The following is a 908312-nucleotide window of genomic DNA, read 5'->3' on the forward strand; positions in this document are numbered from 1 at the left end:
CGATCGCCGGCTTGCGCACGGCTTGCGGATATTTCGCCAGCATGATCGATGTCTCGACCGCCCCGCCATGGATGCCGTGACGGAGTTCGCCGGCGTCGAACAGTCCGTCCGGCGCGCCGAAGCGCGACCAACTCGTGGTGACCGCGAGCATCCCATGGCGCGCGCGCAAGTCCTGCGCCACCAGCGACATCGCGGCGGAATTGCCGCCATGGCTCGTCACCATCACGAGCTTTTTCACGCCGGCGCGCGCCACGCACTCGCCGAGCGCGGTCCAGGTGTTGAGCGCGACCTTGTTCGACAAGGTCAGCGTACCCGGAAAATCGATGTGCTCGGTGGAGATGCCGACCGGCTGCAGCGGCAGGAACGTCACCGGTGCGGCCGCCGGCAGCAGCTCGCGCACCCGCGCAAGGTAGGCCTCGCCGATCATGACGTCGGTTCCCACAGGCAGGTGCGGTCCGTGCTGTTCGGTCGCGGCCAGCGGCAGCACCGCGATCCAGCGCGAGGACGCTGATTTGGCGATGTCGGGCCAGTGGATGGCGGTCCAGTCGCGGGGCGGAAGCTGAGAAGTCATCAAGCGAAGCGTTTCATTGGATGAATTTGCAGGTTAGTTTGTCGATCTTTCGCGGGGATGTGAATCATGCCTCCGGGGCGATCCACGCGCCTGGGGCGCGGCTCGGTCCCCGGGGCGCGGTCCACGTCCTCCACCCCTCCATCATGGGCCAGAATGAGCGACGGAGTCCAACCATGAACCCGGCCTTTTTGCCGCGAGCGTTAACCATAGGCCTGCTTGCCGTCCTCACGGCGCTGACCCCGGCGCGCGCACAGACCCTGGACAAGGTTTCGTTCGGCACCAACTGGGTCGCCGAGGGCGAGCATGGCGGGTTCTTCCAGGCGGTGGCCGACGGCACTTACAAGCAATATGGCCTCGACGTCACCATCGTGCCCGGCGGTCCCAACGAGAACAACCGCATGCTCCTGATCGCGGGCAAGCTCGACTTCTTCATGAGCGCGAACTCGCTGCAGACCTTCGACGCCGTCACCAACAAGGTGCCGCTGATCGCGGTCGCCGCCATGTTCCAGAAGGACCCGCAGGTCTTCCTGACCCATCCCGAGGCCAAGGTCAGCAAGATCGAGGATCTCAAGCCGCTGACGCTGCTGGTCTCGAAGGAGGGCATCGCCAGCTACTTCCAATGGATGAAGTCCAAATACGGCTTCAGCGAAAGCAAGGTGAAGCCCTATACCTCCAACGCGCAGCCCTTCCTCGTCAACAAGCAGGTCGCGATGGAAGGCTACGTCACCTCGGAGCCTTACGCGGTGGAGAAGACCGCCGGCTTCAAGCCGAATGTCCTCTTGATCGCCGACTACGGCTTCAGCGCCTATTCGACCCTGATCGAGACCCGACGCGATCTCGTCGACAAGAAGCCGGACCTGGTGCAGCGCTTCGTCGATGCTTCCATCGTCGGCTGGTATCATTATCTCTACGGCGATAATTCAGCCGGCAATGCGATGATCAAGAAGCTCAACCCCGAAATGACCGACGAGCTGCTGGCCTATTCGGTTGCCCAGATGAAGGAGCACGGCATCGTCGATTCCGGCGATACCTTGAAGAACGGCATCGGCGCCATGACGGATGAGCGGATGGCGAGCTTCTTCGAGGCGATGGCCGCCGCCGGCGTGGTCAAGAGCACGATCGACTATCGCCAGGGCTACACACTGCGCTTCGTCAACAAGGCGGTCGGGCTCGAGCTCAGACCGAAGAACTGAGCGGGCCGGAACGCGAGTGGTGCGATTGGCTCGAGATATCGCCGCATCGGCGGCCCACCTCTCCCCACCGGGGAGAGGTCGCGCCGGAGGCGCGGGTGAGGGGGCGCGGGTCCCAGGAGAGAGCGTAACCCCTCACCCGGATCGCATCGTGCGATGCGATCCGACCTCTCTCACAAGGGGAGAGGTCGTGCTCGCGGCACGGCCGCGCGCATCAATGCCGAATTGCGGACGGTAGACGGCATGGCCGCGCCAGAACCGAATGCCGCCAGCCCTGCCGTTCGCCTGCGCGGCGTCACTAAGGTCTATGACAGCGGCGTGACGGCGCTCGGGCCGCTCGATCTCGATGTCGGGCGTGGCGAGTTCGTCTCGCTGCTCGGGCCCTCGGGCTGCGGCAAGTCCACCGCGCTGCGCCTGATCGCGGGGCTATCGGCACCGAGCGCCGGCACGGTCGAGCTGTCGCACCATGACGCGGCCCGGCGCGGCAGCCACCCGATCGGCTTCGTGTTCCAGGAGCCGACGCTGATGCCCTGGGCCACCGTGCGCGACAATGTCCGGCTGCCGCTGAAGCTTGCGCATGCGCCGAGCGCCGAGGCCGAGGGGCGGGTCGATCAGGCGCTCGCGCAGGTCGGACTTGCGGAATTCACTGATGCCTATCCGCGCGAACTATCCGGCGGCATGAAGATGCGGGTGTCGCTGGCGCGTGCGCTGGTCACCGATCCCGATATCCTGTTGATGGACGAGCCGTTCGCCGCGCTCGACGAGATCACGCGCTTCCGCCTCAACAACGACCTGCTGTCGCTGTGGCGCAACCTGCACAAGACCGTCATCTTCGTGACGCATTCGGTGTTCGAGTCGGTCTATCTGTCGCAGCGCGTGATCGTGATGACGGCGCGGCCCGGCCGCATCGGCACCGAGTTTCGTATCGCGGCAACGGAGCCGCGCGGCGAGGAGTTCCGCACCTCGGCCGAATATGCCGGCTTCTGTCGCGAAGTCTCGAAGGCGCTGGCGCCGTCTTATGCAGGGCAGGCCGGCGCATGAAATCTGCGCAACACATCGTCCGCTTCCTGCTGCCGGCCGTGGTGTTCGCCGCCGGCCTCGTGCTCTGGGAGGTGATCGTCGATGTCAACGATATCCAGCCCTATGTGCTGCCGAGCCCCCTGTTGGTGTTGAAGACGCTTGTGCAGGACTGGCCGATCCTGTCGCAATCGCTCGGCGTCACGCTGCTCACCACGCTCGAAGGCTTCGTCGCGGCCGCGCTCGGCGGCGTCGCGCTGGCGCTGCTGTTCAACCAGTCGAAATGGCTGGAATACTCGCTGTTTCCCTATGCGATCATCCTGCAGGTCACGCCCGTGATCGCGATCGCGCCGCTGCTGCTGATCTACCTGCAGCAGCAGACGGCGGTGATCGTGTGCGCCTGGATCGTCGCGTTCTTTCCGGTGCTGTCGAACACCACTCTCGGCCTCAACTCGGTCGACCGCAATCTTGCCGGACTGTTTCAGCTCTATGGTGCATCGCGCCTGCAGAAGCTGGTGTTGCTGCAACTGCCCGCTGCATTGCCTTACATCCTCGGCGGCTTGCGCATCGCCGGCGGGCTGTCGTTGATCGGCGCCGTCGTCGCCGAGATCGCGGCGGGCAGCGCGGGCGCCGGCTCGGGCCTCGCGTTCCGCATCGCTGAATCAGGTTATCGCCTGAATATTCCCCGCATGTTCGCGGCGCTGTTGCTGCTGTCATTGGCCGGGATTGTCATCTATGGGTTGCTGGCGCTAATTTCATACCTCTTGCTGCGACGCTGGCACGAAAGTGCGCTTGGAAAGGAAAGCTGATGGCCCCGACGTCTTCCGAAAAGATCGATCTGCTGGTTTACGGACCGATCCGGCCAATCCTCGAGAACGGCTTTCCCGATCAATATGTGCTGCACCGCGCGGAAAGCCGTGGCGATCTCGAGCGGCTGACACCTGAGGTCGCGGGCAAGATCCGCGGCATCGCCGTCACCTATCACACGATGGCGACCGACAAGACCGCGATGGCGCGTTTTCCCAAGCTCGAGATCGTGGCGAGCTTCGGCGTCGGCTACGATCACGTCGATTCCGCCTATGCGCGCGATCACGATATCGTGGTCACCAACACGCCCGATGTGCTGACCGAGGAAGTCGCCGACGTTGCGATGGGGCTGTTGATCGCGACCTTGCGCGAATTCGTCAAGGCCGATCGCTATGTGCGCTCCGGCCTATGGCAGACCCAGAACTATCCGCTCAGCGTCGGCTCGCTGCGCGACCGCAAGGTCGGCATCGTCGGCATGGGCCGGATCGGCCAGGCGGTCGCGCGCCGGCTGGAAGCCTCGCGCGTGCCGGTGTGCTATCACTCGCGCAAGCCCGCCGCCGATGTCTCCCACCCGCATTATCCTGACCTGATCGAGATGGCGAAGGCGGTCGATACGCTGATCGTGATCGTGCCCGGCGGCGCCGCGACGGCGAAGATGATCAATGCCGACGTGCTGAAGGCGCTTGGGCCCAGGGGCGTGTTGATCAATGTCGCGCGCGGCTCCGTGGTCGATGAGCCGGCGCTGGTCGCCGCGCTGAAATCGGGCACCATCCTCGCCGCCGGCCTCGACGTGTTCGCGGCCGAGCCGAACGTGCCGGACGAGCTGAAGGCGATGCAGAACGTCGTGCTGCTGCCGCATATCGGCTCGGCCTCCGTGGTCACGCGCAACGCGATGGATCAGCTCGTGGTCGACAACATCAGGAACTGGTTCGCGGGCAAACCGCCGCTGACGCCGGTGGCAGAGACTCCGGTGAAGGGCCGCTGATGTCGCCGGTCCGCTTCAGCGCCGTGCTCGTTTTGCTGCTCGCCGGCGCGCTGCCGGCGCGGGCGCAGGACGTCACGACGTTGAAGAAGGACATGATCGGGCAGTGGGAGCTTGCCACCACCGACCGCAGCAAGACCTGCGTCGTAACGTTGAAGAGCGATACGACGCCGCAAGGCTTCAAGCTCGAGCTCGAGCCGTCCTGCCCCGCCGCGCTGCCCTTCACCAAGGACATCGTCGGCTGGAGCATCAAGGGACTGGGCGACATCGTGCGGCTGCAAAACGCAGCCGGCGAGGCCGTGATCGATTTCTCCGAGGTCGAGACCGGCATCTTCGAGGGGCTGCGCACCAATGAAGGCGTCTACATCCTGCAGAACCTCGCCGCCGCCCGCTCGCTCGCCAAGTCGATGGACCAGATGATCGGCGACTGGTCGATGGTCCGCGGCAACGGCCAGGCGATCTGCGGCCTGACGCTGACCAACAACGATGCCGGCAATGACAATTTCCAAGTTTTCCTGAAGCCGAAATGCGACCCCGCGGTCGCGGCCTTCAACCCGACGCAGTGGCGGCTCGACCACGGCCAGATGATCCTGATGTCGGCCAAGGGCGAGACCTGGCAGTTCGAAGCCGACGACAACGCGCAGTGGCGCCGGGTTCCCGACAGCGCCGATCCGCTGATCATGCTGCGCGAGCAGTAGGTCCTCCACACGGCTGCTCACCGCTCCCGCTTGCGGGGGAGGTCGTATCGCATTGAAGATGCGATACGGGTGGAGGCTTTCTCAACGCAAATGAACGGCATCGTTTGCGGTGATACCCCCACCCCGACACTCCCCCGCAAGCGGGAGAGGGGGCGTACTGGGGCTGCGGCCGCATTTGCAGGCTCCTCAACACAAAAATATTTCCCCGCTCCATGTCGATCCGGCGCGTCGCGGATCGTCGTCCCCTGTAGCGAGCCGGTCTTGCGGCGATCATCGCCGCGTCTCGCCCAACAGGAGTTTTCCGATGCGGTTCATGTATATCGTCACCTCCCCGCAACCCCCGCGGCCGCCGACTCCGGCCTTGATGGCGGCCATGGGCAGGCTTGCCGAGCGGGAAATCAAGGCGGGCCGCATGATCGACAATGGCGGTTTGCTGCCGGTTGCGATGGGCGCCCAGGTCCGCATCACGGACGGCAAGCTCAATGTCATCGACGGGCCTTTCGTCGAGACCAAGGAGATGATCGGCGGCTACGCGATCTTCGAGCTCCGCAACAAGGAGGAGGCCGTCGCCGCCGCCGTGGAGTTCATGCAGCTCCACAAGGAGCATATGCCCGGCTGGGATGGAACCTGCGAGGTCCGTCAATTTGCGACCATGGGCGTCGACGGCACCTGTCAGGCCGACGCTGCCGGCGCTTGATGCGCGGCGCGATGATTTCGGGTCGGCGGCGATGACGGCCGCCGACATCCAGGCCACCATCCTCGCCGTGTGGCGCATCGAGCAACCGCGGCTGATCACCAGCCTGTCGCGGATGCTGCGCGACGTGCCGCTCGCCGAGGACCTGACCCAGGACGCGTTGATCGCGGCGCTCGAGCACTGGCCGGCCGATGGCATCCCGGAAAAGCCGGGCGCCTGGCTGATGGCGACCGCAAAGCGGCGCGCGCTCGATCATCTGCGCCGCATCAGCGTGCTCACCCGGACGCACGGCATGCTGGCGCATGATCTGGCGCGAGAGCAGGAGACCATGCCCGATTTCGACGCCGCGCTCGACGACGACATCGGCGACGAGCTATTGCGGCTGATCTTCACCGCCTGCCACCCTCTGCTGTCGCGCGAGGCGCGCGCAGCGCTGGCGCTCAAGATGATTTGCGGCCTCACCACCGAGGAGATCGCACGCGCCTTCCTGCAAGCCGAGGCGACCATCGCCCAGCGCATCGTGCGCGCCAAGCGCACGCTGTCGGAGTCCGGCCTCGGCTACGAGACGCCGCGCGGCGAGGCGCTGTCCGAGCGGCTCGCCTCCGTGCTCGAGGTGGTCTACCTCATCTTCAACGAAGGCTACACCGCCGCGCGCGGCGAGGAATGGCTGCGGCCGCAGCTCTGCAACGAGGCGCTGCGCATGGGCCGTGTGCTGGCCGCGATCGCGCCGCGCGAGCCGGAGGCGCACGGGCTGCTCGCGCTGATGGAGCTCAACGCCTCGCGGATGGCGGCGCGCACCGATGCGGCTGGCGGTCCCATCCTGCTGATGGAGCAGAACCGCGCGCTGTGGGATCGCCTGCAGATCCGCCGTGGGCAATTGGCGCTGGCGCGCGCCCGCGAACTCGGCGGCGCCGGCGGCTTCTATGCGTTGCAAGCCGCTATCGTTGCCTGTCACGCCGAAGCCGATACCCCGGATGCGACGGACTGGCCGCGGATCGCTTCGCTGTACGGCGATCTCGCCGCATTGGTGCAGTCGCCGGTGATCGAGCTCAACCGCGCGGTCGCGATCGGCATGGCGGAAGGGCCGCAGGCGGCGCTTGCGATCGTCGACGGCCTCGCCCACCAGCCCGCATTGAATTCCTATCATCTGCTGCCGAGCGTGCGCGGCGACCTCCTGCAGAAGCTCGGTCGCCACGACGAGGCGTGCGAGGCGTTCGAAGCAGCCGCTCGCCTTGCCGGCAACATCCGCGAGCGCGATTTGCTCCTGCGCCGCGCGGCGGCGGCGCGCGCGGCGCGGGATCGCGATTGACGCGCTCGTGATTTCGACTCAAATGCGCGGCATGCTCAATCGACGCTGATTGAGCTGGGAGTGTGATCATGACGAAGCCGTCCGTGCTGGCGATCGGCCTCGATCCTTCCTTCGTCGATTTCTCCGCCTTTCCGCAATACACACCGGAGATCGTGCGCGGCTACATCGGTCGCAGCTCGAAGGTTTGCGCACGCTCGGTTATGAGGTGCAGAGCTGTCTCACCGATCCCGGTGAAACGGCTGAGGTGGTGGTGATGGCGGCACTGACGGCGAAGCGCTACGATTGCGTCATGATCGGCGCGGGCCTGCGCGAGCCGCCGGAACGGCTGCTGTTGTTCGAGAGAGTCCTCAATCTGGTGCACCGGCTCGCCCCGGATGCCTGCATCTGCTTCAACACCAGCCCGGCCGACAGCGCTGCCGCCGTGCAGCGCTGTCTCACGCCCGCGGACACGAACCGATAAGAGCCGAGTGTCGTGACTGAACCGCGACCATCATTGCGAACGAGATCATGAGAGCATCCCTGGCGGGGTGAGTTTGGGTTGAATCGGCCCGCAGCGGCTTCGATCACCTCTCCCCGTCGGGGAGAGGTGACCTCAGGCGTCAATCTCATCCCGTCGTCGTGCGCTCGCCGCGACCGACAAGATGCGCGGCGGACCGCCACGCATGATGCGACAGCGCGTCGAGGCTCCGGACGGTCTCGACGCGAACCAGCGCCACGTCGGCGCTGAGCGTTCCACTGGCCACCGCGCCGAGCGTTGCGCGGCGGTGGATGGGCAGCATGGCGTCGAGTTGGGTCACGCAGCGCTCGAGTTCGGCGATCGCTTCGTCGGCCGGGATCGCGCGTGGGCCGGCCAGGGCGTCGGCGCCATGCGAGGCCGGAATCGCCTGCGACGATGCGGTGTCGCGCGCCGGCGCCACCACACCGCGCGCGATCGCGGCTGCGCTCCGCATCGCCTCCGCGCAGAGTTCCGCGGCGCGAATGTCCTCCGGTCCGCCTCCCGGCACATTAAGGCTGATGTCTCCATTCGCCATTTCGGCCAGCCGGGACGCGTGATCGAGTGCGTGCAGCGTGCTGATCAGGCGCTGTTGGCCGTCTTCACTGTCAGGCGGTCCGGCCACGTCCGACAGGAACGTCTGGGTCCGGCGCAGGGCATCTGCCGCCTCGGGCACCGATACGGCGTCCTTGCCGAGGCGGATCGGGGTCGCACGGCCGGCCAGTGCCGTCTCGATGGAGCAGCATAGGGTTGCGAGCGCGCGCGCAATCGTCCGCCGCGCAGCTTCCACCGCCACGATCGGGGTCGCGAGCGCGGAGGGATCGAGGCAGCGGGTGAGCGGCGAGCCGCGTTCGGGCAGAATGCGCTCGACCAGTCGCGCGAACGGGTTGATCAAAGGCAGCAAGACCGCGACGCCGACGACATTGTAGGCGGTGTGATACGCGGCCAGCAAGGTGACCCCGTCGACGGTGTTGGAAGCATGCACGAGCGAAGGGACGACGAAGGGAAACAACACGATCGCAATCAGGGCGGCGATCAGCTTGAACAGGACGTAGGCGATCGCCAGTCGCTTGGCGGTGATGCTCGCCCCGATCGCGGCCAGGGCGGAGCTGGACGCTGTTCCAATGTTCTGGCCGATGATCAGAGCACAGGCCTGATCGAGCCCGAACGCGCCGGCGAAGTAGCCGGACAAGGTGACCGCGATGGCGGCCGTCGACGACTGCATCAGCGTCGTCATCGCCAATCCGACCACGACGAGGGCCAGCACGCCGAACAGCGCCGACCACCACCGCGTATCCGCACCGGCGAGAACGGCGGGCAGATCGGCCGGGTGCAATCGCTCGGCCAGTCCGCCCATGCCCTGCTGCAGGGTGGTCAGCCCGAACAGCACCAGTCCGAACCCGGCAAGCGCGGCGCCCGCCCCCGAGACGCGCCCGCTTGCGATAAGCTTGGTCAACGCACCGACAAAGATCATCGGCAACGCCGCGGCCGTGAGCGAGACGCGGACGCCGATCAGCGCAACCAGCCAGCCGGTCCCCGTGGTGCCGACATTGGCGCCGAACACGAGCCCCAGCCCTTGCTGGAACGTCAACAGGCCGGCGCTGACCAGACCGATCGTGGTCATCGTCGTCGCGCTGGACGACTGCACGAGCAACGTGACGATGGCGCCCCAGAACGAGCCGTGCAGCGGCGTTGCGGCCGCCTTGCCGAGCACGCCGCGCAGCGCGGAACCTGCCAGCGCCTTCAGGCCCGCCGTCATCACGGTCATCCCCAGCAGGAAGAGGCCGACACCGCCAAGCGCTGAGATTGCCACCGACATGTGGGCTCCTGACGCGAACGACGATCAAGCGAGCTCTGGCACTCTAGCGGAGTTGCGGCGTGGCCGCGAGCGCTGGCCGCGCCGCGCGAGGCGTTCGCCGTGCGGCAGATTATCCTTGGCTGCCGGCGCGATCGGCCCTATGTCTGCCCGGCGCGGTTGGGTGATGCCGTCTCGCAGCGCCGCCTTGTTCGGTGCGCTGTTCGGCGGCATCTTTCAGTTTGGACCAGTGACGGGGCATGAACCGAAAAGAACGACGTGCGGCCAGCAAGCGACGCGACGAGCCTGCAAGCAGAATAGGCGCGCCGACTTCGGCAAGCCTCAGCATCGCCGACCTCGCCGCTGAGGCCCGTCGCTTCTATGGGATGGGCCGCGTCAACGAAGCCCGGGAGATGTGTCGTCAGGTTCTCGCGCGCGAGCCGGCACATGTACAGAGCCTCAATCTGCTCGGCCTGATGGCGCAGGCAACCGGCGATCACCGGGCCGCCGTGAAGATGTTCGCGAAAGCGCTCGATTCGGATGACGTGAATGCCGCGTGTCATTACAATGCCGGCAATTCGTATCAGGCGCTGGGTCAGCGCACCAAGGCCGTCGCCCATTTCGGCAAGGCGCTTGCGCTCGGCATGGACGCGAAAGCCGTCGCCTTCATCCTGCAGAGCCCTGTCATCGCCACCTATGGCGCGCGGATCGCCGGCAAGTGGCCGCTGGCGGTCACGAACGCCGAACTGTTCGGTGCCGAAAGTGTCGCCCCGCTCGCAAAAGACCTTTTTCTCCGCGCGGCGATGGAAGCGACGACGCTGGCAAGCATGCCACTCGAGCTGTTGCTGGGACATGCCCGCGCCGAGCTGCTGCGGCTTGCGGACGAATCCGATGTCGAGATCGACGACGATGTCGTCGGTTTCGCCTGCGCGCTCGCACGACAGTGCTTCATCAACGAATATGTGTATGAACAGGCCGACGCGGAGAGCAGGGTTGCGAGCGTCCTGCGCGATCGATTGCTGCACGCCCTGGCATCAGGGGCAGCCATCCCTCCGCTGACGCTGGCGGTCGTTGCGACCTATGTCCCGCTTCATGCCCTGCCGACGGTGGACGCGCTGCTGCGCCGGGATTGGCCGTCGGCCGTGGCCGGCCTGCTCCGGGTGCAGCTCCGCGAGCCGCTCGAGGAGGCAGGCGATCGCGACGCCATTGCCACGCTCACGCCCGTCATGAACAGCGTATCACTCGAGGTGATGCGTCAGTACGAGGAAAATCCCTATCCGCGCTGGACCATCAATCCGCTGCATGCGTTTGCGGCCGATCAGGCGCGGGGAAGGATCGTCCCGACCGCGGAACGGCAAGCCGAACTCGACATACTGATCGCGGGGTGCGGGACCGGCTCGCATGCGATTCAGATCGCCCAAGTCTATCCGAACGCCCGTTTGCTCGCGATTGACGTCAGCCTGCCCAGCCTCGCCTATGCGCGCCGCAAGACGCGGGAGCTCGGCTTGCGCAATATCGAGTATGCGCAGGCGGATATTCTGGAGCTCGGTGCGATCGGCCGCACCTTCGATCACATCGAGTCGGTCGGTGTGCTGCATCATCTGGCCGAGCCTGCGGCCGGGTGGCGCGTGCTGGTCTCGCTGCTGCGGCCGGGCGGCAGGATGCGCATCGGGTTGTACAGCAATCTGGCGCGCCGCGTCATCGTCGAGGCCCGCGCCCGCATCGCGGCGCGCGGCCACCGCGCGACGGCAGACGACATCAGGCGGTGTCGTCAGGAGATATTCCGCGAGGCGGACGACTGGAAGCCGCTGCTTGGCGCGAAGGATTTCTACAGCATGAGCGGCTGTCGCGACCTGCTGTTCAACGTCATGGAGCATCGCTTCACGATACCCGAGATCGCAGCATTTCTGAACGACAACGGCCTGTCTTTCCTGGGCTTCGAACCCTTCGATGATCCAACCGTGCTCGAACAATTTCATAAGCAGTCTCCGGGCTCGGCCGATGAGTCCAATCTGGATCAGTGGCACCGCTTCGAAGCCGATCATCCCGAGACGTTCTGGGACATGTATGTCTTCATGGCGGCCAAGAGCGCGCAGTGAGGCTTCGGACGACGTCGAACTGACGCCGCCATTTGAACCACGATAGCCGTCCTCATTTAGAGCCATGCGGAAGACGCAGCCGGCCGCGCGGACGCGAGCCGTCTCGCGCGGTTGCCATGGGCAGCTCCCCGGCCGATGATGCACAAAACGGATCAGAACCAATCGCGAGGAAACCAATGCGTGGGCGTCGTGTGCTGATGGAATCATTCGTGGCGCACGGCGTGCGCCACATCTTCGGCAATCCCGGCACGACAGAAACGCCGCTGCTCGACAGCTTGCCGGCCTTTCCGCAGCTTGAATACATCATGGCGCTGCATGAAGGTGTCGCTGTCAGCGCCGCCAGCTTCTACGCGCAGGCATCGGGACGCGTCACCGTCGCCAACCTGCACGTCGCTCCCGGCCTTGGCAATGGCATCGGTTCGCTCTACGGCGCGCTGAAAGCAGGTTCGCCCGTGGTTGTGACGGCCGGCCAGCAGGATACGCGAATGCGGCTCAAGAATCCTCTGCTGGGCCACGACCTCGTTGCGATGGCAGCACCAGTGACCAAGTGGAGCGTGCAGATCGAGCGCGCCGACGAGATCGCACCAATCATGCGACGTGCGTTCAAGGTCGCGACCGATGCGCCACAGGGGCCGGTATTCGTGTCGCTGCCGATCGACGTCATGGAGCAGGAAACCGCGGTCGACGCGTCGGCCCCGGACAATTTGTGGCGGTCGACGCGCCCCGATCCGGCGGGCGTCGAAGCGCTGGTCGCGCTGCTCCTGAAGTCGAACAATCCGGCCATCATCGCCGGCGACGAGGTAGCGAGATCGGGCGCCGAACAGGCGCTGGTGGCACTCACGGAAGCGATCGGTGCCACGGTGTGGTTCGAAGGGCTGCGGCATCACGCGCCCTTCCCGACCAACCATCCGAGCTATCGTCAGTCGCTCCCCGGCGACGCCAGGCAGGTGCGTAAGGCGCTCGGGGACACCGATCTCGTGCTGCTCGTCGGCGGCCCGTTCTTTGAGGACGTCTGGTTTGCGCCGGGCGGCCACATTCCGCACGGCGCGTCCGTGCTCCAGATCGAAGCCTCGGCCGAGCGTCTCGCGTTCAACAACCGGCTCGATGCCGGCATCGTCGGCGACATCGCCGTCAGCCTCGGCGCCGTGACGGACGCGGTGCGCGCGAAGGCGGGGGCGGACTTCAGGCAGGCTGTACAAAGCCGCAATGCCTCGTTGGCCGAATTGCAGGCGAAGGAGAAGGACGCCTATCGCGCGCGCCTCGAGAAAAGCTGGAGCCGCGAGCCGAGCTCGATGCCGCGCGTCACCGCCGAACTTCGTCGCGGTCTGCCCGAGAATGTCGTCATCGTCGATGAAAGCATCACGGCCAGCCTCGATCTCGCGCGCGCCTTCGATTATCGCGGCTTCGGCGATTATTTCGGCGGTCGTGGCGGCGGTATCGGCCAAGGCCTTGCCGGCGCGATCGGCGTCAAGGTGGCAATGCCGGACCGTCCGGTTGTCGCCATCTCCGGCGACGGCTCGGCGATGTATGCGATCCAGGCGCTGTGGACGGCCGCGCACCACAAGCTTGCGATCGTATTCGTGGTGCTTGCGAACCGCGAGTACCGCATCCTCAAGCACAACGTGGATGTCTGGCGTCAGAATTTCGAAGCCGGCACCCAGCATCCCTATCAAAACATGGATATCACCGGCCCGGCGCTCGACTTCGTGCATCTCGCAGCCGGCATGGGCGTCGAGGCCGTCAGAGTCGAGAAGGCCGACGACATCGCCGGCGCGGTCGCGAAGGCTGTCGCGGCCCACCGGCCGTACCTCGTCGAGATCGCAATCGAAGGAAAACGCTGATCACGCAGGAGGAGCGTCTCATGGCAGGCATTCTGGACGGCAAGGCTGCATTGGTGACGGGCGGCGGCTCCGGCATTGGCCGGGCAACGGCGATCGCCATGGCGCGCGAAGGCGCGCGCGTGGCGGTGTCCGACCTTTCAAAGGATGGAATCGAAGAGACCGTCGCTCTCATCAACGCCGCCGGCGGCCAGTCGATCGCGATACAAGGCGATGTCACCGACGAGGCTCATGTTGCAAACATGGTGGCGCGCACGGTTTCGGCGTTTGGGCGGATCGATTGTGCGTTCAACAACGCCGGTGTGGCCGGGCGCTCCGTCGGCCCGCCCGGCCAGCGCATTCATGAACTGACGCAGCCCACCGTGGCGAAGATGTTTTCGGTTAATCTGATGGGCGTGTTCCTGTGCCTGAAATACGAGGTGGCACAAATGTTAAAGCAAGGAGGCGGCGGCGCGATCGTCAACACCGCCTCGATTGCCGGCCTGGTTGGCCTCGCCACCTCCGGCCACTACGTCGCGACCAAGCACGGCGTCGTCGGGCTGACCAAGACCGCGGCGATTGAATATGCCCAGGACGGCATCCGCGTGAATTGCGTCAATCCCGGATACATCAAGACGCCCATGACCAAGGAGACGATGGACGAACGTTATGACGAGATTATCGCCAAGGTGCCCGTTCGTCGGTTGGGCGTGCCCGAGGAGATCGCGGAAGCCGTGGTTTGGATGTGCTCGGACAAGGCGTCCTTCATGACCGGCGCATCGCATGTGATCGACGGCGGCTACAGCGCCGCCTGAACTGCTCGGATTGATCGTTGCTCTCGCCCTGGTTGGTGATTGCCCGTAGCACAGCGCCGCAAGAGAGGGCGGAATGAACGGCAAAGGCTCGGACAGATCGTGTCGCGAGAATGCAAAGCCATATCTCAACGACGGTCATCGCCCGCGAAGGCGGGCGATCCAGTATTCCAGAGGCTGCATGATTGTATCGACAGGCCGCAGCGTACTGGATCCTCCGCATGCGCGGGTATGACGGCGGAGCGATCGCCGAGGTGTCCGTCGGGGTACGGAGCCCGGCACGCGCAACTCACGAGCCTGCCATTCAGTGGAATAAGGGAACTCGTCCCGCATACAACTAAAGGTTTAGACGGTGCGCCGAGCCCGAAGCGGCGAGGCTAGTCCCGCGCCCTCGGCGAGGCGGCTCCGATGTCGAGACCAAGCCGGCGCGCACGGTCGTGGCGCTCCTCGGTCAACAGCCTCAGTTCACGTTCCAGCGATCGCGCAACCTCCTCCTGCGATGTCTTTGAGACGGCGCGTTGGCCGCGCTTGGCGTTTTCAGGCTGGGCGGTCACGGGGGGAACCCTTGTCATCGTACTGTCACGACGAGTCTTCGCACGGCTTGATTCCGCCCGACAATCAAAAAGAATTCAGGATCAAGGTTTTGGAAAATCTCATACGCTGTTGACTTGAAACCAGGCAGAAGAATCTCCAGCCAGCGCGCGAAGCGGATCAATCGTGCCGCATCCGCCGAAAATACAGACGGCGCCGCATCAGACCTATTTCGCATTGCTGCGAAATCATTTCTGCATTCCGATGAAGCCGTCCCGAAACGGACACGCTCTAGCGCTACGTGATTCGCGGATGGGCCGACCGTGCGGGGCGGCCCGATTGTCCTGAGGATGACGTTACCGATGAAGCCGCCAAAAGCCATGCCGTATATGTGGGCGGCCGCATTGATCGCGGTTGCGATCTGGGGTGCGGTCGGATCGCCGCAGATGGCGCATACCTTGGCCAGGCAGCACTACGCCGGCACCCGCTAGCCGATCCGGCATCGGCCGGCGATGACGCCGATGTGGACGGTCATGGCAGGCCGGGGAATTTGAAAGACGTGGTGTCCCGGGACGCTGCGATGGCCCCGAACACATCCGGTCCTGATCAGATCCTGATAGCGCTTTATGCCCGCCGGCGTGCCTATCAATTGCGCTAAAGCCGCGGCTCCGACGAGGGTCCAAGTGTCGCATTTGAGTGAGGTGCCTGCGGAAGGTTAGGGCATCAGCACGGGCCATGATAGGGACGTTGCGCAAGCTGCGATCTGCAACAGGATATGCCATGCCCGCCTTCCCGACCTCGACCACCGTCGTCGATTCCGTGCTGTTCCGCGACGCCTTCGGCACCCGCGAGATGCGCGAGGTGTTTTCCGATCTGCGGCTGCTACAGCGCTATGCCGAGGTCGAGGTCGCATTGGCGAAGGCCGAAGCGCGCTGCGGCGTGATCCCGGCCGAGGCCGCTGACGAGATCGCGAAACGCACCGACGTCGCCGCGCTCGATTTCGATCTGCTGCGGCAAGAGACCGACATCGTCGGCTACCCCATCCTGCCGCTGGTGCATCAGATGGCGAAGCAGTGCGGCGATGCCGGCCGTTACATCCATTGGGGCGCGACCACGCAGGACATCATGGATACCGCCGTGGTGCTGCAACTCCGCGATGGCCTGAAGATCATCGAGGGCGACATCGCCGCGCTGCGCGACATCCTCGCCGGTCTGTCGAAGCGCTATCGCGACACGCCGATGGCAGGGCGGACCCACCTGCAGCAGGCGCTGCCGGTAACCTTCGGCTACAAGACGGCGATCTGGCTGGCAGCGTTCGACCGCCATGCTGAGCGGCTGGCGCAACTCAAGCCGCGCGTGCTGGTCGGCCAGTTCGCCGGCGCCGCCGGCACGCTGGCCTCGCTGGGCGACCAGGGGTTCGATGTGCAGCAGGCGCTGTGCGAGGAACTCGGTCTCGGCGTCCCGGTCTCGACCTGGCACGTGGCGCGCGACGGGCTGGCGGAGGTGGTGAACTTCCTCGCGCTGGCCACCGGGACGCTCGGCAAGATCGCACTCGACATCATGATCATGGCGTCCACCGAGTTCGCCGAGGTCTACGAGCCGTTCGTGAAGGGACGCGGGGCGTCCTCGACCATGCCGCAGAAGCGCAACCCGATCTCGTCCGAACTGATGCTGGCTGCGGCAAAGGCGGTGCGTCAGCATGCCGGCCTGATGCTGGACGCGATGGTGCAGGATTTCGAGCGCGCCACCGGTCCGTGGCACGCCGAGTGGATGGCGATCCCCGAAAGCTTCGTGCTGACCGCAGGCGCGTTGCATCAGGCGAAGTTCGCACTCGGCGGCCTGATCGTCGATGAGCAGCGGATGGCCGACAACCTCGACATCAGCCGCGGGCTGATCGTTGCCGAAGCCGTGATGATGGGCCTGGCGCCCGCGATCGGCCGGCAGGAGGCGCATGACGTCGTTTACGACGCCTGCCGCGTCGCCAACGACAACGGGCTGACGCTGGCCGACGCGCTGGCGGCGGATCCGCGCGTGGCAAGTCGCATCGATCGTGCGACGATCGACCGGCTCACCACGCCGAAGAACTACCTCGGGCTTGCGCCCGAAATGGTCGATCGGGTGCTGGCATCGGCAAGCCGGTAAGAGGTCGGCGCATGCGCTCGCCGTCGCGTGACCGGCGGCGCTGGAACCTTGCGGATACGGATCGAATTGGACTACGAATCGGTAAAATCTCAACAGGACACTGCCGGACGCTTCATGACTGCACATCAACGCAACCTTTCCGCCTCGATCGATCCCGTGAAACTCGATCGGCTCGCCGAAGTCGCGGTGAAGGTCGGGCTGCACCTGCAGCCGGGACAGGACCTTCTGCTGACGGCACCGGCGGGTGCGATGCCGCTGGTGCGGCGGATCGCCGAGCATGCCTACAAGGCCGGCGCCGGCCTGGTCACCCCGTTCTTCTCGGATGAAGAGCTCACGCTCGCCCGTTACCGCTACGCCAATGACGCGAGCTTCGACCGGGCCGCGAACTGGCTCTACGAGGGCATGGCCAAGGCCTTTGGCGCCAACACCGCGCGACTTGCGATCGTCGGCGACAATCCGATGCTGCTATCAGGCGAGGACCCGACCAAGGTCGCGCGCGCCAGCAAGGCCAATTCGATGGCCTACCAGCCGGCGCTGGAGAAGATCGTCAATTTCGACACCAATTGGAACATCATCGCCTATCCCAGCGCATCCTGGGCAAAGCAGGTATTCCCCGATGTTGCCGAGGATGTCGCGGTGGCCAAGCTCGCCGACGCCATCTTTTCCGCATCGCGGGTCGATCAGGACGGCGCCGTCGCCGCCTGGGAGAAGCACAATGCCAAGCTGCGCGAGCGCACCGAATGGCTGAACGGCCAGCGCTTCCACGCGTTGAAATACTCCGGCCCCGGAATGGATCTGACGATCGGGCTGGCCGACGGTCACGAATGGGAAGGCGGTGCCTCGACAGCCAAGAACGGGATCGTGTGCAATGCCAACATCCCGACGGAGGAGGTCTTCACCACGCCGCATTGCCGGCGCGTCAGCGGCCATGTCGTGAGCTCCAAGCCGCTGTCCTACCAGGGCACGCTGATCGACAACATCGCGGTGAAGTTCGAGGACGGCCGTATCGTCGAGGCCACGGCGTCGCGCGGTGAGGAGGTGCTGAGGAAGGTGCTCGACACTGACGAGGGCGCGCGCCGGCTGGGTGAGGTGGCATTGGTGCCGCACTCCTCGCCGATCTCCAAGAGCGGGCTGTTGTTCTTCAACACGTTGTTCGACGAGAACGCCGCCTCGCACATCGCGCTCGGCCAGTGCTACTCGAAATGCTTCGTCAACGGCGACAAGCTGACGCCGCAGCAGATCGCCGAGCAGGGCGGCAACAAGAGCCTGATCCATATCGACTGGATGATCGGCTCGGCCCACACCGATATCGACGGCGTCCACGCCGATGGCCGCACGGTCCCGGTATTCCGGCAAGGCGAATGGGCGTAAGGCGCCCTTAGTGGAACCGGCGCTCGCGCGAGGCGATCAATTCGCCTCGTGTGGCGCTGAAGCGGCAGGTTTCGTACTGCGGCCGGAAGCCGAGGCGGCGATAGATCTTCAGCGCCGCGGCATTCCGGCTCGAGACATTCAGCCAGCAGGGATGCTCGACCGAGACCTCATGGGCGGTGAGCACATGATAGACCAGGAGCTGGCCGAGCCCGCGGCCTTGGCGTGCCGGGTCGACGGCCACCGACTCGATCCACATCGAGTTCTGTTCCGACTCTGTCAGGCAGAAGCCCGACATCTGTCCATCTTCCGACGCCACCCAGACCTCGCTCTCAGTCAGCACCTGCGCCATCTCCTCCGGCGAGTACAGGCGGAACGCCGCATCCGAGGCGTAGGCGGTGTTGTGGATGCGCGCGACCTCGGCGGCGCAGGCAGTCACGTCGCTGGCGCGCTCGATGGCGGCGCGCGCAGCCGCCAGGGTGCGGGCCGGCTGCAGCGGCTCGACGCATTTCATCCCGATCTCGGAGCCGACATGAACGAAGCCGAATGCGGATACGAACGCCATTCCCGCCGGCCAATCGCGGCTCACCAGCGTTTGCACAGTGAGGTTTGCGTCGGCATCGATCGCGAGCACGTCATCGAACAATGCAAGCCCGATCCGGCGGCGCCGCACTTCGGGCGCCACGACGATCTTGAGGAACCGGGAATGGTGTGTGCCCTGGTCGCGCAAGGACGATTCAGCGAGCCCGACGAGGCGACCGTTCCGCTCGGCTATACGAAAGTCGCGTCCGCCACGGTTCTGCGGCAGCTTCAGGAACTGGTCCCATTGCGGCAGCGTAACCGGGCCAAGCCGCGGTTCCACCGCCGCGGCCTTGCTGTAGAGTGCGACCACCGCTTCCGCATCAGCCTCTCGGAGCGGCCGGATGGTGATGCCGTCATCCATGAGTCGCAAGCTTACCCGATGTCGAGGCGATAAGCATCCTTTGCCGTCTTAAAGAACAACGCAGTCTTCTCGACTTCGCTATATTGTGAAGCCAGTCGTTTGAACGCGTTGAAGATCATCTGATAGCTGCATTGACCCTTATCAGGTGGGAAGTTGCTTTCGAACATGCAACGGCTTGGACCGAAGGCCTCAATGCAGGTTTCTATATAAGGCCGCCAAGCTGCGGCGAGTTCCTCCGACGATGGCGGCTTTGGCCGCAAGTGGAAGTCGTAGCCGAGCAGGCACATCGCCAGCCCGCCGAGCTTAACGACGACATTGTGACACTTGGCGATCTCCTGGATCGACGCCCGCCAGACCGGGAAGGTCTCGCTGCGCTTGCCGGCAAAGCGGCCGATCCCGACCGGGCCGCCGCAATGATCGAGCACGATCCGGGTCTCGGGGAAGGCGCGGGCGAGGTCGGTCAGCTCGCCGATCTGCGGATGAAACAGCCAGGCATCGAAGCTGAGACCGAGCGGCGCGAGGCAGGCGAAGCCTCTGCGGAAGCTGGTGTCCAGCAACAGCCCCTTCGGCCGATTCGCGTACATGTGGGCCACGTTGGGGTCCTCATCCCAGGCCGAGGAGTGGCGGATACCGCGGAACCGGCCGTTGCCGGCGGCGATTTCGGCCTCCAGCACCGCCTTGGCCTGATCGCCGATCAGAAGATTAACGTGGCTGACGATGCCGGCGCAGATCGCGGCCTTGCCGTAGCCGCCGCTCGCCGACATCGCGGCGACGCCGTTGGCGAACTCGACCTCGCCGACGGGGCGGAATGCTTCGGGACCATAGGCGCGATACATCGAACGGCAATCGACATAGACGGTGGCGACGATGTTGTGGCCGGAGGCGATGTCGTCACGCATCTCCTCGATCAGATAGCGCAATCCGCCGCGGTCCCAGAGATGATGATGCGGGTCGATGATCGGCCTGTCAGGGTCGATAATCTCCTCGGTATATTGTGCGAGCCAGTCTTCGCGTGGATTGGCATAGAGCCCGCTCGCGGAGGCGGGCAAAGTGCTGGCCATGGATGATGCTCCCTGTTCTTGCTCTTGTCGGCCGCCGATACGATGTCGGCTTCGGGGAGGATAACGAGGCGAGCGGGCAGGTCAAATCGGTGCGTGCAGCGTCCTTTCGCGCGTCACCATCCACGCTACAGCGGCGCCCGCGAATTGAACGAGGCTGCCCGCAATCATTGCCGACACCAGCCCGCGCTCGCCCCCGCCGGCCCCGGCATAGCATGCGCCCAGCACGGCGACGCCGATGGTCGCGCCGCTGATGCGGGCGACGTTGATGAGTGCGGCAGCGGTGCCGGCGCGCGCGGCGGTGACGTGCCCGACGGCCATCGCCGAGAGTGGTCCCGCCGCAAGGCCGAGACCGAGTCCCGTCATGGCCAATCCTAATTCAGCGACTGCGATGTTCGGTTGCAGGCCGCCGACGCCGATCAGCAGGAGGCCGAGGCCCATCAACGCCACGCCGCCGGAGGTGACCGTGCGAATGCCAAGCTTCTCGGACAGCACACCGGAGAGCGGCGAGACAACAATAAAGACGAGCGACATCGGCAGCAGCGCTGCGGCGCTCGCAGCGGTGTCGAGCCGTCCGCTCGACTGCCACGCCAGGGGCAGCACGAACACCATCCCATACCCGCCAAACGTCATGCCCATTGTGGCGATCATCGCTGCCTGGAACTGGTGGATAGTGAAGATCTCGGGCGACAGCAGCGCGCCGGAGCCCTTCCTCCTTTCGGTGGCGATGAACAGCACCGCCGACAGCGCGGTCACGATCAGGGCCGCGACCATTGTGCGGGGAGCCGATTGCGTGCTGATGGCGGCAAAGGTCAGGCCGCCAAGCGCCAGCCCGCCAAAGACTTGCGCCGTGGCGTCGAAGGGCCGCCGTCGTGGGTCCGAGGATTCCGGGATCGTGTAGCCGGCCATGATCAGCGCCAACAGGCCGAACGGCACCACGACCAGGAAGATGCTGCGCCAGCCGAACCAGGGGATCAGCATCCCGCCGAGGCTCGGCCCCAGCGCCATGGCGACGCCATTGCATGCGGCCCAGACGCCGAGTGCGCGAGCGCGCTCACCGGGATGATCCCAGACCACCCGTATGATCGCAAGCGAGGCGGGAATCATCAGCGCGCCGCCGGCGCCGGTGAGCGCGCGTCCCGGGATCAGCACGCGAGCCGATGGCGCCGCGGCGCACAGCAGCGATGCGAGGGTGAAGATCAGCGCGCCCGACATCAGGATCCGGCGCCGGCCGTAGATATCGGCGAGCATTCCGCCTGTCAGCAGGCTGACGGCATAGACCAGATTGTAGCTGTCCACGATCCATTGCAATTCATCGACGCCCGCGGCGAAATGATCGCCGATCGCGCGTGCGCCGAGATTGACGATGAACGTGTCGATATGCGCGATCGTGACGGCCAGGCAAAGCGTGAGCAGCGTGAGCCGCTGCGATGCGCGCATGGCAAAGGGTTTACGCAGAAGCGTATCGGTCATCGCGTGTCCTGTTCTCTGATGTTGGAGTAAGACGAGTTAGGATCGAATCGGTTCAGCCGCGGAGGCGGTTCACCCCTCCCGAGGGAGAGGTAGACCTCCGTTACCGCTCCAGCTCAAGCTCGTCTCATCGCGCTTTATGGGGCGGTCAGGCCTTTGTTGCAGACCGCTTGGCGCGGGCACGCTGCTGGGGCGAAACCGCAGGGCGCGTGCCGGCCGCGACCCATTCGTCGTAGAACTCGATCTTGGCCTCGACCAGCGCGAGCGCTTCGGTCCATTTGGCGATCATGGCCTGGACGCGGAGTTGGTGCTCGGCGAGCAGCGCGCGGCGCTTGCGCAAGCTCGCGCTACCCTGCTTCACCAGCGTGGTGTATTCGCGAAGCTGCCGGATCGACATGCCGGTCAGGCGCAGCCGCTCCATCAGGTCGAGCCAGCCGACATGGTAGTCGCTGTAGACGCGGCGGCGGCCGCGATCCCTGGTCACGCCGGGCATCAGGCCCTGCGCTTCATACCAGCGGATCGTATGCACGCTGCGTCCGGAGCGCCGCGCGATGTCGCCGATATAGAGCGCGGTCGGCGCCGCCTGCGGATGCGGCGTTCGCGCGTCCATCACAGATACACCGCTTTCATCGCGCCGGCCGGATAGCGCTCGCCCGCCACGGCTCCGGGCGGGATCGCCGCGGAAATCCGTGCAATCTCGTCCGGTGAAAGCCTAACGTCGAGCGCGCCGATATTCTCGTCGAGCCGCGCGCGCTGCTTAGTGCCGGGAATCGGCACGATGTCCTGGCCCTGGGCCAACAGCCAGGCGAGTACGAGCTGCGACGGCGTACAGCCCTTCTCACGCGCGATCGCGACGATGCCGCCGACGAGATCGCGGTTGCGGACGAAGTTGTCGCCGGCAAAGCGCGGATGGTCGCCGCGGCGATCGCCTGCGATGTCGGCCTGCGACTGGATCTGCCCGGTCAGGAAACCGCGGCCGAGCGGCGAATAGGCGACGAAGGAGATGCCGAGCGCGCGCGTGGTCTGCAGCGTCTCCTCGGCCTCGCTGCGATAGAGCAGGGAGTATTCGGTTTGCACCGCGGCCAGCGGATGGACCTTGTGAGCACGGCGAATGGTCTCGGGGCGGGCCTCACACAGCCCGAGATGTCGGACTTTGCCTTGCTCGACGAGACGCGCCATTGCGCCGACGGTGTCCTCGATCGGGACGTTGGGGTCGATGCGGTGCTGGTAATAGAGGTCGATGGTCTCGATGCCGAGCCGCTTCAGGCTCGCCTCGCAGGCCTGCTGGACATAAGCCGGCCGACCGTCGACGCCCTGGCCGGTCGCGGTCTTGACCTGGCCGAACTTGGTCGCGATCACGACCTTGTCGCGCAGGCCTTTCAGCGCGCGGCCGAGCAGCTCCTCATTGTGCCCCCAGCCATAGAGGTCGGCGCTGTCGAGGAAATCGATCCCCTGGTCGATGGCGTGCCGGACCAGGTCGGGCGCAGCCGCGTCGTCGCTGGCGCCATAGACGCCGGAGAGCGACATGCAGCCGAGCCCGATGGCGGAAACATGCGGGCCGTCATGGCCAAGCTTGCGGTGCGGGAGCTTGCTGGAGGTTGTCATATCGTTGGTCCTCATAGCCGGAGCGTTGCCGGACGATCCCGAGTGAACACGCTAGAGCATACTCTAGGTCAAGCACGAAAAATGCCTCGCTAACGCAATCGTGTCAGGCCAAGCGCTTCAAGACGACGCTCGTCATTGCTGTCGGCTCGTCGCTATCGCCCCTCGCAATGACGGGGCTGGATAGAGTCACAGGCCCTCAGACGCCGTCGAGGATGATCACGGTCGGCGTGGCCGGCAGTGTATCTCGCGAAATCCTCAAGGTGCGCTCGCCGCCGCGTCGGTCGATCTCGAACTGCTTGCCGATCAATTGCATGAATTCGTCGAGCGGAGTCGCGAAGCGGTGCATCGGCAGCACCACGGAGGCGCGCAGCCGTCTGGTGATCTCGGAGATGCCGTCGAGCGACATCGTGTAAGTGCCGTCGATCGGCACCATCACGATGTCGAGCCGGCCGATCGCGGCAAACTGGCTGTCGTCGAGCTTGACGTGGAGGTGGCCGAGATGGCCGATGCAGAGGCCGGCGACCTCGAAGATGAAGATCGAGTTGCCGTCCTTGATCATCTCGCCGCCGGGGTCTTCGCCCCAGTAGCGGCGGATATCGGTGGTGACATTGCGGATGTAGACGTCGCCGATGCGCTCGGCGTAGTGCGCGGCCTCGCCGTTCTCGCCCCAGCCATGCAGCACGTGGGGAATCCGTGGATCGGGAAATAACGTATAATGCGTCGAATGCGCCCGGTTCATGGTGACGACGTCGGGCAACCGTCCGGTCTGGTAGACGCCGCTGTAGTCGGTCGCGATGCGGATGCCGCCGGGCGTGTCAATGTAATAGGTGGAATGGCCGGCGTAGGTGATCGCGACCTCGTCGGCCTTTGCCGCCGTGCGCCGGAGGCTGACCGGCGTCGCCCGCGGCGGCGCATTCGCCATCGCCAGGCACTCGCTGCGCTGGGGCTCCTGGGCTTCGGCGCGAGCAGCGAAGGCCCCGAACAGCACGAGCACCGCGAGCAATCTGAGCATGGAATGTTCCGTCTGTGACGACGTCCGGGGCGCGACAGTATCGCCGAATTGATCTCCCGTCATGATGGTGCCGACGCATCGCTCCTTGGCGCACGCTGCAACACGATTCCTGCGATTAATCCGGCCGGAGACGTTAGCATGCCGCTGATGCCATCAGATTTCCGGAGCCTGCCGTGATCAACGAAACCCCGGCGCCGCGCGCACCCTCGACCAAGCGGCTGGAACCGCTGCGTCACGTCGATGCGGGCGTGCTCAACATCGCTTATTACGAGGCCGGCCCCGCCGACGGCCCGGCCGTGATGCTGATGCACGGCTTTCCCTATGACATCCACTCCTACGTGGATGTCGCGCCGATGCTGGCGGCACAGGGCTGCCGCGTCATCGTGCCCTACCTGCGCGGCTATGGGCCGACGACATTTCGCGATAAGGCGACCCCGCGCTCGGGCGAGCAGGCCGCAGTCGGCGCCGATCTCATGGCGCTGATGAACGCACTCGGCATCAAGCGTGCAGTGTTCGCTGGCTATGATTGGGGCGGCCGTGCGGCTTCGGTCGGGGCAGCGCTCTGGTCGGAACGCTGCATCGGGTTGGTCTGCACCAACGGCTATATGATCCAGGACATCGCCAATGCGATGGTGCCGGCACGGCCGGAGCGCGAGGTGCCGCTCTGGTATCAGTACTACTTCCAGCTCGAGCGCGGCCGCGCGGGGCTTGCCGCCAACCGGAGCGGCATCGGCAAAATATTATGGTCGCAATGGTCGCCGGGCTGGCAATTCGATGACACCTGCTTCGAGCGCACCGCGGTTGCGTTCGATAACCCAGATTATGTCGACGTCGTGATCCACAGCTACCGCCACCGGTTCGGTCTTGCGGATGGTGATGCGCAATATGGCGAGCTGCAGCAGAAGCTCGCCGCATTGCCGGTGATTACGGTTCCGACAATAACGCTCGATGGGGCCGACGACGGTGTCACGCCCGCCCGCGACGGCAGCGCCAGCGCGGCGAAATACACCGCCCGCCGAGCCTATCGCGTGATCCCGCGCGCCGGCCACAATCTGCCGCAGGAGGCGCCGGAGGCATTTGCCGCCGCGGTGATGGATGTCATGAAGGGATAGCGACGTTTGCGCTACGACAGCAGCCGAGCGGACAAGCCCTGGGTTTCCATCAGCTTAACGGCCCGCTTGTCGAACGAGACAAAGGTGTCCGCGCCGAGCCAATGTCCTTCGAAGGCGATGACGCCGTCTGCGAAATCTCCGCCTGCGTCGAGCAAGGCGAGCCCCGCCTCGACCGCTGGACGATCGACCTGAACGTTCGCGCTGTCGATGAGCCGTCGGACGGCTTCAGTGATCCTGCCTGACGGTATCTTGTAGCCCTGCGAGAGGACCCAAACGAACTCGCAAAGCGCGGGCACGGAGATCGCGATCAGTTCAGCCTTCCGCAATGCTGCTTGGGCAAGCTTGGCTTGCTGTTCGTGGTCCTCGGTAACCGCACGAACCAGTACATTGGTGTCGGCCGTGATCTTCATCGCCTGCCGGCCCAACCGCGGGCGGCAATTTGGTTCATCTCTTCGATCGACAATGAAGGCCCATCGTTGTTCCTGAGAAAGCCGAAGACATCCGATATCTTCCCCGCGGGGCGGGCCGCTCTCACCTCAATCCGGCCGTCGGGAAGCTTGCTGACGATGATCTTCTCTCCCGGATGGACGCCCAGATGCTCGAGCACGTCCTTTCGTAAGGTAACCTGACCCTTGGTCGTGACGGTAAGGGTACTCATCGCGCACTTTCCTGTTCGTCCTGTGAATGTAAGGTAGAATTACCTTACCTTCAAGGGCCCTGGGGCTCATGCCCGCTTCGGGCTGATCTTCCAGGCGATGACGAGTGTCGCCAGCGTCAGCACGCCGCTGACAATCGCGGCCGCCGGAATCGTCAGCGCCAGCGCCGCGGTTGCGGCGCAGCCGATCGAGCAGAAGGCTTCCGCGAAGGTTGCGACGCGGGACGAGGTTTGACGCCGGCGGAACTGGCTGCGCCTGGCTTGTGCGCGGAACCAGAGCTGGACCGCGGCGGCTGATCCGGTTGCCATGATGACTGCAAGGGCGGTCACCGCAGCCTGCCATGGCGAAACAAATGCAAGCGCTCCGAGCAGCGGCGCGAAAATGACGGCGATCGCGATCAGCACCACCTCGATCTTGGCGCGGACCACGCGCGACGGCGGCAGCGGCGCGGTCGCCACCAGGTCGGCGGCGTCCTCGCCCGATATCGTCAGCCAGGCGAGACCGCCGGCGAGTTGGCCCGCAGCCATCACCACGACGGGCGTGATCAGCATGATCGCGGTCGACGAGTCCGAGAAGCTCCGCCACAGCATCAGCGCCGGCGGCACCAGATAAAGCATCTGCATCAGGCTCTGCGACAACAGCCACGGATCGCGACGCAGCAGCAGGAACTCCTTGCGGCGCAGCGCCTGCTGCCGCGAGCCGACCCGGAACGACCGATCGCGGCTGCACGTAACAGCCGCGGGATTGGCCGCCACGCTGATGACCGTGTCGGCGAATCGCGGCGCGAACACCACGATGACAATGCCTAGCGTGATGAGTGAGCCGGCGACCAGCAGTATCATCACCTCAAGGTCACCCAGCGCGGCGCGCGCCGGCCACCAGACGATACTGTCCGGGCCGGGCGCGATGCGCGCCGCGGTGTCGGAGGTCAGCACGGCAAAGCGCGAGAGCGTGCCGTAGGACAGGATCGCCACGATCTGCAGTGCGATCACGAAGCCTGCGCCGATGATGGCGGACACGATTTGCGCCACCAGCCGGGTTCGGCTCGGCCCGATCAGGCGGAACAGCAGCACCGCTGTGGCGATCGCGGCCGCCGCCGCCGACAGGCCGATCGCGACGACGACGCCGAAGCCCGCAAGCCAGTGCGCGCCGCCGAGCATGGCCAGCACGTCGACGAATGGCGCCGATAGCAGCAGCGCCATGCCGGTCACCGACATCCCGATCGCGGCGATGCGGGCGGAGAAGATGTTGGTGAGATTCGCCGGCGACGACATGATCAGGTCGAGATCTGCGCGGGCATAGAACACGCGCGTCACCGATTCGATCGCCTGCGACAGCATCAGCGCCCAGGACAGCAGGATCGTCGCGGTCAGCACGATCAGCGACGAGGGATCGAGCGGAAACTGCATATCGGCAAAGCGGCCGACGACGGCGTAGGCCGGCAAATGCAGGATCGCGGCGACGATCAGGAGCCCGATCACGGCGCGGTTGCGGCGCCGCCGGCCGCCCGTCATCATCGCCAGCCATTCACGCCAGGCGAGGCGGAATTCGTGGCGGGCGAACCAGGAGAGGTGGGCGGCCGAGCTCACGCGGCCGCCGCTTCGGTATCGACCAGCGCGATGAACATGTCTTCCAGACTGGTGTCGGTGCGGCCGTTCTGCTGGCGCAGTTCGGCGAGCGTGCCTTCGGCGATCAGTTTGCCGGCCGCGATGACGCCGATCCGGTCGGCCATGCGCTCGGCGACCTCGAGAATGTGGGTCGTCATGATCACGGTGCAGCCGGCGTGCACCCGCGCTTGCAGCAAGCCCTTGACGTGGCGCGCCGACAGCGCATCGAGGCCGGTCAAGGGCTCGTCGAGAATGATCAAGCGGGGATCGTGCACCAGCGCGCCGGCGAGCGCCACCTTCTGGCGCATGCCCTTGGAGAATCCCTCGCAGCGTTCGTGGAGATGCGGCTCGAGCCCGAGCGACACCAGGAGATCGCGCGCCGAGGTCTCGGATTGCCGGGGATCGACGCCCCACAGGCCGGCGACGAATTCGAGGTACTCCAGCGGGGTCAGCTTGTCGTAGATCATCGGCTCGTCCGACACCCAGGCCATCACCTGCTTGGCGGCGACCGGATCCGACAGCGCATCGATGCCGAGCACCCCCACCGAGCCGGCGTCGGGGCGCAGCAGCCCCGCCACCATACGCAGCGTCGTGGTCTTGCCGGCGCCGTTCGGCCCGAGCAGCGCATAGAACTCGCCGACACGCACAGTGAGATCAAGCGTATCGACCGCCGGGCGGTCAAAACGCTTCGTTAACCCTCGCACCTCGAGTGCGGATAGTCCTGCCGTCATGATGTGTGGCGATCCCGGAGTTCGCTCTTCGGTTGCGTACCTTGGGCAAAAACCGTTTCAGCGTGGTGAATCATCTCAGGCAAATCGAACGCGTTATGAACAAAACTCCGCGCGGCGGCATATCTCGGCAATTGTGATAACGCCCGGCCACCGTGCCTTTGTTGACAGGGATCAGGGCTTTTGGCTCAATTGGGGTGGGACATAGGCAGCCTTCAGCGCTCCCGGCACAGGGCGCGAAGGCGGGATGCACAAAGGCGATCGGCACGAATCGCCAGTGCATCGGGGAGGGAACGATGCTGGACTTTGTTCAGCAGCTCGTCAGCGGCATTGCGCTTGGCTGCGTTTACGGCCTGATCGCGCTTGGCTTCGTGCTGGTCTACAAGGCAACCGAGGTCGTCAATTTCGCGCAAGGCGATTTGATGATGCTGGGCGGCTTCTTCGCCTTCACCTTCATCGGCATGCTCGGGCTGAACTACTGGGTCGGCTTCGCCGGCGCGGTGATCTGCATGGCGCTGTTCGGCATGCTGGCCGAGCGGCTGGTGGTGCGGCCGATCCTGGGCTACCCGCAATTCTCCATCATCATGGCGACGATCGGGCTCGGCTATTTCCTGCGCTCGGTCGCCGGCATGATCTGGGGCACCGATGACTTCAAGATCGACACGCCGTTCAGCCGGGGCGTGCTCCGGATCGGCAGCCTGGTGCTCGCCTATGACAAGCTCTCGGTGATCGCGGCGACCATCATCCTGTGCGCGCTGCTTTATCTGTTCTTCAACCGTACCACGCTCGGCACCGCGATGCGCGCGAGTTCCGAGAACATGCTGGCTGCCTACTACATGGGCATTCCGGTCAAGCGCGTGGTGTCGATCGTCTGGGCGATCTCGGCGGCGGTCGCGACCTGCGCCGGCGTGCTGCTGGCGCCGATCACCTTCATCCATTCCAATGTGGGACTGGTGTTGGGGCTGAAGGCATTTCCGGCCGCGGTGCTCGGCGGCTTCGGCTCGATCCCCGGCGCTGTCGTCGGCGGCGTCCTAATCGGAGTGATCGAGAGCATGGCCGGCTTCTATCTGCCGCAGGGGTGGAAGGATGTTGCGCCCTATATCGTGCTGCTCGCGGTGCTGCTGCTCAAGCCGGAGGGCTTGTTCGGCGTTCACGCCCGCAAGAAGGTCTAGAGCATGATCCGGAAAAGTGGAAAGCGGCTTTCCCTCGCGACAAACGCGGAACGCGTTTGCGCGCAGATCATGCTCAAACGGGGAGACAAGATCATGATGCGATTAAATCGCATCATGATCTAGGGAGCAACGCATGCGCTTTCTCTTCAAGACCGACTACGAGGACGACATCAAGCTGTTCCCACATTCGGGCTATGTCTATTCCTATGGCCTGCTGCTGGCGGCGCTGCTGATCGCGCCCTATGTGCTCTCAAGCTATCTGATGAGCCAGCTCGTCTTCGTCTGTATCTATGCGACCGTCGGCGTCGGGCTCATGATCCTGACCGGCTTCACCGGGCAGGCCTCGCTCGGCCACGCCGCCTTCCTCGCCATCGGCGCCTATACCGCGGCCTATATGCAGCAATTCAACGTGCCGTTCCCCGTCTACTTCCTCGCGGCGGGGCTGTTGACCGGCGTGGTCGGCGCGCTGGTCGGGTTTCCGGCGCTGCGGCTGCAGGGCATCTATCTCGTGATCGCGACGATCTCCTTTGCCTTCATCGTCGAGGAGATCATGGCGCGCTGGGAAAGCGTGACAAATGGCAATGAGGGCATGCGGGTCAAGACCATTCAGTTGCTCGGCACCACGGTGTCGCGCGACGGCCCGACCTTCTACTATCTCTGCCTCGCGCTGCTGGTGCTGACCATCGTCGGCACGCTCAACCTGTTGCGGTCGCCGACCGGGCGTGCCTTCGTTGCGATCCGCGACAGCGAGACGGCCGCGCGCAGCATGGGCATCAACGTCTCGCTCTACAAGGTGAAGTCGTTCGCGATCTCGGCCGCGATCACCGGCTTTGCCGGCGTGCTGTTCGCGCACAAGCTCTCCTTCATCTCGCCGGAGATGTTCACGCTGCAGCTTTCGATCGAGTTCATCATCGTGATTTTGATCGGCGGCATCTTCAGCCTGCACGGCGCGGTGCTGGGCGCGATCTTCCTCGTCATGATCGATCCGTTCCTGACTTATCTGAAGGACGACCTGCCGGGTGTGATCGCCGGCGTTGCGGCGACGCTTGGCGCGGGACCCGAGCGTGCAGGCCATATCCAGGATGCGGTCTCCGCCATTGCGTCCGCCAATGGGCTGAAGGGCGCGATCTACGGCATCATCATCGTGGTGTTCGTGCTGTTCGAGCCGCTCGGGCTCTACGGCCGCTGGCTGAAGATCAAATTGTTCTTCCAACTCTTCCCGCTCTACAAGCGTGCGACGTTCAAGCGGCAGAAGATCTACGTGAAATCGGAGCGGAACCGATGAGCTATTTCCGCGCCGAGAACCTGTCCCTGCACTTCGGCGGCCTGAAAGCCGTCGACGCCGTCAGCTTCGCGGTCGAGAAGGGCGAGATTCTTTCGATCATCGGGCCGAACGGCGCCGGGAAAAGCTCGATCTTCAACCTGATCTCGCGGATCTATCCGCCGACCTCGGGCCGGATCTTCTTCGAGGACCAGGATATCACGCAGCAGCCGGCCTACGATATCGCCGGGCTCGGCATCGCGCGCACCTTCCAGAACATCGAGCTGTTCGAGAACGCCACCGTGCTGAGCAATCTCCTGGTCGGCCGCCATCGCCATTCCACCACGCAGCTCTGGCAGGAATTGCTGTTCCTGCCGAGCGTGCGCGCCAACGAGAAGATGCATCGCCGCCGGGTCGAGCAGGTGATCGAATTCCTCGATCTGGAGCCCTACCGCGACAAGCTGATCTCCGGATTGCCCTACGGCGTGCGCAAGGTGATCGAGCTGGCGCGGGCGCTGTGCTCGGAGCCGAAGCTGATCCTGCTCGACGAGCCGTCCTCGGGCCTCAATGTCGAGGAGACCGACGACATGTCGTTCTGGATTCGCGACATGAAGAGCGAGCTCGGCGTCACCGTGCTGATGGTCGAGCACGACATGACGCTGGTCAACCGCGTCTCGGACCGCGTCGTCGCGCTGAACTACGGGCGCGTGCTGGCGATGGGATCGCCATCGGAGGTGCAGCAACATCCCGACGTCGTCGCGGCCTATCTCGGTGCATGAGGGTGATGTGATGAGCTCACCCGACATCATCCTGAAGCTCAGCAACATCGAAAGCTATTACGGGCCGATCATGGCGATCAGAGGCATCAGCCTCGAGGTACCGCGCGGCCAGATCGTCACGCTGCTCGGCGCCAATGGCGCCGGCAAGACCACGGTGCTGAAGACCATTTCCGGCATCCTCGATCCGCAGAAGGGCACGATCGAGTTCCTGGGCAGGCCGATCCAGCGCATGGAAGCCGACAAGATCGTGCGGCTTGGCTTGAGCCACGTGCCCGAGGGACGCGAGGTGTTCCCGTTCCTGTCGGTGCGCGAGAACCTGATGATGGGCGCCTATCCGCGCCACGACCGCGACGGCGTGGCGAAGGATCTCGAGCGCGTCTACGGTTATTTTCCACGGCTGAAGGAACGGCTCGATCAACCGGCGGGGCAGCTCTCCGGCGGCGAGCAGCAGATGCTGGCGATCGGGCGGGCGCTCATGAACCGGCCGACGCTGCTGCTGCTCGACGAGCCGTCGCTGGGTCTGTCGCCGATCCTGGTGAAGGAGATCTTCACCATCATCCGCCGCGTCAACGAGGAGCAGGGCATGTCGATCCTGCTGGTCGAGCAGAACGCCAAGATCGCGCTGGAGACGGCGCATTACGGGTACGTGCTGGAGACCGGCCGCGTCGTCATGAACGATAGCTGCGACCGGCTGATGAATTCACCCGACATCCAGGAGTTCTATCTCGGCGCCAAGGAGGCCGGCGCGCGGGGCGAACGGCGCTGGAAAAAGAAGAAGACATGGCGTTGAGCGGTAGTTGGAGCTAGATTTCAGGCTCGTTTCGCGAACAAGACCGGCGATCGATCCGGCGCGCGGGGCAGGCGGCAGAGGAGGAAGCGCGCATGGCCGGACCGGCGGTGCTGACGGTCGCCGACACGATCGCGGGGAGTTTTCTGCTCGCGGTGAAGACGCGCGGCGACACGCCCGCGATCCGCGAGAAGAAGTTCGGCATCTGGCAGCCGACGAGCTGGCGCGAATGGCTGCAGATATCCAAGGATGTTGCCTATGCCCTGCACGCGACCGGCTTCCGCCCCGGCAACGTCGCCTCGATCATCGCCAATGCGGTGCCGGAATGGGTCTATGCCGACATGGGCATCCTGTGCGCCGGGGGCGTGTCGTCCGGCATCTACCCGACGGACTCGCCGGCGCAGGTTGAATATCTGATCAACGATTCCCGCACCAGGATCGTGTTCGTCGAGGACGAGGAGCAGCTCGACAAGGTGCTGGCGTGCCGCGTGCGCTGCCCGACGCTGGAGAAGATTGTCATCTTCGACATGGAGGGGTTGAGCGGCTTCTCCGATCCGATGGTGCTGTCGCTCGCCGAATTCATGGCGCTTGGCCGTAACCATGCGCAGGGCAACGAGGCCTTGTGGGAGGAGATGACCGGCAGCCGCGCCGCCTCCGATCTCGCGATCCTGGTCTACACCTCGGGCACGACCGGTCCGCCCAAGGGGGCGATGCATTCCAACCGCAGCGTGACGCACCAGATGCGCCACGCCAACGACTTGTTTCCGTCAACCGACAGCGAGGAGCGGCTGGTGTTCCTGCCGCTGTGCCATGTCGCCGAACGGGTCGGCGGCTACTACATCTCGGTCGCACTGGGCTCCGTGATGAACTTCGCCGAGAGCCCGGAGACGGTGCCCGACAATCTGCGCGAGGTGCAGCCGACCGCGTTTCTCGCGGTGCCCCGGATCTGGGAGAAGTTCTATTCGGGCATCACCATTGCGTTGAAGGACGCGACCCCGTTCCAGAACTGGATGTATGCCCGCGCGCTCGCGATCGGTCATCGCATGGCCACGTGCCGGCTCGAGGGCGAGATGCCGCCATTGTCACTCAGGCTTTTGAACCGCGCAGCCTATTGGCTGGTGTTCCGCAACATCCGCCGCATGCTCGGGCTCGACCGCTGCAGGATCGCGTTCACCGGCGCGGCGCCGATCTCGCCGGACCTGATCCGCTGGTATCTCGCGCTCGGCATCGACATGCGCGAGGTCTACGGCCAAACCGAGAATTGCGGCGTCGCCACCATGATGCCGGCGGCCCGCATCAAGCTCGGCTCGGTCGGCAAGGCTGCGCCGTGGGGTGAGGTGATGATCTGTCCGAAGGGCGAGATTCTGATCAGGGGCGACTTCCTGTTCATGGGCTATCTCAATCAGCCGGAGAAGACCGCGGAGACGATCGACGCCAGGGGCTGGCTGCACACCGGTGACGTCGGTACGATCGATAACGAAGGCTATGTGAAGATCACCGACCGGATGAAGGACATCATCATCACCTCGGGCGGCAAGAACATCACACCCTCGGAGATCGAGAACCAACTCAAATTCTCGCCCTATGTCTCGGACGCGGTCGTGATCGGCGACAAGCGGCCGTATCTGACCTGCCTGATCATGATCGACCAGGAGAATGTCGAGAAATACGCCCAGGATCACGACATCCCCTTCACCAATTACGCGAGCCTGTGTCGCGCCCGCGAGATCCAGGACCTGATCCAGCGCGAGGTCGAGACGGTGAACGCCGGCTTCGCGCGCGTCGAGACCATCAAGAAATTCCATCTGATCGAGCGTCAGCTCACGCCGGAAGACGAGGAGCTGACGCCGACCATGAAGCTGAAGCGCAGTTTTGTGAACAGGCGCTACGCGGCCGAGATCGACGCGATGTATGGCGAGCACGCGGTCGCGCAGGCCGTCATGCGCGAGCAAATGGCGAAGGCGTGAGTAAGGCCCGGCCCTTCGCTCAACACGGGCCATCGAAGGAGGAGACTGCAATGTCGAAATCGCTGAAAGCGCTGGGCCTTGCGGTGAGCGCCCTGGCGCTGACCTGCCTGCCGGCCGCGGCCCAGACCAAGGTCACCAACGAAGGCATCTCGCCGACCGAGATCGTGATCGGGACGCATCAGGACCTCTCGGGCCCGATCAAGGTCTGGGGCGTTCCGGTGTCCAACGGCATGAAGATGGCGGTGGAGGAGATCAATGCAAGCGGCGGCATCAACGGCCGCAAGCTCAAGATGATTTTGGAAGATAACGGCTATGATCCGAAGAAGGCCGTGCTGGCCTCGCAGAAGATGGTCGAGCGCGACAAGATCTTCGCCATGATTGGGCCGATGGGTTCCCCGACCGTGCTCGCCGCGCAGGATATCCTGTTCGACGCCGGCGTGTTGCAACTGTTCCCGCTGACCGCAGCCGAGTTCACCTTCAAGTTCGATCCGAGCAAGCCGCAGGAGCGGCTCAAGTTCAATAACCTGCTGCCCTATGTCGAGAGCACGCGCGCCGCGCTCAAATACATGATGGACTGGAAGAACTTCAAGAAGCCCTGCATCATGCATCAGGACGACGAGTACGGCAAAAACGTGCTCGACGGCTTCAACCAGCAGCTCGCGGCGATGAAGGTGCAGCCCGCCTCGATCACGAGCTACAAGCGCGGCGCTTCCGACTTCTCGGCACAGGTTGCCAAGATGAAGGCTGATGGCTGTGATCTCGTCGTGCTCGGTACGGTGATCCGCGAGACTATCGGCGCGATGAGCGAGGCCAGGAAGCTCGGCTGGGATGTGACCTTCCTCGGCGCCACGCCGACCAACGTGCTCGAAGTGCCGACGCTGGGCAAGGAAGCGGTGGAAGGGCTCTATGCGGCCTCAGGCTTCGAGATCCCCTATGAGGACACCGCCAAGGGCAAGGTGAAGGACTGGCTCGTCAGCTACAAGAAGATGTTCGGCACCGAGGCCAATACGCAGGCGATCATCGGATATAATGCCGTGATGACCTTTGCCTTCTACGCGCAGAAGGCCGGCAAGGACCTCACCGGGCAGAAGATGCTGGACTCGCTGGAGTCGGGTGACAAGTTCCTCGATATCTTCAACTCGCCGCCGACCAAGTTCTCCAAGACCGACCACCTCGCCAACACCATCACCCAGGTGCAGCAGGTCAAGAACGGTCGCTGGGTCCTGGTAAAGGACAATCTGATGTTCTGAGCGGTTGGCTCGGATCGAGTTACGGCCCTGTTGGTAAACTCCACGACGAAGCAATCCACCTTTCCGCGGAAGGATGGATTGCTTCGCTTTCGTTCCCAATGACGCTTTCGGCCGTTGCCGTCCTGTGGGATGTCTCGTCAATCCCTTTGCGTCGCCGGCCGAACCGCGGCCTCGATGACGGGCGCAGCGCCGACATATTGGCTGACGCCGTGCTGGTCGATCACGAAGGTCGGCCGGAAATTCATAATGCCCGAATCCTCGATCATCGCCATGCGGCGGTTGTCGAGCATGAGCCAGCGGCCGTCGAGCCGCGCGGCGACGATGGCGTGATCTTCGCCGCCAAGCCGGTCGTGCAGGATGACGATCCGCAAATCCTCAGGTGCAACGCCGGCCTCTCGCAGCGCCACGAATTTCGCGATGGCATAGTCCTCGCAGTCGCCCGCGCCCTTGGCCAAGGTGGCGAGTGGCGCGGTCCATAGGTCGATCTCGCCGTAAAGCGCGAGATCGCTGCCTGGGCGGATCGCAAGATTGACGGCGCGATTGATCTCGCCCAGCCTGGCGCGGCCCTCGCGCGCCCGGCCGGCATCGATGATCGCAAGGAAGCGCAACGCCTCCGGCGACCCGCAGCCCTCGCGATCGCCGTCGCAGTGCGCAAGCTGAACAAGCTCATCGGCAAGCTGGCGCTGCACACCGAGCCATTTGTCGTGCAGCCCGCCGTTGGCGAGCAGAGTGGTCGGCAACCCGAATGGCTCGGTTGATTTTCCGATCAACTCGGCCGGACCGGGCGTCAGCAGCGACGCGGCGTTGAGCTTAGCAGCCGGCGTGAGCCAGATCAGGCTGCAGACGAGCACGACGCCGCGCAGCGCGCGGGAACGAAGTGAGACCGGCATGTGACACCCCCGTCCGGGCATCGGCGAGGTGATTTAAACCCTGACGTGACCGGATCGTTCGTGCCGTCACGGTGGAACACGATGTTTTGAATCTGCTTAAAAACCGTCGAATCGCGCTCAGACGCGCAAAAGATGCTGAAAGCCGCCTCGTCGGCGTCCCGAAAACTTTATCGGTTTTGTGAATGCGTCGGCCGAACCTTTTACCGCCTGCCGGCGCCCTATCCTTGCTTTCTGGTTAATCCGGCGAGGCCGCACGGAATTGTACGATTTTGTAAGCCAATTCACAGCTTTAGCCGGAAACTTGGGCTCAAATCTCTTGTCGGATTTGATAGAAAATAGAGGCAAGTAGAAATATGCCGGTCAATACCACGAATACGTGGATCAATACTTGTTCAGCTCAGATCCCACCTCAAATCACCCGAAATCAAGCTCAAAATACACAAGATTCGGAGGGCTGGCGCGGGATCGAGACCGCGGCCAGATCGTCATTGCGTAAAGATGGGATGGTTTCGCCGGATTCCGTCAGATGATATGCAAGCATAGTCGTTTGCTTATTCTGTAAATATTTCCCTTACATGCGGTGATCCGCGGTGAATTTTGTCGATAAATTCGACGGCTTCTTGCCGAGCCTGGACGCTCACGCCCGGGGGCAGCTCCATGTCGACAGCATTTCGGGACATGCGCCACCCGGCGCGATCGTCGTTGACGACGCGCAACTGCTGTTCACCGGCGACTTCAAACGGTCCGGCCTCGATCTGGTCCTGTCGAAGGACGATCGCGAGCTGGTCCTGCACGACTACTTCAGGGGTGAAAAACGCGCGCCCCTGGCCTCGCCCGACGGCGCGCATCTCACCGGCGATATCGTCAACGCGCTCACTGGATATACGCAATTTGCCCAGGCCGGCGGTGCTGTTGAACCGCCGAAGGTCATCGGTCACGTCAGCAAGCTTGTCGGCAGTGCCACCGTAGTTCGCAACGGCGTCGCGGTCGTGCTGAACCAGGGCGATAACGTCTACAAGGGCGACGTGGTCCAGTCCGGAGCCAGCTCGACGCTCGGCATCACCTTCATCGACGGCACTGTGTTCGGTCTCGGGCCGAACGCGAAGATGGTGCTGAACGAAATGGTCTACGACCCGAACGGGTCGAACAATTCTTCGCTGCTGAGCCTGGTGCAGGGCACGATCTCGTTCGTCGCCGGCGCAACCGCCAAGCACGGCGACATGAAGGTCGATACGCCGGTCGCGACCATGGGCATTCGCGGCACGGCGGTGCTGGTCGAAATCGACTTCGACGTGCAGGGAACGGGCGGTGTACCGCCGGCCAAATTCCAGGTGCTGGTCGAGCCGGACGGTTCAACCGGCTCCTACATCCTGTTCGACAAGACGACGCTCAATCCGATCGCGACCGTCGATCAGGCCGGCACGCAAACCGTCGTCAATGGTGCGGGCAGCGTCAGCTTCCTGTCCTCTGCGCAACTGTCGACCGATGCGCAGAAGCTGATCTCCGACGTCTTCGCGCTGAAGTTCACCGATAACACCAACCCAAATACCAAGCTTACATCGAACTTCACCGATTCGATCGTCCCGACCACGACCGGGTTCAAGTTTTCCGGCGCCGATGGCGGCGCGCCCGCAATTTTCGTGCTCAACTTTGTCAACATTAGCCCGGCGCAGAGCAGCAGCGTCGCGGCCAAGAGCCGCGACCATATTCCTGGCCCGCCGGAGGTCGTGACGTTCGATGTTGCGTTTGTCGAGCAGGCCGGGCTGACCCATAGCGGGTCCCCTGACACGGCTTCGAGCGTGATCAGATGGTTTGACATCAACCCCGGCGACACGCCCAGCGCGAAGGCGAGTTTCAGCTCGTTCACCTACCGGAATGCCCAAAGCAACGACGTTACCTCATCGCTGACGACGCAACAGCTCGCGGCCATCAAGGCGACCGAGATCCCGCTGCTTGTCGAACAGACGCCGGGCAACAGGAATATCGGCTCTGCGACGTGGAGCTATAGCCTGCCGGATGCGGCCTTCGATTTCCTGGCCGCTGGCGAGACATTGACGCTGACCTACACGGCGCGCGTCGACAACAATTTCGCACTGTTCAACGAGACCGCGTTCAAGACCTTCACCATCACGATCACCGGCACCAATGATACGCCGATCGTGACATCGTTGACGCAGGCGGCGACGATCACCGAGACTCCATGGACGACGAATTCCGCCGTGGCGGATACGGCGCACGGGACGATCACCTTCACCGATCCGGACCTGACCGACACTCACAAGGTCACCATCACCGGCGTCACCGAATCCGGCGTCACCACCGGTCTTGCCGACCACGCGACGGTGCTGAGCTGGCTGTCGCTCGGTGCATTGACCGATTCGACCGATGGCGTGACGGGATCGCGATCCTGGACGTTCTCGGCCGCCGACAAAAGTTTCGACTATCTCGCGGCCGGCGAGACACTCACGCTCACCTACCTGGTTCAGATTGACGATCATCACGGCGGTGTGGTCATGCTGCCCGTCACGATCGAGGTCGTCGGCACCGATGACAGGCCGGTGATCATGTCGCCAGCGCAGGCCGCTGCGATCACCGAAGCCCTCGGGGTCACCGGCTCGCTGCAGCCCGACACCGCTTCCGGCACGGTGACCTTCACCGACGTCGATCTCAGCGACACCCATAGCGTGACTGTCGCTGCTGTGACCGAGTCCGGTGTCACCACGGGACTTGCCGATCGGGCGACCGTGCTGAGCTGGCTGTCGCTGGGGGCGCTCACCGATTCGACCAATGGCGTGACCGGGTCGCGCTCCTGGACGTTCTCAGCCGCCGACAAGAATTTCGACTACCTCGCTGCCGGCGAGACGTTGACGCTCGTCTACAGCATTCAGGTCGACGATCATCACGGCGGCCTTGCTACCGAGCCCGTCACCATCACCATCACCGGCACCAACGACGTGCCCGTCATCACGTCGGCTCCGCAGGCGGCTGCGATCACGGAGATGCTGGATACGACCAGTTCGCTGACGCCCGATGTGGTTTCTGGCGCGGTGACGTTCACCGACGTCGACCTCAGCGACACTCACACTGTGAGCATCACCGGCCTGGCCGAGTCCGGTATCACCACCGGCCTCGCCGACCAGGAGACGGTGCTGAGCTGGTTGTCGCTGGGCCCGCTGGCGGATTCGACCAATGGCGTGACGGGATCGAGCCCGTGGACCTTCTCGGCCGCGGATAGCAATTTCGACTATCTCGCCGCCGGCGAGACGTTGACCCTCACTTACACGGTCGAGGTCAACGACCATCACGGCGGGGTGGTGACCCAGCCCGTCACGATCACCGTCACCGGCACCAACGACGCGCCCATCGTCACGTCGGCACCGCAGACTGCTGCTATCACCGAAATGCCGGACGCGAGCGGCTCATCCACGCCGGACACCGCTGAAGGCACGATCACCTTCACCGATCCAGATCTTAGCGACACGCACGCCGTGTCCATCGCCAGCGTAACCGAGACCGGGTCAACCTCCGGCCTTCCGGAGCAAAGCGTCGTGATGAGCTGGTTGTCGCTCGGCAACTGGAGCGATTCCACCGGCGGCGTGACGGGATCAAGCGGCTGGACGTTCTCGGCTGCGGACAAGAATTTCGACTATCTTGCTGCCGGGGAGACGCTGACGCTCACCTACATGATCCAGATCGCGGACGATCATGGCGGCATGACCACCCAACCTGTCACGATTACGATTGACGGGTCCAACGACGCGCCGACACTCGCCGACCTTGGGACGGTCCTCGCTCCCGCGGCCGACGGCAGCTTCGGCGAGCTTGCTGGCACGCTCCACGGGTCGGATGTCGACGACGGCGAGACCGCAACGCTGGTCTATGGTGCGCTCGATGCATCGCATCAGGCGACGAACACGGCGATTCAGGGCCTTTACGGATCGCTGACGGTGAATGCCGACGGCACCTATACGTATGTTCCCGACGCCGCCGCAATCAAGGCGCTCCCCGCGGGTGCCTACACCGACACGTTCGGCATTGAGACCACCGACGTTCACGGCGCCATGGGTACGAGCACGCTGACGATCGATATTCTCGGCGCCGGCGCCGTTCCGGTGCTCAACGTCGACAATCTCACCGTGACGCACGATGCCGTCAATGGCACCGACACGATTTCAGGTCTGACAGTCACGGATGCCGGAGCCAGCGCCAACGAGGCCTTCACCCTGACGGCCGCGACGGCCAGCTCAGGCAGCAGCGTCGATCCTGCGTCCGACACAGGGAATCTGTCCCACGTCAACGCCACGCTGGCATCCGGCCTCACTTATCACGAAGGCGGCGATGCACCGACGGACACCGTTACGATCTCGGTGGCCGACAGCTACGGGACAGATACAGTTAATCTGATTTTCAATGTCCAGCAGAGTCCGACTGCGCCGGTGACGCTGACGAGCACGACTGACAAGGATGTGCTGTTCGGCACACCGGGTCATCAGGATCAGTTCGTGTTCGCGCCGAACTTCAATCACGATACGATCATGAATTTCACGCCCGGCCAGGACCATATCGATCTGTCCGCAGTCGTATCGACCGCCGACGCGGCCACCTGGTTCAACCAGCACGTTGCGGTCTCTCCGACGAATTCGGCCGATACGCTGATCACGATCGACGCCGCGGACACGATTACGCTGCATGGGGTCGCCAAGGCGAGCCTGTCGCAGAACGACTTCCTCCTTCATATCGCCTGACCGGCGTACGGCGCCCTGCCATCGGCCCCGACCGTCAGCCCATCCCGCGGTGCGCCCGTCGCGCCCGATTGGAACAAGCCGCCGTGCATGATATCCAGATCGGATGAAACGGCTGTGGGCGATACGGAGATGGTTCGCGCGGCGGTTCGGCTATGCCCGGCTGGCGTGCCTTGCGCTGTTGGTCGGCAGCGCCGCGCTCCGCGTCTGGGATCCCGCCCCAGTTCAGGAGCTGCGAGTCAGGACATTCGATACCTTCCAGCTCCTCGAACCCCGCATCAAGACGGCGCGTCCCGTCACCATCGTCGATATCGACGAGAGAAGCCTCGCGGATCCCAAGCTCGGGCAATGGCCGTGGCCGCGGACGCGGATCGCCGACATCGTCACCAACCTGACGAGGCTCGGCGCGGTCGTGATCGCGTTCGATGCCGTATTCTCCGAGCCGGATCGACTCAATCCGGAGATCGCAGCCGATACGCTCGGCAATCTCGATGAGGAAATGCGCGCCAGGCTGCGGCAGTTGCCGAGCAATGACAGCATTCTTGCCGATGCCATCAAGAACTCCCGCGTGGTGCTTGGCGAATCCGGTGGTCCCGACGTCCGCGCCGATCTCAACGAGAAGCTACCCGTCACCGGCCTCGCCATGCTCGGCGAGGAGCCGGCTCGCTTCATGTTCCAGTTTCCCGGGCTGCTGCGCAACGTGCCGGTGCTGGAGGAGGCGGCGGCCGGACGCGGCCTGTTCACGATCAGGCCCGAGCGCGACGGCATCGTCAGGCGGGTGCCGATGATCATGCTCGCGCAAGGCGTCACCATGCCGTCGCTGAGCTTCGAGATGCTGCGCGTCGCGAGCGGGTCGGACACCATTCTGATCAAGGCCGACGAGGCCGGCATCCAGAGCATCGGTGTCAGGGGATTTTCGATTCCGACCGATCGCAACGGCCAGCTTTGGGTGCACTATGCGAAGCGCGATCCCTCGATCTATGTCTCTGCCATCGACGTGCTGGAAGGGCGCGTCGCGCCGGACAGGATCGCGGGCAAGCTCGTGCTGATCGGCACCTCGTCGATCGGATTGAACGACATCAAGACGACGCCGGTGGTGCCGGCGATGCCCGGTGTCGAGGTTCACGCCCAGGTGCTGGAGAGCGCGCTGACCGGCGACGTGGTTTCGCAGCCGGGTTACGGCATCGGCGTCGAGTTCTTTGCCGCACTGATCATGGGCCTCCTGGTCATCGCGTTCGCGCCGAAGTTCGGACCAGTGACGCTGGTCGCGGTCGGCGGGTTGTTCGCGTCGGTGCTGGTCGGCATATCCTGGTACTTCTACTCACAGCACCGGCTGCTGATCGATTTCACCTATCCGCTGATGTCGACCACGGCGATCTATCTCACCTTGATCTTCTCCGCTTTCGTGCGCGAGCAGCGGCAGCGCCGGCAGATCCGGTCGCAATTCGTGCAGTACATGTCGCCCGCGCTGGTCGAGCAGCTCGCGCAGTCGCCGGAGAAGCTTGTGCTCGGCGGTGAGGAGCGCGAGATGACCATCATGTTCTCCGACATGCGCGGCTTCACCTCGATCTCGGAGACCTACAAGCGCGATCCGCAGGGCCTCACGGCGCTGATGAACCGGTTTCTCACGCCGCTCTCGAATGCGATTCTTGCGCGAAAGGGCACGATCGACAAGTATATGGGCGACGCCATCATGGCGTTCTGGAACGCGCCGCTCGACGACAGGGACCACCAGATCAACGCCTGCGAAGCCGCGCTCGACATGCTGGAAAGCGTCGACGAGCTGAATCAGGTCCGCGAGCAGGAGGCGCGTGAAGGCGGTCACGTCTATGTGCCGCTCAACATCGGCGTCGGCCTCAACACCGGCACCTGCGTGGTCGGCAACATGGGCTCCGATGTGCGGTTCGATTATTCGGTGTTCGGCGACAGCGTCAATCTGGCATCGCGCCTGGAAGGGCAGTCCAAGGAATACGGCTTTCCCATCATCGTGGGATCGAAGACCGCGCTTGCCGTGAAGGACAAGTTCGCGATCCTCGAGCTCGACTTCATCATGGTGAAGGGCAAGAAGGAACCCGAGGTGATCTATGCGATCGCCGGCCGCGAGGATGTGGCGAATTCCGGCCGCTTCCAGCGGCTGCGCAACCTGACCATCGAAATGCTCGCCTGCTACCGCACCCGCGATTGGGACGGCGCGCTCGCCGCGATCGAGCGCGGCCGCAAGACCGACGACGCGCGGGCGCTGCAACAACTCTACAGCCTTTACGAGGCGCGCATCCTTGCTTTCCGGAAGGCGCCGCCGCCGGACGACTGGAATGGCGCATTTGCGCTGCTGACGAAGTAGGCGACGCAAACTCGCTGTCGTCCCGGCGAAAGCCGGGACCCATACGCCGCGGCTGAGGAAATAGGCACGCGGCCAGACGGCTTTCCAACAACACCCATTCGTGGTTATGGGTCCCGGCTTTCGCCGGGACGACGGTAGATAGTTTTATTCCAGTCCGATCTGTGTCAGGTCCTGGAACCAGTGTTGCGCCTGGACGAACCTCTTCACCTTCGGCGACAGCGCGTGCGGATTGGTGTCGTGCACCACCCAGACCAGCGCCGCGTCGTCGACGATCAGCGCGTGCGCCTGCGCCAGCAGCTCATCTTGCTTGGCGGTATCGAAGGTCTGCCTGGCCTCGTCGATCAGCGCGTCGACCTTCGGGTTCTTGTAGCCGCCCCAGTTCACCCCTACCGGCGCGACCTGGCCGGAGTGGAAGAAGCGTACGATGGCGTAAAGCGGATCCGACGTCACATAGGCGATGTTGTTGGCGGTGATGCCGGCGTTCATCTCGTCGGCCGCGCCCTTGCGCCAGTGCGTATATAACGTCTCGAGCTCGACAACCTTGAACTCGACGTCGATGCCGATCTCCTTGAAGCTCTGCTGCAGGAATTCGTTCATCGGCAGCGACAGCATCTGCCCGGTGCCGCCCTGCGCGATGATGAAGGTGGCCTTCAGCGGCTTGTCCTTCGAATAACCGGCTTCCTCCACCAGCTTCTTCGCGGTCGCGAGATCATATTTCAGATCGAAGGTCGGCTTGCCGAACCATGGGCTCGACGGATCGACCTGTCCCTTGGCTGGCTTTGCCAGACCATTCATCAAGCCGACCACGGCGTCGCGGTCGATCGCGAGGTTGAGTGCCTTGCGCAGGCGGATGTCGACCCAGGGCGAGCCCGGCAGCACGCTCAGGTGATAATTCCAGACATGCGGTGTGACGTTGTCGACAATCTTCATGCCGGCGGCCTTGAGCTGCGGCACGGCGTCGGGTGCCGGCGTCTCGATCAGATCGACCTGGCCGGCCAGCAACGCGTTGGTGCGCGTCAGCGCTTCCGGCATCGGGATCAGGACCATCTTGTCGACCTTTGGGATCCGCTTCTTGTCCCAATAGTCGGGGTTCTTGGTCAGCTCGGCGAGCTCGCGCGGCACCAGCTTGCTCAGTTTGAACGGGCCGGTGCCGGAGGGCTGGCTTGCGAACTTGTCCCAGTCCTTGCCGAGCTTGTCGTACTGCGTGGGGCTGGAGATCAGGAACCAGAGCATCTGATACAGAAAGAAGGAGTCGACGGTCTTGGTCGTGATCTCGATGGTCGAGTCGTCGATCTTGCGGTAGCTCGCGACCGAGGGCAGGCGGGTCTTGACCTGCGCGCTCTGCCGCTGATCGAACTGCGGTGCCTTGTCATTCAGCACCTTGTCGAGATTCCAGATCACGGCGTCGGCGTTGAAGTCGCTGCCGTCATGGAATTTGACGCCCTTGCGCAGCGTGAAGCGCCACTTGGTCTTGTCGCTGTCATCGACCTTCCACTCGGTCGCGAGTCCCGGCACCAGCCTGCCCGGCCGGTCGGCAACGTCCATCTCCCAGGCGACAAGCGGATCGTAGATCGTGTAGGCGGTGAACTGATAGGCCCCGGCGCCACGGTCTGGCTGGCCGGTCGTGAGCGGGATATCGGCCATCGAAATGCCGTAGCGCACGATGGATTCGGCGCGCGCTGGCGCGGCCGGCCAGCCTGCGGCCGTTGCAAGCACCATTGCCGCCACAAGGATCGAACTGTGCCCGCGCATATGAATGGCTCCGCTCATTGAAAGTCGGAAGCCGGGCTTGCAAGCATGGTGCCAGATTAGGCACCATCACCCTGTCTTACCGCCGAGGTGAGAAGAAATGACGCGCCCAGCGGTTTTATGCTGCGGATTTATTCCCTTTGGCACAGGCATTGCATACGCTTGCCCAAGAAATAATCACGTGAAGTCGAGAAGGGATTGCTCACATGCGTAAGAAGACCAATGCGACGGCGGCGGCGATGATGCTCGCGCTTGCATTCGCGGCAGGCGTGCCGGCGATTGCAAGTGGCGAGACCGTGCTGCGAATTGGCATGACGGCTGCCGATATCCCGCGCACGCTCGGCCAGCCCGACCAGGGCTTCGAAGGCAATCGCTTCACCGGGCTCACGATGTACGATGGGCTGACGATGTGGGACCTGTCGTCATCGGACAAAGCGAGCGTGATGATCCCAGGTCTCGCCACCGAGTGGAAGGTTGACGACGCCGACAAAACAAAATGGATTTTCAAGCTGCGGCCGGGCGTGAAATTCCATGATGGCAGCGACTTCAATGCCGATGCCGTGGTCTGGAACGTCGACAAGGTGCTGAAGCAGGATGCACCGCAGTTCGACCCGAGCCAGGTCGGCGTCACCGCCTCGCGCATGCCGACGCTGGTTTCGGCGCGCAAGGTCGATGACATGACGGTCGAGTTGACCACCAAGGAGCCGGACAGCTTCCTGCCGATCAACCTCACCAATCTTTACATGGCGAGCCCGACGAAGTGGCAGCAATTCTACGACAAGGCCGAAGGCGCCGACGCCAAGGCGAAGTCGCAAGCAGCGTGGGCCGCGTTCGCCAGGGATGCCTCGGGCACCGGTCCCTGGAAGATGTCGAGCTTCACCCCGCGCGAGCGGCTCGAATTGGTGAAGAACGAGAATTACTGGGACAAGGCGCGCGTGCCGAAGGTCGACAAGATGGTGCTCTTGCCGATGCCGGAGGCCAATGCACGCACTGCGGCCCTGCTGTCCGGGCAGGTCAACTGGATCGAGGCGCCGGCACCGGATGCGGTGCCCGAGATCAAGCAACGCGGCTTCAACATCTACTCCAACGAGGAGCCGCACGTCTGGCCGTGGCAGTTCTCGCGTGTCGAGGGCTCGCCGTGGAACGATATTCGTGTCCGCAAGGCCGCCAATCTCTGCGTCGATCGCGAAGGGTTGAGTGAAGGTCTGCTTGCGGGTCTGATGGTGCCGGCCACCGGCACGTTCGAGCCCGGCCATCCCTGGCGCGGCAAGCCGACCTTCCAGATCAAGTATGATAAGCCCGCCGCGCAGAAGCTGATGCAGGAGGCGGGCTACGGTCCGAACAAGAAGCTGACGGTCAAGATCCAGACCTCGGCGTCGGGGTCAGGGCAGATGCTGCCGTTGCCGATGAACGAATATCTGCAGCAGGCTTTGGCCGAGTGCTACTTTGATGTGCAGCTCGACGTCATCGAATGGAACACGCTGTTCACCAACTGGCGGCGCGGCGCCAAGGATCCGTCGGCCAACGGCGCCAATGCGATCAACGTCACCTATGCGGCGATGGATCCCTTCTTCGCGCTGGTGCGCTTCCTGCAGTCGGGCATGGCGCCGCCGGTGTCGAACAATTGGGGCTTCGTCAACGATCCGAAGTTCGATGCGCTGGTGAAGAAAGCCCGCGAAACCTTCGATCCGGTTGCGCGCGACGCGGCACTCGCCGAGCTGCATGCGGCCGAGGTCGACGATGCGGCGTTCCTCTTTGTTGCCCACGACGTCGCGCCGCGTGCGATGAGCCCAAAGATCAAGGGTTTTGTGCAGCCGAAGAGCTGGTTCGTCGACTTCTCGCCGGTCACGATCGTGCCGTGAGGATGTAGCCGCGTCATGAGTTGTGCACCTCCCCCCGCTACAACGGGGCGAGGAGCACTTGCACGAAATTTCGGAATAATGGAAGAATGCCACCAATTTGCCCGGCGTGTCAAGTTGCCGTGTCGAACGCCGTCAGCCGACGCTACTTTGCATGGGGTTGTTTTCCACTTTTTGGCCCCCTGCGATAGCCCTGCCCTTACAACCGGAGAAGGAAGAAAGAACTCCACGTGCTTGCCTATATCGCCCGACGCATCGTTTACGTCATTCCGATCGTTCTCAGCGTTGCGCTGGTGTGCTTCCTGCTCGTGCACATCACGCCGGGCGATCCGCTGGTCGCCGTGCTGCCCGCTGACGCATCCCAGGAGCTCGCCGCACAACTGCGCTCGGCCTACGGCTTCGACCGCCCGCTGCCGGTGCAGTTCGGGCTGTGGCTGTGGCGCGCGCTCCATGGCGATCTCGGCAATTCGATCGCAACCGGCCGGCCGGTGCTGACCGAGGTGGTGCGCGCGGTCGGCAACACCGTGATGCTGGCGATCGCGGCGGCGATCATCGGCTTCACGCTCGGCCTGCTGTTCGGCCTGATCGCCGGCTATTTCCGCGACACCTGGGTCGACAAGGTCGCGACCTCGGTTGCGATCGCCGGCGTGTCGTTGCCGCATTACTGGCTCGGCATGCTGTTGGTCATCATCTTCTCAGTGCAGCTCAACTGGCTGCCGGCGGTCGGTGCCGGTCCCGGCGGCTCCGGCGCCTGGGCATGGGATTGGGAGCATCTGCGCTATCTCGTGTTGCCGGCGATCACGACCGCGGTGATCCCAATGGGCATCATCACCCGCACCGTGCGCGCGCTGACCGGCGATATCCTGAGCCAGGATTTCGTCGAGGCCCTGCGCGCCAAGGGGCTGCGCGAGACCGAGGTGTTCCGTCATGTTGTCAAGAACGCCGCGCCGACCGCGCTCGCCGTGATGGGCCTGCAACTCGGCTACATGCTCGGTGGCTCGATCCTGATCGAGACGGTGTTCTCATGGCCCGGCTCGGGCCTGTTGCTGAATTCTGCGATCTTCCAGCGCGATCTGCCGCTGCTGCAGGGCACGATCCTGGTGCTGGCTTTGTTCTTCGTGCTGCTCAATCTCCTGGTCGACATCGCGCAGGCCGCGATCGATCCGCGGATCAAGCGGAGCTAGGCGATGAGTGCGATGATCGATGCCGCACTGCAATCCGCGCCCGCGACGAAAGCGCGCGGCTATTGGTCGACTGTCGCGCGCCGCATCACCCGCGACAAGGTCAGCGTGGCCTGCGCCATTATCCTGGTGCTGATTTTTGCGTCAGCGCTGCTCGCGCCCTGGCTTCATCTCGCCGATCCCTACCAGGGATCGATGATCCGCCGTCTTCGCCATATCGGCACGCCCGGCTACCCGCTCGGCACCGACGAGCTCGGTCGCGACATGCTGGCGCGGCTGATCTATGGCGGACGGTTGTCGCTGATCGTCGGCATCCTGCCTGTGATCCTCGCCTTCGTGATCGGCACCTCGCTCGGCCTCGTCGCCGGATATGTCGGCGGCAAGCTCAACACCGCGATCATGCGCACGGTCGACGTGTTCTACGCCTTTCCGTCGGTGCTCCTGGCAATCGCGATTTCGGGCGCGCTCGGCGCCGGCATTGTCAACTCGATCGTGTCGCTCACCGTCGTGTTCGTGCCGCAGATCACGCGCGTCGCAGAGAGCGTCACCACCGGCGTGCGCAACATGGATTTCGTCGAGGCCGCGCGCGCGTCGGGAGCGGGACCATTCACCATCATGCGCGTGCACATGCTCGGCAATGTGCTCGGTCCGATCTTCGTCTATGCTACCGGACTGATCTCGGTGTCGATGATCCTCGCTGCCGGTCTCTCCTTCCTCGGGCTCGGCACCAAGCCGCCGGAGCCGGAATGGGGCCTGATGCTCAACACCCTGCGCACCGCGATCTATGTCAATCCGTGGGTCGCGGCGCTGCCGGGTGCGATGATCTTCGCGGTCTCGATCTGCTTCAACCTGTTGAGCGACGGCATGCGCAGCGCCATGGACATCAGGAACTAGACCGATGACCGGAACAGGAACCGCATCGCTGACCGATATGCTGGAGCCGGTCGCCGACATCGGCGGCGCCGCGCAGCCGCTGTTGCAGGTCAAGGGACTGACGAAGCACTTTCCGGTGCGCGGCGGGCTATTCAGCCCGCGCAAGACGGTGCGTGCTGTCGACAACGTCTCCTTCGCGGTCATGAAGGGCGAGACCGTCGGCATCGTCGGCGAATCCGGCTGTGGCAAGTCGACCACCGCACGGCTCTTGATGCATCTGATGACGCGTGATGCCGGCGACATCATCTATGACGGAATGCAGGTCGGCCGCGCGCTCAGTCTGCGCGAGCTGCGCCGCGGCATGCAGATGGTGTTCCAGGATAGCTACGCATCGCTCAATCCGCGCCTCACCATCGAGCAATCGATAGCGTTTGGGCCGAAGGTCCATGGCATGGCCGATGGCGCGGCGCGCACGCTGGCGCGTGAGCTGCTCGGCAAGGTCGGCTTGCGGCCCGAGACCTTCGCCAACCGCTATCCGCACGAGATTTCCGGCGGCCAGCGCCAGCGCGTCAACATCGCCCGCGCGCTGGCGCTGTCGCCGCGGCTCCTGATCCTCGATGAAGCAGTCTCTGCGCTCGACAAGTCGGTCGAGGCGCAGGTGCTCAATCTGCTGGCGGATCTGAAGCGCGAGTTCGGGCTCACCTATCTCTTCATCAGCCACGATCTCAACGTGGTCCGCTATATCTCCGACCGCGTGCTGGTGATGTATCTCGGCGAGGTCGTCGAGCTCGGCCCGGTCGATGCGGTCTGGGATGCGCCGGCGCATCCCTATACCCGGGCGCTGCTCGCGGCGATGCCGTCGTCCGATCCGGACAGGCGTACCGAGGTGCCGCCGATCTCGGGCGATCCGCCCAATCCGATCGATCCGCCACCGGGTTGCCGGTTTCACACCCGCTGTCCGTTTGCGGAGCCGCTTTGCGCAAACGCAACGCCAAAGCTCAGCGATCTCGATACAATGGGCCACCAAGCGGCGTGCTACATGGCCATTTCGGGCTCAGAGCACAGCCGCGCGCCGGCAAAAGCAAAAGGAGAAAACGCGGCATGACCAGACCCACACCCAAGGACGTCAAGGTGATCGCGCACGTCGCCGACGTGCCCGCCGATGACGAGGTCGCCAACCGTATCGCCAATTCGATCGGACCCGCATTCGACGGCTTCGCGCCGATCTCCGGCACGCTGCCGCTCGATCTCGAACCCGCGAGCTTCCTGCTGGCGCAGGTCGCGCAGAAGATCGAGAAGGTGTCGAAATGAGCACCGAGCCCGCCTTGATGACCCTGACTGCAGTCGCGAAGGCGATTGCCGAGAAGAAGGTCTCGTCGCATGAGGTGACGCGCGCGGTGCTGCACCGGATCGTTGAGTGGCAGCCTCGTCTCAACGCCTATATGGCGATCGAATCGGAAGAGGCACTGGCTGCTGCGACCGAGGCCGATGCCGAGCTTGCGAAAGGTAACAGCCGCGGCGTGCTGCATGGCGTGCCGATGGCGCACAAGGACATGTACTACGACGCCGGCAAGGTGGTGACCTGCGGCTCGCTGATCCGCCGCGATTTCGTGCCGAAGACGACCGCGACCGCGCTACAGCGGCTGAAGGACGCCGGACAGGTGCGGCTCGGCTCGTTGCAGATGGTCGAGTTCGCCTACGGACCCACCGGCCACAATGTGCACTACGGCCCGGTGCACAATCCCTGGAACGTCGATCACATCACTGGCGGTTCGTCGTCGGGCTCCGGCGCGGCGGTCGCGGCGCGTCTGACCTTTGCGGCGCTCGGCTCCGACACCGGCGGTTCAGTGCGCATGCCCGCGCATTTCTGCGGCGTCACCGGCTTGAAGACAACGGTTGGACGCATCAGCCGCGCCGGCGCGATGCCGTTGTCGCAGTCACTCGACACCGTCGGCCCGCTGGCGCAGACCGCGGAGGATTGCGCGCTGCTGCTTGGCCTGATGGCCGGCGCGGATACTGAGGATCTCACCGCCTCGAACCAGTCGGTGCCGGATTACATGGGCGCGACCAGGGAGTCGTTGAAAGGCTTGACGATCGGCGTGCCCACGGCGTTCTACGTCGACGACCTCGATTCCGAGGTGGCGCGCATCCTCGACGAGACCATTGCGACGCTGAAGAGGGAAGGCGCCGAGATCGTCAAGGTCGAGCTGCCGGATCAGCGCCAGCTCAGCTCGGCCTCGCAACTGGTGCTCGCGGTCGAGGCGGCGGCCTTCCACAAGCGCTGGATGATCGAGCGGCCACAGGATTACGGCGCGCAGGTGCTGATGCGTTTGCAGAATGGCCTGACGATTCCGGCGGTCACCTATCTCGAGGCAATGCGCTGGCGCGGGCCGGCGCTGGCCGCGCACAATGCCGCGGTCAGCGGCGTCGATGCGGTGATCGCGCCGTCGTCTCCGGTGCCGGCGCCGACGATTGCCGAGAGCGATGTCGGCAACGGTCCGGGTGCCGACGCGGTGCTGCAGCGGCTCACGCGCTTCACCCGTCCGGTCAACTATCTCGGCCTGCCGTCGCTCTCGATTCCGAGCGGCTTCACGAAGGCGGGCCTGCCGGTCGGCATGCAACTGATCGGCCGTTCCTTCGAGGAGGCCACGCTGCTCCGGATCGGTGCCGCCTTCCAGCGCGCGACCAATCATCACGCACAGGTGCCGAAACTCACATGACCGACCTCGTCGAGATCAGCAACCTCAACATCCGCTTCACCGGCGATCGGACGGTTCATGCCGTGAACGATCTCAGCCTGTCGCTCGGCGAGGGCGAGGTGTTGGGGCTGCTCGGCGAGTCCGGCTCCGGCAAGAGCGTGACACTGCGGGCGCTGATGCGGCTGTTGCCGAAGAAGCGCACGCAGATGTCCGGAAGCGTCAAGGTGCTGGGCCGGGAGGTGCTGACGATGGACGACGAGGCGCTGTCCGCGTTCCGCGGCCAGACCGTCTCGATGATCTTCCAGGAGCCGGCGCTCGCACTCGATCCGGTCTACACGATCGGGCGGCAGATCGCCGAAACAGTGATGCGGCACGAAGGCAAGAGCGAGCGCGAAGCGATGGCGCGTGCGCTCGAGATGCTCGAGGTGGTGCGGATTCCGTCTGCCAAGCGGCGGCTGGAATCCTATCCGCACGAGATGTCGGGCGGCATGCGGCAGCGCGCGATGATCGCGCTGGCGCTCGCCTGCAAGCCGAAGATCCTGCTCGCGGACGAGCCGACCACTGCGCTCGACGCCACCGTGCAGATCCAGATCCTGTTGTTGCTGCGCGAGCTGCAGCGCGAGTTCGGCATGTCCGTCATCTTCGTCACCCACGACATCGGCGTTGCCATCGAGATCTGCGACCGCGTCGCGGTGATGTATGCCGGCCAGATCGTCGAGCAGGGGGCGTTGCGCGAGATCGTGCGCAGGCCCGTCCATCCCTACGCTAAGGGCCTGTTGGCCTCGACCATCCATGGCGCAAAGCGCGGCGAGCGGCTGGAGACCATTCCGGGCACGCCGCCCTCACTCGATCGCGCGCCGACCGGCTGCTCCTTCGCGCCGCGCTGCGGCCTCGCCCAGCCACGCTGCAGCGAAGGCCTGCCGCCCAATGTGCTGATCGCGCCCGGGCGCATGGCGCGTTGCGTCTTGGCCGAGCCGGCGGTCGCAGCGGTTTAGCTCGCGCGGGCGACCGGCGGATTGCGGTTGCGCGACGGGAAGCTAGCGCCCGGTTCCGATTGCACCACCGTGCGATTGCGGGCCTCGGCCCGCTGTTGCGGATCCTTGGTTCCGTCGACTGGACCCACGGCATTGGGTCCCAACGTCGTGGCAGGCCCCCGAACCTGACAGTCCACTGGTTACCACAAGATGAGTAGATCGGGACCGGGCCAAGGCAGGCTGCCTGGAGCCCGGGTTTGGCGTCGGCAGCGGCGCGTTGCTCGATATCCAGGGCGAGATCGGCCGGGTCTCGATGGCGGCCGTTCTCGTGCCTTTTCCAAAAACACGGCCCGGTTCGGCGACAAACTAGCCATCATTCCTTCAATTCCCCGTGCCATCACCGACTTGCGGTCGCGAACCAGCCTCTCGGTTAACGCGACTTAAATGGTGGATGATCACACAAAAATGGACGATGGCCACAAACGTCGGTACAACGTGGCTTTCACATAACCCTTTGGCAGAGACTGGACTTTATGGCAGCCGTTCCCGCCGTCCGGCGTTCCGAACTGGGAGACGCGCTGCGCGCGTGCCGCAGTGCCTTCATTGGCGTTGGTTTCATGAGTTGCATGATCAACCTGTTGTACCTGACAGGTTCGATGTTCATGCTGCAGGTCTATGACCGGGTGCTGCCGAGCCGCAGCGTTCCAACGCTGGTCGGCCTCGTGGTCATCGCCGCCGGCCTTTACATTGCCCAGGGAGTGCTCGATCTGCTGCGCGGCCGGATTCTCGGCCGCATCGGAACCTCACTCGACGAAGCGCTCAACGCGCGGGTGTTTGACACCATCATCCGGCTGCCCCTGATGGCCGGCAATCGCAGTGAGGGCCTGCAACCGCTGCGCGACCTCGACAATGTGCGCTCCTTCCTCGGCAGCATGGGGCCCGGAGCGTTCTTCGATCTGCCCTGGCTGCCGTTCTACATGGCGATCTGCTTTGCGTTCCATTGGCTGCTCGGCGTCACCGCGCTGGTTGGCGCCATCATTCTGGTGGCGCTGACCTTGATCACCGAATACCTGTCGCGCGCGCCTGCCAAGGATGCGCTGACGCTTGCAGCGCGGCGCAACGATATCGCGGCGTCCAGCCGCCGCAATGCCGAGGTGCTCGTCGCGATGGGCATGGCCGGGCGGATGAACCAGCGCTGGAACGATGCCAACGAGGACTATCTGACCGGCAACCAGCGCGCGAGCGACGTCGCCGGCGGGTTGGGTGCGGTCGCCAAGGTGCTGCGCATGATGCTGCAGTCGTCCGTGCTTGCGGTCGGCGCCTATCTGGTGATCCACCAGGAAGCCACCGGTGGCATCATCATCGCCGGCTCGATCCTGAGCGCCCGGGCGCTGGCGCCGGTCGATCTGGCGATCGCGCACTGGAAGGGATTCGTCGCTGCGCGCCAGAGCTGGCACCGGCTCAACCGGCTGCTGCAGCAGATGCCGGCGCGGCCTGAGCAAACCCTGTTGCAGCCGCCGACGAAGAGGCTGTCGATCGAGGGTGTGACCATGGTCGCGCCGGGCGATCAGCGCGTGATCGTGCAGGATGTCAGCTTTACGGTCGAAGCCGGCAGCGGCGTCGGCGTGATTGGTCCGAGCGGTTCCGGCAAGTCGTCGCTGATCCGGGCGTTGGTCGGCGTCTGGACGCCGGTCCGCGGCAAGGTGCGGCTCGACGGCGCTGCGCTCGACCAATGGTCGTCGGACGTGCTCGGACGCTATGTCGGGTATCTGCCGCAGGACGTCGAACTGTTCGGCGGCACGATCGCGCAGAACATCTCGCGCTTCGATCCCGACGCCAAGTCCGATGCCATCATCGCGGCGGCCAAGGAGGCCGGCGTCCACGAGATGATCATCAAGATGCGCGAGGGCTATGACACCCAGGTCGGCGAGCAGGGCAGTGCGCTCTCGGCCGGCCAGGCGCAGCGCGTCGCGCTGGCGCGCGCGCTTTACGGCAAGCCGTTCCTGGTCGTGCTCGACGAGCCGAATTCCAATCTCGACAGTGAGGGCGACGAGGCGCTGACCCGCGCGGTGCGCTCGGCGCGGGAGCGCGGCGCGATCGTCGTCGTGGTCGCGCACCGCCCGATCGGCATCGAAGGCGTGGATCAGCTCCTGGTGCTGAAGGACGGCCGCATGCAGACCTTCGGACCGAAGGATGTCGTGCTCGGCCAGGTGCTGCAGCGTGTCGCGCCGCCCGCGCCGGTCAGGATCGTTGCCGATGCGGGAGCAGCCAAGTCATGACCGATCTCCCGCGCAACGCACATCAATCGATCAGGAAGCATCTGATCGTAGGGCTTGCCGTGGTGCTGGTTCTGGCCGGCGGCGTCGGCGGCTGGGCCTCGACGGTGCCGATCTCGGGCGCATTGATTGCACCGGGCTCCGTGGTCGTCGATACCAACGTCAAGAAGGTGCAGCATCCGACCGGCGGCGTGGTCGGCGAGATCCTGGCGCGTGACGGCGACACGGTGAAAGCCGGCGACGTCGTCGTGCGTCTCGACGAGACGGTCGTGAAGGCAAGCCTTGCGATCGTGGTCAAGACCTTGAACGGTCTCTACGCGCGTGCCGCGCGGTTGGAGGCCGAGCAGCAGGGCCGCGACAAGATCGTCTTTCCACCGCAGCTCACCGAGCAGGCCAACGATCCCGACGTTCGCGATGTCATGGCGAGCGAAACCAAGCTGTTCGAGGTCCGGGTGAATGGCCGCACCGGCCAGAAGGCGCAACTCCGCGAGCGTGTCGTCCAGCTCAACGAAGAGATCGCGGGGCTCCAGGCCCAGGAGCAGGCCAAGGACAAGGAGATCGCGCTGGTTCAGCAGGAGCTGGTCGGCGTCCGCCAGCTCTATGAGCAGCATCTGGTGCAGCTCACCCGGCTGACCACGCTGGAGCGCGACGCGGCCCGGCTCGCCGGCGAGCGTGCGCAATACATCGCATCGCGCGCGCAGGCCAAGGGCAAGATCACCGAGACCGAGCTGCAGATCATCCAGGTCGACAAGGACATGCTGGCCGAGGTTTCCAAGGATCTGCGCGAGACCAACGACAAGATCGGCGAGTATGTCGAGCGCAAGGTGACCGCGGAAGATCAGCTCCGCCGCATCGACATCCGCGCACCGCAGGACGGCGTCGTGCTGCAGTCGACCGTGCATACGGTCGGCGGCGTCATCACCGCAGGTGACGCGATCATGATGATCGTGCCGAAGGCCGACGCGCTGTCGGTCGAAGCCAAGGTCAATCCGCAGGACATCGACAAGCTGCAGATCGGCCAGAAGACGTTGCTGCGGCTCTCCGCCTTCAACCAGCGCACCACACCTGAGCTCAACGGCGTGGTCACCCGCGTCTCCGCCGACACCACGACGGATCAGCGCACCGGGCAGTCCTATTACACCATCCGCGTCTCGATGCCGCCGGAGGAAGTCGCCCGCCTCGGCAGCGAGGTCAAGATCATCCCGGGCATGCCGGTGGAAGCCTTCGTGCAGACCGGCGATCGCACCATGCTGTCCTATCTGATGAAGCCGTTGAGCGACCAATTCATGCGCTCGTTCCGGGAGAAGTGAGATTACTCGCTGGTTCTCGTAGCCCGGATGCAGCGAAGCGCAATCCGGGACAGCTTCATCCGCTACACAACCGTTCCCGGATTTCGCTGCGCTCCATCCGGGCTACGATCCGGGCGATCACCGCGACAGATTCTTCAGCAGCAACTGCAGCGCCGCCTTGGCGAACGCCTGCATGTTGGCCTGCCGGTCGTTGCCGCCGGTCTCGAGCGTGATCACCTGCTGTTGTGGTCCGGCGACCGCCATGCAGGTATGGCCGGCGGCGTCGCCGTAGCGGTTGCCGGTCGGGCCGGCTGCACCGGTTTCCGACAATCCCCAATCGGTCGAGAGGCGTTCGCGAATCTGCCGCGCGAGCAGTTGCGCGTAGGGCTCGGACGCCGAGCGGATGCCGCGCATGGCATCGTCCGGAATATCCATCAGCGCGCGCCGGGCGTCGCGCGTGTAGATCACTCCGCCGCCGATGAAATAGGCCGACGCCCCGGGCACCGCGAGCAGCGATGCGGAGATCAGTCCCCCGGTCGAGGATTCCGCGACGGCGATCGTCTGCCTGTTCGCGATCAGTTTTGCGGCGATCTGCTCGGCGATGGATACGAGCTCGGTCATCGGCAGCCTTTCTGTTGTGCCATGAAAATTATCCGGGGCGTCCTGCCGTCCTAGCACACCACATCGCCCTCTGCCGAGTTGCCCGCCACCGGCAGGCCTGCTTGAATGCCGTCCAAACAAGTTGGCGTCGCCACGGGCGCGCCGATCAGAGGAAACATCATGACGTCGCCCATCGCGGGCGGCGTGGATTGCGATCTGCATCCCGCCGTGCCTCATCTCACCAGCCTGCTGCCTTACTTGAACGACTACTGGCGCGACCAGGTGACGACGCGCGGCATGACGGACCTGATCTCGCAGTCCTATCCGCTCAATTCGCCGATCTCGTCGCGGCCGGACTGGCGGCCGGCGCAGGGCAAGCCGGGCTCTGCTATCGCCGACATGCAGCGTCAGGCGCTCGACAAGTTCGGCACGGCCTACGGCATCTGCAATCCGCTCTACGGCGTGCAAATGGTGTTCTCCGAGGACATGGCGAACGCGTTCTGCCGCGCGCTGAACGACTGGCTGGTGAAGGAATGGCTCGACAAGGATGATCGCCTGCGCGGCTCGATCGTGATTCCAGTGCAAAGCATCGAGAAGGCGGTCGCCGAGATCGAGCGTTGCGCGCAGGATAAGCGCTTCGTGCAGGTGCTGATGCTGGTCATGGGCGACACGCCGCTCGGCAAGCGCCATTATTGGCCGATCTACGCGGCGGCCGAGCGCCTTGGGCTACCGATCGGCATCCATGCCGGCAGCGCCTATCACAATCCGCCGACGTCGGTCGGCTGGGGCTCCTATCACATCGAGGATTATGTCGCGCAGGCGCAGGCGTTCCAGACCCAGCTCACCAGCCTGATCGTCGAGGGCGTGTTCGCGCGCCATCCGAGCCTGAAGATGGTGATGCTGGAATCGGGCTTCACCTGGCTGCCACCTTTCCTGTGGCGGCTGCACAAGTTCTGGCGCGGCGTGCGCATGGAAACGCCGTGGGTCGACCGCGCGCCGCTGGAGATTGTGCGCAGCAACATCCGTTTCTCGCTGCAACCGGTCGACGCGCCGCCGGAACCCGATACGCTGAACCGGTTGTTCGACCATATGCAGTCGGACGAATTGCTTCTATTCTCGACCGACTATCCGCATTGGCAGTTCGACGGCGATGACGTGCTGCCGGAGGGATTATCGCCGGATCTCGTGCGCAAGATCATGGTCGACAACCCACACGCGACTTATACGCGCTTGAAAGTCAGGGAGACGACGTCATGAACGTCCAGCTTCGCGAACGCCCGCAAGCCGCATCGTCCACCGCCATCAAGACCGCGATTGCCGATTGCGACATCCATCCGGCGCGCGCGACGGCGGACGAACTGTATCCGTTCCTGGCAAAGCGCTGGCATGCGCATCTCGAAACCTTCGGCGTTCATGCCTATCAGGGCATGATGGGCGGACCGCCCTATCCAAAGGCGCAGCCCAACGCCTCCCGCCGCGATGCCTATCCGCCGGAGGGCGGCCCGCAGGGCTCTTCGCTGTCCTTCATGCAGAAGCAGCTTCTCGACCCCAACAACGTCGCGCTCGGGGTGCTCAATCCGCTCAACACCGGGCAGGGCGTTCGCAACCAGGATCTCGCCGGCGCGATCTGCTCGGCGGTCAACGACTGGCAGATCGAGAAATGGACCAGCAAGGATTCCCGGCTGAAGGGCTCGATCGTCGTCGCCAATGAGGACGGCGTCTCGGCCGCCGCTGAAATCCGCAAGCGCGCGGGCGACAAGAACTTCGTCCAGGTCCTCCTGCTCAGCCGCAACGTCGAGCCGCTCGGTCAGCGCCGCTACTGGCCGATTTACCAAGCCGCGGAAGAGGCCGGGCTGCCGATCGGCGTGCATGCCTTCGGCTTCGGCGGCAATCCCATCACCGCATCGGGCTGGCCGAGCTATTACATCGAGGAGATGGTTGGCCATTCGCAGTGTCAGCAGACCGCGCTGGCGAGCCTCGTGCTCGAAGGCGTGTTCGAGCGCTTCCCGAAATTGAAGATGGTGATGGTCGAAGCCGGCTTCGGCTGGGCGCCGTCGTTGGCCTGGCGGCTCGACAAGGTGTTCGCGCGGCTGCACGCCGAGGTGCCGCATCTGAAACGCAAGCCGTCGGACTATATCCGCGACCACATCTGGTGGACGACGCAGCCGATGGAGGATCCGGAAAGTCGCGACCATCTGTTCCAGACCATCGAATGGATCGGCTGGGACAAGCTGTTGTTCGCGACCGACTATCCGCACTGGGATTACGACGACCCGTCGCGCGTGTTGCCGGCCGGCGTCAGCGACGCCAACAAGCAGGCGTTCTATCTCGACAATGCGAAGAAGCTCTACGGTATTGCATAAATGGCGCGTCATGTGGTTGCCCCGGTGGATGAGCTGCCGCCGGGTTCGCGAAAATTCATCGAGATCGACGGACGGCCGATCGCGGTCTTCAACGTCAAGGGCGAGTTCTTCGGTCTGTTGAACCGCTGCCCGCATCAGGGCGCGGCGCTCTGTGAGGGCCCGCTGATCGGCCTGGCATCGTCATCCGATCCAGGCGAGATCGAATACACCAAGCTCGGCGAGATCCTGCGCTGCCCGTGGCACGGCTGGGAGTTCGACATCCGCACCGGCCAGTCCTATTGCGATCCCCGCCGCTTCCGCGTGCGCGCCTATCCGGTCAATGTCGAGGCAGGCACGAACCTCGTCAAAGGGCCCTATGTGGCCGAGACCATTAAGGTCGCTGTCGAGAGCGACTACGTGGTGGTGGACCTGTAGCCGCGATCTTCCCGGTATCCGTGTTCACGGGATCCCGGTATCGATGAGCGTCGTGCGAAAGTTCCTGATGCGTGCGTTTGGGCGCCCTCGGGGTCTCCTCGGCAGCCCTGGCAGTCACTGCGGCGCGCCGCTCATCATGATCTGCCGCTCCCACGCATAGCGAGCACCGGTGCCACGAAGCGGTACATGGCGGAGACGATCGCGGTGTCGGTCGAGAGCGATTACATCGAACTTCCCGTGGAACGCGATCACAAGGTCGTCAAATAGCACTGGAAGCCTGTTGATATCCTGCTTTGCGATTCTTGCTCGCATTCGTCGGTGGACGGCCCGGCTACATCGGTCTACATCCGTCAGGTGCCGGGGGCGGCCGCGTAAGGAGTGGACATGGGGTCGCGGTACCGGAGACACCTGAATGTTCTTTTGCCGTGCTTGGTCGTGCTCGGCATCATGTTCGGGCTGGTGGCCTATGCGCCGGAACTGTACCGCGCATTCTGCGGTGCCACCGGATATGGAGGGACGACGCAGCGGGCGTATTCCGATCCGACGACCACTTCCGACAAGACAGTGACGGTCGCGTTCGACAGCAATGTCGCGCCGGGCTTGCCGTGGCGGTTCGAGCCGGAACAACGCTTTGTTACGGTTCACCTCGGCGAACAAAAGCTCGTATTCTTCACAGCCGAAAACCTCAGCAACGAGTCGATCGTCGGACACGCTGCATTTAACGTCACGCCCGAGACGAGCGGTATCTATTTCAACAAGATTCAATGCTTCTGCTTCAATGAGGAGCGTCTCGATCCGCATCAGAAGGTCGAAATGCCCGTTGTCTTTTTCGTCGATCCGGCCTTTGCGAAGGATCCGGACAACCTCCACGTCGATACAATCACGCTCAGCTATACGTTTTTTCGCTCGGCGAATCCCTCACAGAGCAAGAACCTTTCACGCTTCCTGGCCGATGCCGCGCCGGATCCCGCCCACGGCCAGCAGCTCTTCACCGAACGGTGCACGGCATGTCATGCGTTGGATGCCAATAAGGCCGGCCCCGTACTTGGCGGCGTCGTGGGCCGCAGGGCCGGCTCGGCCCCCGGATACCACTATTCGCCGGCACTAAAGACGGCCGGTCTCACCTGGTCTACGGATAATCTTGATCGGTGGCTGGCCGATCCGCAGAAACTGGTACCCGGGGCACGCATGCCGGTGCGTGTGCTCGACGCTCCATCGCGCCGCGACATCGTCGCTTACCTGCAGAAGGTAGGCCAGCAGCACATCAACCGGACTGGTTCGAACACGGCCGCATCGGACGGAGAATACTAGCCCGACGCTCGGGCAAATGCGACGGTGAGGGTAGATCAGTCCGGCAAGGCTCGGGCAGGCAATGCCCCGAAGTGACGGGAGCTACGAATGCTCCATCATCCGTCGTTCTCGCGCATAGCGCACCAGCGCGACGAAGCGGTAGATGCCGTGCACGAACTTGCCATAGGGCATGGTGATGAACAGCGCGAACACCACGCCGAGATGCAGCGCTAACAGCGGGCCCATCGCGCCGGTCTCGCGCCAGAATAGCAGCGCAAGGCCGCTGATGCTGGTCAGGAACAGCATCGCGATGAACGCGGTGTCCATGCCCATGCGCTGCTCGTCGACCAGCACGCGGTCGCGCTTCCATTTCTCAGTGAATATGCCGATCGGGCCGATCACGAGGCCGATGCCGCCGAGTGTTCCGAGCACGACAGGCAGGTCCCACCACGCATACGGCGCCTCGCGTGCCAGCAGATAATGATAGAGCGTGCCGACGCAGGTTGCGGCGAAGCACAGGGCAAAGCCGTAGAAGGTGAAATGGTGATACAGCTTGCGACGGTCGGTCGGGCGGTCGTCCTCGTTGAAGCAGCCGACCCCGCCGCCGTCGAGATAGCGCAACTCGCCGGCTTCGCGGATCGCCTGCAGCAGCGCCTTGCTGTCCGTCCTCATGCCGACAGGCTCGCCGATGTCGCGCCAGAACGCGCGCACGCCCATGACCAGCGCAAGAATCGCATAGAGGAAGGCCAGGCCGAACAGCAGCGCCATCGCGTTGTGCGGCATCAATCGATAGAACGCGCCGGGGCCGGTGTGGATGCCATAGAGCACGGCGCGGTCGTTGGCCGCGGCGAAGCCGAAGATGAAGATGGCGACGCTCAGTGCCGCGATCAGGCTGATGACGAGGCCGTTGCGCGCAAACGCGCCGGCAAGCGCGCGCGGCCAGGCATAGGCGGCGTAGGACTCGGCGCGGGCGATCGCGAGCGTCTGCGGCACATTGACGTTGAATTCGTGCGGCGGCGAAAACTGGCAGTCGGTGTAACAGGCACCGCAGGCATGGCAGAGATTGGCGAGGTAGTTGAGGTCGCCATCGGTGAAGGCGCGGCGCATCTCCATCGCGGGGAACACCGCGCACAGGCCCTCGCAATAGCGGCAGGAGTTGCACACCGTCATCAGACGGTCGGCTTCCTGCAAGATCCTGGTCCCGTGCATCGTCTTGTCTATCCCGCTACTTCTTCGTCAGCCCCTTGCCTTCCAGCCATGTCTGGATCAGGCCGGCGACTTCGGCGTTGTTCTTGTCCATCATCATCATGTGCGAATTGCCCTTGATGCCGACCTTCGGCAGGTCGACGACGTCGACGCTGCCGCCGGCGGCCTTGATGGCATCGGCAAAGGCGACGCCGGTGGCGCGGATCTTCGGCCAGCGCGAATCGCGCTCGATGTAGTCGCCATAGACGATCAGCGTCGGGATATCCTTCAGCGCATCGACCTTGGCGGGATCGCCGACGCCGGCCGGCTCGATCGCGATCAGCGCCTTCACCTTGTCGGGCCGTGCCTGCGCGACCTTGAAGCCGAAGGTGCCTGCCTGGCTATGGAACAGGATGATGCAGGGCCCGACGCGATCGATTTCAGCGATATAGGCCGCGATCGTCGCATCATCGGTGGTGGTCCAGCGCGGCACGTTCTGCTTGACGAAGTTCTCATAGCCCTCGTTCGGAAATTGGCTTCCCGGCATCAGCCTCCGCTTGGCGGGATCTGGATCGTATGAACCCGGACCGTCGCCGATGCGAAAGCGCTCGAACGGATTGGCGGTGGTGAGAAACACCGGGTCGCCCTTGAAGATATCGGGATATTGCGCCCAGCCGGCGCGGCCACGCTCGACAGCGTCTGAATTGTAGACGCTCCAGCCCTTGCGCAGGAAGTAGGTCAGCCAGCCCTCGCGGCCGTCCGGGGTGGTCTCGTAGGTGACGCCGGTCAGTCCGCCGCCGTGCCACAGCAGCAGCGGATAGGCGCCCGTCTCGTGCTGCGGCAGGAAGTACTGCACGTACATCTGCTCAACCTGGTAGGTGCCGTTCGGATCGACTTTTGCCGGCACGCCACCCGGCGTGAAGGTAACCTCCTTCACCGGCTTGCCTTTGATCTCGACGAGGCGGCCGCCGACATGGAACGAGCCCATGTCGCGCAGCGCGATCGGCTCGGCGGCGTGCGTGGCGGTCGACGCCATCAGGATGGCGGCAGCGGAGATAAGTGCAAATCGCGACATCGGTGCTCCCGCTTTCTTCTCCCTCTTCCCGCTCTTCGCGGGGTCGAGACGAGCGAAGCTCGCTCTTAGAGGGTCGGGGTGATTGGCTCTTTCTATGAACCGAGCTCGCGGAGCGTCCCCCTCACCCGGATTGCTTCGCAATCCGACCTCTCCCCGCAGGCGGGGCGAGGTGAGCAGGACGCGGCGCTCAGTTCCGCGCATGCTTCGCCGCTTCCCGGCCGGCGACGCGGCCGAACACGCTGCCGATGGTCATGCCGATGCCGGCGGCATATCCCTTGCCCAGCACGTTGCCGGCCATGATCTCGCCGGCGGCGAACATGTTGGCGGAGGGCTTGCCATCCTTCATCAGGATCCGCGCCTGCTTGTTCACGCGGGTGCCGAGATAGGTGAAGGTGATGCCGGGCCGCACCGGATAGGCGAGGTAAGGCGGCGCCTCGATCTTGCGCGCCCAATGCGTCTTTGGCGGCGTGATGCCCTCGGTGCGGCAGTCGTCGAGGATGGTGTGGTCGAAGGTGCCTGGTCGCACCGCGGCGTTGAATTCGGTGATGGTCTTCTCCAGCGCGCTCGCATCGAGCTCGAGCTTGCCGGCGAGTTCGGCAATCGTCGCGCCCGCGATCGGTGGAAACAGCGTCGGCATGAAGCTGGTGACCACAGTCGAATCGAAGATGATGTAGGCGATCTGGTCCGGCTGCGCCGCGACCAGCCGGCCCCAGATCGCATAGCGCTTCGGCCAGATGTCCTCGCCCTCGTCGTAGAATCGCTCCGCGTGCTTGTTGACGACGATGCCGAACACGACAGAGTCGTGGCGCGTGATGATGCCGCCGTCGAATTTCGGCGCGCGCGCGTCGATCGCCACCGCGTGGCATTGCGTCGGATCGCCGACCTCCTGCACGCCCTTGGTGAGCAGCATCTTCAGGATCGAACCGCGGTTATAGGGCGTGCCGCGGATCAGGAAATTGTCGGCGGCCTCGCCCCAATGTTCCTTCAGCCATTCGATGTTGGCCTCGAACCCGCCGGCCGCCGCCACCAGGGTCGAGGCGCGTACCTCGGTCTTGCCGTTCACTGGTTGCTTCAATTGAGCCGAAAGGAACATGCCGTCCTCGACCCGGAGATCGATCACCTCGGCGTCATAGAGGATGTCGACGCCGATCTCCTCGGCGGTACGATACAGTGCGTTGAGCATGGCGCGGCCGCCGCCAAGGAAGAACGAGTTGGTGCGGCCGAGGCTCAGCGTGCCGCCGAGTGAGGGCTGCCAGCGCACGCCCTGTTCGACGATCCAGTTCAGGATGTCCTTGGACTCGTGGATCATGAAGCGGGCCAGTTCCTCGTCGGTCTGGCCGCCGGTCACCAGCAGCAAATCCTTCCAGAATTCCTCTTCGGTGTAGGGGCCGGTGAGGATCTCGGTCGCCGCGTCGTGGGCGCAGCGCATGTTGCGGGTGTGTCGGGTGTTGCCGCCGCGGTAGAACTTCGGCGCGCCTTCCAGCACCAGCACCGAAGCGCCCGCCCGTCTGGCGCTGATCGCAGCGCAGAGGGCAGCATTGCCGCCCCCGATCACCAGCACGTCGAACCTGCGCGTCAAGTCAACCATGCGCTCTTGTTATCGTTGCTGGCATGGAAAGCAACACGGCCGGGCGGATACCTGATCCGCCCGGCCGTGATGTGGAATATCAGGCCACCACCGTCTCGCGCTGCGCGGCCGTCTGGCCGCCGCGATAGACGATTAGTGCGGCAGTGATGCCGAGCGCCGCGGCGCACATCAGCCAGAAGCCCGGCGAGGCCTTGTCGCCGGTATGCTGGATCAGCCAGGTCGAGGCGAACGGCGTGAAGGTGCCGAACAGTCCTGCCGCCAGCGCGAATGCCAGCGAGAAGCAGGTGGTGCGGACATGCGCCGGCACGATCTCGACCAGGCAGCCCAGCATGGTGCCGCTGTAGACGCCGAAATAGAACGAGAACATCATCTCGACCGCCAGCATCTTGCCGAAGGTGGGATCGGTGACCAGCCAGTGCAGTGCCGGATAGGCGGTCACGAAGGACAGGCCCGCGATGGCGAGCAGCACCGGCTTGCGGCCAAGCCGGTCGGAGACCGCGCCGCCGACCGGATTCCAGATGAAGTTGGTCACCGCGACCAGCAGCGTAACCAGGAGCGCGTCACGGGTGGTCAGCTTCAGCACGCTCTTGCCGAAGGTCGGCGTATAGACCGTGACGAAGTAGAAGGTCGTGGTGGTCAGCACCGCGATCATCATGCCCAGAATGACGATGCGCCAATTCGCCATTGCCGATGCGAACACCTCGCTTGCGGTCGGGTGCTTCTTCATCGCCAGGAACGCCGGGGTTTCCTCCAGCGTCCGACGCAGGAAGAAGATCACCGGAATGATCAGGCACCCGACGAAGAACGGGATGCGCCAGCCCCAGGCCGCGACGGTGTCGGCCGGCATGCTCTCGTGGAGCACGTAGCCGAGAATCGAGGCGACGAAGATCGCGACCTGCTGGCTCGCCGACTGGAACGAGGTATAGAAGCCGCGATTGCCCGGCGTGGCGATCTCCGCGAGATAGACCGAGACGCCGCCGAGCTCGACGCCGGCGGAGAAGCCCTGCAGCAGACGGGCGATCAGAACGATGACCGGCGCGGCAATGCCGATCGTCGCATAGCTCGGGCAGAACGCGATCACCACGGTGCCGATCGCCATGATCGAGAGCGTCACGATCAGGCCCTGGCGGCGGCCGATCTTGTCGATATAGGCGCCGAGCACGACCGCGCCGACCGGGCGCATCAGGGCGCCGAGCCAGAACACGCCGAATGCATTGAGCAGCGCCGCGGTCTCGTTCTGGGAAGGGAAGAAGGCTTTTGCAATCGCCTGGGCGTAGAAGCCGAACAGGAAGAAGTCGAATTGCTCGAGGAAATTGCCGCTGGTCGCACGCAGAATGGCTCCGATGCGCGACTTGATCTGCGGGACTTGCGGTGGATTCGACTGCGACATAACGCCCTTTCCTCTTGGTGGCAGACGGGCCGACGAAAATTGTCCCGCCAGCCAAGGCAGTTAGCTGCCCGTGCGGCAATTTGGCACGCCTGTCCGGCGCGACCAACCCGAAAAACGCGCTCAGACCATCGGAAAATAGCCGTACGAAAAAAAGCCTCGTTGCAGCCTGCGCGACATCAGGCCGTGGCGCGCGCGGTTGTGCTGAGCCAGTTCCGGAACGCCGCGAGCTTGGGTGTATCCGCCCGTCCCTGCGGGGAGACCAGGTAGAAGCCCGCGTCCGCCGGCAGCGTGATCTTGAAGGGAACCACGAGGCGGCCTTTGGCGATGTCGTCCTTCACATAAGAGGTCCGGCCCATCGCAACGCCGATCCCGTCGATCGCGGCCTGGACCGTCACGAAGGTGAGGTCGAAGGTGATGCCCGGCTGCCTCGATATGTCGTTCGGCAGCCCGGCCGCGGTCAGCCACAGCCGCCAGTCATCGCTGTTGGTGTTGCTGGTGTGCAGCAGCACGTGGTCGCGGAGGTCCTCGGGGCATTTCAGCGGCTTGTTTCCCTGCAGCAAGGATGGGCTGCACACCGGAAACAGTTCATCGGCCATCAGCCACTCAGCGCGCAGGCCGGACCATTGACCGCGGCCATAGCGGATCGCGGCATCGACTTTGTCGCGCTGGAAATCGACCAGGCTGGTCGACGTGGTGATGCGGACGTCGATGCCGGGATGCGCCTCCTGGAATGCCGAGAGCCGCGGCAGCAGCCATTTGGCGGCCAGCGAGGCGAGGGTGGAGACGGTCAGGACGCGGCCATCGTCTCTGCGCAGCAGGCGATCGGTCGCAAGCCGCAGGTCGTTGAAGGCGGCCCGCACGTTGGGAAGGTATTCGGCAGCTTCCGGCGTCAGGCTGAGTGAACGGTTCTGTCGCACGAACAGGCGGACGCCGAGCTCTTCCTCGAGCCGCCGGATCTGATGGCTGATCGCGGTCTGCGTCACGTTCAGTTCGGACGCCGCCAGCGTGAAGCTCATGTGCCGCGCAGCAGCCTCGAAGGCCCGCAGCCCGTTCAGCGAAGGCAGTCGGCTTGTCATTCGGGGATGGCTCCCAGCCTCATGACTTTAATTCATGCGAAGCGATACAAAATGTCGTTTGTGGAAGGCTCCGATGCCGCCGATATTAGCTCCCGCAGGTTACCGAAAGGAGCCGGAAATGTCCATTTTCACTCATCAATCGATGACAAATCATCATGTCGATAGCCTTTTTAACCAGGTGGGCGACACCCTGCACACATGGTGGGACCGCTACGAGCGCCGGCGCGAGCTGGCGCAGTGGTCGGAGCGCGACCTTCACGACATCGGCGTATCGCGGAGCGACGTGGCTTTCGAAATCGAAAAGCCGTTCTGGCGGGCCTGAGCAGGCCGTCAACGCCGGCGCCGCCTCGGTGGAGGGGCGTCGGCGAATTTCTTTGGCCGAGGAGCGTGTGATGGCTGCGCTGCGTCTCGATGATCTCAAGCAATATTCCGACGTGCTGCGTGCGAAGGACGGTCGCGAGATCAAGGTGCGGTTCGTCGAGCCGCGCGATCGCGAGGAGCTGCAGGGCTACATCCGCTCGCTCTCCGCGGGGTCACGTTACAATCGCTTCCTGGGCGCGCTGAGCGAGCTGCCGAAGCTGGAGCTCGAGCGTTTCATTCACATCGGCGAGGCTGACCGGTTCACGGTGGTCGCGACGATCGTTGTCGACGGCTTCGAGACCATCGTCGGCGAGGCCCGCTACGCCTTCCATGCCGACACGTCGAGCGTCGAGTTCGGCCTGTCGATCGACGACCGGTGGCAGGGCCACGGCATCGGCAAAGCACTCTTGAAAAATATTGAATGCCGCGCGGCGTCCTTCGGAGCCGGGCGCGTCTTCGGCGACACGCTCCGGTCCAACGCGACCATGATCGGGCTTGCGCGCAAGTCCGGTTACACCTTCACGAACAGTCCCGGCGACTGGAAGCTGGTGCGCGTCGAGAAGGAGATCCACGTCAAACCGCAAGAAAGTCCCTGTGCTAGCTGGCGGCTCGCTGCCGCTTCCCGCATGGCCGCGACGTCCTCGCTTGCGGTTTGATCCACTGCGCCCGGTTCTGGCCCCTCCAGAACCGGGCGTTTTTTCTTCTGGCTAAGTTCTTCAACCGGCGTGGCCCTCTTGCCTCCCCTTGAAAAGGGGCGGTCGCTTTGCTCGCCAGAGCAAAGCGGGTGGGGATCAGCTCTCTCCTTGAGCAACGGTGCGTGCGGCTGGACCCCATCCTGACCTTCCCCCTTTCAGGGGAAAGGAGAAGAGACTGCGCTGACGCGCCTAATTGCCCCGAAACACCGGCTTGCGTTTGTCGATGAAGGCCTGCACCGCTTCCTTGTGATCGGCCGTCGTGGTGAGCCGGATCAGCCGCTCGGCCTCGTGGTCGCGTGCGGTGGCGAAGTCGAACAGCAGCGCTTCATCGAGATTGTCCTTCATGTAGCGCAGCGCCAGGGTCGGGCCGTCGGCCATCGACTTGGCGAGCGCGAAGGCCTCGTCTTGCAGCGTCTCGTCCGGCACCACGCGATTGACGAGACCGATCTGCTCGCATCGCGTGGCGTCGACCTTCTCGGCCGTGAACATCAGCTCGCGGGCGCGCGCAGTGCCGACCAGGCGGGTGAGCAACCAGGCGATGCCGTAATCGCCGCTCAGCGCCACGCGCAGATAGCCGGTCGAGACGAAGGCGGATTGCGCGGCGATGCGCAGGTCGCAGGCCATCGCGAGCGCGAGCCCGGCGCCGACCGCGGGGCCGGGCAGCGCGGCGATGGTCGGCTTGCGCACCGAGGCGAGCGCACCGGTGAGCAGGCGCTGGCGTTCCTGCAGATCGGCGACCTTGTCCTCATAGGACATGTCGAGCTTCTTCTTGTCGCGATGCGCGCCCATGCCCTTGACGTTGCCGCCGGCGCAGAACGCCTGGCCGGCGCCGGTGAGCAGCAGCACGCCGACCTCGGGATTCTCGCCGCAGGTCCGGATCATCGTGCGCAGCGCCGGCGTCAGCGTGTCCGACATCGCGTTGCGCACCTCGGGGCGGTTCAGCGTGATGATGGCGACGCGGTCGCGGACCACGCAGAGCAGTTCGTCGGTGCCGGTCTCGATCTTGATTTCGCTGGTCATATCGCTCCCCAATATCTGTTGTGTTGTCCGGCCATTCCGGGTCTGGTGCTAACGCACTATCCCGGAATGACGGTGAACGTTGCTTCGTGGGCAAGGGCGCGAAGCGCCGTGCCCCCACCGTTCAACATTCTACTCGCGATGGTGGGCACGCCCGCGCTTTGCCCACCCTACGGTCTACGGTTTTACATGACTTCCGTCATCTCAAAACTTCTCGACCCAGGGCCGCAGTTCGAGCTCCCAGCTCCAGGCGCTGCGCGGCTGCTGCAGCACGTTCCAATAGCTCAAGGCAATCGCATCGGGATCGAGCGTCGAGTCCGGCCGGTCGGTGGGCTCGGTGCGAGCTGCGCTGCGGATGCCGCCATCAATCACGAAATGCGCGACATGGATTCCTTGCGGCGACAATTCGCGCGCCATGCTCTGCGCCAGGCCACGCAACGCGAACTTGCCCATCGCGAACGGCGCCGATTGCGCGTAGCCCTTCACGCTAGCGGATGCACCGGTGAACAGGATCGCGCCCTTCTTGTTCGGCAGCATGCGTTTCGCCGCCTCTTGCGCCACCAGGAAGCCGCCGAAGGCGGAAACCGCGATCGCCCGCTCGACCTCGGCTGGCACCAGTTCGAGGAACGGTCCGCGCATGCGGCCGGAGGCGTTGTAGACGACAACATCGGGTGTCCCGATCTCGCGCTCGACGAGGCCGAACAGCCGCTCCACGTCCTCGGCCTTGGTGGCGTCGCAGGCATAGGCGCGGGCGCCGGTCTCGGTGCAGAGTGCACCGAGCTTTTCGATGGTGCGCGCAGCCAGCGCTACGCGAATTCCCTCCCGCGAAAATAACCGCGCGAGCGAGGCGCTGAGTCCCTCGCCGGCGCCGACGATCAGAGCGATCTTGTACTTTGGCATGTCCATTGGGCTTTCCTTTGCGCTGCCGGAGGAGGATAGTCTTCCTGAAGAGATGAGTAACGAAGCCGGGAATTCAATGCAGCCGCTCAAGCAGGACCTCAAGCCGTCATCCGTCAGCCAGCCGGGCTTGCTAGCCCCCGACACGACCGGGATGAATTTCTACCGGGCCGATCCGGCGTTGACCGATCTCTTGAAATTGCATTTGCCTGACGCGCTGTTCCGCCACATCGAACCGCATCTCGATCGGCTCGGCGAGCTCGCCGGCGGCTATCTCGATGAATGCGCGAGGCTCGCCGACAGGCACGCGCCGGTGCTGCACCAGCGTGACAAATTCGGCCGCGACGTGCAGCATATCGAATACCACCCCGCCTATCGCGAGATCGAGAAGGTCGCCTTCGGCGAGTTCGGCATTCACGCGCTGTCGATCCGCAAGGGCATCATGGGCTGGCCGGACAAATATCCCGTCGTTGCCAAGCATGCCTTCACTTTCCTGTTCAACCAGACCGAATTCGGCATGGGCTGCCCGATCAACGTCACCGACGGCTGCGCCAAGCTGCTGGCGAATTTCGGCAGCGAGGCGTTGAAGGCGAAATATCTCGACGGCTTGACGCAGACCGACATGAGCAAGCTGACGCAAGGCGGCCAGTTCATGACGGAGAAGGAGGGCGGCTCGGACGTCGGCACGCTGACCACGCGGGCGGTGCAGGAGGGCGACCACTGGCGCCTCTATGGCGAGAAGTGGTTCTGCTCGAACGCCGATGCCAAAGTGGTGATGCTGCTGGCGCGCCCGGAGGGCGCGGGGCCGGGCACCCGCGGTGTCGGCCTGTTCCTGATGCCGCGTTTCCTCGACGACGGCTCGCAGAACCACTACCGGATCGTACGCCTGAAGGACAAGCTCGGCACCCGCTCGATGGCCTCCGGCGAGATCAAGCTCGATGGCGCGATCGCTTACGCCGTCGGCAAGCTCGATCGCGGCTTCGTGCAGATGGCCGAGATGGTGAACTCGTCGCGGCTGTCCAACGGCGTCAAGTCCACGGCGCTGATGCGCCGCGCCTGGCACGATGCGATCACGGTGGCGAGGGGGCGCGTGGTGTTCGGCCAGCGCATCATTGATCTGCCGCTGGCGCGGCGGCAGTTGATGAAGATCATGCTGCCGACCGAGCAGTCGCTGTCGATGAGCTTCCTGACGGCGGATTCGCTCGACCGCGCCGAGGCTGGCAGCCAGGATGCCGCGGCGCTGCTTCGCATCCTGACGCCGACGCTGAAATTCCGTGCCACGCGCGATGCAAGGAAGGTCTGCGGCGACGCGATGGAGATGCGCGGCGGCATCGGCTACATCGAGGAATTCGTCACGCCGCGGCTGCTGCGCGATGCGCATCTCGGGTCGATCTGGGAAGGCACCGGCAACATCGTCGCGATCGATGCGCTGAAGCGCGCGATCGGCCGTCATGGTGCGGATAGTGCGCTGGCTGCCGATTTGCACGCGCGGCTCGATGACAGCTCGAATGTGCCGCAGGCCTGGCGCAACCGGCTGCGCGATCTCAGCGACCGCGCGGTGGCGTTTGCGCGCGAGGTCGCCAGCCGCATCGACAATGAAGGTGATGCGCGACGCGCCACCAGCCTGCTGTACCATGTCGCAAGCGCGGTGGCGCTGGCGTGGGAGGGCGGGCGCATCCACGAGATGCGCGGCGATGCGCGCCGGTTGTTGCTGTCGCGGATGGTGATCGATCACCGCGTGATGCCGGGCGATCCGTTCCGGCTAACGGAAAATTCCGTTCAGCGCAGGATAACTGAGCACCTGCTCGGCGATCGCGCCGTCGGCATGGCCGAGGTTGGCGAACTGCTCGTCGCAGCGTAGGCTCGCCTGTGGCCGCTTGCGCAATCTCACCTCTCTCAAAGGGAGAGGTCGGATCGCGCCAGCGATCCGGGTGAGGGGTATCGCTCTATCGATCGATATCAACCCCTCACCCGGACCGCATCTTCGATGCGCTCCGATCTCTCCCTTGGGAGAGGTGGAGAGCGTACGTAACAATAAACATGAGAGGAAATTCCGATGAAGGCCGCCGTCCTGCATGAAGTCAACAAGCCGCTGGTGATCGAAGATGTCAGTGTGCCCAATCCGGGGCCGCGCGAGGTTCTGATCCGCACCGCGGTCGCGGGTCTCTGCCACTCCGATCTGCACTTCATGGAAGGGCTGTATCCGCATCCGCTGCCGGCCGTGCTCGGCCATGAATCGGCCGGTGTGGTCGAGAAGGTCGGCTCCGACGTCAACTACGTGAAGCCCGGCGATCACGTCGTCACCTGCCTGTCGGTGTTCTGCGGCACCTGCGACAACTGCACCACCGGCCGCACCGTGCTGTGCACCGATACCACGGTGAAGATGCTGCCCGGCGCATCCAACCGCCTGCAGTGGAACAGGAAGGAGAAGCTCAACCAGTTTCTCAATCTCTCGTCCTTCGCCGAGCAGATGCTGGTGCACGAGAACGCCATCGTGAAGATCAAAAAGGAGATGCCGCTCGATCTCGCAGCCCTGATCGGCTGCGGCGTCATCACCGGCTATGGCGCCGTGGTGAACACCGCGAAAGTGACCGCCGGCGAGACCGTGGCGGTGATCGGCTGCGGCGGCGTCGGCATGGCCGCGATCAACGGCGCACAGATCGCGGGCGCCGGCCGCATCATCGCGATCGACACCAATCCCGCGAAGCTGCAACTCGCCACCAAGCTTGGGGCCACCGATATCGTCGATCCCGCGAACGGCGACGTCGTGCAGCAGGTGCGCGAGTTGACCGGCGGCGGCGTGCAGCACTCGTTCGAGGTGCTCGGCCGCAAGGACACCGCCGAGCAGGCGTTCGGCATGCTCGCTGCCGGCGGCACCGCGACCATCGTCGGCATGATCCCGTTCGGCCAGAAGATCGAACTGCACGGCTTCGACTTCCTGCGCGAGCGCCGGATTCAGGGCTCGTCGATGGGCTCCAACCACTTCCGCGTCGACATGCCGCGCCTCGTCGATTTCTACATGCGCGGCAAGCTGCATCTGGAAGACTGGATCTCCGCCAAGCTGAAGCTCTCGGAAATCAACGAAGGCTTCGCCAACATGAAAGCCGGCAAGACGCTGCGCAGCGTGATCATGTTCGACAGCTAACCGGCTCGCCGCTCGTCATGCCCGGGCTTGACCCGGGCATCCATCCTTAAATGAATCTTGCAAAGGCGATGGATTGCCGGGGGCAAGCCCAGCAATGACGTCTTGGATTAACCGTCACATCTTCTACTCCAATATTTCGACAGATATCGTATTGTGACGTTAGCCGTGTTATGATTGTTCGGGATCCGCCGCCCACGCATCATCGACATGGCCATCCATGACCGCCGTCATCGACATCTTCTACGATTTCAGGTCGCCCTACGCCTATTTCGCTTCGCATCGTCTCCGCCGCGACGCGATCACGCAGCGCGGGCATGACTGGCGATGGTGCCCCGTTTCCATCGATGTTCTGCTGAATCTGCAGGCTGGACGCGAGCCGTGGGAAGCCTATGTCGATCCGTTGCCGAGGCCAAAGCGGGCGCATCTGATCGCGGACGTCCGGCGTCTTGCGGCGTATCACCACCTGCCGTTGCGTGCGCCGAAGCCGCCGCGACCGAATCCGGTTCCGGCATTGTGTCTAGCGCGTCTGCTCGGCGAAAAGGAGCGGCAGGCCTTCAGTTACGCTGTGTTCGATGCGCTGTGGCAGGAGCAACAGGACATCTCGACGCCGGAGGTGCTTCAGAGCTGTCTGGCGCAAGCGGGCGTGGAGACGCGCGAGCTCGATGCCGCATTCGACGATGCGGCGCGCGCCAATCTTGCCGAGGTCACCCGGCAGGCCTATGCACGCGGCGTGTTCGGCGTGCCCAGTTTTGTCGTCGGTGACGAGGTCTTCTTCGGCAGTGACAGGCTGGACTTGCTGCTCTGGAGGATCGAGAGGCCCTGACACCTCTCGTCATCCGACCGTGCGACGCAGTACGCCGGAAGTTGCGTGAATCACTGCGGCCGCCGAGTACTGGATGCCCCGCATGAAGCGGGGCATGACGGCGGAGCGTGTCGCTGCGAGCGTGACCCTTACCGCGCCACGTGCGCCGATACCGCGAGCCACTTGCCGTTCTGCCTCGCCCAGCAGTCGGTGTAACGCCCATGCGCGGGCTGGCCGTCCGCGCCGATGTAACTCGTTTGCGCGTGGATGATGGCGAAATCGCCGAGGATGCGGATCTTGACGTCCTCGGCCTTCAGGCCCTTGATCTTCGCCGGGATCGCGGTCTGCTTCAGGAACGCGGCACGATCGACAAGGCTCTTGTCGGGATTGGTGCAGTAGAAATCTTCCGCCAAGATTTCATCGAAGCGCTTGACGTCGCAATTCTGAACGGAATCGACATAATCCTTGTTGAGCTTTGTCAGCTCCTCGAGGTCTGCGCTCATTGGTTCCTCCCGCTTTCTCTCGGCCGAGCGAAGCGAAGCAATCCATCTCTCCGCTCGCTGAGGCATGGATTGCTTCGTCGCTTCGTTCCTCGCAATGACGTTCGTTCTTCGAAACCTAATCATCAAACATCTTCGGCGGCGCGAAGCCGCCGAATTCGCGCTCGATCAGTTCGGCGAGCTTCAGCGGCGTGCGGTCCTCCAGCCACGGGCCGACGATCTGCACGCCGATCGGCAAGCCGTCGGACGCGAAACCGGTCGGGATTGCAGTCGAGGGCAGACCGGGCAGGGTCGCGATCCCCGGCCAGGCGAGTTGGTCGGTGTAGATGTGCGGTTCGCCGTCGATCATGATCCGCCGCTGTTCCTGGTCGGGCGCGTGATCGTGCGGATAGGCCGGTGTCGGCATGATCGGGCAGATCACCGCGTCGAACGACTTGAACAGCTCGCGCCATTGCGCGCGCAGCCGCGAGCGGCCGGTCGTCGCCTGCACCCAGTCGCGATGGCTGAGCGCGATGCCGCGCAGCCGCTCGGCCTGCAGGCTGGTATCGCTGGCCGCCAGTGCCGCCGCCGCCGCGCAAGCGCCGGCATAAACGTCCGGCGGGAAGGTCGCCGCAAGGAACGACAGCAGCATCCGCATATAGAGCCGCGAGGACGCTGCGAAATCGGGCAGCAGCGGGCTCGATCGCGAGACCTTGGCGCCGGCCTTGTCGAGGTTGCTGGCGAGCTTGTCGATCATGCCGCGGATCGTCCGATCGGTCGGCAGCACCGGATCGGTGTCGATCACGAGAATACGAAAATCCTTCAGCGACGAATGCCGCGCCGCCGGCAACTCGAGGCGATAGGCCTTGCCGGCGTCGAGCGGATCGGGGCCGGCCATCACGTCGAGCAGCAGCGACAGGTCGGCCGCGCCGCGCGCCATCGGGCCGATCACCGCGAGGTCGCGCTCATAGATGATGGGCGGCGCCGGCGGCGCGGTGTGGCCGCGCGACGGCAGCAGACTGAAGGTCGGCTTGTGCGCATAGATGCCGCAGTGAAACGCCGGCACCCGCAGCGAGCCGCCGATGTCGGAGCCGAGCGACAGCGCGCCATAGCCTGCGGCCAGCGCCGCCGACGATCCGCCGGAGGAGCCGCCCGGCGTGCGGCCGAGATCGTAGGGGTTGTTGGTGGTGCCGTAGACGTCATTATAGCTCTGCCAGTCGGCGAGGTTGAGCGGCACGTTGGTCTTGCCGAGAATGACGCCGCCGGCATCTTTCACCCGCGTGATCGAGAGCGCGTCTTCGGCCGGCGTGAAATCCTTCTGGGCGGGGTTGCCCCAGGTCGTCGGCAATCCCGCGACATTGAAAGATTCCTTCACCGTCATCGGGATGCCGAGCAGCGGCCGGTGCTCGCCACGCGCGATCGCGGCGTCGGCGGCGCGGGCTGCGGCAAGGCCGCGCTCGAAATCGCGCACGCAAATCGCGCTGATCTTGCCGTCATGGCGTTCGATGCGGCCGATCGTGTCCTCGGCCAGTTCGACCGCTGACACTTGCTTTGCCTTCAGCGCCGCCGACAATTCGACGGCGGTCTTGAAACTCCATTGCGATTTGGCCACGGTGCGCTCCATTGTTCGGGCGTGATCATGCTCAGAATGGAGCAGCCGGGCAAGGCCGGCTTGATCGCAATTGCGCGGCCGACCTTGGGGGCATGCATTCACAAGGGTGCAGATTCGCCGTTTGGAGACTGTTCGTCTGTAGCGCTTAGGCGCCCCTTCACCAGCTCCAACGTCAACTCTGCGCCAGCAGCCGCCACTTCTCGCAAAATCGCGTTTCGATCCAACAATGCACGCTCAGCAAAAGTGCTAGGGCGCCGCAGTTGGGCCCTCGCTCAGCGCTTCCGCCGGACCGCTTCACCTCAGATGCAAAGGCCGAGCAACCTGATGTGGCAGCCGTTGGATTTCGGTCGGCCTGAGGAAGAGGCCTCGCGTTTCACAGCGACAAGAGGCTCCTTGTCTTTCTTGCCCTTGCTCTTGCCTTTGCCCGGCTTCGGCTCGTAGTCGCCTGCGATCACCATGGCCCAATAGGTGCGCTTGCCGCTGGCATCCTTGGCGCTCGCGACCCCGACGCGGGAGGCGTTGTGCAACAGGAGGTTCTTGCGGTGCCCGGACGAGTCGATCCACTGGCCGAGCGTTTTCTCAAAACTCTCGTAACCGTAGGCGATGTTCTCGGCAGCGCGCCCCGCTCGCGCAGGTGCGATCCGTCTGGCGAACGGACCGAGCACGTCATGACTGAGATCATCCTTCGCCGCCATGGCGTGCGCCTGCTCGAGCGCAATGCGGTCGAGAGTTGCATCACGTACGACGCGGACCTCGCCATGCTTAAGGCGGAAGCTCGAAATCAGTTCGGCCGGAGACTCGGTTGCCATTGCAGGCGCGGCTAGCAGCAGCAGAATGCCTGCGGTCACTCTCCCAACTGCACGACGTGTCATGGTCCCCCAGCCGTCCGTTGCTCACCAGCCAACGCGATACCCTGCCGCTTCTCCATCCGCAATATGGACGCTTCAAGGCGCGGCCCCTTGCTCGCCGCTGTCGAGGGCCTGGCAGACCCTGATCCGCCGTGCCCCCAATTGATTTGTGAGGAAACGCTCTAATTCGGGAGCATGCGCTGCATGATGCGATCGCGGTAGATCAGGAGATGCGCCAGCGCCGCAGCGACGTGGAGGCCGATCAGAACCAGCAGGGACCATTCCGCCACCTGGTGGAGGCCGTCGATCGCCTTGCCGGCCGCGGCATTGTCCGAGGCGAGCATCGGCAGCGGCACGATGTAGAACAACGACACTGACCAGCCCCGGAACGACGCGAACAGCCAGCCGGTGATGGTCGTCGCCAGCACCAGCAGATAAAGCATCCAATGTGCGACCTGCGCACCGATCCGCTGCCACGGCGGTAGCGACGGCTCGGCCGGAACCGGGTGGGTCAGCCGCCAGATCAGTCGCAGTACGATGAGAATAAGGATCAAGATGCCGAACGAGATGTGGAACGTCATCGCAGCACCTGGAGGCTGGCCGCGATGAATGTCCGGCATCAGCCAGCCGATCGGATACTGCACGGCCAACAGGCCCACGATCAGCCAGTGGAAGAGCTTTGCGGTGCTGTCGTAAGGCGAGCGGGTCATGGGTATTCTCGGAAGCATGAACGGATCGACGCCGATCCTACGCCGCCCCGATCAATATGCCGACGGCGAGCACGATCGCGCCGCCGAGCACGATCTGGAACACGGCCTGCAGGAACGGCGTGTCCATGTAGCGTGCGCGGATGAAGGCGATCGCCCACAGTTCGAAGAACACGACGATGCCGGCGATCACGGTCGCGATCCAGAATGCATTCGGCCAGGAATCGGGGACCAGATACGGAATCGTGTGGCCCAAGCCGCCGAGCGTCGTCATCAATCCGCAAGTGATTCCGCGCAGCCAGGGCGATCCGCGCCCGGTGAGCGAGCCGTCATCGGACAGCGCCTCCGCAAAGCCCATGCTGATGCCGGCGCCGATCGAGGCGGCAAGCCCGACCAGGAAGGTCTGGAAGTTGTGATGGGTGGCGAAGGCGGCGGCGAACAGCGGCGCCAATGTCGAGACCGAGCCGTCCATCAATCCGGCGAGACCCGGCTGCACATATTGCAGCACGAACATCCGTCGCCGTGTGCGATCTTCCTCCGCGCGCACCTCGGGCTTGAGGATATCGCCGGTGAGCTTGACCGCGAGCTTCTCGTGGCTCCTTTCTTCCTCGGCGAGATCGCCGAGCAGGCGACGCACCCCGACATCTTCGGCCTTTTCGGCGGCCTTGGCGTAGAAGCGCTCGGCCTCCAGCTCCATGGTCTCGACCTCCTTGCGGATGGTGTCGAGCGGCAGGTTCTTGGTGAGCCAGATCGGGCGGCGGCGCAGGAAGCCCTTGACGTCCTCGCGCCGGATCGGCGGCAGATGCGGGCCGAAGCGTTGCTCGTAGATTTCGAGCAATCGGTGGCGGTGGCCGCGCTCCTCCTCAGCCATCTCCTCGAAAATCTTCGCGGTATCGGGATATCGCTTGGCGAGATCCTCGGCGAACGTCATGTAGATGCGACTGTCCTCCTCCTCGGAGGCAATCGCGACCGCCAGCACCTCGCGCTCGGTCAAATCGGCGAAATTCTTCACAGCAACGCTCTGTCCAAGCAGTTTAGAATTAGAATAGTTCTAATCTATAGGAGGCTATCACCGCGGGGTCAAATGACGGCGATCGCCGCGGCTGAGCAGGTGCGCAACGGATGCGAGCCAGGAACACATGTCCGAACAATGAGATAAGCCGGCAGGCGCGGTTATCGTGCGGCGCCGGCTTCTCGCAGGAATGTGAGCAGCAGCCGGCTCACTTGCTCCGGCTGCTCCTGCTGCACCCAATGGCCGGCGCCGTCGACCAGATGGCAGCCGATCATGTTCGTGCAGGCTTTGGCTTGCATCGCCTCGAAGACGCCGGGCCGCTGATAGGTGCCCCAATCCTGCTTGCCCGAGATAAAGGCGGAGGGTTGGTCGATGGTACGTCCGCTCCAGGTCTGCAATTCCGGCACGAACGCGGCCGACGTGCCGCAGCGATACCATTGCAGCCCGCCCTGGAAGCCGGTGCGCTGATATTCGGCGCTGTAATAGCCGAGCTCATGATCCGGCAGCCATGTGTTGGCGGCGATCGCTTCATGTGAGGGCATTTCCTCGGCGACGGTCGCCGCCATGTCCTTGGCGAGATCCATCACGTAGTAGGTCGGCAGTTTGGCGAGCTCACCCGCCGACCAAGATTGCAGCGGAGTGGGTTTGTTGTCGGTCCAGTCCGCGCTCTTGTGGTGGTAATAAGCGCGCAGAAAGTCGTGCACGCCCTGCGGAGCGCAATGCATGTCGGCATTCGCCGCGCGCGTCGAGTAATACCATTGATAGTGCTTGCGCGGCCGCGGCAGCGCCGCCAGCTCGCGATGCACCGGGTCCTCGCCTGACGGCTGCGATGGCGCGTTCGCGGTGTTGAACGGCAGTGACGGCGGCCCGGCGAACGGCGCGCTCATCATCACGACCGCGCGGAACACATCGGGCCGGATCAGCGCGCACCATGCCGCGACCGAGGAGCCGAAATCGTGCCCGATCACCGCATCGACGTGCTTGTGGCCGAAGGCCGCGACCAGCCCCAGCGCATCGCGCACCAGATTGGGCAGGCGGAACGGGGCGAGATCACCGTCGTAATCGGGATTCCATCCCGTCGTGCGGCCATAGCCGCGCTGATCCGGCGCAATCACGTGATAGCCGGCCGCGGCGAGCGTCGGCATCACCTTGCGCCAGGAGAAGGCGAGCTCGGGAAAACCGTGCAGCAGCAACAGGCACGGCCGGCCCGGCGTCTCGAAGCCGGCCTCGAGCACGTGCATGCGAAGGCCGTTGATGCCGTCGACGTAGCGCGCACGGATCGTGGAGGGCAGCGGGACGTCGGGAAGATCGGTTGTCGTGTTCATTGCGCGCACACTCACCACGTCGTTCCGGCGAAGGCCGGGACCCAGCCACCGATGTCTATGTCATGCGAACCAGGGGCCGCAATCCCATTCATCTCGGGCAGCGGTGGTCATGGGTCCCGGCTTTCGCCAGGCTTTCGCCGGGACGACGATGGATGGAGTTACGCCTTCGGCTTCGGCCAATAGCGGTCGCGCAGATGCCGCTTCACCAATTTCCCGGTCGGCGTGCGCGGCAGCTCGGCCTCGAAGTCGATGCTCTTCGGGCACTTGATCGGCGACAGATGCGTGCGGCAGAACGCGATCAGCTCGGCCTCCAGCGCCTTGCCGGCTTTCGTCATGTCGTGAGGCTGCACCACCGCCTTGACCTCTTCGCCCATCTCCTCGTTGGGCACGCCGAACACCGCGACATCGGAAACGGCGGGGTGCGTGATCAGCACGTCCTCGGTCTCCTGCGGATAGATGTTCACGCCCCCGGAGATGATCATGTAGCTCTTGCGGTCGGTGAGATAGAGGAAGCCTTCCTCATCCAGGTAGCCGACGTCGCCAAGCGTCGACCAGCCCTTGGCGTTGTAGGCCTTCTTCGTCTTTTCGGGATCGTTGTGATAGGAGAACGCCGGCGCGTCGGCGAAATAGACCTGACCGATCTGGCCGGTCGGCGCCTCCTCGTCGTTCTCGTCCAAAATCTTGACCTTGCCGACCACGGCGCGGCCGACCGTGCCGCGATGCGTCAGCCATTGCTGCGAGGTCGAGACCGTGACGCCGTTGCCTTCAGAACCGGCGTAGTACTCGATCAGGATCGGTCCCCACCATTCGATCATCTTCGCCTTGACGTCGACCGGGCAGGGTGCAGCCGCATGGATCGCGCCTTTCAGCGACGAGACGTTGTAGCGCGCGCGCACCTCGTCAGGCAGCTTCAGCATGCGCACGAACATCGTCGGCACGAGCTGTGACTGCGTGACCTTGTACTTCTCGACCAGCTTCAGGAATTCCTCGGCGTCGAAATGCTCCATGATCACGGAGGTGCCGCCGAGCACGATCGCCATCATGTTGAAGCGCAAGGGAGCGGCATGATAGAGCGGCGCCGGCGACAGATAGATGCTGTCCGCATTCATGCCGCACATGTCGGCGGTGAGGATGCGCAGGAACGGGTTCGGTACGTCGATCCGGTTGCCCTCGAACTCCTTCTTGATGCCCTTCGGCCGCCCGGTGGTGCCGGACGAATAGAGCATGTCGTAGCCCGCGACCTCGTCCGCGATCGGTGTGGTCGGCTGCGCGGCCGCCTCCTTGTCGTAGGAGCGGAAACCCGGGGCCGGTTCGTCCATCATGTAGAACAGCGGTTCGCCCGGCTCGCCTTTGATCAGGCGCTTGACCTTGTCGGCGCATTGCGGCGTGGTGATGAAGACCTTGGCGCCGCAATCCCTGATGATGTAGGCGACCTCCTCCTCGGTCAGGTAGCGGCTGATCGCGGTGTAATAGAGCCCGCTCCGCTGCGCTGCCCAGCACAGCTCCATGAAGGCGAGGCGGTTTTCCATCAACAGCGCGATGTGGTCGCCGGCTTTCAGGCCGAGCGAGCGGAACAGATGCGCGCCCTGGTTCGAGAGCTCGTCGAGCTCGCGATAGGTGATCGCCTTCCCCGTCGCCGCCATCTGGTAGGCGATCTTGTCGGGCGTGGTGCGTGCGTGGACGGACGGATGTGTCACGGATGTTTCCTCAAACAAGGTGGTCGTCCCGGCGAAACCAGGGATCCATACCCACCGATCGTATTTGTTGAAATGAGCTGGGGCCTCAGCTCGCTATAACCACATCGACCTGTGATTATGGGTCCCGGCTCAAGGCCGGGACGACACTTTTTGTGTGGAGGCTCTTGCGGCCTCTCTTACGGACGCTTCTTACAGCCGTTCGACGATCGTGACGTTCGCCATGCCGCCGCCTTCGCACATGGTCTGTAGGCCGTAGCGCTTGTTGCGCTGCTTGAGGGCATGCAACAGCGTCGTCATCAGCTTGGTGCCGCTGCCGCCGAGCGGGTGGCCGAGCGCGATCGCGCCGCCGTTGACGTTGAGCCGGGCCGGATCGGCGCCGGTGGTCTTCAGCCATGCGGTCGGCACCGAGGCGAACGCCTCGTTGACCTCGAACAGGTCGATGTCGTCGATCTTCATGCCGGCCTTCTTCAACGCGCGTTCGGTCGCCGGCAGCGGCGCTTCCAGCATGATCACGGGATCGCCGCCCATCATGGTCATGTGGTGGATGCGCGCCATCGGCTTGACGCCGAGCGCCTTCAGGCCCTTCTCGTTGACGACCATCACGCCGGAGGCGCCGTCGCAGATCTGGCTGGCGCTGGCGGCCGTCAGCTTGCCGTTCTCGGCGATCAGCTTGACGCCTTTGATGCCCTCGAGGCTGGCGTCGAAGCGGATGCCTTCGTCAATATAATGAGTGTCGGTCGAGCCGTCGGCGCGGGTGATCTTGACCGGCACGATCTCGTCCTTGAAGTGGCCGGCCTGGGTCGCCGCGATCGCGCGCTGATGGCTGCCAAAGGAGTATTCGTCGAGCTCATCCTTCGACAGGCCGTACTTCTCCGCCATCATTTCCGCGCCGGTGAACTGGCTGAACACGATGTTCGGATACTTCGCCTCGATTCCCGGGCTCTTGTAGTGGCCGAAGCCGTTCTTGGCCGGCAGCGAGGAGGCGAGCCCCATCGGCACGCGGGTCATCGATTCCACGCCGGCGGCGATCACACAGTCCATGGTGCCAGACATCACCGCCTGCGCCGCGAAGTGCAGCGCCTGCTGCGAGGAGCCGCACTGGCGATCGATCGAGGTCGCGGGCACGCTCTCCGGCAGCTTCGAGGCCATCACCGCATTGCGCGCAATGTTGGTGGACTGCTCGCCGGTCTGCATCACGCAGCCCATGATGACATCCTCGATCTGCGCCGGGTCGGCGCCGGAGCGCTCGACCAGTGCGTCGAGCACGTTCGCGGCCAGATCGGCCGGATGCCAGCCGGCAAGGCGCCCTCCCTTGCGGCCGCCGGCGGTACGGGCGGCGGCGACGATATATGCCTCGGCCATGTCTGATCTCCCTGGTGTTCTGGATTGGACGTGTCTTGAAAGTCGGGCCGGATTTAAGGGGCGGTCCGGCATTTAGTCAATCAATCAATTAACTCTTGAGTGCAGCTCCGCCATGGGCTTATGTGCGGTCCCGACGTTCCGACCAGCCCAGGATCAGAGTGCCGTTGAATACCAGCGTACCGACGAAATTGCCGGCCGGCAAAAATGCCACCGCCGACAAGCTATTGGTCGCAGCCAGCGAGCTGATGATCGAGCGCGCCTCGATCGAGGTCTCGCTGTCCGACATTGCGCAGAAGTCGGGCGTCAATGCCGCGCTCGTCAAATATCATTTCGGCAACAAAGACGGGCTGTTGCTGGCGCTGCTGGCGCGCGACGCCGCGACGGAGATGTCCCAGCTCGAATACCTGCTGGCGCAGCCGATCACTCCGACCGCGAAGCTCCGCCTGCATATCGGCGGCATCATCCGCGCCTATCACCAGTTCCCCTATATGAACCGGCTGATCCACTATCTGCTGCACGAGAGCACGCCGCAGGCCGCCGACGAGGTGTCGAAGTTCTTCGTCGCGCCACTGCTCGAATTTCACCGCCGCTTGCTTGCCGAGGGCATCAAGGCCGGCGAATTCCGCAAGATCGATCCGGTGCTGTTCTACACCAGCCTGATCGGCGCTTGCGATCATCTGTTCTTCGGCCGCCACGCGATGTCGCGCGCGGTCGGCGTCGGTCCGGTCACCGACGAAGTCTGCCGCGACTACATCAAGCACATGGAAGCCTTGATCTTCGGCGGCGTGTTGGAACGGAAGGAAACGCGAATGGCGAGTGGCGAGTAGCGAATCGTCACGAACGGGCCAATGTCCCGTTCCCAATTCGCTACTCCCTATTCGCCATTCGCAAGTCTAGAGAAGAAACGCTCAAGGAAAGGTCGTTCTCATGCAGTTGAAAGACGTTGCTGTTCTCATCACCGGCGGCGGCTCCGGCCTCGGCGCCGCGACCGCCCGCGCCATGGCTGCGAAGGGCGCCAGGATCGGCGTGCTCGATCAGAATAAGGAGAATGCCGAGAAGGTCGCCGCCGAAGTGAAGGGCGTTGCGCTTCATGCCGACGTCACCAGCGAAGAGCAGATGAAGGCCGCGATCGCCAAGGCGGAGGCCGCGCACGGCGTTGCGCGTGTGCTGATGAACTGCGCCGGTATCGGCGGCTCGCAGCGCACCGTCGGCAAGGATGGTGTCTATCCGCTGGAGAAGTTCACCCGCATCATCAACGTCAACCTCATCGGCACTTTCAACGCGCTGCGTCTGTTCGCGGAGCGCGCGGCCACCGTCGAGACCATCGGCGAGGAACGCGGTGTCATCATCAACACCGCCTCGGTCGCGGCCTATGAGGGCCAGATCGGCCAGATCGCCTATTCGGCCTCGAAGGGTGGCATCGTCGGCCTCACGCTGCCGGCCGCGCGCGACCTCGCCAGCCTGAAGATCCGCGTCAACACCATCGCGCCCGGCATCTTCTTCACGCCGCTGCTGATGGGTCTCAACGAGGAAGCCCGCAAGAGCCTCGGCGCCCAGGTGCCGCATCCGGCCCGCCTCGGCGAACCCGCCGAATACGGCGCGCTCGCTGTCCACATCGTCGAGAACCCGATGCTCAACGGCGAAACCATCCGCCTCGACGGGGCCATCCGCATGGCGCCGCGGTAACACTCGATTGTCGTCCCCGCGAAAGCGGGGACCCATAGCCACAACCTTCTCCATTGAAGCGCGATGGGGCCCGAGCCTACTGCGACAACTCTCGCCGGTGGTTATGGGTCCCGGCTCGCGCTTCGCTTGGCCGGGACGACGGTGAGGAGAGTTGCGTGACTCAACCGCTGCTGATCGAACACCATGACGGAACAGATTGGGTCACGCTCAATCGTCCCGACAGCCTGAACGCGCTCGATCCCTCGCTGATCGACGCGCTCAATACTTACTTCCAGGGCCTGCAGCGCAACCGCGATACGCGCGTCGTCGTGCTCAAGGGCGCCGGCGCCAACTTCTGCGCAGGGCTCGACCTCAAGCATGCGATGGCTCGCCGCGGCGGACAGACAGAACCGCCCGGCGTCACCGAATCCCTGGACTCGCAGCGCCGCATTGCCGACATCGTGATGCTGATGCGGCGTTGCCCGCAGCCGATCATCGCGCTGGTGCAGGGCGCGGCCGCCGGCGGTGGCTTTGCGCTGGCGCTCGCCGCCGACATCCGCATCGCGGCAAAGGATGCGCGGATGAACTGCGCCTTCATCAAGCTCGGCTTAGGGGGCTGCGACATCGGCACCAGCTATTTCCTGCCGCGCCTCGTTGGCGTCTCCGTTGCCTCGGAGCTGATCCTCACCGGACGCTTCATCCACGCCGATCGCGCACTCGCGGTCGGCCTTGTGTCTGAAGTTGTCGAGGCCGGTGATCTCGACGCCGCCGCCAATCCCTACATTGATGCGATGATGACGGCCTCTCCGGTGGGCCTGCGGCTGTCGAAGGAATGCCTCAACATGAGCGTCGATGCCGGCTCGATCGAGGCCGTCATTGCAATGGAGGATCGCAACCAGGTGCTGTGCAGCCGCTCGGAAGATTTCCAGGAGGGCATCAGGGCCTTTCTCGCGAAACGAAAGCCTGTCTATATCAGGCGCTGAGAACAGATCCTTCAAAGGACAAGAATTCCGGGAGACGCAAAATGGATGGGAGTGCAGCGGCGATGCTGACGAAGCCCGCCTTTCGCACGGTGAACTGGCTGGCGCGAGACATCGCGGTCGAGCGACGCGACGACGGCACCGTCGTCCTGAAGTCGCGCATTCCGCTTCAGGCCTATGAAACGCACATTCCGGCCTATCTCGCCAAATGGGCGCACCAAGCGCCGGAGCGGATCTGGCTCGCGCAACGCGGCGGTCCCGACAGGCAGTGGCGCAAGGTGTCCTACGGCGAGGCCAAGCGCACCGTCGATGCGCTGACGCAAGGGCTGCTCGATCTCGGCCTCGATGAAGGCCGCCCGGTCGCGATCCTCTCAGGCAATTCGATCGAGCACGCCTTGATGACGCAGGCTGCGATGCAGGCGCGGCTACCGGCGGCGCCGGTCTCGCCGGCCTATTCGCTGATGAGCCAGGATCATCTCAAGCTCAAATATCTGTTCAACCTGATCAAGCCCGCCGTCGTGATGGTGCAGGACGGCCCAGCCTTCGAGAAGGCGCTGAGAGCGATCGATCTCACTGGCATCACGGTGATCTACGTCCTGCGTCCCTGCGACGGCATCGAGAGCGTCGCCTTTGCCGATCTCGCCGCGACACCGGTGACGGCTGATGTCGCGCGGTCGATTGCCAAGATCACGCCTCAGACCGTCGGCAAATTGCTGTTCACCTCGGGCTCGACAGGCATGCCCAAGGCCGTCATCAACACGCAGGAGATGATGTGCGCCAATGCGGCGATGATGATGCAGGTCCGTCCGCGCGAAGCCAATGGTCCGATTCCGACCATGCTCGACTGGATGCCGTGGAATCACACCATGGGCGGCAATGCCGCGTTCCATCCCATCCTCGTCGACGGCGGCACGCTCTATATCGACGACGGCCGGCCGATGCCCGGCCAGTTCGAGGAAACGCTCAGAAACCTGCGCGAGGTGTCACCGACCTATTACGCCAACGTGCCGGCCGGCTATGCCGCACTGGCGGCGGCGATGGAGAAGGACGACGCGTTGTGCCGCAGCTTCTTCAAGAACCTTTCGATCATGGCTTATGGCGGCGCGCGGCTGCCCGACGATCTCTACGACCGCATGCAGGCGCTCGCGGTGAAGACATCAGGCGAGCGCATCGTGTTCTACACCGGTTGGGGTTCGACTGAGACCGCGCCGACCTCGACCGGCACCTATTGGGACACCGAGCGCGTCGGCCTGATCGGCCTGCCTTTCCCCGGCGTCGAGCTGAAGATGGTGCCGTGCGGCTCGAAGTATGAATTGCGGCTGCGCGGCGTCAACGTCACGCCGGGCTACTTCGGTCAGCCCGAGCTCACGAAGAAGATGTTCGACGACGAGGGCTTCTACTGCATCGGGGATGCCGGCATGTTCGTCGATCCCGATGATCCATTGCAGGGCATCATCTTCGCCGGCCGCGTGGTCGAGGATTTCAAGCTGACGACCGGCACCTTCGTCCATGTCGGTTCGCTCCGCACCGACGCGATCGCGGCGGCGACGCCCGTGGTGCATGACGCGCTGGTCACCGGCCAGGATCGTCCGTTCATCGGCCTGCTGTGCTGGCCGAACCTGCACGCATGCCGCCAGATCGTCGGCAATGCGGATGCGACGTTCGAGGATGTGATCCGGCATCCCGAGGTGATCGCACGGCTCAAGGCCGGCCTGGAGGTGCATAATTCCTCGACCACCGGCAGCAGCATGCGCATCGCGCGCGCGATGCTGATGGCCGAGCCGCCGTCGATCGACGGCAATGAACTCACCGACAAAGGTTACATCAACCAGCGCGCCGGCCTCGAGCGCCGCGCCGCGCTGGTGGAGAAGCTTTATGCCGACAAGCCCGGCGACGAGGTGATCATTTTGAACTGACCGTAGGATGGGTAGAGCGCAGCGAAACCCATCATCTCCAACCAAGAAATTGATGGGTATCGCTTCGCTCCACCCATCCTAGGAAGCCAAGTAACAACAGCAACGCGGGTAAGCGCCATGAATTTCGATTTCTCCGACGAACAGAAGCAGATGCGCGACGAGGCGCGGAAGTACCTTTCCGAACAGTGCCCGCCCAAGGCCGTTCGCGAAGTGCTCGACGGCAAGGCTCCTTATGACAAGGCGCTGTGGAAGGGACTCGCCGAGATGGGCTTCCTCGGGGTCGCGATCCCGGAAAAATTCGGCGGCGCGGGTGCCGGCCATCTCGAGCTCTGCGTCATCGCCGAGGAAATGGGCCGTGCGCTGGCGCCGGTGCCGTTCTCGTCGACCGTTTATCTTGCGGCCGAAGCGATCCTGATCGCCGGCTCGGATGCGCAGAAGCAGAAGTGGCTGCCGAAGATCGCGAGCGGTGAGGCGATCGGCACGCTGGCGCTGTTCGAGGGCAAGGGCAATCCGTCGCCGAAGGCGATCAAGCTCACTGCCGGCGGCGGTGCGCTCAATGGCGTCAAGAAGCCGGTGCCCGACGGCGCGATCGCCGACTTTGCCGTGGTCGCCGCGCGCACCGGATCGAGCGGCCGCGACTCCGACATCTCGCTGTTCATCGTCGATCTCAAGGCCGGCGGCGTCGAGGTCAAGCCGCTGACCAATATCGACCCGACTCGCGGCCAGGCCGAGATCGCGTTCAAGGATGCCAAGGCCGAGCCGCTCGGTGCTGCCGGCGAGGGCTGGGGCGTCGTCACCCAGGTGCTCGATCGCGCTGCGGTGCTGATGGCATTCGAGCAAGTCGGCGGCGCCGACCGCGCGCTGGAGATGGGCCGCGACTACGCGCTCGACCGTATCGCCTTCGGCCGCCCGATCGGCTCGTTCCAGGCGGTCAAGCACATGCTCGCCGACATGTATGTCTCAGCGACGCTGGCGCGTTCCAACTGCTACTATGGCGCCTGGGCGCTCTCGACCAATGCCGGCGAGCTGCCGGAAGCCGCTGCCGCCGCGCGCATCAGCGCGACGCAGGCGTTCCAGCACTGCGCCAAGAACAACATCCAGGTCCACGGCGGCATGGGCTTCACCTGGGAGTTCGACTGCCACATGTACTATCGCCGCGCCAACGCGGTGGCGCTCGGCCTCGGCAGCCTGTCCTATTGGGAAGACGCGCTGATCGATCGCATGCGGAAGAAGAACGCGGCGTAACCCTTGGTGATGTGTAGGATGGGTAGAGCGCAGCGAAACCCATCATGACGCGGGTGGTCCAAGAGATGGGTTTCGCTTCGCTCTACCCATCCTACGGCGCCGGCGAAGGATGATAGACCATGAATTTCGACGACACCCCCCAGGAGGCCGCATTCCGCGCCGAGGCGAAAGCCTGGATCGCGGCCAATGCGCCGAAACAATATGAGGACGAGTTGCGCAAGGCCTCGCTCGGCCGTGTCCAGCTCAAGGGCGCCAACATCCTTGAAGTCGCCAAGGCCTGGCAGAAGAAGAAGGCGGATGCCGGCTGGGCCTGCCTGCATTGGCCCAAGGAATATGGCGGCCGTGGCGCCTCGCCGATTGAGCGCGTGATCTGGCAGCAGGAGGAGGGCGCATTCGGTCGCCTCAGCGCGATGTTCATCATCGGCCACGGCATGTGCGGCCCGACCATGATGGCGTTCGCCGGCGAGGAGCAGAAGCGCAAATATCTGCCGCCGCTCGCCTCCGGCGAGAAGATCTGGTGCCAGCTCTTCTCCGAGCCCGCCGGCGGCTCCGATGTCGCGGGCCTGCGCACCCGCGCCGAGAAGCAGGGCGACGAGTGGGTGATCAACGGCCAGAAGATCTGGACCTCTGGCGCACATTATTCCGACTACGGCATCCTGCTCACCCGCACCGATCCGACGGTGCCGAAGCACAAGGGCCTCACGATGTTCTTCCTGGACATGAAGAGCCCGGGCGTCGAGGTCAGGCCGATCAAGCAGGCGAGCGGGGCGTCGGACTTCAACGAGGTCTATTTCACCGACGTTCGCATTCCGGACTCGCAGCGGCTCGGCAATGTCAATGACGGCTGGAACGTGTCGCTGACCACGCTGATGAACGAGCGCATGTCGATCGGCGCGGGTGTCGCGACCGGCTTCCCCGAGTTGTTCGAATTCTGCAGCAGCCTGATGCTGGAGGATGGTCCGGCGATCGAGAACCGTGCGGTGCGCTCCAAGCTCGCGAACTGGGCAGTCAAAGCCAGCGGATTAAAATACACCAGCATGCGCGCGATCTCCGCGTTGTCGCGCGGCGAGCGTCCGGGACCGGAGAACTCGATCGGCAAGCTGGTCGCCGGCTCGATGATCCAGGATGTCGCGGCTTACGCGCTCGACCTGCAGGGCGCTGCCGGTGTGCTGAACGGGCCAGAGGATGCCGAGATCGCGGGCAAATTCCAGGCGATGCTGCTGCGTGCGCCCGGCACCCGTGTCGAGGGCGGCACCGACGAGATCATGCGCAACATCATCGCCGAGCGCGTGCTGGGCCTGCCTGGCGATATCAGGGTCGACAAGGACGTTCCCTTCAACAAGATCCCGACCAAGGGGAGAGCTTAGAGACCCTCATCCTGAGGAGCCGCGAAGCGGCGTCTCGAAGGACGAGGCCATAGTCGGGCCGCATGGTTCGAGACGGCGCAAGCGCCTCCTCACCATGAGGGGAGAGAGCGACACAAGGATTGAAAGCAAGAGGTTCGCCATGAATTTCGATGACACGCCGCAGGAAGCCGAATTCCGCAAGCTCGCCCGCAACTGGATCGCCGCCAACGCGCCGAAGGAGTTCGAGGAAGAGCTCTCGAAGTCGTCGCTCGGTCGCATCAAGCTCGCCAAGCACGACATGGTCGAGGTCGGCAAGGCCTGGCAGAAGAAGAAGTCCGAAGGCGGCTGGGCCTGCCTGCACTGGCCGAAGGAATATGGCGGCCGCGGCGCCACCCCGATCGAGCGCGTGATCTGGCAGCAGGAAGAGGGCGTGTACGGCAAGCTGACGCAGCCGTTCCAGATCGGCGAGGGCATGTGCGGCCCGACCGTGATGGCCTGGGGCTCTGAGGAGGCCAAGCGCCGCTACCTGCCGAAGCTCGCGTCCGGCGAAGAAATCTGGTGCCAACTGTTCTCCGAGCCGTCAGCCGGCTCCGACGTTGCCGGCCTTCGCACCCGCGCCGAGAAGAAAGGCGACAACTGGGTCGTCAACGGCCAGAAGATCTGGACCTCGGGCGCGCATTATTCCGACTACGGCCTCTTGATCGCGCGCACCGATCCGAACGTGCCGAAGCACAAGGGTCTCACCATGTTCTTCCTCGACATGAAGAGCCCGGGCGTCGAGGTCAGGCCGATCAAGCAGGCCAACGGCATGCAGGAGTTCAACGAGGTCTATTTCACCGACGTCGTGATTCCGGACAGCCAGCGGCTCGGGGCCGTCGGCGAAGGCTGGAGCGTGTCGCTGACCACGCTGATGAACGAGCGCATGTCGATCGGCGCGCGGCTTGCGACCGGCGTGCCTGAAATGTTCGAGTTCTGCTCCAACTTGATGCTGGAAGACGGCTTGGCGATCGACGATCCGGCGGTGCGCTCCAAGCTCGCAAGCTGGGCGGTGAAGGCGAGCGGGCTGAAATACACCAGCTACCGCGCGATCTCGGCGCTCTCGAAGGGCGAGCGGCCGGGACCGGAAAACTCCATCGGCAAGCTCGTCTCCGGCATGATGCTGCAGGATATCGCGACCTACGCGATGGATCTGGAAGGCGCGGCCGGCAGCCTCACCGGCGACAGCGAGGAAGTCGCGCGCGGCCAGTTCCAGCAGATGCTGCTGTCGTCGCCCTCGATGCGCATTGCGGGCGGCACCGACGAGATCCTGCGCAACATCATCGCCGAGCGCGTGCTCGGCCTGCCCGGCGACATCAGGGTCGACAAGGACGTGCCCTACAACAAGATCCCGACCAAGGGGCGTTGAGCATGGACGCCGCGACGAGGCCGCGTGACGCGACGGATGACCGCATCGGCGCGCTCGAGGAGCTGCTCAACGAGCGCTACTCGGTGCGCGCCTTCCTGCCGCGCGAGGTGCCGCGGGAGACGATCGAGCATGTGCTCAACGTGGCGCAGCGCACCGCGTCCTGGTGCAACAGCCAGCCCTGGCAGGTGCTGATCGTCTCTGGCGAGGCCAAGGAGCGGTTCCGCAAGGCGATCTATGCGGAGGCGTCACGCGGCCTCGGCGAGGACTACGATTTCACCCCGCCGCGCGAATATGTCGGGGTCTATCTGGAGCGCCGCCGCGAGAGTGGCTTCCAGCTCTACAACACGCTCGGTATCACGCGCGGCGACAAGGCGGCCTATGCCAAGCAGGCGCTGGAGAATTACAATTTCTTCGGCGCGCCGCATGTCGCGGTGATCCACAGCAACGAGCCGCTTGGCATCTATGGCGCGATCGACTGCGGCGGTTATGTCGCGAACTTTATGCTCGCGGCGCAGGCGCTCGGGCTCGGCACCATCCCGCAGGCGGCGCTGGCCCGTCACTCCGGCCTGATCCGCCGCCATTTCGGTCTGTCCGACGATCGCCGCGTGGTGTGCGGCATTTCGTTCGGTTATGCCGACCATGCTCACAAGGTGAATAGTTATCGCACCTCGCGCGCCGCCGTGGCCGACAGCGCGACGTTCGTGGACGAATAAGACGTTCAGGCTCGCCGCGCCGCGGCCACCCGGCGCTTCGGCACCAGTGCGTAGCGCGCGGCCATCGCACCCGTCATCTCCGCCATCTTCTCGCGCAGCTCGGCCGGCTCGATCACCTCGGCCTCGGCGCCGAGCCGCAATAGTTCGGTCGCGGCGTGCCACAGCGTCTTGCCGACCGGCATGGTAGCGGTCCGCCAACCGTCTGCGTCGGCGGTTTCCGCAATCTGCATCCGCGCCTTCACGTAAGGATGGGCCAGCGCATCGAACAGCTCCAGCCCGAACGGCGACAGCCGTACCGTGGCCCGGTTCGGATGCAGCTCGGCCTCGAGCCGCTCGGTCGAGGCGCGCCAATAGCCGGCAAGATCGAAGTCCGCCGGCCGCGTGAACGGCGCGTCGAGCACCAGGCAATCCAGCACGCGCGCGACGCGATAGGTGCGCACATGGCCGTCGATGAGGCCGGCGAGATACCAGCTCCCGCCCTTCAGCACGAGCCCGAGCGGCGCCACGCGCCGGCGCTTCTCAGCCTTCCAGCTCTGGTAGCGGATCTCGATCAGGTTTTCGCCCAGTACGGCGCCGGCGATGGCGCGCAGATGCGTCGGCTCCTCGGTCTCGCCGAACCAGCCGGGCGCATCGAGGTGGAAGCGCTGCTGCATCCCCCTGGCATTGGAGCGCAGATGCTCCGGCAGCGCCGCCATCAGCTTGGCCTGCGCCGCCATCATCGCCGGCTCAAGGCCGAGCGCGGCGGCGGGCCCTGGCAGTCCCGCCATGAACAGCGCCTCGGCCTCGCCCTGCGACAGGCCGTTGACCCGCACGCGATAGCCGTCGAGCAGCCGGTAGCCGCCCTCGGCACCGCGGTCGGCATAGACGGGGACGCCGGCGGCGGCGAGCGCATCGATGTCGCGATAGATGGTGCGCACCGAGACCTCGCAGGCCTCGGCGAGCTCAGGCGCGGTGACCTGGCCCCGCGCCTGCAGGGTGGTCAGGATGGAAAACAGCCGGCTCGCGCGCATGGGTGGATCATACCTGACACAGGATGTCAGGTATAGGCGCGCATAATGGATCCCGCCATCCGAACGGCAAGGAGACCCGTCCATGACCACCGCCGACCGCATCACGCTGTATTATTCGCCGCAGAGCCGCGCCACCGGCGCGCGGGTGCTGCTGGAGGAACTGGGCGCGCCGTACGACCTGCACGTCCTCAACATGAAGGCGGGCGAGCAGCGCCAGGCCGCCTATCTCGCCGTCAATCCGCTCGGCAAGGTGCCGGCGATCCGCCATGGCGACGCGCTGGTGACCGAGCAGGTCGCGATCTTCATCTATCTCGCCGACCTGTTCCCGCAGGCCGGCCTGACGCCCGCGCCGAACGACCCGCGCCGCGGCCCTTACTTGCGCTGGATCGCCTATTACGGCTCGTCGTTCGAGCCGGCCTTGATCGACAAATTCATGAAGCGCGAGCCCGCGCCGGTCTCGCAGTCGCCCTATGCCGATTACGACACCATGCTGGGCGCGCTGGAAGCCCAGCTTGCCAAAGGACCCTATCTGTTCGGCGAAGAGATCACGGCGGCCGACATCCTGTGGGGCATTGCCTTCAACTGGACCATGACGTTCGGCCTCGTGCCGAAAAAGGACGTCTTCGCCCGCTACGCCGAGCGCGTCACCGCGCGCCCCGCCTACCAGCGGATCACGAAGGCCGATGTCGAGATGGCGGCGCAGCATGCGGCGGCCGCCGGCGTGTGATACGAGCCTGCCGATGCCGAAGCTGTACACCACCAACTGCGTCAACACCTTCATCCGCGTCGCGGAGGATTGTCCGGTGCATACTGGCGAAGAGCCGCAGCCGCGCGGCGGCAATCCGACGGTCGCCACGCTGCAATATCAGATGATCGCAGCCGCGCCGTACAAGTACACGTCCGACGACGTCGTGTTCGCGACATCGGCGGCCGGCCGCGCGCTCGGCGCGAAGGCGGCGAAGCAGGAGCGGACCCGCGCCCGCGAGATGTTCTTCTCCAGGGGTCAGGCCTGCATGCGGGCCTCGCCACTCGGCAAGCGGTTCGGCTGGGGCGTCCACGCCGATGCCGAGGGCCGCATCGCGATCTACGCCGTCGACAGCAAGCGCTACCAGGCGCTCGCCGCGGATGCCAAGCTGACCCAGGTCCGCGCGATGCGAAGCAAGCGGGGGTGACGGCAAAGACGATTTGGTAAGCCCTTCATCCCCGCGCAAAGGCTTCGCCTTTGTCGCCGGAGGTGCGAGCTCTTGCGAGCCTCGAAGGATGCACGGCCACCAGCCGGGCCGTCGACCCTTCGAGACGGCCGCTTTGCGGCCTCCTCAGGGTGACGGTGCTGGCAGCACGGCGCACCGAACTAAAACCTTGGTGCCCGCTTCTCCGCGAAGGCCTTGATGCCTTCCTTGATCTCGGACCCGCGCATGCTGTCGCGGTGGCGGGCGTTGGCGGCGGCTTGGTCGAACTCGCCGCGGGCGAACTCGTTGATGGCGCGCTTCATGCCGGCCATCGCCTTGGGCGCATTGCCGGCCAGGATCGCCGCGAGCTTGTCGACTTCCTCGTCCAAAAACTCCACCGGCACCATGGCGGTGAGATAGCCGATCCGCAGCATCTCCGGGGCGGTGATCTTCTGCGCGGTCAGAAACAGCATCTTGGCATTGTCAACGCCGAGCCGGGTCACGTAGCGCTTGATGCCGCTCGGATAGTAGTGCAGCCCGAGCCGCGCCGCCGGCATGAACATCTCCGCGGTGTCGACGCCGATGCGGAAATCGCAGGCGAGCGCCAGGTCGGTCGAGCCGCCATAGACGCCGCCATTGAGCCGGCAGATCGTCGGCACGGACAGATCTTCCAGCCGGTTGACTACGACCTCGAACGCCGAGCCCGCGCTCTGCTGCTCGTTTGCGCTCACCGCACGCTCGGCCACCGAGTTGAGATCGTAGCCGGCGGAGAAGGCCCGTCCCGTGCCGGTCAGCACCAGCACGCGGACCGCCGGATCGGCCTCGATCCGGTCGAACAGATTGAGAATCTTGCCGAGATCCTCGGCCTGCAGGCGGTTGAGATGCCGCGGTCGGTTGAGGCGGATCGTCGCGCGCGCGCCCGCAATCTCAAGCACGGGTGAGCTGCCGGTCTCGGCCGCATCAGGCATGGTTGTCTCCATCATTATTGGTTTTCGAGTTCGCGCCGCTTGGCCTCGGCATCGATGGTCGCGGCGAGGTCGGGATGCCGTGCCATCAACAGGCGGAAATCGACCAGGTCAAGCACCAGCAGCCGGGAGACCTTGGTGGTTGTGACATCGGCGCCGCGCATGGTGTTGCCGAGCAGCGCCATCTCGCCGAAGAACGCGCCTTCGCCGAGCTTCACCTTGCGGCCGGGCAGGTCGACCGCCACCTCGCCGGCGGCGACGAAATACATGCAGTCGCCGCTGGTGCCTTTGCGAATGATCGTCGCGCGCGGGGGCAGGTCGATGGTGCGCAGCATCTGGGTGACGTCGGCGATCGCGGCGGGGCCGAGATGCGTGAAGAACGGCACCTTGCCGACCGTCTCCCAGGTTTTTAGAAAATTGTCGCGGCGGGTTTCCGCGGCAAAGCCGGTCGCCAGAATACCGGTCCACAGCCCGAACACGCCGAGGCCCGCGATCATGACGAGGGCTGCGACCATGCGGCCGAGCGGGGTGATCGGCACCACGTCGCCATAGCCTGTCGTGGTCAGCGTCACCACCGCCCACCACAGCGCCGCCGGCACGCTGCCGAAGGTCTGCGGCTGCACGTCGCGCTCCAGGAAATATTCCGCGACGGAGGCGAGGAACACCACCATCAGGAAGATCACCAGCACGCTGACCAGCGGCCCGGATTCCTGCACCAGGACGCGCCGGAGCTGCCGCAGGCCGGGGATGCCCGGCACCACCTTCAGCGTCCAGAGGATCGCGAGCAGCCATGCCGTTTTCGGCTCGACACCGGCAAGCAGGGCGGCCGGCACGGCCAGCGCGCCGATCGCGTCGACCACTCCGGCACCGGACAGCGCATAGAACCAGAACCGGCCCTGCCGTCCCATGTGGCGCAGCCGCACCAGCCACTCGAAGATGAAGTAGGCGAGGCAGCCCCACAGCAGCACGTCGACCCAGCGGGTGGCGGCGTCATACGCCGGCTCCACCGTCAGCAGCGTCATCATGGCGACGCCAATGGTCACCGCGACGTAGGCCACCGTAGTCATGTTGCGGCCGGCGGTGGCAGACACGAACTGTGTCAAAACCGGAAAAGCGAGCCGCTTGAACATCGGACGTACGTTGCCTGTCGACGAATGGCTTGAAACGAGACCCTGCCGGAAAGCGGGGATCAAGGCCACAACCTGCCCCGTCCCGGGTCAGGCCGTCAACGCGTGCGGGTCGACGCGCTCAGGCGGCCGACCTTCCGCCTGTTCGACGAACGTCCGGCTATACTGTCCTGATTTTGCTTCCACAAATGTGAGAATCCCGACAAAACGTCGCGTTTTCCCCGTATACCAAGGGAGCGGTTCGGACATGCGACCTTCACCGCACTGCAGCGACTAATAGGGTGAATGTATTCACTTCTTGAGAACTGGTTGGTTTCCGATGGATACCTCGCATCTTGTGGAGCACGCCGGCGCCGCCGGCAGTTTCTTCGCATCGATCTTCGTGGTCGCCACGCTGTCGATGCGGACCATGATCCCGCTGCGCGTCTTCGCCATCCTGACCAACATCATCCTGATCGCGACCGCGATCCCGACCCATAATTACGCGACGCTGATCCTGCATTCCGTCCTGCTGCCGCTGAACACCTACCGCCTGCACCAGATGCTGCAACTGGTCCGCAGCGTGAAGAAATCCGTCAACAGCGATCTGTCGATGGATTGGCTGAGACCGTTCACGACCGAGCGCAAATGCACCGCGGGCGAAGTGCTGTTCTACAAGGACGAGAGGGCCGACAGCATGTTTTACATCGTCAGCGGGCGCTTTCGTCTGGTCGAGTCGGGCATCGAGCTGCCGGTCGGCGCCATCGTCGGCGAGTTCGGCATGCTGTCGCCATCGAACACGCGGACGCAGACGCTGGAATGCGTGGAGAGCGGCATGGTGCTCTCGGTGACCTACGACCAGGTCGAGCAGCTCTACGTCCAGAATCCTGCGTTCGGTTTCTACTTCCTGCGGCTCGCCAGCGCCCGCCTGTTCCAGAACATCTCGACGCTCGAGCAGCGGCTGGCGCAGCACGCTACCCCCCAGGTTGCGGAGCCAAAACCCGCTTGAGCCCGCTGTGACGAGTTCTGGAGACGCCGTAGTGCCGGACGACGACAGTCTGCTGGCTTCGCTCCGTTACCTGTTCGCCGACATCATCGGCGACGAGGACGATGGACCGCTCGTGCCACCGGATGCCTGCTCCGCGCAGCTCAGTCCGGTCGTCAGCGACGCCATTCATTTGCTGACCGAATATCAGAGCGCCGGCTACGCCAGGCTCTATGTCGAGCGGCTCGGACGCTTCGTCGGCCGGCGCGGGGTCGACGACGCCATGCTTGCGGACATCGCGCGGCTGATGGCGCAGCGCATGGCCTACGAGGACCCGATCCGGATCGCGCAGCTCAAGCTCCGCGAGGTCACCGCAGCCGGCGGCCGGGCGGCGCGCTCTGCCGACGACGTCAAGAAATTCCGCATCGACGAGCTGATCGACGCCTTGCCGGTGGTGGTCGGCGACCCCGTGCTGGGTGTGCTCGAACGCTTCGGCTGGCGCCGCCGAAGGATATCGATCCGCTTCAGCGCCAACAACCGCTTCAGTGTGCGCCGGCTTCGGATCGAGGCGGGGCTGAAGCGGTGGCGGCTGTTCTCGGCGCGCTATGCCAAGGAGCGCGTCTGGGTCGAGCGCTGGCTGCACATGATCGACCGCAGCCTGACAAAGCAGCCGCGTGCGACCACGGCGATCATCCAGACCGCGACCATGATCCGCGGCTACGGCGATCCCTATCGCCAGGGCCTTGCGGACTGGCACGCGATCATCGACGGCCTCGCCAAGCCCGTCTTCGACGGCTCGCTTGCGCTCACCGATCTCGCCGGCGCAATCGCGGAGGCCCGCGCCGCCATCATGCCCGATCCGCGCCAGGCGTCCTTGAAGCGCAAGATCGCGGAAATCCGCGCACGGGTGCCGGCGGCTGCGTCATCGCGTTGAGAGTCTACCACTGTCACCTGAGGAGGCCGCGCAGCGGCCGTCTCGAAGCGCGGCGGCCTGCCTGTGGCCGCGCATCCTTCGAGACGCGCGTACCGCGCTCCTCAAGGGTGACAGGCTAATCATATCTCGACGGGTGATGGCGAGCCTCGCGCCCTATCGCTTGATATGCGGAGGTTCATCGTAGCCGTGGCGGCTCGAATAGAACAACAGGCCCATCAGGCCGACGCCGACGACGACCAGGACGACGGCTCCGACGGCGAATGCGACGACACCATAGGTCGGCACCGGTGCATCGGATACCATCAAGCCTTCATAGGCGTAGGCGCCGACGGCGACCAAAAAGGCCAGCAGGCCGACGCCGATTGCGACGCGCATGCGTGTTTGCCTCTGTTCAAGGCCGAGAGCAGCCGTCGCTCGTGATGGCGGCTATCCTGCCGCAGCGGCAACTTTGACCAGCGCTTGGTGTCCGGCTTCGGTCAACTCAGTAAGCGTGATCCTGCCGCTCTTGGCGCATTTGATGATGTATCTGGCAACGCGCTTGCGGGTGGCATGTTCCTCGCCGCGAAGAGCGTCGGCGCAGACGTGGTCGAGCGCCGCGTTCATGATGGCGAGCGTGCGTGAATCAAATCTCTCCTCGATCATTGGGAGCCCTCCCTGTAGGCCCGTTCGGGCACGGTTATTTGCGGAGAACCAGCAGGTCACTGACCTCCATGACAGCCTCGGTTTGCCTGGTTTTCCTGATCTGCGTTTCACGTTCCCGTTCCGCGGGCATGCGGGCCGCGATGCGCACGTCGTCAACGAATTTTCTGGAGATGATCGGACGCGATCCGCTGCGTTTCTTCTTCATGCCCGCCTCCGAGGTGGGAACACGATGCTAGGCAGGTTCCTGCGGACCGTCGTTAACCTATGACATCGGGCCGATCGAAAAAATCGTGCCCGAAAATCACGGGAACGATCTTCCCGGCCAAGCGTAACACCGGTGCGTTCGCTGCTTTGCTCCCCGAGAGCAGTGGACCACTCCGGTGACGGGCTCCGGCGAATTTCGTCGCCGGGGCCCGCATGCGTCAGGAGATCGGCAGTACACTTCCATGCGCTGCAGCAATTGTCGCGGGAACGATGACCTTGCGCGGTCGTTGACGAGGCCAGACACTCAGGGAGAACTGGCAATGAGAGGTGAGAGGGAGAGCGGGAATCTCATCGGCAGCGACAAGGTGGAGGGCACCGCCGTTTACGGCGCTGACGACCGCAAGATCGGTTCAATCGAGCGTGTCATGATCGACAAGAAGAGCGGGCGCGTTTCCTATGCAGTGCTTGGTTTCGGCGGTATTCTCGGGCTCGGCAACGACCATTATCCGCTGCCCTGGGAATCCCTGAAGTACGATACGCGGCTGGGTGGCTATGTCACCGGTATCACCGAAGACCAGCTTCGCGAGGCGCCGAGATACGGCCGCGAGCGGGACTGGAATTGGGATGATGTCGGCGCCACGCGGGCGGTCAACGACTACTACGGTGTGCCGTTCGTGTGAGCGGTGCTGGCAGCCCGCGCGGTCTCGGTGGTGCACTGCAAGACGAAGCGAGGCGAGGTGTCGAAGGAGAGCCGTCGAAGGAGTCGTGCCTCTAGACCAGAGCATGATCCGGAAAGTCTGACGCGGCTTTCGAAAAGATCATGCGCGAACCAAGAGCTAAAGCGCGATGACGGTTCATCGCGACTACATTCGCCAATACTTGTAATATACGCGATTGAAATCAGCCCGGCGGTTACCCGATGAACGTGCGGGGAGACCAATGTCGTCGGCATCGTTAGTTCGAAAGCTTGAGCAATTCGTACGGCTATCGCCGGTGGATCATGCCATTCTCAATCGGGCAGCGTCCGAGCGTGTGCGTCGTTTTGAGGCGCGCGTCGATATCGTGCGCGAGGGCGACAGGCCAAAGGATGTGCATCTGATTCTGTCCGGCTGGGCCTGCCGCTACAAGCAACTCGAGGATGGGCGGCGGCAGGTGGTGTCGTTTTTCTTGCCCGGCGACATTTGCGACGTGAACATCTTCATCTTGCGCGAGATGGATCATTCGATCGGCACCATCACGCCGGTGTCGATCGCCGATCTCTCGCGCGAGTTCTTCGATGACATCGCCGTGCGACATCCGCGCATCGTCACGGCGTTCTGGTGGGAGACCCTGGTCAACGCCGCCATCCAGCGCGAATGGACGATGAATCTCGGCCAGCGCACGGCCTTGGAGCGTACCGCTCATTTGCTCTGCGAAGTCTGGCTTCGCCTGCGCCTGGCCGGGCTGACCAAGGGAGACACTTGCGACTTTCCGCTGACCCAGGCCGATCTCGCCGACGCCACCGGCCTGTCCAAAGTCCATGTCAACCGCACGCTGCAGGAGCTGCGCGCCGAGGGGCTGATCGTCCTCAAGGGCAAAACCTTGTCCGTTCCCGACCTCGACCGCCTGATGCGCGCAGGCCTGTTCAACTCGAACTACCTGCACATGGATCACGAGGGTCAGCAGCTCGATGCCGCGGTGACCGACGCGGCGGCCGGATAACGACGGATAGCGATAGATAGCTCGGCTTCAGCGACCGCAAGTCTTGACCCTTTATGGCAGGGTTGCGCTATGCTGCGCCGCAGCCGGCGATGCGGGTTTCACCGATGTCGAGACGTTCTGCCGGACGCTGCAATGCAGAGGCGGATGGACGACTTCGTACGATCGGTAAGCGCAGCCCTGTCCTTGATCGGTGATGCGGATCCCGAACTCCTGGGGATCGTCGCGCTGTCACTGCGGGTCAGCCTGACCGCGAGCATTCTCGCCTTGGTGATCGGGGCCCCGATCGGCGGCTGGCTGGCGATTGTCCGTTTTCGAGGCCGGCACGTCATCATCGTACTGACCAATGCCCTGCTCGGGCTCCCGCCAGTCGTCGTTGGCCTTGTGCTCTATCTGCTGCTGTCGCGATCGGGACCGCTCGGGCCTGCCGGTTTGTTGTTCACGCCGACCGCCATGGTGATCGCCCAGACGCTGCTTGCAACGCCGATCGTGGTCGCGCTGGTGCATCGGCCGTCATCGCTGCTGTGGATGGAGTACGGCGATCTTGCACGCACCGACGGCCTGTCGCGCCCGCGCAGCATTGCGTTGCTGTTCGCGCTGGGCCGGGCATCCCTGTTGACCGCCTTTCTCGCCGCCTTCGGCCGGGCCATTGCCGAGGTCGGGGCCATCCTCATCGTGGGCGGCAATATTCGCGGCTATACGCGGACGATGACGACGGCGATTGCGCTCGAGACCAGCAAGGGCGATCTACCGCTTGCGCTTGGGCTCGGATTGATCCTGCTCGCCTTGAGCGTCGCGGTCTCGACGGTCGCGTTTCTGCTAGTGGGACGCGTTGGGGAAAAATAGCTGCTCGCCGCCGACCTTGTAGCCGGCGATCGTTGTCTGCCCGGCCGGCGAGATCAGCCAGTCGATGAAGGCCTGGCCGTCCTGAGCCTTGACGTTCGGATGCTTCGCCGGGTTGACCAGCATCACGCCATACTGGTTGAACAGCCGCCGGTCCCCTTCGGTCAGGATCGCGAGATCGCCCCGGTTCTTGAACGACAACCAGGTGCCGCGATCCGATAGCACATAGGCATTGGACGACGCCGCCATGTTGAGCGCCGGTCCCATTCCCTGACCGATCTCGCGGTACCAACTGCCCTTTGCGGCGGCAAGGTCGATGCCCGCGTCCTTCCAAAGCCGCAGCTCTGCCTCGTAGGTGCCGGATCGATCGCCGCGCGAGATGAAGGGAGCCTTCGCCGCCGCGATCTTTCTCAGGGCGTCGGCGACGTCCTTGTCGCCGGCAATGTGAGCCGGGTCGGCCTTCGGTCCGACGATGACGAAGTCGTTGTACATGACGTCGAAGCGCTTCACGCCCTGTCCCTCGGACATGAACTTGTCCTCGGCCGGCCTGTCGTGGACGAACACCACGTCGGCATCGCCCCGTCTGCCGATATCGAGCGCCTGACCGGTGCCGACGGCGACGACCTTCACGCTGATTCCCGACGCTTTGGTGAACTGCGGCAGCAAATAGCCGAACAGGCCGGACTGCTCGGTCGACGTCGTTGAAGCAACCGTGATACTGCGGTCTTGCGCCCCGGCGCCCGAGCACCAAGCCAGCATGACTGTGAGCGCAATGAAGAGTTGTCGCATGTCATCTTCTCCCCAGGACGTCGCCGCGAGTTTGCCGACGGCCGAGACCCTTCATACCTTCCGCGATATGGTGGCCGGCGAACATCCAACCATCGCAGGGTTTCCAATGACGCGCTTCCGGTGGCAAGGTCAATGACGGACGTCAGGCAGCCCGCGGGCAGCGCAGCCGAGGTTTTCGCCGCATTCCTGAAACTAGGCTTGAGCTCGTTCGGCGGGCCGATCGCCCATATCGGCTACTTCCGGCATGAATTCGTCGAGCGCCGCAAATGGCTCGACGAACAGGCGTATGCTGATCTCGTGGCGCTGTGTCAGTTCCTGCCTGGGCCGGCAAGCAGTCAGGTCGGCTTCTCGCTCGGTCTGATGCGCGCGGGCTATCCCGGTGCGCTGGCGGCGTGGACCGGATTCACGCTGCCGTCGGCCATCGTGCTGGTACTGTTTGCCTATGGCGCCAATGCGCTGAGCGGACCTGCCGGCGCCGGCCTGGTGCACGGGCTGAAGCTTGTCGCGGTCGCGATCGTCGCGCAGGCGGTGTGGGGCATGGCGCGGACGCTGTGTCCCGACCGGGTGCGCGCGTCGATCACCGTGGTCGCGGCGCTGCTCATCCTGTTCAGCGCCTCGTCGATCGCCCAGATCGCCGCCATCCTGTTGGGCGGCATTGCCGGCCTTGCGCTGTGCCGGACCGGGACAGGTAACGGGGGCGGTCACTTCGCCATGCCGGTGTCGCGCCGGATAGGGTTGATCGCGCTGGCGGCGTTCTTGCTCCTGCTGATTGGTCTGCCAGTGCTGACGCGATTGGTGCCGGGCTCCGGCCTTGCGCTGTTCGAGGCCTTCTACCGCTCCGGCGCCCTGGTGTTCGGCGGCGGCCACGTGGTCCTTCCGCTGCTGCGCGAGGCCGTCGTCGTGCCCGGCTGGGTCAGCGACGACGCGTTCCTGACCGGCTATGGCGCCGCGCAAGCCGTGCCGGGCCCGCTCTTCACCTTCGCGGCCTATCTGGGCGCCGTGGTCAACATCGAGCCGCATGGCGTCGTCGGCGCGATCGTCGGACTGCTTGGCATTTTTCTGCCCGGCGTCCTGATCCTGCTCGCTGCGCTGCCGTTCTGGGAGACGTTTCGGAAGCGATCCGACGCGCAGGCGGTGATGCGTGGCGTCAACGCGGCGGTCGTCGGCATTCTCGGCGCGGCACTGTATCATCCGGTGTGGACGAGCACGGTCCTGGCTCCTCGCGATTTCGGCATCGCGCTGGTCGGATTCGTCCTGCTCATGATCTGGCGCGCGCCGCCGCTTGTGGTTGTTGTCTTCAGCGCGCTCGCCGGAATGGCGATGGCGCTGTGAACCCTGGTTAATGGGGCGTCTGTCCTCTTTGGCGTGCGCGCAGAAACTAATTTCCTTAATGTTTTCAAGGCGATTTGGACTGTCCAGTCCTCATGCGAAAAATATTCCGCTTCCCTCGTCGGGCAACTCAGTGGCACGAATCCGCCGTCTCACCCGCCTGAGGGGCGCTTCGCGATCGTCACGAGTGCTGGGTTGGGATGCGGTGGACGCCGCTTGCGCAACTGACGAGTGCGCATACGGCGGACGGCGAAGTCGTGCAGGCCTGACGCCCTAGTGGCAGGTGTCCTGTTGCAAGACGCAATTGCGTCTTGCAACAGCGGTGACAACCAAGCCCAGTCTCGCCGGGGCGAGCACGTATAAGCCGTAACCCATCGCGCAGGGAAAGCCGGGATTGCTCCGGTTACACCTGTGGTCCTACCCCCGGTGCTACTTTTATTGCACCGGGCCCATGGGTGCGATCGGCACCCGGCTTTCCCTGCGCCCTCTCTTCACGAGAGGGCGGAACGAGATGCAAAACTCGGACAGTTCATGTCGCGAGAATGCAAAGCCGTATCTCAATGACTGTCATCGCCCGCGAAGGCGGGCGATCCAGTATTCCAGAGGCCGCAGTGATTGATCCGAGAGGCCGCAGCGTACTGGATCCCTCGCATGCGCGGGGTATGACGGCGGAGCAATCGCCGAGGCTTCGTCGGAATATTGGCCTGCCTCGCCCTGCGCCCCGATGCCGCATGACGATCGCCACTATCGCCGGAGAGGCGCCTCATGTGATTTTCAGACGCCGCAGGTGCATTTCACCGCCGGAGATGTCATAAATGCGACACGCCTTGGTTTGCGGAATTGTGCTGACGGCCTGACCCGGATTTTCTTGCAATCACATTCATCCCAGTAAAGGGCGTCAGCTTGTTGTTTCCTTCCATGTCATCGTCAGTTGCGGTTGGCGCCCTGGTCGGATGGATGTTGCTTCTCACCACGAAGCACATCATCGCCGACTTCATGTTGCAGAATGCCTGGATGGCGATCGGCAAGGACCAGAAGACCGGCTGGGCGATGCCGCTGCTGGCACATTGCCTCGTTCACCTTGCCGTCGCGCTGGTGCTGATCCTGGCCGTGGCGCCGCGGTTCTGGTACGTCGCCTTCGTCGACTTCGCCATCCACATCACCGTCGACCGCGCCAAGGGATACTGCGCCTCGCATTACGGCGTGACGCTGGAGTCCGGACATCCCTGGTTCTGGACCCTGATCGGCGTCGACCAGGCGCTCCACCATCTCACCGGCTTTGCGCTGTCAATCTACATGGCCGCGAACTGAGCGGCCTGCGCCACCTGTGCCCCAAGCCTCTCGGAATCTGAAACCACCGCCCGCGGTGCGCGGATGTGATTCGCGTGCAACGGGCAAGGGCCCCCGGAAACGACCGGAAGCCGTGGTTAACCTTTCGTTAGAGAATTGCGCGGCATCTTCGCGATTGAGGGGGATTTGCAAATGTTTTCAAGCCGCGACGCCTTCGAGAACGATGCCTGCCCGGTTGCCGACGACCTGCTCGGCCAGATGTACCGCGCCAATCCCAATGGCCTGTCGCTCCTGGTCGCCAACGTGTCGCCGGACGTCCGGGCGAGGCTGGCGCTGTTCTGTTATCGCCGCAGCCATCTGCACGCGCTGGCGCTGGCGATTGCTTCGAGCTGCACCGAGCGTGAGCTGATCCATTTCGGCGGCCGCGTCGGCTCGACCCTGTACGCGCTGTCGCGTCAACCCGCGCGCGCCACTGCGGCCTCGCATGGCGGACGCAAGCCGATCACGCTGTCGACCAAGCCGCTCTCAACCTTTGCGCCGCTGGTCGATGAAGAGCTCGACGACGAAGAAGAAGACGTCCGGACGGTGACCGCCTGAGGCAAGCCCGGCCTCAGATCACCGGCAGTCCGTGGCGCCGGCGCGCCATCGCGCATTCCGCATCGCCGGGCATGCAGGTCCGGCACACCTCCGGCCGCACCGCATAGACCTCGCAGCGCGTCGCCACCCCGATCTCTCCCGATAGCGCGGCGCAGCGGTCACCCACGCAGCGCATGCCGGACAGCCGCGCATTGACGAACCGCTCCGGGATCAGGTCGAGCTGATCGTCATCCTCGATGGTGAAGCGCGGCCAGTTCTCCGAATAGCTGCAGCAGGCGCCGCAGGATTGGCAGGGGCTGCTCGCCGCCGCGCTGGCATTGTCCGCGGCCATCACGTGTCCTTCGGTGCTTCCCAGACCAGGCTGCGCCGCCAGCGCGCCCTGAGCAGATCGCGCCGCTCCGGATATTTCTCGTCGTGATAGATCGCGGCCACCACGCGATCGGTGCGGAAGCTGCGGAAATCCCTGCGCAGCTCGCACCAGGCGGCGAGCAGCCGGACCGCTTCGTGATAGCCGACCGCGATTGGCCAGATTGTGCGCTCGCTGTCGCGGCCGTGCTCGTCGCGATAGTTCAGCGTGATCTTCTTGCCCTCGTGAATCTGGCTGCGCGTCTTGACCATATCGATGCGGTCCGGCTCCCGGTTCCAGGCCGACCGCGCTCGGCTTGCCGGTTCGAGCACGAACGGCCGTAGCCGGTCGGGCACCGTCTCGGCGATCTTGGCCATCAGGTCTTCGGCGGCGCGCGCCAAGGCCGGATCGGCGTGGCCGACCACCCATTGCGCGCCGAGCACGCAGGCCTCGATCTCGTCGGGTGTCAGCATCAAGGGCGGCAGGTCGAAACCCTTCTCCAAGATGTAGCCCATGCCGGCCTCGCCGCGGATCGGCACCCGCTGCTCGATCAGGGTCGCGATGTCGCGATAGATCGTGCGCTTGGATGTCTCGAGCTCCGCCGCAATCGCATCTGCGGTCAAAGGCTTTCGGGTGCGGCGGAGCACCTGGATGATCTGAAACAGCCGGTCGGCGCGTCTCATGGCAAGTCTCTTCGCAAGTCTCTCGTTCGCGGTCGGCGGATCCCGGGCCTCGCGGCCCGTCGCCTTTTTGCACTCCGGTGTCACTGCTGCTGACAGAATGTTGGCAGCAGGTGGGGGCTATACCAGGACAACACCTCAAGTGAAGGGAATTTGTCCATGGCAAATCTAGATGAACTCGGTTTCCGGCACGCGCAGACGTTCGCGCTGGAACAGCTCGTCACAGTTTACTCCACCTCCGGCGATCTGCGCTGGGCCCTGGTTGCGCTGATCGCGCAGTCGGTCGTTACCGCCTGGTCATACGGGCGGGCGCGGGTGGTCAAACGGGTTCGCGAGGCGGTTCGCCGCCTCGCTCCCGTTGGTCCGCTCGACAATGAATGCCACTGCTGCTGACACCATGGTGGCAGCAGGGGGGCGCTAGCCTCCACCCGCGATCAGGCAATCGGGAGCTTCAGATGATTACGCTTTTTGGCTTCGGCACGGGGTTCGGCTTGCCGGAAATCAGCCCGTTCGTGACCAAGACCGAGGTCCAGCTCAAGATGGCCGGGCTCGATTATCGCAAGGAGAAGGCGATGCCGCCGGCGTCTCCCAAGGGGCAGTTGCCGTTCATCTCGGATGACGGCGAGACGATTGCCGATTCGACCTTCATCCGCGCCCATATCGAGGGCAAATACGGCTTCGACTTCGATGCGCCGCTGAGCCTGCAGGCGCGCGCGCAAGCCTGGGCGTTCGAACGCATGATCGAGCATCACGTCTATTGGGCGCTGGTCGGCGCACGCTGGGTCGACGATACCAATTTCGCCAAGGGGCCGGCGCATTTCTTCGACGGCGCGCCCGATCACATGCGCGACAAGATGCGCGAGGACGCGCAGTTCCGCGTTGCCGAGAACTATCTGCTGAGCGGGCTTGGTCGCCACGCCCCTGAGGAGGATATCGATCTCGCGATGCGTTCGTTGTTCGCACTGTCGGTGCAGCTCGGCGACAAGCCTTATTTGATGGGCGAGACGCCCTGCGGCACCGATGCTACGGCATTCGGCGCGCTTGCCGGAATCCTGACGCCGTTCTTCGAATCACCGTTGCGCGAACGCACTGAGAAGTTCGAGAATCTCACCGCCTATGTCGACCGGATGATGCTGCAATACTATCCAGAGTTCGCCTGGGCGCCGCTGCAGCAGGCGGCTTAGCCTGCGCCGACAGGAGCGGGCTGGCCTTTCAAGGCGGCCAGCTCAGCCTCGAGTTCGGCGATCCGTTCATCGCGCGAGGCCAGCGCCGTCGCGACATCGGCCGCGTCGAACTTCTGCGGGATATGCTGCGGGCAATTGGTATCCCACGCCGCGATCTTGAATAGGATCGCCTGCTCGGGCCGCGCCCGGTAGCCTTGCGGCATCAGCGCCTGCGTCAGCGCCGGATCATCCTCCACCACGCGCGCCTCGCCCCAGATCTTGACGCGGCGGCGATGCGCATAGTCCATCACGAAGATATACGCCTTCGCATTCTCCGACAGGTTGCCCTGCGTGATGTATTGCCGGTTGCCGCCGAAGTCGGCGAACGCGAGCGTGCGCTTGTCGAGCACCTTGATGAATCCCTTCGGCCCGCCGCGGTGCTGGATGTAGGGCTGGCCGTCAGCGGAGGCGGTGGCAAGATAGAAGCTGTTGGCATTGGCGAGGAAGGTGGCGAGGTTCTCGTCGATCTCGGTGCGAAAGCCGCCGCGCTGCTCCCGGTCGGCATAGGCGTCGCGCGAGCCCTTGCGGGTCTGGATCGCCTTCACGGCCGGGCTGAATGCGATATCGCTGGAATAGGGGTGAACGTCTGACATCTGAGCCTCCCGTCATGGGCGCCGAAGCGGTCGTCCTTCCCGGGAAAGATGGTCGTTTCCGTGACGCAAGCAATCTTGTGAATTGACACTTCACTGTTGCGGAATATGCAATATTGCCCATGGATCGTCTCGACGCCATGCAGGCCTTCGTCGCCGTGGCCGACCTCGAGGGCTTCGCGCCTGCCGCTCGCAAGCTCGGCCTGTCGCCGTCAGCGGTGACGAGGCTGATTGCGGCGCTGGAGGAACGGCTCGGTGCGCGGTTGTTGCAGCGGACCACCCGGCAGGTGACGTTGACCGACGCCGGCTCGCGCTATCTGGAGCGGGCGCGGCGGATTCTCGCGGACGTCGAGGAGGCCGAAGATGCGGTGGAGGGCGAGCGCACGCGCCCGGAGGGCCGGTTGGTGATCTCGGCCCCTGTCGGCTTCGGGCGGCTGCATGTCAGCCCGATCGTGACCGCCTACCTCAAGCGCTATCCCGACGTCGGCGTCGACCTGCGTCTGACCGATCGTGTCGTCAACCTCGTCGAGGATGGCGTCGATGCCGCGGTCAGGATCGGCCATCTGCCCGACTCGACGCTGGTGGCGCGGCATGTCGGCGAGATGCGACGCATCGTGGTGGCCTCGCCGGGCTATCTCCGGGCACGCGGCGAGCCGAAACGGCCCGCGGACATCGCGGCGCATGACATGATCCAGTTCGGCGCCATGACCGCGGCGCCCGACTGGCGCTTCGTGGAGAACGGTCGCGAGATCAGGATCGCGAGCTCGCCGCGCTTTGCCAGCAACAGCTCCGATGCCGCGATCCAATATGCCGAGCAGGACGGCGGCCTGACGCGGGTGCTGGCCTATCAGGCGGCCGCGTCACTGAAGGCCGGGCGGCTCAGAATCGTGCTTGCGGAGTTCGAGCAGCCGGCGCTGCCGATCCACATCGTCTACCCGACCTCCCGGCTATTGTCGGCCAAAGTGCGTACCTTCATCGATCTCGTCACCGAGATCGATGACTGGCATTTCGGGTAGACTCTCGGCTGATGCTTTTCTTGGGGCGAACCGGCGTCCGCTTCGCTTGAAAATGCTTCAGCTCACCCGCTCCTTCTTCGGCACCACGCGGAACGTGCCGTTGGCGCGTGCGATCGTCACGTTGTCGGCCTTGATCAGGCTTTGCGCGAAGCAGATCGTGCTGCCGGTCTTGATCACATCGCTTTCGATCGTGAGCCACTGCCCGATATTGGCCGTGCCGACGAAATCGACCGCGAGCGAGATCGTTACGAACGAGGTGGTCCAACCGGTTGCTTGGCCGCAGCTATAGCCCATTGCGTTGTCGGAAAGCGCCGCGATCAATCCGCCATGGATCAGGCCGCGGCCGTTGGTGTGCGGCCGGGCCAGCCGCAGGCCAATGATGACGGACCTGTCGGTCCGCCTTGCGTAGAGCGGCTCCCAGGGCTCGGTGAGTGGGCTCTTCCGGAAAAGCGGCTCGAAGCCGGCAGGGATGTCGAGGATCGGCGTGTCGGTGCTCATCTGACGCTCGCGCATTGGCGTTTCGTTTGCGCCATTGAACGCGATGTCGATGACAGTTTCATCGCCTACAAAGCTTTAAACGGAATTTGCGCGCGTGTTTAAATGCGTCGCGGACTTGTCGTCACCCGCCACCGGGTCGCGCGAACGCGCGCCCGATGACAGGCTCCGGCGGGTGACCCAGTATTCCAGAGACTTGGGCTGGATTTGAGGAGCCGCGGCGTACTGGATTCCCCGCATGCGCGGGGGATGACGATCGAGAGTATGGAGAGGACGCTGCTCGATAAATATCCGCAAATACGCCTAAAACGGCAGCCCGACATAATTCTCCGATAGCGACGTCGACGCCGCCTTCGAGCTCACGAGATAATCCAGCTCGGCGATCTGAATCCGCGCGGCGAATTCGCCGTCGTCAGGGAACTTGTGCAGCATCGAGGTCATCCACCAGGAGAAGCGCACCGCCTTCCAGACCCGCGCCAGCGCTCTGGCAGAGTAACCGTCGATGCCGGCTGAGGACTTCTCGTCGTAATATTCGCGCAACGCCTGCGACAGGTAATGCACGTCGCTGGCGGCGAGGTTCAGGCCCTTGGCCCCGGTCGGCGGCACGATATGCGAGGCGTCGCCGGCAAGGAACATCCGGCCGAACCGCATCGGCTCGGCGACGAAGCTGCGCAACGGCGCAATGCTCTTCTCGATCGAGGGGCCGGTGACCAGCTCGTCGGCGGCCTTCTGGTCGACGCGGCGTTTCAGCTCGTCCCAGAACCGCTCGTCCGACCACTGATCGACATGATCGTCGAGGGGACATTGTACGTAATAGCGGCTGCGATGCGTCGAACGCATGGTGCAGAGCGCGAAGCCGCGCTCGTGGTTGTTGTAGATCAGCTCCGGCGAGACTGGCGGCGTCTCCGAGAGGATGCCGAGCCAGCCGAACGGATACACGCGCTCATAGCTCGTGATCGCCGACGCCGGCACACTGGCACGGCTCACGCCGTGGAAACCGTCGCAACCGGCGATGAAGTCGCAGACGATTTCATGGCTGACGCCGTCCTTCACATAGGTGACGCGCGGATGCTCGGTGCCGAAATCATGCGGCGTGACGTCGCTGCCCGAGTAGATGGAGGTCAGCCCGGCGGCCTTGCGGGCGTTCATCAGGTCGAGCGTGACCTCGGTCTGGCCGTAGATCGTCACGGTCTTGCCGGTCAGGCCATGCATGTCGATGCGGTGTCGCGCGCCGCCGAACGCCAGTTCGACGCCGTGATGGACCAGACCCTCGCGATGCAGGCGGTCGGCAGCCCCGACCTTCTCGAGCAGGGATACCGTGCCTTCCTCGAGCAGGCCGGCGCGGATGCGCCCCAGCACGTAGTCCGGGGTCTGCCGTTCCAGGATCACGTTGTCTACGCCGAAAGTATGAAGTAGTTGCCCAAGCAACAGTCCGGCCGGACCTGCCCCTATGATTGCTACTTTTGTCCGCAATACCCGCTCCTCCCGATAAGGTAGGCTTGATCATGGCCCGCGCGTCGCGGGGTGCCGTCGTCGGCTTGCCATGGTGATTATATCATATAACAGTCTTCGCAAAGCGCGTTTGATCAGTGAGGGGACTTCGCCGCAATGCGAGAGACCGATTCGGCCGGATGACCTCCGGTGCGGCGCGGTGTCCGGCGGGCGCATTTCGTCTTGAACAAGTGCGCGCGAGTTATGTAACATGTTAAGTAATGAGACCGGGCGCGAAGCCCGCCGTCATGGAGAGGGAGGATATCTGATGAGGAAGGCGTTGTTGGCGCTGCTCGTGGCCGCGGGCGTCACGCCGGCTGTTGCACCTGCTGTGGCGCAGGACAAGACCGTCAATCTGAAAGTATCGCTGTGGGTGCCGCCGGCGCATCCGCTGGTGCCGGCGACGCAGGCCTGGGCGGCCGATATCGAAAAGGCTTCGGGCGGCACCATCAAGATCACCGTGTTCCCGTCCGAGCAGCTCGGCAAGGCGTTCGATCACTACGACATGGCGCGCGATGGCATCGCCGACGTCACCTATGTCAATCCCGGCTATCAGCCCGGCCGCTTCCCGATCGCGGCCGCAGGCCAGCTTCCGTTCGTGTTTGCCGACGGCAAGAAGGGTACGCTGGCGCTGAACGAGTGGTACCACAAATACGCGCCGACCGAGATGAAGGACACCAAGCTCTGCTTCGCCTTCATCCATGATCCGGGCGCGTTGCACGGCAAGAAGAAGATCCTGCTGCCGAGCGACCTCAACGGCGTGAAGGTGCGCCCGGCGCAGAGCACGATCGGCGAGATGGTCAAGATGTTCGGCGGCACCAATGTGCAGGCGTCCGCGCCGGAATCGCGCGATGCCATCGAGCGCGGCGTGGCCGACGAGATCACCTTCCCCTGGGGCTCGATCTTCCTGTTCGGCATCGACAAGGTGGTGAAGTACCACATGGACGTGCCGCTCTACACGACCGTGTTCACCTACAACATCAACCTTGCCAAATATAACGCGATGTCGGCTGCCCAGAAGAAGGTGATCGACGATCACTGCACGCCGGAATGGGCGTCCAAGGTCACCGATCCCTGGACCGAGTTCGAGGCCAATGGCCGCACCAAGATGAAGGCGCTATCCGGGCACGAGGTCTATCAATTGACCCCGGACCAACTCGCCGAGTGGAAGAAGGCGGTCAAGCCGCTGCACGATAGCTGGGCCGAGGCGGTGAAGAAAGCCGGCGGCGATCCGGACAAGATCGCGGCCGATTTGAACGCGACGCTGAAGAAGTACGACGCCGGACTGTAATTTGGTCATTCCGGGGCGCGCGTCAGCGCGAACCCTGAATCTTCTGCAACTATCTCCAGATTCCGGGTTCGCTCGCGTTGCGAGCGCCCCGGAATGACACCCAGCTTGACAGCGATCGTCCGACATCATGGCTGCCAATCCCGAAGTGACCCAAGAGGGCGTGATCACCGGTCCGCCCGAGCCGGCCCGCAAGAATTTCATGGACCGCTTCATCGATTCGATCGAATGGGTCGCTGCATTCTTCGTCGGCATCGTTGCGCTCAACACCTTCACCGCGGTGTTCATGCGCAAATTCTTCTCGGTGACGATCCCCGACTACTACAATTTCGGCCAGTTCCTGCTCGGCATCCTGATCTTCTGGGGCATCGCGGCGACCAGCTATCGCGGCACCCACATCACCGTGGACCTGGTGTGGGCCAATGCCTCGCCGCGCTACCAGCGCTGGATCGACATCTTCGCGACGCTGGTGCTGCTGTTCGTCGTCACGGTCCAGACCTACACATTGGTCGACAAGGTAATCGACACCAGGAACAGCCACATCGTCACTATGGATCTCGGCGTGCCGGTCTGGCCGTTCTTCCTGGTGTCGTGGATCGGCGACGTCTCCGCGGTGCTGCTGATTGCGATCCGCACCTACCGGCTGATCTTTCATCCGGAAGATATCCATGATGCCAAGATCAAGACCGCGGAGTAGCCGGCCATGAGCAGCGAGTCTGTTGCCGTCATCGGCTTCGTCAGCCTGTTCGTGCTGATGCTGTTGCGCGTGCCCGTCGGCATGGCGATGGGCCTCGTCGGCATCACCGGCTTTGGCTACCTCACCGGCTTCGAGCCGGCGCTGAAGCTGGTCGGCCAGACCACGATGCGCACGGTGACGGACTATTCCTTCGGCGTGATCCCGATGTTCCTGCTGATGGGCGCCTTCGTCTCCGTCTCCGGCATCAGCCGCGAGTTGTTCCGCGCCGCCAACACTTTCGTCGGTCACTGGAAGGGCGGGCTTGGCATCGCCACCATCGCCGCCTGCGGCGGCTTTGCCGCGATCTCCGGCTCGTCGGTCGCGACCGCCGCGACATTCTCCGCGGTGGCCTATCCCGAGATGCGCCGCTTCGGCTATCCGCAATCGTTCTCGACCGGCGTGATCGCGGTCGGGGGCACCCTGGGGGCGATGCTGCCGCCGTCCACGGTACTTGCGGTCTACGGCATCATCACCCAACAGGACATCGGCAAGCTGTTCATTGCCGGCGTTGTCCCGGGTCTCCTCGCGATCCTCATGCACATGATCACGATCGGCATCATCGGCGTGACGCGGCCCGGATTTCTGCCGGCGGGGCCAAAGGCCAAATGGCCCGAGCGCGTCCTGGCGCTGCGCGATGTCTGGGCGCCGCTTCTGCTGTTCCTGTTCGTGATCGGCGGCCTCTATGGCGGCTTCTTTGTCCCGACCGAGGCCGGCGCGGTCGGCGCGGTCGGCGCCTTCATCATCGGCGTCCTCCGCGGCAGGCTTACCAGGGACGGTATCCTGCAATCGCTGCTGCAAACGACGCGCACCGCGGCCGCCGTGTTCACCGTTCTGATCGGCGCGCTCTGCTTCGGCTATTTCCTTACCATCACCCAGACGCCGCAGAACATCACCGCCTTCCTCACCGGACTCGGCATCGGCCCTTATGGCGTGCTGGCGCTGATCCTGCTGATGTATATCGTGCTGGGCTGCCTGATGGACGCGATGGCGATGGTGATCCTCACCGTGCCGATTGTATTCCCGGTCGTTACCTCGCTCGGCTTCGACCCGATCTGGTTCGGCATTATCATCGTGATGACGGTCGAGCTCGGCCTGATCCATCCGCCGGTCGGCATGAACGTGTTCGTGATCAAGAGCGTGATCAAGGACGTCAACATGTCGACCATCTTTGCCGGTGTGCTGCCGTTCGTGATCACCGATCTGATCCGGCTGGTGATCCTGATCCTGTTCCCGCTGCTTGCGACCTGGTTGCCGCAGCGTATGATTGGCTAGACCTATGCCGCCAGATCTCCAGACCAAATATGTCTTCACCATCACGGCGCGCATTGCTGACGTCACCTCCGCCGGCGACATCGGGACCGGCGTTCGCCGCATCATCCCGATCATCGGCGGCGAGGTGAGGGGCGAGCAGGTCAACGGCAAGGTGCTGAGCTTCGGCGCCGACTTCCAGATCATCCGGCCCAACGAGCTGATCGAGCTGGAGGCGAAATATGCCTTCGAGACCGACGACGGCGCCGTGGTCTATGTCGAGAACAAGGGCATCCGGTTCGGGCCGGTTGATCTGCTGCAGAAGCTGAAGCGCGGCGAGCCGGTCGATCCGAAGCTGATCTACTTCCGCACCGTGCCGAAGTTCGAGACCGGCGCCGAGAAATATCGCTGGCTGATGGAGTATATCTTCGTCGCCTCCGCCGCTCGCCACGCCGACCGCGTCGTGATCGACGTGCATCAGGTGCTATGAGCCGCTGTCGCACACTTGCTCGTTTCACCCGCCGGGATCCGCCAACATTCGGTGTCGTCCCTGCGAAAGCCGGGACCCATACTCCGCGGTCTGTGTCGTGAACGAGACTCGTCGTTCCGTCATGGTTCAACAATAATCACCTGTGGTTATGGGTCCCTGCTTTCGCAGGGACGACGGGTGGAGAGAGTCATGCGTATCAACTCTATCACCGTCACCCTGAGGAGGCCGCACAGCGACCGTTTCGAAGGGGCGGCGGCCAACAGCCGGGCCGTGCATACTTCGAGGCCCGCTTGCGCGCGCACCTCAGGATGACGGGCGCGACAGTCGCGCGTGCCCATATTGACTCCTGCGCTAATCGTTATAAAACATAACTATTCTGAACAGGAAACAATAACGCCATGGGAAACGCCTCCGCCGCTGACGACACGGCGCTGCTCAAGATCGAACAGTCCGGCGCGGTGCTGACCGTGGGCCTCAACCGTCCGGCCAAGCGCAACGCGCTCAACGACGGCATCATCCTTGCGCTGCAGGATTGCTTTTCCGCCATTCCCGATACGATCGGTGCCGTCGTCATCTACGGCATTGGCGATCACTTCTCCTCGGGGCTCGATCTGTCCGAACTGACCGAGCGCGACGCGACCGAGGGCCTGGTGCATTCCCAGATGTGGCATCGCGTGTTCGACCGCATCCAGTATTGCCGCGTGCCCGTCATTGCCGCGCTGAAGGGCGCGGTGATCGGCGGTGGCCTCGAGCTTGCCTGCGCTGCGCATATCCGCGTCGCCGAGCCTTCTGCCTATTTCGCGCTGCCGGAGGGCCAGCGCGGCATCTTCGTCGGTGGCGGCGGATCGGTGCGGCTGCCGCGTCTGATCGGCGTGCCCCGGATGGCCGACATGATGCTGACCGGCCGGGTCTATTCCGCGACCGAAGGCGCCTCCTACGGTTTCTCGCAATATCTCACCGAGACCGGCGGCTCACTGGCAAAAGCGCTCGAGCTCGCCGAACGCGTGGCGGCGAACGCGCCGTTGACCAATTTCGCGGTGCTGCAGGCGTTGCCGATGATCGCGGAGGCCAATCCGCAGACCGGGCTCTTGATGGAATCCCTGATGGCAACCGTCGCGCAGAGCGACAAGGAAGCCAAGCGGCGCATCCGCGAATTCCTTGACCGCAAGACCGCCAAGGTGAAGCCGACATGAGCACGAAGCCTGAGACGCCCGCGTCCGCGACCGCCGCCAGCGCGCATCCGTTGCGCCCGATCTCGTTCGGCAATCCCGAGGTCACCGTCGAGCGTCGCGCCGACGGCACGATCTACCTTCGCCCGAAGGTGAAGCTTGCCGACTATCCCATTCGCATCACCGACCGCCTGCATCACTGGGCGAGGGTCGAGCCGAACCGCGTGTTCATGGCCGAGCGCAGGGCCGACGGCGGCTGGCGCCAGATCACCTACGCGCAATTGCTTGAGACCACCAGGCGTCTTGCGTCGGCCTTGATCGCGCGCGGGCTGTCCGCCGAGCGGCCGATCGTGATCCTGTCGGGCAATTCCATTGATCATGCATTGATCGCGTTCGGCGCGCTCTATGCCGGCATTCCGTTCTGTCCGGTTTCTCCGGCCTATTCGCTGGTGTCCCGCGATTACGGCAAGCTCAATTTCTTGATCACGCTGCTGACGCCGGGCCTCGTCTTCGTCGACGACGCCGACAAATTCGCAGATGCGCTGATCGCCAACGTACCTGCGGGCATCGAGATCGCGGCGAGCCGCGGTGGCGTGCCCGGCCGTGACGTCATCAGGCTGACCGATCTCCTCGCGACGTCCGAAGATTCGCGCCTTGACGCGGTCCACGAGGCAATCGGCCCGGACACAATCGCAAAATTCCTGCTCACGTCAGGATCGACCGGCAACCCCAAGGCCGTCATCAACACCCAGCGCATGGTCTGCGCCAACCAGGTGATGCTGCGCGAGACGCTGGCGTTCCTGAAGGACGAGCCGCCGGTGATCGTCGACTGGCTGCCGTGGAATCACACCTTCGGCGGCAACCACAATATCGGGCTGACGCTCTACAATGGCGGCTCGATGTATCTCGACGAGGGCAAGCCGATGCCGGGCGGCATCGAGGAGACCGTGCGAAACCTGCGCGAGATCTCGCCGACGGTCTACTTCAATGTTCCCAAGGGCTACGAATCGCTGCTGCCTTATTTGCGCGACGATGCGGGCTTGCGGGCGAAATTCTTCGACCGGCTGCATGCGATGTTCTTCTCGGGCGCGGCGCTGTCGCCGTTCGTCTGGAACAGCCTCGACGAGCTTGCGGTGCGGGAGAAGGGCTATCGGGTGCCGATGCTGACCGGCCTGGGTGCGACCGAAACCTCGCCGTTCTTCATGTCGGTGCGCCCCGACACCAGCCGCTCCGGCCATGTCGGGCTTCCGGTGTCGGGCAACGATGCCAAGCTCGTGCCGAACAACGGCAAGCTGGAAGTCCGCGCCAGGGGACCGAACGTCACGCCGGGCTACTGGCGCCAGCCGGAGCTGACCGCCAAAGCCTTCGACGAGGAGGGATTCTACAAATTCGGCGATGCGCTGAAGCCTGCGAGTCCTGGCGATCTCGCTGCCGGCTTCGACTTCGACGGCCGTATCGCCGAGGACTTCAAGCTGGCGAGCGGCACCTGGGTCAGTGTCGGTCCGTTGCGGGCGCGCTTCGTCGGCACCTGCGCGCCGCTGGTGCGCGACGTCGTGATCGCGGGCCTCAACCGCGACGAGATTTCGGCAATCGTCATCCTCGATCTCGATGGTTGCCGCCTGATCAATCCCAACCTTGCGGTCAACGACGTCGCCGCGGCTGCCGCCGATCCCTTGGTGCGCGCAGCCTTCCGCGAGCGCTTTACCCGATTTCTCGCCAGTGCCACCGGTTCATCGAATCGAATTACCCGCGCCGTCCTGCTCGACACACCGTTGTCGATCGATCGCGGCGAGGTCACCGACAAGGGCTCGATCAATCAGCGCGCGGTGCTGGAGCATCGCAACGTCCTGATCGAAACACTCTATGCGTCGGTGCCGCCGGCATCCGTGATCACGCTCACCTGATTTCGAAGAGGAGAACCGCCATGCAGTTGAAGGACCAGGCCGCCATCGTCACCGGAGGCGCATCGGGATTGGGAGCCGCGACAGCGCGGCGGCTGGCCGCGCAAGGCGCCAAGGTCGCGGTCTGCGACCTCAATGCCAAGCTCGCCGAGAGCGTGGCGGCCGAGATCGGCGGCATTCCATTGGTCTGCGACGTCGCCGATGCAACTGCCGCCGAAGCCGCGGTCGCGCAAGCCGCCAAGGCGCATGGCCCGGCGCGCGTGCTGGTGAATTGCGCCGGCATCGGGGTAGCAAAGCGCGTGATCGGCCGCGAGGGGCCGATGGCGCTTGGCGATTTCGACAAGGTGATCAAGATCAATCTGATCGGCTCCTTCAACATGCTGCGGCTTGCGACCGCCGACATGTCCAAGCTGGAGCCGCTTGCGACAGGCGAACGCGGCGTCGTGATCTGCACGGCTTCCGTCGCTGCTTATGACGGCCAGATCGGGCAGGCGGCGTATTCGGCCTCGAAGGGCGGCATCGTCGCGATGACGCTGCCGATCGCCCGCGAGCTTGCGCAGTTCGGCATTCGCGTGCTGACCATCGCGCCCGGCCTGTTCCTCACCCCGCTGCTGGCCGGCCTGCCGCAGGAGGCGCAGGATTCGCTGTCCGCCGCGATCCCATTCCCGCGCCGGCTGGGACAAGTCGACGAGTTCGCCTCGCTGGCACTGCACATGATCGACAACCCCTATCTGAACGGCGAAGTGGTGCGGCTCGATGCCGCGCTCCGGATGGCGCCGCGGTAAAGCATGATCGGGACCGACAAGATCGTAGTGTGATCGAGGACAGAACCATGTTCGTTCATCGACGCGACGTGCAGATTCAGTGGGGCGACTGCGACCCCGCGAATATTGTCTACTACCCGCGCTACTTCGCGATGTTCGACGATTCGACCTCGATCATGTTCGAGGCAGCCGGTTTCTCGAAGCAGGACATCATCCACAAATACGGGCTGGTCGGCATTCCCATGGTCGACACGCGGGCGAAATTCCACATTCCGTCGACCCATGGTGACTGGATCACCATCGAGAGCCGGATCGAGAGCATCAAGCGCTCGAGCTTCGAGGTGGTGCACCGCGTGTTCAAGGGCGAGGCGCTTGCGATCGAGGCATTCGAGACCCGGGTGCTGGTCGGCCGTCACCCGGATGATCCGAGCAAGCTGAAATCGGCGCCGTTTCCGCAGGAGATCGTTGACCGTTTCATGAAGGACTGATCCGCAGCCCCTCCATGACCTAAAGAAGGGGCTGAATTTGCCCGCAAAATTGGTTTTAAACTCAAAAGAACTATCCGCAGGGAGGAATAGATGAGGAAGGCCACTTTCGCCGCCGCGGCGCTCGCGGCGGCCGTCGCGCTGCCGGGTTCGCCGGTGTTGGCACAGACGAGCGAAATCACCATCGGTATCTCGATCTCGACCACGGGGCCCGCCGCAGCGCTTGGCATCCCCGAACGCAACGCGCTCGATTTCGTGCCGAAGGAGATCGGCGGCGTGCCGCTCAAGCTGATCGTGCTCGATGACGGCGGCGACCCGACCGCTGCCACGACCAATGCGCGGCGCTTTGTCACCGAGTCCAAGGCCGACATCATCATGGGCTCCTGCACCACGCCGCCGTCGATCGCGGTGTCGACGGTCGCCAACGAAGCCGGCATTCCGCATCTCGGCCTGGCGCCGTTCCCGATCAACGAGGCGCGCGCCAAGTGGTCCGTCGACCTGCCGCAGTCGATTCCGATCATGGGCAAGGTGCTCTACGAGCACATGAAGGCGCACAACATCAAGACGGTCGGCTATATCGGCTACTCCGATTCCTACGGCGACCTCTGGGTCAACGACTTCAAAAACCAGGCGGTGCCGATGGGCCTGACGATGACCGACGAGGAGCGCTTCGCGCGTCCCGACACCTCGGTGGCGGGCCAGGTGCTGAAGCTCGTCGCCGCCAATCCCGATGCGATCCTGATCGGCGCCTCCGGCACCGCCGCGGCGCTGCCGCAGACCGCGCTGCGCGAGCGCGGCTACAAGGGCCTGATCTACCAGACCCACGGCGCCGCCAGCATGGACTTCATCCGTATCGCGGGTGCGGCCGCCGAGGGCGTCATCATGTCGGCGGGTCCGGTGATGTCGCCGGAGACGCAGCCCGACAGCGCGTTGACCAAGAAGCCCGGCCTCGCGCTCAACACCGCCTATGAGGCGAAATACGGTCCGAACAGCCGCAGCCAGTTCGCCGGCCACTCCTACGACGCCTTCGAGGTGCTGAAGCGCGTCGTCCCGGTGGCGCTGAAGACGGCGAAGCCCGGCACGCCGGAATTCCGTGACGCAATTCGCAAGGCGTTCATCTCGGAAAAGGAAATCGTCGCCACGCAGGGCGTCTACAACTGGACCGAAAAGGACCGCTACGGTCTCGACGACCGCTCGCGCATCCTGCTGACGGTGAAGGATGGGAAGTACGTCCCGGCGATGTAAGCTGGTTGCTGACCTGTGAAACGAAGAAGCCGGTCTCGTCGAGACCGGCTTTTTTCGTAGGTGGGCAAAGCGAAGCGTACCCAGCATCACGCGCGGAGTGCTAATGGCGGGCACGGCGCCCGCGCGCCTTTGCCCACCCTACAGTGCGAGCGATGCTCTAAATCGCGGTCTCGCCTTCGTGCTGGAAGCCGAGATAGCTCGCCGCGACGCCCTTGTTGGCGGCGATCTCCTCGGCCGAGCCGCTGAGCACGAACTCGCCCAGCTCCATCACATAGGCGCGGTCGGCGATCTGCAGCGCCGCCTGCGCATTCTGCTCGACCAGCAGCACCGAGACGCCGGCGGCGCGGAGCTCGCCGACGATGCGGAAGATATCGGCGACGATAATCGGGGCGAGCCCGAGGCTCGGCTCGTCCAGCATCAAGAGCTTCGGCGCGCCCATCAGCGCGCGGCCCATCGCCAGCATCTGCTGCTCACCGCCGGACAGCGTGCCGGCGAGCTGCCTGCGCCGCTCCTTCAAGCGCGGAAACAGCATGTAGACCCGCTCGAGCGAAGTTGCCGCGGTCGTCTTCGGGATGCGGAAGGCGCCGAGCTCCAGATTGTCCTCGACATTCATGGTGCCGAATAATTCGCGGTGCTCCGGCACCAGGCTCAGGCCGGTGGCGACGCGGTCCTCGATGTCGAGCGGGGCCAGGTCAGTGCCGGCGAATGTCGTGCGTCCCTTTAGCGGCAGGATTCCCATCACGGCGTTGAGCAGCGTGGTCTTGCCGGCGCCGTTGGCGCCGATGATGGTGACGATCTCCTTCTCGGCGACATCGAGCGACACGCCGCGCACGGCCTCGACCTTGCCGTAGGAGATGTGGACGTCGGCAACCGATAGCAGCGCGCTCATGCTGCGGCTCCGAGATAGGCCTTGATCACGGCGGGATTGGTCTTGATCACGGCCGGCGTGCCCTCCGCGATCTTGGTGCCGAAATCGAGCACCACGATGCGGTCGGCGAGGTCCATCACAAAGCCCATGTCGTGCTCCACCAGCAGCACCGACATGCCGCCGTCGCGCAATTGTCGCAGCAGGGTTGCGAGCCGCTGCTTTTCCATGTGACGCAGGCCCGCGGCCGGCTCGTCGAGAAGCAGCAGCATCGGATCGACGCACAGAGCGCGCGCGATCTCGACGATGCGCTGTTGCCCGAGCGAGAGTGAGCCCGCAAGCTGGTCGATCTGGTCGGACAGGCCGACCCGTTCGATCTGCCGGGCCGCTTCGGCCAGCAGCTTCGCCTCGTCGGTGCGGTCGAGCCGCAGCATGCTGGAGATCGCGCCGGAATTGCCGCGCAGATGCGCGCCGATCGCGACGTTCTCGAGCACGGTCATGTCGGGCACCAGCTTGACGTGCTGGAAGGTTCTGGACACGCCGAGCTTGACGATCTCCTGCGGCGGCGCGTTCTCGACCTTGCGGCCAAGCACCGAGATCGCGCCGCTGGTCGCGGTCAAGACGCCGGTGATCAGGTTGAAGGTCGTGCTCTTGCCGGCGCCGTTCGGGCCGATCAGGGCGACGATCTCGCGGGCGTTCACGTCGAAGGAGACGTCGTTGACGGCGATCACGCCGCCAAACTGCTTGCGCGCCTTCTCGATACGCAACAGCACCGATGACGACCCGGGCGCCCGTTCGCGGTGTTCCAGCTTCAGCGACGTGTCAGGCGTCTTGCGGACCGGCTTGAACGGCAGCCATGACATCAGCCACGGCCAGACACCTGATGGTGCGAGCTGGAGCAGCAGCACCAGCATGATGCCGAACACGATGGTCTCGAGCTGGCTCTGGCCGCCGAATATGTAAGGCAGGTAGCTCTGCAGCACCTCCTTGAGCACCACGACGATGCCGGCACCAAGCACGGCGCCCCAGACATAGCCGGCGCCGCCGACGACCGCGATGAACAGATACTCGATACCGGCCTGTGCGCCGAACGGCGTCGGGTTGGCGGCGCGCTGGAAATGCGCATAGAGCCAGCCGGACAGGCCGGCCAGCACCGCGGCATAGATGAACACCAGAAGCTTGGCGCGCGGTGTCTGCACGCCGAACGCTTCGGCGGCGATATGTCCGCGCCGCAGTGCGCGGATGGCGCGTCCGGTGCGGGAGGCCAGCAGATTCATGGTCAGCAGCGCGGCCAGCAGCACCGCGACCCAGATCGCGTAGTAGATCGCATCCGGGCTCAGCATCTTGAACGAGCCGATCGAGAGCGGCGGAATGCCGGAGATGCCGTCATTGCGGCCGAGGAATTCGAGCTTGCTGAACAAATAGAACAGGCCGATGCCCCAAGCGATGGTGCCGAGCGGCAGGTAATGGCCGGAGAGCCGCACGGTGACGATGCCGAGCAGCACGGCGGCAATGCCGCTGACCAGCAGCGAGGCCGGCAGTGTCAGCCATGGAGAGACGCCGTAGGCCGTGGTGAGCACCGCGGTGGTGTAGGCGCCGAAGCCGCAGAACGCGGCCTGGCCGAACGAGGTGAGGCCGCCGACGCCGGTGAGCAGCACCAGCCCCATCGCGACCAGCGCGGCGAGGCCGATATTATCGAACAGCACGATCCAGAACGGCGGAATGCCCGGGATGAGCGGGATCGCCGCCATCACGAGCGCGAAGATGATGAGGGGAAGCCGCTGCGTCATCACGCTCAATCCTTCTCTTCTTCGACCTCTGGCGCTGCGAGCGAGCGCAGCACCAGCACGGGAAGGATCAAGAAGAACACGATGACTTCCTTGAAATTGCTGGCGTAGAACGACGAGAAGGCCTCGACGATGCCGACCAGGATCGCAGCCACCGCGGTCAAGGGATAGCTGACGAGGCCGCCGATGATGGCGGCGATGAAGCCCTTCAGGCCGATCAGAAAGCCGGTGTCGTAATAGAGCGTGGTGATCGGCACGATCAGGATGCCGGAGATCGCGCCGATCACGGAGGCGAGCAGGAATGCGATCTGGCCGGACAGCGTGGTGCGGATGCCGACGAGGCGGGCGCCGAGGCGGTTGACGGCAGAGGCGCGCAGCGCCTTGCCGGTCTTGGTGAAGCCGAAGAACAGCCACAGCGCGACGATGGCGGCCACCGTCAGGCCGTACACCGCGAGGCTCTGTCCGGTGAAGCGCAGCGGCCCCGCGGTCACCGCGGCATTCGACAGCGCCGGCCCGCGCAAGCCCTCGGCACCGAAGAACACCAGGCCAAGGCCCTGCAGCGCGAGGTGGCAGCCGACCGAGGCGATCAAGAGCACCAGCACCGAGGTGTGCGCGATCGGCTGAAACGCGATGCGATAGAGGAACAGTCCGATCGCCGCCACGATCAGGAGCGCCAGGGCGATGTTGATCGCGACCGGCGTGTTGGGTCCGACCAGTGCGTAGGTGAGGCCAAGCAGCGCGACAGGGAAGGCGATGTTGAGCGCGGCCGAGCGCATGACGAGCCGCGCATGCAGTGACTTGCGCGCGAAGAACAGGTCGAGCGCGAAGGCAACGAGGCCCATCACGACAGCGAGCTGCACGGTGCCCGGCACCTGCCCGGTTGCCAGCATCGCGTAACTCAGCGCGCCATAGGTGACGAATTCGCCCTGCGGGATCAGGATCACCCGCGTGACCGCAAACACCAGCACCAGGGCGAGCCCGAGCAGTGCGTAGATCGCGCCGTTGGTGATGCCGTCCTGCAGCAGGAACAGCATGATCGTTGTGTTCAAGGCCGAGCGCTCCCCCTTAAGCGTCGGGCCGCCGCAACCGTTGATGCCGGTCAGGTCGGCCGATATCGGCTGTTGATGGCGGCCGATATTTGATATAGTGGATAACAATTATCGAATATAATCTCAAGATCCCCGAACGTCGCGCGGGATCCTTGTAGCGGGATTGCGAGCCTGGAGCGATGACTGTTTCCAAGACCGCCTCCGATGCCGTCAGACTGCCGCGTGCCCTGCGCAGGGAACCGGTCGATGCTGTCGGGGACGACAGCATGCTGCAACTGGGCGAGCTGTCCGGGCTGCTCGGCTATTCGCTGAAGCGTGCGCAGCTCAAGGTGTTCGAGGACTTCCTGCGCTGCGTCGCGCCGCTGCAACTGACGCCGGCGCAGTTCTCGGTGCTCCTCCTGCTCGACAAGAATCCCGGCCGCAACCAGACCGAGATCGCCAACACGCTCGGCATCCTCAGGCCGAACTTCGTCGCGATGCTCGATGCGCTGGAGAGCCGCGACCTCTGTGCCCGGATGCGCTCCACCAACGACCGCCGCTCTCACATCCTGGTCCTGACCGACAAGGGGCGCGCGGTGCTGGCGCGCGCCAAGAAGCTCGTTGCCAACAAGCACGAGGCGCGGCTGATCGAGGTGCTCGGCCCCGCCAATCACGCCGCGCTGCTGGAAATGCTGGCCAAGCTCGCGCAGGAGTTTTGAAGTCTGTCATTCCGGGGCGTCGCGCAGCGACGAACCCGGACGCGCAATTGCGCATCGGGGAATCTCAGGCCACAATCTCCAGATTCCGGGTTCGCGCTGACGCGCGCCCCGGAATGACGATCGATCAGTCGACCAAGATTACTCTGACATCGTTGACGTTGGTCAGCGTCGGGCCGGTCAGCAGCAGATCGCCGGTTCGTGCAAAGAAGCCGGTGGCATCGTTGTTCTCGAGATATGCTCGGGGATCGAGGCCCATCGCCTTCATCTTCGCGAATGTCACCTGGTCGATCATGGCGCCAGCCGGATCGGTGGCGCTGCCGGCGCCGCCATCGGCGCCATCGGTATCGGCGGCCAGCGCCGATACGTTGGGTGTGTCCTTCAGCAGATCGGCAAGCGCCAGCGCGTATTCCTGGTTGGGACCACCATGGCCGTTGCCGCGCACGGTCACCGTGAGTTCGCCGCCGGACAGGATCGCAACGCGGCTGCCTTCGCTGCGGGCCTTGAGCGCGAGGCGCGCATGTTCGGCCGCAACCTCGCGGGCCTCGCCTTCGAGATCGGCGCCGAGCGCAATCGTCGCGTAGCCGGCGTCCTGCGCGACCTTCACCGCGGCATCGATCGAGGCTTTCGGCTTCGCCAGCAGCTCGAAGGTCGCGTGGGCGAAAGCGGGGTCGCCCGGCTTGCAGCTTTCATTGCCGGCATCATCGAGCGCGCGGCGCACGGCATCGTCGATCGAGAGATTGTATTTGGCGACCAGAGCGCGGGCATCCGCCAGCGTGGTCGGATCGGGGACCGTTGGTCCAGATGCGATCGCGGAGGGATCGTCATGCGGAACGTCGGAGATCGCGAGCGTGACGATCTCGGCGGCGTGCTGGCCGGCGCGGGCCAGCCGCCCGCCTTTGATGCGCGACAGATGCTTGCGGACGGTGTTCATCTCGCCGATCGGGGCACCCGAGCGCAGCAGCGCCCGGTTGACCTGCTGTTTCTGCGCAAAGCTCACACCCTCGACCGGCGCGATCCAGTTCGCCGAACCACCGCCGGTCAGGAGCACCAGCAGCAGATCGTCAGGCGTCGCCTCGGCGGCGAGCCGCAGCGTATCGTCGGCCGCCTTCAAGCCGGCCTCATCGGGCACCGGATGGCCGGCCTCGACCACCTTGATGCGCCGCGTCGGCACGCCATGACCATGGCGGGTGGTCGCGAGGCCGACCAGCCGCGCCGGGTCGAGGCCGAGCGCATCGAGGTAGTGGCGCTCGGCCGCCGCGGCCATCGCGCCGGCGCCCTTGCCGGCGGCGAGGACGATCACCCGTCCCTTCGGTGCCGGCCGCAGCCGCGGCGCCAGCACGACGTCGGGATGCGCAGCGGCGACCGCCGCATCGAAGATCGAACGCAGGAAGGGACGTCGGTCGGTCATGGTATGGCCTTCGTGAGAGCGGTCAATTGCCGGCGATCTCGCCGCTGATGACGTCACCGAACAACTGCCAGCGTTCGCCCTTGAACTGCATGAGCTGGAGTTGCTCGATCGGCTGGAAGTCGCCGGGACCGGTGGTCAGCGTCACGCCCGGCAGCAGGCCTCCTTGCGCGAACTGCTTCAGGCTCGCCGCCTGCGCCATCACGTTGGCGCGGGTGAGGTCGTCGCCGCAGCGGCGCAGCACCTCGACCATGGTGGTCGCCATGTTGTAGCCGGTCATCGCCGAGGAATCGACGCGGTTGGTGTCGGGCATGTACTTGGCGAGCAGTTCGTCGAAGGCCTTCATGCCGGCATCGTCCTTCCACTGCGGATCGCTGGCATCCTTGGCATAGGCCGCCGAGATCACGCCCTGCGCATTGTCGAGCCCTGCCGGCCGCATCACCGTCGCGGTCGAGGCCGACACGTTGGAGACGATGGTGACCGGCTTCCAGTTCATCTCGCCGAGCTTCTTGATCGCCTGCGCGCCGAACTTCGGCGTGGTGAAGAAAATGACGACGTCGGGATTGTACGACTTGAGCCGCACCACGTGGGAATCGATGGTGGGTTCGGCGACCTCGTAGCTCTCTTCGGCGACGATGCGCGAAGAATCGCTGGCGAAGCCGTCCTTCAGGCCCTTGAGATAGTCCTTGCCCATGTCGTCATTCTGGTAGAGCACCGCGACGTTGGTGGCGGGCTTCTCCTTGAGCAGATATTTCGCGTAGATCAGCGACTCGCTCTGGTAGCTGGGCAGCCAGCCCATGGTCCACGGGAAGGTTTTCGGGGCGTTCCACTTGGTCGCGCCGGTTGCGACGAACAGTTGCGGCACCTTCTTGGCGTTGAGATATTTCTGGATCGCGGTGTTGGAGGCGGTGCCGAGCGTGCCGAACAGCAGCAGCACCTCGTCGCTCTCGACGAGCTTGCGGGCCTGCTCGACCGCCTTCGGCGGTGAATAGGCATCGTCATAGGAGATGAAGTTGATCTTGCGTCCGTTGATGCCGCCGTCGTCGTTCACCTTCTTGAACACGGCGGCCATCGCCTTGCCGACCACGCCATAGGCCGAAGCCGGGCCGCTATAGGGCACGATGTTGCCGATCTTGATTTCGGTGTCGTTCGCACCCGTGTCGTATTTCTTCTGCGCCAGCGCGGCGCTGCCGGTCGCGGCGGCGACGGCGAGGCCGAGAAGGGCGGTTGCGACACGGCGTCGGATCGGCATCGGCATATCCTGAAGGCTCCTTGTTTGCTGCCGCCTTTCTGAGACGGCTGGTTTCTTGTTGGTCTGCCGCCGGTTACCTAGCGCATTGCCAGGCCGAGTGTAAGCAGGCAGCGTTACTGGCGGGCCTTTTCCGGGTGGGCGGACGGGGCTTATGGCTAACGAAAGCCTCCCGCGACGGTATCGCGGGAGGCTGCATCATTCGACTCGGGCAGGAGGTCAGCCGCCGACGTCGGCGCTGATGACGTCGCCGAACAGTTCCCACTTCTCGCCCTTGAATTTCATCAGTTGAAGCTGGCTGATCGGGGCGAAATCGGTCGGACCGGTGTTGATCTTGACGCCGGGCAGCAGCACCTCGGTGCGGAAGTCCTTGAGGCTCGCGGCCTGCTTCATGATGTTCTCGCGGGTGAGATTGTCGCCGCACTGCTTGAGCACCTGCACCAGCGTCTGCGCCACGCCGTAGCCGACCACGGTACCACCGTCGAGCTTGTCGCCTTCCGGGAAATCCTTGGCCATGAAGGCGTAGAACTCCTTCATGCCGGGGTCATTGTCCCACTGCTTGTCGGACGCATCTTTCAAATATGCCGCCGAGATGATGTTTTGGGCGTTCTCGAAGCCGGCCGGCTTGAGCACGCTGCCGACCGAGGCTGAGACGTTGTTGAGGAAGTGAGTCGGCTTCCAGCCGACCTCGGCGACCTTCTTGATCGCCTGTGCGGCGAATTTCGGCGTCGCGATGTCGATGAAGACGTCCGCGTTGCTGGCCTTCAGCTTGACGATGTGGCTGTCGATGGTCGGCTCGGAGGTCTCGAAGCTCTCCTCGGCAATGATCATGCTCGCCGCCTTCTGGCCGAGCCCGTCCTTGAGGCCCTTCAGATAATCCTTGCCGTAGTCGTCATTCTGATAGAGCACCGCGATCCTGGCGTTCGGCAGATTTTTCAGGATGTATTTTGCGTAGATCTGGGTCTCGCTCTGGTAGTTGGGCTGCCAGCCCATGGTCCAGGGGAAGTCCTTCGGATCGTTCCACTTGGTGGCGCCGGTCGCGACGAACAGTTGCGGCACCTTCTTGGAATTCATGTATTTCTGGATCGCCGAGTTCGACGGCGTGCCGAGCGAGTTGAAGATCAGCAGCACCTCGTCGCTTTCGACCAGCTTGCGGGCCTGCTCCACGGCCTTTGGCGGCGAATAGGCGTCGTCATAGGAGATGAAGTTGATCTTGCGGCCGTTGATGCCGCCGGCGTCGTTGATCTTCTTGAAGTAGGCGGCCTCGGTGCGGCCGATGATGCCGTAGGCGGACGCGGGGCCGCTGTAAGGCATGATGTTGCCGATCTTGATCTCGGTGTCGCTGGCCCCGGTGTCGTATTTCTTCTGGGCAAGCGCCGCACCACCCGATGTGGCGACGAGCGCAAACGCGGCCGCAAGGACCGCAAAACCTCTGGTAGCGGACATTAAGTCTCTCTCCCTGTGATCGGACTGATGTGTCGCGGCCTCCTGTTTCGAAGGCTCTTTTGTTGTTCGCCGTGATTATCATCTTACCCCGGCCGCCTCAACGAAAAGCCCCTGCGACATTGCCGCAGGGGCTGCGTCTTTAGTCGGCCCTCAAAGCTTAACCACCGACATCGCTGCTCAGGATGTCACCAAAGCGCTCCCAGGTCTCGCCCTTGAAACGCACCAATTGGAGCTGCGACAGCGGCGCGAAGTCGGTCGGCGATGTGTTGACCTTGATGCCCGGCAGTAGTCCGCCGAGCTCGAGGTCGTGAATGCTCGCCGCCTGCTTCATGACGTTCGCGCGGGTCAGATTGTCGCCGCAGGCCTTCAGCACATGCACCAGCCCCTGGGCAACCGTATAGGCATACATCACCGAGGCGTCGGAGCGGTTGGCATCCGGATAGTACTTATCCAGGAACTTGTTCCAGGCGATCATTCCGGGATCGTTCTTCCACTGCGGATCGGTCGGGTCCTTCAGGTATTGCGATGAGATGATACCCTGTGAGTTCTCGAAGCCGGCCGGCTTGATCACGCTGCCGATCGAGGCCGAGACGTTGTTGAGGAAGTGCAGCGGCTTCCAGCCGAGCTCCGCGTTCTTCTTGATCGCCTGCGCGGCGAACTTCGGCGTCGTGATGTTCACGAAGACGTCGGCGCCGGACGCCTTGAGCCTGACGATGTGGGAGTCGATGGTCGGCTCCGTCACCTCGTAGGCGTCCTCGGCGACGATCATCGATGCAGCTTTCTGGCCGAGCCCGTCCTTCAGACCTTTCAGATAGTCCTTGCCGTAGTCGTCGTTCTGGTAGAGCACGGCGATCTTGGCGTTCGGGTGGTTCTTCAGGATGTCCTTTGCATAGATCTGGGTCTCGCTCTGGTAGTTGGGCTGCCAGCCCATGGTCCAGGGGAAGTCCTTCGGATCGTTCCACTTGGTCGCGCCGGTGGCGACGAACAGCTGCGGCACTTTCTTCTGGTTCATGTATTTCTGGATCGCCGAGTTCGGCGGCGTGCCGAGCGAATTGAAGATCAGCAGCACCTCGTCGCTCTCGACCAGCTTGCGCGCCTGCTCCACCGTCTTCGGCGGCGTGTAGGCGTCGTCATAGCTGATGAAGTTGATCTTGCGGCCGTTGATGCCGCCTTCGGCATTGATCATGCGGAAGAAAGCTTCCTCGGTCTTGCCGATCACCCCGTAGGCGGACGCCGGACCGCTGTAAGGCATGATATTGCCGATCTTGATCTCGGTGTCGGAGGCGCCGGTGTCGTATTTCTTCTGTGCGATGGAGGGGGTCGTGGTTGCTGCGAGCAGCGCGAGGGCAGCCGAAACAGCCCCCAATCGCAAACGGATAGCAGGCATTTTGATCTCCCTTGGATCACGGTGAATGTGTCATGTTTGTTGGATTGGGAGCACTTCGCGGCTCCTTGCGGCATTGAATACCTTTCGCCTGGCACCAGCAACAAAAAGCCCCCCGCGACCGGATCGCGGGGGGCGTCATTTAGTCGAAGGTGCAGGCTTGGGAACGCCTGGCCTGTGCCGGCTCAGTTGCTCATGTCGCCCGACATGATGTCGCCGAACAGTTCCCACTTCTCGCCCTTGAAGCGCATCAACTGGAGCTGCTTGATCGGCGCAAAATCCGTCGCCGACGTGTTGACGGTAATGCCCGGCAGCAGCGTGTCGGGGGCGAAGCCCTTCAGGCTAGCAGCCTGCTTCATGATGTTGGCGCGGGTGAGGTCGTCACCGCACATGTCCAGCACCTTCACCATGGTCTGCGCTGCGGCGTAACCGAAGGCGGTCGCGCCATCGAGCTTGTTGGCTTCGGGATAGTCCTCCTTGAGGAAGGCGAAGAACTTCTGCATGCCCGGGTCACTGTTCCATTGCGGATCGGATCCGTCCTTGAGATAGGCGGCCGAGATGATGCCTTGCGTGTTCTCGAATCCCGAGGGCTGCATCACGCCGCCGACGGAAGCCGAGACGTTGGCGACGAATTGCAGCGGCGTCCACGCGATCTCGGCGACCTTCTTGATCGCCTGCGCTGCGAATTTCGGTGTCGCGATGTTGATGAAGGTGTCGGCGCCGGAGGCCTTCAGCTTGACGATGTGATTGTCGATCGCGGGCTCCGAGGTCTCGTAGCTCTCTTCGGCGACGATCATCGCGGCCTTGTCGCCGAAACCATCCTTGAGGCCCTTGAGATAATCCTTGCCGAAATCATCGTTCTGGTAGAGCACGGCGACCTTGGCGTCCGGCTTATGCTTGATCACGTACTTCGCGTAGATGTGCGCCTCGTCCTGGTAGCTTGGCTGCCAGCCCATGGTCCATGGGAATACCTTGGGAGCGTTCCATTTCGAAGCGCCCGACGCGACGAAGAGCTGCGGCACCTTCTTCTCGTTCATGTATTTCTGGATCGCGGAGTTGGTCGCGGTGCCGAGCGAGTTGAACACCAGCAGCACTCCATCGCTCTCGACCAGCTTGCGCGCCTGCTCCACCGTCTTCGCCGGCGAGTAGCCGTCGTCATAGGAGATGAAGGTGATCTTGCGGCCCCTGATGCCGCCGGAATCGTTGATCATCTTGAAGTACGCGGCCTCGGTCTTGCCGATCACGCCGTAGGCCGAGGCGGGACCGCTATAAGGCATGATATTTCCGATCTTGATTTCGGTGTCGCTGGCCCCGGTGTCGTAGGTCTTCTGGGCCATTGCGACGTTGCAGCTCGTCACGATCAGTGCGAGCGCCGGCAAGAGCGCCGCCAGCGACAGGCGTACTGCTGCCATGGTTTCCCCACCTCGTTTTTTTGGTCCATGTATTGAATACGATCGGCGTCGGTCGTCAACAAAAAGCCCCCGCAACACCAGTCGCGGAGGCTTGCCGTTTGTTTCTGCACTGCAGCGTTATTCCGAGGGAACGTCGCCGGAAATGATCTCGCCGAACAACTCCCACTTCTGACCCTTGAAGCGTTGCATCTGCAACTGGGCGATCGGGGCGAAGTCGGTGGCCGAGGTGTTGATCTTGACACCCGGTAGCAGCGTGTCGGGCGTGAAGTCCTTCAGGCTCGCCGCCTGCTTCATGACATTGGCGCGGGTGAGGTCGTCACCGCACATCTCCAGCACCTTGGCCAGCGTTTGCGCTGCGCCATAGCCGTAGACGACGCCGTTGTCGGTCTTGTCGACACCCGGCATGTACTTGTCGAGGAACGCGTTCCACTTCTTCATTCCGGGATCGTTCGCCCATTGCGGGTCGGAGCCGTCCTTGGCATAGGCCGCCGAGAGCACGCCTTGGGCATTCTCGAAGCCAGCCGGCTGCATGACGCTGCCGACCGAGATCGCGACGTTGGTGATGATCTGCAGCGGCTTCCAGCCGAGCTCGGCGGTCTTCTTGATGGTCTGCGCTCCGAACTTCGGCGTGGTGTAGATCAACAGCACGTCCGGATTGGCGGCCTTGATCTTGACGATGTGGCCGTCGATCGAGGGTTCGGACACCTCATAGCTTTCCTCCATGATGATGCTGGAGGCCGCCTTGGCGCCGAAGCCGTCCTTGGTGCCCTTGAGGTAGTCTTTGCCGAAGTCGTCGTTCTGGTAGAGGATCGCGACCTTGGCGTCGGGTTTTTCCTTCATCAGCCATTTGGCGTAGATATGCGCCTCGCTCTGATAGCTCGGCTGCCAGCCCATGGTCCACGGGAAGCTTTTCGGATCGTTCCACTTGGTCGCGCCGGTGGCGACGAACAACTGCGGGATCTTCTTGGAATTGAGATATTTCTGGATCGCGGTGTTCGATGGCGTGCCGAGCGGATTGAACACGACGAGCACCTCGTCGCTCTCGACCAGCTTGCGCACCTGCTCGACCGCCTTCGGCGGCGAATAGGCGTCGTCATAGGTGATGAAAGTGACCTTGCGGCCGTTGATGCCGCCCTGGTCGTTGATCATCTTGAAATAGGCTTCTTCGGTCTTGCCGATCACGCCGTAGGCGGACGCGGGTCCGCTATAGGGCATGATGTTGCCGATCTTGATCTCGGTATCGCTTGCCCCGGTATCGTATTTCTTCTGGGCAAACGCGGCAGGGGACGACGCGGCAAAAGCGATGACCGCCGCGGAAGTCGCGGCGATCCGTAGTGCAAAAATCATAATATCTCCTGGTTGGTCTTCCTGGGGTTTTCTTAGTTCTTCTTGAGCTTCCCGATCAGTTGCTGGGCAACGATCGCAACTTGCCTGGCGCCGTGCGGCACGAGGAAGATGACGAGGAACAGCAGCACGCCGAACACCGCGCCGGAGAGTCCCTTGGAGACGCTCTCGGCGATATTGGGCACGAAGATGATGAAGGCGCTTCCCACGATCGAACCGGGCAGCCAGCCGACGCCGCCGACCACCATGCCGAGGAACAGCGAGATCGCGAGCTGGATCGTGTAGCCGTCGGGCGCGACGAACTGCACGGCAATGGCTCCGAGGCCGCCGGCCACGCCGGTGATGCCGGCGGAGACGCCGAACGCCAGCGTCTTGTAAAGCGAGACGTCGACGCCCATCGCCGAGGCCGCGATCTCGTTGTCGCGGATCGCCATGAAGGCGCGGCCCGAGCGCGAGCGCAACAGGTTCACCGCGGCGACGTAGATCGCGATCGTGATCGCCAGCGTGAAGTAGTAGAGCCACATGTCCTGCGAGATCTTCAGGTGGAGGCTCGACAGCAAACTTTGCAGGTATTCGGGCGCATCCGGCTTGGTCACGACAAGGCCCTGCACACCGCCGGTCCAGTCCTCGAAATAGCCGAGCTTCAGGAGCTGCGGCATCGCGGTCGCGAGCGCGAAGGTCGCCAGCGCCAAATACACGCCGGACAGCCGCAGCGCGGGCAGGCCGAACAGGAAGCCGAACCCGAAGCAGATGATGCCGGCGATCGGCAGCGTCAGGGCATAGTTCATGCCCGCATGCTCCATCAGGATCGCCGATGTGTAGGCGCCGACCGCGTAGAACGCGCTCTGTCCGAGCGAGAACTGTCCGCTGCCTCCGGTCAGAATGTTCAGCGCGAGCACCGCCAGCCCGTAGATCAGCAGCATCGTCAACTGGAAGATGATGAAGTTCTTGACGAACAGCGGGATGACGATGAGCGCGACGAGCACGACAAGCGACGTGCCATAGCCGAGCGTCATGGCGCGCTTGGGCACGGCCTCGACGGCTGGGGCTTCCGTGACGACTTCTTCAGCAGCGCTCATGATCAAACTCGCTTCACGATGGCGCGGCCGAACAGGCCTGCCGGTTTGACGACCAGGACGACGATGATCAGCGCAAGCGCGATCGGAAGTTTCAACTCATTGCCGACGCCGGGGATGTAGGTGCCGACAAGGTTCTCGAAGATTCCGACCAGGAAGCCGCCGATCACGGCGCCGAACGGGCTGCTCAGCCCGCCGAGCACCGCCGAAGCAAATCCATAGATCAGCACGCCCAGCATCATGTTGGGCTCGAGGAACACCACGGGCGCGATCAGCATGCCGGCGATCGAGCCGATCGCCGCAGCCATGCCCCAGCCGAGCGCGATCATCCAGGAGGTGTTGATCCCGACCAGCCGCGCCGATTCAGGCAACGAGGCGGCGGCCCGCATCGCCAGGCCGATCCGGGTGAAGCGGAAGAAGAAGAACAGCAGGAGCAGCAGCAGGATCGTGACGCCGATCATGCCGGCCTGGTGTGTCGAGATGAGCTGACTGCCGAGGAACGGCGAGGAGCCGAACGGCGTCGGATATTGCTTGATGGTGAAGTCCCAGATCAGGCCGGCGACCGAGTTGATGATCGCATACAGCGCGATGAAGCCGGCGACGTTGGTCAGCACCGGCGCCTTCGCCAGCGGCTTGAACAGCAGCCGCTCGATCACGATGCCGGCGGCGAACGAGAACGCGACCGTAATGACGAAGGCGCCCCAATAGGGCACGCCCCACTGCATGAGCTGCCAGGACACGAAGGTCGAGAACATCGCCATCTCGCCCTGGGCGAAATTCAGGTGGTCGATGGCCTGGTAGATCATGACTACCGCGAGCGCCATGCAGGCATAGATCGCGCCGGTGGCGATGCCGGCCAGGACCTGGTTGGCAAAAAGCTCCATTGTGCCAGCTCCCTTAGTAGCCGAGATAGGATTTGCGGACGTCTTCGTTGTTCGCGATGTCCTTGGCGTTGCCCGACATCACGATCCGTCCGGTTTCGATCACATAGGCCTGGTCGGCAAGCTCCAGCGCGAGCTGCGCGTTCTGCTCGACCACCAGGATCGTCACCTTTTCCTCGCGATTGATCTTGCCGAGGATTCCGAACAGGTCGCGCACGATCAGCGGCGCCAGCCCGAACGACGGCTCGTCGAGCAGCATCAGCCGCGGCCGCAGCATCAGCGCGCGGGCGACCGCGAGCATCTGCTGCTCGCCGCCCGAGAGCGTGCCGGCCTGTTGCGAATAGCGTTCCTTCAGCTTCGGAAAATGGTCGTACATCCGCTCGATGTCGGCGACGATGTTCTTCTTGTCGGTGCGAGTGATGGCGCCGAGCTGCAGGTTCTCCTCCACCGTCATGGTGGTGAAGGTGCCGCGGCCCTGCGGCACATGCGCGATGCCGAGACGGACGACGTTCTCGGTCGAGCGGGTGCCGATCGGCTTGCCCTCGAACTCGATCGACCCGGTCGAACGCACCATGTTGCAGATCGCGCGCAACGTGGTGGTCTTGCCGGCGCCGTTGGCGCCGAGCAGCGTGGTCAACGATCCCTCGTTGAGCGAGAAGTTGAGACCATGCAGGGCCTGGACCTGGCCGTAATAGGCGCGCAAGTCCTTGACGTTGAGCATCGCGGTCATTGGTCCTTGCTCCCCAGATAGGCTTTGATGACATCCGGGTCGGCTTGGATCTGGGCCGGCGTTCCCTCGGCGAGCTTGCGGCCGAAGTTGAGCGCGACCACATGGTCGGCGATCGACATCACGAGGCCCATGTGGTGCTCGACCAGCAGCACGGTGATCTTGCGATCGGCGCGGATTTTGCGGATGAGGTCGCCGAGCACGTGGACTTCCTCATGGTTGAGGCCGCCGGCCGGCTCGTCGAGCAGCAGGATCTTCGGATCTGCGGCCAGAGCGCGCGCCAGCTCGACCCGCTTCTGGGTGCCGAACGGCAGGCCGGAGACCACGGTGTGGGCGACATTCTCGAGGTCGAGATAGCCGAGGATCTCGTGCACCTTCTTGTTCATGTCGGCCTCGCCGCGGCGAACCCAGGCAAGGCGCAGCGAGTCGCTGACGATGTCGCTCGAGGTGCGCGCATGGGCGCCGACCCGCACGTTGTCGATCACGGAGAGATTGGGAAACAGGGCGACGTTCTGGAACGTGCGGCCGATCCCGATCTCGGCGATCCGGTGCGGCGGACGCGTCAGGATGCTCTTGCCTTCCATCAGGATGTCGCCGGATGACGGCTGATAGAGTCGTGACAGGCAGTTGAACAGCGTGGTCTTGCCGGCGCCGTTCGGTCCGATCAGTCCGAGGATATTTCCCTGATGCATGTCGAAGGACACGCCGTTCAGCGCGATGATGCCGCCGAACACGACGCTGACGTCGCGAACCGCGAGCAAGGGCTGTTGTCCCTGCGCGAGCTGTGCCTGCGTCATCTCGTCTCGCCCGCCATCAATTCGCGGTGCGAGCGACCTTGCGACGTGGTTCGCGGGTCGTGATGGAGGCTATCTGATCCCCTCGGCCAAACGTGCAACTTTCCCTCCTACTCTGGACTTTTTGCTTGCTTCTTTTTTTGATTGCGGCGCCATCCCACCGAGCGCTTGCTCGATGTTCCTTACCATCGCGACAAGGCGAGGTCCAATGTCGTTGCGCAATCTATCTTCCGTGAAGCGGAATGCCGGAGCGCCACAGTTGAAGGCATAGGGACCGGTTCCGTCATTCAGCTTCAAGCCAACGCCCACCGCGGCGACATCGTTCTGCCAGTCGCCCGTGGACATCGCGAATCCATACTTCGCCACCATCTCGCCGGAGCGTTCGATGCCATCGCGCATCTTGGCCCAGCGGCTGCCGTAGTGGTCCCGCAGCTCGCGCAATAATGCCGCACGCTCGTCCGGCGGCAATGTCCAAATATAGGCACGTCCCATCGCGGTGGTTGCGATGGGTATCCTTGAACCGACGTCGAGTTGCACGCCGAGCGTCAGGCCGTTCCGGCTTTGACCGAAGTAGATCATGCTGTGGCGGTCGCGGCCGCCGACCGCAACGGCACCGCCGGTCGCGCGCATCACGTCTTCTCGATAGGGCTCGGACAAATGCCGAACACCGAGATTTGCAAGAGCTGCATAGCCGAGCGCCATCGCCGACGGCGCGAGCTGGTACTTCTCGAATTTTGGGACGGGTGTAAGGTAACCCAGCTTGGTCAACGTGTAGGTCAGCCGGGAAACGGTCGGCTTCGGCAGGTTGGTGCGCGCCGCAATCTCCTGATTGCCGAGAAGCCCATCGTTGGGTTGGAATGCGCGCAAGACGTCGAGTCCGCGGGAGAGCGCCACGACGAAATTGCGATCGGTCGCAACTTTCTTGCCAGAACGTTTCATTCCCCGTCGCTTTGTCATGCTCGTTGACAAGGCTCGTGCTTCAAAATAACCCTCGCTGTCAAGGTGTGGAATTAAATTTCGCAGTGCGAAATTAATCGGACGTAGCGGCTTGACGCAAGTTGCGCAGCTACTCAACACAAGTCCAAGAACAGCATCCAGGGAGAGTCCCCGTGAGTGAAGTCGTCAAGCTCGAGCGTCATGACAACATTGCTGTGGTCACGGTTAACAGCCCCCCTGTGAACGCGCTGAGCGCTGCAGTGCGCGGCGGTATTTTCGAATGCATGAAGAGCGCGATTTCAGATCCGCAGGTGCAGGGCATCGTGCTGACCTGCGGTGGCCGCACCTTCATCGCCGGCGCCGACATCACCGAATTCGGCAAGCCGCCGAAGCCGCCCGGTCTCGCCGAAGTGCTGAGCCTGATGGACGACTCCCCAAAGCCGATCGTTGCTGCGATTCACGGCACGGCGCTCGGCGGCGGCCTCGAGGTCGCGCTGGCCTGCCACTATCGTGTCGCCACCAAGGATGCGAGGCTCGGCCTGCCCGAGGTCAAGCTCGGCCTGCTGCCGGGCGCGGGCGGCACCCAGCGCCTGCCGCGTGCGGTTGGCCCCGAACTCGCGGTCAAGATGATTGTCGGCGGCGATCCGATCAGCGCCGATGCGGCGCTGAAGGCCGGCCTGATCGAGGAGATCGTCGAAGGCCCGGCGTCGGGCGGTGAGGCATTTGCGCGCAAGGTGGTCGCCGAGAAGCGTCCGCTGCGCCGGCTGCGCGATGACGACTCCAAGCTCGCCGCGGCCAAGGCCGACCGTTCGATCTTCACCAATGCCGTTGCCGCGATGACCAAGAAGGCGCGCGGGCTCGAGGCGCCGTTCGCGGCCGCCGACGCCGTCGGCGCCGCGATCGATCTGCCGTTCGACGAGGGTCTGAAGAAGGAGCGCGAGGGCTTCCTCAAGCTGGTCTCGAGCGACCAGTCGAAGGCGCAGCGCTATGCCTTCTTCGCCGAGCGCGAGGCCGCCAAGATTGCCGGCGTGCCTGATGGCACCAAGTCGCGCGACGTCTCGCGCGTCGCCATCATCGGCGCCGGCACCATGGGCGGCGGCATCGCGATGTCGTTCGCCAATGCGGGCATCCCGGTCACGCTGATCGAGACCGGCGAGGAGCAGCTCAAGCGCGGCATGGGCATCATGCAGAAGAATTACGAGGCGACCGCGGCGCGCGGCGGCATCCCGGCTGATGCCCCGGCCAAGCGGATGGCGTTGATCAACGGCGTGGTCGGTCTCGAGAACGTCAAGGATGCTGACCTGGTGATCGAGGCGGTGTTCGAGACCATGGCGGTCAAGAAGGAAGTGTTCGGCAAGCTCGATCAGTATGCCAAGCCCGGTGCCGTGCTTGCCTCCAACACCTCCTATCTGAACATCGACGAGATCGCGAAGGAAACCAAGCGTCCGCAGGACGTGCTGGGCATGCACTTCTTCTCGCCGGCCAATGTGATGAAGCTGTGCGAGATCGTGCGCGCCGACAAGACCGCGCCGGACGCGCTGGTCACCGCCGTCTCGATCGCCCGCAAGATCGCCAAGGTGCCGGCGGTGGTCGGCGTCTGCGACGGATTCGTCGGCAACCGCATGCTGGCGCAGCGCGGCAAGCAGGCGGAGAAGCTGTTGTTCGAGGGCGCGCTGCCGCAGCAGGTCGACGCGGTCGTGACCAAGTTCGGCATGCCGATGGGCCCGTTTGCGATGGGCGATCTCGCCGGCCTCGACATCGGCTGGCGCTCGCGCAAGGACCGCGGCATCAAGTCCGAGATCGCGGATGCGCTGTGCGAAGCCGGCCGCTTCGGCCAGAAGACCGGCAAGGGCTACTACAAGTACGAGCCGGGCTCGCGCGCGGCGCTGCCTGATCCGGAGGTCGAGAAGCTGATCGACGAGACGCTGGCCCGCCTTGGCCGCAAGAAGCGTGTGGTGACCGACGACGAGATCCTCGAGCGCATGATGTACCCGATGATCAACGAGGGCGCGAAGATCCTCGCCGAGGGCATCGCGGCGCGGCCGAGCGACATCGACGTCGTCTGGCTCTATGGCTATGGCTGGCCGATCTATCGCGGCGGTCCGATGTTCTGGGCCGACGCCGTGGGCCTGAAGCATATCGCCGATCGTCTCGCCTTCTATGCCAAGGAGACCAACGATCCCTCGCTCGAGCCGGCGCCTCTGCTCAAGAAGCTCGCGGACGAGGGCAAGACCTTCGCCTCGCTCGCCGCGCCATCGAAGGCGGCTTGATCATCTTCGGCGATACAACGGCAGTGACAGGGTTCCCTCTCCCCTTGTGGGAGAGGGTTAGGGAGAGGGGTGGCCGCATCGGCATTGCCCGTGTGAACCCCCTTCCCCAACCCCTCAGAGCGAGCTTCGCTCGTCTCGACCCCACAAGGGGGAGGGGAGCCTGAGCACAGTGCTCACCTCACGGTAATCAGTGTTTTCATGACCTATCCCGGCGAACAATATTATCCGAAGGGCGTGCACTGGAGCGACGAGATCGCGCGCGGCACGCTGCCGGACCTGCTCTCGAGTGCAGCCGCCGAATTCGGCGCGCGGCCTGTGATCGAATTCCGCGATCGACCGATCAGCTACAGTGAGCTGGAGGAACTGGTCGAAACCGCCGCCGGCGCTTTCCTGCGTGCGGGCTACGGCAAGGGCGCATCGGTCGCGCTGTTTCTCGGCAACACGCCGGATCATCCGATCAATTTCTTCGGCGCGCTGAAAGCAGGCACCCGCGTTGTGCACCTGTCGCCGCTCGATGGCGAGATCGCGCTGTCGCACAAGCTGTCCGACTCCGGCGCGCGGGTGCTCGTCACCAGCAATTTGTCGGCACTATTGCCGACTGCGCTGAAGTTCCTCGCCAAGGGCCTGCTCGACCGTCTGATCGTCTGCGAGGACGATCATTGGGGCAAGATCGGCACGCCGCAAACCGCGCTGCCCGACAACCCTGCCATCATCACCCACAGGCAGTTCACCGACGGCGCCACGAAGCCCGCGCAATGGCCCGCGGTCGACGTCGAGGACGTCGCGCTGCTGCAATATACCGGCGGCACCACCGGTCTGCCGAAGGGTGCGATGCTCAGCCACGGCAATCTCACGGCCGCGGTGTCGATCTACGATGTCTGGGGTAAGCCTGGCCGGCTCGAACGCAACGCGATCGAGCGCGTGATCTGCGTGCTGCCGCTGTTTCATATCTACGCGCTGACCGTCGTGCTGCTGTCGACCATCCGGCGCGGCCATCTGATCTCGCTGCACCAGCGCTTCGACGTCGAGGCCGTGATGCGCGACATCGAGGTCAAGCGCGCGACCGTCTTCCCCGGCGTTCCGACGATGTGGATTGCGATCGCAGCACTTCCCGATCTCGACAAGCGCGATCTGTCCTCGCTTGTGGTCGCCGGCTCCGGCGGCGCGCCGCTGCCGGTCGAGGTCGCCAAGGTCTTCGAGCGCCGCGTCGGCATGAAGCTGAAGAGCGGCTGGGGCATGACCGAGACCTGTTCGCCCGGCACCGGCCATCCGAAGGAAGGGCCGGAAAAGCCCGGCTCGATCGGGCTGATGCTGCCTGGCATCGAACTCGACGTTGTTTCGCTCGAGGACTCCACCAAGGTGATGCCGGTCGGCGAGGTCGGTGAGATCCGCATTCGCGGTCCGAACGTGACCAAGGGTTACTGGAATCGTCCGCAGGAGACTGCGGAGGCCTTCGTCGGCGACCGCTTCCTCACCGGCGACATCGGCTACATGGATGCCGACGGCTATTTCTATCTGGTCGACCGCAAGAAGGACATGATCATCTCCGGCGGCTTCAACGTCTATCCGCAGATGATCGAGCAGGCGATCTACACGCATCCCGCCGTGCAGGAGGTGATCGTGATCGGCATCCCTGACGATTACCGCGGCGAAGCGGCAAAGGCCTTCATCAAGCTGCGCGACGGCGAAAATCCGTTCTCGCTCGACGAGCTCCGCGCGTTCCTCACCGGCAAGGTCGGCAAGCACGAGCTGCCGGCCGCGCTGGAATTCGTCGCCGAATTGCCGCGCACGCCGGTCGGCAAGCTATCGCGCCACGAGCTGCGGCAGCAGCAGCCGAAGGCGTCTCAACTCCATCAGCAGCAGACTGCATCAGGATCCCGCTCATGATGGACGATATGGTGCAATGAATCCGTCGTCCCGGCGAAAGCCGGGACCCATACGCTGCGGCCGATGTAAGAGGCACAAGCGGCAGCCGGCTTTGCCAATCCCGACGGCCGGTGGTTATGGGTCCCTGCTTTCGCAGGGACGACATCGAGAGTGACGAGGAAGTTGAATTTCAAAAGGAGGATCCGATGGATCTCGCTTTTACCAAGGAAGAGATAGCGTTTCGAGAGGAAGTGCGGGAGTTCTTCAAGAACAACGTGCCGCCGGAAACACGGCGCAAGCTGCAGGAAGGCCGCCATCTGTCGAAGGACGAGATGGTCACCTGGTGGCGCATCCTGAACAAGAAAGGCTGGGGCGTCACGCACTGGCCGAAGGAATATGGCGGCACCGGCTGGACCTCGGTGCAGCATTACATTTTCAACGAGGAGCTGCAGTCTTACCCCGCGCCGCAGCCGCTCGCCTTCGGCGTCAGCATGGTCGGCCCGGTGATCTACACCTTCGGCAATGAGGAGCAGAAGAAGAAGTATCTGCCGCGTATCGCCAATGTCGACGACTGGTGGTGCCAGGGCTTCTCGGAGCCGGGCTCGGGCTCGGACCTCGCCTCGCTGAAGACCAAGGCCGAGCGCAAGGGCGACAAGTGGATCATCAACGGCCAGAAGACCTGGACCACGCTGGCCCAGCACGCCGACATGATCTTCTGCCTCTGCCGCACCGATCCCGCCGCGAAGAAGCAGATGGGCATCTCGTTCATCGTGTTCAGCATGAAGTCGAAGGGCGTCACGGTGCGTCCGATCCAGACCATCGACGGCGGCCACGAGGTCAACGAGGTGTTCTTCGATGATGTCGAGGTGCCCTACGAGAACCTGATCGGTGAGGAGAACAAGGGCTGGGACTACGCCAAGTTCCTGCTCGGTAATGAGCGCACCGGCATCGCCCGGGTCGGCGTGTCGAAGGAGCGGCTGCGCCGCATCCGCGCGCTGGCATCCAAGGTCGAGGCCGGCGGCCGTCCCGTCATCGAGGATCCGGCGTTCCGCGAGAAGCTCACCGCGTGCGAGATCGAGCTGAAGGCGCTCGAACTCACCCAGCTCCGCGTCGTCGCCGACGAAGGCAAGCACGGCAAGGGCAAGCCCAACCCGGCGTCTTCGGTGCTCAAAATCAAGGGCTCGGAAATCCAGCAGACCACCACCGAGCTGCTGATGGAGATCATTGGTCCGTTCGCCGCCCCCTATGACGAGCATGGCGACGCCGGCTCCAACGAGAGCATGGACTGGACCGCGCAGATCGCGCCGAGCTACTTCAACAACCGCAAGGTTTCGATCTACGGCGGCTCCAACGAGATCCAGCGCAACATCATCAGCAAGGCGGTGCTGGGGCTGTAGAGCGACACGTTAGCTGTCGTCCCCCGCGTAGGCGGGGGACCCAGTACGCCGCGGCAGTCGTGATTCCTAATGAGCGTCGCGGAGTACTGGATCCCCGCCTTCGCGGGGATGACGAGGGGAGATCTGGGCTGCAATAGCGCCCGCGTGATTTTGGAGAGATGGAAAAATGGATTTTGATCTGACCGAGGAGCAGCGGCTTCTCAAGGACAGTGTCGACGGCCTTCTTGCCGACGCCTACGACTTCGATGCGCGCAAGAAATACATGAAGGAGAAGGGTGGCTGGAGCAAAGCCATCTGGGGCCGGCTCGCCGAGCAGGGTCTGCTCGGCCTGCCCTTCGCGGAAGCCGATGGTGGTTTCGGAGCCGGCGCGGTCGAGACCATGATCGTAATGGAAGCGCTCGGCAAGGCGCTGGTGGTCGAGCCCTATCTCGCGACGGTCGTGATCGCCGGCGGCTTCCTGCGCCACGGCGGCTCGGCCGAGCAGAAGGCGAAGTACATTCCGGGCATCATCGACGGCAGCAAGACCTTCGGTTTCGCGCAGCTCGAGAAGAACTCGCGCTACGACCTCTATGACGTCGTTACGACGGCGAAGAAGAAGGGCGACGGCTGGGTGATCGACGGCGAGAAGTTCGTCGTGCTCAACGGCGAGAATGCCGACACGCTTGTTGTCACCGCGCGCACCAAGGGCGGTCAGCGCGACAAGGCCGGCATCGGTGTCTTCCTGGTGCCTGCCGACGCCAAGGGCGTCACGCGGAAGGGCTATCCGACGCAGGATGGCCTGCATGCAGCCGACATCACCTTCACCAATGTCGAGGTCGGTGCGGATGCTGTGATCGGCGATCCCGAGAACGCGTTGCCGCTGATCGAGCGCGTCGCAGACGAGGCCCGCACTGCTCTCTGTGCGGAAGCCGTCGGCGCGATGGATGAATCGCTGAAGACCACCGTCGAGTACATCAAGACGCGCAAGCAGTTCGGCGTCGCGATCGGCACGTTCCAGAGCCTACAGCACCGCGCCGCCGACATGTTCGTGGCGCTGGAGCAGGCTCGCAGCATGTCGATGTTCGCGACCATGGCGTCCGATTTCGACGATGCCAAGGAGCGTTCGTCTGCGGTCGCGGCCGCCAAGGTGCAGGTCGGCAAGTCCTTGAAGTTCGTCGGCCAGCAGTCGATCCAGCTCCACGGCGGCATCGGCATGACCATGGAGGCCAAGATCGGTCACTACTTCAAGCGGCTGACCATGATCGAGAACACACTCGGCGACACCGACTACCATCTCCGTCGAGTCAGCGAGGGTGGTGGGCTGCTGGCCTGAGCTGTCGTTGCCGGGCTTGACCCGGCAACCCATCGCTCTTCAACAAGATGGATGCGCGGGTCAAGCCCGCGCATGACGTGTCATTTGCAGTCGTCAGGGAGGCAACAACAATGAAGAACACTCCATTCGATCTCACCGGCCAGGTCGCCGTCGTCACCGGATCGAGCCGCGGCATCGGCCGTGCGTCGGCAGAGCTGCTGGCGCAGCTCGGCGCCAAGGTGGTGATCTCCTCGCGCAAGGCGGACGCCTGCAAGGAGGTCGCCGACGGCATCAACAAGGCCGGCGGCGATGCGATCGTCATCCCCTGCAACATCTCGCGCCGTGAGGAAGTCGAGGCGCTGATCTCCGGGACGATCAAGCACTACGGCAAGATCGACACCCTGGTCTGCAACGCCGCGGTGAATCCGTATTACGGCCCGCTGCTCGACATCAAGGACGAGGCCTTCGACAAGATCATGGGCTCCAACGTCAAGAGCAACATCTGGCTCTGTGCGTTGGCGGTCCCGCAGATGGCCGAACGCGGCAAGGGTTCGGTCGTGATCATCTCCTCGATCGGCGGCCTGCGCGGATCGACGGTGATCGGCGCCTACGGCATCTCCAAGGCGGCGGATTTCGCGCTGTGCCGCAGTCTCGCGGGCGAGTGGGGTCCGAAAGGCGTGCGCGTCAATTGCGTGGCACCGGGCCTGGTGAAGACCGATTTCGCCCGCGCGCTGTGGGAAGATCCGGACAACCTCAAGCGCCGCACCGCGTCCTCGCCGCTGCGCCGCATCGGCGAGCCGCACGAGATCGCCGGCGCAGTGGCCTATCTTGCCTCCGACGCCTCGACCTTCATGACGGGGCAGACCATCGTCGTCGACGGCGGCGTCACGACGGCTGCGACGTAAAGCCCCATTCGTTGTCTTTGGTTATGCTAACTGGCATACTGTCAGCATGGCAAAGACGGATAACCATGACGCCTATATAGCTGCCGCACCGGCACCGTTTCGCGCCATGTTGGCCCAACTGCGTGCACAGCTATCGCGGGCACTGCCAGACGCCAAAGAAGTGATGAAATACGATATGCCCGGATTTCAGATCGAAGACACGATCATCGCGGGCTATGCGGCCTTTAGCAAACAATGTGGCCTATATGTCGACCCGGGTGCGATTGCTGCGCATGCGGACGAGATTGCTATTTTGAAACTCAAGGCAACCAAGACCGGCGTTACGTTCTCGGTGAGTAACCCTATCACGGATGAACTGGTTGAGAAATTGGCAGTCAGTTCGCGCGGGAAAAAGGGGCTTTAGCAGCCCGGCCGCTACAAGATCAGTGTCGTCCCTGCTTTCGCATGCTTTCGCAGGGACGACGGTTCGCGAGAGGGAGGGTTGCTACGTCAGCCTCACACCTTCTCCAGCGCCTGCTCGAAATCCTCGATCAGGTCGTCGGCATGCTCCAGCCCGGCCGAGAAGCGGATGAAGCCCTCGCTGATGCCGAGCTCGGCACGGGCTTCCGGCACCAGGCGCTGATGCGTCGTGGTCGCCGGATGCGTGACCAGGCTCTTGGCATCGCCGAGATTGTTGGAGATGCGCGAGATCTTCAGCGCATTGAGACAGCGGAAGGCACCGGCCTTGCCGCCCTTCACCTCGAAGCCGACCAGCGTTGAGCCGGCTCCCATCTGCTTTTTCACCGTCTCGGCCTGCGGATGGTCGGCGCGGCCGGGATAGACCAGCCGCGTGATCTTCGGATGCCTCGCCAGCGCCTCGGCGATCTTCGCCGCGTTGTCGGTCTGCGCGCGCACGCGGATGCCGAGCGTCTCGAGCCCCTTCAGCAGCACCCAGGCGTTGAACGGCGACAGCGACGGGCCGGTCTGGCGCATGAAATTGTGAATATGCTCGGCGATGAAGGCTTCCGACGACAGGATGATGCCGCCGAGACAGCGGCCCTGGCCGTCGATGTGCTTGGTCGCGGAATAGACCACGACGTCGGCGCCGAGCGACAGCGGGCTCTGCCAGATCGGGGTCGCGAACACGTTGTCGACGATGAGGCGGGCGCCGCCGCTATGCGCAATCTTGGCGATTGCGGAGATATCCAGCACGTCGAGCGTCGGATTGGTCGGGCTCTCCAGGAAGAACGACTTGGTGTTCGGCCGCAACGCGCGCTGCCATTGGTCGAGATCGAGCCCGTCGACCAGTGTCGTCTCGATGCCGTAGCGTGGCAACAGGTCCTGCACCACGTAGAGGCACGAGCCGAACAGCGCCTTCGATGCAACCACGTGATCGCCGGCCTTGAGCGGCGCAAGGATCGCGGTGGTCACCGCGGCCATGCCGGTCGCGGTCGAGCGCGCAGCTTCCGCGCCCTCGAGCTCGATCATGCGACGCTCGAACATCGCGAGGGTCGGGTTGGAATAGCGCGAATAGATGAAGCCGGGGTCCTGGCCCTTGAAGCGTGCCTCGCACTGCTCGGCGGTGTCGTAGACGTAACCCTGGGTGAGAAACAGCCCCTCCGACGTCTCGCCGAATTGCGAGCGCAGCGTGCCGCCATGGACCAGGCGGGTTTCGGGGCGATAGCGGCGGGTAGCTTCAGATTCAGACATGTGACCTCCGACGTGGCCATTTCCTCAAGAAAATGGCCACAAAAAACCGGCCTGGAGCAATCTCCACAGGCCGGGATCACACTGTCCCCGGCCTGTTTAGCGACTTATTTTACGTGGCTGCAAGCCGGCCGGCTCAAATCACCACGGGATAACTGCTGCTGATATTCCCTCGTGCCCTTTCCGTCAAGGCGGTCATCGGATAACCCCTAAAAGCCCAGTTTTTGGGGCTTTGGATGGCCGTTCAGGATATGATCAGGCCATCCTAGGGGACCCGTACCGTGTCATTCGAGCTGGAAGACGAAGCCAATGGAATCCTGCCCGACCGCATGATCGCGGAGATGGCGGATGCCGGGCTCATTCTGCCCGCCTATGACTTTGTCGAGAGCCAGATCCAGCCGGCGAGCCTCGACCTGCGCCTTGGCGATATCGCCTACCGGGTCCGTGCCAGCTTCTTGCCCGGGCCTGACTCCACGGTCGCCGAGCGCATCGACGAGTTGAAGCTGCACGAGATCGACCTCTCCGATGGCGCAGTGCTGGAGACCAATTGCGTCTATATCGTTCCTCTGCTGGAGAGCCTCGCGCTGCCGCCGCAGATCGTCGCCGCGGCGAACCCCAAGAGCTCGACCGGCCGGCTCGACGTGTTCACCCGCGTGATTGCCGACGGCACCCGACGCTTCGACGTGATCGGCGCCGGCTATCACGGCCCGCTCTATGCCGAGATCAGCCCGAAGACGTTTCCCGTGTTGCTGCGCGAAGGCTCGCGGCTCAGCCAGATCCGCTTCCGGATCGGCGATGCCGTCCTCGATGCCGACGAGCTCGACGCGCTGCATGCCGCCGAGCGGCTGGTCGATATCGACGATGCGGATCTCACCCAGGGGGTTGCGCTCTCGGTTGATCTGTCCGGAGAGAGTTCGAACGGCTTCGTCGGCTACCGCGCCAAGCGCCACACCGGCGTGGTCGACATCGATCGCCGCGGCGGCTATCCGGTCGATGATTTCTGGGAGCCGATCAAGGCGCGCTCCGACCGCAGCCTGATCCTCGATCCCGGCGAATTCTATATCCTGGCGTCGAAGGAAGCCGTGCAGGTGCCGCCGGACTACGCGGCGGAAATGGTGCCGTTCGATCCTCTGGTCGGCGAATTCCGCGTCCACTATGCCGGCTTCTTCGATCCCGGTTTCGGCTATGCCGGCGCCGGCGGCAAGGGCGCACGCGCCGTGCTCGAAGTCCGCTCGCGCGAAGTGCCGTTCATTCTCGAGCACGGCCAGATCGTCGGCCGTCTCGTATACGAGCGCATGCTGGAGCGCCCTGACGCGCTGTACGGCCAGCGCATCGGCTCGAACTACCAGGCGCAGGGCCTGAAGCTCTCGAAACATTTTCGCGCGTAACGAAATTCCGCAAGCCGGATTTCACATCACGGCGTAAGCGAGAGGCTGGCGCAAAGGTTCACCCGCAATCGCGCAGGTCCCCCTTGCGTTCCGCGCACATGGAATCTGTGGTTGCCATGGTAGGCAAGCACCATGGCGCGGCGCCTTCAGAGATCGCGCGGGAGATGAAATGTCCGATCTCGGCCTCGCCGAAATACCCGTCGATGAAGACGAACGTCCGCTGCCGCCGCCGGTGACAAGGCCGGCGCGCAACGCGCTGCTCGATGGGCCGATCCTGCGCACGCTGCTGTGGCTCGCCTGGCCGAACGTGATCGCGCTGTCCGCCGGCACTTGCGTGGTGATCGCAGAGACCTCCTATATCGGCCGCCTCGGCGTCGAGTCGCTCGCGGCGATGGCGCTGGTGTTTCCTTGCGTGATCCTGACCATGACGATGTCGGGCGGCGCGATGGGCGGCGGCGTCGCCTCCTCGATCGCGCGGGCGCTCGGTGCCGGCGAGATCGAGCGCGCTTCGACGCTCGCGGCACACGCGCTGCTGATCGGCCTGACCTTCGGCGTCACGTTCATGCTTGGCATGCTGATCTTCGGCCCGCGTTTGCTCGAGCTGCTCGGCGGCCGCGGCAACGTGCTGGCGCAGGCGATTGCCTATTCGCAAGTGTTCTTCGGCGGTGCGATCCTGCCCTGGCTGATGAACACCATGGCCGGCATCCTGCGCGGCACCGGCAACATGAAACTGCCCTCCACAATGATCCTGTCGTCGGCGGTCTGGCAGATCATGCTGGGCGGCACGCTCGGGCTGGGCCTCGGCCCGGTGCCGCAATTCGGCATGCGCGGCGTCGCCGCAGGCGCGCTGATCGCCTATGCGATCAGCATCAGCGTGATGGGCTGGTACCTGTTCTCCGGCCGCGCCCGCGTCAGGCCGAAGCTCTGGGGGCTGCGTGTGCAACGGGTGATGTTCATCGACATCCTGAAGGTCGGCGCCGTCTCCTGCTTCTCGCCGCTGCAGTCGGTTCTCACCATCTCGATCTTCACCCATATGCTGGCGCAGTTCGGCACCGCGGTGCTTGCCGGCTACGGCATCGGCGCGCGGCTCGAATTCATGCTGACCTCGGTGGCCTTCGCCGTCGGCATCGCGTCGGTGCCGATGATCGGCATGGCCATAGGTGCCGAGCGCGTCGCGCGCGCCCGGCGCATCGCGTGGACCGCGGGCACGGTGTCGTTCCTCGCGGTCGGCGCGGTCGGCAGCTTCATCGCCGTCTTCCCCGACCTCTGGGTCAATCTCTTCACCGACGATCCGCACGTTCGGAGCACGAGCCATCACTATCTCTCGACCGCTGCCCCGATGTACGCCTTCATCGGCCTCGCGATGTCGATGTACTTCTCCTCGCAAGGAGCCGCCAAGGTGCTGGGCCCCGTGCTGGCGCAGACCGCGCGGCTGATCTTCATCGGCGCCGGCGGCTGGTGGCTGACGACGCACGAGGCAACCGCGCAGAATTTCTTCGCGCTCGCCGCGGCCTCGATGGGGGTGCTCGGCGTGCTCTCCTGCCTCAGCGTGATCTTGACGCGCTGGGGCAAGACGGCGCCAGTCGCCAAGGTGCAGCCGGCGCTGTCGTAAGATCTTCTCAACCTGTCGCCCTTGGAGACGGCCGCGGAGTTTATCATCGGGCCGCGCTTCGCGCGGACCGCGTTGGCGGCCCCCTCACAGGGCGACGGTGATGGATGTCTCAGGCCATATTCCTCGCCTTCGCCGATTGCTTCAGCGCGGTCTGCATCGCCGCTGCGCCGCGGTCCATCTGCGCGTCCATGTAGGGCGCGATCTCGTGTGGCAGCACGTCGGCGATCCACACCACCCGGCACCGGCCGTCGGCCTCCGCGAACACCTGCACGGAGGCCGAATGCTGCTTCAGCCGTTCGCTGGTGATCGCATAGACCAGCCGCCGTCGGTTGTCGTCGCAGTCGACCAGCGTCTCGCGCGCCACCGTGCCGTTGGCGAAGCTGACGATGCGCACGTCGCCGTCGAGCTTGGTGTCGGTGACGAAGCCCGGCACCAGCCGGGTGTGCAGCGCGCCGAAATCACGCAGCGCATCCCAGACGTGGTCGGCCGGCGCGTCGATCGGGATATCCTTGTGAATGGATGCCATGTGAATTCTCCTCGTCAGGTGCACACCGCCTCGACATTGTTGCCGTCGGGGTCGATCAGAAACGCGGCATAGTAGGTCGGGCTGTAGTCCTTGCGGTGTCCTGCTGCGCCGTTGTCCTTGCCGCCAGCCTTCACGCCTTCGGTGTGGAATGTCTTGATCGCCGCGTGGCTCGGGGCGCGGAAGGCGACATGGGCGCCGCCTGGAGCCTTGCCCTTGTGCAAATGCAGCCAGAGCGCCGGCTGACCCTTCGGGCCAAAGCCGGCGCCGCTGTCGTCGCGGGAGCAGAGCACGAAGCCGAGCGGCGCCAGCGCCGCGGTGTAAAAGCGCACGCTGGCGTCGAGATCGGCAACGCGCAATCCGATATGGTCGTACATGATGCTCTCCAGAAATGGGCGCGTCGGCGACGCGCGGGCCTGGAGAAACCCTAGCTATTGCAGTGCAAGGCGTTCTTGGAAAATCTTGCGGTCGCCCCGCGAGGCCTGGCGGAACTTGAGGGGCGAGGTTCCGGCGGCGCGGTGGAAACTGCGCACGAAATTGGAGAGATCGCCGAAGCCGACGTCATAGGCGATGTCGGTGATCGGACTGTCGTCGTCGGCCAGCCGGCGCGCCGCATGGCGCAGCCGCGAGCGCACGAGATATTGATGCGGCGTGACGCCGAGCACGGCGGAGAATAGCCGCAGGAAATGGAACGTGCTGAGGCCGGCCTGCTTCGCCGCGTCGTCCAGATCGATCGCGCGATGCGAATTGGCGTCGATCCACAGCGCCGCCTCCACGGCGCGGCGGCGGTCTCGCTGGCCGGCGGTGAGAGGCTTTGCCTTGCGGTCGGACGCCACCTCGACGAAGCGGCTGGCAAGCAGATGTCCGATCTCGTCGAGTCCAACGTCGCTGTTGCCATCTGCCGCCGTTTGCGCCAGCTCGCCGAGCACCATCAATTCCGGCAGCGGCGGCACCGAGCCGACCTGCCAGGCCGCGGCACGATCGCCCATCGCCTCCACCAGCTCCGGGTCGAGGAAGAACGAGAGGCACTCGTCGCCGACGACATGGTCGTGGGTGCAGGTGTATTCGTCGCCGGGATGGCCGATCAGGAACGATCCTGCCACGAGCTCGTGGAAGCGGCCGCGGCAATGACAGCCGAAACTGCCCTTGAGCACATAGGACACTGAATGGCAGGCGAATTGCTCCGCGAACGGCTTGTCGCCGGGCTCCGCCGTGCACTCAAACTTGTTCACGGTAATGCGATCGCGCTGCAACAGCGTGGTGCGGTTCATACGCAGAATTTAAGGATGCGGACGCGGCGACGCAACGGGGAGCGGGACGTCGAACAGGGGCCTGCTCGCGGTCGGGTGCCCGCCTTCGATCGAGAGCAGCCGCCGTTGGAGACACTGCAGCCATTTGGTGAGATGCGGTCGACATAGTGACGCATCTGGAATCTTCACATTCGGTTAAGAATACGACGGATGGTGTGGCGGATGTCGAGCGCCTGCGTCCGCTCACCCATCTTAAAGGCTTGAGCGATATCTATCTCGCTCGAATTTGCAGCTCCGCGATATTGCGGGCCTTCGGATGGGTTCGGCGGACGAATGACGAGACCAGGCGCCGATCCATCGCCGGATGATATGGCCAAAGCATCGACCGGGCGCTTCCATGATCTGGCAGCGTTGGTGCTGCTCGCCCTGGCGCTGCGCCTGCCGCTGGCGTTCTGGCCCAACACCATCCATGCCGACGAGATCTTCCAATATCTCGAGCCGGCCTGGCGGCTGCTGGGCCATGACGGCATCGTCACGTGGGAGTGGCGTTACGGCATTCGCGGCTGGTTCCTGCCGACCTTGCTGGCCGGCCCTGTCGCGCTGGGTGACCTTGTCGTGCCTGGTGGCGCGGGGGCGTTCGTCGTGCCTCGCCTGGTTGCCGCGCTCGCATCGGTGTCGATCGTGGTCAGCGCGTGGTTCTTCGGCGCGCGGATCTCGCGAACTCACGCCATCGTCGCGGCCTTCGTTGCCGCCATCTGGTTCGAGCTCATCCTGTTCGCGCCGCATACGTTGAGCGAGCCCTTGGCGACGGCGCTCATCGTGCCGGCGGCGCTGCTGTTGACCGACGGGCCGTCGCAGCGACGCCTCGTCATCGGCGGAGCCTTGCTGACCCTCGCCTTTGTCTGCCGCTTTCAATATGCGCCGGCCATCGCAGTCCTTGCCATCGGGGCGTGTTGGCGGTGCTGGCGAAACGCGATTCCGATGGCCGGCGGGGGGCTCGTCGTGCTCCTGTTCGCGGCAGTGGTCGACGTCGCACACGGCGTTATCCCGTTCGGCTGGCTCGTGGCCAATATCGAACAGAACCTGCTGCACGATCGCGCGGCCGGGTTCGGCGTGACCTCCTGGGTGACCTATCTCGTCAGTTTCTGGGTGGTGTGGTCCGTGGCGATCGTACCGCTGGCCTGGGCGATCTGGCAGGGCTTTCGGCACGCGCCGCTCCTGCTCGGAGTGGCGCTCGTGAACGTCGGCTTCCACAGCCTGATTGGGCACAAGGAATACCGCTTCATATTCCTGTCGGCGGTCCTGCTCATCATTGTGGCGGCGCTGGGATCGGCCGATTGGATCCGGTCGTTGCGTGCGAGAGGCGCATGGCGGCCTTGGGCGTTGCCGATGATCGCAGGCGCGTGGGCACTGGTCTCCGTGCTCCTTGTTGGGGCGAGCCAACAGATGCGTGACGACTGGATGATGCGCGGCGTCGGTGCCGCGCGTCTTGCGGCGGAGCTGCGCGGTGACCCCGAATTCTGCGGACTCGCGCTCTACAATCTTCCGTTCTACTTCTTGCCGGGCCGGGAACGACTATCGGGCCCGTCGCCGCTCTATTTGCTTCAGCCTCGCGATTCGCTTGTAAACGGGGACCTCCGGGCGGCGGTCCAGGCGACCGTGCCTGCGTTCAATCGCATCCTCGCGCGCCCGGACTCGGCAGATGACCTCCCGGCAGGATTTTCACGACGCAGTTGCGCCAAGGTCGGTAACGGCGAGGCGTGTATCTTTGCGCGCCGCGGGGCCTGCGACGCCATACCCGCCGCAGCGCCATTTACAATCAACGATGTACTGGTGCGGCTCGACGACTAAAGCAGCTTCGGTTCTGATTGAATCAGAAGCCGAAACTCCAGATTGTTGTTTTGACGCGTTTTCCTTACGTGACCGGTGTCCACTTCGCTCGAAAACTCCGGTCAGGGAGATCCGTGAACCAACGCGAATGCACGCTTGATCCTTTGCCTCGGCCCGGGCTATGGTCCGGCGGGTCTCGCAAGGCGAGACCAACTTTAAGCGATTGAGATCGCGGGCGTAGTTCAATGGTAGAACGGCAGCTTCCCAAGCTGCATACGAGGGTTCGATTCCCTTCGCCCGCTCCAACGCGCGTTTTCATGCACCGAGGTCCGCGCGCCGACATTCTGTCGCATCAGGGCGTGCTCACTCGGTTACCGGGAGCCGACTGTCGGACGCGTGAACCCATCAGCGCCACCCGAGGGCGGGTGCGATCCGGGTCAGGATGGTTTCGATCACATGTGCGTTGTAGGCGACGCCGAGCTGGTTGGGGACTGTCAGCAGCAGGGTGTCGGCTTCCGCGATGGCCTCGTCGGCTTTGAGCTGCTCGATGAGCTTGTCCGGCTCGGCGGCGTAGCTGCGGCCGAAGATCGCCCGCGTCCGCTGGTCGATGAAACCGATCTGGTCTTCCGCCTGGTCGTTTCCGAAATAGGCGCGATCGCGATCGTCGACCAGCGCGAAGATGCTGCGGCTGACGGAGACCCGGGGCTCGCGTGTATGACCGGCCTCCTTCCAGGCCGCGCGATAAGCGCGGATCTGGGCTGCCTGCTGGATGTGGAAGGGCTCGCCCGTTTCGTCGTTCTTGAGGGTGGAGCTCTGCAGGTTCATGCCGAGCTTCGCCGCCCACACCGCCGTGGCGTTTGAGCCGGCACCCCACCAGATCCGCTCGCGCAGGCCGTCCGCATGAGGTTCGAGCCGCAGCAGACCGGGCGGATTGGGAAACATCGGCCGCGGATTCGGCTGCGCGAATCCCTGTCCGCGCAGCAGGTCGAGGAAGATCCCGGCGTGACGTCGCCCCATGTCGGCTTCGCTCTCGCCCTCGGGCGGCTGGTAGCCGAAGTAGCGCCAGCCATCGATCACCTGTTCGGGTGAGCCACGGCTGATGCCGAGTTGAAGCCGGCCGCCCGCGATCAGGTCCGCTGCTCCGGCGTCCTCGATCATGTACAGCGGGTTCTCATAACGCATGTCGATCACGGCGGTGCCGATCTCGATGCGGCTGGTTTTCGCTCCGACCGCCGCCAGGAGGGGGAACGGCGAGGCAAGCTGGCGGGCGAAGTGATGGACGCGGAAATACGCGCCGTCCGCACCCAATTCCTCGGCGGCGACAGCAAGGTCAATGGATTGCAGGAGTGTATCCGCGGCGGAACGCGTCTGCGATTGTGGCGAGGGCGTCCAGTGCCCGAACGAGAGGAATCCGATCTTCTTCATCCGCCCAATGTAGTGATGTCCGGGATGATTTGCGATCGTCGATGTGCCTCCATCAGGAAACGCAGCGTTTACCAACCGGCCAAGTTTGCTGGAGCCGCGGCTTCGATTCCATTGCGGTTGACCTCCCTGTTACCGCCCGTATGCCTCCAGCTCCTATCGCCTGCGTCGTTGGGCGGCTTGCGATGAGGCGGCGAGCCGCCTAGCTTTCCGGCATCATTTTGCCCGCCCTATGCTCCCGCAGGTACTGATGTCGCAGCCGCTTCTGTTTCAGCCGATCACGCTTCGCGGCGTGACCTCCCGCAACCGTATCCTGATTTCGCCGATGTGCCAGTATTCGGCGATCGACGGCCTCGCCAGCGACTGGCATCTCGTGCATCTCGGCAAATTCGCTCAGGGCGGTGCCGGGCTTGTGATGATCGAGGCTGCGGCCGTCGTGGCCGAAGGCCGCATCACCCATGGCGACGTCGGAATCTGGAATGACGATCAGATCGCGCCGCTCGAGCGCATCGCCGCCTTCCTGAAGGACAACGGCGCCGTGCCGTCGATCCAGCTCGCGCATGCCGGCCGCAAGGCCAGCATGCAGCGCCCGTGGTACGGCAACGCCGCGCTCGATGCGGCCGACCGGGCACGCGGCGATCTGCCGTGGCGGACGGTTGCGCCGAGCGCGATCCCGATGGAGGAAGGCTGGCTGATGCCACACGCGCTCGAGGTCGACGAGCTTGCCGCGCTCCGGGAGCAGTGGCGTCTCGCCACTTTGCGCGCGCTGGAGGCGGGGTTCGAATTCGTCGAGGTGCATTGCGCGCACGGCTATCTCCTGCACGAATTCCTGTCGCCGCTGTCGAATCGGCGGACCGACGCCTATGGTGGCGATCGCGCCGGGCGCATGCGCTATCCGCTCGAGATCATCGAGACTGTGCGCGCCGCCTGGCCCGCGGAGCGGCCGCTGTCGGTGCGGATTTCCTCGGTCGACGGCATCGATGGTGGCTTGCAGCTCGACGACCAGATTGCGTTTGCCCGCGAAGCCAAGGCGCGTGGCGTCGATCTGATCGACTGTTCCTCCGGCGGTCTGCTCGGCTCGGCGACCGCGGCGCGGATTCCGCGTGGCTACGGATTCCAGGTGCCCTATGCCGATGAGATCCGCCGCGCTGCCGATATCGCCACCATCGCGGTCGGCCTGATCCTGCATCCGCAGCAGGCCGAGGACATTCTGGCCAATGGCCACGCCGATGTGATCGCAATCGGCCGCGAGGCGTTGTTCGATCCGAACTGGCCGCTGCATGCCGAGCTTGCGCTTGGCGGCGGAAGCGGCGAGATTTTCGCGTCCTGGCCGAAGCAGTATGGCTGGTGGCTGGAACGGCGCGAGCCGGGCCTGCGCAGGCTCGAAGGGCCGCCGTTGCCGTTCCGCAAGGTGTAACAGATCGCGAGCGAGGTTCTGGCATGACTGTTTCCGCAAAGCGCCCCTATCGCGGCGTCTTCCCTGTGGCGCCGACCATCTTCGATGCCAACGGCAATCTCGATCTCGACGGGCAGCGCCGCTGCATCGATTTCATGATCGATGCCGGCTCCCATGGCATCTGCATCCTCGCCAACTTCTCCGAGCAGTTCGTGCTGACGGATGCCGAGCGCGAGACGGTGATGCATGCGGTGCTCGAGCATGTCGCCGGTCGCATCCCGGTGATCGTCACGACGACGCATTTCTCTTCGGCGGTGTGCGCCGCGCGCAGCCGCCAGGCCGAGGCCGCCGGCGCCGCGATGGTGATGATCATGCCGCCCTATCACGGCGCGACCTTCCGCGTGCCGGAGGCGAGTATCTATGAATTCTATCGGGTGGTGTCGGATGCCATCGGCATTCCGATCATGATCCAGGATGCGCCGGTCGCGGGCACCCCGCTCTCGGCCGATTTCCTGGCGCGGATGGCCAAGGAGCTCGCCAACATCAGATATTTCAAGATCGAGGTGCCGATGGCTGCGAACAAGCTGCGCGGCCTGATCGAGAAGGGTGGCAGCGTGATCGAGGGGCCGTGGGATGGCGAGGAAGCGATCACGCTGATGGCGGATCTCGACGCCGGCGCGACCGGTGCGATGACCGGCGGCGGCTATCCCGACGGCATCCGGCAGATCATGGATCCATTCTTCGCAGGCCGCCGTGACGAGGCGATGCAGGCCTATGCGCGTTGGCTGCCGCTGATCAATTACGAGAACCGCCAATGCGGACTGCAGGCCTGCAAGGTGCTGATGCGCGAGGGTGGCGTCATCAAGTCGGACATGGTTCGGCATCCGCTGCAGCCGCTCCATCCGGCGACGCGCGCCGGCCTGATCGAGATCGCGCGTCAACTCGATCCAGTCGTGCTGCGCTGGGGCCGCTGATCACGCCGTTTGGCGGCTATGCGTCCCACATCACCGGCAGATCCAGCAGTCCGCGGAATGCCCAGCCGCCGATCCGCGGCGGCCGGTCCGCAACCAGCCGCAGATTGTTCAGTCGCCCGAAGATCGCGGGCAACGCAACATCGGCTACCATAGCGCGCGAGGCCCACGCGCCGGCGCAGAAGTGCGGACCTGCTCCAAACGCGATGCTCTTGCTGGCATCGCGGCGGACATCGAATTTGTCGGGCTCGTCGAAATGCTTCTCGTCGCGGTTCGCCGAGCCGAACATCAGGAACACCCGCTCATTGGTCTCGAAGGCGATATCCCGGATCGTCCATGGCTTTGCGATCCGGCGCGGCGACATGCCGATCGGCGAAATCCAGCGGGCATATTCCTCGAAAGCCTGCAGCCACGGGATGCCGCCGCTCCTCGCCAGTTCGAGCTGGTCGGGATGGGTCAGCAGCGCCCACACCGTGCCCGCGATCGCGTCGCGTGGCTCGTTCTGGCCGCCGGAGATCGCAAGCTTGATGTTGGCGCGCACGCTCTCCATCGGCATGTCGGTTTGCAGCAACACGCCAAGCAGGCTGAGGTCGGGCGTCTTGCGCAGCACCGGCGCCATGTCGTCGATCGCGGCGTCGATGCCCGAGGTCGCGGCGTGGCAGCGCGCTTCGACGGCGGCATCGCCGATATAGTTGGCGATGCCGTCGATCATGCCCTGCGACCACGCGTTCATGTCCTGGTAGCGCATGTTGGTGAGGCCGGTGATCGATTTCAGGCATTCGGCCGAAAATGGCAGCGCGAAAGCCTGCACGAAGTCGATCACACCGTCGGGCTTCAATTCGTCGAGGATGCGCGTCGCGTGTCCTTGGAACTGCGCGGTCCAGTGCGACCGGACCGTCTTCGGCGAGATCGCCGGGAAGATCGCCTTGCGCTCGTTCATGTGCGCGTCGCCGTCCTTGCGCATCATGTTGTGGCCCATCAGCTTGTTCATCAGCCCTTCGGGCTGGTGCGACGAGAACACGTCGATCTGCTTCTCCGAGATGAAGATATCGTCGCGGCTGCACAGCAGTGTGCTGCCGAGTTGCGGCACAAAGGCGATCGGCGCCTCTCTGCGAATCCGCGCAAGGGTCGGGTAAGGATCTTGCCAGAAGGTGGAGACATCGATGTCGAAATGCGGCGCGGTGCTCACGGCTGATACCCTCAAGGCTCGATCCGCGCGCCAGAATAGGCCGCATCACGCGCGCTGTCTGTCCCTAGGGTTTGGGACAGGCGCCGTCTGGCCGCTTGATCAGTTCAGCCGGCGAGGCGATGCCACGAGGCGCAGCGCGATCGCGAACAGCTCGTTCTGTGAGGAGATGCCGAGCTTGTCGTAAGCGCGCTTGCGGTAGGTGAGGGCCGAATGCAGGCCGATGCCGAGCTCGGCGGCAATGGCTTCCGAGCTGAGGCCGGACAGGATGCGCAGGCAGACCTCCTTCTCGCGCCCGGTCAGCCTGACAAATGGCTCTGCGGCCGCAAACAGGGCCTTCAGCCGGCCCATCGGATCGGTTTCGATGGCGTCGCGCTGGAAATGGCGTGCTACGGCCGCAGTCACCACGGGCGCGATCGCGGTCAGGCGCGCGATCTGGTCGCGGCTGAAGCGGCCTTGCGATGTGATCTGATAGAAGTTGACGTAGAAGCAGGTGTCGTCGACCCAGATCGCCGATGCGAATTTGTCGACGATGTCGGAGTCGTCGAAGAAGATCTTGCGATAGCTGTCGCTGTACATGCGGCGGGCAAAATTCGGCAGCAGGATCGGCGTCGCCTGAGCCTGCCCCTCGAACACGGCATCGCGGTTCGGGTCCGACAGGTGGAAATGCTGGGAATAGGCGATGCCGAGGTCGCCCCCGATCGGGATATTGCCGACGTCGAGCAGGCACGCGGCCGACCGCGCACCCGCAAACGAGAACACCATGCAATGGCCGACGCCGGCGGCGCGGCGCAGTGCGCCGATCAGGGCTTGTGGAAAGCTGTCGCGGCCGATCGCCAGCAGCGCCGGCGTGATGTCGCTGATGGCAGACGTCTTGAAGGCGATAGCTGCCTTCATGGTGTCCTCCCGAGTTGTTTCGGGAAGACTATCAGCGACGTCGCCGGCGTGGAAGCCACAGCGTTTCCGAGCGAGTACCGGTTCGCTAGGCGCCCGGCACCTGGTCGAGAAAGCCGGTGATGCTCCTGATCCGGCCGTCCTTCAGCGTGGCGAAATCGGTGCCCTTGATCGGGCTGTCGACGCCATCAGGTCCGAGACCCCAGGAGAAGCGGACGTGATCGCCGAAGCCGTTCGGCTCACCGATCAGCTTGAACCTGAAGTCTGGAAATTTCTGCTGCACGCCCGCGATCAACGCATCGACGCCCTCGTGGCCGTCGCCGCTCATCAGCGGGTCGATATAGCGGGCGTCCGCGGTCCAGTTCTCGCTCAGCATCTCGCGGCGGCGGCTCGGCGTGCGTTCGTTCCAGAGATCGATGTAGCGGCGGGCAACGGTTGCGTGGTCGGTCATGGTTGTCTCCTTCGATGGTGCCGGATCATTCGGCTGTCCGGACTATCGAAGGTTTGCAGCGCCCGCTCGATTACCTCTGACGTCATGCGGCCGCTACGGTGCAATCTTCAGCACCGCTTTCATGTTGGGATGGTAGCGGCAGTAGTAGTCCACCGTGCCCGCCTTCTTCAGCACCAGGGTCGCGGACTGCTTCGGCGCAAGCGTCACGTCGAAGTTGCCGTTCCTGGCGGTCGCGGTGTGGGCGAAGACGTCCTTATTGACCCATTCGATGGTGTCGCCGACCTTTGCCGAGACCTCGGCCGGCGAGATCACGAGGTTCTCCATCACGATCTGGATGGTGGCTGCATGCGCCGGGACGGCCATCGCGCCAAGCGTGAGCAGAGCAAGCATGGCGAGATGGCGTCCCGACGACATCAGGGAAGCTCCCTATTTCAGGCTGGCCGCAACGTGCTCGGCGTGCTGCTCGTGGCCCTGGAAGATTTTCAGGCCGGTCTGCAGCAGATTCTTCAGCTCGGGATTGCTGGCCGACGGGATCAACTGCGTCTCCAGCGCCGCATTGACGGTCTTGTGGTAGGCGACCTCGTTGTCGACGTAGGCCTTGTCGTATGCAGCGCCTTTCAGCTTCGCGAGCTCGGCGAGCTTGTCGGCCGCCTGCTTCGACAGCGCCTTGCTGGTGTCGTTGTCTTCGGGAGTGACCTTCAGCTTCTTGACGAGATCCAGTGCCTGCTTGTTCACCGCCTCATGGTCGCGCACCATGTCCTTGGCGAAGGCCTTGACCTCCTTGTTGGACGCTTTCGATTCCGCCTGCTTGGCGGCCTTGATGTCGATCACGCCCGCCGTATAGGCGATGTGCGCGATTTGCGGATCGGTGAGCTTTGCAGTCTGGGCGAGCGCAGCGCTGCCCAACAGGCTCAGCGCGGCGACCGCGATGCTCAGTCGAACGAACATGGTTTGACACTCCTGTTGCGCAGGCATGGGCCGGCGCGGGTTGATTGCACAGGAGTTGGATGGCGCGGGCGCACGGAGGTTCCCGAAAATTTTACGCGGTGTAGCCGAGCCGTCTCAGCACCGCGTCCGTCAACCGTTCGCAGCGCCGGCCGGCGAAGGGGAAGGCCTCCATCACCACTGGGCCGATTTTCCGTTCGACGTTGTCGCGCAGCATGGTTCGAGCCCGGTGCAGCCGCGTCTTCACCGTCTCCGGCTTGAGGCTGAGAATTGCGGCAGTTTCCTCGATTGTCATGCCCTCGATCACGCGGGTGATGAAGACGAGGCGGAACGCCTCGGGCAACTCATCGATCGCATGCTCGACCACATGCTGGATTTCGCGCTGGGCCATGGATTTTTCCGGATCGTCCGCTGACGACAGGGGGAACTGGATGATTTGCGCCTCGAGGGCAGCTTGCGGCAGCTCCGACCATTCCACGCTCGCCGATTTGTGGCGCACCCGGCCCAGCGCTTCGTTGATCGCGATTCGCGACAGCCAGGTCGACAGGCTGGAGTCGCCGCGAAACTGATCAAGGTGAGTGAAGGCGCGGACATAGGCGTCCTGCACGACGTCCTCGGCTTCGCCGTCGTTGCGCAGGATGCCGCGCGCCAGCCGGAACAGCCGGCGATTGTTCGCCTGCATGATGGCGCGCACCGCCGACTCGTCCCGGGCGAGCGCGCGTTGCACCAATCCGGCGTCTTCCGTGGCGATCGGGGTGGTGGTCGTGACCTGGACCTGGCGCATGACGGCTCTCATTCTCGCGGCTGATCAGCATTTGATGCCGCTTGCGCGAATAGGTTCCCGGCAGGGTGCTGTTTTGGGAAAATCGGCATCCGGACGGATCCTATGGCTTGATGTAGGCCTCGGGATCGCCGCGCGCATGGGCCTCCATGGCGTCGAGGAAGCAGCGCACCTTGGCGGGGACGAATTGCCGCGCCGGCAGCAGCGCGTGCACGTTCAACGGCTCGCAGGCATGATCCGGCAGCAGCCGGCGCAACTGGCCGGTCGCGACCGCCGCGCGGGTGTAGCTCGCGGTCACCCGGAGCACGCCGTGGCCGGCGAGTGCCGCCTGCAGGCGGACATGCGCGTTCGAACTGGTGAGGCGCGCGCGGTCGACGGCGACGTGCTCGACCCTTCCGCCGGGTGCAGTGATCGCCCATGGCGGATCGCTGGGGCCGGTCAGCAGCGGGAGCTTCTTCAGTTCTTCGAGCGTGCGCGGCTCGCCGAACTTCTCCAGCAGCGCCGGCGCTCCGAACAGACCGCGCTCGAGCGTGAACACCCGGCGGATCACGATGCCGGCTGACGGCAGCGGCGCCTCCAGCATCGCGAACACGATGTCGTAGTTCTCTGCGATCGGGTTGACGATGTCGTGCTCGACGTCGATGCGGATCGACAGCTCGGGATAGTGGCTCATCACCGCGCAGGCCACCGGACCTGCGTGATGGGCGCCGAATTCGTAGGGAGCCTTGATGCGCAAGGTGCCGGCGACGGCGCTGCTCATCGCCAGCGCCTCGCTGTGGGTGTCGTGCAGCGCGGCGAACAGCGGGCGCACCTTGCGATAGATGGTCTCGCCGACGTCGGTCAGCCGCAGGTGCCGCGTGGTGCGCTCGATCAGCCGCAATCCGAGATTGGCTTCCAGGCGCTGCACCGCAGCACTGAGGCTCGATTTGGGGTGCCCGAGCACGCGCGCGGCAGCCGTGAAGCCGCCGTGCTCGACAACTTCGCAAAACAGCTCCCAGTCGCGCCACTCCATGGCTGGATTGTCCATCCCCCGGTACAGTGTGTCCAGCCAAATCGGATTATCCTGGACGTCGCGATCACCTAACCTCGCTGCAACCAACATTGCATCGGGAGGGTGCCTTGACTGACCATGACGGAATTTTCCTGCGCAACGCCTGGTACGTGGCGGCGCTGAACCAGGAACTGATCGACGGCAAGAAGCTGGCACGCACCATCCTGGAGCGGCCGATCGTGCTCTATCGCGGATCGAGCGGAAAGGTGGTCGCGCTGGACGACCGCTGCTGTCACCGCGCCGCCCCGCTTTCGATGGGGCGCATCGAGGGCGATGATATCAGGTGCATGTATCACGGCATGAAGTTCGCCGCCGATGGCAGATGCATCCAGATTCCGGGCCAGGACGCCATTCCCGCCAAGCTCGGCGTGCGCAGTTATCCCGTGGTCGAACGCTACAACATGATCTTCATCTGGACCGGCGACCCCGAAAAGGCCGATCCGAAACTGATCCTCGATTATCCGCCGCTCGAAGATCCGAAATGGCGGGGACTTCCAGGCTACATGCACTACAAGGCCAACTGGCTGCTGATCGTCGACAATCTCAGCGACTTCGCCCATCTCGCCTTCGTCCATACCAATACGCTCGGCGGATCCGAGGAATACGCCTACAAGACCAAGCCGGTCGCGATCGAGAAGCTGGATGATGGTTTCCGTGTCGAGCGCTGGCACATGGGCGCCGAGCCGCCGCCTTATCACCGGAAGGTCATTCCGAACAAAGCCGACCCGGTCGATCGCCGCAATATCGGCCGCATGATCATCCCGGGCATCTTCACGCTCGACACCACCTTTGCGCCGGCGGGGCAGGGCGTGGAGAAAGGCGTTCAGGTTCCGGGGACGCGGCAATATCGCAACGCGCAGTTCATGACGCCGGAGACGCGCTCGAGCACCCACTTCTTCTGGAATTACATGCACGACTTCGACATCGACAACCCGAACATCGCGCTGTCGCTGCGGCATTCGCTCGAGGAGGGCTTCAACGAGGACAAGGACTTCATCGAGGCGCAGCAGAAGGTGCTCGATGCCGATCCGGATTATCAACTGCTCGCGATCGGCGCCGATGCGCCGCTGACCTATTTCCGCTGGCTGTTTGCCCGCAAGCTCGACGCGGAGAAGGGTACGGCACGCGCCGCATAAATGCGAATGGCGCGGCTGCCAGCGGCTGCCGCGCCATTCCAGGCCGTCAATCGTCGCGTCTACTTCGCGGCGACCACCATGATCTCGACGCTGTATTGAGGAGCCGCGAGCTTGGCCTCGACCGTGGCGCGAGCCGGCGTGTTGCCGGGCGAGACCCAGGCATCCCACACCGCGTTCATCTCGGGGAAGGTCTTCATGTCGGTGATGTAGATCGTCGCGCTGAGGAGCTTCGACTTGTCGGTGCCGGCTTTCGCGAGGTGACCGTCGATGATCGACAGGATGTCCTTGGTCTGATCGGTGACGTTGCCGCCGGCGGCCTTGCTGGCGACGACGCCGGCCAGATAGACGGTGTTGCCGTGTACGACGGCCTGGCTCATGCGCGGGCCGGTTTCGAAACGCTGAATGCTCATTTGGCTCTCCACTTCAATGGCGGCAGTTGTCTAGCGCGCCGGCGCGCCCGCCGCCACTGTGCAATTTGCAGCACGGCTCCCGGAAATCGCTTGAAATTGCACCGAGATCGCCTCGGCGCGATCGCGATCAGGTCTGCGGCTTCAGCGCATTGGCCCAGCGCGCGAACAGCGCGATGCGCTCGGCCGGCCATGCACCGTCGCAAGGCATGGTTCCGGCCTCGAGCCGCCTCAAGATCTGCTGACGATGCATGCTGACATCTGCCTCCTTCCAGAGGTCGAACGCGAACAGCATCGAGTTGCGGTCCATCGGACGGAATAGCGGCCGGATGTGCTGTTCGAATTGCACGACCTCGTCGGGACCGGGCAGCGCCGGATTGACCTCGCTTGCCGCCGGTGCGTCGGCAGCCATCGCGGACGGCCGCGCGCCGGGCGTCGCGTTGCAGACCCCCCACCATCGCGGCACCGGCATGTTCGGCGGCGGCTTGGCGTCGGCAGACGAATTCTCCACCGCGATCCGCGAGCCCCATTCGATATAGGCGATAAAGGCGGCGCGGAATTCGGGATCGGACGGCAGCCCGGCATCGTCGGCGCTCTGCATCATGTAGGTGGCCCACAGCGCGCGCTGCTCCGGCCTGATCTGCTTGCCGATATGCTGCGAGATCATCCGCCCATAGCCGCCATAGCGCTCGGTGTAGAAGCGCGGGCCGCCGAACACTTCGCTGAGCCAGGCTGCGACGCGTTCGGGATGATCCGGCGACATCTCGGCGAACAGCGGCGCGAGCAGCGGGTCTTCCGGCACGTAGCGGCTGTAGAAGATCCGCGTCATGTCGAGCAGCGCCGGATAGCCGCCGGTCCATTCGAACAGCGTCGGCTCGCGCAAGGGATCGGGGACGGGATCGCGGAATGCGACGTTCCAATGCATGCCGCTGCAAAACGGCTTGTTCAACGACGACCCGCAACGGCACAGGCTGACATGCTCGCGCGACGCACCCGCATTCTGCACGATGGCGGCGCCGTCCTCATCGACCAGCTCGACATGGCCGGTGACGCGATAGGGGCCGTCCTTCGACACTTCGATCTGCGGCGGCCGGCTGACGTCGGACAGATTGGCTTCGCGCGCAGGGCCAAGGCCGATGCCGAGCGCGCCCGATGGACACTTTCGCACTGTGTTGACGATATCGTCGAGCCGCGCGCCGCTTGGCGTGATGAACGGCTCCTCGCCGAGATGAAACACCGATCTGAGCCGGTCGGTGCAGAAGGCCGAATGCGCGCAGGTGCCTCGGTTGTCGAGGATGAACGCCTGCTGCCCCGCATAGATGTCGAGCTTGTCAGGCACGCGCCGTGCATCCTTGGCATCGGTGAAGCCGTGCCTGAGATGGCTGTTGTCGCAGAACGGCTTGGTCTGCGATTGCCCGCAGCGGCAGAGCCGCACCAGCGCTTCGGTTGCGATGGGAACACCGAGATGATCGACGATCGGAATGCCGCCGTCGGGTTCATAGGGCCCGTCGCGCCTCACGACGATGCGCGGACGCGTCGTGCCTGCGTCGCGCGCAGCCGGGGTGGAGCTGTCCTCTGTCATGCCTTGCTGGTCCTGCTGTTCTCCCAACCCCGCGAAGCGTGCTTAGATGCATCGATGGCCACCCTCAACGAACCAGATGGAAAGTGCGGCGGGAGAACGGGATGATACGCAAGACCAAGCGGAAGTATGGTTGCCCGGTCGAGTTCTCGATCGACCAGCTCAGCGGCAAGTGGAAGACCGTGATCCTGAGCCGGCTGAAGATCCGCCCGATGCGCTACGGCGAATTGCGCCACGACATCCCGCAGCTCAGCGACAAGATCCTCACCGAGCGCCTGCGCGATCTCTGCAATTCGGGCTTCGTCAGGCAGGAGCGCGCCGGCGGCTCCTCGCGCTACTGCCTGACCAAACGCGGCGAGACGCTGAAGCCGATGCTGCAGGCGCTGTACGAATGAGGCGAGGCCAACGCCGATACGTTCGGGGTGCGGTTTCTCAATGCGGAGACGGATTAGGGCAAGATGAGACTAGACTTGTCAGGAGTCCGATTCTCACAACCCGGCTTTCGTCGCCGCCCGACGTCTGTCAGGCGCTGTTCACCTTGTAGCTCATTTGAAGGAACACCCATGACAACGAGGTACGCTCCCAAACAGACAACCACTCGCGGGCATACCGTTCAAATCAACGGCATTGACATGTACTACGAGGAGTACGGAGTGGGAAAGCCTCTGGTACTCTTGCATGGGTTTGGTGGTTGTGTACAGAATTGGCATCCCTTTACTGCTGCGCTCTCCGAGCGCCATCGACTGATCGTTGTGGATCTGCGTGGCCATGGTCACTCCACCAACCCCGAGAACAGGTTCACACATCGGGAAGCCGCCAGCGACGTTTTCCTCCTGCTTGAGAAGCTGGGGGTCGGTCACTTCTCGGCTATGGGCATCAGTTCTGGCGCGATGACACTCCTGCATATGGCAACGAGCCAACCCAGGCGCATCGACGCAATGGTGTTGGTTAGTGCAACGACCCATTTCCCGGATCAGGCCAGGGTGATCATGCGTAGAGCTTCGTTCGGCACCATGCCCGAGGAAGTACAAGAAATGTATCGCGAGTGCGCAAAGCGCGGTGACGAACAGATCAGTCAACTGATCGCACAGTTCAACGCGCTGGGTGAAAACCGCGACGATATGAATTTCACCGCACGGGATCTATCAACCATCACAGCTCGTACGCTTGTTGTGCACGGTGATCGCGACCGCTTTTTTCCCGTTGAAATTGCTATCAGCATCTACCGTTCCATTTCGGATGCCGCCTTGTGGATTATTCCTGGCGGCGAGCACGCTCCTGTTTATCATCCCGCGGTCCCATTCACTTCAACGGCCCTGCGGTTCCTTGATGGGCTGGACAGCAAGTTTCAATCAGCGGTTTAACAAAGCGCTCCAGTCCGCTCATGGCCCATCGCGACATATTGCGCTGCCGAACTAACTTGGCCGCTGTCGGGGCATAGCGGACATTGCCTTCCCTGTATCATGCCGCTGGTTTATGAGTACGCGGCCATTGACCTTCTTGAATTTCTGAAGCCAGAGCCGGAGGGCAAGTATTTAGACGAGCTAGATACCGTGGTCCTACCTCAGGTGAGCGATGCCCTCTTAATGATGGTGCAATTCGAGACCGCCTTGACGCGCTTCAAGGGGCGCTATCAAGGCTACGAGTCTTCCCTAAGATTATATTACTGGAAGACTCCGGAGAACATGGCCAAGTATGCGACCAACCGCGCTCGAAGGTGATAGGTGAATCCGCTTTTTCATATCTGCTCACGAGTTAGACTTCGTCTCGGTTGAGCGTAGGCAGGTCAACCTCTCTTCCCAAAATATTCGGCGAACCAAGCGCGCGGGTCCTTGTTGAGAAGCACCCAAAATCGTCTTTGCTTGTCTGCATCTCTCGCCGCCTGGTCTAGCTCGACTCGCTTCTTCTCAGGATCGGGCACTATTGGACGTGGCTTCTTCATGCTGCCGGGGCTGAACGTCGGCCCGGCATTGTGATGCTTCTTAGCCATGCGCCGCTCCCCTAGAGTCTACCAATCGTTTGATGACTTACACCGAATAGCCGCGCTACATCGGTTTGGGTCTCACCCTCTGCGAGTCTGTGCTTGGCTTCCGTGGTCTGGAGGGGAGTAAGCTTAGGTTTACGGCCAAACTTGACTCTGTCGGCCTTCGCTCTCGCTCTACCCTCGCCAGTTCTCGCTGGGATCAAGCTTCGCTCAGACTCGGCCAATCCTCCTGTACCGCAATCAGCCCGCCCTGCCTGGGCAAGGGATATTTCGCGCAATTTCGGAATATAGGAAGAATGCGCCTGAGTTGCCCGACGCGTCAAGCTGCATTTTCCGAGTGCCGGCGGCCGCCCGCTACTTTGCATGGGGTTGTTTTCGATATTTTGAGCGCGCTTTACCCCACCGCCTTCGCCGCCGCGCGGCCCGCATTGCGGCCCGAGAACAAGCAGCCGCCGAGGAAGGTGCCCTCCAGCGAGCGATAGCCGTGCATGCCGCCGCCGCCGAAGCCGGCGGCTTCGCCTGCGGCATAGAGCCCGCGGATGATTTGGTGGTCGTGTCCGAACACGCGCGAGTCGAGGTCGGTCTCGAAGCCGCCGAGCGTCTTGCGGGTCAGGATGTTGAGCTTCACCGCGATCAGCGGGCCGTGTTCGGGATCGAGGATGCGATGCGGCTTCGCGGTGCGGATCAGCCTGTCGCCGATGTAGCGGCGCGCATTGTGCAGGTTCATCACCTGCGCATCCTTCACGAAGGGATTGGCGATCTCGCGGTCGCGCGCCTCGATCTGGGCCTCGATGCGATCGAGCTTCAACAGGTCGTTGCCGGCGAGCGAATTCATGGCGCCGACGAGGTCGGCGAGATTGTCGCGCACGATGAAGTCGGCGCCGTGCCGCTTGAACGCCTCGACCGGCGCTGGCGCGCCTTTGTTGGTGGCGCGCTTGATCGTCATGCGCCAGCTCTTGCCCGTCAGATCGGGATTCTGCTCCGAGCCGGAGAGCGCGAATTCCTTCTTGATGATGCTCTGGGTCAGGATGAACCACGAATAGTCGTAGCCCGTGCCCATGATGTGGTGCAGTTGCCCGAGCGTGTCGGAGCCCGGAAACAGCGGCGCGGGCAGCCGCTTGCCCGTGGCGTCGAACCACAGCGATGACGGCCCCGGCAGGATGCGGATGCCATGGCGCGGCCAGATCGGATTCCAGTTCTGGATGCCTTCGACGTAGTGCCACATCCGATCGCGATTGATCAGCCGTCCGCCGGCGGCCTCGGTGATGCCGATCATGCGGCCATCGACGTGTTCGGGCACGCCGGAGATCATGAACTTCGGCGGCTGGCCGAGCCGCGTCGGCCAGTTCTGCCGCACCAGGTCATGATTGCCGCCGATGCCGCCGGAGGCGACGATCACCGCCTGCGCGCGCAGCGAGAAGTCGCCGATCACCGTGCGCGAGGAACTCTTGCCGCGCTCGACGGTGGTTGGTTCCAGGATCGCGCCGCTCACGCCGTCAACGGTGCCATTGGTTACGCTGAGCGCGTCGACGCGGTGGCGGAACTTGAAGGTTAACCGTCCGTTGTTGGCGGCCTCGCGCGCCCGCCGCTCGAACGGCTCGACGATGCCGGGGCCGGTACCCCAGGTGACGTGAAAGCGCGGAACCGAGTTGCCGTGGCCCATCGCGTCGTAGCCGCCGCGCTCGGCCCAGCCGACGATCGGGAAGTTGCGATGGCCCATCGCGCGCAGCCAGCCGCGCTTCTCGCCAGCGGCGAAGGCAACGTAGGCCTCGGCCCATTTGCGCGGCCAGTGATCCTCGTCGCGATCAAAGCCCGCGGTTCCCATCCAGTCCTGCAGTGCAAGGTCGACGGAATCCTTGATGCCGAGCCGTCGTTGCTCCGGCGAATCGACCAGGAACAGCCCACCGAACGACCAAAAGGCCTGCCCGCCGAGGCTTTGTTCCCCCTCCTGATCGAGCACGATGACGCGCTTACCGGCATCCGCGATCTCGGTTGCCGCGACGAGGCCGGCGAGCCCGGCGCCAACCACGATCACGTCTGCATCGTCAGCCATTTTCAGTTCTCCCCAGCCCCGCGGCGATTCAAGACCGCCTCATCGCGCGCGGTCAACGTCGAACGGCGCTTGCCGGTGGCGAGGAGCGACCAAGCGGTTGCGGCAAGTTGTTCCAGTTTGGGACCTTGCAGCTTTTCGACTGCAGCGTGCGCGCAACACCCAATTTGAATTTGATTTGAAGAGCCGCGCTCGTCTGGACAAAAATTCAGTCTCGCAACACGCTCTCGCCCATCTTGCATCACAAGACAATCAGATTCGGTTTCGACTGGGGCTGGCCAATGAAGTTGATGACGGGGTTGCTCGCTGCGGTTCTACTGCTGGCGGGAATGGGGGCGTCGCATGCCGTGGTCAGGATCGCCGATGATCGCGGCGGGCGGATCGGAACCTACGTCGACAGATATCAAAATCTGCGCTCGTCGGGCGAGACCGTGATCATCGACGGGCTCTGCGCATCGGCCTGCACCATCGTGCTCGGCGCGGTTCCGCGCAGCCGGATTTGCGTCACCTCGCACGCCACGCTCGGCTTTCATGCCGCCTGGGATTTCGGCGCCAACGGCCGTGCCGTCACCAATGCTGAAGCGACCCATATGCTCTATTCGATGTACCCGCCCGCGGTGCGCAGATGGATCGCCGCGCGCGGCGGCCTGACGCCGCGGATGCTCTTCCTCCGCGGCAAGCAACTACAGGCGCTCTACAAGCCCTGCTATCTCGACGCCCAGGCGTCGGCGGGCAGGCCCGGCTCGCACTGACCGCCGCGGTTGGGCCTCGCCCCGCAATTTGCCGGGAAGTGAGGGCGGGGATCGAGTGTCGAGAGAACCGACGCGTCCTTCCGGTCGCAGCCTCCGCATGACGTGATCGCGCCGACAGCCATCGTGCTTGCCGGCCGGCGGAACCCGCCTTATCTCAAAGCCATGGTTCAGCCGATCTCCGCCCGACTTCACGATATCGCCGGCCCGGCGCAGGGCCGAGTGGCGTCTGCGATCCTCTGGGGCGCTACCGGTATCGGCGGGCTGGCTCTGCTTGCGGCTGCCATGCTCTGGTTCCATTACGGGACTGCGGTGTTCTTCGAAATGATCACCGCCGGCATCTCCGCCTGCTTCTAAGAGAGGACGTTCGCCATCATGCCCCGGACCACCCGCCCGCTGGTGATCTTTGCCGCCTTCGCCGTCAGCCTGGCGGTCGGCCTCGCCCTCATGCTGTGGGCGGTCGGGGGCTTGCGCACGGTCGCCGCGCCGGCCGCGATCGGCGGCCCGTTCCAGCTCACCGATCAGTCCGGCCGGACGGTCACCGACAAGGACCTCAAGGGCAAGCCGACGCTGATCTTCTTCGGCTTCACCCATTGCCCTGACGTCTGCCCGACCTCGCTGTTCGAGATCTCGGAGGTGTTGAAGGCGATGGGCAAGGATGCCGACCGCGTGAATGCCTATTTCGTCTCGGTCGATCCTGAGCGCGACACCGCGGCCGCGATGAAGGATTACCTTTCGAGTTTCGATCCGCACCTGAAGGGCCTCACCGGCGATCCCGCCGCGGTTGCGAAAGTGCTGTCCGAATATCGGGTCTACGCCAAGAAGGTGCCGCTCAAGGACGGCGATTATACAATGGATCACACCGCGCTGATCTATCTGATGGATCGCGACGGTAATTTCATTTCCCCGTTCAATCTGAAACGGACGCCCGACGAAGCGGCGGCCGACCTGAAAAAGTATCTCTGAGCCAGCGGATCGGGCACGATCCTTGCGAAGAGCCGGTCTCCGCTGTTCGCGTCACCCGCCAATTCCGGGCAGAATTAACCCATTCGGCGCTCGCTTCGGGCGTCGAATGGTCTATAAGCCCAGCCAATTCCTTTTAAATTGCCGGTCATGTCCGATCAGTCCGCCCGATCCGTTGCCGCCTCGTTGCGTCCAGCCGTCCGGCTGGCCGGGTGGGTGGTCGCGGGCGCGTTGCTCGGCTTGATCGTGCCGGTGGCCGCGCAGACGCGGTCGGAGCAGCCGGCGCCCGCAGAGACCTCGCCTGCAAAGCCGGTTCCGGCGCCGGTGCAAGCGGCTCCCGCAGCCCCCGCGCCCGCCGCCCCGCCAGTCGCGGCGCAGACCTCGACGCCGAAGGCAGCCCAAGCCGCACCGCAGGCGGTGCCCGGCTTCTGGGACCCGCGGCGGCGCCCGGATCGGCCGGACCTGTCGCGCCTCACCGTGATCCGCTTCCTGACCGAGACCGACTACCCGCCGTTCAACTTCACCGGTCCCGACGGCAATCCGGCCGGCTTCAATGTCGATCTCGCCCGCTCGCTCTGCGACGAGATCAAGGTCACCTGCACCATCCAGATGCGCCGTTTCGAGACCCTGATCGATGCGCTCGCGACCAATCGCGGCGATGCCATCATCGCGTCGATGGCGGTGACGCCGCAACTCCGCACCAAGGTCGATTTCACCGATCCTTATTACCGTGCACCGGCGCGTTTCGTGTCGCGCCGCGACAACGTGATGCCGGAAATCCGTCCTGAATATCTCGAGGGCAAGAAGGTCGGCGTGATCGCCGGGACCTCGCACGAGGCCTATCTCAAGGCGATGTTCACCGACGCCGAAATCCATTCCTATCCCAACGACGACGCGCTGCGCGCGGCGCTGCGCCGCGGCGAGGTCGACTTCATCTTCGGCGACGCGATCTCGCTGGCGTTCTGGATCAACGGCACCGACTCGGCGGAATGCTGCGCCTTCTCGGGTGGTCCCTTCGTCGACAGCCGCTATTTCGGCGAGGGCATCGGCATTGCCGTGCGCAAGGGCAATGACCTGCTCCGGCAGTCACTGAACTGGGCGCTGTTCCGGATCTGGGAAAAGGGTCGCTTCACCGATCTGTGGCTGCGCTACTTCTCGATCAGCCCGTTCTGACGCGGAGTCCGTCGCCTCGCCCCGCTTGCGGGGAGAGGTCGGAATTCAAGCGCAGCTTGAATTCCCGGTGAGGGGGAATCTCCGCAAATCCGTCTCTTACCGATGATGCGGATCGACCCCTCACCCCCAACCCTCTCCCCGCAAGAGCGGGGCGAGGGAGCCAGTGCCGGCTTTGCCCTTGTTTTGCATTTTGCCGCGAAAGCGTTAGTTTTGCGGCCTTTTTTGGAGAGAGCCTGAAGAATGCCCGTGATTGATCTTGCCGCCAGCCCGAGCGACCTGCGTGCGCTCGCCGAACAATCCAATGCCTGGCCGTTCGAGCAGGCGAAAGCGATCGTGGCGCGGCTGAAGAAAAATCCGAAGGACGAGGTGCTGTTCGAGACCGGCTACGGCCCGTCGGGCCTGCCGCATATCGGCACCTTCGGCGAGGTCGCGCGTACCTCGATGGTGCGCCACGCCTTCCGCGTGCTCACCGAGGACAAGATCAAGACACGCCTGCTCGCCTTCTCCGACGATATGGACGGCCTGCGCAAGGTGCCCGACAACGTGCCGAACAAGGAGATGCTGGAGAAGCATCTCGGCAAACCGCTCACCAAGGTGCCCGATCCGTTCGGCACCCATCCGAGCTTCGGCCAGCACAACAACGCCCGGCTGCGCGCCTTCCTCGACCAGTTCGGCTTCGACTACGAATTCGCGAGCTCGACCGAGTATTACACCTCGGGCCGGTTCGATGCGGCGCTGCTGCGCATGCTGGAGCGGATCGAGAAGGTGATGGCGATCATGCTGCCGTCGTTGCGCGAGGAGCGCGCGGCGAGCTATTCGCCGTTCCTGCCGATCTGTCCGCGCACCGGCCACGTGCTCTACGTCCCGGTAACCGCGCATGACGCCAAGGCCGGCACCATCTCCTACGAGGATCCCGAGACCAAGGAGAGTGTCACCGTCCCGGTCACCGGCGGCCGCTGCAAGCTGCAGTGGAAGCCGGATTGGGCGATGCGCTGGTATGCGCTCGGCGTCGACTATGAAATGGCCGGCAAGGATCTGATCGATTCGGTCAAGCTGTCCGGCAAGATCTGCTCGGCACTCGGCGGCACGCCGCCCGAGGGATTCAACTACGAACTGTTCCTCGACGAGAAGGGCCAGAAGATCTCGAAGTCGAAGGGCAACGGGCTGACCATCGACGAATGGCTGCGCTACGCCTCGCCGGAATCGCTGTCGCTGTTCATGTATCGCGAGCCGAAGGCGGCAAAGCGGCTGTTCTTCGACGTCATTCCGCGCAATGTCGACGACTACCAGCAGTTCCTCGACGGCTTCCCCAGGCAGGAAGCGCGCCAGCAGTTGCAGAACCCGGTCTGGCACATTCACGCCGGCAAGCCGCCGCGGGCCGATATGCCCGTCACCTTCCAGCTCCTGCTGACGCTGGTGTCGTCGTCGAACGCGGAGAACGCCGAGACGCTGTGGGGCTTCATCGGCCGCTACCGGCCGGGCGTGACGCCGCAGACGCATCCGAAGCTCGATGCGATGGTCGGCTACGCCATCAACTACTATCGCGACTTCGTGGCGCCGACCAAGCAGTTCCGCGAGCCGACCGAGAGCGAACGCGCCGCGTTGCAGGACCTGCGCGATGCGCTCGCCAACATGGCGCCGGACGCCACCGCAGAGGACATCCAGAACGTGGTCTATGAGATCGGCCGCCGCGAGCCGTTCCTCGACCTGAACAAGAAGGGCAAGGACGGCCGCCCCGGCGTCTCGCTCGACTGGTTCAACATGCTCTACCAGGTGCTGCTCGGCCAGGAGAAAGGTCCGCGCTTCGGCTCCTTCGTCGCGGTCTACGGTGTGACGAACGCGGTCAACATGATCGACGGCGCACTGGCGCGGTCGTCGTAGTTGGGGTGAGGTCGGGTACGGTGGGCAAAGGCGCAAGCGCCGTGCCCACCACTCACCTGACGTGCAAGTAAAGGTGGGCACGCTTCTCTTTGCCCACCTTACGGAACATCCGTAGCCCGGATGGAGCGCAGCGAAATCCGGGAATGTCGCCGGCGCGCTCGGTCGTCCCGGATTGCGCTGCGCTTCATCCGGGCTACCGTTGTGCGGTGCCTACAGCGGCTCACCCTTCTTCGTCGTGAACTTGTACGCGCCGTCAGCGCCGAGCACGGCGTGCATGTCGACGTCGGGATAGCTGATCTCGTCGCCTGCGGTGCGATCGCCGACCACCAGCAGCTTGACGTCCTTGTCGGTGCGATTGATGAAGCGGTGCGCGTTGCCACAGCCGGCAGGGAAGCCGGCACACATGCCCGCTGTCAGCACCTGCGCCCCGGCATTGGTCTCCATCACGACTTCACCCTCCAGCACGTAGACAAATTCGTCCTGTCGCGAATGCGCGTGACGATAGGAGGACTGACCGCCGGGGATGATCCGCGTCAGGGTGACGCCGAAGTTTGTTAAGCCGGCATGATCGCCGAGCCGCCGGTTGTAGCGCGTCTGGTTGACGGCGCGGTGCTGTGGCGGATAGCTGGTGTAGTTGCTCTCGCTCACCTCTGCCGGATCGAACGCCCTCGGCTTGGGTCCCTGTGGTTTGTTCATTCCCGTTCTCGTCGTGCTTCCTGCATGTCGTCCACTGGTGGCGCGCAGCGGCGGCGACAATAGGCCGCTACCGCCGAAGCAGCCGCCTTCGCAGTGCATCATCCCATAACCCGGCCCGGCCCGCAAAATCCGGATGGCAGGCCAGCGGCAATTTCACCGGAGCTGGCGGCCGGATTGCGTTACAATCGCTTCCATAAAATCAACCTGGCCTCCATCGAGAGGCCGGCATAGATGGGAGCATGCGCATGCAGTTCAGGGTTTCGCCGACATCGCTGCGGGACAGCTCGAGCGCCGAGGAATGGCAGGCGCGGGTCGATCTCGCGGCAGCGCATCGGCTCGCCTACATCCACGGCTTCTCGGAAGGCATCTTCAACCATCTCACCTTCGTGGTGCCCGGCCGCACCGACCGCTACTACCAGATCCCGTTCGGCATGCATTGGTCGGAGGTGACCGCATCGTCCTTCATGGAAGTCGGCCTCGACGATGCCGAGGTGAAGCGCGGCGAAGGCGAGGTCGAGCGCTCCTGCTATTGCATCCACGCACCGATCCACAAGGCGCTGCCGCAAGCGAAGGCGGTGTTCCACACCCACATGCCATTCGCCAGCGCGCTGACCCGGCTCGAGGACCCGCGCATCAAGGAGATCGGGCAGACCGAGGTCGGACTGTCGGAGGCGATCGCCTATGACGATCTCTACACCGGTCCCGCGCTCGATCCCGCCGAAGGGGCGCGGCTCGCCAAGGTGATCGGCAACAAGACCATTCTGTTCATGGCCAACCACGGCATCTCCACCGTCGGCGAAACCATCGCCGATGCCTATGACAGGCTGTATTACGTCGAGCGCGCCGCGCAGGTGCAGATCTACGCGATGTGGACCCATCAGCCGCTGAAGCAATTGCCGCAGCAGGTGGTCGAGAAGACCAAGCGCGATTTCCGCGACGATCACCTCTACAACGGCCCGAGCCCGTCGCAGCGGCATTTCGACGCGCTGAAGCGAATGCTGGACCGCAGGGAGCCGGACTACGCGACGTGAGGGGGCCGCGAGCGCACCACAATCTCCGCCGTCGTCCCGGCGCAGGCCGGGACCCATAACCACAGGGTCGAGTTGTTAGAACGGGCTGGGGCCACAGCGCGCGTAAGCAATGGTGAGCGGTGGTTATGGGTCCCGGCCTGCGCCCATAGGCGTTAAGTTAGGCTTGCGGTGCGGGATGGTTCGTGATTCCAGCATGGCATGAGATATGAAGCACTGGCGAATCGCGACTGGGCGGGGATCGTAACCCGGCTTGGAGGGGCCGCAGCGCTCGATCGGACCGCACGGGAGACGAAGGCTTTCGTGCGTCCGCGCGAGATACGCAATGCCGTGGACTTGCTGCGGTTGATCCTGGCGTATTGCCTTGGTGAACGGGGATTTCGATTGACGGCGGCATGGGCGACGTCGGTCGGTCTTGTCGATGTTTCGAGCGTGGCTCTGTTGTACCGCTTGCGCCAGTGCGGGGATTGGCTGGCGCTCCTGATCGGGCAGGCACTCGCTGCCGCAGCTCCGAGGCCGGCCGAGGTCGCCTGATCCGCATCATCGATGCCACGACGGTGCCGAAGAAGGGGTTGAATGGCAGGAAGAAGAACGAGGTGTGGCGCATTCACAGCGCGTTCGATCTTCCGCAAGAGCGTTTTGGCCACTTCGAACTGACCGATCAACAGGACGGCGAGAGGCTCGACCGGATTCCGGCGGTTGCGGGCGAGATCCGTCTTGCCGATCGGGCCTATTTGCAGCCGGAGCGCATGGCAACATTGATCCAGGCCGGCGCAGACTTCGTCATTCGAGCGGGTTGGAAGAGCGCACGCTGGCTCGATGGTAAGGGCTGTGCATTCAATCTGATCGCCGAACTGCGCAAGGCGGCGGAACGAGGCCTCCTCGATTGTCCGATCTGGATCAAACCCAAGCGCGGCACGCCGCTCGCCATGCGTCTGGTCGCCGTCAAGAAGCCGCAACAGGCCGCTGCCGAGGCGCGGCGCAAGGCGCGCCGGACCGCACAGAAGGGCGGCCATCAGCTCTCCAATAAAACGCTGCAGGCCGCCGATTGGGTCATCCTGGTGACCTCACTTGCGCCAGATGACTTCACCACGGATGACATTCTCGCCCTCTACCGCCTGCGCTGGCGGATCGAGCTGGGCTTCAAGCGGCTGAAGAGCCTGGTTGGTTTGAAGGGGCCGCCGGGAACTAACGAGCGATCCGCCAGATCGCATATCCTTGCTCATCTGCTGATGATTCTATTGCTCGAGCCGCTCGTCGACGAACTCGAGGACTCTCCCCGCTTGGCGGAAGCCGCCTGACCAGTCCTGGCGCCTGGCGATTGCTCCGTCAGCTCATCGTCTCACTCTTGCAGGCCGTCATTCCGCAACCCGCAATGGCTCGTCTCCGCCAATCTCTCCCCATTCTCCAGCGCCATCTTCGCGAGCCGCCGAGGAAAACCCGACGCTATCAAACCATGGTCCGCTTACCTTAACGCCTATGGGCCTGCGCCGGGACGACACTGATTATGCGGCCGTCGGCTCGCCCTACTTACTGGCTCGCCCACACGATGCGCGCGATCCACTCGACCTCGTCCGCCTCGAGCGTGCGGTCGGGATGCGCCGGATTGAGGGAAGCGAGCTCCAGCACCTTGGCGGTGCGCCGCCTCAGCTCCTTGACCATCACCTCGCCGCCCGTCGTGCGCACGACGACGCGATCGCCGCGGCGGATCGGGGTCCCCGGCGAGACTACGATGATGTCGCCCTCGCGAAAGGCCGGCTTCATCGAATCGCCCTCGATCTCCAGCGCATAGGCATGCTCGTCGTTGGTCGCGGGCAGCGCCACCTCATCCCAGCCCTTGCCTGAGGGGAAGCCGCTGTCGTCGAAATAGCCACCGGCGCCGGCCTGGGCGAAGCCGATCAGCGGCACCGACTGACCGCCACCGCGTCCACCGTCGCCGAGCAACTGCACGAAGGTTTCCATGCTGGAATTGGTCGCCGCCAGCGCCTTGGAGACCGATTCGGTGGACGGCCAGCGTTCGCGGCCATCACCGGTGATGCGCTTGGATCTGTTGAAGGTGGTGGGGTCGAGCCCGGAGCGCTTGGCGAGGCCAGAGGGCGACAGGCCTGCGCGTTCGGCGAGCCGGTCGAGGGCGGCCCAGACCTGGCTGTGGGTCAGCGGTCGAGCGGCTTTCGGCTGTTTGACCATCGCGAGGATCCGGTGTGGAGACCTAGGAATTATTACCCCAAAACCGGCCACGTCTGCAATTCTGCTGCGGTGTTGCACCGCGCCGCTTGAGTTGCGCCGCCGCCGCCGATACGGTCGCTGGCTCGCCCGGTGGCATCTGGGGCCACCGCCCCAAACCGGACAAAACCCCAAGAGACTCAAGGACAAAAGGGAAGGCCGGCACGTGCCTATGATCTACAAAATCACCCCTGCCTCGGCCTGGCGCGAGGCCGAGCGGCAGGGCGTGTATCGGGGCAGTGCGGACGACAAACGCGACGGCTTCATTCACTTCTCCACCGCGTCCCAGGTCGCCGAGACCGCGCGCAAGCACTTCTTTGGGCAGACCGGCCTGTTCCTGGTCGCGGTCGACGCGGATGCACTCGGCGATGCGCTGCGCTGGGAGAGGTCGCGCAACAACGAGCTGTTCCCGCATCTCTATGGCGAACTCGACCTCGGCGCGGTGGTCGAAATCCTCGATCTGCGCGCGCGGTCCGATGGCGGTCACGACGTTCCGGAGCTCAAGCCGTGATCCGCGCCTTCGACACTTTCTCGCTGCCGCTGCTGCGCTGGTTCGATCCCGAAGATGCCCATCGCATGGCGATCCAGGGATTGAAGCTGCTGCCACCGATCAGGCCGCGACCGGATGATCCGAAGCTCGCGGTGCGCGCCTTCGGGCTGAACTTTCCGAACCCGATCGGGATGGCGGCGGGCTTCGACAAGAGCGCGGAGGTGCCCGACGCCTTGCTGCGGCTCGGCTTCGGCTTTGTCGAGATCGGCTCGGTGACGCCGAAGCCGCAGGTCGGCAATCCGCGGCCGCGGTTGTTTAGGCTCGAGCGCGACGAGGCCGTGATCAACCGGATGGGCTTCAACAATGATGGCGCGGAGGCCGTGCTGCGGCGGCTCGCCGCGCGCGCCAGCCTCGGCGGCGTCGTCGGCGTCAATGTCGGGGCCAACAAGGATTCGCCCGACCGCATCGCCGATTACGTCAAGCTGATCGAGACCTTCGCGCCGGTTGCGAGCTACTTCACCGTCAACGTCTCCTCGCCGAACACGCCGGGCCTGCGCAATTTGCAGCAATCGGCCATGCTCGACGACCTGTTGTCGCGGGTCATCGATACCCGCGAGCGGGTGCGCAGGAACGCCGGGGATTCGCCTGTTCTGCTCAAGATCGCGCCGGACCTCAGCCTCGCCGAGCTCGACGACGTCGTGCACATCGCGCGCTCGCGCCGGGTCGACGGCATGATCGTCGCCAACACCACGCTGGCGCGACCCTCGACCTTGCGCGAGGAGAGCCGGGCCAACGAGCAGGGCGGCCTGTCGGGCCGTCCGCTGTTCCGCCTGTCGACGCGGATGGTGGCCGAAACCTATGTGCGCGTCGAAGGTGCATTTCCGCTGATCGGCGTCGGCGGCATCGACTCGGGCGGCGCGGCGCTGACGAAGATCCGCGCCGGCGCCAGCCTGATCCAGCTCTATTCGTCGCTGGTCTATAAAGGCGTCGGGTTGGTCGACGATATCAAGCGCGACCTGTCCTCGACCTTGCTGCGCACCGGGCGCGACTCGCTGTCCGAAATCGTCGGCGCCGATGCCGCGACGATCACTGCCGAGGACTGGCCGGTGCGGTAGGCGCCTGTAGCGTGGATGGAGCGAAGCGTAATCCGGGATCAAGATTCGCCGCGTGCACCGGCCCCGGATTTCGCTTCGCTGCATCCGGGCTACGAAAGCTACGATGGCTTGAACGTCTTTCTCAGCATCGCCGGATAGCGCAGGCCCTGCAGTCCGCCGCGGGCGATGTAGAAGCCGAGCAGTGCCGTCCAGAGTCCGGCGTTGCCGAACGCGCTGAACGCCCACCAGGCGGCGAGGAAGATCGCAAGCGAGGCCAGCATCAAGTTGCGCATCTCGCGCGCCCAGGTCGCGCCGACATAGATGCCGTCGAAGCCGAACGCGAACACACCGGGCAGCGGTGCCAGGATCACGAACAGCAGGAAGTCGCGTGCGCTCTGGCGGACGCCGTTGCTGGTCGTCATCAGGTCGATCAGGGGCGGCCCGAACAGCGCGAACAGCGCCGAGACGGCAAGGGCGAAGCCGATCCCCCACAGCAGCACCAGCCGGGTCGAATCGGCAAAGCCCTTCGCGTCGCGCGCGCCGAAGGCGCGGCCGCAGAGCTGCTGCGCGGCATTGGCGAGGCCGTCGAGGAAGAACGCCGAGACCAGCAGGAAGTTGTTCAGCACCGAGTTCGCCGCCAGCGTCACGTCGCCTTCGCGCGCGCCCTTCGCGGTGAAGAACAGGAACACGATGATCAGCGCCGCGGTGCGGATCATGATGTCGCGGTTGACCGCCAGCATCCGCGTCAGCTTGGCGCGATCGAACAGCGTGGCACGCGGCACCGCGAAGCCGCCCCCCGCGAGACGCCACGCCACCACGATGCCGAGTGCGAAGCCGGTCGCCTCCGCCAGCACGGCGGCGATCGCAGCACCCGCGATGCCTGCGCCATAGACCAGCACCAGGAGGACGGTGGCCGCCATGTTGATCAAGTTGATCACGATCTGCAGCATCAGCGCCAGATTGGGACGGGCCTGTCCGACCAGCCAGCCGAGGATCACGTAGTTGCCGAGCGCCAATGGCGCCGACCAGATCCGAATGATGAAGTAGGTCCTGGCCGCGTGCGTCACGCCCTCGCTGCCGCCCATCACGCTGAACGTAACGGCGGCCAGCGGCACCTGCAGCGCGATCAAGGCTGTGCCGATCAGGCCGGCGACGATGAAGCCGCGCACCAGGATCGCGGCGAACTCCTTCGTCTCGCCGGCGCCCTGCGCCTGCGCGGTGAAGGCCAGCGTGCTCATGCGCAGGAAGGCGAACAGCCAGAACAGGCAGTCGAAGATGACAGAGGCCATCGCCACGCCGCCGAGCAGCGCGGCATCATCGAGGCGGCCGATCGCCGTGGTCGAGACGATGCCGATCAGCGGCGTCGTCAGGTTGGCGACCATCGCCGGGCCGGCGATGGCGAACACCTGCCGCGTCGTGATTCTGGGGTGAACGGGGGCGTGCATGGTCAGAGTTCGATCGTCATGCCGTCGCTGGCCGCGGTATAGGGCAGTTCGCCGACACGGCCGAGCATGTCGTCGCTCATATGGGTGAGCACGACGCGCTTGGCGTTGATGGCGGGCAAATGCGTTTCCAGCGTTGTCAGGCTGAGATGGTTCTTGATCATCTTGTCGTAGGTATAGGCTTCCGCGATGAAGAGATCGACGTTCTGGGCGGCCGGGATCAGCGCGTCGGTCCATTCGGTGTCGGCGCTGTAGGTGATGATGCGGCCTTCCGCCTCGATGCGATAGGCCAAAAACGGCCCGCCGGATTCGCCGTGCACGACCGGGTAGGGCGTCACGGTCACGTCGCCGAAGTGGCTCACTTGCTCGGGCTCGAGCGTGACCACCGAGAGATCGAAGCGCTGCTTGGTCTTCGACGAATGCTCGAACATCACCTCCATCACCTGCGGCAGCTTGGTTGCGATGCCCTGGGGGCCTGCGATGGTGAGCGGCCGGGTGCGGCGGGAGAATTGCGCATCGAGCAGCAGGAACGGCAGGCCGGCGAAATGGTCGCCGTGGAAATGCGTGATCAGGATCAGGTCGATCGCGTCGCGGTCGATCCCGAGCCGCTTCAACGCGGGCAGCGAGGACGCGCCGCAATCGATCAGCAGATTGGCGCGCTCGCCCGTAACGTGAAAACAGGTGTTGAAGCGGCCGCCGGAGCCGAACGCGTCGCCGCAGCCGACAAATCGCAATTGCATCGGCTGCCAGCGCTCCTCTATGTCAGCGGCCGCGCGGCGCGCCGAACAGGCGCGACAGCAACCAGACCGGAATCACGACCACGGCGCCGAGCAGGAAGTAACGCCAGGCCCAGTTGATCGCATCGAAGCCGAAATCCCAGATATTCTGGAACAGCTTGCGAATGCTGTAGAGAATATTCCAGGGATCGAAGCCGATCGCGGCCAGCACGACGCCGACGAGGATCGAAAGCAGGATCAGCCGGAACGCCACCGAAACCGGCGATCCGCCGAGGAAGCGGTACAGGCCGTCATTCTGGCTGGCCGGCAAATCCCGGACGTCGTTAGGCATTGCTGTCTCCTTGCGGAATCGCCGCGCATTATATGTCACGGCCGGGCAGATGGGGAACCCGGGAACCGCGATCAATGGCTGCCATGCATCGGCGCGATTTAATTTCCTGTCATGCTCATTAACAGCCGTTCAAGCGTCTCCAGCCGATCGGCCTCGCGCGGTGGCTTGTCCCAGCGCAGACGATTGATGCGCGGGAAGCGCATCGCGACGCCGGATTTGTGACGCGGCGAGCGCTGCAATCCCTCGAAGGCGACCTCCAGCACCAGACCTTGATCCGGCTCGTGCACCACATGGCGCACCGGGCCGAACTTCTCCGTCGTGTTGCGGCGGACGAAGCGGTCGATCTGGAGAAGCTCTTCGTCGGTGAAGCCGAAATAGGCCTTGCCGACTGGCACCAGCTCGTCGGCATCGGTCCAGACGCCGAACGTGTAGTCGGAATAATACGACGAGCGCTTGCCGTGCCCGCGTTGTGCATACATCAGCACGGCGTCGATGATGTGCGGATCGCGCTTCCACTTCCACCACGGTCCCTTCGGCCGCCCCGGCAGATAGGGCGCATCGCGCCGTTTCAGCATCACGCCTTCGACCGCATCGGCATCGTCGCCCGCACCGGCGCTGCGCGGGTCGGCGCGCGCCGCCGCGAGGTCGGTCCAGCTCGCAAACGGAATCATCGGCGACAGGTCGATGCGCGGGTCGTTCAGCTTGGCGATGAAGTTCTCGAGATGCGCGCGGCGCTCGGCGAACGGCAGCTCGCGCAGATCGTTCTCGTCGTCACCCAGCAGATCATAGGCACGCAGATGGATCGGGAATTCCTTGGTCAGCTTCGGCGAGACCACTTTGCGGTTCAGCCGCTGCTGTAGCACGTTGAAGGTCTGCACGCGGCCGTCGCGCAGCACCAGCAGTTCGCCGTCTATCGCGCCGGGCAGATGCAGCGACGGCACGAGGTCCGGGAAGCTGCCGGTAATGTCCTCGCCGGTGCGCGAATAGAGCCGCGCCTGGATGTGGCCGTGCTCGTCGCGGCCGGACACCGCCTGCACGCGGATGCCGTCCCATTTCCATTCCGCGCTGAAATCGGCGGCGTCGAGACTTGCGAAATCCGCATCCTCGATCGCATGCGCCAGCATCACCGGGCGGAACGGCGCTGGATCACGGTTGATCGGCTTGTCGCCGCGGCCTTCCAGCCAGGCGAACAGGTCGAGATAGGGCGGTGACAGCCCCGGCCAGATCAGCTCGATCTCGTGCGGGTCCTTATTGCCGAGCGCAGCCGCCGCGGTCTTGGCGAGGCGCGCCGAGATCCCGATCCGCATCGCGCCGGTGACGAGCTTTAGCAGCGCCCAGCGTCCGGTCTCGTCGAGCTCATCCAACCAGCGCGCGAGCTGCGCCGGCAGCTCGGTCTTGCCGAGCGTGCGCAGCGTGGTGACGACCTCGGTGAGGGTGGGAGGAGGCGGGTTGTTGTGAGTCTTCAGCGTCTCACCGACATCTCGCCCGCGGCATCGCTCTCGAGGTTGGGGAGAGGGGTGGCCCTGGAAAGATTCGCTGTAAGAGGCACCAGCCTTCGGCCACATCAGCGCCACCGTCTCCGAGAGATCGCCGACGTAGTCGTAGGAGTAGCCGAACAGCACGGGATCGGCGCGTTCCGTGATCAGGTCGCGGATCAAGCCCGGCTTGGCGTGCTTGAACGACAGTGCGCCGGTCAGCGCCGCCAGCGCGTAGCCGCGGTCGGGGTCTTCGGTCTCGCGGAAATAGGCTGAGAGCAGCTTGATCTTGTTGTTGCGGCCCGGCTCGTAGGCGAGGCGGTCGAGCAATTGAGCGAAGCGGTTCATGATGTTGCCTCGCCGGCGGGCGGGGCCTCGCCAGTCAGCGCCGCCGTTTCGCCTTCGTCCTCGTCGCCATAGCCGACGAGGTCGAGCGGCCGCGCCGCAAGGCCGTTGGTCTTGCACCAATGCACCAGCGCGTCCTCCTGGCCGTGCGTGACCCAGATCTCGCCGGCGCCGGTCGCGGCAATCGTTGCCGTCAGCCCGTCCCAGTCGGCGTGATCGGAGATCACCAGCGGCAGCTCGACGCCCCCTTGTCGGGCCCGCGCGCGCACGCGCATCCAGCCCGAGGCGAAGGCGGTGACGGGGTCGGGGAAGCGTCGCGTCCAGATATCGGAAGTCGCGCTCGGCGGCGCCAGCGTGATGGTGCCGGCAAGGTCGGCCTTCTTCATGCCGCGCACGGGCCGGAGCTGGCCGAGCGGGACGCCGCGCTCCTGATAGTAATAGGTGATCTTCTCCATCGCCCCGTGTAGATAGATCGGCGCGTCGTAGCCGGCTTCGCGCAGCAATGCGATCACGCGCTGCGCCTTGCCGAGCGAATAGGCGCCGACCAGATGCGCGCGCTCCGGAAACAGCTTCACTGAGTCCAAAAGCTTGTTCACCTCGCCGGCCGCGTCGCCATGGCGGAACACCGGCAGCCCAAAGGTCGCCTCGGTGATGAAGACGTCGCAGGGCACGAGCTCGAACGGCGCGCAGGTTGGATCCCGCGCGTCCTTGTAGTCGCCCGAGGCGACGATCCTTGTGTCCTTGCAGGTCACGGCGATCTGCGCCGAGCCCAGCACGTGGCCCGCGGGGTGGAACGTGGCCGTGACGTCGCCGAGCCTGATCTCCTCGCCGTAAGCGATCGCCTGGGTCGAGCCGGCGAAATTGTCGCCATAGCGCAGCCGCATCATGTCGAGCGTCTCTTGGGTGGCAAGCACGGCGCCATGGCCGGGGCGCGCATGATCGGAATGGCCGTGGGTGATCAGCGCACGCTCGACCGGCCGGACAGGATCGATATGGAAGCCGCCGGGCTTGCAGCAAAGCCCGGCCGGGACGGGCATCAGTATGTCTTGCGGGCGCATTGCTCCCATATAGGCGCTCGATCCGCGATGTTTAGCCGTCATGCGCAGGCTTGACCCGCGCATCCATCTTCGGAAAAAGTCACTGCTTTGATGGCTGGCCGGGCGCTCCCCGATCGGGGGCGGGACCGTACCAGGCCATGGCAAGACCGGTTTCTTGAGACGCATGCCCGCGCGCCTGTTCCTGACTTCCGGCGATCTCGTTGCCGACCGCCGCTTCGAGTTCGCGCGTGACCTGCAATTGAAGGGCGATCTGCTTGCCGCCGCCGAGCTGCTCGAACAGACGGTCGAGATCGCGCCGAAATTCGCCTCCGCCTGGTTCGCCCTCGGCGAGATCCGCCGGCAGCTCGGCCGCGATGAGGCGGCGGTCGCAGCCTTCCGTGCCGCGCGCGATGCCGACCCTGAGGACCGCCACGGCGCCGGCCTGCGTCTGATGCATCTCGGTGCGGAGGCCGTGGCGTCGATGCCGCCGGCCTATGTGCGGACGCTGTTCGACCAGTATGCGCCGCGCTTCGAGGCCGCGCTGGTCGGTGATCTCGGCTATCGCGGCCCGGCGCTGTTGTTCAAGGCGGTGCTCTCGGTGCGGGCCGCTGCGAGGAAGCCCGCCTTCTTCAAGCGCGCGATCGATCTCGGCTGCGGCACCGGGCTCGTGGCCGGCGCCTTCGCGAAGAATGTCGATCGCTTCATCGGCATCGACCTGTCGCCGCGCATGATCGAGAAGGCGCGGGCCACCGGGCACTATGCCGAGCTCGAGGTCGACGACATGGTCCAAGGCATCCGCAGCAAGCCCGAGGCCAGTGCCGAACTGGTCCTTGCCGCGGACGCGATGATTTACCTCGCCGATCTCGCGCCCGTGCTCGCCGAGGCGCGACGCGTGCTGGTCCCCGGCGGCGTGCTGGCCTTCACCACCGAGACCCATGACGGCGAGGACGTGATCGTCGGCGAAGGCCTGCGCTACGCCCACAGCGCGGCTTATGTGCGTGCGGCCGTTGCCGCCGCCGGCCTGACGTTGGTGCAGCTCGAAGATCTCTCGGCGCGCCATGAAGACAACATTCCGGCCCCCGGACTCGTCGCCGTCGCGATCAAGCCGTGACGCTTGTCACGCTCGCCCCTTATGGGAGAGGGTCGCTTCGCGCAGCGAAGCGGGGTGAGGGTTTTTTCGCGGAGAGCAACCCTCATCCGGCATCGATGCTGCCGCATCGAATCCACCTTCTCCCACAACAGCAGAAGGGAAGAGAGAACCGTGTTCGCGTCTCACAACTTGAGTCTACACGCTACGCATTTGCCGTCGCGCGGCATTGCGTCGCGCGCTTGCGACTTCCCGCTTGCCCGGCGCGAAGTGGAATGCGAGAGCTGTCGCTCCAGGGAGAGAAAGCCAAAATGAAGAAGCAAACACGGCGCGAGTTCGGCGCCACCGCGTTGTCGGTCATCGCAGCCTCCGTCCTGCCGGCGCCGTTCGTCCGGGCCGCGGATAAGACATACGATCCCGGAGCGAGCGACACCGAGATCAAGCTCGGCCAGACCGTGCCGCATTCCGGCCCCGGCTCGCTCTATGGCGTGTTGGGGCGCGTCGGCGAAGCCTATTTCCAGATGCTGAACGAGAAGGGCGGCATCAACGGCCGCAAGATCAAATTCCTCACCATGGATGACGCCTACAGCGCGCCGAAATGCGTCGAGGCGACGCGACGGCTGGTCGAGCAGGAGGAGGTGCTGGCGCTCTACGGCTCGCTCGGCACCGCGCCGCAGACCGCCGTGCACAAATACCTCAATTCCAAGGGCGTGCCGCAATTGCTGCTCAATACCGGCGCCTCGAAATGGAATGATCCGAAGAACTTCAAATGGACCATGGCCGGCCTGCCGCTCTATCCGACCGAGGCGCGCATCCTGGCCAAGCACGTCGTCAGCGTGAAGCCGAATGCCAAGGTCGGCATCCTCTACCAGAACGACGATTTCGGCCGCGACTTCCTCGGTCCTTTCAAGAAGGTGCTGGCCGATGCCGGCGGCACCGCGAAGGTGATCATGGAGCAGACCTACGATCTCACCGATCCGACGGTCGATTCCCAGCTCATCAATCTCTCGAAGTCGGGCGCCGATGTCTTCTACAACATCACCACCGGCAAGGCGACGTCGCAGTCGATCCGCAAAGTCGCCGAGCTCGGCTGGAAGCCGCTGCAGCTCTTGTCGGCCGGCTCGACCGGTCGCTCGATCCTCAGCGCCGCAGGATTGGAGAACGCCAAGGACATCGTCGCAATCCGCTACAACAAGGAAGTCGGCGTGCCCCGCTACGAGAAGGACGCCGACGTGATCGCGTTCGAGGAGCTGCGCAAGAAGTATCTGCCGAACATCGATCCGGACAACACGATCGCCTTCGCCGGCTACGGCCAGGCTGCGACGATGGCGGAAATCCTGCGCCGCTGCGGCAACGACCTGACCCGCGCCAACGTGCTGAAGCACGCCACGACGCTCGCCGGCTTCCACTCGCCCTATTTCCTCGACGGCATCAACTACAGCTACACGCCCGACGACTACACGCCGATGAAGACGCTCTACATCGCGATCTTCAACGGCAGGGACTGGGACCTCTCCGGCCAGCCAATGACGGAATAGGTCTTGCGCTGATCTATCTTTTCCCTCTCCCCGCTCTTCGCGGGGAGAGGGCAGGGTGAGGGGCTCCATCCGCCAGGCGGTGTAAGTTGAAAGAGCTGTACGCCCTCACCCGGAATTCAAGCGGTGCTTGAATTCCGACCTCTCCCCGCAAGCGGGGCGAGGTAGACCGGTGGTCCCGTGCCACCTGCTGCCATCCAGCCCGCCCCTCGACGAAACCGCCTGAACCGCCTACCTCTTGGGGCGTGTCGTCGCTCGATCTCTTCTCCGCCACGCCGTCGGAAACGGCCGATCCGCTGCCGCGCCGGTTTCGCGACTGGTTCGCCGCTCGCGGCTGGTCGCCGCGCGAGCATCAGCTAGCGCTGTTGGCGAAAGCGCGCGAGCAGCGCTCGGCGCTGCTGATCGCGCCGACCGGCGCCGGCAAGACGCTGGCCGGATTCCTGCCGACGCTGGTGGAGTTGAGCGGAGAAGGACCTTATCGCGGTATCCCTGTTCACCTCCCCCTGAAAGGGGGAGGTCGGCGCGCTCCGGCGCGCGGCAGCGCGGCCGAGCGCGACGGGTGGGGGGCAGCCGCAGGCACGGAGCAAGCGGCTGACCCCCACCCCAGTCCTCCCCCTTTCAGGGGGAGGGGGACTGACGATCTCGCAAGCGGAGAGCGAATGTCCGCGGCAAGCGCTGCGGACGAGCAAAGAAAATCCTTCGTCTCCACCGGCCGCTCGGTCCGCCGCACCGGCGGGCTGCATACGCTCTATATCTCGCCGCTGAAAGCGCTGGCCGTCGACATCGCGCGCAACCTGGAAACGCCGGTGGCCGAGATGGAGCTGCCGATCAGGATCGAGACCCGCACCGGCGACACGCCGGTGTCGCGGCGGCAGCGGCAGCGGCGCTATCCGCCGGATATCCTGCTCACCACGCCGGAGCAGCTCGCGTTGCTGCTGGCCTCCGACGACGCGCCCTATCTGTTTTCCTCGCTGAGGCGCGTCGTGCTCGACGAGCTACATGCGCTGGTCACCTCCAAGCGCGGCGATCTGCTGGCGCTCGGGCTCGCACGGCTCTGGAAGATCGCGCCGGAGCTGCGCGCCATCGGGCTCTCGGCGACGGTCGCCGAGCCCGAGCAGCTCGCACGTGTCCTGGTGCCGCAGCCCGGCGGTGCAAGCGCATCGGCCGATGTCGTCATGGCCGGCGGCGCCGCGCCGCCGGTCGTCGAGATGCTCGACACCAGGGAGCGGCTGCCGTGGTCCGGCCACAGCGCGCGTCATGCGCTGCCCGAGGTCTACGAGCTGATCAAGCGCAACAAGACCACGCTGGTGTTCGTCAACACGCGCAGCCAGGCCGAGATGCTGTTCCAGGATCTCTGGCGCATGAACGACGATGGGCTCGCGATCGCGCTGCATCATGGCTCGCTCGACGTCGCGCAGCGCCGCAAGGTCGAGGACGCGATGGCCGCCGGCAAGTTGCGTGGCGTGGTCTGCACCTCCTCGCTCGATCTCGGCGTCGACTGGGGCGACGTCGACCTCGTCATCAACATCGGTGCACCGAAGGGCTCGTCGCGGCTGATGCAGCGGATCGGCCGCGCCAATCATCGCTTCGACGAGGCCTCGCGCGCCGTGCTGGTGCCAGCGAACCGCTTCGAGGTGCTGGAATGCTCTGTCGCGATCGACGCCATCGCGGAGAATGCACAGGACACGCCGCCGCTGCGCTCGGGTGCGCTCGATGTGCTGGCCCAGCACGTGCTCGGCTGCGCCTGCGGCGAGCCGTTCCTGTCGGACGAGCTTTACGAGGAGCTCAAAACCGCCGCGCCCTACGCAAATCTCGCGCGCGCGGATTTTGACGACGTCGTCGAGTTCGTCGCGACCGGCGGCTACGCGCTGAAGACCTATGAGCGCTTCGCTCGCATCAAGCAGGACAAGCAGGGCCGTTGGCGCGTCGCCAACCCCAAGGTGCGGCAGAGCTATCGCCTCAACGTCGGCACCATCGTCGAAGAAACCATGCTGAAGGTGCGGCTGGTGCGCTCGCGCGCCGGCGGTAGCGGCTCGACCGGTGCGATCGCGCGCGGCGGCCGCCTGCTGGGGCAGATCGAGGAGGTCTTCATCGAAGGCCTCGTGGTCGGCGACACCTTCGTGTTCGGCGGCGAGGTGGTGCGCTACGAAGCGCTGGTCGAGGACCAGGTCTATGTCTCGCGTGCCAACGACAAGGACGCCAAGGTGCCGTCCTACATGGGCGGCAAGTTCCCGCTCTCGACCTACCTTGCCGAGCGCGTCCGCAAATTGCTCGACAACAGCCGCGCCTGGAAGGCGTTGCCGGATCAGGTGCATGACTGGCTGTCGCTGCAACGGAAGTTCTCGCGCGTGCCGGCGGTGCGCGAGCTCCTGGTCGAAACCTTCCCGCGCGGCGGCAGCCACTATCTGGTGTGCTATCCCTTCGAGGGCCGGCTCGCGCATCAGACGCTCGGCATGCTCTTGACGCGTCGGCTGGAGCGTGCCCGCGCCCGCCCGCTCGGCTTCGTCGCCAATGAATATGCGCTGGCGGTGTGGGGCGTCGGCGATCTCTCTGCCATGATCAAGCAGGGCAGGCTCGATCTCAACGCGCTGTTCCATCCCGATATGCTCGGCGACGATCTCGAGGCCTGGCTGGAGGAATCGGCGCTGATGAAGCGCACCTTCCGCAATTGCGCCATCATCTCCGGCCTGATCGCGCGCCGCTTCACCGATGAGGAAAAATCCCGCCGCCAGGTGCTGTTCTCGACCGACCTGATCTACGACGTGTTGCGCAAGCACCAGGCCGACCATGTGCTGCTGCGTGCCGCGCGCGCCGATGCCGCCACAGGGCTGCTCGATCTTCGCCGCCTCGGCGACATGCTCTCGCGCATCCAGGGCCGGATCACCCACAAGGATCTCGATCACGTTTCTCCGCTTGCCGTCCCCGCGCTGCTGGAAATCGGCCGCGAGTCGGTCTATGGCGAAGCATCCGACGAACTCCTGGCTGAAGCGGCCGAGGAACTGGTGCGGGAGGCGATGACGTAACGCTGAAGCGCTTTCGGGCGAAGCGGATAGTGGTTCGCGTGAAGAAAGCGCGACGAAGCAAGAAGCATACGAGTATGATCCGATTCCATCGAATCATACTCTGGGGAACAGGACGTGACGGCGGGCGCGCAGGCTTCGGGAGACGGTGACGACATGCGCGTTTCGAGGGTCACGGTCGCGGACGTTGCTTTTGTCGCCGATTTCTCCGGCGCGCTGTTCTGGGAAGAGCAACGCCTGCTCGTCGTCTCCGACCTGCATCTGGAAAAGGGCTCGAGCTTCGCCGCGCGCGGCGTGCTGCTGCCGCCCTATGACACGGTGGCGACGTTGAGTCGGCTGGCTGCCGTGATCGCGCGTCACGACCCAAGCCAGGTGATCGCGCTCGGCGACAGCTTTCACGATCGCTGCGCGCATGAGCGGCTGTCGGAGGCCGATCGCGAGGCACTGTCTGCGCTGCAGGCGCGGCGCAACTGGATCTGGATCTCCGGCAATCACGATCCGGCGCTGCCCGCCGATCTCGGCGGCGTGGTCGCAACCGAGGTTGCGATCGGCCCGATCGTGTTCCGGCACGAGCCGACCGGTTCGAGCGGCGAGATCGCCGGCCATTTGCATCCCAAGGCCCGCGTGCCGACCCGTGGCCGCTCGATCGAGCGCCGCTGCTTTGCAAGCGACGGCGAGCGCGCGGTGATGCCGGCCTTTGGCGCCTACACCGGCGGCCTGAGCATCCGCGACGCTGCGTTTGCCAGGATATTCGGATCGCCAGGCTTCATGGCGCATGTGCTCGGCGACAACCGCGTGCACGCCTTCGCCGCCGCCCGATGTTATTGAAGCCGGGCAGCTCGGGCACCGTCGTCAATCCATTCTCCGTCGTGCCCGCGCGAGGGCTTCGCCTCTATCGCTGAAGGCGCATCGTCTCGAACGACGTAGCCACAGATGAAGCCTCACGGTTAGAGAAGCGTGTTCCATGCTGCTCACCATGAGGACTACGACTTGTAGGGTGAGGCGAGCACGCTTTTCCTCATCATCATCCGTCATCGCCCGCGAAGGCGGGCGATCCAGTACGCCGCGGCCCCTCGGCTCATGCACCGCCGTCTCTGGAATACTGGATCACCCGCATGCGCGGGTGATGACATCGAGAGCTTGGATGCCTACGCCGCCTTTGCCTGCACCGTGTCGCAATACTCGGCGAGCCGATCAGCGAGCCGCAATGTCGCGGGGCTGGCCTCGGGGGCGGCGACAAGGGCGACCTCGGTCCTGTCGATCGGCGCAAAGCCGTCTTTCGCCGTCAGCACGCGATGATCGGCCTGGATCGACATCTCCGACAGGATGCTCAGCCCCAGGCCAGCCGCGACTGCGGCCTGGATGCCGGCGAGGCTGGAGGAGGTGTAGGCCATGTGCCAGTTGCGGCCGGCGCTCTCCAGCGCATGGATGGCGCGGGCGCGATAGAGACAGCCCGAGGCGAAGCCGATCAACGGCACCGAGCCGATCGAAACGTCGCGCGGATGGCTCTTGCTGGTGACCCAGTGCACGCGCTCCGGCCACACCGCGATGCCGCCCTTCTCGTTGGCAGCGCGCTTGATCAGCGCGAGATCGAGATCGCCGCGCTCCAGATCGCGATACAGAAAGAGGCTCTGGCCGGTATGCACGTCGAGCCGCAGGTTCGGATGGCTGCGCGAGAAGGTCGCGAGCAATTTTGTCAGCCGATACGCCGCAAAATCCTCGGTGATGCCGATCCGGATCGCGCCTTCGCTGCCGGGACGCGACACCACGTCACGTGCCTCTTCGGCGAGCGCCAGCAGCCGCCGTGCATAGCTCAGCAGCCGTTCGCCGGCTTCGGTCGGGGTGACGTCCTTGCCGCTGCGGATCAGAAGCGGCTGGCCGACATCCTCCTCCAGCCGCTTGATCTGCTGGCTCACCGTCGATTGCGTGCGGTGGACGCGCTCGCCGGCGCGGGTGAAGCCGCCGGCATCGACCACCGAGACGAAACTGCGCAGCAACTCGAGGTCGAGCATCGCAGCCTCCATTTAGAAAACAACTGCACGATAGTTTATCATTTAATTTCCAAATATCAAGGCGCAGCACTAGATCATGGGCAAAGGAGACCTCCCATGTCAGTCGCCCCCGCCGCCGCGATGCCCCGCACCCGCTTCAACACGCTGCCGCTGCTGATCGCCCTGTTCTGCTTGCTCTGGAGCTTCGCCTTCGTGGCCGGCAAGATCGGCGTCACCGATTGCCCGCCGCTGATCCTGCTCGCCGCGCGTTTCTCGCTCGCCGGCGTCCTGATTCTCGTTATCTCCTGGCTGCGCAGCGACGCGTGGGACCTCAGTTGGCGCGATGTTGCCGTGTTCGCGGTACTCGGGGTCGCCAACAACGCGCTCTATCTCGGCCTCGGCTACACCGGGTTGAAGACGGTCTCTGCCGGTCTCGGCGCGCTGATCGTGTCGGCTAATCCGGTGTTCACCGCGGTCCTGGCGGCGCTGTTCCTCGGCGAGGCGCTGACCTGGCGCAAGGTCGCGGGCCTGCTGCTCGGCATTGCCGGCGTCGCCTTCATCGTCTGGCACCGCATGTCGGTTGGATCGGATAGTCCGCACGGCATCCTGTTCACCCTGGCTTCGCTCGCCTCGATCGTCGGCGGCACCATCCTGTTCAAGCTGCTGGCGCCCAAGGGCAGTCTGTGGATCGGCAACGGCATCCAGAACATCGCCGGCGGTCTTGCAGTGATGCCGTTTGCCTTCACCTTCGCCAGCGCCGGCGACATCGTGCCGAGCGCGCGGCTTGCCGGCGCCTTCGCCTTCCTCGTGCTCGGCGGATCGATCCTCGCTTATCTGCTCTGGTTTCATCTCCTGAAAGTGTGTGGCGCCACGGCCGCAAGCGCCTATCACTTCTTGATGCCGCCGCTCGGCATGCTGTTCGCATTCCTGGTGCTCGGCGAGCACGTCGAATTCCGCGATCTGCTCGGGATCGTTCCGGTGGCGCTCGGCATTTATCTGGTGACCCGCCCCGCGGCCGCGGCATCGTCCAAGAGGAGTTGACATGAGCATCACCATCACCCTGATCGGGGGACCGACGGCATTGATCGAGATCGACGGGTTCCGCCTGCTCACCGACCCGACCTTCGATGCGCCCGGCGACTATCAATTGCCGCATGTGAGGTTGGAGAAACTGACCGGTCCCGCGCTCGGCGCGCGCGACGTCGGCGAGATCGATGCGGTGCTGCTGAGCCACGACCAGCACTCCGACAATCTCGATCATTCCGGCCGCGACTTCCTGAAGCAGGCGAAGCGCGTGCTGACCACCGAGGCCGGCGCCAAGCGGCTCGGCGGCAACGCCGAAGGCTTTGCGCCGTGGGGCTCGACCGTGTTGAAGAAAGGCGATCGGTCACTGACCATCACCGCAACGCCGGCGCGGCACGGGCCGGCGGGAATCGAGCCGCTGTCCGGTGACGTGATCGGCTTCGTGGTGGAGCAGAGCGGGACGGGCAGCCGCCCGGTCTATGTCAGCGGCGACACCACCTGGTTCGACGGCGTCGCCGAGGTCGCGCGTCGCTTCAACTGCGGCGTGGTGCTGCCTTTCGCCGGCGCGGCGCAGACCCGCGGTCCGTTCCATCTCACCATGGATACCAATGACACGATCGAGACCGCGCGCGCCTTTGCGGATGCGGTGATCGTCCCGGTTCATACCGACGGCTGGGCGCACTTCCGGCAGAACGCCAACGATCTGCGCATGTCCTTCGACACGCTCGGCTTCGGCCGGCGCCTGCGCATCCTTGAGCCGGGCGAGGCCACCGTCATCGAGCCGTAGGTCTCATTGCTGGAACAATGGCGGCGCCGGGTTCGTTGTCGCAACGACTGGAACCGGACATGACGCGGCACAGGCAGACCTCGCGGAAACATCACCGCAAGTCCGGCGGCACGCCGGCCGCGAAGGCGAGGCAAGAGCCGTTCAGTCTCGGTCGCATCATGAAGGCGCTCGGCCCAGGCCTGATCACCGGCGCCTCCGACGACGATCCGTCGGGAATCGGCACCTACAGCCAGGCCGGCGCGCAGCTCGGCTACGGCATCGGCTGGACCATGCTGCTGACCTTTCCGCTGATGACGGCGATCCAGGAGATTTCCGCACGGGTCGGCCGCGTCACCGGGCACGGCATCTCGGGCAACGTTCGCCGGCACTATTCGCCCTGGCTCCTGGTGGTCGTGGTGACGCTGCTGTTCACCGCCAACACCATCAACATTGCTGCCGACCTCTCGGCCATGGCCGATGCAACCAAGCTGCTGGTCGGCGGCCCGGCCATCCTCTATGTCGTGCTGTTCGGCGTGACGTCGGTGGCCGCGCAGATCTTCGTGGACTACAAGCGTTATGTCGCGATCCTGAAATGGCTGACACTCAGCCTGTTCGCCTATGTCGCGGCGCTGGGCTTCGCCAAGGTGTCGTGGACCGCAGCGGTGGCCGGCGCGCTCGTGCCGCGCCTGACCTGGAGCTCCGACTACTTCACGACCATCGTCGCGATCCTCGGCACCACGATCTCGCCCTATCTGTTCTTCTGGCAGGCCTCGCAGGAGGTCGAGGAGCAGCGGCTCGATACCAGAAAGCATCCGTTGATTGCCCGGCACTACGGCGCGCGGCGGGAATTCTCCCGCATCCGCGCCGACACCATCACCGGGATGGCATTCTCCAACCTGATCGCGCTGTCGATCATCGTCACCGCCGCGGCATCACTGCATGCTGCCGGCAAGACCGACATCCAGACCTCGGCGCAAGCCGCTGAGGCGTTGCGTCCGATCGCCGGGCCGTTCGCCGAGGCGATCTTCGCAGCCGGCATCGTCGGCACCGGCCTGCTGGCGATCCCGGTGCTCGCAGGCGCCACCGCCCACGCCGTCGGCGAAGGGCTGCGCTTGACCGTGGGGCTCGGGCGCAAGCCGAAGCAGGCGATCGCGTTCTATTCCGTGCTGGTCCTGTCGGGCGGTCTCGGCATCGCGCTCAACTTCACGTCGATCGATCCGATCGCGGCACTCTATTGGAGCGCCGTCGTCAACGGCGTGCTTGCCGTTCCGGTGATGGTGCTGCTCATGGTCATGGTGCGCCGCCGAGATGTGATGGGCCTCTTCGTGATCCGCGGCCCGCTCTACTGGGTGGGCTGGCTGTCGACCGGGACGATGGCGCTCAGCGTGATCGGGATGGGGATCGCATACTTGCTCTAATCCTTGCGGAACACGATCGAGGCCATCCAGCCCGTCATCAGCGCCATGAACGCGGTGACGAGGCCGTAGGCGAAGCCGTTCTGGCGTGCGGTGGTGGCGACGAACTGCTCGAAGCCGATCTTGACGATCTCGAAGGCGGTCTCGGTCTTGGTCACCAGCGCGCCGTCGCTGAACAGCTTGATCTCGACATTGTAGATGCCGATCGGCACCTCCGCCGGCAGCGGAATGCCGGTGCGGAACAGGGTCGGCGTCAGGAACGTCACCGCCGATGTCGCCTCGCGATAGAGGCCATGCTCGGAGCGCAGCCGCACGAAGGCGCTGCGGAAGGCGTCGTTCGGCACCACGTCGCCATAGTCGGAGCCGACGCGCTGCATCAGAAGCACGTTGTTGAGCCCGAGCTGCTGACGCCGCTGCACCTCCGGAGATGCGATCGCGTCAAACGGGCGGTTGGAGAACAGCGCGAGATAGCCCGGCACCTGCAGGAACTGGCGGGAGTCGGTGTTGACCCAGATGCCGAACCGGCGCTCCTTGCGCCGCGTGACCATGTCGGCGCGCGGGCCGGAGACGGTGACGACGAGGTCGTAATTGCTGCGATCGGGCGGCGTACTGGCATCCTTCTCGACCGAGCCGAACAACACCAGCTCGCCGCCGGAATAATTCGGCGTCACGGTGACGCGGTGGTTGGAGACCGACACGATCAGCCGCTCGGCACGGGCCGGCACTGCCGTGAACGCGGCAGCGAAGAGACCCATCATCGCAAGCCGCGCGCACCATCTCATGGCGGAACTCCGCCGCTTTCGCGGATGCTGTAGAGGTCCTGGGGCCGGATCACCAGCTCGACCGCGAAGCGAATGCCGACCGCGAGCACCAGCAGGCCGAGCAACAGACGCAGATGCTCGCCGCGAATCTTCTGACCGGCGCGCGCGCCGAACTGCGCGCCGGTGACGCCGCCGACCATCAGGATCAGCGCCAGCACGGCATCGACCAGATGGTTGGTCATGGCGTGCAGCATGGTGGCGAACACCATCGTGACGAGGGTCAGCACCATGGAAGTGCCGATCACGGTCGAGGTCGGGACCCGCAGCAGGTAGATCATCAGCGGCACCAGGATGAAGCCGCCGCCGATGCCCATGATCGCGCCGATGAAGCCGATGACGAGGCCGACCACGATGATGGGAATGACGGAGAGGTAGATCTTGGAGCGCTTGAAGCGCAGCTTCAGCGGCAGGCCATGGATCCAGCCATGGCTGCCGGGCTTGCGCAGCGTGACCGCGCCGCCGCGGCGGGCGCGCAGCATCGCACGCAGGCCTTCCCAGAACATCAAGCCGCCGACCGTGGTCAGCAGGACAACATAGGACAGCGCGATCATCAGGTCGAGCTGTCCGAGCGAGCGCAGATAGGTGAAGGTCCACACCCCGAGCGCGGTGCCGAGCGTGCCCCCTATCAGCAGCACCGTCGCGAGCAGCGGATCGATCGCGCGTCTGCGCCAATAGGAGATCGCGCCAGAGAACGACGAGGCCGCAATGTGGCTCGCAACGGAGGCGACCGCGACCGCCGGTGCAATGCCGACGAAGATCAGCAGCGGCGTCATCAGGAAGCCGCCGCCGATGCCGAACATGCCGGAGACGAAGCCCACCGCCGCCCCCATCGCCAGGATGAGGAAGACATTGACCGGAATGTCGGCGATCGGGAGGTAGAGCTGCACGCGCGTCGCTTCTTCTCGGTACGCCGCAGGCAGCCGCAAGACTGCGCCACGGTGTGGTGTCCTGGTCGGGCATTCTCCGGCAGAGCAATCCGGTCGGCGCTGCGGCGCAGGCGGACGCGGGTCGAGTGCCGGGTCCTCCATAACCGAAATCGGCCGGAGGCGGGACTAAAGAATTGGCGTCCCGCGGCTTTTTTGCCGCAGGGGCCCTCCGGTCCTGCGGATATCGTCGATGATTTCGGATTAGTGGCAGAAGCCGGTTCAGCGCGGGTCGACCGGCGTGGTGACGAGGTTCATCGCGAGTGCTTGTTGCTGGCTCAGCCAGCGAATCTCTGCGGTTTGCGACATCGCCTCCACGATTGCAGAGGAGACGCCCATATCGGTCATGTAGCCAAGCACCATGCCTTGCATGCGCTGGGCTTCAGCGACGGGATTGTCGATCGGCTCCTTCCAGGTGAAGCGGTGGACACCAAGCATCGCACCCTTGATGCCGTAGCGGGGCTTGCCGCCCGCATAGACCAGCACGCAGGCACTCGCGCAGGAGGAGGCCCGTACCCGGCCGGACATGTCGGCCGTGCCTACGGCCGTGGCAAGCCCGCGCGCCCGAATGGTCTCACCCATGATGCCGGCCTGGTCCATCGAGCCGCCCTTCGACGATAGCAGCACGACATCGCCGTTCGACAGGTGAGCCTTGTCTAGCTGGTCGCGAAACCAGCCTGCACTGGCGGGGCCGATCCTGCCGCTGATCGCAAGTGCACGGCGACTCTGGCCCGATCCATCGATATCGATGGCAGGAATGACGGAAGCCGTCATGCTCGCTGAAACATAGGTCTCGCGCCAATAGTCCCAGGCGTCCGGTCGCGATAGGTCCCGATAGGCGCGAATGCCGATGCCCGACAACAGCAGCGCAAAGATCGTCACGGACCAGAACGAGGGCCTGAAGAGACCCTGCGAAGGGTGGCCGCCGACCCAGCGCCGCGAAGCCTCCGGCGGCGGTGCGCCGCCCTGCGGCGCCTGCGGCGGCATGACCCGGGGACCGGTTGGCGACGAGCGATACACTCCGGCTGCTCCGTCCTGGCAGTCATCGGCAGACAAACGCGATCCTCCCGGCGGCAAGCGCTGTTCGCGCGGCGCGTGCCTGTCTACACGGTTGTATCGCTGAGGTATAGAAGCGCGAAGCCGGGATGCTACCCGGCTGCGCTGCGCTAGCGGGCGACCAGCGCCGCGGTTCGCTTCGCCGGCTGCCTGACCGCCTTTGCTGCCGAGGGCTGCGCGGGAGCGGCGTCCCAGCCGCCGGGCGGCGCCGGCACGTTGACCGCATCGCTCGGCTGCGGCTCGGCAGTAAAGGTCTGGATCGCGAGCTTCGCCGCTGCCAGCGACTGCGGATCGAGCCGCTTGGCGATGTCGTCGCGCTTGTGGCCGGCATCGGCGTCACCCTGCGCCGCCGCCAGGCTGAACCATTTGAAGGACTCGGCGAGGTTCTGCTCGACGCCAATCCCGCGGGCATAGAGGATGCCGAGATTGAACTGGCTGTCGGCCACGCCGCGGTCGGCGGCCTTGCGGAACCACTGCGCTGCGCTCTTGTAGTCGGCGCCCTTGCCGCCGCCATCGGCGTCGAGCACGGCGAGATTATGCATTGCCTTGGCGTTGCCGCGGTCGGCGGCCTGCACGTAGTAACGCCGCGCGATATCGACGTCGCGCTTCACGCTGAGGCCCTTCTCATAGAAGGTGCCGAGCCGGAAGATCGCGGGTATCAAGCCGGCCTGTGCCGCGCGGCCATACCATTTGGCGGCTTCGTCGAGATTGGCGGCCACGCCCTTGCCCTCGGCATAGCGCATGCCGACCTCGTAGGCCGCGGCCGGGTCGCCCTTCATCGCGGCGGCACGCAGCGCCGGTCCGCCGATCGCGTCGGGCAGCTTCTCACCGGGCGGAATCTGGATCGTCCCGAGCTTGCCCGGAATGGGCAGCGGCGCCGATGTCGCGGGAATTGTGCCGGTGACGTCGTTGTTGACCGGCGGCGTCGGGGCCGGGGATGCGGCAAGTGCCGGAGCGGGCGGAATCGTTAGCTGCGCGCTGTCGAGCGTATTCGGCGCCGTGCTGTTGTTGGATTGCCGGCCGAGCGGCATCGGCGAGGTCATCGACGGCCCCGGAGCCGCCGATGGCGCGGCTGGTGCCGGCTTGATGGAGCTCTCGGCGGGCGGTTGCACTGTAGCTGCGGCCGGCTCGCTGCTCTCCATCGCCGGCAGTTGCGGTGCCGAGCTGGTATCGAGCAGGTTCATCGCCATCTTGAAGGTGCCGAGCACGATCACGACCACGCTTGCGCCGACCAGCAGCGAGCGGATCTTGGAGGTAATGGTCGACGGCTGACCTTCCGGCGCGCCGGCCTTGATCGCAGCCTTGGCTTTTTCGGCCTTGTCCGCCTTCTGCTTCGCCTTCGCCGCGGCCTTGTTGGCCGCACGCGCCGCCTTCTCGTTGACGGGTTGGGCGGCCGCGGCCTGCGCGGCTCGGCGCGCGGCGGCGATGAAGCTCGACGTCGACACCGGCTCCTTCTTGCCGGCGGGAAGATCGCTGATCGCGCTTTCGGACGCCGCGATCCGCTCCGAAGGCGACGACATGCGCCCTGCGGGACGCGTGCCCGGCTCGAGCGGATGATCCGGCGGCAGCTCCGGCGCGATCGCGTCGCGCGCGGGCGCCGCATGCGGCTCGAGGATCTCGCTGATGGCGCGCGGCGGGGTCGGCGGTAGCGGCGGCGTCGCAACTGCGGCCTGTGGCTCCGCAGCGTGGAAGTCGCGCGGTGCGGCCGCAAAATGCTCTTGCGCAAGAGCAGGGTTGGGCAGCTCGGGCTTGTACGTATCCGGCTTGTATTGCTCTGGCTTGTACTGCTCGGGTGCCGCCTGCGCGATCGGCGGCATCGCCGCGCGCGGTTCGACGGCAGCGGGCGCGGGCGATGGCGACGTGGGGCGAACCGTGCGCAAATCGTTCTCGATCATCGCCAGCCGATCGACGACATGACCGAGCGTGCTGTGGACCGTCTCCAGCGAATCCTGGGTGCGGCGATCTGTTTCCGCCTGGCTGAAGCGGATATCGGACAGCTCGCGCTTCATCATGTCGACGATGCCGCTGTCCATCATCGGCTGCGGCGACGACGCGCCATTGAAGTTGCGGGTGGCGTCGGCGAGCGAGGCGATGTGAGCATGCTGGGCCTCGAGGTGCCGCATGATGTCATGCAGTCCTTCCTCGACCCGGCCGAGATTGCCGGTCCGCTGATCGGCAGCTTCGAGACGCTCCAGCAGATAGGACACGCGCTGCTCGAGATGTGCGAAGGCCGACGCGCTGTCGTTGCCGACCTGCAGGCGGTCGATCCGTTCCGACAGGGTGCGCACCGCGTTTTCGATGGCGTCCGTGTTGTCGTGGCCGGGCGGCCGTTCGCGGCTGTCCAGCGTCTTGGTCAGCGCGGCGATCCGCTGTTCGAGCACCGCGAAGGCATCGCTCTGACCGTCGGAGCGCGCCACCTGCGAGAGCTGGTCGACCTTGGCGGACAGCGCGTGCACGTCCTCGGAGAGCCGGAGCAGCGCGTCGTTAGAGGCGACGTTGGAGACGATGGCGCGCAGCGCCGCAATCGCGCTCTCGAGCTGATGCACCGTCGACGGATCGTCGTTGGCGCGCAGGATCATGTCGAGCTTGGCGCCGAGATTGCGGATCGCCTCGTCGTAGCCGGTGAGCTGCTCGGCCGGGGTCAGCGTGCGCAGCACCTCGCGGATCTCGGACAAGGCGCGTTCGATGCCGGCGATCGCCTGGCCGTTGCGGTTGTTGCTCTCGAGTCGGATCTCGTCGATCCGGTGATGCAGCGAGCGGATCTCGTTCTCGATCGATTCGATCGCCCGGCGCGGCATCGCTTCGGTGATGGCCTGGCGGATTTCCGCAAGCTCGCCGCGGAAGGCTGCGATCGATTGCTCGATATGGTCGGGCCGCTGCAGCGCCTCGATCTGGCTGGTGATCTTGAGCAGATGCCGTTCCAGCGAGGAGAAGTCCGGTCCGCTGGGCGCAGCCGGTGGCGGCGCATTGCGTGGCGGCGTCTGCGCGGGCGCGGGAGCGTCGAGCTCGTTCTGGCGCGCGGCGATCTCCGCGATCGCGGAATCGAACGAAGCCGGGCTCAGCGGCGGCGAGGGACGATAGACCTGCGCAGCCGCACGCTCGACCGCCGCGGCCTGGCGCCGGCGCTCCTCCTGCTGCTGGTCCTGCCTCTGCGGCTCGCCGGCCGGCTGCGGCCTGGAGATTTGCGACAGTCGTGCATCGAGGCGCGAAATGGCGTCGTTCAACTGCCGGGCGACGGCGGGTTGGCCGCGCGGCACCTCGGCGCGCACGGCCTCGCCGCGCGACATGGGCCTGGCAATCTGCTCGATCTGGCGGGTGATCGCGTCGAGCCGCTGATGGATGTCGGCGACCTCACGGCTCTCCCGACTCGGCATCGGCGGCCGTTGCTCGTAGGACGTGCGCCAGTCCGGCGGCGTCGCATCGCCGACGGTTGAATTCAGCCAGTCGTTCAGCGACATGCCGGCGCGGCGTGCTGCCGCCTCGGCCCTGTCACGGACGGAGGGATCGATGCCGTCAACACTCCACGATACGCGCGAATTCATGATTCCGTCCGGTCCCGACTCCGGCGCCACACCCTGCGCCCACAGCCTCCCCGCGCATTCCTGTTAAGAGACAATCGAATTCTGCGTGGGGCGTCTGCCTCAGATGCCGACTTTTTCCCGTCACGGTAAATAACGGGTTAAGGAATGCGGCTAACGGATCTTAAAGTTCGGGAATCGCGGAACCGGTTGCGCCGGATCAGGACAGCGCTTTGCTTTGTTGCTCGGATAACGAAGCAAGTGGTGCCTTTCTCCTTCCCCCTGAAAGCAGGGCTATCGCATATGCCGCCGTGGATGGCTGCGCACGTACTCGGCCTCGTGGTTCGAGACGCGCCGCAAGCGGCGCTCCTCACCATGAGGGTCTACTATTGTGCCGCAAAACAAGACTTCATCCTGAGGAGCCAGCCAAAGGCGGGCGTCTCGAAGGATGGGCCACAGGGCGTTTTTTTCCAAATGCTACCCCTGAAAGGGGGAAGGTTGGGATGGGGGTCTACCACAGACGCCGCTGCTCGTGGAGAGGCATGATCCCCACCCGCCTTGCTCTGCGAGCAAAGCGACCTCCCCTTTTCAAGGGGAGGTTGGGCGCTTGCTGCTAGCCGCCGCTTTCGCGCTTGCTGTCGTCGAGCGGCAGCACGTTGCCGCGACCGGCGATCGCGGACAGCGCGTTGAGCGCTTCCTCGCACCACTCCACCACCACGCGCTCGTGCCGCATCCCGATGCGCAAGCCGAGCATCTTGCCGAGATCGGCGGGCGGCGCGGTGCCGTCGGGAAAGCGCTTGTTGAGCAGGCGCTCGTAGCGTTCGTAGCGGTCGCGGTGATGTTCGAGCCGCGCCATCAAATCGGTGCGCAGCGGCTCGATGTCGACGCTATCGAGCGCGTAGAGTCGGACCAGCAGGTCATCCTTGATCGAGGGCGGCACGCTCGGCCGCGCCGCCCAGTGCTTCAGCGCCGCACGGCCCTCCGCCGTCAGGGTGTAGACCAGCTTGTTGGGTTTGCCCGATTGCACCACCTCGCGGCCCTGGACATGACCCTTGTCGCGCAGCCGCGACAGCTCGCGATAGATCTGCTGATGGTCGGCTTTCCAGAAGAAGCCGATCGACGCATCGAATGTCTTGGCGAGCTCATAGCCCGTCATCGGACGTTCCGTGAGACATGCGAGGATTGCGTCACCGAGCGCCAACGCCCACCTCCATCTTGGTTCCCCATCTGCGTTCGAACTCCGCTTGACTTTATGCATCAATGTGCATATGCGTCAATGTGCATATGGAGATCGGTCCCAGTGTTTTGGAGACCGATCGATCATCAGGCTCCTCATTCCACCGCAGGAGACGTCCGATGACGAGACCGGGCCTCGACAAGTGGTACGCCTACATGAAGTCCCACGACACCGCGGCGCTGTGGGATCTCCTGCATCCCGACGCGGTGTTCGAAAGCCCTGTGGTGCACACGCCGCAACGCGGCCGCGACATCACCTTCAAATACCTGACAAGCGCCGCCAAGGTGCTCGGCGGTCCGACCTTCAGATATCTGGGCGAATGGACCAACGAGACCGGCGCCGTGCTCGAATTCGAGAACGTCATCGACGGCATCAGGATCAATGGCGTCGACATCATCAGCTTCGATGCCGACGGCCGGATCACGCATTTCAAGGTGATGGTGCGTCCGCTCAAGGCCATCAATATGCTGCATCGGCTGATGGGTGATGAGCTGATGAAGCAGGGCGGCGCAACGCCGCAAGCTCAGTCTCGATAGTGTCACTGCCGCGGACCTTCGGAACCGGACAAGGTCCATTCCAACGAACCCAAGGACAAGCTGTGCTGCCGACGCCGCCAGCCGGGAGAACATCATGCCGACCTACAAAGCCCCTGTCGAAGACGTCAGCTTCCTGCTCAACGACGTCTTCCAGATCGATCGTTACGACAATCTTCCCGGCTTCACCGATGCATCGGCCGACGTGCGCGAAGCGATCCTCGGCGAGGCCGCCAAGCTCAGCGAGGAGGTGCTGCAGCCATTGAATCGCACCGGCGATCTCGAAGGCTGCAAGCGCCATGACGACGGCAGCGTCACCACGCCGAAGGGCTTCAAGGACGCGTTCAAGCAGGTCGCCGAAGGCGGCTGGCTCGGGCTCTCGGCGCCATCGGAATATGGCGGGCAGGGCCTGCCGGTGGTGCTCAGCCAGGCGGTCAACGAATTCCAGATCTCCGCCAACATGGCATTCTCGATGTACGGCGGGCTGACCATGGGCGCGACCGCGGCGCTGCTGGTGCATGGGACCCCGGAGCAGAAGAAGACCTACGTGCCGAAGATGGTCGCGGGTGAATGGACCGGCACCATGAACCTGACCGAGCCGCATTGCGGCACCGACCTCGGTTTGCTGCGCACCAAGGCGGTGCGTCAGGCCGACGGCAGCTTCAGGATTTCGGGCACCAAGATATTCATCTCCGCCGGCGAGCACGACCTTGCCGACAACATCATCCATCTAGTGCTGGCGCGGATCGAGGGCGCGCCCGCTGGCATCAAGGGCGTCTCGCTGTTTGTCGTTCCCAAGGTGCTGGTCAATGCCGACGGCTCGCTGGGCGCGCGCAACGGCGTCTCCTGCGGCTCGATCGAGCACAAGATGGGCATTCACGGCAATTCCACCTGCGTGATGAACTACGACAACGCCACCGGCTGGCTGATCGGCGAAGAGAACAAGGGCATGCAGGGCATGTTCGTGATGATGAACGAGGCTCGTCTCGGCGTCGCCGTGCAGGGCCTCGCGCAGTCGGAAGTCGCCTATCAGAACGCGGTCGCCTATGCGCGCGAGCGTCTGCAGGGCCGTTCGCTGACTGGACCGAAGGCGCCGGACAAGCCGGCCGATCCGATCATCGTGCATCCCGACGTGCGCCGCGCACTGCTCTCGATCCGCGCCTTCAACGAGGGGGCGCGCGCGATGGTGATCTGGACCGCGCTGAAGAGCGACGTCGCCCACCGCTCCAACGACGCCAGGGATCGTCAGGAGGCCGACGATCACATGGGGCTGATGACGCCGGTGCTGAAGGGCGTCCTGACCGATACCGGCTTCGCCAACACGGTTGCTGCGCAGCAGGTGTTCGGCGGCCATGGCTATATCGCCGAGCACGGCATGGAGCAGTTCGTGCGCGATGCGCGCATCGCCATGATCTATGAGGGCGCCAACGGCATTCAGGCGCTGGATCTGGTCGGCCGCAAGCTGCCGCGCGACGGCGGCCGTGCCGCAATGGCGTTCTTCGCCGAGGTCGGCGCCTACGCCAAGGAGCATGGCGGCGACGAGGCGATGAAGCCGTTCATCACGCCGCTCTCCACTGCGCTCGGCCATCTGCAGCAGGCGACCGGCTGGCTGATGCAGAACGCGCTGACCAAGCCCGACAATGCCGGCGCGGCGGCGACCGACTACATGAAATTGTTCGGCCTCGTCGCGTTGGCGTATATGTGGGCCAAGATGGTCAAGGTGGCGCAGGACAAGATCGCCGCGGGCACCGCGACGCCGCACCTGACCACCAAGCTCGTCACCGGCCGCTTCTTCATGGAGAAGCTGCTGCCGGAGACCGCCGTGCACCTGGCGCGCATCCAGAGCGGCAGCGCCACCACGATGGAACTGGCCGCCGAAGCGTTCTAAAGCGTTTTCCAGCGAAGTGGATGCCGGTTCGCGTGAAGAAAACGCGTCAAACAAAAAGCCCCGAAAATTGCCGCCGCACCCTCTGCGGCGGCGCTCCGTTCGGCTATATATTATGATCCTCATATAAGGAGGGCATCATGCCTGAGGCATATATCTACGATCACGTTCGCACCCCGCGCGGCCGCGGCAAGGCCGATGGCGCGCTCCACGAGGTCACGGCGCTGGCGCTCGCCACCGTGCCGCTGAAGGCGCTGAAGCAGCGCAACAACCTTCCCGAGGATTCCGTCGATGACGTCGTGCTCGGCGTGGTCGATCCGGTCGGCGAAGCGGGCAGCGACATCGCGCGTTTCGCCGCGCTGAACGCCGGCCTCGGCGAGAAAGTGCCGGGCGTGCAGATCAGCCGCTTCTGCGCCTCCGGCCTCGACGCCGTGAACTTCGGCGCTGCGCAGATCATGAGCGGCCAGCATGAGCTCGTGATCGGCGGTGGCGCGGAATCGATGAGCCGCGTCGGCATCGGTGCCTCCGGCGGCGCCTGGCCGATGGATCCCTCGATGGCGGTGCCAGCCTATTTCATGCCGCAGGGCGTCTCGGCCGACCTGATCGCGACCAAATACGGCTTCTCGCGCGATGACGTCGACGCCTACGCCGTGCAGAGCCAGCAGCGCGCGGCCAAGGCCTGGGACGAGGGCCGCTTCAAGAATTCGGTGGTGCCGGTCAAGGATATCAACGGGCTGACCATCCTCGCCAAGGACGAGCATATGCGGCCCACCACGACAATGCAGTCGCTGGCGCAACTGCAGCCGTCATTTGCCGCGGTCGCGGCGATGGCCGGTTTCGATGCGGTGGCGGTGCAGTCGCATCCCGAGGTCGAGAAGGTCAATTACGTGCACCATGCCGGCAACTCGTCCGGCATCGTCGACGGTGCCGGCGCGGTGCTGCTCGGCAGCAAGGAGGCGGGCGCCAAGCACGGCCTGAAACCGCGCGCCAAGATTCGCGCGTTCGCCAATATCGGCTCGGAGCCGGCGATGATGCTGACCGGTCCGGTCGACGTCACCGAAAAGCTGTTCGCGCGCTCCGGCATGACAAAGTCGGATATCGACCTGTTCGAGCTCAACGAGGCCTTCGCCTCGGTGGTGCTGCGCTACATCCAGGCGTTCGATATCGACAATGCCAAGATCAACGTCAATGGCGGCGCGATCGCGCTCGGCCATCCGCTCGGGGCGACCGGCGCGATGATTCTCGGCACCGTGCTCGACGAGCTCGAGCGGACCAACAAGGAAACCGCGCTGGTGACGCTGTGCATCGGCGGCGGCATGGGCACCGCCACCATCATCGAGCGGGTCTGAGGCGAGGGGAGCGAACGACATGGCTTACAAGAATTTCAAGTTCGAAACCGACGCCGACGGCATTGCGCTCGTCACCTGGGATATTCCGGGCCGTTCGATGAACGTGCTCGACGAGACCTCGATCCTGGAGATCGAGGAGATCGTCAAGCAGACCACGAACGATCCCGCGATCAAGGGCGTCGTCATCACGTCGGCGAAGGAAGCGTTCTGCGCCGGCGCCGATCTCTCGATGCTCGAGGGCATGAGCCGCACCTATGCCGATCTCCTGAAGGAGAAGGGCGAGGAAGCCGCCAACCAGGTGCTGTTCGACCAGAGCCGCCGCTTCTCGCAGGCGTTCCGCTCGATCGAGACCTCGGGCAAGCCGTGGGTCGCCGCGATCAATGGCTTGGCGCTCGGCGGCGGGTTCGAGATCACGCTGTCCTGCCACTATCGCGTCGCGGCCGAGAATCCGAAGACGCGGCTCGGCCTGCCCGAGATCAAGGTCGGCCTGTTCCCCGGCGCGGGCGGCACCCAGCGCGTGCCGCGCATCGTGCCGCCGCAGGATGCAATGACGATGCTGCTGAAGGGCGAGGCGGTGAATCTCGCGCGCGCCAAGGCGCTCAACCTGATCCACGCCATCGTGCCCGCGTCCGACCTGATCAAGGCGGCGAAGGACTGGATCAAGGGCGGCGGCAAGGCCGTTGCGCCGTGGGACGAGAAGGGCTTCAAGCTGCCCGGCGGCCCTGTCTTCTCCAAGATGGGCATGCAGATGTTCCCGGCCGGCAACGCGATCTATCGCCGCGAGACCTACGACAATTATCCGGCCGCACGCGCTATCATGAGCTGCGTCTATGAGGGCCTGCAGCTGCCGATCGACGCCGCGCTGCGCGTCGAGTCGCGCTACTTCACCAAGATACTGCGCTCGAACGAAGCGGCGGCAATGATCCGCTCGCTGTTCCTGTCGATGCAGGAATTGAACAAGGGCGCGCGGCGTCCCGTGGGCGTGCCGCCGACCAAGGTGAAGAAGCTCGCCGTAATCGGGGCCGGCTTCATGGGCGCCAGCGTCGGCTATGTCTCGGCGCAGGCCGGCATCGACGTGGTGCTGGTCGACCGCGACCAGGACAGCGCCGACAAGGGCAGGGGGCACGCCAAGACCGTGATCGACGGGCAGATCGCCAAGGGCCGCATGAAGCAGGAAGCGGGCGACGCCATCCTGTCGCGCATCACCGCGACTGCCGACTATAACGCGATCAAGGATTGCGATCTCGTCATCGAGGCCGTGTTCGAGGATCGCAAGGTCAAGGCGGACACCTACGCCAAGGCGCAGCCGCTGTTGAAGGACGGCGCGATCTTCGCGTCCAACACCTCGACCCTGCCGATCAACTCGCTTGCCGAAGAGTTCAAGGACCAGGCCAGGTTCATCGGCATCCATTTCTTCTCGCCGGTCGAGAAGATGATGCTGGTCGAGATCATCGTCGGAAAGAAGACCGGCGACGTCGCGCTGGCGACTGCGCTCGACTATGTCCGCGCGATCGGCAAGACGCCCATCGTCGTGAACGATTCCCGCGGCTTCTTCGCCAACCGCTGCGTCATGCGCTACATCGCCGAAGGCAACGAGATGCTGCTCGAAGGTGTGCCGCCGGCGATGATCGAGAACACCGCCAAGATGGCCGGCATGCCGGTTGGCCCGCTGTCGCTGCAGGATGAGGTCGCGCTCGACCTCGGCCTCAAGATCACCAAGGCGACCGAAGCCGATCTCGGGCCGAACGCGATCGACCAGGCGCAGAAGAAGCTGATGGTCGAGATGGTCGAGAAGCAGGGCCGCTACGGCCGCAAGAACGGCAAGGGCTTCTACGACTATCCCGAGAAGGGCAAGGGTCAGAAGAGCCTGTGGCCGGGCTTGGCCAGCCTGCAGCCGAAGCATCTCGACCCTGACACGCTCGACGTCGAGGAGCTGAAGCAGCGCTTCCTGGTGGCGCAGGCGGTCGAGGCCGCGCGCACGGTCGAGGACCACGTCATCACCGACGTACGCGAGGCCGATGTCGGCTCGATCCTCGGCTTCGGCTTCGCGCCGTTCACCGGCGGCACGCTGTCCTATATTGACTTCATGGGCACGAAAACGTTCGTCGAGTTGTGCCACAGATTCGAGAAGAAGTACGGCTCGCGCTTCACGCCGCCGAAACTGCTCGAGGAGATGGCCGCCAAGGGCGAGACCTTCTACGGCCGCTTCCCGCCGAAGAAGCCGGCGGCGCAAGCCGCGGAGTAATCGCACGGCGTTGCTCACCTCCCCTTGAAAAGGGGAGGTCGCTTTGCTCGCGAGAGCAAAGCGGGTGGGGATCTTCTCTCCACATCCGCCGGTGCCTGTGGCTGCACCCCCATCCCGACCTTCCCTCTTTCAGGGGGAAGGAGACGAGTTGGTCGCCCGGATGTAGCGAAGCGTAATCCGGGACGGCTTTTTCCGTTGGCCGCCTCCCGGATTGCGCTCCGCTCCATCCGGGCTACGCGTCTGCTTTTGCAGGGACGACAGGGGTGAACGGACGACGTCTCGTTATAAATAGAAAGGGCCGGATCGACGATCCGGCCCTTCGCCAGCCATGCAGTGCAAGCCTCACGCTGCCTTCAGCAGGCCTTCCTTCTTCAGCGCTTCCTGCACCTTCGGACGCGCCGCGATGCGCGCCTTGTAGGCCATCAGGTTGGGCAGGCCGGAGAGGTCGAAGCCGAGCCGGTCGGTCGCCCACATGATCATCGTGAAGAGGTAGCCGTCAGCGACCGTGAACTGGCTGCCCATCAGGTAGTCGCGGCCGGCGAGCTGGCTGTCGACATATTTGAACTTGCCGGTTGCGCGGTCCTTGAAGAACGCCTTGGCGTCGTCGGCGAGCACGGGCGAGAACATCGGGCCGAGGTTCTTGTGCAGCTCGGTCGTGATGTAGTTCAGCCATTCCAGCAGCTTGTAGCGCTCGTTGGAATCGCGCGCCGGCGCCAGCTTCTTGTCGGAAACCTTGTCGGCGATCATCTGGACGATGATCGGTCCTTCGGTGACCAGTTCGCCGGAGTCCAGCGCCAGCGCGGGCACCTGGCCCTTGGGGTTCACTTTCAGGAAATCGTCACCGTTTTCGAGTTTTTTGGCGCGCAAATCGACCTTCACCAGGTCATAGGGCAGGCCGGCTTCGAGCAGTGCGATGTGGGGCGAGAGGGAGCAGGCGCCGGGGGAGTAATACAGCTTCATGGGTAATTTCCTTCCCTTGTTCTTGGCGGCGGGAGAGGGATTGCCTACATGCACCTGCATGGAATAGTCAAGATTGATGCAGATGCATTTAGTGCGGTAGACTTTGTTCCGGGACCTATGGGCTAGATCATGAAACGCAAGCTATCGAGCGAGGCGACTGCCGCCTGGATCCGCCTGATGCGGGTGCCGAGCCGGGTGCTCGATTGCGTCGAGCACGATCTGAAGAAGGCCGGCTTCCCGCCGCTGGCCTGGTACGACGCGCTGCTCGAGCTGTCGCGTGCGCCGTCCGGCGAGCTGCGCCCGGTCGAGCTCGAGCGGCAGATGCTGATCCCGCAATATTCCACCTCGCGCCTGATCGACCGCCTGGTCGACGAAGGGCTCGCCGCGCGGCGCGAATGCAAGATCGACAAGCGCGGTCAGTTCGTCGAGATCACCGAGGCGGGCCGCGAGCTGCAGAAGCGGATGTGGAGCGCGTATTCCGCCGCGATCGACAAGCATGTCGGCTCCAAATTGTCCGATGCCGAGGCCGCCAGGCTGTGCGGCCTGCTCGACCGGCTGGGCTGCTCCTGCAGCGACGCCAAGGTCGAAACCAAGAGCGAAACCAAGACCGAGACCAGGGCGGCCCCTGCGCGAGACGGTGTGGTCGCCCGATGATATCCTTGATCCCACCAACCGCGGCCCTTCGGGCCTGCGGTCCCTGCCACCGCGCGCATTCGATCGAAGCGCCCTTGAGTTGGATTTCGTATGGCGCGTGACCAGATCGATATGACGCCGCTGCAGTCGCGCGACGAACTCGTGGCGTGGCTTGAAGCCGGCGTGAAGCCCGAATCCGAATTCCGGATCGGCACCGAGCACGAGAAGACGCCGTTCACGCTCGAGGGCCATCACCCCGTGCCTTACGGGGGTGCCAAGGGCATCGGTGAGCTGCTCGAGGGCATGAAGCTCCTGCTCGGCTGGGAACCGATCATGGAGCGCGGCAATATCATCGGCCTCTATGACGTCACCGGCGGCGGCGCGATCTCGCTCGAGCCGGGCGGGCAATTCGAATTGTCGGGCGCGCCGGTGGAGACCGTGCATCAGACGCAGTCCGAGCTGATGGCGCATCTGGCGCAGGTGCGCGAGATCGCAACTCCGCTCGGCATCGGCTTCCTCGGGCTCGGTATGACGCCGTCGTGGTCGCGGGCGCAGATTCCGGTGATGCCGAAGGGCCGCTACAAGATCATGACCAACTACATGCCGAAGGTCGGCAAGTACGGCCTCGACATGATGTACCGGACCTGCACGGTGCAGACCAATCTCGACTTCGCTTCCGAAGCCGACATGGTGAAGAAGCTGCGCGTGTCGCTGGCGCTGCAGCCGGTCGCGACCGCCCTGTTCGCCAACTCGCCGTTCACCGAAGGCAAGCCCAACGGCTTTTTGTCGTTCCGCTCGGAGATCTGGCGCGACACCGACAATGCGCGCAGCGGCATGTTGCCGTTCGCATTCGAGGACGGCATGGGCTTCGAGCGCTATGTCGACTACGCGCTCGACGTGCCGATGTATTTCGTCAAGCGCGGTGACGAATATATCGATGTCTCCGGCTCCTCGTTCCGCGACTTCTTCGCCGGCAAGAATCCGGCCTTCCCCGGCCAGCGTCCGACGCTGTCGGACTGGGCCAATCACCTCTCGACGATCTTCCCCGAGGTCCGGCTGAAACGTTATCTCGAGATGCGCGGTGCCGACGGCGTGCCGTGGGGCCGGTTGCCGGCGCTGCCGGCGTTCTGGGTCGGGCTGCTCTACGACAACGACAGTCTCGACGCCGCCTGGGACATCGTCCGCCACTGGACCGCGCCGGAGCGGCAGGCGCTGCGCGACGACGTGCCACGGTTCGGCTTCAAGGCGCGGATCAAGGACCGATATCTGTTCGAGATCGCCAAGGAGTGCCTCATCCTGTCGCATGCCGGGTTGCGGCGGCGCGGCCGGATCGATCATCTCGGGCGCGATGAAAGCCGCTACCTCGAACCGCTGGAGCGGATCATTGAGGCCGGCCGCTCGCCCGCGGAAGAGATGCTGGAGAAGTTCAACGGTCCCTGGAATGGCTCGGTGGAACCCGCGTATCGGGAATACGCGTTCTAGCGATCTGGGCTTCATCCGATTCCAGACAGTGCCGGGCTCCCCATCCCGGCCCGCGGTTCCGCGTCGTTCATCCGCCGTACAGGTTCATGGCGCTCAAATGACTGCCCGCGAAAGTCGCGGGGCTGCGCGAATTTGAAAGCAATCTCATGGGGATAGACCGCCTCTTTCGGGCGTGTGTAGTGACGTTCGCTGTTTTGACGGCAATGGCCGTGGCGCGCCCCGCGTCAGCGCAGACCAACTTCGACCGGCCCGGTGGCGACTATCTGAGCTCGCCGGTGGCGTCGGGCGACCCCGCCGATTGCGCACTCGCCTGTGAGCGCGACCGCCGCTGCCGCGCCTGGAGCTTCAACTATCCGACCGACGCCAACAATGGCGCGGTGTGCTGGCTCAAGAGCACGGTGCCGCTGCGCGTGCAGGACACCTGCTGCGTCTCCGGCGTCCGCGGCGCCGGCGTGGTCGAACCGCGCAATGGCGCGATCGAGACTTCGATCGACCGGTCGGGTGGCGACTACAAGAGCCTTGAATTGAAGAGCAGCGACGGCACCGAAGCCTGTCAGGCTGCCTGCACCGCCGACAACAAGTGCCGCGCCTGGACCTATGCCCGGCCCGGCTATGCCGGTCGCAATGCGCACTGCTTCCTGAAGAAGGAGATCAAGCCGCCACGCCGCAAGGCGGGATTCATTTCCGGCGTGGTGCGCTGAATCCGGCCTACGTTCCGGGAATTCGCCCGGCCTCCAGCACTGTGATCTCCGGCCACAGCGCCTTCCACCGCGCCGCCTTCTTCGCATAGTTCGCCGCGGAGAAGTTCGCTGTGAGATTCGGCCGTACGATCATGCCGGCGATATCGTCGAAGCCGTTCGGGGTATAGACATCGTAGCGCTCAGCGATACGGCGGATGCCGACCTGAGTGGTCGCTGTGAGGAAGCGGTCGATGCCGTCGGTCGAGCACGACAACGGCGGATAGGGCACGCCGTTCTTTTCGGGGTACCAAAGATGCACGCGCGCCTGATTGCGCGCCTCGATCACGACGTCGAGTTCACCGAGACGCGCTTGCAGGTTGCGGATCACGGCATCCTCGGCGTCCCATGATGTGTCGAGGTCGAAATAGAAGATGTCGTAATCGCTGATGCCGTAGTCGACCGGCCGGTTTGTCTGCACGTTCCACGCGGTCTGGACCAGGCAGCCGGAGACGATCCATGCGTCGGGCAGGGCGAGACGGAACAATTCGTCGGCGATGATGCGATTGGCCGGATTGCTCAGCGCCGCGGCGAGGAATTGATCTTGGGTCATGAAGAGAAGCGCAGGGGTGGGCGAAGCGAAGCGTGCCCGCTAATTCAGGTCACCGCAAGCGATGGTGGGCGCGTCGCTGGCTCCTTTGCTCACCCTACTGCTTTGGCCACGCGCGATATGTCAGACGTAGCCCGATGCCGCGAAGCGAAATCCGGGAGCACACGATCCGCGGCTGGACGGCCGCGGATTTCGCTGCGCTCCGTCCGGGCTGCGTCCGTGTCAATGCACCGATGTGAAGAAGCGTGCCAGGCGGAAGCCGGAGAGCCAGGTCCAGACCGGCTGGCTGCGCATGCCCATATCCCAGGAGCCGACCACCGCATCGGCGCGGCCGATCAGATTGTCGATCGGCAGCAAGCCGACGCCGCCGTCGCGCACCGGCACGCGGCTGTCGGCCGAGTTGTCCCGGTTGTCGCCGAGCACGAACAGCTTGCCCGGCGGCACCGTCACCTCCGTCGTATTGTCGAGCGGGCCGTTGTCGCGCATCTTGAAGATCGCGTGGCTAACGCCGTTCGGCAGCGTCTCGACATAGCGATACGCGTCCTCGCCGCCGCCGCGGTCGTCCTCGGCAAAGCCGGTGCCGTCCGCCTTCAGCGCCGCCGGATGATCATTGATGAAGAGCTGGCCCTGCCGCATCTGGATGCGATCGCCGGGCAGCCCCACCACGCGCTTGACCCAGGCCTGCGAGCGGTCGCCCGGCCAGCGGAACACCACGACGTCGCCGCGCTTTGGCGTCTCGCCGAACAGGCGGCCGGTTTCCGGCAGCGTGATCTGGATCGGCAGCGAGGCCGCGCCGTAGCCGTAAGGATACTTCGAAGCGACCAGCGCATCGCCGATCAGGAGCGTCGGCTCCATCGATCCCGACGGCACGTAGAACGGCTCGGCGATCGCACCCTTGGCGAGGAACACGACGGCGACGATCGCGGCCAACTGTGCGGCTTGTGAGCGCCAAGTCGACGGCTTGGCCGTCACGGTTTCGTTTCCGCTGCTCACTAGCCTGTACCTCCGACCGTAATCCGTTCCATCCGCAGCGTTGGCTGGCCGACGCCGACCGGTACGCCCTGACCATTCTTGCCGCAGGTGCCAATGCCGGTGTCGAGCGCAAGGTCATTGCCGATCATCGTGATCCTGTGGAGATCGGTCGGTCCGTTGCCGATCAGCATCGCGCCCTTCAGCGGCGCGCCGAGCTTGCCGTTCTCGATTTTGTAGGCCTCGGTGCACTGGAACACATATTTGCCCGAGGTGATGTCGACCTGGCCGCCGCCGAAATTGGCGGCATACATGCCGTTCTTTACCGATGCGATGATTTCGGCCGGGTCGCGGTCGCCGGCCAGCATATAGGTGTTGGTCATGCGCGGCATCGGCACATGGGCGTAGCTCTGGCGCCTTCCGTTGCCGGTCGGTTTCATGCCCATCAGCCGTGCGTTCTGGCGGTCCTGCATGTAACCGACCAGGATGCCGTCCTCGATCAGCACGGTGCGGTTGGTCGGCGTGCCCTCGTCGTCGATCGAGAGCGAGCCGCGCCTGGATGCCATCGTGCCGTCGTCGACCACGGTCACGCCCTTGGCGGCGACCTGCTGGCCCATCAATCCTGCAAAGGCGGAGGTCTGCTTGCGATTGAAATCGCCTTCGAGCCCGTGGCCGACCGCTTCATGCAGCATCACGCCGGGCCAGCCGGCCCCGAGCACCACGTCCATCTCGCCGGCAGGGGCGGGCACCGATTCGAGGTTGACCAGCGCCTCGCGCAGCGCGCCATCGGCAGCGTCGCGCCAGGCCTTGGTCTCGATGAAGCGCGCGTAGCCCTCGCGGCCGCCATAGCCCTTGCTGCCGCTCTCCTGCCGGTCGCCTTGGCCGGCGACCACGGAAATATTGACGCGCACCAGCGGGCGGATATCGCGATAGCTCTCGCCGTCCGGCCGCAGGATCTCGACCACCTGCCAGGTCGCGGTGAGGCTGGCGGAGACTTGCCGCACCCGCGGATCCTTGTCGCGGATATAGGCGTCGATCTCGCCGAGCAGCTTGACCTTGGCCTCGAATGCCGGCCCATCCAGCGGGTTCTCGTCGCCATAGAGCTTGAGGTTGGTGTGGGCCGGCGCGGGGGCGAACGTTCCGGCGTAGCCGCCGCGCACCGCCGCGACCGCATCCGCGGCGCGGATCAGCGCCGGGATCGAGACGTCGGAGGAATGCGCATAGCCGACCGCGTCGTCCTTCACCGCCCGCAAGCCGAATCCTTGCGAGGTGTCGTAGGTCGCCTGCTTGAGCCGGCCATTGTCGAACACCAGCGCCTCGGTCTGCCCGAATTCCAGGAACAACTCGCCGTCATCGGCGCCCGCAAGTCCCCGCGCCACCTCGCGGCGGACGGTATCGCGGTCGAGATTGGCACGGTCGAGCAGGGAGGTCGTGGCGGGATTGGTCATGGTCACTCCAGCGAACTGCGAATTCTTGCCATCCCTGCTTCGGGCGCAACCAAATACCGGCGCGAGGGGAACCTGCAGCCAGCGTCTGCGCGATCTAAGCAGAGATGAGCCTGAAACTCATCTTACATCCCGGAAACCTCAGGCTGCCGGTCCCGGGTTAAGCCCCGGACGCTCGTCGTCAAAGATAGTGCTGATGGCTGCAAATCGGGAGAGGCCGCGGCAGTGCGGTCGATCACGGCAACTTGTCATATCCTTCCGCCAGTCCGTTCAGGCTGAGCGGAAAGCCGATGCCCTCTTCCGGTGTCTCGAAGATGATGAAGGTGGCGGTCTTGGCGTTCTTGAGCTGGCCCAGCAGCTTGTCGTCCAGCACGACCTCAGCCACACAGCCGTTGGGCAGGCAGCGGACGAAGCCGGCGCGGCCGACATCCTGATTGTCGAGCTTTAGCCCGAGGCCTGAAGGCAGCAGCACGCCGAGCGGCGCAACCACCCGCATCAGGCGGCTCTTCTGGTCCGCAGTCTTCAACACGATCACGGTCAGGCCGGCATTGGAGCGGTCCTCCGCCACCACGCTCTGGATCAGGGCGCATTGCTCGGCCTGCGCGCCCGGCGGAGTGTCGCAGCGGATCTGCCAGTCGCCATGAACCGAGCGCACCGCCCCTTGCGCGTTCGCCGCCTGGGTCAGGCCCAGACACAGGGCGGCCGCCAGCAGGCCTCCCAGCCAACCTGCCTGCGTCTTTCGCCTTGTTGGCTGAATGTTCGAAGCGCCCATCCGGGTCGATCCTTTGAATGTTCGGTCGGGCCCGGCCGTCCGTTCGGCCGCCGGTCGCACGCACCCGTCGACTGTATCGCAATGACGGCGCCTTGAAGGCGATCTTGCAGCCATTTCCGCGCCGGATCGGGGCATCCACCAGCGAATCAGGTTCCTGCGGAGCACCCGCCTGTGGGTACATCCGGCAATCCCCCTGTCAAGCAGCGTGGACAATTCGTCCAAGGGCTTTCGCTTGATTTTGCGGGAAAAATCGAGGTCGGCAGGTTAGTCGCAGGCGCATGGCGTTCGGCCGTACTACTGCATTGCGAGCGCCTGCGAATTATGGTTTGAGAGGCTGGATTTCGACGCGTTCTAGCGATCTGGCTCCCGTACCCTCCTTGACTCAAGGACAGGTACGTCCGGTAGGCCGTTTGTCAGGGCGGATCGTGCCGCATTCCCGGCCATGTGCCGGGGGTGTGTTGGGGAAATATCTAGGGAGCGCGAGCGGCATGAAGATGTCGATTGGCCGGATTGGCCGACAATTGCTGGGGTTTGCGGTAGCGGGCATGGCGTCGATCGCCGCGGGATCGGCGTTCGCCGAGATGGGACAGCCGGCGCCGTGGGAGCACACGCTCCAGGAGGGCGCGACCCCGGTGATGGAAAACATCATCTGGTTTCACAATTTCCTCCTGGTGCTGATCACCCTGATCGTGCTGTTCGTGCTGGCGCTGCTCGTCATCGTGGTGATGAAGTTCAACGCGCGCGCCAACCCGGTCCCCTCCCGGACCACCCACAACACCTTGATCGAGGTGGCGTGGACGCTGATCCCGGTCCTGATCCTGGTCGGCATCGCCGTGCCGTCGTTCCGCCTGCTGTTTCTTGAGCTCGACGTGCCGAAGCCGGATCTCACCGTCAAGGTGACCGGCAAGCAGTGGTACTGGTCTTACGCCTATCCGGATAACGGCAAGTTCGAATTCGATTCGCTGCTCGACAAGGAGAAGCAGCCCCGGCTGCTCGGCGTCGACAACGAGATGGTCGTCCCGGTCAACAAGGTGGTGCGGATCCAGACCACCGGCGCGGACGTGATCCACTCCTTCGCGGTGCCGGCCTTCGGCATCAAGATCGACTCGATCCCCGGCCGACTCAACGAGACCTGGTTCAAGGCCACCAAGACCGGCATGTTCTACGGCCAGTGCTCGGAGCTGTGCGGCAAGGACCACGCCTTCATGCCGATCGCGGTGCGGGTTGTCAGCGACCAGGACTTCGCAGCCTGGGTTGACGGCGCGAAGAAGAAGTTTGCGGCCAACCCGGCGAATACCTACGCCTCGGCTGGTCAGGCGGCGCAGTAAGCGGACGGCTTTCGGCGATTGGAAGAATAAGGGCGACGGGACCGCAAGGTCCAAGAGGGACTGCAAGGCAGGATTTGGAACATGGCTACAGGCGCAGCGACACACGACGATCACGCCCATGATGATCACGCCCATCATCCGACCGGATGGCGGCGCTACCTCTACTCCACGAACCACAAGGACATCGGTACGATGTACCTGATCTTTGCGGTGATCGCGGGCATCATCGGCGGCGCGATGTCGATCGCGATCCGTGCGGAGCTGATGTATCCGGGCGTCCAGATCTTCCACGAGACGCATACCTACAACGTGTTCGTGACGTCGCACGGCCTGATCATGATCTTCTTCATGGTCATGCCGGCGATGATCGGCGGGTTTGGCAACTGGATGGTGCCGCTGATGATCGGCGCGCCCGACATGGCGTTCCCGCGCATGAACAACATCTCGTTCTGGCTGCTGCCGGCCTCGTTCGCGCTGCTGATCATCTCGACCTTCGTCGAGGGTGAGCCGGGCGCCAACGGCGTCGGCGCAGGCTGGACCATGTACGCGCCGCTCTCGACCTCGGGTCATCCGGGGCCGGCGGTCGACTTCGCGATCCTGTCGCTCCATCTGGCGGGTGCCTCGTCGATCCTCGGTGCCATCAACTTCATCACCACGATCTTCAACATGCGCGCGCCGGGCATGACCCTGCACAAGATGCCGCTGTTCGTGTGGTCGATCCTGGTGACGGTGTTCCTGCTGCTGTTGTCGCTGCCGGTGCTCGCCGGTGCGATCACCATGCTGCTGACCGACCGCAATTTCGGCACCACCTTCTTCGCGGCTGATGGTGGCGGCGATCCGGTGCTGTTCCAGCACCTGTTCTGGTTCTTCGGCCACCCCGAAGTGTACATCCTGATCCTGCCCGGCTTCGGCATGATCAGCCAGATCGTCTCGACCTTCTCGCGCAAGCCCGTGTTCGGCTATCTCGGCATGGCCTACGCCATGGTCGCGATCGGCGGTATCGGCTTCGTGGTGTGGGCGCACCACATGTACACCGTCGGCATGTCGTCGGCGACGCAGGCCTATTTCGTCGCCGCCACGATGGTGATCGCGGTGCCGACCGGCGTGAAGATCTTCTCCTGGGTCGCCACGATGTGGGGCGGCTCGATCGAGTTCAAGGCGCCGATGCTCTGGGCGATCGGCTTCATCTTCCTGTTCACCGTCGGTGGCGTCACCGGCGTCGTGCTGGCCAACGCCGGCGTCGACCGCGTGCTGCAAGACACCTACTACGTGGTGGCGCACTTCCACTACGTGCTGTCGCTCGGCGCCGTGTTCGCGATCTTCGCAGGCTGGTACTACTGGTTCCCGAAGATGACCGGCTACATGTACTCGGAGACCATTGCGAAAGCGCACTTCTGGGTCACCTTCATCGGCGTGAACCTGGTGTTCTTCCCGCAGCACTTCCTCGGTCTGTCGGGCATGCCGCGCCGTTACGTCGACTATCCGGATGCCTTCGCCGGCTGGAACCTGATCTCCTCCTGGGGCTCCTACATCTCCGGTTTCGGCGTGCTGATCTTCATCTACGGCGTGATCGATGCCTTCGTCCGCAAGGAGCAGGCCGCGAACAATCCGTGGGGCGCGGGTGCGACCACGCTCGAGTGGACGCTGACCTCGCCGCCGCCGTTCCACCAGTTCGAAGTGCTGCCGCGCGTGCAGTAACCCGAGACAGCGCGGCGCACCGTCAAAGTGCGCCGCGCTTTTTGAGAAGTGAGACCAGATCTTGTCGGTTATCGATCACAACGCCATTGAGTTGCCCCGGATCTCCGAGGCCGAAGTGGGCGACTACATCGCGCTGTTGAAGCCGCGCGTGATGTCGCTGGTGATCTTCACCGCGCTGGTCGGGCTGATGATCGCGCCGGTTCACGTCCACCCGGTGCTGGCGTTCACCTCGATCCTCTGCATCGCGGTCGGTGCCGGCGCTTCCGGCGCGCTCAACATGGCCTATGAGGGTGATGTCGACGCATTGATGACGCGGACCGCCAACCGGCCGATCCCGCGCGGCCGCATCACGCCGCCGGAGGCGGCGGCGTTCGGCATCACGCTCGCGTTCTTCTCGGTGATGACGCTCGGCATCCTGGTCAACTGGGTGGCGGGCGCGCTGCTCGCCTTCACGATCTTCTTCTATGCCGTGATCTACACGATGTGGCTGAAGCGCTGGACCGCGCAGAACATCGTGATAGGCGGCGCTGCCGGCGCGCTGCCGCCGGTGGTGGCGTGGGCCGCGGCGACCGGCTCGCTGTCGGTGGAGCCGGTCCTCCTGTTCCTGATCATCTTCTTCTGGACGCCGCCGCATTTCTGGGCGCTGGCGCTATTTCGCAGCGACGACTATGCGCGCGCCGGCATCCCGATGCTGCCCGTCGTCGCCGGTCCCGATGTGACGCGGCTGCAGATTCTGCTCTATACCATTGTGCTGGTCGCGATTGCGCTGGCGCCGTGGCCGCTCGGCTATTTCGACTGGATCTACGGTGTCACTTCGCTGGTGTTGGGCGCCGGCATGTTGTGGCTCGCGATCGAAGTCTATCGCCGCCGCGAGGGCGTTGCGGCCAATCGCGCAACGCGCCGGCTGTTCGCCTTCTCCATCCTTTATCTGTTCGCGCTGTTCGCCGTTCTCCTGGCCGAGGTCGCCGTCCGCGCGATCGCGCCTGTCATCATCGGGTAGGGGCGAGATGGGGGCGCTTGGGTACCAAATGGACGAGAAGCAGGAACCAGAAGGAATCGTCCTCACCGAGGCGCAGCTCAAGAGCCGCCGCCAGCGCTCGATCGCCACGGCGCTCGCGCTCGGCGTGCTCGTTTTGCTGTTCTTCGCCGTCACCCTCGTCAAGGGGCCGGCCGTGCTGGTGCGGCCGCTGTGAACGAGATGGCGAACCAGCCGGTTACCCCGGATCTGCAGGGCGACAGCGCCAAGGTCACGCGGCGCATGCTGACGCGCGACGCGATGGTCGCCTCGATCTGCGGGTTGGTCGTGGTGCTGATGGTCGGCGCATCCTACGCCGCGGTGCCGTTCTACAACTGGTTCTGCCGCACCACCGGCTTCAACGGCACCACCCAGGTCGCGACCTCGGCTCCGACAAGCGCGCCGCTCGACCGCACCATCACCGTCAGCTTCGACTCCAACGTCGCGCCGGGCCTGCCCTGGAAGTTCGAGCCGGAGCAGAACAACATCGACGTCAAGATCGGCCAGGTCGTCACCGTCTACTACACGGTGACCAACCAGTCGGCGCGGACCACCACCGGACAGGCCGCCTACAACGTGGCGCCGCTGACGGTCGGCGCCTACTTCCAGAAGATCAACTGCTTCTGCTTCACCGAGCAGACCATGGCGCCCGGCGAAAAGCGTGAGATGGCCGTGGTGTTCTATGTCGATCCGGCGCTGGCGAAAGACAGCGAGAACGACACGCTGAAATCGATCACTCTGTCCTACACGTTCTTCCCCGTGCGCGATCCGGCGCCGAAGCCCGTTGCGGCGGGCGAGGCGGAGCAGCGCAAGGGCGGTTAGCGGTTTTTGGAATTTGAGACGAATACGTGCCTGACGGCACGCGAATGGAGAGACTGCAATGGCTGAGGCGCAAGTCAAGCATCACGACTATCATCTCGTCGACCCGAGCCCGTGGCCCGTGGTCGGCTCGATCTCGGCCTTCATCATGGCGTTCGGCGCGATCGGCTGGATGCATCACATGTACTCGGCGGCGCCGATCGTGTTCGGCGTCGGCACCGTCGGCGTGCTCTACACGATGGCGAGCTGGTGGGGCGACGTGATCAAGGAAGCCCAGTACAAGGGCGACCACACCCGCGTGGTGCAGATCAGTCACCGCTACGGCATGATCCTGTTCATCGCCTCCGAGGTGATGTTCTTCGTCGCCTGGTTCTGGGCGTTCTTTAACTCCGCGCTGTTCCCGGCCGATGCGGTGCACGCCACCCGCGACGCGGTGTTCGGCTGCGGCCCCGGCACGGCGATGGGCGCCTGCAACGTGCCCGGCACCTGGCCGCCGAAGGGCATCGAGACCTTCGATCCCTGGCATCTACCGCTGCTCAACACGCTGCTGCTGCTGACCTCGGGCACGACCGTGACCTGGGCGCACCACGCACTGCTCGAGAACGATCGCCAAGGCCTCAAGCAGGGCCTGATCCTGACCGTGATCCTCGGCGCCTGCTTCACCTGCGTGCAGGCCTATGAGTATGCACACGCGACGTTCTCGTTCGCCGGCAACGTCTATGGCGCGACCTTCTTCATGGCGACCGGGTTCCACGGCTTCCACGTGCTGGTCGGCACCATCTTCCTGCTGGTCTGCCTGATCCGCGCCTATAAGGGACATTTCACCCCGAAGCAGCACCTCGGTTTCGAGTTCGCCGCCTGGTACTGGCACTTCGTCGACGTGGTCTGGCTGTTCCTGTTTATCTGCATCTACGTCTGGGGCCGCGGCGCCGAGACCATGGCTCACGGTGCGCACTAATCGCAGGTCCGATGTGCTAAAGAGGGGGCGGCCGCACTGGCCGCCCCTTTGCTTTCAAGAGCATGATGCGGAAGACTGGAGGCCGGTTTTCCTCGCGACAACGCGGAGCGTGCGCGGAGACTGTGCTCCAACAAGGAGATGAGATCGTGATGCGCTTGCTCGTCATCGCATCATGATCGAAGAGAACTGATGACGGATACACCTCCCACCGTGACCGAGAGCGCCTTGCGCGGCATCGGCTGCAAATGTCCGCGCTGCGGCAAGGGCAAGCTCTACTCGGGTTTCCTCACGCTCGCGCCGCGCTGCGAGAATTGCGGCCTCGACTACGCCTTCATCGATTCCGGCGACGGTCCGGCAATCTTCGTCATCATGCTGGCGGGTGCGATCGTGGTCGCGGCCGCGCTGATCGTCGAGGTGAAGTACCAGCCGCCGTTCTGGGTTCACGCGGCGCTGTGGCTGCCGCTGATCATCGTCACCACGATCCTGCCGTTGCGGTCGATGAAGTCGCTGCTGATTGCACTGCAATTCCACCACAAGGCCGCCGAAGGCCAGTTGATCCGCCGCGACCCGTCATGAGCAGCACAGCTATGCGCCGGCCCGGCGCCGCCGGCTTCGGCATCTTCACGCTGATCCTGATCGTGGTCTTTGTCGGTCTCGGCATCTGGCAATTGCAGCGCCGGGTCGAGAAGCATGCCCTGATCGCGCAGCTCGACTCCCGGCTGGCGGCGGCGCCGGAGGCGTTGCCGCAGCCGTCGCTGTGGCCCACATTGACGTCAGCCAAGGATGAATTCCGTCGCGTCACCTTCACGGCAACCTACACGAAGTTGCCGGATGCGATGGTCTACAGCTCCGGCTCCGCCGTCCGCGCCGATATCAGCGGCCCCGGCACCTGGGCGTTCCTGCCGGCGAAGCTGCCGAGCGGCGAGACGATCGTGATCAATGCCGGTTTCGTGCAGAACACGATGCAGGATCGTTCCTTCGAAGACCGCGTCGTCGGCCGTCTCGTCACCGGCCAGCCTGTCACCCTGACCGGTTACATCCGGTTTCCCGAGCGCCCAGGCCGGCTGACGCCGGCGGCAGAGGTGCCGAAGCGGCTGTGGTTTGCGCGCGATCATCGCGGGATGGCGCAGGCGCTCGGCTGGGGCGAGGTGGCGCCGTTCTACATCGATCTCGAGGCGCCGGTACCGGACAGTGGCACGCCGAAGCCAGGTCCGCTGCAGGTGCATCTCAAGGACGACCACATGCAGTACGCCATCACGTGGTTCTCGCTGGCGGCCGCCGTCATCATCGCCTTTGGCCTGTGGTGGCGCGGCCAGCGGCGCAAGGGCGCCTGACGGCAAGTTGCACGAGGCGAGCGCATTGCCTGGCGCGGCGACCCGCCTGTTCAGCTATCGCAGACCATCCTCAGTGCCCGACGCTGACCGCACCGCCGAGCTTGACCTTGCGCAGCGTCAGCGCGAGCGGGACGGCGGAGAGCGAGATCAGCATCAGCACCCAGAACGCGTCCATGTAGGACAGGAACGACGCCTGGGTCTGCACCTGCTGGCCGATCCACTGGATCGCCTGGTCGTGCGCATGCGCCAGCGAGCTGCCCTGAGCGACGAAGAAGTTGGTGACCTGATGCAGCGTGTCCTGATATTGCGGGCTTGACGGCGTCACCTGCTCGACCAGCCGGCTCTGGTGGAACTGGGCGCGATGCGCCAGCACGTTGGACACGATCGAAACACCGATCGAGCCGCCGGTGTTGCGCGCGGCGTTGATCAGCGCGGACGCCTGGTCGGTCTTGTCAGGCGGAATGCCGTCATAGGACGCGGTCATGATCGGCACGAAGATCAAGGGCAGGCCGACGCCGATCAGCATGCGCGTGCGCGCCATGAACCAGAAGCCGAGGTCGCCATACACGTTGGTCATGCCATACATCGAGATCGCGATGATCAACGCCCCGACGACGATCAGATATTTCGGCTGCACCTTGGCGGCGAGGCGGCCGACCACGAACATCATCAGCATGGTGACCACGCCGCCGGGCGACAGCACGAGGCCGGCCCAGGTCGCGGTGTAGCCGAAATCCTGCTGCACGAGCTGCGGCAGGAACTGGGTGGTCGCGAGCAGGATGGCACCGGTCGCCAGCATCACCAGGAAGCAGGCGCCGAACTGGCGGGTTGCCACCATCCGCAGGTCGATCATCGGATTGCGCCGGGTCATCTCCCACGGGATCATCAGCACGAACGCCGTGGCGCAGATCACTGCTGACGTGACGATGAAGGAGGAGGCGAACCAGTCGTCTTCCAGGCCGCGGTCGAGCACCACTTCGAGCGCGCCGAGGAAGGTCGCAACCAGCGCGAAGCCGATGAAATCGAATCTGTTGTCTGGCTGCTGCGCGCCCTTGGCCTGCTCGGCAGGCTCATGCAGCACCGCCGCGATCAGCGCGATCGCAAAGGCACCGACCGGGGCGTTGATCAGGAAGCACCAGTGCCAGGAGAGATTGTCCGACAGCCAGCCACCGAGGGTCGGCCCGACCACCGGTGCAACCACCACGGCGACGCCGAACACCGCGAAGGCCTGGCCGCGCTTCGCCGGCGGAAACGCATCGGCGAGAATCGACTGCGCGACCGGCACCATGCCGCCGCCGCCGAGGCCTTGCAGAATGCGGAACAGCAACAGCGCGTTCAGGCTGGGCGCGAACCCGCACAGGATCGAGCTCACGGTGAAGATGCCGAGACAGATCAGGAAGAACGTCTTGCGGCCCAGCATCCGCGCAAGAAAGCTGGAGGCGGTCAGGATGATGGCGTTGGAGACCAGATAGGTCGTCACGACCCAGGAAGCTTCGTCCTCGCTCACCCCCATGCCGCCTGCGATATAGGGCAGCGCCACATTGGCGATCGTGGTGTCGAGCACCTCCATGAAGCTCGCGAGCCCAACCACGATGGCGATCAGCCAGGGGGTGGCGCTCGGCACCGGGGCGCTTCTGGCATCGATCGCGGCGGCGCTCATGGCAGCCTCCGGTCACCTAGCTGTCCAAGGCGCTCGAGCAGCGACGGCGAGGGATCGATGCGCACGGTCGGGACCACGGACATGCCCGGGCCGAGCGCGACGTCGGTCGGCGGGTTGTCCATCACGATCTTGACCGGCACGCGCTGCACGATCTTGACGTAGTTGCCGGTGGCGTTCTGGGCCGGCAGCAGCGAGAACGCGGTGCCGGATCCGGGTTGCACGCTCGCGACATGGCCGTCGATCGTGCGTCCCGGATAGGCGTCGATCTTCAGCGTCACCTTCTGTCCCGGCCGCATCCGGGCGAGCTGGACCTCCTTGAAGTTGGCGGTGACCCAGATCTCGTCAGGCACGAACATCGTGAGGTTAGTGCCGGTCTGCGCGAACTGGCCGACGGCGGCCGAGAGGTTGGCGATGTGCCCCGGCTGGGCCGCCGTCACCGTCGTGTAGGACAGATTGAGTTTGGCCTGGTCGCGTTGGGCCTCGGCCTGCGCGAGATTCGCGACCGCGCTCTTGCGTTGCGCCTTGAGCGCCTCGACCTGCCGCTGCGCCAGGTTGAGAGTCGCCTTCGCGCTGACCAGTGCGGACTGCTGCTGATGCAATTGTGAGGTGTACTGCTGGGAGTTCTGAACCGTACCGTAGCCGGTCTGCTCCAGGTGCTGGTAGCGCGCCGCCTGCTGCTGGGCGAATACCAGCGCCGCCTGGCTCTGGTCGACTTGTGCCTGGTTGGCTCCGATCTGTGCCTGCTGCACGTCGAGTTGCGCGTCGATGTTCTCAATGCTGGCGCGCGCGGCCGCGACCTGGCCTTCGGCCTGCGCAAGCGCGACGCGGTAGTCGCGGTCATCGAGACGGGCGATCACCTGGCCGGCGGCGACGTGTTCGTTATCGGTCACCGGAACGGCGGTGATGTATCCGGACACTTTCGGCGCGATCGCAGACTGCCGCGCCGCGATGAAGGCGTCGTCGGTGGATTCGAAATGCCTTGAATAGTCCATGTAGAGATAGCCGCCGCCAAGCGTGGCAGCGACCAGCACGGCGCCGATCGCGGAGACCACGGGGCGGCGGCGCAGGAAGTTGGTTCCGGGCGGCTTGGCAGGAGCCTGCGGTGTGGCCGTCTCAGACTGCGGCGCTTTGCCGGATGGAGGGTCTTTCGCTGCCGGAGCACGCGCGGCGGGTTCCGGCTTGTGGGATTTGACGCTGGGCTCATGCGAGGTCGCATCAGCAGGCGGGCTTGCAACGCCCTCGAGTCCTGCCGCGCCTCGTTCCAAAACACTGTCTTCGAACATGTCGCTGCTCCTGCTGTGCGCGAGGTCCGCGAACATCTGCGAGAGCCTCGCATAAAGGAACGATATCGTTTCCTTCTGTGCGGCAAATAGTCTCGCTTCGGCGCTGCGTCAATAGGAACGGTACAGTATCGTTCTATTTACAAGCAGATTTGATGGAGGTAGATTGATCCGCAACGCCGCTCGTCGGCGATGGAACCCGATGTCATGAGCACCAGCATTCTGAAGAAAACGACCTCGCGACCGAAGCGGACCGAGGTGCGCCTGGGACGCCCGCCGAAGGAACTGATCGGGGAGGTGGATGAGCGCATCCTCGACGCTGCCCGCACGGTGTTTTTGCAGCGCGGGTTTGAAGGCGCGAGCATCGACGAGATCGCTGAGGTCGCCCGCTCCGGAAAGCGCACGATCTATGCCCGCTTCGAGGACAAGCGGGCGCTGTTCACCGAAGTGGTGACGCGGGACATCCTGGCGCGCATCGCGGAATACAAGGTCGAGGCGCCGACCGGCGCCACGGTCGAGGAGCGCCTCACCAATGCAGCTTCCACCATGCTGCACTGGGGGCTCGACACCGACAGGATCGGACTGATGCGGCTCGCCATCGCCGAGGCGCGCCGCTTTCCGGATCTGGCTGCCACGGTCAATCGGAGGGCCCGCGAGCTCAGCACCGAGCTTGGCGTCCATCTGTTGCGCGATCTCACTCAGTCCGACGAGCTTGCGATGCTGCCCGCCTTCGCTCCCGAGAACTTGCCGACCACAGCGCGGCTATTTCTTGACCTCGTCGCGGTGCCGATGCTGCTCAGGGCGCTGTATGAGGTCGACCTCGGGGTGCTTGACCCCGAGATCGATGCGCATGTGGCGCGCGCTGTTGCGTTCTTTCTCGCCGGCTGCCGGAACGGCAGGACCGAGGCTCGCAGGTAAGCTCAACCTGGCGCGCGCTCGACGGCATGGCGCAGCCAGACCATGCCGCCCTCCAGCGTTTCGCAGTGGGTTAGCCGGAGCGATTGCCCGGCACCTGGCCGATCGCCTTCCGGCCCGTGATAGTCGACGATGCTTTGCGAGCCGGCGACGCCGTCGACGGCCGGCTGGATCAAGGTACTGAATTCGTCGATCAGCCCATGCTTGAAGAAGGCGCCGTTGATGCCGCCGCCTCCCTCGAGCAGCAGCGTCTTGGCGCCGAACAGCGTAGCAAGCTGCGCCATCGCGCCCGGCAGATCATCGCCCCTCGGTCCGGCAAAGATGTAGGACGCGCCGTCCTCGCGTAGTTCGGCGAGATGGGCGTCGGAGACCTGCTCGCCCAGCACTGCGACGGCGTGATCGCCGCCGACATTGTCTTTCCCGAAATGCACGCGGCCCGAGGGATCGATGCCGACCGCCAGCTTGCGACCGTTGCGCTTCGCAAGGTGCGGCTCACGCGGCAGCTTCGGCGGGTTGGCGATGTGCCGTTCGGACCCCTTGGCCATCTCGTTCATGGTCACGCGGCCGATGATCCATCCGTCGGCATTGAAGCCGTCATGGATCCTCTCGTAGTGCGAGCGCAGGACGTCGGCGGAGATGCCCGCAGCCGGCTTGGTGAAGCGGCTGGGATGAAGCTTGCCGTCGATGGACGTGCCCATATGGCAGATGATGTGGGGTCGCATGAGCCTACTCGTCGGTGGAGGTTTGCAAGGACAGGCCGCTGTCGCGGATTGGCGGCGCGGTCTCATTTGGAGAGCCGGCGGCCCATTCTCAACTCCGGTAACGGTGCGGTGTTTCAACTTCGCCGCAGAGCAGCTTTAAGTCCTCAAAATCCGCCACGCCCGCTTTCCTCTCGAACACCCACGCCAGATCTCGATGAGCAAGAAAAACACACTTGCGGCGTGATCGCGTGATATATGCTTGGTCCGCACGCACTTCCCTAACTCGCCAGCCTCGCGCATTGAGGACGCCCAGCAAGTCATTCCTGCACGGAGGACGGAACTGGTTTCGCCCCGCATCCCGCTGACGCTCCTCCTGATATCGCTGGGCGCCATTGCCGCGGTGTGGTGGTGGCTGGGCCTGCCAGCCGACTTGGCCTACGCACCGATCGATCCCAATCATAAAGTCCAGTGCATCTCATACGCCCCGTTCCGCAGCAATCAGACGTCGCTTTCGCCGGCGACGCAGGTGTCGCGGGAGCAGATCGCGGAAGATCTCGCCCAGCTTGCGAAGATAACCGACTGCATCCGTACCTATGCGACCGATCTTGGTCTCGATCAGATTCCCGAATTGGCGGCCAGGGTGGGGCTGAAAGTCATTCAGGGCATTTTTCTTGATCGGGACCGGCGGAAGAATGCAACGCAGATCGCGGCGGGGATACGGCTCGCCAAGCAATATCCGGAAACCATCATCGCGCTCGTGGTCGGCAACGAGGTCTTGTTGCGTAAGGAAATGTCCGTTTCCGATCTCGCCGCCACGATCCGCTCGATCAAGGCGCAGGTCACTGTCCCCGTCACTTATGCCGACGTCTGGGAGTTCTGGCTGAGCAATCGCGAGCTTGGCGACGCCGTCGATTTCGTCACGGTCCATATCCTGCCCTATTGGGAGAATGTCCCAATCCCGGCAGAACATGCCGCCGCTCACGCCGACACGATCCGCCGACGGGTCGCGGCGGCTTTTCCAGGTAAGGAAATCCTTGTCGGAGAAATAGGTTGGCCGAGCGAGGGACGAATGCGCGAGTCGTCACTGGCGTCGCCGGTCAACCAGGCGCGGGTGGTCTCGGAGGTGCTCGAGCTGGCGCGGCGCGAACATTTCCGCGTCAATCTGTTCGAGGCCTATGATGAATCCTGGAAGCGAGAGATCGAGGGGACGATCGGCGGATACTGGGGCCTGTTCGATTCCGAGCAGCGTACGTTGAAGTATCCGCCCGGCGTCCCAATCAGCAACTTTCCGTTCTGGAAGCTGCAAATGTGCGGCGGAATGGCGCTGGCGATCCTGGTGTTCGGCGCGGCATGGCTGACCTTGCGCGGAAAGCCGAGGGAGCCCGACCTCGGCTTGTGGATTGCGCTCGCGCTATCGGCGACGACAGCAGGAATCCTGTTTGGGGTCGCCGCTCAAAAAATGGTCTATGAAAGTTATGGAGCGGGTGGCTGGCTTCTCTGGGGCTCGCTTCTGGCGGCGGCAACGGCCTCGCCGCTGTTTGGCGCCAACGCCCTGATGTCGGGCCGCGCACCGCCCAGCTTTCTGGAGTTGTTGGGTCCGCAGGGCCACCAGACCGAATCGGTGCTCGCGACCATGCACGGATTGGCCTGGATCGTCACCGTCGTGATCGGCACGGCGATCGCACTCGGCCTTGTGTTTGATCCACGCTTCATTGATTTTCCCTACGCAGCTCTCACCATGGCAGCGGTGCCCTTTGCGGCTGCGACGCTGCTCAATCCTCCGAAGAAAGGACTCCGCCCGATGGCGGAATCGCTATTCGCAGGCATCTTTTCTGCAGCGGCAATCTATGCAGGATTCAACGAAGGACCGGCCAACTGGCAGTCGCTATGGACCTGCGCTGCGTTCATCCTGCTTGCGGCCACGCTGTGGCGGGCCCGTGCCTGAGAATGGCAAGATGGGCCGATTGCTTCGACGAATGTCGCTACGCGAGACGTGACTGGCGGCGAAACGAAACGCAAAGCTCGGACAATTCATGTCGCGAGAACGCAAAACCATATCTCAACGACTGTCATCGCCCGCGAAGGCGGGCGATCCAGTATTCCAGAGGCCGCAGTGATTGGTCCGAGAGGCCGCAGCGTACTGGATCCCCCGCATGCGCGGGGGATGACGGCGGAGGGATGGGGTGCATGGCCGAGCCTGTCATCGGGCGCGCGTTCGCGCGACCCGTTGGCTCCTCGCAATGACGGTGTTGAGGCATCGAGCGAGAACCATCCCCGGCGTCGTCCCGGCCGAGTGCGCAATTGCGCACGGGGGGCCGGGACCCATTACCACGAACGGTCATTGTTGAGCGATGCCGGAACAGCTAGTCCCGTTCACAACACCCGCCGCGGAATATGGGTCCCGGCCTGCGCCCATAGGCGTTAAGGTAAGCGGACCATGGTTTGATAGCGTCGGGTTTTCCTCGGCGGCTCGCGAAGATGGCGCTGGAGAATGGGGAGAGATTGGCGGAGACGAGCCATTGCGGGTTGCGGAATGACGGCCTGCAAGAGTGAGACGATGAGCTGACGGAGCAATCGCCAGGCGCCAGGACTGGTCAGGCGGCTTCCGCCAAGCGGGGAGAGTCCTCGAGTTCGTCGACGAGCGGCTCGAGCAATAGAATCATCAGCAGATGAGCAAGGATATGCGATCTGGCGGATCGCTCGTTAGTTCCCGGCGGCCCCTTCAAACCAACCAGGCTCTTCAGCCGCTTGAAGCCCAGCTCGATCCGCCAGCGCAGGCGGTAGAGGGCGAGAATGTCATCCGTGGTGAAGTCATCTGGCGCAAGTGAGGTCACCAGGATGACCCAATCGGCGGCCTGCAGCGTTTTATTGGAGAGCTGATGGCCGCCCTTCTGTGCGGTCCGGCGCGCCTTGCGCCGCGCCTCGGCAGCGGCCTGTTGCGGCTTCTTGACGGCGACCAGACGCATGGCGAGCGGCGTGCCGCGCTTGGGTTTGATCCAGATCGGACAATCGAGGAGGCCTCGTTCCGCCGCCTTGCGCAGTTCGGCGATCAGATTGAATGCACAGCCCTTACCATCGAGCCAGCGTGCGCTCTTCCAACCCGCTCGAATGACGAAGTCTGCGCCGGCCTGGATCAATGTTGCCATGCGCTCCGGCTGCAAATAGGCCCGATCGGCAAGACGGATCTCGCCCGCAACCGCCGGAATCCGGTCGAGCCTCTCGCCGTCCTGTTGATCGGTCAGTTCGAAGTGGCCAAAACGCTCTTGCGGAAGATCGAACGCGCTGTGAATGCGCCACACCTCGTTCTTCTTCCTGCCATTCAACCCCTTCTTCGGCACCGTCGTGGCATCGATGATGCGGATCAGGCGACCTCGGCCGGCCCTCGGAGCTGCGGCAGCGAGTGCCTGCCCGATCAGGAGCGCCAGCCAATCCCCGCACTGGCGCAAGCGGTACAACAGAGCCACGCTCGAAACATCGACAAGACCGACCGACGTCGCCCATGCCGCCGTCAATCGAAATCCCCGTTCACCAAGGCAATACGCCAGGATCAACCGCAGCAAGTCCACGGCATTGCGTATCTCGCGCGGACGCACGAAAGCCTTCGTCTCCCGTGCGGTCCGATCGAGCGCTGCGGCCCCTCCAAGCCGGGTTACGATCCCCGCCCAGTCGCGATTCGCCAGTGCTTCATATCTCATGCCATGCTGGAATCACGAACCATCCCGCACCGCAAGCCTAACTTAACGCCTATGGGCCTGCGCCGGGACGACGAACGAAGTGCCCGTTCACGATTCCGGCCGTGGCGTGCGGGTCCCGGCCTTCGCCGCGACGACACGCAGGGTGGTCCTTCACTCCATTTCGGTCATGGTCCGCTGGACGTTTCGAGCGGCCCCCTCGAACCCATCGATCGGGCTACCCTTTGTCAGCCCGATCTTCTATGGTGGCCCTTCGGTTCGCAGGCGGCGAACATGATAATTCCATGATATCAAAGGCTTAAGGCTCGGGTCGAAGCCTTTGGAGGGCAGTTTGACGCGGTATATTTCGACCCGGGGCGAAGCCCCGGTTTTGGGCTTCTGCGATGTGATGCTGACCGGGCTCGCCCGGGACGGCGGGCTTTACGTGCCCGAGACCTGGCCGCAGCTCACGCCCGAGGCCATCGCCGCCTTGTTCGGCCGGCCCTATTGGGAGGTCGCGGTCGAGATCATCCGTCCGTTTGCCGCCGGCGAGATTTCGGATGCCGATCTCGGCCGCATGGCAAACGAGGCTTATGCCACCTTCCGCCACCCGGCGGTGGTGCCGCTCCGCCAGATCGGGCCGAATCAATTCGTGCTCGAGCTGTTCCACGGTCCGACGCTGGCGTTCAAGGACGTCGCGATGCAGTTGATCTCGCGGCTGATGGATCACGTGCTCGCCACGCGCGCGGAGCGCACCACCATCGTGGTCGCGACCTCGGGCGATACCGGCGGCGCCGCCGTCGAGGCGTTTGCGGGTCTCGACAACGTCGATCTCGTCGTGCTGTTCCCGAATGGGCGCATCTCCGAGGTGCAGCGTCGCATGATGACGACGACCGGCGCAGCCAACGTGCACACGCTCGCGATCGAGGGCACCTTCGACGATTGCCAGGCGATCGTGAAGGAGATGTTCAACAATCACCGCTTCCGCGATGCGGTCGCGCTGTCGGGCGTCAATTCGATCAACTGGGCGCGTATCGTGGCGCAGGTGGTCTACTACTTCACGTCGGCGGTCGCGCTCGGCTCGCCGCAGCGGACGGTCGACTTCACGGTGCCGACCGGCAATTTCGGCGATATCTTCGCCGGCTATGTGGCGAAACGGATGGGGCTGCCGATCCGCTGGCTGCGCATCGCCGCCAACGTCAACGATATCCTGCCGCGCACGCTGAAGACCGGCAATTATGAGGTGCGCGAGGTCCATGCCACGACGTCGCCGTCGATGGATATCCAGGTGTCGTCGAATTTCGAGCGGCTGCTGTTCGAGGCGAGCGGCCGCGACGCCGCCCAGATCCGCCGCCTGATGGCCTCGCTGAAGCAGTCCGGCCGGTTCGCGCTGCCGGATGCGACGCTCGCCGCCGTGCGAAAAGATTTCGACGCCGGCCGCGCCGACGAGACCGAGACGGCGGCCGCGATCCGTGCCGCCTGGCGCGAGGCGGGCGAGCTGGTCGATCCCCATACCGCGGTCGCGCTTGCGGTCGCGGACCGCGACACCTCGGACTCGAAGATTCCCAACATCGTGCTGTCGACCGCCCATGCGGCGAAATTCCCCGACGCGGTCGAGGCCGCCTGCGGGGTGCGCCCGCATCTGCCGGCCTGGCTCGGCGGCCTGATGACCAAGTCAGAACAGATGACTGTCATGAAGAATGATGCCGCAGAGGTCGAGCGCTTCGTGCTGTCGGTCAGCCGTGCCGCCAAGCAGGGAGCCATCGGATGAGCGTTGAAGTTACCAAACTTCCGAGTGGCCTGACCGTCGTCACCGACACCATGCCGCATCTGGAAACCGCGTCGCTCGGCGTGTGGGCCGGCGTCGGCGGCCGCGACGAGAAGCCGAACGAGCACGGCATCTCGCATCTCCTGGAACACATGGCGTTCAAGGGCACCGCGCGACGCTCCTCGCGCGAGATCGTCGAGGAGATCGAGGCGGTCGGCGGCGATCTCAATGCCGGGACCTCGACCGAGACCACGGCCTATTATGCGCGGGTGATGAAAGCCGACGTCGCGCTGGCGCTCGACGTGCTCTCCGATATCCTCGCCAACCCCTCCTTCGTGCCTGATGAGTTGGAGCGCGAGAAGAGCGTAATCGTGCAGGAGATCGGCGCGGCGCAGGATACGCCCGACGACGTCGTGTTCGAGCATCTCAACGAGCTCTGCTATCCGGACCAGCCGATGGGCCGCTCGCTGCTCGGAACCGCGAAGACGCTGAAGAGCTTCGACCGCGACATGCTGCGCGGCTATCTCTCGACGCATTACCGCGCGCCCGACATGGTGGTGGCCGCTGCCGGCGCCGTCGATCACAAGCGCATTGTCGAGGACGTCGCGCGGAAGTTCGCTGGCTTCGACGCCTCGCCGGCGCCGAAGCCGCAGGTCGCGACGTTCGGCAAGGGCGGATCGCGCGTGGTGCATCGCGAGCTCGAGCAGGCGCATCTGACGCTGGCGCTCGAAGGCGTGCCGCAGACCGATCCTTCGCTGTTCTCGCTGCAGGTGTTCACCAACACGCTGGGCGGCGGAATGTCGTCGCGGCTGTTCCAGGAGGTGCGCGAGAAGCGCGGGCTGTGCTACTCGATCTACACCTTCCATGCCCCCTACACCGACACCGGCTTCTTCGGCCTCTACACCGGGACCGATCCGGCCGACGCGCCTGAAATGATGGAGGTCGTCGTCGACGTCATCAACGACGCGGTGGAGACCCTGACCGAGGCCGAGGTGGCGCGAGCCAAGGCGCAGATGAAGGCCGGCCTGCTGATGGCGCTGGAAAGCTGCTCGGCCCGGGCCGAACAGTTGGCCCGCCATGTGCTGGCCTACGGTCGGCCGCAGACCGTGGAAGAGCTGGTGGCGCGGATCGATGCGGTCAGTGTCGAATCGACCCGCGACGCCGCCCGCGCCCTGCTGTCGCGCAGCCGCCCCGCGGTCGTTGCGTTGGGCAGCGGCAGGGGTCTGGACACGGCAGTGTCTTTTGCGGAAGGATTGACGCAGTTGAAGGCAAAGACGTTGCTGCATTAGAGGAAGTTTCACCTCGCCCCCGCTCTTGCGGGGAGAGGTCGGCGCGAAGCGCCGGGTGAGGGGTCGGGCCGCAAAACCGAATCTGTGGAGAGCCCCTTACCCCGACCCTCTCCCCGCAAGAGCGGGGCGAGGGAGGAGAGGTGGTCCGGCGGGGGAGTATTGGGCTATGGCCCTGTTTCGTTTGCCATCCAGCGGACCGGCCGCGCTGATGCCGCGCGGCCACGGGCTGCTGCTGCGGGCGCCGCAGATGTCGGATTTCCCGCAATGGGCGCAGTTGCGCGAATTCAGCCGGGCCTATCTGACGCCGTGGGAGCCGATCTGGCCCTCCGACGATCTGACCCGCTCGGGCTTCCGTCGCCGGCTGCGCCGCTATGCCGAGGACATCGCGACCGACCGCTCCTATCCGTTCATCATCTTCCGCGAATCGGACGGGGTGATGATCGGCGGCATCACGCTCGCCAATGTTCGCCGCGGCATCGTGCAGGCCGGAACGATCGGCTACTGGGTCGGCCAGCCGCATGCGGATCGCGGCTACATGACGACCGCGCTGCGGGTGCTGTTGCCGTCGCTGTTTGGCGAGCTCAACCTGCACCGCATCGAGGCGGCCTGTATCCCCTCCAACGCCCCGTCGATCCGGGTGCTGGAGAAATGCGGCTTCACCCGCGAGGGCCTGGCGCGGCGCTATCTCTGCATCAACGGGATCTGGCAGGATCACCTGCTGTTCGGCCTGCTGCACGAGGATTTCCGCGGTTGATACTCACCTTTTGGCTGATGTCGTGGTGGTCCAGATGCCTTGGGTTCGCCGCCATTGCCTTGCTATAACGCCCGCGCAACAGAACCTCGATGGGAGGCTTTGAGGATATCGATGGGTGACAGGGTGATCAGGCTCGCGATCGCGGCGGCGGTATCGATTGGTCTCAGTGCAACCCTGCTGCCCTCGGCAGCGTCAGCGCAGTCCCTGAGCGATCGCTTCAAGAGCCTGTTCGGCGGCGGTTCGGACTCCTCGAAGCCGGCCACGCCCGCCGCACCGCCTGTGCTCAACGAGAACGATGCCGAGCTGACCTGCCCGCCGGTCCAGGTCCGCTCCGGCGCCTCCACCTACGCGGTGGCCGCGCCCGGCAAGCAGCCGATCGGCAACGACATCAGGTTCCAGGCATCGATCTCGCGCATGGCGCGGCAATGCAACCTGGACCATGGTCAGATCACCGCGAAGATCGGAATCCAGGGCCGTGTGATCGTCGGTCCGTCGGGCGCGCCGCCGACCGTCGAGGTGCCGCTGCGCGTTGCCGTGGTGCAGGGCGGCGTCGGCGAGAAAACGATCATGACCAAGGCCTACACGACCACGGTCCAGATCGACGAGACCGGCAGTGTCCCGTTCAGCCTGGTCGCGGAGGACGTCGTCTATCCGGCGCCGTCGCCTGCGGACAACGACAATTACGTCTTCTATATCGGCTTCGACCCGCAGGCCTTGAAGCCCGAACCCAAGCCGCGCGGCCACAAGAAGCGATAGCGCGCCGCGGCCGGGGGAGCCGACCGTCCAACAAAAAAGCCGGCGCGATCATCTCGCGCCGGCTTTGTTGTGGATGGCGTCGGCTTCAGTTCAGCTTGGAGCGGACTTCCGCAATGCCCTTGCTGACGAGGTCGTCGGCGATCGAGCCTTTGACCGACTGCGACAGGATGGTCGAAGCGGCGGTGACGGCGGCGTTCGCCGCGGCGGCACGGACATCGGCCAGGGCTTGCGCCTCGGCCAGGGCGATCTTGTTCTCGGCGGTCTTGGTCCGCCGGGCGACAAAATCTTCCATCTTGGTCTTGGCCTCGGCCGCGATTCGCTCGGCCTCCGCCTTGGCGCTGGCGATGATCTCCTCGGCCTCGCGCTCCGCGCTGGTCCGGCGGGCTTTGTACTCGCCGAGCAGCTTGTTGGCCTCGTCCTTCAGACGGCGGGCGTCCTCGAGCTCGGCCTTGATGCGTTCGGCGCGATGGTCGAGCGCCGTCAGCAGCGTGCGATGGACACCGAAATAGCCGAACACGATCATCAAGATGACGAACGCGATCGCAACCCAGGTTTCCGGTTCATAGAACATCGGTCTATCCCTTCAGCGAAGCGTCGACGGCGCTATTGACCGCATTCGCGTCCGGCGTCACGCCGGCCAGCCGCTGAACGATGGCGCCGGCCGCATCCGCCGCGATGCCGCGGACGTTGCTCATGGCGCTCGCCCGGGTCGCCGCGATCTGCTTCTCGGCGTCGGCAAGTTTCACCGCCAGTTTGTCTTCCAGCGCCTTGCGCTCGGCTTCGGAGGCCGCGTTCAACTTCTCGCGGGTCTCGTTGCCGATCGCCTGCGCGCGGGCGCGAGCGTTCGCCAGCTCGCTCTCATAGGCCTTCAGCGCAGCATCGGACTCGTCCTTCAGCTTCTGCGCCTGGGCCAGGTCACCTTCGATCTTGTTCTGGCGTGCATCGATCGTCCCGCCGACGCGCGGCAGTGCGATACGCGACACGATCAGATAAAGCGCGACGAACGCAATCGCCAGCGACACCAACTGCGAGGCGAAATTGGAGGAATCGAACGGCGGAAAGGTTCCGCCGTGATGTCCGCCATCGGCCTCGGTGTGGGCACCGGCATTCTGGCCTTTTGCCTCGCCATGACTCTCAGCCATGGTGTTCTCCTGTTGCAGTCATGCGCGCCGCCCGAAGGCGGCGCGAAGGGGTGCCGCTCAGAGCGGAACGAACAGCAGCAGCAGCGCGATCAGCAGCGAGAAGATGCCGAGCGCTTCGGTCACGGCGAAGCCGAAGATCAGGTTGCCGAACTGGCCCTGCGCGGCCGACGGGTTACGCACCGCAGCGGCAAGATAGTTGCCGAAGATGATGCCCACGCCGACGCCCGCACCGCCCATGCCGATGCACGCGATGCCCGCGCCGATAAGTTTAGCTGCTGCCGGTTCCATTTTTAGCTCCTTGAGGAAGATAGACAGATTGGTGGGTGGAGATTCCCCGGACCGCTTAGTGTCCCGGATGAATGGCGTCGTTGAGGTAGATGCAGGTCAGGATCGCAAACACATAGGCCTGCAGGAACGCGACCAGGATTTCGAGAGCGTACAGCGAAATCGTGAGCGCGAGCGGCAGCACGCCGCCGACCCAGCCGAGCGCACCGAGCGAGAAGCCGAGCATCGCGACGAAGCCCGCGAACACCTTCAGCGCGATGTGGCCAGCGAGCATGTTGGCGAACAGTCGGACGCTGTGAGAGACCGGTCGCAGGAAGAAGGACAGGATCTCGATGAACATCACCAGCGGCAGGATGTAGATCGGAACGCCGGAGGGAACGAAGATCTTGAAGAATTTCAGACCGTTCTTGTAGAGGCCGTAGATCAGCACCGTGAAGAACACCATCAGCGCCAGCGCGCCGGTGACGATCAGGTGGCTTGCGACCGTGAAAGTGTAGGGGACGACGCCGACCAGGTTCGAGACACAGAGGAACATGAAGATCGAGAAGATCAACGGGAAGAACTTCATGCCTTCCGCGCCCGCCGTGCTGCGAATCGTCGAGGCGACGAACTCATAGGAAATTTCGGCGATCGACTGCAGCCGTCCTGGAACCATCTCGCGGCCGGTTGCCAGCATCAGCAGCGCGGTCAAGAGAACCGCGATGAACATAAAAAGCGACGAATTGGTGAAGGCGATCGTGTGATTGCCGATGTGGCCGAGCGTGAAGAGGGGCTCGATGTTGAATTGATGGATCGGGTCGATTTTCATCCGCGCGGCTCTTGGTCCACCGGCCATCCTGCCGGCTATCGAATTTCAAATGTCATGACTTCCCGCCAGCGCTCAACGCTTGCCTGAGGCCACGCCCGCAGACCTCACCACGTTGACCACGCCGGCGACGAAGCCGAGCAGCATGAACACGATGAAGCCGAATGGCGATATCGACAGCCAACGGTCGATTCCCCAGCCAATCGCCGCCCCGACGGCAACGCCCGCGATCAGCTCCGAGGAAAGACGAAAACCGAGCGCCATCGCCGAAGCTCTGGCCGCACTGTCCCCGCCTTCAGTACCGGATTGATCAGTCTTGCTCTTCCGGCTGTCGCGAATTTCAGACAACCGATGATCGAGACTTCCGAGCCTTGCGGAAAGCGCAGCTTCGTCGGGAGGCGATTGATCGCGACTTCCATCTGCGCCGTGATTGGTGTTTCCAGCCATGCTGCAAACACTAACCGATGCCGCGGATGATGGAAATTGCGCCCGTCCCCGTCAAAAGCCGCGCGGACCATACTTACCGCGTCTAATCAAGTCAAGATTGCGTCGTCACGGGTTATTGCTTTGATTTTGCTGGGTTTATTTGGAGATATTCAAGGTCAGAGTGACGCAGTGATCGCAGCGCAACAGCTTGTATGCAATGAAGCGATCTTGTGCCGGTATCGTAGCTCTGTTGGGATGGGGCCGAAAGTCTCGTCGTGTTTTCAACCGGAACTCCGCATGCCACGCCAGATCGACTACTACTTCTCGCTGCAATCGCCGTGGGCCTATATCGGCCACCGGCCGTTCGTTGATCTCGTAAGTGCCTATGATCTCAAAGTAAATTATCGACCGGTCTTGCTGGTCGACCTGTTTTCGGAGACCGGCGGGCTGCCGCTCGCCAAGCGCCATCCGGTGCGCCAGCGCTACCGGATGATCGAGCTGCAGCGCTGGCGCGACAAGCGCGGGCTGAATTTCCATCTGCAGCCCGCGAACTGGCCGTTCGATCCGCGGTTGGCGGACGGCGTCGTGATTGCTGCGCTCGAGGCGGGCCTTAATCCCCAGCCTTATCTGCAGAGGGCCTATCCCGCAGTCTGGGAGCTCCAGCTCAATCTGGCCGATCCTGCGACTCTGGTGAAGCTCGCTGACGATGCCGGTCTGCCTGGCCAACAGCTCGTGGAGCGCGCGGGTACGGAAGCGATCAGCGCGGCCTACGAGCAGAACCGGCAAGATGCGCTGAGCGCCGATGTGTTCGGCTCGCCGGGCTATGTGCTCGACGGCGAAGTGTTCTGGGGCCAGGACCGGATCGAATTGCTGGAAGACGCGTTGAAGTCAGGTCGCAAGCCCTATGGCTCAAACGTTCAAGCATGATCGGTGGAATGGGAATTGGTTTTCCACGCGGATCATGCCCCAAACGGTGCGGAATCAGGTTGAGGCGGGGCAAGCCATGCCCATAGCGGCGCCTTCCTCGAAATTCTCCGTCGCGATTGCGGCGGCCGCGTTGCTGATCGGCAGTGCGGCAGCAGCGCAGCCGGCTGCCGCGCCCGACACCGAGAACGGCCGCTACGCGCTGTCTCCGGCAGGTGATGGCTTCCTGCGGCTCGACACGCGCACCGGCGCGGTGTCGATCTGCACCAATTCCGGCTCCGGCTGGTCCTGCTATGCGGTGCCGGACGAGCGCGCCGCGATGGATGCCGAGATCGGGCGGCTGCAGGCCGACAATGAGAGATTGAAGGCCGAGCTTGCGGCGCGCGAACCGGCCACGGGCAAGACCGACGAGGCATTGCCGAAGTCGGACTCGCTGAAGAAGGCGGAGCCGAAGACGGCCGAGGGCGAGCGCAAGATCGAGATTCCGCTGCCGAGCGATCGCGACATGGATCGCGTGATGTCTTTCCTGGAGCGGGCATGGCGGAGGCTGATCGAGATGGCCAACCGCGTGCAGCGCGACGCCAACGGCGGCAAGATTTGATGCGCTGTTGTTTTCATGGCGTCGTTCCTGCGAAGGCCGCGACGACGTACTGAGAGAATGCGAGCGATGTCATCGAGAACGAACACGAACTCGGCGCCATCAGCCATTGCTGCAACAAGCATGGTCTCGTCGCGTCTGGCGGTCGAGACATCGCGAGCCGGCTTCACCGACATCACGAAAGAGGTGGCCAGGTTTCTGCGCGAGGTGCGCGCGACCGAGGGCGCGGTGACGCTGTTCATTCGGCATACCTCGGCGTCGTTGACGATTCAGGAGAACGCCGATCCCACCGTGCTGATCGACCTGATGACGGCGCTCGACCGCGTCGCGCCGGAAAACGGCGGCTGGCGTCACGACACCGAAGGTCCCGACGACATGCCCGCGCACATCAAGACCATGCTCACGGGGACCTCGCTGCATATCCCTGTGCTCGACGGTGAGATGGCACTCGGCACCTGGCAGGGCATCTACTTGATCGAGCACCGCGCCCGCCCGCACCGGCGCGAGGTCGTGCTGCAGTTCATCGGCACCACGCGCGCATGATGCCGTCAGGCCGCGACGCATCGCGCTGCAAATGGCTCGGCCGCGGATTGCTCCGCGGCCGATGCGTTTGGATGGTGGCGTCGTTCGATCAGGTCCTGGTGATGTCGACGTCCTTGGTCTCGGGCAGGAACAGGAAGCCGATGACAAGGCTCATGAGAGCGACGCCAACCGGGTACCAGAGACCGGAATAGATATCGCCGGTCGCTGCCGCAATCGCGAACGCAGTAGCGGGCAGGAAGCCGCCGAACCAGCCGTTGCCAATATGGTACGGCAGCGACATGCCGCTGTAGCGGATGCGGCTCGGGAACAGCTCGACCAGCCAGGCTGCGATCGGCGCGTAGACCAATGTCACGTAGATCACGAGAATCCAGAGCAGAACCGTGGTCATGACGTAGTTGATCTCGTTCGGATCCGCTGAAGCCGGATAGCCGTGCGACTTGATCGCCGCCGGCAGCGTCTTGGCGAAGTCGGGACTGTCCGCCGCGAGAACCTGATCGCCGATCTTGACCTTCGCCTTGGTGCCGGCCGGGGCCGCCTCATTGGTGTAGTTCACCGAGAGGTTGACCAACGCCGACTTGGCGACGTCGCAGCTCGTCGTGAACTTTTCCGTACCGGTTGCCTTGAACTGGAAGGAGCATTCATTCGGGTCGGCGACGACTGTCACCGGCGACGAGGCGAGGGCCTGTTCCAGCTTCGGATTGGCGAAATGGGTGATCGCCTTGAAGATCGGGAAGTAGGTCAGCGCCGCGAGCAGGAAGCCGGCCAGAATGATCGGCTTCCGGCCGATCTTGTCGGAGAGCCAGCCGAACAGGACAAAGCCCGGCGTAGCCAGCGCCAGCGCGACCACAATCATGATTTGCGCGGGGACGGCAGGCACCTTGATGGTCTGGGTCAGGAAGAACAGCGCATAGAACTGTCCGCCGTACCACACCACGGCTTCACCAGCGGTGGCGCCGAGCAGCGCGAGGATCGCGATCTTGGCGTTGGACCATTGGCCGAAGGCCTCGCTCAACGGTCGCTTCGAGGTCTTGCCTTCCTCCTTCATGCGCTGGAAAACCGGCGACTCGTTCAGGCTCAGCCGGATCCAGATCGACACGACCAGCAGTATGCCGGACAACAGGAACGGCACGCGCCAGCCCCAGTCGCCGAACGGCCCTTCGCCCATCCATGTGCGGATGCCCAGGATCAGCAACAGGGCCATGAACAGGCCGAGCGTGGCCGTGGTTTGGATCCAGGACGTGTAGTAGCCGCGCTTATTCTGCGGCGCATGCTCTGCAACGTAAGTGGCGGCTCCGCCATACTCGCCGCCAAGCGCAAGGCCCTGGATCAGGCGGAGGGCGATCAGGACGATCGGAGCCGCGATGCCCCAGGTGGCGTAGCCGGGAAGCAAGCCGATGAAGAAGGTGCCGACGCCCATCAGGGTCATCGTGACGAGGAACGTGTATTTGCGGCCGATCATGTCGCCGAGACGGCCAAAAATCAGCGCACCAAACGGACGAACGGCGAAACCCGCCGCGAACGCGAGCAACGCGAAGATGAACCCGACATTCGGAGGAACGTTCGAGAAGAAGTACTTCGCCAGGAACGCGCCGAGGGTTCCGTAGATGTAGAAGTCATACCATTCGAACACGGTGCCGAGCGAGGAAGCGAAAATGACCTTCCTTTCCTCGGCAGTCATACCACCCGTACGGGCGCTTCCGCCCGCAGTTGCAGCCATCGTCATTCGCTTGCTCCCCAGTGCTTATACGATCCTTTCCCACACGCCCGGCCGTGCCGGATCGAATATGGGGGACTGGGCCGAAAGTAACATCGCAGTGAAACCCGTCCCAATAAGACTTTTGGCTTTTGCACGCCGACATCTTATCCTTGGTGGAGTGAACGGGACGAAACGCTTCCGGTGCGTCTATTGCAGCGCACAAGCAGGTTAACTGCGTTGGCATCTGGCATTATCAAGCACTTGCGTGATACTGCCGCGCGGGGGACAACCGAGTTGCGCGGGTTGGCCAACACCCGCTTGTGGGACTGAGATGACTGCTGTTGCCAATTCTCATCTTGTCATTGCCGACGACCATCCGCTGTTCCGCGATGCGTTGCGCCAGGCGGTGTCGAGTGTCGTGAGTTCGGCCACGATCAGCGAGGCTGGATCATTCGAGGACCTGACCGCGCTGCTTGAACGCGACTCCGACGTCGACCTGATCCTGCTCGACCTGACGATGCCGGGGATCAGTGGCTTCTCCGGCCTGATCTATCTGCGGGCGCAGTATCCGGCGATCCCGGTGGTCATCGTCTCCGCCAGCGATGATGCCGGAACTATCCGTCGTTCGCTCGATTTCGGCGCCTCGGGTTTTATCCCCAAGCGCTTCGGCGTGGAGACGCTGCGTGATGCGATCATGAAGGTGATGGAGGGCGACGTCTGGGTTCCGCCGGACACCGATCTCTCCGCGGCGGGCGATCCCGACATGACGCGCCTGCGCGACCGCCTCGTGACGCTGACCCCGCAGCAGGTGCGGGTATTGATGATGCTGTCGGAGGGGCTGCTCAACAAGCAGATCGCCTACGAACTCGGGGTCTCCGAGGCGACCATCAAGGCCCATGTTTCGGCCATCCTGCAGAAGCTCGGCGTCGAAAGCCGGACGCAAGCCGTGATCGCCGCCGCGAAGATCGCCGGCGGCCAGTGGCGCCAGGGCACGCCGACGACCTAGTCAACTCCAGCTCTGATTGCCGGGCTTCAGCCATCGCGCCGGCGGGGGAAGCGAACGCGCGCCCGATGGCAGGCCTCCACTAGGTCATCCAGCTCTCCCCTCAAAGTGCGCGTCGGTCGAAAACCGGGTATTCTGCCCGGCACCGGCCCGTGAGAGGCCGCGTGCTTTTGGGGAGAACGCCATGATCTCTGCAACTCGTGTCGCCGGATTGTCGCTGGCTGCGGCAATCCTGCTCGGTGTCGGCTCTTTCAGCAGCGCTCAGGCCAAGCCGCTGATGATCGTCGGCCTCGACGAGAAATTGCTGTGGGACGACGACGGCAAGCCGGTGCTGTCAGCGCCGGGCAAGGATCAAGTGCTGATCGTTGATCTCGCCGATCCCGAGAACCCGAAGATCGTAGCTGCTCTCCCATTGAAGAACTCGGTGGTCGGCCCGCCGGTCAACGTCGATATCGATCCCACCGGGACAGTGGCGCTGGTCGCGGATTCGGTCGACGTGGTGAAGGAAGGCGACGCCCTGAAGCAGGTGCCGGACAACAAGATCTATGTGATCGATCTCAAGGCGACTCCGCCCAAGCTGGCAGCGACCATGACCGGCGGAAAGCAGCCATCGGGGCTGAGCTTCAGTCCCGATGGAAAGATGGCGTTGGTCGCCAACCGCGGAGACAATTCGATCAGCGTACTTGCGGTGAATGGCACTGACGTCAAGATCGCCGACACGGTCTCGATGCCTGACAGCGTCGCGCATGTCGCGTTCGCGCCGGATGGCAAGCACGCGCTGGTCGCGCGTTTCCCCGCCCACAAGATATCGGTGCTCGATATCGCCGGCGACAAAGTCACCTACACCAAGATCGACCTGCCGGCCGGCCAATGGCCCTACAACGTCGCAGTGACGCCGAACAGCAAGATCGCATTGACGTCGGATAATGGCAACGCGGGCGCGTCGGACGGCAGCGTCGACACGACCAGCGTCATCGATCTCGAAGCGAAGCCGCCGCGCATCATCGATCGCGTGGTGGTCGGCGACGGACCGGAAGGGCTTGCCGTCAGCCCGAAGGGCGATCTCGCAGTCTCGGTGATCCTGCGCGGCTCGAACATGAAGAATGCGTTCTTCCATGAGAAGAACGGCAGCGTCTCGGTCTTGAAGATCGATGGCAAGAAAGTGACCAAGATCCGAGATATCGACGTTGGCGGACTGCCCGAGGCTGCCGTCTTCACGCCTGACGGAAAATACATCCTGGTCGGAAACTACCTCAGCCAGGACTTCTCCATCCTCAAGGTCGACGGAACTGATGTCACCGACACGGGCAAGCGCTTTCAGGTGCCCGGGCACCCTGCATCGGCGAGAATGGGGCCGAACTAAACTGGAGCGCAAACGCGGATCACCCCTCCCACGAGAGAGACGGTCTTTCGCTGCCGCGCCACTCGACCCGATTTCGTCGCGCGCTTAGACGCTCGCCCGGACTGCGCCCTCGCGCTCACTCCGCCGCGACCATCTGCTGGGTGCGCCATTGCCCGAGCAGTGCGCGCAGCGAAGCCGGCTTGACCGGCTTGTTCAGCACCGCGATGCTCTCCTCGCGCGCGGCGGCGCGCACCGCGGGGCTGCGGTCGGCCGTGATCAGGATCGCGGGGATGTTGTCACCGAAGCGGCGGCGGATCTCGCGGATCGCGGCGACGCCGTTGCCGCGGTCGAGATGGTAGTCGACCAGCACGCCGGTGACGCGGCCGCCGGCCGCTTCGATCGCGTTGATGGCGGCATCCGAATCGGTCACCGCGATCACCTCGGCGTCCCACGCCGTCAGTAGTGTCTTCATGCCGTCGAGGATGGCGGGATCGTTCTCGATGCAGACGATCCGCGCGCCGCTCATCGGCGTCTTCGACAGCGGCGTGGCGCTGGTGACTGCTGCGGTGTGGTTGATCGCGGTTGCGACCGGCACGCTGACCGAGAACACCGAGCCGCCGCTGGTGTTGGCATCGATCGCAATGCGGTGGTTGAGGACCCGCGCCAGCCGCTCGACGATGGACAATCCAAGGCCGAGACCGCGCGCGATCCGGGCGCCCTGTTCGAGACGATGGAATTCCTTGAAGATCTCGCCGCGCTTCTGAACGGGGATGCCGACGCCGGTGTCGTAGATGCCGATCTGGAGCCGGTCGCCGCGGCGGCGGCAGCCGACCAGCACGCGGCCGCGCGGGGTATATTTGATCGCGTTGGAAATGAAATTCTGCAACAGCCGGCGCAGCAGCGAGCGGTCGGATTCGACCGGCAGCGAACAGGGCACGAAGCGAAGATCGAGGCTCTTGTCGCGGGCGATCGGCGCGAATTCGATCTCGAGCGAACGCATCAGGTCGGCCATCCTGAAGCTCGAGATCGACGGCGTCATGGCGCCGGCGTCGAGCCTGGAGATGTCGAGCAGCGCGCCCAGGATGTCCTCGATCGCTTCGAGTGAATCGTCGATATTCTCGACCAGGCGAGAATCCTCGCCGCCGTTCTGGCGCTCGACCAGGCTCGTCACATAGAGCCGCGCCGCGTTGAGCGGTTGCAGGATGTCGTGGCTTGCGGCGGCGAGGAAGCGGGTCTTGGACGCGTTGGCGTCCTCGGCGGCGCTCTTGGCGAGCGCGAGCTCCGAATTGAGCTGGGTCAGCTCCTCGGTGCGGTCGCGCACCCGCTTTTCCAGCGTCGCATTGGCGCGCTCAAGCGCCTCGGCGGCCTCGAAGCTCGGCGTGACATCGGAGAAGGTGATGACGAGGCCGCCGCCCGGCATGCGGTTGGCGCGCACCTCGATCACCAGATGGCGATCGGTGAAGCGCTCCAGGTAGGGCTCGCCCTCGGTCGTGTAGGCGCGCAGCCGCTGCTCCAGCAGGTTGTCGCTGTCGCCGGCTGCCGGCGGGCTGACCGCCCCCATGCATTCGAGGATCTCCGGCAGCGGGATGCCGAGCTGCACCAGGTGCGGCGGTAGCGCCAGCAGCTCGCTGAACTGGCGGTTGGAGCAGATCAACTGCAGGTCGGCGTCGAACACGGCGATGCCCTGACGCACGTGGTTGAGCGCGGTCTGCAGGATCTCGCGATTGAAATGCAGCGCGGCGTGGGAGTCGTCGAGCAGCTTCAGTGCGGCCTTGGCCGACACGGTGCGCCGCTGCAGCATCAGCGACATCACGAGACGCGACGACGCCGCGCCGATCGACGAAGCGATCAGCCGCTCGGCATGCTGCAACAGCTCGAAGTCCGCCGGCGCGGAAGCATCGAGCGCGCCGTTGCGGTCGGTGGCGAAGGCGGCGAATGCCTCCCGGGCGCGGTCGGGGCCGAGATATTGCGCCACCGTGCTCTGGATGTCCTGCACCGTCACGGTGCTGCGCCAGCGCCGGAAGGTCGGCGCGATCGGAGCCAGTGCATTGGGCACGAACACGTCGGCCTGCAGCAGCTCGATCGATGACGGCGCGCGTGCCAGCGAGAACAGCACGTAAGTGAGGATGTTGAGCCCGAGGCTCCACAGCACGCCGTGCAGTAGCGGCGGCAGGTCGGCGTCGAACAGCGCCTGCGGTCGCAGCGCCTCGATCCCGAACGGCCCGTGCTGCAGCAGCATCAGGCCCGCGGTCGAGGTTTCGAGGAAGCTCGGCACGAACAGCGTGTAGAGCCACATCGCGAAGCCGACCAGCATGCCCGCCATCGCGCCGCGAGCGGTGGCGCGGCGCCAGAACAGGCCGCCGAAGAACGCCGGCGCGAGCTGCGCGATCGCCGCAAAGGACAGCAGGCCGATCGCAACGAGCTGGGTGTTGCCGAGCGCGCGATAGTAGAAATAGGCCATCACCATGATGGCGAAGATCGAGAAGCGCCGCGCCTTCAAGAGGAAATCGCCGAAATCCTTCTGGCCCGCGCGGGCATCGTCGCTGCGCGGCAGCACCAGCGGCAGCACGATGTCATTGGAGACCATGATCGACAGCGCCACGCATTCGACGATCACCATCGCGGTCGCTGCCGACAGGCCGCCGACAAATACGGCGAGGCTGAGCAGCGGCGAATTACCCTCGATCGGCAGCGCCAGCACGAACATGTCGGCATCGACGGCGCCGAACGGGAAAACGATCAGGCCGGCGATCGCGATCGGAATCACGAATACGTTGATCACGATGAGATAGAGCGGGAACAGCCAGCGCGCGCGGCTGACATCCGCGCTGGTCGAGTTCTCCACCACGCTGACATGGAACTGGCGCGGCAGCAGCATGACGGCGACGAACGACAGCAGCGTCATGATCAGGAAGTTGCCGATCGATGGCACATACTCGATCGCGCGCAAGGCCTCCGGCGTCTTCAGGGCGCGCTCGTAGAGCTCGACCGGCGAGAACATCCAGAAGGTGACGAAGGCGCCGGCGGCGATGAAGGCAACCAGCTTGACGATGGATTCGGCGGCGATCGCCAGGATCAGGCCGTGCTGGTGCTCGGTCGCGTCGGTGTGGCGGGTGCCGAACAGCACCGCGAACACCGCCATCGCGAGCGTCACCATCAGCGCGATGTCGCCGAGGATCGGAACCTTGGAGAAGGCCTGATCCTCGCTCAGGATCGTCTCCAGCGAGGAGGCCATCGCCTTCAGTTGCAGCGCGATATAGGGCACCGAGCCGATGATCGCGATCAGCGCCACCGTGGCGGCCACCGCCTGGCTCTTGCCGTAGCGGGCGGCGATGAAGTCGGCGATCGAGGTGATGTTCTGCGACTTGGCCAGCGCGATCACGCGGCGCAGCAGCGGCGTGAATAGCCCGACCATGATGATCGGGCCGACATAGATCGCGAGGAAGTCGACGCTGGTGCGGGTCGCGAAGCCGACCGAGCCGAAGAAGGTCCAGGAGGTGCAGTAGATCGCGAGCGACAGCGGATAGATCCACTGGCTGGCACGGCCGCGCTCGTCGGGCGACATCCTGTCGCCGCGGCTGGCCACGAAGAACAGCAATCCGATATACGCGAACGCCGTGACGATCACGCCCCAGTCGTGCAGCATTGGCTGCTCATCTCCCTTCCCGGCCCTGGAGAGGGCCGCGCGCCGGATTATAGACGCAATGGGCCGGCCGCGCACTGCACGACCGGCCCGATTTCGGGATCAGGACGGAGTAGGGTTACTCGGCCGCCAGCGCCTTCTTGCCGAGGGGCAGGCCAAGCCGCTCCCAGACCTGCAGCAGCGCGTCCGCCAGCGCGTCGATCAGGCCGTCGTCATGGTAGGGCGAGGGTGTGATGCGCAGCCGCTCGGTGCCCTTGGCGACGGTCGGATAGTTGATCGGCTGGATATAGATGCCGTGCTCCTCCAGCAGCAGGTCGGAGGCGCGCTTGCATTTCTCGGGATCGCCGACGAACAGCGGCACGATATGGGTGTCGCTCGACATCACGGGCAGGCCGGCGGCGGTCAAGATCGCCTTGGTGCGGGCGGCGCGGTCCTGATGGCGCTCGCGCTCCCAGTTCGAGGTCTTGAGATGGCGGATCGCAGCGGTCGCGGCCGAGCAGATCGCCGGCGGCAGCGCGGTGGTGAAGATGAAACCCGGCGCGTAGGAGCGCACCGCGTCGATGATCTCGGCCTTTCCGGCGATATAGCCGCCGAGACAGCCGAACGCCTTTGCGAGCGTACCCTCGAGGACATCGATCCGCTGCATCACGCCGTCACGCTCGGCAATGCCGCCGCCGCGCGGGCCGTACATGCCGACGGCGTGAACCTCGTCGACATAGGTCATGGCGCCGTATGTCTCGGCGAGATCGCAGATCTTCGCCAGCGGCGCGACGTCGCCGTCCATCGAATACAGGCTCTCGCAGGCGATCAGCTTGGGCCGGGCAGGACCGGCGGCAATCAGCAGCTCTTCGAGATGCGCGACGTCGTTGTGGCGGAAGATCTGGCGCTCGCAGCCGGCCTGGCGAACGCCCTCGATCATCGAGTTGTGGTTCAGCGCGTCGGACAGGATCAGGCAGTTCGGGATCAGCTTCGCGATCGTCGAGATGCCGGTCTGGTTGGAGACATAGCCCGAGGTGAACAGCAGCGCAGCTTGCTTGCCATGGAGATCGGCGAGCTCGGCCTCGAGCTGCACCAGCGGATGGTGGGTACCGGCGATGTTGCGGGTGCCGCCGGCGCCGGTGCCGACCCGGGTCGCGGTCTCGACCATGGCGCCGACCACTTTCGGGTGCTGGCCCATGCCGAGATAGTCGTTGGAGCACCAGATCACGACATCGCGCTGGCCCTTGGGCGAATGCCATGTCGCGTGCGGGAAGCGCCCCGCGATCCGCTCGAGGTCGGCGAAGACGCGATAGCGCCGCTCGTCATGCAGGCGGTTGAGGGCGGCGTTGAAGAACTGGCTGTAGTCCATCGGCGAACCTGGAACCTGACCGGAATTGTTGCTTCTTCTTAGAGCTTTTCCAGCTCCAATGTCCATCTGCCCGCCCATATTTGGCCACGCGGGCGCCTTGGGCAAATTGCCCTAGCCGAGCCGGTCAGGCTTGATTTCGATCAAATCGGCGCGATGCCGGGGCAATTTGCCCGCGTCGCCGACGCTCAGGTGGTGCGGAAGCGCAGCATCCCGTCGGCCGTCTCGGCGGTCAGCCGTCCTTCGACCAGCATGTAATTGACGTGGGCGATCAACTCGCCGGCGGCAAAGCCCATCTGGTGGGCATCCAGCACGTGCTTATGGAACACGACCGGCACCAGTTCCTTGGAGGTCTGCGGCACCTCGCGGCAGGCCTCCGCGATCAGCCGGCAGCGCTCCTCGTGGTGATCGGCGAGCTGCTTGATCCGGGTCTTCAGCCCGTAGAACGGCACGCCATGGCCGGGCAGCACCATCACGTCGTACGGCAGCGTGGTGGTGAGGCTCGCCAGCGAGGCCAGATATTCGCCGAGCGAATTCTGCTCGGGCTCGACCGCCCAGACGCTGACATTGGGCGAGATCTTGCTCAGCACCTGGTCGGCGGAGAGGAACAGCTTGTCGGCCGCGCAATACAGCATCACCTGGTCGAGCGCGTGGCCGCCGCCGGTGATCACCTTGAAGCGCCGCGCGCCGATCACGACCTCGTCGCCATGGGTGAGGCGGTGATAGGACGGCGGCAGCACCGACACCCGCTTCAGATAGTCCTGGCCGCGGCCGAGCAGCTTTTCGGTGAGGTCCTCGTCCATGCCGTGGCGGCGGAAGAACAGCCGCTGCGCGTTGCGCCGCTCCTCGGTGCCGCGGTTCTGGTGATAGACCGATTGCAGATATTCGACCTGCGACATGAACAGCGGGCAGTCGAAGCGCTCGGTGATCCAGCCGGCGAGACCGACATGATCGGGATGCGAATGCGTCACGATCAGCCGGGTGACCTTGACGTGCCTGAGCGGTCCCTCGAACAGCGTGGTCCAGGCGGCGATCGATTCCTCGTTGCCGAAACCGGAATCCACCATGGTCCAGCCGTCGCCGTCGGCGAGCAGATAGATGTTCACATGGTTGAGGCGGAACGGCAGCTTCAGCCGTGCCCAGAGCACGCCGGGCGCCACCTCCACGACCTGGTCGTGGCCGGGATGGTTCTCCCAGGGGTATCTCAGTGCCTCTGCCGAGGAGTGGATGCTGTCGGTCTTGGAATGCATGCTACCGGCTTAGCGGGACACGGGCGGCCGCGCCAGCCGAAAATCGGGATGGCGGTCCCCGGAAATGGTGTGTGTCAGAAGCGAGAATTCCGCGGCCCGGATGAAGCCGCCACGTCATTCCGGGCGATGCGCAGCATCAAACCCGGAATCTCGAGATTCCGGGTGCGGTTCTGACGGACCGCCCCGGAATGACGCGCTCGCCTACGCCGCGCGGATGTTCGACAGGAAGCCGTCGATCTCCGAGCGCAGCACGTCGGCCTCGTGGCGCAGCGCGTCGGAGGCGTTCAGCACTTCGCCCGCGGCAGCGCCGGCCTCCGAGGAGGCGTTGCTGACGCCGACGATGTTGCTCGATACCTCGCTGGTGCCGCCGGCGGCGTGCTGGATGTTGCGGGCGATCTCGCGGGTCGCCGCGCCCTGTTCCTCGACCGCGGCGGCGATCGCGGTGGTGACGTCGTTGATCTCGCCGATCGTGCTCGAGATGTTGCGGATCGCGGAGACGGCCGTGGTTGTCACCTCCTGCATGCTGACGATCTGCTGGCGGATCTCCTCGGTCGCCTTCGCGGTCTGGCTGGCGAGGTTCTTCACCTCGGAGGCGACCACCGCGAAGCCGCGGCCGGCCTCGCCGGCACGCGCCGCCTCGATGGTGGCGTTGAGCGCGAGCAGGTTGGTCTGCGAGGCGATGGTCTGGATCAGATCGACCACGACGCTGATGCGCGCGGCGTTGTCCGCCAGCCCCTGCATCGTGGTATCGGTAGCGCGGGCTTCCTCCACCGCCTTGCGGGCGATCTCCGCGGAGGTGACGACCTGGCGGCCGATTTCGGCGATCGACGACGACAGCTCCTCGGTGCCGGCCGACACCGTCTGCACGTTGACCGAGGTTTCCTCCGCCGCGGACGCAACCGCGCTCACCAGTGCGCTGGACTGGTCGGCGGTCGCCGACATGCTCTGCGCGGTCGACTGCATCGAGTTTGCCGCGGACTGCAGGCTGCCTAGCGCGGCGCGGACCGTGGATTCGAACTCGGCGATCTGCGTCTCCATGCGCGAGGCGCGCTCGGCCTTGGCGATGCGGTCCTGGTTCTGGCTGGCCGTAAGCTCGCGGCCCTCAAGCATGCTCTCGCGGAACACCTGCAACGCGTCGGCCATCACCGCGATCTCGTCGCGCTGGCGGCTCTGCGGGATTTCAGTATCGAGGTCGCCGTCGGACAGCAACTGCATCGAGCGCTGCAGGCCGCGGATGCGGCGAAGGATGTTGCGCCCGACATAGAGCCAGACGAACAGGAATGAGCCGACCAGCGTCAGCGCGCCCAGCCCGATCATCACCATGGTCGCGAGCGAGATCTGCTGCCGTGCCTGGAAGGTCGAGCTGTCCGTCTCCTTCTGCACGCCGTCGACGAGCTGCTGGACGCTGATGCCGAGCCCGACATTGAGCTTGCGGGTTTCCTCCAGGATGGTCTGACCGTAGTCGATCGAATCGAGTTCCTTCTGGCGCACCTTGAACACGCCGGTCTTACCTTCGCCGAGCGCCAGCAGCTTTTGCGCGGTGTCGCGCACCGCGACAATCGCCGGGTTCTTCGGCAGGTCTTCCAGATTGGACTTGACGCGTTCGCGCCCGGCCTTGAACTCGGCTTCGATCGCATCCAGCGTCTCGCTGGAATTGGCCGACAGCGCCGCGGTCATGTCGGCTGCCATCAGGTTACCGGCGGCGAGCACATTGCTGATCTGGCCGACGGTGCGGGCCGCCTCGGTGGCGTCATCCGCCGACACTTCGGCCGATGCGAGGATGGCGTTGAGCCGCGTCTGCGCGTCGAGCATCGCGGGATTGGCGGCGGCGACGAACGCCGCCTGGGCCTTGCGCAGCGCGTCATATTGCTTGCTGCGCAGCGCGCCGACGTCGAGTCGCTCGCGTGCCGCCGAGATCAGGCTCTTGGTTGCGTCGTCGATGTTCTTGACCGTCTCCTGAAGCGCGCTGACGACGGACTTGTCTGCGCCAAGCTCGATGATCTCGCCAAGCTTGGCATTGGTGAGCTGGGCGACTTCCTGCACCTTCTTGGTGTGCTCGGCGAGCGCATCGTCGTTCTGCACGGCGAGCAGGCCGGGCCCTTGGGCGGCAAGCGCGGCGCTCTGGGCGGCGAGCTGCAGGCTGGCGGCAAGCCGCGGAATGTCGCGGCCGCTGAGATTGGTCATTGTGCCGCCGAGCTGGTGCAGAACCACTCCGGCGCCGGCGCTGATGACGAGCGCCATGCCTGCGATGACAGCGAAAGCCGCGAACAGGCTGCCCCTGACGCCCATCTGCGGAAGCCGGATACGCTTGAGATTGAGTTTGCCGAGCTTGAACCGAAACGCCATTGCCCCGTGTCCCCGTGGTCACTACCCTTGGATGTTCCTCGCGCGGCAGTATCGTTGTGGCCGGTTAACAAAATCGGGCAAATTGCGGCAGCCTGCGCGATTTTTGGGCGGCGGAGGTCCGCTGCCGCTTTCTTCCGCGTACCGGAATCGATGCACGTATGCGAACGCAAAAAGGCCGGCGTGAGCCGGCCTTCTCCACGCCTGGTTGTGGCGCGTGATCTCAGTAAGGGGCGACCGCCGAGCCGCCGAGGTTGAAGCGGTAGTTGAGACCCGCCTTCACCGTGTGCTCGTCATTGTGGAAGCTGCCGAATGGCGCCAGCGATGCCGGGCTGGTGAACCGGCTGTCGCCGAAGTCGTAGTACTGGTACTCGACCTTGGCTGACCAGCTCGGCGCGAACATGTATTCGGCGCCGGCGCCGACGGTCCAGCCGTTGCTGTGATTGTCGCTGAGGGTGAAGGCGACCGGCACGCCGCCTGACGTCACGGACTCGTTGTTGTCGGAATAGGCGTAACCGCCCTTCACGTAGATCAGGCCCGGACCCCAGGTGTAGCCGACGCGGCCGGTGACCGAGGCGATGCCGCGCTGGTTGTTGTTGTAGACGAGGCCGTTCGGGAAGATCGCGTTGAGCTGGTGGCTGCCGACCCAGGAATACTGGCCTTCAAGGCCGATCACCCAATTGGTCGACAACTGCCAGTCGTAGCCGGCCTGCACGCCGCCCATGAAGCGGGCGCTAGAGTCGGTGAGCGCGAGCCCGTTGAAGGTGTTGTCGCTGCCCGAGAACACGCCGCCGAGATGGCCGCCGATATAGAAGCCGGTCCAGTTGTAGAGCGGTGCGGCGTAAACAGGGGCGGGCGCCTTCTGGTAATACGGGCGGGCGCCGAGGTCGGCGGCCTGGGCGGTCGCGCCCAAGGCGACGACGGCGGCTGCGACAGTTGCGAGCAGGAACTTCTTCATTTGGGTCAGTCTCCGGACAAGTCATGGGGAGACGCCGCTTTGTTGGCGCCATCCTTAGGCCGCGCAGCTAGACCCAATTTGAATAAAATGCTGTCACCCGATGACGACAGCGACCGCTAACCCCATCCTTTGGCTCGGAAACGCTTTCTTGTGCCTAACGGATGCTTAACGGGAAGAGTGAAGAGAAGCTTAAATCTTACTGCATTATAAGAGTTGTATCTCCTCGTCCTGGGAGCCTGTGAATCTATTCACCCGTCATTGCGAGGAGCTCGCAATGACGTGAATGGATCAGCGCGCCTATCAACAGTCATCCTGAACCGGGCTAGCTTCGTTTAACCAAGCCGGCGGCGTACGTCGTCGCGGATCTGTTCGCGAAACGCCAGCCGTCGCGCCGGGCGGTCCTTCTCGGGGACGTCGTGGCGATTGAAGATGTCGAACTTCTCGAGGATCGGATAGCGCTCGCTCGCCATCGCCAGCACGCGCAGCAGCTCGGCGGCCTGCGGGCTCGGGCCACTGACCTCCCATCGGCGGATCGTGTCGGCGCCGCCGGCGCCCGGCAACCCGCACAGCTTCGCCATGTCGGTCGCCGTGAGCTTTCGTCCGATCGCCTCGCCGAGATCTTCGCGCAGTTTCTTGAGTTCGGGGCCGGTCAATTTGGTTCCGCTCCGGGGCAATGAAGTGCGAAGTGAGTCATGTGCGCTACGATGCTGTCAACGATTCGATCCGGCATTTATCTCGCCGCAATTCGTCACGGGCGCGGCGTTGCGTTGTCCTGAGATGGGGCCGCTTGTGGGGACGCCGCCGAAAATCTTCCGTTCCAGGTAACCTTTCTGCTCTCCGGCCGAACCTTCCTTAGGCGGCCGCTTCGGTGCGCCGCAAGCAACCTTGCATCGGCTCGCAAAGCAACCCGGAGGAACCCATATGTCCAATCGCACGCTATCGGCACTTGTTACCGGCGCCTTCGTCACGGCCATCGCATCGCTCACCGTCACACCTGCCACCGCACAAGGTGGCATGGAAAAAATGGGGAAGGGCGACATGGAGAAAATGATGAAGGAAAAACAGGCCGAGACCGCCAAGGCGGTGAAGTCCGGCAAGATGGAGAAGTGCTACGGCGTGGCGCTGAAGGGGCAGAACGACTGTTATGCGGGGCCCGGTACGACCTGCGCGGGCACCAGCACGGTGAACTACCAGGGCAATGCATTCAAGCTCGAGCCGAAGGGCACTTGCACAACCGTTCAGACACCGAGCGGACCGGGAAGCCTGACCCCGAAGAAGGCGTGAGACGTTGGCTGGGGCGGACGACGCTGTCGCCCGCCCCCTCTCCATCTGGAGGTCCGCCGTGTCGTTACCATCGTCAAGCACCCCTGACCGCATCCCGGCGCGCGGCGGCGTCGGGCTGAAGGCAGAGCACTACCGCACGATCGTCGAGCAGCGACCTGACATCGGATTCTTCGAGGTCCACGCGGAAAACTACATGGGTGCGGGCGGCCCGCCACACCGTTATCTGTCGGCCATTCGCGAGCGATATCCGCTCTCGCTGCACGGCGTCGGGCTTTCGATCGGCGCCGATCGGCCGCTTGATCAAGAGCATCTCGAGCGTCTCAGGCGGCTGATCAGGTGCTACGCGCCCGGATTATTCTCCGAACACCTGGCCTGGTCATCACATGGCGGCGCGTTTCTCAACGATCTGCTGCCCGTCCCTTATACCGGTCAAGCGCTGGCCCGCGTCGCCGAGCACATCGATCAGGTCCAGGATGCCCTTGGCCGGCAGATGCTTCTGGAAAATCCATCGACATATCTTGCCTTCGCCGAGAGCACCTATTCGGAGCTCGATTTCATCGCAGAGGTGGTGCGGCGCACCGGCTGCGGCCTGCTGCTCGACGTCAACAATGTCTACGTCGCCTCGACCAATCAGCAGTGCGATCCGTTCGGCTATATCGACGCTTATCCGCTCGCCCATGTCCACGAAGTTCATCTCGCCGGCCACACGCAGGATGCCGATGACAAGGGCCGGCCGCTCCTGATCGATACTCATAATCGCCCGGTCGACGACATGGTCTGGGATCTCTATGCCTATGCTGTCGCGCGGACGGGACCGATTGCAACGCTGATCGAGCGGGATGCGGACGTGCCGCCGTGGCCCGTACTTAAGGACGAAGCCGATCGCGCCGAAACGATCATGGTCGCAGCACAAACAAAGGCCGTCGGTCATGCGGCCGCTCGCTGAACGACAGGCCGCCTTCGCGGCGGCTCTGCTGAACGCTGCGCTGCCGACTCCCCATGGTTTGGTCGGTCCGGATGGCGAGCCGGACCCCAAGCGCTTTGCTGTCTATCGCAACAATGTTGTGGCCGGCCTGATCGAGGCACTCAAGGATGGCTTCCCAGCGGTGCGCCGACTGGTCGGCGACGATTTCTTTTGCGCGATGGCGCGGGCTCACGTCGCAGTCGAGCCGCCGCGCTCGCCGATCCTGCTCGAATATGGCGCAGGATTTGCGGAATTCATCCGGACCTTCGAACCGGCCGCCGCGCTGCCCTATCTCGCCGACGTTGCGTGCATTGAGCGGGCCTGGACGGAGGCCTATCACGCACCCGAAGCTTCGCCGATTGACCCTGAGGCGTTCACAACGATTGCGTCCGATCAGCTTCCGGCGATTCGGCTCGCGCTGCATCCCTCGTTGCGCCTCGTCCGCTCGCAATTCCCGGCGCTGACGATCTGGCGGATGAATGTCGGCGATGGCATTCCGGCTTCGGTCGATCTCGCGGCCGGCGGCGAGGACGTGCTGATCGTTCGACCGTTCGCCGACGTCGAGGTTCGGTCAATTCCGCGCGGCAGCCTCGAATTCATTCAGGCCTTGGCTGACCAGGAGCCGGTTGTCGCGGCCCTGCAAGCAGGCCTCATCGCCGATCCCGGTTTTGACTTGGCGGCCAACCTGTCTGATCTGATGCGGGCAGGCGCCCTGGTTGGTTTCGACCTCGCTCCCGATCGAAGGTGGACATGACTGGCGCGGCGATCATTGCCAATTTCGACCATGCTGTGCGAGCGATCGCGGGATACCTGGCCCGCGTCGCGCTGGTCGTCGCGCCTCCAGTGCTGCGGGTCGCGCTTGCCGTGCCCTTCTTCAAATCCGGGCTCACCAAATGGGCCGGCTTCCTCTCCCTTTCGCCGGCCGCGGAATATCTCTTCGAGGACGAATTCAAGCTCCACATCTTCGGTCAAGCCTACGACTTTCCAGCGCCGGCCGTGTTCGCCTATGTCGACGGTATTGCTGAGATCGTGCTCCCCGTATTGCTGGTGGTTGGTCTTGCGACCCGCTTCTCCGCACTCGGGCTTTTCGTCATGACCGGCGTCATCCAGCTCGTGGTGCCGGAGGGCTGGGCAAACTTTCACCTGCCCTGGGCGGGGCTCGCACTCGCCATCATCGCGCTCGGCCCAGGGACGCTGTCCCTTGACCATTGGCTCGATAGACGATGGGCAAAGCGGGGAGGCGCACGTGACGTCGCATGATCCCCGCGGCGGCGGACCATCGCTTCGACTGGTCGGGAAGGACGATGACGGCCGCCAAACGGCGCCGGTCGCAAGAGATGTCGATTGGTCGATCCTGATGGCACATGCTCAGGATGGTGACCGAGCCGCCTATCACCGGCTGCTGCAGGAGATCACACCCTACCTGCGCTCGCTTGCGGCGCGACGACACCGGGACCCCAGCGACGTCGAGGATGCCGTCCAGGACGTGCTGCTGACCGTGCATTCGATCCGGCAGACCTACGACCCTGCTCGGCCGTTTGCACCATGGCTTGTCGCGATCGCCAACCGGCGCTTCGTCGACCGGCTGCGCCGCCAGAGCCGGCGGCGCGAGCGAGAGGTCGCCTTGACCCCCGAGCATGAAGCCTTTTGCGAGCCGCAAACGAACCTCGAGGCGGGCCGGGACCGTCAGGAGCTCGAAGGCATCGTCGACAATCTTCCTCCTGCGCAGCGACACGCCATCCGGTTGCTCAAGCTCAGGGAGATGTCTTTAAGGGAGGCTGCGGTCGTGAGCGGCATGTCCGTCACGTCGCTCAAGGTGAACGCGCACCGCGCCCTTAAGAAACTCAAGAAGCTGCTGGTCGATCGGAGCGAGCCGTGATCAAGACATCCGATCTCATTGCTTCGCTTGCCGCGAACGCCGCCCCGGTCCGGCGGTTGCGACCGCCTGTGATGCGGGCGGCCTGCTGGCTCGTGCTTGCCGTCACGGTGCTGGCGCTCCTCGCCGTCAATCAAGGCATCCGCCCCGATCTGGTTCAGAAGCTGCATCAGCCGGCTTTTGCTGTGTGCTTGGCGGCCTCGGCCTTGACCGGCGTGCTCGGTGCTGTCGCCGCCTTCCTTGTCAGTCTGCCCGATCGATCGCGCCTCTGGCTCCTTCTGCCGCTCCCGGCGCTGGTGCTGTGGCTATCGAATATCGGCTATCAGTGCCTGGCAGAGTGGGTCTCGATCGGCCCCGACGGCATGAGTTTGGGCGAAACTGCACGATGCTTTGCGACTCTGGTGCTGACCAGTTTGCCTTTGTCACTCGCCATGCTGGTCATGCTGCGTTATGCCGCGCCGCTCCGCCCGACCGCAGCAACCATGATGGGTAGTCTCGCCGTGGCGGCGATCACGGCAACGGCGCTGTCGCTGTTTCACGTGATCGACGCGAGCGTGATGGTCCTGATGTGGAATCTGGGGACGGCGATCGTGTTTGTCGGGCTGTCAGGCGCCTTCGGCCGGAGCATCTTCCGCTGGGTCGCGCCACGCACGCTCTACCCGCGGGATTGACCCGGCGCATCGGCGAATAGCAGCCAGGATCGAGAAAAGACTGGTGCTGCCAGACAGGATTGAACTGTCGACCTCTCCATTACCAATGGAGTGCTCTACCACTGAGCTACGGCAGCATGCCCGGGAAATAGAATCGGCCCGAAGGGCCCGTCCAAGCGGGCGGTTCTTGCCACAGGCCTTCCGTTGGCGCAAGCGAAAGAGCGTCCAGGAAACCGGCGAACGCGACCGGAATTGGCATTTCGTGCCGCGATCCACTGCAATCTGGGCGATTTCCCGCCGATTTGGTTCCCAATTCCCCGGCCTGGCCGTTCCATGCCAACTGAGGTCGAAATCGTACCCCTACCCGGCCGGGTGGGTGCGTGGCGTCCACGCATCGTCTATCGTGGATGATGGAAGGCATTAGCGACGAGCGTTCAGGGAATGACAGGTGATCAGGACAAGGGCCGCGGACACGCCGGACCCCGCGTGAAGGTGTCCCGACAGGACCGGTTGAAGCTGGCGCTGCGCGAAAATCTGAAACGGCGGAAATCGCAGGCGCGTGGCCGGGACGAGGCCGCGCCTTCTGAAGCCGCGGATGGTTCCTTGGAGCATGATCCGGAAAAGTTGGAACCGGTTTTCCGAAAAGATCATGCTCAAACGGAGCGATGAGATCATGATGCGATTCAACCTCATCGCATCATGATCGAGATGACGCGAGCGGGCCGAAGCACTGGCCGCTGCGTGAATTGGTTTGGGGAAGCGGGTGGCGGATATGGCTGCGGACGAGACGACGATCGATCGACTGAACGCCACGACTTACGCCTTTCCACGTCATGAGCAGACCTTTCCGACGCTGACGCCGCACGAGATCGAGCGCATGCGCCGCTTCGGCGAGCCACGCTCCTACAAGGACGGCGAGGCGCTGTTCGAGACCGGCAAGCCGGGGCCTGGCATGTTCGTAGTGCTGTCGGGGGTGGTCGCGATCACCCAGCGCGACGGTCTCGGCCATGTCACGCCGATCATCGACCAGGGCGAGGGTCAATTCCTTGCCGAGATCGGCCAGCTCTCAGGGCGCGCCGCGCTGGTCGACGGTCATGCCGATGGTGATGTCGAGACCTTGCTGCTTCCCCCGGACAAATTGCGTGCGCTGCTGGTTGCCCAGGCCGATCTCGGCGAGCGGATCATGCGCGCGCTGATCCTGCGCCGGGTCAGCCTGATCCAAGGCGGCGCCGGGGGGCCGGTGCTGATCGGGCCGGCATCGGTTGGCAACATGGCGAGGCTGCAGAACTTCCTGTCGCGCAACGGCCAGCCGCATCACTTCCTCGATCCCGAGACCGATAAGGATGCCGCCGACCTCGTCGCGCGCTATTCGGCCTCCCGCGCCGATCTACCACTGGTGGTCTGCCCTGACGGCGCCGTGCTGCGCAATCCGTCAGAAACGGCGCTGGCGATGGCGCTCGGCATGATCGGCGGCCATACCCACGACAAGCTCTACGATGTGGCCGTGGTCGGCAGCGGCCCGGCGGGGCTTGCCACCGCGGTCTATGCGGCCTCCGAAGGACTGTCGGTCGCGGTGTTCGATTCGCGGGCCTTTGGCGGCCAGGCCGGCGCCAGTGCGCGCATCGAAAACTATCTGGGCTTCCCGACCGGGATCTCCGGTCAGGCCCTGGCCGGCCGCGCCTTCAACCAGGCGCAGAAATTCGGCGCGGAGATGCTGATCCCGGTCTCTGTCAGATCGCTCGACTGCTCGAAGGCGTCGGGCGCGTTCGCGCTCGCCACTGAATGCGGGCACACGCTGCGCGCCAAATCCATCGTGATCGCGAGCGGCGCGCGCTATCGGCGGCCGGCGATCGACAATCTCGATGCCTATGAGGGGCGCGGCGTCTGGTACTGGGCCTCGCCGATCGAGGCGCGGCTGTGCGCCAACCAGGAGGTCGCGCTGGTCGGCGGCGGCAACTCCGCGGGCCAGGCGGCGGTGTTTCTGTCGGCGCATGTCCGCAAGGTCCATATGATAATCCGCGGCGGCGGGCTCGGCGCCAGCATGTCGCGCTACCTGATCGAGCGCATCGAGGCGACGCCGAACATCGAACTGATGTTCAACACCGAGGTGATCGGGCTCGAGGGCGCCGAGACGCTGCAGCGTGTGCGCTGGCGCAGCCGGCTCGCACCCGACGAGTTCACACTCGACATCCGCAATCTCTTCCTGTTCGTCGGCGCTGATCCGGCCACCGGCTGGCTCGACGGCTGCGGCGTGCAGGTCGATCGCGGTGGCTTCGTGCTGACCGGCGTTCAGGACGGCGAGGGCGCGCGGTTCGTGCCGCAACTCGAAACCTCCGTGCCCGGCGTGTTCGCGGTCGGCGACGTCCGCTCCGGCTCGGTCAAGCGCGTCGGCGGCGCGATCGGCGAGGGCGCGCAGGTGGTCGCCGCCCTGCACGGCTATCTCGCCGACGAGGGCAGCCCGACGCTCTAGGGACGGCCGGTGCAACGCGCTGTTGCGGCGTCTCGCGCCTGAAAACCCGCCGGGAATCCGGTTCCGCCGCTGCGACATCATCCGGCTTTTTTGTCCTGGGCACCGGTACCTCCCGCGCCGGGAGTCATTATATCTCCCGTCATGTCGACGACGGCTCCGTTGAAACTGATCGCGCTTGACGCCGATGACCTTGCGGTCATCTCCGCCCATGTGCAGGACGCGCGCGTTCAGGCCTGCGACATCGTCTGGCGTCAGTGCGAGAAACGCCTGGTGGTCGGTCTCAACCGGCTGGACTGGGAGCAGACCCTGTCCGGCGGGCCCTGCTCGCGGCGGCTGATCGCCGCGTTGCGTTTCGACCGGGTGCTGGCCTGCAAGTCGCGCAATATCGACCATGAGGCGCCCGAGGCCACGCTGGAACTGCTTGGGATCGAATTTTGCGCCACCGACCCGCCGGGCGGCAGCGCGATCCTGATGTTCGGTCACGGTGCCGCGCTGCGGGTGGATGTCGAGTGCCTGGAGTGCGAATTGACCGATCTTGAGACCGACGATCTCGGGATGGCGCGGGGGTAATTCTTGGTCGTCCCGGCCTAGTGCGCAATTGCGCACTAGGCCGGGATGACGGCGGACTGTGTCCCTCCAAGGGTTGACGGCCATAATCCGCCGCGCCATTGAGCAGGGGACGTGATCCCTCGAGCCATCCTCAGAAAGCCGTCATGCCCGTTCGCCTGGACCGACAGAGCGCCGATTTCGACCAGCGATTCCGCGATTTCCTGGCCGCCAAGCGCGAGGTATCGGCCGATGTCGAGCGCGCCACACGCGCCATCGTCGACGACGTGGCGGCCCGTGGCGATGCCGCGCTGATCGAGGCCACAAAAAAATTCGACCGGCTCGAGCTTGATGCCTCCGGCCTGCGCGTCACCGCGGCCGAGATCGATGCCGCGGTGGAGGCCTGCGATTCCAAGACGGTCGAGGCGCTGAAATTCGCCCGCGACCGGATCGAGACCTTCCATCGCCGCCAGATGCCGAAGGACGAGCGCTTCACCGATGCCGAAGGCGTCGAGCTCGGCTGGCGCTGGAGCGCGGTCGATGCGGTCGGGCTCTACGTGCCCGGCGGCACCGCGGCCTATCCGTCCTCGGTGCTGATGAATGCGGTGCCGGCCAAGGTCGCCGGCGTGCCGCGGGTGGTGATGGTCGTGCCGGCGCCGGACGGCAGGCTGAACCCGCTGGTGCTCGCCGCCGCTCATCTTGGCGGCGTCTCCGAGATCTACCGCGTCGGCGGCGCGCAGGCGGTGGCCGCGCTCGCTTACGGCACCGCGACAATCGCACCGGTCGCCAAGATCGTCGGCCCGGGCAATGCCTATGTCGCAGCCGCCAAGCGGCTGGTATTCGGCAAGGTCGGCATCGACATGATCGCCGGCCCGTCCGAAGTGCTCGTCATCGCCGACGAGACCGGCAATGCCGACTGGATCGCGGCCGATCTGCTGGCCCAGGCCGAGCACGACGTCAGCGCGCAGTCGATCCTGATCACCGACAGCCCGCGGCTCGCCGCCGATGTCGAGCGCGCGGTCGAGAGCCAGCTCGCGACGCTGCCGCGTGCGGCGATCGCGCGTGCCTCGTGGAACGACTTCGGCGCGGTGATTCGGGTGGCGAAGCTCGACGACGCGATCGAGCTCGCCAACGCGATCGCAGCCGAGCATCTGGAGATCATGGCCGCGGACGCCGAGGGCCTGTCGCGGAAGGTCCGCAATGCCGGCGCGATCTTCCTGGGCGCGCACACCCCGGAGGCGATCGGCGATTATGTCGGCGGCTCCAACCATGTGCTGCCGACCGCGCGCTCGGCGCGGTTCTCCTCCGGCCTCGGGGTGCTTGACTTCATGAAGCGAACCTCGATCCTGAAGTGCGGGCCCGATCAGCTTCGTGCGCTCGGGCCCGCCGCGATGACGCTCGGCCAGGCCGAGGGTCTCGCGGCCCATTCACGCTCCGTCGGATTGCGCCTCAACCTCTCATGACCAAGTCACCAGCCGACGAGGATTCCAACAATCGCATCGTCGCGGTGACGCTCGACGAGGAATCGATCGGCCGTTCCGGGCCCGACATCGAGCACGAGCGCGCGATCGCGATTTACGACCTGATCGAGCAGAACCTGTTTGCGCCCGAAGGCACCGAGCCCGGCCCCTACACCCTGCACATCGCCATCACCGGCAACCGGCTGATGTTCGATATCCGGAAAGAGGACGGCACGCCGGTGGTGGCGCATCTATTGTCGCTGACACCGTTCCGTCGCGTCGTGAAAGACTACTTCATGATCTGCGACAGCTACTACCAGGCGATCCGCACCGCGACGCCGGACAAGATCGAGGCGATCGACATGGGCCGCCGCGGCATCCATGACGAGGGCTCGCGCACGCTGCAGGAGCGGCTCAAGGGCAAGGTGCGCGTCGATTTCGAGACCGCGCGGCGGCTGTTCACGCTGATCACTGTGCTGCACTGGAAGGGTGAGGGCGCGTGATGGCCAAGACAAAGCTTGACGGGGGCGCGCCCCGGTCGAAAAAAGCCTGATCGCATGGAAGCGCCGCGCGCGCGCAATCCGCAGGCCGTGCTGTTCGCATGCGGCCACAACGCCGTACGTTCGCCGATGGCCGAGAGCCTGCTGCAGCATATGTTTCCGCAGGGTCTCTACGTGCGCTCGGCCGGCGTGAAGAAGGGCGAGCTCGATCCGTTCGCGGTCGCCGTGATGGCCGAGCTCGGCCAGGACATCTCCGGCCACAAGCCCGTCACGTTCGAGGAACTCGAGGATTGGGAGGGGCTGAACTTCGACCTGATCATCACGCTGTCGCCGGAGGCGCACCACAAGGCGCTCGATCTCACCCGGACGCTCGCCGCCGACGTTGAATACTGGCCGACCCAGGATCCGACCGGCGCCAACGGCAACCGCGAGCAGAAGCTCGCCGCCTATCGCGAGGTCTGCGACGGCCTGTTGCTGCGCATCCGCCGCCGCTTTGCGCAAGCGGGGGCGGCAAGCGTGTAGTGACTTCGACCGCGGCGCGCGGCCGGCTTCTTCCTCTTCAAGGAAGAGGTGAAGCATGCTCCGGCTCGCAGAACCGCCCCTTGTCGCCAGACTGACAAACGGCTGTGCTTATGGGGCCTTGCCTTCAAGGGAAGCGCGATTCGCGGCCGGTTCCAAGGTTGTGCATCGATCCCCCATCCGATAGGTTCCGCGCGCGTTCGTCCCCCAATTCCAGCCCAAAAACCCGCATGCTTGGCCGTCCCAAATTCGTTCTTGCTTCCGGTTCGCCGCGGCGGCTGGCGCTGCTCAACCAGGCCGGGATCGAGCCCGATGCGCTGCGCCCGGCCGATGTCGATGAGACCCCGCGGCGGGGCGAGCTGCCGCGCGCCTGCGCCAACCGCCTGGCGCGCGCCAAGGCTGATGCGGCGCTGAAGTCGGTGCATCTCGATGATGATCTGCGCGGCTCCTTCATCATGGCCGCCGACACCGTGGTCGCGGTCGGCCGCCGCATCCTGCCCAAGGCCAATCTGGTCGACGAGGCCGCGCAGTGCCTGCGGCTGCTCTCCGGCCGCAACCACCGTGTCTACACGGCGATCTGTGTGGTGACGCCGAAGGAGGCGTTCCGCCAGCGGCTGGTCGAGACGCGCGTCCGCTTCAAGCGGCTCAGCGAGGACGACATCGAGGCCTATATCGGCTCCGGCGAATGGCGCGGCAAGGCCGGCGGCTATGCCGTGCAGGGCATCGCCGGATCCTTCGTGGTCAAGCTGGTCGGCTCCTATACGAATGTCGTCGGCCTGCCGCTCTACGAGACCGTGACGCTGCTCGGCGGCGAGGGCTTTCCGATCCGCTACGGCTGGCTCAATTCCGTCGCGGTCTGAGGCCTCCTGGCAAGGAACCTCGCGCCCTGCCGCGCCCTTGAGTCTCCAATTGGAGTAAGCTCGATCCCGCCATGGATGACCAAGCACAAAAAAACCCGGGCCCAACGCGACGCTGCCCGATCTGCGGCAAGCCTGCCGAGCAGGCCTTCCGCCCGTTCTGTTCCGCGCGCTGCCGCGACGTCGACCTGAACCGCTGGCTGAGCGGCACCTATGTCGTCCCCGGCCGCGAGGACGACGAGGAGGACCCGGAATAGCCCCGATTTCCCAACAAGTTGGGGAAACGTTTGATCCTGGGCAGCGCCCGGCGAAGCCTTTGGCGAAGCCGGGTGGACACGGCGCTTCGACCTCTCTATAAACCGCCCGCTCGCTTCGGCCTTTTCGGCCCAAGCCGGGTATGCCCAGGTAGCTCAGTTGGTAGAGCATGCGACTGAAAATCGCAGTGTCGGTGGTTCGATCCCGCCCCTGGGCACCATACGCCTTCCCACGCCGGAGCTTGATCCAATACGATTGCGTGCTCGATGATCGGCGCGAGGGGCGTTCGCGGAATTCTCTTCCCAGACCTCGCCAAGCTCACCTGCGTTCCAATCCAGCAGTTCTTCTGGCCAGGCTCGCCTCTCGCGCCTAGTTCGCGATGAGGCTCTGGAAGGCGAGCGGCTTGATTGAGATCGAGCCGATAAACGGCCGGTCGTGTGCCAGAATCACGAAGTAAGCGGCGGACGCTACCAGCACATATAGGTGCGTGGCTGTCACCTGCATGCGCAGCGAATGTGTATTGCAGATGGCGATCGCCGTCAGCGCCGATGTCGATATGATGACCATCGCGATCCATTGCGCCCAGGTAATGCCGGCATTCGATGCGGCGATACGCGCGATGCGCGCATTGCGAGCCACAAGAACCTGGTTCAGAAGCGCCGAGAATATTGGCTGCTGATCGAGCGAGGTCGGCTGGTGGGAAAGGAATTCGATCAGGGTGACCAGAATGCTCTCCGATGTGTTGAATACCGGATCCTCGAGAGTGCCGCCCTTCGCCATTTCGGGCCAATCGACCTTGATCACGCTCGTTACATAGTCGCGGATGTTGGTGCGAATCGCGGTTCGAACCTCGGCAGGAAGGCCCGCGGCGAGCACCGATGCATTTTCCAATGCATCCGCTTCTCGTTGCACCGTGTTGCGGGCGTTGAGTGCGTCGTTCCAAATACCGGCGGCAGAGAATGCCACGATGAGGGCAAAGATCGTGGTGCAGGCGCCGATGATCGAATCGCGGATCGGCAACATCTCGGTCGGTCCGAACCCGGCGAGGCGGACGAGCGTGCGGATTGCGCCGATGACCAGCCAGCAGACCGTAAGGCTGACGAGAAGGACCGCGACGAACATTTGCGGCAGCGGCAATTGATGAAAGAAAATGAACATGGCAGCGATTTTGCGTGGGTGAGGTTCGGGTGACGGGACCGGCTGGGAATTCGACCGCGCTGCGCGTTGTGGATGCCGAATGGACGAGGGACGTTCCTCGTCCGGTTTTGCACTCGCGTGATTAAGGATTCTTGTACGAATCGAGTTAACACTGTGCCGACGAGCGGTCGCGCCGTCGCCGCAGGACGGCGCAGGAATGTGTGGCGGGGGGCAATGTGGCTGCGAGGACGCGTGAGCATGGCATCGCCATGCTCACGATTGGAATGTTTCGTTCAGGACGCTTGGTGGCGGAAGACCTCGCCCTGCGGGTTGTGGTGACGATGACCGGCACCGCCACGTACCTCAATCCCGACGCACCAGGGCACGCCGTCGTGCGCGGCGACGACCGTGTCGTTCAAGGCGTCCGCGAGACCGCTCCGGGTCACGAAGTCGAGCCAGATACGCGATCGCTCATCCGGCTCGAATCATTTCCAAGGTATTCGCCACCGACCTTCCGGCAACGGCTGCCGCGGAGGAACGCCTCAGTCTCACAGTCGCGCTAGGCGGAACTCGCGGGCTGGGCCGTGGAATGACGGGTGCAATGAGGATGCGGACGGGTTTTCGAAACAGCGCGGCCGGCGCACCCCATCTCTCCCGCTTCCGCCGGCTGAGCGTTCTCAGCTGCTCGACGGTGATGGCGCGCGCTTTGCTGGCGCTGGCGACGCCGGCGACGTTCGCTCTGGTGGCAATGCCAAGCCGCCCGGCATTTGCGCAAGCATCGGGAAGCGGCGGAAACGGCGGAAATCGCTTCGATATTTACGGCAACATGTACGCGGCCGGTGCCGGCGCGGCCAGCCCGAGCCCCACCTTTGCTGGCGGTGGCGGCGGTGGGGGTGGCAACGGCTTCTCAGGCGCGGTTCAATCCACTGGCGGTACCGGCGGGACCACTAACGATTTTGCTACAACCCCTGGAGGGGGGCCCGGGGCGATCGGATTTGATGGGTCGGGAGGGGGGACGATCCTGGGAGGCAACTGGATCGGCGTGGCTGGCTCGCCTGGTACTCCCGGACAAACCGCGCCGACCGACCGCACCAATCCGTTTGCCTCTGGTACGGACGGCAGCAGCGGCGGCGGCGGCGGCGGTGGTGGTGCCGGCGCGCTCCTTGGCAACGTCGACGCCACAACAGGAAACGGCGTCACTATTCAGGGAGGGGACGGCGGCGCTGGCGGTGTCTCTGGCAATGGTTCGTACTCGTACGCGGTGTCCTCAAGCGGAGGTATGGGTGGTGGCGGTGGTGGCGGCGGCGGTGGCGCGGCCGGTGTCCTGCTTGAGAGCGGTACCCTCAACGTTGGCACGAGCGCGGTGGTCTCCGGCGGCAAGGGTGGCAACGGCGGCGACGGCGGAAGCGGTGCGGACGGTGGTCCCGGCGCAAGTACGATGGTTTGCACCGATTTTGGATGTCGTGTGGTCGGGTTGCCCGGAGGCATCCAGGGCAACGGCGGCGATGGCGGCGGCGGCGGCGGCGGTGGCGTCGGCATTTTTGCCGGCGCGTTTTCGTCCGTGACGATCGGCAACAACGTCAAGGTAAGTGGCGGGAAGGGAGGCGACGGGGGCCTTGGCGGCTACACTGGCGCTAACGGCGAGACCGGTCTCGCTCAGGGGATACCAAGCGGCAATGGCGGCAACGGCGGCAAAGGTGGCGATGGCGTGCATCTCGGGACAGGCGCCATCCTTCAAGTTGGCGCCGGGGCAAGCGTGCTCGGCGGCGACGGCGGCAAGGGGGGAATCAGCCTCTACAATATGAACGATTCCTCCGCCGTGCCTGGAGCGACGGGCCTCAATGGACAGGCTGGCGTCGGCATCTCCAGCGTCTCCGGTGGTACGATCATCAATGCCGGCACGATCGAAGGCGGCCTGAATCCCGACGGCTCGCGAGCCAATGCGATCACCTTCGGCGGCGGCAACAACTGGTTGGAGCTTCAGGCCGGCTCGAACATCATCGGCAACGTCGTCGCGAGGCCGGATCCGAACAATCCTAACACATTCGCGCTTGGTGGAAACCAGAATGCCAGCTTCGATCTGTCGGGGCTCGGCCATCAGTATCAGGGCTTCACGAACTTTGCGAAGGACGGAGCGAGCATCTGGACGCTGTCCGGGTGGAGTACGGTTGCCGGAAGTGTCACGGTGGACCAGGGCGGCCTGACGTTGGGCGCCGCTGCATTTCTCGAAAGCCAATCTCTCGACATGTCCGGGACCGGCGCGATTCATGTCACGAGTGGCGGGCGCTTCATGGTCGACAGTCAAGCAACCATTGACCCAGGTACCGGCAATCAGCCTGCCATGATCGATGTGAACGGTGTGAACGCGGCGTTTGTCGCCGGCAGGCTTGATGTCGAGGCCGGTACGGTGAGCATCGCCAATGGCGGCAGCGCTAGGATCAATTCGGATTTTGTGCTTGCCGGTGCCGCCGGCAGTTCGGCGGCCCTTCACGTCAGCGGTGTTGGATCGTACCTGCAGGGCAATTTGAATATCGGGGCCTTGGGCTCAGGCGACGTCATGATAGACGGCGGCGCCGGGGTCGAGGCTGCCAATGTCAACATCGGCAATATCACCGACCTCAGCACGACAAGCACCGTGACGGTGACGGGCGCGGGGTCAACGCTGAAATCGGACCAGATATCGATTGGAAACGGGGCGCTGACCCTGTCCAATGGCGGTGAGGTCTTCGGCGGCAGGAATCCGATCGTTGTCTCGCAGGCGGGAGGCTATGCTTCGTTGAATATCGGCGCGGCCGCCGGCGCCGCAGCGGTTGCACCCGGCACGCTGTACGGGACCGATACCCTCGCGATCAACAGCCACGGAACGCTGGTCTTCAACCACACCAGCAGCAACTACGCCTTCGCCAACAAGGTCACTGGGAACGGCGCCATCAACCTTCTGGCCGGCACCACCATCTTCTCCGGAGACGACCGCCAATTCACCGGGAATACGACAGTCTCGGGCAGCACGCTGCGGATGGCCAGCACCGGCAACCTCGGCGGCGCCCTCGCGGTCAATACGGGAGGCCGTCTCGAAGGTCTCGGCGCGGTCGGCTCGACCACGATCAACAGCGGCGGCACCATCGCGCCGTCCAGCGGCGGCGCCATCACCATCAACGGCAATCTGGCGCTGCAGTCGGAATCGGCGTTCGAGTATCATCTCGCCGATCCGTCATCGTCGCTGTCCGTGATGCCGGTACCGGGCACGTCGGTCATCAACGTCATCGGGAATCTCGCGCTGAACGGCGCCAACCTCGACATTCTCGGCAACGGCGCGGCCCCGAGCATCGGCTATCACCGCCTGATCTCATACACAGGTTCATTGTCGGAAACGAATTGCCCAACGAATTGCGGGCTGAAGGTCAGAAGCTCTCCCCCGAGCAGCCCGATCGCCTACTCCTATACGGTCGACACCACGACCTACCACAATGTCGATTTGCTGGTGACGCCCGATGGCCTCAATGTCCTGCAGCTATGGGGCGGCGGCACCAATGGTGTCGGCATCGGCAGCGGCACCTGGAATGCCGGCAACGCCAACTGGCTCGATCCGATCGGCGGCATCGTGCCGTCCAACTGGGGCAGCGGCTATGGCATCTTCCGCGGCTCCGGCGGCACGGTCACGGTCGATGGCGCGCAAACGTCGGTCGGGCTGCAATTCGCGGGCGGAGCGTATACGCTGGCGCCGGGCACGGCCGGATCGCTGAACCTGGTCAACAGCACGGCAGTCGGGATTGCCGTTCCCGGCATCGACGTCCTCGCCGGCGAGACCGCGACCGTCGACGTGACGATCACCGGCACCGACGGACTGCAGAAGACCAGCGATGGCACGCTGATCTTGAGCGGAGCCAACACCTATACCGGTGGCACCATCATCAGCGGCGGCGTGCTGCAGATATCTTCCGACGCCAATCTAGGCGCCGCGGGCGGCAGCCTTACCTTCGACAACGCGACCTTGCAGACCACGGCGAGCGTCGTCTCCGGGCGCGCGGTCAATCTCCGGGGAGCCGGCGCGTTCGACATCGCATCTGGCACCACCTCTGTCTTCGGCGGCGCCGTGACCGGTGCGGGCAGCCTCACCAAGCTCGGCGACGGCACGCTCGAACTCCAGGGCAACAATAGCTGGACCGGCGGCACCCAGGTCACCGCCGGCACCCTGCGCGCGGATACGCCGGGTGCGTTGCCGGCCTTCACTGATTACGTGCTCACCGGCGGCACGCTCGATCTCAACAACAACAACCTGACCGTTCGTTCGCTGTCGGGCACCGGCGGCCAAGTGGCGCTTGGCACCGCCACATTGGGTATCAATCAAACCATCGACAGCTATTTCGGCGGCGCTATCTCCGGCGCCGGCGGGCTGACGAAAAGCGGCTCCGGCCTTCTGATCTTGACCGGCAGCAGCAGCTATAGCGGTGGCACCAACATCATGGGCGGTACGATCGGGATCGTATCCGACAGCAATCTGGGCGCCGCCACCGGCGCGGTCACGATGTGGGACGGCACCACGCTGGCAATCCTGAACGACGTCGCGACGACACGCAATATCGGCATCACCGGCACCTCCACTCTGTACACCCTTGCCGGCACGACGCTGGGCGTTGGGGGCCAGATTTCCGGCGGCGGCACGCTCGTTAAGGACGGCGGTGGCAAACTGATGCTGACCGGAGCCAACAATTACAGCGGCGGCACCACCATCAATGCGGGTACCCTGCAACTCGGTAATGGCGGTCCTTCCGGTTCGATCACCGGCGACGTCCTCAACAACGGCATCCTCGCCTTCTACCGTGTCGACACATCGGCGTTCGCCGGCGCGATCTCCGGTACCGGCTCGGTGCAGCAGATCGGCGCGGGCACCACGATACTGACCGGCAACAACATCTATTCCGGCGGCACCACCATTGCCATGGGCACGCTGCAGCTCGGCAATGGCGGCACGTCGGGTTTGATCACCGGCAATGTGACCAACAATGGTACGCTGGCGTTCAACCGCTCGGACGCGGTGACTTTTGATGGCGCGATCACCGGTGCGGGCGCGCTGAACCAACTCGGTTCCGGCACGACGATTCTTACCGCCAATAATAGCTATAGCGGCGGCACGACGATCACCGCGGGCACGCTGCAGCTCGGCAACGGCGGCATGTCGGGCTGGATCCACGGCAATGTGACCGACAATGGTGTGCTGGCCTTCAATCGGTCGGATGCAATGATCTTTGACGGTACGATCACGGGCGCGGGCAGGCTGGTTCAACTTGGTCCTGGCACGACAGTTCTCACCAACAACAGCAGCTATCTCGGAGGCACCACCGTCGCGGGAGGCGTGCTGATGCTCGGCAATGGCGGCGCCTGGGGCGCCATCACCGGCAACGCCACCAACAACGGCGTCCTCGCCTTCAACCGATCCGACACTTCGGTGTTCGCAGGCAACGTCACCGGCACCGGTTTGCTGCTGCAACTCGGCGCGGGAGCCACGGTGCTGACCGGCACCAGCAGTTACGGCGGCGGGACGCTGATTGCCGCCGGCACACTGCAGCTTGGCAATGGCGGCACCACGGGTTCGATCACCGGCAGCGTCACCAATAACGGCGTACTCGCCTTCAACCGCACCGACAGTTCGGTGTTTGCCGGTGCGATCTCCGGCTCAGGTTCCGTGCAGCAGCTCGGCGCGGGCACCACGGTGCTGACCAGCGCCAACACCTATGGCGGGGGCACGACGATCGCCGCCGGCACGCTGCAACTCGGCAATGGCGGCACCTCCGGATCGATCCTCGGCAATGTCCAGGATCAGGGCACGCTGGCGTTCGATCGCGCTAACACCGTGATCTTCGCCGGCAGCATCAGCGGCGCAGGCGCGCTCGCACAGATCGGGTCGGGCACCACCGTCCTGGCCGGCAACAACACCTTCACCGGCGGCACCACGATCTCGTCCGGTGAACTCATCGTCGGTAACGGCTTTGCCTCCGGAACGCTCGCCGGCAACGTTGCCAACAGCGGCATCCTCGCCTTCTACCGGGCCGATACTTCCGAGTTCACGGGCGCGATCTCCGGCGCCGGGTCGGTGCAGCAGATCGGCTCGGGCACCACCTGGCTCAACGGCACCTCCAGCTACACCGGCCCGACCGACATCTATGCCGGACGCTTGTCCGTGAACGGTTCGATCGCAGCGTCCTCGCTCACCACCGCGCATGCGGGCGGCACGCTCGGTGGCAACGGTATCGTTGGCCAGACCCTGATCGATGGCGGCACGCTGTCGCCGGGCAACTCCGTCGGCACGCTCACCGTGCAGGGCAACCTGACGTTCACCGCGGCCGCGACCTATCTCGCCGAACTCAATTCCGTCACCTCCGATCGCGTCAATGTCAGCGGCACGGCGACGCCCGCCGGCGCGACCGTTGTCGTCGCGGTCTATCCAGGCAGCGACTACGTGAAGACCCGCTACACGCTGCTCAACGCCGCCGGTGGCGTCCAAGGCACCTTCGGCGGACTGGTCAACACCAACCTGCCGGCGAGCTTCAATCCGTCGCTGAGCTACGACCCCAACAACGTCTACCTCGATCTCAAGCTCACCTATGCCGGCGGCATGAACATCAACCAGCAGAGCGTGGCCAATGGGCTGTCGAACGGCTTCAGTGCCGCCGGCGTCATTCCGCTGGCGGTCGGCGGCTTGACGCCCGCGGGCCTCACGCTCGCGTCGGGCGAACTCGCCACCGGCATCCAGCAGACCACGTTCGACGCCATGGGGCTATTCATGACGACGATGACCGATCCATCGGTGGCCGGCCGCACCGGATGGTCGTCGCTCGACGGCCGTGCAGCTTGGGCCTATGGACCGGTGACGTCGGACAAATTGGGCGGCGCGCGCGACGCATTCGCGGCGCTTCCCGGCGCGGCGGCGGCCGCCTCGTTCGATCAACGCTGGAGTGTCTGGACGGCCGCCTTCGGCGGCGGGCGCAGTACCAGCGGCAACGACATCATCGGATCGCACACCCTCACCGACCGCATCTATGGCGGTGCCGTCGGCGCGGATTATCGGCTATCGCCGGGCACTCTGCTCGGCTTCGCGATGGCTGGCGGCGGCACGGGCTTCGGCCTTGCCAATGGTCTCGGCAGCGGGCGCTCCGATCTGTTCCAGGCGGGTGTGTACGCCTATCACCGCATCGGCGCCGCCTATCTGTCAGCGGCGCTCGCCTACGGCTGGCAGGACGTCACGACTGATCGCACGCTGGCGCTCGCCGGCAGTGATCGCCTGCGTGGCACCTTTCAGGCCAACGCGTTCTCCGGTCGCCTCGAAGGCGGGTACCGGTTTGCGACGCCTTTCGCCGGGCTCACACCCTATGCGGCTGGGCAGTTCGTGACGCTTGATCTGCCGCCCTATGCTGAAGGCGCGCTTGCCGGAGACAACATGTTCGCGTTGAACTATGCATCCCGCAGCGAAACGGCGAGTCTGTCTGAACTCGGCCTGCGCACCGACAAATCGTTCGCGCTTGACGGTGCGCTCCTGACGTTGCGGGGGCGCGCCGCATGGGTGCACAATTTCGACACCGGGCGCAGCGCCGCTGCGACTTTCCAGGCGCTTCCGCAGGCGAGCTTCCTGGTCCGCGGCGCGACGCTGGCGCCCGACGCCGCGCTCGCCACGGCCTCCGTCGAGATGAAATGGATCAACGGTTGGTCGGTTGCCGGAACCTTTGAGGGCGAGTTCTCTGGTCCAAGCACCAGCCTCGCCGGCAAGGGGACCCTTAGCTATCAATGGTAAGAGTGCATCGTCCGACACACTGGCGGCTGCGGCAGGAGCGGCAGACTACCGAAATGCCATCAAGTGAATTAGGCCGCTCGCCGAAAGCAGAGCTCGCGAGGTCGCGGGTTTTGCGATGCACCGAACCTGCGCGGCGCTCATGCCATTATAACAAGCACAAACAGCGGTCCCTCGTGTCGGTGGTTGCGTATGACTCCCTCCCTGGGCACCAAAACTACGCTTTTCCACGCTGGAGCACGATCTTCGTGCGGCTATCTCGCCGAAATAGATGAGTCGGAACTCGCGGACTGCACCGTAGGTGCATTCGCTCCGCCTTAATGCGTCAGAAATGGACTTTCGTAGACTGCCGCAGGGCCAAGTTCACGTTCGATTTCCAGCAGGCGATTGTATTTTGCGAGCCGCTCACTGCGGGACAGTGATCCGGCTTTGATCTGACCCCCGCCCATGGCGACAGCAAAATCGGAAATGAACGTGTCCTCGGTCTCGCCTGATCGATGCGAGATCACGTAGCCCCAGCCGGCATCTCTGCACATCTGAACCGCCTTCATGGTCTCCGTGACAGTGCCGATCTGGTTGAGTTTGACCAGGACCGCGTTGGTCGCTCGGGTATCGATACCCTTCCGGATGAAACGTGGATTGGTGACGTAGAGATCATCGCCGACGATCTGGATTCGGTCTCCGCAAGCGGTCATCTGAAGGCGGAATCCCTCCCAGTCATCCTCGGCGAATCCATCCTCGATCGAAATGATCGGATAAGCCTCTAGCAAGCGGTTGTAGAGAGAAAGCAACTCGTCGCGTGAGAAGGTCCTATTGCCGGATTTGGCGAACACGTACTTGCCGTCCTTCGCGAAGGAACTCGCCGCGGGATCGAAGGCAAGGGCGATGTCGGTGCCGGGGCGTAGCCCCGCTTTGCGGATCGCAGCGACGATGAGCTCGCAAGCCTCTTCGGTCGTCCTCAGGTTCGGCGCGAAGCCCCCCTCATCACCGACAGCGGTCGAGTGACCCGCTTCATGCAGGAGCTCGTGGAGCGCGTGGAAGGTCTCGGCTCCGTAGCGGGCGGCTTCCGCGAAGTTTGGGGCGCCATGGGGCACGATCATGAATTCCTGGAAGTCGAGCGAATTCTGCGCATGTCGGCCGCCGTTGATGACGTTCATCATGGGGACGGGGAGCCTTGTTGCCGAAGCGCCGCCCAGATAGCGGTAAAGCGGCACACCTGCTGCCGAAGCCGCGGCGCGCGCGACAGCCATCGAAACGCCCAAGATCGCATTCGCGCCCAGCTTGCTCCTGTTTTCGGTGCCGTCGAGCACGATCAATGTCGTGTCGATTGGTTCCTGGGGGAAGGCAGCCATCCCCATGAGGCGGTCCCGAATGATCCCATTGACGTGAGAGACCGCCTGTAGCACGCCTTTGCCGCCGTACCGCATCATGTCGCCGTCGCGCAACTCCAGCGCTTCGTTGCGTCCAGTCGAGGCGCCGGACGGAACGGAAGCGGTGCCGGCGTCCCCGTTGTCGAGCCTTGCCGTGACGCGAAGCGTGGGATAGCCGCGCGAGTCCAGAATTTCGAATGCATCGAGAGCTTGGATGACAGCGGTCATGTGGCTAATCCCGGAAAATGGTTGAGAACTCGCCGATCACTTCGAGATAGAGCTGACGCTTGAACGAGACGGCGAGCTTGGGAAGTTCGTCGACGCGAACCCACCGCCACGCATCGAATTCCGGGTGATCGGACCCGAGATCGATGTCAGCGTCAGTGCCGCGAAACAGCATCACTAGCCACCTTTGCCTCTGGCCCCTCCAGCGTCCTCCCCATTTCTTGCGGGCAAATTCTTCCGGAACGTCATACTCGAACCAGCCCTTGCTTTCGGCGATGACCTCGGCCTTGTCGCTACCGATCTCTTCCTTGAGTTCGCGGAACGCAGCCTGTTGCGGTGTCTCGCCGTCGTCGATCCCGCCCTGCGGCATTTGCCAGGCTTCATCCCTCAGATCGGCTCTCCGGCCAACGAAGACCTCGCCCCGTTCGTTGAGCAGCACGATGCCGACGCCCGGCCGATAGTCGTCGCGCGCTCTGCGCTCCACCGGAGGCGCACTATTCATCTTCGCCTCCATCATCGTCCGAACTCCACGTGAGCGAAGAGGGCGCGGAATTGTCGGCGTGCATCGATTGCGAACTTGCTTCGGCCCGGTCGCGTGGCATCTCAAGCGACAAGGAGCGTTCGAGTGCCGCTTCCTGCGCGCGCAACCACTCAAACAGATCGCTTCGTTGGCCGCCGAGGGGGCGCGCCCATCGCAAGTTCTTGAACGGCGTAGCCTCCGGTCCGGCCCACCAATACTCCTTCGTGACCATCAGCGACCAGCCGCGGCGACCTGGCCGGGACAAGGTGAAGATCTCGATGACGATTCCGTGTCTGGAGCTCGAAAAACTATGGCGCTCCCGCTCGAATTCGACGCCATCATGCGTCCAGCGAGATCGTTTCATGCCCGGATTCGTGCTGGTTATGAGGAGGTCGAACATCCGGAAGAATGAGGGGCGCGCCAAGCTTCTCACGGCTCTGTGCCTCGATTTTGGAGGGGGGGCGCAGAACGCGCAGACCTTCGTGGCGGACACGGAAAGAGCTGCCCCTCGGCGCCCCGCTTGAGAAGATCGACCGCAACACTTGAAGGGATCGCCGGGCATTATTGCCTCCTACCGCCAACACGGCGCACGGTAGGAGTCATCAGCCTCGCGGCGGTTTCGGGGGCACTCCATCCCCGTCGATGTCGTGGCCAAATCTAGCCGCACCCTCCGCTTTGAGCAAGCAAGCGGAGGCTGGCTGATCGCTCATTGACTGGAACCGGATCGGACGTATTATTGTTAGCAATGTTGGCGATGGAGTTCGCCTGAACCGCCCCGAAGGGCTGATGACTCCTACCGAAGCACGGCTTTGGAGGAGTTTTGTTGTGTCTTATCCGCACACCCAATCACCGCCTACGGCCCAGCCTGACGGGCGTGAACGCCTTCCAAGCGTGCCGGGTGTCGTACTAGACGTCCTCTTCGATCGGCCCGAGGACTCTACAACTGCTGCGGAAGGTGCAGCGCCTGAATTCTTCGTTGATCTGAACCTGGATCAGGTGGTGGCCGCGATAACGGCCGGTTTTGAAGAGTACGCCATCAAGCCTTTCTTTCACGTCCCGCTGCAGCGGGTTGAAGCCGTTGAATATCGTCACGAAGTTTTCCGCGATCTCGAAGACCCGGCTCTCCTCGACAACATCAGACACTTCTCCAAGCGAATGAGGGATGCCCGGATCCGCAAGGCGCTATCGGCCAAGCTCTACGACCGATTTCACAAGGAGATGTGGTTTCTCCACGCAATAGAGATCTACTGCAATGCGATCGATCAATTGGCGACGGATCTGACGAGATCTCAGATGAAGTCCCGAGCGCTCCTGAGCATTCGCGACTATCTGACCAGCTACATTGCAGACGACAATTTCGTTGCTCTCCGCGATGAAGCCAAGAGCATCTCAGACCAACTGTCCCAGGTCAGGTACAGCATCTTGATACGCGAGGCCTCGTTCACGGTTAAGAACCTCCAGGACGAGCCGGACTACAGCGCGGAGGTCGAGAAGACCTTTGCGAAATTCAAGCATGGCGCCGCCACCGATTACCGCTCGAAATTCAACGATGCGCCGGAGGACATGAACCACATCGAAGCCAAAGTGCTTCAGTTAGTGGCCCGCCTCAATCCCGAGCCGTTTGCTCGCCTGCTGGCGTTCTGTGCTCGGCACGCCGAGGTTCTCAATAGGGTGGTCGTAAGGTTCGACAGAGAGATCCAGTTCTACCTCGCTTACCTGAATCACAAGGCCCGGCTCGAGCAGGCCGGACTGCGGTTTTGCCTGCCTGAGGTCTCTGACAATTCCAAACAGGTGCGTTGCCGCGAGGGATTCGACCTTGCGCTCGCGCTGAAACACGTCGGTGAGCAGAAACCGGTTGTCGGCAACGATTTTGATCTGTCGGGCCGGGAGCGGCTCATTGTGGTGTCCGGACCCAATCAGGGCGGCAAGACGACCTTTGCCCGCATGGTCGGCCAATTGCACTATCTTGCAAGCCTGGGATGCCCGGTCCCGGCGCGAGAGGCCAAGCTTTACCTGGCCGACCAGATCTTCGCGCACTTCGAACGCGAGGAGAAGGTCGAGAACCTCCGCGGCAAACTGGAAGACGACCTCGTTCGGATCTGCTCCATTCTGAAGCGGGCGACCCGGCGCTCCATCGTGATCTTGAACGAGATCTTCACCTCCACGACGATTCGGGACGAGACGTTCCTCAGTCAGAAGGTCATGGCGAAGCTCGCGGACATGGATGTGCTTGGTATCTGGGTCACGTTCGTCGACGAGTTGTCGACGTTCGGTCCCGAGACCGTTTCAATGGTGAGTACGGTTGCGCCAGACCAGCCGGCAGTCCGCACGTTCAAGATCGAGCGGCGGACTGCCGATGGCCTGGCTTATGCGATGGCGATCGCCCAGAAATACGGTTTGACGTATCAGCGCGTAAAGGAGCGCATCAAGCCATGAAGGCGTTCCTGCAATTTCCGGACCGCGATTTCGACCCGACGCTGCTGCTGTCGCGGCGAGATCGATCATATGCCCGGCAGAAGGAGCCTGGGCTGGATCTCAATCAAGCATTGCCCTGGAATCAAGCCGCCCTGAACCAGGATCTCGGACTTGATATCCTCTTGAACACGATGGCCGGTGGTGACGGTTTCCTGTTCGAAGTGGCTTTGATCGGACTGCTCAACGGAGTTTGCGACCTCGACGTCATCGGATATCGCCAGGACGTGCTGCGAGACTGCCTGCAGCACGAGCCGACTCTCAGGCGGGCATATGAGATCGTCGTCGAGGCTCTGAAAGCTGAAAGAAAGCACTATTGGTCGCCGATGTCGCGCTACCCTGCCGGCACCCTGTCGCATGCCGTCGAAATATTGGACATCTTCGTTCCGGCCTTACGGAAGCTCCGGGCCTTGGCCGACCGGAACGTTGGACTGTTCAACTCGCGAGGATTCTCCAGACTGTTCGGAATGCTCCGTGCCGAACTGAGCGACGCGTATTTCGACGAGATCGATGACCATCTGAAGCGGCTGAAGTTCAAGGGGGGCGTCCTGGTCAGCGCCCAACTGGGCAAAGGCAACAAGGCGACCAACTACGTCCTGCGCAAGCCGCACAGGAAGGATCTCGACTGGTTCGCCCGGCTGTGGCCGACCAGTGAAGGGTACACGTCCTATCTGAACCCGCGCGACCAGGCCGGCGCGCGCGCTCTATCCGAATTGCGCGACCGGGGGGGCAACTTGGTCGCGAATGCGCTTGCCCAATCGATGGATCATATTTCGAGCTTCTTTCAGATGCTGCGGATCGAACTCGCCTTCTATGTCGGCTGCTTGAACCTCTATGGGCACCTGGAGAAACTCGGTGCGCCCGTCTGCTTTCCCAAGCCAACAGCGCTGAGGGACGAGAAGCTGTCATTCTCAGGTCTGTACGACGTTTGTCTCGCTATCAGCATGAACCGAAAGCCCGTCGGCAACGATCTGGAGAGCGCTGGCAAGGATCTCATCGTCATCACTGGCGCCAATACCGGCGGCAAATCGACGTTCCTGCGCAGTCTGGGCCTGGCCCAACTGATGATGCAGGCGGGCATGTTCGTGCCGGCGGAGAGGTTTTCAGCGGAGGTCCGGATCGCCCTGTTCAGCCATTTCAAGCGCGAGGAAGATGCTGCGATGGAGAGCGGAAAGCTCGACGAGGAGCTGAACCGAATGAGCGAGCTCGTTGAGCATCTTCGTCCGGGCGCGATGATACTCACGAACGAGTCGTTCGCGGCGACCAATGAACGCGAAGGCTCGGAAATCGCGATGCAGATCACGACGGCGTTGCTGGAGAAGGAAGTGAAGGTCGGCTACGTGACGCATCTGCACCAGTTCGCGCATCGTATGCATCAGAAGAAGCTTCCGAATGCGTTATTCCTGCGGGCGGAGCGCCAGCCGGACGGCACGCGGACCTTCCGGCTGGTCGAAGCCGCGCCGCTGCAGACGAGCTATGGGGAAGATCTCTACGCGAACGTATTTGGAGGGGACGAGTGGCCGACGGAATCCCGTCGGCTCTCAGCGGCTCGATAGCCTGGGCGAGAAGAGGCGGTGTGCTGAGCTAGGCTGGATCGATCCCGTCTAAATGGCCGGTTTCGTTGATCGCAAGAACACGAATCCGATCGCCGGTTATCTCGATCTCGTTGATGCAACAGGGCTCTTGCGTGAGCCTCCAGTAGGAGGAGAGCGGCAGGTCCGCGACCTGCAAAAGCAGCGCCCGGTTCACGCTGTCATGCGAAACCAGAACGACAGTGCCGTAAGGGTGTCTTTCGAGTGCGAGCCGGACCGCGTCCGCTGCGCGCGCAACGACGTCCTGCAGGGAGTCGCCACCCGGAAATCGCATCAGGTGGGGCGTGTTGAACCAGGTCGCGTGAAGCATCGGCTCTGAGGCTGCCATTTCCTCATGGCTCTTCATCCGCCACGCGCCATAATCGATGTCGTTGAGCGCTTCGATGCTCTCCGCCTCGATCCCGCACGCCCTCGCGATGGCAGAGCCGGTAGCGACGCAGCGCGACAGCGGGCTTGTGTAGACTCGTTCCGGCTGCCATTTGGATGCGATGCGCCCGGCAACCGCGAGCGCTTCGGCCTGTCCGCGCCTGGTCAGGGGCAGGTCCTCTCGTCCGCGAAAGCGGGCAGGGCGAATGCCCTCGACATGACCGTGACGGACCAGCAGGATCTTGATCAAGGTCAAACCTCATTTAGGCTTCATGTCAGGGTGGCTCTGGTGACGCTGGCATTCTACCGCCTCCAGTCGCGAGAGCGATGGATCGTTGAGCGCGCGGTCGGAGCCTTTCCTTGGCGGCGCCTCTCGTCCTGGTCTCCGTCGCCGTGGCTTTCCGCGCTTGCTATGGTCCGATTCCCAGTTACAATTGACAAACATTCAGGGGATGGGGTCCCCCCGTAACCGCCGATGAGGCTGATGACTCCTGCCGGACGCTTGCCGTCGGTGGGAGCGCGTTGCTTCAAATCCTTCCAAGCATCCAGCACGTGAGTTCGCCCGACGGCGCATCGCCGTCGTGTTGTTGGAGGCGCTAATGACGGGTGTTTGGGCTCTTGCGGCATTGTGGTTGGGCTTGGCGTTGATCGCCAGCCTTCTGTCGATCTGGCTGCGGATTTCGACCGCTCTGTCGGAGATCGTGGTCGGAACGATCGCGCAGCTCATCATCGGTGCTGTCATCGGATCGGCGGTGCTCGGGACGGATGAGTCCTGGGTCAAATTTCTCTCGGGCGTCGGCGCGATTGTGCTGACCTTCCTGGCAGGGGCGGAACTTGACCCCGTCATATTCAAGCTGAAGTGGAAAGAGGCGGCAGCCGTTGGGCTTGCCAGCTTCTTGTTCCCGTTCATTGGATGCGCCGCCGCCGCTCACTACTTGCTCGGCTGGGAGATCATGTCGAGTTGGCTTGCAGGTGTCGCCATGTCGACCACCTCGGTGGCGGTGGTTTATGCCGTGATGATCGAATTCGGCTTCAACACCACCGAGTACGGCAAGACAGTTCTGGCCGCCTGCTTTGTCACGGACCTCGGGACCGTGGTTGCGCTCGGGCTGATCTTTTCTCCGTTTACAATGAAGACACTGATCTTTCTCGGTATTGGCGCGGTGGTCTTCGGCGTGCTGCCCTGGCTGACCCCGCGGTTCTTCTGGCTGTACGGGGGGCGCCCGTCCGAACTGGAGACGAAATTTCTGCTGCTCTGCCTGTTCGAAATGGGGGCGCTGGCGACCTGGGCCGATAGCGAAGCCGTTCTTCCGGCTTACCTGATCGGGATGGTGCTCGCAGGCACTGTTGGAAAGGACCACGCCCTGGTGCGCCGGTTGCGCACTCTTACCTTCGGATTGCTGACGCCGTTCTACTTCATCCGGGCCGGTTCGTTTGTTTCCGTGCCTGCGCTCATCGCGGCACCGGCGGCATTCATCTTCTTCCTAGTGATCAAGATCGCGACCAAGATCGTGGGTGTCCATCCCGTCACCAAGTATTTCGGCTCTCCCAACAGAGAGGCGATGTACACGACGCTCTTGATGTCGACCGGACTGACCTTCGGCACGATCTCGTCGCTCTTTGGCCTGTCACATGGCATCATCAACCAGGGCCAATATTCCGCACTCGTTGCGGCAGTGATCGGCAGCGCCGTCATCCCAACGGTCATCGCCAATGCATTCTATCTCCCTCGCCATCTGCTGCCGCATACCGACGCGCAGCAGGCCGAGGAGGAGCCCGTAAGACCTCTTCGGCCCGCTGCACGCCGCGCCGAATGATGGAGGCAGCTATGTTCCGCAGAATTCTGCATGCCAACGACGGTTCTGAGCACGCATTCCACGCTTTGGCGTTTGCCATAACGATGGCCAAACAGAACAGCGCCGAACTTCACATGATTTGCGTGGAGGAAATTGACTACATGCCCGAATTTATCGAGGAGGTTCGGGAGGAGACCGGCACGGCAGCGCGCCGCTATCACTCGGTCATTCAGCGGGCGCGAAGCCTGGCCGAACAGAGCCACCTTGAGCTTCACACCCATGTGGTGGCCGGCCATCCGGTCCGGGACATCGTGGACTTCGCGGTTAAGATTAGAGCCGAGCTGCTTGTGATCGGCGCTACGGGTCATTCGGCGCTTTACGAACGGCTCATCGGCAGTCGCGCCGATCGCATCGTACAACTTGCGGCTTGCCCGGTGCTGGTCGTGAAATGAGGGCGCGACTTAGGTATCAAATAAAAAGGGGGTCGAACATGCAGCTACCGCGAGAAGCCATCCTCCTCAGGATCTTCTTTGGTGAAAATGATCAAGCGAACCATCACCCGCTGCACGAAGCGATCGTGCTGAAGGCCAGGGAGATGCACATGGCCGGCGCGACCGTGCTGCGAGGCGGCCTGGGGTTCGGCCATTCCGCACGCCTGCACACGGCGAAGATGCTGCGCCTTTCGGAAGACCTTCCGCTCGTCGTCGAGATCGTCGACACTCAGGAGAAGATCGATGCCTTTCTGCCCGTCCTCGACAGCATGATGAGCAGCGGACTGATCACGATGGAGAGGGTGCAGGTCCTGCAGTACGGAACCGAAATGAGACCTGTGCCAGGTTGAAATTCTGCGAAGCAAGAAAGCAGAGCTCCTGCGATGGCGGTGCAGCCAGCCACTATATCAAGCGCTCACGCCACCATCGTAAGGATAAACAGCGGTTCCTCATGTCGGTGGTTGCGTATGATTCCCTCCCTGGGCACCATTCGCTTTTCCACGCTGCGGTTCGATTTTGTACGATAGCGTGCTCGATGACCGGCGCGAACGGCGCTCGCGGATTTGCCTCCCCACAGCCCGCTAGATTTAAGTAGGTGCTGCTCATCAACCTGCGCTCCCGTGGCGACGGCGAGTCACGATCAAAGCGAATCGGCGAACTCGACCATTCGACGGCGCTGATCAGGGTCGGGCAACTGGCCGCGCATCGCGCCAGCGTTGTCCGTCATGTGGCCGGGATCACCGGTCCCGGGGATCACGGCCGTGATGCGCGAGTCGGCGAGCAGATATTTCAGGAAAAACTGCCCCCACGAGTTTGCGAACACCCGCGCCCAGTCCGGCAATTCCTTGCCGTGCACCGCCTTGAATAATCTGCCATTGCCGTAAGGCAAGGCGGTCAGCACGCCGGCTCCGATGTCGGCCGCCAGTGGCAGGATGGCTTTCTCAGCCCCGCGGTTATCGAGTGAGCAGTCGATCTGGACGAAATCAGGCTTCTCCCGTTCCAGCACAGCCTCGACTGCGCGATAGTCGCGGTGGAATGTCGAAGTGATACCGACATAGCGGCACAGGCCTTGCTTCTTCCACTCTCTGAAGCGTTCGAGAGATTGTTGCCTGCTCCTGACATTGTGGAGCTGCAACAGATCGACGCTTGCGATCTTCAGTCGAGTCAGCGATCGCTTGAGTTCCCGAGCGTCGGGCGACTCGAGCTTGGTGGCGATGAAGAGCTTGTCGCGCAAACCCGAAGCTGCCGTGACCTCGCCCAGCACGCTTTCCGCATCGCCGTAGGTCGACGCCGTGTCGATGAGCCGTCCGCCGTTCTTAACCAGGGCCTGTAAGACTGCATCGGCCTTGCTTCGCGTCGCTCCATCATCCTGATCAAAAACATAGGCGGTGCCGAGGCCAACAGCGGGAATGCGCTCGCCGCTGCTGAGAATCTCGCGGGTGAGAAGTGGTGTTTGCATTTGGGCAACGGCTCTGGTTGATACCAGAAGTCCGCCGGCGAGTACGGAAAAGTCGCGGCGGGTTATTTGGCGAGTCATTCGGATTGCCATCCCGACGCTCCTTCGCCATCTGTTTCAGTCGCAAGGCGCTCCTGCGTTCGCCCCAGCGCGGTTGAGAGAACGAGCCAGCCGGCCGCGATCGGCAGGGCGCAAACTGCGATGGCGCCAAGCTTCAAGCCCAACGCCTGCAGAATGCCATAGACCCAGCCGTACAACGCGTCCGAGCCGCGGTAGATCACCACGTCGATCAGGTTCTTGGCTTTGTACTTCTCCTCGCGTCCGACCACGGTGAAGAAGACCTGCCGCGCCGGATTTGCGATTGCAAAATTCATGCAGCGCTGCGTGACCTGAAGTGTCACCACCACCGACAGGCTCGGCGCGATCGCCAACGCGCCGAAGCCCACGACATAGATGGCCGGCAGAGCTGCGGCCGACATGCCGGTGCCGAAGCGCCTGAGGAACGCCGCGGTGACGAAAACCTGTGTCGCAAGGCTCAAGAGGCCAACCGCGAGATCGATACCTGCAAACAGGCGGGTTTGTGCGGCGGCGCCGTGCATCGTTGCCGACACAATGTTGGCCTGAGCCAAATAGGCAATAGTCGCGCCGAACGAGAGCAGGCTGACCCAGCCGGCTACGCCCAGGAGATAGGGCGAGCGTATCAGTTCAGACAAGCCTGCGAACGCGCTGCCTCCGATGCGCTGCTGTCGGGAATCTGCTTCCGCCGGCGGCTCCGCCACACGTTCAATTCGGTGCACGCAGAGCACAGCCAGTTCAAGAAAGATAGCGGCCGCGATCAAGAGGTTGACCGGACCAAGCGGCCCCGACAGCCAGATTGTGATGATGGGACCAAGAAGCGCGCCAGCCGTTCCACCAGCACCGATGAATCCGAACAGCCGCTTGCCCTGTTCCGACGTAAAAAGATCGGCCATGAACGACCAGAACACTGCGATCGCGAACAAATTGAAGACGCTGACCCAGACGAAAAACACGCGCGCCACGATCACTTTCTGGATGTCCAAAAACAGCAACAGCCAAAACAGAATCAGGTTGGCGACAAAGAAGTGATAGACGACCGGAATAAACCTGACCCGCGGCAGCCTCGCCACCAGCGCGCCGTAGATCGGTTGCGCCACGAGCAGGCTGACAAACGTGGCCGTGAACAGCCAGGGCAGGTTTTTGGTCCCGCCCGCAATGCCCATCTGATCGCGGAGCGGACGCAGCACGTAGTAGCCGGCAAGCAGGGTGAAGAAATACGCGAACGACCACAACGCTGTCGCCCGTTCGCGTGCGGTACCGGGCACCGTGCGCTGCAACCAGCCCCCGAAAGCCGCAAAAGCCATCATGGTGCCAGCGACAGCTTCTGCTTGAGTTCCGCTGCGCTCACATTCTGGCCATATCCCGGCGCGCCGCGCTGGAAGCGCCTCGCATCGGCCAGTTTGCCGACCTCCACCGGATCAAAGCCAGCATCGCGTACCAGTTGCGCCGCGACCTGGACTGCCTTCTGATCATCGCCCGCGATCGGCACCGCGAGCCTGGGGGCAGGACGGTTCGATTCGCGTTCAAAGATCGTGTAGGAGAGCGTGTTGAAAGCGCGCACCAGCCGTGCGCCCGGCAGGTATTTTTGCGACGTCACTCCGATGCCGTTCCGCTCGACCTCGTCGGCAATCGCACCGTCGCGGCTGGCCACCGCATTGTCGGCGTCGAGCACGATCTTCCCCGCTAGCGATTTGGCATAATCTTTGCCGATCTGGGGCAGCGCGCCGTAAGGCACTGCGATGAAGACGACGTCGCCAAATGCAATCGCCTGATCGACTGTGCCGGCCCGTGCAAGTGGCCCAAGGCGACTCACGAGGTCTTGCAACCCCTCAGGATGACGCGATGAAAGGAAGACGAGATGGCCTGCCTTGATCCAGAGGCCACCGATCGTGCTGCCGATATGGCCCGCACCGATAACGCCGATTTTCAACTTGGGACTTGGGGTCTGACCCGATGCCGTCGTTGGTTGGAGTCCCGCTTGGAGGATGAGCGCGCCTGCGGCGCCCAACAGTGCGCGGCGACGGCGATCAACAGTGACATGCTCGAGCATCAGCACACCAATTGCGAATTGCAGCAATCGAGTCCCGCCCTCCAGCTTAGAGTCGATAACGCGAAACGCGTTATAAATAGTCGCCCGGAATTGGCGCTCGCACAGAGTTGATCCTCGCCCTCAAATTTCAGGCGCTTGCCGCTAGTGTTCTTTACGGCTCGGCGGATCTATTTGGGTGGGGCCGACGGAGCGGCATTCGTCTTCGGTTCCGAGGGAATACCCGGTACGTCATCTTTTACGCTGCACTGTTCGACATAAGAATCTTCAGTCATCCCGCCTTTCATTATTGCTTCCTTATTGGCTTTCCATTCAGCCTCGCAGTCCTCCACAACAGTCTTCGAAGTTTGTCCCTCTGGTTTGAGTGGCGCGGGCGAGGAAGCAGGGGCGAGGGCAGTCGAATTTGGCATGGCGGTTTCCGCAAGTGCATTGCAATGCAGCATTGTTATCCCAACAAGCGCACCACAGACCAAATAAGGGCGCTTATGCACCTTTCGGCTCCTGTTGACATTGCTTGTATTGCGAAACGCCTTTCTAGAGGTGCAGCCGCATCTGCAACCGTTCCATTCGTGACCTCGCGCAGACCAATTCGAACGTCTCGCGCCTGTTCCTCCACAACTATCAATTGTTGAATGAGTTATAGCGGATGCGCCGTATCCAGAGTTTGAATCTCCTGAGGTGTCAGTGTCAGTGACAGCGCGACGGCGTTTTCCTTTGCATGTGCCACGGACCCGGATTCGGGAATCGCAATGACGTTACCGCCGCGGATGGTCCAAGCCAGTGCCACCGCGGCTGCTGAGCAAGCGTGTGCTGCGGCAATACGTCCAAGGTTGGGATCACCCAGCAGGTTGGCGCCAAGGCCGCCAAGCGGCGAATAGGCCATCACCGGCATGCTGTGCCGTTCGCACCACGGCAGCAGGTCGCGTTCAATGCCGCGGCCGCCGAGATTGTAAAAGACCTGATTGGTCACGCAGCGATCGCCTTGTGGAATATGGAACAGATCTTCCATTTGGGTGACTGTGAAATTGGACACGCCCCAAGCGCGAATCTTGCCCGCTGCGCGTAGACTTTCGAACCCCGCTACGACCTCGGAAAGTTCGGCGCTCGGAGTTGGCGAGTGCAGCAAATAGAGATCGAGATGATCAGTACCGAGCCGGGTAAGGCTGGCCTCACAAGCACGTGCCATGGCATCTCCAGTGACCTCATCGGCTTCCACCTTGGACACCACGAAGGCGCGGTCACGCTGACCGGCTATCACGCGCTTGATCAATTCCTCGGAACGGCCTTCACCGTAATTCCCCGATGTATCAATCAGCCTCATCCCGAGCGAAAGGCCCGTGCGCAACGCTTCTTCTTCGTCAGCAGCCGGATGTCTTCCCTGCCCGATATGCCAAGAGCCCTGACCGATCGCCGGTACAAGGGTGCCGTCGCGAAACCTCACGGTGCGCGCGGTGTCCGTTGTGGCTACGGCAGTCGCTGCACCGAGGGCCAACGCGCCGGACAAAGTCACCAACGAACCAAGCGCGACGCAACCTTCATTGAACTCACGCCGGCTCAGCAATCTTGTATCGCTACTTTTCACGACACGCCCTTCGACTGCGGGCCCGATCTGAAGATTGATCGGCCGAGTTCCGCTCGGCTAGCTCACCGCGAAGATTGGAGCCTCCGGCTGCTGAGTCAAGATATGCGGAAGGGGTGCTTGTGGCGCAAGGCGGTCGCCTTGGAGTGCAACGCTTCGACCAGAGTGGAGCTCGGTATCCAGGATTTGAGCCAAGGGTTCCGGCGGACCACAAGGATCCTTCCCGCCAAGCTGGGCCGCCAGCCGGGACTTCCGCGATTGCGGGTTCGTGATGCCCCACCTGCCTGTCGAAGGGGCGTCTCACTATACGCCCCAAGCAACGGCTGATATGCTTTTTGCATTGGGACAGTAGATCGCAGTCCGCAAGACAGACTTCGGTGCGAGCTGGTTTTTTTGATCGACCATCGATCGCGCTCGCGATTTCCTGGCAAGACGAATTCAACGTTCAACATTATCACAATTATCGAGCGGCTGCCTCGTCCTCCTCAACATTGGGAGATGTGCCATGGCTGCACCGGATTGGCGTCTCGAAGGCGAATGGATCAAGAATTGTAATTGCGCGTTTGGCTGCCCCTGCGATTTCAATGCCCGGCCGACCAACGGCTCTTGCAAGGGGCTGGTCGGCATGAGGATCACCAAAGGACATTTCGAGGGCACCAAGCTCGACGGCCTTTGTTTCGCGGCCACTGTCGACTTTCCAGGAGCGCTGCATGAAGGCAATGGGAAGATGCAGCCCATCATTGATGAGCGCGCGACGCCGGAGCAGCGCCAGGCGCTGTTCAACATTTTCTCCGGCAAGTATTCGGCCGAAGGCACGTTGTTCCAGATTCTCAGCCTGATCGTGACCACCATTCACGATCCGCTCTTTGTGCCGCTCGAATTTTCCTTCGACAAGAACGGGCGCGTCGCGAAGCTCGTCGCCAAAGGCGTGCTGGAGACGGAGGTCGAGCCGATCAAGAATCCGGTGACGGGCGCCCCTCATCGAATTCAGGTCATGATGCCCGAAGGGTTCGAGCACCGCGGCGCTGAGGTCGCCTCTGCCAGCATCAGCTCGACCGGCGCGATCAAGTTTGAAACGAAGGGCACGCATAGCTCGCTCGCCACCGTCGTGCAGACGCCGGAGGGTGTTGCCGCCTGAGGCTGAATTCGCCGTCGGATTTGCCGCGCTGTCAGTCAGGTAGGCTCATGACCGGGCTTAGACTGCTCGAACACGTGCTGCGCCGCGATCGCCTGGTCGTGATGGTCGGGCTTGTCGCCGTGGTGACGCTCGCCTGGACGTACCTGGCCATCGGCGCCGGCATGGATACCGAGATGATGGTCGAGATGCCGGACATGGAGCCGATGCCATGGACGCCGGTCTATGCCGCGCTCCTGTTCGCCATGTGGTGGGTGATGATGATCGCGATGATGGTGCCGAGTGCGGCGCCCACCGTCCTGTTGTACGCAGCCGTCAAGCGCAAGGAGGGCGGGTACGCTGCTGCAACTGAAGCCTGGGTCTTTCTCGTCGGCTATCTCGCGATATGGGCTGGATTCAGCCTGGTTGCGGTCCTGGTACAATGGCTGCTCGAGCACGTGGGCTTCCTGTCCATGGCAATGGCGAGCACCAGTGCGGTGATGGGCGGCTTCATCTTGCTGGCCGCAGGCCTCTACCAGTTCACGCCGCTCAAGACCGCCTGTCTTCGCTACTGTCAGAGCCCGCTGTTGTTCCTCAGCCGGCATTGGCGGCCCGGCACGATGGGGGCGTTCGGCATGGGGCTTCGCCACGGCGGTTATTGTGTCGGCTGCTGCTGGTTTCTGATGGCGCTACTGTTCGTCGTCGGCGCGATGAATCTCATCTGGATCGTCGGCATTGCCCTCTACGTCGCCTGCGAGAAATTGCTGCCGCTCGGCCGGAGGCTCAGCCAGGCGGCTGGCGGGGCCCTCATCCTGTCCGGAGCGGTCGCGCTTGCGCGCGGGATGTGAGATGCGAAAGCAGAGCGATACCGCCGTTGTGTTGGGCTCGCCGTCTGGAGCAAATGAAGAAGACGGGTAAGCCAGCAGGAACGAATCGGCTCATGTGCTGAAATACAGCCAGGGAAGGCTGGTGTTTCTTCGCCCGCCGAAGTCTCCTCATGCTGGCGCGAACTCACAATCGTTGCCAAGACAATTACGGACGGAGGCGATCTGGTGGGAGCGGCGGAAAATGCCACCACCACCGCAGGCGGACTCGTCTGCGCCGCCCCGGCGGGCGTCCTTCTAGATCAGCCAGAAGCCAGAAAATTCCACGCGGCTATATTGAGCGGCATCCAAGGCGCAAAGCTGATCTAGAGACGATCATCATCCAGATGAGAGGTGGGACGATCGACGTCGGCCTGTCCGTGCCTCGACCTTTCCCGAAACTCGCGCGGGCTGAATCCCGAAATCCGTCGGAAAGCGCGAGCGAAGTGGGCAGGGTCTGCATAACCTGATGAGAATGCTACATCGATGATCTTGTTCTCGGTGTCGCTGAGAAGCTGCATCGCATTGTTGAAGCGGACCTGCTCGAGCAGGCCCGAATATGTCAGCCCGGCCAGCGCCAGCTTCCTCTGCAGGCTCCTGACGCTCAGTCCAACCATCTCAGCGGCCTGCACGATCGCCGGGCCTCCTTCGTCAAGATATGACGGCAAGGTCAGCTTGAGAATGCTGACGACGTCGTTGCTGAAAGGCTGTCGCTCCGTCTCGGGTACACTGGAGCGGACAACATCTGCGCGATTGGGGTAGCTCAAGAATTGCAGCGGTACTTCGATCCAGGAGGCCGTCTCGCCTGACATGAAACGCGTGTCCGGCCAATGCGATTCAACTTCCTTGCTCGGTGCATAATCGGCTTCAAACGCGATCACTTTCGGAGTCCAGTTTGCGCCCGCGAACTGACGGACAATGTGCACGACGAATATGTTCTGAAGCCATTGGGACATCTCAAGATGCGAGATGCCCTCCGTCCCGATGAGCCTGCTGCAGATTTTCACGCTTTCGTCGCAGGGCTCCAGCCATAGACGCAGATTTGTATCTTCGACCGGCGCCCACTTGCACATCTGCTGAAGAGCAGCCAGCAGCGTTGGTGAATGCCCGATGCGGACCCGCATGGCATCGCTCAGATGATCGAATGAGAGCCTCTGGGCTGCGCGAAAGGCAATCTCCGACAGTCCCTGCTTTTGCTGAGCGGCCGTCGCAAAGCGAACGGCCGGCAGCAGCGGCACGTAGTGATCCGCTTTCTCCTCCAACGACGTCGGCAGCCGAAATTTGGCGAGAAGCGCCGCGGTAGGTCCGCCGACTTCTGAATGAATTTCAGCAAATGGTATAAGAAATTGACAGCGGGTCAAAGGACTGAGGGGCATTATCACCTACCCAAGAATTCTGACGCAGAGGCAGACTAGCAGGCTGCCGAGCTTCTTGCGTTCTCGATTGTCGCGTCATGCCCGGCGTTGCGCGCAAGGTGCTCGAATATTTCCATCTGACAAAAAGCCTGGCGGCTGATGGCCAGATTGGTCCTGCAGATGCATGTAACCTCAAAGCATCGGTTTTCTTTCGAGGGAACATGGGCTTCACGCCTCACACAAACCGATGAGAGCTGTCCTGTTGCCTTCATCCCGGGCGGTCCGCGCGGCCATTGTCGCGTCGCTGCGACATGGTGACGCAACTCTCGGTAGCGCGGCTCGCGCCTGCAAAGTCAGCACGCGGACGTTGCAGCGTCATCTCGGCCGCATGGGCACAAGCCACAGCGCAATGCTTGCGGAGGTTCGCTTGGCCATCGCTTGCCGCATGCTCGCGAATTCAAGCAAGCGCCTGGCCGATATCGCAAAACTCCTCGGCTATACCAATGCAAGCAGCTTCAGCCGCACTTTCGTGCGTTTGATGAAAGTTCAGCCCATTGTTTACCGGCAGCAGCAACTCGCCCGTAAGCAGGAGCGGGCACGTCATCGCAGACGCACGCGCGTGATTGATGACTGAAGCAATCGCCGACCATTGGCGCGAAATGGCAAGACGCGCGATCTGAATTGGCGCGAAATGCTTAGCGAAGCTGCTTGCTGAAGTTAGTCAGCTTGTGAGGAAGCCATTTTGAGACATGACGGAGCAGGCGCGCGAGGCCGCGCCTGGAAGGCCATAGGAGCCGGCCGAGAACAACAATCCACTTTTCAACGGAGAGAATAACATGAAACTTCGTGCTGTTCTGTTTGTGTTTTGCGCCGGCGGCTGGCTCATCTGCCCCCAATACCTTTCTGCTCAAACGGCATCCGAACAGAAGCCGCACGTTCCGCTCGAGAAGTCGATAGGCCAGGCAAAGCCGGAAGTCGTGCCCTCCCTCTTCGTCCTCAATTCGCGCAGTGCGAGCCTGAAGGATGGCAAGCTTGCGCTGACGGGACTTTCGCCGAATGCCATCGTGTTTGCCGATCGACCCGTTCGGGCCGCCGGTCACGACCTCACGTCTCGAATCATCGAGGACTGGGGCAACGGCAGCGACAACTTCGCCAAGGATCCTCCCAACGCGACGGTTTCCGGATTCAGGAAGGACGGGTCATCAGTGGCCGACGCCGTCGTCGTGCTCAAGTCTCCCAAGCTTGAAGGCGACAAACTCACTTTCGATGTCGATGTGCTCGAGGGAGATCTTGCCGGCGCTGATGGACCGGCGTCGATCTTTATCGACATCATTGGCCGGCCGTTCACGCCACTGTCCTTCGCCGGTGTCGCCCGCCGAACCGCTTGGCGCGGTGCTTACTACCGCGGTGCGGCCGTTGCAGGAGCGGCCGCCCTTGGAGCTGCGGCAGCCTATCCGTACTACTATGCGCCCCGATGCGGATACTATCCCCATCCTCCTTGCTACTGAGCAATGCGGATCGAGCGCGTCATAGCCGCAACGTCAGCAGGCTTTTGCCGAACAGGATTGGTCGTGAGCGACCGAGGTCTGAACACCTCAATCACAGGAGAGAATAATGCGGCCAACCGCCGTCATCGCAGCATCGTTAAGCCTCGCGATCATCCAATCAGCGCATGCGCAAACTGATCTGAGCGTCTACGCGAATGCCGAAGGCTTTTTGGACGTTCAGAAACTGACATGCGCGCAGCTCGCCGGAACGTGGCAGGGCGATGCCGATCTTCTCACCGCCTGGTACAGCGGTTGGTACAACGGCCTCGCGCACAAGCATTATCTCGACATCAAGAAGTCCCGGCAAGCCGAGCACGAGGTGATCCAACATTGCAAGGCTCATCCTGATCAACTCATCATCGAGGCGATCGCAATCGTGTTCAAGGACATGAGAGCCAAACTTGGAATCAAGATGCAGCCATAGCTGCGGACAGAACGCTCGACGGGACGCGCCGAAGGTCGGCGCAGCCCTCTCTGCCTCAATTTTCAAGACCGTCAAATAGGTAAAGGAGAGAGAAAATGAAGATCACTCGTCGCGATCTTGCGCTTGGCGGAATGAGTCTGCTCACCGGAGCGGCGATGGGACAATCGGCCGTCGCCCAGGACGGCTCCTTCGTCGGGATCGGTCAGGGCTTGGAGGACTTCTGGCTCGCGAGCGACGCCTACATCTTCGGCTATCCATTGGTGACGATGGAGATGACGCGCCGGGTCATCACCAACGTGGCCGAGCCGGTTGGAACGCGAGGGCCGATGGGCCATATCATCAAGTTGCGCCAGTATCCGGACGCTTCGTTCAGGGATGTCACGGCGCCGAACGCGGACACTCTGTACACGACGTCCTTTTTCGATGTCGGGAAAGAGCCGTGGGTGCTCAGCATCCCGGACATGAAGGGACGCTATTTCTTGATGCCGATGCTCGACGGCTGGACCACAGTGTTTCAGGTTCCAGGGAAACGTACCACCGGCACCGGTGCGCAGACTTACGCGATTACTGGACCCGGGTGGAAAGGCACGCTGCCGGCCGGCGTGAAGGAATACAAGTCAGCCACCAACATCGTGTGGCTGCTCGGCCGCATTTACTGCACCGGTACGCCGGAGGACTATGCGGCGGTCCACAAGCTGCAGGACGAGTGCAGCCTCGTCCCGCTCAGCGCTTACGGCAAACCGTATACGCCACCCGCCGGAAAAGTAGATCCCTCGATCGACATGAAGACGGCTGTCCGCGAACAGGTCAATCGCATGGACGCCGTTTCGTACTTCAAGCTGCTGTGCGAGCTGATGAAGACCAATCCGCCATACGCAGCAGACGCGCCGCAGCTTGCCAAGTTTGCCCGCATCGGCATTGTCCCGGGACAGGATTTTGATGAAAGCAAGCTCAAGGCGGACTTCCTGAAGCGCGTACCGGAGGTGTCGTTCGACAGGATCATGCTTCAGTTCAAGATCAACAAAGCCATCAAGGATGAGAATGGCTTTGCCTTCACAACGAAGACCGGCATCTATGGTACCGACTATCTGATGCGGGCCCTGGTGACCGCGATCGGACTCGGTGCCAATCGTCCGCAGGATGCGGTGTACCCGGTCTCGCAGAAGGACGCGGACGGCCAGAAGTACAATGGCGCGAACAAGTACGTCATGCGGTTTCCCAAAGGCCAACTGCCTCCCGCGGAGGGATTTTGGTCGCTCACGATGTACGATAGCGGCTACTTCTTCGTGAAGAACCCGATCAACCGCTACTCGATCAGCGCCCGTGAAGATCTGAAGGAAAACCCGGACGGCTCGACCGATCTCTACATTCAGAAAGATTCCCCGGGCAAGGACAAGGAGTCGAACTGGCTTCCCGCGCCGGAGGGCGATTTCATACTGATGCTGCGCATGTACTGGCCGCAGGAAACGGACCCGTCGATCATCAACGGCACATGGACGGTTCCTGCCGCCAAGAAGGTCGGAGCTTGAGAGGTTGAACCGATGCCGGCCCGCAAGGGGCCGGCATCGGTTCAAGCGAGCGTGCGCCGCCGAGGGAAGAACTGTGCGGCGGGACAGGTCGTTACGCGAACGCCTAGAATGCGGGGGTGTGAGATGGGCACAGTTGATCTTCCGAGAAAGAGACAGCCCGGCAGGCGAAGCAAAGCAATGTCAGTAATCCGTTTCCCGTTCAGAAGCTCAGTTATCGCGATGGCAATGGCGATAACGTCAATCCCGTCTGGAGCCGTCCGCGCCGACGAGGGTGGCGTCTCATATTGGCTTCCCGGCCGCTTCGGTAGTCTTGCAGCGACCCCTCAGGTCCCAGGCTGGTCGATGGCGGAAGTTTATTATCACACCAGTGTAAGTGCCTTCGGCAATGCAGCGGCCGCAAGGGAGATTCAGGTCGCCAGAATTCCTGCGACGGTGAACGTCGATCTGAACCTGCATTTGAACGCACAGGCGGATCTCGTGCTGCTCAACCCGACCTACACATTCGCAACGCCGGTGCTGGGCGGACAGCTTGCCATTGGCGTAACCGGACTGTTCGGGCGGTCGAGCGCTAACCTTGACGGAACACTGACGGCGGCAGTCGGCCCGCTGGCGCTAACGCGCACGGGCAGCATCGCCGATTCAATTATGTCGGTCGGCGATCTCTATCCGCAGGCGACTCTCAAGTGGAACGCTGGCGTCCACAATTTCATGACCTACGTGACGGGAGATATTCCGGTCGGGGCCTATAGTTCGACCCGTCTCGCCAATCTCGGCATTGGTCATGCTGCAATCGATGCCGGCGGCGGCTATAGCTATTTCAATCCGCAGGCGGGACATGAGTTTTCTGCTGTCGCGGGCTTCACCTACAATTTCAAGAATCCGGATACGCAGTACCAGAACGGCATCGACTTCCACGTGGATTGGGCTGCTTCCCAGTTTCTATCCAAGCAGCTCTTCGTTGGCCTGGTGGGCTATGCCTACCAGCAGATCACCGAAGATTTTGGTCAGCATCCTGCCCTGGGAGGCTTCCGGTCCCGGGTATTCAGCGTCGGCCCGCAGATCGGCTTTCTCTTTCCCGTCGGCGACATGCAGGGCTTCCTGAACCTGAAGGGGTACGGAGAGTTTGCCGCGGAGAACCGCCCGGCCGGCTGGAATACGTGGCTGACGTTTTCAGTTTCGCCGATGGCACCCACCACCGTGGCCGCTACTCGACGTTCGACAACGAAATAGCTGCGCCGTCGCGGCCCAGCCCGGACGCTGCGGTCGGACCGATCGGCGCCTTCCGACGAGCGTCTATGGCTGGTGCGACGTATCGAACACCACCTGATCGTGGTGCCAAAGGCGCTGAAACAACACCCGGCTCGGTTCTGTTCCGATTTTGCCTTCATCAGGGCCGCGATCGAAAGTTCGCCGTCGATTGCTTCCACGACGCGCTTCTCGGGTGCCGTGATCGGCAAATAGATATCGGTATCGGTGTGGTGCGAGTTGATGAGGACTCCCGCTTTGCCGGGCGGCAATCGCTCCTCAACGCACAACGTGCCCGGCATGCGGATCGGCACATAGCCCAACCACGCCTCGCCCTCGAACGTGACCGCATGATCGGCCTCGTCGTCACGATAGAGGATTGCACTGTGTCGTAACATCGTCCCGCGAAACAGCTCCATCGCGCCGTATTGCGCGGACGGAGCAAGATCGGCCAGACGTGGCTGGTGCGGCGTGCCCCGCGGCGCGCCGCAATAAGGCAGATAAGGTGCCTGCCGCATCCAGCGTCCGAAGCGCAATCCATTTCGGGCTGCAAGGGCGAGAAATTGCGGAACAGAATACGGGCGGTCCCGCGGATGCAGCAGGGCGTCGGCGATCCCTGAATCATACAGGAAATCGGGAGACTTCTGCAGCAGCGGCCATAGCGGGTGGCCCTTGGGGAGACTCTTCAACGCCGTCATGAGATCGCGGATCTCGGAAGGCGTGGAGCCGAGACCGAGCAAGCGGCCATATTGCTGGATCAGATAGATCCCCGCCCGTCCGTACGGGGCGTACACCATCAGATGCATGGCTCCACGCGGAGCAAGCACGCTCCGCAAGGCGCGGAGGCCCGCATCCGGATCGGGCAGGTGGTGCAAGACGCCGGTGCAGATGATCTGGTCGAATTGCTCCGCAAGTTGCTCAGCCTGTTCGACGGGCAGCCGCTTGAGATCGAGATTGTCAAGTCGGTGCCTCTCCCGCAGGAGCCTCGTCTTCTCAAGGCTCGCTTCGCTGACATCGATCCCGACGACCCGCGCGCGCGGCCATCGGCGCGCATGTCTTGCCGCTTGAATGGTGCCGCATCCTGCAATCAGGATTGACCGGTCCTCGCGAAATGGCTGCTTCGGCCAGAAAAGATGATGCTCGCTCCTACGGGCCTGCCGCTCGGGCATTTCGGCCTGATCTTCGCCGAGCTGGTCAACGGCGCCGGGGTAGGGATGACGCTCGTAGAAATCATGCACGGCCGCGGCGACCCCGTCCGTGGGACCATCAGTCCAATTCGCCTGCTTCACGATCAGTCCGGCTCCTGTTGGAGTTTCGTGTCGCGGAGCATAGCATGATCTCCGCAGGAACTCCGCAGGCCCCCGATCGTTTTGCAACCTCGGACGTTTCCGTGCTGCCGTTTTGCGCAGCCAGCTATCCGAAGGACGTCTCGACATGGCCAGGAAGTTCAAAGTCGGCGATCACGTGAGCTGGAATTCCGAGGCCGGCCGGGTCTCGGGCACCATCATCGCGGTTCATACCAGCGACTTCGACTACAAGGGCCACACGCATCGTGCCTCGAAGGACGATCCGCAATATGAGATCAAGAGCGACAAGACCGATCATGTCGCGGCCCACAAGGGCAGCGCCCTTCATCCGGCGTAGCGCAGGCGGAGCGTGACACGTCCGTTCTACACGATCGGCCACTCCACCCGAAGCCTCGAGGATTTCATCGCGCTCCTGACTGGGCCGGGGATCGAGCGCGTCGTCGACATCAGGACAGTGCCGCGTTCGCGAACCAATCCGCAGTTCAACAAGGATACGCTTCCCGAACCGCTGGGGGCTGCCGGCATCTCCTATGAGCATATTGCCGCTCTCGGCGGGCTCCGCGGCAAGGCGCGAAGCCTGCCGTCGTCCGTGAACGGTTTCTGGAGCAATGAGAGCTTTCACAACTACGCCGACTATGCGCTGTCGGCGCCGTTTCACTCGGGCCTGCAACATCTGCGCGAGGAGGGGCATAAGCAACGCTGCGTGATGATGTGTTCGGAGGCGGTGTGGTGGCGCTGCCACCGTCGTATCGTCTCCGATTATCTCATCGCGGCCGGCGAGACCGTCATCCACATCATGGGGCAGGGCCGGCTTGAGCCGGCCCGCCTCACCGAGGGCGCGGTCGTCCGCGACGACGGCACGGTGGTCTATCCGGCCACGAGCCGCTCCGAGACATGAGACGCTCTCTCTCAGTCTCAGGCCAGCATCACGGCCGCGCTTCCAGGATCAGGTTGAACGGAGTCTCGGTGGCGCGGCGGAAGCGCGTCAGGCCGCCTTGACGGGCGACGTCACGCAGCCGCGCTTCGCCGGCCTGGGCGCCGAGCGCGAGGCCGACCTCCTGATCCAGCGAGGCCGGCGTGCACACCATCGTCGACGCGGCGTAGTAGAGCCGGCTGACCGGATTGAGATTGTCCTGCAACCGATCGTTGGCGAATGGCTCGATCAGCATGCAGGTGCCGTCGTCGGCCATGCTGTCACGGGTGTGCCTGATTGCACCCACCGGATCGCCCATGTCGTGCAGGCAATCGAAGAAGCAGACCAGGTCATAGCCGCGCTTCGGGAACGTTTTGGCCGTATGGACCTCGAAATGCACGCGGTCGGCCAATCCTTCGGCGCGCGCCGCCTCGCACGCGGCTGCGATCGAGCCGTCATGATAGTCGAAGCCATAGAACGTCGAGTTCGGAAAGGCCTTCGCCATCAGTTGTGTCGACACGCCGTGGCCGCAGCCGACGTCGGCGACAACGGCGCCGCGTTCGAGCTTCTCGATGACGCCATCGAGCGCAGGAAGCCACTCCTGCACCAGATGATGTTTGTAGCCGGTGCGGAAGAAGCGAGCCGTCCCGCAGAACAGACATTCGCTCCGCCTGCTCCAGCCGACGCCCTTGCCGGATTTGAACGCGTCGGAGATTTTCGGCTCGTCCAGAAAAGCCGCCGCGATGACATGACCCACGGCGCCGAGGAACACCGGACTATCCTCGTCGGCCAGTGCCAGCGCCTGCTCCGGCAGCATCGAGAACGTCCCCTTGGCGGGATCGTATTCGACATAGCCGGAGGCCGCCTGGGCGGAGAGCCATTCGCGCACATATCGCTCGGTCGTTCCGGTCGCTTTTGCAAGCTCGGCAGAGTTCATCGAGCCGCCCTTGGCGAGCGCGCGGTAAAGACCGAGCTTGTCGCCGAGCAGGATCAGCGAAGTATTCATCGCCGCGCCGACGTCGCCGATCATTTTTCCCATGAAAGAATTCAGGCGGTCGCTATCGACTTCCATTTTACCCTCCATTGAAAAGTCAGTGGTACAGACGCAATTCCCTTCCAGGCGCCATCATAGACCCCTCGTGTTGCGGCTCGATTTCGTTGCCGGCGCAAAACAGTTTCGTCACGAGTGCCGTTTTGTTACGCGGCCCGCCGCGCTCACGACGCTCGCGCATGAGGTCGAGCCGTTCTTCGCGGAAGGCATGCGCGCGCGTGACGCTGCCCACGCAACGCCAAGCCTTGCCGCTGCTGGCAGCGTGATCTAAGCCTGCGGCCGGCGGGCAGCGCATCGAACAACAATCGCCCGCGATCCTGGGAGGAACGATGAGACGATTCATCATGGCTGCCGCGGCTGTCCTCGTCGCCGGCATGACTCACGCAGCCCCGTTGCCCGAGGCGGAGCCCAGTCAGGTCGGCTTTTCGAAACAAGGCCTCGCGCGGCTCGACGATTTCTTTGCGCGCGAGATCGCGGCCAAGCGCGTGCCGGGCGCTGTGGTGGCGATCGCCCGCGACGGCAGGCTCGTGCATTACAGGGCTTATGGCCAGCTCGACCCGGCGAAGGACACGCCGATGCCGATCGACGCGGTGTTCGCGCTGGCGTCGATGACCAAGCCGATGACGGCGGTCGCGGGTCTCACGCTGATGGAACAAAGCCGCCTGCCGCTGCAAGCGAAGCTCACCGAGTATTATCCGGCGTTCGGCGAGATGAAGGTGGGCGTGCCGCAGCCGGACGGCTCGTTGAAGATGGAGGCGCAGACCTCGCCCATCCACATTCACGATCTCTATCGCCACACCTCCGGCCTGATGTATGGCGGGCGACCGGACAGTTCGAGCCCGCTGGTGCGGCTCTATCCCGACGGCATCGCGCCGGCGCTTGAGGGTGACACCCAGGCCTTCATTGAGCGCATCACCAAGCTGCCGCTGGCGCACCAGCCGTCGACCGCGTTCGAGTACGGCTTCTCGATCGACGTGCTCGGCGCGGTCGTCGAACGGGTCTCCGGCCAGCGGCTCGGTGATTACCTCGCGGCCAATGTCTGGGGGCCGCTTGGTATGAAGGACGCGACCTTCCATCCGTCGGAGACGCAGCGCGCGCGTCTTGCCCATCCATTCGCCAACGATCCACTCACCGGCAAGCCGCAGGCGATCAAGCTGCTCGATGCGCAAACCAGGTTCGATTGCGGCGGCGCCTGCTCGTTCGCCACCGTCGGCGACTATCTCCGTTTCGGACAGATGCTGCTCAATGGCGGCGAGCTCGACGGCAAACGCATCCTGAGCCCCAAGACCGTGCATCACATGACGTCGAACCATCTCGGGCCCGAGATCAAGAACAATGTCGCCAATGTCGAGCCGCATCGCGGTGGGTTCGGTTTCGGTCTCGGGGTGGCGGTGCGGACCAGCGAGGGCCTGTCGTCGGTGCCCGGCAGCCCCGGCGAGTTCACCTGGAACGGCGCCTATGGCACGCAATTCTTCTGCGATCCGCAGGAGCGCCTCGTCGTGGTGGTGGGAACGGCAGCCCCGGGCGAGCTGCGCAAATATTATCGCGAGAACGTCCAGGACATCGTCTATGGCGCGATGGTGAAGTGAGCGACATCACTGCATCGACGTCGCTTGTGCCGGAACATGAGCAAGGCCCGCCGCTCGACGGGCGACGGGCCTTGGTTCTGGTCTGGGTGAATTACCACTGACCGTAATAGTAGGGGCCGGTCAGCGTACCGTTGTTGTTGCCCTCCGGACCGACGTCGCCTTGCGTCGAGCTGGGCGTCGGATGGTTGCTGCCGTTAAAGGAACCATACCAGCCCGGTTGCGCCGGATAGTACATCACGTTTGGCTGCACGGCCTCGTAACGCGGGCCACCCCTATAGTAGGGTCCGTAGTTCCCGTAGGAATAGTAGCCCTGCGCAAATGCACCTGCCGTCGTTGCGAACAGCGTGGCTGCGGCCAGTGACACAACTTTGATCTTCGTTTGCATTGCGAGCTCCTTGCTGGTGTTGCGACCAACGACCTCAATGGGCGAGCGTTCCCGCTTTTCCGATCAACTCCGATGTGAGCGAGCGCTGTAGACATCGTTCCGCAGGATACGATCTGCACCACGAGACGAGCAGCCGCACATGAGCTGCATGGCTGGGATCAGGAAAAGAAGCCCGCCAGTGCGGCGGGCAAGGTCTCAGGGAGGAAGCGCTCACGAAGAACGCCCACCTGCAACCTCGCCGATTCGATGAAGCCTGCGAAGATCGTATAATTACTGTCATCGGCGCCGGCATTATGCCAATGCTCGCAAGTGCCGGCGGGCCGGCAGGGAGCGCCGCGACACCGGTTGCGCGCGAACGGAAATGGGGAGTTTGATGAGCATGTCCGGAATGTTTGCGCGCGTGGTGGCGGGCATCGGCGCGGTCGCGCTGGCGTGGCGGCGGATGCAGGGCGAGGCGCCCAAGCCCGCTTGGGGCAGCACGCCGGAGATTCCGGCGGCGAAATCGCAAGGCGCGATTCCAACGCTCAAGATGCCGACCGCACGCGGCTGGGACAGTGGCCAAAAGCCGACGGCGGCGCCCGGGCTCAAGGTGAACGCGTTCGCAGCCGGGCTCGATCACCCGCGCTGGATCAACGTGCTGCCCAATGGCGACGTGCTGATCGCGGAGGCAACGCAGATCGCGGGCACGCCGCGCACCGTGTTTCACTATGCGATGCAGGCGACGATGCGACGCGCCGCGGCGCTCGGCGTCAGCGCCAACCGCATCACGCTGCTGCGCGACCGTGATGGCGACGGCGTCGCCGAAGTGCGCGGCGCCTTCATGGAGGGCTTGAGCCAGCCGTTCGGCATGGCGCTGGTCGGCGACACCTTCTATGTCGGCAACACCGACGGCGTGGTCGCCTTCCCCTACACGGCAGGCGCGGACCGCATCACGGCGCAGGGCCGCAAGCTCGTCACCTTCAAGCCCGCCGGGCACTGGACCCGCAGCCTGTTGCCGAGCGCCGACGGCAAGAGACTCTACGCCGGCGTCGGCTCGCTCAGCAACATCGCCGAAAGCGGCTTCGAGGTCGAGGAAGGCCGCGCCGCGATCTACGAGCTCGATCTCGCCGCCGGCACCAGCCGCATCTTCGCAAGCGGCTTGCGCAACCCGGTGGGGCTCGCCTGGGAGCCGACCACCAACGTGCTCTGGACCGTGGTCAACGAGCGCGACGGTATCGGCGACGAGACGCCGCCCGACTACCTGACCTCGGTGCGCGACGGCGGCTTCTACGGCTGGCCCTATTGCTACTGGGGGCAGACGGTCGACGACCGCGTGCAGCAGGACCCGGCGATGGTCGCCAAGGCGATCCAGCCGGACTACGCGCTCGGCGGCCACACCGCCTCGCTCGGACTGTGCTGGATGCCTTCAAACACGCTGCCGGGCTTTCCCGACGGCATGGTGATCGGCCAGCACGGCTCGTGGAATCGTTCGACGCTGTCCGGCTACAAGGTCGTGTTCGTGCCGTTCGAGAACGGCCGCCCCTCGGGCCCTGCGCGCGACATCCTGTCGGGCTTCCTGGCGCCTGACGAGAAGGTGTCCTACGGCCGCCCGGTCGGCGTCGCGCTCGGCCCGGACGGCTCGCTGCTGGTGGCCGACGACGTCGGCAACGTGATCTGGCGCGTGACCGGCGCGTAAACCGCGCCGCGACATTCGGCCTAGGCTGACAACCAAGCCCAGTCTCGCCGGGGCGAGCACGTATAAGCCGTAACCCATCGCGCAGGGAAAGGCGGAAGGGCGGAACGAGAGGCAAGACTCGGACAAATCATATCGCGAGAACGCGAACTCACATCTCCTCAGGTGTCATGCCGCGCAGGCGGGCATCCAGTACGCCGCGGCCTCTCGGCTCATGCGCTGGCGTCTCTGGAATACTGGATCACCCGCTTTCGCGGGTGATGACAGTGTGTGCAGCCCGAGACGCGAACTCGGAACTATCCTTGTCATTGCGAGGCGTGCGGCGCCGCGACAATCCATGGTCCCGCATATGCGGAGCAATGGAATGATGGCGTGAGAGACCGAGCGAGAACTATCCCCGTCGTCGTCCCGGCCTGCGCCGGGACGGCGGAACGTGCAGCGCTACCTTCGCCGCATCGCGCGCTTTGTCACCTCCTTCACGCCGCCATCCTCCTTCGGTGCGTGCAGCGTGTCGGCGGCGAGCGAGACCACTTCGGCGATCTGCTGGAGCTGTGCGGCGAGCGGGCTGGTCTTGCGCCAGACCATGCCGATGGTGCGCGAGGGCTGCGGATTCCTGAAGCGCGAGACCACGACCGGGGCCGAGCGCGTCTCCACTGCAACGGCCATTTCCGGAATCAGGGTGACCCCGATGCCGGCGCCGACCATCTGGACCAGCGTCGACAGCGAGCTCGCATCCAGCACCTCGCGCGGCGGCGAGGACTGCATATTGCAGAACGACAGCGCCTGGTCGCGGAAGCAGTGGCCTTCCTCGAGCAGCAAGAGCCGCATGTCGCGCAGCCGTTCGCTGCTCGGCACCGGCGTTCCGGCCTCCGCGCCCGGCCGAACCAAGAGGAAATTCTCCGAGAACAGCGCGACCTCGGTCAGCGACGGTTCCGACACCGGCAACGCCACGATCGCGGTATCGAGCCGGCCCTCGGAGACCTCCTTGATCAGCTTCGGCGTCAGCGTCTCGCGGACATGGATGTCGAGCTCGGGATGCAGCCGCGCGAGATTCTCGATCACCCTGGGCAGCAGATATGGCGCGATCGTCGGAATCATGCCGACGCGCAGGCGGCCGGCGAGCCTGTCGCGCGAGGCGCGCGCGAAGTCGCCGAGCTCGTCGACCGAGCGCAGGATGTCGCGCACGCGGTGCAAGAGCTCCTCGCCGAATTTGGTCAGCGTCACCTGCCGCGCGCCGCGCTCGAGCAGCACGCCGCCGAGCGCTTGCTCCATTTCCCGGATCTGCATCGACAGCGCCGGTTGCGAGATCGCGCAGGCGTCGGCGGCGCGCCCGAAATGGCCGTGGCGGGCCAGCGCCTCGAAATATCTGAGTTGCCGGAGTGTGACGTTTATCATCAGATTATCTTATCGACGCGATCATTAAAGTCAATTTCACCTGATGGAATCGGGCGCGTAGACTCATTCTTGGAACAGCTCCAGCAGATTCCAGAATCCATCACCTCGGAGAAGAAACATGGACGCAAAAACCGACGAAGGCGCGGGCAAATGCCCCTTTACGGGCACCCGTGGACACACGAATCGTGACTGGTGGCCCAACACGCTTGACGTCCAGGTCCTGCATCACAATTCCAACCTGTCCGACCCGATGGGCAAGGAGTTCGACTACGCGAAGGAGTTCAAGGCTCTCGACCTCAACGCTGTCATCAAGGACCTGCACGCCCTGATGACCGAGTCGCAGGAATGGTGGCCGGCCGACTACGGCCACTACGGCGGTCTCATGATCCGCATGGCCTGGCATAGCGCGGGCACCTATCGCATCACCGACGGCCGCGGCGGCGCCGGCGCCGGGCAGCAACGCTTTGCTCCGCTGAACAGTTGGCCTGACAACGCCAACCTCGACAAGGCGCGCCGGCTGCTGTGGCCGATCAAGCAGAAGTACGGCCGCAAAATCTCCTGGGCCGACCTGATGGTCCTGGCGGGCAATGTCGCGCTCGAGTCGATGGGCTTCAAGACCTTCGGCTTCGCCGGCGGTCGCGCGGATGTTTGGGAGCCGGAAGAACTGTATTGGGGTCCGGAAGGCACCTGGCTCGGCGACGAGCGCTACAGCGGCGAGCGTCAGCTCTCGGAGCCGCTCGGTGCCGTGCAGATGGGCCTGATCTATGTCAACCCGGAAGGCCCGAACGGCAATCCGGACCCGGTCGCTGCGGCCAAGGACATCCGCGAGACGTTCTTCCGCATGGCGATGAACGACGAGGAGACCGTCGCGCTGATCGCCGGCGGCCACACCTTCGGCAAGACCCACGGTGCGGGCGATCCGTCGCTGATCGGTCCGGAGCCGGAAGGTGCGGCGCTCGAAGACCAGGGCCTGGGCTGGAAGAGCAAGTTCGGCACGGGCGTCGGCGCTGACGCGATCACCGGCGGTCCGGAAGTAGTGTGGTCGCAGTCCCCGACCAAGTGGAGCAACTACTTCTTCGAGAACCTGTTCAAGTACGAATGGGAGCTGACGAAGAGCCCCGCTGGTGCGCAACAATGGGTGGCGAAGGGCGCGGACGCGATCATTCCCGATCCGTTCGATCCGTCGAAGAAGCGCAAGCCGACCATGTTGACCACCGACCTGTCGCTGCGCTTCGATCCGGCCTACGAGAAGATCTCGCGTCGGTTCTACGAGCATCCGGACCAGTTCGCGGACGCCTTTGCCCGCGCCTGGTTCAAGCTCACGCATCGCGACATGGGCCCGATCCAGCGCTACCTCGGCCCGCTGGTGCCGAAGGAGACGCTGATCTGGCAGGACCCGGTCCCTGCGCTCGACCATCCCGTGGTCGACGACAAGGACGTCGAAGCGCTGAAGGCGAAGATCCTCGCCTCGGGCTTGTCGGTATCCGAGCTGGTGTCGACGGCCTGGGCGTCGGCGTCGACCTTCCGCGGCTCCGACAAGCGCGGCGGTGCCAACGGCGCGCGCATCCGTCTCGCCCCGCAGAAGGACTGGGACGTCAACGAGCCGGCGCAGCTCAAGACGGTGCTCGGCAAGCTCGAAGCCATCCAAAGCGAGTTCAATGCAGCCCAGAAGGGCGGCAAGAAGGTCTCGCTGGCCGACCTCATCGTGCTCGGCGGCGCCGCCGCTATCGAGAAGGCGGCGAAGGATGGCGGCACCGACGTGAAGGTTCCCTTCACGCCCGGACGCACCGATGCGTCGCAGGAGCAGACCGATGCTCCGTCGTTCGCCCCGCTCGAGCCGCGTGCTGATGGCTTCCGCAACTATATCAGCGGCAAGCCGCAGTTCATGACGCCGGAAGAGGCGCTGGTGGACCGCGCGCAGCTCCTGAAGCTGACCGGACCGGAGCTGACGGTTCTGGTCGGTGGCTTGCGCGTGCTCGGTGCCAACGCCAAGAAGTCCAAGCACGGCGTCTTCACCGCCAAGCCGGGGACGCTGACCAACGACTTCTTCCTCAACCTGCTCGATATGAGGACAAAGTGGAACGACGTCGGCGAGGGCGTCTACGAGGGCCGTGACCGCAAGACCAATGCGGTGAAGTGGACCGGCACCCGCGTCGACCTGGTCTTCGGCTCGCACTCGCAACTGCGCGCGTTCGCGGAGGTCTACGGCTCCGCCGACGCCAAGGAGAAGTTCGTCAAGGACTTCGTCGCGGCGTGGACCAAGGTGATGAACGCCGATCGCTTCGACCTGGTCGCTCACAAGTAAGCGGCCGGCAATCACGATCCTTCAGGGCGGTGCCTCGGCGCCGCCCTGATTCATTTCAGGGGTTGTATTCGACAAAAGGTCTTTCGAGATTTGCCCATCCCGTTCAATCGTGCAGCATCATGTCTTGGATCGTCGCATTGACCTCCGCCTGCGCCGGAGGTGACAGCGGAATTGGCAGCGCGCTGCCCGTCGCGTACGGCGCATCGCATTGCGTGGTCTCGCGCGGAGGTTGGACGATCGCGGTCAGGCTTGCCCAGCAAACCAGCAGAGCCACGACCCAGTCCAGCACATTGGATGCGGTCATCGGCGCACCAGCATTGGCATGGTCGTGCGCTGATGCTGCAGCCGACTCGGCCTTCGCGCAATTCGGAAGCTACGAAGCGTCGCTTCGGCGCAGCCGAGACGAATGGCCACGCCCTGATACGGTCACGGCTGCTCCGTGCGCGCCCGTCGTCCCTCGATCGGATAGGCCGGATCGTTGAATCCCGGCGTCGAGGGATGGCCGCTCGCGACGAGGCGGTCGATCAGCGCTTCGTCGTCCGCGGTAAAACGATAGTCGAGCGCGCGGAGATACTCGTCCCACTGCGCCTCGGTGCGCGGGCCCGCGATCACCGAGCTGACGAACGACGAGTTCAGCACCCATGACACCGCGAACTGCCCGGCGGTGATGCCGCGGGCCTCGGCGTAGCGCTTGATCTCCTGCGCGAGCTGCAGGGATTCCGGCCGCCACTCGGTCTGCATCATCCGCTTGTCGTTGCGGCCGGCGCGGCTGTCAGCGGCTGGCGCCGCGTCGGGTGCGTATTTGCCAGTCAGGACACCCCGCGCCAAGGGGCTATAGGGCACGATGCCGAGGCCGTAATAGCCGCACGCCGGAAAGTGCTCGACCTCGGGCATCCGGTTCATCGCGTTGTAGTAGGGCTGACTCGCGATCGGGCGGTCGACGCCGAGCCGGTCGCAGATGTTGCAGATCTCGGCGACGCGCCAGGCGCGGTAGTTGGAGACGCCGAAATAGCGCACCTTGCCGGCGCGGATCAGGTCGGCCATCGCGCGCACCGTTTCCTCAAGGGGCGTCGCGTGGTCTTCCTTGTGCAGATAGTAGATGTCGATGTGGTCGGTGCCGAGCCGCTTCAGGCTCTCGTCGGCCGCCTGCAGCACCCAGCGCCGCGACAGTCCGCTATGGTTGGGATCGTCGCCGATCGGATTGGCGAGCTTGGTCGCGAGAATCCAGTTCGAGCGTTGATTGGCGATCGCGCGGCCGACCACCTCCTCGGACTTGCCGCCATTGTAGGCGTCGGCGCTGTCGATGAAGTTGATGCCGGCCTCGCGCGCCTTGGCGACGATCCGCGCCGATGTCGCCTCGTCGGTCGGTCCGCCGAACATCATGGTGCCAAGGCAGATCGGCGAAACCTTCAGGCCGCTGCGGCCGAGCTGACGGTATTGCATCGGGCACTCCCTCTCGCTGTCATTCCGGGGCGATGCGCCGCATCGAACCCGGAATCTCGAGATTCCAGGTTCATCGCCGCGCGATGCCCCGGAATGACAAGGGTTCAACTCTCGCTTTTCAGGATCTTGAACACACCATTGGCCATTGCGATGCAGCGCTTGTCGACGGTCACCTCGGTGGTGATGAAGATCAGGCTGCGGGTCGAGCGCACCACGCGCGGGCGGGTGATCAGGATCTCGCCGATCTTGCCGGCTTCAACGAAATGGGTGTCAAGTTGCACCGTCGCAAGCGTCGGCTTGCCCGAGACGTGGCGCGCGGTCATGCCGCAACATCGGTCGGCGAATGTCATGATCACGCCGCCCTGCACGAGGCCGCGGCGGTTGTGATGCTTGTCCTCGGTCACAAGCGCGTATGCGGGGAGGTCATCGTCCATCCGCTGCCACAGCGGGCCGACCAGATGCAGGAAGCCAGTGGTGTCGACGATCTTCCAGCCGTCGGATTTGAGTTTGTCCGCGGCCTTCGCCGTCATGTGATGGGGTCCATTGGTTGCAGGCGGGTATGTGCTACGCGTCATTTCATCAAACGCCGTTGTGTTGTAGTCAAGATCAATGGCCCGCCCATTTGACGATGCCACCCGGCGGAATATCGCAGAGCTCTGCGCCGCGTTCACGCGCCTCGCGCCTATGGATGCCGCGCCGACGCTGAAGCGCGCAGCGGTTGCGATCGCGCTGACCGAAGGCGACGATGGCACCGACACCGCCTTTCTGCTGACCCGCCGCAGTGCCAGCCTCCGCGCGCACAGCGCGCAATGGGCGCTGCCGGGCGGGCGCTGCGATGCCGGCGAGACGCAGGCGCAGGCCGCGCTGCGCGAGCTGGACGAGGAGCTCGGACTTTCGCTCGGCGAAAACGCCGTGCTCGGCGTGCTCGATGATTATCCGACGCGATCCGGCTATCTGATCACGCCGGTCGTGGTCTGGGCAGGCAGCAAAGCCGAGATCACGCCGAACCCGGACGAGGTCGCCTCCGTGCATCGCATAGGGCTCGATGCAGTCGAAGCGGCTGATGCCTTCACCTTCGTCTCGATCCCCGAAAGTGTGCGGCACGTGATCCGCTTCCGCCTCGGCGGCCAGCTCATCCATGCGCCAACGGCGGCGCTGATCTATCAGTTCAGCGAAGTGCTGGCCGGGCGCGCGACACGCGTTGCCGATCTCGAGCAGCCGGTGTTCGCCTGGAAATAGCGAGGCTTGAGTTGCGCCGGCGTAACTTCCTATTCATCTTTTTTCGGGCAAGGGGCGCCACATGTCCTGCCTGAGGCGCAAAGATGTTGTTTTCACGGCGTAATTCCGCGGCATGGCGGCGCGCGCGCTCCCGGGGAATTCCGGGCTGACTTCGCGCCTGCGCTTGCTACAAGAGGCGCATGCGCCCGCAATTGATTCGCCCGTGCCTTGGACTCGTCGCGCTCGCGCTGACCGCAGCGGCGCCGTCCGCGTTAGCGAACGGGGCTCGCGCCTTGCCGCCGGCCACCGCGAATGCGATGGCGCAGGCGGTGTCCCCGTTCGCGATCGCCGAATATCGCCGCAAGCTGAAGGAATATCTGGAGGCGCGCGCCGCCTTCGAGCAGGAGGCGGACGCCTACTGGAACGCGATTGCCGACAAGCGGCGCATCCGCAATGCCAAGCGCCGCGACCGCGTGCAGATCACGCTCGACGACTACGTGCTGGAGCAGCCGCCGGTCTATCAGGGACCGAAGCGGCCGGTGAACCCGGCGCCGGAGGAGGAAGAGGAGCGGCCACGGCCGCCGCGCAAACCGATCCCGGTGGTCGCGGATTTCGTCCGCGCGGCAGCCGAGCAATTCCAATTCACGCCGCAGCGTCCCGCTTCCGAGATGGAGTTCAAGCGTGCCTATGCGCGGTATGCGCGCGCGGCGGGCCTGACGCCGGAACAGGCGGTGCGGGTCTATTCGTTCGAGACCGGCGGCACCGGCAGTTATGACGTCCAGTCGGGCATCGAGCATGGCGGCAAGCGCGCCATTTCCACCGCAGTCGGCTACAACCAACTGCTGACCACCAACAGCGTTGAGCTGATGGCCGAGCAGGGCCACGAGTTCGTGCGCGAATTGACGCAGCGGGTTGCGGCCACCTCGGGTCCGGCCCGCAAGGCCATGGAACACAAGCTCGCGGTGCTGAAGAAGATGGTCGCGTTCACACGCACGGTGCCGGACGACTGGTCGGCGCATGCGCGCCTCGCCGACACGCCACAGGGCTGGGCGGTTCACGCCATGGTGCTCGACATCGACGTCGGCCCGATGCTTCAGACCCACAAGCTCCTGACCTCGGTGATCTTCGCGCGCGCCAAGGGCTATAACCGGCCGCTCACCGCCGCCGAGCTCGAGATGATGAACCTGACCGGGGACGGCACCGGCTTCGACATGGTGACCATGCCGCAGGGGCTGCGCGAGCAGGTGCCGACCTCGAACTTCTTTCAGCGCTCCGGCTACGAGCGCAACCCGGTGGCGATCCGCCACAACACGGTGGCGAAGCTGCTTGCCGTGACCAACGAGCGGATGGACTACAACAGCAGCAAGCCCGGTGCGAAGGAACTTGCTTCGGCGTTCTGACCCTCATCTGCCGCCACGGTAGATCGATACGCCTGGAGCGCTACTCGGATCCGAACATGAACTTGCCGTCGCCCTCGAGATAGGGGCCGGAGCGCATGTAAAGCTGGCCGTTCTGACCGATGAAGAACAGCGTGCCCTTCGGCACCTTCTTGGCCCCCTTCAACAGCGTGCCAGCATTGTTGGTACCCATCTTGTAGGACCAGGTCTTGCCGTCCTTGCCATAGGCATAGCCCATGTCGGTCTTCAGCTCCCACGGCGTCGCCGCTTGAGCGAAGGCGGATGTCGACAGCGCGGTGAGGGCGATTGTCGCGAAAAAGGTCTTGGTTGAAAAATGCGTCATGATCCACCTCCGGCCGAAAAATGGCGTCGTATCAGTGCCTTGAACAAATCACGAACGTCGCCGCGCCGTCAATACGACAATGGGCGCGGCCCATTCGCGCATGTCGGCGACTTTGTGATTTCCTGCTGCGCGACTATCTTCGCGTTTCCGTCTACAAGCACTTCATTGCCAGAACACACCTTGGGATGATTCGTATGCACCACGTCGTGAAGATCGGTTTCGGTGTCGCTCTGTCGTTGATGATGCTGACTTCGGTCGCACAGGCCGACGATTTCAAGCTCTCCAACAACCAGCGGATTTCCTGCAGCCGCGGCCTCTCCGCCGGCAAGCTCAATACGGCGACCTGCAGGTCGTATGCCTATCTGTTCAACGCCAGGACCTCGGAATACTTCCGCTGCCAGGTGTCTCTGGCGCTGACGCGGGACAACAAGGAGGTCATCAACGTTCAGGCCGATGGCGGCTGCACCAAGAAGCCGCGCATCTTCGACACCGACGGCAACTATTCGTTCGACGCCACTGAAACCGAGCCGCCGAACACCAACTCGTTCTTCGGCCCCGGCGGCTATGCGATCTGGGCGAGCGACAACAACACGCAGAAGATCCGTGGCTGCATCACCATCTCGTCGGGGCTCGGCTCCGACATCTCGAAGTGCCTCGATATGACGTTCCAGTGATGGCGGCGCGGGCGATGTGATGCGCAGGCCGCGCTCAGCGCCGCTCTGCCGCTCCTGACGCAATCACGCGTCAGGACGCGATGTCCTTTTCGGCCGGAAGCTGCAAGCGCGATCTCGCGAACTTCCTGAGGCCCATCGGCTTTCCGAACAGGTACCCCTGGACCAGATCGAAATCCATGTCGTGCGCGGCAAGGAAATCCGCACGTGTCTCGACCCCCTGCGCAACGACGCGCGCGCCGTGGTCGTGGGCCAGCTCGACGATCCGGCGGCACACCGTCTGCTTCAGGCGCTGATCCGCGCAGCCGGTGACGAACTGATGGTCGACCTTCAGCTCGACGAAGGGAAAGCTCTCGAGCCCCAGCAGGGATGGCCAATTGGCGCCGACATTGTCGACCGAGATCGCGATATTGTGCAGGCGCACGCGCCTCGCGACATCGATCGCGAGGTCCAGATTGTCGATCAGCTCGGCACTGTCGATCTCGATCAGCAGGCCTGCGAACGCCGGGTGATCCGGCATCCGGCGGCAGACTTCGCGCACCGCATCGGCGTTGGCCAGGAAGGAGATCGGCAGGTTGATCGAGAGGTCAACCGGGCCTTTCTGCTCAAGCAGATATCGCCAGTCCTCGATCGCCCGTTCGATGACGAACTCGGACAGGGCCTGGAAGTGCGGGTCGCCCTCGTCAGGAATAAAGTACGCTGGCGGGACGATGCCCCAGGCGGGATGGCGCATCCGGACCAGTGCCTCGGCTCCGCTCGGAACCAGCGTCCGCAGATGGATCTTCTGCTGATACCAGAGCTCAAGCCAGCCGGCTTTCAAGGCTTCGGGGACGTCGACTGCCGGGCTTGGCGCTGGTTCGACTGGAATCAGTGAGGCAAGGGTGTCGCGAAGGGTTGCCGCGCTGAACGGGGTCGGCAAGGCCGGTAGCATCGCGATACCGTATTCGTCGCCGATTTGTCTGACGGCCTTGACGATGATCGAGTCCGGCAGGCCGATGACCAGAACCTTGCCGCCGTACTCCTTTCTCACCAAAGTCTCGAGAATTTTACTGACTTCGATCCCGTCCACGGACACGCCGAGCACCAGCAGGTCGGGTCGTTCCGCGTCCAATACGGTGTCGAGCTCGTCGGCCTGACCGCATTCACTGGTGATGAAGCCGAGATCCTCGAGCGCCTCCGCGAGGAAGGTGCGAAGGTGTTTTTTGCTGTCCGCGATGCAGGCGCGCGGTGTCAGCTTGCGATGCCCGAACCAGCCGGCCCGTGCATATCCGATATGACTGATGTGATTCATGCCCGTCCTATTCGGAGTAGCCCCGAGCGAGTCGTACATCGGAGCGGCACGGGCAATCATGGAAATTTCGGGATCATACATGCATTGCTTCGCTAACCTTAAAGTCGCGAATTCGAATTAAATTGCGGGGGAAATGGCACGTGACGTCGCACCTTCGCCTGCAATAAATGCGTCATCTCGCGTTCATCAGCACGATTTGACGGCTTCACGATCGTCGCAGGATTCGACTACTCCGTGTTTCATCAAGGGACGCTGTTAATCTCTGTGTTGATGCGCTCACGTCGGCGTGAATCTGCGTCATTGTTAGACAACGAGCTGCGCGGCGTGACTCGAATCGGACGCGAATCAATTGCGCGCCGTGCGCCGCACGCATCGCATCGTCATCTTTTGAAGAGCGGAGCGCGTCGGCCGATCTGATCTGCGCCGTCCATGTGACGAGCTGCTCGTTGCGCTCATCCGCGGTCGACAGATCCATCGCGAGATGGGGCTGAGCCCGTCGCGCGCGTCGGCAAGGAAGACGTTCGGCGCATCCAGCGCTCGGACGGCTGCAAGCCTCGCGGGCAGGGGCCCGTGCCTCAGCCTTCTCGCGCTGGAGCGGTTCCTGCATCCGGTCGCATGCCGCGCGCTGCGGCTGCGACAACGCATGCGTCGTTTGGATGGGTTGACCCGGCCGGGGTGTCCGGCCAATTTCCGGCCGGCTCAAGGGGAGAATAATACTCATGAATTGGAAGTTGGTGGCTGCTGCGACCGTGGCAGCCAGCGTTTTGTCGGCGCCTGTCGCACGGGCCGAGCAGTTCATTAACGTGCTCACGGGTGGGACGTCCGGCGTTTACTATCCGCTCGGCGTCGCGATGGCGAAGATCTATGGCGACAAGATCCCCAACGTGAAGGCCCAGGTGCAGGCCACCAAGGCGTCGGTGGAGAACCTGGTGCTGCTGCAGCAGGGCCGCGGCGAGATCGCGTTCACTCTTGGTGATTCGCTGAAGGCGGCCTGGGAAGGCGATGCGGAAGCCGGCTTCAAGAACAAGCTCGACAAGCTGCGCACCATCGGCGCGATTTATCCGAACTACATCCAGATCGTCGCGACCGGCGAAAGCGGCATCAAGACGCTGGCCGATCTAAAGGGCAAGAGTCTGTCGGTGGGAGCGCCGAAATCCGGAACCGAGCTGAATTCGCGCGCAATCCTCGCGGCCGCTGGCATGAGCTACAAGGATCTCGGAAAAGTCGAGTATCTGCCGTTTGCGGAATCCGTCGATCTGATGAAGAACCGTCAGCTCAACGCGACCTTGCAGTCCGCCGGCCTCGGCGTCGCCTCGCTGAAAGACCTCTCGACCTCGACCGATATCACCGTGGTCGCCGTTCCGAAGGAGACCGTCGACAAGATCGGTCCGCCCTTCGTCTCGGTAATCATCCCGGCCAATACCTATACCGGCCAGGACAAGGATGTGCCGAGCGCGGCGGTGGTGAACTACCTCGTCACCTCCAGCGCCGTATCAGACGAGCTCGCCTACCAGATGACCAAGCTTGTCTATGAGTCGCTGCCGGAGCTTGGCAACGCCCATGCCGCGGGCAAGGAGATCAAGCTCGAGACGGCTGCGAGCGGCAGCCCGGTGCCGCTGCATCCTGGCGCGATCCGGTATTACAAGGAAAAGGGCCTGATCAAGTAAGAGACGGCGTGGATAAATGCGTCATGGCCGGGCTTGACCCGGCCATCGATCTTTCTACAGACGTTGATTTTTCGACGGACGCGCGGGTCGACCCCGCGCATGACACACGGTGACCGCGGCCCAAGCGCCACAGAGGCGCATGCTGCGTCGCGGGCACGGCGGGGGACACATTCATGCAACAGCAGGCCGAGGGCGCACAGCAGCCCGTCAAGGTTGAATTCGACAATTTCGAGCATGGGTTTCCGGAAGGGTTCGGATCGGGCGGCTGGGGTTACTTGGCGTATGTCATCGCGCTCGCCTTTGCGGTGTTCCAGCTCTATGTCGCAGCCTTCAACTACCTGCCGAGCCAGGTGGTGCGCGGCGTCCATGTCGGCTTCCTGATCCTGCTGACCTTCGGCCTGATCGGCAATTTCACCGCGAGGACCAATTTCGGCCGCGCGGTGAGCTGGATCGTCGGTGCCGCTGGCTTCCTCTGTGGGCTCTACCAGTGGATTTTCTACGCCGACCTGATCGCCCGTGACGGCGACCCGACCACCACTGATCTCGCGGTGGGCACGCTGCTCGCCGTGCTGATCTTCGAAGGCACGCGGCGGCTGATGGGCGCGGCACTGCCGCTGATGTGCGGCGCCTGTCTGCTCTACTGGTTCTTCGGGCAGTACCTGCCGTCGCCGCTCAATCATCGCGGCTACGATTTCGACCAGATCGTCACGCATCTTTCCTTCGGCACCGAAGGCTTCTACGGCGTGCCGATCTACGTCTCGGCGACATACATCTTCCTGTTCATCCTGTTTGGCTCGTTCCTCGAGCGCGCCGGCATGATCCAGCTCTTCACCGATGTCTCGCTCGGCCTGTTCGGCCGGACCCGCGGCGGACCGGCCAAGGTCGCGGTGTTCGCCTCGGGCATGATGGGGACGATCTCGGGATCCGGTGTCGCCAACGTCGTGACCGTCGGCCAATTCACGATTCCGCTGATGATCAAGTTCGGCTATCGCCGCGCCTTCGCTGCCGGCGTCGAGGCCACCGCCTCGATGGGCGGGCAGATCATGCCGCCGGTGATGGGCGCGGTTGCCTTCATCATGGCGGAGACGCTCGGAGTTCCCTATTCGGAGATCGTCAAGGCCGCGGTGATCCCAGCGGTCCTCTACTTCGCCTCCGCGTTCTGGATGGTGCATCTTGAAGCGGGCAAGCACGGTCTCGTTGGCATGAAGCGTTCGGAGATCCCGAGCGCCTGGAAGGCGCTGGTGGCGCGCTGGTACCTGGTGCTGCCGCTCGCAGCCCTGGTCTATATGCTGTTCGAGGGATTCACGCCGCTCTACGCCGGCAGCATGGGGCTTGCGCTGACGGTCGCGTTGATCCTGGGCGCCAGCATCACCCTCGGTTTGTCCAATACCGTCCTGCGCTACATCTTCTGGATCGGGCTGGCGCTGGTGGTCGCGGCGGTCTCGCGCAACGGGCTCGAGATCGTTCCGGTCGCCTGCATCGTCGCCGGCCTCATCGCTCTTGCGGCGATCACCCGCGGGGGCCGCGCCACGCTCGCGGCATGCCGTGATTCGCTCGCCGACAGCGCCAAGTCGGCACTCACCGTCGGCATGGCCTGCGCCATCGTCGGGACCATCATCGGCATGATGACGCAAACCGGTGTCGGCACCATCTTCGGGAGCTGGATCATCGGCCTCGGCGCCAAGAGCCTGTTCCTGGCGCTGATCATGACCATGCTGCTGTCGATCCTGCTCGGCACCGGCATCCCGACCATTCCGACCTACATCATCACCGCAGCGCTCGCCGCGCCCGCGCTGGCGAAGCTCGGTGTGCCGCTGATCGCGAGCCACATGTTCGCGTTCTACTACGGCATCATGGCTGATCTCTCGCCGCCGGTGGCGCTTGCGGCCCTTGCCGCGGCACCGATCGCCAAGGAGAATCCGGACAAGATCGGCTGGGAGGCAATGCGGATCGCGCTTGCCGGCTACGTCATTCCCTTCATCTTCGTCTATTCGCCGGCGCTGATGCTGCAGACCAGCGATCCGATGGTCGCGCAAATCGGCTTCTACGGCGCGGTGGCGCTCGCGTCCTTGAAGGCGCTGGTGGCGATCGCCTTGTTCGGCGTGGTCGCGATCGGCTTCCTGTTCGCGCGGCTGACGCTGATCGAACTGGCCGTGGCGTTTGCCGGTGCGCTCTGCCTGCTCGGCGACTTCCCGTTCTCGGATACCGCCGGCTTCACGCTCGCCGCAGCGGTCCTGCTGTGGCAGTGGCGGCAGCGGTCGCGCAATGCGGTGGCGGCGGCTTGAGCCTCTGCCTTTCTTCGGCAGGTGTCGTGAAGGCGCTGTCGGTCGCCGCTTTCACGCTGGCCTGGACGCATTCGATCGAGAAGACGGCGTGGCAGGAAGACTGGCGTGTCACGGACGCCGGGCTTCAACTTGTGCAAGCTCGCATCAAGGGCTTCGGTGCCGGCATGGAGCCGCCGCCGGAGGCACGCCTCGTCGACGGCTGGTTCCAGTGGACGCCGCCGCGGGCGCCACGGCCGCAGGTCGTGCTCGGCAATTCCGGTGTCGCCGGCGAATGGCATCTATGCCATGAGGGACAGTGCCAGACGCTATCAGAGATTTTCGGACATCCGATCGGTGCTAATGTCACCACGATGAGTGTGTGTCCGAATCCGTAGCCCGGATGGAGCGGAGCGAAATCCGGGACCAGCGTTCCCGGATTGCGCTCCGCTCCATCCGGGCTACAAGAATCAATAAAGGGGAGAACAATCGATGGATCGGCTCAAGGGCAAGGTTGCGATGGTGGTCGGCGCGGGCTCGATCGGACCCGGCTGGGGTAATGGCAAGGCGACCGCCGTCACCTTCGCGCGCGAGGGCGCCAGCGTGTTTTGCGTCGATCGCAACGGTGAGGCTGCGGAAGAGACCGCAGGAATCATCACCGGCGAGGGCGGCAGGGCGACCGCGTTCACCGCTGACGTTTCACGCGCCGGCGAGGTTGAAGCAATGGTCGCAGCCTGCCTGCAGACCTATGGCCGCATCGACGTGCTCGACAACAACGTCGGCATCGCCGAGGTCGGCAGCGTGGTCGAGGTCGGCGAAGCCGAATGGGATCGCGTTTTTGCGGTCAATCTCAAGAGCGCCTATCTGGCGATGAAGCACGTCATTCCCGTGATGATCAAGCAGGGCGGCGGCTCGATCATCAACATCTCCTCGATCGCCTCGATCCGCCATGTCGGCATTTCCTATGTCAGCTACAACGCGAGCAAGGCCGCGATGAACCAGATGACGCGCTCGACCGCGGTCGAGTTCGCGCCGAAGCATGTCCGCGTCAACGCCATCCTGCCCGGGCTGATGAAGACGCCGATGGTCGCGCATTCGGCCGGGCTGGCGCAGAGCTACGCCAAGGGCGATGTGGAGGCGATGTGGCGCGCACGTGACGCGCAGGTACCGATGGGGCACATGGGCGACGCCTGGGACGTCGCCAATGCGGCGCTGTTCCTGGCTTCCGACGAATCGAAATACGTCACCGGCATCGAGCTCATAGTCGATGGCGGCATCACCTCAAAGTCGGGTGCGTGAGAGGCAGTCGCGCGCGGCGACGGATCACACTTCCGCGCTGAGCTCGGCGCGGTCAAGTTCTTCCTCGACCAGATGGAAGGCATCGTCGCCGATCACTTCGATGCTCCGCAGATTGAGCAGCGCCAGGCGGGCGGCGGCGATGGCGCGGCGGCGCAGCGGATCGGCCGGCAGTTCGCTCGTCGCCACGCCGCCGTCGGGCTCGGTTTCGGCGCGCAGCAGCACGGCGCGATATTCGAGACGGAGGATCTCGGCTTCCTCGGATGGATCGCTCTCGACCGCATCGAGCGCGGCGCGATAGGCGACGGCGCGGGCGTACGCGGCTTCGCGCGCAACCGGATCGTCCTCCTTGAATTTCAGCGCCAGGATCAGCGGCCGCAGCGTAAGGCCCTGCAGCACCAGCGAGCCCAGCACCACGGCAAAGGCCGTGAGCAGGATGAGATCGCGATAGGGGAAGCTTTCCGGCAGCGCAAAGGCGGCCGCCAGCGTGACGATGCCGCGCATCCCGCACCAGGACACGACGATGCCGCGCCGCACCGTCGGCACCGCCATCTCCACCCGCGGCGGAAGCAGGCCGTGCGCCTTCAAGGCGCGCAGGAAGACGCCATAGGGCATCACCCAGGCGATGCGGACGACGATCACGACGGCGAGGATCGTGGCGGCGAACGTGCCGTATTGGAAGCGCACGTTGGCGTCGAGCCCAGACCAGATCGGACGCAACTGCATGCCGATCAGCATGAACGCCAGCACGTTGAGCACGAAGACGACGGTGTCCCACACCGCATAGGAGGACACGCGCAGCCGTGCCGGGATGCGGGCCGGCGCGGTGCGGGCGATCGTGATCGCGTAGGCGACGATGGTGAGGATGCCGGACAGCCCGACATGCTCGGCGACGATCCACACCATGAAGGTGCCGCCGAATTGCGTAATGATCGCGCTCGGCGCCTCGGTGATGCGGCGGGTGATCAACGTCCAGACCTGCGCGAACAGATAGCCCGCGGCGAGGCTTCCGAGCAGCGCCACCGCGACCGAGGGAACGAATTCCCGCACCTTCATGTGTTCGGCCGCAACCAGACCGACGGCGACGCGATAGATCAACAGCGCGCTGGCATCGTTGAGCAGGCTTTCGCCCTCGAGGATTTTCTGGATGCGGTAGGGCAGATTGACCTGGCGCAGGATCGCGGTGGCGGCCGCGGCATCGGGCGGTGCCACGATGGCGCCGAGCGCGATCGCAACCGCCCACGGCATATCCGAGCGCAGCCAGTGCGCGACCGCGGCGACAGCAGTGGTCGTGATGCCGACCGCCGCGAGCACCAGCGTCGAGACCGGTAGCCAGTTGTTGCGAAGGTCGCGCAGCGAGGTGTCGAAGGCCGCATCGAGCAGCACCGGCGCGACGAACAGCGCCAGCGCCAGCTTCGGTTCCAGCGTCCAGGACGGGCCGGACGGCAGCAGGGCCAGCAGCATGCCGCCGATCGCAAGGAACGTCGGATAGGGCACCTTGAGCCGCCGGGCCAGCGCCGACAGCGCAACGGCCGCCAGCAGAAGGCCGATGATCCATTCGAATGTCAGCAAGATGAACCCCGTGCAGCCGATCGTCGCAATTGACGTATAATCCAGCGTGTGGTTTTGCCGCAATTGCGCGTGCTGAAAGACGGTGCGCCTGGTTGGTCCGAGCGCTGGAGAGGGGCGCCCTGTCGGCGATTGTGATGCGACGCAACTCTGGACATCTGGCCCTGGCGCTCAGTGTTTCGCTGTCATGCATGGTCGTGGCCGCTGTCGCAGGCGCAACCGGCAGCGAGCCGGGCAAGGATGTCGAGGTTGATCCGGGGCCCTGCCTGGCAGCGGCCGCCGCGGCGGACGACGATAAGACGATCGACGTCTGCGGCGGGTTCATCGACAACGAGAAGGCGGCGAAGGCCGATCGCATCAAGGCCCTGATGGCGCGCGCCGCAGCCTATGACCGCAAGCAGACGATCGATCGCGCAATCGCCGACTACGACACCGTGCTGCGGCTCGATCCGGCGCAGGCCGATGCGCATAATGCGCGCGGCGAGCTGTGGCGCCGGAAAGGCGACCGGCCCAAGGCGATCATGGATTTCGGCGCCGCGCTCAAGCTCAATCCAAATCACGCCGCGGCGAAAGCCAACTACAAGTCGCTGTCGCTCGAGCTGGAGCGGATGGGCGCCATGATCGCGGTTGCCGGCAAGCCGAGCTTCGATTGCCGCAAGGCGCGCCGCGCGGTGGAAAAAGCCATCTGCGCCAATTCCGAGCTCGCCGACCTCGATCGCGAGATCAACGCATCGACCGTTCGCGCGATCCGCGAGACGCAAGATCCGCGCCGGGCACGCGAGCTGCAACGCGAGCAGGATCAGTTCATCGCCCGCCGCAACGGTGAGTTCGGCAAGCCGGGCTACGATTTGCAGAAGGCGATGCGCGAGCGCCTGCAGCGGCTGAATGGCGCAGACGGATACTAGTGTGCTGAATGCGAAGTTCGTGCGATTTCGCGGCGGCTGCTTTCACGAACTTCGCATTCATAAAGCACACTAGAATCATAAGTTTGCTAGTGTCCTTATCGAATCCGAAGTTCGCTCCGAAGGTGCCGCGAATGATGCGAACTTCGGATTCGGGACACTAGTGCTAACGTCGGTCAGTTTGCGGCTTGAATTATCGGGTGAGCCCGTGACAATGACTTCCCAAGAGAGCCGACCATCCGTAGTCCGCATGCCCGGCCCTGAACGTGGATGGCCGGGTCGTCCCCGATCGGGTCGGGAACAGGCGCCCGGCCATGACGACGGAGAGCGGCGAGGGAGAAACGCGATGAACATTCAGCAGAACAGCCGGTATCATGAGGTGTATGCCCGCTCGCTTCGGGACCCCGAAGGATTCTGGGCCGAAGCCGCGCGCGAGATCGATTGGATCGAGCCGGCGAAGAAGATCTTCGATCCCGCGATCGGGGTGTATGGGCGCTGGTTCGCGGGTGCCGTCGTCAACACCTGCTACAACGCGCTGGATCGCCATGTCGCCGGCGGTCGTGCCGAGCAGCTTGCGCTGATCCACGATTCTCCGCTCACCAATACGGTTACGAAGTTCACCTATTCCGAACTGCTGGCGGAGGTGCAGACGCTGGCCGCGGTGATGCAGGATTTCGGCGTCACCAAGGGCGATCGCGTGATCCTCTACATGCCGATGGTGCCGGAGGCGGTGGTCGCGATGCTCGCTTGCGCGCGGATCGGCGCGGTGCACAGCGTGGTGTTCGGCGGCTTCGCGGCCAAGGAGCTGGCGAGCCGGATCGACGACGCCAAGCCAAAGCTGATCTTCTCGGCAAGCTGCGGGCTCGAGCCGGGGCGCATCGTGCAGTACAAGCCGCTGCTCGATGAAGCGATCCGGCTCGCCGGCGCCAAGCCGGAAACCTGCATCATCCTGCAACGGCCGCAGCACGGGTGCGAGCTCACGGCCGGCCGCGATCATGATTGGGCGGGGTTGCGTCAGGCCGCCTTCGACGCCGGCAAGGCCGCGGCGTGCGTCCCCGTGCTGGCGACCGATCCGCTCTACATCCTCTACACGTCGGGCACGACGGGTATCCCGAAGGGCGTGGTGCGCGACAATGGCGGGCACCTCGTCGCGCTGAAGTGGTCGATGTACAATCTCTACGGCGTGAAGCCCGGCGAGGTCTGGTGGTGCGGCTCCGACATCGGCTGGGTGGTCGGTCACAGCTACATCGTCTATGGCCCGCTGATCCACGGCGCGACCACAATCATGTATGAGGGCAAGCCGGTCGGCACGCCCGATGCCGGCGCGTTCTGGCGCTTGATCTCCGAGCACAAGGCAGTGGCGCTGTTCACGGCACCGACCGCGTTTCGTGCCATCCGCAAGGAGGACCCGGATGGCAAGTTCATCCGGCAGTATGATCTCTCGAACTTCCGTACGCTGTTCCTCGCCGGCGAGCGCGCCGATCCGCCGACGGTGGAATGGGCGGAGCAGCAGCTCAAGGTACCGGTGATCGATCACTGGTGGCAGACCGAGACCGGCTGGTGCATCGCCGGCAATCCGATGGGTCTCGGCATGCTGCCGGTCAAGCACGGTTCGCCGACGGTGTCGATGCCGGGCTATCAGGTGGATGTGGTCGACGAGTCGGCCAAGCCGGTGCCGGCGGACACCATGGGATCGATCGTGATCAAGCTGCCGATGCCGCCCGGCTGCCTGCCGACGCTGTGGCAGCAGGACGAGCGCTTCAAGGAAGCCTATCTCTCGGAATTCCCCGGCTACTACAAGACTTCGGACGCCGGCTACAAGGACGAGGACGGCTACGTCTGGGTGATGGGCCGCACCGATGACATCATCAACGTCGCCGGTCACCGGCTCTCCACCGGCGGCATGGAAGAGATCCTGGCGTCCCATCCCGACGTCGCCGAATGCGCGGTGCTCGGCATCAAGGACACGATCAAGGGCGAGGTGCCCTGTGGCTTCCTGGTGCTGAAGGCTGGCGTGGTGAAGGGGGCGCCTGACGTCGAGAAGGAAGTCGTGGCGCTGGTGCGCGACAAGCTCGGTCCCGTCGCCGCGTTCAAGCTCGCGATCACCGTGGCGCGGCTGCCGAAAACCCGCTCCGGCAAGATCCTCCGCGGCACCATCAAGAAGATCGCCGACGGCGAACCCTGGACCATGCCGGCGACGATCGAGGACCCCAAGGTGCTCGACGAGATCGGCGCGGCGCTGAAGGGGAAGGTGTAGGCGTTCTCAGCGCAAGAAGCGAGGCTGCATCTGAGAGAGCGTGCGGTGTGGCCACCCCTCTCCCTAACCCTCCCCCGCAAGGCAGGGCAATCGCATTTGGGAGAAAAGCGCCCTGTGGCCATCCTTCGAGACGCCCGCCTTTGGCGGGCTCCTCAGGATGACGTCTTGTGTTGCGGCACAATAGTAGACCCTCATGGTGAGGAGCGCCGCTTGCGGCGCGTCTCGAACCACGAGGCCGGGTTCGTGCGCAGCGGCCCAAGGCGGCATATGCGATTGCCCTACCCCGCAAGGGGGGGAGGGAACCCTTCCGCCGACGCGTCCCTCACGCCGCACCGGATTAACGACGCCACACACCAAGCGCCGAGTTGTGATGCTGACCCACGATGTGAGGTGAGCACGTCGGTCAGGCTCCCTCCCCCCTTGCGGGGGAGGGCTGGGGAGAGGGGTGAGCCGCGGACGAGATGATGGACGATCGCACAACTGCTCTGCACGCCGCCGAAACGCATCCGGAAGCAAAACCGCCTTGATTTTGATGGAATGCCGGGTCATTCCCGGCATCACACGCCCTGTCGTCACCAGATACGGACTCACGGATGCGAATGATTTCCGCACGCGCGCCCTTCGCACTGCTGCTCGCGCTGCCGCTGCTCGCAGGCTGCCTGGAGCGCGGCCGCTCGCCGGTCGCGGAGAGCATGGGCGATGACGATCAGTACTGCCAGGCCAACGGCACGGTGAAGGTCGGCTCGCCCGAATATGTCGCCTGCCGCAAAGACCGCGACGTGCAGCGCCAGAACGCCGAGGCCCGCTCGGATCGCCGCCAGCGCGATCTTGGCGAATACATGATGAACCATCCAGACGTGCATTAGATGCCATGAGGAGGCGACGATGAACGAGGACGTCTTCAACGCCAGCCTTCGCGGTTTCCTCAAGAAGGTCGGCATTACCTCCCAACGCGAAGTCGAGAAGGCCGTGCGCGAGGCCGTCGCGAGCGGCCGGCTCAAAGGCAACGAGAAGCTTCCAGCGAAGGTCGTGCTGACCATCGCCGGCGTCAATCTCGTTCACGACATATCGGGCGAGATCGAACTCGGCTGACATAGGTCGGCGCTGCTTCTTGCGATGCTCCTGGCGCCGCCTATGCGCAAACGAAAACGCGGCGGGTTGCCCCGCCGCGCTTGGTAGTTCGTCGATCGATCGCCTGACGCGCTTACTCTTCCTCGTCGTCGATCTTCTTGCCGCCGATCGTCTTCAGCTTGGCGAACACGGCATCGACGTTGAGATCGTCGTGCCGTTCGGTCGGCTGATCGTCTAGCTCGTCCTTGCGCGTGGTCTCGGAGGCCGGCAGCAGTGTGGCGCCGCCATAGACGGTGGTGGTCGGCTTCTCCTTGGCGGCGCGCTGGACCTCGAAATCGAGCTCGATCTGCGAGCACAGGCCGAGCGTCACAGGGTCCATCGGCGTCAGCGTCGAGGCGTTCCAGTGGGTGCGGTCCCGCACGCTCGCGATCGTGGTCTTGGTGGTGCCGACCAGGCGCATGATCTGCGCGTCCTTGAGCTCCGGATGGTTGCGCACCAGCCAGAGGATCGCGCTCGGCCGCTCGTGGCGGCGTGACACCGGGGTGTAGCGCGGGCCCTTCTTTTTGGCCGCAGCCGGCAGCACCACCTTGCTCTCCTGCAGCTTGAGGCGGTAGTTCGGGTCGCTTTCGCCCTTTTCGATCTCCTCGCGGGTGAGCTGGCCGTTCGAAATCGGGTCCATGCCCTTGATGCCCTGGGCGGCGTCGCCGTCGGCGATGGCGCGCACCTCCAGGGGGTGCATTTTGGTAAAATCGGCCACCTGATCGAAGGTCAGGGCGGTATTGTCGACCAACCACACGGCAGTCGCCTTCGGCATCAGCGGTGCGTTGCTCATGGCAAATCTCCTTTGTGCTTCGCCCACCTCTGTCGAGGCGAAGCTGGTAGTCATCGGCGATGACGGGAATTCTGGCCCTATATAAGCCCTCAGGGGGGAATGGCGCAATGGGCCAGCAAAATCGCCTTGACAGAGCCCGAAAGCAGTCCCAAGTCCTTACTCAAATTGACCGTTCCCCGCCCGGCGGCGAGGGGTGATTCGGTCCCGAGATTGCCTTATGTCAGCGAAAAAACCCGACCTTAGAATCGTGCTTTGTTCCCCGCGTGGCTTCTGCGCTGGGGTGGTCCGTGCCATTGATACGGTGGAACGGGCGCTCACGATCTATGGAGCTCCGGTCTATGTCCGGCACGAGATCGTCCATAACAAGTATGTGGTGGACAGCCTGAAGACCAAGGGCGCCATTTTCGTCGAGGAATTGGCCGAAATCCCCGACGACACCAACGCGCCGGTGGTGTTCTCGGCCCACGGGGTTCCGAAATCGGTTCCGGCCGAGGCCAAGGCCCGCAATTTCTTCTCGCTGGATGCAACCTGCCCGCTGGTGACCAAGGTGCACCGGGAGGCTGCGATCCATTTCAAGCGCGGCCGGGAGATCCTCCTGATCGGGCATTCGCACCATCCCGAGGTGGTCGGCACCCTGGGCCAGCTCCCGCCGGGAGCGGTGACTCTGATCGAGACCGCCGAGGATGCGAAAACCTTCACGCCGAAGGATCCGGACAACCTCGCCTTTGTGACCCAGACCACGCTGTCGATCGACGACACCGCGGAGATCGTGGCGCTGCTCAAGGAGCGCTTCCCGAACGTCAACGGTCCGCACAAGGAAGACATCTGCTACGCCACCACCAACCGCCAGCTCGCGGTGAAGAAGGTGGCCCCGGTGGTCGATGCCCTGATCGTGGTCGGCGCGCCGAACTCGTCGAACTCGCAGCGTCTGCGCGAGGTCGCCGAGCGCGAGGGCTGCCCCATTGCCGTGCTCGCCCAGAGAGCCAGCGACATCGATTGGAAGCGCTTCGAAGGCATCAAGAGCCTCGGCATCACCGCGGGCGCGTCGGCGCCGGAGGTGATCGTCGAGGAGATCATGGGCGCCTTCGCCGAACGCTTCGAACTTCACGTGGAGACGGTCTCGGCTGCGGAAGAGAATGAGTTCTTCCCGCTGCCGCGTTCGCTGCGGCCTGACGCTGCCGTCGCGGAATAAACCATATGGCGGTCTACACCGACGTTGCCGCCGAAGATCTCGCGGAATTCCTCAAAAGCTACGACATCGGCGAACTGCTCTCCTACAAGGGCATCGCCGAAGGCGTCGAGAATTCGAACTTCCTGCTGCACACGAGCCAGGGCGCTTACATCCTCACGCTCTACGAGAAGCGCGTGGCGGAAGACGACCTGCCGTATTTCCTGTCGCTGATGGCGCATCTCGCCGAGCGCGGCGTCTCCTGCCCGCAGCCGGCGCGCAATCGCGAAGGCGAGGTCTATAGTCGGCTGGCCGGCCGGCCGGCGGCGGTTATCAATTTCCTCGAAGGCCTCTGGCCGCGGCGGCCGAACGTGACGCATTGCGCCGGCGTCGGCCAAGCGCTCGCAAAAATGCATGTGGCCGGCCTCGACTTTCCGCTGGTGCGCAAGAATCCGCTGTCGGTCTCCGGCTGGCGGCCGCTGTTCGATCTCGCCGCGGCGCGGGCCGACAGCGTGCAGGCGGGATTGTCCGACTTCATCGCGCGCGAGCTCGATCATCTCGAAGTGACCTGGCCGGCCGATCTGCCGGTCGGCGTCATCCATGCCGACCTGTTTCCCGACAACGTCTTCTTTCTCGGCGACAAGCTGTCGGGGCTGATCGACTTCCCGTTCTCGTGCAACGACATCCTGGCCTACGACGTCGCGATCTGTCTGAACGCCTGGTGCTTCGAGCCGGATCATTCCTTCAATGTCACCAAGGCCCGCGCGTTGCTCAACGCCTACCGCCGCGAACGGCCGTTGTCTGTGGCCGAGGAAGCCGCGATGCCCCTGCTGGCGCGGGGCGCAGCAATGCGTTTCCTGCTGACGCGTCTGGTCGACTTCCTCAACGTGCCGGAAGGCGCGCTGGTGCGGCCGAAGGACCCGCTGGAATATGTCCGCAAGCTGCGCTTCCAGCAGAGTGTCGCTGGTCTCAACGACTATGGCGTCACGCCTGCGGGATGCGCGGCGTGAGCGACAAGCCGCATGTCACTGTATTCACCGATGGTGCCTGCTCCGGAAATCCCGGACCGGGCGGCTGGGGCGCGATCTTGAGGTTCGGCGACGTCGAGAAGGAATTGAAGGGCGGCGAGCCGCACACCACGAACAACCGCATGGAGCTGATGGCGGCGATCTCGGCGCTCGAAGCCCTGAAGAAGCCTTGTATCGTCGACCTCACCACCGACAGCCAGTATGTCCGCCAGGGCATCACCGGCTGGATCTATGGCTGGAAGCGCAACGGCTGGCGCACCGCCGACAAGAAGCCGGTCAAGAACGTCGAGCTGTGGCAACGGCTCGACGCTGCAATGAAGCCGCACGAGGTACGCTGGCACTGGATCAGGGGCCACGCCGGCCATGCCGAGAACGAGCGCGCCGATCAGCTCGCGCGCGAGGGCGTGGCGATGGCGAAGCTGAGGGAGTTGTAGGGCGCGCAATCCCCGAACGTCATCGCCCGCGAAAGCGGGCGATCCAGTATTCCAGAGGCGAGTGGTTTTCAAAACGGAGGCCACGGCGTACTGGGCCGCCCGGTCCCGTCTCCGCCAAGGCTTCGACGAGGCTTGCGATTCAGGCGCGCCGAAGCTTTAGCGGAGGCGGCAAGCCGGGCGACGACAGGGTGCGCGTGACGTTCAGCTCAGAGCTGACCGAGCAGCGTGTCGCCGCCGGAGACCTCGACCTTGCCCGGAGCGGGCTCGAGGTTGAGCTTCTTCACCACGCCGTCCTCGACCAGCATGGAGTAGCGCTTGGAGCGGATGCCGAGGCCGTTGCCGGAGGCGTCGAGACTCCATGCCGATCGCCTTGGTGAAGTCGGCATTGCCGTCGGCGAGGAAGGTAGCCTCATCGCGCTGGTCGGTGTCGCGCTTCCAGGCGTTCATCACGAAGGCATCGTTGACAGAGACGATCGCGATGGTGTCGACGCCCTTGTTCTTGATGGCGTAGGCGTTGAGGAAGATGCTCGGCAGGTGCATCTTGTGGCAGGTGCCGGTGTAGGCGCCGGGCACCGCGAACAGGGCGACCTTCTTGCCCTTGAAGATATCGTCGGTGCTCTTGACCTGCGGCCCTTCGGCGGTCATCACGCGAAACTTGGCTTCCGGCAGCTTGTCGCCAACCTTGATCGTCATCGGTGTTCTCCCTCGGTGAAGCGGAACTGTCTTAACCCCGGCGGTCGCACGGCACAATACGAGCTGATGGAAGAACGGCAATGCCGGAGGACGGTCACTGTTCCGTCATCAGCCGGAAAAGCCTCCGGCGTCGAGGAAAGCCTGCTCCTCCGGCGTCGTCGGCCGGCCCAGCACGCGATTACGATGCGGGAAGCGGCCGAAGCGGCGGATGATGTCGGCGTGGTCCTCGGCGTATTTCAGGTTGTCGGGATGGCCACCGGCCTGCCGGATCAGCGCGACACAACGCTGCTGGTCGGCCAGATGCTCCGAATGCATGAAGGGCAGGTAGAGGAATTCCCGCAACAGCGGATCGATCCGTCCGTCGACGCCGCGGTCGATCGCGCGGCCCGCGACCTCGCGCGCCAGCGCGTCGCTGGCATAGGTCCGGGCATCCCCGCGAAACATGTTGCGGGGAAACTGGTCGAGCACGATGGTGAGCGCCAGCGCGCCGTCGTCGCTCGCCTCCCATGAGGAGAACTCGCCGGCGGAAGCCTTCTGCCAGGTGGCGAGGAAGCGATAACGGATCTCGGCATCGAACGCATCATCGCGCTCGTACCAGCGGTCGCGTCCGGCCTTGCGCCAGAACGTGAGGACGTCGGCCGCCGTCGCGAGGCCCGCGTCAGTCATTGTTGGACGCCCGCCGTGGCTCGCCTCACGCCGCGGCCTTCTTCTCGTCGCGCAGCTCGCGGCGCAGGATCTTGCCGACGTTGGTCTTGGGCAGGTCGGTCCTGAACTCGATCTGCTTCGGCACCTTGTAGGCGGTGAGCTGGGTGGCGGCGAATTTGATGATGTCCTCGGCCGTGACGTTCGGATCCTTCTTGACCACGAACGCCTTCACCGCCTCGCCGGACTTCGCGTCGGGCACGCCGATCACGGCGCATTCCAGTACGCCCGGATGGCTCGCGAGCACTTCCTCGATCTCGTTCGGATAGACGTTGAAGCCCGAGACCAGGATCATGTCCTTCTTGCGGTCGACGATCTTGGTGAAGCCGTTCTCGTCCATCACGCCGATGTCGCCGGTGCGGAAGTAGCCGTCGGCAGTCATCACGCGCGCGGTCTCGTCGGGCCTGTTCCAATAGCCGGCCATCACCTGCGGGCCCTTGGCGCAGATCTCGCCGGCCTGACCGATCGGCAGTTCGTTGCCGTCGTCGTCGCGGATCGATAGCCAGGTCGAGGGCACGGGGACGCCGATCGAGCCGGTGAAGCGGTCGATGTCGGCGGGATTGCAGGTCAGCGTCGGTGAGGTCTCCGACAGGCCGTAGCCTTCCGACAACGCGCAGCCGGTCACCTTCAGCCATTTGTCGGCGACCGGCTTCTGCGTCGCCATGCCGCCGCCGAACGAGGTCTTCAGCTTGGAGAAGTCGAGCTTGTCGAAGCCGGGCGTGTTCAACAGGCCGTTGTAGAGCGTGTTGACCGCCGGGAAGCTGTTGATCTGGTACTTCGACAGCTCCTTGACGAAGCCCGCCATGTCGCGCGGATTCGGGATCAACAGATTGACGCCGCCAGCGCGGACCGCGAGCAGGTAACAGGCGGTCAGCGCGAAGATGTGGTACAGCGGCAGCGCGCAGACGATGAAGAGCTGCTCGACATGCGGCGGCTTCTTCAGCGCCGGCTGCAACCAGGCGTCGTTCTGCAGCACGTTGGCGAGCACGTTCTGGTGGATCAGGGTCGCGCCCTTGGAAATGCCCGTGGTGCCGCCGGTGTATTGCAGGAAGGCGACGTCCTGGCGTGTCAGCACCGGCTTGTCGAGCTTCATGCCGCGGCCGGCCGCCACCGCGTCGTTGAACCAGACGGCGCCGGGAATCGACCAGGCCGGCACCATCTTCTTCACGCGCCGCACCACCAGGTTGACGATCACGCCCTTGAAGCCGAGCAGGTCGCCCATGCTGCCGACAATGACGTGCTTGACGGATGTGTTGGCGAGCACCTTCTGCACGGTGGTGGCGAAGTTCTCCAACACGACGATCGCCTCGGCGCCGGAATCCCTGAGCTGATGCTCGAGCTCGCGCGGCGTGTAGAGCGGATTGACGTTGACCACGGCATAACCGGCACGCAGCACCGCGGCGGTCGCGATCGGGTATTGCAATACGTTCGGCATCATCAGCGCGACGCGCGCGCCTTTCTGGAGGCCCTTGCTCTGCAGATAGGCGCCGAGCGCCGTCGACATCTGGTCGAGGTCACGATAGGTGATCGACTTGTCCATGCAGATGAAAGCCTTGCGGTCGGCAAATTTCGTGAAGCTTTCTTCCAGCAGCTCGACCAGCGACGAATACTGCGTGACGTCGATATCAGCGGGCACGCCGGCCGGGTATTGCTTGAGCCAGATGCGCTCCATGGTGGTCATTCCCCTCTCATGACGTTGCCGCTTGTCCCGGATTTCTTTCCGGGTTTTCGGGCTTGGCCGCGTTGTTTTGGGCAGTATTGAGCAATGCCGCGGCCGATGGCAAGCCGCTGCGCGCTATCGACGCATTGGGCGGAGAATCGCAGGGATCCGGTTAGCTGGCCGGCTGCTTGGCGTCGCTCTTCGGCTTCGTCGCAGCCTTCGGCTTCGCCGCGGGCTTTGCGGCGGCCTGCTTGTCAACGGACTTGGCGGCGGCCGACTTTGCGCCGGCTGGCTTTGCGCCGGCGTTGTCCGGCTTCGCATTCGCGTGGCGCGCCGGCTTGGCTGTGGCCTGCTTGCTGTCGGGCTTATTGCCGTCCTTCTTGGCGTCACTCTTAGCCTCACCCTTGGCCTCGCTCTTGGCGTCAGTGTCGGACTTCTTGTCGACCTTGATGACGACACGCGTGCGCTTGCCGCGCTTGACTGCCGGCTGCATCTTCTCGCTGTCGGCCTCGACCGCGGCGGCCAGCGCAGCGCCGGTCTTGGTCGGGCCGGTATAGACTACGACCGGCTCCGACGGCGCAGCCGGCAGCCCCAGCAGCTCGGAGGGTTTCGGCATCGCCGCCTGCAGGCCGGTGGCGAAGAAGGACATGCTGCCGCCCTCACCGTTGGTGGCCGAACCGCCGGTGCTGCTGGCAATGGTGTCCTCGTCCTCGTCGCTGGCGGGCCGTTTGCGCTTGGGGCCGCACATCTCCTCGTGCAGATTGGGCGGCGAGGCGTCGATCGGCGCAAGATTCTCAACGGTGCCGAGCGAGGGACGCAGCCACGCCAGCCCGTTGCCGGCAAAGCCGCGGTCCAGGAGCTGTGCAGCGCGCACCGCGCGCATGCGGCCCGAGGAGGCGCCGAGCACCACGGCGATCAGCCGCTTGCCGTCGCGCGTTGCCGAGGCGACGAGATTGTAGCCGGAGGCGCAGATGAAGCCGGTCTTGAAGCCGTCGGCGCCCGGATAGCGGCCGATCAGCTTGTTGAAGTTCTGCGTGATCCGGCGACCGAAGCGGATCGACGGAATGTGGACGAAATATTCGTATTCGGGCAGGTCGCGGATGATGGCGCGGGCGAGGATCGCCATGTCGCGTGCCGAGGTGATCTGGCCATCGGCCGGCAGGCCGTTCGGGTTGACGTAGCTCGTCTGCGTCATGCCGAGCTTGCGCGCGGTCTGGTTCATCATTGCCGCGAAGCCGTCGATCGAGCCGCCGACGCCCTCAGCGAGCACCACGGCCATGTCGTTGGCCGATTTAACCAGCATCATCTTGAGCGCGTTGTCGACGGTGACCTGGGTGCCGGGCCGCAAGCCCATCTTCGAGGGCGATTGCGAGGCGGCGGTCGGCGACACCGTGAGCAGCGTGTCGAGCGACACGCGGCCTTCCTTCACCGCCGTCAGCGTCACGTAGGCCGTCATCAGCTTGCTGAGCGATGCCGGATACCAGGGCATCGTCGCGTTGTCGGCCTGCAACACCTTGCCGCTGTCGGCTTCGATCAGCAGCAGCGCCTCGGCCTGCGCGGCGCGCGGCGTCGCAACCGCAAACAGCGCGACAGCAAGGATCCACTTCAACGACGGGTTGCGCAGCAGGCGGAGGAAATGCACGAGTCCGGTTCCGGTCCTTTGAGACCCGCCTTCAGGAGGAGGTCTTTGCAAATGTGACGTTCGGGTTTCAAGCGCGTCCGGGGGCCGCGATGCGGCGACGCAAACCCTATACCGGCTTGCCAGCGGAGAACAGAGCCCGCCCAACTAAATCGTGGACGAAATCGGCTGAATTTCGGCAGCCGCCTCAATTGGAAAGCCGGAATTATCTCGCCTCGAGGTCGGCGCGTTGCTGTTCCTGAACCATGAATTGGGCGCGCGCGAGGTCGGCAAAACGCCCGCCTTTCGCCACCAGTTCATCGAAAGTTCCGCTTTCGATCACGCGTCCCTGGTCGAACATCAGGATGCGAGTGGCGTGGCGGATCGTAGAGAGACGGTGTGCGATCACAAATGTGGTGCGTCCCTTCATCACTTCATCGAGAGCAGCGTTCACCTTGGCCTCAGTGACGGCATCGAGCGCGCTGGTCGCCTCGTCCAGGATCAGGATCGGCGGATCTTTCAGCAATGCGCGCGCGATCGATAGTCGCTGTCGCTCGCCGCCGGACAGCATGCGGCCGCGCTCGCCGGCGTGGGTATCGAACTTCTTTTCGCTGCGCTCGATGAAATCCAGCGCTTGCGCGCGCGCCGCGGCGGTACGCAGTTCCTCATCGGTGGCGTCAGGTTTGCCGATACGCAGATTCTCGGCGATCGAGCGGTTGAATAATAGCGCCTCCTGGAACACCACGCCGATGTTTCGGCGCAGCCCGGTCAGCTTCAGCGCGCGTATGTCCATACCGTCTATCTTGATGACGCCGGATTGCGGATCGAAGGCGCGATGCAAAAGTGCGATCGCGGTGGATTTGCCGGCGCCGGTTGGCCCGACCAGCGCAATGGTCTGGCCCGGCAGCGCGGTGAAGGAGAGATCCTCGATTGCCGGGCGCTTGCCGTCGTACGAGAACGACACATCGTCGAACTCGACCAGGCCGGAGAGCCGGCCGGGATCGACGGCGCCCGGCCGGTCACGCACCGCCGGCACCGCGTCGAGCACGTCGAAGAATTCCTTCAGCCGCGGCGCTTCCATGAACACGTTGTTGATGAAGCTCACTACCTGCTCGAGCTTCTGGATCAGCATGGTGGCGAACGAGACGAACATCACGATCTCGCCGACCGTGGTCAGGCCCTGGCTATTGAGCGCGATGCCGACGGTGAAGATCGCGAGCACCGTGATCGTGGTCGACGCGCGGGTGATGACGGTGACGATCGCCCACCACGACAGCACCGGCATCTGCGCGGCGAGCAGCTTGTCGGCGACGAAGCGCAGCCCTTGCACCTCGGAATCGATCCGCACGAAGCTTTGCACCAGCGCGACATTGCCGAGCGCGTCGGAGGCGCGCGCCGAGAGGTCGCTGTAATATTCCTCGACCTCGCTCTGCATGCCGTAGGTCTTGCGCACCACCATCGTGGTCAGGATCGTGAAGACGACGCAGAGCGCGAACAGCAGGATGGCAAGCCGCCAGTTGATGTAGAGCGACAGCGGCAGCAGCACCACCAGCGACATGATCGCGGCGAAGTGCTCGCGGAAGAACCCGAGCCAGAGCCGCCACAGCGCGTCGGTGCCGTTCAGCATCACCTTCATCAGCCGTCCCGAATGGGTGCCGGAATGGAAGGTCAGCGGCAGTTGCAGGATGTGCTCGAAGTAATCGGTCAGAACAGCCTGGCGCTGGCGATGCGCCAGCCGGTCGGCCTGCAGCGCAACCACCGCGCTGCAGGCGATCGTGAACAGCCCGAATGCCACCCAGGCCCCGAGCAGCGGCCACGGTGATGTGGTGGCGAACATCCCGGTCACCGGCCGGCCCGACAGCACGTCGACGATCTTGCCGAACAGCACGGGCTCGGCGAATTGCGCGCCGGCGAGCAGCAGATTGGCGGCGGCGAGAATCCAGCCGAGCCGGGCCTCCTTGCCGAGCAATTCCAGGACGCGGGTATAGAGGCGGAGCATGGACATGCCGGCAGGACCCTTGAGCGGTAGATGCGCCCGATCAGGCGGGATGCAATCTAATCAGGGTTCGCGGCGAAGGGCCAGCAGGTGCAGGTACAGCACATTCCGTCATGGCTGGGACAAGCCCGACCGTGACGAACGTAGGGACGTCTGCGCCAAGCTTCCCCGTGCCAGATGCAATGGCCCGCGGGTCGAGCCTGGGCACGACGAACACGTCCGGGGAGCAGGTGACTCAATTGATCAGCCGGTCGTCACGCGGGGGTAGGAAGGACTCATCGAAAATGTCGGACACGTGCGGCCGCTTCTGGAATTTGAAACCCTCCGCGAGCTGGTCGATCGATCGCTCGAAGCGCGCCGGGTCGATGCCGCCGATGCCGTTACGCTTCACCTCGCCGGCGAGGATGTTGTCGTGGATGATGGCGCGCAGCCGCTCCAGCTCCAGCTCGCGCGAACCGCCGTCCATCCGGTTCGCGACCTCGGTCGCGGCGCGGGCAGGGTCCTTGATCGCGAGGGTGGTGCCGCCGATCACCGCGCGCACGAAGCCTTTCACGGCGTCCGGCTTTACCGCAGCGAAGCGCGGGTTGACGATGACGGCGAAGCCATACGCCTCGCAGCCGTAGTCGGCGAAGCGCAACACCGCGAGATCGTCGGCCGGCACGCCGCGATCCCGCAAATTGACCGCGGACAGATAGGAGAAGCCGGTGACGGCATCGACCTGTCCGGCGGAGAGCATCGGCTCGCGAACCGCGGCGCTGATGCTGACCTGCTTCACGCTCGAGAGCTTGATGCTATTCTGCCTGGCGATCGCGGGCCATAGCCGGATCGACAGGTCGCCATCAGCAACCCCGAGGTTCTTGCCCTGGATGTCCGGCAGCGCGTTGATGCCGCGACTCTTGCGTGCCACGATCGCATAGGGCGCTTGGTTGAAGAGCACGAACACCGCCTTCACCGGCGCGGCGCCCGGCTTGTCGCGAAACCGCACCAGCGAATTGATGTCGATGAGCGCGAAGTCGCTCGCGCCGTCGGCGACGCGCGCGATCGCATCCGCCGAGCTGGTGGCGATGTTCGTGGTGACCGCGAGGCTCTCGGCGCTGAACAGGCCGCCGACTGAGGCCATCACGAACGGGGCCGCAGCGGCATCGAGCGGACGGTCGAGCGTGAACTGGATGGCGGTTGGCTGGGGCGGATCGCTCGCGGCGCGGAGCCGCGTTGTGCCCGGCCCGATGCCGCACGCGAGACCGATCACGCCAGCCAGCATGAAGCGGAGAAGGGTGGTTCGACTTACGTGCATCACGACTTCCGGGAGGCGAGACAAAGTGCCGCGCCCGCGCCTGTTTCATGGCATCGCATGCGCCAAGCAAGCAGCATTTTCAAGCGTCAGTTTGGCCGACAGCCTGCCTCATGCAAGCTGAATGTCTGATGACTGGCATGCACTTCGCCGGAGCTCGCTCAGCTTGCATCCGGCTCGCGGAACCGAATGTGAAACCTGTGGTTAGCTATCCATGGGCCCGTCGGGCCCTTCCATAAGGATGACTGCAATGTTTGCGCGAAAGGGTGTTTTTTCGTCCATTGGCCGCGCAGCCACGCTGGCAACTGTTGCTGTGGTGGCGTTGACGGCCATTGAGCCGACGATGGCATTCGCGGGCTCCGCTGCGGCAGGCAAGGCTACCGCAATGGCCACGTCGCACGGGACAAGCGAGGTCACCGATATCAGCGCGCGCCGCCGATACTATCGGGGCGGTGGTGCAGCGGCCGCAGCCGCTTTCGCCGGCATCGTCGGCACCACGCTTGCGATCATTGCCGCCCAGAACCGTTACGACTCGTATGCTTTTTACAGCGGCCCGGGTTATTACGGGGGCCCTGCCTATTACGGCGGTCCGGTTTATTACGGTGGTGGACCGTATTACGGCTATCGCGGCTATTATGGGCGCCGGTCCCAACTGCCCTATGTGCCGTACTGACGTCTGACGGCCGGCGCGTCGTAGAACTGTCATGGAAGAATCGAATCCGCCGGCCGCACGCCGGCGGATTTTTTCGTAGTCGAGTGCGCCGTTAACACGCTGGCGACGCGTTTCGACTAGGCTTGCGGGCCATGGGTGATTCGATCGATCGGCTTTATCGGGCGGTGATCGCGGCCAGGGATCTTGATCCGGCAACGTCGCGCACGGCACGGCTGTTTCAGCGCGGTCCGGCCAAGATGGCCAAGAAGCTCGCCGAGGAAGCCATCGAGGTCGTGATCGACGCCGTCAGCGGCAAGCCCGATGCCGTCGTCCGGGAAAGTGCCGATCTGCTCTACAACCTGACCGTTCTGTGGGCCGAGGCCGGCGTGAAGCCGGAGGACGTCTGGCGGGAGATGGAACGGCGCGAGCGCCTGCTCGGGATTGCCGAGAAGCTGCCGAAGTCCCCGGTCAAGCTGCCCAAAACCGCGCCCGTTCCAGTCGTTCGGCGCCGTATCGTGGCGCTGGAAAACCGCCTGCGCAAGCGGCAGTCCTAGATCGCCCGAAAATCAACTCAATTCCCGGCATGGACAAATGCGCTCCATGATGGTTCATCGCGCTCATGCTGAAACGGATTTACGACTGGTGCATCGACGCCGCCGACAAGCCCTATGCGCTGTGGCTTCTCGCGGCGATCGCCTTTGCTGAGAGCTCCTTCTTCCCGGTCCCCCCCGATATCATGCTGCTGCCGATGTCGTTGGCGCAGCCGAGGCGGGCGTGGTGGTTCGCGACCGTGTGCACGATCGCGTCGGTCGCCGGCGGCGTGCTCGGTTATGCGATCGGCGCGCTGCTGTACGACTCGCTCGGGCAATGGCTGATCCATCTCTACGGGCTCTCCGACAAGGTCGACGCATTCCGCGCGTCCTATGCCGAGTGGGGCGCGGTGATCATCCTCGTCAAGGGGTTGACGCCCATTCCCTACAAGCTGGTGACGATCACCTCGGGCTTTGCCGGCTACAACATCTGGCTGTTCATCCTGTGCTCGATTGTCGCGCGCGGCGGCCGCTTCTTCTTCGTCGCGGTGCTGCTCAACCGCTACGGCGATTTCATCCGCAAGGAGCTCGAAAAGCGGCTCGGCACCTGGGTCGCGATCGGCGCGATCGTGCTGGTGTTGGGCTTTGTTGTCGCATTCAAGCTGATTTAACGGTTCGCCAGCTTTGCCGATTGCGGGCTTCGGGTTACGTTGGCCTTGATGGCTGACGCAACCGATGACCTGCTGCATGCTACCGGGCTGAACTTTGCCAGGGCTCGCGTGGTGATGGCGGGCTTGGCTCTGTCGATAGTCATGGCACCGATCGATCGGGGCTGGGCCCAGGCCGGGGCGCCGGCGCTCGGCGTGCAGCCGTCGGCGCAGCAACCGTTGCCTGCGCAGCCGCAGCCGTCACAGCAGATCGAATTGCCGCCTGCACCGGTCGAGCATGAGAACCCGGGTCTGATCAATGAGATCGGAAAGCTGTTCGAGAAGTCGAAATCGATCCTGCCGTCGCTGACGAGCCCCGGCGAAACCATGAACGGCCTCTCCGATCTGGCGCGTCCCTCGTCGATGGTCACGGGACGCGCGGCCTGCGTGATGGCCTCGAACGGCGCGCCGGACTGCAAGCTCGGCGCCGACAGGCTGTGCCAGAGCAAGGGGTTCAAGGAAGGCAAAAGCCTCGATACCGATGCCTCCGAGAAGTGCTCGCCGCTGGTCTATCTGCCGGGCCACAAGCGCGGCCCGAACGACTGCAAGACCGAAAATTTCGTAATACGGGCACTCTGCCAGTGACGCGGCTGATTCCTTGTCTGGGATGCCAGCAGGCTAGCATGAATGCCGCGTCGGGATGAGGTTTTGTCATCCATTTCGCTGCACCAAAACGCAATACTTGACACTGGAAAGATTGCCTTGTTGGTATGATGGCCGGCCCCTAGAGGCCGTCAGCTCATTCCGTCCCGGCCGCAACCCCGAAGGATCCGCTTCCAATGTCCATGCCTGCTCTGTTCAAGGGCCGCCTGTCTATCCCGGTGATCGGGTCTCCGCTGTTCATCATTTCGGTGCCTGATCTCGTGATCGCGCAGTGCAAGGCCGGCGTGGTCGGTTCGTTTCCGGCGCTGAACGCGCGGCCGCCGGAGCTGCTCGACGAGTGGCTGTACCGGATCAAGGAAGAGCTCGCCGCTCACGACAGGGCCCATCCGGAGCGGCCGTCAGCCCCGTTCGCGGTGAACCAGATCGTGCACAAGTCCAACAACCGGCTCGATCTCGACATGGCGCTTTGCGAGAAGCACAAGGTGCCGATGATCATCTCTTCGCTCGGTGCGCGCGAGGAGCTCAATCAGGCCGTCCACGGTTGGGGCGGCATCGTCTTCCATGACGTGATCAACCAGAAATTCGCACACAAGGCGATCGAGAAGGGCGCCGACGGCCTGATCCTGGTCGCGGCCGGCGCCGGCGGCCATGCCGGCACGATCTCGCCATTCCCCTTCGTCGAAGAGACCCGGCAGTGGTTCGACGGCCCCATCGCGCTGTCGGGCACCATTGCCAATGGTCGCGCGATCCGCGCCGCCCGCATCATCGGCGCCGACTTCGCCTATATCGGCTCGGCCTTCATCGCGACGCAGGAGGCGAACGCGGTCGAGGGCTACAAAGCCATGATCACCAATTCGTCCGCCGAGGATATCGTCTATTCCAACCTGTTCACCGGCGTGCATGGCAACTATCTGAAGCCCTCGATCGTCGCGGCCGGCATGGACCCGGACAATCTGCCGACCTCCGATCCCTCGAAGATGAGCTTCGGCACCGACGCCTCCGGCGAGCGCGCCAAGCCGAAGGCCTGGAAGGAGATCTGGGGCTCGGGCCAGGGCGTCGGCAGCATCTCCAAGGTGGTGCCGGCGGCCGAGCTGATCGCGCGGTTCAAGAAGGAATATGAGGAAGCGATCGACCCGGCGCTGGACTAAAGCGCGATGCTCAGAATGAACCATCGCGCTTTAGCTTTCTGTTTGAGCATGATCTCCGCGCAAACGCATCGCGTTTGTCGCGCGGAAAACCGCACCACACTTTTCCGGATCATGCTTTGATGGAGCCGATCTTTCGCGTTGACGGCGAGCGCGTCGTCACCAGTCCGGATGCCGCGGGTCCATGGGATCCGCGGATGCAGCACGGCTCCGCGCCGGCGGCACTTGTGGTGTGGGCCGCCGAAGCCGTTCCCACCCCCGTGCCGATGCGGATTGCGCGCGTGACCATCGACCTGATGCGCCCGGTGCCGGTGGCGCCGCTGACGGTCGAGCGCGAGGTCTTGCGCGAGGGTCGCAAGATCCAGCTCTGCGGCGTCAGGCTGAAGGCCAACGGCGTCGTCGTGGTCTCCGCCAGCGTGCTGAAGATCAAGCAGCAGGCCGCGGAGCTGCCGCCCGGCATCGCCGACCTCCCGGCCGGGTTCCCGGCGCCCGATCAATGCGTGGTCGAGCCGGGGAATCTCGCCAACAGTCCGTTCGTGAAATGCATCTCGATGCGGGCCGCGCGCGGCCGCTTTGGCCAGCTTGGCCGCGGCGCGATCTGGTTCCGTGTCGACCAGCCGCTGATCGCGGGCGCGGCCGTCTCGCAGGCGATGCGCGCGGTGGTCGCCTCGGATTTCTCCAACGGCACCTCGCCGGTGCTGGATTTCAGCCAGTGGACCTTCATCAATGCCGACCTCACGGTGAGCCTGGCACGTGAGCCGGTCGGCGACTGGATTCTGCTCGATGGCGAATCCTGGATCGGCCCTGACGGCGCCGGGCTTGCAATGTCACGCCTTGCCGACCAGAGCGGCTATTTAGGCCAGGCGGTCCAGAGCCTGGTGATCGAGCGGCGCTAGCCGTCTTGCGGGCGGTCTGCCCAAAAAATAATCCGCGCGCCGGGAACGGTTGGCGGTGCGAACGAGTTTGGCTCCCGCAAGGGGCCTCCATGACACGTGTCGATCTCACCGCCGGCATTCTGGCCCTTGGGGCCGAGCGATTCTGCGATATGGTGCGGGTCCGCGACGCGGCGCACTCGGAAGGGCTGCCGCGGTGAAGCCCGGCCCGTCCTCCGAACGCGCGGTCATCCTCGCCGCGAGCGAGCGGGACGCTGCCAAGACCGCGCATCTGATCAAGGAGGCCGGCTACTACGCCAACATCTGCGGCAACCTTGCAGAGCTGGAGCGCCAGATCGCAAGCGGCGCTGGCCTTGCGATCATGGCGGACGAAGTGATCAGGCACGCTGATCTCTCCGGCCTTGCGCGCTGGTTGAACGAGCAGCCCTCGTGGTCGGACTTCTCCATCGTGCTCATGAGCGAGGCCGGCGGACCCGGGCGCAATCCGGAACTGGCGCGGCTCGGCCGGCAGCTCGGCAATGTTACCTTCATCGAGCGTCCATTCCATCCGACGACCCTCGTGAGCCTAGTGGCGGCAGCGGTGCGCGGCCGGCGCCGCCAGTACGAGACCCGCGCGATCCTTGAAGACCTGACCGAGAGCGAAGGCCTGTTGCAGACTGCGCTCGATGCCGGCCATCTCGGCGCGCTGGAGTTGCATCTACCCGACTTCGAGCTCGTAGCGTCGGCCACCTGCAAGCGCTTCTTCGGGCGGGCGCCCAACGAGCCCTTCACGTACCAGGATCTACTGGACGCGGTTCATCTGGATGATCGCGCGCGCCGGCGCGAGACCCTCGAGCGTACGCTGCAGACCGGGGTGGACTACAAGATCGAATACCGCAACATCTGGCCCGACGGCACCCAGCACTGGGTCGACGTCCGCGCCCGCGCGGTGCGCGGGCCAGGGGGCAACATCAAGTCGCTGGTCGGCGTCTGCTCCGACATCACCGCGCGCAAGACTGCGGAGATCGAGCGCGAGGCGCTGCTGGCGCAGCTTGCCGCCGAGCGCACGGCGCTCGCCGAGCTGACCGCGACGTTGGAGCAGCGTGTCGAGCAGCGCACCGCCGATCTCATGAAGGAGGTCGCAGCGCGCGAGCGGGCGCAGGAGCAGCTCCGCCACGCCCAGAAGATGGAAGCGATCGGCCAGCTCACTGGAGGCGTGGCGCACGACTTCAACAACCTGCTGATGGCGGTGATGGGCAATCTCGATCTGCTGCGCAAGCGGCTGCCGGAGGACCCGCGCCTGCATCGGCTGGTCGAGGGCGCCTTGCAAGGCGCCCAGCGCGGCGCGTCGCTGACCCAGCGGCTGCTGGCATTTGCGCGGCAACAGGATCTGCGCGTGGTGCCGGTCGATCTCGGAACGCTGGTGCGTGACATGAGCAATCTGCTCGAGCGCTCGTTGGGGCCGCGCGTCACGCTGCGGCTGAATATCCCCGAAGGACTTCCGCCGGCCTATGTCGACACCAATCAGGTCGAGCTTGCGATCCTCAACCTCGCGATCAACGCGCGGGATGCGATGCCTGAGGGCGGCGTGATCGAGATTAGGCTTGCAGCGTGGAAGGCGAAGAACGATCCATTGCTGCACCCCGGCAATTACCTGAAACTGTCGGTGGTCGACACCGGCACGGGCATGCCGCCCGACGTCCTGAAGCGGGCGATCGAGCCGTTCTTCTCGTCCAAGCCCGTGGGGAAGGGCACCGGTCTCGGCCTGTCGATGGTGCATGGATTGGCCGTGCAGCTCGGCGGCGAGCTGCAGCTTTCGAGCATGGTCGGCAAGGGCACCAACGCGACCTTGGTGTTGCCCGTCGCGACCGCTGCGGCCGAGCTGGAAGGTCCCGCGCCGGCGCGGCAGAACAAGAAACGCTCGGCGGTGGTTCTGTTCGTCGACGATGATCCGCTGATTGCGACGTCGACCACGGAAATGCTGGAGGATCTCGGTCATCACGTGATCGGCGCCAGCTCCGGCCAGCACGCGCTCGAAATTCTCAGGAGCGAACAGCCGGTCGACCTGATGATGACTGATCACATGATGCCCGGAATGACCGGTATTGAGCTCGCTGCTGCCGCGCGCGAGATCCGGCCGGAGCTTCCCGTCCTGCTCGCCACCGGCTACGCCGAATTGTCCGAAGGCATCCAGGTCGATCTGCCGCGGCTGGCAAAACCCTACGACCAGGATCAGTTGCGCGAGCGACTCGATCAAGTGCTGGGGCAGGGTGCCCCCGAGCATCCGGTGCAGACACGTCCGCTCTCGCCATCCTCCGGCGTTGTCTCTCCGCCACCCTGAGGAGGCAGGCTCGCGCGGTGCCCTCAGGGTACTCCATCCCCGTCATTGCGAGCCAACGGGTCGCGCGAACGCGCGCCCGATGACAGGCTTTGCGAAGCAAATCCATCTCTCCAAGCGCGCGGTGGTATGGATTGCTTCGTCGCTTCAGCGCAAAATTACTTTGCAATTTTGTCGCGAGCTCCTCGCAATGACGGTGATGCAAAGCGTCACTGTCTCTCAGGGTGGGGCGACTCACAGCGTCACCCCACCATGCGGTCGCGGCCGGACCAGAAGGCGGCCTTCAGCACTTTCTTGTCGACCTTGCCGACGCCGGTCATCGGCAGCTCCTTGACGAACTGGATCTGCTTCGGCGCATGCGCCGAGCCCTTCTTGGCCTTCACCAATGCGATCAGCTCGTCCGGGTTCGGCATCGCGCCATCGCGTGCCACCACCACCGCGGTGACGGCCTCGCCCCATTTGTCGTCGGGCACGCCGACCACCGCGACCATCGCGACATCGGCGTGTTGCGACAGCACATCCTCGACCTCGCGCGGAAAGATGTTGAAGCCGCCGGAGACGATCATGTCCTTCTTGCGATCGAGGATGAACATATAGCCGCGCTCGTCGATGCGCGCGATGTCGCCGGTATGCAGCCAGCCGTTCTTCAGCGTCTCGGCCGTGATGTCGGGCCGCTTCCAGTATTCCGCCATCACGTGGCTGGCGCGCACGCAGATCTCGCCGGATTCGCCCGTCGCGACCTCCTGATCGTCCTGATCGAAGATCTTCACCTGGCAGGCCGCGATCGGGAAGCCGCAGGACAGGAACAGCTCCGGTGTCTTCGGGTCGTGATCCCCCTTGCGTAGCACCGACACCGGATAGCATTCGGTCTGGCCGTAGAGCTGCGAGAACACCGGACCGATCCGCTCGATGCCCTCGACCAGCCGGCTCGGCGACATCGCGGAGGCCCCATAGAGCAGCAGCTCGAGCGAGGACAGATCGGTCTTGGAAAGCGCCGGATGATCCAGCATCACGTAGATCATGGTCGGCACGAACAGCGTGAAGTTGATCTTCTCGCGCGCGATGGTGTTGAACACGGCCTCGGGATCGAAGCCTTTCAGCATGTGCACGGTGCCGCCGCGCATCAGCGTCGGCAGCACCTTGGTCCCCGCCACGTGGCTGATCGGCGCCACCGTCAGATAGCGCGGCGTGTCTGGTATCTCGAAGTCGGCGAGGATCGCGTTGGCGAAGCCGCCATATTCGCGATGATGGCGCAGCGCGCCCTTGGATTTGCCTGTCGTGCCGCCCGTGTAGCTCAGTGTCGCGATGTCGTCGGCACCGGCGAAATTACGCGGCGTCGCGCTGCCGGCCGCCTCGACCGCCTGCAACAGGTCCGCGCCGTAGCTCGCCGGGCCGAGCGTGAACACGCTTTTGAGGCCGGGCGCCTTCGCCGCAAGCTCGCCGCCGCGATCGCGGAAGGTGATGCCGTCGACGACGAGCATCTCGGACTCGGAGTCCTCGATCTGGAATAGCTGATCGTCGAGCGAGCCCAAGGGATGCAGCCAAGTGATGGCCAGCCGCGACAATTGCGCGGCGACGCCGGCGCACCAGGTGTCGGCGCGATTGGCGGTGAGGAAAGCGACGCGGCTGCCCGGCGCGAAGCCCAGCCGCATGAACACGCTCTGCATCCGTCCGATCAAGTCGGTCGCGCCCTGATAGCTCAGCGAGCCGCCCGGCCAGGCAAAGGCGGTGCGCGACGGATAGCGCGCCAGCGCCCGCAAGGTCTGCTCGCACACCGCCGGAAATGCATAGAGCGGATTGCTCATCGCGTCGTCTCCTCCCGCTTTGTATTTGGCCTCTCGCGTGCCAATGTTGGCGACAACGCTAACACAATGACGCGGGGAAGAAACAACTTGCCAAACGCCGATTCTCTTGCGCGCTTCCGCGAGCGCCTTCGACTGCCGCTGATCGCCGCGCCGATGTTTCTGGTGTCCGGTGTCGAGTTGGTGGTAGCGGCGTGCCGCAACGGCGTGATCGGTTCGTTTCCGACGGTGAATTGCCGCGAGACGGAACAGCTCGAGGCTTGGCTCACCGAGATCGAGGGCCGCCTGCGGGCGCACGAGGATGCCAGCGGAAAACGCGCGGCGCCGGTCTGCCCGAACCTGATCGTGCATCGCTCCAACACGCGTCTCGCGCAGGATCTTTCCGTGCTGCTGCGGCACCGTCCGGAGCTGGTGATCACATCGGTCGGCTCACCGGCGCCCGTGCTCGCGCCGTTGCATGATGCCGGCGCGCTCGTATTGGCCGACGTCGCATCGATCCGCCACGCCGAGCGCGCGGTCGCGGCCGGTGCCGACGGGCTCGTGCTGCTCACCGCGGGCGCCGGCGGGCAGACCGGCTGGCTCAATCCGTTCGTGTTCGTGCGCGCGGTGCGCGGCTTCTTCGACGGCCCGATCGTGCTCGCGGGCGGTATCAGCGACGGCCATGCGCTGCGCGCGGCGGAAGCGCTCGGCTGCGACCTCGCCTATATGGGCACCAAGTTCATCGCGACGCGCGAGAGCATGGCCGATACCAGCTACAAGCAGATGCTGGTCGACAGCACGGCCGACGACATTCTGCTCACCACCGCGTTCACCGGCCTGCAGACCAACATGCTGCGGCCTTCGATCGAGGCCGCCGGTCTCGATCCCGACAATCTGCCGGCGCGCGGCGCGATCGACATCGGCAAGGATATCGATGTGAGCGCCCGCGAAAGCCGCCCCAAACGCTGGCGCGATATCTGGAGCGGCGGGCATTCCACGTCCGGCGTGACCGATGTGCTCGCCGTCGATGACCTCGTGGCGCGAACGTCTGCGGAGTACGCGGCCGCAGCGGCGCGGGTGAGTATCCACCGATAAAGCCCTGCCTCCCGCCTTAACGCGCCATTAACCACGATCGCCGCAACAATGGTGCCACAGGATGGTCCGCCGCCACGGCCGGCCGCCCGGCATCATGGGAATGCGACATGGCTTTTGGGGCGCTCCTTGCCAAGACCCCGGCAACGCTCGACGAGCTCAGGGTCCGAGTCTTCCACGCCCTGCAGCGGCATCCGCTGTGCAGGCAGGTCGAATTTGACATCGTCAGCACGCCGCGGACGCGCCGGACCAATTGGACTGTCAGCATGCGCACGATACAGCCGGGCGCCCTGTGGACCGCCCATGAGATCGTGGCCGACATCCAGGAGGCCTACGAGCTCGCCGCCGCGGCCTGAGTCCGGGCCGCTCCGGCGCGATTTTACCCAATGTGGCAACCCATTGCCGCCGTAGGGGCACGCTAAGGCCTCATTTGGCTTTCACCCTGCGACGACACCGGCCGGGCATGGAGACGTTTTTGACCAGAGCCATCACCCTTGCCGCGCTGACCAGTGTCCTCCTCGCCGGCGCGGCAATTACCGCCATTCTTGGCCGCGACAGCCTGCCATCGGCGCGGTCCGAGGTTGCCGTCGTGCCTGCTGAAGCTCCAGTCGCCAACAGGGCGAGCAAGCAGGACAAGCTCTCGGTGGTTGCATTGGCGGCCGCCGCGTTCGAGCCGCCGCAGCCGGCCCAGGCACCCGCGGCGCCCTCACCGCTTCTGTTGCGCGCGCAGGCCGCCATCCCGGGCGCACCCGAGACGGTGCGCCAGGCCTATGCTTCCGTCGAACCCACGGACGTCATTCCGAACACCGAGCCCGTAGGCGGCGGCCAGTCCACCACCGCCGAGCCGAAGGCTGCTGAGCCCAAGACCGCTGAACCCAAGAATGCTGAGGCCAAGAGTACCGAGCCCGACAGCGCTGAATCGAAGACCACCGAGCCTGCGGCCGCACCGCCGAAACCGAAGGCGGCCGCCAAGCCGGCGCCGCAGAAGAACTACACGCTGCTGAGCGACGCGCAGATCGCCAGCATCAAGCAGCGGCTCAGGCTGACATCGGACCAGGAATATTACTGGCCGGCGGTCGAGAGTGCGCTGCGTGCCGTTGCGCGCAAGATCCACGCCAAGCACCAGGGCCAGCCCGCGCCGGGCAACATGCCGATTGATCCCGACTCCGAGGAAGTTCAGCAGCTCAAATCCGCCGCGATGCCGCTGCTCTTCCAGCTTCGCGAGGATCAGAAGAGCGAGGTGCGCTCGCTGGCGCGCCTGATCGGATTGGAAAAAGTCGCCGCGATGATCTAGCTCTTCGCGTGCTGCAGTTCGCGCAGTTCGCGAAAGCCGATGCGCCTGACATTGTGCTGATCGAGCAGGGCGGCGATGTCGGCATCGCACAGGCATGCGGCATCGCTTGCGCGCCACTGCGCGAGACGCCGGATAGTCATAGCCCGCCCGCAGATTCAGCACGACGCGCTCTCGATCAACGTCGCATCGGGGCAGGTGCCATTGCCGTTGAAGGCGATCTTCTGGTTCCAATACGTCACGCCGATTTGATGTTGCACGCGAGGCGAGTTGGAACCTCTCCCTGAAGTTGCATTTAGCTAACTGCGGGAAAGCGGGACCTTCCCGACGTGGCGTCCTAGTCAGCCATGGTTCTCAAGCGTCGCAACCAAATCGTAGGGAGTAAACCATGACGAATCTGAAACTGTTTGGCGCGGCCGTGATAATGGCATCCGCGCTGTGGAGCCCTGCGCATGCGCAGGCGGTCTTCTCCAATCCGGCCGCCTGCGAATCTCAGTTTGCCGGTGCCAACTGCCTCAATAGGGGAGCCGGCAGTCCGTACGACTCCAGGCGCTCTCATCATCGGCGCACGGCCTATTACCGTCAGCCGGTGGGGCCAGTCGCTGGTGCGGCCGGTGCAGCCGCCGGCGTGGCGGGTGCTGCGGTCGGCACAGCCGCGGCCATCGCGACCGCGCCGTTCCGCGGCTGGGGCAATTCCTACGCCGCCTACGGCCAGCCCGCCGCATACGGCGACTACTACGGCTGGTCCGGCGATTGGGACGCCTACGCCGCGCGCAACGGCATCGTCTGCAAGCCCGGCACCTATTACAAGGCCGGCGACGGACTCCGGCATATGTGCCAATAGGTCATCTGATCTCGGGCAAACAGCCAGGCGGCCTCAAAGGGCCGCCTGTGTGCTGCTGAACCGTGGCTGGTGCCGGATGCACCGAGGCCATCCAGGTCGCGATTGATCAGTATGCCGAGGCTCTGGGCAATCGCGAGCTCTTTCTGAAGAAACCGCACTCGATCGGTGGAGAGAGCTGCGACATTCCGTGAGGGTAGTTGCGCCTGGGAGGGCCGAGGAGAGCAACAGCTCTCGCCCACTTCGCCACTGCGAACCGCTCATTCGGCCGATATCGGATCACCGGCCAGGCTCCAGCTTGCTCCATCAAAAACTGCGATCCGTAAGATCTTGAAAGCCGCGTAATCGTCCGGTTTCGTACTAATCGAGATTCCGGGGAGCATCATCGGCAGACGTTCTCCACGCAGCGAGGTTGCTTGGCGAATCAAGTTTTCCCGGGTCAGTTGGTCGCCGCACCCGGAGGGGCCGGTGATTGAAATCCAGAATGCGGGACACTTTAGTCAGCAAGATACACCAGGCACCCTGATTGCATTGATCGAGCTGCTCATTCAAACCACCAGGTGGTTCTGCCCGCCGAGCGAGCTCGAGGTTCACGGTTTGAGGGTCTCTGACCAATTCCTATTAGTTTGATAAAGGAATTCACGCGCGGACGGCGAAGGGCATCGATGAAATCGACGTCGTGGCCAACACTCGGCGTGAGTGGACTCACTAATTCCTGAAGAATTATGACGCTACGCGAGATCCGGGCCTGATGACGCGCGGCAGCAGATTTGCCTCGCCCCCCGGCGTCAGATGACCATCAATGCTTGCAAGTTCTAAAAAAGAACGGTAGATTTTCTGGAAAGACGGCCGACGCAACGGTCGCAATGTGTCGCCTTCCCGCAGATTCTCGGCGTCGCCTCGGCATGACACGGGCGAGCAGGCGGTGACGCAAGCCAAGCGCAACGCGGCACCCGAACGGGTGCGCGCATCAGGGAGGATGCCAATGTTGGCGAAATGGAAGTGTCTTGCTGCTCTGGCTTTGCTTTGGAGCACTCCGGCATTGGCGGCTGACGAGCCGGGGGTGACTGCGACCGAGATCAAGATCGGCGGGGTGTTTCCGTTCAGCGGACCGGCATCATCGATCGGTCTCGTGGGCAAGGGGCTGATCGGCTACATTCAACTGCTGAACGACCGCGGCGGCATTAACGGGCGCAAGGTCAACTACATCGCCTATGACGACGCGTATAGCCCGCCCAAAGCGGTGGAGCACGTCCGCAAGCTCGTCGAGAGCGATGAAGTGGCGTTCATGTTCGGTCAGCTCGGCACGCCCGGCATTTCGGCGACGGCAAAATATCTGAAGGCGAAAGGCATACCCAGCATCGCAATCATCAGTGGATCATCCAAATTCACCGATGTCGCCAGTCACCCGCTGACCACGACGGGTCTTGTCAGCTACGACACCGAAGGAAAAATCTACGCCAAGTATCTGACCAAGACGCTGCCGAATGCGAAGTATGCGGTCCTCTACCAGAATGACGATCTCGGCAAAGACTATCTCAATGCCTTCAAGTCGTTTCTCGGCAACGAGTTCGATCGAAGGGTCGTGAGCGCGTCCTATGAGGTGTCCGAGCCGACCGTCGATTCACAGATCACCAATCTGAAGAGCTCCGGTGCCGAAGCGCTGATGATCGCAGGAACACCGAAGTTTGCCGCCCAAGCGATCCGGCAAGCCGCCGTGATCGGCTGGAAGCCGACCATCATCATCAACTTTCCGTCCGGCTCGGTTGGAGGCACGCTCGCGCCGGCCGGTCTCGACAAATCGGTCGGCGTGATCGTCGGGACGATCAACAAGGATGTCGTGGATCCAGTGTGGAAAGACGATCCTGGGATGCAAGCTTACCGTGCGTTCCTCGACAAATACTTGCCGGGCGTCGATATCACCAACGGCAGCTATCTGACCGGCTATCAGCAGGGCATTCTGCTCGAGCAGATCCTGAAGCAATGCGGGAATGATCTGTCCCGCAAGAACGTTCTGGCGCAAGCCAAGAACCTCAAGGATTTCGTCGTCCCGACCGCGCTGCCGGGAATCAAGGTCAACACCAGCGAGACCGAGAACATGATCTGGACGCAGATGCGTCTGCAGCGATGGACAGGCGTCACCTGGGAAGCGTTCGGGGACGTGCTGGACGCCAGGTCCGAATGAGCGTGCAGCAGGCAATGGGGCGGACGCGTCAATAACTGGGTCGGCCGTCGACGCTTGGCACGACAGGGTGCACGTAGCGTGCGGGATCGGCTCTCCAGCAATTTCAGGAGATCACTTCGATGTCGACGACAGCACTGACGTTTGCGCCAAGGGAGCTCCGCATCGAGCGCCGCTCCGACGGCACGCTCGTATTGACTTCGCCCCTTGAATGGAAGCCCTGTGACTGGCGCATCACCGATTTTCTGCCACGCTGGGCAGACACCGTTCCGGACAGGGTTTTCCTCGCGCAGCGCGATGCGAAGGGCGGATGGGACGAGATCACCTATGGCGAGGCATGGTCGCAGGTTCAGGCGGTGGGCCAAAGCCTGATCGATATGGGCGCCAAGCCGGCCGACAAGCTGGCGATCCTGTCAGGAAACTCGATCGAGAACGCTGTGATTTCGTTTGCGGCGATGTCGATCGGGATCATCTTGGCGCCGATATCGCCGAACTACACGCTGATGCCGGGTGGGCTCGCTCGTCTCAAAGATGTCGCTGAAGTGCTGCGGCCGAATTTCGTGTTCGTTCAAAGCGGACGCGACTTCTCCGCTGGCCGCTCCATTCCTGAATTGGCGGCCGCCACCTGGATCAGCGTCGACGGCGCGCCGGACACGGTGCCTTTCCGCGCCCTGCTTGACAGAGCCGGGAATGAGGGATTTGCCGAGGCCTCACGTGCAGTTTCATGCGACGATGTTGCGAAGATTCTCTTCACGTCCGGTTCGACGGGCTTTCCGAAGGGTGTTCTCAACACCCACCGAATGATGGCAAGCTCCCTGCAAATGGGCAGTCTGCTGGTGTCACCTCCGGCGACGCCGATCCAGGTGGAGTGGCTGCCCTGGCACCACACGATGGGCAGCAACGTCATCCTCCACAGCATCCTCAAGAACGGCGGAACGCTCTATATCGACGATGGGCGGCCGATGCCAAACCTGTTTCACAAGACGCTTGCCAATCTCAGGGAGATTTCACCGACCGCGATGTTCAACGTGCCTGCCGGCTATAATCTGCTCTGCGACGCAATCGAGAAGGACCCCGAGCTTGGCGCCAGCGTGTTCAAGCGAATGGATCGCCTGAGCTACGCGGGAGCTGCAATCTCGCAAGGCACGCTCGAGAAGCTATATCGGTTGACGTCATCTATCACCGGACGGCCGATTCCGGTGATGTCGGGTTACGGCACGACCGAAACCGCGCCGACGATCAGTACGACCCATTGGGCGACCGACCGGCCGGGGGAGATTGGCCTTCCCGCGCCGGGGCTTCAGCTCAAGTTGATTCCGGTCTCGGATACTTACGAGGTCCGGGTCAAGGGACCCAACGTCACGCCCGGTTATCTCGGCCGGCCGGATTTGACGGAAAGGGCCTTCGATGAAGAAGGCTTCTACCGGATCGGCGATACGGTCTCGTTTATGGATCAGGAGAAGCCAGAGCTGGGGCTGCGCTTCACCGGGCGGATCTCCGAGAATTTCAAGCTCGCGAACGGCACCTGGGTCTCGATCGGAAATATGCGCGCGGCGATCCTGGCTGTGACGCGCGGAGTCCTGCTGGACATTGTCGTTGCCGGCGAAAATCGCGAGGCGTGCGCACTGCTGTGCTGGCTAAACCCCACTGAGGCAGCCCGGATCGCGACGGCTCCAGCCGGCGATCTGACGTGCGATCCTCTCGTCATTCAGTTCCTGAGGGATCGCTTTCGGGATTACAATGAGATCGTCGGAAGCAGCGAAAGGATCTGCTCTTTCATTGTACTGAAAGATCCGCCATCCATGGCGACCGGAGAGATCACCGACAAGGCCTACGTCAACCAGCGCGCTGTGCTGAAAGTCCGCTCTGAGCAGGTTGAACGCCTTTACACGAACGAACAAGGTGGGGATGTGGTTCGGGTGTAAGAGCGAGATTGCCTTGCCCGGTCGTCACGGACACCTCCCGTTGATCAGATCGCGCGAGCCCGTACTCCGAGCGCTGTCGTCGCTTCCGCGAGACCTCGCTGCTCCCGTCTCAAGCGGCCCGGGAACGCGCCTTGGTCTTCGAGGCCGCGCGCGCCTGTTCCGCCGGGGTGCTACGGGCGCCCGGGCCCGGGTGAGTATGAACCTCCTTGGCCGAAAGCGGCTCGCCGCATTCGGAGCACACCATGACCGGGTCGAAGTCCTTGCCGCATTTGCGGTGTTGGTGCAGCAAGGGCCGGCCGCGCTCGTCGACCATGTGGGTATCGCCCCAATGCACGATCGCCATCATGATCGGATACAGATCGAGGCCCTTTTGGGTCAGGATATATTCGTGACGCTTGGGGGATTCCTGGTAGGGAATGCGGCGCAGGATGCCTTGCCGCACCAGCTTTTTCAGCCGTTCGGCAAGCAGGTGGCGCGTTATTCCGAGCGCCGACTGGAATCCCTCGAAGCGGCGCGTGCGCAGAAAGCATTCGCGCAAGATCAGAAGAGTCCAGCGATCGCCAATGACGCCGATGGTTCGGGCCATCGAACAAGGCTCTTCCTCGAGTTCTTTCCACCTCATTCACACACTCCAGTAGCCCCCGGCGCGTGTCGCGAATCGTCACGGAAGCCGCCGCAGCCTTCTTGCATTCTAGATAGGTACTAAATTCCAAACAATACCCTCCCAAACCAGAGAAATCAGCCAGGTTTCGGCGTGTTTGACAGTTCTATTTTAGAACTATAATGTCGAGCGGACTGGCGCTCCGATGCCAGGACCCGTCTACGCTCCCGGAGGACGCCGACATGACCCTGAAGGTTGAATTCCAGTTCGATTTCGGCAGCCCCAACGCCTATTTGGCGGAAGTGGCCATCCCGGGCATCGAGCAGCGCACCGGCGTCAAGTTCGCTTACGTTCCGGTTCTGCTCGGCGGCATCTACAAGGCGACGGGCAACATGTCGCCGTTCGACTCGCTTCGCGGGGTCAAGAACAAGCCCGAATACCAGGCACTGGAGACCCAGCGGTTCATCCGTCGCCACAACGTCACCAAGTTTCGTCCAAATCCGTTCTTCCCGGTCAACACGCTGATGTTGATGCGCGGCGCCGTCGCGGCCCAGTTCGAGGGCATGTTCGAGCCCTATTTCCGTGCCGCCTATCATCATATGTGGGAAGAGCCCAAGAAGATGGATGATCCGGAGATTTTCCGGAGCGCATTTGCCGCTTCGGGAATCGATATCGGCCGGTTGGTTGCGCGTGCGCAGCAGGATGACGTCAAGAAGCGGCTGATCGATCTGACCAACGACGCCGTCAGCCGGGGCGCGTTCGGCTCGCCGACCTTCTTCGTTGGCAAGGAAATGTTCTTCGGCAAGGACCAACTCCGCGACGTCGAGGAGTCGATCGTCGAACAGACCAATCAGCCAGTTTCCAGGACGGCCTGATGGCGCCACCTTTCCGGGTTGAGTAGGGACGCCGACAACAAGACCAGAGGGAGAATGCCCATGCCAGGCCCGTTGAACGGTGTTCGTGTGCTCGATCTGACCGGCGTGGTGTCGGGCCCGTTTGCGACCATGTTTCTGGCCGATCAGGGCGCCGACGTGCTGAAGATCGAGCCGATCGGCGGTGATATCACCCGCCGCAGCCGCGCCACCATCGACAAGGATGGCGAGTTCTCCGCGCTCTTCATCTCATCAAATCGCGGCAAGCGTTCGCTGTCGATCGACGTCAAAAGCCCGTCCGGACGCGAGGTGCTCGCCCGGCTGGTCGCGCAGGCCGACGTACTGGTGCAGAATTTCAGGCCTGGCACCATGGAGCGCCTCGGTCTCGGCGTCGAGGAATTGCGCCGGCGCCATCCGCGCCTGATCTACGTCTCGATCAGCGGCGTTGGAGAGACCGGCCCGTATGTCAAGAAGCGGGTCTATGATCCCATCATTCAGGGTCTGTCCGGCTTTGCCGATATCCAGTCGCAGCCGGTCACGAACCGTCCCCAGATGATCCGTACCATCGTATGCGACAAGACGACGGCGGTGTTCACCGCGCAGGCGGTGGCGGCGGCGCTCTATGCGCGTGAGAAGACCGGGCAAGGCGACCATATCCAGGTTGCGATGCTGGATGCGATGATCTCGTATCTCTGGCCGGAAGGCATGATGCAGTACACGGTGGTCGGCGCCGAGGCCGCCGCCGCCGATCCGAATGACCGGCCGGATCTCGTGTTCAAAACCAGCGACGGCTATATCACCGCGGGCACCATCTCCGATTCCGAATGGCAGGGTTTCTGCCGAGCCTCCGGCGATCCCGAACTCGCCAAGGATCCGCGCTTTGCGACCCCGGCGGCGCGTTCGGTCAATGCCACCGCGCGGATCAACAAGATGGCGGAATACATCGGCCGGCATACCACGGCCGAATGGCTCGAGCGCCTGGACGCTGCGGACGTGCCTTGTGCGCCGATCCTGCGCAGGAGCGAGATTATTCACAATGAGCAGGTGGTCGCGCGCGGTATCATTGCCGAATTCGATCAGCCGAGGGTCGGCCGGGTGCGGCAGCCGAAGCCGGCGGCCCGCTTCGAGGTCAACCAGGCCGCGATCGGCGGACCGGCTCCGAGGGTCGGCGAACATTCGCGCGAGGTGCTGCGCGAGCTGGGTTACGATGACGACGCGATCGACAAGATGATTGCCGAGCGCAGCCTGCGCGTTGCCCTATGAGATAAGCGTTTGCGGCAGGTGGTCGTCGTCAGGCCCTCGTCGGTGCGGCCGCAGGAGGCGTTGCCGTAGCATTCGCCGCGACCGCGCGCTGATAAGCCTCTCGCCGCTGGATACGATCTAGATAGGGCACCGCGTTCTCGCAAATGCCGACTCCGTAGGCGATGGCCCAGTCGAGGCAGGTTGTCAGCAGGATGTCCGCGCTGCTGAAACGGTCTCCCATGAGAAACTGACGGTCGTCGGCAAGGGCGACTTCAACATGCCGCAACTGGCCGCGGAAATATTCCGCCGCTTGAGCAACGACCTCGGGCGCAACGCCATAGATGTGCCCCAGTGCGTCCGCGCGGTGGCGGCGCATGACGTAGAGGCTCGTGGAATCCAGCTCTGCCACGATAAAAAAGCACCATTCGAGCCATGCGGCATAGTCGCGGGGAGCTTCCGGTATCAACGATCGTTCCGGCGTGGAATACATGCGCGACAGATAGGCGACGATCGCGGCGCTTTCGCCGATACAGAAGTCCCCGTCCTGCAGCAGCGGGATCTTCTGGCGAGGATTGAGCCTAGTATATTCGGCGGTCTTGGTTTCCCCCGTCCGCGGCCCGATCGGCCTGATCGTGTAGGACAGGCCAAGTTCGTGCATGGCCCAGTGCGCGCGAATGGTGCGGCTCGTGCCGGCGCCCCACAGCGTGAGATCGGGCGTTGCGCTCATCACCACTTCTCCACAGACGGGCGAAGATCGAGTTCGTGGGTCCAGCCGTCGCGGCTCTGCTTGTGGGTGAACCAGTACGCGTCGGCAATTGAGGACGTCTTCGTCAGGCTGTCCGGCAGGATCTCGCTTGCCTCGATCCCCTTTGCCGCCTTCATCCGCTGATGGATGGCCTCGCTATCCACGCCGGCGTCGATGATGAGATGGACGACGTGGATGTTCTTTGGTCCAAGCTCGCGCGCCATGGCCTGGGCGACCGCGCGGAGGCCGAATTTCGCCGACGCAAACGCGGCAAACCCTGGGCCGCCGCGGATGCTGGCGGTTGCGCCGGTGAAGAAGATGGTGCCGCGTCTGCGCGGCAGCATCACGCGCGCAGCCTCGCGTCCGACGAGGAATCCAGCGTAGCAGGCGAGCTCCCAGGCCTTGAAGAACAGCTTCTCCGTGGTGTCCAGCAGCGGCTTGTTGACGTTCGACCCGGCATTGAAGAGGCAGACCTCGATCGGTCCGATACTGCTTTCGACCTCGGCAAAGACCTTCTGAACTTCGACTTCCCGACGCGCATCGACGCTGAAGGCGTGGATGCGATGGCCTGCGGCGGTCAGTTCGTCGACGAGCTTCTGGGATTTGGCAGCGTCGCGCCTGCAGATGCAAACCGTATAACCGCCATTGGCAAAACGCCGCGCGACGGCAGCGCCAATCGCATCGCCTGCGCCCACCAGGATCGCCACGCCGTGACTCTCCACCATGTTCGCTCCCCGTTTAAGTTCTTAATTGGTACCTTCAGATAATCCAATTCTTCGGCATTGTAAACGAACATCGGCGCAATTGACAGGAGACTTGTCGCTAAGCGCGAAACCCAGGTTTCGGAAATTAGCGATTGACGAGTTCTAAAAAAGAACGTTAACTCCAAACAAGCGGCGGCAGGACCGGCGCAGATCATTCGGGAGGCGACAGTGGCGGCTCTTCTAGGCGCGGTCGATACCGCGAGCAGCCGGATAATCATGGTCCACGCATGCCGCATCGGGCCCGGCGCCGCGGAGCCGGCCGAGTAGCTTCAACAGATCCAACCCAACCGGGAGACGACCCGTGCAGAAGAGAAACGCAACCGTGGCCGTGATCGGAGCCGGGGACTACATCGGCAGCGAAATTGCCAAGAAGTTCGCCTCGGAGGGCTTCACCGTGTTTGCCGGGCGCCGGAACGGAGCGAAGCTCGAGCCTTTGGTCAACGAGATCGAGAAAGCCGGCGGCGAAATTCACGCGCGCTCGCTCGATGCGCGCAAGGAGGAGGAGATCATCTCCTTCCTGGGAGATGCCGACAAGCACGCGCCGCTTGAGGTCTGTATCTTCAACATCGGCGCCAACGTCAATTTCCCCATCCTGGAAACCACCGAACGCGTCTTCCGCAAGGTCTGGGAGATGGCCTGCTATTCCGGCTTTCTCGCCGGTCGCGAAGCCGCGCGGCTGATGCTGCCCCGCGGCAAGGGCAACATCTTCTTCACCGGAGCAACTGCGAGCTTGCGCGGTGGGATCGGCTATGCGGCCTTCGCCAGCGCCAAGTTCGGCCTGCGCGCGGTGGCGCAGGCGATGGCGCGCGAGTTGGGTCCGAAGAACATCCACGTCGCGCATCTCATCATCGATTCCGGCGTCGACACGGAATGGGTGCGCCAGCGCCGCATCGAGGCACTCGGTCCGAACGCCCTCGATAATCCCGATCTGTTGATGCCGCCGTCGTCGGTCGCGGAATCCTACTGGCAGCTCTATCGGCAGCCGCGCAGCGCCTGGACGTTCGAGCTCGAGATCCGCCCGTTCGGTGAGAAGTGGTAGCGGAGCCTGTTGCGATGGAGCTCAATCTTACCGGCGAGGATGCCGCATTCCGCGATGAAGTGCGTGCCTTCATCGCCGAGAACTATCCGGCGGAAATGCGCGTTCCCAATCCCGAAACCGACCTGACCAAGGAGCAGTCGCTGCTCTGGCACCGAATTCTCCACAAGAAGGGCTGGATCGCTCCGCTCTGGCCCAAGGAGTATGGCGGCCCGGGCTGGTCGATCACGCAGCGCTTCATTTTTGAGCAGGAGACGTCACGTGCCGGGACGCTGCCGCCGCTCGCGTTCAGCGTCACCATGGTTGGCCCCGTCATCTACACCTTCGGCAGCGAGGCTCAGAAGAAGAAATTTCTGCCGCGCATTCTCTCCGGCGACGACTGGTGGTGCCAGGGTTATTCGGAGCCGGGCGCCGGGTCGGACCTCGCGACCGTCAGGACCAAGGCGGTGCGCGAGGGCGACCACTACATCGTCAACGGGCACAAGACCTGGACCACGTTGGCGCAACACGCCGACTGGATCTTCTGCCTGGTGCGGACCGATCCGAGCGCCAAGCCGCAATCGGGAATCTCCTTCCTGCTCGTCGATATGAAGTCGCCGGGCGTGACGGTGCGGCCGATCATCACGATCGACGGCAGCCACGAGGTCAATGACGTCTTCCTAGAAAACGTTCGCGTGCCGGTCGAGAACCTCGTCGGCGAGGAGAACAAGGGCTGGACCTACGCCAAATTCCTGCTCGGCAACGAGCGGACCAGCATGGCCGGCATCGGGCGCTCGACCCGCTACATCCAGAAGCTGAAGCAGATCGTGAAGGCCGAGATACCGGCCGACGATCCGGCGCATATCGAGTTTCTTCGGGACATCGCCCGCATTGAGCTCGATGTGCTGGCTCTGGAGGCAACCGAACTGCGTGTGGTCGCCCAGATGGCGCGCGGCATCGACCCCGGGCCGGCGGCATCGTTGTTCAAGATCCGCGGCACAGAAATCTTCCAAGACATCACCGAGCTTATGCATCGCGCGATCGGCAACTACGGCCTTGCGATCCGCGAACATCCCGCCAGCGCCAACCACTTCATGCCGGGTCCCGATTACGGTCATACCGCCTCGGAGAAATACCTGAACGCGCGCAAGCTCAGCATCTACGGCGGATCGAACGAGATCCAGCGAAACATCATCGCCAAAGCAGTGCTCGGCCTTTAGGCGGCGCATCGGGAGGATCGGATGGACATCCAGTTCACGGAAGAGCAGGAGCTGCTGCGATCGAGCGTCCAACGCCTGCTGCGCGAGCAATACGATTTCGACACACGCCGCAAGATCGTGGCGAGCGAGGAAGGCTTCAGCCGCAAGCACTGGGAAGCCTTCGCGGAGCTTGGCCTCTTGGCTGCGCCGTTATCCGAGGAGGCGGGCGGTCTCGGCGGCGGTCCACTGTCGACCATGATCATCATGCAGGAGTTTGGCCGGCACCTCGTCGTCGAGCCCTTCGTCGAGACGGTGGCGCTGGCCGGCAGCCTGATCGAACATTTGGGCACGCCCGAGCAGAAGCAGGACTTCGTGCCTGGCATCATCGACGGCAGCAAGGTGTGGGCGCTGGCCTGGACGGAGAAGACGTCCCGCTTCGATTTTGCCAATGTCACGACGACGGCGCGGCGCGAGGGGAGCGACTACGTTCTGAGCGGCGAGAAGACCATGGTGATCGCCGCGCCCTGGGCGGATTATCTGATTATCTCGGCGCGAACCTCCGGCGATGACCGCGACCGCGGCGGTGTCGGCCTGTTCGTGGTCGACCGCCGCGCGGCCGGCGTCGGTCTTCAAAGCTTCAAGACGATCGACGGCCGGCGCGCCGCCGAGATTGGCCTGCGCGACGCCCGCGGGCAACTGCTGGGAAACGAAGGCGAGGGCGTTGCCGCACTGGAAGCCTGCCGCGACCGTGCCATCGGCGCGCTCTGCGCTGAGGCGGTGGGCGCCATTGGCGAGCTGAATTCTGTAACACTGGAATATTCCAAGACCCGCAAGCAGTTCGGCACCACGATCGGTTCATTCCAGGTGCTGCAGCATCGGATGGTGGACATGTTCATCGCGCATCAGGAGGCGCTGTCTCTGATGCAACATCTCAACCTCAGCCTGAGTGACGGCGATGGCGGGCTCTCGCGACTCGCCTCCGGCGCCAAGTCGAAGATCGGTTATGCCGGCAAGTTCGTCGCCGACCAGGCGGTGCAGCTTCATGGCGGTATGGGAATGACCGACGAGCTGAACGTCGGACACTATTTCAAGCGAATCTCCTCCATCAACATCCAGTTCGGCGATCCCGCATTCCACGTGCTGCGCTACGCGCAGCTCGACGCGGCCGCCTAAGCAGAGAGGCAAGCATGACGACTGAAGCAGTCATCGTTTCCACCGCAAGAACAGCCGTCGGCAAAGCCTATCGCGGCGCACTCAACAACACGGACGGCCCGACCATGGCGGGCCACGTGATGGCCGAAGCAGTGAAGCGTGCGGGCATCGCGCCCGGCGAAGTGGAAGATGTGGTGATGGGCTGCGCCATGCAGCAGGGCACCATGGTGATGAACGTGGCGCGCAAGGGTGCGATCCGCGCCGGTCTGCCCGTCACCGTCGCCGGCACCACCATCGACCGGCAATGCGCGTCGGGCCTGCAGGCCATCGCCGTTGCCGCGCGCTCGGTGATATCAGATGGGGTCGAGGTCGCCATCGGCGGCGGGATCGAATCGATCAGCCTCGTGCAGAATGAACACATGAACAAATTTCACGCCGTAGACGATGAGTTAATGGCGATGAAGCCCGAAATGTACATGTCCATGCTCGAAACCGCCGAGGTCGTCGCCGAGCGCTACAAGATCGATCGCGACAAGCAGGATGAATACAGCCTCGAATGCCAGCGGCGCGTCGGCGCCGCTTTGCAGGCCGGCCGGTTCAACGACGAGATCGTGCCGATCACCACCAAAATGGCCGTGGTCGACAAGGACACCAAGCAGGTGAGCTATCAGCAGGTGACGCTGTCGCAGGACGAGGGGCCGCGTCCCGATACGACCGCGGAGGGCCTCGCCAAGATCAAGCCGGTGTTCGAGGGCAAGACCATCAGCGCGGGCAACGCCAGCCAGCTCTCGGACGGTGCGTCGGCCTGCGTGATCATGAGCGACAAGATCGCGGCCAGGAAGGGCCTCAAGCCGCTCGGCATCTTCCGCGGCTTCGTCGCCGCCGGCGTCGAGCCGGACGAGATGGGCGTCGGCCCGGTCGCCGCGATCCCGCGGTTGTTGCAGCGGCACAATCTCAAGATCGACGACATCGATCTCTGGGAGCTCAACGAGGCCTACGCGGTGCAGGTGATCTATTGCCGTGACAAGCTCGGCATCGATCCTGACAAGCTCAACGTCAATGGCGGCTCGATCGCGATCGGTCACCCCTACGGCATGACCGGTTCGCGCCTCACCGGGCATCTGCTGATCGAGGGCCGGCGGCGCAAGGCGAAATACGGCGTGGTGACCATGTGCATCGGTGGTGGCATGGGCGCCGCCGGCCTGTTTGAAATCATCCATTGATCGGAAAAGGCGGGAGCTCATCGTGAAGACAGCGATCACTGAACTGTTCGGTATCGAGCATCCGATCATCCAGGGCGGAATGCATTATGTGGGGTTCGCCGAGCTCGCGGCGGCGGTATCGAACGCCGGCGGACTCGGCATCATCACGGGCCTGACCCAACGGACGCCCGAACTGCTGGCTAAGGAGATCGCGCGCTGTCGCGACATGACGGACAAGCCGTTCGGCGTGAACCTGACGTTCCTGCCGACCTTCAGCGCGCCGCCCTATCCGGAATACATCGCTGCGATCAGGGAGGGCGGAGTCAGGATCGTCGAAACGGCCGGACGCAGCCCCGAGCAGTACATGCCGGCCCTCAAGGCGGGTGGCATCAAGGTGATCCACAAATGCACCTCGGTCCGGCACTCACTGAAGGCTGAGCAGATCGGCTGCGATGCCGTCAGCGTCGACGGATTCGAGTGCGGTGGTCATCCCGGCGAGGATGACATGCCAAACATGATCCTGCTGCCGCGTGCGGCCGAGGAACTGAAGATCCCGTTCGTTGCCTCCGGCGGCATGGCCGACGCGCGCAGCCTGGTTGCCGCGCTGGCGATGGGCGCGGCAGGAATGAACATGGGCACCCGCTTCATCGCCACGAAGGAAGCGCCGGTGCACGATAACGTCAAGAATGCGCTGGTCGCGGCGTCGGAGCTCGACACCAGGCTGGTCATGCGGGCGCTCCGCAATACCGAGCGGGTCCTGAACAACAAGGGCGTCGAGCATCTGCTCGAGATCGAGCGCGACAAGGGCAAGAGCCTCAAGATCGACGACATCCATGATCAGGTCGCGGGCGTCTATCCCAAGGTGATGATCGACGGCGACATGGACGCGGGCGCCTGGAGCTGCGGGATGGTCGTCGGACTCATTCACGACATTCCGACCGTGAAGGAACTGATCGACCGCATCATAGCGGATGCCGAGCGACTGATCAGGGAAAGGCTGACGGGATTCCTCGACGCCGACAGCGAGGCCGCCCTGAAGGTCGCGTGAGGCCGCGAGAGAAGTCTTCAGCGCCAACGTCGAAAGATAACGCTGGCGTTGACGCCGCCGAATCCGAATCCGTTGGAGATCGCATGCTCCATGGACATGCGCCTTGCCTCGCGGGCCACGATGTCGACGCCTTCGGCCGCTGTATCGGCATTGTCGAGATTGAGCGTGGGCGGCGCCACCTGGTCCCTCAGCGCGAGGATCGTGAAGATGGCTGCGGCACCCCCGGCCGCGCCGAGCCGATGGCCCGTTGTCGATTTGGTGGCGCTCACGGCGATCTTTCCGTCGCGGCCGAACACGGCTTTGATTGCTTCCAGCTCGGAGACGTCGCCGACCGGAGTCGAGGTGGAATGAGCGTTGAGGTGCTGGACGTCACCGGGCTTGAGGCCGGCCTGCCGCAGCGCGCCTTCCATAGCGCGGCGCGCACCGTCGCCATCCTCCGGTCCGGTGGTGATGTGGTAGGCGTCGGCCGTCGTGCCATAGCCGACGATTTCGGCAAGCGGCTTGGCATCGCGCCGGATCGCATGCCCCAGCTCTTCGATCACGAGGATGCCGGCGGAGGCTGTAGTGTGTCTGACGCCCCTCTTGCCGATCTCGAACTAGTCCGGCCTGTTTGAGAACGCCAAGATGCTTCGAGACAGCCGGTTGAGAGACGTTGAATTTCGCAGTCAGCGCCGTCACGGCCACTCCTTGCGAACAAGGTCGCCAACGCTTCGTCAGCGAGAGCTCGTGGTGGTCGGCGCAATGGTCGGCTTCCGCTGCCGACCGTGTCGGAAGTCGAAGTATCGCTTGACGGACGAAAGGTCGCCTCGCCGAAGATCGTCAGCTACGATCAATTAAGGCAAGCGCCATCCATATTTGTACCTTTTGACAGTTCCGGTCCGTCACGTCACCATTTGTGAGCTTTCAGGATATTGTCCATCTGGTCTGAAGCGAGGAAGCTGAGGTTGCGACGCTTCAGGGTTCCCCGGAGAGACCAGATGAACATCCACAAGAACGCGCCTCTGACGCCGAAAGGTCGAGAGGCGATGGTGCGGAGCGTGATCGAGGGCGGTCTGACGCAGGCGGCAGCCGCACTCCAATTCAATGTCACGGCGAAGACGGTCGCCAAATGGGTCGAGCGCTTCCGCGCAGAAGGCGTCGATGGTTTGCAGGATCGGTCCTCGCGGCCGCATTCCTTGCCAAGCCAAACCCCGGCAGCCACATGCGCCGCGGTCGAGACGTTCCGCCGGCAGCGCCGCACCGGCAAGCAGATCGCGCTCGAAGTTGGGATCTCGCCAGCAACCGTCAGCCGGATCCTGCGCCGGCTCGGTCCGAATGCCTAAACCGTGTCGACGGTTCGCATCCATGCCAACGTTGAGGCTGCATTAAGCCGCGGCGAAAACCTGTAACCAAGGACCACGACGCAAGGCGTCGGTTTTGCTGCGATGGTTCGAGCCTCCCTGCTTAGCGATGATGTTGGGAGATGAAGCGGTGACAAGCCGCGCGCCCAGGGGAGGGGACGAGAGATACTGCTTCTCCACGAATCCTATCATGAGGTCGCGCACTGCCGTGGCAGCAGGCGTGAGCGGTTCCTTTGCCAACCACAGCACCGATGCTGTCAACTCGATCGCCGGATCAATCCGGACGGCGGACACATCGGTGTGGCCCGGCACGTCGGAGAAGTCTCCCTTGGGCAGGATGGCCCCGCCGATATCGGCTTCAACGGCCTGGAGTGCCGTAGACATGACGTCCGCTTCAGCGGCGAGATGAGGAGCGAAGCACGCCTCGGAGAAGGTTCGATCTAGCTTGCTGCGCACCACGTTCGGTGCTGTCGGCAAGATGAGTGGCAGATTCTTGAGCTCCTGCAACGACACGGTCGTCGGGTTGCCGGGCAGCGGCGTTTTGCGGACCAGATAGCACGCTTGGCGAAACATCGGCTGGCGTGCAAACACTGCTGAGAGATCGTCTTCGAAAGCGCACGCCAGATGCAGTGCGTGCGCCTCGAGCCGCGCTCTCAGTGACGCACCATCTGCCACAGAACAGCGCAAGGTCACCTTGGGAAGCGCTGCCCTACACGCTTCGAAGAACGGTCCGAGCAGCGTTGCAGCCAGCGTGCACGATGCTCCAACGCTGACGGTGCCCTCGATTTCCGGCCCGTTGGCCCGCACCAGTTCGGAAAGCTGATTGACGCGGCCGAGGATCGAGACAGCTTCGCGGTAGAGGATGTCGCCCGCCGGCGTCGGCCGGGTGCCGCGGGGCCCCCGGTGCAGCAATGGCACGCCAAGGTCGAGCTCCAGCTCGGCGATCTGCTGGCTCAATGCGGGTTGAGCGATATGTACGATGGATGCAGCGCGCGAGAAGCTGCCTGTTTCGACAATGCGGGCGAAGTAATGCAGGTGACGCAGCTTGACTGGCATGGGAGATGCCCCTGTTTTTGAGCCGCCCATTAAGCGGCCTAATTCAACGATTGTGCCGTCTTATAGTAATGCGTTACACACTTAAGTAACGCGGTACTGATCGTCAAGAGGCTTATGCGCGTTATGCGCGAACTCCGCCGCCGGGAATCTCGATCGGGCATGCCTTGGCGACCGACTACTGACGGGATTCATAGGTGGATCAATGATTTGCGCGATCTGGCCACGAGCCGGCCTGACGTCTTAGTAGTGCGTCACTTAAATGTGTAGCACGTGACTGTGATGCGCTACACGCCACTTGATGCCTATCGTGGTGCGGGACGGCCCGAAGCGGCCTATGTGCTGCTGCGCCGATGCCTCGAGGCGGCCGACCGCGCCGGCTTTGAGACACGTCGGGCCGAAAGCCGCGCCCGCCGCAAGCTGCGCGGATTCGGATTCGCCAACTACTTGGAAGCCAATGGTGGTCTCACCGTTGCGCGGATGATAGAGCCCGACAATCAGCCGGTGGAAGCGGCACGGCTCGCATTCGGCGAAGACGGCGCGCTCGACTCACCATCGGTACGCAGTCCAATGGTCAATGGTCAAGACCACGCGCTGCCACTGGTCCGGTATGCTGCGGCCAGCCTGGGACTGACGCAGGACAAGATCGGCGTTCGGTAGGGTGACACGGCCGTACTCGACCGCGGCGGAGGAACTGGTGGCTCGAAGTCGCTGCTCACGTCCTCGCGAGCGCTGGAGTGGACGATCCTCGATGTCGTCGAGCGCGGTCGCAAAGTGCTGGCGCGTGATTGGAATGCAGCAGCGCATGACGTCCATTTCGAATCGGGGATATTCTCTCTGCCGGGCACTAATCGCGCCATGAGCGTCGCCGAAATCGCCGCTTCTTTCCCCGGCGCGTTGGACGGCGAATCGCGTGGCGTTCTCACACGTGGCAGCTATGCGAATGGCTGCCACGCCTGCGAAGTGGAGAATGACCGAGAGACCGGCACGGTCCACGTCGTGGCTTACACTGCTATGGACGTTTCGGCGCGGTGCTGGACGAGCCCTCGGTGCGCGGCCGGGTAGTGGGTGCCGTGACGCAAGGGGTCGGCCAGGCGCTATTCGAGGAGGTCGTCTATGATTGAACGACCGGCCAGATCGCTTCTGGATCGCTAATGGATTACGCGCTGCCTCATGCCGGCGATACTCCCGGCCTGTGCTGGATCGACAACGGCCTTCGCTGGCGCACCAACATCTTCGGCGCAAAGCGCTGCGGCGAGGCGGGGGCGAGCGCCGCGCCGCCGACCCTGATGAACGCCATCGCGGATGCGCCATCCGCCTATCCTGCGGCGGACGCCTTGCAGATGCAGGCACGCGCGGCGGACATCTGGCGGATCATCCAAACAAGCGCCACCTGAACGGCTCGTGCACAGGTGGCGAAGCATTGATGTAGAACAATCAGGATGACACATCGATGGTGTACGCGCCTTGATTGCCCGCAGTTCAGAGAGGCGGTCGGGCGGTCCGGGACATCAGGGCTTTCCTGAAGAGGGGCTGCCACTCCATGATATGGCTGGTAATGAGGGAGGCGATGGCCTTCGTTTCACCCTTGACGGCCAGGTTGATGAGCTCATAGTGCTCTTTCACCGACGCGCGCTGCCGTTCCTCTCCCTCGGCCGTATCGATTCCGAACAGGCGCATTTCGTCCCGCAAGCCCATGATCATCTTGGTGAGCCGGGGATTGCCTGCGCGCGCAACCAACGCCTCGTGAAAGGCGCGATCGGTTTCGAGATAGCTCCCGACGTCCCGCGCCTTGACGGCAGTGGCGACGGCATCGGCAAGCTTTTTCAACTCCTCCGGGTCCTTCAGCCGCCGCTTCGCGACGCTGACCACGGCGAAGCGCTCCAGCAACTCGCGCATTTCGAACAGGTTCTCGAGATCCTCGAGCGAGGAGGCTTGCACCTTGAAGCCCCGGTTGCGCATCGGAACGATCATGCCCCGGTTGCTGAGTTCAAGCAGAGCTTCCCGAACCGGCGTCGTGGAGACGCCAAGCTCGTTCGCCAGACTTGGGACCGAATACATGGTCCCGGGTCCGCTCCGTCCCGAGACGATATCCGATCGAACGCGCTCCAAGACCCTGTCTCGAAGGCTCGCGACCGGTTTCTGATTGTCCGTCTGCGGCAAAGTTGGTTCCCGAAGTTGCATGATTCTGCTCTTGGCCTCCATTTTTGCCACATGTTCCGGCACGTCGCGCGTTACCAAGCCGCATGATACGCGACTGTAACGCGCTACTTATGTAATGGGTTGCAGGGAGAAATCAATGGCCTCTCGATCCCAATGCGCGGGCAGGCGTCCCCATGAAGGCGAACACCTGCTGCTGGTCCGATCAGTGGCCGCCACCACCGTGGTCGTCGGCGAAGTCGATGCCGGCCTGAGTCTCTTCGATCGCCTGCCGCACAAGCTCCATTGCTCTTTCGCGATGACCGCCCTTGTTGGCCGTGGATTCGCGCAACGATCCGAGCGCCTGATGGAGCGATCCGAGCGCACGCTCCATATTGCCCTGGTAGGCATCGGCGGATTTGACACCGGCGCCGAGCAGGCCGAGCGCCGCCACGCCTGTGGCTGCCGTCGCCGCAAAGCCGCGACGTGTGATTTTAGAATCGAACATGGTCCTTCCTTTCTAAGGTCTCTCGCACAGCGAAGCCTGCATCGAAAAAGCAGAGCTCACGCTGCACGGCACTTCACTCGCCGGAAGCAAGTCTTGAAACAAATACGGACTGAATATGCGGTCATAGCTGATGCCGATAGCAGCGGTAAGCCATCCGATGACGCAGGCTACTTCCCTCATGGCAACGATGGTTGTCGGCGGTTCGTGCAACGCCTAACGGTTGGTGAGGCGAAGGCCTTGTTGACGCACCGCGCGGCCTTTCTGGCTTGACGACGTCAACGAAGCAGACGTCTAATCTCTTGATCTCACGTCTCAAGATTAGCGGGCCGCCATGGTGAAGCCCGCGTCAAACGGCTCACGCAACCGCAGCTATAGTTTGCGCCGATACCTGCATAGTGAAGCCGTATTTGTTTTTGATTTGCGCGTGGATCATTTCGTCGCCCGGTTAGCGGGCGACGCTCACCCGGGGCTTCCTCATTCTGAAATCCGGGCCGTCATCCAGGCAACCCGAACGGCAAAAGAGAGAGCTTCCCGAGACAAAGTCATGTCAAACCAATTACCTGTCCGAACCCGAAGTGAAGCGCTTGCATCCCACATCCTGCCGGTCTCGGCCACGATGATCGGCGTCTGCGCGACGTTGATCGGATTAGTCAAGCTTGCGGAAGGGAAGCTTGGCCCGTCGCATGTCGATGAATATGCGGCGCTTACTGCCGTGACTTTCCTGGTCAGCGCGCTGACGTCCTATCTTTCAATTCGATTCTCGGACCGGCCGAGGCTGAGTGCCCGAATCGAGCAGATTGCCGATCTGATTTTCCTCATCGGCCTGGTCGGCATCACCCTCGTTGCAACGTTGTTTGCTTATGAGGTGATCTGAACCAGCGCTGAGGCGAAGCGCCCTCATCACAAGACGAATGCGCAGCGATGCAATCTTACGTTGATATTCCGATAGTAAGTTCATGGAGAGAGACAATGTATCGGACTTCGGTGCGGCTGATCGGCGCGGTGGTTTGCGCAGCGGCGCTTGCGCTATCCGCGGTCGCGGCCAGCGCCCAAACACCATTCTATGACGCTTCCGCGCGCGAGATCGCAGGCCCGCCCGGCACGCTGATCCGCTCCGAGCCCATGGGCTTTGCGCCCGCTGGCGCACAGGCTTATCGCGTCCTCTATCGCTCGATCGGCATGCATGGCGAACCCATTGCGGTCTCCGGCATGATCGTCGTGCCGCCAGGACCGGCGCCGGCAGGCGGGCGGCCGATCGTCGCGTGGGCGCATCCGACCACGGGCGTCGTGCCGCATTGCGCGCCGTCGCTTGCCATCTTTGTCTTCCAGCAGATGGCCGGCTTGCGCCAGCTAATCGAGCGCGGCGCCGTGGTCGCTGCCTCCGACTATCCCGGCCTGGGAACGCCAGGGCCGCATCCGTATCTGGTGGGCGACAGCGAGGCTCGCGCCGTCATCGATTCGGTGCGGGTCGCGCGCAACATGCCGGGTGTTGGCGGCGGCAACCGCTTTGCCGTTTGGGGGCATTCCCAGGGCGGGCAAGCCACGCTCTATACCGGACTGATCGCCAAGACCTACGCGCCGGAGCTCAATCTGGTTGGCGTCGCCGCGGCTGCGCCCGCGACCTCGCTGGTGACGCTGATGGGCGACGATTTCAAGACTTCGGGCGGCAAGAACCTGACCGCCATGACGCTGTGGTCCTGGACGCGTGTCTACCACGCACCGATCGACAAGGTCGTGTTGCCGGAGGCAGTGCCGACGGTCGACCGCCTTGCCAACGAATGCAATGAGTCGATCTTCGACATTCTCGCCCGCCGCCGCACGGAAAGGCCGCTCGAGCAGCACTTTCTCTCGGTGCCGAACATCGCGACTGTCGAACCCTGGCGTTCACTTGCCCTCCAAAACTCGCCCGGCGTGGTGCCGCCGCGGATTCCGCTGTTTCTCGCCCAGGGCACCACGGACGACATCGTCCGTCCCGAGGTGACACGGACCTATATGCAGCGGCAATGCAAGGCGGGCGGCAAAGTCACCATGAAGTGGCTGCCGGGCGTCGGCCACGGCTTTGCCGCCGCCGACAGCGCCGACGCCGCGGTCGGCTGGATGATGGATCGCTTCGCCGGCGTGCCCGCTCCCAGCGATTGCGGCAGCACGGCCGCCGGCAGCCTCGGCGCCGAGAGCGCGGCTCGGTAAGGGGAGAGGAAGATGTCGCGCCTCGTCATCGACTTGTTGCGGCCCTATCGCGGGTGGGTGGTGATCGTGTTTGTCACCTTGCTGATCCAGATCGGGACCAGTCTGGCCGCGCCGTGGCCGCTGAAGCTCGTGATCGACGATGCGCTCGGAAACCATCACTTGCCGCATTGGCTGGAATGGGCGCACGAATATGCCGGCTTCGGCAAGCATACGCTTGGTGTCGCGCTGTTTGCCGGGGTGGCAACACTTGCGATCGCCATCGTCGGAGCGATCGCCGGCTACTTCGACAATTACTATACGACCAGCGTCGGCCAATGGGTCGCCAACGACCTGCGCCTTCGCATCTATGAGCACCTGCACCGCCTCTCGCTCCGTTACTACGACCACGCCAAGATCGGTGCGCTGGTGTCCACCATCACCAACGATGTCTCCACCATCCAGGATTTCGCCTCATCATCGACGCTCGATATCATCATTGATCTCCTCACCATCCTCTTCATGGTGGGACTCATGTGGTGGATGGACTGGGATTTCACGCTGATCGCTATCGCGTTCACCCCGGTCCTTTTGGTGTTCGTCTTCCACTTCAAGAGGGCTGTGAAGGAAGCAACTCGTGCGGTGCGCATCCGTCAAAGCGGGGTCCTGTCGATCGTGCAGAGTGGATTGGGGTCGATGCGCGTCACCAAGGCGTTCGGACGCCAGGACCTTGAGCTCGCGCATCTGGAAGCGGCGAGCCAGGCCACCGTCGCCGCGGCCCTTCGTGCGCGCAAAATCAAGTCGCTGATGTCGCCCGTGGTGAGCATCGTCGTCGCGTTCTGTACGGCGATCGTGCTTTGGAAGGGAACCTCGCTGATCATCGCGGGAACGATGACCGCCGGCGCGCTCACGGTCTACCTCGCTTATCTGAAACAGTTCTTCAAGCCGGTGAAGGACCTCGCAAGCATGACCAGCGCCGTGGCGCAGACTGCGGTCGCGCTGGAGCGGATCCAGACGATCCTTTCGGCCGACGAGGTCATCAAGGAGCGACCGGGCGCGATCGATCCCGGCCGGGTCAAGGGAGCGGTCCGCTTCGACCGTGTCTCCTTCGGCTATGACAGGGATAGCCCGGTGCTGCACGAAGTGTCGTTCGCCATCAAGCCCGGCCAAATGGTCGGAATTGTCGGTCCGACCGGCTCCGGCAAGTCGACGGTGCTGAGCCTCTTGCCGCGCTTTTATGACCCCTGGCTTGGGCGCGTGCTGATCGATGGCGTCGACGTTGCCGACTACAAGGTCGCAGCGCTGCGGGCCCGGATCGGCTTCGTGCTGCAGGACGCAATGCTGTTTCGCGGCACCGTCCGCGAAAATATCGCCTATGGCCGGCCCGAAGCGACGGAAGATGAGATCATTGCCGCGGCGAAAGTTGCCAACGCGCACGAGTTCATCAGCCGAATGACGCTCGGCTACGATTCCCCTGTAGGCGAGCGCGGCGAGACGCTGTCGGGCGGCCAGCGCCAGCGCATTGCGATTGCGCGCGCGGTCATCCGCAACAGCCCGATCCTGGTGCTGGACGAGCCGACGGCTTCGCTCGACACCGAATCTGAACATCTGGTGATCGAGGCGCTGCGGCGCCTGATGAAAGGCCGCACCGTCATCATGATCGCGCATCGGCTCAGCACGCTGGTCGATGCCGACAAGATCATCGTGCTCAAGGACGGCGTCGTCGTGGAGGAGGGGACGCATGCGGCCTTGATCGCTCGCGGCGGCGCCTTCGCCGAACTGCATCGCATCCAATACCAGCCAGCGCCACGCATCTCCGACGCGGCATGAATAAGGAAATCCCAATGTCACACAGACTGATCGTCCTTCCGGACGATACCGCCGATGCGATTATCGATCCCATTAATGCGGCTCGGCATACATTGAACATCCGGATGTTCCTGTTCACCGACCGGTCGTTGCTCAATGCGGTGATCGCTGCGAGGCACCGCGGCGTGCATGTACGCGTGATGCTGAATCCGGCGAGGCGGGACGGCACCAGCGACAACGAGATCGCGCGGGAAAGCCTGCTTGCGGCCGGCGTGAAGGTGCGCGACAGCAGCAGCGAGTTCGCCGTCACCCATCAGAAATCGATGGTGATCGACAACCAACTAGGTTTCATCGAATCTCTCAATTGGGAAACGCGTGATCTGACGCAGACCCGCGACTATGCGGTCGAAACGACCAGCAAGGCGGACGTCGCGGAGATGGTGCGATGCTTCGACGCCGACTGGCATGAGCGGCCGTTCGTGCCCGAGGCCGGCTCCGATCTGATCTGGTGTCCCAATAACGGCCGCCAGCGCGTCGCCGATTTCATCGATGGTGCAAAGGAAACGCTGTGGCTGCAGAACGAACGCTACCAGGACATGGTGATCATCGAGCGCCTGGTCCGCGCGGCCAAACGTGGTGTGCGTGTTCGCATCATGTCACGCGTGCTGCACAAGCTCAAACGGAAGAAGCTGTTCGAGGGTGTCAGTGGACTGCGCATCATGCATGACGTCGGCGCAAAGGTCCACACGCTCAAGGATCTGAAGCTTCACGGAAAGATCATGATCGCCGATGATGAGCGCGCGATCGTCGGATCGATCAATCTCAGTCCCGGCAGCTTCGATGATCGGCGGGAGCTTGCCATCGAGACATCGGCCGCGAATGTCGTAAGGCGGCTGGTCGAGACCGCGGAGCATGACTGGAAGCATTCGCGCAAGCTGCCTTTATCGGATTCGGCCGTGCTGGTTGACCTGGAAGGGCACGGCCTCAGCGATGTCAGCCGATTGGCGCTAACCCATCCGGACGGCTCGTGCGAGCACCATCCTTAGCTCTTGGCGATCCACTCCGCGCCTGGCATGCCGGGTTGGCGCGCGGCGCTCGATGAATCCAATCAGGAAGTCGCGTAGCGCCTCTCCGGCATTGATCAGCGGCAGGCTCCCAGCAGACGATCGAGCAATTCATCCGAATTGCTGGCTCGATCAGCGCGGCTTTGCAAATGCGTAGGGTCGAAGATGGGCCAAATCTCCCACTGGCAGAATGGTGCAGCCGATGTCATTCCGCACAGCTCACGTTTCGCCGGCAAGGGAAGCCGCGGGTCAACTACACGTTGATGTGAACTGGTTCAGGCATGCCAGCGCCATGCCGTCACCGTCGGCGTTGTTCAGGAATTTCTTGGACATTGAAGCCGCTCCCAGCACAGCCATAGGCTATGCCGATAGCTGCATATTGAGGCTGTATTTGTTTCGGACAGCCACCTGGATCATTTGTCTCTCGCGTTGGCGTGCAGACCGATTTGCCCGCACACCGCGAGATCGCAGCTCGTTCAACGAAAGCCAAATGCAAGTCGTGGCGTCGTACGTCGAGGCCGCGCCGTGCATCACATCTCAATGAGAAGGAATACGACCATGAAGACTGTGACAACGTTCTCCGCTCGTCGTATGCCGAAGGTCATCGTGCGGCGTTCGCACAAGGCCAAATATGCAGCCGTTGCCGTCGCTGGCGTGCTCGGCGCAGTCCTGAGCATTTCGGATGCGAGCGCCTTCAGTTGCGCGAGGGGCGTCTATCGTGCGGGCTGCATCGGCCGGTACGGCGCAATCGGCGTCAGCCCGAACGGCGCAGTGGCCGTCGGCCGCTACGGCAACGTCTATGCCTATCACCGGGGCTCTGGATGCTTCTGGCGCAACGGCAAACGCATCTGCCTCTGAGCGATACCATTCCCTTCACGAGGCATTACCAGCCGCGTACCGCATGCGGTGCCGCGATCTGGGGCGGATGCAACTGGTGGAATCGCAACGTGATCTCCTCAGCGATCGTCTGGACATCCAGCGTGACCGCCCTGATCCACCGCGTGAGGATGCGTTGCGCCGGGCGGAAGGCGACGCCCAAAGCCGAATCGAGCCTGCTGTGCCCGATCGCCGGGACAACGTCCGGCGGCAGATCATGCGGCCGCGCGTCCAGAACTTTCGGCCGGAGCGCCGCGCCATGGATGGTGGATTTCACTTCCATGGCGGCGGTCGCCATCGGCTCTGATTGAACTCCAGAACGAACAGTATTGGAAAATGAGGTTATTGTCATGATCATCGTTTCGACATCATGCGTGCTACGCCGCCGCGTCTCCTTCGGCACGGCTCTCGCCGCACTCGCCCTTGTGGGTCTCAGCTCGACCGCGTTCGCGGTCGAGAAGCCGCCTCTCGCGCCCGATACCGTGGCGCCTTTCACCGCGGACTCGCGGATTTCTGCGACCATCGAATTTGGCTTGCGGGCGCTGGCATCCGATATCGACGAAAATATTCCGCGACGCCTCGCAACCATCGACGAGCGCGTGAGCTGTGTGCATCGCCGGGTGCTCTTCTGGAGGATCAACGCGAATTGCGACATCTATGGTTATGTCGAGCGCTCGGGTGGCGTTTCGCTCTACGGCCGCGGTGACCGCGTCTATGGTTCAGTGCCGATCTACGGTGCGCTGGAAGGGCAGGGCGCCAATCGCTACACCGCCCGGATTCATGGTGAGACCGAAGCCAGCGCCACCATCGAGGCCGAGGCGCGACCGGAGCTAACCCGCGATTGGTCGCTTGCATTGAACTTCAGCGACGGCTTTCGCTGGAGCGAGCCGCCCGTGCTGCACGTGATGGGCCGGGAGATTCCGCTTTCGAACTACGCCGAGCCGCGGATTCGGGCCGAGCTCGGTGTCGTGAGAGAGCGTGCGCTCGCCGCGGCCCGGCGCCTGAATCTGCACGAGAAAGCCGAAACCGCCTGGCGGTACGCGTTCGAGCCAATTCAGCTCTCGGACAATCCGCAGGTCTGGCTGCAACTGACGCCGCAAAACGCAGCGTTTGCAGGCGTGCGGGCCGACGGCAGGGTGCTGAGTGGCTCGCTCGAGCTGTCCGGCACGGCCGAAACTGTTGTCGGAGAGCAGCCGCCGGCGGTGACCGCCACCGCGCTGCCGGCACTCGGCCGCGACGTCAGTCAGCCCGGCGCTTTCGACGTCATTCTTCCGCTGCGCATTGGCTACGACGTGCTCAAGGACAAGATCACGCGGGCGGTTTCGGCATTACCGCCCGTGGCGGGACTCTCTGTGCGGGACGTCCAGGTCTATCCGTCGTCGGGCAAGCTCGTTGTCGGCCTGCGCCTCGCCAAGGCGTCGGACACGGACGCGAATGCGGGTCAATGGGTCTATCTCACCGGCGCGATTCGGGTGGACGCGAACGGCCATGCCGTTCGGTTCGCCGACCTTGCCGCAGTAACAGACGATGAGGGAGCGGCTGCCGTCATCAACCCGCTCATCGCGAAGCTGCGCGACAGCATGAGCGTCGATTATGGCATCGCCTATGACAATCTACTCAACGCCGCGGACGAAAAGCTCACGCGGCCGTTGAAGGATGGTTTCCGCATGGAGGGACGTCTTTCATCGGCCAAGCTGGAGAAGGTGTATCTGTCGGCCGACGGTATCGTCATCGCGATCCGGGCCAGCGGCGATCTGAAGATTTTGTACGGCATGTAAGCCCCTGCGAGGCAGCGGTGTTCGTGTTTGGCGAACGCGTCCATGCGGGGCGTGATGCTCTACATGCCCGTTGGGCAGAGCGCCCGCCCTGCTTCTGCTTGTCTTCACGATACAAGCCCGGGTCCGGCAGCAACGTTTGTGGAAGCAGCAACGTTTGCGGAAGACGTGGTGACCTAACTAGAAGGGTCCCCGTTTCGCTAAGGCATCCAGCGCTTGCGAGAGTTCGTTGATCCGGGTCGCGTAGACCCGGGAGAGACATTCGGCGTTGCTCCCGCAGCGTTCGCGGCTAGCGATCCACCGTCGTTGTGTGTCAACGAGATCGGATCTCTGTCCCATGGCGACGAGAGACGTCAGGACACCGAAGAGTGTCGCCACGCGCGCCTCGTCCTGACCGAGCGCATAGCTTTTGCAGATCGTCGTTTCGGCGGCTGTCGAGGCCTTTGCGCAATCGAGTGCCGAATAAGAGGCCGCGTGACCGGGGTCTGGTGTGAAGCCAACGACCGAGAGCATAAGAATGCCGAGCGGCTTCAAATAGTGAAGATTCATGTTTAGATCCTTGGATGCGATCGAGAAGGGAAAATTGTCATGAAGCTGATATTGGCATGCCTGGCATTGATCGGGCCAGCAAGTGCAGCCCTGGCGACGGAGGCCGCCTATCGCTGTGCCGACGGCACCGCGGTCCGGGCGATCTTCAGTGCTCCCGGGCCCTCAGGGTCGGTGCGGCTGACCGTCGCAGGAAAAGGACGGACTTTCACGCTGCCGCAGACACCCTCTGCCGATGGTGGAAGATACGCCGACAGCGCCATGGAATTCTGGATCAAGGGAAGGACGGCGCGATTGACTCGCTCCGGAGTCACGACAGAGTGCAAGACGAGGTAGTCGAGCGTCCAGGTGCCGGAACGCTCACGGAAGGGTCGATAGCAGACGTTGCTGCTAACCCTGTGTCGGACCCCGAAGGGGCGGTCCTAGAAATTCGACCTGCCACTTTCTTCCGAAAAGGTTCAGCGCGTCCTTGTCCAGTTTTCCGTCGCGCATGACTTCGCCCAAGCCGCAAAAGAATGCCGTGGCGTCGAGCGCCGGCAATATCTGGATGAATTGACGCGCGGGTGTGTGACCGAGATTGACGAACGCGTGCGCGCGACCACCCGGTACGGTCACGACGTCGCCTGCACGGGCTTCGAACCGGACGCTGTCGACTTCGAAGAGATAGCGCCCCTCGAGCACATAGAAGATTTCCGTCTCGGGATGACGGTGCAACGGCGGACCGTAGCCCGGCGCGTTGACCGTCTCGATGGCGGTGAGAGCGCCTCCAGTCGTTTCCGACGGGACACGAACCCGCAGGATGAGGCCGATCTGAGGAATGAGGATCGGCTTTTCATCGTGCGTCGAGTGATGGAAGTCGAAGGCCATTGGCAGATTTCCGCTGAATGTAGTTGTGGCAGGCAGACCTGTACTCGAGTGCGATACCCTTGGGTGCTCAATAGCATCTGCGCGGTAAGAACGACACCAATCGCCCAAAGACAAATACGCACTGGCTATGGAGTTATAGCTGTCGCTAATGGCTTCCCCTCACTGGATGGGCGGCCTCAAACGTCGGTACGCCCCAGAGCCTCATCGTATGAACAAAACGACACCGGTCGAAAAGACTACATCCATTTGCCGTGCCGAATGATTCCGGCGCACCATATCCTTCGCCGATATCTGCATATTGAAGTTGTATTTGTGCTCTCATCACCCGCGACCTATCTCGCGGCCATCAGATCACGCTCTCTCCGACGACGTCACCGGATCGTACGATCCGGAGTCGGAGAGAAGTCGGACAACACATGGAGTCAAATATGGTGGACGAACCTTTCAAGCGGCTGATGTGTCTCGGCTGCGGTTTTTCGTATGACGAGGCCCTGGGTCTTCCTGAGCACGGTTTGGCCCCCGGCACCCGTTGGGCGGACATTCCAGACGATTGGGTGTGCCCGGACTGCGGCACCCCCAAGCACATGTTTGAGATGGTCGAGATTGGCTACGCCTCGGGCGGCCCCGACCTGGCCCGCGTCGCCTGACGCCCCGACAAAGAAAGAGCACACTGCCATGAGCAATTCATTCATCATTCGCGAAGCGGAACGTGGACACGACCTCATCAGGTCCGATGGATCGCGATCTTCCTATATCGCGGGTCATCCCGACGGCTTCGTTACGCGGGCGTCCAGCTTCAACTTCCATGAATATCAGGCCGGACGGCCGGGCTTCGGTCCGATCCGTGTTTTCGGCGACGAGATCTTTCACGGCGCAGGTTGCGGCTACAACATGCATCCGCACCACAATTTCGTTATCTGCGCCTTCGTGTTCGAAGGCGAGCTGACCCACATCAACACGGCGGGCGCCGGCATGGTCGACCGGCTGCAAGCCGGCGACTATTACGTCTTCTCTGCAGGCTCGGGCGGCAAGCATTCGGAGCTCAGCGTCACGCCGGAGGACATGCACGCTATCTATCTTTGGCTGCTTCCCAACCAGCTTTTTCTTCCGCCGACTTATCATCGTGCCCATTTCGATTATCGCCGCCGGCGGAACGAAATCGTGCAACTCGTCGGGGATGCCGACGGCGCGCTGCCGATCCCCCAGGATCTGCGCGTTTCCCGCCTGGTGGCCGACAAGGGCCGCTCTTTTGCCTATAAGCTGCGCACAGCATCGCACGGCGCATACGTGTTCGTACGCGAAGGATCGATCCGCTGCGGCGGCGCCGTGCTCGGCCGACGTGACAGCATGGGGCTCTGGGCGGCCGGCGCGATCAATCTCGAGGTCCTTCAGGACGACACCGATCTGATGATCGTCGAGACGATCATGATCGACGACGCAAATATCAAGAAGTGGGAGAGCGAGCATGCTGGCCACTGAGAACGCACGCGACCTCGCACCCCTCAGTCCGGAATGCACGCCCGCGCCGATCGCTGAATTGGTCGGGCTTGCAAAATGGCCTCGGCCTTGCAGCCGCCGCAACATCTGCCGGTCACTACTCTGCCGAACCAGCCGCGCCGACATGACCCGCCTCGGCAGCCGAAAAGGAGACTGACATGCCCATTATGAAAGTCCACTACGGTGCCGGCGATCTCGACGCGACAAGCAAAGCCGATCTCGCCAAGCAACTCACCGACGTGATGATTCGCATGGAGGGCGGAGCCAATACGAGAGGCGGCCGTGCCTTTGCTTGGGTTCTGTTCGATGAACTTGCTCAGGGCAACTGGTGGGCCGGCGGGGAGATCGGAAATGGTTATGTCTCGCCGCCCGGACGATTCCTCGTCCAGGTCAAAATTCCGGAAGGCTACATGAACGCCGGACACAAGAGCGAGGTGCAGGCATGGGTGACCGAAGCGATCCTCGCCGTGACGACGGCCTCGGGGGAAGACGCCGGCCACAGCATTCAGGTCATCATCGATGAGGTGCCTGAAGGCAATTGGGCTGCCGCCGGCCACACGATCAGCCTCGCCAACATTGCCGACAGCGTCGGCCTCTCCAAGGCGGGCAGCCGGTTTGCCTGGTCAAAGACCTACTTCGCGGCGAAAGCGCGGGCGCGTGCCGCTGCCGGCTATCCGGCCGATGCAGGAGGCCTGTGGACCGATCAGGCAAGCTGAGACGGCCCTTTGTCCGGCGATTGATACGAAACGTGGCGGACTCATCGTCCGCTGCTGCCCAGAACCTCGTTAAATACGCGATTGAAAGGAAACGACGTGCTGAAGAAACTTGCTTTCGTCCTGACCGCTGCGGCGCTTGCCGGGGCCGCTTCTTCGTCCCAGGCCATGCCAATCCGGCCGATGCCCGGAGCGTCATCCATGATGATTCAAGTCGCCGACGGATGCGGACCTCACGGATACAGAGGGCCGAACGGCGCCTGTCACTCATTTGGGACCGGCCCTTACCCGAACGGGTACTTCGGGCCATACCACGATGCCTGGCGCTGGAACGGCTGCCCTCGCGGCTATTGGCGAGGACCTTGGGGTCATTGTCGCGACACGCCGTATCACGGCCGACTGCCGGGCGGTGGCTGGAAATAGCTCGCGACCGTACCGAGGAGATCGTGCGACGAAATCCGCGAGGCGAACGCAAAGGCCACCGTGCGGCTCATCGTGACCTGGCGAACCACGCCTCCTCGCTGGAAGGGTCGAACACCGCTTCCTGCTGGAATAGTCCAGAGTTCGGCATACCCAATCGACCTCGCTCCACTCCATTTGATTGATCATGCCGGGGCGGGGAATGGTCAGTGCATCGAAGCGCAAGGCCAACATCCGCCAGAGCTGGGAGGCGGCGCTGCCGGGCCTACTGTTGTCCGGCGTGACCACGAGATAGAGACCGCCGTCGGTCACGTCGGAAATCTTGGCGGGGCTCAACGCGCCCTTGTCGATTTTTTCGGTCGGACGGCGCGGCAGTTCACGTATTCGGGTTGGCACCCGCGCCGTCGTTCTTGCGAGCTATTTGCGCTATTCCCTCGTACGGGAATAGCGAAATTCGCCGTGAACGTTTGGTGCGCCATTCGGAATAAAATTGCGAACTCGTATGTCATTGAACTAACGCTTTGATCCCTGAAGCGAGCTGCCGGCGGCGTCACCACTGATACCTCACCGCACCCTTGCCGGTGTAGCTGCGCGTGACGTTGGATAACTCGCCTTCGAAGCTCGCCGCGGCCGACCAGCCGCTGGCCCATTTCATTTCGGCGGACGCCGTGACGAGCGCGGAGTCACTTGCTTGCGCCGCGCCGTTGACGACGAAGCTCGCGCCCGGCAGCGACTGGAAGGTCGCCCCAATGGTGCGGTCCGGATTGAAATCATGCGCCCAGGCGAGGCGGCCGCGCAGCGTGAGAATGCCGTCTGCCATGGCGAGGGATTTGTCCGTGCGGATACCGAGCTCGCTGCGCGGATCGGTGACGCTTTTCGCACCGTAAGCGAGCACGAACGTGCCGGCCCCGGTCACCACGCTTTCGGCATAGGCCGGCAGATCGAACGTCGTGAATTGTCCCGCCGCGTAGGGCGTGATGCCGACGCCGCCAAGCCATGACGCGACAAACCATGGCGCGACAAAACGATAGCCGCCTTCGACCCGGCCGGACCAGGCATTCGCATTGAACTCCGCGCGCAGCTGATCGAGGCCGGCGACTGTCACGGCGCGATTGGTGGTGATATCCTGCCAGCCATAGGCGAGTGCGCCAGTGACATAAGCTGCGCCGTTGGTGTGGCGCAGATACGCGCCGGCCTGGAACAGATCGGAGCGTCCACCTCCAAGATTGTTGACGCTGAAATTGGTGCCGCCTCCGGCAAGCGCAAAACCTGCGAGCGTATTCGGCGAGAACAAATAGTCGGCGCCGACGGCGGTGCCGAAAATGCTGCTGCGCGTGTCGTTCGATCCGGCCACCGCATTGCCGTCGGTGGTTTGCGAACCGCCATAGCCCGCGGCCCACACGTTCCAGCGCTGATCGAACGCGGCACGCGGTGCTTTGGTGAAGGATGCAAACGCATCGCGCGGACTCTTTGAACGTGCGCGGCCTGCATACGCCATGCTCTCGCTCTCGTCAGCAAACGCCGTTGGCCCATTGTTCACGACACCCCGCCCCGCCGAGAACGGATCGGTGAGCACGCCCATGAACAAATCCATTGCCTGGAAGGTCGTCTGCTGTGAGCCGGTCGCCGTCTCGCCCGAGACCTGCGTCAGCGCATTGCGCAGAGGATTGCCCGACAGCGCGAACAGCGCATTGAAGCCGGCCGGCATCGCAGCGCCTCCGATCAGCGCGTTGTCGATTCCCGCTGCAACGTTCCTCTGATTGAGGCTGGTGTTGCCCAGCAACGCTGGCGACAGCAAGCCGGGATCGAGCGTCAACAGCACATCGTTGCCGGCATATGTCAGCCGCGCGTTGCGCGCGAAACTGGCGGTGAGGACGTCCACGCCGGAGAAGGTGCCGCTCGCCGTGCCGGCCGTCATGATTGTATAGGTCGTCGTCGCCGCCACGCGCGACAGCGGATCCACCGCCACCTTGCCGCCGAGACTGGCGATACCCGTGACGATGGTCTTGTCGGCGCTGGCGCCGGACACCTGCACCAGGTAGGTCGATGCCGCGGTCAATGTCAGGCTGGCCATCGTCAGCGTGCCGATCGAATTGCCTGGCGCCAGCGTGCCGCCGTTGATGAGGGCGGCGCCGACGATGCCATTGCCGCCGAGCGTGCCGCCCGTGTTGACCGTGACGCCCGACGCCGAGGTGATGTCGCCGTTCACCGCCAGCGTGCCGCCGGAAACCGTCACCGGTCCCGCGTAGGTCGACGTGCCGGTCAGCGTCCACACCGAGCTGCCGGTCTTCTCGAACCTCGCGAAGCCTGCATAAGTGCTGGCGTTGTCTAGCGTCGAGATGTCGAAGCTGCCGTTCCCCGTGCCGCTGAGGCGGAACGTGCCGGTGCCGCCGCTCACCACCACGTTGCCAGTGACACTTGCACCGGCCTGCATCTCGTAAACGTTGGTGCCGCCGGTGAACGTCACCGCGTTGGCGCGCGTCGCGTTGTCACCGGCCAATCCGCCGCTGATGCTGCCTGCGTTGATGACCGTGAGGTTCGCGCCGGTGATGCCCTCACCGCCAGGCCCAGTTGCTCCCGGAACGGGCGGACCGGCGCCTGCAGCGCCGCCATGGCCACCCGCGACCGTCGCGCCGCTGTTCAGCGTGACAGTACCGCCGCCGCTCATGCTAACGCCCGTGCCGCCCGCGCCGCCGCTACCGCTCATTGGGCCGGATGACGCTCCTCCGTCGCCGCCATTGCCGCCCGCGACCGTCGCGCCGCTGTTCAGCGTGACAGTCCCGCCGCCGCTCATGCTGACGCCCGCGCCGCCCGCGCCGCCGCTACCGCTCGAGAAGATGACTGGCACCGACGCTCTTCCGTCGCCGCCGTTGCCGCCCGTGACCGTCGCGCCGCTGTTCAGCGTGACAGTGCCGCCGCCGTCCATGCGGATGCCCGCGCCGCCTGCGCCGCCGAAATCGCCCCCAGCTGCCCCCCCGTCTTGCGACTCTCCTCCGTCGCCGCCATTGCCGCCTGAGATCGCCACGCCGCTGTTCAGCGTGACAGTGCCGCCGCCGTCCATGCGGACGCCCGCGCCGCCCGCGCCGCCGTTACCGCTCGCAAAGCCACCCGCGTCTGGCTGCGCTCCTCCGTCGCCGCCTTGGCCACCGGTGATCCGGGCGGTGGAGACTGTCAGTGTCGCAGGGCTGGTCGCGTGCAGCCCGTCGCCGCCATTCCCGCCATTTTTGCCGTCACTCAAGTTAGACTTATCAGTTACTGAGCCACCAGAGCCCCCTTGACCACCGGTCACATCGGAATTGATCTCCACTGTCGCCGCGCTTGTCTCCACTCCCGCGCCACCAGCCCCGCCGTTCCCCCCCGAAGAAGGCGCCTCACTCGTCACTGAAGTATCCGTTGAGCCGCCATTGCCGCCCTGGCCGCCGGCCACCCGACCGTTGAGGATCAGTGTCGAGACATTGGCCCACACGCCAATGCCACCAGCGCCGCCGTTCCCCCCCGCAGCGGTCCCACTAGCATCGAAAGATTCATAATTCACTGAGCCGCCATTGCCCCCCTGGCCGCCGGCCACCTGACCAGCGATCGTCAGGTTCAGTCCGGCGCTGTCCGCGTACACGCCCATGCCGCCCGATCCGCCTCCCCCGCCTCCGGAACCGCCAGCGGTCGTCGAGCCGCCATTGCCCCCCTGGCCACCGTTGAAATTAGAAAGAAGCGGGCCAGTCCAGCCCCCCAAGGCTGTGATGACGGCACCATAGCCACCGGCTCCGCCACCGCCACCTGAAGAGTTAGCAACCGAACCGGACGCGTTTCCACCGTTGCCGCCCTTGCCGCCGATGGCCACTCCGATCCCATCGATCCAGCCATGTGCGCCGCCACCGCCGCCGCCAGCGCCTCTGTTGTTGAGGCTTACACTTCTCCCGTCCTCGCCGTCGCGGCTGAAATTCGGAATATATAGCCCTCCCCTCGCCTCGACGAAGGTAACTTGGTCAGTTCCCCCAAAGCCACCGGTCTGGCCCGCACCACCACCGGCGCCGCCGCCGCCGAGCTGAGCTCTCCCAACCCGACCGCCTTCGCCTGTGATGGCATCTGTGCCGCCCGAAGCGCCAGGATTACCGCCCAACCGGTCGCCGCCACCCGCGCCGCCATCGGCCAGCGCAGGCGTTGCAAGCAACGCGCCCGTGAGCGCGAGGCTCAGCGCCCCGGCGCGGCAGAGCCGCAGCAGCGCCGTACTGCTCAGCAGCGATTGAATGGAAGATGCGCGAGGGCAGGATTGTCCCGGCACGTGCTCAAATGAACCAAGTCCCGTGGGCTTTGCGGCCCTGCTTTCCATCTGGACAGAACGAACGACCATACGCTGCCTTGCAAATTGACCGACAAAATCGAGCCGGTCAGGCGTCGCTAGCAGGCAATTGTTTGGACAATATTTGAGGGTCGCGAGACACGCCCTGACCGGGCCGGTTGTCTACCGGATTACCCCTGTCATGCGGCATAGAGGCAACAGTTTAGCCCGCGGCGATCAGCCCGATGCTCCTGAGAACGAAAGCGGGAACCGCCTCTTCGCCGTGCAGCCGCGTCACGTGCGCGATCAGGCCACGCATGACATTCGCCCGTGCATGCTCCGAGACAAGGTGACGCGCCGACGTGAAGTAGAGATATTCGATTGCGTTGCCGGCGCCGGCCGGGCCGATCGCGGCAAGTGCATCCGCCGACGCCGCCGGCAATCTCTGATCCGGCGCGGCGATCATCCAGCCGATGGTCAAGCCGATGTCGCGCGGGCAACGCGGAGCCTCCCTGGCTGCATCAGCGACAGCCATGTCCAGCGAGGCGCGATCGCCGGACGCAAGCACGGAGATAGCCTTCAAGACCCGCATATGCAGATGCAAATCGGAGCCCGGTTCGGACATCTCGACGCCGCGATCAAAAAATCGGGCGGCTTCGTCGAAACGGCCGCGCGCGTAGCGCAATTGTCCCATGACGGGCAAGGCTGCGGCAAAGTCCGCAGTCCGGGCGAAAGCGCGCTCGGCAACGTCCTCCGCGAGGTCAAGATGACCCCGGTTGATGAAGTACAACAGCTTGGCGGCCGCCAACATCAGCAGCGGGTTCGCCTCGACGGCGGGCAGGCACTCCAGCACCGTGGCGTCGATCTCGCTTTCGATGCGGTAGCGTTCCTCCAGGCTGATCTCGCCGAACGGACTGGTGTGGACCAGGCGCGCGAACAGATGCAAGCACCATTGCAGGGCGATATCTGCATTGAGGGGGTCCTGCGCTCGGTCCCTGCCGAGTTGCTCGCCGTTTGCCAGCCACCACCGATTTGAGGCCGACAGCAGGCTTGCAGCCTTGTGGAGGCGCGTTTCGAGCGGCTCGTCCGCGGGCGTGCCGAGACCCGTGGAGGCGTCAACGAGGGACTGCGACAGGGCTTCGATGACGCCATTCGAGACCCTGCCCGCTTCGGCCGTGAACGATGCGGCGTCCGCCATGTCGAGTTGGAGACGGAACGCCTTGACGATGCGCTTTGAGGGCATTTCTCGCAGGGTGGCCGCACAATCAAGCTGCCCGTTGCCGGCGAGAAAGCTCATCTGCAGGAGATAGCGCAGCGTGTCGGTGGCGGCGGGGTACCAGTCCTCGGCAACCACGACCTTTTGGCCAACGCCGGCGGCGATCATGTCGCGAACCTGACCGACCAGGGATGACGCTTGCTGGCTGAAGGGATGCCCCTGCGGTCCGAAAGCCGGCCCGATAACCAGTAACGCATCGATCGGCGCGGCCGGAGATGGCGCAGCGATCCAGACATAACCCTCGCCATATTGCGTGGCGATATACTTTGGCGATTTGGCGCTGTCGCCGAGCTTTGCCCGCAGCCTGTTCACCAGAAAGTCGATGTTGCGGTCGGATACGTCGGATTCCGAGGCGATCTCATCGAGCAGGCGGCCGCGGCGCATGAGGCGATTCGGGTTCCGAGTGAGGGCGAGCAGCAGGGCGCGCTCGTTTCTGGTGAACTGAATCGTCTGCCCATTGCGGCTCGCGAAGAGGCACGTTTTGTCAAGGATCAGATCTCCAAAGCGGAGATCTTGTGCTATTCCCACTCCTACCCCCTGAGGCAGACCAGCCGAAGCGCCGACCAAGGTTAAGTACGCGCTTGGATGGCTTTGCCGCAAGCAGCGCATGTCCAACCTCGAAGCCGCATACGACCCTGAGCCGGGTCCCGGCGATGCGTGAAGGTACGCGGGAGGGCTGCGGAAGACCGGACTGCTGGAATGATCGGAGCAGGATTGTCGACGGATTTTTTTGTGCCGCGCTGTCCGAGTGACAGGCAAAGGCTTAGGATTCGCTACGCCACGCCGATCACAGAAGTGGTGCCGGTCGTTCGTACCTTCGACAGACGTGGTGCCCCTGGCCGGCAGTCGCCTACCCCCGTAACCATCTGGATTTAAGATCATTTTGGTAGTCAATTGCTGCCGATACCAGCAGAAATACCAGCAAGATGACGCGCGGCGTCAGCTGGCGAAAATAAAATAGCGGCTCCACGGCAGCAGGCACGCCCCCTTGCCATTCCGGTCTCCAAAATCGCCCCGACCGGCATCGAACCCGGCTCCGACTCGAAGTCCCGGCGGGACGCGACCTAACCCAATATCGCGAGGTTTAGGCGCGGGCCTTTGTCACGTGCACGCGAAACCAGGTATCGAAAACGCGGGATCGCGCGACGCCGATCCGCAATCTGCTGGGCGTCCAATGACTAGAGCGTCCTAATGTCCGAAAACACCGAACTGCGATACTGCCGCCGGCGGTGACCACTGAGCCCACGTCTTCCGCTCGACCGCGTCGACCCTGCTCAACCAGGAGGGCGCGTACGACGGTGATGTAGTGGAAACCCAATTCGCCCACGGAGGAAAAAGCGGCGATGGCGCGACAAGGGTATGCGGCGCCATTTTGGCAACGGCGACAAGAACGACATCCACGGCATCTACAACCGCACGGACTATTGGGCCGAGCGCGTGCGCTTAATGCAGAATTGGGCCGAACGCATCGATGCCCTGCTCGACGTTGAGCCCGCGGTCCAAGGTCGGCGGCCTAGTTTGCTCTCGATTCGACCCTCGGCAACGAGGCGTGATATTCGTCCACGCTGTCGAGGTCGATCATGGTCTTGCCTCCCATCTTGTAGGCCCTGATCCGCTCCAATGCGATCAGCTCATAAGCCTTAGTCTTTCCGAATTTGCCATAGCGGCAGCCGTCCTTGAAGTCGACGAGCCGGCGCCGCTTGTTGTTATCATTGTCAACCATGATTCCTGCATATGCTTCGATAATCTCCGCCACAATCGGATCGAGCCCCGCTGAGCGAGATGGGCATTTCCATGGCGCGACGTTGGTGTCGACGCGGGCTTACCAAGAAGCCGTTGCTTTTGTGGTAGCTGACGAGGTTCCTGCTGATCTGTTTCGACGCCATCTGCGCGTAACCCAAACGCCCGGGATGCATTGATCTATGTCGTCTTCGGTGCCGAACAAAAGGCTCTCTGATGCCGCCGCTAACTCCTGCGCGCTGTAGAGTGCAAATCGGACGGACCGGAAGACATGTTCGATCAGCTTGACCATGTGTCCCACTCAAGCTCTGCCCGTTGTTCGCCGCGTTCCGAAGTCCTTCCAGCGTGCGACGGACATAGATCGGCTTCAAGCCGACCAATCGGTCCACGTTCGCGGCGTAAGCCTCGGGATCGCTGCCTACCGCGTTCCGCAGCTCGTGCGCGAGCGCCGTGACGGTTTGCCGTTGCGGCCCCGCGTAGGGGTAAGGCCTAGACGCGCCACGATCTTGCGGACCTGGTTTTGGTGACTGAACCGTGGCTTTAGGGCATTCGTAGCACGTAAATCCTGTGCATCGATTGCCGCGCTTTCTCAATTTGCTCCGCGGTCTTCGAATCTTCCGCAGCTTTGACATCCATGGGTGTTTCGAGAACATGCCGGAGCAACGAGTCGAGTTCTCGAAGCGCGTGGGCGGCGACGGGTCTCGCTACCCGCAATTCTCATGCTCCGGTCGCCAAGCGGCAAAAATCCGCGATTGCACTTCCGAACAGTCGCTAAAGCAGGGTCGAGCTATCCTGCTGTTTCGGCGCAAGATCGAATGCGTTGACAGATGTTTCCGACATAGGTTTCGCTCGTGAGCGACGTCGTTGCCGCGGAGCCTCGTTGTTTCTCTTTGCTCCGCGACAACCGTTCAATCAATTCAAATCAAATCCGCGCAAGCGCGATGCATTGCGACTTGCTGCGTTTTGTCGGTCGGTAGCACGCTGCGGCACTAAATGCCGAGCAGCTTGGCAAGGCGCGCGAGGCGGTTCGCAAGCTCGGTCCTTGGCACGAACACAAGCGGATCATTGTCGAGCTTCAACAGGCCTGCGTGGAGATCGGCAAAGGTGATGTGGCCGCCCGTTTCAAGCTGGTCGCTGACCCAGAGCACGCCGTGCACTTCAATTCCGATTGTGCTTGCGCGATTGCGGAGGCCCTGGTCTCCAGTCAGAAGAATGCTGCCTGGTTGGCTTTCCGCAAGGGCCATGCTCAGGCAGTCATTGAAGGAAAGCGCCGGATATGCGGACCGAAAAGTAAGAGCGCGCGCGACGCCCTCTGCCGGAAGGTCGATCACATGCAGCCCGCGCTTGGTCATATCCTCGATCTCCGCACGAGTAAAATCAGTCAGCTCACTATGAACCAACGGGAGCGCGATCTGAAAGGAATAAGGAAGAAGCAGAGTTGCATGGAGCAACCCTGCTTTTCTTAAGTCGACGAGGCACGACGTATCATTGACGATGATTCGCATCGGCTAGGGCTGCCCCCCGGATCGCGAATTCGACATCGTGAGCCGGTTTCTGAAGCAGCATCGAAGCCTTTGGAAGGGCAATGAGTTGCTCGGCCAATGCGCGGTAGACCAGCTTTTCGAAACGCTCCGGCTCTTCATCGCGCGCTTTTTCGCCCTGCTCAAGTAATGCATCGGGCTCGTTTGACCGCCAGGTCCGGGCCATAGTCTGAAAGAGGTAAGTGAGATAGCCGTCGCGAATTATATTGAGATCGCGCAAGCGAACGATTAACGCCGCAGCGGAGACGCCATAGAAATGCTTGGCGCTCTTGATCTCGGCATAGGCCAGCGCGTGCCGCTCACGACCAAACTCCTCCCGGAGACTGCTCGCCGGCATCAAAAACGCCGAAGCAAAACGATGCATCGCCTTTTCGTAATCAAGGTCATTCTTGGTACCGCTCATGAGACGATGGCCAAGCTCGTGGCAAAGGGTGAATCGCCGGCGTTCCAGGGTGATGGCGGTGTTTACCACAATTACGGGTAGAGAAGGCAAGCCGTTTGACCGCTTCACCTCGCAAGTAAGCCCCGAGAAGTTTGACGGCATATCAAGCGCCAGAACCTTGATCCCCTTCTCTTCAAGAAGCTTCGCGACGCCTGGAATAGGCTCGATGCCAAGCTTCCAGTCGGCGCGAAGCTGGTCGGCGATGGCCTCGGCTTCATCGTAGGACCCAACAATGTGTGGCCTGTGGTCGGCGAGGTCATGAATCTCGCTCTGCAGTTCGAGAATGGCCTCGATTGCAAGGTAGCGCTCCACCCGGTCTATGACGGCGGCCTCTACCCTTGCAGCTTCTTTGACTCTGGTTTGGGCGTCCTTGCGAAACTCCACGCCGCACAACTCGGCGACCTGAGTGCTAGTCAGGAAATCAAGATCGACATTCAGTGCGTCGCCGAGGGCGACCAGGACGCTCGAACTCGGGAACATCTGGCCTGCTTCGTATTTGCCGATCGCCTGCGCGGTGACGCGGTTCTGCAAACGAGCTGAAAGCTCGCGAAGCGATAAGCCGGCACGCTTGCGCGCCAGCTTCAGTCTTTCCCCAAACATGCATCCCTCCGCTCCTTCGTGGTGGTTGACAAAACGTATTTTATTTGCATCAATGTAAACCATTGACATGGGATAGTCAAGTTTGGCTCCCATGGGAATGACCGTCTCGACGGTAAAAAGTAAACATGAATCAGTGCTTTAGCTCTCAGTCCGTTTGAGTGCGAAATCGGCCAAAGCCGAATCACACCAAGCGAATTGTCAACCAAAGTGCTGATTCTGGCTAGTCAAGCAAGGAGATAGGACATGACTGCCAACAATGGCTCGGAGCTGACGCCGGATAAGGTGCTCGGCGAACTTCGCGAGGTGCGGCACGACCTCGCCGAAGCAATCGCCGAGGAGCATCGCGCCGAGGTCAAGATCGAGGCTGCCGAGGAGCGGATCGAGGAGATCGAGGAAGAACTGGCGCGCGAATCCAAGATCAAGGTCAACGGCCGGACCCGCACCGTCGAAGGCCGCATGGTCTCGTATGAAGAGGTCACGAAGCTCGCGTTTCCGAGCGGCCCGACGAAGCCGAACACGAAGTTCACGGTCACGTTCCGGAACGCTGCTCAGGTGCCGGCGATGGGCGAGCTGGATGCCGGGCAGAGCGTGAAGGTCAAGCCCGGACATAACCCGATGAACGAGACAATCTTCAATGTCACGGAAACTGTTCTCTCTTAACGAAGATCTCCGGCGGCTTCGCGGCGACGGCTATTTCGTCCGGGTCATTGACGAGAAGTTCCTGACCGTTCAGGTGCCTTACGTCAATGCTCGCCGCGAGGTCGCATGGGGAACGCTCGTGACGCCGCTTGAGCTTGCCGGCGACGTCACGCGCAAGCCGGTCCAGGATCATGTGGTCTATTTCGAGGGCGAGTTTCCCTGCAATGCGCAGGGAGAAAAAATGAATATCGGCGGCGAAGGCGAGCGCCGCGAAATGGGGCCGGGCGTCTTTGTGCGGCACAGCTTCTCGCAGAAGCCCGACGGCGGCTACGCCGACTACTATCACAAGATGACCGTCTACCACGCGATCCTGGCGGCTCCGGCCGGCGTCATCGATCCGTCCATCAAGTCGCGTCCCTATACCGCGCCCGAGGATGATGATCCGGACTCGATCTTCGAGTACCCCGACACCGCTTCTGGCCGTTCGGGGACGGCAGCGCTTGCGGCCCGGCTCCAGAAAGATGTCGTTGCCCTGATCGGGCTGGGCGGCACGGGGGCTTACGTTTTCGACAAGGTGGCCAAGACCCCTGTCCCTGAAATCCGGTTGTTCGATGATGACGACTTCCTGAATCACAACGCATTCCGGGCGCCGGGCGCGCCGACGATCCAGGAGCTACGTGAAGCGCCCAAAAAGGTCGATTACTTCAATGCGCTGTATTCTCGCATGCATCGGGGGATCAAGGCACATCCGGTTAAGCTCGGCGCACACAACGTGCATTTGCTCGATGGCGTGACCTTCGCCTTCATCGCCATGGACGATGGTCCCGACAAGCTGGCGGTTATCGAGAAGCTCGAGTCGATCGGCGCATCGTTCATCGATGTCGGGATGGGATTGACGCTCGAAGACCTGTCGCTTGGCGGCATTTTGCGTGCGACGCTATCGACGCCCGAGCGTCGCGACGTCGTGCGTAACCGGGTCTCCTTTGCGCCGAAGGAAGCTGGCGGCGTTTACGAGACCAACATCCAGGTTGCGGACCTGAACAGCCTCAACGCCGACCTCGCCGTCATTCGGTGGAAGAGGCTGCGCGGCTACTATCGCGATCTCGAAAACGAGCTGCATATGAGCTACACGACTGACGGCAATATGCTTTTGAACAGCGACCAAACATGATCCGCTATCGTCGACTTGAGCACAGGTTCGTCGACGACATACCCGAGCGGTTGGACGGCGGTGTCCTTTACGTGTCTATGCGCTATGCAACCGTCATGCATCTTTGCTGTTGCGGCTGCGGACGCGAAGTGGTCACGCCGCTTGCCCCGGCGCAATGGCGGCTGACTTTCGACGGCGAGAATGTCTCTCTTCACCCATCGGTTGGCAGTTGGAATCTGCACTGCCGTTCGCACTATGTCATTAGGGGTGGACAGGTCATTGAGGCCCCGCAGTGGTCGGACGAGGACGTTGCCCGAGGGCAAGCGCGCGACAAGCGAGCGAGAACCGCGCACTATGCCGCCAAAGCGGGCGCAGAGCTTGGGACTAAGGCGATAAGTCCGCCACAAGCAGAGCGCAAAGGTTGGTTCGCCAGAATTGGTGCTATGTTGACGGGATGGCGCTAACGCTTACTTATGCGCCTTTAGCGACGATTAGCGCAAGTGTTCCGCCTTCACCATCATAGCGATATTTGATGATCGATCCGCCTTCAATCTGACAACGGCCTCACTGATAATGGATCGCGGCAATAAGAACCATTCGCTCGGTCGCATCCGCTATGCAGCGATTCTGCCTCCCTCGTCTTCGCCGCGAACGGCTATCTTCAGCGCGTCGTCGGGTAGGGGTCGCTGCACGGCCTTCGCCTAATCCGATGGAGCGCGCCTCCAAAAGCCGCGATCCTCCTCGGTGGTCAGGATCACCAGCATGGCCTTCGAATGGATCAGCTCGACGAGGGCGTTCGGCGACGTTGTGAGGAACCAGTTGACGAGGTGAGGGCCCGGGATAGGCTCCGACTTGGTGCCGCGGTCGCCTTGGACTCGGTCCAGATGCCGGCGAAGCAGAACAGCGGCCGGCCTTCCTTCGAGCGCGAACCAAACGACGTCTTTCTTCTTCGTCTTCGGATTTGGCTCGGGCGGGGATACTCGGCGAGACTGTTCGCAGGCACGAGGCAGCGGCTCTCCCGCTTCAGCCAGCCGCCCCAATGCGGCGACGACGTGTTGCGGATGTTGGAGACCGGCGGCCGCCCGTCTTCGGTGGGGGCGGCATGTCCCAGCGCATCAGCACCATCTCTTCGGCGTCGTCGACATTGCGGATCACCGGTGCCGGATAATCCGGAAACACCGGGCCAGGTGGGCGGTGATGGTTAGATTTGACGCAGCAACTCCCCTCTCCGTCAACTGGCCCACGCGTTCCTGACTTTGGTGCGCTAAAAAACTAGGTCGCTTGCCGGATTGGCGGAGCCAGTGCTCGCACGGAGTAATCCTGGATCTCTGCGCGAAAGACAATCCGGCTGCACAGGTTGCGCAGGGATTTCCAGAGCATCGCCGATTCATAGTCTTCCAGCTCGGGTGGGATGTGGTCGAGAAGCGTGTCAGCACAGACTACGATCAGTCGCTCCTGCGTGCGCGAGAAGGCGACGTTCGCGCGGTTCAGATTCAGGATGAAGCTTGCCGCTGCTCCAATGGAGTGGGGGTCGCTTTCGGTCCCGGACACGATGATTGCGGGCTTCTCGCCGCCTTGGAGCCGCTCGACAGTATCGATGACGCTGACATTGAGTCCTTGCGCATCAAGCGCCGTTCGCAACAGCGCACGTTGCGCCCGATGCGGCGTGATCACCGCGATCGAGTCCGCGTCCTGTCGGGCGGGAGCGGCTGCGACGATCTCCCTGATGATCTCCCCCTCCACCGCGTTGCTATGGCGTGAGCCTCGCTCCGCATGAACAATCAGCACGAGGCCGGCAGGGTCGCTCCATACGCGCGCCCAGCCATCTTCATTGCGGACGCGGCGCGGTGCTGGCTGCGGCGCAATGTCGCTCCCTTGGAGTTCAATTTGATCAAGATCATAGACGCGCGCGATCAGCTCGCGGATGAGCGGCGGCAGGCGAAACGTGAATGTCAGCGCCGATTGCCGTGCCGCCAACTCAGTTACGCCGCCTTCAGTAATGATCCGCAGCACCGCGTCATAGGCACTGTTGAAGGGCTGGTAGTGCTGCATCGGCGGACGATCCTCTTGCTCCCAATCATGCGCAGAGATTGGGGCGAGCTGGCGATTGTCACCGGCAAGCATAATCTGGCCGGTCGGCCGCACCAGGCTCGCCAGCGCAAGGAAATGAGGAAACAACATCATGCTGGCCTCATCCACGACCAGCACGTCCGCCTGGAATCCCACGGCACCCTGCGAGAATGGTCTGCGCTGCGACAGCTCCTCCGCCATCTTCAACAACGCGCTCGTCGTGCCGCCGATCACCAAGATACCCTGGCCAAGCCAACCATTCACGCGTGTTGCCGAAGGCCTCGCAGCAAAGTTTTGGATCCCGTTCGCATCGGGCGGGGGATCGCTTGAGTGCACCTTGGTGACGATGATCGGCCCCGGGTCTAAGCCCTGCCTCCTCGCCTCGCGCTGAAATGAATCGCTGAAACGTTGCAGCCTCTCGATTAGCGTGTCGACAGCACGGTGCGTGTGCGCTGCCAACAGCACGATCGAGCCCGTCCGAAGGCCAGCAGCCGCCCTGGCCAGCACGGAGGTGGCGGTGGTCACGGTTTTGCCCGTTCCAGGCGGGCCTTTGAGCAGCTGGACTCGGGTGGCGAGCCCCTCAAGTACCGCGTCGCGCTGATCGTCTGTGAGCCTCGCCCGCAATCTTCCATGCGGTGCCTCCCACTCGCTGACCGCCCGGCGTACCCGATCGGCACGCGCCGGGGGGAGGGGTGGTTGGTCGGGAATGCGCGGAGTCTCAGGCTCGAACCAGTCGTAGACGTGCCGACCGCGTCCCGAGCGAAGGCGCTGCTCCACACGGCCTGCGACAAAGTCCGACGGGCTCTCGTCGATAGTCGCAAAATCGAACACGGCCGCGTTCGCATTCGGCTTCCAGCTAGCCAGAATGTAGGTGGAGGCTTGTTGCGCCATCGGGCTCAGCGTGACGCGACCGTGGACCCAATCGACGCTCGTGATTGTGCAGGTGATCCCGCCTTGCAACAGCTGCCGAATCGTTTGCCCCCGATTCGGATCGCCTGCACGTGGGCTCAGCCGAACAAATGAGCCTTCATCGACAGAGCTGCGCAAGGAAAGCTCCTCGGCGGTGAGGCCGAAGGGGCCGACGTCGAATAGCGCCGTCAGCTCACGGTCCGAATCCGCTCGAACGCTTCGCACTGGGATCGTGCCGCCACTCTGGACTCGGGCGGCGGGCGGCTGGATGTGGATCGTGATCCACTCCGCCATGCGGACGTGGTGATCGAGGAGGAGGAAGTCGATTGCGGCGCGCGCGGTGCTGTCGATTCCAAGCTCGAATTCCCGGAGGCGCGTGATGTCAAGTGGTGGCTTTACTATCTCGTCATTCTTGAACCGGATGCGCTCCTCAAGCCAGCGAAGAGCATGCACGCGCGCCGCTTGATAGGCACGCATCAGACCTGGCCGCTCGGTCACGCGCTTGTAGCGCTGGATAGAGCTGCGCACGCGTGCATCGGTGATCGCCGGATCGTCCGCCGCCGGCAGCTCATCCCACACGGCCCGCCAGTACGGCGCGCTCAAGCTGTCATGAAACCGGCTCCGTATCTCGAACCGATGCCGCAGGGCTGTGCTGCGGTCATCGCGGGCCCAGGAGCCGTCGGTTGCAATGCCGAGCGTCGATTTGAAATCGAAGATGTCCTGCTCAAAGACATGGTCAAGATCGACGCGCGCCCCCGCCACCCTCCGCGTCCAGTGATAGCGCTCGCCAAACCAACCCAAGGAGGTGGCCACGCACAAGCCGCGCCCAGTCCATCCCAGGGCATAGCGGGTATCGATCTCGGTCTGCACCGACGAGAAAATCAGCTGCTCAAGACCTTCCCGACATCCCAAGAGTTCGCGCAAATGATGGAGCAGCCGCGAGCCGCCCCGCGTGCATGCCTCGACCAGTTGCGCCATCTCTGAGCGCGCGTAGACATAGAAATGAACGGGAGCCTGCTCGGCCTCCGCGACTTCCGCGATTGCGTCAAACAGGTCAGACAGGAACTGCTGGATCAACTGGCGCTCAGAGGCCATATCTTCAACATTGTCACCTCGCCACGGCTGGGTCTGAAAATGCAGTATGTCGCGAGAGGAAGTCGCAAGCGCGCGCGTTGCATATTGCGCACGCTGCCCGTTTCCTGCCGGCACAGTTTGGCGTCGCTCGACACACTCAGTTGCCGGCCGGAACCGCTGCGTTTCCGGGTCTTGCTCAAAAGGCGTATGGACCTCGTGATCGCTCGCGGTTACATGCGCAGCGATCGCCCCAATCCGGTTCTCCGCATAATCATAATCAACCGCGAGATACACCCGCACAAGACGGCGGCCTTGCATCACATGCGGCGGGAGCTGGCCCGTGCCGGCATTCGGGAGCGGCTTGACCTGATAGTTATCGGGATCATCCTCCCCGCGCGGCAAGGTCGAGCGCCGCGCGGCAGCCAGCGCGACGAGCTGCCCGAGGTTTTCGTCGAAACCTTCCGCCTGCTTGATGCGCGTTGCGACGTCGGAATCGAGGGCGAGACGTGCGAGTTCATCGATCGTCGCCACACCTGCCGCGCGGATCGCGCGGCAGATTGCCGGCGAGACACCAATCAGCTCCAAGCGCCGCTGCCGCGCGCTCTCCGGCAGGCAATGGACGCTGAACACGCAGCTGTCGCATTTCTGGTTAAGCTGAAAGTCAAGCGCATCCACCTCTCTCCTCATAATCGAGGCGAGCAAGCCATCGTCGGCAAGAAGACGCCCCACGTCAGAGAGTTCGCTCTCAAGGCTGAGCGCCCGCAGCTCCAACAATCGCTGCGGCTCGTTCGTCACCTCGTCAATCCGGGCGACACAACCCTCAACCGCGTCGGGGCCAATCTCGCGCCCAGCAATGATGATGGGCGCCTCACGCACAATCTGGCGCAGCATCGTTAGATAGAGCGCGAGCTGAATGCGATGATAGGTCCTGTCCTTCCTGCTCGCCTTCGCCTCGACAATGCGCAAGCGGGGCGTCCCACGATCCCAGAGCACGAGCACAAAATCCATGCGCCCGACCGCTTGGAAGGGCCCGAAGTTGCCGGTTAGCTCGATCTCGCGGCCATACGCAGGGGTATCCGCCTCAAGTTGCTCCAAGCTCGCCCGGAACTCCGCCCAATGGACGGCGCGACTGCCCGGGCCCCGCTCATCAGAGCGCGTCAAGTCGACCAGGCCCTCCGCCCGTAGCGCGGTTTCCCACCCGTCCTCGGCCTGCCGCCCGACCTCCTGTAGGACCGGGTCGAGGGTGTTGAACAGCCGTTCGGAGAACGGCACGGACCGAGCGACTTGGCGGTTGTTCAGCCCAAGCTTGAACCGTCGCTCGCATCCCTGGAAGCGAATGAACTCGCCAATCTCGCTGACGCGAAGAGGCACGAGGGGCATGATCTACCGGCAGGAAAGCAAGAGGTCTTGGAGGGTAGCGAAATTCTAGGTCGTATGCCCCCAGCTTCCAAGCGGATTTCTGTTGGAATTCCAAGCCTTGAACCCAAAATTGCGGCTCAAGCCTGTCTCGTTGGCCCAGGGCCGGAGCCGCCGCTCATTTTGCGCTGCGGGACTAGGCAGCCCCGTTCCATAGCTTTCACGCTTATGCCAAGGTTGTGCGTGCTTTTCTGCACGGCTTTTGGGTGCGCGCATGGCTGTCGATTATGCGAAGCTTAAAGAAGAGAACGTGATCCGCTACGGCACCGATATTGGCCGTATCGGTGGCATGCTTCTCGCCAATCGCTACGACAAGCGCACGCATTTTATCTTCGAGCTGCTGCAAAACGCCGAGGACGCGCTTCGCCGCCGCGCGGGGTGGGCAGGCTCACGGGCGGTCACGTTCGCTCTCACCGCTGGCGAGCTGCGCGTTTCCCATTTTGGCCAGCCGTTCGATGAGGCCGACGTGCGTGGCATTTGCGGCATAGACGAGAGCACGAAAAACCGCGACATAACGGCCATTGGCCGCTTTGGGATCGGCTTTAAGTCGGTCTACGCCTTCACGGATCTGCCCGAGGTTCACTCGGGCTCCGAAGCCTTCGCGATCAAGAGCTATGTATGGCCCATCGAGGCGCGAGCGCGAGACCGGGCGCTAGATGAGACCGTCATCATCCTTCCGCTTCGGCTCAAGGATCAGGCTGGCCCTCACGAGATCGCGCTTGGCCTTGAAAATCTCGGAGCGAGGCCGCTTCTCTTCCTGCGCAATGTCAAGGAGATTTCCTGGAGAGCTGATGGAGGCGTATCGGGACTATATTTCCGGGAAGAAGCGCAGCAGCTCGGCGATCATGTGCGCGAGGTCGTGCTCATGGGCGAGCAGGAAGGGAGGGAGGATGTCGAGGAGCGCTGGCTCGTGTTCTCACGCGAGGTGAGCCACGACGGAGCCCCGGTCGGCCATGTCGAGATCGCGTTTGCGCTGTCTGCACGCAAGCTCCTCGAGCATCGTTCGGTTCGAGCTCTCGCGGAGTCACCGCTCGTGGTGTTCTTCCCAACAGTCTTGCCGACCCATCTCGGCTTCCTCATGCAAGGCCCTTACCGCACCACGCCCAGCAGAGATAACGTACCTCCAGACGACGCTTGGAACCAATATCTCGTCACGGAGAGCGGGCACCTCCTACTTGAGGCGCTGCGATGGCTCGCAGCTCGGCACCAGCTCACGACCAGCGTGCTGAAGTGCCTGCCGCTAGATCGGGAGAAGTTCTCAAGCGGTCTGCTCGCGACCTTGTTCGAGACCGTCAAGGATGCGCTTAAGTCAGAGCCACTCCTTCCGTGCATCGGGCGCAGCTATGCGCCGGCCTCCAACGTTCGCTTGTCGCGCACGCAAGAGTTACGGGAGTTGTTCGAGCCCACGCAGCTAGCCGACCTTTATCAGTCCAAAGCGCCGCTCCAATGGCTTAGCGAGGGAATAACCGCCGACAGGACCCCAGAGCTGCGGCAATATTTGCTTGCGGAGCTTGGGGTTCCAGAGGTCACGCCGGAATCGCTGCTTCCTCGCCTGACCAGCTCGTTCCTCGAGCAACAGCCCGATGCTTGGATCGTAAAGCTTTACACCTTCCTGAGCAATGTGCCGTCACTTGTACCGCGCCTTGATCGCGTGCCGCTCTTGCGCCTCGAGAGCGGCTCCCATGTTCGCGCGACGATCCGAGGCGAGCGCCAAGCCTTCTTGCCAAGCCAGAACCGAACCGGCTTTCCCACGGTGCGGCGAGCGGTCTGCGCTGATCCGCAGGCGAGAAAGTTCCTTCAATCGCTCGGCCTCACCGAGCCCGACCCTGTTGACGACGTCATTCGCAACCTTTTGCCGCGCTATGAGGCGGGCGAGGCTGATCCGGCGACCTACAATGCCGACATGGCGCGGATCCTTCGTGCGTTCGGCACGGATTCGAAGATACAGAAGGAGAAGCTCGTCACCTCGCTCGCCACGACTGCGTTCGTGCGCACGACCGACCTCGGAGATGGCTCATCCCACCTTGACGTCCCAAGCAGCCTTTATGTCACCGCCGGCCGCCTGAAGGACCTGTTTTCGGGCATCTCAGGCGTTCGCATCGTCGACGACACCCAGGCTTGTCTCCGCGGCGAGGAGGTGCGCGACTTACTAGAGGCCTGCGGTGCGACACGGTACATCTACCCACTCTCGATCACGCCTGACCTCAGGTGGGATGAGAAGCTGAAGCTACGACGTGACGGCGGCTGCGAGGACTACACCGCCGAGTATCCCGTGCAGGACTACACGCTGCGAGGTCTCGACAAGCTCCTCCGTCAACTGCCCACTCTCGACCGCGCCACACGCGCGGCCAAGTCAGCGATGCTTTGGGAATGCCTCATCGAGCTTGAGGATCGACGCGGCCATGCCGTGTTCAACGCGCTCTATCGCTGGAAATACGTGCAGCACCGCAGCGTGACCTTCGATTCCGCCTTCGTCCGGCTGCTCAACACTACCGCATGGGTCGCCGGCAATGATGGTGAGCTGCATCGCCCGTCAGATGTCCTCTTCGACACACTTGGCTGGCGCACGAGCTTCTTTCTGCCCACGAAGATCTACTTCAAGAGTCCCGTAGTTGAGGAACTGGCACGGGAAGCGGGGTTTGAGCCCGAGGTCCTCGACCTCCTGAAGCAGCTCGGGCTCACAAGCGTCGCTGAGCTGAAATCACGCCTCCAGGTCGAGGAGGGTAAAGGCCGCGAGGTCGAGCCAGTTCCCGAGCCTCAGCTGACGAGTGACGAACAAGGGTCTCGGACAACAAGCTCGCTCTCTGGGACGGGCGGCGCCGGCCAGCAGCCCGCTTCAGGAGCGAGCCATGGAGCCCCCGCCAATAACTACGTCGCCGGGCAACGCCAGACAGGTGATCGCCTCGATGGAGCAAGGGCCGGATCAATAGCCAGTCAAGACCAAGAGCCGTGGCCAAGGCAGCCAAGTCATAACCGTGAGTTCATCTCCTACGTTGCCGTCCAACCCGAGGTTGACCACGCCCGTGATCCCGATGGGCTTGAGCCCGGAGAGCGGCTCCGTCTCGAGGCGGTTGCGATCGATCTCATACGTCATCGTGAGCCCGAGCTTGAGGCCATGCCCACTGGGAATCCAGGATTCGACTTGCTCGGGAGCGATGCGAGCGGCGAGGCAGCGCGCTGGGTTGAGGTAAAGGCTATGACGGGAAGCATGAGGGACCGGCCGGTCGGCCTATCATCGGCTCAATTCCAGCTCGCGTTGCAGCAAGGCGAGCGATATTGGCTTTACGTTGTCGAACATGCCGATAATCCGGCGCACGCTCGCATTGTGAAAATTCAGAACCCGGCAGGACGGGCAGCCACCTTCACCTATGATCGGGGGTGGGTTGCAATCGCCGATATTGATGACTTGCTTGAGAAGGCTTCGTAATCTCCCCAAAGTCCCTTTATCTGAGCCGGACATGTCCTGCGAAAGCTGCCTTGCTCATGCAAAAGGCCGAACTGAAAACCCATGACACCGACCACTTCAGTGTGAGAGTTTCGAGATCAGATCGTATGAAGAGAAGATTTCGAGCGCCACTTACGCTTTCTGAGCGGATGGCGCGAATTCGAAAGATCGACACCAAGCCGGAGCTGGCTGTACGTGCGATCTTGTACGCGCGCGGATTCCGATACCGTCTGCATCGGAGAGATCTTCCGGGTAACCCCGACATCGTTTTTCCAAGCCGGCGGAAGGTCGTACTTGTGCATGGCTGCTTCTGGCATCGGCACGACTGCCCGTCGGGGAGGAAGTTGCCAAAGTCCAACGCCCAATATTGGGTGCCGAAGCTCCATCGCAACCGAGCCCGCGACGAGCAAAACCTTTTGAAATTGGAGGCCCTTGGGTGGAGGACGATGATCGTCTGGGAGTGCGAGATGTCTGATTTGGAAGCTCTGGAACGCCGACTTCTCGGCTTTCTGCGACTATCGCGCCGCAGATCTACAAACGATCGGCACGGAATGAACCACCCTGCGTCCAGAAGACTTTGCAAGAGTCCCGTTGTGCTTTAGTGAAGGAGGGATACTCGATTCGAAATCTGGTACACTAAAGCTACGGCGTATTCATATGCTTAAAGCTATCAGCCTGTTTACGGGGGCCGGCGGGCTTGATCTCGGATTTGAAGCCGCAGGCTTTAAGACGTGCGTAGCTGTCGATATCGACCCTGTATGCTGCCGAACTCTCCGTCTGAACCGAAGCTGGCCTGTAATTAATGACGATCTTGGAGCGGTCTCGTCCAAGCGTCTCCTTGGCATCGCTAAGATCGCTCCAGGTGAAGCCGACGTTCTCATCGGCGGACCACCCTGCCAGCCGTTCTCAAAGAATGGGTACTGGGCGAACGGTGATGCGCCGCGATTGAGCGATCCCAACGCAAGTACGCTCGATGAATACCTTCGCGTCCTAAGGGATACCCGTCCCAAGGCGCTGCTGCTGGAGAATGTCTACGGCTTCGCATATTCCGGAAAACGAGAAGGGCTTGATCGTATCCTTGATGGCATTCGAGAAATAAACAGGAAAGCAAAGACACAATACAAGCCGGTCTGGGCCGTTCTTGATGCGTCACGGTATGGCGTGCCTCAACGTCGCGAGCGCATCTTCATCATCGCCAGTCGCGATGGGCGCGATTTTAAGTTCCCTCAACCCACACACGGCGAGAGCGATGAGGAGCTCCCGCTTGGCTTGAAGCCATTCCATACCGCTTGGGATGCAATTGGCGATCTTCCTGAGCGTCCGGATGATCCTGAACTTGAGTTGACCGGCAAATGGGCAGGACTTCTTCCGAGTGTTCCCGAGGGGCAAAATTATCTTTGGCACACTCCGCGTGGAGGCGGCCTACCTCTCTTCGGGTGGAGAACGCGGTACTGGAGCTTTCTCCTGAAGCTAGCCAAGGATAAGCCGTCATGGACCATCCAAGCTCAGCCCGGACCCGCTACCGGTCCATTCCACTGGACCAATCGAAGACTGTCCACCCGCGAACTTGCACGCCTGCAAACGTTTCCCGACAGCTTTAGATTTGATTGCGATCGTGCCGAGGTGCAACGAATGCTCGGGAATGCTGTTCCTTCGTTATTGGCAGAGGTGCTTGCGCGAGAAATTCGTCAGCAGCTACTCGATGCGCCTATGCGAGCGAGTAAGCTCAAGCTTATGCCGCCACGGCGACGATCCACACCTCACGCGCACGCAGTCGCACCGGTCAAACAGGCATATCTCGCTTTGAAGGGGGCTCATCCTGATCATCCCGGGGTCAAGCTTGGACCTCGTGCAAAGCTGAGAGCGATCGAATTTGCGGGGTCGTAGGCTATCAACCGAGCAAGGGGAGGACGCCCCGTTAGCTCGGCAATTGCGGCAAGAGGCTCTGCTCGGCGGCCCCAATGTCCCTTGCGAGCCCAGCCGGATCAATCGGCCTGCTACCACTTAGGTCAGAAACAAACCGAGCTGACGAAACGCCGTCGGGCAATGGCGGCCGAATCGCAGGAATATCGCCTGAGCGATAATAGCAGACGGACTTCCTGGCGAGCGCCTGATCGAAACGCCACGACATTGCTTGAGGCAACGTGTCCCCCAAGCTGTCCGCAACAATTGTTCGCAGACGCAAAATCTCTGCTGGCCTGCTAACGAGGCGTGCCTCAATGGCGTCCAAAAACTCAGCCAGCGAGATCCCGCCACCCAGTCCTTCTATCCAGACAGACGCAATTATTCCTACCATCTCGGCCGGAGGGTTTGCCTGCTCAAAGGAAATCTCATGCACCCTCTGCCGATGGCTTGACGCTTTCACGTCGAGCCGTACCCTACCAAGGGCGAAATCAAACCGCTCATCAGGGTCTGACCTCCAGGCCGTCACGGCCGCGGCGGCATCCTCCGCCCCCTCAATGACTACGAGTTCTCCGAGCAATCCGACTAGTGATCTACGAGAGGGATTGCGCAGCTTTTGAAATAAGTCAACGACGTTACGCACCACCTCCTCAACCCTGCTTGTAGAGGGGCGATCACCGAGGAGTGGAAGCAGTGACTCCATCACGCTCGCGAAGTATGCTTCTACGTTTCTGTCCTGATTGGTGCACGTGACGACAGTTAAAGTCTGCTTGGCAGGCGGTGTTCCCGGCTCCGTGATCTCGCAAGGCATCGAGAACATTGCCTCAATGCCCGCGAGCCGAAGCGGAACTGTACGACCGATTTCGGAGGTTGCAACGAGAATTGCTGAATGGCCCCGACTGTCTCGGCCCACGTAGAACGACGATGCATCCTCTAGCCTTTGCACGTTGAAGACACCTTCTCCCGATGAAGGAGTGATTTCATCCAACAGCTGCCGCAGGCGTCCGATCATGATTTTGCCCGCTGGCCTCGCTGCACTTGCACAAGCCAGTCGGTCGCCAAGTTTGTCGGAACGTAAACCGTTATCAAGGGAGCAGATTTCGCGACAATCTTGCCTTTGTACTTCAAATCATAAGCATGGATTTGCAGGGTCACTTTGTCTTTCGCCATGAAAGCGGCGTCGCCGGGATAGCTCTGGCCACCGCCTGCCGTAGCCGTGCGTCCCTGTTGGAAGTTCTCTATCTCACCACGCTCGTTCATCAGCTCGCGCGTACCGCCAGCATCGGGTCGCATGCGGTAGACTGCAGCAGTCGCATTGGGATCTTGTCGAAGCCCTTCGCCCAGCGTGATCAGCAACCCCGTGAAGCTCGCCGTATCTCTAGGATCTTCAAAGCTGTATTCCACTAACGCATCGATTATTTTCGAAAGAGGGACATCGTCGTCGACCTTGTGCTGTTGCGCTGTCGATTTGGCCGAGTAGCTTGTGTCATTCTGGAGGTTCAAGTCAGCCAGCAGTCGATGCAAGACGCCCATGTTTGCCGTTCTTGCATCCGGATCGGCGATCGTTCCTCTTTGCCGCGTCCACCCTCCCGCAGCGCTGCTTCTGGTGTACGGGTCCGAGATTACCGACCTACGGCACGGGTTTAGGCCCGGATCAAGAATGAATCGACGCCGCCACCTGCGAAGGCTCTCGCCCCTTTGAGCTACACGCTGCAATTCGCCACGCATGAGTTGTTCGTGCTCAACGTAGTCTTCGTAGGCAGTCTTCAAATCTTGTTCGAGGTAGACGCGGCAAATGCCAAAGTAGCCACGAGCTCTGGCATATCCAAAAAAACGTGCACGCTGCTGTAGCGTGTCCGCATTCCCAACTCCCATGCCTCTCGGCATGTACGTAACAGTCAGGGAATCCACGGTGAAGCCGCGGTCCACTGCCTGTCCACCTACCAGAATCCAACCTTCGGCGTGTCTCCATTTTATCTCCGGAGTTTTCGTTCCGCCGCGTGTATTAAATTCTATAACCGTTGTGTTCCGGAGCGCACGCGGAAGCTTGTTTATGATTTCGTCGAAGCCTGGAAGGTTGTCCGCCGTGACTCTTAGTTCGCCGTATGCCTTCTTAAAATCGCTGATCAGCTCCTGCTTGTCGGGATCGCCGTCCGGCTCCCGAAGAACGCTGCTCCACTCGGCAATTGCCGCGCTCGCCCAGCCAGCCGCAGCTTGATGCATCACCTGCTGAAATCCTGGATGGATGAGCATGGATCTCCGAGGGGCCTTCGCGATCAAGCTGGAAGCCAGCCCAACGAAATACACTCGAATAGCTTCGAGCAAGCTCTCAGGCGGGTCAGTCGGAAGCGCGTTGACCTGCAAAAGATCTTGCGGGGGAATAACTTTGATGTGGGGGCTGTTTGGCGCAAAAAATGCTGCGCCCCCGACGTACCCGTCTCCGGGCTCGAGCACGTGCACGAAATCCGGCGATAGGTTGTCTGCAATATTGATCAGGAGAGGCGCTTGCGGGGTAGCCGTATACTGAAGAAAGGTGTGACACGGGATTGCTGCGCGCAATTCCTTCAAGCGGCTATACGTAGGGCTTTCTCTTCCCTGCTGCACTTGCGTGTTTAGGCTTGCTTGGTCGGCTTCGTCATCGACGATAAGAACTGGCACGTTCCGCAAATCGATCTTCTCAAGTAAGTCCGTCAATGCAGCCAGACGCTGGCCTTGCTTAAGGACGGTCAGAAGCACCGTCGACTTTTCATCGGCGTCGAGGGACGGGTCCTGCCAGTTCTCTATCGATTGGCGGATTAGCTGCTCATATTGGCTGTCTTCCTGCGGATTCTTTGCCATCTTCCAAGCTGGAAGACCTTCACCGCTTTCCACGTCGAGGTCGCGAGCGAGACGATCATGAGATTGATTGAGAAGATTGACTTTGTTTCCAGCGATCACAATGACCAGGGGAAATCCGTTGTCTTTAGCAAGGCCAATCACGGTGGTGAATGATAACGTCTTTCCGCTCTGTACGTACCCTACCACCAAGCCGGTCGTCGCGTCTTGCGGCTTTGATGGATCGATCCCTTTTCCGAGTATCTCGGCAGAAGTCTCAATGAGCCTCTCCTGAGCACGCTGATCAAGATTGCTTCGCTGCGCAATGCCGGCGGCCTGATCACCCTCGACAGGCATCCAATTCATGCCCCGCTTTAGCGGGCAACTTACAGCCGTCACGACAATATCGGATTTCTTGTCCATCGGTTTCACGGTTGCGACAATCCCTCTCGCAGTATCTGATTTAAATTACGCCGCAGTGTGCCAGCGGACTTTACGCCTGCTCGCCGGGCGAGCTTCTCTCCAAGAGCAAGAGCCGCAGCGACACGCAATAGAGCATCGATTGCTTCTGGATCGGTCTGAGCAAAGGAAACCATGAACGGGTGGGTCATGGAGACCCGAATTTCAATTGTATCAGGGTCGTCTCCGCGTTCGCTTATGCGGTCGCTGACCGACAGCCAATCGCTTTCGGCCGGATCATCGGACAATTCGATCCGAACCAACCAGGGCGATCCGCGAAAATTGAACTTCAGCTCCCGCCGAGCGAGCGTCGGCTGAGGCTCCAGCGGCGTCGTTCGGGTGTCTGCGGGCGGCTGATCAGCCACTCTTGGCAGCACTTCTGACGCAGAGGAGGCGATCGCATCGCTCGTTCTCGCTAACCCTTGTGCAGCGGCTTTCGCCCGATCCTTCTTCGATGCAAGCGAGCGGTAGTGCTCGCATTGTCTCAGGAGAGGAAACGTTTCTTCGTCAAGATATTCTTTGAGGAGATCGAGGAACGGCTCTTCGTTCTCATCCCAACGAAATCCATCCTTCGTATGACTGACGTCAAAGCCTTCCAAGTGCAATTCGCCAAAGAGGCGCAGACGGGCATAGCTGCTGCTGCCCGACGTGCCGAAGAGCAGAGGCGGTCGATAGCCGTCTTCCCCGCTTCCCTGTATCAGTCGTCCGCGACGAAAGAGCGCGAAACCAGATCGGGCATAGTTTCCCGGGTCTCTCAATGCGGCGAAACCTCTCACCGCGAGCCCATCCCCAAACTCAAACTCTATTTCCTTTCGCCATACCCTGTCGGGTCCATCAGGCTCCTTGTAATAAGGAGCCGTCAGGATGGGCGGCTCCTCGTACGTCAAGCTTTCACCATTAAACCGCAGATCGAGCATTCCGTCTCTGAGAAAGACCCGATAGATGTCGGTTAGGTGCTCCTTGATTTTGCCCAGCGTTCTGCCGACCGGGATGTGGTGCAGGTCATCAAGTGAGACCTCAGTGAAGTGCTCGTTGGCGGCCGCGGGCCGCTCATCGATGTCGAGCTCTTCCATCTCGTCGCGCACGATCATCGCTATGTCGAAACGAACCGTTCGTTCAACTTTCTCGCCGAGGGCCTTTGTCCGAACCTGCCATTTTGGCGCAAACCAACAGGCGGCGCTCTTCATCCCCATGCCGAACTCGGAGAGGCCCGTTCGATCAGGTGGGATCACAGCAGGGCGAAACGCGCGCGGGAAAGTCTCGCTCGATATGCCGCCTGCATTGTCCCTGATCGTGATACGGCCTGGATAGGAGGTGTCAACGTCAATTGAGACCTTTAAGCGCCAGGCTGGCCCGTGAAGCTCACGCAGCTTAGTCTTGTTCTCGATGTAGCTCTGGACGGAATTATCCACAAACTCAGCCAGTGCGAACCATGGGCTGTAGTTGAGGTGACGCAGCACCGAGAGCACGCTAACGCCCGGCCGAATGTTGACCTTCTTGCTGGCCGACATTGGTGATTCTCCCCCGCCATATGCCCCGCAGTATACTTACGGCCTTGCGGGATGCACGCGAGCGTTGTTAATGATTCGCCGCGAGCAACGACATTGAACTATTGAACTATTTGCTTTGGGACCTCTGCTTCAAGCGCGGCACACGGTGTTTCGCTAAGGTTACCACAATCAAGGGCTGCATATGTGGGTGCTCGGATACGGATCGCTCATGGGCGATGGATGGGAAAAGCAGTTCAGGTGCAGCCGTCGAGTGCGCGCCGTCTTGGATGGCTACAGGCGCGCGTTTAACAAGGCCTCTGTACGGAACTGGGGTACCAAAGCGCGTCCTTGCCCGACCCTGAACGTGGTGAAGAGCGAGTCGTCATCATGTCCAGGGATCGCGTTCGAGTTTCCTAGCGATGCCGGCGCTCAAGTCCGAGCCTATTTGGTCGAACGAGAAGGCAAGGGCTTTGAGCTTCACGAGCTGTCCGTGCGAATCGATTCCGGAGCCACCGTCAACGCGCTAGTCCCATTGTATGCAGGACCAAATCTACTGCCTGAGGGCGACTTGCAGGCGATCGCTAGGATGATTCTAGGCGCGAGCGGAACACATGGCTCGGGAGTCGACTACGTGGATCGCGCCGCCAACGAGCTTTTGAAGGCCGGCATCGACGATCCTGTAGTCAACGAGCTCAAGTTGCTTATTGGCCGGCTGACTTCGTAAGCTATCTCTGATAGGCGGTCGCCATGAAGCTAGGCTACTCGGAGTTTTCTTTCGGATATGCGTTCACAGAAAACTTGATCCGATCTTCATCAGCTTCACCGAGCAGCGCTCCAGTTTTCCCAAACTTGGTGCAGGAGGCTCAACTTGGGTACGACGTTCGAATCGACCTTCCAGCTTTCCCTCTCTTTTTTCAATACAAGCTCCCAGAATCGATGAGGCGCAATAGCGCTGCCGAAATATCGACACATCAGCTAGCGGACCTTGTCGTGCCGTTCTTTCGTATGCCGCTCATGCGGCGCGATCTGTCGGAGCAGCATCAAAGGCTCATTGAGCTGGAGCAAAAGTTTCCTGGCACTGTGCTCTATGCCTCGCCAGGCATGCACAATCTGGGTGAGTTCAACGTTGCGTATAAAAATGGGCGCGTCCACGAAAAGTCAATCTTCTTCTCCCCGGCTGATATCGGTCCACTTCCAGATGACAAGAATCACGTGATAGCATACCAAACTGAACCGCCCGTCGCGTACTTCTGCTCGCAGCCACGTTCGATAACTGCACTGAACTATGGTGCATTCAGTCAAAGGGCTCGCGGGCTCTTTGAGCGACCGCACTACAGGACGTTGGAGGATTCATCTCGACTAGTCAGAGACGTTGTTAGAACTTTGGTTAGTCCGCAGATGCGAGGAGCAGAAGCAGAACTTGCACAACGCGTCAGGGTGAGGCGAGCGGCCGAGCCGACTGCGGCTGCAGCTTCCGACCATGTGGAGAGGGTGGTCGAGGATATTTTGGTAGCCCGCGAAATGGCGCGCGTAGACCTCGGCGTTGATCTGTTAATCTCGCAGCCGCGGGAGTAGTCGTATTGCGCGGTTTGCAAATTCGGTCGGCTGGTTCGTCGATAGAACGGCTTCGAACTCCGTACTAGCGTCGGACCCGGCCGCTCTGGACGGCACATTAGATCACCGACAGATCCAATCGACGCGACCGGATGTCATGTAGACGATGGCGCCGCGTTGAGCTCCGATCACATGCAGATACTGGCCAAGCTGCTGCCTGTAGGTTGCCCGATCTGACTCTTTAGGTGCGACGTCGCTTTTCCAATCGAAAGCGATCTTCCCGCTGTCTTCGTCGTCCGCCACCGCATCGGCCCGCCCGACGATCAATTGATCCGAACTCGTCGGAGCAATGCCATAGATCGGCAATTCCGCCACGAGCCGAGCACGATACGGTTTGATATCAGGAAGCTGGAGAGTGCGTAGCACGGTGGTCGCAAGCTCCGTCGGATCGGGCCCGGGGCCGAATGACGAGGGCGGGGGCAGTTGATCGCGCAATAGCGCGGCCCTCGCGATTACCGTCTCCGCGTTCTCGTCCAGCTCGCCGGTCACCAGCTCTTCCATCAGCTTGTGCAAGAGGATGCCGCGAACGCGCCCGCCCTCCACAAGGTGAAGCGGGCGAAGAGGCTCGTCATCGCTCATTTCCGAGGGGATCAATTCCGTGATCACATCTGGATCGCCATCGCTGGGCGTAATCCAGCGTATGCGCGGCGAAGCCTCGAGCCGCGATTGCTCCTCCGCGAATACTTCCGCGTTCTGGAGATTTTCGGTTGCTGTGGGCGAGACGATGCTGGCGCGTGGTAAGCGCGAGATATCCAGCTCCGGCACGATGTCCAGCTTGAAATCCAGGAGCTTGGCCCAAGAGGCGTCATTGCTCCAGGTGAAGTCCGGTATGATCAATAATTCCATCGCCCGGGTGCACGCGACGTAGAGAAGGCGCAGATTCTCATTTCGCTTCTCGGTTTCTTCAGCCAGCAGGGCGTCACCGAGACTCGGAGGGACGACTTGGCCCAGGGCCCAGTGCAGAGTCTCGTCCCTTCGTCGATAGACGAACGTCTCGGCACGACGCGGCATCGATGCGCGATTGATCGGTATGACGACCGGCCATTCGAGGCCCTTCGAGCTATGCACCGTGACGATCTCGATCGATTGACCGTCAGCTTCGACCATACCCTCTGGCGATCCCGAGCTGCTTGACCACTCGTCGTCGACGTCCCTGGCGAATTGAACGAAGCCACGAACTCGATAGCTGCGGGCGCGCTCGACCAAACCATCGATATTGGCGAGCGATCTAACGGCCTGGTCGGCGCCGCGAGCAGCCACGATCGCGCGAACGCGCAGTCGTTCGATCGCTTCCGCAAGGATGAGGGCGGGTGTGGTGCCGTCAACGCGACGGCGAAGATCGCGCAAAATCGTCAGGACCTCGCGAGCGATGGGGTGTCGAATGTTAGCAGGATCAGTTCGCAAGGTGAGCCCGCTGATCCGGTCCTTGTCGTCCGGCGTGGCGAGGCCGGCGGTTATGTCCAACAGCTCTTGTTCGGTAAGACCGACCAGGGGACCGCGCAGCAAGGCTCCGAGCGCCAATGTATCGCGCGGGTCCGCCAGCGCGCGGATCAACGCCACCAGGTCCTGTGCCTCCTGCCTCCTGAACAGGTTCTTGCCTGCCTGCGAGGCGAACGGCAGTCCGGCTTCCTCGAGCGCTCTCTCGTATCGCCAGAGATCGGTCGAAACGGGAGCGAGCAGGGCGATGTCGCCCGGACTCAGGGGCCTGGTTTCGCCGTCGTTGAGCTTTACTTCGACGTTTCCGATCAAGCGTGCGCAGACCTCGGCGACGACACGCGCCTCCTCGTCGCGGGAGCTGTCGACTCTCGTCTCTGGAGGGAGTTGCACTGAGACCTTGGTGACGCACGGAAAGCCGTACTCGACGGCGGTTCGCGTGCCCCGCAAGGCAACATAGCCGGCTTCCTGCGAAGACAGGCGTTCTTCGAAGCAAAGGTTTACGTGGTCGAGAATCTGACCGCGGGACCGGAAGTTGGCTGTGACGCGAAGAATATTGTTCGGAAATTGATCTTCGATGGCTCTCCGTACCATCAGATACGTCGCGAGATCGGCCCCCCGGAAGCGATAGATCGCCTGCTTTGGATCTCCGACGAGGAAGAGCTGCCCGGGTCTCAATGATCGGAGGTGCCACGACTGCTGGTTTTCTTCGGCGCTGCAGAGGAGGAACATGATCTCCGCTTGCACCGGGTCGGTGTCCTGAAACTCGTCCACCAGTATTCGGGAGAACCGCCCGCCGGCATTAGTGCGTACGGCCGGATAGTTGCGAAGCACATCACGGCACGTGAACAATAGGTCGTCGAAGTCGAGAACCGCCGCCCGCTTCTTGAAGGCCTCATATTCGGCCAACACCTCTCCGAGCTCTGCCGAGAGTGTGCCGATCAGCGATGTGGCGATCCTGCCCATCAGTGCGCCGTAGGCGTTGCGACATCGTGCGTAATGTTCTTCCGCCTGGTCGGCGAGACGGTCACCGGCTTCCCGCCCCGCCACCTTTCGCCATACGGAACGCCGTCGGTATTCGCGCAGGTCGAATGCATCCTTGCGCATAATTGGGAGCCAAGCCGGGTGAGCCAAGTCCCACAGACCTTCGAAGTCGGGCAGGGGATCGAACCGCCCTTGAAAATGCAAAACCAGTGTCTCGAGTGCTACGATATCCGGGTCCGCCTCGGGCGGGACGTCGACGTGGTCGCACCAGCGGCGGAACTCGCGAACGCTCTCAGTGAATTCCAGGTCAGCTCTGGAATCGAGATCGGACGCCAGGGGCTGCGCCGATCGATAGCGGCGGCGGAATCTGGCGAAGCTGCGCAGGAGATCTTCGGCACCGATCGGATCTCTGCGCGCGATCGAGGCGATGCAATCACCCGGCGAGGAAACCGGTTTGTCGAGCCGATTCCGCCACCATCGGTCAAAGATCGCGTCGAAGGCAAAGTCCGCCTGATCGGCGTCCAGCACCTCCGCACCGGGATCGATTGCGGCTTCGACGGAGTAGGTGCGCAGCAGATCGTGGCAGAATCCGTGAATCGTTCCGCAATTCAGTTCATCGAGCCGATCGGATGCGGCGCGCAACGTTCTTCTTTGATCTGCCGTAGGTCCGTTCGCCAGACTGAGCTTGAGTTCGTGGGGGACGTTGCCCGAGAGGAGGCAGTCGAGATACCACGCGATGCGCTGACGCAGTTCGCCGGCCGCGAGTTCCGTGAAGGTGATGGCTGCGATCGATTTTGGAACTACGCCAGTCGCGAGCAGCATCACCACGCGGCCCGCGAGAAGGGACGTCTTGCCGGTGCCCGCGGCTGCCTCAACCAACAGACAGGAATCCAGGTCGGTTAAAGCCCGCAGACGTTCGGCGTCGTCCACCATGGCCGTCATGGTACGCTCCAGAAGCGGGCGATGTTTTCACTCGCCTTGTTGTAGGCTATGAGCTTGCGCCGCTCGTAGCCGGGCGATGCCGGAAGCGCCAATCGCAGCTCGTTGGATTTGTCGAACGACAGCCGACCCGGCACCGGAGAGCCACGTCGGAGCATTGCAACGGCTACGTTGATGAAGGCTGCGATCTGTTCGATTGCCGCATCGAGATCGTGAAGCCTTAGAACCAGAGGCTCGCCCCGGAGATAAAGAAGCCTGGCGACGATCTGCGGATCTTCCTGCAGCAACTGCCGGCAGGCGAGGCCATACAGCGCCCGCTGAAGCTCGGCCCCGCCGTTGATCACGATGCGGTTGGCATTCCGGGGAGCTTCGCTTGTCTTGTAGTCCGTTACGCGGGCGGCAGAATGATCCATTCGCAGGTCCAGCCGATCGATGGCGCCGCGCAGCTTGACGGGCGTGCCCGGTACGGCAACGGGAATCCTCGGGTCCCAAGGCAATTCCCGGTCGATTGCGAAGTCCTCGGACTGACCAAACGGAACCTCAGTCCAACTGCGCGTTCCAGTTTCCGTGATCTCCTTGCGCAATAGCCCTACTAAGGCGAGGGAAGCTGCAAAATCGAGTGTGTTGTTCCACAACAGGGTTGGAGGCACGTGCCCCTCCAGCGGCCAGCTCTCGCGGACAAATTGGGCGGCCTCTTTCAGTGCGTCCTCGATCTCTCGGTCCGACGCGCGCGCATAACCAGGCTGTGGCTCAAGCAAGTTGACCGAACGCCGTAGCAGGTCATGCACCAGCTTGCCGAACTCGGCAGGCGCCATCGTGAGCGGCTGTTCCCGATCCTGCGGCGCCGACCAACCAAGCCCATAGCGCCAGACGAAGCCGAGTGGGTCTCGCAGCAATCTCTGCAAGGATGTCGGGGACTGCACACGTTCGATGGCCCTCAGGATAACGGGATGATCTGCGTCGAACTGGCCGTCGTTTCGCGTCAGCGATCCGAGATGCCAATTGCGCCAACACAGATCAGCTGATGCGATTCGATCAATCTTGGCGGCATCCTTCGGGCGGGCCATGAGCCGGTCCGCCTCGCTCCAGGCGTGCTCTGGGATGCGGGCTCTCGATAGCGAGATTTCGGCGCGATCCTGGAGAAGGGGGCTTCGTCCCAGTCGGCTACCTTGCGCGCTTCGGCGGCTGCGCGACAGCACGACCTCGCCGGACGCCGCTTCGAGGATGACCCGGAAATGTCTGCGGTCGGCCTTGGCGACTGGATCGACATCGAGCTCGTCCGCCGGCAGGACATGGTCAGGGAGAATGGCATCGCCGCCTGCCCGTCGAGGCCAATTCCGGTTCGTGAGTCCCAGCAGACGGACGTGGGTGCGCGGCGCAGCCGCCAGATCCCGTGCCGAACACCAGACGATCGAATCGGCCGCGTCATTTTCGGACTCGAACCGTGCATTCTGCAAGGAGAGCTCGATGGCCTCGGGCGGCGCGGTCCGCAACGCCGCTTCCCAAAGCTGCAGTGCGCGTCCGCGCAGCAATTGCTGGCCGGCCTCCCTAACGGCCGAAATTCCGCTTGTGAGCAGCTCGACCAGTGGCAGGACAGCTTGCACTCCCGCCAAGGATGGGTCCCTTAGCACCATGGCGGCAATTGCGCGCTGCCAGTCCTCGACGCGGGCCAAGGTCGCACCCCGCGGAAGTGAAGCCAACCACTGCTGAGGAAGCTCGTCGAGAGGATCTCGCTGGCCTCGACACAACGAAACCAGGCGACGCATGCGTTGTTGGTTCAAGCCATGCAGGAGCATGTCGGCCAACGCTGCGCACCGTTGGCCGTCGCGTGTCGCGAGTGCGGGAATTCCATGCGTGAAGTGTAATCTCAATCCAGCATCCGCGGCTAATGCGCAGAAGTGATCGTCCCAGGGCATCGTACCCGCTGAGGCGATCGCGATTTCGTGCGGTTTTGCGGCGCCGGACACGATCAGGTGTCTTGCCCAGCGCAGGCTCTCGACAACCTCGTGATGCGGGTCGGCGCAGGAGACGGCAGAGGCGTCGCGTTCGGCGCTGACTTCTTTCGATCGGATCACCGATCCCGCGAACCATTCGGTCTCGGCAGGCGCGGGTGCCTGCCATTCGACAAGGACCTCTTTCGAGAGCGCCTCCACCAATGATCGCCAAACCGGGGCGATCCAGGAAAGCCCCTCGATGGTCACGGGACCGATCGCACGCTTCGCGTGATGAATCCGCTCGAGGGCGGCGGCCCGTAGATCGGGCGGCGTCAATGTCGCGTCTGGCAAGGATCGCCGGATACGCTCTTCGATCAGCGCCAAGTCTGCGAGACGGGCGTGGCCCGATCTCCCTTTCGATCGGAGATCGATATCCGCATCCCAGACCTTACGCAGCGTGCGCGAAACCGCTCGATTCATCCCCGGAAGGTGTCTTACCGCATCGAGTTCGACGAAGCCGCCCTCGGCTAGGGCGTGCTGCGCGGCAAGGTCGAGTACCTCCGTCGCAAGCGGCGCGGTAAACCCGCCCGCAAGCCTTGCAGCGAGCTGCGGCAGTGTCAGGATCTGCAGGCCGCATTCGTTTGCGCGCGCCGCTGCCGCACGTCGCCCTTGAAAGGCAAGGTGGCTCCCAATTACAGAGGTCTTGATATCGAGCATATCGTCAGCGCTGTCGTTACGGTTTTAATGTCATCGACCTGGCTAAGAAGCGTCATCTCGCGCTGAAGGTCATCTAGTCCCTTGATCTTGAAGCCCATGGATTCTCCTGTGAATCGCGCCGCAGCATGACCTGATCCCGATATTCGCGGGAGACATCAGCAACTCAGCAAGTGAAGGTTTGGTATCCGTAAGTGATTGTTCTAGAGAATTGCGTGATAATGAATTTTACGGAAAATACGCGTCTACTTGGGTTTTGATTTGAGATTTAGGGTCACCTTATTGCAGGCGCAACGCAGATACTCGGGGATTGGTTTGGGCGAAGCGTAAAGCCACGAGCTGCAGTCATCGCAGCGAAAGCATTCGAGCAGGCTCTTGAACGCGGCGATGACGGGTTCAAAATCCTTTTTGCCGAAATTGGCCCATTCGTTGTAATGCACCGCCTTGTTGACGGCCCACTGTTCAACGCTGCGTGCACCGTTTGACTCGGATAGCGCTGTCTTGCGCCTAAGAGCCTCCTCCTTTGCCGCGGCATTGCCCCACGATTGGGCGGCATCCGCAGCTTTGCCGCAGAGTTCTTTCATACGAACCAGAACGCTCGGCAGGAGTTCACCGAGCTCGTAATTTCCGTCGCTGCGGAACGCAGGCCGCGCCGCCAGCTGGTCCGCCAGGTGCCGAGACGCATATTCAAGATGATGCCGCAATCCATGCGCGGCAGTTTCGACCTTGCCGCGCGACAGTGCGGCCGCGATTTCGTCCCAGATTTCTTCATTTGACTCAACAAGCGGCCCTGTATCAACGGTCCAGCTGTGAAATGCGAGCGATGTCTTGCTCGTAACCAGGCCAGCCGAGCGCATCTGCTCCGCCCAAAGGCGGTCATGAGTCGTAATGATGAACTGGGTATTTGGGAAATAAGATTTTAGCAGCTTGCAGAATTGATATCGATGTCCGGAATCGACGGACATGACCACGTCGTCGAGCAATGCAAGCGTGAAGCGATCGCCGAACAAACGCTTCATGAGCGCCAGATAAAGGCACACGCCCATCCCATCCTGATGGCCCTCACTGTGATAGGCACCCGGCGGAAACAGGCCGCGCTCGTAAAAATTGACGTTGAAATCCAGCTTGCCCTCGCTTGGGCTGAGCTTTGCCGTGAATTTCACTTCGTCGTCTTCGTTGACCGCCTTATAGTAAGTGCTGAAGTCCTTCTCGACACTGTCATAGAGCGCATTGAGTTCGGCCTCCATGACATCGCAGTACGCGTCATATGCGGCTTTGCCGAGTCTGGCTGCTTTTTGGGCTGCGGTGCCTTTGCGCGTCGCCTCGCGATAATCATCGAGGCGCAACTGTGCGGTCGTAAGAAAGGTATGCGCGTCTACATGGGCTGTCTGATCGGGTTTCGCGTCCACGGCGGCCTTAACACCAACAAGCATTGCGGCGAGCTGACCTGGTAGACCATGCCACCCACGTTCAAGCCGTGATTTCATGCCGACAAGGCCCTGTAGGTCGGAGACACCACCTTTGAAGGTCTCGAGATCCTGCGCCCAGCGATCGAGCAGCAGGCGGGCGGCATCATTGTGCTCGGCTGCGATTTTGACAACTGGCGCAATGAGCCCGCTCAGCCGCGCGCTATACTGTGCGAGGGTGGAACCAGCGCCGAGCATCTCAGCCTGAAGCGTGGCGGCTTCTCCAGATTTCGACAGCTTCGTTTTCAGATGCTTGCGCAGGTGATCTTCGTCATCCCAGGAGCGATCACAGAGTGGACACTCGGCGCCGTCCAACAGTTCAAGCCCCTTCTCGATCAGAGCGCGGCGCTGAAATGTTTCCAGGAGCGAGGGATCGGCTTCAAGACGGGCGATTGTTGCCAGAATGACTGTGGCAGGTTCTGCGCCGGCAGGCCCAATCTTCTCCAAAGCGCTGGAAAGGGCTTCAAGATCGCGCAATTGGGATGCCTTGTTGAACTCTGGCAGTTTATCGCCGCCGGAAAGTCCCGCATCGAGCTTAGTATCCGCAGCAAGCGTAGCGATCTCCGGCAGCCCGAGAACCTTTCGCCGCGCATTGACCGCGCTGAGGAGGTGAGGCGCGCGGAATTCTGCAATCTGCAGGTGCCGCTGCAGCGTGTTCCGACTGGTATCGACCTGTGTCGCCGCGAGCTTTTGTGCGGATTGAAGTCTGTTAGCAGCGGTGTTCAGAGCTGCGCGCGTCTGGCCGATCTCGTCAAGCTTTAAGACCGTCTGAATCTCTTCTGACCGTTTGCTGGGTTCGATCAGGATGAAGCGTAGAATGTCGCGGCGCGACAGCGTGATTTCGGGATGCTCGGCGATTTCGTCGAAGGCCGCCCGGATATCAGGTTCGTTGGGATTGATCGCTGGCTTTTTTGGAGCGGAAACTTTGCGAGTGATCGTCGCCGTCTTCCCAAGTTCCTGGAAATGGACGGTCAGGCTGACGAAGGCTGCGTCCGGAAATTTGGCCTTATCGACATGGGGCCCATGCTCGGCCACGGACAGGCCCTTGGTGCCCGCACCGGTCAGACGACTCATCTTGCCTGTGAGCGCGAACTCGATTGCATCGATCACACCGCTCTTACCCGATCCATTGGGGCCGGATACCGAGAACGTATCCTTGCCGAACGTGATATCCAGCTTGCGGATACCACGTACCTCTTCGATATGGGCGCTCTCGAGCTTGATCATTCGATGTCACCTGCGTCATCAGACGCAAACACCTTGGCGAAATCGTCGGGCTTAGGTTTCTTATCCGCCGCCAAGAGATCAGTAATCTGCTCGATCTTTTTTGAATCGAAGTCCTCGTCCTCGGCCAATTTGGCGAGGAACTTGTCTGCAATCGTCTTCTGCAACGTGCTCATGAGCCAATCTCGGCGAATCGTAGGTTGCTGCTGAAGGGATAGTAACCTGCGCGGCGCTGCAGCATAAGGCGACCAACTGACGGGCGGCGGGCCGACCGTCGGTTTTCCCCGTCACGCCGCCGGCCCGGGCAAGTCTTCCTTGATACCGCGGGCAACGATCCGGAGCGTTTGGTCCGGAAGCGGCCGCTGCAGCTTCAGGGCCTTGTCCGGAGGTGCCGTCATCCAGGCCTCGACCTCGTCCGGCGTTGTCAGGATCACGGGCATCGCCTTCGGATGGATGGCGGCGACCTCGGTGTTTGGCTCCGTTGTGAGGAACGCGTAGAGGTCGTTTGTCGTCTCGCCTTCCTTGACCTTCCGCACGGACGTCCAATTGGTCCAGATGCCGGCGAAACAGGCGAGGGGGCGGGTCTCATCGAGCGCGAACCAGATATCACCGCCCTCGGCCTTGTTGAACTCGCTGAAGGAGTTGAACGGCACTATGCAGCGATGCTCGGGGCCGAGCCAACGGGCCCAGTGCTTGCTCGTCACGTTGCGGATGTTGGTCGTTCCGCTGTCCGGCTCCATTCTGAGCAATTCCTTGAAATCCACTGCCTTCCCCTTGGCCTGCAGCTTCTCGGCTCGCTTCTTCGTGGCGTCCATCAGCGCTTTTGACGACGACGGCATTCCCCATCGCGCCGTAGCGAGTTCGCGGCCCTCGGTCCCGTTGCGCACGATCGGTGCCTTGTAATCGGGGAAAACCCCCGGCATCGGCGCCAGATTTCCAACGTATCGGTTCACGACGCGGAACAGCGCGCTGATCGCGGCTTGGTTGGTCGTGATCGAATAGAGATTGCACATCGGTCAGGATTCGGTTCGAGGATGGCGCGGCTGCCACGTCAACTGTAGCAGAGTCGCGGATGGACGCCGGCCCGCTTTGGCGCATTTACGGCAGCGCAGCCGGCTGGCAAGATCGTGCACGAAGGTGGTCGGCGGGTGCTTCATCGCCGCGAGATCAACGTCACTCGGCGTCTTGCAGCGCGCGCACCTGATTTCCAGCCAGGGAAAGCCTCCGTTCACGGCCTGATCGATGGTCGGCGACGGATCGATCGGTTCGCCGTCACTCCACATCCGCTCGTTCCAGCTTTCGCACAGAAGCCTGTCGGCTTGCTGGATCATCGCCTCGCCTTTGGCCCGCATCTCCGCCGATTGGGTCGCCAGCATGTTCGCCATCGCACGTGCCTTGCCGAGCTCTTTCGCCAGAGCCTTGCGATCGCCGCCCGACAGCGGCGTAGGGTGATACTTCGGGGCCATCCAGACATCCAGGCGCAAAGCGATCGGATCGGCAAATCCAGAGCGACCACGGCGTCTCGAACGCTGGCCAGCACCCGTCTTCTTCATGTCTGCCAGTGCGCTGTTGGCAGGTGTTGTCGAGCAGCCGCTGCGCCACGTCCTTCCAGACCGCGTTGGCGCCAAACAAGCGGACGGCATCGGCGGTCTGGATTTCCACGGTCCGCTCGCAGCGGCGGCAGGAGACGCGCAGCACGTGGCCCTTCATTTCCGAAAGGCGTCGCTGTCGGGCCTGGGCCACGGTCGCGCCGGCGCGACGATCTTTGAGGACCGATTCCCAATATTCGGCCGGGAGGGGGGCATCTGGACCCGCAGCGGGCGGCGCTCGTCTACGGTCGGCTTCAGCGGCCAATTTTTCCATCTGCTTCGGGGTAGGCATGCGCCAGCTCGCGGGTCGGTCGGTCATGCCCGAATTAGAACATAACAAGAACAAATGTCGAGTCCGACCAGGCGGCCGTTGAAGAAAATATCCTCCTGTGGGGCGGGTCCCCGATGTCGGAACCAAGCCGAGTCGTTCGTCTTGAATCCGGTATCAGTATCGGAGTTCCCCCGGCATGGCCCCCCGCGCTAACTGGAAAGGCTTCCTGCGTCTTTCCCTCGTCACCTGTCCGGTCGCGCTCTATCCGGCCACCTCGGACTCCGAAAAGGTCTCTTTCAACCAGCTGAACCGAAAGACCGGCCATCGGATCAAGTACGCCAAGGTCGATGCCGACACCGGCGAGGAGGTCGACAACGAGGACATCGTCAAGGGCTACAAGGTCGACACCGACACCTTCATCGAGGTCACCAAGGAGGAGCTCGAGAACGTCGCGCTGGAATCGACGCGAACCATCGAGATCGACGAGTTCGTCGACTGCAGCGAGATCGATCCGCGATATCTCATTCGCCCCTACTACCTCCGTCCTGACGGTAAGGTCGGGCACGATGCCTTCGCCGTCATTCGGGAAACCATTCGCGAGATGAACAAGGTCGCCATCGGACGCGTCGTGCTGACGAACCGCGAGCACATCATTGCGCTCGAGCCGTTGGACAAGGGGCTGATGGGGACGCTGCTGCGCTATCCCTACGAAGTCCGCTCCGAAAAGGAGTATTTCGACGAGATCCAGGATGTCAAAGTCACCAAGGACATGCTTGATCTCGCCAAGCACATCGTCAATCAGAAGGCGGGCCATTTCGAGCCGCACAAGTTCGAAGATCAGTACGAGACCGCCCTCATCGATCTCATCAATCAGAAGCGCGCCGGCAAGCCCATCACCGCGAAAGCCCGTCCTCGAGGAGAGAACGTGGTGGACCTGATGGACGCCCTGCGAAAGAGCATCGGAAGAGAGGGCGCGGCCACGCCAGAGGCACCCAAGAAATCAGGCAAAAAGCCGCGCAAGGCGGCGGCGGGGCAGAAGGAAATGCTGATGCCGATCGCAGGCAAGAAGCCGGCGAAGGAGGCCGCGGCGAAGAAGCCGGCAGCCAAGCCGCAGCGGAAGTCGGCTTAGGTGTCGTGAAGCATCCGGTGACGCCGGACGGCCCTACTTCGTTGTTCGCGGCAGGCTCTGGAGAATGGCAAATCCCATCTCAACTAGGTCACGCGAGATCATTTCGTCGGCCGTCTAATGGCGGCCCGGCGAGGCGGTGCGTGCGCCAGGAAGGCGGCCGACCGCTACGCCGAAGCAACGGCGCATCGGACCGTGGACGGGGCTAAGCAGGCGCTCGGCGAGCGCGGTCCGGTATGGTGGGACGACGGCGCGCCGGCTCTCGGTTGCTCTGCAAAGTAGGAGCGATATGCGGTGAAAAAGACTTCCAGGAGATCGACCTTGAGTGCGGGTATTCTCGCATACCGCAAGGGCGCTCGCGGGCTTGAGGTGCTGCTCGTTCATCCCGGCGGTCCGTTCTGGCGCAAGAAGGATGATGGCGCCTGGTCCATTCCTAAGGGCGAAATCGATGCCAATGATGCTCCGGAGAACGTCGCTCGACGCGAATTTGCCGAAGAACTCGGCCCGAGCGCTTCGATTGGCCCACTCAAGGCGCTGGGGGAAGTCCGACAGCGAGGGGGAAAGCGCGTCATCGCATTCGCCGGCGAGGGGCGCTTTGATCCGGCTGCGCTGACCAGCAATACCTTCGATATCGAATGGCCGCCCCGAAGCGGTCGACAGCAGAGCTTTCCCGAAGTCGACCGCGCGGAATGGTTTGATATCGAGCTCGCGCGAACCAAGATGCTGTCCGCTCAGGTAGAATTCCTCGATCGTCTAGTGGCAATCGCGATTGAGAGCGCCGGGAAATGATCTTCCGGATTGGAATCATTTCGGATACGCACGGTCTGTTGAGGCCCGTGGCGGAACGAGGCCTGACGGGCGTCGATCACATCATCCATGCCGGCGACATCGGGCGCCCCGAGATCGTCGACGCGCTTCGCCGGATCGCGCCCGTCACAGCCATTCGTGGAAACGTGGACAGTGGCGAGTGGGCTCGCGACTACCCCGACACGAACCTTGTGCGCCTGGCGAGTAAGTCGATCTACATTCTACACGACTTGAAAACGCTGAAGGCCGACCGCGGCGCCGGCATCGACGTCATCGTCTCCGGGCATTCCCACGTGCCGAAGATCGACGCGGTCGGTGGCGTTCTCTATCTGAATCCCGGTAGCGCGGGACCCCGGCGTTTCAAGCTGCCGATCACGCTTGCGACGCTCGAACTCACGCCTGACGGCATGCGACCGGAAATCCACGACGTTGGAGGCGACTGAGTGCCATCGGGAAGTGAATTCACACCGGAGGAGGCGAACAATCTCTTTACCGGCTTTCGCCGCACGGAAGCACTACTTGCGCGGACGTTCTCGCTCGCGCACGACGTCCTTCGCCCGCTTGTCGGACCTGAGCCCAAGGTAGACGGGCTGGCGCAGTTCGCCCTTACTCGTCCACTCCGCGAATTTGACCTCGGCAACCAACGAGGGCTTGACCCAGGTCGTGGCGGCCTCGTCCTTCACTTTGGCAGGGAAGGGTGATTTCGGGATCGTCAGCTTCACGAGCTTGGCGTGGAGGTCTTCCAGGACCTTGTGGCTGAAGCCAGTGCCGACATGTCCGATGTAGCGCCATGAGTCGTCTTCCCGCACGGCGAGGACCAGGGCGCCGAAGTATGGCCTCGTGCGCCTCGGCGCCGTGAAGCCCGCGATCACCACTTCCTGCCGCTTCGCTGTCTTGATCTTCAGCCAATCCGCCGTCCGGCTTCCGGACACATACGCGCTGTCGGCGCGCTTCGCCATGACGCCTTCCAGACCCTTCCGCTCGGCCTCGGCGAAGAACTTCGTGCCGTGCGCTTTGCGGTGACGACTGAAGGCGATCAGCCGGTGACGCGGCAGTATCGCTTTCAGCTGCTCCTTGCGCTCGAGAAGAGGCCGTTTGCGCAAGTCAACTGCGTTCTGAAACATGAGATCGAAGGCGCAATACAGGAGCTTGGCTTCATGACGCAGCGCGTTTTGCAGCAGTTGGAAATGCGAGACGCCGTCCTTTCCGATCGCGACGAGCTCGCCGTCGATCACGGCGTCGCCCTTCACACCCTCGAGCGCTTTGGCGACCTCGATATAGCTGCGGCTGATGATCTTGCCGTTGCGGCTATAGAGCGAAACCTTGCCCCGCCGGATTTCCGCAATCATCCGGAAGCCATCGTACTTATCCTCGAAAACCCAGCCGGGGTCGTCGAACGGCGCGTCGGTGAGCGTAGCGAGCATCGGCTGTAAGCGCTTGGGCAGGGTCGACGTCCGGCTCATTCGAGGCCAATCCTTAAAAGCACGTTGCGAAAGGCATGGACGTCCTTCAAGGATTGGGGAACGCTTGGGGGCCGCGTCGTGTTCCGCAGGCATGGTGGCGTGCGAGACGTTAACGATTGACGAGGGCGAGGGCGGATCAGACCGATGGCCAGAAAATTGAAGACCTATCAGACCTCGCTGGGCTTCTTCGATCTGGCGATCGCCGCTCCCTCCATGAAAGCGGCCCTCGAAGCCTGGGGCGCTGACAGCAATCTCTTCCACCAGGGCGCGGCGAAGGAAAGCGACGATCCGGACGTCATCGAGGCAACTACGGCTGCGCCGGGCGTCGTTCTGAAGAGACCCGTCGGCTCCAACGGGCCATTCAGGGAGCATGCCGAGTTACCTACCGACCTTGCCAGCGGCAGCTCAAAGAAGACAGGCCGCCGTCAACCGCGGAAGCCTTCCAAGCGGGCCCACGACGATGCGGCCGACCGGAAGGCTGCACTTGCTTTCGAGAAGGAACAGAAGCGACGGGAGCGCGAACGTGCCAAGGAGGAGGCCGTCCGGCAGAAGGAGCGTGAGCGACGGCAGCACGCCGTCGACAAGGCGCAAGGTGCTTTGGACGCGGCCCGTCGCAAGCACGAAGAAAAGGCCGCTGACATTCAACAACAGCTCGAAGTTCTTGAGGAAAGCGCGCGGGACGAGGAAGGGCGTTGGGAAAAGGAGAAGGCCCGGTTGGAAGACGCGTTACGACGGGCGCGAGGTTAGGTCTCGAAACGCCTGCTTTGCCGTCGAGATCGGAAATCGCCAACCCAGAATGCCAAGTCTCCAGCCTTAGCTGTTGCCGTCTTCCCGCAAAATGCGCTCCAGATCATCCTCGAAGATGTTCTGCGTTGCTTCGAAAAGAGCCAGGAGCTTCAGAGCTTCTGCGGCGTTTGCACCGCCCTTGCGGACCATCCGTTGTTGCCTTTCGACGATCTGACGTCCTTTGGCAACATGGCGACGGGCAAGGATGACACGTTCGGGATCGTGCGACATTGGTGGCTCCTGCTGCAGGCGGGAGCGCGATTGGTCTCTCAGTCACCGGTGCCCGCGGGCAGAGTACCTTTGCCGGTGATGACCAGATCATACTCCGTTTCGCGAATTCGGACACTGTCCAATTCAAACCGGTGAAGTTGAATGGTGCTTCTCGGCGAGTGTGCTCAGCCTGAGCGATCGCTTGTAGATCATCGGTCGGAAACCGCCCGTGCAGCGGCCTGATTGAACCTTTGCGCGGTCCCGCCTGTCCTCCGGAGAGAGCTCCATCACCGCTCGATGGAGCTCCGCGGGGATCGTCAGCGGACTATCGAGCGGCTTCTCCGCCCACTCCCAGAAGCGGTCAAAGGCATCCATTACAGATCCTCCCGAAGCCCTCTGAAAAAGGGATGGCGGACTTTCCCCTCCGCAGATTTGGCACGGTACTCTATCTCGGCCAGCAGCTTGGGCTCGACCCAGATTCCTTTGTGCGCAATCCGCTTTGCATAAGGCTGCGTCTTGCGGATCAGCGGCTTCAGACGCTTCTGAAGGTCGGCGGCTGATGCCTTGTCGAACCCATGGTCTACCTTCCCGGCGTACATTAGATCGTCGCCCTTGCGCCGGCCGACGTAGATGCCGTCCCACTTCGTTCCATCGAGGGCGAAGCCGGCAATGGTCAGCGTCTCACGCTGCACGCAAGTCTTCTTGACCCAGTCATTCGTGCGTCCCTTCGGATAGGGGCTGCCCCGGACCTTCGAGACGACACCTTCGAGGCCAAGCTTGCAGGCGTGTGCGAACATCGCGCGGCCGTCTATCGCGAAGCTCTCGCTAAACTGGATGTCGGTGCCGCCCAGGATCTTCTTGAGTTCGGCCTTGCGCTGAAAAAGCGGTAGGTTCCTTATATCTCGGCCGTTCAGATAGAGCAGATCGAACGCTACAAGCACGATGCTCTTCGATTTGCCCTTGAGCTCGTTCTGCAGGACCGAGAAGTCGGTCGTGCCGTCGGCGGCCGGGACCACGATCTCGCCGTCCACCACCGCAGACTTCGCCTTGATCCGCCAGGCGTCATGAGCGACCCTCTTGAAGCGATGCGTCCAATCGTGGCCACGCCGGGTGAAGATCTTCGCCGTCTCGTTGGCCAGATGGACCTGAACGCGGTAGCCGTCGAACTTGATTTCGTGAATCCGGCGCTCTCCGGACGGCACCTTCTCGATCGAGGTGGCCAGGGCCGGTTCGATGAAGCCGGGCAAAGGCGCCTTGACGCCGATAGCCGCCGGCTTTTTACGCTGAGACGCCACTGAAGAACTCCACGCTACAGCCGATTCAAATTGGCACAGTTCGAATTGTTCCGGAACCTGCGAATCCCTGTCGCGTTGCTTCGATGTCACAACAGGAGGCACCGATGGCAGCAGCGAAGAAGAGCAAGACGGCGCGCGGGCGAAAGCAGGACCGGGCGCGGGTGGCCGGCGGGCAGGACTATGAAGTGCAGTACGAGGCGAAGAAGACTGGAAAGTCGGTGCCAGCGGTGAAGAAGGCCGTCAAAAAGGTCGGCAACGCTCGCAAGCGGGTGGAGAAACGGCTGGGCCGCTGAGTCGGAGAGACGGGCTGGCGTCGGTGCTTAGCGCCGGTCCTCCTCGCTGGGAAGACATTCTGGGCATGTGTCACCAATCGAGTCCAACACGTCGCGAACCGCGGCCGCGGCTGTATCAGGGGAGACGTCTGCTGGCGGGTCTTGACGGGCGATATCGAAGGCTCGCTCTCGTGCATGCGGATCGGCGCGATCCTGCATCCAACCGTGCTCCTCGCACTCGCGAATGGCGCCCGCCTCCTGGAGCACGTGGATCGCCCATCCCTGCAGCGTCCGTGTTGTCGGCCTTCGTTCGCTGGTCATCAGCATTGATCTAGACTCCGGATACGACGAATCCTGTGGCCCGTCGTTTGTTCCGGCTGCTAGCACAAAGCTGGGATTCCCAGTCAGCAGAGGACAGGATTTCCCCAGTTCTGAGACCCCTGTGAAATGCCGGGCTGTTCTCGCAGGATTTTCGGCATTACGTTCGCTCAGGTCTTCTAGTGGGTGGGCGCGTGCGGCCAGAGCCGCAGCGGGCTCTCGTGAACCGAGCCGCGCAGCGTCTCGGCCTGCGGCTTCGATCCCTCGCGCGAGAGCTTTGGTGCTCCTCGCCGGGGGCACTCGGAAAAGGGGCTCGCCTGCGGCGATCGCTATCACTGCCCCGTTCCCGGGTGCCCTTTTAACCGGTCTCGTCGCTGCACTCGGTCCCGCGTGCCGCCTTCGGCGTCGCTATGCTCACGCTCCTGCGGGTGCCATTTCTCTCGGGGCGATGCGCCCTGGCGCACGCCGGATCAGGCCTGCGGCCTAAGGCAAGAAGCTGAGAGTAAGAGTGCAGGCTGGGTTTTCCGTGACGGGTTACAAGCTGCGAGAGAGGCTCGCGGCGCCCGTCGCGGAGACCCGCGATGTCAAATCCTACTGCTCGCGCGCGCGCCGGCCAGGACCGGGCGAGCCTCTATAGCGAAATCACCGACAAGATCATCGCCGAGCTTGAGGCCGGACGCGTCCCCTGGGTTCAGCCCTGGGGTACTGCCGCGGCGAAAGCGCCGCTGGCCATGCCGAAAAATGCGTCGACCAACCGGCAATACAGCGGCGTGAACATCCTGATCCTCTGGGGAGCCGTGATCGAACGCGGATTTGCCGGTCAAAGTTGGCTCACCTTCCGTCAGGCGCTCTCGCTTGGCGGCCACGTTCGCAAGGGAGAGCGCGGGACTACCGTCGTCTACGCGGATCGTTTCGTGCCGAATGACGAAAAGCGCCGCGCCGCCGAGACCGGTGAAAACGCGCAGGCGATTCCATTCCTCAAGCGATTTACCGTTTTCAACGTCGATCAGTGCGCAAATCTGCCTGACGAGATTGTCACCGCTGCGCCGCCACCGCCGGCTGGCCTCATCGAACCCACGGTCGACGCCCTGATCAAGGCCAGCGGAATTTCATTTCGGATTGGTGGAGATCGCGCATTCTATGCAACAGCCGAGGACTATGTTCAGGTCCCGCCGCCGCAGGCCTATTTCGAACCCATCAACTGGCACCGTACGGCCTTGCATGAACTCGGTCATGCGACCGGGCACGCGTCGCGTCTCAATCGCGACCAGAGCGGATCCTACGGTACCAAGAAATATGCCTTCGAAGAACTGGTCGCGGAGTTGAGTTCCGCGTTCAGCTGTGCGTCGCTCGGGATCGTCCCGACCGTGCGCCATGCCGACTATATCGGCTCCTGGCTGGAGTAATGGCGAGCTCGCCATTATTCAAGTAATCAGCAGCAGATCATAATGTGAAGGAAGATTCTTAGCGCGGCCGGCTTGTGGAGATCGGCTAAAAAAGCTTGCGATCTGCTGCGCATTATTTCCGGCATGAGACCCTCGACTGTTGATCAAACACAGTAGAGGAAGCCTTCATGCCACATGGATACGGTACCCTTGTCGCGGAGCTTAAGGATGCGCTCACGCGACAACGATATAATCGAGTTGCAGTTCACAACTATTGCCGCAACGCCGGCTACTTTCTTGCGTACCTGGCGGCGCGTAAAGTTGCTCTTGAAGCGGTCACGCCGGCAGACGTAACGAATTATCTGCGCTTTGCGGTCCGACAATTTCGTAAACGCCATGGCCGCGCTCCAGCTCGTTATTGGATAGGCATTCCCAGATCAGGAATCCACGCGCTGCTGAAGCTCGCGTTGAAGCGCTGGCCACCCGAACTTGCGACTACCGCTGGCGAACTTCTCTCTCGAGAGGTGTGCGAACAGTATCGGACGTGGCTTCGGGAGGAACGCGGGCTCGCTACGGCTTCGGTCGACGCCCTGCTGTGGGAAGCTCGCAATTTTTGTGCCTGGCTCATCAAGCATTCGAACGCCAATTTTGCAGGCCTGACCGTCCGCGATCTCGATATCTACATGAACATGCGGGCTCGCGGGCTGACGCGGAAATCCTTGAAAGATGTCGCCGAACGGCTTCGGTCGCTGCTGAGGCATCTCCATAGGACGGGCCGCATCGCGACCGATCTCTCCCAGCATGTCATTGCTCCGCTGCTCTATGCGTATGAAGGCATCCCGTCCGCGTTAAGTTCGGATCAGATCTCGACCGTCCTGGAATTTGCCCGAAAAGACCGGTCGCCGATGGGCTTGCGCGACCATGCCATCCTCCAGCTTCTAGCGGTCTATGGCTTGCGTGCCGGTGAAATAATCCGGTTGCGACTGGAAGATGTCGATTGGCGCGGCGATGTTCTGCACATCCGCCGCTCCAAAACGGGTGATCATTCTCTGCTGCCGTTGTTTGAGACCGTCGGGGAGGCGCTGATCGATTATCTCCGGCACGGCCGCCCTGAAACTGATGTGCGAGAAATCTTTGTCCGCACGCGCGCGCCCTACGTTCCCATGGTGCGAATTTATAGCGAAGTCAGCCGGCGGATCGAGGCGGCGGGCATCACCCCAAGCGGCAAACGCGGTCCGCATATCTTCCGCCACGCGCGTGCCGTCAGTCTGCTACGGGCGTCGGTCCCGCGAAAGCTGATCGGTGACGTATTGGGTCATCGTTCGACGGAATCGACGATCCCCTACCTGAAATTGGCGACGGAGGACCTGCGCGCAATTGCCCTGGAGATCCCGGGACAGGAGGTGCGCTCATGAATGCTTGGCCCGACGCCGACGGCAAGATTATTGCTCGCTATCTCGGCCGGCTCCGGCTGCGTTGTCCGATCAGCCGCATCTCCTACCGGCAGGCTTTGCGCAGCTTCCAGAATGTTGTCGTTCGGCAGCAATACCAATGCACACAGGTGAATCGGAAAGTCCTGGAAATCTGGTTGAGCGAATGCACTGCTATCTGGGCCCGGTCCACGCTGCTGCACCACGCCCGCATCGTCAATCGCTTCCTCGACTTCCTCGTGGAGGAAGCGTTCATCGTCAGCAATCCCATTGCTGATTTGCGCGCCGAGTACCATGCGAAGAGCGACAAGGCGATCGTACGGGCGCTGCTCGCGCCCGATCCCGATCAGGCACTTGAAGCCCTACGGCAGTTCCGCCGTTCGGCAGCGTTCTCGGCAACCTCATGCGCAATCACATCTCTCTGATGCGGGCTAGAGGCTACCGTTATCAAGCACAGGCCCGCTGGTTCTGGCGGTTCGATCGTTTCTTGCAGGCTCATCCGGAATTGGAGGGTAAGTCGACATCGGTCATGTTGCAGCATTGGGCGGCCGCGCGATCAACCGCCAACCACGCCGCCGAGTGTGAGAGGGTCGCTCGCGCCTTAGCCAAGGCGCAGCATCATCTCGATCCTGGTAGCAAACCAAGGCGTCCGGATCCGCGTCCCGCACAGCAGGTCGCGCGGCAATGGCGTCGACCCTATATCTACAGCCCGGAAGAGGTTCGTCGCCTCCTCGATATTGCTCGAACCTACCCCTCTCCCCGTGCGCCGTTACGGCCGATCAGTCTCTACACCATGCTGGTCCTGACCTATTGCGCGGGATTGCGGCTGGGCGAACTCGCACGCTTGAACCTTGCTGACATCGATCTTCAGGTCGGCACGATTACTATCCGGGAGACGAAGTTCTTCAAGTCGCGAATCCTGCCGTTGGCTGACAGCCCGCTATCGGCGCTGCGGGAATATCTTGAGGCGAGGCGCAAGGCAAAGGTGCCACAAAGCCCTGAATCTGGCCTGTTCTGGCACGATAAGGGAAATGCGCGCTACACGTCGCACGCGATCGCCGGTTCCCTCGTCGACATCCTACGGCGTGCCGGACTCAAGCCGGCGAAAGGCAAGACGGGCCCTCGCATCCACGACCTGCGTCACTCGTTTGTGGTGAACCGCATTCTCGAATGGTACCGCGCCGGCATCAATCCGCAGGACAAGCTTCCATTCCTAGCGACATACCTAGGGCACCGCGATATCCACTCGACACTGGTTTACATCACGGTGACCCAGGAACTCCTTCAGCAAGCAAACGAACGCTTCCGGACGTACGCGTCACATTGCCTGCACGCGTCAGAAGGAGCGCGGCCATGAAACCGGTCGACCCGTTCCCGAGGCTGCTTCACGCCTTCTTTTACGAGTGGATGGTTCAGCAGCGAAATGCCTCTGCGCACACCGTTCGGTCCTACCGTGATACATGGCGCCTGTTCCTCAGGTTCGTGGCTCAACGGCGGCGCCGGCCGATAGCCCAGCTCACACTGAGCGACCTGACGGCCTCCGAGGTCAAGAGCTTCCTGCAATACACCGAGCAGGACCGCGAAGATACGATTGGCACGCGCAACTGTCGCCTGTCCGCATTACGTAGCTTCTTCAGCTTCGTTGCTGACCGCGAACCGACGGCCATCGAGCAATGCACACAGGTTCTGCACGTGCCCATGAAGAAAGCGCCGATCCATGCGCCGTGCTATCTGGAGCCCGAGGAGGTGAAGGCCATTCTGGCGCAGCCCGATCGCTCGACGATCGAGGGGCAACGCGACCACGCGCTCTTCTCCTTCCTCTATAATACCGGCGCGCGCATCCAGGAGGCGCTCGATGTTTGCCCGCGGGCGATCCGGTTCGACTCACCAACCTGCGTGCGTCTTTACGGCAAGGGACGAAAGGAACGGCTGAGCCCTCTTTGGCCAGAAACCGTGTCGTTGCTAAGATCGCAGCTCATGCGACAGCCGAGGACCGACGACGAGCCCATCTTCGTTAATCGATATGGCGTCCCGCTCGGCGCATCGGGTGTCCGCTTCAAACTGGCGCAATACGTCGAAGCGGCAGCGAAGATCACGCCCAGCCTGACTTCGAAGCATGTAACACCTCATAGCTTCCGTCATGCGACGGCGGTGCATCTGGTGGCGGCAGGTGTTGACGTCACTGTGATCCGAAGTTGGCTCGGCCATGTCAGCCTCGACACCACAAACCACTACGCTCAGGCAAATCTGGAAACAAAGCGCCTGGCACTGGAACGCCTCGAAAGCCCCTCACGATCGACAAAGCGACCATCGTGGAAACAGGACCAGAGCGTTCTCGCCTGGCTCGATACCCTTTAGCGGCAAAGAAATAATGTGGAGGAGATCGCACACCATCCCCGCATAACACCGGAAACGTGGTGCTCCTTCACATTATGATCTGCTGCTGATTACTCGAAGTCCTGCGCGAAGACAATCGCGCCATCGTGCGGGCCGCCTCGCAGGCGAGCAAGGCGGCGGACTATTTGCTCGGCTTCGTTCCCGGGTCCATTGAGCCCGCGTCGCTCGATTCGGCTGTCGCCGATCACGAGGCTGCGTGATTGGCCTCGCGAGAGTGAGAGGAGGGGAGGGATTTCGCGACGGGTTGGAAGCCGAGAGAGAGTCTCACGGCCGCCCGTCGTGGAGAGCCAAAATGACGAAAGCCGTACAAAAGATCACGCTGTCGCCTTCCCGGGACATCCCCTTCAACAAGCTCGTGCTCAGCCAGTCGAACGTTCGCCGCGTCAAGGCCGGTGTCTCGATCGAGCAGCTAGCCGACAGCATCGCGCAGCGGACGCTTCTGCAAAGTCTGAGTGTCCGGGCCGTTGTTGATGCAGATGGCAACGAAACCGGCATGTTCGAGGTGCCAGCGGGCGGCAGGCGCTATCGCGCTCTGGAGCTCCTGGTGAAACAAAAACGCATGTCAAAGACGCAGGCGGTGCCGTGCGTTGTGCGTGAAGGGGGTATCGCCGCGGACGATTCGGTGGCGGAGAACGATGAGCGGGTCGGCCTGCATCCGCTTGATCAGTTTCGGGCCTTCCAGACACTTCGCGATCTCGGCATGACCGAGGAAGACATTGCCGCCCGGCACTTCGTGAACCCTGCGATCGTGAAGCAGCGGCTGCGGCTGGCGTCGGTGTCGCCGAAGCTGCATGAGGTCTATGCCGAAGACGGCATGACTCTCGAGCAGCTCATGGCGTTCTCGGTCACGCCCGATCACGCCCGCCAGGAGCAAGTCTGGGAGAATGTCAGCCGTTCCGGTTATGACGAGCCTTACCAGATCCGGCGCTTGCTCACCGAGAACACCGTGCGCGGGTCTGATCGCCGCGCCCAGTTTGTGGGTCTTGATGCCTATCAGAACGCGGGTGGTGGCGTTCTGCGGGATCTGTTCGAGCACGACGACGGCGGCTGGCTTCAGGACGTCGTGCTGCTCGACCACCTCGTAACCGAAAAGCTCAAAGCCGAAGCTGAGACGATTGCTGGCGAAGGCTGGAAGTGGATCTCAGTCGCTGTAGAGTTCCCCTACGGTCACACTCAAGGTCTGCGAGAAATTGAAGGCAAACCTATCGATCTCTCGCCTGACGAGCAGGCCACCATCGATGCCCTGAACGCCGAGCAGGCCAAGCTGGAAACCGATTACCAGGATGCCGACGAATTGCCCGACGAGGTCGATCAGCGCCTCGGCGAAATCGAGTCGGCACTGGCGGCGCTCGAAGACCGGCCGATGCTTTACGATCCGGCGGAGATCGCCCGAGCTGGTGTGTTCATCAGCATCGATTCCGAAGGACGCCTCTCCGTGGACCGGGGTTACGTCCGGCCAGAGGACGAGGTGCTGGCAACCGATCCTGATGTCGGGCATGGCGCCGACGTGTCGTCGACCGAAGGTCAGGAAGAGGGTCCTTCCGTCAAGCGCACGGTGATCGCGGTCGCGGGTAGTGCTCCCGATGCCGAGGATGATGATGATGACGCGGCCAAGCCTCTGCCGGATCGGCTGATCACCGAGCTGACGGCGCATCGGACGCTTGCCTTACGCGATGCGCTGGCAGAAAATCCAGCAGTCGCGTTCCAGGCGGTACTGCATAACTTCGTATTGACGGCCTTTTATCGGTTCGCATCGTCCGGAAGCTGTCTGGAGATCGGCCTTCGCACGCCGACTTTTCCCGCTCAAGCTCCTGGGTTGAGAGAAAGCGTCTCGGCCAAGGCTGTCGAGGTGCGGCATGAGGCCTGGAAGGCACGGTTGCCGAAGAGCGAGAACGATCTCTGGGATGCGCTCACGGCTCTCGACGGCGGCGCACAGGCATCGTTGTTCGCCCACTGTGCATCATTTGCCGTCAACGCGGTCTATGAACCGGCCAATCGCTACAATCAGGGTCGCGTCTCCGCCCATGGCGTTCGCACGCGTCTCGACCAGGCTGATGTGCTGGCGCGCGCGGTTGGGCTCGACATGGTGCAGGCTGGCTGGACACCAACCGTCGACAACTATCTCGGCCGCGTCACCAAGCCGCGCATCCTGGAGGCGGTGCGGGAGGCCAAGGGCGAGTCGTCGGCGCAACTGATCGATCATCTGAAGAAGGCCGACATGGCCAAGGAGGCCGAGCGCCTGCTGGACGGCTCCGGCTGGCTGCCGGAGCCGCTGCGTCTCATCGATCCTGGTTTGGCGCCAGCGGAGCAGGAGGGCGAAACGGGCTCGCTGCCTGAATTCCTCGCCGATGAGGAGGATCAGGAGAACGGCAGCGACGACGATCCGCAACAGCTCGATGCGGCTGAATGACATCATTGGGCGGGACGGCTGAGGCTTTCCTGCGATTATTCGGGGACCGGTGCACAGCGCCGGTCCCCATTCTTGTGGGCGAGGGCCGAGAGGGAGAGTCAGGCCGGGAAGGGTTTGAATCGCCGTGGTCTTGAGGAGAGCGCCCGACGGTTCGACCCGTTCCTGCTCTCCGAAAGAACCCTGCCATGACCGAATCTCTTGCCGGCGGCGGCGCCACGCCGCTCTCCATGCGTGCCGCTGCAAATCTCACCTCTGCTGCTGTCAGGGCCGCGCGACAGGTCCTGACCGAGCTCGAACGCGGCCGTCGCATCGATGCCGCTGTTCTGCGTAGCGCTATGGAGGCTGCCTTCGGCGCCTCCGACGCGGCCGGCGCCTGGAACTGGAAGACCGCCTATGACGTCTGCGAGGCGGCAACCGTTCTGTTTCTTCGCAAGTTCGGCCCGGCCATGCGGGCCAAGGCTGGTTCGACGGCCGCCATGCTGCCGATGATCGAGCGAGTGGCTGGCCTTCTGCCGACACATACGCGGCGGTCCGAGAACAGCCAGGCATTTCAGCAATTCTCGACGCCGATCTCGCTCGGGCTGGCGGCATGTACCGCAGCCGGCATTACGCCTGCCGATCGCGTTCTGGAGCCATCCGCGGGCACAGGCCTGCTCGCCGTCTTTGCCGAGCTCGCCGGGAGCGCCTTGACGTTGAACGAGTTGGCCGAGTCCAGGGCGGAGTTGCTCGAGCAGCTATTCGCGGGCCTTAACGTCACGCGGTTCGATGCTGCTCAGATCGATGACCACCTCGATGCGAGTGTCGCACCGAGCGTTGTTTTGATGAACCCGCCGTTCTCCGCGCTGGCGAATGTCGATCGGCGGATGGCGGATGCGGCCCTCCGCCACATCGCTTCGGCGCTCGCGCGTCTTTGCGAGGGTGGACGCCTCGTCGCCATCGCTGGCGCTAACTTCGCGCCGGATAACCCGACATGGCGAGATGCCTTTGTGCGGCTCCAGGAACGCGGGCGAGTGGTGTTTTCTGCGACGATCGACGGCGCCGTCTACGCGAAGCACGGAACACAAATCGACACAAGGCTGCTTGTGATCGACAAGCTGCCCGCTGCCGATCCGACGGCTTTTCCTGCCTCCCTAGGCGTGGCGGCCGATGCCGCTACGTTGCTTGGCTGGGTGAACCAGCACGTGTCTCCAAGGCTGCCCGTCGCCCCACCATCGGAGATCGCCGCCATGGGGCGGCCAGCGACGTCACGATCGGTCGGCGCCGTTGCACCAATTTCTTCGTCCTCTTCGATAAGCGCAGCACCAGAAGGTGTCGAACTTGCGTACGAGACGGTCGAATGGTCGCCGCCGGAAGGCGCCCGGCTGACCGATGCGCTTTACGAGGAGTATGGATTGCAGTCGATCCGTATTCCCGGATCGTGCGCACACCCGACCAAACTCGTGCAATCCGCGGCGATGGCGTCCGTTGCGCCACCGAAGCCATCCTATCGCCCGCACCTGCCGGCCAACCTCGTGGCGGATAGCATCCTATCGGACGCCCAGCTTGAGAGCGTCATCTATGCCGGTGAGGCGCATTCTGAGTTTCTCGCGGGCTCCTGGACGGTCGACGCGACCTTTGATGTTGTTGCCGCCGCGCGCGACGACGCGGAAAATGCCGTTCGCTTTCGCCGCGGCTGGTTCTTGGGCGATGGCACCGGCGCGGGCAAGGGGCGGCAGGTCGGGGGTATCCTGCTCGACAACTGGCTCAAGGGTCGCCGCCGCGCGGTCTGGATCAGTAAGTCCGACAAGCTGATCGAGGATGCGCAGCGCGACTGGTCCGCGCTCGGCATGGAGCGACTGCTGGTTACGTCCTTGTCTCGGTTTCGGCAGGGCACGGCGATTCGGCTTTCAGAAGGCATCCTATTTGCCACCTATGCCACGCTACGGACCGATGAGCGGGGCGAAAAGCTTTCGCGTGTCCGGCAGATCGTCGAATGGTTGGGCTCGGACTTCGACGGAGTGATCGTCTTCGACGAGAGCCACGCCATGCAGAATGCAGTCGGGGGCAAGGGCGAGCGTGGCGACCACGCCGTCTCTCAGCAAGGGCGCGCGGGCCTCAGGCTCCAGCACGCCTTGCCGAATGCTCGCGTGGTTTATGTGTCGGCGACGGGCGCGACCACGGTGCACAATCTCGCTTATGCCCAACGCCTCGGCCTTTGGGGCGGCGCCGACTTCCCGTTCGCCACCCGTGCCGAGTTCGTCGAAGCGATCGAGGAGGGCGGCGTCGCGGCCATGGAGGTGCTGGCGCGCGACCTCAAGGCGCTCGGGCTCTACACGGCCCGCTCGCTCTCTTACGAGGGCGTCGAGTACGAACTGGTCGAACACCAGCTTACGCCGGAGCAGGTTCGCATCTACGACGCCTATGCCGGTGCGTTCAGCGTCATCCATAATAACCTGGACGCGGCGATGCAGGCCGCCAACATCACGGGCGAAACCGGCACGCTGAACGGGCAGGCCAAATCCGCGGCCCGATCCGCCTTCGAGAGCGCCAAACAGCGCTTCTTCGGCCATCTGCTGACCTCGATGAAGACGCCGTCGCTCATCCAATCGATCGAACATGATCTTGAGGCTGGACACGCCGCGGTCATCCAGATCGTGTCGACGGGCGAAGCGCTGATGGAGCGTCGGCTCGCGGAGATCCCGACTGAAGAATGGGGCGACGTCCAGGTCGACATCACTCCGCGCGAGTATGTTCTCGACTACCTCGCCCATTCCTTTCCGGTCCAGCTCTACGAACCCTTCACCGACTCGGAAGGTAACCTCTGCTCCCGGCCTGTCTATCGCGACGGCCGGCCGGTCGAGAGCCGGGAAGCCGTCGCACGCCGCGACCGCCTCATCGACAAGCTTGCGTCGTTGCCGCCGGTACCCGGCGCGCTGGATCAGATCGTCCAGCGCTTCGGCACCGACATGGTCGCCGAGGTAACGGGCCGCTCGCGCCGCATCGTTCGCAAGGGCGACCGGCTGGTGGTCGAAAATCGAGCCGGTTCGGCCAATCTCGCCGAGACCTCGGCCTTCATGGATGACGTCAAGCGGATCCTTGTGTTCTCCGACGCGGGCGGCACAGGGAGGAGCTACCATGCCGAACTGTCGGCTCGGAATCGCCGCCTGCGAGTCCATTACCTGCTCGAGCCCGGCTGGAAGGCCGACGCCGCGATACAGGGGCTCGGCCGGACCAACCGGACCAACCAGGCGCAGCCGCCCCTGTTTCGTCCGATTGCGACCGACGTGAAGGCCGAAAAGCGCTTTCTCAGCACCATTGCCCGCCGGCTCGATACATTAGGAGCCATTACCCGTGGCCAACGCCAGACCGGAGGGCAGGGGCTGTTCCGGCCCGAGGACAATCTCGAAAGCCAGTACGGACGCGATGCGTTGCGTCAGCTCTACACGCTGCTCGCGCGAGGCAAGGTCGACGGCTGCTCGCTTGGGAGGTTCGAGGATGCGACCGGTCTGAAGCTCATGGATGCCAATGGGCTCAGGGATGACCTGCCGCCGATCACGACCTTTCTGAACAGGTTATTGGCGCTCACCATCGACCTACAGAATGTGCTGTTCACCGCCTTCGAGCAGCTCTTGACCGCTCGGATCGACGGCGCGGTTGCATCCGGCACCTACGACGTGGGGTTGGAAACCCTCCGCGCCGAGAGCTTTGTCGTCACCGACCGGCGGACGATCTATGACCATCCGGGGACCGGCGCCGAGACCCGGCTGCTCACGGTCGCCCAGCGCCAGCGCAATCATCCGGTGAGTCTGGATGACGCTCTTGCTCATCTTTCCGATCGTCAGGCCGTCCTGCTCGTCAATGAGCGCTCGGGACGAGCCGCCGTGCAGGTCCCCGCGGCGAGCGTCATGCTCGATGACGGCGAGATCGAGCGGCGCGTCCGTCTGATCCGGCCGATGGATCAGCACACGGTCCCCTTGACCACCATGGTCGAGAGTCATTGGCACGAAGCGGATCGTGAACGTTTTGCTACGACCTGGCTGGCGGAGCTTGCCGAGGTGCCCGAGTTCACGGAAAGCACCATCCACATTGTGGCGGGCTTGCTGCTCCCCATCTGGAAGCGGCTGCCGAACGAATCGACCCGTGTCTATCGGCTTCAGACCGATGCGGGCGAACGCATCATCGGCCGCAAGGTTTCGGCCGCGTGGGTCGCAAACGTCGTTACGACGGACGCGCCTTCGCTGACGCCGGACGCTGCGTTTGCAGCACTGATGGAAGGACGGACCGTGCTCGACCTCGCGGAGGATCTCCAGCTTCGTCGCGTCCGGGTGATGGGTGCATACCGCATCGAACTGTCAGGCCTCAACGACACGATGCGCGATCGCCTGCGGGCCTACGGACTCTTTGGGGAGATCATCTCCTGGAAGCTGCGTATGTTCGTGCCTACCGACTTAAGCGGCATCGAGGTCCTGTCGAAAGTGCTCGACACGTATCCGGTAGCGCGCGTCAGTGAGCGGGAGGCCGCCTGATGTCCCGCGATGCTTCCGAACTGGCACGCCGACTCGCGCGCGACGCCGAAGCCGTGTGCCGATACTATCTCTCCAATGGCAGGCGGGCGGGGCGATACTGGGTGGTCGGCGACGTCCACAACACGCCGGGCCGCTCGTTGTTCGTACGGCTCCAGGAATCGCCGAAGGGACCCGCTGGGAAATGGATCGACGCCGCGACGGGCGAACATGGCGATCTCCTCGACATTATCCGCGAAAGTCTGGCCTTGCGAGACTTTCGCGAGGTCGCCGAGGAGGCGAGGCGGTTTCTGAAGCTGCCTCGTTCAGAGCTGCAATTCGCTCAGAAACCCATTCGTTCAGTCGCGGCGGCCGGATCGCAGGAAGCCGCTCGTCGGCTCTTTGCGATATCCAACCCGATTGAAGGGACACTAGCCGAGGCGTACTTGCAGCGTCGCGGAATTACTTGCATCGACCATGGTGGCAGCTTGCGCTTCCATCCTCGTTGCTACTATCGACCGGATGAGCATTCGTCGACCGAAACCTGGCCGGCGATGATAGCCTCTGTCACGGACCTCGAGGGACGCATCACCGGCGTACACCGCACCTGGCTCGATCCAGACGGCTTTGATCGCCTGCGGCTCGGCAAGGCTCCGATCGACACGCCACGACGCGCCATGGGCGACTTGCTCGGCAATGCTGTTCGTTTCGGCGTGGTCGATGACGTGCTCGCCGCCGGCGAGGGCATCGAGACCATGCTGTCGCTGCGTTACGCACTTCCGACCCTGCCCATGGCCGCTGCGCTCTCGGCCAATCACCTCGCAGCCATGCTGCTGCCATCTGGTCTGCGTCGGCTCTATATTGCCCGCGATGACGATGCTGCCGGAGATGCCGTACAGACTATTCTGACCCAGTGCGCGGAAGCCGTCGGCATTGAAGCGATCCCGCTGTCGCCTCAACTGGGCGACTTCAACGAAGATCTGCACATCTTCGGGATCGATGCTCTCCGAGCACGCTTGTGGCTTCAACTCGTACCAGAGGACGTCGCGCGCTTCCTGCATTCTCCGGCGGTAGCCGCGGAATAGCCGGGGCGCTTCCATCGGCGTCGAGATCGATCGCGCCGAGGCCAATGCCGCGAGAGACGCGACCACGGCCTTCTAGTGGGCGATCGGACGGCAAGCGGCTCGGGCCGGCAATGGCTACGTCCGGCTATTTTCCGCCGCGCGCCGGCGACGCGAATGGCAGATTAGCCATCTGGCGGGCGCGCTTTGCATCGCGAAGCAAAATAGCCGGCCTCCGCCATCCTCCGCTGCGCTTCGGCCCTCCGCTTCCGCCTACGCCCTGCGGGCTTCGGCGGACAAGCCGCTCCGGGTTCTGGCCCGTTCCGCCTGCCGTCTGAGTGATCGCCACGAAGGCCGCGATGGTCGCGGCCGATCCGGCAAAAGGCTCCCTGCCATGACCGACCGTGACGACATCGAACCGCCGCACGACGCATCTGCGACCGAACACGTTCTTACCGAATTGCAGCTCTTTGGTTACCGCCCCTTCGACGACCAGCCCGATCCACGGCCGCTTCCCGACGGCAGGATCATTACCGGTGCCGTCGCTGACATCTTCGATGCCCTGGTCGCCACGTTGAGCGACACGCGGCTCGAGCCGGACCTCGACGATCTGCTCTGGTCGACTGTCAACCTGTTCCATCGTGCCGTTGACCGCATCGGTCGCCAACTCGACGACAACGAACAGGCGCAACAGAAGAGTCAGCGCGAGCAGGACGGCTCCGAAGTTCGATCAGTCGAACTCGAGCGCGTGACGGCGGAAGGCATCACACTGATTGAGCGCCGCAATTGCCTGGAGCTCTTCCGCGACCAGGCCGTCGAACGCTTCGAGACTTACACTGGTTCATTCTGGCGCCCCCGATCGGGATCGCTGGTGAACCACCGCACGCTGACCGCAGCGATGATCGACTCCCGCGACTTCATCGCGGCCAAGCGCCGCGCCGAGACCGAGGTCATGTTGCCGGCTGGTCCGAAGATCGCGTTTACCGGCGGGCTCGATTTCAACGACCACAATCTCATCTGGGACCGCCTCGACAAGGTTCACGCCAAGCATCCCGACATGGTCCTGCTGCACGGCGGCTCCCCGAAGGGAGCCGAACTGATCGCCTCCAAATGGGCGGCGATCCGCAAGGTGCCTCAGGTCGCTTTCAAGCCAGACTGGACGAAACATGCCAAGGCAGCGCCGTTCAAGCGCAACGATGCGATGCTCGAACTCCTGCCGATCGGCGTCATGCACTTCCCCGGCACGGGAATTCAGGACAACCTTGCCGATAAGGCGAAGCGCCTCGGCATCCCCGTCTGGAGGTTCGGCGGCGCGTGAGCGCCGTCTTCTCGACTAAGGCATCGAGGCGAAATTGCTCACGCCGCAACTCCGCCTCGTTTCGGTCTCATATCCAAAGTCGCGCCGTGGTGGTGGTGGAAGGCGCAACGAGTACATCTATGCACATGGAGCCACCACCATGCTCGCCCTTGGGCTTGTTCTCAACGTACTCGGCATCGGCTTGTTCTGCTGGGCGATTTTCGCGCTCGCAGTGTATGCCCTGCCGTTTTTCGTCGCACTGAGTATCGGGATGACGGCGTTTCAGAGCGGCGCCGGCCTCATCGGCGCGCTGCTTATCGCAACGGCCGGTGGCGCGTTGACGCTTGTGCTTGGTCAGGTCGCCTTGGCTGTTAGTCGGTCCTCGGCCTTGCGCATCGCGATCGCGACAGCATTCGCTGTTCCCGCCGCCGTCGCCGGCTATCATGTGGTGTTCGCCCTGTCCCAGATCGGAGTGCCTTCACTGGCTTGGCGTGAGGTCTTCGCTTGCCTGGGCACGGTTTGCATTGGCGTCACATCATGGACGCGCCTGATTATTTTGGTGGAGACTCGTTCGATCGGGCCGGGCGAGGTGGTGGAGAACCCGTCCTAACCGGTTCTTACGGCCGCGTGGCCCGAAGGATCTGCGTTTCCAGCCTTCATCGTCGGACAGGTGCGCCTAGATCGGCGCGTTGAACGGGGGTGATCGGAACCTGAGCGCGGGCGAGGCAGTCCTCCTCGGAACTCCCATCAAGCTTGCCGGCATTCGGTCCGGCCCACGAAGCCGCGGCAGAGCGATGTTACCGCGATCGGTTCTTGGGGGGACGATGCCGCCTTTTGCAAGAGATTGCTTCTCTTTCCGCGCCGAATCGTTCCGACCCCTTGTTCGTCAAAACCGAGCTAGCCACGCTTCTCCAGAGATTGTGGTTCAGCACGCGGACGCACGTGGCCTCGTTGATGGCTTGATCTGGCCGAAGACCGGCTTCGCCTCGATCGTCTGAGCCGCAACGCCGTTGATGCGACTTTCTTCCCCTGGGCTTCGCCCATTCCTCGCGAGACAAGAAAGTCGCCACAACGACGTCCTGCGCTGCGCTCCGGCCCAAGCGGGTGCGTCGCCGATCGTCCTCGGCCCTAGATCGCCATCGAGGCCGCGGTGGTCGCGGGCTCGAAACACAACAGGAGAAGTGACATGGCTAACATCGGTTCTTTCAAGAAGGTCGGCAACGAATTCCAGGGCGAGATCGTTACCCTGAGCCTGAAGGCCAAGGGCGTTCGCATCGTCGCCGAGACCAACCGATCCAACGACAACGCTCCCAGCCACCGCATCTATGTGGGTCGCGCGGAGATCGGCGCGGCCTGGTCGAAGCGCTCCGAAGAGGGCCGCGACTACCTCTCGCTCAAGCTCGATGACCCCTCGTTCAACGCGCCGATCTACGCGAACCTGTTCGACGACGAAGGCGGTGAAGGCTACACCGTGCTCTGGTCGCGGCCGCGCAAGACCGGCGAGTAGGCCCACTCCATCAAGCCCCGTCCGGTCCGCCGGGCGGGGCTTCTCATCCTTCCAGGCATCAATTAGCGCGAACCGGCCGCCGGATCGAGCGGCTCGACATCAATCACTCGGCCTGCCCCCGAGTCTTCTTCTTGGAGTTTGTGGGCGGGCGAGTGAGCAGGTCGGCGGCTTCGACGCCCAGGCTGCGCGCGAGCCGATCGACAACGTCGATACCCGCCGCATAAACGCTTCGCTCGAGTGCGCTGATATAAGTGCGGTCAATTTCAGCACGATGAGCCAATTCCTCCTGTGACAAACCACGGGCCTGCCGGAGCCTCCGCAAATTGATTGCAAGTATCTCGCGTATATCCATACGCGAGAGGGCATGTCCTTGAAGAGTATTTCACCACGGAGTATTCTCTACAAAACGCGATCCGGACGGCTTCCGCGACAATTTTGGCGCTTCTGCTCCTTCCTGCCCGCGTGTTAGAAATTGTCTAAACTAAGGCGTGGAGTCTTATGAGGAAGCCGCCGCTCGACCCAGACGTCGCCGACGCTGCCCCTGCAGATCAAATTCTCACTGCCTACGATGAGCAGCATGTCGTGACCTACATGCGCCTTCTGCAGGCCGAAAGCCAAGGGGCTGACTGGACGGAAGTCGCTCGAGTGGTGCTGCATATCGATCCGGTGCGGGAGCCGGACCGTGCGCGAAGCGCATATCAGAGTCATCTCGCGCGCGCCAAATGGGTGACCGAGCAGGGACGCCTCTTGCGCGGCACCGGCTCAAAATAGAAGAAAACCGCCGGCCGACGACTTGCAGGCAGAACTATTTTCTTTTGCTGGCCGGTGGTCATTCCGGTGCACCACGTGGTGCCAAACTAGGGGCTTCCTACAACCGCCTCGTTCATAACTATTGCGCCGCAATCCTTGTTAGCTACGTGCAATGGGGCGGAAGCAATGCCTGAGTTCGACTGGCGATCGCCGGATTCGTTTAAGAGCCTAGAGAACGATGAGATCACTCACATCGCCTGGGAAGGCCTTCGTATGAACGTGGACTACCAACGCGACTACGAAGCAATCATTGCGAACAGCCCGAATGGCGAAGTAACCGAGGAATTCAGGAGGAGGTGGGGCATCTGCTTTCGCCCATGACCCGCAAAAGTCCTCCAAAGAACAGGCGATCTTTTGGACGCCTGAGGTTCTAGCGTCCGTTGTTCCTGTGACAACCGCGCCGGCTGTTGATCGCAAGTCAGCGAATCAACCGCTGCTCGACTTTGCTGCCGGACAGGTGTGCCGCGCCGCCGACGGTTGGCACGCGGTGCTGCACATCGGTTCGGCGGAGCATCGCATCTGGTCGAAACAACCGCTGACCGCAGCCGCTCACTACGCAGCCGAGTTGCCACTCGACCGCGATTTCGAAGCGCGTGCGCATGCCGCCACGCGGCTGTGGCGCGCGATGAACGGGCGCGCGCCAGGATCTCCCTTTCATCGCTTGTCTAAACAGCGGCGCGAACGACTATGCGCGGCTCTTCGCGCAGTCGCTGCGTACTTCGCCGGCGAGAGCTTCGAGAACGCAACGTTGACCTAGTCATCGGACGGATTTCCGAGCCGTTCCCTCACGATGATCTCACTACAGAGCCTCTCTACGAAGAGCGGTATTATGTCGTTGTGGGTGCTCAGAACCCCTGGGCGCGCTCCCGTAAAGTCTCTTTGGGAGATTTGGCGAATGAACAGTGGATTCACATGCCGCCGAACAACATCATTAGCGATTTGATCTCTGCCGCATTCGCGAAGCAAAGCGTTCCGGTCCCGCAGGAAAGAGTAGCGTCACTGTCGATGCACTTACGAACACAGTTGGTTGCCAATGCCGGCTTTATCACGATCATGCCCAATTCAATGTTTCAGTTTAATGCCAAGCGATGGGGGCTAAAGGCGCTCCCGATTGATCTTGGGATCAAAGGACGAAACGTCTCAATCGTTACACTCAAACACCGTACTCTGAGCTCGGTGGTTCAGGTGTTCATTGAGCATGCGCGTTTGGCGTCTAGGCAACTACGTCAAGAAACCAACTAGGCACTTCTGCTTCTGGCCCTTCGCGACATATTGCGCTGCCGCACGACCTCTGTCGCTAACGGGTATAGCGGACATAGATAGGCCGCCGTCAATCGCAGAGGGCGACGCTCGTGACCCTTAGCGGCCGCGACTCTTCGCCGGATCACGACGTTTGCTGTGATTACCCGATGCGGACGCGGGCCGACGCGTTACACGAGACAGTTCACGCATGTGCGCGGCAAGGGCTTCCCGGAAATCCAGGACGTATTGCGGATGTTCGCGCCGCTTGTCCCAAACGACCGCGAGCGGCTCGCTAAGTGGTTTGCCCTCGTCCGTAATGCGGGCGACACGCAGCCCATATCGATGCGTCTGCACAACCGAGGGAATAATCGCAACTCCAAGCCCCGCCTCGGCGAATGCGAGCAAGTTGTGCGGCACGCTGCTTTCGAAAAATACACTCGGCTTCAGCCGGGCAAGACGGGAGGCTCTGTCGAACGTTCTGCGGACAACAAAACCCGGATCAAGCAGAAGCAAGGGATGCAAGGCAACTCGGCGAAGATCAATCGTGCCATCGAACTTGAATGAGCATGGGTCGTACGCGGCAAGAAGCGTGACTGACGGTACGGGATAAATCCCGATGGAGCGATCATCGGCCTGAATGGATTGCAGCAGACTTACACCAAGATGAATTTCGCCGCGTTCAAGTAGGGAGAGTGTCTTCGGACCAATCGCCTCGATTAGCTTGACCTCCACCTTCGGATAATGTCGGGCGTATACATGCAGAAATGTTGAAAAGACGGTTTCTATCTGCACCGGCGAGGCGGCGACCCTCAAAATGCCCGCGTCACCATGCCGAAGCAACTGCGCCTGCTCTCGCAATGCGCTGGCGGAGCCCAGGAGGGCGCGGCAGCTGCCCAGAAGCTGCTCTCCTGCGCCGTTCAGGAAAAGTCGGCGGCCCACGCGGTCAAACAAGGTAAGCCCGAGTTCTTCTTCGAGAGCGCTAATCTGCCGCGAAAGTGCGGGCTGGGCGACGCGTAAGTGCTGCGCCGCCTTGGAAATCGTCCCCAGTTCCGCCACCGTGGCGAATGTTCGAAGATGCTTGAGATCCATAGCCGATGTTTATGCCGAATGAGCATAAGCGGCTAGCGAATTTATCTATTGGACGGACAGGGCGCGGGGGCGCATCTGTTGTGCCGGGGACATTCAGCGCATCACAGGGAGGACGTCATGCATAGGACGGGTCTCAAATTGCTGGCCGCGCTCGTATTCGCAGCCGCTGTCGGTCAGGTCGAAGCCAAGCCCTTCCCTTCGCGCCCGATCACAATGGTAGTTCCGTTTGCTCCGGGCGCGCCCGTAGACCTGGTTGGGCGCTTGGTGGCCGAACGCATGCGGACATCGCTTGGGCAACCCATCATTCTTGAGAATGTCAGCGGTGGAGGTGGCAGCCTTGGCGTTTCGCGAGCCGTCCGCGCCGCGCCGGATGGCTATACCATCAGTCTCGGAAACATCAGCTCGCACGTCCTAGACGAGGCCATTTTTACGCTTCCGTTCGACGTGTTGAATGATTTTGAGCCGGTCGCCTTGCTCGCCAGCAATCCCCAATTGATCCTTTCAACAAATGCCGTGCCAGCGAGTGACCTGAACGGGTTGGTTGATTGGCTAAAGGCGCATGCCGATAAAGCGTCAGCCGGAACTGGCGGGATTGGCGGAGTTGCCCATGTCGCCGGAATTTTTTTCCAAGAGAAGACGGGCACGCGTTTCCAATTCGTGCCCTACAGGGGCACGAATCTGGCGCAACAGGATTTGATCGGCGGACAAATCGATCTCCTCTTCGATCAAGCGGTGAGTGCCTTGGCAAATGTGCGCGCCGGCAAGATCAGGGCATATGCCGTCACATCAAAAGCACGTCTTGCATCTGCGCCCGATATTCCGACGGTCGATGAAGCTGGCCTGCCGGGCTTCCACATATCCGTCTGGAATGCAATTTGGGTTCCCAAGGGTACGCCGAAGGAGATCATTGCCAAGCTCAATGCTGCCGCCAAAGACGCGCTGGGTGATCCCGCCCTTCGCAGAAACCTGGACGATCTTGGGCTGGAGATCCCCCCGCTCGACCAGCAGACGCCGGAAGCGCTTGGAGCATTTCACAAGGCTGAGGTCGACAAATGGTGGCCAATTATCAAGGCGGCACACATTAAGGCGGAATAAACCGTTTCCAGGCCGACCGGTTCGACGAAGGTTCGCGACTACACTTTGCGCGTTAGCCATTTCCGGTTCTGGCCCATCACGTCGATCCCGCGACTGGTCGAAAGGGCCGCTATCGAAGGGTAACCGGACCACCAGCGAAATCGGGAAGACAGCCGCCCATGAGGCGTAGCGCAAGATCGTAGTCCGTCGCTGGTTATCCGGCCGGATCGTCTCGGCGGCCGCCGCGTCATAGCGCCACGGCGAAGCAGTAGTGCCCATCTTCATCGGCCGTGGCGCGCCATCCTACGCCAGAGCACGCTGGGACTACCTCCGGCGTCTCTCTTTCCGATCCTTCTCGCCAACGCGCCTTCGTCTTCGCCCCTCAAGGAGGTAAAGCCGGCCAGGGAATAGAATTCCGGCGTGTGTATTCTTGCCGTAGCCAATTCTGCGGCCCATGATCCGAACAACAAAATTTGGGAGGGGCTAATGGCAAGGGAGCTCGCTTATTACGACGAGGCCGCCGCCGAGTACGATCGCGCGTTTGCACACGTCTCAAGCTACTTTTTGCCGGCCCTCTTGCGCGCCGCAGGTGTTGCGTCTGGCATGAAGGTGCTCGACATCGCGACCGGTACGGGATTGGCAGCGGCAGAATCGTTGCGCGCAGTCGGATCAACCGGGCACGTCGTGGCTGCCGATATGTCGGAGGCCATGGTCGAACAAGCGAAGCAGCGCCTGAGCGCAGCGCCAAACGTCACCTTCGCGGTGGAGGACGGTCAATCTCTCTCTTTTGCGGATGGCAGTTTCGATGCCTTGATTTGCAGCCTCGGGCTTATGTTTTTCCCTGATCCCTCGCGCGGATTGTCAGAGTTTTTGCGTGTCCTTCGCCCAGGCGGGCGCGCAGCGGCCTCCGTTCTCACTGTGCCCGAACGGTCCTACAACGGCCGGATCAACGCCATCATGGCCAAGCACCTGCCCGCAATCAGCGAGGCGACGGAAAGGACGTTTTCATTGGGTGATGCGGTTCGTCTGCGGCAATTGCTCGAAACGGCCGGGTTCCGAAATGTCGAAATATCGAGGGAGGCGCATCGGTTCAGCTTACCCTCGTTCGATGCTTATTTTGGCCCTTTCGAGCGCGGCGGAGCGTCGACTGGACAGGCTTATCTGACGCTCCCTGAATCGGTCCGCGATAGCGTTCGCAAAGAAGTGCAACGCAGTCTCGGAGACACCGGCGGACCTGTAGAAATCGAAGTTGAATTTCAGTTTGGAAGCGGCCAGCGCTAGTGGCGCAGTCGGTCAGCCAGTCGCGCATCCGGCTCCGGATAGCGCCTGCATGCGGTCCGATTGAGAGACTGATCGAGACGGCCGTTATCAATGCATAGTGCATCACCCCGCCGGCCTGGAAGCCAGCCGTTCGTAAAGGCGCAGCGCAAGATCGTAATCCGTCGCAGGTTATCCGGCCGGATCGCGTCGGCGGCCGCTGCGTCATAGCGCCACGGCGAAAGAGTAGTGCCCATCTTCATCGGCCGCGGCGCACCCGACACGATTCGAACGTGTGGCCTTCGCCTTCGGAGGGCGACGCTCTATCCAGCTGAGCTACGGGTGCTTACTGCTTACGCAGTGCTTACGCAGATTTCGCGTGTGAGTGAACCCCAACGCGCAGCCCTCGCAAGCCTTTGCATTACAATACTCTTTCTTCCTCACTTTTCGCACCAGCCGGCTTGACACCTGCCTTCGGAGGGCGACGCTCTATCCAGCTGAGCTACGGGTGCCTACTGCTTACGCAGCGCTTACGCGGCTTCCGCGTACGAGTGGACCTCAACGCGCAGTCCTCGCAAGCCATTGCGGTACAATACTCTTTCTTCCTCACTTTTTGCACCAGCCGGCTTGACATCTGCCTTCGAAGGGCAACGCTAAGCGACGGACTCAAATAGCAATTTGAGATGGTTGCAGGTCCCCGATTTGAACCTACTCGCCGACCATTTTTTGGCGGCGACGGATCGCGCACGAACGGCGGCTTTTGGCGGACTATCGAGATCCGACGTTCCGAGTTAGGCTGCTCTCCGGTAAGAAAACAGAGCTTCCGAAATAGTGGGTTTCGCGATGTAGCGGACCACTGACTCGAATCCCCGACACATCAGCGCAAGCGGCGCGTAGCGCCCGGGTACTAACCGTCTGGGCGGTCCTTCCAGTCAACGGCGGCCGGAGACCCCGCCGCGCATTCATCGATGCCAGCGCGTCACCGAGCTCAGCTTCTTCTTTTGTGCGCCACGTTGTGATTCGTTACGATGCTCGCGGGCGCTAAACCAGGACTTCCGTGGGGCCGGACAGCTGATTTGACAGAGCATGTTGCGCCCGCGCACCGGCCGTGCGCCGATGCCTATTTGCGGAATGATCACAACGACGAGGCCTTGGCGAGCATCGTCCCGTAGATCGGAATGCTGAGGCTCTCGATGGCGGCTTGCTGCTGCGCCCCGAAAACGTCCCGCTCGTCCGCCGACGCCGAGATGTTCGGCCGGTCGATCGAGATCTTGATGGCGTTGCAGGTATCGACGAAGAAAGTGCCGACGACCCGCTCACGGGGCAATCCCAGAAGCTTGGCGATATTACAGCTCGAGAAGACGTTCGAGTGCAGTGCGGCTTCATAGTTCTCGGCCGACGTGAAGATGATGTCGAACGTCAGGCGGTTGATTCCGGCGTCCTTGCTGCGGATCACGACGGCCATGTCGAGCAGGCGGTTCGACTTGAGCAGTACACCGCATGGGGGCGCATCAGCGATCAGCGATAGCGTACGATCATCCAGATTGCCGGAATAGTTTGTTTCACCGATGTCCTCGTAGCGCGGACGAGCGCTACCTTCTGCCCTCCACGAGTCGCCGTCCGCTCGGAAATAGGTGATGTCGAACATCACGTTCTTGATAACGTCCTCATTCTGCAACAGATGATAGAGGGACCATTCGTACGCGTCGGGCGCATCCAAATGGAGCCGCGAAGTCGATTTCGGCTTGGCAAGCTTGGTGATGCGGTCGATCTCGACGGCGTGCCGCGTGGCCAGCCGCTGCGGATCGCGGTCGACGGTCCGCAGCAGGATCGCCGGGTTGGCTGCGTCCGCATCCGTGATGGTGAAGGTCGCATTTTCTAGCGCATCCGGGAATTCGTGCTGAATCAGGTTGATGACAGCCTCCTTGATCTTCGGATAGTGCTCGAAGAACACCGGATCGCGCGTTCCGCTCGGCACAATTGCACCGAACAGCCCATCGTCACGGCGGAAGCTCACGAGATTAGGAGACAGAGGATAGGCAATGTTGCCGGCCGTGGCCTTGCGGCCCGGATAGCCGTAGTGAATCAGATAGTGTGTCAGCAGGCTCGCCAGCAGAACCGCCGCTTCCTGTGTCTTGGCCGAGGTTTCGATGATGATTCCGAGCTCGCGCTGACTATCCTGGACCGGCTTTGCCTGCACGCCGTTCCGACCATAGATCAGTACGTCGGCTGGGATCTTCTCTAGGTCGGCCGGATCGATATAGATCACCGAGACCTTGCGGGCGCCAAGCCTCCGCGATCCTTCCAGCTTGATGCTCCACGGCCAGGGTTTGCCTGCACGAACGAACCTGCTGTTGCGGATGCCGGCGACACCAGAGTTGCGCGAGAAGAACTCCGTCTTCTCCATCGCAAGCACGCCTTCGGGATAGAACTGGAGTTGCGGATGGCTCTCCTCGTACAGCGAGTGCGCCGCAATCGAATACGCGGTGCAGCGTCGTGCCGGATTGGGCGCGACGAACAGCGCCGAGCCATCGTCATAGATCTCGGCGACGAGGCAGTCCGACGGTGAGCCGGGATCACAGGCAAGCGCGCCGCACTCCAGAATGTGGCCGACATGGTAGGCGAGGCCTGCATCGATGCCGCGACGGATCATGTCGGAGGCAAATAGTGCGACATCGCAGGAACGACCGGCCAGCACGTATTGTGCGCCGTCCTCCAGCGCGGTGATCAGAGGATGGATGCCCATCTGCCCGACGATGATGCTTTCGCGCAGCGCTTCCTCGCTGAGCTCGGGACCGGCGCCGGTTGCGCGCAGGGCTCCCTTGCGAAATTCCTGGATGACGAATTCCGGATCAAGTTCGGCACGGATGACGGCGACCTTCGCGTTAGTCACCTCAAGCTCACCGAAGACTTCCTTGGCGAGGCCGATCATCCAGTCGAGGTTGCGGTTGCCGCCCGCCATGCCGCTGGATCCCAGGATCACCGGGCAGCCGAGTTTCTTGCCGGCCTCGACCATGTGACGGAAATCCGCCTTCACGGCTTCGTGCTCAAAATACTCCGTCCCGGTGCCAAGATAGAAAGGCCCGGCATCCATCGAACCGCCATCGCAGATGATCGCATCGACGCGGCCGCGCAACGCGTTTTCCAGAGACTCCTTTGGATAGCCGTAACCAAGAGCGCCGCAGGCGGAAACGACCCGGTAGATGAGCTTTGCCATGATGTATAACTTTCCTGAAGGGGGGTGAAGCCTTCTCGGTTCACCACTGGTGCTGGCGGCCACTCTGGTCGAGGAACTCGGCGAAAACAAATACGGCTTCAGTATGCGGGTATCGGTGCCAGCTATGGCCGACGTCTGTTCAGCGATTGTCGTAAAAGGCGGCTGCCGCCGCGATCACCGCGGCGGCAAATTCCCGGTAGAGCCTATGATTTGTAGAGGGTTGCCACCGCATCGTGGAGCTTCAGCGCCAGCGGCGATGCAGCGTAGGCATCCGTCACGACCTCGATGTAGGCACCGGTTTTGGACCTGCCGGCGTCTTCCAGCGCCCGGTCGAATTCGTCACAGGTGGTGACGCGCGCCGTGAGCCAATCGTCGTTCCCGAAGGCCTTCGCCAGGTCAGCGTAGTGCCACGGGGCGATGTCGTTGTAGGCGATGCTCGGCTCCCTGCAGAGCAGCCGTTCGATCAAATAGCCGTTGTTGTTGAGCACGAAGATGATCGGCGCCAAGCCCAGGCGGCCAAACTGGCTGATCTCCTGCACGGTAAGCTGATGCGCTCCGTCTCCCGTCACCAAAACGACTCGGCTGTCCGGTGCGGCAACTGCGGCGCCGAATGCCGCCGGCGTCGCCCAGCCGATCGAGCCCCAGAGAGTCTGGTTGTGGAAGGTCGCGCCCTGCGGCAGCAACGCAAACCCCAGGCCCATCGAGACGGTACCCGTTTCAACGACGAGGATGTCATCCGGCTTCAGGAAGCGTTCCCACCGCGAATAGAGGGCGGGGGCGTCGATTGGGTCGTTGTCCTTGCCACTCACTTTGCCGAGGGATTTCGCCTTGATTCTGGCCCAGCCGCGTTTCGGCAGGTGATCCACGAGAGCAACGAGCAGATCGGCCATCTCAACATCGTTGAATCTCCTGCCGCCGATCTGAACATGGTGATGATTGATCGCGATGGTCTTTTCCGGCGAAAGCCGTGCGGTGAAGGCGCCGGTGTTGAAATCCGTCAGCGGCGCACCGACCAGCATGACGCAATCGCGCTCTTCGACGAAGGTACGCACCTCGTCGTTCATCAGCGCTCCGTTGTAGATGCCGACATAGGACGGATGCCGCTCGTCGAGCGCGGACTTGCCCATGAGCATGGTGCTGAACGGCAGTCCCGATGCATCGATCAGGCGCTGTAGCAGCTCGCGCTGACCGGTCCGGCTGACGAGAATGCCGGCGATCACGCAGGCCGTGCGCGCCTTGTCGATTGTCGCAGCGATGGCCTCGACGGCCGCGGCGAGATTGTCCGGGTTGCTGCGCGGAGGCGAGATCGGCGTCGCCTCGCCAAGCACCGGCTGATTGGCGAGATCAGCCGGAAACGCCATGTACACCGGCCGGCGGTGATAGAGCGCTTCCGCGATCAGTCGCTCAGTCTCGTAAACGGCATTCTGCGGCGTCATCACGGCATGTGCGCAAACGACCGGTTCTGTCATTCGGCGGAAGAGGTCGTATTCGCCGTTGCCCAGCGTATGGTGCATCGGCGCGCGGGCGGCCTGCGTCGCCATGTTCGGACTGCCCACGAGGTGAAACACAGGCAGGTGCTCGGCATACGCGCCGGCGATGCCGTTGATCGCGCTGAGCTCGCCGACGCCATAGGTCGTGCACAGCGCTGCCGCACCCTTGATGCGTGCATAGCCGTCCGCCGCATAGGCCGCGTTGAGCTCGTTGCAACAACCGACCCAGCGCATGTTCGGATCGTTGTAGATTGCATCGTTGATCGGGAAGGCGTAGTCGCCAGGCACCCCGAACACGTCGGTGACGCCAATGTCGTGAAGACGGGAGAGAACGTATTGGATGACAGTCTTGGTCATGACGAGCTCCGATTGACTTCGATGGGAAGGAGGCGATTGGAATTGGGCTGGAAGACCGGAGCGCTGCGTCCATGCAGCACGAACAGGCTCGTATTCCACGACGCCGAGAACGTCAGCCCGAATGCCAGGGCGGTCCATTTGCCGAGCGGCACCGCAAGCAGATAGACCGTCACAAAAGCCAGAGATATGCCTAGGAACCCTGCGAGGCTGTTGGCGATCACGGCTGCTGCTGCCGGCCCGCCGAGCCGTCGCTGCAGAATGATCATCAGCGAAAGATACAGGACGGGCGCAGCAGCCAGCACGCCCGTCCACATCGGACTAGCCACGAGGCCAAGGACCTCGATCGCACCGACCAGCAGTGCAACGGCCAGACCTCGCACGATCAGATCACTTGCGTGCTGCCCCGGCGAAGACGCCGAGGCCAACGCATGACGATATGGCCGGACGAGGACGATGCAGAGCGGGAAAACGCATGCGCCGAGCAGGAGCGCAGTGGGCAAGCTCGAGTCTCCCCAGAGCGATAGCGCGAGATAGAAGAGCCAGACGCACATTGCCCCGCCGACGCTGAAAGCTGTCGACAGGCGTTGTGCTAACAGCACGTAAGACGTTGCGAAGATGGCAGTCGGAATGTTCTGGGCAAAGGTCGACAGCGCGGTCTGAGAAATGAAAGCTGCGTCATGGTTCTGGGCCAGAAAGAAGAAAGCCGGGCCCGACGTGACGGGGAGCGTTGCGAGCAATGCGCCGACTACGGGGCCGGCCTTTTCGGCAAGAACGGTGACGGATACGGCGATCAGCGCCGAAAGCCCCATCTTGAGCAGCAGCGCGAGCACGAATCCTTCATGGATGTGAACAGCAGCGAATGACATGTGGTCGCCTCTGGAATGGTGTGCACTCGCCGCCGTGTGCGAGCGGCGGGACCATCTCTCAAGCGAGCCTCGGTAACAAATACGGTTTGGCTATATGGCTATTGGTGCGCCAGATGGCTGGACACCCCCGGCGTCGACGTCGGAGCCGGCAAATTTCATTGCAGTCGCTTTGAAGAGCTAGCTTGCCGTGATCTGGCAGACCGTATGGACGATCTTGCCACGAAGCGGATTCACGCGGTCACTTCAGCGGTCAAGCCGCCGATCGGATCTATCGCGACGCGTCGTATAGGCCCCGCAGCGAAAGAATGACAGGCTCAAATCAGAGGTGGAAGATATCGTCCATCCAGCCTGTGGCCTCCTGGGCCAAGCGAAGCCGATTGTTGACCTGCACGTGGCCGTCCGCCCCGGAAGCCGCGTCGAGCAGAACGAACGCCTTCCGGGTCGATTTGATGTCGCGGTGCCAGGCATGAGCCTGTGCCGCGAAGACGGGCGAGTCGCCCACGCCGAGGATCGACAGGAATGGTACGGTGACCAAGGCAGGGTCGGCGATCATGTTCGACGTGCGCGCCAGGAAGTCCTGCGGACTGCTCGCACCGGCTTTCCACAACGTGACTTGCGCGCTGCGCAGGGCTGATGCCGAAGGCGGCTGCGCTGACTTCGCCTTCTCTTTGACCGCCAGCGCGAACATCTCGGCCGGGTTCGGAAACGGCGTGCTGGCGATCACGGTGGCAAAGCGTTCATCATGGCCCGCCGCGCGCGCGGCGAAGTACCCGCCCAGACTGAGCCCGATCAAAGCAATGCGGCCGGGCTTCGCTCCGAAACGACTGACGAGCAGATCAACAATCGCAGCGATGGGCTTCTCCGCTTCAGCTTGCCAATAGAGTCCGTCCGCCTGCGTGATGCCTTGTCCTGGGAGATCGGCCAGCGCAACGGAGTAGCCGCGGTCGAGAAGGTTGCGGCCGATGGTCAAGAACAGATCTTCAAAGCAAGTGTCGGCACCGCCTATCACGAGCACCACGGGGGCGTTCGGATTCGCATTCTGGAAATAGGCGCCAGGCAGTTGCTTGCCGGCGAAAGGTACCTCGAAATGAGACGCGGGGAGCGCAAGCTCCTTCATGGCTGCGACAAAGGCAGTCTTGTGTTTGACCACGAGGGACTTGAACAGATCGCCGGGGCCTGCGAATTGCCAGGCTGAGCGGTAGCTGGCGAACGCCTTGAGCCGGGCCTCACCGGCGGCACGCTTTCGGCCCTGCACATTCCAGCTGTCCGCCTGGGCGTTCGTGGCGTCGCCGTAGTTTGAGAAGGCGCGCACCCAGCTGTCCGCATCGCCATCTGTAATCTCCGAAGCGATGTAGAAAGCCTGCCCGATATCAAGGCCGCCCGCGGGACCCCAGCCGAGCGCCGCAACGAAAAAGAGGTCCATATCCGGATCGGCAAAGCGATAGGTTTGGCCAAGACGCTGATCGGGCCGCTTGTCGGTCGCAGTGGATTGCGCCATTGACCCCTCCGTGGCCAAAGTTGCAGCAGCGAGGCTCGCTCCAGCGACGATTATCGTTCTCCGATCCATTGCTCAACTCTGTTCTGAGAAAGGTCTCTGAAACTGACGATCGTTGCGATAATATGAGTATTGCTCATATCCTCAACTCGCGTTTGGCGCCACGGGCGATTCCCAGTGAAACTGACATCAAAACAATCAGTTAAACGCAGGACGCCGCAGCAGGCTCGTGCCCAAAACAAGGTCGACCTCATATTGGAAGCTGCCACGCGGCTCATTCAGCGAGGCGGCATGGACGGCCTGACGACGAATGCAATTGCTGAAGCGGCCGGAGTCAGCATCGGCACGCTGTATCAGTATTTTGATAACAGGGACGCGGTCCTCGAAGCGTTGTCGGGGCGAGAGCTGGAAGGACTGTCAAATCGTGTGATGCAGGCGATGACGACTGCACGCGCCGGGGCGACAGGAGAACGCATTCGGATCATCGTGCATTCCATACTGACGAGCTATGGCGGGCGGCGTCGGGTCCACCGAGTTCTGCTTGAACATGCGTTGTCGCGCGGACCTGCCACCAGGCTGAACCCACTGTTCAAGAGCCTGACCGACATGCTGACGACAGCCGGCCCGGACGGCTCGGGTGGCGTGAGAAGACCTATGCGCCCGGCGGACGCATTCGTTCTTGTCTACGCCTTCGCCGGCGTGATGCGCGCGGTGGTGGCGACGGAAAATAAACAGGTGCCGCAGCACGAGCTGGAGCAATCGCTGACCAGGCTCATCGCCGGCTTTGTCGAGGGCAGCTAGAGGAGGCTTGCTCGCGGCTCGGCGCGGTCTCGCCGTTTCCGTGATGGACGGTCGCGACACCTGTGAGCTTGACAGCTTGGCGCCTTTGTTAGCACTTTGCAACCATCGGTTTACCGCTGCAGGAAGACGGAGGATGCAGTACCGCCATCTCTATTATTTCGTGAAGATTGTCGAAGCCGGCAGTTTCTCTCAGGCTGCCAGGACCATTCACGTGGCGCAGCCGGCCTTGAGCCAGCAGATCGGCGAACTGGAGGCCTCGCTGGGCGTTGCATTGCTGCATAGAAGTGCACGGGGCATCAAGCCGACGGCCGCTGGGCAGCGGTTCTACGACGAAGCGTCCTCGATTCTGCGGCGGTACGAGAATCTACCGGCCCTGGTGCACTCCAGGATCGGTGAAATCGAAGGGCCGGTCAGCCTCGGGATGCCGGCATCGCTTTCCACGACCCTGGTCGGGCCCTTCATCGAGTTGTGCCGGGCTACTCATCCCAAGATTGCCTTGAGATTCGTTGACGGCGATAGCGAGTTCCTGCGCGAGGAGGTCGAGAAGAGTCGCCTAGACCTGGCTCTCATTTTTGAAGATGAGTTCTTTCCCACGGTGCAGCGGCAGCCGCTGTTCCGGCAGAACCATTATCTCGTTCGCGGCAAGCAATCGGCTCCGGTCGCCGGCTCAACAATCTCGATCAAGGAACTTGCGGCGATCCCGCTGATCCTTCCGGGGCAATCGAATGCGCGGCGGATCGTTATCGACCGTGCTTTCGCCAGGGCCGGCATGTCGGTGCAGCTCGCCGCGGAGGCGGCCAACATCTCGAGCGAACTTTCCGCGGTGCGCTCCGGCGCTGCCAGCACGATCCTTAATCTGGGTGACATGTCAGGTTTCTCGCTCGCCGAATTTGCCGAGCCGGTGCTGATTACGCCGACGTTCCATCTTACCTGCTGCCTGATTTGGTCCAACCAGTTCACCCTGACGCTGGGTGCCGAAGGCGTGAAGAAACTCCTGATTGAATTTCTGAAGGAGCAGATCGAGCACGCCAGGAAGCCGGGAGCGGTGTGGTTAGACTAGATACCGATAGGCAGGCACCGGAAGGTGCCTGCCGCTCGTCCGACTAGCGGCCGCCGCCGCCATGCTCGTCGGCAAATGCGACGCCCGCCTGGGTCTCTTCGATGGCCTGGCGGACCAGCTCCACCGCGCGTGCGCGGTGACCGCCCTTGTTTGCAGTCGCCTCCTGCAACGACTGCAGCGCTTGATGCAGCGATGCAAGCGCACGTTCCATGTTACCCTGATAGGCCTCGGCCGATTGCGCTGTGGCCGCGAGCAACCCGATGCTCGCAACGCCGGTTGCGACAGTTGCGGCGAAGCCGCGGCGCGTGAACTGAGAATCGAATTTCATGTGGTGTTCCTTCTCTCGATGCGGAAATGCCAGGCGGCTGATCGTTCCCTCATGATGAGGCGACAGGCGCCGTGCGCCACTTCCGTGGCCGATCCATCGCTCCGCGGCAAATACCGTTTGAATATGCGGGCATAGCCGTCGCCGATGGCGACGGATCGGCATGCGGTGTCGTGTTCGATGATGAAGGTCGCAGACCGTAACGCCTTCGTGAAAGCGACCATCGAAGCAACATCGACGCATGAAATGGCCGTCGTTGCCGAGTCACGGATACGAAGCGTAACGCTTTGACAGACCGTACCAAAGGCTAGTCGCGTGCGTGGCTTCAACACGAGCCGATCGGGATCGAAGCACGAACCTATAGGCCGCGCAGATACCTGCATATGGAAGCTGTATTTGTCCGGGATGCCAGCGTGGATCATTAGTGGCGCCCGTTAAGTGGCGGGCCGGAGCGGATCTCTCCCTCGTGAAAGTGTTTCAGCGGCGCTGAGGGAGTGCCACGAGCTGGGCCCCGGACCGAAGTGAACGCAAGCAGATGAGGGGGCTCCCTGAGGAGCCAAGCAATGATCCATGTCAAATCGACTGTCGATAAGAGCACGAAGCCAAGCGCTCGCGTCCCACATTCTGCCGGTCTCGGCGACGATGATCGGCGTTTGCGCGACGCTGATCGGCCTCGTCAAGCTTGCCGAAGCAAAGCATGGATCGTCGCATGTCGACGAATACGCCGCTCTCGCATCGGTCATGTTCCTGGCGAGTGCGCTGACATCTTACCTCTCAATTCGATATTCCCAGCGCGCCGGCCTGAGCTATCGCATCGAGCAGATCGCAGACCTGATCTTCCTGGGCGGTCTGATCGGGATAACGCTCGTTGCGACGCTGTTTGCCTATGAAGTGATCTGACCAACAAGGCTTCGCCAAGGGACCGCCTGGCAAGCTGGCGCGGTGGTGCGTCCGACGATGCACTCAGAAAGAGAATAGATTCGTTCAATCAACCAGAAGAGAAGGCCAATGCATCGCAAATCAATCAAGCTCGCCGCCGTTGGCGGCATCGTCCTGACGCTCGCCAGCAGCGCGGCGTTCGCGGAAGGCACAGCAGCTCAACGGCAGGCCTGCACGCCGGACGTGTTTCGGCTGTGCAGCCATTTCATCCCGAATGTCGGCGAGATCGTTGCCTGCCTGCGGGGCAATGAAGCCCGGCTGAGCGAGGCGTGTCATGAGGTGATGTTCGGCGGCGAGGTCGAGCCGGAAAGATACTCACCGGCCCGCTCGCAGGCGGCATGGACCCGATGAACGGCCGCGCGCTCGCAACCAAGATACAAGTGAGGTTCTCATGAATATGTTGAAGCAGATGAAAGCACCGTCGGTCCTGAGGCGCTGCTTGGGTGCAATCGCTGGCGCGGCCGCATTGGCGCTTTCAGTCGTCGCCGCAGATGCGCAAACCTCTTTCTATGACGCATCGCGCCAGGAGATTGCCGGACGTCCGGGAACGCTGATCCGCTCAGAGCCAATGGGCTTCGCGCCTGCGGGCGCCAAGGCCTATCGCGTGCTCTATCGCTCGACCGGCATGCACGGCGAGCCGATCGCGGTGTCCGGCGTCATCATCGTGCCGCCGGGCCCAGCACCTGCAGGCGGGCGGCCCGTGGTTGCCTGGGCGCATCCGACAACGGGCGTGGTGCCGCACTGCGCGCCGTCGCTTGCGATTTTTGTGTTCCAGCAGATGGCCGGCTTGCGTCAATTGATCGAGCAGGGGGTCGTGGTTGCTGCCACCGACTATCCGGGTTTGGGGACGCCCGGCCCTCATCCGTATCTCGTCGGCGACAGCGGAGCGCGAGCGGTGATCGATTCCGTGCGTGCCGCGCGCAACCTGCCAGGCGCGGAGACCGGCAACAGTTTTGCGGTTTGGGGGCATTCGCAGGGCGGACAGGCCTCGCTCTACACCGGTCTGATTGCCGGGACTTATGCGTCCGAACTCAACCTGGTCGGTGTTGCCGCGGCGGCGCCCGCAACTTCGCTGGTCACCTTGATGGGTGACGATTTCAAGACCTCTGGTGGCAAGAACTTGACTGCGATGACGTTGTGGTCGTGGTCGCGCGTTTATGGGGCGCCGATCAACAAGGTCGTGTTGCCGGAAGCCATGCCGGCAGTGGACCAACTGGCCAACGAATGTATCGAATCGATCTTCGATATCCTGGCCCGACGCCGGACGGAGAAGCCACTCGAGGAACACTTCCTCTCGGTGCCGAACATTGCCACTGTCGAGCCCTGGCGTTCCCTGGCGGCCCGCAACACCCCGGGCGCGCTGCCGCCGAGCATTCCGCTCTTTCTCGCGCAAGGCACGAACGACGATATCGTGCGCCCTGAAGTGACCGCGAGCTACATGCAGCGGCAGTGCAAGGCAGGCAGCAAGGTGCGGATGATGTGGGTACAGGGCGTCGGACACGGCTTTGTCGCCCGCGACAGCGCCGATGCCGCCGTCAGCTGGATGATGGATCGCTTCGCCAGCCGGCCAGCGCCGAGCGACTGTGGCAAGTCGCTGTCCAGCACCGCTGATGCGCAATCACCAGCTCAGTAATCGGAGAAGAAGGATGTCTCGTCTCGTGATCGATCTGCTGAGGCCCTATCGCGGCCGGCTGACGATCGTATTTCTCGCCATGCTGATCGAGATTGCGATGAGTCTGGCCGCGCCCTGGCCGTTGAAGCTTGTCCTGGACGATGCGCTCGGCAGTCACCGCTTGCCCGAATGGTTGAGCTGGGCCCACGAATATGGCGGCTTCGGCAAGCATACGCTGGGCGTAGCGCTTTTTGCCGGCGCGGCGACTCTGGCGATCGCAGTCGTCGCGGCGGTCGCGAGCTATTTCGACAGCTACTTCACGACCAGCGTAGGGCAGTGGGTCGCAAACGATTTGCGGCTGCGCATCTACGAGCACCTGCACCGGCTCTCGCTCCGCTACTACGATCACGCCAAGATCGGCGCGCTGGTATCGACCATTACCAGCGACGTCGCCACCATCCAGGATTTCGCGTCCTCATCCACGCTCGAAATCGTCATCGATCTTCTCACCATCGTGTTCATGGTAGGAGTGATGTTCTGGCTCGACTGGGACTTCACGCTGATCGCCGTTGCGTTCACGCCCATCCTTCTGCTCTTCGCGTTCCATCTCAAGAGAGCCGTCAAGGCCGCCACCCGCGCTCTCCGGCACCGCCAGGCAGAGGTGCTCTCGATCGTGCAGCGCGGACTTGGCTCGATCCGCCTGACAAACGCTTTCGGAGGCCAGGCTCTGGAGATCGCGCACCTGGAAAACGCAAGCCACGCTTCCGTCGCTGCAGCGCTCCGCGCGCGCGGCATCAAATCGCTGATGTCACCCATGGTCAGCATCGTGGTCGCGATCTGCACCGCCGTCGTGCTCTGGAAGGGAACGTCACTGATCATCGCGGGAACGATGACGGCGGGAGCGCTGACGGTCTACCTCGCTTATCTCAAGAAGTTCTTCAAACCGGTGAAGGATCTCGCCAGCATGACCAGCACCATCGCGCAGACGACAGTCGCGCTGGAGCGGATTCAGGCAATCCTCTCGGCTGACGAAATCGTCCGCGAGCGTCCGGGCGCGATCGATCCGGGCCGGGTCCGCGGCGCGATCCGCTTCGACCGTGTTAGCTTCGGCTATGAGGCGGACAGGCTGGTGCTGCACGAGGTATCCTTCAGCATCGAGCCGGGAGAGGTGGTCGGTATTGTCGGCCCGACCGGCTCTGGAAAATCGACCGTGCTGAGCCTGCTTCCACGCTTCTACGAGCCCATGCTGGGCCGTGTGCTGATCGACGGCATCGACATTGCAGACTACAAGATCGCCGCGTTGCGGTCGCAGATCGGCTTCGTCTTGCAGGATACCGTGCTGCTTCACGGTACGATCAGGGAGAATATCGCGTATGGGCGGCCCAATGCGACAGAAGCTGAGATCATCGAAGCCGCCAGGATCGCAAATGCCGATGAGTTCATCAGCCGGATGCCACAGGGCTATGATTCGGTTGTTGGTGAACGGGGCGAAATCCTGTCGGGCGGCCAGCGTCAGCGCATCGCCATCGCACGTGCAGTGATCCGCAACAGCCCAATCCTGATCCTGGACGAGCCGACGGCTGCTCTCGATCCGGAATCCGAGCACCTGGTGATCGAGGCGCTGCGGCGGCTGATGAAAGGCCGGACCGTGATCATGATCGCGCACCGTCTCAGCACACTCGTCGATGCAGACAAGATCATCGTGCTGAAGGACGGCGTCGTGGTCGAGCAGGGCACGCATGAGGCGCTGATTGCCGGAGGCGGGCTGTTCTCCGAACTCCACCGGATCCAGTTTCAGGCGGCGCGACACGTTGCCGACGCTGCCTAGAGGAGGACAAGCCAGATGTCACATCGATTGATCGTGCTTCCGGATGACACCGCGGGCGCGATCGTGGACCCGATCATGTCGGCGCAACACACGCTGAACATCCGCATGTTCCTGTTCACAGATCCGTCACTGCTCAATGGCGTTATCGCGGCGCGGCGCCGCGGCGTGCATGTGCGGGTGATGCTCAATCCGGCGAGGCGTGATGGAAGGAGCGACAATGACGCGACCAGGGCCATGCTGCTCCAGGCGGGTGTGGATGTTCGCGATAGCAGCGCAGAATTTGCTGTTACACACCAGAAGTCGATGGTGATCGACAACCGGATCGGTGTCGTCGAATCCCTGAACTGGGAGACGCGCGACCTCACCGAGACGCGTGACTACGCGGTCGTATCCACGGACGCGGCGCAAGTTGCGGAGATGGTGCGATGCTTCGATGCCGATTGGGAGCAGCGGCCGTTCGAGCCGACACCGGGCTCCAGCCTGATCTGGTGCCCAAACAACGGCCGGCAGCGTATCGCGAACTTCATCGACGGCGCCACGGAAACGCTGTGGCTGCAGAACGAGCGCTACCAGGACATGGTGATCATCGAGCGCCTGGTCCGCGCGGTCAAGCGCGGGGTCCAAGTCCGGATCATGTCCCGTGCGCTTCACAAACTCAAACGCAAGAAGCTGTTCGAGGGTGTCAGCGGGCTGCGCATCGTTCACGACGTCGGCGCCAAGGTTCATGCGCTGAAGAAGCTGAAGCTGCACGGCAAGATGATGATTGCTGACAACAGGCGTGCCGTCGTCGGTTCGATCAATCTCAGTCCTGGCAGTTTTGACGACCGTCGCGAGCTTGCCATTGAGACGTCGTCGGCCCACGTGGTGAGACGGCTCGTCGAGACGGTTGAGCACGATTGGAAGCATTCGTGCAAATTGCCATTATCCGACGAAGCCGTGTTCGCTGATTTGACGGGACACGGAGTGAAGGACGTGAGCCGGCTTGCTCTGGCCCAAAAGGACCGATATGAACCGTATCCTTGAAGCGTACTTCAGTCGTTCCCGCCGTTCCGGACGTCACCGTTCCGGTAGGCGCTCCGCTCCCACTATACTGCCCTCGCTGAGCCGGCGTTCAAGGAACTTGGCGAGCGCATCGCGGACCGCTTCGCTGGCGGCAGTGAGTGGAAAATCGGCAGAATAGGCAATGGAGCAGGTAAAATAGATCGGTGGCTCGATCAACGTCGGCTTGGCGAAAGCGTGAGGCCCAAAATTGGAGAGATCACCTACCGGAAGTATGGTGCAACCCACCCCATTTCGCACCGACCACATTTCACTTACCAGCGAATCCGCTTCGAGAACGACGTTTGTCTTTAGCTTCGCTTCGGCGAATACGCGTTCGATCAAGGCACGACGGCCCTTGACGTTCCCCGGCAGCACGAGGGGCAGCTCCGCGATGCGCTCAAGAGAGATCGGGTCTCCGTTGGTTGTTATCGGCTGACGCGAGACAACGAACAGCTTCTGCCTATACAAGGGTTTGCGCATCAAAGCCGTCGTAAATTCGATCTCATGAAGGACGGCGAGATCGACCAACGACGAGGCGATCTTGTCTTCCAGGCCGAGGCTGTCTCCATCCGAGAACCGGATCACGACCTTCGGAAATGCTTCCCGGCACTCATCCAGAAAGCCTACGAGTACCGGAGCGAGGGAGGATATGAAACCAACGTTGACCACCCCTTCTGGCTGGTCACGGTCCGAACGAACGACTGCGGGCAGCTGGTCGAGTTGATGCAAGATCGCGGAAGCTTCCTTGTAGAAGATTTCCCCTGCTGCTGTCGGCCTAACGCCCCGCGCACTGCGCTGAAGCAAGGCCACTCCCAGCCTTTCCTCCAATTCGGCAACCTGCTGGCTCAGCGCAGGTTGGGCAACATGAACAATGGAGGCTGCGCGGGAGAAGCTGCCTGCCTCGACGATCTTGACGAAATATCGAAGTTGACGGAATTGCATGTTGTCTTGCCCGAGCCAGGGCTGCACATCATCAATTAAATCGCCGCATTCGGCAACCCGAACTGCCACACGTCACGCCGATGGCCGTGATCGCTTAGATTGAGCTGTGGGCGGCGGGTGTGCTGGCAGTACACGATCATGTGAGGTGTCTGAGTATACCAGCTGAGGTTGCGCCGTCCAGGGGCGTGTGTTTTCCGGCATTTTCCACCTGATTTTGTGGCTGCGCGCGCAGCCATATGACGAGGCGATACCTGCATATTGAAGCGGTATTTGTTTTTAAATTGTCGCCGAGCCATTTCTCCTCGTGTTGAGGACGGGGCAAATCGCAGCCCTTGAGTCCAGCTTCCACCTTCGCATGGCGACCCTCTGCCGGGCATCGAACGATGTCGCGCGCCGATTTGTCGCGAAAGGAGACTTCCCATGAACACCATCACGACGAACTCCCGCATCTCCGCGCTCGCGCGTTTCAAGCCGAAATATGCGGCCGTCGCAGTGGCGAGTGCCCTCGGCGTCCTTCTCACGGTGTCCGATGCCAGCGCAATGAGCTGCGTCAGGGGCGTGTATCGCGCGGCTTGTACGACCCGGTACGGCAGTTTCGCCGTAGGCCCCAACGGTGCCGTCGGCATTGGACGCTACGGCAACGTTTACGCCTACCGCCGCGGCTCCGGATGCTTCTGGCGCAACGGTCAGCGCATCTGCCTCTGAGCGCCCGCGCCCATCAATGCAGCCGCGCGCAGACGCGCGGCTGCAAACAAGGAGAACAGAGATGTCCAACAGGATTGCAATGACAATGCGCGGTTTCGCGCTGTGTGCCGCGCCGCTCGTGCTGGTTTCGAACCTCGCAACCGCACCCGCCCGCGCGCGGGACGCGACTGCTGCTGCTCCAGTGGAGGCGGAGACCCAGGACCAGGCGGTGTTCTCGCAGGCGCAGATCGCACAGCTCGTTGCGCCGATCGCCCTCTATCCGGATTCGCTGCTCACGCAGATCCTGATGGCTTCGACCTATCCACTGGAGGTGGTCGAGGCGGCACGCTGGTCACGGGAGAACCCGACGATCAAGGGGCAGGCGCTTGAGAATGCGATGCGGACCCAATCCTGGGATCCGCGCGTCAAAGCCCTGACGGCAGTGCCGCAGACGCTTCAGATGATGAACGACAAGCTGGACTGGACCCAGCAGCTCGGCGACGCCTTTCTGGCGCAGCAGCAGGACGTGCTCAACGCGGTGCAGCAGCTGCGCGCCGAGGCGCAGGCTGCCGGCAATTTGCAATCGACGCCGCAGCAGATTGTCACCGTCGCGCCGGCCCCGGCAGACGGGGCCAATTCGGGAGTGCGGCCGATCGTGATCGAGCCGGTGAACCCCGACGTCTACTACGTTCCCGTCTACAATCCGGCCCAAGTGTATGGCGGCTGGGATTACCCGGGCTATCAGCCGTTCTACTGGTCGCCGCCTGGCTTCGTCGCCAGCAACATCATTTCCTTCGGTGCGGGCATCGCCGTCGGCGCAGCGATCTGGGGCGGTTACGACTGGTGGCACAACAACGTCATCATCGACGTCAACCGATATAACCTCTTCAATCACGCCAGCATGAACATCGGGAACAATGTGTGGGTCCACAATCCCGCGCATCGCGGCAACGTTCCCTATGCCAACGCTGCGCTGACGCAGCGCTTTGGCCGCAACAGCGACGTGGCCGTCCGGGATGCCTTGCGCAGCGATCTGGGACACGACGACTTCCTGCGGGATCGCTCTGCCTTGGAGCAACGCGACGTCCTTGGGGATCGGATCGATGCGGCACGTCCCGAGGCGTTTCATCGCCCTGAGGGTGACGTCGCGAGGAGGATCGAACCGGCGATGCCCGATGCGCGTGAATCCGAGATCCGACGCGATGCGGGCGAAGCGTTCGAGCGGCATGAGGCGCCTCCGCAGCGTGATTTCAGCCGCCCGCGAATCGAGGACGGCGCAAACCTCCCGCGCTGGCGCTCGATTGGCGAGGACCGGCCGCGCGCCGGCGCCTTCGGCGACTTTCGCCGGCCCAGGCTCTGATCTCCAGACTGCCAACATCTCCAAACCATCGAACAACTGTTGAGGTAAAGGTCATGAATCTCCATCTGAAAGCTTCAGGTAAACGCCCCGGTCTCGCCTTTCGATCGGCGCGTGCAGGTCTCGCTGCGCTCGGCGTGGTCGGGCTCTGTTCGTCCGCGATGGCGGCGGAGAAGCCGCCTCTCGCTCCCGATACGGTAGCGCCTTTCAGCACGCAGTCGCGCATTGCAGCGACGATCGAGTTCGATCTGCCCGCCCTGGCAAACGATATCGAGAAGGTCATTCCCCGGCGGCTTGCGACCATCGACGAGCGTATGAGCTGCGTGCATCGCCGGGTGCTGTTCTTCCAGATCAACGCCAATTGCGACATCTATGGCTACGTGGAGAGGTCGGGGCCGGTCTCGCTTTACGGCCGCGGCGGTCGTCTCTATGGTTCGGTGCCGATCTACGGCGCGTTGGAAGGGCAGGGCGCCAATCGATTCACGGCCCGCATCCATGGAGAGACCGAGGCCAGTGCCACGATCGAGGCCGAAGCGCGGCCGGAACTCACACGTGACTGGTCGCTCGACCTGAACTTCAGCGACGGCTTTCGCTGGAGTGAGCCGCCCATTCTGCATGTGATGGGCCGCGAGATTCCGCTCGCCAACTATGCGGAGCCGCGGATCAGGACGGAGCTTGTGCAGGTGAGGGGACGTGCGCTTGCAGCGGCCCGCCGTCTCGATCTGCACGACAAGGCCGCCACGGCCTGGCGGCATGCGTTTGAGCCAGTTCAGCTCTCGGCGGATCCTGAAGTGTGGCTGCAGTTGACGCCGCAAAGTGCCGCGTTTGCCGGCGTACATGCCGAAGGCAAGGTGCTCAGCGGATCGCTCGAGCTGTCGGGCGCCGCCGAAACCGTGATCGGACAGCATCCGGCGGCGGTGACGCCGACCGCACTTCCGGCCCTCGGGCGGGAGGTCACCTCGCCCGGCCAGTTTGACGTGATCCTGCCCGTCCGCGTCAGCTACGACGTGCTGAAGGGCAAGATCCAGCAGACCCTCGCCTCAATTGCGCCGGCCGCCGGCATGTCGGTCCGGGATGTTGAAGTCTATCCTTCGTCCGGCAAGCTCGTGATCGGTCTGCGCGTCGCCAAAGCATCCGATGCAAATCCGACTGACGGCGAATGGACCTATCTCACGGCTGGTCTGCAGGCGGATGAGGACGGTCATGCGGTTCGGCTTTCCGATCTCAGCGCCTCGACCGCCAATGAGGGCTTGGCCGCGATGATCGATCCGATCGTGAGTGGACTGCGCGACAAGATGAGCGTGGACTATGGCGTCGCCTGTGAGAACCTGCTCAATGCCGCGAACGCGAAGTTGAACAGGCCGCTGAAGGACGGCTTCCGCATGGAAGGGCATCTCTCCTCGGCCAAGCTCGAGAAGCTGTATCTGCCTGCGGACGGAATAGAGATCGCCCTTCGCGCCAGCGGCGAGCTGAAGATCCTGTATGGCATGTGAGTGAATGGCGATCTGCAATCGAACCCGTCGTCCTAGACCCGCCGCAGGTCGTCTCTTGCGGCGTATCGCTCAGATATTACAGGCGTCGTGGCTCGCGTCAGCGCCTTCAACGCGACCGCCGGCATCTTAGTGCCGACGGAACCGGAATATGAGGAGACCCCGACGATGACTGACCTGGCGAACTGCACTCGCGCTCACACTGTGCGTATCGACCGAACTGTCCTAGCTCGCATTCTCCCGCTCCTGCCGCTGTACCTGCTGATCTTCATTGGTTTCTGCGGCTACTCGCTCATGATCACTTTGTTTGCGCCCATGCTGATGGGAAACAATGGCTTTGTGCCGGACGGCGCCAGTCTCGGGCAGCGGAGCGTCGTCCTTGGGCTGCTGCTTGCGATCTACCCGCTCGGTCAATTCGTGGGATCTCCGATCCTTGGCGCCTTGTCCGATCGCTACGGTCGCAGGCCTGTCCTGGTCGTCTCGCTGCTGGTGACGGTGCTTGGATATGCTGTGATAGCTCTCGGCATCGAGTGGCGATCGATTGTCCTGCTGGGATCGGGGTGCCTGATTGGCGGACTGGCAGAATCGAACATCGCCATCGCGCAGAGTGCGATTTCCGACATGAGCAGCCCCGATGAACGTCCGCGTCTGTTTGCGTGGACGTACTCCAGCTCCAGCCTTGGCTACATCGCCGGCCCGGTCGTCGGCGGCCAGATGGCCCTGCATCTCGGCTGGAGTGTTCCGTTCTGGTTGATGGTGCCGCTCCTTGTCGCCACTCTTATTTGGACATGGTTCCGCTTCGCCGAAACGCACGCGGCTGACAGGCAGGCCGATTTCAGCCTGTTTGCTGCCATGACAAATCTCAGCACCGTCTTCACGGATGAATCAATCCGGCGGCTCTATTTGCTCAATTTTCTGATCTATCTTGCGCTGTTCGGCTACTTCCGGATGGTGCTCGTCTATTTGGTCGATCGCTGGGACACTGGCGTCGATCAAACCACCTTGATCTATTCGGGGCTGGCTCTGATCTCGGCAATCACGAGCTTCTTCATCATGGCCCCATTGACGCGCCGTATGGGTTTGAACCGCCTCGCCATCACCGCCTGCATTGCCGCCGGGGCTGCCATGATTGCGATCACAGTGCCCTCTCAGATAGGTTCGATCTGGATCACCGGCGGTCTCACAACGATGATGGGAACGATCGCACTTGCCGCATGCCCGACGATCCTGTCCAACGCTGTGTCCTTGGAGCGGCAAGGCCGCGTGATGGGCAACAACCAGGCAATCCAGGTGGGTGCAGAGTCCCTGAGCGCCATGATCGGAGGGGCGCTAGCTGCTGTCACGATCCCGCTTCCGCTGATCGTGTTCGGGATTTTCCTTATCATCTGCGGAGGCTTGTTGCTCCGGGATTTCGCGGCTTGAAACCGGCAGGCGAGCGGGAGACTGGCGAGGAACGAACGCTGCGGTATCGCCTTCGCCGAATGGAGGTCTCGGAGCTGGTAGCGTGATGACGGACAGCGCTAAAATTCACGTCACGAGCCTATCGGGAGAGATCTCGCCGATTTCGAGGGCGCCAACTTTCGAACAGCAAAGTAAACTCAAAATCGATTTTGGGAATTGGAGGCAACTCGTGTTTGGACAGGTAAAGAAGGGCTTTGCGGCACTCGTACTCATCTGTTGGTTCGTCCCGTGTAGCCCGGGCGGAGCGCAAGCATTCGACACTAGTGCCGCAAGGGATACGGCAGCGCCCAGCGAATCCAGAGAGCAGTTGAAGCCGGTCGACATCGTCACTGAAGCGATCATCTACGGTTTGCCGCTGGTCATGATGGACCTGACGAGGAGGCGGATGACCAATGTTGCCCGTCCGAATGCCATGGCAGCGCCTGTGAACCAGTTCGCTCATGCACCCATTTTTCCGCCGGCCACGTTCAAGAACGTGGTACGCGCCAACGTGGATACGCTGTACTCGTCCGCCTTCCTTGATCTTTCATCGGAGCCGATGGTCCTGTCGGTGCCCGAAACCGGCGGCCGCTACTATCTCCTACCCATGCTCGACGCATGGACCAACGTGTTTTCCAGCCCGGGGTCGCGCACAACCGGAACAAGGGCTGGCAACTTCGCTATTACCGGACCCGGCTGGAGCGGGAAGCTCCCGGCTGGGATGGAGCAGATAAAATCGCCGACGAATATGGTCTGGATTCTCGGGCGTACTCAGACAAATGGCCCTGCGGACTATTCAGCCGTGCACGCGATCCAAGCGGGATACACCCTTACTCCGCTATCGAAGTTTGGTCAGCCGTATTCGGCTCCCGAGGGAGCCGTCGATGCGCAAGCCGACATGAAGACGCCACCTGTTGAGCAACTCCGGCGCATGAGCGGCGCCGATTTCCTTGGCGCGCTGGCTAAGCTGCTGACTGCGAATCCCCCGCCCTCAGCCGACGCGGCGATGCTGGAGAAGCTGTCGACGATCGGGATCGTCCCGGGACAGCCGTTTGACCCGTCGAAACTCGATCCCGACGCGGGCAAAAGCCTGGACGGAGCGGTAGGGCGGACGCTCGCCTATTTGCAAGAGCAAGCCAAGCACATGGGTACGTCAGTCAACGGCTGGCACATTCCCAAGAGCAACATCGGAGCGTTCGGGACGGATTACGAGACTCGGGCTTACATCGCGCTCATCGCGCTGGCTGCGAACCTTCCCGCAGATGCCCTCTATCCGACAACGTTCGTGGACGGAGACGGCAAACCTCTGAATGGTACTAACCGATATGTCCTGCACTTCGGGCCTGGGCAGATGCCGCCGGTCAACGCATTCTGGTCGGTGACCATGTACGACCCGCAGTCCTTCTTCGTCGAGAATCCAATTCATCGCTACGCAATCAGCAGCTGGATGCCGCTGCAGCAGAATAGTGACGGCTCAACGGACATTTATATCCAGCACGACTCGCCAGGACCCGGCAAGGAAGCAAACTGGCTACCAGCTCCGGAGGACGGCTTCAACCTGACCATGCGGATGTACTGGCCCAGACAGCAGAGCCCCTCGATCCTTGACGGAAGCTGGAGCCCGCCCGCTGTGACGAAAGCGCCGTGACGTAGGCAAACGCCCGAAGAGTACTAGGATGCTTCCAAGTGCCGGGCTCACGTCGGCGGCTGACGAGGTCTCGATAGGCGAGACTTCGAGATCCTGAGCTTAGGACCGTGGCAGCTAGGTGCTCCGGCAGGCCGGCGCGGGATCTTGTGGCAAAAGCTATCCTGCTTGCATTCCGCTGAATGCCAGCGTCGACACGATCTTCTGAGTTCAGCTGTCTACATCCGATCCAGGAGCGTTCTCCTGCCAAATTCGGCGGTCGGAGTACGTGGAAACGAAGGATACTCCTGGGGGCGCGCTTCACTACTAAGCGCGGTGTCCACGTTAAGCGGAAAAAAGGGACGCGGCACGTCGCATCCGCTTGTCGCGCCACACGAATCTCCCGACCATATCGCTCGCCGATACCTGCATATTGAAGTTGTATTTGTATTCGTACACCCCCACGCGCATACCTCGCGCCATCAGATCACGCCTGTCCGACACACAACTCGATACTTGCAATCCGGGGTCGGAGGGAGGTCAGGCAACGCATGGAGTCAAAGATGGCTGACGAACCTTTCAAGCGGCTGATGTGCCTCGGCTGCGGCTTTTCGTACGACGAAGCTCTTGGCCTGCCTGAGCACGGCTTGGCTCCCGGCACCCGCTGGGCGGACATTCCGGAAGACTGGGTGTGCCCGGACTGCGGCACGCCAAAGCACATGTTTGAGATGGTCGAGATCGGCTACGCCTCCGGCGGCCCCGATCTGGCCCGCGTCGCCTGACGCGCCAACACAAGGACACACGGCCATGAGCAATTCATTCATCATTCGCGAAGCGGAACGTGGACACGACCTCATCAGATCCGATGGATCGCGATCTTCCTACATCGCCGGCCATCCCGACGGGTTCGTCACGCGGGCGTCCAGCTTCAACTTCCATGAATATCAGGCCGGACGGCCAGGCTTCGGTCCGGTCCGTGTTTTCGGCGACGAGATCTTCCACGGCGCGGGCTGCGGCTACAACATGCATCCGCACCACAACTTCGTCATCTGCGCCTTCGTGTTCGAGGGCGAGCTCACACACATCAACACGGCTGGCGAGGGCATGGTCGACCGGCTGCAAGCCGGCGACTATTACGTCTTCTCTGCAGGCTCGGGCGGCAAGCATTCCGAGCTTAGCGTCACGCCGGAGGACATGCATGCCATCTATCTTTGGCTGCTTCCCGAGCAGCTCTTTCTTCCACCGACCTATCACCGTGCCCATTTCGATTATCGCCGCCGGCGCAACGAAATCGTGCAGCTCATCGGCGATGCCGACGGCGCGCTGCCGATCCCCCAGGATCTGCGTGTCTCCCGCCTGATGGCCGACAAGGGCCGCTCGTTTTCGTACAAGCTGCGCACCGCATCGCACGGCGCGTACGTGTTCGTGCGCGAAGGATCGATCCGCTGCGGCGGCGCCGTGCTCGGCCGACGCGACAGCATCGGGCTTTGGGCGACGGGCTCGATCAATATCGAGGTCCTTCAGGACGACACCGACGTGATGATCGTCGAGACGATCATGATCGATGATGCAAATATCAAGAAGTGGGAGAGCGAGCATGCCGGCCACTGATGACGCGCGCGACGCCGCCACCCCGAGCCCACAACGCGCGCCCGCGGCGGTCGCTGGAATCGCGGAGCTTACAGAACGGCCTTGCAGCTCGCCGCAACATCTGCCGATCACTCCTCTGTCAATCCAACCGCACCGACATCAGCTGCCTCGGCAGCCGACGAGGAAACTGACATGCCTATCATGAATGTTTGTTATGGTGCCGGCGATCTCGACGACACCGCGAAGGCCAATCTCGCCAAGAAACTCACCGACGTGATGATCCGGATGGAAGGCGGAGCGAATACGCGAGGCGGCCGCGCGTTTGCCTGGGTTCTGTTCAATGAACTTGCCCAGGGCGACTGGTGGGCCGGCGGGGAGGCCGGAAACGGTTACGTCTCGCCGCCCGGACGGTTCCTCGTTCGCGTCAATATCCCTGAGGGCTACATGAACGCCGAGCACAAGAGCGAGGTGCAGGCATGGGTGACCGAAGCGATCCTCGCCGCTACGGCAGCCTCGGGACAAGATGTTGGCCGCAGCATTCAGGTCATCATCGACGAGGTGCCTGAGGGCAACTGGGCCGCCGCCGGGCACACGATCAGCCTCGCTAGCATCGCCGACAGCGTCGGCCTCTCCAAAGCAGGCAGCCGGTTTGCGTGGTCGAAAAACTACTTCGCAGCCAAAGCCCGCGCTCATGCCGCTGCCGGCTTCCCTGCCGATACCGGAGGCCTGTGGACCGATCGAGCCAGCTGATTGGGATTCCTATCAATTAACGAGCCACAAGAGAACGATTCCCATGCCTTGCCATGACGATCTAACATGGAACTGCGAAGATGCTGGCAACACTTCACTTCAGCAGGAAGACGAGAGGATCAGTATTGACCCGCCGATTTGTACCGCCAAGACAGTCAATCACATCGCGATCTCCGTCTCCAACCTCCAGCGCTCTAAGGATTGGTACTGCCGTGCATTCGGGGTGCGGATCATCCAGGAGAGCGCGACAAGCGTGCTGCTCGGCTTCGGGGAAAGCATGCTGGTGCTGCGCGAAGAAGGGCAGCCCGGCACGATCTCTCATTTTATGTTCGGGATCGACGGCTACAACGCCGCCTGGCTGCAAGCTCGCCTTGCCGCGATGGGGCTGGACCCGCAGCAGGATAGCAACAGTTTCCACGTGCGGGATCCGGACGGGCTAAACGTTCAGGTCGGCGACCGCGATCTCGGCCTGTCTTCCGGTATCATCGAGAACGGCTTCACAATGCGGTAGACTCTCTGGGTCGTAGGTTGGGTTGGTGTGTGTGTAAAAGGCGTAGACGTTTCGGATGTGTCGATCCGACAACATGACGCGCTCTTGTGGTTGGATGTTTCGTTGTAACCCATTGATCTCAAATAGTCGGATCTTGGCTCAGGTCGAGAAAATCGGTTGAGAAATCAATAGTCGCAGCGTGTCTCTTAATTAGCCGCTCGGTCGATTTCAGGGGGCTTGCTTCAAGCTGCCCCAGATCTCGAGCAGTTCTCGTTCACGTCCAGGACGCCGCAACGAAGCGGGATGAAACGACCGTGAACAGAACGCGGTCGACGCGTCCATTACCTAAAGAAAATCAATATGTTATAGTAAACTCACTGCGTTTGGGACGCAAGGGACACTCAGATCACAACTTGAACCGAATGTCGGTATCGGTGGTTGCGTCTCCGCGATTTGAACCTGCAATCTAGGTCGGAAGGAAGCCGACGAGGAGCACCACGTGCCTTATGGTACGATCTCGGCACCGAATATGGGCCGTTTTCGATTTTCCACGACAGAGGCCGCTTTCGCCTGACCTGCAGCTGGAGGTCTTTCAACTTTCGCGATTGTGAGGGTAAATCTGCACTCGCCGACGGGCTCACGAACTGCCCTGTGCGAAGGCTTGGATAAGGTATCGTAGGTTTGGTTGGTGTGGTGAGCGGCCCGAGAAATCGGTGACAAAACGTACCGGACACATGGGTTACACTTTCCGCTTTTGTTCTGCGGAAGGCGTGGATGCCGTGGAAAGCGAGTTCGGTGATCGAAGAGCGCCTGCGCTTTTTCGCCCGTCTGTTGGACGGGGAAGCCATGACGGATGTGTGCCGGGAGTTCGGCATCTCCCGCAAGACCGGCTACAAGATTTTCGATCGCTACAAGGAGCATGGCCTGGAGACGCTGAGCGACCGCTCCAGGCGCCCGGTTCGCTACGCCAACCAGCTGGCGGCCCAGATCGAGACTCTGATTGTCCAGCTCAAGGCCGAGATGCCGCACTGGGGCGCGCGCAAGATCCGCGAGCTGCTGGTGCGGCGGCTCGACGACGACGTCCTGGTGCCGGCCAAAAGCACCATCCATGCAATCATCGACCGCCACGGCCTCGTCAAGCGCGGTGGTGGGCTGCGGCACCGCGCGCGCGGCACGCCGCTGTGCCCGGGACTGGCTCCCAACGATCTCTGGTGCGCCGACTTCAAAGGCGAGTTCAAGCTCGGCAATAGCCGCTGCTGCTTCCCGTTGACCGTCAGCGATCATGCCGCGCGCTTGCTGCTGCTGTGCGAGGCGCTCGACTCGCCGCGGGAAGACCCAGCAACGAGCCCAATCTATCTGGGCAACGCGTCAAGAGACGCCGACCTGTGGCAGACCGATTTCGGTTCCTTTGCGAAATGCCCCAACAAAGATCGCGACCCAAAAGAGGGCGCTATTGGCGCGACATCGCGCGGCGCCCATACTTGTTCGCAGGTGCCCTGCTTCAATAGCTGTTGAAATTTGCTAGGGAAGACGCATGTCGGGCTTGGGCGAAACGCGGACGTGAGGAATGCTCACGATTGCTGCGTTCTGCAGAAGTTAATACCTGCTTAACCAAATTCAGGCAGTCGTTGCTCGCAAAGCAGACCTCTGGTTGGTCCATCATTTACAACACGAAAGTGTCGTTGACGACATCGTCACGACTCCCGTAGCGTCGCGCTGGAGTGGATTCGAACGCTCGACCTCAAACAGTTGAGCTAATGCTCTTATCAGCTCACGGTAGCAGTTGCTACTGGAGCACACCTCTGGTTATTCGACAACCACTGACTGCCCCGTCGTTGACGTCGCAGTCACGACCCTTCTAGTGTGAAGCGCAGGGGTCGATCCGCGTTGCTCGCTCGCTACGACCTTTCGGACGTTTCGGGCAAGGCGCGGCAGTTGATGCTGTCGGCGCGCGATTAAAGTCGTTGCGGCGACAGTCTCGTGTGCGGCTGCGCTGGGAAACTGGAATGGGAATGCAAGTGCGGCGATGGCCTGCTACCGCTGTCGTACACGCCTCGCACGAGGCAAAAGCGCCCCGCAGAACGACGCTGCAAACGTGTATCAGCAGGCTGATACATCTGCTCCCAGGCCGCTCTTACCGGTCCATCGTCGTTCGCTGCCTCCTGTTGTCAGGCACATCGAGCCTAGCGCTGAGCGTTGTCATTTGCGAACGAGCCACGGCGCAGACCCTCAGTTGGGGTTCAAGCGGCGCGGGCGGCTCGGGCACTTGGGACAATACCACCGTCAATTGGTTCAATGGCTCGACCGCAGTGCCGTGGGCCAGCGGAGGAACCGCCGTCTTTGGCGGGAGCGCGGGCACCGTGACCGTGAACGGTACGGTTGCAGCGGGAGGCGCGACCTTCAACACTGACGGCTATACGCTCACTGGCGGTACGCTGGCCCTGAGCGGGGCCACGCCGACGATCACGACGAATGCCGGGGTTTCGGCGACGATCGGTTCGGCGATCTCCAACTCCACCACCCTGGTGAAATCAGGAGCGGGGACGCTCACGTTTGCCAACGCCAAGACTTACACGGGGACGACCATCGTTGATGCCGGACGGCTGGTTCTGAACAATGCATCCGGCTTTGTTTCCGCAACCACAGTCAATTCGGGCGCCACGCTGACGTTCACCGGCACCACGAACGTGAACGCCGCCGCCCCCGTCACGCTCAAAGATGGCGCGGTGCTGGAAAACATCAATGCGTCGGGCTTCACAGTGTTGACCGGGAACGTGACCAGCACCGGCAACACTACGATCAATGACAATCACACCCCCGGCGTGGGCCGAGGGCTTTACCTGGACGGTGGCTTGAAAGGCAGCGGGACGGTCACCATCAACGCCGTCAATGCGGGCGACGCCGTGAAGCTGCGCAACAACAACAGCACCTTCAGCGGCACGCTGGTCATCAACGGCATTGCCAATGCCACCGCCGGCCAAGGCAGCGGTCTGGCCCTTGGGGGATTAGCCACAAGCAACGCGCTGATCAATGCGAATGTCGTGCTCAACGGCACCATCGAACTGGCCGATCAGGGAATGGGTTCGGGGTTCGGCACGGCCGTCTTCAATCTGGGCGCGCTATCCGGAACCGGCATCATCGTCGGCAACCGCAATCCGATCGGCAACTTCGGCGCGACCATCGTACTGGGGAACACCAACGACAGCGGCGTTTTCAGCGGCCGGATCGTTCGTGGCAGCGGCGTCACGAACGTGGTCGGCGTCACCAAGGTGGGCGCCGGGACGCAAGTTTTGTCCGGTGCCAATACCTATACGGGGCCTACGAGGATCAATGGCGGCGTGCTGAGCGTGTCGAACCTCGCGAATGGCGGATTGGCGAGCAGCGTCGGTGCGTCCAGCAACGCGGCGGCCAATCTCGTCCTCGACGGCGGCGCTTTGCAGTACACCGGCGCCGGGGCGAGCACGGACCGCCGGTTCACGCTGGGTCTAGCTGGCGGCACAATCGATGCGTCCGGCTCCGGCGCGCTGAATTTCACGAACACGGCTGCAATCGCCTTCAGCGGTGCGGGTTCTCATTCCCTGACCCTAACCGGCAGTAACACCGAAGCGAATACGCTGGCCGCCGTCCTTGGCGACAGCGGCGGTGCATCCTCCCTCACCAAGACAGGTGCAGGCACATGGGTGCTGACGGGGAACAACAGCTACACGGGCGGCACCTTGCTTAATGGCGGCACGCTCGCGGTCGCCAATGACGGCAACCTCGGCGCCGTATCGGGAACGCTGACCTTCAACGGCGGCACGCTGGAGAACACGTCTGCGTTCGCCACCTCGCGTGGTGTCACCCTCAATGCCGGCGGCGGCACGTTCCAGACCGATGCCGATCTGACGGTTTCCAGCACGATCGATGGGGTCGGCGCCCTCGCGAAGACCGGCGGCTCGACGTTGGCCCTCACCGGAAACAACACGTACGGGGGCGGCACGACCATCTCGGCTGGCGCCCTTCAGCTTGGCAACGGCGGCACGACGGGCTCGATCATCGGCAATGTGCTCAACAACAGCGTTCTTGCGTTCGATCGTTCCGACACCCTCACCTTCGGTGGCCTGATCTCGGGCTCCGGCTCGGTGAACCAGCTCGGCAGCGGCGCGACAGTGCTGACCGGCAACAATACCTATACAGGCGCAACCACGGTCTCCGCCGGCACGTTGATCGTCAACGGCAACCAGTCCGCGGCCACGGGGCCGACCTCGGTTGCCACCGGCGGCGCGCTCGGCGGCACTGGCATCATTGGCGGCAGTGTCGCTGTTGCGAATGGCGGCATCCTGTCGCCGGGCGATCTCGGCAGCAATCCGGGCACGCTGACGATTCAGAAGGACTTGGCGCTGAACGGCGGGTCGGTGCTGAACTACAATTTCGGCCACGCCAATGTGGTGGGCGGTTCGCTGAACGATCTCACGACGGTCAATGGCAACCTGACGCTCGCAGGTACCCTCAATGTCACCACTTCATCTGGCGGCAGCTTTGATCCGGGCGTCTATCGCGTGATCAGCTATGCGGGCACGCTCACCAACAACACGCTTCAGACCGGCACCATTCCATCCCCTGACTATTTCGTTCAGACCTCGATCGACAAGCAGGTCAATCTCGTCAACACCGGTGGCCTAACGCTGAACTTCTGGGACGGCAACGCAGGCCCGAAGAACGACGGTGCCGTGAACGGTGGCGATGGCGTGTGGCACACCGCCGGTGTCGATGACAACTGGACCGACATCAGCGGCGTTGTCAATGCGCCATATGCGAACGGCTCGTTTGCGATCTTCTCGGCAGTGCCGGGCACGGTGACCGTGGACAATAGCCTTGGTCAGGTCACGGCCACCGGCATGCAGTTCGCTTCGAGCGGCTATCATCTCGTCGGCGGCGAGATCGCGCTGGTTGGCTCACCCACGTCGGTCATCCGGGTGGGAGATGGCACTCTGGCGGGTACGAGCTTCGTTGCGACGATCGACAACGTATTGAGCGGCAACACGCAGCTTGTGAAGACCGATTCCGGCAAGCTGGTGTTGAACGGGATCAACACTTACACCGGCGGGACCGCAATCAACGGCGGCACGCTTGTCATCTCGAGCGATTCCAATCTCGGCGCGACGGGCACCGGGCTTACGCTCGACACAGGCACGTTGCAGACCACGGCCAACATAACCAGCGGCCGTAACGTCGTTGTTCCGACAAGCGGCACCTTCCTGACCGATTCCGGGACCACGTTGACCTTGAACGGCACGATCTCCGGGGCCGGTAACGTGGTGAAGGACGGCGGCGGCATGCTGCTCCTCAACGGCGCCGCCACGAACACGGGCGGCACCATGGTCGTCGGCGGTACGCTGCAGGCGGGGGCCGCCAACGTATTCAGCGCGATTTCTGCCTTTTCGGTTCTGAGCGGCGCCACGCTCGATCTCAACGGTAGGGACCAGACGATCGCGAGCTTGACCAATGCCGGGACAGTCAAGTTGGGCGGTGCGCCGGGCACGACGTTGACTGTGACCGGCGACTACGTTGGCAATGGCGGCCTGCTTGCGTTCAATACCGCGCTCGGCAATGACGCATCGGTGACGGACAGGCTTGTCGTCAATGGGGGCACCGCGGGCACGGGCTCCGTCAAGGTGACCAATGTCGGCGGGCTTGGCGCGCCGACAACTGAAGGCATCAAGATCATCGACGTTGCCAGTGCCTCGAACGGCGCGTTCTCTCTGCTCGGCGATTACATGATCCAGGGACAGCAGGCTGTGGTCGGTGGCGCCTACGCCTACACCTTGCAGAAGAACGACACTAACGGCGACTGGTACCTGAAATCGAGCCTTGCCAATCCGCCGCCGCCAGCCGCGCCGCTGTACCAGCCAGGCGTTCCGCTTTACGAGTCCTATGCGCAGGTCCTGCTTGGACTGAACGAACTGCCGACCCTGCAACAGCGCGTCGGCAACCGCTATCGGGGCGGCAGCGACGCCACCGCGGGCGCCGGCACGGCCGATGCGCAATTGGACGGCGCCGTGCCGGAGTCGCCGGTCTGGGCCCGCGTCGAGGGCAGGCATGCGACGATGCAGCCCTCCACCACTAGCGGGTCAACCTACCAGGCCGATCAGCTCAAGGTGCAGGCCGGCATCGACGGCTTGGCGCTCGAGAATGACAAGGGCAAGTTGATTATCGGGCTCACCGCGCAGTACGGCACGGTGGCGGCGGATGTCGCTTCGTTCTTCGGCAATGGAAAGATCCGCGCCGATGGTTACAGCACCGGCGCGACGCTGACCTGGTATGGCGAAAACGGCTTCTATGTGGACGGTCAGGCGCAGACCACCTGGTACAACAGCAATCTGACCTCAGCGCTGACCGGCACCATGACCCACGGCAACGATGGTTTCGGCTATGCGTTCGGCGTCGAAAGCGGCCGTCGCTTCGCTGTCAGCAATGGCTTCTCGCTGACTCCCCAGGCGCAGCTCGTCTATTCGGCGGTGAATTTCGATACGTTTTTTGACCGGTTCGGCGCGCGGGTGTCGCTCGGCAGCGGCGACAGCCTGCTCGGCCGCGTCGGCCTCTCGCTCGATCACCAGCGGACGTGGCGCGACGAGGCAGGCCGGCTGACGCGCTCGGACGTCTACGGCATTGCCAACGTGCACTACGAGTTCCTCGATGGTACGATGGTCAACGTCTCCGGCACGCGCCTTGCGAATGCCAATGATCGGCTGTGGGGCAGCATCGGCGCCGGTGGCACCTATAGCTGGGCGGACGGCCGCTACACGGTCTATGGCGAGGTCTCTTACAACACGAGCCTCAGCCATGCGGGCGACAGCTACAGCTACAAAGGCACTGGGGGCTTCCGGATCGTATGGTGATGTTTCTCCAAGGCAGGCGACCGGTTCCCATTCGAGCCTTCGATGTCACGACTCTGGTGTTGAACGAGCGGAGCAATGGAGTTCGCCGATCGGATTGGGAGCGAATTGGGCGAATGGCCTGCCGACAACGAAACAGGGCCCCACGATTGTGGGTTTCGTGATGTAGCGAACCGCTGCCCCCAGTGCCAAGGGCTCACGCCTCCACACTAAGGACAAACAACGGTTCGGCGCGTCGGTGGTTGCGTTTGATTCCCTCCCTGGGCACCAAATCCACGCCTTTCCACGCGCAAGCACGATTTTGTACGATTCATTAGCGGACAGCGTATAGAGGCGTTCTGACCGTCAGTTGATAGGCTGGCTTCGGCAACCAAGTGATGTCTGCTGTAGCGCCAAACAGCCGATTGTCGTTATCGTCCATCCGATCCGAGATCGAACCGCACGATGGGTGGGTGAAGGGCTGGATGGACGCGAGGGTTAGAAGCTGCGTTCCTTCGAACGATTGCACGCCCAAGCGGCCAGTGAATTTCCAGTTGTTGGACCATCGATAGTAGCCGCCGACATAGGGAATCGTGTTCCGACTGATCCTCCCCAGCGCACTCCCCAGTCAGTACGCGTATCCTGGAAACCGGCGAGGAGGCCCTCGGTCTCAACAGGATCGAGAGCATAGTCGAACTCAAGGATGTTGTTGAAGGATGTGGTGGTCAGCGGACCATTGGGGGTCGACTGTGTGATGGTCGATTGCAGCGTCACGGCAGGAAATGTTCCGCCGTTCTGTATCACCATCAGACCGCCGATGGCGGAGCGACGTGGACGCGGCAGCGGGTGAGCGCCCTGGCGAACGAGAATGTGCGGCCGGTTGTGTCGGTCAACCGCACCGACAAATATTCGGTGCTCTGGCTCAACGGCGCGTATCACTATTTCGATTTCAGCACTAGCCCGGCAGCAACCGATATCGGTTATACGGCCCGGGTCAATGGCGCGTCTCGCAACTATGCCGTTGCCGGTGCGAGCCCGGCGAATATCGCCGCTCCCACGGTCTTGTGATCGAGCGGGACCGCAGGCAATGTCTTGAGCGCAGCGCTCAGCACATGGACCGGCGATCTCCCGATTGCGTACAGCTATCAATGGGCCAAGGGCGACGCCGATATCCTCGGCGCGAATGACTCGACATACATCGTGCTTGCGGGGGATGTCGGCGCGTCGACCGTGCGCGTGATGACGACGCATGCGCAAGGTTCGAGTTCCGTCACATCGGCGCCAGCATCCACGCTGCCGACCAATCCCGTGCTGCATTCGGATACGCTCGGCCAGTGGACGATTAACTCGTTCGCGCAAACGGCGAATGTTGCCGTCAACAATGCGATGACTGCCGATCGTCTTACCGAGACGGCGGCGGCCGACACTCAGAGCGAGGCATCGAACGCCATCATTTCGTCGCGGGGGCGAGCTACATGTTATCGCTGTATGCAAATACGAAACGGCGCAATTTCTGCAAATGCTGTTCGGGAGCGCAGCATTCGGCGCCATCGCCTATGCGAACTTCGATGTCCAGAATGGTGGTGGTCCAGACCGTTGGGGCGGGAGTCACCGCCTCGATCGTCAATGCGGGCAACCGCTGGTATCGGCTGACAACAACGGCAGCGGCGACCGTCGCGGCTCAGGTGGCCGCCTATGGCATCACGGCGGACAATCGGCGCGCGCTCAGAGCTATCTTGGCGTCGCCTCGAACATCCGCTTGTGACGGACATTCAAGTCGAAACCGGCGTTAACGCGAACCAGTATGTGGCGGTGGCGTGATCGCCGCTGCAGTGACCGCGCTTGTCGGCGCGGCATTCTTTATTGTGGCGGCGTCATCATGGCGAAGAACGCGACGACCACCGTCGGCATCGCGACCGGCCTTCTGTTCGTGATCGTCGGCGGCGTGATGCTCGTGCTAACCGTGGGGCTGTCAATCGACATAGGTTTGCGCTGAAATGCCAACCCGGAACGGCGACTATGATGCGCGCTTCGAGCCCGCAGCGCTTGAGCAACGGGTTCGCGGCCTCAAGTAGGGCATCAAGGACCTCGCGGCGAATACGACCAGCCAAGTCAGTTCGCTGTCGAACCAGATCAGCAATCTTGGGACCAAGCTGGACGAGCGGGCGAAAATCCCGTGGCCGGCACTCGGCGTCATGCTGTCGTTTCTTACCATCGTTGGCGGTCTCGTCTGGTATCCGGTCAAGGAGGGACAGGAGCGGCAGCAGCGGGTCATCGAGAAAATGGCCGAGGCGACTGTGACGCAGAAGGATTTGGACATCCGCTTGGCCGCGACGACTGACGACGGGCCTCGGAGGAGCGAAGCAAACGCAATGCCGAAGCAATCGACGAGCTATCGAAGGCCAATGTTCCGCGTGGTGGGCATGAGACGAAGTGGCGCACCATCGACGATGCGATCAAGCGCAACCAGTCGCGGCTCGATGAAATCGCAAAAATGATTGTGCCCCGAGGTGAGCACGAGGAGAAATGGCGCGGCAACGACGGGCGCATGGCCGATGTCCAGCTCCAGATTGACGAGATCAAGAAGGCCTATTCGGAGCTATACTCACCGAGGGACGCGCTCACCAACATGCAGCGCCGCCTTGAGGATGTGGAGCGGCGTCTCGCCCTGGCGCAGCAGGAAACGCTGCAGCGGCGGCAACCGTCGGACGACCCACGCCGTGATCGTGATCAAGCGCTGGGCTGGAATCCGGCGCTCCCTGCGAACGCTGGCCGTCGAAATTGCACGCCAAAGCAAAAGCCCGGCTGCCAATTGAGGCAGGCCGCGCGCGATCGGAAATATGAATTGATGAACGCCGCGAGTTTACTGCGGTGCAGTAGAGTTTTCCATCAGCAACGCTTAGGCGCGCCCTTGCACTCGGTCCCACATCGCTTCCCGTCGGACCACCAGTTGTAGGGTGGAATGGCAGACTGGACATTCAAATGACTGGAGGTCGTGATCCTTGGTGAAAGGTGCGACGACGATAAGCTTCCGTTCCACGTGGCATGCGGAGCACACGGGCCGCGACATGGCGTCTCTCCCTTTGCTATCGAAGCTGCGTCGCGATCTTACGGCCGGCCGGGCCGCGGTCGCTTTTTCAAGCCGTAGTAATACTGTCCGTCATTCTGTCCCGCCTACGGTGGAAGCGGCGGATTTATTTCTTGCGTGATCACCGACCGAGCTATCGACGGCGTACTGAAGCCGAGCTAGCGTGTCGCTTTCTGCCTAGCTCCCATTTCACCGGAGAAAGTAATCGCTCGGGAGGTCAATCATGCTCATTGCAGACCGGTTTGACAGTCGGACCTTCGCCAACATGGATGTCGCGCTGGAAAGGGCCTGTCAGCATCTACCGAAAGGTGCCGATAACCATAAGTCCCGCCGACACATCGCGCGCCGGATCATCAAATGCGCAGAGGATGGCGATCGAACCCTTGGCGGCCTCACCGAAGCCGGTCGATCGGCTGCATTGGAGCTAACGTCAAAGTCAAGAAAGGCTGCCTAGCCCGGGGACCGTCTCAACGCTCGCGGCCGGAGACTCCGGTCCGATGGGGCAGAGTCGCTTCTAATTCTGCAACGATGTCGTGGATCAGGCGGAACGCGAGCGGATCAGTCACGTCACGTTCCGTCAATCGGTAGAGCATGATGCGGTCTTGAAGCTCTTGTTGTTCCTCGTCGTTGTCCATGACGCGCTCTACACTTGTGCAATGACGCCGAACACGGTCGATCGTTGCGAGGAACTTGGAAAACTTTAGTCGGAGCGTCAGCCGGGAGGCTTAATTGGGCGGCTGCAAGTCAGCCGATGCCGGCCATCGGCTGGCTCGAAGCGCCGCTTCGATCTGGCGCAGCCTTCGCTCGATCAAGTCTCGTTCTTGTCCCTGCCGGGCTGAGTTCAATTGTTCTTGGAGCCGCGCCCTCTCTGCGGAAAGAAGATCGAGGAACGTGGGGACAGAGCGTTTGCTTGGCATCGCTCTCTCCTGTGTGGCGTTTGGCGAGAGGGGCATTGTTGGTTTTCTCTCACCGCCGGCGCCGGGGTAGTTTGCCGGTGGCGATGATTAACGAATAAGTCGCTGGGGTGGTTCAGACGGGGATCCGCGATCCCCTAGTTCCGCCGCGATGTTCGCTTAAAACATTCCGATCAAAGCGAAAAAGCAACCTCGATCAGGAAGATGACACTCATGACGGTGACGGTGAGAAATACGTCGCTCGGCGGCAGAGGAGTCATAGCGTGCCCCGCAATTGCGCTGCCCATGAGCCAAAAACCACCCGAGGATGGAAATGTTTCGGGGGGACGCCTCACCGCATTTCGAGCTCGAGGATCGCAAGAGCTGAAATCTCGGCGGCATCTTTGATGCCGGTCTGCGCAATCTTGATGATCTTCTTTGCGATCATTTCCGTGAGTGGGTCATCGCGGTCTTTGACGCATAGCTTGTGCAACGCTTGCTCGTAAGCCTTCGTCACGAGGCTGGCCTGTCTCGGTGCCATGGCGTCCGTATGCAAGTGCAGGTAGATCGACATTTGCTTGCCTCTAGCCCGGTTCCAAGGGAACTTTAGCACAGGAACTGCTGTCATGCGAAAAATCGGCAGGCGTTTGTTTCGCCATTGGCGGTTCCCGGTGATCACTTTCCAAACGGTCGCGGGAGAGGCGGCCACGGCCTTTGCGTTCGGTGTTTCGCGGCATTCTTCGGGGCGATGCGCAGCATCTACCAACCGAGGCGCCTTGCTCTCCTCACTCACTGGCGCTAACGCTAGCTCTTGGGTTGGTGGGAGTTGAATATACGGTGAGCAAGGCCCGCGAGTTTATCGAGTTCTGGATTGAGAACAGCATTCACCCTGTCGAGCAATATCGGACTGTCGGCGCGTCGCAGGATGTGGCCGAGTTGACCCGCCGTCTTGTCGTGGCCGCCAAGGAGCAGGGTTTCTCGGAGGCCGACTTGCAAACTGAGATCGGCGACATCTCCGACTACGTCGGAGACCGGCTTAAGGCAGCAAACAAGGCTGAGAGCGAACGGCGTAAGCTTTCCTAGGCGCGTACAATGCAGGCGCCCTACTTGTCAATCTGTACACATCGCCGGGCTTGAGGTTGAGTCCCTCGAGCATTCGTCGCTGCTTGTCCGTCAATTCCATGTCCAAAATCTCCGCTGTCCAGCCTTCCGGGACGGCGGTGAGCACCAGCGTCAAAGCCTGACTTGGCTTAGCTAATGCGATCCAAATTTGTGGCCGGTCCGGCGAAGCATCGTCCGCCGCTACTGCAACGACAGTAAAGGAGTTGCCGAAGGACTCTCCCATGGTCGTTCAATGCACTGGCGGGCTGGCTTGTTTCGATCTATGGGCCTGGGGTTGTACGATAAATCGAGGCTATTGTTCGAAGAACCGGCCGGTAGGCAAGGTGCTTGGGGCCTGCCCTCGGTACTGAAGCCGAGTTAGCGTATCGCCTTCCGCCTAACTCCTCATTCCACCGAAGTAAGTAATTGCTTGGGAGGTCAATGATGCTCATTGCAGACCGGTTTGACAGGCGGACCTTCGCCAATATGGACGTTGCGCTGGAAAGGCCTGTCAGCATCTTCCGATGGGTGCCGATGATCATAAGGCTCGCCGGTCCATAGCTTGCCGGATTATCAAACGCGCCGAGGGCGACGATTGGACCCTTGGCGGCCTAACGGATGCCGGGCGAGCGGTCGCCTCAGAGCGTCGAGCAATGCTGCCTAGCCGTTGCTTGTTGCTGGAACGGTCTTAGCCGGCCCGAAACCGCAGGGTAGAAGTTTCGCCACATTTCCCCGGTCTGCATGATCGAGTGTTCAATATGGAATGGGATGCCCATGCGCAAATTGCTTCTTGGAATAGCGCTCGCCCTGCCGATCGCCTTCATGACTTCGCCGGTGTCGGCCTTCCCGCGATCGCCTGCTCATCTGCCTGCGCTGGGCACCACGAACAGCACTGACTTAATCCAAGTAAGAGGTGGTCACGGCTGGGGGCATGGCGGCTGGGGTCATGGACACGGTTATCGACCATTTGGCTGGAGTCGCGGTCGCAAGGTTGGCTGGCGCGGACGTGGATGCCCGCCCGGTCTCTGGAAGCAGGGCCGGTGCTGATCCAAAGGACCGAGTTCGTGACGGGTTGCCAATTGAAGTTGGTGACCCGTTTCGGCTAGTGAGCCATGAGGACAGCCGCAATGCTGAACGCGAACACGCACGCGGCGGCCAAACTCATGAGAGTGATTGCGACGGACCTAGGCATAGCGGATCAAGTCGGCCAATTCGCTGCTTGAATTCTCCGATCAGGCGATCGCCGTCACATAGTTCAATGTGACAGTCGGCGAACGCTTTGGCGCGCTCCCTGTCTGCTTGCTCGTCACGACAGAGCAAGTCTAAGCGAGTGACAATGCAGCCATTGGCACCGAGAATGTATGCCGTGTAATTGTGCGCGCTCGCGACGTCGCACCAAGGTTCCGGCAATTAACGGTTTTTGGAACCCTTAGTTCCGGCTGTACTACGGAAGAGGCGCTGGCCTTTGGGCGCTGGCCGAACGGCGGCCCGCGATCGCTGGGGCGAAGGGATGAGCCTGAGGACGGGTTCGGGTTTTGGCGGGCGAGCCCAAGGCCGGGTCGGTCTCAGTGCCTCTTTCCACCCGGAATGGTTATCAACTCTACCCAGTTCGCATCACGGACGGTCACTTCACGGCCGGTGCTCTCAGCGATCCGTCGTGCGACGGCGAAGGCCTTTTCTTGGTCGGCAACTTCCAGAGCAACGAACGCGCGCGTATCCGTAGATACGCCAGCGCCTGTAAGTATCATGGAACAGATATCGATCTCTTTCGGTTCGGCGGGCATCAAGCACGATCTAACGTCGGACCGGTCACTGGATTTCCAGTTCCTTGATCGCCTGCACCGAAATCTCTGCCGGTCTTTGATAGTTTGGGAACGACCTCACCAGCCAATGGCTTCGGCCTTATCTTGGGGACGGTGAAAGCTCACGGGCGTGTTGACGTTCCCTGCCGCACGGTCCCGATTTCTCCAGTTCGGCGATCCGGAGGATATGAAGGCCGCGCTTGCGCAAGTGGACTTCTCCGATGTCGCTGCAATTACTGTGGCTCAGACCCTGCTACTGAAAACTGCGACTGGGTTGGTGAATCTGGCATTGCAGGGAGGGGTAAGGATAAGGGCTCTTCTTCTTGCTCAAGACAGCGCTGCTCTCTCGGCAATCAACGTCGCCGTCGCTGAAGGCGTGGATCAGCTGTTCCGAAACGGGGACCGCTTCCGGGTCCCCATGCCTGCCATTCTTGGAAGCGGGGTAAAGCCGCGACAGTAATAGATCCGATCTGTTTCCGATGGAGCAACGTGATGCCGGTCGCTTGGCATAGCATTTCGTTGGGTCGATCGTGGAGACTTACAACGATCCATGCGGCGAGGCGGCTACCCCAACAGAGGAGGCCGGTTGGCGCGGCCCAACGTTGCCTCAAGCGACAAGCCGACGGACAGCAGCTCCCGGTCCTGTCCGCTCAATGCGTCAAATTCCAATCCGACAGGCAGACCACTGGGGGTCTCACCGGCTGGCAGAACCAAGCTAGACATGCTTGCACAGCCTCCCAAGGCGATGTTGCGCCCGATCGCGACTCGGAACGGAATCTTTTGTACGCCGACCTCGGTTTCAATTCCGTCAGACAGCTTCGGTGGGAGACCCATGATCACGGGATGTGCAAGCATCAGAATATTGTGTTGGCTGTACCAATCGCGGACGGTAGCCTTCAGTTGATCGCGCCTGGCCAGCGCTGCCTCATAAGCCTCACGACTGGGTCTGCTCGGTGGCAGCGCTCGAGTCTCGATGTATGTTTTCATCGAAGGGCCGACTTGCGCAAACATTGCCTAGAAGGTCAGGCCGGTCCCCTGCTCCTGCAAGTACCTCGCGATCCCCCGGGCCAGTTCGCTGACCAGGATCGTCCCTCCAATGTCCGTAGCCGCTCGCACAACATCGGGGGTGGCGACCTCCACCAGCGTCGCGCCGGCCTCATGGAGCTTGCCGAATGCTTCAGTGTCTGAGGAGATGATCGTACGACAGGCCAATTCTGACACCACGCAAAGGCGTCGCGGTCGGCGTCGTGTCGTCGCCGGTCAGGACGCGATCGAACAGAGATCCACGACCGCACGCGCCAGCGGACCGACCTGATCAAACTTGTTGTCAGTTAGCGCCGCCGCTATCGTCGCGGTGTTCGATATCAAAGCGGCATGGGAACGAAGGCAGTTACAACGGCGAACCCTGGATCAAGGCCGCACCGAATTAACGCTGTGAGCTCGCTACCTGGCGCTCGGTGCGTCGAAATCATGTTGCGTCGAGCCACTGCGGAGGTGCCTAAGTACTCGCGACGCTAGGCGAGCGCCATGTATGGATGCGCGCGCCATGGGATGAAGCCAAAGCAGCTACAAGGTCCTAGAGTTTCGCGGGCCGAAGCCGAGGGCGCGGAGTAACATTCCATTAACGACCCACGATCACCATTACCCCGTCCAACCAGCGGGGTCTCAGGCATGGTGAAAGTTGTGCTGTTCATCCTGGCGAGTGCTTCGCTCTACGGCCTGATCGGCGTGCTCTTTCGCGATGCGGCAGATAAAGTGATGAAAGTCATCGACTAGCATGAGCACGCCCCACCCCTCAGCACTTTCCCGTCAGGACGTAGCGGACGGTGCGCCCAACGAGCAAGATCGGCGGAGCACCTGCGATGGCAATGGCAGCGCACAGACGTAAATCATCAGGGGATGGCGAGTACTGTTGAACCCGCGGCAAGACAAGAAACAGCGCCAGCCAGCCGATGGCACCTGCGATAGACGCCCAATAGACGATGTCGCCGAAACGGTTGAGCATGGCGGTTGAAGCCCTCGCAGCGTGTAGCGAGGTCCGCCCCGCGTCTAACGACTTGGCAGATGAAATAGGGCTTAGTAAGGCAGAGGCTCGGGAACTGGTGGCGTATTCGGTGGGACTGTCGTCGTACCGACGTAAAAAACGCGCCACAGTTGCTCGCAGCGTCCCGAGTGTCCCCTTCTAGTCTAGAGCCATCCGGACACGCGTTGGCTATGACCTACGGTTCTGTGCCGCTGTGATGGCGTTGCCCGCGGCACACTCCGACCACGGGTATCTTCGCCGCTCCCTGGAGCACCACGGTTGGACGCGATCGGGCGCGCGCCATCGTCTCAGGCCTCACGGATCCGATGCTGATTTGGACCGAGTGCCGCCGCGGTGTAACCCCCAGGCTTATGAGCTGCGGCGCGTCTCATGGACTCCCGACGCCGCCCGCTCGCGTAGCAGCTCTTTCTCGGCTTCGTACCAGAAGTAGTCCATTTTGGTGTCGGCGGGTTCGCCTGCAGCCTGCCAGAGCGCATAGGCCCGGCTTCGGATGTCTTGCTCGGTCAAGTTACGCATAACCTTTTCCCCGACCTTCTCGAATGAGAAACCCGTTGCTCCCTCCGACGCGGACTTGGAACGGGCCAAGTCGCTGTGTTCATCATACCCCTTAGCCCCAACCTATTGATAATTTGCATAGTTGGTCGGGCTCCGGTTGGAATGGCTCGCAAATACCTCTTCGGCGCTCGGGTCCGACACCTCGCCGAGCCGGCCGTCGAGGCGCTCCGGAATGCACATCATCTACACGAACTCGAAATGGCGCCCGCTGCGTGCTCGAACCATTGAGCAGTCGTTGCCGAAATAAACTTGGCCTTACCATTGATAGCTGACGGTGCCCTTGCCGGCCAGGCTGGTGCTGAGATCGGAAAACTCGCCCTCAAAGGTTCCGGCAACCGACCAACCGTTGATCCATTTCATCTCGACGGAGGCCGTGGCGAGCGCGGCGTCGGGCGCCAGCGTCGCGCCGCGGACCAGGAAGCTCGCCTGCGGAAGCGCCTGGAAAGTCGCAGCGGCGCTGCGTCCAGTGTCGAAATTGTGCACCCATGCGGCGCGCCCCCGCAACGTCAGGAGCGCACCGTCAAGCGCGAACGATTTGTCGGTGCGCAGGCCGAGTTCAGACAGACTCGCCGTTTCGCTGCGGGATGCATAGTTCAACGCGAACATGTTGTCTCCGGCAAGCGCGCCTTCAGCATAGGGCGGCAGATCAAGCGTCACGAACTGCCCAGCCGCATAGGGTGTGAGCCCGGCGAAAGGCGTCGCAAACCGGTACCCGCCTTCGAGGCGACCGGAGAACGCGTTGGCCTGAAAGGTGCCACGCAGGCGATCACTGCCGGCGAGCGCCAGCGTGCGATCAGTCGTGACGTCCTGCCAGCCGTAGGCGAGCGCCGCTGACAGATAGGCGGCGCCGATGCGGTGATAGGCGTACACACCCGCCTGGAACAGATCGGAGCGCCCGCTGCCGAGACCATTGGCAAGGCCGAAGCCCGTGCCGCCGCCAGCCATCGCGAAGCCGAGCAGAGTGCCCGGCGATAGCCGATAATCCGCGCCGACGGCACCGCCATAGATGCGGTCGGTGAGGGTGTGCGATCCGATGATGTCGTTGCCGCTGGTACTGCGCCCGCCGCCGAAGGCGGCCGCCCAGACACTCCAGCGTTGATCGAACGAGGCGGCCGCCACCGCGCCGGGAAGCGCCGCGAATGCGTCGCGCGCGCCGCCCAATTTGTCCGACGTCACCGGTCCATAGGCCAAAGCTGCACGGCCGTCGAGCGACGACCATCCGGTGCGGCCGGCCACCGATGGATCGGTCATCGTCGTCATGAATAGCCCCATGGCGTCGAACGTGGTCTGCTGGATGCCGGTGGCGAGTTCGCCCGACGCGAGCGTGAGGCCCGCGGGCGTCAAGCCGCCGACCGCCAGCGGAATGACGCCGGCGGCACTGAAGCCGTTCGACAGCCCATTGGCCACGCTCTGCTGGTTGATGTTCATGCCGCCGGCATAGGTGAGCTTGAGATCGAGGTAGACGTTGTTGGGGTCGTAGCTCAGCGACGGATTGAAGCTCGCCGGCAGGTTGGTGTTGACCAGTCCGCCGAAGGTGCCTTAGATGCCACCGGCGGCGTTGAGCAGCGTGTAGCGGGTCTTCACGTAGTCGGTGCCTGGATAGACCGCGACGACAACGGTCGCGCCGGCGGGCGTCGCCGTGCCGCTGACATTGACGCGATCGGAGGTGACGGAATTGAGTTCGGCGAGATAGGTCGCGGCCGCGGTGAACGTCAGGTTGCCCTGCACGGTGAGCGTGCCGACGGAGTTGCCCGGCGACAGCGTGCCGCCATCGATCAGGGTCTGGCCAACGATACCGTTGCCACCGAGCGTGCCGCCCCGCATGCGTGGTGGTGAGCGAGGACGCTGCGATCGAACCGTTCACGGACAAGCGTCCGGCATAGATGTCGGTCGGGCCGGTGTAGCTGGAGGTGCCGTTGAGCCAGGTGGTGCCCGAGCCGATCTGCTGCACCGACCCGGCGCCGGAGATTGTGCCCGCGAACACGGAAGTATCCGCCCGATAGAAAGCCAGCACGCCGTTGTTGACGACGTTGCCCGCGAGGGTGCCGGAAGTGTTGCCGTCACCGACCACGAGCGTGCCGGCCGCGATGGTGGTGCCCCCGGTGACGCTGCTGTTGCCTTCGAGTACCGTGACGCCGACGCCGAGCTGGGCAAGTGAACCTGTACCGGTGATGTTGCCCACGAAGACGAAGGCGCGATCGAACGCGAGTCTGCCGTTGTCGGCCACATTACCGGTGATCCAACCCGCCGTCCCGCCATTGCCGACCTGCAGCGTGCCAGCGGCAATGGTTGTGCCGCCATGATAGCTGTTGCTGCCGGTCAGCACTGTGGTGCCCGTCCCGATCTGCGCTAGCCCGCCGGTGCCTGTGACGTTGCCCGCGAAGACGGCCGTGTCGGCGCGATTAAACGCCACCGTGCCCTCGTTCTGGACATCGCCGACAATCGATCCGGACGTGCCTCCGTTACCGATCTGCAGCGTGCCGGCGGCGATCAGCGTGCCGCCGCCGTACGTGCTGGTGCCGGATGCATTGGAAAATGCATCGGTGCTCGCCGCGGGCCTTCCTGCCGAGGTTCGAACCGCGATTCGTACCAACATCCGCGACTATGTAACGAGCGTGATCAAGGTCGATTGGCCCGAAATGGCGAAGGGCGGCACTCTCGAGGATCCGGTATTCAACACATCGGAGAGCATTCTGGTCACCCTGATCGAATTCCTTTCCCACCAGCCGACCTCGCTCGATCAGCAGCCAATATTCTCGGCGCTTCTGAACCAGGTTCTTGTGGCTCGCAATGCGCGCATCGCGCGTATCGCCGCATCGAATGCCGGCATTACCTGGGCGCAATGGATCGCGATGGTCATCATATCGACATCGGCGCTGACGGCGATCGCCATCTGCAATACACATTCGCTGCGCATGCAGGTGACAGCCACGCATCTATATGTGCTGGTAGCGTCCGCCGCTTACTTCGTGATTCTGGCACACGACCGGCCGTTTATCGGCTCGATCTCAATCAAGCCGCTCGCCTTCCAGAGCCTCATCGCGAACTAGAACCGTTTTTCGAGCGAAGTGGGCTCGCGGTCATCACATTCTCCTTGCGCTCAGCTCGTCATGATTGCCGTCGACCGTTCGGGGTGATTGATGGGACGGGCTTATCCGTATGCCGCAACGAGTCGTGCCCCAGACGACGAGCACGGTCCTGCGGCTCGGGACAGCCGCACGTCGTTTCGTGACAAGGCCAGTCCAAACCTTCGCGGAGCGGTTTCGCCGTCAGATGATTCTCGATCTATTCCAATTCCACCCAGCCGAAGCTGCCGCGATGTTGGACAAGGGTAACGCCAGGGGGTGCTCATGCTCAGCCTGTCACGATCCGAAGGCGCGAAGCTGCAGGCTTCAGCCATCGGTCCCTTTTTCCAACATCATACATGCGGCATCGAAGCGCGCGGCGGATCGGATGAGGAGCTATCAATGCCGTTAGCCGTCTGCCGCAAAGCATCAAGGGCGATAAGCATCTTCGGGAGGTGGTCAACCGGCCATCAAGGCGAATAACGACAAGATCGCCGAAACGTCGTGTGGCCGGATGGAGAGTAACCGCATAATCGCGGAGGACGATGCTTAGGGCGCGTCATCGCGCTTTCGGTTTCCGAATATCGAGTATGCCTTGTTCAGGAAACACTCACGATTTTCCCCATCGCGGCTTCGGCTTACTGGTCAATCGCCATCGTCTTGCGCGGAGACGGCAACGCGTGGCGTGGCGCCGCGGTCCAGCGTCTCACGCAATGACATCGCACCAAATCGTAGTTCAGCCTGGAAAAGCGTGGAATGGTGCCAGGGAGGGAATCATACGCAATCACCGACACGAAGAACCGCTGTTTGTCCTTCGTATGGTGGCGTGAACGCTTGGACGGGGGGAGCTTCGGTACATCGCGAAACCCGCAATGGCGTGAGCCGCTTTGCCATTGGCAGCCTAACTAGCCGGGAAGCACCTTATGCCCGCCGGAACCCGCTGGATTGACGTTCGCCACAGCGCCCATCGCCTTCAACTCGTCGTCGAAATCTTTTGCCGACAGGGCATCGTCATTCCAGAACGACTTGCCGATCTCGTCATAGATCAGGGTTTCGCCGGTTGTCGTCCAGCTTTCGCATCGAAAACCAACGGCGCATGATCGTTTCTCCTAGGCTGCCTCAGCGTCATCGTCAGATAAGTTCCCTTGCGCGTCCGCTTGCTCTTGAGGATCGGATGCATTCGGATCGGTCTGCATTGCGGATGCGGTCTGGATCTTGACCTCAAGCCCAAGGCGTTTCTCGCGCTTCTTGTCGGCCGCGATCTGCTCGTCGGTTTCCTCGGGGTCGTAGCCTTCCGCCTCGATGACATCGCTGCGCGACTTGAAACCGGAATCCACCGCCAGCTTTTCGGCTTGGCGATCCTTGAGCGGGTCGACCCACTCGAAGCGCGGCGCAATCCATTTCGCGCGCGAGAGCGCGTGGAAATCGCCCGCGAAGCCCGGCAGTGAGATCGTGCCGGCGAGCGCCGCGTCGTTCATCCAGCGTTGCCAGACCGGCCGGCAGAACTGAAAGACCATGACACTATGCTGCAATTGCTCTAGCCGGCGGCGATATTCGACGATCACGCTGCGCAGTGACGAATAGGACGCGCGCCGGGTATCACTGGTCCCTAGCATGTAGGGCACGCCCAGCACCGAAAACGTCGCAAGCTGATTGCGATACTGGAAAGCTTCATAGGCGCCGCCGACATCGGCCGGTTCGGAGAACGTGATCTGCTCGCCCGGCCGCAGCGCTTGGATCGTGCCGGGTTCAAGCGGCGCGATCCCGATCGAGCCGCTGTCCGAATTATCCGCGTCGGTGGCATGGGGCAGAATGTCCTCGGGGCGCCGACGAGGTGATGAACGCGGCGAACATCGGCCAGCTTTTTGCGATCAAGCTCGGCGTCGTCGTATTGATCGAGGAAGTACAGCTTGACGAGCGCGGGCGTCACTAACGAAACGTCCCGAACTTGGCCGAGGCGCGTGGGACGGAAAATATGGAGGACCTATTGGCGGGCACCCGGACCTGTTCGGTCGTGAAGCCGGCCCCCGGCCGGCCCCGCCATCGGCCGCCGATCCGGGCGCCAGGGGTGCGTTTTTCCCGCCCGCCTGACCGGAGGGCCCTAGCCTTCCCCCACCAGTGGCGCCCCTACGGCCGTTTCCGGACATCCGTACCCTTTGATCTTTCGCCATTATTCGCCCCGGAATTGGACAAGAAGGATCTTCCAACCACCGACCAGTGGCCTAGTTCTGGGCCACTTCCCCCGGGTTTTGGCCCCCATTTCCGGGCCGGCCGATGAGGGAAGCGAAAAAAGAAAAAACGTATGTGAAATGACGAAGCTGACCCCGGGGGACCTCGCCACCGGCACGGCCGAATGGTATCGGGACGGCCTCAATCGGCACGTGCTCTACACCGACGGCGTGCCGTATCTCGCCGAGAAGGACGGCGCGTATTGGCTGCTCGATAAGATCGCTTGTCTGCAACTCGAACCGAAGATTGGGGCCGAGGAATTTCAGGTTTGGCGATTGCAGGTCATGGATAACCGCAGCGCGCGCCTCGTTTGCGATGACGGCAACGCCACCGATACGGTCCTGCATTCCGAGGGCATCGATTTCACCGATTTCCCGCTCGACGACATCGCCATCTGGGGCAATGTCATCCTTCTGCCGAGCGAGCACTGATCATGACATTTGCCGCTGGGGATGCCCCGCATGACGTTTGACGCGATCGAGTCCCGTGCCATTGCAGCCATCCGGAGCGCTGACCATTTCACCGCGTCTCTGTTTATCGGACGCGGTCAATATCGGATCGAGAAGCGCTATGCCGTACTGGCAGCCACCCGCGGCCTTGAATATGATTCGCGCGCCCATACCCGGCGCGCGCTCATTTACGCAATTGCGCCCGACGGCCATGCCACGCCGCTGACCGCCGCGCTCATCGTTTCCCTCAAAAGGATGTCCGTTTAGCGACCACCAGGCAACATAATAGCTGGCGCTTTCTAACGAACGCGATGGGCGAAGGGGAAGTCGGCGCCTAGATCGCCACCTGCGCGCCAATCTCCACAACGCGTTCGGTCGGAATCCCAAAATAGTTGGTTGCGTCACTGGCTCCCGATGCGAGAGCAATGAATAGCCGATCTTGCCAGTGCGGCATCTCCGAGCTGGCGGCGATCCTGAGCGAGCGCCGTGACAGATAGAACGACGTCGACATGATCTCGAACTGCCATCCCGCCTTGCGGGCGATGGCAAGCGCCTGCGGGATATTCGGTACATCCATGAACCCGAACCGCAGCATGAGCTGCAGAAATCTGTCCCCAAGACGCTCAAGGCGAACGCGCTCCTCCGGCGAAACATGCGGTCGCTGGGCATATTCGACCGTCAGCACAACATTCCGGTCGTGTAGCACCTTGTTGTGCTTGAGATTGTGCACAAGCGCAGTCGGTGCATGCTTCGGATCGCCGGTGAGAAAGACAGCTGTACCTGATGCGCGAGGCGGCGGCGAGCGCTCGAGCATCTTCACCAGCGTATCCAACGGTGTTTGAAGCCTCGCGGTCTTTGCCGCCAGAACCGCCGTACCGCGACGCCAAGTATACATGATTGTCACCATGGCGGTCCCGAGCATCAGCGGCATCCAGCCGCCTTCCAGTACCTTCAGGAGGTTGGCGCCAAGGAAGGTGAGATCCAACATCAGGAAGGGCGCGACCAATGCCGCGGCCGCCACGGACGACCAATTCCATACCTTCCAAATCACGACAAAGGCGAGCATCGCCGTCACGACCATGGTGCCGGTGACGGCGATGCCATAAGCGGAGGCCAGGGCGTTCGACGAGCGAAACACGAAGACGAGCACCAGAACACCAACCAGCAGGAATCCGTTTACGCGCGGCATGTAGATCTGTCCGACGAGGGCCTCGGAGGTGTGCATGATCTCCAGGCGCGGCAGTAGGCCCAGCTGGATGGCCTGTTGGGTCACGGAATAGGCGCCCGTAATGACGGCCTGGCTGGCGATGACGGTCGCACCGGTGGCGAGCACTACCATCGGTATCAACGCCCATTGCGGGTAGAGCCGAAAGAACGGATTCTCGATCGCGGCCGGATCAGCCAGAATCAGAGCGCCCTGGCCGAAATAATTGATCGTCAGTGCCGGCAAGGCGACGAACAGCCATGCAGTCCGGATCGGCCCGCGACCGAAATGGCCCAGGTCGGCATAGAGCGCCTCTGAGCCCGTTACGACCAGGAATACCGCACCCAAGGTCAGCAGCCCGACCATGCCGTGCTCGAGAAGGAAGCGCACGCCGTGAAGGGGATTGAACGCGAGCAACACCGACGGATTCTGCGCGATGTGCCACACGCCCGCGAGCGCGAGTGCGATGAACCACACCAGCGTGATCGGGCCGAAGAACGCGGCAACCCGCGCGGTTCCACGGGACTGCACCGAAAACAGGCCGAGCAGAACCGCGGCCGTTACCGGGACCACGTAAGGTTCAAACGCCGGCGTGATGATCTTGATGCCCTCGATAGCCGATAGCACAGAGAGCGAGGGGGTGATGATCGCATCGCCATAGAACAGGCCGCCACTGATGATGCCTAACAGTACGATGATCGGTGCTCGCTCGCCCATGGCCTTGTTGGCGAGCGCCATCAAGGCGAGCGTCCCGCCCTCACCATGGTTGTCGGCACGCAGCAGAATGACGACGTACTTTAGAGTGACAACCAGCAGCAGGGCCCAGAAAATCAACGAAAGGATTCCCAGCACGGCTTCGTGGCTCGCCGGCTTTCCGGGGCCGACCGCCGCCAGCACCGATTCATGCACCGCATAGAGCGGACTCGTTCCGATGTCGCCATAGACGACGCCGATGGCGCCAAGGGTTAAGCCCCAGAAGCCGGCATGTTGCCGACTATCGACAGTTTGCGAGGCTTGAATCGGGCCTGCAGCTTGATCGACATCATTCGCTGGCATGTTCTTTCAAGTACCTCTGTTGCGATGCATGCAGGAGGCGTCGAACCGATGCATGAAAATTTGCCTGAAGTTATCGCAGCAAAATGGGTCTGCTGTTACAGGCCGTGCCTCCGGCACGGATGGTGTGCTAATCGGCTCACTCGACGCGAGAAGCCACTTTGCCTCTACTAAAGACAACAGAATCGCAACTGCAATGGTTTCATGCCGTCCTTCGGTCGGCTCGTCGAACTCAATCGGAACATCGGGATGGCGGGACAGCGAACAGAGCCGCTCACCGTCATCGTAAACCAGTCGGCGACGCTGCCACATCGGCAGCTCCAACTCGATCAGCGAGAGCGTCGCCCCCGTCCAAGCCTCCGCAAGGATCAGGCGATCGAAAACCTCGGTCCTGCCTGCTCTCGTCAGGCTTGAGACGCGCGTGCAGGCACCTGCAACAATCCTGGACATCAGATTCGCCGTGAGACCGGCGTCACGCGAAGCTTACCGGCTACCCGATCCAACCTTTCCGTGTCATCGCTTCTGGTTGACAACATACACACCATCGATTGAATGCGACTGCGTCTGAAGGATGGCTGCAGAGGCATAGGGAAACCAGAGTTATCGGGGGCTTCGGATATAGGAATCCCATAAAGAACTTGCCCACTGGTATAAAAGTCGTCCTCCGCTACCCGCAGACGCTACAAGCGTAAGTGGTCACGATCAGGAAGGCTCGGACCGCGATCTCGTCTTCCGAAAATCCGACACGTCGGTCAAACTCTCAAACTGGAGCGTGGCGGTCGCCGCTGCCGCGCCGCTGTGCCGATTGGTCGTCGGCCATCGCCTGCTTGCCACGCGCAATTCCGCGATGCATGCGCGCGCCGCGCCGATCGATTTCCGCATACGGGATTTCTTGCGGCACCAACCGCGCACGCGCTTCGAGATTGAGAAAATAGATACACCGCATCTGGTAGCCGTCGAGCGGCGTGCCCTGGCCCGACCATGATCCGCCAGTCTTGGCGAAATGCGCAACGCGGTTCTTGCCGGTGACTTGCGTCATCTTGTGCGTCACCGAGCCATCGGGCAATCGCAGCAGGCTTTTGTTCAACTTGAGCCCCGTAAGCGTGACGCCGGACGCGCGATAGATCGTCGCGCCGCCGCACTGACATCCATCGGCGAACGAGATCACCCATTCGATGTGCGGATAATACTTTTTGATCATCCGCAGCGCGATCGAGAGTGCGCGGCTTTCGGAATTGCGCGGTAGCGCTGCTGAGAACGCCAGCCGGTTCAATTCGAGAAAACCGTTCCATGCGGTATCGCGCACCAGCCCGAGGATGTTCGACTTATCCATCGACGGGCCAAACGTCATCGCGCCTTCAGGCCGCCCGCCGATAAAGACGCCCACCGCAAGGAACGCATTGTTGATGGTCTTGTGGCTGTAATGCAGCCGTGTGATCAGCGCGTCGGCGTCCTTCTTTGCGATCTGCGCAAGGCGGATTTGTTTAGTCTGTCCCATGGTTAGTCACCGAGTTTCGGAAGCGCATGATCCGAGGCTCCGGTTCGGCTGTCGCGGCGGTACATCAACCCAAAACGGCCCACCACCGAGGCGCCAATGCTCTGAATTCACTTCCGCTTTTGGCGCAAGGCCGATATTGCCGGGCTTGCCGCTGGTGCGACCCGTCAAGAATGACCCATCCCGGACTGCCTCCTTTCCGCAAGGCGCAGTCGAGCGTAACTTAAGCGGTCGACCTTCAATCGAAGGAGACGACCATGTGGCAGCCGGACGGTTGGGGACAAACGCATTGTTGTTCTCACACCCCATGCAGACATCGTTCCGGAAACGGAATTTAACGCACTCGCTCCTGATGGAATTTCGATCCACGCCGCGCGTGTGCCTTTTGGTGGCTACAAGCCGGGCAGAACGATGGATCCGACCATTGCCGATAACCCGGTACGCGCTTTTGCGGACCCGCCTGCGGTGGATGACGCCGCGGAGATGCTTGCAATGGCCCCATTGAATGCAATTGTTTTTGGCTTCACCAGCAGCAGTTATGTCCGGGGCGCAGGCGATGACGCAGTGCTCAAATCTCGTTTGTAAGCTCGCACGCGAGGTATCCCAGTCATTATCCCGTGCGCGGCGGCGATCACCGCACTAGCTGCACTCACTGTGACGCGGGTTGCACTAATCAGCCCGTCTTGGTTCTCGGCCGAAATGGATCAGCAGGCGTCCGCTACTTCGAGAGCCAGGGGGTCGAAGTCGTTTACAGCGGAGTTGCAGGTTTGCCATCGGACCAGCAAGCTATTCAGCCAGGGGAGCTCTACAATTGGGTGCGCTCGAACGTACCCTCGAGTGCCGAAAGCGTTTTCATTGGTGGCAACTGCTTTCGTGCAATTGGCGTGATCAAGGCGCTTGAGATCGCCCTGTTCTGACTGCGAACCAAGTCGCGTTTTGGTGTGCTCTGCGCCGATCCGGCACGCGAGCGTCAGTTACCAGCTACGGCCGGATATTCGAGTTTGGCCTACAACCTTCATAACGTTGGTGTTTCTTCCATAATGTTTGAGTTTCTTCGTGACTTCCAACTCTGGCCCACCGCGTCATTTCGCTGCGCTGCGGTATTTGGTCGGCGTCGGGGATAGCGGACATCAAGCAAGCCGCACCAAGCAAACTCGATTGACGCGCACTAGAAATTCGGCGCAGATCGCGGCGAGCGCATTGCCTTGCGGCGATCGATTGGGATTATTCGGCTCACATGGTTTGGTCGCCCCGGCTATCGCGCGCTCGACGGTCCCGAATTGATCCCCATACAGGATGAATGTCATATCGCGGAATGGCGACCGATCGCCGTCCGGCAATTCGGGCATCTGCTCTAACTCGCCGACCTCCACCGATAGCTTTGAAAGCTCGTCCTCGGTGATGCCGATCAGCGCGATCTCGAAACCGCCCTCCACGAGGTCGGCCAATTCGAGCCTCTGTCATCCCAATCACTGGCATCGGTCAGGCGATTGTTGGCGATGACGTAAGCGCGCTTCTGCTGATCGGTCCAACCGCGCACAACGATGACCGGGACATCCGTCATTCCGAGCAATTTGCCGGCGGCTAGGCGGCCGTGGCCGGCGAGAACCATGCCGTCCTCGGCCGCGAGGATCGGCATCGTCCAGCCCCATTGCCGGATCGACGCCGCAATCTGCTCGATTCGCTCGGGCGAATGCCGGCGCGAATTGCGCTCATAGGGCCGTAAACGGTCAATGGGCCATGTTTCCACGGCCGGCTTGCTAGGGTCATTGCATCCATGGTTTGCCGCTCGTATAGGCCGTTTACGACCCGCAAGAAAGCCTCGATATTGGCACGCCCTGGGAATAGTCCAGAAACTGGACTACTTTGGTGGCCCTCGTGACGCTAAAGTTATGGTCATGAAAGGCTATGGATCATTTTGCCCCGTAGCCAAAGCTGCGGAAATTCTCACGGAGCGGTGGACGCCGCTTGTGCTCCGCGAGCTGTTGCTCGGGTCCCGCCACTTCAACCAGCTTCGCCGCGGCATCCCCCAGATATCGCCGACCCTCCTCTCCAAGCGCCTTCAAACGCTAGAAGAGGCCGGGCTAATCTTACGCCGATCAGCCGATAATGGGCATTCGGAGTACCATCCAACCCAAGCGGCCAAAGAAGCCTGGCCAATTATCGATGCATTGGGCTATTGGGGCCACAGGTGGGCGCGCAGCCAGCTCACGCCGAACGAACTCCACGCGGGCCGGCTGATGTGGAATATGCGCCGTTCGTTCGAACTAAAGCACATTCCATGCAACTTCGTGCTGTACATCGAGATTGCGGACGCTCGGCCGAAGCGCTGGTGGTTTGTTGTGAACAAGGAAGAAGCCGATCTCTGCTGGGATGATCCCGGCTTCGTGGTCGATATCAGCGTCTGCTCGAGTCTGCTGACGCTTGTGCAGATTTTCACAGGCGAGCTGCCGCTGCGACGGGCGCGTGAGCTTGGCAAAATCGAGATCGACGGTCCTAAGCATCTTGTGAACAGCATGCCCAGTTGGTTCCCACGCAGCAAATATGCCAATGAGGCGCCTGCAGTAGCAGATCCAGTCTCAGCTAGCTGACGACATTCTCTCCGGTCCACTTTTTGAACTAGCGGCCCAGCTTCCCTCAGCGGTAGCGTTTGCGAATTCGCTCATGCGCCAAGCATCTCAGCTAAAGGAGGCAAAGATGAGCCGCCACTCTCTTCTTTCATACGCCGTGCTGCTGACCTTTACCTGTGCCTGCGTTGGTCATGCAGGGGCAGACCCGCTTGCCGACGAACTTTCCTCGGCGGCTGCCAAATGGGATGCCGCCATCAACAACGCGGACTTCGATGCCCTATTACCATTGTATACCGCTGACGCCAGATTGATGCCGCCTGGCGCGCAGCCTGTCACGGGCCCTTTGGCAATCCGTAATTTCTTTGCTGGGCGGGGAAGAAGCGTAAGAGATCACAAAGTTGAGCTGGTCGATGTGTTGCCCATCGGGACCTACGCTTATACCGCCTCCCATTTCACGGCCACGCTAGTGGTAAATGAAAAGGCGGCGCCAATTTCTGGCAGCACCGTGAGACTACTTGAACGCCAACCCGACGGACAGTGGAAGATAAAGTCTCATATCTTCGTTAAGGAATAAATTCGGCTTACGGTGCAGGCGGAAAGCGCCCCAGCGCGAGCGGGGCCACTCGGCCGCGCAAATGATTGACCCCGCCCTACCTCGCGCTGGTGGTCCGACCAAGTTAAACGGGGTGACATTTTCACCAACGATGCATTGCAGTTTCGTGACACCGACTCGCTGTCCACAGCGCCCAGGCCCGTTCTCGATCTGGACCGGCAATCTCGATCTGGGCTGAGAGGAAGAAATGTCCACCTACCTCCGCTCGCAGATCGATGCCATGGCGCCGAACGATGCCAACCTTATTGCCAAGGCTACGAGCAAACGTTGCGCATGCTCTCCGTCAAGGACGGCGACGATCCTCTGACGGAATTGATCGCAAAAGCCGTTATCTTATCAAGGTCGATCTTATCAAGGTCGCGCAAACCGGTGCTGATCGCCACGCGGCCGCCGGGACGAAGCACTCGACGCATTTCCGCCAAAGCGCGGTCCGGCTCGGGTACATGGAGGACGCCATAGCCGCAAATGACGGCATCGAACCTATCATTGGGATATGGCAAATCTTGCGCGTCCCCCTGGCGACGACCGAAGGAGCGTTCCGGCGGGCGGCGTCGACCATGGCCTCTGAAAAATCGACAGATGATACCTTCGCACCGCGCTCCGTAGCAGCCAGCGCGAGCACGCCGTGTCCCGTGCAGACATCGAGCACGTCACATCCGCGAATGACCCCAGCTGCATCGAGCGTGACATCAACCGACTGCGCCGTCAGCGGACCAAAGACAGCTTCGTTCCCATCCTTGTTGGACTGTGGCCGGCAGACGAGGAGGTGCTTCAAAACGACAGGACGAAGGCGGAGGTCGGCGCCGACTACGGTCGTGTCCCCATTGGTGGTGTAGCTCGGTAGAGCAAAGCCGTCCGCACGCGCGGCCTCCCATGGCGCCGTAGCGGGCGGGCGGCTTTGCGGTGGTCACCGGCAGTTCGCCGGTAGGGTCGGGTTGCTGATACCAACCTGATTCGAGGAACCACCGATGACCGATGAGATGATGAACCTCCGCACGCTCGTGGAGAAGACCCCTGATGCCGATCTGCTGCGCGAGATGATCGGCTTTGCCGCCCAGCGCCTGATGGAGCTGGAAGTGGAAGGCCAGACTGGGGCCGCCTATGGCGAGAAGAGCCGAGCGCCTGGCGCAGCGCAACGGCTACCGCGACCGGACCTGGGAGACCCGCGCCGGCACGGTCGAGCTGCGTATCCCCAAGCTGCGCAAGGGTTCCTACTTCCCCGGCTTTCTGGAGCCGCGCCGGATGGCCGAGAAGGCGCTCACCGCCGTGGTGCAGGAAGCCTATGTGCAGGGCGTCTCCACCGCTCGGTCGACGACCTGGTGCAGGCGATGGGCATGAGCGGCATCTCCAAGAGCCAGGTCTCGCGGCTGTGCGCGGAGATCGACGACAAGGTGAAGGCGTTCCTCGCTCGCCCGATCGAGGGCGATTGGCCGTATCTGTGGATCGACGCCACCTACGTGAAGGTGCGCCAGCAGGGGCGCATCGTGTCGGTCGCGGTGATCGTCGCGGTCGGCGTCAACAGCGATGGCCGGCGCGAAGTTCTCGGTATGGACATTGGTCCCTCGGAGGCCGAGACATTCTGGACGGCGTTCCTGCGCAAGCTCGCCCGCCGCGGCCTGCGCGGCGTCAAGCTGGTCGTCTCCGACGCCCACGAGGGCATCAAGGCGACCGTCGCCAAGGTGCTCAACGCCAGTTGGCAGCGTTGCCGCGTGCACTTCATGCGCAACGCGCTGGCCCATGCCGGCAAAAGCGGACGGCGTGTCGTCTCCGCCTTCATCGCCACTGCGTTTGCCCAGGACGATGCCGAAGCCGCACGAGCGCAATGGCGAAAGGTCGCCGATCAGCTCCGCCCCAAGCTACCCAAGCTCGCCGGCTTCCTCGACGAGGCCGAGACCGATGTGCTGGCCTACATGACGTTCCCGCCGCAGCACCGCACCAAGCTGCACTCGACCAACCCGATCGAGCGCCTCAACGGCGAGATCAAGCGCCGGACCGAGGTCGTCGGCATCTTCCCCAATGAGGACGCCATCGTCCGCCTCATCGGCGCGATCCTGCTCGAACAGAATGATGAATGGGCCGTCCAGCGCGCCCGTTACATGACGCTGGAAACCATCGCGCCGTTGAGCGATGATCCAACCGTCAGTCTCCCGGCTATCGCCAGCTGACCAGTCCGGCTCTTGCCGGCGAACGCGGTGTCCCACCGCCAGTTACACCACGCTCAGGGACACGATCCCGACTACTACGTCACTTCGCTCCGAGAGGCTGTTGATGCATGCGTGGAAGAAGCGGAGAAAGGCACGAAGGCGCGTCCTCGCCTGGTGCATCCGACGCCTTCCTCGGCCGACAAAGAGATGACAAGGACTGACGAACCTGAGATCTACTGATGATGGGCAGCACGATCGAGCGCCGATCCGTTCGTCAGGGTCGAGCCTAGCCAATCACCTGGCTCTTCGCCTGTCCAGGCTTCGCCTCACTCTGCTCGACCGGTTCAAGATGGTGGACACTCTCGCCAGAATCCGACAGCTACGCTCCAGTATCTCCAATGATATCAAGAGAACGAGTCGATGGTCTTCAGCTTTGCCGCCCGATATGGGTCTTAGGTCCCCTGAGAATGGTTTGACCGTGGACAAGAAACGTCGATCCAGCTTTGCCGGTGCAGCGGAGCTCGACCGGGTGGAGAGCGGGAGCGAAATGCGCTCCCGCCCTGTTCTTATTTCCCGTTGATAGCGATGCGTTTCACTTTCGACTGAGCCTCTGGAAGCTTCGGCATCGTTACGGTCAGTACCCCGTTCTTGAACGCGGCGGACACCTTGTCCTGGTCCACATTGTCGATCGGTATGCGCCGTTCGAAGCGACCGTAGTAGCGTTCGCTGAATCGTCGATCCTTGTCTTCCGTTTCGGTCTTCTTCTCGCCTTTGATAGACAGTAGGCCGTTAGCAAGCTCGACCTCAACGTCTTTCTCCTCGAGGCCCGGCAAATCCGCCGCAACCTTTATGTCCTTGTCGGTTTCGCTGACCTCGATGTTTGGCCAGCCCATCGACCGCTCAAGGAATTCGCCAAAGGGCGCGTGATCGAAGCCCCGAAAGACGTCGTCGAACAGACGATTCATCTCACGATGCAGGGCCAGAAATGGGTTCACGTCTCCGCCGCGTTGCGCCGGAACGTTCCGACCGCGGCCCCAGGGAATGAGATCAGTCATGGCCATGATTTTCCTCCTTGTATTCGACAATCGCCCGCGTCGCGGCGCTAACCGCCGCGGGTCGAACCCCACCCGTGACAGCAGACGCTCAGGCCGCTTGCTTGTGCTCAAGCTGCCGGTTGTCGTTGCCGACGTTGATGGGGATCTGGCGTGGTTTCATCGCCTCCGGAACCTCACGCACAAGATCAATCTTGAGCATACCATTCTTAAACGAGGCGCCCTTCACCTGCACGTAGTCCGCGATGTTAAAGACCCGCCGGAAGGGACGTGCAGAGATGCCCCGATACAGGTACTGATGCGCGCCCCTATCCGCTTTTCGGCCTTCGACCGTCAACACGTTCTGCTCTGCAGTGATGGTGACCTCGTCGGGCGTGAAGCCAGCCAATGCCAGCGAGATCTGATAGTGGTCCTCACCGGCCCGCTCGACGTCGTGAGGTGGGTAGTTGCCGCCGTTCGTCCATCGGACCGAATCCTCGATGAGGTCAGCCAGGCGATCGAACCCGACTGTCGACCGCCACGGGGTAGCAAGATCAAAGATGGTCATAGCCACATCCTCCTTTCGAGCAACATGGTTACGAGCGCACGGACACCGTGTCCGGCGCCCCGGGGAGCCGGACCCTTAAAGGCGCCCGGCGCAGGGCGGCGTGCCGCGCCTGCACCCTTCGAATTAGAAGTGGGCTGCTGTTTTTCAAGAGGTTTTCCTGTCGTCGCACGCAAACCCATCTTCTTGCCGCGCACTGAATCGCGGACGGCGCGACCGCCTGCAGCCGGCAGATGATGGATCACCGGAGGTCCAGCGCGAGCTGCCTTACTTGAGAGGCCGGCATGCGGTGCGCTACTCGAAATCCCCGAGACAGGGCGCTGCCCGCGTTGCGGAAGCGCCGAGCTCAATCCCGTCGATGACTTGGTGGACGCCCGCCCTGCAGCACGCATTCGATCGAAAGGCAGACGTGCGTTCATTCGCGATCCAGAGTGCCGACAAGCCTTAGCCGCGATGGACCCCTCGTTCGGCCTGCTTCGATACTGATTTCGGTGGGCACACGGTCGGAACAATTTTGCTGAACTGGAGTTCTGTGATCGCCTTTTTGCCATCGGACGCCTGAAGGGGTCCATCGATGCAGGAAGGCATTCTCTCGTACCCAACCCAACTTGCTCTTGAAGGATTTGGCTATGGGACGTATTTCCGCCTTTGTCCGGCGATTCAGCCGGAGGTTCGATCATCTCATGAATTCACTCGACCAGCGGTCGAGTCGTCTCCGCTTTTCCGCGCGATGCTTTGCGAGAGTCTACCTGAAGCAGGTTCCGCAATTGCGGAGCAGGCTGAGGTCTCTCGCTAGCAAGGTTGCCAGGGCGGCGACCATCTCTCGGTAAGCTTTCGCGCACGTGAGTGAAGGAAGGAGCGACCGCCATGGCGACCATCACGGCACTGCCATCCCTCTCCGAGGGAGGGCTTTCCCGCTATCTTGTCGAGGTTCGGAAATTCCCACTTCTCACCGCATCCGAAGAGGTCAGCTACGCAAGGCGTTGGCGCGAGCACGGCGACCGCGAGGCTGCATACCGTCTTGTCACGAGTCATCTTAGGCTGGCGGCCAAGGTTGCGATGGGGTATCGCCGATACGGCCTGCCAATCGCCGACCTCATTTCGGAAGCCAATCTTGGTTTGATGCAGGCCGTTAAGCGCTTTGAGCCGGAGAGGGGCTTTCGGCTGGCCACCTATGCGATGTGGTGGATCAAGGCATCGGTCCAGGAATACGTTTTGAGGTCGTGGTCGCTCGTGAAGATGGGGACCACAGCTGCCCAAAAGAAACTATTCTTCAATCTTCGCAGGCTCAGGAGCAGACTATCCGCCTTTCAGGAAACGGATTTGGGCGTCGATCAGATAAGCTACGTCGCGGCGCAACTGAAGGTTACTCCCCCGGAGGTGGTCGAGATGGATCGGCGGCTCCGCGGCGATATCTCACTTAACGTTCCCATCAGCGATGAGGAGACCACGGAGGACTGGCAAGACCGGCTGGTCGATCCTTCACCTGATCCCGAACGCCAGCTGATGGACATGGATGACTACGGGCGACGAGAGGCGGCTCTCTCGGAGGCACTTGAGCTATTGTCGGGGCGCGAACGAGAAATCCTCGAATCTCGGATGCTCGCGGACGAGCCGAAGACGCTGGACGAACTGGCGCGGCAGTTTCGTATTTCGCGCGAACGAATCCGGCAGATCGAGCAACGTGCGTTTCAGCGAGTGAGGAACGCAGTGCGCGCCCGGGTCGCGAGCTCTTCTCATGTCGCGGCGGTCTCGGCCAAAACAGCCTCCTCTGAAACAGTGGATTCCAGCGGCAAAAAAAGGCGTGGCTCTATCGACATTGTCGTGGGAGGTCACCATCATGTTCACGGAAGCGATCTTGGGCATCATGCTCGCTAACATCCTGATCGTGGCAACCACTGCCGTTCATTGCTGCGCAGCGCTCATTGGCTAGAGACGGAAAAAGCTCGTGGGCATCACCGTTGGAGGACAGACAGCCCTTACCGCCTACGCGACCTGCTCGTCGTTGAAGTCAGATCGAAATGCGCCGCATACATCGGCATCGGATCTCTCGGCGGCAGGCCGCCAAAAGCGCGCATGGTGGGGAGCTGTTAAGGCACGCCGTCACGCAAGCGCAAGCGGAAGCCGCGGTGCTTGAGACGAAGTAAAGCTAAACCGATGAAATCTGCACCGGGTGCGTGCTTGAGACGAAGCAAAGCTAAACTGATGAAATCTGCACCGGCTGCATGAGCAGCCGATGCAGATTTTGGGTGTTCTAACCTAGACTTTTTCTCCACTAGCGGAAGCACCTCAACCGTCACGCTTTCGCGTCCGTAGGCTTGCTCAACGAGAGCAGATGCACCTGTTGGTCAACCGGCGTAGGCCCAATCAGATTCCGCACCTGCGTCGCGCTCCGGATCAGGAGGTCGTTGGCCTTCACGATGATGTCGCCTTTGGGCGAGGCCCGCACGCTCGGCTGAAGAGCCTGAGCTGATCTCCTTGATTCTCGTCCTTCGAGGTGACCGGCGGCTGGGGCATCTTTGGCGCCATGCCTGTTGGGCCCGCTCAACGCGGCCCGTCGCAATCAGCTGATCATGGCTTTCTTTGGCATGTTGATGGGGCACGGCGAAGCCAATCCCGACGTTGCCGCCGCCCGGCGATGTGATCGCAGTAGCGACCGCGATATTATTTTCTCATTATATTACAATGAATTATATGGATGCGCGTCCGCTTAACTGGGTGGCTAGGGCCCGCCCTCAAGTCCGTCCGGCAGTCATTGGATGAGAGTGCCAAAATTTTTTGTTCCGGGTCTTGAAACCAAGTCCCTCTTCCCTAGGTGGAACTTTCGCCGGGGGCTCGTTATCGGCACCGGTCAAATGACATCGCTAGACTATTAAGGAGGATGTTCATGCATTTCCGTCCGTTGCACGATCGTGTGCTCGTGCGTCGCATCGATGCCGAGGAGAAGACCGCCGGCGGCATCATCATTCCCGACACCGCAAAAGAGAAGCCGCAAGAAGGCGAGATTATTGCCGCCGGCCCTGGCGCGCGGAATGAGCAAGGCCAACTGGTCCCGCTCGATGTGAGGGCTGGGGATCGGGTTCTGTTCGGCAAATGGTCGGGGACCGAGGTGAAAATTGACGGCCAGGATCTGCTGATCATGAAGGAGAGCGATTTGCTCGGCATCGTCGAGCACACAGGCAAGTTGAAGAAGGCGGCCTGACGCCGCCGGGAAGCTGACAGTCATCGAACAGAAAGGAGATTTAGAACATGGCTGCCAAGGACGTAAAATTTTCGACCGAGGCCCGCGAGCGCATGCTGCGGGGAGTGGACACACTGGCCAATGCGGTGAAAGTCACGCTCGGTCCCAAGGGACGCAACGTGGTGATCGAGAAACCATTCGGCGCGCCGCGCATCACCAAGGACGGCGTCACCGTTGCCAAGGAAATCGAGCTGGAGGACAAGTTCGAGAATATGGGCGCCCAGATGGTGCGCGAGGTCGCGTCCAAGACCAACGATCTCGCTGGCGACGGCACTACCACCGCGACCGTCCTGGCGCAGGCGATCGTCAAGGAAGGCACAAAGTCGGTCGCGGCCGGCATGAATCCGATGGATCTCAAGCGCGGCATCGATCTTGCGGTTGAGGCGATCGTCGGCGACCTGAAAGCGCACGCCAAGAAAGTCACTTCCAATGACGAGATTGCGCAGGTCGGGACGATCTCCGCGAACGGCGACACCGAAATCGGCCGTTTCCTCGCTGACGCCATGCAGAAGGTCGGCAACGAGGGCGTCATCACGGTCGAGGAAGCCAAGAGCCTCAACACTGAGCTCGAGGTCGTCGAAGGCATGCAGTTCGACCGCGGCTATGTCTCGCCATACTTCGTGACCAACGCCGAAAAGATGCGCGTCGAGCTCGAGGATCCCTACATTCTGATCCACGAGAAGAAGCTGTCCGGACTGCAGACTATGCTTCCGCTGCTGGAGGCGGTGGTGCAGACGGGCAATCCGCTCCTGATCGTCGCAGAGGACGTCGAAGGCGAAGCCTTGGCAACGCTTGTCGTCAACCGGCTGCGCGGAGGACTGAAGGTCGCTGCCGTGAAGGCGCCGGGCTTTGGGGACCGGCGCAAGGCCATGCTCGAGGACATCGCCATTCTCACTGGCGGCACGGCGATTGCGGAGGACCTCGGCATCAAGCTCGAAAATGTAACCTTGAATATGCTCGGCCGCGCCAAGAAGGTGGTGATCGACAAGGAGAACACCACGATCGTCAACGGGGCTGGTGCCAAGAAGGACATCGAAGCCCGCGTCGCCCAGGTCAAGGCGCAGATCGAAGAAACGACGTCGGACTATGATCGCGAGAAATTGCAGGAGCGACTCGCAAAACTCGCCGGCGGCGTTGCGGTGATCCGCGTCGGCGGCGCCACCGAGGTCGAGGTCAAGGAGAAGAAGGATCGGGTTGACGATGCGCTCCACGCCACGCGCGCAGCAGTGGAGGAGGGAATCCTTCCCGGCGGCGGCGTCGCGCTACTCCGCGCGCTTAAGGCGCTCGATGGGGTCAAGACTGCCAATGCCGATCAGAAGGCAGGCGTCGACATCGTACGCCGCGCTATCCAGGTTCCTGCGCGGCAGATTGTCCAGAACGCTGGCGAAGACGGCTCACTGATAGTTGGTAAGCTCCTTGAGAATGCCAGTTACAACTGGGGCTTCAACGCTGCAACCGGCGAATACCAGGACCTGGTGAAGGCTGGTGTGATCGATCCTGCGAAAGTCGTTCGTACTGCCTTGCAGGACGCCGCCTCGGTCGCGTCTCTGCTGATCACCACGGAAGCGCTGGTCGCCGACAAACCCAAGAAGCCGGACGCTCACACTTCGGCCGCGCCGCCGATGGACTTCTGACAAGACTGCGCCCGGCCGCCTGACGGCCGGGTGCTCCCTCAAGTGCTGCACAAGGAGCCGACCAACACACAAGGGGAACTGAGACCACAATGAGCATGCAGATCGAAGCCGGGCTGCTCTGAACTGGTTCATGCTGGCCTCGAGCTTCGCAACCATCGCATGATTTCGAACGATAGGAGGATGAGATGATCAGAGATCACACCATTGACTCCGCTCGTGCGGGGAAGCACACAAATCGCATCTTCCGAAATCTCATGACAGCGTTGCTGGCGTCGGTCCTAACGCTACCCTCGCTGGCCGCATGGGGAATGGAGAGTTCACCGCAACAGGCAGCTACGAAACCCGGCGGCACCCTGACGCTGCCACCGATCCGTTATCTCGACGCGACACCCTGGATGAAATGGAACGCTTCAACGCCGACGATGAGGATCGATACGCTCGTGTCCCCGAGCGTTACGCCGTGGGGTGTCCTGCAAATTCCCCAGAATCGGGCAAAAGCCTCGCCGAACTTCAGCTGACCGATCCTGTTGGTGGCGCAATGCGGGCTGCGAAATGCGGCCGTCTCCGCCTGGTTGACCTGTCCGGACTGTGGACGATCCCATTCGAAGCTTCGTGATCGAAAGCGAACGGCGGGTCCCTTTCCCATTGCGGAGCGGCTTGAAGGTCCAAAACTGCCCACCGAAGACCATCGGCGGCTGACGCGCCTCCTCACCGAGGCTGAAGTCTGTCTGCAAGGCGTAGCTTCGCGAGCAATCCAAAATTAACCGAGAGAAGATCCTGACAAAATGTTTTGCGGAGGCTCTTGAAATCGACTTCGACTCTTCTATTTCGATTTTTGCCGCCTGCGGCGGTGCCGGTCGCCAGCTCTGGGTCCGGCAGACTGAACAGGGCGCCAGACAGGTGTCTTGCAACATGTCTTGCGCTTCTTCGTACCATCTTGCTCTTACGAGGACCTGGCTATGAGGACTTACGATTTTGCTCCCTTGTGGCGCTCGACCATCGGCTTCGACCGTCTTTTCGATCTCCTCGACGAAACCCAGCATCGGACCGAGGACAACTACCCGCCCTATAACATCGAGCGACTTGGCGAAGATCGGTATCAGATCTCACTGGCACTGGCTGGTTTCAGTTCGGATGAGATCACGGTGACCGCCGAGCAGAACGTGCTGACGGTGGAAGGCCGCAAGGGCGATAAGGACCAGCACGAATATCTCTACCAGGGCATTTCAGCTCGCCCATTCAAGCGGCAGTTCAACCTTGCAGACTACGTCCAGGTGAAGAATGCGGCGCTCGACAAGGGCCTGCTTCGGATCGAACTTGTCCGCGAAATTCCGGAGGCCATGAAACCCCGGCGCATCGCGATCGGTGGTGGCGCTTCTAGCGCGCAAATCACGCAGAAGGCGGCCTAAGCCTCGAAGGCGGCGATGTCATTGTTGCCGCCTTTGTCCCCAGACTCATATCAACCCGTCTCTCGACGAAAGGAGTAGAAAGGAGACAAAGGATGAGCCAGGTCAATCGTACCATCAAGAATGTTGAGCCCTTCTTCCACCCGGTATCGCACTACAATTCACCCCACGATGTCTTGAACGATCCCAAACTCTCGACGGATGAGAAACGAGTGATCCTGTCGTCGTGGACGTCCGATATGTACGTTGTCGAATCCTATCCGGCCTTGCGCGAAGTCCCCGGCATTCCGCACAGGTTGCGGCTGGACGATATTCTGGCGGCGCTGAAGCAGCTGGATGGTGAAGATAACCCGCCGCCACGCGGGGGATTGGCGATGCGGCAGCCTCGTTTCAGCAAGCTCGATTGCATTGCTCTCGACCAGGCGCAGCGTTCGATCGGTCAGCAAGCGACGACGAGACGGTATCGGTCAATGCAAGCCTCACGCACACAGAAGCATTCGCGGTGGACGCGCGAGACAAATGTGAGGCGATACCGCAAACTCCTAAACACGCAGCTGACGGACCTCGAACGCAACTTCATAGAGCGACGGCTCGCTGAAGAATTGCGAGGTTGAGCATTGTTAAGCTCTACTTTGGCAGCTGCGATGAAGAGAGAAAGGACTTCTCTCGTGAGCGATGTTAGTGGAGCGAAGCGCAGAACCGCAAATCAAGCCGGGAGGACGCGATGACTTCCGCCTCCTTGGCTCAGGTTAAGATGGGGACCGAAGCCCTCGCTCTCTGTATTGCAGGAGTTCTGTGCGAGCGGGATCCATCGCTTTTGGCCGCCTTCCGAGATAGAATGGAATTGCTCTATCACGTCCTGGACGATCGCGGAGAGCATGAAGCGGCGGCGATGGTTCTCGCGTTTGGGAGAGCTCTGGTTGACCCGGCTTTCAAGCGTTCCTCGAACTAGTGGATACAGCGTGCGAAGCGAGCAAATTACCGGCCTGCAGCGAAGCCGCTAATACGATGGAATAGTGTACCAGATTAATCATCAAACCTGGGAACCGTTAGAGATTGTATTGCGGCTTCCGATGCCGGCCCGATATTCAGCCAAGCATAGCCAGCGCCGACGGCGCCGTGGCTGCGAACTAGAACCAGCCTAGTGATGGCAGGAAAACCCGGAGAAAAGCCTGTTTCCGATCGAACCCCCGGTTTCGTCAGTTCCGGGACGTTGCAACCATGCCCCTTCTGCGCCTCATCGAATCTTTGGATCAGCAGTGACCTCGAGACGAAGTTCGTTGCCTGCAACAATTGCGCGGCGTTCGGCCCTACCGCGCCGACGATCACCTTGGCCACGGAGCGCTGGAATACCCGAAAAATCTGAGTGAGCGTTGTCCACTTCACCTCGGATGCGTAGGTACGCTGGCTCGAAGTGAGGCGTCCGGAGAAGTGATCGGGCTGGGCGAGCGCCGGCCACATCCGTGCGGCCCACGGGCGACAGCAGAAGCTGCCCCGGAGGCCGTCGAGACGGCGGCCCGCAACATCATCGGAAAGGTCTGAAGACGGACCGGATCGAGATCACGCTGCTGTGCAATAGCTTCCAGCTCGAGATGAAACTGGATCCGGGCAGCGCCCTTCGCGTTACGGCGCTTGCTACTGCTGCGGCGGCTGTCCGTTCGACGCGGAGACGCCGCCGTCCACGGCGACGTTCGCGCCGGTCATGAAGCTGGCGTCGTCGCTCGCGAGAAAGGCGATGACCGCCGCGACTTCCCGTGGTTCGCAGACGCGCCCCAGCGGAATCCTCTCGGCGAACTTCGACAGCAGCTTCTTGTCCTCCATCATGTCAGCGGTCATGCCGGTGCGCGTCAGACTGGGGCAGACCGAATTTACGCGTACGCCTTTCTTTCCGAGATCCATCGCCAGTGCGCGCGTGAGATTGACGACGGCGCCCTTCGCGGCGTTATAGGGACTCATCGACCAATCGCCGCCAGTTCCGGAGACGGAGGCGGTGTTCACGATCGAGCCCTTAGTCTTCTCAAGATGGGGAATGGCGGCCCGGCAGCCGAAGAACACGCCATCGGAATCGGTCGCCATGACCTTCCGCCACTCCTCGTCCGTGATCTTGGACGGATCGCCGCCTTCATGGACCCCCGCATTGTTCACAAGCACGTCGAGTCGGCCGAAGCGCTTCACGGCTGATGCTACCATGCCGTCGACGGCCCGCGAGTCCGACACGTCCGCGACATGGGAGAGCGTGTGCTCGGGCGGGAGCTCTGCAGAGACCTTTTCGAGGGCCTCGCGTTGGCGGTCGACGAGCACGACATTCGCGCCTTCGGCCGAGAAACGACGTGCGGTCGCTTCGCCGATGCCTGATGCTGCTCCGGTGACGATGACGACCTTGTCTTCGAAGCGATCCTTCATGTCCGCAATCCTAATCGTCCTGGTTCAGATTTTCGGTATCTCGTCGAGTCCGAGCGTGCCGTCCACCTTCAATGCGGCACGCCCGAGCAGGGAAGCGAACTGAGTTTCGTCCATGTGTGGCGACTCCGATCGGGATGTGGTGCTCGGCGGCAGCGTCGACGGCCCCTGCGGCGGACCGACCTTGGTGGCGGGGCCGCTTGCCGAGCGGACTTGGCGCGCGCCTTCCTCGGCAAGTCTGCCGTCTCCTACGATTTCGGCGACGATCCGCTTGGTCGTCCCGACGAAGGTGTCTTTCGTGCTCACGTCGCAGTCTCCCAGGCTGGTCGGAAACAAACCGACGAGGCGCGTTGCCGTTCCTCAAGTGCGGTCCGACTGCCATCGGGCGTGACCTCGTTGCCTGCAGCGCTTTGTTCCGGGCACTACATCTTTTCCTTCAGACCCGTCTTCAGCAGCCACCGGTTGGCGGGATAGGAACCCAGGAAGCCGCCCTCGGCCTCGTGGCCGGGCGAACGATAGAGGGAAGCCCGGTGACAGCGGCGCGCGAACGCGAAACACCAAGCGCGCGAGATTATGAAGATCGCCAAAGGACTCGATATGGACGGTCGGCTGCTGGTTGAAGCCAACGACCCGATGCCCTCCGAGTTCGAGGTAGTGACGGCCAAATGGAAGGCGCGATCGACCACATCGTCGAGCACGGTTAGCTCATCCCTTTTTCGGGCGCAACGCCCTACCTCTTTAGGTGTAAGCCCGACTTTGGAGTGAGGTGCAACTTCCAGCTGGGAACGAATGTCCGCTTTTTGCACTTGTTATTCGATCTCTCATCCGCGCCGGTGCACCACCATGAATGCGCATAAGGCAGGCCCGCTGCCAACGCTCCAAACGCAGGAGAGTGGCCGCCGCTGTCCCAAGTGTGCGGGCTTTCTCCGTCTCGCACATTCCGTGCTGGATAGCACCAAAGGCGAGACAATACACATTCTCCGATGCGGCTGCGGCGCGATTGTATGGGACAATGGGGGAGTTGACCTGGTTAGGCAGCAGTGGCAGACGCGAATGCTACCGCCGACAAGCGGAGGACAGCCGCAGGCGAGCGGACCAAGCGATCAGTCCTCTAGATAAGCAGGCATGGCTAAAGCTGGCTGCGGATTGGCTCAGGCTCGCTGAGGACTTGAGGCGAGACGCGGGTACGTCCTTTTCTTTCCTCCCGCGACGAAGCCATTCACCCAGCTTCGAACTGGTCGGTGACAGTCCCGTCGAGATCGGCACGCGGTCCAGATGATCGCCAAGCTAACGATACGGATTCACCTGCGATGGATAAGGGGATTGAGTATCGAGGTCATCGACTCGCGGTGGTCGAGCAACCCCCGGCGGCGGCTCGTTGGTTGAGATCACGCGCCTGGCCGGGGAGCTGACAGTCCGGACATTGACTTACCAAACCAGTCAGGAAGCGCTGTCCGCGGCAAGAGCGAACGTCGACGGTCATCCCGAGGCCAAGAGGTGACTGAATTCGCACCTCGACAAACTAATGGCTGCCTTTTTCGATCTGGATGATCCTAGCGCCGCTCGATCCGCTTCCGGCTGCTGCCGACCTTCTTTACCGAGGCGGCTGACCTGATTGTCTAAGGTTCATAGCGGACTTCATAGTCCTAGCCGCCAGCGACAAGAGCGCGATCCTGTTCGCGTCCGCGGGCAGTCTGCTTCTTCGCCTTTGCCGTTCCTCCCTCCCTCTGATGAACGCGAACGCGCGGTAGGACCGACAGTTCCACGTGCCGGCTATCGCGCTGTCAGCATGAATGTGAGTCATAAAGAATAAGACCTCAGTGCGGGCGGCTGAAGCCTTGAAGTGGAGACCTACTCAAACTCCCGAAAAAACGGAGAACGTGCACACAGGTTCCCGTCAAGGATACTGCGACCATCGATCTCAATCGATCGATCAACATCCATTGAACGGAGTATGCTCAGGAAATCCCGTACGGCAGCGAGTTCACGCCAGCCAACGACAGGAACGGGAAGCCGCCGAGCGCTAACGCCAGCTCACGGAACGACCATCGCTTCTCGACGCACTGTTCAAGGCAATCGAGCGCCAGGGTGGCAAAATCAAGCAGAGCGACCGGCGCGAACTCTTTCCCTGCGCAATCTCCCTGAAATACCGCCAGCGGTTGGCGTCACGCTTTCTTCTTTGTTGCTCCTCGTACCGGCGGGCGTAAAGCGGCTCTCGCCCAAGCCTCACGAACTGCCCTATGAGGAGAAAGGCGTCTGACGCCACCGCGCTGGAGCCAGACTCGCGGCCAATAATCTTGATGTGAAGATGATAGATCGCTCGCTCTAAGTTAAGTAGCCCAGTGCGCCGATCGCGCTTTTGGAAAGCGCGGCGAGGCCCAGCCCTACGAGGATGAGACTGGCCACTTTGTTGCTCAGTTCGAGACGCCTCTTGCTTAGTCGCGAGCGTGCCGCGACGACGACGGTGGTCAGGACGGTCCACCACATGACTGATCCAAGAAACACACCAACCATAACGGATGGCACTGCGGCGATACCGGCCGAAGCATGCAGGACCGCGAAGAACAACACAATCGTGAGAGGATTGGCCATGCCCAGAACCAGAGCGCTCAGATAGGTATCCGCAAAACGAGATCGACCCCCCTCGGCCGTCGTCGGAAGTCTAACGTCATTCCGCCAGATCCTGATCGCGAACCAGATAAGACTGATGCCGGAGATGGCGCGGAGCAGAAAGACATTCGCAGCTATCCAGGGCTGGGTCAGCGCGCCCGGCCCCAGCACTATGAACGCACTGTATCCGAGGTGTACTGTCGCGGCTCCTAGTCCGGTGGCGAGGCCCCCCGCCATCCCACCGCCGAGTGTTCTCTGGATGAACAATACACCCATCGGACCAATCGGTGCTGCGACCATGGTCCCAGCCGGCCTTCATTTTGGCGGCTGGAACAGTCAGCGTTCGGCATCCCGATCGACCTGGGCACCAAACCACGCTCTATGTCATTGCGTGAGACGCTGGACCGCGGCGCCACGCCGCGCGCGGCCGTTTCCGCGCGGGATGACGGCCATTGACCAGTAGGCCAAAGCTGCGATGGGAAAACTCGTGAGTACTTCCCGAACAGGGCGTATTCGATATTCCGAAACCCAAAGTGCAATGACGCGCCCTAAGCATCGTCCTCCGCGGTTATCCGGTTGCTCTCCGGCCCGCTCTACATCCGGCCACACGACGCTTCGGCAATCTGTCGTTCTGCGCCTTGATGGTTGACCACCTCCCGAAGATGCTTAGCGCCCTTGATGCTTTCGCAGCGCAGACCGCCAACGGCATTGAAATCTCCTCATCCCGCAGCTTCCGATCGCACCTTCGGATCGTGAGGATAAGCACCCGCTTTCACGTAACATCGCAGCAGCTCCGGCGGGGTGGAATCGGAATAGATCGAGAATCATCTGACAGCGAAACCGCTTCTACTGCCGCGAAGACTCCGACGGGTCTTGTCAGGAAACGACGTACGGCTGTCCTGATCCGCAGGATCGCGTTCGTTGTCCTGGACACGACCGGTTGCGATATATTGACAAGCGAGGCCTCGCCCTGGGATTGGCCGGCGAAGGCAACTTGAAGTCGTCGGCACAACCCGACGAACGAGCTGAGCGCAAGGAGAATGTGATGGCCGCGAGCAGCATGGTTCCTCAGGCAAACGAAGAGCGAACTCATTCAACAATGATGGCCTGGCGCGTGCACGAATTTGGGTCGCCAGAGGTCATGAAGTTCGAGTGCGTGCCGCGACCCGAGCCAGGTCCCGGCGAGGTCCTGGTCAAAGTTGAGGCCGCTGGAGTTGGCCCCTGGGATGGCTGGATCAGATCCGGCAAGAGCGCTTTGCCGCAACCACTCCCCCTGACTCTGGGCTCAGATCTGTCCGGTGAAATCGTCGCGATGGGGTCCGGGGTTTGCGAACTGCGTGTGGGAGATCAGGTTTATGGTGTTACGAATCCGCAGTTTGTCGGGGCCTACGCCGAATACGCTCTAGCGTCCGCGGGCATGGTCTCGAACAAGCCGACATCGTTAACCCACGTTGAAGCCGCGTCCGTTCCTGTCGTCGCCGTGACGGCATGGCAGGCGTTGTTTGATCACGCCCAACTCAAAGCAGGTCAAACGGTGGTCATTCACGGCGCGGCCGGCAACGTTGGATCCTATGCGGTTCAACTGGCCCATCACGCGGGTCTGCAAACCGTCGCAACCGCATCGACGGGCGATATTTCCGCTGTGCGTAAGTTTGGCGCAAACACGGTGATCGACTACCGGACGCAGCGCTTCGAGGAAGAAGTTCGGGAAGCGGACGCCGTGATTGATCTGGTCGGCGGCGAAACCCAAAGCCACTCGTTCCGGGTCCTTCGTCGCGGCGGCAAGCTGATCTCGGCAGTGTCCCGTCCGGATCAGGATCTTGCAAAGCGCTACGGTGTTGAAGCCACCTTCTTTCTGGTCGACGTCACGAGCCAATGTCTGGCGAAGATCGCTCGCTTCATCGATGATGGAAAGCTGCGAACAAACGTCGGGGCAGTCTTGCCCCTCGCGGATGCACGCGAGGCTCATTTGACGCTGGAACGCGTGCGGCCTCCGCCGAAAGGAAAGATCGTGCTCGACGTCGGAGCGAGTTGATCAGCATAATTTCGCCGTTGCGCTCGCGTGCAACGCGCAGCCAAGCCCCACAGCAATTCTTGAAAGGACGCAACAATGACAACCCGAAATCTCGCCCAGGCTCTCGTCATTCCTGATTCCTTGCTCGCGAAAGAGGCGACAGACATCCTGCGCGAACATTCCACCGATCTGCTGTTCAATCACTCGATCCGCGTCTACCTGTTCGCTGCTGAGCAGGGTCGTCAGAGGAATCTGCGCTTCGATTCCGAGCTCCTTTACGTTGCCGCCGCATTTCACGATCTCGGCCTGATCAAGAAGTTCTCGAGCCCAGACGAGCGCTTCGAGGTCGATGGCGCAAATGCCGCCCGGCAGTTTCTTTCTACCCACAACATTGCTGAAGACCAGGTGCAGACTGTCTGGGAAGCAATTGCGCTGCATACCACCCCCGGCATCCCGAAGCATATGGGACCCGAAGTGGCGCTCCTCAACTCCGGTGTGCTCCTCGATGTCATCGGGGTGGGCTTCGATCAGTTTCCCGCGGACCTGCGCGAGGAAATCGTCGCCAAGTACCCGCGCACAAATTTCAAAGAAGGCTTCATTCAGGAGTATTTCGCCGGTTTTGCGCACAAACCGGCGACGACGTATGGCACCGTCAACGCCGCCGTCTGCGAACGTTTCATCCCGGGGTTCAAGAGTCCCAACGCCTGCGACCTGATCGCTGCTTCGCCCTTCTCGGATACCCAGCACAGGGCTCACCATCATGACTAGGACCTATCCTGTGCTCCAGGAGCCCAATCTCGATCGCGCGCAGGCTACCGGCGCCGACTCGCTGGCCTCTCTCATTTGGCTAACCCTCGGCGCTTTTGCCATCGGCACCGAGGGGTTCATGATCGCCGGGCTGCTCCCGGCCCTGGCGCGAGATCTGAACGTCAGTCTGCCAGCCGCCGGTCATTTGGTTACCGCCTTCTCCCTCGCTTATGCCATCGGCGCGCCGGTCATGGCCGTGTTAACGGCCGGGCTGGAACGGCGTCGGCTGCTGGTCGTCGCCATGGGCGGCTTCGCCCTGGGTAACCTGCTCGCCGCGCTGGCGCCGGGCTATGCCGGGCTGTTGGCCGCGCGGCTCCTGTTGGCCCTGTCCGCGGCAAGCTTCATGCCGGCGGCCAGCGGATATGCCGCCGCATTGGGCGGTCCGGAGCGGCGTGGCCGCGCCCTGTCCACCATCACCACCGGGTTGACTCTGGCCATCATCGCCGGAGTGCCGCTGGGTGTACTGGTGGGGCAGGGCTTCGGCTGGCGCGCCACCTTTTTCGGTGTGGCGGGGCTGGCGGTGTTCTCGCTGTCAGGGATTCTCATCCGGCTGCCGCGCCAACGGCCCGGCGTCACGGCCGGCCTGGGTGAGCGCCTGGCGCTGGCTAAGCGTCGCGATATCCTGGGCGTGCTGGCGACGAGCGTGCTGACCGTGGCCGGCACTTTTACGGTCTACACTTATCTCAGTGTGTTCATAGCCGCCGTCGGCGGCCTTGGCCCGCAAGCGCTGGCACCGGTGCTGCTGGGCTTTGGCCTGGCCAGTGCGGTCGGCACCCAGCTCAGCGGCAGCGCGGCGGACCGTTGGGGCGCGCGCAGTGTCGTGATCGTTGGTGGATGGCTTGCCCTGCTGGCCTATCTTGCCTTCTCGCTCAGCGCGGCCCTCGAGCCGGCGCGGGCAATGCCCGTCCTGCTGCCGGCCATCCTGATTTGGGGGTTCGCCAGTTGGGGGCTGATAACGGCGCAGCAAGCGCGGCTGGTGACGTTGGCTCCGGCGCTGGCGCCGATCAGCCTCTCGATGAATTCATCGGCGATCTACCTCGGCAGCGCGATGGGTGCCGCGGCGGGCGCTGTGGTCATTGCCAATGGCGCGATGGAGCGGCTCGGCTGGGTGGCTGCGGGATTCGCTCTGGCAGCTCTATTATCGGTGCTGCTCAGCGGCAGCAGCACATCAGGCCGAAGGTAACGGCGGCGGCGATGGCTCACATCGGAAGCGTCACCATGACCATCAGCTCGGGTCTGCGTCCTGGTTTCAAACAGTTGCGTGAGCTCGTTAGAAGAGGAGGTGCGATGATGTCGATCAGTGGTTTTGCCTATCGGATTGGTGCTTTGTCCAACCCTCGAGGTATGGCGGCAAAGGCAGCGAGACGAGCAATGCGAACGGCCGCCGTCCCGCTGATAGCAGCAGCGATCGCCCTGGGAGCTTCGCCGGCGATCGCGCAGGACCGGGAGCAGGTGAAAGTCGCCTTCGCGCACGCACTGCCGAATGTCGAAGGAAAGAGGCTGGTTGCCGTGACGGTGACTTATCCTCCGGCAGCCAAATCGCTCGCTCATCACCACGCGGCGTCAGCATTTATCTACGCCTATGTGCTGTCCGGCGCCATCCGCAGCCAGGTCGGCGACGAACCCGCGAAGGTCTATCACGCAGGCGAAAGCTTTTACGAAATGCCCGGTTCACATCACAGGGTCAGTGAGAACGCGAGTGACAAGGAATCCGCCAGCTTGCTGGCGGTCTTCGTTGTGGATTCCAAGGACGAGCCCTTGACGACGCCAGACAAGGCGCCGGGATCGCAATAATGGCGACAAATTCGCCTGTTGTCGTGACGATCTTTTTTGGACCTGCATGGGCCGCCTGGTTGGCCGCTGGGAGAGCAAAATCGACCAATAGAAGTCCATAGCCCGCGGGGGGTCCCGAATGCACGGATGTTCGTTCTGTCGCCTCCCGGATTCACGCCAGGCCTTTTGCACCGTCCGGACTACCTGCATAATAAGGCTCCAGAGTGGAGAGGCAGTAGCAGGTGCCGGTACAAGCGGTCGCGATCGTCGTCGGTGAGGGGGTCCAGGCCCTGGACGTGGCGGGGCCGATGGATGTGTTCAGCGAGGCGAACACGTTTCTCGGCAGCGCGGATCGCTACGAAACCGTATTGGTTGCTGCTCACCGCGATCCGCTGCGCGCGTCGAACGGCATACGCTTGGTCGCCGACCTGACCTTCGATGAAGCGGCGGGCGGCTTCGACATCGTTCTGGTGGCCGGCACTCCGACGCCACCGCAAGCGGAGCCCGAGCCGCGCCTGCTTCAGTGGGTCAAGGAGCTGCCGTGGCGCTCGAGCGTTTATGGGTCGATCTGCACCGGGGCGTTCGTCCTTGGCTATGCCGGTCTCCTCGACGATCGGCGTGTCACAACCCATTGGCAGGATGCACAGGCGCTGGCGGCCAGGTTTCCGAGGGCAAAAGTCGAACCTGATCTGATCTATGTGCGCGATGGACGGCTGATCACCGCGGCCGGTGTGACTGCGGGGATAGATCTGGGCCTCGCACTCGTCGGGCAGCGGCACGGTGCCGAAACGGCGCTCAAAGTCGCCAAGCGGCTGGTCGTGGTTGCCCAGCGCCAGGGCGGACAGTCGCAGTTCAGTCCTTATCTCACAGCACCTGCCGATCCCGAGTCGCCGATCGCGCGCATCCAAGACCATGTCATGGCCAATATTGGGGATCGCCACACCCTGGAGTCGCTTGCCGCGGTCGCCGGCATGAGCGCCCGGAATCTGGCCCGACATTTCGTGCAGGCGACCGGGACCACGCCGCACGACTTCATCGAGCGCGCCAGGGTCGATGCGGCGCGCATGATGCTGGAAGGAAGCGACCGGCCGCTGAAGGCGGTTGCCTTCGATTGCGGCTTCGGGTCGGCTGACCGGATGAGGATCGTCTTCAGCACTCGTCTCGGCGTGACCCCTATCCAGTACCGCGCCAGCTTCCGACGAGCGGAAACGGAATAGATCGCGAGCTAAGACGAAAACGCTGTCTCCTGCTGGCGCGAAAGCGTCGGCAGGCCTTTTGTCAGGAAACGACGTACGGCTGTCCTGATCCGCAGCATCCCGTTCGTTGTCCGGAGCGGGGCTCTATTGCCTAATACCGATTAGCAACCAACCCACTACTCAAGCGAGGAGATTGCTCCATGTCCGAGATCATCGCCGGCATCCGCGTGCCTGACAGTGCCATCGCGCGCGCCGCCACGCAGCTCGTGCGCGATAGCGAAGACGACCTGCTCTACAACCACAGTCGCCGTGTCTTCCTTTGGGGCGCGCTCACTGGCGAGCGCCGCGGGCTGAAATACGACCCGGAGCTGCTTTACCTCGGCGCCATGTTCCACGACATGGGTCTCACCGAGAAGTATTCGAGCCCCGATCTGCGCTTCGAGGTCGACGGCGCCAATGCCGCCCGCAACTTCATGAAAAGCTACGGCGTGCCCGAGCGTGACATCGAGGACGTGTGGACCGCGATCGCGCTCCACACCACGCCCGGAATCCCCGAGCATATGCGCCCGACCATCGCGCTGGTGACCGCCGGTGTGGAAATGGACGTGCTCGGCATCGCCTATCACGACTTCACGCATGAACAGCGTGATCATGTCTGCGTTCATCATCCGCGCGAGGCAAACTTCAAGGAGAATATCATCGATCACTTCGCCAACGGCATCATCAAGAAGCCGCTGACGACGTTCGGAAACGTGAAGGCCGATGTCCTGGCGCTGAAGGACATGAACTATGTCCGTCAGAACTTCTGCTCGATCATCCTTGGCTCCGCCTGGCCGCACTAGTCGCTCTTTGCCATAGAACGAAGTCGAGATGGGCATTAACAATGCGGCGATATCCGGTCCCTCGGAATGTTAGTGCAGAACGTGATGCTCGCGGCGGCGCGAGGCGGGCTTCAGCCCTTTCCGCAGGAGACGTTTGCGAAATATCACCGGATCTTGCGCCGCCTGCTGTCGATACCGGAAGAGCAGATGGTGGTGTGCGGCATCTCCGTCGGGAAGGCCATGGTCGAGGGACAGGAAACATTGATGCCACGGGCGGACATTGATGAGTTCGCCACGTTTCAGGGATTCGAAGTGTAAGACTTCGTCGAAGAGGAGACCACCATGGGAAGCCGGGAAGAACTCATCCAGCGTAGCATTCCGTTCCTCCGGGAGATCAAGGACATGACCCCCGGCGCCGAGATGGAGCGTTGGCTCAACGCAACTTATGGGGAAGACAGCGTCCTCTATCGCGATCTCGCCCGCTTGATCAAGGCCGGGGTCGAGGAGGGATGGGCGGCAAACCAGGAGGTGGACGGCCCGAATTACCGGCGCAGCCGCATCCTGGAGCCGACGGCTGAAACCTTCCAGTTCAGCATCACCGCCGTGTATATGAACAGCGCCGATCCTCGCCGCTTCAAGGACGAGGACGATCACGAAGTGCTGCGCGGCCAGCATCACGGTCATCCCTATGGCGAACTCAACCTCGTGGTGCCCCTGAACGAGGGCGCGGAGTTGAAGGGATTGCAGGGATGGCAGGGACCGGGCTGGACGGCGCCGGACCCCGGCAGCAGGCACTATCCCGAGGTCAGGGGCGGCGCGGTCATTGCGCTGTTCTATCTGCCGGCCGGACGCATCTCCTACGATTTCAAGGCGCCCGTCTGATCGGTAACCGAACCCCGAGGTGGCTCGATACGATGGCTCCTCTGCTTTGGAGCACAGGACATGGCGGCCGACCCAGCTGTCCGGCGGAAGGCGGTGCAACTCTCGTCAGCGCACGGAGCTCGGGTCCGATATTGTCGTCCACAGTCTCGACGTCGATCCGCAGGGCGACTGCGAGACCGTGTTCTTCGGCCCCCTTGGCCAGCAGAAGCCGGCCGGTCCGTTGAACTATGGCTCGAGAAGGGTGGTCAATTCGGCTCCCTCATCCGCGACAAAGACGGCTATCAGTTCGGCCGGTTCGGTGTTGCTCGCGTTGGCGGAGACAAGATGCGTCGCGCCGGGCGGTTCGAAGAACGATTGCCCTACCTCGAACGTCTCCAGCCGGCCGCCGCTCAGCTGTGAGCGGACCTGACCTTTGGTGATGTAGGCGGTCACCGAGCCGCCGTGGCGGTGCGGCGGCGTGAAGCCGCCTGGCCCGTAGCTGACGCGCACCACCGTGACGCGCTTGTCCGGTACATTCGGCAGTGCGTGCGAGGAAATCACCTCGACCTTGTTGAGCGACGTGCCCGACGAAGACATCTCGGCGCACAGCGGCGCCGGGAATGCTGTTGTCGCGCTCATCGCCAGCGCAAGGGTCTTGGCGATCCCGACCGCGCAGGCGAAGCCAGTGACGACGGCCAGTGACAGCGGCTGCCAGTCGCGCTCCGCGAACGGTGCCAGGGCTGCGATTGCGGTCCCATGGGTTTCTCCCCCTCAGGTCGCGACGTTTGGCTTGAACACGGACAGCGGCGCGGGATCGCGGCTTGGCGGCGGCGGCACCTTTCCGTCGACATCGGTGAAGCCGTATTCGGCCGCCAACTCCGAGGCGAGCAGGATCTGGCCGCTTTTGGCCATCACGCCGGGATCGGCGGCGAGCGCGGCGACCGCCCGCCCGGCGAACACCGGCGTCTCGCCGCGTTCGGCAATCAGTTTGGCGAGCGCCGGCGGCACGCGGTCGGGCTGCGCCGCAAGCTTCTCGCTCTTGATGTAGCCGGGCCAGATCGAGACCGCGGCAATGCCGAACGGCTTCAGCTCATGCGCCATGTCGCGTGCCATCCGGTCGACGCCCGATTTCTGCACGCCGAACGGAACGTTGAACGTGTAGCGGACGCCGCCGCCCGAGGACGTATTGACGATCAGGCCGCGCTGCTGCGGCAGCATCAGCGGCACGGCGAACTGGCTGGCGACGAAATGCGAGCGCAGGCCGACGCGATGCATGGTGTCCCACAGCGATGCCGGCACCTGCCAGAACGGGATGTTGACCGGCATTACGTTCGGCGCCGCAAACACGTTGTTGACGAGAACATCGAGCCGGCCGTAGTCGCGCCGGACGAGATCGAACACCTCGTGCACCGACGTATCGTCGGAATGATCGCACAAGACGCCAATGCCGCGGCCGCCGGCTGCGCCGATCGCGGCGATGGTCTCGTCGAGCGAGCCCGGCCATTCCGATCTGCCGCTGTTGCGCGTTCGCGCCGTGACGATCACGGTCGCGCCCGCTTCGGCGAGGCCGATGGCCACGCCCTTGCCGACCCCTCGGCTTCCTCCCGTCACCAGCGCGATGCGATCCTTGAGCAGTCCCTTGATCATGCGATTCCCCGATATGGCTTCTTTGGAAGATAACTTGACAATAATCTTCCTAGGAAGATAGTAGGCCGAGAACGCAGGAGACGTCAACCAGGGAGGTTCGCGATGGTCACGAGAGAAGAGAACGAATTGCTGTGCCGCGTCACGGGCGACGCGCCGATGGGACGGATGCTGCGCCAGCATTACTGGCTACCGGCAGTTCTCTCGGTGCGCGTGCGCAAGGGCGAGGCGCCCGTGCGGGTCAAGCTGTTCGGCCGCAACTTCGTGGCGTTCCGGGGCAAGGACGGCACGATCGGATTCCTCGACGAGGCCTGTCCGCACCGTGGCGCCTCCCTCGCGCTTTCGCGCGTCGATGACTGCTCGCTGACCTGCCTGTTTCACGGCTGGAAGATCCGCGCCGATGGCGCGGTGCTGGACGTTCCCAACGAGCCGAACAATCCGAAGGAATTCGCCAAGACCGTCAAAGCGAGGGCCTATCCGACGCGCGAGGGCGCCGGCCTGATCTGGGTCTGGCTCGGCGAAGGCGACGCGCCGCCCGCGCCCGACTTCGAATGGATGGATTTGCCGCCGGATCAGGTCTATGCGGCGGGCATCGAACTGAAGGCGAACTGGCTGCAGGGCGTCGAGGCCACCATCGATTCTTCGCATGTCGCGCTGCTGCACCAGAGCTGGACTGCGACCTCGTCGACTGATTTCGGCGCGACGCGCGTCAACACCGAAGTGGGCTACGAGTTCGAGAAGAAGCCCTATGGCTTCCGCGCCGCAGCGCTGCGCACGGCGCCCGATGGATCGTGCCTCGCCCGCGTCACGGAGTTCGTGATGCCCTATTATGGCTTGATCGCGCCGATCTATTCCGGGCCGCAGCAGGATCGTACTGCGATCATCGCGGTGCCGATCGACGACGAGAACCTCATCCAGTGGTACATTTTCTATAATCCGGAGAAGCCGGTGGATTCCTGGCGCAAGGTGCAACGCGCCAACCAGTGGCCGATGGCCGGCGGCCTGCCGGGCGATCAAAGCAACAATTGGGGGCAAAATCGCCAGATCATGGATGCCGGCAACAGCACCGGCTTCCATGAGATAGTCATCGAAGATTTCGTTGTGATGGTCAGCATGGGGCCGATCGTCGACCGCTCGCAGGAATATCTCTGCTCGGCGGACCAGGCGATCGTCAGGGTGCGTCGTCAGCTGCTCGACGAGGTCCGCGGCTTCATGGACGGCAAGGCGCCGAAGAGCGGCCAGAGCGAGACCATGTCCTACAAGGACATCCGCGCAGTCGGCGGCCGGCTCGCCTCCGCCTCCGAGGATTGGCGGCAGATTCCCCGCTGATCCAGTTCGGAACCCCCGGGGGCGGGACGTTGCGTTCGCGCTCCCTTCCCAGCCTCTGCCCAGGAGGAAATCACATGGCCTGGCACCATCTATGCGCCGCCTCAAAACTGTTGGAAGGCGAGCCGTTAGGCTTCAGGGTCGGCGACCGGCGCATTGCGCTCTACAAGGTCGACGACGACGTCTTCGCAACGGACGACGTCTGCTCGCACGCGTTCGCGCTGTTGTCGACGGGGTTTCTCGACCGCCATGTGATCGAATGTCCGCTGCATGGCGCGATGTTCGACGTCCGTGACGGCAAGTGCAAGTCGAGTGCCTACAGGGATGTCGAGGCGTTCAAGGTCGAGATCCGCGACGGCGAGGTCTATGTGCTGCTCGACGGCGGCGCTGCTCTGGAAACCGCCGGTGATGGCGGCGTGGACGTCAAGCCGTGAGCGGCCTTGTCGTCATCGGCGCTTCCTATGCCGGCATTCAGGCGGCCCTCACCGCGCGTGAAGCCGGCTATGCCGAGCCGGTGACCGTGATCGCCGATGAGAGCGCGCTGCCCTATCAGCGGCCGCCGCTGTCAAAGGATTTTCTGCTCGACGAGATCGGCGCGCAGGGGCTCCTGATGCACGACGAAGCGATTTTCACCAGCAACAGGATCGAGCTGTGTCTTGGCCATCGTGTTGTCGGGATCGATCGCAGCGCCGGCCGGGTCGTGTTGGCCGACGGCGCGATGCTGGATTTCGACAAACTGGTCATCGCCACCGGCTCGCGTGCGCGCAGGATCACGGTCCGCGGCGCCGAACTCGGCGGGGTCTGTTATCTCAGGTCGATCGCCGACGCTACCGATCTCAAGGCGCGGCTCAACCGGGCCAGCGAGATCATCATCGTCGGAGGCGGCTTCATCGGGCTCGAGGTGGCGTCCTCAGCGGCGAGGCTCGGCAAGAAGGTGACGGTGATCGAGTCCGCGTCGCGGTTGCTCGAGCGAGCGGTCTCTCCGGTGGTGTCTCGCGTCCTGTTCGATCGTCACGTTCGAGCGGGCGTTGCAGTGAAGTTCGGCACGGCCATTTCGGCCATGATCGGTGATGGCGGACGGGTTACGGCGGTCGAGCTGAACGGAGGCGTCCGTCTCGGCGCCGACCTTGTCGTGGTCGGCATTGGCGGTATCGCCAATGATGAGCTCGCCGTTGCCGCGGGGCTCGATTGCGCCAACGGCATCGTCGTAGATGAGCACGGCGCGACGGCACGCCCGGGAATCTACGCCGCCGGCGACTGCGCCAATCACTACAGTCGCTTTGCGGGGGGATGGATCAGGCTGGAGTCGGTTCAGCACGCGCAGGATCAGGGGAGGGCGGTCGGGCTTGCGATCGCGGACAGCCATGAAGCCTACGATAGCGTGCCGAGATTCTGGTCGGATCAGCACGATCTCAAGCTTCAGATCGTCGGGCACTCAGCGCGCAGCGATCGGATCGCGATCCGCGGCGCGCTCGAAGCCGGCCGGTTCTCCGTGTTCAACTACCGGCAGGGCAAGCTCGTCGCAGTCGACAGCATCAACAATCCTACCGACCAGATGGTGGCGCGGCGCCTGATCGCGGCCGGCATTTCGCTGACGCCCGAGCAGGCCGAAGACAGTTCGTGCGATCTCAAATCGCTGCTCAAGGCGGGCAGCAAGGCCGTCGCATGATGTTGTCGGCGGCGCTGCTAGTCCGCTGCCGCAAGCCGGGCGGACTTCTTCGGCGCTTTCACGGTTCGGACGGCGAGCAGCTTGCGCAGGCAGCGGTCGAGCATGGCGAGCTCCGCCTTGGTCAGCCCGCTTGCTTCGGTCACGGCCTCCACAACCCTGGCCACCTCGGCGATGCCGCGGTCGGCGGCCGCAAGACCCTTGGCGGTGAGACGGACCAGCTCCGAACGGCCGTCGTCGCTGGCGGAAACGCGGAGGACGAAGCCACCTTCCTGGAGCCGGGCCACGCGCTTGGTCATGGCACCCGACGTGACGAGGAGGGCGCGGAACAGGTCGGTCGGGCGCAGCTCGTACGGCTTTCCCGAGCGCCGTAGCGCCAGCAGGACGTGGAGCTCGCCGGTTTGCAGGCCGACGGCCTTCGCTATGTCCTGCAGGCGTATTTCGTGAAGCTGGTTGACGCGCTCCAGCCGCAGCAAGGTACAGGCGGCGGCAAGGTCGAGGTCGGGGCGCTGCGCGAGCCAGGCGGCCTCGATGTCGTCGTAAAGCGTGCTGTCGGGCGTAGGCGGTTGCTTGATCGCAGGTTCGGCGCGGCGTGACACGCTGCTTTTCTTCATTCCCTTCCAGTCCCCTTCGTCCCGCGCCAAGGGCGCCGGCATCATGCGTCGCAGCAATCTAACACCGTCGAATTGACGTGTCGCCCCCGCAAGTTCCTGCGACCGCTTCACACAAGCGCATCGTTCCGCGGAGCGGCCATTTGCCGCCTTTTGTCGAGGGTTGACAATTATCTTCCTAGGAAGAATATTCCAGGTAAGAAACAGGGGAGGAGCGTATGCGCGGACTTCGCGCTCTCATCATATTCGCGGTCCTGGTCGCGGCCTGCGGCTCGGCCGGCGCCGCCGAGATCGAATTGATCCTTGGCCAGACCATGCCCTATAGCGGGCCGGCGTCGGCCCTGAGCGCCGTCGGCAAGGTGCAGACCCGCTATTTCCAGATGATCAACGATCGCGGCGGCATCAATGGCCACAAGGTCAAGCTGATCTCGCTCGACGATGGTTACAGCCCGCCGAAGGCGGTGGAACAGACGCGCAGGCTGATCGAGAACGACGAGGCGGTCGCGATCTTCGGCAGCATGGGAACGGCACAGAACGCCGCGGTTCAGAAATATCTCAACGCCAAGAAGATTCCTCAGCTGTTCGTGTTCGCGGCAAGCGAGCGCTTTGCCGATCCGAAGACCAGTCCCTACACCATTTCGGGGATGACGCTGTTCAGCACCGAGGCTGCGATCTACGCGCGGCTGGCGGCCGAGCAGACGCCCGGCGCGCGCGTCGCGGTGCTGTACCAGAACGACGACTACGGCCGCGAATATCTCCGTAGCTTCAAGGTGGAGCTGGCCCGGCTCGACCCCAAGGCCGAGATCGTTGCGGCGTCGCCTTACGAAGTCACGTCGCCTACGGTCGATTCGCAGGTCGTGGCGCTGGCGAGCACCAACGCCAACGTCTTCCTCAATGCGTCGACCGGAAAATTCACTTCGCAGGCGATCCGCAAGGCTGGCGAGCTCGGCTGGGGCGCGCAACAATTCCTGCCGATCGGGAGCAACTTCGTGCCGACGATCCTGAAGCCCGCCGGGCTCAATAACGCCAAAGGAGCGATCTCGGCGACGCCGACCAAGACGGTCGGCGATCCCGAATGGGCCAACGATCCCGCGTATCTGGAATGGCTGGCTTTCATGAAAAAGTATTATCCCGAGGGCGATATCGAGGATCAGCTCAACTTCACCGGATGGAACGTCGCTGTCTTGATGACCAAGGTCATCGAGGCCTGCGGTAACGATCTGTCCCGGCAGAACATCATGAAGCAGGCCACCGCGCTGAAGAACCTGGCGCTGCCGGGCCTGATCCCGGGCATCACCGTCAACACCAGCCCGGATGATTATCGCCTGATCACGTCGCTACGGCCGCAGCGTTTCGACGGCGAACGCTGGATTCCGATGTCCGGTACCATGGCCGCGCAATGAGGCCGGGAAAGGCGGTTGGGCGTCACCCGCCGCGCCTCAGCTCTTCGGTGGCGCGCCGCAGCACCTCGTGAAGCCATTCGTGCGCCGGCTCGTCTTCGACGCGTTCGTGCCAGAGCAGCCGAACCTCCACGGGCGTCGTGGTGTAGGGCAGTTCATAGGTCGTGATCGCATGCACCTGCTCGAGCGCCCGCGCCAGCGGCCGCGGAACGACGGCGGCAAGTTCGGAATCGACCAGCAGTGCAGGCAGGGCAAGGAAATGCGGCAGGGAGACCGCGATCCGTGGCGGCCGGTCGCTGTCGGACAACGCCCGTTCGAGCGCGGGGCGGTCGTACATCTCGGAACGCCGGGCGAGTCCGCGCTCGGAGATGAAGCCGCCGATCGCGCCCTCCTGCTCGCCGCCAAAGGATACCACGACCAGCGGCAGGGTCGCGAGCTTTGCCTTGTCGAGCCGGCCAAGCTTGCGCTTCTTGCCGACGATCAGCACGTCGTCATATTCGAACAGCAGTGCCGTGCGGAAGCGGCTTGGCGGCGAGGAGAACACGCCGATCGCGACATCGATGCGGCCGAGGTCGATCTGCTCGGCAAGATCGATTCGCGTCACCGGCTTGATGGTAAGGTCGATCGCCGGAGCTTCCCGGCCCAGGATCTTCAGCAGCGGCGGCGCCAGCACCATCGTGGTGAAGTCGTTGGCGGCCAGCGTGAACGGCTTGGTCGAGGCCGCCGGCACGAAGGTCGGCAGTTCGACCGCCGCCTCCAGCGATCGCAGCGCCTGGCGGACCTGCGGCGCCATCGTCACGGCGCGAGCGGTCGGCTGCATGCCGGTTGCCGTGCGCACGAACAGGTCGTCGTCCAGCATCTCGCGCAGCCGCGCCAGCGAGTGGCTGACGGCAGACTGACTCAGCGCGACCTTTTGGCTGGCCCGCAGCACGCTGCGCTCCTCCATGACGGCGTCGAATACCTTGAGCAGATTCAGATCCAGGGTCTTGAAGGAAACGGACACGCTGAGAGTCCTGTCTGTAGCGGATCGCTCGCCTTGGCAACCTTCCGCGGGCGACGGCAGTTAAGGCCAGCCGTCTGGCGGATGCAACCGATCGGATCACGCGCAAGCGCTTCGTCCTCGCGTCGCCGCCCGCCATCTGAAGCCGGTTCAGGGTCACTCTGCAAGACTTTCACTTCCGCAACGCGCCGTTCTGGCCAAGATTGGCGGCGCCGGGTTGGGAGGAGAAAAGCGATGAAGGCCTGGGTGATGTCGGCCCGAGGTGGCACGTGTAAGTCGATCGGATTGGCGTTGATGCTGGCGGCGACGGCGACGCCGGCAATTGCACAGAGCGGGCCGGTCAGGCTCGGCGTGCTGACCGACATGTCGTCGCTCTACGCCGACAATGGCGGCGAGGGCTCGGTGGTCGCGGCGCAGATGGCGGTGGATGATTTCAAGGGCAAGGTGCTCGGCCGTCCGATCGAGATCGTGGCCGGCGATCACCAGAACAAGGCGGATGTCGGCTCCGCGATCGCGCGGCGCTGGCTGGAGAACGACAATGTCGAGGCCATCCTCGACGTCCCGAATTCCGCGGTCGCGCTGGCGGTGCAGGGCATCACGCGCGACAAGAAGAAGCTGTTTCTCGCCACCGGTGCGGCCACGTCCCGGCTGACCGGCGACGAGTGCTCGCCGACCGGCATTCACTGGACCTACGATACCTATGCGTTGTCGCAGGGCACGACGAAGGCGATTTCGCGCCTCGGCGCCAAGTCCTGGTTCTTCCTTTCGGCCGACTATTCGCTCGGTGCGCAGCTCGAGGCCGACAGCCGCAGGGTGATCGATGCCACCGGCGGCAAGGTCGTGGGCGCCGTGAAGCACCCGATCAACACGCCGGATTTCTCATCCTTTCTACTGCAAGCGCAGGCCTCCAGGGCCGACGTGATCGCGCTCGCCGACGCCGGCGGCGACTTCATCAACGCCGTGAAGCAGGCCGGCGAGTTCGGCGTGACGCGCGGGCAGAAGCTTGCCGGCCTGATCGTCTTCATCGCCGACATTCACAGCCTCGGGCTGCAGAGCGCGCAAGGTCTGATGCTGAGCTCGGCGTTCTACTGGGACCTCAACGACGAGACCCGCGCGTGGTCGAAGCGCTTCATCGAGAAGACGAAGAAAGTGCCGACCATGATCCATGCCGGCACATACGGTGCGGTCATGCACTACCTCAAGGCGGTCGAAGCCGCCGGCACGCTCGATGGGCCGACGGTCGCCGCCAAGATGCGCGAATTGCCGGTCAACGATTTCATGACCCGCAACGGCAGGATCCGTCCCGACGGCCGGCTCGTCCGCGACATGTACCTGTTCCGCGTCAAGTCGCCGGAGGAGTCGAAATACCAGTTCGACTACTACCAGCTGCTGGCCACGATCCCGGGAGAAGAGGCCTTCAGACCGATGGAGGACGGCGGATGCTCGCTCGTGAAGAAGTCGTGATCGGCCGCGACGCGGCGTGCGGGGCCGCGCGCAATCCGATCGACGAGGTGATCGCCGGCCGGCTGTCGTGCCGCGAGTTCTCCGGCAGTCCGGTCTCCCGATCGACCATCGAGCAAATCCTGCGCGTGGCGCGGTTCGCGCCGAGCGGCGCGAACATCCAGCCCTGGCACGTCTACGTGCTCGCCGGCGCCGCCAAAACCGAGGTGTCGGCTGCGCTTCTGCATGCGTATGAGAACGAGCCGAGCGAGCACGTCTCCGAATACCAGTACTACGCCAGCGCCTTCCCCGAGCCGTATCTCGGCCGTCGCCAGGAGTTCGGGCGATTGTTCTATGAATCGCTCGGGATCGCGCAAAGCGACACTGCGGCGAGGAGCCGGCAGACCGCAAAGAACTTCATGTTCTTCGGCGCGCCGGTTGGATTGATCGTCACCATCGATCGGCGCCTCGCGATGGGAAGCTGGCTCGATCTCGGCATGTTCATCCAGAACGTGATGCTGGCGGCGGTCGGACGCGGGCTGCAATCCTGTCCGCAGGAAACCTTCGCCAGATTCCACCGGATATTGCGTCCGCTGTTGTCGATCCCCGCCGAGCAGATGGTGGCCTGCGGGATCTCGATGGGCCACGCCAGGGAGCGGCCTCGTACGCGGCTGATGCCGCGCGCGGAGGTGGAGGTATTCGCCTCCTTCAAGGGTTTCGAGGATTAGACCAGGAGACAATCATGGGAAGCCGGGAACAGCTTATCGAACGCAGCATTCCGTTTCTGCGCGAGGTCAAGGATATGACGCCGAGCGCGGCGATGGAGCGATGGCTCAACGAGACCTATGGAGAGGACAGCGCGCTGTACCAGGATCTCGCCCGCCTCATCAAAATGGGAGTCGAGGAGGGCTGGGCGGCAAACCAGGAGGTGGACGGCCCGAACTATCGGCGCAGCCGCATCCTTGAGCCGGTCCCCGAGACGTTCCAGTTCAGCATCACCGCGGTCTACATGAACAGCACCGATCCACGCCGCTTCAAGGACGAGGACGATCACGACGTGCTGCGTGGGCAATATCACGGTCATCCCTATGGCGAGCTCAACCTCGTCGTTCCCCTCGACAAGGGGGCGCAGCTGAAGGGGTTGCAGGGCTGGCAGGGGCCGGGCTGGACGGCACCGGATCCCGGCAGCCGTCACTATCCCGAAGTGCGCGGAGGCGCGGTGATCGCGCTGTTCTATCTGCCGGCGGGGCGCATCTCCTACGACTTCAAGGCACCGGCCTGACGCCTAGCGGAGGTCGCAAACACGCGCGCCGGTAGTGAACGTTTCGGGAGAAGGCACATGACGTTGATCTATCCGCTCACTTCGAACGCGGTTCATCCCGCGCGCCTGTCTCCCGCGTACCGGAGCACGGTCAAACGCGCGCCGCAAAGGCCGCTAATCCCGATCCGGCATTCGCTCTCCGAACTCACCGGCCCGGTCTATGGTCATGAGGCCGTGCGCGAGCACGACAACGATCTCACCGTCCAGGCCAAGGGCGAGCCGCTCGGCGAGCGCATCATCGTGCACGGCCACGTTCGCGACGAGGATGGCCGTGGCGTTCCGAACACGCTGGTTGAGCTTTGGCAGGCCAATTCCGGCGGCCGCTACGTCCATGTCGTCGACCAGCACCCGGCACCGCTGGATCCGAATTTCACCGGCGCCGGCCGCACGCAATCGGATGCAGCCGGCTACTACAAGTTCATCACCATCAAGCCCGGCGCCTATCCCTGGGGCAATCATCACAATGCATGGCGGCCCGCCCATATCCACTTCTCGGTGTTCGGCCATTCCTTCATCTCGCGTCTGGTGACGCAGATGTATTTCCCCGGCGATCCGCTGTTCCCGTTCGACCCGATCTTCAACTCGGTGAGCGACGAAAAGGTGCGGATGCGGATGGTGTCCTCGTTCGATCTCGAGAACACCCAGCCAGAATGGGCGCTGTGCTATCGCTTCGATATCGTGCTGCGCGGGCGCAATGTTACGCCGATGGAGACCAGGTAAGTGTCGAACCAGCGTCCCGATGGAATCACCCCGTCGCAAACTGTCGGCCCGTACTTCAAGTATGGCCTGACGCCGAACGGCGAGTACGAGTGGAACGACGCCTTCACCGGCAACCTCTTGACGCCTGACGTCTCTGGCGAGCGCATCCGCGTCGAGGGCAAGGTCTATGACGGCGACGGCGCGGTGGTCGTAGACTGCATGCTGGAGATCTGGCAGGCCGACGCACAGGGCCGCTTCTCCGACCCGGAGGACAAGCGCGCGTTGCCGAATTCGAGCTTCAAGGGCTTTGGTCGCTGCGGCACTGACAAGACCGGCAGCTACGCGTTCGACACCATCAAGCCGGGTTCGGTTCCCGATCCCGATGGCAAGCCGCAAGCGCCGCACATCCTGCTCGCGGTGTTCGCACGCGGCGTGCTGCTGCACCTCTGCACGCGGATCTATTTCGACGACGAGGCATCGAACGCCGACGATCCTGTCCTCGCGCAAGTGCCGGCCGACCGCCGCGCGACGCTGACTGCTAGGAAGGGTGCGGGCAGTGTCTACACGTTCGATATCCACCTGCAAGGCGCCAATGAGACCGTGTTCTTCGACGTCTAGCGCCAGACCTCAGTCAAAGCATCTTCGAGGGAAGGAGTCGCAGTCGCTCGTCGAAATGGCGCGCAAGCAGCCGTTCGAGTTGCGTTCCACAGGAAGCGGGACCTTTGCATCGCCGGCCCGGCAAGTTGCCAGCGGGACTGCAGATCGTCGGTCGTCGGAAACATGACAGCGAAGTCGTCGGCGTCGCGATCGAGATCGAAAAGGCGGGCTTGGCCGATCGAGGCCCAGCATCTGCCCTCGTCGCTCAACCAATCGAGCCGCCAACTCTTCGTTCGCCGGTCAGACGCGTAAGCTGGAACGAGGAATGCCGCACCACCGCATCGCATCTTGAGTGGATGGGCAGCAAGTCTAGGGAGAGAATCTACGGCGGCGCCGTCGCGGCTTCGGCGGAGCGGGCGGCCGCCGCGCAAGGAGGCCGAGCGGCTCGCCTACGAGGCGTAGAATGCGCGCATGCTCGCCTTCCAAGGACCGGCCCAGCCTTCCTACGCTCAGCGACGCCTTGAACGCCGGATATGCCTATGAGCGACCTGACCGTGCCGCTCGACATCGTGCGCCGACGACACAAGGCGACGCCCGTCCACGAGCTTGAGCGGTACAGCACTGCAACGACGGCTCTGACGTGCGGGCTATCGCTTTAAGCGCGGCCACGTTGTGGCGCTGCGGACAACCAAGATTTCAGCCAGCAACCCGCCTTCGGCCTGGTGGCCGGGCGAACGATAAAGGGAAGCCGGTGAAGTACGTGCAGACTGACGGAGAGCGGTGCGCGAAAGCGGAGCATCGTGGGCCCAAGGTTATGCGGTTTCGCCAACGGGCTTGAGCCCCATATGGACGTTCGGCTGCCGGTCGAAAGGCCAACTAACCGATGACCTCCGAGTTCGAGGTGGTGCCGGCCGAATGGAAGGCCGCGATCAACCACATCGTCGCGCAACGACCGTACCTCCTTGGTGTAAGCTCGGCTTAGTAACTCCCGGCTGGGAACGAATGTGCACTTTTTGCATTTGTGATTCGGTCTCTCATCCGCGCCGGTGCGTTACCATGAATGCGCATAAGCTAGGCCTGCCGCCAACGCTCCAAACGCAGAAGAGTGGTCGTCGCTGTCCCAAGTGTGCGGGCCTTCTCCGCCCCACGCATTCCCGCAGGCGAGCGGACCAAGCGATCAGTCCGCCCGACAAGCAGGCATGGCTAAAGCTAACTGCAGATTGGCTCAGGCTTGCTGAAGAGGTGAGGCAGGACGTCTTTCTCCTAACCTCCGCAACGAGGCCATCACACAGCCTCCGAGCTGATTGGTGACGGTTCCGTCGAGATCTGTACGCGCATTCCAGATATCGCCAAGCTAACGATACGGATTCACCTACGATGGATAAGGGGATTGAGTATCGAGGTCATCGACTCGTCGTGGTCGAGCAACCAGGCGGCGGCTCGTTGGTTAAGATCACGCCCCTGGCCGGCGGGCAGACGGTCCGGACAATGACTTACCAAACCAGTCAGGAGGCGCTGGCCGCGGCAAGAGCGAATGTCGATAGTCATCCCGAGGCCAAGAGGTGACTGAATTTAGAGATCGACAAACTAGCGGCTACGCTTTTTCGATCTAGAGCCGCCCAGCGCCCGCTCGCCCGCTTCCGGCTGCTTCCAACCTTCTTGACCGCCTTCTCACCGAACTAGCGGACTTGCCGCCTTTCTTCGACTCGTAACGCACCTCATAGTCTTGTCCGCCGGCGACGAGTGCTCGATCTAGTTTGCGTCCCCGCGCAGTACGCTTCTTCGCCTTCATTGCCATTCCGGCCTCCCTTCGATGAAGGCGAACGCGTGTTCGGGCCGACAGTTCGACCTGTCGTAGAGACCTCAGCGCGAGGGGTGGCGGGGCGATAAACACTCAGACAGGATTCGAACTCGTGCTCCCGTGAGGCACCAGCCGGGGCACCTCTCGTGGCACGTCCCACCCAAACCAAATAGCTGCATACAGCGCGAGCAACCAGAGCACGATCAGGGCTATGTCCCGTTTCACAGCTAAGTTGCGCGCTGAAGGCGAGCGATGCGCCTGTGATCGCGCCAAAGCTCGATGATATCGTGGGTCGCCAAATATGTTTCGGCTCGCCTGCGCGCCTCCGTATCGTCCAGGCTGTTAAATTCGTAGGTCGCGCGCGCTACGCCCGCCGCGTCGACTCCAAAGGCCACGTAGTGTTTCAGCCCCTTGTCCATTGTTGGCATCACGCCTGATGGCAGTTGGAAAGGCCAGAAATTAAAGGTTAGCCTCGACAGGCTGCGCTAAAAACACTCCTCGTGAGGACCCGTTCCTATTTGCGCGGCCGACTGGAGCGTTGCCGCGGCGGCAGAGTCCATTTCTCGCACCTCGTCGCTGTCCGTCTTCGATCCCTCGTGTCCTAGTTCAAGGTTGAAAGTCCCCATGATGCGAAGACCCGTCCTCTGACGTGGAATTCTGTCCTCTATGGTTGGTCGAAGCTCCATGATACTGGTGGAACCGATAGCCAGGGGCGCATCCAATGCCAATCCGTCGCTTATTGAAAACCAGAAAATATACGCCCGAGGAAATCGAGTTGTTGAACGAGGCCTTCGACCGAGCTTTGCGCGCACTAGGCTTGGTTGATCGTGACGATCCGCTTTGCGAGATGGTTGCTCGTACGGTTATCGAGGTCGGCGTGGCTGGTGCATCGGCAAAAGAGATCGCGGAAACGGCCGTAGCCCGGATCGGTCTGCGATAGGTCCATCTCAGGCGCATAGAATGACTTCCGACAGGAACGGCGTGCGCGCGCCGGCGTTGCGCTGCAATGGATGACAAAGACCTACAAGCCTCCTCCGAAAGAGCTTTAGTCGTGGTGGCCCTCAGTACGGCAACCCTCGTTGCGTCGCTCGCTCTTCTATATCGGCCTTGTAATGCCTCGTTGGTAGCAACTTTGGCGCAGTCGCTATTCGAGAAATGGGCACACCTATCTGGAACCTCATTGCTCTGACGTAGTTGACTTGCCGCTCCTGGTTCTGGGCTTGCCCCTGCCCCTAAACCTGGAGAAGACCTGTTTCCCCGACCAGGTTGGCGACCCCGGCGCCCTTTCGCGCCGGGGTCGTTGGGGATTTTGCCCCGGGACAGTCGGCTGCCACACAGGGGCAACCACGCTTGCCCCGTGTCGTCACGCTGCTGAACCCGCGCAAGGTTCACGAGTTTGGCTCGAATCGAAAACCCTAGTGAGGCAGGGACAGCCGCGAGAGAGACCAATGAAAACGGTTTGGATCTACGTAGATACAAACAAGCAAGTTGGTGATGGCGAATATCTCAAAGTATTTGCCTCGAACGAGGCCGCCGAACATTGGCTTGAGGAGCATGCCCCTGAAGGCGTCGCAGTCGAGTATCCCGTCATCGTCAGAGCGACCTGAAAGACCACCAGGGGCCTATCCGATCTCGTCGCGTCAGAGCCCGTCGATACGGGGAACCGGCAGTCCGGACTTTAAGCAGCAGCGCGGCGCGACGAATGCGGTAAGCCTAAGTCCAGGAGACGTTAGCCAACCCGTCAAGTGGCTAGCCCCAGCTTAAAGCCCGTGGAGCAGGCGGCCGCGTCTGGCGCCGCCCGCGAGACGGGGTCGCCGCGGGTACCGATTCAGCGATTGCACATTGCCTCAGATGAGAGCCCGCAAGCGGCGGCGCTCGCGGGGCTTGCGCTCGGGTCAGCGCGCCGGCCCGTCGTCTCCGGCTCGCCGAGATGGCCTTGGAAAACCCGCTATCCGGGACCCGAATGTCCGCGTTACGAAAACGCGGCGATGCCGAAATCAGGATAAGGAACCAAGCCGGCGGCGTGGGCGTTTATGGCAACGATTTGGAAAACGCGCATCTTTAAGCCCCGGTGATGCCTCTGCTGGGGCCCTTCTTTCAAACGTGCACCCGCCAAAATGGGGGCCAACTTGGATCAGGCAGCATCTCCGCAGGCTCGATTCCTCGTCCGGCAAGGCGGCACTGGCTGGATGGTCTACGATCGCGAACGCAAAGGGCCGGCGCTATTGGAGACCGGCGCCTTCGCCGAGAAGCTGACGAGAGAGCAGGCGGAACACGTAAAGCGGAGGTTGGTGACGGACCAGTCCAACTGATTTGAGGCTGGAGCCAACGGCGAGGAAGGATTCGAAGCCGTCTCGGGATACTTATCCCGCGCGTATGCTCAAACGAAAGCCGATCGAGATCCCGCTGGGGGCGGCTCGCCGGTGCGCGACCAATCTCCAGAAGTCTACAAGGGATATAACGCCGTCAAGCGCGACGAGATCGCCGCCAATACGGCGCACCTGCTGCTCGACCATTTGCCGGACGGCCCCAAGCTCGGCTCTCCGACGTGCTTGAACTGTTCGAGCTGATGCGATGGAGCTGGATCAACGTTTGGTATTGCCATTGGTGTGTTCACAGTCAAGTTGCCGAAGGCAAAACCAGCTACCCCGTCATCGCTCGACGGACGCCTTCGATCAGTGGTGGCGATGGGCAAACAAACCTCTGTAGTCCGCGACGATCCCAGCTCGTATCCAACCCTGTTGCGCAGCCAGCGGACTCAGGACCGGACGGACCGCGCCAAGGTCCACGAAGCCGTGGCGCGGTACATTGAGCCCAGCCTCTAAAAAGCCGGGCCAGTCCAAGATGCAACAGTGCAGCCGTTGTTCACGCGCCGTGCGGGGCGCGACTGCTGGCCAGTTACTGGGTAAGATCGCGCATCAGGACGTTTTCCGAAATGAGTGCAAGCAATACGTGGGGTCGCTGTCCGAGTGCCGACAGTGCTAACACGATCGTGCCAAGGACCTGGACCTCAGCAAGCAGAATTTCAATCCGAAATAAGACACAGAGTGCATCAGCTGGCCCACGTGACGGCGGCGGCCGAGCTTTGTGGTCAGGCTGCTGGACCGTCTTCGCCCGGCGGCCCAATTAGGTCTTCGATGTCCGCCTCTATGTTCTCCGTGAGGCTCTCGCCTTCTGCCAGTCCTACGTCGCGGTGTCTACCGTCCATTCGCTCACGGAGCGCCGCACGGGTGTATAAGCGGCGCTCAGTTCGGCCAGCAAGGACAAATCCCGCGGGGCGAACCTCGGGATTGCTATCAAGAACGGACGGCACTTCAGAACGTCGCTGACTGTTTCCTCTGGACCAAGCGCGGCGGAGATGCGCGACAACTGATCGTGCAACTGGCAGCGCGCGTCGAACGCCTGGCGGCATTCGAACGCGACGGCGTCTGCGCGAGCGCGCAGACACGCGAGACCTCGTCCTGCCTCTGGCGCTTCAGCTCGCGGACCTGACCGCGCGCATTCTCCAGCATGGACTGAACGCCCGGCAGAGCATCCCTTGTGAGGGCGGCAGCCATCGTCGCCTCTTCCTTGTTTGCGATGAGCTTGGCGATTTTGTCGTCCTTGGCGTTGCCCGTCGCGTAGTCGGCCAGCGAAGACACGCCGCCGTCGTCTGCAATCGTGCCCTGCACGGCCGCCTGTGCCGCATCCATGTCTCTGATGATGCCGGCGAGCGACTCCAAGTCGGCCGCGACAGCGTTGGCCTTGGCGAGGTCGCTCGCGAAGTGCCGCAGCCGCTCCCTGCCGTTAGGTTGGCCGGTCATGGTCATCGCCGCGGCCTCCTTGATCCTCTTGAGCAGCGATCGCTCCCTCTACCGTTTGGTTTCCAAGAGCCCGTTGTCGACCAGCGCGCTCTTGAGGCGGAAGCGGTCGCAGGTCGGCACGTTGCTATTGGTGAGCGCGGCATCGATCTCCGCGAGAGTGTATTTCAGCCGCAGGCGCGCAGCGACTGACCGGCCGCTGCGGTGGCCGAGAGCCTGCTCGGCACGATGAGGCCGAGGCGGCCCAGTGTGTTGAGCAGCGCGGTGGGGGTGAGGCTAGTCGGTATGTGGACCGGGCGGGTGGCTACAGCGTGGATCGTGGTCGTCATCTTGGTATCCTTCGTGTTGGCTTCGTTGGTCGCTCAGTTCAGCCGAACAGAAGCCTCGGCCTGTGGTCTGCGGCGACGGCGGCCACGATCGCACCGGCCGCACTGTTGCAGAGATCGTCGTGCGCGCCCGGCGGATGGTCGATGCGGTCGCGACCCGTCGAATTGATTTTTCTTTCGAGTCCCGCGAACGGGCGACCAGCCAGCGGTTGTCCAACAGACGCACCCGCCCGGACGTGAACAGCGGCAGGACGTCTTGGTACATCATACTAATCGACTCAGCGCCGAATCTTGCTTCTGTCCAGTTGCCCCGAGTTTAGTGCGCTGGCGCCAGGCTTCAGCGCCGATGAAGCAACGCGAAGATCAGCGCAATCAGGGCAAAGGCTGCGATCATACCGGAGAATGCGACGTCGGCCGTGGCGGAGCTCGTGAGGCTCGACAAGACGCCGATTCCAATCACCGGCAGCGCATTGCCGACAAAGCAGCATATGAAGTAACTCGAAACCACCGCGGCGCGCCTATCCGCTGGCGCGATCTGGTTTACGACTTGCAAGCTAGCCCGGTAGCCAAGGCCGGCAGCCGCAGCGACCACTGCGGTCGCCGCCAGCATACCCCACAACGAGGCGCAAACCTGCGCTGCCGTGACAGCCGTGGTCGCCGGAATCATAAGTGCAAGCGACCACATCATCAAGGTGCGGCTCGCCAGCGCTTGCGTTGCGACGATCACCAGCGCGACCAGCGCCGCGAGCTCGAACAGCAGCGCGCCGGCCGCAGCGCGGTTTTCGATGTGAAGGTCATGCGACAGCATCGAAGGCATGAGCGCTGCGTAGAACCCGACAAGCGCCATGAGACCAAAGCCGGTAATGGCGGGGGCAACAAATTGCGCGCGAATTTCCCGAGGCACCGACAATGTCGGGCGAACCGCGAGTTGGCCGGAGTCAGCATGCCGAACTGTTTCCCGAGTGAACCAGACCAGCGCGGCGGTCGAGCACACGATGACGAGATAGACAATGAACGAGAGATGTAGCGGCCACGGTGCATATTGTGCGAGCAGGCCTGACAGCAACGCCGCGAGGCCGAGACCGAGGAAGTTGGTACTTGTGCCAATAATGGCGGCGCGTCCCTTATCGTCCTTGTCGACCAGCTCGGCCAACCAGGCATTGCCGGTGCCGCTCGCGATTCCGATGCCGAGGCCGCTGAGAATGCGCCCAACATAGAGAGAGATGGTGCTGCCTGCGAACAGAAACACAAACGCGGCGGAGATCAAAACGACAATACCGGCGAGTGCGGTCGGACGCCGACCGATACTGTCGGAGACACGTCCAAGGAGTAGAAGTGCGGCGATGTTACCGATCGCGTAGGCCGCATAGATCAGCGTCAGTGTGATCTGCGAGAAGCCGAACTTCTGCTGATAGAGCAGATACAGCGGCGTGATGAGGGTACTCAAGCCGAAGGCAACCGCGAGCAACATGCCAACGGCCGCCAGAGCCGCAGCGTCGCGGAACTCCATTCGCGAACCCACGGTACGAAACGAATATATCATCCACGCTGCCTCTGCCTCAGGCGGTTGACATTATCAATGCAACCCCGCCGGGCAGGGCGGTCCAGGCGACAAATCGGTCCAACGAAGTTGAGGCAATACAATCGCACGCTTTTAAGGACCATTGGAGCAGTGGCGCCTTCCGCCCTGATGAAAAGCTAAGGGGAGCCCCATTCGTTCCTAAATGCGCTGCATTGGAACTTTGAACCTGCGGGTACCGTTGCTGGATATCAATGCGGAGCACGGAAGCTCCCACAGAGCTGAACTGCCGAGAAGGAAGGCAGGTTCGCTATTGCGCGGACGAACTGGACAATGGCTCGACTCGAAGATTATGCACTCATTGGCGATTGCGAGACCGCGGCGCTAGTTGGTCGCGACGGCTCTGTCGACTGGCTGTGTTTACCTCGTTTCGACTCCCAGAGCTGCTTTTCGAAACTGCTCGGAGACGAGCAGAATGGCCGTTGGTCGTTGGCTCCCAGCAGCAGTCCCAGCTCTGTGATGCGTCGGTACATCCCTGGGACGTTGGTTCTTGAAACGGTATTGGCCGTCGGCAGCGGAACCGCGAGAATCGTCGATTTCATGCCGCTCAGGGAGCGCTATCCAACGATCGTCAGGATAGTCGAGGGCCTCGAGGGACATGTCGAGATGAACATGAAGCTCGTGGCCCGGTTCGACTTCGGGGTAACCGTACCATGGGTCAATCATCTCGATCGCGATTCACTCAGTCTGGTCGCCGGTCCGCATATGCTGCTGCTGCATAGCGAAGTGCCTCTGCAGGAACGCGACATGGAGAGTGTCGCTTCATTTCGCCTTGAGAAGGGACAGCGCATTCGCTTTAGTCTGACCTATCAGGAGTCTTGGCAGGCGGCTCCGCCTCATGCTCCGGACGCCGATGCTCTCCTCATCTCAACCGAGCAGTTCTGGCGCGATTGGTCATCGCGATATCAAGCGGCTGGTCCCTATTGCGAAGCGGCGAGGCGTTCGCTCATTACGTTGAAGGCGCTCACGTTTCGTCCGACCGGCGGTATCGTGGCGGCAGCCACGACGTCTTTGCCGGAGCAAATTGGTGGCAAGCGAAACTGGGACTACCGCTTCTGCTGGATCCGCGACGCAAGCTTGGCGCTATTGGCGCTGATCAAGTCGGGCTACTTCAATGAAGCTGCCGCTTGGCGAGATTGGTTGATCCGGGCCGTCGCGGGTAGCCCGGCACAGCTCCAGGTCATGTATGGCGTTTCGGGCGAACGATGGTTGGCGGAATGGGAGGTGCCGTGGTTGCCGGGCTACGAAAACTCGCGGCCTGTCCGCGTCGGAAATGCCGCACACACACAGTTGCAACTCGATGTTTACGGTGAATTGATGGACGCGCTCTATCAATCCCGACATGGTGGACTGGCCGAGAACAAACGAGCTTGGGCCGTTGAATGCGTATTGCTGGACCATCTCGCGAAAATCTGGGCCAAGCCGGATCATGGCATATGGGAAATTCGGAGCGAGCCAAGCCAGTTCACATATTCGAAGGTCATGGCGTGGGTTGCCTTCGACCGCGGCATCAAAAGTGCCGAGGAGTTTGGAATGAGAGGTGCGGTCGATGATTGGAAGCGGTTGCGTGAGCAAATCCACCAAGATGTCTGTCGCAATGGATACGATCCAGATCGTCAAACATTCGTACAGACCTACGGCGGGAGCGTACTTGATTCCTGCCTGCTTCGCATCCCGGTTGTCGGCTTCCTGCCGCCGGATGATTCCAGGGTGCTGTCAACGATTGCGAAAATCGAACAAGATCTGCTCGTTGACGGACTAGTCAGGCGCTATGATGTGCCTCCTTCGGGGCACGGAATCTCACAGGGAGAAGGCGTGTTTCTTGCTTGCAGCTTCTGGCTTGCGGACGCCTACCATATGATCGGCCGCGAGGCCGAAGCCAAAGCCTTGCTTGAGAAGCTCCTTGGGCTATGCAACGACGTTGGTCTCCTCTCGGAAGAATACGCGCCCGAGCCCGGGCGGCTAGTTGGAAATTTTCCTCAAGCATTTACCCATGTCGCCCTCGTGAATACGGTGCACCGCATTACGCGGACGAAGCGGGCCCGGCAGGGGTGACAATGCCAATGTCTGGTGGTCGGCTGTATTACCACCCCAGACCGACATAGGAGCAGTTGGCAGATCTGAGAACTTCAGCACAGCTTTGCTTCGGTACACAACCTTCAATCGCAGCGGCGGCCTCCACAGCACGTGACCTTCAATGGGCGCAGCCGGGCTGAATGGTTCGTAGCGACGTGCTGGGTGACGTGACGATGAGAGCCGTGGCGCTCGGCATTTTTCGCCAAAGGCTGGCATTCGAACCGCAAAATCAAGGTCGTCAGAGAACATCGAGGCGTGCGACGCGATCTTAAAACGCCGACCAAAGTGAGCTCGCATTCACGTTGATCAGGCCCCAACGCCAGCACCGTATGGAAAGTGAGACTGCTCGAATGACAGACGCGCCGATAGATGGCGCATTTCTGATCTAGGGCGCGCGTCCTCCGCGCCAGGAACATCGATGCAAGCAGCACGTTACATGGCGTTGCCGTCTATACTGCAAGGCTGAGATGCACGCAGTGCGTTGGTGGATTGTCGCGGGAGCGATCGTCGGGGCGTTGGGCGTCGGTGGCTGGCTGGTCACGTCGCCGCAATTCCTTGCATCTCCAGATCGTATCAGGCTATCCAATCAGGGCGGCGACCCTATTCGCGGAAAGCTCGTGTTCGCAGCCGGCGATTGTGCGTCGTGTCATGCCTCGCCAGGGCAATCCAATCGGCTGCGCCTCGGTGGCGGATTGGCGCTGGCATCGCCGTACGGGACCTTTCGTGTTCCCAACATATCCATGGATCCGCAAGACGGCATCGGGCGCTGGCGAACCGAGGATCTTGCCAATGCCTTGCTGAACGGCGTCTCTCCCGGTGGCAGCCATTACTATCCCCTGTTTCCGTACTCGAGCTTCACTCATATGCGCGGAGAGGATGTCAGCGACCTGATGGCCTACCTGCGGACATTGCCAGCGGTCAAAGGGCGGCCGCCTGCGCATGAACTGACGCCGTTGTTCCGCGTTCGTCGCATGATTGGGTTGTGGAAGCTTCTCTACTTCCGGCCGGGTCAACTCCAGCCGGATCGTGGCCACGACGATGAATGGAATCGCGGGCGATATCTGGTCGAGGCCGTGGGACATTGCGCGGAGTGCCATTCGTCGCGCAACATTCTCGGTGGAATTAGATCGAACACCCGTTATGCCGGCGGACAGGATCCGGAAGGAACGGGCTTCTACCCGAATATTACGCCGACCAGGATTGGAAATTGGTCGACGCAAGATCTCGCTGAGCTACTTCGAACCGGAAACACACCGAACCACGGCAGGGTAGGATCATCGATGGCCGATGTTGTCACCAACACCGCGATGTTGTCCGACCGCGATCGCACGGCAATTGCCGTCTATATCAAATCGTTGTCGCCGCGACCGACGCCGACCCCGTAGAGCGACCCCGCGTTAGTGTGCATAGAGATAGGCCGCGACGTCGCGTGCCTCTGCCTCCGTTATCCCGGAAGCTGGCATCGCGGTGTTCGGCGAGAGGCTTTGCGGACGGACGATCCAATTCACCAGGTTATCCGGCGAGTTAGTCGAAACGCCGCCTATGTAGACACGATGGCGCAGGCCGGCAAGCGACGGCCCGACCTTACCATCGCCGCCAGATATGCCCGGGATGGTATGACATCCCGCGCACCCGTAACGCCGCAGGATAACGGGGGCGCGCGAAGGGTCCCCTCCGGTAATCGTGCGAGCGACCTCAACGACCTGATGCTGTGCCTGCCACCACAGGCCACCGGTGACCGCGGCCAGGACGAAGCCGAGCGCTGACAACGCTGCCATTCGGCCTGGCGCTTTAAGAAATGCCGACAACATTGCTGTATCTCACGGATCTCGCGGTGCCGTTGATCCAAATCGCGATCAGCGCGAGCGCGACTCCCGCATAGATCGTACCAGCTGGCACCCACATGATCAGGCCGGCCAGTTGCTGGTCCTCGAGTTGCGACAGCCCCCAGGATCCCGCAATGGAGTAGTCCTGCTGATAGAGCAACCGCGGCGACAGCGCCATCAACGCGCCGAGCACGCTGGTGTGCAGCATGGTGACGAACACGTGCCATGCAGCCGAGCCAATTGCGCTGCGTCGAAACACTGACCACCAGAACAGCACGGCGGTTGCAAAGAAGCTTAGATGTTGCAGTCGGTGCAAGGTCGGATCAGAAACTGCGGCGTCGAAAAGAGGAGGTGCGTGCCACGCCCAGATTGCCATGGCGTGGAGCAGCGTCGCGTTGCGCCCGCCGCTGAGCAAGCTCCAGAGCGAGCCGGCGAGCCGACTCCGCATCAAGCGGCCGCCAGCAACACGCAGCCGTCTCGGAAACGACCACATCCAGATGCCCACGGGTCGCACGAGCACGAGAAGGGGTGCTGAAATGGCCATGAGGATCTCATGCTCCACCATGTGAAAGGCGAGCATGCGTTCGCCCAACCAATGCATCGGAGACACCAGCGCAGCGATCAGGCTAAGCCAGCCCATCAGGAACGCAAGGTGCCGCCAGGCTCGACCGGTGCGCCGTGTCGAGCGTCGCGCCAGCCTTATCGCTCCCAGAGCATACAACGAGCCGACAACGAGGAGGGGAACCACGACCCAGGGATCGAAAGTCCAGCGCGAACTATCGGCCGGCTCGGCGTAAGAGTGGGCGTGAGCGGCATCAATCGACGCCCACGCCACGAGGAAGAATGCTATCTTTCGCATCCCGTCAGCACCACGGCGGCGATTCCCTGCATTGTGAGGGCAAACGTAAACACGAGAGCGGAAAGAGCGCTCACAGAGCCAGCAAACACGGCAATCGCGGCTTGCACTCTCTCCTGACCGACCCGTCGAACCCCTTCCCACGACACAACGCCGGACAATGCAGCGAGGACCGCAGCGACGAACGACGCCATGGCCGAAATGTGCGAGTTGGTATAGCAGTCGCGGTAGGGAAGGATCTGCCCGAGCTGCATGTTCACCGCCCAAAGCGAGGGTGCCAGCCAAAGGCCCGCCCAGTCGCTGAGTTTCCGAACAATTTGCGATGCGCTCATAACCGTGAGACCCAGTAGAGGCAGCCGTAGATCGGAAGCCAAGTGATAACGACAAAGTTCCAATACATCGCATTGTCTTCAACGTCGCCAAACCGTCGCGAACTGCTTCCGTGTCGCGTGAACATCAGGGCCGCCAATACAAACGTTTCGACAAGGTCAGTGATGATGTGCGTGGTATGCAATCCAAGCAGCGTCCACACGACCGAACCATAGGCGTTGGCGTCCCAATTGATCCTGAGCGCAGGAAATTCAAAGATGCGGATGACCAGGGGAGCGATACCGAACAGGCACATCACGATGAGTCCGGCCCGGACCCGGCTCAGCTTCTGCTGTTTCGCCCAGCGTGCTATCAGGACGTTTGGAACGACGCTCGCGATCAGGGTGACGGTGACCAGCGTGCCTGGCAGAAGATCCGGTGGTGGCGCATCGATCGGCCATGTGACGGCCCGGCTCATCAGATAGAGATAGACGGCGAGGACGAGCGCGAACCCTGTGCCCTCGATCAGCATAAAGGCGAGCGTGCCCCACCAGGTGACGCTAGCCGTGCTCAAGCCGTGCAGGGGAAGTTTCGCGAGATCGAGAACGATGCGTTGCGTCACGATTCGTCCTCCGGCGTTCCCTTAGGCCAGAACCAGCCGATCAACGCGATGGCGATCGGAACCGATCCCCACACGACCGCCCAAGGCGAGAAGATCGACCAGATCAGCATGACCGTGGTCGCAATTGCTGCCCAAAGGGGCCAGATCGAATTGCGCGGGGACGCTTCCCGTGCCTGAGGTTCGGCGCTGTCTATCGAAGTGACAATCAACTCGCGACGGTCGGTCCGCAATCCGGCAGCGGAGGGGACGTCGGGCTCGTCCCAAAGTGGATGCACTGTGCGTACCACTGGGATGAACGCGAAATTATAGTCCGGCGGCGGCGATGACGTCGCCCATTCCAGCGTCGGTGCCGCCCACGGATTGTCGCCGGGAGCGCCCCCGGATCGCAAACTCCAGATTGCGTTGATGAAGAAGAGAAGGAATCCCGTCGCCAGTACGATCGCACTCAGGCTCACGAAGAGGTTCGTGTATTGCCAAGGCATATCCGGCTGGTAGGTATAGATTCGACGCGGCATGCCTTGCAGACCTAGAATATGCATGGGGAAGAACGTTGCGTTGAAGCCCAGGAAGATCAGCCAGAACGACAGCTTCCCGAGCATCTCGTTCATCAATCTGCCGGTGATTTTGGGAAACCAGTAGTGGATCGCGCCAAGCAGCGGAAAGACGGCGCCGCCGACCAGCACATAGTGGAAATGCGCGACGACGAAGTAGGTGTCGTGAACTTGTGTATCGAACGGCACGGATGCGACCATGACTCCAGTGAGGCCACCGATCGTGAACGTGACAATAAAGCCGATGACGAAAAGCAGCGGGGTTTTGAATACAGGTTTCCCATCCCAGAGCGTCGCCAACCAGCAGAAAATCTGGATTCCGGCCGGAACGGCGATCGCCATGCTCGAGGCGGTGAAAAAGCTGTCGCCAAGCTTCGGCAGCCCCGTCACGAACATATGGTGGACCCAGAGCCCGAACGAGAGAATTCCCGTCGCGATCAGGGCCATCACGAGCGCGAGATAGCCGAATACCGGACGGCGCGCGAACGGTTCGATCATGCTCGAGACCATGCCTGCGGCTGGAAGAAAGATAATGTATACTTCGGGATGACCGAAAAACCAGAACAGATGCTGCCAGAGCAGCACATCGCCGCCCTCGGCAGGATTGTAGAAGTGGGTGCCGACCAGACGATCCAGGATCAGCGTACTGCTTGCGACCATGATCGCCGGCATGGCCAGGATGACGAGGAACGACGTGACGAGCATCGACCATACGAATAGCGGGATTCTGTCGAGCGTCATGCCTGGTGCTCGTTGCTTGAAGATTGTGACGACCAGTTCGACCGAAACGGCGAGTGCCGACAACTCCGTGAACGTGATCATCTGGGCCCAGATGTCGGCGCGTTTCCCAGTACCGTATTGCGGGCCGGACAGAGGCACATAGGCAAACCAGCCGACATCGGGAGCCATGTCCATTGCGAATGCGCTCCACAGCAACGCGCCGCCGGCAAGGTACATCCAGTATGAGAAAGCATTCAGCCTTGGAAAAGCGATGTTTCGGGTGCCGACCATGAGCGGGACGAGATAGACCGCAACAGCCTCCATGACCGGCACTGCGAACAGGAACATCATGTTCGCGCCGTGCATCGTGAAGATCTGATTGTAACGATCAGGCCCAATCAAACGTGACTCTGGCTTGGCAAGCTGGAGCCGGATCAGGATGGCAAGAATCCCGCCGAGAGCGAGAAACACAAAGGCCGTCACAATGTAACGGCGGCCGATGATCTTGTGGTCGACGCTCGCGAGTGCGCTCCAGAAACCCGGCGGCGTCTTCCAGGTGTCCGCGAGAGTAACCTCGAGCGTGGGGCGCGGCAGGTCAATATCGCGTATATCGGTCGCTGTGGCGTCGCGGGTCATTTCAGGCTGGCCAGATAGGCTGAAATCGACCGCAGTTCGGCGGGCGCGAGCGGCACCAATGGCATGTTGTTGCCGGGTTTGATCGTCTGCGGGTCTGCAACCCAAGCCGCGATCGAGCCCGGTGTGGTCTCGAACAGTCCGGCCGCAATGTACCTCCGACTGCCGACATGGGTGAGGTCGGGTCCCGCGGTGCCGGCTGCGGCTGTGCCGCGAATGGTGTGGCAACCGGAGCATGGCTTTTCGAGAAAGGCTTGCTGCCCGGCCGTGAGAGTCTCATCGCCCGGCGCCGGAGCTGGCCGTCGCTGCGCCTCGGTCCAGGCGTCGAACGCGGACTGGTCGTCGGCGATGATCAGAAATGCCATGTGCGCATGCTGCATACCGCAGAACTCGGCGCACTGTCCGCGATAGATCCCAGGGCGTTCGGCGCGCACCGTTAATTCATTGGAGCGGCCGGGGATGAGATCCTGCTTGCCGGCCAGGCTTGGCACCCATAAGGAATGAATGACGTCGAGCCCTTCCAACTTGAAATGGACATTGCGTCCGACCGGGATATGGATCTCGTTGGCGGTTTCGAAGTGCCGTTCGGGGTCATTGCTAAAGTAGTCGATGCTCCACCACCATTGCAGTCCACGCACCGTGATCTGCAGGTCGTCCTGTCCGGCAACGCTCAGTGAACGTGTGGCGAAGAAGCTGGTGACGGTGAAGGCGCTGATGATCAGGGTCGTCAGGATTGTCGCGGCTGTTACTGCGATCGTCTTTCGTCGCTCCGGAACCGGGGGGTAGCGGTCTGTCGACCGGCGGCCCCGCCACAACGTCCAAATGAGGGCGATCATCACCAGCATCCACACAATGCAGCAGGCCACGACGATCAGGATGATCAGCTGTCTCAAGCTGATTGCTGACGTGCCGTGCGCGTCGAGGACCGACTGCCAGCCGCTGCAACCTGCGAGAGGCACTGTGAGCGACGCGCAAGCCGCGAACTTGCTGCGAGACCCGATCACGGCGTGGGTCCCTGGTCGGGATGGATCGGCGTGGGCCCTTCGTCGAACAGCAGCTTCGCGGGCGCGCGGTTCTCCGACGGGCGAGTTTGCTTGTCGTCGCTGCGGCTAGGAGCTGCAGTCTTCCCCTCGTAAGAGCCGATGGTTTGCACATAGCCCGCAAGCTGCCAGATCTGATCCGTCGTCAGCTTGTCGCGAAAGGCCGGCATGCCATGCGGCCGCCCATCACGGATCGATGCGAAGATCGATACCATCTCAGGGCCATAATACCACCAGCCATCGAGAAAGCTCGGGCCAGTACCGCCTTGCCCATCGCCGTGGCATACCCTGCAGCCGAGCCAGGCGTACAACCGTTTGCCTTGGCTGAGATTATAGGCGTTGACCTCGTAAGGCTTTCCCAGCGCATAGTAGACCTCGGGCGGGGCCCCGCTGATCCGGTTCGGCATCAGTGCAACGTTATTGAGAGCGTCGGCCACGGGCGGATCGAGGCGCAACTCTCTCTCCTCCCGCTGACATCCGGCCACGAAGGTCGCAAGCGCGAGGATGAGGTACTGTGCCCGCATGTGCTCTCAGGAACGTGGCAGTTCGAATTCTTCAATCGCGCGGTTCAATGGATGTTCCTACTGCCGAGGCAAGGCAGCTCCATCCTGTTCGTGGGAACCAACATCGGCTGCAAAACTTGAATGCCTGAGTGAAGATGGCCCGCACTCTGCTGCGAACGGCTCTCAAGTTCTAAGGCCATCGCAAGGGCGGAGAGTGGCCTCGGTTTGCCCATCGACCGGCGGCCGTGGGCGGCTGAACGGTCGGCCCGGGGCCTTAGTCGAAGCTGTCCTTCTGGATCGTACCGTCGCGAAAGATCTGGTAACTCTGGCCGCGCCATTCGACGGCGGCGCCGAAGAAGCTGCATATGAAGACTGCAAATGAGATCGTGTCATGAAGCGCTAGGAGCCAGAGCGAGTGCCGTCGCAAGTCGAAGGTTCGTTCGATACTGAAATTCAAGATGGCGCGGCTGGCAAATGCGATGCTCGGCAAGGCGATCGGATGCTGCGCTCCCGTCAAGACAGCGAAGAAAGCAAGCATCACGGGATGCATAAATATGGTTCCGACATAACCGACGGGTTCGATCGAGCGGATGGTGCGCGACGAGCGCAGATGATGCTCCCAGAACGAGCGAAAGCTGCGATCAAAGCAGACGTGCCCAACCGCCCAGGGCGGGACAACGACATCCAGCCCGATAGCGCGAACGGCCCGACCGATCGCATAATCGTCGGCGAGCTCGTCCAGAAATGGTTGAAAGCCGCCGATTCGTCTCAGCACATCCTCTCGCATGGCGATCGTCGAACCGAAACAGGGTTTGGCTGCGCCGAACGCCAGCGCGATAATCACGTTGGGGAGAAACTGTGCGTTGATGTTAAGTGCGGAGACCTTGGCCCACACGCCGCCGGCTGCAACTCCGTGGTATAGGCAGCTCACCGCCCCGGTCTTGGAATTATCCAGCTCGTCAACGAGGTGGCTCACGAAGCGATCCTCGACGACGATATCGCTGTCGGACAGAACAATGATTTCGTGACGGATCCTCGCTTCCAGATTGACCAGATTTGCGACTTTCGGATTCTCGTCCCGCACACGATCGCCGACAACGAGGTCTATCTCCATGGCCGGATAAAGCCTCTGCATCAGACGGACCACCTGATTGGCGGGATCGGTGCGCTGCTGCGTACCGCAGATGAGTTGGATCTTGCCGCTGTACCGTTGCTTGCAAAGCGCATCGAGCCGCCGAAACAGGCCTGGTTCGCTTCCGTGCAAGGGCTTCAATATCGTCACGGGGTGCACCGACGATCGATCAAGCGTCGATGGTTTGTTGAAGCGAACCGCCAGGATTGCAGCGAGGATGTTATAGACGATGCCGAGGATCGCGCCGGCTATACAGATCTCTCTCACGATATGGATGGTCTCGCTCAAACCCGACATTCTCGAATGATCGCCTTCTTGATCAAATAGCCTGGAGCGCCCCCCGTCCGACGGCGCAGCGCGGCAGCCACTGGATGAGGTCGGGCCGCCGCGAGCCACAAGCCGCGAGCCACATGGAGGCAGTTATTCCGGCCATTGGGCACGTAATCCAAACGAGAGGGCGCTCGGTGCGTTCCTAGCGCCTGCTCCGCTGATTAACACACGTTAAAGCGTCCCAAGGCTTACCAGTCTCGAAGGCCGCTTACTTTCCGCAAGAGCTTTTCATGTCGGAGCGGCAGATAGAAACGAAGCATTGGCTGCGATGTTATCTCGATAAGCCACGGTGATTCGGAGCGCGACGAATGACGCGTCGCGTGGCACTGGGCTGTTCGCGCGCTATTTTCACAATGGCGATAACCAGGGTCCATCGAAGTCCTAGAACAGTCGCAGAAGCCGGGCAGGCAATCGTCTGTGCGGGTCTCGCGATCGAGGCCGAGATGGTCGGGCGCCATTTCAAAAAAGAGGCGTGGGGACCGGGCTCGGCTGACCTTTCGGAGTTCATTGAGCATGCTGCGGCTGACGGTTGTCGAGGTATAGTCAGCTATGGGGTCGCGGGTGCGCTGAGTCCCGACTTGCGATCCGGGGAAATCGTGGTCGGATCAGAGATCATTGCATCAACCGGAAGCATCATGACGGACGATGTCTGGTCGGCATGGCTGCTTTCGGCGATTCCAACCGCCGTGTACGGTCCGATTGTCGGAATCGATGTTCCCATACTGGCTTGTGCGTCACGAAGCGAACTGCAGCGTCAAACCGGTGCATTGATCGCCGACATGGAGTCTCACCTGATCGCCCGCCTGGCCGCGGCTAACTCGATGCGGTTCGTTGCGCTTCGTGTGGTAATCGACGCGGCCGGACGCAATGTCCCCCCGACAGCCCTTGCCTGCCTCTCGAGTGATGGCGAGACCAGTCGATGGCAGCTCAGTTGTTCATTGCTTGGGCGGCCTTCTGACACACTTGATGTCATCAAGCTCTCCGCGGACTGGTGGTTGGCTCGTAAAGCTCTTCGTGACTGCTCTGAGGTCCTTGGTTCCAGCGTCCGAGCAATTCAACTCTAGAGAAACTTCGTCGATCCGAGCATGATTATGAGTACGTCCGCAAACTTGTTGCTCACGGGCGCCACCGGCTTTGTTGGATCCGCCGTGCTTCGCGCGCTGCTGGGTAGTGGTTTCCATGTCAGGGTTCTAATGCGCCGAAACAGTCGATATCGGGACCTTAATGTGCGCGGCGTGGAGTATGTCGAAGGTGATTTGAGAGACCGCTCCTCGCTCCGGCCGGCTTGTGCCGGATGTCGATGTTTGTTTCACGTCGCAGCTGACTACAGACTCTCACTATGGAACAGCGCAGAGATTCTCGCGACCAATGTCACAGGTACGAGAAACCTCATGGAGGAGGCACTGCGCAGCGGCATCGAGCGCATCGTCTACACGAGCAGCGTGGCGACGCTGAGCCCTCAACACGGTGGCGTGCCAGCTGACGAGGCGGCGAGTATGTCGGCTGGGGCGGCAATCGGCGCCTACAAACAAAGCAAAATAATCGCCGAACAACTGGTCGTCGATATGGTCCGAAAGAACGGGCTGCCCGCGGTCATCGTCAATCCGTCCACCCCGATCGGTCCGCGCGATATCAAGCCAACTCCGACCGGAAAAATCGTGCTTGCCGCCGCAACCGGGCGGATTCCCGCCTACGTTGATACTGGATTGAACATTGTGCACGTTGACGACGTCGCGCGCGGACATCTCGCAGCGCTCCAGCGAGGCAGGATCGGCGAGCGCTACATTCTCGGGGGCGAGAACGTCCCGTTCTCCCAGCTGCTCGCCGAGATCGCGGCGTCGGTCGGACGGCGGTGCCCATCGATTCGAATTCCATGGTATGGCGCGGTGCCGGCCGCGTTGGCAGGCGAGATGGCCGCTTATCTCACGGGCAATGAGCCGCTCGCGACCTGGGCGGGCATTCGCCTTGCACGGTATAAGATGTTCTTTACGTCTGAAAAAGCTGAACGTGAGCTTGGATATCGCGCGCGGCCACACGTGGAGGCCGTGAACGATGCGATTTCGTGGTTCGGTAGCCACGGTTATTTGCGGTCATCTGCCGTCGGGCCGAAGCTCGGGCGCTTCCGCACGCCACTCGGCTGATATGCAGATGCTGCGCCCGCGCGAGCGCCGTAACGCTTCAAGAGCTCGGCGCGGCGAAGGTAGACCGGCACGCGATCGCGTCGGAGGGACTTAATTCGAAACGCCGCCGGGTTGTGAGAGACCACGATCAGCGCGACCAGGATATTTTCGCCGATCACGTGCAATCCTTCCGCAATCGAGCGGCCGCGCGGGGCACAGAGCGCGTGGACAAAGCCATATCGTTTCGCAACATGAGCGACGCGGTCGGTCTGCTCGGTCGAGCCGAACATCATTTTCCCACCGACCGCTGTTACGTCCTCAAGAGCGGGATTGCCTACAATAAAGGCCGCAAGCTCTTCGAGGGATGTCTCGAAATCCCGACACATCCGTCGGGACCAGCCGAGTGTTGGACCCTGGATTGGATACGGGGGAATATGCTCATTCCAGAGATGGAGATTGAACAGACGGCTGCCGGCACAAAGGTGCGTTCCATCCGCCAGAGCGATGTCGCGGCTGACCGCCGAAAGTTGCAATCGGAAGAGGCAGTGGGGGCATTGGCTGTACTCGAATATTCCCTGCCGCGCGCGAAGCGCGCTGTCGATGATCGAAACAAGGGGAGTCAAGATCATCATGCCCTCACCGCTCGTCCGTTCGGTCAGTCCTTTCGCAAGGGAAGTCCGCTCGCTGGCTCGTCGTAGAGCGCTGAGAGCGTTGCCTTGATGATGAGTGCGACTGGAACTGCGATGACTATTCCGACGACGCCGAACAGTGTGCCTCCGGCCAGGAAACAGAAAATGACAAGCGCGGGATGCACCCGGCTAGCCGCACCAAGCACGACGGGCCCAAATAACTGATCGATCAAAAGTCGCAGCGCTGTGAGGTAGACTGCGTATCCAATAATCGCCGAGAGCTCTGAATTGTGTTGAATAGCCACGAGGCCGGCAAGGGTTGCTGCTATCGCTGGGCCAAGGACCGGCACCGCCTCCAGGAGCCCGGTGATCAGGGCAAGGAACACAGCATGTGGAACTCCAAGCAGAAGCCCTAGGCCGGCATAGGCGAAAGCGGCGGCGAAACACACGACTGCGACGACCCCGATGAAGTAACGTCTCAGCACCGGATCGACCTGCACCAGAATGTGGTCCTCGATCAATGGCCGTTCACCGGGCGGAACGAGCCATAGCAGCCCTTGAACGATCGACGGGCCGCTAACCATAAAGAAGAATAGCAGAACCAGCGTTAGCAGGAAGCCGAACCCGGCAACAAAGACGCTTCCCGCGATCACCGAGAGTACCCGCGCATTGCCGATCCAGTTGCGAACGGCCTGATCGATCCCGGCTGCCAGTTGGTGTGAATCCATTGGCTGACCGAGCAAGTTGACTGTGTCACCGTCGATCAGCGCTGCGGCCAGGCGGTTGAGCGTTCCCTGAAGGTCGGTGGCGGTATGTGTCATCTCGCGAGCCAGGGGCGGAATTCCGAGCAAGCCAATGACCGCGCCGAATGCTAGAATCACCAGGAATGCGACGACCGAAACTAACAGACGAGGCAGGTGAGCCCTGGCGCTTGCCCAGGCAATTGCGGGTGCACAGATGTAGCTGATCACCCCGGCAAGGACGAAGGGAATCAGCACCAGTTGCAATTCGTAGACGGTAACTGCCGTCGCCGTGATGATGAAAAGCACCGTTCCGGTCGAGATCCGGCTGACATGTTCGTGGTCGGCTTGGGGCCGCGTGCGGAGAGCTCGCTGGTTCACGGATAGCTCCGGCCCTTCCAGATGATGTCGCCGCGCCAGTGACGACGAACGCTGTCGAGGGTAAGACATCCCCCAACTGCGTAGCCGAGCGGAAAGATCAGGCCATACCAGAACGGGGTACAAAAATATAATGCGCCTGCAATATGCAGGGCCGCTGCGGCTGCTGTGCCGGTAACGGCGGGAACCAGCGCTACGCAATCCAACGCATGCCCGCTGGCGCAGCGAACGCCGTCCATGATCGGAAGCAGGAAGCTAACTGGTGGCAGCATGAGCGCGAGCAGTGCAGTGACGAACGCAGCGGTAGGCCCACCCAGCATTTCGACCGCATTCTTCGAAAAGCCCATCCACAGGCTTTTCCAACCCGTGTACATCCGGGCGGTCAAGAGAAGCCTGCCGTCCTGTAACAAAACGCGGCCGCCGGATTTCTTGATGAGCCGAGCCAGCTCGAGATCCTCACAAATGGCGTCGTGGACGGCGGCATGACCGCCGGCCAATTCGTAGGCACGTCGATGCACCAGCATGAATTGCCCGTTCGCGGTGACCCGATTGCTGTGCGGCGACTGAACGATCTTGAGGTCTTGGCGGAAGGCCATCAGGAACAGTCCGCATGGTATGATGAGACGTTCGGGGAAGCTGCCCAGCTGCTGACGGGGCGCCAGCGACAAGAGTGCTAGTTGCTGCGAGCGAGCCGCCGTTACCGCGCTGCCGATGAGTCCTGGCTCGGCTTGAACATCCGCGTCGATGAAACAAAGCCAATCATCCTCGGGACACGACATTCGTACGCCGATCCAGCAGGCGTGCGGCTTTCCGTACCAGCGCGGTGGCAACGGCGGACACCTGATGACCTTGAGGCTTCGAGTTCTGGCTGCAAAGGAATGGCCTGTGGCGAACGTATCGTCGGTGGAATTGTCGTCGACGACGACAATATGGAGCCGATCCTGCCGGTAGTTCTGACGGAGCAAGCTGTGGAGACAGCGCGGAAGGTTATCGGACTCGTTTCTTGCTGGAACGATGACCGATACGTTCGGGGGGTCGCGAATGGCGCGCGCCACAGGGTAGAGCACAGGCAGTAAGCCGCGTTGGCCATGAGCGCGGAGGATCAACCAGAACACGAGTATCATCCAACCGAAGGATAGGGCGATTTCCATTGCTCACCGGCGGTATCTTTCGCATCAATCGGGAGCAGACGAATAGGTTCCTGTTCGGCGCTCGGGCTCGCCCGGCAGCTCAGTGGCTTGGCCGAGGCCGTCGCGAACATATAGCTTCTTGATTGCAACGAAAGCGATGACGGTGATTGGCGCAGCGAATATGATGCCTATCATGCCAAATATTTCCGTGACCGCCACAATGCTCAGAAGCAACACAGCAGGGGGAAGAAATACCAGCCTATGTTGGACCATTGGGACGATCAGATTACTTTCGAGCTGATGGATGATGATGTACGCCGCGATGGTCCAAAGTGCAGGGTACAGTCCGCCGGTCACGGCCACTAGGATAGCCGGGATCGACGATATCAGTGGTCCGATGTAGGGGACGAATTCTGCAAGACCGGCAATCGCGCCTAACCCAAGCGGCGAAGGGAGTCCAATGATCCAGACGGCAACTGTCGTGACTGTTCCGATCACGCACATCTGGATGGCTTGACCGAGCAGCCACAAGCGTAGTGCCCGGCCGACGTCGTCGATGGTTTGCTCGACCATCGGTCGCCACCTCGGCGGAAATAGCTGGGCGGCTCCCCTGCGATACATGGTCGGCCGGACTGCCAGATAAACGCCCGCGGCGACGGCGAGGATCGTAGCCTCCAGCAAACGCGCGCTCACTGTTACGAAGCTCCCGAGGAAGCCGGTGAGAGAAAAGCCGCCGCCACTGAGATGGGACAATAGAGCGCGGCCGAGCTGGGACCGCTGGAGTCCATCGGAGATTGTTTTCGTTGCAGTGTCTGCGCGACTGAACACATCTTGTAGTTCGGCAGTCAGCTGAGTTCCAAACAAATAGGCGCTGCCGGCAACCGCAAGAAAAATGAGCAGCCCAGCGATCGCCAAAGCGGGTCCTTCGGGGAGCCGACACCATCTCACCAATGGCTCGCTGACGAGCTGCAACAGCATCGCCACAAGGAGCGCGCCGATGAGTACAAGAAGAAAATCTCGCAGATACCAGACCAGAAGCGGAAGCGGCGCGAGCGCGATCACAACGACTGTTCGCTTCACGAATTCGAGCGTCGTGGTCTTCATCGCGCCATCGTAATGATCTCAGACGTGTCCAGGTATTCAACCGGGGAAGACGAGTGGACGTTCCTGTGGCAGTATGGTGGCGTCGCCACACGGAAGCTGCGGCCGAGGATCAGAGTACGAGATGGCGTTCAGTTGAGGACAACGTCAAGCACTGCGGCATAATGGCAAGTGACTCCGACCAGTACGAGCAAGTGCCAGATTGCGTTCTGGAAGCGCAGCTTTCGCCAGATGTGGAAAATCACGCCAACCGTAAGGATCGTACCTCCTGCCAACAATAAGTGGCTCGCCTCTGGTGGTATCATTGCAGCCTTGCTTTTCCAGAGAATGAAGGCACTCCAACCCAAGGCGACATATACGCCGATCGACAAACGGTCGAGACGCCCGGGCCAGACAAGTTTGACGGCAATCCCCAAGGCAGCCACGCTCCAAACTCCGACCAGAAGCGGTAGCGCGTTCGCCCTCAGGTTTAGAGCAAAGAACGTGTAGGTGGCGGCGATGAGCACATATATCGCCGAATGGTCGAACCGTCGCAGTCGCCACTTTGTAGGACAAACCGGCCATAAATTGTAGGCGGCGGACAGAGTGAGCATCAAGAGCAGACCTGTAATGTAGACCGACGTTGCTACGACATCCCTAAATCCTCCATGAGCGGCTACACGCGTGAGAAGAACGGCCGAGGCAGCGAAACCCAGGCACAGTCCGGTGACGTGAACCGTCAGATCGGCGATCGTCTCGGTCCGGGTGTAGTCCCAGGGTATAGCGCCGGGTTCGCTGTAAATCGGGACCCGCGTCTCGGTCGCCTGAACGCCACTCGTCGACATTGTCATTGCGGAGTCATTGCGAACTCGTTTCGCGGAAACATCAGCGCGCAACTTGCGATCGGTCTCACCAACCTCGTTGCTTGAAGGGGCGGACTGTGCGTCGTTCGCCTTTCGAACAAAGCCGTATTAAACGGAACGTTCCTCTCTTGCGGCGTTGGCGATCTGTCATACGCGAGTGAGACTCGACAGCGAGGCTTTCGAGACTGCCGTGCCGACATCCACGATGCGCGCTTCACAGTCTCGATAGGAACTTTCGCCGCTCGCCCGTCGTTCCAAAGTCCATCTGGACCTGGACGCAATGGGATGTGCTCCTCATCCATTGGCGTGCCGCTCTGGTCACTTGATCACAACTGCTGACGACGTCGGAACTGGCCGAGGAGGTCAATGAGTCTGTCGAGATCGCTGATCGGCGCGGCAGCCTTGCGCCGCGCGCTTGGTGGTTGCAGGGCCAGCGGCTGTGGATGCGATCAAACGCGCAAGGCGCCTGCCGGATTTGAGGGCATCGTGGAGAGGAGCGTCCGAAGCGCTACGGTCATTTCCGGCTATTGTTCATCTCCTGTGCCAGCTCGAGATGATGCTGAAGCGCCGGCAGGGTCTTGCCGGCCCAGTCTTTCAGTTTCGGATCGTCGCCGCCCTTCGAATAGCGCTCAAACAGGGAGACTGCATCCTTGTGCGCATTGACCTGCATTGGGTCATATTCACTGGCGAAGTCCGCCGGTTTGGTATTGCGCAGTCGATCGAGCTTCTTCTCAGAGCTGTCATCCAGGCCTGTCGCCAAAGCGGACTTCTTCTCTCCGTCGACGAGTTGTTTCAGCTCCTGGCTCGTTTTTGTGTGATCGGTGATCATTTGTTCAGCGAACTTCTTCTCTGTCGGATTGCCCTTCTGTTGGGCGACTTTCGCTGCCTCGATCTCCAGAATGTCGCTCGTCGTGGCCTCTTTGATGAAGTCCGCCGTCTTCGGCGCCACGCCGAGGACGGAATTGACGCCAGTCTTCTCACCAACGGACTGGGCGAGCGCGGTCGAGGTCAGGAGCCCAGCGGCAACAATCGCCATAACGGTTCGTCTCATCGGTTGCCTCCTCATGCAGCTTTGGTGTTGAGCGCAGTGACGGCGAGCTTGGTGAGCGCGTCATCCGTCTTCTTTTCCTCGGCCAGCGTTTGGTCGATCAGCTTGACGGCATCGTTCATGCTCAGCTTGGTTGCCCAGGCCTTCAACGTTCCGTAGCGCGCAATCTCGTAGTGCTCGACCGCTTGCGCCGCGGCGAGGAGACCGGGATCGAGCGCCGGCGTATCGGCATAGTCTTCCATCACGTCCTTGCCCTCCTCGATAATCCCCTCGATGGCGTCACATTTCTTGCCGCGTGCCGGCTTGCCCATTAGTTCGAAGATTTGCTCGAGCCTCTCGATATGTGTCTCGGTCTCATCGTGATGTTTCTCGAACGCTCCACGCAGATCATCGGAGGCGGCTGCCTTGGCCATGCGCGGCAGCGCCTTATAGATCTGCTTTTCGGCGTAGTAGATGTCTTTCAGGGTATCGAGGAAGAGTGCGCTGAGATCTTGATGGGGCATGGGGTTGCTCCGCGGTTCGGGATAGCGAATGCTGCCCAACCCGCGCGGGGCAGGCAGGTTCCTATTCCGCCATTCGCGAGCATCGCCTGCGAATCCGCGAGGCAACGTCATCGCGGAACGAAGCGCTCTCAGGCCGGTTGGTTGGATAGTTTTTTGTTTCGATGGAGAAGTTGCGATGGACTGGAATCGGGTTGAAGGCAATTGGAAACAAGTGAGGGGCAAGGTCAAGGAGCAGTGGGGCAAGCTGACGGACGATGATCTTGATATAATTGCAGGCAAGCAGGACCAGCTCGAAGGCCGCCTGCAGCAACGCTATGGCTACGCGAAGGATAAGGCCAGCAAGGAAGTGAACGACTGGTACGGTCGCCAGAAGTGGTGACTCGGTCGACCCGAGCGTCGCTTGGACCCGGCCGTCTGCGAGATATGCGACGGAGGGAAGCGCGAACTGCTCGGACACATTGCTAGATCTCTGCTGCGGCCCCCCGGGGGCGCTATCTCAGGCGAAAGTGTCATGCCGATCATGGTTCGATCGACCAAAGCCGATATAGGGATCGTGCGCGGTATCTCGCGAAAGACGGCTGGCTCGACCGAGCGGGCCGCGTTGACCGTAACGTGAGCTATGGGACGGCTGCCCAGTTCACCCGGCCCCAATGCGGTTCATCTCTGCATCGACATGCAGCGCCTGTTCGAACCGGGTGCGCCTTGGGCGACGCCGTGGATGGAGCGTGTTCTCCCGCGTGCCATAGCGCTGACGCGACATTGCGCTTGTCGCACAGTATTCACGCGCTTCATTCCGCCGCGTTCAAAGCACGACGCACACGGGATTTGGCGAACCTATTACGAGAAATGGGAATGCGTCACCGGCGAACACCTCGATCCGGCACTGATCGAGCTCATGCCCGCACTCGCGGCGAGTGCCGTGAACGCGACGGTCATCGACCGAAGCACCTACAGCGCGTTCGGCAATGGGCGCCTGCGGACTTACCTCGAAGCGCATCGGGTAGATACACTCGTAATATCGGGCGGCGAAACGGATGTCTGCGTGCTGGCGACCGTACTTGCCGCTATTGACCACGGTTATCGGGTCATTCTCGCGGCGGACGCGCTGTGCAGTTCATCGGACCAAAGCCATAGCGCCTCGTTGCAGCTATATCGAGAGCGCTTCAGCATCCAGATCGAGCTAGCTTCGACTGCCGATCTTATTCGTATCTGGCCATCGCCATAGGGGACCAGGTCTCGCACGGGAACGGGTGGTGGCGCGGAGCGGCTCTCGATAACGGCGTCATGCCCGCAAGGGGCGGGTCGCATCTCGGACGCCGCAGCCGACGGAGGAGGAGTCCGCTCCTGCCGTCAGAAAGGTTGCTACGCCCGGCCTGGTGCCGATAGATCGGACAGGAACATTCCAAATCGACCGCAATTATCCGCCTCGGGGAGGAAGCGGTGGAGGAGATCAAATGAACCAGCTGATCTATCTGATTGGCCTGATCGTGGTGATAATGGCCATTCTTTCGTTTTTTGGTTTGCGGTGAGGGAAGCGATCATGACGAGCGAAGCTCCCGCACTCGTCGAAGACGAGGCAGCGACACTGCCAGTTCAAATTCGATATCTGCAGTGGACACCTATTATCGCTGGCGCGTTTGCGGCAGCGGCATTTGCCTTCGTTCTGATGACATTTGGAGTCACCATCGGTCTCGGCGTTAGCTCAGCATCGCCAACTTGGCGAGACGCATCGGCCGCGCTATCGCTGCTCTCCGGTCTCTATTTGATCTTGCTCGCAATCGCCAGTTTCGGCCTCGGCGGCTACCTTGCGGGTCGTGTTCGCGATGGTGTTGGAGCCGAGCGAAATTCGGACATGGAAACGCGCGATGGCCTTCATGGCCTGACAACGTGGGCGCTCGCGGTCCTCCTTGGCGCCATCGTGATGGGGATGGTGAGCCCAGCTGCGGTCACCGGTCCCTCTTCATCACGCATCGCCGGGAGTACCACCTCCGCCGAACCACTCCTGAGTTACGAGCTCGATCGACTTCTGCGCTCGCCGCATCGGCTTCCGAATGCCGACATGAGTGTCGAACGCGCCGAGGCCGGCCGAATTCTGATGACTGGATCGAGCCGGCATGGCGTGAACGGGGATGATCGAACGCATCTCATACAGCAGGTCCAGACCCTGACTGGCCTTGCGGCTGTCGACGCCGAGAGGCGCGTCGATCAGGCAATTGCGAGTTCCAGGAGTACGATCGCCCACGCCCGCCATAGCATGGTCATTCTGGCATTTTCGGTGGCGGTTGCCACCCTGCTCGGAGCCGTGGGTGCCTGGGTTGCGGCGGTTGCCGGCGGTCGGCACCGCGACGGCGCGCCGCTTCCGGAATGGATGGTTCTACCGACCGGGGCGAGCCAAAAATGATGAGGTGGTAGCCGAACTCAGGCTTGGCGCCGACCGCCACCAACACGAGATGATGAGGCCGTGCTCGCGATAGTTCAGCGGTGGCGCACCGAAGTGACCTCCCGCGCACTTCGAAAGGAACATGATTTCCGCTTGGGCGGTGACGCGACGCAGTAAGGAAAGTGCCAACCACCGGCCGACATACGACGGCATTGGCGGCCGCGGAGCAGATTCCGCCCTCGATTTTCGACGACCAACAAGGAACGGCCGCAGCAAGCGCCGGTTGGTTGAACGAACCTTCGGAGCCTCATCATGACGCGTTACCCAAAGCCACCCTTTCCGTCCCAGACACAGCCGATGCCGGGCTCAACCGTCGAGATGAACCCCAGGCCTGACCACGGAGAGCAGAGCTACCGGGGAGCCGGCAGGCTTGCGGGAAAAAGAGCGATCATCACGGGCGGAGATAGTGGTATCGGACGCGCAGTCGCGATAGCGTTTGCGCGCGAGGGAGCTGATCTGGCAATCGCATATCTTTGCGAGGATGAAGACGCTGCGGAGGTCAAAGCAATAGTCGAAGGCGAGGGGCGCAAGATCGTCCTTATTCCTGGCGACGTCCGCAGCGCCGATCATTGTCGCTCAATAGTTCGGCGCACCGTCGACGAGCTAGGGGGTCTGGATATCCTCGTCAACAACGCCGCTCACCAGGCAACTTTCAAGGACATTGGCCAGATCAGCGACGAAGAGTGGCAGAAAACGTTTGAGACGAACATTCACGCCATGTTCTATTTGACGAAAGCGGCCGTGCCCCACATGAAACCCGGCAGCGCGATCATCAATACCGCGTCCGTGAACTCCGATATGCCAAACCCTATCTTGCTTGCCTACGCCACCACCAAGGGGGCAATCCAGAACTTTACCGGCGGGCTGGCTCAAATGCTGGCCGAAAGAGGAATCCGGGTCAACGCCGTTGCTCCAGGACCGATCTGGACGCCGCTCATACCATCCACCATGCCGGAACGCGCGGTCACGACGTTCGGCGAGCAGGTGCCGATGAAGCGCGCCGGGCAGCCGGCTGAACTCGCAACGGCCTACGTGATGCTGGCCGATCCTCTTTCGAGCTACACTTCAGGAGCCACCATCCCGGTCACCGGCGGTAAACCCTTTATGTAAGGCAGCTACGGTACTGAAGTGCGAGCGCGCTGCATCGCAGCGGCCTTCGCGATCGCGTTTTCCCCGAAAGCCAACATCCTGGTGGCGTTCATATCCATAGGGTGTCGGCCGCCTGGCTGCACAGCGAGCGTCTCGGGACATGCATCAAGCTGTCCGCGGCAGCCGCGCCACCGCGGTTCCGGTGGCACGGGCGCCAGTGCGCCATTGCGATGGACCAGAGAACCTGTGCTGCCGCCATTACGCTAGAGGGGCGGCAGGCATCGACGCTATGAGCAAGCCGTTGATCCTATGCCGAGCGGCCACGACGCAGTTCCGCGACTGGTGATTCAGAGCGATGAGCTATTGCACGTTCAGGCGGCGTTATAGAGGACCGGCGTGGCAAACGCGGCAAAGCGGTGGGCTGCAGCGGTCGCGTGACGGGTGTCCACGAGCGTCGCCGCGCTACAGGAACGATTTATGCGGCAGTAGCTTAGCACCAATGTTGCGCAATTATCTCGCCGAGCGACCAATGCCCACAACCGTATCCGATCATCTCGTTGACCTCCTGCTGCAATGGGGCGTGGACACGGTGTTTGGTTTGCCGGGCGACGGCATCAATGGTCTGGTCGAAGCATTCCGTAAGACGAAGGATCGTATTCGCTACATCCATTGTCGGCACGAGGAAACTGCGGCGCTTGCGGCGTCGGCCTACGCGAAATTCAGCGGACGCCTCGGGGTGTGCTTCTCCACTGCTGCGCCTGGCGCCGTGCATCTCCTCAACGGTCTCTACGATGCGAAGATCGACGGCGCGCCGGTGCTCGCGGTCACTGGCATGACTTACCATGATCTGATCGGGACGCACTATCTGCAGGACATCAACCAGGACTATCTCTACCAGGATGTGGCTATCTATAATCAACGGGTCATGGGGCCGGCGCACTTGGAGAACGTCGTTAACCTCGCCTGCCGCGCCGCGCTCGCTAATCGAGCCGTCGCCCATGTAGCCGTGCCCATCGATATCCAGGTCATGCCGGCAAGTGCCGAGCGGAGATTCAAGCGCAACGTCAAGGGGCACACGTCGGCTGATTATCAACAACCACGGCGCCTGCCGGCCGATGATGCCCTGATCAAGCAGGCCGCCAAGCTGCTGGGTAGCAAGAGCAAAATCGCGATCCTCGCTGGAGCGGGGGCGCGTGGCGCCGGCGCGGAACTGGAGCAGGTCGCCGAACGGCTCGGCGCGCCCGTGATCAAAGCTATGCTCGGCAAGGATTGCATCGCTGACACCAGTGAATACACGACCGGCGGCATCGGCGTCGTGGGAACGCGGCCGTCCGTGGAAGCGCTCAAGAGCTGCGAAGCACTGCTAATCGTCGGCAGTTCATTTCCCTACATCGAATTCTTTCCCAAGCCCGGTCAGGCCGTTAGCGTGCAGATCGACGACAAGCCGGAGCACATCGGACTTCGTCACCCCATCGATGTCGGATTGGTCGGCGATGCGCAGGCGACACTGCGCGCGCTTCTGTCAAGATTGAAGCGTAACGAGGACCGCAGCTTCCTCGCGAAATTGCAACGCGAGATGGAAGAGTGGTGGGCGCTGATGGAAAAGCGCGCCATGGACCTGCGACGTCCGATGCCGCCGCAGGCGGTGAGCTGGCACTTGCCCGATCTGATGGCTTCGAATGCGATTTTGTGCGGCGATTCCGGTACCGTGACCACCTGGGCCGCGCGCATGCGTCTGCGCGAGGGCCAGAAATTCTCCTTCAGTGGAACCATGTGCTCAATGGCCGCGGCGTTGCCTTATGCGATTGGCGCGCAGGCTGCGTATCCCGATCGCCAAGTTGTCGCCTTCACCGGCGATGGATCGTTCACCATGATGATGGGCGACTTCGTGACTTTGATACAGAACAAGCTCCCGGTCAAAGTCGTGGTGCTGAAGAACAATACGCTCGGGCTGATCAAGTGGGAGCAGATGCTCTATCTGGGCAATCCAGAATACGGCGTCGACCTCGCTCCAGTCGATTTTGTCAAGGTCGCCGAGGCCTGCGGTGCTCGAGGCATACGCATTGAGGAACCGGAACGTTGCCGCGACCAACTGCGGGAGGCGCTCGCGCTGGAGGGACCTGTGGTGATCGAGTGCGTCGTCGATCCGCTCGAGCCGCCATGGCCACCCGTCGTCACCAACGACGAGGCGAAGAAGCTCGCAATCGCGCTGGCTCGCGGCGAGGTGAACCGACGACCGATCGGGCTCACCATTGGTCGCCATGCCGCCCAGGAATTCAGTTTCGCGGGCAGCCCCTTCGGTGCCGCCGCCCGCGCGATCGAAAAGCTGACTGGCGGGGATGGGGGCAAGGAATGAGCGTCGGTTCCGAGATCACCTCGCTGGTTCGCGAAGGGCCTAACGATGAATCCGCGATGGTGCAGCGCCGCCGTCGCAACGCGGCGCGGGAGCTTGAGAACGAACTGCAGCGCCGCCTCAAGGGCGAGGTTCGTTTCGATACCGGATCACGCGCGCTCTATGCGACGGATCTTTCGATCTACCGTCACGTTCCGATCGGAGTGGTTATTCCGCGCGACGCAGATGACGTGAGCGCTGCCGTCGAGAGCTGCCGGGCGCGCGACGTGCCGATTCTCGCGCGGGGCTGCGGAACTAGTCTTTCCGGCCAGTGCTGCAACGTCGCAGTCGTGATCGACTTTTCCAAGCATATGAACCGTCTTCTCGCGCTCGATCCGGATGCGCGGCTTGCCAAGGTCGAGCCGGGCCTCATCAACGACCAACTACGGGAAGCAGCAAAGCGCAATGGCCTGACCTTTGCTCCCGATCCTGCCACCCACCAATACTGCACCCTCGGCGGAAACATCGGCAACAATTCCTGCGGCGCGCACACCTTCTGGGGCGGCAAGACCGTCGACAATGTCGAGGAACTCGAGATCCTCACCTATGATGGATTGCGGATGCGCGCGGGGGAAACCTCGGATGATGCATTTGAGCTAGTCCGCCGCGCCGGCGGTCGTCGCGCCGAAATCTACCAGAAACTGCGCGAACTCGCAGAGCGCTATGGGGACCAAATTCGGACCCGTTATCCGAATATCCCGCGGCGTGTCTCGGGCTACAACCTCGATTCGCTCCTGCGGGAGAACGGCTTCCATATTGCGCGGGCGCTTGTCGGATCCGAGAGCACGTGTGCCCTCACGCTATCTGCGACAGTGCGGTTGCGCCCATCGCCTGCTGCGCACGCACTGCTGGTACTCAGCTATGCGGATTTCGCCGAAGCCGGGGACGATGTGCCGGAGATCCGCGGGCTCGGCGCGGTCGCGCTCGAAGGCATCGATCGGCACGTGGTCACCAACATGGAGCGCAAGGGGAAGGCGGCGCCCGGCGCTGCTCTGTTGCCGGACGGCCATGCCTGGCTCCTCGTCGAGTTTGGTGGTGAGGACCAGAACGATGCGAACAGCAAAGCTCGGGACGCCTATAGACGGCTGCAGCGGGCTCGCACCAAGTCGACGGGCGCGCAGGTCATCGGCAATCCAAACGACCAAGCTGCTGTTTGGAAAATCCGGGAAGCAGGAGTTGGATCGAGCCACATTCCGAATATCGAAGAGGCCTGGCCGAGCTGGGAGGACGCGGCCGTTCCACCCGAGCGGCTCGGCCCCTATCTGCGCGACTTTAAAAATCTGTGTGAGCGATACGGATATGGCTATACGGTCTTCGGTCATTTTGGCGACGGCTGCATCCACGCACGCATGACGTTCGGCTTACGCACCGCGGAAGGCGTCGCAAAATTTCGCGCATATATGGATGAGGCGGCGGATCTGTGCCTCGCTCATGGCGGCTCGCTTTCCGGCGAGCACGGCGACGGACAGGCCAAAGGCGAGCTGTTGCCCAAAATGTTCGGGCCCGAGCTTATCCAGGCGTTTCGCGAGTTCAAGTCGATTTGGGATCCTCACTGGCGAATGAACCCGGGCAAGATCGTCGACCCGCAGCCGCTCGATACGAGCTTAAGACTGGGGCCCGAGTATCATCCGCGGCCGGTTGAGACACATTTCAAGTTTCCCAATGACCGCGGTTCCTTTGCCACCGCAACCGAACGTTGTTTCGGGGTAGGGAAGTGCCGCGCGCTTGACGGCCAGGTGATGTGCCCGAGCTTCCAGGCCACTCGTGAGGAGATGCACTCGACCCGTGGCCGGGCGCATCTGTTGTTCGAAATGATGCGGGGCGACGAACTTACGCGCGGCTGGCGTGAGAGAGCCGTGCATGACGCTCTCGACCTGTGTCTCCAGTGCAAAGGCTGCAAGCATGATTGCCCCGTCTCCGTCGACATGGCGACTTATAAAGCGGAATTCCTGTCGCACTATTATTCCGGTCGTCTGCGGCCGGCTGCCGCTTATTCGATGGGGCTGGTCTTTGCTTGGGCTCGAATCGCGGCAGCGGCTCCCGGGCTCGCCAATTTCCTGATTCACTCGCCGGGTCTCGGCGGAGCCTTGCGGCGTGCGGCCGGTTTCGCCCGCGAGCGCGACGCACCGAAATTCAGTGCCGAGACCTTTCAGCACTGGTTCCACGAGCGTCGCCGTGTCCGTGACAGGACGCGGCCGCCGGTCATTCTTTGGCCCGACACCTTCAATAACTATTTTCTCCCCGGCACCGCCAAAGCTGCGGTGACGGTTCTCGAGGACGCGGGCTATCGCATCATCGTTCCGGCTGCGCAACTGTGTTGTGGCCGGCCACTCTATGACTACGGAATGCTTGGGCTTGCAAGGCGGAAGCTGAATCGGGTGATCGAAGAGTTACGTCCCGCTATTCGAGCCGGTGTGCCGGTGGTGGGCCTTGAGCCGAGCTGCGTCTCCGTGTTTCGCGACGAGCTCGTCAATCTCATGCCGGACAACCGCGATGCGCATCGTCTCGCCAAACAGACGATGATGCTCAGCGAATTTTTGATGAGGAACGCCAATTGGAAACCGCCGCGCTTTGAGAGGGCCGCACTCGCCCATGCGCACTGCCATCATCGAGCCGTTCTCGACTTCGACATGCAGCAGCGGATGTTCGATGCCATGGGCCTCAAGGTCGAATACCCAAAGGCCGGTTGCTGTGGCCAAGCCGGCTCATTCGGCTATGAGGCCGGACACTACGATCTATCGATGAAGATCGGCGAGCAGGGACTACTTCCTGCTGTGCGCAGAGCGCCGGCGGATACCCTTGTGCTGGCCGACGGTTTCAGCTGCCGCGAGCAGATTTGGCATGGCGCGCGTCGCTGGGCCATTCATCCGGCCGAACTGCTGGCACTGGCGCTCCAGGCGAAGCAGGATGTTTCGGCACGCGAAGCAGCAGAAGCCTATCATGAAACGCCGGCGCGCCTCGAGGGTAGGGCTGTCGTCGCTGGTGCAGGCGCGACACTCGCCGCGGGTCTTCTGCTGTACTGGGCACTTGGCCGATCCAAGGCAGCAAGCCCGGCCAGGAAAACGCTTTCGAGGTGACGCGGAATGGGATGTCAGGCTTCGCTGCCCTCACATCTGCGGTTCCGAGCTGACCGAATGCGCAAGCAGATGAGGTCCTAGCTGGTCGACTCGGCTGACGCCTAACAGCCCCATCCCGTCCAGCGCTTCGCTCTTGAGGATCTCCAACGCGCGTGTCGCACCGGCGGCACCGGCGGCGCTCAGTCCGTAGAGCGGTGCGCGCCCGACCCACACGGCAGCAGCGCCGAGTGCAAGTGCCTTGAGCATATCGGTTCCGCGGCGGATGCCGCCGGTCAGATAGAGAGCGATCCGGTCATCGACGATCTCGCGAGCGGCCGGCAGCAGATCGAGCGCCGCGACTGTCCAGTCGAGTTGTCGACCGCCATGGCTACCGAGCACGACGCCGTCGGCGCCACTATCGATGGCGCGGCGGACGTCCTCAAGGTTGAGGATTCCTTTCAGGATGAAGGGTTTCTTCCAGTACTCCCGGATTTTTGCAACCTGGTCCCAGCTCAGCGAAGTCGGCTGATGCTTGCGTATCCAGTTTGAGGCTGAAAAAAAGCTTCGCTCGCCTTTGGGAACGAAATCGATCACGTTCGGAAATGTGGGTATGCCGTGCGAGGCGAGATTCTCAGCCAGCCAGAGCGGATGTGCCAGGCTCTCCAATGCTGCGGAGGTTGAAAGCCGCTGGTTCGCGGACTGATTGCGCCGCTGCCATTCGCGGTCGCCGAAGATCTGAGTGTTGGTCGTCAACACCAGCGCCTCGCAACCGGCGCGGTCGGCCCGCCGCAGCAATTCTTGCCACACTTCGTCGCCGCCGAACACGTAAAGCTGCCACCAGTGACGCAAACCGGGCGCGGCTTGGGCGACCTGCTCCATGGTGTCGTTTGACATCGTGCTCTGGACGAACGGAACGCCCGCACGTAGCGCAGCTTGGGCCAGCATGCTGTCCCCGTGGGCACGAAAGATACCATTGAGACCCGTAGGTGAGACCACCAGCGGCATGCTCGCAGAGCGCCCGAGAATTTTGCTATCGAGTGTCCTGTCGGACACGTCCACAAGCGTCCGCGGCATGAAGCGCCAATCGGCATAGGCACGCCGCTCACGAGATAGCGTGGCCTCGTCCTGCGAGCCTCCTTCGAGATATTCGAGCGCGAAACGCGGCAGGCGCTTGTGAGTCATCGCGCGCAGATCTGAGACGGCAATCGCATATTGCGGGTTAAAGCCGGTGTAGTACCGCCGCGTAGGTGTGACACCGAGTTGCGCCACCCGGCTGTTGGGCTCGTAGCCAATCGGATGCAATCGACGTGTCAGCGCAGCGGCCGCGGCTGCGCCGGCGATGCCGGCAAAGGCATACATGAGCAGCGTCGCGAGGCTACGGTTGGAATTCCGATGCGAGGGAAATCGTCTCGGCACGGACATGACGGGTGAATCTCCGACTGTTCTGCATTGTTGGCCGAGCCGCGACACGATCGTCCTCCGACCCGAATAATGAGAGTCATTGCAGTGGCACCGCCTCTAGCAAGAACAAGTGCTCCGGTCGTCTGTTCCATTGCGTCACTTGCCGTTGTCAATCTCGTCCGAGCGCGCTTACATTTGCGCCTCCGTTCGGTTGGCGGGTGATCGCTGCAGTCCCTGCCACAACGAATTCAGTCGGCCCAGTTCCTCAAGGTAGGCGACATGCGGCTAAACCGGCCGGCTAGGCTGGTCCAATGACGCGCATGTTGTTTCGTTGAATTTGCGGGGACACAGCGTTTCCTTTGTTCTTTCCCATGTGTCGCCTCTCGGCGAACAAAGCGCCGTGGCCTGCTTCATAGATGTCGGGACCATTGTGCTTGCGTCTCACGGCACATGAGCAGGAACGCCGGGTTTGAACTCGGCAAGCGGCAAGGCAAGAAGCCGGTCTCCATAGCAGAGTCAGCAGCCGGTCAAGATGCTGAGCAGCTACATGGAGTGAGCCGTCGTTCATCGCAGGTATGGGGTACCGCGACATCACGTCAGACGGTTGCTGCGAGCTAGTTGGTTTTAGGACCTCGTCCAGAAAGTAGGAACGCATGGGGCTCCCATCCGTTGAAGTTCGATGAACAAACGGATCGACGAAGCGGTGGCGGCGCGGGCCTATCAGCTATGGGAGAAGGCCGGCAAGCCGGAAGGGCGCGACGAGGAGTTCTGGCGGCTTGCCGAGCAAGAACTGATCAACGAGGATAAAGGCTCTCCCTTGCGCACCCCCGATACGCTGTGACCAATTCCAAGTGCCTCATCTGCCGAGCCTCGGCTGGGTGTGCGAGAACCCATCCGCATCGTGCTTGGATCGATTCCACCGGCTGCATCGGCGGCGTCGGCATCGCGCTGCGAATGCAACAGCTCTAATCAGACGGGGATCAGGGAGCCGGAGGCGAGCGGGGCGCTCAACGAGGCCCCGCCCGGGCAAGTATTAGCATTCACGATGCCCGTAACGGCTGTCGCCCTTACGTGATCGCTCGCGTGGAAAGCTCGACGTTGCCGCTAAACGAGCTCCCAGATATCGATCCCGGTGGGATCAAAGCAGTTGAATGCCCTTGGAAGCGCAGCTCGGTCGTCCTGGCAGAAAATCTATCGCTTCACCAGCCTGCACCGGGGCAGATTCCCGTTATCGCGGGAAGAGCATCGCGCAGCTATTTGCGCGGCTGTCGTCGAAGTATTCGGCCGCGTAGCGCGCCTCGCTAGGCAGCCGCAGACGGGTGCCGCGACGTTCGGGCTCCAACACGTTAGTTTCTCGATACGAATTCGGTCACCGCTTGGCGTCCGGATGAGCGTCAATATTCGCCCTTGCTGCTGCAAGCGCCTCCTGACTGGTTTGGTAAGTCATTGTCCGGATGGTCTGCCCACCGGTCAGAGGCGTGATCTCAACCAACGAGCCGCCGCCTGGTTGCTCGATCACGACAAGTCGATGACCTCGATACTCAATCCCCTTGTCCATGGTTGATGAGTCCATTCGTTTAGCCCACGACCACTGGAGTGCCGAAAAGACCGTCGCAACTCTGCTTGAAACGGGCTCACGCCGCGCTAAGAAGGCAAAGACTCGAACGGCCCGTAAGTTCCGATTCGGGCGAGTGCCAAGCGCCTACTGCCCGAGAAGGCGGCTGCGTCCAAATTAAAGGGGCCGCCAACCGGGGGACTCATAGCGCGCGGCCAGCCATCGCCGGATAGATGCGAGTTGGACGGAGCCAAGGTAGTTTACCGCAAGCCTGTCGTAGCGTGTCGCCCCACGACGACATTGTTTGATCTGTTGAAGAACCGTTCGACCTGGTTGCGAGCGCGATAAAGGTATGGGCTGAAGCAGATCGGATCGCGGCAATTGCGTTTCGGGAGGCGCTACGGTGAGCATGTGCACGGAATGTGTCATTGAGATCGACAACGCGCTTGCCGAAGATCCTGGTCCACAGATAAGTGCAGCGCGCAGGCTTCGTGAGCCGCTTGGTTTGCGAGATCCGGAGGATACCGCCCACGTTACCCTGATTCGCTTTCTCACGCTCACGTGAGACACCGTTGACGAGACCATAGCCGACGTTTTGACATTTCCGTAGTTCTCCGGACAGGGCTTCTTTACTCTTTCGGTCGCAGGCGCGGTTATTTACCTAGCGTTCCGCAGACGATGCTGAATCGGACAGCACTTCTGGGGGCGAAAGTATTATGGAAGAACAGCAACCTGTACCGTCGTGCTCTCGGTTCGAGGCGGTCGAACTTCCATGCGCTCAATGCGGCGCTTCCGAGATGAGGCTGACGTTGATCCAGCCACTAACGACACATTTGAGGAGCGGCACTATGTCTGCGACGCTTGCGGTCACTGCGACACTTATTTGATCCGACCGTAGCGGCGTTCTGAGTTTGAAAATTGATCTTGCCGCAAACGGGCGGGCCGTTGCAATAGTTCGGCCTCGTCTGTCGGTTAGACCGACCTCAGGCTCGTCAATCCGGGCAATGCTCGACGCGCCTCTGCCCGAAGATCTGTCAGCGTGGTCTTGCCAGACCGTGCCGCCTCGATCAGATGCTCGACGATAAACTTGCGGGCTTCGTGATCGCCGCCGTGACGCGACAGCTTTTGGCAGATTTCCTCCAGCACGACGTTCAAGTTTGCTTGAATTCGACCGTCGAACTCGGTCATCGCTAGCCTTCTCCCTGAGCGACCCGATGCTAGGCTTGATCTAGTTACGCGTCTCCGGCGTTGATGGGCTTGTCCGTATTTGTACGGAAATGAAAGTCGCGGTGCGTGGACGCTTGAGGAAGGCCGGAAGTCGATTCGTGTTTCGATTGGCGTCGTCCCCGGAGGGGCAGCGCGCTCTGTCGTGCTTGCGATGGTGTGCGGCCTGCTCGCGAGCGACGGTGCGTCCTTCTGGATCAAAGTTGTAAACGAAGACAAATGAGTAGATATGGGGCGCCCGACTATCGTAGCGCCGCGGCCAGCCGAGACGGAGGCAAGACGCGGCATCTCGTTCCAGGATGGCGCCGCTCGTCCTCTTCTTGAGCAAGAATTGCCCTCTTCCTTTGCGCTGGCAGAAGGTCATCCGGCAGCGACGGCCTCAAATTCCCCTCACGAAAGAAACAAGCTGGCCGCCATCGCATTAACGATCATGGCAGAGTCCTTCGGCGACTCCTTTACTGTTGTTGAAGTGACGGCGGACGATGTTTCGCCGGGCCGGTCTCCAATTTGGATCGCATTAGCTAAGCCAGATCAGGCCTTGACGTCGGTGCTCGCCGCCGTCCCGGAAGGCTGGACAGCGAAGGTTTTGGAGATCAACTTGACAGGCAAGCAGCAGCGAATGTTCGGGGAACTCAGCCTCTAGCCCGGCGATGTTTACAGACTTACAAAGTGAGGCCTCTCTGTCGCACTCATTCAACGACGCCCTCTATTTCCGACAACGCATGATCGTGATCAAGTCGGAAAATTTGGCGAGGCACCACTCCGGACACGATTAGCCAGGTATCCGGCTTCATGCTCTCTCCACCACTGTCGCATCCTCATCCGGGAGAGCTTGGAGGGCTTGCACCAGTTCGCCGACTTTCATCTCAAAGTTCGCAAAGGTCAGCGTCGGCGGACCTTCACTCACTGCGCTATGTAGCGTTAGGCCGGCGCATGCTACTCGCAGTTAGAATTATCAGAATTGCGCTGCACAAGTCTTCATCTCAATCCGGGAGCGCCGCCCGATGGCGATGGCCTCTGCTTCTATCGTTTCGGCTTTTCGCGCCTTACTTTTTCATCGGTTCTGGCGGGTCTTGCTGTTTGATCGCCCGCGAGTCCAGAAGTGGCTGCCGATTTTCCGCATGACGGCGGCTGCGGTGCCAAAGTTCTCTTGGAACCGGACTAAAGGGCGAGCACATGTCGATCTATCTGTACTTCCATACCGATGCCATGACGCATCGGCCGGCCCGGGTCCCCTTTCTCGCTCAGGAGAACGGCCAAAAACCAAAGCGCCGCGAACGGACCGGCGTCTTGGGATCACCGCTGCGGTCTGGAATGATGGCGCCACCTTCCAACTCTTCGAACCGATCTAATAGTTTCCGCAGGCGAGGCGAAACCGGGGCTGTCTCGCGCGCGAAATGATGGCGCAGCCGTTCGCCGATCTCGTTACAGATTGCACGGTAGTGCTTCGGTTCCAAGAGATGCAGATTAGGGGCTGCGTGCGGCGCAGTTCGGCCATGGCTGCCATCGTTGTCCTAGGGCGTGCATATCATCCGTGCATGTGCACGCGCGCTCCTGCCGCGGTTAGGCAACGCGCATCAGATCTGCTCGATCCGCGGAACCCGAACCTTTTTATCATAGGTGAATTTATTGAAGGGGCTTCGCCGGAAGCGAGGCGCGTCATGACCAGATTATCTGCGGGCGATGTGTTCCTCACCGTCACTATTATGAGCGTTGCTTTTCTGATCGAGGTCACTTTCTTCGCCTTGATCGGAATTTTCTGAGTAGATCATCCCGACGGGCGCGGACGGCGGCTTCAATCGGAACCATTCGGGCGGCTGGTTCGCTAACTATTGGCAAAGCACCCCGGCGCTGATGACTGAGAGGGCCACAAACGCACTGCCCTCTACGTTCCACGAACCGTTCGCCGAGAAAGCGCTACCCCAAGAACAATTGAACGATCAACGCGGGACACGCGAGCCTAGCCTCGGCCTTTAGCCAGGCACCGGGACCGATTTCTCCCGCGCATTTCGGGTTTTGGCGGGCGGTACAGCCCGGCGGACGGTTTCTCGTCCATGCGAGGCCCCTCAGCGTCCGCGCCTCTGACCGAATCGAGATGTCTGGTTCGGGGTAAAATTATCGCGGAGCAGAAGGTTGATGAATTCGATTCGCAGCGAGAGCTGTCGCCACCCGTGGCTTCCACCAGACCGGCGGTCTCGGCCATGTACCCAGAAAGGGAAATGTCAACCTGGGTCAAAAAAGAAAGCCGCCTACACCGCGAGAAGAAGGCGTTGGCAGCACAACTCGGCAACGACGGCCTTGAGTTGATCAGGCTCATAGGGCTTCTCGCATCGTCGCACGTGCCAGAAGCGCGGTGGAATGGTGTCGGCACTGTAGCCGGTCGTGAAGATAAACGGCTTACCGAGGCGTGCGAGCTCGTCCGCAATCGGATAGGCCGAACGTCCTCGCAAGTTGATGTCAATTAGGGCGATATCGAAACCATCGTGCTCAACAGACATCGCCTCGTCGAGTTCGGGGACAGGTCCGATGACATGGGCGCCGAGCGACCGGATCGCGCTCGCCAGATCATCTCCGAGAAAGTACTCGTCTTCGACGATCAGGACGCGGCAGCCCTTCAAGGAAGGTTCGTTGTGGTGGGTCATCTGTTCCACCCTTGGGTCGTTCTGCCTCTTTGGGCAAGCGCCGATTGCCGAAACCGTTCCTCAGTTCCCCGATCTTAAAGCGTCAAGTTTGAAGCAGGCTCTTCTTCTGCTCCGTAACCGAGCCCAAAGCCTTTGGCTTCCGACCTTCTATTGGTTCTTGGATGACGCAAAAGGGAACCAGTCGCGCGATTTCACCCTCGTCAGCCGCGACATCGTCCGCCGCGTCTCGACCTAGCTCGCGGGGCCACGTAGTGGACCTCAATCGCGTGAGATCATCTGACTATCCATTTCCAATTACGATCAACAGAAATACTTGAGCGCGAGCTGTCTGTGGTCGAAGCAAGCCCGCATGACGCAAGAATGTGAGTTGCCTGATCACTACGCACCATCTCGAGGCACGCCTTCCTTCGAATGCTGGTTGCGCCCTGAACTGAAGTTGTGTCATCCAGCAGCGTCAGGATCAATGTGTGCCAGCCCCTAACCCATCGCGCGAATGGTCTTGCAATAGAGGCGATAATCCTCAGCTGCGGCGAACGGGACGAGCAGGGAGTTTCTTTGTAAGCTCGATGTTCGGCGTGCTCCGAGGCGGGGCAGCTGCGGAACTGAAGGAGCTTTCGCTCGCGGTGTCGGTTCGCGAAATGCAGATTGCCGCGGGGCGGCAACTTGGATCCGGGAAATCGGATGCCGGTCGATTGCGGATGGAAGAGCGCGACGCTAGCCCCCGATGACCATTGTCCTCGCTGTCAGGGGAATCGCATTGGCAGGCGAGCGGAAGACTGGCTGCTTGCTACTTGTCTGGCGAGGCGAGATGCCGTCGAGCTTCGGCGCTGCGCTGAATGAGATTGGAGTACTCGACTTTTCCACGGTTGCCGCTCAAGGAGGATTCGTCTTGCAGACCCAAATCTTCTCATGAAGATCCGTTCCTTTCGCAGGCCCGCGGGACGCCACGCGGGCCGCGTGCACTCTCTGGGCAACAGAAACACGGCGCATTCATCTTCGGAGTGTCCATCAGGAGCGCCCCGGTCAGCACAAAGTCGCGGCTCCTTGGCTGGCATGTCGTTTCGGTGATCGAATGACGCGCACGTTCTGTCGCCTGCAATCGCAGGACGGAGCCAAGGCCAAGTCAACCAGTTGGCCGGGAAACGTCCTGCCTGTTGGGAGGTCCGGCCAACATCGCGTTGATGTCGCGTGCCTTCTCCATCTGTTCAGCTTTCTCAAGCAGATGCATTCGCTCTAAGCTGGCACCGGCCCGGCGCGCCCTCTTTCGAAGGGATTCGGCTTCTCGGGCCAGGCGCTCGTCAAGTGAATGAATCTGCTTCATCCGATTTCGCCTTTTCTTCTCCATGTGTCGCCTCTTGGTGAACGAGGCGTCATATAGGCGTCCACGCTCAGGTCGTGCATCTACCTAAGTTAATCAGGCGAGTGGCTGTGACGCACGCGCCGCTGTTTAGGGGTCTGGGAGCGGGCTTTCAAGGCGCTGGGCGAGGATCCTGGTTTCGAATACGTCCTCATCGATGGCCCGCTCATCCGGCTCCACCAGCACGGCTCTGGCGCAAAAGCGGGCCTCACCACCAAAATCATGGCCCTGGTCGCGGCGATCATTGATGAGATCAGAGCGGTCATAGCGCGCCCGCTGCGGCTCCTCAGTGAGTGTCAACCCGGAACGTTTTTCGGTCGTCGACGCCACGAGGGTAGCCCTGGAGCCGAAACCAGGAGTCTAAGGCAAACCGGCGATCGGACGGCTCTCATCATTCCAGCCGCGCAGCCTTTGGTGTGATGATGATGCGGCCTTTGGTGTGCTGATGGTTCAGGCTTCGCATCGGGTCAGGCAGCATGAACGGCATCTGACCGTAGCGTCCGGAGTTGCGTCACGACCAGTCGGAGATCGTCGGCCAGGCGATCGTTCTGGATCCGGATTTCAGAGACTATCGACGATCAGAGCACGTTCTGCCGCCGCCTGATCCAATTGTTCGATACGCCTTTCATCTCGCTCGGTCACGATGCACCACCAGGATCGCGGGCCCTTTGGCAGAAGCCGCACTAACATGTGCAAATGGTCGAGCTGATACTCGGCGGCTTTGTCGTGAAATTCGGTGATCAGAGCAGGAGAGATTAGGGCAGGAGATATGTTCCTGACCGCTCGCGCCAGCGGCTCACTGTCGCAGGATCGCGCGGACCAGCTGCCGCGCCATGGCGTGGATATGGATCGGCTTTTCCCACAACGGCACGTCGGCAAAATCGCTGCTGAGGACAACCTTGTCGTAGCCGGATGTGAACACGATCGGCACGGATCGCGCCAGCAACTCGCCAGCGATCGGATAGATCATTTCACCGCGGATGTTGACGTCAAGGACGGCACCGTCGATGGCCCCGCCGTTGCGCAAGATCCGGCTGGCATCGTCGATCGTTCCGACCGGACCTGCGATGGTCGCGCCGAGCGCGCGGAATGCGCAGTCGATGTCGTCAGCGAGGAAATATTCGTCCTCGACGACGAGGATGCGGCGCCCGGCCAGCGGAACGTCGCGCGGCTGCGTTGCAGCGTCCGACATATCAACTCAACCCAACATATCCAGCAAAGAGACCGTAAAATTGGAACATAGGGCGAAAGCCCACCTTGTTGCAAACGACATTGATAAAGCAGGGTGCCATGCAGAATCGCGACATCATCGTTATCGGTGGTTCGGCCGGGGCGACGGCGCCGTTGCGAGACATTCTCAGCCGATTGCCGCCTGATCTGCCGGCCGCGGTGTTCATCGTATTGCACATACCGGCGCATGGGATCGGCATTCTGGCCACAGTTGCGAGCGCGGCCGGCGGATTGCCGGTCCGGCAGGCGGAAAGCGGAATGGTGATCGAAAACGGCCATGTCTATCTTGCCGCGCCGGACCATCACCTTCTGATCCACAACGGTCACATCATGCTCGGGCGGGGGCCGCGCGAGAACCTGGTCCGACCGGCGATCGATCCGCTGTTCCGCTCCGCCGCATTGCACTACGGCCCGAGGGTCATTGGCGTGGTGCTGAGCGGGCTCTTGTCCGACGGCGCGACGGGACTGACCGCGATCAAGCGCTGCGGCGGGCTGGCCGTAGTCCAGGACCCCAAGGATGCCATCTCCGATGAGATGCCGTTGCGGGCCTTGGAAGCGACCACGGTCGACCTCTGCGTCCCGAGCGCGCGGCTTGGCGACGTGCTATCCGATCTGGTTCGGGAACAGGCGGGGGCATCGCTTCCGATCCCGCCGGAGATCGCGCTGGAGGTCCAGATCGCCGCCGGTGAACGGGTCGACAGCGATACGCTGATCAATGTTGCCGATCCCGCGCCGCTGACCTGTCCCGCTTGCGGGGGCGTTCTCTCGGAACTCAAGTCGGACACTCCGCTCCGCTTTCGTTGCCAAGTCGGGCACGCCTACACGGCCGACACGCTCGCCAAGGAACAGGAAAGCCGGGTCGATGAGGCGCTTCGGGTCGCGCTCCGCATCATTGGGGAGCGCGCCGAACTGGTCCAGCGGATGGCGGATGATGGCCGCCAAAGCGGACGCCCGGCGGTCGCCGAAATGTATGACGCCCGCGCCGCCGAATACCGCGAATATGCCGATATGATCCGCCGGGTCGTGCTACAGTCGCTCGATCCCAAGCGATCGACTCGGAAGGAACGGTGATGACATTCGCTGACGACGCGCACTGGGTCGAACAGCTGCGCTCGGAGCAACAGCTCCTGGCGAAGGCGGACATCGACATCGAGGAGGGCTGGATGCGCATTCGGAACCAGCAGGATCTTCTGGATTGGCTGCAGGCGTGCGGCCATGACACCGAGCAGGCCGAACGTCTGATCGGCCTGCTCAAGCGTACCCTGATCGAGTGGGAGCGGCACCGCACCCTGATTGTGCAGCGGGTCGCGTACCTCGAGGCCAAGGTCACATCGCACTAGAGCCGGGTGGAGATGCCGATGAGCCGCAGCGCTCTGCATTCAGATCCCGATTCGAACACCGGATCGGTCGAACCGGTGCTTTCCGGCGCGCATGACAGCCGACGGCTGGGACGGAGACCCCGGGGGCAACGCCCGATTGTCGCTCATTTCCATTGGGATAGCGCTAAGTTCTGTTATCAGAAGTAGACGCGGGCGATATGCCCACAGGAGAATGAAAGCCGCTGCAATCATGGATGACGTCGGCCAAACACAGACCGAAGATGGGTCCAGGGCGCCGCTGATCGTGGGTGTGGGCGCCTCGGCCGGCGCCCTCGACAGCATCGAGCGGTTCTTCTCGAAGCTGAAGCTCAGTCTTGATCAGGCCGTCGTGCTGGTGATGCAGTACAGGAACGCCGTGGACGACGCGCGGTTGCGTGACGTTCTGCAACGGGACGGTGCGGAGCTGTCCGAAATCAAGGACGGTGAGGTCCCCCGGGGCGGCGTGATCCATCTCTGCCCGCCAGACATGATCGCGACGATTCACGGCGACCGCTTCGTGGTGAGGCCCGCCGAGCCGGCGCATGGCGAGCGGGCGACCATCGACAGTTTTCTGGTGTCGTTGGCGGAAGACCGCGCGGAGCAGTCGATCGGCGTCGTGCTGGCCGGCACCGGCGGCGATGGTACGCTTGGCGTGGCGACCCTGAAGGATCACGGCGGCCTTGCGATTGCTGAACGCACCACCGACGCCCCGCCCGATCTGCACGAGGAAGGCAATTCGGCGGTCGCGATCGCCGATTTCGTGCTGCCCGCCGAGGAGATTCCGGAACATATCGAGGTCTATGCCCGCCACCTGCACCGACTTGACGAGAAGCACGGCTTCGACGAGGTCCTTGCGGCCGCGGCGACTTCGCTGGCCCGCATCGCGGACATCCTTCGCAACAGGACTGGCAACGATTTCCACGGCTACAAGCAGAACACATTCCTGCGGCGCGTCCAGCGCCGCATGCTGGTGGTCCAGATCGACGAGATCTCCGCCTATGTCGACTTTCTCAGGAACGATAAGGACGAGGCGCAGAACCTCTTCAACGACCTGCTGATCGGAGTGACCGAATTCTTTCGCGACAAGAAGGAATTCGACGTGCTCGAAAGGCAGGTCATCCCGGAGATTTTCGAAGGAAAGGAAGCCGGCCAGCAGGTGCGCGTCTGGGTGCTCGGTTGCGCCACCGGCGAGGAGGCCTATTCGATCGGCATCCTGCTGCGCGAACACATGGCTGGTCTCGATTCGGCGCCCCAGGTACAGATCTTCGCGACCGACATCGACGGACGTGCGCTCGCCGCGGCGCGGGTCGGACGCTATCGCACTAGTATCGAGAACGACATGTCTCCGGAGCGGCTCGCACGCTGGTTCGTACGCGAAGGCGACACCTATTGTGTCGTGAAGGAGCTGCGTGAGATGTGCATCTTTTCGCAGCACAACATCATCAAGGACGCGCCGTTCTCCAAGCTCGATCTGATCTCGTGCCGCAATCTTCTAATCTACCTCAACGCCGAGCTGCAGAATCGCGTGATCCCGCTGTTCCATTTCGCCCTGTTGCCGGACCGGTACCTTTTTCTGGGAAATTCCGAGAATGTCACCCGGCATCCGAAGCTGTTTACGCCGGTCGATCGCCGAGCACGCATTTTCAGAAAGCTCGAGACCGGAACGCGGCTGCCGCCGGAATTCCCCCTCACGACGGCGGCCGGGCGGGCCGCGGTCGAGGTACCGCCCGTCCGGGTCCACGGTTCCGAGGTCGGCCTCGAGCGCCGCGCCCAGCGCATCGCCGAGCGCTATGCGCCGGCCTATGTGATCACCGACGACAACTTCCACATTCTGCATTTCTCCGGCCGGACCGGCCGCTACATCGAGCCGACGGCGGGCACCGCGACACTGGACCTGTTGCAACTGGTGCACCGCGATCTCAGGCTCGAGCTGCGCACCGCGCTCGGACGCGCGGCGGAAACCAATGAGACGGCGCACGCCGAGCAGGTGCAGCTCGGAGTCAACGGGCATCGCGTGCTGGTCGACATCACGATAGAGCCGATACAGGACGGTCCGGCCAGCCGGCGCAATTTCGTCGTCCTGTTCAAGGACGGTCCGGTCCGCGCAGTCGAGCCCGCCGAGCACAACCCCAATGTCCGGATCAGGACCGAGCATGTCGAGCGGCTTGAGAGCGAGCTGCGCGCCACCCGTGACCGGCTGCAGGCCACGATCGAGGAGCTCGAAAGCACCAACGAGGAATTGAAGTCCTCCAACGAGGAATACCAGTCGCTTAATGAGGAGCTGCAATCCGCCAACGAGGAGCTCGAGACCTCGCGAGAGGAATTGCAGTCGGTCAACGAGGAGCTGACCACCGTCAATGGCGAGCTGGCGCACCGTGTCCAGGAGTTGACCCGCGCCACCAGCGACCTGAAGAACTTTCTCGAGAGCACGCAGATCGCGACCGTCTTCCTGGACAACGACCTGAAGGTGATGAACTTCACGCCCGCGATCACCCAGCTGCTGCATCTGGTCGAAACCGATGTCGGACGCCCGGTCGCGCATATCAAGGCGCGTATCCCGATCGAGGAGCTCTATGACGATGTGCGGCGCGTGCTGCGTACGCTCGCCAGCGCCGAGCGCGAGCTGAGCGCGCCGGACAGCGGCACCCGCTACATCGTGCGTATCCTGCCGTATCGAAGCATCGACAACTTCATCGCAGGCGTCGTGATCACCTTCATCGACGTGACCGCGATCACGCGGGCGGAGGAGCGGCAACGACTGCTGCTCTCCGAACTACAGCACCGGGTCCGCAACATGCTCGGCATCGTGCGGTCGATCGCTCGCCGGTCGGCCAAAACCAGCTCGAGTGTCGAGGAGTATTCTTCGCATCTCGACGGTCGTCTCAACGCGCTTGCGCGAACTCAGTCGATGGTGACGCGCGACCCGGAAGGAGGAGTCGATCTCGAATTTCTCGTGGTCGAGGAACTGCTTGCCTACGACGCCCAGGAAGGCAAGCAACTTCAGGTCTCCGGACCGCCGGTGCGCTTGCAGGCCAAGGCGGCCGAGACCTTTGCGCTGGCGATCCACGAACTTGCGACCAATGCATTGAAGTATGGAGCGTTGAGCCAGACGACAGGCCGCATCGACGTATCTTGGCGCTTCGACGACGGTGCCGATCCGCAACAGCTAGTATTCGAGTGGCGCGAGCGAGGTGGACCTTCTATTTCACCGCCTCAGCGCAAGGGATTTGGCACGGAGTTGCTGGAGCGCACGCTGTCATTCGAATTTTACGGCAAGACCACGCTGGCGTTCGATCCGTCGGGACTTCACGCCATGATCGCGATCCCGATGAGCGCGCGGGTCATCCATACGCAGAGCATGGGGAGCTAGTGCGCCCCTTGCCGCAAATGATCGAGGGAAATCTCGCACAGCCGGTGATCCGGCGTCTCGATGCCTTGCGGCAATTGTCCGAGCAGGGTGTCGCGCTGTTGCAACGCGCGATCCGGGAGGGCGTGCGGCGAGCAGGCCCCGGCGAGGACCTGATCAACGAGGGCGACGCCGTCGACAGTGTCCGGATCATCCTGTCGGGCTGGCTCTACCGCTACAAGACGCTGCAGGACGGCCGCCGCCAGATCGTCGGCTTCATCTTGCCGGGCGACACCTGCGATACTTGCGTCTACCTGCTGTCGGTGATGGATCACACCATCGGCACGCTGACACCGGTTATCTATGCCGAGGTCAAGCGCGATGCGTTCGAAGCGCTGTTGGCGGGCGACCGTTCGCTGGCCGAAGCCCTGTGGTGTGAAACCATGGTCAACAGCGCGGTTCAGCGCGAATGGACGGTCAATGTCGGGCGGCGCCTGGCCCTTGAGCGGGTGGCGCATCTCTTGTGCGAGATCCACGAGCGGTTGCATTCGGTTGGAATGATCAATGACAATTCCTGCGCATTCCCGGTGACGCAGACTGATCTGGCCGATGCCACGGGCTTGTCAGTGGTCCACGTCAACAGGACCCTACAGGAACTGCGCAGCGCGGGCCTCATCGTGCTGCGCGAACGGACGCTCACGATCAACGACCTCGGGGCCTTGCAGGATATCGCGTTGTTTTCGTCCGATTATCTCCACAGCAAGCGGCGCGGGTAGAGGACGCCGGTCGCTGGCCGATGGAACCCGACTGCCTGGCGACGTGCTAGCCCCTCCAGCGGGACTGCGCTCAGTAGCTTCGCCAACAGCCGTGCGGCCGAAGAAGCGGGTAAGCCGTGCGCATGAACGAGGTCGACCGCTGCTCCGCGCCCGCCGTGCCTTTTCAGGAACCAGCGCATTCGCCCGTAGACCGCGTAGGGATCTCCTCGAATCGCTGCTCGATAACGGCGAATTGATCACCGAGCAAGATTACCGCGTAAACATAGGAACACGGCGCGCCGATCCTCAATGCGGTCGAACTTGATCAGGCTGAGAATCTTCCGCACGATTCGCAATGAAAGGTCGGGCGCAGCAGCGCTTGTCCGATCGTGCTTCCGGCGTGCCGCGAATTGAATTGCGGTTCCGAAACATGTTCGACAAGCCCGCGATGAGTAGCATTACTCTTTCCAATGACAATGGTTCGCCAAAGGGCTTCTTGCAGTAGCGTCGGTGCCGGCATCAGGAGTGAATTGCTGGGCTCGACGGTCCAATAGAGGCGCGCGCTGAGACGAGCGACGAGCTGCGAACGGCCTCCGGATAGCGCGCAACCAGAGCTCGCATCAAAGCATTCTTTTGTAAATTATCTCCTTATGTCGAGACAAGGCAGATTTCAGGTGGATCTGCACTCGCCTCTTGACAGTCTAAAGTCGAAGAGCCAATGCGCGAAGCATCATCCCTCCCTTGACATATCTTAGTTCACGCTGAGGTTCGCACAGTCTGGACGGTCTTCTCCAGGTTTAGGGGCAACGGCAAGCCCAGAACCAGCGGCAAGCCAACTGTATCAGCGCAATGAGGTTCCAGATAGATTTGCTAATTTCCCGAATAGCGACTGCGCCTAAAGAGCGAGATGCCGTCACCTAGGCGGCACTACAAGGCCAATATTAGAAGGGCGAATGACGCGATGAGGGTTGCCGTACTGACGGCCACCACGACCAAAGCTCTTTCGCTGTAGGCTTGTAGTTCTTCGTTGTCCATCGCAGCGAAACGCCGGTTCGCGCATGCTGTTCCTGTCAGAAATCATTCTATGCGCTGGTGAGACGGCCCTATCGCAGAGCGATCCGGACTATGGCCGCTTCCGCGATCTCTTTTGCCGACCTCGTATCAGTCGCGCTGACCTCGATGACCTTACGAGCAAGCATCTCGCAAAGCGGATCGTTACGATCAACCAAGCCCAATGAGCGCAAAGCTTGGTCGAAGGCATTGTTCAACAACTCGCTTTCGGCCGACGTGTATTTTCCAGTTTTCAACAAGAGACCGATTGGCATTGGAGATGCCTCCGCCGGACCCGTAGGTTCCAGCGTTATCATGGAACTTCGACCAGCTATGTGTCATAGGATAATACCAAACGCCCTATCAACATTTGAATGACACGAGAGGTCGAACGCGGAGAGCGACCGGGTGCGACTGCGGGCTGCAGTGACGCTCCAAATCGGGCCGCGCAAATAGGAACGAGTCCCTACAGCAATGTTTTGCGGCAGCCTGTCGAGGTTACCTTTAATTCTAGCCTTTCCAACTGCCATCAGGCGTGATGCCAACAATGGACGAGGGGCTGAAACGCTACGTGGCCTTCGCAGTCGACGCTGCGGGCGTAGCGCGCGCGACCTACGAATTTAACAGCCTGGACGATACGGAGGCGCGCAAGCGAGCCGAAACATATTTGGCGACCCACGATATCATCGAGCTTTGGCGCGATCACAGGCGCATCGCTCGCCTTCAGCGCGCAACTTAGCTGTGAAACGGGACATAGCACTGATCGTGCTCTGGTTGCCCGCACTGTATGCCGCGCCTTGGGTCGGACCTGCCACGAGCCGCGCCTCGGCTGGTGCCCCACGGGAGCACGAGTTCGCAGCCCGCTTCAGTGTCCATCGCCTGCCGATGCAGGAACACCGCCCAGATCTTTCCGTTGACCGCTTTGACTTGCTGGAGAGCCCTCCATGCACGACTACTTTCGCAATGCCGAGCTTTGGTTAGCTGCGGTGGTCGGCTGGACACCGGCGATTCTGATCGCCGCCCTGATGATCGTATCGCTGCTCCAACCGCAGTTTCCCGGCTGACACATCTAACGCTCCCTCTTACGGCTCGGTCTTCCGTCTGGTCCTCTCATGAGGGATGATGTTTAGCTTCCGGTGACGGTTACTGCAGCGCCTTTCAATGCGTGGTAGGGGCCGGTATTGTGCCGATCACTCGCGCCTGTTCGTCATAGATTGTGACGCGACGCCCGGTCTCTGAAGCAATCTTCTTGGCCGCCCTCATGGCGACATCCTCATCTGCGTATTCAAGGACAATAATGCTGCCTTTTCCCGAAAACGCAGCGGGGTTCGACACGTCCAGAATGATCATTGGGGGATTTCGTCAGCACTTCGATTGGATCTCCTAACCTAGGGTTCCTGATCCAGCCCGCATTCAAATAGGTTAAAGCTTGAACAACTTGCTGCGAGGCGCATGCCGTCCGTCTTCTTCGCCCTCTCGCTTGGCTGGCACATCGTCATAGCTGTCGAGTTGATATGACTGCTGGTCTGCTCACGCTCAGAAAATAGCCGCGCCATCCTCCTTCGACGCGCCACGCGCAGCGATCTTTGGCAGGTCATCCGGCAAACGATCGCTGCAGCGCCTTGGCTTCATCCCATGTCGCGCGCATCCCTGCGTCGCACTCTTCATCGGTAGTCAGGATCACCGGCATCGCTTTGGAGTAGATCGGCTCGGCCACAGCGTTGCCAGTGGTTGTCGGGGATGCAGCACGGAGATCGGCTTGGCGAATTTCGGATCCCTCGATTAACTGAGTAGGAACGCCATAAACGGGAACGCATTCGCTTTCGTGAGCGACGGGTGCAGCATGTGATTGTAGAGCGGACACTTAAACGAGCGAAGCTTATAGTGCCCCGCGACGGAAGCGAGGTTTACGGGGCTTCCGCTCAGTGGCGCAGGCGCTGCAAACCGGAGACAGGCCTCCCAAGGGGTGAACGGGTGCCTCATCGGGCGGTCCAACATGGAATTGACTCAAGTCATCGGCAACATCGTAGTCCTACGGTCGCGCGGAGGTAGACCGAGCCCGCTAATCTGGCACTCTTTGCGCTTCACCAGTCAGGTCCGGGCATGGCTACGTCAGACCTTGAACGTTACCGCCGGAAAGCCGCCGAATGCGAAGATGAGGCGACCGAGGCCACGAGTGCGAGCGCAAGAGAAGCCTGGCTGCAGGCCGCCGAGGAGTGGAGAAAACTCGCAAAAGAAGCCGAGGAGAAAACACGCCGGTCCTAGCCCACCAGCTTGCCTCCTTGTCAGCGCCGCGCAGCACGACCTTGAACATGTCATCGGGCAGGGGCCGCTGCAGCGCTTTGGCATCATCCCATGGCGCGCGCATCCACACGTCACGCTCCTCATCGGTCGTCAGATCACCGGCATCGCCTTGGCATGAATCGGCTCGACGACTGCATTTTGTCAGGAAGCCATAGACCAGATGCGGCCCCGGGATCGGCTTCACCCGCTCCCGTTTGCATGGTTGTGCGCATTGAGGAGAGCGCCCGCAAAAACAGGTCATAGGCATCAAGGTTGTTGGGGCGCTCTCTTCGAACGCGACTGATCTCGATTTTGCGTAAGTTCGGCTCGAGGGCACCAACCAGACTCATGGCGATCGCACCTTGGACCTCAAAGATATCGTCAAAACGACGATCATAGCGTTCTGCCCACAAAGCGACGCCCGTTTCAGATTCCACCAACCGTGCCGTGATCCGTATGCGGTTATCGGCCTTCCGCACGCTTCCCTGAACGAGATAGCGGCACCCGAGCTTCCGCCCGATACTCGCCAGGTCGCCAGAGCCTGCCTCGAACAGCAAGCTCGATGTTGCGCCGACCACAGATAACCCGGTGATCCGCGAAAGCCCTGTGATGATGTCCTCCACAATACCGTCCGCAAAGTAATCCTGGCTGGAATCGCCACTGAGGTTGACAAACCGGAGGACGGCAACCGAGGTACCACGCGCCGGTATCCCTCCAGAGCCTGGATACACCGGCACGTCAGAGCTGCTATCGATGCCGACCAGGCGATAGCCTCTTCCGGGGACCGTGACGACGTAGCTGTGACCGTCGCCTCCGCGTTCAAGCGCCTTGCGCAAAGCGGACACGTGCACTTGGATCGCATTCTCTTCCACCACGCGTCCGAGCCAGACTTTTTCCATCAAGCGATCCTTGCTGACCACTTCGCCTGGAACCAAAGCCAATTCGCACAGGATATCGAGTGCCCGGCTCGAGAGCTTGACGGGCTCTCCCGAACAGGTCAGCTGCCGATCGATGAGGTCCAGCGCAAAACTTCCAAATCGAACGGCTTCTCGGTTTAGTTTCGGACTGGTTGTCATGCTTCTTCAGAACTCTTCAGACTCTGAAACAAGGACCTTAGGCGTGTCCGTCTCCTAGTGTCCATCGAATTTGATAAGCCGCCGTGTCGGCGAGGACGAGGAGACGCCATCATGCGCACCACGAACTTGGCTCTGGGAATCCTGACAACAATCGCTCTATCGTTCACCGCATTGCCCGGTAACGCCCAGTCCTGGCCCAGCCAGGTCGTGAAGATCGTCACTCCATTCCCAGCCGGCAGCGGGGGCGATGTAACGGCGCGTCCGTTCGCCGACAAGCTGGCTAAGCGATGGGGCAGGCCCGTCATTGTCGAGAATCGTCCCGGGGCCGACGGCATCATCGTCGTCTCTACCGTGCTCAATTCCAGCGATGGGCATACCCTCCTCTATACGAACGGAGGGCCCCTCACGAGCAACTTGGTCTCGCACAAGGGTAGCCTTCCTTATGATCCCAACGATCTTCTGCCGATCTCGGCCGCAGCTGAAGTCTACGTCGCAATTGGCGTCCCTGCCTCGCTGGCAATGAACTCGATGTCTGATTTTGTCACGCAGGCGCGCTCAAAGAACGGCCAATTCAACTGGAGCGGAACTCCAGGCAGCCTGGACTATCTCGTGCCGGGCTTTTTGAGGCGCGCGGGCCTCGACCTCCAGCACGTTCCATACAAGGAGGTGAGTCTGGCAATGCAAGACCTCTCGCAAAATCGGCTCCACTGTACGTAGCTGGTCTCGCAACCCAGTTGCCGATGGCGCAAGCCGGCGGCATCAGGATCATCGCCGTTACGAACAGTCAGCGATCAACCACCATCAGATTTCGCCGGAAAATCCAACTGAACCGGTAAGTCCACCTCCTGAAGACCCGGCTCAACGGAATCGCCAAAGGCGATATCAATCACGATCCGAACTTTGGCACTATCGATCATTGCGTTAGCCGTAATGCGTAGCCGCTATATTCGATTTCTTCGCGGATACGATCGACCTTCACGCTGTCGGACGACGCCATCGTTAAAGGAGACGGCGCAGACCTCCTGGAAGATGCGCACCATTTCTTCTTGATCGTCATTGCCGACGGCCAAAAAGTCCAAATCTCTTGTCGAGCGTAGCGGATCTTCGAACCACTTCGTAAGCAGCATCGCTCCTTTCAGAATGAAACGGTCGTGATGCTTGGTTTGACTCAGCCGATAAAGAAGTCGCTCGAGAACGTAATTGTTGAGCAGCAGATCGAATGGCTGGCGACGCTGCTTTGAGAGATTGAGCAACCGCGCCCGAACCGACGCGCCCATGTTCTTGATTGGAGGTTTTGGCTTCTTAGGCATTGGCGGTCATCGCCTCAAGATACGGCTGAACGACCTTCCAGATACCAGCTTCATTTGCGTATCGGGCGATCTCGGCAGGGGTTGCTTTGCGCTGTCGCAGTGCTTCTCTGAGACCCTCGAGCGCGAGATTGAGGCCGGGACTCTTTTGATAGCGCTTTCCGGCGCTCCGGCGATAGCGAAACAGGTCGACTACTGTTTTGGCGGGATTGTAGATGCGTACCCGCACACCTTCGATCTCTTGCTCTGTAATGCCAGAGGTCAGAACCTTCTCTCCGAAACGCACAAATTGGAGGGGAGGGGTTTGGGTTCGCGGCCGCCGATCCTTTGCGCCTATGGCCATCCAAACCCGCGATGGGATCGTATCGGTTAGTCCGTGAAAGGCGAGCGCGGAGGTGAGGCAGATAACGCCTTTCGGGACGAGCTTGGCGGCTTCAGCCAGCGCATGATGGGTATCGAACGAGGCATCTGGGAGTTGATATAGTCCCCTGCTGAGTTGAAGGACGAGCCCCTTCTCCTTCATTCGTGACACGGTTGCCGCCGTAACGCCCGCCTCCTTGAATTCAGAAAGCCGAACCATGCCCCGCTTTTTCAGCAGAGTTAGAGCGCGGTCTTGCTGCGTCTCAGAGGCTGATTGCATTGAGTATGAATGATATAAAATGTCGGGTTTGTCAATATTTTTACCGACGTTTTGTATCACAATCGGAATGACCAAAATTCGCTACCGTCGATGGAAACTTGGCTCACCCAGATCGAGCCTGCAGAGGCGGTAAGTAAGAGCACTCCGCGCGGCAGTTACGGCCGTCTCTACGACAGTGGCGCCAAACATGCGCCGCCTTTCGAATCTCCGCGAGTTCGGGCACTTTGGGGTTCGTGGTTTTTCAACGTGCGTCTCTAAGAGCGTAAGAACTGAACCCGCCAGGAGCTCAAGAACTGGCTCATGCGAAGGACTGGATAAGATATCGGAGGCTCGGCTGGTGTGGGGAAAGGCGGTAGCGCTCCCCCGCTACCAATCGTACGATTCTGCGCGCCAAACTACGATTTCCCGCGATTTTGCGCTCTTCGTGGTAGCAGGTTGGAACTCGCTCGCGCGATTGTGCTGGCCGCGAAGGCGTTGGAAGCCTCGGTGGCTGTTGCCGCCTCAGAGCTTCGATTGCAGCTTATCGACAACTCGGCGGGCGATCTCGGCCGGTGCCTCATCGGGGATCGGGAAGACCGAACTGACGTTGATCTCGCCGAGCACGTAAGTGTCGGTCCCGTCGGAACGGGGTGGACCGAACATGAAGTCCGCGTCCCAGATCATCGGGAGATCGCTGCTCGGGATATCGAGCAAGGATGTCAACTGTGGCGTCCACTCATCTTCCATCAACCGACGCAGGCCCTGAAAGCGCGGGTCGGTCTTGCCGACATAGAGCCGCGGTCCGGCCTCGGCGCGCGCGGTCGGTTCGTCAACCAGGGCCTTGACCTTATGGTGGCCGAAGCCGGCGCAGCGATCGCCCGCCATATAGCAGCGCACCACCCCTTCGCTCAAGCGCGGCTGGAACGGCTGATCGATCACAGAGCCGTCGTCGAAATATTCGACGCACCGCTCGAGAAACTCATCCAGAGCGACGTCCTCCGATTCTTCCTTGGTGGCATCAAGCACGCGTACCATCAGCCGGTCGGGTGGACGTGTCAGCGCCTCGACCTTCCAGACACCCCGGCCGCCATTACCGCGGTTGCGCTTGATCACGCGCGAGCTAGCGGCGAGGCGCAAGGGCAATTCCGCCCTCATCTGCTCGGGCGTTCGGTAGAGGGCCGTGTCACAGCCCCAACTCATCGTGCGAGTGCGATGGAGCACCTCCTTGGTGCCCATTTTGAGGATGACGTCGGGATGGGCGCTCACCCAGACGCCGCGCGCCGCGATCTCGCGCAGCAGCGCGTCGAGATTGGCGCGGTTGCGACCGTCGTGAATCGGATTGACCCAGACGAGTACGCCATCAAATGTGGCGAGCTGCGTGCGAACAGCGTCGAGGACATCGTCCTCATAGACCACCGGTGCGGCATCAACGCCGACATCGGCGAGCGCCGCGAACACGGCGCTGAACCGGCTGGTCTCTGGCGAGGCAGTGCGGCGCGCCGATTCGTCCCCGCGCCAGAGGATTGCGATGCGGCCTAAGCGAGCTGTGGGTTCAAACATGGAAACGGCTCCGGGTTCGTTGATCCCTATGATTGCGTGTTCATTTATGTACAGCACCGGTATCGGGCGGCCCGCAGAGTGGGATCGATTGCAGCGATTAGACGATCAGGACCGCGCCGAAGCTAACAGCAGCACCAACACGATCTTGCGGAAGACACCCTCGCCGATGTGGCCGAACAACTTGAAGCCACGGTCATCAAGCTGGCGGTCTGCAGGGGAGCAAGGATGTAGAGCCAGATTGATGGATGCGGCGATCAGGCCGAATGCAAATCCGGACATGCCGGCAACGAGCGCACCGGCGAAGGTCGCAACAATGAAGAGCGGAAGTTCAAGAGACGTCCCATCCATGTGTTCGCTCCATAACAAAGCGAACAGCGCTTGCATGGGATGGCCCACTTGACGGGGAGGCTGCTGTGTCCCCAGAGGCACACTAGTCCGAGCGCCGAAAAAGCTCAATTGACGTTCTCAATAACAGCCCTGGTTTCCGCGCGCTGGACGAAGGACCCATTGGTGATCGTCGCGGTCCACTCGCTTTGAGCCTGCGGCATCAACGTTGTGGCCTCCACGTACTGCCGCACGCAGGACTGTACCGGAACGAGCGTAAAAATCCCGAACCGAAGCTCAGGCAAGCCGTTAGCGTTTCATCCGAATGGAGGAGGAACGTAATGCGTAGTGTCGTAGTAACAATGGCAATGCTGCTGTCCTGTGGTCTCGTTCCAGCCTTCGCCGAAGGAGCGGGAAGGATTGACCAAACCCAGACGGCTCCGGTGCAGCCGGATCAGTCCCCTCAACAAGCCGAGCAATCACGTGCACATGAGCGGGCACGTGGAGAGGATATGCAATTAGGCCGTGACTGGAAGGCACATGAGAGCGACGCCAATCGCACAGGGCGCGTCGACAACACTGATGGGGACCATCAGACGGTAGGTCGGGACTGGCGAGTGCATCCGGACGAGAAGCACTGAGATCATTTCTTCTGCAGCGATTCTCCGGCCACTAAATTGGTCTGCGATCGTGGACAGTTGCGGAGAGGGCTTTTGCGTCGCAAGAACGCGGTTGCGCTTCACAGTTAGGCAACAACGCGCTTGCGGAACCTGATTTCAGATTGACGGGTTCGGCGCCTTTGGCGCTCCCCGTCGCCGGGGATTGCGGTCTCCCCACGAGGCGACATGCCCAAGAATCGCGTCCGGCCTTTGAAGGGACACTGCGTGCCTGCTCTGATTCCATTATCGGCCGTTCAACGCGCTCGCTTGATCCGCGGGTGGAGGCGACATGCGCTTAATCCACCCGACCACCGAAGTCGGACTGCGCGCTGTAATCGCCTTGCTGGCTGATCACGGGGATGAGCATCGAACCCGTGTCCCCTGAGCATCGTCGGCGCGCCGCCCGAGCAATTTGAGTCTTGGCGCGGGAGACAAGTCGATGTCGGGCGGTCGTCGACGATTCGGAGACTTTCGGTGGTACGACCGTCCAACGATCTGACGCGGATCGCGTCGCTCAAGTCGCGCTCGCCATCTGCGCTCCAGTGTTGGCGATCAATGCAAGAGCACGGATGCACTTCAAGCTGATCGATGAATCAACGCCGAGCGCCGGGATTGCTTTACGGGTCATTGCTCCGGACAATTACGATCTTGTGCGCGTCGGCGGAGACGACCAGCGCATCTCTCTATTTTGTGTCGCTCGCGGGGGGTACCGCCGGACGCGCCCGAGGCGATCGTCGCGGCCGTGCTCGACTTCTGGCAAAGGCTGGCAGTGACCTAAGCTGCGGCCCGTGATCGCCACAGCATCGTTTCATTCTGGGTCCGGCTGTTCCGTCTGCCAAGGCGTCGACGCTCAGCCTGCCCGACGTGATAACCGATCCCGGCGCGCACCCGCCCGTGTCGCTGTATGAAGGCACACTCCGATCGTATCGAAGATGATCGGATCGTTCAGGATCCCGTACCGTAGCAGAAAGTTGCAGATCGCTCACACCGTCTGCGGCCCGGCTCCTTCGAGGTCATGCGCCTACGGATTCCAGCCACCACTGCCGTATGGACGTGTGATGATTTCGAGCAGATGTCCGTTCAGGTCTTCGAAATAAAGGCCGCGTCCGCCATCGTGATCGTTGATCTCGCCTGGATGTCGCTGCGCGGGATCAGCCCAGTAGGTCAGTTTCCGCTTGCGAATCCGATCCAGGATCGCGTCGAACTCGGTATCGCCAACCAGGAAGGCGTAGTGCTGGCGCGCGAGCTCACCTTTGCTGTCCATATAGTCGAGATTGGCGCCGTTGTCGGTCTTGACGATGTAGAAGGGTCCCCAGCGCCGCGGCTCCGGCAGCCCCAGCATCTCAGCAAGGAAATCGGCCGACGACTTGCTGTCGCGAGCTGACAAAATCGTGTGATTGAAGTCGATCGCCATGTTCAGGTCCCTGCAACACCACGAGGAGGTTGAAGAAGAACGAGGGAGTCACGGACCAAGTTCCTGCTCGAACGTGCGGGCACACGAAGGACAACTACTTCCCGCAATCGGAACGAACGAAATGGCGCGACGTTCGGCCGAAGGCGGAAGGAGCGAGGAGGCCGGAATCAGCAGAGCGCACTCGGCTGCCGCACCCGCCTCTCGCTCCCGCGTTGCAACTGTTTTCATGCTGTTACGTTGATCCTGCGTCCCAGGCGAGGTGGCCCAAGGGACACGCTTCGCTGCTGATGATACGATCGTTTCGATCGATGGTGTGACCACTCCCATTTCGCCACGAAGCTGTCTCCCTCCGCGCGCCGGGCTGACCGGCACTGGAAGCTTGCCAGCACACGGCCGGCTTGGCGCCGGCGGCCGCGGCATGCTGATCCGGCAGCAGATCGAGACAAGGAGTCCGCGGTCGTGACCGAGGTTCAGGAACTTGCCAGATTTGTGGAACGTGTTCGTCTGAAGGATTTGGGCGAGCAGGCGCTGGAGCAGCTCAAGATTCGCGTCCTCGACACGATCGGGGTGGCCATTGGGGCACTGAGTTCGCCGCCCATCGCGGCGATTCGCGGCCTGGTGGCCGACCTGGGCGGTTGTCCGTGCTCCACGCTCATCGGTGGCGGCCGCACCGCGCCGGATCGCGCCGCATTCTACAACGGTGCTCTCAGCCGTTACCTTGATTTCATGGACAGCTACATCGCTGCCGGCGAAACCTGCCATCCATCCGACAATCTCAGTGCAGTGCTGGCCACGGCCGAGATGCGGGGCGCAGACGGCGCCGACCTGCTTACTGCGCTCGCCGTCGCCTACCAGGTCCACATCCGATTAAGCGATGTCGCCCCAGTTCGTGACAAGGGCTTTGATCACACCACACAAGGAGCATACGCAGCCGCTGCGGGTGCGGCCAAGGCACTTGCGTTGCCGTCCGCGCAGATCGCGCATGCGCTGGCGATCAGCGGCACTGCCAATAATGCGCTGCGCGTTACTCGCACGGGCGCACTGTCTCACTGGAAGGGACTTGCCTATCCAAATACGGCAATGTCGGCGACGCACGCCGCATTGCTCGCGAGCCGCGGGATCGCTGGGCCCGAAGCTGTGTTCGAGGGTACCAAGGGATTCAAAGAGGTGATCAGCGGCCCCTTCGAAATCGACTGGCGACAAGAGGATCTGGAAGGCGTGCGCCATACGATCGTGAAGCGGCACAATGCCGAAATCCACGCCCAATCTGCGCTCGATGCCGCGCTCGACATTCGAGCGCGCCCCGGTTTCGACGCGGCCGCTGTCTCCGCAATACGGCTCAGGACATTCGCAGTAGCCCATCGAATCATCGGCGGCGGCGAGGAGGGTGACAAGCGAACAGTGCGAACCAAGGAAGACGCCGATCACAGTCTGCCCTACATGCTGGCAGTCGCATTGATTGATGGTGAGGTGCAGCCGCAGCAATACACACCCGAACGAATTGCCGCTGAGGATGTCCAGACGTTGCTGCGGAAAGCAACGGTGACGCCAGATCCTCGGCTCTCGGCGCAGTTCCCGGAGCGGCTCCCAGCCGATCTCGAGATCGAACAACGAGACGAAACTGTGTTTCGTGCCCAGCGCGACGATTATCATGGCTTCCATACCAAGCCGTTCGATTGGGCGATGGCACGCCACAAGTTCGATCGCATCACGTCGGCCTTCACAACGGCATCCGAACGCGACGCGCTTGCCGAGGTGATCGCGACGCTGGAGAAGCGCCCGGTCGCCGCCCTCACGTCGTTGCTCGGCGACATCTCGGTTCCGCCCATAGAGGCGCGAACACATTTCTGAGGAGGACGAAGCCATGGCAGAAACCGCGTTTTCCTTCATTCCCCGGGCGGCGCGTTCGGCCAAGCCGCGCCGGATCGGAATCACCGAAATCCGGGGTCCTTACTATAGCGCCTATGGTCCCCGCCATCTGGCCGATATCCTGGAAACGGTCGGCACCGCGGTCGACGGCCTCAAATATGCAGGCGGCTCGTTTGCGCTGATGCCACCCGACGTGGTCAGGTCGATCAACAAGCTGGCACACGATCATGACGTCTACGTCTCGACAGGGGGCTGGATCGAAAACGTCGTGCGTTTCGGTGTCGGGGCGATCGATCGCTATATCGCCGAGGCCAAGGCGCTCGGCTTTGACGTGATCGAGATTTCCACGGGCTTTATCAGCCTCCCGACAGATGGTCTGTTGCGGTTGGTACAGAAGGTTAAAAAAGCCGGGCTGAAGGCGAAGCCGGAACTCGGCATTCAGTTCGGCGCCGGCGGTAGCACGTCGACCGAGGAGCTCGCAGCCGAGGGTACCAAGGATGTCGGCTGGCTGATCGCGCAGGCTGAGCGCGCGCTCGATGCAGGAGCCGACATCATCATGATCGAAAGTGAAGGCATCACGGAAAACGTCGATACCTGGCGCACTGATGTGGTCGCCCGCATTATCAATCAGCTTGGGCTTGAAAAGGTGATGTTCGAAGGCGCTGACCCGCCGGTGTTCGAATGGTACGTCAAGAACTACGGAAACGAGGTCAATCTGTTCGTTGACCACAGCCAGATCGTGCAGCTCGAAGCACTGCGCTCGGGCATCTGGGGTACCAAGAGCACCTGGGGTCGAATCCAGAACTTGCCTGATTGAGTGGTCGGCGGCGGCATGACCGTCGAGATCTTCAAGCGCGATCCGGATCCGAATGAGCCGCGGAGTCTTGCCAAGCTCGACGTAGGTCGGCGACCGCCCGATGCCAGACATCGCTATTACGTCCACCGAAGCGGCGGACATAGGCTGGGTGGAACGTGATGCGGAGCACGTGACCGTTAAATTGGCGCTTCGTCCGTCGCGTCACGCTGATCGACTGCGACTCGCCAAACAAGCGGGACGCCGTGCTGCCAAGCGCAACGATCACGCTAGGCTTGGAACGTCGGATGTCGTTCAGAACGGCCTTGCCATAGTGATCGACCTCCGGGATGGTTGGACTGCGATTGCGTGGCTTCCGGTCTTTGGAATACGCGATTGGTCGGAATGGGATGGCGTTCGCAAAGCGCACCTGCTTGGGGTCGATCCCGGCCTCGTCCAGCATCTCACGCAATGCCTTGCCGGCCGGACCGACAAATGGCCTGCCCTGCTCGGCTTCCTCGGCACCGGGTGCCTCGCCGACCACATAGAGCCGGGGTCGCCGGAAACGGCCTTCAGGCGCGACGCGACGATGATCGAGATGTGTGTTGGCGACGCTGGTCCTGGCCATCGGTTCCTGCATCAAGCCTGCAAGGCGATGTTCCGCCTGAATCAACTGCGGCCGCGTCGGGGATTTCCAAAAAGCGACGCGCGCTCCGGTTGGCAATCGTGCGTTGGAACCGGCGCTCAGCGACGCGAGTTTTGATCGATGAGCTAGTCCCGCCAAGGAGAGATCGGGGTTGCGGATGTCGCTGACCGCCTATCGCAGGAAGCGAAATTTTCGGACGACGCCGGAGCCGCGCGCGCGTGCGCATCGGCGAAGCACGGAGTTGATTTTCGTCGTCCAGAAGCATCGAGCGTCGCATCTGCACCACGACTTTCGCCTGGAGCTGGATCGCGTCCTCAAGAGCTGGGCTGTGCCCAAGGGGCCGCCCCGAAGACCGGCGGACAAGCGCCTCGCCGTGCAGGTTGAGGACCATCCGTATGCATACAAGGACTTCGAGGGGCGAATACCGGAAGGCGAGTATGGCGCCGGGCTGGTGAAAAAATGGGACGACGGCATTTACGCGGCCGAGGGAACGACCGGCGCAGCGGAGAGTGAGCGGGCCATGCGAGCGGGACTGCGGCGGGGCCGCGCAAGTTTCGTTCTCAAAGGAGGCAAGCTTCGAGGCGTGTATTCGCTGGTGCGATTGAAACGCCCGAAGCAATGGCTGCTGATCAAGACGCATGCGAAAAGGTGATCTTAAGCCAATGCTTGCGACTCTCATCGACGCGCCATTCGATGACAAGGAATGGGTCTTCGAGACGAAGTGGGATGGCTTTCGGCTCGTCGCAAAAACCGGAGGGGGCGCCGGCTCGCTCTACTCGCGCAGCGGTACCGATGTAACCAGGCGTTATGCCGCAATTGCCGAAGCGCTCGACGTCATCAAGCGCAAAGCGGTGATTGACGGCGAACTGGTGGCGCTCGACGCGGAGGGGCGATCGCGGTTCCAGTTGCTGCAGAACGCTCTGAAAGGCAAGGCCCGTCTCCGCTATTACGTGTTCGATCTGCTTTTCCTGGATGGCCGGGACCTGCGTCAGAAGTCATTGCTTGAGCGCAAGGACCGTTTGCACAGCATTCTTGGGCGGCACTCACTGGTTCGCTTTAGCGGGTACAGGAGAGGGAGCGGCAAGGCGGCGTTCAACACGGCGCGACGTGCGGGCGAGGAAGGGATTATCGCGAAGCGCGCAGCAAGTCTCTATCACTCAGGCAAGCGCACGAACGAATGGCTCAAGATCAAGGCCGGTCATGAACAGGAAGCCATCATTGTCGGATTCACCGAACCGCGCGGGAGCCGCGAACATTTTGGCTCGCTGGTGCTCGGCGTGTACGACCGGGGCAAGCTTGTCTACGTCGGCCACAGCGGTGGGGGTTTCTCCCGAGAAATGCTCGCGACGCTGCATGCACGCATGATGAAGTTGAGGACAGACAACAGGCCGTTTACGGACATTCCGCACGAAGACCGGACAACCTGGATCAGGCCGCGGCTCGTATGTCAGGTCAAGTTCACCGAATGGACCGACGAGGGCGAGATGCGTCACCCCGTGTTTCTGGGCATGCGGACCGACAAGCCCGCGCGGCAAGTCAGGAGAGAGCGAGCATGAAGTCGGTGGGCAAGGCAAAGACATAGGAGCGTGACATGGCCAAGACAAAGACGCTGGAAGCAGCCGCGGCTCATTCATTCCAGACCATCAACCCGGCAACCGGCAAAAATGGCCCCGTCTATCAAGGGCACACCGTTGATCAAGCGATGTCGATAGCGGCCGAGGTGCATCGGGCGCAAGTCGATTGGCGGCGAGCTGCCGTCGGCGTGCGCTCGGAGGCGATGAAGCGCGCGGCGCAGGTCATTCGCAGGAATCGCGAACGCTATGCCAGAATGATGACGGACGAGATGGGGAAGACCGTTACTGACGGTTTGGCTGAACTCGAGAAGTGCGCCTTGTGTTGCGAATTCTTTGCGGAACATGCCGAAGAATTCTTGCGGCCGATCCCGCAGGATATGAGCGCTAACCATACCGGGCCCAAGCCTCCGCCGCGCGCTTTCGTGACGTTCAATCCGCTCGGCGTCATCCTTGCAGTGATGCCGTGGAATTTTCCCTTCTGGCAGGTGATACGATTCGCGGCTCCGCACTTGATGGCCGGAAATGCCGGTGTTCTCAAACACGCTTCCAATGTGCCGGGCTGTGCGCTTGCGCTTGAGGAGATCTTTCGAGAAGCCGGATTTCCGAGCAACATCTTCAGAACAGTGCTGCTGTCGTCGAAGGACCTCAAGCCTTTGATCGAGGACCCGCATATCGCCGCTGTTACGCTGACCGGCAGCGTCGCAGCCGGCAAGTCTGTCGCCGCGGCTGCGGGCGCCGTCATGAAGAAGGGAGTATTCGAACTCGGCGGATCAGATGGTTACATCGTCCTGGAGGATGCGGATCCGGTTGCCGCCGCGAAGATCTGCGCGCGCGGACGGATGGTCAATAGCGGCCAGAGCTGCATTGCGGCCAAGCGGTTTGTCGTGGTTGAGAGCATACGGGAAGCGTTCGAGCGCGCATTTGTCGAAGAGATGCGTCTCTATGTCATGGGAGACCCGAACGATCCGAAGACCAAACTAGGACCGATGGAAAGCGTGCGCTCGCGCGATCAGATCGCGAGTCAGGTCAGTCAGAGCGTGAAGCATGGCGCCAAGATTCTTCTCGGCGGCGAGGTGCCGAAGCAACCCGGCGCGTGGTATCCGGCCACGGTTCTCTCAAATGTGCGGCCGGGGCAGCCCGCGCATGATGAAGAGGTGTTCGGACCGGTCGCCGCCGTCATTTCCGCCAAGGACGAGGCGAATGCGATCAACATCGTCAATGACAGTCGTTTTGGCCTTGGATCGGCTGTGATAACCGGTGATACCGGTCGAGGAGAGCGTATCGCGGCGGAGGAGCTCGATGCCGGCGCCTCCTTTGTGAACGATAACGTTCGTTCAGACCCGCGGCTGGCGTTCGGCGGCGTCAAGAATAGCGGCTACGGGCGGGAGTTGTCCGCATTCGGCATCCGCGAATTCTGCAATATCAAAACGGTGCTGATCGAATCACTGTAGCTTTCAGCGCCCGCACGCGCGATTGGCCAGCCTGCGGTCAGGCACTCGCACGCACACGAGGTTCTGCTGGCGGAACCCAGCGACACGGTTGTTCCGTAGAACCATACCACGTTCATTGAATCTGAGAAATGAATCCCCTCAGGTTAAATTCGTGGTCCGCCATACGTCTGTCAATTCCTCCGAGTTTGTCATTCCTCAATTGTAAGCCACGCTGATCGCCGTTCGGCTTGTCCGGCTCCACCGTCGAATAGGAACGAACGGGTCCAGCGACGGTTGACGAGCGTCGCGATCCCCACGACGCCTCTGGGGCCGGTGCTCCATCCGCGACCCCTCATCATCAGGGGCCGCCAGCGTGGGAATCGCGAGACCCATCGGCTTACGCCGTCAAAGCACGGCCTGCAGCATAAGTGATGCGCTGCGTGGCGCGTCAAGCCGTTACAGCGCCGTCATTTTATCTTGCATTCGACGAGGAACGACGATGGCGATCAGGCGGAAACTGAGTAGCATTCTTCAAGTCGAGCCCTATGAGGGGCCGTCGGGAGGGTGGGGATCGGTGCGTTCGCTGGCGAGGAGCCTCACCCGTGAGCATGTGCCGTTGAGGGGCAGCCGCGTGCTGCTTAGCCAAAACAAGACCGGCGGCTTTATGTGCGTGAGCTGCGCCTGGGCAAAGCCTGCCGATCCTCGCGTCTTCGAGTTCTGCGAAAACGGCGCCAAGGCGACGACGTGGGAGATCACGCACAAGCGCGTCACGCCTGAGTTCTTCGCTGAAAGAACGGTCACCGAGCTTGAAAGCTGGGACGATCACGAGCTCGAAGCCGCTGGCCGGTTGACCCATCCCATGCGCTGGGACGCCACGATCGACAAATATGTTCCGGTAAGTTGGGAAGAGGCGTTTTCCGAAATCGGACGGGAGTTGCAGGCGCTTCAGCCGGAGCCGAACCGTGCCGTGTTCTACACCTCCGGCCGCGCTTCGCTGGAAGCTGCGTTCATGTACGGTCTGCTTGCGCGCGCCTACGGCACCAACAATCTTCCCGACAGCTCCAACATGTGTCACGAGACGAGCTCGGTCGCGCTGCCTGAAAGCATCGGCGTGCCGGTCGGGACTTGTACGCTTGACGACTTCGAGAAGACCGACTGCATCTTCTTCTTTGGACAGAATGTCGGCACGTCCAGCCCGCGCATGTTGCACCAACTGCAGGAAGCGGCGCGCCGCGGTGTGCCGATCGTCACGTTCAATCCGCTGCGGGAGCGCGGGCTCGAGCAGTTCGTCAATCCGCAGGCACCCGGCGAGATGCTGGCGGATATGCCGACCCGCATCAGTTCGCAGTATCATCAGATCAAGAGCGGCGGCGATACCGCGGCGATGATGGGAATCGCGAAGGCACTGCTCGCGCGCGAAGCGCGGGCTGATCGAGGCGCTCACGTGATCGATTGGGCCTTTGTCCGCGAGCATACGCACGGCTGGGACGAGTTTGCTTCGTCGGTCAATCGCTGCGAATGGTCCGAGATCGAGCAGCGATCGGGATTAAGTCGGGATGCGCTGGAGGTTGCCGCTGCGGTCTACGCGCAGGCGAAATCCGCCATGTTCATCTACGGCATGGGCTTGACGCAGCACGAGCGAGGCGTCGAAACCGTGCAGACCGTGGTCGATCTGGCGCTGATGCGGGGCAATATCGGCAGGCCCGGCGCCGGCATCTGCCCGGTGCGCGGCCACTCCAACGTGCAGGGGCAGCGGACGGTCGGCATCACGGAAAAGCCGGAGATGGTGCCGGCAGACAAGATCAAGGAGCTGTTCGGAATCGACGTGCCCGAAGGCAAGGGCCTGACGACGGTCGAAGCTTGCGCGAAAATCATTGATGGTTCGGTGCGTGCGATGGTTCTGCTTGGCGGCAACCTCGTGCGCTCCGTTCCGGAGCACCGCCTGGTCGAGCCAGCGTGGCGCAAGCTGCGTCTGACCGTCAACATCCTGACCAAGCTCAATCGCTCCGCGCTGGTCCACGGCGATGTCTCTTACATCTTGCCATGTCTCGGACGCATCGAGTTCGATGAGCAAGCGAGCGGGCGACAGGCGGTGTCCATGGAGGATTCCACCGGTTGCATGCACGGATCGCGGGGGCAAGTGCCGGCCGCCAGCGCACACCTGTTGTCCGAACCGAAGATCATCGCGGAATTGGCTAAGGCCGCGGCGCCGGGTCGCTCGACCATTCCCTGGGACGATTGGGTTGCGGACTATAGCCGGATACGCGATGCGATTGCGGCGACGTATCCCGACATCTTTCACGATTTCAATGCGCGGCTTTGGCAACCGGGCGGCTTTCACCGCCCGCTCGGCGCACGTCATCGGCAGTGGAAGACGGCCACCGGCAAAGCGAACTTCATCGTGCCGTCCTCACTGGCGAGCGATCCTGGCGCGGAAGCGCGCGATCAAGATGTGGTGCAACTCATCACACTGCGCAGCAACGGTCAGTTCAACACGACGATTTACAGCTACGACGATCGCTTTCGTGGCATCTATGGGTCGCGTCGCGTCGTGTTGATGCACCGCAATGACATCAATCGGCTCGCACTGGCCGAGGGGAGCATGGTGACGCTGTCGACAGCGGTCGACGATGGCGTAGCGCGGGAGGTCCAGGGGCTGCGTGTGGTCGCCTACAATATCCCGGAAGGGTGCGCGGCCGGTTATTATCCTGAGTGCAATCCGCTGCTGCCGCTCTGGCATCACGAGAAGAAAGCGAAGACACCCGCCGCGAAATCGATTCCGGTGCGCGTAAGGGCAGAAGGGCCCGGCCGCCCGGCCGCTCGATCGGTCCGGCAGAGCTAATGCACGAAAACGCTGTTCTCGATGCTTGAGCGCGCTTCCGTGGCAGGCGCTCCGGGCCAGATCGTAACGGCTCGTCGCGAGAGCTCCGAGGTTACGCACGAGCAGGAACCTTGGGTTAGGTTGCGATTGTCACGGCAGAAGGAGACCGCGATGGCAACGCTTTTAGTCATGGATCACAGCGGCGACACCCGTCACCACTTCGATGCTGGGGACCGCGAGCAATTGGCCGGGGCAGAGGCCCGCTTCAAGCAGTTGATCTCGGATGGCTATACGGCGGCGACGCGGAGACCGAGCGGGAACACGGTGCTGGCGCGATCACTGGATCCGACGGCGGAAGAAACCTTGTTCTACCCGCGGCTGGTGGGCGGATGACGCGGCTTCGTCCGCGCGAGGCGTTGATGTCGCTCCGGGCCACGCGCATTACGCTTAGGCTAGGCCGATGAGAGCAGGACTCCGCGGCCGATAGGAACCAAGCAAATGGCGCGGGCTTAAGCCCAATGGTCCGGATCAGCGCGATCGGCTCATCGACCCAAATACGCGCGCGTCCGATCACGCGTCGCCGGCACCGCAGGTTTTAGCAGGGCGGAAGCCCGCCGCGGCAGGACAAGCCAAATAGCCGTGGCGTACGTCGCGCCGGATCTTCGGCAGGCGCTGTCGGTTCAACCCACGGGCCGCCGATCCGGAACCATCAAGCAAGCGCCAACGGAGCAGCTCATGGACCTGAATGGCAAGAAGATCGCGATCCTCGCGACGCATGGCTTCGAACAATCGGAACTTGAAGTGCCACGCGACCGTCTGAAGAAGGCCGGCGCGGCGGTCGACGTCGTCTCGCTCGCTTCGGGCGAGATCAAGGGATGGGACAAGAAGGATTGGGGCCGTCCGGTCCAGGTGGACAAGACGCTGGATCAAGCCGCGGCCACTGATTACGACGCGGTGGTCCTCCCCGGCGGACAGATCAATCCGGACCTCCTGCGCGTCGAGGCCAAAGCCCTGAAGTTCATCAAGGATATCTTCGAGGCCAAGAAAACCGTCGCTGCGGTCTGCCATGGACCGTGGCTGCTGATCGAGACAGGCATCGCCAAGGGCCGCAAGATGACCTCGTACAGGTCGATCAAGACCGACATGGAGAACGCCGGCGCGAAGTGGCAGGACGCCGAGGTCGTCGTCGATCAAGGCGTGGTCACCTCGCGAAATCCCGGCGATCTTGAAGCCTTCAGCGCCAAGATCATCGAGGAGATCAAGGAAGGACGTCATACCCAACGCAGCGCGGTCTGAGGGATCGCTATGTCATTCTCGGAAGAGATGAACCGCTGCATCGAAAGCTGCCTCGCGTGCTACAAGACTTGTCTTGGCACGGCAATGGACCATTGCCTCGTCACCGGCGGCAAACATATCGAACCCGTGCATTTCCGCCTGATGATGGCGTGCGCCGAGATGTGCCGGACCGCGGCGCACTTCATGCTGATCAATACGCCACACCACAAGCATACGTGCCGCGAATGCGCGGAAATCTGCGCCGAGTGCGCCGCGGATTGCGAACGGGTTGGCGGCATGGATGAGTGCGTCGCAATGTGCAAAGCCTGTGCGGAGGTCTGCCGGAAGATGGCCAGCTAACACCGGGTCCGGAGTATCGACTTGGAGAACATCATGCACGACAGTACCATCAAGAAAGTCGCTCAAGCGACGGCTCCCAAGGGAGCTATGGGACAGACCTATCTCGTATCCGGCAAGCGTGTCGCGATGCGGCTCTGGGACAACGAGCAACCGCAGCAGAGTGATCCCGAGCAGCGGGACTACGAAACGGTCGGATACGTCATTGCGGGTCGGGCAGAGCTCACTCTCGAGGGACAGACAATTCGGCTGCAGAAGGGAGATTCCTGGCTGGTGCCCGCCAAATCTGAGCATAGCTATCGCATCCTGGAACCCTTCACCGCGATCGAGGCCACGTCGCCGCCGGCGCAAGTCCATGGCCGGGACGAGGTCTAGACGTAGGAGAGGCGGATGCTTGAGGAGAAACTAAAGGAAGCCATCGTCGGTGAGTTGATGCGTCAGGCGGCGGATCGGCCGGACGTTCTCCGCGTGCAGAATGCGCAGGAGCTCTCCGTGGCGGGCGCGATCGATCTGGACGCGCTTGTGATGGTGATCGCGGGCGCGGTCGCGGGCGGTCCCTGACACATCTTTGTCGGGAACAGAGTGGGATTTCGCGCTTCTGTTCTCGAGGAGATCGCAAATGAACCGAGAGTCTTCAAAGCCGACGACGCATGATCCCGGCCGCCTCAGCGATTGGGGATCTCATGCGCAAACCGACACGCCCTGGAGGGGCAACCCGGAAAAGGAGCAGCGTTCCGGGGCGCACGCGCCCGATCTGGAAAAATGGCATGAATCGAACACGCACTGAATGCGGGAATACTGAAGGGCGGGGAATGAAGAGAATAGATGTCACCATTTCACTTTCATATCGTACGTGACGACGGCGTGGTCGGCTCGACGGGCCACCCAGTCGCCGACCGCGATCAGGCCCTCGCGGTGGCAAAACGCCTCGCCATCGATCTTGCCGAGGAGCGAAAGGAATTTCTCGGTGGAGGTTATTTCGTCTCGGTGACCGACGACAACGAGCGCGAGATTCACCGTGAAAGCATCGATAGTGCCGAGAAGAGCGGCTGACCCGCGCCTGACAGGGCGAGCGGGGTGGTGCATCTTCTAATCTCTAATCTAATCGGAGCTGACGTAGTTGGCACGCCAAAGCAGCAACGTGACGACCAACGCCACGATCCCGCCGGCAATCAACATCCAGGGCACATAGTCAGCCACTGCTCCCAATCCATATGTTCGTGCCCCGCGAGGCCGAGCTCCGCGGAGCACGAGATCGTTCTTCATCCCGGATATCTAGAGCTGCGCATGCTGTGCGGTCGGTCGCGAGATTTGGCTCAGCGCCATGCCGGCGCCGTTGTTCCCTTTCGCCTGCGCGATGTCGCCGAGCGCGATGATACCGACGAGCCGCTTGTCGCGGCTGAGGACGGGAAGGCGGCGCACCTGTATAGCGCCCATATTTTGCGCGATCTGCTCGATGTCCTCGTCCTCGAAGCAGTACTTCACGTCGGCGGTCATGATGTCGCCGACCCGCGTGTCCGGGCCGCGTCCCATCCCGACGCCACGTACCGCGATGTCACGATCCGAGATCATTCCGATGAGACGGTCGTTGTCGGTAACAGGCAGCAGGCCGACGGCGAGCGCTCCCATCGCTTCCGCAGCATCGCGGAGCGTGTTGTCGGGGGTGCATAGCTGAACGTCTCGTGTCATAGCATCGGAAACCTTCATGATCGGCCCTTCCGTTGGCTGGTTGCTTCAACCGCCTAACGATACCGCCCCGAGCTCCGTTCCTAAGTTTGTCCGGCGTTCTGTGTGGTCAGATCGAAGGATTTGATGACGTAGTGCTGCTCCAGCAGGCGCAGAAGGTCGACCGGCGGCCGAGAATTCTCGGGACGTCGCCAATATACCTCGAACGCATACTCTACGTCCGTCGAGGTGCCGCTGCCTCGCCGTTCCTGAAACCGCGCATGGTAATGTAGCGGTTCGATCAGCGTCGGCAGCGCCTCGATCACGCTGACATCGGCCGCACCACCGATCGTCAAGGTAGCGCGGTGGAGCCGGGGAATTCTGACATCGACCCATTTGAGGACCGAAAGCGTAACGACGCCAATGGCGGTTCCGACGCAACCAAGGACGAGCTGACCACCGCCGAGACACAGACCGATGACCGTGATCAGCCAGAGCGTGGCGGCCGTCGTCACGCCGGTTACGAGATCGCCCTTCTTGAGGATCGTGCCGCCGCCGATGAATCCGACGCCCGTCAGGATACCGAGCGGAAGCCGCATCAGGTCCATCTGGATGAAGGACGTTGAACCCTTTCCGTCGACGGTCAGCAGAAGATTGGCCTGAATCATCGACAGCGAGGCGGCGAGTCCGACCAGGATCGTGGTCCGCAAGCCCGCCGCACGTCCGCGCGCGCCACGGTCAAAGCCTAGGATCATGCCGGCCAAAATTGTCAGAGCGAGGCGGACGGCGATGTCGGACCAAGTCGGGTGAAGCGGCACGTTCCGCCTCGCGCCTACGCAGGGCCTGCGGCTGCAGTCCGAACCGACGTGCCGGATGATCGGAGGTGGGCGATCGCGCCGCGGTCATCGGTCGTTACCGCGTTGATCGTTTCCGGCACAGCAGACGACATCGCATCGGCTCCCTTCCAGAGCACCCAATGCAGCCGTGGAACGTTGGTTCCTATTTCCGGGATCGGTGAGCCTCCGGCTCAAGGAACTCGCAAAGCCGATTGGCATCTGCTGGTGCCGCGCTCTTTTGATCATTGTCGAAATAGACGTAGACGTCGTGCCCGCGCCTGCTCCAGGCGCGTATATGCTTCGCCCAGTCAGCAAGCTGCGCTGGCCGGTAGTGGCCACTGTACCGGCCGCTCGGGCCGTGGCCGCGGACATAGACAAAATCGGCGGTGCGCTTCCAGGGAGCCGGTGCGTCGTGATGATCGGAAATGCAGAGGGCGATATTGCTCGCGGCCAGAAGCTTCAGGATTCGCGGTTCGTACCAGCTCGGATGGCGGAATTCGAAGGCATAGCGCCGGCGGCGCTTCAGAAGTTTGAGAAACCCCGCAAGACGATCAGCATCGATGGTGAAGTTCGGCGGCAGTTGAAACAGGACGGGCCCGGCCTTGCTACGGAGCAGTGACAGCCGATCCTCCAGCAGTTCGAGGCTGTTGACCGAGGTCTCGGACAGTCGCTTCCAGTGGGTGATGAATTTCGAGGCCTTCCAGGCAAAGACGAACTCGGGATCGGTCGCATCGCGCCAGCCTGCAACCGCCTTTTCCGTGGGAGTGCGATAGAAGACGCCGTTCAGCTCCGTCGTGCGGAACTGGCCCGCGTAATAGTCGAGCTGGCGATTCAGCGGCAATCCCTCCGGGAAGAACGGACCGCGCCAGGAGGCATAGTGCCAGCCGGATGTACCAATCAGAACGCGCGCCATACTCTCAACACGGATCGTGGCATCAGGCATCCTCTACGACTTGGCGGTCCGGTCGCGCCCGGCAAGGTCAGCCTCCCAACCAAATATGGACCGGCCATCGAGGGTTGGGGAACGGGCGCGTTCGGTCGCCACAAAAGCATCGAATGACGGCCCGCTTGCCGCCCGCTCCAGCCTGCGCGCCTGCTCGTCAAGCCGCTTGAGCGCCTCGATCTGCTCGTCGCGGCCGAGCTTTGCCTGCTGCACAGCCGATTTCAGCACCCGAATGGTCTCGTCGTAGATCTTGATGGGCACGGGAAAAGGATGGCGGTCCTTGCCACCGTGGGCGAGCGAGAAGCGCGCCGGGTCCCGAAACCGATAAGGCGTGCCATGGACGACTTCGGCCACCATGGCCAAGGATTCCACGGTGCGCGCGCCGACACCAGGCATCAGCAACAGATCGGGGAAGTCCAACGGACCGCGATCCGCGGCGGCGGCCAGCGTGCCGTGCAGGCGCCGGATGAAAACATCGCTTGGTCGGACATCATGATGGGACGGCATGATCAGGTGTAGCAGGTCCGCTTGTGGCGGGGCCCTGTCCGTCAGCTTGGCATATTGGTGCGCGATGCCGTCCGGCCCGAGCGCAGCGAGCAGGTCGAGCTGCGCCTGGCGCGAGGCTTCGGCGCGGCGATCGGTGAGGTTGACGATCTCGCCCTGCGAGGGACCATCGATCGCACTGTGCGGTTCATCGACAAAATCGCGCAACCCCTCGGAATGCCAATGATAGCGTCGCGCCTGCCGTTTGCGGTCGTTCATGCCTTGCTGGACCACGGTCCACCTGCCATCCCTGCTGACGAAGAAGCCGTGGAGGTACAGCTCGAACCCGTCCTGGACCGCCGCGCCGTCGACCTTGGCCACCAGCCGGCTGGCGCGGGTCAGGGCAGCGCCGTCGAAGCCGATACGTTCGCCAAGCGCCGATAGCTCTTCCGGGGTACGCCGCGAATGCCTGCCGCGCCCACCGCACACATAGATTCCCAGTTCGTCCTGCATCGGCGCCAGACCGCGCTTGAGCGCGCCGATGACGCTGGTGGTGATGCCGGAGGAGTGCCAGTCCATACCCATGACCGCACCGAATGATTGGAACCAGAACGGATGCGAGAGCCGTTGCAGGAATGCGTCCCGTCCGTAGTGATGGACGATGGCTTGCGTGATGATCGCGCCCAGCGCCGCCATACGTTCAGCGAGCCAAAGTGGCACACGTCCGCCGTGGAGCGGAAGGTCGGCACTGCCAGTTCGTCGGGCCATGGCGTTCCCTGATCCTGAATCTGCTTGACCCTAACAGCAAATGCGACGGCGCGCATTCTGGCAAGGGCCGGTGGGTTCGTGATGTGGCGACGCGAGCAGTTCGGTGCCAGACGTACGAAGCCCCTGTTAGGAACAACGCGCGCAGGCAGGAGGTTAGGCGATTGAAGCGGACGGCATCAGCATCCGAAAGAGGCCCCTATGTGCGAGTCCAGCCTTCACTCCGTTTTGTCGCGCGCGGCTATGGTCCGCAAGTCGATCAGGGCACGTGAACGCGACCCCATTTAGCTCCGGGTGTATCAAGTGAATCGTCCCGCCCGAACCGTTATCATCACCGGCGCTTCCGCCGGGATTGGTCGCGCCATCGCGGGTCGTTTCGCGCGGGCGGGCGATCGAGTCGGCCTGATCGCGCGAGACCCGGCTGCACTGGAGGACGTCCAGCGCGAATTGCTGCGATCCGGCGCCAAGGCTGTGGAATGGGTAGCGGTGGACGTATCCGATGCTGCGGCGGTGTTCGCCGCTGCCGATCAACTCGAGCGGCGGCTCGGCTTCATGGATATATGGATCAACGACGCCATGGAAACCGTGTTCTCAACGGTGGCCGACATTGATCCAGCGGAATTCCGGCGAGTGACAGAGGTCACCTATCTCGGCTTCGTGCATGGCACCATGGCAGCGCTGCGATCGATGCGGCCGCGCCGGCGAGGTCGCATCATCCAGATCGGATCCGCGTTGGCCTATCGCGGCATTCCCCTGCAAGCGGCCTACTGTGGTGCCAAGCACGCGATGCGCGGATTCACCGACTCGCTCCGTGCGGAGCTGTTCCACGAAAGATCACCCGTGACCGTGAGTATCATCGAGCTGCCGGCGGTCAACACACCGCAATTCGACTGGGCGCGGGCGCACATTCCGCGCACGCCACGGCCGATGGGAGCGCCTCTCGAGCCGGAAGCGGTTGCCGACGCGGTGTTTCGCGTGGCCGAAGGATCGTCACGCGAATATTGGCTTGGCCTGCAAACGATCCTCACGATCCTCGGCAACAGCATCGTTCCTGCGTATCTCGACCACTACCTGGCGCGTAAGGCCGTGGCGGGTCAGCAGACCGGCACTCCGCTCTCCATCGGTCGCGACGACAACCTGGATCACCCGGTCACGGCGTTGCATCGGACCCGGGGCTCGTTCAGCACAGGAGCGTCGCACCATGCGCCACTGGTGGTGGGGTGGTTGGCGCGGGCTGCCTCTGTCGTCATTGGCGCGACGTTGCTTTTCGCGGCTGGAGCTGCTGCCGGCAGGCGCCGCTCGTCAAAGTAATGAAAGCTATAGTGGTCAGAGCCCCGCCAGTTCGCCGCGCCGGCTCATCGCTCTGATCCGGTCAGCCGTGCGGCAGGCAATCGCCTGTATGGTCAGCGAGGGATTGACCCCGCCGACGGTCGGAAATACCGAGCCGTCGCAGATCCATAAATTGGGGATGTCCCAGCAGCGGCAATCGGCATTGACGACGCTGCTCGCGGGATCATCGCCCATCCGGGCGGTTCCATTGAGATGACAGGTGTCGTCGTCCTCATCCCATATATCGTGGACATCCACTGCTTCCAGCGCCCGACGCATGAACTTGAGCGAATGCGCGATCAGGCGCTTGTCATTGTCGCAAAAGGAATAGGTGACACGTGGGATGCGCAGCCCGTTTTGATCGAGCTCGTCGGAGAGGGTCACGCGGTTGCGCTCCTGGGGCAGTGTCTCGCCGACAATCTTGAGACCGACCTGATGGTTGTAGTTCTCCATGGCGTCGAGCAGCGCCTGCCCCCACAGTCCGCGCTTGCTGGCCTGCGTCGTGCCCCACACGATTGGCAGCGGGCCTTGGCTCATGTAGCAATAGCCGCCGTGGAAGTCCTTGCCCTTGTCCGTGTAATTCCAGTGCTCTGTGATCGCGAGCGAAGGCGGCCCTTTGTAAGAGCGGATTTCCTGGTCCATCACGCCCCACACCGCCTGATTGGACTGAACCATCAGGTTCTTGCCGAGCAGCCCGGAGGAATTGGCTAACCCATCCGGGAACTTTCCGCTGGCCGAGTTGAGCAGCAGGCGCGGTGTCTCGATTGCGTAGCCGGCGACCACGACATTCTTTGCTCTCTGGAAGCGCCAACGGCCCGCGCGCAGATAGTGGACGCCGGTCGCGAGCCCGGTGCGGTCGTGCTCGATCGACCCCACCATCGCAAGGTCGCGAATCTCGGCGCCGGCTTTGAGCGCACGCGGCAGCCAGGTCAGCAGCACGCTCTGCTTGGCATTTGTGGAGCAGCCGATCACGCACATCCCCCGATAGACGCACGGATGAGCAAGCCCGCGGGGGGCGGAAAGCGTGGCCAGCGGCGTCGGCGTCCAATCGATGCCAAGTGCTTCGGCGCCTTCGGCAAGGACCAGGGCGGCTGCGTTCAGCTCGTGCGGACGATACGGATAGCGCGGACGCTTTGGCCCCCAGGGATAATGAAGCGGTCCGGAAATCTTTAGAACCTGTTCTACCTCGGAGTAGTAGTCCCACATTTCGCGCCAATCGATCGGCCAGTCGACGCCATAGCCAAGCTGGCTGCGCGATTTGAACCATTCGGGCCGAAACCGAAGCGATACCATGGCGAAGTGAACGGTCGATCCGCCGACGCTCTTTCCCGAATTGTTGGCGCCGAGCTGAAGCGGATTGTCGCCGTCGACGATTCGCCTGTCGGTCCAATAGAGCTTCGACTGATGCATCTCGTCGGAGGCGAAATCCTCGAGCGGGCGCCAGTAGGGGCCCGCGTCGAGCGCGACGACGGAGAAGCCATACTCCGCGAGCTTGCAGGCAAGCGTTCCACCTCCCGCGCCCGTACCGACGATAGCGAAGTCGACCGCCTCATCCTCCGGATATTCGCGCATCGGAACCCAGGCGCCCGGCCTGAAGACATCAGGTGCGCGTCCGTTCAAGGCTCTCGGCGAGGTCTCATCCCACACGTTCATTCTCCCGGCGCGCCTGATCTTCCCGGCCGGGTGATGCCTCGGCAGCTTCCCAGGGGTCGCGGCGATCGAAGTTCATGCGTACGTAGCCGCGGGGGCTTGCCGGTCCGCCAAAGCCGATTTCATTCCATGACGCCGGGTGCGCGTAGTAGGCGCTAACGATGTCGTGCAGCATCCGCTTGGCAAAGAAGATCGCTGCCGGCATATCCTCCCAGGCGTCGCTTGATACTTGTCCGCGCTGGATTTTGCCCAACAGCCAATGCTGCTGGTCATGACTCAAATCGCAGAATGGCTTTTCGCACGCCGCCATGGCTTCGGCGTCAATGGCAGCCAATCCCAATCGCCAGGCCTTGTCCTGCTCGGGCAGCCGGGCATCGCGATAGCCGTCGCCCTTGCCGCTGTAGAGCTTCTGGTCGATCATCGCCGCGAGTGGCGCCTTGACGGCACGATCAGCCGGTTGGGGGATGATTTGCTCGCACAGCGAGCGGAGCGTCTTCCACTCAGCTTCGTCGCAGAACCGGTGGAATTCGGGATCGAGGCCGCAGCGCGCATCAATCACCGCGCGGGTCTGGTCATTCCATGATACTGAGTTGCGCTTGTTAAGAACATTGTAGCCCGGATAGCGCTCAGTCATGAGAGCTAGCTTTCCCATTTCTTTCAACCAATGCCAGGGCGGCAAGCCCCGCTAGTGCCAATCCTGCGAACGATGGCGGAGCAGGCAAGGGCGGACCGTTGAGAATGTTCTGGCTCCAATTGCGCCAGCCACCCATGTTGCGGGAAACGCCGTAGGCGTGAAATCCGACCCCGGCAAAACCCAGCAGTGCCGTCAATCTGAGGCCAAGCTTCGCCGCCCGCCGCAATATGTTGCCGGGACGGAACAGCGTGGTGGTGAGAAGGCCAGCGGCAGCGGGTGGCACGGCAACGGGCAGAAACATGCCGGGGTTCTGGAAGGCGCCACGGAAGTGCAGCAAGCCTGCTTCCGCGACCGTTCCGGCCAGGCCTGCGGAAGCTACGATGCCCAGAACTTCGCCCGCCGGATATCCCAGAATTGTGGAGGCCTCATCGCCTCTCACTCTCTCCGCGCCGCGGCCGAGTATTCCAGCAAGCAATAAAGCCGCAGGCGCGCCGACAGGCGCTGCATAGAACAGGTTGAGCCATGACAGACCGCCCGGCCTTTTCATGATGTTGTATCCGTGGAAACCGAGCCCGGCTGCTCCGGTCAGCGCGGCGAGGCCATAGAGGCCGTCGCGAGCCACGCGAGATTTGCCTCGCGCATCCAGGATCCCGAGCAGGCTTGCGGCCAGAGCGGCGGCCGAGACCCCCAGCGGAAGATACATCCAGCGGTTCTGGAAGGAGCCTCGATAGTGATCCAGTCCGCTGTCCACCAACACTGAAAGTGAGAGCAGGGCAGAGCTGAGGTCGAGCTTACGTCCGATGTTGCTGCGCCATTCGCGATCGGGCGTCCGAGCCGGAGCTCTTGGCGCATATTTCTTGTTCAAGCTAGTCGCGGTCGCCTGCAGCGAGGCGAGCGCTGTGCGCTGCGCATCGACCGCCGGCACGCGTCTCATGCCAGCGCCTCCCCTGACGTATGGTAGGGTGCGGCATCCACGGCCTTGAAGCCAAGTCCGTGACCGAAGCGCGACAGATCAGGCGCGATGTCGCCGTCGCGAAGGGCCGGTGCGCCATCGAACAGCATCTGCTCGATGCGAACATGGTCGTGAAACCATTCGATGTGACGCAATCCCGGAACGGCGCAAGCGAGATGGCGATGCATGGACGGCGCGCAGTGCGCCGAGATGTCAATGTGCTTGGCCTCGGCCAGCGCAGCTATTTTCAGGAAGCCGGTGATGCCGCCACAGCGCGTAACGTCGGCCTGTAGCACATCAACTGCGTCCTCCGACAGGAGGTGACGGGCGTCGTCGAGCGTGAAGACATACTCGCCGGCCGCTACTTCCAATCCAGCCGGCGTCCGGCTGCGAACGGCGTGCAAGCCCGCTGAATCGTCGGACGAGACGGGTTCTTCGAACCAGCGAATGCCCAGGTCTTCCGTCAGGGCCGCGAAGCGCAATGCCTGCTTGACGTCGAACGCGCCATTGGCATCGACGAATAATTGACAGTCGCCAATCGCCTGCCACGCGAATTCTGCACGCTTCGGATCAAGCTCCGGGTCACTGCCGATCTTCATCTTGACAAAACGGCAGCCGTCGACTTTCGCCCAGCGTCCAAGTTGCTCGCCCAATTCCTCGTTCGAATAGGAGGTGAAACCGCCGCTGCCGTAGACTGGCACAGTGTCGCGGCAACAGCCGAGCAGCTTTGCCAGCGGAACGGCAAGCAGTTGTGCCTTCAAATCCCAAAGCGCGAGATCGATCGCCGAAATCGCGCAGCTCGCGATGCCGGACCGTCCAACGTTGCGGACGGCGCGCTGCATCGCGGCCCAGCAGCCTGCAATATCGAAGCAGTCGCGATCGGTGATGGCGGGCGCCAGCAGTTCCTTGATCACGGCCACGACCGAGGCGTCGCCATAGGTCAAGCCGAGCCCACGCCTTTTTCCAGCACTGACGTAGGCGACGATAAGAGTCGTCGAGGTCCATGCGAGCGTACCATCCGCCTCGGGCCGGTCTGTCGGGATGCGATAGGCCGCGCCGTCGATCTTGCCGATTGTCGCTCCGCCGTTCCGTTCAGTCATTGCCACGGTCTCCACCGCCCGGCAGGATGGATTCCAGAACCTGGCGCGCGGTTCCCTTGATGACGCGCGCTTCGCGAGGGTCTCCCTTGATCAGGCTTTCGCTGAACTTTTTGGCTTGCTTCAGCGTGATGTGTGGCGGCAGCGGCGGCACCTCGGGATCCGTCTTGACCTCGAGAACCACCGGCCGGTCAGCGGCCAAAGCTTCGTCCCAGGCGGAGCCAAGCTGGTCAGGATGATCGACGAAGAGCCCCTTCAGACCGATCAGCTCGGCAAAACGATGATACGGCACGTTGGGGATCTGTTGTGAGGCATTGAATTTGGGATCGCCTTCCATGACGCGCTGCTCCCACGTTACCTGATTGAGGTCCTCGTTGTTCAGCACGCAGACGATGCAGCGATGGTCGCTCCACTTCTTCCAGTACTGCGCGATCGTGATGAGTTCGGCCATGTTGTTCATCTGCATGGCACCATCCCCGACCAGTGCGATGACGGGTCGGTCCGGATGGGCGAACTTGGCCGCGATTGCATATGGAACGGCGGCTCCCATGGAGGCCAGACCGCCCGAAAGGGATGCCATCATCCCGCGTCTGACTTTGAGATCGCGGGCGTACCAGTTGGCGCACGATCCGGAATCGCTTGTCAGGATCACGCGATCCGGCAGGCGCGGCGACAGCTCCCAGGTGATGCGCTGCGGATTGACCGGTTTGGCCGGTTGCATGGCGCGACCTTCAAGCGTCTTCCACCAGTCCTTGAGGTTGGACGCAATCCGTTTGCGCCATGCCCCGTCACCCTTGTCGCGAAGAAGCGGCAACAGCGCCGTCAAGGTTTCGGCGGCGTCGCCGACAAGGTTGACCTCCATCGGATAGCGCAACGACAGCATGTCCGGCGCGATGTCGATCTGCACGCCGCGGGCCTGTCCTTCCTTGGGGAGGAACTCGGAATATGGAAAGCCGGACCCGATCATCAGCAGCGTGTCGCACTCGGTCATCAGATCGTAGCTTGGCTCGGTTCCGAGCAGGCCGATTGAGCCTGTGACCCAAGGGAGGTCGTCGGGAAGAGCGGCCTTCCCGAGCAATGCCTTCGCGGCGCCGGCGCCGAGCTTGTCGGCGACGGCAATGACCTCATCGGTCGCGCCAAGCGCGCCTGCGCCGACCAGGATGGCAACCTTCTTGCCCTTGTTGAGGATGTCTGCCGCCTTGCGAAGGTCGGCTTCGTACGGAACAACCCTCGGCTTGGTGAAGCCGATGCCCGAATGGATCGTGCCGTGAGCCCGTGGCGGCTCCTCGTACGCCGCCTCCTGCAAATCATTCGGAAGAACGATCGCCGTGACCCGCCTTTCGCCGAGTGCCGTGCGGATCGAGCGGTCAATCAGATGTCGAACCTGGGCCGGAGCCGAAGCCTGCTGCACAAAGGCGCCGGCGACATCCTTGAACATGGATGGGAGATCGACCTCCTGCTGGTAATGACCTCCGATTGCCGTTCGCGCCTGTTGCCCGGCGATTGCCAGTACCGGCATATGATCGAGCCGCGCATCGTACAAGCCAGTAACAAGGTGAGACGCTCCAGGTCCGGAAGTCGCAATACAAACGCCGAGCTCTCCGCTAAACTTGGCATAGGCGGAAGCCATGAACGCGGCCATCTCCTCATGCCGCGCCTGGATGAACTCTATCTTGCCGTTGGCCCGGTTGAGCGCACCGAACACGCCGTTAATGCCGTCACCGGGATAACCGAAGATCTTCCGCACGCCCCAATCATGTAAGCGATTGACAATGAAGTCGCCGACGGTCTGTGCCATGAGCTTGCTCATCTGAAATCGGTGATGGCCGTGTTGGCCTCGTTCATTCAGCAACGGCACGGAGTTTGCGATGTTCCTGTCAAAACGATTAAGTGCAGCCCGCGTGAACTGTCGTCCTTCTCCGTCCAGCGGCAACTCAAACCGTGCATCAAATCCGAGCGAGCGATCCAGCGACGGCGCAGGATTAATTTTCGCGTCGCAGGGTCGAGCTGAGGCATCGTCCGATGATGACGTCCGGCCCATCGCCTTCCAGGAGGAGGGTAAGTACAGTTGTACTGCCGGCACCGGCGGCCGACTGGAGGGACGCGCGCGCCCGACTGGACTGCTTCGATCAATCGAGCCGTTGTGATCGATCTCGTCGAGCGACGCGACCGAAAGAAATCCGAGCGAGTCTAACCGCTTAAGGACGGATTCCGGCCGGACAAGCGGCGAGCGCCCGCGTAGGCGAGCTCAAAGCCGGCTTAGGAACCATGGATTTCCGATCGCGTTTGGCCTTGGGGTTCGGCGCCAGGCATTGGGGTGGCTTGGCGACGGTGAGAACGCGCATGCCGCACTTATTCCGACCATTCGCGGATACGGTGGCGCGCAGCGTCCTGGTGTCCATTGTGGTCGTGCCGCTCCTAGCAATCGGTCTCGCTTATTGGGTATCTGCATCAGAGCATGTGACCGGCGAAGAGATCACGCTCGACCAGCCGGTACCCTTCAGCCACGCGCATCATGTCGGCGGTCTCGGCCTCGATTGCCGCTACTGCCACACCGGTGTCGAGTCGTCGCCTGTTGCCGGCATCCCGCCAACCCACACCTGCATGACATGTCACTCCCAGCTCTACACGCAGGCCGCGATGCTTGCACCGGTTCGGAAGAGCCTCGCTGAGGGCCGCCCCATTCACTGGAATAAGGTGAATCGGCTGCCGGCCTACGTCTATTTCGATCACTCGATCCATGTCGCCAAGGGTATCGGCTGCACGACCTGCCACGGCGACGTCGCCAACATGCCGCTGATGCGGCAGGCTGCTCCGCTCACCATGGGTTGGTGCCTCGATTGTCACCGCAATCCCGCGGCGAAGATGCGTCCGGTATCGAAAGTGTTCGATCCGTACTGGAAATTTCCAGATGACCAGGCCGAGCAGGGGCTCATCCTGGCGCATCAATATCTCGACAACAAACATCTCACGGACTGCTCGATCTGCCATCGGTGAGTCGTTATGGAAGCCATTCGCGACATCAGGCATGAACCGCACGCGTTGAACTCCGCAATGGATCGCCGTGCCGCATTGAAATTGTTCATGACTGGCGTTGCGGCCACGCTGGCTTCCTGCGGCCGCCCGCCGGAGGAGATCGTGCCCTATGTCGAGATTCCCGAACGTGCAACGCCCGGGGTACCGCTGCGTTTCGCAAGCGCGTTGCCGTTAGCCGGTTATGGTCGCGGAGTGATTGTCACCTCGGTCGAGGGGCGGCCCATCAAGGTCGAAGGCAACCCGCGGCATCCAGCCAGCCTCGGCTCGACCGATCTCTACGGCGAGGCAACGGTGTTGTCGCTCTACGATCCGGACCGCTCAAAGGCACCCTATAGCGAGAACCGCACGCAGTCGTGGAGTGCGTTCGAAGCTGCGTTGCGCCCGCGGCTTGACCGGCATCACGCGGAGCAAGGGAAAGGACTGGTGGTCCTGACGCGGCGCATCACGTCGCCGAGCTGGCTTGCCCAGTTGGACGTCTTGAAGCGATCGATGCCGCAGATGAAGTGGTACCGCTACGAAGCGGTTGAAGACGATGCGATCCGCAACGGCGCGAAGATGGCGTTCGGCCGTCTCGCGACGCCGCTTCCACGCCTTTCCGATGTCCGCGTCATGCTCACGCTGGATAGTGATCCCATCGGCACGGGTCCCGAACAAATCAGCTATGCGCGCGGGATCGTCGACGCGCGCCGCCCGCAGGCGCCGGCGGACTCGCTGCGGCTCTATTCCGCCGAGCCGGACTGGAGCCTGACCGGGGCGCTGGCCGATCACCGCATCGCCCTTCCGCCTGAGTTGATCCGCAATGTGGCGATCGAAGTTGCCCGCGCGATGGGGGCGGGATTTGAGCCGGCTGACCTACCGGATGAGATCAAGGAATTTGCCGCAGCCGCGGCAGCAGATCTTCAGGCGCGGCGCGGTGCGGGCCTGGTGATGGCCGGACCGCGGCAACCGTCCGAGGTCCATGCGCTTTGTCACTGGATCAACGCGCAGCTACGAGCGCCGGTGGACTTCATCGCGCCTGTCGACCCCGTTACGGAGGGGCACACCGAGTCGCTGCGTAGTTTCGTTTCCGACGTGCGCGGGGGACATGTCGAGACGTTGATCATCGTTGACGCCAATCCTGTCTATGACGCTCCCGGCTCGCTCGGATTAGATGAAGCGATCAGGGCAGTACCTTTCAAAGCGCATTTTGGCGGGTACCGCGACGAAACCGCACAACTGTGCACGTGGCATCTTCCGCTTACGCATGTGCTGGAAAGCTGGTCCGACATCAGAGCCTACGACGGAACTGCGAGCATCATTCAGCCGCTGCTCATTCCGCTTTACGACAGCCGCGATCCGCATCAGGTGCTGGCAATGCTGCAGACAGAGGCCGGTCCGTCTACTCTCGATCTGGTTCGCAACCAGTGGACATCGGCTGCTTCCGGGAAAGACCGCGCGGTTTTGTGGCGACAAACTTTGCATGACGGCGTCGTCGCCAATTCGGCCTTCGCGAAGATTTCGCTGCCGTCGGTCAGCCTTCCCAAGGTCGCGCCAGCCACCGCCGCAGGGCGCTTTTCACTGGCGCTGGCCCCCGATCCTTCCGTGTTCGACGGAGCAATGGCCAACAACGCGTGGCTGCAGGAATGTCCAAAGCCATTCACCAGCCAAGTCTGGGGAAACGCATTGCACGTCGCGGAGTCCGATGCGCGCGAGCTCGGGCTTGGCGACGGCGAAGTCGTACAGCTCAAGCGCGGCGAAACGACACTCGAAGTGCCGGTCTTGATCAGTCACGGACAGGCGCCGGGTGTGCTGTCGACGACGCTTGGTTACGGTCGAAAGCATGCCGGGACAATCGGGTCCGGTGTCGGCTTCGACGTCTACCCCTGGCGCGACGCCGAGTCGCCGTGGCTGATCGACAACGTCACGGTTGTCAAAACCGCGCAACGAAGCGAAATATTGCAGACGCAACATTTCTTCGATCTGGAAGGCGAGGCAGAAACGTTGCAGCCGCGCCTGACGCTCGCGGACCTAGCCAGCGGTAATTTCCATTTCGAGCGACCGGGCAGCAACCCGCCGACGCTCTACCCGCCGGTGGAGGCCGACACTTACGAATGGGCCATGGCGATCGACGCTTCGGCCTGTATCGGTTGCAACGCCTGCGTCATGGCTTGTCAGGCGGAGAACAATATTCCGGTTGTTGGTCCCGACGAAATCGCCATGGGCCGCGACATGCATTGGATGCGGATTGACCATTACGTGGTCGACGGGCGTCCGGGCTTTAGTCCGACCCCCTGCATGCATTGCGAGCACGCACCCTGCGAGCCCGTCTGTCCGGTGGCGGCCTCGATTCACGATAGCGAGGGGTTGAACGTTCAGGTCTACAACCGTTGCGTCGGCACGCGCTTCTGTCAATCGAACTGTCCATACAAGGTCCGCCGTTTCAATTTCGCCGGTTACGCTGATGGCCAGGAGTACGGCAACCTCGGCGAGGATATCGTCAAGGCTGTCTTCAATCCGAACGTTACGGTCCGCAGCCGGGGCGTGATGGAGAAATGCACCTATTGCGTCCAGCGGATCAGCGTCGGCCGGCGTTCCGCCGAACGGGAAGGCCGCAGGCTTCGGGATGGTGAGGTGGTCACGGCCTGCCAAGCGGCGTGCCCCACCAAGGCGATCCATTTCGGAAACCTGTCCGATGCGAATTCACGCATCAATGCATTGCGTGCCGACCCGAGGAGTTATTCGCTTTTAGGTGAGCTCGGGACACGTCCGCGAACGACTTATCTGGCCCGTCTGCAAAACCCAAACCCGGACTATGGGAAGGCCCGCTCATGACCATGGCGCTGACCATCCCGGTGGAGAAATCGGCCGAACCAGAGCGATGGACACTGCCGGAGGCGCGCAGCCTGGAAGCCGTCAACGCAATCGTTGCGGCGCCCTTGCTGGAACCTTCGTCCTGGAGCTGGCGTGCATGGTGGATCGGCTTTTGCGCAAGTCTCGCGGCAACGATCGCATTTCTGGTCACGGTTTTTCTTATCTTCTCTCGCGGCATCGGCATCTGGGGTGTGAACTCGACAGTTGTGTGGGGCTTCGCCATCGCCGACTACGTCTGGTGGATCGGCATCGGCAATGCAGGGACCCTGATCTCCTCGATGTTGCTGCTGATGCGTCAAAGATGGCGGGCATCGACCAATCGCTTTGCCGAGGCGATGACGCTGTTTGCGGCGACCATCGCCGGAATTTTTCCCATTATTCACCTTGGACGGCCGCTCTATTTTTACTGGCTCACTCCTTATCCCAACACCATGCATGTCTGGCCGCAGTGGCGCAGCGCGCTGATCTGGGATTTCTGGGCGATCCTGAGCTACATCCTGTTCTCGATCCTGTTCTGGTATGTGGGCCTGATTCCGGATTTCGCGACGATGCGGGACCGGGCGCGGAAGCGGGGGCAGGCGGTCTTCTACGGAGTTCTCGCCCTTGGCTGGTGCGGCTCGTCGCGGCAGTGGCAAGTCTACGAGAAACTTCATCTCGCGCTCGCCTGCCTCGGCGTTCCCCTCGTCGTGTCGTTGCACAGCGTGGTCGGGATGGACTTTGCCGCCAGCCTGATGCCGGGCTGGCAGGAGACGATCTTCCCGCCGTATTTCGTGGTCGGTGCGATGTATTCCGGCTTTGCCATGGTCGCCTGTCTGGCGGCGCTGGTGCGGTGGGGTTTCCGCATGGAGGGACTGATCACTACGGAGCATTTCGATGTGATGGCCAAGATCATGCTGGCGGCATCGATCATCATGGGTCTGTCCTACGCCACCGAATGGTTCAATGCATGGTACGGAGGCGAGCGCGCGGATCGCAGCCTCGTTGTATTCGAATTCACGGGGCATTACGCGCCGATGTTCTGGGGACTTCTGCTCTGCAATGTGGCGATACCGCAGGCATTCTGGTGGGCAGGAATCCGCCGCAGCGTGGCCGCTGTCTTCGTCATCGCGGTCATCATCAACATCGGGATGTGGCTGGAGCGCATTCTGATCATCTGGAACACGCTGTCGCACGACTATCTGCCGAGCGCATGGCGAATGTTTCTTCCGACCGTCTGGGACTGGATGGTGACATTCGGTTCGCTCGGCCTGTTCGCGCTGATGTTTCTCCTCTTTGTGCGCATCATTCCGGTGGTCTCGATGCATGAGGTGAGAAAGCTCGTTGCGGAAGGGGAGCGGCCATGACGCAGTTGCTTCTGGCCGAGTTTGCGGATCAGCGGCGCTTCATCGAGGCGGCTCGCTTTGTCCACGACGCACCCTGGCGTGTGGTCGAGGCGTACACGCCTTATCCGCTCGAGGAGCTGCCGGTTGCACACAGTCATACGGAGAGCCGGATACGTCCGGTGATGTTCGCCGGCGGCGTTTTGACGGCGGCCCTGGCTTATGGCCTCGAATACTATTCGGCAGTCATCAATTATCCCTACGACAGTGGCGGGCGCCCACTGCACTCATGGCCGACTTTCATGCTGGTCCCGTTTGCGACCGGCATTCTCGTGGCCGCGATCTGCGGCTTCGTGACATTTCTGTTCGAGGCGCGGCTGCCCCATCTCAGCAATCCGCTGTTCGCCTCGGACGGCTTTCAAGGAGCGAGCCAGGACCGCTTCCTGCTGGCGGTCGAGTGTCGGGAGGATGGCAATCGATCGGCGGCAGCCGCAAAACTCGCGGACTTCGGTGCCATCGCGGTGCGGGAAATTGCGCGATGAAACGTAACGCCACAACGATCCTGGGGATCGCGGCATGCGCCGGTCTGCTTGCCGGCTGCGATCTGAGCATGACGGAGCAACGCAAGCTCACGACCTATGCACCGACCGCGCTGTGGCCGGATGGTACGACGGCGCGACCACTTCCGGATGGTGTGGTCGCGCAGGGCGATATCGAGCGCGCTGCGGCTGCCAAGGATCCGCCGCCCGTGACGGAGGCGCTGCTGGCGCGAGGGCGGGAGCGCTTTGGCGTCTTCTGTGCACCCTGTCACGGTCTTGCAGGTGACGGGGACGGTGTCATCGTCGCGCACGGATTTCCGGCGCCGCCATCCTACCACATCGATCGCCTTCTGGCCGCTCCGGCTCGGCACTTCTATGACGTCATTGGCAACGGCTATGGCGTGATGTTTTCCTACGCCGATCGCGTGCCGCCTCACGATCGGTGGGCGATCGCCGCCTATATCCGTGCCCTGCAATTGTCGCGGCGAACCAACGTCGCCGATGTACCCGATGTGAGGGAGCACGTCAGATGACCCCGCGCAGACGCGGCATCGCAGCATTGATCGGCGGCATCGCGGCGCTGCTCGGCATCGTCGGGGGCGCGATTGTTGATCCGGCGGCGGCCTCGGCGGGGTGGCTCGTCGGATTTGTGTTCTGGGCGCAGATCCTGGTGGGAAGCCTTTCCCTCATGATGGTTCATCGGCTGACATCCGGCGACTGGGGTGAGATCATTGCGCCCGCGACCGAACCCGCCGCAGCCGCCATACCGCTGCTTGTGCTTTTCGCGGTGCCGATCTTCGTGGCGATTCCGGCGTTGTATCCGTGGGCGCAGCAGCCGCCGACGGTGAAACCGGATGTGCTATCGCTCTATCTCAATCGTCCAGCCTTTGTCGCGCGCTCACTGGTGGCATTTGCCGGCTGGTCGGCATTGGCGCTTCTTCTTCCGCGAGCAGCCGGCGAGCGAGGTCAGCTCCTGGCGGCGTTCGGACTGGTGTTTCATGCCGCCATTATCAGCAGTGTTTCGATTGACTGGTATCTCTCGGTCGAGGCGCCCTTTGCCTCGTCGTCCTTCGGGGCAAGCGTTGCAGTTTCCTCGCTGGTCGCAGCGCTGGCCTGGGCTGCGGTGTGGATGCCGGCGGCCGACGACGAGCCGGCCGTCGGCGATGTCGGCGCGCTGCTGCTGGCGACAATTCTTGGTATCACCTACATCGACTTCATGGCTGTCCTCGTCATCTGGTATGGCGACCTTCCGCGCGAAGGAGCTTGGTTCGTGGCGCGAGCTCGCTTTCCCTGGACTGCGCTGGCGGTCGCAGCTTTCGCGCTTGGATCCCTGATCCCGACACTTGCGTTGATTCAGTCTCGGGTGCGGAACCGTCGGCGCCCGCTGCGGGCAGTCGGCCTTACGACGCTGGTTGGAATCGCGGCGAATGACGCGTATCTCATTGCGCCGCCGAAAGGCGTGGCTGCACTCGCGAGCGGATTGCTGGCGATCGTCGGCATCGGCCTCATCATTATCAGCGTGATCCCATTCCTTGCGCGGGGACAACCGCAGCCGTTCGCATGGGGGGCGCACGATGTCCGATGAGCGCCATCACATCCGCTACGTGCCCGAGTCGCCGAATGTTGGCATGGCTTTCGTAAGCTGGTCAGCGCTGGGCGCGCTGCTCTTGCTTGTCGTGTCGATCGGCGGCCTCTACGGCATCTACCACGCCGCTGCACCCCCCAGGGTTCTGCCGGGTCCTCAAGCTTTCCCCCAGCCGCGCGTAGATACCGCCGAGAGCGAGGAGCTGCGGCGCATCACCGATGCTCAGACCAAGACGCTCGAAACCTGGAAATGGGCGGATCAGCAACACTCGACGGTCCAAGTGCCGATCGAACGAGCCATGGAATTGCTCGTGAAGAAGGGTGACAGCGCCTATGAGCCGCTGTTGTCCTCGCCGCAGGCGACGCTGTCTGAACCGGCCGCTGCGGCCGAACGAACAACGATCCAGCAAGGACAATCACCTTCGGCTGCGCCCAACGGCGCACATCGGCAGCCGGAGCCGAGCAAATGAGAATATCCGTCACCCTTGTCCTGCTCTTGATCTGTGCGCCGCTCGCAGTATCGGCGCCGGCGAGGGCGGGGCTCGTTGATGCCGAGGTCAAGAAGGTCGAGGCGGCGCCCGCACCGAATGCAGTGCTGCCGCTCGACGTGAACCTGATCGACGAAGCGGGTCGCGCAGTGACGTTGCGCACAGTCATCGGCGGCTTGCCAACGGTGCTCGTCTTCGCGGACTACACCTGCCGAACGTTGTGCGGCCCCATCCTGGAATTCACCACTGCCGGCCTGGCGAAAACCGGTCTCAAGCCAGGTGCCGACTATCGCCTGGTCGCGATCGGTATCGATCCGAAGGACAAGCCGGCAGCAGCGCAGGCGATGCGCGCGCGCCACATCGACAATGGAAGCGCGATCAACGCGGCCGCGGTGTTTTTGACTGGCGGCGAAGTGGCCATCCGCGCCGTCACGCAAGCGGCCGGAATGCATTACTACTACGATGCGGAGCACGACCAATACGCCCATCCAGCGGCAGTCTATGTCGTTGATGGAAATGGAACGGTGCGGCGCGTCCTGTCGCCGCTTGGCCTTGACGGTGCTGATCTGCGGCTGGCCATCGTGGATGCCGGGCGAGGCGCGGTCGGCACTCTCGCCGATCGCATCCATCTGCTGTGTTACGGCTATGATCCGGTGAAGGGAATCTACACGGAGCGTATCACGAGCTTGCTCGCGTTCGCAGCAGGTATCACGTTGGTTGCTCTGCTGAGCGGCATTTCCCTGATGGCGATGCGTGAACGTCGGAGCTGGCCGCCGTGAATCTCGCCGAGTTCACCACCGCCGCTTCGGACTACGCCGCGCATGTCGATGCGCTGTTCATGCTCTTGTCGGTGGTCTCGGGAGCCGTGGTTGCGCTTGTCGCAGGGCTGATCACCTATTTCATGATTCGTTACCATAGAGGCTCGCGCGTGCCGCGCGGCGAGACGTCGGAACGCTCCGACCGGGAGATCGAGATCGGATGGACCGCGGCAACGTTCTTTACGTTCCTGTTCTTATTTTGGTGGGCGGCATCCCGCCAGCTATCGGCGCTTGCCACGCCCGAACCGGCCCTGGAGATTCATGTCGTCGCCAAGCAATGGATGTGGCGCATCCAGCATCCGAGCGGCGCGCGTGAAATCGACGAACTGCACGTGCCCGTCCATACCAATGTGCGGCTGATCATGACGTCGCAGGACGCGATCCATGATCTCTACCTTCCGGCGCTCCGGCTCAAGCAAGACGTCCTGCCGGACCGTTACACTTATCTTTCGTTCAATGCGACCAAGACCGGCGTTTTTCATCTGACGTGCGCGGAGTTTTGCGGCACCAATCATTCGGTGATGGCCGGGCGGCTCGTGGTCGTAACTCCGGAAGAATATTCGCGCTGGAACGCCGCGCTGCCGGAGGGAGACGACCTTGCTCATCAAGGCAAGGCATTGTTCGTTTCGTTGGGATGCTCTGGATGCCACACCCCGGGCTCGACCGTCCACGCGCCGGACCTGAAGGGTGTCTATGGGAGCACGGTTCAGCTTGCCGATGGCCGGACGGTCACCGCCGATGAAGCCTATTTGCGCGACTGTATTCTTCTGCCCGACAAAAACAGGGTGGCCGGCTTTCCGCCTTTGATGCCGAACTTCAGCGGCTCGGTCACCCCAGGGCAGGTGATCTCGCTGGTCGCGTACATCAAGTCACTTTCCGGCCAATCGACCGATACAGGGCAAGGAGCTCCGCCATGAGCGAGATGACATTGCCATATGCGCCAGGGCAAGAGCAGACGGCTACCAGCTATCTCGACGAGGGTCACACGGTGCGGTCGTGGCTGTTGACCACCGATCACAAGCGAATTGCCATTCTCTATGCGGTATCCATCACCTTCTTCTTCTTCATCGGCGGGATCGCGATCGGCCTGGTGCGGCTCGAGCTGATCAGCCCGACCGGCTGGTTCATGACCTCCGATGAGTACAATCGCGCGTTCAGCATTCATGGCATCATCATGGTGTGGTTTTTCCTGGTGCCGTCAATTCCCGCGACGATGGGCAACTTCGTACTGCCGATGATGATCGGCGCCCCGGACGTCGCCTTTCCGCGTCTCAACCTGTTGTCCTGGTACCTGTACCTGATCGGCGCCAGCTTTACGGTTTATGTGCTGCTGAGCGGAGGTGTCGACACCGGCTGGACTTTCTATCCGCCGTTCTCGTCCAATTATTCGCACTCGAGCGTTGTTCCGGCTGCGATCGGCGTATTCGTGGTCGGCTTCTCCTCGATCGCGACGGGTGTGAATTTCATGGCCACCATTCACCTGTTGCGCGCACCGGGTATGACATGGTTTCGCCTGCCGCTGTTCGCCTGGTCGATGTACGTCGTCAGCATGGTGATGGTGCTCGCCACGCCGGTCCTTGCCATGTCGCTGCTCCTGATCTGTGCGGAGCGGCTGTTCGGCCTCCCGATCTTCGACGCAAGCGTCGGCGGAGATCCGGTGCTGTTTCAGCACCTGTTCTGGTTCTACAGCCATCCTGCGGTGTACATCATGATATTGCCGGCAATGGGCGTCGTATCCGAGGTGTTCGCTTGCTTCGCCCGGAAGCGCGTATTTGGCTACGCCTTCATGGTCTATGCCTTGCTCGTGATCGGCGTGGTCGGCTTCATGGTGTGGGGACATCATATGTTCGTTGCCGGCCAATCGCCGCTCGCAAACCTGATCTTCTCGTTTCTATCCTTCATCGTGGCGGTGCCGTCGGCGATCAAGGTCTTCAATTGGACCGCGACGCTCTACCGGGGACAAATCGGCTTCGAAGCGCCCATGCTCTACGCGCTGGGCTTTCTGGGACTGTTCACCATCGGCGGCCTCACCGGACTGTTCCTTGCCTCCGTTCCGATCGATATCGCGACCACGGACTCCTATTTCGTGGTCGCGCATTTTCACACCATCATGGTCGGCGGGACAGTTTCCGCCTTTATGGCCGGCATTCACTATTGGTGGCCCAAGGTGACCGGGCGGCGCTACCACGAGTTTGCGGCTCAGCTTGCCGCCATCACCATGTTTCTCGGATTCAATCTGACCTTCATCCCGCAATTCATCATGGGTTGGCTCGGCATGCCCCGGCGCTACCATTTCTATCCGGATGTGTTTCAGGTCTGGCACGTGCTGTCGAGCGGCGGCGCGGCGATGCTCGCCGTCGCCTATCTTCTGCCGCTCGCATACCTCGGGTGGTCACTGTTCAAAGGCGACCGCGCCGGGGACAATCCGTGGGGTGCGACGGGCCTCGAATGGCAGACGCCGTCGCCGCCCCCGAAGCAGAATTTTCTGCGACCGCCGCGGGTCACTTCTGCGCCTTATCAGTACCACGACGCGGGCCGTACGCGCGAGGAAGGCGAACAGGCGCCGATCGCGGGCCAGGAGGGCGCGCGATGACGACCGAGCTGACCGGCGCCTTGCGGGAGTCGGCCTTGCGGGAGTCGGCCTTGCAGGAGCCTTGGCCCGACCTCCGCTTGCAGCGCGAAGCGGTCGGTCTCGGCATGTGGCTCTTCCTCGCTAGTGAGGTCCTGTTCTTTGCAGCGTTGTTCTGCAGTTACGCGGTCTATCGGAGCTTCAACCCCGAGGCATTTCGGATTGCAGCGGCGCACACAGAGATCGTATATGGCTCCGTCAACACGGCACTCTTGCTGACCTCGAGCCTCACCATGACGATCGCGCTGCGCGCAGCGACTGTCCGACTGCGGCGGCTGACGCTCGTCTGTCTCGGTGCAACGGCCTTGCTCGGCGTCGCGTTCCTGGTCACAAAGGGTCTCGAATATCGTGCTGATATCGACGAGCATCTGGTTCCTGGACCTGGCTTCCCTCTAAAGCCTCCTGCCACCGCGATTTTTTGGGGTCTTTACTGGATCATGACGGGTATCCACGCCATCCATCTGACAGCCGGCGTCGGGGTCGTCATCGTGGTCATGACGCTGTTTTGGCGCGAGACCATTCCGGTGCAGGGCTCAACCATGGAGGGTGTCGCGATCTATTGGCACTTCGTGGATACGGTCTGGATATTCCTTTTTCCCTTGATCTATCTGGCTGGTCGATCATGAGCGAAACATCAGATGACCATGGCATTCCTTGGCGTGGGCCCGTGCTGGCATGGGCCGCGCTGCTCGGTCTAGCGGCCATCAGTCTCGGTTCGGCCTACCTGCCGCTCGGCCCCGGCAACCTTGTGATCAATCTCACGATTGCGGTGGTGATGACCATTGTACTTGCGGTTTTCCTGATGGATTTGAAGAGCGCGACGATGCTGGTGCGCGTCGTCGCGATCGCCGGCGTGTTCTGGATGATCTTCATGTTCGCGTTGACTTTCAGCGACTACCTGTCCCGAAGCCCGGGGGAGTGAGCCCAGGGCTGACAGGACCGAGCTTGGAGCACGCGAGGTCTGGCGCCGACGTTTGCTCCCCAATGTCATCGGCGGCCAGAGCCGCGCAGGTCGTGGCCGTTGCCACCGATATCCGTAGCCACTGGGGAAAAGGCTCCGCCGGTCAGCGAGGACCGGGTGAAGAACGAGCGCGAGGCGCTCCAGGCAACGAACTTGGCTTGCGCGCGCGCCCCACTTCAGCGGTGCGCCCACGGAGTCGGGCTATTGCTGGCCCACCTTGGCACGACCAGCGATGAAGGAATCATCGATCGCCGGATCGAGCCGATTGAATCCCAGGGGGTGATCTTCGTCGCCCGCAACGTGCTCGTTAAGCAGCGCAGAAATGTCGTGCCGCGACTCGTGCGTGCTATCGAGAAGCCTGTTGTTGAGCGCCCAGATTGCTGCCTGGGTACGATTGCTCGTGCCTATCTTGCGAAAAATCGCCTTGACGTGCGCCTTGACGGTCGGCTCGGCAATCTTGAAGAACCGCGCAACATGTTTGTTGGAATCGCCTCGGACAATTCGTTCCAGGATTGCAATTTCTCGCGCGGACAACAGTTTTGAGGCGTGCAGTGTGCCCTCCGTATCCCAAGGAGTGGCATTTTGAGTTGGCGGCGATAGCCGTTCGTCGATCCTTGGCTGGACGATCGTCAGTGGCCAGAGGCGGCCATCGATAACGATGAGATGCTCGTCCGTAATAGCGTGCAGGCAGTTGACAAGAGCGTTCGGCGCGACCGAATTAAAAAGAGCTGCATTCACGCCCGCATCGAGCGCACTTGCCAAATAATCGGGGCTGCGTTCGTCACCAACCGCTACAATGAAGGAAAGCGGATACAGATCGCGAATGCGTTTGAAAATCTGATCATGCTTCCGTCCAACCCCGACGATGAACAGGCTGGGCTCGTCACTGGGAATCGTGTTGAGCTCGTCGAGCTCAAATCCCCATCCTTGTGGAGAAAAGCGCGTTCTCGACAGGATAAGCCGGAGACCTTCGCGAAAGAATCCATCAATTTGGAGGATGAACGTTGGTACTATCGCGGCGCTCGACATGTCCTAATATCCTCACGCAACCAACAACGAGTCCGATCGGGTATTTCAGGAACGGGCAATTGTTTTTGATATTTTTGGGAGCGAGGAAATCCGGGATTTAACCGCGCTCCAATAACATAAGATAAACCCCGACCTCGAACACGATTTTTTCAAGTTTGAAGCACATTAGAAATATTTGTCGAGAAGGAGGCGCCACGGGCGATTGCCGGCTCAGACGAAGTAGTCACGCGGTATCACGTTGGAAACCAAACGTGCTTTATCGAGTTGGCTTTAAGGTGGAACTTTGTCCTGAGCGACCTAAGGGTTCCACCGGATCGTCCTGACAGCAGCCTCAAGATGAGATTATTTCGCGGAGCAATCTCTGGGCGCCCGAAACCTTCGGAGGTGTGCTCGGGAGCTGCCTGAACCGCTTCCAACATTCTACCGCTTCGAGTCGATGACGATTTTCAGTTGTTCCGATCCAGAATACTGGAGATCAAATCACATTCTTCGCGCGGGTTAGTTCGAGTTCACGATTGTCTCTGGGGGCGGTCACCAGAATAATCACGATCCGAAACCGCGCGCCCATAGTTGCGGCCAGTAGCCGTGGAAAACCCGCGTGATCACCAAGCCGAAGCCGTCCATCACTGTCGTGATACCCTTGTACAACAAGGCAGACTGCATTCTGAGAACGTTGCGGTCAGCAATTCGTCAGACTGACGTCGATTTTGAACTCATAGTCGTTGACGACGGATCGGCCGACGACAGCGCGACGTTGGTCAAGGCGGCTGGCTTGCCGCATCTCCAGTTGATCGAGCAACCGAATGCGGGAGTTTCGGCCGCGCGGAATCGCGGGATTCGAGCTGCACGAGGCGAATGGGTCGCGCTCCTTGATGCAGATGATTTGTGGTCGCACGACCACCTCGCAAGCCTTTGGCACGCGGTCGAAGGCAGCGATGCGATTGCAGTCTTCAGTAACCTGCAACTGGAGAGTAGAGCAGGCCGTCTCCTGATTGCTCCGAACGTTTCGGCGCAGAGGGTCGACGACTATTTTTCGTTCGCGCTCTCCAATGGCTCGTATCCAGCCAGCTCAAGCTCGATCATGATCCGCAGGGACGAACTGTTGGCGGCGGGGCCGTTCGCCGAGGGCATCTCGACGGGCGAAGATATCGACATGTGGTGCAGACTCGCGTGCCGGGGCTCCTTTTTCTATAGCGCCGTACCATCTGCGACGTACAATGACGCGACCTCGCCGTCGCTCTGCGGGAACCGCACCAGGATATCGCGGCCGCTTTTCGCAGAGCGCTTGCCGCAGTTGATGCGAGATCATATCGTTCCGGCGCGTTTGCATGAGAGCAGCAGGCGGTATGCCAATTTCCTCATGCTGGAACACGCGCGCCAGCTATTGGATGCAGGGCAATACGAAGCGGCGCGGGCCGTTCTCCTTAACGACTGCGTTCCATCGTATGACTTGAGGCGCTTTCTCAAGCGATTGGCAAGGACAACGATTGTCGGACAAACACTGTTTGGGTTAAGGCAAATGACTGCCAGTCGGATCTGACCAACCGACAAGCAAGTTGTTGTGCCCAAGCGCTAGTGTCGCGTGTGACGTACATGCCGGCCGACTGGGGCGCGTGTCCGGGGTCGATCAGCTCTGATCCATTGCGTCCGATCTCTGCGGGCCAATGTCAGTACGGTGCGCAGCACCATAGCCATGTGCCGCGGCACCTGCGCTATTTCCCCAAGTCCGATCAAATCGCGGCCGGAAACATACCAAGCGCTCACCAGCGAGAACGCAAAAACCGCGAGCGCAAGCGCGGAATATGCGAGCGGGGAACCTGAGCCGACCACAGCCAGATAGAGCAAACTGAGGGCGAGGAGCACCAAATTCGCGATGGCGAGCATGCCAAGCGGCGGAACCGCGAGGTCAGCCGCCAACGCAAGCAACTGCAAGTCTCGAGTTTTCAAGGCATGGAGAAGGAGGCGGGGCAGGTGGCTCCTGATCAGCCCGAGATGCCCATGGACCCAGCGTCGCTTTTGCTGGACGTGGCCGCTTTGCGTGTCTGGGAAATAGCTCGTCACGCATGCATCGCGGAAGAAACGTGCCGGATGTCCCCGGATGGCGAGCTCAAGTCCAAAGAAGATGTCCTCGGCCAGATGCCCGGTTGCGAACAGGTCTGGATTGATGAGCGCCCACGGCACGGCCATGCCGGTCCCGTGGAGCTGGCAGGGCAAGCCAAGGCGCGCGTAGCCGTTTGGACGAAGATCGTTCTTGATGCGCCAGGCAAATTCGGCCAAGCGAGACGGCCCGCTTGTTTCGGGATGTGCGACCATGAGGTTACGGCACTGGATCGGGGCGCCGGCCGTTGCGCAGGCGCGCGCTAGCAGATCGACCCCGTGACGATTGATCTGGCAGTCGGCATCGATGAACAGGACGATTTCGGGGGGCGTCGAAGCCAGATGGCGCAGGCCGGCCGCTAGGGCAAAGCCCTTGCCGCGCAGTTCCGAATTGCTCCGGACCAGCACTTCTGCCCCGGCTTGCGCGGCGAGAGAGGCCGTTCGGTCGCTGCAATTGTCCGCCACAACCAGCAGCCGATCTCCGGCCTTGAGGTCCTGCTTGATGCAAAGGAGTGTCGCCTCGATGTTCTGTTCTTCGTTGTGCGCCGGGACCAATGCCGCGACCGAAGGCCGGCGCGGCAGGGGCGAGAACGGACGATCGCGCAGAAGCATCATAGCCGCCGCTTGCAGGGCGAAGCCCAGCGTAATCAGGACCAAGACTAGCGAGGCGAACCCGAGCAGCATGTTCAGGGTGAAAAGGATCATGATGAGCCTCGGCCAAATTGATCTAAGGCGCACCGCTGGAAGGGATCATTCCCGCGTTCAAGTGACGAGCGGCAAGCTCCTCCGTGGCGTCGCAAGGCTCAGAGGTTGGGACGGCATCGGACCTGGATTGACCAGCGAAAAGCAGATAGTCGCAACCGTGCAGGCGCAGCATTGTCCTTATTGGCCGTTCTGAAGCGCAAAGAAGGAATCCCCGGTGCATTCGGCGGCGATAGCCATATGCAAGCAGAATCTGGCCCAGGAATGTCGCGTCGACGTAACTCACGCCGTTGAGATTGATGACCAGGTTGCCTCTGGCAAGACTCGCTACGGCGAGAGCGTCGCGCAGCGGCAAGATATTCTGCCGCGTCCATGCGCCGAAAAATTCCAGGACCTCGTCGTCGCCACGCTGATAGTGTCGGATGCGTGCCGCAGCCAATTGCGTAGCCGAGGGGCGGTGGATGCTACGATAGACGACCCAGGGGAGGACCTGACGAAGAAAGACAGAAATCAAGGTTGTGAGATCGAGAGCGTACCGCGTCCAGAGCGCCGGTTCCTCCTTGATGCGCCATAGCCATTCAAATCCGGAGCGACGAAAGAATACCGGCGCGCGCTTGATACTTCCCGCGACAAAATTGATGGTTGCTCCGAGATTGCAGATGACCGGGGCTGAAAGGCGGTGCTCATTCCGGCTGAGCCATAACAAGCCCTTGCGCGCTCCGACAGAGACGATCAGCAGATCAGGGCACGCCTCGTTAATGGCGTGGAGAATTGCTGGATCGCTCATCGATTCAACGGAGCCGAAACCCGGAGAAAGGGTGCCTGCGCACTGGATGGCTGATTTGGCTTCGCGGAGGCGCTTGCGCACGCGGTAGCCGATGTCGTCAGTCGCTCCGAAGAAGAAGGTGCTCAGGTGCTCGCCGGTATTGGCCCAGAGAGCATCAAACAGGTCAGATCCGCTGACGCGCTGTTGAACAGGGATTCCGAGAAGCCGGGCGAGCCAAAGCAGCGGCATTCCGTCGATGACAGAGAGATCGTTTGCCAACGCGGCATCTCTGAAATCTGGATCAGAGCGGATCAGGCGCAGGAAGTTCGCGTTTGGAGTGACCAGATTGCAGCGGCGCATTTCCCGGATGGATGAGACAATCCGTTGTTTCGCCTCCTCGAAGGTTACTGCGTCGCAGAGCAATCCCTCGATACAGACGACTTGTCGGGAGAAGTCGGGAAGGAACGGCGGCTGGATATCGCGTCTTTGAACAGCCGTTTGTGTTTGCAGGGCACGCATTGAGCTTGTCCACTGACTGCAAGCAAACGGAGAGCGGCACGTGCGTGGGTTTGAGCAGGGCCATCGATCGCGCGCAGCGCTCCCTCGTTTCATGGAGTAGGTGCGGCGGAGTGTAGTCATGGGCCCGCGCGGCAACTCTGCTCTCGCGGATGACATGGAGCGTCATGCCGACTAGTCCGATCCGATGTATGGCCAAGAGCCGATCGAGCTAATTCTGCGACGAGATCTGACCATCTATGCGGATAGCCGAACCGGCGTTGCTGCGGGCGCTGCGTGAAGAGCCCTGCATCCAGAGGGACTAGTTATTTTGGGGCCGTTGCAGCCCCGCTGCGCATGTCGTCATGTTTCCGGATGGGCGGGAAGCCTGGAGCCGAACTGAAGGCGTTATCTCCACCGCGGATGCATGGAGAGGCTCCACGGAATTGAGCGGGAAGGCCAGTATGCGCGGTCCGTCCACCAGCCTTTGCTGTGCCGCAGGTACGGTGCTTTTCCTTGGTCTCGGGATCTGCGCCGGGACCGTGGCCGATAGTGGTCGTACATCGCGACAATCCATCGACGCCAAGGATCGTCCCTCACTGATCATGGCTCCCGATCGAGAGTTCTCCGCGGCAAGCTACGTTCATACCAAATTGCCGCCGGATACACCGCGCGATCCACATTCCGAAAAGTGGGTGGCCGCGCTGCAGAACCAGATCAGAACTCATTACGGAATCGCGTCGGTCAATATCGACCAATATTCGCCGCCCCTCTACGTGGTGTCAGACGACCAGCCGACGGTCCGTGTGCGAGCGGAACGAACCGGGAATGCGAACTGGAGATTCGAACCGTTGCAACAGCAATGGGAGCGTGTTCCGCTACCCGACGGATTTCAGCCATCGAGCGGCAGCGACAAGGAGGCCATCGTTTATCAGCCCTCGACAGCGCACTATTGGGAATTTTGGGGCATGGAGAAGAGTGGGCGCAAGACCGTCAACTCCGTAGGTCAAACTGTCGACGAATGGCGGGCCTCGTGGGGCGGCAAGATCGATAAGCTTGCGACGAGCCCAGGGTATTTTCCGACAACCGACGAAGGATACAAATTTGGCGCGACGGCGACGGGCCTTGCTCTGCTTGCGGGGCTGATCACCATCGCGGAGCAGCGCCATGGTGAGATCGACCACGCCGTTCACATAGCCCTGCCACAGGCACAGCGGTCGAGATGGGCTTATCCGGCGCAGCGCACCGATGGTGAGGACGACGATCCCGAGGCAATTCCCGAAGGCGCGACGTTCCGGATTCCAAGCAATGTCAATCTCGACGGAATCGATATGGATCCCTACGCCGCCATGTTGGCGCACGCCGTGCAACGATACGGGATGATCGTCCGCGACACCGCGGGCGCCGTAGTTTTCTACGCCGAAAACCCGCTCTCCAAGGGAGCAAGTCACCCCTATTTTGGACCTGGCGGCATCTTGCGGTGCCCCAAGGGCTACGCAGAAGCGGCTTGTTATCCAGATGGTAACAACCGCCTTCGCGGGTTCCCTTGGCATCTCCTGGAAGCGGTCCAGTCGAGACCACAGCAGTGATGCTTGCCTTAGCCGACGGACACAACAACCGGGAGCCGAATTGATGCTCGACTCGTCAGCCAGCAAGCGGGCTTATATCGACCGCGCAGAGGACCGGTCGGTCTCACAGGACGTCTGGCGTGATGGACTCGGCTTCAGGATTGCCCTCGCAAAGATTCGTCAGCACCGTCGAACGCTGCTGCGGTTTCTGCTCGTTGGCTTCAGCCTTGGAGGGCTGGCAGGCCTTGTCTATGGCGCGATCAGGGTTCCGACCTTCAGCGCGACCTCCGAACTACTCATTTCGAACACGACACTGCAAATGTCCGGACCGGACGCTGTCGTTACTCAAGTCCTGGTCGAGAATTCGCTGGTCCAGAGCGCAATTGAAATGCTCAGGTCCAGCAGGGTTCTCGACCGGGTGATCGACAAGGTCGGTTTGGAGGAGACCGAAGATATCCTGCCGAGATCGAGCCTCAAGCAGGCCATTAGCCGGATAGGATGGCAACGTATCCACGACCTCTTGCGTGGACGATTATCTGCTTCCGAAGAGCAACTCCCGGACGAAAGGAGGAGGCAGAAAATACTGGCGCGACTGAGATCCGGCATGACCGTCAGTCGCGTCGGTGCGAGCCTCATCATTTCGGTGCGGGCACGTGCGCGCAGCGCCGACGAAGCGGCAAGCCTGACGAACGAGTTGGCAACGTCATTCGTTCAAGAGCAAAATGACACGAGTGCCGTGGTCAGCACCAGTGCCGCGTTGCGAGAGCGAATCAAGGTGCTCGGTCCGACAGCCCGAGTCATCAGTGAAGCCGTTCCACCCGCGTCGAGCGATGGGCCGCCAACGGCTGTCATCATGCTGCTGGCGCCGGTCGTCGGTGGAATGCTGGCCTACAGCGTTGGAATCGGCCTGGCGCTGTTCGATCGGGGCTTGCGCAGCGCCGAACAACTCGTTGCATTGACTTCAGTCGAGTGCTTTGGGGCCCTGCCGCGCACGAAAGACCCGCAGGTGAACCGCTCCGATTTGGCGTCAACACTGAGGCGCTCGGTCCTGCGGCGCGCGCGGTCGGCGGTGCTCGAAATATCGAACCAGGTCCCTCACTTCGTCGGAGTGACATCTTATTGCCCTGGAGAGGGCAAGACAGCCGTGGCGGGCAGTTGGGCCCGGTTCCTGGCCGGCGACGGCTCGCGCGTGCTTCTTGTCGATGCCGGGCAGAGCGATACGCGTCCCGTTCGCAAGCAGGTTGCACCGCAGGTGGCCGGTTTGCATGAGGTGCTGCGAGGGGAGGTCGCGCCCTGCGACGCCATCCAGCCGCAGATTAGTCCCAATCTTGACTTTCTCCCGAGTGGAGAAGTTCTCAGCAATCTCGACATGCTCTGGGGTAATCTTGCTTACGTGGTCAATGCAGGGCGCGAGTGTGCTTATGAATGGGTGATCTTGGATTTGCCTGCACTTGCGACCGCGGCCGACGTACGATCCGCCGGCCAAATCATTGATAACCTGCTGATCGTCGTAGAATGGGGCCGTACGTCCGAGACCGAGTTGAGCCAGGCGCTGAGTTCGTTGGGATCCGCGCGAGACAGGATCTTGGGGACGGTTCTCAACAAAGTCCCGCGGGGTGTGCTGCGATCCGAGACTTTGCGCTGGACGCAAAGGCGCTCCGGCAGGCCTCAATCTCTAGAGCTGACAGAGCCAGGAGATTTGTAGGATGAAGCGAACAGCCCTCAAGATCGCGATCGCCTTCAACATTGCCATGGCCTTGGTCGTTCCATCGGCGAGGGCGGAAGATTACAAGCTCGGCGTGTCTGATCGATTAAAGATCAAGGTGCAGGAATGGCCGGATCTGACCGGCGAATATATGGTCGCTGCGGACGGCGCGATCTCCTTGCCGCTGATCGGAAACATTGATGTCGCAGGGTTGCGGCTGAACGATCTGGCGCGAGAGATATCGGATCGCCTACAACGGCGCTCGGAGGGCGCGGAGCGACCCGTTGCGGCAGTTGAAATCGTTCAATATCGGCCGTTTTCCATCGTCGGAGACGTCCAGCGCCCCGGCCAGTATCCATATCGGCCCGGCCTTACGGTCCTTGAGGCGGTCGGCATCGCTGGCGGATATTACCGTCCCGAATTCGGCTTGCTGCGCCTGGATCGTGACATGGCGCTGGCCAAGGGAGAGATGCGCGCCCTGTCGCTGAAGCGGTGCCGCCTGCTGGCGCGTGCCGCGCGGCTGACTGCGGCGCTCGCCGGGCGCGCGGACCTTGCTTTCCCGCCGGAGCTTGCTGATCGAAAGGACGATCCGGACATCGCCGCGATCGTCGAAGGCGAGCGTTCCGTGCTTGGCGTGGAAAATAACACAATTCGTTCGGAGCAGGCGGAGTTCGAAAAGATCAAGGCGCTCTATAACAACGAGACCGAATCGCTTCGTGGTCAGGTCGGTGCTTTGGCGCAGGAGAGAGACAGCACCCAGGAGCAGTTGAAGCAATTTCGCGCTCTTTCCGCGAAGGGGCTTGCTCTCGCACCGACCGTCTTCTCGATGGAGCGATCCCTCGCGCAGATCGTGAACGAGCAATTGAACATCGAAACGGCGATCGTAAAGGCGCAGGAGAGTGTCGCCCTGGCCGAGCATCGGCTTCACGAACGGGCTCAGGAGAGAAGGAAGGCGGACGAGAGAGACCTGCAACAGACAAGGGATGACATCGCGGAGGTGCAGGCGCGGATCAAGACGCAGGGCGATTTGCTTATGGAGGCCCAGATCAGTGCGCCGGCCGAGGCCAGGGAGCGTCTGGCAGAGAAAGATCGGCGATCTGGATTCATACTCATTCGGAAAAATGACGGAACGCCGCGCGAAATTACCGCGGACGAGACAGCTTCCGTACAGCCTGGCGACATCATCAAGGTGCCGGTGATCCGTTCCGAGCCCTACGAGACGAGCAATATGCTCAGTCTGTCTCAAGCCAAGGCCGAGAAGGCTGATCGGTGAATCAATCGGTTTTCTGAATGGCTCGCTGTTCTCGTCCGAGGCGTATGGCTGTCCGCATTCGTGGTCACGATCGCGAGCTCACATCGCTCCAGATATGATCCGTTGGGATGGACGGCTTCAAGGCACGCCTTGAAGCCAACCGGCGCCGTGCCGCTTGTATCCACATGCGCTCCCAATAAAACGTCGAGAGATGGGCTGCGAGCAGCGTGAGAACCAGGCCAGCGGGGCGCTTGAGCAGATAGCGCTGGTAGATGCTGCCGTCGTTCCACCATCCGTGCGCCGTGAGCGGATGAAAGATGTAGAGCGCGTAGGAGGTTGCAGCGATATAGGCCAGGCTTTTGCTGCCGAGTATGCCGAGCAGCGGGTTCGGCGGCTGCGAAAGTGTCGCCCACAGCAGGAGGCCCGTCGCGTAAGGCCGCAGATATTGCAGCCAGCCGCTATCGGGATGCGAGCTTGCCGCCCACGCGCCTGCCGCGAGCGCCCAAACCAGCAGCGACGTCGAGGTGGGGAGGCGGCGCACCGGCAGCGTGGCAACGCAGGCCCCGACGAGAATCTCATCGATACGCAGGTGGGTGGCAACCTCGATCGGCGTGCCCTCCAGGATACGGAGAGCGGTGATGGCCGCACAGCAGGGCCAAACGGCGATCAGGCCCTTGCGTCCGGTCAGCGCAGCCAGCGCCGTGACAAAGACGTAGAAATGGACTTCCACGCACAGGGACCATAGGTGCTCGGTCACCGGGATCATCTCATCGAGCCGATAGTTTAAGATGAAGCCGAGATGGGAGAGCAGGGCCTGCCCGCTCAGGCCAAAGACGATGAAAACCAGCGCGATGTAGAGGTACGCAAGCGGCAGGATCCGGACCATTCGCCTGATGATGAACTCGAAAATGGTCGCAGTGCATAGGCTGCGAATGATCAGGTAGCCTGACAGGGCAAAGAATAGGCTCATGCCCATAGGCCCGGCGGTGGAGTTCAATTGCAGGTATTTGGGCCCGAGTGGAAGCAGGTGGGCCGCCAGGACGAGGCTGATGCTGATCGCGCGGAGCCCGTCGAGAGCTGGACTGTTATGCGCTGCGTTGTGGCCGGTTGTCGTGCCGGCACGCAGGTCCGCTCGTGGATGTGCAAAGCAATGGCCAAGCCATCGCCGGACTTTGCGATCACGGTCAGCGTCGCGGCTTATCGTCACTGGCCCCTGGCGTTCGGAACTTTCGCGCAAGGTCACCGTCGATCCGTTTCGCTTGGTTGGGGCAAGAACCGTGGATATGCGGAGATACCGAGCGACCGCGAGAGGTCCTCGATCAAGCCGCGAACGTGAACCGAGAGCTCGTGTCGAACGAGTGTGAGGGCCACGACCCAGGTCGCCACCGAGATTGCACCCGAAGCCGCAAATCCAAACAGAATCTCAGTGGGGCCTTGCGTCAAAACATGTCGAAGGACGAGTGGCACGGGAACCACCACCAACGTGGCAGCCAGGCTTTTGGCCCATGCCTTGAACAGCCTTCCAGGATCATACCCAACGACAGATCTCAGCACCGCCAAGTAGCAAGCTGCAAAGAACAGGCCGCTGATCGGCAAGGTCCAGATCGCGGCCTCAATCCCGAGCGTCAGGCCGATCCCAAGCATCATGATCGTAAAAACACAAACGGCGGCCTCGCAGGCAAAGAGGAGCCGCTGACGTCGTCTGACGATCAGGATATCGTAGTACGGACCGGCGGTAAGCGTCACAGCGTGAGCGATCGCGATCGGGATCATCATCGCGCCGGTGGCACGCCACGCCTCCCCGTAGATTGTCCTCACAAGCGGCTCGGCCCAAATCGCCAGCAGGGCGTAGACCGGCCAGGCCAGACCCGTCATCGTCTCGACGAATGATCCGTAGATCGGCGCCAGATCGACGCCGCGGCTCTCCCGTTCGCCGAGATTTGGCAGCAGGGGCTTGGTCATACCAAGCACAAGGCCGTTTCTGACGAAAGAAACCAAGTTCTGAGCGCGAGAAAACAAGGCCGCATTGGCAAGTCCGACGGCTCGGCCGATCATCAGTTCGGGTCCGGACAGCGTTGCGCTGCCAACCAGGAGTGTCGCCGAAGTCCAGCCCCCAAAAGCAAGCAGACGCCGCGAGCCCGCGAGCGTCGGCGCCAGGCGCAAGGCGTCGAGCTTATAGGCAATGGTCATTACGGCCGTCATCACGGCCGAGGCGAAATATCCCCACGCCAGCGCATCGGCTCCATATCCGAGCGCCGCAAGCGTGATCGAGACTGCGCTTTGGCCGCTTGCGGCAACGAGGCCGACGATGAGCAGAGCGCCGAACCGCATTGCGCGCATCAGCCGCATCGTCGCCGGAAAGGCGACCGCAGGACAGAGCTGCGCAAATGCTAGAATCCGCAAAGAGTGGCCGAGAGCCTCGTCGCCATAGAAAGCGGTCAGCGCAAAGCTCAACCCGAACAGCCCAATGGTGAGACAAGCAGCTATCGTCAGGCTTAAACCAAAGGCTGCACTCAAGAGCGAATTATCGAGCTTTGGGGAGCTGACTACATAGGATCCAAGTGCTGTGTCTTTCAGGTCCGCGACCGTACCGGCAGCGGCTATTGCAATGGAGTAGGACCCGGCCTGTCGCGGCGTAAGCAGATGAGCGATCACCACGCCAGTCGCGAAGAACAGCAGAAGTGTCGCATTCTGCTGCACGGCGGAACTTAGTATTGCCTGTCGCAGGCGCATTACCTGGCCCCCCGTCTCTTGCCCGAAGCAAAAGCCTCGATGAGCCGGCGCCACAGGCCCGCCAACTGGGCACTGCACGATTCTTTCGTTGTGGCGTGCGCGGTGCTGGGTCTTTGACCGCTTAGGAGGGACGTCCGATCTGCCGGTCGCCTCCGTGCGGTAAACAAGGACGTTGCAAGGACTTCCGGCCGGAACCGACCATTTGGAGCGATCCGCCTCGCATCGACATCAAGCCGCCCGACTCGCGAAGTCCCCAGAAAGCCATGATAGAGGCCGCAAAGCTCCGGCTCGCCGGTAAACAAGAGCTCGTAACCTGCAGCAAGTGCCTGATCAGCAATCTCCGGCGTGTATGCTCCGTGCGGAAAGGAGAGTGCATCAACGGAGCCCTGGCCGTGCGGCGCGACGATCTCGCTCAGGACAGCACGAGGTTCGCGCAGTTCAGCCGAAATATCTGAAGAGAAGGGGAACGCAGTATGGGTCTTTCCGTGAGCACCGACGGAAACTCCGTTCTGAACGAAAATTGCAATCTCCTCGGGTGTCAGCATCTGGCGAGGACGCCTGACCCGTTGCAAGTCGATCTCGAGCGCAGAGAGCGCGGTCGCCACCAGCTCCACCTCAAGCTCGGGACCGCGACGCACGATATCCCAAATGAGATTGTCGCCGTCCGCATCGCGGTCTTCGCCAATCAGGAGCGTATGCAGATAGGCAAGTTGCTGTCCGCTGACCCGTCTACGCGCAACCGCGGAAAGTAAATCCTCCGTCCAGAGCCGCTCCTCGCTTCCAACCCGGTCCGATGTCACGAATACGGTCGCCGGCGCACCGTGCTTCCGCAGCAGCGGGAACGCGTAATCGAAGTTGTCGGCAAACCCATCGTCGAATGTGAGCAGCAGGCTCCTTGCGGGCAGAGGGCGCTCCCGCCTCAGGGACTGCTTGACGTCGTCGAGCCCGACGATTGCGTAGTGATGTTTGAAGAACGCAAGGCATCGGTCGAACGTCGCGTCGTCAAGAGTCCACGGTGGAAGTGCCGTTTCCCAGCGTGCATCCCCTTGCCGCAGAACGCGGTGCAACGTGACGACGGTCAAGGTGTGCTGGTTGCGGAGTCGGTGATACAAAGATAGCGCGCCGATCCGGTAAAGCGACGTTCGGATCAGCTCGCGCAGCCAGCGGATAGGCACGAATCGGGCCGCGCCTGAAGCGTCACGGCCGACGTAATTGAATGTCGCTTGCGTCGCCCTCACCACTGATCTCAACCACCGCGCACCGGACCTGCTTCGAACTGAGCGATAGTCGGCTGTGAGGCCGAGGCGTCAATGACCAGTCAGGATTAGTACGCAATTTCGCCGGTCCGGATCTGCCCACCGTGCAAGCGCGGCGTTACTGACTAGCCGACGAGCGACCGCGCGTGGTCTTAAGGGCAGCGTGCCGCAAGTTGGAACTGGCTGGACACAATCGCCCCTTCCGCCGGGCTCACGATCGCGGGGATGTCACATGCAGGCACTCGATATGATCGAACGGATGGTTCCTGGGCGGCTTCGCCAGAGTGCTCGCGAACTGGTGGACGTGGTGCTCGTTGGGCGGAGTACTCGCGCTGGTGTTTCGATCGCGCCGCAGCGTCTCAACCGCGAATACGAGTTGGGCCGATGGGATTACCTCAGCAATCTTGAGGAAATGGCACGATATGCGGTGATCGGCGGCTATTGCAGGTACGGCAGGGGTGTTTCGAGCGTGCTCGACCTCGGGTGCGGATCGGGCATTCTGCGCCACTGGTTCAGTCCGCTCGAGACCATCCAGTATGTCGGTGTCGATCTTTCTGATCGCGCCATCGATATTGCGAGCCGCGCGTGGACGGACTCGCGCACGAAGTTCGTTGCGATGGACGTTGCGGCTTATACGCCGGAACGCAAGTTCGACATGATCATTTTCAACGAGGTGCTCTACTACTTCGAGCGACCGGAAGATATTCTGATGCGTTTTGCGGATTTCCTGGAGAGGGACGGATCCTTTCTCATATCCCTATGGGACTCAACCGACTCGCGACGGGCCTGGCATCACTCGCAAAGCACCGTGGACGTGATCGATAGTGTCCAGATCGATCATCAGTCCGGAGTATCCTGGAAGATCAGGCTCTGTCGACCGAAGGGCCGACACCACGACGCCATCTATAAAGCGGGCTTGTCACATGCATCGGGCAGCTTACGGAGCTGATCAGCGCGCGCAGCATCCGCTCAGGATCGCGAATGGCGCGCCTGTCGTCCTGTACCTGGTCAACCAATATCCCGCTGTGACGCACACCTTCATCAAGAGGGAGGTGCAGGCGCTCGAGCGTTTGGGCGTCGAGGTGATCCGGGTAGCCGCGAGAGCTGGCAAGGCGCTGGTGGATCCAGGCGACATCGAGGAAGAAAGGCAAACGACCTATCTGCTTCGCCAGCCGTTTGGCTTGTTGCGGGCTCTGGCTCAGTTTCTGCTGCTGCACCCCCACCGCTTTGCGAGGGCACTTGTGACGACGCTATGCCTGATGCGCAGGAGCGATCGGGGGCCGCTGCTGCACGCCCTCTACCTGGTCGAGGCGTGCGGGGTCGCGTCGCTCGTTCGGCGAACCGGCGCTGCGCATATTCACGCTCATTTTGGAACGAACCCGGCCGAGCTTGCGCTCCTCGCCGCTCAACTCACGGGCGTGTCGTTCAGCTTCACCGTCCACGGCTACGATGAATACGACAAGCCGGAATTCATTGGCTTGCGGACCAAGATCCATGAGGCTGCGTTCGTTGTGGCTGTGAGCCACTACGGCCGGTCTCAGCTCTACCGCTGGTGCGATGCCGTCGATCAGGGCAAGATCAAACTTATCCGTTGCGGTTTAGATCAAGGATTTCACGAAGCGGCCGAAGATAGGCCGGATGATGCAGCGCGGTTGGTGTGCGTCGGTCGGCTATGCAAAGAAAAAGGCCAAAGCATTCTCATCAAGGCGGCAGCGGCGGTGGCTGCCGCAGGCCATCGATTCGAGCTGGCGATGATTGGGGACGGCGAGGCCCGACCTGAACTCGAAAGCCTGATAGAGGAACTCGGACTTTCGGGATCGGTCAGGCTGCTGGGCTGGCGAAGCAGCGCCGATGTTCGGCGCGAGATCTTGGGCGCTCGGGCGTTGGTCGTTGCAAGCTTGGCCGAAAACCTGCCTGTCGTGATCATGGAAGCAATGGCACTTCGGCGCCCGGTAGTGGCAACGCAAATTGCCGGAATCCCCGAATTGGTGCGCTCCCGCGAAACGGGTTGGCTTGTTCCCGCAGGGTGCGTGGAGGACCTTGCTGCCGCGATGACCGAATGTCTCCTCACTCCGCGTGAGGAGCTACGCGCAATGGGGTGCAAATCGCGCGAACGTGTGGTGGCCCTGCATGATGTCGACCGTGAGGCGGCGGCCTTGGCTCGCCTGTTCGCAGAACAGGCTTCGCGTCGCTGCGATGCTCTCGATGCGGCGGAGCGGCCACTTACGACGGCGGCGCAATAGCACAACGCAACGGATTTCAAGAGTACGACAGTCGCGATTGCAATGCTGTTCCGGCAAAGCACTTTGATGCGCATACGGTTCCCATCGTGAACCAGAAGAACCACTGAAACTGCAGGTAATCGAGAAGGTTGTCCGAATAGAAGACGATGAGATAGCTGATACACAACATGAGCATCGTGAAGGAGCCGGCAAAGTCCCGGCCGATTGTGGAGACGAGCCTGAACGCGATCGCGGCCATCAAGAGGGCGAAGCTGGATAACCCGGCGATACCCATTTCAAAGTAGATTTGCAGAACAGCATTATGCGGACCGATCCCCTCCTGCCCGTCGCCGCGCGGGAAGAAGAGAGGAAAATAGGATTGATAAGATCCCAAGCCATAGCCGAACAGGCCGGAGGGATTGACGGCAAGCCAATCGAGCGTGTCGTTCCACAGCACTTCGCGCCAAGCCATTGAGTTCAATTGCTCGTAAGTACCGTCGATGGCGCCTGTCTCGAGGTCCGCCAATCGATCGGAAACTCCGGGAATGAGGAGCGCCGCGGGCAGAATGAGCACCGGAAACAACCAGCGTCGGTCCACGACGATCGAGTAGCCGGTGATGAGAAGCAGCGCTGCGAGCCATGCGCTACGGGTCTTTGTCAGCAGCAGCAGGAACAGGAGATAGAATGCGTAGCAAAATGTCGCTCGCCGCATGAACGCGGAGATGCGAAAATTCGTACTGCAGTGCATGTAGAGGATCAGGGCCAGAACGCCGACAATGTAGAACGCATAGATATTTGGATGTGTAAATGTGCTCTGCAATCTTTGCGATCCCGTCAAGGAGGCGGGCTGGGTTGCGAGCTCCAGCAGCGCATAAACCGACGGGATCAGTGATGAGCCGAGTGCCGCCATGAGACATTGCGCGGCCGCTGCTCGGTTCCTGACGACGAGATAGGGCAGTGTGAAGGCGGCCGCATAGGTAGCGAGGGCCAGAATATCACGCACTCCCGCGCTTAGATCGGTCGTCTGAACAAGGGATATCGCGGCGGTCAGAAGCAGACTCGCCCATGCCAGCAGCGGCGCGGAGAGCGCGGCGTTGGGAACCTGAACGAGGGCGATCATCGCCAAAGCGATTACGAGCGCGTTGACTGCCGCACCTGGTCCGGATTGTTGGCCGAGGCCGGCCTTTACCCAGTCGAATGCGCGGTCGCACGATGGGCGCAAGAGCATGACCGCCAGCATCATCTGGCGCACGCCGATGACGCGCGTCAACAGAAGTAGCAGACCGACAACTGCCAGAATGATGGCGGACACGGCATTCCCGGGCGGCGCTATTGGACAGGTGTTGGCTCCAAACCGATCGCAGCGCGCTGAAATCAGCAGACGCATCGTTCTTTAGGGCGATCGCGCACGCTCCGCAAAAGCTCAAACGTATCGGCGGAGGCGCATCGGGCCTAGCACGGACGAAATCTCGCCAGCCCAAAACATCGACTGTATCGTCTGCAATAACACGGCGCCTGTGGCGAGAGCGACCGCCGGAGGCGTGGTCGGCGGGAGCATGCTGAAGCGTGCTGCGCCGGCGGCGAAATGTTTGCACGTGCGACGGCTTGAGAACAACGGTTTCCCGGGGCGGGATGATCGTCGCCTCTCATGCGGGAGTGAGGATGCAATGGCCGACTGTTCTTGGCTCGTCAGGCCACTTGGCCGCAACCCCTAGCCGACGCGGTTTGATGCGCGGAGTGGCTCCGGCCGAGGCTGAACGGCCCGCTAGCGCCAAGCTTGATCATGGCGCGATCGTCGATACGCGGCTCGAGGCGCGTGGTCCCCGTCTGAGATCGAAGAAGAGGGAGGTGCCGCGCGGACGGCGCGCAGGTCAACGGAGGCAAAGCGGTCCCAACAGTACGAGCAAGAGAGCGTTCGATCTGGTGATTGCCGGAATTGCGCTTGTCGTTCTGTTTGTGCCGATCGTCGTCATCGCGATCGCGGTGATGGCGGAGACTCCGGGGCCAGTTCTGTTCCGGCAGTGGCGGGGTGGGCGCGACGGGCAGCGCTTTCAAATTCTGAAGTTCCGGACCATGACCTGCATGGAAGATGGCGCCGACGTTAGTCAGGCCCGGCCAGGCGATGCCCGCGTGACCAAGGTCGGACGGATCCTGCGCAGGACCAGTTTGGACGAGCTGCCTCAGCTTTGGAATGTTCTTCGGGGCGACATGTCGCTTGTCGGTCCCCGACCGCACGCGCTTGTCCACGATGCGATGTACTCCAGGTTGATCACCAGATACGCGTATCGTCACTCGGTGAGGCCGGGCATGACCGGTTGGGCGCAGGTGAATGGATGCAGGGGCGAGACGCGCGACTTGATAGCCATGGAGAGGCGTGTCGCTCGCGATCTCGCGTACATACGCCATTGGTCGTTTTGGCTTGATCTGGTCATCGTCGCGATGACGGTGAGGGAAGTGCTACGGTCGCAAAATGCGTGCTGACTGTGCAAGTTTCTCAGCAGCGTGGCGCAAGGTCGCGTGTTCCCGCATCGAAGGGCTGTTGGACGATCTTCATCCGCCGTTGGCAGTTCCGGGAAAGCGAACGATCATCCGATCGTACGTCGGTCCGCGGAACGTCTCGCGTTCGAGCGAGATCGGGAACGGTGAGCGCCTGGAGCAAGTGTGTCGCGCGTGCAACGCTGCAAATGTTCCTCATGGTTGCGAACCAGGTTTGACTTCACTGCCGCGCGCATTCGGCGTTTCATGGTCGTGGACCCGGGGTTAAGGGCCTTCAAGTCGAAGGTATTTGAGGTGGGTCCGAGAGGGCTGCTGTCCAGCGCCAGCAGTCTCTTCGCGCGTCGATCCTGGGTTCACGTGACCTGGGTGGGACTACCCCGGAGTCGATCATGACAACACTGCAGGCCGTCGCCTTGGGAGCCATGCTGGCATGGACGCCAACGCTGATCGTTTTCGCGTTCTTGTTGTGGAACGTTCCTGAGCTCGAGGAAGAGTAGAGTAATTACCGTGCGAGCTCATGGCGATTGACAGCCGCGCCGGTTGTGATCGGCGCACGCCACATCATCGCGTGGTTCGAGCCTAACGCATGCGCTCGGCGTTCGAGTTGAGAATGCTTCAATCCCCGGAGAAGCCGAAGGGGACGCTTGAGGTTCTGAAATCATCGGGAAGAATCTCACGTCCGATCGGCGGGGCCGATCGTGCGGCGCATCTCGGGCGGTGACAAACCCGGCACGCGACGCCGATTGGCGTCGGCTCGTCCACACGCGCACCGTGTCCATCGCGCGTATAGATCAACTGTCCCGCATGCTCGGCAGCGCAGCCGATCGCAATCGCTCGCTCCACGCGAATTGCGCCGAACGAACCTCCGCCGGCGGTCACCGTGCGGGCGATCGAAAAGAACCGCTGCCCATCGGGCAATTCGAGCCATTGCGTGACAATCTGGCGTGGCGTTCTGAACACCCCGTGGACGGACCAGAGCGGACACGCGCCTCCGTGCTTGGCGAAAGGGAATCCTGCACCGTCAAGCAGCTTGGAGACGTTGCCGGCCGGATCGACCCGGATCAGAAAGAACGGGACTTTCTCCGATCCAGGCCGTTGCAGGGTCGTCAGACGATGCGCTGTCTGTTCAAAACTGGTGCCGAATTGACGCGCGAGCGCCTCCAGATCGTAACGACGCGTTTCGGCGGCCTTCGCAAAGGTGGAATAGGGCATGATGAGCGCGCCGGCGGCGTAGGCTGCAAGCGCCCGGCGTGCCAGCAACTCAGCGCTCTTGGTCGAAAACTTGCCGGCTTCGAGTGCCGCGCCAATCTCATCTTCCATTTCGAGATAAGCAAGTTGCTTGGCCAACTGAAAGTTGAGGCTTGCGGTATCGAGAGAGTCCTCAAGCAGGAGCTGTCTGCGATGGAGGTCGAGCCGCCTGACCGAGCCGAGCATGACGTTCGGCGGCAGATAGCGCACTTGAAGATTATGACGTGCCCGGAACCGCTCAATAAATCCGGCGGGTCCGGAAGGCACCTGGGCGAGGCGCTCCGCTGCGTCGTCCAGGTTGGCGAAGTTGTTGCGGCGTGCGGCGAGGAATCGCCTGACTTCCGCGACGGGGTCGTTTGCGTCAAAGCTTTCCTGCCCCCGCGATGATGCCGCGCCTGTCAGCTCCGACGCGCTTCGCTCCGCGAGCGCCAATTGTTCTTCGCGATAGGCGGTGTAGAGGCGAAGGAATGCTTCGGTCATTCCCGGATAGCTGACGGCGAGATCGCTGATTTCAAGCGCGGGGATGTCGATGTCGGAAAACATCGGCTCCTTCAAAGCCGACTGCATGCGCGCCGTGTGATCAGCGCCGCCGTCCCCGGCGAGATCGGCGAGGTCGATTTTGTAGGTGCGGGCGAGGCGAAGCAGCATGTCTGCCGTCACCGGCCGCTGGTTGCGTTCCAGGAGCGCGACGTAGGGTGCGGAAATCTCCAGGTCGGCCGCCATGTCCGCCTGGGTCAGCCCGAGGTCGCGCCGAAGCCGTCGCAGACGTGGTCCCATGAAGACGGAGCGGGCGCTGGAGGTTGCCATATCGAATTCCTGCGTATTGTAATGTTCTTACAACAATACACCATATTTCTGTAAAGTGTGACAAGTTTTCCGCGAGATGTCTGGTGAGGGGCGAGATGGCGCGTAGAAACGCTGCAGAACTTGTCGTCACGAAGGGATCACGGACATGAACTTCCAACCGCGTGGGATCAGCGACCGGGCCATCCACGGACCGGCTTCTTATCAGAGTGAGATCGAGGCGGCCGAAGCGCTCCTCAAGACCAAGCCGACGTGGAATGGCGTCAGCGCCGAAGCCGTGGCGCGCATGCGTCTGCAGAACCGCTTCAAGACCGGTCTCGACGTGGCTCGCTACACTGCGGCGCTGATGCGCGCCGACATGGCCGCTTATGACGCCGACAGCACCAAGTACACCCAGTCGCTCGGTTGCTGGCACGGCTTCATCGCCCAGCAGAAGCTGATCTCGGTCAAGAAGCATTTCGGCACCACCGATCGCCGCTATCTTTACCTCTCGGGATGGATGATCGCCGCGCTTCGCTCAGAGTTCGGACCGCTGCCCGACCAGTCGATGCACGAGAAGACCTCGGTGCCGGCCCTGATCGAGGAGCTCTACACGTTCCTGCGTCAGGCGGACTCCCGCGAGCTGAACGATATCTTCCGTGCACTCGACGCAGCCCGCAAGGCGGGCGACAAGGCGAAGGAAAAGGCGTTGATCGAAAGGATCGACAACTTCCAGACCCACGTCGTGCCTGTGATCGCCGATATCGATGCGGGCTTCGGCAATGCCGAGGCGACCTACCTGCTCGCCAAGAAGATGATCGAAGCCGGCGCGTGCGCGCTTCAGATCGAAAACCAGGTCTCCGACGAGAAGCAGTGTGGCCACCAGGACGGCAAGGTGACTGTGCCGCACGACGTCTTTCTGGCCAAGATCCGTGCCTGCCGTCACGCCTTCCTCGAACTTGGCGTGGAAGACGGCGTCGTCGTGACCCGCACCGACTCGCTCGGCGCCGGCCTGACGCAGCAGATCGCCGTGAGCCACAAGCCTGGCGATATCGGCGATCAATACAACAGCTTCCTCGATTGCGAGGACGTGACGGCCGAGAACGCCAGGAACGGCGATGTCATCATCAATCGCAACGGCAAGATGGTGCGTCCGAAGCGCCTGCCCAGCAACCTCTACCAGTTCCGTCCCGGCACCGGTGAAGATCGCTGCGTGCTCGACTGCATCACCTCGCTGCAAAACGGCGCTGATCTCTTGTGGATCGAGACCGAGAAGCCGCATATCGAGCAGATCGCCAAGATGGTCGACCGTATCCGTGAAGTCGTCCCGAATGCGAAGCTGGCCTACAACAACTCGCCGTCGTTCAACTGGACGCTCAACTTCCGTTGGCAGGTCTACGATGCGATGAAGGAAGCCGGCAAGGATGTCAGCAAGTACAACCGCGCCGAGCTGATGAAGGCGGAGTACGACAACACGCCGCTGGCGATCGAAGCCGACGAGCGCATCCGCACCTTCCAGGCCGATTCAGCGAAGCGCGCCGGCATCTTCCATCACTTGATCACGCTGCCGACCTATCACACGGCTGCTCTGTCGACCGATAATCTCGCGAAGGAATATTTCGGCGAGCAGGGCATGCTGGGATATGTGAAGAACGTGCAGCGGCAGGAAATCCGTCAGGGCATTGCCTGCGTCAAGCATCAGAACATGGCGGGATCCGATATCGGCGACGATCATAAGGAATACTTTGCCGGCGAGGCTGCTCTGAAGGCCGGCGGTGTCCACAACACGATGAACCAGTTCAGCTAACGATCGAACAGGATCGGTCTGGAGTCCAACCGACTCCAGGCCGACCGATCCGGCCATCGCCGGTGCCGGGCGACACGCTCAATGCCAGCGATCTCCACCTCGACGTGAGATCCCTTACTGGTCAGTCCCGATCGCTATGAGATCGCGACGACTTCGATTTCTTGTCCCGACGCTTCAATGACGTCTCCGACGGACTTGCCCATTAAAAGCCTGGCGATCGGTGAAACGAAGGAGATCATCCCCTTCTTCGGGTCGGCCTCGTCTTCGCCTACGATTCGATAGGTCTGGATGCGTCCGTCGTCGCGGCGGAAGGTGACCGTGCTGCCAAATCCGACACTAGCAAGCGTCGTTGGCTCCGGGACCACCTGAGCCGTCCGCAGCCGCTCCGCGAAATATCGCACATCTCGCAACGGCAGCGCGCCTTGACGTCGCCGCTCGTTTACATCGTCGATCTTTTGCGAGTTCGCGTAGGCCTCCTGCGCCGCCTTCAACTGTGCTTCCAGCGCCTTCAGGCCGCCTACCGTGACCAGATTTGGGTGCGACGAAATCGGACGGTCCGGCAGCAGTGTCTCGGACGCGGTCTCGGCGCTTTCTTCCTTGGTGAATGCGACGCTCACGCCTGGAACTCCCTGCACAAGTGGCCTGCTACTTTCACATAACGGCTGCGGCGGCTGACGGCCAGTCCTTGACGGGTTGCGAGGGGCATCAGGAATGACTGGGCCGCCTTTTGCCGGAAAGTTCCTTGCGTGTTGCTGCCGTCATGCGCGGCGCCCTTCCGCGCGGCCATTCGCAATTCCGTGATACCCCGCAATATCTCTGCCTATATAGTTGCAGCCTAATAGTTCTTATCCTATCTAATTTGCATGGCTCCGTCGCAGGCTCACATCCACGCCGAGATTGGCCGCTTGATCACAAGGCTCGGCCGAATCTGGCGCCGCGAATCGGACCAGGCGCTGTCGGATCACGGTCTGTCCTACGCAACCGCGATTCCCTTGCTGGTGCTATCGCGGCAGGGGGAGAACGTTCGCCAGGGCGTGCTGGCCGAAGAACTGGGGATCGAGGGCCCATCGCTGGTACGGCTGATCGACCTGCTACAGACCGAGGGACTCGTGGAACGTCGCGAGGACCCCACCGACCGGCGCGCCAAGACGTTGCATCTCACGCCGGCAGGCGAGGCGAAGGTCGAGCAGACCAACCGGATCTTGCGCCGCGTGCGGGCCAGTCTGCTGAAGGATATCGGCAGCGATGAACTTGCGATAACATTCGAAACGCTCCAGCGCATCGAGCAGCGTGCCAGCCGCGTGCAGGAACCGAAGGCTGCTCCGGAGGCGAAATAGTCATGCGCGCGGAAGAGCCGTTTCTGGTCCGCCACGCGGACCTCATTTTCGCTTTGAAGACGTTCGCCGCGTCGATCCTGGCGCTCGTCGTCGCGCTGGCGCTGGATCTGCCGCGGCCCTACTGGGCGATGGCGACCGTCTACATCACCTCACAGCCGCTCGCTGGCGCGACGAGCTCCAAGGCGTTCTTTCGCGTGATGGGGACACTGATCGGTGCGACCGTGACGGTTGCGATGGTGCCGAACCTGGTCAATGCGCCGGAACTGCTTTGCCTCGCAATTGCGCTCTGGGTCGGTCTTTGTCTTTACCTGTCACTGCTCGACGGGACGCCGCGGAGCTACGTCTTCATGCTGGCCGGATATACCGTTGCGCTGATCGGCTTTCCGGCCGTTAGCGAACCGGGAAATATTTTCGATATCGCGCTGGCAAGGGTCGAGGAAATTTCGCTCGGCATCATCTGTGCGAGCCTGGTCTCGACGGTGGTACTTCCACGCAGCGTCGCACCGGCGGTTGGCCGTCGCGTCGATATCTGGCTGTTGGATGCGCGCCGTCTGAGCCGCGACACCCTGCTCCATCGCGGCACCACCGAGACGCGCCGCGCCCAACGCCTTCGCCTTGCGACCGACATCGTCGAAATCGATGCGCTGGGGACTCATCTTTTCTATGACCGGTTGGCCGAGGCCGACGCAGCGCGCGGTCTCGGCGAAATCCGGCTGCGCATGCTGATGCTGCTGCCCGTGATGGCGTCGATTGAAGACCGGCTCGCCGCGCTCGGCGAGGCAGGTCTGCGAAGGCAGCCTGAATTGCGGCGGCTTCTCGAGGAGATCGCGGGATGGACCGTTGACGAGGTCCGTCTGAGGCAATCGGGAGACCGGATCCGCGCCGCGATCGCGGAGAGGCAATCCGCGCTCGACGGTGCTGCGACCTGGGAGCGCATCATCACGACCAATCTGCTGTCGCGGCTGCGCGAGCTCGTCGACGTCTCCGATGACTGCCGCGCGCTGAGTGATGCGATTGCAGCCGGCGAGGACATCTCGGCTGTTTCTCTACAGTTCCGCCCCGAAGCGGGTGCCGCGCCGGTTCGTCACCGTGATCATGGCATGGCGCTGTGGTCGGCCGCCGGTGCGGCCGCTGCCATCCTGATCTGCTGCGGCCTCTGGATCGCGACCGGCTGGGCGGACGGCGCCTCCGCGCCGATGATGGCGGCGGTGGCCTGCTCGTTCTTTGCCGCCAATGACGATCCGGGACCGGGCATCCGAAGATTCGGCCTTTGGTCGCTGGTGGCGATTGTGGTCGTCGCGATCTACCTGTTCGCACTGATACCCGCGATTTCCCACATCGAGGTGCTGGTGATCGCACTGGCGCCGACCTTCATCCTGTATGGCGTGCTGATTGCAAGGCCCGCGACCGCGTTGACCGGCATGGCGCTTGCTGCCAACACCGCGACGCTGCTCGCGCTGCAATCGACCTACAGCGCGGATTTCGCCTCCTATGCCAATTCCGCCGTCGCCTTCTTCGTCGGCGTCGTGGTCGCCGAAGTCGTGACGAGGATCGCGCGCGGCGTCGGCGCCGAGTGGATCGCCAAACGTCTGATGTTGTCGAGCTGGGAGACGCTTGCGGTCGCCGCCGAGCGCCGCGGGCGCGGCGACCGCGCACATTTTGCCGGCTTGATGCTCCATCGGCTCGGGTTGCTGGTGCAGCGGATCGCGTTCGTGTCGGAGAGCGATCGTCGCGATACCGACAGCCTCGTACAGCTTCGGATCGGTCTCAACATTATCGACCTGCGGCGGGCCCGCTACGACTTATCGGCATCGACCATTCGCGTCATCGACGACATGCTTGACGCTCTCGCTGCGGCCTTCCGCGGCCATGTGGGCGGGAACATGCCGGCCGGACTGCTCGCGCGCATCGACGCGGCGCTGGGTCAGGCTGTCAACGATTCCGGCAGCGCGCGGGAAGATGCCTTGATGGGCCTGGCTGGCATCCGCCGCGGCCTGTTTCCGAACGCACCAGCCTATCGGCCACAGTCGGAGGAGAGTTTTGCAGCGTGAGATATGAAATCGACATCTACGGGGTGCTCGTCCCGTCACTGCTGCTCTGGCTCGTCATTGCCTATGTGCTGTCCGCAGCGGTCAGCCGGATCATGCAGCGCTTCGGCCTCTATCGGCTGGTCTGGCATCGCGCGCTGTTCAATTTTGCTCTTTTCGTCTGCCTTCTCGGCGTCGTCGTCTATTTTTCGGAGTTCTTGCCATGAAGGGGAATCTCGCCTGGCTTGGCCGGCTGGCGCTGACTATCATCGCTGTTGTCGCGGCGCTCGCCGTTGGCCGTGGACTGTGGGCCTACTATATGGAGTCTCCGTGGACGCGTGACGGCAGGGTTCGCGCTGACGTGGTTCAGGTGGCACCCGACGTGTCAGGTTTCGTCACCGACGTGCTGGTGAAGGACAATCAGAAGGTCCGTCGCGGCGATGTTCTGTTCAGGATCGATCGCGAGCGCTTCGCGCTGGCGCTCCGGCAAGCCGATGCGGCAGTCGCCGGCCATCGCGCCACGCTGGATCAGGCCAATGCCGACCTGAAGCGCTACAGCGCGCTGACGACCGACGCCGTGTCGCAGCAGAAGCAGGAGCAGGTTCTGGCAGCTCAGCTACAGGCGAAAGCAGCCTACGACCAGGCCGTCGCCGACCGCGCGGTGGCGCAGCTCAACTTGGACCGCAGCGAGGTTCATGCGTCAGTGAATGGCACGATATCCAATATGGATCTCAGGCCCGGAGCCTATGTCACCGCTGGCAAGGGCGTGATGGCCCTGGTCGACACCGATACGCTGCACGTCGAAGGCTATTTCGAGGAGACCAAGCTGGCGCGCATCCACATCGGCGACAAAGCACGGGTGCGTTTGATGGGTGAGCCGACCCGGCTGACCGGGCACGTCGAGAGCATCGCGGCGGGTATTGAGGATCGCGATCGCGCCGAGGGCGCGAACCTACTGGCAAACGTCAATCCGACCTTCAGTTGGATTCGGCTTGCGCAGCGCGTGCCGGTGCGCATCGTGCTGGACCACATTCCGGAGAACGTTGCGCTGGTGGCCGGCCGTTCGGCGACAGTCGAAATCGGGCAATAGCGTAGGCTGCGACGCGCCTGATCCGTGGAGAAAGGTCGCGAGCGCTATTGGAGACGCCGTGCGACGGGCTTCGCTGCCGCCGCGCTATGCCATTCCGACAATGACGTGCGGGCCGTTGACCAAAGTCCGCTCAGCAACACCGTGGTTTTCGGTTGAACACGCGACCCGTCGATCACCTCGAGTTGGCCGCACCGGTTGAGCGTATGCAACTTTCGTCCGGTCCACGCCGGTCCGGGCGTGAGCGAGTGCCGAACAGCTTGCCGGTACGTCGTCGGTGACAGCTCCAGCACCTCCGCGAGACCGAGCGCTGCACCATATCCGTTGCTGCAATCCTGCACCGGCCGCCACAGCCGTCCATTGATGTTCACGAAATTTCCAGCCGGCCGGGTACTCGCCCGATCCATCAGTATCGGATTGCTGGCGTGAGGCAACCAGGGGCCGAACAACTGCTCGGCGTAGTAGATCGCCAATGTGTCGGAATATCCGCCGGTGCCGTCGCGCCAGGCTCCGAACAGATAATATAGGCCATTGTGGCGCGTGATGGTTACATCTGCGAGCTCGAGCCCGGAGAGCAGCGTGCTATGACGCTCCCACTTATCGGGAAAACGAATGCACCTGTAGAGCGGGACGTCCCGATGCTCGGTGCTTTCGGGGATCATCCATAGCTCACCATTGTCTTCGATCAGGAAGGGGTAAGACAGGTGCCAGGGTTCCTCCAGCACGGGCACGACGCTTGCGAGCGGCCCGTTGCCGTCGAACTCGACGGCTGAGATGATACCCTTGCCGACCCGATGGTCGAGGTCTTCGAAGAAGACGAACGTCCTTCCCTGCCATTTGACCGGGAAAGGATCAGCAAAGAAACGGTGCCCGGGATCTTTCAGTACGTTCCAGGCCGGCCCGGATAGATCGCCGGTGCGCCAGATATCGGCGTTTTCGACGTAGCGCCAGCCGACATGCCAGTGCGGCGCATAGCAGCACAGGCGATAGATCTCCTTCGCAATCGAAGCAGCCAGGCCGCGTCCGACATAAGCCGCGGCATTTCGCGGGCTGCGTCCGCTGGTCGAGGGGGCGAACTGGGGCACCAGCCGTGTCGCTCCTGACAAAATCGCCGTCAGCATCGTCAGGGTTCGCGCCATCACCGTGTCGAGCGCGCCGCTCAAGCCGGTTGCGATCTCGCCGGAAGGATGGCCGCGGTCCATCACGCTACCGTCGAGCTCATTGACGATATCGATCACCGGCAGATCACCGGCAAGGATGGCTGCGAGCGCGGCGCTTTCTCCTGCCACGCCGTTGAACAGCGGGCGAAGATAGAGCCGGGCGGAGCAGTTTGGCTCCCGCTTGGCAGTCGTAAAATCGACCACCACGTCGGCTTTGCTTAGCGGAGTCCGCAAACGCTCGGGTATTGCCTTCAGTCGGTCGGCCTTGCCGGCCTTACCCTTGCGCAAGACCATGCGCTCGAGCTCAAACAGCACGTCGAGGCCAGCAGGCCGAGGTTGCGCGGTCGTGGTCCATGCGATCTGCACCGGTACGTTCTGACCGTTGACGGACAGCGCCTCGCGGCACATCCAGAGCCGTGCATGCTCCCGTTCGCAGCGAAACTCGATGATCATGTTCGGCCCACCATCTCATCCATGTCCGCGCGAGTGGCCTCGTCGAGGATGCGGACGTATTCGTCGACCATAGTATCTAGCGAATAGCGCGACTTCAGGCCCTTGGCGCGTTGTCGCAGCTCCGTGCTCAGGGCACCGTCGGCCAGGATGCGAGAAACCGCGGCCGATAGCGCGGCCTGATCTGCAGCATCAACGAACATGGCTGCCGGCTTACCATCGAACGACAACACCTCGCGCAGCACGGGGAGGTCATTCACAACACAAGGGATGCCCGCGCTCGCCGCCTCGACGGCGGCGAGACCGAAGGTCTCGGCTTGCGAGGGAAACACGAACACGTCGAGGCAGGCCAGGAAATCGGCCATCCGCTGCGGCGGAATCTCGCCGATGAAGTGCAATCTGTCGTTGACTTTCAGCTCGTCGGCCAAAGCCTTTAGCCGTCCCTCGTCGGCGCCTTGTCCGGCGAGTGCAAGGTGCCATGATGGTGTATCGGCGAGCAGACGTATTGCGGCATCAAGCCGCTTGTGCGGGTGCAGTCTTGCAGCGCAGCCGAGCAGGACGCAATCCGGCGGCAGCTTGAACTGCTGCCGCGCAATCTCTCTTGGCAGACCGAGCGATTTGTCGTCGAACCCGTGCGGGACGTGCTTCATTCGCGATCGATAGCGGGCCGGGTACCGCGCATACTCGCGCTCCATGTCCCGCGAATTCAGCGTGATGCATGTGAAGAAGCCGACACTGCCCATGACGATGTCGGCAGCGCGAACCGGCCAGCTCATCGACATGGCTGAGGATACCTGATTGGCGATGACTGGAGCGCGGCTCACGAGCCGCGACACGCCTGCGCCAATGACGTTGCCGAAATGCTGGAAGGTCAGCACGACGTCGGGCTTGATGGTCCTGATATGAGCGGCGAGCTGCCAGAGCATCTGAAGCAACGCGAGCGGATTTCCAGGTCGGCGGGGGGCGCAGTAGAGCGTATTGGGCGGCTCGTCGAAGGAGTCCGATTTGCGGAAGAAAAACAGATTGAAGACGTCGTAGCCGCGCGCGGTCAGGCCGCTGCCGAGCAGCCTCGAGATTTCCTGAGCGCCGGCGTTCTCCGCCTGGGTCTGCATCAGAATGACGCGGAGCTTCGGCTGGATGGTGTTTTGCCGATCGTGCGACGCGGATGACGATTGGTTCGGCGCCTCGCGCAGTTCTGTGCTGGGCTTGTAGTGGAGCACGGATTCCTCGACCATTAGGGGAGTGAAGCCGTCTCCCATACTTTTGTGCACATACTTATCACGCGAGACATTCTCGTACGTCGAGTAACGCGAGTTGAGGTTACTGCCCGTTTTACGGGACATGCCGGCAAAACGAGATTCCACTGTGTAGGCGGCAAGGTACCAGCGGTTCATTAACCGGTTGGTTACGGCCATGCATCGGTTGCTGCCAGGAGAGGGTAACCGCTGATTAACCATAGATCCTTACGTTGGCGCAGGCCGCTGAACAGTGAATGCCAGTTGAATTCGAGTCAGAACACCCATGACGTTCGGTAGCCCCTCAGGCCCAAGACGGTCCGGTCCAACGGATCCAGCAGCGTCGTGGGAGATCGCTGCCGGTGTGCGCAGATCTGCGGCCGAAGTCGCCAAGGGCGCGTTGACTCTCTCCGGTGCGATTGCCTTCCTGCGCGAAAATGGTCGGCGCATTTTGACGCTCGCGTCGGTCATCTTCGTGATCGGTATCATTCTCCTGCTGCTTATTCCGGCCCGCTATGCGGCGACGGCGCTGGTCGTCGTCGACCCGCGTGAGCAGCGCGTGACCACCGATCAGGACGTGCTGCCGGGGATCGGACAGGATGCCGCGGCGCTCCAGAGCCTGGTTGAGATCGCGAAGTCCGACGGATTCTTGCGGCCGCTGATCGAGCAGCTCAAGATCGCGGACGACCAGGACATTGCCGGCGGCAAGACCGAGGCCACGCGTCTGCTCGACAGGTTTCGCAGCCGGCTCGACATCTCCCGCCGCGGGCTCACCTACGTCATCGCGATCAAGTTCACGTCCAACAATCCGCAGCGTGCTGCGTACTACGCCAACGCCGTGGCAGAGGCCTTTGCTGCCAATCAGCGCGGGACGCGGGTTGTGGCTACTGACGAAGCTGCCGATTGGCTCAAGAGCCGGCTGAAGACGCTGAACGACCGCTTGAGGGCGTCCGAGGATGCCGTGGCCGCATTCAAGCTCGAGCACCGGATCGTGAATGCCGGCAAAGATTCAACGACGCAGCAGTTGCGCGTGACCGACCTCACCCAGCAGGTTGCCGCCGCTCGCGCGCGCACCGAAGAGGCCAAGGCCCGCTACGAGCAGGCGCAACGCGACCTGAAGGCGAATGTCGACGGCCCGGTCAAGCAGGACATCCTGACTGCGCTGCGAGCGCAGCGCTCGGCGCTCAACGATCAGATTGCGCAGAAGCGTGCGGTGCTCGGTGATCGTCACCCTGACCTCGTCATGTCGTATGGCCAGTTGAACGATCTCAACCGGCGGATCGAGATCGAGCGGAAGAAGAATATCGAGACTGCAAAGTCTGAATACGAGGCCCAGCGCGAGCAGCAGAAGGGCCTTGAGGACCAGTTGAAGGCCGTCGAGTCGCAGATTCTGGTCGATGGTCAGGCGCTGGTCCGGTTGCAGGAGCTGCAGCGTGACGCAGATGCCAATAAGAACATCTACGAGCAGTTCCTGTCGCGCTACAAGACCACCGATGAGCAGCGCCTGCTGCAGAACTCTCAGACCAAGGTCGCCTCGCCTGCTACGCCACCGGTCCGCTCGACGCTTCCGCCGCTGCCGTTGCTGATCGCCGTACTCGCGATTGCCTCGCTGCTGATCGCAACGGCTATCGTCGCCGCGCCGAGTCTGAAGCTGCTTGCGGCGAAACCCGATCCGGAAGTTCGCCGCGTGGATGCGACATCGCTGCGACCCGAGTTACCACCGGAGCTGCCGGTTTTGGCCCGGATTCCCAACCTGTCATCACCACCGGGCTCTATCAAGAGCGTCTGGCAGACCCCGATCTCCACAACCGGCGAACCTGATCTCAGCCCGCATCTGCAACCTGTGATCAAGAACATCGAGCAGCTTCCGGGACCGCACGGCAAGGTCGCGCTTTTGATGTCGACCGAAAAAGGTGTGGGTGGAAGCACGGTTGCACGATCGCTCAACCGGTCTGCCGTCAAGAATGGAATGCTCAGTGTTCTGATCGAGATGGAGCCGAAGCCGACCGATGCGGCACCGGCGGCACAAGCATCTGGCACCGTCAAGACGGATCTTCGTTCCGTTGAGGAGCTCCTGGGCGGCAGCGCGAAAGATCAACCGTTGCCGCCGGACGACATTCGTGCCGACTTCGGTCTCATCATTGTCGACGCGTCGTGCTTCGTCGCACAACCGGCCGTCGCGGCGCTGGCTGCCCATGCCGACCTGATCATTCTCGTTGTTGGCGACGGCGCAGCCAATTCCGACGCTACTCGCAAGGCGAATGCTGAGCTGTCGAAGTTTGGCAGTGTGCCGACGGTGCTGGTCGTCAATCGTATACCCGTCAGCGCAACCGCCGGTGCGGTTCGAGCCGGGGCGCTGGGATTGGCGAGCTGAGCGCGGATTGGCGGGGTCCCGACAGAACCGGATTAGTCGTTCGAGTCCGCGGCGCCAACCACGTAAGTGTCCGACTTGTCCGACGCGAAGTGACAAAGCGTCAGGATGGAGGGGTCGAGGCCGGTTCGCTTGCGACACAGCACGTTGAGCCCGATGGTAGCGAGTGCCAGCGACACCGTGGCCGAGATCGCGGCGCCGAGCACGCCGAGCCAAGGGATCAGGATGAGGAACCCGATGAGCCGCAATACGACATTGGCGGCGATGACAGGGACATACTCGCGCTCGTGGCCGGTCAATTGCAATATCGCCGCGGCCGGACCGCCCGCCGCTTGAAATGCCGTCCCTATCGCAAGCACGATCAACACCCATTGCTGCGCGATAAAGTGTGATCCGAACAGACCGAGAAGATGAGGCGCTCCGAGCCAGACCAGGAATAGGCCGCTGAACACGCAAAGCGCGGTCACCTCGGCCATGAGCTTCAAGGTGTGCTCAAGGTCACGCCGGTTCTTGCTGAAGTAGAGCGAGGGGAGTCTCCGCGCGCCGAACGTATACAGCGCAGCCGAGAGCATGGCGAAGATGTTCGCCAGGCGCGAGGCCGCGAAATAGACGCCCGCGGTGGCGGGATCCAGCATCCAGTAAACGATGATGACATCGAAATACTGGTTCGCCGCCTCGAGGATGGAGGACAGCCAGAAGCGAATCGCGCTTGCCCTCCAGCGGGACGTCTCGAACCGGGCGGTCACATCGCGCAGGTGAGGAACAACACGCAAGATCGAGGCGACCTGCACCAGCAATCCTGCGAGCATCGCCACTGTCATCGCGCTGAACAGTTCCGCAGGGGTGAGCTGCCGGTGACCGAACAGGACTGCGATCAGAAACAGGACGACGGCGACCCGCCAGAAGAATTCCCGGTTGCCTTCTCCCATCAGAATGCTGACCAGGGATCGCGCGATCTGGCTGCCGAGCATCAGGCCGGCATTGACCGCCGTGAACGCCGAGACCGACAGGATCAGGAGCCACCACTCGCCGCGGATGCTCGCCACGGCCGCGATGGCGGAGATCGAGATCAGCATGGCGATCGCTGAGCCCTTCAGGCTGGATAACAGCACACCCTTGGTGAGATCGGCCCTGCCTCCGACGTCATACTCGTTGAGGAAACGAACCAGGAGCAGTTCTTGGCCGATCAGACCCACGACCGAAGCGATCTGGGCAACCGACAGCCAGGTCGCAAAATCTCCAAACGCCTCGGGCGACATTGCCCGCGCCGCCAGCGAGAACAACGCGAACGCAAGCCCGCCGCTACCGACCTTGAGGAGGATCGTCCCGGCAACGCCGCGTGTCACGTCACGCTGCATCAGTTGGAGAAGAGAGGCGAACATGAAGGCGAGGGACCTTTCTCCTTCCGAGAAGCCGCCATGCCGTCGAGGCGCAACATTCGGTGGAGCGGGGAGTGTTAACGTTCGGTTGCTAAGATTCAGTTCCTCCCCGCCGATCCGAGCTTCCGGTGAATGCGGCGCCTTGCTCCATTCCGGAACGCCGCCTGCCTTGTTGTCTCCAAATGAGGCAGGCGCGGGGAAGTCCTCGCGGCGGGCATTGCCGCGCGAGGGAAGCGGGGCTGGGCCGGCTCTGCGCATCATGGGCACGATATCGTGGCGCTCCACGACCGGTCGCGAGCTTCGGATGCGGCGGCAAACGACCGCGCATTCTGCTGCGAAGTCTTGGGAAAGCAGGTTCTCATGAGGCTTGTCGTGCAAGGTGCATGCCGGGCAGCCGTCCACCGGGTCCCTTGTATTGCCGTTAACCTCAATGCCGGAACGGCACTGACCGGCTCGGGAAGGGAGCATGCAGCCGGCAAGGAAATTGCAGTTCCGGCGTCATCCGTTGGAGTGGGACAGCATGATCGCCGACCAGAGCACGACAAAGCCGGCCGCAGCAGACGGCGCAGAAACGATCGAAACCGATGTTGCCATCGTCGGCGCCGGGCTGACCGGCTCGCTCGCCGCAGCCGTGCTCGTCCGGGCCGGATACCGCGTTCTCCTGATCGACAAGCGCACGGTCCCACCGCACGAATTTCGCGTTGAGAAGATCGCAGGTCCGCAGGTCGATATCTTGCGCAGGCTGGGCTTCCTCGGCGATATCGAGGCCGCCGCGTCTACCTTTGACCGGGTGCTCAATATCAGGGAAGGCAAGGTGGTCGACGTCAGCCTCCGTCGCGCGTACGGAATTCGCTATTCCGGCCTCGTTGCCACGGCCCGTCGCCTGCTGCCCGATTCGTCCAGCTTCATGCCTGATGAGGTCACCGGCATAAATTGCAGCGGAGACTTTCAACATCTGCAGTTGGCTTCCGGAAAACGCGTCATTTCGCGCCTGGTTGTTCTGGCGACCGGCATGGCGGGAGCGCTGGGATACAATCTCGGCATGACGCGGCGGGTGCTCGCCGCGCGCCATTCGGTTTCGTTCGGCTTCACGATTGCTGCACCGGAGGACGCGCCGTTCGATTTCGAATCGCTGACCTGTTACGGGGAGCGGACAGCGGACGGTGTCGACTATCTCAACCTGTTTCCGGTTCGGGACGGCATGCGGGCAAACCTGTTCCTGTTTCGCGACCCGAATGATCCGATCATGCGCGAGCTGCGCCGAAATACAAAGGCGACGCTGCTTCGCTTGATGCCAGGATTGCAGCACTATGTCGGGGATTTCCGCGTAATAGATCAGGTCCAGAACTGGGTGATGGACTTATCGGTGATCGAAGGCCACGTGCAGCCAGGCGTCGTGGTGATCGGAGATGCATTTCAAACCAACTGTCCTGCCGCCGGGACCGGCGTAAGTCGTCTGCTGGTCGATATCGAACGTCTCTGTACGAAGTACGTCCCGCAATGGCTGGAGACCGACGGCATGGGCGTCGAGAAGATTTCGCAGTTCTATTCCGATCGGGACAAGATCGCGGCCGACCAGCGCTCGTTGCGAGTGGCGCACTTCCGCCAGGCTCTGGCGTCGAGCACCGATCTGCGATGGAACGTGCAGCGGAGGTTGCATTTCCTGCGGCGAACCATCACTCACCGGGTCGACCAGATACGGCCCGGTTGGGTCGCACGCGTGCGCAGTGCGCTCGGATAGGCGGAAAACGGTCCTCGCAGGGACCCTGCTAACGTGCGTCAGTCGATGTACGGATCGGCTGAGCCTTGAAATCAGCCATTTTCTTGACCGTCTGCTTGATCCACGGCGCCCGGTTCAGCGCGAACAGCGCAATGGATCCGACGGCGCTGCCGGCCTGTGTCACGCTCGACATCGGCGAAGGCAGAGCACCGAACAGCTTCTTGTACGGCTCGTCCCCGATGGTGAAGTCAAGGACATGATCGCCACGCTCGATACAGGCCTTCGCGACCTGCTCGAACGTCAGCGCGCCGATCGACTGGCTCTTGTATCCGGCGATGTCGAAGGCCGTCATCAGGATGAGGAAGCTATCGCGGTGAGACAAGCCGAGCACGGTCGCAATCACATTGCCGTCCATCTTCATGACGTACAGCCGAACAAACGAACCCAGACCACGCAGCGCCACGTCCGAGTAGAAGTCGAAATACTCGGGACGTTGCAATAGGTCGCCATCGCCTTGTGCCTGAAAACGAGGGCCACGGTACTGCTTCATCGTCTCCATCGCTTCCAGGATGGAAGTGCTGTCCTCACAACATGAGAAGGTCAGTGCACCCTTCTTCTGAACCTGGCGCCACTTCTTTGCGAGTTCTTTCCGATAAGAAGGGTTGAGGGCGTTGGTTCGCCATTGTTCGAACGGTGCCGTTAGAACGGTTGCATACGAGTTCGTATTGGTGGCAACTCGGCGCGGCGTCGCCAGAAGAGTCTCGATGGGCATCCTCGCATCGAGCAATTTGGGCATGCGCAACAGATCAAACGGCCTGACGAGTTGTCGAAGCTTCGCGCAGGCGCTCTGATCCTGGAGCAGATCGGCGAAGGTCTTGACGGTGCAGACAGGTGCCAGATAGTCGGATACTCGCAGGTCCGCGAACTCAACGGTTCGCATGGGGCCGCGTCGCAAGCGCACCAGAGGCAGTATTGCCGCGAGTTCGCCTGTTGCGCGACGGCGTACAACGACAACGAGCGGCTTGGCCGCCATAGCGGGCGCGAGCTTGCCGTAGAGACTGCTCAGCCATATCGGGTGCTGAAACGCAGTGGCGTCCGAGTCCTTGAACAACTCCGCATATTCTTCAGACAAGAAGTCGAATGCGTCGTCGATGCATACATCGAACGCGTCGTTGTTCTTATTCATAGGAGGCCAGACAACCGGTGGTTTGGAAGCGCCTGCCAAGCCAGCGCGGCGTCTTTATAGCAAAGGCCGATTGGTTCGGGCAGCAACGGAATGCGATTTGTATTAATACAATGCCGTCGTCGATCTCGAGGCTGCAAGGTTGGCGGAAGCGCGCGTGAGCTCAAACCGTGCTGGCGCGGTCCTTCCTCGCTCCGGCCCAGCGAATGGCGTTTGGCGTGGCTGTGCTGGTCGTTCGTCGTGACGGTTAACGAACCGTTGAGGGACCTGCGAGCTAGCTTGGCCAGGACGAGTGCGTGAGCTGGACCGGATATTGCACTTGCGGGCACGTACGATTGGAGTCTCCGGTGAACATGTTGAGTCATAGTCAGAAAGCTCGTGTTTCCAACGAAAAATCCCCGTTGCGACACGACGGCGAACGCGCCTGGCGTATCAATTCCGACGCGGCTGCCCCACGTGTCCGGATTTGGAACACGGAGCGATGCGCGCAGCCGAGGTCTCCGGCAGATCTCCCCGCGGTGACACCGATGCCGAGCAAAGCACTGAGTACGCGTGAACGTCGTGCCAATCCTGTCGGCAGAGCCGCGACTGCAAGTATCCCTCGGGAGACGGTTGGCGGACTTCGGCTCGCCGTGGTCGATCTCGAGCAGACGGCGGATTTCATGATCGATGCGGTGTTTCCGCGCCGGCGCGTCAGCCGGCCACTCTATCTGACGTCGGCCAATGGCGAGGTGCTCTCGCGATGCTCGACCGAGCCGATGACCGATCGCCTGTTCCGTTCGGCCGATCTGATCAATGCCGACGGGCAGCCGCTGGTCATGGTGTCGAAGCTTCGGTCTCAAAAGCCGCTGCCTGAACGTGTCGCAACGACCGATCTATTCCACGTTGTCGCGCGCAAGGCGCAGGCACTTGGGCTGACTTTCTACATGTTCGGCGCCAATGAAGCGGAGAACGAGGCCGCGGTCGCAAACGTCCGCAGCATGTATCCGAAGCTCAAGATCGTCGGTCATTCGCACGGCTATCTGCGCGGCGAAGCGCTGCGATCCAAGGTCGATGAGATCAACGCGCTGGCGCCGGACTTTCTTTGGGTCGCGCTCGGCGTACCCTACGAGCAGGCGTTCGTCGAAGAGTTCATGCCGCGGCTTGCCCGCGTCGGCGTCATCAAGACCTCCGGCGGGCTGTTCAACTTCCTGTCGGGCAGCCGGCCGCGCGCGCCACAATGGATGCAGAACTTGGGATTGGAGTGGGCCTGGCGGCTCTGGCTCGAGCCACGGCGGCTGTTCTGGCGGTACCTCACGACCAATCCGCACGCTCTTTATCTTCTGTTCAACCGCACCTTGGCTTCGCGTACGAAACGAGACTGAAGCGATGGAGCCCCGAACACGGATGCCTGTGCTTCGGTCGCCGCAACCGGAGCACCAAATACCTAAGTCTGCTTCATGAAGTTCGAGCCATGACCAGAGCGCCGGCTGAGATGGATTGGGACCAGGTCGAGAGTTCGATCTGGCAGTCGCCTAGTGTCGAAGCGGAGAAGCTTGCAAGAACCGTCATCAATTGGTCGATCACCATCAACATGGTGATGTCGATGGGAAACTTCAACGCGGGCTTACTCGCGGCCGAGCAAACCTATGTGCAGCAATCCGTCGCTCTCCTGATGTGGGGCGTGCTGATCTACGCGAGCGCGTTTGTGCGCCCGGTTCTGCGGCTGGCATTCAACCTCGACACGGTCGCGATCGTCTCGTTCTACGCCTTTGCCGCGATCTCCGTGCTCTGGACGAATCTGAGCGCTGCCGCCTTCATGAAGGCTGCGGCGCTCGCGATAACAACCTTTGGTGCGTTCTGTCTCATCACCCGCGTCGACATCGATGACATCGTCAAATCGACCGCGAGGGGCCTCCTTGTTCTGGTGGCTGCATCTGCAGTATTTGCGATATTCGTACCGGACATCGGCATCGATCGTACCTGGATGCACAACGGTCAGTGGCAGGGCGTCTTCGAGTCGAAGCAAACCCTGGGTTTCGCCGGTGCCTATCTCATGTTCTTTGCGTGCTATCGAAAGATCACCGGGCAGGGATGGCTGCCCTTCCTGGTGACGTTCCTGATCGCTTCGACCTGCGTCATCGGGTCGGAATCGCGGGGCGCGGGCGCGCTGGCGCTGGTCGCCTGCGCCTTGGTCTTGACGTCCTTGTGGTCGGTACGATGCATGAAGGTATACGCGGTGCTGCCGTGTGTCATGTGCGTCGCGGCCGCGGTGCTGTTCCTGTACTTCTATACGACGGGGTACGACGCCATCCACATCTTCGACTCGACGATCGACTTCACCGAGAGAACGTTCATTTGGCAGTACGCAATCAGCCATTTCGACAATGCGCCGTTGATCGGTTTCGGAATCAACGGGTTCTGGACCAATCCGGCGATCTACGACTATTTCCAGCAGAATCACGGCTGGGTGCTCGACAATTATCATAACGGCTACATCGCCATTCTCATTGAAACGGGATTCCTGGGCTACGTTCTTTTCATGGCAAGCGTGTTCCTGTTCTCAAGCAAGGTGCGTTACCTGATTTCTGCGCGGGCAATTGACCGATCCCACTGTGCCCTCATCATTGGGTTTGTCTTCCTCACTTGTCAGACAAATTTTACCGAAACGACCTTCCTTCGTTCGACGACGTTCACGTCGGTGCTGCTGGTGTCCTTCTTTTTTGCGGTATGCAGACCTGTCTACGCTGCAAATCCACAGCCATCGTGAATTGGAGCGCAATGATGGCCGTTCGCGCACGCTGGCCAGGGGCCGTCAACTGGCTTCTGGCACTTCTACTCGCGGTGCTGACTTCGCGGGTTGATGTAGCGGAATCAGGTCAGTCTGCGGCAATGCCGGCGCTGGGGCGTGGCATCAATATTCTCGGATATGACGGCCTCTGGGAGGGCTACCAGAATGCGCCATTCCGTCTGGAAAACTTGACCGCCATTCGCAAGGCGGGCTTCTCGCACGTCAGGATCAATTTCTTTGGATTCAAGCATATGGATTCCGAGAACGTGCTCGACGAAGCTGTCCTGAGGCGGCTCGATGTCGTGATCGAGCAGGCGCTCGCCAGAAGGCTGATTCCGATCCTTGACGAGCACGATACGGACCTTTGCCAGCGCGATGTCGCGGCATGCGCGGAGAAGCTCAGGGCATTTTGGCGGCAGATCGCGTCGCGCTACGCCGGGAGATATCCGGCATTGCTGTTCGAGATCCTGAACGAGCCCGGAGGAAACATGACCTCCGGGCAGTGGAATTCACTGCTGGGCGAATGTCTTCGCGTCATCCGGGCGAGAAATCCCGAGCGGAGCGTCATTGTCGCGGCGTTGAATACCGAGGAAGCGCCGATCGATGAACTGGCGTTGCCGGCCGAGGACAGAAGGCTGATCGTGACATTCCACTATTACGCGCCCCTTCAATTCACACATCAGGGTGCGCCGTGGTCGCCGACGTTCTCGAAGATCGGTCCTTTGAGTTGGGGCAGCGCGGAAGACGAAGCGAAGGTCACGGCCGACTTCAACAAGGTCCGTCTCTGGTCGGAACGGGAAAGACGTCCGATCTACCTCGGCGAGTTCGGCGTCTACGAGCGCGCTCCTTCGGAGAGCCGGACGAAATACCTGTCGTTCGTGGCGAGAACCGCCGAGCGATACGGCTGGGCGTGGGCTTACTGGCAGTTCGATCACGATTTTGCTGCGTTCGACGGCGCGCGTCAGGCGTGGTATCGGGATATCCTGCACGCGATCATTCCCTCGGTGCGGTGAAGATCGCGCAGCCGCCGGCGCTTCCATATGTCTGATCGAAGCCTCAACTCCGATAGGCCCGGTCAGGCTTGGCCAGCATCCTTGACGACGTGATTGTCACGCGCTGTGAGTCTTCCACCTTTGAAGACGGAACGCCCCGTGGGTCGTGCGACCACGGCTTCCTGGATATGTTCGGCCTTCAGCGTCACGAAGTCCGCCCTCGCACCGATGTGCAGGCCGTAGTCCTCGAGCCTGAGCGCCTTGGCGCCGGCCGCGGTGACCAGGTCGAATGCGATCCCGAGTTCTTCATCGGTGTAGAAACCCGATCGATATCCGATCATCATCGCGCGGCCCAGCATGTCGCCATCGCCATAAGGCCACCAGGAGTCGCGGATGTTATCGTTTCCGCTGAACACCGTGACACCGGCCGCCCTGAGCGTCGCAACCGGGGGAAATGGTCGACTGCCGGGCGCGTTCGTCATGATTGCGACCCCCGATCGCGCCAGGATGTCGGCAATCTTCTTCAGCGTGTCTGCCGGAATGTCGCCGAGCCCATAGGCATGACTGACGGCGACATGGCCTTCCATCCCGAGTGCTCTTGTGCGTGCCGCGATCTGTTCGATCTCGAAGGCACCGAGCATGCCAGCGTCGTGAAGATGAATGTCGACGTCGACGCCGTGCCTTTGTGCGACGCCGAAGACGACATCGAGATGGCCTTCGACATTGCGATCGAAGCTTGCGGGATCGAGGCCGCCGACAACGTTGGCTCCGAGCTTGATCGCCTCGTCGAGCAGTTGCGGCGTGCCTGGGCTGCTGAGGATCCCGCTTTGTGGAAAGGCAACGAGCTGAATGTCGATCAGGTCCCGGTATTCGTCGCGCACCCCGAGGATGGTTTCCAGCGACTTCAGACCCACGGAACCATCCACCATGACGTGACTGCGCATGTTCGTCGTGCCGTGCCCGATGCAGAGATCAAGCTGGTTCCGCGCGCGCACATCCATGGGAGCGGCGGCGGCGACATTCTCGGCCTGAAATGCCACGCGCTCGCGAACGTCGAAGCCTTTCGTGCACGGCTTGTGTGGCCGCCAGGTGTCGCCATAGAAGCTGGTATCGAGATGAATGTGACCTTCGACGAAGCCGGGAACGACCAGCGCGTGGTCGAGGTCGATGACATCGACGCCGGCCGCGCGATGCTCGGAACGCTCGATCGCAACGATACGACCATCGCGGACCAGCATGTTGCCGCGAGAACCGTCGGCGAAGCGCGCATTGGCAAAGAGTCGGTCGATCGCCATCAAGTCCCAATCCTTCCTGTTGATCGCGACCCTGTGCGGGCCGCGTGGAATGTGCCGTGCCTTGCCTAACACGGCCGGGAGAATATTATCCGGACACGTCGGGATCGCAAGGAACCGGGATCGTTGCCGGACATTCAAGGCCAGCAGGAGTTCAGCGTCCAACGCGCAGCATTTGCCGCGACGATCGGCAATATGCTGGAGTTCTATGACTTCATCACCTACAGTTTCTTCGCGATCGAGATCGGCCACACCTTCTTTCCCGCGCACAGCGCATATGGCAGCTTGATGCTGTCGCTGGCGACCTTTGGCGCTGGCTTTCTGACGCGGCCGATCGGCGGTATCGTGCTCGGCATCTATTCCGACCGCGTCGGGCGGCGGCCGGCCATGTTGCTGAGCTTCGCGTTGATGGGGGCCGCGATCCTGACCATCGCGCTCACGCCGTCCTACGACTCGATCGGTCTGGCCGCGCCGGTCGTCGTGATCGCTGCGCGCATGGTGCAGGGATTTGCGCTTGGCGGCGAAGTCGGGCCGACCACGGCCTATCTCGTCGAGATCGCTTCGCCGCTGCGTCGCGGCCTGGTGGTGGCGTGGCAACCCGCCAGCCAGGAGATCGCTGCGACCGCCGGCGCTTTGGTCGGCGTCATCCTGAGCAGCGTGATGACGCCCGACATGATCCAGGCCTACGGATGGCGCATCGCATTTCTGATTGGCGCTGTCTGCCTGCCGTTCGGCCTGTGGATGCGCCGCACGCTGCCGGAAACGATTTCACACGAAGAGCACGTTGCCGCACATGTCGAGAGTTCAAGCCATGCCGTGCAGGCGCGCCGGCATATCCGAGTGATCGTGCTGGCGCTGATGATCCTCGCCAGCGGTACGATTTCGACCTACGTGACCCAGTATATGACGACCTATGCCAAGAACACGTTGCATGTGTCGTCGTCGCTCGCGTTTGCCGTCTCGCTGGTGAGCAATGGTCTTCAGATCATTGGTGCGCTATACGGCGGCTGGCTGGCGGACCGATTCGGACGCAAGCCGATCATGGTCTGGCCGCAACTGGCCGTGCTGGTGTTGACCTATCCGAACTTCGTCTGGATCGTGCAGGATCCCGGAATGTCGTCGCTGCTCATCGGCTTCGGCATCCTGTCATTCATAGGGTCTTTGCCGTTCACGGCCTTCTATGCGAACTTCACCGAAGCATTGCCGCAGAACATTCGTGGCGGCGTCTTTGCCACGATCTATGCGGTTGCGATCGCGGCGTTTGGCGGGACCGCGCAGCTCGTGGTCACATGGCTGCTTCACGTGTCCGGCGACCCGTTGGCGCCGTCCTGGTATCTGCTTCTCGCCGCGATGGTCGGTCTCGTTGCCATGAGCCTGATGCCGGAGACGGCCCCCGTCAAAACCGGCGACAAGTGACCGCCGAGCTCCCGCCTTGTATCACTTGCGGCAGCAAACAGGAGTCTGCTGATCGAATCGACAACCGGCCTGAGTCTCAATCCATGTCGCGAAAGGCGTGACCGTTGGCGTCGATCTCCTTGACCAGGGCCGGCGGCAGGCTGGCCTCGGCGGCGGTGCCGTCAAATACCCAGTCCTTGGAGTCGGCGAGATCGGGAAGACCTGCGCCCTTGCGGACGTAGAGGCCGATCGAGGCTTTCTGCGGATTGATGTAGAGATCGTATTCCTGCATTGCGGGCCTCCTCTCGGTTTCGTGTTGGACGGGATCTCTGGCGCGGGACGGCCCGAGGCCGCTCCGACCCGTCGACGTCGTCCGCCGTCAGGCGGGCTTCTTCTTCGCTTCCAATGCCAGGGCCACGGAGGCCTCGCTCGTCAGCATCAGGAAGGTGATGGTCTCCTGGAAATAGAGTTGCACGCTTGTCGCCGAATGGCTCAGATAGCCGATCGAAAGGTCCTGGCCGATCGAGAGCTGAAAGTCGCCACCGCGGGTGGTCAGCATGACGCCGCCCTCGATGGCCGGCGCCCAGATGATTTTCCCATCGACCAGGCGCTGGATGTGCTCGAGCACTGGATAACCATCGTCGGTCGCGCCGCCGATTGCGGTATAGGGTTCGGTGCCCAGCAACAGCGTATAGGGACCGTTGACGCCCGCCAGCCGCAATTGGCTCACCGCCTGCGCGACCGCGCCGGGATAGCCCTTGACGTTGGACGGCAGCGTCAGCACCGGGTTGCTGCTGCCCTGGCGGATGCCCTGAATTCCCGCCGCGGCGTATCCGTCGAACACGGCGCGGTCCTCGGCGAAAGCGATCTTGCGCGCTGCAGCTTTGAGCGGATCCCAGTCGGAATCATTGGAGCCGCGCTCGACGTCGTCGATGGCCTGACGGCTGAGCTCGAAGGGGACGCGCAATTCCACGAGGGCTCTGACGTCGCGTTGCGTTGCCTCGACCCCGTCGCCCGGCGTCGGGATCTTCCTGACATGGCCGGTGCCGACTGCTGAGAAGTCCGTGCCCTTCGGACCATCGACATCCACCACGTGGCGCGCTGCCAAATGGCGCTTCAGGGTGCGCGAGGCTTCCTCTTCAATCAGGGCCCATGCCGCGTCTGAGATGGGGGCGAGTCCCCGATGAAGATTATTCATGTGCAGCCTTTCCTTTCAGTGAGCCGATACCGAGCGAGCCATCGGGCGGCGGCATTTTCGGCGTAGGGGCATCGTCGGCCTGATCGCCGTCCAGAGACAGCTCTGCGGGCGAACAGGCGGGTCCCGCGGTCGCGGCGTCCTCGAGGAACGTCACCGACGGAATGAAGTACAACGTGCCGGTCACGGCGCGGCTGAAGTCGAGCAGGCGATCGTAATTGCCCGGCGGCCGGCCGACGAACATGTTCTCCAGCATCTGCTCGATCCGATGCGGAGACTTTGCATAGCCGATGAAATAAGTGCCGAACTCGCCCTTGCTGATATTGCCGAAAGGCATGTTGTCGCGGACGATATCGAGCTCTTCGCCGTTCTCCACGATCGTGGTCAGGGCGTTGTGCGCGTAGCTCGGCTTCACCGCATCGTCCAGCTCGATGTCGGACAGTTTGGTCCGGCCGATGATCTTCTCCTGCATCTCGACCGGCAGCTCGTTCCACTTCTTCATGTCGTGCAGATACTTCTGCACGATCACATAGCTGCCGCCGGCGAAGGCTGCATCCTCGTCGCCGATGACGGTGGCATCCACTGCCGCCTGGTCCTCCGGGTTCTCCGTCCCATCGACAAAGCCGAGCAGGTCGCGTTCGTCGAAATACTTGAAGCCGTGCACCTCGTCCGACGAGGCGATCGCGTCGCCGAGCCGAGCCACGATCTGCGTCGCGAGCTCGAAGCACAGGTCCATCGGCACGGCGCGGATGTGAAACAGGAGGTCGCCCGGCGTTGCGACGGCGTGGTGGACGCCATGGATCTCGCGAAACGGGTGCAGATCCTTCGGCTTCGGCGCGCCGAACAATCGGTCCCATGCGTCGGAGCCGATTCCCATGACACATGACAGCCGGCCCTCGAGGTCGCGGAATCCAACGGCGCGTACCAACGCGGTCAGATCGCCGCACAGCGACCGCACCACCGCATCATATTCCGGATTGGGCTTGAGCGTGACGGCAAGGAAGATAGCGGCGCGCGTCAGCTTCGCAGCGACCGGTTGCGGGACGGCTGATGGCACGCATCTCTCCTTACCGAACTATCATTCCAAGAGCGCAACGAGCAAGGCGCTCGGCGAATATCCGAGCACGGGGAGAGGAGCATGCAACGGTTAGCTTTACAAGAGCCCGAATTGCTAGGCGTCCGCTGAAGGGCCAGCCGGCTTTCCGGACTTCTCTTCCTCAAGCGTCACCGCAATCGCGGCGTTCGCCGAGAGACGAACCTTGGTGCCTTCGACGCCAGCGACAAAGCCAAGCTCGACATAGTGATGGTGGCCCTTGTGCAGGCCTTCGCCGCTGTCACGCTTCGTAAGCTTGATGCGGCTGCCTTCAACGCGATCAACGGTGCCGACGTGCACGCCATCGGCGCCGATGACCTCCATACCGTCCTTGATCTTCAACTCCGACATGTGTTCCTCCGTGGTTGAGGGCCAGCTTGCCTATGATGCCGAGAGATGACGCCGCGATGACATCGCGCGTCTGTGCATCATTGTCTGGGTCGGTCTCACGCCGATTCGAATTCGTCGGCTCCAGCAGTCTCCGGCTTCTTGCCGTTGAAGGTAAGGCCTGCCTTGGTCGCGGAGATCTTCACCTCCGAGCCGTCGCGCACGTCGCCGGCAAGGATCATCTCGGCGAGCGGATCCTGCACGCTGCGCTGGATCACGCGCTTCAGCGGGCGAGCGCCGTAGGCGGGATCCCAGCCCTTCTCGGCGAGCCAGTCTCGTGCCTTCGGATCCAGCTCCAGCTCGATCTTGCGGTCCTCCAGCAGTTTGCGCAGCCGCGCGAACTGGATCTCGACGATCCAGCCCATCTCGCTCTTCTGCAGCCGATGGAACAAGATGATCTCGTCGACGCGGTTGAGGAATTCAGGACGGAAGTGCGCCCGCACCATGTTCATCACCTGGTCCCGCACCGCGCTGGTATCCTGACCTTCGGGCTGGTTGACGAGATATTCGGCGCCGATATTCGAGGTCATGATGATCAGCGTGTTGCGGAAGTCGACGGTGCGGCCCTGGCCATCGGTCAGACGGCCGTCGTCGAGCACCTGCAGCAACACGTTGAACACGTCAGGATGCGCCTTCTCGATTTCATCGAACAGCACCACCTGATAGGGCCGGCGCCGTACCGCTTCGGTGAGGGCGCCGCCCTCGTCGTAGCCGACATAGCCGGGCGGGGCGCCGATCAGCCGCGCCACCGAATGCTTCTCCATGTATTCGGACATGTCGAGGCGGATCATCGCGGTCTCGTCGTCGAACAGATATTCGGCGAGCGCCTTGGCGAGCTCGGTCTTGCCGACGCCGGTGGGCCCTAAGAACATGAAGGAGCCGATCGGCCGGTTGGGATCCTGCAGGCCGGCACGCGCACGGCGCACCGCGGTCGAGACTGCGCGCACCGCCTGGGCCTGGCCGACGACGCGCTTGCCGAGCATCTCCTCCATGCGCAGCAGCTTGTCCTTCTCGCCTTCCAGCATCTTGTCGACCGGCACGCCGGTCCAGCGCGAGACCACTTGCGCGATGTTGTCGGCGGTCACCGTTTCGCTGGCCGACGAGGTCTCGCTGGCCTCGACGGTGGCGAGCTTCTTCTCAAGGTCCGGAATGCGACTGTAGGCGAGCTCGCCTGCCTTCTGGAATTCCCCCTTGCGCTGCGCGTTGGCGAGCTCGGTGCGCAACTGCTCGAGTTCGCCCTTCATCTTCTGGGCGTCGGAGAGCTTGCTTTTCTCCGACCGCCATCTCGACGTCATGTCCGCCGACTTCTTTTCGAGGTCGGCGAGGTCCTTCTCCAGCGTCTCGAGCCGGCTCTTGGAGCCGCGGTCGGTCTCTTTCTTCAGCGCTTCCTGCTCGATCTTGAGCCGGATGATCTCGCGGTCGAGCGAGTCGAGCTCTTCCGGTTTGGAATCGACCTGCATCTTCAGTCGCGCCGCCGCCTCGTCCATCAGGTCGATAGCCTTGTCTGGCAGGAAGCGGTCGGTGATGTAGCGGTTCGACAGCGTGGCGGCTGCAACCAGCGCGGAGTCCGCGATGCGGACGCCGTGATGCTGCTCATACTTGTCCTTGAGGCCGCGCAGGATCGAGATGGTGTCCTCGACCGTCGGCTCCGACACGAATACTGGCTGGAAGCGGCGGGCGAGCGCCGGATCCTTCTCGACATGCTTGCGGTACTCGTCGAGCGTGGTGGCGCCGATGCAGTGCAGCTCGCCGCGGGCGAGCGCCGGTTTCAACAGGTTCGAGGCGTCCATCGCGCCGTCGGCCTTGCCGGCGCCGATCAGCGTGTGCATCTCGTCGATGAACAGGATGATGCCGCCCTCGGCTGAGGTCACCTCCTGCAATACGGCCTTCAGCCGCTCCTCGAACTCGCCGCGATACTTGGCGCCGGCGATCAGCGCGCCGAGGTCGAGCCCGAGCAGGGCCTTGTCCTGCAGGCTTTCCGGCACGTCGCCGTTGACGATGCGCAGCGCCAGGCCCTCGACGATCGCGGTCTTCCCCACCCCGGGCTCGCCGATCAGAACGGGATTGTTTTTGGTTCGCCGCGACAGCACCTGGATGGTGCGGCGGATCTCCTCGTCGCGGCCGATCACCGGATCGAGCTTGCCGTCGCGCGCAGCCTGCGTGAGATCGCGGGCGTACTTCTTCAGAGCATCGTAGGCGTTCTCGGCGGACGCGCTGTCGGCAGTGCGCCCCTTGCGCAAGGCATTGATGGCTGCATTCAGATTCTGCGGACTGACGCCGCCCTTGGCGAGCAGCCTGCCGGCGTCGCTGTCCTTGTCGGCTGCCAAAGCCTGCAACAGCCGCTCCACGGTGACGAAACTGTCGCCGGCCTTGTTCGCGGCCTGTTCCGCCGCCGTGAAGGCGCGTGCCGTCTCGGGCGCCAGATAGATCTGTCCCGAGCCGGCGCCGGAGACTTTCGGCAGCTTCGCCAGCGCGTCCTCGGTCGCCTTCAGGATCGCGCGAGAGTTGCCGCCCGACCGGTCGATCAGACCCGCTGCCAAGCCTTCGCTGTCGTCGAGTAACACTTTCAAGATGTGAAGCGTCGAGAATTGCTGATGCCCCTCGCGCATGGCGAGTGATTGCGCCGACTGGATGAAGCCGCGTACGCGATCGGTGTACTTCTCTACGTTCATCTTGGCACCTCAAGACAGCAACGCAACAGGACGAGCCGCTCAAAGCCACTCATCGGCGCCGTCGACAGATGGCGGAATGATGACACCAACTAAATTCGCGCTCGGTCGACCGAGAGGGCAACGTGGCTGTGCACGGCCGTCTCATCGTGTGATCCTTTCAACGGATAGTCAATGTGCGACGTCTGCCGCTGCCTATCGGCAGCCGTCAGTCACGCGAAATGTGAGGCGCTCATTCACCGGGCGCAACGACCCCAGGTGTTGGTCCATGCGTCTCGATAGATTAGCTTCGCGCCTTGGCCATGATGGACTCCGCCAGGAGGCACCCACCAACGCCGGCTAAGCCGATGAGCTTGGCTCGATGCGGCTGTGCTATCGTCTCCCAAGACTATTACAACGGTACGAAGATCGACGCTTCGCCGCCGCAGTCCGAGCGCGGTATGAGGGCTGACGTCGACGCGTTCCCTCCACATTGGTTATCCGGCATAATCAGAGGGTTGTTGTCCTTGTTGACGATCGGCGGACGCGGAGGCACGACATGACGAGGTGGCTCGGCCGGAAGCGCGGCCTCGCGCCGCCGGTATGGCCTGCGGCTCTGCCGCATGCGTCCCGCCGAAGAGAAGCGCCCCGAGCGCCGAGCAATTCGCACACGCCCTGCCGGACTTTTCCGCCGGGTCGCGCTATTCTCTGGACCGTAGTTCACGGGAGATCATCCGCAGGAGGTGAGTCATGGGACCGAGTCACGGGGGCGACGGACAACTCGACGATCGAAAGCCGCGCTTGAGCGAAGACGACATCACGCGAGCCTTGCTTGGTCCGAGGGGAGTGGTGGGCAAGCCGGACACCGCCAGAATGACACCTCAGCAGGAGAAGAACATGCCGAACTATCTGGATCCCGGACATACATCGTAGCGCCCGACGGCGCGGGTGCTCGTTGCTCCGGCCTATACGGCCATCCGATACCGCACCCGGCGAATGGATGACCGAGGCATGCCTACCTCGGCGTAAACGATGTGCCGGCGACGCTATCGTCGCGGAATGAGCTGTCACGAGGAGTGTTGCAATTCGGCGCATTTTGAGCCCTCATGACCTTGGGTGCATTGTGATGTTGCGGAGCAGGTCGTGAGAAATCCGTACGAGATTCTTGGCGTTGCCCCGACGGCGTCTTCGGCCGACATCCAGAAGGCATATCGAAAGCTCGCGAAGAAGCTGCATCCGGATCTCAATCCCGGCGACAAGGCCGCTGAGGATAAATTCAAGGAGGTCGCCGGCGCGTACGATCTGCTCGGCGATGTCGAGAAGCGCAAGCGCTTCGATGCCGGCGAGATCGATGCGAGCGGCGCGGAGCGGCCACAGCATCACTTCTATCGCGATTTTGCCACCTCCGATCAGGGGCATCCCTATGCGGACAGCTCCGGCTACGCGGATTTCATGGAGTCGGACGACGCGTTCGCCGAGCTGCTGAGGCGCAGCCAGGAGGCGCGCGCGAACCGGCGCGGGCGCGACCTGCACTACAGCCTGACGATTGACTTTGCGGAATCGATCACCGGCGCGAGCAAACGTCTGACCTTGCCCGACGGCGGCACGCTCGACGTGACGATCCCGCCGGGGCTCGTCGATGGGCAGGTGCTCCGGCTGCGCGGCAAGGGTGCTGCCGGCTCCGGCAAGGGTGGGCCCGGAGATGCGTTGATCGAGGTGGAGGTTCGGCCCGATCCGCGCTTCACGCGCGACGGCGACGATATCTCGCTCGAATTGCCGATCTCGCTCGCCGAGGCGGTGCTCGGCGGAAAAGTTCGCGTTCCGACGCCGACCGGCGATGTCACCATGACGGTTCCGAAGGGGTCGAACACCGGCACGACGATGCGGCTCAGGGGCAAGGGCGCGCCCCGCCATGGCGGCGGTCACGGCGACGAGTTCGTCAAGCTCAAGGTTGTCCTGCCGAAGGGATCCGATCCAGAGCTCGAGGCGTTCGTGTCGACGTGGGATCGGAAGGCGTTCAATCCGCGTGAGGAAGGCGCATCATGAACAAGCAGCAGTTCCTGAACAACGCCGGTCTCGAGGTGCAGACCCTGGAGTTCTGGATCGAGCAGCAATGGCTCATCCCGGATCGGACCACCGCGGACGTTAGCTTTTCCGAGACCGACGTGGCACGCGCCCATCTGATCCGTGACCTGAAGGCCGATCTCGGGGTCAATGACGAGGGCGTCGACGTCATCCTCCATCTCGTCGATCAGCTTCATGGCCTGCGGAAGGCGTTCGAGCAACTGCACGCGGACATGCAGAAGCCCTCGAGCTGATCCGCAAGGGGACGAGAATCGTCATCGCGCCTTGACCCGGAGACCACACTCATGGAAAAGCCGACGCAACTCGCGCACGGTCAGATCGACGTCCTCATCCTTCAAGCACTGGTCAGGAAGCTTGTCATGAAGGGTGTGCTCTCGCCGGACGAGGTCCGGGCGATGCTGCTGGAGGCTGCGAAGAATCTCGATCTCGTCGGCAGTGAATTGACGCCGGAAGCCGCGCGCATCATCGTCCAGGAGGACCTGATGCCGGCATTTCTGGGCACTGGCGCGTCAGGCTGATCATCATCGTCTGCGAACGGCCGAACGCGTCACGGGGCAGGACCAGGCAAGCGACTGGGAGGTGAAGATGCGTGCGATATCCGCAGGAGTGAAGGGAAGCTCCGCGCTCGTGGTCGGACCCGAGCACCTGGCAAGCCGATTCAAGGATGCGATGTTGCCGCCGGTGCTGGCGACGCCGATCATGATCCTGGTGATGGAGAATGCCGCGCTCGACGCCATTCGCAGCTACCTGGAGCCCGGTGAGAGCGCGCTCGGCACCCTGGTGGACGTCCGCCATGTCGCGGCGACGCCGCTCGGGCAGCGCGTCACGGCCGAAGCGGAGGTGGTCCGGGTCGAGGGCAAGCAGATCGTCTTCGCGGTGACCGCGCGTGATGAGGTTGAGGAGATTGGGCACGGCACCCATGAGCGGACGGTGATCGATTTACGCCGTCTCGCGCAACGCCTTGATACGAAGGCGCGTCGATAGGACGGCCGTATCGTTGACCGTCGCACGCGCGTGATGGGCGCGTCACGTCTGACCGCTGCGATTGGAGACTAGCCTGATCTGCGTGACCTGGTCGGCATTTCCGGCAAGATACGCGCGCGCAGCCTGCGTCAACCGCTCCACGGCCGCGGCATCGTAGCTTGGATGCCGTACGTTCAGATGCAGGTCCGTCTCGATCAGCATGACATTGGTCGTGTCCCTTGCACCGATCTCCACCGAGAACGACACCAGCGAGACGTGCGGGGTCTTGAATGCCATCTTGTCATCTCCATTCCTTCGGACGCCCCAGCTCACGACACGCCGGTCGAGCGCGTGAGAGCCTGGCCAAGCGCTGCAGCAGCGACGGCTGGGGAAACTGGTAGATCCGGCCATCGGCATTGATCACCTCGAACTTGCCAATGTTCCTTGGCTGGCTATGCAGCTTGCGTGGAAGCATCCGGGTGCCTCCTCTCGAGCTCCTCGATCATGCCGCGGGCGATCTCCCGCTCGCCCATGATCACGATGTCAGCTCCCAGTCCCTTCAGATGATCGACTTCGGCGTCCGAGTGCGCCCGCGCGATGATTTGAAGGTCCGCATTGGCCGCGCGCGCCTGTTCGACGATCTGTCCGGCTTCGAACGCCTCCGGAATTGCAATGACCAGTGCGCGCGCGGCAGCGGGGTTGGTCGCGCGGAGCACGCTGGCACGCGCAGCGTTCCCCATCACGGCCTCGATGCCCCGTTGCTTGAGTTTCGCAACCGTGTCGTCGGAGGCCTCGACTGCAAGGAACGGCGCGTTGCGCTGATGCAGGGCATCGCCGACGATGCTGCCGACCCGGCCGTAGCCGACCAGGATAGTGTGGTCGGACAATTCGGTGATCGGGATCGCCTCTGATGTCGCAGCGGCTGGCGACAATGCCTGCGGCCTCTCGAGCCGCGACGTCAGCCAATCGATCGCCGCAAAGACCAACGGGTTGAGCATGATCGAGAAGATCGCGCCCGCCAGGATCAGGTCGCGGCCGGCCTTTGGCAGTAGATCGAGCGCGACCCCCAGCTCGGCCAGGATGAAAGAGAATTCGCCAATCTGGGCGAGGCTTGCCGAGATCGTCAGCGCGGTCGTGATCGGGTGACGAAACAGCAGCACGATCAAAAGCGCGGCGAGCGACTTGCCGACCACGATCACGAACAGGGTCGCGACAAAGGGCCAGGGTTCGCGGATCACGCTCATCGGGTCGAACAGCATTCCGACCGAGACGAAGAACAGGACCGCGAACGCGTCGCGCAGCGGCAAGGTTTCCTGCGCGGCGCGCTGACTGAGCGGCGATTCCCGCAGCATCATTCCCGCAAAGAACGCGCCGAGCGCGAGCGAAACTCCGAACAGCTTGGTCGCGCCGAACGCGATGCAGAGCGCAGTCGCAAGCACCGTCAGCCGGAACAATTCACGCGATCCGGTATGGGCGATGTAGTGCAACACCCATGGAATGAGGCGACGCCCGACCACCAGCATCAAGGCGATGAACACAGCAATCTTGATCAACGTCAATACAAGCACGCCGGTCAGCCCGAACCCGAAGCGGGCAGCGAGCGGATCGAACGTCAGCGCCGTGCCGCTGCCGGTCTGCAGGCTCGCCACCGCGGGAAACAGCACCAGCGCCAGCACCATCGCGAGGTCTTCCACGATCAGCCAGCCGACGGCGATCTTGCCCCGCTCCGTGTCCATCAATCGGCGTTCCTGCAGGGCGCGCAGCAGCACGACGGTACTTGCAACCGACAGTGCGAGGCCGAACACCAGGCCGGCGCCGACGCTCCAGCCCATCAGCAGCGCAAGGCCAAGCCCCATCAATGTCGCGACTGCAATTTGGGCAACCGCGCCTGGCACCGCGATGGTGCGGACGGACAGCAGGTCATTCAGCGAAAAATGCAGGCCCACCCCGAACATCAGCAGGATGATACCGAGCTCCGCGAGCTCGGTCGCCAGCGCCTGATCGGCCACGAAACCCGGTGTGAAGGGGCCAGCGGCTACGCCCGCGAGCAGATAGCCGACAAGTGGCGGAATGCGGAAGCGCTGGGCGATTGTCCCGAATACAAAGGCAAGCCCGAGACCCGCGACGATGGTCGCGATAAGAGGTGTGTCATGCGGCATCTGGCCTTGTCGCACAGCATCGCCATCGATGCACCGCGACCAATTGAGGCGGCGCAGGGCTGGCGCACCGCGTCGACGCACACAGGGCCATCTGTCGAGCTATTGCTCATCGCTTGAGCATATGATCTCATGTCTGGATGGATTTCCGGCTCCCCGAGATAGATCTCGTCATCTTCGACTGCGACGGCGTTCTCGTCGACAGCGAGGAGTTGAGCTGCCGCTGCTTGTCGGACGCGCTGACGCGGGCGGGCATCGAGATGAGCACCGAACAGGCGCTCGAACGTTTCCTCGGTCGCAGCACGGCGGCCGTGCTCGAGTACTGCCGGGCCGCCGGCCGGGCCGTGCCTGTGGACTTCCTGGCTGATCTCGCCGGACGGGTCCGTGAAACCTTTCGATCTCAGCTCAGGCCGATATCAGGGGTCGCGGCCATACTGGCGGAGTTGCGCGTGCCATACTGTGTCGCATCATCCAGCGACCTTGACCGGGTGAAGTTTTCGTTGGAGTTGACGGGCCTGGCGCCCTATTTCGCGCAACGGCTCTTCACGTCCCAGATGGTCAAGCACGGCAAGCCGGCGCCGGATCTGTTCCTGCATGCCGCGGGCCGGATGGGATTTGATCCGCGGCGCACGCTGGTCATCGAGGACAGCATCAGCGGTGTGGCGGCGGCGAAGACGGCGGGCATGAAAGTGTGGGGATTTGTCGGGGGGGCCCACTATCGGTTGCGGGACGGCAGTGCTCTGCTGCGCGACGCTGGAGCGGATCGAATCTTCGCTGCGATGGCCGATTTCTGGACGGAAGGTTGATACAGGATGGCTGCGCCCGACAACGAAAAGTCCCGCCTGGACGATGCGGCGCGCGCCGGCTGGCTTTATTTCATTGCAGGCCACACCCAGGACGAGATCGCCAAGATGCTGCAGGTGTCGCGCGCCTCCGCGCAGCGCCTGGTCTCGCTGTGCCTGGCGGAGCGGCTAATCACCTTCCGTCTCGAACATCCTATCGCGGCCTGTATGGAGCTGGCCTCGAGGCTGAAGGAGCGCTTCGATCTCGTGCATTGCGAGGTCGTTCCGACCGATCCGGCGGCGCCGACATCAAACGCCGGAATCGCCGAGCGCAGCGCGAATCTGCTGGAGATGACGCTGCGCTCGGAGACGCCGGTGATCGTCGCGCTGGGCACCGGTCGCGCCGTGCGCGCCGCAGTCGAGCGTGTGTCGCCGATCGAGCGGCCCGATCACCAGATCGTCTCGCTGGTCGGCAATATCTCCGCCGATGGCTCGGCAAGCTTTTACGATACGGTCGGCCGGCTGGCGGACCGTACCGGTGCACGCCATTACCCGATGCCGCTACCTTTCCTGATGTCGAGCGAGGACGAGCGCAATCGCATGGTCCGCATCGAGCCGATCGCCAGGGTGAGGGCGGTCGCCGCCAAGGCTGATCTCCGATTGATCGGCATCGGCCAGATGGATCAGAAGGCTCAGGTGCATATCGATGGCTTCGTCACCCGCGAGGAGCTGCTCGAGATGATGCGGCTCGGCGCAGCAGGCGAGGTGACCGGTTGGGCCTATGATGCCAAGGGGCGGCTGATCAAAGGTGGCACCAACAAGCGGCTGACCAGCATTCCGCCCCAGATTCCGGCGGTATCAACCACGATCGGCGCGGCGGTCGGCGCCGCCAAGGTGCCGGCGATCAAGGCCGCGCTTGCCGGCCGCGTGGTCAACGGCCTCATCACGGATGAGGCGACGGCGCGCGCGGTCCTCGACCATTAGGCGCCTTTTGCGCCGGCAATAACTCGCTTTGGGGGTCTCACGGCGCCGATAACCGCACGCGCCGGCGCGTCCGCGCGCTTGACAAAATTCGAGGACGGGTTGAACATACGCTCAACACGTGGGCATATGCTCAACGTGGCATATGGGAGGTCACCTTGAAGAACGTCCTTTGCGCCGTCACGGGCGCGGCTGCTCTTTTGCTCTCTGCCCCCTCGATCGCCCAGACCACGCTGACGGTCGCGACCGTCAACAATGGCGACATGATCCGCATGCAGGGGCTCACCAGCGACTTCACCGCCAAGAATCCGGACATCACCGTCAAGTGGGTGACGCTTGAGGAGAACGTGCTGCGCCAGCGCGTCACCACCGATATCGCCACCAAGGGCGGCCAGTTCGACGTGCTGACCATCGGCACTTATGAGGTGCCGATCTGGGCCAAGAAGAACTGGCTGGTGCCGCTCGACAAGCTCGGCGCCGACTACGACATCAACGACCTCTTGCCGAAGATTCGTGATGCCGTGTCGGTCGACGGCAAGCTCTATGCCGCGCCGTTCTATGGCGAAAGCTCGATGACGATGTATCGCACCGACCTGTTCCAGAAGGCCGGACTGACCATGCCGGAGAAGCCGACCTGGGACTTCATTGTCGATGCCGCCAAGAAGTTGACCGACAAGTCCGCCGGCGTCTACGGCATCTGCCTGCGCGGCAAGGCCGGTTGGGGTGAGAACATGGCGTTCCTGACCGCGATGGCCAATTCCTATGGTGCGCGGTGGTTCGACGAGAAGTGGCAGCCGCAGTTCAACTCGCCCGAGTGGAAGAAGACGCTCACCACCTATGTCGACCTGATGAAGCAGGCCGGCCCTCCCGGTGCGAGCTCCAATGGCTTCAACGAGAACCTCGCGTTGTTCAACGCCGGCAAATGCGCGATGTGGATCGACGCCACCGTCGCGGCGTCCTTCGTGACCAACCCGAAGGATTCCAAGGTCGCCGACAAGGTCGGCTTCGCGCTGGCGCCGAACACCGGGCTCGGCAAGAACGCCAACTGGCTATGGGCCTGGAGTCTTGCGATTCCGGCCGGCTCGAAGAAGGTCGATGCGGCCGAGAAGTTCATCGCGTGGGCAACCAGCAAGGACTACACCAAGCTCGTCGCGTCCAAGGAAGGCTGGGCCAATGTGCCTCCGGGCACGCGGACCTCGCTGTATCAGAATCCGGACTATCTGAAGGCCGCGCCGTTCGCCAAGATGACGCTGGCCTCGATCGATGCGGCCGATCCGAACAAGCCGACGGTGAAACCGGTGCCTTATGTCGGCGTGCAGTACGCGGCGATCCCTGAATTCCAGGGCATCGGCACCGCGGTGGGCCAGCAGTTCTCGGCGGCGTTGTCCGGCTCCACAACTGTCGACGCTGCGCTCAGTGCCGCGCAGTCCTCGACCGAGCGCGAGATGAAGCGAGCGGGCTACATCAAGTAGCGCATGTGCAAACGATGGGCCAAGACGCGCACGTGCGCCTTGGCTTTCTGACCAGCTCAATCCTCCCGAGCTGGGCCACTCGCGGCCATCCTGTCCCGCAGCGGGATGGCCGCTCCTTTCGATGGAAGGAGGCGGGGATGGCGACCCAGCAGACCCAACTGCTTGCCCGTACACTGCTCAGTCCCGCCGTGGCGCTGCTGTTCATCTGGATGATCGTGCCGCTCGCGCTCACGATCTACTTCTCCACGTTGCACTACAATCTGCTCGATCCGGGCTCCGAGGAATTCGTCGGGCTGGACAACTTCCGTTACTTTCTCACCGATCCGGCTTTTCTCGCCTCGCTGCAGAACACGCTGGTGCTGGTCGGGTCGGTGCTCGCCATCACGATTCTGCTCGGCGTGCCGCTGGCGCTGCTGCTCGATCAGCAGGTGGTCGGGCTCTCGATCGTCCGGTTGATGGTGATCGCACCATTCTTCGTGATGCCGACGGTGAGCGCACTGGTCTGGAAGAACCTCTTGATGCATCCGGTGTCGGGCCTGTTCGCCTGGATCGCCCAGTTGTTCGGGATGGCTCCGATCGACTGGTTCAACGACGCGCCGCTGTTCTCGGTGATCCTGATCATCTCATGGCAATGGTTGCCGTTCGCAACCCTGATCCTGCTCACCGCGCTGCAGTCGCTCGACGAGGAGCAGAAGGAGGCGGCGGAGATGGATGGGGCGAGCGCGGTCTCGACCTTCATCTACATCACGCTGCCGCACCTGGCGCGCCCGATCACGGTGGTGATCCTGATCGAGACCATCTTCCTGCTCACGGTGTTTGCGGAGATTTTCGTCACCACCGGCGGCGGTCCGGGCTTGCAGACCACCAACATCGCCTTCCTGATCTATTCGCAGGCGCTGATCCAGTACGATGTCGGCAGCGCCTCGGCGGGCGGCCTGGTCGCGGTCGTGCTCGCCAACATCGTCGCGTTCTTCCTCGTTCGTATCGTCGGCCGGAATCTGGAGGCGTAACGCCATGGCGCGGATGGTGACGACAAGACGCAAGGTGATCTCGACGCTGGCCGCGTGGCTGGTCGGCTTCGTGATCTTCTTCCCGATCCTCTGGATGGTGCTGGCGAGCTTCAAGACCGAACTCGAGGCCTTCGCCATTCCGCCCTCGTTCCTGTTCTTCCACTGGACCACCGAGAACTACGTCACGGTGCAGGAGCGCAGCGACTATTTCCATCACGCGCTCAACTCGATCATCATTGCCGGCGGATCGACGCTGATTGCCCTGCTGATCGCGATCCCGGCCGCCTGGTCGATGGCATTCTCGCCGACCAAGCGGACCAAGGACGTCCTGCTCTGGATGCTGTCCACCAAGATGATGCCACCGGTCGGCGTGCTGGTGCCGATCTATCTGATCTACCGCAATCTCGGCCTGCTCGACACCCGCGCCGGCCTAATCTTCATTCTGTGCCTCGGCAATCTGCCGATCGTGATCTGGATGCTGTTCACCTATTTCAAGGAGATCCCGAAGGACATCCTGGAGGCGGCGCGGATGGACGGCGCCACCATCGGGCGCGAGCTCATCTACGTGCTGACGCCGATGGCGATCCCGGGGCTCGCCTCGACCCTGCTGCTCAACCTGATCCTGGCCTGGAACGAGGCATTCTGGACGCTCAATCTGTCGACGCTGGAAGCCGCGCCGCTCACCGTATTCATCGCGTCCTATTCGAGCCCGGAGGGATTGTTCTGGGCGAAATTGTCGGCGGCGTCGACGCTCGCGATCGCGCCCATTCTCGTGCTCGGCTGGTTCAGTCAGCGGCAGCTCGTCCGCGGCCTGACCTTCGGCGCGGTCAAGTAGCAGAAAGGCTTTCGCCATGGGTCAGATTACACTGCAGGGTGTGCAAAAATCGTTCGGGCCGGTCCACATCATCAAGGGCGCCGATCTCGACATCGCCGACGGCTCCTTCGTGGTCTTCGTCGGCCCCTCCGGCTGCGGCAAGACCACGCTGCTGCGGCTGATCGCGGGGCTTGAGGACGTCACCGGCGGCGCCATCCTGATCGACGGACGCAATGTCGTCGACGTGCCGCCGGCCAAGCGGGGGCTGTCGATGGTGTTCCAGTCCTACGCGCTCTACCCGCATATGAGCGTGCGCGGCAACATCGCGTTCGGCCTGAAGATGGCCGGTGCCGCCAAGGACGAGATCACCCGCAAGGTCGAGGCGGCCGCGGCCACGCTCAATCTTACGCCCTATCTCGATCGCAAGCCGCGCGAACTGTCCGGCGGCCAACGCCAGCGCGTCGCGATCGGGCGCGCCATCGTACGCGAGCCGAAGGCGTTCCTGTTCGACGAGCCGCTGTCGAACCTCGACGCCGCCCTGCGGGTGCAGATGCGGCTGGAGGTGACGCGGCTGCAGAAGCAGCTCGGCACCACGGCAATCTACGTCACCCACGACCAGGTCGAGGCTATGACCATGGCCGACAAGATCGTGGTGCTGAACGGCGGCAAGATCGAGCAATATGGCTCGCCGCTCGAGCTCTATGAGAAGCCGGCCAATCTGTTCGTCGCCGGCTTCATCGGCTCGCCGAAGATGAATTTCATCACCGGCGAGCCCGCGAAACAGCAGGGTGCCGCCACCATCGGCGTGCGGCCCGAACATCTCAAGGTCGAGCGCAACGGACAGGGCTGGCAGGGCACGGTCGCGGTCGCCGAGCATCTCGGCAGCGACACCTTCCTCTATGTCGACGCCGGATCGCTCGGAACGTTGACCGCGCGCTATGTCGGCGAATTGGGCTTGAGCCCCGGCGATCACGTGTCGCTGATCCCCGATCAGGCCCGCATCCATTGTTTCGACGACAACGGAAAGGCGATCCGCGCGTAAGACCCGGCAGGTTTGGAATTGGCTCGGGCCAGGGCGGTGCGCCTGCGATCCTCAGGCTAAGGCAAGGGAAGAAAAGATGTATCTCGAGAAATTCAAGCTCGGCGGCAAGTCCGCCATCATCACCGGCGGCGGCCAGGGCATCGGGCTTGCCTGCGCCGAGGCGCTGGCGGAAGCCGGCGCCAAGGTCATCATCGGCGACCGCGATGCAAAAGTCGCCAATGACGCCAGGGCGGCGCTGAAGGCGAAGGGCTTTGAAGCGGATATCGCGCTGATGGACGTCACCGACTCCAGACGTGTCTCTGAGGTCGCTGACGAACTGGTCGGCAAATATGGAAAGGTCGATATCCTCGTCAATAATGCCGGCATCGCGCGCAGCGAGACGCCGGCGGAGACGGTGACCGACGAGCACTGGCTCAATGTCATCGACGTCAACCTGAACGGCACCTTCTGGTGTTGCCGCGCGTTCGGCAACCACATGCTGAAGGCAAAGTCAGGCACTATCGTCAATGTCGGCTCGATGTCCGGCTTCATCGTCAACAAGCCGCAGGAGCAGTGCTTCTACAACGCGTCGAAGGCCGCAGTGCACCATCTGACCAAGTCGCTGGCCGCCGAATGGGCGACGCGCGGCGTCCGCGTCAATGCGGTGGCGCCGACCTATATCGAGACGCCGCTGAACGCCTTCGTGAAGAACAGCCCCCGGATGTACGACGCCTGGATCGGCGGAACCCCGATGGCCAGGATGGGCCAGGTCGATGAGATCGCTTCCGTCGTCCTGTTCCTCGCCTCGGAGGCCGCCAGCCTGATGACCGGAAGCATCGTTTTGGTCGATGGCGGCTACACTTGCTGGTAGGCTTGCCCCGCAGATAACGGAGCGGTCATGCGGCAAGCCTATATCGGGGTGGACGTCGGGAGCGCGAGCGCCCGGGCAGGGGTGTTCGATGAGGTCGGCAAACTGCTGGGGGCGGCCCGGCATCCGATTCGCGTCTGGCATGAGGCCGGCGATATCGTCGAGCAGTCGTCCGAGGACATCTGGACGGCTTGCGTCGCCTCCGTCCGCGGTGCGATGCGCGAGGCCGGCGTCGGCGCTGAGCATGTCAAGGGGATCGGCTTTGACGCGACCTGTTCGCTCGTGGTGCTCGATGCGACCGGACAAGCGCTCACCGTCAGCCCGTCGGGCGATCACGCACGCAATGTCGTGGTCTGGATGGACCACCGCGCGATGGACGAGACCGCGTTGGTCAACGCGACGGGTGATCGCGTATTGCGCTATGTCGGTGGCGTCATCTCGCCGGAGATGGAGATCCCGAAGATCCTGTGGCTGAAGCGGCATCTGCCCGTGACCTTCGCCGCCGCGGGACACTTCTTCGACCTCGCCGATTATCTCTCGTTCCGCGCCACCGGGTCGCTGGCGCGATCGACCTGCACGGTGACCTGCAAATGGACCTATGTGGCAGGCGAGGGCGGCTGGAGCGAATCGTTCCTTGAGCGGGTCGGGCTCGAGGCGCTTGCCGCCGACCGCTTCGCGCGGATCGGCAGTGAGATCGTGCCGCCCGGCTCGCCGCTTGGTCGCGGGCTGTCCGAAGAAGCCGCCCGCGATCTCGGCCTGCTGCCGGGAACGGCGGTCGGCGCCTCGCTGATCGATGCTCATGCCGGCGGAGTCGGTGCGATCGGCGGTCGCGATGGCTCCGGCGCCGATGTCGATGTCTGCAACCGGCTCGCCTACATCATGGGGACCTCGGCCTGCATCATGGCCACCACCGTCGAGCCCTGCTTCGTGCCGGGCGTCTGGGGGCCGTATTTCTCCGGCATGGTGCCGGGCTTCTGGCTCAATGAAGGTGGCCAGTCGGCTGCGGGAGCCGCGATCGATCATCTGCTCAAATCGCATCCGGCGCATGCCGAGGTTCAGGCCGCGGCGAAGTCTGACGGCCTCGACGTCATCGAATATCTTGAGAGGCGCATTCTGTCGCGAGCCGGAAATGCCGGCGCTGCAGCGCTGCTGGCGCGCAGCGTCCACGTACTGCCCGAGTTTCTCGGCAACCGCTCCCCTTATGCCGATCCTGGGTCGCGCGCCGTAATCGCCGGGCTCGATCTCGACGCCGATGTGTCCGCGATGGAGCGGCTGTTCGTCGCTGGCCTGTGCGGGCTCGCCTATGGCCTCGCCGACGTCATCGACGCGCTGCAGGCCCATGGCGCCAGTGGCAAGACCATCGTGATCGGCGGCGGCGCGAGCCGCAGTCCGCTGGTTCGCCAGATTATGGCCGATACGACCGGATATACGGTGGCGCTGCCGCAAACGCAGGAGCCGGTGCTGCTGGGCGCTGCGATGCTGGGCGCGGTCGCAAGCGGCGCGCACAATTCGATCAACGCGGCGATGGCCGGCATGTCCGCGCTCGGGCGGTTGAGCGAGCCGACCAGGCCCGAAATGGCCGATTTCCACCAGCGCAAGCGTGGTGTGCACAGGATGCTGCGGGAGCTCGATCGAGGTGCGCGCGAGGCGATGACGCGGGCGCCCGGCAAAGCGGTGTCGATTTAAGGCGTTTGTGACATGCTGCTCAGTTGTGGTGATGCGCTGATCGACTTCCTGCCGTCGAAGACGGCGGACGGACGCGAGGCGTTGACGCCCGCAGTCGGCGGCTCCTGTCTCAATATCGCGATCGGGATGGCGCGGCTGGATGTTCCCACGGGGTTCGTCGGCGGCATCTCGACCGATACGTTCGGCAGGATGATCGCTGATCACGCCGCGAATTCGGCGGTCGATCTCCGTTATGCGACCCGCAGCGATCACCAGGCGACGCTGGCGTTTGCGCGCGTCACCGGGACCGAAACCCAGTACGCTTTCTATGACGCCGACACTGCATCGCGAAACTGGGTCTACCGACGCGATGTGATCGCGCTTAGCGATGTCCAATGCGTCCACACCGGCTCGACGACGCTCGTCAACGACAAGGGCGCAGCCGAGACGCTGGCCTTCATCGACGATGCCAGAGCGAGCGTGACGATCTCGCTCGATCCGAATTGCCGGCCGAACCTGGTCGCGGACAAGGAGGCGTATCGCGCGCGCATGCAGACGTTCTGCCGCAAGGCCGACATCGTGAAGATGTCCGACGTCGACTTCGCCTATCTGTTTGGCGACGAGCCCTACGCCGACAGGGCGGCGACGCTGCTGTCCGAAGGCGCATCGCTCGTCGTCATCACCCGCGGGAACAGCGGCGCCCGTGCCTGGCACCGGCACGCTGGATCAATCGAGGCCGCATCGCCGGCGGTGAAGGTGGTGGATACGATCGGCGCCGGCGACAGTTTCCAGGCTGCGATGCTGGCAGCGCTGCACCGGCTCGGTCGCATCGAGCGGCAGCACTTGGCCGACATCACCGCGGCAGAGCTTAAGCGCGCGTTGTCCTTTGCATGCAAATGCGCCGCCTTCACCTGCACGCGTGCCGGTGCTGATCCGCCGCGCAGCCGCGAGTTGCCTGTCGATACCTGGTAGGCCATGCGGGATCGGAACCGCGTGAGCCGAGGCCATGCGCCGGACGCGATGGACTTGGCCCGCGGTGCGCGGCACGATGCCGGCCATCGACCATGTCTGACGCGAGCGCCTGTTCCGAATGAGCGACGATCTGTGTCTTCTGCCTGCCGTTGAGTTGCGCGCCCGCATCGGCCGCAAGGAACTGTCTCCCGTCGAGGTCACCCGCGCGGTGCTCGCCCGTGCCGAGCGGTTGCAGCCGGAGTTGAACTGCTTCATCACGCTGTGCGGCGAGGAGGCGATGGCGCAGGCCAAAGCCGCCGAGCGGCAAATGATGGCCGGTGAGCAGCTCGGCCTGCTGCATGGCATCCCCTTCACGGTCAAGGATATCGTCAACACCAGGGGCGTGCGGACGACCTTCGGCGCGGTGCCGTATCAGGACAACGTGCCCGACCAGGACGCCGTGGCGGTGGCCCGGCTGCGCGCGCAGGGCGGCATATTGATCGGCAAGACCACGACGCCGGAGTTCGGCAGCAAGTGCCTGACCGACTCGCCGCTGTTCGGCCGCACGCGCAATGCGTGGAGTGCCGAACGCTCCAGCGGCGGTTCAAGTGGCGGCGCTGCGGTGGCCGTCGCAAGCGGTATCGCACCGCTGGCAGTTGCGACCGACGGCGGCGGCTCGACCCGGATTCCGGCGGCCTGCAACGGCGTCGTCGGGATCAAGCAGAGCAACGGTGTGATCCCGCACAGCCAGGTGCAGGACACCTTCGGCAACCAGACCTATGTCACGCCGACCACGCGCACCGTTGCCGATACCGCGCTGATGCTGCAGGCGATGGCGGGCGAGGACGCCTCCGATCCCTGGTCGATCGGCGTGCCGGTGCCGGATTATCTCGATATGGCCGCGCCGCGCGGCGATCTCGGGGGCAAGAAGATCCTGTTCTGTCTGTCACCGCCGGAACGGCCGGTGAGTGCGGACGTCGCCGCGTCATTCAAGACCAGCCTCGACCGGCTCGCCGGCCTCGGCGCGGAGCTGGAGGAGTTTTCCGGCGAAGGTTTCGACATCGAGCCGATCTGGCGCGCCATCAACCACACGGTCTGGCGTACCCGCTTCGAGAAGCTCGCAGCGGACCATCCCAATGATCTGAGCGCGACATTCCTCAAGCAGCTCGCGCTTGCCGCTGAGGTCACCGGCGTCGACTACCAGCAGGCGATGTTCGACCGCACCGCGCTGTTCCGCCGCGTGCAGGCGCTCTTGGCGCGCGGCGATTGGCTGGCGATGCCGACCCTCACGCGTACCGCGCTGCCGATCGACCAGGACCTGTTCGGCACCATCGAGATCGACGGCCGGAGCTTTGACAGCGTAAGGCCGCACTGGTTTCCATGGACCATGCTGTTCAACATGACCGGGCACCCCGCGATCAGCATCCCCTCGGGCTTCGGCGGCGACGGCCTGCCGATCGGCCTGCATCTGGTCGGCCGCTTCCGCGCCGATGCGGAACTGCTGCGCGTCGCAGCGCTGTTCGAGGCAGCGAGCGCCCTGCTGGGCCGCCGGCCGTCCTGATCGTGAACGACGCGAAGGACTTGCATTCGGTCCCGAACTTGTTGAAACGTTGCTTCGAAGCATCAAGGGGAATGAAGCTTGTTGAATCGGTTCGGCCGCGGACCCGGTTCACCTCTCCCCAGCGGGGAGAGGTCGATTTGCGGCTGCAAATCGGGTGAGGGGGCGCTGCTGCAACGAGAGACGGTAACCCCTCACCCGGCGCTACGCGCCGACCTCTCCCAAGGGAGAGGTGAAGCTTCACTGCGGCTCCAGTTCAACACGATGTCACTCTGCACTGAATTCCGGCGCGCATGAGCCTGTTTGTCTTACGGCGGATCCTGACACTGGTGGCGACACTGCTTGCCGCTTCGCTGATCATTTTCCTCGTGCTGGACGCGCTGCCCGGCAACGCCGCGCAGATGCTGATGGGCGCCGACGCCTCGCCGGACGCGGTGCGCGCGCTCACCGTCAAGCTCGGGCTCGACCAGCCGCTGACCTACCGCTATTTGCTCTGGATCAAGGGCATGGCGGTCGGCGACCTCGGCAGCAGCTATGTCTACGGCACACCGGTCGCCGGACTGATCGGCGAACGGCTGGTGCTGACCGTGCCGCTCGCGATGATGTCGATGCTGATCACGGTGGTGCTGGCGCTCGCCGCCGGCATCTACACCGCTGCCAATCATAACAAGCTCGGCGACGTCGGCGTGATGTCACTGACCCAGGTCGGCATCGCGCTGCCGAATTTCTGGTTCGCGATCCTCCTGATCCTCCTGTTCGCAGTGAAGCTGCAATGGCTGTCGGCGGGTGGGTTTGCCGGCTGGGATGACGGCATCTGGCCGGGTATCCGCTCGCTGTTGCTCCCTTCGATCTCGCTCGCCGTGGTGCAGGCTGCGATCCTCGCCCGCGTCACGCGCTCCGCGGTGCTGGAGGTCCTGCGCGAGGATTTCGTCCGCACCGCGCGTGCAAAAGGGCTCGGCAAGCGCGAGGTGTTGTGGCGCCACGTGCTGCGCAACGCCATGATCCCGGTCATGACGGTGATGGGCCTGCAATTCGCCAATCTGCTCGCCGGCACCATCGTGATCGAGAACGTGTTCTATCTGCCGGGCCTCGGCCGTCTGATCTTCCAGTCGATTGCCAACCGCGACCTGATCGTGGTGCGCAATTGCGTGATGCTGCTGGCGGCCATGGTCGTGACAGTCAACTTCGTGGTCGATGTGCTCTATGCCTTCATCGATCCGCGCATCAAGGTCGCCAACCTGTGAGCGCGCCGCTGACCGTTCCCGCCGATGTCCCGGCGATTGCGCCCGGTGCGAAGCCGGCAACCGGCTTCTGGCGGCGAGCGCTGCGCCATCGCAGCTTCGTGCTTGGGGCTGCACTCAGCCTGCTGGTGCTCGGAGCGGCCCTGCTATCGCTGGTGTGGACGCCGTGGTCGGCCTACGACATCGACGTCGCCTCGAAGCTGCACCCGCCCTCGGCCGCGCACTGGCTCGGCACCGACGTGCTCGGCCGCGACATTGTCTCGCTGCTGCTGGTCGGGGCGCGCTCCACCATTGTGGTCGGCGTCATCGCGGTCGGTATCGGTCTCACCTTCGGCGTGTGTCTTGGGTTGATCGCAGCCGCGCGCAAGGGCTGGACCGCGGAACTCATTATGCGGATGAGCGATTTCACCTTTGCCTTTCCCGCCGTGCTCTCAGCGATCATGCTCGCCGCCGTCGTCGGTCCCGGCATGCTGACTTCAATCACCGCGATTGGCATCTTCCAAATCCCGATTTTCGTCCGCGTCACGCGCGGATCGGCCAACGCGATCTGGGCGCGCGAGTTCATCCTCGCCGCGCGCGCCGCCGGCAAGGGTGGTTTCCGCATCACCATCGAGCACGTGCTGCCGAATATCCTGTCGATCCTGATCGTGCAGGCGACCATCCAGTTCGCGCTCGCGATCCTCGCCGAGGCGGCACTGTCCTATCTCGGCCTCGGCACCCAGCCGCCGCAGCCATCCTGGGGACGCATGCTGAATGATGCCCAGACGCTGCTGTTCCAGTCACCCATGCTCGCGGTCTATCCGGGCGCCGCCATCAGCGATCGCGGTGCTCGGCCTCAACCTGCTCGGCGACGGGCTGCGCGATCTGCTCGATCCCCGGCTGGCACGGGAGCGTTGACCATGAGCAAGGCAAACGCACCGTTGATCGAGGTGAGCGATCTCGGCGTCAGGCTGAACACCAGCCGCGGCCCGGCGCGGGCCGTTCGCGGCGTCAGCTTCTCGCTCCGGCGCGGCGAGACGCTGGGGCTGGTCGGCGAATCCGGCTGCGGCAAGTCGGTCACCGCGCTGGCCCTGATGGGGCTGTTGCCCGACAGCGCTGTCGTCAGCGGCAGCATCCGGCTCGATGGCGCTGAGCTCGTCGGCCTGTCCGATGCTGATTACTGCAAACTGCGCGGCAATCGCATCAGCATGATCTTCCAGGAGCCGATGACCGCGCTTAATCCGATGCACACGATCGGACGGCAGGTCGCCGAGCCGCTGCGCCGGCACACCGGTTGCTCGGCGAGCGAAGCGCGAAAGGAGGCGATTGCCTTGCTCGACCGCGTCGGCTTGCCGGATGCCGCCAAGCGTATCGATGCCTATCCGCATCAGTTCTCGGGCGGCCAGCGCCAGCGCATCACGATTGCGATGGCTCTCGCCTGCCAGCCCGACGTGCTGATCGCCGACGAGCCGACCACCGCGCTCGACGTCACGATCCAGGGACAGATCCTCGATCTGATCGCAGATCTTGTCGAGGAGCGCGGCATGTCGATGATCCTGATCTCGCATGATCTCGGCGTGATCGCCGAGAACGTCCAGCGCATGATGGTGATGTATGGCGGCACCGTCGTCGAAAGTGGCGCCACCGACGCCGTGTTCACCCGGATGGGCCATCCTTACACGCAGGGTCTGTTCCGCGCCCGCCCGCGGCTTGGCGCGCGCAAGGGCACGCGGCTCAAGACCATTGCCGGCACCGTGCCGGAGCTCGCCGATCTCCCTGCGGGCTGCACCTTCGCGGATCGCTGCACGATCGTCGACGCGCGCTGCCGCGTGGCGCTGCCGGCGGTGGTGGATGTCGGCGCGGGTCATGACGTGCGCTGCCTTAGGACTGACGTCTCGATGGCCGCCGGAGGTGTCCGCACGTGACCACGCTCGACCAGCCATCGTCCGCGCGTGAGACTCCGCTCCTCGAGGTGAAGGATCTCGTGCAGCGCTACGCGATGCCGCGGGAAAGCCTGTTCAAGCCGGCGACGCAGGTGCGCGCGCTCAATGGCGTCACGGCGCGGGTCACTGCCGGCAAGAGCCTCGGCGTGGTCGGCGAGTCCGGCTCGGGCAAATCGACCTTTGCGCGGCTGGTGATGGCGCTGGAGCGGCCGACGTCGGGGCAGGTGTCGCTGCTCGGCCGCGACCTCAACCAATTGCCGCCCGACGAACTGCGCCGCGCTCGGCGGGATTTCCAGATGGTGTTCCAGGATCCCTATGGGTCGCTCGATCCGCGGCAGACCATTGCGCGCATCGTCGCCGAGCCGTTGACGGCGCTCGGGCGGATCGACCGCGGCAGCCTGCGCGAGCGCGTCGCGGCGGTGCTGCGGCAGGTCGGGCTGCGCGATGCCGACATGGACAAGTTCCCGCATGAATTCTCCGGCGGCCAGCGCCAGCGCATTGCGATCGCACGCGCGCTGATCACCCAGCCGAAGCTGATCGTCGCCGACGAGCCGGTGTCCGCGCTCGATGTCTCCGTGCAGGCGCAGGTGCTGAACCTGATGCAGGACCTGCAAGACGAGTTCGGATTGAGCTACGTCCTGATCAGCCACGATCTCGCCGTGGTCGATCTGCTCTGCGACGAGATCGCGGTGATGTATCTCGGAAGGATCGTGGAGCAGGGAAGGCCAGAGGATCTGTTTGCGCACAGCGCCCACCCCTACACGCGCGCGTTGCTCGAGGCGGTGCCGCGGGCGCGAGTTAGCGGCGTCCGCCGCCGCCGCGGCGCGCAGGCGATCGCCTCGCAATCGTCAGGGGCGGCGGGCTGCCCCTATGTGTCCCGCTGTGCGCTGGCCGACCGGCATTGTCGAGAGGCCACGCCTGCGCTACGCCCGGTGGGCCAAGCCCATCTGGCCGCATGCCACCACGCCGAGGCAGTGATGGCGCTGCCGGCCGCGACGGCGGAGGCCGGTTAGCGTTTGGCGCGGGATTGGCCTAGTTTGACAAAAGAAGACGTCCGGGGAGCAAACCAATGTTGAAGAAATTGTCTATTATCGCGGCGGCGGTCGCATTTGCCGCGGCGCCATTGCCGAGCCTGGCGCAGGGCAAGAAGGACAGCGTCGTGATGGGCATGACGCTGGAGCCGCCGGGGCTCGACCCGACCACCGCTGCCGCAGCGGCGATTGCCGAAGTCACGCTCTATAACGTCTATGAGACGCTGACCAAGATCAACGAGGACGGCTCGGTGTCGCCGTTGCTCGCGGAGAGCTGGCAAGCCTCGCCCGATCTGAAGACCTACACATTCAAGCTGCGCAAAGGCGTCAAATTCCAGAATGGCGAGCCGTTCAATTCGGCGGCGGTGAAGTTCTCCTACGATCGTGCCGGCGCGCCAACCTCCACCAACAAGGACAAGAGCCTGTATCAGGCCTTCGAGTCGGTGACCGCGCCCGATGCTGACACGGTCGTGGTTGCGCTGAAATATTCCGAGCCGAACCTGCCGTTTCTGCTCGGGCAGGCGACCGGTGCCATCGTCGAGCCGAAGAGCGCGCCGACCGACGCGACGCAGCCGGTCGGCACCGGACCTTATACGCTCGGTGCCTGGGCCAAGGGCTCATCGATCACGCTCGTGAAATGGCCGGATTACCGCAACGCGGCTGCGATCAAGCTGGCCAAGGTGACGATCCGCTTCATCGGCGATCCCGCAGCGCAGGTGGCGGCACTGCTGTCCGGCGACGTCGACGTCTTCCCGCGGGTTGCGGCGGCACGCAGCCTGGCGCAGTTCAAGGCCGATCCGCGCTTCACCGTGCTGATCGGTGGCTCCAAGGCGAAGACCATCGTCGGCATCAACGAGCGCAAGAAGCCGCTCGATGACGTGCAGGTTCGTCGCGCCATCCTCGCCGCCATCGACCGCAAGGCGATGATCGACGGCGCGGTCGACGGTTTCGGCACGCCGATCGGCAGCTTCTACACGCCGGGATCGCTCGGTTATGTCGACACCACCGCGATCAATCCCTACGATCCGGACAAGGCCAAGAAGCTGCTCGCCGAGGCCGGCGTCACCACGCCGCTCGAGCTCAGCCTCAAGCTGCCGCCGCCGCCATACGCGCGGCAGGGCGGCGAGATCCTTGCCGCTCAGCTCGCCAAGGTCGGCATCGTCGCCAAGATCGAGAACGTGGAATGGGCCCAATGGCTGTCGCAGGTGTTCACCGGTCCGCACAATTACGATCTCACCATCGTCTCGCATGTCGAGCCGTTCGATCTCGTGAAGCTGACGGAGCCGGACTACTATCTCGGCTACAAGTCCGAGGCGTTCAATGCGCTCTACCAGCAGATCATGGCGACGCCGACCGAAGCCGATCGCGCCAAGCTGCTCGGCGATGCGCAGCGCATGCTGGCGACTGACGCCGTGGCCGGCTTCCTGTTCCAGCCGCAATGGATCACCGTCACCAGCAAGAAGCTGAAGGGCGTGTGGAAGGAAGTCCCGCAGTTCGAGAACGACTTTTCCGCATGGTCGTGGGAGTAGTTGCAGGAGCGTGCGCGCTCCTCAACGCGCAGCACTCGCTGAAGGTCTCGACCTCCCGCCCCTCATGGTGAGGAGCGCGGAACGCGCGTCTCGAACCATGAGGCCCCACCTGAGGCCTACATCCTTCGAGACGCTCGCGTTCCGCGGGCTCCTTAGGATGAGGGCGCAGGCGTTTGCCGCACCTGCACTAACCCGTCTGCCCGCTGCCTGCATCGACGACCGCGCGGGCGACCTTTGCGATCGCCTCGTTGCATTGCGCCGAATCAACCTTGGCGCCGGTCAGATAAACCGTCGTGACGACTGGCTTGCGGCCGGGCGGCCAGAACACGCCAATGTCGTTGGCGGTGCCGCGCTCGCCGGTGCCGGTCTTGTCCGCAACGCGCCAGTCATGCGGGACGCCGGCGCGCAGACGTGCACCGCCGGTCTTGTTGGCGACCATCCAGTCCGTCAGCGTCTGCCGCGAATTCGCCGACAGTGTGTCGCCGAGAAGCACGCGCTGCAGGTTCTTCAGCATGGCGGCCGGGCTCGTGGTGTCGCGCGGGTCACCGGGCGTGCTTTCGTTCAACGCCACCTCCCAGCGGTCCAGCCGGCTGACATTATCGCCGATCGAACGGAAGAAGCTGGTGAGCCCCGCTGGACCGCCGATCTCGCGCAGCAACATGTTGCCGGCGGTGTTGTCGCTCTGCGTGATCGCAGCCTCGCAGATTTCGGCCAGCGTCATGCCTGACCCTACTCGCTCCTTTGTCACCGGTGAGTAAGGCTGAATGTCTTTGGCCTCGAACTGGATATGTTGATCGAGGCTGGATTGGCCGCGATCGACCCGGCGCAACACAGCGGCCGATGCCAGCGCCTTGAAGGTGCTGCACATCGGAAAGCGTTCGTTGCCGTGCAGGCTGGCGCGCAGCCCCGTCTCGGTGTCAAGCACTGCGACCCCGAGCCGTCCGCCGGTTTCCTGCGCGATGCGCGCGAGCTCCTGCTGCAGCCGCTGCGTCAGGGCGGCGGCGGTTTCCGCTGCCGCGCTTTGCCGCGGCAAGGTGCAGGACATTGCGAGGCCCAGAGCGCGCAGTCCAAGTGTTCGTCTCGTCAGCATGTCTCGTCTCCGTTGGCGGCGCGAACCTGCCGAACCGGGTGACGGCGTACAAACGATCATTTATACAGCGAGGCATGAGAAAAACTTGGTCTTGATATCGTGCGCCGTCACCTCCCGCTGAACGCGTTGCGCGCCTTTGAGGCGTCTGCGCGGTTGTTGAGCTTCACTCGCGCCGGGCTGGAGCTGCGCGTGACGCAGACCGCGATCAGCCACCAGGTCAAGCAGCTCGAGGACATGCTGGGCGCCAGCCTGTTCCGCCGCCTGCCGCGCGGCCTCGTGCTCACCGACGAGGGCCTGGCATTGCTGCCGGTGCTCTCCGACGCGCTCGATCGCATCGGCGCGGCGATCGACCGGATCGAAGCAAAGGGCACACGCGAGGTCGTCACCGTCGGCTGCGTCGCGACCTTTGCGACCGGATGGCTGTTGCAGCGGATCGAGCGTTTCAAGCGCGCTCATCCCTATATCGACCTGCGTCTATTGACCAACAACAACCGCGTCGACATCGCCGGCGACGGGCTCGATCTCGCGCTTCGCTTCGGCGACGGCTCCTGGCACGGCACCGAGGCGATCCATCTTCTCTCCGCGCCGCTCTCGCCGGTGTGCTGCCCCGATGCGGCTCGCCGGCTGCACAAGCCATCCGATCTCGCGCAGGAATACCTGCTGCGTTCCTACCGCGCCGAGGAATGGCCATTGTGGTTCGCGGTCGCTGGCGCGCCATGCCCGAAAATCCAGGGCCCGATCTTCGATAGTTCCGTTGCGATGGCCGAGGCCGCCGCGCGCGGCGTCGGCGTCGGCTTGGTTCCGGTCGCGATGTTTCAGGACGAACTCGCCTCGGGTCGGCTGGTGCGGCCCTTCACGTTCGAGGTGCCGGCCGGCTCCTATTGGCTCACCTGGCTGAAGTCGAAAGACGTGACGCCGGGCATGCGCGCGTTCCGCGACTGGATGATCGAGACGTTGCGGGCGGATGCGCGTGAGGCGGAGGAGGTGAGGGCGGCGGCGCCTGCTCAAGCACCGAAGGTAACGGCCAAGTCAAGGACTACAGCGAAAGCGAAGGTCGTAAAGAAGCGACGAGTTAGGACGCGGACTCATTAACGCGAAGCCATAGCCTGATTGACGCGAGCTGAACGAAGGCAAGATAGTTTGCGGCGAGCCTGTCGTGGCGCGTCGCCACCCGACGACATTGTTTGATTCTGTTGAAGAACCGCTCGACCAGGTTGCGAGCGCGGTAGAGATAGGGCTGAAGCAGATCGGATCGCTGCGATTGCTTTTCGGTGGGATGTTGGCCCACGCGCCCTTCTTTATGGCAAGCTCTCTGATCCAGTCGGCGTCATAGCGCGGTCGGCCAGCCGCATTGCATCATGGCAGCGGCGAGCACTTCGATGATGCGGCCCCATACACCAGCCCGCCGCCAGCGGACGAACCGGTTGTAGCAAGTGGTGTATGGGCCAAACGCCGCCGGCAGATCACGCCAAGGTGCCCCGGATCGCAGGACCCAGAAAATGCCATCGAGGACACGACGGTCATTTACCCGAGGAACGCCGCGTGGCTTGTTCGGCGCTTACGGGCAGAGGCGGACATCAACCTACCGTCAATCCCAGATGAATCCATCGAAAATGACCCGTTGCTGCCCTTCCGGGAAATTGCCATTCTTCCGATCCATATTCGCAATTGAAAGTCATCAACTCTGTGAACAATTCCATCCCTGCGCTTCTTCCGCGAGGCAACGGCCACCAGTTTCTCTTGTACGGCGACTCCTGTTCAGGCGTGCCGGGTGCATTGCACGAAAAGACCTTCGCCTCGGTCAACACAGTCGTTCAACGCCTAAGACCACAACCGGAATTCATTCTCTTTCCAGGCGATGAAATCATTGGACTAACGCCGGATGCGGACGTTCTGCGCGCGCAGTGGCGATATTGGTTTGACACCGAAATGGGATGGCTCGATCGTGCGGCTACTCCCATCTGGCACACGACCGGTAATCACACGACCTACGACGCGATGAGCGAGGCAGTGTTTCGCGCCGTGCTCGATCTGCCGAACAACGGACCGCCGGGGCAAACTGGTCTCTCCTACTTCGTGCGGCGCGGCGATCTCCTGATGGTGTTCGTCAACACCTTATGGAGCGGCCTCGGAGGCGAGGGCCACGTCGAGATCGAGTGGCTGGAAACGACGCTTAGAGAACATGACGATGCCCGACATAAGCTCGTCCTTGGCCATCACCCGGTGTTTCCCGTCAACGGCTTTGCCGGCGCGTATCAACGCGAGATCGGCCATGAGTACGCTGGCCCGTTCTGGGATATCTTGGTGAAGGAAAACGTGCTTGCCTACCTGTGCAGCCACATCCTCGCCTTTGATGTGCAGGCGCACCGTGGGGTTCTCCAGGTCTGCACCGCAGGTGCGGGAACGGCACACAGGATGCCGGAAGGTATCGAGTACCTACATTGCGTCCAGGCAGCGCTTGACGAGCACGGTCTCCGTTATCAGGTGCTCGACATCGATGGTGTCGTTAGGGAGAGGATGGAATGGCCGTTACCTAATCCTGACCCCGCCTGGTGGAGGGAACTGCCGCTCGGAGAGGCGGAAGCGCTGATCAGCGGACCCATGCGGAGCGGACGTAAAATCGAGCTGAGACTGATAGGACGATCCGCTACGACCGACATATCATCGGCGCAGACGATCTTTACGGCTTTTGTACCCGGCTCGCTCGCGCCGTTCTGGCTGGGACTTCGGGGGCCGAAGCAGACCCTTACAGTTATCGTCGGTCGTGATCCGGGGCGCAGTCCATCCTATTGGTTTGGACCTGATCTTCGAGCGGGCGATGAGTTCGATATCCACGTCGCTATCTGTCCAGATATGGGCCCGGGCGGTCTACTATACCGCCACCACAACACAGCCCGTTGGTCGTCCTTCAAGTCTGCGACAGCGCGAGGGTTGGAGCGACTTTCGTGGCCCCAACATTGGGCCATTGGTCAAGGACAAGGCGGCGCCGAAGACCGTCCCTTCAAAGGGGCGTCGCTGAGTGTGCAAATCGCACAAACGCAGAGTTGATGGATAGCGGAAGGACCGCTTTTGGCCCATCGCGTCATTTGCTGCGGTTGCACAAGGGCGGTCGTTATCGGAGCGAAGCGGATATGGCCGAAGTCTATGAGTACGCGTCCTAGCTTGCTTTGATGTGACGCGAACCGCTTCGACAGTCGCTACTGTGCTCCCTTTCCCGCTTGCGGGAGGGCTGGTGTAGGCTCATCGGCCATGACGTGGAAACGTCGGTTATAGACGCGCGCGAATGCCATATGCCCCTCTGGGACGAGCGCGCGTCTGGGTGATTTCGGAATATTGGAAATATATTCGCGAGTTGCCCGACGTGTCAAGCAGTCTGGCCGAACGCCGGCTACTTTGCATGGGGTTGTTTTCGATGTTTTGACAACGCGCCTCCCCCCTTGCGGGGCCCGCAAGCGAGAGAGGCGATACGAGTTTGCGGCAACAGCTCCGACTCACGCCAGATGGCACGCCACGAAATGCCCGTTGGCGCCCTGCCGCAATTCCGGCGCGCTCTGCCGGCAGCGCGCTTCCGCAATCGGGCAGCGGGTGTGGAAATGACAGCCCTTCGGCGGATTCATCGGGCTCGGCACGTCGCCCTTGAGGCGGATGCGCTCGCGCTTCGCCTTGGGGGTGGGCACCGGCACGGCCGAGAGCAGCGCCTTGGTGTAGGGATGCTGCGGATTACGATACAGATCGTTCGCCTTGGCGAGCTCGACGATGCGGCCGAGATACATCACCGCGACGCGGTCGGAGATGTGCTCCACCACGGACAGGTCGTGGGCGACGAACAGATAGGTGAGGTTGAGCTCGGCCTGCAGATCCTCGAGCAGATTGATCACCTGCGCCTGGATCGAGACGTCGAGCGCCGACACCGGCTCGTCGCAAACGAGCAGCTTCGGCTCCAGCGCCAAGGCCCGCGCGATCGCGATGCGCTGGCGCTGGCCGCCGGAGAATTCGTGCGGGTAGCGCTGCATGTGCTCGGCCTTCAGCCCGACCTTGACCAGCAGGCTGGCGACGCGCTCCTCGCGCTCGCTGGCCGAAGAGGCGAGGTTGTGGATGATGAAAGGCTCGCCGAGGATCGCGCCGATCGTCATGCGCGGATTGAGCGAGGCGAACGGATCCTGGAACACGAGCTGCATGTTGCGCCGCATGGCGCGGAGGTCGCCGCCGCCGAGGCCGGTCACGCTCTTGCCGTCGAACACCACCTCGCCCGATGTCGGCTCGATCAGGCGCAGCACGCAGCGCCCGGTGGTGGACTTGCCGCAGCCGGATTCGCCGACCAGCCCGAGGGTTTCGCCGCGATTGACTGAGAACGACACGCCGTCGACCGCATAGACCTGTCCGACCTCGCGCGACAGCAGGCCGCCCAGCACTGGAAAGTGTTTCTTGAGATCGGTGACGCGCAGCAGCGGGCCATTCATGACGCGTCTCCGAGGTGGCAGGCGATGCGGTGGCCTGGTGCAATTTCGCGCAAGCGCGGCTCCTTCTCGCGGCAGATGCTCATGGCGTAACGGCAGCGCGGCGCGAAGCGGCAGCCGGGGGTGGGATTGATCAGGATCGGTACCGAGCCGCCGATCGCTTCCAGCCGTGTCTTGTGCTCGGCGTCGAGATCGATGCGCGGGATCGACCGGATCAGGCCCTGGGTGTAAGGATGGCGCGGGTTGCTGAACAGCTCGTCGACTGGCGCTTCCTCCACCACCTTGCCGGCATACATCACGACGACGCGCTGCGCGGTTTCCGCGACCACGCCCATGGCGTGGGTGATGAGCATCACCGCCATGCCGAAGCGATCCTTCATGTCCTGCAAGAGGTCGAGGATCTGCGCCTGGATGGTGACGTCGAGTGCCGTGGTCGGCTCGTCGGCAATCACCAGCTTAGGCCGGCAGGCCAGCGCCATCGCGATCATGACGCGCTGGCGCATGCCGCCGGAGAACTGGTGCGGATAGTGATGCACACGGCCTTCGGCGTTGGGGATCTGCACCAGCTTCAGCATCTCGATGGTGCGCTCCAGCGCCTGCTTCTTGGTCAGCGCCTCGTGGCGGCGCAGGCTTTCGGCGATCTGCTCGCCGATCGTCAGCACCGGGTTGAGCGAGGTCATCGGCTCCTGGAAGATGAAGCCGATCTCCTTGGCCCTGATGTCGTCGAGCTGCTTGCTGCTCAGTGGCACCAGGTCGCGCCCCTCGAACATGATCTGACCCGCGACGATGCGGCCGGGGGGCATCGCGATCAGCTTCAGGATCGACATCGCGGTGACGGTCTTGCCGCAGCCGGATTCGCCGACGACGCAGAGCGTCTCGCCCTTGTTGATGCTGATGTCGACGCCGTCGACCGCCTGCAGGATGCCGGCGTCGGTGGCGAAGTGGGTCTTCAGACCTTTGATCTCGAGCAGCGCCATCAGATCACCTTGCGCGCGTCGAGCGCATCACGCAGCCCGTCGCCGATGAAGTTGATGGCGACCACTGCGATGAAGATCGCGCCGCCCGGGAACAGCGCCCAGTGCGGGCCAATGTCGAGAAAGTCCTTGGCGTCATAGAGAATTCGGCCCCAGGTCGGAGTATCGGGCGGAAAGCCGAGGCCGAGGAACGACAGCGTCGACTCCGCGATGATGGCGGCGGCGACGTCGATCGTGCCCGCGATAATGACGGGCCCGAGCGCGTTCGGCAGAATGTGGCGCACCACCTGCCGCACCGGGCTGGCGCCAAGCGCTCGCGCAGCCTCGACGAATTCCTTCTCGCGCAACGAGAGGAACTGGGCGCGCACCAGGCGCGCCACCGGCATCCAGCGCAATCCGCCGATGACCAGCACGATCAGGATGAAGATGCCGCCCTCCGGTCCGAACACCGTCTTGAGTCCGTCGCGGAACAGATAGATCAGGAGCAGCAGCAGCGGCAGTTGCGGCAACGACAGGAACAGGTCGGTGAGCCACATCAGGGCGTAGCCGAGCCCGCCGCGGGACATGCCGGCGAGCGCACCGATCAAGGTGCCGACGAACACCGAGACCAGCATTGCGGCGAGCCCGACCGCAAGCGAGATGCGCCCGCCATAGATCATGCGGGCGAGCAGGTCCTGGCCGAGGTCGTCGGTGCCGAAGGGATGCGCCAGCGACGGGCCCTGCAGGCCGGCCACGACGTCGATGTCGTTGATCGAGACGCGCCAGACCAGCGGGCCGATTACGACCGCCAGGATCAAAAGCAGCAGCAGCACGGCGCTGATCACCGCCGGCTTGTGCCGGCGATAGCGCCGCCAGGTCTCCCGCAACGGCGAGTAGCGTCGCCGATCAACGGAAGGAGATGCGAGGGTCAAGCCAGCCATAGAGGACATCTGCGATCAGGTTGAACAGCACCACGAGACACGCGAAGACGAAGGTCACGGCCATCACGACCGGCGTGTCATTGGCGAGGATGGAGGAAATCAAAAGCGAGCCGATGCCCGGAATGCGGAAGATCTGCTCGGTGACGATGGCGCCGCCGAACACCGCGGGCATCTGCAGCGCGATCAGGGTGACGACCGGGATCATCGCGTTGCGCATCACGTGCTTGATGATCACCTTGGTCTGGCCGAGCCCTTTGGCGCGGGCGGTGGTGACGTAGTCGAGCCGGATCACGTCGAGCATCGCCGAGCGCACAAAGCGCGTCATCGACGCCGCCTGGAACAGGCCGAGCACCATCACCGGCATGATCGCCTGCCGGATCGTTTCCAGCAGCCAGGGAATCCCGGTCCCCGGCACGTCGGTGTAGACGAACGGCAGCCAGTCCAGCTTCACCGAGAAGATCAGGATGAACAGGATGCCGGTGAAGAAAGTCGGCAGCGAGAAGCCGATGAAGGCAAAGGTGTTGGCGAGGCTGTCGAACAGCGAATAGGGGCGGGTGGCAGCATAGACGCCGACCGGGATCGCGATCAGCAGCGCCAGGATCTGCGCCGAGCCGATCACATAGAGCGTCGCCGGCAGCCGCTGCAGGATCAGCGTGTCGACATCGACCCGACTGACAAAGGAGAATCCCCAATCGCCGTGGGCCATGGCCGAGAGCCAGTGCAGGTAGCGAAGATAGATCGGGTCATCGAGCCCGAACTTGGCGCGCAGCGCGGCCTGCACCTCGGGCGGCACGTTCGGATTGGTGGCGAGCTCGCCGAACGGGTCGCCCGGCGCGAGCGCGAGCACCACGAACAGCACGAGTGAGATCCCGAGCAGGCTCGGGATCGCAATCATCAGGCGACGCAGGATGTACTGACTCATAAAGAAATCATCCGACTAACGGTCTCGCATAGAGCGTGATGATTTTGCTTCCAGCCGAAAGACGCACTTCACTTTGCCTCGCGTGCGGGGAGAGGTCGGAATTCAAGCGCAGCTTGAATTCCGGGTGAGGGGGACTCTCCACGAACTCACCTTTCACGGTATTTGCGGTTAAAGCCCCTCATCCCGTAAGAACGGGGAGAGGGTGCACCCTTCAACTCCAGACCGGTCCCCGGCTCAGGTTTCCCGGTACCAGTCTTGCAGGTTGTCGGTCTGGTTGGCCCAGCCGGAGAGCGCCGGCCGCAGCGTATTGGAGCAGGCTTCGACCGCGAGGCGGTGCATCACGGGGATCATCACCGTGTTCTCCCACAACAGGTCGTTGCACTTGATATAGAGGTCGGCGCGCTTGAGCGGATCGGTCTCGACATCCGCCGCATCGATTGCGGCATCGTAATCCTTGTTGACCCAGCGCGGGAAATTCTGGCCTTGCCACTTGTTCTCCTTGGTGGCGACATTGCGCGAGATGTAGCGGCGCATGTGCAGTGCGGGATCGGGCTGGGTCATCGGGATCTGGAACATCTCGATGTCGGCGTAGAACTTGGAATACGTGTCGGGATTGGCGACGTCCGAGGAGAAGAACACCGAGGCCACCACCGATTTCAGCTCGACGTCGATGCCGGCCTTTTGGCAGGCCTGCTTGACGATCGCCTGGGTCTTCTGACGCGGTCCGTTGATCGAGGTCTGGTAAAGCAGCTTGAGCCGCTTGCCGTCCTTCTCACGGATGCCGTCGGATCCTGCTTTCCAACCGGCCTGTTCCAGAAGCTGGCTCGCCTTCTCGATGTTGAACTCCCATTTGGTGTTCTTGGAGACGAACTCCTCGGGGCCGTTGAGATAGTTCGCGGTGGTGCGTCCGGCGCGGCCGTAGATCACCTTCTTCACGGAGTCGCGGTCGACCAGCATCGCCAGCGCCTTGCGCACGGCGGGATCCGACAGGATCGGGTGCTTGGTCTTCATCGACGAGCGCTCGCCGTCGACTTCGGTGTTGGGATCGGTGAAGTTGACCGCGATGAACTCGATGTCGCCGCCGACGGCATAAAGCGTCTTGCCCTTGCCGCCCTTTTCCAGGCGCAGCAGCACCTCGTCTTCGACCTGGATGTTCCAGGCGAAATCATATTCGCCGGTCTGGATCACCGCGCGTGCCGCCGAGACGGCATCGCCGCCGCCCTTCATCTCGATCGTGTCGAAATAGGGCCGGTTCGGCATGTGGTAATCGGGATTGATCTCGCCGCGCACCAGATCGCCCGGCTTGAACTCGATGAATTTGTAGGGGCCGGTGCCGACCGGCTTCAGATTGTTCGGCGCCTCGCGGGACTTACCGCCCTTGTACTCCGCGAACAGATGCTTCGGAAGGATGCAGCCATAGGCACCGACAAAGGCGTTGGCCCAGAACGGCGTCGGCTTCTTGAAGTTGATCCGGACAGTGAGGTCGTCGACCTTTTCGACGGTCATGTCGGCGTAGGTGCCGCTGGAGACGGCCGCCGTCGCGGGATCGGTGGCATATTCCCAGTTGAACACGACATCGTCGGCGGTGAACGGCTTGCCGTCGTGCCATTTGACACCGGGCTTGAGCTTCCATGTCACCGTCTTGGCATCGGCGGAGAGCCCGCCGTTCTTGATCGAGGGAATCTCGGCGGCGAGGATCGGGTTGAGATGACCGTCGACGTCCCAGCTCGCGAGCGGTTCGTAGAAGATGCGCGAACCGTCCTGGTCCTTGGTGCCGGTCGCGAAATGCGGATTGAGCAGGGTCGGGCCCTGCCACCACAGCAGTTTCAAGGGACCGCCGCCGCCGCGCTTGGTCGGCTTGTAGGGATTGGGGCTCTGCGCCATCGCGACGCCGCCGATGGCGAGGATCTGGTTGGCCATCGGCGCCGTGAGGCCGACGGCAATCATCCGCTTGACGAAGGCGCGGCGGTCCATGCGTCCGCCCTTTACGTCGTCGATCATGCTCCGCAGGTCTTTGTCGAACATAGTCCCCTCGTCCGGTTCCGGTGATTGCGGCTGGCCGCTGGATTGGGCTGCCGGTTCATTTGGCCGCAGATGGCACACCGAATGACCGCGCAGGTCAACGCCTCACGCGGCGCAGCCCATTGGTCTTTTGGCTATCGCTTGTGCAGGAGGCCACGTCGCCGCACATGGCTTCGGCATTTTCCGCGCCAAAGCATGCTCCCGCGCCCCGTGAGGTGCGGAAAATTTGTTCGTTATCCTTTGTTCTGATGCGTTTTTTTGGCGCGCGTCAAGCTTTGCCCGGGATCATGTCCCGGGCCAGGTTCTGGATCAAATCCGGCGCTGACCGGGATACGATCCCGGTCCGCCTCGAGTCAAAGCCGACGGTCAGGCCACCGACATATCCAACGGCGGTGCAACATTCGCCGGCAGCGGGCTGACATAAGGTGTCCGCGTGGTCCGCTTCTTCAGGTCCGCCTTGGCGGCCTGGATCAGCTCGGGCTCCATCAACGCCTTGACGCCGAGGCCGGCCATTGCCTTGGCGGCCTGCACCATCGCCTTGTGCGCCGCGGGCGTCTTGCCCTGCGCCACAACCTGCCAGGTGTGGAAGGGGGTGCCGATTGCAACCGTCGGTGCATGGACCTGCACGGTCGGCACCACCCAGCTCACGTCGCCGACATCAGTGGAGCCGATCAGTGGATTGCGCTTGGCGTCGATCGGAACCAGGAAGTCGGCCAGCGGTCGATCGGTCGGATCCATGCCGATCGCGTAATAGACCGAGGCGATGTCCTTCTCGGTCAGGGTCGCGCGAATCCTGCCGGCGAAGTCCTTGTCGGCATCGTCGAAATGCGGCGGGCCGAGGTCTTCCATGATCCGGTGCAACTCCTGCTCAAGCGGCGTGTTGGGCAGGATGTTGGAGACCGCGGAGATCACCTTCATCTCCACCCTGGTCTCGGTCATCAGCGCCGCGCCTTGCGCGATCTTGTGCACGCGCTCGACCAGCTCGTTCATGCCGGGCAGGTCGCGGGCGCGGATCGAATAGCGTACGCGGGCATGGGCCTGCACCACGTTGGGTGCGATCCCGCCGGTGTCGAGCAGCGCGTAGTGCACGCGGGCGTCGCTCGGCATGTGCTCGCGCATGTAGTTGACGCCGACATTCATCAGTTCCACCGCATCGAGCGCGCTGCGGCCGAGATGCGGCGAGGCCGAGGCGTGCGAGGTGCGCCCGGTGAAGGTGAAGTCCGCGCGCGTGTTGGCGAGCGACGGCGTCACCGCCACCTCCCAGAAGCTGTGCGGATGCCAGGTGATGGCGATGTCGGCGTCGTCGAACGCCCCTGACCGCACCATGAAGGCCTTCGCGGCGCCGCCTTCCTCGGCGGGGCAGCCGTAATAGCGCACACGCCCCGGCACCTTGTTGGTGGCGAGCCAGTCCTTCACCGCAGTGGCGGCGAGCAAAGCGGAGGAGCCGAGCAGATTGTGGCCGCAGCCATGACCGTGGCCGTTGGCCTCGATCGGACGATGTTCGGCGACCCCGGCCTCCTGGCTGAGGCCGGGCAGCGCGTCGTATTCGCCCAGGAAGGCGATGACAGCGCCGCCTTCGCCCCATTCGCCCATCAGCGCGGTCGGAATGCCGGCGACGTTCTCGGTGATGCGAAAGCCCTGATGCCGCAGCTCGGCCAGATGTTCGGCTGACGAGCGTGCCTCGGTGTAGCAGACCTCCGGCATTCCCCACACACGGTCGCTCAATTCGATGAAACGCGGCTTGATCGCGTCGACGCCACGCCAAACATCACTGCGGTTGTCCATTTGCTCCGGTCCTTGTACTTGCAAAGGCAAATCTGAAGCGCAAAAAGCTAGCAGCTTGCTGCGGGCTCGCCTAGCGTCGGCCGGCAGACCAGCGTTTCGGCAGCGTCACGACTACGAATGACTGTAACCGCGAATTCCGTTCACCTCTCCCCGATGGGGAGAGGTCGATTTGCGCAGCAAATCGGGTGAGGGGCCGCAACTCTCACGAGGGACCCCAACCCCTCACCCGGCGCTACGCGCCGACCTCTCCCGAGGGAGAGGTGAACTCCCGCCGCCTCATCACCTCGCGCTCAGCCGGTTCAATCCTGCCCAGTCGAACGCAACGCCGTGTCCCGGCCGATCCGGAGCGAGCGCCATGCCCTGTTCGAGCACCAGCGGATTTGCGATGTAACGATCGAGGCCGAAGCCGTGCGCCTCGAGATAGGAGCGGTTCGGACAGGCCGCCAGCAGATGGACGGTGATGTCGTGCGCGCCGTGGCTGGTGACCGGGATGTTGAAGGCCTCGGCGAGGCGCGCGATCTTCATGAAGCTGGTGACGCCGCCGCAATTGGTGACATCGGGCTCGGCATAGGACAGCGCGCCGCCGGCGATATATGGCTTGAACTCCCACAGGCTGCGCAGGTTCTCGCCGGCCGCAATCGGCACGCCGCCGGCTCGCAGGATCCGCGCATGGCCCTCGACGTCGTCGGGAATGGTCGGCTCCTCCAGCCAGGTCAGGTCGAAAGGCTGCAACGCCCGCGCGGCACGGATCGCCTCCTCGACGGTCCATTTCATGTTGGCGTCGGCCATCAGCGGAAACTCGTCGCCGAGATGGCCGCGCATCGCCTTCACGCGCGTCACGTCCGATGCAAGGCTCGGACGGCCGACTTTCATCTTGATGGCGCGAAAGCCCTTGGCGAGATTGTCGTCGGTCTGCTTCAGCAGGTCATCCAGCGGCATATCGAGATCGATGCCGCCGGCGTAACATGGCACGCGCGGGTCGAAGCCGCCGAGCAGCCGCCAAAGCGGCAGCGACGCCCGCCGCGCCTTCAGATCCCACAACGCGATGTCGAGCGCGGAGAGGGCGAGTACCGCCGGGCCGCCGCGGCCGCCATAGTGCAGCGCCCACCACACTTTGTGCCAGAGCTGCTCGGTGTCCTCGGCCTCCGTCTCGCGCGCGACCTCGCAGATCTCGCGGCTCAGGATATCGGCGATGGCGCCGCCGTTGCGCCCGACCGTGTAGGTGTAGCCGGTTCCTTCCGCGCCGTCGGCGTCGCGGGCACGGATCGTGATCAGCTCGAACGCCTTGATCTCGCCATGCGTGCTGTCGCTCAGCACGGTCGGCAGCGGGATATTGTAGAAGCCCACCGTGAAGTCCTTGAGGATGGCCACGTCGGGAAACTCCTGAGATCAAGAGGACGATACCGGACGATGCAGAATTCCAAATGCCGTTTCCGGCCGCAACCACCAGCGACTGAATGCCTGCCTTGAGCGGTCGGTCTGTCTCGCGCGAGCCGACGGTCGGTGTGGCCGGGATTTTCCTTCGCTGCCCGCTGGATCGACGGCTGGACGGTCGCTCATGGCAAGATATTGTCCTTCCTGGATCGCGTTCACAGCGCATTGAACGGAGCAGCACCATGAGAGGCTTGAAGAACCGCGTCGCCATCGTGACCGGCGCAGCCGGCGGCATCGGCCGTGCCATTTGTCGCCGCTTCCTCGACGAGGAGGTCAACATCATCGCGCTCGACATCAACGCCGACGCGCTGAAGCAGTTGGCCGCCGGCCTCGGCGCGGATGACCAGCGCCTGCTCTGCGTGCCCGTCGATATCGCCGACTATGCCGGGGTCAAGGACGCCGTCGATCGCGGCGTTGCCAAGTTTGGCAGGCTCGACATCCTCGTCAACAATGCCGGCTGGGACGTCGCCAAGCCGTTCCTGCAAACCGAGCCGGACCTGTGGGATCAGATCATCGCGATCAACCTGCGCGGTCCGCTCAATCTCCACAAGGCAGCGCTTCCTCACCTGATCGCCGCCGGCGGCGGCAAAGTTGTCAACGTCGCCTCCGATGCGGGCCGGGTCGGCTCGTCCGGAGAGGCGGTCTATTCGGCCTGCAAGGGCGGCCTGATCGCGTTCTCCAAGACCATCGCGCGGGAATGCGCGCGCGACAATGTCAGGGTCAACGTGGTCTGCCCGGGACCGACCGATACGGTTCTGTTGCGCTCCTTCGTCGGCGAAGGCGAGTATGGCCAGAAGATCTATGACGGATTGAAGCGCGCCATTCCGCTCAAGCGTCTCGGACAGCCCGACGATATTCCAGGCCTGATCGCCTTCCTGTCGAGCGACGACGCCGACTTCATGACCGGGCAGGTGATCAGCGTATCCGGTGGCCTGACGATGAGTGGATAAGGGAGCGGCTCGACCGTCGGGTCAGTCAGGCTGCGGCGGCTTCGTGCGCGCGATGGTCTTCAGCTCCCGATCGATCACCATGCAAACCCGGCGTCGCGCCAGCAGGTCGAGCCGTGCACGCGTGGTGCCTTGCTTGGGTTGTCCATTGACCTCGAATGACCAAGCCCAGAGGTCGGGCTCGATGTTGGCGAGTGTGTACTCAATATCCCGATGACGATAGATCAGCTTCTTCATGTCGTTTCTTTTTGTGAGCTGAAGATTCCATAGCCAGATCGGGAACACGGCTGTATCCGGACAACTACTTAGAGCTACGTTCGCACCACGGAATTTGCGAGGCGCTAATTTGGGGGGCTTTGTTCTTGCGCCCTCTGCTTGATGGGAGAGCGAACGAGATGCAAAGCTCGGACGATTCACGTCGCGAGAATCGCGGTGTCATGCCCCGCGCAGGCGGGCATCCAGTACGCCGCGGCATCTCGGCTCAAACGCTGGCGTCCCTGGAATACTGGATCACCCGCTGGAGCCTGTCATCGGGCGCGCGTTCGCGTGACCCGGTGATGACACAGTGCTGTTTGATAGGTGGGACAAGAGCCATCCCGACATCGTCCCGCTCTTCGCCGAGACGAGCATCGCCTGCGCCAATCAAAATCTTCCCGCGATCTCTGCAAGCCTCCGATGCGCAGCGTTGCGTGCCATGTGGATCGGCTCGGTCGGTCCGGTGGTCGGGCCGATCGGCACGAAGCGCACGTCGCCAATGCCGATGAAGCGCAGCACCTCGCGCAGATAGGGCGTCGCCATGTCGATGCGACCGCGATTCATGCCGGTGACGAAATCGCTGCCGCTCGCCAGAATCACGACGGTCGGGCGATCCTTGAGCAGCGGCTGATAGCCCTGCGCCGGATCGAAGCGGAAGGTCAGGCCTGGCTGGACAATGACGTCGAGCCACTGCTTCAACTTGTAGGGAATGCTGAAATTCCACATCGGCGTCGAGATCAGCACGCGGTCGGCCAGCGACAGCCGCAGCGCGAGGCGCTCGGCGGCCGCAAAGGCGTCGCGCTGCGAACTGCTGAACGACGTGCCTCCGATGCGGGCATATTTGGCCTCCAGCAGATCGCCTTCGAACTCCGGCAAGGGATCGCGCCAGAGGTCCGACGCGTCGATTTCCCAGTCCGGCCGCGCCTTCCGGAATGTCTCGAGAAAGACGCGCGCACCAGCAGCCGATTCCGATGCGGCACGCGGAGAGCAGGCGAGGTGAAGGAGCTTCGGCACCGCTCCCGCCTCTCTCTAGCCCAGCGCCTTGATGACGGTGTCGGCGTTGGTCACCACGGAGACGTTCTGGAGGGCAAAATTGATCGCGGCGTTGTGCCAATCGGCATTCATGGTCGAGCAGCAATCCTCCGGCACGATCATGAAATAGCCCTTGTCGGCGCCGGTGCGCGCGGTGTGCTCGACCGACATGTTGGTCCACGCCCCGGTGTTGATGATCATGTCGCGGCCGGTCGCCTTCAGGATCGTCTCCAGCCGCGTGCCCTCCCAGGCGCTCATCCGCATCTTCTCGACCACGAAGTCGCCCGGCCGCGGCTCCAGCCCGGAGACCGGCGCGGCGCCCCAGCTCCCACGCACCATTGCCTTGCTGTCGACCAGCCCCTCGAACAGCGGCGCGTTCAAGGTCACGCCGGGCGCGCCGGGCTCGACGACGAACCAGACGTGGATGATGGCGACGCCGTGCGCGCGGGCCGCCTCGGCAAGCCGCCGCACATTCTCGACGACGTGCTGCTGTCGCGCATGCGCGGGCGCACCGGAATCTGCGAACGCGCCGCCGTCCATGATGACGTCGTTCTGCATGTCCTGGATGATCATCGCGCAGCGCTGCGGATCGATCCGCATCTCGCCGGTGGTCAGGTTCGGCGCGGGAGCGGAGGACGATGTTGCGCCTGTGCTGCCGCGCCTGCCGCTCATATAGGGCTCGTGGCGCGGACCGACCTTGGTCGGGATCGCATAGACCGAATGGGTCGCGGTCAGATAGAGCGTGCGGAAATCCGGCCCGCCCCAGGCGAGATTGGCGACGAGCTCGGGCAGGCGGACCTTGCCGAGCAGGTCGCCGGCACGCGAATAGACCCAGACGCCGCCGGGTGCAGTGACCCAGACATTGCCGCGCTGGTCGCACTTCATGCCGTCGGGCACGCCAGGCTCGAGCTCGGAACGAATGCCGCTGGCGAACGCGCGCGGATTAGCAAGCGAGCCATCGGCCTGGACGTCGAAGGCGCGGATCAGCGCCTGCACGGTGTCGTTAACGTAAAGGATGCGCTCGTCGGGCGAAAAGCAGAGCCCGTTCGGCTGGTCGAATAGGTAGCGGTCCACCAAAAGTTTTGGCGCGCCGCCGCCGGGCGATATCAGATAGACGCCTTGGAACCCGAGCTGGCGCGGCCGCTCGACGCCATAGACCGGCATCCGGCCGTACCACGGATCGGAGAAATAGATCGCGCCCGACGAATGGACGCAGACGTCGTTCGGGCTGTTGAGCTCCTGGTTCTCGTAGTGCGAGGCCAGCACCTCGCGCCGCCCGTCGGGGCGCTCGCGGATCAGCGAGGAGGTGGCATGCTCGCAGACGATCAGATTGAGGTCCGCGTCGTAGGTCATGCCGTTGCATTTGTTCGACGGGCGCTTGACCTCGACCACGCCGCGCCGCGCATCCCATCTTCGTCGCACGTCGCCGGGCATGTCGGAAAATAGCAAGAAGTGATCGAGCGGATGCCAGATCGGTCCCTCGGTGAAATCGAAGCCCGTTCCCACCTGGCCGACAGGCGCATAGGGATCGATCAGGTCCTCGAACTCGGTGCGCAGGGTGACATGGGTCATCGCGTCAGTCCTTTGCGCTCACGCCGGGAACCAGTTGCGCTGCGGCAGGCTCTGCACGACCGGTCCGGGCACCTGGTCATGCAGCCGGCCGACCACCACGCCGCCTTCGATCTTCGCCGGGCGATCATGCACCGGCAGCAGGTAGCGCGAGCTGGAGAGCAGCTTCTTGATCGCGGCCTTCTCCGCGCGCTTGCTGGTGCCGTGATTGCCGGTGGTGCGCGGTTCGGCGTCGTGGATCTCGTTGAAGGGGGTGACGATCTGGTCGTTGAAATCGTAGATGACGTCGCCGCAGATCGTCGCGATGCCATCGGCGGTGTGGACGTGGATGTTCATCGAGCCCTCGGTGTGGGCATTGGCCGCGTCGCAATAGACGCCCGGCATCAGCTCGACCGGGCCGGTGATCTCGAGATCGAGGAAGCGCAGCGCGCTCTTGGTGTGCAGGCGGTCGATCAGGTGCTTGATGTCGGGTGCCGGATATTGCGGATGCATCAGGCCGGAGACGGAATATTCCAGCTCCTTGCGATTGAGGACGACTGTCGTGTTCATCGGGAACAGATCGTCCTTGCCGGCGTGATCAATGTGGAGATGGGTGTGGCAGACGAAGCGCACGTCGCCCATCCGCACGCCGTGGCGGGCGAGCTGGTTCTCGATCATGTTCTCGTGGAACTGGAGGCCGCGCATGCCGAGCGTCTCCATGATCTGATTGGAGCGATAGCCGGTATCGACCAGCACCGGATACGGGCCGCCGAGGATCAGGAAGCCGAGCGTCAGCACACGGCGGGTACGGCCGCAATTGTGCCCGAGCACGAGAAAGCTCGATTCCAGCTCGATATCGCCGTAATCCAGGATCTTGATCTCCAACGGCATTGCATTCCTCCCAATTCGTGTTCGTGTCTGTGTTCGCAGCGCCTAGGGCGCGAGCCGATAGACCCGCGTCGCCGTCGTGCTGAAGATCGCCTCGCGCTGCTGTGGGCTGAGCCGCGCGGTTGCCGCCTCGAAGGCCCCAACGAGGTCGCGATAGCTGGTCCACAGCTTCTCGATCGGAAAGTTCGAGCCGAACAGGCAGCGCTCCGCGCCGAACATCGCGACGGTGTCGGTCACGACATCGGCGATGTGTGAGGCGTCGTTGCGGTGGATGAAGGTGCCGAGCCCGGAGAGCTTCGACACCACGTTCGGACATTGCGCGAGCCGCGCCATGCCGACTCGCCAGGCTGCGCGTCCCTGTGGCGATAGGTCCTCCAGCATGCCGGCATGCTGGAGGATGAAGGTCACGTCGGGACAGGCGGCGGCGAGGCCGGCCGCGCCTTCCATCTGCGGTGCGAATACCTGCAGGTCGAAGCTCCAGCCATAGTCGGCGAGGCGCCCGACATTGCGCCGGATATTTGGATCGGCGCAGAGATCAGCACGCGCCGCGAAGCGATAGAGCTCCTTCTCGTGCCAGTGCATCTGCATACGCACGCCGCGCACCAGCGGATACCGCGTCAGGCGATCCAGTTGCGGGCGGACGTCATCGACGGAGAAGTCGGCATAGGCGACGATCGCGTGCGGCCAGCCATGCTGGTCGGCGGTTTGCTGCACCCAGGCGGTCTCGTCCTCGAACCGATCGGTCGGCCAGTTGGTCTGGACGTAGACCGAACGGGTGACGCCGCTGCCCTTGAGGTCGTCGAGATATTCTTCAATCGGATAGTCGCGGCGGATCGGCTCATAGGGGCCGAAGATGCGCGGCTGCATCGGACCGGACAGCCAGGCGAGATCGGCCTGACGCCAGATGTGATGATGGCCGTCCACGATATCAGTCACGCAGCTCTCCTTCGTCCGAGCGACAGCAGATGCGCAACCATCGCCGCGCTCGATCCGCCGTCCACGAGATCATCGACAAAGCGCTGGATCGCGATCAGCGCTTCGGTTTGCGGCCGAAAGCCGGGCCCGGTCGCGAGCGGCGTCAGCCAACTTACGCGCCAGGCCCGGCGCGACAGTTTTGCGACCGCATCGCGCAGCGCGGCTGGATCGCCGCGCTCCAGACCGTCAGAGACGATCACGACCGCGGCGCCGCGGGCATATCCGCCGAACCGCGGCACCGCGAGGAAGGCTTGCAGCGCATCGCCGATCCGGGTGCCGCCGTCCCAGTCGCTGACCAGGAATGCGGCCGCGTTCAATGCTTGCTCGCGTCGCTTCAGCCGCAGCGCGCGGGTGACGCGGGTCAGCCGCGTGCCGAAGGTGAAGACCTCGACATTGCCGGCCGCCTGTGCCAGCGCATGCGCGAGCTTCATATTCTCTTCGGTGCGCGCCTTCATCGAGCCGGAAACGTCGATCAGGAGCAGGATCTTGCGCGGGCGCTCGCGGCGGCGCAGGCGCCCGAGCCGCAGCACCTCGCCGTCATTGCGCACGCTGTCGCGCAAGGTACGGCGGAGATCGGCGAACGGACCACTGCGCGCACGCCGTCGCCTGTGACCGCGCCGCCGCGGCAGCCGCCGTGCCGCCTCACGCGACAGCCGCCGCAGCGGATCGCTGGTCGAGGTCTGCGCGAAGCGGCGCTCGACCAGCGCCTCGGCACGCGCCGCGGCGAGGCCGGACTCATTGGCTTCGTCGGCGAGCGGCGGCTCGTCCTCGCCGCGGCCCTCTTCCTGGAGGCGGACAGTCTCGTCGTCGTCGCCTTCGGCCCGCTCGATCGCTTCAGAACCGCGGAAGTGGATATCGAACAGGCGATCATATGTCGCGCGGCGCCCCGGCGGCGGCGCCAGTGTCGCGAGGCCGGCCTGGCGGATGTGCTCGAGGCTCCGCGGTCCCAGCAATTCGATCGCCGCCAGGAAGCTCGTGGTCTGCTCCGGCGCGATCGAGAAGCCGTTGGCGCGCAGCAGCGCGACAAAGGAGACGAAGACTTGCGCGGCGCGCGGCAGCTTGAGATCGTCGCTCACGCGGCGGCCTCCGCGATGATCGCATCGAGCCGGGGTGAGATGAAATGAAGATCCTCCTCATCCTTCAGCGCGACGCCGATCGAGCGCTTGAACGCGTCGGGCCAGCGTGCGCCGCCCTTGTAGAGCAAGGTCGCGGCCTCCGCCCAGTCGACGGCCTCGGCGATGCCCGGCGCCTTGCTGAGCGGCTCGCGGCGGAGCTTGCCGACTGCGGCGACCACGGCCCGGGCGGTCGCCTCGGCGACGCTGGAGGCCCGCATCATCACGATGCGCGCCTCGCGCTCGGCGTTCGGATAGTCGATCCAGTGATAGACGCAGCGTCGCCGCAGCGCTTCGTGCAGATCACGCGTCCGGTTCGACGTCAGCACGACGACCGGGTGCTCGGCGGCGCGCACGGTGCCGCGCTCGGGAATCGAGATCTGGAAGTCCGAGAGAAACTCGAGCAGGAAGGCCTCGAACTCCTGGTCGGCACGATCGATCTCGTCGATCAGCAGCACGGTCGCGTCGGGCGCGCGCAGCGCGGCGAGCATCGGGCGCTCGATCAGGAACGCCTCGCCATAGATGTCGATGCTCTCCTCACCCGCCTGCCGGATCGCCAGCATCTGGCGCGGATAGTTCCACTCGTAGAGCGCGGCGGCAGCGTCGATGCCCTCATAGCATTGCAGGCGGATCAGCTTGCGGCCGAGCACCGCGGCGATCGCTTTCGCCGCCTCGGTCTTGCCGACGCCGGGCGCGCCTTCGAGGAGCAGCGGCTTGCCGAGCGCGAGCGAAAGATAGGACGCCGTCGCGATGCCGTCGTCGGCGAGGTAATAGGCCGCGCGCAGCGCTTTCTCCAGCGCCTCGGGGCTGTCGATGCCGACGATGTTGCTGCGAACCGGCATGGCAAACCCTCAGCGTCGCGGCTGCGGCCGTGCGCCGCCCTGCGCCTTGATCGCGCGCAGCACCTTCTCCGGCGTGATCGGCAGATCGTCGATCCGTACTCCGACGGCGTTGAAGATCGCATTCGCAATGGCGGGCAGCACCGGATTGGCGCACATCTCACCCGGTCCCTTGGCGCCGAACGGGCCGTCGGGCGCCGGGCGCTCCAGCACCGCGATATCGTGCGGGCAGATGTCGCCGGGTCCCGGCATCAGATATTCGACGAAGTCGCGCGGCCCGTGCACTGGATCGGGATAATAAGGCTCCGGCGTCTCGTAGAGCGCGTGGCTGACGCCCATCCAGGCACCGCCGACGAGCTGTTGCTCGACCAGCCGAGGGTTGAGCGCGCGGCCGAGCTCATAGGCAGAATCCATCCGGACCATCGCGACCTCGCCGGTCTCGTCGTCGACCTCCACTTCGGCGACGAGGCAGGCATGCGCATAGCATGTCGCCGGCGACATCTCGCCGGTCTCGGGATCGACATCGGAGAGCGGCACCAGGAAGATGCCGCGGCCGGAGATCGTCTTGCCCTGCTTGAACTGCGCGGCAATCGCGACGTCCTTCGTCGAGATCGAACGATGCGGCGCGCCCTTGACGTGGATGTTGCCGCGGCCGTCGGTCTCGAGATCAGCGGCGTTCACCTCCAGTTCCTCTGCCGCGGCCTCCATCATCACGCCACGTGCCTCGCGCGCCGCCGCCATCACCGCGTTGCCGACGCGATGCGTGCCGCGCGAGGCGAACGAGCCCATGCAGTGCGGGCCGGTGTCGGAATCGGCGGTGTCGACATAGACGTCCTCGACCGGCACGCCGAGCGTCTCGGCGCAGATTTGCCGCGTCACCGACTTCATGCCCTGGCCGAGATCGATGGAGGACAGCGCGACCGTGAACTTGCCGCTCGGATTGGAATGCACCAGCGCCTGGCTCGGGTCGCCGCCGAGATTCATGCCGATGGGATAATTGACCGACGCGATGCCGCGTCCACGATGCCGGGCCATGGTCAGCGCCTCCTGGTGCCGAAGACGGACGAGAAGCGGGTGGCGCCGTGCGACGGCGCACCAGGCCGCGGCGACGGTGGCGGCGCAGCCGGGGGAGGAGGTGGCGGCGGCTCGCGGGTTGCGACCGGTGCGCGGTCATACGTCGTGCGCTGCTGGGATGGCGCGGCCGGCGGCGCATGCGCCTCGCGCGGGGTCGGCGTCACGGCGGCGCGGGCGCCGCCACCATCCTTGCGCGACGACATCCGCTTGAACTCCTCGCGGATCGGCCATTTGGCCTTCTCGGCGGCGACCTGCACGCATTCGATCAGCGCGGTGTTCTTGGCTTCGCGCCGGTGCGCCTTCATGTCGCCGTCGCGATACGCATTGAGGATCCGGAATTCCATGGGGTCCATGCCGACGAGATGAGCGAGCTTGTCCATCTGGCATTCGATGGCGAAGTCCATCGCTGTGACGCCGAAGCCGCGCATCGCCGTCGCCGGTGTCCGGTTGGTGAACACGCAATAGACGTCGCCATGGACGTTCGGGATGGTGTAGGGCCCCGGCAAATGCGCGGCGCATTTCACCGCGGCATAGCTCGACAGCCGCGTATAGGCGCCGCTGTCGAAATAGGCACGCACCTTGCGGGCGACAACGCGGCCGTCACGCATCACGCCGTCCTTGATGTAGATGCGCTCGGCGCCGCGCGGCGGGCCGTATTGCATCTCTTCCTCGCGCCCGAACACGTAGCGCACCGGCCGCCCGGTCAGCATCGCGCCGAGAATGCAGAGCGGCTCGGTCAGCGTATCGACCTTGCCGCCGAAACCGCCGCCCACGGTGCCGCCGATGAAGTGGAAGGTGTTGGAGGGAACGTCGAGGATCTTGGCGCAGGTGTCGACCGAGAAGAACAGCGCCTGCGTCGAGGTGTAGACGATATAGCGGCCGTTGGTGTCAGGTGCCGCGATCGAGCCGTTGGTCTCGGTCGGAGCATGCTCGATCGGCGACATCTGGTAGCGCTGCTCCAGCACGTGATCGGCGGAGGCCAGCGCGCGGTCGGCGTCGCCGAACCGCAGCTTCTGATGATCGTAGGTCTCGTGATAGGTGAAGGTGTTCTTCGGGTAGACCTCGTTGACGACGGGCGCGCCCGGCTTCAGCGCCTCTTCCACATCGAACACGGCGGGCAGCGGTTCATAGTCGATCCTGACCTTGGCGATCGCCTCATAGGCCTCGCGCGGACTGTCGGCGACGACGGCGACGATCGGCTCACCCTTGTAGCGCACCTTGTCAACAGCGAGTGACGGCTCGTCGTCCTTGCCGAAATTGATCAGGCTGAGCAGCGTGTTGAGGTTGCGCGGCACATCGGAGCCGCGGATCACCCGCCGCACGCCCGCTGACCGTTCGGCTTCCGAGGTGTCGATCCGGCGCAGCCGCGCATGCGAGTGGGCGCTGCGGACGACCTTCAGGTGCAGCATGCCCTGCAGCTTGTGATCGTCGAAATAGGGCGAGGTGCCGGTGACATGGCCGAGCATGTCCTGGCGCTGCGTGCCCTTGCCGATCTCCTTCAGATTGTCGTCACGCTCGTCGGCGAAGATGTCCTTGCGCAGTTCCAGCATGGCACTGTTCCCTTACGCGCGCGCCCGGCTGCCGGATGCGGCTGATAGCACGGCGTTGATGATCGGCTCATAGCCGGTGCAGCGGCAGATATTGCCCGAGATGGCCTCGACAACGTCTGCGCGGCTCGGCTGCGGGTTGCGATCGAGCAGCGCCTTCGCGGCCATCAGCATGCCCGGCGTGCAGTAGCCGCACTGGGCGGCAAAATTGTCGGCAAAGGCACGCTGCAGCGGGTGCAGATTAGGGCCATCCTTCATCCCGTCGAGCGTCTCGACCGAGCGGCCGGCGACCGTTTCGGCGAGCGTCAGGCAGGCGAGATGCAACTCGCCGTCAACAAGCACGCTGCAGGTGCCGCAACCGCCCTGGCCACAGCCGAATTTCGGCGTCATGTCGCCGATCAGCTCGCGCAGCGCGACCAACAGGTTGGTGCCGCCGTCGACGAAAATCGCGACGTCACGGCCGTTATGGCGGAATTGAAGGGCGGTCTTGGTCATGACGATCTATTCCTGACCGGACAACAGGCGGCGGAGGTGGACGCCAACGATCTCGCGGCGATACCAGGCGCTGGCGAGCGCATTGTCGCCGGGAGAGGTTCCTTCGACGGCGGCCGCGGCGGCTGCATTGATCGTGGACGAATCCAGTGAGCGTCCTTCCAGCGCGCGCTCGGCGGCACGGGCGCGGATCGGCGTTGCCGCCATCGAGCCGAGCGCGACGCGCGCGCCGACGATGCGGCCACCATTGGCGGGCAGATGCGCAGCGAGCGTGATCACCGCGCCGCCCTTCGGCCTGATTCGCGCGACCTTGCGGTAGCGAAAGGCGTCAGCGCTGCCGGGCCGGGCGAAGGAGATCGCGAGCACCAGCGCACCGGTCTGCCGGTCGCGCGACTGCAGGAATTCCTCGACTGGGATCTCGCGGCCGCCGAGGCCACCTTGCACCGACACCGTCGCTTCGAGCGCAAGCATCGCAACCGTGAAGTCGCCATACGGAACGGGCGCGAACAAATTACCGCCGACGGTGCCCATGTTACGTACCGCCGGCCCGCCGATCGAGCGCGCAGCGGCGTGCAGAAAGGCAAGCTCTCGCTCGGCCAGGACGCGCGCAAAAGTGACGCCGGCACCAAGCGTGATGCGGGAACCGGTGGCGTCGATCCTGCTCATCGCATGATCGTTGGCGCGCACGATGGTCGAGATCGAGATATCGCCCTCGTTCAGCGCCTGCATCACCAGCGTGCCGCCGCCGAGATAACGGGCACTGCGATCCGACGACAATGCAGCCGCTGCGTCGTGGGTGCTGGTGAAGGTTTTCACCGTGATGGGCATGATGTCCTTCCCGCTTACGCGGCCTCCTTCAGATGCCGGCGGATGGCTTCAAATCCCGCCTGGTAGATGTCTTCCGAAACCATCTGCGTGATGCGGTCCTTATCTTCCGGCCGCGTGGTAAAGCGTGATTCCCAGTGCCAGAAGGTGCGGTCGCCGTCGGTCACCGGCAGCAGCCGAACATGCGCCACGTAGTTGAACATCGGGATCGGCGTATCGAGCAGGCAATAGCTGAAGCTCTGCTCGAGGTCGGACAGCGCCAGCAACTGCTCGCGCAGCTCGGAGCCGTCCTTCAGCTTGAACCGCCTGACACAGCCGATCTTGTCGGACGGCTGCGCGCGCTCGATGGCGCTGGTCGCGACCGCCGGGTGCCAACGATCGTGCCCGTTGAAATCGCGCAGCACGGCCCACGCCGCATCGGTCGGCGCATCCAGGATCGTGCTCTTGACGATATGCGGCACGGGCTAAAATCTCATGTCGATGGTTTCGAGAGCTGCGTCCGCAAGCATCACCTCTCCCCAACGGGGAGAGGTCGCGCCGAAGGCGCGGGTGAGGGGGCTGACGTCCCACGAGAGGGCGCGACCCCTCACCCAGATCGCGTCTTGCGATGCGATCCGACCTCTCCCACAGAGGGAGAGGTGGACCGGCAACATGGCGGTAACTGATCGATGCATCTGCTAGCCCCCGAACGCCCGCTTCAGCGCGTCGAACCCGCCTTGAAACACGCCGCCGCCTATGTTGTTGATGAGCTCCGTCTCGCGTTCCGGCGCGCAATCGAATTCGGCGGTCCACTCCAGGAAGGTCTGGTCGCCGTCGGTGACCGGCGTCAGCCGCAACGTCGCCACGTAGTTCTCGACCCCCATCGGCGATTCCAGGATCGAGTAGGTGCAGAACATGTCGTAGTCGGAGAGGCCGAGCAGCTTCTCGCGGATACGGTCGCCATTGCGCAGCCGGAAATCCCTGACACAGCCGATTTTGTCCGACGGTTCGCCGCCCTCGATGCGACTCTCCGCGATCGCGGGATGCCAGTTCGGCAGCCCGTTGAAGTCGCGCACGCGAGCCCAGACGCGATCGTTGCGCGCGTTGACGACGGTGGAGACGTAAACTCGTGCCATGGCGTGAGCTCAGTCCTTCTTGCGCGGCGTGCGCTCGGCCCGCGGCTCGCCGCCGCCCTCCGGCAACGCCTGCTTGGCATCGCCGCCGCTCTTTCGCGTGGAATCCTTGATGCCCTGCATGTCGCGGGCCTCCCGGATCAGGCCGGGCATCTTCGCCAGGCTGCCGCCCTCGACCCCGATGTCGGAGAGGATCGAATCGATCAGCGGCGCCTGCACGCGGTAGCGCAGCGCGGAGTCGATCACCTCGTCGGTGGCGCTGCGGCTGGTGCCGTTGCCATGGCCGTTGCCGTTGAGGCCGTCGACCTGGAGGATGCGGATGCCCTCGATCTTCTCCATCGGCTTGACGCTCTCGCGGACGATGCCCTCGATGCGATCGAGCAGCTTGCGGCGGAACAGCGAGTAGCGCGCCTGGTCGGTCAGCACATTCTCGGCCTCGTTGAGCAGGCGTTGCGCCTCGGCCTCGACCGCGGCGCGGACGCGCTCGGCCTCGGCCGCGATCCTTGTCTCCTCGGCCTGCTTCTCGGCGAGCAGCACCTCGACGGTCTTGCGCCGCTTGGCAATCTCGCTTTCGCGCGCGGTGACGACGCGTTCGGCGGCCTCGGTGGCGCGCATCCGGGCGTCTTCGGCGGCGGCGCGGGCCGCGGACTCCTCTAGCGATTTCTGATGCAATGCGATCGCCTTCTCCATTAGCGCGGTTTCGACATCCTGCTCCCTGTTGACCTCGAGCTTGCGCAGCTCGCGCTCGCGGCCGATCCGGGCCTCGTCGAGGCCGCGGTCGGAGGCAATCCGGGCGCGCTCGACCTCCTCGCGCGCGGCGATCTCGGCTTCTTGCAACGATTGATTACGGGCGACTTCGAGCTGCTCGATCGCACGGCGCCGCGCAATCCGCGCCGCTTCCAGCGCCTGCTCGCGGGAGACGTCGGTGGTGTCGACTTCCCTGCGGGCCACGATCTCGGCTTGCCTGACCTGCCGGTCGGCGTCGATGCGCTCGGAACGCTTGGCGGCGAGCGCAATCACGCGCTCCTCGTCGGCGAGTTCGATTGCCTTTTTCTGGTCGATGTTGAGCACTTCGCGGGTCCGCGAGGAAGCGATCCGCTCACTCTCCAGCGCCAGTTCGACGTCGATGCGCTGCCGCTCGATCGCGTCGCGGCGCTTCAGCTCCGCGGCCTCGATCGCTTCGGTGCGCTCGATCTCGAGCCCGCGGGTTTCCCGCTCGGCGCGGATGCGCTGCGCGGCGACTGACTTCTCCTGCGAGATGCGCGCGGCCTCGATCGCCTCGCGCGAGGCGATGTCGGCTTCCTCGATCGCACGGGTGCGTGCGATCTCGAGTGCCCGGACGCGTTCCTCCTGGGCGATCCGCGACGCCTCGGTGGCTTCGCGTGCGCTGATGCCTGCGATCTCGACCGCCTGGTTGCGCTCGATTTCGAGCTTGCGGGTGGTGTGGTCGGCGGTGATGCGCTCGGCAGCCAGCATCTTCTCGCGCGCGATGCGGGCGGCTTCCACCGCCTTCTGCGCCTCGATCTCGGCCTCCTGGATAGTGCGCACCTGCTGGATCTCCAGCGCGCGCGTCCGCTCGTCGGACGAGATGCGCTCGACATTGACCGTCATGGTCTGGGCGATACGCGCCTTCTCGGTGGCCTCGCGAGCGGCGATCTCTGCCTCCTCGACCGCGCGGGTCCGCTCGATCTCGCGACGGCGGGTCTCTTCCTCATTGGCGATGCGCGCGTCGGTGACGACGCGGTCCTGCTGAATGCGGGCCTTCTCGATCGCTTCCCGCGCGGCGATCTCGGCTTCCTCGACGGTGCGCATCCGCTCGATCTCGCGCTGGCGGACCTCGCGCTCGGAGGCGATCCGCGTGGTGTCGACCGCGCGCTGGTTGGCGATCCGGGCTTTCTCGATCTCCTCGCGCGCCAGCAGCTCCTTCTCCTCCACGGCACGGGTGCGCTCGATCTCCTTGTGCCGGGTCTCGCGTTCGGAGGCGATCCGCGCCTCGGTGATCGCCTGCTCGTTGGCGATGCGGGCCTTCTCGATGGCTTCGCGCGCCGTGATCTGGGCCTGTTCCGCCTCGGTCTCGCGCAGCGCGCGTTCGCGGGCCACCTCAGTGCGCTGCAGGGCGCGGCGCATCTCGATGTCGCGCTCCTGCTCCAGGCGGGCGGTCTCGCTCTCGCGCTCGATCTCCAGCGCCTGGCGCTCGGCTTCGAGGTTGCGGGAGCGGATCTTGATCATCGAGTCCTGCTCGATGTCATTGCGCAGCTTGCGCTTCGCCTCGATATCCTCCATCAGGCGGGTCAAGCCTTCGGCATCGAAGCGGTTCGAGGGATTGAAGTATTCGAGGTCGGTTTGATCGAGATCGGTGATCGCGACCGACTCCAGCTCCAGGCCATTCTGCGCCAGCGCTTCGGCCGCATTGGCCTTGACGCGGGCGACATATTCGCCGCGCTGCTCGTGCATCTGCTCCATGGTCATTTCGGACGCAACCGAGCGGATCGCCGAGATGAACTTGCCGGAGAGCAGAGTGTGGAGCTGTTCGGGCTCCATCGTGCGGCGGCCCAGGGTGGCCGCGGCGATCGAGACGGCCTCGCGGGTGGGCTGCACCCGAACGTAGAAGTCGGCCTCGATGTCGACGCGCATGCGGTCGCGGGTAATCACGGCGTCCTGCCTGGAGCGCACGATCCCCATCGGCAGCACATTCATGTTAACCGGCGTGTAGTCGTGGATGAACGGCAGCACGAAGGCACCGCCGTTGATCACCACGCGTTCGCCGAGGAAACCGGTGCGGACGAAGGAGACCTCCTTCGACGAGCGGTGATAGAGCCAGTTCACGACGTACACGATGATGACGATCGCAACGATTGCGACGATGAGCCAGAGGATCAATTCACCTGCCAGCATCCCCGACATCTCTTCCTCCCTTGGTCACGGCGCTTCAGCGCGCGCCGATCGCCTTGAATTTACGAACCTGATCCGTCAGCGCCCGCTCGACCGGCAGGCGCTCCATCGAGGAGGCACCGTAGAAGCCGTGGCAGTTGCGCGTCTTCTTCATGATGAAATCGGCATCCGCCGGGTCCGCAATCGGACCGCCATGCGCGAGCACGATAATGTCTGAATTGACGCTGAGCGCGGCCTCCGCCCAGGCCTCGATGCGGGCAGGGCAGTCGGCAAGCGTCAGTGCGGTTTGCGCGCCGATCGTGCCGCCCGTGGTCAGGCCCATGTGGCAGACGATGATATCCGCGCCGGCGATCGCCATCGCCGCGGCCTCCTGCTCGCTGAATACATAGGGTGTGGTCAGCATGTTCTTCTCATGCGCCTTCGCGATCATGTCGATCTCGAGCGCATAGGACATCCCGGTCTCCTCGAGATTGGCGCGGAAGGTGCCATCGATCAGGCCGACGGTCGGAAAGTTCTGCACGCCGGCAAAGCCCAGCGCCTTGAGTTGGTCGAGGAACACGTCCATGTCGCGGAACGGATCGGTGCCGTTGACTCCGGCGAGCACCGGCGTCCTGGTGACGACCGGCAGCACCTCGCCGGCCATCTCCATGACGATCGCGTTGGCGTCGCCATAGGGCATTAACCCGGCGAGCGAACCGCGGCCGGCCATGCGGTAGCGGCCGGAGTTGTAGATCACGATCAGGTCGACGCCGCCGGCCTCCTCGCATTTCGCCGATAGCCCGGTGCCCGCGCCGCCGCCGACGATCGGCTCGCCGCGCGCGATCATGTCGTGAAACTTCTTCAACAGCGCCGAGCGTTCAAACCTGGGCATGGGTCACCTCGCCACTCTCCGCCGTCCACCGGCGCGTCCAAGCAGCGGTCGGAACGCGCTGACGATGGCGGCGGTGAATTCGGGATCGTTGATGTTGCGCTTGACGCGAACGATTTGCCGGTTGCTGGTCTGACGCACGGTGCGCTCCAGCGTACGGAACAGCGCGGCATCCGCCTCGGGATCCCAGAACGGCTGGCCGGGCGCATCGAGCGCGGAGACGCCGCCCTCGGGTAGGAAGAAGCGCACTGTCCCATCCATCTGGTTGAGCCGCTCGCCGATCCAGCGGCCCATGCGCTCGTTCTCGTCAGGCGTCGTCCGCATCAATGTGACTTGCGGGTTGTGGACGTGAAATTTGCGCTGCCGGTAGCGCTCCGGGATCGTATCGGGCGCACCGAAATTGACCATGTCGAGCGCGCCAACCGAGCCGACATAAGGCACGCGGCTGCGGATGATGGCGCCGAAGCGGTCCTCCGTTGCCGGGAAGACGCCGCCCATCAGGAGATCACAAATTTCGGTCGTAGTGAGGTCGATGACGCCGGCGAGCTGACCGGACTCGACCAGCTTTTCCATCGAGCGGCCGCCGACACCGGTGGCATGGAAGACCAGGCACTCGAAGTCCTCGCGCAAATCGGCGGCGATCTTCTGCACGGCGGGGGTGGTGACGCCGAACATGGTGATGCCGATGGCGGGCAGACTGGCGCCATCTCGCGGTTTGCCGGCCTGTTCGTCGAGCCGCGCCTTGACCATGCCGACCAGCGCATTGGCGCCGTTGGCGAGTACCGCGCGCGAGATCGAGTTGAGGCCCTGCACGTCGGTCACCGAATACATCATGGTGATGTCGGCTGGCCCGACATAGGGACCGACATCGCCGGACGCGATCGAGGAGATGATGAGTTTCGGCACGCCGACCGGCAGCGTGCGCATGCCGGGCGCGACCAGCGAGGCGCCGCCCGAACCGCCGGCCGAGATGATGCCCGCGACATTGCCCTGGCGGCGCAGCCACCGCTCGAACGCTTCCGCCATCGCCGTCACCGAGGCACCGCGATCGGCGCCGAACACGCCGGAGCCGCCGCGTCCATGGTTCAGCGCGATCTCCTGCGCGGTGACGTCGCAGCTCGATGCTTTGCCGCTGGTCGAAACGTCGACCAGACGCGTGCGCAGGCCGCTGCCCGCGACGATGTCGCGGATGAAGCGGAGCTCGGCGCCCTTGGTGTCAAGCGTGCCGACGACCAGCACGACGGGAGGTCCTGATGTCCTCGATGCTGCCGGTTCATGCCGCGCACGGGTCGCTTGTTCGAGCCGCGTGACACCGGTCGACTGCGTTCGCGCTGCGGCTTCGATGCGGGCGATCGGCACCGGCTGCGACCAGCGCGTCGGCAGCACGGGATTGGAGACATAGATGCGGACCGGTCCCTTGCGCTCCGGCTGCGGCGCTCTCGCAGCCTCAGCTCTCTGTGGCGTCGCCTCGGCGTCGGTCTCGTCGGCGCCGTGCGTGCCGACGCCGAGCAGCCGCTGCTGCAGCTCGCGGTCGGCGGCAAGCCGCGCGGAATCGATGATGCGGTTGACGCGGCCGTTGACCATGATGGCGACGTTACGCGACACCGCCGTTGCCACACCGATATTCTGCTCGATGACGAGGACGGAGATGTCGCCTTCATCGCCGAGGCGCAGCAGCATATCCTCGACCTGGGCGACAATGACCGGCGCGAGCCCTTCGGTCGGCTCGTCCATGATCAACAGATGCGGATTGGTCAGCAGTGCGCGTGAGATCGCGAGCATCTGCTGCTCGCCGCCGGAGAGCTGGCTGCCGCCATGGTTTCTGCGCTCGGCGAGGCGTGGGAAGGTGTCGTAGATCCGCTCGGCGGTCCAGGAGCCGCGCCGCAGGCCGCCGGCAAGTTGCAAGTGCTCGTCGACGGTCAGCGAGCGCCACAGGCGCCGGCCCTGCGGCACATAGCCGACCCCGAGCCGGGCAATGCGCGCCGGGGGCAGCCGCGTCACCTCCTCGCCGCTGATACGGATCGAGCCGCTACTGGCGCGAACCAGGCCCATGATGGCCCTGCACAGCGTGGTCTTGCCCATGCCATTACGGCCGACCACCGAAAACACGCCGGAGTCGAGCGTCAGGTCGACGCCTTGCAGCGCGTGCGAATGCCCGTAATAGACATCGAGGCCCTTCACTTCGAGCGCGGGCGCGGTGCGGCGGTCATTCATGGCCGCCTCCGAGGTAGAGCTCCTGCACCTCGGGATCGGACTCGATCTCGCGCGGCAGGCCTTCCTTGAAGATGCGGCCATTGTGCATCATCGTCACGCTCTCGACGACGCGAAGCGCAACGTCCATGTCGTGCTCGATGATGATGTAGCCGATGTGCGCCGGCAGCGAGGTCAGTATCTCGATCAGCTCGCGCCGCTCGGTCGGCGACAGTCCCGCGGCCGGCTCGTCGAACAGGATGAAGCGCGGCGCCCCGGCAAGCGCCAGCGCGATCTCGAGCTGGCGCTGCTGGCCGTGCGCGAGCTCGGCGACGCGCTGGTCCCTCACGCCGGTCAAGTGGACGGCCTGAACCAGCGTTTCAGTCGTATGCATCAGCGCGTCGTTCTGTCCCGGACGGAGGAACGAGAACCGGCCGCGCGACACGCCGCGGCAGGCGAGATAGACGTTGTCCTGCACGGTGAGGCCGGGGAATAGAGCCGAGATCTGATAGGTGCGGCGGAGCCCGCGGCGGATGCGCTCATAGGGCGGAAACTGGGTGATGTCCTCGCCGAAGAAGCGGATCGTGCCGGAGGATGGCGGGAAGTCGCCGGTGATGCAGTTGAACAGCGTGGTCTTGCCGGCACCGTTCGAGCCGAGCACGGCGCGCCGCTCACCAGGCCGCACTGTGATGGTGACGTCCGTTAGTGCTGCCAGCGCGCCGAACAGCCGCGTCACGCCGCGCAACTCCAAGGCCGCGCCGGCGCCAACCGCGGACAGTCGCTGCGCGACGCTATCCATGGCGCCCTCCGCCCGGCCGTTTCGCCGAAGATGCATTGCGGCGCTGCCAGCGCTCCCACAGGCCGATCACGCCGTCCGACGACCAAAACACGATGGCGAGGAAGCCGAGCCCGATCAGAAGCCGGAAGCGGTTGCCGTCGAGCCCGAGCTTGACCAGCAGATCGAGCGCGAAGGTGCGCAATAGGACGAAGATGAAGGCGCCGATGAACGGGCCGATCGGCCGGGTGATGCCGCCGACCACGGCGATGATCAGGACATCGATGCAGGCGCCGACGCTGACCGAGCCCGGCGAGATCTGCCGGTAGTTCCAGACTTGCAGCACGCCGCCGAGCCCCGCGATGAAGGCGGCGAAGGCGTAGGCCGCGATGCGGTGCGCATTCGGATTGAAGCCGAGCGCCGCCATGCGGCGGGAATTGTCGCGCACGCCCTGCAGCGCGAGGCCGAACGGTGCGCGCGAGACATACTGGACCGCGAAATAGCAGATCGCGGCGACGCCCAGCGTCACGTAGTAGAAGGCGATGTCGGCGCGCCAGTCGATGCCCCAGAAATGCGGCGTCGCGACATTGTTGATGCCGGTGTGGCCGTTGAAGATCGCCCAATTCTGATTGGTGAAGTAGTAGAACGCAGCGCCGATCGCCAGCGTGATCATGATGGTGTAGATGCCCTCGGTGCGCACCGCGAGCGCGCCGCCGAGCGTGCCGAACAGCGTCGCCAGCGCCAACGCCATCGGGGTCGCGAGCCACCACGGCCAGCCCAGGCTGATGTTGGCGTTGCCGCTGACGCCGAACACCGCGACCATATAGCCGGCGAAGCCCGCGATCGTGAGCTGCATCAGGCTGACCATGCCGCCATAGCCGGCGAGGAACATCAGGCTGAGCGCGATGATGCCGAGGATCAGCGTGGTGCCGAAGATCTCGATCAGGAAGAAGCCGTTGGCGATCAGCGGCATGATCACCAGGATCAGCGCGACCAGCCAGGCCACCGGGTTCTGGAATTCAGGCCAGGCGCGGATGAAGGCGCGCCGTGCCTCCGAGGCTGTGGTCGGGTCAGGGCGCAGTTGGGTGCTCTGCAGCAACGACATGTCATCGCCTCGCGAGCAGGCCCTGCGGCCGCAGCGCCAGCACCAGCACCATGATCAGGAAGGTGACGACGATGGCGTAGGTCGGGATGTAGACCGAGCCGAGCTGCTCGGCGAGGCCGATGATGACGGCGCCGAGTGCAGCGCCCGGGATCGAGCCCATGCCGCCGACGATCACCACGACCAGCGAGGCGAGCAGGAAGCGGGTGTCCTCGCCCGGCGACAGCGACTGGAAGGTGCCGCCGACGACGCCGGCGATTCCGGCGAGGCCTGCGCCGAGCGCGAACACCAGCACGAACACGAGCTGGATCCGCACACCGGTCGCGGCGAGGATGTCGCGGTCGTCGACGCCGGCGCGTACGATCATGCCGATCCGGGTGCGGTTAAGCGCAAGCCACATCGCGATCCCGATCACCACGGAGGCGGCGAAGATCACGAGCCGCACCAGCGGATATTGCAGATAGACCGGCTCGCCGGAGGATTTCACCGCCGTGAGCAGCGGTAGCTGTATCGGGCCGATCAGCCAGCTCGGCGTCTGGATCTGGTAGAAGTCACCGCCGAACACCCAGAGCATCAGGTCGGCGAACACGATCGAGAGCCCAATCGTCACCATAGTCTGGCGGAGGTCCTGTCCCTCCATGCGGCGGAACACGGCAAGCTGCAGGATCACGCCGACCAGCGCCACCGCGATGAAGGCAACGATGAAGCTCAGGATCCACGAACCGGTCCAGGCGCTGATCGCGTAGCCGATATAGCCGCCGAACAGATAGAGCGAGCCGTGCGCGAGGTTGACATTGCGCATCAGGCCGAAGATCAGCGTGAAGCCGCTGGCGACCAGGAAGTAGAGCCCGCCGAGCGTGATGCCGTTGAAGACCGCGTTGAGGAATACGCGCTTGCGGCCGATCGCGGATTCCAGCCCCGGCGGCCAGATCGCGAAGATCAGCCACAGCAGCACCGCGACCGCGATGATCGCGATCAGCGCCCAGGCCGGATGGCGTTCGATGAACCGGGTCATCTCCGACGCGTTCCCTCAAGCCGCGTCCTCTCACGGGGCGCGTTTCGGGCATCCTATCGAGGGCGAGGGCGGCGGATTTGATCGAGAGTATCTTTTATCGTGTCAGGTGGAACTCCTTCAGGGGCGCAACACCTTGGCGGCGCGGCGGTAGTCGGTCGGGGCCATGCCGACATTGGCGGCGAAGAAGCGGGTGAAGCCGCTCTGCGAGGAGAAGCCGAGATCGAAGCCGATGTCGGCGATCGGGGACTCGGTCGCGACCAGCGCGTCCAGCGCCTGCTCCATGATCAGTGTGTTCATGTAGAGGTGAGGGGTGACGCCGGTCTGGGTGCGGAACAGCCGGTAGAAATGCGGCCGCGACAGGCCGGCTTCCCGCGCGATCGCATCGAGCTCGATCTCGGCCCCGGGACTTTCCGACATCAGCTTGATCGACTTGCGGACGCGGAAGTCGGTGATCGCCGCCGCCGCGCGCGCCGCCTGCGCGGCCTGCCAGCTTTCCTCGTAGCAGGACTCGATCAATTGCCTGAGCTCGCTGTCGAGGCTGCGCAGCGATGGCGCGCCGCACACCAGGGCTGCCGTGCGGCGGATCAATTTGTCGAGCGCCTCGGTGCGGGGAAAGAAGGTGCGGCCGAAGCGCAGGTTCTGCGCGGTCGCCGCCGCGGGCGCGAACCATTCGGCATTGACATAGAGCACGAAGAAGATCGCGCCGTGCTCCGTGTCCGACGGCAGAAAGTTGTGCGGCTCCCACGGGTTGACCGCGACCACGCTGTCATCCCTGAGCAGCCAGCGCTGGTCCGAGACGTCGATCTGCGCCGGCGTGCCACCGACGTGAAAGATCAGGTGCCCTTCGCGGTGCGCATGCACGTTGAAGGGGCGGTTCAACTGATAGACCGTCGCGCGGCCGAACCGGCCGTGGAAGACGGCAAGCGCCCTGCTCATGCCTCCCCTCCCGCGGGATGTTCTTGTCTTTTCGACAAGCGTTCAACATCCGCCAACGGAAAGCAAGGGCGAGCAGGGCGTCCGATACAACCGCGTCGCTCCGCCACGGCTGGCTTGCCCGCACTGCAGCAAATACGTCAGTACTTCTTGCACTCCGGGACGGTGCGGCTGGGCAGGCCGATCTTGGCGAAGGTCGCGGGATCGTAGCCCAGCGTCTGGTTGACGTTCGGGATCACCTTCACGACCTTGCTGAACAGCGCGCCCTTGCCGTCATCGACCACCTCCGTGACAAAGTTGGTGCCGATCGCCTGGCGGTTGGAGTCGAGCTTGATCTTGCCGTTCGGCGCGTCGATCTCGATCTTCGCCAGCGCGTCCTTGAGCTTGGCCTGGTTGTTGGAGAGGTCGCCATTGACCTGCCGCAGCGCCAGGATCAGCGCCATCGTGGAGTCATAGTAGTTGGTCGCCAGCAGCGACGGGCTCGGGAAGCGCTTGGCCGGCGGGAAGGAGTCCTGGTAGGCCTTCACGAATTTCTGCCAGTTCGGATCGTCCCAGGTGTCGGCCTGGCCGCTTGCCGCGATGGTGCCGATCAGCGCGTTCTTGGCGCTGCCCTTCGACGACAGGATGGTCTGGTCGATCATGATCGAGCCGCCCATCAGATGCGCCTTGCCGCCGGCCTGCTGATACTGGTTGAGGAAGTTGACAGCGTCGGCGCCGCCGAGCCCGAGATAGATCGCGTCGACATCGTCAGGCAGCGCGGCGATCACGGAGGCGAAATCCTTGGTGCCGAGCGGCACCCATTGCCGGCTGGTGACCTGGCCGCCGGCGCCGCAGAATTCCAGCACCAGCCCGAACACCTGGGTGTAGATGAAGGAATAGTCCTCGCCGACCGTCGCGATCTTGCGATAGCCCTTGGTCTCATAGGCGTATTTGCCGAGACCGACCTGCCACTGCGCACCATCCATATTGTAACGGAAGAAGTTCGGCGCCGGGTCGACATAGGTCGCTTCCTGCGCGCCGGAGGCGGCGTTGACGAAGGTCAGCTCCGGATGCGTCTTCGCGAAATTCTTCACCGCGATGCCTTCGTCGCCCGACAGCGGCGACAGCAGGATCTGCACCTTGTCCTGCTCGATCAGCTTGCGCACCGCGCGCACCGCGGAGTCCGGCGTCGCGTCGGTCGAGGCGACGACGAACTCGAGCTCCTTGTCGCCGATCTTCTTGCCGAGCACGTTGAGCGCAGTCTGGAAGCCGCGCATGCCGTCCTCGCCGAGCACCGTGTAGGTGCCTTCGAGCGTTGCGGTGACGCCGACCTTGATCTTCTCCTGAGCGAACGCCGTGCCCGAAAGCAACAGGCTGCCCAACGCTATCAGTCCCACACTGCCCTTCAACATTGCTCTCCTCCCTGCTGTTGTCGCCGGCGTCCGCGTTTCAGGTGCGGACGTCCGGTTGTTGCGCGTAAGGCTAGCCGATGGCGGGCGCGACGCGGATGTCGTCGCCCTCCGATGGCTTGACGGGCAGTCTCATTTTGATTGTTGCGCCGCAACGAGGTTGGTGGCGGCAATGTCGCCGGGACGACGGCGAGTGTGTTGCACCGCTGGTGAGTCATACATTCGCGTTCTCGCGACATGAATTGTCCGAGCTTTGCATCTCGTTTCGCCGCTCTGAAAGCAGAGGGCGCAGGGAAAGCCGGGTGCCGATCGCACCCATGGGCCCCGAGCAAGGGTAGAAAGCTCGGGGGTAGGACCACAGGTGTAACCGGAGCAATCCCGGCTTTCCCTGCGCGATGGGTTACGGCTTATACGTGCTCGCCCCGGCGAGACTGGGCTTGGTTGTCACCGCTGTTGCAAGACGCAATTGCGTCTTGCAACAGGACACCTGCCGCTAGGGCGTCAGGCCTGCACGATTTCGCCGTCCGCCTCATGCGCACTCGTCAGTTGCGCAAAAGGCATCCACCGCATCTCGACCCAGCACTCGTGACGATCGCGAAGCGCCCCTCAAGCGGGTGAGACGGACTGTTCATACACTGAGTTGCACTTCTAAAAAACAGAAATATTTTGCATGAGGGGCTTGCGCCGTCGGGCAACTCAGTGCCAAGGCGCTCTCGATTTCTGCAAACAAAAATGCTGTTGTCGCGGTGAAGCCCAAGGCCGGCGGCCGCGCCCTTTCTCCCATGCGATGCCGCCCGCGCACCACATCAATCAACCTCTGAGCACGCACTCGCTGTGCTTGCCCATCTCGTGTCGCCTTTCAGCCGAGTGACACACCTGCCTTTGCGCGGCTGATTCCAAGGGTCACGATCCGATGCAGCAGATCCGGGTAGTCCAACCCGTCATGCTGAGCCGCCGTGGCGAACTCCTGGCTCTTCGCGATTTCGGGATTGGGATTCGCCTCGATGAAATACGGAACGCCATCGGCAGAGAGACGAAAGTCGATGCGCGCGTAGCCGTCGAGCCCCAGCGCCCGGTAGATTCGTTTCGCGGTTCGCTGGATACGCGCGGATAGTTCCGGCGCAAGATCCTCGGCTGGTCCATCGACAATTCCGACGCGTTCCTGATAATCGGGATCGTGTTTGGCTTTCTCGGTGGCGATGTGCCGGGCGCCGCGACCGCCCATGCTGCCGAATTTCAATTCCCAAACCGGCAGAACGCGCAGCCGGTTGTTGCCGAGCACACCGACATAGAGCTCGCGCCCCTCGATATACTGCTCGGCGATGGCGGCGGATCCGATCCGCTCGTGGATGAAGGCGACGCGCTCCGCGAGCTTCTCGTCCGTATCGACGATGGAGGCCTGCGAGATACCGAACGATCCATCCATGTTCAGGCTCTTGACGATGAGCGGCAGCGCGAGGCGCGCCGGCCGTTTGACCTTGTGGCGCATCGGGAACACGGCGAAGGCCGGCACGGCGATCCGGCGATGATGCACCAGCGTCTTGGACAGATCCTTGCCTCGCGCCAGGATCAGGCCGCGCGGGTTGCACCCGGTATACGGAATCCGCATCAGTTCGAGATAGCTGGCGATGTGCTGGTCATACACGACCTCGTAGTGGAATTCCTCCAGCAGCGTGAACACCACATGCGGCTTGAAACCTTCGATCTCGTCGCGCACCGGCTTGATTTCCTCCTGTGCGCCGAGCGGGCGAACTTCGTGGCCGGCCGCGCGCAACGTGCTTACGACGTCGTATTCCGTCTTCCACGCGTTGATCTGCTGCGCGGTGTATCCATCGGTCGAGTCTGGAGGTACACAGTCCGGATGCATGAGCACGAGAATGCGAAGGCGTCTCATAGCGCGATCCATTTGCGCCGCGACGGCCCGAACAGCGCGTGCATGGTTTTGGCGGTCAAGAGGACGGTGAAGTTGATCACGAGCTTCTGTTCCGGGCCGACGGCACGCAGATCGAGTTCGCGGCAGCGAGAGATCATGTCGTCAAGCACGGAATCGAGCGTCAACTGGTTCTCACCTGTCCACCGCGCGACGAGCTGGCGGATTTGGGCGCGGTGCCGCCTGATGAAGGCCGAGGCCGGCCGTCCCCGCCGATGCAGCGGATCGGCGGAGAACAGCCGGGTGAGATCGCGGTCGTAAGTCTTCGGTGGCGTGAAGGCGTAGAACGCCTGCTTCTTCTTGTAGTGCTCGCCGAGCGTTTGGCTGAGCTCATGCAGCGGGTCGACCCGCTCTCGCGTCGTGACCAGCGGTCGCTTCCCTGCAATCTCAGCCATCAACTCGTCGACATATTCGAGCTTCTTCAGCGCCGGCCATCCGGCATACCGCGTCCGCCAGTTCGAACGCGGCCGCAGCCACACCGCGAAGGTTTCAGCGAAATCCTCGTCCGGGTGGCTCTGCGCGTACCAGCGCCGAAGATGCTGGACATAATTGCGGCTGGCGGGATTGGGCCGGTAGTAGCGCGGGTAGTGCTTCGACGACGGTCCGAACAACTTCTGCCAACGCCTGCGGCGTTGCAGTTGATAGCCATGCTGCATGGCATGGCCGGCCTCATGACGGAGAATGGCCATGCACTCGGACCATGCGCCTCCCTCGACATCGAGCATCATCTTCTTCTCGAGCTTCATCAGGCGGGGATGCGTGAGATAGAATGGGATGGCAATGCCAGGCACGTTTGCCGGACTGAACCATTCGCTCGATATCCATGCATGCGGCCGCAGCCGGATGCCCCGCTCTTCGAGCTCCTCATAGAGGGTGCTGAGACAATCCTCGAGCCAGGTGCCCTCGACCGCAACCCTCAAACTGCTGAGCCGTTGCTCGAGCAACTGCTCGTCCGACAGCTCTTCCCAGGCATATCTCCGGCGCGGCATAGGACCCAGAAGTCGTGACAACCGATATTTGAATGGTGTCACAGGTTGCTGTCGGCAACAACCACCGAGTCCTCGCGCCTTGCCGCGTCACCGGCGTGATCGGACGGTACTGCCCCGCGGCTACCGACGGGATCGTCGGCCGGCTACAATCGATCGCGGGTCGCGGGCTTATGCGGCGTGCGACGGCCTGGCGCGAACCGGGCGGCCAAACCGAAATGCGTCGACGGGGGCGATTTCTCCATCGAGCCAATCCTGCTCTCGCGCCAGAGCCCTCCAGGATTCTTCCATGCGCTTGAACAGAGCTTTCGTCTGCTTGTCGGTTGAACGCCTGGCGAGCTTGGAACAGATCACGGCGTTGTCCAACAGAAGCTGCGACCGTTTCATGGAAAGTCCCTCCTGTCCTGTGCAGAAGAAACGTAGGCAATCGGACAAGGCCATTCAACGAATCCTCCATGACCATTTCGTAACGCTCGTGAACGCGTGTTCATCGCGACCTTTCCGGCCAAGAATATTTGCAGGACGATGTCGGCGTTCCACAATCGCATTCGTCGTTCCGATGTCCATCCAGTGAAGCCTAGCTCAAACAAGGAGACAGACGATGCGTGTCATGGTGATCGTCAAGGCGACCGAAGACAGCGAAAAGGGGATTCTTCCCACCACCGAGTTGCTCGAGGCGATGGGGAGGTACAATGAGGAGCTCGCCAATGCCGGCATCCTGCGCGCCGCCGATGGCCTCAAACCCTCATCCCACGGCAAGCGTATCGCGTTCGACGGCACCGGCCGTACAGTCACCGATGGGCCGTTCGCCGCGACCCGCGAACTGGTCGCCGGCTTCTGGCTCTGGGAGGTCAAGGACATGGAGGAGGCGGTCGCCTGGGTGAAGCGCTGCCCCAATCCGATGGCGGGACCAAGCGAGATCGAGATCCGGCCGTTATATGAGATGACCGATTTTCAATGAGACTTCGGCGCTGGAGGCGACTGAAATCGATCACTGAATGCGAGCTCGCCGGCAGCAAGAGTGTCGGCGAGCTCCGCGGCACTCCATTCGACTTCGGGCGGTTCGCCGGGACGACTTAGTGAGCCAAACATCGTCACATCAAGGACTGCGGGTCCGGCGCAGTCGTGAGGCTCAACCGCATGCTCGCGAAGGCAAGCGTAAGAACATTATCGTGCAAACCGGCGAGGGGGCAACGACCGCCCAGCATAATAGGGATTGAACAGACAGGTCGCCGGAATCCCCGTGGCGGAGGCCTGGCACTGATTGAACGAGGTGAAGATGCAGTCCATTCGCTCGCCGATCAACGTACCGTAAACATGCATGCAGACCGGGTAACGCGGATCATACATTTGCGCAGATGCCGGTCGTGTCATCCAAAGCGCGCCCAGTGCAAGCACCAGCGCTCCAATTAACTTCACATCAGGTCTCCCGCCGTTCGTCGCGAGCTTTCATCACTTGCTCGGATGCATGATAGCCTCGGTGTTGCGCCTTGATCCAGTCCTCGGAAGCGGACCCGCCCGGGCTAAAGCTCTCTGTCGTCTTGGCGAAAGCCAGGACCCATTACCGCTGCAGTTGGTTGGAAACGGGAACGTGGCCCGAGCGTCGTGCAACAGTGACCATTTGAGGTAATGGGTCCTGGCTTTCGCCACGACGACGCTGGGGATATTTCTCGCTCGACTACCGGTATCGTCGATCCGTCAGGTCACGGGTTGACGCGGCTTCGCGCGCTCTGCGAGCGCGGGGACGATCTGGCGGGAGATTGCGATGGATCGGATAGAGCATGGGGCCCGCCGGGTGTGAACCGGCGAGCCTATGTTGTGTCCGGATTTCGTCGGGCTGTCTGTGCTCAGGCCGTTTTGGCGAAGAGCGTCAGGATGCCGTTGGTGAGATTGACCGCGACGACTTGTGACGAGCTGAGGCCCTTTGCCTTGAGCGCCGATACGGCCTCCGGCGACGCGTCGACCGATTGCTGAAGCTTTCTCAGATCGTCTTCGCTTGCCTTTGCGACGACATTCTCGACCTTCGTGCGCAGCTCGGGCTCGAGGTCCTTGATGTTGACGACCTGTATGCTCCGGATGACGGTGGACTCGTCAGACTGAGACTGTGGCGGCGTCTTGGGTTGGGTTCCTTGCGTCTGCCCCCAAGCAGGCGTTCCGAGGGCGAGCGCCGCAACGATGACGGATGCGGTGGAGATCCGCATTGAGCATTCCTTTCTTGGCTTGGTTTACCCCCAACGCCGGCCAGAACGCGCCGTCCCTGCATATCGTTCCGGATGATATGGCGGCCCGCGACGCAGGGTATCGAGATCGGCTTCGCGAAAAGCCACAATTCTCCATGCGGCCAAGCTGATTCTTGATGAGGCCAAGCTGATTCTTGCAACGTTCCCATCACAGTAACCGAGATCCGAGAACGCTGCTCATTGGAGTTCACGCCAGTTTGACTTAGGATTGCTGCCCGCCCAGCGAATGCCCCTTATGGGCTACGCGCAGGTCGCGGTGACCGGTCAAGCCGAAGCCGAACTTCGGAACCGGGCCACTTGGCCGCATGCGCGACAGCTACCCGTTCAGCATTGACAGAACAATGCGAGCAAGGTCCGCCGTCCGCTCCACCAATCGATCTGCGCCGGCCGCCTCGAGCTCGTCCCGGCTGCCATATCCCCAAAGCACGCCAACGCCGCGCATCTTGACCGCGTGAGCGCCGACGATGTCATGCCGGCGATCTCCGACCATGAGACTGTGCGAGGCACGGATATCCCGCTGTTCAGCTAGGATGTGGGCGAGCAACTCGGGCTTATGGTCGAGCTGGCCGCCCGGCACCGAGCCGTAGATGCCGTCGAAATACGTTGCGAGTTGCAGGTTCTCCAGGATGCGCCGCGCAAACACGTCGCGCTTCGACGTCGCCAGATAGAGCCGCAAGCCGGCTTGCCGCATGTCGCGGAGCGCCTCGCCGATTCCGGGGTAAGGCTCGCTTCCGAGCAGACCGCTTTCGCCGTAGTGCTGACGGTAGGCCGCCACGGCTTGATCGAGCCGGTCGTCACCGTGCGGCCGCAGCAGGGCCTGCAAGATGTCTTCGAGCGGCGGTCCGATCGCGCGCCTGATCTCGCGCGCATCGCCGGGCTCGTGTCCGAGCGCACGCAGGGCGGCCGAACAGCTTGCCACAATGCCCGGTTGCGAATCGACGAGCGTTCCGTCGAGATCCAGGAGCACGGAGCGGGCTGGCGGCATGCTCGACCATAGCGGCCGGATGCAGGCGAGTAAATGTCCGCTTCTGGCAACCTGGATCAAAGGTGGATGTGAACCAGGGCCGGGCGTTGTTGCTCGTGCCGGCGGCTACGTCATTTCGAGATCTCCTCGAGCTCGCGGTCGAGCGTGCGTGGACCCCATCCGGCGATGGCGACGACCACGATGAGCATGGCGCCGGCGATCAATCCGAACACGCCCTTGGTGCCCGCGGTCTGCAGGAAGAAGCCGATGATGAAGCTCGCAAAGATCGCGCTGAGCCGGCTCAGCGAATAGGTGAACCCGACCGCGCGCGCCCGGATCCGGGCCGGGAACAGCTCGGCCTGATAATTGTGGAACGAGTAGGAGAGGATGTTGTTCGAAAGCGTGATCAGCACGCCGAACAGGATGAGCAGCGGCATCGTGCTCTGATACGAGAACAACATTCCGAAGATGCCGATGCAGCAGGCCGCGGCGACCAATTGCCACTTGCGCTCGAACTTGTCGGCGAAGCTCATGGCCAGCAACGGCCCGAACGGATTGGCGATCGCGATGATGAACGAATACAGCAGGCTCTTGCCGACGTTGATGCCGGTCTGTTGCGCGATCAGGGTCGGCACCCAGGCCGCGAAGCCGTAGAAGCCGAAGGTCTGGAAGAACTGGAAGACCATCAGCATGAAGGTGCGGCTGCGATAGCGTGGTGCGAATATCTCGGCCAGGCGTCCCAGGGGTTCGGCCTTCTCCACGGCATGACTGCCCGGCGTCGCCAGCGCCGCGCCTTTGAGATCGTCCTGGACTTTCTTTTCGATCGCCGTCGTCACCGCGTCGGCCTCGTCGAGCCGCCCCTGATTGATCAGCCAGCGCGGGCTCTCCGGCACTGAGCGGCGGATGAACCAGACAAACAGCGCGCCGGTCGAGCCGATCAGGACCACCCAGCGCCAGCCGTCCACGCCGAACGGGCTGATCGGCACTAGCATGTAGGAGATGAACGCCACGATCGGCACGACCGAGAACATGACGCCCTGATTGAAGGCGAAGGCGCGGCCGCGCATCGATTTGGGCACGAGTTCGGAAACGTAGGTGTCGATCGTCACTAGTTCCACGCCGATGCCGATGCCGGCGATCAGCCGCCACAGGCTGACGCCAAGGCCGGTGTCCTGGAACGCCATCACGAAGGTCGCCGCGCTGTACCACAGCATCGAATAGGTGAAGACCGTCCGGCGTCCGTATTGATCGGCAACATAGCCGAACGCGCAGGTGCCGATGAACAGGCCGGTGAAGGTTGCCGCGACGAACAGCGCCGGACCCGCGAAGATGCTGACGGACACGTCCTTGAGCAATCCCGCCTTCAGAAGACCGGGGACGATGTAGGCGGTCATGAAGAGATCGTAGAGCTCGAACATGCCGCCGAGCGAGAGCAGCGTGATCATCGTCCAGACATGTCGTGTGCCCGGGAGCCGATCCAGGCGAGCGAGGATGTCCGCGGCACGCCCTTGGGCGGGCTGGTCAATTGTCGACATTGGGCCTCCCGTTATTTTTATGGCGAGGGACGCAGCCTACGCCGACCCCGCGATCGGGGCGACTCATCAAAGCGGAGGGGGCCGCATTCCTGCACTGCTGGCGATGGAGAGGTGCGGGCCGGGATGGATGCGAGCTCAGGACTCGCGATCGACGAACAGCCGCCAGATGCCCTCAAACAACGCCATGCAGACGAACAGCGTCGATGAGGTCAGCAGAATGCCGACCGCGAGATGATGATACGGGGCCCCCTCGGTCACTCCGAATCCGATCAGCGATGCACCGATCAGACACGCCCAACCGACGAGCGCGCGCCAGGATTCGCGGATCCAGGCGGACAATGCGCCCGCCATCGTCGGCTTCTCCGGCTCGGACGGGGCGGTTCGCTGCTCTCTGGTCATGGGCGTGTGACCCGTCGTGAAGCATGCACGCCACATCCTGCGCTACGGGGACATCATCCCGGTGCACTGGTGCGGATGATCGGCGGATTTTGTGCCGGCAAGCGTTCGAGATAATTCAGCGCTGCCTTGAGCTGGCTGTCATGATCGCTACCGATCAGTTGCTCCTTGATCGGCGGTGAAGCGGTTTGGGCGGATGTGCCCTTGGCGCCCGGCGTTGCGTCGGATCTCGGCAGCGTTCCGGGATTGGCGAACGCACCGTGGAGCTGGGCTTCGCGCCAGACCAGCGAGTTGGCGACCTGTTCGTCCTTGGCCGCCTCGACGACGACGTCGGGCGTGATCCCGTCGCCCTGAATCGAGCGTCCTGACGGGGTGTAGTAGAGCGCCGTCGTCAGCCGCAGGGCGCCGTGGTCCTTGATCGGGATGATGGTCTGAACCGATCCCTTGCCGAAGCTCTGCGTTCCCATCACGGTTGCGCGGTGACGATCCTGCAATGCGCCGGCAACGATCTCGGAGGCCGACGCGGAGGCGCCGTTGACGAGGACCACGATGGGCGTGTCCGGCAGCAGCGCACCCGTTGCGGGAGCCGTGAACGATTGATCGTCATTGCCGTTGCGGCCGCGGATCGAGACGACGGTGCCGCCGTTCAGGAAATCGCTGGAGACGTCGACCGCGGAGGAAAGCAGGCCGCCGGGGTCGTTGCGCAGATCGAGGACGAGACCGGCCAGCTTGCCGTTGGCCTCGTGCTGCAGCGTCGAGATGGCCTGGTGCAGCTCGTTCGGCGTCTCCTTGCCGAACTCGCTGATCCGCACATATCCCATCTCATTCGCTTCCAACCGTGACTTGACGCTGTGGATCTCGATGACCTGACGGGTGAGTGGCACGTCGAAGGGCGGCTTGCCATCGCGCTGGACCGTCAGCCTGACGATCGTTCCAGGTGTTCCGCGAATCTTCCTGATCACCTCCATGAGGTCAGCGCCGTGCGTGCTCTGGCCGTCGACCGAAACGATCGTATCGCCCGGCTGCAAGCCCGCATGGGCGCCCGGCGTGTCGTCGATCGGCGAGAGAACAGTGGGCAAGCCGTTGTGATCCGTGATCTTGAGGCCGATGCCGCCGAACTTTCCGCTGATATCCTCCTTGGACTCGCGGAATTCCGGCTCGGTCATGTAGGAGGAGTGCGGATCGAGACGGGACAGCATTCCCTTCAGGGCCGCGTCGGTGAGCTGGCTCGAGTCGACCGGGTGTACGTAGTCCTGCTGCACGAGCTGCATCACGCCCGCGAGAAGTCCGAGGTCGGCCGTCGAAGGGCCGGCAAGAACGCGGGGGGCCAGACCGAGGCCGATGGCGGCCGCCGATACCGCACAGGCAATTGCGATGGCGCGATGGGATCTCTTCATTGCTTGCTCGTCCAGTGAATGCGCTTAAGACGCGAGCGCGCCGCGGAAGCCGCGGCGACGCAGCAGATATTGATCGTGGTCTTCGATGCCATTCGCGGCTTTCCGATAGCGGTTCCGGTGCTGCCACCAAGAATTGATCGACATCTCGGTGATCGAGCCCGCCGTCGCGCTTGGAGAATACGCGACGGCGGGCCAGCCGTCATCCCTGGCTGATCGGCATCGCGACGAAGTGCGTATTGTCCGACGTCTTGACCCGCATCAGGACATCATGCTTGCCGTCGGACTTCGCTTCCGAGAGGGCGTTGCGAAGGTCGGCGGCGGAACTGACATCCTTGCCTCCGACCGACAGGATGACATCGCCGGACTGCAGGCCGTGCTCGGCTGCCGGACCGCCCGGCTCAACCGCCGTGACCACGACGCCCTTGTCGCCGGCACCTCCGACATCGCCCGCCGGGGCAACCGACAGGCCGAGATGGGGAATGCCTTTCGGCGATCCTTGCTCGGATTGGTCTGCCCGCGCCACATTAGTGTCGTTCGGCATCTTGGCGAGCGTCACCGTGACCGTCTGGGTCTCGCCCTTGCGCAGGATATCGAGCTTCGCCGTGCTACCCGGGGCCATGCCGGAAATCTCGCGCGCGAGCGTTCGCGAGTCCTTGACCGCGTTGCCGTTGACAGACGTGATCACGTCGCCGGGGCGGATGCCGGCTTGTGCCGCCGGCGTGTCCGGCCGGGCCTCGTCGACTAGCGCGCCCTTGGCCTGCTTCAGGCCGAGGCTCTCGGCAATGCCCGTCGTGACCGGCTGCACCTGCACGCCGAGCCAGCCGCGCGTCACCGTGCCGTGCTCCTTGAGCTGGGCGACGATCATCTTCACCGTCGGTGCCGGCACGTCGAAGCCGATCCCGACCGAGCCGCCGGATGGCGAATAGATCGCGGTGTTGACGCCGATGACGTTGCCGTTGGTGTCGAAGGTCGGCCCGCCGGAGTTGCCCTTGTTGATCGGCGCGTCGATCTGGATGTAGTTGTCATAGGGGCCTGCGCCGATATCGCGCCCCTCGGCCGAGATGATGCCGGCCGTCACGGTGCCGCCGAGGCCATAGGGATTGCCGACCGCCACGACCCAGTCGCCGACCCGAGGAACCTGGCTTTCGAGATTGACGTAGGTGAAGTCCTTCTTGCCGTCGACCTTGATCAGCGCAAGGTCGGTCTTCGGATCGGTGCCGATCACCTTGGCGGTATAGATGGTCCCGTCGTCCGTCGTGACCTGCACGGACGTCGCATGATCGACCACGTGATTGTTGGTCACGGCATAACCGTCGGCCGAAATGAAGAAGCCGGAGCCGACGCCGGTGATGACCTCATGGCGCGGCAGCTTGCCGCCGGGAGTGCCGTCGAAGCCGAACTGGCGAAAGAATTTTTCGAAGGGCGTGCCCTTCATCGACGGCGGCAGGTTCTCAGCACTGGGACCAGTTGTATCGCTCCCTTCGTCGAGCTTCACGCGCACCGAAATGACCGCCGGTTTGACCTTCGCGACCAGGTCGGCGAAGCCGGCGGGACCCTGCGTCTGTGACGCCTGAGTGGCGGCAAAGGCTTGCTCGACAAGTCGGCCGTGTCCCAACGGCCCTGCGATCGCGAGCGCGCCGCCGATCATCGCAACGGAGCCGAGCAGTGTGAGACGTCGGGCCGACAAGATCCTGTGACGCAATTTGGTGTTGTCGTCTGGCATGATGGTTCTCCCGGGATTGGTTGCCTGATATGGCTAAGGAGAAACCTATCGCCGCCGCATTACCGCGTCCTGTCGAGAGCATTAATTCGCGGGATAGGTTGCTAAATTCGCGGTAACGATCGGCGGTGACGACACATCCGAAATTGCAGGTGAGAACACGTGCCGTAGAGGCGATGCATCCTGCGCTGATCTCCGAATTCCTAGGCCGTTCGCGGGATATCAAGCGCGGCACCTTTCTGTCGGCCGACGCAATGTGAGTCTGTCGGGCGACGGAATGTGAGAGCGCGTCTGGCGCGCTTGCCCGTCCCGTCCCGGAGCGCTTGCCTCGCGTGCGCCCGCTTGCCGAGGTTGAATCGTTGCAATGCCACCCGGTATCTGAATACGCGAGTAGATCTGGCTCGACAGCGGCAAGTTGTCGCGCGGCGGGCCGCCGCATACGCCGTAATCCGGCGCAAAGGACGCGCAGCAATCGGTCGGTTCGAACGCCGCGATCGGCATCTCAACGCTCGGCGATCAGGGTCGTAAGCCATTGTTTTCGAAGTAGTTTGATCGCGTCCCTCGACCGCTCCGGAGCCCGCGCGGCACCCTTGTTCAAATCCGGCCGGTCTGCTTTCAGCACAATTCGAGGTTTAATTTCGTTCGATTGTCGCGCAAATCGACGGATCGGCGATTCAAACAGCTTTAGGATTTGTCGCGCTACCCCCGGTTGTGGACGCAGAGATGTCCCATCGTTTTGGAAAGTAGAAAAGGGTACAGCGATGAAGGCTATTTGCGTTGAGTTCTTTAAGGATGAATCCGGGGCTACCGCCATCGAATACGGGTTGATCGCGGCGGGCATCGCGGTTGTGATCATCGGGGCCGTCAAGGGTGTCGGCACGCAGTTGATCGACGTCTTCGGCAAGGTCTCCACGGCTTTGACCCCCGCCGCTCCCCCTCCCCCCAGCAGCGGCTAGTCAAGCAAATCGACTGACCTAGCGTTCTCAGCGCATTGTGGCTGGTCAGTTGGCAACGCACCGGGTGGTGACCTGTTCACCCGGTGCGTTGCATTTGCCAATCTATCGACCGAAGGCAGGTATGCATCGCTGCGCTTGCCGCGCGCCGTCGCCTCGGGGCCCATTGATGCCCGCTCATCACACGCGTGGGTTTGACGGCAGTGAGCCGACCAACGGATCAGAGTGTTATGCTCGGCCAACGACCAACATCGGCGCGAACCAGACTTGCGTCTGCTGCTGCGGAAGCGCAGGCGATAGCGGTCGGCGAGCCCTCACGAACAAGCGACCGCCCGCGAGGCAATCGTTTGGCGCTCGAGCAGAATCGTGAAGCCGTCGCGCCATTGAACCGCCTCGCAGTTCTGATCCTCCTCCATTGATATTCTCCCTAGACGCCCGACCGATCGTCGCGCGGCGCAATCGGATGTGTCCCATGCCGGAACGCGTGGCCGGGTGATCAAGTTGTCAGCGGGGCGCAGGGGGCATATCGACAGGGAGGTCCCGTTGTCCAAGGCAATGCTGCACAAGATGATCCTGCTTGGCGTCGCGCTGTCGCCGATCGCGGCGCATGGTGAAAGCCCGGAGGGGATGACAAGGGTTGGGCCGGCCCTCGAAACGGTCAAGGCATTCCAGGATGACTTCCGGCTGGTCGGTATCGGCGTCTCGGCAAAGGGCCGTGTGTTCGCGACCGCACCGGCAAGCCGGGCCCGATCGGCTTACAGTATGGTCGAGGTCAATCCGAGGACGGGCGAGTTGAAGCCTTATCCCGATGCAGCATGGAATAAATTCGACGAGCAAGGCAACGGCAGTTCGCAGTGGATCTCGGTCCAGGCCCTTTGGGTGGACCGCAGAGACCATCTTTGGGCGCTCGACTCGTCGTTGTCCAAGGTCGATCAGGAGCGTCTGCCGCCGAAACTGGTCGAGTTCGACCTCTCGACCAACAAGGTCATCCGACAATATGACTTCAGCGGCGTCGTGTCCGCGAAGGACTCGCTCAACGATGTGCGTGTCGATGTCGTTCACAACTTCGCTTATCTGACCAATGCGGCGAACAAGGGCAGCCTGGTCGTGCTGGATCTGAAGACCGGCAAGGCCCGGCAGGTGCTGGTTGGCGACCGTTCGACATTTGCCGATCCCAAGCAGCATCTCATGATCGGCAAGGATCCCGCATTGCGCACCGATGGATCGGTGGTTGCGATCCATGCCGACGGCATCGCACTCTCGCCGGATTCCCAATGGCTCTATTACCGGCCATTGACGGACCACAATTATTGGCGCGTGCCCACCGCGGCCTTGCGTGATGACCGGCTGTCCGACACCGAGCTTGCCAGGAAGGTCGAATATCTCGGTAGCTCCGTGTTGAGCGGTGGCCTGATCATGGACAGACGCGGCACGCTCTATGGCGGCGATCTGGAGCACGGCAGCGTCGTCGCCATCACGAGGACGCCGAGCCATACGCTCGCGACCAAGGTCTTCGTTCGCGATCCCGGAAAGCTTTCGTGGGCCGACGGCTTTGCGATCAGTCAGGGCTACCTCTACATCGCCGATTCGCATTTGTGGGAAGTGGCCTTCAAGAACAACCTGCCGCGCTCGGGCCCGTTTACAATTTTCAGGACCAAGCTACCCGAGCCCAATATCCGGAGGCGACGACGCTAGGACTGCTGAGGTCCCGTAGAGCCGGATGCCGACCCTCGACGGATGCCGAGAAGCTGCTAGATACTGCCCCATGAGTCGCAACGCCCACTGGTTGAACCTGCAATACTGCACGTTGTTTCGCACGAGGAGCGACCGGCGAATAGAACGCGAGAACGATCCGGATTGTTCGCGTGGACCGCGATTCTGGCTGGCCGGTTGCGCGGATGGCAATGTGTTCGGAGTGCGTGCCGATTTGACCGACGACCTTGCGGCGGAACTGGAAGCCCTTGCCGGGGATGAGCCGCCGTTCGTCTACCCGGCATCACCGAAATATCTTGAACGCTATCTGTCGCTCCTCCACGGTGATCGTCCCGCGATCGCCGATTTGGGTCTGATCTACGAATTGCCGTGGGCGCATCCGTATCCGGGCGGCGCGCGGCTCGTCAGCAGCGATTCCGAGGAAGGGCGAGATCTGATCCGATCCTGGGCGGCGGACGGAGTTCCGGAAAGCTTCATTGAACTCGGCTTTGGTCGAGCGACGGACTTCTGGACGCCTTGGTGCGCCGCCATTGTTGATGGTGACGTCGCCTCCGTGGCCTTTGCGGCGCGGCTTGCCGAAGCCGGAGCCGAACTCGGGCTGGTGACAGCGAAGCCGTTCAGAGGTCGGGGCCTTGCCGCCGCTGTGACGGCGGGATGGTCGCGGCTTTCCGAACTTCGCTCTCGCGCCCTGTTCTACAGCACCGGCCGAGACAATATCGCGTCGCAACGCGTTGCCGGCCGCCTCGGTCTCCGGCTCCGCGGAGCCAGCTTGCGGATTTCATAGCACACGATAGTTGAAGGATGACCGCTGCGAGTGCTGCTACGCCCTGACTTGACGGTGCGGGACGAAGGCGCGTGGCTGGCGTTTTCCGAGAGGGCCGGGCAGGTGGCGCCGAGGCTGTTCCGCTGGCATTCTCGATGTCCGCAGCGTATAGTTTCGCGGGGGTGTTGGCGGTATCGGAATGTCGATCTTCTCACGCAAATGCGGTTTCGTAATCGTGTTGGCGGCGCTGTGTGTCAGCGGCCGCGCGGCTAACGCTCAAACCGGCCCGGTGCCGTATTGGACTCCGGGCTCGCTGTTCGGCTTCGGCGCAAGCCTCGCCGATGGCCAAAAGGCGGACACCTACGGGAACTTTCCGAGCTTTGGCGAAGGCGGCTCCGCCTATCTGAACGGCAATCGTCCCGAAGGCTGGTTCGTCAATGGCGAAGCGGGTCGCTTCGGCTTGAGCGGTCTCGGCCAGGCCGGGGCGTTCGGCTCGTTTGATTACCAGGGCTCGCGGTTCGGCTACAACTTCAAGGGCGCGGATGGATCATCACCGGTCACGTTCTACGCCGGGTTTGATTCTCTGAAATACAACGCCCCAGGCATCGGCGGACCGATCGCGCCGTTCAGCACCGCGTCGGGCACCAACGCCGGCTACGCCGCGCATGCAGGTATCGAGTATCGGCCGACATCGAATGTGAGCTTGTCGTTCGGGGTTGGTTACACGCAGTTGCAATCCGAACGCACCGACAGCGACATCAACTCGCCACTGCTGCCCGGCCAGTCGCCGATTCTCTTCGGCGGCCGCTAAAGCTGATGAGCTGAATTGAACTAGAGCGGCAACTGAGATTCACCTCCCCCAAGGGAGAAGTGAACCTCCGGCACCGGTTCTCGATCTCATCACGGCCCGGCGATCAGTCCCTGTACTCGCAGCCAAGCCGCTGCAGCGCCTCGTCGACCCAGCGGCGGTCGCTGGTGCCGGCCAGGATCTGCTGGATGGCCTTTTCCTCGCTCGCCTTCTTGGCCTCGGTCAGCTTGCAGATCTCCTCGGCCTGGTCATACGGCACGCACAGCACGCCGTCGTCGTCGGCTACGATGAGGTCGCCGGGCTCGACGATCATGCCGTCGATCGAGATGGCGCAATTAATCTCGCCGGGGCCGTCCTTGTAGGGGCCGCGATGCGCGACGCCCGCGGCAAACACCGGAAACGACCCGGCGCGGATCGCGCCGGCATCGCGGATCGAGCCGTCAATCACGAAGCCGGCGACGCCCTTCTTCTCGGCCAGCGTCGACATGATCTCGCCGATGATCGCGTTGACCAGCACGCCGCCGGCATCGACGACGATCACGTCGCCCGGCTGGGCAAGGTCGATCGCCTTGTGGACCATCAGATTGTCGCCGGGCCGCGTCTTGACGGTCAGCGCCGGGCCGCCGAGCCAGCCGCCGGCATGCATCGGACGCAGCCGGTTGGTGCCCGCGATCCGCGACATGCTATCGCTGATATTGGCGACCGGCAGCGTGCGGAAGCGCGCGACCAGGTCGGGCGATACCTTTCGCTTCGCCTTGTGAATTGCAAATCCTATGGCCATCGGTTTTCTCCGGGTCTGTGATGGGCGCTGAAGTCAATTGTCGTTTTGCTGTGAGTCCCTCATGGTGAGGAGCGCGGAACGCGCGTCTCGAACCATGAGGCCCCGCCTGTGGCCTGCATCCTTCGAGACGCCCTGCGGGCTCCTCAGGATGAGGAGATAGAGTATTGGTCGCGCAGCAACACTACTGCGCGCGGCGTTCGAGGTGAGCATTCAGGCGAGGATAGACACGGCGCGCGTTGCCTTCATAGATCTTGGCCTTGTCCTCTTCGCTCAAGCTCGGCAGCGCATCGATATAGCGGCGGGTGTCGTCGAAGTGGTGCCCGGTCTCCGGGTCGATGCCGCGGACCGCGCCGACCATCTCGGACGCAAACAGGATGTTCTCGATCGGGATCACCTTCGTCAACAGCTCGATGCCCGGGCGATGATAGACGCAGGTGTCGAAGAACACGTTTTTCAGCAAATGCTCCGACAGCGGCGGCAGCTTCATGTCCTGCGCCAGGCCGCGGTAGCGGCCCCAGTGATAAGGCACCGCGCCGCCGCCATGCGGGATGATGAATCGCAGGGTCGGGAAGCGCTTGAACAGGTCCGATGTCAGGAACTGCATGAAGGCCGTGGTGTCGCCGTTGAGGTAATGCGCGCCGGTACCGTGGAAGCACGGGTTGCAGGACGAAGAGACATGGACCATCGCCGGCACGTCGAGCTCGACCATTCTCTCGTAGAGTGGAAACCACCATTCATCGGTCAGCGGCGGATCGCACCAGTAGCCGCCCGCCGGGTCAGGATTGAGGTTGCAGCCGACGAAGCCGAGCTCGTTGACGCAACGCTCGAGCTCCTCGATACAGTTGCTCGGCTGCACGCCCGGGCTCTGCGGGAGCTGGCAGACCGGGACGAAGTTGTTCGGGAATAGCGTGCAGACCCGATGCACCAGGTCGTTGCAGACCCTGGTCCATTCCAGGCTGGTCGCTGCCTTGCCAACGTGATGCGCCATGCCGGCGGCGCGCGGCGAGAAGATCGTGACGTCGGTGCCGCGCTCCTTCTGCAAGCGAAGTTGCGCGCCTTCGACGCTGTCGCGGATCTCGTCGTCGGTGATGCCGAGATTGGTCGAGAGCGGACGGCGTGACTTGTCGGCGAGGCCGGCGAGCTGCTTGTCGCGAAACGCGTGCAGCTTGGGCGGCTCGGTGGTGTAGTGCCCGTGGCAATCGATGATCATGACCTTACTCTCTCTTTCAGTGCGCAACGGATGACGAGATCGCTGCCGTCAGCTCCGCCTCGCGGGGTTTGACGCGCATGGTGGCGGCGATCGCGGAGGCGATGACCAGGAAGCCGGCGATCCCGACCAGCGCCCATGAGAAGCTGCCGGTGGAGTCCTTGATCAGGCCGATGCACCAGGGGCCGATCAGGCCGCCGAACTGCGCCAGCGTATTGACCAGCGCGATCGACGCGGCGCCGGCGGCGCCTGTCAGTAGCGAGGCATTGATGCTCCAGAACAGCGGGTTGCCGGCGTTCAAGCTGAAGCCGGCCACGCAAAGGAAGACGAAGGCGAGCACCGGGCTCTGGACGTAGGCGCTGCCGAGCATCGCGACGGCGGCGAGCAGATACACCGCGGCGAGGTGAAACTTGCGATCGCCCGTCCGGTCCGAGCTGCGGCTCACCACGATGGTGCCGACGACGCCGAGCAGCGGAGGGATTGCCGAGAGAAACCCGACCTCGATATTGCTGAGGTTGCCCATGCCCTTGATGATCTGCGGCAGCCATAAGAGCAGGCCGTAGATGCCGACCAGCGCGCAGCCGAACAAGGTCGCGAGCAGCCAGACCCTGATGTCAAGGACGCAATCGATCAACCTGTGTTGTCCTTGTTGCGCGATCTCGGCCCGTTCGGCGGCGAGCTCACCTTCCAGCCAGTCGGCCTGCTCGCGGGTGAGCCAGCTCGCCTTGGCGGGACGGTCGGTCAGATAATAGAGCGTGAACAGGCCGAGAAGAATGGTCGGGACGCCTTCGGCGATGAACATCCATTGCCAGCCGTGCAGGCCGGCGGCGCCGTCGAACCAGGTCATGACGCTGGTCGAGATCGGCCCGCCAAGCACCGCCGAGAACGAGCCTGCGATGATGTATCCGGCAACAGCACGGGCGCGATAGCGCGGCGGAAACCAGTAGGTCAGATAGAGCACTACGCCCGGCATGAAGCCGGCTTCCGCCACGCCGAGGCCGAATCGCATGACGTAGAGGCTGAGCGGATTCCAGACAAAAGCGGTGAGAGTTGCGACGAGGCCCCAGGTGATCAGGATGCGCGCCAGCCAGATCCGGGCGCCGAGCAGGTGCAGCATCAGATTGCTTGGGACTTCGAGCACCATGTAGCCGAGAAAGAAAATGCTGGCCGCGAAGCCGAAGATCGCGGGGCTGAGGCCCAAATCCTTGTTCATGGTCAAGCCGGCGTAGCCGAGATTGATGCGATCGAGATAGTTGAAGAACATCATCACGAACAGGATCGGGATCAGCCTCCAATACACGCGGCGGATGGTTTGCCGCTCCAGCTCGCTTGCAGATGAATAGGCCATTGAATTCCTCCCTTATTATTATGATGTTGCCGGTGACCGGCGCGCGCAGCTTTCTGGGAGATCGCCAATCGGCTGCGGCGCGATCGCATGGCCGATCGGCGGTGCGCGCAGTGCCGCTTGATCCGATCTTGACGCAAATTCGCGTGTCTCCGCTGGGAGACCCCCGTAATTTCGCGCCAAGATCGGGAAATGGCCCGGTGGGGTCAAATACCTTGTTGACCTCTCACTTATAGGGAATCGGAATAAGCGATGGACTACCGGCAACTTCGCTACTTCATCGCGGTGGCCGAAGAACTCTCCTTCAGCCGCGCCGCGAAACGCCTGCATGTCAGCCAGCCGCCGCTGAGCACGCAGATCAAGGCGATGGAAGACGAACTTGGGACGCAACTGCTGGCGCGGACGCGCCGTGCGGTGGCATTGACCCAGGCAGGGCAATTGCTGCTCGAGCATGCGCGGCGCGCCGTCGGTGAGCTCGATCTGGCATCGGAGACCGTGCGTCGCGCGGCGCGGGGCGAGGCCGGCGTGGTTCGGGTCGGCTTCATCGGCTCGGTCCCGATGCTCGACATGTTCGCCGAGCTGTTCCGCAGCTTTCGCTCCAGCTATCCGCGGGTGAAGATCGAGCTGCGGAATATGTCGACCGCCAAGCAGCTTCAGGCTATCGCCGACGCCGAGCTCGATGTTGCGATCATGCGGCCGCCGCTTGATTTCAGGCCCGCGGCCGATCTGCAAGTCCACGTCGTCTGGCGCGACCTGCTGATGGCCTTTCTGCCGCTCGATCATCCGCTGGCTGGCGTTCAGGGGCGACTGAAGGTCGCCGATCTCGCCGAGCACGAGTTCGTCGGAATGGCGGATAGCGGTTGCGGCGTGTGCGACCAGTCCGCGATGCTGTGCCGGCGGGCGGGCTTTGCGCCCCGCGTGGCGCAGGAAGCGCATGAACTGCGCACTGTGCTCAGCCTGGTTGCTGCCGGAATTGGACTCTCGATTCTGCCGTCCTGCTATCAGGACGCTGGAGTCGCCAATGTCGTCGCGAGGCCGCTGGATACACCGGATGCCGAAAGCCGCATGCTGGTGGCGATGCGCACCAGCAATGCCTCGCTGCTGCCGCGGCGCTTCGTCGAATGCGCGCTGCAAGCTTCATCGCGGAGTGCGCTGCCGCGTGCGGCTGACGTCGTTCCCGTCGCGGGCTGATCTAAGCCACGCCTCGCGCCGCTTCAGATGCGCGACGCCACATCTTGCGTGGAACATTCCGCACACTGCGCTCTGCCGTTCTCACTTAATCAAAGGTAAATCGCGCGAGTTCCCTTGCGCTTGCCCTAGTTTATCCATGATACGCCTATCAACTTCCCGTGTGGTGCCTGTCCAATGCGGAGACAGGGGATCGCCGCGCCTGAGTGGGGCTCGGGTTGAGTCGACAAGTGAGTTGGGAGCGGGACAATCAATCGGCTCATGGTGCGACGATGTCTGCTCCCTTCGCTGGGGCAGGCAAGCCGAAGATATTTTTCTGCGACGCGACGCATCCTGGGGACGGGCTGCGCGGCGATCGTGCTCGCGACCTGGTCGCTGTGCGAATCGGCTCATGCCCTCGATTTCTTCGGCCTGTTCGGTTCCGACGATCCGCCCCCGGTCAGCGCCACGACACTATCCTACCGCCTGGTGATCGAGGCCAAGACTGCGGATGGCAAGGAAGACAGCGATGCCGAGCAGGCGTTGCGTGACGCTTCCGCCACCTATCGCCTTCGGCAGGAGCCGCCGCCGGATGGCGACGGTCTGGTGCGCCGCCTACAGGGCGATATCAATCCGCTGCTCGACGCGCTGTGGGGTCTCGGCCGCTACAACGCGGAGGTCAGTGTCGCCGTCGATGGAGTTCCCGTCGCTCCGCTCGACGAGACAGGTTTCGCTGCCGCGGCGCGCCGGGCCGAGGCGTCGCGCAACCGGGCCGTTGTTCCGATCAAGATTACCGCGCGACTCGGTCCGCTGTTCAAGCTGCGGACAGTCGATGTCGATTATCCGCGCGATCAGGCGCCACAGGGGTTGCCACGCCGCGCTCTTGCGCTGAAGCCGGGCGATCCGGCTGTGTCCGCCGACCTGCGCGCCGCGCAGCTCAAGCTCATCGATTGGTTTCGCAGCAACGGACATCCGCTGGCGAAAATCGCGGACGTCAAGGCAACGGTGGATCACGCCGCGGCCGCGATGGACCTTCGCCTGCGGGTCGATGCGGGCCCCAAGGCCGGCATCGGCGCCGTCACCATCTCGGGCGACGGGGCTGTCGACCCGCGGGTGGTGGCGAGCCATGTTTATCTCAGGGAAGGCGAACCGTATTCTCCCGAACGGCTGGCATTGACCAAAACCTCGATCGCCAAGATCCCGGCGATCGGCGGGATTCGCATCCGCGAGGCCGACAGGCTCGATGCCAACGGCAACCTGCCGGTCTTCATCGATGTAACCGAACGACCCCGGCATGCGGTGGGTCTGTCGGCGAAATATTCGACGGTCGATGGTCCCGGCATAGCGGGCTACTATGAGGATCGGAACATATTCGGCGGCGGCGAGCGGCTGCGGCTGGAGGCGTCGGCCTCTCTCTTGCAGCGCGTCGATGGAACGTCCTTCAACGGCCTCAGCAATCTTCGCGCGTCGGATTTCGGTGCGCGATTCACCGGAACCTTCATCAAGCCGGGCCTCTTCGGCACGCCCAACGACCTCTTGATCGAAGCCACCGCCTTCCGTGAGCGCGTTGGCAACAACGAACTCGGCGGCTACGCCGACGATACGGTGCGCGGCACCATCGGCGTGGTCCATCGCTTTTCGGAGACGGCCTCGCTGCAAGGCGGCCTTCAGGTCGAGCAATCGAGATCGCAGGACGTGCTGGGTCGGGTCGATGCGACGCTCGTCGGCTTCACCGCGACCGGCCGCTACGATACGACGGACAATCCGCTCGATCCGACGCGCGGTGTGCGCCTTGCCGCGACCGTCAATGCCTATCCGAAGCTGATGGGCTCCACGATCAATTTGTTCGAGGGCCGCGTCTCGGGGTCGGCCTACTACGCGCTCGATGAGCAGGCCGATTACGTGCTGGCGGGTCGGCTGGCCGCGGGCTCGCTCGCGGGGGCGCCTTTGGCCGACATTCCGGATTCGCACCGCTTCTTCGCGGGCGGCGGCGGATCGGTGCGCGGCTACGGCTTCAACACCATCTCCCCGATGATGTTCGGTCAGATCACCGGCGGCAGCAGCCTGATCGAGGGCTCTGCCGAAGTGCGCGTGAGGATCACGCCCACCATCGGCCTCGTGCCGTTCCTCGACTTCGGTTCGGTGTCCCGCTCGTCGCTGCCGGGCTTCAGCGACTATGTCGGCTACGGGGCGGGACTTGGCCTGCGTTATCTCACGCCGGTCGGCCCGATCCGTCTCGATGTCGCGACACCGCTGAACCCGCGCCCTGGCGACAGCCGCTACGCGATCTATGTCAGCATCGGGCAGGCCTTCTGATGCGCGCGCGACGGGCTCTTGCCATCGGCTTCGCCATTGCGGCGCTCGGGCTCGTCTGCGTCGCGGTGCTCGGCACCGTTCTCTACCGAACGGCGGGCGGGACCGGCGAGAACCAGCAGGACATGCTTGCCAGCCTGGTCTCGCGAACGCTCTCGACGCCCGCGACGCAGGTTCATATCGGCGCCGTCGATGGCATCCTGTCGTCGGATGCCACGGTGCGCGACGTCAGCATCACCGACAAGGACGGGGTTTGGCTGACCCTCGACAAAGCCCGTCTGGTCTGGCGGCGCAGCGCGCTGCTGGCGGGGCGGCTGGAGATCGATCGGCTCGAGATCGGCACGCTCGATATCAAGCGCAAGCCGCTGCCGTCGGATCAGCCGGCCGCGGCGTCCGACCAGCCGATCCTGCCGGAGCTTCCCGTGAAGGTGCAGGTGAAGGCTTTCGACCTGCACGCCCTGGTGCTAGGCCAGCCGATTCTCGGCGAGGCCCTGAGCGTCAAGGCCACCGGCAACACCGAACTCGGCTCGCCCTCGGAAGGCCTCGTTTTCAATCTCGACGCGACACGCACCGATTTCCCCGGGCGCTTCAAGGCTGCGCTCGCCTTCGTGCCGCAGGGCAACGCACTGACCCTCGACGTCACGCTCGACGAGCCCGCCCACGGACTGATGTCAAAGATCGGTCATCTGCCGGGTGAGCCGCCGGTCACCTTCGCGCTTGGCGGCAAGGGTACGCTCGATGCCTTTCGCGGCGCGTTGAAGTTTCAGGCCGGGCCCACGATCGACGCCGCCGGCGCGATTACGCTTGACCGCAACGGGGCGGGCCGCGTGCTTGCAACCCGCCTCTCGAGCCATCTCGGGCCGCTGCTGCCGTCAGTTGCTGCGCCCGTTTTTGCAGGCGAGACCAATCTCGACGGCACCACGCATTTTGGTGACGACGGCAGCGTCGCACTGGACGGGTTGACGCTCACGAGCCGTCTGGCGCGACTCGACGTGAAAGGTCTGCTCGGCGCCGACAAGGTGATGGATTTCTCGGCCTCGATCCGTGCCCTGCCAAGCAATGGCGACGTCACCGAGACGGACCAGGGCTTGATCCGCAGCCTGGTGTTCGACAGCAGGGTCAACGGGCCGATCAAGGCTCCCACGCTCACGGCCAAGCTTGCGCTGTCAGGCGCCCGCTTGCCGGATGGCGATCTCGACGCTCTCGATGCCTCGCTCACGGCGGTGCCTCGCTCGAAGCCCTCGGACCCCGCAACGCATATCGTGGTGGACGCGAATTTGCGGGCCTCCGGCATCGCGCCGCGCGACCCTGGCCTCGCAGCAGCGATCGGCCGCACCGCGTCGCTCGTGCTCCACGGCAGCACTGATCTGGGTGGCCACGCCACCATCGAACGGCTGGAGGTCGGCACGCCGACGGTCCAGGCCACCTATAGCGGTGATGTCAGCCCCGATCGGCTCCACGGCCGCGCGACCGGAACGATGCCTGACCTCGCCCGCTTCGGCGATCTCGCCGGGTTGAAGCTCAAGGGCGCGGTAGCGCTCGGCCTCGATCTCGACGCCGACCGCGAGCACGGCCTCGTCGACGCCAAATTGTCCGGCACGGGCGAGGGGATCGCGACGGGTCTCGCAGCGCTGGACAGGCTCACCGGACCGCAGGTCACGCTCGCGGCCGATGTCAGCGCGGACAGCAGCGGCGACATTTACACCGTCCGCGACGTCTCGCTCGACGGCGCCCATGTCGCACTTCGCGCCAAGGGAAGGGTGACCCGCGAGACGAGCGACCTCTCGGCGCATGTCAATCTGCCTGATCTTGCCGCGGCCGATGCGCGCCTTTCGGGCGCGGGCGCTGTCGACGTCAGTCTGACCGGAGGGCTTGCTCATCCGGGCCTATCGTTCGCGGGCTCGGTGGATCGCGCCACTGCGATGCGGCGCCCCATCCCGCATCTTGAGCTCGCCGCGACCATCAGCGACTTCAAAGGACCCTGCGTGATCGACGCCAGGCTCGACGGTATGATCGACGGCAAGTCCGCGCGCGGGGTGGTGCAGGCCAGTCGCCAATCGGGCGACACGGCTGCTTCGGCTTTCGCCGGATGGGACGCCAAGACCATCGACGTCGCGATCGGCTCGGTCTCCCTGAAGGGGGCCGGGACGATCGATGCGCAAAATCTCGCACGCGGGCAGCTTCGCTTCGCCGCGGGCTCGCTCGCCGACCTCTCGCCGCTCGCCTTGATGGACCTCGCCGGCTCGGCGTCGCTCGATCTTGCGGCATCCGTTGAAGGCGACCAGCAATCCGTCCGCGTCGCCGGCAAGGGTGAGGGACTCCGCGCCGCCGGTGCCGCGATCCGCAGTTTCGATCTGCGCGCCGACGCGGCCGATCTCTACCGCCATCCGCTGCTCAACGCGGACGCCAAGGTCACCGGCGCCGAGGTTGCCGGCCAAACCATCACGAGCGCCACCCTGACCGCGCGAGGAAGCGCCAGCACCAGCACCATCGGCCTGTCGGCCAAGGCGGCCGGCTTCGATCTCGATGCCGGAGGCGTGCTGACGGCTAAGGATCGCACGCGGTTCGATCTCAACCGTTTCACCGCTCGGCGCGGTGCTAGGGCGATCGCGTTGCGGGGACCGGCGAGCTTCACGCTCGACGACGGAAGCGTGCTGATCGAGCATTTGGCGCTCGGCGTCGGCAACGGCCGCTTTACGGCTGACGGCAGCGTAGGCAAAACGCTCAACGTCAAAGCCATCGCGAGCGCAATTCCGCTCGGCGAGGCCGATGTCGTGATGCCGGGCCTGGGGCTTGCCGGAACGCTCGACGCCTCGGCGACGATCGCCGGCTCCACGAGTGCTCCGACGGGCCAGTACAAGGTGTCCGTCAAGCAACTGACCGCGCCGCAGGGCCGCAGCGCCGGCCTGCCGCCGATCGACCTTGCGGCAGAGGGCCGCCTTGAGGGAAGCCGCGCGAGCCTCGCCGCTACGGTCGCCGCGGGAAAAGCCGGCTCGATCACGGCCTCCGGCACGGTGCCGCTCGATGCCACGGGGCTGATCTCGCTGACCGCGAAGGGCCGTCTTGATGCCGCAGTCGCCAACGCCGCATTGTCAGCGTCCGGCCGCACGGTGTCCGGCACCGTCGTGCTCGATGCCCACGTGGGCGGCACGCGCGCGAAGCCCCAGATCGGCGGTGCCGCCACCTTGAGCGCGGGCACCTTCCGCGACAGCCTGCTCGGCACCCGCTTCGACAACATTGCAGCGAAGGTGACGGCAGAAGGCGACCGCATCGTCGTCGAGCGCCTCGCCGCGGCGACGCCCAACGGCGGCACATTGTCCGGCTCCGGGCAGGTCCGGGTTGCCCCCGATGAGGGCTTCCCGGGCACGGTCTCGATCCGTGGACAACAGGCGACGCTGGCGGCCAGTGCGCTTGCCACCGCGCAGGCCAATCTTGCGATCGACGTCAGCGGCGCTCTGGCGCGCGATCCGCGGATCACTGGCCGGATCGACCTGACCCATGTCAGCATCGATATCCCCGATCGCCTGCCGTCGACGCTGAAACCGATCGACGGCATCAACCATGTCAACGCTTCGGGCCAGGCGGCTGCGCGTCTCGCCGCGGCACGCAAGGCCGAGGCGTTGAAAGGCAGCAAAGGGCGCGCCGCGCTGTTCAATGCCGCGCTCGACGTTTCAGTGTCGGCGCCGAACCACGTCTTCATTCACGGCCGTGGGGTGAACGCGGAGCTCGGCGGCTCCGTTCATGTGGGTGGAACGACCAACGCTCCGGTGCCGAAAGGCGCCTTCTCGCTTTACCAAGGCAAGCTGGCGGTGCTCGGAAAGACCTTGACCTTCACCAAGGGCAATCTCTCCTTCAACGGCGATCTTGCTCCCGAGCTCGACTTTGCAGCGGAGATACAGGCCTCCGACATCACCGCGCAGGTCGGCATCTCCGGTCCCGCCGCCGCGCCGGTCTTCGCTTTCACGTCGCAACCGGAGTTGCCGCAGGACGAGATTCTGTCGCGCGTCCTGTTCCAGAAGGCGTCGGGCAGCCTGACGACGTCGCAAGCGCTGCAACTCGCGCAGGTGGCGGCGCAGTTCGCGAGCGGCGGTGAGGGGACAGTGGACCGCATGCGCCGCTCGCTCGGTGTCGACAGCCTGGATGTCGGCGCCGGGGCAGGCGGCCCGATGGTCGGCGCGTCGCGCGCGATCGGCGACAGGCTGAGCGTGGGTGTACGGACGGGCGCGAGCGCCAGCCAATCCGGCGTATCGGCCAATGTGGACGTCACGCGCCACATCCGGGTCGAATCGGATGTCGACGCGAAAGGTGCGACGTCGGTCGGTATAGGAACGCGATACGAATGGTAACGTGAGCGACTTCTGCGATGGGGTAGACGCGATCTGCGAGGGCCGAACGAACGATCCCCCGCAATCTTATCTAATCGCCGCGTCGTTTGGCTTCCGGCCGCACGCCTCGCACGAACAGACGGACTGCAAGGCGCAGCCGCTTTTCCTGTTCGGCGGGCGGCTCGGTCATTTCAAGCAGGGCGAGGCGCTGCGGAATTCCGGCGACGCAGTTGAAGAACTGCTCCGCCATCAGACGCAATTGAGACTTCGGAAACTCGATGTCTCCGCGATCCGCATAGAACGTCAGGATGTGTTCGACCTGGTGAAGTCCACGCTCCCGGTTTCGCTCGGTCAGGCGCTTCATGATCTCGGGAAACTGCGGGGCCACCGAGAACATCAGGCGTCGCAGCGCGACCACGTCGGGTTGCAGCGAAATGTCGATCAGAACGCGGCCGAGTTCATACAGTCCGTGCTCGGGACCGCGGGGCGAGGGCGCAAGCGAGCGCAGCACATCGAGCCGGTCGAGAAAGTTGTACTCGATCGCGGCCACGAACAGCTCGGACTTGTCGACGTAGCGGGCGTAGATGAAGCGCTTGGCCACCCCCGACTGCCGCGCGATCTCCTCGACCGACACCGCTTCGAAGCCGCGCTCGAGAAACAGCCGCATCGCGGTCTGCAGCAGCACGCCGCGCCGCCGCTCGGCCTCCTCGCGGCTCGGTCGCCCGCCAGGACCACGTCTGAATTCGACAGTTTCCGTCACTCCATTCTCCCAGGGCGCGATGCTGCTCAACCGCATCATGCCCTAATCGCCATGTCCTGACCCGTCTTCTTCACGGGAAGCTGATCCGACCGGGCCGCAGTTTCGCTCGAAACGCGCCAGGGCCGGATTGACCTTACAGGACTTCTGGCATAATGCAACAGCATCGTTGCGTTGCATTTTAGTGGTGCCATCATGAGCCGGCGATTCCTCATTATTCTCGGCGTGCTGATCGGATCGGCGATGGCCGGCGGCGTGTGGTGGTCCTGGCGCGCGCCGGAGCGGGCGACTTGGCAGGGCTATGCGGAGGCCGACTATGTAAAGGTCGCCCCGACGCAGCAGGGCTTGCTCACCGCCGTGACGGTGGCGCGTGGCAGCCGGGTCGAGGTCGGCACGCCGCTGTTCGTTCAGGACGAGGGCGCGGATCGCGCGGCGCGCGATCAGGCCGCGCGTCAGCTTCAGCAGGCCCGCGACCAGCTCGCCAATCTCGAGGCTGCGGCCAAGCCGACGGAAATCGAGCAGGCGGAGGCCAACCTTGCCGATGCCCAGGCGACGGTCCAGCGCGCCAAGTTCGATCTCGATCGCGCCGAAGCCTTGATCCAGAGCGGCGCGGTCACCAGCCAGACCCTCGACCAGCGGCGCGCGGATTTTCGCTCCGCGACCGCAAAGGTCTCCGCGATGCAGGCGATGCTCACCCAGATGCGCGCGCCGACCGGCCGTCAGGGCGAGATCCAGGCGCAGCAAGCGGCCGTCGATGCCGCGAAGGCCGCGCTCGCCATGGCCGATTGGCGGCTCTCGCAGCGACGCGTGGCGTCTCCGGTCGATGCCCGCGTGGTCGACGTGCTGGCGCGGCCCGGCGAGACCGTCGCGGCCGGAACGCCGGTCGTGTCGCTATTGCCTCCGAGCAACATCTTCGTGCGCTTCTTTGTGCCGGAGGCGGATCTTGCCCGTGTCCATACCGGCGATACGGTCGTAATCCACTGCGATCGCTGCCACCGCGACATCACCGCGACGATCTCGTTCGTCTCGCCGCAGGCCGAATACACCCCGCCGGTGATCTACAGCGAGGAGAGCCGCGCGAAGTTGGTCTATCTGGTCGAGGCGCGCCCGCCGGCGGCGCAGGCTGCGCTCTTCAATCCAGGCCAGCCGGTGACGGTGCAGCCCTCCGGGGCGAAGCCATGACCGGTCATGTCATCGACGTGCATGATCTGCAGAAGACGTTCGGCGAGCGGCGCGTCGTCAACGGGCTGAACCTGCAGGTGTCGCGCGGTGAGATCTGCGGCTTCCTCGGCGCGAACGGCAGCGGCAAGACCACAACCATCCGCATGCTCTGCGGCCTCCTGGTGCCCGACGGCGGCACAGGCATCTGCCTCGGCATGGATATCCTCAGCCAAGGCCCGGCGATCCGGCGGCAGACCGGTTACATGACGCAGCGATTCAGCTATTACGAAGACCTCACCGTGCGGGAAAATCTCGAGCTGGTGGCCGGCGTCTACGAGATGGACGATGCGGATGCGGCAGTGCGCGACATCATCGCGGGGATGAGCCTCGGGCGCTATGAGACGCAGCTCGCGGGACATCTCTCGGGCGGCTGGAAGCAGCGGCTGGCGCTCGCCGCCTGTGTTCTGCATCGTCCGAAACTGTTGCTGCTCGACGAGCCGACCGCGGGCGTCGACGCGCAGGCGCGGCGCGAGTTTTGGGACCTGATCCACGACATGGCTGGCGAAGGGCTGACCGTGCTCGTGACCACTCACTACATGGACGAGGCCGAGCGTTGCAACCGGATCGTCTACATGGCGGACGGCCGTATCGTCGTCCAGGGCACGCCCGATGAAGTCGTCCGTCGCGCGGGCTTGCTGGTCTATGAGGCCACGGGCAACGCGATCGACGATGCGGCGCGGCGCCTGCGCCATTTGCCGGGCGTCGAGGCGGCCGCCGTATTCGGTCATGCGTTGCGGGTCGCGGGTACCGACCGCGCGCGGCTCGAGGCGGCGATCGCACAGGCGCCGGCCTGCGCATGGCAAGAAGCGGAGCCGCGCCTCGAGGACGTCTTCATTCATCAACTCGCAGCGAGGGAGGAGGCACAATGAGCCGCTTCTCCTTCAGAAGACTCCATGCGCTGTTGCGCAAGGAGTGGATCCAGGTGCGCAGGGATCCGATGACGCTCCGCCTGATCATCGCGCTGCCGATCATGCAGCTCTTCCTGTTCGGCTATGCGATCAACTCCAATCCGAAGCATCTGCCGACCGGGCTGCTGCTCAGCGAGCCCTCCAAATACGAGCGCACGATCGTCACGGCGCTGCAGAACACCGGCTACTACGACGTGAGGACCTACGCGTCGGAGGCCGAGGCGGAGCGGGCGATCGCCAACGGCAAGGCCTTGTTCGTGATCAATATTCCCCCGAACTTCGACCGCTCGGTCGATCGCGGCGAGACACCCACGGTGCTGGTCGATGCCGACGCGACCGACCCGACCGCGATCGGCAATGCGACGGCGGCGCTTGGCTCTGTCGTCAACAGTCTCAATCGCGACCTACCGGTGATCCGCCAGGCGCAACCGGCGAACGCGCCGTTTCAGTTCGTCATCCACGCGCGCTACAATCCCGAGCAACTCACGGTGCTGAACATCGTGCCCGGCCTGATCTGCATCGTGTTGACAATGTCGACCTTGCTGATCACCACGCTGTCGATCACGCGCGAGCGGGAGCGCGGCACGATGGAGAACCTGATGGCGATGCCGCTGCGGCCGATCGAGATCATGCTCGCCAAGATCGTGCCCTATGTCGCGATCGGCTACTTCCAGGTCGTTCTGATTCTGGCGGCGTCGGCGCTGGTGTTCGGGCTCCCGGTCCGCGGCTCCGTACCGCTCTTGATGCTGGCGCTCGGCCTTTTCATCGCCAGCAATCTGGCGCTCGGGCTGACCTTCTCCACGATCTCGGCCAATCAGATCCAGGCGCAACAGCTCGCGCAATTCATGCTGCTGCCATCCTTCATGTTGTCCGGATTCATGTTTCCGTTCCAGGGCATGCCGGTCTGGGCGCGGTGGCTCGGCGAACTGTTTCCGACCACCCACGCGATCCGGATCGTGCGGGCCGTGCTGCTGAAGGGCAACGGCGCCGCCGCGATCATGCCGGACCTGTGGCCGATCGCGTTGTTCACCTTGCTGGTGATCTGCGTGGCCATCTGGTTCTATCGGGAGACGCTCGAATAGCGCTCAGGCGCCATCCTGTCCGGGATTTTCGAGGCTGAACGTCTCGGACTGCTCATCATAGGCGAACAGCTCGGCGTAGCGGCCCCACGACACGATGGTCTTGAGCGTTTCGTCTGCATAGTCCTCGGACATGTAGTCTTCGAGCTCGTTGCGAAAACGCGCGGCGGGCGCCATGTGGGAGGGCCGTTCGTCGAGCACGCGCTTGATCAGGCCGAACACAGGGACGTAGCTGACGAGATGCTCGGCGAACAGCTTCTTGCGGGCGTCCGTATCGAGATGGGCGAAACGCACGCCCGCCTCAGTGAGCACCAGGTCGCCCTCGCTCAGATGGGCAAAGTGCAGCAGTTGCAGGGTTTCGCCGAGATGCAGGATTTCATCGGTCTCGAGCTGAAGCTGGCTCGCCAACACGGGCAGGTCGGCATGCCCGCCATAGGGCGGTCCGGCCAGTGTCTCGATCAAGCCGGACAGCTCGTTCGACGAAACGTGGTCGAGCACCATGCCGACGCCGCCGCCGGGAACGCCCTCGAGCGACGGCGTCTTGGGCTCCTCGCGCTGCGTCATGCGGGCATAAAGCTGCTCGACGAGCTGGCGGAACGTCGGGTCCAGCCGGTTGCGCGGATGCCTGAGGTCGATCTTGAACTCGGCGGCGACACGTCCCGGATTCGACGAGAACACCAGGACGCGGTCGCACATCAGCACGGCCTCCTCGATGTTGTGCGTCACCATCAGCACCGACTTGATCGGCAGCCGGCCCTCGATCCAGAGGTCGATCAGATCGGTGCGCAGCGTCTCGGCGGTGAGCACGTCGAGCGCCGAGAACGGCTCGTCCATCAGCAGGAGATCGGGATGCACGACCAGCGCTCGTGCGAATCCGACGCGCTGGCGCATGCCGCCGGACAACTCCTTGGGGTAGGCGGATTCAAAGCCGTCGAGGCCGATCAGGTCGATCGCGGCGAGCGCGCGGGTGCGCCGTTCGTTGGCATCGACGCCGAGCGCCTCGAGGCCGAGCTCGACGTTCTGCAGCACGGTCAGCCAGGGGAACAGCGCGAACGACTGGAACACCATGGCGACGCCGTTCGGCGGGCCGGCGATCGCCTCGCCCCGGCAAGTCGCATTGCCCGATGACGGCGCGACGAGGCCCGCGATGATGCGCAGCAAGGTCGACTTGCCCGATCCGGAACGGCCGAGCAGGCCGACGATCTCGCCGGCCTGAATGGTGAGATCGACTTTTTCGAGCACCAGCAATTGCTCGCCGCTTCCCTTCGGGAACGAGCGGGAAACGCCGTTGATGTCGATCAGGGCGGTCTGCTTGGTTTGGTCGAGCATCAGGATCCCTCTCGATCAGCCGAGCCGAAGGCGGCGCTCGCCAAAGGCATAGAGCGGCCGCCACAACAAGCGGTTAAACAACGTGACAAGGACGCACATCACGACGATGCCGAGCACGACCCTGGGAAAATCGCCGGCCTCGGTCGCGTGCGCGATATAGGCGCCGAGACCGGTGGCGACGAGATGGGTGTCGCCCCAGCTCGCGACCTCGGCGACGATCGAGGCGTTCCACGATCCGCCGGATGCGGTGATCGCACCGGTGACGTAATAGGGAAAGATGCCGGGCAGCACGACCTTCACCCACCATCGCCATCCCCCGAGGTGAAAGCTGCTGGCCGCCTCGCGCAGGTCGGTCGGGAAAGCGGCGGCGCCTGCGATCACGTTGAACAGGATGTACCACTGAGTGCCCAGGATCATCAGCGGGCTGAGCCACACATTCGGATCGAGGTGGAAGCGGACGATCAGCACGACGAACACGGGGAAGGCAAGGTTGGCCGGAAAGGCGGCGAGAAATTGTGCGAGCGGCTGCATCCGTTCCGCAAGCTTCGGCCGCAGCCCGATCCAGACACCGACCGGCACCCAGATCAGCGACGCCAGCGCGATCAGCGCGATCACGCGCACGAGTGTGACCAGTCCGTATCCCACGGCATCGACGACGTCCGACAGTCCGAGCGACGCGGAGAGATATCGATACGCCAGCCAGGCCGCATAGCCGGCGGCCGCTATGATCACCACAATCCAGATGCCGTCGACCACACGCGAGGGTTGGCTGCGCTTGTCGCCAGCCCGCAGCACCGGCAGCCAGGTGACGCGCATCGTCGAGATCGACTTGTTGGCCACGGCCAGCGGATAGGTCAGAGTGCGCAGCGCGCGCGTTCGCCTGAAAAGATCGAGCATCCATGACGTCGGACCTTCGCCGGAGGCGACCTGCTCGAAGCGGAATTTGTCGGCCCAGGCGACGATCGGGCGGAACAGAAGCTGGTCATAGGCGATGATGACGATCAGCATGGTCAGCAGCGCATAGCCGATTGCGGGCAGGTTCTTCTGCTCGATCGCGGTTGCGACATAGGAGCCGACGCCGGGGAGGGTGACCGTCGTGTTGCCGACGGTGATCGCCTCCGATGCCACCACGAAGAACCAGCCGCCGGACATCGACATCATCGCGTTCCAGATCAGGCCGGGCATCGCGAACGGAACGTCCAGCCGCCAGAACCGCTGCCAGCCCGAGAGGTGGAAGCTCTCGGTCGCGTCCTCCAGGTCCTTCGGCACGTTGCGCAGCGACTGATACATGCTGAAGGTCATGTTCCAGGCCTGGCTCGTGAAGATCGCGAACACGCAGGCGAACTCGGCACCCAGCACGCGGCCGGGAAACAGGTTCATGAAGAACACGACGGTGAAGGTGAGGAAGCCAAGGATCGGCACCGACTGCAGGATATCGAGCATCGGGATCAGCACCATCTCGGCGCGTCGGCTCTTGGCCGCGACGGTGGCGTAGATGAACGTGAAGATCGTCGAGCAGACGATCGCCAGCAGCATCCGCATCGTCGTCCGGAGCGCGTAATACGGCAGGTTGGCCGGATCCAGCGACACCGGAACGCGCTCGAGCTCGGACAGCGGCACGGTGGTCTGCTCGCCGCCATAGACGACGAGCACCATCGCGCCGACCAGGAGCAGCAGCGCCGCCAGGTCCCAGAAATTGGGCCGCAAGGAGACAGGCCCCCATACGGCTGATCGCACGTCCTGAAACGTCATTAGGCCACCTTCGGGGGCAGGATTCGGCATGGACGCGGCCCGACAGGTCGGAACCGGCCCCCGGGTCGGCTTATAGGCAGGATTTGCGACAAACCGGTAGTCGGAAGATCAGGGTCCGAGCTGTTTTGGAAGCCGGGCGCCGCGCCTCACATCGCCGGCGCCGTGCCTCCGCCGCGGTACGACCTGGAGTGGTCGTCAGCGCGTTCGCGTTACGTCGACGGGAAGGGGGGTACATTACGGATGGGCTTCGGCCCGACGCACCTGACCAGTGAGGCAATCGTTGCCATTTGAAGCGAGATGCTCGCCCAAGCGCCGTGCCGCTATCCCGACGTCATCCGCGACGCTGCTGTCCGGCAGTCCAGGAGCTAAGCGCGCCGCTCGGTGAGAAAGCGCGTCACCACGCCGCCGAGCCGGGCATGATCCAGGGGCTCGGCGAGCGATGCCTGGGCGGTTGCGATCATGTCTTCGGGCGCGTGGCCGCGATGGAGATCGCACAGCGCGTCAGCATAGCCCACGGTGAACTCGGGATGCGGCTGCACCGACAGCGTCGTGCCGTTTGCGTAGAGCAGGGCGGCGTGCGGCGTGAAGGTCGACGACATGATGGTGCGCGCGTCCGCGGGCGGGACGATGACCTGATCCTGATGCGAGCAGGCGATGGCAATCTCATTACCCTCGATCAGCCCGTTGTCCGGCGCCAGTTGATAGACGTGACGCCCCATACCCCAGCCCTTCTCCGACTTGCGCACCGTGCCGCCGAGCGCCTGTGCGATCAACTGATGGCCGAAGCAGACGCCGACCATCGGAACGCGCCGGTCGTGGGCCTTGCGCACGAAGTCCTCGAGCGGGGCAATCCAGTCGAACCCGTCATACACGCCCGCCGGCGAGCCGGTGATCAGGATCGCATCCAGCCCGGCCGGATCCGGAAGCCGCTCGCCGCCGGGGATGCTCACGACGTCACATGCGACCGAGGGATCGGCGGCGGCAATCATCCGCTCGAACATCTGCGGATAGGTTCCGTGGCGCTCGCGATAGCGCGAATTGACAAGCCCGGTTTCGATGATGGTGATGTGCGGCATGGCAAGTGCGGCGGATCAGGATGACCCGAGCTTTACTCCGAATTGGCAATCCGGCTCAAGCCGCCGGATGGGTGAGCATGTCGCTGCCGGGCGTACCCGGCAACAGATGCCGCGATGTTTTGTCGCTGTGGACGACGAGGCGGCGCGCGCATCAGCGCGCCTCGCGATCCCTCATGCAGGCATGCTACGCCTGACTGATCGCTTCGGACCGTTGTATCAACACAATGATCGCGCGTTTGGCGCAGCACAAACGACGATCCTGCCGCTTACAAGCCCGGTATCGCGTCTTGTTCGATGTCGAGGAACCGCGTGCGCGCTAGCACCATTCGCGGAGTATTGAAATTGGAATCTGTCGAATTCTCTGGATGGGGGAGCGCACGTAGCTGCGCGGCTCGCCCATTAGATACGTTCTAGTAGCCGCGCCGTTGCGCTTTGCCTAATCCCCATCGCGACACGGTGATGCGCGTCTCGCGCCGGTCGCGGCGTAGGTCGCGAACACCGATAGCCGCTGGGGGGCACTTTGAACGATTTGAATACGTCGCGCGCTGCGACCTTGTCCGCTGTCTGTGTATCGGCACTGCTGATGACCGGTCCATCCATCGCGCAACAGGCCACGTCATCGTCGACCACGTCCAACGAAACGGGTTCGCAACGCTCCTCTGGTCCGGGGCAGGCGCTGCCGCCGGTCGTGGTCTCCCCGTTGCAGCGTCGCAACGCGGCTGCGGTCGATCACCGGCGCAACCCGCTCGCGGCCTCACGCGCCGGAACAGCGCGACGCGCGGCCCATCGCGACAATGCGGCAGCGCCAGCCGCGCCTCCAACGGCTGGTACGCAGCAGGCGGCGCTGCCGCCGAGCTTCGCGGGCGGGCAGGTCGCACGCGGTGCGCAGCTCGGCTTGCTCGGCAACCGCGACTACATGGCGACGCCGTTCAGCCTGACGAGCTACACCGAGCAGACCATCCGCGACCAGCAGGCCACCAGCGTCGCCGAAGTCCTGACCAACAGCGATCCGTCGGTGCGCGCTGCGATCGGCAGCAGCAATCGCTATGACGCGTTGACCATTCGCGGTTTCCGGATCGAGAACAGCGAAATCGCGCTGAACGGGCTCTATGGCCTGGTGCCGAACTATCGCGTCAATCCGGCGCCTATCGAACGGATCGAACTGCTCAAGGGGCCAGGGGCCTTCCTCAACGGTATGGCGCCGCAGGGCTCTATCGGCGGTAGCGTCAATGTCGTGACCAAGCGTGCCGGCGACGATCCGCTGACGCGTTGGACTGCGGGCTACATGTCCGACGGCCGCTTCGGCACCACGCTCGACGTGGCGAGGCGCTATGGCGAGCAGAAGGAATGGGGTGTCCGCTTCAACGGCGCCTTCGACGCCGGCAATACGACGATCGACCGGCAATCGGTGCGCGACGGTGTTGGCTCGCTCGGGGTCGATTACCGCGGCGACCGCTTCCGATGGTCCACCGACATCATCTACCAGAACGACTGGATGAAGGCTGCGGCGCGTGGCTATACGCCCGTCACGGGCATCGCCGTTCCCGCAGCGCCCGATCCCAGAATCAATCTCGCCCAGCCCTTCGACTATGCCAGCGCGCGGAGCATTACCGGCCTGACCCGTGCTGAATACGACCTGTCGTCCAACGTCACCCTGTTCGGCGCGATCGGCGGCAATCATTTCGGCTTCGACAAGCAGGAGGCGCCGGGCGCTACGATCCTTGACAGCATGGGCAACGCGCAGTCGACCTCGCGCTACCAGATCGGCAAGTCGGATACGGTGTCGGGCGAGGCCGGAATCCGGTCGCGGTTCGACACTGGCCCGATCGGCCATGAGGTCGTCGTCAGCGGCAGCTCGCTGCAGCGGACAGACTGGCTCGGTCAGGTCAACTACGCAAATTACTTGACCAACATCTATAGGCCGACCCTGTTCGCGAGCCCGGGCGCACCGGTGTCGTCCTTCCCGGAAGCGAAGTCGGATACCCTCGATCTGAGGAGCGTCGGCGTGGCCGACACCCTCACGATGATGGACGGCCTGATGCAGTTGATTGTCGGTGCCCGCCAGCAGCAGGTGGTGTCGAGCAGCTTTGATCCGGTCAGCGGCCTTGCGACGGCGCACTACGATCAAAGTGCGACCTCGCCGTCGGTGGCGCTGGTGGTCCGGCCGATCCGCGAGCTCTCGTTCTACGCCAACTATATCGAGGGTCTCACCCCCGGCCCGACGCCTCCTTCCGGCGCCGCCAACACCAATGCGGTGTTTCCTCCATTCAAGACCAGGCAATATGAAGTCGGCAGCAAGCTCGATCTCGGCCGGTTCGGTGCGAGCCTCGCCCTGTTCCAGATCAGCATGCCGAGCGGCTTGATCGATCCGGTCACGAAAATCTACAGCCTCGATGGCGAGCAGAGGCACCGTGGCATCGAGCTGAACACGTTCGGTGAAGTGGCGCCGGGCGTGCGCGTGCTCGGCGGCGTGACGTTCCTCGATGCCAGACTGACGAAGACAGCAGGGCACATCAATGACGGCCATTACGCCGTCGGTGCGCCGGATCTGCAGGGCAATCTCGGGGTCGAGTGGGACACGCCGTTCCTGCCCGGGCTGACGGCGACCGCGCGTGCCATCTACACCAGCAGGGCCTATGTCAGCGCCGACAATCTCCAGAGCGTTCCGAGCTGGACGACGTTTGACATCGGTGCACGGTATGCGACCAAGCTTGCGGGACGTCCCACCACATTCCGCGCCAGCGTCACGAACATTGCCGACAGGCGCTACTGGATCGCCAATCCGACCGGCTACCTCATCAGCGGCATGCCACGGACATTGTGGCTCTCGATGACCGTCGACTTCTGACCGTCGATGGCGCCGGCGCTCGCCGCGTCCGGCGTCGTCCGCGTGATCGCCGGCGTCGTAATTGCGATGGCCGACTCAGTGCGGTAGCGCGGCAACTGATCCTCGAGCGAATAGCCGACACAGAGTGCAAGGCTCGACCAGACCGCCATGCTGAAATAGAGCGACATCCAGGCGATCTCTTCGCGCCATTCGGCGATGTCGTGGGTCACGACCCAGCGTGTGCTGACGTCACGCAGGCCCTCGAGTGGATGAAGCAGCTCGCCGCCGGCGGCGAGTTCTGCGCGCCAGCGGTTCAGGTACATCGGGACGTCGACGGTCATCAGGAATGCGAGATAGCCGGCGATGCCGAGGATCGCGACGATGAAGGCCCAGCGCACCGGACCCTGGAACTCCGGCAGCAGCCGGCAAAGCGCGATCCCGACCAGAAAGAAGACGACCGCCCACAGCGAGTTCTCGATCGCGTTGCCGAGATAATGGGTGGTGAGCACCGCATACCAGGAGAAGCATTCCGCGATCAGGATGACAGGCACGATGATCCAGGCGATGGTCACAGTGGTCTCGGCGCCGGTCATGGTGCCGAGCTGATGCAGGACGATCGCCCATTGCGCGGCAAAGCAGACCTCGGCGACGGTGGCGACCGAGCGGCCGACGACAACGCTCGACAGCCAGGTATCGAACAGGCAAATGCGCTGGACATCCGCGCGCGGCAGGATCGAGCGGAAGGCGCAGCCGAACACGTAAGCCGCGCACAGCAACAGCATCAAGCCGATGCCCGATGTGCTGCTCAGGCCGCCATTGCTCTGCTCGTGGAACTGGCGATACAGCACGAACCAAACCGCGACGTTGGCAGTGCTCACCAGGCTCAACAGGCCCCACCAACGGACCACCGGATTTGACCAGGACAGCGAAACCGGCCGCGCCCGCCACTCCATGCTCATTCACCGCTCCGCATGTAACCGAACTGACATTTCAATGTAGTAATTCTGTCACACGAGGGAGGGAATCACGACTAAAAAATGCGTGTGGGAGCGGGCTGTGGGCCGCGGCCGGCGACGAGCGGACCGTTGCGACTTCCGCGCGAACCGTGCGCTATTGTGATCGAAATTGAATTAATCCCCGGTAGGCAATCCCGGCGCGATCATCTACAGAGCGGCTCCGTTCTTTGGCCTCCGCAGGCTCAATCGAAGGTACTTTGTGACAACGAAAGTGACGGCCAGCTACGATCCGCTGTTGCGCAGGATCCATTGGGCAACGGCGGTGTTGTTCATCGCGGCGATGTTGATCGGGCTTTACTGCGGATTGCAGCCGGCGGGAACGTCGCCGCGGCGCGAACTGCTCGAAGTGCACAAGTCGCTTGGCGCGACGCTGTTTATCCTCGCGATCCTGCGGCTCATCGTGCGCGCCGTGACGGTGGCGCCGCCGGAGCCGGGATCGTTCTCGCCGCTGGTGCGGATCGCGGCACGACTCAATCACTGGGCGCTCTATGTGATCCTCTTCGCCATGCCCGTCACGGGATACATGTTCTCGTCGGCCGGCGGCTACTCGCTGCGCTATTTCTGGACCTTTAGCTGGCCCCGCCTGTTTGCCGGCGACAAGGCGGTCGCGCATGCGGGCGAGGTGGCGCATGGCCTGCTTGCCTATCTGGTCTATGCCGCGGTCGCGCTGCACATCGCCGCGACGATCTGGCATGTCGTCGTGAAGCGGGACGAGACGTTGTCGCGGATGTGGCCGCGTGCGAGCCGCAATCCGACCTAACGGGCGCGCCGGCGATCAGCCGCGCAGCGCGGTTTCCGGTATGGTGCGGCGGACCACCTCGCGCATCGCGAAGCTGGAATGGATGCGGGCGACGCCCGGCATCCGTGACAGATGCTGCTTGTGGATGCGCTCGAAATCGGCAATGTCGCGGGCGATGACCTGCAGGTGATAGTCGTCACTGCCCGACATCAAATGGCAGGACACGACATCGGGGCAGCGCGCGATCGCGGCCTCGAATGCCGCCAGATAATCCTCGCTCTGCTTCTCCAGCGTGATGGTGACGACGACCGTCGTCACCAACCCGAGCGCCGTCGGCTCGAGGTCGACGCGATAGCCGCGGATGACTCCGGTCTCCTCGAGATGACGGATACGCCGGGCGCAGGCAGTCGGCGACAGCCCGACCTTTTCGGCAAGCTCGATCTGGCTGGCGCGGGCGTCGGAGACCAACTCGGCAAGGATTCGGAGATCGATACGATCGAGACCGTCCACGCAGTTTTCCCCTAATTGTCCGGCCGGCTACGAAGAATATGAGCGTATCGTCGCGCCGACAAGCCGGATTTCGCTGAGAAACGCCGCCCGACGAGGATTAGTTTTGTGAAAGCCGGAAACGATTCTTTCAGGAGCGGATCATGCGTGTCGGCGTGCCCAAGGAGATCAAGGTCGAGGAATATCGGGTCGGGCTGACGCCGGCATCCGTGCGCGAATATGTGGCGCATGGACACGAGGTGGTGGTGCAGCGCGGGGCCGGCGACGGCATCGGCTCCGGCGATGACGTCTATCGCCAGGCCGGCGCCAGGATCGCCGATACGGCCGAGGAAGTGTTCTCCGCGGCCGACATGATCGTGAAGGTGAAGGAGCCGCAACCGTCCGAATGGACGCGGCTGCGCGAAGGCCAGATCCTCTTCACCTATCTCCATCTTGCGCCGGACGTCCCCCAGACCAAGGGGCTGCTCGCCTCCGGATGCACCGCGGTTGCCTATGAGACCGTGACCGATGCGCATGGTGGGCTGCCGCTGCTCGCGCCGATGAGCGAGGTTGCCGGCCGGCTTGCGATCGAAGCCGCAGGCGCTGCGCTGCGCAAATCCGCCGACGGCATGGGCAAGCTGCTTGGCGGCGTGCCTGGCGTTCCGCCGGCGCGGGTCGCGATCATCGGCGGCGGCGTGGTCGGCAGCCATGCGGCACGGATGGCCGCGGGGCTCGGCAGCGACGTCACCATCCTCGACCGCTCGCTGCCGCGGTTGCGCGTGCTTGATGACCTCTTCGCCGGGCGCATCCGCACCCGCTACGCCACGCTGGAAGCGATCGAGCAGGAGATCATTGCCGCCGATGTCGTGATCGGCGCAGTTCTGGTTCCCGGCGCCAGCGCACCGAAGCTCGTCTCGCGCGCGCAACTCGCCAGCATGAAGCGCCGCGCGGTGCTGGTTGACGTCGCGATCGACCAGGGTGGCTGCTTCGAGACCTCCAAGCCGACCACGCACCAGGCGCCGACCTATCTGGTGGATGACGTCGTGCACTACTGCGTGGCCAACATGCCGGGCGCGGTGCCGGTCACCTCGAGCCACGCGCTCAATCACGCCACCCTGCCGTTCGGTCTCGCGCTCGCATCGAAGGGGTTGCGAGCACTGGTCGAGGATCCGCATCTGCGGGCCGGGCTCAACATCCATCGCGGCCGCATCACCAACCGCGCCGTCGCCGAGAGCCAGAACCTGGCGGTCGTGATGCCGGAAGAAGCGCTGGCGTCGTGAGTGCGTTTGTACCCGGCCGCGATGAAAGAGGGCCATTGTCATCTGCGTAGCCTGGATGGAGCGCAGCGAAATCCGGGATCAGGTTGAACTGCCCCCGGATTGCGCTTCGCTCCATCCGGGCTACGGGTCGTTGTCAAGCCGCACAGGTGCAAGCCTCCCTCCATGTCGTGTTCGCCACTCGGCTCTGGCGGAGCCAGCCTCTGCATGATTTGATGCTTGCAGTCAAAGACGCGCCAAGCGGCGTTCGGCGGCGTTTGCCGCTGGCCTCAAGAAGCCAAAGGGAGCACTGTCTTGCAAAGGACCGGCCGCACGATGCTGGCCAAGATTTGGGACCAGCATGTCATTGCCCGCTTGAGCGAGGATACGGATCTCCTGCATATCGACCGCCATCTGCTGCACGATCTCGGCGGCTCGCGCGGACTGCTCGATCTCAAGAGCAGGGGTCTCAAGGTTCACAATCCCGAGCTGACATTTGCGACCCCCGATCATGCGATCTCCACCGCGCATGGTCGCGCCGGAACCAGCAAGATCGGACACGAGCTGTTGGCTGCGCTGCGGGTCGAGACCGCGGCGAGCGGGATTGCGATGTTCGACGTCGACCAACCCGGCCAGGGCATCGTCCACGTCATCGGGCCGGAGCTTGGATTGAGCCTGCCGGGAGCAACGATCGTCTGTGGCGACAGCCACACCTGCACGCATGGCGGCCTCGGCGCGCTCGCTTTCGGCATCGGGTCCAGCGAGCTGACGCATGTGCTCGCGACCCAGGCGCTGATCCAGCGCCGACCCAAGACGTTGCGCGCCCGTTTCGAGGGCAACGTGCCGCTCGGCGTCACCGCCAAGGACATGATTCTGGCGCTGATCGGGAATATCGGCGCAGCCGGCGGCACCGGCTATGCGGTCGAATATGCTGGCAGCGCGATCCACGACTTATCCGTCGAGGGCCGGCTCACGATCTGCAATCTCTCGATCGAGCTCGGTGCCAAGATCGGTATGGTCGCGCCGGATCAGAAGACCTTCGAATTCCTGCGCGACCGCCCCTATGCGCCGAAGGGCGAGATGTGGGAGCTCGCAGTCAAGGCGTGGCGTGAGCTGCCGAGCGATCCGGACGCGGTGTTCGACCGCGAGGTGGTGATCGATGTCGAGAAGATCATCCCGCAGGTGACCTGGGGCATCAGTCCCGAGCACGTCATCGGTATCGATGGTCGGATTCCCGATCCGAAGTCGGTTGACGATCCCGCTCGGCGCGCGGCGATCGAAACCGCGCTGGACTATATGGGCCTGCAAGGCGGCGCGCCGATCGCGGGCACACCGGTCGATTGGGTGTTCATCGGCTCCTGCACCAACAGCCGGCTGAGCGACTTGCGCGCGGCGGCGGAAGTCGCGCGCGGCCGCAAGGTGGCTCCCGGCGTCCGCGCCTGGGTCGTGCCGGGCTCGGAGAACGTCAAGCGCGCGGCGGTCGCCGAAGGGCTCGACAAGATCTTTGCCGAGGCCGGGTTCGAATGGCGCGAGCCGGGGTGCTCGATGTGCCTTGCCGCCAATGGCGAGGTGGTAGCGCCCGGGCAACGCTCGGTCTCGACCTCGAACCGCAATTTCGTCGGCCGCCAAGGCCCGCGGGCGCGGACGCATCTGGCGAGCCCGGCGAGCGCCGCGGCGTCGGCCATTGCCGGTGCGATTGCCGATGTCAGGATGATGGGACATTGACGATGCCGAAGCCGTTCAACAAGCTCATCGCGACCGCAGCGCCGATCATGCGCAGCAATATCGATACCGATGTCATCATCCGCATCGAGCGGCTGGTCGGCAATTCGATCCGCGGCACGCTCGGCAAATGGGCGTTCGGCTCGCTGCGCTATCTGCCTGATGGCTCCGAGAATCCGGATTTCATCCTCAACCGCGAGCCGTACCGCCAGGCGGAGATATTGGTTACCGGTCCGAATTTCGGCTGCGGCTCATCGCGCGAGGGCGCGGTGTGGTCGCTGCAGGAGATGGGTATCCGTGCCATCATCGGTTCGGGCTTTGGCGACATCTTCTTCGCCAACTGCTTCCAGAATGGAATCTTGCCCGTCGTCGTCGACCAGGCGGTGGTGGATTCGCTGGCGGCCGATATCGAGGCGACACAGGGCGCGGGCAAGGTCTCGATCGATCTGGAAACGCAGACCATCGTGTCGCCGTCCGGCGCGCGCCATTCGTTCGAGATCGATCCAAGGCGGCGCGAGGGATTGTTGAAGGGGCTCGATGAGGTCGCATTGACCTTGCAGCGCGACGACGAGATCCGCGCCTTCCAGGCCTCGGACCGCGCGGCGCGGCCCTGGATTCATTTTGCAAGGACGCCGGCATGAGCACGCACTCCAATATGGTCAAGGTCGCCGTGGTCGGCGGCGAGGGCATCGGTCCCGAGGTCACGGCGCAATCCCGCCGCGTGCTCGACTGGTTCACGGCCAAGCGCGGCGTGCCGATGACGCTGCGCGAGGCGCAGTATGGGCTGATCCCGTATCTTGCGACCGGCAAGGTGCTGCCGGAGGACACCGCCGAGGCGATGGACGAGGCCGATGCGATCCTGTGGGGCGCGACCGGCGGACCCGAGACCAAGGAGGTGCCGGCGGCGGCGCGCAAGGCCGGCAGCCTGCTTGGTCTGCGCAGCAAATACGATCTCTATGCCAACCTGCGGCCGATCGTGGCGAGTCCGGCACTTGCGGCCTCCGCGCCGCTAAAGCCCGAAGTGCTCGACGGCGTCGACTTCGTCATCATCCGGGAGCTGACCAGCGGCATCTATTTCGGCGAGCCGCGCGGAATCGAGTCGCTGCCGGACGGGCAGCGGCGCGGCTTCAACACCGAGCAATACACAACCAACCAGATTCGCCGCGTCGCGCGGTCCGCCTTTGAGCTGGCGCGAACGCGGAGGGGCAAAGTCTGCTCGGTCGACAAGGCCAATGTGCTGGAGACCAGCGTGCTGTGGCGTGAGGAGATCACTGCGCTCCACAAGGAGGAGTTCTCCGACATTGAGCTGACCCATCTTTATGTCGATAATGCCGCGATGCAGATCGTGCGCGCACCGCGGCAGTTCGACGTGATGGTCACCGGCAACATCTTCGGCGACATCCTGTCGGACTGCGCCGCGATGGCCTCCGGCTCGCTCGGCATGCTGCCGTCAGCATCGCTCGGACCGGTCGACCGCTACGGCCGTCGCAAGGCACTCTATGAGCCGGTGCACGGCAGCGCGCCCGACATCGCGGGCAAGGGCATCGCCAATCCGCTCGGCTCGATCCTGAGCGTCGCGATGCTGCTGCGCCTGACGCTGAACCGTCCCGCCGACGCCGACCTGCTGGAGAAGGCGGTGCAGGCCGTGCTCGCTTCAGGCGCTCGGACTGCCGATATCGCCGAGGCCGGCGCGAGGAAGCTATCGACCGTCGAAATGGGTGATGCAGTGCTACGTGCGCTCGACAAGGTCTCGGCGAGGGAGCATGCGTGACGGTTGGGTATCATTAGCGTAACGCGGAATGAACTGCCGTCAGGCAGCTCCTCGGGCTCCATCGGAAAGCGCCGGAGATTCGACCAGATTGTCCGAAGGTGAAGTCTCGCCATCGAGCCAGTCCTGCTCCCTGGCCAGCGCGCGCCAGGCAGCCTCCATCCGCTTGTATCGATTGTAGGTCGGCTCATCGGACGCGCGCTCTGCGAGCTGGGCGCAATTCTCCGCATTGTCGAGGAAATGCTGCGACTGTTTCATGGAACGTCCTCCTTGGTAAGGACGTGGGACATCGTTTCAGGCTATTCAACGCACCAAACATGATCATTTCGCCACAGTGGTGAACGTCTGTTCATCGAGTTCCATGATCGTCCCTTGGCGTGCGGACGTGAGCATTTGCAGCAAGTCAGGGAGCGCGAGCCGTGACAGAACCAACTGTCATCAACAAGGGGGAATGCGTCGAGAAGCGAAAGCGTCGATCATGACGACGATTGACGGCCGACCAAGCCTCACCCGAAGTTGACCGGGCTGTGGCGGACTTTATTGTTTCTCTCCCGATTTGATGGCGGAGCCCCGAACACGTCTCAGGCGTTGTTGGCAGTGTGAACTCCGTGGAGGGACAATGGCTGTCGAGACGGAGCTCAAATTCCGCGTTCCTGCGCGCAAGCTGAAGACGTTGGTGAGGCCGCGGATTGCCGGCAGCAGGAGCGATAAACCGTCCGAAAGCAATCTGGTTTCGACCTATTTTGACACCGCCAAGCACAAGCTGAAGCGGCGCGGCCTCTCGCTGCGCATCCGCCAGGATGGCCGCGGATATGTCCAGACCATCAAGGCGGCGGGCGGCACGCAGTTCGACCGGGGGGAGTGGGAGACCGAACTCGACAATGACGAGCCCGATCTGAGCAAAGCCGACAACACACCGCTCGAGGCAATCGCATCCAGGAAATTGCGTCGCAAGCTGAAGCCGGTGTTCGAAACGTCGGTGCGGCGGATCACCGTGCCGTTGCGCATGAAGCAGAGCGAGATCGTGCTCGCCATCGATCGCGGGCAGACCACCGTCGGGCATCGCTCACGCCCGATCGGCGAGATCGAACTCGAGTTGAAGAGCGGGCAGCGGCTCGACCTGTTCCGCCTCGCGAGGGCGCTGGAGCGGACGGCTGGAGCCGAACTCGACCTGCGCTCGAAGTCCGAACACGGATACGAGCTTGCCAGCGACCAGGAGCATCTCGTTGTCTCGGCCGAGCACATCGTGCTGGAGCCAGAGTTCACGTCCGGCGAGGCATTTCGGGTGATCGCGCGCGCGGCGTTCCGCCACTTCTCGTCGAACGCCGATGCAGTCCGCGAGGGCGAGCCGGAAGGAATTCATCAGATGAGGGTCGGCCTGCGCCGGCTGCGAACGGCGATCTCGCTGTTCTCGAAAATCCTGGATAGGCCGAGTACGGAAGAGGCCAAGGCGCAACTGAAGTGGCTGGCCAATGAGCTTGCGCCGGCACGCGAGCTGGACGTCTTCATCAAGGAGGAGATCGAGCCTGCCTCCCACGATGCCTTGCTGCGTCGTGGCGGCAAGGTGATCCGTCAGGAGTTTTCCAGAAACCGCGACCGTGCCTTCGCGCGCGCAAGGACGGCAGTCAGCTCGACACGCTACCGCGTCCTGTTGATCGACACACTGCAATGGATCGAAGCGAAGCAGACGATCTCCGCAGCGGACGAAGGCGGCCCAATCGGCCAATTTGCTGCCGCGTTGCTCTGTCGTCGCCTCAGAAAGCTGCGCAAGAGCGGTAGGCGTCTCGACGAGATGTCTGCGGCGGAGCGGCACAAGGTGCGTATCAGGGCCAAGAAAATCAGATACGCGATCGATTTCTTCGAGAGCTTGTTTTCCAGCAAGCGCGAGCAAAGGCAGCTTGCGCGGCAGTCAAAGCATCTGAAGCGGATCCAGGACGCGCTCGGCTCGCTCAATGATTTCGTTGCGCACCGCAGGCTGGCGGTTGATGCTGCACTCAAGGCGCCGCATCGAAAGGAGCGCACCCGCGCTTTTGCGTCGGGCGTGGTGCTCGGCCGCGAGGAGCAGGCGATCAAGCCCCTGATCAAGATCGCAACGAAAGAGGTGCGGGGACTGGGGAAGATTTGACGCGCCTTGCCGCCTCATCGCGGATCGTCCGACATCGATGCCGCGCCGGCGATAGGGCAATTACGCGCCTCGCGCTCCGCCGTTGCGGCCCGCTTGCGGCACTCATCGGCGTAAGCGCGCAGGCGCTCAGCAGTCAGCGCATCGATGCCGGTGCGTGCCAGCCGCTCGGCGCGATCGGCTTGATACTTGAGATCCTTGCTCGTCCGGGTCATGTCTGCCTCCATGCCAGGACAATTTGAATCGAGTTGCGACGTTCCCCGGCCGATTGCGGCATGGCTAACGAGCGGTTAACCGGTGGCGCGGGCTTGCCTTAGGTCACCGGCGCGGGGTTGAACAGCGTGAGGTCGTTGTGGATGCCCCAGCGATCCGACCACGGCTTGGTGCGGCCGCTTGCGACATCGAGAATCAGGCGAAACAGGTCCCAGCCTGTCTCCTCGATCGTCTTCTCGCCGGTCGCAATACAGCCGGCGTCGAAATCGATCAGATCCTTCCACCGACGTGCCAATTCGCTGCGGGTCGCAACCTTGATCACGGGCGCCGCGGCAAGGCCATAGGGCGTGCCGCGGCCGGTGGTGAACACCTGCAGCGTCATGCCGGAGGCAAGTTGGAGCGTGCCGCAAATGAAATCGCTCGCCGGCGTCGCCGCGAACAGCATGCCCTTCTGCCGTGCCTTCTCGCCGGGCGACAGCACACCGGTGATCGGACCGGAGCCGGACTTGACGATCGAGCCCAGCGACTTTTCGACGATGTTGGCGAGCCCGCCCTTCTTGTTGCCGGGCGTGGTGTTGGCACTGCGGTCGGCACCCCCGCGGGCAAGGTAGGCATCGTACCAGGCCATCTCGCGGATCAATGCCCGGCCGACATCCTCATTGACGGCGCGGCGGGTCAGAAGCTGGATGGCGTCGCGGACCTCAGTCACTTCCGAGAACATCACGGTTGCACCCGCACGCACCAAAAGGTCGGCGGCGAAGCCGACCGCGGGGTTCGCGGTGACACCGGAGAAGGCGTCGCTGCCGCCGCATTGCAGGCCAATCACGAGATCTGAGGCCGGGCAAGTCTCGCGCTTGCGGGTGTTGAGCACCTTCAACCGCGCCTCGGCCTGGGACATGATGGCGTCGACGATCGCGCCAAAGCCGTCAAAGGCTTCGTCCTGCATCCGTACGATGGCGTCGCCGACGCCTTCCGGCAGCAGCCGTTCAGGTGCGAGCTTCTCGCAGCCGAGCCCGACGACAAGGATCTCGCCGCCGAAATTCGGGTTGAGCGCAAGATTCTGCAGCGTGCGGATCGGCACCACGGCATCGGGGGCTGATATCGCGACGCCGCAGCCATAGGCATGCGTCAGCGGCACGACGTCGTCGACATTCGGATAATTCGGCAGGAGTTCGGCGCGAATGCGCTTCACCGCATATTCCATCGTGCCCTTGACGCATTGCACCGAGGAAGAGATGCCGAGAATGTTCTTCGTTCCGACCGAGCCGTCGGCATTGCGATAGCCCTCGAATGTAAAACCTTCGAGCGGTGCTAGCGCTGGTGGCACGGCGGTCGCGATCTCGAGCTGATCGAGCGGCGGCGCGTCGGGCATACGGATGCGCGCCTCGTCGACCCATTCGCCGGCTGATATCGGCGACAGCGCGGTGCCGATCACCTCGCCGTAGCGGATGATCGGTGCGTCTTCCGCGATGTCGACGAGCGCGGTCTTGTGTCCCTGCGGCACGAAGGCGCGCAGCGTCAGGCCGCAAGCGAAGCGTGAGCCGGCGGGCAGTCCGAAATCATTCACGACGATCGCGACATTATCGCGCGCGTTGAGCTTGATGTAACGGGGTTGTTCTTTCGCTGCGACGTCCTGGTCCATGATCGTTTTTCACAAACTCGCTGTGCTTGGGGAAGTCGGCCGAGCCGCCGACGACCACCTCTCCCCAACGGCGAGAGGTCGCGCCGAAGGCGCGGGTGAGGGGGAACAGGTCTCACGAGGGACCGTAACCCCTCACCCGGATCGCATCTGCGATGCGCTCCGACCTCTCCCAAGGGAGAGGTGGGCAGCGTCGTCGTGGTACGTGCGCCGTCATCACCCAGGGAAAGTATAAGCCGTCTTCACCGCGGTGTAGAACTCGCGCGCATAGGCGCCCTGTTCGCGCGCGCCGTAGCTCGAGCCTTTGCGGCCACCGAACGGCACGTGATAGTCGACGCCGGCGGTCGGCAGGTTGACCATCACCATGCCGGCCTCGCTGTTGCGCTTGTAGTGCGAGGCGTATTTCAAGCTGGTGGTGCAGATGCCCGAGGCGAGGCCGAACTCGGTGTCGTTGGAGATCGCAAGTGCCTCCTCGTAGTCCTTGGCGCGGATCACGCAGGCGACCGGACCGAAGATCTCCTCGCGCGCGATGCGCATCTGGTTGTTGGCCTCGGTGAAGAGCGCCGGCTGAAGATAGAAACCGGGCGTCTCGCGGTTCAAGAGCTCGCCACCCCAGGCAAGCTTGGCGCCCTCGTCCTGGCCGATCTTGAGGTAGCGGAGGTCCTGGTCGAGCTGGCTCTGGTCGACCACCGGGCCGATATGCACACCGCTCTTCAGGGCGTCGTCAACCGAGAGGCCCTTCATCCGCTCGGTCATGGCGCTGACGAAGCGGTCATGAATGCCCGCGGTGACGATCAGGCGTGAGGACGCGGTGCAGCGCTGGCCAGTCGAGAAATAGGCGCCGTTGATGGCGACCTCGACCGCGACCTTCAGGTCGGCGTCGTCGAGTACGACCAACGGGTTCTTGCCGCCCATTTCGAGCTGGAACTTCTTCATCGGCGTCGAGAGCACGCAGGCCTGCGCGATCTTGCGTCCGGTGGCGACCGAACCCGTGAACGAGATCGCAGAGACATCGGGATGTTCGAGCAGGGTCTGGCCGACCACCGAGCCGGAGCCGACCACGAGGTTGAACACACCGGCCGGAATGCCGGAGCGCGCGATGATCTCGGACAACGCATGCGCCGAGCCCGGCACCAGCTCGGCCGGCTTGAACACCACGGTGTTGCCGTAGCAGAGCGCGGGTGCGATCTTCCAGGCCGGGATCGCGATCGGAAAATTCCACGGAGTGATCAGACCGATGACGCCGACCGGCTCGCGGGTGATCTCGACCTCAAGGCCGGGCCGGACCGACGCGCCCTTTTCGCCCGTCAGCCGCAGCGCCTCGCCGGCGAAGAACGCGAAGATCTGCCCGGCGCGCGCGACCTCGCCAATGCCTTCCGGCAGCGTCTTGCCTTCCTCGCGCGCAAGCAGGCGCCCGAGCTCTTCCTTGCGGGCGAGGATTTCGAGAGAGATTTTGTTCAGCGCGTCAAAGCGCTCCTGCGGCGTCGAGCGGGCCCAGGCCGGGAAGGCGGCCTTTGCCGCGGCGATCGCCTTTTCGGTCTGCGCCTTGTCGGCCCGGGCGTATTCGCCGACCACGTCCTTGGTATTGGAGGGGTTGATGTCCCGCGTGATGCCGGAGCCGTCGACCCATTCGCCGGCGATGAAGTTCTTCTGGTGAGCGGTCATGTTTCTCTCCAACTCTTGTTGTTAGCGCACGAGGCAGGGACGCTTGTCGTCGAAGGTCCAGCCCGGGATCAGGAACTGCATGGCAAGCGCGTCGTCGCGAGCGCCGAGGCCATGCTGCCTGTATAGCGCGTTCGCCGCCGCGATGGCACTGCGATCGATCTCGATGCCGAGGCCCGGGCGATCGGGGATCGCAATCCTGCCGCCCTTGATCTGCAGCGGCTCCCTGGTCAACGCTTGGCCGTCCTGCCAGATCCAGTGGGTGTCGATCGCGGTCACCTTGCCGGGGGCGGCGGCGCCGACATGGGTGAACATCGCGAGCGAAATGTCGAAATGATTGTTGGAGTGCGAGCCCCAGGTCAAGCCGTTGTCGCGACAGGTCTGTGCCACGCGCACCGAGCCCTGCAGGGTCCAGAAATGCGGATCGGCGAGGGGAATGTCGACCGCGCCGAGCCGTAGTGCGTGAGAGAGCTGGCGCCAGTCCGTCGCGATCATATTGGTCGCGGTCGGCAGCCCTGTAGCGCGACGGAACTCGGCCATGATCTCGCGACCGGAGAAGCCGGCCTCCGCTCCGCAAGGGTCCTCGGCATAAGCGAGCACGCCGTGCATGTTGCTGCAAAGGCGGATCGCCTCGTCCAGCGACCAGGCGCCGTTCGGGTCCAGCGTGACACGGGCCTTCGGGAACCGCCTGGCGATCGCGGTGACCGCCTCGATCTCCTGCTCACCCGCGAGCACACCACCCTTCAGCTTGAAGTCGGCAAAGCCATAATGCGCTTGCGTTGCTTCGGCGAGGCGCACGATGGCATCCGGGGTCATTGCCTCCTGGTGGCGCAGATTGAACCAGTCGGGCTTGCCAGTTTCGCCTTCGACGTAGGGCAGACTGGTCTTGCTGCGATCGCCGACGAAGAAGAGATAGCCGAGCGTCTCGACGCTGGCGCGCTGCTGGCCTTCGCCGAGCAGCGCTGCGACCGGCAGGCCGAGATGCTGGCCGAGCAGATCGAGCAGCGCGGATTCGACCGCGGTCACCGCATGGATGGTGACCCGGAGATCAAACGTCTGCTTGCCGCGGCCGCCGGCGTCGCGGTCGGCGAATGTCCGGCGCATCGAGGCCAGGATGTTGTTGCAGGCACCGATGGTCTGGCCGACGACGAGGTCGCGCGTGTCTTCCAACGTCTTTCGGATCTTCTCGCCGCCCGGCACCTCGCCGACGCCGGTGTGGCCGGAGTTGTCGGTGAGGATGACGAGGTTGCGGGTGAAGAACGGCGCGTGTGCGCCGCTCAGATTGAGGAGCATGCTGTCGCGGCCGGCGACGGGGATCACTTCCATCGCGGTGACGATTGGGGCGCCGGAAAAGCCGGCGCGGACCGTTTCCTGGATCATATGCTCCTCCCTCTGTCCTTGCTCGGCTCGGCTTATTCTGCCGCCTGTTGGGTAGCTGCCCGCGGCAGCTTCGCCACCAGTGCCGTGAGCTCGGCGATCTCCTGCTCGGTCAGGTCGGTCAGCGGCGGCCGCACCGGGCCGGAATCACGACCGATCACCTTCATGCCGGCCTTGATGATCGATACCGCATAGCCCTTCTTACGGTTGCGTATCGCGATCAGCGGCAGGATGAAATCCTTCAGGCCTGCATGGATGGTCTGATGATCGCGCCGGCGCACCGCGGCATAGAATTTGGTGGCGAATTCCGGCACGAAGTTGAACACGGCGGACGAATAAGTCGTCACGCCCATGTCGAGATAGGGCAGTGCGAAGGTTTCTGCCGTCGGCAACCCGCCGATATAGGTCAGGCGATCGCCAAGCTTTGAATAGACGCGGGTCATCAATTCGATGTCGCCGATGCCGTCCTTGTAACCAACGAGGTTCGGGCAGCGCTCGCAGAGCCGCGCCAGCGTATCGGGCTGGAGGATCGCATTGTCGCGGTTGTAGACGATGACGCCGATCTTCACCGACGCACACACCGCCTCGACATGGGCGGCGAGGCCGTCCTGCTCCGAATGCGTGAGGTAGGGCGGCAGCAGCAGCAGGCCGTCGGCGCCGGCCTTCTCCGCGCCGACCGCGATCTCGCGCGCGATCGCGGTGCCGTAGCCGGTGCCGGCCAGCACGGGCACGCGGCCCTTGGTCTCGTCGACCGCGACCTTCACGATCTCAGGAACTTCAGTCGGCGTCAGCGAGAAGAATTCGCCGGTGCCGCCAGCGGCGAACAGGCCCGCGACCTCGTATCCGCACAGCCAGTCCATGTTGCTGCGATAGGTCGCTTCGTCGAACGAATAGTCCGCCTTGAACGGGGTCACGGGAAAAGACAGGAGGCCGCCGCCGACGTGCCGGGCCATCTCCTGAGGGGTCATCTTGCTCATGGCGCCACTCCTTGAAAGCTTTTTGAGGGGATCAGGATGCACGAGAAGCGCGCATCCATGCGGCATTCTTAAGAAGCGGTTCGATGCGCGTCCAAGCCAAACGCGGTATCGAACGATGCGCTATTGGTATCAATCGTCGCCGCCATGCGGCCCGGCTATTTCCGTTGCGATGTCGATCAATGAGGGCAGCAACTGGTTCTCATAGTCGCGCCGCCACACTAGAAACAGCTCGACGGGGGCTGCCGCCCGCAGCTTCAGCGGCTTCAGCCTGACGTCCGCGATCTTCAGGCTCGCGGCGGCTTCCGGGACGATCGCGACGCCAAGCCCGGCGCGTACCATCGCGAGAATCGAGTGGATCTGGCTGAGATGCTGGACATAGCGCGGCAGCACATCGGCGCGGGTGAACTGCGTCACCAGCAGGTCGTGGAAGTAACGGGCCTCGTAGGGCGAATACATCACAAAGGGCTGATCGTCGAAGTCCTTGATCGTGATGATCTCGGCGGACGCGAGCGGGTGCCGCTTCGGGATCGCGGCGAGCAGCGGCTCGGCGACGACGCGCCGGCTTGCGAATTCGGGCCGCGCAATCGGTGGGCGCAGCAGGCCGGCATCGATCTGACCGGTGGTGAGCGCCTCGAACTGATCGCCCGAAACCATCTCCTTCAAGGAAAAGTCGACCTCGGGCAGGCGGCTGCGGCAAGTCGCGATCAGATCGGGCAGAAAGCCGTAGGCCGCCGCCGCCGTGAAGCCGATCTTGAGCGAGCCGGTCTTGCCGAGTGCGATGCGGCGCGCAACCTGCGACGCCGACTCGGCTAGCTTGAGGATGCGCCGCGCCTCGGGCAGGAAGCTGCGTCCCGCCGGCGTCAACCGCACCGAGCGGCTGGTGCGCTCCAGCAGCGGCGCATCGATGATGTGCTCGAGCACCTGGATCTGCCGGCTGAGCGGCGGCTGGGTCATGTTGAGCCGTGCCGCGGCGCGACCGAAGTGCAGCTCCTCGGCCACCGTGACGAAGCAGCGGAGCTGATTCAGGTCGAACATCGATACCGGCCCGGAATGGACGAGGCGGGGTTTGGTGCGTTCTAGCATCGATGCCTGCCGGAGACCAAGAAGACAAAACGGCGGCCGAGGCCGCCGTTGAACCGTTGTCACTGGAGACGGCTCTTACGCCGCCTTTAGCTGCACGCGCTTGATCTCGCCGACGATGAAGAGATAGGCGACCGCCGCGACCAGGGCGTTGGCCCCGACGAACACCAGCGCGCCGTTGAACGAGCCGGTGGCGGCGAGGATGTAGCCGATGATGATCGGCGTGGTGATCGAGGAAAGGTTGCCGAACGTGTTGAACAGGCCGCCAGAGACGCCGCCGGCTTCCTTCGGTGAGGTGTCGGAGACGACAGCCCAGCCGAGCGCGCCGATTCCCTTGCCGAAGAAGGCGAGCGCCATGAAACCGACCACCAGCGCCTGTCCCTCGACGTAGTTGCAGCCGATGATCGCCATCGACAGCAGCATGCCTCCGACGATCGGAATCTTGCGCGCCATGGTCAGCGAGCCGGTGCGGCGCAGGATGTAGTCGGAGATGACGCCGCCGAGCACGCCGCCGATAAAGCCGCACAGCGCCGGCAACGTGGCGACAAAGCCGGCCTGCAAGATCGACAGCCCGCGTTCCTTCACGAGATAGACCGGAAACCAGGTCAGGAAGAAGTAGGTCAGCGTGTTGATGCAGTACTGGCCGATATAGACACCGAGCATCATGCGGTTGCCCAGCAACTGGCGGATATGAGCCCATCTCGGGCCACTGTCCGGCGCCTTGCCTTCCTTCGGTGCGTCCATGTCGACCAGCGCGCCGCCGGCCTTGATGTAGTCGAACTCGGCCTCGTTGATCGCGGGATGGTCCTTCGGCTCGTAGATGGTCTTGATCCAGACGATCCCCACAACGATTCCGAGCCCGCCCATCACATAGAACACATGACTCCAGCCATGCTCGTGGGCGATCCAGCCCATCAGCGGTGCGAAGATCACGGTCGCGAAATATTGCCCGGAATTGAAGAAGGCCGACGCAGTGCCGCGCTCATTTCCCGGAAACCAGGCCGCGACGATGCGCGCGTTGGCCGGGAACGACGGTGCTTCGGCAATGCCGACCAGGAAGCGCAACGCGAACAGCACGATCACGGCGGATCCCGCAGCCAGGAAGCCGACCATGCCCTGCATCGCGGTGAAGGCCGACCACACGATGATGCCGATCGCATAGACCCATTTGGAGCCGAAGCGATCGAGCAGCCAGCCGCACGGCACCTGCGCGATCACATAGGACCAGCCGAAGGCCGAGAACACATAGCCCATCGCAACGGGATCGAGATGCAGTTCCTTGGAAAGGGCGGGGCCCGCGATCGACAGTGTGGCGCGATCGGCATAGTTCACGGTGGTGACGAGAAACAGCATCGTCACGATCAGAAGCCGGACGCGGGATCGCCGCGCCTCGGCGGCGGACACAATTGCGCTCATGGCGCCTCCTCGAAGATTTCCTCGAGGACTGTCCTAGAGAGATGGCGACAATCGGTCCAAGCCGAAGCTTGTATCGATCCATGCCGATTTTGAATTGATCCGGCCGGTGCCATGCCACCTTTGCACCAGTTGCGTTGGCCGGAGAATTAGTGTACGTTGAGTACAGTTATTGGGCGCTGTGTCGCGCTCTTGCATCGGGGTCGATTCCATGACCACGCCTCGCGACTACGACGTGTTCGAAGCCGGCGACGTGACACTGCAAAGCGGCGCCGTGTTCCCTCGGCTCAGGCTGGCTTACAAGACCTATGGCACGCTGAATGCCGCCAGAGACAACGTCATCCTCTATCCGACATCATTCAGCGCCCAGCACACCGACATCGAATGGCTGGTGCAGCCGGGCGGAGCGCTCGATCCCAGCAGCTACTTCATCATCATCGCGAACCTGTTCGGCAATGGCCTGTCGTCCTCTCCGTCGAATTCAACCGACGTGCTCGGCAATGCGCCGTTTCCCGCCTTCAGCTATTACGACGCTGTCGCGGTCCAGCGCCGGCTCCTGATCGAGCAGTTTGGCGTGTCGAGGCTCGCGCTGGTCTATGGCTGGTCGATGGGCGGCATGCAGGCCTATCACTGGGCGACGCGCTATCCGGACATGGTGGAACGGGCCGCGGTAGTCTGTGGCAGCGCCAAGTGCTCACCCTACAATCACGTCTTTCTCGAAGGCGTAAAGACCGCGCTGACGGCGGATCCGGCCTATCTGGACGGCCGCTTCGTCACGAAACCGGTGGCCGGCCTCCGTGCGATGGGCCGTGTCTATGCCGGCTGGGCGATGTCGCATGAATTCTACCGCAACGAGGTCTGGCGCGAGGCCGGCTTCACATCCCTTGAGGATTACCTGGCCGGCTCATGGGATGGTGCGTTCGCTCGGCGCGACGCCAACGACCTGTTGGCGCAGATCGCGATCTGGCAGAGCGGCGACGTCAGCCGCTGCGATGAATTCGGCGGCGACTTCGACCGAGCATTGGCCGCGATCAGGGCGCACATGCTGCTGATGCCCGGCCGCACCGACCGTTATTTCGACATGCGCGACAACGCGGATGAGCTTCCCCGGCTGGTCAATGCGCGTTCGGCAGCGCTGCGCGCGATCCCCTCGATCCACGGTCACCGCGCCGGCAATCCGATTAACAACGCGGCCGACCGCGCCTTCATCAACGCCGAGATCTCGGCGCTCCTGCAACGCTGACATGTGAGACGACCATGAGCATCGCGGAGACCCATGACGCCGGACCTCGTTTGAAGCCGCTGAGCCCGGAGAGCTTGCGCGACTTGTCGGTCAAGTCGAACCTTCCCGGCGCGGTGCGTGCGGCGAGCCATTACGGGATGATCGCGATCGTCGGAGCTCTGATCTGGCTGGTCGCGTCGCGCCACGGTTTGCCCTGGGCGTTGCCGCTGATTGCCGCGCAAGGCTACTTTGTCGCGTTCCTTTTCATGGTGGTGCATGAGACCGCGCACAAGACCGCGTTCCGAAGCCGCGTGCTCAACGTTGCGGTCGGTAACCTGTCCGCCTTCTTGATTGGGCTGCCTTACGAATATTACTACCTGTTCCACTGGGACCATCATCGCTACACGCAGGATCCGGAGAAGGATCCGGAGCTGATCGTCGGCCCCAAGCCAGGGTCGGACACCCAGCTCGCGATCGCCTATTCGGGATTGCTGCAGGTGCTGGTCCGCATTCGCCTGATGTTGCGGCACGCGCTCACCGGCAAGGTGACCGTGCCCTGGATTCCGCAAAACAAGCGCGAATCGATCGTGACGGAGGCCAGGCTCTATCTTACGGGCTATCTGCTGCTGCTTGTGGCATCGCTCGCGCTGCACAGCGCCATCCTGCTCTGGGTCTGGGTCGTGCCGCTGCTGGCCGGTCAGCTCATCCTGCGCCCCTACCTTTATGCGGAGCACACCGGTTGCGAGCGGACGCGCAGCGCGTTCGAGAACACGCGCACCACGATGACAGGCAGAATCATGAAATGGTTTGCCTGGAACATGCCTTACCATGTCGAGCACCATGCCTACCCGACGGTGCCGTTTCACGCGCTGCCGAAGCTGAACGCGATCGTCGATGGCCATATCGTGTATCGCGGCAGGAACTACCGCGCCGTGACCCGCGAGACCTGGGCGTGGTTTCGCCGTCAGCGGCAGACTGCCGGCTGACGAATGTCATGCATCCGCGTGCGGCCGCAGCACCAGGTTGACGAGGTTGCGGGCGTAAGCTGAGGTCAGCGGCTTGATGCCGAAGACATAGCGATAGAACAGGCTGCCATAGATCGCGTCATAGAGGTCGCCGGGCGCGCCGTTAGCGCCGATGCTGCCGTCCTGTTGGCCCGCGACAATCGTCTGCAGCATCTTGCTGCGGCGAAGGCCGAGATAACGCTCGTAAAACAGTTCCGCCGATCCGGCTTTCGAGATGCATTCCGAGATCACCGCGAGCTGGACACGCCCGAACTCGCCCTGAAGCGCCTCGACATAGGTCGCCACGTGGCGGCGGATGCGCGCCACCGGAGTGCCTGTCCCGGGCAACGGCACGGCACGCGAGGCCTGGTCGAGGAAGGCGTCGATGAGCAACGCCTCGCGTGACGGCCACCATTTGTAGATCGTCATCTTCGAGACGTTGGAATGGCGGGCGATCGCATCAATCGTGGTGGACGCAAGGCCGGTGGTCGCCATCAGCGTGTAGGCGCTTTGCAGAATGGCGGCAGTGGTCGCGGCGGAGCGCGGCCGGCCGCGGCGCGCCGTCGTGCCATCCTCCGTTTCCGCCTTGCTGCGGGTCATTGCGCGAAACTCCTGCCGTGCGCCTGCGTCATTGCATCATTGCGTCGGACATAGCACAAATCGGGCCGCGTTTCAGACTCGCGGTAGTGTACAAGGGACAAACGGAATGTTTCGCCACGCCACTTGCCGCTCGCCCGCAATGAACGTCAATCAAACGTCGAACAGGAGCACCTCGTGAAGGCCGTCTACAGCGAACTGCATCGCAGCCATGATCCGCAATTCTTTCTGGTGCGCGGTATGGTTCAGCGCACCACCGAGCAACCCGAGCGCGCCGATCGGCTGCTGGCAGGGCTAAAGGCGGGCAAGCACACGCTGGTCGAGCCGACCGCGTTCGGGCAGGGACCTCGGGCCCGGGTGCACAGCCCGGAATATCTGAGTTTCCTCGCCGAAGCCTGGGAGGCGTGGGCCGCGCTCGGCAACCAGGGGCCGGAGATGATCGCGAACATGCATCCGGTGCGCAACGCCGGCACCTATCCGACCCACATCGTCGGCAGGCTGGGCTGGCACACGGTGGATACCGCGTGCCCGATCGGTCCGGGGACCTGGGCTGGCGCCTGCGCGTCGAGTGACGTTGCGGTCACCGCCGCGCAGATGGTGCTCGACGGCGAGGACGCCGTGTATGCGCTGTGCCGTCCGCCCGGTCACCATGCCTATCGCGACCTCGCCGGCGGCTTCTGCTTCCTCAACAATAGCGCGATCGCGGCCGAGCATTTGCGCCAGAAGCATGAGCGGGTCGCGATCCTCGATGTCGACGTGCATCACGGCAACGGTACCCAGGGCATTTTCTATGAGCGGCCGGACGTGTTCACCGTTTCGATCCATGCCCATCCGTCGTTCTTCTATCCGTTCGTGTGGGGCTATGCCCATGAGCGCGGCGCGGGCCCCGGTCTCGGCGCCAATCTCAACATTCCCCTAGCCAAGGGCACCGGAGACGACGACTACATGAAGGCGCTTGCCGCGTCAGAGAAGGCGATCCGCGCCTTCGCGCCGACGGCGCTCGTGGTTGCGCTTGGCCTCGATGCGTCCGAGAAGGATCCGCTTGCGGGTCTCGCGGTCACCACCGACGGGTTCCGGCGGATCGGCGAGGGGCTGGCGCGGTTCGGCCTGCCGACGGTCTTGGTGCAGGAAGGCGGCTATCTCTCCGACATTCTCGGTGCCAATTTGACCGCGGTGCTCGGCGGTTTCGAAGCCGCGCGCTAGCTGCGGGCGATGCCACATTGGGCAAGGTGATCGATGTGCATTCGGCGCCCTTGCAGCTCGCCGCCGACAGCTTCATGCTGGGCGACGCCGCGTCGTCGAGGCGTTTGAGGACCGACCATGACAGCAGCCAAGATTGATCCGGCGCCCTTTGGCATACTGCCCGATGGCTCCATAGTCGAACGGGTGACGCTGCGGGGGGCGGACGGTTTTGAAGCCGCCATCCTGCCCTTCGGCGCCACGCTGCAATCGCTGATGACGCACGATCGGGACGGGCATTGCGACGACATCGTCCTTGGCCATGACGACTTCGACGGCTATCTCGAGCAGCGCAAGTTCTTCGGCGCGACCGTTGGGCGCTATGCCAACCGGATCGCCGGCGCGCGATTCGTGCTGGACGGGAGGACTGTTACGCTCGATGCCAACAACGGTCCTAACGCCTTGCATGGTGGCCCCGAGGGGTTCGATCGCAAGCTCTGGGAGATCGTTGAACTTACCGACAGTCCCGCGCCGACCCTGGTGCTGGCGCGCACAAGCCCGCACGGCGAGGAAGGCTATCCGGGCAATCTGCAGGCGCGCGTGACCTATAGCGTGAGTGGCGCGGAGCTTTCAGTGACGTTCGAGGCGACGGCCGACCGTCCGACAGTCGTCAATCTGACCAATCACAGCTTCTTTAATCTCGAGGGCGCGCGCTCGGGCAAGCCAATTCTCGATCACCGCCTGATGATCGCTTCGGCTCACTTCCTCGCGGTCGACGCGACCGCGATCCCGCTGCCGGAACCACCGCGTCAGGTCGATGGTACGCCATTCGACTTCCGGACGCCGGTGGCGATCGGGGCGCGCATCAGAATGGATGACGAGCAGCTACGGCTCGGCCGCGGCTATGACCACAATTATTGTCTGTCGTCGGGCGCGGGTCTGTGCTTGGCCGCACGGCTCGAGGCGCCCGGCAGCCGCCGCGTGATGGAGCTGTTCACCGATCAGCCGGGATTGCAGTTCTATTCGGGCAATTTCCTTGACGGCTCCACGGCGGGCAAGGGCAATCGTCTGTACCGGCAATCGGATGCGTTGTGTCTCGAGCCGCACGCCTGGCCGGATACGCCCAACCGCCCCGACTTTCCCTCGGCGCGGCTCGATCCGGGCCAGGTCTATCGGCGCTCGATCGTCTATCGCTTCTCAACGGTGTGACCATCTGAATGACATCGCCTGCCGAGGATGGCGAGCGCGCTGGCGTGGCCGCGCTGTCGCATCCGTCTCCTGGTTGACGCGACCGCATGATTGGGACGACAGTACAAGTATGGTCCGCAAATCCGCCAAGGCCCCGGGCACTCGCAGGCCGAATATGCGCGAGGCCATCCTCGCCGCGGCGGAGGAGTTGTTGTCGACCTACAGCTTCAACGCCGTGCCAGCGCGCGACAGCGTGGCCTATCATTTCAAGACACCGGTCCGACACAGGACTACGATCGGGGCGAGCGCTCAGGGCGAAGGCAGATCGTAATTTCCGGAGTTCGCTGATGGACAGACTTCGGCTACGCACCGTGCTCGGGAATCATCAGCACGTTCAGGCGCTCAAGACGGGTGCGCTGCGCTCGAGGCTGTTCGATCTCGATATCATTGAGTTCGCGCCGACCAACGCCGCCTTCAAGCCGATGGTGCGGGAGCAGGCGTTCGACGTCTGCGAGATGGCGGTCGTCACTTATCTGATGGCGAGAGCGCACGGCAAACCGCTGGTGTTGCTGCCGGCGGTCATGCTGGGCCGGTTCCAGCACGGCTACGCTCTATATCGAGCCGATCGCGGCACACTTGTTCCCCGCGATCTCGAAGGCAAGCGGGTCGGCATTCGCTCGTTCACGACCACGACGGGGGCGTGGATGCGCGGCATCCTTGCCAATGATCACGGCGTGAACCTCGACAAAGTCGATTGGGTGACATTCGAGGACCCGCATGTTGCCGAGTATGTCGACAGGACGGAGCACGCGCCGAAGGGAAGGAACATTATCCAGATGTTGAAAGACGGCGAGCTCGATGCGGTGCTGGGCGAGACCTCGAGCGATCCCGCGCTCAAGCCCTTGTTCGACGATCCAGCCGGAGATGCTGCGCGCTGGTATCGACGGCATGGCGTTGTGCCGATCAATCATCTGGTGGTGGTGACGGAAAGGCTTGTGACGTCGCGGCCCGACGTCGTGCGCGAGCTCTATGATCTCCTCAAGCGCAGCAAGGCCGACGCTGAGCCGCCCGGCGCTCCGGACCCGCTACCTTTCGGCGTCGAGGCGAACCGCAAGCCGCTCGAACTGATCATCGACTATTGCGTTCAGCAGGCGCTGATCCCACGGCGCCTACAGGTCGACGAGCTGTTTGACGACACAACACGGGATTTGAACTGATGACAGTCGCAAACGATCCGAGGCAATGGCACGTCGGCCTGCTCGGCTACGGCGAAGTCGGCCGCATCCTCGCCGAAGACCTGCGCAAGCAGGGCGTCAAGGTCTGCGCCTACGACATCAAGCTTGCGAGCGAACCGGGACAGCCGTTGCGCGAGCACGCGGCGGAGATTGGTGTCGAGTTGATGCGATCGCACGCCGACCTCGCCGCGCAGTCGGATTTCATCGTCTCGGCTGTGACGGCAAGCCAGGCAGTGCCGGTGGCCGAGGCCTGTGCGCCCGCGATCAGGAAGGATACCTGGTTCCTGGATTTCAACTCGGCGTCACCCGGTGCTAAGCAGCGCGCCGCGTCTCACATCGACGATGCCGGCGGTCGCTATGTCGAGGGCGCGGTGATGACCTCGGTGCCGCCGTACCGGATCAAGGTGCCGCTGCTGCTCGGCGGCCGCGGGGCGCAGGAGCTGGCGCCGCTGTTGGTCGCGCTCGGCTTCGCGGCCAAGGTCGCAAGCGACCAGCTCGGCGTCGCCTCGGCGGTCAAGATGTGCCGCAGCATCATGATCAAGGGCCTGGAGGCCATGGTCATCGAAAGCTTTACGACCGCACGCGCCTACGGCGTCGAGGCTGCGGTGCTCGCCTCGCTGAAGGAGACCTTTCCGGCGATCGACTGGGAAAAGCAGGGTGCCTATTTCTTCCAGCGTGTGATCGAACACGGCCGGCGGCGCGCCGAGGAGGTGCGTGAAGTGGCGGAGACTGTGCGCGAGGCGGGGCTCACGCCATGGTCGGCATCAGGCACGGCAGAGCGGCAGGCCTGGGTCGCCGATCTTGCCGACGAGGGTGTGTTCGGAACCAGGGGCACGCTGGAGTTCGCCCGCAGCGCGGACTGGCGCATTGAGGCGGACCGGCTCCTGGCGCGGATCAAATCCTGATTGCAGGCACTGGCGGAGATTCCGCCGCGTTCCTTGTTGTTGCATGATGCGCTATTGCTCGATGAAAGCTCTTTTCCAGGAGGCACTCCCATGAAGTTTTCCGGCAAGGTGGTCGCCATCACCGGCGCGGCGCGTGGCATCGGCAAGGCTTGCGCTGAGCGCTTTCTCTCCGACGGCGCCAAGGTCGTCATCTCGGATGTCGACGGTGGCGCGCTTGCCAAGACTCTGAACGAGCTTGAACTGCTCGAACATCCCGGTGACCTGCGCACCGTCGAGGCCGATGTCAGCAAGCGTGCCGATGTCGACCGTATCGTCGCCACGGCTGTGAAGGAGTTCGGCCGGCTCGACGTCATGGTCAACAACGCCGGCGTTGCGCGCAACCGCGACTTCCTTGATATCAGCGAGGCCGAGTTCGACGATGTGATGGGGATCAACCTCAAAGGCGCGTTCTTCGGTGTCCAGGCCGCGGCCCGCCAGATGATCGCGCAAGGCGGCGGAGGCGTCGTCATCAACATGTCCTCGGTCAACGCGCTGCTCGCGATTCCTTCGCTTGCGACCTATGCGATGTCCAAGGGTGCGATGAAGCAGCTCACCTCGGTGGCCGCGGTGGCGCTGGCGCCGCACGGCATCCGCGTCGTGGCGGTCGGGCCCGGCACGATCCTGACCGAGATGGTGGCGACCGCGATCTTCTCCTCCGAGGACGCGCGGCGCAGCGTGTTGTCGCGCACGCCGGCCGGCCGCTGTGGTGAGCCGAGCGAGGTCGCCTCCGTCGTGGCGTTCCTCGCCAGCAACGATGCCTCATACATCACCGGCCAGACCATCTATCCCGACGGCGGGCGCCTGATCCTGAACTACACGGTCCCGGTCAGCGACCAGAAATAGGCGAGGCGAGCGTGCGGAGGTGGCAGCAGTTCAGCGTCAGCGGCCCCTGAACTGCGGCTTGCGCTTGTCCATGAAGGCGCGGCGGCCTTCGCGAAAATCCTCGCTGTCCATGCAGTCGATGCCGATCTGCTTGATCGCGGCCATGTCGCGGTCATCGGGATCCTTCAGCACCTGGGCAATGGTGATCTTGGCGGCCTTGATCGCGAGCGGCGCATTGCCCGAGATGGTACGTGCGATCTCCATCGTCGCGTCCCAGAGTTCGGCATCCGGCAGCACCCGATCGACCAGCCCGATCCGCAGCGCCTCCGCGGAATCGATCCGCATGCCCGTATACATGATCAGCCGCGCCCAGGACGGGCCGACCAGCGACACCAGATGGCGCAGCCCGTCATAGCCATAGGCGATGCCGAGCTTGGCGGCGGGAATGCCGAACTGGCCGCTTGTGCCGGAGATGCGGATGTCGGCGAGCATCGCGACCTGCATGCCACCGCCGAGGCAGAAGCCGCGGATACAGGCGATGGTTGGCTTCGGATAGTCGGCAAGCAGGGCGCGCTGGGCGGCGCTGCGCCGTGAATATTGCTCCGAGGCTTCGGCATTGTGCCTGGTCTTCTCGAACTGGCTGATGTCGGCGCCCGAGACGAAGGCCTTGTCGCCGGCGCCGACCAGGATCACGACGCGGACATCGGGATCGTCGCGCAAGGCCGTCAGTGCCTCGCCAAATCCTCCCCACATCTCGAGCGACATCGCGTTGCGCTTGTCGGGATTGTTGAAGGTGATGACGCCGACGCCGTCGACCACGCTTTGCAGGATCTTGCCATCGGCGAGCGACTTCTGGGGGACGTTGGGCATGCTGAGGTCCGGTCTGGTTCAGGGATCGAGGAGCAGTCCGAGCTGGTACGTTCGGGCTTGGCTCATGAGTCTAGCGAAAACCGTCCGCTCGTCATCCCGCCTCAGGAGGCGACCTGGTACACGCATAGCGCGCCTACGGATTATTTTGTGCCCTCCGTAGTTGTGCGGTGTCAGAAATAAACGCCCCGGCAAGGCCTGACGTTTACGCTGGCCGGAGCCCGGCGTCCGTCCCCGGTTTAGGCTTTCATTAGCAATTCGCCGGTAGAACCGTACGGCACCCGGGCGCGGGGACCCATCCCGCGCCAGGTTGTGGCGTGAGCCGCAGCGCCCGCTGCCGGCGGAGCGTCGCTCCGGACGGCGCCTTCCCTCGCGCCGGCCAGAACAGTCAAATCCATCCGAAGCTTGTGCGATCAGATCACGTCCAGCGAGGACTCGCCGTGTCTGTTGAAAAGTTTCTGAAGCAGCGCGCGGTCAAGATCACTGTTTACGGCAGCTACACGCTGCCGAACTGGTACGACGCGCAGGGCCGGCTGCGCACCTTCGCCTGCCGTACCACGCGAGTCTCACCGTTCCGCATGATCGTTGACGTCCCTGTCGTCGGCAAGATCGGGGATCGGTTGACGTCGTACTTCGAAGAGTTCGGCAGATTCGAAGGCTCCATCACCGACACCATGAGCGGGAGCTTCCTGTTCGAGCTCGAGATGACCCGGGCGATGCGCGAGAAGTTCGCCGACAAGCTGACCTGGATCGAGAAGAGGCAGAAGGATCCGAGCATCCTTGAGGTGCGCGACAATCCGCGTTTTATTCCTTCGGATCCCCACGCCGTGTTGACCTTGGCCGACGGCAGCATGCGAAGTTGCTTGCTGATCGACGTTTCGCTGTCGGGTGCGGCGGTCTCTTCCGAGGCGCAGCCACCGATCGGCATGCCGCTCGCAGTCGGCGCGTGCATTGGACGCGTGGTCCGGCATCTCCCAAACGGGTTCGCGATCAAGTTCGTCGAGACCTACAAGCAGAAGGATCTGGTGCGGCTGATCTCGCGCAAGACTAGGGAGCTTCAGCCGGCCTCCGCCGAGGCCGATCCGGTTGCATAGCCGGCGGGCGCCGATGACCGTGTGAGCTTTCAGCCCGGACGAATTCCTTGGCTCGAGGAGGCCTGCCGGATTACGGCGCCAGGTCCTCGGGGTCGTGTACCGATTTTAGCCGCGACGCACCGTCGTCCGGCGCCACTGCGATCGCAATCTCGCGCGCGAGATTGGTGCATTCGGCCCAGAGCAGGAAGAACACCAACGGTGGTCGCTGGTTCGCACGCAGCATCTGCCGGCAGCGCTCCGCGGCACCTTCGATCGCCCACCATTGCCGGGCGACGACCATGACCCGACGGAAGCTTCGCAAGGTCCCGGAGAATTTTTGCGGATCGGCGCCCGAGAGCGTTCCGCAATGGTTCAGCCAATTCAGCCCAGCGTAGATCGCGATCCCGTAGTCCTCGATCGCCGTGCCCGTGAAATCAACGATCGTATTCTCGTGCGGGCGTTGCCGCAGGAAGCCGTCGATCATCTCGGCCTGGCGGGTGGCATCGATGAGCAGCGGCGGGTCCTGCCGCGGCACCAGCGGCAGATAGCGCATGGCTTCGAGCCGCGTGTGCTCCCAGATGGCGCGGACATCGCCGTTTGCGTCCGCCGGCTTGCGCTTGCAGGCCGGATAGAGCAACGCGCCGTTATCGACGAGGTCGAGATAGCGCGGCACCGCTTTGTCGAGGGTGGCGAGAAACGTCGATGGGTCGGTGAGGCCGCTGAAGTCAAAGGCGGCGTCCTCCAACGGCTTCTTGACGCGTGTCCAGCCAAACGTGGCCATGCGGGCGCCCCGATCTCAACCTGTCCGTAGGCTAGATGGAAAATCAGGCAAATCAAATGCGGCATTTACGGCCGGTTGACCGGCGCAATCCCCACTCATAAGTCATGGTCATCGGCGTGCGCCGCAGCTTGCCCCGCAACCGCCGACTGTCGGGACCGCACCGCCATGACCGCCACAGATCGTCAATCGCATTGGCAGACCGTCTATCTGACCAAGGGCGAGCAGCAGGTGAGTTGGTCGCAGGCCGATCCGCAGCCCTCGCTGCGCCTGGTCGAATCCGTCGCCACGAGCCGGGACGCAGCCATCGTCGACGTCGGTGGTGGCGCGTCGCGCCTCGTCGACGCCCTGCTCAAGGACGGCTTTCATGCGTTGACGGTGCTCGACCTTTCCGGTGCCGCGCTCGCGAGCGCGCGGGCGCGGCTCGGCGCGGCGGGCCAAGGCGTGCGCTGGATCGTCGGCGATGCGACTGTCTGGCAGCCGGAACAGGTCTTTGACGTCTGGCACGACCGCGCGGCATTTCATTTCCTGGTCGAGGAGGCGGACCGCTCGGCCTATCTCGACCGCCTCAATCGCGGCGTCAGGCCGGGCGGTCACGCCGTTATCGCCACCTTCGCGCTTGACGGTCCGGAGAAATGCAGCGGCCTGCCGGTGCAGCGCTACGATTCCTTGACGCTCAGCCGGACGATTGGTCCGGCATTCGAGCTGGTCGCGCAGGAGCCGCATCGGCACGTCACCCCCTGGGGCGCGACGCAGTCCTTCCAGTTCAGCGTGCTGCGGCGCCTGTAGCGGATCGTCGACCCGGCATCAGACGACTTGCGCGACCTTGTAGGCGATGCCGCCCTCGACGAGGTAACCGATCCCCACGCAGACGATGTCGTTAAGCCACGCGTATTGGCTCGAGCCTGTCTCGAACAGCGGGGTGGTGCGGAAATAGTAGCTGCGAGGATCGACCTGGTAGCGCCTGACTGGATCAGCGATATCGGCGCGCAGTTCGGCTGGCGTGACCCAGCGGCCGCCATAGGTCATGTGCACCAAGGCGCCGTCATGCGTCTTCAGCACCAACCGCACATCCAGCGACATCGTTCCGTCCGGGCGAAACAACGCCCAATCGCCGCCGTCGGCGAGAACCTCGCCGCGCAATCGCGGCCCCTCGAACGTGCCGCCGGCCGCGCCGAACAGCACGCGACGGCCAAGCGGGCCTTCGCCGATATCCAGACGCGGCTTGAGATCGATCACGATGTCGAACAGATGCTCGGTGGTGATCGCGTCCAAGTGCTTTACGCGTGGGTCGCTCACTGCTGAGTCCTACCGTTTGAAGTCGTCATTCCGCAGCAACCGGAACGGAGGGCCGCTGCGGAAACAGCTTGTTGCGTACGGCGTCGGTCGACACCCCGGACTGGGCGCAGAGCTCGGAAAGGTCGAAGATGAAGCGCTCGCGGGCGATCAGGCCGTCCTTGAAGCCGAACTGGATCACGACCGGCAGTACGGCGCGCCTGTCGTTCGGGGTGACGCCAAAGCGGTCGCCGGTCATCGTCATGCGGGCGGTGCCCCAGCAGATCAGCGTTTCGCCATTGCCGGCATGACCATCGAGCGCGACGTCGTAATCCGGAAACGACACAAAGAACCGCGCCAGCGTGGCTTCGTTCTCGGCGAGGCCGCGCGCCTTGGTCCCGAACGCCGGCGCTTCCAGCAGCATGTCGGGGTGAAACAGCTTCATCGCCGCGGGAAGGTCTTGACGGCTCTTGGCCGCAGCGAGCGCGTTGGCGAGCCCGAACATCTGGTGCGTCTCCACGGTGGACCTCATCCATTCAGAATGTATTTCACATACACAATGTATGATATATACTGTTCGTATCATGGGGGTCAATGTCTATGTTCGCCGGATGCGCCGCGATGGAATCCAGCGAAGCCGCCGGGACGAACATACTGAAGCCACGCGACAGGCATTGCTGTCGGCGGGACGCGAGATATTTGCGCAAGAGGGCTACCAGGCCGCGAGCATGGAGGCGATTTCGCGGGCGGCGCGGGTCACGAGAGGCGCGTTCTATCACCACTTCGATGACAAGAAGGCGCTGTTCGACGCGGTCGTCGTTGCGATGCAGGTCGAGGCGGCCGCAACGATTCAAGAGCGCGCGAGGGCGCAACGGAAGATCCGGGATCGCCTGACGATCGGCATCGACGCCTATCTGGACGTCTGCCTGGAGCCCGCTTACGGGCGCATCGTGATCCAGGAAGCTCCGGCCGTTCTCGGCAATCAGCGCTATCGCGAGATCGAGGAGGCGCACCCGATGGCGCTGCTCGGCGCGACGCTGAATGCACTGAAGCGCGACGGCGAGATCGCCTTTGACGACATGGGCCTCTTGACCCGGCTGCTTGATGCCATGATCTGCAAGGTGGCGATCATGCTGCCGGACGCAGACGACGCCAGGAAGCTGCGGAAGGATGCGCACAAGCTGTTCGAAAGCCTGCTGACCGGCCTCAGTCAGAAGGAAGGGTGACGAAATGACAAATGCGCCACGCGCCATTGGCGAGATCGCGAGCTATCACGCCCATGTCTATTACGACCCCTCGAGCAGCCGGGGCGAGGCGGAGCGGCTGCGCAACTGGATCGGCGAACGCTTCCTGGTCACGCTCGGGCGCTGGCACGACGTCAAGGTTGGCCCGCACGATCAGGCGATGTATCAGGTGGCGTTTGCGGCTGAGTTGTTTCCCGCACTGGTGCCATGGCTGATGCTGAATCACGGCAGTCTGAGCATCCTGGTTCATCCCAACACGACCAATCCGCGGCGCGATCATCGCGACGATCCGCTCTGGATCGGGACGCCGCTTGCCGTCCATGCTGACAAGCTGCCTGAGGAGGCCGAAATGGAGCATGCACCGGCGCCGAATACGACGCCGAGCTTGCGTCCCTGAGCGCGGCACGCAGATTGCGCCCTGCGTCCGGGTCTCTAAAGTTTGAGCGAATTGCGTTGCAACCAAGTCGTTTCAAACTCATTGCGTTTTGCAACGTGAGGTTAAGTCGCGGTTCCTACGTTCGGCCGGACAAATTGTTGTTTCGGGCGTTCGCATGTTTTTTTCGTTTCGAAGCAGATCGCTCTGGCGGGTGGTTGGGCCGCTGATCGCGATCGTGTTTTTGCAGGCGAGCCTGTCGGCCGGCAGTCTCCAGGTGATGTCAGCGGTGCGCGCCTATGTGGCGGGCGAGAGCCTCTGGTCCAAGGGGCAAAAGGACGCCATCCACGATCTCCAGATCTATGTCAGCACCGGCACGGCGGACTATCTGCAGAAGTTCGACACTGCGATCGCGGTGCCGCTTGCCGATCGCACCGCGCGGCTGGCGCTTGAAGCGCCTGGTGACAACGACGCTGCGGCGCGCGCCGCGTTCGCCCAGGCAGGCAATCATGATGACGACATCGGCGGACTGATTTGGCTGTTCAAGTATTTCCGCAGGCTGCATCACGTCGCCGGCGCCGTGACGGCGTGGCGGAATTCGGATCTGCTGCTCGACCAGCTCATCCAGATTCGCAACGAGGCCGAAAAGGACCGCGCATTGCACGATCCGTCGGCGGCGACCATCAGGCATTGGGCGGAACGGATCGGCGCGGTCGACGCGGCGCTAAGCGCGCTTGCCGTCGATTTCTCGGATCATCTCGGCAAGGCGTCGCGTCAGGTGTCCTGGCTGCTCTTGCTCGTCAACGCCCTGATCGCGGCCTGCCTCGCCGGCATCGTCCTGTTCCACACGCGACGGATACTGCAGCGGCGCTGGCTGGCGGAGACCGCGCTCGCGGTGGAGAAGGAGCGTGCCCAGCTTACACTGGCCTCGATCGGCGACGCCGTGATCGTGACGACGCCGGACGACCGCGTCGGCTACATGAATCCCGCCGCCGAGCGGCTGCTCGCCGCGGGGCAGGATGCGACCAACCGGCCGGTCTCGGCGCTGTTCCGAATCGCCGAGCAGCCGCTGCAGGGCTCGTTCCGGACGCTCGAGGCCGACGGCGAAAGCGCGTCGCAGCAGCGGTTGCTGCTGCGCCCCGATCAGTCCAGCGTGCCGGTCTCCGTGGTCGAGACGCCGATCGTGCACGCAGGCCACCCCGCCGGGCGCGTCATGATCATTCATGACATGACGGCAGAGCGCCGGCTGGTCGAGGAGCTGGCATGGGCAGCGTCGCATGATGTGCTCACCCGCCTCGCCAACCGGCGTCAGTTCGAGTTCGAGCTCCACACATCGATGGCAGAGCCGTCAGCCGCAAATGCCGATTTGATGCTGATCGATCTCGACCAGTTCAAGATCATCAACGACACCTGCGGCCATATGGCGGGTGACCGGCTGTTGAAGCAGATCGCGAGGCTGCTGACGACGGAGGTCGACGGTGACGGGCTGGTGGCGCGTCTCGGCGGCGACGAGTTCGGCATCCTGCTGCGCGAGGACGGCGGTGTTGCCTCCGACGTTGCGGAGCGGATCAGGGCAGTGATCGAGCAGTCGAGCTTCGTCCATGAGGACTCGAGCTTCCGGATCAGCGCGAGCATCGGCCTGGTGAGGTTGGACGATTGCGCCAGCGTGCAGGACGCGTTGCGCCTTGCGGACGTCGCCTGCTTCCTCGCCAAGGACAAGGGGCGCAATCGTGTCCAGGAACACCGTCTCTCGGATACCGATTTGACGGTGCGTGTCACCGAGATGAGCTGGGTCAACCGCATCCGCAAGGGCTTGGATGAAAATCGCTTCTGCCTGTACGAGCAGGAAATCCGTCCCGTCGCCGGTACATTGAAGGGCCAGGAGCGGCGCGAGCTGCTGTTGCGCTTGCGCGACGAGAATGGTGGCCTGGTGCCGCCCGGCAGCTTCCTGCCCGCCGCGGAGCGCTACGGGCTGATGCCGCTGATCGACCGTTGGGTGGTGCGCCGCGCCTTCGAGCTCATCGCCGAGCGCAGGCACAGCCATCGCAAGATTGCCGGCTATGCCATCAACCTTTCCGGCGCCACCATCAGCGACAGCGATTTCGTCGAGTTCGTCGCCGAGCTGTTCATGCAGTACGACGTTTCGCCGACGATGGTGTGCTTCGAGATCACCGAGACCAGCGCGATCTCCAATCTGGACGAGGCGCGGAAGTTCATTGCGCGGCTGCGGGAGATCGGCTGCAGTTTCTCGCTCGACGATTTCGGCACCGGAATGTCCTCGATCGCCTATCTGAAGCACCTGCCGGTCGACTTCATCAAGATCGACGGCTCGTTCGTGAAGGAGATCCTGAGCAGCAAGGTGGATCGCGCGATGGTCGAGATGATCACCAAGACCGCGAAGATCATGCAGAAGCAGGTGGTCGCGGAGTTCGTCGAAAGCGTCGCCATCCTGGACGAGTTGCGTCAGATCGGGGTCGATTACGTTCAGGGCTATGCCATCGGCAAGCCCGTGCCGGTCCTCACCCTGCGGGAAGAAAAGATCGCCTGAATGCCGGGAATCGACCCGAATCGGGGCATTTGGGCGGCTTCAGCCTTCAGAGGCACTGATTCTCGGGTATTTTGGACCCTGAGAAGCTTAAAAAAGCGTTCCTTCGTCTCCGATGTCTCGATTATGCCTTACTCTAATTCCCTGATAGACTGAGGTTTCGGTGAATCCCATATGGGCCGGAACAGGCCCGAGAACACCGAACTTGGGGATGGATGGGTCAACGAACGACGAAAGCTGCCGGGCGCAGGTCGAGCCGCGGCGTGTCAGTGGTGGGCAGCACGGCATTAGCCGTGGGCGCGCTTGCCCTGTCGTCAGGTCTGGCCGCGTGGATGGTTGGTATTGATCCCACCGCCTGGCTGCATGGACCGGCTTTAGCCAACACCTCAGCCGCGCTGACATTCGACGATCGCTTCGGCTCGCGCTCCACGCTCAACTCCGCATCGATCTATTACCCGGTGCGCCGCGGCATCCGCTCGGATCGCGGCGACTTCAAAGCCGAGTTCGATCAGATCGAAGACGCGCTGGCTGGCCAGCGGTTGCGTAACACGCAGATCGATCTGCCCAGCCAGGAGGCGGAGACAGTCGCCTTGCCGCCGCCCGCTCCGGCTGTCGCGGCAATACCGATGCCGCGATCTCGGCCGGCGGAAGCCAACCAGATCGCCCGGAACGATACACCATCCTTGCCGCCACCTGCGCCCGTGCAGCAGGCCGATAACCGGACGTTCTTCCAGAAGCTCGCGGCAAAGCTGCAACTGGCCTCGCTCGATCCGAATGACGGGCTGCTGTCCGGTCCGAGCCCGAACCTCAGCGCGCTCGGTTACGACAGCACCACGGCGGTCTACGACATCACCGGTCGCGTCGTGTACATGCCCGACGGCACCAAGTTCGAAGCGCATTCCGGCCTCGGCAACCTGCTGGATGATCCTGCGCATGTGAACGCCCGCAACGCCGGCGCGACGCCGCCCGGCATCTATGAGATGAAGCCACGCGAAAAGCTGTTCCATGGCGTGCCAGCATTGCGGATGACGCCGGTCGACGGTAGCGACACGTTCGGACGCGTCGGCCTGCTCGTTCACAGTTACATGCTCGGCCCGAACGGCGACTCCAACGGCTGCATCTCGGTCAAGCATTACGACAGATTCCTGCAAGCCTACCGCAGCGGCATCGTCAAGCGCATCGCCGTCGTGGTCAGCATTAAGGACACGCAGTCGGCTTCGAGCCGCTCGCCTTCGAACTCGTAAATCGCCCTCCATCGAATAGCAGTCTTCTCGGCAGGCGGCCGTGGCGCAGCCGTGCGTCGCCCGTACTGGCGGCCAATGTCGTGCCAGCTTCGAAAGCGCGAAATCCCTCGGCGATCTCGCAAATCGTCCAGCTATGTATACATTATGGGCGAATGCAGGCAGGTTTTCCCGTCGTTTGCCAATTTCATGCCAATAATGTATACAGGAGGTACTCAACGCCAGGGAGGCCTTGATGTCAAAACCCTTCCCGATGAACGCCTGGTACGCCGCCGGCTGGGATGCCGAGATCAAGCAGGCGCTGCTGCCGCGCACGATCTGCGGCAAGCACGTCGTGATGTATCGGAAGGGCGACGGCGGGGTCGTGGCGCTGGAGGATGCCTGTTGGCACCGCCTGGTGCCGCTGTCGAAGGGCCGGCTCGACGGCGATACCGTGGTCTGCGGCTATCACGGCCTAAAATACAATTCGCAGGGCCGCTGCACCTTCATGCCTTCACAGGAGACGATCAATCCGTCGGCCTGCGTGCGCGCTTATCCGGCGGTTGAACGCCACCGTTTCGTCTGGCTTTGGATGGGCGATCCTGCGCTCGCTGACCCCGCCCTGGTGCCCGACATGCGCTGGAACGACGATCCCGCCTGGGCCGGTGACGGCAAGACCATTCACGTCAAATGCGACTATCGCCTCGTGATCGACAACCTCATGGATCTCACGCACGAGACCTTTGTGCATGGCTCCAGCATTGGCAACGACGCGGTCGCCGAAGCTCCCTTCGACGTCACCCATGGTGAGAAGACCGTGACGGTGACGCGCTGGATGAAGGGCATCGAGGCGCCGCCGTTCTGGGCCAAGCAATTGCGGAAGCCGGGTCCGGTCGACCGCTGGCAGATCATCCGCTTCGAGGCGCCGTGCACGGTCAATATCGACGTCGGCGTCGCGCCGGCCGGGTCGGGTGCGCCCGAGGGCGACCGCTCGCAGGGCGTTAACGGCTATGTGCTCAACACGATCACGCCGGAGACGGAGAAGACCTGTCACTACTTCTGGGCCTTCGTCCGCAATCACCGCCTCACCGAGCAACGCCTGACCACGGAGATCCGCGAAGGCGTCGCCGGCATCTTCCACGAGGACGAGATCATTCTCGAGGCGCAACAGCGCGCCATGGACGAGAACCCGGACCGCGTGTTCTACAACCTCAACATCGACGCCGGCGCGATGTGGGCGCGACGCGTCATCGATCGCATGGCGGCGAAGGAAATCCCGCCAGAGCATCTGCAGGCGGCCGAGTAGTTCAGGAGCGAGCAATGCCGGAACGCGAGGCCGATCGCTCCGTGTCGCAGACCGTGCGGGCACAGCTCGCGCTGCGCGATCTGATTCTCTCTGGCAGTCTCCGTCCGGGCGAACGCATTTCGGAATTGCAGGCGGTCGAAACCACCGGCGTCTCGCGGACTCCGGTGCGGATGGCGCTGGTGCGACTGGAGGAGGAAGGCCTCCTCGAGGCGATTCCATCGGGCGGCTTCATGATCAAGGCATTCTCCGAGCGCGACATTCTCGACTCGATCGAGCTGCGCGGCACGCTCGAGGGTCTTGCCGCGCGGTTTGCCGCTGAACGTGGCGTCTCCGCGCGCGATCTCGAGCCGTTGAAGGAATGCCTGAACGAGATCGATGGCCTGGTGCGCCAGGATCCGGTCTCGGTCGAGGCGTTCTCGTCCTATGTCACGCTGAACGCGCGTTTCCATGCGCTGCTCACCGAGCTGTCGCGCAGCCCCCCGCTGATCCGGCAGATCGACCGCGCCTCGGCACTTCCGTTCGCCTCACCGAGCGGCTTCGTGATGGCGCAATCGGCCTTGCCCGAGGCGCATCAGATCCTGCTGATCGCGCAGGATCATCATCGCGTCGTGGTGGACGCGATCGAGAACCGGGAGGGTGGACGGGCGGAGGCCGTCATGCGCGAGCATGCGCGGCTCGCCGCGCGAAATCTGCGGCTAGCGCTGCGCACCCGGACCCATCTCGAGCTGTTGCCGGCCTTGGCGCTGATCAAATCGGCCGCGGCCGACTGAGCGGGGAGTATCATGCGCTACATCGAGACCTGGACGCCTGCAACCGTCGTCGCCACGCGCAACCTCACGCCCGGCATTCGCGAGTTCCTGCTGCGCCCCGACTGTGTCGCCGTGCAATCCTATCCGGTTGGCGGCCATATCCAGATCGGCGTTACGATCGACGGACGGCCGCAGACGCGTTGCTACTCGCTGGTCGGGGAAGCGGACGCGCAAGGCTACCGGATCGCGGTGCGCCGCGCGCCGGAGTCCCGCGGCGGCTCGCGCTATATGTGGTCGCTCGAACCAGGGGCGCGGATCGATATCACGCTGCCGACATCGCTGGTGCAGCTCGACTGGTCGCGACGGCATGTCTGCCTGGTCGCCGGCGGCATCGGCATTACACCGATCGTCGGCGCGGCGCAGGCGCTCGTGCGCCGCAACGCGGAAGTTACGCTGCACTATGCAGTGCGCTCGCGCGATGATGCTGCCTATCTCGACGTGCTCGAAGCGCTGCTCGGCCGTCGCCTGACCGTCTACGCCGGCGACGAAGGCCGCCGGCTCGATCTCGGTACAATATTCAAGGCGCTGCCGCAGGATGCGATGACGTTGTTCTGCGGTCCGATGCGCATGCTGGATGCGGCACGGCACGCCTGGGAGGCGGTGGGCCGGCCGATCACCGACCTGCGCTATGAGACATTCGGGTCAAGCGGGCTGTTGCCAACCGAAGCATTCCGCGTACGGCTGAAGCAGGAGGGCGTCGAGGTCGTGATCCCGCATGACCGGACGATGCTTGATGTGCTCAACGACGCCGGCCACGAGGTGATGAGCGACTGCCGCCGCGGCGAGTGTGGCGTCTGTGCGATTGACGTGATCGATGTCGACGGCGAGATCGACCATCGCGATGTCTTCTTCAGCGACCGCGAGCGTCGGGAGGGCCGCAAGATCTGCGTCTGCGTGTCGAGGGCTCGCGGCACCATCACGGTGGACACCTTGCAGCGGGCGGACACTGTCTGAAGCGACCCGTCGCCTGACTACGCGGCGTGCATCGACTGCTGGCGATGACGATCGAGCGCGGCGGAGATCTTGCCTGCCGACATCGGCCGGCCGATCAGGTAACCCTGGACCTCGTGACAGCCGGTCTGACGTAGATATTCGAGCTGGTCCGCGGTCTCGACCCCTTCAGCCACGACGCCGATTTCCAGGTCCTGCGCGAGCGCGATGATTGATCTCACGATCGCGCCGCAATCCGGCTGGGTCAGCATGTCGCGGATGAAGGACTGATCGATCTTGATGCGGCTGAACGGCAGCTTGCGCAAATAGGTCAGCGACGAGAATCCGGTACCAAAGTCGTCGAGTGCGACGGTCAGTCCGAGCTCGAGCAGCGAGTTCAAGATTGCCGGCGCCGATCCATATTTCGAGATCAGCATCGACTCGGTGATTTCGATCTCGAGCCGGCGCGGCGACACGTTCGCCTCGGTCAATGCCTGCACGATCGTCTGCAGAACATTTGCGCTCTGGAACTGGACGGCCGAGAAGTTCACCGCGATCCTGAGATCGTCCGGCCAACGCGACAGCGTCGCACAGGCGTGGCGGATCACCCATTCGCCGAGCTGATGGATCAATCCGCTCTCCTCAGCGATCGGAATGAATACGGTCGGAGGGATCAGGCCGCGCACCGGATGTTGCCAGCGCAGGAGCGCCTCGAAACCGGTGATGCGGCCATCGCGGATATCGAGGAAGGGTTGATAGACAAGGAACAGCTCGTCCGCATCGATGGCGCGTTCGAGGTCTCGCTGCAGGGCCCTGCGGTCGCGTGCCGACTGGTCGTCGCTCGGCTCGAAGAAGCTGATGGTGCCGGGTCCCGATTTCTTCGCCCGATAGAGGGCGATATCGACGTGCTTGAGGAGGTCATGGGACGTGTTGCCGTCGCGCGGCGCCAGCACGATGCCGACGCCGATTCCGCTCGTGATCTCGCATCCTTCGATCACGAAGGGATCGACAAATGCCGCCACGAACCGCTCGGCGAGCGCGAAGGCATCTTCCGCCCTGGTCAAGTTCGACATGATCAGCGCAAATTCGTCGCCGCCGATGCGCGCGACGTGTTCGTCCGCGCGCGTACATCGCTGCAGCCTGGCTGCGACCTGCACCAGGAATTCATCGCCGGCGGGATGGCCGAACCTGTCGTTCACCTCCTTGAAGCGATCGAGATCGAGCAGCAGCACAGCGAATTCCTCGCCGGTCCGAGCCAGCCGATTGAGGGCGCCCGAGAGCGTTTCGTTGAAGGCCACGCGGTTTGGCAGATGCGTCAGAAGATCCTGCCGCACCGTCCGCTCGGCTTCGTGCTGCGCAATGATCCGTCGCCTGAACTCGAAGGCATGGACGAAGACGCCGCGCAGCAGCACAAGCCCGTAGACCACGACCAGGACCGCGACCAAGAGGTAGACGAAATCGTCCTCCCGGCCGAGGCAGATCGCGGTACCGAGGAAGATCGGCGCGGTGAATGCAATCGCCGCGATCGGAATGGTGGAGAAGGCGAAGGCGCCGCCGGCCAGCATTCCGGCGCAGAGGCAGGTGATGACCAACTGCGCGCCGCTAGAGGCATCCGCGAAGAAGGCGACCGGGACGATGCCCCAGGCGGCGCCCAGCGCCAGCGCATTGCGCACGAGCCGGTACATCGTCCGGCGTGACACGAACTGCGGCTTTGCGATGCGTCGCGATGCTCGCGCCTGCAGGCCGAAGAACAGGGCTGCGCTGCTCACACCTGCTGCCCACACGAGGGCAAAGGCCCAGTCCGGCGATTGCCACAGCGCGACCGCGAGCACCAGCGCGTTGCAGGCGTTGGCCAGCATGATGCCGAGCGAATAGCCGAGGACGAGCGAGATCTGCTCGGCCCGAATGTGACCCGCGAGCGCCTCATCCGTAGGCGGCGCGCCGAAAGCGGACAGATCGCCTGCGAGCAGTTTCGCGAGATATGAACTCAGGTACGTACGCATTGCCGATACTGCACGAATGGGCCCAGCGCCGGACCGAAAAGTTCGCTGCAAACCTTTGACAAAATATGAATTTTTGAAATCAATCGCGCCAGGCGGGCGCCCGCCTTGGCCCCAGGGCTGGCGGCATTGCTGACAAATCGATACAAATCGGCGAGAAAAGCCCGACTCCGGAAAGGATGATCGGGCTGATCCTGACCGCGGAAGCGGAGGAAGCGCGCTATTTCAGCGGGGGCGAGCAGGCTGATTTCACAGCGTTGTGTCGCGCGAGGACGGGGCCCGGTGGCACGCGGTCGATCTCTCCGGCACTGGCGCGCATCACTTCTTGATGTCGGCCGCGACCAGGACGCGATGGCCGCGCAGCAACTCCTGCAGGGCTTGCAGCGCCGCGACGCCGCATTGGGTATCCTGCTCGCCATTGCCGCCGCTCAGCCCGATGCCGCCGACCACCTCGTCGTCGACGACAATAGGGAATCCGCCAACGAACACCGCAAACTTGCCGTCGAAGCTCCACTGGATGCCGAAGGCTTCGTTGCCGGGCAGGGCCGGTCCGTTCGGCGGCTGGTTGAACAGGTGAGTGGAGCGCTTATGCCCCGCCGCGGTGAACGCCTTGTTCCATGCGATCTGCGGACCGGTGACCCGTGCACCATCCATTCGCTCCAGCGCCAACGGATAGCCACCTTCGTCGGTGACGCAGACCGTCTCCAGGACGCCGATCTCCGCGGATTTCCGGATCGCCGCGGCGACCATGTGGCGGGCTTCGGCAAGCTCAAGTTTGAACGACTGTCTCATCGCTTCCTTCCATGGATGGAGTGACGCCGTCGGTTGCGGCCTAGGTGCCGCGATAGACGGTCTTGATCTGGGTGTAGAAGTCGAGGCCGGTACGGCCGGACTCGCGGAATGTCGAAGTGCTCGATCGCTTCAAGCCGCCGAACGGCGCGTTGATCAGGTTGCCGGTGGTGGTGCGGTTGATCTTCACCGTCCCCGACTGAATGTCGTTGGCGAAGTCGTGCATGACGCGCGGATTGCGTGTCACGATCGCAGCCGACAGGCCGTATTCGCTGGCGTTGGCCTTGGCGATGGCATCGGCATAGCTGTCGACCTCGATGATCGCGATCACAGGGCCGAAGATCTCCTCGCGCGCGATCGTCATCTCCTGGGTCACATCGGTGAAGATCGCGGGCGATACGTAATAGCCGCAGTCGTAGCCGGCGCCGGTCAGCCGGTCGCCGCCGTGGAGGTGCGTCGCCTCGTTCTTCCCGATGGCGACGTAGCGCAGCACGGTTTCGAGCTGCTTGGCCGTTGCCAACGGTCCCATGTCCATGCCGCTCGCAAGGCCGCTGCCGATCTTCATCGCCTTGACCTTAGCGAGCAGACGGGCGGTGAACTCGGCCCGCACCTGCTTCATGACCAGCACCCGACTGGTGCCGGTGCAGGCCTGGCCCGCGAGCGAGAAGCCGCCCTTGATCGTCAAGTCGACTGCCTGATCGAGATCGGCGTCGTCCATCACAATCAGCGGGTTCTTGCCGCCGAGCTCCATCTGCGTGCGGGTGGTGAAGCTGACCGACCGGCAGATGTGCTCGCCGGCTGCGGTTGATCCGGTGAAGGAGATGGCGCGGATGATCGGCGGCTCGGTGACGGCGGCGCCGATCTCGCCGGCCTTGCCGGTGATGAAGTTGAGCGTGCCTTTCGGCAGCCCGGCGGCGATCAGCGCTTCGGCGAGGCGATAGCCGCTGAGCGGCGCGTCGGATGACGGCTTGAATACCACGGTGTTGCCGGTGACCAGCGCCGGCGCGATCTTCCGTGCCGGAATCGAGATCGGAAAATTCCAGGGCGTGATCACCGATACGACGCCGAGCGGCTCGCGCAGCGTGTAGACGGTCATATCGGCATCGTCGTTCGGGAAGACCTCGCCGGTCAGCGATTGGCCCTCGACGGCGTAGAACCGAAGGGTTTGCGCCGAGCGCAGCACCTCGTCGCGGGCGAGGCCGAGCGACTTGCCCATTTCCCGCGTCATTTCGCGCGCGAACTGATCGGCACGAGCCTCGAGCTGATCCGCCGCGCGGTTCAGGATCGCCGCGCGTCTGGAGACGGGCGTCTTCCTCCAGCCCGCGAACGCAGCGGATGCGGCGTCGACGGCCGCCTGAGCTTCGGCGGCTGTCGAGGCCTGAAAGCGTCCGACAAGGTCGGCATTGTCGGCTGGATTGAGGTTCGCGAACAGCCGCCCCGAAGCGCTACGGACGCGCTCGCCACCGATCAAGTTCGGATATTCCTCGATATCCGCGGGACTCGCCGCGGGCATGCGTGCTTCGCGTGCTGCCGTCTCAGTCGTCGTCATGAGATCCTCGTTCAATGCCAGATCAGAACCGCGCAGATGGTCGACATTGCGAGCCCGGCCAGCACCGGGATCATTGCCGTTCGCACGATCCGGAAGACCGGCACGCGGGCGAAGCCGGCCACCGCGATCAGTGATGACCACGCCACCAGTGTGCCGCCGCCGGTCCATACCGCGCCCATCTGGCCGACCGCAGCAAGCGTCGCGGGCTCCAGTCCGACCGACGGCGCCAACGCGCCCGAGAGCGAGCCGGTCAGCGGCAAGCCGGCGAAGCCGGAGCCGTCGATGCCGGTGATCATGCCGGCGATCAGAACGCCGAAGGCCACGAACAGTTGGTTGCCGGGTATCCAGGCCTGCGCCGTCTGGATCAGTTCGAACAATAGGCTCGGCGCCTGCGCCGCAGGCACGCCAAGGATCGGCGAGGACAGGCCTGGCTCCGCGCCAAGAAAGAAGAAGCCCGCGATCGGCAGCACGGAGCCCATCGCCTTGAACGCGAAGACAAAGCCTTCGGTGATGTGATCGGCGCTGGTGTCGAGGAAAGTGCGCAAATCGCCAGTGACGGAGGACGCACAGATCATCAGCAGCGCGGCAACGCCGCCGACCAGCGCGGCGGCATCGCCGCCCTTGAGGTCATGGCCGATGCCGAGCTTGGCCAGCACCATCACTGCGATGACGCAAAGAAAGGCGAGCGGGGTCGCGATGGCAAAGAACTTCGACCAGCCTTCGCGGCGGGACGGCACCTTGGCGAGCTCCTTGTCGATCTGAGCCTGGGTTGCGAACGGCCGCTGGCTTTCGGCGGTGGCGCGCGCGATCTCGGCCTTGTCGAACGTGCCCTCCTGCTCCAGGCGCGCCAGCTCGCCATTGCTGGACTGGGATTGCCAACGCTCCAGCAGTTGGTCGTCCGCCTTGGTGATCGATTTGCGGATCGACAGATAGGCGAGCGTCAGCGCGATGCCACCGGTAATCAACGAGAGCACCAGCGCCCGGTCCGCCACCGTTGCGGCGCTGACGGCAGCGCCTGCCGCCTTGGCGCTGATCCCGGGTGCGACGCCGATCACATAATCCGATGACAGCGCCATGCCCTGTCCGGCGATCGCAATCGCGATCGCGCCGCCGAGCGGCGGCAGCCCGGCCGCAATCGCCGCCGGCAGCAGCACGGCGGAGACCAGCGGCACTGCAGGCGTCGGCCAGAAGAACAGCGAGATCACGTAGGTGATGGCGGCGAGCACGAAATAGGCGGCGTGTCCCGTCTTCATCACGGCGCGGAACGGCTCGACCATGCGGATGTCGGAGCGCAGCGCCTTCAGCGCATTGAGCAGCGCGGTCATCAGCGCGATCACCAGGAAGATGTTGAAGAGCTCTTTAGCGGCGGTGAAGCTCGCGTTGAAGACGCTGGCGAGCGCTGCGACCGGACTGTGCGTCCATGCCAGCGCGACCAGGAAGGTCGCGAGCACCGATGGCACAACCACGTTGGCGCGCCAGATCATGATCAGGACGATGGTGGCGACACCGAGCAGATAAACCCAATGCGCGGCAACGATTGGAGCGTGCTGCATGTCCTTCGTTTCCCCCTCAGGAATGTCGTCATGATGTATACTGTATTCAAAGTTGGCAAGATCAAATTGAGAGCTTTTCGTCGGAAGATGCCGGTACGGCCTCACCGTTGATCGTCACGGCGGCGAGCCAATGCATCGATAAATGGCGGAAATGCCACATTTTTGGCCAAGGTCGGCTGGCGCGTCGAGCGGTCGATTTTCAAAGTTGACAGTGCCCGGTCTAGTATACAGTATACTGAAATTGTCGTTCCCGGTTGAGGCCAGCGACCGGGCGGCATTCTTCACGGCACAGGAGCGCGATGATGCAGAGGCTTATGGATCATGTGGAATTTCGAACGGCCCTCGAAAACGCCATCAAGGGGAAGAGCGCCAACAAGGCTCCGTTCAGTGTGGCGTGGGCTACCGGCAAGCTGAGCCGCGCGCATCTCGCGCGTTGGGCCGAGAACCACTACCACTATGTCGGGCCGTTCGCCGATTACCTCGGTTACATCTATGCGCGGATGCCCGAGCAGTATCAGGAGGCCAAGGACTTCCTGCTCGCCAACATGTATGAGGAGGAGATCGGCGGCGACCGTCACACCGATCTCCTGATCCGCTTCGCGGAAGCTTGCGGCACGACCGCGGCGAGGGTCAAGGATCCCGATAACATGACGCCGACCACGCGCGGGCTACAGAGCTGGTGTTACTCGGTCGCGATGCGCGAGGACCCGATCGTTGCGGTGGCCGGCCTCGTGGTCGGTCTGGAATCGCAAGTGCCGTCGATCTACCGCAAGCAGACGCCGACGCTGCGCGAGAAGTACAAGTTCACCGATGAGGAAGTCGAGTTCTTCGACCTGCACATCGTGTCGGACGAAATCCACGGCGAGCGCGGCTACCAGATCGTGCTCGAGCACGCCAATACGGTGGAGCTGCAACAGCGCTGCCTCAAGATCTGCGAGATCGGCGCGCAGATGCGGCTGCTCTATACGACCGCGCTGTACCACGACTACGTCGCAAGCGACATTCCGCTGTCGGAGCTCGACCTGGCCAGCGGCGTTGCCGCCGACCAACGCGTCCTGCTGCAGGCTTGATCCACGGCGAAATGGAGAGCGGCGCGATGCCCAGCGTGGTCTTTCACCGCAGCGGCGAAACCTTCGTCGGCGAGATCAAGGAGAACACCAACCTCGTCGTGCGCGCCGGCATCCGCCAGTTTCCCTATCCCAACTTCCTCTATGGTTGCGGGATGGGGAAGTGCGGGAAATGTGCGTCGCTGATCATCAAGGGCAGCGAGCATTTGCCGGAGCCGAACTGGAAAGAAAAGAAGCGCCTTGGCGCCAGGATCGAGCAAGGGTACCGGCTCGCCTGCCAGCTCTGGCTGACGCACGACATTGAATTGTCGCAGGAGGCGACGCCGCTGGCCGATGTTGTCGCGCCGACCGTCGCCGCGGCGGGGAGGCCGTGACCGATGTATGTAATACTGACGAGCAAGCCGGGACAATTCCACACCGAGATCGCCGAGGGCCTGCGGCCGCTCGCCGCCTACGATTATCTGTTCTACGGCGTCAGGAAGGCGACCTTCGTGATCGCGGAGCTGGTCAAGGAGACCAAGGTCAAGGTCGTCGACGAAGCCTGGTCACCGCCGATCGTGAACGAGGTGCCTTCGAAGTTTCTCGAAAAGTTCGAAACGCCGGAGCGGGCGCTCCATGAGCTCGAGCACCTCGTCTCGTTCGGGCACATGGATACCAAGCTGCGCAAGCGCTGAGCCGATGCCACGATGATCGAAGTCACATTCCTCACCAACGGCGGAAAAACCGTGACCGCGCCGGAGAACAGCAATCTGCTGCGCGTCTCGCTGCGCGAGCAGGGCGGCATTCCGTTCAAGTGCGGCGGCGGCCTGTGCGGCACCTGCAAATGCCGGATCGAGAAGGGCATCGAGAACACCGACGCGATCAAGCCGAAGGAGCGAAAGCACCTCACGGAGGAGCAGTTCGCCGTCGGCTATCGGATGGCGTGCCAGACTTTTCTGACGGGCAGCGTGAGCGTGTCCTGGACGCCCAGACCGGCGCTACAACCGGTTGGCCGTGTAGCTGTTGACGGCGATTGACCGCGGCTTGATGGCTTGCGGCCGGCAGTCTAAATACGCTGATGTCGCCGTCGGCCGGGAGACTGGCAGCTCGCAGGATCTCGTTGTGCGACGGTCCAGGCAATGAGTGGAGTGCGGCCGGACAGGTCACTTCATGGCAGGCAGGCTCGGAAACCCCAAACGTCTCGGCGACGATTACCTCTCCCTCCACGGCCGGGTCATCGAAGAACTGCGCCAGGCAATCCTGAGCGGGCGGCTGAAGCCGGGCGAGCGGCTGGTCGAGGGGCGCCTCGCCGATGAGCTCGGCGTCTCCCGCAATCCGGTGCGCGAAGCGATCCGCGTGCTCGAGTCGGAGGGGCTGGTCGAGGTGACGGCGCGGCGCGGTGCGTCCGTCGTGACGATGACCGACGAAGAGGCGCGGGAAACCATCGAAGTTCGCGCGTTGCTCGAGGGACAGAACGCCCGCCTTGCGGCGCGCCGCCGCGAGGAAAGCATCATCAAGCGCATTGCGGCGGTGTTGAAGCAGGGCAACGAAGCGGTTGCGGCGCGGCGCTACAATTTGCTGTCCGACCTCAACCAGCAGTTCCACCACGAACTGGCGGAGGCCGGGCGCAACCGCGTGCTTGCGGACCTGCTGAAGCGGCTGCGCGAGCGCACCGCGATGCTGTTCTCGCCGACCGACCCGGTGCGCCAGGCCCGCACCTGGGATGAGCATGCCGCCATCCTTCGTGCCATCATCGCCGGCGACGAGCGCGCTGCGGCCACGCTGGCCACTGAGCACGTGATGCGGGCCGGTGCAGATTTTCTTTCGAGCCTTCATGTTCCGGATGAGGAGGCTTCGTTGGAACAGGTGTCGGCGAAATACGGCCTGCCGTCGCCATCCTCCAAGTCCGGTCAGGCATCGGCACAGAAGCCCGCGCGGCGCGGCCCGGCCCCGGCAGCCACACGGCGGCGCAAAGCCGAGGGCTGAGGCGCCGGCAACGCGAGACCTGTCGTTCCGACGTCCTGTAGTACCTCTCAGCGTCGGCGCTCCATCTTTCTTGACCGTACCTGCCACGCTCGCTACGTCTTCTCGGGCCGGCCACGACGCGTGGCGAGACCCGCGAGTGCCGGACGCGCCGTATGGCCGGGGGAAACGAATGAACAACAACAATGGAGCGTCGCCGAACGACGCTGCCGAGTTCGATTATGTGATCGTCGGAGCCGGCTCGGCCGGCTGCGTGCTTGCCAACCGACTGAGCGCCGACGGCAAGCATTCCGTACTGCTGCTCGAAGCCGGGCCAAAGGATAGCAATATCTGGATCCACGTCCCGCTTGGCTACGGCAAGCTGTTCAAGGAAAAATCCGTCAACTGGATGTACCAGACCGAACCGGAGCCGGGGTTGAACGGCCGCCAGGTGTTCCAGCCGCGCGGCAAGGTGCTGGGCGGCTCCAGCTCGATCAACGGCCTGCTCTATGTGCGCGGCCAGCACGAGGACTACGACCGCTGGCGCCAGCGCGGCAACGCCGGCTGGGGTTATGACGACGTCCTGCCGTATTTCAAGCGGGCCGAAGATCAGCAGCGCGGATCCGACAAATATCACGGCAAGGGCGGGCCGCTGCCGGTGTCGGACTGGCGGCATCACGATCCGTTGTCGGAGGCGTTCGTTCTCGCCGCGGCCGAAGCCGGCATTCCCACCAATCCGGATTTCAACGGCGCCACCCAGGAAGGCGCCGGCTTTTTCCAGACCACGACGCGGCGCGGCCGGCGCGCCAGCACGGCGCGGTCCTATCTGCGTCCGGCGCTGGCGCGCGGCAATTTGCGCGTCGAGACCTCAGCGCTGGCGCAGCGCATCCTGTTCGAGGGGCGCCACGCCGGTGGGGTGGCGTACAAGCAGAACGGACAGTTGCGGATAGCAAAGGCGCGCAAGGAAGTCCTGGTGTCGAGCGGCGCGTATAATTCGCCGCAATTGCTGCAGCTCTCCGGAGTCGGCCCCGCCGATCTGCTGAAGCAGCACGGCATTGACGTGGTGCTGGATGCGCCCGGCGTCGGCAACGACCTTCAGGATCATCTGCAAGTTCGCATCGTGACGCGATGTCTGCAGCGGGTGACGCTCAACGACATCGTCAACCATCCGCTGCGGCGGATCTGGGCCGGTGCGCATTATGCCGCCTTGCGCCGCGGGCCGCTGACCATCGCGGCCGGCACTTCGGGCGCGTTCTTCAAGACCAGTCCGCGCCTGGCCACCCCGGATATCCAGATCCACTTCATCCCGTTCTCGACCGACAAGATGGGTGAGAATCTCCACTCATTTTCAGGCTTCAGCGCATCGGTCTGTCAGCTTCGGCCCGAGAGCCGCGGCACGCTGCGGATCAAGAGTGCTGACCCCAGCGTGCCGCCGGAGATCCGCATCAACTACCTCGCGACGGAGACGGATCGGCGCGCGTTCATCGACGGCATTCGCATCCTCCGCAAGATCCTGGCGGCGCCGGCGCTGAAGGATTATTGCGCAGAGGAGGTCTATCCGGGTTCGAAGGTCGTCAGCGATGAAGATCTGCTCGCGTTCTGCCGCAGCACCGGCAGCACGGTCTATCATCCGACGTCGACCTGCCGGATGGGCAATGACCCGCTCGCGGTCGTCGACCAGCGGCTCAAGGTGCACGGCATCGACGGCCTGCGCGTCGTCGATGCGTCGATCATGCCCGACTTGATGTCGGGGAACACCAATGCGCCGACGATCATGATCGCGGAAAAGGCCTCGGACATGATCCTGGAGGATGCGAAGTTGGCGATGTAGCCCGGATTGAGCGAAGCGAAATCCGGGTATTTTCTGAGCGGCTGTAGGGTCCCCGGATTTCGCTGGGCTGCATCCGGGCTACACACTTCACCCCTTATACGCCCGCACCCGTTTGACCATCTGCTCGACATGGGCGATCGGCGTCTCCGGCAGGATGCCGTGGCCGAGATTGAAGATCAGCCGCCCGTTGCCGAAATTCTCGAGGACGTCGTCCACCGCGCGATCGAGCGCTGCGCCGCCGGTGATCAGTGCCAGCGGATCGAGATTGCCCTGCACGGCGACGCGCGACTGCACGCGGTCGCGGATCATTGAGGGCTCGGCAGTCCAATCGATCGACACGGCATCGACGCCGGTTTGCTCGGCATAGGCCGGCAGCATGCCGCCGGCGCCGCGCGGAAAGCCGATGATCCGAGCGTTCGGGACCTGCCTGCGTACACCCGCGACGATGCGCCTGGCCGGCTCGATCGACCAGCGCGCGAACTCGCGCGGCGGCAGCACGCCGGCCCAGGTGTCGAAGATCTGCAAGCAGTCGGCGCCGGCTTTGAGCTGCCCGACCAGATACTGGATCGAGTTCTCCACCAGCACGTCGATGATCTCCGCGAACGCGTCCGGATGACGATAGGCGAGCATGCGCGCCGGCGCCTGGTCCGGCGTGCCCTGTCCGGCCACCATGTAGGTTGCGACAGTCCAGGGGGCGCCGCAGAAGCCGATCAGAGTGATCTCCGGTGCAAGCTGGCTGCGGACGCTGCGGAGCGCTTCATAGACCGGCTCTAGCTTGCTGAAGTCTGCTGCCGTGGCGAGAGCCGCGATCTGCTCGGGTGTCGCCAGCGGGTCGAGGCGGGGACCTTCGCCGGCCTCGAAGCGTACCGAGCGGCCGAGCGCGTGGGGCATCACCAGGATGTCGGAAAAGATGATCGCGGCGTCGAAGCCGAACCGGCGGATCGGCTGTAGCGTCACTTCGGTCGCATAGTCCGGAGTGAAGCAGAGATCGAGAAAGCTGGCCGCCTTCGCGCGCAACGCTCGGTATTCCGGCAGATAGCGGCCGGCTTGGCGCATCATCCAGAGTGGCGGCCTGTTCTGGCGGCGGCCCGACAACACCTCGATAAGCGGTTTCGTCGCGGAATCCTGGGGCACGCGAAAGTTCCTGAGCACGAAAGAAAGTTGCTGCCCTGATACACGGTGCGCCGCTGTGGGCCAAGTCGGATCTGGAACCCGCATTCAAGCGGGTGCGTTGACTTGGGTAACGGAGGACGACATGGCCGATAAATTCAATCCTGCGGCGCATGACAAGCTCGCAGAGGATCCGCGCAAGGCGGAGGCGGCCGACCGCGAGGCACATATCCGGTTGCAGGCCGGCCTTGAGGACACCTTTCCGGCATCCGATCCGGTCAGCGCGACGCAGCCTGCGCCGTCGCGGCATGACAGCGACCGGGATGGATAGGTTCGCGAAGGCGCAGCTTCGAAGACAACTGCGCCCGCGATCTGTGCTGCCGCGGCAGCGCTCGCCCTCCTGGTGGCACTGCCAACGTGATGCTATGCGTATTGGCGCCGAGACCCGGCCTTCCTCAGGGCGCCGCGGGCGTCCCTAGTTGACCAGCACCGCGCCATCGCAACGAATACCCATCACCCACAGATCGGCCTGGCCGATGCTCACGCCGAGCGTTGCCAGCAGGGATGCCAGGACTTGATCGACCGGAGAGGTCACGCCGTTCAGGATGCCTGCAACCGTCGCACCGAGCCCCGGGATGGGCAGGGCGAGCGGGCCGACATTGACGTTTAGCGCCAGGTTGCCCAGCAGGCTCGACGTCAGCGACGAGGTGAAGTTGGTCGTCGTCACCGTCTTCATGTTCAACGACTGAATGTCGCTGTAGCTGAAGTTCACGTTCGTCGGCGTGGTGTTGCCCATATAGGCGTTGGCGCGGCCCGTGACCGTGACGCCGAGGACGGTGACCAGCGTTGCCGGGGGCGGACTCGGCGCTGTGGTGAAGTTCGTCATGTTAGCGGTGGTGACACCGCCGATCCACGCATTGACGATTCCCGGCGCGGCGCCGAGCGTGACCTGCGAGGTGTTGATGTTCGGATAGCCGCAGGACACAGCGTTGAGCGTCGCGGTGCCCGAGGCGACCTCGACATAAACCGGCAGGTTGATGGCCGGGACGCTGCCGCCGCCGAGCACCTGGATCGTCGCCAGGAGCCTGGTCTGTGCCGTATGGACGCTCGCGCCCTGGCTGCCGAGTGCAACCCAGCTCGATCCGACCGGTCGCTCGCCGACGGTTGCGAGTACGGTGACCTTGGCAAGGCCGGGCAGGGTGAGGTTGATCCCCGTCGAGATCTGGTTCGTGCCGTTCGCGATCTGCGCGACCGTGGACAACAGGTCGAACAGCGAAACGGTGGCGCTGAGCTTCGGCTTCTGCCCTACCGTAAGGTTGGCGAAGGGTCCAAGGTCGATCAACGAGCCGGGCGTGATCTTGGTCGTGAGGCTGCTCACGGCCTGAGAAACCGTCGAGAGTGCGGTCGTCGCGGAGTTCGCGCCGTTGGTGGCCTGCTGCGTTGCCAGTGCGGCAGCGATGATGTCGGGAACCTTGATGTTGCCACTCAGCAGCGTGTTGTAGGTGACGCCGGTCATATTGACCCGCGTCGCCAGTGCCGACAGGAAGTCCAGCGCGTCGATTTTCGCACTGAGCAGTGCCTGATAGTCCATGACCGACAGCGACAGTGTGGTGCCGAGCATGCTGCCGAGCATGGCGTTGACCACGCCGCCGTTGAGCGAGAGTAACCGTGAACCTATCGCAAAGGAGGCCATGGCTGTCGAACTCGCCGTAGCAGACGTCCGGATGGTGTAGCTGCTCGCGCCGGTCAAGTACCGCGCGAAATAGAGCGGCGTCTGCGTGTTGAGAGTGACTCGTGCGGCGTTGGCGGCGCCGACTGCAGGAGTCACGAACCGGGACTGCGGCGCGATGGCGCTATTTGCCGTGTAGGTGCCGAGCTGTACGCTGACGAGCGCGCTGGCTGGATAGTTGTTCTGGGTCACGGTTGCGGTGGCGGCGTTGACCGCATTGTTGAGGTTGGCGGCGGCAGTGATCGCGGCAAGGTCCGCGGTGGACTGCGTCTTGCGCCGGTCCGCGAAGATCGTGCCGAGATCGACAGCCAGTCCCGCGCAACCGACGACGAGGGTCATGAGAGCCGCGCTCATGATGGCAAAATTGCCTCGATGATCAGCGCGGAAGCGTCGCAGCAAGGTCAGCATTGCCGCCATCTAGAATCCTCCGTACTGGATCGCGGCCGAGCGGATGATCGTTGCCGAAGGAGCAGGGACGAACGGCAGGCTGTAGATGAAATTGCCCGACGCGTTGTAGTTGACGGTCACGACGTAGACATTTGCGTTCGATGGCGATGGCGCAGCGCTGACGGTGAGATTGTCGGGGACCAGCAACGGATATGTTGAAGCATTGGCGGCGATGTATCTGGCCGCCAGGCTGCTGCGTTCGCTGTCGGTCATTCCGGCAACCGACGAGCGTGCTGCTTCGGCGGCGAGCTGCTGCACGCCGTGCACCATTGCGAGATACGAGCCGAACACGACGATGCCGAATATGAAGGCGAGAAATAGCGGCAACATCAGCGCAAATTCGACGGCTGATGCGCCACTTCGGCAGCGGAGAAACCTGGTCATGGACACCTCGACACGCAATACGGTTCCGCATCGTGGCGAGGCGTTGATTAAGGAAAACTATGAGAACAGTTTCACGAATCGGTGCCAGCTATCGGCGCGAATAGCCGCACCGGCTTTTATGGGATGCTTACCGCTTTATGAGGAGATCAAAAACTTTGATGCTTGATCCGGAGAAAGGCGGGGAAGATCCGGTATGCCATCGCCCGTTCGGTCATTCGATACCATGGCGACGTGCAGCAATGCACGTAACGATGCATATGAGAGTATATCGCCGCAAATTGAAACGAATGCGATCTGCAACCAAATGTTAGCATAGCTCGATCACATAATGTGGAGATCGTTTTTTGCGTCCCGTGCTAGGGTTGGAGGGCTCGCGATGCACAGACCACGTCAGTATTTGAATATTCCTACTGAGATCATTCGCACGGTTGTTGCCATTGCCGAAACCGGGAGCTTGTCGAAGGCAGGCGAGCGCCTTGGCCTCAGTCAGCCGGCGGTAAGCTCGCAGGTGAAGCGCTTGCAGAATCTGGTTGGCGGTGCGCTTTTCGTCAGGACGGCGAACGGCACGACGACGACCGAGCTCGGCAAAGTCGCCGTGCAACAGGCGAGGCGCATCCTCGAAGCGAACGATCAACTGTTGCGGCTGGGCGGCAACAACGAAGGTCCGCAACCGCTGCGGCTCGGGATCAGCACGTTACTCGCCGAAGAATTCCTCAAACTGCAGCCGGCCGATGCCCTCGCCGATATGCTGGTTCATGCCGACATGTCGCCGGCCATCATCAGGGGACTGATCGACGGTTATATCGATATTGCACTCGTCTATAGCAATCCGTTGCTTGAGGCCGAAGACGACGTCACCATCGCCAATGAGGTCGAAGAGCGCTCGATCTGGGTGCGGTCGCGGGATTTCGTTCTGCGTCCGGGCGCGCCGATCCCGATCCTGGCGTGGCCGGGCGACGACTGGATGATCCGTACGCTCACCAAGCACAACATTTCGTACAAGATCGTGTTCAGAAGCCCGAACCATCAACTGCGGCTCGAGGCCGCACGGGCCGGCTATGGCCTGACAGCGTGTCCCGAGCGAATGATTCCGCCTTTCCTCGTTTCGGCGAAGGACTACTATCTGCCGGAGCTGCCACCTCACAAGCGCTTGCTCTGCGTGCGCCCGGGCCTCGAAGGTAGCCGCGCGACCGCCGTGGTGCAGCGCTTGTCGAGCCTGTTCTTCAGTGGCACGAAGTCGATACGCCAGGTGAGCAGCATGTAGCTCGGCCGCTGCCGCCGTGTCGAAAGCGATACCGGTCAATAGTGCGGCGGTCGCTCGTTGGCTGGGCCCGGCGCATGGCGCTCCGCTTCCTGCAGCCGGTCGCACAGCTCAGCGATCTGGCGCGTCAGCGCGTCGATCTGCTTCCACTGTGCTGTAATGGTCTGGTTCAGTATTTCGATCGTCTCGTCCTGGTAGGTCAGCCGCACCTCCAGTGCATCGATCCGTTCGCTGAGCTTCGTGCTGTCATTCATGAGGTGTGCCTTCGGATCTGCGCTCGCGCAAGCCGTGACCAAGCGCGACGCGTTCGTCGAACACGAAGCATTCGCCGCGCCAGCGGCTTTGCTGCTCCGGCATCGCCTCGAGATATTTCAGAATTCCCCCCTTGAGGTGATAGACCTCGGCAAAGCCATGCGCGAGCAGATAGGCGCTCGCCTTCTCGCAGCGGATTCCGCCGGTGCAGAACATCGCGATCCTGCGGTGCTTGGCGGGATCGAGGTGACGTGACGCAAAGTCCTTGAACTGTCCAAAGCTCGCGATCTCGGGATTCACCGCGCCCTCGAAGGTGCCCATCGCGACCTCGAAGGCGTTACGGGTGTCGAGGAGCAGCATGTCAGGGGAGGCAATCAGCGCGTTCCACTCGGCGGCATCGACATAGGTGCCGACGCGCCGCGTCGGGTCGACCGTAGTGTCACCAAGCGTGACGATCTCCTTCTTCAGCCGCACTTTCAGCCGCTGGAACGGCATCTGCGCGGCGTCCGAAAATTTCAGCTCGAGATCGTCGAGGCGGCCACCGAACAACGGTCCGCACTGCAGCTCTGCGACCAGCGCATCGGTGCTCTCGGTGGTGCCCGCTATGGTCCCATTGATGCCCTCGTGCGCCAGCAACACGCTGCCCTTGAGACCGAGGCCGGCGCAGAGCGCGCGCAGGGGCTCACGCAGCGCGCGGAAATCGGGCAGCGCAGCGAACTGGTAGAAGGCGGCGACCTTGAGGGGCATTGCGGGGGTTTATCAGGCTGGTCAGGCCAGTGAAACCCCGCAAAGCCATGCGTTATCGTGATCATTCCTCTGGCATGCCAGGCATTGCCCTGCCGGGGACGAATGTGTCATGTACTCCGCCTCCGCCGCGGCGGCATCAGAAGATCACGATCAAGCGAGCTCCCCGTATGAGGAATTTCCATTTCGCCGGCCGATCCACGGTTCATGCCCAGAACGCGATGGTGGCAACATCGCATCCGGAAGCGGCGCTCGCGGCCATCGAGGTCATGCGCGAGGGCGGCACGGCCGCAGATGCGGCGGTAGCGGCCTGTGCATTGCTCGGCGTCATCGAGCCGCAATCGACCGGCATCGGTGGCGATTGCTTCGCGCTGGTCCAGCCGAGAGGCGAGGGAAAGATCGTTGCCTATAACGGATCCGGCCGCGCACCGATGGCGGCGAACGTCGACTGGTATCTCGAGCGCAAGATCCATTCGGTGCCGTTGACCTCGGCGCATGCGGTCAGCATTCCCGGCGCGGTCGATGCCTGGGACGTGATTCTGCGGGATCACGGCAAGTTCAGTTTCGACCGGCTGCTGCAGCCCGCGATCAAGGCCGCCGAGGAGGGTTATGTCGTCGCGCCGCGTGTCGCTTTCGACTGGAAGAACGGCTTCGAGAAGCTGAAGAACGGCACCAACACCGAGCGCTACCTATTGCCGCACGGCAAGCCCGCGGTCGCCGGCGACGTGATCCGTCAGCCCGAACTCGGCAAGACGCTGCGCGCGATCGCGCAAAAGGGGCGCGATGCCTTCTATAGCGGCGAGATCGCTGCCGACATGGTCGACACGCTGCGCAGAATAGGCGGCCTGCATACGCTGGAGGATTTCGCCGCGCACGCGACCGAGACGACCTCGCCGATCGGCACGATGTACAAGGGTTACGACGTCTGGCAGTGTCCGCCGAATGGACCGGGCATCACCATGCTGGTGATGCTGAACATCCTTTCGCGCTTCGACCTGACGAAATTCAAGCCGCTCAGCGTCGAGCGCTTCCATCTCGAGGCGGAGGCCGCGCGCATCGCCTACATGATGCGCGAGCAGCATATCGCCGATCCTCAGCATGTGCATGTCGACGTCGCCGGCATTCTCTCCAGGGAGTTCGCCGACGAGCATATCAAGAACATCCGGATGGACCGGCTGCTCGACCTGCCCAACGTCGCGCCGCCGATGAATCCGTCGACCGTCTACATCACGGTGGTCGACAAGGATCGCAACGTGTGCTCGTTCATCAATTCGATCGCGCATTCCTTTGGTTCAGCGATCGTCTCCGACAAAACGGGCATCCTGCTGCAAAACCGCGCCGGCGGCTTCCGCATCCAGCCCGGCCATCCCAATTGCATCGCGCCAGGCAAGCGTCCGCTGCACACCATCATCCCGTCGCTTGCGACGAAGAATGGCCGCGCCGTGATGCCGTTCGGCGTGATGGGCGGGCAGTATCAGCCGGTCGGCCAGACCCATGTTTTGACCAACATCCTCGACTATGGCTGCGACGTTCAGGAAGCGATCGACATGCCGCGCGGCCTGCATTACGAGGGCGTCTATCAGCTCGAGGACAGCGTGCCGGCGGAGATCGTCGAAGGATTGAAGAAGATCGGCCACAAGACCACCCGCGTGGTGCCGCCGCTTGGCGGCGGCCAGGCGATCTGGATCGACTGGGACAAGGGCACGCTGACCGGCGGTTCGGATCCGCGCAAGGACGGTTGCGCGCTCGGCTACTGACCGGCCATCATCAATCAAGAGAAGGATATCCCGATGCGATCGTCGCGACGCACCATCATCAGGACCGCATTCGCTGCCGCCGCGGCGGCGATCTCTACGCCCGTTGTCATCAGCATGGCAACGGCCCAAACCGCAGGAAAGCCCATGACCACGCCCTCAGGCCTCCAGATCATCGACGCCAAGGTCGGCACCGGCGCCTCGCCGAAGCCCGGCCAGATCTGCGTCATGCACTACACCGGCTGGCTTTACGAGAACGGCCAGAAAGGCAAGAAATTCGACTCCTCCGTCGACCGCAACGAACCGTTCGAGTTTCCGATCGGGCAGGGTCGCGTGATCAAGGGTTGGGACGAAGGAGTCGCCACCATGAAGGTGGGCGGCAAGCGCACGCTGATCATTCCGCCCAATCTCGGCTACGGCGCTCGCGGCGCCGGCGGCGTGATCCCGCCGAACGCGACCCTGATGTTCGACGTCGAACTGCTCGGCGTGAAATAGCCGGCACCCAACGACAGGAGGCGCAGCGGTGAAGATCACGATCCTCGACGATTATTTCGACACGCTGCGCACCCTCGATTGCTTCCGCAAGCTCGACGGCTACGACGTCAAGATCTGGAACGACCATGTCCAGGACGTCGATGCGCTCGCCGAGCGGCTCGGCGACACCGACGTGCTGGTCTTGATCCGCGAGCGTACGCAGATCCGCACGCCTTTGCTGGAACGTCTGCCCAAGCTGAAGCTGATCAGCCAGCGCAGCGTCTATCCCCATATCGACATCGAGACCTGCACCCGGCTCGGCATCATCGTCTCGTCGAGCCAGCATGCCGACACGCCGTCCTACGCCACCGCCGAGTTCACCTGGGGGCTGATTCTGGCCGCCATGCGCGCGATCCCGCAGCAGATGGCCGCCCTGAAGGCAGGCAAATGGCAGATCGGTGTCGGCCACACCCTGCGCGGCAAGACGCTCGGCATCTATGGCTATGGCCGCATCGGCGCTGTCGTCGCAGGCTATGGCAAGGCGTTCGGCATGAACGTGCTGGTCTGGGCGCGCGAGGCGGCGCTGGCGAAGGCGCGTGCCGACGGCTACGAGGCGGCCGCCAGCAAGGCGGACTTCTTCGCGCGCTGCGACGTGCTGTCGCTGCACATGCGGCTGGTCGACGCCACCCGCGGCATCGTCAAGGCGGAGGACCTAGCGCGCATGAAGCCGACGGCGCTGATCGTCAACACCAGCCGCGCACCGCTGATCGAGCCGGGCGCGCTGGTCAACGCGCTGCGCGCAGGCCGGCCGGGCATGGCCGCGATCGACGTCTACGAGAAGGAGCCGCTGCGCGACATCGCCGATCCGCTGCTGAACATGGACAACGTGGTCTGCACCCCGCATCTCGGCTATGTCTCGCGCGACGAGTACGAAATCCAGTTCACCGATATCTTCGATCAGATCACGGCCTATGCCGCGGGAACGCCGACCAACGTGGTCAATCCGGATGTGCTCGCAAAGGCGCGCCCGAGACCCTGACCGCGGCGCCTGCATCACCGTTGGGTCGGTCTTTTCGTTGCCGGCCGCGGAATGCATCGCGCCAATGCGCCGGCACATGGAAATGGTCCGATTTTCCGCTCGCGTGCAGGAGCGCTTTTCGCTAGCGTTTCCGCACCAAACCCAACTTTCGAAAGCAAGAACGATGAGCGGTTCCCACGATCACACCCATTCCGACGACCACCATCATCACGACGATGAGCGCTGGAAGCACGATGGCGTGCGCGTGATCCCCGGCAATCAGCTTGATCCGAACGTGCCGTCGACAGCGGGCATGGACCGCAAGGCCGCGATCAATTTCGCCCGCGTCGGTGCGCAGAAGCTGTGGGCGGGCACCGTCAGCATCAAGCCGGACGCCAAGACCGGCGCGCATCATCATGGCCACCTCGAAAGCATCATCTATGTCGTGAAGGGCAAGGCGCGGATGCGCTGGGGCGAGAAGCTGCAATTCACCGCGGAAGCCGGTCCCGGAGACTTCATTTTCGTTCCGCCCTACGTGCCGCACCAGGAAATCAACGCCAGCCGCGACGAGGTGCTGGAATGCGTGCTGGTGCGTTCCGACGGCGAGGCGGTCGCCATCAATCTCGACATCGAGCCGGTCGAGAAGCCGGAGACGGTGCTGTGGGTCGATCCGGTGCACCGGCACCCTGACGAAAAGAAGTAATGGCGCGGCCTGGGCCGCGACTGAATTATAACGGCCAGGGAGGCCAGCATGACGTTCGTCCGCTACGAGAGCGCCGACCACGTCGCGACCATCACGATGGATCGCCTCTCGTCGCACAACGCGCTCAACAACGCGCTGTGCGACGAACTGCGCGAGACGTGGCGGCGCTTCCGCGACAGCGATGATCGCGTTGCGGTGCTGGCCTCGGCCGAGGAGAAATACTTCTGCGTCGGTGCTGATGTCAGGGACTTTCCCGCCAACATGTGGCAGGCGGTGCCCGGCCTCGGCGTCGAGCTCGATAAGCCGGTGATCGCGGCAACGTCCGGCTGGGTCGTCGGTGGCGGCTTTGTGCTGGTCCAGATGGCGGACATTTGCGTCGCCTCGGAAACGACCCGGTTCGTCTATCCGGAGGCGAAGATCGGCACCACCGGCGGCGGCGTGTCCTCGGTGCTGGCGCGCATGCCGCACAAGATCGCGATGGAGTTCCTGCTGATCGGCGAGGAGCTCTCGGTCGAGCGCGCCTACCAGATCGGCTTCGTCAACCGGATCGCACCGCAGGGGCAGCACGTCGCGGTGGCGCAGGAGATGGCGGCCAAGATCGCAGGCAACGCGCCACTGGTCGTGCAGACGCTGAAGAAGCTCGCCCGCGATGCCATGCCCAAGGGGCCGCTGGAGACAGTTGCCGAGGTGCGCAGGCTGCTCGACGCGATCAAGGACAGCGAAGACCTGAAGGAAGGCGCCAAGGCGTTCGCCGAGAAGCGCAAGCCGAACTTTACGGGGAGATAGGATTCCGTCCCGTCATTGCTGTCGATGCGCGGTGTCATCACCCGCGCATGCGGGTGATCCAGTATTCCAGAGAGGCCGATGCCTGAGCCGAGAGGCCGCGGCGTACTGGATGGCCCGCCTGCGCGGGCCATGACGACTGAGAGAAAATGTGCATCCGCATTCTCGGACATGATCTGTCCGAGCCTTGCATCTCGTTCCGCCCTCTAGGAAGAGCTCCAGGTCAAGCTCGGTCCAGTGCACCCACCGACTTTCGTTCAAAGCGGGTCGGCGACATCACACCGGTCCGAACTCGCAAATGACGGGGTTAGAGCCTCAAGCAAACACGCTGTGATCGATCGGACCGCTCGGCACCACGTAGCCGTAGCGCCGGTTGGACGGCTCGGGGCCGGCCTTTTCATATGTCGCCTTCATCATGGCGAAGCGATCGCCGCTCAGCTCCAGCATCGCGCGCTTCGGCTGGATGCCGTAGAGCCGCGCATTGTTGTCGCCGAAGATCGCTGATTTCACCGGACCGTCGGCGGGGCCGAGCGGCGCATAGCCGAACTTCTTCTGCATCATTTCGGGGATTTCCAGCCGCCGCAAACCCTCGATCTGCCACTGCGGCGCGCCGGTCCAGAGCGCGTCGGTGCCCCAGCAGACGTGATCGACACCAAGGCCCTTGATCAGCGTGCCCATCAGTGCGGCGCAGACATTCGGCTCGGCGACCAGCGTGGTCGCGAACAACTGGCCGACATCGCCGTAGACGTTGCTGACACCGTATTGTTCGGGGATGTCGGCGAGGTCGCTGGTCCAGGCGATGCGGCCGGTACGTTCGAATTCGGCGAGCGCCACCCTGGGATCGCCGCCGACATGGCGATAGGCGGAGTGATAGATCACGAAGTTGAGCTGCGGCCAGTCCTTGGCCGCCTGGCCGACATCTGCGACGTCGGCGAAGCCGCGCAGGTTCGGATACTGCTTCTCGATCCCTGGCGGGAACAGGCCCTTGTGGATGCAGACATTCTTGATGCCCGCCTTCACCATCTTCTCGTAGCCCTTGTAGGCGACTTTCTCGTCGTCCATCCGCCATGGGTAGCGGCTGATGTCCTTGTGGGTATTGTCGCCGATCGTGTAGCCCTTGCAGGACTCCGGCTTGAGCGCCAGCGCGGCGTCGAGCTTGTCGAGCCAGCCGGGTTGTCCGGGCGTGAAGATCGCGTGACAGAATACGCGCCGCGTGCCGGCCTCGTCGTTGATCTTCTTGCGGGCGTCCGCCATCTGCTCATTGGTCAGGAACCAGTCCTGCTCGATGTCCGACGGCGCTGATGAGATCAGCGCGATCTTGGTGTCGGAATCGAGAAACATCTCCTTTTTGTAGTTGTTGAACTTCAGATCATCGATGGTCTGCTCGTGATCGCTGAGCTCCTTGTTCCAGCCGGCCTTGCCGACGGCCTTGCGCATTTCGAGGAAACCCGTGATCCGGGTGTCGTCGCGCAGGAAATGCGTGTGCATGTCCATGATGAACTGGTTCTTCAGCCCGTTGGCGCGCTCATCGGCCATCGCAGGCGTTGCGGCCTCGGCCGGCGTCACATCGAACAGCGAGCCATAGACTTGGTTCATTGCAACGAAGGAGGCCGCCATGCCTGCCGCGGTCTGGAAGAATTTGCGGCGGTCGAGGCCCTGCTGGCTGCCGAGATCATCGGCCATCGCGAGTAGCCGCGCCTCGACCTCGCGCTGCCGCTCATTCTGTGGATCGGGATAGAACTCGTCGCTGGAGACGATCTGGGTCGGGATCGGCGTCTGGTACTGACACAGTTCGGAGGGCATCAAGGCGGCAAGTTCTTCGTCGGTCAGATTGCTGCTCATACTTTGCTCCCGCTTCGCGCCGGATGTTTCCGGTCGGACCGTTGCGAAGACTAGGCTCAACTCCATCCGTCGTCCGCGCCGAACTCAGGCGGTTGCATTCACAAAGTCGTGCAATGCCTTTGTGATCGCGCGCGACATCGCGCGTTCGCTCGCAGCAGCGCGCATGCGCTGCTATGTTCGACGGCACCGGATCTTCGGGGAGGTGCGCGATGACGCATTCAGACCGATCACGTCGCACAGTCATCAAGGGCATTGGCGCCGCGGCGACAGCAGAAGTATTCGCCGGGATGCCGGCGCAGGCCGCCGCGGCGGTTCCCATCGAAGGCGAGATCTGGAACAGCGAATACTGGGCGAAGAAAGGCGACATCCCGTTGTGGATGTTCCGCAAGCGGATCGGCGCGCCGAAGCCGGGCGAGGCCGCGCGGCCGGTGGTGTTCTTCGTCCACGGTTCATCGGTGACGTCGCGGGTGTTCGACCTCACCGTCCCGGGCAAGGGCGAGTATTCGTTGCTCAACACATTCGCGCGTTACGGCTTCGATTGCTGGACCATGGATCATGAGAACTACGGCAAGTCGGGCCGCACGTCGGGTAATGCCGATATCGCCAGCGGGGTCGAGGATCTGAAGGCTGCGGCGGAGGTGATCGCCCGTGAAACCGGGCAGACGAGATATCACTTCGTCGGCGAATCTTCCGGCGCGCTCCGTGCCGGCGCCTACGCGATGGCAGAGCCCGAGCGGATCGACCGCCTGGTGTTCGCGGCCTTCACCTACAAGGGCGAGGGCTCGCCGACATTGGCGAAGCGTGCCGAGCAGCTCGCTTATTATCGCACGCACAACATGCGCAAGCGCGACCGCGACATGATCCGCTCGATCGCAACTCGCGACAAGCCGGGCACCTCGGATCCCGCGGTGATCGAGGCGCTGGCCGATGTCGAAATGCAGTTCGGCGACCAGATCCCGACCGGCACCTATCTCGACATGACCGCCAACCTGCCGGTGGTGCATCCGGAGAAGGTGCTCGCGCCGGTGCTGCTGGTCCGCGGTGAGTATGACGGCATCGCGGCGGTGCCTGATCTGGAGGAGTTCTTCAACAAGCTGCCGAACGGTGACCGGCAGTTCATCATTCTGCCTGGCACCGCGCATTCGGTCGCGCTTGCGATCAACCGGGAGCTGTTCTGGCACGTGACGCGGGGCTTCCTCACCATGCCGAAGCCGATCGCCACCTGACGCCGGCCTGCGACGGGACGTCGCAAGAAAAAGTCGCCGGGCGATGTCGGGAGCCCGTCGCCGGCTTCGTCCTTGGGGCACGGTTTCGCCCAAAGGAGTGCCTCATGGCCAAAATGATCTTCGTCAATCTGCCGGTCAGCAATCTCGCCCGTTCCACCGCCTTCTACGAGGCTATTGGTGCGACCCGGAATCCGCAATTCTCCGACGACACCGCCTCCTGCATGGTGATCTCGGAGACCATCTACGTCATGCTGCTGACGCACGACAAGTTCCGGCAGTTCACGTCGAAGGCGATCGCTGACGCCAGGGCCACCAGCGAAGTGCTGATCTGCCTCTCCGCCGATGGCCGCGATGCGGTCGACGACATCGTGACCAAGGCCAAGGCGGCCGGCGGCTCCGCCGACCCGGGCCCGAAGCAGGACTACGGCTTCATGTACGGCCGCAGCTTCGAGGATCCGGACGGTCACATCTGGGAAGTGATGTGGATGGACGTCGAAGCCGCGACCAAGGCGCAGTCCGCCGCGGCCACGGCCTGATCGCATTCACCGGCGCAAGGAGTCGATTCATGTCAAAAGTGTCCCCCTGCCTGTGGTTCGACGGCGAGGCCGAGGAGGCCGCGAAGTTCTACGTGTCGCTGCTGCCCGACTCCCGGATCGAGACGATCCAGAAGAATGTTATCGATAGCCCCGGCGGAAAGGCCGGCACCGTGCTGGTGGTCGAATTCACGCTCGCCGGTCAGCACTTCATGGCGCTGAACGGCGGCATGAAGATGGAGTACACCCACGCGGTCTCGTTCCGGATCGACTGCGCCGATCAGGCCGAGATCGATCGCCTGTGGGACGCGCTGCTTGCCAATGGTGGCACGGCCGAGCAGTGCGGCTGGCTGCGCGATCGCTACGGCGTGGCTTGGCAGATCGTGCCGACGGTCGTCGGCCAATATCTTGGCGGACCCGACGCCGCCGCTGCCGCGCGCGTGATGCAGGCCGTGCTCGGCATGGTCAAGCTCGACGTCGAAGGCTTGCGCCGCGCCTATGAGGGCGAGGCGGCGGCGTGAGGTAGGGGCTTCACTGGATCGCCCGGCTTGCCCGGGGCGATCCAGCATTCCAAAGCCCTTGATGCTTGACGGATTGGCCGCGGCGTACTGGATGCTCCGCATGAAGCGGAGCATGACGGTGTGTCTAATAGTTGATCCTCAGACCCACGCCGCCGTGGACGGTGTTGCCGACCGGCTGCGGACCGGCGGTCCCGTTGAGGAAGAGGTCGGCGACCCATCCGCTGGTGATGCGGAAGCCGAGCCGTCCGCCATATTCGAACCAGCCTTGATTGCCCATCGTGGGCACGATGGTGCCGTCGCCGGTGACGGTGGCGACGATGCCGGAATGGCTGGCAAAGGACTGCACGTAGCCGCCATTGACGTTGGCTTCGACGCTTGATCCGAACAGGTGCGTCCACTGGCCGCCGACCTTGACCAGGTTGGTGCGATCGGTGCCGTCGGCGATCGAGGCGCCGAATGGATTGAACGCCACGAGCGGGTCATTGTAGCCCTTGACCCGCTGCCACAACTGCCAGACCTCGACAGAGGCTGCGACCTCATCGCGCGGCGACATCCGGCTGATCCAGCCCGCGCGTCCATAGACGCCATAATTCTCGCTCGACGTCTCGCCTGTGACCGACACGGCGCCGAGACTCGTCGTGTAGCTGCGGGTGTAGCGCACTTTCTCGAACGGCGAGAGGATGGTGCCGATGTCGAAGAACGGCCGGGACGAGCCCCAGTCGACGAAATCGTAGCGCAGCGCGAAGGCGCCGATCGGCGCGCTGGTGACGTTGTAGCCGCCTTCGCCATATTGCGTGTAGGCGATGCCGGCGAGCAGCGACAGATTGGGCGTGATGGTTCTGCGGCCGTGGATGCCGGCCGAGAACGAGCCGGCCGAGCCGAAGGCGCTGACACAGTCGTTGCAATTGACCTGCTCATTGACGCCGAGCAGCACCGAACCGAGCACGCGGTTGGTGATCATCTGGTTGAAGCGCTGGTCGGCGAGACCGGTGATCGAGTTGCCGCTGGACGGCGCACCGGTGACTGGGGGCGGTGACGACGATGGGCTCGGTGTCGGGGTCGGAGTGACCGTCGGGGTCGGCGTGGGAGTAGGCGTCGGAGTAGGCGTGGGGGTGGAGGTATATGACGGGGTCGGCGTCGGTGTCGGGGTTGGGGTATAGGTCGGCGTGGGCGTTGGTGTCGGCGACTGGGCCCGCGCCGGCGCCGCCAGCGCCTGCATGATCGCAAGCGACAGCAGTGCGGTCAGTGCGGCGGCCGGAAATCGGTTGCGTATGCCCCGTGCCATGGTCATCGCCCGCACAAGATGCCGGCGGGATCGTCGACCGACGGCGACACCGGCGTTGCATCCGCGTATTGCGTGACCGAACAGAGGCCTGCCGACGTGCTGCAAATCGCGGCAAAGGTCCAGGGCGCATTGTTGGTCTTCTGGATCGTGGTGCGGCCGCCGGTCGAGGTGATGATCGCAGTATCGCCCGGCTGAGTCAGATCGAGGCACTGCCGGCTCGTGCTGCAAACGGTCGATGCGCCTTCCTGCAGCACCACCGTGGTCCGGCCGCGCTGCGACAGGATGTCGAGCACGGTGCCGCGAACCCCGATCGTCGCAAGCGGCGTGGTGATCCTGTAGGCTGCCTTGTCCGAGTTCCCGGTGACGAAGCGGAATGCGCCCGATGTCAGGCGGATCGCGACATCGCGATAATGATGCTCGTCGTCGAACACGGTGCGATCGAGCTTGATCGTCGCGCTCGGCCCGAGCGAGAGATTGGTGCTGTCGGCCATCACTAATCGTGTGGCGCTGTCGAGACCGGTGCGAACGACCTCATCGCGGAGCAGGGCGTCGCCGACATTGATCTGCGTCGTCGATGATGCGGCGATGCGAACGACCTCGTTCTTGACGACGGCGGCTTCGCCGACGCGGGTCTGTGCCTGAACCGGACGTGCCGTCAGTGCGACTGCAAAACCGAATGCAAGGATTGGGAAAAAACCGTGGCGCCAATGCATTTCAAAACCAATCGATCTGTCCCATCATCGTACCGGATCGCGCCCGCATCAGATATTGTATATTTGTCACAAGCAGTGCTGAGCTCATTGGATGGTTGGTGCCGGTGGATTCGAAATCGTTCAACGGAATGGTTATGAAAGTGAGCTTCGATCACACACGCCACATGCGACAACATCGGCGTAGCTCACACTTCGATCACACATGCATCCGTCGCGGCGTCGTCGATTCGTGAACACAGTACCCGGGCCATATTCCGTTCTGCGGCGTTCGGCCGCGCATACGGCGATCGTCGCGGCCGCCATCTTCGTCGTCGCCCAGGCCGTGCTGCTGCTCGGGATCACCACGCCGGACAAGCTCTATTTCGACGAGGTGCACTACGTGCCCGCGGCGCGGCAGATGCTCTTGCCTGACATCCAGCAGCCGATCCTGAACCCGATGCATCCGCCGCTCGCCAAGGAGATCATCGCGCTCTCGATCAAGGCATTCGGCGACGGGCCGCTGGGATGGCGCTATCCCGCGACGCTGTTCGGTGCGCTTGCGCTGGTCGGCGTCTATCTCGCTGGGCTCGCGCTGTTCGCATCGCAGGAGCGCGCGCTCGCGGCCGTGCTGCTCGCCTTCTTCAACCAGATGCTGGTCGTGCAGGCGCGGATCGCAATGCTGGATATTTTCGCGCTCGCCTTCAGTCTGTTTGCGATCGCGGCGTTCGTCCAGGGTTTCAGGCAGCAACGGCCGCAGCTTGCTTTCGCGCTGACCGGGCTAGCCGCCGGTCTCTCGATTGCCTGCAAATGGAGCGGGCTGTTCGTGCTCGCGACCTGCATCGCAGCGGTGGCTGCGATCCGTCTGATGCAAGGCTGGCGCACGCGCTTTGCCGATGGCAACGCCGAGGATTGGTACCGGCCGGACCTTTGGCCGGATTTCCGCCTCCATCACTTCATCGCCTGCTTCGTGCTGATTCCCGCGGTCGTCTATCTCGCGACCTTCGTGCCGCTGTATGGCTTGTCGGTCGCCGACCTCGTGGAGGCGCAGCGCCGCATCTTTGCCGACAACACGACGAGCGCAATCGCGGGCCACACCTATATGAGCTCGTGGCCGTCCTGGCCGTTCCTGGTGCGGCCGGTCTGGTATCTGTTCGACAAGCTGGACGATGGCCGCATCGCGGCGATCGTGTTTCTCGGCAACCCGCTGATCCTGTGGCCGGCATTGATCGCGTTGGTCATTGCTTTGCGCGACTGGATCGTCACGCGCCGGCGTGATGCCTTTCTGGTGCTGGCCTTTTATCTCGGCCCATATCTCGCCTGGGCGCTGCTGCCGAGGGTCCTCGGCTTCATCTATTACTATCTGCCCGCCGCGACCACGGCGAGCTTCGTGCTGGTCTATGCGTTGACGCGCAAGCCCGCGCCGCGATGGCTGCTCTGGGCCTTCGTGGCCGTCGGGGGCGCTGGGTTCGTCGCAATGCTGCCGATCACGGCGGCCTTCGTCGAGACATCGATGGCGACCTTCAACCGGCTGATGTTGTTCCAGAGCTGGATCTGAGAGGGCACCGACGAGCCCGGCGGCTTCAGCCAAACGCCCGGTGCTGGCCGGCGGCGCTGGGCCGCCCGCAAGGCTGATATTCGCGCGTTCGCTCTCCACGGACGCGCGAATCTCGCTACATTGCACCAACATGCCCCGCGCGACCGAACCTTTTCCGTTGAGCAACGCCGACGCCCGCCGCATCTGGCTGCGCGCGCAACGGCTCGACACCCGGGCGCCGTTCGGCGTGGGGGCTTCGGCGGTCGCCGCGGCCGTCGGCCATCTCGGCTACGTGCAGATCGACACCATCAACGTGATCGAGCGCTGCCACCACCACATCCTGTTCTCCCGTATTCCGGATTACCGCCGCGTCGACCTCAAGCAGGCGCAGAGCGCGGACCGAAGCGTGTTCGAATACTGGACGCATGCGCTGTCCTACATCCCGTCCAAGGACATCAGCTTCTTCCTGCCGGCGATGAAAGCGCACAAGCGCGACGGCCATAAATGGTTCTCGTCGGTGACGCCGGCGGACACCCGCAAGGTGATGCGGCTGGTGCGCGCCGGTCCGCTCACCATCCGCGACATCGACGACGACGTGCTGACCGAGAAGGAGCATCTCTGGGCGAGCCGGAAGCCCTCGAAGCGCGCGCTGCAACTTGCCTTCTACGGCGGCGTGGTCACCATCAGCGAGCGCAACGGCATGCTGAAGACCTATGAGCTGACGACCCGGCATTTCGGCTGGGAGAAGCCGCCGAAGCCCGCCTCCGCATCCGGGATCACCGCCTATCTGCTCGATCGCGCGTTGCGCGCGCAGGGCATCGTCAGTCTGGACTCGGTCTGTCACCTCGACGCGCCGAGCAAGACGGCGGTGCGGCGCCTGATCGAGACCCGTGTCCGCCGCAAGGAGCTTGTGCCTGTGGCGCTGGAAGGCGCCGGCAAGCAGGAGCACTGGGCACGGCCGGATGTGCTGGAGCCGGCCGCTGAGGGCGATCCCGGACTGGTCCACATCCTCTCGCCATTCGATCCCCTGATCATCCAGCGCAAGCGCACTGAGCTGTTCTTCGGCTACGGCCATCGTTTCGAGGCCTATGTGCCGAAGGAGAAGCGCGTGTTCGGCTATTTCGCGCTACCGGTCCTGGTCGGCGACGACATCGTCGCCGCGCTCGACCTGAAGACCGATCGGCAGAACAGGAAGCTGCTGATGCAGAAATGGAGCTGGATCGGCAACGGCCGGAAGCAGGCCGCGCGCAAGGAGCTGAAGCGCCGGATCGAGGAGGAGCTCGACCGCTTCGAGCGCTTTCAGCTCGCGGAGTGATATATCCGCCGTCATTGCGAGTGCAATCCATCCCCCGCTTGTGGCGCTATGGATTGCTTCGCTCCGCTCGCAATGACGGTAGCAATTGGTCGGCTCCCGTTTGACGCTGTGTGCTATGAGATTTTGCCATTGCTCAAGGCGCGGCCAGTCAATAATCGTCGGGGCACGCAGATACCTTGGGGGAAACAGATGAGCCAGACCGCGACCATCGCGCCCAGCAGCGGCGCTCGCAGCGAGATCGAGACGTCCACCATCCGCGCGATCTCCTGGCGGCTGATTCCGTTCCTGATTCTGGCCTATTTCTTTTCCTATCTCGACCGCGTCAATCTCGGCTTCGCTGCGCTCACCATGAATGCGGAGCTGAAGTTCTCGCCGGTAGTGTTCTCGTTCGGGGCCGGCATCTTCTTCGTCGGCTATTTCATCTTCGAGGTGCCGAGCAACCTGGCGCTGGAGAAGTTCGGCGCCAGCCGCTGGATCGCCCGCATCATGGTGAGCTGGGGCATTCTTTCGGCGCTGATGGCGGCGGTCTATGATGAGCGGAGCTTCTACGCACTGCGATTCCTGCTCGGCGTGGCCGAGGCCGGCTTCTTCCCCGGCATCATCCTTTATCTCACCTATTGGTATCCGGCCGAATATCGCGCTCGATTCCTCGCCGCCTTTGCGCTCGCCGTTCCGATCTCGACGGTGATCGGCGCGCCGATCTCGGGCCTGCTGCTCGGGCTCGACGGCGTGATGGGATTCAAGGGCTGGCAGTGGCTGTTCATCATCGAAGGCGTCCCCTCGGTGCTGCTCGGCCTCGTCACCTGGTTCTATCTCACCGATAGGCCCGAGAAGGCCGATTGGCTCTCGGCCGAGCAGAAGGCGTGGCTGAAGTCGAAGCTCGATGCCGAGGTTGCGGCGAAGCAGGCGGTCAAGCACGTCTCGCTGGCTGAGGCGCTCACCTCGCCGAAGGTGCTTGCGCTCAGCGCGATCTATTTCGGCTTCGTCGCCGCGCTCTACGGCATGCAGTTCTGGCTGCCGCAGATCGTCAAGGCATTCGGCCTCACCAACGCGCAGACCGGCTTCGTCACCGCGATCCCGTATCTGTTCGGCACCATCGCGATGATCCTGTGGGCGCGTCATTCGGATGCCACGCGCGAGCGTGTCTTCCATGTCGGCGGTCCGCTGCTGCTCACCGCGCTGGCGCTCGGCGTCTCCAGCTACATCACCGATCCCACCCTGACCATGATCGTGCTGACAATCGCCGCGATCGGGGTGTTCTGCACCTTTGCGGTGTTCTGGACGTTGCCGACCGCGTGGCTGTCCGGCACCGCGGCCGCCGGCGCGATCGCGCTGATCAACTCGATCGGCAACCTCGCCGGCTTCGGCGGCCCCTACCTGATCGGCTGGGTCAAGGAGGCGACCGGCAGCACGTCCACGGGCCTGCTGGTGCTGTCGCTGCTGCCGCTGATCGCGGGCCTGCTCGTCTTCCTCGGCAGCCACGAGACCAAGACCGAGTTCGCGGGGGCGAAGTAGACAAAAAGATCGAAAACAACCCCATGCACAGTTCCCGGATTCCGCCGATCCGAGGCTGTCCTCACGAATTGGTGTTCACTGACGAATATTGACATTTATCAGTGATAAATCGATACTCTTCATCAGTCGTCAGCCGATGGAGAGCGTCGATGTTCGTTCGTTCCGTTTTATCCAGCTATTACAGGCTCTTGACGGGAGCGTCGTTGGCTTTTGCCGTCTTCGCGCTGACCGGCTGCAATGAGAAAGCGGCTGAAAAGGTTGAGCCCGGACGCCCCGTTCTGGTGGCGACCGTGCATTACGAAGCCGAGACCCCTGAGCGCAGTTTTGTCGGCACGATCAAGCCCCGGATCGAAGCCGATATGGGCTTTCGGGTTTCCGGCAAGGTGGCCAAGCGGCTGGTCGAAGTCGGACAGACAGTCGACGTCGACCAGCCCTTGGCCACCCTCGATGAGGTCGATCTGAAACTGCAGGCCGAGCAGGCCGAGGCCGAATTCCGCGCCGCCACCGGCGTGCTGGCGCAGGCCGCCGCCGCCGAGCAGCGCGCCAAGGATCTGAAGGCCAAGGGCTGGACCACGGACGCGCAGCTCGATTCCGCCAAGGCCGCCGCCGACGAGGCTAGGGCCCGGCTGAACCGCGCCGAGCGCTCGGTCGAGCTGACCAGGAATTCCCTGTCTTACGCAACGCTGGTGGCCGACACCCGGGGTGTCGTCACAGCGACCATGATCGAGCCCGGCCAGGTGGTTGCCGCGGGCCAGGCATCGATCCGTGTCGCCCGACTTGGCGAGAAGGAAGCTGTCGTCGCGATCCCAGAGACGCTTCTCGCTCGTGCCAGGTCGGGCGTAGCCACGGTGACGCTGTGGTCGGACGCCAAGAAGACCTATGCCGCGAAGCTGCGCGAGGTCGCGCCGTCAGCCGATCCGGCGACGCGCACCTATCTCGCAAAATTCTCGCTGCCTGATGCCGACGATGCCGTCTCGCTCGGCATGACCGCGACGCTAACCCTGGCCGACAAGGCGAGCGAGCGCGTCGCCAAGCTCCCGCTCTCGGCGCTGTACAGCCAGGGCGGCGATCCCTCGCTCTTCATCGTCGATGACAAGGGCGATGTCGCGCTGAAGCCGGTCAAGGTGAAATCCTACGAGAGCGACAGCGTCGTCATCTCCGGCGGCGTCGACGAAGGCGCCAAGGTGGTGGCGCTCGGCGTGCAGAAGCTCGATCCGAGCCAGAAGGTCCGGGTCGTGTCGTCGCTATCGTTCTAGTCTCGCATCATTGAGGTCCGTCATTGCGAGAAGCGAAGCGACGAAGCAATCCATGTCGCCGCAACTGGAAGAATGGATTGCTTCGCTTCGCTCGCAATGACGGTTGAAGTCGAAACGGATTGGACTTTGGAGAGTTCGATGAAGCGCTTCAATCTTTCGGCCTGGGCGGTCAGCCATCCGACGCTGGTGCTGTTCCTGATGATCGTGCTCGCCGCCGCCGGCTATTTCTCCTACGAGAAGCTCGGCCGCGCCGAAGATCCGTTCTTCACCGTGAAGGTGGTGAACGTCTCGGTGATGTGGCCAGGCGCGACCTCGCAGGAAATGCAGATGCAGGTCGCCGATCCGATCGAGAAGAAGCTGCAGGAGCTGCCGTTCTTCGAGAAGGTGCAGACCTATTCCAAGCCGGGCTTCACCGCGATGCAGGTCACCTTCCGCGATTCCACGCCGCCGAAGGATGTGCCGTATCTCTTCTATCTTTTGCGCAAGAAGCTGGTCGACGTGCAGGGCCAATTGCCCTCCGGCATCCTCGGCCCCGTCGTCAACGACGAATTCTCCGACGTCGATTCCATCCTCTATATGATGACCGGCGACGGTGCTGATTATGCGCAATTGAAGAAGGTCGCCGAAGGCTTCCGTCAGCGCCTGCTGAAGGTGCCCGGTGTGACCAAGGTCGACCTCTACGGCATCCAGGATGAGCGCATCTATGTCGAGTTCTCCCATGCCAAGCTCGCCACGCTGGGCATCACGCCGCAGGCGCTGTTCGATTCGCTCGCCAAGCAGAACAACGTGACGCCTGCCGGTACCGTCGAGACCTCATCGCAACGTGTGCCGCTTCGCGTCACCGGTGCGCTCGACGGCGTCAAGGCGGTTGCCGAAACTCCGGTCGAGAGCAACGGCCGCGTGTTCCGGCTCGGCGACATCGCAACCGTCACCCACGGCTATGTCGATCCGCCCAGCTTCACCGTGCGGCAGGAAGGCAAGCCCGCGCTCGGCATCGGCATTGTCACCGCCAAGGGCGCCAACATCCTCGAGCTCGGCGAGGAGGTCGGGAAGGCGACCGCCGAGTTCATGAAGGCGGTGCCGCAGGGCATCAATGTCGAGCAGATCGCCGACCAGCCCAAGGTGGTCGAGCATGCCATCGGCGAGTTCGTACACTCCTTCGTCGAGGCGCTCGCGATCGTGCTGTTCGTCTCCTTTGTCGCGCTCGGCTGGCGCACCGGCATCGTGGTGGCGCTGTCGGTGCCGCTGGTGCTCGGCATCGTCTTCATCGTGATGAACGCGATGTCGCTCGACCTGCATCGCATCACGCTCGGCGCGCTGATCATCGCGCTCGGCCTCCTGGTCGACGACGCCATCATCGCGGTCGAGATGATGGTGGTGAAGATGGAGCAGGGCTGGGATCGCATGAAAGCCGCATCCTTTGCCTGGGAATCGACCGCATTCCCGATGCTGACCGGCACGCTGGTCACGGCCGCCGGCTTCCTGCCGATCGGTTTTGCCAATTCGGCGGTCGGCGAATATGCTGGTGGCATCTTCTGGATCGTGGCGATCTCGCTGGTCGCCTCCTGGTTCGTCGCGGTGATCTTCACGCCCTATATCGGCGTCAAGCTGTTGCCGAACATCAAGGTCCACCAGAACCATGATCCGCACGCGATCTACGAGACGCGGATCTATCGCAGCCTGCGCCGCGTGGTGCAGTGGTGCGTCGATCACCGCATCAAGGTGGTGGCCGCGACCGTCGGCATCTTCGCGGCCTCGATCGTCGCGTTCGGCCACGTCCAGCAGCAGTTCTTCCCGCTGTCGGAGCGGCCCGAGTTGTTCCTGCAACTCCGCCTGCCCGAGGGCACCGCCTTCAACGTCACCGAGAAGGCGGTCAAGGAGGCTGAAAAGCTCCTGAAGGACGATCAGGACATTCAGACCTATACCGCCTATGTCGGCCAGGGCTCGCCGCGCTTCTGGCTCGGCCTCAACCCGCAACTGCCGAACGAGGCGTTCGCCGAGATCGTCATCCTGTCCAAGAACGTCGAGGCGCGCGAGCGCATCAAGGCGAAGATCGAGCAGGCGGTGGCCGACGGTGCGCTGAACGAGGCGCGGGTGCGGGTCGACCGCTTCAATTTCGGCCCGCCGGTCGGTTTCCCGGTCCAGTTCCGCGTGATCGGGCCGGATGCCGCCAAGGTGCGCGACATCGCCTACCAAGTGCGCGACGTGATGCGCCAGAACCCGAACGTCAAGGACGTCCAGCTCGACTGGAACGAGCAGTCACCTTACCTGAAGCTGGTCGTCGACCAGGACCGCGCCCGCGCGCTCGGCCTCACCCCGCAGGACGTCTCGCAGGCGCTGTCGATGCTGATCTCGGGCGCGCCGGTCACCACGATCCGTGACGGCATCGAGAAGGTCGGCGTGGTCGCCCGTGCCGTGCCCTCGGAGCGGCTCGACCTCGGCCACGTCGGCGATCTCACCATCACCTCGCGCAATGGCGTCGCTGTGCCGTTGCAGCAGATCGCCAAGATCGAATATGCCCATGAGGAGCCGATCCTGTGGCGGCGCAACCGCGACATGGCGATCACCGTGCGCTCCGATGTCGTCGACGGCGTGCAGGCACCCGACGTGACCAACCAGATCGCGCCGAAGCTGAAGGACATCCAGGCTCATCTCGAGCCGGCCTACCGGATCGAGCCGGGCGGCGCGTTCGAGGAATCCGCCAAGGGCAATGCGTCGATCTTCATCCTCTTCCCCGTGATGGTGATGGTGATGCTGACGCTGCTGATGATCCAACTACAGAGCTTCTCGCGGCTATTCCTGGTGTTCCTGACTGCGCCGCTCGGCATCGTCGGCGCCTCGCTGGGCTTGAACGTCGCCAACCAACCGTTCGGCTTCGTGGCGCTGCTCGGGCTGATCGCGTTGGCCGGCATGATCATGCGCAATGCGGTCATCCTGGTCGATCAGATCGAGAGCGATGTGACCTCCGGCCTGACCCGGCGAGAGGCGATCGTGGAGGCCACGGTCCGGCGCGCCCGGCCGGTGGTGCTCACCGCGCTTGCGGCCATCCTGGCCATGATCCCGCTGTCCCGCTCGGCGTTCTGGGGCCCGATGGCGATCACGATCATGGGCGGTTTGTTTGTTGCGACTTTCCTGACCTTGCTGTATCTGCCGGGCCTTTACGCCCTCTGGTTCCGCAAGACTCTGGATGAGTGCGGCCCCAGCGAGCAAACCGATACTGCGACGCAGCATGCCGGCGATGCGCAACGCGCATTTCCGCTTGCTGAGGCGGCTGAATAATTGAACATTGAGATGACCAACATGACGCTGATCTCGGAACACAACGAAACGGACACCCGCGAGCGGATTCTCGTGGTGGCGGAGCGTTTGTTCCGGCAGATCGGCTACCAGAAGACCACGGTGGCCGACATCGCCAAAGAGCTGCGCATGAGCCCCGCCAACGTGTACCGCTTCTTCGACTCGAAGAAGTCGATCCACGAGGGCGTGGCGCGCGGCCTGATGGGCGAGGTCGAGGTCGAGGCGCAGCGCATCGCGCGATCGGAGGGGCCGGCCGCGGCGCGTTTGCGCGAGATGATGACGACCATCAATCGCATGAACACCGAACGCTATGTCGGCGATTCCAAGCTGCACGAGATGGTCGAAATCGCGATGCAGGAGGACTGGGGAGTTTGCGTCGCCCACATGGAGCTGATTGCCCGCATCATCGGCGAGGTGATCGCGCAAGGCGCGGCCTCCGGCGAATTCGAGGTCAAGGACCTGCAGGTCGCCTCGCTATGTGCCTGCACCGCGATGATGCGCTTCTTCCATCCGCAGATGATCGCCCAATGCGCGACCAAGCCGGGGCCGACCATCGACCAGATGATCGACTTCGTCATCGCCGGCCTTTCCCCGCGCGTCCGCGCGAATTGAGCTGTCAGCACTGACGTTTTCGTCAGTTGACTCTCCCGTCATTGCAGGCAAAGCGACGTTGTAGCCCGGATGGAGCGCAGCGTAATCCGGGTTGTTCGATCCGCTTGCGGGGCCGTCCCGGATTGCGCTGCGCTCCATCCGGGCTACCGAATGAGAGACGTCCACCGTGACCGCGAAAGACCTGCATTTCTACGAGCCGAAGAACGGCCATGGCCTCAAGCACGACCCATTCAATGCCATCGTCGCGCCGCGCCCGATCGGCTGGATCTCCTCGCGCGACGCCAAGGGCAACGTCAATCTCGCGCCCTACAGCTTCTTCAACGCCTTCTGCTACGTGCCGCCGATCATCGGCTTTTCCTCCACCAACTGGAAGGACAGCGTCGCCAACATCCAGGACACCGGCGAGTTCGTCTGGAATCTGGCGACGATGGATCTCGCCAAGCATATGAACGCGACCGCGGCGCATGTCGCGCGTGACGTCGACGAATTCGGGCTTGCAGGATTGACCCCCGTGCCGGGCAAGCTCGTCAACGTCCCGCGGGTCGCCGAAAGCCCGGTGTCCTTCGAATGCAAGGTGAGCCAGATCATCCAGCTCCAGGGCGCCGACGGCAAGAAGGCCGACGCCTGGCTGACGCTCGGCGAGGTCGTCGCTGTCCATATCGACAAGGCCTTCATCAGGGACGGCGTCTACCAGACCGGCCTCGCGCATCCGATTGTTCGTGCGGGCCGGCGCGGGGATTATTTCGAGATCAAGCCCGAGAACATGTTCGAGATGGTCCGCCCGGATTGAGCCTGTCCACGTAGCGGTCATTGCGGGCCCACGGGCGCCCATTCGCGCGGCCCGCTGGCTCCTCGCAATGGACGTTTGACTCACAAAGCGCGCGACACACTCAGTGTCGTCCCTGCGAACGCAGGGACCCATAACCACGAATGTTCATTGTCGCATGATGCTGGAACGACGGACCCCATTCACAACACCCGCCGCGGCGTATGGGTCCCTGCGTTCGCAGGGACGACAGTTGTGAATGCGGCGCGACGTGCGCGTCAACCGACGAAGAGGGCAACGGACGTTTGACTCACGAAGCGCGCAACACACTCAGTGTCGTCCCTGCGAACGCAGGGACCCATAACCACGAATGATCATTGTCGCATGATGCCGGAACGACGAGCCCCATTCACAACACCCGCCGCGGCGTATGGGTCCCTGCGTTCGCAGGGACGACAGTTGTGAATGTGGCGCGACGTGTGCATCAAGCGACGAAGAGGCCTATCGCGAGGATAGCGCTTTGCCTTCTCAGGCCGCGATGACGGAGGCGGGAACCACAACAAAGTGAGCTTTCCGCGCGCGGACATGAAAAACCGTCACTCGCAACCTTGCCGGGAGCAGTCTAACCTCACACCCGCCAGGCCGGATCAACGGCCGGCCAACACAGTGGGAGGATGCGATGACACGCCAGCAGTGGCGCGAGCCAAAAGAACAGCGGCGCAATCCAGCAGCCGCGGTTTCAAGACGAACACTGGTCCAGGGTTTGGCAGTTTCTGCCGCCGCCACCGCCACAGGGCTCGGCAGTGCGCGGGCCCAGAATGCGGCAGCGCCTACGCCCGTCAGCCCGCCGACAACCATCACGACCCCGCCGCGGGACTTCAGCCCGCGGGGTGCGCCGACCACCTATTTCTGGGACCCGGACGTCATCGCCGTCGATCCATCCTTCAACAACCTTGCGCAGCCGAACACCTCGATCAAGCGACTCTATACCGGGGTGCTGTGGGCCGAAGGCCCGGCCTGGAGTTCGCAGGGCCGCTACCTCATCTGGAGCGACATTCCCAACAATCGGCAGATGCGCTGGTCGGAGGATGACGGCCATGTCAGCGTCTTCCGCATGCCGTCCAACTACAGCAACGGCAATTCGTTCGACTTCCAGGGTCGCCAGCTCTCCTGCGAGCACCTCACCCGCCGCGTGGTGCGTTATGAGAACGACGGCACCGCGACCGTGCTCGCGGATTCCTACAACGGCAAGAAGCTGAACTCGCCGAACGACATCGTGGCGCATCCCGACGGCAGCTACTGGTTCACCGATCCGCCCTATGGCAGCCAACTCTATGAGGGCGAGCCCGACGCCGCGGGCGGCCCGGTCAATCCGGCCGGCAAGCTCAATCCGCGGATCGGCCAGCCGCCGGGCTTCGAGCCGTTCAAGCGCGAGTTGCCGACCAACTGCTATCGCATCGATCCGTCCGGCCGCATCGACCTCGTGGTGAGCGAGGACCAGGTGCCCGATCCGAACGGCATCTGCTTCTCGCCGGACTACAAGAAGCTCTATGTCGTCTCGACCGGCAAGGGTCCGGGCGACACTGGCCCGGGTGGCAAGGGCGACGTGTTTGTGTTCGATGTCGGCCCCGACAACAAGCCCTCCAACGGCAAGCGCTTCAGCGATTTCATGATCGATGGGGTGAAATGCGGACCGGATGGCATCCGCTGCGACGTCAACGGCAATGTCTGGTGCTCGAGCAACGCCGGCCGCGCCGCCGGCTACAACGGCGCGACGTGCTGGTCACCGGAGGGCAAGCTGCTCGGCCGCATCCGCCTGCCGGAGGTCTGCGGCAACATCACCTTCGGCGGCCCCAAGCGCAACCGCCTGTTCATGGCCGCGAGCCAGTCGCTCTATGCGGTCTATACCGCCACGCAGGGAGCAGGGCCGGCCTAACACTACAGTTGCATCTCATCTCGGTGTCATCGTCCGCGACCCGTCTTCGCCAAGGCTTCGCCGGGGTAAAGGCTTTGGGCCCGCCGGAGCTTTAGCGAAGGCGGCAAGCGGACGATCCAGTATTCCAGAGGCGTCAAGGCTCCGTCCGAGGGGCCTCGGCGTACTGGATTCCCCGCATTTGCGGGGAATGACAACTGTAGTGCTAAAGGTAATCCTCATGGTGAGGAGGCGCATCGCGCCGTCTCGAACCATGGGGCCCGGCTGGTGGCCTCATCCTTCGAGACGCTTGCTGCGCAAGCTCCTCAGGATGAGGTCTTGGAGCTGTCGAGAGGCGGTAGAAATATCCTTGCCTCAGGGGCGAACGACAGGCGCCGACGCGATCCGCCGGCGCCATCCCCGGCTACCTGATTGTCGCAGCTTAGCTTTCGGAACTGAAGGGGCGGCTTGCCGTTAACAATCGGCGCTCTCGCCGCGTCAATTTCGCTTTATTTGAAGGGGGAAGTATTCACCCGTGACCGGCACTTTCCGCTAGGATCAGCACATCCGCGCCGCCGATCCATGAGGACCCCACCATGAGCTTCCGCCGCGACTTCATCACCAAGCCGATCTTCTCCTGGGCGCGTGGCGTGCTGCCGACCATGTCGGCCACCGAGCGCGAGGCGCTGGAAGCCGGCGACGTCTGGTGGGACGCCGATCTGTTCACGGGCAATCCTGACTGGTCGAAGCTGCTGGCCTTCGCGCCGGCGAAGCTGACCGAGGAGGAGAAGGCCTTCCTGAACGGTCCGGTCGACGAACTCTGCGCGATGCTCGACGAATGGAAGATCAATTGGGAATGGCGCGATCTGCCGCCCGAGGTCTGGGACTTCATCAAGCGCAACAAATTCTTCGGCATGATCATCCCGAAGGAATTCGGCGGCCTCGGCTTCTCGCCTTACGCGCATTCCGAGGTGGTGCGCAAAGTCTCCTCGCGCTCGCTGACCGCCGCCGTCACCGTGATGGTGCCGAACTCGCTCGGGCCCGGCGAACTCCTGATGCGCTTCGGTACCAGGGAGCAGCAAGAGAAATGGCTGCCCCGCCTGGCCTCCGGTCACGACATTCCCTGCTTCGGCCTGACCAGCCCCGAAGCCGGCTCGGACGCTGCCTCGATGATCGACACCGGCATCATCTGCAAGGGCAACTTCGAGGGCCGCGAGGTGCTTGGGCTGAAGCTGAACTGGCACAAGCGCTACATCACGCTCGGTCCGGTGGCGACGCTGCTCGGGCTCGCTTTCAAGGCCTATGATCCTGATCACCTGGTCGGTCAGCAAGAAGAACTCGGCATCACCGTTGCGCTGATCCCGACGCATCTGCCGGGTGTTTCGATCGGCCACCGCCATCTGCCGGCGATGCAGGTGTTCCAGAACGGCCCGAACTGGGGCCGCGATGTCTTCATCCCGCTCGATTACATCATCGGCGGTGAGGCGCGGCTCGGCCAGGGCTGGAAGATGCTGATGACGGCGCTTGCCGCCGGACGCGGCATCTCGCTGCCGTCGCTGTCGGCCGCCGGCGCTGCCTATGCCGCGCGCACCAGCGGCGCCTATGCCCGGATCCGCGAGCAGTTCGGCATCTCGATCTCGAAGTTCGAGGGCATCGAGGAACCGCTCGCCCGCATCGCGGCGACAGCCTATCTGCTCGACGCCGCACGGCGGCTGACCTGCGCCGCGCTGAACCAGGGGCATCATCCGGCCGTCATCTCCGGCATCATGAAGCTGCACGCCACCGAGCGGATGCGGATCGCAATCGATGATGCGATGGACATCCATGGCGGCAAGGCGGTGATCGACGGGCCGCAGAACTACCTCGGCCAGCTCCACCGCTCAGTGCCGGTCGGCATCACGGTCGAGGGCGCCAATATCCTGACCCGCAACCTGATCGTGTTCGGGCAGGGCGCGATCCGCGCGCATCCCTATCTCCTGCAGGAGATGAACGCGCTCGGCGAGCCCGATCGCGACAAGGGCCTGACCGCTTTCGATGCCGCGTTCTGGAAGCATGTCGGCCACAGCTTCGCGACCCTGTTCCGCGCCTGGGGCCGGAGCTGGACCGGCGGCTTGTTCGCGCCGGCGCCAGATGCCGGCGAGGCCACCGAATTCTATCGCCAGCTCTCGCGTTATTCGTCGGCGTTTGCGCTGTGCGCCGACATGGCGCTGCTCACGCTCGGCGGCGCGCTGAAGCGCAAGGAGATGCTCTCCGCCCGCTTCGGCGACATCCTGTCCGAGCTGTATTTGCTCTCCGCCGCGCTGAAGCGCTGGCAGGACGAGGGCCAGCAGAAGGAGGATCTTGCCGCGCTCGAATGGTGCATGGCGACCGGCTTCAAGACCATCGAGAACCGCTTTGCGGAAATCTTCGCCAACCTGCCGAACCGTGTCGTCGGCTGGGTGCTGAAAGTCCTGATCCAGCCCTTTGGCGCGCGCGTCACGGGCCCGTCGGACCGCGTCGTGCATCAATGCGCGCAGCTCGTGCTGTCGCCGTCGGCGGCGCGCGACCGCCTGACGCCGGATCTCGCCTTGGTCGAGGACGATCGCGGCGTCGCGCGGCTGGAGAAAGCCTTCCGTCTTGTGGCCGATGCCGAGGATGCGGCCAAGCAGCTCCGCGCCGCGCGCCTGCATGATTGGAAGGATGCGGTCGCCAAGGGTGTCATCACCCAGAGCGAGGGCGAGAAGCTCGCCGCCGCCCACGAGGCCATCGCCAAAGTCATCGAGGTCGATGATTTCGCGCCGGAGGCGCTGTCACCGATTTACAAGAAATCCGCCAATGTGCATCAGTTCTTCCAGGAACTGGGAGAGCAGAGGGCGGCGAGCTGATGGCGCGACCAGTCTTTATCGTCGACGGCAGCCGGACGCCGTTCCTGAAGGCGCGCTCCGGTCCTGGCCCGTTCACCCCGGTCGATCTCGCGGTGCAGTGCGGACGGCCATTGCTGGCGCGCCAGCCCTTTGCGCCCACCGCCTTCGATCAGGTGATCCTCGGTTGCGTCAACGTGATCGCGGACGAGATGAACCCGGCGCGGGTCGCCGCGCTTCGGCTCGGCATGGGCGAGAAGATGGTCGCCTTCACGGTGCAGATCAATTGCGGCTCCGGCATGCAGTCGATCGACACCGGCTACCGTTATATCCGCGAGGGCATCTCCGATCTGATCCTCGCCGGCGGCGCCGAGGCCTTGAGCCACGCGCCGCTGGTCTGGTCGAATGCCGGCGTGCGCTGGTTCGCAGGCCTTGCCAGCGCCAAGGGCATGGCTGCCAAGATCGCCGCCGCGCTGAAGGTGAGGCCGGGCTATTTCAAGCCGATCATCGGGCTCGAGCGCGGACTTACCGATCCGATCACCGAGCTCAATATGGGGCAGACCGCCGAGAAGGTCGGCCATCTCTTCGGCATCACCCGCGCGCAATCCGACGCCTATGCCGCCGAAAGCCATCAGCGGCTCGCGAACGCACAGAAGCAGGGCTTTCTCAAAGGCGAGGTCGAGACCGCATTCTCCCGCGACGGCAAGTTCTACGATCACGACGACGGTGTCCGCCCGGATTCGACGCCGGAGACGCTGGCAAAGCTGAAGCCGGTGTTCGAGCGTCCCTGGGGCCAGGTCACCGCCGGCAATTCCTCGCAGATCACCGACGGCGCCTCCTGGGTGATCCTTGCATCCGAGGCGGCCGTTGCGAAGCATGGACTGACGCCGAAGGCCGTCATCCTCGACAGCCAATGGTCGGCGCTCGATCCCTCGATCATGGGGCTGGGTCCGGTGCTGTCGGCGAGCGCGCTTCTGAAGCGCAACGGGCTAACCTTGCAGGATGTCGAGACCTGGGAATTGAACGAGGCCTTTGCCACGCAGGTGCTCGGCTGCCTCGCTGCCTGGAACGACGACAGGTTCTGCCGCGAGATCCTGGGCCTCGACGGCGCGGCCGGCGAGATCGACCGTGCCAGGCTCAATGTCGATGGCGGCGCGATCAGCCTCGGCCATCCCGTCGGCACCAGCGGCAACCGCATCGTGCTGCATCTCGTCAATGCGATGAAGCGGCTCGGCACCCGGCGTGGCGTCGCCACCGAATGCATCGGCGGCGGGCAGGGCGGCGCGATGTTGATAGAGACGGTGTGATCATGGATTCGGAGATCATGGGCGTCCTCGCCGATCGCGTGCTCGAACTCGGGCCGGTGCCTGCGGCCGACAGCCCTTACCGAAATTTCAAGCTGACGCGCGACGAGGACGGCATCGCGTGGCTCTTGTTCGACCGTGCCGGCGTCAGCGCCAACACGATCTCCGCCGATATGATCGACGAGCTCAACGCGATCGTGTCGGCATTCGAGACCCAGCGGCCGGCCGGCCTCGTGATCCGTTCGGCGAAGCGGAGCGGCTTCATCGCCGGCGCCGATGTCAACGAATTTCGCGGCGTCACCGATTCGAGCGCGGTCGAAGCCGAGATCGGCCGGGCGCATGCGGTGATCGATCGCTTGGAAGCGCTACGGGTGCCATCCGTTGCGGTGATCCACGGCTTCTGCCTCGGCGGCGGGCTCGAGGTCGCGTTGGCCTGCCAGATGCGGATCGCAATCGACGATGCGCGCTTCGGCTTTCCCGAGGTGCTGCTCGGCCTGCATCCCGGCCTCGGCGGCACCGTGCGCTTCACCGAGCTGATCAATCCGATTGAGGCGATGACGCTGATGCTGACCGGCAAGACGATCGACGCGCGCCGCGCCAAAGCGCTCGGCCTGGTCGATGCCGTCACGCAGGAGCGCCATGTCCGCAACGCCGTGAAGGACGCGGTGTTCGGCCGCCTCAAGCGCGCCAGGCCGGGGGTGCTCAATTCGCTTCTCAGTCTCGCGCCCGCGCGCGGCTTTCTTGCGACCCGCATGCGCCGCGAAGCCGGGAAGGCTGCGCCACGTGCGCACTATCCCGCGCCCTATGCGTTGATCGATCTCTGGGAGAAGCACGCCGGCAACCGCGCAGCGATGCTGAACGCGGAGAAGACCTCGTTCGCCAATCTGATGGTGACGCCGACCGCGCAGAATCTGATCCGCGTGTTCTTCCTGCGCGAGCAGATGAAGAAGGCGGCGGGCGGCGGCAACAAGGTGCAGCACGTCCACGTGATCGGCGCCGGCGCGATGGGCGGCGACATCGCCGCATGGTGCGCCAATCAGGACATGCTGACGACGCTGGCGGACATGAAGGCCGAGCCGATCGCGGGCGCGATGAAGCGCGCCGCTGACCTGTTCGGCAAGATCATGCGCAAGAAGATCGACCAGCGCGACGCGCTCGACCGCCTGATCCCCGACATGGCGGGCGAGGGCGTCCGCAACGCCGACCTGATCATCGAGGCGGTGCCGGAAAAGCTCGAGCTGAAGCAGAAGGTCTATGCCTCACTCGAGCCGAGGATGAAGCAGGGCGCGATCCTCGCCACCAACACCTCCAGCATCCCGCTGCAGGATCTGCGCACCACGCTGGCAAGGCCGGAGCGGCTGCTCGGCCTGCATTTCTTCAATCCGGTGTCGCGACTGCAGCTCGTCGAGGTCGTCAGCCATGACGGCACCGATGCGACGCTATTGAAGGAGGCGCTAGCCTTCGTCGGTGCGATCGATCGCCTGCCGCTGCCGGTGAAGAGCTCGCCCGGCTTCCTCGTCAACCGCGCGTTGACGCCCTACATGCTCGAAGCGATGGTGATGCTCGACGAGAAGACCGACCAGCGCCTGATCGATGCGGCCGCGGTGGAGTTCGGCATGCCGATGGGACCGATCGAGCTCGCCGACCAGGTCGGCCTCGACATCTGCCTCGACGTCGGCGACATGCTGCGCTCGAAGTTCGGCGACCATCTGCCGCCGACGCCGGCCTGGCTGCGCGAGAAGGTCGCCAAGGGCGAGCTTGGGCGCAAGACCGGCAAGGGCTTCTACACCTGGAAGGAAGGCAAAGCGGAGAAGACCCCGCTGCCGGAGACCGGCCCACGAGTGACCGACGAGATGATCGACCGCCTGGTGCTGCCGATCTCGAACGTCTGCGTCGCAGCCTTGCGCGAAGGCATCGTCGATGATGCCGACATGGTCGATGGTGCGATGATCTTCGGCACCGGCTACGCGCCGTTCCGCGGCGGCCCGCTCAATTATGCGCGCGCCCGCGGCGTCGACCATGTGGTGTCAGCATTGCGCGCGCTCGCGGAGAAATTCGGCGATCGCTTCACGCCCGACTCCGGCTGGGAGAGCTTCAAGTGACCGACACCCATGTCCACGCGTCGCCGATTAGTGGAAACGAGCCGCAAGGCGATCTCTGCATTCGCACGCTGGCGATGCCGGCCGACACCAACGCCAATGGCGACATCTTCGGCGGCTGGCTGCTCAGCCAGATGGATCTCGGCGGCGGCGTGTTCGCCTCCAAGGTGGCGAACTCCCGCACCGTGACGGTCGCGATCGAGGCGATGAATTTCCGCAAGCCGGTCTATGTCGGCGATCTCGTCTCGGTCCACGCCAATCTGGTGCGGGTCGGCCGCACCTCGATCACGGTGCACCTGGAAGCCTGGGTGCTGCGCCGCCGCGATCAGCAATCGATCCTGGTGACCGACGGCAACTTCACCTACGTCTCGATCGACGATCAGGGCCATCCCCAGCCGATTCCGCGCGACGGCGCGATGATCAAGAGGTGAGGCATCGTCGCGAATCAGACACCGGAACGCTTCGAGAAAACGTGTCAAAACCAAGCCCGGTTCTGATCAATTCAGGGCCGGGACCCATATCGCGGCGCATCGCCGCCTGCGAAAATGTCTGAGGAACAAACGGGCAGTGATGCCGTTGTCGGCCCGGAGTCCAACCGAGGCCGACAATGTCCGACAGCTACGTTATCGAAGTAAGTTCACAGACCGCGGGTATTGTGGTGCGCGATACGCGCGGTTATCAGTTCTTTGCAGCATCGCCCCGCTTCGAGGCCCTCGAGGGCCGGATCTTCCGCAACGCACGCGAGGCCGAGCGTGCGGCGCGCCGCCTCCTCACCGGTCAGGATCTGCAGATGGCCTCGTGAGAGCCCGCCGGCGCCATGTCGGTTGCGCGCGCCGCCAGAGCCTGTATTGATACATCCGGGCCCACGGAACCGTTGCTCGGATGTTGCAGGAACAAGGCAAGGCGCTGCTGTTCGACATTGACGGCACGCTCGCCGATACCGATCCGCTTCATCTTGCCGCCTTCAACGAAGTGCTCGGCCCTCACGGACATGAGTTCGATCATGCGCGCTTCGGCAAGGAGCTGCAGGGCTTTTCCAACGCGTCGATCGGCGAGCGTTTCCTGGCGCACGAGGCGCCGGAACGCCGCGCCGTTATTCTAGACGAGAAGGAGCGGATCTTCCGCGAGTTGGTCAGCGGCCAGATTCAACCGGTGCCGGGATTGATGGCGCTGCTCGACCAGGCGGATCGCGCCGGCGTTCCGATGGTCGCGGTCACCAACGCGCCGCGCCCGAATGCCGAACTGCTGCTGTCGGGACTTGGCATCGCGCATCGCTTCAGGGGCGTGGTGATCGGCGACGAACTGGCACACGGCAAGCCGCATCCGTTGCCCTATCTGGAAGGGTTGCGGCTCGCCGGCGCGTCGGCGCAAGCTGCGCTCGCATTCGAGGATTCGCGCTCCGGCATTCAGTCCGCCACCGCCGCCGGGATCGCGACGATCGGGATGCGGACCGGCCTCGGCCACGCCGATCTGATCGCAGCCGGCGCAGTCGCCAGCGCCCGTGCGTTCGACGATCCCGAACTGATCAGACTGGTCGCCTCGGCGATGGCGTGGTGAGGCAGTCTCGCCTCGAATGCGCCAGCGGGACCCTGCTCCGAGGTTGGGCTTTTGGCGACGCTTGCTCGTTGACCTCGGTGCCGAACGGTCGCACCATAGCTTACTCGTCATTTCAAGGATGCCGCCGTGGCCGGACTCTCGCATCGCCAGACTGAAATCCTCAACATCGCGCGCGCCTTCGGCCGGGTGATGGTGGAGGACCTCGCCAAGCGATTCGAGGTATCGGCGCAGACCATCCGCAAGGACCTCAACGATCTCTGCGACCAGCGCTCGCTCACCCGCATCCACGGCGGCGCGATCATCGCCTCCGGCGTGGAAAACCTCGCCTACGAGGCGCGCCGCTTCGTCGCGGCGGAGGAGAAGAAGGCGATCGGCGCCGCCGCGGCCGCGCGGATCCCGAATGGCTGCTCGCTGTTCATCAATATCGGCACCACGACCGAGGAGGTTGCGAGCGCCTTGACCTCGCACGAGGATCTGCTGGTGATCACCAACAACCTCAACGTCGCGATGCTGCTCTATCGCCATCCGCGCATCGAGGTGGTGGTGGCGGGCGGCACGGTGCGCCGTGCCGACGGTGCCGTGGTCGGCTCGACGGCAACGCAACTGATCGGCCAGTTTAAGGTCGATTACGCCATCATCGGCGCATCCGCGATCGACGAGGAGGGCGCGCTGCTCGACTTCGATTATCGCGAGGTGCAGGTCGCGCAGGCGATCATCGCCAATGCGCGCAACGTCATGCTGGTGTCCGACTCGACCAAGCTCCGCCGCAGCGCGCCGGTGCGCATCGCCCATATCAGCCAGATCCAGACCTTCGTCACCGATTCGCCGCTGCCCGCCGGCCTCGCCAATATCTGCCATTCGCGCGGCATCGAGGTGGTCGTGGCGATGGACAAGCCGGCCGTCGATCTCGACGACAACGGCTCCGAGACCGCGCCGGTCACACTGCGTAGCGTGTAGCGCCTCGTAGTCCTCCATTCCCGTCATTGCTGTCGATACGGAGCGATATCCAGTCGCCCCCAAAGAATTTCCCTCGGGTTCCCCATTTTCGGTTTGCTTTCGTTTTCGGTTGTGATCTAATCCAATCCGAAAGTAAAATCGTCAAAGCGAAGACGGTTTCTGGGGGAAGCGTTCGTTGGATCGAATTTACGACCTCGCCATCATCGGAGGCGGCGTTAATGGCTGCGGCATCGCGCGCGATGCGGCGGGCCGGGGCAACTCTGTTTTCCTTTGTGAAATGAACGACTTGGCGAGCGGGACGTCGTCCTGGTCGACCAAGCTGATCCACGGCGGTCTGCGCTACCTCGAATATTACGAGTTTCGTTTGGTGCGCGAGGCGCTGATCGAGCGCGAGATCCTCTGGCAGATCGCGCCCCACATCATCCGCCCCTTGCGTTTCGTTTTGCCGCACCATGCCGGCCTGCGCCCGGCCTGGCTCTTGCGGCTCGGCCTCTTCCTCTACGATCACATCGGTGGCCGGCATCTGCTGCCGGCAACGCGCTCGGTCGATCTTACGACCAGCGCGGTCGGCAAGCCGCTGATCGCCGGCCGCTACAGCAAGGGCTTCGAATATTCCGACTGCTTCGTCGATGACGCGCGGCTCGTTGCGTTGACCGCCCGCGATGCCGCCGATCGCGGCGCCGACATCCGCACCCGGACCCGCGCGGTCGAGATCAGGCAGGTTGACGGCATCTGGCACGTCACGGTCGAGGACCGCGCGAGCGGCGGGCGCGAGACGATCAAGGCCCGCGTCGTGGTCAATGCCGGCGGTCCCTGGGTCGAGCAGGTGCTGGCATCGGGCGCCGGCGTCAATGCGCGCGCCAAGGTGCGGCTGGTGCAGGGCTCGCACATCGTGGTGAAGAAGCTCTACGACCACGATCGCGCCTACATCTTCCAGAATGCGGACGGCCGCATCATCTTCCTCATTCCGTATCAGGACGACTTCACGCTGATCGGCACCACCGATCGCGACTATGACGGCGATCCGGCCAAGGTTAAGGCGACGCGGGAAGAGATCGAGTATCTCTGCGTCTCCGCCAGCGAATATCTCGCCAAGCCGGTCAAGCCCGAAGACGTCGTCTGGGATTATTCCGGCGTGCGTCCGCTCTATGACGACGGCGCGAGCGAGGCCAAGGCCGCGACCCGCGACTATGTGTTCGAGCTCGACACGCCCGGCGGCGCGCCGCTGCTGTCGATCTACGGCGGCAAGATCACCACCTATCGCCGCTTGTCCGAGGAGGCGCTGGAGCGGTTGGCGCCCTATCTGCGCGGCACCAAGGCGCGCGAGGGCTGGACCGGCAAGGAGCCGCTGCCCGGCGGCAACATGGATGTCTCCGCGGTCGCGGCTCTGATTGCAGAACTGACCCGCAACTATCCCTTCCTGGCCCAGCCGCACGCGAAGCGCCTCGCGCATGCCTATGGCACCCGCGCGGCCAAGCTGCTGGGCAATGCGAAATCCGCAGGCGACCTCGGTCGTTCGTTCGGCGCCACCTTGACGGAAAGCGAAGTCAGGTACCTGATGGCCAACGAGTGGGCTCAGACTGCGGAAGACGTCGTCTGGCGGCGATCCAAGCTGGGCTTGCGGATGACGGCGAGTGAAATCGCCGCGCTCGACGAGTGGATGGCCGCCAACCCCGTCTCAGGTGAACGTCCCCTCCGCGAAGCGGGAGGACGGCCATGAGCGTCACTCTGCAGAACGTCACACGGACCGTGGACGGCATTCCGACTATCCGCGACGTCTCGCTGACGCTGGAGCGCGGCACGCTCAGCGTGCTGCTTGGGCCGACGCTGTCGGGCAAGACCTCGATCATGCGGCTGCTCGCCGGCCTCGACAAGCCGGCGACCGGCCGCGTGCTGGTCGACGGCAAGGACGTGACCGGCGCCGACGTGCGCCAGCGCTCGGTCGCGATGGTCTACCAGCAGTTCATCAACTACCCCTCGCTGACGGTGTACGAGAACATCGCCTCGCCACTTCGGGTGCAGGGCAAGCCGCGCGCCGAGATCGAGAAGCGCGTCAGCGAGGCCGCGCGGCTATTGCGGCTCGAACCCTATCTGAAGCGGACGCCGTTGCAGCTCTCCGGCGGCCAGCAGCAGCGCACCGCGATTGCGCGGGCGCTGGTCAAGGGTGCCGACCTCGTGCTGCTCGACGAGCCGCTCGCCAATCTCGACTACAAGCTGCGTGAAGAGCTGCGCGCCGAATTGCCGCGCATCTTCGAGGCCTCGGGCGCGATCTTCGTCTATGCGACGACCGAGCCGTCGGAAGCACTGCTGCTCGGCGGCAACACCGTGTGCATGTGGCAAGGCCAGGCGTTGCAGGTCGGCGAGACGCCGAAGGTCTATCGCCATCCGGATACGCTGCGCGTCGCCCAGGTGTTTTCCGATCCGCCGCTCAACATCATCCCGATCGAGAAGAAGGGCTCCCAGGTGATCTATGCTGGCGGCGAGCAGGCTCCGGCGGCCGGCCTTTATGCCGGTCTGCCCGACGGCCGCTACCGGACCGGGTTCCGGGCGCACCAGCTCGAGGTCGGCAGCGCCGCGGCCGGGCGCCACAAATTCTCCGCCGCTGTCACGGTGACCGAGATCACCGGCTCAGAGAGCTTCGTGCATCTGCACGTCCACGGTTCGAACTGGGTCGCGGTGCTGCATGGCGTGCACGAATATGAACCCGGGCAGGTGATCGACGCCGCGCTCGACCCCGACAATATCTTTGTGTTCGACGCGGCCGACCGCCTCGTCGCGTCGCCAGCGACAGCGTTTTCAAGCGACGTGCCTGGCGCTTCGCGTGAAGCAAACGCCTCAACAAACAAGAGCAAGTGAGGGAGATGCCCCATGGCCCGCATTGACCTCGTCGATCTCGCCCACTCCTACGCCGGCAACGATGCGCCGCAGGACTCCTTTGCGCTGAAGCCGGTGACCATGACCTGGCGGCAGGGCGGCGCCTATGCGCTGCTGGGGCCCTCCGGCTGCGGCAAGACCACGCTGCTCAACCTGATCTCCGGCATCGTGACGCCGTCGCGCGGGCAGATCTTGTTCGACGGCCAGGACATCACGCCGCTGTCAACGCAGAAGCGCAACATCGCGCAGGTGTTCCAGTTCCCGGTGATCTACGACACCATGACGGTCGGTCAGAACCTGGCGTTCCCGTTGAAGAACCGCGGAGTGGCGAAGGCCGAGGTCGATGCGCGCGTCAAGCAGATCGCCGACCTGCTCGACCTCTCGCCGTATCTCAAGCGCAAGGCGACGCGGCTGACCGCGGATGCCAAGCAGAAGATCTCGCTCGGCCGCGGCCTGGTGCGCTCCGACGTTGCTGCCGTGCTGTTCGACGAACCACTGACGGTGATCGATCCCGAGCTGAAATGGCAGTTGCGCTCGAAGCTGAAGGCGCTGCATCGCGAGCTCGATCTCACGATGATCTACGTCACCCACGACCAGACCGAGGCGCTGACCTTCGCCGACACCGTCGTCGTAATGCATGACGGCCGTGTGGTGCAGAGCGGTACGCCCGCCGAGCTGTTCGACAAGCCGGCGCATACCTTCGTCGGCTACTTCATCGGCTCGCCCGGCATGAACATTGTGCCGGCGGAGGTGAGCGGGCACGAGGCGCGGATCGACGGCCATGTCATCGGCCTGCATCGCAACTACGGTGTCCTGCCGGCCGGCAAAAAGATCGAGATCGGCGTGCGGCCTGAATTCGTCGATATTGGCGCGCCCGCCTCGGGCCTGCTGTCGGCGACGATCGAGCGGATCGACGACCTCGGCCGTATCAGGTTCGCGCGCGTCCGCGTCGGCGACACCAAGTTCGCCGCGCGCGTGCCGCCCGGATTCTCGGTGTCCGGCAACACCGCCGGCCTGATCTTCGATCCGGCGCACATCCACGTCTATGCCGACAGCCATTTGGTCGAGGGGGTCGCCTGATGGACAAGACCGTCAATCAGAAAGCCTGGTTCCTGGTGCTGCCGGTGTTCCTGGTGGTGGCGTTCTCCGCGATCATTCCGCTGATGACCGTCGTGAACTATTCGATGCAGGACACGTTCGGCAACAACCAGTTCTTCTGGAACGGCGTCGGCTGGTTCAAGGAGCTGCTCGATCCCTCGACCGATCTCGGCGGCCGCTTTCTGGCTTCGCTCGGGCGCAACCTGTTCTTCTCAGCCGTCATTCTCGCGATCGAGGTGCCGCTCGGCATCGTAGTCGCGCTGTCGATGCCGCGCGAGGGCTGGAGCGTCGCGGCCTGCCTTGTCATCCTGGCGCTGCCGCTCCTCATTCCGTGGAACGTGGTCGGCACCATCTGGCAGATCTTCGGCCGTCCCGATATCGGCCTGCTCGGCTATGTGCTGAACAGCCTTGGCATCAACTACAACTACGTCTCCAACGACGTCGACGCCTGGGTCACGGTGATCGTGATGGACGTCTGGCACTGGACCAGCCTTGTTGCGCTGCTCTGCTACGCCGGCCTCAAGTCGATCCCCGACGCCTACTATCAGGCGGCGCAGATCGACGGCGCCTCGCGCTGGGCGGTGTTCAAGGCGATCCAGCTCCCGAAGATGCACCGCGTGCTGCTGATCGCCGTGCTGCTGCGCTTCATGGACAGCTTCATGATCTACACCGAGCCGTTCGTCGTCACCGGCGGCGGGCCGGGCAACTCCACGACCTTCATCTCGATCGAACTCGTCAAGATCGCGCTCGGCCAGTTCGATCTCGGCAAGGCCGCCGCGCTGTCGCTGGTCTATAACCTGATCATCCTGATCGTGTGCTGGGTGTTCTACACCGTGATGACCAACGCCGGCACCGAGCGCCCGGCCAAGGAAGGAGTGGCGTGATGCACTCGATCCCCGGCCGTCGCCTGATCATGGCGTTGTTCCTGGTCTTCCTGCTGTTGCCGATCTACTGGCTCGTCAACATGAGCTTCAAGACCAACAGCGAGATCGTCTCGACGATGACGCTGTGGCCGCATGCGCCGACCTTGCAGCACTACAAGCGCATCTTCACCGATGAGAGCTGGTATTCCGGCTACATCAACTCGCTGAAATACGTCATCATCAACACGATCATCTCGATCGCAGTGGCTCTGCCGGCGGCGTATGCGTTCTCGCGCTACCGCTTCCTCGGCGACAAGCATCTGTTCTTCTGGCTGCTGTCGAACCGCATGGCGCCGGCGGCGGTCTACGCGCTGCCGTTCTTCAACCTCTATTCGGCGATTGGCCTGTTCGATACGCCGTGGGCGGTGGCGCTCGCGCACTGCATCTTCAACGTCCCGCTGGCGGTGTGGATCCTCGAGGGCTTCGTCTCCGGCGTGCCGCGCGAGATCGACGAGACCGCGTTCCTCGACGGCTATTCGTTCCCGCGCTTCTTCGTCAAGATCCTGGTGCCGCTAATCGCGAGCGGCATCGGCGTTGCCGCGTTCTTCTGCTTCATGTTCTCCTGGGTCGAGCTTCTGCTCGCGCGCACGCTGACCTCGGTCGATGCCAAGCCGATTTCTGCCGTGATGACGCGCACGGTGTCGGCCGCCGGCATGGACTGGGGCCTGCTCGCGGCGGCCGGCGTGCTCACCATCATCCCGGGCGCGCTCGTGATCTGGTTCGTCCGCAACTACATCGCGCGCGGCTTCGCGCTCGGCCGGGTGTGAGGATCATCGTGAGAAGAACATCGGGATGCAGCATCGATGTCGGTCTTACCTCTCCCAAGGGGAGAGGTCGGATTTGGCGCGGAGCGGCAAATCCGGGTGAGGGGTCTTGTTCGTCCGAGAGACCGTACCCCCTCGCCCCAGCCCTCTCCCCATGGGAGAGGGAGCGCAACGCGTCGTGTGGAGGGAGGTGAGGCATGGACAGCATCGCATGGATGGCCTGGACCTGGCCGACCGCGATCTTCTTCGTGCTGCTTGCCTGCACGCTGGGGGTGATGACCTGGCTCGCTATTGCCTATCCCGAGGCCGAGCGCGTCGGGGCGCTGCGCATTCCAACGACGCGTGGCGATCGCCTGTTCATTTCACTGGTGCTCGCTGCGGTGATCCATCTGGTGTGGATCGGCGTCGTCGGCACCGACCCGATCGCGACGCTGCCGATCGGGGAGGGCGTTGATATTACGAGCCTGTGGCTCGCTACACTGATTTCGCTTGTTTCAGCCGTGGCGATCTTTCGCACCGTCTGAAGCAGGCGAGAAGAGCAGATCCGGGGTCTACCCGGGCCTGGGGTACTTAGTTTGTCGCTGCAACCGGAGGAATCAACATGCGACACGTGAGAAGGACCAAGGATAGTCTTCTGACGATGACCAGCGCGGTCGCGCTGATCGCGGCATCGGTGACTATCGCCGCGCCCGCTCGCGCGGACGAAGCTGCCGCGAAGAAGTGGATCGACAGCGAATTCCAGCCGTCGACCCTCTCGAAGGAAGACCAGATGAAGGAGATGGAGTGGTTCATCAAGGCCGCCCAACCCTTCAAGGGCATGGAGATCCACGTCGTCTCCGAAACCCTGACCGTGCACCAATATGAATCCGAGAAGCTTGCAAAAGCATTCGAGGAGATCACCGGCATCAAGGTCAAGCACGACATCATCCAGGAAGGTGACGTCGTCGAGAAAATCCAGACCCAGATGCAGTCCGGCAAGAACGTCTATGACGGCTGGATCAACGACTCCGACTTCATCGGCACCCACTTCCGCTACGGTCAGGCGGTCGACCTCACGGACTGGATGAAGGGCGAAGGCAAGGACGTCACCGACCCGTTGCTCGACGTCGACGACTTTATCGGCAAGTCGTTCACGACGGCGCCGAACGGTCACCTCTATCAACTGCCCGACCAGCAATTCGCGAACCTCTATTGGTTCCGCTACGACTGGTTCACCAATCCGGAATACAAGGCCAAGTTCAAGGCCAAGTATGGCTACGATCTCGGCGTGCCCGTGAACTGGTCGGCCTATGAAGATATCGCCGACTTCTTCACCAACGACGTCAAGGAGATCAACGGCGTCAAGGTCTACGGCCATATGGACTATGGCAAGAAGGATCCCTCGCTTGGCTGGCGTTTCACCGACGCCTGGCTGTCGATGGCCGGCAACGGCGACAAGGGCCTCCCGAACGGCCTGCCGGTCGACGAATGGGGCATCCGCATGGAAGGCTGCCGTCCGGTCGGCTCGTCGGTCGAGCGCGGCGGTGACGTCAACGGCCCGGCTGCGGTCTATTCGATCGTCAAGTATCTCGACTGGATGAAGAAGTATGCTCCGCCGCAGGCGCAAGGCATGACCTTCTCCGAGTCGGGCCCGGTGCCCTCGCAGGGCAACATCGCGCAGCAGATCTTCTGGTACACCGCCTTCACCGCCGACATGGTGAAGCCGGGCCTGGCGGTGATGAACGCGGACGGTACGCCGAAGTGGCGTATGGCCCCGTCGCCGCACGGCGCATACTGGAAGGACGGCATGAAGCTCGGCTACCAGGACGTCGGCTCCGCCACGCTTCTGAAGTCGACCCCGGTCGATCGCCGCAAGGCGGCTTGGCTCTATCTCCAGTTCATCGTCTCCAAGACGGTCAGCTTGAAGAAGAGCCATGTCGGTCTCACCTTCATTCGCGAATCCGACATCTGGGACAAGTCGTTCACCGAGCGTGCGCCGAAGCTCGGCGGCCTGATCGAGTTCTACCGCTCGCCCGCGCGCGTGCAGTGGACCCCGACCGGCAACAACGTGCCCGACTATCCGAAGCTGGCCCAGCTCTGGTGGCAGAACATCGGCGATGCGTCGTCCGGTGCGAAGACGCCGCAGCAGGCGATGGATGCGCTCGCGGCAGCCCAGGACTCGGTGATGGAGCGTCTGGAGAAGTCGGGCGTGCAGGGCGCCTGCGGTCCGAAGCTCAACCCGAAGAAGACGGCTGAGTACTGGTACGACAAGTCCGCGAAGGACGGCAACATCGCGCCGCAGCGCAAGCTCGCCAACGAGAAGCCGAAGGGCGAGACCGTCGACTACGACACCCTGATCAAGTCGTGGCCGGCTTCGCCGCCGAAGCGTGCCTCGGCGAACTAAGCCGCAACACCGTCACGTGGCCGGGCCTTCCGGCCACAACGCGACAAGGCCGGGAGCGATCCCGGCCTTTTTGCTTTGCGTGCAGGATTGCCGTATCGATGCTTAGGACCTGAATTCACGGCCGCAGTTCGGCCAGGGAGTCCGCCATGCGCATGACGTTCCGTTGCGATCCGAGGCTCGTCGATCATCTGGTGCGGCCGTTTGCGGCGCGTAGCGCGTTGCCCGACTGGTTGCGCGCGATGCCGGCGAAAGCGCATTCCGATATCCACGGCCGCGAGATCCGCACCGTCAAGCAATGTCCGCCCTTCGTCGATGCGATGGCCTACGGGGTGATGATTCCGCTGCCTTGCGACGTGAGGGTCGAGCGCGGCGCGTTTGCCTGGGACTGGGACATTCCGGAGCCCGCGACCGAGGGCCATCCACGCGCGCCGCTCAGCTTCCATCCCGTGGCGCAGTTCGCCGGCGCGCCGTTGGCCAATGGGCAGGCCGCGCTCAAGTTCAACAGCTTCTGGACCATCGAGGTCGCGCCGGGCTGGTCGCTGTTTGCGACCCATCCCGTCAATCGCGACGACTTGCCGTTCCGCCTGATCTCCGGGCTGGTCGATGCCGACCGGTTTCACGACGGCGGCATCAATTTCCCGGCAGTCTGGACGCAGCCGGATTTTGCCGGCGTGCTGCCGAAGGGGACGCCGGTCGCGCAATGCTTTGCGGTACCGCGCGAGGCGCCCGAACTGGTGTTCGAAGCGTTCGACGCAGCACAACAGCAGGCCTATTCGAAGGTGGTGAGCGAGGTGCTGGCGGCGCCCAACGTCTATCGCAAGCATTTCCGCGCCAAGCGTGGGCGTCTAACGACGTAGTGCGCGCGATCAGTTTTGATTGAACGACTCGCGGCGGTTCACCTCTCCCAAGGGAGAGGTGACTTCCGACGCTCTTTCAGCTCGACCCAGCTTCACCATGCTCCAGCGCGCTGCGCAGCGCGCTCTCGTCGAGCCACAGGCGGCCGTGTGACGCCGAGGTCAGGGCCATCGCGATCGACCCGAACAGGTGCGGGCGCAGGCCGTAGGCGCGTGCGAAAGCGCGCAGTGCGGCGTCGGGATTGCCGCCGTCTTGCAGCGCGATGCCGAGATTGAGCGCGGCCTCGGCATAATCGGGCTTGAGCTCGAGCGCCTTGCGGTAGGCGCGCGCGGCGCCGTCGTGATCGCGCAGGTCCTGCCGTGCCACGCCGAGATCGAACCATACGGACGCCGGCGCTGCGCTCGCAGTGGCGCGCTCGAGCAGGTCTACGGCCCGCGCAAGGTCGCCGTCCTCCCAGGCCAACCGGCCGAGCCGCGCGGTCGCTTCCTGATGCTGCGGGATAACCTTGAGGATCGCCTCCCAGGCTTCGCGCGCCTGTGCCTTCCGGCCGGCCAGTTCGAGCGTGCGCGCTTTTTCGACGAAGGCATCGCGCTGCTTGAGCGTGATCGCGCGGTCGAGATGCGTCAGCGCCGCGTCGAATTCGCCGTCGGCGCGCGCGAGGCGAGCCGCCAGCAGGCGCGCAGCCGCGTTGTCGGGGCGCCGCGCGAGGCTCGCCTCGATATGCCTGCGCGCCGGCGCGATCTCGCCTTTGGCAAAGCGCACCGCGGCCGAGAGATGATTCAGCATCGGCTCGCCGGGCTCGCGCGCGAGGCCACGTTCGCAGAGTGAAATCGCCTCGTCGTGCCGGCCAGCATTGAAGGCCGCGGTCGCGCGGCGAACGATATCCTCAGCAGTTTCCGTCATCCCTGCATTAGAGCAAAGCGGGCTCGGCACAGCAATTCGACGCGCGACATCGATGGGCGCGGCTTCAGCACGCTGGATTGTGTCGACGACAAGCAGCCGAACAATCCTGCCAACCACGGCATCGACGTGCCGGCCAAGCCGCGACCGGTCGCCCCACTGGCAGGCACCGGCTTGACTCAGCCTGACCGCAAACTCATAGTCAGCATAATGCGATTGAAATAATCGTATATCGATTAATTTGGGCCGACCATTGGCCCATCGAGAGGCTCTTGGATGGCACTGATCGAGGCGTTCAAGCGATTGCTGGGCGATGCGGCGGTCCTGACGCAGGAGGAAGATCTCGCGGGATTGATCGAGGACTGGCGCGGCCGCTATCGGGCGCCCGCGCTTTGCGCCGTGCTGCCGGCAAACACCCAACAGGTTGCCGCCGTCGTGCGCCTCTGCGCCGAACACGGCGTGCCCGTCCTGCCGCAGGGCGGCAACACCAGCCTGTGCGGCGGCGCTGTTCCGTCTGCGCAAGGCAAGCCGCCGGTCATCGTCGCGCTGACCCGCATGCGCCGGATCAGGTCGATCGATCCGGTGAACAACACGATGGAAGTCGATGCCGGCTGCGTGCTTGCTGCGATCCAGGAAGCTGCCGCTGCGGCGGGCAGGCTCTATCCGGTCAGCCTCGGCGCGGAGGGCTCCTGCCAGATCGGCGGAAACATCGGCACCAATGCCGGCGGCACAGGCGTGCTGCGTTACGGCAACACGCGGGACAACGTGCTCGGCCTCGAGGTCGTGCTGCCCGACGGCTCGATCTGGGACGGCCTCTACGCCCTGCGCAAGAACAATACGGGCTACGACCTCAAGCATCTCTTCATCGGCTCCGAAGGCACGCTCGGCATCGTCACCGGCGCGGTGCTGAAACTGCATCCACTGCCGACCGCGGAGGCGGTGGCGTGGCTCGCGGTCGACGATCCGCAACGCGCGCTCGAGGTGCTTGGCCTGTTCCAGGCGACTTGCAGCTCACGCCTGTCGGCGTTCGAGCTGATGAATTCCGATCAGGTCCGGCTGGTGCTTGAGCAGGTGCCGGGGCGCCGTTGCCCGGTGGCGCGGATCGAGGGCTGGCATGTCCTGGTCGAACTGTCTGATACCGGCGAGGCGCAGGAGCTTGCTGCCACGATGCAGGCAGTGCTGGAGCGCGCGCTCGAGTCCGGATTGATCAGCGATGCCGTGGTGGCGTCGAGCGAGGCGCAGCGCAAGGCGATGTGGCTGGTCCGTCACAGCGTTTCGGAAGCCAACAAGAAGGCCGGCGTTGGCCTCACCTCGGATACGGCGGTGCCGGTCTCCGCGGTGCCCGCCTTCATCGAACAGGCAACGGCCGCCGTGCGCGCCATCGTGCCTGAGCTGCCGATGGTGGTGGTCGGCCACATGGGCGACGGCAACGTCCATTTCATTCCGTTCTTCAGTTTCGATGCGTGGAATGCGGTCGCGGATCGCGACGGTCTTGCGGAACGGATTCGCCAGGCCATCAACGACGTCGCCACTTCGCTGCGCGGCACGTTCAGCGCCGAGCACGGCATCGGGCGCACGCTGACGGGTGAAATGTCGCGCTACAAGCCGCCGGTCGAACTCGCCTTGATGCGGGCAGTGAAGCAGGCCTTCGATCCGCTGGGCCTCTTCAATCCCGGCCGCGTGCTGCCACAGGCGGCCACGCCATCCGCTTCGTCATCACATGCAATCAACAGCCAAAGGGAGACCTGATACGTGAGCAAATCTCCGAACACCGGCATTTCTCGTCGCAGCCTGCTGCTCGCCACCGGCGCCGCCGCGCTGGCGACACCCGCGATCTGGTCTCCGTCCCGCGCGGCCGGCAAGCGCATCATCGTGCGCGACGACGGCGGCATCTACACCAAGGCGTTCGGTGCGGTGTTCTACCGGCCGTTCATGCAGGCGACCGGCATCGAGGTCGTCGGCGTCCAGGCCACCGCCGAGCCGGTCGCGCAGATCAAGACCATGGTCGACACCAAGAACTACACCTGGGACATGGCCAAGATCAGTTGGCCCGCGATCCTGCTGCTGACGAGCGGCAAGACGTCCTATCTTGAAAAGCACGGCCTGGAATCGGAGCCGGTCATCAAGACCATTCCGGCCGAGTACATGTCGCCCTACGGCGTCGGCACCAATGTCTACACCACGGTGCTGGCCTATCGAACGGACGCGTTCAAGGGCCGCAAGGCGCCGCAATCCTGGGCCGACTTCTGGAACGTGAACGAGTTTCCGGGCCGCCGCTCCGTGCGCAAGCACCCGTTCGACACTGTCGAGGAAGCACTGATGGGGGCGGGCGTGCCGACCGCGCAGGTCTATCCGTGCGATCTCGACAAGGCGTTTGCGTCGCTCGACAAGATCAAGTCGGCCGTTGCGGTGTGGTGGACCACCGGCGCGCAGGTCGAGCAGATGCTGACCTCCGGCGAGATCGACATGATCCCGACCTGGGTGTCGCGCGCCCAGGCCGCGCAGGCGGCGGGCGCACCGGTCGAGATCGTCTGGAATCAGGGCATCTGGGGCGCCGACAACTGGTCGATCCTCGCCGGCACGCCGAATGCGGATGCATGCCGCGAGTTCATCAAGTTCGCGTCCGACCCGAAGCGGATGGCTGCGCTCACGGAGTTCTTCCCGGCCGGCCTCACGCAGCCGGAGGCGTTCAACTACGTCAAGCCGGAGATTGCCAAGAACTGCCCGACCTATCCGGACAACATCAAGGCCGGCCTGAAGATCGATCCGAAATTCTGGCTCGACAACCAGGCCGCCGTGATCGAGCGCTTCAACAGTTGGATCCTGGCGTAACCGGATCGCACGATCGGAGCAGGCATGGCCTCATCGAGCCTACGCATCTCAAACCTGTGCAAGCGCTACGGCGATTTCGTCGCCCTGGCGCCGACCACCCTCGAGGTCGCCAAGGGCGAATTCCTCACCCTTCTCGGCCCATCCGGGTCGGGCAAGACGACGCTGCTGAGCCTGATCGCGGGGCTTGCCCATCCGGACGAAGGGCAGATCCTGGTCGATGATCTGGATGTCACGCGCAGTCCCGCCTATGAGCGCGACATCGGCGTCGTGTTCCAGAACTACGCGCTGTTTCCGCACATGACCGTCGCGGAGAACATCGCGTTTCCGCTGAAGATGCGAAAGGTGGCCGATGGTGAAGCGCGCAAGCTCACGGCCGAGGCGCTCGAAACGGTGCGGCTGCCGCACGTCGCAAAGCGCTATCCGCGCGAGCTCTCCGGCGGCCAGCAGCAGCGCATCGCGCTGGCGCGCTGCATCGTGTATCGGCCCGCGATCATCCTGATGGACGAGCCGCTCGGCGCGCTCGACAAGAAGCTGCGCGACCAGATGCAGCTCGAGATCAAGCGCATCCATCGCGAGCTCGGCACCACCATCATCTACGTGACCCACGATCAGGAGGAGGCGATGACCATGTCGGATCGCATCTGCCTGATGAATGCCGGTGCGATCGAGCAACTCGGCACGCCGGAAGATCTCTACTTCCGTCCCCGCTCGGTCTTCGTCGCAGACTTCCTCGGCGAGTCCAACCTGCTCAGCGCCACGGTGCGGGAGGTCGATGCGGACGGGCTCGATATCGTCCTGGCCGACCCGCCGGCGCGGCTCCGCGCCGTCGGCAACGGCAGCGCGTTTGCCGCGGGCGAACCGATCAAGGTGATGGTGCGGCCGCAGAACCTGATGGTCGAGGACGCTGCGGCCGGAAGCGGCAAGCTGACCGGCCGCCTGACCGATGTCATGATCAGCGGCAGCCTGACCCGGCTCTATATCGAGCCGGAGGCGCCAGGCGTGGCGCAACTGGTTGCCGCCTATCCCACCCGGAGCAGCGCTGCGCCATACGAGATCGGACAGTTGCTGTCGCTCGGCTGGAATCCCGCCGATGCCGTCGCCATCCGCGACGGCAGGGCAAGCTAGGGTGAGGGCGGTGGCGAAGTTGCGCACCCTGCAAAGAGCCCAGGTCTGGACCTGGGCCGCGATGGGCGGGCCGCTGGCGTTGCTGCTCGTGCTGTTCCTGGTCTATCCGGTCGGCCAGTTGCTGCTGCTCAGCGTGCACAACGACGCCGGCTTCACGCTTGCGCCGTATCGCCAGCTATTTGCGTCGGCGGTCTATGTCGACGTTCTCCTCATCACCCTGAAGATATCGCTGGCAACGACGTTTGTATGCGTCGTCACCGGCTATCCGATCGCCTATCTGATCTCGGTGGTCGGCAAGGAGCGCAAGGCGACGCTGCTGTTCTGGGTGCTGCTGTCGTTCTGGACCAGCTTCCTGGTGCGCGCCTTCGCCTGGGTGGTGCTGCTGGGGCGCAACGGCGTCGTCAACAAGCTGTTGCTGTCGCTCGGCATCGTCTCGGCGCCGGTCGATCTGCTCTACAGTTTCGGCGCCGTCCTGATCGGCATGGTGAATGCGCTGTTGCCGCTCGCCGTGCTCACCATGCTCTCCGTGATGGAGAACATCGACCGCAATCTGCCGCGCGCCGCAGCGACGCTCGGCGCCGGTCCCGGCATGGCATTCTGGAAGATCTATTTTCCGCTGTCGCTGCCCGGCGTCGCCGCCGCCGGCATCATGGTGTTTGTCACCGCGATCGGCTTCTTCATCGTGCCGGCGCTGCTCGGTGGCCGCCGCGAGACCATGATCACGCAGCTCATCATCGACCAGGTCCAGCAGACCATGAACTGGGGATTCGCCGGCGCGATCTCCGTGCTGCTGCTGATCGTCGTGCTTGTTGTCTTCGCGATCTATGACCGGCTGCTCGGCCTTTCGACGATGACCGGGGCCACCACGGCGAAAAAGGGCACGCCGGCACGCCGGTCGCGCTGGTTCGAAAGCATCGGCGACGCCATCCTGACGCTGCTCGGCTCGATCTCCGACCGCGTCGTTCGTCTGCTGCCGGCGCGGCGGCGCGACCGCGGCCCCGACAGGCCCGGCTTGGGTTTGCAGGGCTTCGTCTGGATCATGTTGCTCGTCATCAGCGTGCCGACATTCCTGATGATCCCGCTGTCGTTCGGCACCGGCGGCCTCAACTGGCCGCCGCAGGGCTTCACGCTGCACTGGTACCAGGAGGTGCTGCAGTCTCCGGTGTGGACCCAGGCGGTGCTGCGCTCGCTGCTGGTCGGTCTCGGCACCGGAGCGCTCGCGATGTTGATCGGCACTCCGGCCGCGTTTCTCCTGGTGCGCAGCAATCTTCCGGGCAAGGGGGCCTGGCTCGCCTTCATCCTGTCGCCGATCGTGGTGCCGCGCATGATCATCGCCGTCGGCCTGTTCTATGTCTTCGCGCGCATCGGCCTGGTCGGTAGCGCCTTCGGCCTCATTCTCGGGCACACCGTCGTCGCCGTGCCCTACGTGGTGATGACGATGATGGCGGTGCTGCGCAACTACGACACCCGGCTCGACCATGCCGCACAGAGCCTCGGCGCACGTCCGTTCGCCACGCTGCGTTACGTCACCTTTCCGATTCTCGGCGCCGGGATGATGTCGTCGTTCCTGTTCGCGTTCGCGACCTCGTTCGACGAGCTGACCATCGCGCTGTTCGCGACCGGCGGCCTGAACGCAACCTTGCCCAAGCAATTCTGGGACGAGGTGACGCTCCAGGTCTCGCCCGTCATCGCCGCCGTCTCGACCTGCCTGTTCATCTTCATGGGCCTGCTGATCTTCGTTGCCGAACGCCTGCGCCGACGCGTGGCCGCAGGCTAGCCGCCCCGTCCTGCCAACCAGAGGTTTTCCCCATGCTCACTTCCGGCGCTCTCCGCGGTCTCTTCCCCGCCATCCCAACTCCGGTCAACGCCGATGACGCGATCGACGCGGCTGCGGTCTCGGCGCTGTTTGCCTGGCTCAACAAGCAGGGGATCGACGGCGTCGTGCCGCTCGGCGGCACCGGCGAGTATGGTGCGCTGTCGCGCCGCGAGCGCATCCGGATGGCGGGCCTGTCGGTCGCGGCCATGGTGGGCAAGGGCCCAGTGATCGCAGGCGTGCTCGACACCGGTTTCCACGACGCGCTTCAGGCCGGCCGGGAATTCGCCGCGGAGGGCGTGGACGGCGTGTTGGTTCTGACGCCATACTACACCAACCCGACTCAGGCGGGCATCCGCGACTATTTCCTGCGCTACGCCGATGCGTCGCCCGTGCCGGTGCTGATCTACGAGATTCCCTATCGCACCCGCATCGCGATCGAGCCCAGGATCCTGCATGAGCTGTCGAGGCATCCCAACATCATCGGAATGAAGGCCTGCAATCTCGACATGTATCACTTCCTGCAGGTGGTCGCCGGCATCGACCAGAACTTCACGGTGTTGAGCGGCGAGGACAGCCTGTTTCCGCTTCATCTCGCCGCCGGCGCCAAGGGCGGCATCGTGGTGACCGCGAGCCTGCTGCCGCGGGCCTGGCGGCATATCTACGAGGCGGCATCCGCCGGCCGCATTGCGGAGGCGCTCGATCTGCATCGCCGCCTGATCCCGCTGATGAACATGGCATTCGCGGAGACCAATCCGGGACCGATGAAGGCGGTGATGGATCTGGTCGGCGTCCATGCGCCGCGCGTGCTGGCGCCATTGGTGCAGCCGGCCGCGGCTCTGGTCGCCGCGTTCCGCACCGAACTCAGCCGCCAACTGGCCGAGACGGAAGGCGTGGGCTGACGATGCACGCCGCGCCGCATCTCGACTTCCAGGGAAGGATGGCAGCATGACTGACGGCAGCAGGAGTGCAGGTCGGCCCGCGCAGGCGGGAAAGGCAAAGGTCAGCAAGGGCAGCGCCGGCAAGCATACCGGCGAGAGCGCGGCGCCGCAGCGCTCATCGCTGTTCGTCGGCTCCACCGAGAAGGCGTTCCAGGTCCTGCACGCCTTCGACGGTCCGCGACGGCACATGACGCTCGCCGATATCGCGCGCGCCGCCGGCCTCGACCGCAGCGCCACGCAACGCCTGGTCTACACGCTGGAGACGCTCGGCTACATCAAGCGCGTCGAGGGTACGCGCACTTACGGCCTGACCTCCAAGGTGCTGCAGTTCTCGCACAGCTACCTTAAGGCCAACGAACTGATCGACAAGGCCTCGCCCTATCTGCTCGAGATCAGCCGCAATCTCGGCGAGACCTGCAACATGCACGAGCTCGACGGCCACGAAGTTGTGTTCGTGGCTCGCTTCCCGGGACAGCACCTGATCAACATCGACATCGTGATCGGCAGCCGGCTGCCGACCTACTTCACCGCGTCAGGCACGGCGATCCTGTCGGCGCTTCCTGAGGACGAGCGGATCGAATTGCTCAAGCGCACGCCGCTGGTGCCGCTGACGCCCTACACTGTGACCGATCCGGACCAGCTCCTGGAGCGGGTGCGCGTCGCCGCGAAGCGCGGCTATTCCGTGATCATGAACGAGACGGTGATGGGTGACATCTCGGTCGCCGCGCCGATCATCGACGAGCACGGACGGGCGGTCGCCGCGATCAATATCTCGGTGCCGACGACGCGCTGGACCCGCGAACGCGCGGAAGCCGAGCTGGTGCAGCACGTCCATGTTGCCGCGACCTCGATCTCGAAGTCAAAGTTCAATCGCTACGCGGCGTGACGCCGATGGTGCGCTAGCGCTGACAAAAGAGGCCGGGAGCGATCCCGGCTTCTTCTTTCTTACCTCGCCCCGCTTGCGGGGAGAGGTCGGATTGCGAAGCAATCCGGGTGAGGGGGACTCCCCGCATATCCGCCTCTCAAATTTGCGAAGAGAGCCTCTCACCCCAACCCTCTCCCCATCGGGGACAGGGCTATCGCATATGCCGCCTTGGCGGCTGCGCACGAACCCGGCCTCGTGGTTCGAGACGCGCCGCAAGCGGCGCTCCTCACCATGAGGGTCTACTATTGTGCCGCAAAACAAGACTTCATCCTGAGGAGCCCGCCAAAGGCGGGCGTCTCGAAGGATGGCCACAGGGCGCTTTCTCCCAAATGCGATTGCCCAGTCGTAAGAACGGGGAGAGGGGGCGCATTGTGTTACTCCGCCGCTTCCGTCGCCTTCAGCGTCGGATAGTCGGTGTAGCCCTTGGCGCCGCCGCCGTAGAAGGTGGCCTTGTCCCAATCGTTGAGCGGCGCGCCCGTCTTCAGCCGCTCGACCAGATCGGGGTTGGAGATGAACGGCTTGCCGAACGCGATCAGGTCGGCGGCGCCGGCATCCAGCACCTTGTTCGCCAAAGCGAGGTCGTAGCCGTTGTTGGCCATGTAGGCCTGCTTGAAGCGCTTGCGCAAGCTTGCGTAGTCGAACGGCGCGACGTCGCGCGGGCCGCCGGTCGCGCCCTCGATGACGTGGATGTAGGTCAGCTTCAGCGCATTGAGGTGATCGACGATGTAATCGAACAGCGGCTGCGGGTTGGAGTCGGAGACGTCGTTGGCCGGCGTCACCGGCGAGATGCGGATGCCGGTGCGATCGGCGCCGGCCTCGGCAGCCACGGCCTTCGAGACCTCGAGCATCAGCTTGGCGCGGTTCTCGATCGATCCGCCGTAGGCATCGGTGCGCTTGTTGGTGCCGTCCTTGGCGAACTGGTCGAGTAGATAGCCGTTGGCGCCGTGGATCTCGACGCCGTCGAAGCCGGCGGCCAGCGCGTTTGCGGTGCCGCGCTTGAAGTCGTCGATGATCCCGGGAATTTCCGACAATTCCAGCGCGCGCGGTTCGGAGACGTCGGCGAACGTGCCGTTGACGAAGGTCTTGGTCTTGGCCTTGAGCGCGCTCGGCGCCACCGGCGCGCCGCCGTTCGGCTGCAGTGCCACATGCGAGATGCGGCCGACATGCCAGATCTGGATGAAGATGCGGCCGCCGCGCTCATGCACGCGGTCGGTGACCTTCTTCCATCCCTCGACCTGCTCTTTCGAATAAATGCCGGGCGTGTCCTGATAGCCCTGGCCCTGCTGCGAGACCTGGCTCGCTTCTGTGATGAGAAGGCCGGCGGAGGCGCGCTGGGCGTAATAGTCCACGGCGAGCGCGCTCGGCACCATCGCGGGCGGCACCGCGCGGTTGCGCGTCAGCGGCGCCATCACCAGGCGGTTCGGCAGCGTCAGCGCGCCAAGCTTGAAGGGCTCGAAGAGTTTGGTCGGTTGGCTCATAGGGAAATGTTCCAGGACATGACGGATAGGGGAGAGTTGTGCATCGCGGCGACGAGCGCAATGGCCGCGCCATTCGTATCTTGCAGGTTAGCCACGCACGATCCCGCCCATGTGGCCGGCGTCGAGGAACAGCGTGTGCGCGTTCACGTAGGACGATTCATTCGAGATCAGGAACAACGCGGTATAGGCGACCTCCCAACCGGTGCCCTGGCGGCCGAAAGGCACTGTCAGCGCCCGATCGGTCCGCCTGCGGCTGGCATCGCGGCCCATCGGCGTGTCCATGAAGCCGGGCGCGATCACATTGCAGCGAATGCCCTTGTCCTCGCCGACGCGCGCGATCGCCCGGCCGAGCGCGATCTGCGCGGCCTTGGAGGATTCATAGGCGGGGTTGCGGCCGCCGGCGCGCTGGCTCGCCATCGAGGAGATCAGGATGATCGCGCCGCCGGGCGCCATCACCTCCAGCGCCTTCTGCGCGAACAGCATGTGGCTGCGGACATTGACGGCGTAGTCGCGGTCCCACGCTTCAGCGGTCATCTTGGGCAGCGGCAGCCCGCAGGAGATGCCGACATTGAGCGCCAGCCCGTCGAGGCCGCCGAGCTTTTGCGCACAGCGCTCGACCACGGGCGCGATCGCTGCTGCGTTGGAGACGTCGACCACCTCGGTGAACGCCTTGCCGCCTTCGCGTGTGATCTGTGCGACGGTGTCGTCGGCGGCGTCCTTGTTGATGTCGAGGCACGCAACCGAGGCGCCCTCTCGCGCGAACAGCACGCTCATCGCGCGGCCGTTGCCGATGGGCGGATCCTCGTCGACGATGCTGCGCTGTCCCGCGCCGACCACGATGATACGACGGCCATTGAGCCGGCCATGGTTCTTCGCCTGCCCGAGCGCCTCCGCGTGCAGCGAAGCGGAGGGATCGATGGACTTTGGCGCGTGGGTGGTGACGGACATGGCGTGCTCCCTGACGTCTTGTTGTTGTCAGGGAGCAGTAGCACGGCTGCGCGCGCGAAGCTAAAATCCCGCGGCGGGGAATATGACGCGCGAAGCGCGTCAGCTCACGCCGAGGAAATCGCGCTTGCCGATCTCGACGCCGTTGTGACGCAGGATGCCGTGCGCGGTCACGGCGTGAAAGTAGAAATTCGGGAACGAGAACGCGCTGAGGAATTGCTGGCCCTTCAGGGTCATGGTGCGGCCGACGCCGATCGGGAAGGTGACATCCTTGGCGTCGGCGCCCTCGAACTGCGCGGGCGTGAACGACTTCACATAGTCGATCGTCTTCGCCAACCGCTGCTTCAATTCGGCAAACGTGGTCTCGGTGTCAGGCGTCGACGGCACCTCGCTATGCGTCAGCCGCGCGCAGCCCCTTGAGGCGTGATCGCAGACGAGCTGCACCTGCTTGGTCAGCGGCAGCATGTCCGGATAGAGGCGCGATCCCAGGAGCACCTCGGGCTGAATCTTCTTCGCCTCGCAATACGCCTCCGCCTTGGTGAGGAGGCCGGTGAGGCTGTTGAGCATTTGCAGGTAGGCCGGGACAACGGCGTCATAAAAGGACATGGGATGCTCTCTCGATGTGGAAATCGGATGTGCCGAACGGCGATGCTGCAAATGGGGCGGCCGAGGGAGGAATACAACCGTGAGAGGCTGTAACAGTTGGTCAAATATTTCTTGTCTTCACCTCGCCCCGCTTGCGGGGAGAGGTCGGATCACATCGCAAGATGCGATCCGGGTGAGGGGGGTTCACCGCGAGTCCGCTGCGTGGAGAGAGCCCTCACCCCGACCCTCTCCTCGCAAGAGCTAGGGCAATCGCATTTGGGAGAAAAGTGCTCCGCGGCCATCCTTCGAGACGCCCGCCTTTGGCGGGCTCCTCAGGATGAGGTCTTGTTTTGCGGCGCAATAGTAGACCCTCATGGCGAGGAGCGCCGCTCGCGGCGCGTCTCGAACCACGAGGCCGAGCACGTGCGCAGCCGACCAAGGCGGCATATGCGATAGCGCTGCCGCAAGAGCGAGACGAGGGGGGACTAAGATCTACCGCATCCCCGGCAGCGCGGCTTCCGTGGGCGGCGGCGTGCGCGTCCCGCGCATCCGCGCCAGGAGCTCGGCGGTCGGCCAGGAATCCGCCGGCAGACCGTATTTGAGCTGCATCGCCTTCACCGCGCTGCGGCTCGCCTGCCCAAGCACGCCGTCGACCTTGCCGACATCGAAGCCGGCGCGCACCAGCAGACCCTGCAATTCCTTGATCTGGTTGAACGGCAGTTGCGCGACCGCCCCCTGGGGCCGCTGCATCGGCGGCGCGCCGGCGATGCGGTTGGCGAGATAGCCGGCGGTGGTCGAATAAATCAGCGAGTTATTCCACTCGGTGTAAGCGGCGAAATTCGCGTAGGCGAGAAACGCCGGGCCCATCCGGCCCATCGGCAGCAGCAGCGAGGCCGGCATATCGTCGTTCGGCAGCGGCCTGCCGTCGCTATAGGTGACGCCGAGCGAAGCCCATTTCGCGCGCGGCAGCTTGACGGTGAGATCGGCCTGGTCCCAAGGGAAGCTTGCGGAGCTCGCCTGCGGTACGCGCACCTCCTGCAGCCACGGCTCGCCGCGCCGCCACTTCAATCCGTTGGCGATGTAGTTTGCGGTCGAGCCGATCACATCCGGCCCGCTGCTGAGCAGGTTGCGACGGCCGTCACCGTCATAGTCGACCGCGTAGTTGAAGTAATGCGTCGGCAGGAATTGCGTCTGCCCGAGCTCACCGGCCCAGGAGCCGATCATCTCGTCGGGTGTCAGATCGCCGCGATCGATGACCTTCAGCGCCGCGATGGTCTCGCCCTGGAACATCTCGGAGCGGCGGCAATCATAGGCCAGCGACACCAGTGATTTCAGCGTCGGCAGGTTGCCCATCTGGGCGCCGAAATCGCTCTCCAGTCCCCAGAAGGCGGCGATCACCGCAGGCGGCACGCCATATTCCTTTTCGGCGCGCGCGAAGGCTGCGGCATAGGTCCTGATGTGCTGCTGGCCCTGCTGCATCCTATAGGTCGCAGCCATGCGGCCGGCGAACTGAGTGAACAGTTGGCCGAACACGCGCTGGCCGCGATCGCGATTGACGATACCCTGGTCGTAAACCAAGTAGGGCGAGGCCTCCGCGATGGTCTGCTGCGAGACGCCGGCGGCGACAGCCTTCTGCTTCAGCTCGGCGAGGAAGCGATCGAAGTTTTGCCCGTTGTGGCATGACGCTGCGCGCGGCGCGGCCGCGGCGGGCCGTGGCTTCGCCGGCGCAGAGGTGAGAGGCGCCGGAAACGGCTGTTGTGCCGAGGCGAGGGATGACAGCGCCAGCGCAGCCGCCATCGCAGCGACGGTGATGGAGGCGCGAAGGGAGGGGGCTGGCATCGATGTCACCGGTTTGGGGGGAAAGGAGGAAAGGCACGTCCTGCATACACCAGCCCGGCGCCGCGCAACAACAGGATCGACTGTTACACCCCGGAATGCCTTCGACCAGGACGTCCGCCGCGCAGGAGGCACGTCGCTTCGCGCCTTCTCCCGTCTTGCGCCAGATGACCGATCGTTAACCCGTGCCCGCGTCGCCGCGACGCAGTGGTTCCCCTTGCGGCGCCGACCGCCAAATCCCTACCTGAACGGCGTCGGTTATGGCAGCATACAGGCTGCCCCTACAGCATGATCCGGACCCAAAGGGCCGCGTTGGCGCAAAGTGTGAAGCGGCTTTTCGAAAAGATTATGCTCAAACAAGGAGCTGAAGCGCGATGACATCTCGATCCAATCTCATTGTGCTTTAGGGGATCACGATGAACTATTTCCGCACTGCGCTTCTGCTTGCCGGCCTCACCGCCCTGTTCATGGGCGTCGGCTACCTGATTGGCGGAGGGACCGGCGCTGTCATCGCGCTTCTGGTCGCGGCTGCGACAAATCTGTTCACCTACTGGAATTCCGATCGCATGGTGCTGTCGATGTACGGCGCCCATCAGGTCGATCAGCGCACCGCGCCGGAGCTTTATAATCTCGTCGCCGAGCTCGCCCAGCGCGCGAGCCTGCCGATGCCGCGCGTGTTCCTGATGGACGAGGCGCAGCCCAACGCATTCGCAACCGGCCGCAATCCGAAGAACGCGGCGGTCGCCGTCACCACCGGCCTGATGCAGCAGCTCAGCCGCGAGGAGCTCGCCGGCGTGATCGCGCACGAGCTCGCGCATATCAAGCATCACGACACGCTGACGATGACGATTACAGCGACGATCGCCGGCGCGATCTCGATGCTGGCGCAGTTCGGCATGTTCTTCGGCAACCGCAGCAGCAACAACGGCCCCGGCATCATCGGCTCGATCGCGATGATGATCCTGGCGCCGCTCGGCGCCATGCTGGTGCAGATGGCGATCAGCCGCACCCGTGAATACGCCGCCGACAATTTCGGCGCGCGCATCGTCGGACAGCCGATGTGGCTGGCGTCTGCGCTCGCGAAAATCGAGAACGCCGCGCATCAGGTCCCGAACATGGAGGCCGAGCGCAATCCCGCGACCGCGCACATGTTCATCATCAATCCACTGTCAGGCCACGGCGTCGACAATCTGTTCGCCACCCATCCCTCGACCGCGAACCGCATCGCGGCGTTGCAGCAGCTCGCCGCCGAGCTCGGCACGCAGACCGCGCCGCGCTCCGCGCCCGCGGGCTATCCGCCGCGTGGTCCGTGGGGAGGGTCGTCGAGCCAGCGTGGTCCGTGGGGCTAGGGCCTGTTAAGATTGGGCTGAATAGCAGCCGCACACTTCTCTTGCGTCCCCCGCAAGCGCAGGGCAATCGCATGTGGGAGAAAAGCGCCCCGCGGCCATCCTTCGAGACGCCCGCCTTTGGCGGGCTCCTCAGGATGACGTCTTGTTTTGCGGCACAATAGCAGACCCTCATGGTGAGGAGCGCCGCTTGCGGCGCGTCTCGAACCACGAGGCCGAGTTCGTGCGCAGCCGCCGAAGGCGGCATATGCGATAGCCCTGCCCGCAAGCGGGAGAGGGAGCGCAACGCCTTTGCGGTTGCCATTCAACCTACCAGGCCCGCCGGCTATGCGCTCGCGGCATCCAGTCGCTCGACTTGATCCTTTGTCAGCTCGAGCTGGGTCGCCGCGACCAGCGTGGCGACGTGCTCGGGCTTGGTCGCGCTGGCGATCGGCGCCGTGACGGACGGCTTGGCCATCAGCCAGGCGAGCGCGATCGCGGCGGGCTCGGCGCGGGTTTCGGCGGCGACCTCGTCGAGGCCGGCCAGGATGCGCTTGCCGCGTGCATTCATATACTTTGGAATGCTGCGCGCGCCGCGCGGGCTCTTGGCGAAGTCGGCCTCCGAGCGATACTTGCCAGTCAGGAATCCCGCGGCGAGCGAGAAGAACGTGATCACGCCGACGTCGTTGTCCTTGCAGACGCGTTCTAGCGCGCCTTCATAGCTCGACCGCTCCGCCAGGCTGTATTCGGGCTGCATGCTTTCGTAGCGCGGCAGCCCGTTCGCCTTGGCGATCTCGAGCGCGCTCTTCAGCCGCTCCGCGGAGAAGTTCGATGCGCCGATCGCCCTGACCTTGCCGACCTTGATCAGTTTGTCATAGGCCGCGAGCGTCTCTTCCTGCGGCGTCGCCTCGTCGTCCTTGTGGGATTGGTAAAGGTCGATGGTGTGGGTCTGCAGCCGTCGCAGCGAGTCCTCCACCGCACGCGTGATGTAGTCCGGCTTCAGCCCGACATTGCCGTTGCCCATGTCCATGCCGACCTTAGTGGCGAGGATGACGCGGTCGCGGTTGCCGCGCGCCTTCATCCATTTGCCGATGATCGTCTCGGACTCGCCGCCGCTGTGGCCCGGCACCCAACGCGAATAGACATCCGCCGTATCCAGAAACGTCAGCCCGTGCTCGAGCACGGTGTCGAGCAATCGAAACGATGCGGCCTCGTCTACCGTCCAGCCGAACACATTGCAGCCGAAGCACAGGGGAGGGACGGTGAGGCCCGAACGGCCGAGCGGACGATGCTTCATGAGTTTCTTTCGTTTGTTTTTGATGGCAGGCACTGACACGGAAAGACTGAGGCAGATCGATCTCATTTGCAAGACCGCCCGCGTCGGTCGTGCCAAGCCGGCGCGACCGAAGGCGAGACGGCGATACGAGCTAGCGCCGCAGGGCATGACGCGAGCGGTCATATCATCGCCCCAGAGGTCCTAGTCGTTTGACGCCAGCGCAAGCTCCAGCAACGCTATCCGCTGCAGCGCGTCGACCTCGCGTTCGCCTTCATGCGCGGTGCGCAGATCGATTCCGCGATCAGGGTGATCTGCGAGGTGTTGACGGGATCGGGCAGCGTTGCGACCGAGGATTCCAGTGCCCGTGTCATCAGCTCGATCACTTCGGGAGAAAATGCAGCATCGGGAAAATTCTTCATTGTTCAGGCCGTCGCGTTGACAAGCAATTGCCCCCGCTGCGTTCCCAACTCTGAAGACGATGTGCCTGTTCCGGCGCCGGACGAGGGCAAAATCGTGTGATTTGCCGGAACTGGTCTGTCGGGCGAGCGAAATCCCCGGCGTTTTCGTTATTCCGGGGCTCGCGCGGGAGGCGGGCCGATGGCGCTGAGTTGCCCGATGGCGCAAGGCCCCGCAGCAAAGATACTTCGGTTTATCGTGCCGCGAGAACGCAATGCCATATCTCAATGCCTGTCATCGCCCGCGAAGGCGGGCGAGCCAGTATTCCAGAGGCCGCAGTGATTGATCCCAGAGGCCGCAGCGTACTGGATCCCCCGCATGCGCGGGGGATGACGGCGGATAGAGATGGCTAGCGTCGCGGAGCCTGTCGTCGGATGCGTTCGCGCGACCCGTTGGCCGCTCGCAATGACGGCGTTGAGACATCGCGCGAGAACGATCCCCATCGTCGTCCCGGCCGAGTGCGCAATTGCGCACGGGGGCCGGGACCCAATGTGAGCTATTGCGCGACGCTGAGACCACGATCGGCTTCATCACCAAATGCGGTGGTCATGGGTCCCGGCCTTCGCTCGAATGACGAGTCCCTTTCACAACATCTGCTGCGGCGTATGGGTCCCGGCTTTCGCCGGGACGACGGTGGTGTGTGCAGTGAGCCAAGTGCACATAGCCAGCGTTACTCCAGATGGTTCACCTTTTTCACCCACGCGCGCACGTCGGCGAGGACATCGGGCAGCACGCCCTTGACCTCCTGCACGGTCATGCCGGCCTTGATGCGGGGATCGTAGAGCAGGTTGAGCAGATATTGATCGTAGACGTCGAAATAACCCATCGAGACATTGTCGTTGAACATGGTCCACGGCACGGTCGCGGTGTCGTTGATCGGCCCGAGCGACTGCAGCAGCTCCTCATAGGCGCAATCGAGGAAGACGAAGTCGCCGTTGTCGACGGTGAGGATCACGTCGGAATGCTCGATCTCGTAATTGTCGTTCTTGCGGAAGCCAGACAGGCACTGCGGATCGAGCGAGGTGCGGATCTCCCGGGCGCGTTCGCGGCCGTAGAAGGTCGCGATGGTGCGATAGAGGTCGTGGTCGCGCACGAGCTTGACGCGCACATTGGCCGCGTTGTTGTCCTCGGTCATCGCGATGTCGAGATGCTGGACCTTGGCGCGGATGTCGGCGACGACTTTCGCGAGCTGGGTCTTGCGGTCGGCGCGGGTGCCGTCGGCGAACACGCGCACCGGGCTGTCGTATTTTCTGATGCGGTCGACCCGGCCGGCGAGATGATATTCGGCGCCGAACGCCGTCTTCAGGAAGCCCTCGACGATCTCGGTGTCGCTGAAGGCTTTCCGCTCGGTGTGCTGGCGCGAGGTGATCGCCGGAATTTCGGTGGCGACCGCGAACGTGGTCGCAGCGTCGACGGCAGCAACTGCCGCGGCGAAGAGGAGCAGGGTCGAGAGGCGGTGCCGCATTCTGACGACGCTGCCGCAAGTGCTGCGGCAGCGCAAGTCGGGATCAGTCATGCCGGATTGCGGCCCTGGCGCCGGCGGTGTGCGGTTCGGTCAGTTCTTCACCACCACCGTGGTGCCGACCGAGACGCGATTGTAGAGGTCGACGATGTCGTCGTTGGTCATGCGGAAGCAGCCCGACGAGACCGCCTGGCCGATCGTCTCGGGCTCGTTCGAGCCGTGGATGCGGTACAGGGTCGAGCCGAGATACAGCGCACGCGCACCGAGCGGATTCTCGATACCGCCGGCCATGTGGCGCGGCAGGTCGGGACGGCGGCGCAGCATCTGGGAGGGAGGCGTCCACCCCGGCCACGCCTTCTTCGCGGTGATACGATGGGTTCCGCTCCAGCGGAAGCCGTCGCGGCCGACGCCGATGCCGTAGCGCAGCGCCTCGCCGCCGGGCAGCACCAGATAGAGCCGCCGCTCGGCGGTGTTCACGATGATGGTGCCGGGCGCATAGTTGGTCGGATACATCACGGTTGTGCGCTGGATCGGACTCGCGCCGCTACCGAAGAAGCTCGGGCCGAAGCCCATGAAGTCGCGGGTGTCGAGGCCTTCCGCCAGCGCCTGGCCCGCGCCAGCGAGCATCGTGAGCGCAGCAAAGATCAGGGCAATCGGGCGCATCGTCGTGATCCCCAGGAAGCATCAAATACGTGTCGAGACAGGCCACAATCTCAGGTGTTTCGCAACCGACGATACTGTGAGATCGCGAGTTTCGAACAACAGGGTTTAAAAAGGCAACACATCGGACGCGATACCTGCATTGATCGGCTAAACCTTTGACGAAACGGGTGAACAATGGTTGATCTGGGCCGACGACGAGAACATCTCTGACGGGAGTGAGACCATGAATGGTGCGGAAAGCCTGGTGCGGACATTGGTCGCAGGCGGTGTGGACGTCTGCTTTACCAACCCGGGCACGTCCGAGATGCATTTCGTCGCGGCGCTGGACAGGGTCCCGGGCATGCGCTGCGTGCTCGGCCTGTTCGAGGGCATCGTGACCGGCGCGGCCGACGGCTATTTCCGCATGAAGGGCACGCCGGCCTCGACGCTGCTGCATCTCGGGCCCGGCCTCGCCAACGGGCTCGCCAATCTGCACAACGCCAAGAAAGCCCATTCCGGCATCGTCAACATCGTCGGCCAGCATGCGACCTATCACATCGGCTACAACGCGCCGCTGACGTCTGACATCGAGGGGCTCGCGCGGCCGATGTCGTCCTGGGTGCGCACCTCGCCGGATGCGAAGTCGGTCGCCGCCGACGGCGCGGCCGCGATCGCGGCGGCCAGGAGCGCGCCGCCGCAGATCGCAACGCTGATCCTGCCCGCCGACACCGCATGGAACGAGGCCGACGGCATCGCCGAGATGCCGGCGGAGAAGCAGCGCCCGAGCTATTCGCCGCAGGCAGTCGACACTGCAGCAAAGATACTGCACGGCGATGCGGTGCATACACTGCTGCTGATCACCGGCAGCGCGCTCTCCGAGCATGGGCTGGCGCTGGCGGAGCGGATCGCCGGCAAGACCGGCTGCACCGTGATGGGCCAGACCTTCCACCCGCGCATGGCGCGCGGCCGGGGCCGGTTCTCGATCAACCGCATTCCCTATGTGATCGAGCAGGCGCTGCCGATCCTCAAAGACTTCCGGCACATCGTGCTGGTCGAGGCCAATGATCCGGTGGCGTTCTTCGCCTATCCGAACAAGCCGAGCCTATTGAAGGCGGAAGGCTGCGATGTGCATCGCATGACCGCCTGGGGCGAGAACTCGGTCGCGGCGCTCGAGGCGCTCGCCAACGTGCTCCATGCCACGCCGCAGCACGTCAAGCCGCAGCAGCGGCAGGAGCTGGTCAAGCCGACCGGCGCGCTCAATTTCACCACGATCGCGCAGGCGATCGCCTATGCGATCCCAGAGAACGCGATCATGGTCGACGAGTCCGTCACCACCGGCCGCGGCTTCTTTCCGCCGACGGCCGCCGCGGCGCCGCATGACTGGCTGCAGAACATGGGCGGCTCGATCGGCTTCTCGACGCCGGTCGCAACGGGCGCGGCGATCGCCTGCCCGGACCGCAAGGTGATCTGCATGGTCGGCGACGGCAGCGCGATGTACACGATCCAGTCGCTCTGGACGCAGGCGCGCGAGGGGCTCAACGTCGTCACCATCGTGTTCGCCAATCGCATCTATCAGATCCTGCGCGGCGAGTTCGACGGCGTCGGCGCCGGCGAGCCGGGCCAGCGGGCGCAGGACATGCTGAAGATCGACCGGCCGACGCTCGATTTCGTCGCCCTCGCCAAGGGCATGGGCGTGCCGGGCCGCGCGGTGACCAATGCGGACGAATTCAACAAGGCCCTGGCGGAAGCCGTCGCAGAGCCGGGACCGCGACTGATCGAAGTGCAGATGTAGGGCACATATCGCAACCGGCCGCAGCGGCGGCCCTGTCAGTCGGAGGCCTGATGCAGACCGCGCTGAACAAGGTGATCGCCGCGCTGCAGGACTTCTACGCGCAGGAACGCTTCCTGCTGGAGCGCGATCTCGGCGAGCGGACGCTCACGCACCGACTGGCGGTCTATGTCGAGCGGCAGTTCGCCGGCTGGCAGGTCGATTGCAATTACGACCGGCTCGGCGAGCGTACGCTGCGGCTGCCGCACGGCTCGACGGTCTCGTCGGACGATCATCTCGGCAAGTCGATCTATCCCGACATCGTCGTGCATCAGCGCGACATCCCCAACAACCTGCTCGCCATCGAGCTGCGCAAGGAGAGCAATCACCAGCCGATCGAGCACGATCAGCACAAGCTGCGGGCGTTGACCGATCCGCTTGTCTGGTTCGCCTACGAGATCGGCGTGCTGGTGACCGTCGGACGGAATGGGGTCACCTCGTCGGAGGTCTATGCGGGCGGTACAATCGAGCGGGGGGCGTCGCTGTGGTTTGCCGAGCGGCTGCGCGTGAGCGGGCTTGCGGGAAGGCGCGACGATGACGCTGCACGTTAGGTCTGTCGTTCAACCGTGGGCCACGATCGTCGTGATAGCCCGTTTGGATCATGCGCTGCTCGCGGCATCACGCCACAAGTGAGGTGCGGCAGGTGGAGCAATTACAGGGGCTGGTGGTCAATTTTCAGCACGATCGAATGGCGGTGCCCATCACCGGCTTCGCTTGGCTTCCCCCTCCGCACCTGAGTTCACCGGCAATGACGGTTGGACTGATCGCAACGTCACTGGCCGGGACTGCGAAAGGCCGCCCGCGGGCGGCCTTTCCTGTGCGCACCGGGTGCGATTGTTTCCTACTGTTGCTTGGTCGCTTCGCCGCCGGATTTCGCGCTGGATTTCTTCGCCGTCTTCTTCGCCTTCTTCTTCGGCGCCATCTTGGTCGTCTCGCTCTTGCTCATCGTGTCACCGCTCTGTGCGGCGGGCGCGGGGCTGCCGCCAGTCTTGTCTTGCGCGAGCGCGGTGGATGACAGGAAGGCAAGGGCGGTGGCGGCGAGGATCAGTGTTCGCATCGGATAGGTTTCCCAAGTTGCTGTTTTCCGGCGCGCCTCAACGGGACGGAATGTCGCAGGGTTCCGCCACCTGGATCAGTTGTCCGTGATTGGCCCGTGAACCGCATGGCTTGCGCCTGAACGCCGGAACCGGGAACTTTGCTGCGCGTTACGCGGATGGGCAGGAGTTCCCAGGAGAGACGCCATGCGCTGGCGGTCAATGACGGAAACGACCGATGCGGTGCTCGACACCGCTCCCGAGAACGCATTCTACGCAGTCGGCTGGACGATCAGCGGCGTGGCGACACTCGTCACCATCATCGCCGTCTGGATGTTCGGGATGTGAGGGCGTCGACAGCGGCCGCACCCGGCAACGGGCGAGCCGCGGCGAGGTCGTGCCGATCGGCTTCGCTGCTGTCAGTTGGTGCAAACCGACGCGCAGAGGACGCGATCGAATTTCACCTCCGCAGGATGACGAGCGCTTCGCGATAGAGCTGCGAGAAGCAGACCAGAAGCGCGCTCGACAGCAGGAAGCTCGAGATGCTGTCGTAGTCGGCAGCCGTGGGCCAGGCAAACTCGAAGCAGGGCGGCATGAACATCCACCACACGATCGGGACCGTAATGACGGTGGCAAAGGCGCCGGCCGGCGCGCCGCCCAAGAGGCCTGCGATCAGGATCGCTGGCACGAAGGTTGCGAAGTAGAGCTGGAGGCCGAAGGTCGCGAAGACTTCCTGCATTGCGGTTGCAAACACGACGGCCAGCAGGGCGGCGACGAAGGTAGACAGCGACCACGGGCGCAGTTTCAAAATGTAGTCGTTGCCCTTGCGCATCGAATTCCCCACGCCCCCGCGAGTTCCGGGGAAGGTAGCGAAGGAGGGCAGCAAATAAAAGCCCGTAGGATTCCGTGGACCGCTGCACTCCTTCGGGGATCCATACATCCTCCACGAAAGGGCACCGGCATCGTCAAGCCCCTGCCTCATTGTCGCGCTTACTGCACTGCGGCAGGGTGATTGCGGGACAACACAATGCTTGGACTTCTGATCATTCTCATCGCCATCGGCATCGGCTTCTGTTCGGGATATACAGTGCGCGAAATGGAGTCGCGCCGTCGCCGCCGGATCGCGCGCGGTGATGCACCGGCGGTCCGGCCGCAGCGGCGTGCGCCGCCCGTTGCCGGTGCAGGCCGCGACGACCTGATCAATCTCGAAGGGCTTCTGGTCGCTGCCAACGGCAGCTTCTCCGGGCGGCGCAGGGCGTCGCGCGGCACGCCGCAGGTCGATCCTCGTCGGCAGCCCGATGAATTCGACGGAGCCGTGCGCGACCTGCTCGGTGAACTCAACCGGCGCCCGTCCGCGCCATCTCCGCAACCGGTGCGGCAGTGAGCCGGAGGCCCGGAAATCGTCGGCCGGAGTGGATCGCTGAGCGCGGGGCAGCGGGTCTCTCTGCGATGAATCCTGTCTCAGGGACTTAAATGCCTGAAACAGCAAATAAATCTGGCGGGGAGAATCAATTCATCATGTGTGACGGCGCAAATTTTCCAATCTTGCGCGCGCCGTCCCAAAGCTCCACCGGCTGGTCGTCGGTCGCCAGATTCTGGGCCTGCTCCCGCGCGTCGTCGTCGTTGCCGCAGAACAGGTCAACCCGCCATAGAATGCGGTCGTCGGAGCTGAGGACGTACGCCGTGTAGCCGTGCATCGGATCGTCCTTTTCGGTGCTGCCCTCACCGAAACAACATCCAAGAACTATTGTTCCTCAGACTGACATGGCCTCAGGCGAGCCGAAGCTCGATGCACGGAATGCGCATGCCTTTGCACGCAACTTTCATGGACAGATATCGACCGAGCGCCTCCATGGGACGCGGCACATCTTCTGATCTCATTGATTTTATTGAGGTAAATGGTGGACGCACAAGGGATCGAACCTTGGACCTCTCCCGTGTGAAGGGAACGCTCTCCCGCTGAGCTATGCGTCCGGGATAACGACGTGCGAATGGCCGCTGCTTGGCGGCCGGCCGAAACGCGCTTCGTCAGAGGCTGCGATTTACGAAGTGCCGGGTGGAGGTGTCAAGCCAAGACCTTCGAGATCAGGCGCCCTGCTGGCGGGCACGGGAGGCGTGCGACTGCAGCGCCCGGATGCGTTCGGCCAGCGTACCGCCGCCCTCGGGCGGGCTGCTGCCGGCGGCAGCCCCATTCCCGGTGCCACCGGTGGGTTTGCCGGTCGTCTTGGCCGGCACGGTCGGTTCGGCAGCCAGCATGGCCTCGATCGTCGAATTCGGTCCCTCGAGCTGGATCGCAAGCTTCGCCACTTCGGCAGCGATGTCGTTGATGCGCTCGCGCAGCAGCGCGTTCTCCATGCGCTCGGTTGTCCAGGAGCTCTCGGCCTGCTGCTGGATCGCGTTGATGTCGCGTTGCAGCTTGGCGCCTTCATCTCGCGCAACGCTGAGCTGCTCCTCGGCGGCAGCCTTCTCCTGACGCAGCTTCGCAAGAAGCGATGATTTGCCCCCGCGTGTCGCAGCGGTCTCCTCGCGCAGCTTCTGCAGGGTCAGTTCGGCGGCGGCGTTCGCCTGCTTGAGCTGGCTGTTCTCGTATTCGCGTTCGGCGAGCAGTTTGCCCTGGGTAGCGAGCCGGGTCTCGAGGTCGTTGACGCGGTTGCCGAGCGTTTCGGCTTCCTTGACAAGGTCGGCGACGCGCTGAGTCAAATTCTTGACCCGGCCGCGCGCTTCCGCCAGGTCGCGGGTCGCGATCTCCGACTGGCTGCGCTCCTGGGCGAGGCGGGCCTGGGTCGCGGCGTGTTCCTTCTCGGCATCGCCAACGCGGCCCTTCAGCGCCTCTACCTGCGTTTGCGCCGTCACGAGCTCGATCCGGCGACTGTCCGCCGTCATGGAGCTGTCGCTGAGCACAGCGTTGATCTTGCCAAGCTCAGTCTGCTTGTCGGTCAGTGTCTGCTCGACAGCGCGTAATTGCTCGGTCTTGGCGATGATTTCCTGCTCGGTGGCTTGGAGCTGCTCCTTCATCGCCTTATCGCGTGTTTCCAACGCGAAGATCGCCGCGTTCTTCTCGCTAAGCTCGATCTTCATGCGGTTGATCGCGTCGGTTTTCTTGCCGAGTTCGGCGAGCTGGCTGGTGGTCTTGCTCTTGAGCTGCTCGACGCTCATCTCGAGCCGGCGTGCGGACATCGCGAATTCGGCGCGAAGCTGGTCCTTGTCGGCCTGGATCTCGGCCATCGAGAGCGGGGTGGCCGCCTCCATGCGGCGCGTCGTCAGCCGCACGGCGCGATTATGCACCAGCGGTACGATCATCAGGCCGCACAGCATCGAGATCAGGAAACCGATCGCGCCGTACATGATCGGTTCGATCATGAAGGGTCACTCCACAAGAAATAGTTCGTTAATCACAATGCCATGGCGGGCTGGCCAAAGGCCAGCCCGTTGCAGCGTTAACGTGAATCGCTGATTCGCGGCCAAGGTTGTCGGCGACCACCTGCGCAGACGGCGACTAGAGCATTTCGGTTCTGATTGAATCAGAACCGAAGCTCCAGATTCTTGCTTTGACGCGTTTTCTTCACGCGAACCGGTGTCCACTTCGCTCGAAAACGCTCTAGAACGGGTTCCAGGTCGCGCGCGGAGTGTATTTGAGGTAGCCGACATTGGCGCCGAGCCGCAAGCCGATGCCGGAGCGGATCGGTACCAGCACGATGTTGTTGGCGGTCAACGCGGTCATGCCGAAGCCGCCGACGATGTAGGCAGACCCGTCGATGCCGACGAAGCGCTGATAGATCGCGTTGGTGGAGGGCAGGTTATAGACCAGCGTCATGGTGCGCGCGCCGTCGCCACCCCAGTCGAAGCCCACCGACGGCCCCTGCCAGTAGACCCGGAGATCGCCGGCATTCTTGGTGTAGAGCGTGCCTTCGCCGTAGCGCAGCCCCGCCACGAATGCGCCGGAGCCTTCCTCGCCGAGGACGTAGCCGTTAGGCAGCCCCCACTGACTGACCGCGCGCTCGATGATCGAGGCGAGTCCACGCGAAACATTGCCGAAGAACTTGTGCCCGGCGTTGACCAGCTCCTCCGGTCCGTAGGTATACGGGGTCGGGTCACGCTGGGGCGGTGGATATTGCGGCGGCGGGGGCTGCTGCGCGGACGCATGTCCGGTCCAGCACATCAGCGCGGCAAACGCGACCGCGGCAAGGCGTGATGCGAAAGTCATTAAGAACCCCTGCTATCGAAATCCGGGCGTCACCCTTAACCCTATGCCAACAGGCACGGCTCTAGGTTGCGCCCAGTGTCCCCTCGACTCGGATGTTATCGGTATCAACTATGACGGCACAACGGCAGGAAAAATATGGTTGGTGCCGTCGAGTGGCGATTTTCGGCCTGTTGGCGGGCATTTTGGCGGCCACTTGGCTCGACTCGTCCGCCCAGGCCTCCACCACCGAGCGGGTCGTGACGAACCGTTTTTCCGGTCTCGCGATCGAGGGATTCGATCCCGTCGCCTATTTCACCGACGCCGCCGCGTCCGTGGGCCGGCCAGAGTTCGAGGCCGCCGAGGGTGGCGCAGTCTGGCGCTTTCGCAACGAGGGCAACCGCGCCTCCTTCGTGGCGCATCCTGAAATCTATGGCCCGCAGTTCGGCGGTTATGATCCGACCGATCTGGTGCGCGGGGTGACCTGTGCAGGCAATCCGCGGTTCTGGGTGGTCGCCGGGAACAGGCTCTATCTCTTCAATCGGGAAAAGAGCCGCGATGCCTTTGCTGCCGATCCGGCGCGCTTTCTGAAGGAGGCCAAAGCGCGGTGGCCGGAGCTCGAAGCGAATCTCGCGCAATAGAGCGTTTTCGAGCGAAGTGGACACCGGTTCGCGCGCAGAAAACGCGTCAGAACTGGAATCGAGATCTTCGGTTCTGATTCAATCAGAACCGATAAGGCTCCGGATCAGGGCGCTGCAGCCGGGTCACCCCAGGCAATGAATTCCGGGACCAGGAAGTCCTCGCGGCGCAACCCGAAATGCAGCGGGTGCCCTTGCGAATCGGTCACCTTGCCGCCGGCCGCGACGACCACCGCAGCGCCGGCCGCGACATCCCATTCCGACGTCGGCGAAAGCCGGGGATAGATGTCAATCTCTCCCTCGGCGACCCGGCCGAATTTGACCGCTGAGCCCAGCACCGCGCGTGTGGCATCGCCGCGCGCGTCGATGAAGGCTTCGGTGCGCGGATCGCCATGCGACCGGCTCACCGCCACGGTCCACGGCGCGCCACGCGCCGGGCACGGACGGGTCCTGATCGGCACCGTGTGCGAAACCTTGCCGTCGCGTAGCGTCAGCCGTTCCGCGCCCTTGCCGACGATGCCGCGCCAGATCAATCCAAGTGCAGGTGCACCGACGATGCCAAGCAGCGGCGCGCCGTGTGTGACCAGCGCCACGTTGACCGTGAACTCGTTGCGGCCAGCGACGAACTCCTTGGTGCCGTCGAGCGGATCGATGAGGAAAAAACTGTCCCTGTAAGGTGGCTTCGCCAGATGAGCGCGCTCTTCCGACAGCAGTGACACCCGTGGCGCCAGCCGCCCCAATCCCTCGACGATGATCTGATCTGCGGCGAGATCCGCCTCCGTCACCGGCGAGCCGTCACCCTTGCCGGCAACCTTCATCGTGGAACGATTGACCGAAAGAATCGCCTCGCCGGCCTGTATCACGAGTTCGGTCAACGATTCGAGCAGCGTAGCGGCGGCATCGCGGCCGATGGCGGGCGATTTTGCCTCATTCATGAGCGGATCCCATATCCTGTTCGTCTTCTCTGAGATCATAATGCGATGATGAGGCATCGCATCATGATCTCATCTCTTTGTTTGAGCATGATCTTTTCGGAAAACCGGTTTCCACTTTGGGCTAACGCGGCCGTTCCGGTCCGGACCATGCTTTATCAGTCCCGCCGCAAGCTGGCAGCATGCGTCTTCGCAGTGTATCAAGCCGACAGGCATGCGTGATTCGCACTCCTCCCGCGGCGTGCGGCTTTCCAGGAACAATCTATGTCTGGCACTTCGTCTCCCGGTCCCGCTCCCGATGCACTCGAACTCGCTGCGCTGCTGTGCTCGCGGGTCTGTCACGATCTCATCAGTCCGGTTGGTGCGATCGTCAATGGACTTGAGGTCCTCGACGACAATCCCAAGCCCGAAGATCGTGACTTCGCACTCGATCTGATCCGCAAGAGCGCCAAGACCGCTTCGGCGCGATTGCAGTTCTGTCGGCTGGCGTTCGGCGCAGCCGGTTCTTCTGGCGCGCAGATCGACCTCGGCGACGCCCACAACATGGCGAAGGGCCATATCGAGGACGGCAAGGTCACGATGAGCTGGAATTTGCCGCGGCTGCTGCTGCCCAAGAACCGGGTCAAGCTGCTGTTGAACATGCTCGTGATCGCGCAGCAGACGATTCCGCGCGGCGGCACGCTCACGATCGATCCGGTCGGCGAGGGCGAAGCCTTGAGCTTCCGCATCACGTCCGCCGGTCTCAATGCCCGCGTGCCGCAGAATATCGTCGATCTCCTCAACGGAACGGCGGCCAACACGGTCGATGCGCATGCGGTGCAGCCGCATTACACGCGGCTTCTCGCGGAAGCCTGCGGGCTTAAGGTGATGCTCGCGCTGGATGGCGACAAGGTGATTGTCGCCGCGTCCTGAACGCGGTCTCCGCCACACTGTTAATCAACAGTTACCACAGGCCGCGCGATTTGATCGCGCGGCCTTATGTCTTTGTTGATCCCGTTCTTTTGCGATTACTCAACCAAACTTAAACGCTTTGCGGGGAAGCTGGCCCGGTTCCGTAAGGCGCGGCGATGTCGCGCGCCGCTGCGTTTTTAAAGGCTGGTTTTCATGGACGATCTGTTGCGCGAGTTCCTGACGGAGAGCAGCGAGAGCCTGGACACGGTCGACAACCAGCTCGTGCAGTTCGAGCAGGATCCGAACAACGCCAAGATCCTGGATAACATCTTCCGCCTGGTGCACACGATCAAGGGGACCTGCGGCTTCCTCGGGCTGCCGCGGCTGGAGGCGTTGGCGCATGCCGGCGAGACCTTGATGGGCAAGTTCCGCGACGGCATGCCGGTGACCGCGGAGGCGGTGACGCTGATCCTGTCCTCGATCGACCGCATCAAGGAGATTTTGGCCGGGCTCGAGGCCACCGAGGCCGAGCCCGACGGCACCGACCGCGACCTGATCGATCAGCTCGAAGCCATGGTCGCGCGCGGCATCGCGGCGATGGCCGAGACCAGCGCTGCCGACGATACGGCGGTGCCGGTGGTCGAGGCGCCGTCGGTGCAGCCGGCGCTCGCCACGGGCACGCTGGTGGCGCAGACATTGGAGCGGCCGCTGCGCCCGGGCGAGGTCTCGCTCGACGAGCTCGAGCGCGCCTTCCGCGAGACCGCAACCGAGGTGGTGGCGCCGGTCGCCAGGCCCGCCACGGCCCCTGCCGCCGCCGAGGCGGCGAAGAAGCCGGCGCGCCGGAGCGCCGCCGAGGCCGAGGCCGAGGGCGGCGACAAGATCGCCAACCAGTCGATCCGGGTCAATGTCGACACCCTCGAGCACCTGATGACCATGGTCTCCGAGCTGGTGCTGACCCGCAACCAGCTTCTGGAGATCTCAAGGCGCAACGAGGACACCGAGTTCAAGGTGCCGCTGCAGCGGCTCTCCAACGTCACCGCCGAGCTGCAGGAGGGCGTCATGAAGACGCGGATGCAGCCGATCGGCAACGCCTGGCAGAAGCTGCCGCGCATCGTCCGCGACCTCTCCGGCGAGCTCGGCAAGCAGATCGAGCTCGAGATGCACGGCGCCGACACCGAGCTCGACCGCCAGGTGCTCGACCTGATCAAGGACCCGCTGACCCACATGGTGCGCAACTCCGCCGACCATGGCCTGGAGACCCCGGCCGAGCGGCTCGCGAGCGGCAAGCCCGAGCAGGGCACCATCCGCCTGTCCGCCTATCACGAGGGCGGCCACATCATCATCGGCATCGCCGACAATGGCCGCGGCCTCAACACCGAGCGGATCAAGGCCAAGGCGCTCTCGAACGGTCTCGTCACCGAGGCCGAGCTCGAGAAGATGACGGAAGCGCAGGTCCACAAGTTCATCTTCGCGCCCGGCTTCTCCACCGCCGCGCAGGTCACCTCGGTGTCCGGCCGCGGCGTCGGCATGGACGTGGTGCGCACCAATATCGACCAGATCGGCGGCACCATCGACATCAAGAGCGTGGCCGGCGAGGGCGCCAGTGTCACCATCAAGATCCCGCTGACGCTGGCGATCGTCTCCGCGCTGATCGTCGAGGCCGCCGGCGACCGCTTCGCGATCCCGCAGCTCTCGGTGGTCGAATTGGTGCGGGCGCGCGCCAACTCCGAGCACCGCATCGAGCGCATCAAGGACACCGCGGTCTTGCGGCTGCGCAACAAGCTGCTGCCGCTGATCCATCTGAAGAAGCTGCTCGAGATCGACGACGGCGCGGCCAGCGCGGCCGAGAACGGCTTCATCGTGGTGACCCAGGTCGGCAGCCAGACCTTCGGCATCGTGGTCGACGGCGTGTTCCACACCGAGGAGATCGTGGTCAAGCCGATGTCGACCAAGCTGCGCCACATCGACATGTTCTCCGGCAACACCATCCTCGGCGACGGCGCGGTGATCATGATCATCGACCCCAACGGCATCGCCAAGGCGCTCGGCGCCTCCGGCGCCGCGGCCCATGAGCTGGCCGAGGACAGTGCCGCCGCCCATGCCGCAAGCGGCGAGCAACTGACCTCGCTCCTGGTGTTCCGCGCCGGCACCAGCCAGCCCAAGGCGGTGCCGCTCGGCCTCGTCACCCGGCTCGAGGAGATCGCCACCGACAAGATCGAGCTCAGTAACGGCCGCCACATGGTGCAGTACCGCGAGCAGTTGATGCCGCTGGTGCAGATGGCGGGCGTCGAGGTGCAGCGCCAGGGCGCGCAGCCGATCCTGGTGTTCTCCGACGACGGCCGCTCGATGGGGCTCGTGGTCGACGAGATCATCGACATCGTCGAGGAGCGGCTCACCATCGAGGTCGCGGGCTCGCAGGACGGCATCCTGGGCTCGGCGGTGATCAAGGGCCAGGCCACCGAGGTGATCGACGTCGGCCACTTCCTGCCGATGGCGTTTGCCGACTGGTTCGCGCGCAAGGAGATGCGCCCGTCGGCGAGCGCGCAGTCGGTGCTGCTGGTCGATGATAGCGCGTTCTTCCGCAACATGCTGGCGCCGGTCCTGAAGGCCGCCGGCTACAAGGTGCGCACCGCGGGCGGCGCGCAGGAGGGGCGCGGCGCTGCGCTCGGGGCAGGCCTTCGACGTGGTGCTGACCGACATCGAGATGCCGGAGATGAACGGCTTCGAGTTCGCCGAGGTGATCCGCGCCGACGGCAACCTGACCGGGCTGCCGATCATCGCGCTGTCGGCGATGGTGTCGCCGGCGGCGATCGAGCGCGGCCGGCAGGCCGGCTTCCACGACTACGTCGCCAAGTTCGACCGTCCCGGGCTGATCGCGGCGCTGAAGGAGCAGACCGCCGAACTGCGCAAGGCGGCGTGATGCGGGACCAAGGACCAGATGCGATGACCAGCAAGAGCGAAGCGAGCGACGGCATCATGGCCGAATACGTCACCGCTGTGATCGGCGGGCAATTGTTCGGGCTGCCGATCTCGCGGGTGCAGGACGTGTTCATGCCGGAGCGGCTGACCCGGGTGCCGCTGGCCTCCAGCGAGATCGCCGGCGTGCTCAACTTGCGCGGCCGCATCGTCACCGTGATCGACATGCGCGCCCGGCTCGGCCTGCCCAAGGCCGACGGCGGCCAGGCGATGATGGCGGTCGGCGTCGACCTGCGCGGCGAATCCTACGGCCTCCTGATCGACCAGATCGGCGAGGTGCTGCGGCTGCCCGAGGCGAGCCGCGAGGACAACCCGGTCAATCTCGATCCCCGCATGGCCAAGCTCGCCGGCGGCGTCCACCGCCTCGACGGCCAGCTCATGGTCGTCCTCGATGTCGACCGCGTGCTCGAATTGATGCCCGACGTCAAGGCCGCCTGAGACAGGCCGCGTGACCAGGGTGACGGAAGTGAAGAACAGGCATCCCCGAGGGGATGAGGAAGCAGAGGTCGCAGATGAGAACCTGTCTTGTTGTCGATGACTCCAGCGTCATTCGCAAGGTCGCCCGCCGCATCCTCGAAGGTCTCGATTTCCAGATCGTCGAGGCCGAGGACGGCGAGAAGGCGCTCGAGGTTTGCAAGCGCGGAATGCCGGACGCGGTGCTGCTCGATTGGAACATGCCCGTCATGGACGGCTACGAGTTTCTCGGCAATCTCCGTCGCATGCCGGGCGGCGATCAGCCCAAGGTGGTGTTCTGCACCACCGAGAACGACGTCGCGCATATTGCCCGCGCGCTGCATGCCGGCGCCAACGAGTACATCATGAAGCCGTTCGACCGGGACATCGTCACCGCGAAGTTCCAGGAAGTCGGGCTCATCTAAAGTTTGCGTCCGATCCGGCGGCGGAAGCCATCGGCTCTACCGTTGTCACACGTGCCGTTGCGTCGCTGGTGAGTTCATGAGTGTTGCGTTGACAAGTGCTGCGACCCCGACATCGCCCCGGACCGAGAAGGTGCGGGTGATGGTGGTCGACGACTCCGTCGTGATCCGCGGGATGATCTCGCGCTGGATCGGCGCCGAGCCCGACATGGAAGTCGTGGCGTCGCTGCGCACCGGCCTCGACGCCGTCAATCAGCTCCAGCGGATCAATCCCGACGTTGCCGTGCTCGACATCGAAATGCCCGATCTCGACGGCATCTCGGCGCTGCCGCAACTGCTGGCCAAGAAACGCGACCTCGTCGTCATCATGGCGTCGACGCTGACCCGCCGCAACGCCGAGATCAGCCTGAAGGCGCTGTCGCTCGGCGCCTCCGACTACATTCCGAAGCCGGAAAGCACACGCGAAGCGACCGCGGCGGAAACCTTCCGCCACGACCTGATCCAGAAGATCCGTCATCTCGGCGCCAAGGCGCGCCGCAACGCCGTCAATAGCACGGCGAACCCATCGCTGGCGCCAGGGCAGGACAGGCCGCGTGCGACGGCTCCGGGGACCGTGCCTGCGTCGGCCGCCGCGCCGGTGCAATTCGTCCGCCGTCAACTCGGCCTGTTGCCGCCCAAGGTGCTGCTGATCGGCTCCTCGACCGGCGGCCCGCAGGCGCTGATGACGCTGGTCGCCGAGATCGGGCCGGTGATCGATCGCTTTCCGGTGCTGATCACCCAGCACATGCCGCCAACCTTCACCACCATTCTCGCCGAGCATTTGGCGCGCACCAGCAAGCGGCCGGCGCATGAGGCTGTTGACGGCGAGGTCATCAAGCCGGGTCAGATCTATCTTGCGCCGGGTGGCCGCCATATGCGCGTCGCCCGTCAGGGCGTCCATGCGGTGATCGCGCTCGACGACGGACCGCCGGTCAATTTCTGCAAGCCTGCCGTCGATCCGATGTTCATCTCTGCGATCGAGGTCTGGCAGGGCAGCATCTTGTCGTTGATCCTGACTGGCATGGGCTCCGACGGCATGCGCGGCGGCAAGGAGATCGTCGCGGCCGGCGGCAGCGTAATCGCCCAGGACGAGGCGACCAGCGTGGTGTGGGGCATGCCCGGCGCGGCGGCCAATGCCGGCATCTGCGCCGCCGTGCTGCCGCTCAATCAGATCGCACCGAAGCTTGTTCGCGTGTTTTCGGGGGACCGTTCGTGACGCCGCTGGATTATGAGTATCTCCGCAAGCTGCTGAAGGAGCGGTCCGGGCTCGACCTCTCGGCCGACAAGCAATACCTGGTCGAGAGCCGTCTCGTGCCGCTGGCCCGCCGATGGAATCTCGCCGGCATCCCGGAGCTTGTGCAGCGGATGATGAAGGGCGGTGCGGACGCGCTGGTAGCAGAGGTGGTCGAGGCGATGACCACCAACGAGACCTTCTTCTTTCGCGACAAGATTCCGTTCGACCATCTGAAGGAGGCGGTGCTGCCGGCGCTGGCGCAGGCGCGGGCGGCGCGTCGCTCGCTACGCATCTGGTGCGCGGCCTCGTCCACCGGGCAGGAGCCTTATTCGATCGCGATGTGCCTGAAGGAGGCAAGCGCGCTGTTCGCCGGCTGGCGGATCGAGATCGTCGCCACCGACCTGTCGCAGGCGGTGCTGGAAAAAGCCAAGGCCGGCCTGTTCAGCCAGTTCGAGGTACAGCGCGGCTTGCCGATCCATCTGCTGCTCAAATATTTCACCCAACATGGCGAGCTCTGGCAGCTCAATGCGGACATCCGCGGCATGGTGCAGCATCGCCAGCTCAATCTCCTGCACGACCTCTCTCATCTCGGCACCTTCGACGTGATCTTCTGCCGCAACGTGCTGATCTATTTCGATCAGGACACCAAGGCGGGCATTTTCGCCAAGCTGTCGCGGATGCTCGAGCCCGATGGCGTGCTGGCGCTCGGCGCCGCCGAATCCGTGGTCGGCATCACCAGTCTGTTCAGGCCCTATCCGGAGAGGCGCGGACTCTATCAGCCGAATACCGTGGCGCGTGCCGGCGCAGCACACGTGCTGAAAGCGGTGGCTTCGGCCGCGCGCTGAGGCGAGCGAGCTCGTCTTCGCCCGTCCTCCTGAGCCGCTGGGAATTTGTGCAGACCCGTCATTGCGAGCCAACGGGTCGCGCGAGCGTGCGACAGGCGGGTTCAAATCCAAACAAAAACCCCGCCGGTTGCGGCGGGGTTCTCGGGAGCAGCGGACCAGATGGTTCGCGGCTGATGCCCTTGAGAAGATCAGGCGGGGATGCGCTCGTCGGCCTCGTGCGGCTCGCGCAGCACGTAGCCGCGGCCCCACACGGTCTCGATGAAGTTGCGGCCCTCGGAGGCGTTGGCGAGTTTCTTGCGCAGCTTGCAGATGAAGACGTCGATGATCTTCAGCTCCGGCTCGTCCATGCCGCCGTAGAGATGGTTGAGGAACATTTCCTTGGTCAGCGTGGTGCCCTTGCGGAGCGAGAGCAGCTCCAGCATCTGGTATTCCTTGCCGGTCAGGTGCACGCGCTGGCCGCCGACCTCGACCGTCTTGGTGTCGAGATTGACCACGAGATCGCCGGTCTGGATGACGGACTGGGCGTGGCCCTTGGAGCGGCGCACGATCGCATGGATGCGGGCGACCAGTTCGTCCTTGTGGAAGGGCTTGGTCATGTAGTCGTCGGCGCCGACGCCGAGACCCTTGACCTTGTCCTCGATGCCGGCGAGGCCGGAGAGGATCAGAATGGGGGTTTTGATCTTCGACACCCGGAGCTGCTTGAGCACGTCGTAGCCGGACATGTCGGGCAGGTTGAGGTCGAGAAGGATGATGTCGTAGTCGTAAAGTTTGCCGAGATCGACGCCTTCTTCCCCGAGGTCCGTCGTGTAGACGTTGAAACTCTCGGACTTCAGCATCAATTCGATCGACTGCGCGACGGCGCTGTCATCTTCAATCAGCAAAACGCGCATGCCAGTCCCCTTTAGTCGCCGCTCCGGGCGTCAGGTCGGCCGCACTTGCGGCACTCACAGAACGCCTTTGAACAACTGATTCGGATCCTGACGAGCTATGGTTAACAAAAACTGATTCCTCCACGCAAGCGCTAACCGTGCAATTTCTGTCGAATCGCCCTAAGATATTGCGTAGAAGAAGCTTTTCCTACCCGCTCTCGTTCAAGTTCCAGATTAAGAGACGGCG

The 908312-nt window shown here is 63.2% G+C and carries 826 protein-coding genes, 5 tRNA genes, 22 pseudogenes and 4 riboswitches (1 of these 857 only partly in view); of the genes and pseudogenes, 482 read left to right on the forward strand and 371 right to left on the reverse strand.

Translation table 11 applies throughout. The annotated features are described in order from the left end of the window. Nucleotides 1-571, reverse strand: partial view of a creatininase family protein gene (locus tag P6U25_RS03595; protein ID WP_407150083.1) — the 5' portion only. It extends 254 nt beyond the left edge of the window; 571 of the gene's 825 nt are visible here — the first part of the coding sequence; it begins with the start codon at nt 569-571; its stop codon lies beyond the left edge, outside the window. Nucleotides 572-744: 173 nt separating this feature from the next. Here P6U25_RS03595 and P6U25_RS03600 point away from each other — a divergent pair, with 173 nt between their 5' ends. The 8 genes and pseudogenes from P6U25_RS03600 to P6U25_RS03635 all read left to right on the forward strand — a co-directional run bounded on the left by P6U25_RS03600 (nt 745) and on the right by P6U25_RS03635 (nt 7728). Continuing rightward, entirely contained in the window at nt 745-1764 is a 1020-nt protein-coding gene (locus P6U25_RS03600; RefSeq protein WP_407150085.1) for an ABC transporter substrate-binding protein, read from the forward strand. A gap of 240 nt (nt 1765-2004) precedes the next feature. Beyond that, the gene (locus tag P6U25_RS03605) at nt 2005-2802 is read left to right on the forward strand and encodes an ABC transporter ATP-binding protein (protein ID WP_407150086.1); all 798 of its coding nucleotides are present in this window, start codon (nt 2005-2007) and stop codon (nt 2800-2802) included. After that, a complete protein-coding gene (locus tag P6U25_RS03610) occupies nt 2799-3587 on the forward strand; it encodes an ABC transporter permease (RefSeq protein ID WP_407150087.1) in 789 nt (262 codons plus the stop codon). Before P6U25_RS03605 ends, P6U25_RS03610 begins: the two co-directional genes overlap by 4 nt. Continuing rightward, nucleotides 3587-4570: a 2-hydroxyacid dehydrogenase gene (locus P6U25_RS03615; RefSeq protein ID WP_407150088.1), complete on the forward strand. Its 984-nt coding sequence runs from the start codon at nt 3587-3589 to the stop codon at nt 4568-4570. Before P6U25_RS03610 ends, P6U25_RS03615 begins: the two co-directional genes overlap by 1 nt. Continuing rightward, a complete protein-coding gene (locus P6U25_RS03620) occupies nt 4570-5265 on the forward strand; it encodes an AprI/Inh family metalloprotease inhibitor (RefSeq protein WP_407150089.1) in 696 nt (231 codons plus the stop codon). The genes P6U25_RS03615 and P6U25_RS03620 overlap by 1 nt, the downstream gene beginning before the upstream one ends. 304 nt (nt 5266-5569) lie before the next feature. Continuing rightward, nucleotides 5570-5962 carry a YciI family protein gene (locus tag P6U25_RS03625; RefSeq protein ID WP_407150090.1) on the forward strand — a complete coding sequence of 131 codons (393 nt, stop codon included), beginning with the start codon at nt 5570-5572 and terminating at the stop codon, nt 5960-5962. 31 nt (nt 5963-5993) lie between these two features. After that, nucleotides 5994-7268 carry an RNA polymerase sigma factor gene (locus P6U25_RS03630; protein WP_407150091.1) on the forward strand — a complete coding sequence of 425 codons (1275 nt, stop codon included), beginning with the start codon at nt 5994-5996 and terminating at the stop codon, nt 7266-7268. A 68-nt stretch (nt 7269-7336) separates the two neighbouring features. Further along, nucleotides 7337-7728: pseudogene (locus tag P6U25_RS03635) on the forward strand (hypothetical protein). Nucleotides 7729-7873: 145 nt separating this feature from the next. Here the strand turns inward: P6U25_RS03635 and P6U25_RS03640 are convergent. Then, a complete protein-coding gene (locus P6U25_RS03640; protein ID WP_407150092.1) occupies nt 7874-9580 on the reverse strand; it encodes a Na/Pi cotransporter family protein in 1707 nt (568 codons plus the stop codon). A 236-nt stretch (nt 9581-9816) separates the two neighbouring features. Here P6U25_RS03640 and P6U25_RS03645 point away from each other — a divergent pair, with 236 nt between their 5' ends. The 6 genes from P6U25_RS03645 to P6U25_RS03670 all read left to right on the forward strand — a co-directional run bounded on the left by P6U25_RS03645 (nt 9817) and on the right by P6U25_RS03670 (nt 18328). After that, entirely contained in the window at nt 9817-11655 is a 1839-nt protein-coding gene (locus P6U25_RS03645) for a methyltransferase domain-containing protein (protein WP_407150094.1), read from the forward strand. A 176-nt stretch (nt 11656-11831) separates the two neighbouring features. Beyond that, nucleotides 11832-13496, forward strand: coding sequence for a thiamine pyrophosphate-binding protein (locus P6U25_RS03650; protein WP_407150095.1), 1665 nt, complete (start codon nt 11832-11834; stop codon nt 13494-13496). Between the two features lie 53 nt (nt 13497-13549). Next, nucleotides 13550-14287 carry an SDR family NAD(P)-dependent oxidoreductase gene (locus tag P6U25_RS03655; protein WP_407150096.1) on the forward strand — a complete coding sequence of 246 codons (738 nt, stop codon included), beginning with the start codon at nt 13550-13552 and terminating at the stop codon, nt 14285-14287. Nucleotides 14288-15177: 890 nt separating this feature from the next. After that, nucleotides 15178-15306 carry a hypothetical protein gene (locus P6U25_RS03660; RefSeq protein WP_407150097.1) on the forward strand — a complete coding sequence of 43 codons (129 nt, stop codon included), beginning with the start codon at nt 15178-15180 and terminating at the stop codon, nt 15304-15306. 289 nt (nt 15307-15595) lie between these two features. Then, nucleotides 15596-16957: an adenylosuccinate lyase family protein gene (locus P6U25_RS03665; RefSeq protein WP_407150098.1), complete on the forward strand. Its 1362-nt coding sequence runs from the start codon at nt 15596-15598 to the stop codon at nt 16955-16957. A gap of 114 nt (nt 16958-17071) precedes the next feature. Further along, nucleotides 17072-18328 (forward strand): aminopeptidase, encoded by a 1257-nt coding sequence (locus P6U25_RS03670; protein ID WP_407150099.1) that lies wholly within the window; start codon nt 17072-17074, stop codon nt 18326-18328. 7 nt (nt 18329-18335) lie between these two features. Here the strand turns inward: P6U25_RS03670 and P6U25_RS03675 are convergent, their stop codons facing one another. From P6U25_RS03675 to P6U25_RS03700, 6 genes are all read right to left on the reverse strand, one after another. Then, nucleotides 18336-19268, reverse strand: coding sequence for a GNAT family N-acetyltransferase (locus P6U25_RS03675; protein WP_407150101.1), 933 nt, complete (start codon nt 19266-19268; stop codon nt 18336-18338). 11 nt (nt 19269-19279) lie between these two features. Beyond that, the gene (locus tag P6U25_RS03680) at nt 19280-20329 is read right to left on the reverse strand and encodes an amidohydrolase family protein (protein ID WP_407150102.1); all 1050 of its coding nucleotides are present in this window, start codon (nt 20327-20329) and stop codon (nt 19280-19282) included. Nucleotides 20330-20410: 81 nt separating this feature from the next. Next, a complete protein-coding gene (locus P6U25_RS03685; RefSeq protein ID WP_407150104.1) occupies nt 20411-21799 on the reverse strand; it encodes an MFS transporter in 1389 nt (462 codons plus the stop codon). A 145-nt stretch (nt 21800-21944) separates the two neighbouring features. After that, entirely contained in the window at nt 21945-22406 is a 462-nt protein-coding gene (locus P6U25_RS03690; protein WP_407150105.1) for a MerR family transcriptional regulator, read from the reverse strand. Further along, nucleotides 22406-23401 (reverse strand): aldo/keto reductase, encoded by a 996-nt coding sequence (locus P6U25_RS03695; protein WP_407150106.1) that lies wholly within the window; start codon nt 23399-23401, stop codon nt 22406-22408. Before P6U25_RS03695 ends, P6U25_RS03690 begins: the two co-directional genes overlap by 1 nt. A 196-nt stretch (nt 23402-23597) precedes the next feature. Further along, complete coding sequence (locus P6U25_RS03700; protein ID WP_407150107.1) at nt 23598-24413, reverse strand: MBL fold metallo-hydrolase; 816 nt, start codon at nt 24411-24413, stop codon at nt 23598-23600. A gap of 173 nt (nt 24414-24586) precedes the next feature. Between P6U25_RS03700 and P6U25_RS03705 the strand changes: the two genes are divergently transcribed. Then, nucleotides 24587-25525, forward strand: a complete 939-nt coding sequence (locus P6U25_RS03705; RefSeq protein WP_407150108.1) for an alpha/beta fold hydrolase — start codon at nt 24587-24589, stop codon at nt 25523-25525. Nucleotides 25526-25536: 11 nt separating this feature from the next. Here P6U25_RS03705 and P6U25_RS03710 read toward each other — a convergent pair whose 3' ends face one another. The 4 genes from P6U25_RS03710 to P6U25_RS03725 form a co-directional block, all read right to left on the reverse strand. Continuing rightward, nucleotides 25537-25935 carry a type II toxin-antitoxin system VapC family toxin gene (locus tag P6U25_RS03710; RefSeq protein WP_407150109.1) on the reverse strand — a complete coding sequence of 133 codons (399 nt, stop codon included), beginning with the start codon at nt 25933-25935 and terminating at the stop codon, nt 25537-25539. Next, nucleotides 25932-26183: an AbrB/MazE/SpoVT family DNA-binding domain-containing protein gene (locus P6U25_RS03715; RefSeq protein WP_407150110.1), complete on the reverse strand. Its 252-nt coding sequence runs from the start codon at nt 26181-26183 to the stop codon at nt 25932-25934. Before P6U25_RS03715 ends, P6U25_RS03710 begins: the two co-directional genes overlap by 4 nt. Nucleotides 26184-26249: 66 nt before the next feature. Beyond that, nucleotides 26250-27770 carry a permease gene (locus P6U25_RS03720; protein WP_407150111.1) on the reverse strand — a complete coding sequence of 507 codons (1521 nt, stop codon included), beginning with the start codon at nt 27768-27770 and terminating at the stop codon, nt 26250-26252. Beyond that, nucleotides 27767-28519, reverse strand: a complete 753-nt coding sequence (locus P6U25_RS03725) for an ABC transporter ATP-binding protein (RefSeq protein WP_407150112.1) — start codon at nt 28517-28519, stop codon at nt 27767-27769. The genes P6U25_RS03720 and P6U25_RS03725 overlap by 4 nt, the downstream gene beginning before the upstream one ends. A 293-nt stretch (nt 28520-28812) precedes the next feature. Between P6U25_RS03725 and P6U25_RS03730 the strand changes: the two genes are divergently transcribed. The 6 genes from P6U25_RS03730 (at nt 28813) to P6U25_RS03755 (ending at nt 35732) form a co-directional block, all read left to right on the forward strand. Next, nucleotides 28813-29688, forward strand: a complete 876-nt coding sequence (locus P6U25_RS03730; RefSeq protein WP_407150113.1) for a branched-chain amino acid ABC transporter permease — start codon at nt 28813-28815, stop codon at nt 29686-29688. A gap of 133 nt (nt 29689-29821) precedes the next feature. Further along, the gene (locus P6U25_RS03735) at nt 29822-30973 is read left to right on the forward strand and encodes a branched-chain amino acid ABC transporter permease (protein ID WP_407150114.1); all 1152 of its coding nucleotides are present in this window, start codon (nt 29822-29824) and stop codon (nt 30971-30973) included. Beyond that, on the forward strand, nt 30970-31728 hold the full coding sequence (locus P6U25_RS03740; RefSeq protein WP_407150115.1) for an ABC transporter ATP-binding protein: 759 nt from the start codon (nt 30970-30972) through the stop codon (nt 31726-31728). Before P6U25_RS03735 ends, P6U25_RS03740 begins: the two co-directional genes overlap by 4 nt. 10 nt (nt 31729-31738) lie before the next feature. After that, nucleotides 31739-32518: an ABC transporter ATP-binding protein gene (locus P6U25_RS03745; RefSeq protein ID WP_407150116.1), complete on the forward strand. Its 780-nt coding sequence runs from the start codon at nt 31739-31741 to the stop codon at nt 32516-32518. A 92-nt stretch (nt 32519-32610) separates the two neighbouring features. Further along, nucleotides 32611-34482 (forward strand): AMP-dependent synthetase/ligase, encoded by a 1872-nt coding sequence (locus tag P6U25_RS03750; protein ID WP_407150117.1) that lies wholly within the window; start codon nt 32611-32613, stop codon nt 34480-34482. A gap of 50 nt (nt 34483-34532) precedes the next feature. Further along, complete coding sequence (locus P6U25_RS03755) at nt 34533-35732, forward strand: ABC transporter substrate-binding protein (RefSeq protein ID WP_407150118.1); 1200 nt, start codon at nt 34533-34535, stop codon at nt 35730-35732. Nucleotides 35733-35869: 137 nt separating this feature from the next. Here P6U25_RS03755 and P6U25_RS03760 read toward each other — a convergent pair whose 3' ends face one another. Then, a complete protein-coding gene (locus tag P6U25_RS03760; protein ID WP_407150119.1) occupies nt 35870-36622 on the reverse strand; it encodes a transglutaminase-like cysteine peptidase in 753 nt (250 codons plus the stop codon). A gap of 590 nt (nt 36623-37212) precedes the next feature. On the opposite strand from P6U25_RS03760, the gene P6U25_RS03765 reads away from it, so the two are divergent. Together P6U25_RS03765 and P6U25_RS03770 are read left to right on the forward strand one after the other, a co-directional pair. Then, a complete protein-coding gene (locus tag P6U25_RS03765; protein ID WP_407150120.1) occupies nt 37213-41367 on the forward strand; it encodes a VCBS domain-containing protein in 4155 nt (1384 codons plus the stop codon). A 103-nt stretch (nt 41368-41470) separates the two neighbouring features. Then, nucleotides 41471-43705, forward strand: a complete 2235-nt coding sequence (locus P6U25_RS03770) for a CHASE2 domain-containing protein (protein WP_407150121.1) — start codon at nt 41471-41473, stop codon at nt 43703-43705. A 144-nt stretch (nt 43706-43849) separates the two neighbouring features. On the opposite strand, the gene P6U25_RS03775 is transcribed toward P6U25_RS03770, so the two are convergent. Then, complete coding sequence (locus P6U25_RS03775; RefSeq protein ID WP_407150122.1) at nt 43850-45457, reverse strand: ABC transporter substrate-binding protein; 1608 nt, start codon at nt 45455-45457, stop codon at nt 43850-43852. A gap of 203 nt (nt 45458-45660) precedes the next feature. Between P6U25_RS03775 and P6U25_RS03780 the strand changes: the two genes are divergently transcribed. The 9 genes from P6U25_RS03780 to P6U25_RS03820 all read left to right on the forward strand — a co-directional run bounded on the left by P6U25_RS03780 (nt 45661) and on the right by P6U25_RS03820 (nt 56626). Next, entirely contained in the window at nt 45661-47316 is a 1656-nt protein-coding gene (locus P6U25_RS03780; RefSeq protein ID WP_407150123.1) for an ABC transporter substrate-binding protein, read from the forward strand. Nucleotides 47317-47543: 227 nt separating this feature from the next. After that, nucleotides 47544-48497, forward strand: a complete 954-nt coding sequence (locus P6U25_RS03785) for an ABC transporter permease (protein ID WP_407150124.1) — start codon at nt 47544-47546, stop codon at nt 48495-48497. 3 nt (nt 48498-48500) lie between these two features. After that, entirely contained in the window at nt 48501-49388 is an 888-nt protein-coding gene (locus P6U25_RS03790; protein WP_407150125.1) for an ABC transporter permease, read from the forward strand. 4 nt (nt 49389-49392) lie between these two features. Then, nucleotides 49393-50472, forward strand: coding sequence for an ABC transporter ATP-binding protein (locus tag P6U25_RS03795; protein ID WP_407150126.1), 1080 nt, complete (start codon nt 49393-49395; stop codon nt 50470-50472). After that, nucleotides 50469-50678 (forward strand): hypothetical protein, encoded by a 210-nt coding sequence (locus P6U25_RS03800; protein ID WP_407150127.1) that lies wholly within the window; start codon nt 50469-50471, stop codon nt 50676-50678. The genes P6U25_RS03795 and P6U25_RS03800 overlap by 4 nt, the downstream gene beginning before the upstream one ends. Then, nucleotides 50675-52087, forward strand: coding sequence for an amidase (locus P6U25_RS03805; RefSeq protein ID WP_407150128.1), 1413 nt, complete (start codon nt 50675-50677; stop codon nt 52085-52087). The genes P6U25_RS03800 and P6U25_RS03805 overlap by 4 nt, the downstream gene beginning before the upstream one ends. Then, on the forward strand, nt 52084-53061 hold the full coding sequence (locus tag P6U25_RS03810) for an ABC transporter ATP-binding protein (protein ID WP_407150129.1): 978 nt from the start codon (nt 52084-52086) through the stop codon (nt 53059-53061). The genes P6U25_RS03805 and P6U25_RS03810 overlap by 4 nt, the downstream gene beginning before the upstream one ends. A 512-nt stretch (nt 53062-53573) precedes the next feature. Continuing rightward, complete coding sequence (locus tag P6U25_RS03815) at nt 53574-55319, forward strand: type I secretion system permease/ATPase (RefSeq protein ID WP_407150130.1); 1746 nt, start codon at nt 53574-53576, stop codon at nt 55317-55319. Continuing rightward, nucleotides 55316-56626: an HlyD family type I secretion periplasmic adaptor subunit gene (locus P6U25_RS03820; protein WP_407150131.1), complete on the forward strand. Its 1311-nt coding sequence runs from the start codon at nt 55316-55318 to the stop codon at nt 56624-56626. Before P6U25_RS03815 ends, P6U25_RS03820 begins: the two co-directional genes overlap by 4 nt. Nucleotides 56627-56743: 117 nt before the next feature. On the opposite strand, the gene P6U25_RS03825 is transcribed toward P6U25_RS03820, so the two are convergent. Beyond that, nucleotides 56744-57226, reverse strand: coding sequence for a CinA family protein (locus P6U25_RS03825; RefSeq protein WP_407150132.1), 483 nt, complete (start codon nt 57224-57226; stop codon nt 56744-56746). A gap of 159 nt (nt 57227-57385) precedes the next feature. Here P6U25_RS03825 and P6U25_RS03830 point away from each other — a divergent pair, with 159 nt between their 5' ends. The 4 genes from P6U25_RS03830 to P6U25_RS03845 all read left to right on the forward strand — a co-directional run bounded on the left by P6U25_RS03830 (nt 57386) and on the right by P6U25_RS03845 (nt 61293). Next, a complete protein-coding gene (locus P6U25_RS03830; RefSeq protein ID WP_407150133.1) occupies nt 57386-58462 on the forward strand; it encodes an amidohydrolase family protein in 1077 nt (358 codons plus the stop codon). Beyond that, the gene (locus P6U25_RS03835; RefSeq protein ID WP_407150134.1) at nt 58459-59568 is read left to right on the forward strand and encodes an amidohydrolase family protein; all 1110 of its coding nucleotides are present in this window, start codon (nt 58459-58461) and stop codon (nt 59566-59568) included. The genes P6U25_RS03830 and P6U25_RS03835 overlap by 4 nt, the downstream gene beginning before the upstream one ends. Then, a complete protein-coding gene (locus tag P6U25_RS03840) occupies nt 59569-59982 on the forward strand; it encodes a Rieske (2Fe-2S) protein (RefSeq protein WP_407150135.1) in 414 nt (137 codons plus the stop codon). Nucleotides 59983-60417: 435 nt separating this feature from the next. After that, entirely contained in the window at nt 60418-61293 is an 876-nt protein-coding gene (locus P6U25_RS03845; RefSeq protein ID WP_407150136.1) for a cytochrome c oxidase assembly protein, read from the forward strand. Nucleotides 61294-61374: 81 nt separating this feature from the next. Here P6U25_RS03845 and tcuB read toward each other — a convergent pair whose 3' ends face one another. From tcuB to P6U25_RS03870, 5 genes are all read right to left on the reverse strand, one after another. Then, on the reverse strand, nt 61375-62481 hold the full coding sequence (tcuB, locus tag P6U25_RS03850) for a tricarballylate utilization 4Fe-4S protein TcuB (RefSeq protein WP_407150137.1): 1107 nt from the start codon (nt 62479-62481) through the stop codon (nt 61375-61377). 16 nt (nt 62482-62497) lie between these two features. After that, the gene (locus P6U25_RS03855) at nt 62498-63532 is read right to left on the reverse strand and encodes an esterase (protein ID WP_407150138.1); all 1035 of its coding nucleotides are present in this window, start codon (nt 63530-63532) and stop codon (nt 62498-62500) included. Nucleotides 63533-63719: 187 nt separating this feature from the next. Further along, nucleotides 63720-65120, reverse strand: a complete 1401-nt coding sequence (tcuA, locus tag P6U25_RS03860; protein ID WP_407150139.1) for an FAD-dependent tricarballylate dehydrogenase TcuA — start codon at nt 65118-65120, stop codon at nt 63720-63722. 79 nt (nt 65121-65199) lie between these two features. Then, a complete protein-coding gene (locus tag P6U25_RS03865; RefSeq protein ID WP_407150141.1) occupies nt 65200-66510 on the reverse strand; it encodes an MFS transporter in 1311 nt (436 codons plus the stop codon). 176 nt (nt 66511-66686) lie between these two features. After that, on the reverse strand, nt 66687-67586 hold the full coding sequence (locus P6U25_RS03870) for a transcriptional regulator GcvA (protein ID WP_407150142.1): 900 nt from the start codon (nt 67584-67586) through the stop codon (nt 66687-66689). 118 nt (nt 67587-67704) lie between these two features. Here P6U25_RS03870 and P6U25_RS03875 point away from each other — a divergent pair, with 118 nt between their 5' ends. Beyond that, nucleotides 67705-67908, forward strand: a complete 204-nt coding sequence (locus P6U25_RS03875; RefSeq protein ID WP_407150143.1) for a DUF1127 domain-containing protein — start codon at nt 67705-67707, stop codon at nt 67906-67908. Between the two features lie 70 nt (nt 67909-67978). Continuing rightward, on the forward strand, nt 67979-68602 hold the full coding sequence (locus tag P6U25_RS03880; RefSeq protein WP_407150144.1) for a GNAT family N-acetyltransferase: 624 nt from the start codon (nt 67979-67981) through the stop codon (nt 68600-68602). 228 nt (nt 68603-68830) lie between these two features. On the opposite strand, the gene P6U25_RS03885 is transcribed toward P6U25_RS03880, so the two are convergent. Both P6U25_RS03885 and P6U25_RS03890 read right to left on the reverse strand, forming a co-directional pair. After that, nucleotides 68831-69661: an enoyl-CoA hydratase gene (locus P6U25_RS03885; protein ID WP_407150145.1), complete on the reverse strand. Its 831-nt coding sequence runs from the start codon at nt 69659-69661 to the stop codon at nt 68831-68833. A 201-nt stretch (nt 69662-69862) separates the two neighbouring features. Next, nucleotides 69863-70564 (reverse strand): SDR family NAD(P)-dependent oxidoreductase, encoded by a 702-nt coding sequence (locus P6U25_RS03890; RefSeq protein WP_407150146.1) that lies wholly within the window; start codon nt 70562-70564, stop codon nt 69863-69865. 70 nt (nt 70565-70634) lie between these two features. Here P6U25_RS03890 and P6U25_RS03895 point away from each other — a divergent pair, with 70 nt between their 5' ends. The 3 genes from P6U25_RS03895 to P6U25_RS03905 all read left to right on the forward strand — a co-directional run bounded on the left by P6U25_RS03895 (nt 70635) and on the right by P6U25_RS03905 (nt 74523). Then, nucleotides 70635-72416 (forward strand): acyl-CoA dehydrogenase family protein, encoded by a 1782-nt coding sequence (locus P6U25_RS03895; RefSeq protein WP_407150147.1) that lies wholly within the window; start codon nt 70635-70637, stop codon nt 72414-72416. 195 nt (nt 72417-72611) lie between these two features. Next, nucleotides 72612-73700 carry a Zn-dependent alcohol dehydrogenase gene (locus P6U25_RS03900; RefSeq protein ID WP_407150148.1) on the forward strand — a complete coding sequence of 363 codons (1089 nt, stop codon included), beginning with the start codon at nt 72612-72614 and terminating at the stop codon, nt 73698-73700. A 217-nt stretch (nt 73701-73917) separates the two neighbouring features. Then, nucleotides 73918-74523, forward strand: coding sequence for a 2-hydroxychromene-2-carboxylate isomerase (locus P6U25_RS03905; RefSeq protein WP_407150149.1), 606 nt, complete (start codon nt 73918-73920; stop codon nt 74521-74523). Between the two features lie 128 nt (nt 74524-74651). On the opposite strand, the gene P6U25_RS03910 is transcribed toward P6U25_RS03905, so the two are convergent. From P6U25_RS03910 to P6U25_RS03945, 8 genes are all read right to left on the reverse strand, one after another. Beyond that, nucleotides 74652-75005, reverse strand: coding sequence for a nuclear transport factor 2 family protein (locus P6U25_RS03910; protein ID WP_407150150.1), 354 nt, complete (start codon nt 75003-75005; stop codon nt 74652-74654). A 115-nt stretch (nt 75006-75120) separates the two neighbouring features. Beyond that, entirely contained in the window at nt 75121-76593 is a 1473-nt protein-coding gene (locus P6U25_RS03915; RefSeq protein ID WP_407150151.1) for an amidase, read from the reverse strand. 299 nt (nt 76594-76892) lie between these two features. After that, the gene (locus P6U25_RS03920; protein WP_407150152.1) at nt 76893-77465 is read right to left on the reverse strand and encodes a CAP domain-containing protein; all 573 of its coding nucleotides are present in this window, start codon (nt 77463-77465) and stop codon (nt 76893-76895) included. Nucleotides 77466-77623: 158 nt separating this feature from the next. Next, complete coding sequence (locus P6U25_RS03925; protein WP_407150153.1) at nt 77624-78151, reverse strand: cytochrome b; 528 nt, start codon at nt 78149-78151, stop codon at nt 77624-77626. 37 nt (nt 78152-78188) lie between these two features. After that, nucleotides 78189-79160 carry an iron exporter MbfA gene (gene mbfA, locus P6U25_RS03930; protein WP_407150154.1) on the reverse strand — a complete coding sequence of 324 codons (972 nt, stop codon included), beginning with the start codon at nt 79158-79160 and terminating at the stop codon, nt 78189-78191. Nucleotides 79161-79321: 161 nt separating this feature from the next. Then, on the reverse strand, nt 79322-80485 hold the full coding sequence (locus P6U25_RS03935; RefSeq protein ID WP_407150156.1) for an alpha/beta fold hydrolase: 1164 nt from the start codon (nt 80483-80485) through the stop codon (nt 79322-79324). A 158-nt stretch (nt 80486-80643) separates the two neighbouring features. Continuing rightward, nucleotides 80644-82182 carry an acyl-CoA synthetase gene (locus P6U25_RS03940; protein ID WP_407150157.1) on the reverse strand — a complete coding sequence of 513 codons (1539 nt, stop codon included), beginning with the start codon at nt 82180-82182 and terminating at the stop codon, nt 80644-80646. A 189-nt stretch (nt 82183-82371) separates the two neighbouring features. After that, nucleotides 82372-83544 (reverse strand): acetyl-CoA C-acetyltransferase, encoded by a 1173-nt coding sequence (locus P6U25_RS03945; protein WP_407150158.1) that lies wholly within the window; start codon nt 83542-83544, stop codon nt 82372-82374. A gap of 164 nt (nt 83545-83708) precedes the next feature. On the opposite strand from P6U25_RS03945, the gene P6U25_RS03950 reads away from it, so the two are divergent. The 8 genes from P6U25_RS03950 (at nt 83709) to P6U25_RS03985 (ending at nt 92814) form a co-directional block, all read left to right on the forward strand. Further along, a complete protein-coding gene (locus tag P6U25_RS03950; RefSeq protein WP_407150159.1) occupies nt 83709-84371 on the forward strand; it encodes a TetR family transcriptional regulator in 663 nt (220 codons plus the stop codon). Between the two features lie 100 nt (nt 84372-84471). After that, entirely contained in the window at nt 84472-85230 is a 759-nt protein-coding gene (locus P6U25_RS03955; protein ID WP_407150160.1) for an SDR family NAD(P)-dependent oxidoreductase, read from the forward strand. Between the two features lie 155 nt (nt 85231-85385). After that, entirely contained in the window at nt 85386-86192 is an 807-nt protein-coding gene (locus P6U25_RS03960; RefSeq protein ID WP_407150161.1) for an enoyl-CoA hydratase/isomerase family protein, read from the forward strand. 41 nt (nt 86193-86233) lie between these two features. After that, nucleotides 86234-88105 carry an AMP-binding protein gene (locus P6U25_RS03965; RefSeq protein ID WP_407150162.1) on the forward strand — a complete coding sequence of 624 codons (1872 nt, stop codon included), beginning with the start codon at nt 86234-86236 and terminating at the stop codon, nt 88103-88105. Between the two features lie 117 nt (nt 88106-88222). Next, nucleotides 88223-89350, forward strand: a complete 1128-nt coding sequence (locus P6U25_RS03970; RefSeq protein WP_407150163.1) for an acyl-CoA dehydrogenase family protein — start codon at nt 88223-88225, stop codon at nt 89348-89350. A gap of 119 nt (nt 89351-89469) precedes the next feature. Continuing rightward, on the forward strand, nt 89470-90717 hold the full coding sequence (locus P6U25_RS03975; protein WP_407150164.1) for an acyl-CoA dehydrogenase: 1248 nt from the start codon (nt 89470-89472) through the stop codon (nt 90715-90717). A 139-nt stretch (nt 90718-90856) separates the two neighbouring features. Then, nucleotides 90857-92101, forward strand: coding sequence for an acyl-CoA dehydrogenase (locus tag P6U25_RS03980; protein WP_407150165.1), 1245 nt, complete (start codon nt 90857-90859; stop codon nt 92099-92101). Between the two features lie 2 nt (nt 92102-92103). Beyond that, nucleotides 92104-92814, forward strand: a complete 711-nt coding sequence (locus P6U25_RS03985; RefSeq protein WP_407150166.1) for a nitroreductase — start codon at nt 92104-92106, stop codon at nt 92812-92814. Nucleotides 92815-92819: 5 nt separating this feature from the next. On the opposite strand, the gene P6U25_RS03990 is transcribed toward P6U25_RS03985, so the two are convergent. Then, nucleotides 92820-93824: a helix-turn-helix transcriptional regulator gene (locus P6U25_RS03990; RefSeq protein ID WP_407150167.1), complete on the reverse strand. Its 1005-nt coding sequence runs from the start codon at nt 93822-93824 to the stop codon at nt 92820-92822. Between the two features lie 82 nt (nt 93825-93906). On the opposite strand from P6U25_RS03990, the gene P6U25_RS03995 reads away from it, so the two are divergent. Further along, nucleotides 93907-94551: a glutathione S-transferase family protein gene (locus P6U25_RS03995; RefSeq protein WP_407150168.1), complete on the forward strand. Its 645-nt coding sequence runs from the start codon at nt 93907-93909 to the stop codon at nt 94549-94551. Between the two features lie 13 nt (nt 94552-94564). Beyond that, entirely contained in the window at nt 94565-94996 is a 432-nt protein-coding gene (locus tag P6U25_RS04000) for a DUF6157 family protein (RefSeq protein ID WP_407150169.1), read from the forward strand. 179 nt (nt 94997-95175) lie between these two features. On the opposite strand, the gene P6U25_RS04005 is transcribed toward P6U25_RS04000, so the two are convergent. Both P6U25_RS04005 and P6U25_RS04010 read right to left on the reverse strand, forming a co-directional pair. Further along, the gene (locus P6U25_RS04005; RefSeq protein ID WP_407150170.1) at nt 95176-95976 is read right to left on the reverse strand and encodes an enoyl-CoA hydratase/isomerase family protein; all 801 of its coding nucleotides are present in this window, start codon (nt 95974-95976) and stop codon (nt 95176-95178) included. Beyond that, the gene (locus P6U25_RS04010) at nt 95976-97088 is read right to left on the reverse strand and encodes a cyclic nucleotide-gated ion channel (RefSeq protein ID WP_407150171.1); all 1113 of its coding nucleotides are present in this window, start codon (nt 97086-97088) and stop codon (nt 95976-95978) included. The genes P6U25_RS04005 and P6U25_RS04010 overlap by 1 nt, the downstream gene beginning before the upstream one ends. Nucleotides 97089-97404: 316 nt before the next feature. On the opposite strand from P6U25_RS04010, the gene P6U25_RS04015 reads away from it, so the two are divergent. Together P6U25_RS04015 and P6U25_RS04020 are read left to right on the forward strand one after the other, a co-directional pair. Next, nucleotides 97405-98073, forward strand: coding sequence for a Crp/Fnr family transcriptional regulator (locus P6U25_RS04015; RefSeq protein ID WP_407150172.1), 669 nt, complete (start codon nt 97405-97407; stop codon nt 98071-98073). Nucleotides 98074-98104: 31 nt separating this feature from the next. Continuing rightward, entirely contained in the window at nt 98105-98983 is an 879-nt protein-coding gene (locus P6U25_RS04020) for a DUF6537 domain-containing protein (protein ID WP_407150173.1), read from the forward strand. Nucleotides 98984-99136: 153 nt separating this feature from the next. Here the strand turns inward: P6U25_RS04020 and P6U25_RS04025 are convergent, their stop codons facing one another. The 3 genes from P6U25_RS04025 to P6U25_RS04035 are packed head-to-tail and all read right to left on the reverse strand — an operon-like array spanning nt 99137 to nt 99830. Then, nucleotides 99137-99358, reverse strand: coding sequence for a hypothetical protein (locus P6U25_RS04025; protein WP_407150174.1), 222 nt, complete (start codon nt 99356-99358; stop codon nt 99137-99139). A gap of 51 nt (nt 99359-99409) precedes the next feature. Continuing rightward, nucleotides 99410-99625 carry a hypothetical protein gene (locus P6U25_RS04030; RefSeq protein ID WP_407150175.1) on the reverse strand — a complete coding sequence of 72 codons (216 nt, stop codon included), beginning with the start codon at nt 99623-99625 and terminating at the stop codon, nt 99410-99412. A 34-nt stretch (nt 99626-99659) separates the two neighbouring features. Further along, nucleotides 99660-99830, reverse strand: a complete 171-nt coding sequence (locus P6U25_RS04035; protein WP_407150176.1) for a hypothetical protein — start codon at nt 99828-99830, stop codon at nt 99660-99662. Nucleotides 99831-100149: 319 nt separating this feature from the next. On the opposite strand from P6U25_RS04035, the gene P6U25_RS04040 reads away from it, so the two are divergent. The 3 genes from P6U25_RS04040 (at nt 100150) to P6U25_RS04050 (ending at nt 102373) form a co-directional block, all read left to right on the forward strand. Then, a complete protein-coding gene (locus P6U25_RS04040; RefSeq protein ID WP_407150177.1) occupies nt 100150-100509 on the forward strand; it encodes a PRC-barrel domain-containing protein in 360 nt (119 codons plus the stop codon). A 259-nt stretch (nt 100510-100768) separates the two neighbouring features. Continuing rightward, nucleotides 100769-101530, forward strand: coding sequence for a Crp/Fnr family transcriptional regulator (locus P6U25_RS04045; RefSeq protein ID WP_407150178.1), 762 nt, complete (start codon nt 100769-100771; stop codon nt 101528-101530). A gap of 144 nt (nt 101531-101674) precedes the next feature. Beyond that, complete coding sequence (locus tag P6U25_RS04050; protein WP_407150179.1) at nt 101675-102373, forward strand: ABC transporter permease; 699 nt, start codon at nt 101675-101677, stop codon at nt 102371-102373. Here P6U25_RS04050 and P6U25_RS04055 read toward each other — a convergent pair. Then, complete coding sequence (locus P6U25_RS04055) at nt 102347-103159, reverse strand: extracellular solute-binding protein (RefSeq protein ID WP_407150180.1); 813 nt, start codon at nt 103157-103159, stop codon at nt 102347-102349. The two genes, P6U25_RS04050 and P6U25_RS04055, sit on opposite strands and share 27 nt — an antisense overlap. 132 nt (nt 103160-103291) lie before the next feature. Between P6U25_RS04055 and chrA the strand changes: the two genes are divergently transcribed. From chrA to P6U25_RS04070, 3 genes are all read left to right on the forward strand, one after another. After that, complete coding sequence (gene chrA / locus P6U25_RS04060) at nt 103292-104491, forward strand: chromate efflux transporter (RefSeq protein ID WP_407150181.1); 1200 nt, start codon at nt 103292-103294, stop codon at nt 104489-104491. A gap of 954 nt (nt 104492-105445) precedes the next feature. Then, nucleotides 105446-105799 (forward strand): DUF3307 domain-containing protein, encoded by a 354-nt coding sequence (locus P6U25_RS04065; RefSeq protein WP_407150182.1) that lies wholly within the window; start codon nt 105446-105448, stop codon nt 105797-105799. A 171-nt stretch (nt 105800-105970) separates the two neighbouring features. Further along, entirely contained in the window at nt 105971-106375 is a 405-nt protein-coding gene (locus tag P6U25_RS04070; protein WP_407150183.1) for a hypothetical protein, read from the forward strand. A 13-nt stretch (nt 106376-106388) separates the two neighbouring features. Here P6U25_RS04070 and P6U25_RS04075 read toward each other — a convergent pair whose 3' ends face one another. Next, nucleotides 106389-106706 carry a YkgJ family cysteine cluster protein gene (locus P6U25_RS04075; protein ID WP_407150184.1) on the reverse strand — a complete coding sequence of 106 codons (318 nt, stop codon included), beginning with the start codon at nt 106704-106706 and terminating at the stop codon, nt 106389-106391. After that, nucleotides 106706-107404, reverse strand: a complete 699-nt coding sequence (locus P6U25_RS04080; RefSeq protein ID WP_280974086.1) for a YafY family protein — start codon at nt 107402-107404, stop codon at nt 106706-106708. Before P6U25_RS04080 ends, P6U25_RS04075 begins: the two co-directional genes overlap by 1 nt. 156 nt (nt 107405-107560) lie before the next feature. Here P6U25_RS04080 and P6U25_RS04085 point away from each other — a divergent pair, with 156 nt between their 5' ends. Next, complete coding sequence (locus P6U25_RS04085) at nt 107561-107794, forward strand: hypothetical protein (RefSeq protein WP_407150185.1); 234 nt, start codon at nt 107561-107563, stop codon at nt 107792-107794. Nucleotides 107795-107856: 62 nt separating this feature from the next. After that, a complete protein-coding gene (locus P6U25_RS04090) occupies nt 107857-108585 on the forward strand; it encodes a glutathione S-transferase family protein (protein ID WP_407150186.1) in 729 nt (242 codons plus the stop codon). On the opposite strand, the gene P6U25_RS04095 is transcribed toward P6U25_RS04090, so the two are convergent. Beyond that, nucleotides 108582-109217, reverse strand: a complete 636-nt coding sequence (locus tag P6U25_RS04095) for a pyridoxamine 5'-phosphate oxidase family protein (RefSeq protein WP_407150187.1) — start codon at nt 109215-109217, stop codon at nt 108582-108584. The genes P6U25_RS04090 and P6U25_RS04095 overlap by 4 nt on opposite strands. Before the next feature lie 119 nt (nt 109218-109336). On the opposite strand from P6U25_RS04095, the gene P6U25_RS04100 reads away from it, so the two are divergent. Beyond that, nucleotides 109337-110230, forward strand: a complete 894-nt coding sequence (locus tag P6U25_RS04100) for a LysR family transcriptional regulator (protein ID WP_407150188.1) — start codon at nt 109337-109339, stop codon at nt 110228-110230. A 57-nt stretch (nt 110231-110287) separates the two neighbouring features. Here the strand turns inward: P6U25_RS04100 and P6U25_RS04105 are convergent, their stop codons facing one another. Then, a complete protein-coding gene (locus P6U25_RS04105) occupies nt 110288-110728 on the reverse strand; it encodes a PaaI family thioesterase (RefSeq protein ID WP_407152411.1) in 441 nt (146 codons plus the stop codon). Nucleotides 110729-111028: 300 nt separating this feature from the next. Beyond that, nucleotides 111029-112198: a 4-hydroxybenzoate 3-monooxygenase gene (gene pobA, locus P6U25_RS04110; protein WP_407150189.1), complete on the reverse strand. Its 1170-nt coding sequence runs from the start codon at nt 112196-112198 to the stop codon at nt 111029-111031. 286 nt (nt 112199-112484) lie between these two features. Between pobA and P6U25_RS04115 the strand changes: the two genes are divergently transcribed. From P6U25_RS04115 to P6U25_RS04155, 9 genes are all read left to right on the forward strand, one after another. After that, complete coding sequence (locus P6U25_RS04115; protein WP_407150190.1) at nt 112485-113507, forward strand: TRAP transporter substrate-binding protein; 1023 nt, start codon at nt 112485-112487, stop codon at nt 113505-113507. 127 nt (nt 113508-113634) lie between these two features. Continuing rightward, nucleotides 113635-114201 carry a TRAP transporter small permease gene (locus P6U25_RS04120; protein ID WP_407150191.1) on the forward strand — a complete coding sequence of 189 codons (567 nt, stop codon included), beginning with the start codon at nt 113635-113637 and terminating at the stop codon, nt 114199-114201. A gap of 6 nt (nt 114202-114207) precedes the next feature. Continuing rightward, complete coding sequence (locus tag P6U25_RS04125; protein ID WP_407150192.1) at nt 114208-115512, forward strand: TRAP transporter large permease; 1305 nt, start codon at nt 114208-114210, stop codon at nt 115510-115512. Between the two features lie 4 nt (nt 115513-115516). After that, the gene (locus P6U25_RS04130; RefSeq protein ID WP_407150193.1) at nt 115517-115978 is read left to right on the forward strand and encodes a DUF3237 domain-containing protein; all 462 of its coding nucleotides are present in this window, start codon (nt 115517-115519) and stop codon (nt 115976-115978) included. A 398-nt stretch (nt 115979-116376) separates the two neighbouring features. Next, the gene (locus P6U25_RS04135) at nt 116377-117171 is read left to right on the forward strand and encodes a crotonase/enoyl-CoA hydratase family protein (RefSeq protein WP_407150194.1); all 795 of its coding nucleotides are present in this window, start codon (nt 116377-116379) and stop codon (nt 117169-117171) included. After that, entirely contained in the window at nt 117168-119051 is a 1884-nt protein-coding gene (locus P6U25_RS04140) for a feruloyl-CoA synthase (protein ID WP_407150195.1), read from the forward strand. The genes P6U25_RS04135 and P6U25_RS04140 overlap by 4 nt, the downstream gene beginning before the upstream one ends. Before the next feature lie 20 nt (nt 119052-119071). After that, nucleotides 119072-119833: an SDR family NAD(P)-dependent oxidoreductase gene (locus P6U25_RS04145; RefSeq protein ID WP_407150196.1), complete on the forward strand. Its 762-nt coding sequence runs from the start codon at nt 119072-119074 to the stop codon at nt 119831-119833. Nucleotides 119834-119880: 47 nt separating this feature from the next. Then, a complete protein-coding gene (locus P6U25_RS04150; protein WP_407150197.1) occupies nt 119881-120300 on the forward strand; it encodes an acyl-CoA thioesterase in 420 nt (139 codons plus the stop codon). A gap of 90 nt (nt 120301-120390) precedes the next feature. Further along, nucleotides 120391-121542 carry an ABC transporter substrate-binding protein gene (locus P6U25_RS04155; RefSeq protein ID WP_407150198.1) on the forward strand — a complete coding sequence of 384 codons (1152 nt, stop codon included), beginning with the start codon at nt 120391-120393 and terminating at the stop codon, nt 121540-121542. 157 nt (nt 121543-121699) lie between these two features. Here the strand turns inward: P6U25_RS04155 and P6U25_RS04160 are convergent, their stop codons facing one another. Genes P6U25_RS04160 through P6U25_RS04170 form a run of 3 tightly spaced genes read right to left on the reverse strand, consistent with a single transcriptional unit; the run spans nt 121700 to nt 125243 of the window. Continuing rightward, on the reverse strand, nt 121700-122431 hold the full coding sequence (locus P6U25_RS04160; protein WP_407150199.1) for an ABC transporter ATP-binding protein: 732 nt from the start codon (nt 122429-122431) through the stop codon (nt 121700-121702). Then, complete coding sequence (locus P6U25_RS04165) at nt 122428-124197, reverse strand: ABC transporter permease subunit (protein ID WP_407150200.1); 1770 nt, start codon at nt 124195-124197, stop codon at nt 122428-122430. The genes P6U25_RS04160 and P6U25_RS04165 overlap by 4 nt, the downstream gene beginning before the upstream one ends. Nucleotides 124198-124202: 5 nt before the next feature. Further along, the gene (locus tag P6U25_RS04170) at nt 124203-125243 is read right to left on the reverse strand and encodes a branched-chain amino acid ABC transporter permease (protein WP_407150201.1); all 1041 of its coding nucleotides are present in this window, start codon (nt 125241-125243) and stop codon (nt 124203-124205) included. A gap of 179 nt (nt 125244-125422) precedes the next feature. On the opposite strand from P6U25_RS04170, the gene P6U25_RS04175 reads away from it, so the two are divergent. Next, complete coding sequence (locus P6U25_RS04175) at nt 125423-125941, forward strand: MarR family winged helix-turn-helix transcriptional regulator (protein WP_407150202.1); 519 nt, start codon at nt 125423-125425, stop codon at nt 125939-125941. 124 nt (nt 125942-126065) lie between these two features. On the opposite strand, the gene P6U25_RS04180 is transcribed toward P6U25_RS04175, so the two are convergent. From P6U25_RS04180 to P6U25_RS04230, 11 genes are all read right to left on the reverse strand, one after another. Then, nucleotides 126066-127349 carry a glycerate kinase gene (locus tag P6U25_RS04180; protein ID WP_407150203.1) on the reverse strand — a complete coding sequence of 428 codons (1284 nt, stop codon included), beginning with the start codon at nt 127347-127349 and terminating at the stop codon, nt 126066-126068. 22 nt (nt 127350-127371) lie between these two features. Next, nucleotides 127372-128604 (reverse strand): ABC transporter substrate-binding protein, encoded by a 1233-nt coding sequence (locus P6U25_RS04185; protein ID WP_407150204.1) that lies wholly within the window; start codon nt 128602-128604, stop codon nt 127372-127374. Nucleotides 128605-128814: 210 nt separating this feature from the next. After that, nucleotides 128815-130041: an ABC transporter substrate-binding protein gene (locus P6U25_RS04190; RefSeq protein WP_407150205.1), complete on the reverse strand. Its 1227-nt coding sequence runs from the start codon at nt 130039-130041 to the stop codon at nt 128815-128817. A gap of 157 nt (nt 130042-130198) precedes the next feature. Further along, complete coding sequence (locus tag P6U25_RS04195) at nt 130199-131428, reverse strand: ABC transporter substrate-binding protein (RefSeq protein ID WP_407150206.1); 1230 nt, start codon at nt 131426-131428, stop codon at nt 130199-130201. 182 nt (nt 131429-131610) lie between these two features. Continuing rightward, the gene (locus P6U25_RS04200; RefSeq protein WP_407150207.1) at nt 131611-132837 is read right to left on the reverse strand and encodes an ABC transporter substrate-binding protein; all 1227 of its coding nucleotides are present in this window, start codon (nt 132835-132837) and stop codon (nt 131611-131613) included. Nucleotides 132838-132954: 117 nt separating this feature from the next. Further along, complete coding sequence (locus P6U25_RS04205) at nt 132955-134184, reverse strand: ABC transporter substrate-binding protein (protein WP_407150208.1); 1230 nt, start codon at nt 134182-134184, stop codon at nt 132955-132957. A gap of 32 nt (nt 134185-134216) precedes the next feature. Then, the gene (locus tag P6U25_RS04210) at nt 134217-135260 is read right to left on the reverse strand and encodes a branched-chain amino acid ABC transporter permease (protein WP_407150209.1); all 1044 of its coding nucleotides are present in this window, start codon (nt 135258-135260) and stop codon (nt 134217-134219) included. Between the two features lie 2 nt (nt 135261-135262). Next, nucleotides 135263-136141 (reverse strand): branched-chain amino acid ABC transporter permease, encoded by an 879-nt coding sequence (locus P6U25_RS04215; protein ID WP_407150210.1) that lies wholly within the window; start codon nt 136139-136141, stop codon nt 135263-135265. 13 nt (nt 136142-136154) lie between these two features. Further along, nucleotides 136155-136868 carry an ABC transporter ATP-binding protein gene (locus P6U25_RS04220; RefSeq protein WP_407150211.1) on the reverse strand — a complete coding sequence of 238 codons (714 nt, stop codon included), beginning with the start codon at nt 136866-136868 and terminating at the stop codon, nt 136155-136157. Continuing rightward, complete coding sequence (locus tag P6U25_RS04225) at nt 136865-137662, reverse strand: ABC transporter ATP-binding protein (RefSeq protein WP_407150212.1); 798 nt, start codon at nt 137660-137662, stop codon at nt 136865-136867. Before P6U25_RS04225 ends, P6U25_RS04220 begins: the two co-directional genes overlap by 4 nt. Nucleotides 137663-137731: 69 nt before the next feature. Next, entirely contained in the window at nt 137732-138598 is an 867-nt protein-coding gene (locus P6U25_RS04230; RefSeq protein ID WP_407150213.1) for an IclR family transcriptional regulator, read from the reverse strand. A gap of 170 nt (nt 138599-138768) precedes the next feature. On the opposite strand from P6U25_RS04230, the gene P6U25_RS04235 reads away from it, so the two are divergent. The 6 genes from P6U25_RS04235 (at nt 138769) to P6U25_RS04260 (ending at nt 146727) form a co-directional block, all read left to right on the forward strand. After that, nucleotides 138769-140865 (forward strand): 3-hydroxyacyl-CoA dehydrogenase NAD-binding domain-containing protein, encoded by a 2097-nt coding sequence (locus tag P6U25_RS04235; protein ID WP_407150214.1) that lies wholly within the window; start codon nt 138769-138771, stop codon nt 140863-140865. A 198-nt stretch (nt 140866-141063) separates the two neighbouring features. Next, the gene (pimA, locus tag P6U25_RS04240) at nt 141064-142752 is read left to right on the forward strand and encodes a dicarboxylate--CoA ligase PimA (protein WP_407150215.1); all 1689 of its coding nucleotides are present in this window, start codon (nt 141064-141066) and stop codon (nt 142750-142752) included. A 185-nt stretch (nt 142753-142937) separates the two neighbouring features. After that, complete coding sequence (gene pimC, locus P6U25_RS04245) at nt 142938-144128, forward strand: pimeloyl-CoA dehydrogenase large subunit (RefSeq protein ID WP_407150216.1); 1191 nt, start codon at nt 142938-142940, stop codon at nt 144126-144128. 166 nt (nt 144129-144294) lie between these two features. Further along, nucleotides 144295-145440, forward strand: a complete 1146-nt coding sequence (gene pimD / locus P6U25_RS04250; protein WP_407150218.1) for a pimeloyl-CoA dehydrogenase small subunit — start codon at nt 144295-144297, stop codon at nt 145438-145440. 110 nt (nt 145441-145550) lie between these two features. Continuing rightward, entirely contained in the window at nt 145551-146324 is a 774-nt protein-coding gene (locus P6U25_RS04255) for an SDR family NAD(P)-dependent oxidoreductase (RefSeq protein WP_407150219.1), read from the forward strand. A gap of 46 nt (nt 146325-146370) precedes the next feature. Further along, nucleotides 146371-146727, forward strand: a complete 357-nt coding sequence (locus tag P6U25_RS04260; protein ID WP_407150220.1) for an iron chaperone — start codon at nt 146371-146373, stop codon at nt 146725-146727. Between the two features lie 92 nt (nt 146728-146819). On the opposite strand, the gene P6U25_RS04265 is transcribed toward P6U25_RS04260, so the two are convergent. Next, on the reverse strand, nt 146820-148013 hold the full coding sequence (locus tag P6U25_RS04265) for an O-succinylhomoserine sulfhydrylase (RefSeq protein ID WP_407150221.1): 1194 nt from the start codon (nt 148011-148013) through the stop codon (nt 146820-146822). Between the two features lie 75 nt (nt 148014-148088). Next, nucleotides 148089-148168: riboswitch (SAM riboswitch) on the reverse strand. 171 nt (nt 148169-148339) lie between these two features. Between P6U25_RS04265 and P6U25_RS04270 the strand changes: the two genes are divergently transcribed. Both P6U25_RS04270 and P6U25_RS04275 read left to right on the forward strand, forming a co-directional pair. Then, nucleotides 148340-149398, forward strand: coding sequence for a 2'-deoxycytidine 5'-triphosphate deaminase (locus P6U25_RS04270; RefSeq protein WP_407152412.1), 1059 nt, complete (start codon nt 148340-148342; stop codon nt 149396-149398). A 169-nt stretch (nt 149399-149567) separates the two neighbouring features. Next, on the forward strand, nt 149568-151010 hold the full coding sequence (locus tag P6U25_RS04275) for an MATE family efflux transporter (RefSeq protein ID WP_407150222.1): 1443 nt from the start codon (nt 149568-149570) through the stop codon (nt 151008-151010). 109 nt (nt 151011-151119) lie between these two features. On the opposite strand, the gene P6U25_RS04280 is transcribed toward P6U25_RS04275, so the two are convergent. Genes P6U25_RS04280 through P6U25_RS04290 form a run of 3 tightly spaced genes read right to left on the reverse strand, consistent with a single transcriptional unit; the run spans nt 151120 to nt 152804 of the window. Further along, nucleotides 151120-151536, reverse strand: a complete 417-nt coding sequence (locus P6U25_RS04280; protein WP_407150223.1) for an SRPBCC family protein — start codon at nt 151534-151536, stop codon at nt 151120-151122. 14 nt (nt 151537-151550) lie between these two features. Further along, complete coding sequence (locus tag P6U25_RS04285; RefSeq protein WP_407150224.1) at nt 151551-151910, reverse strand: VOC family protein; 360 nt, start codon at nt 151908-151910, stop codon at nt 151551-151553. 54 nt (nt 151911-151964) lie between these two features. Further along, entirely contained in the window at nt 151965-152804 is an 840-nt protein-coding gene (locus P6U25_RS04290; protein ID WP_407150225.1) for a helix-turn-helix domain-containing protein, read from the reverse strand. Nucleotides 152805-153152: 348 nt separating this feature from the next. Here P6U25_RS04290 and P6U25_RS04295 point away from each other — a divergent pair, with 348 nt between their 5' ends. Both P6U25_RS04295 and P6U25_RS04300 read left to right on the forward strand, forming a co-directional pair. Further along, nucleotides 153153-154634 carry a 4-amino-4-deoxy-L-arabinose transferase gene (locus P6U25_RS04295; RefSeq protein ID WP_407150226.1) on the forward strand — a complete coding sequence of 494 codons (1482 nt, stop codon included), beginning with the start codon at nt 153153-153155 and terminating at the stop codon, nt 154632-154634. Between the two features lie 210 nt (nt 154635-154844). Continuing rightward, nucleotides 154845-154918 (forward strand) — tRNA-Gly (locus tag P6U25_RS04300). A gap of 100 nt (nt 154919-155018) precedes the next feature. Here the strand turns inward: P6U25_RS04300 and P6U25_RS04305 are convergent. Then, the gene (locus P6U25_RS04305) at nt 155019-156038 is read right to left on the reverse strand and encodes an LLM class flavin-dependent oxidoreductase (protein ID WP_407150228.1); all 1020 of its coding nucleotides are present in this window, start codon (nt 156036-156038) and stop codon (nt 155019-155021) included. 247 nt (nt 156039-156285) lie between these two features. Between P6U25_RS04305 and P6U25_RS04310 the strand changes: the two genes are divergently transcribed. Together P6U25_RS04310 and P6U25_RS04315 are read left to right on the forward strand one after the other, a co-directional pair. Further along, nucleotides 156286-157452, forward strand: coding sequence for an NADH:flavin oxidoreductase/NADH oxidase (locus P6U25_RS04310; RefSeq protein ID WP_407150229.1), 1167 nt, complete (start codon nt 156286-156288; stop codon nt 157450-157452). A gap of 23 nt (nt 157453-157475) precedes the next feature. Beyond that, entirely contained in the window at nt 157476-158405 is a 930-nt protein-coding gene (locus P6U25_RS04315; protein WP_407150230.1) for a dihydrodipicolinate synthase family protein, read from the forward strand. A 16-nt stretch (nt 158406-158421) separates the two neighbouring features. Here the strand turns inward: P6U25_RS04315 and P6U25_RS04320 are convergent, their stop codons facing one another. The 7 genes from P6U25_RS04320 to P6U25_RS04350 form a co-directional block, all read right to left on the reverse strand. Beyond that, on the reverse strand, nt 158422-159591 hold the full coding sequence (locus P6U25_RS04320) for a cytochrome P450 (RefSeq protein WP_407150231.1): 1170 nt from the start codon (nt 159589-159591) through the stop codon (nt 158422-158424). A 99-nt stretch (nt 159592-159690) separates the two neighbouring features. Further along, nucleotides 159691-160485 carry a helix-turn-helix transcriptional regulator gene (locus P6U25_RS04325; RefSeq protein ID WP_407150232.1) on the reverse strand — a complete coding sequence of 265 codons (795 nt, stop codon included), beginning with the start codon at nt 160483-160485 and terminating at the stop codon, nt 159691-159693. An 85-nt stretch (nt 160486-160570) separates the two neighbouring features. Then, nucleotides 160571-160933, reverse strand: a complete 363-nt coding sequence (locus P6U25_RS04330) for a nuclear transport factor 2 family protein (protein ID WP_407150233.1) — start codon at nt 160931-160933, stop codon at nt 160571-160573. 93 nt (nt 160934-161026) lie between these two features. Then, the gene (locus tag P6U25_RS04335) at nt 161027-161347 is read right to left on the reverse strand and encodes a cupredoxin family copper-binding protein (RefSeq protein ID WP_407150234.1); all 321 of its coding nucleotides are present in this window, start codon (nt 161345-161347) and stop codon (nt 161027-161029) included. Between the two features lie 12 nt (nt 161348-161359). Continuing rightward, nucleotides 161360-161881 carry a DUF4142 domain-containing protein gene (locus P6U25_RS04340; RefSeq protein WP_407150235.1) on the reverse strand — a complete coding sequence of 174 codons (522 nt, stop codon included), beginning with the start codon at nt 161879-161881 and terminating at the stop codon, nt 161360-161362. A 91-nt stretch (nt 161882-161972) separates the two neighbouring features. Then, nucleotides 161973-162662: an RNA polymerase sigma factor gene (locus P6U25_RS04345; protein WP_407150236.1), complete on the reverse strand. Its 690-nt coding sequence runs from the start codon at nt 162660-162662 to the stop codon at nt 161973-161975. A gap of 100 nt (nt 162663-162762) precedes the next feature. Beyond that, nucleotides 162763-163686 (reverse strand): LysR family transcriptional regulator, encoded by a 924-nt coding sequence (locus P6U25_RS04350; RefSeq protein ID WP_407150237.1) that lies wholly within the window; start codon nt 163684-163686, stop codon nt 162763-162765. Between the two features lie 92 nt (nt 163687-163778). Here P6U25_RS04350 and P6U25_RS04355 point away from each other — a divergent pair, with 92 nt between their 5' ends. After that, nucleotides 163779-164846: a Rieske 2Fe-2S domain-containing protein gene (locus tag P6U25_RS04355; protein WP_407150239.1), complete on the forward strand. Its 1068-nt coding sequence runs from the start codon at nt 163779-163781 to the stop codon at nt 164844-164846. 59 nt (nt 164847-164905) lie between these two features. On the opposite strand, the gene P6U25_RS04360 is transcribed toward P6U25_RS04355, so the two are convergent. Both P6U25_RS04360 and P6U25_RS04365 read right to left on the reverse strand, forming a co-directional pair. Further along, nucleotides 164906-165256: a RidA family protein gene (locus tag P6U25_RS04360; protein ID WP_407150241.1), complete on the reverse strand. Its 351-nt coding sequence runs from the start codon at nt 165254-165256 to the stop codon at nt 164906-164908. 127 nt (nt 165257-165383) lie between these two features. After that, nucleotides 165384-166835 carry a CDGSH iron-sulfur domain-containing protein gene (locus tag P6U25_RS04365; RefSeq protein WP_407150242.1) on the reverse strand — a complete coding sequence of 484 codons (1452 nt, stop codon included), beginning with the start codon at nt 166833-166835 and terminating at the stop codon, nt 165384-165386. A 101-nt stretch (nt 166836-166936) separates the two neighbouring features. Here P6U25_RS04365 and P6U25_RS04370 point away from each other — a divergent pair, with 101 nt between their 5' ends. Continuing rightward, entirely contained in the window at nt 166937-167227 is a 291-nt protein-coding gene (locus P6U25_RS04370) for a winged helix-turn-helix transcriptional regulator (RefSeq protein WP_407150244.1), read from the forward strand. Nucleotides 167228-167485: 258 nt separating this feature from the next. Next, on the forward strand, nt 167486-168196 hold the full coding sequence (locus tag P6U25_RS04375) for an alpha/beta fold hydrolase (RefSeq protein ID WP_407150245.1): 711 nt from the start codon (nt 167486-167488) through the stop codon (nt 168194-168196). A 422-nt stretch (nt 168197-168618) separates the two neighbouring features. On the opposite strand, the gene P6U25_RS04380 is transcribed toward P6U25_RS04375, so the two are convergent. From P6U25_RS04380 to P6U25_RS04390, 3 genes are read right to left on the reverse strand one after another with little or no spacing between them, the layout of a single operon-like run. Beyond that, nucleotides 168619-168822 carry a hypothetical protein gene (locus tag P6U25_RS04380; protein WP_407150246.1) on the reverse strand — a complete coding sequence of 68 codons (204 nt, stop codon included), beginning with the start codon at nt 168820-168822 and terminating at the stop codon, nt 168619-168621. Between the two features lie 11 nt (nt 168823-168833). Further along, complete coding sequence (locus tag P6U25_RS04385; protein WP_407150247.1) at nt 168834-169181, reverse strand: helix-turn-helix domain-containing protein; 348 nt, start codon at nt 169179-169181, stop codon at nt 168834-168836. Between the two features lie 29 nt (nt 169182-169210). Continuing rightward, entirely contained in the window at nt 169211-170869 is a 1659-nt protein-coding gene (locus tag P6U25_RS04390; RefSeq protein ID WP_407150248.1) for an FAD-binding dehydrogenase, read from the reverse strand. Nucleotides 170870-171147: 278 nt separating this feature from the next. Between P6U25_RS04390 and P6U25_RS04395 the strand changes: the two genes are divergently transcribed. From P6U25_RS04395 to P6U25_RS04415, 5 genes are all read left to right on the forward strand, one after another. Then, nucleotides 171148-171618, forward strand: a complete 471-nt coding sequence (locus tag P6U25_RS04395) for a hypothetical protein (protein ID WP_407150249.1) — start codon at nt 171148-171150, stop codon at nt 171616-171618. 102 nt (nt 171619-171720) lie between these two features. Then, the gene (locus P6U25_RS04400) at nt 171721-171972 is read left to right on the forward strand and encodes a hypothetical protein (RefSeq protein WP_407150250.1); all 252 of its coding nucleotides are present in this window, start codon (nt 171721-171723) and stop codon (nt 171970-171972) included. Nucleotides 171973-171990: 18 nt separating this feature from the next. After that, nucleotides 171991-172581, forward strand: a complete 591-nt coding sequence (locus P6U25_RS04405; protein ID WP_407150251.1) for an SCO family protein — start codon at nt 171991-171993, stop codon at nt 172579-172581. A gap of 147 nt (nt 172582-172728) precedes the next feature. After that, nucleotides 172729-173751, forward strand: a complete 1023-nt coding sequence (locus P6U25_RS04410) for a transporter substrate-binding domain-containing protein (RefSeq protein ID WP_407150252.1) — start codon at nt 172729-172731, stop codon at nt 173749-173751. 240 nt (nt 173752-173991) lie between these two features. Further along, nucleotides 173992-175632, forward strand: coding sequence for a lysine--tRNA ligase (locus P6U25_RS04415; protein WP_407150253.1), 1641 nt, complete (start codon nt 173992-173994; stop codon nt 175630-175632). A 210-nt stretch (nt 175633-175842) separates the two neighbouring features. On the opposite strand, the gene P6U25_RS04420 is transcribed toward P6U25_RS04415, so the two are convergent. Further along, nucleotides 175843-176328, reverse strand: a complete 486-nt coding sequence (locus tag P6U25_RS04420) for a cupin domain-containing protein (RefSeq protein WP_407150254.1) — start codon at nt 176326-176328, stop codon at nt 175843-175845. Nucleotides 176329-176573: 245 nt separating this feature from the next. On the opposite strand from P6U25_RS04420, the gene P6U25_RS04425 reads away from it, so the two are divergent. The 3 genes from P6U25_RS04425 to P6U25_RS04435 all read left to right on the forward strand — a co-directional run bounded on the left by P6U25_RS04425 (nt 176574) and on the right by P6U25_RS04435 (nt 178657). Next, nucleotides 176574-177359, forward strand: a complete 786-nt coding sequence (locus P6U25_RS04425; protein ID WP_407150255.1) for a class II aldolase/adducin family protein — start codon at nt 176574-176576, stop codon at nt 177357-177359. Between the two features lie 198 nt (nt 177360-177557). Next, nucleotides 177558-177890 carry a hypothetical protein gene (locus P6U25_RS04430; protein WP_407150256.1) on the forward strand — a complete coding sequence of 111 codons (333 nt, stop codon included), beginning with the start codon at nt 177558-177560 and terminating at the stop codon, nt 177888-177890. A 23-nt stretch (nt 177891-177913) separates the two neighbouring features. Next, nucleotides 177914-178657: a transposase gene (locus P6U25_RS04435; protein WP_407150257.1), complete on the forward strand. Its 744-nt coding sequence runs from the start codon at nt 177914-177916 to the stop codon at nt 178655-178657. Nucleotides 178658-178886: 229 nt separating this feature from the next. Here the strand turns inward: P6U25_RS04435 and P6U25_RS04440 are convergent, their stop codons facing one another. After that, on the reverse strand, nt 178887-179543 hold the full coding sequence (locus P6U25_RS04440) for a S24 family peptidase (protein ID WP_407150258.1): 657 nt from the start codon (nt 179541-179543) through the stop codon (nt 178887-178889). A 202-nt stretch (nt 179544-179745) separates the two neighbouring features. On the opposite strand from P6U25_RS04440, the gene P6U25_RS04445 reads away from it, so the two are divergent. Together P6U25_RS04445 and P6U25_RS04450 are read left to right on the forward strand one after the other, a co-directional pair. After that, nucleotides 179746-180090, forward strand: coding sequence for a DUF952 domain-containing protein (locus P6U25_RS04445; RefSeq protein ID WP_407150259.1), 345 nt, complete (start codon nt 179746-179748; stop codon nt 180088-180090). Further along, nucleotides 180087-181184, forward strand: a complete 1098-nt coding sequence (locus P6U25_RS04450) for a quinone-dependent dihydroorotate dehydrogenase (RefSeq protein ID WP_407150260.1) — start codon at nt 180087-180089, stop codon at nt 181182-181184. The genes P6U25_RS04445 and P6U25_RS04450 overlap by 4 nt, the downstream gene beginning before the upstream one ends. A 98-nt stretch (nt 181185-181282) precedes the next feature. Here P6U25_RS04450 and P6U25_RS04455 read toward each other — a convergent pair whose 3' ends face one another. From P6U25_RS04455 to P6U25_RS04475, 5 genes are all read right to left on the reverse strand, one after another. After that, on the reverse strand, nt 181283-182608 hold the full coding sequence (locus P6U25_RS04455; RefSeq protein ID WP_407150261.1) for an MATE family efflux transporter: 1326 nt from the start codon (nt 182606-182608) through the stop codon (nt 181283-181285). Between the two features lie 2 nt (nt 182609-182610). Beyond that, nucleotides 182611-183345 carry an MBL fold metallo-hydrolase gene (locus P6U25_RS04460; RefSeq protein ID WP_407150262.1) on the reverse strand — a complete coding sequence of 245 codons (735 nt, stop codon included), beginning with the start codon at nt 183343-183345 and terminating at the stop codon, nt 182611-182613. A 22-nt stretch (nt 183346-183367) separates the two neighbouring features. Further along, complete coding sequence (locus tag P6U25_RS04465; protein ID WP_407150263.1) at nt 183368-183673, reverse strand: DUF6460 domain-containing protein; 306 nt, start codon at nt 183671-183673, stop codon at nt 183368-183370. A gap of 98 nt (nt 183674-183771) precedes the next feature. After that, the gene (locus tag P6U25_RS04470; RefSeq protein WP_407150264.1) at nt 183772-185496 is read right to left on the reverse strand and encodes a cisplatin damage response ATP-dependent DNA ligase; all 1725 of its coding nucleotides are present in this window, start codon (nt 185494-185496) and stop codon (nt 183772-183774) included. Beyond that, nucleotides 185493-186551 carry a ligase-associated DNA damage response exonuclease gene (locus P6U25_RS04475; RefSeq protein WP_407152413.1) on the reverse strand — a complete coding sequence of 353 codons (1059 nt, stop codon included), beginning with the start codon at nt 186549-186551 and terminating at the stop codon, nt 185493-185495. Before P6U25_RS04475 ends, P6U25_RS04470 begins: the two co-directional genes overlap by 4 nt. Nucleotides 186552-186714: 163 nt before the next feature. Between P6U25_RS04475 and P6U25_RS04480 the strand changes: the two genes are divergently transcribed. From P6U25_RS04480 to pdeM, 4 genes are all read left to right on the forward strand, one after another. After that, nucleotides 186715-187641 (forward strand): methyltransferase domain-containing protein, encoded by a 927-nt coding sequence (locus P6U25_RS04480; RefSeq protein ID WP_407150265.1) that lies wholly within the window; start codon nt 186715-186717, stop codon nt 187639-187641. Nucleotides 187642-187928: 287 nt separating this feature from the next. Next, nucleotides 187929-189155, forward strand: a complete 1227-nt coding sequence (locus P6U25_RS04485; protein WP_407150266.1) for an ABC transporter substrate-binding protein — start codon at nt 187929-187931, stop codon at nt 189153-189155. A gap of 242 nt (nt 189156-189397) precedes the next feature. Next, on the forward strand, nt 189398-192175 hold the full coding sequence (locus P6U25_RS04490; protein ID WP_407150267.1) for a ligase-associated DNA damage response DEXH box helicase: 2778 nt from the start codon (nt 189398-189400) through the stop codon (nt 192173-192175). Nucleotides 192176-192328: 153 nt separating this feature from the next. Then, complete coding sequence (gene pdeM / locus P6U25_RS04495) at nt 192329-193000, forward strand: ligase-associated DNA damage response endonuclease PdeM (protein WP_407150268.1); 672 nt, start codon at nt 192329-192331, stop codon at nt 192998-193000. Between the two features lie 320 nt (nt 193001-193320). Here the strand turns inward: pdeM and P6U25_RS04500 are convergent, their stop codons facing one another. Then, nucleotides 193321-194184: a LysR family transcriptional regulator gene (locus P6U25_RS04500; RefSeq protein ID WP_407150269.1), complete on the reverse strand. Its 864-nt coding sequence runs from the start codon at nt 194182-194184 to the stop codon at nt 193321-193323. A gap of 96 nt (nt 194185-194280) precedes the next feature. Between P6U25_RS04500 and P6U25_RS04505 the strand changes: the two genes are divergently transcribed. Genes P6U25_RS04505 through P6U25_RS04515 form a run of 3 tightly spaced genes read left to right on the forward strand, consistent with a single transcriptional unit; the run spans nt 194281 to nt 197370 of the window. Further along, nucleotides 194281-195204, forward strand: a complete 924-nt coding sequence (locus P6U25_RS04505) for a DMT family transporter (protein WP_407150270.1) — start codon at nt 194281-194283, stop codon at nt 195202-195204. A 1-nt stretch (nt 195205) separates the two neighbouring features. Further along, the gene (locus P6U25_RS04510; RefSeq protein ID WP_407150271.1) at nt 195206-195973 is read left to right on the forward strand and encodes an MBL fold metallo-hydrolase; all 768 of its coding nucleotides are present in this window, start codon (nt 195206-195208) and stop codon (nt 195971-195973) included. 59 nt (nt 195974-196032) lie between these two features. Further along, nucleotides 196033-197370, forward strand: a complete 1338-nt coding sequence (locus P6U25_RS04515) for an NRAMP family divalent metal transporter (RefSeq protein ID WP_407150272.1) — start codon at nt 196033-196035, stop codon at nt 197368-197370. On the opposite strand, the gene P6U25_RS04520 is transcribed toward P6U25_RS04515, so the two are convergent. The 5 genes from P6U25_RS04520 to P6U25_RS04540 form a co-directional block, all read right to left on the reverse strand. Further along, entirely contained in the window at nt 197367-198125 is a 759-nt protein-coding gene (locus P6U25_RS04520; protein ID WP_407152414.1) for a TIGR02186 family protein, read from the reverse strand. The two genes, P6U25_RS04515 and P6U25_RS04520, sit on opposite strands and share 4 nt — an antisense overlap. 20 nt (nt 198126-198145) lie before the next feature. Continuing rightward, nucleotides 198146-199075: a sulfite exporter TauE/SafE family protein gene (locus P6U25_RS04525; RefSeq protein ID WP_407150273.1), complete on the reverse strand. Its 930-nt coding sequence runs from the start codon at nt 199073-199075 to the stop codon at nt 198146-198148. Nucleotides 199076-199333: 258 nt separating this feature from the next. Further along, the gene (locus P6U25_RS04530; protein ID WP_407150274.1) at nt 199334-200167 is read right to left on the reverse strand and encodes a hypothetical protein; all 834 of its coding nucleotides are present in this window, start codon (nt 200165-200167) and stop codon (nt 199334-199336) included. A gap of 110 nt (nt 200168-200277) precedes the next feature. Then, entirely contained in the window at nt 200278-203709 is a 3432-nt protein-coding gene (locus P6U25_RS04535) for a hypothetical protein (protein WP_407150275.1), read from the reverse strand. Between the two features lie 589 nt (nt 203710-204298). Continuing rightward, the gene (locus P6U25_RS04540; RefSeq protein WP_407150277.1) at nt 204299-204886 is read right to left on the reverse strand and encodes a PadR family transcriptional regulator; all 588 of its coding nucleotides are present in this window, start codon (nt 204884-204886) and stop codon (nt 204299-204301) included. Between the two features lie 155 nt (nt 204887-205041). On the opposite strand from P6U25_RS04540, the gene P6U25_RS04545 reads away from it, so the two are divergent. The 4 genes from P6U25_RS04545 to P6U25_RS04560 all read left to right on the forward strand — a co-directional run bounded on the left by P6U25_RS04545 (nt 205042) and on the right by P6U25_RS04560 (nt 210934). Then, on the forward strand, nt 205042-205458 hold the full coding sequence (locus tag P6U25_RS04545) for a nuclear transport factor 2 family protein (RefSeq protein WP_407150278.1): 417 nt from the start codon (nt 205042-205044) through the stop codon (nt 205456-205458). 94 nt (nt 205459-205552) lie between these two features. Then, entirely contained in the window at nt 205553-207343 is a 1791-nt protein-coding gene (locus tag P6U25_RS04550; RefSeq protein ID WP_407150279.1) for an acyl-CoA dehydrogenase C-terminal domain-containing protein, read from the forward strand. Nucleotides 207344-207480: 137 nt separating this feature from the next. After that, entirely contained in the window at nt 207481-208689 is a 1209-nt protein-coding gene (locus P6U25_RS04555) for an acetyl-CoA C-acetyltransferase (RefSeq protein WP_407150280.1), read from the forward strand. A gap of 19 nt (nt 208690-208708) precedes the next feature. Then, complete coding sequence (locus P6U25_RS04560) at nt 208709-210934, forward strand: FAD-dependent oxidoreductase (protein ID WP_407150281.1); 2226 nt, start codon at nt 208709-208711, stop codon at nt 210932-210934. Between the two features lie 342 nt (nt 210935-211276). Here the strand turns inward: P6U25_RS04560 and gstA are convergent, their stop codons facing one another. Continuing rightward, a complete protein-coding gene (gene gstA / locus P6U25_RS04565) occupies nt 211277-211894 on the reverse strand; it encodes a glutathione transferase GstA (protein WP_407150282.1) in 618 nt (205 codons plus the stop codon). A 129-nt stretch (nt 211895-212023) separates the two neighbouring features. Between gstA and P6U25_RS04570 the strand changes: the two genes are divergently transcribed. From P6U25_RS04570 to P6U25_RS04580, 3 genes are all read left to right on the forward strand, one after another. After that, on the forward strand, nt 212024-212548 hold the full coding sequence (locus P6U25_RS04570; RefSeq protein ID WP_407150283.1) for a MarR family winged helix-turn-helix transcriptional regulator: 525 nt from the start codon (nt 212024-212026) through the stop codon (nt 212546-212548). Between the two features lie 90 nt (nt 212549-212638). Continuing rightward, a complete protein-coding gene (locus P6U25_RS04575; protein ID WP_407150284.1) occupies nt 212639-214009 on the forward strand; it encodes a glutamate--cysteine ligase in 1371 nt (456 codons plus the stop codon). 203 nt (nt 214010-214212) lie between these two features. Then, complete coding sequence (locus tag P6U25_RS04580) at nt 214213-214710, forward strand: PAN domain-containing protein (protein ID WP_407152415.1); 498 nt, start codon at nt 214213-214215, stop codon at nt 214708-214710. Between the two features lie 7 nt (nt 214711-214717). On the opposite strand, the gene P6U25_RS04585 is transcribed toward P6U25_RS04580, so the two are convergent. The 4 genes from P6U25_RS04585 to P6U25_RS04600 form a co-directional block, all read right to left on the reverse strand. Then, on the reverse strand, nt 214718-215299 hold the full coding sequence (locus P6U25_RS04585; protein ID WP_407150285.1) for a nucleotidyltransferase family protein: 582 nt from the start codon (nt 215297-215299) through the stop codon (nt 214718-214720). A gap of 219 nt (nt 215300-215518) precedes the next feature. Then, complete coding sequence (gene lepB / locus P6U25_RS04590; RefSeq protein WP_407150286.1) at nt 215519-216289, reverse strand: signal peptidase I; 771 nt, start codon at nt 216287-216289, stop codon at nt 215519-215521. Beyond that, nucleotides 216289-217713, reverse strand: coding sequence for a metalloprotease TldD (tldD, locus tag P6U25_RS04595; RefSeq protein ID WP_407150287.1), 1425 nt, complete (start codon nt 217711-217713; stop codon nt 216289-216291). Before tldD ends, lepB begins: the two co-directional genes overlap by 1 nt. Before the next feature lie 232 nt (nt 217714-217945). Continuing rightward, a complete protein-coding gene (locus P6U25_RS04600) occupies nt 217946-218482 on the reverse strand; it encodes an invasion associated locus B family protein (protein WP_407150288.1) in 537 nt (178 codons plus the stop codon). A 488-nt stretch (nt 218483-218970) separates the two neighbouring features. Between P6U25_RS04600 and coxB (P6U25_RS04605) the strand changes: the two genes are divergently transcribed. From coxB (P6U25_RS04605) to P6U25_RS04640, 8 genes are all read left to right on the forward strand, one after another. Then, on the forward strand, nt 218971-219810 hold the full coding sequence (gene coxB / locus P6U25_RS04605; RefSeq protein ID WP_407150289.1) for a cytochrome c oxidase subunit II: 840 nt from the start codon (nt 218971-218973) through the stop codon (nt 219808-219810). A gap of 81 nt (nt 219811-219891) precedes the next feature. Next, nucleotides 219892-221508: a cytochrome c oxidase subunit I gene (gene ctaD / locus P6U25_RS04610; RefSeq protein WP_407150290.1), complete on the forward strand. Its 1617-nt coding sequence runs from the start codon at nt 219892-219894 to the stop codon at nt 221506-221508. Nucleotides 221509-221569: 61 nt separating this feature from the next. Then, a complete protein-coding gene (locus P6U25_RS04615; RefSeq protein WP_407150291.1) occupies nt 221570-222508 on the forward strand; it encodes a heme o synthase in 939 nt (312 codons plus the stop codon). A 28-nt stretch (nt 222509-222536) separates the two neighbouring features. Continuing rightward, nucleotides 222537-222701, forward strand: a complete 165-nt coding sequence (locus P6U25_RS04620) for a CoxF protein (protein ID WP_066512975.1) — start codon at nt 222537-222539, stop codon at nt 222699-222701. Nucleotides 222702-222706: 5 nt separating this feature from the next. After that, nucleotides 222707-223345, forward strand: a complete 639-nt coding sequence (locus P6U25_RS04625; RefSeq protein ID WP_407152416.1) for a cytochrome c oxidase assembly protein — start codon at nt 222707-222709, stop codon at nt 223343-223345. Nucleotides 223346-223403: 58 nt separating this feature from the next. Beyond that, nucleotides 223404-224300, forward strand: coding sequence for a cytochrome c oxidase subunit 3 (locus tag P6U25_RS04630; RefSeq protein WP_407150292.1), 897 nt, complete (start codon nt 223404-223406; stop codon nt 224298-224300). Between the two features lie 189 nt (nt 224301-224489). Next, nucleotides 224490-224876 carry a DUF983 domain-containing protein gene (locus P6U25_RS04635; RefSeq protein ID WP_407150293.1) on the forward strand — a complete coding sequence of 129 codons (387 nt, stop codon included), beginning with the start codon at nt 224490-224492 and terminating at the stop codon, nt 224874-224876. After that, nucleotides 224873-225634: an SURF1 family protein gene (locus P6U25_RS04640; RefSeq protein ID WP_407150294.1), complete on the forward strand. Its 762-nt coding sequence runs from the start codon at nt 224873-224875 to the stop codon at nt 225632-225634. Before P6U25_RS04635 ends, P6U25_RS04640 begins: the two co-directional genes overlap by 4 nt. A 70-nt stretch (nt 225635-225704) precedes the next feature. On the opposite strand, the gene P6U25_RS04645 is transcribed toward P6U25_RS04640, so the two are convergent. Together P6U25_RS04645 and P6U25_RS04650 are read right to left on the reverse strand one after the other, a co-directional pair. Next, nucleotides 225705-227294 (reverse strand): DHA2 family efflux MFS transporter permease subunit, encoded by a 1590-nt coding sequence (locus P6U25_RS04645; RefSeq protein ID WP_407150295.1) that lies wholly within the window; start codon nt 227292-227294, stop codon nt 225705-225707. Beyond that, a complete protein-coding gene (locus P6U25_RS04650) occupies nt 227291-228577 on the reverse strand; it encodes an HlyD family secretion protein (RefSeq protein ID WP_407150296.1) in 1287 nt (428 codons plus the stop codon). Before P6U25_RS04650 ends, P6U25_RS04645 begins: the two co-directional genes overlap by 4 nt. Before the next feature lie 204 nt (nt 228578-228781). On the opposite strand from P6U25_RS04650, the gene P6U25_RS04655 reads away from it, so the two are divergent. Next, nucleotides 228782-229492, forward strand: a complete 711-nt coding sequence (locus P6U25_RS04655) for a TetR/AcrR family transcriptional regulator (RefSeq protein ID WP_407150297.1) — start codon at nt 228782-228784, stop codon at nt 229490-229492. A gap of 2 nt (nt 229493-229494) precedes the next feature. Here P6U25_RS04655 and P6U25_RS04660 read toward each other — a convergent pair whose 3' ends face one another. Continuing rightward, nucleotides 229495-230211: a dihydrofolate reductase family protein gene (locus tag P6U25_RS04660; RefSeq protein WP_407150298.1), complete on the reverse strand. Its 717-nt coding sequence runs from the start codon at nt 230209-230211 to the stop codon at nt 229495-229497. A 361-nt stretch (nt 230212-230572) separates the two neighbouring features. Here P6U25_RS04660 and P6U25_RS04665 point away from each other — a divergent pair, with 361 nt between their 5' ends. Beyond that, on the forward strand, nt 230573-232135 hold the full coding sequence (locus P6U25_RS04665) for a glycosyl hydrolase family 17 protein (protein ID WP_407152417.1): 1563 nt from the start codon (nt 230573-230575) through the stop codon (nt 232133-232135). A 649-nt stretch (nt 232136-232784) separates the two neighbouring features. Here the strand turns inward: P6U25_RS04665 and P6U25_RS04670 are convergent. After that, the gene (locus P6U25_RS04670; RefSeq protein WP_407148626.1) at nt 232785-233885 is read right to left on the reverse strand and encodes an IS4 family transposase; all 1101 of its coding nucleotides are present in this window, start codon (nt 233883-233885) and stop codon (nt 232785-232787) included. A 328-nt stretch (nt 233886-234213) separates the two neighbouring features. On the opposite strand from P6U25_RS04670, the gene thrC reads away from it, so the two are divergent. From thrC to P6U25_RS04690, 4 genes are all read left to right on the forward strand, one after another. Beyond that, nucleotides 234214-235632, forward strand: a complete 1419-nt coding sequence (gene thrC / locus P6U25_RS04675) for a threonine synthase (protein WP_407150299.1) — start codon at nt 234214-234216, stop codon at nt 235630-235632. Then, entirely contained in the window at nt 235629-236918 is a 1290-nt protein-coding gene (locus P6U25_RS04680) for a M16 family metallopeptidase (RefSeq protein WP_407150300.1), read from the forward strand. The genes thrC and P6U25_RS04680 overlap by 4 nt, the downstream gene beginning before the upstream one ends. Before the next feature lie 166 nt (nt 236919-237084). After that, nucleotides 237085-237672 carry a GNAT family N-acetyltransferase gene (locus tag P6U25_RS04685; protein WP_407150301.1) on the forward strand — a complete coding sequence of 196 codons (588 nt, stop codon included), beginning with the start codon at nt 237085-237087 and terminating at the stop codon, nt 237670-237672. A gap of 111 nt (nt 237673-237783) precedes the next feature. Beyond that, entirely contained in the window at nt 237784-238428 is a 645-nt protein-coding gene (locus P6U25_RS04690; RefSeq protein ID WP_407150302.1) for a hypothetical protein, read from the forward strand. An 85-nt stretch (nt 238429-238513) separates the two neighbouring features. Here the strand turns inward: P6U25_RS04690 and P6U25_RS04695 are convergent, their stop codons facing one another. The 5 genes from P6U25_RS04695 to P6U25_RS04715 all read right to left on the reverse strand — a co-directional run bounded on the left by P6U25_RS04695 (nt 238514) and on the right by P6U25_RS04715 (nt 241107). Next, nucleotides 238514-238999 carry an ATP F0F1 synthase subunit B gene (locus P6U25_RS04695; protein ID WP_407150303.1) on the reverse strand — a complete coding sequence of 162 codons (486 nt, stop codon included), beginning with the start codon at nt 238997-238999 and terminating at the stop codon, nt 238514-238516. 4 nt (nt 239000-239003) lie between these two features. Next, on the reverse strand, nt 239004-239570 hold the full coding sequence (locus P6U25_RS04700) for a F0F1 ATP synthase subunit B (RefSeq protein WP_407150304.1): 567 nt from the start codon (nt 239568-239570) through the stop codon (nt 239004-239006). Between the two features lie 57 nt (nt 239571-239627). After that, complete coding sequence (locus P6U25_RS04705; RefSeq protein WP_016847054.1) at nt 239628-239858, reverse strand: F0F1 ATP synthase subunit C; 231 nt, start codon at nt 239856-239858, stop codon at nt 239628-239630. A gap of 55 nt (nt 239859-239913) precedes the next feature. Beyond that, nucleotides 239914-240663 (reverse strand): F0F1 ATP synthase subunit A, encoded by a 750-nt coding sequence (locus tag P6U25_RS04710; protein WP_407150305.1) that lies wholly within the window; start codon nt 240661-240663, stop codon nt 239914-239916. Nucleotides 240664-240735: 72 nt separating this feature from the next. After that, entirely contained in the window at nt 240736-241107 is a 372-nt protein-coding gene (locus P6U25_RS04715) for an AtpZ/AtpI family protein (protein ID WP_407150306.1), read from the reverse strand. A gap of 276 nt (nt 241108-241383) precedes the next feature. Between P6U25_RS04715 and P6U25_RS04720 the strand changes: the two genes are divergently transcribed. From P6U25_RS04720 to P6U25_RS04730, 3 genes are all read left to right on the forward strand, one after another. Continuing rightward, nucleotides 241384-242013 (forward strand): 2-hydroxychromene-2-carboxylate isomerase, encoded by a 630-nt coding sequence (locus P6U25_RS04720; protein WP_407150308.1) that lies wholly within the window; start codon nt 241384-241386, stop codon nt 242011-242013. A 76-nt stretch (nt 242014-242089) separates the two neighbouring features. Continuing rightward, nucleotides 242090-242611 (forward strand): hypothetical protein, encoded by a 522-nt coding sequence (locus tag P6U25_RS04725; RefSeq protein ID WP_407150309.1) that lies wholly within the window; start codon nt 242090-242092, stop codon nt 242609-242611. Between the two features lie 66 nt (nt 242612-242677). Next, nucleotides 242678-243151 carry a secondary thiamine-phosphate synthase enzyme YjbQ gene (locus P6U25_RS04730; protein ID WP_407150310.1) on the forward strand — a complete coding sequence of 158 codons (474 nt, stop codon included), beginning with the start codon at nt 242678-242680 and terminating at the stop codon, nt 243149-243151. Between the two features lie 88 nt (nt 243152-243239). Here the strand turns inward: P6U25_RS04730 and P6U25_RS04735 are convergent, their stop codons facing one another. Next, entirely contained in the window at nt 243240-244868 is a 1629-nt protein-coding gene (locus P6U25_RS04735) for an MFS transporter (RefSeq protein ID WP_407152418.1), read from the reverse strand. Between the two features lie 310 nt (nt 244869-245178). On the opposite strand from P6U25_RS04735, the gene P6U25_RS04740 reads away from it, so the two are divergent. Continuing rightward, a complete protein-coding gene (locus tag P6U25_RS04740; protein WP_280982854.1) occupies nt 245179-245853 on the forward strand; it encodes a response regulator transcription factor in 675 nt (224 codons plus the stop codon). A gap of 181 nt (nt 245854-246034) precedes the next feature. After that, nucleotides 246035-247213 carry a beta-propeller fold lactonase family protein gene (locus P6U25_RS04745; RefSeq protein ID WP_407150311.1) on the forward strand — a complete coding sequence of 393 codons (1179 nt, stop codon included), beginning with the start codon at nt 246035-246037 and terminating at the stop codon, nt 247211-247213. A 115-nt stretch (nt 247214-247328) separates the two neighbouring features. Here the strand turns inward: P6U25_RS04745 and P6U25_RS04750 are convergent, their stop codons facing one another. The 6 genes from P6U25_RS04750 to P6U25_RS04775 all read right to left on the reverse strand — a co-directional run bounded on the left by P6U25_RS04750 (nt 247329) and on the right by P6U25_RS04775 (nt 257384). Further along, nucleotides 247329-250838, reverse strand: coding sequence for a NahK/ErcS family hybrid sensor histidine kinase/response regulator (locus tag P6U25_RS04750; RefSeq protein ID WP_407152419.1), 3510 nt, complete (start codon nt 250836-250838; stop codon nt 247329-247331). A gap of 115 nt (nt 250839-250953) precedes the next feature. Next, entirely contained in the window at nt 250954-252183 is a 1230-nt protein-coding gene (gene hemA, locus P6U25_RS04755; RefSeq protein WP_407150312.1) for a 5-aminolevulinate synthase, read from the reverse strand. A 185-nt stretch (nt 252184-252368) separates the two neighbouring features. Next, complete coding sequence (locus P6U25_RS04760; protein WP_407150313.1) at nt 252369-253430, reverse strand: MBL fold metallo-hydrolase; 1062 nt, start codon at nt 253428-253430, stop codon at nt 252369-252371. A 201-nt stretch (nt 253431-253631) separates the two neighbouring features. Next, on the reverse strand, nt 253632-255776 hold the full coding sequence (locus P6U25_RS04765) for a methyl-accepting chemotaxis protein (protein ID WP_407150314.1): 2145 nt from the start codon (nt 255774-255776) through the stop codon (nt 253632-253634). A 220-nt stretch (nt 255777-255996) separates the two neighbouring features. Further along, nucleotides 255997-256731: an outer membrane protein gene (locus P6U25_RS04770; protein WP_407150315.1), complete on the reverse strand. Its 735-nt coding sequence runs from the start codon at nt 256729-256731 to the stop codon at nt 255997-255999. 332 nt (nt 256732-257063) lie between these two features. After that, nucleotides 257064-257384 (reverse strand): helix-turn-helix domain-containing protein, encoded by a 321-nt coding sequence (locus tag P6U25_RS04775; RefSeq protein WP_407150316.1) that lies wholly within the window; start codon nt 257382-257384, stop codon nt 257064-257066. 268 nt (nt 257385-257652) lie between these two features. Between P6U25_RS04775 and P6U25_RS04780 the strand changes: the two genes are divergently transcribed. The 6 genes from P6U25_RS04780 (at nt 257653) to P6U25_RS04805 (ending at nt 261526) form a co-directional block, all read left to right on the forward strand. Further along, nucleotides 257653-258015 (forward strand): DUF2282 domain-containing protein, encoded by a 363-nt coding sequence (locus P6U25_RS04780; protein WP_407150317.1) that lies wholly within the window; start codon nt 257653-257655, stop codon nt 258013-258015. A 58-nt stretch (nt 258016-258073) separates the two neighbouring features. Then, nucleotides 258074-258961: a DUF692 domain-containing protein gene (locus P6U25_RS04785; RefSeq protein ID WP_407150318.1), complete on the forward strand. Its 888-nt coding sequence runs from the start codon at nt 258074-258076 to the stop codon at nt 258959-258961. After that, nucleotides 258945-259733: a DUF2063 domain-containing protein gene (locus P6U25_RS04790; protein ID WP_407150319.1), complete on the forward strand. Its 789-nt coding sequence runs from the start codon at nt 258945-258947 to the stop codon at nt 259731-259733. The genes P6U25_RS04785 and P6U25_RS04790 overlap by 17 nt, the downstream gene beginning before the upstream one ends. Next, complete coding sequence (locus P6U25_RS04795) at nt 259730-260239, forward strand: DoxX family protein (protein ID WP_407150320.1); 510 nt, start codon at nt 259730-259732, stop codon at nt 260237-260239. Before P6U25_RS04790 ends, P6U25_RS04795 begins: the two co-directional genes overlap by 4 nt. 97 nt (nt 260240-260336) lie before the next feature. After that, complete coding sequence (locus P6U25_RS04800) at nt 260337-260858, forward strand: sigma-70 family RNA polymerase sigma factor (RefSeq protein ID WP_407150321.1); 522 nt, start codon at nt 260337-260339, stop codon at nt 260856-260858. Next, entirely contained in the window at nt 260855-261526 is a 672-nt protein-coding gene (locus P6U25_RS04805; RefSeq protein WP_407150322.1) for an NrsF family protein, read from the forward strand. Before P6U25_RS04800 ends, P6U25_RS04805 begins: the two co-directional genes overlap by 4 nt. A 41-nt stretch (nt 261527-261567) precedes the next feature. Here the strand turns inward: P6U25_RS04805 and P6U25_RS04810 are convergent. Beyond that, nucleotides 261568-261642 (reverse strand) — tRNA-Thr (locus P6U25_RS04810). 304 nt (nt 261643-261946) lie between these two features. On the opposite strand from P6U25_RS04810, the gene P6U25_RS04815 reads away from it, so the two are divergent. The 9 genes from P6U25_RS04815 to P6U25_RS04855 all read left to right on the forward strand — a co-directional run bounded on the left by P6U25_RS04815 (nt 261947) and on the right by P6U25_RS04855 (nt 268332). Next, nucleotides 261947-262174: a hypothetical protein gene (locus tag P6U25_RS04815; RefSeq protein WP_407150323.1), complete on the forward strand. Its 228-nt coding sequence runs from the start codon at nt 261947-261949 to the stop codon at nt 262172-262174. Nucleotides 262175-262277: 103 nt separating this feature from the next. Further along, nucleotides 262278-263975 (forward strand): FAD-dependent oxidoreductase, encoded by a 1698-nt coding sequence (locus P6U25_RS04820; protein WP_407150324.1) that lies wholly within the window; start codon nt 262278-262280, stop codon nt 263973-263975. Between the two features lie 141 nt (nt 263976-264116). Then, nucleotides 264117-264545 carry a DUF2948 family protein gene (locus P6U25_RS04825; RefSeq protein ID WP_407150325.1) on the forward strand — a complete coding sequence of 143 codons (429 nt, stop codon included), beginning with the start codon at nt 264117-264119 and terminating at the stop codon, nt 264543-264545. A gap of 143 nt (nt 264546-264688) precedes the next feature. Next, nucleotides 264689-265984, forward strand: coding sequence for a histidinol dehydrogenase (gene hisD, locus P6U25_RS04830; protein ID WP_407150326.1), 1296 nt, complete (start codon nt 264689-264691; stop codon nt 265982-265984). Continuing rightward, nucleotides 265981-266484 carry a UPF0262 family protein gene (locus P6U25_RS04835; protein ID WP_407150327.1) on the forward strand — a complete coding sequence of 168 codons (504 nt, stop codon included), beginning with the start codon at nt 265981-265983 and terminating at the stop codon, nt 266482-266484. Before hisD ends, P6U25_RS04835 begins: the two co-directional genes overlap by 4 nt. Nucleotides 266485-266538: 54 nt before the next feature. Continuing rightward, the gene (locus tag P6U25_RS04840) at nt 266539-267003 is read left to right on the forward strand and encodes a low molecular weight phosphatase family protein (protein ID WP_407150328.1); all 465 of its coding nucleotides are present in this window, start codon (nt 266539-266541) and stop codon (nt 267001-267003) included. Between the two features lie 227 nt (nt 267004-267230). Beyond that, nucleotides 267231-267860 carry a Maf-like protein gene (locus P6U25_RS04845; protein ID WP_407150329.1) on the forward strand — a complete coding sequence of 210 codons (630 nt, stop codon included), beginning with the start codon at nt 267231-267233 and terminating at the stop codon, nt 267858-267860. Nucleotides 267861-267931: 71 nt separating this feature from the next. Beyond that, nucleotides 267932-268114: a DNA gyrase inhibitor YacG gene (gene yacG / locus P6U25_RS04850; RefSeq protein WP_407150330.1), complete on the forward strand. Its 183-nt coding sequence runs from the start codon at nt 267932-267934 to the stop codon at nt 268112-268114. 142 nt (nt 268115-268256) lie between these two features. Beyond that, nucleotides 268257-268332: transfer RNA gene (locus P6U25_RS04855), tRNA-Phe, on the forward strand. Between the two features lie 149 nt (nt 268333-268481). Here the strand turns inward: P6U25_RS04855 and P6U25_RS04860 are convergent. Then, the gene (locus P6U25_RS04860) at nt 268482-269270 is read right to left on the reverse strand and encodes a hypothetical protein (protein WP_407150331.1); all 789 of its coding nucleotides are present in this window, start codon (nt 269268-269270) and stop codon (nt 268482-268484) included. Nucleotides 269271-270291: 1021 nt separating this feature from the next. Between P6U25_RS04860 and P6U25_RS04865 the strand changes: the two genes are divergently transcribed. Next, nucleotides 270292-277035 (forward strand): autotransporter-associated beta strand repeat-containing protein, encoded by a 6744-nt coding sequence (locus tag P6U25_RS04865; protein WP_407150332.1) that lies wholly within the window; start codon nt 270292-270294, stop codon nt 277033-277035. 314 nt (nt 277036-277349) lie between these two features. On the opposite strand, the gene eno is transcribed toward P6U25_RS04865, so the two are convergent. Genes eno through P6U25_RS04880 form a run of 3 tightly spaced genes read right to left on the reverse strand, consistent with a single transcriptional unit; the run spans nt 277350 to nt 279511 of the window. After that, the gene (eno, locus tag P6U25_RS04870; protein WP_407150333.1) at nt 277350-278630 is read right to left on the reverse strand and encodes a phosphopyruvate hydratase; all 1281 of its coding nucleotides are present in this window, start codon (nt 278628-278630) and stop codon (nt 277350-277352) included. Nucleotides 278631-278634: 4 nt separating this feature from the next. Further along, nucleotides 278635-279129, reverse strand: coding sequence for an RNA pyrophosphohydrolase (locus tag P6U25_RS04875; RefSeq protein WP_407150334.1), 495 nt, complete (start codon nt 279127-279129; stop codon nt 278635-278637). Next, nucleotides 279122-279511, reverse strand: a complete 390-nt coding sequence (locus P6U25_RS04880; protein WP_407150335.1) for a hypothetical protein — start codon at nt 279509-279511, stop codon at nt 279122-279124. The genes P6U25_RS04875 and P6U25_RS04880 overlap by 8 nt, the downstream gene beginning before the upstream one ends. Nucleotides 279512-279733: 222 nt before the next feature. After that, nucleotides 279734-279794, reverse strand: a riboswitch (Fluoride riboswitch). Between the two features lie 94 nt (nt 279795-279888). After that, a riboswitch (Fluoride riboswitch) is annotated at nt 279889-279950 on the forward strand. A gap of 22 nt (nt 279951-279972) precedes the next feature. Between P6U25_RS04880 and P6U25_RS04885 the strand changes: the two genes are divergently transcribed. Both P6U25_RS04885 and P6U25_RS04890 read left to right on the forward strand, forming a co-directional pair. Continuing rightward, the gene (locus tag P6U25_RS04885) at nt 279973-281583 is read left to right on the forward strand and encodes a MutS-related protein (RefSeq protein ID WP_407150336.1); all 1611 of its coding nucleotides are present in this window, start codon (nt 279973-279975) and stop codon (nt 281581-281583) included. Next, nucleotides 281580-283175, forward strand: coding sequence for a MutS-related protein (locus tag P6U25_RS04890; RefSeq protein WP_407150337.1), 1596 nt, complete (start codon nt 281580-281582; stop codon nt 283173-283175). The genes P6U25_RS04885 and P6U25_RS04890 overlap by 4 nt, the downstream gene beginning before the upstream one ends. A gap of 28 nt (nt 283176-283203) precedes the next feature. Here the strand turns inward: P6U25_RS04890 and P6U25_RS04895 are convergent, their stop codons facing one another. After that, complete coding sequence (locus tag P6U25_RS04895) at nt 283204-283827, reverse strand: histidine phosphatase family protein (RefSeq protein ID WP_407150338.1); 624 nt, start codon at nt 283825-283827, stop codon at nt 283204-283206. 189 nt (nt 283828-284016) lie between these two features. Beyond that, nucleotides 284017-284078: riboswitch (Fluoride riboswitch) on the forward strand. Between the two features lie 80 nt (nt 284079-284158). Between P6U25_RS04895 and P6U25_RS04900 the strand changes: the two genes are divergently transcribed. Genes P6U25_RS04900 through P6U25_RS04910 form a run of 3 tightly spaced genes read left to right on the forward strand, consistent with a single transcriptional unit; the run spans nt 284159 to nt 286214 of the window. Next, the gene (locus tag P6U25_RS04900; protein ID WP_407150339.1) at nt 284159-285394 is read left to right on the forward strand and encodes a cation:proton antiporter; all 1236 of its coding nucleotides are present in this window, start codon (nt 284159-284161) and stop codon (nt 285392-285394) included. 11 nt (nt 285395-285405) lie between these two features. Next, nucleotides 285406-285825, forward strand: a complete 420-nt coding sequence (locus tag P6U25_RS04905) for a universal stress protein (protein ID WP_407150340.1) — start codon at nt 285406-285408, stop codon at nt 285823-285825. Between the two features lie 38 nt (nt 285826-285863). Next, nucleotides 285864-286214, forward strand: coding sequence for a DUF190 domain-containing protein (locus tag P6U25_RS04910; protein WP_407150341.1), 351 nt, complete (start codon nt 285864-285866; stop codon nt 286212-286214). Between the two features lie 290 nt (nt 286215-286504). Here the strand turns inward: P6U25_RS04910 and P6U25_RS04915 are convergent, their stop codons facing one another. The 4 genes from P6U25_RS04915 to P6U25_RS04930 all read right to left on the reverse strand — a co-directional run bounded on the left by P6U25_RS04915 (nt 286505) and on the right by P6U25_RS04930 (nt 291027). After that, nucleotides 286505-287413, reverse strand: a complete 909-nt coding sequence (locus tag P6U25_RS04915) for an aldo/keto reductase (protein WP_407150342.1) — start codon at nt 287411-287413, stop codon at nt 286505-286507. After that, the gene (locus P6U25_RS04920) at nt 287398-288702 is read right to left on the reverse strand and encodes an NTP/NDP exchange transporter (protein ID WP_407150343.1); all 1305 of its coding nucleotides are present in this window, start codon (nt 288700-288702) and stop codon (nt 287398-287400) included. The genes P6U25_RS04915 and P6U25_RS04920 overlap by 16 nt, the downstream gene beginning before the upstream one ends. Beyond that, the gene (locus tag P6U25_RS04925; protein ID WP_407152420.1) at nt 288702-289448 is read right to left on the reverse strand and encodes an NADPH-dependent F420 reductase; all 747 of its coding nucleotides are present in this window, start codon (nt 289446-289448) and stop codon (nt 288702-288704) included. Before P6U25_RS04925 ends, P6U25_RS04920 begins: the two co-directional genes overlap by 1 nt. Nucleotides 289449-290082: 634 nt before the next feature. Next, nucleotides 290083-291027, reverse strand: coding sequence for an aldo/keto reductase (locus P6U25_RS04930; RefSeq protein ID WP_407150344.1), 945 nt, complete (start codon nt 291025-291027; stop codon nt 290083-290085). A gap of 502 nt (nt 291028-291529) precedes the next feature. On the opposite strand from P6U25_RS04930, the gene P6U25_RS04935 reads away from it, so the two are divergent. Continuing rightward, nucleotides 291530-292162: a DUF1326 domain-containing protein gene (locus P6U25_RS04935; protein WP_407150345.1), complete on the forward strand. Its 633-nt coding sequence runs from the start codon at nt 291530-291532 to the stop codon at nt 292160-292162. Nucleotides 292163-292209: 47 nt separating this feature from the next. Then, nucleotides 292210-292986, forward strand: coding sequence for a DUF2182 domain-containing protein (locus P6U25_RS04940; RefSeq protein ID WP_407150347.1), 777 nt, complete (start codon nt 292210-292212; stop codon nt 292984-292986). A 341-nt stretch (nt 292987-293327) separates the two neighbouring features. On the opposite strand, the gene P6U25_RS04945 is transcribed toward P6U25_RS04940, so the two are convergent. Next, on the reverse strand, nt 293328-294377 hold the full coding sequence (locus tag P6U25_RS04945) for a helix-turn-helix domain-containing protein (RefSeq protein ID WP_407150348.1): 1050 nt from the start codon (nt 294375-294377) through the stop codon (nt 293328-293330). Nucleotides 294378-294744: 367 nt separating this feature from the next. Here P6U25_RS04945 and P6U25_RS04950 point away from each other — a divergent pair, with 367 nt between their 5' ends. The 5 genes from P6U25_RS04950 to P6U25_RS04970 all read left to right on the forward strand — a co-directional run bounded on the left by P6U25_RS04950 (nt 294745) and on the right by P6U25_RS04970 (nt 299086). Beyond that, nucleotides 294745-294990: a helix-turn-helix domain-containing protein gene (locus tag P6U25_RS04950; protein WP_407152421.1), complete on the forward strand. Its 246-nt coding sequence runs from the start codon at nt 294745-294747 to the stop codon at nt 294988-294990. A gap of 202 nt (nt 294991-295192) precedes the next feature. Then, nucleotides 295193-295864: a hypothetical protein gene (locus P6U25_RS04955; protein WP_407150349.1), complete on the forward strand. Its 672-nt coding sequence runs from the start codon at nt 295193-295195 to the stop codon at nt 295862-295864. A gap of 106 nt (nt 295865-295970) precedes the next feature. Next, a complete protein-coding gene (locus P6U25_RS04960) occupies nt 295971-296327 on the forward strand; it encodes an HdeA/HdeB family chaperone (protein WP_407150350.1) in 357 nt (118 codons plus the stop codon). Between the two features lie 95 nt (nt 296328-296422). Beyond that, a complete protein-coding gene (locus tag P6U25_RS04965) occupies nt 296423-297856 on the forward strand; it encodes a DUF1254 domain-containing protein (protein WP_407150351.1) in 1434 nt (477 codons plus the stop codon). A 219-nt stretch (nt 297857-298075) separates the two neighbouring features. Then, nucleotides 298076-299086: a transporter gene (locus P6U25_RS04970; protein WP_407152422.1), complete on the forward strand. Its 1011-nt coding sequence runs from the start codon at nt 298076-298078 to the stop codon at nt 299084-299086. An 854-nt stretch (nt 299087-299940) separates the two neighbouring features. Here P6U25_RS04970 and P6U25_RS04975 read toward each other — a convergent pair. Next, nucleotides 299941-300537: pseudogene (locus P6U25_RS04975) on the reverse strand (class I SAM-dependent methyltransferase); the annotation flags it as partial. On the opposite strand from P6U25_RS04975, the gene P6U25_RS04980 reads away from it, so the two are divergent. Together P6U25_RS04980 and P6U25_RS04985 are read left to right on the forward strand one after the other, a co-directional pair. Next, a complete protein-coding gene (locus P6U25_RS04980; protein ID WP_407150352.1) occupies nt 300536-300745 on the forward strand; it encodes a DUF2945 domain-containing protein in 210 nt (69 codons plus the stop codon). The pseudogene P6U25_RS04975 and the gene P6U25_RS04980 sit on opposite strands and share 2 nt — an antisense overlap. Nucleotides 300746-300757: 12 nt before the next feature. Then, the gene (locus P6U25_RS04985; protein ID WP_407150353.1) at nt 300758-301306 is read left to right on the forward strand and encodes a DUF488 family protein; all 549 of its coding nucleotides are present in this window, start codon (nt 300758-300760) and stop codon (nt 301304-301306) included. Nucleotides 301307-301334: 28 nt separating this feature from the next. Here P6U25_RS04985 and P6U25_RS04990 read toward each other — a convergent pair whose 3' ends face one another. Further along, nucleotides 301335-302393, reverse strand: coding sequence for a class I SAM-dependent methyltransferase (locus P6U25_RS04990; protein ID WP_407150354.1), 1059 nt, complete (start codon nt 302391-302393; stop codon nt 301335-301337). A gap of 67 nt (nt 302394-302460) precedes the next feature. Here P6U25_RS04990 and P6U25_RS04995 point away from each other — a divergent pair, with 67 nt between their 5' ends. Together P6U25_RS04995 and P6U25_RS05000 are read left to right on the forward strand one after the other, a co-directional pair. Then, on the forward strand, nt 302461-302643 hold the full coding sequence (locus P6U25_RS04995) for a hypothetical protein (RefSeq protein ID WP_407150356.1): 183 nt from the start codon (nt 302461-302463) through the stop codon (nt 302641-302643). 58 nt (nt 302644-302701) lie between these two features. Then, nucleotides 302702-303961, forward strand: a complete 1260-nt coding sequence (locus P6U25_RS05000; protein WP_407150357.1) for a serine hydrolase domain-containing protein — start codon at nt 302702-302704, stop codon at nt 303959-303961. A 91-nt stretch (nt 303962-304052) separates the two neighbouring features. Here the strand turns inward: P6U25_RS05000 and P6U25_RS05005 are convergent, their stop codons facing one another. Beyond that, on the reverse strand, nt 304053-304346 hold the full coding sequence (locus P6U25_RS05005) for a hypothetical protein (protein WP_407150358.1): 294 nt from the start codon (nt 304344-304346) through the stop codon (nt 304053-304055). A 373-nt stretch (nt 304347-304719) separates the two neighbouring features. Here P6U25_RS05005 and P6U25_RS05010 point away from each other — a divergent pair, with 373 nt between their 5' ends. Next, the gene (locus tag P6U25_RS05010; protein ID WP_407150359.1) at nt 304720-306021 is read left to right on the forward strand and encodes a PQQ-dependent sugar dehydrogenase; all 1302 of its coding nucleotides are present in this window, start codon (nt 304720-304722) and stop codon (nt 306019-306021) included. Nucleotides 306022-306459: 438 nt separating this feature from the next. On the opposite strand, the gene P6U25_RS05015 is transcribed toward P6U25_RS05010, so the two are convergent. Further along, on the reverse strand, nt 306460-307413 hold the full coding sequence (locus tag P6U25_RS05015; protein ID WP_407150360.1) for a LysR substrate-binding domain-containing protein: 954 nt from the start codon (nt 307411-307413) through the stop codon (nt 306460-306462). Nucleotides 307414-307531: 118 nt separating this feature from the next. On the opposite strand from P6U25_RS05015, the gene katG reads away from it, so the two are divergent. Beyond that, nucleotides 307532-309718: a catalase/peroxidase HPI gene (katG, locus tag P6U25_RS05020; RefSeq protein ID WP_407150361.1), complete on the forward strand. Its 2187-nt coding sequence runs from the start codon at nt 307532-307534 to the stop codon at nt 309716-309718. A gap of 103 nt (nt 309719-309821) precedes the next feature. Here katG and P6U25_RS05025 read toward each other — a convergent pair whose 3' ends face one another. The 3 genes from P6U25_RS05025 to P6U25_RS05035 form a co-directional block, all read right to left on the reverse strand. Next, nucleotides 309822-310022: a hypothetical protein gene (locus tag P6U25_RS05025; protein WP_407150362.1), complete on the reverse strand. Its 201-nt coding sequence runs from the start codon at nt 310020-310022 to the stop codon at nt 309822-309824. A 122-nt stretch (nt 310023-310144) separates the two neighbouring features. Next, complete coding sequence (locus P6U25_RS05030) at nt 310145-311161, reverse strand: aldo/keto reductase (RefSeq protein WP_407150363.1); 1017 nt, start codon at nt 311159-311161, stop codon at nt 310145-310147. A gap of 104 nt (nt 311162-311265) precedes the next feature. Further along, nucleotides 311266-311691, reverse strand: a complete 426-nt coding sequence (locus P6U25_RS05035) for a PaaI family thioesterase (protein WP_407150364.1) — start codon at nt 311689-311691, stop codon at nt 311266-311268. A gap of 79 nt (nt 311692-311770) precedes the next feature. Between P6U25_RS05035 and P6U25_RS05040 the strand changes: the two genes are divergently transcribed. Both P6U25_RS05040 and P6U25_RS05045 read left to right on the forward strand, forming a co-directional pair. Beyond that, nucleotides 311771-312400, forward strand: a complete 630-nt coding sequence (locus tag P6U25_RS05040; RefSeq protein ID WP_407150365.1) for an NUDIX hydrolase — start codon at nt 311771-311773, stop codon at nt 312398-312400. Between the two features lie 179 nt (nt 312401-312579). Next, the gene (locus P6U25_RS05045) at nt 312580-313779 is read left to right on the forward strand and encodes a hypothetical protein (protein ID WP_407150366.1); all 1200 of its coding nucleotides are present in this window, start codon (nt 312580-312582) and stop codon (nt 313777-313779) included. Nucleotides 313780-313819: 40 nt separating this feature from the next. On the opposite strand, the gene P6U25_RS05050 is transcribed toward P6U25_RS05045, so the two are convergent. Next, nucleotides 313820-314119, reverse strand: coding sequence for a hypothetical protein (locus P6U25_RS05050; RefSeq protein ID WP_407150367.1), 300 nt, complete (start codon nt 314117-314119; stop codon nt 313820-313822). A gap of 194 nt (nt 314120-314313) precedes the next feature. Between P6U25_RS05050 and P6U25_RS05055 the strand changes: the two genes are divergently transcribed. After that, nucleotides 314314-314793: a hypothetical protein gene (locus tag P6U25_RS05055; protein ID WP_407150368.1), complete on the forward strand. Its 480-nt coding sequence runs from the start codon at nt 314314-314316 to the stop codon at nt 314791-314793. A 70-nt stretch (nt 314794-314863) separates the two neighbouring features. On the opposite strand, the gene P6U25_RS05060 is transcribed toward P6U25_RS05055, so the two are convergent. Further along, nucleotides 314864-316081: an EAL domain-containing protein gene (locus tag P6U25_RS05060; RefSeq protein ID WP_407150369.1), complete on the reverse strand. Its 1218-nt coding sequence runs from the start codon at nt 316079-316081 to the stop codon at nt 314864-314866. 719 nt (nt 316082-316800) lie between these two features. Here P6U25_RS05060 and P6U25_RS05065 point away from each other — a divergent pair. The 4 genes from P6U25_RS05065 to P6U25_RS05080 all read left to right on the forward strand — a co-directional run bounded on the left by P6U25_RS05065 (nt 316801) and on the right by P6U25_RS05080 (nt 321308). Then, nucleotides 316801-317748 carry a TAXI family TRAP transporter solute-binding subunit gene (locus tag P6U25_RS05065; protein ID WP_407150370.1) on the forward strand — a complete coding sequence of 316 codons (948 nt, stop codon included), beginning with the start codon at nt 316801-316803 and terminating at the stop codon, nt 317746-317748. Nucleotides 317749-317921: 173 nt separating this feature from the next. Further along, nucleotides 317922-320033 (forward strand): TRAP transporter permease, encoded by a 2112-nt coding sequence (locus tag P6U25_RS05070; RefSeq protein ID WP_407150371.1) that lies wholly within the window; start codon nt 317922-317924, stop codon nt 320031-320033. Continuing rightward, nucleotides 320030-320407 (forward strand): DUF1850 domain-containing protein, encoded by a 378-nt coding sequence (locus P6U25_RS05075; RefSeq protein WP_407150372.1) that lies wholly within the window; start codon nt 320030-320032, stop codon nt 320405-320407. The genes P6U25_RS05070 and P6U25_RS05075 overlap by 4 nt, the downstream gene beginning before the upstream one ends. A gap of 94 nt (nt 320408-320501) precedes the next feature. Next, a complete protein-coding gene (locus P6U25_RS05080) occupies nt 320502-321308 on the forward strand; it encodes an SDR family NAD(P)-dependent oxidoreductase (protein ID WP_407150373.1) in 807 nt (268 codons plus the stop codon). 24 nt (nt 321309-321332) lie between these two features. On the opposite strand, the gene P6U25_RS05085 is transcribed toward P6U25_RS05080, so the two are convergent. Then, nucleotides 321333-322877 (reverse strand): cation:proton antiporter, encoded by a 1545-nt coding sequence (locus P6U25_RS05085; RefSeq protein ID WP_407150374.1) that lies wholly within the window; start codon nt 322875-322877, stop codon nt 321333-321335. Nucleotides 322878-323011: 134 nt separating this feature from the next. Here P6U25_RS05085 and P6U25_RS05090 point away from each other — a divergent pair, with 134 nt between their 5' ends. The 4 genes from P6U25_RS05090 to P6U25_RS05105 all read left to right on the forward strand — a co-directional run bounded on the left by P6U25_RS05090 (nt 323012) and on the right by P6U25_RS05105 (nt 327125). After that, nucleotides 323012-323779, forward strand: a complete 768-nt coding sequence (locus tag P6U25_RS05090) for a lysozyme inhibitor LprI family protein (RefSeq protein ID WP_407150375.1) — start codon at nt 323012-323014, stop codon at nt 323777-323779. 343 nt (nt 323780-324122) lie between these two features. Then, complete coding sequence (locus P6U25_RS05095) at nt 324123-326033, forward strand: propionyl-CoA synthetase (protein WP_407150376.1); 1911 nt, start codon at nt 324123-324125, stop codon at nt 326031-326033. A gap of 593 nt (nt 326034-326626) precedes the next feature. Then, a complete protein-coding gene (locus P6U25_RS05100; RefSeq protein WP_407150377.1) occupies nt 326627-326899 on the forward strand; it encodes a hypothetical protein in 273 nt (90 codons plus the stop codon). A gap of 19 nt (nt 326900-326918) precedes the next feature. Further along, nucleotides 326919-327125 carry a DUF6494 family protein gene (locus P6U25_RS05105; protein WP_407150378.1) on the forward strand — a complete coding sequence of 69 codons (207 nt, stop codon included), beginning with the start codon at nt 326919-326921 and terminating at the stop codon, nt 327123-327125. A gap of 112 nt (nt 327126-327237) precedes the next feature. Here P6U25_RS05105 and P6U25_RS05110 read toward each other — a convergent pair whose 3' ends face one another. Next, complete coding sequence (locus P6U25_RS05110; RefSeq protein WP_407150379.1) at nt 327238-327936, reverse strand: DUF1013 domain-containing protein; 699 nt, start codon at nt 327934-327936, stop codon at nt 327238-327240. A gap of 217 nt (nt 327937-328153) precedes the next feature. Between P6U25_RS05110 and ispH the strand changes: the two genes are divergently transcribed. From ispH to rnhA, 3 genes are read left to right on the forward strand one after another with little or no spacing between them, the layout of a single operon-like run. Beyond that, nucleotides 328154-329128: a 4-hydroxy-3-methylbut-2-enyl diphosphate reductase gene (gene ispH / locus P6U25_RS05115; protein WP_407150380.1), complete on the forward strand. Its 975-nt coding sequence runs from the start codon at nt 328154-328156 to the stop codon at nt 329126-329128. Nucleotides 329129-329133: 5 nt separating this feature from the next. Beyond that, nucleotides 329134-330114, forward strand: coding sequence for a homoserine kinase (locus tag P6U25_RS05120; RefSeq protein WP_407150382.1), 981 nt, complete (start codon nt 329134-329136; stop codon nt 330112-330114). Further along, a complete protein-coding gene (gene rnhA / locus P6U25_RS05125) occupies nt 330102-330566 on the forward strand; it encodes a ribonuclease HI (protein WP_407150383.1) in 465 nt (154 codons plus the stop codon). The genes P6U25_RS05120 and rnhA overlap by 13 nt, the downstream gene beginning before the upstream one ends. 206 nt (nt 330567-330772) lie before the next feature. Here rnhA and P6U25_RS05130 read toward each other — a convergent pair. The 6 genes and pseudogenes from P6U25_RS05130 to P6U25_RS05155 all read right to left on the reverse strand — a co-directional run bounded on the left by P6U25_RS05130 (nt 330773) and on the right by P6U25_RS05155 (nt 338529). Continuing rightward, a pseudogene (locus tag P6U25_RS05130) lies at nt 330773-331259 on the reverse strand (peroxiredoxin). A gap of 108 nt (nt 331260-331367) precedes the next feature. Further along, the gene (locus tag P6U25_RS05135; RefSeq protein WP_407150384.1) at nt 331368-331925 is read right to left on the reverse strand and encodes a DUF924 family protein; all 558 of its coding nucleotides are present in this window, start codon (nt 331923-331925) and stop codon (nt 331368-331370) included. A 25-nt stretch (nt 331926-331950) separates the two neighbouring features. Further along, a complete protein-coding gene (locus P6U25_RS05140; protein WP_407152423.1) occupies nt 331951-333633 on the reverse strand; it encodes a long-chain fatty acid--CoA ligase in 1683 nt (560 codons plus the stop codon). Nucleotides 333634-333793: 160 nt separating this feature from the next. Continuing rightward, nucleotides 333794-335263 carry a D-alanyl-D-alanine carboxypeptidase family protein gene (locus P6U25_RS05145; RefSeq protein WP_407150385.1) on the reverse strand — a complete coding sequence of 490 codons (1470 nt, stop codon included), beginning with the start codon at nt 335261-335263 and terminating at the stop codon, nt 333794-333796. 202 nt (nt 335264-335465) lie between these two features. After that, nucleotides 335466-337244, reverse strand: coding sequence for a glucan ABC transporter ATP-binding protein/ permease (locus P6U25_RS05150; protein ID WP_407150387.1), 1779 nt, complete (start codon nt 337242-337244; stop codon nt 335466-335468). 226 nt (nt 337245-337470) lie between these two features. Further along, nucleotides 337471-338529: an ABC transporter substrate-binding protein gene (locus tag P6U25_RS05155; RefSeq protein ID WP_407150388.1), complete on the reverse strand. Its 1059-nt coding sequence runs from the start codon at nt 338527-338529 to the stop codon at nt 337471-337473. A gap of 247 nt (nt 338530-338776) precedes the next feature. Here P6U25_RS05155 and P6U25_RS05160 point away from each other — a divergent pair, with 247 nt between their 5' ends. The 7 genes from P6U25_RS05160 (at nt 338777) to P6U25_RS05190 (ending at nt 345376) form a co-directional block, all read left to right on the forward strand. After that, nucleotides 338777-339199 carry a hypothetical protein gene (locus tag P6U25_RS05160; RefSeq protein ID WP_407150390.1) on the forward strand — a complete coding sequence of 141 codons (423 nt, stop codon included), beginning with the start codon at nt 338777-338779 and terminating at the stop codon, nt 339197-339199. Between the two features lie 131 nt (nt 339200-339330). After that, on the forward strand, nt 339331-339732 hold the full coding sequence (gene hisE / locus P6U25_RS05165) for a phosphoribosyl-ATP diphosphatase (protein ID WP_407150391.1): 402 nt from the start codon (nt 339331-339333) through the stop codon (nt 339730-339732). Between the two features lie 65 nt (nt 339733-339797). Beyond that, the gene (locus P6U25_RS05170; RefSeq protein ID WP_407150392.1) at nt 339798-340379 is read left to right on the forward strand and encodes a YqaA family protein; all 582 of its coding nucleotides are present in this window, start codon (nt 339798-339800) and stop codon (nt 340377-340379) included. Between the two features lie 48 nt (nt 340380-340427). Further along, a complete protein-coding gene (locus P6U25_RS05175) occupies nt 340428-341000 on the forward strand; it encodes a hypothetical protein (RefSeq protein WP_407150393.1) in 573 nt (190 codons plus the stop codon). Nucleotides 341001-341194: 194 nt separating this feature from the next. Continuing rightward, on the forward strand, nt 341195-342166 hold the full coding sequence (locus tag P6U25_RS05180) for an NAD(P)H-dependent flavin oxidoreductase (protein ID WP_407150395.1): 972 nt from the start codon (nt 341195-341197) through the stop codon (nt 342164-342166). 119 nt (nt 342167-342285) lie between these two features. Next, nucleotides 342286-343059, forward strand: a complete 774-nt coding sequence (locus P6U25_RS05185) for a thioesterase family protein (protein WP_407150396.1) — start codon at nt 342286-342288, stop codon at nt 343057-343059. A 193-nt stretch (nt 343060-343252) separates the two neighbouring features. Continuing rightward, nucleotides 343253-345376, forward strand: coding sequence for an ATP-binding protein (locus P6U25_RS05190; RefSeq protein WP_407150398.1), 2124 nt, complete (start codon nt 343253-343255; stop codon nt 345374-345376). 239 nt (nt 345377-345615) lie between these two features. On the opposite strand, the gene P6U25_RS05195 is transcribed toward P6U25_RS05190, so the two are convergent. Next, nucleotides 345616-347178, reverse strand: a complete 1563-nt coding sequence (locus tag P6U25_RS05195) for an AMP-binding protein (RefSeq protein ID WP_407150400.1) — start codon at nt 347176-347178, stop codon at nt 345616-345618. 66 nt (nt 347179-347244) lie between these two features. On the opposite strand from P6U25_RS05195, the gene P6U25_RS05200 reads away from it, so the two are divergent. The 3 genes from P6U25_RS05200 (at nt 347245) to P6U25_RS05210 (ending at nt 349540) form a co-directional block, all read left to right on the forward strand. Further along, nucleotides 347245-348249, forward strand: a complete 1005-nt coding sequence (locus P6U25_RS05200) for an NAD(P)H-dependent flavin oxidoreductase (RefSeq protein WP_407150402.1) — start codon at nt 347245-347247, stop codon at nt 348247-348249. A 107-nt stretch (nt 348250-348356) separates the two neighbouring features. Further along, nucleotides 348357-348602 (forward strand): hypothetical protein, encoded by a 246-nt coding sequence (locus P6U25_RS05205; RefSeq protein ID WP_407150403.1) that lies wholly within the window; start codon nt 348357-348359, stop codon nt 348600-348602. A 119-nt stretch (nt 348603-348721) separates the two neighbouring features. After that, on the forward strand, nt 348722-349540 hold the full coding sequence (locus P6U25_RS05210) for a hypothetical protein (protein WP_407150405.1): 819 nt from the start codon (nt 348722-348724) through the stop codon (nt 349538-349540). On the opposite strand, the gene P6U25_RS05215 is transcribed toward P6U25_RS05210, so the two are convergent. Next, complete coding sequence (locus P6U25_RS05215) at nt 349537-349680, reverse strand: hypothetical protein (protein ID WP_407150406.1); 144 nt, start codon at nt 349678-349680, stop codon at nt 349537-349539. The genes P6U25_RS05210 and P6U25_RS05215 overlap by 4 nt on opposite strands. Nucleotides 349681-349925: 245 nt before the next feature. Between P6U25_RS05215 and P6U25_RS05220 the strand changes: the two genes are divergently transcribed. The 4 genes and pseudogenes from P6U25_RS05220 to P6U25_RS05235 all read left to right on the forward strand — a co-directional run bounded on the left by P6U25_RS05220 (nt 349926) and on the right by P6U25_RS05235 (nt 354485). Then, a complete protein-coding gene (locus tag P6U25_RS05220) occupies nt 349926-350381 on the forward strand; it encodes a hypothetical protein (RefSeq protein WP_407150408.1) in 456 nt (151 codons plus the stop codon). Then, nucleotides 350368-350572 (forward strand): annotated as a pseudogene (locus tag P6U25_RS05225) (hypothetical protein). The gene P6U25_RS05220 and the pseudogene P6U25_RS05225 overlap by 14 nt, the downstream one beginning before the upstream one ends. 791 nt (nt 350573-351363) lie before the next feature. Then, the gene (locus P6U25_RS05230; protein WP_407150410.1) at nt 351364-352563 is read left to right on the forward strand and encodes an ABC transporter substrate-binding protein; all 1200 of its coding nucleotides are present in this window, start codon (nt 351364-351366) and stop codon (nt 352561-352563) included. Between the two features lie 119 nt (nt 352564-352682). Further along, complete coding sequence (locus P6U25_RS05235) at nt 352683-354485, forward strand: AMP-binding protein (RefSeq protein WP_407150411.1); 1803 nt, start codon at nt 352683-352685, stop codon at nt 354483-354485. A gap of 109 nt (nt 354486-354594) precedes the next feature. Here P6U25_RS05235 and P6U25_RS05240 read toward each other — a convergent pair whose 3' ends face one another. After that, nucleotides 354595-355107, reverse strand: a complete 513-nt coding sequence (locus P6U25_RS05240) for a winged helix-turn-helix transcriptional regulator (RefSeq protein WP_407150413.1) — start codon at nt 355105-355107, stop codon at nt 354595-354597. A gap of 221 nt (nt 355108-355328) precedes the next feature. Here P6U25_RS05240 and P6U25_RS05245 point away from each other — a divergent pair, with 221 nt between their 5' ends. After that, on the forward strand, nt 355329-355961 hold the full coding sequence (locus P6U25_RS05245; RefSeq protein ID WP_407150414.1) for a 2-hydroxychromene-2-carboxylate isomerase: 633 nt from the start codon (nt 355329-355331) through the stop codon (nt 355959-355961). Nucleotides 355962-356021: 60 nt separating this feature from the next. Continuing rightward, nucleotides 356022-357221, forward strand: a complete 1200-nt coding sequence (locus P6U25_RS05250) for a CaiB/BaiF CoA transferase family protein (RefSeq protein WP_407150415.1) — start codon at nt 356022-356024, stop codon at nt 357219-357221. A 28-nt stretch (nt 357222-357249) separates the two neighbouring features. On the opposite strand, the gene P6U25_RS05255 is transcribed toward P6U25_RS05250, so the two are convergent. Beyond that, nucleotides 357250-357927, reverse strand: a complete 678-nt coding sequence (locus P6U25_RS05255) for a glutathione S-transferase family protein (protein ID WP_407150416.1) — start codon at nt 357925-357927, stop codon at nt 357250-357252. Further along, complete coding sequence (locus P6U25_RS05260; protein ID WP_407150417.1) at nt 357927-358670, reverse strand: SDR family NAD(P)-dependent oxidoreductase; 744 nt, start codon at nt 358668-358670, stop codon at nt 357927-357929. The genes P6U25_RS05255 and P6U25_RS05260 overlap by 1 nt, the downstream gene beginning before the upstream one ends. Nucleotides 358671-359010: 340 nt before the next feature. On the opposite strand from P6U25_RS05260, the gene P6U25_RS05265 reads away from it, so the two are divergent. The 5 genes from P6U25_RS05265 to P6U25_RS05285 are packed head-to-tail and all read left to right on the forward strand — an operon-like array spanning nt 359011 to nt 364325. Then, nucleotides 359011-359748 carry an SDR family oxidoreductase gene (locus tag P6U25_RS05265; protein WP_407150418.1) on the forward strand — a complete coding sequence of 246 codons (738 nt, stop codon included), beginning with the start codon at nt 359011-359013 and terminating at the stop codon, nt 359746-359748. A gap of 14 nt (nt 359749-359762) precedes the next feature. Further along, on the forward strand, nt 359763-360944 hold the full coding sequence (locus tag P6U25_RS05270) for an acyl-CoA dehydrogenase family protein (RefSeq protein ID WP_407150420.1): 1182 nt from the start codon (nt 359763-359765) through the stop codon (nt 360942-360944). 21 nt (nt 360945-360965) lie between these two features. Next, complete coding sequence (locus P6U25_RS05275) at nt 360966-362096, forward strand: acyl-CoA dehydrogenase family protein (RefSeq protein ID WP_407150422.1); 1131 nt, start codon at nt 360966-360968, stop codon at nt 362094-362096. Between the two features lie 14 nt (nt 362097-362110). Continuing rightward, entirely contained in the window at nt 362111-363298 is a 1188-nt protein-coding gene (locus tag P6U25_RS05280; protein ID WP_407150423.1) for an acetyl-CoA C-acyltransferase, read from the forward strand. Between the two features lie 22 nt (nt 363299-363320). After that, nucleotides 363321-364325: an NAD(P)H-dependent flavin oxidoreductase gene (locus P6U25_RS05285; RefSeq protein WP_407150424.1), complete on the forward strand. Its 1005-nt coding sequence runs from the start codon at nt 363321-363323 to the stop codon at nt 364323-364325. A gap of 17 nt (nt 364326-364342) precedes the next feature. Here P6U25_RS05285 and P6U25_RS05290 read toward each other — a convergent pair. Continuing rightward, nucleotides 364343-364879 (reverse strand): annotated as a pseudogene (locus P6U25_RS05290) (beta-ketoacyl-ACP synthase II); the annotation flags it as partial. A gap of 4 nt (nt 364880-364883) precedes the next feature. Beyond that, a pseudogene (locus P6U25_RS05295) lies at nt 364884-365006 on the reverse strand (ArsR/SmtB family transcription factor); the annotation flags it as partial. 296 nt (nt 365007-365302) lie between these two features. Here P6U25_RS05295 and P6U25_RS05300 point away from each other — a divergent pair. Continuing rightward, a pseudogene (locus P6U25_RS05300) lies at nt 365303-365635 on the forward strand (helix-turn-helix domain-containing protein); the annotation flags it as partial. Between the two features lie 54 nt (nt 365636-365689). Here P6U25_RS05300 and P6U25_RS05305 read toward each other — a convergent pair. Further along, a complete protein-coding gene (locus tag P6U25_RS05305; protein WP_407150425.1) occupies nt 365690-366721 on the reverse strand; it encodes a LysR substrate-binding domain-containing protein in 1032 nt (343 codons plus the stop codon). 279 nt (nt 366722-367000) lie between these two features. Here P6U25_RS05305 and P6U25_RS05310 point away from each other — a divergent pair, with 279 nt between their 5' ends. From P6U25_RS05310 to P6U25_RS05325, 4 genes are read left to right on the forward strand one after another with little or no spacing between them, the layout of a single operon-like run. Beyond that, complete coding sequence (locus tag P6U25_RS05310; protein WP_407150426.1) at nt 367001-367378, forward strand: hypothetical protein; 378 nt, start codon at nt 367001-367003, stop codon at nt 367376-367378. 51 nt (nt 367379-367429) lie between these two features. Beyond that, the gene (locus P6U25_RS05315; protein WP_407152424.1) at nt 367430-367783 is read left to right on the forward strand and encodes a molybdopterin cofactor-binding domain-containing protein; all 354 of its coding nucleotides are present in this window, start codon (nt 367430-367432) and stop codon (nt 367781-367783) included. Further along, on the forward strand, nt 367783-367842 hold the full coding sequence (locus P6U25_RS05320; protein ID WP_407152425.1) for a hypothetical protein: 60 nt from the start codon (nt 367783-367785) through the stop codon (nt 367840-367842). The genes P6U25_RS05315 and P6U25_RS05320 overlap by 1 nt, the downstream gene beginning before the upstream one ends. 30 nt (nt 367843-367872) lie before the next feature. Beyond that, the gene (locus tag P6U25_RS05325; protein WP_407150427.1) at nt 367873-368115 is read left to right on the forward strand and encodes a hypothetical protein; all 243 of its coding nucleotides are present in this window, start codon (nt 367873-367875) and stop codon (nt 368113-368115) included. A gap of 85 nt (nt 368116-368200) precedes the next feature. On the opposite strand, the gene P6U25_RS05330 is transcribed toward P6U25_RS05325, so the two are convergent. Both P6U25_RS05330 and P6U25_RS05335 read right to left on the reverse strand, forming a co-directional pair. Beyond that, a complete protein-coding gene (locus P6U25_RS05330) occupies nt 368201-368902 on the reverse strand; it encodes a GntR family transcriptional regulator (protein ID WP_407150428.1) in 702 nt (233 codons plus the stop codon). A 181-nt stretch (nt 368903-369083) separates the two neighbouring features. Next, on the reverse strand, nt 369084-369365 hold the full coding sequence (locus tag P6U25_RS05335) for a hypothetical protein (RefSeq protein ID WP_407150429.1): 282 nt from the start codon (nt 369363-369365) through the stop codon (nt 369084-369086). 544 nt (nt 369366-369909) lie between these two features. On the opposite strand from P6U25_RS05335, the gene P6U25_RS05340 reads away from it, so the two are divergent. The 5 genes from P6U25_RS05340 (at nt 369910) to P6U25_RS05360 (ending at nt 375259) form a co-directional block, all read left to right on the forward strand. Next, entirely contained in the window at nt 369910-370239 is a 330-nt protein-coding gene (locus tag P6U25_RS05340; RefSeq protein ID WP_407152426.1) for a hypothetical protein, read from the forward strand. Nucleotides 370240-370334: 95 nt separating this feature from the next. Beyond that, a complete protein-coding gene (locus tag P6U25_RS05345; protein WP_407150430.1) occupies nt 370335-371552 on the forward strand; it encodes an alpha/beta fold hydrolase in 1218 nt (405 codons plus the stop codon). A gap of 12 nt (nt 371553-371564) precedes the next feature. Further along, nucleotides 371565-373358: an ABC transporter ATP-binding protein gene (locus tag P6U25_RS05350; protein ID WP_407150431.1), complete on the forward strand. Its 1794-nt coding sequence runs from the start codon at nt 371565-371567 to the stop codon at nt 373356-373358. A 14-nt stretch (nt 373359-373372) separates the two neighbouring features. Then, the gene (locus P6U25_RS05355; protein WP_407150432.1) at nt 373373-374383 is read left to right on the forward strand and encodes a phospholipase D-like domain-containing protein; all 1011 of its coding nucleotides are present in this window, start codon (nt 373373-373375) and stop codon (nt 374381-374383) included. 576 nt (nt 374384-374959) lie between these two features. Beyond that, entirely contained in the window at nt 374960-375259 is a 300-nt protein-coding gene (locus P6U25_RS05360; RefSeq protein ID WP_407150433.1) for a hypothetical protein, read from the forward strand. Between the two features lie 25 nt (nt 375260-375284). Here the strand turns inward: P6U25_RS05360 and P6U25_RS05365 are convergent, their stop codons facing one another. Further along, nucleotides 375285-375575 (reverse strand): hypothetical protein, encoded by a 291-nt coding sequence (locus tag P6U25_RS05365; RefSeq protein WP_407150434.1) that lies wholly within the window; start codon nt 375573-375575, stop codon nt 375285-375287. A 52-nt stretch (nt 375576-375627) separates the two neighbouring features. On the opposite strand from P6U25_RS05365, the gene P6U25_RS05370 reads away from it, so the two are divergent. Continuing rightward, nucleotides 375628-377055, forward strand: coding sequence for a DUF4403 family protein (locus tag P6U25_RS05370; RefSeq protein ID WP_407150435.1), 1428 nt, complete (start codon nt 375628-375630; stop codon nt 377053-377055). Between the two features lie 177 nt (nt 377056-377232). Here the strand turns inward: P6U25_RS05370 and P6U25_RS05375 are convergent, their stop codons facing one another. Further along, entirely contained in the window at nt 377233-377601 is a 369-nt protein-coding gene (locus tag P6U25_RS05375; protein ID WP_407150436.1) for a lysozyme inhibitor LprI family protein, read from the reverse strand. 39 nt (nt 377602-377640) lie between these two features. Here P6U25_RS05375 and P6U25_RS05380 point away from each other — a divergent pair, with 39 nt between their 5' ends. After that, nucleotides 377641-377934 carry an MliC family protein gene (locus tag P6U25_RS05380; protein WP_407150437.1) on the forward strand — a complete coding sequence of 98 codons (294 nt, stop codon included), beginning with the start codon at nt 377641-377643 and terminating at the stop codon, nt 377932-377934. A 54-nt stretch (nt 377935-377988) separates the two neighbouring features. Here P6U25_RS05380 and P6U25_RS05385 read toward each other — a convergent pair whose 3' ends face one another. Further along, nucleotides 377989-378465: a cupin domain-containing protein gene (locus P6U25_RS05385; RefSeq protein ID WP_407150438.1), complete on the reverse strand. Its 477-nt coding sequence runs from the start codon at nt 378463-378465 to the stop codon at nt 377989-377991. Between the two features lie 428 nt (nt 378466-378893). Here P6U25_RS05385 and P6U25_RS05390 point away from each other — a divergent pair, with 428 nt between their 5' ends. The 3 genes from P6U25_RS05390 to P6U25_RS05400 all read left to right on the forward strand — a co-directional run bounded on the left by P6U25_RS05390 (nt 378894) and on the right by P6U25_RS05400 (nt 380678). Beyond that, a complete protein-coding gene (locus tag P6U25_RS05390) occupies nt 378894-379112 on the forward strand; it encodes a rubredoxin (RefSeq protein ID WP_407150439.1) in 219 nt (72 codons plus the stop codon). Nucleotides 379113-379140: 28 nt separating this feature from the next. Then, on the forward strand, nt 379141-379944 hold the full coding sequence (locus P6U25_RS05395; protein WP_407150440.1) for a pirin family protein: 804 nt from the start codon (nt 379141-379143) through the stop codon (nt 379942-379944). A 176-nt stretch (nt 379945-380120) separates the two neighbouring features. Beyond that, nucleotides 380121-380678, forward strand: a complete 558-nt coding sequence (locus tag P6U25_RS05400; RefSeq protein WP_407150441.1) for a tautomerase family protein — start codon at nt 380121-380123, stop codon at nt 380676-380678. Nucleotides 380679-380719: 41 nt separating this feature from the next. Here P6U25_RS05400 and P6U25_RS05405 read toward each other — a convergent pair whose 3' ends face one another. Next, on the reverse strand, nt 380720-380878 hold the full coding sequence (locus tag P6U25_RS05405; RefSeq protein ID WP_407152743.1) for a hypothetical protein: 159 nt from the start codon (nt 380876-380878) through the stop codon (nt 380720-380722). Between P6U25_RS05405 and P6U25_RS05410 the strand changes: the two genes are divergently transcribed. Continuing rightward, nucleotides 380844-381098 (forward strand): GCG_CRPN prefix-to-repeats domain-containing protein, encoded by a 255-nt coding sequence (locus tag P6U25_RS05410; RefSeq protein ID WP_407152427.1) that lies wholly within the window; start codon nt 380844-380846, stop codon nt 381096-381098. The two genes, P6U25_RS05405 and P6U25_RS05410, sit on opposite strands and share 35 nt — an antisense overlap. Nucleotides 381099-381645: 547 nt before the next feature. Here the strand turns inward: P6U25_RS05410 and P6U25_RS05415 are convergent. The 5 genes from P6U25_RS05415 to P6U25_RS05435 form a co-directional block, all read right to left on the reverse strand. Further along, nucleotides 381646-384333: an autotransporter domain-containing protein gene (locus P6U25_RS05415; protein ID WP_407150442.1), complete on the reverse strand. Its 2688-nt coding sequence runs from the start codon at nt 384331-384333 to the stop codon at nt 381646-381648. A gap of 1261 nt (nt 384334-385594) precedes the next feature. Continuing rightward, nucleotides 385595-387256, reverse strand: a complete 1662-nt coding sequence (locus tag P6U25_RS05420; RefSeq protein WP_407150443.1) for a winged helix-turn-helix domain-containing protein — start codon at nt 387254-387256, stop codon at nt 385595-385597. Between the two features lie 904 nt (nt 387257-388160). Continuing rightward, a complete protein-coding gene (locus P6U25_RS05425; protein ID WP_407150444.1) occupies nt 388161-388370 on the reverse strand; it encodes a hypothetical protein in 210 nt (69 codons plus the stop codon). Nucleotides 388371-389376: 1006 nt separating this feature from the next. Further along, nucleotides 389377-389892 (reverse strand): type II toxin-antitoxin system VapC family toxin, encoded by a 516-nt coding sequence (locus P6U25_RS05430; RefSeq protein WP_407150445.1) that lies wholly within the window; start codon nt 389890-389892, stop codon nt 389377-389379. Next, a complete protein-coding gene (locus P6U25_RS05435) occupies nt 389873-390970 on the reverse strand; it encodes a helix-turn-helix domain-containing protein (RefSeq protein WP_407150446.1) in 1098 nt (365 codons plus the stop codon). Before P6U25_RS05435 ends, P6U25_RS05430 begins: the two co-directional genes overlap by 20 nt. 243 nt (nt 390971-391213) lie before the next feature. Between P6U25_RS05435 and P6U25_RS05440 the strand changes: the two genes are divergently transcribed. The 3 genes from P6U25_RS05440 (at nt 391214) to P6U25_RS05450 (ending at nt 393223) form a co-directional block, all read left to right on the forward strand. After that, nucleotides 391214-391630 (forward strand): multiubiquitin domain-containing protein, encoded by a 417-nt coding sequence (locus P6U25_RS05440; protein ID WP_407150447.1) that lies wholly within the window; start codon nt 391214-391216, stop codon nt 391628-391630. After that, nucleotides 391605-392780, forward strand: coding sequence for a ThiF family adenylyltransferase (locus P6U25_RS05445; RefSeq protein WP_407150448.1), 1176 nt, complete (start codon nt 391605-391607; stop codon nt 392778-392780). The genes P6U25_RS05440 and P6U25_RS05445 overlap by 26 nt, the downstream gene beginning before the upstream one ends. A 95-nt stretch (nt 392781-392875) precedes the next feature. Beyond that, the gene (locus P6U25_RS05450; RefSeq protein WP_407152428.1) at nt 392876-393223 is read left to right on the forward strand and encodes a DUF6527 family protein; all 348 of its coding nucleotides are present in this window, start codon (nt 392876-392878) and stop codon (nt 393221-393223) included. A 150-nt stretch (nt 393224-393373) separates the two neighbouring features. Here P6U25_RS05450 and P6U25_RS05455 read toward each other — a convergent pair. Both P6U25_RS05455 and P6U25_RS05460 read right to left on the reverse strand, forming a co-directional pair. Continuing rightward, nucleotides 393374-393938 (reverse strand): annotated as a pseudogene (locus tag P6U25_RS05455) (SOS response-associated peptidase family protein). Between the two features lie 93 nt (nt 393939-394031). Beyond that, complete coding sequence (locus P6U25_RS05460; protein ID WP_407150449.1) at nt 394032-398192, reverse strand: AAA domain-containing protein; 4161 nt, start codon at nt 398190-398192, stop codon at nt 394032-394034. A gap of 250 nt (nt 398193-398442) precedes the next feature. Here P6U25_RS05460 and P6U25_RS05465 point away from each other — a divergent pair, with 250 nt between their 5' ends. The 3 genes from P6U25_RS05465 to P6U25_RS05475 all read left to right on the forward strand — a co-directional run bounded on the left by P6U25_RS05465 (nt 398443) and on the right by P6U25_RS05475 (nt 403560). After that, nucleotides 398443-401655 (forward strand): DUF3883 domain-containing protein, encoded by a 3213-nt coding sequence (locus P6U25_RS05465; RefSeq protein ID WP_407150450.1) that lies wholly within the window; start codon nt 398443-398445, stop codon nt 401653-401655. Nucleotides 401656-401822: 167 nt separating this feature from the next. Continuing rightward, nucleotides 401823-402275, forward strand: a complete 453-nt coding sequence (locus P6U25_RS05470; protein ID WP_407152429.1) for a very short patch repair endonuclease — start codon at nt 401823-401825, stop codon at nt 402273-402275. Between the two features lie 55 nt (nt 402276-402330). Beyond that, nucleotides 402331-403560: a DNA cytosine methyltransferase gene (locus P6U25_RS05475; RefSeq protein WP_407150451.1), complete on the forward strand. Its 1230-nt coding sequence runs from the start codon at nt 402331-402333 to the stop codon at nt 403558-403560. A gap of 31 nt (nt 403561-403591) precedes the next feature. On the opposite strand, the gene P6U25_RS05480 is transcribed toward P6U25_RS05475, so the two are convergent. Genes P6U25_RS05480 through P6U25_RS05490 form a run of 3 tightly spaced genes read right to left on the reverse strand, consistent with a single transcriptional unit; the run spans nt 403592 to nt 408359 of the window. Continuing rightward, nucleotides 403592-404587, reverse strand: a complete 996-nt coding sequence (locus P6U25_RS05480; RefSeq protein WP_407150452.1) for a PD-(D/E)XK motif protein — start codon at nt 404585-404587, stop codon at nt 403592-403594. Beyond that, the gene (locus P6U25_RS05485) at nt 404584-406812 is read right to left on the reverse strand and encodes a Z1 domain-containing protein (RefSeq protein WP_407150453.1); all 2229 of its coding nucleotides are present in this window, start codon (nt 406810-406812) and stop codon (nt 404584-404586) included. The genes P6U25_RS05480 and P6U25_RS05485 overlap by 4 nt, the downstream gene beginning before the upstream one ends. Nucleotides 406813-406817: 5 nt before the next feature. Next, entirely contained in the window at nt 406818-408359 is a 1542-nt protein-coding gene (locus P6U25_RS05490) for an ATP-binding protein (RefSeq protein ID WP_407150454.1), read from the reverse strand. Nucleotides 408360-408567: 208 nt separating this feature from the next. Between P6U25_RS05490 and P6U25_RS05495 the strand changes: the two genes are divergently transcribed. Together P6U25_RS05495 and P6U25_RS05500 are read left to right on the forward strand one after the other, a co-directional pair. Beyond that, nucleotides 408568-409062: a gamma-glutamylcyclotransferase gene (locus P6U25_RS05495; RefSeq protein ID WP_407150455.1), complete on the forward strand. Its 495-nt coding sequence runs from the start codon at nt 408568-408570 to the stop codon at nt 409060-409062. Between the two features lie 23 nt (nt 409063-409085). Continuing rightward, complete coding sequence (locus P6U25_RS05500) at nt 409086-409913, forward strand: hypothetical protein (RefSeq protein ID WP_407150456.1); 828 nt, start codon at nt 409086-409088, stop codon at nt 409911-409913. A gap of 102 nt (nt 409914-410015) precedes the next feature. On the opposite strand, the gene P6U25_RS05505 is transcribed toward P6U25_RS05500, so the two are convergent. From P6U25_RS05505 to P6U25_RS05535, 7 genes and pseudogenes are all read right to left on the reverse strand, one after another. Continuing rightward, nucleotides 410016-413312 (reverse strand): UvrD-helicase domain-containing protein, encoded by a 3297-nt coding sequence (locus P6U25_RS05505; protein ID WP_407150457.1) that lies wholly within the window; start codon nt 413310-413312, stop codon nt 410016-410018. Next, nucleotides 413309-415960, reverse strand: coding sequence for a PD-(D/E)XK nuclease family protein (locus P6U25_RS05510; protein WP_407150458.1), 2652 nt, complete (start codon nt 415958-415960; stop codon nt 413309-413311). The genes P6U25_RS05505 and P6U25_RS05510 overlap by 4 nt, the downstream gene beginning before the upstream one ends. 242 nt (nt 415961-416202) lie before the next feature. Next, on the reverse strand, nt 416203-418650 hold the full coding sequence (locus P6U25_RS05515) for an AAA family ATPase (protein WP_407150459.1): 2448 nt from the start codon (nt 418648-418650) through the stop codon (nt 416203-416205). Continuing rightward, nucleotides 418647-418823, reverse strand: coding sequence for a hypothetical protein (locus P6U25_RS05520; protein ID WP_179734598.1), 177 nt, complete (start codon nt 418821-418823; stop codon nt 418647-418649). Before P6U25_RS05520 ends, P6U25_RS05515 begins: the two co-directional genes overlap by 4 nt. Before the next feature lie 111 nt (nt 418824-418934). Then, the gene (locus tag P6U25_RS05525; protein ID WP_407150460.1) at nt 418935-419660 is read right to left on the reverse strand and encodes an SOS response-associated peptidase; all 726 of its coding nucleotides are present in this window, start codon (nt 419658-419660) and stop codon (nt 418935-418937) included. A 3-nt stretch (nt 419661-419663) separates the two neighbouring features. Next, entirely contained in the window at nt 419664-420113 is a 450-nt protein-coding gene (locus tag P6U25_RS05530) for a hypothetical protein (protein ID WP_200469866.1), read from the reverse strand. A 49-nt stretch (nt 420114-420162) separates the two neighbouring features. Then, nucleotides 420163-420555: pseudogene (locus P6U25_RS05535) on the reverse strand (hypothetical protein); the annotation flags it as partial. A gap of 148 nt (nt 420556-420703) precedes the next feature. On the opposite strand from P6U25_RS05535, the gene P6U25_RS05540 reads away from it, so the two are divergent. The 3 genes from P6U25_RS05540 (at nt 420704) to P6U25_RS05550 (ending at nt 422883) form a co-directional block, all read left to right on the forward strand. Then, entirely contained in the window at nt 420704-421636 is a 933-nt protein-coding gene (locus P6U25_RS05540) for a Ku protein (RefSeq protein ID WP_407150461.1), read from the forward strand. A gap of 291 nt (nt 421637-421927) precedes the next feature. Next, nucleotides 421928-422422, forward strand: coding sequence for an NUDIX domain-containing protein (locus tag P6U25_RS05545; protein WP_407150462.1), 495 nt, complete (start codon nt 421928-421930; stop codon nt 422420-422422). Continuing rightward, a complete protein-coding gene (locus P6U25_RS05550) occupies nt 422419-422883 on the forward strand; it encodes a metallophosphoesterase family protein (RefSeq protein WP_407150463.1) in 465 nt (154 codons plus the stop codon). Before P6U25_RS05545 ends, P6U25_RS05550 begins: the two co-directional genes overlap by 4 nt. A gap of 72 nt (nt 422884-422955) precedes the next feature. Here the strand turns inward: P6U25_RS05550 and ligD (P6U25_RS05555) are convergent, their stop codons facing one another. Then, the gene (ligD, locus tag P6U25_RS05555) at nt 422956-423903 is read right to left on the reverse strand and encodes a non-homologous end-joining DNA ligase (RefSeq protein WP_407152430.1); all 948 of its coding nucleotides are present in this window, start codon (nt 423901-423903) and stop codon (nt 422956-422958) included. 144 nt (nt 423904-424047) lie between these two features. On the opposite strand from ligD (P6U25_RS05555), the gene P6U25_RS05560 reads away from it, so the two are divergent. Then, nucleotides 424048-424650, forward strand: a complete 603-nt coding sequence (locus P6U25_RS05560; RefSeq protein ID WP_407150464.1) for a cell envelope biogenesis protein TolA — start codon at nt 424048-424050, stop codon at nt 424648-424650. Nucleotides 424651-424716: 66 nt separating this feature from the next. On the opposite strand, the gene P6U25_RS05565 is transcribed toward P6U25_RS05560, so the two are convergent. Both P6U25_RS05565 and ligD (P6U25_RS05570) read right to left on the reverse strand, forming a co-directional pair. Next, entirely contained in the window at nt 424717-424920 is a 204-nt protein-coding gene (locus P6U25_RS05565; protein WP_407150465.1) for a hypothetical protein, read from the reverse strand. 353 nt (nt 424921-425273) lie between these two features. Next, the gene (ligD, locus tag P6U25_RS05570) at nt 425274-426194 is read right to left on the reverse strand and encodes a non-homologous end-joining DNA ligase (RefSeq protein WP_407152431.1); all 921 of its coding nucleotides are present in this window, start codon (nt 426192-426194) and stop codon (nt 425274-425276) included. 104 nt (nt 426195-426298) lie between these two features. On the opposite strand from ligD (P6U25_RS05570), the gene P6U25_RS05575 reads away from it, so the two are divergent. Then, the gene (locus P6U25_RS05575) at nt 426299-426487 is read left to right on the forward strand and encodes a DUF3606 domain-containing protein (RefSeq protein ID WP_407150466.1); all 189 of its coding nucleotides are present in this window, start codon (nt 426299-426301) and stop codon (nt 426485-426487) included. Between the two features lie 27 nt (nt 426488-426514). On the opposite strand, the gene P6U25_RS05580 is transcribed toward P6U25_RS05575, so the two are convergent. Further along, a complete protein-coding gene (locus P6U25_RS05580; protein ID WP_407150467.1) occupies nt 426515-426793 on the reverse strand; it encodes a hypothetical protein in 279 nt (92 codons plus the stop codon). Nucleotides 426794-427365: 572 nt separating this feature from the next. On the opposite strand from P6U25_RS05580, the gene P6U25_RS05585 reads away from it, so the two are divergent. From P6U25_RS05585 to P6U25_RS05640, 12 genes and pseudogenes are all read left to right on the forward strand, one after another. Next, nucleotides 427366-428190 carry an ArdC family protein gene (locus P6U25_RS05585; protein ID WP_407150468.1) on the forward strand — a complete coding sequence of 275 codons (825 nt, stop codon included), beginning with the start codon at nt 427366-427368 and terminating at the stop codon, nt 428188-428190. 167 nt (nt 428191-428357) lie between these two features. Continuing rightward, complete coding sequence (locus P6U25_RS05590; RefSeq protein ID WP_407150469.1) at nt 428358-429584, forward strand: tyrosine-type recombinase/integrase; 1227 nt, start codon at nt 428358-428360, stop codon at nt 429582-429584. Then, nucleotides 429581-430024 carry a site-specific integrase gene (locus P6U25_RS05595; RefSeq protein WP_407150470.1) on the forward strand — a complete coding sequence of 148 codons (444 nt, stop codon included), beginning with the start codon at nt 429581-429583 and terminating at the stop codon, nt 430022-430024. Before P6U25_RS05590 ends, P6U25_RS05595 begins: the two co-directional genes overlap by 4 nt. Further along, a complete protein-coding gene (locus P6U25_RS05600; RefSeq protein WP_407150471.1) occupies nt 430003-430956 on the forward strand; it encodes a tyrosine-type recombinase/integrase in 954 nt (317 codons plus the stop codon). The genes P6U25_RS05595 and P6U25_RS05600 overlap by 22 nt, the downstream gene beginning before the upstream one ends. Then, nucleotides 430953-431957 carry a tyrosine-type recombinase/integrase gene (locus tag P6U25_RS05605; RefSeq protein WP_407150473.1) on the forward strand — a complete coding sequence of 335 codons (1005 nt, stop codon included), beginning with the start codon at nt 430953-430955 and terminating at the stop codon, nt 431955-431957. Before P6U25_RS05600 ends, P6U25_RS05605 begins: the two co-directional genes overlap by 4 nt. Nucleotides 431958-432049: 92 nt before the next feature. After that, nucleotides 432050-432196: pseudogene (locus tag P6U25_RS05610) on the forward strand (antirestriction protein ArdC); the annotation flags it as partial. Between the two features lie 92 nt (nt 432197-432288). Then, nucleotides 432289-434406, forward strand: a complete 2118-nt coding sequence (locus tag P6U25_RS05615; protein ID WP_407150474.1) for a ParB/RepB/Spo0J family partition protein — start codon at nt 432289-432291, stop codon at nt 434404-434406. A gap of 185 nt (nt 434407-434591) precedes the next feature. After that, nucleotides 434592-438911, forward strand: coding sequence for a strawberry notch-like NTP hydrolase domain-containing protein (locus tag P6U25_RS05620; RefSeq protein ID WP_407150475.1), 4320 nt, complete (start codon nt 434592-434594; stop codon nt 438909-438911). Next, nucleotides 438911-439972: a toprim domain-containing protein gene (locus tag P6U25_RS05625; protein ID WP_407150476.1), complete on the forward strand. Its 1062-nt coding sequence runs from the start codon at nt 438911-438913 to the stop codon at nt 439970-439972. The genes P6U25_RS05620 and P6U25_RS05625 overlap by 1 nt, the downstream gene beginning before the upstream one ends. Before the next feature lie 370 nt (nt 439973-440342). After that, a complete protein-coding gene (locus tag P6U25_RS05630) occupies nt 440343-441266 on the forward strand; it encodes a DUF2493 domain-containing protein (protein ID WP_407150477.1) in 924 nt (307 codons plus the stop codon). Between the two features lie 139 nt (nt 441267-441405). After that, entirely contained in the window at nt 441406-441855 is a 450-nt protein-coding gene (locus P6U25_RS05635; RefSeq protein WP_407150478.1) for a hypothetical protein, read from the forward strand. 576 nt (nt 441856-442431) lie between these two features. Continuing rightward, the gene (locus P6U25_RS05640; RefSeq protein ID WP_407150479.1) at nt 442432-442752 is read left to right on the forward strand and encodes a DUF736 domain-containing protein; all 321 of its coding nucleotides are present in this window, start codon (nt 442432-442434) and stop codon (nt 442750-442752) included. Nucleotides 442753-442855: 103 nt separating this feature from the next. Here P6U25_RS05640 and P6U25_RS05645 read toward each other — a convergent pair whose 3' ends face one another. Further along, entirely contained in the window at nt 442856-443104 is a 249-nt protein-coding gene (locus P6U25_RS05645; RefSeq protein ID WP_407150480.1) for a helix-turn-helix domain-containing protein, read from the reverse strand. Between the two features lie 146 nt (nt 443105-443250). On the opposite strand from P6U25_RS05645, the gene P6U25_RS05650 reads away from it, so the two are divergent. The 4 genes from P6U25_RS05650 (at nt 443251) to P6U25_RS05665 (ending at nt 444804) form a co-directional block, all read left to right on the forward strand. Next, a complete protein-coding gene (locus P6U25_RS05650; RefSeq protein WP_407150481.1) occupies nt 443251-443523 on the forward strand; it encodes a DUF2285 domain-containing protein in 273 nt (90 codons plus the stop codon). Nucleotides 443524-443688: 165 nt separating this feature from the next. Continuing rightward, nucleotides 443689-443883 carry a transcriptional regulator domain-containing protein gene (locus P6U25_RS05655; protein WP_407150483.1) on the forward strand — a complete coding sequence of 65 codons (195 nt, stop codon included), beginning with the start codon at nt 443689-443691 and terminating at the stop codon, nt 443881-443883. Between the two features lie 67 nt (nt 443884-443950). Then, nucleotides 443951-444319 carry a DNA -binding domain-containing protein gene (locus tag P6U25_RS05660; protein WP_407150484.1) on the forward strand — a complete coding sequence of 123 codons (369 nt, stop codon included), beginning with the start codon at nt 443951-443953 and terminating at the stop codon, nt 444317-444319. After that, nucleotides 444250-444804, forward strand: coding sequence for a LysR substrate-binding domain-containing protein (locus P6U25_RS05665; protein WP_407150486.1), 555 nt, complete (start codon nt 444250-444252; stop codon nt 444802-444804). The genes P6U25_RS05660 and P6U25_RS05665 overlap by 70 nt, the downstream gene beginning before the upstream one ends. Before the next feature lie 117 nt (nt 444805-444921). On the opposite strand, the gene P6U25_RS05670 is transcribed toward P6U25_RS05665, so the two are convergent. After that, nucleotides 444922-445893, reverse strand: coding sequence for a LysR family transcriptional regulator (locus tag P6U25_RS05670; protein ID WP_407150488.1), 972 nt, complete (start codon nt 445891-445893; stop codon nt 444922-444924). Nucleotides 445894-446010: 117 nt separating this feature from the next. Between P6U25_RS05670 and P6U25_RS05675 the strand changes: the two genes are divergently transcribed. Together P6U25_RS05675 and P6U25_RS05680 are read left to right on the forward strand one after the other, a co-directional pair. Beyond that, nucleotides 446011-446988 (forward strand): tripartite tricarboxylate transporter substrate-binding protein, encoded by a 978-nt coding sequence (locus tag P6U25_RS05675; protein WP_407150489.1) that lies wholly within the window; start codon nt 446011-446013, stop codon nt 446986-446988. 465 nt (nt 446989-447453) lie between these two features. Then, entirely contained in the window at nt 447454-448248 is a 795-nt protein-coding gene (locus P6U25_RS05680; protein ID WP_407150491.1) for a class I SAM-dependent methyltransferase, read from the forward strand. Between the two features lie 248 nt (nt 448249-448496). On the opposite strand, the gene P6U25_RS05685 is transcribed toward P6U25_RS05680, so the two are convergent. From P6U25_RS05685 to P6U25_RS05705, 5 genes are all read right to left on the reverse strand, one after another. After that, nucleotides 448497-448570, reverse strand: a tRNA-Arg gene (locus P6U25_RS05685). 789 nt (nt 448571-449359) lie between these two features. After that, entirely contained in the window at nt 449360-451441 is a 2082-nt protein-coding gene (locus P6U25_RS05690) for a DUF4387 family protein (protein WP_407150492.1), read from the reverse strand. A gap of 203 nt (nt 451442-451644) precedes the next feature. After that, nucleotides 451645-453288 carry an alpha-keto acid decarboxylase family protein gene (locus P6U25_RS05695; RefSeq protein WP_407150493.1) on the reverse strand — a complete coding sequence of 548 codons (1644 nt, stop codon included), beginning with the start codon at nt 453286-453288 and terminating at the stop codon, nt 451645-451647. Then, entirely contained in the window at nt 453285-454154 is an 870-nt protein-coding gene (locus P6U25_RS05700) for a hypothetical protein (RefSeq protein ID WP_407150494.1), read from the reverse strand. The genes P6U25_RS05695 and P6U25_RS05700 overlap by 4 nt, the downstream gene beginning before the upstream one ends. A 319-nt stretch (nt 454155-454473) precedes the next feature. After that, the gene (locus P6U25_RS05705) at nt 454474-455652 is read right to left on the reverse strand and encodes an alpha/beta hydrolase family protein (protein WP_407150495.1); all 1179 of its coding nucleotides are present in this window, start codon (nt 455650-455652) and stop codon (nt 454474-454476) included. A gap of 174 nt (nt 455653-455826) precedes the next feature. Here P6U25_RS05705 and P6U25_RS05710 point away from each other — a divergent pair, with 174 nt between their 5' ends. Together P6U25_RS05710 and P6U25_RS05715 are read left to right on the forward strand one after the other, a co-directional pair. After that, on the forward strand, nt 455827-456450 hold the full coding sequence (locus P6U25_RS05710) for a TetR/AcrR family transcriptional regulator (RefSeq protein ID WP_407150496.1): 624 nt from the start codon (nt 455827-455829) through the stop codon (nt 456448-456450). Nucleotides 456451-456583: 133 nt separating this feature from the next. Beyond that, complete coding sequence (locus P6U25_RS05715) at nt 456584-457510, forward strand: LysR substrate-binding domain-containing protein (RefSeq protein ID WP_407150497.1); 927 nt, start codon at nt 456584-456586, stop codon at nt 457508-457510. 43 nt (nt 457511-457553) lie between these two features. Here the strand turns inward: P6U25_RS05715 and P6U25_RS05720 are convergent, their stop codons facing one another. Then, the gene (locus P6U25_RS05720; RefSeq protein ID WP_407150498.1) at nt 457554-457838 is read right to left on the reverse strand and encodes a hypothetical protein; all 285 of its coding nucleotides are present in this window, start codon (nt 457836-457838) and stop codon (nt 457554-457556) included. A 567-nt stretch (nt 457839-458405) separates the two neighbouring features. Here P6U25_RS05720 and P6U25_RS05725 point away from each other — a divergent pair. The 5 genes from P6U25_RS05725 (at nt 458406) to P6U25_RS05745 (ending at nt 463237) form a co-directional block, all read left to right on the forward strand. Next, on the forward strand, nt 458406-458735 hold the full coding sequence (locus P6U25_RS05725) for a hypothetical protein (protein WP_407150499.1): 330 nt from the start codon (nt 458406-458408) through the stop codon (nt 458733-458735). A gap of 108 nt (nt 458736-458843) precedes the next feature. Beyond that, the gene (locus tag P6U25_RS05730; RefSeq protein ID WP_407150500.1) at nt 458844-459125 is read left to right on the forward strand and encodes a hypothetical protein; all 282 of its coding nucleotides are present in this window, start codon (nt 458844-458846) and stop codon (nt 459123-459125) included. A gap of 253 nt (nt 459126-459378) precedes the next feature. Continuing rightward, the gene (locus P6U25_RS05735) at nt 459379-460407 is read left to right on the forward strand and encodes an alpha/beta fold hydrolase (RefSeq protein WP_407150501.1); all 1029 of its coding nucleotides are present in this window, start codon (nt 459379-459381) and stop codon (nt 460405-460407) included. A 13-nt stretch (nt 460408-460420) separates the two neighbouring features. After that, the gene (locus P6U25_RS05740; protein WP_407150502.1) at nt 460421-462214 is read left to right on the forward strand and encodes an ABC transporter ATP-binding protein; all 1794 of its coding nucleotides are present in this window, start codon (nt 460421-460423) and stop codon (nt 462212-462214) included. Between the two features lie 63 nt (nt 462215-462277). Continuing rightward, nucleotides 462278-463237: a phospholipase D-like domain-containing protein gene (locus P6U25_RS05745; RefSeq protein WP_407150504.1), complete on the forward strand. Its 960-nt coding sequence runs from the start codon at nt 462278-462280 to the stop codon at nt 463235-463237. A 33-nt stretch (nt 463238-463270) separates the two neighbouring features. On the opposite strand, the gene P6U25_RS05750 is transcribed toward P6U25_RS05745, so the two are convergent. Further along, on the reverse strand, nt 463271-464266 hold the full coding sequence (locus P6U25_RS05750; RefSeq protein ID WP_407150505.1) for a LysR substrate-binding domain-containing protein: 996 nt from the start codon (nt 464264-464266) through the stop codon (nt 463271-463273). A gap of 351 nt (nt 464267-464617) precedes the next feature. Here P6U25_RS05750 and P6U25_RS05755 point away from each other — a divergent pair, with 351 nt between their 5' ends. From P6U25_RS05755 to P6U25_RS05805, 11 genes and pseudogenes are all read left to right on the forward strand, one after another. Continuing rightward, nucleotides 464618-464902: a hypothetical protein gene (locus tag P6U25_RS05755; RefSeq protein ID WP_280969714.1), complete on the forward strand. Its 285-nt coding sequence runs from the start codon at nt 464618-464620 to the stop codon at nt 464900-464902. Nucleotides 464903-464963: 61 nt separating this feature from the next. Beyond that, entirely contained in the window at nt 464964-466241 is a 1278-nt protein-coding gene (locus P6U25_RS05760) for a DUF3300 domain-containing protein (protein WP_407150506.1), read from the forward strand. A gap of 53 nt (nt 466242-466294) precedes the next feature. After that, nucleotides 466295-467731: a DUF4403 family protein gene (locus P6U25_RS05765; protein ID WP_407150507.1), complete on the forward strand. Its 1437-nt coding sequence runs from the start codon at nt 466295-466297 to the stop codon at nt 467729-467731. A gap of 291 nt (nt 467732-468022) precedes the next feature. After that, a complete protein-coding gene (locus P6U25_RS05770; RefSeq protein WP_407152432.1) occupies nt 468023-469150 on the forward strand; it encodes an MFS transporter in 1128 nt (375 codons plus the stop codon). A gap of 346 nt (nt 469151-469496) precedes the next feature. Beyond that, complete coding sequence (locus P6U25_RS05775) at nt 469497-470816, forward strand: DUF1254 domain-containing protein (RefSeq protein WP_407150508.1); 1320 nt, start codon at nt 469497-469499, stop codon at nt 470814-470816. 539 nt (nt 470817-471355) lie between these two features. Beyond that, entirely contained in the window at nt 471356-471574 is a 219-nt protein-coding gene (locus P6U25_RS05780) for a rubredoxin (protein WP_407150509.1), read from the forward strand. A gap of 25 nt (nt 471575-471599) precedes the next feature. Further along, a complete protein-coding gene (locus tag P6U25_RS05785) occupies nt 471600-472403 on the forward strand; it encodes a pirin family protein (protein ID WP_407150510.1) in 804 nt (267 codons plus the stop codon). A gap of 81 nt (nt 472404-472484) precedes the next feature. Beyond that, nucleotides 472485-473132, forward strand: coding sequence for a tautomerase family protein (locus P6U25_RS05790; RefSeq protein ID WP_407150511.1), 648 nt, complete (start codon nt 472485-472487; stop codon nt 473130-473132). Between the two features lie 43 nt (nt 473133-473175). Then, the gene (locus P6U25_RS05795) at nt 473176-473643 is read left to right on the forward strand and encodes a VOC family protein (RefSeq protein ID WP_407150513.1); all 468 of its coding nucleotides are present in this window, start codon (nt 473176-473178) and stop codon (nt 473641-473643) included. Between the two features lie 753 nt (nt 473644-474396). Beyond that, nucleotides 474397-474963, forward strand: a pseudogene (locus tag P6U25_RS05800) (helix-turn-helix domain-containing protein); the annotation flags it as partial. A 671-nt stretch (nt 474964-475634) separates the two neighbouring features. Then, complete coding sequence (locus P6U25_RS05805; protein ID WP_407150514.1) at nt 475635-480500, forward strand: autotransporter outer membrane beta-barrel domain-containing protein; 4866 nt, start codon at nt 475635-475637, stop codon at nt 480498-480500. A 474-nt stretch (nt 480501-480974) separates the two neighbouring features. On the opposite strand, the gene P6U25_RS05810 is transcribed toward P6U25_RS05805, so the two are convergent. Then, the gene (locus P6U25_RS05810; RefSeq protein WP_407150516.1) at nt 480975-481283 is read right to left on the reverse strand and encodes a hypothetical protein; all 309 of its coding nucleotides are present in this window, start codon (nt 481281-481283) and stop codon (nt 480975-480977) included. A gap of 39 nt (nt 481284-481322) precedes the next feature. Between P6U25_RS05810 and P6U25_RS05815 the strand changes: the two genes are divergently transcribed. From P6U25_RS05815 to P6U25_RS05830, 4 genes are all read left to right on the forward strand, one after another. Next, nucleotides 481323-481544 (forward strand): hypothetical protein, encoded by a 222-nt coding sequence (locus tag P6U25_RS05815; protein WP_407150517.1) that lies wholly within the window; start codon nt 481323-481325, stop codon nt 481542-481544. Between the two features lie 24 nt (nt 481545-481568). Then, nucleotides 481569-482129: a hypothetical protein gene (locus P6U25_RS05820; protein ID WP_407150518.1), complete on the forward strand. Its 561-nt coding sequence runs from the start codon at nt 481569-481571 to the stop codon at nt 482127-482129. Nucleotides 482130-482671: 542 nt separating this feature from the next. Beyond that, nucleotides 482672-482974 (forward strand): hypothetical protein, encoded by a 303-nt coding sequence (locus tag P6U25_RS05825; protein WP_407150519.1) that lies wholly within the window; start codon nt 482672-482674, stop codon nt 482972-482974. A 50-nt stretch (nt 482975-483024) separates the two neighbouring features. Beyond that, on the forward strand, nt 483025-483432 hold the full coding sequence (locus tag P6U25_RS05830; RefSeq protein ID WP_407150520.1) for a hypothetical protein: 408 nt from the start codon (nt 483025-483027) through the stop codon (nt 483430-483432). A 599-nt stretch (nt 483433-484031) separates the two neighbouring features. Here P6U25_RS05830 and P6U25_RS05835 read toward each other — a convergent pair. Then, complete coding sequence (locus P6U25_RS05835; protein WP_407150522.1) at nt 484032-484199, reverse strand: hypothetical protein; 168 nt, start codon at nt 484197-484199, stop codon at nt 484032-484034. Between the two features lie 610 nt (nt 484200-484809). Beyond that, the gene (locus tag P6U25_RS05840; RefSeq protein WP_407150523.1) at nt 484810-485031 is read right to left on the reverse strand and encodes a hypothetical protein; all 222 of its coding nucleotides are present in this window, start codon (nt 485029-485031) and stop codon (nt 484810-484812) included. 263 nt (nt 485032-485294) lie between these two features. Between P6U25_RS05840 and P6U25_RS05845 the strand changes: the two genes are divergently transcribed. Continuing rightward, complete coding sequence (locus P6U25_RS05845; RefSeq protein WP_407150524.1) at nt 485295-485540, forward strand: hypothetical protein; 246 nt, start codon at nt 485295-485297, stop codon at nt 485538-485540. Nucleotides 485541-487123: 1583 nt separating this feature from the next. Here P6U25_RS05845 and P6U25_RS05850 read toward each other — a convergent pair. The 8 genes and pseudogenes from P6U25_RS05850 to P6U25_RS05885 form a co-directional block, all read right to left on the reverse strand. Next, complete coding sequence (locus tag P6U25_RS05850) at nt 487124-487342, reverse strand: hypothetical protein (protein WP_407150525.1); 219 nt, start codon at nt 487340-487342, stop codon at nt 487124-487126. A gap of 582 nt (nt 487343-487924) precedes the next feature. Beyond that, complete coding sequence (locus P6U25_RS05855; RefSeq protein WP_407150526.1) at nt 487925-488371, reverse strand: amidase family protein; 447 nt, start codon at nt 488369-488371, stop codon at nt 487925-487927. A gap of 3 nt (nt 488372-488374) precedes the next feature. Then, nucleotides 488375-488584 carry a hypothetical protein gene (locus P6U25_RS05860; protein ID WP_407150527.1) on the reverse strand — a complete coding sequence of 70 codons (210 nt, stop codon included), beginning with the start codon at nt 488582-488584 and terminating at the stop codon, nt 488375-488377. A gap of 571 nt (nt 488585-489155) precedes the next feature. Then, on the reverse strand, nt 489156-489365 hold the full coding sequence (locus tag P6U25_RS05865) for a hypothetical protein (protein ID WP_407150528.1): 210 nt from the start codon (nt 489363-489365) through the stop codon (nt 489156-489158). A 387-nt stretch (nt 489366-489752) separates the two neighbouring features. Further along, nucleotides 489753-489920 (reverse strand): DUF2934 domain-containing protein, encoded by a 168-nt coding sequence (locus tag P6U25_RS05870; protein ID WP_407150529.1) that lies wholly within the window; start codon nt 489918-489920, stop codon nt 489753-489755. Nucleotides 489921-490214: 294 nt separating this feature from the next. Continuing rightward, nucleotides 490215-491387, reverse strand: a complete 1173-nt coding sequence (locus tag P6U25_RS05875) for an autotransporter outer membrane beta-barrel domain-containing protein (RefSeq protein WP_407150530.1) — start codon at nt 491385-491387, stop codon at nt 490215-490217. 111 nt (nt 491388-491498) lie between these two features. Next, nucleotides 491499-491783: an autotransporter outer membrane beta-barrel domain-containing protein gene (locus tag P6U25_RS05880; RefSeq protein WP_407150531.1), complete on the reverse strand. Its 285-nt coding sequence runs from the start codon at nt 491781-491783 to the stop codon at nt 491499-491501. 73 nt (nt 491784-491856) lie between these two features. Beyond that, nucleotides 491857-492555, reverse strand: a pseudogene (locus tag P6U25_RS05885) (autotransporter-associated beta strand repeat-containing protein); the annotation flags it as partial. A gap of 1392 nt (nt 492556-493947) precedes the next feature. On the opposite strand from P6U25_RS05885, the gene P6U25_RS05890 reads away from it, so the two are divergent. Continuing rightward, complete coding sequence (locus tag P6U25_RS05890) at nt 493948-494124, forward strand: hypothetical protein (protein WP_407150532.1); 177 nt, start codon at nt 493948-493950, stop codon at nt 494122-494124. Between the two features lie 9 nt (nt 494125-494133). On the opposite strand, the gene P6U25_RS05895 is transcribed toward P6U25_RS05890, so the two are convergent. Next, nucleotides 494134-494838, reverse strand: a complete 705-nt coding sequence (locus tag P6U25_RS05895) for a phage portal protein (protein ID WP_407152433.1) — start codon at nt 494836-494838, stop codon at nt 494134-494136. 495 nt (nt 494839-495333) lie between these two features. On the opposite strand from P6U25_RS05895, the gene P6U25_RS05900 reads away from it, so the two are divergent. Further along, on the forward strand, nt 495334-495684 hold the full coding sequence (locus tag P6U25_RS05900) for a DUF6876 family protein (protein WP_407150533.1): 351 nt from the start codon (nt 495334-495336) through the stop codon (nt 495682-495684). A gap of 30 nt (nt 495685-495714) precedes the next feature. Further along, a complete protein-coding gene (locus tag P6U25_RS05905; protein WP_407150534.1) occupies nt 495715-495969 on the forward strand; it encodes a hypothetical protein in 255 nt (84 codons plus the stop codon). A gap of 67 nt (nt 495970-496036) precedes the next feature. On the opposite strand, the gene P6U25_RS05910 is transcribed toward P6U25_RS05905, so the two are convergent. From P6U25_RS05910 to P6U25_RS05920, 3 genes are all read right to left on the reverse strand, one after another. Further along, entirely contained in the window at nt 496037-497962 is a 1926-nt protein-coding gene (locus tag P6U25_RS05910; protein WP_407150535.1) for a potassium transporter Kup, read from the reverse strand. Nucleotides 497963-497968: 6 nt separating this feature from the next. After that, the gene (locus P6U25_RS05915) at nt 497969-498409 is read right to left on the reverse strand and encodes a hypothetical protein (RefSeq protein ID WP_407150536.1); all 441 of its coding nucleotides are present in this window, start codon (nt 498407-498409) and stop codon (nt 497969-497971) included. A gap of 310 nt (nt 498410-498719) precedes the next feature. Beyond that, complete coding sequence (locus tag P6U25_RS05920) at nt 498720-499457, reverse strand: hypothetical protein (RefSeq protein ID WP_407150537.1); 738 nt, start codon at nt 499455-499457, stop codon at nt 498720-498722. A 408-nt stretch (nt 499458-499865) separates the two neighbouring features. Between P6U25_RS05920 and P6U25_RS05925 the strand changes: the two genes are divergently transcribed. Then, the gene (locus P6U25_RS05925; RefSeq protein WP_407150538.1) at nt 499866-500039 is read left to right on the forward strand and encodes a hypothetical protein; all 174 of its coding nucleotides are present in this window, start codon (nt 499866-499868) and stop codon (nt 500037-500039) included. A gap of 545 nt (nt 500040-500584) precedes the next feature. Here P6U25_RS05925 and P6U25_RS05930 read toward each other — a convergent pair. Next, nucleotides 500585-500902, reverse strand: a complete 318-nt coding sequence (locus P6U25_RS05930; protein ID WP_407150539.1) for a hypothetical protein — start codon at nt 500900-500902, stop codon at nt 500585-500587. Beyond that, on the reverse strand, nt 500863-501204 hold the full coding sequence (locus tag P6U25_RS05935) for a ParB/Srx family N-terminal domain-containing protein (RefSeq protein ID WP_407150540.1): 342 nt from the start codon (nt 501202-501204) through the stop codon (nt 500863-500865). The genes P6U25_RS05930 and P6U25_RS05935 overlap by 40 nt, the downstream gene beginning before the upstream one ends. 148 nt (nt 501205-501352) lie before the next feature. Between P6U25_RS05935 and P6U25_RS05940 the strand changes: the two genes are divergently transcribed. Together P6U25_RS05940 and P6U25_RS05945 are read left to right on the forward strand one after the other, a co-directional pair. Continuing rightward, the gene (locus tag P6U25_RS05940) at nt 501353-502045 is read left to right on the forward strand and encodes a winged helix-turn-helix transcriptional regulator (protein WP_407150541.1); all 693 of its coding nucleotides are present in this window, start codon (nt 501353-501355) and stop codon (nt 502043-502045) included. 106 nt (nt 502046-502151) lie between these two features. Continuing rightward, a complete protein-coding gene (locus P6U25_RS05945) occupies nt 502152-502598 on the forward strand; it encodes a YybH family protein (protein ID WP_407150542.1) in 447 nt (148 codons plus the stop codon). A gap of 293 nt (nt 502599-502891) precedes the next feature. Here the strand turns inward: P6U25_RS05945 and P6U25_RS05950 are convergent, their stop codons facing one another. Together P6U25_RS05950 and P6U25_RS05955 are read right to left on the reverse strand one after the other, a co-directional pair. Further along, nucleotides 502892-503137 carry a class I SAM-dependent methyltransferase gene (locus P6U25_RS05950; RefSeq protein ID WP_407150543.1) on the reverse strand — a complete coding sequence of 82 codons (246 nt, stop codon included), beginning with the start codon at nt 503135-503137 and terminating at the stop codon, nt 502892-502894. Nucleotides 503138-503223: 86 nt separating this feature from the next. After that, a pseudogene (locus tag P6U25_RS05955) lies at nt 503224-503286 on the reverse strand (hypothetical protein); the annotation flags it as partial. Between the two features lie 319 nt (nt 503287-503605). Here P6U25_RS05955 and P6U25_RS05960 point away from each other — a divergent pair. Beyond that, nucleotides 503606-504802 (forward strand): annotated as a pseudogene (locus tag P6U25_RS05960) (IS256 family transposase). Between the two features lie 545 nt (nt 504803-505347). Here P6U25_RS05960 and P6U25_RS05965 read toward each other — a convergent pair. Both P6U25_RS05965 and P6U25_RS05970 read right to left on the reverse strand, forming a co-directional pair. Beyond that, nucleotides 505348-505842: an Hsp20/alpha crystallin family protein gene (locus P6U25_RS05965; RefSeq protein WP_407150544.1), complete on the reverse strand. Its 495-nt coding sequence runs from the start codon at nt 505840-505842 to the stop codon at nt 505348-505350. A gap of 82 nt (nt 505843-505924) precedes the next feature. Then, entirely contained in the window at nt 505925-506380 is a 456-nt protein-coding gene (locus tag P6U25_RS05970; RefSeq protein WP_407150545.1) for an Hsp20 family protein, read from the reverse strand. 864 nt (nt 506381-507244) lie between these two features. Between P6U25_RS05970 and rpoH the strand changes: the two genes are divergently transcribed. The 7 genes from rpoH to P6U25_RS06005 all read left to right on the forward strand — a co-directional run bounded on the left by rpoH (nt 507245) and on the right by P6U25_RS06005 (nt 514024). Continuing rightward, a complete protein-coding gene (gene rpoH, locus P6U25_RS05975; protein ID WP_407150546.1) occupies nt 507245-508255 on the forward strand; it encodes an RNA polymerase sigma factor RpoH in 1011 nt (336 codons plus the stop codon). Between the two features lie 1009 nt (nt 508256-509264). Beyond that, nucleotides 509265-509579: a co-chaperone GroES gene (gene groES / locus P6U25_RS05980; RefSeq protein WP_407150547.1), complete on the forward strand. Its 315-nt coding sequence runs from the start codon at nt 509265-509267 to the stop codon at nt 509577-509579. A 47-nt stretch (nt 509580-509626) separates the two neighbouring features. Continuing rightward, entirely contained in the window at nt 509627-511252 is a 1626-nt protein-coding gene (groL, locus tag P6U25_RS05985; RefSeq protein WP_407150548.1) for a chaperonin GroEL, read from the forward strand. A gap of 185 nt (nt 511253-511437) precedes the next feature. Further along, complete coding sequence (locus P6U25_RS05990) at nt 511438-511770, forward strand: hypothetical protein (protein ID WP_407150550.1); 333 nt, start codon at nt 511438-511440, stop codon at nt 511768-511770. Nucleotides 511771-512211: 441 nt separating this feature from the next. Next, nucleotides 512212-512661, forward strand: a complete 450-nt coding sequence (locus P6U25_RS05995; RefSeq protein WP_407152434.1) for an Hsp20 family protein — start codon at nt 512212-512214, stop codon at nt 512659-512661. 92 nt (nt 512662-512753) lie between these two features. Beyond that, entirely contained in the window at nt 512754-513272 is a 519-nt protein-coding gene (locus tag P6U25_RS06000) for a hypothetical protein (RefSeq protein ID WP_407150551.1), read from the forward strand. A 533-nt stretch (nt 513273-513805) separates the two neighbouring features. Then, nucleotides 513806-514024, forward strand: a complete 219-nt coding sequence (locus P6U25_RS06005) for a Lar family restriction alleviation protein (RefSeq protein ID WP_407150552.1) — start codon at nt 513806-513808, stop codon at nt 514022-514024. Nucleotides 514025-514293: 269 nt separating this feature from the next. Here P6U25_RS06005 and P6U25_RS06010 read toward each other — a convergent pair whose 3' ends face one another. From P6U25_RS06010 to P6U25_RS06025, 4 genes are all read right to left on the reverse strand, one after another. Beyond that, nucleotides 514294-515061, reverse strand: a complete 768-nt coding sequence (locus P6U25_RS06010) for an SDR family NAD(P)-dependent oxidoreductase (RefSeq protein WP_407150554.1) — start codon at nt 515059-515061, stop codon at nt 514294-514296. A gap of 24 nt (nt 515062-515085) precedes the next feature. Continuing rightward, complete coding sequence (locus P6U25_RS06015; protein ID WP_407150556.1) at nt 515086-515364, reverse strand: hypothetical protein; 279 nt, start codon at nt 515362-515364, stop codon at nt 515086-515088. A gap of 116 nt (nt 515365-515480) precedes the next feature. After that, on the reverse strand, nt 515481-515756 hold the full coding sequence (locus tag P6U25_RS06020; protein ID WP_407150558.1) for a hypothetical protein: 276 nt from the start codon (nt 515754-515756) through the stop codon (nt 515481-515483). 1627 nt (nt 515757-517383) lie between these two features. Next, entirely contained in the window at nt 517384-517968 is a 585-nt protein-coding gene (locus tag P6U25_RS06025; protein WP_407150560.1) for a LysE family transporter, read from the reverse strand. 745 nt (nt 517969-518713) lie between these two features. Between P6U25_RS06025 and P6U25_RS06030 the strand changes: the two genes are divergently transcribed. The 8 genes from P6U25_RS06030 (at nt 518714) to P6U25_RS06065 (ending at nt 525161) form a co-directional block, all read left to right on the forward strand. Then, nucleotides 518714-519703: an NADP-dependent oxidoreductase gene (locus tag P6U25_RS06030; protein ID WP_407152435.1), complete on the forward strand. Its 990-nt coding sequence runs from the start codon at nt 518714-518716 to the stop codon at nt 519701-519703. A 75-nt stretch (nt 519704-519778) separates the two neighbouring features. Next, on the forward strand, nt 519779-520450 hold the full coding sequence (locus tag P6U25_RS06035) for an HD domain-containing protein (RefSeq protein WP_407150561.1): 672 nt from the start codon (nt 519779-519781) through the stop codon (nt 520448-520450). Beyond that, complete coding sequence (locus tag P6U25_RS06040; protein ID WP_407150562.1) at nt 520443-521672, forward strand: MFS transporter; 1230 nt, start codon at nt 520443-520445, stop codon at nt 521670-521672. Before P6U25_RS06035 ends, P6U25_RS06040 begins: the two co-directional genes overlap by 8 nt. Before the next feature lie 188 nt (nt 521673-521860). Continuing rightward, nucleotides 521861-522283, forward strand: coding sequence for a cupin domain-containing protein (locus P6U25_RS06045; protein WP_407152436.1), 423 nt, complete (start codon nt 521861-521863; stop codon nt 522281-522283). Nucleotides 522284-522504: 221 nt separating this feature from the next. Further along, nucleotides 522505-523479, forward strand: a complete 975-nt coding sequence (locus P6U25_RS06050; RefSeq protein WP_407150563.1) for a GlxA family transcriptional regulator — start codon at nt 522505-522507, stop codon at nt 523477-523479. Nucleotides 523480-523658: 179 nt separating this feature from the next. Continuing rightward, on the forward strand, nt 523659-524300 hold the full coding sequence (locus P6U25_RS06055; RefSeq protein WP_407150564.1) for an HD domain-containing protein: 642 nt from the start codon (nt 523659-523661) through the stop codon (nt 524298-524300). A gap of 72 nt (nt 524301-524372) precedes the next feature. Further along, on the forward strand, nt 524373-524597 hold the full coding sequence (locus P6U25_RS06060; protein ID WP_407150566.1) for a nitroreductase family protein: 225 nt from the start codon (nt 524373-524375) through the stop codon (nt 524595-524597). Between the two features lie 24 nt (nt 524598-524621). After that, on the forward strand, nt 524622-525161 hold the full coding sequence (locus P6U25_RS06065; protein WP_407150568.1) for a DUF4863 family protein: 540 nt from the start codon (nt 524622-524624) through the stop codon (nt 525159-525161). Between the two features lie 225 nt (nt 525162-525386). On the opposite strand, the gene P6U25_RS06070 is transcribed toward P6U25_RS06065, so the two are convergent. Both P6U25_RS06070 and P6U25_RS06075 read right to left on the reverse strand, forming a co-directional pair. Beyond that, nucleotides 525387-525845: a cupin domain-containing protein gene (locus P6U25_RS06070; RefSeq protein WP_407152437.1), complete on the reverse strand. Its 459-nt coding sequence runs from the start codon at nt 525843-525845 to the stop codon at nt 525387-525389. 66 nt (nt 525846-525911) lie between these two features. Then, complete coding sequence (locus tag P6U25_RS06075; RefSeq protein ID WP_407150569.1) at nt 525912-526787, reverse strand: SDR family NAD(P)-dependent oxidoreductase; 876 nt, start codon at nt 526785-526787, stop codon at nt 525912-525914. Nucleotides 526788-526889: 102 nt separating this feature from the next. On the opposite strand from P6U25_RS06075, the gene P6U25_RS06080 reads away from it, so the two are divergent. From P6U25_RS06080 to P6U25_RS06090, 3 genes are all read left to right on the forward strand, one after another. After that, a complete protein-coding gene (locus P6U25_RS06080; protein WP_407150570.1) occupies nt 526890-528113 on the forward strand; it encodes a Rieske 2Fe-2S domain-containing protein in 1224 nt (407 codons plus the stop codon). A 74-nt stretch (nt 528114-528187) separates the two neighbouring features. Further along, a complete protein-coding gene (locus tag P6U25_RS06085) occupies nt 528188-528544 on the forward strand; it encodes a non-heme iron oxygenase ferredoxin subunit (RefSeq protein WP_407150571.1) in 357 nt (118 codons plus the stop codon). Beyond that, nucleotides 528541-529779 carry an NAD(P)/FAD-dependent oxidoreductase gene (locus tag P6U25_RS06090; RefSeq protein ID WP_407150572.1) on the forward strand — a complete coding sequence of 413 codons (1239 nt, stop codon included), beginning with the start codon at nt 528541-528543 and terminating at the stop codon, nt 529777-529779. Before P6U25_RS06085 ends, P6U25_RS06090 begins: the two co-directional genes overlap by 4 nt. A gap of 17 nt (nt 529780-529796) precedes the next feature. Here P6U25_RS06090 and P6U25_RS06095 read toward each other — a convergent pair whose 3' ends face one another. Then, nucleotides 529797-530390 carry a MarR family winged helix-turn-helix transcriptional regulator gene (locus tag P6U25_RS06095; RefSeq protein ID WP_407150573.1) on the reverse strand — a complete coding sequence of 198 codons (594 nt, stop codon included), beginning with the start codon at nt 530388-530390 and terminating at the stop codon, nt 529797-529799. A gap of 215 nt (nt 530391-530605) precedes the next feature. Between P6U25_RS06095 and P6U25_RS06100 the strand changes: the two genes are divergently transcribed. Further along, on the forward strand, nt 530606-531790 hold the full coding sequence (locus P6U25_RS06100) for an ABC transporter substrate-binding protein (RefSeq protein ID WP_407150575.1): 1185 nt from the start codon (nt 530606-530608) through the stop codon (nt 531788-531790). Nucleotides 531791-531812: 22 nt separating this feature from the next. Here P6U25_RS06100 and P6U25_RS06105 read toward each other — a convergent pair whose 3' ends face one another. Beyond that, the gene (locus P6U25_RS06105) at nt 531813-532790 is read right to left on the reverse strand and encodes a LysR family transcriptional regulator (protein WP_407150576.1); all 978 of its coding nucleotides are present in this window, start codon (nt 532788-532790) and stop codon (nt 531813-531815) included. Nucleotides 532791-533021: 231 nt separating this feature from the next. On the opposite strand from P6U25_RS06105, the gene P6U25_RS06110 reads away from it, so the two are divergent. Genes P6U25_RS06110 through pcaG form a run of 5 tightly spaced genes read left to right on the forward strand, consistent with a single transcriptional unit; the run spans nt 533022 to nt 536865 of the window. Further along, nucleotides 533022-534251, forward strand: a complete 1230-nt coding sequence (locus P6U25_RS06110) for an ABC transporter substrate-binding protein (protein ID WP_407150577.1) — start codon at nt 533022-533024, stop codon at nt 534249-534251. Further along, on the forward strand, nt 534227-534955 hold the full coding sequence (locus P6U25_RS06115) for a nitroreductase (protein WP_407150578.1): 729 nt from the start codon (nt 534227-534229) through the stop codon (nt 534953-534955). The genes P6U25_RS06110 and P6U25_RS06115 overlap by 25 nt, the downstream gene beginning before the upstream one ends. Nucleotides 534956-534969: 14 nt before the next feature. Next, nucleotides 534970-535509, forward strand: a complete 540-nt coding sequence (locus tag P6U25_RS06120; protein WP_260374556.1) for a DUF4863 family protein — start codon at nt 534970-534972, stop codon at nt 535507-535509. A 57-nt stretch (nt 535510-535566) separates the two neighbouring features. Further along, nucleotides 535567-536268 carry a protocatechuate 3,4-dioxygenase subunit beta gene (pcaH, locus tag P6U25_RS06125; RefSeq protein WP_407150579.1) on the forward strand — a complete coding sequence of 234 codons (702 nt, stop codon included), beginning with the start codon at nt 535567-535569 and terminating at the stop codon, nt 536266-536268. Then, nucleotides 536269-536865: a protocatechuate 3,4-dioxygenase subunit alpha gene (gene pcaG / locus P6U25_RS06130; RefSeq protein WP_407150580.1), complete on the forward strand. Its 597-nt coding sequence runs from the start codon at nt 536269-536271 to the stop codon at nt 536863-536865. It begins immediately after the preceding gene. Nucleotides 536866-538466: 1601 nt separating this feature from the next. Here the strand turns inward: pcaG and P6U25_RS06135 are convergent. Together P6U25_RS06135 and P6U25_RS06140 are read right to left on the reverse strand one after the other, a co-directional pair. After that, a pseudogene (locus P6U25_RS06135) lies at nt 538467-538636 on the reverse strand (DUF3606 domain-containing protein); the annotation flags it as partial. 236 nt (nt 538637-538872) lie between these two features. After that, nucleotides 538873-539064: a hypothetical protein gene (locus P6U25_RS06140; protein ID WP_407150581.1), complete on the reverse strand. Its 192-nt coding sequence runs from the start codon at nt 539062-539064 to the stop codon at nt 538873-538875. A 302-nt stretch (nt 539065-539366) separates the two neighbouring features. On the opposite strand from P6U25_RS06140, the gene P6U25_RS06145 reads away from it, so the two are divergent. The 3 genes from P6U25_RS06145 (at nt 539367) to P6U25_RS06155 (ending at nt 541215) form a co-directional block, all read left to right on the forward strand. Further along, a complete protein-coding gene (locus P6U25_RS06145; protein ID WP_407150583.1) occupies nt 539367-539585 on the forward strand; it encodes a hypothetical protein in 219 nt (72 codons plus the stop codon). Nucleotides 539586-540093: 508 nt separating this feature from the next. After that, the gene (locus P6U25_RS06150) at nt 540094-540252 is read left to right on the forward strand and encodes a hypothetical protein (RefSeq protein WP_407150584.1); all 159 of its coding nucleotides are present in this window, start codon (nt 540094-540096) and stop codon (nt 540250-540252) included. Between the two features lie 816 nt (nt 540253-541068). Beyond that, nucleotides 541069-541215, forward strand: coding sequence for a hypothetical protein (locus P6U25_RS06155; RefSeq protein WP_407150586.1), 147 nt, complete (start codon nt 541069-541071; stop codon nt 541213-541215). A 744-nt stretch (nt 541216-541959) separates the two neighbouring features. Here P6U25_RS06155 and P6U25_RS06160 read toward each other — a convergent pair. From P6U25_RS06160 to P6U25_RS06170, 3 genes are all read right to left on the reverse strand, one after another. After that, nucleotides 541960-542454: a hypothetical protein gene (locus P6U25_RS06160; RefSeq protein ID WP_407150588.1), complete on the reverse strand. Its 495-nt coding sequence runs from the start codon at nt 542452-542454 to the stop codon at nt 541960-541962. Nucleotides 542455-542612: 158 nt separating this feature from the next. After that, complete coding sequence (locus P6U25_RS06165; protein ID WP_407150589.1) at nt 542613-542774, reverse strand: hypothetical protein; 162 nt, start codon at nt 542772-542774, stop codon at nt 542613-542615. A gap of 334 nt (nt 542775-543108) precedes the next feature. Further along, a complete protein-coding gene (locus tag P6U25_RS06170) occupies nt 543109-544242 on the reverse strand; it encodes an MFS transporter (protein ID WP_407150590.1) in 1134 nt (377 codons plus the stop codon). A 381-nt stretch (nt 544243-544623) separates the two neighbouring features. Here P6U25_RS06170 and P6U25_RS06175 point away from each other — a divergent pair, with 381 nt between their 5' ends. Beyond that, nucleotides 544624-546405 carry a glycoside hydrolase family 15 protein gene (locus P6U25_RS06175; protein ID WP_407150591.1) on the forward strand — a complete coding sequence of 594 codons (1782 nt, stop codon included), beginning with the start codon at nt 544624-544626 and terminating at the stop codon, nt 546403-546405. 488 nt (nt 546406-546893) lie between these two features. Then, nucleotides 546894-547811 (forward strand): c-type cytochrome, encoded by a 918-nt coding sequence (locus tag P6U25_RS06180; RefSeq protein WP_407150592.1) that lies wholly within the window; start codon nt 546894-546896, stop codon nt 547809-547811. 12 nt (nt 547812-547823) lie between these two features. Here P6U25_RS06180 and P6U25_RS06185 read toward each other — a convergent pair whose 3' ends face one another. The 8 genes from P6U25_RS06185 to hpnI form a co-directional block, all read right to left on the reverse strand. Beyond that, nucleotides 547824-548237 (reverse strand): c-type cytochrome, encoded by a 414-nt coding sequence (locus P6U25_RS06185; protein ID WP_407150593.1) that lies wholly within the window; start codon nt 548235-548237, stop codon nt 547824-547826. Continuing rightward, entirely contained in the window at nt 548218-549111 is an 894-nt protein-coding gene (locus P6U25_RS06190) for a cytochrome c oxidase assembly protein (protein ID WP_407150594.1), read from the reverse strand. The genes P6U25_RS06185 and P6U25_RS06190 overlap by 20 nt, the downstream gene beginning before the upstream one ends. Continuing rightward, nucleotides 549099-549440, reverse strand: coding sequence for a hypothetical protein (locus tag P6U25_RS06195; protein ID WP_407150595.1), 342 nt, complete (start codon nt 549438-549440; stop codon nt 549099-549101). The genes P6U25_RS06190 and P6U25_RS06195 overlap by 13 nt, the downstream gene beginning before the upstream one ends. After that, complete coding sequence (locus P6U25_RS06200; RefSeq protein WP_407150596.1) at nt 549437-550039, reverse strand: heme-copper oxidase subunit III; 603 nt, start codon at nt 550037-550039, stop codon at nt 549437-549439. The genes P6U25_RS06195 and P6U25_RS06200 overlap by 4 nt, the downstream gene beginning before the upstream one ends. Continuing rightward, a complete protein-coding gene (gene ctaD / locus P6U25_RS06205; RefSeq protein ID WP_407150597.1) occupies nt 550036-551946 on the reverse strand; it encodes a cytochrome c oxidase subunit I in 1911 nt (636 codons plus the stop codon). Before ctaD (P6U25_RS06205) ends, P6U25_RS06200 begins: the two co-directional genes overlap by 4 nt. Next, nucleotides 551943-552944 carry a cytochrome c oxidase subunit II gene (gene coxB, locus P6U25_RS06210; RefSeq protein ID WP_407152438.1) on the reverse strand — a complete coding sequence of 334 codons (1002 nt, stop codon included), beginning with the start codon at nt 552942-552944 and terminating at the stop codon, nt 551943-551945. The genes ctaD (P6U25_RS06205) and coxB (P6U25_RS06210) overlap by 4 nt, the downstream gene beginning before the upstream one ends. After that, the gene (locus P6U25_RS06215) at nt 552944-553507 is read right to left on the reverse strand and encodes a c-type cytochrome (RefSeq protein WP_407150598.1); all 564 of its coding nucleotides are present in this window, start codon (nt 553505-553507) and stop codon (nt 552944-552946) included. The genes coxB (P6U25_RS06210) and P6U25_RS06215 overlap by 1 nt, the downstream gene beginning before the upstream one ends. Before the next feature lie 253 nt (nt 553508-553760). Continuing rightward, nucleotides 553761-554906, reverse strand: a complete 1146-nt coding sequence (gene hpnI, locus P6U25_RS06220) for a bacteriohopanetetrol glucosamine biosynthesis glycosyltransferase HpnI (RefSeq protein WP_407150599.1) — start codon at nt 554904-554906, stop codon at nt 553761-553763. 350 nt (nt 554907-555256) lie between these two features. On the opposite strand from hpnI, the gene P6U25_RS06225 reads away from it, so the two are divergent. Together P6U25_RS06225 and hpnA are read left to right on the forward strand one after the other, a co-directional pair. Beyond that, nucleotides 555257-556012, forward strand: a complete 756-nt coding sequence (locus tag P6U25_RS06225) for a hypothetical protein (protein WP_407150600.1) — start codon at nt 555257-555259, stop codon at nt 556010-556012. A 27-nt stretch (nt 556013-556039) separates the two neighbouring features. After that, entirely contained in the window at nt 556040-557089 is a 1050-nt protein-coding gene (gene hpnA / locus P6U25_RS06230; protein ID WP_407150601.1) for a hopanoid-associated sugar epimerase, read from the forward strand. On the opposite strand, the gene P6U25_RS06235 is transcribed toward hpnA, so the two are convergent. From P6U25_RS06235 to P6U25_RS06265, 7 genes are all read right to left on the reverse strand, one after another. Beyond that, nucleotides 557029-557700, reverse strand: a complete 672-nt coding sequence (locus P6U25_RS06235; protein ID WP_407150602.1) for a YkoP family protein — start codon at nt 557698-557700, stop codon at nt 557029-557031. The two genes, hpnA and P6U25_RS06235, sit on opposite strands and share 61 nt — an antisense overlap. Before the next feature lie 23 nt (nt 557701-557723). Next, nucleotides 557724-558818 carry an AI-2E family transporter gene (locus P6U25_RS06240; protein WP_407150603.1) on the reverse strand — a complete coding sequence of 365 codons (1095 nt, stop codon included), beginning with the start codon at nt 558816-558818 and terminating at the stop codon, nt 557724-557726. After that, entirely contained in the window at nt 558815-559930 is a 1116-nt protein-coding gene (locus P6U25_RS06245; RefSeq protein ID WP_407150604.1) for a glycosyltransferase, read from the reverse strand. Before P6U25_RS06245 ends, P6U25_RS06240 begins: the two co-directional genes overlap by 4 nt. Nucleotides 559931-559990: 60 nt before the next feature. Continuing rightward, entirely contained in the window at nt 559991-561049 is a 1059-nt protein-coding gene (locus P6U25_RS06250; RefSeq protein ID WP_407150605.1) for an AI-2E family transporter, read from the reverse strand. 128 nt (nt 561050-561177) lie between these two features. Continuing rightward, entirely contained in the window at nt 561178-561870 is a 693-nt protein-coding gene (locus P6U25_RS06255) for a hemolysin III family protein (protein WP_407152439.1), read from the reverse strand. Nucleotides 561871-562402: 532 nt separating this feature from the next. Continuing rightward, nucleotides 562403-562939 carry a DUF4142 domain-containing protein gene (locus tag P6U25_RS06260; RefSeq protein WP_407150607.1) on the reverse strand — a complete coding sequence of 179 codons (537 nt, stop codon included), beginning with the start codon at nt 562937-562939 and terminating at the stop codon, nt 562403-562405. Between the two features lie 11 nt (nt 562940-562950). Beyond that, entirely contained in the window at nt 562951-563439 is a 489-nt protein-coding gene (locus P6U25_RS06265) for a ferritin-like domain-containing protein (protein ID WP_407150608.1), read from the reverse strand. Nucleotides 563440-563614: 175 nt separating this feature from the next. Between P6U25_RS06265 and P6U25_RS06270 the strand changes: the two genes are divergently transcribed. The 6 genes from P6U25_RS06270 (at nt 563615) to P6U25_RS06295 (ending at nt 572437) form a co-directional block, all read left to right on the forward strand. Then, nucleotides 563615-563818, forward strand: coding sequence for a CsbD family protein (locus P6U25_RS06270; RefSeq protein ID WP_407150609.1), 204 nt, complete (start codon nt 563615-563617; stop codon nt 563816-563818). Between the two features lie 240 nt (nt 563819-564058). After that, nucleotides 564059-564664, forward strand: coding sequence for a cysteine hydrolase family protein (locus tag P6U25_RS06275; protein WP_407150611.1), 606 nt, complete (start codon nt 564059-564061; stop codon nt 564662-564664). A gap of 315 nt (nt 564665-564979) precedes the next feature. Further along, a complete protein-coding gene (locus P6U25_RS06280) occupies nt 564980-565840 on the forward strand; it encodes a hypothetical protein (protein ID WP_407150612.1) in 861 nt (286 codons plus the stop codon). Between the two features lie 291 nt (nt 565841-566131). Beyond that, nucleotides 566132-566989, forward strand: a complete 858-nt coding sequence (locus tag P6U25_RS06285; protein WP_407150613.1) for an SDR family oxidoreductase — start codon at nt 566132-566134, stop codon at nt 566987-566989. 508 nt (nt 566990-567497) lie between these two features. Then, nucleotides 567498-569324, forward strand: coding sequence for a thiamine pyrophosphate-dependent enzyme (locus P6U25_RS06290; RefSeq protein ID WP_407150614.1), 1827 nt, complete (start codon nt 567498-567500; stop codon nt 569322-569324). Beyond that, the gene (locus P6U25_RS06295; protein WP_407150615.1) at nt 569321-572437 is read left to right on the forward strand and encodes an FAD-binding and (Fe-S)-binding domain-containing protein; all 3117 of its coding nucleotides are present in this window, start codon (nt 569321-569323) and stop codon (nt 572435-572437) included. The genes P6U25_RS06290 and P6U25_RS06295 overlap by 4 nt, the downstream gene beginning before the upstream one ends. A gap of 30 nt (nt 572438-572467) precedes the next feature. Here the strand turns inward: P6U25_RS06295 and P6U25_RS06300 are convergent, their stop codons facing one another. Beyond that, nucleotides 572468-573838, reverse strand: coding sequence for an alpha-hydroxy acid oxidase (locus tag P6U25_RS06300; protein WP_407150616.1), 1371 nt, complete (start codon nt 573836-573838; stop codon nt 572468-572470). 658 nt (nt 573839-574496) lie between these two features. Here P6U25_RS06300 and P6U25_RS06305 point away from each other — a divergent pair. Continuing rightward, nucleotides 574497-574658, forward strand: coding sequence for a DUF2934 domain-containing protein (locus P6U25_RS06305; RefSeq protein ID WP_407150617.1), 162 nt, complete (start codon nt 574497-574499; stop codon nt 574656-574658). Between the two features lie 528 nt (nt 574659-575186). Here P6U25_RS06305 and P6U25_RS06310 read toward each other — a convergent pair. From P6U25_RS06310 to P6U25_RS06320, 3 genes and pseudogenes are all read right to left on the reverse strand, one after another. Further along, entirely contained in the window at nt 575187-575375 is a 189-nt protein-coding gene (locus P6U25_RS06310; RefSeq protein WP_407150618.1) for a hypothetical protein, read from the reverse strand. A gap of 174 nt (nt 575376-575549) precedes the next feature. Beyond that, nucleotides 575550-575764 (reverse strand): annotated as a pseudogene (locus P6U25_RS06315) (IS5/IS1182 family transposase); the annotation flags it as partial. A 580-nt stretch (nt 575765-576344) separates the two neighbouring features. Then, complete coding sequence (locus tag P6U25_RS06320) at nt 576345-576560, reverse strand: hypothetical protein (protein ID WP_407150619.1); 216 nt, start codon at nt 576558-576560, stop codon at nt 576345-576347. Between the two features lie 367 nt (nt 576561-576927). On the opposite strand from P6U25_RS06320, the gene P6U25_RS06325 reads away from it, so the two are divergent. After that, nucleotides 576928-577239 (forward strand): hypothetical protein, encoded by a 312-nt coding sequence (locus P6U25_RS06325; RefSeq protein ID WP_407150620.1) that lies wholly within the window; start codon nt 576928-576930, stop codon nt 577237-577239. Between the two features lie 853 nt (nt 577240-578092). Further along, nucleotides 578093-578359: a hypothetical protein gene (locus P6U25_RS06330; RefSeq protein ID WP_407150621.1), complete on the forward strand. Its 267-nt coding sequence runs from the start codon at nt 578093-578095 to the stop codon at nt 578357-578359. Between the two features lie 486 nt (nt 578360-578845). Here the strand turns inward: P6U25_RS06330 and P6U25_RS06335 are convergent, their stop codons facing one another. From P6U25_RS06335 to P6U25_RS06350, 4 genes are all read right to left on the reverse strand, one after another. After that, nucleotides 578846-579238 (reverse strand): response regulator, encoded by a 393-nt coding sequence (locus P6U25_RS06335; protein ID WP_407150622.1) that lies wholly within the window; start codon nt 579236-579238, stop codon nt 578846-578848. A 1123-nt stretch (nt 579239-580361) separates the two neighbouring features. Continuing rightward, nucleotides 580362-580583: a hypothetical protein gene (locus P6U25_RS06340; RefSeq protein WP_407150624.1), complete on the reverse strand. Its 222-nt coding sequence runs from the start codon at nt 580581-580583 to the stop codon at nt 580362-580364. Between the two features lie 102 nt (nt 580584-580685). After that, on the reverse strand, nt 580686-580925 hold the full coding sequence (locus P6U25_RS06345) for a hypothetical protein (protein ID WP_407150625.1): 240 nt from the start codon (nt 580923-580925) through the stop codon (nt 580686-580688). Between the two features lie 466 nt (nt 580926-581391). After that, nucleotides 581392-581787, reverse strand: a complete 396-nt coding sequence (locus tag P6U25_RS06350) for a response regulator (protein ID WP_407150627.1) — start codon at nt 581785-581787, stop codon at nt 581392-581394. A 98-nt stretch (nt 581788-581885) separates the two neighbouring features. Between P6U25_RS06350 and P6U25_RS06355 the strand changes: the two genes are divergently transcribed. The 4 genes from P6U25_RS06355 to P6U25_RS06370 all read left to right on the forward strand — a co-directional run bounded on the left by P6U25_RS06355 (nt 581886) and on the right by P6U25_RS06370 (nt 587305). Further along, nucleotides 581886-582896, forward strand: coding sequence for a chemotaxis protein CheB (locus P6U25_RS06355; protein ID WP_407150628.1), 1011 nt, complete (start codon nt 581886-581888; stop codon nt 582894-582896). After that, nucleotides 582896-583165: a hypothetical protein gene (locus P6U25_RS06360; RefSeq protein WP_407150629.1), complete on the forward strand. Its 270-nt coding sequence runs from the start codon at nt 582896-582898 to the stop codon at nt 583163-583165. Before P6U25_RS06355 ends, P6U25_RS06360 begins: the two co-directional genes overlap by 1 nt. A gap of 229 nt (nt 583166-583394) precedes the next feature. Beyond that, nucleotides 583395-586553 carry a CheR family methyltransferase gene (locus P6U25_RS06365; RefSeq protein ID WP_407152440.1) on the forward strand — a complete coding sequence of 1053 codons (3159 nt, stop codon included), beginning with the start codon at nt 583395-583397 and terminating at the stop codon, nt 586551-586553. A 17-nt stretch (nt 586554-586570) separates the two neighbouring features. After that, a complete protein-coding gene (locus P6U25_RS06370; protein ID WP_407152441.1) occupies nt 586571-587305 on the forward strand; it encodes a Crp/Fnr family transcriptional regulator in 735 nt (244 codons plus the stop codon). A gap of 1082 nt (nt 587306-588387) precedes the next feature. Here P6U25_RS06370 and P6U25_RS06375 read toward each other — a convergent pair. Then, a complete protein-coding gene (locus P6U25_RS06375) occupies nt 588388-588609 on the reverse strand; it encodes a hypothetical protein (RefSeq protein WP_407150630.1) in 222 nt (73 codons plus the stop codon). A gap of 272 nt (nt 588610-588881) precedes the next feature. Between P6U25_RS06375 and P6U25_RS06380 the strand changes: the two genes are divergently transcribed. Next, nucleotides 588882-589073 carry a hypothetical protein gene (locus tag P6U25_RS06380; RefSeq protein WP_407150631.1) on the forward strand — a complete coding sequence of 64 codons (192 nt, stop codon included), beginning with the start codon at nt 588882-588884 and terminating at the stop codon, nt 589071-589073. 419 nt (nt 589074-589492) lie between these two features. Here the strand turns inward: P6U25_RS06380 and P6U25_RS06385 are convergent, their stop codons facing one another. The 4 genes and pseudogenes from P6U25_RS06385 to P6U25_RS06400 all read right to left on the reverse strand — a co-directional run. Beyond that, nucleotides 589493-589684 carry a hypothetical protein gene (locus P6U25_RS06385; RefSeq protein ID WP_407150633.1) on the reverse strand — a complete coding sequence of 64 codons (192 nt, stop codon included), beginning with the start codon at nt 589682-589684 and terminating at the stop codon, nt 589493-589495. Nucleotides 589685-589928: 244 nt separating this feature from the next. Continuing rightward, nucleotides 589929-590051: a hypothetical protein gene (locus P6U25_RS06390; protein WP_407150634.1), complete on the reverse strand. Its 123-nt coding sequence runs from the start codon at nt 590049-590051 to the stop codon at nt 589929-589931. Between the two features lie 561 nt (nt 590052-590612). Further along, nucleotides 590613-590819 (reverse strand): annotated as a pseudogene (locus P6U25_RS06395) (SOS response-associated peptidase); the annotation flags it as partial. A 619-nt stretch (nt 590820-591438) separates the two neighbouring features. After that, a pseudogene (locus P6U25_RS06400) lies at nt 591439-591693 on the reverse strand (transcriptional regulator); the annotation flags it as partial. A 111-nt stretch (nt 591694-591804) separates the two neighbouring features. Here P6U25_RS06400 and P6U25_RS06405 point away from each other — a divergent pair. After that, complete coding sequence (locus P6U25_RS06405) at nt 591805-592410, forward strand: Bug family tripartite tricarboxylate transporter substrate binding protein (protein WP_407150635.1); 606 nt, start codon at nt 591805-591807, stop codon at nt 592408-592410. A 74-nt stretch (nt 592411-592484) separates the two neighbouring features. On the opposite strand, the gene P6U25_RS06410 is transcribed toward P6U25_RS06405, so the two are convergent. The 6 genes from P6U25_RS06410 to P6U25_RS06435 all read right to left on the reverse strand — a co-directional run bounded on the left by P6U25_RS06410 (nt 592485) and on the right by P6U25_RS06435 (nt 597576). Beyond that, nucleotides 592485-592610 carry a hypothetical protein gene (locus P6U25_RS06410; RefSeq protein ID WP_407150637.1) on the reverse strand — a complete coding sequence of 42 codons (126 nt, stop codon included), beginning with the start codon at nt 592608-592610 and terminating at the stop codon, nt 592485-592487. Between the two features lie 24 nt (nt 592611-592634). Next, nucleotides 592635-593003, reverse strand: a complete 369-nt coding sequence (locus tag P6U25_RS06415; protein WP_407150638.1) for a nucleotidyl transferase AbiEii/AbiGii toxin family protein — start codon at nt 593001-593003, stop codon at nt 592635-592637. Next, nucleotides 592996-593640: a type IV toxin-antitoxin system AbiEi family antitoxin domain-containing protein gene (locus tag P6U25_RS06420; RefSeq protein WP_407152442.1), complete on the reverse strand. Its 645-nt coding sequence runs from the start codon at nt 593638-593640 to the stop codon at nt 592996-592998. Before P6U25_RS06420 ends, P6U25_RS06415 begins: the two co-directional genes overlap by 8 nt. Before the next feature lie 501 nt (nt 593641-594141). Then, nucleotides 594142-595179 (reverse strand): Cj0069 family protein, encoded by a 1038-nt coding sequence (locus tag P6U25_RS06425; RefSeq protein WP_407150639.1) that lies wholly within the window; start codon nt 595177-595179, stop codon nt 594142-594144. 105 nt (nt 595180-595284) lie between these two features. Further along, complete coding sequence (locus P6U25_RS06430; RefSeq protein ID WP_407150640.1) at nt 595285-595563, reverse strand: hypothetical protein; 279 nt, start codon at nt 595561-595563, stop codon at nt 595285-595287. A 1620-nt stretch (nt 595564-597183) separates the two neighbouring features. After that, complete coding sequence (locus tag P6U25_RS06435) at nt 597184-597576, reverse strand: VOC family protein (RefSeq protein ID WP_407150642.1); 393 nt, start codon at nt 597574-597576, stop codon at nt 597184-597186. A 459-nt stretch (nt 597577-598035) separates the two neighbouring features. Between P6U25_RS06435 and P6U25_RS06440 the strand changes: the two genes are divergently transcribed. Both P6U25_RS06440 and P6U25_RS06445 read left to right on the forward strand, forming a co-directional pair. Then, on the forward strand, nt 598036-599427 hold the full coding sequence (locus P6U25_RS06440) for an MmgE/PrpD family protein (protein WP_407150643.1): 1392 nt from the start codon (nt 598036-598038) through the stop codon (nt 599425-599427). 13 nt (nt 599428-599440) lie between these two features. Beyond that, nucleotides 599441-600262, forward strand: a complete 822-nt coding sequence (locus P6U25_RS06445; protein WP_407150645.1) for a phosphosulfolactate synthase — start codon at nt 599441-599443, stop codon at nt 600260-600262. Nucleotides 600263-600293: 31 nt separating this feature from the next. Here the strand turns inward: P6U25_RS06445 and P6U25_RS06450 are convergent, their stop codons facing one another. Then, entirely contained in the window at nt 600294-601022 is a 729-nt protein-coding gene (locus P6U25_RS06450; RefSeq protein WP_407150646.1) for a uracil-DNA glycosylase, read from the reverse strand. Nucleotides 601023-601041: 19 nt separating this feature from the next. On the opposite strand from P6U25_RS06450, the gene P6U25_RS06455 reads away from it, so the two are divergent. From P6U25_RS06455 to P6U25_RS06505, 11 genes are all read left to right on the forward strand, one after another. Further along, nucleotides 601042-601536: a DNA polymerase ligase N-terminal domain-containing protein gene (locus P6U25_RS06455; protein ID WP_407150648.1), complete on the forward strand. Its 495-nt coding sequence runs from the start codon at nt 601042-601044 to the stop codon at nt 601534-601536. 10 nt (nt 601537-601546) lie between these two features. Further along, nucleotides 601547-602440 carry a non-homologous end-joining DNA ligase gene (gene ligD / locus P6U25_RS06460; RefSeq protein WP_407150649.1) on the forward strand — a complete coding sequence of 298 codons (894 nt, stop codon included), beginning with the start codon at nt 601547-601549 and terminating at the stop codon, nt 602438-602440. Between the two features lie 35 nt (nt 602441-602475). Continuing rightward, entirely contained in the window at nt 602476-603909 is a 1434-nt protein-coding gene (locus P6U25_RS06465; RefSeq protein WP_407150650.1) for an NAD-dependent succinate-semialdehyde dehydrogenase, read from the forward strand. Nucleotides 603910-604387: 478 nt separating this feature from the next. Then, nucleotides 604388-606730, forward strand: a complete 2343-nt coding sequence (locus P6U25_RS06470) for an FdhF/YdeP family oxidoreductase (protein ID WP_407150651.1) — start codon at nt 604388-604390, stop codon at nt 606728-606730. Nucleotides 606731-606880: 150 nt separating this feature from the next. Beyond that, nucleotides 606881-607102: a hypothetical protein gene (locus P6U25_RS06475; protein WP_407150652.1), complete on the forward strand. Its 222-nt coding sequence runs from the start codon at nt 606881-606883 to the stop codon at nt 607100-607102. A gap of 342 nt (nt 607103-607444) precedes the next feature. Beyond that, a complete protein-coding gene (locus P6U25_RS06480) occupies nt 607445-608005 on the forward strand; it encodes a type 1 glutamine amidotransferase domain-containing protein (protein WP_407150653.1) in 561 nt (186 codons plus the stop codon). Nucleotides 608006-608014: 9 nt separating this feature from the next. Then, entirely contained in the window at nt 608015-608344 is a 330-nt protein-coding gene (locus tag P6U25_RS06485) for a four-helix bundle copper-binding protein (RefSeq protein WP_407150655.1), read from the forward strand. A 33-nt stretch (nt 608345-608377) separates the two neighbouring features. After that, complete coding sequence (locus P6U25_RS06490) at nt 608378-608716, forward strand: cupin domain-containing protein (protein ID WP_407150657.1); 339 nt, start codon at nt 608378-608380, stop codon at nt 608714-608716. A 15-nt stretch (nt 608717-608731) separates the two neighbouring features. Beyond that, nucleotides 608732-608902 carry a hypothetical protein gene (locus P6U25_RS06495; RefSeq protein WP_407150658.1) on the forward strand — a complete coding sequence of 57 codons (171 nt, stop codon included), beginning with the start codon at nt 608732-608734 and terminating at the stop codon, nt 608900-608902. Nucleotides 608903-608960: 58 nt separating this feature from the next. Further along, a complete protein-coding gene (locus P6U25_RS06500; protein ID WP_407150660.1) occupies nt 608961-609128 on the forward strand; it encodes a hypothetical protein in 168 nt (55 codons plus the stop codon). Nucleotides 609129-609166: 38 nt separating this feature from the next. Further along, the gene (locus P6U25_RS06505) at nt 609167-609394 is read left to right on the forward strand and encodes a DUF6894 family protein (RefSeq protein WP_407150661.1); all 228 of its coding nucleotides are present in this window, start codon (nt 609167-609169) and stop codon (nt 609392-609394) included. Between the two features lie 222 nt (nt 609395-609616). Here P6U25_RS06505 and P6U25_RS06510 read toward each other — a convergent pair whose 3' ends face one another. From P6U25_RS06510 to P6U25_RS06525, 4 genes are all read right to left on the reverse strand, one after another. Beyond that, nucleotides 609617-610048: a CBS domain-containing protein gene (locus P6U25_RS06510; protein WP_407150662.1), complete on the reverse strand. Its 432-nt coding sequence runs from the start codon at nt 610046-610048 to the stop codon at nt 609617-609619. A 62-nt stretch (nt 610049-610110) separates the two neighbouring features. Beyond that, on the reverse strand, nt 610111-610824 hold the full coding sequence (locus P6U25_RS06515; protein ID WP_407150663.1) for an MgtC/SapB family protein: 714 nt from the start codon (nt 610822-610824) through the stop codon (nt 610111-610113). A 181-nt stretch (nt 610825-611005) separates the two neighbouring features. Continuing rightward, nucleotides 611006-611755, reverse strand: coding sequence for a DUF72 domain-containing protein (locus tag P6U25_RS06520; RefSeq protein WP_407150665.1), 750 nt, complete (start codon nt 611753-611755; stop codon nt 611006-611008). 33 nt (nt 611756-611788) lie between these two features. Next, nucleotides 611789-613036, reverse strand: a complete 1248-nt coding sequence (locus tag P6U25_RS06525) for a DUF763 domain-containing protein (protein ID WP_407150666.1) — start codon at nt 613034-613036, stop codon at nt 611789-611791. Between the two features lie 300 nt (nt 613037-613336). On the opposite strand from P6U25_RS06525, the gene P6U25_RS06530 reads away from it, so the two are divergent. Continuing rightward, nucleotides 613337-614344, forward strand: coding sequence for an SDR family oxidoreductase (locus P6U25_RS06530; RefSeq protein WP_407150668.1), 1008 nt, complete (start codon nt 613337-613339; stop codon nt 614342-614344). A gap of 15 nt (nt 614345-614359) precedes the next feature. Here P6U25_RS06530 and P6U25_RS06535 read toward each other — a convergent pair whose 3' ends face one another. The 5 genes from P6U25_RS06535 to P6U25_RS06555 are packed head-to-tail and all read right to left on the reverse strand — an operon-like array spanning nt 614360 to nt 620493. Continuing rightward, nucleotides 614360-616015, reverse strand: coding sequence for a GMC family oxidoreductase (locus tag P6U25_RS06535; protein ID WP_407150670.1), 1656 nt, complete (start codon nt 616013-616015; stop codon nt 614360-614362). Then, complete coding sequence (locus P6U25_RS06540; protein WP_407150671.1) at nt 615999-616646, reverse strand: gluconate 2-dehydrogenase subunit 3 family protein; 648 nt, start codon at nt 616644-616646, stop codon at nt 615999-616001. Before P6U25_RS06540 ends, P6U25_RS06535 begins: the two co-directional genes overlap by 17 nt. Continuing rightward, nucleotides 616639-617580 carry a hypothetical protein gene (locus P6U25_RS06545; RefSeq protein ID WP_407150672.1) on the reverse strand — a complete coding sequence of 314 codons (942 nt, stop codon included), beginning with the start codon at nt 617578-617580 and terminating at the stop codon, nt 616639-616641. The genes P6U25_RS06540 and P6U25_RS06545 overlap by 8 nt, the downstream gene beginning before the upstream one ends. After that, the gene (locus P6U25_RS06550; protein ID WP_407150673.1) at nt 617577-618698 is read right to left on the reverse strand and encodes an enolase C-terminal domain-like protein; all 1122 of its coding nucleotides are present in this window, start codon (nt 618696-618698) and stop codon (nt 617577-617579) included. Before P6U25_RS06550 ends, P6U25_RS06545 begins: the two co-directional genes overlap by 4 nt. Continuing rightward, nucleotides 618691-620493, reverse strand: coding sequence for a thiamine pyrophosphate-requiring protein (locus P6U25_RS06555; RefSeq protein WP_407152443.1), 1803 nt, complete (start codon nt 620491-620493; stop codon nt 618691-618693). Before P6U25_RS06555 ends, P6U25_RS06550 begins: the two co-directional genes overlap by 8 nt. Before the next feature lie 545 nt (nt 620494-621038). On the opposite strand from P6U25_RS06555, the gene P6U25_RS06560 reads away from it, so the two are divergent. The 12 genes from P6U25_RS06560 to P6U25_RS06615 all read left to right on the forward strand — a co-directional run bounded on the left by P6U25_RS06560 (nt 621039) and on the right by P6U25_RS06615 (nt 632880). After that, nucleotides 621039-621692 (forward strand): cytochrome c3 family protein, encoded by a 654-nt coding sequence (locus P6U25_RS06560; RefSeq protein ID WP_407150675.1) that lies wholly within the window; start codon nt 621039-621041, stop codon nt 621690-621692. A 6-nt stretch (nt 621693-621698) separates the two neighbouring features. Next, entirely contained in the window at nt 621699-624542 is a 2844-nt protein-coding gene (locus P6U25_RS06565) for a 4Fe-4S dicluster domain-containing protein (protein WP_407150677.1), read from the forward strand. Next, a complete protein-coding gene (nrfD, locus tag P6U25_RS06570) occupies nt 624539-625924 on the forward strand; it encodes an NrfD/PsrC family molybdoenzyme membrane anchor subunit (RefSeq protein ID WP_407150679.1) in 1386 nt (461 codons plus the stop codon). The genes P6U25_RS06565 and nrfD overlap by 4 nt, the downstream gene beginning before the upstream one ends. Beyond that, complete coding sequence (locus P6U25_RS06575; RefSeq protein ID WP_407150680.1) at nt 625921-626442, forward strand: DUF3341 domain-containing protein; 522 nt, start codon at nt 625921-625923, stop codon at nt 626440-626442. The genes nrfD and P6U25_RS06575 overlap by 4 nt, the downstream gene beginning before the upstream one ends. Further along, nucleotides 626439-626972 (forward strand): c-type cytochrome, encoded by a 534-nt coding sequence (locus P6U25_RS06580; RefSeq protein ID WP_407150682.1) that lies wholly within the window; start codon nt 626439-626441, stop codon nt 626970-626972. The genes P6U25_RS06575 and P6U25_RS06580 overlap by 4 nt, the downstream gene beginning before the upstream one ends. Before the next feature lie 26 nt (nt 626973-626998). Next, nucleotides 626999-628024, forward strand: coding sequence for a hypothetical protein (locus P6U25_RS06585; protein ID WP_407150684.1), 1026 nt, complete (start codon nt 626999-627001; stop codon nt 628022-628024). Beyond that, nucleotides 628014-628493 carry a hypothetical protein gene (locus P6U25_RS06590; RefSeq protein ID WP_407150685.1) on the forward strand — a complete coding sequence of 160 codons (480 nt, stop codon included), beginning with the start codon at nt 628014-628016 and terminating at the stop codon, nt 628491-628493. Before P6U25_RS06585 ends, P6U25_RS06590 begins: the two co-directional genes overlap by 11 nt. A 122-nt stretch (nt 628494-628615) precedes the next feature. Further along, complete coding sequence (locus tag P6U25_RS06595) at nt 628616-629290, forward strand: SCO family protein (RefSeq protein WP_407150687.1); 675 nt, start codon at nt 628616-628618, stop codon at nt 629288-629290. Further along, nucleotides 629287-630246, forward strand: a complete 960-nt coding sequence (coxB, locus tag P6U25_RS06600; RefSeq protein WP_407150689.1) for a cytochrome c oxidase subunit II — start codon at nt 629287-629289, stop codon at nt 630244-630246. The genes P6U25_RS06595 and coxB (P6U25_RS06600) overlap by 4 nt, the downstream gene beginning before the upstream one ends. Further along, nucleotides 630243-631922, forward strand: coding sequence for a cbb3-type cytochrome c oxidase subunit I (locus tag P6U25_RS06605; RefSeq protein WP_407150691.1), 1680 nt, complete (start codon nt 630243-630245; stop codon nt 631920-631922). The genes coxB (P6U25_RS06600) and P6U25_RS06605 overlap by 4 nt, the downstream gene beginning before the upstream one ends. Then, entirely contained in the window at nt 631919-632584 is a 666-nt protein-coding gene (locus tag P6U25_RS06610) for a cytochrome c oxidase subunit 3 (RefSeq protein ID WP_407150692.1), read from the forward strand. Before P6U25_RS06605 ends, P6U25_RS06610 begins: the two co-directional genes overlap by 4 nt. Next, on the forward strand, nt 632581-632880 hold the full coding sequence (locus P6U25_RS06615; RefSeq protein WP_407150693.1) for an oxidase: 300 nt from the start codon (nt 632581-632583) through the stop codon (nt 632878-632880). Before P6U25_RS06610 ends, P6U25_RS06615 begins: the two co-directional genes overlap by 4 nt. 240 nt (nt 632881-633120) lie before the next feature. Here P6U25_RS06615 and P6U25_RS06620 read toward each other — a convergent pair whose 3' ends face one another. Then, complete coding sequence (locus P6U25_RS06620) at nt 633121-633948, reverse strand: response regulator transcription factor (protein WP_407150695.1); 828 nt, start codon at nt 633946-633948, stop codon at nt 633121-633123. A 598-nt stretch (nt 633949-634546) separates the two neighbouring features. Between P6U25_RS06620 and P6U25_RS06625 the strand changes: the two genes are divergently transcribed. Next, entirely contained in the window at nt 634547-635488 is a 942-nt protein-coding gene (locus P6U25_RS06625; protein ID WP_407150696.1) for a glycosyltransferase family 2 protein, read from the forward strand. A gap of 32 nt (nt 635489-635520) precedes the next feature. On the opposite strand, the gene P6U25_RS06630 is transcribed toward P6U25_RS06625, so the two are convergent. After that, nucleotides 635521-636750 carry a glycosyltransferase family 2 protein gene (locus P6U25_RS06630; RefSeq protein WP_407150698.1) on the reverse strand — a complete coding sequence of 410 codons (1230 nt, stop codon included), beginning with the start codon at nt 636748-636750 and terminating at the stop codon, nt 635521-635523. Between the two features lie 22 nt (nt 636751-636772). Beyond that, on the reverse strand, nt 636773-638032 hold the full coding sequence (locus tag P6U25_RS06635) for a WecB/TagA/CpsF family glycosyltransferase (protein WP_407150700.1): 1260 nt from the start codon (nt 638030-638032) through the stop codon (nt 636773-636775). Between the two features lie 518 nt (nt 638033-638550). Here P6U25_RS06635 and P6U25_RS06640 point away from each other — a divergent pair. The 3 genes from P6U25_RS06640 to P6U25_RS06650 are packed head-to-tail and all read left to right on the forward strand — an operon-like array spanning nt 638551 to nt 642554. Then, the gene (locus tag P6U25_RS06640; RefSeq protein WP_407152744.1) at nt 638551-639597 is read left to right on the forward strand and encodes a hypothetical protein; all 1047 of its coding nucleotides are present in this window, start codon (nt 638551-638553) and stop codon (nt 639595-639597) included. Between the two features lie 43 nt (nt 639598-639640). Next, nucleotides 639641-641281: a hypothetical protein gene (locus P6U25_RS06645; protein ID WP_407150702.1), complete on the forward strand. Its 1641-nt coding sequence runs from the start codon at nt 639641-639643 to the stop codon at nt 641279-641281. Nucleotide 641282: 1 nt separating this feature from the next. Continuing rightward, nucleotides 641283-642554 (forward strand): polysaccharide biosynthesis/export family protein, encoded by a 1272-nt coding sequence (locus tag P6U25_RS06650; protein WP_407150704.1) that lies wholly within the window; start codon nt 641283-641285, stop codon nt 642552-642554. A 64-nt stretch (nt 642555-642618) separates the two neighbouring features. Here the strand turns inward: P6U25_RS06650 and P6U25_RS06655 are convergent, their stop codons facing one another. Genes P6U25_RS06655 through P6U25_RS06665 form a run of 3 tightly spaced genes read right to left on the reverse strand, consistent with a single transcriptional unit; the run spans nt 642619 to nt 646504 of the window. Continuing rightward, nucleotides 642619-643776 (reverse strand): acyltransferase family protein, encoded by a 1158-nt coding sequence (locus P6U25_RS06655; RefSeq protein WP_407150706.1) that lies wholly within the window; start codon nt 643774-643776, stop codon nt 642619-642621. Then, complete coding sequence (locus P6U25_RS06660) at nt 643773-645266, reverse strand: oligosaccharide flippase family protein (protein ID WP_407150708.1); 1494 nt, start codon at nt 645264-645266, stop codon at nt 643773-643775. Before P6U25_RS06660 ends, P6U25_RS06655 begins: the two co-directional genes overlap by 4 nt. Continuing rightward, nucleotides 645266-646504, reverse strand: coding sequence for a polysaccharide deacetylase family protein (locus P6U25_RS06665; RefSeq protein WP_407150710.1), 1239 nt, complete (start codon nt 646502-646504; stop codon nt 645266-645268). Before P6U25_RS06665 ends, P6U25_RS06660 begins: the two co-directional genes overlap by 1 nt. A gap of 250 nt (nt 646505-646754) precedes the next feature. Here P6U25_RS06665 and P6U25_RS06670 point away from each other — a divergent pair, with 250 nt between their 5' ends. Together P6U25_RS06670 and P6U25_RS06675 are read left to right on the forward strand one after the other, a co-directional pair. Further along, nucleotides 646755-647471, forward strand: a complete 717-nt coding sequence (locus P6U25_RS06670) for a class I SAM-dependent methyltransferase (protein WP_407150712.1) — start codon at nt 646755-646757, stop codon at nt 647469-647471. Beyond that, nucleotides 647446-648765, forward strand: a complete 1320-nt coding sequence (locus P6U25_RS06675; protein ID WP_407150714.1) for a glycosyltransferase — start codon at nt 647446-647448, stop codon at nt 648763-648765. Before P6U25_RS06670 ends, P6U25_RS06675 begins: the two co-directional genes overlap by 26 nt. 16 nt (nt 648766-648781) lie before the next feature. On the opposite strand, the gene P6U25_RS06680 is transcribed toward P6U25_RS06675, so the two are convergent. Beyond that, complete coding sequence (locus P6U25_RS06680) at nt 648782-650056, reverse strand: O-antigen ligase family protein (RefSeq protein WP_407150716.1); 1275 nt, start codon at nt 650054-650056, stop codon at nt 648782-648784. Nucleotides 650057-650481: 425 nt separating this feature from the next. Here P6U25_RS06680 and P6U25_RS06685 point away from each other — a divergent pair, with 425 nt between their 5' ends. Then, the gene (locus P6U25_RS06685; protein ID WP_407150717.1) at nt 650482-651225 is read left to right on the forward strand and encodes an exopolysaccharide biosynthesis polyprenyl glycosylphosphotransferase; all 744 of its coding nucleotides are present in this window, start codon (nt 650482-650484) and stop codon (nt 651223-651225) included. Between the two features lie 630 nt (nt 651226-651855). Here P6U25_RS06685 and P6U25_RS06690 read toward each other — a convergent pair. After that, nucleotides 651856-653295 (reverse strand): short-chain fatty acyl-CoA regulator family protein, encoded by a 1440-nt coding sequence (locus P6U25_RS06690; RefSeq protein ID WP_407150718.1) that lies wholly within the window; start codon nt 653293-653295, stop codon nt 651856-651858. A 145-nt stretch (nt 653296-653440) separates the two neighbouring features. Here P6U25_RS06690 and P6U25_RS06695 point away from each other — a divergent pair, with 145 nt between their 5' ends. Then, the gene (locus P6U25_RS06695; RefSeq protein WP_407150719.1) at nt 653441-655078 is read left to right on the forward strand and encodes an isocitrate lyase; all 1638 of its coding nucleotides are present in this window, start codon (nt 653441-653443) and stop codon (nt 655076-655078) included. A 134-nt stretch (nt 655079-655212) separates the two neighbouring features. Here P6U25_RS06695 and greA read toward each other — a convergent pair whose 3' ends face one another. Beyond that, the gene (gene greA / locus P6U25_RS06700) at nt 655213-655695 is read right to left on the reverse strand and encodes a transcription elongation factor GreA (RefSeq protein WP_407150720.1); all 483 of its coding nucleotides are present in this window, start codon (nt 655693-655695) and stop codon (nt 655213-655215) included. Nucleotides 655696-655941: 246 nt separating this feature from the next. Between greA and P6U25_RS06705 the strand changes: the two genes are divergently transcribed. From P6U25_RS06705 to P6U25_RS06720, 4 genes are read left to right on the forward strand one after another with little or no spacing between them, the layout of a single operon-like run. Further along, on the forward strand, nt 655942-656415 hold the full coding sequence (locus P6U25_RS06705; RefSeq protein WP_407150721.1) for a MarR family winged helix-turn-helix transcriptional regulator: 474 nt from the start codon (nt 655942-655944) through the stop codon (nt 656413-656415). Between the two features lie 2 nt (nt 656416-656417). Further along, complete coding sequence (locus P6U25_RS06710; RefSeq protein ID WP_407150722.1) at nt 656418-658466, forward strand: FUSC family protein; 2049 nt, start codon at nt 656418-656420, stop codon at nt 658464-658466. After that, a complete protein-coding gene (locus tag P6U25_RS06715; protein ID WP_407150723.1) occupies nt 658463-658669 on the forward strand; it encodes a DUF1656 domain-containing protein in 207 nt (68 codons plus the stop codon). The genes P6U25_RS06710 and P6U25_RS06715 overlap by 4 nt, the downstream gene beginning before the upstream one ends. Beyond that, complete coding sequence (locus tag P6U25_RS06720) at nt 658666-659532, forward strand: efflux RND transporter periplasmic adaptor subunit (RefSeq protein ID WP_407150724.1); 867 nt, start codon at nt 658666-658668, stop codon at nt 659530-659532. The genes P6U25_RS06715 and P6U25_RS06720 overlap by 4 nt, the downstream gene beginning before the upstream one ends. Nucleotides 659533-659576: 44 nt before the next feature. Here P6U25_RS06720 and P6U25_RS06725 read toward each other — a convergent pair whose 3' ends face one another. Further along, nucleotides 659577-661142: a hypothetical protein gene (locus tag P6U25_RS06725; RefSeq protein WP_407150725.1), complete on the reverse strand. Its 1566-nt coding sequence runs from the start codon at nt 661140-661142 to the stop codon at nt 659577-659579. Further along, nucleotides 661139-662251 (reverse strand): glycosyltransferase family 4 protein, encoded by a 1113-nt coding sequence (locus P6U25_RS06730; protein ID WP_407152444.1) that lies wholly within the window; start codon nt 662249-662251, stop codon nt 661139-661141. The genes P6U25_RS06725 and P6U25_RS06730 overlap by 4 nt, the downstream gene beginning before the upstream one ends. Nucleotides 662252-662660: 409 nt before the next feature. Here P6U25_RS06730 and P6U25_RS06735 point away from each other — a divergent pair, with 409 nt between their 5' ends. Continuing rightward, nucleotides 662661-664748: a GumC family protein gene (locus P6U25_RS06735; protein ID WP_407150726.1), complete on the forward strand. Its 2088-nt coding sequence runs from the start codon at nt 662661-662663 to the stop codon at nt 664746-664748. A 32-nt stretch (nt 664749-664780) separates the two neighbouring features. Here P6U25_RS06735 and P6U25_RS06740 read toward each other — a convergent pair whose 3' ends face one another. Beyond that, entirely contained in the window at nt 664781-666127 is a 1347-nt protein-coding gene (locus P6U25_RS06740; RefSeq protein ID WP_407150727.1) for a lipopolysaccharide biosynthesis protein, read from the reverse strand. Nucleotides 666128-666644: 517 nt separating this feature from the next. On the opposite strand from P6U25_RS06740, the gene P6U25_RS06745 reads away from it, so the two are divergent. After that, a complete protein-coding gene (locus P6U25_RS06745) occupies nt 666645-667865 on the forward strand; it encodes an FAD-dependent oxidoreductase (protein ID WP_407150728.1) in 1221 nt (406 codons plus the stop codon). A gap of 28 nt (nt 667866-667893) precedes the next feature. Here P6U25_RS06745 and P6U25_RS06750 read toward each other — a convergent pair whose 3' ends face one another. Continuing rightward, nucleotides 667894-669030, reverse strand: a complete 1137-nt coding sequence (locus tag P6U25_RS06750; RefSeq protein ID WP_407150729.1) for a GNAT family N-acetyltransferase — start codon at nt 669028-669030, stop codon at nt 667894-667896. Between the two features lie 524 nt (nt 669031-669554). Here P6U25_RS06750 and P6U25_RS06755 point away from each other — a divergent pair. The 3 genes from P6U25_RS06755 (at nt 669555) to P6U25_RS06765 (ending at nt 672810) form a co-directional block, all read left to right on the forward strand. Next, entirely contained in the window at nt 669555-670391 is an 837-nt protein-coding gene (locus tag P6U25_RS06755) for a WecB/TagA/CpsF family glycosyltransferase (RefSeq protein ID WP_407150730.1), read from the forward strand. Between the two features lie 89 nt (nt 670392-670480). Then, a complete protein-coding gene (locus tag P6U25_RS06760; RefSeq protein WP_407150731.1) occupies nt 670481-671776 on the forward strand; it encodes an O-antigen ligase family protein in 1296 nt (431 codons plus the stop codon). Between the two features lie 11 nt (nt 671777-671787). Beyond that, nucleotides 671788-672810: a glycoside hydrolase family 5 protein gene (locus P6U25_RS06765; RefSeq protein ID WP_407152445.1), complete on the forward strand. Its 1023-nt coding sequence runs from the start codon at nt 671788-671790 to the stop codon at nt 672808-672810. Nucleotides 672811-672872: 62 nt separating this feature from the next. Here the strand turns inward: P6U25_RS06765 and P6U25_RS06770 are convergent, their stop codons facing one another. Continuing rightward, nucleotides 672873-674084 (reverse strand): amidohydrolase family protein, encoded by a 1212-nt coding sequence (locus P6U25_RS06770; protein WP_407150732.1) that lies wholly within the window; start codon nt 674082-674084, stop codon nt 672873-672875. Nucleotides 674085-674276: 192 nt separating this feature from the next. On the opposite strand from P6U25_RS06770, the gene P6U25_RS06775 reads away from it, so the two are divergent. Further along, nucleotides 674277-675497, forward strand: coding sequence for an MFS transporter (locus tag P6U25_RS06775; RefSeq protein ID WP_407152446.1), 1221 nt, complete (start codon nt 674277-674279; stop codon nt 675495-675497). A gap of 76 nt (nt 675498-675573) precedes the next feature. Here the strand turns inward: P6U25_RS06775 and P6U25_RS06780 are convergent, their stop codons facing one another. From P6U25_RS06780 to clpB, 5 genes are all read right to left on the reverse strand, one after another. Beyond that, nucleotides 675574-675768 (reverse strand): hypothetical protein, encoded by a 195-nt coding sequence (locus P6U25_RS06780; RefSeq protein ID WP_407150733.1) that lies wholly within the window; start codon nt 675766-675768, stop codon nt 675574-675576. An 87-nt stretch (nt 675769-675855) separates the two neighbouring features. Then, nucleotides 675856-676674, reverse strand: a complete 819-nt coding sequence (locus P6U25_RS06785) for a family 1 encapsulin nanocompartment shell protein (protein ID WP_407150734.1) — start codon at nt 676672-676674, stop codon at nt 675856-675858. Further along, nucleotides 676667-677728, reverse strand: a complete 1062-nt coding sequence (locus P6U25_RS06790; protein WP_407150735.1) for a Dyp-type peroxidase — start codon at nt 677726-677728, stop codon at nt 676667-676669. The genes P6U25_RS06785 and P6U25_RS06790 overlap by 8 nt, the downstream gene beginning before the upstream one ends. A gap of 114 nt (nt 677729-677842) precedes the next feature. Beyond that, nucleotides 677843-678115 carry a DUF2171 domain-containing protein gene (locus P6U25_RS06795; RefSeq protein ID WP_407150736.1) on the reverse strand — a complete coding sequence of 91 codons (273 nt, stop codon included), beginning with the start codon at nt 678113-678115 and terminating at the stop codon, nt 677843-677845. A gap of 95 nt (nt 678116-678210) precedes the next feature. Next, entirely contained in the window at nt 678211-680823 is a 2613-nt protein-coding gene (gene clpB / locus P6U25_RS06800) for an ATP-dependent chaperone ClpB (protein ID WP_407150737.1), read from the reverse strand. A gap of 726 nt (nt 680824-681549) precedes the next feature. Here clpB and P6U25_RS06805 point away from each other — a divergent pair. The 5 genes from P6U25_RS06805 to P6U25_RS06825 all read left to right on the forward strand — a co-directional run bounded on the left by P6U25_RS06805 (nt 681550) and on the right by P6U25_RS06825 (nt 683868). Then, entirely contained in the window at nt 681550-681732 is a 183-nt protein-coding gene (locus tag P6U25_RS06805) for a hypothetical protein (RefSeq protein WP_280981050.1), read from the forward strand. A gap of 210 nt (nt 681733-681942) precedes the next feature. Beyond that, nucleotides 681943-682845 carry a DnaJ C-terminal domain-containing protein gene (locus tag P6U25_RS06810; RefSeq protein ID WP_407150738.1) on the forward strand — a complete coding sequence of 301 codons (903 nt, stop codon included), beginning with the start codon at nt 681943-681945 and terminating at the stop codon, nt 682843-682845. Further along, entirely contained in the window at nt 682842-683117 is a 276-nt protein-coding gene (locus P6U25_RS06815) for a chaperone modulator CbpM (RefSeq protein ID WP_407150739.1), read from the forward strand. The genes P6U25_RS06810 and P6U25_RS06815 overlap by 4 nt, the downstream gene beginning before the upstream one ends. Before the next feature lie 51 nt (nt 683118-683168). Continuing rightward, nucleotides 683169-683402: a hypothetical protein gene (locus P6U25_RS06820; RefSeq protein WP_407150740.1), complete on the forward strand. Its 234-nt coding sequence runs from the start codon at nt 683169-683171 to the stop codon at nt 683400-683402. Between the two features lie 67 nt (nt 683403-683469). Beyond that, complete coding sequence (locus P6U25_RS06825) at nt 683470-683868, forward strand: thioesterase family protein (protein ID WP_407152447.1); 399 nt, start codon at nt 683470-683472, stop codon at nt 683866-683868. A gap of 42 nt (nt 683869-683910) precedes the next feature. On the opposite strand, the gene P6U25_RS06830 is transcribed toward P6U25_RS06825, so the two are convergent. After that, complete coding sequence (locus P6U25_RS06830) at nt 683911-684144, reverse strand: hypothetical protein (RefSeq protein ID WP_407150741.1); 234 nt, start codon at nt 684142-684144, stop codon at nt 683911-683913. 155 nt (nt 684145-684299) lie between these two features. Next, nucleotides 684300-686006 carry a YbaL family putative K(+) efflux transporter gene (gene ybaL / locus P6U25_RS06835; RefSeq protein ID WP_407150742.1) on the reverse strand — a complete coding sequence of 569 codons (1707 nt, stop codon included), beginning with the start codon at nt 686004-686006 and terminating at the stop codon, nt 684300-684302. 137 nt (nt 686007-686143) lie between these two features. On the opposite strand from ybaL, the gene P6U25_RS06840 reads away from it, so the two are divergent. The 15 genes and pseudogenes from P6U25_RS06840 (at nt 686144) to P6U25_RS06910 (ending at nt 702848) form a co-directional block, all read left to right on the forward strand. Further along, a complete protein-coding gene (locus tag P6U25_RS06840; protein WP_407150743.1) occupies nt 686144-686809 on the forward strand; it encodes an HAD family hydrolase in 666 nt (221 codons plus the stop codon). Between the two features lie 6 nt (nt 686810-686815). Beyond that, complete coding sequence (locus P6U25_RS06845; RefSeq protein WP_407150744.1) at nt 686816-687769, forward strand: sugar-binding transcriptional regulator; 954 nt, start codon at nt 686816-686818, stop codon at nt 687767-687769. Between the two features lie 155 nt (nt 687770-687924). Continuing rightward, entirely contained in the window at nt 687925-689238 is a 1314-nt protein-coding gene (locus tag P6U25_RS06850; protein WP_407150745.1) for an ABC transporter substrate-binding protein, read from the forward strand. A gap of 137 nt (nt 689239-689375) precedes the next feature. Further along, on the forward strand, nt 689376-690248 hold the full coding sequence (locus P6U25_RS06855; RefSeq protein WP_407150746.1) for a carbohydrate ABC transporter permease: 873 nt from the start codon (nt 689376-689378) through the stop codon (nt 690246-690248). Nucleotides 690249-690252: 4 nt separating this feature from the next. Then, nucleotides 690253-691083, forward strand: coding sequence for a carbohydrate ABC transporter permease (locus P6U25_RS06860; RefSeq protein WP_407150747.1), 831 nt, complete (start codon nt 690253-690255; stop codon nt 691081-691083). Nucleotides 691084-691099: 16 nt separating this feature from the next. Then, nucleotides 691100-692104, forward strand: a complete 1005-nt coding sequence (locus tag P6U25_RS06865; protein ID WP_407150748.1) for an ABC transporter ATP-binding protein — start codon at nt 691100-691102, stop codon at nt 692102-692104. Nucleotides 692105-692180: 76 nt separating this feature from the next. Next, a complete protein-coding gene (locus tag P6U25_RS06870; protein ID WP_407150749.1) occupies nt 692181-692954 on the forward strand; it encodes an SDR family NAD(P)-dependent oxidoreductase in 774 nt (257 codons plus the stop codon). Between the two features lie 27 nt (nt 692955-692981). Continuing rightward, entirely contained in the window at nt 692982-694637 is a 1656-nt protein-coding gene (locus P6U25_RS06875) for an FGGY-family carbohydrate kinase (protein WP_407150750.1), read from the forward strand. A gap of 12 nt (nt 694638-694649) precedes the next feature. Further along, on the forward strand, nt 694650-695588 hold the full coding sequence (locus tag P6U25_RS06880; protein ID WP_407150751.1) for a carbohydrate kinase family protein: 939 nt from the start codon (nt 694650-694652) through the stop codon (nt 695586-695588). 118 nt (nt 695589-695706) lie between these two features. Continuing rightward, the gene (locus tag P6U25_RS06885; protein ID WP_407150752.1) at nt 695707-697128 is read left to right on the forward strand and encodes an amidase; all 1422 of its coding nucleotides are present in this window, start codon (nt 695707-695709) and stop codon (nt 697126-697128) included. Nucleotides 697129-697418: 290 nt separating this feature from the next. Further along, on the forward strand, nt 697419-698369 hold the full coding sequence (locus P6U25_RS06890; RefSeq protein WP_407150753.1) for an ABC transporter permease: 951 nt from the start codon (nt 697419-697421) through the stop codon (nt 698367-698369). Next, nucleotides 698366-699263: pseudogene (locus tag P6U25_RS06895) on the forward strand (ABC transporter permease). Before P6U25_RS06890 ends, P6U25_RS06895 begins: the two are co-directional and overlap by 4 nt. Nucleotides 699264-699265: 2 nt before the next feature. Further along, nucleotides 699266-700270 carry an ABC transporter ATP-binding protein gene (locus P6U25_RS06900; protein ID WP_407150754.1) on the forward strand — a complete coding sequence of 335 codons (1005 nt, stop codon included), beginning with the start codon at nt 699266-699268 and terminating at the stop codon, nt 700268-700270. 74 nt (nt 700271-700344) lie between these two features. Next, nucleotides 700345-701301: an ABC transporter ATP-binding protein gene (locus tag P6U25_RS06905; protein WP_407152448.1), complete on the forward strand. Its 957-nt coding sequence runs from the start codon at nt 700345-700347 to the stop codon at nt 701299-701301. Nucleotides 701302-701357: 56 nt separating this feature from the next. Continuing rightward, nucleotides 701358-702848 (forward strand): ABC transporter substrate-binding protein, encoded by a 1491-nt coding sequence (locus P6U25_RS06910; protein WP_407150755.1) that lies wholly within the window; start codon nt 701358-701360, stop codon nt 702846-702848. A 187-nt stretch (nt 702849-703035) separates the two neighbouring features. On the opposite strand, the gene bla is transcribed toward P6U25_RS06910, so the two are convergent. Beyond that, on the reverse strand, nt 703036-703938 hold the full coding sequence (bla, locus tag P6U25_RS06915) for a class A beta-lactamase (RefSeq protein WP_407150756.1): 903 nt from the start codon (nt 703936-703938) through the stop codon (nt 703036-703038). A 99-nt stretch (nt 703939-704037) separates the two neighbouring features. Here bla and P6U25_RS06920 point away from each other — a divergent pair, with 99 nt between their 5' ends. Continuing rightward, the gene (locus P6U25_RS06920; protein WP_407150757.1) at nt 704038-705030 is read left to right on the forward strand and encodes a LysR substrate-binding domain-containing protein; all 993 of its coding nucleotides are present in this window, start codon (nt 704038-704040) and stop codon (nt 705028-705030) included. On the opposite strand, the gene P6U25_RS06925 is transcribed toward P6U25_RS06920, so the two are convergent. Beyond that, entirely contained in the window at nt 705011-705226 is a 216-nt protein-coding gene (locus P6U25_RS06925) for a transposase (RefSeq protein ID WP_407150758.1), read from the reverse strand. The two genes, P6U25_RS06920 and P6U25_RS06925, sit on opposite strands and share 20 nt — an antisense overlap. A gap of 39 nt (nt 705227-705265) precedes the next feature. Further along, nucleotides 705266-705439 (reverse strand): transposase, encoded by a 174-nt coding sequence (locus P6U25_RS06930; protein WP_407152449.1) that lies wholly within the window; start codon nt 705437-705439, stop codon nt 705266-705268. Nucleotides 705440-705615: 176 nt separating this feature from the next. Between P6U25_RS06930 and P6U25_RS06935 the strand changes: the two genes are divergently transcribed. Then, complete coding sequence (locus P6U25_RS06935; RefSeq protein ID WP_407152450.1) at nt 705616-706986, forward strand: metallophosphoesterase family protein; 1371 nt, start codon at nt 705616-705618, stop codon at nt 706984-706986. Nucleotides 706987-707429: 443 nt separating this feature from the next. On the opposite strand, the gene P6U25_RS06940 is transcribed toward P6U25_RS06935, so the two are convergent. The 7 genes from P6U25_RS06940 to P6U25_RS06970 all read right to left on the reverse strand — a co-directional run bounded on the left by P6U25_RS06940 (nt 707430) and on the right by P6U25_RS06970 (nt 716389). Continuing rightward, nucleotides 707430-708398: an ABC transporter ATP-binding protein gene (locus P6U25_RS06940; RefSeq protein ID WP_407150759.1), complete on the reverse strand. Its 969-nt coding sequence runs from the start codon at nt 708396-708398 to the stop codon at nt 707430-707432. Then, on the reverse strand, nt 708395-709375 hold the full coding sequence (locus P6U25_RS06945) for an ABC transporter ATP-binding protein (RefSeq protein WP_407152451.1): 981 nt from the start codon (nt 709373-709375) through the stop codon (nt 708395-708397). The genes P6U25_RS06940 and P6U25_RS06945 overlap by 4 nt, the downstream gene beginning before the upstream one ends. Beyond that, nucleotides 709372-710289, reverse strand: coding sequence for an ABC transporter permease (locus P6U25_RS06950; RefSeq protein ID WP_407150760.1), 918 nt, complete (start codon nt 710287-710289; stop codon nt 709372-709374). Before P6U25_RS06950 ends, P6U25_RS06945 begins: the two co-directional genes overlap by 4 nt. Further along, complete coding sequence (locus P6U25_RS06955) at nt 710255-711211, reverse strand: ABC transporter permease (RefSeq protein ID WP_407150761.1); 957 nt, start codon at nt 711209-711211, stop codon at nt 710255-710257. Before P6U25_RS06955 ends, P6U25_RS06950 begins: the two co-directional genes overlap by 35 nt. Nucleotides 711212-711445: 234 nt before the next feature. After that, on the reverse strand, nt 711446-713236 hold the full coding sequence (locus P6U25_RS06960) for a peptide ABC transporter substrate-binding protein (protein WP_407150762.1): 1791 nt from the start codon (nt 713234-713236) through the stop codon (nt 711446-711448). A gap of 363 nt (nt 713237-713599) precedes the next feature. After that, nucleotides 713600-715018, reverse strand: coding sequence for a M20 family metallopeptidase (locus tag P6U25_RS06965; RefSeq protein WP_407150763.1), 1419 nt, complete (start codon nt 715016-715018; stop codon nt 713600-713602). 279 nt (nt 715019-715297) lie between these two features. Further along, nucleotides 715298-716389 (reverse strand): mandelate racemase/muconate lactonizing enzyme family protein, encoded by a 1092-nt coding sequence (locus P6U25_RS06970; RefSeq protein WP_407150764.1) that lies wholly within the window; start codon nt 716387-716389, stop codon nt 715298-715300. 245 nt (nt 716390-716634) lie between these two features. Between P6U25_RS06970 and P6U25_RS06975 the strand changes: the two genes are divergently transcribed. Beyond that, nucleotides 716635-717402 (forward strand): glucose 1-dehydrogenase, encoded by a 768-nt coding sequence (locus P6U25_RS06975; protein WP_407150765.1) that lies wholly within the window; start codon nt 716635-716637, stop codon nt 717400-717402. A gap of 21 nt (nt 717403-717423) precedes the next feature. Here the strand turns inward: P6U25_RS06975 and P6U25_RS06980 are convergent, their stop codons facing one another. From P6U25_RS06980 to P6U25_RS07095, 24 genes are all read right to left on the reverse strand, one after another. Further along, complete coding sequence (locus P6U25_RS06980) at nt 717424-717636, reverse strand: hypothetical protein (RefSeq protein WP_407150766.1); 213 nt, start codon at nt 717634-717636, stop codon at nt 717424-717426. Between the two features lie 405 nt (nt 717637-718041). Then, nucleotides 718042-718668, reverse strand: a complete 627-nt coding sequence (locus P6U25_RS06985) for an FMN-dependent NADH-azoreductase (RefSeq protein ID WP_407150767.1) — start codon at nt 718666-718668, stop codon at nt 718042-718044. A gap of 15 nt (nt 718669-718683) precedes the next feature. Then, nucleotides 718684-720258 carry an isochorismatase family protein gene (locus P6U25_RS06990; protein ID WP_407150768.1) on the reverse strand — a complete coding sequence of 525 codons (1575 nt, stop codon included), beginning with the start codon at nt 720256-720258 and terminating at the stop codon, nt 718684-718686. Between the two features lie 18 nt (nt 720259-720276). Continuing rightward, nucleotides 720277-721125 carry an MBL fold metallo-hydrolase gene (locus P6U25_RS06995; protein ID WP_407150769.1) on the reverse strand — a complete coding sequence of 283 codons (849 nt, stop codon included), beginning with the start codon at nt 721123-721125 and terminating at the stop codon, nt 720277-720279. A 42-nt stretch (nt 721126-721167) separates the two neighbouring features. Continuing rightward, nucleotides 721168-722058: an amidohydrolase family protein gene (locus tag P6U25_RS07000; RefSeq protein WP_407150770.1), complete on the reverse strand. Its 891-nt coding sequence runs from the start codon at nt 722056-722058 to the stop codon at nt 721168-721170. Next, nucleotides 722055-723173, reverse strand: coding sequence for a vWA domain-containing protein (locus P6U25_RS07005; RefSeq protein WP_407150771.1), 1119 nt, complete (start codon nt 723171-723173; stop codon nt 722055-722057). Before P6U25_RS07005 ends, P6U25_RS07000 begins: the two co-directional genes overlap by 4 nt. Further along, a complete protein-coding gene (locus tag P6U25_RS07010) occupies nt 723170-724051 on the reverse strand; it encodes an AAA family ATPase (protein WP_407150772.1) in 882 nt (293 codons plus the stop codon). The genes P6U25_RS07005 and P6U25_RS07010 overlap by 4 nt, the downstream gene beginning before the upstream one ends. Before the next feature lie 9 nt (nt 724052-724060). Beyond that, the gene (locus P6U25_RS07015) at nt 724061-725083 is read right to left on the reverse strand and encodes a xanthine dehydrogenase family protein molybdopterin-binding subunit (protein WP_407150773.1); all 1023 of its coding nucleotides are present in this window, start codon (nt 725081-725083) and stop codon (nt 724061-724063) included. Between the two features lie 2 nt (nt 725084-725085). Beyond that, the gene (locus P6U25_RS07020; protein WP_407150774.1) at nt 725086-726672 is read right to left on the reverse strand and encodes a xanthine dehydrogenase family protein molybdopterin-binding subunit; all 1587 of its coding nucleotides are present in this window, start codon (nt 726670-726672) and stop codon (nt 725086-725088) included. Between the two features lie 12 nt (nt 726673-726684). Continuing rightward, nucleotides 726685-727164: a (2Fe-2S)-binding protein gene (locus tag P6U25_RS07025; RefSeq protein ID WP_407150775.1), complete on the reverse strand. Its 480-nt coding sequence runs from the start codon at nt 727162-727164 to the stop codon at nt 726685-726687. Between the two features lie 6 nt (nt 727165-727170). Beyond that, entirely contained in the window at nt 727171-727989 is an 819-nt protein-coding gene (locus P6U25_RS07030) for an FAD binding domain-containing protein (RefSeq protein WP_407150776.1), read from the reverse strand. A gap of 14 nt (nt 727990-728003) precedes the next feature. Continuing rightward, nucleotides 728004-728447, reverse strand: a complete 444-nt coding sequence (locus P6U25_RS07035; RefSeq protein ID WP_407150777.1) for an SRPBCC family protein — start codon at nt 728445-728447, stop codon at nt 728004-728006. A 216-nt stretch (nt 728448-728663) separates the two neighbouring features. After that, nucleotides 728664-729101, reverse strand: coding sequence for an SRPBCC family protein (locus tag P6U25_RS07040; RefSeq protein WP_407150778.1), 438 nt, complete (start codon nt 729099-729101; stop codon nt 728664-728666). 9 nt (nt 729102-729110) lie between these two features. Continuing rightward, entirely contained in the window at nt 729111-732002 is a 2892-nt protein-coding gene (locus P6U25_RS07045; protein ID WP_407150779.1) for a flotillin domain-containing protein, read from the reverse strand. 25 nt (nt 732003-732027) lie between these two features. Continuing rightward, nucleotides 732028-732861: a phosphoenolpyruvate hydrolase family protein gene (locus tag P6U25_RS07050; RefSeq protein ID WP_407150780.1), complete on the reverse strand. Its 834-nt coding sequence runs from the start codon at nt 732859-732861 to the stop codon at nt 732028-732030. Between the two features lie 3 nt (nt 732862-732864). Next, a complete protein-coding gene (locus P6U25_RS07055; RefSeq protein ID WP_407150781.1) occupies nt 732865-735072 on the reverse strand; it encodes an ABC transporter permease in 2208 nt (735 codons plus the stop codon). Then, the gene (locus tag P6U25_RS07060) at nt 735065-735847 is read right to left on the reverse strand and encodes an ABC transporter ATP-binding protein (protein ID WP_407150782.1); all 783 of its coding nucleotides are present in this window, start codon (nt 735845-735847) and stop codon (nt 735065-735067) included. Before P6U25_RS07060 ends, P6U25_RS07055 begins: the two co-directional genes overlap by 8 nt. Continuing rightward, a complete protein-coding gene (locus tag P6U25_RS07065; protein WP_407150783.1) occupies nt 735840-736928 on the reverse strand; it encodes a branched-chain amino acid ABC transporter permease in 1089 nt (362 codons plus the stop codon). The genes P6U25_RS07060 and P6U25_RS07065 overlap by 8 nt, the downstream gene beginning before the upstream one ends. Before the next feature lies 1 nt (nt 736929). After that, on the reverse strand, nt 736930-737940 hold the full coding sequence (locus P6U25_RS07070) for a branched-chain amino acid ABC transporter permease (RefSeq protein WP_407150784.1): 1011 nt from the start codon (nt 737938-737940) through the stop codon (nt 736930-736932). 117 nt (nt 737941-738057) lie between these two features. Then, the gene (locus P6U25_RS07075; protein WP_407150785.1) at nt 738058-738876 is read right to left on the reverse strand and encodes an AraC family transcriptional regulator; all 819 of its coding nucleotides are present in this window, start codon (nt 738874-738876) and stop codon (nt 738058-738060) included. Nucleotides 738877-739013: 137 nt separating this feature from the next. After that, a complete protein-coding gene (locus P6U25_RS07080) occupies nt 739014-740264 on the reverse strand; it encodes an ABC transporter substrate-binding protein (protein ID WP_407150786.1) in 1251 nt (416 codons plus the stop codon). Between the two features lie 856 nt (nt 740265-741120). Continuing rightward, the gene (locus tag P6U25_RS07085; protein WP_407150787.1) at nt 741121-742155 is read right to left on the reverse strand and encodes an ATP-grasp domain-containing protein; all 1035 of its coding nucleotides are present in this window, start codon (nt 742153-742155) and stop codon (nt 741121-741123) included. Further along, nucleotides 742152-743180: a putative zinc-binding metallopeptidase gene (locus P6U25_RS07090; protein WP_407150788.1), complete on the reverse strand. Its 1029-nt coding sequence runs from the start codon at nt 743178-743180 to the stop codon at nt 742152-742154. Before P6U25_RS07090 ends, P6U25_RS07085 begins: the two co-directional genes overlap by 4 nt. Before the next feature lie 168 nt (nt 743181-743348). Next, complete coding sequence (locus tag P6U25_RS07095; protein ID WP_407150789.1) at nt 743349-743618, reverse strand: hypothetical protein; 270 nt, start codon at nt 743616-743618, stop codon at nt 743349-743351. Between the two features lie 160 nt (nt 743619-743778). Between P6U25_RS07095 and P6U25_RS07100 the strand changes: the two genes are divergently transcribed. Next, nucleotides 743779-744138 (forward strand): YciI family protein, encoded by a 360-nt coding sequence (locus P6U25_RS07100; protein WP_407150790.1) that lies wholly within the window; start codon nt 743779-743781, stop codon nt 744136-744138. A gap of 206 nt (nt 744139-744344) precedes the next feature. Here the strand turns inward: P6U25_RS07100 and P6U25_RS07105 are convergent, their stop codons facing one another. From P6U25_RS07105 to P6U25_RS07135, 7 genes are all read right to left on the reverse strand, one after another. Further along, complete coding sequence (locus P6U25_RS07105; protein ID WP_407152452.1) at nt 744345-744551, reverse strand: DUF3551 domain-containing protein; 207 nt, start codon at nt 744549-744551, stop codon at nt 744345-744347. A gap of 473 nt (nt 744552-745024) precedes the next feature. Further along, a complete protein-coding gene (locus P6U25_RS07110; RefSeq protein WP_407150791.1) occupies nt 745025-745378 on the reverse strand; it encodes a hypothetical protein in 354 nt (117 codons plus the stop codon). 355 nt (nt 745379-745733) lie between these two features. Next, nucleotides 745734-746402, reverse strand: a complete 669-nt coding sequence (locus P6U25_RS07115; RefSeq protein WP_407150792.1) for an HAD hydrolase-like protein — start codon at nt 746400-746402, stop codon at nt 745734-745736. A 110-nt stretch (nt 746403-746512) separates the two neighbouring features. Then, entirely contained in the window at nt 746513-747916 is a 1404-nt protein-coding gene (locus P6U25_RS07120) for an MFS transporter (protein WP_407150793.1), read from the reverse strand. A 135-nt stretch (nt 747917-748051) separates the two neighbouring features. Beyond that, a complete protein-coding gene (locus P6U25_RS07125) occupies nt 748052-748315 on the reverse strand; it encodes a hypothetical protein (protein WP_407150794.1) in 264 nt (87 codons plus the stop codon). 53 nt (nt 748316-748368) lie between these two features. Next, nucleotides 748369-749709 (reverse strand): S41 family peptidase, encoded by a 1341-nt coding sequence (locus P6U25_RS07130; RefSeq protein WP_407150795.1) that lies wholly within the window; start codon nt 749707-749709, stop codon nt 748369-748371. Between the two features lie 199 nt (nt 749710-749908). Then, nucleotides 749909-751432 carry a Do family serine endopeptidase gene (locus P6U25_RS07135; RefSeq protein ID WP_407150796.1) on the reverse strand — a complete coding sequence of 508 codons (1524 nt, stop codon included), beginning with the start codon at nt 751430-751432 and terminating at the stop codon, nt 749909-749911. Between the two features lie 758 nt (nt 751433-752190). Here P6U25_RS07135 and P6U25_RS07140 point away from each other — a divergent pair. From P6U25_RS07140 to P6U25_RS07155, 4 genes are all read left to right on the forward strand, one after another. Then, entirely contained in the window at nt 752191-752385 is a 195-nt protein-coding gene (locus tag P6U25_RS07140; RefSeq protein WP_407150797.1) for a Flp family type IVb pilin, read from the forward strand. A gap of 540 nt (nt 752386-752925) precedes the next feature. Further along, a complete protein-coding gene (locus P6U25_RS07145; RefSeq protein ID WP_407150798.1) occupies nt 752926-754077 on the forward strand; it encodes an L-dopachrome tautomerase-related protein in 1152 nt (383 codons plus the stop codon). Between the two features lie 70 nt (nt 754078-754147). Further along, on the forward strand, nt 754148-754879 hold the full coding sequence (locus P6U25_RS07150) for a GNAT family N-acetyltransferase (protein WP_407150799.1): 732 nt from the start codon (nt 754148-754150) through the stop codon (nt 754877-754879). A gap of 214 nt (nt 754880-755093) precedes the next feature. Next, on the forward strand, nt 755094-755669 hold the full coding sequence (locus P6U25_RS07155) for an outer membrane protein (protein ID WP_407150800.1): 576 nt from the start codon (nt 755094-755096) through the stop codon (nt 755667-755669). A gap of 103 nt (nt 755670-755772) precedes the next feature. Here P6U25_RS07155 and P6U25_RS07160 read toward each other — a convergent pair whose 3' ends face one another. The 3 genes from P6U25_RS07160 to P6U25_RS07170 form a co-directional block, all read right to left on the reverse strand. Next, complete coding sequence (locus P6U25_RS07160) at nt 755773-756447, reverse strand: RraA family protein (RefSeq protein WP_407150801.1); 675 nt, start codon at nt 756445-756447, stop codon at nt 755773-755775. Nucleotides 756448-756628: 181 nt separating this feature from the next. Continuing rightward, nucleotides 756629-757657 (reverse strand): amidohydrolase family protein, encoded by a 1029-nt coding sequence (locus P6U25_RS07165; protein ID WP_407150802.1) that lies wholly within the window; start codon nt 757655-757657, stop codon nt 756629-756631. Between the two features lie 16 nt (nt 757658-757673). Continuing rightward, nucleotides 757674-759002, reverse strand: coding sequence for an MFS transporter (locus P6U25_RS07170; protein WP_407150803.1), 1329 nt, complete (start codon nt 759000-759002; stop codon nt 757674-757676). A gap of 249 nt (nt 759003-759251) precedes the next feature. Between P6U25_RS07170 and P6U25_RS07175 the strand changes: the two genes are divergently transcribed. From P6U25_RS07175 to P6U25_RS07185, 3 genes are all read left to right on the forward strand, one after another. Further along, complete coding sequence (locus P6U25_RS07175) at nt 759252-760190, forward strand: LysR substrate-binding domain-containing protein (RefSeq protein WP_407150804.1); 939 nt, start codon at nt 759252-759254, stop codon at nt 760188-760190. A 354-nt stretch (nt 760191-760544) separates the two neighbouring features. After that, on the forward strand, nt 760545-762482 hold the full coding sequence (locus P6U25_RS07180) for an autotransporter assembly complex protein TamA (protein WP_407150805.1): 1938 nt from the start codon (nt 760545-760547) through the stop codon (nt 762480-762482). Further along, nucleotides 762482-766825 (forward strand): translocation/assembly module TamB domain-containing protein, encoded by a 4344-nt coding sequence (locus P6U25_RS07185; RefSeq protein ID WP_407150806.1) that lies wholly within the window; start codon nt 762482-762484, stop codon nt 766823-766825. The genes P6U25_RS07180 and P6U25_RS07185 overlap by 1 nt, the downstream gene beginning before the upstream one ends. 70 nt (nt 766826-766895) lie before the next feature. Here the strand turns inward: P6U25_RS07185 and P6U25_RS07190 are convergent, their stop codons facing one another. Further along, nucleotides 766896-767564: a TetR/AcrR family transcriptional regulator gene (locus tag P6U25_RS07190; RefSeq protein ID WP_407150807.1), complete on the reverse strand. Its 669-nt coding sequence runs from the start codon at nt 767562-767564 to the stop codon at nt 766896-766898. Between the two features lie 192 nt (nt 767565-767756). On the opposite strand from P6U25_RS07190, the gene P6U25_RS07195 reads away from it, so the two are divergent. From P6U25_RS07195 to P6U25_RS07205, 3 genes are read left to right on the forward strand one after another with little or no spacing between them, the layout of a single operon-like run. Then, the gene (locus P6U25_RS07195) at nt 767757-768743 is read left to right on the forward strand and encodes an HlyD family secretion protein (RefSeq protein WP_407150808.1); all 987 of its coding nucleotides are present in this window, start codon (nt 767757-767759) and stop codon (nt 768741-768743) included. Continuing rightward, the gene (locus P6U25_RS07200; protein ID WP_407150809.1) at nt 768740-769651 is read left to right on the forward strand and encodes an ABC transporter ATP-binding protein; all 912 of its coding nucleotides are present in this window, start codon (nt 768740-768742) and stop codon (nt 769649-769651) included. Before P6U25_RS07195 ends, P6U25_RS07200 begins: the two co-directional genes overlap by 4 nt. Continuing rightward, entirely contained in the window at nt 769648-770772 is a 1125-nt protein-coding gene (locus P6U25_RS07205) for an ABC transporter permease (RefSeq protein WP_407150810.1), read from the forward strand. The genes P6U25_RS07200 and P6U25_RS07205 overlap by 4 nt, the downstream gene beginning before the upstream one ends. 3 nt (nt 770773-770775) lie before the next feature. On the opposite strand, the gene P6U25_RS07210 is transcribed toward P6U25_RS07205, so the two are convergent. The 3 genes from P6U25_RS07210 to P6U25_RS07220 form a co-directional block, all read right to left on the reverse strand. Continuing rightward, on the reverse strand, nt 770776-772098 hold the full coding sequence (locus P6U25_RS07210; protein WP_407150811.1) for an AAA-associated domain-containing protein: 1323 nt from the start codon (nt 772096-772098) through the stop codon (nt 770776-770778). A 15-nt stretch (nt 772099-772113) separates the two neighbouring features. After that, nucleotides 772114-773850, reverse strand: a complete 1737-nt coding sequence (locus P6U25_RS07215; RefSeq protein WP_407150812.1) for an ABC transporter permease — start codon at nt 773848-773850, stop codon at nt 772114-772116. Between the two features lie 365 nt (nt 773851-774215). Further along, a complete protein-coding gene (locus P6U25_RS07220) occupies nt 774216-774926 on the reverse strand; it encodes a type 1 glutamine amidotransferase (RefSeq protein ID WP_407150813.1) in 711 nt (236 codons plus the stop codon). 583 nt (nt 774927-775509) lie between these two features. Here P6U25_RS07220 and P6U25_RS07225 point away from each other — a divergent pair. Then, nucleotides 775510-777774: a TonB-dependent receptor gene (locus P6U25_RS07225; RefSeq protein WP_407150814.1), complete on the forward strand. Its 2265-nt coding sequence runs from the start codon at nt 775510-775512 to the stop codon at nt 777772-777774. Here P6U25_RS07225 and P6U25_RS07230 read toward each other — a convergent pair. Next, nucleotides 777717-778706 (reverse strand): hypothetical protein, encoded by a 990-nt coding sequence (locus P6U25_RS07230; RefSeq protein ID WP_407152453.1) that lies wholly within the window; start codon nt 778704-778706, stop codon nt 777717-777719. The two genes, P6U25_RS07225 and P6U25_RS07230, sit on opposite strands and share 58 nt — an antisense overlap. A 262-nt stretch (nt 778707-778968) precedes the next feature. Here P6U25_RS07230 and P6U25_RS07235 point away from each other — a divergent pair, with 262 nt between their 5' ends. Next, nucleotides 778969-779529, forward strand: coding sequence for a cytochrome b (locus tag P6U25_RS07235; RefSeq protein WP_407150815.1), 561 nt, complete (start codon nt 778969-778971; stop codon nt 779527-779529). 15 nt (nt 779530-779544) lie between these two features. Here the strand turns inward: P6U25_RS07235 and P6U25_RS07240 are convergent, their stop codons facing one another. Next, entirely contained in the window at nt 779545-780018 is a 474-nt protein-coding gene (locus P6U25_RS07240) for an Lrp/AsnC family transcriptional regulator (protein WP_407150816.1), read from the reverse strand. 140 nt (nt 780019-780158) lie between these two features. Between P6U25_RS07240 and ald the strand changes: the two genes are divergently transcribed. The 4 genes from ald to leuB all read left to right on the forward strand — a co-directional run bounded on the left by ald (nt 780159) and on the right by leuB (nt 784743). After that, the gene (gene ald / locus P6U25_RS07245; RefSeq protein WP_407150817.1) at nt 780159-781274 is read left to right on the forward strand and encodes an alanine dehydrogenase; all 1116 of its coding nucleotides are present in this window, start codon (nt 780159-780161) and stop codon (nt 781272-781274) included. Between the two features lie 312 nt (nt 781275-781586). Then, on the forward strand, nt 781587-782975 hold the full coding sequence (leuC, locus tag P6U25_RS07250) for a 3-isopropylmalate dehydratase large subunit (protein ID WP_407150818.1): 1389 nt from the start codon (nt 781587-781589) through the stop codon (nt 782973-782975). A 2-nt stretch (nt 782976-782977) separates the two neighbouring features. Beyond that, entirely contained in the window at nt 782978-783613 is a 636-nt protein-coding gene (gene leuD / locus P6U25_RS07255; protein ID WP_407150819.1) for a 3-isopropylmalate dehydratase small subunit, read from the forward strand. Beyond that, nucleotides 783610-784743 (forward strand): 3-isopropylmalate dehydrogenase, encoded by a 1134-nt coding sequence (gene leuB, locus P6U25_RS07260; protein WP_407150820.1) that lies wholly within the window; start codon nt 783610-783612, stop codon nt 784741-784743. The genes leuD and leuB overlap by 4 nt, the downstream gene beginning before the upstream one ends. Before the next feature lie 39 nt (nt 784744-784782). Here the strand turns inward: leuB and P6U25_RS07265 are convergent, their stop codons facing one another. Beyond that, nucleotides 784783-784998, reverse strand: coding sequence for a hypothetical protein (locus tag P6U25_RS07265; protein WP_407150821.1), 216 nt, complete (start codon nt 784996-784998; stop codon nt 784783-784785). A gap of 361 nt (nt 784999-785359) precedes the next feature. On the opposite strand from P6U25_RS07265, the gene P6U25_RS07270 reads away from it, so the two are divergent. Continuing rightward, entirely contained in the window at nt 785360-786865 is a 1506-nt protein-coding gene (locus tag P6U25_RS07270; RefSeq protein ID WP_407150822.1) for a CHAD domain-containing protein, read from the forward strand. A 14-nt stretch (nt 786866-786879) separates the two neighbouring features. Here P6U25_RS07270 and P6U25_RS07275 read toward each other — a convergent pair whose 3' ends face one another. From P6U25_RS07275 to P6U25_RS07305, 7 genes are all read right to left on the reverse strand, one after another. Then, nucleotides 786880-787077, reverse strand: a complete 198-nt coding sequence (locus tag P6U25_RS07275) for a hypothetical protein (RefSeq protein WP_407150823.1) — start codon at nt 787075-787077, stop codon at nt 786880-786882. A 98-nt stretch (nt 787078-787175) separates the two neighbouring features. Beyond that, nucleotides 787176-788717 (reverse strand): galactarate dehydratase, encoded by a 1542-nt coding sequence (gene garD / locus P6U25_RS07280; RefSeq protein WP_407150824.1) that lies wholly within the window; start codon nt 788715-788717, stop codon nt 787176-787178. Nucleotides 788718-788930: 213 nt separating this feature from the next. Further along, on the reverse strand, nt 788931-790379 hold the full coding sequence (locus P6U25_RS07285; RefSeq protein ID WP_407150825.1) for an aldehyde dehydrogenase family protein: 1449 nt from the start codon (nt 790377-790379) through the stop codon (nt 788931-788933). A 21-nt stretch (nt 790380-790400) separates the two neighbouring features. Further along, complete coding sequence (gene gudD, locus P6U25_RS07290; protein ID WP_407150826.1) at nt 790401-791756, reverse strand: glucarate dehydratase; 1356 nt, start codon at nt 791754-791756, stop codon at nt 790401-790403. 32 nt (nt 791757-791788) lie between these two features. Further along, nucleotides 791789-792730, reverse strand: coding sequence for a 5-dehydro-4-deoxyglucarate dehydratase (gene kdgD, locus P6U25_RS07295; protein ID WP_407150827.1), 942 nt, complete (start codon nt 792728-792730; stop codon nt 791789-791791). Nucleotides 792731-792859: 129 nt separating this feature from the next. Further along, nucleotides 792860-793765, reverse strand: coding sequence for a LysR substrate-binding domain-containing protein (locus P6U25_RS07300; RefSeq protein WP_407150828.1), 906 nt, complete (start codon nt 793763-793765; stop codon nt 792860-792862). A 123-nt stretch (nt 793766-793888) separates the two neighbouring features. Then, the gene (locus P6U25_RS07305; RefSeq protein ID WP_407150829.1) at nt 793889-795226 is read right to left on the reverse strand and encodes an MFS transporter; all 1338 of its coding nucleotides are present in this window, start codon (nt 795224-795226) and stop codon (nt 793889-793891) included. A 208-nt stretch (nt 795227-795434) separates the two neighbouring features. Here P6U25_RS07305 and P6U25_RS07310 point away from each other — a divergent pair, with 208 nt between their 5' ends. Both P6U25_RS07310 and P6U25_RS07315 read left to right on the forward strand, forming a co-directional pair. Beyond that, nucleotides 795435-796466 (forward strand): alpha/beta fold hydrolase, encoded by a 1032-nt coding sequence (locus P6U25_RS07310; protein WP_407150830.1) that lies wholly within the window; start codon nt 795435-795437, stop codon nt 796464-796466. Between the two features lie 14 nt (nt 796467-796480). Next, entirely contained in the window at nt 796481-797431 is a 951-nt protein-coding gene (locus P6U25_RS07315; protein WP_407150831.1) for a fatty acid desaturase, read from the forward strand. Between the two features lie 6 nt (nt 797432-797437). Here the strand turns inward: P6U25_RS07315 and P6U25_RS07320 are convergent, their stop codons facing one another. After that, nucleotides 797438-798049, reverse strand: coding sequence for a TetR/AcrR family transcriptional regulator (locus P6U25_RS07320; RefSeq protein ID WP_407150832.1), 612 nt, complete (start codon nt 798047-798049; stop codon nt 797438-797440). 174 nt (nt 798050-798223) lie between these two features. Here P6U25_RS07320 and P6U25_RS07325 point away from each other — a divergent pair, with 174 nt between their 5' ends. The 6 genes and pseudogenes from P6U25_RS07325 (at nt 798224) to P6U25_RS07350 (ending at nt 803435) form a co-directional block, all read left to right on the forward strand. Continuing rightward, the gene (locus P6U25_RS07325; protein ID WP_407150833.1) at nt 798224-799249 is read left to right on the forward strand and encodes a histone deacetylase family protein; all 1026 of its coding nucleotides are present in this window, start codon (nt 798224-798226) and stop codon (nt 799247-799249) included. A 117-nt stretch (nt 799250-799366) separates the two neighbouring features. Next, complete coding sequence (locus tag P6U25_RS07330; protein WP_407150834.1) at nt 799367-800434, forward strand: aldose epimerase family protein; 1068 nt, start codon at nt 799367-799369, stop codon at nt 800432-800434. 109 nt (nt 800435-800543) lie between these two features. Beyond that, a pseudogene (locus P6U25_RS07335) lies at nt 800544-800687 on the forward strand (TetR/AcrR family transcriptional regulator); the annotation flags it as partial. Between the two features lie 73 nt (nt 800688-800760). Further along, nucleotides 800761-801630: an ABC transporter substrate-binding protein gene (locus P6U25_RS07340; RefSeq protein ID WP_407150835.1), complete on the forward strand. Its 870-nt coding sequence runs from the start codon at nt 800761-800763 to the stop codon at nt 801628-801630. Further along, the gene (locus tag P6U25_RS07345) at nt 801630-802553 is read left to right on the forward strand and encodes a DUF1932 domain-containing protein (RefSeq protein WP_407150836.1); all 924 of its coding nucleotides are present in this window, start codon (nt 801630-801632) and stop codon (nt 802551-802553) included. Before P6U25_RS07340 ends, P6U25_RS07345 begins: the two co-directional genes overlap by 1 nt. Nucleotides 802554-802643: 90 nt before the next feature. Further along, on the forward strand, nt 802644-803435 hold the full coding sequence (locus P6U25_RS07350) for an SDR family NAD(P)-dependent oxidoreductase (RefSeq protein ID WP_407150837.1): 792 nt from the start codon (nt 802644-802646) through the stop codon (nt 803433-803435). A gap of 36 nt (nt 803436-803471) precedes the next feature. On the opposite strand, the gene P6U25_RS07355 is transcribed toward P6U25_RS07350, so the two are convergent. Then, nucleotides 803472-804284 (reverse strand): enoyl-CoA hydratase, encoded by an 813-nt coding sequence (locus P6U25_RS07355; RefSeq protein ID WP_407150838.1) that lies wholly within the window; start codon nt 804282-804284, stop codon nt 803472-803474. 437 nt (nt 804285-804721) lie between these two features. Between P6U25_RS07355 and P6U25_RS07360 the strand changes: the two genes are divergently transcribed. Further along, nucleotides 804722-805375: a PilZ domain-containing protein gene (locus P6U25_RS07360; RefSeq protein ID WP_407150839.1), complete on the forward strand. Its 654-nt coding sequence runs from the start codon at nt 804722-804724 to the stop codon at nt 805373-805375. A gap of 70 nt (nt 805376-805445) precedes the next feature. Here P6U25_RS07360 and P6U25_RS07365 read toward each other — a convergent pair whose 3' ends face one another. Beyond that, complete coding sequence (locus P6U25_RS07365; protein ID WP_407150840.1) at nt 805446-806135, reverse strand: hypothetical protein; 690 nt, start codon at nt 806133-806135, stop codon at nt 805446-805448. A 165-nt stretch (nt 806136-806300) separates the two neighbouring features. On the opposite strand from P6U25_RS07365, the gene P6U25_RS07370 reads away from it, so the two are divergent. Then, on the forward strand, nt 806301-806921 hold the full coding sequence (locus P6U25_RS07370; RefSeq protein WP_407150841.1) for a class I SAM-dependent methyltransferase: 621 nt from the start codon (nt 806301-806303) through the stop codon (nt 806919-806921). Between the two features lie 18 nt (nt 806922-806939). Here P6U25_RS07370 and P6U25_RS07375 read toward each other — a convergent pair whose 3' ends face one another. Further along, a complete protein-coding gene (locus P6U25_RS07375) occupies nt 806940-807431 on the reverse strand; it encodes a DUF3237 domain-containing protein (protein WP_407150842.1) in 492 nt (163 codons plus the stop codon). 25 nt (nt 807432-807456) lie between these two features. After that, nucleotides 807457-807927 (reverse strand): ester cyclase, encoded by a 471-nt coding sequence (locus P6U25_RS07380; RefSeq protein WP_407150843.1) that lies wholly within the window; start codon nt 807925-807927, stop codon nt 807457-807459. 154 nt (nt 807928-808081) lie between these two features. Here P6U25_RS07380 and P6U25_RS07385 point away from each other — a divergent pair, with 154 nt between their 5' ends. From P6U25_RS07385 to P6U25_RS07415, 7 genes are all read left to right on the forward strand, one after another. Beyond that, nucleotides 808082-808633 (forward strand): TetR/AcrR family transcriptional regulator, encoded by a 552-nt coding sequence (locus P6U25_RS07385; protein ID WP_407150844.1) that lies wholly within the window; start codon nt 808082-808084, stop codon nt 808631-808633. Nucleotides 808634-808637: 4 nt separating this feature from the next. Next, nucleotides 808638-809048, forward strand: coding sequence for a DOPA 4,5-dioxygenase family protein (locus tag P6U25_RS07390; protein WP_407150845.1), 411 nt, complete (start codon nt 808638-808640; stop codon nt 809046-809048). A 154-nt stretch (nt 809049-809202) separates the two neighbouring features. Further along, a complete protein-coding gene (locus P6U25_RS07395) occupies nt 809203-811572 on the forward strand; it encodes a putative bifunctional diguanylate cyclase/phosphodiesterase (RefSeq protein ID WP_407150846.1) in 2370 nt (789 codons plus the stop codon). Nucleotides 811573-811832: 260 nt separating this feature from the next. Beyond that, nucleotides 811833-812813, forward strand: a complete 981-nt coding sequence (locus P6U25_RS07400; RefSeq protein ID WP_407150847.1) for a DUF2778 domain-containing protein — start codon at nt 811833-811835, stop codon at nt 812811-812813. A gap of 232 nt (nt 812814-813045) precedes the next feature. Continuing rightward, nucleotides 813046-814095, forward strand: a complete 1050-nt coding sequence (locus tag P6U25_RS07405) for a Rieske 2Fe-2S domain-containing protein (RefSeq protein ID WP_407150848.1) — start codon at nt 813046-813048, stop codon at nt 814093-814095. Nucleotides 814096-814109: 14 nt separating this feature from the next. Beyond that, nucleotides 814110-814865 (forward strand): GntR family transcriptional regulator, encoded by a 756-nt coding sequence (locus P6U25_RS07410; RefSeq protein ID WP_407150849.1) that lies wholly within the window; start codon nt 814110-814112, stop codon nt 814863-814865. A 12-nt stretch (nt 814866-814877) separates the two neighbouring features. Beyond that, entirely contained in the window at nt 814878-815858 is a 981-nt protein-coding gene (locus P6U25_RS07415) for a PDR/VanB family oxidoreductase (RefSeq protein WP_407150850.1), read from the forward strand. Nucleotides 815859-815875: 17 nt separating this feature from the next. Here P6U25_RS07415 and P6U25_RS07420 read toward each other — a convergent pair whose 3' ends face one another. The 4 genes from P6U25_RS07420 to P6U25_RS07435 form a co-directional block, all read right to left on the reverse strand. Further along, a complete protein-coding gene (locus P6U25_RS07420; protein WP_407150851.1) occupies nt 815876-817837 on the reverse strand; it encodes a putative bifunctional diguanylate cyclase/phosphodiesterase in 1962 nt (653 codons plus the stop codon). 315 nt (nt 817838-818152) lie between these two features. Further along, nucleotides 818153-818626: a GlcG/HbpS family heme-binding protein gene (locus tag P6U25_RS07425; RefSeq protein ID WP_407150852.1), complete on the reverse strand. Its 474-nt coding sequence runs from the start codon at nt 818624-818626 to the stop codon at nt 818153-818155. A 40-nt stretch (nt 818627-818666) separates the two neighbouring features. Further along, on the reverse strand, nt 818667-820172 hold the full coding sequence (locus P6U25_RS07430; protein ID WP_407150853.1) for an aldehyde dehydrogenase family protein: 1506 nt from the start codon (nt 820170-820172) through the stop codon (nt 818667-818669). An 11-nt stretch (nt 820173-820183) separates the two neighbouring features. Further along, nucleotides 820184-821725 (reverse strand): hypothetical protein, encoded by a 1542-nt coding sequence (locus P6U25_RS07435; RefSeq protein ID WP_407150854.1) that lies wholly within the window; start codon nt 821723-821725, stop codon nt 820184-820186. A 302-nt stretch (nt 821726-822027) separates the two neighbouring features. Between P6U25_RS07435 and P6U25_RS07440 the strand changes: the two genes are divergently transcribed. The 6 genes from P6U25_RS07440 (at nt 822028) to P6U25_RS07465 (ending at nt 826564) form a co-directional block, all read left to right on the forward strand. Next, nucleotides 822028-822795, forward strand: a complete 768-nt coding sequence (locus tag P6U25_RS07440; protein WP_407150855.1) for a TenA family transcriptional regulator — start codon at nt 822028-822030, stop codon at nt 822793-822795. A 26-nt stretch (nt 822796-822821) separates the two neighbouring features. Beyond that, nucleotides 822822-823166: a 2Fe-2S iron-sulfur cluster-binding protein gene (locus tag P6U25_RS07445; protein ID WP_407150856.1), complete on the forward strand. Its 345-nt coding sequence runs from the start codon at nt 822822-822824 to the stop codon at nt 823164-823166. A 3-nt stretch (nt 823167-823169) separates the two neighbouring features. Further along, complete coding sequence (locus P6U25_RS07450; protein WP_407150857.1) at nt 823170-823466, forward strand: ferredoxin; 297 nt, start codon at nt 823170-823172, stop codon at nt 823464-823466. Between the two features lie 12 nt (nt 823467-823478). After that, nucleotides 823479-823808 (forward strand): 2Fe-2S iron-sulfur cluster-binding protein, encoded by a 330-nt coding sequence (locus tag P6U25_RS07455; protein ID WP_407150858.1) that lies wholly within the window; start codon nt 823479-823481, stop codon nt 823806-823808. 133 nt (nt 823809-823941) lie between these two features. Beyond that, entirely contained in the window at nt 823942-824757 is an 816-nt protein-coding gene (locus P6U25_RS07460; protein ID WP_407150859.1) for a GntR family transcriptional regulator, read from the forward strand. Between the two features lie 169 nt (nt 824758-824926). Then, nucleotides 824927-826564 carry a GMC family oxidoreductase gene (locus P6U25_RS07465; protein WP_407150860.1) on the forward strand — a complete coding sequence of 546 codons (1638 nt, stop codon included), beginning with the start codon at nt 824927-824929 and terminating at the stop codon, nt 826562-826564. An 87-nt stretch (nt 826565-826651) separates the two neighbouring features. On the opposite strand, the gene hemE is transcribed toward P6U25_RS07465, so the two are convergent. After that, the gene (hemE, locus tag P6U25_RS07470; protein ID WP_407150861.1) at nt 826652-827698 is read right to left on the reverse strand and encodes a uroporphyrinogen decarboxylase; all 1047 of its coding nucleotides are present in this window, start codon (nt 827696-827698) and stop codon (nt 826652-826654) included. Nucleotides 827699-827819: 121 nt separating this feature from the next. Between hemE and P6U25_RS07475 the strand changes: the two genes are divergently transcribed. Further along, a complete protein-coding gene (locus P6U25_RS07475) occupies nt 827820-828005 on the forward strand; it encodes a hypothetical protein (RefSeq protein ID WP_407150862.1) in 186 nt (61 codons plus the stop codon). Nucleotides 828006-828149: 144 nt separating this feature from the next. Here P6U25_RS07475 and P6U25_RS07480 read toward each other — a convergent pair whose 3' ends face one another. After that, a complete protein-coding gene (locus tag P6U25_RS07480; protein WP_407150863.1) occupies nt 828150-829742 on the reverse strand; it encodes a pilus assembly protein TadG-related protein in 1593 nt (530 codons plus the stop codon). Nucleotides 829743-829820: 78 nt separating this feature from the next. Beyond that, nucleotides 829821-830234, reverse strand: a complete 414-nt coding sequence (locus P6U25_RS07485; protein ID WP_407150864.1) for a TadE/TadG family type IV pilus assembly protein — start codon at nt 830232-830234, stop codon at nt 829821-829823. On the opposite strand from P6U25_RS07485, the gene P6U25_RS07490 reads away from it, so the two are divergent. Both P6U25_RS07490 and P6U25_RS07495 read left to right on the forward strand, forming a co-directional pair. Continuing rightward, nucleotides 830233-830400, forward strand: a complete 168-nt coding sequence (locus P6U25_RS07490; RefSeq protein WP_407150865.1) for a hypothetical protein — start codon at nt 830233-830235, stop codon at nt 830398-830400. The genes P6U25_RS07485 and P6U25_RS07490 overlap by 2 nt on opposite strands. Before the next feature lie 210 nt (nt 830401-830610). Continuing rightward, nucleotides 830611-831498, forward strand: coding sequence for a LysR family transcriptional regulator (locus P6U25_RS07495; protein WP_407150866.1), 888 nt, complete (start codon nt 830611-830613; stop codon nt 831496-831498). Between the two features lie 35 nt (nt 831499-831533). On the opposite strand, the gene P6U25_RS07500 is transcribed toward P6U25_RS07495, so the two are convergent. Beyond that, nucleotides 831534-831749 (reverse strand): SlyX family protein, encoded by a 216-nt coding sequence (locus P6U25_RS07500; RefSeq protein ID WP_407150867.1) that lies wholly within the window; start codon nt 831747-831749, stop codon nt 831534-831536. Then, on the reverse strand, nt 831742-832494 hold the full coding sequence (locus tag P6U25_RS07505) for a rhodanese-related sulfurtransferase (protein ID WP_407150868.1): 753 nt from the start codon (nt 832492-832494) through the stop codon (nt 831742-831744). The genes P6U25_RS07500 and P6U25_RS07505 overlap by 8 nt, the downstream gene beginning before the upstream one ends. 167 nt (nt 832495-832661) lie before the next feature. Between P6U25_RS07505 and ggt the strand changes: the two genes are divergently transcribed. Further along, nucleotides 832662-834248 carry a gamma-glutamyltransferase gene (ggt, locus tag P6U25_RS07510; RefSeq protein ID WP_407150869.1) on the forward strand — a complete coding sequence of 529 codons (1587 nt, stop codon included), beginning with the start codon at nt 832662-832664 and terminating at the stop codon, nt 834246-834248. Nucleotides 834249-834262: 14 nt separating this feature from the next. Here ggt and P6U25_RS07515 read toward each other — a convergent pair whose 3' ends face one another. After that, nucleotides 834263-834400, reverse strand: a complete 138-nt coding sequence (locus P6U25_RS07515) for a hypothetical protein (RefSeq protein WP_407152745.1) — start codon at nt 834398-834400, stop codon at nt 834263-834265. Between P6U25_RS07515 and P6U25_RS07520 the strand changes: the two genes are divergently transcribed. The 4 genes from P6U25_RS07520 (at nt 834339) to P6U25_RS07535 (ending at nt 837226) form a co-directional block, all read left to right on the forward strand. Further along, nucleotides 834339-834740 (forward strand): FKBP-type peptidyl-prolyl cis-trans isomerase, encoded by a 402-nt coding sequence (locus tag P6U25_RS07520; protein WP_407152454.1) that lies wholly within the window; start codon nt 834339-834341, stop codon nt 834738-834740. The two genes, P6U25_RS07515 and P6U25_RS07520, sit on opposite strands and share 62 nt — an antisense overlap. Nucleotides 834741-834768: 28 nt before the next feature. Continuing rightward, the gene (locus P6U25_RS07525) at nt 834769-835758 is read left to right on the forward strand and encodes a D-2-hydroxyacid dehydrogenase family protein (protein WP_407150870.1); all 990 of its coding nucleotides are present in this window, start codon (nt 834769-834771) and stop codon (nt 835756-835758) included. 163 nt (nt 835759-835921) lie between these two features. Beyond that, nucleotides 835922-836440, forward strand: coding sequence for a cupin domain-containing protein (locus tag P6U25_RS07530; RefSeq protein ID WP_407150871.1), 519 nt, complete (start codon nt 835922-835924; stop codon nt 836438-836440). A gap of 48 nt (nt 836441-836488) precedes the next feature. Beyond that, nucleotides 836489-837226: an enoyl-CoA hydratase/isomerase family protein gene (locus P6U25_RS07535; protein ID WP_407150872.1), complete on the forward strand. Its 738-nt coding sequence runs from the start codon at nt 836489-836491 to the stop codon at nt 837224-837226. Between the two features lie 312 nt (nt 837227-837538). Here P6U25_RS07535 and P6U25_RS07540 read toward each other — a convergent pair whose 3' ends face one another. Further along, complete coding sequence (locus P6U25_RS07540) at nt 837539-839065, reverse strand: amidohydrolase family protein (RefSeq protein ID WP_407150873.1); 1527 nt, start codon at nt 839063-839065, stop codon at nt 837539-837541. A 209-nt stretch (nt 839066-839274) separates the two neighbouring features. Here P6U25_RS07540 and P6U25_RS07545 point away from each other — a divergent pair, with 209 nt between their 5' ends. The 3 genes from P6U25_RS07545 to P6U25_RS07555 all read left to right on the forward strand — a co-directional run bounded on the left by P6U25_RS07545 (nt 839275) and on the right by P6U25_RS07555 (nt 841345). Continuing rightward, a complete protein-coding gene (locus P6U25_RS07545) occupies nt 839275-840291 on the forward strand; it encodes an alpha/beta hydrolase (RefSeq protein ID WP_407150874.1) in 1017 nt (338 codons plus the stop codon). A 104-nt stretch (nt 840292-840395) separates the two neighbouring features. Beyond that, nucleotides 840396-840827: a VOC family protein gene (locus tag P6U25_RS07550; protein WP_407150875.1), complete on the forward strand. Its 432-nt coding sequence runs from the start codon at nt 840396-840398 to the stop codon at nt 840825-840827. 29 nt (nt 840828-840856) lie between these two features. Beyond that, nucleotides 840857-841345, forward strand: coding sequence for a VOC family protein (locus tag P6U25_RS07555; protein WP_407150876.1), 489 nt, complete (start codon nt 840857-840859; stop codon nt 841343-841345). Nucleotides 841346-841469: 124 nt separating this feature from the next. On the opposite strand, the gene P6U25_RS07560 is transcribed toward P6U25_RS07555, so the two are convergent. Further along, entirely contained in the window at nt 841470-842630 is a 1161-nt protein-coding gene (locus tag P6U25_RS07560) for a hypothetical protein (protein WP_407150877.1), read from the reverse strand. Between the two features lie 2 nt (nt 842631-842632). Beyond that, nucleotides 842633-843343, reverse strand: coding sequence for a FecR domain-containing protein (locus P6U25_RS07565; RefSeq protein WP_407150878.1), 711 nt, complete (start codon nt 843341-843343; stop codon nt 842633-842635). A gap of 202 nt (nt 843344-843545) precedes the next feature. Between P6U25_RS07565 and P6U25_RS07570 the strand changes: the two genes are divergently transcribed. The 23 genes from P6U25_RS07570 to P6U25_RS07680 all read left to right on the forward strand — a co-directional run bounded on the left by P6U25_RS07570 (nt 843546) and on the right by P6U25_RS07680 (nt 873185). After that, the gene (locus tag P6U25_RS07570; RefSeq protein WP_407150879.1) at nt 843546-844877 is read left to right on the forward strand and encodes a phospholipid carrier-dependent glycosyltransferase; all 1332 of its coding nucleotides are present in this window, start codon (nt 843546-843548) and stop codon (nt 844875-844877) included. A gap of 130 nt (nt 844878-845007) precedes the next feature. Continuing rightward, complete coding sequence (locus P6U25_RS07575; protein ID WP_407150880.1) at nt 845008-846171, forward strand: winged helix-turn-helix domain-containing protein; 1164 nt, start codon at nt 845008-845010, stop codon at nt 846169-846171. Nucleotides 846172-846360: 189 nt separating this feature from the next. Next, entirely contained in the window at nt 846361-847686 is a 1326-nt protein-coding gene (locus tag P6U25_RS07580) for an MFS transporter (RefSeq protein ID WP_407150881.1), read from the forward strand. A 149-nt stretch (nt 847687-847835) separates the two neighbouring features. Then, a complete protein-coding gene (locus P6U25_RS07585) occupies nt 847836-848942 on the forward strand; it encodes an efflux RND transporter periplasmic adaptor subunit (protein WP_407150882.1) in 1107 nt (368 codons plus the stop codon). Nucleotides 848943-849080: 138 nt separating this feature from the next. After that, the gene (locus tag P6U25_RS07590; protein WP_407150883.1) at nt 849081-852221 is read left to right on the forward strand and encodes an efflux RND transporter permease subunit; all 3141 of its coding nucleotides are present in this window, start codon (nt 849081-849083) and stop codon (nt 852219-852221) included. Between the two features lie 21 nt (nt 852222-852242). Then, nucleotides 852243-852851: a TetR family transcriptional regulator gene (locus tag P6U25_RS07595; protein WP_407152455.1), complete on the forward strand. Its 609-nt coding sequence runs from the start codon at nt 852243-852245 to the stop codon at nt 852849-852851. A 166-nt stretch (nt 852852-853017) separates the two neighbouring features. Continuing rightward, complete coding sequence (locus P6U25_RS07600) at nt 853018-853641, forward strand: flavin reductase family protein (RefSeq protein WP_407150884.1); 624 nt, start codon at nt 853018-853020, stop codon at nt 853639-853641. A 655-nt stretch (nt 853642-854296) separates the two neighbouring features. Then, complete coding sequence (locus P6U25_RS07605) at nt 854297-855553, forward strand: SMP-30/gluconolactonase/LRE family protein (RefSeq protein WP_407150885.1); 1257 nt, start codon at nt 854297-854299, stop codon at nt 855551-855553. Nucleotides 855554-856125: 572 nt separating this feature from the next. Continuing rightward, a complete protein-coding gene (locus tag P6U25_RS07610) occupies nt 856126-858393 on the forward strand; it encodes an acyl-CoA dehydrogenase (protein WP_407150886.1) in 2268 nt (755 codons plus the stop codon). Beyond that, entirely contained in the window at nt 858393-859676 is a 1284-nt protein-coding gene (locus P6U25_RS07615) for an acetyl-CoA C-acetyltransferase (protein WP_407150887.1), read from the forward strand. Before P6U25_RS07610 ends, P6U25_RS07615 begins: the two co-directional genes overlap by 1 nt. A gap of 2 nt (nt 859677-859678) precedes the next feature. Next, nucleotides 859679-861775: a 3-hydroxyacyl-CoA dehydrogenase NAD-binding domain-containing protein gene (locus P6U25_RS07620; protein ID WP_407150888.1), complete on the forward strand. Its 2097-nt coding sequence runs from the start codon at nt 859679-859681 to the stop codon at nt 861773-861775. Continuing rightward, nucleotides 861772-862203 (forward strand): acyl-CoA thioesterase, encoded by a 432-nt coding sequence (locus tag P6U25_RS07625; RefSeq protein ID WP_407150889.1) that lies wholly within the window; start codon nt 861772-861774, stop codon nt 862201-862203. The genes P6U25_RS07620 and P6U25_RS07625 overlap by 4 nt, the downstream gene beginning before the upstream one ends. Before the next feature lie 176 nt (nt 862204-862379). Next, nucleotides 862380-862574, forward strand: coding sequence for a hypothetical protein (locus P6U25_RS07630; RefSeq protein ID WP_407150890.1), 195 nt, complete (start codon nt 862380-862382; stop codon nt 862572-862574). A gap of 80 nt (nt 862575-862654) precedes the next feature. Beyond that, entirely contained in the window at nt 862655-863329 is a 675-nt protein-coding gene (locus tag P6U25_RS07635) for an HAD family hydrolase (RefSeq protein WP_407150891.1), read from the forward strand. 126 nt (nt 863330-863455) lie between these two features. Beyond that, on the forward strand, nt 863456-864286 hold the full coding sequence (locus P6U25_RS07640; RefSeq protein WP_407150892.1) for a DeoR/GlpR family DNA-binding transcription regulator: 831 nt from the start codon (nt 863456-863458) through the stop codon (nt 864284-864286). Nucleotides 864287-864461: 175 nt separating this feature from the next. Next, nucleotides 864462-866006 carry a glycerol-3-phosphate dehydrogenase gene (glpD, locus tag P6U25_RS07645; protein WP_407150893.1) on the forward strand — a complete coding sequence of 515 codons (1545 nt, stop codon included), beginning with the start codon at nt 864462-864464 and terminating at the stop codon, nt 866004-866006. After that, nucleotides 866003-867142 (forward strand): ABC transporter ATP-binding protein, encoded by a 1140-nt coding sequence (locus tag P6U25_RS07650; RefSeq protein ID WP_407150894.1) that lies wholly within the window; start codon nt 866003-866005, stop codon nt 867140-867142. Before glpD ends, P6U25_RS07650 begins: the two co-directional genes overlap by 4 nt. Before the next feature lie 12 nt (nt 867143-867154). Then, complete coding sequence (locus P6U25_RS07655; RefSeq protein ID WP_407150895.1) at nt 867155-868240, forward strand: ABC transporter ATP-binding protein; 1086 nt, start codon at nt 867155-867157, stop codon at nt 868238-868240. Continuing rightward, nucleotides 868240-869142 carry a carbohydrate ABC transporter permease gene (locus P6U25_RS07660; protein ID WP_407150896.1) on the forward strand — a complete coding sequence of 301 codons (903 nt, stop codon included), beginning with the start codon at nt 868240-868242 and terminating at the stop codon, nt 869140-869142. Before P6U25_RS07655 ends, P6U25_RS07660 begins: the two co-directional genes overlap by 1 nt. Then, on the forward strand, nt 869142-869948 hold the full coding sequence (locus tag P6U25_RS07665) for a carbohydrate ABC transporter permease (protein ID WP_407150897.1): 807 nt from the start codon (nt 869142-869144) through the stop codon (nt 869946-869948). Before P6U25_RS07660 ends, P6U25_RS07665 begins: the two co-directional genes overlap by 1 nt. 194 nt (nt 869949-870142) lie before the next feature. Beyond that, nucleotides 870143-870469 (forward strand): DUF2160 domain-containing protein, encoded by a 327-nt coding sequence (locus P6U25_RS07670; protein WP_407150898.1) that lies wholly within the window; start codon nt 870143-870145, stop codon nt 870467-870469. Between the two features lie 116 nt (nt 870470-870585). Then, nucleotides 870586-872328 (forward strand): ABC transporter substrate-binding protein, encoded by a 1743-nt coding sequence (locus P6U25_RS07675; RefSeq protein WP_407152456.1) that lies wholly within the window; start codon nt 870586-870588, stop codon nt 872326-872328. 146 nt (nt 872329-872474) lie between these two features. Further along, on the forward strand, nt 872475-873185 hold the full coding sequence (locus tag P6U25_RS07680; protein WP_407150899.1) for a hypothetical protein: 711 nt from the start codon (nt 872475-872477) through the stop codon (nt 873183-873185). A gap of 76 nt (nt 873186-873261) precedes the next feature. On the opposite strand, the gene P6U25_RS07685 is transcribed toward P6U25_RS07680, so the two are convergent. After that, nucleotides 873262-874086, reverse strand: a complete 825-nt coding sequence (locus P6U25_RS07685) for a tetratricopeptide repeat protein (RefSeq protein WP_407150900.1) — start codon at nt 874084-874086, stop codon at nt 873262-873264. A gap of 273 nt (nt 874087-874359) precedes the next feature. On the opposite strand from P6U25_RS07685, the gene P6U25_RS07690 reads away from it, so the two are divergent. The 6 genes from P6U25_RS07690 to P6U25_RS07715 are packed head-to-tail and all read left to right on the forward strand — an operon-like array spanning nt 874360 to nt 881680. Further along, entirely contained in the window at nt 874360-875832 is a 1473-nt protein-coding gene (locus P6U25_RS07690) for an FAD-binding oxidoreductase (RefSeq protein ID WP_407150901.1), read from the forward strand. A 3-nt stretch (nt 875833-875835) separates the two neighbouring features. Next, nucleotides 875836-876915, forward strand: a complete 1080-nt coding sequence (locus P6U25_RS07695) for an ABC transporter substrate-binding protein (protein WP_407150902.1) — start codon at nt 875836-875838, stop codon at nt 876913-876915. Nucleotides 876916-876939: 24 nt separating this feature from the next. Beyond that, nucleotides 876940-878040 (forward strand): ABC transporter ATP-binding protein, encoded by a 1101-nt coding sequence (locus tag P6U25_RS07700; RefSeq protein ID WP_407150903.1) that lies wholly within the window; start codon nt 876940-876942, stop codon nt 878038-878040. Between the two features lie 10 nt (nt 878041-878050). Beyond that, complete coding sequence (locus P6U25_RS07705; protein ID WP_407150904.1) at nt 878051-879817, forward strand: ABC transporter permease subunit; 1767 nt, start codon at nt 878051-878053, stop codon at nt 879815-879817. 32 nt (nt 879818-879849) lie between these two features. Then, nucleotides 879850-880755, forward strand: coding sequence for a 4-hydroxy-tetrahydrodipicolinate synthase (gene dapA, locus P6U25_RS07710; RefSeq protein ID WP_407150905.1), 906 nt, complete (start codon nt 879850-879852; stop codon nt 880753-880755). 46 nt (nt 880756-880801) lie between these two features. Next, nucleotides 880802-881680 (forward strand): IclR family transcriptional regulator, encoded by an 879-nt coding sequence (locus tag P6U25_RS07715; RefSeq protein WP_407150906.1) that lies wholly within the window; start codon nt 880802-880804, stop codon nt 881678-881680. A 413-nt stretch (nt 881681-882093) separates the two neighbouring features. On the opposite strand, the gene P6U25_RS07720 is transcribed toward P6U25_RS07715, so the two are convergent. From P6U25_RS07720 to P6U25_RS07735, 4 genes are all read right to left on the reverse strand, one after another. Beyond that, on the reverse strand, nt 882094-883197 hold the full coding sequence (locus P6U25_RS07720; RefSeq protein ID WP_407150907.1) for an alkene reductase: 1104 nt from the start codon (nt 883195-883197) through the stop codon (nt 882094-882096). Between the two features lie 87 nt (nt 883198-883284). Continuing rightward, on the reverse strand, nt 883285-884145 hold the full coding sequence (locus P6U25_RS07725; RefSeq protein WP_407150908.1) for an SDR family NAD(P)-dependent oxidoreductase: 861 nt from the start codon (nt 884143-884145) through the stop codon (nt 883285-883287). Nucleotides 884146-884244: 99 nt separating this feature from the next. Beyond that, the gene (locus P6U25_RS07730; protein ID WP_407150909.1) at nt 884245-884748 is read right to left on the reverse strand and encodes a DUF1993 family protein; all 504 of its coding nucleotides are present in this window, start codon (nt 884746-884748) and stop codon (nt 884245-884247) included. 471 nt (nt 884749-885219) lie between these two features. After that, nucleotides 885220-886566 carry a lytic murein transglycosylase gene (locus P6U25_RS07735; RefSeq protein WP_407150910.1) on the reverse strand — a complete coding sequence of 449 codons (1347 nt, stop codon included), beginning with the start codon at nt 886564-886566 and terminating at the stop codon, nt 885220-885222. Nucleotides 886567-886979: 413 nt separating this feature from the next. Between P6U25_RS07735 and htpX the strand changes: the two genes are divergently transcribed. After that, the gene (gene htpX, locus P6U25_RS07740; RefSeq protein ID WP_407150911.1) at nt 886980-887912 is read left to right on the forward strand and encodes a zinc metalloprotease HtpX; all 933 of its coding nucleotides are present in this window, start codon (nt 886980-886982) and stop codon (nt 887910-887912) included. 322 nt (nt 887913-888234) lie between these two features. Here htpX and P6U25_RS07745 read toward each other — a convergent pair whose 3' ends face one another. From P6U25_RS07745 to P6U25_RS07760, 4 genes are all read right to left on the reverse strand, one after another. Continuing rightward, nucleotides 888235-889185 (reverse strand): aldo/keto reductase, encoded by a 951-nt coding sequence (locus P6U25_RS07745; protein WP_407150912.1) that lies wholly within the window; start codon nt 889183-889185, stop codon nt 888235-888237. A 215-nt stretch (nt 889186-889400) separates the two neighbouring features. Then, nucleotides 889401-889583 (reverse strand): hypothetical protein, encoded by a 183-nt coding sequence (locus P6U25_RS07750; protein WP_407150913.1) that lies wholly within the window; start codon nt 889581-889583, stop codon nt 889401-889403. 707 nt (nt 889584-890290) lie between these two features. Further along, nucleotides 890291-891085 (reverse strand): DUF2927 domain-containing protein, encoded by a 795-nt coding sequence (locus P6U25_RS07755; RefSeq protein WP_407152457.1) that lies wholly within the window; start codon nt 891083-891085, stop codon nt 890291-890293. A 90-nt stretch (nt 891086-891175) separates the two neighbouring features. Continuing rightward, a complete protein-coding gene (locus P6U25_RS07760; protein WP_407150914.1) occupies nt 891176-891745 on the reverse strand; it encodes a L,D-transpeptidase in 570 nt (189 codons plus the stop codon). 223 nt (nt 891746-891968) lie between these two features. Here P6U25_RS07760 and P6U25_RS07765 point away from each other — a divergent pair, with 223 nt between their 5' ends. Continuing rightward, nucleotides 891969-893516, forward strand: a complete 1548-nt coding sequence (locus P6U25_RS07765) for an acetolactate synthase large subunit (RefSeq protein WP_407150915.1) — start codon at nt 891969-891971, stop codon at nt 893514-893516. A gap of 50 nt (nt 893517-893566) precedes the next feature. Next, on the forward strand, nt 893567-894103 hold the full coding sequence (locus P6U25_RS07770; protein ID WP_407150916.1) for a hypothetical protein: 537 nt from the start codon (nt 893567-893569) through the stop codon (nt 894101-894103). 290 nt (nt 894104-894393) lie between these two features. Here the strand turns inward: P6U25_RS07770 and P6U25_RS07775 are convergent, their stop codons facing one another. Then, nucleotides 894394-894609 (reverse strand): hypothetical protein, encoded by a 216-nt coding sequence (locus P6U25_RS07775; RefSeq protein ID WP_407150917.1) that lies wholly within the window; start codon nt 894607-894609, stop codon nt 894394-894396. A gap of 184 nt (nt 894610-894793) precedes the next feature. On the opposite strand from P6U25_RS07775, the gene P6U25_RS07780 reads away from it, so the two are divergent. Further along, nucleotides 894794-894934, forward strand: a complete 141-nt coding sequence (locus tag P6U25_RS07780; protein ID WP_407150918.1) for a hypothetical protein — start codon at nt 894794-894796, stop codon at nt 894932-894934. A gap of 112 nt (nt 894935-895046) precedes the next feature. Here P6U25_RS07780 and P6U25_RS07785 read toward each other — a convergent pair whose 3' ends face one another. Then, the gene (locus tag P6U25_RS07785; RefSeq protein WP_407150919.1) at nt 895047-895418 is read right to left on the reverse strand and encodes a DUF4118 domain-containing protein; all 372 of its coding nucleotides are present in this window, start codon (nt 895416-895418) and stop codon (nt 895047-895049) included. Between the two features lie 195 nt (nt 895419-895613). On the opposite strand from P6U25_RS07785, the gene P6U25_RS07790 reads away from it, so the two are divergent. Next, nucleotides 895614-895970 carry a hypothetical protein gene (locus tag P6U25_RS07790; RefSeq protein ID WP_407150920.1) on the forward strand — a complete coding sequence of 119 codons (357 nt, stop codon included), beginning with the start codon at nt 895614-895616 and terminating at the stop codon, nt 895968-895970. Nucleotides 895971-896094: 124 nt separating this feature from the next. On the opposite strand, the gene P6U25_RS07795 is transcribed toward P6U25_RS07790, so the two are convergent. The 4 genes from P6U25_RS07795 to P6U25_RS07810 all read right to left on the reverse strand — a co-directional run bounded on the left by P6U25_RS07795 (nt 896095) and on the right by P6U25_RS07810 (nt 898790). After that, complete coding sequence (locus tag P6U25_RS07795; protein WP_407150921.1) at nt 896095-896283, reverse strand: hypothetical protein; 189 nt, start codon at nt 896281-896283, stop codon at nt 896095-896097. Between the two features lie 202 nt (nt 896284-896485). Continuing rightward, nucleotides 896486-896560, reverse strand: a tRNA-Val gene (locus P6U25_RS07800). Between the two features lie 111 nt (nt 896561-896671). After that, nucleotides 896672-897946, reverse strand: coding sequence for a hypothetical protein (locus tag P6U25_RS07805; RefSeq protein WP_407150922.1), 1275 nt, complete (start codon nt 897944-897946; stop codon nt 896672-896674). Nucleotides 897947-898184: 238 nt separating this feature from the next. After that, entirely contained in the window at nt 898185-898790 is a 606-nt protein-coding gene (locus P6U25_RS07810) for a DUF1134 domain-containing protein (protein ID WP_407150923.1), read from the reverse strand. A 110-nt stretch (nt 898791-898900) separates the two neighbouring features. Here P6U25_RS07810 and P6U25_RS07815 point away from each other — a divergent pair, with 110 nt between their 5' ends. Continuing rightward, nucleotides 898901-899407: a YHS domain-containing (seleno)protein gene (locus P6U25_RS07815; protein WP_407150924.1), complete on the forward strand. Its 507-nt coding sequence runs from the start codon at nt 898901-898903 to the stop codon at nt 899405-899407. A 104-nt stretch (nt 899408-899511) separates the two neighbouring features. Here P6U25_RS07815 and cysQ read toward each other — a convergent pair whose 3' ends face one another. Then, a complete protein-coding gene (gene cysQ, locus P6U25_RS07820) occupies nt 899512-900339 on the reverse strand; it encodes a 3'(2'),5'-bisphosphate nucleotidase CysQ (protein ID WP_407150925.1) in 828 nt (275 codons plus the stop codon). A gap of 261 nt (nt 900340-900600) precedes the next feature. On the opposite strand from cysQ, the gene chpT reads away from it, so the two are divergent. From chpT to P6U25_RS07850, 6 genes and pseudogenes are all read left to right on the forward strand, one after another. Then, nucleotides 900601-901248, forward strand: a complete 648-nt coding sequence (gene chpT / locus P6U25_RS07825; protein WP_407150926.1) for a histidine phosphotransferase ChpT — start codon at nt 900601-900603, stop codon at nt 901246-901248. 192 nt (nt 901249-901440) lie between these two features. Continuing rightward, nucleotides 901441-904147 (forward strand): annotated as a pseudogene (locus P6U25_RS07830) (chemotaxis protein CheW). A 122-nt stretch (nt 904148-904269) separates the two neighbouring features. After that, a pseudogene (locus P6U25_RS07835) lies at nt 904270-904641 on the forward strand (chemotaxis protein CheW); the annotation flags it as partial. A gap of 74 nt (nt 904642-904715) precedes the next feature. Next, on the forward strand, nt 904716-905081 hold the full coding sequence (locus P6U25_RS07840) for a PleD family two-component system response regulator (RefSeq protein WP_407150927.1): 366 nt from the start codon (nt 904716-904718) through the stop codon (nt 905079-905081). Between the two features lie 76 nt (nt 905082-905157). Then, a complete protein-coding gene (locus tag P6U25_RS07845) occupies nt 905158-906333 on the forward strand; it encodes a chemotaxis response regulator protein-glutamate methylesterase (protein ID WP_407150928.1) in 1176 nt (391 codons plus the stop codon). Further along, nucleotides 906330-907196: a CheR family methyltransferase gene (locus P6U25_RS07850; protein WP_407150929.1), complete on the forward strand. Its 867-nt coding sequence runs from the start codon at nt 906330-906332 to the stop codon at nt 907194-907196. The genes P6U25_RS07845 and P6U25_RS07850 overlap by 4 nt, the downstream gene beginning before the upstream one ends. Before the next feature lie 188 nt (nt 907197-907384). Here the strand turns inward: P6U25_RS07850 and ctrA are convergent, their stop codons facing one another. Continuing rightward, nucleotides 907385-908086: a response regulator transcription factor CtrA gene (ctrA, locus tag P6U25_RS07855; protein WP_016848562.1), complete on the reverse strand. Its 702-nt coding sequence runs from the start codon at nt 908084-908086 to the stop codon at nt 907385-907387. Nucleotides 908087-908312 lie beyond the last annotated feature (226 nt).

This window comes from Bradyrhizobium sp. ORS 86 (assembly GCF_045571475.1).
In the GTDB taxonomy this organism is placed as follows: domain Bacteria; phylum Pseudomonadota; class Alphaproteobacteria; order Rhizobiales; family Xanthobacteraceae; genus Bradyrhizobium.

What these genes read in the sequence shown, in the direction of transcription:
- P6U25_RS03600 (WP_407150085.1), top strand. Translation starts at nt 745, where the DNA reads ATGAACCCGGCCTTTTTGCCGCGAGCGTTAACCATAGGCCTGCTTGCC.
- P6U25_RS03605 (WP_407150086.1), top strand. Translation starts at nt 2,005, where the DNA reads ATGGCCGCGCCAGAACCGAATGCCGCCAGCCCTGCCGTTCGCCTGCGC.
- P6U25_RS03610 (WP_407150087.1), top strand. Translation starts at nt 2,799, where the DNA reads ATGAAATCTGCGCAACACATCGTCCGCTTCCTGCTGCCGGCCGTGGTG.
- P6U25_RS03615 (WP_407150088.1), top strand. Translation starts at nt 3,587, where the DNA reads ATGGCCCCGACGTCTTCCGAAAAGATCGATCTGCTGGTTTACGGACCG.
- P6U25_RS03620 (WP_407150089.1), top strand. Translation starts at nt 4,570, where the DNA reads ATGTCGCCGGTCCGCTTCAGCGCCGTGCTCGTTTTGCTGCTCGCCGGC.
- P6U25_RS03625 (WP_407150090.1), top strand. Translation starts at nt 5,570, where the DNA reads ATGCGGTTCATGTATATCGTCACCTCCCCGCAACCCCCGCGGCCGCCG.
- P6U25_RS03630 (WP_407150091.1), top strand. Translation starts at nt 5,994, where the DNA reads ATGACGGCCGCCGACATCCAGGCCACCATCCTCGCCGTGTGGCGCATC.
- P6U25_RS03640 (WP_407150092.1), bottom strand. Translation starts at nt 9,580, where the DNA reads ATGTCGGTGGCAATCTCAGCGCTTGGCGGTGTCGGCCTCTTCCTGCTG.
- P6U25_RS03645 (WP_407150094.1), top strand. Translation starts at nt 9,817, where the DNA reads ATGAACCGAAAAGAACGACGTGCGGCCAGCAAGCGACGCGACGAGCCT.
- P6U25_RS03650 (WP_407150095.1), top strand. Translation starts at nt 11,832, where the DNA reads ATGCGTGGGCGTCGTGTGCTGATGGAATCATTCGTGGCGCACGGCGTG.
- P6U25_RS03660 (WP_407150097.1), top strand. Translation starts at nt 15,178, where the DNA reads ATGAAGCCGCCAAAAGCCATGCCGTATATGTGGGCGGCCGCATTGATC.
- P6U25_RS03665 (WP_407150098.1), top strand. Translation starts at nt 15,596, where the DNA reads ATGCCCGCCTTCCCGACCTCGACCACCGTCGTCGATTCCGTGCTGTTC.
- P6U25_RS03670 (WP_407150099.1), top strand. Translation starts at nt 17,072, where the DNA reads ATGACTGCACATCAACGCAACCTTTCCGCCTCGATCGATCCCGTGAAA.
- P6U25_RS03675 (WP_407150101.1), bottom strand. Translation starts at nt 19,268, where the DNA reads ATGGATGACGGCATCACCATCCGGCCGCTCCGAGAGGCTGATGCGGAA.
- P6U25_RS03680 (WP_407150102.1), bottom strand. Translation starts at nt 20,329, where the DNA reads ATGGCCAGCACTTTGCCCGCCTCCGCGAGCGGGCTCTATGCCAATCCA.
- P6U25_RS03685 (WP_407150104.1), bottom strand. Translation starts at nt 21,799, where the DNA reads ATGACCGATACGCTTCTGCGTAAACCCTTTGCCATGCGCGCATCGCAG.
- P6U25_RS03690 (WP_407150105.1), bottom strand. Translation starts at nt 22,406, where the DNA reads ATGGACGCGCGAACGCCGCATCCGCAGGCGGCGCCGACCGCGCTCTAT.
- P6U25_RS03695 (WP_407150106.1), bottom strand. Translation starts at nt 23,401, where the DNA reads ATGACAACCTCCAGCAAGCTCCCGCACCGCAAGCTTGGCCATGACGGC.
- P6U25_RS03700 (WP_407150107.1), bottom strand. Translation starts at nt 24,413, where the DNA reads ATGCTCAGATTGCTCGCGGTGCTCGTGCTGTTCGGGGCCTTCGCTGCT.
- P6U25_RS03710 (WP_407150109.1), bottom strand. Translation starts at nt 25,935, where the DNA reads ATGAAGATCACGGCCGACACCAATGTACTGGTTCGTGCGGTTACCGAG.
- P6U25_RS03715 (WP_407150110.1), bottom strand. Translation starts at nt 26,183, where the DNA reads ATGAGTACCCTTACCGTCACGACCAAGGGTCAGGTTACCTTACGAAAG.
- P6U25_RS03725 (WP_407150112.1), bottom strand. Translation starts at nt 28,519, where the DNA reads ATGACGGCAGGACTATCCGCACTCGAGGTGCGAGGGTTAACGAAGCGT.
- P6U25_RS03730 (WP_407150113.1), top strand. Translation starts at nt 28,813, where the DNA reads ATGCTGGACTTTGTTCAGCAGCTCGTCAGCGGCATTGCGCTTGGCTGC.
- P6U25_RS03735 (WP_407150114.1), top strand. Translation starts at nt 29,822, where the DNA reads ATGCGCTTTCTCTTCAAGACCGACTACGAGGACGACATCAAGCTGTTC.
- P6U25_RS03740 (WP_407150115.1), top strand. Translation starts at nt 30,970, where the DNA reads ATGAGCTATTTCCGCGCCGAGAACCTGTCCCTGCACTTCGGCGGCCTG.
- P6U25_RS03745 (WP_407150116.1), top strand. Translation starts at nt 31,739, where the DNA reads ATGAGCTCACCCGACATCATCCTGAAGCTCAGCAACATCGAAAGCTAT.
- P6U25_RS03750 (WP_407150117.1), top strand. Translation starts at nt 32,611, where the DNA reads ATGGCCGGACCGGCGGTGCTGACGGTCGCCGACACGATCGCGGGGAGT.
- P6U25_RS03755 (WP_407150118.1), top strand. Translation starts at nt 34,533, where the DNA reads ATGTCGAAATCGCTGAAAGCGCTGGGCCTTGCGGTGAGCGCCCTGGCG.
- P6U25_RS03760 (WP_407150119.1), bottom strand. Translation starts at nt 36,622, where the DNA reads ATGCCGGTCTCACTTCGTTCCCGCGCGCTGCGCGGCGTCGTGCTCGTC.
- P6U25_RS03770 (WP_407150121.1), top strand. Translation starts at nt 41,471, where the DNA reads ATGAAACGGCTGTGGGCGATACGGAGATGGTTCGCGCGGCGGTTCGGC.
- P6U25_RS03775 (WP_407150122.1), bottom strand. Translation starts at nt 45,457, where the DNA reads ATGCGCGGGCACAGTTCGATCCTTGTGGCGGCAATGGTGCTTGCAACG.
- P6U25_RS03780 (WP_407150123.1), top strand. Translation starts at nt 45,661, where the DNA reads ATGCGTAAGAAGACCAATGCGACGGCGGCGGCGATGATGCTCGCGCTT.
- P6U25_RS03790 (WP_407150125.1), top strand. Translation starts at nt 48,501, where the DNA reads ATGAGTGCGATGATCGATGCCGCACTGCAATCCGCGCCCGCGACGAAA.
- P6U25_RS03795 (WP_407150126.1), top strand. Translation starts at nt 49,393, where the DNA reads ATGACCGGAACAGGAACCGCATCGCTGACCGATATGCTGGAGCCGGTC.
- P6U25_RS03800 (WP_407150127.1), top strand. Translation starts at nt 50,469, where the DNA reads ATGACCAGACCCACACCCAAGGACGTCAAGGTGATCGCGCACGTCGCC.
- P6U25_RS03805 (WP_407150128.1), top strand. Translation starts at nt 50,675, where the DNA reads ATGAGCACCGAGCCCGCCTTGATGACCCTGACTGCAGTCGCGAAGGCG.
- P6U25_RS03810 (WP_407150129.1), top strand. Translation starts at nt 52,084, where the DNA reads ATGACCGACCTCGTCGAGATCAGCAACCTCAACATCCGCTTCACCGGC.
- P6U25_RS03815 (WP_407150130.1), top strand. Translation starts at nt 53,574, where the DNA reads ATGGCAGCCGTTCCCGCCGTCCGGCGTTCCGAACTGGGAGACGCGCTG.
- P6U25_RS03820 (WP_407150131.1), top strand. Translation starts at nt 55,316, where the DNA reads ATGACCGATCTCCCGCGCAACGCACATCAATCGATCAGGAAGCATCTG.
- P6U25_RS03825 (WP_407150132.1), bottom strand. Translation starts at nt 57,226, where the DNA reads ATGACCGAGCTCGTATCCATCGCCGAGCAGATCGCCGCAAAACTGATC.
- P6U25_RS03830 (WP_407150133.1), top strand. Translation starts at nt 57,386, where the DNA reads ATGACGTCGCCCATCGCGGGCGGCGTGGATTGCGATCTGCATCCCGCC.
- P6U25_RS03835 (WP_407150134.1), top strand. Translation starts at nt 58,459, where the DNA reads ATGAACGTCCAGCTTCGCGAACGCCCGCAAGCCGCATCGTCCACCGCC.
- P6U25_RS03840 (WP_407150135.1), top strand. Translation starts at nt 59,569, where the DNA reads ATGGCGCGTCATGTGGTTGCCCCGGTGGATGAGCTGCCGCCGGGTTCG.
- tcuB (WP_407150137.1), bottom strand. Translation starts at nt 62,481, where the DNA reads ATGCACGGGACCAGGATCTTGCAGGAAGCCGACCGTCTGATGACGGTG.
- P6U25_RS03855 (WP_407150138.1), bottom strand. Translation starts at nt 63,532, where the DNA reads ATGTCGCGATTTGCACTTATCTCCGCTGCCGCCATCCTGATGGCGTCG.
- tcuA (WP_407150139.1), bottom strand. Translation starts at nt 65,120, where the DNA reads ATGGTTGACTTGACGCGCAGGTTCGACGTGCTGGTGATCGGGGGCGGC.
- P6U25_RS03865 (WP_407150141.1), bottom strand. Translation starts at nt 66,510, where the DNA reads ATGTCGCAGTCGAATCCACCGCAAGTCCCGCAGATCAAGTCGCGCATC.
- P6U25_RS03870 (WP_407150142.1), bottom strand. Translation starts at nt 67,586, where the DNA reads ATGACAAGCCGACTGCCTTCGCTGAACGGGCTGCGGGCCTTCGAGGCT.
- P6U25_RS03875 (WP_407150143.1), top strand. Translation starts at nt 67,705, where the DNA reads ATGTCCATTTTCACTCATCAATCGATGACAAATCATCATGTCGATAGC.
- P6U25_RS03880 (WP_407150144.1), top strand. Translation starts at nt 67,979, where the DNA reads ATGGCTGCGCTGCGTCTCGATGATCTCAAGCAATATTCCGACGTGCTG.
- P6U25_RS03885 (WP_407150145.1), bottom strand. Translation starts at nt 69,661, where the DNA reads ATGACCAGCGAAATCAAGATCGAGACCGGCACCGACGAACTGCTCTGC.
- P6U25_RS03890 (WP_407150146.1), bottom strand. Translation starts at nt 70,564, where the DNA reads ATGGACATGCCAAAGTACAAGATCGCTCTGATCGTCGGCGCCGGCGAG.
- P6U25_RS03895 (WP_407150147.1), top strand. Translation starts at nt 70,635, where the DNA reads ATGCAGCCGCTCAAGCAGGACCTCAAGCCGTCATCCGTCAGCCAGCCG.
- P6U25_RS03900 (WP_407150148.1), top strand. Translation starts at nt 72,612, where the DNA reads ATGAAGGCCGCCGTCCTGCATGAAGTCAACAAGCCGCTGGTGATCGAA.
- P6U25_RS03905 (WP_407150149.1), top strand. Translation starts at nt 73,918, where the DNA reads ATGACCGCCGTCATCGACATCTTCTACGATTTCAGGTCGCCCTACGCC.
- P6U25_RS03910 (WP_407150150.1), bottom strand. Translation starts at nt 75,005, where the DNA reads ATGAGCGCAGACCTCGAGGAGCTGACAAAGCTCAACAAGGATTATGTC.
- P6U25_RS03920 (WP_407150152.1), bottom strand. Translation starts at nt 77,465, where the DNA reads ATGACACGTCGTGCAGTTGGGAGAGTGACCGCAGGCATTCTGCTGCTG.
- P6U25_RS03925 (WP_407150153.1), bottom strand. Translation starts at nt 78,151, where the DNA reads ATGACCCGCTCGCCTTACGACAGCACCGCAAAGCTCTTCCACTGGCTG.
- P6U25_RS03935 (WP_407150156.1), bottom strand. Translation starts at nt 80,485, where the DNA reads ATGAACACGACAACCGATCTTCCCGACGTCCCGCTGCCCTCCACGATC.
- P6U25_RS03945 (WP_407150158.1), bottom strand. Translation starts at nt 83,544, where the DNA reads ATGGCCGAGGCATATATCGTCGCCGCCGCCCGTACCGCCGGCGGCCGC.
- P6U25_RS03955 (WP_407150160.1), top strand. Translation starts at nt 84,472, where the DNA reads ATGCAGTTGAAAGACGTTGCTGTTCTCATCACCGGCGGCGGCTCCGGC.
- P6U25_RS03965 (WP_407150162.1), top strand. Translation starts at nt 86,234, where the DNA reads ATGGATGGGAGTGCAGCGGCGATGCTGACGAAGCCCGCCTTTCGCACG.
- P6U25_RS03970 (WP_407150163.1), top strand. Translation starts at nt 88,223, where the DNA reads ATGAATTTCGATTTCTCCGACGAACAGAAGCAGATGCGCGACGAGGCG.
- P6U25_RS03975 (WP_407150164.1), top strand. Translation starts at nt 89,470, where the DNA reads ATGAATTTCGACGACACCCCCCAGGAGGCCGCATTCCGCGCCGAGGCG.
- P6U25_RS03980 (WP_407150165.1), top strand. Translation starts at nt 90,857, where the DNA reads ATGAATTTCGATGACACGCCGCAGGAAGCCGAATTCCGCAAGCTCGCC.
- P6U25_RS03985 (WP_407150166.1), top strand. Translation starts at nt 92,104, where the DNA reads ATGGACGCCGCGACGAGGCCGCGTGACGCGACGGATGACCGCATCGGC.
- P6U25_RS03990 (WP_407150167.1), bottom strand. Translation starts at nt 93,824, where the DNA reads ATGCGCGCGAGCCGGCTGTTTTCCATCCTGACCACCCTGCAGGCGCGG.
- P6U25_RS03995 (WP_407150168.1), top strand. Translation starts at nt 93,907, where the DNA reads ATGACCACCGCCGACCGCATCACGCTGTATTATTCGCCGCAGAGCCGC.
- P6U25_RS04000 (WP_407150169.1), top strand. Translation starts at nt 94,565, where the DNA reads ATGCCGAAGCTGTACACCACCAACTGCGTCAACACCTTCATCCGCGTC.
- P6U25_RS04005 (WP_407150170.1), bottom strand. Translation starts at nt 95,976, where the DNA reads ATGATGGAGACAACCATGCCTGATGCGGCCGAGACCGGCAGCTCACCC.
- P6U25_RS04010 (WP_407150171.1), bottom strand. Translation starts at nt 97,088, where the DNA reads ATGTTCAAGCGGCTCGCTTTTCCGGTTTTGACACAGTTCGTGTCTGCC.
- P6U25_RS04015 (WP_407150172.1), top strand. Translation starts at nt 97,405, where the DNA reads ATGGATACCTCGCATCTTGTGGAGCACGCCGGCGCCGCCGGCAGTTTC.
- P6U25_RS04025 (WP_407150174.1), bottom strand. Translation starts at nt 99,358, where the DNA reads ATGCGCGTCGCAATCGGCGTCGGCCTGCTGGCCTTTTTGGTCGCCGTC.
- P6U25_RS04030 (WP_407150175.1), bottom strand. Translation starts at nt 99,625, where the DNA reads ATGATCGAGGAGAGATTTGATTCACGCACGCTCGCCATCATGAACGCG.
- P6U25_RS04035 (WP_407150176.1), bottom strand. Translation starts at nt 99,830, where the DNA reads ATGAAGAAGAAACGCAGCGGATCGCGTCCGATCATCTCCAGAAAATTC.
- P6U25_RS04040 (WP_407150177.1), top strand. Translation starts at nt 100,150, where the DNA reads ATGAGAGGTGAGAGGGAGAGCGGGAATCTCATCGGCAGCGACAAGGTG.
- P6U25_RS04045 (WP_407150178.1), top strand. Translation starts at nt 100,769, where the DNA reads ATGTCGTCGGCATCGTTAGTTCGAAAGCTTGAGCAATTCGTACGGCTA.
- P6U25_RS04050 (WP_407150179.1), top strand. Translation starts at nt 101,675, where the DNA reads ATGGACGACTTCGTACGATCGGTAAGCGCAGCCCTGTCCTTGATCGGT.
- P6U25_RS04055 (WP_407150180.1), bottom strand. Translation starts at nt 103,159, where the DNA reads ATGCGACAACTCTTCATTGCGCTCACAGTCATGCTGGCTTGGTGCTCG.
- chrA (WP_407150181.1), top strand. Translation starts at nt 103,292, where the DNA reads ATGACGGACGTCAGGCAGCCCGCGGGCAGCGCAGCCGAGGTTTTCGCC.
- P6U25_RS04065 (WP_407150182.1), top strand. Translation starts at nt 105,446, where the DNA reads ATGTTGCTTCTCACCACGAAGCACATCATCGCCGACTTCATGTTGCAG.
- P6U25_RS04070 (WP_407150183.1), top strand. Translation starts at nt 105,971, where the DNA reads ATGTTTTCAAGCCGCGACGCCTTCGAGAACGATGCCTGCCCGGTTGCC.
- P6U25_RS04075 (WP_407150184.1), bottom strand. Translation starts at nt 106,706, where the DNA reads ATGGCCGCGGACAATGCCAGCGCGGCGGCGAGCAGCCCCTGCCAATCC.
- P6U25_RS04080 (WP_280974086.1), bottom strand. Translation starts at nt 107,404, where the DNA reads ATGAGACGCGCCGACCGGCTGTTTCAGATCATCCAGGTGCTCCGCCGC.
- P6U25_RS04085 (WP_407150185.1), top strand. Translation starts at nt 107,561, where the DNA reads ATGGCAAATCTAGATGAACTCGGTTTCCGGCACGCGCAGACGTTCGCG.
- P6U25_RS04090 (WP_407150186.1), top strand. Translation starts at nt 107,857, where the DNA reads ATGATTACGCTTTTTGGCTTCGGCACGGGGTTCGGCTTGCCGGAAATC.
- P6U25_RS04095 (WP_407150187.1), bottom strand. Translation starts at nt 109,217, where the DNA reads ATGTCAGACGTTCACCCCTATTCCAGCGATATCGCATTCAGCCCGGCC.
- P6U25_RS04100 (WP_407150188.1), top strand. Translation starts at nt 109,337, where the DNA reads ATGGATCGTCTCGACGCCATGCAGGCCTTCGTCGCCGTGGCCGACCTC.
- P6U25_RS04105 (WP_407152411.1), bottom strand. Translation starts at nt 110,728, where the DNA reads ATGAGCACCGACACGCCGATCCTCGACATCCCTGCCGGCTTCGAGCCG.
- P6U25_RS04115 (WP_407150190.1), top strand. Translation starts at nt 112,485, where the DNA reads ATGAGGAAGGCGTTGTTGGCGCTGCTCGTGGCCGCGGGCGTCACGCCG.
- P6U25_RS04120 (WP_407150191.1), top strand. Translation starts at nt 113,635, where the DNA reads ATGGCTGCCAATCCCGAAGTGACCCAAGAGGGCGTGATCACCGGTCCG.
- P6U25_RS04125 (WP_407150192.1), top strand. Translation starts at nt 114,208, where the DNA reads ATGAGCAGCGAGTCTGTTGCCGTCATCGGCTTCGTCAGCCTGTTCGTG.
- P6U25_RS04130 (WP_407150193.1), top strand. Translation starts at nt 115,517, where the DNA reads ATGCCGCCAGATCTCCAGACCAAATATGTCTTCACCATCACGGCGCGC.
- P6U25_RS04135 (WP_407150194.1), top strand. Translation starts at nt 116,377, where the DNA reads ATGGGAAACGCCTCCGCCGCTGACGACACGGCGCTGCTCAAGATCGAA.
- P6U25_RS04140 (WP_407150195.1), top strand. Translation starts at nt 117,168, where the DNA reads ATGAGCACGAAGCCTGAGACGCCCGCGTCCGCGACCGCCGCCAGCGCG.
- P6U25_RS04145 (WP_407150196.1), top strand. Translation starts at nt 119,072, where the DNA reads ATGCAGTTGAAGGACCAGGCCGCCATCGTCACCGGAGGCGCATCGGGA.
- P6U25_RS04150 (WP_407150197.1), top strand. Translation starts at nt 119,881, where the DNA reads ATGTTCGTTCATCGACGCGACGTGCAGATTCAGTGGGGCGACTGCGAC.
- P6U25_RS04155 (WP_407150198.1), top strand. Translation starts at nt 120,391, where the DNA reads ATGAGGAAGGCCACTTTCGCCGCCGCGGCGCTCGCGGCGGCCGTCGCG.
- P6U25_RS04160 (WP_407150199.1), bottom strand. Translation starts at nt 122,431, where the DNA reads ATGAGCGCGCTGCTATCGGTTGCCGACGTCCACATCTCCTACGGCAAG.
- P6U25_RS04165 (WP_407150200.1), bottom strand. Translation starts at nt 124,197, where the DNA reads ATGACGCAGCGGCTTCCCCTCATCATCTTCGCGCTCGTGATGGCGGCG.
- P6U25_RS04175 (WP_407150202.1), top strand. Translation starts at nt 125,423, where the DNA reads ATGACTGTTTCCAAGACCGCCTCCGATGCCGTCAGACTGCCGCGTGCC.
- P6U25_RS04180 (WP_407150203.1), bottom strand. Translation starts at nt 127,349, where the DNA reads ATGACCGACCGACGTCCCTTCCTGCGTTCGATCTTCGATGCGGCGGTC.
- P6U25_RS04185 (WP_407150204.1), bottom strand. Translation starts at nt 128,604, where the DNA reads ATGCCGATGCCGATCCGACGCCGTGTCGCAACCGCCCTTCTCGGCCTC.
- P6U25_RS04190 (WP_407150205.1), bottom strand. Translation starts at nt 130,041, where the DNA reads ATGTCCGCTACCAGAGGTTTTGCGGTCCTTGCGGCCGCGTTTGCGCTC.
- P6U25_RS04195 (WP_407150206.1), bottom strand. Translation starts at nt 131,428, where the DNA reads ATGCCTGCTATCCGTTTGCGATTGGGGGCTGTTTCGGCTGCCCTCGCG.
- P6U25_RS04200 (WP_407150207.1), bottom strand. Translation starts at nt 132,837, where the DNA reads ATGGCAGCAGTACGCCTGTCGCTGGCGGCGCTCTTGCCGGCGCTCGCA.
- P6U25_RS04205 (WP_407150208.1), bottom strand. Translation starts at nt 134,184, where the DNA reads ATGATTTTTGCACTACGGATCGCCGCGACTTCCGCGGCGGTCATCGCT.
- P6U25_RS04210 (WP_407150209.1), bottom strand. Translation starts at nt 135,260, where the DNA reads ATGAGCGCTGCTGAAGAAGTCGTCACGGAAGCCCCAGCCGTCGAGGCC.
- P6U25_RS04215 (WP_407150210.1), bottom strand. Translation starts at nt 136,141, where the DNA reads ATGGAGCTTTTTGCCAACCAGGTCCTGGCCGGCATCGCCACCGGCGCG.
- P6U25_RS04220 (WP_407150211.1), bottom strand. Translation starts at nt 136,868, where the DNA reads ATGACCGCGATGCTCAACGTCAAGGACTTGCGCGCCTATTACGGCCAG.
- P6U25_RS04225 (WP_407150212.1), bottom strand. Translation starts at nt 137,662, where the DNA reads ATGACGCAGGCACAGCTCGCGCAGGGACAACAGCCCTTGCTCGCGGTT.
- P6U25_RS04230 (WP_407150213.1), bottom strand. Translation starts at nt 138,598, where the DNA reads ATGAAACGTTCTGGCAAGAAAGTTGCGACCGATCGCAATTTCGTCGTG.
- pimA (WP_407150215.1), top strand. Translation starts at nt 141,064, where the DNA reads ATGACCTATCCCGGCGAACAATATTATCCGAAGGGCGTGCACTGGAGC.
- pimC (WP_407150216.1), top strand. Translation starts at nt 142,938, where the DNA reads ATGGATCTCGCTTTTACCAAGGAAGAGATAGCGTTTCGAGAGGAAGTG.
- pimD (WP_407150218.1), top strand. Translation starts at nt 144,295, where the DNA reads ATGGATTTTGATCTGACCGAGGAGCAGCGGCTTCTCAAGGACAGTGTC.
- P6U25_RS04255 (WP_407150219.1), top strand. Translation starts at nt 145,551, where the DNA reads ATGAAGAACACTCCATTCGATCTCACCGGCCAGGTCGCCGTCGTCACC.
- P6U25_RS04260 (WP_407150220.1), top strand. Translation starts at nt 146,371, where the DNA reads ATGGCAAAGACGGATAACCATGACGCCTATATAGCTGCCGCACCGGCA.
- P6U25_RS04265 (WP_407150221.1), bottom strand. Translation starts at nt 148,013, where the DNA reads ATGTCTGAATCTGAAGCTACCCGCCGCTATCGCCCCGAAACCCGCCTG.
- P6U25_RS04270 (WP_407152412.1), top strand. Translation starts at nt 148,340, where the DNA reads ATGATCGCGGAGATGGCGGATGCCGGGCTCATTCTGCCCGCCTATGAC.
- P6U25_RS04275 (WP_407150222.1), top strand. Translation starts at nt 149,568, where the DNA reads ATGTCCGATCTCGGCCTCGCCGAAATACCCGTCGATGAAGACGAACGT.
- P6U25_RS04280 (WP_407150223.1), bottom strand. Translation starts at nt 151,536, where the DNA reads ATGGCATCCATTCACAAGGATATCCCGATCGACGCGCCGGCCGACCAC.
- P6U25_RS04285 (WP_407150224.1), bottom strand. Translation starts at nt 151,910, where the DNA reads ATGTACGACCATATCGGATTGCGCGTTGCCGATCTCGACGCCAGCGTG.
- P6U25_RS04290 (WP_407150225.1), bottom strand. Translation starts at nt 152,804, where the DNA reads ATGAACCGCACCACGCTGTTGCAGCGCGATCGCATTACCGTGAACAAG.
- P6U25_RS04295 (WP_407150226.1), top strand. Translation starts at nt 153,153, where the DNA reads ATGGCCAAAGCATCGACCGGGCGCTTCCATGATCTGGCAGCGTTGGTG.
- P6U25_RS04305 (WP_407150228.1), bottom strand. Translation starts at nt 156,038, where the DNA reads ATGAAGAAGATCGGATTCCTCTCGTTCGGGCACTGGACGCCCTCGCCA.
- P6U25_RS04310 (WP_407150229.1), top strand. Translation starts at nt 156,286, where the DNA reads ATGTCGCAGCCGCTTCTGTTTCAGCCGATCACGCTTCGCGGCGTGACC.
- P6U25_RS04315 (WP_407150230.1), top strand. Translation starts at nt 157,476, where the DNA reads ATGACTGTTTCCGCAAAGCGCCCCTATCGCGGCGTCTTCCCTGTGGCG.
- P6U25_RS04325 (WP_407150232.1), bottom strand. Translation starts at nt 160,485, where the DNA reads ATGAAGGCAGCTATCGCCTTCAAGACGTCTGCCATCAGCGACATCACG.
- P6U25_RS04330 (WP_407150233.1), bottom strand. Translation starts at nt 160,933, where the DNA reads ATGACCGACCACGCAACCGTTGCCCGCCGCTACATCGATCTCTGGAAC.
- P6U25_RS04335 (WP_407150234.1), bottom strand. Translation starts at nt 161,347, where the DNA reads ATGTCGTCGGGACGCCATCTCGCCATGCTTGCTCTGCTCACGCTTGGC.
- P6U25_RS04340 (WP_407150235.1), bottom strand. Translation starts at nt 161,881, where the DNA reads ATGTTCGTTCGACTGAGCATCGCGGTCGCCGCGCTGAGCCTGTTGGGC.
- P6U25_RS04345 (WP_407150236.1), bottom strand. Translation starts at nt 162,662, where the DNA reads ATGCGCCAGGTCCAGGTCACGACCACCACCCCGATCGCCACGGAAGAC.
- P6U25_RS04350 (WP_407150237.1), bottom strand. Translation starts at nt 163,686, where the DNA reads ATGGACAATCCAGCCATGGAGTGGCGCGACTGGGAGCTGTTTTGCGAA.
- P6U25_RS04360 (WP_407150241.1), bottom strand. Translation starts at nt 165,256, where the DNA reads ATGAGCATTCAGCGTTTCGAAACCGGCCCGCGCATGAGCCAGGCCGTC.
- P6U25_RS04365 (WP_407150242.1), bottom strand. Translation starts at nt 166,835, where the DNA reads ATGACAGAGGACAGCTCCACCCCGGCTGCGCGCGACGCAGGCACGACG.
- P6U25_RS04370 (WP_407150244.1), top strand. Translation starts at nt 166,937, where the DNA reads ATGATACGCAAGACCAAGCGGAAGTATGGTTGCCCGGTCGAGTTCTCG.
- P6U25_RS04380 (WP_407150246.1), bottom strand. Translation starts at nt 168,822, where the DNA reads ATGGCTAAGAAGCATCACAATGCCGGGCCGACGTTCAGCCCCGGCAGC.
- P6U25_RS04385 (WP_407150247.1), bottom strand. Translation starts at nt 169,181, where the DNA reads ATGCAAAGTAGCGGGCGGCCGCCGGCACTCGGAAAATGCAGCTTGACG.
- P6U25_RS04390 (WP_407150248.1), bottom strand. Translation starts at nt 170,869, where the DNA reads ATGGCTGACGATGCAGACGTGATCGTGGTTGGCGCCGGGCTCGCCGGC.
- P6U25_RS04395 (WP_407150249.1), top strand. Translation starts at nt 171,148, where the DNA reads ATGAAGTTGATGACGGGGTTGCTCGCTGCGGTTCTACTGCTGGCGGGA.
- P6U25_RS04405 (WP_407150251.1), top strand. Translation starts at nt 171,991, where the DNA reads ATGCCCCGGACCACCCGCCCGCTGGTGATCTTTGCCGCCTTCGCCGTC.
- P6U25_RS04410 (WP_407150252.1), top strand. Translation starts at nt 172,729, where the DNA reads ATGTCCGATCAGTCCGCCCGATCCGTTGCCGCCTCGTTGCGTCCAGCC.
- P6U25_RS04415 (WP_407150253.1), top strand. Translation starts at nt 173,992, where the DNA reads ATGCCCGTGATTGATCTTGCCGCCAGCCCGAGCGACCTGCGTGCGCTC.
- P6U25_RS04420 (WP_407150254.1), bottom strand. Translation starts at nt 176,328, where the DNA reads ATGAACAAACCACAGGGACCCAAGCCGAGGGCGTTCGATCCGGCAGAG.
- P6U25_RS04425 (WP_407150255.1), top strand. Translation starts at nt 176,574, where the DNA reads ATGCAGTTCAGGGTTTCGCCGACATCGCTGCGGGACAGCTCGAGCGCC.
- P6U25_RS04430 (WP_407150256.1), top strand. Translation starts at nt 177,558, where the DNA reads ATGAGATATGAAGCACTGGCGAATCGCGACTGGGCGGGGATCGTAACC.
- P6U25_RS04440 (WP_407150258.1), bottom strand. Translation starts at nt 179,543, where the DNA reads ATGGTCAAACAGCCGAAAGCCGCTCGACCGCTGACCCACAGCCAGGTC.
- P6U25_RS04455 (WP_407150261.1), bottom strand. Translation starts at nt 182,608, where the DNA reads ATGCACGCCCCCGTTCACCCCAGAATCACGACGCGGCAGGTGTTCGCC.
- P6U25_RS04460 (WP_407150262.1), bottom strand. Translation starts at nt 183,345, where the DNA reads ATGCAATTGCGATTTGTCGGCTGCGGCGACGCGTTCGGCTCCGGCGGC.
- P6U25_RS04465 (WP_407150263.1), bottom strand. Translation starts at nt 183,673, where the DNA reads ATGCCTAACGACGTCCGGGATTTGCCGGCCAGCCAGAATGACGGCCTG.
- P6U25_RS04470 (WP_407150264.1), bottom strand. Translation starts at nt 185,496, where the DNA reads ATGAACCGCTTCGCTCAATTGCTCGACCGCCTCGCCTACGAGCCGGGC.
- P6U25_RS04475 (WP_407152413.1), bottom strand. Translation starts at nt 186,551, where the DNA reads ATGCGCCCGCAAGACATACTGATGCCCGTCCCGGCCGGGCTTTGCTGC.
- P6U25_RS04480 (WP_407150265.1), top strand. Translation starts at nt 186,715, where the DNA reads ATGCCCGCGCGCCTGTTCCTGACTTCCGGCGATCTCGTTGCCGACCGC.
- P6U25_RS04485 (WP_407150266.1), top strand. Translation starts at nt 187,929, where the DNA reads ATGAAGAAGCAAACACGGCGCGAGTTCGGCGCCACCGCGTTGTCGGTC.
- pdeM (WP_407150268.1), top strand. Translation starts at nt 192,329, where the DNA reads ATGCGCGTTTCGAGGGTCACGGTCGCGGACGTTGCTTTTGTCGCCGAT.
- P6U25_RS04500 (WP_407150269.1), bottom strand. Translation starts at nt 194,184, where the DNA reads ATGCTCGACCTCGAGTTGCTGCGCAGTTTCGTCTCGGTGGTCGATGCC.
- P6U25_RS04505 (WP_407150270.1), top strand. Translation starts at nt 194,281, where the DNA reads ATGTCAGTCGCCCCCGCCGCCGCGATGCCCCGCACCCGCTTCAACACG.
- P6U25_RS04510 (WP_407150271.1), top strand. Translation starts at nt 195,206, where the DNA reads ATGAGCATCACCATCACCCTGATCGGGGGACCGACGGCATTGATCGAG.
- P6U25_RS04515 (WP_407150272.1), top strand. Translation starts at nt 196,033, where the DNA reads ATGACGCGGCACAGGCAGACCTCGCGGAAACATCACCGCAAGTCCGGC.
- P6U25_RS04520 (WP_407152414.1), bottom strand. Translation starts at nt 198,125, where the DNA reads ATGATGGGTCTCTTCGCTGCCGCGTTCACGGCAGTGCCGGCCCGTGCC.
- P6U25_RS04535 (WP_407150275.1), bottom strand. Translation starts at nt 203,709, where the DNA reads ATGAATTCGCGCGTATCGTGGAGTGTTGACGGCATCGATCCCTCCGTC.
- P6U25_RS04545 (WP_407150278.1), top strand. Translation starts at nt 205,042, where the DNA reads ATGACGAGACCGGGCCTCGACAAGTGGTACGCCTACATGAAGTCCCAC.
- P6U25_RS04550 (WP_407150279.1), top strand. Translation starts at nt 205,553, where the DNA reads ATGCCGACCTACAAAGCCCCTGTCGAAGACGTCAGCTTCCTGCTCAAC.
- P6U25_RS04555 (WP_407150280.1), top strand. Translation starts at nt 207,481, where the DNA reads ATGCCTGAGGCATATATCTACGATCACGTTCGCACCCCGCGCGGCCGC.
- P6U25_RS04560 (WP_407150281.1), top strand. Translation starts at nt 208,709, where the DNA reads ATGGCTTACAAGAATTTCAAGTTCGAAACCGACGCCGACGGCATTGCG.
- gstA (WP_407150282.1), bottom strand. Translation starts at nt 211,894, where the DNA reads ATGAAGCTGTATTACTCCCCCGGCGCCTGCTCCCTCTCGCCCCACATC.
- P6U25_RS04570 (WP_407150283.1), top strand. Translation starts at nt 212,024, where the DNA reads ATGAAACGCAAGCTATCGAGCGAGGCGACTGCCGCCTGGATCCGCCTG.
- P6U25_RS04575 (WP_407150284.1), top strand. Translation starts at nt 212,639, where the DNA reads ATGGCGCGTGACCAGATCGATATGACGCCGCTGCAGTCGCGCGACGAA.
- P6U25_RS04580 (WP_407152415.1), top strand. Translation starts at nt 214,213, where the DNA reads ATGGCCGTGGCGCGCCCCGCGTCAGCGCAGACCAACTTCGACCGGCCC.
- P6U25_RS04585 (WP_407150285.1), bottom strand. Translation starts at nt 215,299, where the DNA reads ATGACCCAAGATCAATTCCTCGCCGCGGCGCTGAGCAATCCGGCCAAT.
- tldD (WP_407150287.1), bottom strand. Translation starts at nt 217,713, where the DNA reads ATGACCAATCCCGCCACGACCTCCCTGCTCGACCGTGCCAATCTCGAC.
- P6U25_RS04600 (WP_407150288.1), bottom strand. Translation starts at nt 218,482, where the DNA reads ATGGGCGCTTCGAACATTCAGCCAACAAGGCGAAAGACGCAGGCAGGT.
- coxB (WP_407150289.1), top strand. Translation starts at nt 218,971, where the DNA reads ATGAAGATGTCGATTGGCCGGATTGGCCGACAATTGCTGGGGTTTGCG.
- ctaD (WP_407150290.1), top strand. Translation starts at nt 219,892, where the DNA reads ATGGCTACAGGCGCAGCGACACACGACGATCACGCCCATGATGATCAC.
- P6U25_RS04620 (WP_066512975.1), top strand. Translation starts at nt 222,537, where the DNA reads ATGGACGAGAAGCAGGAACCAGAAGGAATCGTCCTCACCGAGGCGCAG.
- P6U25_RS04625 (WP_407152416.1), top strand. Translation starts at nt 222,707, where the DNA reads ATGGCGAACCAGCCGGTTACCCCGGATCTGCAGGGCGACAGCGCCAAG.
- P6U25_RS04630 (WP_407150292.1), top strand. Translation starts at nt 223,404, where the DNA reads ATGGCTGAGGCGCAAGTCAAGCATCACGACTATCATCTCGTCGACCCG.
- P6U25_RS04635 (WP_407150293.1), top strand. Translation starts at nt 224,490, where the DNA reads ATGACGGATACACCTCCCACCGTGACCGAGAGCGCCTTGCGCGGCATC.
- P6U25_RS04640 (WP_407150294.1), top strand. Translation starts at nt 224,873, where the DNA reads ATGAGCAGCACAGCTATGCGCCGGCCCGGCGCCGCCGGCTTCGGCATC.
- P6U25_RS04645 (WP_407150295.1), bottom strand. Translation starts at nt 227,294, where the DNA reads ATGAGCGCCGCCGCGATCGATGCCAGAAGCGCCCCGGTGCCGAGCGCC.
- P6U25_RS04650 (WP_407150296.1), bottom strand. Translation starts at nt 228,577, where the DNA reads ATGTTCGAAGACAGTGTTTTGGAACGAGGCGCGGCAGGACTCGAGGGC.
- P6U25_RS04655 (WP_407150297.1), top strand. Translation starts at nt 228,782, where the DNA reads ATGAGCACCAGCATTCTGAAGAAAACGACCTCGCGACCGAAGCGGACC.
- P6U25_RS04660 (WP_407150298.1), bottom strand. Translation starts at nt 230,211, where the DNA reads ATGCGACCCCACATCATCTGCCATATGGGCACGTCCATCGACGGCAAG.
- P6U25_RS04670 (WP_407148626.1), bottom strand. Translation starts at nt 233,885, where the DNA reads ATGAGATATGAAGCACTGGCGAATCGCGACTGGGCGGGGATCGTAACC.
- P6U25_RS04680 (WP_407150300.1), top strand. Translation starts at nt 235,629, where the DNA reads ATGAGCGTTGAAGTTACCAAACTTCCGAGTGGCCTGACCGTCGTCACC.
- P6U25_RS04685 (WP_407150301.1), top strand. Translation starts at nt 237,085, where the DNA reads ATGGCCCTGTTTCGTTTGCCATCCAGCGGACCGGCCGCGCTGATGCCG.
- P6U25_RS04690 (WP_407150302.1), top strand. Translation starts at nt 237,784, where the DNA reads ATGGGTGACAGGGTGATCAGGCTCGCGATCGCGGCGGCGGTATCGATT.
- P6U25_RS04695 (WP_407150303.1), bottom strand. Translation starts at nt 238,999, where the DNA reads ATGTTCTATGAACCGGAAACCTGGGTTGCGATCGCGTTCGTCATCTTG.
- P6U25_RS04700 (WP_407150304.1), bottom strand. Translation starts at nt 239,570, where the DNA reads ATGGCTGAGAGTCATGGCGAGGCAAAAGGCCAGAATGCCGGTGCCCAC.
- P6U25_RS04705 (WP_016847054.1), bottom strand. Translation starts at nt 239,858, where the DNA reads ATGGAACCGGCAGCAGCTAAACTTATCGGCGCGGGCATCGCGTGCATC.
- P6U25_RS04710 (WP_407150305.1), bottom strand. Translation starts at nt 240,663, where the DNA reads ATGAAAATCGACCCGATCCATCAATTCAACATCGAGCCCCTCTTCACG.
- P6U25_RS04715 (WP_407150306.1), bottom strand. Translation starts at nt 241,107, where the DNA reads ATGGCTGGAAACACCAATCACGGCGCAGATGGAAGTCGCGATCAATCG.
- P6U25_RS04720 (WP_407150308.1), top strand. Translation starts at nt 241,384, where the DNA reads ATGCCACGCCAGATCGACTACTACTTCTCGCTGCAATCGCCGTGGGCC.
- P6U25_RS04725 (WP_407150309.1), top strand. Translation starts at nt 242,090, where the DNA reads ATGCCCATAGCGGCGCCTTCCTCGAAATTCTCCGTCGCGATTGCGGCG.
- P6U25_RS04730 (WP_407150310.1), top strand. Translation starts at nt 242,678, where the DNA reads ATGTCATCGAGAACGAACACGAACTCGGCGCCATCAGCCATTGCTGCA.
- P6U25_RS04735 (WP_407152418.1), bottom strand. Translation starts at nt 244,868, where the DNA reads ATGGCTGCAACTGCGGGCGGAAGCGCCCGTACGGGTGGTATGACTGCC.
- P6U25_RS04740 (WP_280982854.1), top strand. Translation starts at nt 245,179, where the DNA reads ATGACTGCTGTTGCCAATTCTCATCTTGTCATTGCCGACGACCATCCG.
- P6U25_RS04745 (WP_407150311.1), top strand. Translation starts at nt 246,035, where the DNA reads ATGATCTCTGCAACTCGTGTCGCCGGATTGTCGCTGGCTGCGGCAATC.
- P6U25_RS04750 (WP_407152419.1), bottom strand. Translation starts at nt 250,838, where the DNA reads ATGCTGCACGACTGGGGCGTGATCGTCACGGCGTTCGCGTATATCGGA.
- hemA (WP_407150312.1), bottom strand. Translation starts at nt 252,183, where the DNA reads ATGGACTACAGCCAGTTCTTCAACGCCGCCCTCAACCGCCTGCATGAC.
- P6U25_RS04760 (WP_407150313.1), bottom strand. Translation starts at nt 253,430, where the DNA reads ATGCATTCCAAGACCGACAGCATCCACTCCTCGGCAGAGGCACTGAGA.
- P6U25_RS04765 (WP_407150314.1), bottom strand. Translation starts at nt 255,776, where the DNA reads ATGGCGTTTCGGTTCAAGCTCGGCAAACTCAATCTCAAGCGTATCCGG.
- P6U25_RS04770 (WP_407150315.1), bottom strand. Translation starts at nt 256,731, where the DNA reads ATGAAGAAGTTCCTGCTCGCAACTGTCGCAGCCGCCGTCGTCGCCTTG.
- P6U25_RS04780 (WP_407150317.1), top strand. Translation starts at nt 257,653, where the DNA reads ATGTCCAATCGCACGCTATCGGCACTTGTTACCGGCGCCTTCGTCACG.
- P6U25_RS04790 (WP_407150319.1), top strand. Translation starts at nt 258,945, where the DNA reads ATGCGGCCGCTCGCTGAACGACAGGCCGCCTTCGCGGCGGCTCTGCTG.
- P6U25_RS04795 (WP_407150320.1), top strand. Translation starts at nt 259,730, where the DNA reads ATGACTGGCGCGGCGATCATTGCCAATTTCGACCATGCTGTGCGAGCG.
- P6U25_RS04800 (WP_407150321.1), top strand. Translation starts at nt 260,337, where the DNA reads ATGGCACATGCTCAGGATGGTGACCGAGCCGCCTATCACCGGCTGCTG.
- P6U25_RS04815 (WP_407150323.1), top strand. Translation starts at nt 261,947, where the DNA reads ATGACAGGTGATCAGGACAAGGGCCGCGGACACGCCGGACCCCGCGTG.
- P6U25_RS04820 (WP_407150324.1), top strand. Translation starts at nt 262,278, where the DNA reads ATGGCTGCGGACGAGACGACGATCGATCGACTGAACGCCACGACTTAC.
- P6U25_RS04825 (WP_407150325.1), top strand. Translation starts at nt 264,117, where the DNA reads ATGTCGACGACGGCTCCGTTGAAACTGATCGCGCTTGACGCCGATGAC.
- hisD (WP_407150326.1), top strand. Translation starts at nt 264,689, where the DNA reads ATGCCCGTTCGCCTGGACCGACAGAGCGCCGATTTCGACCAGCGATTC.
- P6U25_RS04835 (WP_407150327.1), top strand. Translation starts at nt 265,981, where the DNA reads ATGACCAAGTCACCAGCCGACGAGGATTCCAACAATCGCATCGTCGCG.
- P6U25_RS04840 (WP_407150328.1), top strand. Translation starts at nt 266,539, where the DNA reads ATGGAAGCGCCGCGCGCGCGCAATCCGCAGGCCGTGCTGTTCGCATGC.
- P6U25_RS04845 (WP_407150329.1), top strand. Translation starts at nt 267,231, where the DNA reads ATGCTTGGCCGTCCCAAATTCGTTCTTGCTTCCGGTTCGCCGCGGCGG.
- yacG (WP_407150330.1), top strand. Translation starts at nt 267,932, where the DNA reads ATGGATGACCAAGCACAAAAAAACCCGGGCCCAACGCGACGCTGCCCG.
- P6U25_RS04860 (WP_407150331.1), bottom strand. Translation starts at nt 269,270, where the DNA reads ATGTTCATTTTCTTTCATCAATTGCCGCTGCCGCAAATGTTCGTCGCG.
- eno (WP_407150333.1), bottom strand. Translation starts at nt 278,630, where the DNA reads ATGACCGCTGTCATCCAAGCTCTCGATGCATTCGAAATTCTGGACTCG.
- P6U25_RS04875 (WP_407150334.1), bottom strand. Translation starts at nt 279,129, where the DNA reads ATGAATAGTGCGCCTCCGGTGGAGCGCAGAGCGCGCGACGACTATCGG.
- P6U25_RS04880 (WP_407150335.1), bottom strand. Translation starts at nt 279,511, where the DNA reads ATGAAACGATCTCGCTGGACGCATGATGGCGTCGAATTCGAGCGGGAG.
- P6U25_RS04890 (WP_407150337.1), top strand. Translation starts at nt 281,580, where the DNA reads ATGAAGGCGTTCCTGCAATTTCCGGACCGCGATTTCGACCCGACGCTG.
- P6U25_RS04905 (WP_407150340.1), top strand. Translation starts at nt 285,406, where the DNA reads ATGTTCCGCAGAATTCTGCATGCCAACGACGGTTCTGAGCACGCATTC.
- P6U25_RS04910 (WP_407150341.1), top strand. Translation starts at nt 285,864, where the DNA reads ATGCAGCTACCGCGAGAAGCCATCCTCCTCAGGATCTTCTTTGGTGAA.
- P6U25_RS04915 (WP_407150342.1), bottom strand. Translation starts at nt 287,413, where the DNA reads ATGGCAATCCGAATGACTCGCCAAATAACCCGCCGCGACTTTTCCGTA.
- P6U25_RS04920 (WP_407150343.1), bottom strand. Translation starts at nt 288,702, where the DNA reads ATGGCTTTTGCGGCTTTCGGGGGCTGGTTGCAGCGCACGGTGCCCGGT.
- P6U25_RS04925 (WP_407152420.1), bottom strand. Translation starts at nt 289,448, where the DNA reads ATGCTCGAGCATGTCACTGTTGATCGCCGTCGCCGCGCACTGTTGGGC.
- P6U25_RS04935 (WP_407150345.1), top strand. Translation starts at nt 291,530, where the DNA reads ATGGCTGCACCGGATTGGCGTCTCGAAGGCGAATGGATCAAGAATTGT.
- P6U25_RS04940 (WP_407150347.1), top strand. Translation starts at nt 292,210, where the DNA reads ATGACCGGGCTTAGACTGCTCGAACACGTGCTGCGCCGCGATCGCCTG.
- P6U25_RS04945 (WP_407150348.1), bottom strand. Translation starts at nt 294,377, where the DNA reads ATGCCCCTCAGTCCTTTGACCCGCTGTCAATTTCTTATACCATTTGCT.
- P6U25_RS04950 (WP_407152421.1), top strand. Translation starts at nt 294,745, where the DNA reads ATGGGCACAAGCCACAGCGCAATGCTTGCGGAGGTTCGCTTGGCCATC.
- P6U25_RS04955 (WP_407150349.1), top strand. Translation starts at nt 295,193, where the DNA reads ATGAAACTTCGTGCTGTTCTGTTTGTGTTTTGCGCCGGCGGCTGGCTC.
- P6U25_RS04960 (WP_407150350.1), top strand. Translation starts at nt 295,971, where the DNA reads ATGCGGCCAACCGCCGTCATCGCAGCATCGTTAAGCCTCGCGATCATC.
- P6U25_RS04965 (WP_407150351.1), top strand. Translation starts at nt 296,423, where the DNA reads ATGAAGATCACTCGTCGCGATCTTGCGCTTGGCGGAATGAGTCTGCTC.
- P6U25_RS04970 (WP_407152422.1), top strand. Translation starts at nt 298,076, where the DNA reads ATGGCAATGGCGATAACGTCAATCCCGTCTGGAGCCGTCCGCGCCGAC.
- P6U25_RS04980 (WP_407150352.1), top strand. Translation starts at nt 300,536, where the DNA reads ATGGCCAGGAAGTTCAAAGTCGGCGATCACGTGAGCTGGAATTCCGAG.
- P6U25_RS04990 (WP_407150354.1), bottom strand. Translation starts at nt 302,393, where the DNA reads ATGGAAGTCGATAGCGACCGCCTGAATTCTTTCATGGGAAAAATGATC.
- P6U25_RS05000 (WP_407150357.1), top strand. Translation starts at nt 302,702, where the DNA reads ATGAGACGATTCATCATGGCTGCCGCGGCTGTCCTCGTCGCCGGCATG.
- P6U25_RS05005 (WP_407150358.1), bottom strand. Translation starts at nt 304,346, where the DNA reads ATGCAAACGAAGATCAAAGTTGTGTCACTGGCCGCAGCCACGCTGTTC.
- P6U25_RS05010 (WP_407150359.1), top strand. Translation starts at nt 304,720, where the DNA reads ATGAGCATGTCCGGAATGTTTGCGCGCGTGGTGGCGGGCATCGGCGCG.
- P6U25_RS05015 (WP_407150360.1), bottom strand. Translation starts at nt 307,413, where the DNA reads ATGATAAACGTCACACTCCGGCAACTCAGATATTTCGAGGCGCTGGCC.
- katG (WP_407150361.1), top strand. Translation starts at nt 307,532, where the DNA reads ATGGACGCAAAAACCGACGAAGGCGCGGGCAAATGCCCCTTTACGGGC.
- P6U25_RS05025 (WP_407150362.1), bottom strand. Translation starts at nt 310,022, where the DNA reads ATGACCGCATCCAATGTGCTGGACTGGGTCGTGGCTCTGCTGGTTTGC.
- P6U25_RS05030 (WP_407150363.1), bottom strand. Translation starts at nt 311,161, where the DNA reads ATGCAATACCGTCAGCTCGGCCGCAGCGGCCTGAAGGTTTCGCCGATC.
- P6U25_RS05035 (WP_407150364.1), bottom strand. Translation starts at nt 311,691, where the DNA reads ATGACGGCGAAGGCCGCGGACAAACTCAAATCCGACGGCTGGAAGATC.
- P6U25_RS05040 (WP_407150365.1), top strand. Translation starts at nt 311,771, where the DNA reads ATGGCCCGCCCATTTGACGATGCCACCCGGCGGAATATCGCAGAGCTC.
- P6U25_RS05045 (WP_407150366.1), top strand. Translation starts at nt 312,580, where the DNA reads ATGCGCCCGCAATTGATTCGCCCGTGCCTTGGACTCGTCGCGCTCGCG.
- P6U25_RS05050 (WP_407150367.1), bottom strand. Translation starts at nt 314,119, where the DNA reads ATGACGCATTTTTCAACCAAGACCTTTTTCGCGACAATCGCCCTCACC.
- P6U25_RS05055 (WP_407150368.1), top strand. Translation starts at nt 314,314, where the DNA reads ATGCACCACGTCGTGAAGATCGGTTTCGGTGTCGCTCTGTCGTTGATG.
- P6U25_RS05060 (WP_407150369.1), bottom strand. Translation starts at nt 316,081, where the DNA reads ATGAATCACATCAGTCATATCGGATATGCACGGGCCGGCTGGTTCGGG.
- P6U25_RS05065 (WP_407150370.1), top strand. Translation starts at nt 316,801, where the DNA reads ATGAATTGGAAGTTGGTGGCTGCTGCGACCGTGGCAGCCAGCGTTTTG.
- P6U25_RS05070 (WP_407150371.1), top strand. Translation starts at nt 317,922, where the DNA reads ATGCAACAGCAGGCCGAGGGCGCACAGCAGCCCGTCAAGGTTGAATTC.
- P6U25_RS05080 (WP_407150373.1), top strand. Translation starts at nt 320,502, where the DNA reads ATGGATCGGCTCAAGGGCAAGGTTGCGATGGTGGTCGGCGCGGGCTCG.
- P6U25_RS05090 (WP_407150375.1), top strand. Translation starts at nt 323,012, where the DNA reads ATGCGACGCAACTCTGGACATCTGGCCCTGGCGCTCAGTGTTTCGCTG.
- P6U25_RS05095 (WP_407150376.1), top strand. Translation starts at nt 324,123, where the DNA reads ATGAACATTCAGCAGAACAGCCGGTATCATGAGGTGTATGCCCGCTCG.
- P6U25_RS05100 (WP_407150377.1), top strand. Translation starts at nt 326,627, where the DNA reads ATGCGAATGATTTCCGCACGCGCGCCCTTCGCACTGCTGCTCGCGCTG.
- P6U25_RS05105 (WP_407150378.1), top strand. Translation starts at nt 326,919, where the DNA reads ATGAACGAGGACGTCTTCAACGCCAGCCTTCGCGGTTTCCTCAAGAAG.
- P6U25_RS05110 (WP_407150379.1), bottom strand. Translation starts at nt 327,936, where the DNA reads ATGAGCAACGCACCGCTGATGCCGAAGGCGACTGCCGTGTGGTTGGTC.
- ispH (WP_407150380.1), top strand. Translation starts at nt 328,154, where the DNA reads ATGTCAGCGAAAAAACCCGACCTTAGAATCGTGCTTTGTTCCCCGCGT.
- P6U25_RS05120 (WP_407150382.1), top strand. Translation starts at nt 329,134, where the DNA reads ATGGCGGTCTACACCGACGTTGCCGCCGAAGATCTCGCGGAATTCCTC.
- rnhA (WP_407150383.1), top strand. Translation starts at nt 330,102, where the DNA reads ATGCGCGGCGTGAGCGACAAGCCGCATGTCACTGTATTCACCGATGGT.
- P6U25_RS05135 (WP_407150384.1), bottom strand. Translation starts at nt 331,925, where the DNA reads ATGACTGACGCGGGCCTCGCGACGGCGGCCGACGTCCTCACGTTCTGG.
- P6U25_RS05140 (WP_407152423.1), bottom strand. Translation starts at nt 333,633, where the DNA reads ATGGAGCGCATCTGGCTCAAGCAATACCCGGCCGGCGTGCCCGCTGAT.
- P6U25_RS05150 (WP_407150387.1), bottom strand. Translation starts at nt 337,244, where the DNA reads ATGTCCATGCTCCGCCTCTATACCCGCGTCCTGGAATTGCTCGGCAAG.
- P6U25_RS05155 (WP_407150388.1), bottom strand. Translation starts at nt 338,529, where the DNA reads ATGCACGTAAGTCGAACCACCCTTCTCCGCTTCATGCTGGCTGGCGTG.
- P6U25_RS05160 (WP_407150390.1), top strand. Translation starts at nt 338,777, where the DNA reads ATGTTTGCGCGAAAGGGTGTTTTTTCGTCCATTGGCCGCGCAGCCACG.
- hisE (WP_407150391.1), top strand. Translation starts at nt 339,331, where the DNA reads ATGGGTGATTCGATCGATCGGCTTTATCGGGCGGTGATCGCGGCCAGG.
- P6U25_RS05170 (WP_407150392.1), top strand. Translation starts at nt 339,798, where the DNA reads ATGCTGAAACGGATTTACGACTGGTGCATCGACGCCGCCGACAAGCCC.
- P6U25_RS05175 (WP_407150393.1), top strand. Translation starts at nt 340,428, where the DNA reads ATGGCTGACGCAACCGATGACCTGCTGCATGCTACCGGGCTGAACTTT.
- P6U25_RS05180 (WP_407150395.1), top strand. Translation starts at nt 341,195, where the DNA reads ATGTCCATGCCTGCTCTGTTCAAGGGCCGCCTGTCTATCCCGGTGATC.
- P6U25_RS05185 (WP_407150396.1), top strand. Translation starts at nt 342,286, where the DNA reads ATGGAGCCGATCTTTCGCGTTGACGGCGAGCGCGTCGTCACCAGTCCG.
- P6U25_RS05195 (WP_407150400.1), bottom strand. Translation starts at nt 347,178, where the DNA reads ATGAGCAATCCGCTCTATGCATTTCCGGCGGTGTGCGAGCAGACCTTG.
- P6U25_RS05200 (WP_407150402.1), top strand. Translation starts at nt 347,245, where the DNA reads ATGACGCGGGGAAGAAACAACTTGCCAAACGCCGATTCTCTTGCGCGC.
- P6U25_RS05205 (WP_407150403.1), top strand. Translation starts at nt 348,357, where the DNA reads ATGGCTTTTGGGGCGCTCCTTGCCAAGACCCCGGCAACGCTCGACGAG.
- P6U25_RS05215 (WP_407150406.1), bottom strand. Translation starts at nt 349,680, where the DNA reads ATGACTATCCGGCGTCTCGCGCAGTGGCGCGCAAGCGATGCCGCATGC.
- P6U25_RS05220 (WP_407150408.1), top strand. Translation starts at nt 349,926, where the DNA reads ATGACGAATCTGAAACTGTTTGGCGCGGCCGTGATAATGGCATCCGCG.
- P6U25_RS05230 (WP_407150410.1), top strand. Translation starts at nt 351,364, where the DNA reads ATGTTGGCGAAATGGAAGTGTCTTGCTGCTCTGGCTTTGCTTTGGAGC.
- P6U25_RS05235 (WP_407150411.1), top strand. Translation starts at nt 352,683, where the DNA reads ATGTCGACGACAGCACTGACGTTTGCGCCAAGGGAGCTCCGCATCGAG.
- P6U25_RS05240 (WP_407150413.1), bottom strand. Translation starts at nt 355,107, where the DNA reads ATGAGGTGGAAAGAACTCGAGGAAGAGCCTTGTTCGATGGCCCGAACC.
- P6U25_RS05245 (WP_407150414.1), top strand. Translation starts at nt 355,329, where the DNA reads ATGACCCTGAAGGTTGAATTCCAGTTCGATTTCGGCAGCCCCAACGCC.
- P6U25_RS05250 (WP_407150415.1), top strand. Translation starts at nt 356,022, where the DNA reads ATGCCAGGCCCGTTGAACGGTGTTCGTGTGCTCGATCTGACCGGCGTG.
- P6U25_RS05255 (WP_407150416.1), bottom strand. Translation starts at nt 357,927, where the DNA reads ATGAGCGCAACGCCCGATCTCACGCTGTGGGGCGCCGGCACGAGCCGC.
- P6U25_RS05260 (WP_407150417.1), bottom strand. Translation starts at nt 358,670, where the DNA reads ATGGTGGAGAGTCACGGCGTGGCGATCCTGGTGGGCGCAGGCGATGCG.
- P6U25_RS05270 (WP_407150420.1), top strand. Translation starts at nt 359,763, where the DNA reads ATGGAGCTCAATCTTACCGGCGAGGATGCCGCATTCCGCGATGAAGTG.
- P6U25_RS05275 (WP_407150422.1), top strand. Translation starts at nt 360,966, where the DNA reads ATGGACATCCAGTTCACGGAAGAGCAGGAGCTGCTGCGATCGAGCGTC.
- P6U25_RS05280 (WP_407150423.1), top strand. Translation starts at nt 362,111, where the DNA reads ATGACGACTGAAGCAGTCATCGTTTCCACCGCAAGAACAGCCGTCGGC.
- P6U25_RS05305 (WP_407150425.1), bottom strand. Translation starts at nt 366,721, where the DNA reads ATGCCAGTCAAGCTGCGTCACCTGCATTACTTCGCCCGCATTGTCGAA.
- P6U25_RS05310 (WP_407150426.1), top strand. Translation starts at nt 367,001, where the DNA reads ATGCGCTACACGCCACTTGATGCCTATCGTGGTGCGGGACGGCCCGAA.
- P6U25_RS05325 (WP_407150427.1), top strand. Translation starts at nt 367,873, where the DNA reads ATGGATTACGCGCTGCCTCATGCCGGCGATACTCCCGGCCTGTGCTGG.
- P6U25_RS05330 (WP_407150428.1), bottom strand. Translation starts at nt 368,902, where the DNA reads ATGCAACTTCGGGAACCAACTTTGCCGCAGACGGACAATCAGAAACCG.
- P6U25_RS05335 (WP_407150429.1), bottom strand. Translation starts at nt 369,365, where the DNA reads ATGTTCGATTCTAAAATCACACGTCGCGGCTTTGCGGCGACGGCAGCC.
- P6U25_RS05340 (WP_407152426.1), top strand. Translation starts at nt 369,910, where the DNA reads ATGTCAAACCAATTACCTGTCCGAACCCGAAGTGAAGCGCTTGCATCC.
- P6U25_RS05345 (WP_407150430.1), top strand. Translation starts at nt 370,335, where the DNA reads ATGTATCGGACTTCGGTGCGGCTGATCGGCGCGGTGGTTTGCGCAGCG.
- P6U25_RS05350 (WP_407150431.1), top strand. Translation starts at nt 371,565, where the DNA reads ATGTCGCGCCTCGTCATCGACTTGTTGCGGCCCTATCGCGGGTGGGTG.
- P6U25_RS05355 (WP_407150432.1), top strand. Translation starts at nt 373,373, where the DNA reads ATGTCACACAGACTGATCGTCCTTCCGGACGATACCGCCGATGCGATT.
- P6U25_RS05360 (WP_407150433.1), top strand. Translation starts at nt 374,960, where the DNA reads ATGAAGACTGTGACAACGTTCTCCGCTCGTCGTATGCCGAAGGTCATC.
- P6U25_RS05365 (WP_407150434.1), bottom strand. Translation starts at nt 375,575, where the DNA reads ATGGCGACCGCCGCCATGGAAGTGAAATCCACCATCCATGGCGCGGCG.
- P6U25_RS05370 (WP_407150435.1), top strand. Translation starts at nt 375,628, where the DNA reads ATGATCATCGTTTCGACATCATGCGTGCTACGCCGCCGCGTCTCCTTC.
- P6U25_RS05375 (WP_407150436.1), bottom strand. Translation starts at nt 377,601, where the DNA reads ATGAATCTTCACTATTTGAAGCCGCTCGGCATTCTTATGCTCTCGGTC.
- P6U25_RS05380 (WP_407150437.1), top strand. Translation starts at nt 377,641, where the DNA reads ATGAAGCTGATATTGGCATGCCTGGCATTGATCGGGCCAGCAAGTGCA.
- P6U25_RS05385 (WP_407150438.1), bottom strand. Translation starts at nt 378,465, where the DNA reads ATGGCCTTCGACTTCCATCACTCGACGCACGATGAAAAGCCGATCCTC.
- P6U25_RS05390 (WP_407150439.1), top strand. Translation starts at nt 378,894, where the DNA reads ATGGTGGACGAACCTTTCAAGCGGCTGATGTGTCTCGGCTGCGGTTTT.
- P6U25_RS05395 (WP_407150440.1), top strand. Translation starts at nt 379,141, where the DNA reads ATGAGCAATTCATTCATCATTCGCGAAGCGGAACGTGGACACGACCTC.
- P6U25_RS05400 (WP_407150441.1), top strand. Translation starts at nt 380,121, where the DNA reads ATGCCCATTATGAAAGTCCACTACGGTGCCGGCGATCTCGACGCGACA.
- P6U25_RS05410 (WP_407152427.1), top strand. Translation starts at nt 380,844, where the DNA reads ATGCCAATCCGGCCGATGCCCGGAGCGTCATCCATGATGATTCAAGTC.
- P6U25_RS05405 (WP_407152743.1), bottom strand. Translation starts at nt 380,878, where the DNA reads ATGGATGACGCTCCGGGCATCGGCCGGATTGGCATGGCCTGGGACGAA.
- P6U25_RS05420 (WP_407150443.1), bottom strand. Translation starts at nt 387,256, where the DNA reads ATGCGCTGCTTGCGGCAAAGCCATCCAAGCGCGTACTTAACCTTGGTC.
- P6U25_RS05425 (WP_407150444.1), bottom strand. Translation starts at nt 388,370, where the DNA reads ATGGTTGACAATGATAACAACAAGCGGCGCCGGCTCGTCGACTTCAAG.
- P6U25_RS05430 (WP_407150445.1), bottom strand. Translation starts at nt 389,892, where the DNA reads ATGCGAATCATCGTCAATGATACGTCGTGCCTCGTCGACTTAAGAAAA.
- P6U25_RS05435 (WP_407150446.1), bottom strand. Translation starts at nt 390,970, where the DNA reads ATGTTTGGGGAAAGACTGAAGCTGGCGCGCAAGCGTGCCGGCTTATCG.
- P6U25_RS05440 (WP_407150447.1), top strand. Translation starts at nt 391,214, where the DNA reads ATGACTGCCAACAATGGCTCGGAGCTGACGCCGGATAAGGTGCTCGGC.
- P6U25_RS05445 (WP_407150448.1), top strand. Translation starts at nt 391,605, where the DNA reads ATGTCACGGAAACTGTTCTCTCTTAACGAAGATCTCCGGCGGCTTCGC.
- P6U25_RS05450 (WP_407152428.1), top strand. Translation starts at nt 392,876, where the DNA reads ATGCATCTTTGCTGTTGCGGCTGCGGACGCGAAGTGGTCACGCCGCTT.
- P6U25_RS05460 (WP_407150449.1), bottom strand. Translation starts at nt 398,192, where the DNA reads ATGCCCCTCGTGCCTCTTCGCGTCAGCGAGATTGGCGAGTTCATTCGC.
- P6U25_RS05465 (WP_407150450.1), top strand. Translation starts at nt 398,443, where the DNA reads ATGGCTGTCGATTATGCGAAGCTTAAAGAAGAGAACGTGATCCGCTAC.
- P6U25_RS05470 (WP_407152429.1), top strand. Translation starts at nt 401,823, where the DNA reads ATGGCGCGAATTCGAAAGATCGACACCAAGCCGGAGCTGGCTGTACGT.
- P6U25_RS05475 (WP_407150451.1), top strand. Translation starts at nt 402,331, where the DNA reads ATGCTTAAAGCTATCAGCCTGTTTACGGGGGCCGGCGGGCTTGATCTC.
- P6U25_RS05480 (WP_407150452.1), bottom strand. Translation starts at nt 404,587, where the DNA reads ATGATCGGACGCCTGCGGCAGCTGTTGGATGAAATCACTCCTTCATCG.
- P6U25_RS05485 (WP_407150453.1), bottom strand. Translation starts at nt 406,812, where the DNA reads ATGGACAAGAAATCCGATATTGTCGTGACGGCTGTAAGTTGCCCGCTA.
- P6U25_RS05490 (WP_407150454.1), bottom strand. Translation starts at nt 408,359, where the DNA reads ATGTCGGCCAGCAAGAAGGTCAACATTCGGCCGGGCGTTAGCGTGCTC.
- P6U25_RS05495 (WP_407150455.1), top strand. Translation starts at nt 408,568, where the DNA reads ATGGGCGATGGATGGGAAAAGCAGTTCAGGTGCAGCCGTCGAGTGCGC.
- P6U25_RS05500 (WP_407150456.1), top strand. Translation starts at nt 409,086, where the DNA reads ATGAAGCTAGGCTACTCGGAGTTTTCTTTCGGATATGCGTTCACAGAA.
- P6U25_RS05505 (WP_407150457.1), bottom strand. Translation starts at nt 413,312, where the DNA reads ATGACGGCCATGGTGGACGACGCCGAACGTCTGCGGGCTTTAACCGAC.
- P6U25_RS05510 (WP_407150458.1), bottom strand. Translation starts at nt 415,960, where the DNA reads ATGCTCGATATCAAGACCTCTGTAATTGGGAGCCACCTTGCCTTTCAA.
- P6U25_RS05515 (WP_407150459.1), bottom strand. Translation starts at nt 418,650, where the DNA reads ATGATCAAGCTCGAGAGCGCCCATATCGAAGAGGTACGTGGTATCCGC.
- P6U25_RS05520 (WP_179734598.1), bottom strand. Translation starts at nt 418,823, where the DNA reads ATGAGCACGTTGCAGAAGACGATTGCAGACAAGTTCCTCGCCAAATTG.
- P6U25_RS05525 (WP_407150460.1), bottom strand. Translation starts at nt 419,660, where the DNA reads ATGTGCAATCTCTATTCGATCACGACCAACCAAGCCGCGATCAGCGCG.
- P6U25_RS05530 (WP_200469866.1), bottom strand. Translation starts at nt 420,113, where the DNA reads ATGGCCCCGAAGTATCACCCTACGCCGCTGTCGGGCGGCGATCGCAAG.
- P6U25_RS05540 (WP_407150461.1), top strand. Translation starts at nt 420,704, where the DNA reads ATGGCCCCCCGCGCTAACTGGAAAGGCTTCCTGCGTCTTTCCCTCGTC.
- P6U25_RS05550 (WP_407150463.1), top strand. Translation starts at nt 422,419, where the DNA reads ATGATCTTCCGGATTGGAATCATTTCGGATACGCACGGTCTGTTGAGG.
- ligD (WP_407152430.1), bottom strand. Translation starts at nt 423,903, where the DNA reads ATGAGCCGGACGTCGACCCTGCCCAAGCGCTTACAGCCGATGCTCGCT.
- P6U25_RS05560 (WP_407150464.1), top strand. Translation starts at nt 424,048, where the DNA reads ATGGCCAGAAAATTGAAGACCTATCAGACCTCGCTGGGCTTCTTCGAT.
- P6U25_RS05565 (WP_407150465.1), bottom strand. Translation starts at nt 424,920, where the DNA reads ATGTCGCACGATCCCGAACGTGTCATCCTTGCCCGTCGCCATGTTGCC.
- P6U25_RS05575 (WP_407150466.1), top strand. Translation starts at nt 426,299, where the DNA reads ATGGCAGCAGCGAAGAAGAGCAAGACGGCGCGCGGGCGAAAGCAGGAC.
- P6U25_RS05580 (WP_407150467.1), bottom strand. Translation starts at nt 426,793, where the DNA reads ATGCTGATGACCAGCGAACGAAGGCCGACAACACGGACGCTGCAGGGA.
- P6U25_RS05585 (WP_407150468.1), top strand. Translation starts at nt 427,366, where the DNA reads ATGTCAAATCCTACTGCTCGCGCGCGCGCCGGCCAGGACCGGGCGAGC.
- P6U25_RS05590 (WP_407150469.1), top strand. Translation starts at nt 428,358, where the DNA reads ATGCCACATGGATACGGTACCCTTGTCGCGGAGCTTAAGGATGCGCTC.
- P6U25_RS05595 (WP_407150470.1), top strand. Translation starts at nt 429,581, where the DNA reads ATGAATGCTTGGCCCGACGCCGACGGCAAGATTATTGCTCGCTATCTC.
- P6U25_RS05600 (WP_407150471.1), top strand. Translation starts at nt 430,003, where the DNA reads ATGCGCAATCACATCTCTCTGATGCGGGCTAGAGGCTACCGTTATCAA.
- P6U25_RS05605 (WP_407150473.1), top strand. Translation starts at nt 430,953, where the DNA reads ATGAAACCGGTCGACCCGTTCCCGAGGCTGCTTCACGCCTTCTTTTAC.
- P6U25_RS05615 (WP_407150474.1), top strand. Translation starts at nt 432,289, where the DNA reads ATGACGAAAGCCGTACAAAAGATCACGCTGTCGCCTTCCCGGGACATC.
- P6U25_RS05620 (WP_407150475.1), top strand. Translation starts at nt 434,592, where the DNA reads ATGACCGAATCTCTTGCCGGCGGCGGCGCCACGCCGCTCTCCATGCGT.
- P6U25_RS05625 (WP_407150476.1), top strand. Translation starts at nt 438,911, where the DNA reads ATGTCCCGCGATGCTTCCGAACTGGCACGCCGACTCGCGCGCGACGCC.
- P6U25_RS05630 (WP_407150477.1), top strand. Translation starts at nt 440,343, where the DNA reads ATGACCGACCGTGACGACATCGAACCGCCGCACGACGCATCTGCGACC.
- P6U25_RS05635 (WP_407150478.1), top strand. Translation starts at nt 441,406, where the DNA reads ATGCTCGCCCTTGGGCTTGTTCTCAACGTACTCGGCATCGGCTTGTTC.
- P6U25_RS05640 (WP_407150479.1), top strand. Translation starts at nt 442,432, where the DNA reads ATGGCTAACATCGGTTCTTTCAAGAAGGTCGGCAACGAATTCCAGGGC.
- P6U25_RS05645 (WP_407150480.1), bottom strand. Translation starts at nt 443,104, where the DNA reads ATGGATATACGCGAGATACTTGCAATCAATTTGCGGAGGCTCCGGCAG.
- P6U25_RS05650 (WP_407150481.1), top strand. Translation starts at nt 443,251, where the DNA reads ATGAGGAAGCCGCCGCTCGACCCAGACGTCGCCGACGCTGCCCCTGCA.
- P6U25_RS05655 (WP_407150483.1), top strand. Translation starts at nt 443,689, where the DNA reads ATGCCTGAGTTCGACTGGCGATCGCCGGATTCGTTTAAGAGCCTAGAG.
- P6U25_RS05665 (WP_407150486.1), top strand. Translation starts at nt 444,250, where the DNA reads ATGCGCGGCTCTTCGCGCAGTCGCTGCGTACTTCGCCGGCGAGAGCTT.
- P6U25_RS05670 (WP_407150488.1), bottom strand. Translation starts at nt 445,893, where the DNA reads ATGGATCTCAAGCATCTTCGAACATTCGCCACGGTGGCGGAACTGGGG.
- P6U25_RS05675 (WP_407150489.1), top strand. Translation starts at nt 446,011, where the DNA reads ATGCATAGGACGGGTCTCAAATTGCTGGCCGCGCTCGTATTCGCAGCC.
- P6U25_RS05680 (WP_407150491.1), top strand. Translation starts at nt 447,454, where the DNA reads ATGGCAAGGGAGCTCGCTTATTACGACGAGGCCGCCGCCGAGTACGAT.
- P6U25_RS05690 (WP_407150492.1), bottom strand. Translation starts at nt 451,441, where the DNA reads ATGGCAAAGCTCATCTACCGGGTCGTTTCCGCCTGCGGCGCTCTTGGT.
- P6U25_RS05695 (WP_407150493.1), bottom strand. Translation starts at nt 453,288, where the DNA reads ATGACCAAGACTGTCATCCAATACGTTCTCTCCCGTCTTCACGACATT.
- P6U25_RS05700 (WP_407150494.1), bottom strand. Translation starts at nt 454,154, where the DNA reads ATGTCATTCGCTGCTGTTCACATCCATGAAGGATTCGTGCTCGCGCTG.
- P6U25_RS05705 (WP_407150495.1), bottom strand. Translation starts at nt 455,652, where the DNA reads ATGGCGCAATCCACTGCGACCGACAAGCGGCCCGATCAGCGTCTTGGC.
- P6U25_RS05715 (WP_407150497.1), top strand. Translation starts at nt 456,584, where the DNA reads ATGCAGTACCGCCATCTCTATTATTTCGTGAAGATTGTCGAAGCCGGC.
- P6U25_RS05720 (WP_407150498.1), bottom strand. Translation starts at nt 457,838, where the DNA reads ATGAAATTCGATTCTCAGTTCACGCGCCGCGGCTTCGCCGCAACTGTC.
- P6U25_RS05725 (WP_407150499.1), top strand. Translation starts at nt 458,406, where the DNA reads ATGTCAAATCGACTGTCGATAAGAGCACGAAGCCAAGCGCTCGCGTCC.
- P6U25_RS05730 (WP_407150500.1), top strand. Translation starts at nt 458,844, where the DNA reads ATGCATCGCAAATCAATCAAGCTCGCCGCCGTTGGCGGCATCGTCCTG.
- P6U25_RS05740 (WP_407150502.1), top strand. Translation starts at nt 460,421, where the DNA reads ATGTCTCGTCTCGTGATCGATCTGCTGAGGCCCTATCGCGGCCGGCTG.
- P6U25_RS05755 (WP_280969714.1), top strand. Translation starts at nt 464,618, where the DNA reads ATGAACACCATCACGACGAACTCCCGCATCTCCGCGCTCGCGCGTTTC.
- P6U25_RS05760 (WP_407150506.1), top strand. Translation starts at nt 464,964, where the DNA reads ATGTCCAACAGGATTGCAATGACAATGCGCGGTTTCGCGCTGTGTGCC.
- P6U25_RS05765 (WP_407150507.1), top strand. Translation starts at nt 466,295, where the DNA reads ATGAATCTCCATCTGAAAGCTTCAGGTAAACGCCCCGGTCTCGCCTTT.
- P6U25_RS05770 (WP_407152432.1), top strand. Translation starts at nt 468,023, where the DNA reads ATGATCACTTTGTTTGCGCCCATGCTGATGGGAAACAATGGCTTTGTG.
- P6U25_RS05780 (WP_407150509.1), top strand. Translation starts at nt 471,356, where the DNA reads ATGGCTGACGAACCTTTCAAGCGGCTGATGTGCCTCGGCTGCGGCTTT.
- P6U25_RS05785 (WP_407150510.1), top strand. Translation starts at nt 471,600, where the DNA reads ATGAGCAATTCATTCATCATTCGCGAAGCGGAACGTGGACACGACCTC.
- P6U25_RS05795 (WP_407150513.1), top strand. Translation starts at nt 473,176, where the DNA reads ATGCCTTGCCATGACGATCTAACATGGAACTGCGAAGATGCTGGCAAC.
- P6U25_RS05805 (WP_407150514.1), top strand. Translation starts at nt 475,635, where the DNA reads ATGCAAGTGCGGCGATGGCCTGCTACCGCTGTCGTACACGCCTCGCAC.
- P6U25_RS05810 (WP_407150516.1), bottom strand. Translation starts at nt 481,283, where the DNA reads ATGGTGATACAGAACGGCGGAACATTTCCTGCCGTGACGCTGCAATCG.
- P6U25_RS05825 (WP_407150519.1), top strand. Translation starts at nt 482,672, where the DNA reads ATGCTGTCGTTTCTTACCATCGTTGGCGGTCTCGTCTGGTATCCGGTC.
- P6U25_RS05830 (WP_407150520.1), top strand. Translation starts at nt 483,025, where the DNA reads ATGGCCGATGTCCAGCTCCAGATTGACGAGATCAAGAAGGCCTATTCG.
- P6U25_RS05835 (WP_407150522.1), bottom strand. Translation starts at nt 484,199, where the DNA reads ATGGACAACGACGAGGAACAACAAGAGCTTCAAGACCGCATCATGCTC.
- P6U25_RS05840 (WP_407150523.1), bottom strand. Translation starts at nt 485,031, where the DNA reads ATGTCGATCTACCTGCACTTGCATACGGACGCCATGGCACCGAGACAG.
- P6U25_RS05850 (WP_407150525.1), bottom strand. Translation starts at nt 487,342, where the DNA reads ATGCCCGCCGAACCGAAAGAGATCGATATCTGTTCCATGATACTTACA.
- P6U25_RS05855 (WP_407150526.1), bottom strand. Translation starts at nt 488,371, where the DNA reads ATGTTTGCGCAAGTCGGCCCTTCGATGAAAACATACATCGAGACTCGA.
- P6U25_RS05865 (WP_407150528.1), bottom strand. Translation starts at nt 489,365, where the DNA reads ATGCTCAACCGTTTCGGCGACATCGTCTATTGGGCGTCTATCGCAGGT.
- P6U25_RS05870 (WP_407150529.1), bottom strand. Translation starts at nt 489,920, where the DNA reads ATGCGTAACTTGACCGAGCAAGACATCCGAAGCCGGGCCTATGCGCTC.
- P6U25_RS05875 (WP_407150530.1), bottom strand. Translation starts at nt 491,387, where the DNA reads ATGAACATCAACCAGCAGAGCGTGGCCAATGGGCTGTCGAACGGCTTC.
- P6U25_RS05880 (WP_407150531.1), bottom strand. Translation starts at nt 491,783, where the DNA reads ATGCGGGGCGGCACGCTCGGTGGCAACGGTATCGTTGGCCAGACCCTG.
- P6U25_RS05890 (WP_407150532.1), top strand. Translation starts at nt 493,948, where the DNA reads ATGCCCGCCGGAACCCGCTGGATTGACGTTCGCCACAGCGCCCATCGC.
- P6U25_RS05900 (WP_407150533.1), top strand. Translation starts at nt 495,334, where the DNA reads ATGACGAAGCTGACCCCGGGGGACCTCGCCACCGGCACGGCCGAATGG.
- P6U25_RS05905 (WP_407150534.1), top strand. Translation starts at nt 495,715, where the DNA reads ATGACGTTTGACGCGATCGAGTCCCGTGCCATTGCAGCCATCCGGAGC.
- P6U25_RS05910 (WP_407150535.1), bottom strand. Translation starts at nt 497,962, where the DNA reads ATGCCAGCGAATGATGTCGATCAAGCTGCAGGCCCGATTCAAGCCTCG.
- P6U25_RS05915 (WP_407150536.1), bottom strand. Translation starts at nt 498,409, where the DNA reads ATGTCCAGGATTGTTGCAGGTGCCTGCACGCGCGTCTCAAGCCTGACG.
- P6U25_RS05920 (WP_407150537.1), bottom strand. Translation starts at nt 499,457, where the DNA reads ATGGGACAGACTAAACAAATCCGCCTTGCGCAGATCGCAAAGAAGGAC.
- P6U25_RS05925 (WP_407150538.1), top strand. Translation starts at nt 499,866, where the DNA reads ATGGATCCGACCATTGCCGATAACCCGGTACGCGCTTTTGCGGACCCG.
- P6U25_RS05940 (WP_407150541.1), top strand. Translation starts at nt 501,353, where the DNA reads ATGAAAGGCTATGGATCATTTTGCCCCGTAGCCAAAGCTGCGGAAATT.
- P6U25_RS05945 (WP_407150542.1), top strand. Translation starts at nt 502,152, where the DNA reads ATGAGCCGCCACTCTCTTCTTTCATACGCCGTGCTGCTGACCTTTACC.
- P6U25_RS05965 (WP_407150544.1), bottom strand. Translation starts at nt 505,842, where the DNA reads ATGGCCATGACTGATCTCATTCCCTGGGGCCGCGGTCGGAACGTTCCG.
- P6U25_RS05970 (WP_407150545.1), bottom strand. Translation starts at nt 506,380, where the DNA reads ATGACCATCTTTGATCTTGCTACCCCGTGGCGGTCGACAGTCGGGTTC.
- rpoH (WP_407150546.1), top strand. Translation starts at nt 507,245, where the DNA reads ATGGCGACCATCACGGCACTGCCATCCCTCTCCGAGGGAGGGCTTTCC.
- groES (WP_407150547.1), top strand. Translation starts at nt 509,265, where the DNA reads ATGCATTTCCGTCCGTTGCACGATCGTGTGCTCGTGCGTCGCATCGAT.
- groL (WP_407150548.1), top strand. Translation starts at nt 509,627, where the DNA reads ATGGCTGCCAAGGACGTAAAATTTTCGACCGAGGCCCGCGAGCGCATG.
- P6U25_RS05990 (WP_407150550.1), top strand. Translation starts at nt 511,438, where the DNA reads ATGATCAGAGATCACACCATTGACTCCGCTCGTGCGGGGAAGCACACA.
- P6U25_RS05995 (WP_407152434.1), top strand. Translation starts at nt 512,212, where the DNA reads ATGAGGACTTACGATTTTGCTCCCTTGTGGCGCTCGACCATCGGCTTC.
- P6U25_RS06000 (WP_407150551.1), top strand. Translation starts at nt 512,754, where the DNA reads ATGAGCCAGGTCAATCGTACCATCAAGAATGTTGAGCCCTTCTTCCAC.
- P6U25_RS06005 (WP_407150552.1), top strand. Translation starts at nt 513,806, where the DNA reads ATGGCAGGAAAACCCGGAGAAAAGCCTGTTTCCGATCGAACCCCCGGT.
- P6U25_RS06010 (WP_407150554.1), bottom strand. Translation starts at nt 515,061, where the DNA reads ATGAAGGATCGCTTCGAAGACAAGGTCGTCATCGTCACCGGAGCAGCA.
- P6U25_RS06025 (WP_407150560.1), bottom strand. Translation starts at nt 517,968, where the DNA reads ATGGTCGCAGCACCGATTGGTCCGATGGGTGTATTGTTCATCCAGAGA.
- P6U25_RS06030 (WP_407152435.1), top strand. Translation starts at nt 518,714, where the DNA reads ATGGCCGCGAGCAGCATGGTTCCTCAGGCAAACGAAGAGCGAACTCAT.
- P6U25_RS06035 (WP_407150561.1), top strand. Translation starts at nt 519,779, where the DNA reads ATGACAACCCGAAATCTCGCCCAGGCTCTCGTCATTCCTGATTCCTTG.
- P6U25_RS06040 (WP_407150562.1), top strand. Translation starts at nt 520,443, where the DNA reads ATGACTAGGACCTATCCTGTGCTCCAGGAGCCCAATCTCGATCGCGCG.
- P6U25_RS06045 (WP_407152436.1), top strand. Translation starts at nt 521,861, where the DNA reads ATGCGAACGGCCGCCGTCCCGCTGATAGCAGCAGCGATCGCCCTGGGA.
- P6U25_RS06055 (WP_407150564.1), top strand. Translation starts at nt 523,659, where the DNA reads ATGTCCGAGATCATCGCCGGCATCCGCGTGCCTGACAGTGCCATCGCG.
- P6U25_RS06065 (WP_407150568.1), top strand. Translation starts at nt 524,622, where the DNA reads ATGGGAAGCCGGGAAGAACTCATCCAGCGTAGCATTCCGTTCCTCCGG.
- P6U25_RS06075 (WP_407150569.1), bottom strand. Translation starts at nt 526,787, where the DNA reads ATGATCAAGGGACTGCTCAAGGATCGCATCGCGCTGGTGACGGGAGGA.
- P6U25_RS06080 (WP_407150570.1), top strand. Translation starts at nt 526,890, where the DNA reads ATGGTCACGAGAGAAGAGAACGAATTGCTGTGCCGCGTCACGGGCGAC.
- P6U25_RS06085 (WP_407150571.1), top strand. Translation starts at nt 528,188, where the DNA reads ATGGCCTGGCACCATCTATGCGCCGCCTCAAAACTGTTGGAAGGCGAG.
- P6U25_RS06095 (WP_407150573.1), bottom strand. Translation starts at nt 530,390, where the DNA reads ATGAAGAAAAGCAGCGTGTCACGCCGCGCCGAACCTGCGATCAAGCAA.
- P6U25_RS06100 (WP_407150575.1), top strand. Translation starts at nt 530,606, where the DNA reads ATGCGCGGACTTCGCGCTCTCATCATATTCGCGGTCCTGGTCGCGGCC.
- P6U25_RS06110 (WP_407150577.1), top strand. Translation starts at nt 533,022, where the DNA reads ATGAAGGCCTGGGTGATGTCGGCCCGAGGTGGCACGTGTAAGTCGATC.
- P6U25_RS06115 (WP_407150578.1), top strand. Translation starts at nt 534,227, where the DNA reads ATGCTCGCTCGTGAAGAAGTCGTGATCGGCCGCGACGCGGCGTGCGGG.
- P6U25_RS06120 (WP_260374556.1), top strand. Translation starts at nt 534,970, where the DNA reads ATGGGAAGCCGGGAACAGCTTATCGAACGCAGCATTCCGTTTCTGCGC.
- pcaH (WP_407150579.1), top strand. Translation starts at nt 535,567, where the DNA reads ATGACGTTGATCTATCCGCTCACTTCGAACGCGGTTCATCCCGCGCGC.
- P6U25_RS06140 (WP_407150581.1), bottom strand. Translation starts at nt 539,064, where the DNA reads ATGGACAAGGGGCTGAAACACTACGTGGCCTTTGGAGTCGACGCGGCG.
- P6U25_RS06145 (WP_407150583.1), top strand. Translation starts at nt 539,367, where the DNA reads ATGCCAATCCGTCGCTTATTGAAAACCAGAAAATATACGCCCGAGGAA.
- P6U25_RS06150 (WP_407150584.1), top strand. Translation starts at nt 540,094, where the DNA reads ATGAAAACGGTTTGGATCTACGTAGATACAAACAAGCAAGTTGGTGAT.
- P6U25_RS06160 (WP_407150588.1), bottom strand. Translation starts at nt 542,454, where the DNA reads ATGACCATGACCGGCCAACCTAACGGCAGGGAGCGGCTGCGGCACTTC.
- P6U25_RS06165 (WP_407150589.1), bottom strand. Translation starts at nt 542,774, where the DNA reads ATGACGACCACGATCCACGCTGTAGCCACCCGCCCGGTCCACATACCG.
- P6U25_RS06170 (WP_407150590.1), bottom strand. Translation starts at nt 544,242, where the DNA reads ATGTTGCTCGCGGTTGCCTTCGGCTTGAGTACCCTCATCACGCCGCTG.
- P6U25_RS06175 (WP_407150591.1), top strand. Translation starts at nt 544,624, where the DNA reads ATGGCTCGACTCGAAGATTATGCACTCATTGGCGATTGCGAGACCGCG.
- P6U25_RS06180 (WP_407150592.1), top strand. Translation starts at nt 546,894, where the DNA reads ATGCACGCAGTGCGTTGGTGGATTGTCGCGGGAGCGATCGTCGGGGCG.
- P6U25_RS06185 (WP_407150593.1), bottom strand. Translation starts at nt 548,237, where the DNA reads ATGTTGTCGGCATTTCTTAAAGCGCCAGGCCGAATGGCAGCGTTGTCA.
- P6U25_RS06190 (WP_407150594.1), bottom strand. Translation starts at nt 549,111, where the DNA reads ATGCGAAAGATAGCATTCTTCCTCGTGGCGTGGGCGTCGATTGATGCC.
- P6U25_RS06195 (WP_407150595.1), bottom strand. Translation starts at nt 549,440, where the DNA reads ATGAGCGCATCGCAAATTGTTCGGAAACTCAGCGACTGGGCGGGCCTT.
- ctaD (WP_407150597.1), bottom strand. Translation starts at nt 551,946, where the DNA reads ATGACCCGCGACGCCACAGCGACCGATATACGCGATATTGACCTGCCG.
- P6U25_RS06215 (WP_407150598.1), bottom strand. Translation starts at nt 553,507, where the DNA reads ATGCGGGCACAGTACCTCATCCTCGCGCTTGCGACCTTCGTGGCCGGA.
- P6U25_RS06225 (WP_407150600.1), top strand. Translation starts at nt 555,257, where the DNA reads ATGACGCGTCGCGTGGCACTGGGCTGTTCGCGCGCTATTTTCACAATG.
- hpnA (WP_407150601.1), top strand. Translation starts at nt 556,040, where the DNA reads ATGAGTACGTCCGCAAACTTGTTGCTCACGGGCGCCACCGGCTTTGTT.
- P6U25_RS06235 (WP_407150602.1), bottom strand. Translation starts at nt 557,700, where the DNA reads ATGATGATCTTGACTCCCCTTGTTTCGATCATCGACAGCGCGCTTCGC.
- P6U25_RS06250 (WP_407150605.1), bottom strand. Translation starts at nt 561,049, where the DNA reads ATGAAGACCACGACGCTCGAATTCGTGAAGCGAACAGTCGTTGTGATC.
- P6U25_RS06255 (WP_407152439.1), bottom strand. Translation starts at nt 561,870, where the DNA reads ATGTCGACGAGTGGCGTTCAGGCGACCGAGACGCGGGTCCCGATTTAC.
- P6U25_RS06260 (WP_407150607.1), bottom strand. Translation starts at nt 562,939, where the DNA reads ATGAGACGAACCGTTATGGCGATTGTTGCCGCTGGGCTCCTGACCTCG.
- P6U25_RS06265 (WP_407150608.1), bottom strand. Translation starts at nt 563,439, where the DNA reads ATGCCCCATCAAGATCTCAGCGCACTCTTCCTCGATACCCTGAAAGAC.
- P6U25_RS06270 (WP_407150609.1), top strand. Translation starts at nt 563,615, where the DNA reads ATGGACTGGAATCGGGTTGAAGGCAATTGGAAACAAGTGAGGGGCAAG.
- P6U25_RS06275 (WP_407150611.1), top strand. Translation starts at nt 564,059, where the DNA reads ATGGGACGGCTGCCCAGTTCACCCGGCCCCAATGCGGTTCATCTCTGC.
- P6U25_RS06280 (WP_407150612.1), top strand. Translation starts at nt 564,980, where the DNA reads ATGACGAGCGAAGCTCCCGCACTCGTCGAAGACGAGGCAGCGACACTG.
- P6U25_RS06285 (WP_407150613.1), top strand. Translation starts at nt 566,132, where the DNA reads ATGACGCGTTACCCAAAGCCACCCTTTCCGTCCCAGACACAGCCGATG.
- P6U25_RS06290 (WP_407150614.1), top strand. Translation starts at nt 567,498, where the DNA reads ATGCCCACAACCGTATCCGATCATCTCGTTGACCTCCTGCTGCAATGG.
- P6U25_RS06295 (WP_407150615.1), top strand. Translation starts at nt 569,321, where the DNA reads ATGAGCGTCGGTTCCGAGATCACCTCGCTGGTTCGCGAAGGGCCTAAC.
- P6U25_RS06300 (WP_407150616.1), bottom strand. Translation starts at nt 573,838, where the DNA reads ATGTCCGTGCCGAGACGATTTCCCTCGCATCGGAATTCCAACCGTAGC.
- P6U25_RS06305 (WP_407150617.1), top strand. Translation starts at nt 574,497, where the DNA reads ATGAACAAACGGATCGACGAAGCGGTGGCGGCGCGGGCCTATCAGCTA.
- P6U25_RS06310 (WP_407150618.1), bottom strand. Translation starts at nt 575,375, where the DNA reads ATGGACAAGGGGATTGAGTATCGAGGTCATCGACTTGTCGTGATCGAG.
- P6U25_RS06320 (WP_407150619.1), bottom strand. Translation starts at nt 576,560, where the DNA reads ATGACCGAGTTCGACGGTCGAATTCAAGCAAACTTGAACGTCGTGCTG.
- P6U25_RS06330 (WP_407150621.1), top strand. Translation starts at nt 578,093, where the DNA reads ATGGCTGCCATCGTTGTCCTAGGGCGTGCATATCATCCGTGCATGTGC.
- P6U25_RS06335 (WP_407150622.1), bottom strand. Translation starts at nt 579,238, where the DNA reads ATGACCCACCACAACGAACCTTCCTTGAAGGGCTGCCGCGTCCTGATC.
- P6U25_RS06340 (WP_407150624.1), bottom strand. Translation starts at nt 580,583, where the DNA reads ATGGAGAAGAAAAGGCGAAATCGGATGAAGCAGATTCATTCACTTGAC.
- P6U25_RS06350 (WP_407150627.1), bottom strand. Translation starts at nt 581,787, where the DNA reads ATGTCGGACGCTGCAACGCAGCCGCGCGACGTTCCGCTGGCCGGGCGC.
- P6U25_RS06355 (WP_407150628.1), top strand. Translation starts at nt 581,886, where the DNA reads ATGCAGAATCGCGACATCATCGTTATCGGTGGTTCGGCCGGGGCGACG.
- P6U25_RS06360 (WP_407150629.1), top strand. Translation starts at nt 582,896, where the DNA reads ATGACATTCGCTGACGACGCGCACTGGGTCGAACAGCTGCGCTCGGAG.
- P6U25_RS06365 (WP_407152440.1), top strand. Translation starts at nt 583,395, where the DNA reads ATGGATGACGTCGGCCAAACACAGACCGAAGATGGGTCCAGGGCGCCG.
- P6U25_RS06370 (WP_407152441.1), top strand. Translation starts at nt 586,571, where the DNA reads ATGATCGAGGGAAATCTCGCACAGCCGGTGATCCGGCGTCTCGATGCC.
- P6U25_RS06375 (WP_407150630.1), bottom strand. Translation starts at nt 588,609, where the DNA reads ATGCCAATCGGTCTCTTGTTGAAAACTGGAAAATACACGTCGGCCGAA.
- P6U25_RS06380 (WP_407150631.1), top strand. Translation starts at nt 588,882, where the DNA reads ATGGACGAGGGGCTGAAACGCTACGTGGCCTTCGCAGTCGACGCTGCG.
- P6U25_RS06385 (WP_407150633.1), bottom strand. Translation starts at nt 589,684, where the DNA reads ATGATCATTCTGGACGTGTCGAACCCCGCTGCGTTTTCGGGAAAAGGC.
- P6U25_RS06405 (WP_407150635.1), top strand. Translation starts at nt 591,805, where the DNA reads ATGCGCACCACGAACTTGGCTCTGGGAATCCTGACAACAATCGCTCTA.
- P6U25_RS06410 (WP_407150637.1), bottom strand. Translation starts at nt 592,610, where the DNA reads ATGATCGATAGTGCCAAAGTTCGGATCGTGATTGATATCGCCTTTGGC.
- P6U25_RS06415 (WP_407150638.1), bottom strand. Translation starts at nt 593,003, where the DNA reads ATGCCTAAGAAGCCAAAACCTCCAATCAAGAACATGGGCGCGTCGGTT.
- P6U25_RS06420 (WP_407152442.1), bottom strand. Translation starts at nt 593,640, where the DNA reads ATGCAATCAGCCTCTGAGACGCAGCAAGACCGCGCTCTAACTCTGCTG.
- P6U25_RS06425 (WP_407150639.1), bottom strand. Translation starts at nt 595,179, where the DNA reads ATGTTTGAACCCACAGCTCGCTTAGGCCGCATCGCAATCCTCTGGCGC.
- P6U25_RS06430 (WP_407150640.1), bottom strand. Translation starts at nt 595,563, where the DNA reads ATGCAAGCGCTGTTCGCTTTGTTATGGAGCGAACACATGGATGGGACG.
- P6U25_RS06435 (WP_407150642.1), bottom strand. Translation starts at nt 597,576, where the DNA reads ATGGCGATCGACTTCAATCACACGATTTTGTCAGCTCGCGACAGCAAG.
- P6U25_RS06445 (WP_407150645.1), top strand. Translation starts at nt 599,441, where the DNA reads ATGGCAGAAACCGCGTTTTCCTTCATTCCCCGGGCGGCGCGTTCGGCC.
- P6U25_RS06455 (WP_407150648.1), top strand. Translation starts at nt 601,042, where the DNA reads ATGTCGCTGACCGCCTATCGCAGGAAGCGAAATTTTCGGACGACGCCG.
- ligD (WP_407150649.1), top strand. Translation starts at nt 601,547, where the DNA reads ATGCTTGCGACTCTCATCGACGCGCCATTCGATGACAAGGAATGGGTC.
- P6U25_RS06465 (WP_407150650.1), top strand. Translation starts at nt 602,476, where the DNA reads ATGGCCAAGACAAAGACGCTGGAAGCAGCCGCGGCTCATTCATTCCAG.
- P6U25_RS06470 (WP_407150651.1), top strand. Translation starts at nt 604,388, where the DNA reads ATGGCGATCAGGCGGAAACTGAGTAGCATTCTTCAAGTCGAGCCCTAT.
- P6U25_RS06475 (WP_407150652.1), top strand. Translation starts at nt 606,881, where the DNA reads ATGGCAACGCTTTTAGTCATGGATCACAGCGGCGACACCCGTCACCAC.
- P6U25_RS06480 (WP_407150653.1), top strand. Translation starts at nt 607,445, where the DNA reads ATGGACCTGAATGGCAAGAAGATCGCGATCCTCGCGACGCATGGCTTC.
- P6U25_RS06485 (WP_407150655.1), top strand. Translation starts at nt 608,015, where the DNA reads ATGTCATTCTCGGAAGAGATGAACCGCTGCATCGAAAGCTGCCTCGCG.
- P6U25_RS06490 (WP_407150657.1), top strand. Translation starts at nt 608,378, where the DNA reads ATGCACGACAGTACCATCAAGAAAGTCGCTCAAGCGACGGCTCCCAAG.
- P6U25_RS06495 (WP_407150658.1), top strand. Translation starts at nt 608,732, where the DNA reads ATGCTTGAGGAGAAACTAAAGGAAGCCATCGTCGGTGAGTTGATGCGT.
- P6U25_RS06500 (WP_407150660.1), top strand. Translation starts at nt 608,961, where the DNA reads ATGAACCGAGAGTCTTCAAAGCCGACGACGCATGATCCCGGCCGCCTC.
- P6U25_RS06505 (WP_407150661.1), top strand. Translation starts at nt 609,167, where the DNA reads ATGTCACCATTTCACTTTCATATCGTACGTGACGACGGCGTGGTCGGC.
- P6U25_RS06510 (WP_407150662.1), bottom strand. Translation starts at nt 610,048, where the DNA reads ATGAAGGTTTCCGATGCTATGACACGAGACGTTCAGCTATGCACCCCC.
- P6U25_RS06520 (WP_407150665.1), bottom strand. Translation starts at nt 611,755, where the DNA reads ATGGCGCGCGTTCTGATTGGTACATCCGGCTGGCACTATGCCTCCTGG.
- P6U25_RS06525 (WP_407150666.1), bottom strand. Translation starts at nt 613,036, where the DNA reads ATGGCCCGACGAACTGGCAGTGCCGACCTTCCGCTCCACGGCGGACGT.
- P6U25_RS06535 (WP_407150670.1), bottom strand. Translation starts at nt 616,015, where the DNA reads ATGAACGTGTGGGATGAGACCTCGCCGAGAGCCTTGAACGGACGCGCA.
- P6U25_RS06540 (WP_407150671.1), bottom strand. Translation starts at nt 616,646, where the DNA reads ATGACTGAGCGCTATCCGGGCTACAATGTTCTTAACAAGCGCAACTCA.
- P6U25_RS06545 (WP_407150672.1), bottom strand. Translation starts at nt 617,580, where the DNA reads ATGAGACGCGTGCCGGCGGTCGATGCGCAGCGCACAGCGCTCGCCTCG.
- P6U25_RS06550 (WP_407150673.1), bottom strand. Translation starts at nt 618,698, where the DNA reads ATGACTGAACGGAACGGCGGAGCGACAATCGGCAAGATCGACGGCGCG.
- P6U25_RS06555 (WP_407152443.1), bottom strand. Translation starts at nt 620,493, where the DNA reads ATGGCACAGACCGTCGGCGACTTCATTGTCAATCGCTTACATGATTGG.
- P6U25_RS06560 (WP_407150675.1), top strand. Translation starts at nt 621,039, where the DNA reads ATGCCGCACTTATTCCGACCATTCGCGGATACGGTGGCGCGCAGCGTC.
- P6U25_RS06565 (WP_407150677.1), top strand. Translation starts at nt 621,699, where the DNA reads ATGGAAGCCATTCGCGACATCAGGCATGAACCGCACGCGTTGAACTCC.
- nrfD (WP_407150679.1), top strand. Translation starts at nt 624,539, where the DNA reads ATGACCATGGCGCTGACCATCCCGGTGGAGAAATCGGCCGAACCAGAG.
- P6U25_RS06575 (WP_407150680.1), top strand. Translation starts at nt 625,921, where the DNA reads ATGACGCAGTTGCTTCTGGCCGAGTTTGCGGATCAGCGGCGCTTCATC.
- P6U25_RS06580 (WP_407150682.1), top strand. Translation starts at nt 626,439, where the DNA reads ATGAAACGTAACGCCACAACGATCCTGGGGATCGCGGCATGCGCCGGT.
- P6U25_RS06590 (WP_407150685.1), top strand. Translation starts at nt 628,014, where the DNA reads ATGTCCGATGAGCGCCATCACATCCGCTACGTGCCCGAGTCGCCGAAT.
- P6U25_RS06605 (WP_407150691.1), top strand. Translation starts at nt 630,243, where the DNA reads ATGAGCGAGATGACATTGCCATATGCGCCAGGGCAAGAGCAGACGGCT.
- P6U25_RS06610 (WP_407150692.1), top strand. Translation starts at nt 631,919, where the DNA reads ATGACGACCGAGCTGACCGGCGCCTTGCGGGAGTCGGCCTTGCGGGAG.
- P6U25_RS06615 (WP_407150693.1), top strand. Translation starts at nt 632,581, where the DNA reads ATGAGCGAAACATCAGATGACCATGGCATTCCTTGGCGTGGGCCCGTG.
- P6U25_RS06620 (WP_407150695.1), bottom strand. Translation starts at nt 633,948, where the DNA reads ATGTCGAGCGCCGCGATAGTACCAACGTTCATCCTCCAAATTGATGGA.
- P6U25_RS06630 (WP_407150698.1), bottom strand. Translation starts at nt 636,750, where the DNA reads ATGATCCTTTTCACCCTGAACATGCTGCTCGGGTTCGCCTCGCTAGTC.
- P6U25_RS06635 (WP_407150700.1), bottom strand. Translation starts at nt 638,032, where the DNA reads ATGCGTGCCCTGCAAACACAAACGGCTGTTCAAAGACGCGATATCCAG.
- P6U25_RS06645 (WP_407150702.1), top strand. Translation starts at nt 639,641, where the DNA reads ATGCTCGACTCGTCAGCCAGCAAGCGGGCTTATATCGACCGCGCAGAG.
- P6U25_RS06650 (WP_407150704.1), top strand. Translation starts at nt 641,283, where the DNA reads ATGAAGCGAACAGCCCTCAAGATCGCGATCGCCTTCAACATTGCCATG.
- P6U25_RS06660 (WP_407150708.1), bottom strand. Translation starts at nt 645,266, where the DNA reads ATGCGCCTGCGACAGGCAATACTAAGTTCCGCCGTGCAGCAGAATGCG.
- P6U25_RS06670 (WP_407150712.1), top strand. Translation starts at nt 646,755, where the DNA reads ATGCAGGCACTCGATATGATCGAACGGATGGTTCCTGGGCGGCTTCGC.
- P6U25_RS06675 (WP_407150714.1), top strand. Translation starts at nt 647,446, where the DNA reads ATGCATCGGGCAGCTTACGGAGCTGATCAGCGCGCGCAGCATCCGCTC.
- P6U25_RS06690 (WP_407150718.1), bottom strand. Translation starts at nt 653,295, where the DNA reads ATGGCAACCTCCAGCGCCCGCTCCGTCTTCATGGGACCACGTCTGCGA.
- P6U25_RS06695 (WP_407150719.1), top strand. Translation starts at nt 653,441, where the DNA reads ATGAACTTCCAACCGCGTGGGATCAGCGACCGGGCCATCCACGGACCG.
- P6U25_RS06705 (WP_407150721.1), top strand. Translation starts at nt 655,942, where the DNA reads ATGGCTCCGTCGCAGGCTCACATCCACGCCGAGATTGGCCGCTTGATC.
- P6U25_RS06710 (WP_407150722.1), top strand. Translation starts at nt 656,418, where the DNA reads ATGCGCGCGGAAGAGCCGTTTCTGGTCCGCCACGCGGACCTCATTTTC.
- P6U25_RS06720 (WP_407150724.1), top strand. Translation starts at nt 658,666, where the DNA reads ATGAAGGGGAATCTCGCCTGGCTTGGCCGGCTGGCGCTGACTATCATC.
- P6U25_RS06725 (WP_407150725.1), bottom strand. Translation starts at nt 661,142, where the DNA reads ATGATCATCGAGTTTCGCTGCGAACGGGAGCATGCACGGCTCTGGATG.
- P6U25_RS06730 (WP_407152444.1), bottom strand. Translation starts at nt 662,251, where the DNA reads ATGCAGACCCAGGCGGAGAACGCCGGCGCTCAGGAAATCTCGAGGCTG.
- P6U25_RS06735 (WP_407150726.1), top strand. Translation starts at nt 662,661, where the DNA reads ATGACGTTCGGTAGCCCCTCAGGCCCAAGACGGTCCGGTCCAACGGAT.
- P6U25_RS06740 (WP_407150727.1), bottom strand. Translation starts at nt 666,127, where the DNA reads ATGTTCGCCTCTCTTCTCCAACTGATGCAGCGTGACGTGACACGCGGC.
- P6U25_RS06745 (WP_407150728.1), top strand. Translation starts at nt 666,645, where the DNA reads ATGATCGCCGACCAGAGCACGACAAAGCCGGCCGCAGCAGACGGCGCA.
- P6U25_RS06750 (WP_407150729.1), bottom strand. Translation starts at nt 669,030, where the DNA reads ATGAATAAGAACAACGACGCGTTCGATGTATGCATCGACGACGCATTC.
- P6U25_RS06755 (WP_407150730.1), top strand. Translation starts at nt 669,555, where the DNA reads ATGCCGAGCAAAGCACTGAGTACGCGTGAACGTCGTGCCAATCCTGTC.
- P6U25_RS06760 (WP_407150731.1), top strand. Translation starts at nt 670,481, where the DNA reads ATGACCAGAGCGCCGGCTGAGATGGATTGGGACCAGGTCGAGAGTTCG.
- P6U25_RS06765 (WP_407152445.1), top strand. Translation starts at nt 671,788, where the DNA reads ATGATGGCCGTTCGCGCACGCTGGCCAGGGGCCGTCAACTGGCTTCTG.
- P6U25_RS06770 (WP_407150732.1), bottom strand. Translation starts at nt 674,084, where the DNA reads ATGGCGATCGACCGACTCTTTGCCAATGCGCGCTTCGCCGACGGTTCT.
- P6U25_RS06775 (WP_407152446.1), top strand. Translation starts at nt 674,277, where the DNA reads ATGCTGGAGTTCTATGACTTCATCACCTACAGTTTCTTCGCGATCGAG.
- P6U25_RS06780 (WP_407150733.1), bottom strand. Translation starts at nt 675,768, where the DNA reads ATGCAGGAATACGATCTCTACATCAATCCGCAGAAAGCCTCGATCGGC.
- P6U25_RS06785 (WP_407150734.1), bottom strand. Translation starts at nt 676,674, where the DNA reads ATGAATAATCTTCATCGGGGACTCGCCCCCATCTCAGACGCGGCATGG.
- P6U25_RS06795 (WP_407150736.1), bottom strand. Translation starts at nt 678,115, where the DNA reads ATGTCGGAGTTGAAGATCAAGGACGGTATGGAGGTCATCGGCGCCGAT.
- clpB (WP_407150737.1), bottom strand. Translation starts at nt 680,823, where the DNA reads ATGAACGTAGAGAAGTACACCGATCGCGTACGCGGCTTCATCCAGTCG.
- P6U25_RS06805 (WP_280981050.1), top strand. Translation starts at nt 681,550, where the DNA reads ATGGGACCGAGTCACGGGGGCGACGGACAACTCGACGATCGAAAGCCG.
- P6U25_RS06815 (WP_407150739.1), top strand. Translation starts at nt 682,842, where the DNA reads ATGAACAAGCAGCAGTTCCTGAACAACGCCGGTCTCGAGGTGCAGACC.
- P6U25_RS06820 (WP_407150740.1), top strand. Translation starts at nt 683,169, where the DNA reads ATGGAAAAGCCGACGCAACTCGCGCACGGTCAGATCGACGTCCTCATC.
- P6U25_RS06825 (WP_407152447.1), top strand. Translation starts at nt 683,470, where the DNA reads ATGCGTGCGATATCCGCAGGAGTGAAGGGAAGCTCCGCGCTCGTGGTC.
- P6U25_RS06830 (WP_407150741.1), bottom strand. Translation starts at nt 684,144, where the DNA reads ATGGCATTCAAGACCCCGCACGTCTCGCTGGTGTCGTTCTCGGTGGAG.
- ybaL (WP_407150742.1), bottom strand. Translation starts at nt 686,006, where the DNA reads ATGCCGCATGACACACCTCTTATCGCGACCATCGTCGCGGGTCTCGGG.
- P6U25_RS06840 (WP_407150743.1), top strand. Translation starts at nt 686,144, where the DNA reads ATGGATTTCCGGCTCCCCGAGATAGATCTCGTCATCTTCGACTGCGAC.
- P6U25_RS06845 (WP_407150744.1), top strand. Translation starts at nt 686,816, where the DNA reads ATGGCTGCGCCCGACAACGAAAAGTCCCGCCTGGACGATGCGGCGCGC.
- P6U25_RS06855 (WP_407150746.1), top strand. Translation starts at nt 689,376, where the DNA reads ATGGCGACCCAGCAGACCCAACTGCTTGCCCGTACACTGCTCAGTCCC.
- P6U25_RS06860 (WP_407150747.1), top strand. Translation starts at nt 690,253, where the DNA reads ATGGCGCGGATGGTGACGACAAGACGCAAGGTGATCTCGACGCTGGCC.
- P6U25_RS06865 (WP_407150748.1), top strand. Translation starts at nt 691,100, where the DNA reads ATGGGTCAGATTACACTGCAGGGTGTGCAAAAATCGTTCGGGCCGGTC.
- P6U25_RS06870 (WP_407150749.1), top strand. Translation starts at nt 692,181, where the DNA reads ATGTATCTCGAGAAATTCAAGCTCGGCGGCAAGTCCGCCATCATCACC.
- P6U25_RS06875 (WP_407150750.1), top strand. Translation starts at nt 692,982, where the DNA reads ATGCGGCAAGCCTATATCGGGGTGGACGTCGGGAGCGCGAGCGCCCGG.
- P6U25_RS06880 (WP_407150751.1), top strand. Translation starts at nt 694,650, where the DNA reads ATGCTGCTCAGTTGTGGTGATGCGCTGATCGACTTCCTGCCGTCGAAG.
- P6U25_RS06885 (WP_407150752.1), top strand. Translation starts at nt 695,707, where the DNA reads ATGAGCGACGATCTGTGTCTTCTGCCTGCCGTTGAGTTGCGCGCCCGC.
- P6U25_RS06890 (WP_407150753.1), top strand. Translation starts at nt 697,419, where the DNA reads ATGAGCCTGTTTGTCTTACGGCGGATCCTGACACTGGTGGCGACACTG.
- P6U25_RS06900 (WP_407150754.1), top strand. Translation starts at nt 699,266, where the DNA reads ATGAGCAAGGCAAACGCACCGTTGATCGAGGTGAGCGATCTCGGCGTC.
- P6U25_RS06905 (WP_407152448.1), top strand. Translation starts at nt 700,345, where the DNA reads ATGCCGCGGGAAAGCCTGTTCAAGCCGGCGACGCAGGTGCGCGCGCTC.
- P6U25_RS06910 (WP_407150755.1), top strand. Translation starts at nt 701,358, where the DNA reads ATGTTGAAGAAATTGTCTATTATCGCGGCGGCGGTCGCATTTGCCGCG.
- bla (WP_407150756.1), bottom strand. Translation starts at nt 703,938, where the DNA reads ATGCTGACGAGACGAACACTTGGACTGCGCGCTCTGGGCCTCGCAATG.
- P6U25_RS06940 (WP_407150759.1), bottom strand. Translation starts at nt 708,398, where the DNA reads ATGAATGGCCCGCTGCTGCGCGTCACCGATCTCAAGAAACACTTTCCA.
- P6U25_RS06950 (WP_407150760.1), bottom strand. Translation starts at nt 710,289, where the DNA reads ATGGCTGGCTTGACCCTCGCATCTCCTTCCGTTGATCGGCGACGCTAC.
- P6U25_RS06955 (WP_407150761.1), bottom strand. Translation starts at nt 711,211, where the DNA reads ATGAGTCAGTACATCCTGCGTCGCCTGATGATTGCGATCCCGAGCCTG.
- P6U25_RS06960 (WP_407150762.1), bottom strand. Translation starts at nt 713,236, where the DNA reads ATGTTCGACAAAGACCTGCGGAGCATGATCGACGACGTAAAGGGCGGA.
- P6U25_RS06965 (WP_407150763.1), bottom strand. Translation starts at nt 715,018, where the DNA reads ATGGACAACCGCAGTGATGTTTGGCGTGGCGTCGACGCGATCAAGCCG.
- P6U25_RS06975 (WP_407150765.1), top strand. Translation starts at nt 716,635, where the DNA reads ATGAGAGGCTTGAAGAACCGCGTCGCCATCGTGACCGGCGCAGCCGGC.
- P6U25_RS06980 (WP_407150766.1), bottom strand. Translation starts at nt 717,636, where the DNA reads ATGAAGAAGCTGATCTATCGTCATCGGGATATTGAGTACACACTCGCC.
- P6U25_RS06990 (WP_407150768.1), bottom strand. Translation starts at nt 720,258, where the DNA reads ATGACCCATGTCACCCTGCGCACCGAGTTCGAGGACCTGATCGATCCC.
- P6U25_RS06995 (WP_407150769.1), bottom strand. Translation starts at nt 721,125, where the DNA reads ATGCCGTTGGAGATCAAGATCCTGGATTACGGCGATATCGAGCTGGAA.
- P6U25_RS07010 (WP_407150772.1), bottom strand. Translation starts at nt 724,051, where the DNA reads ATGCCGGTTCGCAGCAACATCGTCGGCATCGACAGCCCCGAGGCGCTG.
- P6U25_RS07015 (WP_407150773.1), bottom strand. Translation starts at nt 725,083, where the DNA reads ATGGCCCGGCATCGTGGACGCGGCATCGCGTCGGTCAATTATCCCATC.
- P6U25_RS07020 (WP_407150774.1), bottom strand. Translation starts at nt 726,672, where the DNA reads ATGCTGGAACTGCGCAAGGACATCTTCGCCGACGAGCGTGACGACAAT.
- P6U25_RS07025 (WP_407150775.1), bottom strand. Translation starts at nt 727,164, where the DNA reads ATGACCAAGACCGCCCTTCAATTCCGCCATAACGGCCGTGACGTCGCG.
- P6U25_RS07030 (WP_407150776.1), bottom strand. Translation starts at nt 727,989, where the DNA reads ATGCCCATCACGGTGAAAACCTTCACCAGCACCCACGACGCAGCGGCT.
- P6U25_RS07040 (WP_407150778.1), bottom strand. Translation starts at nt 729,101, where the DNA reads ATGGCACGAGTTTACGTCTCCACCGTCGTCAACGCGCGCAACGATCGC.
- P6U25_RS07045 (WP_407150779.1), bottom strand. Translation starts at nt 732,002, where the DNA reads ATGTCGGGGATGCTGGCAGGTGAATTGATCCTCTGGCTCATCGTCGCA.
- P6U25_RS07050 (WP_407150780.1), bottom strand. Translation starts at nt 732,861, where the DNA reads ATGCCCAGGTTTGAACGCTCGGCGCTGTTGAAGAAGTTTCACGACATG.
- P6U25_RS07055 (WP_407150781.1), bottom strand. Translation starts at nt 735,072, where the DNA reads ATGAATGACCGCCGCACCGCGCCCGCGCTCGAAGTGAAGGGCCTCGAT.
- P6U25_RS07060 (WP_407150782.1), bottom strand. Translation starts at nt 735,847, where the DNA reads ATGGATAGCGTCGCGCAGCGACTGTCCGCGGTTGGCGCCGGCGCGGCC.
- P6U25_RS07065 (WP_407150783.1), bottom strand. Translation starts at nt 736,928, where the DNA reads ATGTCGTTGCTGCAGAGCACCCAACTGCGCCCTGACCCGACCACAGCC.
- P6U25_RS07070 (WP_407150784.1), bottom strand. Translation starts at nt 737,940, where the DNA reads ATGACCCGGTTCATCGAACGCCATCCGGCCTGGGCGCTGATCGCGATC.
- P6U25_RS07075 (WP_407150785.1), bottom strand. Translation starts at nt 738,876, where the DNA reads ATGAGCAGGGCGCTTGCCGTCTTCCACGGCCGGTTCGGCCGCGCGACG.
- P6U25_RS07080 (WP_407150786.1), bottom strand. Translation starts at nt 740,264, where the DNA reads ATGTTGAAGGGCAGTGTGGGACTGATAGCGTTGGGCAGCCTGTTGCTT.
- P6U25_RS07085 (WP_407150787.1), bottom strand. Translation starts at nt 742,155, where the DNA reads ATGAGACGCCTTCGCATTCTCGTGCTCATGCATCCGGACTGTGTACCT.
- P6U25_RS07090 (WP_407150788.1), bottom strand. Translation starts at nt 743,180, where the DNA reads ATGCCGCGCCGGAGATATGCCTGGGAAGAGCTGTCGGACGAGCAGTTG.
- P6U25_RS07095 (WP_407150789.1), bottom strand. Translation starts at nt 743,618, where the DNA reads ATGGCCTTGTCCGATTGCCTACGTTTCTTCTGCACAGGACAGGAGGGA.
- P6U25_RS07100 (WP_407150790.1), top strand. Translation starts at nt 743,779, where the DNA reads ATGCGTGTCATGGTGATCGTCAAGGCGACCGAAGACAGCGAAAAGGGG.
- P6U25_RS07105 (WP_407152452.1), bottom strand. Translation starts at nt 744,551, where the DNA reads ATGACACGACCGGCATCTGCGCAAATGTATGATCCGCGTTACCCGGTC.
- P6U25_RS07110 (WP_407150791.1), bottom strand. Translation starts at nt 745,378, where the DNA reads ATGCGGATCTCCACCGCATCCGTCATCGTTGCGGCGCTCGCCCTCGGA.
- P6U25_RS07115 (WP_407150792.1), bottom strand. Translation starts at nt 746,402, where the DNA reads ATGCCGCCAGCCCGCTCCGTGCTCCTGGATCTCGACGGAACGCTCGTC.
- P6U25_RS07120 (WP_407150793.1), bottom strand. Translation starts at nt 747,916, where the DNA reads ATGTCGACAATTGACCAGCCCGCCCAAGGGCGTGCCGCGGACATCCTC.
- P6U25_RS07125 (WP_407150794.1), bottom strand. Translation starts at nt 748,315, where the DNA reads ATGACCAGAGAGCAGCGAACCGCCCCGTCCGAGCCGGAGAAGCCGACG.
- P6U25_RS07130 (WP_407150795.1), bottom strand. Translation starts at nt 749,709, where the DNA reads ATGAAGAGATCCCATCGCGCCATCGCAATTGCCTGTGCGGTATCGGCG.
- P6U25_RS07135 (WP_407150796.1), bottom strand. Translation starts at nt 751,432, where the DNA reads ATGCCAGACGACAACACCAAATTGCGTCACAGGATCTTGTCGGCCCGA.
- P6U25_RS07140 (WP_407150797.1), top strand. Translation starts at nt 752,191, where the DNA reads ATGAAGGCTATTTGCGTTGAGTTCTTTAAGGATGAATCCGGGGCTACC.
- P6U25_RS07150 (WP_407150799.1), top strand. Translation starts at nt 754,148, where the DNA reads ATGAGTCGCAACGCCCACTGGTTGAACCTGCAATACTGCACGTTGTTT.
- P6U25_RS07160 (WP_407150801.1), bottom strand. Translation starts at nt 756,447, where the DNA reads ATGGCCATAGGATTTGCAATTCACAAGGCGAAGCGAAAGGTATCGCCC.
- P6U25_RS07165 (WP_407150802.1), bottom strand. Translation starts at nt 757,657, where the DNA reads ATGATCATCGATTGCCACGGGCACTACACCACCGAGCCGCCCAAGCTG.
- P6U25_RS07170 (WP_407150803.1), bottom strand. Translation starts at nt 759,002, where the DNA reads ATGGCCTATTCATCTGCAAGCGAGCTGGAGCGGCAAACCATCCGCCGC.
- P6U25_RS07175 (WP_407150804.1), top strand. Translation starts at nt 759,252, where the DNA reads ATGGACTACCGGCAACTTCGCTACTTCATCGCGGTGGCCGAAGAACTC.
- P6U25_RS07185 (WP_407150806.1), top strand. Translation starts at nt 762,482, where the DNA reads ATGCGCGCGCGACGGGCTCTTGCCATCGGCTTCGCCATTGCGGCGCTC.
- P6U25_RS07195 (WP_407150808.1), top strand. Translation starts at nt 767,757, where the DNA reads ATGAGCCGGCGATTCCTCATTATTCTCGGCGTGCTGATCGGATCGGCG.
- P6U25_RS07200 (WP_407150809.1), top strand. Translation starts at nt 768,740, where the DNA reads ATGACCGGTCATGTCATCGACGTGCATGATCTGCAGAAGACGTTCGGC.
- P6U25_RS07205 (WP_407150810.1), top strand. Translation starts at nt 769,648, where the DNA reads ATGAGCCGCTTCTCCTTCAGAAGACTCCATGCGCTGTTGCGCAAGGAG.
- P6U25_RS07210 (WP_407150811.1), bottom strand. Translation starts at nt 772,098, where the DNA reads ATGCTCGACCAAACCAAGCAGACCGCCCTGATCGACATCAACGGCGTT.
- P6U25_RS07215 (WP_407150812.1), bottom strand. Translation starts at nt 773,850, where the DNA reads ATGACGTTTCAGGACGTGCGATCAGCCGTATGGGGGCCTGTCTCCTTG.
- P6U25_RS07220 (WP_407150813.1), bottom strand. Translation starts at nt 774,926, where the DNA reads ATGCCGCACATCACCATCATCGAAACCGGGCTTGTCAATTCGCGCTAT.
- P6U25_RS07225 (WP_407150814.1), top strand. Translation starts at nt 775,510, where the DNA reads ATGACCGGTCCATCCATCGCGCAACAGGCCACGTCATCGTCGACCACG.
- P6U25_RS07230 (WP_407152453.1), bottom strand. Translation starts at nt 778,706, where the DNA reads ATGGAGTGGCGGGCGCGGCCGGTTTCGCTGTCCTGGTCAAATCCGGTG.
- ald (WP_407150817.1), top strand. Translation starts at nt 780,159, where the DNA reads ATGCGTGTCGGCGTGCCCAAGGAGATCAAGGTCGAGGAATATCGGGTC.
- leuC (WP_407150818.1), top strand. Translation starts at nt 781,587, where the DNA reads ATGCTGGCCAAGATTTGGGACCAGCATGTCATTGCCCGCTTGAGCGAG.
- leuD (WP_407150819.1), top strand. Translation starts at nt 782,978, where the DNA reads ATGCCGAAGCCGTTCAACAAGCTCATCGCGACCGCAGCGCCGATCATG.
- leuB (WP_407150820.1), top strand. Translation starts at nt 783,610, where the DNA reads ATGAGCACGCACTCCAATATGGTCAAGGTCGCCGTGGTCGGCGGCGAG.
- P6U25_RS07265 (WP_407150821.1), bottom strand. Translation starts at nt 784,998, where the DNA reads ATGAAACAGTCGCAGCATTTCCTCGACAATGCGGAGAATTGCGCCCAG.
- P6U25_RS07270 (WP_407150822.1), top strand. Translation starts at nt 785,360, where the DNA reads ATGGCTGTCGAGACGGAGCTCAAATTCCGCGTTCCTGCGCGCAAGCTG.
- P6U25_RS07275 (WP_407150823.1), bottom strand. Translation starts at nt 787,077, where the DNA reads ATGACCCGGACGAGCAAGGATCTCAAGTATCAAGCCGATCGCGCCGAG.
- garD (WP_407150824.1), bottom strand. Translation starts at nt 788,717, where the DNA reads ATGGACCAGGACGTCGCAGCGAAAGAACAACCCCGTTACATCAAGCTC.
- P6U25_RS07285 (WP_407150825.1), bottom strand. Translation starts at nt 790,379, where the DNA reads ATGACCGCTCACCAGAAGAACTTCATCGCCGGCGAATGGGTCGACGGC.
- gudD (WP_407150826.1), bottom strand. Translation starts at nt 791,756, where the DNA reads ATGATCCAGGAAACGGTCCGCGCCGGCTTTTCCGGCGCCCCAATCGTC.
- kdgD (WP_407150827.1), bottom strand. Translation starts at nt 792,730, where the DNA reads ATGAGCAAGATGACCCCTCAGGAGATGGCCCGGCACGTCGGCGGCGGC.
- P6U25_RS07300 (WP_407150828.1), bottom strand. Translation starts at nt 793,765, where the DNA reads ATGTTCGACCTGAATCAGCTCCGCTGCTTCGTCACGGTGGCCGAGGAG.
- P6U25_RS07305 (WP_407150829.1), bottom strand. Translation starts at nt 795,226, where the DNA reads ATGAGCGCAATTGTGTCCGCCGCCGAGGCGCGGCGATCCCGCGTCCGG.
- P6U25_RS07310 (WP_407150830.1), top strand. Translation starts at nt 795,435, where the DNA reads ATGACCACGCCTCGCGACTACGACGTGTTCGAAGCCGGCGACGTGACA.
- P6U25_RS07315 (WP_407150831.1), top strand. Translation starts at nt 796,481, where the DNA reads ATGAGCATCGCGGAGACCCATGACGCCGGACCTCGTTTGAAGCCGCTG.
- P6U25_RS07320 (WP_407150832.1), bottom strand. Translation starts at nt 798,049, where the DNA reads ATGACCCGCAGCAAGGCGGAAACGGAGGATGGCACGACGGCGCGCCGC.
- P6U25_RS07330 (WP_407150834.1), top strand. Translation starts at nt 799,367, where the DNA reads ATGACAGCAGCCAAGATTGATCCGGCGCCCTTTGGCATACTGCCCGAT.
- P6U25_RS07340 (WP_407150835.1), top strand. Translation starts at nt 800,761, where the DNA reads ATGGACAGACTTCGGCTACGCACCGTGCTCGGGAATCATCAGCACGTT.
- P6U25_RS07345 (WP_407150836.1), top strand. Translation starts at nt 801,630, where the DNA reads ATGACAGTCGCAAACGATCCGAGGCAATGGCACGTCGGCCTGCTCGGC.
- P6U25_RS07350 (WP_407150837.1), top strand. Translation starts at nt 802,644, where the DNA reads ATGAAGTTTTCCGGCAAGGTGGTCGCCATCACCGGCGCGGCGCGTGGC.
- P6U25_RS07355 (WP_407150838.1), bottom strand. Translation starts at nt 804,284, where the DNA reads ATGCCCAACGTCCCCCAGAAGTCGCTCGCCGATGGCAAGATCCTGCAA.
- P6U25_RS07365 (WP_407150840.1), bottom strand. Translation starts at nt 806,135, where the DNA reads ATGGCCACGTTTGGCTGGACACGCGTCAAGAAGCCGTTGGAGGACGCC.
- P6U25_RS07370 (WP_407150841.1), top strand. Translation starts at nt 806,301, where the DNA reads ATGACCGCCACAGATCGTCAATCGCATTGGCAGACCGTCTATCTGACC.
- P6U25_RS07390 (WP_407150845.1), top strand. Translation starts at nt 808,638, where the DNA reads ATGACAAATGCGCCACGCGCCATTGGCGAGATCGCGAGCTATCACGCC.
- P6U25_RS07395 (WP_407150846.1), top strand. Translation starts at nt 809,203, where the DNA reads ATGTTTTTTTCGTTTCGAAGCAGATCGCTCTGGCGGGTGGTTGGGCCG.
- P6U25_RS07405 (WP_407150848.1), top strand. Translation starts at nt 813,046, where the DNA reads ATGTCAAAACCCTTCCCGATGAACGCCTGGTACGCCGCCGGCTGGGAT.
- P6U25_RS07410 (WP_407150849.1), top strand. Translation starts at nt 814,110, where the DNA reads ATGCCGGAACGCGAGGCCGATCGCTCCGTGTCGCAGACCGTGCGGGCA.
- P6U25_RS07415 (WP_407150850.1), top strand. Translation starts at nt 814,878, where the DNA reads ATGCGCTACATCGAGACCTGGACGCCTGCAACCGTCGTCGCCACGCGC.
- P6U25_RS07420 (WP_407150851.1), bottom strand. Translation starts at nt 817,837, where the DNA reads ATGCGTACGTACCTGAGTTCATATCTCGCGAAACTGCTCGCAGGCGAT.
- P6U25_RS07425 (WP_407150852.1), bottom strand. Translation starts at nt 818,626, where the DNA reads ATGAGACAGTCGTTCAAACTTGAGCTTGCCGAAGCCCGCCACATGGTC.
- P6U25_RS07430 (WP_407150853.1), bottom strand. Translation starts at nt 820,172, where the DNA reads ATGACGACGACTGAGACGGCAGCACGCGAAGCACGCATGCCCGCGGCG.
- P6U25_RS07435 (WP_407150854.1), bottom strand. Translation starts at nt 821,725, where the DNA reads ATGCAGCACGCTCCAATCGTTGCCGCGCATTGGGTTTATCTGCTCGGT.
- P6U25_RS07440 (WP_407150855.1), top strand. Translation starts at nt 822,028, where the DNA reads ATGCAGAGGCTTATGGATCATGTGGAATTTCGAACGGCCCTCGAAAAC.
- P6U25_RS07445 (WP_407150856.1), top strand. Translation starts at nt 822,822, where the DNA reads ATGCCCAGCGTGGTCTTTCACCGCAGCGGCGAAACCTTCGTCGGCGAG.
- P6U25_RS07450 (WP_407150857.1), top strand. Translation starts at nt 823,170, where the DNA reads ATGTATGTAATACTGACGAGCAAGCCGGGACAATTCCACACCGAGATC.
- P6U25_RS07455 (WP_407150858.1), top strand. Translation starts at nt 823,479, where the DNA reads ATGATCGAAGTCACATTCCTCACCAACGGCGGAAAAACCGTGACCGCG.
- P6U25_RS07460 (WP_407150859.1), top strand. Translation starts at nt 823,942, where the DNA reads ATGGCAGGCAGGCTCGGAAACCCCAAACGTCTCGGCGACGATTACCTC.
- P6U25_RS07465 (WP_407150860.1), top strand. Translation starts at nt 824,927, where the DNA reads ATGAACAACAACAATGGAGCGTCGCCGAACGACGCTGCCGAGTTCGAT.
- P6U25_RS07475 (WP_407150862.1), top strand. Translation starts at nt 827,820, where the DNA reads ATGGCCGATAAATTCAATCCTGCGGCGCATGACAAGCTCGCAGAGGAT.
- P6U25_RS07480 (WP_407150863.1), bottom strand. Translation starts at nt 829,742, where the DNA reads ATGACCCTCGTCGTCGGTTGCGCGGGACTGGCTGTCGATCTCGGCACG.
- P6U25_RS07490 (WP_407150865.1), top strand. Translation starts at nt 830,233, where the DNA reads ATGGACACCTCGACACGCAATACGGTTCCGCATCGTGGCGAGGCGTTG.
- P6U25_RS07485 (WP_407150864.1), bottom strand. Translation starts at nt 830,234, where the DNA reads ATGACCAGGTTTCTCCGCTGCCGAAGTGGCGCATCAGCCGTCGAATTT.
- P6U25_RS07495 (WP_407150866.1), top strand. Translation starts at nt 830,611, where the DNA reads ATGCACAGACCACGTCAGTATTTGAATATTCCTACTGAGATCATTCGC.
- P6U25_RS07500 (WP_407150867.1), bottom strand. Translation starts at nt 831,749, where the DNA reads ATGAATGACAGCACGAAGCTCAGCGAACGGATCGATGCACTGGAGGTG.
- P6U25_RS07505 (WP_407150868.1), bottom strand. Translation starts at nt 832,494, where the DNA reads ATGCCCCTCAAGGTCGCCGCCTTCTACCAGTTCGCTGCGCTGCCCGAT.
- ggt (WP_407150869.1), top strand. Translation starts at nt 832,662, where the DNA reads ATGAGGAATTTCCATTTCGCCGGCCGATCCACGGTTCATGCCCAGAAC.
- P6U25_RS07530 (WP_407150871.1), top strand. Translation starts at nt 835,922, where the DNA reads ATGAGCGGTTCCCACGATCACACCCATTCCGACGACCACCATCATCAC.
- P6U25_RS07535 (WP_407150872.1), top strand. Translation starts at nt 836,489, where the DNA reads ATGACGTTCGTCCGCTACGAGAGCGCCGACCACGTCGCGACCATCACG.
- P6U25_RS07540 (WP_407150873.1), bottom strand. Translation starts at nt 839,065, where the DNA reads ATGAGCAGCAATCTGACCGACGAAGAACTTGCCGCCTTGATGCCCTCC.
- P6U25_RS07545 (WP_407150874.1), top strand. Translation starts at nt 839,275, where the DNA reads ATGACGCATTCAGACCGATCACGTCGCACAGTCATCAAGGGCATTGGC.
- P6U25_RS07550 (WP_407150875.1), top strand. Translation starts at nt 840,396, where the DNA reads ATGGCCAAAATGATCTTCGTCAATCTGCCGGTCAGCAATCTCGCCCGT.
- P6U25_RS07555 (WP_407150876.1), top strand. Translation starts at nt 840,857, where the DNA reads ATGTCAAAAGTGTCCCCCTGCCTGTGGTTCGACGGCGAGGCCGAGGAG.
- P6U25_RS07560 (WP_407150877.1), bottom strand. Translation starts at nt 842,630, where the DNA reads ATGGCACGGGGCATACGCAACCGATTTCCGGCCGCCGCACTGACCGCA.
- P6U25_RS07565 (WP_407150878.1), bottom strand. Translation starts at nt 843,343, where the DNA reads ATGCATTGGCGCCACGGTTTTTTCCCAATCCTTGCATTCGGTTTTGCA.
- P6U25_RS07570 (WP_407150879.1), top strand. Translation starts at nt 843,546, where the DNA reads ATGCATCCGTCGCGGCGTCGTCGATTCGTGAACACAGTACCCGGGCCA.
- P6U25_RS07575 (WP_407150880.1), top strand. Translation starts at nt 845,008, where the DNA reads ATGCCCCGCGCGACCGAACCTTTTCCGTTGAGCAACGCCGACGCCCGC.
- P6U25_RS07580 (WP_407150881.1), top strand. Translation starts at nt 846,361, where the DNA reads ATGAGCCAGACCGCGACCATCGCGCCCAGCAGCGGCGCTCGCAGCGAG.
- P6U25_RS07585 (WP_407150882.1), top strand. Translation starts at nt 847,836, where the DNA reads ATGTTCGTTCGTTCCGTTTTATCCAGCTATTACAGGCTCTTGACGGGA.
- P6U25_RS07590 (WP_407150883.1), top strand. Translation starts at nt 849,081, where the DNA reads ATGAAGCGCTTCAATCTTTCGGCCTGGGCGGTCAGCCATCCGACGCTG.
- P6U25_RS07595 (WP_407152455.1), top strand. Translation starts at nt 852,243, where the DNA reads ATGACGCTGATCTCGGAACACAACGAAACGGACACCCGCGAGCGGATT.
- P6U25_RS07605 (WP_407150885.1), top strand. Translation starts at nt 854,297, where the DNA reads ATGACACGCCAGCAGTGGCGCGAGCCAAAAGAACAGCGGCGCAATCCA.
- P6U25_RS07610 (WP_407150886.1), top strand. Translation starts at nt 856,126, where the DNA reads ATGAGCTTCCGCCGCGACTTCATCACCAAGCCGATCTTCTCCTGGGCG.
- P6U25_RS07615 (WP_407150887.1), top strand. Translation starts at nt 858,393, where the DNA reads ATGGCGCGACCAGTCTTTATCGTCGACGGCAGCCGGACGCCGTTCCTG.
- P6U25_RS07620 (WP_407150888.1), top strand. Translation starts at nt 859,679, where the DNA reads ATGGATTCGGAGATCATGGGCGTCCTCGCCGATCGCGTGCTCGAACTC.
- P6U25_RS07630 (WP_407150890.1), top strand. Translation starts at nt 862,380, where the DNA reads ATGTCCGACAGCTACGTTATCGAAGTAAGTTCACAGACCGCGGGTATT.
- P6U25_RS07635 (WP_407150891.1), top strand. Translation starts at nt 862,655, where the DNA reads ATGTTGCAGGAACAAGGCAAGGCGCTGCTGTTCGACATTGACGGCACG.
- P6U25_RS07650 (WP_407150894.1), top strand. Translation starts at nt 866,003, where the DNA reads ATGAGCGTCACTCTGCAGAACGTCACACGGACCGTGGACGGCATTCCG.
- P6U25_RS07655 (WP_407150895.1), top strand. Translation starts at nt 867,155, where the DNA reads ATGGCCCGCATTGACCTCGTCGATCTCGCCCACTCCTACGCCGGCAAC.
- P6U25_RS07660 (WP_407150896.1), top strand. Translation starts at nt 868,240, where the DNA reads ATGGACAAGACCGTCAATCAGAAAGCCTGGTTCCTGGTGCTGCCGGTG.
- P6U25_RS07665 (WP_407150897.1), top strand. Translation starts at nt 869,142, where the DNA reads ATGCACTCGATCCCCGGCCGTCGCCTGATCATGGCGTTGTTCCTGGTC.
- P6U25_RS07670 (WP_407150898.1), top strand. Translation starts at nt 870,143, where the DNA reads ATGGACAGCATCGCATGGATGGCCTGGACCTGGCCGACCGCGATCTTC.
- P6U25_RS07675 (WP_407152456.1), top strand. Translation starts at nt 870,586, where the DNA reads ATGACCAGCGCGGTCGCGCTGATCGCGGCATCGGTGACTATCGCCGCG.
- P6U25_RS07680 (WP_407150899.1), top strand. Translation starts at nt 872,475, where the DNA reads ATGCGCATGACGTTCCGTTGCGATCCGAGGCTCGTCGATCATCTGGTG.
- P6U25_RS07685 (WP_407150900.1), bottom strand. Translation starts at nt 874,086, where the DNA reads ATGACGGAAACTGCTGAGGATATCGTTCGCCGCGCGACCGCGGCCTTC.
- P6U25_RS07690 (WP_407150901.1), top strand. Translation starts at nt 874,360, where the DNA reads ATGGCACTGATCGAGGCGTTCAAGCGATTGCTGGGCGATGCGGCGGTC.
- P6U25_RS07700 (WP_407150903.1), top strand. Translation starts at nt 876,940, where the DNA reads ATGGCCTCATCGAGCCTACGCATCTCAAACCTGTGCAAGCGCTACGGC.
- dapA (WP_407150905.1), top strand. Translation starts at nt 879,850, where the DNA reads ATGCTCACTTCCGGCGCTCTCCGCGGTCTCTTCCCCGCCATCCCAACT.
- P6U25_RS07715 (WP_407150906.1), top strand. Translation starts at nt 880,802, where the DNA reads ATGACTGACGGCAGCAGGAGTGCAGGTCGGCCCGCGCAGGCGGGAAAG.
- P6U25_RS07720 (WP_407150907.1), bottom strand. Translation starts at nt 883,197, where the DNA reads ATGAGCCAACCGACCAAACTCTTCGAGCCCTTCAAGCTTGGCGCGCTG.
- P6U25_RS07725 (WP_407150908.1), bottom strand. Translation starts at nt 884,145, where the DNA reads ATGTCCGTCACCACCCACGCGCCAAAGTCCATCGATCCCTCCGCTTCG.
- P6U25_RS07730 (WP_407150909.1), bottom strand. Translation starts at nt 884,748, where the DNA reads ATGTCCTTTTATGACGCCGTTGTCCCGGCCTACCTGCAAATGCTCAAC.
- P6U25_RS07735 (WP_407150910.1), bottom strand. Translation starts at nt 886,566, where the DNA reads ATGCCAGCCCCCTCCCTTCGCGCCTCCATCACCGTCGCTGCGATGGCG.
- htpX (WP_407150911.1), top strand. Translation starts at nt 886,980, where the DNA reads ATGAACTATTTCCGCACTGCGCTTCTGCTTGCCGGCCTCACCGCCCTG.
- P6U25_RS07745 (WP_407150912.1), bottom strand. Translation starts at nt 889,185, where the DNA reads ATGAAGCATCGTCCGCTCGGCCGTTCGGGCCTCACCGTCCCTCCCCTG.
- P6U25_RS07750 (WP_407150913.1), bottom strand. Translation starts at nt 889,583, where the DNA reads ATGAAGAATTTTCCCGATGCTGCATTTTCTCCCGAAGTGATCGAGCTG.
- P6U25_RS07755 (WP_407152457.1), bottom strand. Translation starts at nt 891,085, where the DNA reads ATGCGGCACCGCCTCTCGACCCTGCTCCTCTTCGCCGCGGCAGTTGCT.
- P6U25_RS07760 (WP_407150914.1), bottom strand. Translation starts at nt 891,745, where the DNA reads ATGCGCCCGATTGCCCTGATCTTTGCTGCGCTCACGATGCTCGCTGGC.
- P6U25_RS07765 (WP_407150915.1), top strand. Translation starts at nt 891,969, where the DNA reads ATGAATGGTGCGGAAAGCCTGGTGCGGACATTGGTCGCAGGCGGTGTG.
- P6U25_RS07770 (WP_407150916.1), top strand. Translation starts at nt 893,567, where the DNA reads ATGCAGACCGCGCTGAACAAGGTGATCGCCGCGCTGCAGGACTTCTAC.
- P6U25_RS07775 (WP_407150917.1), bottom strand. Translation starts at nt 894,609, where the DNA reads ATGCGAACACTGATCCTCGCCGCCACCGCCCTTGCCTTCCTGTCATCC.
- P6U25_RS07780 (WP_407150918.1), top strand. Translation starts at nt 894,794, where the DNA reads ATGCGCTGGCGGTCAATGACGGAAACGACCGATGCGGTGCTCGACACC.
- P6U25_RS07785 (WP_407150919.1), bottom strand. Translation starts at nt 895,418, where the DNA reads ATGCGCAAGGGCAACGACTACATTTTGAAACTGCGCCCGTGGTCGCTG.
- P6U25_RS07790 (WP_407150920.1), top strand. Translation starts at nt 895,614, where the DNA reads ATGCTTGGACTTCTGATCATTCTCATCGCCATCGGCATCGGCTTCTGT.
- P6U25_RS07795 (WP_407150921.1), bottom strand. Translation starts at nt 896,283, where the DNA reads ATGCACGGCTACACGGCGTACGTCCTCAGCTCCGACGACCGCATTCTA.
- P6U25_RS07805 (WP_407150922.1), bottom strand. Translation starts at nt 897,946, where the DNA reads ATGATCGAACCGATCATGTACGGCGCGATCGGTTTCCTGATCTCGATG.
- P6U25_RS07810 (WP_407150923.1), bottom strand. Translation starts at nt 898,790, where the DNA reads ATGACTTTCGCATCACGCCTTGCCGCGGTCGCGTTTGCCGCGCTGATG.
- P6U25_RS07815 (WP_407150924.1), top strand. Translation starts at nt 898,901, where the DNA reads ATGACGGCACAACGGCAGGAAAAATATGGTTGGTGCCGTCGAGTGGCG.
- cysQ (WP_407150925.1), bottom strand. Translation starts at nt 900,339, where the DNA reads ATGAATGAGGCAAAATCGCCCGCCATCGGCCGCGATGCCGCCGCTACG.
- chpT (WP_407150926.1), top strand. Translation starts at nt 900,601, where the DNA reads ATGTCTGGCACTTCGTCTCCCGGTCCCGCTCCCGATGCACTCGAACTC.
- P6U25_RS07840 (WP_407150927.1), top strand. Translation starts at nt 904,716, where the DNA reads ATGAGAACCTGTCTTGTTGTCGATGACTCCAGCGTCATTCGCAAGGTC.
- P6U25_RS07845 (WP_407150928.1), top strand. Translation starts at nt 905,158, where the DNA reads ATGAGTGTTGCGTTGACAAGTGCTGCGACCCCGACATCGCCCCGGACC.
- ctrA (WP_016848562.1), bottom strand. Translation starts at nt 908,086, where the DNA reads ATGCGCGTTTTGCTGATTGAAGATGACAGCGCCGTCGCGCAGTCGATC.